This is a genomic window from Sinorhizobium alkalisoli (assembly GCF_008932245.1).
Taxonomy (GTDB): Bacteria; Pseudomonadota; Alphaproteobacteria; order Rhizobiales; family Rhizobiaceae; genus Sinorhizobium; species Sinorhizobium alkalisoli.
Window position 1 is genome coordinate 1010267 of the sequence record NZ_CP034909.1, and the last position, 912602, is coordinate 1922868.

The following is a 912602-nucleotide window of genomic DNA, read 5'->3' on the forward strand; positions in this document are numbered from 1 at the left end:
CTCGATATCGACTTTGCCGAATTGCGCGCCGGCGTGCTCGAATACGCGCCGATCGGCGCGCTGATCGGGTTGATCCTCGCGGCGGAACTGATCATCGTCGTCGGCGGTTCGACCTTCTCGCCCGAGATCGCCAAGGCGGTCTCCATGCCGATCCCGCCGGTCGGCGAGCGCAGCAATACGGCGGCGCTCGGTGACGTTCTCTACACCCACTACGTCTATTTCTTCCAGATCGCGGGGCTCGTCCTGCTCGTCGCCATGATCGGCGCCATCGTGCTGACCCTGCGACATCGTCAGAACATCAAGCGCCAAAGCATTCCGCGCCAGGTTGCCCGCACGCCCGAGACCGCTGTCGAAGTGGTCACGGTCAAGCCGGGGCAGGGCATCTAATTCGGACGCGAGGTCGAGGACTACATCATGGAAATCGGAATTTCCCATTATCTGACCGTCAGCGCCATTCTGTTCACGCTCGGCGTATTCGGCATCTTCCTCAACCGGAAGAACGTCATCGTCATCTTGATGTCGGTGGAACTCATTCTGCTCGCGGTCAACCTCAACATGGTGGCTTTCTCGTCGTTCCTGAACGACATCACCGGCCAGGTCTTCGCGCTGTTCATTCTGACCGTCGCGGCCGCCGAAGCCGCCATCGGACTTGCAATTCTCGTCGTCTTCTATCGTAACCGCGGCTCCATCGCCGTCGAAGACGTCAACATGATGAAGGGCTGACAGGGCCATGGACACCATAATCAAGGCTATCGTCTTTCTGCCTCTGATCGGCTTTCTGATCGCCGGACTGCTCGGCACGCAGATCGGCGCCAAGGCATCCGAATATGTAACCACCGGCCTGATGCTCGTTGCATTGGCGCTCTCCTGGCTCGTCTTCTTCAATGTCGCGCTCGGCGAAGAGGAAATGATCCGGGTTTCGGTGCTGCGCTGGATCCAATCCGGCAGCTTCGATGTCGACTGGGCTTTCCGCGTCGACACGCTGACCGCGGTCATGTTCGTGGTCGTCAATACGGTCTCGACGCTGGTGCATATCTATTCGATCGGTTACATGCACCATGATCCGCATCGTCCGCGCTTCTTCGGCTATCTGTCGCTCTTCACCTTCGCGATGCTGATGCTGGTGACGGCCGACAACCTTCTGCAGATGTTCTTCGGTTGGGAAGGCGTTGGCCTGGCGTCCTACCTTTTGATCGGCTTCTGGTACAAGAAGCCTTCGGCCAATGCCGCCGCGATGAAGGCCTTCATCGTCAACCGCGTCGGGGACTTCGGCTTCGCGCTGGGCATTTTCGCCGTCTTCGTTCTCTTCGGCTCGGTTAATCTCGAAACGATCTTTGCGGCCGCTCAGAGCTACCTGCCGGCCGAGGGCGCCGGGGCAGGAGATGCGGTCATCAACCTCTTCGGCATGCAGCTTGACAAGGCGGACGCTCTGACCGCCGCCTGCGTCCTGCTTTTCATGGGCGCAATGGGCAAGTCGGCGCAGTTCCTGCTGCACACCTGGCTGCCGGACGCCATGGAGGGCCCGACGCCGGTGTCGGCGCTCATCCACGCCGCCACCATGGTGACCGCCGGCGTCTTCCTCGTCGCCCGCATGTCGCCGCTCTTCGAGCTGTCGCCGGCTGCGCTGACGGTCGTCACCGTCATCGGCGCCATCACCGCTTTCTTCGCGGCGACCGTCGGCCTCGTCCAGAACGATATCAAGCGCGTCATCGCCTATTCTACCTGTTCGCAGCTCGGCTACATGTTCGTGGCCCTCGGCGTTGGCGCCTATGGCGCTGCCATCTTCCACCTGTTCACGCACGCGTTCTTCAAGGCGCTCCTGTTCCTCGGGGCCGGCTCCGTTATCCACGCTGTCGATGGCGAGCAGGACATGCGTCATATGGGCGGCTTGCGCCCGCACATCCCGATCACCTATTGGATGATGTTTGTTGGCACGATCGCGCTGACCGGCGTCGGCATTCCCGGTACGCTATTCGGGACGGCCGGTTTCTTCTCGAAGGACGCGATCATCGAATCGACCTTTGCCTCGCACAGCGCCGTTTCCGGCTTCGCCTTCGTGCTTCTGGTCGTCGCGGCGCTCTTCACCAGCTTCTACTCCTGGCGCCTGACCTTCATGACGTTCCATGGCAGGCCGCGCGCGTCGGCCGACGTCATGCATCACGTGCATGAATCGCCGCAGGTCATGCTGGTGCCGCTCTATGTCCTGGCCGTCGGTGCCCTCGTTGCCGGCTTTCTCTTCCACGATTATTTCTTCGGCCATCACTATGCCGAGTTCTGGCAGGGCGCGCTTTTCACGCTGCCGGAAAACGAGATCCTCGAGGAATACCACCACGTGCCGCTGTGGGTGAAGTGGAGCCCGTTCGTCGCCATGGCCCTCGGCCTCGTGACCGCCTGGTACATGTATATCCGCTCGCCGGAGACGCCAAAGTACCTCGCTGCCCAGCATCGTGGTCTCTATCAGTTCCTCCTGAACAAGTGGTACTTCGACGAGCTCTACGACTTCCTCTTCGTCCGCACCGCCAAGCGGCTCGGCACTTTCCTCTGGAAGCAGGGTGATGGTCGCGTGATCGACGGCTTCGGCCCGAACGGCGTGGCGGCGCGCGTTCTCGACGTGACGGATCGCGTCGTCCGGCTGCAGACCGGCTACCTTTATCACTACGCGTTCGCGATGCTGATCGGCATTGCAGCGCTCGTCACATGGATGATGCTCGGGAGTTCCTTCTGATGACCGATTGGCCCGTACTTTCCGCGGTCACCTTTCTGCCGCTCGTCGGCGTGCTGCTTCTCCTGTTGATGCGGGAAGACAGCGCCTACGGCCGCCGCAACATCCTGAATGTATCGCTGCTGACGACGATCTTCACGTTCCTCCTGTCGCTCTACGTCTGGTACCAGTTCGACAGTGCGAATCCCGGCTTCCAGATGATCGAAAAACAGGAGTGGCTCGGAACCGGCATCTCCTATCACCTCGGGATCGACGGTATCTCGGTGCTGTTCGTGCCGCTGACGGCCTTCCTGATGCCGTTCTGCGTGCTCGCAAGCTGGGTGACGATCGAGAAGCGGCTGAAGGAGTACATGATTGCGTTCCTGATCCTGGAAACGCTGATGCTCGGCGTCTTCGTGTCGCTCGACATAGTGCTCTTCTACGTGTTCTTCGAGGCCGGACTGATCCCGATGTTCATCATCATCGGCGTCTGGGGGGGCAGGGACCGCGTCTACGCGAGCTACAAGTTCTTCCTCTACACGCTGCTCGGCTCGGTCCTGATGCTGCTTGCCATCATGGCCATGTACTGGCAGGCCGGCACCACCGACATCACCGAGCTGCTGCGGTATGATTTCCCACGGCAGATGCAGACCTGGCTGTGGCTCGCCTTCTTTGCATCCTTCGCCGTGAAGATGCCGATGTGGCCGGTCCACACCTGGCTTCCGGACGCGCACGTCCAGGCGCCGACGGCGGGATCGGTCATCCTGGCGGGCATCCTGCTGAAGCTCGGCGGCTATGGCTTCCTGCGCTTCTCGCTGCCGATGTTCCCGCTGGCGTCCGATTTCTTCGCGCCGCTCGTCTACACGCTTTCGGTCATCGCGATCATCTACACTTCGCTGGTGGCGATGATGCAGGCCGACATCAAGAAGCTGATCGCCTATTCGTCGGTCGCGCATATGGGCTATGTGACCATGGGCACCTTCGCGGCCAACGTCCAAGGGGTCCAGGGCGCCATCTTCCAGATGCTGTCGCACGGCATCGTCTCCGGCGCGCTCTTCCTTTGCATCGGGGTCGTCTATGACCGACTGCACACGCGCGAGATCGCCGCCTATGGCGGCCTCGTCAACAACATGCCGAAATATGCCGTGGCCTTCATGGTCTTTACCATGGCCAATGTGGGCCTCCCGGGCACCTCGGGCTTCGTCGGCGAAGTTCTGACGCTGGTCGGCGTCTTCCGCGCCAACACGTGGGTCGCGCTCTTTGCGACCAGCGGCGTCATCCTGTCGGCGGCCTATGCGCTCTGGCTCTATCGCCGCGTGATCTTCGGTGCGCTGGAAAAGGAAAGCCTCAAGGCGCTGCTCGACCTGTCCGGGCGCGAGAAGCTGATCCTCTATCCGCTGGTAATCCTGACGATCTTCTTCGGGGTCTATCCGGCACCGGTCTTCGATGCGACCGCGGCTTCGGTGGACCTGCTCGTCAACAACTACGCCGCGGCCCTGCAGGCAGCGCAAGACGTCGCGCTTTCGGCGCAATGACCACAGGACGTGATTGGACATGACTGCTGAAACCCTTATTGCAAGCCTGCAACTCTCGATGCCCGAGCTGATCCTTGCGATCGGCGCGATGGTGCTGTTGATGGTCGGCGTCTTCTCGAGCGAAAGGTCGACGGCGACCGTGACTGGGCTCGCGGTTGCGGTGCTGATCTTCGCCGGGCTGTGGCTGGTTCTGAAGACGGGCCAAGGCGCGGCCTACGGCGGTGCCTTCCTCTCCGATCCGTTCTCCAAGTTCATGAAGGTCCTGGCGCTGATCGGCTCGATCACTGTCATGGTCATGACCGTCGGCCATGCCCGCTCGGCCCAGATCGACCGGTTCGAGTTCCCGGTGCTTCTGCTGCTTGCCACGCTCGGTATGCTGTTGATGATTTCTGCCAACGACCTGATCTCGCTTTATCTGTCGCTGGAACTGCAGTCGCTCGCGCTCTACGTGGTCGCAGCGATCAATCGCGACAGCATCCGTTCGACGGAAGCGGGCCTCAAATATTTCGTTCTCGGTGCTCTGTCGTCAGGCATGCTGCTCTACGGCATGTCGCTCGTCTACGGCTTCACCGGCCATACCGGCTTCGACCAGATCGCCACTGCGCTGACATCCGAGGGCCGCTCGCTCGGCCTCGTCTTCGGTCTCGTCTTCATTCTTGCCGGGATCGCCTTCAAGATCTCCGCCGTGCCGTTCCATATGTGGACGCCGGACGTTTACGAGGGTGCACCGACGCCGGTCACGGCCTTCTTCGCCGCAGCGCCGAAGGTCGCGGCCATGGCCATGCTCGTCCGCATCGTCATCCACGCCTTCGAACCGGTCGTCGCCGACTGGCAGCAGATCGTCGTTTTCATCTCGATCGCTTCGATGCTGCTCGGGTCCTTCGCTGCGATCGGCCAGCGCAACATCAAGCGGCTGATGGCCTATTCGTCGATCGGCCACATGGGCTACGCCCTGGTCGGCCTCGCCGCCGGCTCGATGACCGGCGTACGCGGTGTGATCCTCTATATGCTCATCTATATGGTGATGACGCTCGGCACCTTCGCCTGCATCCTCGCCATGCGCCGCCGGGAAGGCGAGAATGTGGAAGGCATCGATGATCTGGCGGGCCTGTCGCAGACGAACCCCTTCATGGCGACGGTTCTGACGCTCCTGATGTTCTCGCTTGCGGGCATCCCGCCGCTTGCCGGCTTCTTCGGGAAGTATTTCGTATTCGTGGCTGCGATCGAGGCGCATCTCTATGCGCTTGCGATTATCGGTGTGCTCGCCTCCGTCGTGGGCGCCTACTATTACCTGCGCATCGTCAAGGTCATGTGGTTCGATGAGGCGAAGGGCGAGTTTGCACGCACCGCCGGTGAATTGCGTCTGGTCTTCGGGCTGTCCGGGCTGTTCGTGCTCGGCTATGTGCTGATCGGCGGCCCGCTCGGCAATGCTGCGGAAGTCGCGGCGCGGACCTTCTTTTGACGCGCGGGCAGGGCAGCGGCCGGATTTCAGCTGAGGATTTCCGGCATGTTGCGCTCGACGAAGCGGTCTCGACCAATAGCGAGTGCCTGGCGCGGGCCCGCGAAGGCGATCCAGGTCTGCTCTGGATCACGGCGGAGCGCCAGACCGGCGGCCGCGGCCGGCGGGGCCGTACCTGGTTTTCGGAACCCGGAAACCTCTATGCATCGCTGCTGCTCGTCGATGCCGCTCCCGTCGAACGCCTGCACGCGCTGCCGCTCGCGGCTGCGGTGGCGGTTCACCGCGCCATTCGCCGGGTCATGCCTCCGGGCGGGCCGGAGGTTTCGATCAAATGGCCGAACGACATTCTGATCGATGGCCGGAAGACCTGCGGCATTCTTCTTGAGGGCGAGGGGCTGCCGGACGGCCGCCATGCCTTGGTGATCGGCTGCGGTGTCAATGTGGCGGCGACGCCGAAGGAGGCCCTCTATCCGGTCACGTCGCTGCGGCAGGTGGGCGCCACGGTATCGCCCGTGGAACTTTTCGCCCACCTCTTCGTAACGATGGCCGAGACGCTGTCGCTGTGGGACCGGGGCGCCGGGATCGGCGCCATTATCGATCAGTGGAGGGCGTCGGCAAAAGGCATAGGTGAACCCATCACCGTCAACCTGCCGGATCGGTCGCTTTCCGGACGTTTTGTCGGAATTGACGAGGACGGCCGGCTGCTACTCGATACCGGCGCCGCGGCGCCGGTCGCGATAGCAGCGGGTGACGTATTTTTCGGATGAACGAGGAACAGAGGCGCATAGAATAAATGGCGCAAGAAGAAGAACTGGTATTCTTGCCGCTCGGCGGCGTCGGCGAGATCGGCATGAATCTCGGCCTCTACGGCTATGGCAGGCCGGGCAACCGCCAATGGATCATGGTCGATTGCGGCGTGACCTTCCCCGGCCCGGACCTGCCGGGGGTCGATTTGGTTCTGCCGGATATCTCCTTCCTGGCTGAAGAGCGGCGCAACTTGAAGGCCATCATCATCACGCATGCGCATGAAGACCATTATGGCGCCTTGAACGATCTTTGGCCGGGGCTGAACGTCCCGGTCTATGCCTCGCCGTTCACCGCCGGCATGCTCGAGGCGAAGCGAGACTACGAGAAGGCGCGGGCCGAAATTCCCGTCACGGTTTTCAAGTCGGGAGACCGCATCAATGTGGGTCCCTTCAGTATAGAGGCGGTCGGCGTCAACCACTCCATTCCCGAGCCGATGTCGCTCATTATCCGCACGCCTCTCGGCACCGTGGTGCACACGGGCGACTGGAAGATCGATCTTGAACCGTCGCTCGGGCCGCTGACCGACGAGGCGCGGTTCCTCCAGGTTGGCGAGGAGGGCGTGCTGGCACTCGTCTGCGATTCGACGAATGCGCTACGCGACGGCGTTTCGCCATCGGAGCGACAGGTCTCCGAGAGCCTGGCAAAGATCATTGCCGATGCGGAGGGCCGTGTCGGCATCACGACCTTCTCCTCCAATGTCGGCCGCATTCGCTCGGTCGCCGAAGCGGCGGAAGCCGCCGGCCGGGAAGTGCTCCTGCTGGGCAGTTCGATGAAGCGCGTGGTCGCCGTTGCAAGGGATCTCGGTCTGATGGAAGGGCTGAAGCCGTTCCTCGCCGAGGACGAGTTCGGCTATATCCCGCGCGACAAGGTCGTCGTCATTCTGACGGGAAGTCAGGGAGAGCCGCGGGCCGCGCTTGCCAAGATCGCCCGGGACGAGATGCGCAATGTCGCGTTCTCGGCCGGCGACACGATCGTGTTTTCGTCGCGCACCATTCCCGGCAATGAAAAGGCGATCAACGACATCAAGAACGGCTTGATTGAGCAGGGCATCCATATCGTCACCGATGGCGAGGCGCTGGTGCATGTCTCCGGCCACCCGCGCCGCAACGAGCTGCAGCAGATGTATCAATGGCTGAAGCCCCGGACCGTCGTGCCGGTGCACGGCGAGGCGGCGCATCTCACGGCCCATGCCGAGCTCGCGCGGCATTCCGGCATTGCGGACGTGCCGCGCCTGCGCAACGGCCAGATCCTGCGCCTGGCGCCAGGTCCGGCGGAGGTGGTCGACGAGGCGCCGCACGGCCGCATCTTCAAGGACGGCATGCTGATCGGCGACTTCGACGAGATGGGCATAGGCGAACGGCGCAAGCTCTCCTTCGCCGGCCATGTCTCCGTCAACGTCGTGCTCGACAATCGTTATGATTTCCTGAACGATCCGGTGGTCGTGCCGATCGGACTTCCCGAGTTCGATGACGAAGGCGACGATATGGCCGACGTGCTCTATGATTCGGTGCTCGGTGCGGTGGAGAGTATTCCCCGTCCCAAGCGCAAGGACCTCGCAACCCTGCAGGAAGCGGTACGGCGCGCCGTTCGCAGCACGGCCAACCAGGTCTGGGGCAAGAAGCCAATGGTCACGGTTTTCGTCACCAAGGTCTGATTGTCGGGGCGTGGCGGTCGCAGCACCACTTTGTCTGGCGAGGCACGCAGCGGGAGGACGTTCGATGCTGGGAAGAGTGAACCACGTGGCGATCGCAGTGCCGGATCTGGAGGCAGCAGTCGCGAGCTACCGTGCGACGCTCGGAGCGTCCGTCAGCGAAAGGCAGGCCCTGCCGGAACACGGCGTGACCGTCGTCTTTGTCACGCTTGCCAACACCAAGGTGGAGCTCTTGGAGCCGCTCGGCGATGCATCGCCGATTGCGGCATTTCTCGAAAAGAACCCGTCCGGCGGCATGCACCACATCTGCTACGAGGTGGAGGACATAATCGCGGCGCGCGATCGCCTGCAGCGGGCCGGTGCGCGTGTCCTCGGCGACGGGAACCCGAAGATCGGTGCCCATGGCAAGCCGGTCCTCTTCCTGCACCCGAAAGATTTCCAGGGCACACTGATCGAGCTTGAAGAGGTGTGACAGTCGGGCGCGGCGGAAATGTTTGCCCATTGCGCCGCATTGGCGCTATAAGGCGCCCAGTGCGTGACGGCGCCCTACTGCTTGTCTCCTTTAGTCGAGCTCGATTAAAGGACGAAGACAAGCAGCAAAACATTGCAGCGGCCTTTGCGCGTCTAAAATGACGCGCAGCGCTGTAGCTGCTGTCATGGTGCGGAAGACAAAGCCACCGCGAGAAGCTGCCGCAGCGCGGCTCGACCGCGACTCCTTTCAGGGATGCTGCATGTCCGCCTTTTCGACCTTCGCCGTTTATTTCATTATCTGGTGGATCACGCTCTTCGCGGTGCTGCCCTTCGGCGTGCGGACGCAGGCAGAGGAGAACGATGTCGTGCTCGGCACGGTCGAAAGCGCGCCTGCCAGGTTTCGTGGTCCACGCGTGGTATTGCTGACGACGGTCGTCGCCGCCGTCATCCATCTCGGCTGGTATGTCCTGTCGGTCAAGCTCGGCTATGACCTGGATACGATATTCGGTTTCATCGCTCCTCAGGGGTAGTCGCCTCCGCCACAGCGCGTCCGCTACAGCGCCGCGCGTCTTATCAGACGCGCAATAAGCAGTAGGACGAACAACGGACGCTGCAGAATTGGCAAAAAGCAAAAAGCGTGCCGCTTTCGGGTTGCTTGTGATGATGCACGCCCGCACGCATCGGCGCTGATGTGCAGTCTTGACAGCCGGCTAAATGCCGTATTCGGCGTCGCTGCTTCGGTGGGGCTGGAGCTAAAAGCCAAAAAAAAACAAGGCCAAAGCCTTGTTTTTAAGTTTCGCGTGATCTCTAATCCGTTTCCGGCGGCAGCGAACGAGCGCGCCTAAGATCTTATCCTCCCAAGACTTGACCGCGAATATCGGCAGAAATTTGGCCTTCCTGCCTGTTTTGTGGGCCGAAATTAGCTCAAACATTGGGCGCTGTCACTCGATTTTTTTGCATTTTTGCTACACTCCGGCAAATTTTTCCGGTTGACAGGGGCGGCTCGCCTCCTGTTACTAGCGTGCTCTTTTGACGCAGGGTGAGGTCCGCAGTTCCGCGCAGGCCGACCAGAGCTGGATACGAGGCTGGTTCAGGCTGTCCCGACCCGTATTCCTGTGGCGAGCATGGAAGCCGGTCATTCTCGGTAACATTTCATAGAAGGTTCGGCGGCGCGAAAATCGCCGTGCTGGAGCCGTTGCGGCAGGGTTTCCTTCCGCGCGCGAAGCGGTTATGAACGCTGGACTTAAGGCTCCCGCCGGCGCCGACGGGAGACCAAGGAGCCGAATTCAATGCAGCTCCTCCATTGCCCGGAACGGGCAATGGAGGGGTGAAGCCTAACGTCATTTCGCCCGAATCGCTCGATAGTGCGAGATTCGCCAGTTCTGGAACCCGTCATGCGCCTTTCCCGTTATTTCATGCCCATTCTGAAGGAAAATCCGAAGGAAGCCGAGATCGTTTCCCATCGTCTGATGCTGAGGACGGGCATGATCCGCCAGCAGTCGGCGGGCATCTACAGCTGGCTGCCGCTCGGCAAGCGCGTGCTCGATAAAGTGAACGCGATCATTCGCGAGGAGCAGAACCGTTCCGGCGCGATCGAGCTTCTGATGCCGACCCTGCAATCTGCGGAACTCTGGCAGGAAAGCGGACGTTATGACGCCTACGGCAAGGAGATGCTGCGCATCAAGGACCGGCAGGATCGGCCGATGCTCTACGGCCCGACGAATGAGGAGATGATCACGGACATCTTCCGTTCCTATGTGAAGTCCTATCGAAACCTGCCGCTCAACCTCTATCACATCCAGCTGAAGTTCCGTGACGAGATCCGTCCGCGCTTCGGCACCATGCGCTCGCGCGAGTTCCTGATGAAGGACGCCTACTCCTTCGATCTCGACCGGGAAGGGGCGGAACATGCCTATAACAAGATGTTTGCCGCCTATCTGCGCACCTTCGACCGCATGGGTCTGCGCGCCATTCCGATGCGCGCCGATACGGGCCCGATCGGAGGAAACCTGAGCCATGAATTCATCATTCTTGCCGATACCGGCGAGTCGGAAGTCTTCTGCCACAAGGACTTCCTCGATTTCGGGATTCCGGGCGAGGGCACCGATTTCGATGACGCCGTCGGCCTGAAGGCGATTTTCGAGAAATGGACATCGCGCTACGCCGCCACCTCGGAAATGCACGACGAGGCCGCCTTCGACGCCATTCCGGAAGCAGAGCGCCTGTCGGCGCGCGGCATCGAAGTTGGTCACATCTTCTATTTCGGTACCAAATATTCTGAGACCATGGGCGCCAAGGTGCTCGGCCCCGACGGCAAGGAGCACTTGGTGCACATGGGCTCCTATGGCATCGGTCCCACCCGTCTGGTGCCGGCGATCATCGAAGCCTCGCATGATGACAACGGCATCATCTGGCCGAAGTCGGTCGCACCGTTCGACGTCGTCGTCATCAACATGAAAACGGGCGATGATGCTTGCGATGCCGCCTGCGCCACGCTCTACTCGGACCTCGGCAATGCCGGGCTCGATGTGCTTCTGGACGATACCGACGATCGTGCCGGGGCAAAATTCGCCACCGCCGATCTCATCGGCGTTCCCGTGCAGATCGTCGTCGGGCCGCGTTCGATCGCCAATGGCGAGGTCGAGGTCAAGGACCGAAAGACCGGCGCGCGCGAGACGATGACGGTCGGGGCCGCGATCAACAAGCTGATCGCGTTGAAATAAGAGGCAAAGGGATCGAATATGACCGCGGCGACGGAAGAGCAAGCAAAGGCAGCCGCCCCGGCGGGCGTGTCTTCCAGCCGTCCCTTCTCCGCCTTCGAGCGCATGGTGGCCTGGCGCTACCTGCGCTCGCGGCGGAAGGAAGCCTTCATCTCGGTCATCGCCGGCTTTTCCTTCGTCGGCATCATGCTTGGCGTGGCGACGCTGATCATCGTGATGGCGGTGATGAACGGTTTCCGCACCGAACTCATCTCGCGCATTCTCGGCATGAACGGCCATGTCATCGTGCAGCCGCTCGATGGTCCGCTCACCAATTATGCCGATCTTGCGGCGCGGTTCTCCGCCATTCCGGGCGTGACCATGGCGATCCCGACGGTTGAAGGCCAGGTGCTTGCCCAGGGCGTCGGCGACGCTTCGACGGGTGCGCTGGTTCGCGGCGTGAGGGCGGACGATCTTTCGAAGTTGAAGTCGATATCGAACCATATTGTTTCCGGCGATCTCGTCGGTTTCGCGTCGGGCAGCGGCATCGCCATCGGATCGCGCATGGCTGACCAGTTGGGCGTTAGCGTCGGTGGCACGGTCACGCTGACCTCGCCGAACGGCGACGTGACTCCGCTCGGGATGAACCCGCGCATCAAAGCCTATACCGTTTCGGCGATATTCGAGATCGGCATGTCAGAATATGATGCGACGATCATCTTCATGCCGCTCGAGGAAGCGCAGCTCTATTTCAATGCGGAAGGGCTCGTTCAATCGATCGAGCTCTTCGTCGAGCATCCCGATGCCGTCGACGACCTGCGCCAGCCGATCGAGGAGGCCGCCGGCCGGCAGGTCTTCATCACCGATTGGCGGGATCGCAACAAGACCTTCTTCTCCGCGCTCGCCGTCGAGCGCAACGTGATGTTCATGATCCTGACGCTGATCGTTCTGGTTGCGGCGTTGAACATCGTCTCGGGTCTGATCATGCTGGTCAAGGACAAGGGCAGCGACATCGCCATCCTGCGCACCATGGGCGCGACTTCGGGCTCGGTCATGCGGATTTTCTTCATGACCGGCGCCGCGATCGGCGTAGCCGGGACGGTGGCCGGCGTCGCGCTTGGCGTGGTCGTCTGCCTGAACATCGAATCGATCCGCCAGTTCTTCTCCTGGCTGTCCGGCGCCACACTCTTCGATCCGGAGCTCTATTTCCTGAGCCAATTGCCGGCAGACATGAATGCCGACGAAACCATCGCCGTCGTCGTCATGGCGCTGGCGCTCTCCTTCCTTGCGACGATCTTTCCGGCCTGGCGCGCCTCGCGCCTCGATCCGGTGCAGGCCCTGCGGTACGAATAACAAGGACAACAACCGGAATGAATGCGCGCGTGGCACTGCATCTCTCGGCCGTCGAGCGGCACTATGGCGAGGGCGATACCTTCCTGCCGATCCTCAAGGGCGTCGACCTGATCTTGCGGCGCGGTGAGACCGTGGCACTGGTTGCGCCATCCGGCACAGGGAAGTCGACGCTCCTGCACATTGCGGGGCTTCTCGAACATCCGGACGGCGGCGATGTCATCGTGAATGGCAAGGCTTGCAATGGCCTTAGCGACGATCGGCGCACCGCGATCCGCCGCAACGAGATCGGCTTCGTCTACCAGTTCCACCATCTCCTGCCGGAATTCTCGGCGCTGGAGAACATCATGATGCCGCAGCTGATCGCCGGCCTTCCGAAGGCGGAGGCGGCGGAGCGGGCAAGTGCGCTACTCGACTATATGCGCATCGGGCATCGCGCTTCCCACCGCCCGGCGGAGCTTTCCGGCGGCGAGCAGCAGCGCGTCGCGATCGCGCGCGCGGTCGCCAATGCGCCGCTCATTCTGCTGGCCGACGAGCCGACCGGCAATCTCGATCCCGAGACGGCCGGCTATGTGTTCGAGGCGTTGGAGGCGCTGGCCCGCCAATCCGGTCTTGCGGCGCTGATCGCCACGCACAATCATGAACTTGCCTCGCTCATGGATCGCCGCGTCACGATCGAGGACGGCAAGATCGTCGAACTGGAATAGCGGCTACAGCGCCGCGCGTCCTTTCAGACGCGCAAAGCTCGCTGTAACTCTTGGATCTGCGCATCGAGCTTTCCGAAAGTCGGGTGCGACGCCGCGCGCCAGCCGGGCAAACATTCCGCTTCGCTTGAGCCAACAGAATTGTTTCCATTTAACCCGGAAAGGCTCTAGGCGCATGCGGTGCCGCCGAAACGTTTCCGGATATGGTTGTCTTTGGTGTGATCGAGCGGCTTCGCTCTGGAGAGATTGCCTCCGGACCTGGAATGACTTGCACGCCGTCCGGTTGCGTTAACCATAGCCGATGAATAGCGGGCGTTTCATTCGTCCTTGCTTGACTATCGAACGAAAAAAGAACAAAAAGGGAACAATAGCGAAAAGGAGCCATGTTATGACAGATTTCGTTCGTGATCTTGCTGCCTTTGCATCGATGACGCTCTTCATCGCGAGCGTTTCGATGATCGCGCTGGGCATGTGAATCCCTCTTCCCTGGATCGCACATCAGCGGAATGGCCGGTTTAAAAAAGTCCCCGGCCCCGCTGCAAGGCTGGACAGCCGGGACCGGAAACGGGATATGCTCCGCACCGGACAGGAATCGGAGTGCGACAATGGTAAATGGCGAAGGCACTGGGCAGGACATCACGGGCGCAAAGAACCCCCAATTCGTCCATCTGCGTGTGCACTCCGCTTATTCGCTGCTCGAGGGGGCGCTGCCGCTCAAGAAGATTATCGGCAAGGCGGTTGGCGATGACCAGCCGGCAATCGGAATAGCCGACACCAACAACCTGTTTGCGGCGCTGGAATTCTCGCAGAAGGCGGCAGACGACGGATTACAGCCGATCATCGGCTGCCAGCTCTCCATCGATATGGAGGACGAGGATGGCGAGCGGCGGGGGCATCCACATCAACTCGCGAAGCTGCCTACAATCGTCCTTATCGCCGCAACCGACGCCGGCTACGCGCGGCTCGTCGATCTCGTCAGCCGCGCCTATCTCGAAGGCGAAGGGCATCAGGCGGCGCGGATCACGCGTTCATGGCTTGCGGAGGGTGGAACGGAAGGGCTGATCGCCTTGACGGGTGCTGCCGGTGGTCCCGTCGATCTGGCGCTCAAGGCCGGCTCGCAGCCGCTTGCGGAGGCACGGCTGAAAGTGCTTCTCGCGCTTTTCGGCGATCGCCTCTATGTCGAGGTGCAACGGCAGGGCAATTACGATCGGCGTCACGAGAGCCGCATGGTGGAGCTTGCCTATTGCCACGACGTTCCGCTTGTCGCGACCAATGAGGCCTTCTTTCCTTCACCCGCCGACTACGACGCCCATGATGCCCTGATGGCGGTCGCCCATAATGCCGTCGTCTCGGATGACAGCCGTTTCCGGCTGACGCCGGATCATTATCTGAAAAGCCGCAAGGAAATGGCGACGCTCTTCGCCGATCTACCGGAGGCGCTGGAACATACGGTCGAGATCGCGCGACGCTGTTCATTCATGCTCAATACACGCAAACCGATTCTGCCGCGCTTTACCGGCGGCTCGGACGATCCGGAGGAAGCCGAACGCGCGGAAGCGGCGGAGTTGCGCCGGCAGGCGGAGGAGGGGCTGGATTTCCGTTTGGCCAAGCTCGGTATGGCGCCCGGCTATAGGGAAGAGGATTACCGCGAGCGGCTGGCCTTCGAGCTCAGCGTCATCGAGCGCATGAAGTTTCCGGGCTACTTCCTGATCGTTGCGGACTTCATCAAATGGGCCAAGGAGCATGACATTCCGGTTGGCCCCGGCCGTGGCTCCGGCGCCGGCTCGCTGGTCGCCTATGCGCTGACGATTACCGATGTCGATCCGATGCGCTTTTCGTTGCTGTTCGAACGCTTCCTCAATCCCGAGCGCGTGTCGATGCCGGACTTCGACATCGACTTTTGCCAGGACCGGCGCGAAGAGGTCATCCGCTACGTCCAGCGCAAATATGGACGCGAGCAGGTGGCACAGATCATCACATTCGGTTCGCTGCAGGCGCGAGCGGCGCTGCGTGACGTCGGGCGGGTGCTGGAAATGCCTTACGGGCAGGTCGACAAGATCTGCAAGCTCGTACCGAACAACCCCGCCAATCCGACGCCGCTTTCGAAGGCGATCGAGGAGGAGCCGCGCCTGCAGGAGGAGGCGGAGAAGGAGCCGGTCGTCGCCCGCCTTCTCGACATCGCGCAAAAGATCGAGGGTCTCTATCGTCACGCCTCGACCCATGCGGCCGGTATCGTTATCGGCGATCGGCCGCTGTCGCAGCTCGTGCCGATGTACCGCGATCCGCGTTCGGACATGCCGGTCACTCAGTTCAACATGAAATGGGTTGAGCAGGCCGGTCTCGTAAAATTCGACTTTCTCGGGCTCAAGACGCTGACGGTGCTGAAGACAGCCGTCGACTTCGTCGCCAAGCGCGGCATCGAGGTTGATCTTGCGAGCATCCCGATCGACGATCCGAAGACTTACGAAATTCTCTCCCGCGGCGAAACGGTCGGCGTCTTTCAGGTGGAAAGCGCCGGCATGCGCAAGGCGCTGATCGGCATGCGCCCGGACTGCATCGAGGACATCATTGCACTCGTCGCGCTCTACCGCCCCGGGCCGATGGAGAACATCCCGGTCTACAATGCCCGCAAGCATGGCGAGGAGGAGATCGAATCGATTCATCCGAAGATCGATTACCTGCTCAAGGAAACCCAGGGCGTTATCGTCTATCAGGAGCAGGTGATGCAGATCGCCCAGGTGCTTTCGGGCTATTCGCTCGGCGAGGCGGACCTGCTGCGCCGCGCCATGGGCAAGAAGATCAAGGAGGAGATGGACAAGCAGCGCGCCCGCTTCGTCGAAGGCGCCGTTCAGAACGGCGTCTCCAAACCGCAGGCGGATCTGATCTTCGACCTGCTTGCGAAGTTCGCCAATTACGGCTTCAACAAGTCGCATGCGGCCGCCTATGCCATCGTCTCCTACCAGACCGCCTATATGAAGGCGCATTATCCGGTCGAATTCCTGGCAGCGTCCATGACGCTCGACATGTCGAACACGGAGAAGATCAACGATTTCCGCCAGGACGCAAAACGCCTCGGTATCGAGGTGATCTCGCCCTCGGTGCAGACGTCGTTCCGCCATTTCGAGACCGGCGACAACCGCATCTATTATGCGCTGGCGGCGATCAAGGGTGTCGGCGAGTCGGCGGTCGACCATATCGTGGAGGTTCGTGGCGACCGGCCCTTCGCAAGCCTCGAGGACTTCTGCCTCAGGATCGATCCGAAGCTTTTGAACCGGCGCGTCTTCGAGAGCCTGATCGCCGCCGGTGCCTTTGACTGCTTCGGTCATGATCGGGCCGAGCTCATCGGCGGGCTCGACCGCATCCTCGGCTTTGCGCAGCGCGCCCAGGAAAACAAGGTGAGCGGGCAGAGCGACATGTTCGGCGCAGGCGCTGCGACGGGCCCCGAAAAGATCGTGCTGCCGCCCTACACGCCCTGGCTCGCCTCGGAGAAGCTGCACCGCGAATTCCAGGTGCTCGGCTTCTATCTCTCGGCGCACCCGCTCGATACCTACGCAAAGCTGCTCCAGAAGATGCGGGTGCAGGCATTCGGCGATTTCGCCGCGGCGGTAAAAAAGGGCGCCACCGCCGGCCGGCTCGCCGGGACGGTCACATCGAAACAGGAACGCAAGACGCGCACCGGCAACAAGATGGGCATTGTTGCCTTTTCCGACGCCTCCGGCCAGTTCGAGGCGGTTCTCTTTTCGGAGACGCTGCACCAGAACCGCGATTTGCTGGAACCGGGCAAATCGATGGTGATGACGGTGGATGCCGACGAGCGCCCGGAAGGCATCGGTCTTCGCATAAGAACGCTCCGTTCGCTAGAGGAGGAATCGCTGCAGATGCAAAAGGCGCTGCGCGTCTATGTGCGCGATTCCGGCCCCTTGCGCTCGATTGCACCCCACCTCAACACGAAGGGCGACGGCCTGGTTTCCTTCATCCTCATCAAGGACGACGGCCAGCGGGAAATCGAGGTCGAACTTGGCGAGAAATACCGGATATCGCCGGAAATCGCCGCGGCGCTGCGCTCGGCACCCGGCGTTGTTGACGTCGAACTGGTTTGAAGCGGCCCGGACCGTGAGCCGTCGCTTACGGTTGCGTGATGATGATGAAATCGGTTCCTACACCGGTCTCCATGCCGCTCTCGGTATCGGAGATCGAAAGCGATGAGCCATCGGCAAGAAGGGATGCAATGCGCCGTTGCGTATCCTCCGGCACCGAGATGCGGTTGAGCGTGTGCTTCAGGGCGTTGAAATCGCTGGTGTCCGCATCGGTCGTGATCCCAAGGCGCTTTTTCGTGGCATTCGTCAGCGCATTATCCAGAGAAAGACCGAACCATTTGCCTTCTCCCGAATAGGGGTCGAGTTCCTGAAACTGCAGAAAATGCGTGCCGAGCGCCACTCCGGGCTCGGCGATGTCGATATCGACTTCGAAGAGCGGCTGGAACGCCCGGCGTACGCGCAGGATCCCGTTCGGCGGCGTCCCGCGGCCGGCCTTGCGGAAGACCGCCTGGAGTAGCTCGGGGGTGATTTCGCCATCGGCCGGCATGCCCTCGGCCACTTGGAAGGCACGGATGGCGGCGCGTGTCGCGGGGCCGCTGTAACCGTCCGGCTCGCCGGCTTCGTGGCCGAGCGCGTTCAGGAGCATCTGCAGGTCGCGCACGCTCTCTCGCATGCCGCGCCGGGTAATCAGAATGCGAATGGGCGCCCCGTCCCGTTCGAACGAGGGCGGTAGCGGAGATCGCTCGGCTGTCGCGACCTCAATGCTGCCGGTCGCGAGATCACCAAGAGCGGGGCGCAGGGGCACGTCGGCAAGCGGCGCCGCTGGCCTTGCCTGGTTCGGCTGGAAGAGCACGTCGCTCGAAACCCGTATGGGGGCGACCTCCCGCTCGGCTATGACCACGTGCATGCCGCGCTCGGTGATCTGGAAGAGATCGGCGGCGAAGCGGTCCGGAAGCCGTACGCATCCGTGCGAGGCTGGATAGTGCGGCACGTGGTTCGAGCCGTGCAGGGCGATGCCCGACCAGGTCAGCCGCTGCATGAACGGCATAGGCGCATTGGAATAGATGTTCGATTCGTGGTGCCGGCGCTTCTCCAGGATCGAAAAGATGCCTGTCGGAGTCCTGTGGTTCGCTCTGCCGGTCGACACGTTCGAGGTGGCGATCACTCGATCGCCGTCATAGACGGCGAGTGACTGCCGCTGGCGCGATATCACGATCTGCAATGGCGACTTGCCGGCTGCTGCGGCGGATGACAAAGACACGGCGAGGACGACGAGCCCTATCCCGAGAGTGGAACGCAAGATAAACCCTCATTTGCGACGGTGGCGCCTGCAAACGGCATGCAAGCCGTAACACGCCAGACTTGTCGAGCGAGGCTATCCTCCAATATTTAAGGAATTGAATCGGCGCCTTCCATCACGGGCTATTGATCGCGGCGCCGTTGACCGAAGGTGTAGCCCGTTTCGACGCTGGTCTTGCCGAACTTGTCGCGCAGCTTGTTGATCGCCTCCTCGGCGGCCGCCCGCCGCGTTGCCAAGGGGTCCACGAGATCCGGCGGATCGGCGTGAACGGGATCGCAAAGATCGCTGACGCCGATGCCGATCAGCCTGTATCTCGTCCCGTCGAGTTCCCGCTCGAGCAGTTGCAGGCCGATGCGGAAAATGCGGTCGGCAAGGCGGGTTGGGCTCTCCAGCCGCCGGTTGCGCGTACGGCTCTTGAAGTCCGCCGTCTTCAATTTCAGGACGACGGTCTGACCGGCGAGTTCGGATTTGCGCAGCCTGAGGGCTACCTGCTCGCTGAGGCGCCTGAGATGCGAGACGAGTTCCTCCGGGCGAGACAGGTCCTCGTTGAAGGTCGTTTCGGATGAAACGCTCTTGGCCTCCCCATCCGTCTCGACAATGCGTTCGTCCTGGCCGCGCGACAGCCGGTAAAGCCTCCGGCCCATCGTGCCGTAGCGGCGCATCAGTTCTGCTTCTTCCATCGTCTGCAACTGCCCGATCGTGCGGATGCCGTCCCGCTCGAGAGTCGCGGCAAAGGCCTTGCCGACGCCCCAGATCAAGGTGACCGGACGGTCCTTCAGGAAATCCACGGCCTCGGCCTGTCCTATCACGGAGAAGCCGCGCGGCTTTTGCAGGTCGGAGGCGACCTTGGCGAGGAACTTGCAGTAGGAGAGGCCGACGGAGACGGTGATGCCGACTTCCTGCTCGATGCGCCGGGCGAAGTGGGCGAGCGTCCGGGCTGGCGCGGCGTGGTGCAGCCGCTCGGTGCCGCTCAGGTCGAGGAAAGCCTCGTCGATCGACAGCGGCTGCACGAGCGGAGTCAGGTCCAGCATCATGCTTCTGATTTCGCGCCCGACACGGGAATATTTCTCCATGTTCGGCGTGATCACCACCGCTTCGGGGCAGGCCTCGAGCGCCTTGAACATCGGCATGGCCGAACGCACGCCATGAATGCGGGCGATGTAGCAGGCGGTCGAGACGACGCCACGTTTGCCGCCGCCGATGATGACCGGCTTGTCGGCGAGCTCTGGATTGTCGCGTTTCTCGATCGAGGCGTAGAAGGCATCGCAGTCGATATGCGCCAGAGTGAGCCGATCGAGTTCGGCGTGGTGCAGGAGACGCGGACTGCCGCAGGCGCGACACCGCCGGGCGAGGGCTGCCTGGTCTTTCAGGCAGTCTCGGCAGAGGCCGGAAATCGGTACAGCGCTGTCTCGCATGTCTGGGAACAAATGTTGAACGGGGCGACTTTACGCTCTACGCTACTGCATGATTCCTTAAATCGGAACCGATTTAAGGGCGGAATCATGCAGCGAGCTTGCGTGTCTGACAGACGTGCGGCGCTGTGGTGGTGAGCGGGCGTTGGAGGCTTCATTGGATGTCGCCCTGCAATTTGCGCCGGCAACAGCGGATCGCTGGCCGGACTTCGAGAGGCTTTTCGGCCCGCAAGGCGCGTTCTGCGGCTGCTGGTGCGTAGCGTTGCGCCTGCCGCACGCCGTTCGAATGAGGATGAGCGCCGGAGAACGCAAGGACGCCATGAGGCGCAGGATCGAGGCGAGACCACCGCCCGGCCTCCTCGGCTATCATGTGGGCGAGCCGGTCGCCTGGGTCCAGGTCGGCCCCCGCTCCGACGTGCCGCAATTCAATTCGCCACGCACCGTTTCGCGTCCGCTGCAAGCAAGCGAGGCGCAGGATGAGAGCGTCTGGGCGCTGAGTTGCTTTTTTCTTTCCTCGCCCTTGCGCGGCAAGGGGTTGAGCCATCGCATGCTCACGGCTGCAATCGCGCATGCCCGGGCTGCCGGCGCCCGGTATCTCGACGCCTGTCCGATCGACCATGCCAAGCAGTCGAAATCCGTCGCGCTCTGTATCGGCTCGACGACGATCTTCGATGCCGCCGGCTTCGAGATCGTGGCACGGCGCAAGGACGGCAGGCCCCTGATGCGATTGGAATTGAGGCAATGACGGTTCGCGCCGTAATGACTTGCCCCGGCCGGGCGGCGCTGAAGGGCGGTTCAGCAGGCGTCGGGACGGGCGCGACAATGGACGCGGATCAGCTCCGCCGCCTCCGGCCAGTCCGCGGCGACGCGGATGTCGACGCCGGGTGCGGGTGCAAGGGCGCGAAATTCCGCGTTCGCCATCAGGTTGATGAGGAGGCAGCCTGGAGCGTGTTCCCGCACGGAGTGGAGGTTGCGCAAAATATCGTCGACGAAGGCGAGCGGCAGATCGCGCGCTTGATGCAGGCGCTTGACCAGCGGTCCCTTCGGCTCTTCGGAGGCGAGCAGCGGATACGGAAGATCGAGGGCGTCGAGCAGCCGGCGGCGGGCCGCCGCGTGACGCGGCGGCATCGCCGTCAGAAAGACGATGTCGGCCTCTCCGGAAAATCCTTTCAGCGTCTCGACCACCTGCATCGCGGGCGTCTGCCACCGGTCCTGCGCCGCATAAAAGGCGTCGAGCAGCGCTTCCGCCGCCGCGTCGCTCACCGCTTCGCCGCTTACCCGATCGACTATGTTGCCGGAAAGGCGGAAGGAGCGGGGAAGGAGTGCATGGTCCCGAGCCTCCAAAAAAGCCATGAAGGGCGTCAGGAATTCGAGCACGACCTCATCGACATCGCTGACGATCAGCGGCCGGTCGGAAAGACGGATGCCGGTTCCTGGTTGCCACATGGCTACGCTCAGCCGTCCGCAAAATCCGCCGGACCGGACAAGGCCTGGTGTGCCCTGACCACGTCTTCCGGCGGCGTTCCGGTCCCGGCGCAAAACGCCATCAGCGTCGGCTCGTGCTCCATCAGAAAGGCGACGAGACCGCCCAGGAAGCCGGGATCGCCAGCCGCCTGGCGCAGCGAGCCGATATCGGTACCGGAGAGCGCCAGAAAGCGCGACATGAGTTCCGGCTCGCTCGTGAGCCAGGACAGAATGGCGATGGCTGTTTCGTCAGCGCTCTTCATCGTGTTGAATCTCTTTTCATTTGGCGGCCGGGTTTACCTCTTTTTCAACCAAATAGCGCTAGCCTCGCGAATGACGGAATGGGTCGAGTCGCCAACTGCGAAGCTTATATCTCTAAAAGGGACTTGCAAGGCGGCGACAGACAGCAAGGGATCGACATGCCCAAACAGGTGATGATTGTTGAGGACAACGAGCTGAACATGAAGCTCTTCCGAGACCTGATTGAGGCTTCGGGTTACGCGACGATCCAGACGCGCAACGGCATGGAAGCGCTAGAACTTGCGCGCAAGCACCGGCCAGACCTCATCCTGATGGACATCCAGCTGCCCGAGGTTTCCGGTCTCGAGGTGACCAAATGGCTGAAGGAAGATGACGAGCTGCACGTCATTCCCGTTATTGCCGTAACCGCCTTCGCCATGAAGGGCGACGAGGAACGGATTCGCCAAGGTGGGTGTGAAGCATATGTCTCTAAACCGATTTCCGTTCCCAAGTTCATTGAAACAATCAAGACCTACCTGGGCGACGCCTGAAGTGCAGGGAAACTGATATGACTGCGCGTATCCTCGTCGTCGATGACGTACCAGCCAATGTGAAGCTCCTCGAGGCGCGGCTCGTGGCTGAGTATTTTGACGTGCTGACCGCCGAAAACGGACATTCAGCCCTCGCGATTTGCGAGACGACGCCGGTGGATCTCGTGCTGCTCGATATCATGATGCCGGGCATGGACGGGTTCGAGGTTTGCGAGAGGCTGAAAGCGAATAGCCGAACGGCGCATATTCCCGTGGTCATGGTGACGGCACTCGACCAGCCTTCCGATCGCGTGCGCGGGCTGAAGGCCGGCGCGGATGATTTTCTCACGAAACCCGTCAATGACCTGCAACTGATGTCGCGGGTGAAAAGCCTCGTACGCTTGAAGAACGTCAGCGACGAGCTGCGCCTCAGGGCGCAGACGACGCACACGATCGGGCTGCAGGAACTGCTGCGGCAGGACCGACCGGACGAGCCCGGTTCCGTGCTCCTTGTCGATGGCCGCGCCTCGTCGCAGGAGCGGCTGTTGAGGGCCCTGAAGCCGATTGCCGCAGTCTCGGTCATGGCCGAGCCGCAGGCCGCTCTCTTCGAAGCCGCCGAGAGCGATTTCGATCTCGTCATCGTCAACGCGAATTTCGACGACTACGACCCGTTGCGTCTCTGCTCGCAATTGCGCTCTCTCGAGCGGACGCGTTTCATCCCGATTCTGCTCGTTGCGGACCAGGGCAATGACGAGTTGATCGTGCGCGCGCTCGAACTCGGGGTAACGGACTATATCATGCGTCCAGTCGATCCCAACGAACTGCTCGCCCGTTGCCTCACGCAGATCCGTCGGAAGCAGTGCAACGATCGGCTGCGCGCCAGCGTGCAGCAGACAATCGAACTGGCGATCACCGACGATCTGACCGGCCTCCACAATCGCCGTTATCTGGACAGTCATCTGAAGCTGCTCGTCGATCGGGCGATGGCACGCGGACGGCCGTTGTCGATCTGCATCACCGATATCGACCGCTTCAAGCAGGTTAACGACACCTATGGTCACGACTCCGGCGACGAAGTCCTGCGCGAATTTGCCAGCCGGGTGCGGGCGACTGTCCGCGGCGCCGATCTCGCATGCCGCTTCGGCGGCGAGGAATTCGTAATCGTCATGCCCGATACCCCGGCGGAGATGGCCGCGGTCGTCGCCGAGCGGCTTCGGCTGATGGTTGCAAGCCGCGGTTTCGAAATTGCCCGCGCCGACGCGGTGTTGAGCGTGACGGCATCCCTCGGGCTTGCCAGCCTGCGGCCGGAGGGCGATACGCCCGAAGCCTTGCTCAAGCGGGCCGACGTGGCGCTCTACGACGCGAAAAACAATGGGCGAAACAGGGTCGTCGCCGCCGCAGCTTGAGCAGGTCTGCTCTCATCGCTTTTGTCCGCAGCACCGCGCGCAGCAGTCTGCGGTCGGTAAGCGGCGCATCAGACCGCCTTTGTCTGCTCTTGCCAACTTCCTTAAAGGTTGTATCGTTGCGCCGTCGCTGGTGCTGGGGCAAAGCATCTTCCATGGGCGCCCCGTTCGGATTCGTCCGAATACGGGACAGAAATTAACCAAACACCGAGCAAGCCTGTTTCGGTGATTAAGAATTCGTTGATTTTTTTTTAGTTTCAGGCAATGCTCATAGGCATGGAAGTGCGACTTCCATTACCAATTCGTTACCCCATGATGCTCAGGTCCGCCGCATCTCCTGGGTCGTGGGGTCGGTCGGCTGGCTTCCGGCGTCTGCGGATTCCTCGTGCCGCTGCTGGGACCAGCCGACCCCCTTTGAAAACGCCGCTTCGGAAAGAAGGTGGCGTTTTTCCTTGGATACGAATGGCGCGAGTTTACCGCCTGCCGTCCCGGATCGAAACTGTTTGAAGCGCCCACGCGGCGCTTCGAGACCTCTTGGCTGCGCTTGTGTGTCCGAAAAGTCGCAGGCGCCTATACTGAGCCGTGAGTTCTGCGGGCGCGCGCAACGTGGCGTAGCTTCGGCTTGCAGCGCCGCGCGTCATTTTAAAGGATCGCTGTGGCTCGCTTGGGTTAAATTGCACAACTCGCGAGAGCCGTCTTCAAAAGAAAAGGCGCCGGACCCTGCGGTCGGCGCCTGCGAAATAAGGAAACGATGATCTTACTTGATCTTCGTTTCCTTGAATTCGACGTGCTTCTTGACGACTGGGTCGTATTTCGTCTTCGTCATCTTTTCCGTCATGGTACGGCTGTTCTTGGTCGTGACGTAGAAGAAACCCGTGTCGGCCGTCGACAGCAGCTTGATCTTGATGGTGGTAGCTTTCGCCATGGTCGTCCTGCCTTTATAGAAAATGAAAGCCGTGAACAACCGGATGCGGGCCACGGTCAAGTTGGCGCGAAACTACAAATCGCGCCCGAAAAGTCAAGGCCGTTTTGGCTTCAAAACGATCCGGGCGATGGAAAGCACAACATAAAGCCCGAAGAAGGCGGCGATGGTCCAGGCGAAACCGTTATTGCCGGTGACGTCCATGGCTGCTCCGATGGCCTGCGGCCCTGCGACGGTGCCGACGGCATAGGAGAAGACGAAGGCGGCATTGGCCGCGGCAAGATCCGAACCCTGCAACCGCGAGCCGAGATGGCTAAGGCCGACCGTATAGAGCCCGGAGACGCATCCGCCCCAGAAGAGCAGCACCAGCGCCATCAGGAACCAGCTTTCGACGAGCAGGGGCAGGAAAAGCGCGCCGACGAGGCCGATCAGCGTCAGCGCGGAGAGGAGCGTGCGTCGGTCCTTAACCGTATCGGAGAGCATCCCGAGCGGGATCTGAAAGATGAAATTGCCGACACCCATGACAGTGAGCAGGAGCGCGGCCTGCGACTCGCCGAAGCCCGCGCGTGTCGCGAAAATCGGAAAAAGTGAGAGGCCGCCCGATTCGACCGCACCGAATATGAAGACTGCCGCGGTCGCCGTCGGCACCAGGAAGACATAGCGCATAAAATGCCGCCCCGGCTTTTCGTCTATGACGGGGCTTTCGTTACGCGCGAGATAAATCGGGATCGCGGCGAGCAGGATGACGCCGGCACCGACGGCGAATGGCAGGATGCCGTCACTGCCGAGGATGGAGAAGAGCAGCGGCCCGCTGGCAAAGCCGAGGGAAAGCACGGTGCCGTAGATGCCGAGAACGAAGCCGCGCTTGTTTGGCGGCGCCGTCGCGTTGATCCAGAATTCCGAGAGAATAAAAAGCACGGTGATGGCGCCGTGGAAGATGATCCGGAGCGGAAACCAGAGCCAGAAATCGGTGATGTAGAAGAAACCGAGCGCGCTGGCGGCAGCAAGAACGATTGCCAGCAGCATGGTCGGCGCGACGCCATGGCGATGCGCGAGTTTGGTCGTGAGCGGGGCGGCCGCCATCGAGGCGAGCCCGGCCATTGCCGAATTCAACCCGATCAGCGTCGAGGCAATGCCGCGCTTCTCCATGATGATGCTGAGCAGCGGCAGCCCCAGGCCGATGGCAATGCCGACGGAGGTGATGGAGGCGACAGCCGCGATCAGCGAGGGCCAGTGGATTTCGTCAACCGGCGCAGGCTTTCCGGATAGCGGCTTCGACATTTCGTCAGGTTCCTAGAACATTTTGCCGCCAGGTGGGTTCACCTGACGTCGCTGAAATGCGGCAATGACATACGAATAGGGCAAGAGCGCAAACATGGGTGAACGTATACGGCTCTAGAGAAGCGTGCGGACGAAGCGCCGATGGCGCATGGAATAGAACGGTATCGGTATTTCCCGGGGAAGCAGGGGATCGGATTCGAGGGCATGCCTCAGATCCGCGAGAATGATTGCGGTGATCTCGGGTATTCTAAGAGCACAGTCGTTCACGTCGATCCACTGCAAATCCTGAAGCTCCCGGCTTTCCAGAACGTCGGACGGATCGAGTTCGGCCTCGTCCGCGAATATCGCGAAGAAGCGGGTGTCGAAACGCCTCGGCTGTCCCGGAGGAGTGATGGCCCGAGCCATATAGCGCAAGTTTGTGAGGTCGGGAAGAAAGGGAAGCGGGGCGTGCGCCCCCTCGTGCCTGCTTCCGAGGCTTACGCCAGCCTCTTCATAGAGCTCCCGCACGGCCGCAAGTGCCAGTGCCCTGGCGCGCGCCTCGGTGAGCGGTCGGCCAACGGTCGCTTTCAGCGCGTGCAGAACCGCCGGGTGAAGGTCGCCGGAGAATGGGAGCCGATAATCGGTAGGGTCGCAGCGGCCGCCGGGAAACACATAGAGATCCGGCATGAAGGCATGGGCGCTGTGGCGTTTGCCCATCAGCACGCGCACGGTACCACCGGACCGGTCGAGCAGCATGATCGATGCCGCGTCCCGCGGCCGGATCGCAGGATGTTTGCTCACCGGCGATCGTGGCAGGGAAGCGCGACCGCGCTCACGCATCATGCGGAGGGGTCTCGCGGCGGCAAACCATCTTCCGGCTCGTCCGCGTGGCCGCCGAAGCCGTGCATTTTCAAGGCCCATTGCAGACCGATGACCGCGCCCTTCACCGGCTGCATCAGCGCGATCGCGCTTGCGAGCGTCACCGGCCCCCAAAACGCCAGATGTTGCCAGGTCGTAAGCGGCAGTATCAGATCGGTCATCATGTAGCCGCCCAGCACCAGATGACCGACGATCGTCACGACGATATAGGGTGGGAAGTCGTCAGCGCGGTGATGATCCATGCGCTCGCCGCAAGCCGCGCAGGCATCGACCGATTTGACGAAGCTGCGAAACAGCCGGCCATTGCCGCAGGCCGGGCACCGGCCGAAAAGCCCGCGTTTGATGGAGCGGCCGACCGGCCGTTCGTCCTTTTCCGCACCACCGAACTGAAGCATATCCGTCGCCGTTGCCTTCATGTCCAAAATCCTTCGTGCCGAACGGGGGCCACGTCCCTCATGCATGTCTCCTTTGATCGACCTCGGTTAAAGGACAAAGACATGCAGCAATTCAAAGTGCTACAGCGACCTTTGCGCGTCTAACAAGACGCGCGGCGCTGTAGGACGGATCAGCGTCTGCCGCGCGGCGGTCGCGTGCCCGGCCGCTTGCCCGCATTTACACGATTGCGCCGGCCGGCCTTGTGGAAGGAGCGCATCGCAGTTGGCATTTTGCGCCCTTCACTCACCATCTCGAAGCGAAGCGCGCCGGCAAGGGGCACCGCTTCGGCGAGCTTGACGCGCACGGGGTCGCCAAGGCGGTAGCCGAGGCCGGTTTTCTCACCGGACATCGCCTGGTGGGCTTCGTCATAGATGAAGTAGTCGCGTCCCAGCGTCGATACAGGTATGAAGCCGTCGGCGCCATAGGAAGGCAGCGTGACAAAAAGTCCCGCCCTGGTCACGCCGGACACGCGTCCGTCGAATTCCTCGCCGACGCGGCCGCTCAGGTGATGGGCGATCAGCCGGTCGACGGTATCGCGTTCGGCTGCCATCGCGCGCCGTTCGAAAGTGGAGATTTCGGCGGCGATATCATCGAGCGCGCCTTCCTCCTGCGGTGTCAAGCCGCCTTCGCCGAGACCGAGCGAGGCGACCAGAGCCCTGTGCACCACCAGATCCGCATAGCGCCGGATGGGTGAGGTGAAATGGGCATAGCGCATCAGATTGAGGCCGAAATGACCGATGTTTTCCGGGCTGTAGATTGCCTGGCTCTGGGAGCGCAGCACCATTTCGTTGACCATGGTCTCGTAGGGTTTGCCGTCGGCCTTGGCCAGGATGCCGTTGAAACTGTTCGCCCGCATGCTGCCGCCCTTGGCGAGCGGGATGTCGAGCGTAGCCAAGAATTCCCGCAGGCTCTCCTGTTTGGCAAGCGAGGGCTGGTCGTGCACGCGGTAGATCAACGCCTGCCGCTTCTGCTCCAGCGTCTCGGCGGCCGCGACGTTGGCCTGGATCATCATTTCCTCGATCAGCTTGTGCGCATCGAGTCGTTCCGGCACGAAGACCCGATCGACCGTGCCGTCCGGCTTCAGGATGATCTTGCGCTCCGGCACATCGAGCTCGAGCGGCTGGCGCCGCTCCCGGCCGCGCGTAAGGGTGCGATAGGCTTCCCAGAGCGGCTTCAGGATCGGTTCGAGGAGCGGACCCGTCTTGTCGTCCGGGTTCCCGTCGATCGCCGCCTGGGCTTGGTTGTAGGAAAGCTTGGCGGCGCTGCGCATCATGATGCGATGGAAGCTATGCCCGGCTTTCCGGCCTTCCTTCGAGAACCGCATGCGCACCGCGAGCGCCGGACGGTCGACGCCCTCCCTGAGTGAGCAAAGGTCGTTGGAGATGCGCTCGGGGAGCATGGGCACGACGCGATCCGGGAAGTAGACGGAATTGCCGCGCTTCAGGGCCTCGAGGTCGAGCGCGGACTTCGGCCTCACATACCAGGAGACGTCGGCGATCGCGACGGTGACGATGACGCCGCCGGGATTGTCGGGCGAGGGATCCGGCTCGGCATGGACGGCATCGTCATGGTCCTTGGCGTCCGCCGGGTCGATGGTGACGAGCGGCAGCGGGCGCCAGTCCTCACGGTGCGCCATCGACGCCGGTTCGGCCGCGTCGGCCTCTTTCAGCACGCGCTCGGGGAAGAGGTGGGGAATCCCGTGCGCGTAGATAGCGATCATCGAAATCGCCTTCTCGGAAGCGACCGAGCCGATCACGTTCTGCACCTGGGCCCGCGGCAGCCCGTAGCGCCCGAGGCGGGTCAGATGCACTTCGACAAGATCGCCGTCCGCGGCATCTCCGGTGAAATCCGGATCGACCAGCAATTCTTCGCCACGCTTGTCGATCGGCAACAGCCGCCCGCCGCCCCCGGGCGTCGAGCGGAAGACTCCGAGAACCGCATCCTTGCGCTTATCGAGAACCTTTATGACGCGCCCGGTATAGGCCGGGCCGCCACGGTCCTTTGCGGGGAAGATCTTGGCGAGCACCCGGTCGCCGAGACCGGCGACGGGTGTCTTGGATTTCCCTTTCGCGACGCTCGGCTGTTTGATGAGCACCGCCGGCGCGACGCCGTCGTCGTCCAGCCATTCGGCCGGACGGCCGATCAGTTCGCCGTCGATGTCACGGATGGTGATGTCGAGCACCGTAACCGGGGGCAGGGCGCCGGGACGAAGGAGCGATTTGCGCTTCTTCTCGACGAGCCCATCCTCCTCAAGCGAGCGCAAAACCGCCTTGAGCTCAACTCGCGCCTCGCCCTTGAGACCGAAGGCCTTGGCGATCTCGCGTTTCGACGCCTGCTGCGGATTCTCGGAGATGAAGCGCAACAGGACGTCGCGCGGCGGCACCGCGCCGTGGATGATCGTCTCGCCTGCAGCGTGCGCCGGCTTGGCCGCGCGTGACTGTTTCCTGCCGGCGTCTCTGGCAGGTCGTTCCGTCGGATCGCGCGGGATTCTGGTCAAGTTCAGTCCTTCTTGGCCGTGGCGGCCGTCCTGGTTTTCGCCTTGGCGCCGGACTTGGGCTTTGCCGCCTTCGAGCCGGCGCTCTTCGCCCCTGCGGCCGATGCCTTGCTCCTGGACGTCTTGCCCTTCGTTCCGCCACCCTTGGCGGCGCGCTCGGCAATCAGGGCAAGTGCCTCTTCTGCGGTGACCGACTGCGGATCCTTGCCCCTCGGCAGGGTGGCGTTCACCTTGCCCCAGTTGACGTAGGGACCAAAGCGTCCGTCGCGCACCGTAATCGCGCCGCCCTCGGGATGTTCCCCAAGGTCCTTGAGAGCCGCTGCGGTGCGCCCGCGCGCTCCTGCGCCCTTCGACTGCTTGTCCGCCAGTACCGAGACGGCGCGGTTGAGGCCGATCGAGAAGACGTCCTCGACAGATTCCAAGTTGGCGTAGGTGCCGTCATGGAGCACGAAGGGTCCGTAGCGGCCGATCCCGGTGGAGATCATCTTTCCCGATTCCGGGTGCGCGCCGATATCGCGGGGCAGCGAGAGGAGGGCGAGCGCCTTTTCGTGATCGATCGTGGCTGGCGTCCAGCCCTTCGGTAGGCTGGCACGTTTCGCATCCTTGCCGTCGCCTCGCTGCACGTAGGGACCGAAGCGGCCGCTGCGCAGCGTTATTTCCTCGCCGGTATGCGGATCCTTTCCAAGGCTCTGCGGCTCGTTCGATACAGCCGCTTCCGCCTCGCCGTTGCTTTCGGACGAGAGCTGGCGGGTGTAGTTGCACTCCGGATAGTTGGAGCAACCGACGAAGGCACCGTATTTGCCGAGCTTCAGCGACAGCTTGCCGGTGCCGCAGACCTGGCAGATACGCGGATCGCCGCCGTCTTCGCGCTTCGGGAAGACGAGCGGTGCCAGTTCCTCGTTGAGCGCATCGAGCACATTGGTGACGCGCAGTTCCTTGGTGTCCTCGACCTGCGAGAAGAAATCATTCCAGAATTCGCGCAGGACGTCCTTCCAGTTGAGTTCGCCGGCGGAAATCTGGTCGAGCTTTTCTTCGAGCGACGCGGTGAAATCATATTCCACGTAGCGGGTGAAGAAGCTCTCGAGGAAGGCCGTGACCAACCGGCCTTTCGCCTGCGGCACCAGTTTGCGCTTGTCGATCGCCACATAGTCGCGGTCGACGATCGTCGTGACCGTCGCGGCATAGGTCGAGGGGCGCCCGATGCCGAGCTCCTCCATCTTCTTGATCAGCGTTGCTTCCGAATAGCGCGGCGGCGGCTCGGTGAAGTGCTGGCTGGCATCGATCTTCTGCTTGGCGAGGCTCTCGCGGGCGTTGATCTCCGGCAGGCGGCCACCGTCTTCACCATCCTCCGCCTGCTCGCCGTCTTCCTTCATGTCCGTATAGGCGGCGATGAAGCCGTCGAAGCGGATGACCGAGCCGGTCGCCCTGAGGCCGGCCCTCTTGCCGCCATTGTCAGCCGTGATCTCGGCGGTCGTCCGCTCGATCTCGGCCGAGGCCATCTGGCTGGCGATGCCGCGCTTCCAGACGAGGTCGTAGAGCTTCAGCATGTCGCCGTCGAGAAAACGGCGAACCTGCTCGGGCGTGCGGTAGAAATCCGTCGGGCGAATCGCCTCGTGTGCTTCCTGAGCGTTCTTGGCCTTTGTCGAATAGAAGCGGGGCTTTTCCGGCAGGTAGCGGTCGCCGAACTGGCTGCCGATCGCCCGGCGCGCCGCATCGATCGCCTCCGGCGCCATTTGCACGCCGTCGGTACGCATATAGGTGATGAGACCGACGGTCTCGCCGCCGATGTCGACGCCCTCATAGAGCTTCTGCGCCACCTGCATGGTGCGCGACGCCGAGAAGCCGAGCTTGGAGGAGGCGGCCTGTTGCAGCGTCGATGTGGTGAAGGGCGGGGCCGGATTGCGCTTGACCGGCTTCGCCTCGACGCTTTCAACCACATAGCTGGCGCGGTCGAGCAGCGCCTTCAGCCGGTTGGCCTCTTCCGCATTGCCGATCGCCTTCGGCTGGAACCGCTTGCCGTCGGCCGACACCAGCCGCGCCTCGAATTCGTCGCCGCGCGGCGTCTTCAGGAGGGCGGAGATATTCCAGTACTCCTCCGTCACAAAGCGCTCGATCTCCGCCTCGCGATCGCAGACGAGGCGCAGCGCCACCGACTGCACGCGGCCGGCCGAACGGGCGCCCGGAAGCTTGCGCCAGAGAACCGGCGAAAGGTTGAAGCCGACGAGATAATCGAGGGCGCGGCGGGCGAGATAGGCGTCGACCAGCGAGATGTCGATGTCGCGCGGATCCGCCATCGCGTCGAGCACCGCTTTCTTGGTGATCGCATTGAAGACGACGCGCTTGACCGGCTTGTCGCCGATGACCTTCTTCTTCTTGAGAAGGTCGAGCACGTGCCAGGAAATCGCTTCACCCTCGCGATCCGGGTCGGTCGCCAGGATCAGGCCGTCGGACGACTTCACGGCGTCGGCAATGTCTTTCATCCGCTTGGCCGAGGCGCCATCGACTTCCCACGACATCTCGAAGTCCTCGTCCGGTCGCACCGAACCGTCCTTGGCCGGCAGGTCCCGCACATGGCCGAACGAAGCAAGCACCTTATAGCCGGGGCCCAGGTACTTGTTGATCGTCTTGGCCTTGGAAGGCGATTCCACCACTACAACATTCATCGTCATTCTCTGACACAACTCTTATGGCAAGGCGCAAGCCCTTATGCGCCGAACTTCGACGCCACGAAATGGACAGGGATTCAGGCGCGGTCAAGGGGTTATATCAAAATAGCGGTATCCCGGTCGCTCGCAATCAAGTGGCAAGTGCCGAAATCTATCAACTAAACGTTGTCCAACTCATAGGTCTGATCGGTGCGTCGGCCTTGCCAGGCGGATGCCTCGACCCTATTCGACAGAGACGAGCGAGACCAGATTGGCACCATGGCGGCAGAGCTGGCCGGCAAGGTCCAACTCCAGAAGCACGAGATAGACTTCGGAGGCGGAAAGCCCCGTATGCCGGATGACGTCGTCGATCTCGACCGGCGTTGGCCCGAGTGCCTCGACGATCCGGGCGCGGTCGCTGTCGCCCGGTGCGCTCTTCGCCGTCGATGCCGCCGGAGCGATCGGCCTCTCCTCGATCGAGGGCTCCTTCATGTCCAGGCGCGAAAAAAGGTCGTCGCGGCTGAGCGGGGCCAAGCCCTCGAGGACGTCGGCAGGAGAAGTGGTCACGGTCGCCCCCTGCTTCAGGAGGTCGTTCGTGCCGTGGCAGCGCGGATCGAGCGGAGAGCCCGGCACCGCAAAGACGAGTCGGCCAAAATCGGCGGCGTAGCGGGCGGTGATCAGCGAGCCGGAACGGTTGGCGGCTTCGATGATGGCGATGCCGAGGCTGACGCCGGCGATGAGGCGGTTGCGCCGCGGGAAGTCGCGGGCGCGCGGCTCCCAGCCGAAGGGCATTTCGCTGATCGCGAGACCCGCCCCGGAGGTGATTTCCTGCAACAGCCCGATATTCTCCGGCGGGTAGGGCCGGTCGAGACCGCCTGCAAGCGCCGCAATCGTGCCGGTCTCGACGCTCGCACGATGGGCGGCGGTGTCGATGCCGCGGGCGAGGCCGGAGGTTACGATGTAACCGGCAGCCCCGGCCTCGCGGGCGATCATCGCCGCGAATTTGACGCCGCTGACGGAGGCATTGCGGGAGCCGACGATGCCGAGCGAGGGGCGGGTCGCCACCATTGGATTGCCCTTGACGGCCAAGAGCGGGGGAGCTCCATCGATCTCCTTGAGAGCCTGCGGATAGTGGGGCTCGCCGATGCCGATGAAGACGGCACCGAAACGATGCGCCGCTTCGAGTTCGCGTTCCGCATCGGCGAGCGAGGCCACGCGGATCGGCCGGCCAGCGCCGCCACGGCGGGAAAGCTCCGGCAGCGCCTCGAGAGCGGCCTCGGCGGAGCCGAAATGATTGATCAGGTCCCGAAACGTCGCAGGGCCGACATTGTCACTGCGGATCAGCCGTAGCCAGGCGATCTTCTGCCGTTCCGTCAGCGCGATTCCGGGTGGTCGAGCGCTGCCGTTCCGCATTATCCCTTTTCTCCGATCCGGCTTTCCGTGCCGCTCAGGAGCCGCTGGATGTTGGCCCGATGCTTGATCCAACTGATGACGGTCATTGCGGCAAAGAGCAGTGCGACCTTTTCAGATCCCGTTGCGTAGAGCACCACCGGAATGATGGCGGTCGCGACGAGCGCCGAGAGCGAGGAGTAACGCGTGATCCTTGCCACCGCGAGCCAGATCACAGCGAAAGCAAGCATCATGATGGGCGCGAGACCGAGCAGCACGCCGATATAGGTGGCGACCCCCTTGCCGCCCTTGAAGGAAAGCCACACCGGGAAGAGGTGCCCGAGAAAGGCGGCAAATCCGGCAGCGATCCCCGCTTCGGCTCCCCAATAGGAGGCGATCGCCGCTGCCGCGGTACCCTTCAGCGCATCGAGCAGAAGCGTTGCAGCGGCAAGTTTCCTGTTGCCTGTTCTCAGCACATTCGTTGCGCCGATATTGCCGGAGCCGATCTTGCGGACATCGCCGAGCCCCGCAATGCGGGTCAGGATGAGGCCGAACGGGATCGATCCCAGGAGATAGCCGAAAGCCAGGCACAGGAGTGTTGCAGGCAGCCCCAACTGCCAGGAAAGAATGTCCACCGGTTGTCCCCCGCTTAACCGCTTGCTCTCACACCGCGTGTACGAGCTTGCCCGCAACATAGGTCTGCACGACCCGCCCGGTAAAGCGCGCATTTTCGAAAGGCGTGTTCTTGGAGCGGGAGACCAGCGCTTCCTTGTAGAGAACCCAGGGCTCGTCGAGGTCGAGTATGGCGAAGTCGGCCTTCGCCCCGGGCTTCAGCGTGCCCGCTTCGAGGCCGAAGATCGCCGCCGGTCGGGTGGACAGCGCATCGATCAGCCGCATCAGCGGCACCTGACCGCTGTGGTAGAGGCGGAGTGCCGCGGCCGCGAGCGTCTCGAGGCCGACCGCACCATCGGCGGCATCCGCAAAGGGAAGCCGCTTGGTGTCGACGTCCTGCGGGTCGTGGGACGAGACGATGATGTCGACCGTGCCGTCCGCCAGCGCCTCGACCATCGCCATGCGGTCGTCTTCGCCGCGCAAGGGCGGCGATAGCTTGAAGAATGTCCGGTACTCGCCGATGTCGTTCTCGTTCAGCGTCAGGTGGTTGATGGAGATGCCGCAGGTGACGTTTGCCCCGCGCTGCCGCGCCATCCGGATGGCCTCTGCCGATTCCGGAACGGAAATCTTGGCGGCGTGGTAGGCGGCCCGCGTCAGTCCGGCAATGCGCAGGTCGCGCTCGAGCGGAATGATCTCGGCCTCGCGCGGAATGCCCGGAAGGCCGAGCCAGCTCGCGAGCAGCCCTTCGTTCATGACGCCGTTGGCGCCGAGATATTTGTCGCGGGCCTCGAGCGCGATCACGGTCCCGATCTCGCGCGCGTAGGTCATGGCGCGGCGAAGCACGAGCGTATCGTGGACCGGCTTCCGGCCGTTGGTGAAGCAGACCGCGCCCGCATGCTTGAGCAGTCCGAGTTCGGTCATCTCTTCGCCGAGCAGGCCCTTCGTAAGCGCGGCGGACGGATGGACGTTGACGAGCGCCTTGTCGCGGGCGGCCTTCTGCACGAATTCGACAAGCGCGATGTCATCGATGACCGGATCGGTGTCGGGCATGGCGATGAAGGACGTGACCCCGCCGCTCGCCGCCGCGCGCGCGGCCGATTCGATCGTCTCGCGGTGTTCGCTGCCCGGTTCGCCGACGAAGACGCGTGCATCGACGAGGCCGGGCACGGCGACGAGGCCGGCGCAGTCCTTGACGAAGGCACCGGCCGGGGCGCCCTGGTTCTGTGCATCCTTCCCGGCCGCGAGGATGCGGCCGTCGCCACCGACGATGAGGGTGCCGGTTTCATCAAGATTTCGCGAGGGATCGATGATCCGCAGATTCTGCAGAACGAGTGGTCTGGTCATGGGCGCGGCCCCTGGTTCTGGGAAAGCCCCTGGGAAAGAAGGAGCGTCTCCATCACGGCCATGCGCACGGCGACGCCCATTTCCACCTGCTGCTCGATGACGCTCTGGGGCCCGTCGGCGATGTCCGAGGCGATCTCGACGCCGCGGTTCATCGGGCCGGGGTGCATGACGAGCGCATCCTCCTTGGCGGCTTTCAGCTTCTCCGCATCGAGACCGTAATAATGGAAGTACTCCCGCACCGAAGGCACGAAGGAACCGGCCATGCGCTCGCGCTGCAGTCTCAACATCATGACCACGTCGGCATCCTTCAGGCCCTCGGCCATGGAGTGGTAGACCTCCACGCCCATCTGCTCGATCCCTGCGGGAAGCAATGTCGCCGGCGCCACCACGCGCACGCGCGCCCCCATCTGGTTCAACAGCAGGATGTTCGAGCGGGCGACGCGTGAATGCAGAACGTCGCCGCAGATCGCCACGATGATCCTGGCGAGCGTACCCCTGGCGCGGCGGATCGTCAGTGCATCGAGCAGCGCCTGCGTCGGGTGCTCGTGCTGGCCGTCGCCGGCGTTGACGACGGAGCAGGAGACCTTCTGCGCCAGCAGGGCCGCAGCGCCCGCCGATGAATGGCGCACCACGAGCACGTCGGGATGCATGGCATTCAAGGTCATCGCCGTGTCGATCAGCGTCTCGCCCTTCTTCACGGAGGAGTTGCCGACGGACATGTTCATGACGTCGGCGCCGAGCCGCTTACCCGCGAGTTCGAAGGAGGATTGCGTTCGGGTCGAAGCCTCGAAGAAAAGATTGATCTGCGTCAGTCCGCGGAGGGTGGAAGTCTTCTTCTCCCTCTGGCGGGAGATTTTCACGGCTTCGTCGGCGCGATCGAGCAGGAGCGTGATGTCCTGTTCCGTCAGCCCCTTGATGCCGAGCAGGTGGCGATGCGGGAAAGTGATCATGGGCCGCCCTTGCATGCTGGGATTTGGCCCGCTCTATAGAACGTGGTCCGGGATGCGGCAAGCGGCGCGCCAGCTCTTCTCGAGAAAACTTGTCGGGGCCACGCCTTCTTTCTGCAGGCCTGTTTCGCACCCGCGAAACTTGCGCTAGAACCGGCTCATGAATCAGATGAGCCGGACCGAACAGAAACTTGCGGAACTGAACCAGCCGAAGCCCTGGTCCGGCGTCAATGCCTATCGATCCGATCCCTTGATGGTCGATCTCACCTCCGGCATGCCTAAGACGCTGCGCGACGAATTCGACGCGCTCGGCCGCCATGTGACTTCGCCCGAGGCGCAGGAGCTGGCGCGCATGGCGAATGAGGGCGCGCCGAAGCTGAAGACCCATGGGCCGCGCGGCGAACGCCTCGACGTGGTCGAGTTCCACCCGGCCTGGCACGCGCTGATGCGCCGGTCGATGGCGACGGGCTTGCATTCCTCCGCCTGGGAGAGCCTGCCCGACGAGCGCGGCCGCTCGCACAAGGTGAGGGCGATCCGCTTCTATCTGACGGCGCAGCTCGAATGCGGCCATCTCTGTCCGCTGACGATGACCAGCGCGTCCGTTGCCGCGATCACCGCCTCGCCCGCCGTCCAGAAGGAATGGGCGCCGAAGATCCTGTCGCGCAAATACGACTCGTCCAATCGGCCATGGATGCAGAAATCCGCCGTTACCATCGGCATGGGCATGACGGAGAAGCAGGGCGGTACGGATGTGCGCGCTAACACGTCCACTGCGGAACGGGTCGGCGAGGGAATCTATCGGCTCAATGGCCACAAGTGGTTCATGTCCGCGCCGATGAGCGATGCCTTCGTGATGCTGGCGCAATCCCGCGACGGCCTTGGCTGCTTCCTGGTACCGAGGCTGCTCGAGGATGGTTCGGCCAACGGCTTGCGCTTCCAGCGCCTCAAGGACAAGCTCGGCAACCGCTCCAACGCCTCCTCCGAGGTCGAGTTCTCGGACACGTTCGGCTTCCTGCTCGGAGCGCCGGATGCCGGCATCCGCACGATCCTCGATATGGTGACGCTGACGCGGCTCGACTGTGCGCTCGCTTCCGCCGGCATGATGCGCGCCTCGCTTGCCGAAGCGGTGCATCACACCCGCGGCCGCAAGGTGTTCGGCAAGGCGCTCGTCAGCCAACCGATCATGACCCGGGTGCTCGCCGATATGGCGCTCGATGTCGCGGCCGCGAGCGCGCTGTCGTTCCGCCTCGCCGACGCCTTCGACAAGGCGCATGGCAGCGCCGAGGACGCCGCCTATGCACGGATCATGACGCCGGTCGCAAAATACTGGTCATGCAAGATCGCTCCCGCACTGATCTACGAGGCGATGGAGTGCCTGGGCGGCAACGGCTATGTGGAGGAGCGTTCGCTCGCCCGCCACTATCGCGAAGCGCCGGTCAACGCGATTTGGGAAGGCTCCGGCAACGTGATGGCGCTCGACGTGCTTCGGGTGCTCGGGCGCCGCAAGGAGCTGTTCGAGCAGCTTTTCGGCGTCTTCAGCCGCGATCTCGGCCCTGCCGGCCGCAAGACGATCGAGGTGCTGCGCGCCGCCATGTCGCTCTGCGAGCGCGACGAGGGGGCTGCCCGCATGCTGGTCGAGCAGCTGGCGCTCGCCGCGGCGGCGGCGGAACTCTACCGGCTCGGCGCCGGGCGGATCGCCGACGCGTTTCTCGAGTCGCGGCTCGCTGCCGGCTGGCGCTCGACCTACGGCATGCTCGATTCGCGCTTCGACTCCTCTTACATCCTCGATCTGCTCTACCCGGCCGCGACATAGCCGGTGATCGCGAGCACCAGCGGTATCGTGAAGAAGGACGCGGCCGTCTGGACCGTGGCGACGGCCGCGTAAAGCTCCGCGTCTCCCCCCATCTGCTTTGCCAGGAGATAGCCATTCATCGCCGTCGGCACGGCTGCACCGATCGCGATGACGAGCAAGGCGTCGCCCCGGATGCCGAGCAGGACGCCGGCACCCACCATGAACGCCGGCATGACGATGAGCTTGAGCGTGACCGCAAGGAGAGCAGGGGCGCTCGGCTTCATCGCGTCGGCGATCTTCAGTCCGGCGCCTACCATGATCAGGCCGAGGCTGAGCGAAGCGGTGGCCAGCATGTCGATCGCCGTCATCGCCGGCGCATAGATCGGGATATCGGCGAGGTTCACCAGGATGCCGGCCGCCGACGACAGGATCAGCGGATTGGTGAGGATCTTGAAGAAGAAGAACCCGAGCCCGCGGCTGCGGCCGTTGAACCAGACGAGCACGGCGACATTGTAGAAGTTGATCGGGATGATGACCAGCGTCATGACCAGTGCCGTCAGGCTTAGGCCGATCGCGCCGTAAAGCTTCTGGGCGATGGCGAGCGCCATGAAACCGTTCCAGCGGGTGGCCGTCTGGAAGATCGAGGTGAAGGTGGCGCCGGAGATTTCGCGCGCCCTCAGAAACGGCCAGGTGAAAAGAAGCGCCAAGGACATCAGCGTGACGCTGCCGATGGTGGCGACGGCCGTCGCATCGGCCTTCATCCCGGTAAAATCCGCCTTCGCCAATGTCGAGAAGAGCAGGGCGGGGAAGAGAAAGTAGTAGCCGAACTGCTCGAGTCCGGCCCACATGCCCTGATCGACAAGGTTCGAGCGCCGCAGCCAGACGCCGAGGAGCACGAGCAGGAAGATGGGCAGGATGCTTTCGAAGATGATGGTCATGGCCGGCCTGTCAAGGGGTAGGTGCTACCCATAAAGCGCCGGATGGTGCCTCGCAAGGCGCGGATTGCCTGTGAATATTAACCTTAACAAATGGTTTACGTTGCGCCGAGCGGCCGGACGCTGGGATAGTGGCCTGGAGTTCAATGCATTCGGAACGGAGCGGTTCGGTGAGAACTGGCCTGTTGATCATCATGATGATGTTTTTTGCCGGGCTGGCGCTCGATATAGCCTCGTTGGCGGCCGCTCTCGTCGCCGTCGTTCTGGCCGACCGGGCGATCTATCCGCTCCTCAGCGGATTGGCCGAAGGGAGGGGCGCATGAAGTGGCTTCTGATGTTCTGGGGCGGTCCGGTGGTGCTTCTGACCGGCTGGTACGGGCTTTCCTATTACGATATGAGCTTCGGTATCTTCATGCTGACGCGCGACGCGCACGACCTGGTGTTCCGGGTCTATGGCCATGTTCTCGGGATTCCGCCCGAGACGATCCCGCCGCTCGTCGCGCGGGCGATGATCGTCGACACAATCGTCCTGTTCGCCCTCGTGGCTCTCCGCAAGCGCCGGCAGATCATGGCCTGGTACCGGCGCCGCTACGGCACGCCGGCGGCGCATCATCAGCCGGCGGACGCTCCGTCTTTCGGGAGCAAGGCCAATCTGTCGAGCGCACCCTGAAGGATGAAGGAGGCGGCAGCCGAGTCGATCCGCTCGGCACGCTTCTTCCGCGATACATCCATCTCGATCAGGGCCCGTTCGGCCGCGACCGTCGAAAGCCGCTCGTCCCAGAGCACGAAAGGAATATCCGTCCTTTCGCCCATATTGCGCACGAAGGCGCGCGTTGCCTGGCAGCGCGGCCCTTCGCTGCCGTCCATGTTGACCGGCAGGCCGATGACGAAGGCGGCGATCTTTTCTTTCGCCGCCAGCGCCAGCAGCGCCTGCGCATCGATGCCGAACTTGACGCGCCGGATCACCTCGCGCGGGCTCGCGAGGCGTCGCCCGAGATCGGAAACGGAAACGCCGATAGTCTTGGTGCCGAGATCGAGCCCGGCGATGGCCTGATACGGCGGCAGCCGGGTCGCCAACTCTTCGATGGTGAGAATAGCCATGGGATTCGTCGATTCGATCTTTTCACTGGGTCGGGTTGATCCATATGCTTGTCTGACAGAGAAAGCGATCACGTTTATGGTTTGGCTCGGATTCGCGAGCCGTCGTGACCGGAGGAGAGCGTCATGAAGATCAAATGGCTGGGTCACTCCGCCTTCCACATCGAGACCGCGAAGGCGAAAATCCTGATGGATCCGTTCTTTACGGGCAATCCGGCGTTCCGCGACAGCGAGCGCAAGGCGGCAACCGCGGGACTGACGCATATCCTGCTCACTCACGGCCATGGCGATCACGTCGGCGATACGGTGGCGATCGCCCAGGAGACCGGCGCCACCGTCGTCGCGAACTACGATCTCTGCATGTGGCTCGGCCGTCAGGGCCTCGAGAAGCTGGAGCCGGGCAACACCGGCGGCACGATTCATCTCGGCGGCTTTTCCGCAACCTTCGTCAACGCGCTGCATTCGTCGGCGCAGATCACCGAGGACGGAGTGTCCCACTCGCTCGGCAACGCCAACGGCCTCGTACTTCATTTCGAGGAAGAGCCGACGCTTTATCACATGGGCGACACGGATATTTTCTCCGACATGGAACTCGTCCAGGAATTACATGAGCCGGTTATCGGCATCGTGCCGATCGGCGACCGCTTCACCATGGGCGGTGCGGTGGCGGCACTTGCCTGCCAGCGCTATTTCAAGTTCCACACCGCCATTCCCTGTCACTACGGCTCTTTTCCGATCATCGACCAGACGCCGGAAACCTTCGTCACCGGCATGGACGGCGCTTCGACGCTCGTCGCAACGCCTGAGGTCGGCGGCGTCGTCTCGGTCTGACGGAAGCGAACCGGTTCGGCGACATTCCCCCGTTGCGCAGCATTGAACTCGTCTTTATAGCGGGGGAAATATTGAGAGACCGGAGACGATCATGTCCGTAGACCTTGCCACCGTGAAGCGCGTCGCGCGCCTCGCCCGCATCGCCGTCAGCGAAGAGGAAGCCGAACGGATGACGGGCGAACTCAACGGTATCCTCGGCTTCGTCGAGCAGCTTTCCGAGGTGAATGTCGACGGCGTCGAGCCGATGACGTCGGTCACGCCGATGCAGATGAAGAAGCGGGAAGACATCGTCATGGATGGCGACAAGGCGGCCGACGTCGTTGCCAACGCGCCGAATTCGGACCGCGATTTCTTCCTCGTCCCGAAGGTAGTCGAATAACGCGCCCCTCCCGCCCCGACGTCCTGAATTGCGAAAGTCCGATTGCACCATGACCGATCTCACGAGCCTCACGATCGCCGAAGCCCGCGCGAAACTCTCCGCCAGGGAAATTACTGCGGTTGAACTGACGGATGCCTATATCGCCGCGATCGAGGCGGCCAACGAAACCATCAATGCCTATGTCGACGTGACGCCGGAAAAGGCGCGAGAGATGGCCAGGGCTTCCGACGCCCGTATCGCTGCCGGCCAGGCCGGGGCGCTTGAGGGTATCCCGCTTGGCATCAAGGATCTCTTCGCGACCGAAGGCGTCCACACCCAGGCCTGCAGCCACATTCTCGACGGCTTCAAGCCGCGCTATGAATCGACCGTCACCCAGAACCTTTGGAACGATGGCGCCGTCATGCTTGGCAAGCTCAACATGGACGAGTTCGCCATGGGTTCGTCGAACGAGAGTTCCTATTACGGTCCGGTCAAGAATCCCTGGCGCGCCAAAGGTTCCAACCTCGATCTCGTGCCCGGCGGCTCCTCCGGCGGCTCGGCGGCCGCGGTCGCCGCGCATCTCTGTGCCGGGGCGACGGCTACCGACACGGGCGGCTCCATCCGCCAGCCGGCAGCCTTCACGGGCACCGTCGGCATCAAGCCGACCTATGGTCGGTGCTCGCGCTTCGGCATCGTCGCCTTCGCGTCGTCGCTGGACCAAGCCGGCCCGATCGCGCGCGACGTGCGCGACGCTGCGATCCTCCTGAAGTCGATGGCAAGCGTCGATCCCAAGGACACGACCTCCGTCGACCTGCCGGTTCCCGATTACGAAGCGTCGGTCGGCCAATCGATCAAAGGCATGAAGATCGGCATTCCGAAGGAGTACCGCGTCGAGGGCATGCCGGAGGAGATCGAAGCGCTCTGGCAGCAGGGTATCGCCTGGCTGAAGGACGCCGGCGCCGAGATCGTCGACATCTCGCTGCCGCACACGCAGTACGCGCTGCCGGCCTATTATATCGTCGCGCCGGCGGAGGCTTCCTCGAACCTCGCGCGCTACGACGGCGTGCGCTATGGGCTGCGCGTCGACGGCAAGGACATCGTCGACATGTATGAGAAGACGCGCGCCGCGGGCTTCGGTCGGGAAGTCAAGCGCCGCATCATGATCGGCACCTATGTGCTGTCGGCCGGCTATTACGACGCCTATTACCTGCGCGCACAGAAGGTCCGCACCCTGATCAAGCGCGACTTCGAACTCGCCTTCCAGGCGGGCGTCGACGCCATCCTGACCCCTGCGACGCCGTCCTCCGCCTTTGGTATCGCCGACGAGGATCTCGCCGCCGATCCGGTCAAGATGTATCTGAACGATATCTTCACGGTGACGGTCAACATGGCCGGGCTGCCGGGCATCGCGGTGCCGGGCGGGCTCGACCACAAGGGACTGCCGCTTGGTCTGCAAGTGATCGGCAAACCATTTGAAGAAGAAACGCTCTTCAAGACCGCCCACGTCATCGAGCAGGCCGCGGGTCGTTTCACCCCGGCCAAGTGGTGGTAACCGGCTCCTGGCCGCCGATCTTCAAGCCGCGGGAGACATGATGTAATGAAGCGGAAAAGGGTTCCGCATCATGGTTGTGATTCGCCACGCGCGCCAGAATGAAATTGGCCTTCTCTGCGAAGTCGGGTTAAGCGCCTGGGAGAAGGCGACTGCCGGCATCGGCGACGTCGCAGCCATGCGCGCCCCGGCAAAACGCGCCTTCGACGATTTCCTGGCGAGCCACTGGCTGACCGTCCTCCTCGTCGAGGACGAGAACCGCATCTGCGGTTGGGCCGCGCGCGAGGAATTGGACGGCGTCATCTCCGATCTGTGGATCGATCCGCGCGCCCAGGGCAGGGGTCTCGGCTCTGCCCTGCTCGCCGACGTCGAGCGGCGGATTGCCGCCGACGGCTTCGAAGTGGCGAGCGTGAAAACCCATTCGCAGAATGCGGCCGCGGTCGGCTTCTTTCAGCACGCAGGCTATCGGGTGAAATGGCTTTCGACTGCCTATTCGCAAAGGCTCGACCGCGACGTCGAATTCATCGGTCTGGAAAAGCCGCTCTTGCGTGAGGCGGAGGAGCGCCCCTGGCACGGTTGAATCGTCTGCGGTTCGAAGTCATATAAGGACCTGCCGCGCTGCCGCGGCCGTGCGCCTCTGAAGCCTTGCACGCCGGGATCAATTGCTCTACCGAGAAACCTCGAATTCAGGCTTCAGAGAAGAGCATGAGATGAGCATCGTCGACGTCCGCACTCCCGATCCGAAACGCTTCATTCCCGGCGCCACCGGCGACTGGGAGGTGATCATCGGCATGGAGGTCCATGCCCAGGTGCTGAGCAATTCGAAGCTGTTCTCGGCGGCCTCGACCGAGTTCGGCAATGCGCCGAACGCCAATGTCTCGCTTGTCGACGCCGCCATGCCCGGCATGCTGCCGGTCATCAACGAGGAATGCGTAAGGCAGGCGGTACGCACCGGCCTCGGCCTCAAGGCCAAGATCAATCACCGTTCGATCTTCGACCGGAAGAACTATTTTTATCCCGACCTGCCTCAGGGCTACCAGATATCGCAATACAAGGATCCGATCGTCGGCGAGGGCAAGATCATCATCTCCGTCGGGCCGGATCGCCAGGGTCAGTTCGAGGACGTGGAAATCGGCATCGAGCGCCTGCACCTGGAGCAGGATGCCGGCAAGTCCATGCATGACCAGCACCCCTCGATGTCCTATGTGGACCTCAATCGTTCCGGCGTGGCCCTGATGGAGATCGTCTCGAAGCCCGATCTGCGCTCGTCGGACGAGGCCAAGGCCTATCTGACCAAGCTGCGGTCGATCCTGCGCTATCTCGGTACCTGCGACGGCAACATGGACGAGGGTTCGATGCGCGCCGACGTCAACGTGTCCGTGCGTCGTCCGGGCGAGCCCTTTGGTACGCGCTGCGAAATCAAGAACGTCAATTCGATTCGCTTCGTCGGCCAGGCGATCGAATACGAGGCGCGCCGCCAGATCGCGATTCTCGAGGATGGCGGCGTCATCGATCAGGAGACCCGGCTCTTCGACCCGAACAGGGGCGAGACGCGCTCCATGCGCTCGAAGGAAGATGCGCACGACTATCGCTACTTCCCCGACCCGGACCTGCTGCCGCTGGAATTCGACGATGATTTCGTCGAGGCGCTGAAGGCCGATCTTCCGGAACTCCCGGATGACAAGAAGGAGCGCTTCGTCCGCGATCTTGGGCTCTCGGTCTATGACGCCTCGGTGCTCGTTTCGGAAAAGGCGATCGCCGATTATTTCGAGGCCGTGGCCGAGGACAGGGACGGCAAGATGGCGGCAAACTGGGTTATCAACGACCTTTTGGGTGCCTTGAACAAAGCCGGCAAAACCATTGAAGAGACTCCGGTTTCCCCCGCCCAGCTCGGCGGCGTCATCGACCTCATCAAGGACGGAACGATTTCGGGCAAGATCGCCAAGGACCTCTTCGAGATCCTATGGAACGAAGGCGGCGACCCGGCGGAACTCGTCGAGAGCCGCGGGATGAAGCAGGTCACCGACACCGGCGCCATCGAGAAGGCGGTTGACGAGATCATTGCGGCCAATCCCGACCAGGTGGAGAAGGCCAAGGCAAAGCCGTCGCTTGCCGGCTGGTTCGTCGGCCAGGTTATGAAGGCGACCGGCGGCAAGGCCAATCCGCAGGCGGTGCAGGCGCTCGTCAAGTCCAAGCTCGGCATCGAGGAGTGACGGTGTTCTTTGTCCGCACGGCAAGCGAGCGCGACCTCGATCAGGTCCGAGCCCTGCTTGTCGAGACCTGGCACGCCACCTACGACAGCTTCTATGGCGGCGATAAGGTCGACGAGCTGACCGCCAAATGGCATTCGATCGACGCCTTGAAGGCGCGCTTGCAACGCAAGAACGCGGAATTCGTCGTCGCGGACAATGGCCGCGAGATCGCGGGCATGGGATTTGCGGCCATGTCGGATACGCTCGGGAAAACCGTCATCCTCCACCAGCTCTACGTGCTGCCGAAGTACCAGCGGCAGGGCGTCGGCCGCGATATGTTCGCCGAGCTGGAAACCTGCTTCCCCGATGCCGAGCGCATGCGGGTTGAAGTGGAGCCGCAGAACCTGCATGCACTGGCCTTCTATCGGGCGCATGGGTTTTCCGAGGTTGCAAGCACGGCCAATTGCGGGGACGAGCACTCCGGCATTCCCGCGCTGATCCTGGAGAAGCAGTTGGCCTGACCCGACGGTGCGGCGGGGGCTCGGCTTCGAGCGCATCCATTTCGGCGCCAGGATGCAGGTGAAATGACCTTGCGCCCGCTGGAATCACTGGACAAGGCGGGAGCAGCACGGCATAAGCGGGAGCGAGATTTTGATGTCCGGTCGTCTCCCATCGGCCGGTAAGGGACGATATCCATGAAGCTCCTGCTGCAGATTTTCACCTGGTGGAATGGACAGACGATCGGTACGCGCTTCCACACCTGGCGCCACGGACAGCGCGTCGGGGAAGACGAGTTCGGCAATGTCTACTACCAGGGCGGCAAGGATTCCGAGGGCCGGACGCGCCGTTGGGTGATCTACAATGGTCCTGCCGAAGCCTCTGCGATCCCGCCCGGTTGGCATGGCTGGATGCATCATCGCACCGATATTTCGCCTGCCGATGAAAACTATGTCCAGCGCGAATGGCAGAAGCCGCATCGTCCGAATCTAACCGGTACGCCCCAGGCCTATCGGCCGAAGGGCTCGCTCGCACGTGCCGGCGAGCGGCCGCGGGTCACCGGCGACTACGACGCCTGGACGCCGCGCTCTTAAACGGGCAGTGCGGGGTCAACGCGCCCGCACCACTTCCAACTCACGAGAACTGAACACGGCGCAGCCACAATTCGGGTCTAGCGCTTGGTCCGAGGACAACAGCGAGCACGCGGGGATTGGCGGGAATGGCAGCGTTCTGTCTGCGCAGTTTTATCGGTCGGATCGCGAAGCCTGCCGGTCTTGGCTTCCTTCTTGGTCTGCCGCTGATTGCCGTAACCGGGCCGGCGGGGGCCACGCGCCTCACCAATGCCGTGGCCGTCTTTTCCGGTATCGACAAGATCACCGGCCGCATCACCACCTTCGACGTCTATATCGGCGAAACGGTGCAGTTCGGCGCGCTGCAGGTGACGCCGCGCGTGTGCTACAGCCGCGACGAAACCGAGGCGCCGAAGACGACCACCTTCGTCGAAGTCGATGAAATCACCCTCGACCGCAAAATTCGTCGTATCTTTACCGGCTGGATGTTCGCCGACAGCCCCGGTCTCAACGCCGTCGAACATGCCGTCTACGATGTTTGGTTGCAATCCTGCCAGGAGACCTCCGAGGTGCCGCCACCGGACGCTGCGGCGCAACGCTGATTTCTTTTAAGAGTGGCGGCTCCCGCTTGAAGGCCGTTTTTTGCCTCAAAATTCGAGATTCGGCGAGGCGATTGCCCTGGCGAGCAGCAGGTCGTATTCGGCCTTCGGCACATCGATGGCGCCGAAGGATTTCAGGTGCTCAGTTGTAAATTGCGTGTCGAGAAGCTCAAACCCCCTGGCGCGGAGCCGTTCGACCAGGTGGACGAGGCAGATCTTGGAGGCGTCCTTGCGTAGGGAGAACATGCTCTCGCCGAAGAAGGCGGCGCCGAGGGAAACGCCGTAAAGCCCGCCGACAAGCAAATCACCCTGCCAGGCTTCCACGCTATGGGCGTAGCCCATGCGGTGGAGCGCCGCGTAGAGGGCGCGGATCCTGGTGTTGATCCACGTCGTCGGTCGGCCCGGCGCGGGCCGCGCGCACCCCGCAACGACCGCTTCAAAGGCCGTGTCATAGCGAATCTCGAAAGGGCGTTTGCGGAGGGTCTTTGCGAGGCTACGGGAAACGTGAAAGCTGTCCAGCGGTATGACGCCGCGGATTTCCGGCTCGACCCAGAAAAGCTCCGGATCGTCCGCCGAATCGGCCATGGGAAAGAGGCCGATGGAGTAGGCGCGCAACAACATGTCCGGGGTTATTTCCGGTTCTCTGCTGCGCGACCCCTTCAATGTCATGTCCTACGCCGATGTAGCGGCCAGATGATGCTCGAGCCAGTGGATATCATAGTCGCCGTTAGCGATATCCTGATTGTTGATCAGATCCTGGAACAACGGCAAGGTCGTTTTGATGCCATCGATGACAAATTCGTCGAGCACTCGGCGCAGCCTCATCATGCATTCGACGCGTGTCCGCCCGTGCACGATCAGCTTGCCGATCAGGCTGTCATAGTAGGGCGGGATGCGATAGCCTTGATAGGCGCCGCTATCGACGCGCACACCGAGACCGCCAGGTGCGTGGAAGTGCGTGATCGTACCCGGGGAGGGGACGAAGGTTCGCGGATCCTCGGCATTGATACGGCATTCGATGGCGTGCCCGGAGAAGACGATATCCTCCTGCTTCACTGAGAGACCGGCGCCCGATGCTACGCGGATTTGCTCGTGCACTAGGTCGATGCCGGTGATCGCCTCGGTGATCGGGTGCTCCACCTGCAGGCGCGTGTTCATTTCGATGAAGTAGAACTCGCCGTTCTCGTAGAGAAACTCAATCGTGCCGGCGCCGCGATACTTCATCTTCTTCATTGCATCGGCGCACACCTGACCGATCTGCATGCGCTGCTCGACGTTGAGGGCAGGCGAATTTGCCTCTTCCCAGACCTTCTGGTGGCGGCGTTGCAGCGAGCAATCGCGCTCACCGAGATGGATGGCATTGCCTGCCCCATCCCCCACGACCTGGACCTCGATGTGACGCGGCTTTGTGAGGAACTTCTCCATGTAGACCGCATCATTGCCGAAGGCGGCGGCGGCCTCGGAGCGTGCCGTCGCCACCGCGTTCTCAAGTTCCTCCTCGGTCCTGGCGACCTTCATGCCGCGGCCGCCGCCGCCCGCCGTCGCCTTGATCAGGACCGGGAAGCCGATCTTGCGGGCGACCTTGAGCGCGTTCTCGGGTTTCACCTCTCCATGGGAGCCTGGGACCACGGGAATGCCCAGTTCTTCCGCCGTCTTCTTGGCGGTGATCTTGTCGCCCATTAGCCGAATGTGCTCGGCCGTCGGTCCGATGAAGGTGATGCCATGCGCATCGAGGATATCGGCGAACTTGGCGTTTTCCGAGAGGAAGCCGTAGCCCGGATGCACGGCATCGGCGCCGGTGATCTCGCAGGCGGCCACGATCTGATGGATGTTCAGGTAGCTGTCGCGCGACGGTGGCGGTCCGATGCAGACGCTCTCGTCGGCGAGCCGCACATGCATGGCGTCGCTGTCTGCGGTCGAATGGACCGCGACGGTGGCGATGCCGAGTTCCTTGCAGGCGCGCAGCACCCGGAGAGCGATTTCGCCGCGATTGGCAATGAGGATTTTCGAAATCATCCAATCCGCGCCTTATTCGATCACGATGAGGGGTTCGCCATACTCGACCGGGGCGGCGTCCTGCACAAGAATTTCGGTCACCTTGCCGGCGCGCGGAGCCGGAATCTGGTTCATCGTCTTCATCGCTTCGATGATCAGGATCGTCTGGCCTTCCTTGACCGTTGCACCGACCTCGATAAAGGGACGAGCGCCCGGTGCCGGGGAGAGATAGGCGGTGCCGACCATCGGCGCCGTCACGGCGTTCTTGGCGTTGTGACCGCCGCCTTCCGCGGCTGCCGGAGCGGCCGGGGCTGCAGGTGCCGCCGCAGCTACCGGCGGCATGTGATAGGTGGGCATCGGCGGCATGGACATCGCGACGGGCGTACCGTTGCGCGAGACGCGGATGCGCAGGTCGTCCTGTTCCACTTCGATCTCGGTCAGGTCGGTATCCTTGAGGATATTGGCGAGATCGCGGATCAGCGCCTGGTCGATACCGGGTTTCTTGTCAGCCATGGGATATGAGCCTCGTGTTCTTCTTATTTCGACGTGTCTGTCAGGTTCTTTAGCGCATGCAGCGCAAGAATGTAACTCTGCGCGCCGAAGCCGCAGACCACGCCTTTTACGGCCGGTGCAATCATCGACCTGTGGCGGAATTCCTCGCGTGCATGGATGTTGGAAAGGTGCAGCTCCACCACCGGAACGCCAATTGCGCGGATGGCGTCGTGCATGGCGATCGAGGTGTGACCGTAGGCGCCGGGATTGACGGCGACGCCCGCGGCCGTTTCGCCGGCCTCATGCAACCAGTCGACCAGGACGCCTTCGTGGTTCGACTGGCGAAAGTCGATCTCAAAACCGAGGGCTTGACCCTCCGCCTTGCACATCGCCTCGATGTCGGCCAGCGTCTGGCCACCGTAAATGCCCGGCTCGCGCCTGCCGAGGGCATTCAGATTGGGGCCGTTCAGCACGAAAATAGTCGAGGACATAAGGAATTCCGGTCGGATGATGGAGTTTTACCTATAGACCGACGGTTCCGCGAGGGAAAGCCCCTTGGGACACGCGCGGATTTGTCCACAAGTCGCGGCGCTTCTCGAGGGGCGGCCCGGTGATCGGAGGGAACTCGTCAGCAGGCGGTCTTGCCGCACTGGCGCATATTGGCCACCTTCTTCGTCAATTCGCCGGAACCGACTGCGCCGAAGACCGCTTCGTTGCCGATCACGTAAGAGGGCGTTCCGGTGATGCCGAGATCGTTGGCGAGCGTGTAGGCCTCGCGCACGCCGGCGTCATGCGGATCGTCTTCCATCTTCTCGCGCAACTGCGCTTCCGTCACACCGAGGCTGGCGGCGACCGCGATCGCCGTTTCCTCCGTCGCGCGTTCCTCTCCCCCTAAGAGCCCACGGTGGAAGTCGCCGTATTTTTCCGGAGCGATGGCGCGGAACGCGGCGCTCACCTTATGGGCGGCGAGGGAGTCGGGTCCAAGGATCGGGAACTCCTTAAGCACGAAACGAATGTTTTTGTCCTTGGCTAGGATCTGGTCCATGTCCGAGAGGGCGCGCTTGCAGTAGCCGCAATTGTAGTCGAAGAATTCGACGATCGTGACGTCACCCTCGGGATTGCCGAGTGTGAAGTCGTAGGCGGAATTGAAGATGGCCGACTGATTGTCGGCGATCGCCGCCGTCGCTGCCGCCTGCTGCTGGGCGCGCTGCTTGGTGGTGAGCGCCTCCTGGACTTCCAGCATGATTTCCGGATTGGCGAGCAGGTACTCCTTGATGAAGGCGCCGAGCTCTTCCTTTTGTTTCGCATCGAGAGCGGCTGCAGATTGGGGCAGGGCGATGCCGGCTGCAAGCGCGATCAGCGTTCCGCCGACAATCATCTTCTTCTTGAGTATCATCATTCCCTCATTGTCTTCCGTGCCCTATTGTCGTCGATTCCATCAATGCCTGTCGAAAAGCAACGAGAAATCCCGCCCTTCTGCGGGCTTTGCGAGCATACGGGGTGCCGCGGCGAAACGAAACGGCAAAATCGGCCGAATTGCGGCACTCGCACACTTGTGAAGCTGAAATCTATCAGGCAAAGGGGCGAGGATCAGCGAAACCTCACGAGGATCTGTCATTGGTACAGATGTCGAAACGCAGCGCGGTCGAGCCGTTCCACGCCATGGATGTTCTGGCGGAGGCCACGCGCCGCCGTGATGCCGGCCACCCGGTAATCTCGATGGCGGTCGGCCAGCCGGCATATCCGGCCCCGAAGGCCGCGCTCGAGGCGGCGCGGCGCGCGTTGGAACATGGCCGGCTCGGCTACACGGATGCGCTAGGCACGCTGTCCTTGAAGCAGGCGATTGCCGCTCACTATCAGAGCCGCCACGGGATCGCCGTGGACCCGCAGCGCATCGCCGTCACGACGGGCTCGTCGGCGGGGTTCAATCTTGCCTTCCTGGCGCTCTTCGATCCAGGCGATTGCGTCGCGGTCGCCCGTCCCGGATATCCCGCCTACCGCAATATCCTGGCGACCCTCGGCCTGACCGTCGTCGAGATCGACGCGAATGCCCAGACCGGCTTCACGCTCACGCCGGAAAGCCTGGAGCGGGCGGCGGAAAAGGCGGGCAGGCCGCTCAAAGGTGTGCTCCTAGCAAGCCCGGCCAACCCGACGGGTACGGTGACCGGTAGGGCGCGGCTGAAGGCGCTGGCGGACTATTGCGGCACGCAATCGATCGCCTTCATTTCCGACGAGATCTATCATGGGCTGACTTTCGCCGGTGAGGAAGCGACCGCGCTCGAGGTTGCCGACGACGCGGTCGTGATCAATTCCTTCTCGAAATATTATTGCATGACCGGCTGGCGCATCGGCTGGATGGTGCTGCCCGAGACCCAGGTGCGCGCCTTCGAGCGCATCGCCCAGAGCCTCTACATCTCGCCGCCGGAACTCTCTCAGATCGCGGCCGAGGCGGCGCTCGGTGCGCAGGAGGAACTGGACGGTTACAAGCGCGCCTATGCCGCCAACCGCGATCTCCTGCTGAAGCGCTTGCCCGAGATCGGCCTCTCCATCGCCTCGCCGATGGACGGTGCCTTCTACGCCTATGTGGATGTCAGCCGGTTCACCAATGACAGCATGGCCTTTGCCCGGCGCATGCTGAGCGAAATCAACGTCGCCGCAACGCCCGGCTTCGATTTCGACCCCGTAGAGGGGCATCGCACCATGCGCTTCTCCTACGCAGGCTCGACGCCGGAGATGGCCGAAGCGATGGACCGCCTCGCGCGTTGGCTGGCGTAGTCGCGGCCCCGCTGCGACCAGCCTAAAGGGGCACCATGCTGTCATGCAGTCGCGACGTAACGCTCGCCCTCGGAAAAATCGGCTAGGCTCTGACGCCAAGTGGATTGGCCGGGCCAGCGATATTCGACGGAGCCCTCCGCCGGTGATATGACGGCTGTATAGAGCGTGCCCAACCCGCCGCGGTAATCGGTTCTATATAGCGGGGCCGAGTGGAAGGCGCCGATAAAACGATCGAGGTCCGGAGATTTCGCGCGAAGAGCCGACAGGCACTCGGCGCGCTCGGCCGTTTCCGACCACCTGTTGCGCTCCGGCCATTCGAGAGCCAGTTGGTGGTTCGTCGCAATTGGGCTTCGACGCGTTACCGCTTCCCGATCCGGAGCCGGATAGACGACGGCGTAGTCACCGGTTTTGTCGAGGATTACGACATTCTGTACTGCCTGGACCGGAATCCGGCTCAAGGTCTCGCTAGCTTCGGTCGTGGTCGAGCGGCACTCCAGCACATAGCGCAACAGGAGAGGCACCTGGAATCCCTCCGGAGAGTACGCGATCCGCCCCCCGAATGTGAGGGCAACTGCCAGGCCGGCACTATTTACGCCGTCGAGGGCGCCGAGCCACGCTTCTGACGTCACGATGACGTCGTGGTGCTCCGTCCATCGGCTGCGAAGAACGGTTCCTTCGAAAAAGTCGGGTGTGAAATCGTAATTACGAACAAGAACGGGAATCCCACCTAGCGCGACGGCCACGCTGCAGCCCGAGATGACCGGCGGCGTCCGGTACAGCGACAAAGCACGGTGAGCGATTTCGTCCGAGCCGATGAGGCTGCATGCCCGATCGAAAACGGGCACGAGTTCGGGCATATGGGCCGCCAGTTTTCCCCGCGCCTCGTCTATCGTGGGACGACGCTCCAGCCCCTCGCTCAAGTACCAGTCCCTGTACCGGGGCCACGACACGGCAAAGCGCTCACGCCACTTGTCCCCCCATGGCCGATTCCGAAACTGCAAAGACCTTCACCATGCGCCTTCAAAGTACCTGTCGGAGAAGCCTCATGCGGGAATAGAAACAGCCGCCCGCAACAGAATTGCGGACGGCTGACAGGATATCGAGGTGAAAACCCCGAATACAAGCTGTTGATGCGCTCAGAAGAAGCCGCGGCGTTGCCACCAGCCGCCCTTTTTCGGCTTGTTCGTCTCTTCCTCGCCGGCTTCGGGCTTGTTCGAAGTGACGACCGGTTCGGAGGCGATTGTCGCGAGATCGCGGTTGGCCCGTGCCGGCTTGGCACCTTCGAGATCAGCCGCCGCTTCCTCGATGGCCTCGGCCTGAGGGACGGTCAGATCTTCCGGTTGCGATTCGACCGACTTCTCGGCGGCGGCATCGACGTCTTCCTCCGCTGTGGCATCGGATGCCTTTGCGGGTTTCTTGCGGCTGCGCTTCGGTTTGGCGGGTTTTTCTTCCGCCGGCGCCGCCACGTCGGCAACGGCCACAGGGGCGGCTCCCTCGATGGCCGCGCGCGCGGCTGTTTCCGCCTCTTCGTCGGCTTCCGGCTCCTCTACGCTCCCCGCATCCCCATTCGTCTCCGCCTCGGCGCCGGCAAGCTCGTCCGAATCCAGACGATTGCGGCGGCCACCGCGCTTGCCGCGGCGCCGGCGCTTGCGCTTCTGATCGCCGTCGGCGGTCGCCTCTCCGGCCTCCAGCGTCTCGACGTCGTCTTCGTCTTCGTCGTCGGCTTCATCCGATGCCTCAAGCTCTGCCGATTCCCCGGCAGCCGCTTCGCCGGCCTGTGCCGCGCCCTTGCCGCGGCGACGGCGGCGGCGTTTGCGTTTGCGTCCACCCTGATCGTCGGAGGCTTGCGCCTTCGGCTGTCCTGCCTGCTCGGAGGTTTCCGCGGCCTCCTCCTCGTCGAGGTCTTCTTCGACGATGATGTCCTCTTCTTCTTCTTCTTCCGGTTCCGGTTCGAAGTGCAGGAGTTGTTCGATCTTGACCGGGTTTTCGACCGGCTCCCCGCGATCGATCGCGAAATGCTGCGCGCCGACATGGGCGTCGGCCTCGACGACGATCGAAACGCCGAAGCGCTGTTCGTAATCGGTGATCGTGCCACGCTTGTAGTTGAGCAGGTAAAGCGCGATTTCCGGAACCGTCCGAACGCAGATGTCGTGGGTGGTGTTCTTCAGTAGGTATTCTTCGATGCCGCGCAGAACGTGCAGCGCGACGGAAGACTGCGAGCGGATATGGCCCGTGCCGTTACAGTGCGGGCAGGTCTGCATCGTGCTTTCGAGCACTGAAGCGCGAATGCGCTGGCGCGACATTTCCAGAAGGCCGAAATGCGAGATGCGTCCGACCTGGATGCGCGCGCGGTCGTGCTTGAGGCAGTCCTTGAGCTTCTTCTCGACGGCGCGGTTGTTCCGCTTCTCCTCCATGTCGATGAAGTCGATGACGATTAGACCGGCGAGGTCGCGCAGCCGCAACTGCCGCGCCACTTCCTCAGCCGCCTCGAGATTCGTCTGCAGAGCGGTGTCTTCGATCGAGTGCTCGCGCGTCGAACGGCCGGAGTTGACGTCGATCGAGACCAGCGCTTCGGTCTGGTTCATGATGATGTAGCCGCCCGACTTCAGCGTTACCTGCGGCTGCAGAATCCGGTCGAGCTGCGCCTCGATGCCGGAGCGCGAGAAGATCGGATGCACGTCGCGATAGGGCTGGACGACTTTCGCATGACTTGGCATCAGCATCTTCATGAAGCTCTTGGCTTCGCGGTAGCCTTCCTCGCCGGCAACGATGATCTCGTTGATATCCTTGTTGTAGAGGTCGCGGATCGACCGCTTGATCAGGCTGCCTTCCTCATAGACCAGGCATGGCGCCGTCGAGTTCAGCGTCAGCGTGCGGACGTTTTCCCAGAGCCGCATCAGATATTCGAAGTCGCGCTTGACCTCGACCTTGGTGCGGTTGGCACCGGCCGTGCGCAGGATCACGCCCATCCCCTGCGGCACGTCGAGGCCACGGGCGATTTCCTTCAGCCGCTTGCGGTCCTGCAGATTGGTGATCTTGCGGGAAATGCCGCCGCCGCGCGCCGTGTTCGGCATCAGAACCGAATAGCGGCCGGCGAGCGAAAGATAGGTCGTCAGCGCCGCGCCCTTGTTGCCGCGCTCTTCCTTGGCGACCTGGACGAGGAGGATCTGGCGGCGCTTGATGACTTCCTGAATGCGATATTGCTTGCGCGGCTTGCGGGTCTGACGGTCCGGAACCTCTTCCATCGCGTCTTCCGCGCCAACCGATTCAATGACCTCGTTCTCGCCGTCGTGGTTGTCGTCGTCGTCGTCGTCGCTACGGCGGCGCGTGTCCACCTCTTCGGAAATCGAGTCCGTGTCGACCATCGCGGCCATTTCGCCGGCGCTGCCTTCCTCGTCGACTTCCGGGGGGGCCTCTGCTGCTTCTGCCCCTTCCGCCGTCTCGCTCGCCTTGGTCTTCGTCCGCCGCGTACGCTTTGGTTTTGCCTTGGGCTTTGCCGCGGGAACTTCGGCTTCCGGCGCCTCGGCGACGCCTTTCTCCGCCGGCGCCGCTGCACCCTCCGCCTCGGCCGGTGCTGCCGCCTCTTCCGGCACGATGTCGACCGGTTCGCTCTCCTCCTCGCGGCGGGCCTCTTCGGCCTCCGCCTTCAGGAGCGCCTGACGATCGGCGAGCGGAATCTGGTAGTAGTCGGGATGGATTTCGGCGAAAGCCAGAAAGCCGTGGCGATTGCCGCCGTAGTCGACGAAAGCGGCCTGCAGCGAAGGCTCGACCCTCGTCACCTTTGCCAGGTAGATATTGCCGCGGATCTGTTTCTTATGTTCCGATTCGAAATCGAATTCTTCTATGCGGTTCCCGCGTACGACGACGACGCGCGTCTCCTCCGCGTGAGACGCATCGATAAGCATTTTCTCTGCCATCTAAGCTGTGCTCCTCGGCGCAGGTGGACGGCAGACAGAGTGGTTTCACTGGGAAAACTGTCGAACACGCCGGGAACTGCGCCGGATGTAAAGGGTCCTGTTTGGCGCAGGCGACGGTGCAACAGCCAGACGGCAGCCGGGACGGTCACGTCCCAGGACCACTTTACGTCTGACCGATACTGCTTATTCACATCAAAAGACCAAACAAGAATGCCAATGTCCTAGGCCCGAACAGGGCCCGATGAATGTGCCCGCTGGCGGGCATTCGGTGAAAATCACCATCAAGAACTCCGGCCACCGCCGGAAATTTGCGATCCAGTGTACGAAGGAGGAAATGCAGAGACGGCGGATGAATGCCTGCGGCCGCGAAAGCACGATACGGTTGCAACCGGTTGTCCGGCTCGATCGCTTCTTGGCGCCAAGCTCGGGAAAGCTCCGGCTGCCCGGCCGACGATTCTATCCCGTCAACACTTTCTCCTTGTGACGCTTTTATGGATTCTATGTCACATTGGCAAGGGAAAAGCCTGTGCCGCCACAATATTGATTGATTCGCTTGCCCCGGTGAAGCGGCGCCGCCGGCGGGCGACGAAAGCCTCGCCGATGCGCCGCCCGCGGCTCTTGCTGTCAAGCTTTGGTTAACCATGGAAAGGCATTGGAGAATGTTGCTTGCGTGACGTCACGAGGGTGCCGGAGCAATGGCGCCTTGACTTTTGAAGGGACGACGGGGGAATTTTGAGGTGAGGGCTACGGCAAATGTGGTGCGTTCGTTGTGGGCGAAGGGAACATTGCGGCGCGCGGCGCGCTCGCTTGCGATCCTGTTCGCGCTGGTGACCGCGCAGCCATCGTCAGGCGTGGCGGCCGACGGGGAGGCCCCGCCGCTTCTTGCATTCAGCGCGAGAATCGCTGGCGACGACGCGCGCACGCGTCTGGTCATAGCATTCGACCGAAAGCCGGATTTTTCCATTCACTACGTCGCAGACCCGGTTCGCGTCGTCGTCGATCTGCCGGAAACCTCCTTTGGACTGAAACCGGAGAGCCTCGATCCAAGAGGCCTGTTCAACGCGATACGTTATGGCGGAATGGGGGCAGGGGCTTCCCGTCTCGTCCTCTCCGCCAACGGGCCGACCGAGATCACCGAGGCGAAGGTGCTGCCGGAGGAGGACGGCAGCGGCTATCGGCTCGTGCTCGATGCGGAACGGATCGATCGGGCGCGTTTCGAAAAGCTGCTGAGCGAGCAGCAGTGGAAGGGGAGCGCGCGCGCGGTCAAGGCCGACCGACCGTCGGCGCCGCCGCCGAAGGCCGGCACCTTCGTGATCGCAGTGGACGCGGGTCATGGCGGAATCGATACGGGCGCCATCGGCGGCACGAGCAAGATCGAGGAAAAGCGCGTAACGCTCGATTTTGCCCGCGTTCTCGCCGAGACTCTGAACCGCGAGGCCGGCGTCGAGGCTTTCCTGACGCGGGACCGGGACGAGTTCCTCTCCCTGTCCCAGCGGGTGCAGATCGCGCGGCAGGGAAACGCCCATCTGTTCATTTCCCTTCACGCCGATACGCTGAGGCAGAAGGATATTCGCGGCGCAACCGTTTACACCATTTCCGACAGGGCGTCCGACCATCTGGCGGCAGAGCTCGCGCAGCGAGAAAACCTGTCCGACGAGATTGCGGGCATTTCGATCGAAAGCGAACCGCCCGAGGTCGCCGACATCCTCATCGACCTGACGCGCCGCGAAACCCAAGCCTTCTCGGTCAGCCTCGCGCGGAGCGTCGTAACGTCCTTCGAAGGACAGATCAAACTGATCAACAATCCGCATCGCCACGCCGGGTTCCGGGTCCTGCAGGCACCCGACGTTCCCTCGGTCCTGCTCGAACTCGGCTTCCTTTCCAACAAGGAGGACGAGACGCTGCTTCTGGACCCGGAATGGCGCAAAAAGGTGTCCGGCCTCATCGCAGACGCCGTCCGGCGCTATCGGCAAGCGGCGGTTGCAAATGGTGGCTGAATATTGGAGCGCGGCGCGCCTTTTAAGGCGCGAAAAGGACCCTGTAACGTGTTGAACCCGCGCATCGAGCTTTCCGAGGATCGAGTCCGATTTTCGGGCCGACGCGCCAGCGGGAGTGTTCTGCGGCGCGACGGGCCTCCGCTGAGGGGAAGTGATTTGTGTCGCCCTTGTAACAGGGATATGCTTTTCAGCTGGATGCGCACGGGTTAATCGAAAACCAGCCCTATTTTACTCACAATCCGGGCCTTTTGGGGGAGGGGGTCCCGTTTTGTCGGGAAACGGTGTTGATGCGTAGGGCTCCTCGCCATATGAGGGAGCCCACGAGGGCGTAGCTGCAATACGAGACTATTCCTGACGGAAGCAATTGGCAGGTCGATGTGCCTGGCGCAAGCGCGGCTTCCGGTTCGGCGATGGGGCGACAATAGGTACCGGTACCTGACTGATGATCAGACTTATAGGATATTTTTTCGGCGTTGGTGTGTTTCTGCTGCTGGGCGCTGCCGTGGCGGTCGCGATCTATATTGGCGCGGTGACGAAGGATTTGCCCGACTATGAGGTACTGGCGAAATATGCGCCGCCGGTAACGACCCGTTTCCACGCCGGCAACGGCGCACTGATGGCCGAATATGCCCGCGAGCGCCGGCTCTATCTGCCGATCCAGGCCATACCGGATCGCGTCAAGGCTGCCTTCATTTCCGCCGAAGACAAGAATTTCTATCAGCATCCGGGCATCGACGTTACCGGTCTCGCCCGTGCCATCGCCGTCAACATCCAGAACATGGGGTCGGGCCGGCGCCCCGTTGGCGCCTCGACGATCACCCAGCAGGTCGCGAAGAACTTCCTGCTTTCTTCCGACCAGACGATCGACCGCAAGATCAAGGAGGCGATCCTCTCCTTCCGCATCGAGCAGGCCTACAGCAAGGACCGCATCCTCGAGCTCTATCTCAACGAGATCTTTTTCGGGCTGAATGCTTACGGGGTCGCCGGCGCGGCGCTCACTTATTTCGACAAGTCGGTCACCGAACTCACCATTGCCGAGAGCGCCTATCTTGCGGCCCTTCCCAAGGGGCCGGCCAATTATCACCCGTTCCGCAAGACGGAAGCGGCCATTGAGCGCCGCAACTGGGTGATCGACCGCATGGTCGAGAACGGTTACGTAACAAAGACGGATGGCGAGGAGGCGAAACAGCAACCGCTTGGCGTCACGCCGCGCCGCGGTGGCGCCCACCTCTTCGCGTCGGATTACTTTGCCGAGGAGGTGCGCCGGCAGATCATCCAGAAATACGGAGACAATGCGCTCTACGAGGGCGGCCTTTCGGTGCGGACCTCGCTCGATCCGCAAATGCAGGTCGTCGCCCGCAAGGCCTTGCAGCAGGGTCTCGTGAGCTATGACGAGCGCCGCGGCTTCCACGGCCCGATCGATACGATCGAGATCGGCGGCGACTGGGGCGTGCCCTTGAGCAAGATCGCAGCGCTCGGCGACGTCCCGGAATGGAAGCTCGCCGTCGTGCTTTCCGTCGACGGCGAAGGGGCGGTCATCGGTCTCGATCCGGAAAAGCAAGCGTCCGGCAAGATCGTCGCCGAACGCATAACGGGCCATATTGCCGCGAAGAACATGGAATGGGCCTACCGGTCCGCGCGCCGCGACCGCAAGAACGCGAAATCCCCGGAAGGGGTCTTCGGGCCGGGCGACGTCGTCTATGTCGAACCGCTCGAGGGGGAAAAGGCGGAATATCGCCTTCGGCAGCCGCCGAAGGTCCAGGGCGGCCTGGTGGCGATGGATCCGCATACGGGCCGCGTCTTGGCCATGGTCGGCGGCTTCTCCTATGCGCAGTCGGAGTTCAACCGCGCCACGCAGGCGATGCGCCAGCCCGGCTCGTCCTTCAAGCCCTTCGTCTATGCTGCGGCACTCGACAATGGCTACACGCCCGCATCGGTTATCCTCGACGCGCCGATCGAAATCGTCTCCGGCGGACAGGTCTGGCGGCCTGAAAACTACGGCGGCGGTTCTGCCGGCCCCTCGACCCTGCGGCTTGGCATCGAGAAATCGCGCAACCTGATGACGGTGCGCCTTGCCAATGACATGGGGATGAACCTCGTTGCGGAATATGCCGAGCGCTTCGGCATCTATGACAAGATGCAGCCGCTCCTGTCCATGTCGCTCGGTTCCGGCGAGACGACGGTGCTGCGCTTGGTTTCCGCCTATTCCGTCCTTGCCAATGGCGGCAAGCAGATCAAGCCGTCGCTCATCGACCGGATTCAGGATCGCTACGGTAAGACCATCTTCCGCCACGAGGACCGCACCTGCGACAATTGTAATGCCAATGACTGGGCGGAGCAGGACGAGCCGGTGCTGAACGACAACCGGGAGCAGGTGCTCGATCCGATGACTGCCTACCAGATCACCTCGATGATGGAGGGCGTCGTCGCTCGGGGCACGGCCGCAGGCAAAATCAAGCTCGATCGCCCGGTGGCCGGCAAGACCGGCACCACCAACGACGAAAAGGATGCTTGGTTCGTCGGCTATACGCCGGATCTCGTAGCAGGCCTTTATCTGGGCTTCGACGATCCGGCCCCGCTCGGCCGCGGTGCGACGGGCGGCGGCCTCGCGGCGCCGGTCTTCAACGCCTTCATGCAGGAGGCCGTCAAGGGCACCCGTCCCGGCAAGTTCGTCGTGCCGGAAGGCATGAGCCTCATTCCGGTCAACCGCAAGACCGGCATGGCCGCCTTCGAGGGCGAACCCGACACGATCATCGAAGCCTTCAAGCCTGGTACGGGCCCGGCCGAGAGCTTCTCGGTCATCGGCGATCTCGATGAATATGCGCCGCCGGAGGAGATCCTGAGGAACTCTCCGCAGGCCAACCAGGCCGTGACCTCGGGTTCGAACGGCCTCTTCTGATCCTTTCCGTTGCAGCTGCCGCCCATCGCCTTTACATCGGCGGCGGGCATCGCTATCTGACCCTCACCATCCTACAACGACTAAAAGAAACAGGATCATGCGCAGCGAAATCGAGAACATTGTCGACGAGATCAAGCAGGCCATAAGCCTGCTGAGGAGGCATCTTTGACTGGGACCAGGCGATAAGACGACTGGACTGGTTGAACAACAAGGCGGAAGATCCGTCGCTTTGGAACGATGCCGCCGAGGCGCAGAAGCTGATGCGCGAGCGTCAGCAGCTTGATGACAATATCAGCGCCCTCAGCCGGCTCGAGCAGCAGCTCAACGAAAACATCGAACTCATCGAACTCGGGGAAGAGGAAGACGATTCGGCGATCGTTACCGAGGCCGAGGAGGCGCTCCGGCAGCTTCGTGGCGAAGCGGCGAAGAAGCAGGTCGAAGCCATGCTTTCCGGCGAGGCCGACCAGAACGACACCTACCTCGAAGTGCATTCGGGCGCCGGCGGCACAGAAAGCCAGGATTGGGCCAACATGCTGCTTCGCATGTACTCCCGTTGGGCGGAACGCCAGGGGTACAAGGTGGAGCTCTTGGAAATCCAGGACGGTGAAGAGGCTGGCATCAAGTCGGCGACGCTCCTCGTCAAGGGCCACAATGCCTATGGTTGGCTGAAGACCGAGTCGGGCGTGCATCGGCTCGTGCGCATCTCGCCCTATGACAGCAATGCTCGCCGCCACACGTCTTTCTCGTCGATCTGGGTCTATCCGGTCGTCGACGAATCGATTCAGATCGATGTCAACGAAAGCGATTGCCGCATCGATACCTATCGGTCTTCGGGTGCCGGTGGCCAGCACGTCAACACGACTGATTCGGCCGTGCGTATCACGCACATGCCAAGTGGTATCGTCGTGCAATGCCAGCAGGAACGCTCGCAGCACAAGAACCGCGCCAAGGCGTGGGACATGCTGCGCGCTCGGCTTTATGAAGCGGAACTGAAGAAGCGGGAGGAGGCGGCCAATGCCGAGGCCGCCTCAAAGACCGATATCGGCTGGGGGCATCAGATCCGCTCCTATGTTCTGCAGCCCTACCAGTTGGTGAAGGACCTGCGGACCGGCGTCGAAAGCACGAGTCCCGGCGACGTGCTCGACGGCGAGCTCAACGATTTCATGGAAGCTGCGCTTGCGCACCGCGTCAGCGGTGGGGGCGATGCCGTGACGGACGATCTGAGCTGATTTCCACAAGGGAAAACGCGAACGGCCGGACACGAGAGCGTCCGGCCGTCCGCGTTTCAGTTTGTCGCGCGCTCGATCTTGATGTCGCCGAGGTCGTCGATCAGCACGGTCCAGGTTTCCGGTTCCGTGGCCGATGGATCTGTCTTCAGGAAAACCGTCGCGAACATGCCCGGCTGCGGCGTGATTCCGGTCGAAGTTTCCGGACGGATATCGGTGACATAGGGCCTTAGGGCAGTAAATTCCTCCAGCTCCGCAGAAGAAACGATTTCTGGCCCCGCCGGAGTCGAGGCGATTTGCTGCAGATGTATTTCTGCCGTGCCGTCCGTCCGGCGCAGTGCAATAAGTTTGTAGTAGCCCCGCCGTCCCGTCGCGGCACCAGGCTCGGCGGCCTCGCCGTCCTCCGCTGCTTCGGCATCGCTTGCACTTTCCTGCCAAAAGCCGGTGCTGGTGACGAAGATGACGTTCGGGGGGAGGATTGCCTCTTGTTGTGCGAGCACAGCGCCCGCAGCCAGATTGATACAGAATGCCAGTACCAGCGCTTTCTTCATCATCGGCACGTCCTTGGATTCTTCGGCCCATGGAAAGGCCGCGCTTCAGAGCCATCGCCTTCGGTCCCAACTGCGTGTCTAATGGGAGAACTGTTCGGCGAGGATGCGGTCGGACCAGGAGTGATCCGGGTCGGACAGGATGCGAGCGGTCAGTTTCTCCGATTCGGCAATCGTCACCTTGACGACCGACTTGACCTCCTGATGATCCGCAACCGCGTTGACCGGGCGCTTCTCCGCTTCGAGAATCTCGATCTCGACGGTCACGCGGTTGGGGAGCAGGGCCCCGCGCCAGCGCCGCGGCCGGAAAGGGCTGACGGGGGTCAGCGCGAGCAGGGGCGCCTCGAGCGGCAGGATTGGCCCGTGAGCGGAGAGATTGTAGGCCGTCGAGCCGGCGGGCGTCGCAAGCAGGAGCCCGTCGCAGGTCAGTTCGTCGAGCCGCACCTTGCCATCGACGATGACCTTGAGCTTGGCGGCTTGATAGGACTGGCGGAAGAGATAGACCTCGTTGATCGCGAGCGCCGTGAAGGCGTTGCCGTGGACGTCGACCGTGTTCATCTCCAACGGATGGAAGGCGTTCTCGACGGCGGTGGCGATGCGCTCGCGAAGGTTTTCTGTGCTGTAGCGGTTCATCAGAAACCCGACAGAGCCGCGATTCATGCCATAGACGCATTTGCCGGTATTCATCGTCTCGTGCAGCGTATGCAGCATGAAACCGTCCCCGCCGAGCGCGACGATGACGTCGGCCTCATCCGGATCGTGATCTCCGTAGATCTCTTTGAGCTCCTTTGCCGCCTTCTGCGCTTCTTCCGCTGGCGAAGCGATGAAGGCGAGAGTGCTGAGCTGGGCCATGAAATCAGTCCGTTGTCGTTGCGAGGCGTGGCAGCAGTGAAAATCCAGACTTATTTTTCTGGCACGGCCTCACAGCCAGTGCACCCGAAAAATTGAGGGAATCGCCATTTTTGCTTTACACGGAATCAGAATATGGTAACTCCGATCCGAAAACGGGCCCTTATAGCTCAGTTGGTAGAGCGGCTGATTTGTAATCAGTAGGTCGGGAGTTCGAGTCTCTCTGGGGGCACCATTATTTTCAGGTGCTTAGCTTCTCCCTTTCATAGCTGCGTGCCGCCTTGACGCAGCGTGAGGCTTCGCAGCCGCGTTTCACGCCCCCGCCGATCTGGAGCTCGCATCACCCGGCATCCGGGCTGGCGCATCGGTCCGAAAAATCGCGCCCGATCCTCGGAAAACGCGACGCGCAAATTCAAAGAGCTACCCGATCTAAAAGGCGCGCGGCGCTGTAAGCTATGCGCATTCGAATCGATCGGCAGCGGAACAGCGGGCATGGCATGGCAATCCAAAATTCTGAACTGGGATGATCTGAGGATCGTGTTGGCGGTCGCCGAATGCGGCACCATATCCGGTGCCGCAGCCGCTTTGCGCATCAGCCATCCCACTCTGTCTCGGCGGCTGCGGAGCCTGGAGCAGCGGCTCGGTGTGCGGCTATTCGAACGCAGACCCACTGTCTGCAGTCCAACGGAAGCGGGCGAGGAGATGCGGCGGGTGGCCGCTCGCCTGCGGGACGAGATCGCCGCCGTGGAAGGGCGCATTGCCGGCCGTGATCAGGATCCATGCGGTCCCGTCCGCCTGACGGCCCCGGATGCGGTGGCGGAATATCTGTTGCCAGGCATGCTGGCGGGCATCTGCCGGCAGGCGCCGGAACTGACCATCGAACTCCTGGTCTCCAATCAGGTGCTCTCGCTTGCGCGGCGCTCGGCCGACATCGCCTTGCGTGTCACCGATACGCCGGATCCGGCGCTGCGGGGGCGGCGCGTCGGCACCGTCGCGATGGCGGTCTATGGGGCAAAGGCCCGGGCCAGCTCAGAGCCGACCGATGACGGCGGTGATCAACCCTGGGTCGGCTACGACGCCGCCTTGGCCTGCACCAGGCCCGGTGCCTGGGTCGCCGCCAATGTCGCCGAGCGCTGCATCCGTTTCCGGGCCAATACGCTGCTCGGCGCGGCGCGCGCGGTCCACTCCGGCATCGGCTTCGGGCTGCTCCCGTGCTTTGTCGGGGGCAGCATGCAGGAGCTTGTTCGGATCACGCTGCCCATTCCCGCGCTGGAACTCGGGCTCTGGCTGCTTGTGCATCCGGACATGTCGCAGGTTCGGCGGATCCGCACCGCAAGCGACGCGCTCGCACGCAAGCTGAAGGCGGCGGCGCCGCTGCTGACCGGCGAATGCGCGTGACGCCTCGAAAATTCTTTCAACTGCCTGTGCAGAAACATTCAATTGGAAGGTCGGGCGAGCGGGCTAAGATGCCATGCAACATCAGCCAGTCGCGGTCCGAAGCCGCGAGGAAAATCGAGGGCGGACGATGACAGTATTCGCGGTGCTACTCAAATTTTCCGACAACAAGGATGCCGCCGGCCCGCTCCTGGAGGGCCACCGATACTGGATAAGGCGCGGCTTCGAGGAGGGCGTATTCCTGCTGGTCGGCAGCCTGAGACCCGATCTCGGAGGTGCGATCGTCGCGCACAACACGACGCTGCCGGACCTCGAAGACCGGGTAAACGCCGATCCGTTCGTGGCCGAAGGCGTGGTGAAGGCCGAGATACTCGAAATCGCTCCCGCAAAGGCCGACGCAAAGCTCGAATTTCTGCTCGGCTGAACGGCGCCCGCCTTCCTCAAATGTCGAACGACATTGCCGGTTTCGGCTCGATCTCGCGGCAGCGCTCCATGGCCTTGATCAGGTTTTCCGCGAGATAATCGATCAGCGCCCGCGTTGCCGGAAGCATGCCGTGGCGGGACGGGAAGACGAGATGGACAACCACGTCGCCCGAGGCCCATTCCGGTAAGACCGGTGCAAGCACGCCGGAGCGGAAGGCGCTTTCGCAGATATGATCGGGCAACAGTGCGATTCCCACGCCTTCGATCGCAGCGCGTTGGAGGATGACGAAGTCGCTGCAGCCGATCACGGGCCGGTGGGGGATCTCGATTGTCCCGCCATTCGCGTGGAAGAGGCGCCAGACGTCGTTCGCGTGCTGTTCGTTCATCGACAGCGTCGGCATGTCGGAAAGATTGGATGTGGTGATCTCGCCGAGACGGGCAAGAAGCGTCGGGCTGGCGGCGAGTCGCTCCCGACCCTCGCCGAGCTTGCGCACGATTAACTGATTGTCGGTATCGAGCTGGTTGCGTGCGCGAAGCGCCAGGTCGAATCGTTCTTCAATCAGGTCGAGGCGGCGGTTCGTGGCGGTGATCAGCAGCCGCACGCCCGGGTAGCGGCGATGGAAACCGGGAAGTATGTCGGCGAGCATCGGCGTGAACCCGAGCGGGCAGCCCAGCCTCACGACGCCCGATGGCTCGCCGCGCACTGTGGCGATTTCGGCCTCAGCGGCGGCAACACCGTCAAGCAGCCCCTGGGCATGTTCGTAGAAGACGCGGCCGATCTCGGTCACGCGCAGCTTGCGCGTGGAGCGCTCGAGCAGGCGCACACCGAGTTGCTCTTCGAGCCGCGCCACGTGCTTGCTGAGCTTGGATTTCGGAATATTCAGGTCGCGCGCGGCAGCGCTGAAGCCGTTGTTCTTCACCACGGCGGCGAAGAGAGCGATATCGTTGAGGTCCTGCATGTGACGTCCTCGGAAGGGAAGGGTACCGCCAACCGGCAATCGGCAATTCAAGTAGCGAGCTTTACGCGTCTGATTGGACGCGGACGCTGTAGCCCGGATGATTGTTTCCCTGAGGAAACGGAATGTCAATTAATCCGGCTCTTATCGGCCGATTGTTTTCAAATCATATGTTGTGCACCGCAACCCGAAACAAAGGTGCCTGCCATGAACGTACTTCACATCGACTCCGGCATTCTCGGCGACCACTCGGTCTCCCGCCGCCTGACTGCGGCGATCATCGCTCAGATCAAGGCCGATCGCCCGGATGCGAAGGTTACCTATCACGATCTCGTTTCCCAGCCGATCGCTCATCTCACCGGTGCGCAGATCATGGCGCCGGCCGATCTCGACGGCGTCGACGCCGGCCTGGCCGCGGATATCCGGACCGGCCGCCAGATGCTCGAGGAATTTCTCGCTGCCGACACCATCGTCGTCGGTGCGCCCATGTACAACTTTTCGATCCCGAGCCAGCTCAAGGCCTGGATCGATCGCCTGGCCGTGGCCGGCAAGACCTTCCGCTACACCGAGACCGGTCCGGAAGGTCTCGCCAAGGGCAAGAAGGTGATCATCGTTTCGACCCGCGGCGGGCACTATTCCGCCGGTGCCGCCGCCGCCATGGACCACCAGGAAAGCTACCTGCGGACCGTCTTCGCTTTCTTCGGGATCAACGACGTCGAATTCGTTCGGGCCGAGGGGCTGAACCTTGGCGCCGATCAGAAGCAGTCTGCCATTACCGAGGCTGAAAAGACGATTGCCGAGGGAAGCGTCCTGCGGCTTGCAAGCTAATCAACGGGACAAGGTCAACTCGACCGGCCTGTTGCCGGTTGGTTGCGGAAGGGTGCCGGTTGCGAAAGCGACCGGCATTCTTCATTTCCGGCGACGCAGAATTGCGCTATTCTGAAGCCATGAAACGGCTGGGCCTGCTCGAGCTTCTGGCGCTGTCACTGGCGACCACCGCCATGGTCGCCGGGACTGTTTCTGCGTCTCCGCCCGACCGGCGTTGCGCCTGCCGCAACCGGGACGGTGCGCGGTATGAACTCGGCCAGATCGCCTGTATCCGCGTCGGCGGGACTTCCTATCTCGCGCGTTGCGAGATGGACCTCAACGTCATGACCTGGAGAAAATTGCGTGACGGCTGCCCGACAGCCGAGATCGTGCCGATGAGCGCTCCAGCGCACTGATTTGCCGGTTCATGGTTATGGCTTCAGATATTGCCTCGCCGCATACATGGCGATGGCGGCCGCATTCGACACGTTGAGCGATTTGATCGCGCCCGGCATGTCGAGCCGCGCCAGCGCGCTGACGGTCTGGCGCGTCTTCTGGCGCAATCCCTTTCCCTCCGATCCGAGCACGAGCGCTACGCGGTTGCCGGAGAAAGTGTTCTCGAGCGGCTGCGGGCCCTCCGAATCAAGGCCGATCGTCTGGAAGCCGAGCCGGTGCAATTCGTCGATCGTGTCTGCAAGATTGGTGATCTGGATGTAGGGAATGAGTTCCAGCGCGCCGGAGGCGGATTTCGCCAGTACGCCCGATTCGGTCGGACTGTGGCGCATGGTGGTGATCAGCGCACCCGCGTCAAAAGCGACCGCCGAGCGCATGATCGCACCGACATTGTGCGGATCCGTCACCTGGTCGAGGACCAGGATCAACGGACAGTCGCGCAGCGCCTCCAATTTGCGGTGCGAAAGCGGCTGCGTCTCCAGCATTACGCCCTGGTGGATCGCGTCCGGCCCGAGCACGCGATCGAGCTCCTGCGGCGTCACGATCTCGACCGGGAAGGGGAGGATTGAAGGCTCGCCGAGCTCCAGCCGCGCAGCCGCGTTCTGCGTGACGCTGAGCCGGATTATGCGGCGCTCCGGATTGTCGAGCGCCGCGCGGACCGTGTGCAGCCCGTAGAGAAGCAACTGATCTGGGGCGAGCGCCGGCGGCTTCCAATCCGCTGGCAGCTTCCTGCGCTTGTCGGGGCGCGGTGTCGGGATCTCGCCGCGCTCCCGGCGCGCATCGCGATGCGCGCGCCGAAGATTGGCGTAGTGGCTGTCCTTGGCGTCTCTGTCGCCGGTCTTATCCTTGCTCATGTGCATCTTATAGTGAGGTTCTCAAGGCGTTGGAAATGGTTTCGGCAATTTCGGGCCGTGGCTGCCTGTGGAGAAATTCTGAAAAATCGCGTTTTGCTCTGTTGACAGGATGAATGCAGGCGGCCATATACCCGGCGCAGATCGCGGGGCGGCACGAAACGGCGCCTGTTCTTCCACGATCTCAAAAGCTTGGTCGATTGATCCCGACAGGATAATGGAGGGATGCCCGAGTGGTTAAAGGGGACGGACTGTAAATCCGTTGGCTCAGCCTACGTTGGTTCAAATCCAACTCCCTCCACCATTCTGCTTCAGGATCGAAGGCCCGCGGGTATAGCTCAATGGTAGAGCAGCAGCCTTCCAAGCTGAATACGCGGGTTCGATTCCCGCTACCCGCTCCACCCTCTATTCACCTTCCTGAGCCCTTCACTTGCGACTTCAGGGAATCGCTGCATGCGTTTGATCGCGTTGGCTTTCGCGTTTGTGAGGCATCTAGAGGCTGACGCTGTGCGAATCTTCGTGACAAACTTGCGAAGTGGGGCCAGGCTGTACCGTCCCGCGGACGCAATTAAGTCTTGCGCAATGGCCGCGAAACCCTTAAACGGCTCGACAAACCGGCCCCGCCGGCAGATCCATCGTATTTTTTGACCACAGGAAGCGTACCCATGGCAAAGAGCAAATTCGAGCGCAACAAGCCGCACGTCAACATTGGCACGATTGGCCACGTTGACCATGGCAAGACGTCGCTGACTGCAGCGATCACGAAGTATTTCGGCGAGTTCAAGGCGTATGACCAGATCGACGCGGCGCCGGAAGAGAAGGCCCGCGGCATCACGATTTCGACGGCGCACGTCGAATACGAGACGCCGAACCGTCACTATGCGCACGTCGACTGCCCCGGCCACGCCGACTACGTCAAGAACATGATCACCGGTGCGGCGCAGATGGACGGCGCGATCCTGGTCGTCTCGGCCGCCGACGGCCCGATGCCGCAGACGCGCGAACACATCCTGCTCGCCCGCCAGGTTGGCGTTCCGGCGATCGTCGTGTTCCTGAACAAGGTCGACCAGGTCGACGACGCCGAGCTGCTCGAGCTCGTCGAGCTGGAAGTGCGCGAACTGCTGTCGTCCTACGAATTCCCGGGCGACGACATTCCGATCATCAAGGGTTCGGCGCTGGCCGCACTCGAAGATTCCGACAAGAAGATCGGCGAAGACGCGATCCGCGAGCTGATGGAAGCGGTCGACGCCTACATCCCGACGCCGGAGCGTCCGATCGATCAGCCGTTCCTGATGCCGATCGAAGACGTGTTCTCGATCTCGGGCCGTGGCACGGTGGTGACCGGCCGTGTCGAGCGCGGCATCGTCAAGGTCGGTGAGGAAGTCGAGATCGTCGGCATCCGTCCGACGACGAAGACGACCTGCACGGGCGTTGAAATGTTCCGCAAGCTGCTCGACCAGGGCCAGGCCGGCGACAACATCGGTGCGCTGCTGCGCGGTATCGACCGCAACGGCGTCGAGCGCGGCCAGATCCTGTGCAAGCCGGGTTCGGTCATGCCGCACACGAAGTTCAAGGCCGAGGCCTACATCCTGACGAAGGAAGAGGGTGGCCGTCATACGCCGTTCTTCACCAACTACCGTCCGCAGTTCTACTTCCGCACGACGGACGTGACCGGCGTGGTGACGCTGCCGGAAGGGACGGAGATGGTGATGCCGGGCGACAACGTGACGGTCGACGTCGAGCTGATCGTGCCGATCGCGATGGAAGAAAAGCTGCGCTTCGCGATCCGCGAAGGCGGCCGCACCGTCGGCGCCGGCATCGTCGCCTCGATCATCAAGTAATGATCGCAACGACGATGCCGTTAGCTGCCGACGGCAGCAAGAGAGGTGCAAATGGCGCGCAAGCGCGATTTGCACGCGGCGCCGGCATCGTCGCCTCGATCATCAAGTAATGATCGCAACGACGATGCCGTTAGCTGCCGACGGCAGCAAGAGAGGTGCAAATGGCGCGCAAGCGCGATTTGCACGCGGCGCCGGCATCGTCGCCTCGATCATCAAGTAATCCGCCTTACCGGATTTTCGGATCTAGAGACCCTGCGGGCGACCGCGGGGTTTTTCTTTAGGGTCGACAGCGTCGCACGTGTGATGTTTGCAACAGTACGGACCCGGTTCGGTCTCCTGCCGCCGATTATCGCAAGGCCTTTGCCGCCGATCTATGTTATCCTCCGATCCCGATGAATGCCCGTGTGGCACGGCTGCGGCCGAGGATCGGAATCCGAAATGAGAAGACGTATCGCTGTGCGGTTCGCCGCTGCCGGCATCGCTTTGATTTGCGTGGGCCCTCTCGCGCCGGCATTGGCGGGCGAGGACGGTCCGCTTGTCTGGGCGCCCTCAAGGACCGGCGCCAACGCCTATAAGCTGCGGCTCGGCCTTCGCTCGGTGGGACGGTGGGAGGCAGCGAGCGGTGCCGAGCTCGCTATGAAAGCGGCGCCGTCCGGCAAAATCGTCCCACCCGAGGCCCCGGTTCGGCTCTGGGGATCGGTCTCACGCCAGAATGGACCGCGTGCAGCGGCACGCTCCTCACGCGTTAGCATGGGCTTCAATCCCCTAACCGGTACCGGCAATGTCGGTGCCGGGACCGCAAGGACCTGGATCGTCACGCCGACAGTGGATGCGGAGGTCCAGCGAAACATAGCCGTTCAGTGCAATGTCTATGAAAAGCACTGCGATCAACCGAAGCTGACGCAATCCGCCAGGCTTTCCTCGACCGCAACCAAGACCTCGATTGCGGTGGAGAGCGGCCTATCGGCTGGAGGCTTCAGCGGTCTTGATAGCATTGGCGTCGAACAGGGGGTGGGTAATCTTATGCTCGGGGCCGCTGTCGCCGACCCGTTGCTGGCGCCCCGCAGCCTGTTTACCCTGCGCTACAGCTGGAAGTGGTGAGCCATGCAACGACGTGCATGAAAACAAAGAACCAAAGCGCGTTGGCCCAGACGTCGGAGCCGATCGTCGGAAAGCTCGATGCGCAGACGCAAGGAGTTACTGTGACCTTTGCGCGCCCGAAAAAACGCGCGACCCTGCAAGGGTATAGGGCTCGCATCTTGCGCAAGGAGGTGGAGCAACTAATCTGTTCGTGTCTTTTCAAGGGGGAGGCGTCATGAAGAAGCGCATTCTGTTTACTGGCGGGGCCGGCAAGGCTGGGCGGCACGCCGTGCCCTATCTCGTCGATGCGGGCTATGAGGTGCACAATGTCGATCTGGTGCCGCTCGACAGCCCGGGCGTCACCAATCTGATCGCCGACATCACCGACAGCGGTCAGATGTTCAACGCGCTTTCCATGCATCGGGATTTTCCCGATCTCGATGCGGGGAGGGGGCAGCAAGCCTTCGACGCCGTCGTTCACTTCGCCGCCATTCCGCGCATTCTGATCAAGCCGGACAACGAGACCTTCCGCGTCAATGTGATGGGAACCTATAATGTGGTCGAAGCGGCGGTGAAGCTCGGAATTCGCAAGATCATCGTCGCTTCCAGCGAAACGACCTACGGCGTCTGCTTCGCTGAGGGCCACCGGGACTTCCATCACTTTCCGCTCGAGGAAGACTACGACGTCAATCCGATGGACTCCTATGGGCTCTCGAAGGTGGTGAACGAGCAGACGGCGCGAGCATTCGCGGAGCGGTCCGGTTTCGATGTCTACGCCCTGCGCATCGGCAATGTGATCGAACCGCACGAATACGAGCACTTCCCGCATTATTTCGCGCACCCGGAAATCCGCAAGCGAATTGCCTGGAGCTATATCGACGCCCGCGACTTGGGGCAGATCGTCAAGCTTTGTATCGAAAAGGACGGGCTCGGTTTTGCAGTCTTCAACGCCGCGAACGACACCGTGTCCGCGGACACGCCGTCTCGCGAACTTGCCAGGCGTTACTATCCGAATGTCCCCTTCAAGCGGGAGATCGGCGAGTTCGAGGGGCTTCTTTCGAATCGCAAGATTCGCGAGGTGCTCGGCTTCAAGGAGGAGCATGACTGGCGCAAGTACGTGCGCGTCGACCGCTGAGTTTGTTGATCCGATCGTACCGGATCTGGAGCATCGATCCGAACATCGGAAAGCACGATGTGCAGGGTCGAAGAGCTACAGCAAGCTTTGCGCGTCTGAAAAGACGCGCGCCGTTGTGGGGCGACGGGTTGCCGATAAGGCGCAATAGACCCTCGCGGGAGCGGGCGCCGAAATTATCCGGCAACTTTTTCTGCTTTTGTTGCAAATGCGCTTGAAAGCGCCCGTCAAACTGAATATGAAGCCGCTGACTTGAAGCGTTTCCCGTGGTTTTGGCGAGCGCTACAGTCATAGGGGTATAGCTCAGTTGGTAGAGCGGCGGTCTCCAAAACCGCAGGTCGGGGGTTCGAGCCCCTCTGCCCCTGCCAGCCATTTCATTCTTGCCTCGTAGTTCCGATTTGGTCAGAATGTTCGGCGGGCGGCTTGGCCGTCATATTCACAAAAAAGACTGATTGGCTCTTGTGGTTTTCAGAATCGGTCTTTATGTAGGGTCCAAACAGACACGCGGTGCGTGGGGCTGAAAGCTCGGCTTCACGCGCCGTAATGGCGTGAGCATTCAATGGCATCGAAAACGAATCCGTTTACGTTTCTGCAGCAAGTGCGCTCCGAAACGTCGAAAGTGACTTGGCCTTCGCGGCGCGAGACAACGATCTCGACGCTGATGGTCTTCGTCATGGTCTCTCTTGCCGCCGCCTTCTTCTTTGGTGCGGACCAGCTGTTGGGCTGGCTGATGAGCCTCGTCCTCAACGTTGGCGCTTGATTGGGTGGAGAGTAGCATGGCTGCGCGCTGGTATATCGTTCACGCCTATTCGAATTTCGAGAAGAAGGTGGCCGAATCCATCGAGGAGAAGGCCAGGCAGAAGGGTCTGACGCATCTGTTCGAAAAGATTCTCGTGCCGACCGAGAAGGTCGTCGAGATTAGGCGCGGGCGCAAGGTCGACGCGGAGCGCAAGTTCTTCCCGGGCTATGTGCTCGTTCGCGCCGATCTGACGGATGAGGCCTATCACCTCATCAAGAACACGCCGAAGGTCACCGGATTCCTCGGGACCGACAGCAAGCCCGTGCCGATTCCGGACTACGAGGCGGAGCGCATTCTCGGTCAGGTCCAGGATGGCGTCGAGCGTCCGAAGCCGTCCGTGTCCTTCGAAATCGGCGAGCAGGTTCGCGTTTCGGATGGTCCGTTCGCCTCCTTCAATGGCATTGTTCAGGATGTCGATGAGGAGCGGTCGCGCTTGAAGGTCGAAGTGTCGATCTTCGGCCGTGCGACCCCTGTCGAACTGGAATACGGGCAGGTCGAAAAGGTCTGAAGGCAGATTTCAGAATGGGTGGGCGTCAGCCTGCTCGGCGGAGCGATCCGCATGCGCGTGGGAGATGTCCGGTCTTAGCCGGGTCGGATTGTCGCAACCACGCAACCGCAGCCGCCGATCGCTCGATCGGCAAAGGGCCGGGCAACCGGCTAACAGTTCCTGCCTCGAACGCGTTCGGGGAGGGGCAATGAGAGGCAGAGAGAAATGGCTAAGAAAGTTGCAGGCCAGCTCAAGCTGCAGGTGAAGGCCGGCTCGGCGAATCCGTCGCCGCCGATCGGTCCTGCGCTTGGTCAGCGTGGCATTAACATCATGGAATTCTGCAAGGCGTTCAACGCCGCCACGCAGGAAATGGAAAAGGGTATGCCGATCCCGGTCGTCATCACCTACTACCAGGACAAGTCCTTCACCTTCGTCATGAAGCAGCCGCCGGTCAGCTACTTCCTGAAGCGCGAAGCGAAGGTCCAGTCTGGCTCGAAGACGCCGGGCAAGGCCAAGGCCGGCTCGATCTCCAAGGCTCAGATCCGCACGATCGCAGAGGCCAAGATGAAGGACCTCAACGCGGCCGATATCGAAGGCGCAATGGCAATGGTCGAGGGCTCCGCCCGCTCCATGGGCCTGGAAGTGACGGGCTAAGACCATGGCGAAGATTGCAAAGCGTGTACAGAAGACCCGTGAGGGTGTCGATCCGGCGAAATTCTACGGCCTTGCCGAAGCCGTGACGTTGATCAAGGAGCGTGCGACGGCGAAGTTCGACGAGACGATCGAAGTCGCCATGAACCTCGGCGTCGATCCGCGCCACGCGGACCAGATGGTCCGCGGTGTTGTCAACCTGCCGAACGGCACCGGCCGCTCGGTTCGCGTTGCCGTTTTCGCCCGTGGCGCCAAGGCTGACGAAGCCAAGGCGGCTGGCGCCGACGTCATCGGCGCGGAAGACCTGGTCGAGATCGTTCAGGGCGGCAAGATCGACTTCGATCGCTGCATCGCCACCCCGGACATGATGCCGCTCGTCGGCCGTCTCGGTAAGGTTCTTGGGCCGCGCGGCATGATGCCGAACCCGAAGGTCGGCACCGTCACCATGGACGTGACCGGCGCGGTCAAGGCCTCCAAGGGCGGTGCGGTCGAGTTCCGCGTCGAAAAGGCTGGTATCGTTCACGCCGGTGTCGGCAAGGCGTCCTTCGATGCCAAGGCGCTGGAAGAAAACATCCGTGCTTTCGCCGACGCAGTCGTCAAGGCGAAGCCGACCGGCGCCAAAGGCAACTATGTCAAGCGCGTCGCCATCTCGTCGACCATGGGGCCTGGCCTCAAGATCGATCCGGCAACGCTCAGCGTCGCCTGATAAATTACGGGGCTTCGGCCCGGCACAGAATTCCCGGCCCTTCGGGGTCGGGAATGTCCGGACGTAGAGTCCGGATTCCTGTCCGAGATTGCGGGTGGTTTTACCTTAATCACCATTGCCCGCATGAGACGGGTAAGATCTGAATTTCAAGACGCCGGACGCGTCGGAATTCGGTTCGAACCTTCGCTTGCCTTGTGTCTGACCCGGGACCTCCGGGGACGCCAGGGGACAGGATCCTTAAGCGTTGCTTGGGATCGTCGTTTGATCCCGGTGACAAGGCAAACCCGGCAGGGCTGCGAAGAGCAACCCTGTCAACTGGAGACAGACAGTGGAAAGAGCGGAAAAACGCGAATTCGTCACGGAGCTGAACGAAGTCTTCAAGGCTTCCGGTTCGGTTGTCGTGGCCCACTATGCTGGTGTCACAGTCGCGCAGATGAACGACTTCCGTTCGAAAATGCGCGCCGCTGGCGGCACCGTCAGAGTCGCGAAAAACCGCCTGGCCAAGATCGCTCTTCAGGGTACGGAGTCTGAAGGGATGATCGATCTCTTCAAGGGTCAGACGCTGATCGCATTCAGCGCGGATCCGATCACGGCTCCAAAGGTCGTCATGGACTTCGCCAAGACCAACGACAAGCTCGTTGTTCTCGGTGGCGCCATGGGGGCAACCACGCTCAACGCCGAAGGCGTCAAGTCGCTTGCGACTCTGCCTTCTCTCGATGAGCTGCGCGCGAAGCTGCTGGGCCTCCTCAACGCCCCGGCAACCCGCGTCGCGACGGTTGTCGCAGCACCGGCAAGCCAGCTTGCCCGCGTGTTCTCGGCCTACGCCAAGAAGGACGAAGCCGCCTGAGGCGGAATTTCGCTGTTGTAGATAAAACCAGTTCGAACCGAACAAAAGGAAAAGTAAAATGGCTGATCTCGCAAAGATCGTTGAAGACCTGTCCTCGCTGACCGTCCTGGAAGCTGCTGAGCTTTCCAAGCTGCTCGAAGAAAAGTGGGGCGTTTCTGCCGCTGCTCCGGTAGCCGTTGCTGCTGCTGGCGGGGCTGCTGCCGCTGCTCCGGCTGAAGAAGAAAAGACCGAGTTCGACGTCATCCTGACGGATGCCGGCGCGAACAAGATCAACGTCATCAAGGAAGTCCGCGCCATCACCGGCCTCGGCCTCAAGGAAGCCAAGGACCTCGTCGAAGGCGCTCCGAAGGCGGTCAAGGAAGCAGTTTCCAAGGCAGAAGCTGCCGACCTCAAGAAGAAGCTCGAAGACGCTGGCGCCAAGGTCGACGTCAAGTAATTCGACGAACTGCGAAGGGAGGGGGCCCTTGCGGCCGCCTCTCTTTGAACGTTTTTAGAACATATTACCCAAAAGCCTGTCGAAACGGCTTTTGGGTAATGGGTTCTTCAAGAGGATGGTCTCGATCGGGAGAGAGCACAGCAATCCGCGCTGTCGTCTTCCGGAAGCTGGACGAGATTGAACTACTCATTGATTGACGGGGTCGACTGGCCATCGGTTCCCGTCCGTTGCAGGCCCGGATGCAAGATTGACAAGGAGCGACGATGGCTCAGACCCTTTCGTTTAACGGTCGCAGGCGCGTACGCAAGTTTTTTGGTAAGATTCCAGAAGTCGCGGAGATGCCGAACCTCATCGAGGTTCAGAAGGCGTCTTACGACCAGTTCCTCATGGTGGAAGAGCCCGCAGGCGGGCGTCCGGATGAGGGACTTCAAGCCGTTTTCAAGTCGGTATTTCCGATCAAGGATTTCTCGGGTGCTTCTATGCTCGAATTCGTATCCTACGAATTCGAACCGCCGAAGTTCGACGTCGAAGAGTGCCGCCAGCGCGATCTGACCTATGCGGCGCCGCTGAAGGTGACACTGCGCCTGATCGTGTTCGATATCGACGAGGATACGGGCGCCAAGTCGATCAAGGACATCAAGGAACAGAACGTCTACATGGGCGACATGCCGCTCATGACGGACAACGGTACCTTCATCGTCAATGGCACCGAGCGCGTCATCGTCTCGCAGATGCACCGGTCCCCGGGCGTCTTCTTCGATCATGACAAGGGCAAGAGCCATTCGTCCGGCAAGCTGCTCTTCGCCGCGCGCGTCATTCCCTATCGCGGTTCCTGGCTCGACATCGAGTTCGACGCCAAGGACATCGTCCACGCCCGCATCGACCGCCGCCGCAAGATTCCGGTGACGTCGCTGCTGATGGCACTCGGCATGGATGGCGAGGAAATCCTCGATACCTTCTACACCAGCTCGCTGTACCAGCGCGACGGTGATGGCTGGCGCGTGCCGTTCCAGCCGGATGCGCTGAAGGGCCAGAAGGCGGTTACCGACATGATCGACGCCGATACCGGCGAAGTCGTGGTCGAGGGTGGCAAAAAGCTGACGCCGCGTCTGCTGCGGCAGTTGCAGGATAAGGGCCTGAAGGCGCTGAAGGCGACCGACGACGATCTCTACGGCAACTATCTTGCCGAGGACGTGGTCAACGTCGAAACCGGCGAGATCTACCTGGAAGCCGGCGACGAGATCGACGAAAAGACGCTTCCGGTCATCCTCGAGGCTGGCTTCGACGAGATCCCGGTTCTCGATATCGACCACATTAATGTCGGCGCCTATATCCGTAACACGCTTGCCGCCGACAAGAACGAAAACCGGCAGGATGCGCTCTTCGACATCTACCGCGTCATGCGTCCGGGCGAACCGCCGACCATGGATTCGGCGGAAGCCATGTTCAACGCGCTGTTCTTCGATGCGGAACGTTACGATCTTTCCGCCGTCGGCCGCGTCAAGATGAACATGCGTCTGGACCTCGACGTCCCGGATACGGTTCGTACGCTGCGCAAGGAAGACATCCTGGCGGTCGTCAAGATGCTCGTCGAACTGCGCGACGGCAAGGGCGAGATCGACGACATCGACAATCTCGGCAACCGCCGCGTCCGCTCGGTCGGCGAACTGATGGAGAACCAGTATCGCCTGGGTCTCCTACGCATGGAACGGGCCATCAAGGAGCGCATGTCCTCGATCGAGATCGACACGGTCATGCCACAGGACCTGATCAACGCGAAGCCGGCAGCCGCCGCGGTTCGCGAGTTCTTCGGTTCCTCGCAGCTTTCGCAGTTCATGGACCAGGTGAACCCGCTTTCGGAAATCACCCATAAGCGCCGCCTTTCGGCTCTCGGCCCGGGCGGTCTGACGCGCGAGCGCGCCGGCTTCGAAGTCCGCGACGTGCATCCGACCCATTACGGCCGCATCTGCCCGATCGAGACGCCGGAAGGTCCGAACATCGGTCTCATCAACTCGCTCGCAACCTTTGCCCGCGTCAACAAATACGGCTTCATCGAGAGCCCGTACCGCAAGATCGTCGACGGCAAGGTCACGAACGACGTGGTCTATCTCTCGGCGATGGAAGAGGCCAAGTACCACGTCGCACAGGCGAACTCGGTCCTTGACGATGACGGTTCCTTTGCGGAGGAATTCGTCGTCTGCCGCCATGCCGGCGAAGTCATGCTGGCGCCGCGCGACAACATCAACCTGATGGACGTTTCGCCGAAGCAGCTCGTTTCGGTTGCTGCCGCGCTCATCCCGTTCCTCGAGAACGACGACGCCAACCGTGCGCTCATGGGATCGAACATGCAGCGTCAGGCCGTGCCGCTTCTGAGAGCCGAGGCGCCGTTCGTCGGCACCGGCATGGAGTCGGTCGTGGCTCGCGATTCCGGCGCCGCGATCGCCGCCCGCCGTGGCGGCATCGTCGACCAGGTCGATGCGACGCGTATCGTTATTCGCGCCACCGAAGACCTCGACCCGTCGAAGTCGGGCGTCGATATCTACCGCCTGCAGAAGTTCCAGCGGTCGAACCAGAACACCTGCGTCAACCAGCGTCCGCTGGTCACGGTCGGCGACGCTGTCAACAAGGGCGATATCATCGCAGACGGTCCCTCGACCGATCTCGGCGATCTGGCGCTCGGCCGCAATGCGCTCGTCGCTTTCATGCCGTGGAACGGCTACAACTACGAGGACTCGATCCTGCTTTCCGAGCGGATCGTGCGCGACGACGTGTTCACCTCCATCCACATCGAGGAGTTCGAGGTGATGGCGCGTGACACCAAGCTTGGTCCGGAAGAAATCACGCGCGACATTCCGAACGTGTCGGAAGAGGCGCTGAAGAACCTCGACGAGGCCGGCATCGTCTACATCGGGGCCGAGGTCCAGCCGGGTGACATCCTCGTCGGCAAGATCACGCCGAAGGGCGAAAGCCCGATGACGCCGGAAGAGAAGCTTCTGCGCGCCATCTTCGGCGAAAAGGCGTCCGACGTGCGCGACACGTCCATGCGCATGCCGCCCGGCACCTTCGGCACGATCGTCGAAGTGCGCGTCTTCAACCGCCACGGCGTGGAGAAGGACGAACGCGCGATGGCGATCGAGCGCGAGGAGATCGAACGGCTTGCCAAGGACCGCGACGACGAACAGGCGATCCTCGATCGCAACGTCTATGCGCGTCTGATCGACATGTTGCGCGGTCACGTTGCCGTCGCCGGCCCGAAGGGCTTCAAGAAGGGCACCGAGCTTTCGAACGCCGTCGTCAGCGAATATCCGCGCTCGCAGTGGTGGATGTTTGCCGTCGAGGACGAGAAGGCCCAGGGCGAAATCGAAGCCCTTCGCGCCCAATACGACGAGTCCAAGTCGCGCCTTGAACAGCGCTTCATGGACAAGGTCGAGAAGGTCCAGCGCGGCGACGAGATGCCTCCGGGCGTCATGAAGATGGTCAAGGTCTTCGTCGCGGTGAAGCGCAAGATCCAGCCGGGCGACAAGATGGCCGGCCGTCACGGCAACAAGGGTGTCGTGTCGCGGATCGTGCCGATCGAAGACATGCCGTTCCTTGAAGACGGTACGCATGTCGACGTAGTGCTGAACCCGCTCGGCGTGCCGTCGCGCATGAACGTCGGCCAGATCCTGGAGACGCATCTCGGCTGGGCTTGCGCCGGCATGGGCAAGAAGATCGGAGCGATGCTCGATGCGTATAAGGCGGGCGCTGATATCCAGCCGTTGCGCGACACCATCGACAGTGTCATCGGTTCCGGTCCGAAAGGCGAGCCGATCAAGCATTACGACGACGAATCGATCGTTCGACTCGCCGAGCAGACCCGCCGAGGCGTTTCGATCGCAACGCCGGTCTTCGACGGTGCTGTCGAAGCGGACGTCAACGAAATGCTGGAGCAGGCGGGCCTCAAGGTGACCGGTCAGTCGACACTCTACGACGGACGCACCGGGGACCAGTTCGACCGCCAGGTGACCGTGGGCTACATCTATATGTTGAAGCTCAACCACCTGGTCGACGACAAGATCCACGCTCGCTCGATCGGTCCGTACTCGCTCGTTACCCAGCAGCCGCTCGGCGGCAAGGCGCAGTTCGGCGGCCAGCGTTTCGGCGAAATGGAGGTCTGGGCTCTGGAAGCCTACGGTGCTGCCTACACGCTCCAGGAAATGCTGACGGTCAAGTCGGACGACGTGGCCGGCCGCACCAAGGTCTACGAGGCGATCGTCCGTGGCGACGACACGTTCGAGGCGGGCATTCCGGAGAGCTTCAACGTTCTCGTCAAGGAAATGCGCTCGCTGGGCCTCTCGGTCGAGCTGGAGAATTCCAAGGTCGAGGACCTCGGCGCCACGGCGCAACTGCCGGACGCAGCGGAGTAAGACGACATCAGGTGCGTGCCGCGAGCGCGGCGCGCACCGTATCCGCCGCCGGGCATTTCGATTGCCCGCGGCAGGAAAAGGGCCGCACGCGATGCGGTTTTAGCCGTTTATGGGGCAGGGGCCGGCGCCCGGGATTTGCCGGCACCCTCGCCAAGCTCAGGGCGTAATGCCCGCAAAGGAGACAGGCATGAACCAAGAGGTCATGAATCTTTTCAATCCGCAGGTGCCTGCACAGACCTTCGATTCCATCCGGATTTCGATCGCGTCGCCGGAGAAGATTCTTTCCTGGTCTTACGGTGAGATCAAGAAACCGGAGACGATCAACTACCGGACCTTCAAGCCGGAGCGCGATGGTCTGTTCTGCGCCCGCATCTTCGGACCGATCAAGGACTACGAGTGCTTGTGCGGCAAGTACAAGCGCATGAAGTACAAGGGCATCATCTGCGAAAAGTGCGGCGTCGAAGTCACGCTGTCGCGCGTACGCCGCGAGCGCATGGGCCATATCGAGCTCGCCGCCCCGGTTGCCCACATCTGGTTCCTGAAGTCGCTGCCGAGCCGCATCGCGACCCTGCTCGACATGACGCTGAAGGACATCGAGCGCGTTCTCTATTTCGAGAACTACATCGTCACCGAGCCGGGCCTGACGTCGCTCAAGGAAAACCAGCTCCTCTCCGAAGAAGAGTACATGATCGCCGTCGACGAGTTCGGCGAGGACCAGTTCACGGCCATGATCGGCGCCGAGGCGATCTACGAGATGCTCGCTTCGATGAATCTCGAGAAGATTGCCGGCGATCTGCGCGCGGAAATGGCTGAAACGACATCCGATCTGAAGCAGAAGAAGCTGATGAAGCGGCTGAAGATCGTCGAGAACTTCATGGAATCCGGCAATCGTCCGGAGTGGATGATCATGAAGGTCGTTCCCGTGATCCCGCCGGACCTGCGTCCGCTGGTGCCGCTCGACGGCGGCCGTTTCGCGACCTCCGACCTCAACGATCTCTACCGCCGCGTCATCAACCGAAACAACCGTCTAAAGCGGCTGATCGAGCTGCGTGCGCCGGGGATCATCATCCGCAACGAAAAGCGCATGCTGCAGGAATCCGTCGATGCGCTGTTCGACAACGGCCGCCGCGGCCGCGTGATCACCGGCGCCAACAAGCGTCCGCTGAAGTCGCTCTCCGATATGCTCAAGGGCAAGCAGGGCCGCTTCCGCCAGAACCTGCTCGGCAAGCGCGTCGACTATTCCGGCCGTTCGGTCATCGTGACCGGTCCGGAGCTGAAGCTGCACCAGTGCGGCCTGCCGAAGAAGATGGCGCTCGAGCTCTTCAAGCCGTTCATCTACGCCCGCCTCGACGCGAAGGGCTACTCCTCGACCGTCAAACAGGCCAAGAAGCTGGTCGAAAAGGAAAAGCCGGAAGTCTGGGATATTCTCGACGAGGTCATCCGCGAGCATCCAGTACTTCTGAACCGTGCGCCGACGCTGCACCGCCTGGGCATCCAGGCCTTCGAGCCTATCCTGGTCGAAGGCAAGGCGATCCAGTTGCACCCGCTCGTCTGCACCGCCTTCAACGCCGACTTCGACGGCGACCAGATGGCCGTTCACGTGCCGCTGTCGCTCGAAGCGCAGCTCGAAGCCCGCGTGCTGATGATGTCGACCAACAACATTCTGCATCCGGCAAACGGTGCGCCGATCATTGTTCCGTCGCAGGACATGGTTCTCGGTCTCTATTATCTCTCGATCCTGAACCAGAACGAGCCGGGCGAAGGCATGGCCTTCTCCGACATGGGCGAACTGCACCATGCGCTGGAGACCAAGGCCGTCACCCTTCACGCCAAGATCCGCGGCCGTTACAAGAGCGTCGACGCCGAGGGCAACCCGGTTTCGAAGATCTTTGAAACGACGCCCGGCCGCATGATCATCGGTGAGCTGCTGCCGAAGAACCCGAACATTCCCTTCGACATCTGCAATCAGGAGATGACCAAGAAGAACATCTCCAAGATGATCGACACGGTCTACCGCCATTGCGGCCAGAAGGACACGGTTATCTTCTGCGACCGGATCATGCAGCTCGGCTTCTCGCATGCCTGCCGCGCCGGTATTTCCTTCGGCAAGGACGACATGGTGATCCCGGACACCAAGGTGAAGATCGTCGGCGATACCGAAGCGCTCGTGAAGGAATACGAGCAGCAGTACAATGACGGCCTCATTACCCAGGGCGAGAAGTACAACAAGGTCGTCGACGCCTGGGGCAAGGCGACCGAGAAGGTCGCCGAGGAGATGATGGCGCGCATCAAGGCGGTCGAGTTCGACGATAGCGGCCGTCAGAAGCCGATGAACTCGATCTACATGATGTCGCACTCGGGTGCTCGTGGTTCTCCGAACCAGATGCGCCAGCTCGGCGGGATGCGCGGCCTGATGGCGAAGCCGTCGGGTGAGATCATCGAAACGCCGATCATCTCGAACTTCAAGGAAGGCCTGACCGTGAACGAGTACTTCAACTCGACCCACGGTGCCCGCAAGGGGCTGGCCGACACCGCCTTGAAGACCGCGAACTCCGGCTACCTCACGCGTCGTCTTGTCGATGTGGCGCAGGACTGCATCGTCACGCACACGGATTGCGGTACCGAAAAGGGCCTCACCATGACGGCGATCGTCGATGCGGGTCAGGTCGTGGCGTCGCTCGGCCAGCGTATCCTCGGCCGTACCGCGCTTGACAACATCGACAACCCGGTCACCGGCGAGCGCATCGTCGATGCCGGCAAGATGATCCTGGAAGCCGATGTCGTCGAGATCGAGAAGGCCGGCATCCAGTCCGTCCGCATTCGCTCGGCTCTGACTTGCGAAATCCAGACCGGTGTCTGCGGCGTCTGCTACGGTCGCGACCTGGCTCGGGGTACGCCGGTCAATATGGGCGAGGCCGTCGGCGTCATCGCGGCGCAGTCCATCGGGGAGCCGGGCACGCAGCTCACCATGCGAACCTTCCACCTGGGTGGTACGGCGACCGTGGTCGACCAGTCGTTCCTGGAAGCCTCCTATGAAGGCACGGTTCAGATCAAGAACCGGAACATGCTGCGCAATTCCGAAGGCGTACTCGTCGCCATGGGCCGCAACATGGCGATCCAGATTCTGGATGAGCGCGGTGTCGAGCGTTCCTCGCAGCGCGTCGCCTATGGCTCGAAGATCTTCGTCGACGATGGCGACAAGGTGAAGCGCGGCCAGCGCCTCGCCGAGTGGGACCCCTACACCCGTCCGATGATGACGGAAGTGGAAGGTACCGTTCACTTCGAAGACGTGGTCGACGGGATCTCGGTTCTGGAATCGACCGACGAGTCGACCGGCATCACCAAGCGCCAGGTCATCGACTGGCGCTCGACGCCGCGCGGTACGGACCTGAAGCCTGCGATCGTCATCAAGGACAAGAACGGCAACATTGCCAAGCTTGCCCGCGGCGGCGAGGCCCGGTTCATGCTCTCGGTCGACGCGATCCTGTCCGTCGAGCCGGGGCAAAAGGTCAGCCAGGGTGACGTTCTTGCGCGTTCGCCGCTTGAAAGCGCCAAGACCAAGGACATCACCGGTGGTCTGCCGCGCGTTGCCGAACTGTTCGAGGCGCGTCGCCCGAAGGATCACGCCATCATCGCCGAGATCGACGGCACGGTTCGTTTCGGCCGCGACTACAAGAACAAGCGTCGCGTGCTGATCGAGCCGGCGGAAGACGGTGTCGAGCCGGTCGAATACCTGATCCCGAAGGGCAAGCCCTTCCATCTTCAGGATGGCGACTATATCGAGAAGGGCGACTACATCCTCGACGGCAACCCGGCGCCCCATGACATCCTGGCGATCAAGGGCGTGGAAGCGCTTGCTTCCTACCTCGTCAACGAGATCCAGGAAGTCTATCGCCTGCAGGGCGTTGTCATCAACGACAAGCACATCGAGGTCATCGTCCGGCAGATGCTGCAGAAGGTCGAAATCACCGATGCTGGCGACTCGACCTATATCGTCGGCGACAATGTCGACCGCATCGAACTCGAGGACGTCAATGATGCGCTGATCGAGGAAGGCAAGAAGCCCGCCTCCGGCGAGCCGGTCCTTCTCGGCATCACCAAGGCATCACTGCAGACGCCGTCCTTCATCTCGGCCGCTTCGTTCCAGGAAACCACCAAGGTCCTGACCGAAGCGGCGGTTGCCGGCAAGACGGACGGCCTGCAGGGTCTCAAGGAGAACGTCATCGTCGGCCGTCTCATCCCGGCCGGCACGGGCGGTACGATGACGCAGATCCGTCGCATCGCGACGGCGCGCGACGAGCTCATCCTCGAAGAGCGTCGCAAGGGCACGGGCGCGGATGCCGCGACACCGATGCTCGCCGACATGGCGAACGAGAACGCCGCGGCGGAGTGACCTGTTGGAGTTGGGGGGCGGTCATCGCCCTGCGTCAAGAATGAAAGAGGCCGCCCGGCTTGCGCCGGGCGGCCTCTTTGTCTTCCATCCGCCGGTTGGCGGCTGCGATCAGTTGAAGCGAATGATCGAGACCTCGCCTTCGAGGGCACCCTGATAGGCGGAGGCGTGCGGTTCCTCGTCTGGAACGTCGGTCATGGTGCCGATCTGGTCGAGATCTGCCTGGAAAAAGCCTTCCTCCGCCAGCGCATTGAGCGCCTCCCGCACGGCCGTGTCGTCATCCGGCGCCTGCAGCATCACGTGAATCTCAATGCCGTTGGCGTCGCCGGTCTCGTAAGCCCGCCCGATAATGATGAAGATCAGCGGCTCTTCGGCCAAATTGTCGTTGTCGGGAGTGAAAGTCATGGAAAGGTCCTTCTTGAAGTGACGCCCAGCTTAGTCCGGTTTACATGGGCTTGCGAAGGAAAATAGCGAGGCGGCGCGGCATTTCACTGTAGCGCCGCGCGTCCTATCGGACGCGCGAACATCGCTGGAGCATTTCGGATTGCCGCATGTTTTTGTCCTTGAGTCGCGATCGATTTGAGAAAACATGCGGGAGGCAGGCGACGCCGAGGCAAGCGCCGAATCGAGGCGGCGGAATACCTGGGGGGAACGGCCGATTCCCTGATGATGGCCGTGTTTGGCACCGTCATTGGGCGTCCGCGTGCCGCCGCGGGGCATTCCGCGCCGCAAAGCCTTGTTTTTCAGGCATATCAGGGCTGCAGCGGCGAGATTAGTTGTTAATTGCCCTTGACGGATCGCCCTGAAAACATTACACCCCGCCGCATCAGAGCCCATGTGAGGCTGGCTGGTTCGGAACGTCGCGTTCTGGAGTTCGCCTCAAACAAGGTTCAAAACGCACGCTGAAGACAAAAATGCTGCACGCAAGACGCTCGAAATAGTGCGTCCTCTGCATTTGATGGGGCCATCTGCGAAACGGCGGATCGGCCCTCGTTTTGCGCATTTCATAGGCGTTCGATACCGCCGGCGACGGCAACGATCCGCCCGAAAGGGTAACGTGACAAAGTTTTTGCAAGGGATGGTTACATGCCTACCGTAAACCAGCTGATCCGCAAGCCACGTCAGGCACAGGTAAAGCGCAACAAGGTTCCTGCTCTGCAGGAGAACCCGCAGAAGCGCGGCGTTTGCACTCGCGTCTACACGACGACCCCGAAGAAGCCGAACTCGGCTCTGCGTAAGGTTGCAAAGATCCGCCTGACGAACGGCTTCGAAGTGATTGGCTACATTCCCGGTGAAGGCCACAACCTTCAGGAACACTCCGTCGTCATGATCCGCGGCGGTCGCGTGAAGGACCTTCCGGGTGTTCGTTACCACATCATCCGCGGCGTTCTCGATACGCAGGGTGTGAAGAACCGTAAGCAGCGTCGTTCGAAGTACGGCGCGAAGCGTCCGAAATAACATCGCAACCGGCGCCATTTCGCTGGTCACAAGATATAAAGTTGAGAGACGAGAAGTATGTCCCGACGTCACAGAGCAGAAAAGCGTGAGATCAACCCGGACCCGAAGTTCGGTGATCTGGTCGTCACGAAGTTCATGAACGCAATCATGCTGGACGGCAAGAAGTCCGTTGCGGAGAGCATCGTCTACGGTGCCTTCGATGCAGTGCAGGCGAAGCTGAAGCAGGAACCGGTTGCCGTCTTCCACTCTGCGCTCGACAACATTGCTCCGCACGTCGAAGTGCGTTCGCGTCGCGTCGGTGGTGCCACCTACCAGGTTCCGGTCGATGTCCGTCCGGAGCGTCGTCAGGCGCTTGCTATCCGCTGGCTGATTGCCGCTGCGCGCAAGCGCAATGAAACGACCATGGTCGATCGCCTCTGCGGCGAACTCATGGATGCGGCGAACAACCGCGGCAGCGCCGTGAAGAAGCGCGAAGACACGCACAAGATGGCGGATGCCAACCGCGCGTTCTCGCACTACCGCTGGTAATACGAATTACGTCTCGAAAGGCAGTCACCCATGGCTCGCGAATATAAAATCGAAGATTACCGAAATTTCGGTATCATGGCGCATATTGACGCCGGCAAGACGACGACGACCGAGCGCATCCTCTATTACACCGGCAAGTCCCATAAGATCGGCGAAGTCCATGACGGCGCTGCGACCATGGACTGGATGGAGCAGGAGCAGGAGCGCGGTATCACGATCACGTCTGCAGCCACCACGACCTTCTGGAAGGGCCGTGACGGCAAGATGCGTCGCTTCAACATCATCGACACCCCCGGCCACGTGGACTTCACCATCGAAGTCGAGCGTTCGCTGCGCGTTCTCGACGGCGCGATCGCCCTTCTCGATGCCAATGCCGGCGTCGAGCCGCAGACGGAAACCGTCTGGCGCCAGGCCGAGAAGTATCATGTTCCGCGCATGATCTTCTGCAACAAGATGGACAAGACCGGTGCCGATTTCTATCGCTCGGTCGAGATGATCAAGTCCCGTCTCGGCGCGACCGCCGTCGTCATGCAGCTGCCGATCGGTGCTGAAAGTGAGTTCAAGGGCGTTGTCGACCTGATCGAGATGAACGCGCTTGTCTGGCGTGACGAATCGCTCGGTGCTCAGTGGGATGTGGTCGAAATTCCGGCCGACATGAAGGATAAGGCTGAGGAGTACCGCGAAAAGCTGATCGAGACGGTTGTCGAGATCGACGAAGCGGCGATGGAAGCCTACCTCGAAGGCACCTATCCGGACAACGACAAGATCCGTGAGCTCGTCCGTCGCGGTACCATCGACGTCAAGTTCCACCCGATGTTCTGCGGCACGGCCTTCAAGAACAAGGGCGTTCAGCCGCTGCTCGACGCCGTCGTCGATTACCTGCCGTCGCCGATCGACATTCCCGCGATCAAGGGCATCGACGTCAAGACCGACGCGGAAATCAGCCGTAAGGCCGATGACAACGAGCCGCTGTCGATGCTGGCGTTCAAGATCATGAACGACCCCTTCGTCGGTTCGCTGACTTTCGCCCGCATCTATTCCGGCAAGCTCGAAAAGGGCACGTCGGTCATGAACACCGTCAAGGAGAAGCGCGAGCGCGTCGGCCGCATGTTGCAGATGCACTCCAATTCGCGTGAAGACATCGAGGAAGCCTATGCGGGCGACATCGTTGCCTTGGCGGGTCTCAAGGAAACCACCACTGGCGATACGCTCTGCGATCCGCTGAAGCCGGTTATCCTCGAGCGCATGGAATTCCCGGAGCCGGTTATCCAGATCGCGATCGAGCCGAAGACCAAGGGCGACCAGGAAAAAATGGGCCTCGCGCTCAACCGTCTGGCTGCAGAAGATCCGTCATTCCGCGTCAAGACCGACGAGGAATCGGGTCAGACGATCATTGCCGGCATGGGCGAGCTTCACCTCGACATCATCGTCGACCGCATGCGTCGCGAATTCAAGGTCGAGGCATCCGTCGGTGCTCCGCAGGTTGCCTACCGCGAAACGATCACGCGTCAGCACGAAGAAGACTACACGCACAAGAAGCAGTCCGGTGGTACCGGTCAGTTCGCACGCGTCAAGATCGTCTTTGAACCGAACCCGGAAGGCGAGGACTTCGTATTCGAATCCAAGATCGTCGGCGGCGCGGTTCCGAAGGAATACATTCCGGGTGTTCAGAAGGGCATCGAAAGCGTCCTGTCGTCGGGTCCGCTCGCAGGCTTCCCGATGCTGGGCGTCAAGGCGACGCTCATCGATGGTGCCTTCCACGATGTCGACTCGTCGGTTCTGGCCTTCGAAATCGCTTCGCGCGCCTGCTTCCGCGAAGCAGCGAAGAAGGCCGGCGCTCAGCTCCTCGAGCCGATCATGAAGGTCGAGGTCGTGACGCCGGAAGACTACGTCGGCGACGTGATCGGCGACCTGAACTCTCGCCGTGGCCAGATCCAGGGCCAGGAGTCGCGCGGCGTGGCCGTGGTGATCAACGCCCACGTGCCGCTCGCGAACATGTTCAAGTACGTGGACAACCTGCGTTCGATGTCGCAGGGCCGCGCTCAGTACACGATGCTGTTCGATCACTACGCGCCGGTTCCGTCGAACGTCGCGCAGGAAATCCAGGCGAAGTATTCCGGTCAGAAGTGACCGGAATACCCCAGCACTGAAACAGAATGAAAAGATTTCCCCTCTAGGGATCAGGAAACGGAGAGCCGAAAATGGCAAAGAGCAAATTCGAGCGCAACAAGCCGCACGTCAACATTGGCACGATTGGCCACGTTGACCATGGCAAGACGTCGCTGACTGCAGCGATCACGAAGTATTTCGGCGAGTTCAAGGCGTATGACCAGATCGACGCGGCGCCGGAAGAGAAGGCCCGCGGCATCACGATTTCGACGGCGCACGTCGAATACGAGACGCCGAACCGTCACTATGCGCACGTCGACTGCCCCGGCCACGCCGACTACGTCAAGAACATGATCACCGGTGCGGCGCAGATGGACGGCGCGATCCTGGTCGTCTCGGCCGCCGACGGCCCGATGCCGCAGACGCGCGAACACATCCTGCTCGCCCGCCAGGTTGGCGTTCCGGCGATCGTCGTGTTCCTGAACAAGGTCGACCAGGTCGACGACGCCGAGCTGCTCGAGCTCGTCGAGCTGGAAGTGCGCGAACTGCTGTCGTCCTACGAATTCCCGGGCGACGACATTCCGATCATCAAGGGTTCGGCGCTGGCCGCACTCGAAGACTCCGACAAGAAGATCGGCGAAGACGCGATCCGCGAGCTGATGGAAGCGGTCGACGCCTACATCCCGACGCCGGAGCGTCCGATCGATCAGCCGTTCCTGATGCCGATCGAAGACGTGTTCTCGATCTCGGGCCGTGGCACGGTGGTGACCGGCCGTGTCGAGCGCGGCATCGTCAAGGTCGGTGAGGAAGTCGAGATCGTCGGCATCCGTCCGACGACGAAGACGACCTGCACGGGCGTTGAAATGTTCCGCAAGCTGCTCGACCAGGGCCAGGCCGGCGACAACATCGGTGCGCTGCTGCGCGGTATCGACCGCAACGGCGTCGAGCGCGGCCAGATCCTGTGCAAGCCGGGTTCGGTCATGCCGCACACGAAGTTCAAGGCCGAGGCCTACATCCTGACGAAGGAAGAGGGTGGCCGTCATACGCCGTTCTTCACCAACTACCGTCCGCAGTTCTACTTCCGCACGACGGACGTGACCGGCGTGGTGACGCTGCCGGAAGGCACGGAGATGGTGATGCCGGGCGACAACGTGACGGTCGACGTCGAGCTGATCGTGCCGATCGCGATGGAAGAAAAGCTGCGCTTCGCGATCCGCGAAGGCGGCCGCACCGTCGGCGCCGGCATCGTCGCCTCGATCATCAAGTAAGAAGAAAACGGCTTGGCCGTTTCGGCAGGGACATGGTCGCCCATGTCCCTGCGATTTTTGAAAAGAAGCGGCGCAAGCGAAACGAATTTCAGAAGTTTTGAACGTGTGCCCTGAGGCACACCGGAAACACGAGCAAGGACAAGTCGAATGAACGGCCAGAATATCCGCATCCGCCTCAAGGCGTTTGATCACCGGATCCTCGATGCCTCCACGCGCGAAATCGTGTCGACGGCCAAGCGCACCGGTGCGAGTGTGCGTGGGCCCGTGCCGCTTCCGACCCGGATTGAAAAATTCACGGTCAACCGGTCGCCGCATATCGACAAGAAGAGCCGCGAACAGTTTGAGATGCGCACCCATAAGCGTCTTCTCGATATCGTTGATCCGACCCCCCAGACGGTTGATGCGCTGATGAAGTTGGATCTGGCCGCTGGCGTCGACGTCGAGATCAAGCTCTAAGGTCCGGCGCAAGCCGAAATAACAAGGAAGGTACGTGGAGTTTCTCCAACGGCTTCCAGGAACAGGAAACCGGAAGGTGCAGGAATGCGCCGGACGGGAACCCTAAACAAGAGGCGTGAACCGATGCGTTCAGGTGTGATTGCACAGAAAGTGGGAATGACCCGCGTCTACAACGACGCCGGCGAGCATATCCCGGTAACAGTATTGCGGCTGGAGAGCTGCCAGGTCGTGGCCCACCGCACGGAAGACAAGAACGGCTATACCGCGGTCCAGCTGGGTGCCGGCCGTTCGAAGGTCAAGAATACGACGAAGGCTCTGCGCGGCCATTTTGCCGCTGCGAGCGTCGAGCCGAAGGCGAAGCTTGTCGAGTTCCGCGTCAGCGCCGACAACATGATCGAAATCGGCGCCGAACTGACGGCCAGCCATTTCGTCGCCGGGCAGCTGGTGGACGTAACCGGCACGACGATCGGTAAGGGCTTTGCCGGCGCCATCAAGCGCCACAATTTCGGCGGCCTTCGCGCCACGCACGGCGTATCCGTTTCGCACCGCTCGCATGGTTCGACCGGCTCCAACCAGGATCCGGGCCGCGTCTGGAAGGGCAAGCGCATGGCTGGTCACATGGGCCAGACGCGCGTGACGACGCAGAACCTGGAAGTCGTATCGACCGACGAAGACCGTGGCCTGATCCTGGTCAAGGGCGCAGTCCCGGGCTCCAAGGGCGCCTGGATCGTCGTCCGCGACGCAATCAAGTCGGGCACTCCGGATGGCGCTCCGCGCCCGGCCGGTCTGCGTGCTGCAGCATCGAAGTAAGGGAGCCGAATAATGGATCTCACCGTCAAAACCCTCGAGGGCAAGGACGCGGGAAAGGTTTCCCTTTCTGACGCCATTTTCGGCCTCGAACCCCGTGAAGACATCATCGCCCGCGTCATTCGCTGGCAGCTTGCCAAGCGCCAGCAGGGTACGCACAAGGCCAAGGGCCGCGCCGAAGTTTCCCGCACCGGCGCCAAGATGTACAAGCAGAAGGGTACGGGCCGCGCTCGTCACCATTCCGCTCGCGCTCCGCAGTTCCGCGGCGGCGGCAAGGCCCATGGCCCGGTCGTCCGCAGCCATGCGCACGACCTGCCGAAAAAGGTTCGCGCGCTCGGCCTGCGCCACGCACTGTCGGCAAAGTTGAAGGCTGAAGAGATCATCGTCCTCGACGATCTCATCGCCAAAGAAGCAAAGACGAAGGCACTCGCCGGCGCATTTGCTTCGCTCGGCCTCACTAATGCCCTGATCATCGGCGGCGCCGAGATCGAGAGCAACTTCAAGCTCGCAGCCCAGAACATCCCGAACGTGGACGTTCTGCCGGTTCAGGGCATCAATGTTTACGACATTCTGCGCCGTGGCAAGCTCGTGCTTTCCAAGGCCGCCGTGGAAGCTCTGGAGGAGCGGTTCAAATGACGGATCTTCGCCACTATGACGTGATCGTGTCTCCCTCGATCACCGAAAAGTCGACGCTGGTTTCCGAACAGAACCAGGTCGTCTTCAATGTCGCCAAGGGCGCGTCGAAGCCTGAGATCAAGGCTGCCGTCGAAGCTCTGTTCGGTGTGAAGGTCACGGCCGTGAACACGCTCGTCCGCAAGGGCAAGCTGAAGCGCTTCCGCGGCTTCGCCGGAAAACAGAAGGACGTGAAGAAGGCGATCGTAACGCTCGCCGAGGGTCAGTCCATCGACGTTTCCACCGGTCTCTAACGGATAGGCCCATTAGGGTAAAAACCCAAAAGGGAACAAGAAAATGGCATTGAAAAGCTTCAATCCGACGACGCCGAGCCAGCGTCAACTGGTCATCGTCAACCGGGCAGGCCTTCATAAGGGCAAGCCGGTCAAGGCGCTGACCGAGGGCCTGTCCTCCAAGGGCGGCCGCAACAATCTCGGCCGCATCACCGTCCGCTTCCAGGGCGGCGGTCACAAGCGTACCTATCGCCTGGTCGACTTCAAGCGTCGCAAATTCGACGTCGAAGGCACGGTCGAGCGTCTGGAATACGACCCGAACCGCACTGCCTTCATCGCGCTCGTCAATTACGCCGACGGTGAACAGGCCTATATCCTGGCGCCGCAGCGTCTGGCTGCAGGCGACAAGGTCATCGCCTCGGACAAGGCCGTCGACGTCAAGCCCGGCAACGCGATGCCGCTGCAGTACATCCCGGTCGGCTCCATCATCCACAATGTGGAAATGAAGCCGGGCAAGGGCGGGCAGATCGCTCGCTCCGCAGGTACCTACGCACAACTCGTTGGCCGTGACCAGGGCATGGCGATCCTTCGCCTGAACTCCGGCGAACAGCGCCTCGTGCACGGCTCTTGCCTCGCATCGATCGGTGCTGTATCGAACCCGGATCACGGCAACATCAATGACGGTAAGGCCGGCCGTTCGCGTTGGCGCGGTAAGCGCCCGCACGTACGCGGCGTCGTCATGAACCCGGTTGACCACCCGCACGGCGGTGGTGAAGGCCGCACATCCGGTGGCCGTCACCCGGTTACCCCGTGGGGCAAGCCGACGAAGGGCAAGCGCACGCGCTCCAATAAGTCGACCGACAAGTTCATCATGCGCTCGCGTCATCAGCGCAAGAAGTAAGAGAGGAAGTCTCAAGTGGCTCGTTCAGTTTGGAAAGGTCCGTTTGTTGACGGCTATCTTCTCAAGAAGGCTGAGAAGGTTCGCGAAGGCGGACGCAACGAAGTGATCAAGATGTGGAGCCGCCGCTCTACGATCCTTCCGCAGTTCGTCGGTCTGACCTTCGGCGTCTACAACGGCAACAAGCATGTTCCCGTCTCGGTGTCCGAAGAAATGGTCGGTCACAAGTTCGGTGAATTCGCTCCGACCCGGACCTATTACGGTCATGGCGCGGACAAGAAAGCGAAGAGGAAGTAACGATGGGCAAGGCAAAAGCCGAACGCCGGCTGAAGGATAATGAGGCGCAGGCCGTTGCGCGCACGATCCGCGTCAGCCCCCAGAAGCTCAACCTGGTTGCCGCGCTGATCCGCGGCAAGAAGGTCGATCGCGCTCTGGCCGAACTCGAGTTCTCCCGCAAACGCATCGCAGAGACGGTCAAGAAGACGCTTGAATCCGCGATCGCAAACGCCGAGAACAACCACGATCTCGACGTTGATTCACTCATCGTTGCAGAAGCTTATGTTGGCAAGTCGATCGTGATGAAGCGCTTCCACGCCCGTGGTCGCGGCCGTGCATCGCGCATCGAAAAGCCGTTCTCGCACTTGACGATCGTTGTTCGTGAAGTGGAAGCCACAGGGGAGGCCGCATAATGGGCCAGAAGATTAATCCGATCGGTTTCCGTCTCGGCATCAACCGGACCTGGGACAGCCGTTGGTTCGCGGACAACGCCGAGTACGGCCAGCTGCTCCACGAAGACCTGAAGATCCGCGCTTACCTCATGGAAGAGCTGAAGGCCGCGGGCATCGCCAAGGTCGTGATCGAGCGTCCGCACAAGAAGTGCCGCGTGACCATCCACTCGGCGCGTCCGGGCCTGATCATCGGCAAGAAGGGCGCCGACATCGAGAAGCTTCGCCGGAAGCTTTCCGAGATGACCAATTCGGAGACGCACCTCAACATCGTCGAAGTGCGTAAGCCCGAAGTCGACGCAACGCTCGTTGCCCAATCGATCGCCCAGCAGCTCGAGCGCCGCGTAGCCTTCCGCCGGGCGATGAAGCGCGCCGTTCAGTCGGCGATGCGTCTTGGCGCCGAAGGCATCAAGATCACCTGCGCCGGTCGTCTCGGCGGTGCGGAAATCGCCCGTACCGAGTGGTATCGTGAAGGCCGCGTTCCGCTGCACACGCTGCGCGCCGACATCGACTACGGCACGGCAGAAGCGGAAACCGCATTCGGTATCTGCGGCGTCAAGGTCTGGATCTTCAAGGGCGAAATCCTGGAGCACGATCCGATGGCTTCCGAGCGTCGCGCGACCGAGAGTGACTCCCAGGGCTCTGGCAGCAGAGACCGCCGTCGTGAAAACGCGTAACATCCGCGCGTGGCAGCCAATATCGGAGAAGTAAAAAAATGTTGCAGCCAAAGCGTACGAAGTATCGCAAGCAGTTTAAGGGGCGCATCAAGGGCATCGCCAAGGGCGGCTCTGCGCTTGCTTTCGGCGAGTTCGGTCTGAAGGCTCAGGAGCCGAACCGCGTTAACGCACGTGAGATCGAAGCGGCTCGCCGCGCGATCACCCGCTACATGAAGCGCGCCGGCCGCGTCTGGATCCGCGTGTTCCCGGATGTTCCGGTCACCGCCAAGCCGACGGAAGTCCGCATGGGTAAGGGTAAGGGCTCGGTCGAATACTGGGCGTGCAAGGTCAAGCCCGGCCGTATGATGTTCGAGATCGATGGTGTCAGCGAAGAGATCGCCCGTGAGGCACTTCGTCTTGGCGCTGCCAAGCTCTCTGTAAAGACGCGCTTCGTGCAGCGCATCGCAGAGTAAGGAGTGAAGCTCATGAAAGCCGCAGATGTTCGCGCTCTGAGCGCCGACCAACTCAAGGAAGAGCTTGCCAAGCTGAAGAAGGAGCAGTTCAACCTGCGCTTCCAGAAGGCGACCGGCCAGCTCGAGAAATCTTCGCGTGTCAACGAAGTCCGCAAGGACATCGCACGCATCAAAACCATCGCCCGCCAGAAGGCGGCAGAAGCCAAGGCCTAAGGACCAGAAGAATATGCCGAAACGCATTCTGCAGGGCACCGTCGTCAGCGACAAGAACGACAAGACCATCGTTGTCAAGGTCGAGCGCCGCTTTGCGCACCCGATCCTTCAGAAGACCGTGCGTCGTTCCAAGAAGTACAAGGCTCACGACGAGAACAATCAATACAAGGTCGGCGATGTCGTTTCCATTCAGGAATGCGCGCCGATTTCGAAGGACAAGCGCTGGACGGTGGTTTCCGCCCAGGCTTGAATTCTGCAGGATTTGCCTTTCCGACCCTTGCGTCCCGGGCAAATATCTGTATGAAGCACGCAATTAAAGCCGAGGAACGCTCGAGTCCGAGCGTTCTTTTGCTTTGAGATGAGCAAAATAAGCCGGGCAAGGGGGTTTCGGCCCAACCGGCCTGGTCACAACAAGAAGGCGACCTGACATGATTCAGATGCAAACAAACCTCGACGTGGCGGATAATTCCGGCGCACGTCGTGTCATGTGCATCAAGGTGCTGGGCGGCTCCAAGCGCAAATACGCGTCGATCGGCGACATCATCGTCGTCTCGATCAAGGAAGCCATTCCGCGCGGCCGCGTGAAGAAGGGTGACGTCATGAAGGCAGTTGTCGTTCGCACCGCGAAGGACATCCGCCGTGCGGATGGCAGCGTCATCCGCTTCGACACCAACGCTGCCGTTCTCATTGACAACAAGAGAGAGCCGATCGGCACCCGTATCTTCGGACCGGTTCCGCGCGAACTTCGCGCCAAGAACCACATGAAGATCATCTCGCTGGCTCCGGAAGTACTGTAAGGGAGCGTTCAGAGATGCAAAAGATTCGCAAGGGCGACAAGGTCGTCATTCTCACCGGCAAGGACAAGGGCCGTACCGGCGAAGTCATCCAGGTCATGCCCAAGGAAGACCGGGCAGTGGTTCGCGGCGTCAACATGGTGAAGCGTCACCAGCGTCAGACCCAGAACCAGGAAGCCGGCATCATAACCAAGGAAGCCCCGATCCACCTGTCGAACGTCGCGATCGCCGATCCGAAGGATGGCAAGCCGACCCGCGTCGGTTTCAAGATCGATGGTGACAAGAAGGTCCGCGTGGCCAAGCGTTCGGGAGAAGTGATCGATGGCTAAGACCGCTTATGAGCCGCGGCTCAAGAAGGAATATGTGGAGCGTATCCGCAAGGCGATGCAGGAGCAGTTCTCCTACGCCAACGAAATGCAGATTCCGCGCCTCGACAAGATCGTCATCAACATGGGTGTTGGTGAAGCGACCGGCGACTCCAAGAAGCCGACCGTTGCTGCCGCCGACCTCGCTGCGATTGCCGGCCAGAAGCCGGTGATCACCCGCGCACGCAACTCCATCGCTGGCTTCAAGCTCCGCGAAGGCATGCCGATTGGTGCCAAGGTTACCCTGCGCGGCGTTCGGATGTATGAGTTCCTGGATCGTCTCGTGAACATCGCCCTGCCGCGCGTTCGCGACTTCCGTGGCCTCAACCCGAAGTCCTTCGATGGCCGTGGCAACTTCGCCATGGGCGTCAAGGAGCACATTGTGTTCCCTGAGATCAACTACGACAAGGTTGATCAGATGTGGGGCATGGACATCATCGTTTGCACGACGGCCAAGACCGACGACGAAGCTCGCGCTCTGCTCAAAGAGTTCAACTTCCCGTTCCGTCAGTAATCCGTAACGACAAGCGTAAAGAAGGATAACTCTTATGGCGAAAACGAGCGCAGTTGAAAAGAACAAGCGCCGCCGCAAACTGGTTGCCGGCCACGCCTCCAAGCGCGCGGCCCTCAAGGCAATCATCATGAACCAGTCGTTGCCGATCGAAGAGCGGTTCAAGGCCACCCTCAAGTTGGCCGAGCTGCCTCGCGACGGGTCGAAGACCCGCATCCGCAATCGCTGTGAAGTCACTGGCCGTCCGCGCGCCTACTATCGCAAGCTTCGCATGTCGCGTATCGCGCTTCGCGAACTGGGCAATCTCGGCAAGGTGCCGGGCGTGGTCAAGTCGAGCTGGTAAGGAGACGGGCACATGGCAATGACTGATCCTTTGGGCGATATGCTCACCCGTATCCGCAACGGCGCTGCTCGCCGCAAGTCGAGCGTTTCGACGCCGGCTTCCAAGCTCCGCGCGCGCGTCCTGGATGTCCTTCAGTCCGAAGGCTACATCCGCGGATACTCCGAGGTCGAATTCGGCAACGGCAAGTCCGAGCTGAACATCGAGCTGAAGTACTATGAAGGCGCATCTGTGATCCGCGAGATCGCGCGTGTTTCCAAGCCGGGCCGCCGGGTTTATGTCTCGGTCAAGTCCATTCCGCAGGTCGCGAACGGCCTCGGCATCACCATCCTTTCGACCCCGAAGGGCGTGATGGCCGATCATCAGGCACGCGAACAGAATGTTGGTGGCGAGATTCTTTGCTCGGTCTTCTAAGGCCGGGCAGATCTCCATAGCGAACAGACAGGTAAAAAAATGTCTCGTATCGGTAAAAAGCCCGTTCCGGTTCCGGCAGGCGTCACGGCTAGCGTCGATGGCCAGAAGGTAACGGCGAAGGGTCCGAAGGGCGAACTGTTCTTCGTCGCAAACGACGAAGTTTCGGTAAAGCTCGAAGATAACACGGTTGTCGTTCAGCCGGTCAATCAGAGCAAGGATGCTCGCTCGAAGTGGGGCATGTCCCGCACGATGATTGAGAACATCTTCAAGGGCGTCAAGGACGGCTACGAGCGCAAGCTCGAAATCAACGGCGTCGGTTACCGTGCGTCGATGCAGGGCAAGAACCTGCAGCTGGCGCTCGGCTTCAGCCACGACGTCGTCTACCAGACGCCGGAAGGCATCACGATCGCTGTGCCGAAGCCGACGGAAATCGTCGTTTCCGGCATCAGCAAGCAGCAGGTCGGCCAGGTGGCCGCGGAGATCCGCGAATACCGTGGCCCCGAGCCCTACAAGGGCAAGGGCGTCAAGTATGCCGAGGAGCGGATCGTCCGCAAAGAAGGCAAGAAGAAGTAAGGATCACGCGAAATGGCTAGCAGGAAAGATACTCTTGTGCGTCGCGCCAGCCGCGTGCGCCGTCAAATCAAGGCGGTCGCCAATGGCCGTCCGCGCCTGTCGGTTCATCGCTCGTCGAAGAACATCTATGCGCAGATCATCGACGATGTCGCCGGCAAGACGATTGCCGCCGCATCGACCCTCGAAGCGGATATCAAGTCTGCATTGAAGACTGGCGCCGATACGGCTGCAGCCGCGGCTGTCGGCAAGCTCATTGCAGAGCGCGCTTCCCAGGCGGGCGTCAAGGACGTTGTCTTTGACCGTGGCGCCTTCATCTACCACGGCCGCGTCAAGGCGCTGGCCGAGGCAGCTCGCGAAGGCGGCCTGAACTTCTAAGGTTCTTCGCCCGGGCAGCAATGTCCGGGCGAAATCCCGCCTCGCAACCATGGCCGCTTCGATTTCCAAGGAAGCGAGGCGGCTTTCGTCAATCTGCCGATTGCACCCGGAAAAGAAAAAGGAAGAGGACAATGGCACAAGAAAGAAGAGGCTCGCGCGAAGATCGCCAGAGCCGCGAAGAGCGCGACAGCGAATTTGTCGATAAGCTCGTCGCAATCAACCGCGTCGCCAAGGTGGTGAAGGGCGGTCGTCGTTTCGGTTTCGCCGCTCTCGTCGTCGTCGGCGACCAGAAGGGCCGCGTTGGCTTTGGCCATGGCAAGGCACGCGAAGTGCCGGAAGCCATTCGCAAGGCTACGGAAGCTGCAAAGCGCGACCTGATCTTCGTGCCGCTTCGCGGCGGTCGCACGTTGCATCACGATGTCAACGGCCGTCACGGCGCCGGCAAGGTTCTGCTGCGCTCGGCCAAGCCCGGTACCGGTATCATCGCCGGCGGCCCGATGCGCGCCGTCTTCGAAACGCTCGGCGTCCATGACGTCGTCGCCAAGTCGACCGGCTCGTCGAACCCCTACAACATGGTTCGCGCGACCTTCGACGCGCTCAAGAACCAGATGCACCCGAAGGACATCGCGGCACAGCGCGGCATGAAATACGCCACGCTCCAGTCTCGTCGCGTTGCCGCCGGCGCTGCTTCCGAAGAATAAGGGAGCTGACAGATGGCTAAGAAAGAAGTTGCCAAGAAGACGGTTACCGTCGAGCAGATTGGTAGCCCGATCCGCCGTCCGGCCGTACAGCGTCAGACGCTCATCGGCCTGGGCCTCAACAAGATGCACCGGGTGCGCACGCTGGAGGATACTCCGGCCGTTCGCGGCATGATCCGGGCCGTCCAGCACCTCGTTCGCGTCGTCGACGAGAAGTGAGGGGGATCCAGAAATGAAACTGAACGAAATCAAGGACAACGAAGGCGCGACCAAGAGCCGCAAGCGCTTGGGTCGCGGTATCGGTTCTGGCTCGGGCAAGACCGGCGGCCGTGGCGTGAAGGGCCAGAAGGCTCGTTCGGGCGTCTCGATCAATGGCTTCGAAGGCGGCCAGATGCCCATCTACCGCCGCCTGCCGAAGCGCGGCTTCAACAACATCTTCGCCTCGGAATATGTTGTCGTATCGCTGGGCCGGATCCAGGCTGCCGTTGACGCCAACAAGCTCGATGCGTCGAACACCATCGATGCGGCGGCCCTCAAGGCTGCAGGTGTCATCCGCCGCACCAAGGACGGTGTCCGGGTTCTGGCCGACGGCGAACTGAAGGCGAAGATCTCGCTCGAGGTTGCCGGCGCTTCGAAGTCGGCGGTCGAGAAGATCGAAAAGGCTGGCGGCTCGATCAAGCTGCTCGCAGCAGCCGCCGCTGAATAATATTACGACAAACCGCCCGGGGTGCTTCACGCCGGGCGGTTTTGCTCCCATATGTGAGCCTCACGTCCGAGCGCGGCGAATCGCCTGCCGCGACGCGACACAACGGAAACCGCGGTGAGGCATCCGATTGCAGCGACAATCGCCTCGCGTCAGGTTTTCGGCAAAGAAGACTTTTTCATTCCGGAGCCGGACTGTGCCGCCGCTCCCGGGATTCGGCACGCGGAGAATTGCATGGCTTCTGCAGCGGAACAGCTCGCCTCGAACCTGAATTTCTCGACTTTCGCCAAAGCGGAAGATCTGAAGAAACGACTCTGGTTCACCCTGGGTGCGCTCCTGGTTTACCGTCTTGGCACCTATATCCCGCTTCCCGGCCTCAATCCGGAAGCCTTCGCCCAGGCCTTTCAGGGGCAATCAGGCGGCATTCTCGGCTTGTTCAACATGTTTGCGGGCGGCGCGGTTGAGCGCATGGCGATCTTCGCGCTCGGCATCATGCCCTATATCTCCGCCTCGATCATCGTTCAGCTGATGACGTCGGTCGTTCCGGCGCTCGAGCAGCTGAAGAAGGAAGGCGAGCAGGGGCGCAAGGTCATCAACCAGTATACCCGCTACGGCACGGTGCTTCTGGGCACGATGCAGGCCTACGGCATCGCCGTTGGCCTTGAAAGCGGCAGCGGCCTCGTGAACGATCCGGGCTGGTTCTTCCGCATTTCGACCGTCATTTCGCTCCTCGGTGGCACGATGTTCCTGATGTGGCTCGGCGAGCAAATCACGTCGCGCGGCATCGGCAACGGCATCTCGCTCATCATCTTTGCCGGCATCGTCGCGGCCCTGCCGTCGGCCCTGGCCGGAACGCTGGAACTCGGCCGGACCGGTGCGCTGTCGACGCCGCTGATCCTGGTGATCATCGTGATGGTGGTTGCTGTAATCGCGCTGATCGTCTTCGTCGAGCGTGCGCAGCGCCGTCTGCTGATCCAGTATCCGAAACGGCAGGTCGGCAACCGCATGTTCCAGGGAGATACGTCGCATCTGCCGCTCAAGCTCAACACTTCGGGCGTAATTCCGGCGATCTTTGCGTCATCGCTCCTATTGCTGCCTGCGACGGCTGCAGGCTTCGCCAATACCGCGACTCTGCCCGACTGGGCAACGACCATCGTCGGCGCGCTTTCCCACGGACAGCCGCTCTATATGGTTTTCTATGGCGCGATGATCGCGTTCTTCGCCTTTTTCTACACCGCGATCGTCTTCAATCCGAAGGACACTGCCGACAATCTGAAGAAGCACGGGGGCTTCATTCCGGGGATTCGCCCCGGTGAGCGCACCGCCGAATATATCGACTACGTGCTGACGCGAGTCACCGTCGTCGGCGCGCTCTATCTGGTTTTCGTCTGTATCCTGCCTGAGATCCTTATCTCGCAGACCGGCGTGCCGTTCTACCTTGGTGGTACGTCGCTTTTGATTGTTGTCAGCGTAACCCTTGATACTGTAGCACAGATTCAGGGTCACCTCATTGCCCAGCAGTATGAGGGGCTGATCAAGAAGTCGAAGCTGCGCGGAGGAAAGAGGGGACGATGAGACTTATTTTTTTGGGACCGCCGGGCGCTGGCAAGGGAACGCAGGCCAAGCTTCTGACAGAGAGATACGGCATTCCTCAGCTTTCCACCGGAGACATGCTCCGCTCCGCCGTCGCCCAGGGGTCCGAAGTCGGCAAGCGTGCGAAAGCGGTTATGGATGCGGGGCAACTCGTCTCCGACGAGATCGTCAATGAAATCGTCTCCGACCGCATCGATGCTCCGGACTGCACCAGGGGCTTCATCCTCGACGGCTATCCGCGCACGGTTCCGCAGGCCGTCGCACTTGACCGGATGCTCGAGCAAAAGGGCATGAGGCTCGACGCGGTCATCGAACTCAAGGTCGACGAAGGCGCTCTTGTGCGGCGCATGGAGAATCGCGTAGCGGAAACCGTGGCGGCGGGCGGAAACGTCCGTTCCGACGACAATCCGGAAGCCTTCCGGCGCCGGTTGGAGGAGTATCGGGCGAAGACCGCGCCGCTTTCGGCCCATTACGCAGGCACCGGTCGGTTGAAGACGGTGGACGGCATGGCTGATGTCGAGACGGTCAGCGCCGAGATCGAGAAGATTCTGGCCTAGGCTGTTGCCTTTGCCAAAATGGAAACGCCGGGGAGTTGACTTTTCCGGGCGATTCCTCCAAAGACAGCGTCAACTCGCGATATGAGAAGCGATCGGCGCGGTCTTCAAGACAACGAAGTCCGGGTACGGTCGTTTTTGACATGTCTCGAACCTCGATCAACGAGCGGCTCTTCGTGGTCGCGTAACGAAGCACCTATTGCCGGATGGCAACTGGAACGCAAGGAGAATAGACGTGGCACGTATCGCTGGCGTCAATATCCCGACGGCAAAGCGCGTGGTCATCGCGCTGACGTATATTCACGGGATCGGCACGAAATTCGCACAGGAAATCATCGAGAAGGTCGGTATTCCGGCTGATCGCCGCGTGCATCAGTTGACGGACGCCGAGGTCCTTCAGATCCGTGAAACGATCGATCGTGACTACCAGGTCGAAGGTGACCTGCGTCGCGAAACCTCGATGAACATCAAGCGTCTGATGGATCTAGGCTGCTATCGCGGTCTTCGCCATCGTCGTGGCCTGCCGGTGCGCGGTCAGCGCACGCACACCAATGCACGCACCCGCAAGGGTCCGGCAAAGGCGATCGCCGGTAAGAAGAAGTAATTTCCCGAAAAGGGGAAACGGGAGGCTGGCGCACGCGCCGGCCTCCTTTTGCAGTTTGGGAAGGGCAAGTGTCCGACCGTCGCGAGTGCCGCTAGCGGTCTTGCGAAATGCCCGCGACGCTGGTGCGCCGGCTGTCGCGTAATTGAAGTGCAGGGCAGGGGACGAACAATCCTTTTCCCGGTGGAGCCGCTGGAATTACGGCGGTGCAGAGATCTTAAGAAAGGGATCCTATGGCCAAGGAAGCCACCCGCGTTCGCCGTCGCGAGCGCAAGAACATCACGTCTGGCGTCGCACACGTCAATTCGTCGTTCAACAACACGATGATCACCATCACCGACGCGCAGGGCAATGCCATTGCCTGGTCGTCCGCCGGTGCGAAGGGTTTCAAGGGTTCGCGCAAGTCGACCCCGTTCGCCGCGCAGATCGCCGCTGAAGATTGCGCCAAGAAGGCCCAGGAACACGGCATGAAGTCGCTGGAAGTGGAAGTCTGCGGCCCGGGGTCCGGTCGCGAATCCGCTCTGCGGGCGCTGCAGGCTGCGGGCTTCATGATCACGTCGATCCGCGACGTGACCCCGATCCCGCACAACGGCTGCCGTCCGCGCAAGAAGCGCCGCGTCTGACCATTTGGATTTGAACATTTCCGGCGAGGGCGCTGATGCGCTCTCCCGGACTTCGGGGCTCGGTTGTCACGATTGGATGGTGGCAACGAACGGAAGGCAGAAAACATGATCCAGAAAAATTGGCAGGAACTGATCAAGCCGAACAAGGTGGAGTTTTCCTCCTCGGGCCGCACCAGGGCAACGTTGGTTGCGGAACCGCTTGAGCGCGGCTTCGGTCTGACCCTCGGCAACGCGCTCCGCCGCGTGCTTCTGTCGTCGCTTCGCGGTGCTGCCGTCACGGCAGTGCAGATCGACGGCGTACTGCACGAGTTCTCCTCGATCCCGGGTGTTCGGGAAGATGTGACGGACATCGTGCTCAACATCAAGGAAATCGCCATCAAGATGGATGGCGACGACGCAAAGCGCATGGTCGTGCGCAAGCAGGGTCCTGGTGTCGTGACGGCCGGTGATATCCAGACGGTTGGCGATATCGAGATCCTCAACCCGAACCATGTGATTTGCACCCTCGACGAGGGTGCTGAAATCCGCATGGAGTTCACCGTCAACAACGGCAAGGGCTATGTCCCGGCCGACCGCAACCGTTCCGAAGACGCGCCGATCGGCCTTATCCCGGTCGACAGCCTGTATTCGCCGGTCAAGAAGGTCTCCTACAAGGTTGAAAACACCCGTGAGGGCCAGGTTCTCGACTACGACAAACTGACCATGTCGATCGAGACCGACGGCTCCGTCACGGGTGAGGACGCGATCGCGTTCGCGGCCCGCATTCTTCAGGACCAGCTCTCGGTCTTCGTCAATTTCGAAGAGCCGCAGAAGGAAACCGAGGAAGAGGCCGTCACCGAGCTCGCCTTCAACCCGGCACTTCTCAAGAAGGTCGACGAACTGGAGCTTTCCGTCCGTTCGGCCAACTGCCTGAAGAACGACAACATCGTCTATATCGGCGACCTCATTCAGAAGACGGAAGCGGAAATGCTCCGTACGCCGAATTTTGGTCGCAAGTCGCTCAACGAGATCAAGGAAGTTCTCGCTTCCATGGGCCTGCATCTCGGCATGGAAGTGCCGTCCTGGCCGCCGGAGAACATCGAAGATCTCGCCAAGCGCTACGAAGACCAGTACTAAGGCCGCACGCGTTCGAAAGAACGCGTAAAGCTGGCCTTAGAAATTTTAACTGCGTATATGTCTCATCGTCTTGAGCCTTCGGCTCTCAGCGGAATATACGCCTCTATTAGACTGCGGGCGGATGCCTGCAAGTAAAGGAGAATAGCCATGCGCCACGCTAAAGCCGGTCGCAAGCTGAACAGGACTGCCAGCCACCGCAAGGCGATGTTTGCCAACATGGCAGCTTCGTTGATCGAACACGAACAGATCGTGACGACCCTGCCGAAGGCGAAGGAAATCCGTCCGATCGTCGAGAAGCTCGTCACGCTCGGAAAGCGCGGCGATCTGCATGCCCGCCGCCAGGCGATCTCGCAGATCCGCGACGTTGCGGTCGTCTCGAAGCTATTCGATGCGATTGCATCGCGCTACGCCACCCGCAACGGCGGCTACCTGCGCATCATGAAGGCTGGTTTCCGCCACGGCGACAATGCGCCGCTCGCTGTCATCGAGTTCGTTGACCGCGACGTCGACGCCAAGGGTGCAAAGGACCGCGCTCGCGTCGCCGCCGAAGCGGAAGAAGCAGAAGCAGCCTAATCCAGCTTTGAGGGTTGGAAGAGTCGAAGCGGCCGGGTGATGCCTCACCCGGCCGCTTTCTCCGTTGTGGGGTGGTGCGGCCTTGCAATGCCGCTACGCTGTCGCCTCCAGCGGAGGTAAGGCATCCTGATCGGCCGCCAGGCCAGAAGCAGCGCGACAAGGGCGATGTAGAGCATCTGCTCCGGCCCTACGATCTTGACCGACATCGCGAAATGCAGGGCCCCCGCCGCGGCGATGAGATAGACGAGCCGGTGGAGCTTGTTCCAGCGTTGGCCGAGTTTGCGGATCGACCAGTTGTTCGACGTCAGCGCGAGAGGAATAAGCAGGACCAAGGCCGTCATCCCGATGGTGATGAAGGGGCGGCGAGCGATATCGGCGACGATCGCCGGAAAGCGCAACATCTGGTCGAGCAGCATATAGGCGAGGAAGTGCATCAGCACGTAATAGAAGGCGAGCAGCCCGAGCGCGCGGCGGTATCTTAGCCAATTCAGGCCGAACAGATCGCGGATGGGCGTGATGGCGAGGGTGGCCACCAGGAAGCGCAGCGCCCAAAGGCCGAGCAGGTGTTCGAATTCCTTGACCGCGTTTCCGGGCAGTTGACCGGTGGCACCGAGATAGAAGGCCAACGCTGCCGGCATGAAACCGACGGCGTAGAGGGCCCAGACCGACGGACCATGCAGTCGCTTGGGCAGGGTGGGAAGGACGGCCATCATCAGAAATTCGCTGCCAGATCCATGCCGGCATAAAGGCTCGCGACCTCGTCGGCATAACCGTTGAAGGGAAGCGTATCGCGCCGGTTGGAGCCGAAGAAGCCGCCTTCGCCGATGCGGTTCTCCGTGGCCTGACTCCAGCGTGGGTGGTCGACGGCCGGGTTCACATTGGCGTAGAAGCCGTATTCGCTCGGCGCGGCGAGATTCCAGGTGCAGGGAGGAACTGTCTCGGTGAGCGAGATGCGCACGATCGATTTGATGCCCTTGAAGCCGTATTTCCAGGGCACGACCAGACGAACCGGTGCGCCATTCTGGTTCGCCAGGGTCTTGCCATAGAGACCGACGGCAAGGATCGTCAGCGGGTGCCGGGCTTCATCGAGCCGCAGGCCCTCGCGATAGGGCCAGGGCAGGGGTTGGAACAGGCCGGACTGGCCGGGCATTTCCTCCGGCCGAAAGACGGTCTCGAAGGCGACATATTTGGCGCTGCCAAGCGGCTCGACCTTGTCGAGGAGCGTGGCCAGCGGAAAGCCGAGCCAGGGGATCACCATCGACCAGGCCTCGACGCAGCGCATGCGGTACACGCGCTCCTCGAGCGGAAAGCCGAGGAGTTCCTCGATACCGAATTCGCCCGGCTTGGCGACGAGGCCATCGATTTTGACGGTCCATGGCGTAGGTTTGAATGCGCCCGACCGGGCGGCTGGATCTGCCTTGCCCGTGCCGAATTCGTAGAAGTTGTTGTAGCTCGTGACGTCCTCTTCCGGCGTCAGGGCCTCGTCTACCCTGTAGGGGCTTGCAGCCGCCTTCAGCGCCGCTGCATCCACCGGCCGGGCCGCAAGCGTCAGGCCGGCGGCCGCCGCGAGAAAGGCGCGCCGATCAAGGAAGAAGCGTTCCGGCGTGATCTCGGAGGCGGCGATCCGCGGCGGGCGGTAATGAGGCATTTCGGTTCCCCGGCGTTGAATGTTGGTGCAATCAGATGACCAAAGTTTAGCTCATTCGGAAAGAGGGGCCAGACCACGTTTTCGTGCATGTCGCGTGAGCCGCGCGGCTGTCGGCAGGTTCCTGCGCATCGGCCCGAAAATCGGACCCGATTATCGGAAAGAGTAACGGCGTCCGTTGTGCGCCCCAAGGGCGCCCCGATCGGCTCTGAGCGAGGTTTTGCGCTTGTGCATCGGGCCAGTGGACGCAGCGGCCGTGCGTTTGCCTTTTTTCTCGCGAAATCCTATCTGAACCTCGTACATGCCGCCCGAACTGTTTGGGGGAGTGTCCATGGAAAGACCAGCGTCCGGGACGCGCCCGTCGAATGCGGCGCGCTTCCACGGGAATGAAAGGGAGAATGCTTCATGATATTTGGCGGTCGGGTTCTGTCGGCTCTTGTCCTTGCAATCGCCATGTCGAGCTCCGCCGGGGCGCAGGACGCCAAGGTCGTTCCCCAATCCCGCGTCGAAATGCAACTCTCCTTCGCGCCGCTGGTCAAGCAGACGGCGAATGCCGTGGTCAACGTCTATGCCGAGCGGGTCGTGGAGCGGCGCTCGATATTTTCCGGAGATCCCTTCTTCGAGGAATTCTTCGGCCAACGCATGCCTAATCGCAGCGAGAAGCAGTCGTCGCTCGGATCGGGTGTGATCGTCGGCCGCAATGGCGTCATCGTGACCAACAACCACGTCATCGAAGGCGCCGACGACATCAAGGTGGCACTTGCGGATGGGCGTGAATTTCCCTGCAAGATCGTGCTCAAGGACGATCGTCTCGATCTTGCGGTGTTGAAGATCCAGGCGGACGGCCCGTTCGATGTCGTTCCGATCGGCGATTCGGACGCGGTCGAGGTGGGTGACCTTGTCCTGGCCATGGGTAATCCGTTCGGCGTCGGGCAGACCGTGACAAGCGGCATCGTTTCCGCGCTCGCCCGCAACCAGATTTCCAATGGCGATTTCGGCTTCTTCATCCAGACCGATGCAGCCATCAACCCGGGGAACTCCGGCGGCGCCCTGATCAACATGAACGGCGAGCTGATCGGCATCAACACAGCCATCTTCTCGCGCGGCGGCGGCTCTAATGGCGTTGGCTTTGCGATTCCCGCCAATTTGGTCAAGGTCTTCGTCGCTTCGGCGGAAGGCGGGGGCGGCTCTTTCATTCGTCCCTTTGTGGGTGCTACGTTCGAACCGGTCACCTCGGATATCGCGGAAGCACTCGGGCTTGATCGAGCCCGCGGCGCATTGGTCACGGCGGTGCTGCCCAATGGTCCGGCCGCACATGCCGGGCTGAAGCCCGGGCAGGTGGTGACGTCGGTCAACGGGATTGCGGTCGAACATCCCGATGCCCTCGGCTACCGACTGACGACAGTGGGAATCGGCCATGAGGCGCGCGTGACGGTCGCGGACCATGGGAAGGCGCACGACATCACCTTGAAGCTGGAGCGGGCGCCGGAAACCGAGCCGCGCGACGAAAGGCTGATCGAGGGCAGGAATCCTTTCGCCGGCGCGATCGTGGCCAATCTGTCGCCGCGGTTGGCGGAGGAACTGCGCATGCCGACCTCCTCGCAGGGTGTCGTCGTCGCTGCGGTCAATCGCGGTTCGCCGGCGGCGCGAATCGGGCTCGCGCCAAAGGACATCGTCCGTTCGGTGAATGGGGTGACCATCGACAGCTCGAAGATGCTTGAGAGCGTCGTTGCCGAAGAGGCCTCCTTCTGGCGCGTCGAGATCGAGCGCGACGGCCAGATCATTCGTCAGTTTTTCCGATGAGCGACCTCTTTTCCCCGCATGAACCGCCGGAAATGGCCTCGGCAAGACCGCTTGCCGATCGACTGAGGCCGAAGACGCTCGCTGAGGTCACCGGACAGGAGCATTTGACGGGCGCCGACGGTACGCTCACGCGGATGATCGCCTCCGGCTCGCTCGGCTCGATGATCTTCTGGGGCCCGCCCGGCACGGGCAAGACGACGGTGGCGCGCCTGCTCTCAGGCGAGGCGGGGCTCGCCTTCGAGCAGATCTCGGCGATCTTCTCCGGTGTAGCCGATTTGAAGAAGGTCTTCGAAGCCGCCCGGACCCGGCGCATGTCCGGGCGTCAGACGCTGCTGTTCGTCGACGAGATCCATCGCTTCAACCGTGCCCAGCAAGACAGCTTCCTGCCGGTCATGGAAGACGGTACGGTGATTCTCGTCGGCGCCACCACGGAGAATCCGTCCTTCGAACTCAACGCCGCGCTTCTGTCGCGAGCGCGGGTGCTGACATTCAAGCCGCATGACGAGGCGAGCCTGGAGGAGCTGTTGACGCGGGCGGAGACGGCCGAGAGCCGGCCGTTGCCGCTCGACCCCGACTCGCGCGCGAGCCTGATCCGCATGGCGGACGGGGACGGCCGGGCCGTGCTGACGCTGGCGGAAGAGGTCTGGCGCGCAGCCCGCAAGGACGAAATCTTCGATGCCAAGGCACTCCAGGAGATCGTCCAGCGCCGCGCGCCCGTCTACGACAAGGGCCAGGATAGCCACTATAAACTGATCTCGGCGCTTCACAAATCCGTGCGCGGCTCCGACCCGGATGCCGCACTCTATTATCTCTGCCGCATGCTCGATGCCGGCGAGGATCCGCTCTATATCGGGCGACGGCTGGTGCGCATGGCGGTCGAAGATATTGGCCTTGCCGACCCGCAGGCACTGGTGATCTGCAATGCGGCCAAGGACGCCTATGATTATCTCGGCTCGCCGGAGGGGGAACTGGCGCTGGCACAGGCTTGCGTCTATCTCGCGACCGCGCCGAAGTCGAATGCCGTCTATACCGCCTACAAGGCGGCGATGCGGTCGGCAAAGGAAAACGGCTCGCTGTTACCGCCGAAACATATCCTCAACGCCCCGACAAAGCTTATGAAGGGGGAGGGCTACGGCGACGGCTATCGCTATGACCACGACGAACCGGACGCCTTTTCCGGGCAGGATTACTTCCCGGAAAAAATGGGACGACAGACGTATTACGATCCGCCGGAGCGCGGTTTCGAGCGCGAGATCCGCAAGCGCGTCGAGTGGTGGGCGAAGCTTCGGCGCGAGCGGAACTCCTGACGTTATTAACTCTGCCGACGGTGCAGGGCAGGCCTGCGATCGATTGTCTTGCGGCCGTCGAAAAACCTGTGCGATAGCTAAGCCTCGATTGCAGACGGCTGCACGGATCGGGATGATTGATCCGAACCTCCGCGGGGACGGCCTCGCTCCAGACGAAGGAGTTGAAAATGGCCTGGTTCACCCTGCTGCTCGCCGGAATTCTCGAAATCGGCTGGGCAATCGGCCTCAAATACACGGACGGATTCACGCGTTTGGTTCCGACAGTGTTCACGGCCGGCTCGATGGTCCTGAGCATTGCTCTGCTCGGCATCGCCGTCCGTTCGCTGCCGCTCGGTACGGCCTATGCGGTGTGGACCGGTATTGGAACCGTCGGAACAGTGGTTCTCGGCATCGTTCTGTTCGCTGAGCCCGCCAACGCCGTTCGCCTCGGCTGCATCGGTCTCATCGTCGTGGGCATTGCAGGCCTGAAGCTCGTTGCCTGACTGCGCGTGATGTATGAGGCACTTGCCGTTGCCACAGGGCCTGCTCTATCTCAGCGCCTCCAGCACGGCGGCGGCGGCCCGCATCTCTTGCCAGCGGTTCTCACGCCGTTGGATAGCCTCCCCGTCGGTGCCCCAATGTTCGATCTGCCAATCCTCGTCGACATGGGCGGCCGCCCAGGCGTCCTGCGTCGACAGGCGGCCGCTTGCAAATGCGAGCGCCAGCATTGCCGATCCCGTCAAAGCGGTGATCGTGTGCAGGCAGGCGAGACCAAGCGGGGTCGCGAAGGCGCGCAGGGCATCGGCAAATGCCGAGATCGCCTCGGGCGGCTGTTCCTGATGGATGACGCCTTCTGCCAGGATGAAACGGGCGCCGAGCGATTGGGCGGCCCAGTCGAGCACGGGGTTCCAACTATCATTCTGCCGCTTCACCAGCCCCTCGGGACTATCGGCGCGATAGCAGAGGAGATCGCTGCCGGCGAAGCGCAGAATATCGTCGAAGACGGCGCGCTGGTCGAGCGCGACGCCGTCGATCGCCGTGTTGACCAGGCGGGTCAACGGCATGGCGGGCGGATTGATGACCTCGCCCTGCGCGTCCCATTCGGCCGCCAGAAGCTCCGCAAGCTTGCGCGTCGGCACGGCCAATGGCCGCCTGGCCGGCGTCCGTACGCTCCTTCCGTCCAGGAGCACCGCATGGCCGCTATCCGCTGGAGCAACGCTGACTTCCTTGTAGAAGCGCTTCGCCAGGGGCTTGTGCATCTGGATCTGGGCGCGCCGCACCGGGTCCTCATGGGTGAGGGCGCTTTGCAATTCGTCGCGAATATCAGGCATGGCTTGCCTCCATCCATTCGATTATGTCGGCCGGCACATGGGCGATGTGGTCGGCACCGGCCTCGATCAGCGCCGGTACGCTGGCGTAACCCCAGGAAACCCCGAGAGCACCGGCGCCGGCCGCCTTGGCCATTTGCATATCATAGATCGCGTCGCCGATGACGATCGTGTTCTTCGGGTCGACGCCCGCTTCCGCGCAGCACTCCACCACCATGGCCGGGTGGGGTTTCGAAGGACAGTCGTCGGCAGTGCGCGAGACGTAGAAGAGCTTATCGAAACCGTGCGCCTCGGCGATGTGGCTAAGCCCGCGTCTCGATTTTCCGGTGACGGCGCCGATCAACAGCCCGTCTCGGCCTGCCAGGCTCTCCACCATGTCCGCAATGCCCGGGAAAAGGGCTTCCTGCAGATGTCCTTCGCCGCGCACCGAAGTGAAGATTGTCTTGTAATGCGCCGTCATCGCCGTGATTCGGCCATCAATGCGACTCTGATCCATAAGACGGGCAATCGCGATGTCGAGCGTCAGCCCGATGACCGCGCGCGTCGCCTCGGCCTGCGGTCGCGGAAGTTCGAAGGCGTCGAAGGTGCGGCCCATCACTTCGTGAATCAGCCCGGCGCTGTCGACCAGCGTTCCGTCGCAATCGAAGAGCACCAGTTTCATCAATCCTCCTCGCCGGCGGTGTTCTCGTCGAAGCCAAGCAGGTTCCAGCTCTGCACCATATGCGGCGGCAGCGGAGCGGTGATCCTCAGCCGGCCGCCGTTCGGATGCGGAATGTCGATATGCCGGGCGTGCAGGTGCAGCCGATTCTGAATGCCGCCGGGAAAGGCCCAGTTGATGTCGGCTTCGAAATATTTCGGATCGCCGATGATCGGATGGCCGATATGCGCGGCGTGGACGCGCAGTTGATGCGTGCGGCCGGTATAGGGTTCCATCTCGAGCCAGGCCAGATTCTGGCCCGCCTGTTCGATGATGCGATAATAGGAGATCGCGTGGTCGGCGCCCTCGTCGCCGTGCTTGGCGATCCGCATGCGATCGCCATCGGGCGTCTGCTCCTTGACCAGCCAGGTGGAAATCCGATCTTCGCGCTTGCGCGGAACGCCCTTGACGAGCGCCCAATAGCTCTTCTTGGTATCGCGTTCGCGGAAGGCGGCGGTCAGCTGCTGTGCGGCGCCGCGCGTGCGGGCGATGACGAGCACGCCGGAGGTGTCGCGGTCGAGCCGATGGACGAGCCGCGGCTTTTCGCCCTTCTGGCTTGTCCAGGCTTCGAGCATTTTGTCGATGTGCCGGCTGACCCCCGAACCACCCTGAACTGCAAGCCCCGCCGGCTTGTTGAGAACGATCACCTTGGCATCCTCGTGCAGCACCATGCGTGACAGCAGTTCGGCATCGGAGGAGTTGCGCAGGTCGCGTCCGGCGATCGGTCCGGACTTGCTGTCCTTGGGATCGACGCCAAGCGGAGGAATGCGGATTGTCTGTCCCGGCTGGACGCGCGTGTCGGATTTCGCACGCGCGCCGTCGACGCGGATCTGGCCGGAGCGCAAGAGCTTCTGCAGCGGCCCGAATCCCAGTCCTGGGAAATGTACCTTGAACCAGCGGTCAAGGCGCATCCCCGCCTCATCGCTGTCCACCTGCCTGTGTTCAATGCCTGCCATCTGCGCGATCCGCTTCCATTTAATCAGCAAGGCTCTACCCCATTGCGACCGCCAGAGCCAGCCCGCAGCATTCGCCCGCATGCGAATGGCCAAAACCATTCGTTAAGCGGCGGCCGCTACGATCGTGAGACTTCCCTTATATATGCAAGAAGGCGGGTATTTGCCGATGGCGAAGCAAGCTTTGAACTATACCCATTACGACCTGAAGGCCCAAAGGGCTGGTACCCGCATCGAGATCACGCTGTCTGCAGTCGCCAATGTTCGCCTGATGACCGACGTCAATTTCACGCGTTTTACAGAAACGCTGAAGCACCAGTTTTTTGGTGGCGTCGCGCGGAAATCGCCGCTCCGGATGACCATCCCGGAGACGGCGCACTGGCATGTGGTGATAGATACTGAAGGCCTTCAGGGCCTTGCCGAATCGAGCGTGCGCGTCATCGAAACGGCCGGCCAGCCACGTATGCAGCCGGCGCGTTGACAACAACACCAGCAATTCCAAGCGCAACAGCGACCTTTGCGCATCTATAAAGACGCACGGCGCAGTAGGTCTCAGCCGAGCCTCTCGGCGTGCCACTTCAGGTGATCGTCCATGAAGGTCGAGATGAAGTAATAGGAATGGTCGTAGCGCTCGTGCATGCGGAGCGTGAGCCCGATGCCGGTGCCTTTGACCACGTCCTCGAAGAGCCACGGACGCAGCCCGTTTTCGAGGAAGCTGTCGGCCTTGCCCTGATCGATCAGGAATTCCGGGAAGCGCGCGCCATCCTCGACGAGTGCGCAGGCATCGTATTCCCGCCAGGCGGTCTTGTCGGCGCCGAGATATTTTTCGAAGGCGCCGACCGACCAGTCGGCCGAGGAGGGCGCGACGATCGGCGCAAAGGCGGAGCAGCTCTTGAACCGGTCAGGATTCTTGAGCGCCATGGTCATGGCGCCATGGCCGCCCATCGAGTGCCCGAATATGCCCTGGCGGCTCGGATCGATGCGGAATTGCTCGCCAATGAGCGCAGGCAGTTCCTCGGTGAGGTAGGTGTACATCTGGTAGTGCTCGGCCCAGGGCTTTTCCGTTGCATCGAGGTAAAATCCTGCGCCTTTGCCCATTTGCCAGTTCGTAACCTCGTCGGGCACATCGCCGCCGCGCGGGCTGGTATCCGGGCAGACGATGATGAGGCCGAGTTCGGAAGCCATCCGGCGATACTCGCCCTTCTCCATGACGTTGGCATGCGTGCAGGTGAGGCCGGAGAGATACCAGAGCACGGGACGGGCCGCTGTGACCGCCTGCGGCGGCACATAGACGGCGAAGGTCATTTCTGCATTGCAGGCTTTGGAATCATGGGCGAACACGCCCTGCATGCCGCCGAAAGCAGTATTCTGTGAGACGATTTTCATGGGACTCTCCTGATCAGGTACTGCCGGCAAGTTGGACCGCGGCATTGACCGCGGCTGCGACGAGCACCGTGTTGAAAAAGAAGGAAACGATCGCGTGCAGCAAGCTGACGCGCCGCATTTCCGTCGTGGTAACGGCAACGTCGGACGTCTGCGCGGTCATGCCGATCACGAAGGCGAAATAGAGAAAGTCGTAACCGCCGGGCTCGTTCGTTTCCGGAAAGAGGAGCCCGCGCGCCGCGGGCGCGCGGATAATCGCCCTGGCAGTCGGCAAGCCAATGGAGATGCGCATAATGCAGTGCCGCCATCGTGTGGATCGTCGCCCAGCCGAGCGCGACCGATGCGAAGGCGAGGATCAGTTCGATGCCGCTGCCGCCATCCTTTCGATTGAGCGCCAGGAACAGGACCACGAGCGAAACGGCCGCGGCGGTAAGCGTCACGAGGAAGATGATGGGCTCCGGCTCGCCCGTGTCGCGCGCATTGGCCCGCAGGTAGCTTCCCGTGAGCTTCGGGAGCAGGGATGCCGTGATGGCAAGATAGATGCAGAAAAACGTGATCGCTGCGGTCTCGATCGCCTGATCGCGGAACAGCGGGAGGCTTAGCGCAAAACTGAGAAGCGCGCCGGCAAGCGCGAGATAGAACGGCCAGTGTCTCAGACGTGTGTTGGGGTTCATCCGCCGCTCCGCTTGTCGCTGCTGCTGTCCCGCTATGTCGTGCCCGATTTGATGATAGCGAGATGCAGCGACCAAAAGTGCTACAGCGAGCTTTCCGGATTTTACCTTTTGACCTGCCGGCAAAGCCGGTCAAGCGTTTCGAGAAATGCCGAACGATCCCTGGCGGTGAAGGCTGCATTGTAGCCCTTGCTCTCACCTGTTTCCCTGAGATGCGCGCCGAGGTCGCGCATGGCGGTTGCCAGACCGATATTGGCGCGATCGAAGACGCGGCCGGCGGGTCCGGTGACGAGGGCTCCCGCGACCACGCAACGCGCGGCAAGCGGTACATCGGCTGTGACCACGATGTCGCCTTGGCCCGCCCGTTCCGCGATCCAGTCGTCCGCCGCGTCGAAGCCGGCCGAAACGACGACGTTGCGAACCATCGGGTCACGTGATGGGCGCAGCCCCGAATTGGCAACGAAGGTCACTTCCATCCCGCGGCGCTCGGCCACTTTCAGGACTTCCGCTTTTACCGGACATGCATCGGCGTCGACATAGATCATGACAATTGCTTCTGCAGGAAAGCAAAAACCCCAGACCGCAAGTGATGGCAATCACATGGGTCCGGTGCTTTGTTCCGCCGAACTAAGCAGGTCCGCAAAAATGTTCGACGGATTTGCGATGAGAACCTGCGGCAAATCTAAGCAGATAATCGTGGGTAACCCCATGAACATCTGCTCAGTAGACCACGACGCTTCTGATGCTTGTCCCCGAATGCATCAGTTCGAAGCCCTTGTTGATCTCTTCGAGCGGCATGGTGTGGGTGATCATCGGATCGATCTCGATCTTGCCCTCCATGTACCAGTCGACGATCTTCGGCACGTCGGTGCGGCCGCGCGCGCCGCCAAAGGCGGTGCCCATCCAGGTGCGGCCGGTGACGAGCTGGAACGGCCGCGTCGCAATCTCCTGGCCGGCCCCGGCCACCCCGATGATCACCGACTTGCCCCAGCCGCGATGCGACGCCTCGAGCGCCTGGCGCATCACCTTCACGTTGCCGGTGCAGTCGAAGGTGTAGTCGGCGCCGCCGATCTGGTCGGCGCCGCGCTTCGTCATATTGACGAGATAGGGCACGATGTCCTCGCCGACCTCGGTCGGGTTGACGAAGTGGGTCATGCCGAACTTCTCGCCCCAGGGCTTCTTGTCGTTGTTCAAATCGACGCCGATGATCATGTCGGCGCCGGCAAGCCGCAGGCCCTGGATGACGTTCAAACCGATGCCGCCGAGACCGAAGACGATCGCCGTCGAACCGATTTCGACCTTGGCCGTGTTGATGACGGCGCCGATGCCGGTGGTGACGCCGCAGCCGATATAGCAGATCTTGTCGAAGGGGGCGTCGGGATTGACCTTGGCGACGGCGATCTCCGGCAGCACGGTGAAGTTCGCAAAGGTCGAGCAGCCCATATAGTGGTGCAGCTTCTCGCCGTTGAGCGAGAAGCGCGAGGTGCCGTCCGGCATCAGCCCTTGCCCCTGGGTGGCGCGGATGGCGGTGCAGAGATTGGTCTTGCGCGACAGGCAGGACGGGCAGGAGCGGCATTCCGGCGTATAGAGCGGAATGACGTGATCGCCTTTCTTCACGCTCGTGACGCCGGGGCCGACATCGACGACGATGCCGGCGCCCTCATGGCCGAGGACGGCCGGAAACAGCCCCTCCGGATCGGCTCCCGAGAGGGTGAAATCGTCGGTGTGGCAGATGCCGGTCGCCTTGACCTCGACGAGCACCTCGCCAGCCTTCGGGCCTTCGAGTTGCACCGTCATCACTTCCAGCGGGTTGCCGGCCCGAACCGCAACGGCGGCGCGTACGTCCATTCTTTATCTCCCTAGATTCGCAAACACATTTGGCGCTACGATTCAATCGTCAATACAACGGCGCGCGGAGCGCGTAAGCTGAAAAAACGCAATATCCTAGTCTTCTTCCTGATCGGCGCGCCCGATTTCCATCTCGAGCGTTGCAATGGCTTCCCCTGTCTGCGCGTGCAGTTTCTTGACCAGATCGAGTTGCTTGCGCAGTTGGTTCTGCGGTGGTTCCGCGGTCTCTTCATCCGGTCCGCGCCCGACTCCGGCAATCAGCCAGACGGGTGTCACGCCAAGCACCCCCGCGAGCATGAAGAGCCGATTGGCTCGGGGTTCGGCGCGGTCGCGCTCCCAAGAGGAGATGGTTTCGCTACGAACGCCGAGCTTGCTCGCAAGATCCTTCGTCGTGAGCTTCGCCGCGTCCCGTGCTCTCCAGATGCGGCCGCCCAGCGTGTCGCCGTCTCCCGTCTGGTGCAGACGCGCAATCGCGGATTCGGTGGATACGTGCATGATAGCTCCTTTCGCCTGTTATCGTTGTCGGGGCGCAGGAAGCGCCCTTGACTGCCCGCTGTGGGGCGAAGGTGAGATGAGCTTATAGGCTTTTAAGTACGGCCGGGGCAATCCGAAGCGGCAAAAAGAGGGCCAAATGCGCCTGATCGCCGCGGCGGTTCTGCTTCGAGTGTTTCTAGCCGTTATCCGCCTGCGTGGGACCGAAGATCAGTTCGAAAGAGTCTCTGAGCCGGATATCGACATCCGTCATCATGACCGGCCGTCCAAGATCGACGAGGCTCGTCACGCCGTAGCCGCGGATGCCGCAGGGTACGATACCGTTGAAGTGATCGAGATCCGGGTCGACATTGAGCGAGAAGCCGTGGAAGCTCACCCATCGGCGCAGCCGGATGCCGATCGCCGCGATCTTGTCCTCGGCGATGGATCCGTCCATCAGCGGCGGCTTCTCCGGCCGGCGCACCCAGACGCCGACACGGTCTTCGCGGCGCTCGCCCTTGATGTTCATCGAATCGAGCGTGGCGATGATGACGCCTTCCAGCGCCGCGACGAAGGCGCGGACATCCTGCCGACGTCGCTTCAGGTCGAGCATGACGTATGCGACCCGCTGCCCGGGGCCGTGATAGGTATATTCGCCGCCGCGGCCGGTCGCAAAAACCGGGAAACGGTCCGGCATGACGAGATCGGCGGCATCGGCGCTCGTGCCGGCCGTATAAAGCGGCGGATGCTCGACCAACCAGACCAGTTCGTCGGCGGTGCCCGCCGCAATCGCCGCCGCCTCCCGCTCCATCGTTTCGACCGCCTGTGGGTAATCGACAAGGGCAGGGGCGATGCGCCACCGCACCGGCGGCGATCCCGGCGGAGCAAACATTTCTTTGCTGAGGTTTTCTCGCTGCATGGCGGTCCGCATTGCTGTTTTGCCACTTGTACATGGGACGGACGGCGGCAAGAGTCCAGCGTTTCCAGTGCTTTCAGCGGGGCCTGCCGAAATTGTTCGGTTTGCCTTCAAATTTCTGTCGCGATGCCCTTGTGCACCCCAAATGCTTTTGCTACATGCAGCCCCGCCGACGCAATCGGCACCTACCACGATGCGGTCGTGGCGGAATTGGTAGACGCGCAGCGTTGAGGTCGCTGTGGGGCAACCCGTGGAAGTTCGAGTCTTCTCGACCGCACCAAAACTTTCCGGCATTACGCTGGATGAGTCATTTCCTCCATCACATTTTAGCTGAAGCATCCATCCCGCACGATGAGGAGACCTGTCGCGTTGGCGAGCCGGTTTCCCTACAGCGCCGCGTTTCAGACGCGCAAGGTCGCTATCACTCTTTGACCTTACACCCGGACTCCGGTGGGGAAGCAGGAGGTGGAGCTGAAATCGGGGGAGATCCGAACGGTCGCCGCTACAGCATAAAGCCCACCCGGAACTGGCTGAGGCGCAGGCGCGCCTCGGCGCACTGGTAAGCGGATCGCGAAGCTCGACCCGGCGATCCGATGGCAGCGGCCCTTGCGCGACGCTGACGCGCTATTGATCGATTTCAGGCTCGACAAGCCTTGCCAGATTTCGCAGCGACTCCTGCCAGCCGAGATAGCAAGCCTCGGGTGGAATGACGTCCGGCACGCCTGTCTGCTCGATAGCCAGCTCGGTGCCGACCGATACTTTCTTCAAGGTCACAGTCACCTGCATGTCGCCGGGAAGGTTGGGGTCGTCGAACCTGTCCGTATAGCGCAAGCGTTCGCCCGGGACGAGCTCGACATATTCGCCGCCAAAGGCGTGGCTTGTACTCGTTGTGAAGTTCCGAAAGGACATTTTGAACGTGCCGCCGACGGTGGGTTCCAGGTGATGCACGGTGCAAGCGAAGCCGTTGGGCGGAAGCCACTTCGCAAGCGCGTCTGCTTCAAGGAACGCACGATAGATTTTGTCCGGGGTGGTTGCCAGAACGCGGTGCAAGCGTATGGTGCTGGGCATAATCGTTTCTCCTTACGAATTAACGGAACGCACTGATGAATTGCCGATCCATGCGCCGAGGACGAACGAGGCTCTGCCATTCCGACATCGGATCCAACATTTCCTGGAGCCGGGAGTTTGCCGACTGCCGCATTACGCCTTTCGGCCAAGCGCGCCACTCACGAAGCAACAGCCGTACACGATAATGTTGATAGCTAAATTCGCGGAATCCTAAAAAAAAAGTCGGCGAACGGGCAGGGATTAGTTATGATTCATTTTGTCATGCGGATTCGCCCAAGGCGACCGCAATGATGGGGTGACAGAGCGACGAGTCTTGCGGAGCGCGCCTCGAATTTCAAAGAGGCGCCGATCGGTCGGTCCCGAACTGATGTGCGGATGTCGTCGTTAGCTGCTGCTTCGGCATCCGATTCCAGTGCCGGTTATAAAGAAGGAACTTTGAAGTCAGGAAACCGTTCACTTGAAGCAGAAGCCGACAGGCAGCTATCCCGTTTCAACCAAGCGGCCTGCCGCGGGAGAGCACGATGCAAAGGAGTGAATCTGACGTCTTCGACCTCTTTTCGGAGATCTATACGAGTGCAGCGCAAGAAGAGATAAGCCTACAGGAATATCTTCTCGCATGTCGTGACGACAAGAGTATGTACGCCACCGCTCAGGAGCGGATGGTGGACGCCATTGGAGAACCGGTTCTCGTCGATACAAGCGCTGACGAGCGCTTGGGACGGATTTTTGCCAATCGAACCATCAAGATCTATCCGGCCTTTTCCGATTTCTTCGGCATGGAGGACACGATCGAGCGGATCGTCGGCTACTTCCGTTACGCTGCCCAGGGTCTGGAGGAACGCAAGCAGATTCTCTATCTCCTGGGGCCGGTCGGCGGCGGCAAGTCCTCGCTTGCCGAGCGGCTGAAGAGGCTGATGGAACAGCGGCCGGTCTACACGCTGATGGTCAACGGACAGATCAGCCCGATCTTCGAATCGCCCCTCGGCCTCTTTCATCCCGAGCGCATGGCCGATCTTCTCGAGGACAAGTACGGTATCGCCCGGCGAAGGCTGACCGGCCTGATCTCGCCCTGGGCGGCGAAGAGACTCGACGAGGTCGGCGGCGACATATCGAAGTTCAGCGTCGTCAAGCTGACCCCGTCGCGGCTGCGCCAGATCTGCATCGCCAAGACGGAGCCCGGCGATGAAAACAATCAGGATGTCTCCTCGCTCGTCGGCAAGGTCGATATCCGGCAGCTCGAGAACTACAGCCAGGCAGATCCCGACGCCTATTCCCATAGCGGCGGGCTCAATCGCACCACTCAGGGCCTGCTTGAATTCGTCGAGATGTTCAAGGCTCCGATCAAGGTCCTGCATCCGCTGCTGACGGCGACCCAGGAGGGCAGCTATAACGGTACGGAGAATTTCGGCGCCTTTCCCTATCAGGGGACCATTCTTGCGCACTCCAACGAATCGGAGTGGCTGCAGTTCAAGAACAACCGCAACAACGAGGCGTTTCTGGACCGCATCCTGGTGGTCAAGGTGCCCTATTGCCTGCGCGTAACCGAAGAGAAGATGATCTACGAGAAGCTTCTCCGCGAAAGCGAACTGGTAAGCAATCCGTGCGCGCCGGAAGTTCTGGAAATACTGAGCCGGTTCACGGTCTCGACCCGTCTCGTCCCGCACGAGAACTCTTCGCTCTATACGAAGATGCGCGTCTATGACGGCGAGAACCTCAAGGACGTCGATCCGAAGGCACGTTCGGTCCAGGAATATCGCGACGCGGCTGGTGTCGACGAAGGCATGACCGGCGTCAGCACGCGCTTCGCCTTCAAGGTCCTTTCCGAGACCTTCAACTACGATACCAAGGAGGTCTCCGCCGATCCGGTACACCTCATGTATATCATGGAACAGGCGATCAAGCGCGAGCAGTTCCCGAAGGAATCCGAGGCGGCCTATCTCGATTTCATCAAATCGGAACTGGCCACACGCTATGCGGAGTTCATCGGTCACGAGATCCAGAAAGCCTATCTGGAATCCTACAGCGAATACGGCCAGAACCTTTTCGACCGCTATATCGCCTATGCCGATGCCTGGCTCGAGGACCAGGACTTCAAGGATCCGGATACGGGGCAGATCCTCAACCGCAAGATACTGGACAGCGAGTTGTCGCAGATCGAGAAGCCGGCGGGCATTGCCAATCCGAAGGATTTCCGCAACGAGGTGGTCAAGTTCACGCTCAGGGCGCGCGCCAGGAACCACGGGCGCAATCCTGGCTGGACCAGCTACGAGAAGCTACGCGAAGTCATCGAAAAGCGTATGTTCGGTCAGGTCGAGGACCTGCTGCCGGTGATCAGCTTCGGCTCCAAGAAGGACAGCGCCACCGAGAAACAGCATGCCGAATTCGTTCAGCGGATGAAGGAGCGCGGTTATACAGAACGGCAGGTACGCAGGCTCGTCGATTGGTACATGCGGGTAAACAAGGCGGGTTAGGGATGCGCGACGCAGGGGTCAGTCAATGCCGAATTTCATCGACCGCCGCCTTAATCCGAAGGACAAGAGTCTCGGCAACAGGCAGCGCTTCCTGAAGCGCGCGCGCGAGGAACTGAAGCGCGTCATCAAGGAGCGAGTAAAATCAGGCAAGATCGCCGACGTCGACGCCGAGCACAACGTGTCGATGCCCGCCCGCGGCGTCAGCGAGCCGAGCTTTCAGCCCGACAGGCATAGCGGCGAAAAGCAGTATGTCCTGCCGGGAAACCGTGAGTTCGCACCCGGGGACCGTCTCCCGAAGAAGGGCGGCGGCGGAGGGGCAAGAGGCGCGGGTGCCGGCACCGGCAAAAGCGAGGACGATTTCCAATTCGTCCTCTCGCGCGAAGAGGTGCTCGACCTCTTTTTCGAAGACCTGGAACTCCCGGACATGGTGAAGCTCAACCTGAAGGAGTCCGTCGCCTTCAAGCGGCGCCGCGCCGGCTTTACCGCAAGCGGCTCTCCCACGAACATTAATGTCGGGCGGACGATGCGCAACAGTTTCGGGCGCCGTATTGCTCTGAGGCGTCCTTCGCGGCGGGAGGTCGAGAAACTCGCCGGAGAAATCGCCAAACTCGAGGCGGCGCCGGGTGCGCAGACGAAGAACAAGCAGCGACTCGAGGAGATGCGCCAGACCCTCGACAAGCTGGAACGACGGCGCCGACGGATCGCCTATGTCGATCCGGTCGACATCCGCTTCAATCGCTTCGAACCGCAGCCGCTGCCGAATGCAAGCGCGGTGATGTTTTGCCTCATGGACGTTTCCGCCTCGATGGGCGAGCGCGAGAAGGATCTCGCCAAGCGCTTCTTCGTGCTGCTGCACCTTTTCCTGAAGCGGCGTTACGAGCGCATCGATATCGTCTTCATCCGCCATACGGACGAGGCCGGCGAGGTCGACGAGAACACGTTTTTCTACAGCAAGCAGAGCGGCGGCACGATCGTGTCCACGGCGCTCGAGGAAATGCTCCGCGTCATCCGGGAGCGCTATCCGGCGCGCGAGTGGAATATCTACGCCGCACAGGCCTCGGACGGAGAGAACATTTCCGGTGATTCGGAGCGTTGCGCTTCGCTGCTCCAGGACGAGCTGATGCGGCTATGCCAGTACTACGCCTATGTGGAGATCATCGACGAGCGCGAAACCGAGATTTTCGGCACCACCGACAACGGAACGTCGCTCTGGCGCGCCTATCGCACCGTCGACGACGAATGGCCCAACTTCCAGATGACCCGAATAGCGAAGCCGGCGGATATCTATCCGGTGTTCCGCAAGCTGTTCGGCAAGCAGCAGACCGTGCAGTTGCACAAGTGAAAGGCGATGATGATGCCACAGGGCGCGGCCTCAAACCTTCTGTTCCAGGGCTCGGACTGGAACTTCGAGACGCTCGCGCGCACCTACGACGCCATCGAGAAGATCGGTATCGATGAACTCGGGCTGGACGTCTATCCGAACCAGCTCGAAATCATATCCTCCGAGCAGATGCTCGACGCCTATTCATCCGTCGGCATGCCGCTGATGTATCAGCACTGGTCCTTCGGCAAGCGCTTCGTATTCGAGGATCACCTCTATCGCAAGGGCCGTCGCGGCCTGGCCTACGAGCTGGTCATCAACTCCAATCCCTGCATCACCTATCTGATGGAGGAAAACACCATGGCCATGCAGGCCCTGGTGACCGCTCACGCCGCTTTCGGCCACAATCATTTCTTCAAAAACAACTACCTGTTCCGGCAATGGACCGATGCCAGTGCGATCCTGAACTATATGGATTTCGCCAAAAAATATATCGCCAAATGCGAGGAGCGCCACGGCACGGCCGCAGTGGAGTCCATTCTCGACTCCGCTCATGCGCTCATGGACCAGGGCGTCTTCCGCTACCGGCGACCTCCGCGACTCTCTTCGGAAAAGGAGCGGGAGCGAATGCGCGAGCGGCTGGAATATGAGGAGCAGACCTATAGCGACCTGTGGCGCACGCTTCCGCCCTCGAGCGAAAACAGCGATCCCAGCGAGGTTGAACGGGACGTAACGGAGCGCAAGAAGGCGCTGAACCTGCCCGAAGAGAACCTGCTCTATTTCCTGGAGAAGACCAGCCTGATCCTGGAGCCCTGGCAGAGGGAAATCCTGCGCATCGTCCGGGTTATCGCGCAATATTTCTATCCGCAGCGGCAAACGAAGGTGATGAACGAAGGATGTGCGACCTATGTTCACTACACCATCATGAACCGGCTGTTCGATCGCGGTCAGATCAGCGAAGGCGCCATGCTCGAGATTCTGCAGAGTCATACCAATGTCGTTTTCCAGCCGGCCTTCGACGACCCGCGCTTTCCCGGCCTGAACCCCTATGCCCTCGGATTCGCGATGATGCAGGAAATCGAGCGCATCTGCGTCGACCCGACGCCGGAGGATCGTGACTGGTTTCCGGAGATCGCGGGGACGGGGAACTGGCGAGAGACGCTGCTCGACGCCTGGGCAAACCACCGGGACGAATCCTTCGTCCTGCAATATCTGAGCCCGTCTCTGATACGGAAATTCAGGCTGTTCCTGCTCACCGACGAGGCAGACGACAACTATTGCGAAGTCGCTTCCATCCATAACGAGCGCGGATACGAGGCCATCCGCACCGCACTTGCCCGCAGCTACGACATCGGCGCCAACCAGCCTGACATCCAGGTGATGGACGTGGACCTTTTGGGCGACCGCCATCTGCGGCTGCAGCACAACGTCAAGAATGGCGTCCTCCTCGATGAGGACAGCCGGGACGACACACTGCGCCATGTTCGCCATCTCTGGGGATATGACGTCAGCATCGCCGGCGTCGATAGCGAAACCGGCGAGACCCTATACGAATGCACGACGGCGGACCTGTCCGGCGAGTGACGTGGGTTCGGCGAGCGTCGGTCTCCCGGCCGCCATCCGCGATTTTCGATCGCTTGCCGATCAGTCGCCCAGGCTGTCGACGATGCTGCGGCGAATGAGCTTGTAGGTGTGATCGGCCTGGACTTCGTAGGTCTCGTAGACGTATTTGCCCTGGTGCAGGAACCGATTCTGAATCTTGGTGCCGGGCGCGGCCTGGGTTTTGCGGGAGGAGGCCGTCTCGCCATAGGTGAGGCTGCCCGGAAGCGGCTCCAGGTCGGGCGTCGCCGTGCAACCGGCGAGTGCCATGGCGCACAGAAATGTCAGGCGCGTGAGTTTCATTGCATATCCTTCGGTTTGCTTCGGAGCTGGCCGGCGCGAATGTACGCGAATGTATTTGTCTGCCGATCCTACAGCGCCGCGCGTCTTATCAGACGCGCAAAGGTCGCTGTAGTACTCTGAATTGCTGCATGTCTCCTTTAATCGAGGTCGATTAAAGGAGACATGCAGTAGCCGTCAATGAGCCGGAGCGTCGCGCGTCTTCTCGAATCGCTTTGCCGCACGCTCCCGCTTCAGCCGCGACAGTCGCCGGGTCCAGAACAGGCCATCCAGCTGGTCGATTTCATGCTGAAGGCAGACGGCCATCAGTCCGTCGGCCTCTTCCTCCCGCATTTCACCCGAAAGCGTGTGATATCGGACGCGGATACGCGCTGGCCGCTCGACTTCTTCGGAAATGCCGGGCATCGAAACGCTGCCCTCGCTGTGGCGCGCCGTCTCGTCGGAGCGCCATACGATTTCCGGATTGACGAAATGGCGCGGTCCTGTCTCCCGGTCGAGCTCGATGACGGTCAGCCGCTTGAGGATGCCGACGTGCGCTGCCGTGATCCCGATGCCCGGAGCGGCGCGCATGGTCTCTACCAAGTCGCCGGCAAGGCGTTGCAAGTCATCGTCGAATTGGCTGACGGGCTCTGTGGGCGTATTCAGCGACGCATTCGGGAATTTGACGATTGGTCGGATTGCCATGCGGAAGCTCTCTCTGTGTTTGCCATCCATTTGCAACAGCTTGGTTAAATCGTCCAGAGGCGCCGCGCCCAACGGTGGACCTTCGTAATGGTTTGCGTTAGCACGGCTACTGCATGTCTTCGATCTCGATTTGGGAACAAAGACATGCGGCAGTTCAACCTGCTACAGCGATACCACGGACGGCGCCGTGGAGGTCGTTGCCTGCGGGCAGGGCATCGAAAGTGGCATGTCTCCTCCGGGTCTACAAGGCTGCGCGCCCTTGCCGGGGCTATTCGAGGGCGGGTCCATGAGCAACACAGATGACGACCGTGATTTCGACGAAGTCACCGCCTTTGACGGCTCGGACATCTATGCCGACGATGGCTCGGTGCGTTCGGATTTCCTCATGCATGTCGGCGCCGCGATTGCCGATCGCGACACGATCTACCTGCGCCAGCATGTTGCCGGACTGCATGCGTCCGAGTTGGGCGATCTCCTCGAAGCGATCCAGCCGGAGCAGCGTCTCGCGCTCGTGTCGCTGCTCGGAAAGGAGTTCGACCTCGCGGCCTTGACAGAGGTGGACGAGGCGATCCGGCTCGACATCGTCGAACACCTGCCGAACGAGCAGATCGCCGAAGCGATCGGCGAGATGGATTCCGACGATGCGGTTTATATTCTCGAGGACCTCGATCAGGAGGATCAGGAGGAGATCCTCGCCAAGCTGCCGTTTACCGAGCGCGTTCGCCTGCGTCGTTCGCTCGACTATCCGGAAAGCACGGCCGGCAGGCGCATGCAGACGGAGTTCGTGGCCGTCCCGCCTTTCTGGACGGTGGGCCAGACGATCGATTACATGCGCGAGGACGAGGATCTGCCTGACAGCTTCTCGCAGATTTTCGTGATCGATCCGACCTTCAAGCTGCTCGGCGCCGTCGACCTCGACCGCGTGCTGCGCACGAAGCGATCGGTGAAGATCGACGCGATCATGCGCGACACGAGCCATGCCATCCCAGCGGAAATGGACCAGGAGGAGGCGGCGCAGCTCTTCGAGCAATACGATCTTCTGTCGGCGGCCGTCGTCGACGACAATGGCCGCCTCGTCGGCGTGCTGACGATCGACGACGTGGTCGACGTGATCCAGGAAGAGGCCGAGGAGGACTTGCTGCGGCTTGGCGGCGTCGGCGATGAGGAACTGTCGGATAGCGTTGGAGGGGCATCGCGATCTCGTATCCCGTGGCTGTTCGTCAATTCGGTGACTGCCTTCCTCTCCGCTACCGTCATCGGCCTCTTCGATGCGACGATCCAGCAGATCGTTGCGCTTGCGATCCTGATGCCGATCGTTGCCGGCATGGGTGGCAATGCGGGCGCACAAACCATGACGGTTACCGTGCGCGCGCTGGCGACGCGCGCCCTCGACACCCATAACGCACCGCGGATCATTCGCCGCGAGGCGGGCGTCGGTCTCCTGAACGGTCTGGTTTTCGGCGCCTTCATCGGCGTTGTCGCCGGGCTCTGGTTCCAGAATGTCCATATTGGCGGTATCATCGCCACCGCGATGCTGATCAACATGATAGCCGCGGCGCTCGCCGGCATTCTGATTCCGATCGTTCTGGACAAGTCCGGTGCCGACCCTGCCGTCTCCTCGGCCGTCTTCGTCACGGCGGTTACGGACGTGATCGGCTTCTTCAGTTTCCTCGGCCTGGCGGCGTGGTGGTTCAACGTCGCATAAGCACGTGTTTGACTTTTACGTCAAAGTCAAAGATAGTGAAGGTGCGTGAATGGACGGATTGATGGCGTGGATAAATATTATAGCATCACGGAACTGACGCGGGAATTTGGCATCTCGACCCGAACGCTGCGCTTCTACGAGGATGAAGGACTCATTCATCCGGAGCGTCGCGGTCGTACGCGTTTGTTTCGGCCGGCCGATCGGCACTTGATCAAGGAAATTCTGCGCGGCCGGCGCATCGGCTTCACCATTGCCGAAATTCGCGAGATCATTCAGGTTTACAAGGACCCCCCGGGCGAGATGGGGCAGTTGCAACTCCTGATGAAGCGCGTCGAGGAAAAGCGCGAGGATTTGCGGCAGAAGCGCAAGGACATCGAGGATACGTTAGCCGAGCTCGACAATGTCGAGGAGGCCTGCCTGACCCGTCTCGCCGAGATTGGCGTAGGCACCTGAGAGTTTCAGCACCGCGCGCCATTTCAGACGCGCGTTGCTGTAACTCTTTGGAACTGCGCATCGGGTCCGAAAATCGGTTCCGATTTTTGGGCCAATGCGCTGGCGAAAGCATGGTGTGCCGGTCCACCCCGTGGTCAGATCCACCGCGTCGTATGGCGGCAATAGCGTTCGAACTCGAAACCAAAGCGGGAGAGCAGGTGTCGCTCCTCGTTGCGGACGGCAAACAGCGTCGTCGCGGCAACGGCAAGGATCGCCATGATGAAGAACCACGGGTTCAGGGACATGAGTCCGGCGCCGGTCATCACCAGGGTATAGCCGAGATAGATCGGATTGCGGGTGTAGCGGAAGGGACCGCTCGTCACCAAGCAAGTCGCGCAACGGTGCGGCAGGACCGCGGTGTGCCGGTCGAGAAGCGCCTTGACCGCCCAGAGATCGAGAAAAATTGCCGTGAGGATCAACGCGCCGCCGACGAGCCAGGGAATCCAGCTCTGCCCGTTCATGACGGGGATCGGGTAAACGCGGGTCAGGACCAGCGCAATCAGCACTGCCGTGCCATAGATGAGCGGCGGCCATGGAAAACTCAGCGGCTTGGCACGATAGGCATTCATGTCCTAGTCCCCTGATGGTGCATCCATTGTGCATTGATTGGCGATTCGCGCAATGCGTTCATCCGTGGCCACGTCGATCTTGCCCAGGTTTAAATCGTCGAACAGGTTCTGCTGCTTGAGCTGGGCCAGCGTACAGTTGCAAAAGCTGCTACAGGAGACACCGGCGCTGTTGAGACCACAGGCTTGCTCGCAATTCAGCCGGTAAGCCCTTTCCGCATCCATGGCAGGGGCGGGGACCGCGAGTGAGAAGGCATAGACGAGCCCGATCAGTAGCGGCTGGTGAATGAGGTATATGGCCAGACTGTGACGCCCCCCGTAGGCAAGGAGTCTTGTCCACGGTTTTGGCTCCTTTCGGCCCGCCTCGGAGCGCCGAGATGCAAGCAAAGGCTGAAGCAGCTTCGCTGTTCCGAGACCGGCGAGAAACGGGGCCAGCCAGGGAAGCAGCGGCACGTAGTCGTTCGATCGCGGCACCGTTTCGGAAAGTCCAACCCACCAGAGTGCGGGTATGTCGAACAGGGCCGAACGCAGATAGAGCGGCGCGAGAAAGGCGGCGGCCGCGGCGACAAAGGCAACGAATGCGGGAAGGCGGAGGAACAGCAGGCCGACGAGGCTCGCCGCAGCGATAGCGTGGAGAATGCCGAAAAAGATGAAGGAACCCGGAAAGGCGAACCAGGTCGCGATAGTGATGAGTGCCGCTGCACCTGCTATCCTGGCGAAGCGACGCGCGAAGGCCTGCGGGCGGAATTGCACCGCATGGCCCAGCAGCAGGCTATAGCCGGCGAGGAACAGGAAACTGCTGGCGATCAATCGTGCAAAGAGCCGCCAGCCACCGGTTCCGGCGGTACCGGCCGCAACATAGCCGAAAAACTCCAGATCCCAGACGAAATGGTAAAGTGCCATGGCGACGAGCGCGAGCCCGCGAAGCGCGTCCAGAAGCGCGATCCGCTGAATTTTGCCCGGCTGTATGATTTGCGTCTCCGGAATCGTGGTTGCAGGGCTATTGGACATGGCGGCGCCATCCTGTACGGGCGAGTGGTGGTTGTCCGGCTCCTGCATGATCCGGACCGAAACTGGTCCACGAGCAAAAAGCAGGCAGCGAACGGCCTTCTGTGGTGCGTTGCGTGCCCGATTCGGTTCAGGGGCACCCATGCCAGACGCGTCGTGATTATGTTGAAATGAGGGCGGCACCGATCTCGGCGTCCAAGACACCTGCTGCGCTCAGGATCGACCTGGCCTAACGCCCTTCGGCGAGCAGCGCTTCCCGGGCTTCGGAGAAAAATTGCCGGCGCGTGAGCACGAAAATGACAAAGCCGGTAAGCACGATGAAGACATAGGGGCCGACAAACCAGCCGAGATAGCCGATCGACAGGAAAATCGCCCGGAGCCCGGCATTGAAGTGTTTGGCTGCCATGATGTTCATGCGTATGGCGCGCTCCGCTGCCTGTTCGGCCGACCGCCGATCGCGCGACATGTCTGCCGTCATAGGTATGCCGCCCATGAGGATGGAGCAGTAGTTGAAGAGCCGGTAGGACCAGCCGAACTGGAAGAAGGAATAGCCGAAAAGACAGGTGAGTCCCCCCACCTTCAGTTCAAAGCCCGCCCGGCCGCCGCGAAAGACGTGCGGCAGGTCATTGAAGATCATCTGCACCTGCTCGGTCGCGCCGAGCAGAGCGAAACAGCCGCCGAGTGCGAAAATGGTCGTGGATGCGAAGAAGGCGGTGCCGGCCTGAAGACCCGCGATGATTTGGGTGTCGATCATCTTCAGGTCGCGGTTGAGCGAATTGCGGATCCAGCGCGCACGGTGTTCGTTCATCAAACGCGTCAAATTGACGCGTTTGAAATTGCGTCGGCCGTCGGTCGCCCAACTGAACCCGCCCCAAAGCAACAGGAATATGCCGAGCGCAATGTAATCTTCGATGGTCATGTGCGTCTTTTCGCATGGCCGCATGAAAAAGCAAGATCGCTTGGGTGTGCGCCGACATCAACCAATATGGCGAAATTGCGGCTGCACTGGCGGAGCGCAAGGCTGCCTTTCAAGCCTTGCCGCCACCTTGACGGGAGCGTGCCTGCGCGAATTGAGGTGTACGACATGCTTTCGCCACATTTTGGCATTGCGCATTTACTAATTCTTCAGTATGCATCGCCCCAGAAGCGAACTTGCCGCTTTTCGACCCTCGGGTATTCGGAGAAATCATGGACAGCACATTACAGAAGTCATGCTGGGGCGTAACCATTCGCGCCGTGGCTGGTTTCGCTGGCGTTCTCGTCCTGGCTTACCTCTTCGGTAGCTTCTGATAGCAAACGCCTTCCTGCGGCTAGCGTGCTGACGCCGCCACCTTCACCTCCATTTCGATTGCTACATTGCTTGGTCACAGCGAAGCCGGTCTGTCATGCGATGCGCGCCGCTGAAGCGGGCGCGCGTTCGGTCCTTGAACCCGAAACGCGCAGCCGGCTCTTGTGGATTGTGATGTCGCATCGAAAGAATCCGATGTCGGTGGATCACCTGATCGACTGGTATGGGATCGCATAGGTTTCACCCTATATATGGAGCGGATCCGCATTGCCGAACCAGTTCGGGTCCGGTGTTTTCATCGGCAAGGCGCCGAGCGCCCTGCCACGATCTGGTCAGGCATCTATGTTTCTTTCCGTCTTCGACGTCTTCAAGATTGGTATTGGTCCCTCGAGTTCGCACACGATGGGGCCGATGTCGGCGGCCAACAGGTTCCTCGACCTCATTCTTTCCGACGAATGGCCGCGGCCGTCGAATGTGGCGGTCAGCGCCATCACAGTCAGCCTGCACGGCTCACTGGCCCATACGGGGGTCGGTCACGGAACGGGCAGGGCGGTGATCCTCGGGCTGATGGGCGAGCGCCCCGACCTGGTCGATCCCGATCGGATGGACGCGATCATCGACGAGGTGGAGCGTAGGGGCCGCGTTTCGCCGCCGGGCCATCCTGAATACCATTTCCAGCCCAAGACCGATCTCATCTATGACAAGAAGGTGCCGCTGCCGGGCCACGCCAATGGCATGTCCTACTCCGCCTTCGATCGCGACGGCCGGCTGCTTTTGAAGCGCATCTATTATTCGATCGGCGGCGGCTTCGTGGTTACCGACACGGAGCTCGAAGCCATGCGTGCGGCAAAGAACAAGCCGGCCGGCGTCAAGGTGCCTTATCCATTCGCGACGGCGGCGCAGATGCTCGACATGGCGGCGCGTTCCGGCCTTTCGATCGCCCAGATGAAGCGGGCGAACGAAGAATGCGCCATGACCAGGGAGGAACTCGACGCGGGCCTCGATCGCATATGGGCGGCGATGAACGCGTGCATCGACCGCGGCCTCAGCCAGGACGGAATCATGCCGGGCGGACTGAAGGTACGCCGGAGAGCGCGGGCAATCCACGACAAACTGCAGGAGGAATGGCGATCCAACAAGGTAAACCCCTTGCTCGCCAATGATTGGCTGAGCGTATATGCCATGGCCGTCAACGAAGAAAATGCCGCCGGCGGAAGGGTCGTGACGTCGCCGACGAACGGTGCGGCGGGCGTGGTCCCGGCAACGATCCGCTATTATCTGCACTTCCACGAAGATGCCGATGAGGAAGGCATTCGGGACTATCTTCTGACCGCGGCCGCGATCGGCGGCATCATCAAACACAACGCCTCCATTTCAGGCGCCGAGGTCGGCTGTCAGGGGGAGGTGGGCTCGGCCTCTGCGATGGCGGCCGCGGGCCTTGCGGCGGTGATGGGCGGTACAGCGGAGCAAATCGAGAATGCCGCCGAGATCGCGCTCGAGCATCATCTCGGCATGACCTGCGATCCAGTCGCAGGTCTTGTGCAGGTGCCTTGCATCGAGCGCAATGCGCTCGGCGCGGTAAAGGCCGTCACGGCGGCATCGCTTGCGCTCAAGGGGGACGGCAAGCATTTCGTGCCGCTCGACGCCTGTGTCGAAACGATGCGGCAGACCGGCCTCGACATGAGCGAGAAATACAAGGAGACCTCGACCGGCGGCCTTGCGGTCAACATCGTCGAATGCTGAAGCCTGCGAAGAGCTCCGAAACCGCGCCTGAGTGCTTTTGTGGATGAAATCGTCTTCGGCGCTTGACCTCGACCGGCCGCCGGGTGTTCAAGCATTGCCATGGCCTTGCATCTTATCAAGCTCTGTGTCGGCGCCGATTCCGTCGAAGACTTGCGCGAATGGGTAGCGCGCCGGTCGCTGGCGGCGATTACGGCCGGGCAGCAGCCGCACTCGTTCCATACCACTCGGATGGTGCCGAAACGTGCGGAAGAACTTCTCGCCGGCGGGTCGCTCTATTGGGTGATCAAGGGATTCGTGCAGGCAAGACAGCCGTTGATCGGCATCGAGCCCTTTACCGACGGCGAGGGGATAGGCCGTTGCCATCTGATACTCGGCCCGGAGGTGGTGGATACGGAGCCCCAGCCGCGCCGGGCATTCCAGGGATGGCGCTACCTCAAGGATGAGGAGTCCCCGCGCGACCTCGCGTCCTTGGCCGCGGCGGATATGCCGCTTGAATTGCGGCGGGAACTTGCGGAGTTAGGCCTTTTGTAGACGGGCCAATATCGCCCCGAAGATCGAGGGGCCGGCGTTTTTGCGTCAGCCTATCCGTATTCTCAAGGGACGGTTGCGACCAGGTGCCGTGACGTGCAGATGGATTTCCGCTTTCGGTTGGGTAGAGCGCCAGGCCCGCGCTCCATGGGTCAGGAGCAGGCCGACGAGGTCTCGGGTTTTTGCCTTTGACCGGTTGAGGCCGACATCGGCGATGCGCATGGCTGCCTCGTGCAGCGGATGCAGCCGAAGACCCGAAGACCTCGTCTTTTTCCGGGGTGCCACGGGGATGCCCGGAGCATTCTCGTTCATTGCCATGACTGACCTCGTTTACGATGTACAAATCCGAGGAAACAGCCGGAAGAGACGCATCCGGCCGTCAATGTCGTATGCGCTTACTGTTGGCTCGCCCAGCAGGCAAAGCCCTTCTTTTTCAGGAACTTGCATGCGTTGACCGCTTTGCCCTGGTCGCCAAATCCACCGAAGCGAGCGCGGTAGACCTGGGCCGAGCCATCGCCGAATGCGACCGTGAAGGGCGTCGCATCGCGCAAAAGTTTGCCGCCTTTTTCCTTGGCATTGTCGAGCAGGGTCACGGCTTGCGCCCGGTCCGGCGTCGCGCCGATCTGAATTACCCAGCCTTGCGGCACCGCCTTTGCTTCAGCCCGCACCTCGGCCTCGGCTGCCGCACCGGACTTCGCGACCGAATTGGTGACCTGGGCGTCGACGTCGCGGGAGGTCGCGGGCTGCCGGGCGAGCTTGGCACTTTGAGCGTCCAGGGTGTTCGGTGCGATCTTGCCGGAGAGGACAGGATTGTCGGAGGCAGGCCTTGTTTCCGCATAGGCCAACTCAACGCTTCCCTCGGCTTCGCCGCTATAGCGGAAGTCTGGAACCGGGCCGGTATGCGGCAATTCCGTCGCAGCCAGCGTGGCGGCTTGCGAGGCGGTTTCCGCGACGGCGACCGGAGCCGCCGGCGTCTGTGCGATCAGGTTGCCGCTGCCGCGACGGGATGCCTCGGGCATGTATTTGGCGACCAGTTTGCGCATCTGCGCGTCACGAGCGCCGCCGGAGGTTCCGCCCATGACGACCGCGACAATGCTGCGTCCGTCGAGTTGTGCCGAAGTGACCAGGTTGAAGCCGGAGGCGCGCGTGTAACCGGTCTTGATGCCGTCGACGCCGCGTACATTGCCGAGCAGACGATTGTGGTTTCCGATCGTTTGCTTGCCGAAACGGAAGCTGCGTGTCGAGAAATAGTCGTAATATTGCGGGAAATGCTGCCGGAGCGCGAGGCCGAGCCGTGCCTGGTCGCGCGCGGTGGTCCGTTGTTCCGAATTCGGCAGGCCGTTCGCGTTGCGGTAGGTCGTACGCGTCATGCCGAGTGCACGCGCCTTGTTCGTCATCATGCGGGCGAAGCGCTGCTCGGAGCCACCGAGAAGTTCCCCCAGCGCTGTTGCGGAGTCGTTGGCCGAGCGCGTAACGAGCGACAGGATCGCCTGTTCCACAGTGATCGATTGGCCGGCCCGGACACCCAGCTTCGATGGCGGCTCCGACGCGGCATTCTTTGAGAACGGCACCGGCGTGGACTTGCTGATGCGCCCGGCTTCAAGCGCCTCGAAGGTCAGATAAAGGGTCATCATCTTTGTCAGCGAAGCCGGATAACGCAGCTCGTCGGCCGAATCGCCGTATAGCACCTTGCCGGTTTTGGCATCGACGACGATGCCGGCATATTTCGGGTTGGCGAGGGCGGGTGTCGAGAGTGCCGAAACGGCAAGTATGCCGGCAAGGATAATTCTCCCAACGACTTTTGCAAGAACGCTTGACGGACGCTTCGCGCGATCAAGAAAAACGGATTGAGACACTGCGCTGCTCTTCATTCTTATTTCGGGGGTGCCGTCCGGACGTCGTTTCCTGAAACGACCGTTCCCGGCACTCTAGCGGGATAGCGTTACCAATCGGTTTATGATGAATGATTGGTTTGCGGGGGATGGCCGTTTGTTCGGTAGCGGGACCGGCTGGCCTTCTCGGCCGGCAGCTTGCCTCCAGCACGACTCTTCGACAAAATCACGGCACGAGCCGAGCCTGAATGAAAGACTCCACCGATTCATCGATTGCTTGCCATTTGGGCAGCAACCTCGCCGAGAAACGATAGATAGCGGTGAGATCCTTACCGATGTGGACGTCGCGCTGGCAATCGGCGCTGGAGGACGCTGTTTCGCTCTCAGGCACGAGGCAACGCAGCACATAATCTGGACGCCCGGGGCGGGTGGCGGTGAAGAAAACCTCGCCCGCATAGCCGGAATTCGGTTTGGCCTCATATCTCATGAGGCCGGCGGGGCCAGGGCGAGCTACATCTTCGAGGACATGGCGATAGATGGGGTCAAGCCGGCCCGACATGTCGCGCGACATTGTGCTCTGCGCGATCTGGAGGAAGATCAGCTTCTCCGGGTGGCTGACATCGTTGAAGAAGTGCCGGGTCTCGTCACTATAGCCTTCGAGCGCGGGCCAGGTGAGGTAGAGATCGACACGCTCCGCGATGCGCGTCGCCCGTTGGCTTTCGAAGCGGATAATGTTGGCGGGCAGGCGCAAATGATCCTGTCCTATGAAGATGTCGTAGGTCTGCCGGCTCGATGTGTGTCCGGCGAGCGCGAGACTCTCTCCTAGCCGTTGCCCGGTGAAGGAAACGGCAAGCGCCAGTACCGCCAGCAATGCAATGACGCCGGCAACCTTGTATACGAAGCGCGGCGAAAGAAGAGGCAGAAATTCCGGCTCGTGGGCTTCCGGCGTGTTCATGAGGGGCCGTCGGTAGGGGGGCTGGTCTTGAAATCACTCTCGCTCGGCCGAATGGCGTCATTCTTCCGGCAAAGATCGCCTTCCGAGGTTCTTCGAATAGGGTTAATTTTGATTGAAGATCCGCGGCGCGGCTCGTCGGCCAAAAAAGGAGAGGCCGGTTCCGGGGACAATCGGAACCGGCCGTGGGCTTGGCCTCGAGGGGACGAGGATTTGACCGAAGCCCGGGCGGAGGCGCCGACGCCGGCGGCGTTGGCGAATGCATCACCTATTCGGCGCGCACGCTGCCGACGGCAACGGTGCGGCCGTCCTGAAGTTTCACCCAGCGGCCGGCATGTTCCGAGGATTGCCGCTTGAGAAAGGTGTATTCGGTCTCGGACCAGCGGAGCACCTTGTTGCGCATGTTATCGAGGATGAAGTCGCCGCGGTCGGTACGCACGGTCAGAACAGCGTGGCCGTCGCCGTTCGGCTGCAGCACGACGGTGATCAGCAGATCAGCGGGGGAAAAGCCGCGCTCGATCAGCCTGCGGCGTTTCAGGAGCACGTAGTCCTCGCAGTCGCCGACTGCATCCGGAAAGCCCCACCTTTCTTCCTCGCCGTAGATCTCGAAGTCCGTCAATGGCATGATGGCCTGATTGACCTCGTGATTTACTTCCAGAATGGCCTTCCATCCGGCGCGCGTTAGTACGGTCGGCCCATCATCGGGGCCGAGCGGCCCGCACTCAGTGGCATGGGTCTTGCAGAACTCGTAGTGGCCGACGGGGGGATTGGTCGCGCCGCCGACGACCATGTTTGCCGGAAGGGCGAAGGCGGGGCCCGCCAGAAAGCCGGCCACGGCAACTGCGATCGTCTTCGTGATCATCTTGTGCATGTTTGTCTCCCCGTTGTGGTTCGACATTGGCACAGAGTTTTTTATTGGCGGCGAATTTCGGTGGTAAAAACAAGTACAAATTCAGTAGTTATTCGAATAAATCAAGTATAAAATTTGAATTGCATTCGAGTTGAATGTGATTCAAATTTTAGTTGATCTCGCCGCGCCTGCGCAGCGCGGGCTAGCATGCATCCTGCAATGGCTTGGAAAATAAGGAAAAGTGGCCCGTCCTTCGAGTCCTGATCCCTCGTGATCTGGATCAGGAGGTGGCCTGCGGGGTCTACGGTCTCAATGTACCGGAGTGGGAATGCCGTAAGGATCGGTTTACCAGAAGGTATTTCTTTCTGGTGCATGTAATTATACAGAACGAGATTTCGCAGCGCCACGGTGGGACAGGTATCCAACTGCCCGGTCGCGGAAATTTCGGTATCTGTCGACGCGACGCACGGGATTGTGCCGTGGGCGAGGCTGGTCCGATCGACAGACCGTTCTCCTTGCCGAATGACGGACCGCTACAAGCCGCGTCAATGATGATCGTCGGTCAAGCAGATGCGTCGGTAGGGAGATCGCTGCCCACGCACTTTAGCAGCACCGTGCGTCTTTTCAGCCGCGAACGGTCCCGTAACTCTTGAAGCTGCGCATCGAGCTTTCCCGGAAATCGTTGACGATTTTTCGGCCGACGCATTTGCCGCAGCTCGCAGCGGGTCGTGTCAAAGGAATTCGGTGAGAGCTTCGCGGGACTGGACGCCGGAGAACTCGATGGCGACGCCTTCCTGGAAATGGCGCACGATTCGGCCCCGCATATGGCTGCCGAGCTTTACGGGCGTGCCGATGGCGGGGCGAAGTTCGATATCGACCGCGGCCCCGGACAGGGAGAGGTCGATGATCCGGCATCGGAATTTCTCGCCGGTATCGACCGTAAGCTCCGTCACTGTCTTGCGCGGTGCAAGCCGGTCGTGGCGCCGGTCCTCGGGGAGGCCGAGTTCGTGCTTGTTGGCGATCCAGGTGAGTTGCGCCGCGAGCTTTTCGCGCTTGCGTTCCGTGGCGTTGAGCTGGATGACGAATGCATCCTCGGCAAGTTTCGCAACGGTGCCTTCGAGCCGTCCGAGATGATCGATATAGGCAATGATGCGCTCGCCGGCGCGCGGCCGCGCCGCCGTTGAAAAGAGCACGTCGCCGGGCGACATATCGACGACGGTGCAATCATATTCATCGCGGTTGGCAAGCATCAGCCGTCCCGAAAGATTGACCGAGACGCGCTGGAAGGCGCTTTCCTGGTGTGGTTTCGTACCGCCGTTTTGTGCGTGCTGAAACGAGAACATGGTCACTCTGCAATCGACGTATCTACACGCGTTAGGATAGGCCTTGCCGGTTAATAGAAGGTTCGTCGCAGAATCAATTCTGTATCGATTCAGTCGCGGCGGCCGCCGTCGAGCACACGCAGATTGAGCACACGACCCCGGGCATGGCCGGCCTCGATGCCGATGTTCGCGGCGGCAGGGGGAGTGTTTACGTCTTTGCGCGACATATCGTGATCGCGATGGAGAACGCTGAGACCGCTTGTGGCGAGTGCTGTGATTGGCGTCAAATGCAACCAGCGCGGGCAGGTAAGCGGCGAAAGGGTTCCTAGCACCCGGTCATTCCTGCCGTCCGCGGAGGCGAGTGGTGCAAGCAGCAGTTCCAATTCGATCTCATCGCCAGCGGCCGTCCTGCCGAAGGCAGAAACAAGCATCGGCGTGCATTGCGCCATCACCCGCCCGGCAACCCGGTCAAGATCCGTCATTTCCTTCTCCTCCCAGAGCGCCGAAAACGGCTGATCACGCAGTTCGCTCCCGAAAAGCGTGCAGATGCGGGTGCCGGCGAGGCGGAAGCGAATGGGGCCGCTAACCTGTCTTTGCAGAATGAAGACATCCGGCAGCAGCAACCGGATGTCGCCGGGCGAGATTTCATCGCGCCGGGGGAGATTGCGATCACCCCGAAGGGTGTTCCAGTAACGAAACAGGTCAACGGACGTTCTGCTGCGCATATCCTTATGTCCTCATGACGTGGGAGGCGTGCTGTTTCAAAACGATACAGCCGACCGCCTCGGGCGCGACCCTGCAGAGAGCGGAGCGATTTTCATGCCAGGTGGAAATTAAGGTTAATGACTGGTTGCGATTGCAAGTCTCGCCTTGCGTTGGCATTGCTTGGCCATCACTTCACGAAGCGTTGCTTCGGCACATCGATTGGAGCCCGGTGATTGGGGCAGGCCGTCCAGCTTTTTTTTCTGGACGGCCATTTTTCCTTTGCTTATGCCTTTGCCTGCCGTCCGACGGACGCATCGCCGCTGCTCCGGTCAGCCGGCGTTTTGATAGGAAGAGAAGCCATGCAAAGAGATCAGTCGGCAACGCCGGTCGAAGCGGATGCCGAGGGCGCGCCCGAGCGCCATCGCGAGCCTGCCTTCAATCTCCCGGCGAGCCTGAGCGGCATTCTTCTGTTTCTCGTCGCAGTGCACGCGTTGCGGACCTATGTACTGTCGGCTGCGGTGGACGAGGAAGTGATCCTCAACTTTGCCTTTCTCCCGGCGCGCTACACGATCCCGCTCGACGCCCAGGGACTTGCCTGGCTGTGGACGCCCGTGACCTATTCCTTTCTCCACGGGAGCTGGGAGCACTTGATTTTCAACATCTTCTGGATGGTCGCCTTCGGCGCGCCCGTTATACGCCGCATCGGCCCCGCGCGGCTGGCCGTGTTCTGGTGTCTCTCGGCGGCAGCGGCTGTTGCCCTGCACGTGGTCTTCCATTGGGGGGAGATGGTCATTGTGGTTGGCGCTTCCGGCGTGGTGTCCGGCTTCATGGGCGCGGCGGTGCGTTTCGTGTTTTCGCCGAGCGGGCGCGTCAGCCGCCAGTTCGCGCATCTCAACCGCCGCCTTTCCCTGACCGAGACGCTTGCCAATCGCTCGGCACTGGTCTTCACCGGCATCTGGTTTCTCACCAATTTCCTGGTCGCCCTCGGCCTGTTTTCCGCGGGCGGCATAGGCAGCATCGCCTGGGAAGCGCATATTGGCGGCTTCCTGTTCGGCTTCTTCCTGTTCGGATGGTTCGATCCGCGCCGCTGAGGTCGTTGTCTGCGGTGCTCTGGCGCGGTCACTTGGCGAGTGCGGTGAGCCCGGCCACGAACTGGTCTATGAAGAGCGTATAAAGGATCGAAACCGGGATGCTGGCGATCAAGGCGCCGGCGAGCAGCGATCCCCACCGGAATACGTCGCCCCGCACCAGTTCGGAGGGCACGCCGATGCTCACCGTCTTCTGCACGGAGTTCTGCACGAAAGCCAGTGCATAGATGAACTCGCTGGTCGACAGGGTAAAAGCGAATACGACGACCGTGAGGATGCCCGGAACGGCAAGCGGCAGAACCGCGTAGACGAATGCTCCGAGCCGGCCATACCCGTCGACCATCGCCTGCTCCTCGATGTCCCTCGGTATCGCCTTGAAAAAGCCGAGCATGAGCCAGGTGCAAAACGGCACGGTGAAGGTCGGATAGGCGACGACCAGCGCCCAGAGCGAGTTTTGCAGCCCGAGGAAGGCCATCACCTTGGCGAACGGCAAGAACAAGAGCGTCGGCGGGACCAGATAGGTGAGGAAGATACCTATGCCGAGCGTTTCGCCCCAACGGCCGGCAAGCCGGGCAAGGCTATAGGCGGCGGGGATCACCAGAACCAGGGTGATGATGACGACGAGGGCGCCAACCAGAAAAGAGTTGAGGAGCCAGGTCAGGAACTTGGTGTTTCCGAACAGAAGATCGAGATTGGCCATGGTCGGCGCCTCAGTGAACCAGAACGGATTGTTCTGCGGGTCGTAGAGGTCCGATTCGCGCTTGAAGGCGGTGATCAGCATCACATAGAAGGGAAGTGCCGAGAACAGCGTGAATAGCCCGATCCCCGTATAGGCCGCCATGCGCCAGCCTGCCTGCGTCGATTGCGCCCGGACATCCATGCGTCAAACCTCCCGCCGGCGGATGAGCATCAGGACGATTGCCGACAATGCCGTCAGCACCGGGAACATGAAAAGCGCAACCGCTGCGCCCTGTCCCAGCGAACCGCCTTGCACCCCGGTGAAGAAGGCGAGGGTGGTCAACACGTGGGTGGAATTGGCAGGTCCGCCGCGAGTGAGAATGTAGACAAGCACCATGTCCGTGAAGGTGAACACGAAGGTGAAAAGAACAGCGATGCCGAAGATGGGCAGCATCATCGGCAAGGTTATCTGAAACAGGCGTCGGAAATAGCCGGCCCCGTCGATGAGCGCCTGTTCCTCAACTTCCCGGGGGATGGAATTGAGGCCGGCAAGTACGATCACGGTGCCGAGCGGCAGGATGCGCCAGACATTCACCAGGATGATGGATGCCATGGGCAGTCCGCCGCTGCCCAGCCAGTAGAGATTGGTGGTCGGGCCGAACAGCGCGCCGGGTTGCCCGAGCAGTCCCGCCTCGCGAAGAGACCAGTCGATGGGGCTGAAGATGGAATCGAACATCCACAGCCATCCGATGACACTGAGCGAGACCGGTGCGGTCCACGGCAGCAGAATGAGGAACCGCACCAGCCACTTGCCCCGGAAGGACCTTATCAGGAGTTCCGCCTGGATCGTGCCGAGCACAAGCACGACCACGAGCGTCATGCCGGACAGGAGGAAAGTGTTGTAGAGCGTCTGCTGAAAGGTCGGGTCGCCGATCAGGGCCCGGAAATTCGCCAGCCCCACGAAAGGGGCATCCGTTCCGCCAGTCGTCACGTCGCTCAGGCTATAGTAAATGGAAAGGACAAACGGCACGCCCATCAACGCCACGATATAAATGATCGCGGGTGCGATCAGGGCGCCGGCGAGCAGCCTGTCGGAGTCGAGCAGCCGCTGCCGCGTTCCGTATTCCTCCAGGATCTCTGTCGCCATCATTCAGTCCTTCCGCAGGCCCGTCGCCGGGTCGAAGTGGCGTATGGCCGGGCGCGGAACCTCGAAGGGGTATTCCGCTCCTTCGGCGATATAGCCGCTCACCAGTGCCGTCGGCAGTGTCGCGAGCACCTCCGGCGGCGGCTCTCTCTCGTCCTCGGCGACGTAGCCGTACACGAGGACTTCGCTACCGAGTTCCTCGACCTGGACCACGCGAAATGTCAGCTGCTCCATGTCTCCCGAGTTTGGCCCCCGGCCGCGTGGAAAAAAATCTTCCGCGTGGAAACCGATCAGCGTTCCGTTGCGCTGAACGAGATTCATGGGCGGCGACCCCATGAACTGAGCCACGAAGGTGTTGACCGGGTTGCGGTAAATATCGAGCGGCGCGCCGATCTGCTCGATGCGGCCGGCATTCATCACCGCCACCCGCTCGCCGAGGCCCATGGCTTCGACCTGGTCGTGCGTCACGTAAATGGTGGTCACGCCCGTTTCCCGGTGCAGGCGCTTCAGTTCCCGGCGTGCGGAATGCCGCAGCTTGGCGTCGAGATTGGATAGCGGTTCGTCCATCAGAAAAATCGCCGGCTCCCTGACCAGGGCCCGTGCCAAAGCGACGCGCTGGCGCTCCCCCCCGGAGAGTGCCCGCGGCCTCCGGTCAAGGAGGTGGCTGATGCTCAAAAGATTGGCTGCCCACGTCACGCGGGAGCGGATCTTGTCCGCCGGCATGTGCGAAGCCTGTAGCGGGAAGGCGATGTTCCTGTATGCCGTCTTGTGGGGGTAGAGGGCATAACTCTGGAAGACCATGGCAATGTTGCGGGTCTTTGGAGGCAGGCGGTTTGCAAGCCGCCCGCCTATGTAGACCTCGCCGGATGTGGGCTTCTCCAGGCCCGCGATCGTCCGCATCAAGGTTGTCTTGCCGGAACCGGATGCGCCAAGCAGGACAATGAACTCGCCGTTTTTCACGTCGAGATCGACGCCGTCCACCGCCCTGACTTGACCGAAGTGGGTATGAAGGTCGCGTGTCTCGAGCGTAGCCAATGCCTTTCTCCTGTCCCGCGGTCGCAAACGAGCTGGACTCCCTATCGGGGGGCCAGCCTTTCACGGGTCAGCCGCCCTGGACCAGTCCGCGGTTGCGCCACGCCTCGAAGACCTTGCGGATCTGGGCGGCGGCATCCTTGACCGCCTCTTCCGGCGCGATTTGCCCGCGCGCAACATTGGCCATCATGTTGGGGATCACGAAGGTACTGAAGACCTCCCCGATGGCCGGATTGGCGTAGCCGGGATGGCCCAGATTCGTCGTCCACTCGGCAGCGGATTTCAGCGCTCTGAGCTTGCCGTCGGCCTCGTCCTCCAGCTTGAACGGATCGTTGTCGAACCAGGCCGCTGTGAGATCGTTCAGGGTCTTCGCTTCGGCCACCGTAGCATAGCTGCGCTGGCCGCTTGCGATCGGCGCTTCCGGGAAGCTCGGCGAATTATAGAGCTTGCTCTGATACATGGCCTCGTCATAGTTCGCGACCAGGTGGGCGATGAACTGCTTGGCCGTGTCGGCGTTGTCCCCGGCGAAAGTGGGAATGACGTAGTTGTAAAGTACGTGGACGTTGCCCCAGCCGGTGCCGCCGGGTCCCTTCAGAGCCGGTGTGAAGAAGATGTCCTTGGCGATGTCGGGCCGGGCTTCCTGTGCCGAGCGATAGGCCGATATCGAATTCAGGATATAGGAAGCGCGGCCGGCAATCAGCGCCTGATTATTGGAGGCCGCGTTCCAGGAGAACACCTCCGGCGTCAGCGCGTTGTCATACAGGTCCTTCATGTACTTCACCGCGTCAACGGTGCGTTTCAGATTCTCACCCTGGTCGAGGATAATGGTACCGTTCTCGTCCTGCAGCGACGTATCGAAAGACCACAGCACGGCGCGTGCCGCCATGTTGGAATCGATCTCTTGCGACAGGCCGATGCCGACTTGCACGCCTTGCTCGTTCTTGATCCTCGCTCCGACGGTCAGAAGGTCTTCCCAGGTCACCGGTCCGTCGGCCATGCCGGCCTTCTCCCAAAGTGATTTCCGGTAATCGCCGGGATCGATCGTCCATCCGTGGCAGAAGGCGTAGTGCTTCTTCGTCACTGGATTGTAGCTCACTCGCTCGGCAACGCCGAAAGGCTTGCCGTATTTGCTGGCCATCTCCTGGTTGATATCCGCCATGTCGATCAGGCTCGGCTCGAACTGGGCGGCCTCCGGCCCAAGTTCGATCAGGTGGTGGCCGGAGCCGGCCGAAATCTCGGAGGCTGTCGTCGCGGCAAGATCGGCAATGTTGATGTAATCCACGCTCACTTGAACGCCGTTCTCTTCCCCCCATTTCTTGGCAAAAGCATCGAACCAGGTGTCGTATGCGGGAACGAAATGGCTCCATTGGAGAATTCTGAGGGTCTTGTCCTGGGCTCTGGCGCTCGTAATGACCCAGGGGGCGACCGCCGCGGCTACGCCGAGCGCGCTGCCGGCTGCGACAAAGGTCCTTCTGGTGATCCGAGCGTCCTTGCCCGTGCGGGACTGCCTGCGGCGAGATTGTTCATGTTTTGTTCCACTCATGGTCCTCCTCCTCGCGTCGTGCCCTTCTTGTGAGCGACGCTCTAGCGGGATACAGGAATCCCGTGATATTCCTCTCTTATTTTTACGCCACTTGGTCACCGTTGGCCAGTTTTCAGTCAGTTGCGACGCTTTGCGCTTTGAGCCGCTGCTGTCCTGTCGTTGTAGCGCCGAAACCGACAAAGCCGCAGTTTCGTGCCGTGCATTTGCCCTATGGGCGGAGGTCGGACGGCTTCCAGTACACGGACTGGGATAATCGGTTGTTTCAACGCCGAAAATTTCGTGTTGGCCTGCTCCTGCGAAGTGCATCGAGGCAGCCTGGGCAGGCTTGATTTCCCGAGCCTGCCGGAGCACCATTCGTGTCGGTCGCTGGCGCCAATGGTGCGGTGGCCGCTGAAAGGCCGGGTGTCGGTGCGATTTCGATCAGGAGGGTGCGAAATTGCGCGGCGTCGGAAACAGGCACGGATTCCTGCGGCCGGCTGCATGGATGTCATCGCGACCTTTTGCGTGATGGGCAGGCGTGCGTCGTCTCGATACGGTCAGGACCTCTTCCGTCTGCCCGGCATGATCGTAACGGGAGATGTGTGCATGTCAGTACGAGCAATCCTTAACGAAAAAGGCCGCAATGTCGTGACCGTCGCGCCGCAGGTGACGGTGCAGGAAGCGGCGACCTTTCTCCACGACAATCACATCGGCGCCGTGGTCGTTCTCGATCCGGACGACCGTATCGTCGGCATTCTCACGGAACGCGACATCGTCGCCGCGATTGCAAAATACGGTGCCCCCTGTCTCGACCAGCCGGTTTCGTCCGTGATGTGGGAGAATGTCTATTGCTGCCGTGAGGAGATGACTGTTCAGACGCTCATGGAGATGATGAGCAAATTGCGCGCGCGCCATCTGCCCGTGGAAACGGGGGGGCGTCTCGCCGGCATCATATCGATCGGTGACGTGGTCAAATACCACATTCGCGCCATGGAGCGCGAAACCGAAGAGATCAAGGCCTATATCGCAGGGTGACGAGGAGGGGCGGCGACGGGCCGCCCCTTCGTCGCAACATCGGGCGGCGCGAAGGCCACGGCAGCAGTTTCCGTATGCTACCTCGATGCGTGGGGATATGTGGCAGCGCGTCTGAAAAGACGCGCGGCGCTGTCGCCGGTCAGCGGATCAGGGCTTCCTGCATGCGCTGGATTTCGGTCAGTCTGGCCTTTGCCTCCTGGTAACCACGATCGATCGCTTTGCCCGCGCGATGAAACTCCGACAAACCTATGTCGTTCAGCTTCGGGTGGAGGGCGAGATCCGGCGGATCGCCGGCAAGCCGTGCCCGGGAGATGCGATCCTGGATAATGTTGAAGGCCTGAACCATGGCGCTGGTCATGCCGAGGCGCGCCGAATGGTGCCCGTTAGCCTTGGCTGGCTCGTCGGGGGTTTCAATGCCTGCATTGTGCTTGACGACGGCCGAGCGGCCATAAAGATCGTAGTTCAGATTGACGGCGACGACCAGCTGCTGCTCGTGGGCACGGCAGACCGAAACGGGCACGGGGTTCACCAGCGCCCCGTCCATCAGCGTGCGGCCATTGGCATTGATCGGCTCGAAAATGCCCGGCAGCGCATAGGAGGCGCGAATGGCGGTAATGAGCGCGCCCTTCTCGAGCCATACCTCGTGGCCGCTGTGAACCTCCGTCGCGACGGCAACGAAGGGACGGTCGAGGGCCTCGATGCTGAGATCCTGTAGATGCTCTTGCATCCGTTTGGTGAGCCGCAGGCCGCCGAACAATCCGCCGCCTCCGATCGCGAAATCGAGCAGGCCGGCGATGCGGCGTACCGTGAGCGAGCGGGCGAAGCTTTCCAGCTCGTCGAGTTTCCCGGCGAGATAACAGCCGCCGACGAGGGCACCGATCGAAGTTCCGGCGATCATGCCGATCTCGATGCCTTCCTCGTCGAGCGCTCGCAACACGCCGATATGGGCCCAGCCACGGGCCGCGCCGCCGCCAAGCGCGATTGCAATCCTTGGTTTTTTCGGCTGAGGCATCGGTTCCGGAGGAGTGGTCGTCAGTGATGTGCCATCCGGGCCGGAAAGATCGGTCAACTGGTTGCTGCGCGTAAATGTCCAGTTCAACATCCGGCACCTCCAACGCCGAACAGATCACCCAAATCGCGCGTCTTGTTGGGAAGCCCTGCCAAGCCGGCGACGATGCCGGTCTTGTCTGAATTCATCGCTGAAAGACTGGCACCACAAGAGATTTATAACACCGAACCTGTCGCGCGTGCGGCGTGTCCGGTAAACATTGGATACAGCCTGCAATACAACTCGGTTCGCTTACAGTGACGCAGGAACCACTTGCATCAATAATGATTAGGCGCCCGTTTGGTTTCTAAAAAATGAATATAACACGGAAGTGAAGCAAGAAAATGCAGAACCCTGCCACGGACCTATCCTTGGCCGTAGATATCGGCCGGATCGAAGTGCCGGTGGTCGTCCTCGATCGACACCGCCGCCTTGCCTCCCTCGATGCCAACCGTGCGGTAGAAGCAGGAACGGCGTCCGGTATGGCAGGTGGCGTCGTGGCCGGCGACCGTTACTTTCAGCCAGACGGCGTCCTGATCGCAATCGGTCCTGATCTCCTGGACCGTCTGCACATTGCCTGAGCTCTCGCCCTTCTTCCAAAGGCGGTTGCGCGAGCGGCTGTAATAATGGGCGATGCCGGTTTCGATCGTCAGCGCGAGTGCCTCGGCGTTCATGTGTGCGACCATCAGCAACGCGCCGTCATGTGCATCCGTCACGACGGCCGTCACCAGCCCCTTCTCGTCGAAACGTGGGGTGAAGGCCGAGCCCGTCTCGAGTTCGGCCTTGTCATTGGGGGGAGGGGCGAAAGTGAGCGGCATCGGCAAGGGGTCCCATCCAGCGCGGCACGGCTTCTGAGGCGCACGGGCGGCGCTGCAGCAGTTTCGAAGTGCCGCCGACGGCGGCGAGGGCGCTTACTTGAAGCCCCTCAGCAGGGTCATGAAGCGCGCCTGTTCGGCCGGATCGGTCTTGAAGGCGCCGGTGAACGTGGTCGTGAGCGTCGTCGCGCCATGCTTCTTGACGCCGCGCATCGCCATGCACAGGTGTTCGGCCTCGACCATCACCGCCACGCCGCGGGGCGCGAGCGTTTCGTCGATCGCCCGGGCGATTTGGGCCGTCATTGCTTCCTGGGTCTGCAGACGTCGGGCATAGATGTCGACGGCCCGGGCGATCTTGGAGAGACCAAGCACCCGCCCGTTCGGCAGATAGGCCACATGCGCCTTGCCGATGATCGGCACCATGTGATGTTCGCAGTGTGAATAGAACGGAATGTCCTTCTCGAGCACGATGTCGTCATAGCCGGAGACCTCCTCGAAGGTCCGGCCGAGCACGTCTTCGGCAACGAGGTCGTAGCCCCCGAAGATCTCGCGATACGACTTGACCACGCGCTGAGGCGTATCCCTCAGTCCTTCTCGGGTCGGGTCTTCTCCTGCCCAGCGCAACAATACGCGAACGGCTTCCTCGGCTTCCTTCTGCGAAGGGCGACCGCTGGTGTCGTCGAGCACAGGGAAATTCTTTACGATGGCGTCCATATGGCCCCTATTTGCAAGCAATGCGAGATTGCTGACGTTTTACCTTTCGGACAACTCGCCACTGGCCATTCGCCTAACCCTGCAGGCTTGGGTTCCGTTGGCGGGCTCCGGGGCTTTCGGGTCCTGGCTCAGCAGTGCACTGGACCGTCCGGCACGGTTTCCCAAACAACAGGCGACACTTGTCCCCTTGCGGAACTGTCACCCCAACACGACATAGCATATAGTATGGTGCCACATGGATGAAAGAGGCAGGGCATGCCACGCCGTGCTTTTTTCCCCTCTACCGGAGAAAATCATGCGCCGATCACCCAAAACCGCGAAAAATCAGTCGGATCGCGCCAGATGATGGATGACATTTACAACAGTCGGATTCTCGAGTTCGCCGGCAACATTCCGCGTATCGGAATGCTCGCCGACGCCGATGCGGAAGCCGCGGCGCATTCGAAGCTCTGCGGTTCGAAAGTCAGGGTGTGGCTGAAGATGGACGGCGACGTCGTCACTGATTTCGCCCATGACGTCAAGGCCTGCGCACTGGGGCAGGCCTCGTCCTCGATCATGGCGCGCCACGTCGTGGGAGCGAAGGCGGAGGAAATCCGCAAGGCCCGCCAGGACATGCTGGATATGCTCAAGGCCGATGGCGACGGGCCGTCCGGTCGCTTCGAGGACATGCGCTTCCTGATGCCGGTCCGCGACTACAAGGCCCGCCATGCCTCGACGATGCTGACCTTCGATGCGGTCGTCGATGCGATCGGCCAGGTCGAGGCAAAGCGGCTCGCGGCCGCGGTATGATCGATGTGCGCCCGCCCCGAGCATGAGCAGGATCTCGTCGGGTGCAAGGATCGCGCCGGCGGCAGGGGACGGAATTGGTACGGGCCGTTTCGAAGGACGCCCGGGCGTCTCTTCGGCATGGGGGTGATCCGCCTCTATCAGCTGACGCTGTCCAGTTTCATCGGCAGTTCCTGCCGGCACCTGCCGACCTGCTCGGAATATGGTTTCGAGGCCATCGCACGGCATGGCCTCTGGGCAGGCGGTTGGCTGACGCTTTTCCGGGTCGTGCGCTGTGGCCCGGGAGGGACGTATGGTTTCGATCCGGTGCCGGACGCCCTTGCGCCGCGCCAGCGCTGGTATGTGCCCTGGCGCTACTGGCAGCGGCATCGCAAGGAGGCTGACGCGTGACGATCCCGATGGAGTACCGGCAGGCCTCGGCCGATTTCGACCGCTTCATCCTGGAGGCGCGCGACCTCGCCGCACTCCAGACGACCAACCAGGCCTACACGATGGTGCAGGCGGTGCTTCGGACCTTTCGCCGGCGCATCGAGATTTCCGACGCATTGCTGTTTGCCAACGCGCTGCCGCCGGTCCTGCGGGCGATCTTCATCGACGAGTGGGATCTGGAAGAGCCGATCGTGCCGTTTTCCGGCCGTGTCGCCATGACGCGTGAGGTACAGGCCTTTCGCGGCGATCATAACGTGTCGCCCGACACGGCGATTGCCGACGTGGCCGCGGCGCTGCGGCGCAACGTGGATGAATCGGTGCTCGACCGCGTTCTCGCGCGGTTCCCGCAAGGCGCCGTCGACTTCTGGCGGGCGTGAGCGGGTGAGCGGATGAACAGCTATGTTGCCCTGCTCCACAGCATCGTACTCGGCCAAGGCCGCCGCGTGGTGATGGCCGACTTGCGGGCGATGGCGGTGCGACTCGGCTATGCCGCGCCACGGACGCTTGTCGCCACCGGCAATCTGGTTTTCGAAGCACCGGAGACGCCGCCTGCGGAAATCGAAGCCAGGCTCGAATCGGCCTTCGGGGCGACCTTCGGTCGCCATGTGGACATCGTCGTGCGCTCGGGGGGCGACTGGCTGCGGCTTGCCGCCGGCAATCCCTTCGCAACCGCCGCCGAGGAGGATCCGACGCACGTCCACGTCCGGGTCATGCGCGCGCCGTTGCCGCGCGCCGTGCTTGATGACCTCCGGGCGTATTGTTCAAACGGCGAGCGCGTGGAGATCATTGGCGGCGATCTCTGGGTCGACTTCCAAGGCCAGGCGAGCGCATCGAAGCTGCTCGGCGCACTGACGGCGAAGCGCCTGGGCATCGGGACGGTACGCAACTGGAACACGGTCAGGCGGCTCGGCGCGATGCTGGTGCCGTGAGCAACCCGACGCCTTTACTCCCTTGCCAAAAACCTTTATCAGGCCCGCGTCTATTTGCCGGTTGATCCGGGCAACCACACCACCCGCATTCGTTGGCGGGACTGGATAGGAGATGATAATGTCACATGCAGTTTCCCTGACATTCCCTGATGGCTCCGTGCGTGAATTCGCCGCCGGCACGACCGGCCGTGACGTCGCCGAGGCGATCTCGAAGTCGCTCGCCAAGAAGGCTGTCGCGATCGCGCTGGATGGCGAGTTGCGCGACTTGTCGGACGGCGTGACCCCAGGCAGGATCGAGATCGTCACGCGGGAAGACAAGCGCGCTCTGGAACTGATCCGCCATGATGCCGCGCATGTCATGGCGGAGGCCGTGCAGGAATTGTGGCCGGGAACGCAGGTCACCATCGGTCCGGTCATCGAAAACGGTTTCTACTACGATTTTGCGAAGAACGAACCCTTCACGCCCGATGACCTGCCCGTCATCGAGAAAAGGATGAAGGAGATCATCGCGCGCAACAAGTCTTTCACCAAGGAGGTCTGGTCGCGCGAAAAGGCAAAGGAGGTCTTTGCCGCCAAGGGCGAGACCTACAAGGTCGAACTTGTCGATGCGATCCCGGAAGACCAGGCCGTGAAGATCTATTACCAGGGTGACTGGTTCGATCTCTGCCGCGGTCCGCACATGGCCTCCACCGGACAGATCGGCACGGCCTTCAAGCTGATGAAGGTGGCCGGCGCCTATTGGCGCGGCGACAGCAACAATCCGATGCTGACGCGGATCTACGGCACCGCCTGGCATTCGCAGGAAGAACTGGACCAGTATCTGCACGTGCTTGCAGAAGCGGAGAAGCGCGACCACCGCCGCCTTGGCCGCGAGATGGACCTCTTCCATTTCCAGGAGGAAGGCCCGGGCGTCGTCTTCTGGCACGGCAAGGGCTGGCGCATGTTCCAGAGCCTCGTCTCCTATATGCGTCGCCGGCTCGAGCGCGATTATCAGGAAGTCAACGCGCCGCAGGTGCTCGACAAGTCGCTCTGGGAGACGTCCGGCCACTGGGGCTGGTATCGCGACAACATGTTCAAGGTGACGGTCGCCGGCGACGATACCGACGACGACCGCGTCTTCGCGCTGAAGCCGATGAACTGCCCTGGCCATATCCAGATCTTCAAGCACGGGCTGAAGTCCTATCGCGAACTGCCCGTGCGTCTTGCGGAATTCGGCGCCGTGCATCGCTACGAGCCGTCCGGCGCGCTGCACGGGCTCATGCGCGTGCGTGGTTTTACCCAGGACGACGCACATATCTTCTGCACGGACGAGCAGATGGCGGCGGAATGCCTGAAGATCAACGACCTGATCCTTTCGGTCTATGAGGATTTCGGCTTCGAGGAGATCGTCGTCAAGCTGTCGACGCGACCGGAAAAGCGCGTCGGCTCCGACGAACTCTGGGACCGTGCCGAAGCGGTGATGACCGACGTGCTGAAGACGATCGAGGCGCAGTCGGAAGGCCGCATCAAGACCGGCATCCTGCCGGGCGAGGGCGCCTTCTACGGGCCGAAGTTCGAATACACGCTGAAGGACGCGATCGGCCGCGAATGGCAGTGCGGAACGACGCAGGTCGACTTCAACCTGCCGGAACGCTTCGGCGCCTTCTATATCGACAGCGAATCGGAGAAGCGCCAGCCGGTGATGATCCATCGCGCCATCTGCGGCTCGATGGAGCGTTTCCTCGGCATCCTGCTCGAGAACTTCGCCGGCCATATGCCGCTCTGGATCTCGCCCTTGCAGGTGGTGGTCGCGACGATCACCTCGGAAGCGGATGATTATGGTCGCGAGGTCGCAGCGCGCCTGCGTGAGGCGGGGCTTACCGTCGAGACCGATTTCCGCAACGAGAAGATCAATTACAAGGTTCGCGAACACTCGGTGACGAAGGTTCCAGTGATCGTCGTCTGCGGCAAGCGCGAAGCGGAGGAGCGTTCGGTGAACATCCGGCGGCTCGGATCCCAGGCGCAGACGCCGATGTCGCTGGAGGAGGCGGTCGCCTCGCTCTCGTCCGAAGCGATGGCCCCGGACCTGAAGCGCCGAGCCGAGAAGGATGGCCGCCGCTGAAGTCGGTCGGCCAGCTTCCGCAACAGCTCTATAGCATCGGCCGTCTCAAGAGGCGCGCGCGGCGCTGCACGTGAGGGCGGTCGGCGAAGCATTCGCCGGCCGTTTTGATTTGATAGGCTCGGATCGATTCGCCGTGCTAACGTTACGTTACGCCGCAGCGTCACTTCGGAATTCTGACAGACCTACAGCGCCGCGCGTCTTTTCAGACGCTCCAGACGCGCAAAGGTCGCTGTAACTCTTTGAATCTACGCATCGAGCTTTCCGAAAACCGGATACGTTTTTGGGCCGATGCGCTAGTCCTGCGCTTCGGCGGCCGCTGCTTCATCGGGCGCGTCGTTTCCGTGCAACAGCACCTCGACATCCGTGTTGACGCCAGCCTTAACGGTGAAGTCGCGCTGGTAGATCTTGTCCTTGTTGCGCGCCACGGCCGAATAGCCGCCTTCGGCGAGCACGAGGGTCGGAAAGGCGCCGACGCTTTCGCTGACGACGTCGCCGGACGAGGTCAGGATCGACCAGGCGGTATCGGCGATCGCCTCGCCGCCCGGTTCGGAGACGAGCTTTAAGGTGAGCTTCGCGGCGCGGTGCTGGATCGTTGCTTCGGTGAGCTTGCCCGCCTCTACCTGGATGTCGGCGCGGATCACTGCATTGACCGAGCCGTAGTCCGAAACGACGTGGTAGGTTCCGGCGCTGAGGCGCACCACCGTGTCGGGTTTGACGTCGGCGACGATCAGTGCGCGTTCGCCATCTTCCTTCACGTCGGAGGAATAGATTGAAAAGCTGAGTTCGTTCGGCGGAATGCGTACATCGCTGCCGGAAACGGCATTCAGCATGACGCCGCCGGCGTCGAGTATCAGCACCTGTTTGTCGATCGTGCCCTGTTCCGGCACGCGGATCTTGCGGGTCGCACCGGCGCGACCGAAGGCGACATTGACGAAATATTCGCCGGGTACGAGATTGAAGGCCGTGGAGCCGCCTTCGGACGTGGCAAGCAGCGGGAGTTTTCCGTCGCTGTCGGGAATGGGGCTGAAGACGCGCCAAGTCAGGCCTGATTCGACCGCAGGACCCTCTGTCGTCAGCAGTGCTTCGACCTCTACATCCTTCAATTCACCGTTCTGCGTGGGATCGGTGACGATCGTGTTGAAGCCCGTCAGCTTCGGCATCTTGCGGCTGAGGGAAATCGACGGAAAGCTCTTGAATGCGTCGGTCGCGTCTTCTGCCAATGCTCTCTCCGCACCGGCGCCAGCGAGTGCGATCGCCAGGGCCGTTCTGAGATGAATGCGAAAGCGGATGCGCATGAGAGCAGTTGACTTCCTGACTTGGTGACTCCACTTGAGACGCCGGTATGGCATTTTCGTGGCTGTCGGTCCGGCGGCAAGTTAGTGGAATTCGCTCGATATGAAAACTGAAATTAAACTGGTGGACTATCTCGCTTCCCGCAGGTCCATTCCGGCCTTCCAGATGGGAGCACCCGGCCCAGGCAAAACCGAGGTGGAGGAGATGCTGAGGCTCGCCTCGCGCGTACCCGACCACGGCAAGCTGGCGCCGTGGCGTTTCATCGTCTACCGCGGGGAGGAGAGAGTGCGCATAAGTGCCCGGTTGAAGGAGATGGCGCTCGCCGCAAAGCCCGATCTTTCCGAAGAAATGATAAGGGTCGAGGAGACGCGGCTGACGCGTGCCCCTGTCGTCGTCGCCGTGGTCAGCAAGGCGGCTCCGCATTTCAAGATTCCCGAATGGGAGCAGGTGATGTCGGCGGGTGCCGTTTGCCTCAACCTGCTGATGGCGGCGAACGCACTCGGCTATGCTTCCAACTGGCTGACGGAATGGTATGCCTTCGATGAGAAGGCCTATCCGCTGCTGGGCGTGGAGCCGGGCGAACGGATCGCCGGATTCATCCATATCGGCACGGCGATGGTGCCGCCGACCGAGCGCCCGCGGCCGGAACTCAAGGAAATCGTCACCTGGGTCGGGGGAGGCGCCTGATGTTCTACGAGACCATCTCCAACAGGCATGGCCTGCCGCATGATCCGTTCAAGGCGATCGTCTCGCCGAGGCCGATCGGCTGGATCGGCACGCGCGCCGCGGACGGCTCGCTGAACCTCGCCCCCTATTCCTTCTTCAATGCGATCAGCGACCGGCCGAAGCTCGTGATGTTTTCTTCTAGCGGGTACAAGGATTCAGTGCGCAACATTGAAGAGACCGGGGAATTCACGGCGAGCTTCGCCAGTCGCAATCTGAGCGAGGCCGTCAATCTCACCTCGGTGGCGGCGCCGCACGGCGAAAGCGAGTTCGCAATCGCGGGTCTGACACCGGTGGAGGGGACGCTCGTCAAGGCGCCGTTCGTCGGCGAGGCATTTGCCGCCCTCGAATGCCGGATGACGGAAATCCTCCGCCCGAAGGCGCTCGACGGCACCGTCTCCGACAGCTACTTGGTCTTCGGAGAGGTCGTCGGCATCCATATTCGCGAAGAGGCGATCCGCGACGGCCGCTTCGACGTGGCAACCGTCAGGCCGCTCGCGCGCCTCGGCTATATGGACTATTGCGACGGCGGCGACGTTTTTGCCATGATGCGCCCGAAGCGCGCCTAGCGCTACGGCCACGCTGCAGCGTCACCGGCCGGGAGCGAGCGCTCCTGCCGCGGCAAGCAGTTCGATCTGTCGCGCCGAACGGAGAGCCGGAGCCGAGAAGCCGTTCTCGACGCTGTTCGTCCAAAGCCGCTGCACAACCCATTCGTCCAGAGCATCGGCGGGTAACATCTCGTAGGTCGCGATGCCGGCCTCCCGCGCCCTCAGGATTGTCGTCGCACGACCAAGCCTGACGACGGCCGGGACATCGCCGGTCTCGGTGACGCGCTGCAATCCGCATGCGTGCGCGAGCGCCGAGGCATCGAATATCAATGCCGAAAGACGCGGCGAGGCACCGCCCAGCGGGTGCGGAGAGAGCACGCTCGCGGGCACGCTGGCATATTCCGCCAGCAGCGCTGTCTTGCCGTGCTCGAGTCCCGCCGCAGCCTCGGCCACCTTCAGCATGACGTCGGTCTTCTGGATATCGGCAGGCCCGCGGCAACCGGCCAGCACGACGCCGTCGATCCGATTGGAAAGCAGCAGGCCGAGATCGGCCTCGTTCAGGTCGTCCGCCGGTTCGATCCGCGCAAACAAGGCACACCTCCGGTCCGGCCTGTCGGCGGCAGCGGAAAGCATCTGCCTCGCGCCGACATCCGTAGCGTCGATGACGACGGCTCTTATGGCGCCCAGCCTTTCCGGCGTCGGGAGCGGCTCGGCTGACGCAAGGTAAAGCAGCGGCTTCATGGTTTCCTGAGGGTTAATCGGCATGGTGAACCAATCTTTAAACCTTTGACCGCTAATATTCCCGACATGGGGCTGTTGGGTGTCTAGTGGGGCGCAGGTGATCATACAAGCATTTCTTCGGTGGGTGGAGACGGCGAAAACGAGCGATCGCGCACGCGCCGCGTCTGCACTCGCCCGAGCCTACGCCAAGGCCGATATGAATGGCATCGACCGGCATGCCGCCGAAATGGCGATGACCTATCTGCTCGACGATCCTTCGCCGAAGGTGCGCCTTTCTCTGGTCGAAGCCCTGGCCGATTGCCCGACCGCACCGCGAACGGTGATGAAGGCGCTGGCGGAAGACCAGCCGGAGGTCGCCTTCGTGGCCATCTCCCGTTCGCCGGTGCTCTCGGATGAGGATCTCGTCGACCTCGCAGCTCGAGGAACAGCCGAGACGCGCGCCCTGATCGCAGCGCGCGACACGGTCTCCTGCTCCGTTGCGGCCGCCATCGCCGAAATTGGCGACGAGGAGGAGGTATCGATCCTGCTCGAAAACGACGGTGCCGCGCTGCCGCAGCGCTCGCTCATGCGGATCGTCAACCGGTTTGGACATATCGCCGACATTCGCGAGCGGCTGCTCGCGCGGGTCGATCTGCCGAGCGACGCCCGGCAATTGCTGGCCGCAAGATTGGGCGACGCGCTCGCCTGTTGCAGCCTGGTGCAGGCGACGATCGGCGCCGCGCGGGCGGAACGCGTTTCGCGCGAAGCCGGGGATGTTGCGGCTCTTGCGATGGCGACCGCAGCGCCGCCGGAAGACCTCGCCCGGATGATCGCGCATTTGCGCGAGACCGGCCGCCTCACTCCAGCCTTCCTCATGCGGTCGCTCTGCGGCGGCGCTGGTGAGCTTTTTGTCGCTGCGATCGTGGAGCTTTCCGGCGTGGCGCCGAGGCGTGTCCGCTCGATCATTTCCGGCGGACGTGTCCACTCGATCCGTGCGCTCTTGGAGAGCGCGGGGCTAGGACGCGATGTTGGCGAGATCTTTGCGGAAGCTGTGCTGCTTTGGCAGGGGCAGGCCAGCGAAGGGGACGACGCCTTGCCCGCGCCGATCACGACGCGCCTTCTCGGCCGGCTCCGCAGCCGGAAGACGCCTTCGAATGCTGCGGCCGCCATCGCCGAACTCTTGGAACGTCTCGCCTTCGCCGAGAAGCGGCAGCTTGCGCGCGACTACGCCTTGCTCGCTTCGCTAAAGGCAGCGTAGCTGCCCCTTCAGTCCTCGAACCGGCGCGCCACCCAGGAGTATCCGTCTTCCATGTAATGAACGGGGGCGGTTACGATCGCCTTCAGTCTCTCGCGATCCGGCACTGCGCCGCCGAGCCAGGCGAGTGCACGCTTGGGTAAGCCCGGCCGCGCCTCTTCGGTTGTCGGCGGCGTCGCCACCTCCTGCGGCATGGCCGGCAATGGCCTCGCCGTTGCCTGCGGCGTCGCCGACGGTGCGATCTCCGGTTCGGGCTCGATCGAAGTCACCATGTCCTGCCCCGAGGTCTCGCAGACGGCGACGACCACCGGATAATTCTTGTTGGAGAATTTTGGCAGTTCTTTTTGCGATTCCGTGTCGCATTGCGCGATGGAAGGCCAGCTTCCGTTCACGGTGGAAATATAGTGGCACTGGCTGACATTGTCGTCGCAACCAAGAATGGTCATGACGATCAGGGCGGTTTTCATGGTCTCTCTCGTCCGTCTTCTTGAAAGTTGCTGCTTTTATGTTCGTTTGATTCGCGCCGATGTAGGGCAAAATGGCCGCCTCGCGAAACAAATTGTTTCCTGCTGTTACCCGGATTGATTGCAGGACGACCTGCGCCATTCCGCGTATTGGCTTGATCGACATTCGCCGATACGTTCGCCGGCATGCAGCCCCGGAACGAACAGGCCAGGATCTGAATGACAGCCATAACCATCAGCGAGGAGCCGCCACGCCAGCCGACCATCATCCGTCTGCTCGAACTCTCCGATGCCTATCTTGCCTCGCTTTATCCGGCGGAGAGCAATCACCTGGTCGATATCTCGGCGCTGGAGAAGCCGACCGCAGTCTTCTTCGTCGCCCGACGCGCCGGAGAGATCGTCGGCTGCTGCGCGCTGGTGAACGCGGGCGACGGCACGGCGGAGATCAAGCGCATGTTCGTTGATCCTGAGGCGAGGGGACTGAAGATCGGTAAGTGGCTTCTTTCGGCAGTCGAGGAAAAGGCGGTGAAGCTGGGCTTTGCAGCGATCCGCCTCGAAACAGGCATCCACCAGCCGGAGGCGATCGGGCTTTACCGGGCCGCCGGATACGTGGAGCGCGCACCCTTCGGTGACTACCTGCCGGATCCGCTGAGCCTGTTCATGGAAAAGCTGATAAAGTGGAATATTTGAACGCGGCAGCGGGATGAGGGGCGAATCACGGGTCCGTCCGCTCAAATATCCAGGTTGTCTGCAAAGACCGCCCGCTCCTGAATGAAGCGGAATCGAGCGTCGGCCTTGGTGCCCATCAGGCTGTCGACGGCCTCGCGGGTGCCTTCGAAATCGACGTCGTCGATCTCGACCTTGAGCAGGGTGCGGTTGGCCGGGTCCATGGTCGTTTCCTTGAGCTGCGCCGGCAGCATTTCGCCGAGCCCCTTGAAGCGTCCGATCTCGACCTTGCCCCGGCCGTTGAACTCCGTCCGCATCAATTCCTCGCGATGCGCGTCGTCGCGGGCATAGAGCGTCTTCGATCCCTGGCTGATCCGATAAAGCGGCGGCACGGCGAGATAGAGATGTCCGCTGCGGATAAGTTCCGGCATCTCCTGATAGAAGAAGGTGATCAGCAGCGAGGCGATGTGAGCGCCGTCGACGTCGGCGTCGGTCATGATGATGACGCGCTCGTAGCGCAGGTCCTCCTCACGGTATTTCGAGCGGGTGCCGCAGCCGAGCGCCTGGACGAGATCGCCGATCTGCTGGTTTGCGCCAAGCTTCTCGCGGCCGGCACTCGCGACGTTCAGGATCTTGCCGCGCAGCGGCAGAATCGCCTGGTTGGCACGGTTGCGTGCCTGCTTGGCCGAGCCGCCGGCCGAATCGCCTTCGACGATGAAGAGTTCCGCCCCTTCCGCCGTGTTCTGCGCGCAATCGGCGAGCTTGCCGGGCAGGCGCAGCTTGCGCACTGCCGTCTTGCGGCTGACTTCCTTTTCCTTGCGCCGGCGGACGCGCTCCTCCGCACGCTCGACGACCCAATCGAGGAGCTTGGCCGCTTCCGCCGGGTTGTCGGCGAGGTAGTGATCGAAGGGATCGCGAAGTGCGTTCTCGACGATGCGTTGCGCCTCGACGGTCGCGAGCTTGTCCTTCGTCTGGCCGACGAATTCCGGTTCGCGGATGAAAACCGAGAGCATGCCGGCTGCCGAGATCATGACGTCGTCGGTGGTGATGATCGACGCACGCTTGTTCTGGGTAAGCTCCGCATAGTTCTTGAGCCCTTTTGTGAGGGCGATGCGCAGGCCTGCCTCGTGCGTCCCGCCCTCCGGCGTCGGGATCGTGTTGCAGTAGGAATGAACCTGCTGGTCGCCGCCATACCAGGTGACGGCCCATTCGAGCGAGCCGTGACCGCCCGACCGTTCCGATTTGCCGGCGAAGATCTCACGGGTGACGGTGAATTCCTTGCCGAGGGTTGCGGCGAGGTAGTCCTTGAGGCCGCCGGGGAAATGGAAGACGGCCCTGTCGGGGATTTCCGAGCCTTCCGGCAGGAGTGAGGGATCGCAGGACCAGCGGATTTCGACGCCGCCGAAGAGATAGGCCTTGGAGCGGGCCATGCGGAAGAGCCGCGCCGGCTCGAACCGGGCGTGCGGGCCGAAGATCTGCGGATCGGGATGGAAGCGGACCTTCGTGCCGCGGCGATTGTGCACGTCGCCGAGGTCTTCGAGACCGCCCTGGGGAATGCCGCGGGAGAAGCGCTGGCGATAGAGCCTGCGATTGCGCGCGACCTCGACTTCGAGCGAGTCCGATAGCGCATTGACGACGGAAACGCCGACGCCGTGCAGGCCGCCGGAGGTCTCATAGGCCTTGCCGTCGAACTTGCCGCCGGCGTGCAGCACCGTCATGACGACCTCAAGGGTCGATTTGTTCGGGAATTTCGGGTGGTTCTCGACGGGAATGCCGCGGCCATTGTCGGTGACCGACAGAAAGCCATTGGCATCGAGATTGACCTCGATGAAGTTGGCATGGCCGGCGACGGCCTCGTCCATGGAATTGTCGATCACTTCAGCAAAGAGGTGATGCAGCGCCTTCTCGTCTGTCCCGCCGATATACATGCCCGGGCGCCGGCGCACCGGCTCGAGCCCTTCGAGGACCTCGATCGCCGACGCGTCATAGTCGCTGCCGTCGCTGTCGCGCGGAGCCGGGTGCGGGGCAGCATTGCTGGCGGCAGGCGTCACAGGTTTGCTCGGCGCGGCATCCGCCGGCTTCGGCTGTTGCGGCATTGCGGAAAAAAGATCGCTGCTGTCGTCCATGGATCGGTTCAAATCGTTCCTGTCGTCTCGTATCGGCGGCATGCTTGTCCTCAGATCGGATGCGATTTGAGGACAGGCATGCTCGCAGGCCATAGCAAGAGCTCGGCGCTGCCGCCATCCTCGCCGCGCGAATCACCCACGAATTCTGCCAGAGTCTCGTGCAAAGCGCGAACAAAAAGTGAACGTCCAGGGCTTCGAAAGGGCGAGAAACTCGAAAACGCGGCGAATTGCCGGCTACAGTGTTGCGTGCCGGCAGTGCCGATGGCAAGGCATGGGCCGAACAAGGGAGCCCGCCGGGTGTCTATGTCCACAGTTGTTTTATCCATGCGTTGGCCGATCGCGGCGCTTTTCTTCCTCGGCCTTGCAACGGCTTCGAGTGCTGCGGGGCTGCGGCCCTTCAAGGACGACCTCTTCACCTATGGCCGGGTGCTCCGGCAGGAGGACGGCGGCGACTTTCGGGTCGTCGACTATCAGGAACTGCGGGATATCAACGGGCGGGACGAGGTTCCGGAGCGGCGCGTCAAGCAGGCCTATGTGTCCCTGGGGGTGAGGCAGGCGCAGGTGAACGAGACGCTCGACTTCGGCAATCGGTCCCTCGACGTCACACGCATCGGGCCCGAGCGCGGCGGGGCTTTCACGGTGATCTTCATTCACGGCCGTGGTGGCGACCGGCGCCTCGGCGCCAATGATTTTTCCTTCGGCGGCAACTTCAATCGCATCAAGAACCTCGCCCTCGCCAATGGTGGCACCTACTATGCCCCGAGCGTCCGCAGCTTCGACGCGGCGGGCGTGGCGGATATCGCGGCGCTGATCCGCTTTGCTTCAGTCAATTCCGGCGGGAGGCCGGTCGTGCTCTCCTGCGCCTCGATGGGCAGCTTCATCTGCTGGGGCATCGCGCGCGACGGGGCGGCCGGAGCCGCGCTCGGCGGCATGATGATCATGGGCGGCGCTGCGGATCCTGATTTCCGGAAGAGCGCCGCATTCAAGGCCGGGCTCCCGATCCATTTTAGTCACGGCAGCCGCGACACTGTCTATGCGGCCGAAGCGCAGGTCGCGTTCTATCGCGCGCTCAAGACCAAAGGCTACCCGGCGCGCTTCGTCCTGTTCGAAACGGGATCGCACGGGACGCCCGTGCGCATGACCGACTGGCGCGACGCGTTGAACTGGATATTGTATCGCTAGCCGTGCTGTCCCAGGAGCCGATGCGCCGATGAGTCTCAACGGGTTTGAAAACTGGCGATGGCCCGCACCGGAAAGTGGGCGCGTGATCTCGCCGGACGACTACGAAGAGCGCCTCGGCGAGTTGGAGCCGATGGCCTACCTGCCGGTCGGCAAGGCTCTGAGCTATGGCGACAGCAGCCGCAACAGCCAGGGAACGCTGATCGACAGTGCTCGACACAACCGCATTCTGTCCTTCGATCCCGGGACAGGCGTGATTGTCTGCGAGGCCGGCGTTACGCTCAATGAGGTTCTCGCCAGAGCAATCCCGCATCGCTTCTTTCTGCCGGTAACGCCGCGTACCGGTCTTGCAACGATCGGCGGTGCCGTCGCAAACGACATTCACGGCGACAATCACCATGCGCGCGGGACCTTCGGAAATCACATCCGGCGTTTGACGCTGATGCGCTCCGACGGCGAGCGACTGACCTGTTCGACCGTCGAGAATGCCGAGATTTTTGCGGCGACGATCGGCGGCCTCGGCCTGACCGGCCTTATCCTCGAGGTCGAACTCAGGCTGATGAAGGTACCGTCGCCGCACGTGCAGCAGCACGCCTGCCGCTTCGATGACCTCGATGAGGGTCTTGTGCTTCTCGACCGTGCCTGTGAGGAGCACGAATATGCCGTCGCCTGGATAGACCAGCTGTCGTCCGGCCGCCGGGCGGGCAGGGGCGTTCTCTGGGCGGCCGATCATGCGGACAGCTCCTGCGAGTTTCCGGACATTCCGAAGCGGCTCACGCTTTCCGTGCCCTATGCACCGCCTTTCCTGAACACCGCCGGGCTACGGGTCTTCAACGAATATCACTTCCGCAGGGTGCCGCCCCGGGAAACGGTCTCGACCGAGAAATGGACCTCCTATTTCCATCCGCTCGACCGGTATACGGCTTGGAACCGGCTCTACGGGCCTCGCGGGCCATGTCAGCACCAGAGCGTCTTTCCCGTCGAGAGAGCCCGCGAGACGACGCTTCGCTTGCTGGAAACCGCCCGCCGGGCCGGGCATGCCTCCTTCCAGACCACGTTGCATCGCTTCGGCGACAATGCCGCACGAGGACTGCTTTCCTTTGCGCGGCCGGGCTTCAGCCTGACCCTGGATTTCGCCAATCAGGGTGAGGCGACCGTGAAACTGCTCGGTGGGCTCGATCGCATCGTCGTGGAAGCTGGCGGCGTGGTCAATCCGGGAAAGGATTTCCGCATGGAGCCCGAGATTTTCGAGGCCTCTTTCCCGGCGTGGAAGAAGCTCGAGGCCTTGCGTGACCCCGCATTGGTATCGGATTTCTGGCGGCGCACGGCTCTCGCTTTGAGGCGCTGACGGCTATCAGCGCCTTACGCCCCTGATGTCCATGTCGAAGCGGACCACGTTGGAATAGATGGGCGTTCCGACGTCCATTCCATAGGGGGCGCGGCGTATTTCGCCTCGGATGGTGAAGCGGATCGAACGCTGGGCCGAATCCGTCAGCGTAACGGCGAAACGCTCCGTGTGCGTCTTGCCGCGCGCGGTGAGCGCGCCCTCTACGGTTGCCGTGCCGGGGCCGGTCTGCGCGACGCTGGTCGAGCGGAAGGTCACCGTCTGGAAATTCGCCGTGTCGAAGACGGCGCTGGAGCGCAGGAAATTCTCGATCCGTTGTTCCCGCGCCCGGACACTTTCCGGATAAAGTGTGAATTCCACGGAAGACCGCCCCACGTCCCGGCCGTTTATCTGGAACGTGCCGGAAAACCTCGCAAACTCGCCGGCGACCCCGCTGCCGCCCCCAACCTGCGGAACGATGAAACGAATACTGGAAGAGCTGGCGATGCGATAGCTACCGGCCGCTTGCGCGAGCGTCGGCGCTTGGGCGTCCGCAGCCCCTGCCATGAGAAAAAGGGCGAGAGGAAGAGTGACTTTCAATGCGTTTCGTCCCGAGACGGGGCAATGGGCGATCATGATTCATCTCCTCACGACAGTCTCGTCGTCCGCGGCCTCGATCGCTCTGTCGCTTGCATCAACACTCGAGTGCAGCATGCGGGTGAGAACGGCGTCGCGCCGGACGATATGATGGAAAAGCGCCGCCGCCGCATGGGCGGCGATGAGGCCGAGCATGACATAAGCGAGTGCGGCATGCGCGAAGGTCCAGAATGCCTCCTCTGCATCCGACTTCGGCAGCGGCAGGTGCGGAATGGCGACAAGGTTGAAGTAAAAGCTCGGAATGTCGAGCGTCGAGGCGGAGGCGACTGCCCAGCCGGCAAGCGGTACCAGGAGGCCGATGGCGATGAGCGCCCGATGCATCAGCCGGGAAGCCGTGCGCTCGAGAGGACCGAGGCTTGCAACCGGCTGGGGATGCCGCTCGACAAACCACCAAGCCGCGCGCAGGATCGCCAGCCCCATCGTGGTGAAGCCGAAGGACTTGTGCCACTGATAAAGTGAGAATTGCAGTGATGGCTCGATCTCGATTCGCCGCATCAGGATACCGATCAGCATGAGGCCGAGGATCAGCGCCGCGAGCGTCCAGTGCAGTATGATGGTGATCGCTCCAAATCCGTCTTCGCTGTTGCGCAGCATGCTCGCCTTCCTAGATCGTTTCCGCACCGGCTTCTGCTTTTCAACGTGAGACGCCCGAGGCGCCGGCTTTATTCGTCGCCCTTGTATGATCCTCGGTGTGGGACGCGTTCAGGGATCATCCCTATGCGGACCTCGGCGACCACCGCACAATCGATCAAGGGTGCTTTCAATTGAGCGGGCGATTTGCTAGGCCGCTTGCCCGAGAGGAATATCTTGTCCGGAGGAAAGTTCATGACGCCCGATATCCGCCCGCTCGTTGCCGGAAACTGGAAGATGAATGGAACGCGTCAATCGCTGGACCAGATCAAAGCGATCGCGGAGGGCGTCAAGGGTGAGCTTTCGGCGAAAGTGGAGACGCTGATCTGCCCGCCCGCGACTCTGCTTTACGTCGCGACTGCGCTTTGCGAGGACAGTCCGCTCGAGATCGGCGCCCAGGATTGCCATCAGAAGCAGTCGGGCGCTCACACCGGCGATATTTCCGCCGAGATGATCGCGGATTGCTTCGGTACCCATGTCATTATCGGCCACTCCGAACGCCGCACCGATCACGCCGAAAGCGATGCGCTTGTAAGGGCCAAGACCGAAGCGGCCTACGCCGCCGAACTCGTGGCGATCGTTTGCATCGGCGAGACAGAAGCGGAACGGAAGAGCGGCAAGACGCTCGACATTCTGAAGCGCCAGCTTGCGGAAAGCCTGCCGGACGGGGCGACTGCCGCGAACACGGTTATCGCCTACGAGCCGGTCTGGGCGATCGGTACGGGAGTGACGCCCACCGTCGCCGACGTCGAGGAGGCGCACGCTTTCATGCGTCAGGAACTGGTTGCGCGCTTCGGCGCCGAAGGTGGGAAGATGCGCATTCTCTATGGCGGCTCCGTCAAGCCGTCCAATGCCAAGGAATTGATGGGCATCGCCAACGTCGACGGCGCTTTGATCGGTGGCGCCAGCTTGAAAGCGGAAGATTTTCTCGCCATCTACGGCGCCTATGCAGAATTGACTGCATGACCGCGTGGCGATCCACAGTACCGAGTGTCTCTACGGACGCGCAAAAGACGCTGTAGCACTTTGAATCGCTGCTTGTTCTTGTCCCCCTGAATCGGACGGGTTTCCAGGAAACATGCAGTGCCGGGGGCTTGGAATAGCCGTTGGCTTGGTATAAAGAGGCGCCAAATTCGCGCGCAGCCCGTTCTGCGGCCGCGAAGGTTCGATTCGAATGCTCCGCAGAGGGCAGGACTGGAAGCTGATGCAGACCGTACTACTCGTCATCTATCTCATGGTCGTCGTCGCCCTGATCGGCGTCGTCCTCATTCAGCGTTCCGAAGGTGGCGGTCTCGGCATCGGCGGCGGCTCGGGCTTCATGTCGGCCCGCGGCACGGCCAATGCGCTGACCCGCACCACGGCCATCCTTGCCTTTCTCTTCTTTGCGCTGGCGCTCGCCATGGGCATTCTCTCGCGCTACGAGCCGCGGGAAACCGATATTCTCGAGCGCATTCCCGGCACGGGTGCCAGCGGCGGCGTGCTTGATTCGCTTGGCGGCGGCCAGTCGGCGCCGGCCGGCGGAGCCACCGAGGCTCCGGCCAACGGCAACGGCGTTCCCGCGGGCGGCGCGCAAGCTCCTGCTCAGGCACCGGCTGGAGCCGCGCCCGAGGCGCCCGCTGCCGGCGCGAGCGGCAATGCGGGCTCGCAGGTCCCGAGCGGCCAGTAAGGCCGCAGGCCGAAAGTACCCGCCGGCGGATGTTTCATCCGCCGGTTTTGTTTTGTGTGAAATCTGCCGCGACGAACAACGGAAAAGTTCTGGAAGACGAATTTTTCGGTGGCGGAATCGTTTATGAGAAGGTATCCGGTGACTCCCATGGCGCGATATGTATTCATCACTGGCGGCGTGGTTTCCTCCCTCGGAAAAGGCATCGCTGCGGCCGCTCTTGGAGCGCTGTTGCAGGCGCGTGGCTATCGGGTGAGGCTGCGCAAGCTCGACCCCTATCTCAATGTCGATCCGGGCACCATGAGCCCGACCCAGCACGGCGAGGTGTTCGTTACCGACGATGGTGCGGAGACGGACCTAGACCTCGGTCACTATGAACGCTTCACCGGGCGTTCGGCGACCCGGACCGACAACATCACCACCGGCCGGATCTACAAGAACATCATCGACAAGGAGCGGCGCGGCGACTATCTCGGCGCGACGGTTCAGGTGATCCCCCACGTCACCAACGAAATCAAGAACTTCGTCACCGAGGGCAACGAGGACTACGATTTCGTCATCTGCGAGATCGGTGGCACCGTCGGCGACATCGAGGCGATGCCCTTCATGGAGGCGATCCGTCAGCTTGGCAATGACCTGCCGCGCGGCACGGCCGTCTATGTCCATCTGACGCTGATGCCCTACATCCCCGCCGCCGGCGAACTGAAGACGAAGCCGACCCAGCATTCGGTCAAGGAGCTGCAGGCGCTCGGCATCCATCCCGACATCTTGCTCGTGCGCGCCGATCGCGAAATCCCCGAGGCCGAGCGCCGCAAGCTGTCGCTCTTCTGCAATGTCCGCCAGTCGGCGGTGATCCAGGCGCTGGATGTGGCGTCGATCTACGACGTGCCGATCGCCTATCACAAGGAAGGGCTCGACAGCGAAGTGCTTGCCGCCTTCGGCATCGAACCGGCGCCGAAGCCGCGCATGGACGCCTGGGAGGAGGTGGCCCATCGCATCCGCACACCGGAAGGCGAGGTGACGATCGCGATCGTCGGCAAATATACGGGCCTCAAGGACGCCTACAAGTCGCTGATCGAGGCGCTGTATCACGGCGGTATCGCCAACCGTGTGAAGGTCAAGCTCGAATGGATCGAGTCGGAAGTCTTCGAGAAGGAGGATCCCGCACCTTATCTGGAGAAGGTCCACGGCATTCTCGTGCCCGGCGGCTTCGGCGAGCGCGGCTCCGAGGGCAAGATGAACGCCGCGCGCTTCGCGCGCGAGCGCAAGGTGCCCTATTTCGGCATCTGTTTCGGCATGCAGATGGCAGTGGTGGAGGCAGCGCGCAATCTCGCCGGCATCGAGAGAGCTTCGTCGACGGAATTCGGCCCGACCAAGGAGCCGGTCGTCGGCCTGATGACTGAATGGGTCAAGGGCAATGAGCTCGAGAAGCGGTCCGCCTCCGGCGATCTTGGCGGCACCATGCGCCTCGGCGCCTATCGTGCGGCGCTGAAGCCGAGCACGAGGATCGCCGAGATCTATGGTTCGAACGACATTTCCGAGCGCCATCGCCACCGCTACGAAGTCAATGTCGACTACAAGGACCGGCTGGAATCCTGCGGTCTCGTCTTCTCCGGCATGTCGCCGGACGGCGTCCTGCCGGAGACCATCGAGTATCCGGACCATCCATGGTTCATCGGCGTGCAGTATCATCCGGAACTGAAGTCGCGTCCGCTTGATCCGCATCCGTTGTTCGCGAGCTTCATCGAAGCAGCGCTGGAACAGTCGCGCCTCGTCTAGGGCGACCCTGCCGCGCCGCGCGTTCTAATCCGACGCGCAAACGTCGCTGCAGCAGTTTCGAATTGCCGCAGGCTGTTTGTCCCTTGATCGAGGTCGATTTGGAGACATGCTGTAGGGCCGGCCGCTGGCGTTTGAGGCCTGGAGAGACTTCCCGCGCTTGCAATCGTCCTGCAAAAATTGCAAACAGCGGCTAACCGGTCCATCCAGGGATTCTGCCATGAACCTCGCCACGCGAACCGCCCGCCCGCTCGATCATCTCGTGTTGCCGGTGGCCGATCTTGCCCGGGCAAGGCGTCGGCTGACGGATCTCGGCTTCACCGTTGCCGAGGATGCCCGCCACCCCTTCGGCACGGAAAACGCCTGCGTCTTCTTCTCGGATAACAGCTATCTGGAGCCGCTTGCCATTGCCTCGCGCGAGGAATGTGAGGCGGCTGCGCTCGACGGCAACGTCTTCGTCGCGCGGGACCAGGCATTCCGCTTCCGCCGGGGTCCCGAGGGGTTGTCAGCGGTTGTGCTCGGGACGCCGGACGCAGCCGAGGATCACATCCGCTTCCGTTCGCTTGGCCTTTCCGGCGGCGACATGCTGGAATTCTCCCGGGCGATGCGCATGGCAGACGGCCGCGAGGGTTTGGGATCCTTCCGCCTTGCCTTCGCCGCGGATCTGCGTGCACCCGACTTCTTTCTTTTCTGCTGTCAGCGCCTTCGCGCGCTCCCCGTCGACAGCGCGGTGCTGCACCATCACGAGAACGGCGTGCTTGGCATTGCCGAAGTCGTCCTGTCGGAGCCGAACCCCACGGACTTCCAGTATCTGCTGCAGGAGGCCGTCGCCGAACGCGAAGTTGCGGCGCACTCCTTCGGCATGGATATTCAAATGGGTAGCGCCAAGCTCTCCGTCCTCAATCCCGCCGGCATGGAAGCGTTCTTCGGCCGAACGATCAGCGACAGCGACCGGGGCCTGCGCGGCCGGGCGGTCGTTTTCCGTGTCGCGGATATCGAGGCGACCCGGGCGCTGTTCGCGCAGAACGACATCGAATTCGCAGAAATGTGCGGACGCCTCATTGTCCCGGAAGTGCCGGGGCAGGGGGTGATTTTCGCGTTTGGAGTGTAAGGATGGAAAGCAATTATAGGGTCGTCGTCGGCGAGGGTGCCGGTCAGGTGGTGTTCTCGCAGAGGGAGCGGTTGACGCTGATCGCCGGCCCCTGCCAGATGGAAAGTCGCGAGCATGCCTTCATGATCGCCGGCAAGCTTGTCGAGATCTGCAAGGCGCTGAACGTCGGTCTCGTCTACAAGTCCTCCTTCGACAAGGCGAACCGCACGTCGCTCTCGGGCAAGCGTGGCATCGGCCTCGACAAGGCGATGGAGGTCTTTGCCGATCTCAAGCAGGAATTCGGCTTCCCGGTCCTGACGGACATCCACACTGAAGAGCAATGCGCGATGGTCGCCGAGACGGTCGATATCCTGCAGATTCCGGCCTTCCTGTGCCGCCAGACCGACCTGCTCGTCGCTGCGGCAAGGACCGGGCGCGCCATCAACGTCAAGAAGGGCCAGTTCCTCGCCCCCTGGGATATGAAGAACGTGCTCGCCAAGTTCACGGCTAGTGGCAATCCGAACGTGCTTCTCTGCGAGCGCGGCGCCTCCTTCGGCTACAACACGCTCGTCTCGGACATGCGCGCGCTGCCGATCATGGCGGGGCTCGGGGCGCCCGTCGTCTTCGATGCGACCCACTCCGTGCAGCAGCCGGGCGGCCAGGGCGGTTCGACCGGCGGCCAGCGCGAATTCGTCGAGACGCTGGCGCGCGCGGCCGTCGCCGTCGGCATCGCCGGTCTCTTCATCGAGACACACGAGGATCCCGACAATGCGCCGTCCGACGGGCCGAACATGGTGCCACTCGAGAACATGCCGCGGCTTCTCGAAACGCTGCTCGCCTTCGATGCGATCGCTAAGGCCTGAGCGACGTTGAATTTCGTGGAGCGCGATGGTGCACCTAGTCGCGCGACACCAATAATCAGACCGGATTGGGGCGGAGTGCACTTTCTCCCATCCCACTCTGGCGTCATTGAAAATTCGAGGTCATGAATTAAGACTGACCCCGATAAACCGCCGCCCTAACCCGAGGAAAGATCATGACTGCAATCATCGACATCATTGGCCGAGAAATTCTCGACAGCCGCGGCAACCCGACCGTGGAGGTCGATGTCCATCTCGAGGACGGCAGCTTCGGCCGGGCGGCCGTTCCGTCCGGTGCATCAACCGGTGCCCATGAAGCGGTCGAACTGCGAGACGGCGGCACCCGCTATCTCGGCAAGGGTGTCGAGCGCGCCGTCGATGCCGTCAATGGCGAAATCTTCGAAGCGATCGGTGGCCTCGATGCGGAGAACCAGATCCAGATCGACAGGACCATGATCGAGCTCGACGGCACGCCGAACAAATCGCGCCTCGGTGCCAACGCCATTCTCGGCGTTTCGCTCGCCGTGGCCAAGGCCGCGGCCGAAGCGAGCGGCCTGCCGCTCTACCGTTACGTCGGCGGCCCGAATGCCCATCTCCTCCCGGTGCCGATGATGAACATCATCAATGGCGGCGCCCATGCCGACAACCCGATCGACTTCCAGGAATTCATGATCATGCCCGTCGGCGCCGAGACGCTTCGCGATGCCGTCCGCATGGGGTCGGAGGTCTTCCACACGCTGAAGAAGCAGCTCGCCGCTGACGGCCACAACACGAATGTCGGCGACGAGGGCGGCTTCGCCCCGGGTCTCGCTTCGGCGCCCGCGGCTCTCGACTTCATCATGAAATCGATCGAGAAGGCGGGCTACAAGCCGGGCGAGGACATGTATGTCGCGCTCGACTGCGCCTCGACGGAATTCTTCAAGGACGGCAAATACGTGCTCGAAGGCGAGGGCCGCACGCTCGAGCCGGGCGCCATGGCGGAGTACCTGGCCGAACTCGCCGCCAAGTACCCGATCATCTCGATCGAAGACGGCATGGCCGAGGACGATTGGGATGGCTGGAAGTCGCTGACCGATCTCATCGGCAACACGTGCCAGCTCGTCGGCGATGACCTGTTTGTCACCAATTCCGCGCGCCTGCGCGATGGCATCAAGATGGGTGTCGCCAACTCGATCCTGGTCAAGGTCAACCAGATCGGCTCGCTTTCGGAAACACTCGATGCCGTCGAGACTGCGCACAAGGCGCGCTACACCGCCGTCATGTCGCATCGTTCCGGCGAGACGGAGGATTCGACCATCGCCGACCTCGCGGTCGCCACCAATTGCGGTCAGATCAAGACCGGCTCTCTGGCCCGTTCCGACCGGCTTGCCAAGTACAACCAGCTGATCCGCATCGAGGAGCAGCTCGGCCTGCAGGCGAAGTATGCCGGCCGTTCGATCCTGCGCGGTTGAGTAGCGAGCCGCACACCTCGTAATCCATCGTCGACGTAATGCATCCCGCCTGCCACACGGCCGGCGGGTTTCGCTTTTCAGGTCATTCATGGTCAACGGTCGGTTAATCAATCGACGATAGTCTCTGCTTTCGTATTGCGTTAGCGGGATACAGGCGATGTGGACACGGCATCACAAGAAGCGCAGGCTCGGACGGCTGGTCGTGCCGCTGTTGGCGGTCGCCTTTCTGTCTTACTTCGGCTATCATTCCATCCATGGCGGTTTCGGGCTGAGGGCGACGGAGGAGTTCGATCGCCAGATCGCCGAGCGGAAAGCGCGGCTGGATGCGCTCACCCAGACTCGAAGAACCCTGGAGCGGGAGGTCGAGCTGATGAGCGACGGCTCGCTGGAAAGGGACATGTTGGATGAGAAGGCTCGGCTCGCGCTCAACATGTCGCGTAGCGATGAGATCGTTATTTTTCATCATCGTGCAAATTAACCGGAAATTGGTTAATTCAAATTTTCCGTGAAAAAACAACGGGTTGTGCGTAATAATAGCCATGCAATTATGGCATTGCTGCGGCGCTCTTCTTTCCCTATGGTAGCCGGCGAAGGCTAACCATTGGGAGGAACGAATGGCTCCGCGAAAATCCGCGTCCGTTTCCAGCCGCAAGACCGCCGCCAAGCCGTCCAAGAAGGACTTCGCCGGCGGCACTATCGCCGAATTCTCCAAGGAAGACGACCTCAAGGCCTATCGCGAAATGCTGCTGATCCGGCGTTTCGAGGAGAAGGCCGGCCAGCTCTACGGCATGGGTTTCATCGGTGGTTTCTGTCACCTCTACATCGGCCAGGAGGCGGTCGTCGTTGGCATGCAGCTGGCGCTGAAAGAGGGTGACCAAGTCATCACCGGCTATCGTGACCACGGCCACATGCTCGCCTGCGGCATGAGCCCCCGCGGCGTCATGGCGGAGCTGACCGGACGCCGCGGCGGCCTTTCCAAGGGGAAGGGTGGCTCGATGCACATGTTCTCCAAGGAGAAGCACTTCTACGGCGGCCACGGTATCGTCGGTGCCCAGGTGTCGCTCGGTACCGGCCTCGCTTTCGCCAACAGGTATCGCGACAACGATAATGTGAGCCTCGCCTATTTCGGCGACGGTGCCGCCAACCAGGGCCAGGTCTATGAGAGCTTCAACATGGCCGCGCTCTGGAAGCTGCCGGCGATCTACATCGTCGAGAACAACCGCTATGCGATGGGCACCTCCGTGTCGCGCGCGTCGGCCCAGACCGACTTCTCCCAGCGCGGCGCCTCCTTCGGCATTCCCGGCTACCAGGTCGACGGCATGGACGTGCGGGCCGTCAAGGCGGCGGCCGACGAGGCCGTCGACTATTGCCGCTCCGGCAAGGGTCCGCTCATCCTCGAAATGCTGACCTATCGCTACCGCGGCCACTCCATGTCCGACCCGGCGAAGTATCGCTCGAAGGACGAAGTGCAGAAGATGCGTTCGGAGCATGATCCGATCGAGCAGGTGAAGGCCCGCATTGTCGAGAAGGGCTGGGCCAGCGAGGACGAACTGAAGCAGATCGACAAGGAGGTTCGCGATATCGTCGCGGATAGTGCCGATTTTGCTCAGTCTGATCCGGAGCCGGATGTATCCGAGCTCTACACCGATATCCTGCTTTGATCCGGGGAGGGAAAAACATGCCAGTAGAAATTCTCATGCCTGCGCTTTCCCCGACCATGGAGGAAGGCACGCTTTCCAAATGGCTGAAGAACGAGGGCGACAAGGTGACCTTCGGCGACGTGATCGCCGAAATCGAGACCGACAAGGCGACGATGGAAGTGGAAGCGGTCGACGAGGGCACGATCGGTAAGCTGCTGATTGCGGCCGGCACCGAAGGCGTCAAGGTCAACACGCCGATCGCCGTGCTGCTGCAGGACGGCGAAGCTGCCGGTGACATCAATCTCAAGGCCGAGGCGCCGAAGACGGAGGCACCGAAGCCGACCGCCGCTGAAGCGCCCGCATCTGCGGCCCCGGTAGCGGCTCAACCGAAGGCGGAAATTCCCGCCGATCCGGCAATTCCGGCCGGAACGGAAATGGTGACCATGACCGTGCGCGAGGCGCTGCGCGACGCGATGGCGGAAGAAATGCGCGCCGATGACGATGTGTTCGTCATGGGTGAGGAAGTCGCCGAATACCAGGGTGCCTACAAGGTCACGCAGGGCCTGCTGCAGGAGTTCGGTCCGCGTCGCGTGGTCGATACGCCGATCACCGAGCATGGCTTTGCCGGCGTCGGCGTCGGCGCGGCGATGGCCGGGCTCCGCCCGATCGTCGAATTCATGACCTTCAACTTCGCCATGCAGGCGATCGACCAGATCATCAACTCCGCCGCCAAGACGCTCTACATGTCCGGTGGCCAGATGGGCGCACCGATCGTCTTCCGTGGCCCCAACGGCGCGGCCGCCCGCGTCGCGGCGCAGCACTCCCAGTGCTATGCCGCCTGGTACAGCCAGATTCCGGGCCTGAAGGTCGTCATGCCCTACACGGCGGCGGACGCGAAGGGCCTCCTGAAGGCTGCAATCCGCGATCCGAATCCGGTGATCTTCCTAGAAAACGAAATTCTCTACGGCCAGACCTTCGAGGTGCCGAAGCTCGACAATTTCGTGCTGCCGATCGGCAAGGCCCGCATCCACCGCGTCGGTAAGGACGCGACGATCGTCTCGTTCGGCATCGGCATGACCTATGCGGTGAAGGCCGCGGCGGAACTCGAGGCGCAGGGCATCGATGTCGAGCTTATCGACCTTCGCACCATCCGTCCGATGGATCTTCCGACCGTCATCGAGTCGGTCAAGAAGACCGGCCGCCTGGTCACGGTCGAAGAGGGCTATCCGCAATCGTCCGTCGGCACGGAAATCGCCAGCCGCGTCATGCAGCAAGCCTTTGACTATCTCGATGCGCCCGTGCTGACGATCGCCGGCAAGGACGTGCCGATGCCCTATGCAGCCAATCTCGAGAAGCTCGCTCTGCCGAATGTCGCCGAAGTCGTCGATGCGGTAAAAGCCGTCTGCTACAAATAAGGGGGTCGTTCGATGCCAATCAACATCACCATGCCGGCCCTTTCTCCGACGATGGAAGAGGGCAATCTTGCCAAGTGGCTGGTCAAGGAAGGCGACGCGGTCAAGTCCGGCGACGTGATCGCCGAGATCGAGACAGACAAGGCGACGATGGAAGTCGAAGCCGTCGATGAGGGCACGATCGCCAAGATCGTCGTGCCGGCCGGCACCGAAGGCGTCAAGGTCAATGCACTGATCGCCGTGCTGGCGGAAGAGGGAGAGGACGTCGCCACCGCCGCCAAGGGCGGCAACGGCGCCGCCGCCCCGGCATCCGCAGCCAAGGCGGAAATGGCCCCGGCAGCACCGGCCGCGGCTCCCGCTCCCGCTGCGGCACCGGCACCGCAAGCCGCGGCCCCGGCTCAGGCTGCAGGTGACGGCAAGCGCGTCTTCTCGTCGCCGCTTGCCCGCCGTTTGGCGAAGGAAGCAGGCATCGATCTTTCCGCAATCGCTGGTTCCGGCCCCTACGGCCGGGTCGTCAAGAAGGATGTCGAGGCCGCCGCTGCCGGCGGAGTTGCGAAGCCTGCCGCGGCGCCTGCTCCGGCCGCAGCACCGGCCCCGGCGTTTGCCAAAGGCATGTCCGAGGACGCGGTCCTCAAGCTCTTCGAGCCGGGCAGCTACGAGCTCGTGCCGCATGACGGCATGCGCAAGACGATTGCCAAGCGCCTGCAGGAATCGAAGCAGACGATCCCGCATTTCTATGTGTCGATCGATTGCGAGCTCGACGCACTTCTGGCGCTGCGGGCCCAGCTCAATGCCGCGGCCCCCGAGAAGGATGGCAAGCCGGTCTACAAGCTCTCGGTCAACGACATGGTGATCAAGGCCATGGCGCTGGCGCTGCGCGACGTTCCGGACGCGAACGTCTCCTGGACCGATGCGAACATGGTCAAGCACAAGCATGCCGATGTCGGCGTCGCCGTCTCCATTCCGGGCGGCCTGATCACTCCGATCATCCGCCAGGCGGAACTGAAGAGCTTGTCCGCCATCTCCAATGAGATGAAGGATCTCGGCAAGCGCGCCAAGGAGCGCAAGCTGAAGCCGGAAGAGTACCAGGGCGGTACCACGGCCGTTTCCAACATGGGCATGATGGGCGTCAAGAACTTCGCCGCGGTCGTCAATCCGCCGCATGCGACGATCCTGGCGGTTGGTGCGGGCGAGGAGCGCGTCGTAGTCAAGAACAAGGAAATGGTCATCGCCAACCTGATGACCGTGACGCTTTCCACAGACCATCGCTGCGTCGATGGCGCGCTCGGCGCCGAACTGCTCGCCGCCTTCAAGCGCTACATCGAAAACCCGATGGGCATGCTGGTGTAATACGATCCGGACCGGCGTTTCAGCCGGTCCCTCCCCACTGACAGGCGAGTAGGCAGATGAAGACAGTCCTTTGCTATGGTGACAGTCTGACCTGGGGTTATGACGCTACGGGGCCCGGACGGCACGCGCTCGAAGATCGCTGGCCGAGCGTGCTGCAGCAGGCGCTCGGCTCCGATGTCAATGTCATCGCCGAAGGGCTGAACGGGCGCACCACCGCCTATGAAGACTATCTCGCGGATTGCGACCGCAACGGCGCCCGGGTGCTCCCGACCGTTCTCCACAGTCACGCGCCGCTCGATCTCGTTATCTTCATGCTCGGCTCGAACGATATGAAACCGGTGATCCACGGTACCGCCTCCGGCGCCGTCAAAGGGATCGAGCGTCTGGTCAAACTCGTCCGTCATCACGATTGGCCGATGGAGACGGAGGAGGGGCCGGGCATCCTTGTCGTTTCGCCGCCGCCGCTTTGCGAAACGGCCGACAGCGACTTCGCCGCAATGTTTGCCGGCGGCATCGAGGAATCGGCGATGTTGGCCTCGCTTTATCGCGACCTTGCCGACGAGCTCGATTGCGGCTTCTTCGATGCGGGTTCCGTGGCGCGGACGACGCCGCTCGACGGTGTTCATCTCGACGCCGAGAATACCCGGGCGCTCGGGCGCGGCCTCGAGCCGGTCGTGCGGATGATGCTCGGGCTCTGACGATGGCGGCCCCAGCGAACCTGAGAGCGGCGGAGAAAAGCGAGGCGGCGGAGCTCGCGATCCTGATCGACATCGCGTCGCACGGCTTTGCCTCCTGGCTGTGGTATGGCGGCGTCCTGAGCAAATCGGCGGAAACCGCCTTCGAGCATGGCCGCGACAGGCTTCGGCAGGATAGCGGTCTCGGCACCTGGCGCGATGCGGTCGTGGCACTGGTCTCAGAGGAGATTGTCGGCGTTTCGGTGTCCTATGGGCTGGCCGAGTCCATCCTCGAAGTGGAGGCTACACACCCGGTGCTCGTGCCGCTGATTGCCCTGCAGAAGCAGGTGGTCGGCCATTGGTTCATCGACAGCCTCGGCGTCTACAAGGCCCATCGCGGCAAGGGGATCGGTCGCGCCCTGCTTGATCATGAATTCGGTCGCGCCGGTTCGGCGCCGGTGAGCCTGATCACCGAAAGCCACAATGAGAAGGCGCAGGCGCTCTACGGAAGGAATGGCTTCGAGGAGGTGGCGCGTGCTCAAGCCGTGCCGCTTTTCGAAGACATGCGGAAACATGACTGGGTGCTGTTCACCCGCAAGGTCGCTTGAAACAAAGGTAGGAAACACATGGCTGAGAATTACGACGTCATCGTTATCGGTTCGGGCCCGGGCGGCTATGTCACCGCCATCCGCTCGGCGCAACTGGGCTTGAAGACGGCGATCGTCGAGCGCGAGCACCTGGGCGGCATCTGCCTGAACTGGGGCTGTATTCCCACCAAGGCGCTTTTGCGTTCGGCGGAAATTCTCGACCATGCCAATCATGCGAAGAATTACGGCCTGACGCTCGAAGGCAAGATGACCGCCAACGTCAAGGACGTGGTCGCCCGCTCGCGCGCGGTTTCCGCGCGGCTGACCGGCGGCGTCGCCTTCCTGATGAAGAAGAACAAGATCGACGTGATCTGGGGCGAGGCGAAGCTGACCAAGCCCGGCGAAATCGTCGTCGGCGCGCCGTCAAAGCCGGCGGTCCAGCCGCAGAACCCCATTCCGAAGGGCGTCAAGGGCGAGGGTACCTATACGGCCAAGCACATCATCATCGCGACCGGCGCCCGGCCGCGGGCGCTGCCGGGCATCGAGCCCGACGGCAAGCTGATCTGGACCTATTTCGAGGCGATGAAGCCGGAAGAACTTCCGAAATCGATGGTGGTGATGGGCTCGGGTGCGATCGGCATCGAGTTCGCGAGCTTCTACCGGTCGATGGGCGTGGACGTCACCGTCGTCGAGCTGCTGCCGCAGATCATGCCGGTCGAGGACGCGGAAATCTCCGCCTTCGCCCGCAAGCAGCTCGAGAAGCGCGGGCTCAAGATCTTCACCGACGCCAAGGTGACGAAGGTCGAGAAGGGTGCCAATGACGTGACCGCCCATGTCGAAACGAAGGACGGCAAGGTGACGCCCATCAAGGCGGATCGCCTTATCTCCGCCGTCGGAGTCCAGGGCAACATCGAGAACCTCGGGCTCGAAGCACTCGGCATCAAGACGGATCGCGGCTGCATCGTCACCGACGGCTACGGCAAAACGAATGTCGCCGGCGTCTACGCGATCGGCGACGTTGCCGGCCCTCCCATGCTGGCGCACAAGGCCGAGCACGAGGGGGTGATCTGCGTCGAAAAGATCGCGGGCATTCCGGGCGTCCATGGGCTCGACAAGGGTAAGATCCCGGGCTGCACCTATTGCGATCCGCAGGTCGCCTCGGTCGGCCTGACGGAAGCCAAGGCGAAGGAGCTCGGCCGTGACATCCGCGTCGGCCGCTTTGGCTTCGGCGCCAACGGCAAGGCGATCGCGCTCGGCGAGGATCAGGGCATGGTCAAGACGATCTTCGACAAGAAGACGGGTGAACTCCTCGGCGCCCACATGGTCGGCGCCGAAGTGACCGAACTCATCCAGGGCTTTGTCGTCGCCATGAATCTGGAGACCACGGAGGAGGAACTGATGCACACGGTCTTCCCGCATCCGACGCTTTCGGAGATGATGAAGGAAAGCGTTCTCGATGCCTATGGGCGCGTATTGAACGCCTGATGCGGAACCGCCGAGCGGAACTTTCGACCTTTTCGCGCATTGCTTGCGAGACATCGGCAATGCGTGGAGGTCGTCATGAGCCTGAACGGAGTGGGCCTTCTGGCCGCAATCATCATCGGCGGACTTGCCGGCTGGCTGGCCGAGCAATTCATGCACAGCCAGATGGGGCTGATCGCGAATATCGTCCTTGGTATCATCGGTGCCTTGGTGCTGAACTTCATCCTGGCCGCCTTTGGCATGGCCTATACTGGCTGGGTCGCCTATCTCATCATCGGCTTCATCGGCGCCTGCCTGCTGATTGCGGCGGGGCGTGCCGTCAGAGGTTAGCACTCAGTCCATTCACTTGCGGTCAGGCTGCCATGCAAATGGCGGCCTGACTTTTTGCGTCCAGCTCGTTATATAAAGCGACACGGTGCGAACGGCCCGGCCGCTTGCTCGATACGATGAAGGAAGACAGATGGTAACGGTTTTCGATGCGGTCTCGGACCGGGCTGAGCGGGTCCGCCATCCGGAGAAGGCGCACAGGCCGGACACGGAGGTCCTGCGCAAGCCCGACTGGATTCGCGTGAAGGCGCCAACCTCCAAGGGTTACCTGGAGACGCGCTCGATCGTGAAGGGCAACAATCTCGTCACGGTCTGCGAAGAGGCCGGCTGCCCCAATATCGGCGAATGCTGGGACAAGAAGCACGCCACCTTCATGATCATGGGGGAGATCTGTACCCGCGCTTGCGCCTTCTGCAACGTCTCGACCGGCAAGCCGAACGCGCTCGACCTGGATGAGCCGGCCAATGTCGCGAAGGCGGTCAAGCAGATGGGCCTGAGCCATGTGGTCATCACCTCGGTCGACCGCGACGATCTTGATGATGGCGGCGCCGAGCACTTCGAGAAGGTGATCTTCGCGATCCGGGAAGCCTCACCGGCAACCACGATCGAGATCCTGACGCCCGACTTCCTGAGAAAGCCCGGCGCCCTGGAGCGCGTCGTCGCCGCCAAGCCGGACGTCTTCAACCACAATCTCGAGACCGTTGCCTCCAACTATCTGACGGTGCGGCCGGGCGCCCGTTATTTTCATTCGATCCGCCTGCTACAGCGGGTGAAGGAGCTCGATCCGTCGATGTTCACCAAGTCCGGCATCATGGTCGGGCTCGGCGAGGAGCGGAACGAGGTCCTGCAATTGATGGACGATCTGCGCACCGCCGACGTCGATTTCCTGACGATCGGCCAATATCTGCAGCCGACCCGCAAGCATCACAAGGTCGAATGCTTCGTCACCCCGGAGGAGTTCAAGTCCTACGAGACGGTCGCCTATACCAAGGGCTTCCTGATGGTCGCATCGAGCCCGCTGACCCGCTCGTCGCACCATGCCGGCGACGATTTCGCGCGGCTGAGGGCGGCGCGGGAGAAGAAGGCGGCAGCGGAGTAGCCGGGCGGCGACCGGGTGCTTGCAGAAATACGCTTGAGATAGTAGATCGCAACCTCCGAGCGTGAGTGTGGGGGCTTCGATGCAATCTGCCGAGGTTGGTGCCTGCTGGGAGGGGAATGCCGAGAACTGGACGAAGTTCTCGCGCGCCGGCTACGATATTTACCGCGACGCGCTGAATACACCCGCATTCCTGGACATGATTCCGCCTGTCGCCGCCTTGCGCGGGCTTGACCTCGGTTGCGGAGAGGGGACCAACACCCGCCGTCTCGCCGAACACGGGGCACTGATGACGGCGATCGACATCGCGCCGACCTTCATCCGCCATGCGCGCGAACAGGAGGAGGATGATCCGCGGGGAATTCGCTACGAGATTGGCGATGGTGCAGATCTGCCATTCGAGGACGAGGCGTTCGATTTCGTGACGGCTTTCATGTCGCTGATGGACATGCCCAACCAGGCTGGCGTCCTGCGGCAGGTCTTTCGCGTGCTGCGCCGAGGCGGCTTCTTTCAGTTCTCGATCCTTCATCCCTGTTTCGTGCCGCCGCATCGCAAGACCATCCGGGACGAGAACGGAGACTGCCACGCCGTCGAAGTTGCGGACTATTTCGACGAGACCGATGGGCGAATCGAGACCTGGCTGTTTTCGTCGATGCCTTCGAGCGAGCGGGAGAACGCGACGCCCTTTCGCGTCCCCCGCTTTCACCGGACGCTCAGCACCTGGGTGGCAATGATCACTGCGTCGGGTTTCGTCCTGGAGGAACTGCGCGAGCCGATGGCCTCCGAGGAGGCGGCCCGGCTGTACCCGACCGTCGCCGATACGCGCGTGGTCCCTATATTTCTCCACCTTCGCCTCAGAAAACCCGCGTCTTGAGGCACGGTGTCCCGCAGACTCTCTACCGTTCGGAAGAAAAATGTGTCTGCAGGTAGTTGAGGATCGCCTCGCGCGTTTCTTCATCCTGGTCGGGCATGCCCTGTTCGCGGACCATCCAGTCCCACAGGTAATTCCATCGCTCATCCGTGAGCCGCTGTTGGGTCACCAGTGCGATCGAGTGGCAAGCCGAGCAAAGATAGTAGGTGTCCTCGGCGCCGGGAGCGTCCGGCAGGTCACCGAGTTCGGGGTTGCCCGGCGGCGCAGGTTCGCCCCGCTGGGTGGGTCTCCCGATGCCTCGTCGCATCGGGTCGTATCCGGGCGCGCCGCCCTGCTGCGCCAGTTGGATCGAGGGTTCCGTTGCATGTGCGGCAGGGGCGCCTATGTCGCCGACAAGAAGACAAGCGGCGACGCTGACGTGACTGATCGCGCCGCTTGCGTTGAAGCGGCGGGAAGGAAAGGCTCTCCTTGCGAGCTTGCCCCGGGTCGTCATTGCGCAAATAGCGCTATCCGGTGGATAATGTTGTTGCCGTAGCCGCGCGGGTTCCAGCCAGGCGCTACCGGCGGCTGCATGACGTCGTTCATGTCGGTCGCTCGCGCCCAGACCTCGTAATAGCCCTTTTCCGGCGGAGTGACGTTGGCGCGCCACCTCTGCCAGGCAAACTTGTTGCGCGGAGGCTCCAGCGTCGCTTCCTGCCAGCTCTGCCCGAAATCGAGCGAGACATGCATGGCCTTCACATCGCCACTGCCCGCCCATGCATGACCCCGCACTTCCGTCGCCTGGCCGGCCGGAACATTCGAGCCGGTTGCGGGTGCGGTCACGATCGACTTGACCGGCATGACAGTGAGGATCTCCATGTCCTCTTCCGGCACCTCCGTTCCCGGAGCGACCGGATAGGCGGGCAGGCGATAGGAATGCCCGCCCATTTTCTCGCCGTCGTGAACTTGATCGCGGACCCAGATACGGGTCAGGAACTTCTGCGAGGCTGAACCCGGATATCCTGGAATGACCAGCCGCAGCGGAAAACCGTGGAGCGCCGGCAGGTCCTCGCCATTCATCGCCCACACGATCAGGGTCTCGGGTTCCCTTGCCTTTTCGATCGGAACGCCGCGGGAAATCACCACCTTGTCCTGGTCTCCCGAAATGTCCACATCATTGCCATAGTGGCCGGTGTAAACAGCCGACGGTTTGATGCCGGCCTTTTCCAGGACGTCGCGCAGGCGCACTCCGGTCCATTCCGGGCAGCCGACGGCGCCGACCGTCCACTGATTGCCGGAGGCGCCCGGGTCGAAAAAGGCGCGGCCGTTGCCCGCGCATTCGAGCACCAGCGCCAGCGTCACGTTCTCGAAGTCGTTCTTGAGGTCGTCGAGACTGAGTGAAAGTTCGTTATCCACCTCTCCATCGATTTTGAGGGTCCAGCCCTCGGCATTCTTGTCGAGCGCCGTTTGTGGGATGAGCCCGTTCGAACGAATGAAAAGTCGCGAATACGGCGTGAGATCGTCGTCGAGGAGATGCGCGGGCGTCTCGGCGTTGAGAGGCCGATCGGCCAAGACCGTCAGCCCGTCCTTCTCCTTCATAAGCGCGGCGCCGGTGTCCTGGGCAAAGGCAATCGGCATCAGCCCGGCTGGAAAGTTGCGGTGGAAAGGCATCGCTGCACCGAGCGCCGCACCCAGCGCCGCAAGCCCTGCATTCTTTAGAAAGCTGCGCCGGTCCGGGCAAGAAATGCGCCCAAACAGTCTCTGTTCGGCCCCTTCGGGATCCTCATGGTAAGCCGTGCGGATATCCGCGCGCGTGAGGATCTGCTCGACCTGGCCCTTCTGTCCGTGAACAGCCATTCGCTCCTCCCTGCGTTCGACAATACTTTCTTGGATATAATGCCAAAAGGATACCACCACGGCGCCCCCGGGGCAAAAGAGCGAGACATGTCGTCCCTCAAGCGGTGATGCCACCGGTCCCATGATACAAGAACCCGGGACAAATGCGCGCGCTCCTTGATCTTCCTTGCGCGCGCGCTTAACTCAAAATTCATGCCACATTTCGAAACCAACCATGTCGTGAACCATTCGGCCGAACAGATGTTCGACCTCATCGCCGATGTCGAGCGCTACCCGGAATTTCTGCCCCTCTGCGAGGGCTTGAGCGTGCGCTCGCGCAAAGAGCGGGACGGCAAGGTCCTGCTGCTGGCGGATATGACGGTCGGCTACAAGGCAATCCGCGAGACCTTCACGACACAGGTCCTGCTCAATGGGGCGGAGCGGATGATCGACGTGAAATATATCGAGGGGCCCTTTAAATACCTCGACAATGTCTGGCGCTTCGAAGCGGTGAACCAAGGCCAGTCCATCGTTCATTTCTGCATCGACTACGAGTTCAAGAGTCGCATTCTGGGTGCGCTGATGGGATCGATGTTCGACCGCGCCTTCGGCATGTTCTCCGAGGCTTTCGAGAAGCGGGCCGACGTGATCTACGGCTCCTGAGCGACTTCCCGGAGGAGGTCCAGCGCGGTGGCGACCGTTGCCAGTCGCACGGCGGTGCGACCGATGTCGCCATAGCGCATCTCCCGCTGAAGAAGCCGGCCTGTTCGCGTGGCCGCCGCGAGGTGAACGAGGCCGACCGGCTTCTCGACGGAGCCGCCGCCCGGACCGGCAATGCCCGTGACAGCCACTGCCAGATCGGCGCATGAGTGCTCGAGGGCGCCTTTCGCCATTTCGGTGGCGGTTTCGCGCGAGACGGCGCCGTGCGCCAAGAGGGTTGCGGCAGCGACGCCAAGCATCTCGACTTTCGCCTCATTGGAATAGGTGACGTAGCCGCGGTCGCAAACGGAGGACGAGCCCGCAATCTCCGTCAGTGCCCCGGCAATGAGCCCGCCGGTACAGGACTCTGCCGTTGCCACTTTCAGGCCGCGCCTGGTGAACTCGGCGATAACCGCGTTCGCCCTCTCTGCGATCGCCGCCGGCCACATCAGCTCTTTCTCCCGGACACATAGACGACGGTCGCAGTCGCGATCGCGGCAATGCCCTCCTTGCGGCCGACGAAGCCAAGCTTCTCGTTCGTCGTCGCCTTGATCGAGCAGCGGTCGAGATCGATGTCGAGCATCGCGGCGAGGCTCTCGCGCATCTGTTGACGATGGGGGCCGACCTTCGGTGCTTCGGCGATCAGCGAAATGTCGGCATTGGTGATCCTGCCGCCCCGCGCGCGCACGATCTTTGCCGCGTGCTCCAGGAAGATGCGGGAAGGGGCGCCCTTCCACTGCGGATCGGTCGGCGGAAAATGGTCGCCGATATCGCCGGCGCCGCAGGTGGCAAGCAGCGCGTCGGTCAAGGCGTGCAGGGCGACGTCAGCGTCGGAATGGCCGGAGAGCTTGCGCTCATGCGGAATGAAGACGCCGCAAAGCGTGACGCCGTCGCCCTCGACGAGCTGATGCACGTCATAGCCGTTGCCGGTGCGCACGTCCGGAACGGCGTCGCGGGTCAGCCTTTCATCGGCCATCGATATGTCCCTCTTGAGGGTAAGCTTGACGTTGTCGACCGCGCCTTCGACGAGAATGACGGGAAGACCCGCCCATTCGGCGATAGAAGCGTCATCGGTGAAATCGCTTCGGCCGCTGGCGCACGCCCGGCGGTGGGCGGCCAGGATCTCTTCCAGGCGGAAGCATTGCGGCGTCTGCGCGGCGTAAAGCCCGGCCCGCGGGACCGTCTCCTCGACAAGGCGGCCGTCTGTCGCGCGTTTCAGCGTATCGGCGACCGCGATTGCCGGCAGCACAGCCCCGGCGCCGCTCTCCAGCGCCGCGCGGCAGCGGTCGAGCAACGCATGGTCTATGAACGGACGCACGGCGTCGTGGATCATGACATGCCGCGGACCGGCTCCGGAAAGCGCCTCGAGCCCCGCAAGGACGGAGAGTTGACGGCTTGCACCGCCATGCACCACCAATAGATCGGCCTGGCTGGACAGGCGCACACGGGCGGCTGCAAAGAGAGCCTCGTCGTCCCGATGAATGACGACGACGATGGGGCCAACGCCCTGCCACGTCGCGAAAATGTCAAGTGTATGCGTGATAACAGGACGATCGCCAATGATTCGGTATTGCTTCGGGCCTTCGGCCGATTGGCCCGCGCGCTCACCGCGGCCGGCTGCGACGATGACGACGCCACAGGAGAACTGTTCTTCCGGTTGCATCTTCTGTATGGGGTCCCGCATTCGCCAATCTTTGCAGTCATGTACCGCGAAGGTCCCCTCTTTGCCACCCGTCGGAGGAATTTTGTCGAGCGTGTGGAAATCGCTTGGCAAGCCGATGAAGTATGGCTAAAAATAGTGCAAGACTTGAATGTGCCTGAAAGATATGCATTTGCCCTCCACGGCCCTCTCATCGTCACTCCGGATCGGGAACGTCGAAATCCGTAACCGCGTGGCGCTCGCGCCCATGTCCGGGGTGACCGACCTGCCCTTTCGCATGCTCGCCTGGCGCTTCGGCGCCGGGTTCGTCGTGACGGAGATGGTGGCAAGCCGCGAGCTCGTCTGCAATGCCGCCGAATCCTGGGCGCGCCTGAAGAATTCCGGCATCGATCCACACATTGTCCAGCTCGCCGGGCGCGACGCGCATTGGATGGCCGAGGCGGCGCGGATCGTCGAGGCCAATGGGGCCGATATCGTCGACATCAATATGGGCTGTCCGGCAAAGAAGGTGACCGGGGGCTATTCCGGTTCGGCGCTGATGCGTGAGCCGGATCATGCCCTGTCGCTGATCGAGGCGACGGTCGAGGCGGTCGACGTGCCGGTCACGCTCAAGATGCGGCTTGGTTGGGACGAAAGCTCGATCAATGCACCGCTGATTGCGCGCAGGGCTGAAGAGGCGGGCGTGCAGGCGATCACGATCCACGGGCGCACGCGTATGCAATTCTACAATGGCAAGGCCGATTGGGATGCGATCCGTGCGGTTCGCGACGTCGTGTCGGTGCCGCTGATCGCCAATGGAGACGTGGATACCACTGCCGATGCCCGCGAAATCCTGCGCCGCTCGGGTGCGGATGCGGTAATGGTCGGCAGATCGGCTCAGGGGCGGCCATGGCATCCGGCGGTGCTGGCCGGTGCCGCCGTGCAGCCGGACGCGACGGCGGTCGCGGAAATATTCGCCGAGCACTATGCCATGATGCTCGATTTCTATGGGGCCGAAGTGGGGCTCCGCGCCGCCCGCAAGCATGTCGGCTGGTATCTGGATCGTTTCGTGCCAACTCTTCCGGTCGAGGAAAAGGCCGCGATACTGACGTCCAAGGATGTGAAACTGGTGAGCGAGCGCGTAATTGGCGCGATCGCTTACTCCGGCGTGGCGACGGCCAGGGAGGGAGTGGCGGCATGAGCGAAAAGGCAAGAGTGCCGGAGCCCGCGGGCGGCGTAAACGATCTTCCCATGGCGGTTCTGAATGCGATCCAGAATCCGGTGATCCTGGTAGACGAGAACAGCCATGTCGCCTTTGCAAATTGGGAGGCCGAATCGTTTTTCGGCGCGAGCGCCAACCATCTCGCCCGCCACACGATCGACGCGTTCATCCCCTTCGGCAGCCCACTATTGACGCTGATCGAGCAGGTGCGCGAACGGCGGGCGCCGGTGAACGAATACCGGGTCGACCTAAGTTCGCCACGGCTGGGCGCCGACAAGCTCGTCGACCTTTATGTCGCGCCGGTACTGTCGCAGCCGGGATCGGTGGTGATCGTCCTTCAGGAACGTTCGATGGCCGACAAGATCGACCGGCAGCTCACTCATCGCGCCGCCGCGCGATCCGTCACCGGGCTTGCCTCGATGCTGGCGCATGAGATCAAGAACCCGCTTTCCGGAATCAGGGGGGCGGCGCAACTCCTTGAATCATCGGCCACGGACGAGGATCGCGCGCTGACGCGGCTGATCTGCGAGGAGACGGATCGGATCGTGTCTCTCGTCGATCGCATGGAGGTGTTCTCCGACGAGCGCCCGATCGATCGCGTGCCGCTCAACATCCATTCGGTCCTCGACCGCGTGAAGGCAATCGCCAAGGCCGGTTTCGCCCGCGGGATAAAGATATCCGAAAACTATGATCCGTCGCTGCCGCCGGTGTTTGCCAATCGCGACCAGCTCGTTCAGGTCTTCCTCAACCTCGTGAAGAATGCCGCAGAGGCGATCGGCGATCGGCCCGACGGCGAAATCCAGCTGACGACCGCCTATCGCCCGGGCATTCGGCTTTCCGTTGCAGGCACGCGGGAGAAGATATCACTGCCGCTCGAGTTCTGCGTGCACGACAACGGGCCGGGTGTGCCGCCCGACCTGCTTCCGCATCTTTTCGACCCCTTTATCACGACGAAAACGAACGGGTCCGGTCTCGGGCTGGCGCTCGTTGCCAAGATCATCGGCGGCCATGGCGGCATCGTCGAATGCGACAGCCAGCTCAGCCGCACGACCTTCCGCGTTCTGATGCCCGCATCCAAGGGGCCGACGGCGGATGACGTATTTCCGATGACAAAAGGAACCAATGCATGACCGGCGCAACGATCCTCGTCGCGGATGACGACGCTGCCATTCGCACCGTGCTCAACCAGGCGCTCAGCCGTGCCGGATATGATGTACGCATCACCTCCAACGCGGCGACGCTCTGGCGCTGGATCTCCGCCGGCGACGGCGACCTCGTGGTCACGGATGTGGTGATGCCGGACGAGAATGCCTTTGATCTTCTGCCTCGGATCAAGAAGGCACGCCCGGATCTTCCCGTTCTGGTCATGAGCGCGCAGAACACCTTCATGACGGCCATCAAAGCGTCGGAGAAGGGCGCTTACGACTATCTGCCGAAGCCGTTCGACCTGACCGAGTTGATCGGCATTATCGGCCGGGCACTGGCGGAGCCGAAGCGCCGGCCCTCGAAGCTGGACGACGATACCCAGGACGGCATGCCGCTCGTCGGCCGCTCCGCCGCCATGCAGGAGATCTACCGCGTGCTCGCGCGGCTGATGCAGACCGATCTGACGTTGATGATCACCGGCGAATCGGGCACCGGCAAAGAGCTTGTCGCACGCGCGTTGCACGACTACGGCAAGCGGCGGAATGGGCCCTTCGTGGCCATCAACATGGCGGCAATTCCGCGCGACCTGATCGAATCGGAGTTGTTCGGCCACGAAAAGGGTGCCTTCACCGGCGCCCAGATGCGGTCGACCGGCCGCTTCGAACAGGCGGAAGGCGGAACTCTCTTTTTGGATGAGATCGGCGACATGCCGATGGATGCACAGACGCGTCTCCTGCGCGTGCTGCAACAGGGCGAATACACGACCGTCGGCGGGCGCACGCCGATCCGCTCGGACGTTCGGATTGTCGCCGCGACCAACAAGGACCTGAAGCAGTCGATCAATCAGGGCCTCTTCCGTGAGGACCTCTACTACCGCCTCAACGTCGTGCCGCTGCGTCTGCCGCCCCTGAGGGATCGAGCCGAGGATATTCCGGATCTCGTGCGCCACTTCGTGCAGCAGGCCGAGAAGGAAGGTCTCGATGTGAAGCGCTTCGATCAGGAGGCGCTGGAACTGATGAAGGCGCATCCTTGGCCGGGCAATGTGCGCGAGCTCGAGAACCTCGTGAGGCGCCTGACGGCACTTTATCCACAGGATGTGATCACCCGGGAAATCATCGAAAACGAGTTGCGCTCGGAGGTGCCGGACAGTCCGATCGACAAGGCTGCCGCCCGCGACGGCTCGCTGTCGATCTCCCAGGCGGTCGAGGAAAACATGCGGCAGTATTTTGCGAGCTTCGGCGACGCTTTGCCGCCGTCCGGCCTCTATGAACGCGTACTTGCGGAAATGGAGTATCCGTTGATCTTAGCGGCCCTGACCGCGACCAGGGGCAACCAGATCAAGGCTGCGGACCTGCTGGGACTCAACCGGAACACCCTGCGCAAGAAGATCCGGGAGCTCGGCGTTTCGGTCTATCGCAGCTCGCGCAGCGCTTGACTGCCGTGCAACACCGTTGCATTTTCGCCACAATACATTGTTGAACGTCCTCCACGCGCCGAGTCGCAGGCCGGACTGCCGTTGAAACGACGCATTGGCGCCGTACCGGCCACCGAGGTGCGTTCAGTTCTTGGTCCGGAATTGAAGCGCGTGCCGGTGCCGTGGGGGCGTCGGTTTGGGGGAAACTTTATTCATGGTGGATGGAATGGCCTTGCCATTGGGCACGGAGGACAGTGTCGCGGCCCAGGATCGGCGGGCATCCTTCGCGCTGCCGGGGCTGATGCTTGCGACAGGCGCGCTGGTCTGCGCCACCCTGTCGCTGCTCGTCCTTCTGGGGCTGACCCCGGTTCGCCCGGAGCGGAACATCGTCATCGCCTGCGCCGGCGTCAATGGTGTCTTCGTCGTCGGGCTGATCTATCTCATCGCCCGCGAGATCATGAGACTGCTCAGGGCGCGCAGCAAGGGCAGGGCCGCGGCGCGGCTGCACGTGCGCATCGTCGCACTGTTTTCGATCGTCGCCATTACGCCGGCGATCCTGGTGGCGATCTTCGCCAGCATCACGCTCGATGTGGGGCTTGATCGCTGGTTCTCGTTGCGCACGCAGGCGATCGTTCGCTCGTCCTTGAACGTGGCGCAGGCCTATGTGCTTGAGAACGCCAGCTATCTCCAGGGGCAGACGGTCTCGATGGCCAACGACCTCGAGCGCAACCGACAGCTCTACAGCCTCGACCGAACCGGCTTCATCGAACTGATGACGCGGCAGGCGCGGGGGCGCGGCATGCTTGGTGCGTTTCTCGTCCGCGCCGATGGTAGCCCCATCCTCCAGGCGAATATCTCGACCGACCGGCCGCTGCCGTCCATTCCCCAGGATGCGCTGAAAAGCACCGTCGCCGGCCAGCCGACGCTCATTCCACCGGGAGTTACCAACCTCGTCGGCGCCGTCATCCCGCTCGACAACATACCCGACACCTATCTCTACACCGTCCGCAACGTCGATCCAGAAGTCATGCGCTCGATGCGGCTGATGGAGGAGAACACCGCCGAATACAAGGCCTTGGAGGCGGGACGAACCTCGCTGCAGATCGCCTTCGGCGTCCTCTACATCGGTTTCGCGCTGATCGTGCTGCTTGCCGCAATCTGGACGGCGATCGCTGTCGCCGACCGCATCGTGCGGCCGATCCGTCAATTGATCGGCGCGGCCGACAGCGTCGCCTCCGGCAATCTCAACGTCGTCGTGCCCGTGCGCGCCGTCGACGGGGACGTCGGCAATCTGTCGCGCACCTTCAACAAGATGGTGAGCGAGATCCGCACGCAGCAGGAGCAGATCCTTGAAGCGAAGGACGAGGTCGACCAGCGCCGCCGTTTCATCGAGGCGGTGCTTTCCGGCGTCACCGCGGCGGTCATCGGCGTCGGCAAGGATCACCGCATCACCATCGTCAATCCTTCCTCCGAAGGCGTTTTGAGGAACGGCGCGCAAGGCCTGATAGGTGTGAGCCTCAGCGAGGTGGCCCCGGAAATCGAAGCCGTGCTGGTTGAGGCGGAGAGCCGCCATCGCAACGAGTATCGCAAGCAGATAAACACCATGCGCGGAGGTACGGAGCGCACGCTGAACGTCCAGGTGACGCGCGAGGAGGGCAACGGATCGCACGGCTCCTATGTCATCACCATTGATGACATCACGGACCTGATGATTGCGCAGCGCTCCACCGCCTGGGCGGACGTCGCCCGGCGCATCGCCCATGAGATCAAGAACCCGCTGACGCCGATCCAGCTCTCGGCCGAGAGGCTGAAGCGCCGCTACGGCCGGCAGATCGACCAGGACGATAAGGCGGTCTTCGACCAGTGCACCGATACGATCGTGCGCCAGGTGGGGGACATCGGCCGCATGGTTGACGAATTTTCAGCCTTTGCGCGGATGCCGAAGCCGACGAAGGAGAAGGCCGATCTGCGCGCCATTCTCAAGGACGCCGTCTTCCTGCGGGAAATGGGCAACAGCCACATCAGCTTCATTCGCGACTTCGGCGACGATCCGCTCGAAGGCCAGTTCGACGGCCGGATGCTCGGTCAGGCCTTCGGCAATATCGTCAAGAATGCGGTGGAGGCGATCGAGGCGGTGCCGGCCGAGGTGGCCCGCGGCGAACCGAGAATTATGATCCGCTCCCGCCGAGACGAGTCGAGCGGCCGCTACGTGGTCGACATTATCGACAACGGCAAAGGGCTTCCGACGGAAAACCGGCATCGAATTCTGGAGCCGTACATGACGATGCGCGACAAGGGCACGGGGCTCGGTCTGGCGATCGTCAAGAAAATCATCGAGGACCATGGTGGACAACTGGAGTTGCATGACGCACCGCCCGATTTCGACGGCGGTGTCGGGGCAATGATCCGCGTGATCCTCCCGCCCGCCGGTGAAATCGCTGGCGGCGATACTTCCAAGGACAAGGGCAATACCAATGGCGGCTGATATTCTGGTTGTGGACGATGAGGAAGACATCCGCGAGATCGTCTCCGGCATACTGTCGGACGAGGGCCATGAGACGCGGACGGCTTTCGACAGCGACAGTGCGCTTGCGGCGATCAACGACCGGGTGCCGCGGCTCGTTTTTCTGGACATCTGGATGCAGGGCAGCCGGCTCGACGGTTTGGCCCTTCTTGACGAGATCAAGGACCGCCATCCGGATCTGCCGGTGGTGATGATTTCCGGCCACGGCAACATCGAAACAGCAGTTTCAGCGATCAAGCGCGGTGCCTATGACTTCATCGAGAAGCCATTCAAGGCGGACCGTCTGATTCTCATCGCGGAGCGCGCGCTCGAAAATTCCAAGCTCAAGCGTGAAGTTTCGGAACTGAAGAAGCGGTCCGGCGATCCGGTGGAACTGATCGGCACCTCGGTGGCGGTCTCGCAATTGCGCCAGACGATAGAAAAGGTGGCGCCCACCAACAGCCGCATCATGATCCTTGGCCCCTCCGGCTCCGGAAAGGAACTCGTGGCGCGGATGATCCACCGCAAATCGACGCGTTCCGCCGGGCCCTTCGTGGCGCTGAATGCCGGCGCGATCACGCCCGACAGGATGGAGATCGCCCTCTTCGGCACGGAGGGGACGGCGGGCCAGCCGCGCCGGACCGGCGCGCTCGAAGAGGCGCATGGCGGCATCCTCTATCTGGATGAAATCGGCGAGATGCCCCGGGAGACGCAAAACAAAATCCTGCGCGTCCTCGTCGATCAGCAGTTCGAGCGGGTCGGCGGCTCCAAGCGCGTCAAGGTGGACGTGCGTATCATTTCATCCACCGCCTACAATCTCGAGAACATGATCGCCGATGGGCTTTTCCGCGAGGACCTGTATCACCGCCTGGCCGTCATACCGGTGCGCGTCCCGGCGCTGGCCGAGCGTCGCGAGGATATACCCTTCCTGGTCGATATGTTCATGCGCCAGGTGAGCGAGCAGGCCGGCATCCGGCCGCGCAAGATCGGCGAGGACGCGCTTGCCGTGCTGCAGGCGCATGACTGGCCTGGCAACATCCGGCAACTGCGCAACAATATCGAGCGTCTGATGATTCTCGCCCGCAGCGACGGACCGGAGACGCCGATCTCTGCCGACATGCTGCCGAACGAGGTGGGTGACACGCTTCCGAAGATTTCCGCCCAGGGCGATCAGCACATCATGACCCTGCCATTGCGCGAGGCTCGCGAAATGTTCGAGCGCGATTATCTGATCGCCCAGATCAATCGGTTTGGCGGCAACATCTCGCGCACCGCCGAGTTCGTCGGCATGGAGCGTTCGGCGCTGCACCGCAAGCTGAAATCCCTGGGCGTCTGATACCGAAGCAGCGCGGGGCGGAGCAACTCCGGCTCCCCACGCGGTCGGGGCTAAGCGTGCACTCCTGCATGCGCTAAGCAGATATTCATGGGTTTATCCAAGATTATAGGCTTAGATCCTAGGTTTGCCGCGGGTTGTGATCGCAAAACCGTGGGATAAAACCGCGGACTGCTTAGGGCTCGCGGCCGATCCGGACGAAGGGACAAGGATGAAGGTAATCATTTGCGGGGCAGGGCAGGTCGGCTTCGGCATTGCCGAGCGGCTGTCGCAGGAAGACAACGACGTCTCGGTCATCGATACGTCGGCCGAGCTCATCGCCCATATCACCGAAACGCTCGACGTGCGCGGCTATGTCGGGCACGGCGCGCATCCGGACGTGCTCGCGCGGGCCGGTGCCGACCAGGCGGACATGATCATTGCCGTGACGCTCTATGACGAGGTGAATATCGTCGCTTGCGAAGTGGCGCATGCGATCTTCAACGTGCCGACGAAGGTTGCCCGCATCCGCGCCCAGAGCTATCTCGCGCCGGAATATTCCGATCTGTTCTCTCGCGAGAACGTGCCGATCGACGTCTCGATTTCGCCGGAGATCGAAGTCGGGCGTCTCGTCTTGCGCCGCATCTCCTTTCCCGGCGCGACCGATGTGGTACGCTTCGCCGAGGATCGCATCGCGATGATCGCGATCGAATGCATGGAGGATTGCCCGGTCGTCGACACGCCGTTGCAGCAATTGAGCCAGCTTTTCCCGGACCTCATGGCGACCGTCACCGGCATTTTCCGCGACGGCGAACTGATCATTCCGCATTCGTCCGATCAGTTGCAGACGGGCGATCTCGCCTATGTCATTTGTGATCGCGATCACACCCGCCGCACGCTCGCGCTCTTCGGCCATGAAGAGCAGGAGGCGCGGCGGATCGTCATTCTCGGCGGCGGCAACATCGGCTATTTCGTTGCCCGCACGATCGAGGAGCAGCAGCCGCGCATGAGGGTCAAGCTCATCGAGAGCGACCGCAGCCGCGCCGTGCTCATCGCGGACAAGCTGAACAACACGGTCGTCCTGCAAGGCTCGGCGATGGAGCAGCGAATCCTGACGCAGGCGGATGTCCAGGATGCCGACCTCGTGGTGGCGCTCACCAACAGCGACCAGATCAACATTCTCGGCAGCATGATGGCAAAGCGCCTGGGTGCGAAGTCGACCCTCGTGCTGATCAACGAGCCGGCCTATCAGGGTTTCTCCACCGCAGCCGGCGTCGATGCCTATATCAATCCGCGTGCGGTGACGATCTCGCGCGTCTTGCAGCATGTGCGGAAGGGGCGCATCCGCTCGGTCTATGCCGTGCAAAACGGCGTGGCCGAGGTGATCGAGGCGGAAGCGCTGGAGACCTCGCCGCTCGTCGGCAGGGCTCTGCGCGAGCTTGAACTTCCCGGTGGCATCCGCATTGGCGCGCTCTACCGCGACAAGATGTTCATACGACCGGACGGCAACACGCGGATAAAGGCGAAAGATCGCGTTGTCCTCCTTGCCGCGGCAAGCGCAGTGCGCGACGTCGAGCAGCTTTTCCGCGTAAGCATCCAATATTTTTGAGGCGGCTGCCGGATGCCGAGATTTGCCTATGTCAACGGTTCCTATGTGCGCCATCAGGAGGCGGCGGTCCATGTGGAGGATCGCGGCTATCAGTTCGCCGACGGCGTCTATGAGGTCTGCGAGGTGCGGCACGGCTTCATCGTCGATCTTCGCCGCCATATGGATCGCCTGGACCGATCGTTGAATGAGCTTCGCATTGCCTGGCCGATGAGCCGGATGGCGCTGGTGCAGGTTATTCGCGAGGTGCTGCGCCGGAACCGGGTGCGCAATGGGCTCTTCTATCTGCAGGTGACGCGCGGGGTCGCACGCAGGGACCACGTCTTTCCGGCAAAGGACACGCCGCCGTCGATCGTCGTCACGGCTAAGCGGACGGACGCCGCTGCCATTGCCCGAAAGAATGCCGAGGGAATCTCCGCGATTACGGTGCCGGAAAACCGCTGGGACCGGGTCGACATCAAGACCGTGGGCCTTCTCCCGAATGTGCTTGCCCGCCAGCGGGCCAGGGAGCAGGGCTCGCAGGAGGCGATCTTCGTCGACGCCGATGGCATGGTGAAAGAGGGCGCGGCAACGAATGTGTGGATCGTCGATGGCGAGGGTAGCCTGCGCACCCGACCGGCGGAACACGGCATCCTGCGCGGAATTACCCGAACCACCCTGATGGAGGTCGCGAAGACACTGGGCCTGAAGGTCGAAGAGCGGGCGTTCTCGGTCGAGGAAATGCTCGCGGCACGAGAAGTCTTCATCACCGCCGCTACGAGCATCTGCTTTCCCGTCGTGGCGGTCGACGGGAGGAGCATCGGCAATGGCCACCCCGGAAATATAGCACAGAATATACGTGACGCTTTTTTCGCCGTTGCGGAAAAGACATTGATTTGATACCAAACTTGATGAGGCTTCGGGGAAGAGCACTGTGACGCCTCAATGAGCAGAATTTAGCAAAAATGCACCGGTGCCAGGCCGGCAAATAAGAAAGAAGCGGCGCGATGGCGGAACGTTCTCAGAACCTGCAGGATCTTTTTCTCAATACGGTCCGCAAGCAAAAGATTTCATTGACGATTTTCCTGATCAACGGCGTCAAGCTGACGGGTGTTGTAACGTCTTTTGACAATTTCTGCGTCCTTTTGCGCCGCGACGGCCACTCTCAGCTCGTCTACAAGCACGCAATCTCGACGATCATGCCGGGCCAGCCCCTGCAGATGTTCGAGAATGAGGAAGCCGCATCCTGACGGGACGTAAGGAACATTACCAAGCGTGAGTCCAAATCGTCGTCGGTCATCCCGGAGCTGGAAAGGCGCCGCGATGACATGCGCGCGGTCGTCGTCGTTCCCGTCCTGAAGAAATCGGGAAGGGGCACGAGCGAAACGCCGTCCCTAACGACGACCCGTTCCGATGAAAGCCGGCTGGAAGAGGCGACAGGACTTGCGCTTGCGATCGATCTCGAGGTCGTCCATGGCTCCATCGTTCCCGTCGCCCAACCGAAACCCGGCACGCTGCTCGGCAGCGGCAAGATCGAGGAAATCGGCCATGTCCTCAACGAAAAGGACGCGGGTCTCGTCATCGTCGATCACCCGCTGACGCCGGTGCAGCAGCGCAACCTCGAGAAGGAGTGGAACGCCAAGGTCATCGACCGCACCGGACTCATTCTCGAGATTTTCGGTCGGCGCGCCTCCACCAAGGAGGGAACGCTCCAGGTCGATCTTGCCCATCTCAACTATCAGAAGGGCCGCCTCGTTCGAAGCTGGACCCACCTGGAGCGCCAGCGCGGCGGTGCGGGCTTCATGGGCGGTCCGGGTGAAACCCAGATCGAGGCGGACCGCCGCCTGCTGCAGGAAAGGATCGTGCGGCTCGAACGCGAGCTGGAGCAAGTGCGGCGCACGCGCCAGCTTCATCGCTCGAAGCGCAAGAAAGTGCCGCATCCGATCGTGGCGCTGGTCGGCTACACGAATGCCGGCAAGTCGACGCTGTTCAACCGGATGACCGGGGCGGGGGTCCTTGCCGAAGACATGCTCTTCGCGACGCTCGATCCGACGCTCCGGAGGCTGAAGTTGCCGCGCGGGCGCATGGTGATTCTGTCGGACACCGTTGGTTTCATCTCCGATCTGCCGACGCATCTGGTGGCGGCATTCCGCGCGACGCTGGAGGAGGTGCTCGAAGCCGACCTGATCCTGCATGTGCGTGACCTCTCCGACCCGGACAACCAGGCGCAGTCGAGCGACGTGCTGCGCATCCTTGCCGATCTTGGCATCGATGAGAAGGAAGGCGCCGAGCGCATCGTCGAAGTGTGGAACAAGATCGACAAGCTCGAGCCCGAGATGCGCGAGGCGCTGATGAAGAAAGCGTCGAGCGCCGAAGATACCGTCGCCGTCTCCGCGATCACCGGCGCCGGGGTGGATGACCTGCTCGCCGAAATCGGCCGGCGTCTTTCCGGCGTCCTGACCCAATGCACGATCGCGCTCGGCCTCGACCAATTGCAGATGCTGCCCTGGATCTATGAGCACGCGATCGTCGACGGCCGCGAGGACCTTGAAGACGGGCGCGTCAGCCTGGACCTGCGCCTGACGGAAGGGGAAGCGGCCGAGCTCGAAAGAAGGCTCGGCAACGGACCGAAACAGGTCGAAGAGGACTGGTGAATTGGTGACGTAACGGCATGCCGCTACGTCAATTGCCGTTCGATCGCCTTGGCCGCCTGCCAGAGTTCCTCCATGCGCTCGAGCGAAGCGGCATCGAGCGTTTCCCCGCCCGCTTTCAACTCCCGTTCGATATGGCCGAAACGGCGCCGGAATTTGGTGTTGGTGCCGCGCAGCGCCATTTCCGGATCGGTGCCGACATGGCGACCGATATTGACGAGGGCAAAGATGAGGTCGCCAAGCTCGTCGGCGATCTTGTTGCGGTCGCCGTCGTGAAGCGCTTGCCGCAGTTCGGCGACCTCCTCCTCGATCTTGTCGAGAATCGGCTCGGGCTCAGACCAGTCGAAGCCGACCTTGGCGGCGCGTTCCTGCAGCTTCAGGGCTTCGACCAGCGCCGGGAAGCTGCGCTGGATTGATCCCAGGTGGCCGCTCCCTGCCTCCTCGGGCAGGCCGCGCCGCAGGCGGCGATTCTGCCGGTCGGCCTTCTCCGCCTGTTTGATCTCCTCCCATTGCAGCTTGACTGCCTCGGGCGTATCGGCACCGGCGCGGGCAAAGACATGCGGGTGGCGACGGATCATCTTGCGGGTGACGGCTTCGACCACGTCGCCAAAGGCGAATTCGCCGGCCTCCTCCGCCATGCGCGCGTGGAAGACGACCTGAAGAAGCAGGTCTCCGAGTTCGTCGCAGAGATCGTCCATGTCGTGGCGCTCGATCGCATCCGCGACCTCGTAGGCTTCCTCGAGCGTATAGGGCTTGATCGTCTCGAAAGTCTGCACGATGTCCCACGGGCACCCGGTCTCCGGGTGGCGGAGAGCGGCCATGATGTCGAGCAGGGTTTGAATGTCGCGGGAAGGTTCCATCGGATCAGTTCAGCGGTATGTCGTTGTTGTCCTTGCCCGCCTGATAGGTGTCGGACAGGCGGTCGTAATGCGTGCGGATGCGGGCGTCCTGTGCCGCAAGCCGCTTTCTCGTGTCCGGATCGGCGTCTTGCGCCAGCTCCCTGATCGAGGCCGAGGACCAAAAGGCATTCTCGCGGGCATAGCCGCCCGGTTCGAGCCGAAAGACCTCCTTGAGGATCTTCAGGTCATGCGGGATTGAGAATGCATCGCGCGAATCCTTGTGGCTGAAGAAATAATAGAAGTTGTCGAAGCCGGACCAGGTGATGGCCGAGAGGCACATGGAACACGGTTCGTGCGTCGACAGGAAAATCAGGTCGCGCGTGTCGGGTCTTTCCGCCATTTCGTAGAAACGTTTGAGCGTGTGGACCTCGCCGTGCCACAGTGGGTTTTCGGTCTCGTTGTTGGTCTCCGCCAAGACGAGCGAGAGGTCTGATTTGCGCAGGATTGCGGCCCCGAACACCTTGTTGCCGGCCGCGACGCCCTTTTCGGTGAGCGGCAATATGTCCTTCTCGATGACCGTCAGCAGGCGCTCGGCCATTTCATGTCGCTTCATGGCTTGAGTTCTCCCGTGCCACCCGCCGGCATTTAACGGAGGTCGGGGCTATGGCGCAATGGCAGCCGCGGCTGCCGGAGATATTTGCTCAAAAAGATTGGCTGTCGAGCAAAACAATACGTGCCCGCAAAGCCATAGAAATTTCTGTTTCTTCAATTGGCAGCGGCTATGAGGGATATTCGCCGCAGCCTGTAGAAGGAGCCGTCCTCTCGCCATGTCACAACAACTGTCCGTGTTTCCGGCATTTTTTCGCGTCGCGCAGAAGCGCGTGGCGGTGTTCGGCAATGGTGACGAGGCGTTTGCCAAGGTACGGTTGCTGTTGAACACCGAGGCGCGGATCGTTGCCTATGCGGACCAGCCGGAGTCGGCCTTCGAGAAGTTCCTGAACGAGAAGGGCATCGAGACCGTTCGTGAAGGCTTTGCCGCCGATCAGGTGGAAGGCTCCGCGCTCGTCTTTGCCGCAACCGGTGATGCCGCTGCCGACCGGGTGATCGTGACCGCCGCACGGGTTGAGAGAATTCCGGCGAATGCCGTCGATCAGCCGGACTATTGCGACTTCCTGACGCCCGCGCTCGTCAATCGCGCGCCGGTCGCCGTTGCAATCGGCACCGAGGGGGCGGGCCCGGTCCTGGCGCAGATGATCCGCGCACAGATCGACCAATTGCTGTCCCCGTCGCTTGGGCTTGTCGCATCGCTGGCTGCGACCTATCGCGAAGCGGTCGACCGCCTCGTGCCGCGCGGCGTCGCGCGGCGGGTGTTTTGGCGGCGCTTCTTTTCGGGGGCGGTCTCCGATCACGTAGCCGCCGGCGATCTTGCTTCCGCCAGCCGCGAGGCCGCGCGCCTGTTGATTGCGGCCGGAGATGTGCCTGGCCATGTCTGGCTTGTCGGTGCCGGGCCGGGAGCGGAGGATCTGCTGACGCTGAGAGCGCAGCGCGTCATGATGGAGGCGGACGTCATCGTCTATGATGCGCTGGTTCCGCAGGCGATCGTCGATATGGGGCGTCGCGACGCCGAGCGTCTGTCCGTCGGCAAGCGCAAGGGATGTCATACCAAGTCGCAGGACGAGATCAATCACCTGCTGGTGAAGCTTGCCGGCGAAGGCAAGCGCGTGGTGCGGCTGAAATCCGGCGATCCGCTGATCTTCGGCCGTGCCGGAGAGGAAATGGCTGCCTTGCGCGAGGCCGGCATCAGCTACGAAATCGTGCCGGGAATCACCTCGGCCTTTGCTGCTGCGGCGGATTTCGAGTTGCCGCTGACGCTGCGCGGCGTCGCATCCTCGCTGGTCTTCACCACGGGACACGACCTCGCCGGCGACGTTCTGCCCGACTGGGCGCGACTTGCTGTTTCCGGCGCGACGATAGCCGTCTATATGGGGCGCACGGTGGCGGCTTCGGTGGCGGGCCGGCTGATGAAGGCGGGGCTTGCGCCCGAGACGACGGTGGCGGTGATCGAGAATGCCAGCCGCGCCGAGCGCCGGTTGCTGCACGGGACCCTTGTAGATCTTCCGGGCCTCGAGAACCGCACGGAACTCGACGGTCCGGTGATGGTGATCATTGGCGACGCCGTCGCCGGCGCGAATTTCGAACGCTCGGAGCCACTGGTTGCCGCCAAGCGCCAGGTTTTCGAGGCGGAGAAGCGCGTAGAACAGATTGGGAATTGAGGACGACGCGATGGTGGACAAGGTTTTGACGGCGAATCGTTTAGGCGACGGCATATCCGTCTGGCTCGACGCTTCCGGCAAGTGGGTGGAGTCGCTCCAGGACGCGTTCATCGCCCGCCATGCGGAGGCGGTCGCCGCTCTCGAGACGACCGGCAAGCGTTCCTTCGATGCCAATGAGGTCGTCGACGTGAATGTCGTCGACGTCGAGGTGGTCGACGGTGTGCTCCGCCCGCTGCGCATGCGCGAGCGCATTCGGGCCGAGGGGCCGTCGATTGCCTATGCGCCCGGATATGACGGGCTTGCCGGCCCCAAGAATGTTGCTGCCTGAGGACCCGATCACCCATGTATCGCTACGACGAATTTGACCACTCCTTCGTATCCGCACGCGTCGAGCAGTTCCGTGACCAGGTCCAGCGGCGGCTTTCCGGCGAACTCGCCGAAGATGCCTTCAAGCCGCTTCGGCTGATGAACGGCGTATACCTGCAGCTTCACGCCTATATGCTGCGCGTCGCCATCCCCTACGGCACGCTGTCGAGCCGGCAGATGCGCATGCTCGCGCATATCGCCCGAAAATACGACCGCGGCTACGGCCATTTCACCACGCGCCAGAACATCCAGTACAACTGGCCGCGCCTTTCCGACACGCCCGACATCCTCGCGGAGCTTGCAAGCGTCGAGATGCATGCCCTGCAGACCTCCGGCAATTGCATTCGCAACGTTACGGCGGATCATTTCGCGGGTGCTGCGGCCGACGAGGTCGCCGATCCGCGGCCCTACGCCGAAATCCTCCGGCAATGGTCGAGCGTCCATCCGGAGTTCTCCTTCTTGCCGCGCAAGTTCAAGATTGCCGTCACCGGCGCCGAGCGTGATCGCGCCGCGATCCAGGTGCATGATATCGGCCTGCATCTGAAGAAGGACGGGGATGGCAAGCTTGGTTTCGCCGTCTATGTCGGGGGCGGGCAGGGCCGTACCCCGATGATCGCCAAGAAGATCCGCGACTTTCTGCCGGAAGAGGACCTTCTCTCCTACACGACGGCGATCATGCGCGTTTACAACCTCTATGGCCGTCGCGACAACAAGTACAAGGCGCGCATCAAGATCCTGGTGCATGAAACCGGCACGGAGGAACTGGCACGCCAGGTCGAATCCGAATTCGCCAGCCTCAAGGACACCGAACTGAAGCTGCCGGACGCCGACATCCAGGCGATCGCCGCCTATTTTGCGCCGCCGGCACTGCCGGAAAGGCAGGAAGGTTGGGGCAATCTGGCCCGCTGGAAGAAGGCCGATCCGGCCTTCGATCAATGGGTGCGCCAGAACGTACAGCCGCACAAGCACCCGGATTACGGCATGGTGACGATCTCGCTGAAGCCGATCGGCGGCATTCCGGGCGACGCGACCGACGCGCAGATGGATGTGGTTGCCGATATCGCCGAGGAATACGCCTTCGATGAGATCCGTGTCAGCCACGAGCAGAACCTGATCCTGCCGCATGTGGCTCTGGCGGACCTGGAACCGGTCTACCGCGCGCTCGTCGCCGCCCGGCTTGCGACGGCCAATGCGGGGTTAATCACGGATATCATCGCCTGTCCCGGCCTTGACTACTGCGCACTTGCCAATGCACGTTCGATCCCGATTGCCCAGGAGATTTCGAACCGTTTCGGCGCGCCCGAGCGGCAGGCCGAGATCGGCGAACTGAAGATCAAGATCTCCGGCTGCATCAATGCCTGCGGCCACCACCATGTCGGTCATATCGGCCTCCTGGGTGTCGAAAAGAAGGGCGCGGAACTCTATCAGATCACGCTGGGTGGGTCGGGAGACGAAAACACATCGATCGGCGAGATCATCGGACGCGGCTTCGAGCCGGAGAAGGTGACGGACGCCGTGGAGACGATCGTCGACACCTATCTCGGCCTGCGCCGGGACAAGTCGGAGACGTTCCTCGAAGCCTATCGCCGTGTGGGGCCGCAGCCGTTCAAGGATGCGCTCTACGGCGGCGCCCAGGAAGCCGCGTGACGGAAACCGCTGAACAGGAATGAAACGATGACGAAAATCTGGAAGGAAAGCGGTTTCGTGAACGATGATCCCTGGGTCATCGAGACCGAGGAGGCAAAGGCGGGGTCGAACGAAAAAGCGATCGTCGGCCTCGACGCATTCTTGGAGCAGACCGCGGCCGGCGCATCGGGCCTTGGCGTATTGATTTCGCCCGCCGACGACGTGACCCGCCTGACGCCGCATCTCGACCGTGTCGCGCTTGTTGCTGTCGCCTTTCCGGCCTTCAACGACGGCCGGGCCTTCAGCCATGCCTCGCTGCTGCGGACGCGGCTTGGCTATGCGGGTGAAATCCGCGCCGTCGGAGACGTGCTGATCGACCAGATCCCGCTGATGCTGCGCTGCGGCATCGAGAGCTTCGCGGTCACCAATGCGACGGCGCTCAAGCGGCTCGCGGAAGGGAGGCTGCCGGGCATATCCAACCACTACCAGCCGACGGCAAAGCCCAGTGCGAACGCCAATTCCTACAGCTGGCGCCGGGTCTCCTGAAAAAATCGGCCCGCGACAGAGTGAAGCAAGGCGAAATCCTCCAAAGCGGCCTATATTTGGAAGGGAATTGCTTTCAATCGGCCGAGCCTTGGAATATCCGCTTGGACTTGGTAGAAAGCGTCACCATTACAGGACTGAAGCCATATGAATGCTCCGGCAAAAAAGGAAGATTTCACGGTCCAGGCTCCGGCGGGTGTCTTCTTGGAGACGGTCACGAGCGTCGAGCACTACACGGACCGGCTCTTCCGCTTTCGCATGACACGCCCGCAGGAGTTTCGCTTCCGCTCCGGTGAGTTTGCCATGATCGGCCTCATGGTCGGCGACAAGCCGATCTATCGTGCCTATTCCGTTGCCAGCCCGGCATGGGATGAGGAACTCGAGTTTTTCTCGATCAAGGTACCGGACGGCCCGCTGACCTCACACCTGCAGAAGATCAAGGCCGGCGACCAGGTGTTGATGCGCAAGAAGCCGACGGGCACGCTGGTGCTGGACGCCCTCGTGCCCGGGCGCCGGCTCTACATGTTCTCGACCGGAACCGGCATTGCTCCCTTCGCGAGCCTGATCCGCGACCCGGAAACCTACGAGAAGTTCGAGGAGGTCATCCTCACGCATACCTGCCGCGACGTGGCGGAACTGAAATACGGCTTCGACCTCGTCCAGGAGATCCGCAATCACGAGTTCCTGAACGAAATCGTCGGCGACAAGCTGCGCCATTACGCCACGGTTACGCGCGAGGATTACCCGTTCAAGGGCCGCATTACCGATCTGATGACCAACGGCAAGTTCTTTGCCGATCTCGGTCTGCCGCCGCTCGACCCGGCAATCGACCGCGGGATGATCTGCGGCTCCACGGCCATGCTGAAGGACACGAAGGAGATCCTCGAGGCCGCCGGCCTGACCGAGGGCGCCAACAACAAGCCGGCCGAATTCGTCATCGAACGTGCCTTCGTCGGCTGACCGGCGAGCGAAAGCGTGCAATCAGCAAAGAGGCGCACCCCCGACGCGCCTCTTTTGTATTGTGGGTTCGGCACGGGCCTGTTGGGTCGATCCGACGGCTGTCGCCGCGGGTAGGTGACCCGTGACTGCGTGAGCTGACCGCCATAGGCGCGCGGGGCAATGCAATTCGACGCCGGCGTCGGCAGCAAGAAAAACGGCCGGCCTGGTGAAGGCGGGCCGTTCTGTTCCGATGCTCGTTCTGGATTCAGTGCAGGATCTGGCTGAGGAACAGCTTGGTACGCTCGTGCTGCGGATTGTCGAAGAACTCGGCCGGCGAATTCTGCTCGACGATCTGGCCCTGATCCATGAAGATCACGCGGTTGGCGACCTGGCGAGCGAAACCCATTTCATGGGTGACGCAGAGCATGGTCATGCCTTCTTCCGCGAGGCCGACCATGGTGTCGAGCACTTCCTTGATCATTTCCGGGTCGAGCGCCGAAGTCGGTTCGTCGAAAAGCATGATCTTCGGATTCATGCAGAGCGAACGGGCGATGGCGACGCGCTGTTGCTGACCGCCGGAAAGCTGCCCCGGATATTTGTGCGCCTGCTCGGGGATCTTGACCCGCTCGAGGAAATGCATCGCGACTTCCTCGGCCTCCTTCTTTGGCATTTTGCGCACCCAGATCGGCGCAAGCGTGCAGTTTTCCAGAATCGTCAGATGCGGGAAGAGGTTGAAGTGCTGGAATACCATGCCGACCTCGCGGCGCACTTCATCGATCTTCTTGAGGTCGTTGGTGAGTTCAATCCCGTCGACGACGATCTTGCCCTTCTGGTGCTCCTCGAGGCGATTGATGCAGCGGATCATCGTCGATTTGCCGGAGCCCGACGGGCCGGCGATGACGATGCGCTCGCCGCGCATGACCTTGAGATTGATGTCACGCAGGACATGGAAATCACCATACCATTTGTTCATGTTGGTGATCTCGATCGCCACGTCCGTCGCCGAGACGGTCATTTTTGAAGCAGTGGCATTATTTGCCATATGTTTTCCCCTTTTTATCGTCGGCTGGTATCGAGCAGGCGTTCCATGAAGCCTGAATAGCGCGACATGCCGAAGCAGAAAAGCCAGAAGACGAAGCCCGCGAAGATGAGGCCCGTCAATGGCGTGACGGCGGACGACCAGTTCGCATCGGCGAAGTTCAGGCGAACGATGCCGAGGAGATCGAACATGCCGATGATCGAGACGAGAGACGTGTCCTTGAACAGGCCGATGAAGGTGTTGACAATACCCGGAATCACCAGCTTCAGCGCCTGCGGCAGGATGATGAGGTTCATCTTCTGCCAGAAGCCGAGGCCGAGCGAATCGGCGCCTTCATACTGCCCCTTTGGAATGGCCTGCAGACCGCCGCGGACCACTTCCGCCATATAGGCCGAAGCGAAGAGCGACACACCGATCAAGGCGCGCAGAAATTTGTCGAAGGTCACCCCTTGGGGCAGGAACAGCGGCAGCATGACGCTGGCCATGAACAGAACCGTGATCAGCGGAACGCCGCGGACGAGTTCGATAAAGGCCGTGCAGAGCATCTTGATCACCGGCATGTTCGACCGCCGCCCAAGCGCCAGAAGAATGCCCAACGGGAGCGAAACCGCGATCCCGACAAATGACAGGACGAGGGTGACCATGAGGCCGCCCCACAGCGGTGTCTCGACGTAGGTCAGGCCGAGCCAGCCGCCGGGAAGCAGGATCGTGGCGATGATCGGCAACACGACCAGTAGCAACAACGCGTTCAGGCCCTTGTACGGAATTCTCGGGATCAGCATCGGCACGAGGAACAGGACGAACAGGATGCCGACAAGTGCTGGGCGCCAGCGTTCATCGAGCGGATAGCGGCCGAAGAGGAACTGAGAGAATTTCGCATTGACGAAGGCCCAGCAGGCGCCGCTCCAGCCGTCCGGCTGCGAGCCGCCCTGGGCGATCGTGGCGCAAACGCCGCGGCCGCCGCCCGTCCAGGCGGCGTCTATGAAGAGCCATTGTAGAGCCGGCGGCACCAGCCATGCCAGGATGAGCAGACTGATGATGGTCATGGCCGTGTCTTTCGGCGTAGCGAAGAGATTCTTCCTGAGCCAATAGACAATGCCGCTGTCCAGCGCCGGGGGAGGTGAGGCTTCGATTATCGAAGCACGAACGAAAGATGCCTGTTGCGTGGTCATGAACTCACCTCTCCACCAGCGCCATGCGAGCGTTGTACCAGTTCATGAACAGCGAGGTCGCGAGGCTGAGCGTCAGGTACACGATGAGCCAGATGCTGACGACTTCGATCGACTGACCGGTCTGGTTGAGAATGGTGCCGCCGACGGCGACGAGGTCGGCGTAGCCGATGGCGACCGCCAGTGACGAGTTCTTGGTGAGGTTGAGATACTGGCTGGTCAATGGCGGGATGATGATGCGCATGGCCTGCGGGACGACCACGAGGCGCGTCGTCAGCCGGGGACGGATGCCGAGCGCATGGGCGGCCTCCGTCTGCCCCTTCGAAACTCCGCGGATACCGGCCCGGACAATCTCCGCGATGAAGGCGGCAGTATAGAAGGACAGCGCGAGGAAGAGCGACATGAATTCCGGTCCGACGACCGAACCACCGGTGAGATTGAACCTGCCGGCAACGGGCAGGTCGAACGTGAGCGGTGCCCCTGTCACGAGGAAGGTGACCGCAGGCAAGCCGATGGTCAGTCCGAGCACGGTCCACAGCACGGGCAAGCGCCGGCCGGTCGCCATCTGCCGCTGGCGTGCGTAACGGGCAAAGACGAAACTTGCTGCGAGGGCGACCAAGAGCGCGACTATCGTATACGCCGCGCCCTCTTCGAAAATGGGCTTCGGGAAGGCGACGCCGCGATTGCTCACGTATATATCGAGGGGCAGCTCGAGCGCGTCACGTGCCTGCGGCAGAATTGCCAGAACGCCGCTGTACCAGAAGAAGATGACGAGCAGCGGCGGGATGTTGCGGAACACCTCGACATAGGCCAGCGAAAGCTTGGCAATGATCCAGTTGTGCGAAAGGCGCCCGATGCCGACGATGAAGCCGATAACCGTGGCGGTGATGATGCCCGTGATCGCCACCAGCAATGTGTTGACGAAACCGACCACCAGGGCGCGGCCGTAGGTGGAATCGCTGGTGAACGCAATCAGCGATTGCCCAACGTCGAAACCCGCGCGGCTGTTCAGGAAACCGTAGCCGGATGCGATATTCGCGCGCCGCAGGTTCTCGATCGTGTTGTCGACGATCCAATAGATGAGAACCGCGAGAATGATGATAGTGAGTGCCTGGTAAAATATTCCGCGCACCTGGGGATCGTTGAAGATCGATCCCGAGGATTTGCTTTTTTCAGGCGCATCTGTAACGCCAATGGCCATGCAATGCCTCTTTCCCCAATCCGCCCTTTGTGGGCGTTCTTATCGTTGAAGACGGGGGAGCGGCGGTACCGCTCCCCCGGTTCGTAAATGCCGATCAGCGGACCGGCATCGCGTACTGGAGGCCGCCCTTCGTCCACAGCGCGTTCAGACCGCGCTCGATCTTCAGCGGGCTGCCGGCGCCGATGTTGCGATCGAACACCTCGCCATAATTGCCGACTGCCTTGATGATGTTCACCGCCCACTCGTTGGTAAGGCCGAGGTCGGTGCCGATCTTGCTATCGGCTTCTACGCCGAGGAAGCGCTGAACGTCCGGGTTGGCGGAGCTCTTCATTTCCTCGACATTGGCCTGAGTGATGCCGAATTCTTCAGCCTGGACTAGAGCGTAATGGATCCAGGTGACGATATCGAACCATTGGTCATCGCCCTGGCGGACAGCCGGGCCGAGCGGCTCCTTCGAGATGATTTCCGGCAGGATGATGTGATCATCCGGGTTGGAAAGCGTGAGACGCAGCGAATAGAGGCCCGATTGGTCCGTCGTGTAAACGTCGCAGCGGCCGGCGTCATAGGCTGCGTTCACTTCCTCGAGCTTCTCGAAGACGACCGGATTGTACTGCAGGTTGTTCGCCTTGAAATAATCGGCGAGGTTCAATTCGGTGGTGGTGCCGGTTTGCACGCAAACGGCGGCGCCGGAGAGTTCGAGAGCCGACTTCACATCGAGGCTCTTGCGTACCATGAAGCCCTGGCCGTCGTAATAGTTGACCGGGCGGAAGTTGAAGCCGAGTGCCGTGTCGCGATTGATGGTCCAGGTGGTGTTGCGAGCCAGGACGTCTACTTCACCGGACTGCAGCGCCGGGAAACGCTCCTTTGCGGAGGTCGGCGTGTACTTCACCTTGGAGGCGTCGCCGAAGATGGCGGCCGCAATGGCCTTGCAGTAATCGACGTCGAAGCCGCTCCAGTTGCCGGCAGCATCAGGTGCCGCGAAGCCGGCGAGACCCGTGTTCACGCCGCACTGGACGAAGCCCTTCGCTTTCACGTCGTCAAGGGTAGCGGCCGATGCAGCATTTGCGCCAATCCCCGCGACAGCACCGCATACCAAGGCTGTCAGAATTCTTCTTGCCATTTTTTTGAACCTTTTCGGTTGTTAGTTCCCGTCTGCACGGTCGTGCGCTTATAGCGCGTGCAGCCTCAGCCACCCTCCTGGCTTGAGTGCGGTCTATCTCATGCCCAAAATCCACAAGGGTCAAGAGATGATGCCGATTTTCCGTTTTTTCATGTGAAAAACATGAAATCCGCCAGAAGTTTAGGCAGATCTGACGGAAAAACCGGAGGTAATGCGCAAAATGCTGCCACTTGCACGTTTATCGGGATTCGATGGCTCGCCGCCGAATTTCCCCCTTGACCCCGCAGGTGCGGCATTCGATGAGTTGCCGTGGCGAATTTCAACAGCGGATTTTTCGAATGGCAGAAAAGACGAGCGCAGTTCGCGAGATGGGAGTCAACACCCGCCTTGCGCACACCGGCAACAATCCCTCCGACTTCCATGGATTCGTCAATCCGCCTGTCGTGCACGCTTCGACCGTGCTGTTTCCAAACGCCAGAACCATGGAAACGCGGGCGCAGAAGTACACCTATGGTACACGCGGCACGCCGACGACCGATGCGCTCTGCGACGCGATAAACGATCTCGAGGGAGCAACTGGAACGATTCTCGTGCCCTCGGGGCTTGCGGCTGTCACCGTGCCGTTCCTTGCCTATCTCTCATCGGGCGACCACGCCCTCATCGTCGATTCGGTCTATTTCCCGACACGACATTTCTGCGACACGATGTTGACCCGGCTCGGTGTGACGGTCGAATACTACGATCCGATGATAGGGGCGGGAATCGAAGCCTTGATCAGGCCGAATACGCGGCTCGTTCATACGGAGGCGCCGGGTTCGAACACGTTCGAAATGCAGGATATCCGGGCGATTGCCGAGGCTGCGCATCGCCATGACTGCATCGTGACCATGGACAACACCTGGGCAACGCCGCTCTACTTCCGGCCGCTCGAGCATGGCGTGGACATTTCCATCCACGCCGCCACCAAATATCCGTCCGGTCATTCGGACGTCCTGCTCGGAACGGTTTCCGCCAATGCGGCGCATTGGCCGGCCCTGAGCGAAGCGATGGTGACGCTCGGCGTATGCGTGTCGCCGGACGACAGTTACCAGATCCTGCGCGGCCTGCGCACGATGGGCATTCGCCTCGAGCGGCATCAGGCAAGCGCTTTTGAAATCGCGCGCTGGCTCGAGGGCCATGAAGAGGTCGCGCGTGTACTGCATCCCGCGTTGCCGAGTTTTCCTGGGCATGAATTGTGGAAACGTGACTTTGGCGGCGCAAGCGGCATCTTCTCGTTCGTGCTGAAAGCCGGACCGGAGACGAGCAGGGCGAAGGCCCATGCCTTCCTCGACGCGCTCTCCATCTTTGGCCTTGGCTATTCCTGGGGCGGTTTCGAAAGTCTGGCGCTTCATGTGAACCTCGCCGACCGCAGGGTGGCGAAAGCCCCTTCGGAAGGCCCGGTAATCCGGCTGCAGATCGGCCTGGAAGACGTTCAGGACATCCGGCGCGACGTCGAGGCCGGCCTTGCAGCGGCGAAGGCCGTCTGACCGCGCCGAAGTGACGCTCCAGCGCCGCGCGTCTCTTCGGACGCGCAAGGCCGATGTAATTCTTTTAATCTGCGCATCGAGCTTTCCGAAAATCGGGTACGATTTTTGGGCCGATGCGTTATCGTCCCGGAGCGCCGTAGCCGTAAAGCCAGTCGAGATCGGCGGCCAGCGTTTCAGGGCCGCGTAGCGCCAGAACCGCATTGCGCACCACCTGGATTGGCCCTCCGGCATGATAAGCGAAGCGGTTGAAGGCGCCCCTCTTGCGGACACGGGCAATGCGCGGCCTGCGTGCGGCCTCATATTGGCGGAGCGCGGCGGCAACATCGTCGCATCGCTTGAGACATCGGGCGAGTTCCTGGGCGTCCTCGATCGCCATCGCCGCGCCCTGAGCGGCAAATGGCGTCATGGCATGCGCGGCGTCGCCGATGAGAACGATGTCGCGCCCGTTGTGCCACGGGCCTTTACCGACCGTGCAGAGGGGCCAGTAGGTCGCTGAAGCGGCACTGTCGAGCATCGAGCGCAGGCCGGCGTTCCAGTGCCGGAATGCCGCGGCAAGTTCCCGTCGCCGCTCTTCGGAATTCTGGCCGACCCATGTCTCGTTTGCGGGCCTCCCACCTATGATCGCGATCAGGTTGAAGCTGTCCGTCTCCCTGATCGGGTAAACTACGAGGTGAGCGTTCGCTCCGAGAAAGGCCGTGACGCGATCGTCCGAGAGGCAGTTAGCCGCGCATGCGCGCGGTACCATCAGGCGCCAGGCGACATCGCCGGTAAAACGCACTGCCCCCCCTTGCGGGAGGGTGGCTCTGACCTGCGACCTGATACCGTCGGCGCCGATGGTGACCGACGGCCGCCGGCCGGTTGCCGCCATGACCGCCGGGACGGGATCGCCTTCGATCCGGCTTCCGAGATGCAGCCGGCAGCGCGGCTCCGACTGCACGGCATGAAGCAGGATCCGCTGGAGGCTGGCTCGGTGGAGCACGCCATAGGGCGCCGCCCAGCGGTTGCGCGCGTCGGCACCAGCCGGTACGCGTGCGAGCGTCCGCAGTGACCGGCCATCGGCAAGAGCAATGGTATCCGGTTCGCTCCAAACCGCCCGAAGCGCTTCGAGCAGCCCGAGTTCGATTAGTATTCGCGATGCGTTCGGCGAGAGTTGCAGCCCGGCGCCGACCTCCTCGAGCGTTTCCGCCTGTTCGAAAATATCCGTGTTGAAGCCTTGGCGCGCAAGGCAGAGCGCCATCGTGAGGCCGGCAATGCCGGCGCCGACGATCGCGATCGGAGCCGCGTTTTGCATCGGCGCCGTGCCGACGCCAATCAGGCGGCTTTGTTTTCGAAGAGACAGCCCGGCGGGATCGTTTCCGTCGCCTTCAGCGACGGATTATAGCGATACAAGGTCGAGCAGTAGGAGCAGACCTTCTCGTTGTCATCGCCCATGTCGATGAAAATATGCGGGTGGTCGAAGGGAATGGATGCGCCCGTGCACATGAACTCCTTCACGCCGATCTCGATTACCCGGTGCCCGCCGTCGTTCTGGAAATGCGGGATGCTGTGGCCGGCCATGCTTGAGACTCCGATGAATGCAAATCTTGGCTGTTTGATTTTGCCGGCACCATAGTGAGCTTTGTCGGAAATGTGTAGAAGCAAACATGACGCGCCTGTGGTTTTTGGGGGTGCAGGGGTTTTCCGCCAAGCCCTTAGCGCCTAGTTTGCGGCCAAAATCGAACAATTCGCCAGGAACAGAAATGGATCTGAATCCGCCGCAATTCTCGCGCTTCGTGCATGACGGACTGGAAATCGCCTTTTTCGACGAGGGAGACCGTTCAGGGGATCCGATCCTGCTCATCCATGGCTTCGGCTCGAGCGCCAACGTCAACTGGGTGTTTCCGGGATGGGTGAAGGCGTTGGGCGAAGCAGGCTACCGGGTGATTGCGCTCGACAATCGTGGTCACGGCGCCAGCAGCAAGCCCTACGACCCTTCCCTTTATCACCCGCCGCAAATGGCGGGTGACGCGGCTGCACTTCTCAGCCATCTCGGCATCGGCGACGCGCATGTTATGGGCTATTCCATGGGCGCGCGCATCTCCGCCTTCCTCGCCTTGGGGCATCCGCACCGCGTCCGTTCGCTCATTTTCGGCGGGCTCGGGATCGGCATGGTAAGGGGCGTCGGGGACTGGGATTCGATCGCCGGCGCGCTTCTTGCGCCATCGCTCGAGGACGTGACGCACGAACGCGGTCGCATGTTCCGTGCCTTTGCCGATCAGACGAAGAGCGACCGCCAGGCGCTTGCCGCGTGCATTTCCACCTCGCGCGATCTGCTATCGGTGGAGGATGTCGGGCGCATCGAGGCGCCGGTGCTGATCGGCGTCGGGACGAAGGATGATATTGCCGGGTCGGCACAGGAACTTGCCGCGCTGATGCCACATGCCACGGCGCTGGACATTCCGGGGCGCGACCATATGCTGGCGGTGGGCGACCGGGTGTTCAAGAAGGCGGTTCTCGAGTTCCTCGCAGAGGTCGGCCGGAGATAGGCCGCCGCGGTCTCCATCGATGCGCGGAGAGACCATTTATGTCGGCGGGGAATTGCCCTATATATGGCCGATTGACGGTGCAGGAATCTGATCGGAAGGAGCGCGACCATGGTCGCAAAGACCGAACTTCGTCATGCGGAATCGCTAAAGGCGGTCGATCCCATCTGGGATAGCCTGCGCGAAGAGGCGCGCCTGGCCGCAGAGCGCGACCCGATGCTCGCCGCCTTCCTGTATTCGACGGTCGTCAACCAGCATTCGCTGGAAGAAAGCGTGATCTACCGGATTTGCGAGCGGTTGGATCATCCGGACCTGCAGGCAAACCTGCTGCATCAGACCTTTTCGGAGATGCTCGATGACTGGCCCGAATGGGGCACGATCCTGCGCGTCGATATCCAGGCCGTCTATGATCGCGATCCGGCCTGCGCGCGGTTCCTCGAGCCTGTCCTTTATTTCAAGGGTTTCCATGCCCTTCAGACGCATCGTCTCGCGCACTGGCTCTGGAATCGCGGACGGAAGGACTTCGCGCTCTATCTGCAAAGTCGCTCCTCGAGCGTCTTCCAGACGGATATCAATCCGGCCGCTCGCATCGGGCGCGGCATTTTCCTCGATCATGCGACCGGCCTGGTAGTCGGTGAAACGGCCGTTATCGGCGACAACGTCTCGATCCTGCACGGTGTCACGCTTGGCGGTACTGGCAAGGAGGGCAGCGATCGCCATCCGAAGATCGGCAACGGCGTGCTGATCGGCGCGGGCGCGAAGATTCTTGGCAATATTCACATCGGCCATTGCTCGCGCGTGGCCGCGGGTTCGGTCGTGCTGAAGCCGGTGCCACCGAAGACCACGGTTGCAGGCGTCCCGGCAAAGGTTGTCGGCGAGGCGGGCTGCTCGGAACCGTCGCGTCAGATGGACCAGCTGCTCTCGAGTTTCGATATCTGAGACAGGCGGCGGCGACGGCAGGCCCCGCTTTCGTGGCCGCGCCCGCGTCACATGAATACCCTCCTGTTCAGGGGGTTGATGGAGAATCTCACAGTCTCCACAGGCGGCAGGCGCCGGAGTGGGTTTACACCCGGCGCCATCGCATGCGAGAAGCGCCCGAAATCAACCGGCTACGGAGAGTAGATTTGAAGCCCGAAGAGATCCGCAAGCTTGAGGCCTATTTCAAGCGCACCTTTAATCAGTCGATGGTCGTCAAGGCTCGTCCGAGGAAGGACGAATCCGCTGAAGTCTATCTCGGCGACGAATTTCTCGGCGTCGTCTTTCGCGATGAGGAGGACGGCGAACTTTCCTACAATTTCTCGATGGCGATCCTGGACATCGATCTGTAAGGGCGGACCGGGGACCGGCGCGTGTGGCTTTTGCACCCACACGCCCGCATCGTGATGCGAGTGCCGCAAAAATTCCGATTTTCTCTGATACCCGGTGCCCTCAGCCTGATTTTTTCTCCATAAGTCGTACTTTTTGCGTCGCCGTCACAGAATTCTACTGAAAAGGGCGGCGCTTTCACAAAGCTGTTGCAGGATTTGCATGCTATTGCAATGCACAACATAACTTGACTTTTTGTGCATTGCACATAGATTTGTACCGCACTCTGCCCCACGCAAAAAGGAGACGCCCAATGTTTAACTTCGATGACGCGAATAAGAGAAGCAAGGAAGTGATGGATGTGGCCGTCAAGAGCTACTCCGCCCTGACCAAAGGCTTCCAGGCAATCGCGACCGAAGCAACGGATTATTCGAAGAAGTCGTTCGAGGATGGTATCGCCCATCTCGAAAAGCTGTCCAATGCCAAGAGCCTGGAGGCAGCTTTCGAACTTCAGACGAACTATCTGAAGGCGAGCTACGAAGGTTTCGTCACGGAAGCGACGAAGATCAGCGAAATGTATGCCGATCTCGCCAAGGACGCCTACAAGCCCTATGAGGCGCCGGTTGCCAAGGCCACCGCGCAGGTCAAGTCTGCCGCAGCCGCCTGACGACGAAGGCGATCGCCATCTTTCAAAAAAGGCCGGTCGCGGGCTCGCGGTCGGCCTTTCTTCGTCATTGGAGGCGCGGCCAGGCCTCGGGGCTTGAATCCTCCGGATGCGGGAGGCGCTCGACGGTGAGAGAATTTCCCATCAATCTTGTGCTTCGCCATGCGAATATGATTGCAGTGCGTCTGTTCGGCCTTAAAATCCAAGAACGAACCATTAGATAAAGGCAATAAAGCCGTGGCCATGGCCCCTGGATTGCGGCTCTTGAGGGAATGAAACAGAATGATCGCCATGCCGGTCCGGATGCAGCAGGGAAGCGAAGGAGACGGAGGCGGCCCCACTCGCGGCACCTCCGTAATCACGCGCACCAAGCCGAAGACCAAGAAGCCGAGTTTGTACCGCGTCTTGCTTCTGAATGACGATTACACGCCGATGGAGTTCGTCGTTCACATTCTGGAGCGCTTCTTCCAAAAGGACAGGGAAGAGGCAACCCGCATCATGCTCCATGTCCATAATCATGGCGTTGGAGAATGCGGCGTCTTCACCTACGAGGTCGCCGAAACCAAAGTGGCGCAGGTGATGGATTTCGCCAGGCAGCATCAGCATCCGTTGCAATGCGTCATGGAAAAGAAATGAGGATCTAACGTGCCAACATTTTCGCCCAGCCTTGAAAAGGCGCTGCATCAGGCACTGACTTTTGCCAACGAGCGCCATCACGAATATGCGACGCTCGAGCACCTGTTGCTGGCATTGATCGACGATCCCGACGCGGCAGCCGTCATGGGCGCTTGCAACGTAAATCTCGACGCGCTTCGCAAGACCGTGACCGACTATGTCGACAACGAACTGTCGAACCTGGTCACCGGCTATGACGAGGATTCGAAGCCGACCGCCGGCTTTCAGCGCGTCATCCAGCGCGCCGTGATCCATGTGCAGTCCTCCGGCCGCGAGGAAGTGACCGGTGCCAACGTGCTCGTCGCAATCTTCGCCGAGCGCGAGAGCCATGCGGCCTATTTCCTGCAGGAGCAGGAGATGACGCGCTACGATGCGGTCAATTTCATCTCGCACGGCATCGGCAAGCGGCCGGGTAGTTCCGAGTCGCGGCCGGTGCGCGGCGCCGAAGATCAGGAATCCGAACAGAAGGCTTCGCGCGAGAGCGAGGAAGCCGCGCCGAAGAAGCAGCAGGATGCGCTTACCGCCTATTGTGTCAACCTCAATGAAAAGGCGAAATCCGGTAAGATCGATCCGCTTATCGGCCGCAATGCCGAGGTCAACCGCACGATCCAGGTGCTTTGCCGCAGGTCGAAGAACAATCCTCTCTATGTCGGTGATCCCGGCGTCGGCAAGACGGCGATTGCCGAGGGGCTCGCAAAACGCATCGTCGAGAAGCAGGTGCCGGAGGCGCTTCAGGATGCGACGATCTTCGCGCTCGACATGGGAACGCTCCTCGCCGGGACGCGCTACCGCGGCGACTTCGAGGAGCGGCTGAAGCAGGTGGTGAAGGAACTCGAAGAATATGCCGGAGCCGTGCTCTTCATCGACGAGATCCATACGGTCATCGGCGCGGGCGCAACGTCCGGCGGCGCAATGGACGCATCGAACCTCCTGAAGCCGGCGCTCTCCTCCGGCTCGATTCGCTGCATCGGTTCGACGACCTACAAGGAGTATCGCCAGTTCTTCGAGAAGGATCGGGCGCTGGTGCGCCGTTTCCAGAAGATCGATGTCAACGAGCCGACGGTCGCCGACGCGATCGAGATCATGAAGGGACTAAAGCCGTATTTCGAGGGCTATCACAACCTCAAGTACACGAATGACGCGATCCGGGCTGCCGTCGAGCTTTCCGCCCGCTATATCAACGACCGCAAGCTGCCGGACAAGGCGATCGACGTCATCGATGAATCGGGTGCGGCCCAGATGCTCCTTCCCGCCAGCAAGCGGCGCAAGCTGATCACCGAAAAGGAGATCGAAGCGACGATCGCCACGATGGCGCGCATTCCGCCGAAGACGGTGTCCAAGGACGACGAGGCGGTGCTCGCCAATCTCGACAAGGAGCTTAGGTCGGTCGTCTATGGCCAGGATCTGGCGATCGAGGCGCTTGCCTCCTCGATCAAGCTCGCACGCGCCGGCCTGCGCGAGCCGAACAAGCCGATCGGCTGCTACATCTTTTCCGGCCCGACCGGTGTCGGCAAGACGGAGGTGGCCAAGCAACTGGCCGTGTCGCTCGGTGTCGAACTGCTGCGCTTCGACATGTCGGAATACATGGAGCGGCACACGGTTTCCCGCCTGCTCGGCGCTCCTCCCGGCTATGTGGGCTTCGACCAGGGCGGACTTCTGACCGACGGCGTCGACCAGCACCCGCACTGCGTGCTGCTTCTGGACGAGATCGAGAAGGCGCATCCGGACCTCTTCAACATTCTGCTGCAGGTCATGGATCACGGGTCTCTGACTGACCACAACGGCAAGAAGATCGACTTCCGCAACGTCATTCTGATCATGACCACGAATGCTGGTGCCTCCGACATGGCAAGGCCGGCAATCGGCTTTGGATCGACCAAGCGGACAGACGAGGATATCGAGGCGCTGAACCGCCTGTTCACGCCGGAGTTCCGCAACCGTCTCGATGCCGTGATCCCGTTCAACTCGCTGCCGACACCTGTCATCCATCAGGTTGTGCAGAAGTTCGTCATGCAGCTCGAGACGCAACTCGCCGAGCGCAACGTCACCTTTGACCTCGCGCCCGATGCGATCGCCTGGCTGGCGGAGAAAGGATACGACGAGAAGATGGGCGCGCGGCCGCTGGCGCGTGTCATCCAGGAGAACATAAAGAAGCCGCTGGCGGACGAAATCCTGTTCGGCAAGCTCAAGAAGGGCGGCGTCGTCAAGGTGACGATCGGCACGAAGGAGGACGGCAGCCAAGGACTGGTCCTCGACGCAGTGCCGGAGACGGCTCCGATAAAGCCGAAGGCGGAGGTATCGCGGCCGGCAAAGAGCGCCAAGCCGAAGAAGACGGAGGAAAAGGAAACCGTCGCCGCCGAGGCTGGCCCGAAGGCAAAACCGAAGAAAGCGGCAGCCAAGCCCGGTTCTTCGGATGGCGGTCCGCTGAAGGGACGGACGGTTCCGAAGGTTCCGCGCAAGAAGTGACGCGATCGTGATTGTGCCTGACGGTGCCGGTAGGATTACCCGGCACCTTCAACGGTTCTGCTCAATGCGGCAGGGCAGAGGGGGTAAATCGGGGCACCAAACCTCAACCGCAGCTCTAAGTCTACTGTCATTCCCAACTGATCCCCCGGGATATCCATGGAAGATGTTGAAGACGAACGGTCGTCCCTTGCCTGGTTCCTGAAGGGCGCGCGAGGGATTTGCAGCGTTCCGGCCGTGATCCTGATGCTGTCCTTCGTCGGCTTTTGCGCGCTCACGGTCCAGGCGGGCATCCCCCCGGAGCAGGTCGTCTTCATGACCGGTGCCGTCTGGGCTTTGCCGGCGAAGGTCATCCTCGTCAGCTCGGTACTCGGCGGCGCCAGCCTCGCGACGGCGTTCCTTGCCGTCACTCTGTCGTCGGTCCGGCTGATGCCGATGGTTGCGGCGCTCGTTCCCGAACTGCGCGGGCCGAAAACACCGACCTGGGTACTCCTGGTGCTGTCTCATTTTATTGCGATCACCGCCTGGGTCTTCGCGATGGAGCGAATCCATGAGGTGCCGCGCAACCGCCGTGTCACGTTTTTCGCGGGTTTCGGCATCACGCTGGTTGCCGCCAATATGGTCCTGGTCGGGGTCGTCTATCATCTCGTCGCGGAATTCCCGCCGATCGTCGCCGGCTGCCTGTTCTTCCTGACGCCCGTCTATTTCCTTGCCTCGATCTGGCATTCGGCGCGCCACCCCGTCGTCTACGTGGCGCTTGCCGCCGGTCTCGTCGCCGGGCCGCTGTTCTACTGGATCGCTCCGGAGTTCGATATCCTGCTTGCCGGCGTCGGCGGCGGAACGGTCGCCTGGGCCGGCGAACGCCTGTGGCGCTTGCGGCGGGAGGCGGGCGCGTGAACTGGCTGGAGGGGTGGTGGGCCTATGCCTTCATCGCGATTGCCGGCTGGCTCGCCACGGATATCTGGCGATGGCTGGGCGTGATTGCCGGCAAGCAGCTCCGCGACGATTCCGAGGCGTTGAACTGGGTGAGGGCGGTGGCGACCGCGCTGGTCGCGGCCGTGATCGCGAAGCTGATCCTCTTTCCGACCGGGGTGCTTGCGCAATCGCCGCTGTGGCTGCGGCTGAGCGCCGTCTTTCTCGGCGCCCTTGCGTTTTTTCTCGCCCGCCAAAAGCCGATCGCCGGCATCGCGACGGCGATCGCGGTTCTCGCCGCCGGACTCTGGTGGCTGGGATTCTGACCCTACAGCGCCTGCCGGATCTTCTCCGCATTTGCGGCCAGCACGTCGCCGTCTACCATCTGTCCGGAATGCGGTTTCAGCGGAACGCCCGCCCTGCGGGGAATGACATGGAAATGCAGGTGGAAAACCGACTGGCCGGCCGGGGCCTCATTGAACTGCATGACGGTGACGCCATCCGCGTCGAAGGCCTGCTTCGCCGCGATGGCGACCTTCTGAACCGTCGCGATCAAGGCGGGTAGGCTGGCTGTGTCCGCGTCGAGAAGGTTGCGGGACGGGGCCTTGGGCAATACCAGCACATGCCCTTCCGCCTGCGGCATGACGTCCATGAACGCCACCGTCGCATCGTCTTCATAGACCCGATGGGAGGGGATCTCGCCGCGCAGGATCTTGGCAAAGATATTGCTGGTGTCATAACCGCTCATGTCACGTCCTCTTGTTGGTGCGCGGCGGATATTTCGGCGCCGCTCGTCGTCTCATTGTTGATCGCCTTTGCGGAAGGGACCGTGTTCCGCAAGGAATTCGCCAGTCTCTTCCACATCGCGGCGTTCCCGTTCAAGGTAGTCCGCGACCGCCCGCGCCAGTCCGGGATGGGTGATGAAGTGGGCCGAATGGGTCGTCACCGGCATATAGCCGCGCGCCAGCTTGTGCTCGCCCTGCGCTCCGGCCTCTACCCGCTGCAGGCCCCGGGCGATCGCAAAGTCGATCGCCTGGTGATAGCAGACCTCGAAATGCAGGAAGGGGTGATGCTCGATGCAGCCCCAGTGTCGTCCGTATAGCGCCTCGCCGCCGATGAAGTTGATTGCGCCGGCGATGTACCGGCCGGCGCGCTTGGCCATGACCAGCAGGATGTCGTCGGCCATCCGTTCGCCGATCAGGGAATAGAAGTCGCGCGTCAGATAGGGACGTCCCCATTTGCGCCCGCCCGTGTCCATGTAGAAGGCGAAGAACTGGTCCCATATGGCTTCGGTCAGGTCGCTGCCGGTAAGCCAATCGATCGTGATTCCATGTTCGACGGCAGTGCGGCGCTCCTTCTTCAGCGCCTTGCGCTTTCGCGACGCCAGGGTCGCGAGAAAGTCGTCATGCGAGCTATAGCCCGCATTCATGAAATGAAACTGCTGGTCCGTCCGGTGCAGGAAACCGGCCCGCTCGAAGGCCGGCATCTCCTCGGCAGGAACGAAGGCCACATGGGCGGAGGAGACGCCGTGTCGGCGCGTGAGTTCCTTGAGGCCCGCGGCCAGCGCCTCCCGCACCGGCCGGGGATCGGTGCCGTCGGCCGCCAGCAGGCGCGGTCCCGTGACCGGCGTGAAAGGCACCGAACACTGCAATTTCGGATAATAGCGCCCCCCCGCCTGTTCGAAGGCATTCGCCCAGCCATGGTCGAAGACATATTCGCCCTGGCTATGGTTCTTCATGTAGCAGACGAGGCCACCGGTGATGGATCCGCCCGCATTCTCGATCAGCAGATGTTGCCCCAGCCAGCCCGTCTGCGCCGTCGCCGAGCCGGATTGCTCCAGCGCCGACAGATAGGCATGCGAGATAAACGGGTTATAGGGCGTGCCAGCATGCGCTTTCGACGCCCCGGCAAGCCGATCCCACTTCGCCGGCGGAATCGCGGTGAACGAATGCTCGATGCGGATGGTGATCGCGTCTGACATGACCTTAGGAAACCATGGTCTCCCGTGGATCGAAACCCTCGAATGTCATTTGATCGGCATGGGCGAAGGTATGCTCCTGCGCCCGCCGGTCGCGCACGGTCCAGGTGATGACCGTGCAGCCGAGGGTACGCTCCTTGGTGATGAACGGGTTCGGCAGGTCGCCGTAGAAATAGGAAATGAAATCCAGGCCGAACTGCATCGCTTCTTCGTGCACGAAGAAGGTTTCCGGTCTGGAGCCTTCGGCGGTCAGGCCGAGCGGATAGGGGGCGTCGAGCGCCCTCAGGTCCTTGAGCAGCCAATGGTCGAAGCTCATCAGCGCCACGGGCCCCTTGTATCCCTCAAGCGTGTCGAGCACGGCTGCCGCAAAGCCCTCGTCGTCGCCCTTCCGGCCCTTGAGTTCGAGGACGAGCGGTACGCGCCCGGCTACGAGCCGGAGGAGTTGCGACAATGTCGGCACCTTGTCCGCGGTGCCTCCGACGGAGAGGAGGGCGAGTTCTCCGGCCGTTTTCGCCCGGATATCCCCCTTCAGCCCGCAGAGACGCCGCAGGTCGTCATCATGGAAAACGACCGGGATGCTATCGGCTGTATATTGCAGGTCGCACTCGATCGCGAAGCCCGCCTCGACGGCGCGGGCGAAGGCCGAAAGCGTGTTCTCCCAGACCTCGCGGTTCATGTCGTGATAGCCGCGATGCGCGATCGGCTGCGTCTTGAGAAAGGACGTGTCCTTCATGGTGGCGCCCCGATCAGGCGATCTCGAGGATGGCATCGATCTCGACCGCCGCATTGAAGGGCAGGGAGGCCATGCCGACCGCGGCGCGCGCGTGCTTGCCGGCTTCGCCGAGCACATTCGCCAGGAGATTCGAGGCGCCGTTGATGACGAGATGTTGTTCGGTGAACTCCGGTGTTGAGGCGACGAAGCCGTTGATTTTGACGAGGCGCCGAATGCGCCCGAGATCGCCGCCGAGCGCGGCCTTTGCCTGCGCCAGGATGTTGATCGCGCAGAGCTCAGCCGCCCGCTGCGCCGCCGCGACATCGACATCCTTGCCCACATGACCCGTGACCGCGACCTTGCCGGCTTCCATGGGCAATTGCCCGGAAATATAGAGCGTCGAGCCGGTGACGACGAATGGAACGTAGTTCGCGACAGGCGCGACCGCCTGCGGAAGCACGATACCGAGTTCGTTGAGGCGCGTTTCGATCTCTGCGGACATAGAGGGCTCCGTTGTTGTCTTTTGTGATAAAATCCGTCATGCAGGCAGGGTGGGCTCGATCCAGGTGGCGTCGCCTTGTTTCTGCCGAACGTTTGTTTAACGCATCGCCGCCGAGTCCAACAGGAGGAAACGGATGTTTCGTAAAGGCCTCGGCCTGGTCGCTCTCTCGGGCGCCTGGCTCGCTGCGGCGGCCGCGGCCGGCGTGGCCAATGCCAGTACGCTCGCACCTCACCGCGCCGTCTACGACCTTGAGCTGAAGGACGCATCCGAACGTTCCGGCATCAGCGGAATGTACGGGCGCATGGTCTACGAGTTCAACGGTTCCGCCTGCGAAGGGTACACGGTCAGCTTCCGCTTCGTGACCCAGGTGGACACGGGCGAAGAAGTTCGCATGACCGACCAGCAGACGACCACCTTCGAGGATATGAGAACCGGCAGCTTCCGATTTCTGACGCGTTCCTTTACCGACGAGAAGCTGGACAAGGAAGTGCGCGGAAGTGCGCATGAGGAGACGTCCGGCGTCAAGGTGGAACTGACCGTACCCGATAGGCGCGAAGTGGCGCTGGCCGCAAGTCGATTTCCGACCGAGCACATGCTGGAGGTCATCGAGCGGGCCAAGAGGGGCGAGACCTTCTTCGAGGCGCGCATCTTCGATGGCTCCGATTCGGGTGACAAGACGCTGATCACTTCCACCTTCGTGGGCAAGGCCCGCAAGCCGGAGCCGAACGACGTGGACGCCGGCAGAGCCGGCGAGCTCGCAGGCGAAAGTTACTGGCCGGTGACGATCTCCTACTTCAACGATGAAGCGACGGGCGATGCCGTGCCCATCTACCGCATGTCCTTCAAGCTCTACGAGAATGGCGTCACCCGCGATTTGACGATGGACTACGGAGACTTCGTCCTGGCCGGCAGGCTTGCCGACCTCGAAGTCTTCAAGGCGGAAGAGTGCAAATAAAGCAGGCCACCGCAAAAGCAGATAATGCGAGGCGCTGCAGGGCAAATCGGACTTCCTGTCTTGATTTATCGGATGGTAGCGGCTAAGGGGCTGTCCATTCCACACGTGAGGCATGGGATTGTCCGGGAGAAATCCGGATCGTTCCGCCGGTGGGCGCAGTAAGATGCGTTCGACGCCTTGCGGAGGTTCAACCGGAAAAGGAGAATAAGGGCATGGCATTGCCTGATTTTAGCATGCGCCAGCTTCTCGAAGCAGGCGTTCACTTCGGTCACCAGACGCATCGCTGGAACCCGAAGATGAAGCCGTACATCTTCGGCGACCGCAACAACGTTCACATCATCGACCTCGCTCAGACCGTACCGATGCTGTCGCGCGCCCTCCAGGTCGTCAGCGACACCGTCGCCAGCGGCGGCCGCGTGCTCTTCGTTGGCACCAAGCGCCAGGCTTCGGAAATCATCGCTGACGCTGCAAAGCGCTCCGCCCAGTACTACGTCAACGCGCGCTGGCTCGGCGGCATGATGACCAACTGGAAGACGATCTCCAACTCGATCCAGCGCCTGCGTAAGCTCGACGAGATTCTCGCTTCCGAAGCTTCCGGCTTCACGAAGAAGGAGCGCCTGAACCTCGAGCGCGAGCGCGAAAAGCTGAACCGTGCGCTCGGTGGTATCCGCGACATGGGCGGCACGCCGGACCTGATGTTCATCATCGACACCAACAAGGAATCGATCGCCATCGAAGAAGCCAAGCGCCTTGGCATTCCAGTGGTTGCCATCATCGACTCCAATTGCGATCCGGACCAGATCGACTATCCGATCCCCGGCAATGACGACGCTTCGCGTGCGATCGCCCTTTACTGCGATCTCGTTGCCCGCGCGGCGATCGACGGCATTGCGCGTCAGCAGGGCGCTGCCGGCCGCGATCTCGGCGCCTCCGAAGAGGTTCCGGTCGAGCCGGCTCTCGACGAATCGTCCGAAGCCTGATCGGGAGGCCGGCAGCTATTGCTGCCGCACCCCTTGAATTGTTCGGACGAGGCCGTTTCTGATGGAAATCTGAACGGCCTCGTTCTTTTCAGCCGGGAATGGCGCGGCTTGATTCGAAAAAGTTTCCCGCACCGCACCATGATGGCGACGTCATCACGGTGTCACATCGACAGGCCATTCCCTGCCAAACCTTCTGGCACGGCGCCACTTTGCGGTTGGCGCGCCAGCGAAACAGATGAAGAGGCATGAAGATGACTGTTACTGCCGCGATGGTGAAGGATCTGCGCGAGAAGACCGGCGCAGGCATGATGGATTGCAAGAAGGCGCTTGCTGAAACCAACGGCGACATGGAAGCCGCAGTCGACTGGCTGCGCGCCAGGGGCATCGCGAAGGCCGACAAGAAGTCCGGCCGCACCGCTGCCGAAGGTCTCGTGGGCATCGCCAGCGCCGGCAACAAGGCCGTTGTCGTCGAAATCAATTCCGAGACCGACTTCGTCGCTCGCAACGACGCCTTTCAGGACCTCGTCCGCGGCGTCGCCAGCGTCGCGCTCGGTACGGACGGCAGCGTTGAGGCCGTTGCCAACGCGACCTATCCGGCCACCGGCAAGTCTGTGGAAGAAACCATCAAGGACGCGATTGCGACGATCGGCGAGAACATGACGCTGCGTCGTTCCGCCCTGCTCGCTGTCGAGGATGGCGTTGTCGCGACCTACATCCATAATGCCGCCGGCGATGGTATCGGCAAGCTTGGGGTTCTGGTCGCGCTGAAGTCCACGGGCGACAAGGAAGCGCTGAACGCCATTGGCCGCCAGGTCGCCATGCACGTCGCGGCGACCAACCCGCTTGCCGTGCGCCCGAGCGAGATCGATCCGGCGGTTGCCGAACGTGAGCGCAACGTCTTCATCGAGCAGTCGCGCGCTTCGGGCAAGCCGGACAACATCATCGAGAAGATGGTGGAGGGTCGCATGCGCAAGTTCTTCGAGGAAGTCGCGCTTCTCTCGCAGGCTTTCGTGATGAACCCCGACCAGACCGTTGAAGCAGCCCTCAAGGAGGCCGAAAAGAGCGTCGGCGCGCCGATCGAGGTAACGGGCATCGCTCGCCTGCTGCTCGGCGAAGGCGTGCAGAAAGAAGAGTCCGACTTCGCAGCCGAAGTGGCGGCCGCCGCCAAGGGTTGATTTCTTCTTCCCGAATGGGAAAAGCTCAGGGCATCGCGTGACAACGCGGTGCCCTTCGTGTATCCGGCATTCGTCATTGCGTCGGGCCCGCTGGAATGCACATGGAGGCGGTCGATACCACGCAATCGGGTTTTTCCTTGTTGCCGCCGTGCGTGCCTTTCGCGCATGCGTGCCGATCTGTTCAGGAGTGATGATGTCGGCCAAGCCAATCTACAAGCGCGTTCTTCTCAAAGCCTCGGGCGAAGCCTTGATGGGGAGCCAGGGCTTCGGCATCGATGTGACGGTTGCCGATCGGATCGCATCCGACATCGCCGAGGCTCGGGCCATGGGCGTGGAAGTCGGCGTCGTTGTCGGCGGGGGCAACATCTTCCGTGGCGTGGCGGTCGCCTCCAAAGGCGGCGACCGGGTGACGGGCGATCACATGGGCATGCTGGCGACGGTCATCAATGCGCTTGCTCTTGCAACATCGCTGCGCAAACTCGACATCGATACGGTGGTGCTGTCGGCAATCGCGATGCCGGAGATTTGTGAAAGCTTCTCGCAGCGCGCGACGCTTTATCATCTTTCTCTGGGTCGTGTGGTGATCTTTGCCGGCGGTACCGGCAATCCGTTCTTCACGACCGATTCCGCAGCCGCGCTTCGCGCCGCGGAAATGGGAGCGGAGGCGATCTTCAAGGGAACGCAGGTGGACGGGATCTATTCCGCCGACCCGAAGAAAGTTCCTTCTGCCACCCGCTTCGATCGGCTGACCCATAGTGAGGTCCTCGAAAAGGGATTGGCCGTGATGGACGTTGCGGCGGTGGCGCTCGCGCGGGAAAATGCCATTCCGATCGTCGTTTTCTCGATCCACGAGAAAGGCGGGTTCGCGGAGATATTGACCGGTGGCGGTCGCGCCACCATCGTGACGGATAACTGATAATCTGCGGAGGCCCGGTGGGCCGCCTAACAGAACGGGAGCTAGTATCATGAGTGAAGGTGTGGATCTGAAGGAACTGAAGCGCCGGATGGACGGGGCGATTGCCGCGTTCAAGCACGACATCGCCTCGCTTCGTACCGGCCGCGCATCGGCAAACGTTCTCGATCCGGTGACCGTCGAGGCCTACGGATCGCGCATGCCGCTGAACCAGGTCGCCAACGTCACGGTTCCGGAAGCGCGCATGCTGTCGGTTTCGGTCTGGGACAAATCCATGGTCGGTGCAGTCGAGCGGGCGATCAGGGAGGCAAATCTCGGCCTCAATCCGATCGTGGACGGGCAGAATCTGCGCATTCCGCTGCCGGAGCTGAATGAGGAGCGTCGCAAGTCGCTCGTCAAGGTCGCACATGACTATGCCGAGAAAAGCAAGGTAGCGGTGCGCCATGTCCGCCGCGACGGTATGGATGACCTGAAAAAAGCCGAAAAGGATGGCGAGATCGGCCAGGATGAGAGCCGCGCCCAGTCGGAACGCGTGCAAAAGATGACCGATGAAATGATCTCCGAGATCGACCGCTTGCTCGCGGACAAGGAAAAGGAAATCATGCAGGTCTGACCCGTGGAATTGTGAGTCTCTATTTTCGGACAGCCCATGCCAGATATCACCTTCACAAACGCGCCGGCTCACGTCGCCATCATCATGGACGGCAACGGTCGCTGGGCGAACGCGCGTGGACTGCCCCGCACGATGGGGCACCGCAAGGGGGTCGAGGCGGTCCGCGGCGCGGTGAGGACGGCTGCGGAACTGGGTATCCGTTATCTGACCCTGTTTGCATTTTCATCGGAGAACTGGAGCCGGCCCGAGGATGAGGTCAGCGATCTCATGGGCCTGCTCAAGTCTTTCGTGCGAAGAGATCTGGCGGACCTGCACCGCGAGAACGTCCGCATCCGCGTTATCGGCGACCGCACGAACCTGAGCGGCGACATCCTGCCGCTCTTGCTCGAGGCGGAAGAGACCACGATCGCCAATACGGGGATCACGCTGGTGATCGCCTTCAATTACGGGGCGCGGGACGAACTGGCGAGGGCGATGCGCCGGCTGGCCGAAGAGGTGGCCGACGGGCGTCTTACGCCAAGCGACATCACGGCAGAGCGGATCGCAGAAACGATCGACACGGCAGGCATACCCGACCCCGATCTCATCCTGCGGACGAGTGGAGAGGAGCGCCTGTCAAATTTTCTGCTTTGGCAGGGAGCCTACTCCGAATTGCTGTTCATTCCAGAACTGTGGCCGGATTTCACGCGTGAGACTTTCATCGCGGCGATCGAGAAATATTCCGGCCGTGAACGCCGCTTTGGCGGGCTGCCGCAACCGACTTTGGCGGTCGGCTCCTGATGCCGAGCGAACTGAAGCTTCGAATCGCCTCCGCGGTCGTGCTCGCCGCCGTCGCTCTGGGCGCCACCTGGGCCGGAGGCTTCGCATTCCAGCTTCTGGCCGTCGCGATCGGCCTTTTGGTCTATTACGAGTGGTCGACGATCACGAGGCTCGTCGATCGGGATTTCCGGGGCAACGCCTTCGGCTGGCTCACGCAGGCGGTCGTCGCTGTTCTGGTGCTTTTCGACCACATGCCGTTGACCCTGCCTGTGCTTGCGGGCTCGATCGCGGTTGCGGCGCTATGGGTGTCTTTCAGGAAGGCGAGTTGGTGGCTGCCTGGCGGTATCGCCTATGCCGGCCTGGCAAGCATTTCTCTGGCGGCCATTCGCGGGGTGGATTATCTCGGCCTCATCGCGATGCTTTTCGTCTTCGCCGTCGTTTGGGGGACCGATATTTTCGCGTATTTTGTCGGTCGGGCGATCGGGGGTCCGAAGCTGGCCCCGGCGATTTCGCCCGGCAAGACCTGGTCGGGGGCCATCGGCGGTACGATCTGCGGCGTTCTTTCGGGCGTCGCCATCTTCATGGCGCATTTTTCGCTGCAGGACCTTCGTATCGTGGCCATCGCCCTCACGCTTTCGATCGCCAGCCAGATCGGCGACTTGTTCGAATCCTTCATAAAGCGACGCTTCGGCGTGAAGGACTCGAGTCGCCTGATACCGGGGCATGGCGGCGTCATGGATCGGGTCGATGGACTGATTTTCGCCTGCGGTGCGGCATTGCTTCTTGTGTTGGGCCAGCTTCTGTTGAGTGGCGGCCGGGAATCCGCCTTCGGTTCCGTGCTGCTGGGCCTTTAGGCTGGTTGCGACGGTGGGCGGCGTTCAGAACCGGAGGTGCAGGGGAGCCTCACAGTTTCGTCATTGTCCCGTCGGCGCTTGCATGGGTTCTTAAAGCCAAAGAGAAAAAAGAGTAGGATCGTGCCGCATCACGAATTCTGGTAGCGGCCACCGCCACAGCGGATGCGTTAGGAACTGAAATGAGCCTTCTGCTTGACAATCTCCAATACACTATCCCCACTTTCCTGTTCCTCCTGACCCTGCTGGTCTTCGTCCATGAGATGGGGCACTACCTGGTCGGCCGCTGGTCCGGCATCCGCATTGTGGCCTTTTCCGTGGGCTTTGGGCCGGAACTTTTTGGCTGGACGGACCGCCACGGCACCAGGTGGAAGTTCTGCATCATCCCGCTTGGCGGTTACGTCAAGTTTTTTGGCGACCAGGACGCGGCGAGTTCGCCCGATTACGAACGGCTGGAGAGACTGGCCCCGGGCGAGCGGGGCAGGACGTTCCTTGGCGCAAAGCTGTGGAAGCGTGCGGCAACCGTTGCCGCCGGACCGATCGCCAATTTCCTGCTGGCAATTGCGATCTTTGCCGTTCTCTTCTCCATTTACGGCCGCGCTGTCGCCGATCCGGTGGTCGCTTTCGTCGCGCCCGACAGTGCAGCGGAAGCGGCCGGCGTCCAGCCGGGGGACCGGCTGATTTCCATCGACGGAACGCCGGTATCGACCTTCGATGATGTGCGCCGCTATGTCGCCGTCCGCCCGGAACTGCCGATAAATGTCCGAATCGAGCGCGAGGGCGCCACGATCGATTTGCGCATGGTACCGCAGCGCACGGAAACCGTCGATCCGCTTGGCAATAAGGTCGAAGAGGGAAAGATCGGCATCGGAACGAACCAGGAGGCGGGCAACTTCCGGATCGAGACCTACGGCCCCCTTGAGGCTGTCGGCCAGGGCGCCTTGCAAAGCTGGCGGATCGTAACCGGCACGTTCGACTATCTGGCGAATATGATCGTTGGCCGGATGAACGCCGATCAATTGGGAGGGCCGATTCGCATAGCGCAGATGTCGGGGCAAATGGCGAAGCTCGGCATCGCCGAAGTGTTGAACTTTGCCGCGGTGCTTTCGGTTTCCATAGGGTTGCTTAACCTGATGCCCGTGCCCGTGCTGGATGGCGGACATCTCGTATTCTACGCGGTCGAGGCTTTGCGTGGAAGGCCGGTTGGCCCGGCCGCACAGGAACTCGCATTTCGCATCGGCTTTGCAATGGTCCTGATGCTGACGTTCTTCGCGGCCTGGAACGATATCAACTGGCTCTTCGGCTAGAGCATTTTGCAGTCAGGCGGAATCGTCTGACGTCGCACAAATGCGGCGGAAACGAACAGATGGAGCGGTAGGGCGAACGTATCCCGCCCTGGCGCATCGGCCCGTGATCGGAACCTGCGGCAAAACGAAGCCAAACGGCGAGACAGTCGCGGGGGCAATCCGCGAGTGTCTCCAGAACGAACGTGCCGGGGACCGAGGGGGAATTCCTGGGAATTGTCCGATCGACCGGTTCCGGTCACTTGCTTCGCAACCATTTGTTTACGATAACGCGACGCCGTAGTGGCTGTTAAGCCACGGTTCGAATTGAAGTAAACAGAAATTAACGAGCCGACTTGCTTGTATGGGAAAAGCCGGTAAAACGGCAACCGTGACCGGAGTCGGTACGGAACTGCCGCGGTACGTTGAAAAAAGGTTAGAATTGACAATGAAAGCTGGTTCAAGGTTTTTGAGCGCGGTCTCGGCGTTTGCGCTGTCTGCGAGCATGGTTGCGACAGGAACCGGTGTCGGGTTGATTGCTGGTGCGTCGGTGGCTCATGCCGCAGTGATCAACCGTGTTGAGGTGCGTGGCGCGACGCGTGTGAGCCCCGAAACCGTTCGGGCGAACATCACGATCGTTCCCGGCAGGGACTTCAGCAATGCCGACATCGATGCTTCCGTTAAGCGCCTTTATGCGACCGGCTATTTCTCGGATGTCAGCATCAGCGTTTCCGGCGGTACGCTGGTCGTCAACGTCAGCGAAAATCAACTGGTGAATCAGGTCGTCTTCAACGGCAACCGCAAGATCAAGGACGACAAGCTGCAAGCGGTCGTGCGCACGCAGCCCCTTGGGCCCTACAGCGAAGCGACTGTCGAGAACGATATTCAAGCGATCAGGGATGCCTATGCCGCGATCGGTCGTAGCGACGTCACTGTGACGACGCAGGTCGTTCCGATCGCCGAGGGGCGCGTAAACCTCGCATTCGTCATCAACGAGGGCGAGCGCACCAAGATCACCCAGATCAATTTCGTCGGCAACGAAGTCTATAGCGACGGTCGCCTCCAGTCGGTGATCGCGACGAAGGAATCCGGCATCTTCTCGTTCTTGACGCGCAAGGACGTCTATAATCCGGACAAGCTGCGAGCCGATGAGGAGCTGCTGCGCCAGTTTTACTACAATCGAGGCTATGCCGACTTCCGTGTGATCTCGTCCGACGCGGCGCTCAACGAGGCGACCAACGAATATACGGTGACGATCACGGTCGAGGAGGGGCCGCGTTACGCCTTCGGCCCGATCAATGTCGAATCGACCGTCGAAGGTATCGATGCCGAGGAGTTGAGGGGGCTGGTTCAGAGCCGCGAGGGTTCGGTCTATAAGGCCAAGGACATCCAGGACACGATGAGCGCAATCTCGAAGCGCGTTGCTTCGGCCGGCTATCCGTTTGCGCGTGTCACGCCGCGCGGCAACCGTAACCTCGCCAACAACACCATTGCCGTCGATTACCTCGTCGATCAGGGCGAGCGCGCCTATGTCGAGCGCATCGAGATTCGCGGCAACACCCGTACGCGCGACTACGTCATCCGTCGCGAGTTCGACGTGGGCGAGGGGGACGCCTTCAACCAGGAAATGATCGCACGCGCCAAGCGCCGGCTGGAGGCCTTGGGCTACTTCTCGTCGGTGAATATCTCGACCGCGCCGGGCAGTGCCGCCGATCGCGTGATCGTCATTGTCGACGTTCAGGATCAGGCCACGGGCTCGTTCGGCATCGGTGCCGGCTATTCCGCCGGCAGCGGCGGCGGCTTCCTTGTGGAAGCCTCGATCGAAGAAAAGAACTTCCTTGGCCGCGGGCAATATATTCGTCTGGCCGCCGGCAGGGGCGAAGACAGCAAGACCTACAATGTCTCCTTCACGGAGCCCTATTTCCTGGGCTATCGCCTGGCGGCCGGTTTCGACGTGTTCAAGAATGAACACGATTTCGACGACGATCACTACAGCTATAACGATCAGGGCTTCAGTCTGCGGGTAACGGCGCCGATCACGGAAAGCTTGTCGACGACGCTGCGTTACAACTATACCGAGCTTAAGTATTTCGGTGACGAGGACGAGTTGTCCTCGCCCTATGATCGGGTCATCGACGGCAGCCCGTGGACCCGTTCGTCGATATCCCACTCCTTCACCTACAACACGCTCGATGATGCCCAACTGCCGCGCGAGGGCGTCCTTGCATCGGTCACGCAGGAGTTCGCCGGTCTCGGCGGTACCTCCGATTTCTACAAGATCTCGGGTAAGGCCAGGTGGTACTACACCTTGAACGACGAGGCGGATATCATCGGCTCGCTCGCCGGTAGTGCGGGTCACCTGGTGAAGACCTCCGGATCCATGGAGGTTTTCGATCAGTTCCAGTTGGGCAGCAACGACATCCGCGGCTTCGAGCGCAACGGCATCGGTCCTCGCGTCAACAACGGTGACGCCCTCGGCGGCACGACCTATTTCACCGCCTCGGCGGAAGCGTCGTTCCCGCTGCCGGGAATTCCGCGTGACAGCGGCTTCCGCGGTGCGTTCTTCGTCGATGCTGGTACGCTTTATGGCAATGATGTCGAACTCACCGGGGCCGGCGAGTTTGCCCGCGGCACCGACGCGTCGCTGCGCGCATCCGTCGGCGTCAGCCTGATCTGGGCATCGCCCTTCGGTCCGTTGCGTGTCGACTACGCCGTGCCGGTCGCAAAGGAAGATTTCGATAAGGTCCAGAACTTCAAGTTCGGTATCAACTCTTCCTTCTGATAAGCGCAGTCCAGAACTGCCAGATAAACGTTCTGGAGTGGCTAGGGTCAGGACCCCATGGAACAGAATTGGTTCTTTCAGCCCCATGAAGGGATTCGCCTGGGCGACTTGGCGAATCAGATAGGGGCGGAGCTCTCGGATGCGGCCGTCGCCGATCAAGCCGTTCATGCGGTGGCACCTGTCTATCGGGCCAAGCCGGGTGACATCTGTTACATGCTTTCGCGCAAGAGTCGCGATGAACTGGAGAGCTGCCACGCTTCTGCGATCATCTGCGACAAGACGATCGCTTCGCTTGTTCCCGGCCATATTCCCGTATTGCTGACGCCAAAACCGCACACGGCGTTCGCGCTTGCCGGCACGTTGCTGCACGGGGAGGCGATGCGTCCTTCGTTCAATACGAGCGAACGCGGCATAGCACCGGGGGCTTTCATCGATCCGACGGCTCGGCTGGAGCCGGGTGTTGAAGTGGAGCCTTCGGCGGTGGTCGGAGCCGGGGCGGAAGTCGGCAGCGGTACGCGGATTGGGGCCGGTGCTCTCATTGGACCGAACGTCCGCATTGGTCGCGATTGCACGATTTCCGCTGGCGCAAGCATCCTTTGCGCTCTAGTGGGCAACAACGTCATCATCCATCCCGGTGCGCGGATCGGCCAGGATGGATTCGGCTATGCGCCGGGTCCGGGCGGCGGCATGATCAAGATCGTCCAGGTCGGGCGGGTGATCATCCAGGACCATGTGGAGATCGGTGCCAACACGACGATCGATCGCGGCACCATGGACGATACGGTGATCGGCGAGGGCACGAAGATCGATAATCTCGTGCAGATCGGCCACAACGTCCGCATCGGCCGTTACTGCGGCATCGTCAGCCAGGTCGGTATCGCCGGTAGCGCGCGGATTGGCGATGGAGTGATGATCGGCGGCGGCACCGGCGTGAATGGTCATATTACAATCGGAGATGGCGTGCAGATTGCCGCGATGAGCGGGGTGGCGAGCGACGTACCGGCTGGAGAGCGCTACGGCGGAATACCGGCGCGTCCGATGCGGGATTTCCTGCGCGATGTCGCCGAGATGGCTATGCGGGCAAGCGGAAGACAGAAGAAGAAGGGTGGCAAGGATGAATGAGGCTGCGACAGTTCTCGGTACCGCGGATATTCAGGAGATCCTCAAGCTTCTTCCTCATCGCTATCCGTTCTTGATGGTCGATCGCATCATCGAGATCGATGATGACAACTCCGCGATCGGCATCAAGAACGTGACGGCGAACGAACCGCACTTTACCGGGCATTTTCCGGAAAAGCCGATCATGCCCGGCGTATTGCTGATCGAAGGCATGGCCCAGACGGCAGGCGCGATCTGCGCGCGCAAGACGGGCATCGGCAGCAATCTCGTCTACTTCATGACGATCGACAACGCGCGTTTCCGCAAGCCGGTGGTGCCCGGCGATCGCGTGGAGTTTCACGTCGCCAAGCACAAGCAGCGGGGCAATATCTGGAAATTTCATTGTGACGCAAAAGTTGACGGGCAACTGGTCGCGGAAGCTGATATCGGCGCGATGATCGTCAGCAAGGAAGACGCCTGAAAATGATTGCACCAACTGCGAAGATCCATCCGTCGTCGGTTATCGAAGACGGCGCTGTGATCGGCGAGAACGTGAAGATCGGCCCGTTTTGTCACATCGGGCCGAACGTCGTTTTGGGAGACGATATCTCGCTGTTGAGTCATGTCGTCGTGATCGGGCGCACGACGATCGGCAAGGCAACGAAAATCTTCCCCGGTGCCGTGATCGGCGGCGATTCGCAGAGTGCGCATCACAGTGCAGTGAACACCAAGCTTGTGATTGGCGAAAATTGCACGATCCGCGAAGGCGTGACGATGAACACCGGCACGGTCGAACATGGCGGCACCACAGTCGTTGGCGACAACAACCTGTTCCTCGCCTATTCGCATGTCGCCCATGATTGCCGTCTCGGGAACAACATTATCCTGTCGAACAACGTGATGCTCGCCGGCCATGTCACGGTCGAGGATCGGGCCATCCTCGGCGGCGGTTCGGCCGTCCACCAGTTCACCCGTGTCGGCCGTCAGGCCTTTGTCGGCGGGCTGTCGGCGGTGAGCTACGACGTCATCCCCTATGGCATGCTGAATGGCAATCCGGGTGTGCTGAGCGGCCTCAACGTCGTCGGAATGACGCGCGCAGGGATCGACCGCCAGACGATTCACGCGGTGCGGCGGTGCTACAAGCAGATTTTTGAGGGGCCGCAATCCATCCGCGCCAACGCCGCGGCAGTTCGCGAGGCGTATCTCGATTGTCCGCCGGCGATCGAGATCCTCGATTTCATCGCTGCCGAAAGCGATCGCGCGCTGTCGTCGCCGAATCGCAGCAGCAAGGGCTGATCGCAATGGCGGTGCATGGCCTGCCGCAGGCGAAGGGCAGGCTCGCCATCATCGCCGGCGCCGGCGCGTTGCCGCACCATGTCGCCGAAGCGGTGCGCAGGCAGGGAGAGGACCCTTTCATCATCGCTCTGTCTCGCGAGGCGGATGCCGATTGGACCGGTTTCGATCATTCGACGCTCGCGATCGGCGATTTCGCAGCGATCAGCCGAACTTTTGCGACAGAAGGCATCGACCGCGTGGTGCTTTCCGGTGCGGTTCGGCAGCGTCCGGAATGGCGCGACATCCGGCCGACCCTGAAGACGCTCGCGAAGGTCCCGAGCGTCCTCAGAACGCTGGTTTCGGGCGGCGACGACGCGGTGCTGCGCATGGCAATGGAACTTATAGAAGTGAGCGGCGCCCGAATCATCGGTGCTCATGAGGTGGTTCCGGATCTGCTGGCACATGCCGGCCCGATCGGCGCGCATGCGCCGGCCGACGAGGATCGTCGCGACATAGCTGCCGGGATGGCCGCTGCCGAAGCATTGGGCGCGCTCGACGTCGGGCAGGGCGCCGTCGCGGTCGGCGGAAGGGTGGTGGCGCTCGAGGGGGCTGAAGGAACCGATGACATGCTGGCGCGGGTCGCTGCGCTCAAGGCAGGCGGCCGTGTGTCGGCGCGGCGCCGAGGCGTCCTCGTGAAGCTCTGCAAGCCGCAACAGGACGAGCGTGCCGATCTGCCGACGATTGGTCGCTCGACCGTCGCGGCCGCCGAGGCAGCAGGTCTGGCCGGCATCGCGGTCGAAGCCGGGCGTGCGCTCGTCGTCGAACGCCGAGAGGTCGTCGAGGCTGCGAATCGCAATGGCCTCTTCATCATCGGCATCGAGCGCGAGGGTCGGGGGGGCAGGCCGTGACGGTTCGCCGTTACAAGCTGGCGGTCATTGCCGGAGAAGTTTCGGGGGATCTGCTCGGCGCTGACCTGGTCCGCGCGCTTCGCGGACGTGTCGCAGGAGCCGTCGATCTCGTCGGCGTCGGTGGTGAGGCATTGGAAGCCGAAGGCCTCGGCTCGCTGTTCGACTACTCCGAATTGTCGATCATGGGATTTTCGCAAGTGCTCGCCCGGCTGCCGAAGCTTCTTCAGCGCATCCGCCAGACCGCGCTTGCCATCATCGCCGCGCGCCCGGACGCATTGCTGATCATCGACAGCCCCGACTTCACCCACCGGGTGGCGGGGCGGGTGCGTGCCGCACTGCCGGACCTGCCGATCATCGACTATGTCTGTCCGAGCGTCTGGGCATGGAAGCCGGAACGCGCCCCACGGATGCGCGCCTATGTCGATCATGTGCTTGCGGTGCTGCCCTTTGAACCGGAGGTGATGCGCAACCTCGGCGGTCCGCCGACCACCTATGTCGGGCACAGGCTGGCCTCGGACGTCAACCTACTCGCGGTCCGGGAAGAGCGGCGTGCGAGGCAGCGGTCAGGGGAGGCCAGCGCGCCCAAGACCTGCCTTTTGCTCCCTGGCTCACGCGCCGGCGAGGTCAGCCGCCTGCTGCCGATCTTCCGCGAAACCGTCGAGGAACTGGCACAGCGCCACGGAGACATGCGCTTCCTGCTGCCGACAGTTCCTCGCCAGGAAGGCCGCGTGCGGGCGTTGACGACGTCCTGGAAGGTCCAGCCGGAGATCTCCGTTACGGCGGACAAGAAGTGGCAGGCCTTCGCCGAGGCGGACGCTGCGCTTGCCGCGTCGGGCACCGTTATTCTTGAACTGGCGCTTGCCGGCGTGCCGGTCGTGTCGACCTATTATGCGGATTGGCTCGTCACTTTGCTGCACAGCCGGATCCGGATTTGGACTGCGGCACTGCCGAACCTGGTTGCCGATTTCCCCGTCGTCCCGGAATATTTCAACAGGGCGATCCGTCCGGCGGTCTTGACGCGGTGGATCGAACGGCTGTCCGGCGACACGGCTCAGCGGCAAGCCATGCTCGACGGCTTCGCGATCGTGCAGGAGCGTATGGCGACGGCTCGACCGCCGGGCGAAAGCGCGGCGGATATCGTCTTTGATTATCTCCAAGGCAAAAAGCCCGGCCATTTCTGACCGGGCTCTTTGATTTGATTTGAGCGGTGCTACAGCGCCGCGCGTCTCTCGCCTGTGCTCAGCGCTTGGAGAGCGGCACGTAGTCGCGCAGAGACGCGCCGACATAGAGCTGGCGCGGGCGACCGATGCGCTGTTCCGGATCCTCGATCATCTCGTTCCACTGGGCAATCCAGCCGACGGTCCGGGCAAGGGCGAAGAGCACGGTGAACATCGTAGTGGGGAAGCCCAGCGCCTTGAGCGTGATACCGGAATAGAAGTCGATGTTCGGATAGAGCTTCTTCTCGATGAAGTACTCGTCGGTAAGCGCAATGCGCTCGAGTTCCATCGCGACCTCGAGCAGCGGGTCGTCCCTGTGGCCGAGTTCCGCCAGGACCTCATGGGTCGTCTTCTGCATGATCTTGGCGCGCGGGTCGTAATTCTTGTAAACCCGGTGGCCGAAGCCCATTAGGCGGAACGGATCGTTCTTGTCCTTGGCGCGCGCGATATATTCGGGGATGCGGTCGACCGAGCCGATCTCGGCGAGCATATTGAGTGCGGCCTCATTGGCGCCGCCATGGGCCGGACCCCAAAGGCAGGCAATACCGGCGGCGATGCAGGCGAACGGATTGGCGCCCGACGAGCCGGCAAGGCGCACCGTCGAGGTCGAGGCGTTCTGCTCATGATCGGCGTGCAGAATGAAGATGCGGTCCATGGCGCGCGCCAGCACCGGGTTCACCACGTATTCCTCGCAAGGCACGGCAAAGCACATGCGCAGGAAATTCGAGGCATAGTCAAGATCGTTCTTCGGATAGATGAACGGCTGGCCGACGTGATACTTGTAGGCCATCGCCGCGATGGTCGGCATTTTCGCGATCATCCTGAGCGACGCGACCATGCGCTGGTGCGGGTCGGTAATGTCGGTGGAATCGTGGTAGAAGGCTGAGAGAGCACCGACACAGCCGCACATCACGGCCATCGGATGGGCGTCGCGACGGAAGCCGGTGAAGAAGCGCGACATCTGCTCGTGAACCATCGTGTGATGGGTGACGCGGTAGTCGAAGTCGTCCTTCTGCGCCTTGGTCGGCAGTTCGCCGTAAAGCAGGAGGTAGCAGACTTCAAGGAAGTCACCGTGCTCGGCCAGCTGTTCGATCGGGTAACCGCGATGAAGCAACACGCCCTCGTCGCCATCGATATAGGTGATCTTGGACTCGCATGATGCCGTCGACGTGAAACCCGGATCGTAGGTGAACATCTTGGTCTGTTGGTAGAGCGAACCGATGTCCACGACGTCCGGTCCGATGGATCCCGATCTCACTGGCAGGTCCGCTGCCTTTCCATCGATGGTTACCGTGGCGTTTTTTCCTGACATGGGACCCTCCGTCTTATGGCGCCGCGGCATATGCCTATGCCACGAGATTGAACGTTGCGAGTTTGCTATATGATTTACTTTCGGCTGCCAAGCTGTACGAAAGGCAAATGGTGCGATGCGAAAATAGGCATATGGCGACGCAACAATCGCATCTTACGGCAACATGTCAAATGAGAGCAACGATCGCGAAGCTGATAGTGCGGTACCATTCTTTATAGGCTTGCCTCTTTTTTGGGCGGTTAGTCTCCCGGTTGCAATGTGAGTTCCCGGGTTGCAGGATCAGTCCCGACAGGCAGAAAGGGCAGCGAAGGAAATGGGGGAGGGGCGGGCACGGACGGTGATGCGCGATGCGGAGCGCCTCGCATGGCGCTTGACGGATCGCCTAACCTTCGTTCGGGATGCCGGACTGCCTGGGAATCGGGCCGATCCCGGCCCTCCCTCGAGACGCAATCATTCATTCGCCGCCGATCGCGGCCGTTCGATAGCCGAATCCACCTCCCGCAGCCTGCGCGCCGCCATTGAGCGGGAAGCGGAATTTGGCCATGGCTTCGCATTGATACCGGTCCTGCTCGCGCTCGGTTGCCTCGCATGGTTCACATCGGCGGAAAGCATCGGAATTGCCAAACTTGCAGTGCTGCTCTGCGTTTTCGGCATGTCTGCGCTCTTGTGCCGTGGCCGCTTCCGCACGCTGCGGCCACTCGCGCTGGCGCCTCTGCTTCTCCTCACCGGCATGCTGTTGGCCGCGATGGAAACGGCCCGGCTGGATACCGTCATTCTCGATGGTCCGGTGACCACCAACCTTCGCGGGACCGTTCTGTCGCGGGAGCAGGACGACAAAGGGCGGTGGCGATACCTGATCGAGATCGGCGAAACATCCGAGCCGCGGCTGCGCAGGCCTCCGGCCAGGGCGACGCTCATGGCGCGCAGCCGCCACGAAGCCTTTCCGGTCGGCTCGGCCATCGAGGGCAGGGCGCGTCTCTCGCCGCCTTCCGGCCCGGCATTGCCCGGGCTTAACGATTTCGCATTCGATGCCTATTTCAACGGGATCGGCGCAGTTGGGTTCTTCTACGGCGCGCCCCGGGCATTCGTGGACGACAAGAATGGCGGCGGGGCAAACGTCGCCACATCGTTGCGGACCTATCTTGCGGTGGCACGCGAAGAACTGGGCAGCCGCCTACGGTCGACGATCGGAGGCGATGCCGGCGCAATCGCAGCCGCACTTGTGACCGGCGAGAAGCGCGCCATCAGCCGTGAGACGGTCGAGGCAATGCGTGCCGCCGGCCTGTCGCACATACTTGCGATCTCCGGGCTCCACATGGTGCTGGCGGCAGGGACCTTCCTCGTCGGCGTGCGGACGCTGTTGAGCTTGATCCCCGGCTTTGCGGAGAAGCGTTCCATCAAGAAGATCGCGGCCGGCGGCGCGCTTCTAATGGCCTTTCTCTACATGCTGATCTCCGGCGGAGCCGTGTCGGCATTGCGGTCCTGGATCATGATCTCGATCATGCTCGTTGCCGTCTTTTTCGATCGTGTCTCGATCAGCCTGCGCAATGTGGCGCTGGCGGCCCTCGTCATCATTGCCTGGACGCCCTCCGCCACGGCCGGTGCCGGATTTCAGATGTCTTTTGCGGCAACGCTTGCGCTGGTCGCCGGTTATGCCCGCTGGCGCGACCACAAGCTGCGGCAGCGGGAGAAAAAGGGGCGCCGCGCATCCTTTGGGGCGGTACCCGGTTTCATCGTCGCCACGACTGCAACCTCTCTCATCGGCGGCTTGGCGACGGCCATCTATGCCGCGTCCTATTTTCACAGGCTGCCGGCCTACGGGCTGCTCGCCAACGTCGTTGCGGCGCCGCTGGTCGGTATCCTCGTCATGCCGTTCGCTTTGTTCGCAATGCTGCTCATGCCCTTTGGGCTCGAACGCTATCCCTTGATGGTCATGGGGCAGGGCTTGGACTGGATGATAATGGTCGCGCGATACGTCGCGGCGCTGGACAGCGAATGGGTGACAGGCCGCATAGGCGCGGCCGGCTTCTTCTTGATCGCCATGGGCGGTGTCCTGCTCTGTGTGCTGAGGACACGATTGGCGTTCGCCGGTGCAGGGCTGGTCCTCCTGGGGGGAGCGGCCATCGCGCTCGAACGCCTGGCGGAACGGCCCTCGATCGTGATATCGGAGGACGGTCAACTGGTCGGCCTCCTCGTCGAGGGCGCGATCGCCACAAACCGGGGGAGGCCGCCGGAGTTCATCTTCTTGCAATGGCAGCGGGCGCTCGCTCTCGACCGCCATGTGCCGCCGACGGATCTCTCAGCTCGCGCCGCTTCCGGGTATGACGCTGCGCCGAAACCGAAGGAGGCGGTTGGAGGAGGAGGCTTGAACGCAATGGCGAGTGCTGCCGAGGCTGTGACGGCGCTCTCGGCGGCGAAGCCCGGCACTTTCTCTTGCCGCAAGGATGAGTGGTGCATTGGCCGAAGCCGGGAGGGCTGGGCAATTGTCGTCATCGACGCCGCGGAGCTCTTCCCGGCCTTGTGCGGACGCGCCGATCTGGTAGTCGCCGCCACGCGTCGGCCGCTCGCTGCCTGCCCATCGGGTCGCGCGCTGGTCGTGACGGGCGATTCCTTGCGGCGGAGCGGGGCAATCGAGATCCATGCCGATCATGGCAAGCCTGGCGCATCGCCACAGATGCGCGTCGTCAATTCGTTTCGGTCCACACAGCGGCCGTGGGAGCGCCATCGCCGCTACGATTGGCGCAGCGGCACCTTCTTTTCCGAGCAACTGCCTCCTTGACGAAAGCGTCGGAACGATCGCAACACCGCGCCTAAGTCTGCGTCACTAATCTTGATTATTTAACTCCACAAATCCTTGTCATCGCCCTGCGGTTTGTCGTAAGGATGTGCCAATGGATGGTGCCCGCGCCCGTGATTGTCGCGGCAAGCAAAGACAAAATGAGGAATGGGATGGCGAATCGGAGCCGACCGATATTGAACGTCCTGATTGCGACGACGCTCGCCATTCTCCTGGCCGGCCCCGCCGCGAAAGGATTGGCGCAGACGGTGGCGCCCGCGCCGCTCGGCGAACAGCCGGCACTGCCCGCCGCCCCGATGCCGAATGTGCCGCTCGACATCCAGACGGCCCAGGCGCCGGTTCTTCCGCACGACCTTTCGCCGATCGGCATGTTCCTTGCAGCCGACGTCGTCGTTAAGGGTGTGATGATCGCCTTGGCGCTGGCCTCTGTCGCAAGCTGGACGATCTTCCTCGCGAAGACGCTTGAACTGGCGCAGGCGAAATCGCGGCTGACGCGCTCGGTGCAGGTCCTGACTGCGGCAAACGGGCTGGCGGACGTGAAGATGGACCTTGGCCGCAGGGCCGGCATTGCCGCGGATATGGTGGCTGCAGCGCGCGACGAGATGGTCCGCTCGGAGCCGGTGCTCGACCATACGCCGGCCGCCGGCGTCAAGGAGCGCATATCGTCGCTGCTCAACCGCATCGAGGTTCGCGCCGGCAAGCGCATGAGCATTGGCACCGGCATCCTGGCGTCGATCGGCTCTGTCGGTCCCTTCGTCGGCCTCTTCGGGACCGTCTGGGGAATCATGAATTCCTTCATCGGCATCAGCAGGGCGCAGACGACCAATCTGGCGATCGTCGCACCGGGCATTGCCGAAGCGCTGATGGCCACCGCGATCGGTCTTGTCGCCGCCATTCCGGCGGTGCTGATCTACAACTATTTCGCCCGCTCCGTCAGCGGCTATAGACTGATCCTTGCGGATGCCGCTGCCGCCGTCGAGCGCCTGGTGAGCCGCGATCTCGACCATCGTCAAAGCCGCGAGGCGCAGCCGCGCCGGCAGGAGGGTTATGCCCCTGGCGCCGACACCGCATTCGCCAGAATTGGATAACGGCCATGGCGGGAAGGATTTCCGAAGACGGCGGCGAGCTCGACGAGAACAGCGAGATCAACGTCACGCCCTTCATCGACGTCATGCTCGTTCTCTTGATCATCTTCATGGTTGCCGCCCCGCTAGCAACGGTCGACGTGAAGGTGGATCTGCCGCAATCCGCCGCAAAACCGACGCCGCACGACGACAAGCCGGTTTTCGTGACGCTGAAATCCGATCTCACCCTGGCGGTCGGCAATGAGGAAGCGGCCCGCGAGACCTTCTCCTCCGTGCTCGACCGGGTCAGCGGTGCGAACAGGGAAAGACGCGTTCTCCTGCGCGCAGACCGGCTGGTCGACTACGGCGAGCTCATGGCGGTGATGAACCTCATCCAGCGGGCCGGCTACAGCAGGATCGCTCTGGTCGGTCTCGAGGCGGCGCCTGCGCCCTGACGAACAACGCGTCGCGTTGCGCCCTTTGCGATGCCCCTGCGGGCGGCAACGTTCCTTTTTCTATCCCGAAACGCCGCGGTCGCTTGAAACCGGCGATGCGGCGAATTATGAGCTTAGGCTAGGGCTGCCGGGCAGCCAGGCTGAAGACAGTGCGGTTCGCCCGGCCAAAGGGCGCCGCGCCCATGGGGACACGAGGCAGTATCATGAACTTCGAAGCAGCGCGCACTAAGATGGTGGACAATCAGATCCGGACGACGGATGTGACGTCCCATTCGGTCCTCTCTGCCTTCCTCACGGTGCCGCGCGAAGAATTCGTGCCCGCGAAGATGCGGGAACTCGCCTATATCGATGCCGATATTCAACTCATCGGAGGAGCCGAGCCGCGCTACATCATGGAGCCCTCTCCGCTGGCAAAATTGCTGCAGCTCGCGCAGATTTCCAAGTCCGACGTCGTTCTGGAGATTGGTTGCGGCACGGGCTACGCCTCGGCTTTGCTGTCGCTTCTGGCCGGCTCGGTGGTGGCGCTGGAGGCCGATGAAGCGCTTGCCGCTACCGCAACGGAGACGCTCGCACGCCTCGGCTACGACAACATTGCCGTCGTGACCGGCGATCTCAACAAGGGCTATCCTGCCGAGGCGCCTTACGACGTGATCTTCATCAATGGTGCGGTCGAAACGATACCGGCCGGACTCTTCGAGCAGTTGCGCGATGGCGGGCGCCTCGTGGTCGTTGAAGGCTTTAGTAACGCATCCCGTGCGAAGCTTTACATGCGCGAATCGGGAAGGACGTCCGAGCGGCCCGATTTCAATACGTCCGTGAAGCCTCTGCCCGGTTTCCGCCGTGAGCAGACATTTGTTTTTTGATGGCTCCTCCCATTGAGGTGCCTCATTATATGAGCATCGGCGCAAAAAAGTCGATGTTGCCGATTGGCAACGTGTTGCCTGTTTCTCTTTGAAATGCCCGGGTCGAGTGGTGGTGCACAGTTGTCGCAAAGCCGAATCCGGGGTTCATAGAGCAAAGAAGCGGTGATTTGCCTGCCGGTGCGTGGCTTTGCGCGCCATTACTGGTTGAGCGAATCAACCCGTGGGGACTTGCTACTAACTTGCGGGCGGCAACGCCGCCCGGCTGATCGGAGGTAAGATCGTGTCGTTTGTTCGCAAAACAGCCTTGTGGGCGGCTGTTTCAACCAGCCTGTTGCTTGCGCCGCACGCCGCGTCCGCCGAGTCGATCTTCGGTGCAATGGCCAAGGCCTACGCGAACAACCCGGATCTGAACGCGGCGCGCGCCGGCCTGCGCGCAACCGACGAGGGGGTTCCGATCGCAAAGTCCGGCTATCGGCCGCAGGTGTCCGCCGCGGCGACCGGGACGCTGTCGCGCGTCGATAGCGAGGCGACGGGCACGCGCGACCTTCATAGCGGGCAGATCGGCATCTCGATCACCCAGACCGTTTTCGACGGGTTCCAGACCCTGAACAATGTCAGGGCGGCAGAGTCGACGGTTTTTTCGAGCCGTGAGACGCTGAAGGCCAACGAAATCCAGATTCTTCTGGCGGCCGCACAATCCTACGCCAACATCGCCCGCGACCAGCAGATCGTCTCCATACGCCGCCAGAACCTGGCCTTCCTTCGCGAGCAGTTGAGCGCGGCCGAAGCGCGCCTCGATGTGGGCGAAGGCACCCGTACCGATGTGAGCCAGGCGCAGGCGGAACTCGCCAATGCCCAGTCGCTGCTCGTTGCGGCGGTCGCGCAGCTGAAGCAGAGCGAAGCGGTCTATGTGCAGATCGTCGGCGCGGTTCCGACGGGCATCAGGCAGCCCGGCCCGGCAACCAAGGCCATGCCAAGGTCGCTCGATCAGGCCGTCGCCACGGGCCTTAGGGAAAACCCGCAGATCCTGGCTGCGCAATATGCCGTCGATTCGGCCGGCTTTCAGGTGAAGTCGGCCGAAGGCACCATGTTGCCGGGTGTCGTCCTCCAGGGCGCGGTCACCCGCAACACCGGCAACGTCTCCACGGACAACACCACGGCGAGCATCACGGCCCGGCTCGAAGTGCCGATCTATCAGGGCGGCGCGGAATACGGCCAGATCCGCCAGGCCAAGGAACGCCTCGGCCAGCAGCGGATCCTCGTCGATTCGGCGCGTGCATCGGTGCAGCAGACCGTCGTCTCCGCCCATGCTCAGCTTGAATCGGCGCTCGCCCGCATCACTGCCAGCCGGTCGCAGATTTCCGCCGCCAACCTGGCGCTCGAAGGCGTCGTCGAGGAACGCAAGGTCGGCCAGCGCACGACCCTCGACGTGCTCGACGCGCAGCAGGACGTTCTGAATGCGCAGGAGTCTCTTGCCGTCGCTCAGCGCGACGCCGTCGTGGCGAGCTATGCCCTGCTGGCGGCAATGGGCAGGCTGACCGTGAGGACGCAGGGGCTTCAGGTGGCGGAATACCGCGCGGAGGAGCACTACGAGGCCGTCAAGGACAAGTGGTTCGGCCTGCGCACCGTCGACGGACGATAAGCCAAGTCGCTGCCCGTCGGTAAGCTGAAGAGAGTAGAAACGCTTCGCATCCGGTTGGAATGCGAGGCGTTTCTGCGTTGTGCCTTCCTTTGAAGCATTCGGCGCCTGCCGAGAAAAACAAATCTGTGCAACAATTTCCAAGCGTGATTCGCGGCGTTTGTTTCGATCGTGAACTCACCTAAGGTTTTTGCGGAATCGGGTTCCGGAGCTTCGACCCGGGTCCGACCGCAGAGCAAACGAGGATTGAAATGGCACAGCTCAACGTCGCACGAGAACCTTCGATGGATGAGATTCTCGCATCCATCCGAAAGATCATCGAAAGCAACGAGACGGGGCCGATTGCCGCCTCTGATCCGCAGAGCTTCGAAGACGGCGACGACGACGACATCGAACTGGCAATCGATTCGGAAATGCAAGCCGCCGTGTTCCGGTCGGCCGATGAAGACATCGCATCGATGCGGCGAGCTCCGGCGGTTCCGGAGGAGGAACTGGTTGCCGCCAGGACCCACGGCGCTACGCCGCCGTCGCCGCTTTCCCTCGCGGACGTCGCGGCGCGCGTCAGAGCAGCGTCCGAGCGCCACGGGGCGAGCTACGCCGGACGAGAGCCGCCTCTGACGGAAGCGCGCGAGCTACAGGACAGCCCTGTGCTGACTTCGCGGATGGCTGCGGTCGCCTCGTCCGCCGTTACCCCATCGAGCGTCTCTGTCGAAGCGGCCGCGCCTGCCGCTGCATTGCCGGATACTGCGGCGGAACCGGAAAAGGCGACCTCCCCGGCCAAAGTTAACGAGCAATCGACGACTGCCGATTCGAACTCCGAGGCCGAAAAGGCCAGCGGCGCCATCGTTTCTCCGGCGGTCGGTCGGCAGGTCGCGCGCGCTTTCGACGATCTCGCGCATGCGGTGGAGCAGGGGCCGAGACGCTCGTTCGACGAGATCGCCGAAACCATGCTGCGCCCGATGCTGCAGGAATGGCTGGACGACAATCTGCCGACGCTGGTCGAAAGGCTTGTGCGCGAGGAAATCGAGCGCGTAGCGCGGGGGCCCAGGCGCTGACCGTCGGAAGAGGGCGCCCCTGCGGCTCCCGTTACGGCGTTCTGAACAACGCACCAAGACGCTGTAAGTGATACACCGCGCCGGTGAGGCACGCCTGCGGGCTTTTTTCCCGTTTGTGTTGACTTGCGTCGGCCCTTCCGGTTTACAAAACACTGATATCAATCTTTGAAAATCGGCCCCACAGAATGCTTGACAAGACCTACGATTCCGCCGCCGTCGACCCTCGCATTGCCAAAAAGTGGGACGATGAAAACGCGTTTCGTGCCGGTGCGGGCGCAAAACCCGGTGCAGAAACCTTCTGCATCGTGATTCCGCCGCCCAACGTCACCGGTTCGCTGCACATGGGGCACGCCCTCAACAACACGCTCCAGGACGTCCTGGTGCGCTTCGAGCGCATGCGCGGCAAGGATGTGCTCTGGCAGCCGGGCATGGACCATGCCGGCATTGCGACCCAGATGGTCGTCGAACGCCAGCTCGCCCAGCGCCAGCTCCCGGCTCGCCGCGATATGGGCCGCGAGGCCTTCGTCGAGAAAGTCTGGGAATGGAAGGGTGAGTCCGGTGGCCAGATCTTCAATCAGCTGAAGCGGCTCGGCGCCTCCTGCGACTGGTCGCGCGAGCGCTTCACCATGGATGAGGGCCTGTCGGACGCCGTGATCGAAGTTTTCGTCAGCCTCTACAAGGAGGGGCTGATCTATCGCGACAAGCGTCTCGTCAATTGGGATCCGAAGCTGCAGACGGCGATTTCGGACATCGAGGTGGAGCAGGTCGAAGTCAACGGCCATCTCTGGCACTTGCGCTATCCGCTGGAGGAGGGCGTAACCTATCAGCACCCGGTTACTTTCGACGAGGATGGCAATGCCACCGAGTGGGAGACGCGCGACTATCTGGTCGTCGCGACAACACGTCCGGAAACGATGCTCGGCGATACCGGCGTCGCGGTGCATCCGGAGGACGTCCGCTATAAGGGAATCGTCGGCAAACACGTCATTCTGCCGATCGTCGGCCGCCGCATTCCGATCGTTGCCGACGAGTATCCGGATCCGACCACCGGGACCGGCGCGGTGAAGATGACGCCGGCGCACGACTTCAACGACTTCGACGTCGGCAAGCGTCAGAGGCTGCGGCTCGTCAACGTCCTGACGGCCGACGGCCGCATCACGATCAAGAACAATGAGGATTTCCTGGACGGCCTCGACAATCCCGCGGCGCTCCACGGCGCCTGGGACCAACTCGAGGGCAAGGACCGGTTCGAAGCGCGCAAGCTGATCGTCGAAATCCTCGAGGCCGCCGGCCTCGTCGATCACATCGAGCCGCACAAGCACATGGTGCCGCACGGCGACCGCGGTGGCGTGCCGATCGAGCCGCGGCTGACGGAACAATGGTATGTCGACGCCAAGACCCTGGCGAGGCCGGCGATTGCCGCGGTCCGGGAGGGGCGGACGAGCTTCGTCCCGAAGAACTGGGAAAAGACCTATTTCGAATGGATGGAGAACATCCAGCCCTGGTGCATTTCGCGCCAGCTCTGGTGGGGTCACCAGATACCGGCCTGGTACGGCCCCGACGGCCAGGTCTTCGTCGAAAGGACCGAGGAAGAGGCGCTGCATGCGGCGATCCAGCACTACATCGCCCATGAAGGCCCGATGAAGGCCTATGTCGAAGACCTCCTGGAGAATTTCAAGCCGGGCGAGATTCTGACGCGCGACGAGGATGTGCTCGACACCTGGTTCTCCTCCGCCCTCTGGCCATTCTCAACGCTCGGCTGGCCGCAGGAAACGCCGGAACTCGAAAGATACTACCAGACCGATGTACTGGTGACGGGTTTCGACATCATCTTCTTTTGGGTCGCCCGCATGATGATGATGGGCCTCCATTTCATGAAGGACGCGGACGGCACACCGATCGAACCGTTCCACACCGTCTATGTCCATGCACTCGTCCGTGACAAGAACGGGCAGAAGATGTCGAAGTCGAAAGGCAACGTCATCGACCCGCTGGAACTGATCGACGAGTACGGCGCCGACGCGCTGCGCTTCACGCTGGCGATCATGGCGGCGCAGGGCCGCGACGTGAAGCTCGACCCGGCGCGCATCGCCGGCTACCGCAATTTCGGCACCAAGCTTTGGAACGCGACGCGTTTCGCCGAGATGAACGGCGCGACGAGCAGCGCGGGCTTCATTCCCGAGGCGACCTCGCTGACCGTCAACCGCTGGATACTGACGGAGCTTTCGCGCACGATCCGCGATGTGACCGAGGCGATCGAGAATTACCGCTTCAACGAGGCGGCCGGAAGCCTCTACCGCTTCGTCTGGAACCAGTTCTGCGATTGGTACCTCGAACTCTTGAAGCCGGTCTTCAATGGCGACGATGAAGACGCCAAGCGCGAAGCCCAGGCCTGCGTCGCCTATGTGCTCGACGAAACCTACAAGCTCCTGCACCCGTTCATGCCTTTCATGACTGAGGAGCTCTGGGAGAAGACGGAAGCCCCCGGACGCCAGCGCACGACGCTGCTCTGCCATGCCGAGTGGCCGGCCGCCTTCTATGCGGATGACGCTGCCGCGGAGGAAATCAACTGGCTGATCGACCTCGTTTCGGGCATCCGCTCTGTCCGTGCGGAGATGAATGTTCCGCCCGCGGCACTGGCACCGCTTGTGATCGTCGGCGCCAAGGGTCTGACCGGCGAGCGCCTCGACCGGCATGCCTCGGCGATCAAGCGGCTGGCGCGAGTGGAGACGATCGAGCACGCGGCGGCCGCGCCGCGGGGCAGCGCCCAGATCGTCGTCGGTGAGGCGACTGCCTGCCTTCCGCTCGGCAGCCTGATCGATCTCTCAGCCGAGAAAACGCGCCTCGAAAAGGCGATCGCCAAGGTCGATGTCGAACGGCAAAGGATTTTGGGCAAGCTCGCCAACGAGAAGTTCGTCGCCAATGCGAAGCCTGAACTGGTCGAGGCCGAGCGGGAGCGGCTGGCGGAACTCGACCAGCAGAGGGACTCGCTCGGTGTCGCCCTGAGCCGCGTATCGGAAGCGGGGTAGTTCGTCCTTCCCGGACTTCGGCGCATTGGCCCGAATATCGGAACCGATTTTCGGAGAGCTCGATGCACCGCTTCAAAGCGCTGCAGCGACCCTTGCGCGTCTGAAAAGACCCGCGGAGTTGCAGACACGATCCGCGGCAGCAATGCCGCGGAAACTTTGTCGTTCGATACGACTTCGAGCCGAACGAGCGCTGCGGGCGACCTGGACTTGCAACGACACTCATTGGTTTTGTCGACCGTCTTCCTTGGGTGATACTCGGAACAGGCCCGCAAAAAGCAATATTGTTGTTGCTGCGTCACACTTTGCTGATTTAATGGAATTTCATTTCTGAAGTTGGGGCTGTCTCCCTTGCTGTTGGAATCCTGTTCCTGTTTTCTTTGAGTATGACCGAATCGTGAAATTCTTACGTAAATTCGGTGGCCGATCTGGTCGGGTACAGCGCCGAAGCAGTGTTTGCCATTTCACGCGATCGTGAGGAATATCCCGCCACGGCGGCATGGGGAATGGTCGCTTACGTGAAATTGCAGGGGAGGAGCTGTATGGCTCGAAATGGATTGAAAAGTGCTGGTCTCGCGGCGGTAGCCGGATTGCTTGCTGCGTCGGCGGCACAGGCCGGGGGTCTTGAGCGCGGCGGCTATAATATCGATCTGCTCTTCGATCCGTCGGATTACGCGGCCGAGGCGACCGCGACCTATGTCAATCCGCAGCGCGAACTCAAGAACGTCGTGGACACGGACACTGCGGACTCTAATGCGGTTGCAGAGACATTTGGTGGCGGCAACTTGAACGGTCGCCCGAACAGTGTCGATGACACGGATAGCTATTGGGCGCCCCGCATCGGTTTCAAGGCTGCCTTGGGGGACAGTGTCGACTGTATGGCGGACTACTCGCAGCCGTGGGGTGCTCACCTCAATCCGGGCGAGAACTGGGCCGGCGCCAACTCCAATATTGAAACCAAGGTCGAAAGCGACAACTACGCTGCCACATGCTCCTACAAGTGGGATCTTGGCCCCGGTCAGATGCGCGTCATTGGCGGTGTTTTCTACCAGGAGGTCGGCGGCTTTAAGGAGCGCCTTGTCCAGGACTTCACAGGATTTCCACCGCCATTTTCAAGTCTCTCCGGTGTAGGACGGATCGACCTTGAGGATAGCGGCTGGGGCTGGCGAGCAGGTGTTGCCTACGAAATCCCCGAATACGCCTTGCGTGCGAGCCTAGTCTATAACAGCGCAGTCGACCTCGATCATCTTCGTGGAACAATCGACCTCACGCAGGTCGCATTCTTCGTGCCGGGGATCGGCATATTGAATGGCACGAAGTACGGCGTTCACGGATCTGCATCGATGCCGGACTCCCTGGAGCTCAAGGTCCAAAGTGGCATCGCGCCGGGATGGTTGGCTTTCGGATCCGTGAAGTGGACCGACTGGAGCCAGTTGCAGGTCCTCGAGTTTGAACCCGACGAGGCCGCACTGGGCCGTTTCGGGACGAGCTTGAACTTCCTCTACCGCGACGGTTGGACCATCACCGGCGGCATTGGTCACAAGTTCAATGACCAATGGAGCGGTGCAGTCAGTCTGACCTGGGACCGCGGTACGAGCCACGGCTATGGCGCGCAGACGGACACCTGGACGGTCGGCACCGGCGTCTCCTATACGCCGACCGCCAACGTGGAAATTCGTCTGGCGGGCGTCGCCGGCATAATGACCAGCGGTAGCTCCGGGGCCGTCACCTACCAGGGCGAGGTGATCGGCGACGACGTCTCCTACGACTTCGACAATGATTTCGTCGGCGCCATCTCGACATCGCTGAAAGTCAGGTTCTGATCTCTTCCGTCAAGACGTCCGAGGCCCGGTCATTGCCGGGCCTTTTGCTATGGGTCGCGCGCTTCGCTTATGAGCGCTTTCGAATGTGACGATTCAGCAACACATTTATGGCTATGATTTTGCTAGTATCGGTCAGGGGACATTATGTCCATTTCCCGCCACAAAATGAGAGCACCCATGGTAGCGACAAACGTGCGGAACCGAGTGCTGTGCTTGCGTTAAAGGTAAACTGAGTTTGTGTGCTGTCGTGACATTCCCTGGCAATTCGCGTCTGGAGCGCAGTCGGCGTAATGTCGGCCGCGGGGAGGCGGATGTTTGCCGCCCGCCGGCCGGGCTGTCGCGAGTGGCCGCGCTCAAGGTTCCGATGACGGCGCTCCGGCTCAATGCCGGTGTTCGCAGCGGTGGTGGGTTCAGCGTAGACGCGTGGAACGAAAGAAGCTGATTGTGATGTGCGGGAGTGAATTCAAGTCGTTGAAGGTCGCGGTGCTCGGCATGTCGCTGGCGGTCGGCGCGGCTGCCGCGGGGCCGGCGAGGGCCTTCGATCCGGGCGCCGGCGTGACCAAAGAGTCCGGGCCGTTTGCGCTCTTCAAGTTCGGCTTCTCGGCCTACAAGAACGGCCGAAAGGACGAGGCGGTCGAGGCCTATCGTTACGCCGCCGAAAAGGGGCACACGGGCTCCCGCTGGGCACTCGCCAATATGTATGCCTATGGCGACGGCGTCGCCGAAAACGATCTCGAAGCATTCAAGATCTACAGCGAAATCGCCCAGCAGGGGGTGGAGCCGGGGTCGGAAGACACCGGCTATTTCGTCAATGCGCTGATCTCGCTCGCCGGCTATTACCGGCGCGGCATTCCCGATACCCCTGTGCATGCGGACCTGTCGCGGGCGCGGCAACTTTATTTCCAGGCAGCCTCCGCCTTCGGCGTTGCCGAGGCGCAGTTCCAGTTGGCGCGGATGCTGCTTTCCGGCGAGGGCGGCAGCGTCAACGTCCAACAGGCCAAGAAGTGGCTGAACCGGGCGCGCAAGAACGGCCATGCCGGCGCCATGGGTGTCTTCGGCAGCGTCCTTTTCGACGAAGGACAGAGCATTCGGGGTCTCGCCTATATGACCGCCGCACTCGACCAGTGTTCGCCGAAGGACAGGCCCTGGCTCCAGACCATGCAGGAGCAGGCCTTTTCCCTGGCATCCGAGGACGACCGCCGCGTGGCGATTGCGATGGCGCAGAACTTGCACCTCGGGCAGGACGACTGACCCTCGAGCTTCGATTTCACGCGGCTTCGAACGTGAACTCGGCGGCGACGGGAACGTGGTCCGACGGCTTTTCCCAGGCGCGGACGTGCTTCTCGATCGATGTCGATACGAGCTTGTCGGCCGCCTCCGGCGAGAGCATCAGGTGGTCGATCCGAATTCCGAAATTCTTTTGCCAGCACCCCGCCTGGTAGTCCCAGAAGGAATAGAGCGGCACCTCGTCCGAGGTCGCGCGCACCGCGTCGATAAAGCCGAGATTGCGCAGGCGTCGGAAAGCCGCCCGGGTTTCCGGCAGGAAAAGGGCATCGTTCTGCCAGACCTTCACGTCCCAGCAATCATGGGGCTCGGGAATGACATTGTAGTCGCCCGCGAGAATCACCGGTTCCTCGAGCGCAAGGCGCCGTTCGGCAAACGCCGCAAGACGCTGCATCCACTGGAGCTTGTAGGCGTATTTTTCAGTCCCCACCGGATTGCCGTTCGGCAGGTAAAGGCAGCAGACGCGGATCGCGCCTCCCTTGACGGAAAAGACGCCTTCGATGAACCGCGACTGTTCGTCGGTGTCGTCGCCCGGCAGACCGCGGTTGACTTCGTCCGGCCGTTGTTTCGCCAGCAGGGCAACCCCGTTGAATCCCTTCTGACCATGCGTTTCCACGTGATAGCCGAGCGCCTCGATCTCGCCGCGGGGAAAGGCCTCATCAACCGACTTGATCTCCTGCAGGCACGCGATGTCCGGATTGGACGCCTTGAGCCAGGCGATCAGGCTGTCGACACGTGCCTTGACGCCGTTGATGTTCCAGGTGGCGATCTTCATGGGATGGGGTCTGCCTTTCTTTCTCTCCGGTGATCCTTACCGCGATTCTTTGTAGCGGCTGGCGCGCCGCGCGTCCAATCAGGGCTGAAGCATGGCGCAGCAAACTGGAGCTCCAGCATGAACCTGCGTCCGACTCGATCACTGCTGCAGCCTTGGGTGGCGGAATTGATTCCGGTCCCGGTCTGTCTATAGTCCCGCGCATGATCGCATTCATCCAAGATTACTGGCCGCAATTTCTCGCACTCCTGTCCTTCGCCCTGGGTGCGCCGGCGATCATCCACGCGGCGATGACGAAGGACGATGTGCGTGCCGCCGCGGGCTGGGTGGGCGTGATTCTCCTGTCTCCCATACTTGGCGCCGTCATATATGCGGTGGCGGGCATCAATCGCATTCGCCGTTCGTCGCTGAGCCTGCAACGCTCCCTGTTGCGCTTGAACGGTCCCGATCCATTCCTGCGTTTCGATGTCACGAACGATCACGTGGCGGTCCGCTTCGGCCATCGGTTCGCGGCGATGAAGATATTGGGGGACCGCGTTTCGCGATTTGCGATGTCGACGGGCAATCGCATCACGGTGCTGGAAGGCGGCGACGACGTATATGCGGCGATGCTGGAGGCGATCGCCGCGGCGCGCCGGAGCATTTTGATTGAGAGCTATATCTTCGATCGCGATCGGATCGGACTTCGCTTCGCCGATGCCCTGATTGCCGCGGCAAAGCGCGGGGTCGAGGTGCGCGTGCTGATCGATGCCGTCGGCGCGCGCTACTCCGTTCCGAGCATCGTTGGGTATCTGCAGGAAGCCGGCGTCCCCACGGCCGTGTTCAACGGCAACATCATCATGGGCCTGAGGCTGCCCTATGCCAATTTGCGGACCCATCGCAAGATCATCGTCATAGATGGCGAGGTGGCTTTCGCCGGAGGCATGAACATAAGGGCGGAATTTTCGACGGAGGTCGCGGGCGGAGAGGCCTCCTTCGATACCCATTTCCAGGTTGCGGGGCCGGTCGTCGCCGATATCTTCCAGGTTGCCGCCGAGGACTGGCAGTTCGCGAGGGGCGAGATTCTTGCGGGCGACGCATGGCGGGTCGTCGAACCGGAGGAAATGGAGGGTATGCCGTCCGTCCTGATGCGCGCCGTTCCCTCAGGCCCCGACAACACCAACGAGACCAACCACAAGATGTTGATGGGGGCCTTTTCGATCGCGCGGAAGCACATTCGCGTGATGTCTCCCTATTTCCTGCCGGACAAGGAACTCATCAGCGCGCTGGTGACCGCTGCGCGTAGGGGAGTCGAGGTCGATATCGTCGTGCCGGCAGTCAACAACCTCACTTTGGTGGATCGAGCCATGACGGCGCAGTTCGATCAGGTTCTGAAGGGGCATTGCCGCGTGTGGCGAGCAAAGGGTGCCTTCAATCACTCCAAGCTGATCGTTGTCGACGACCATTGGGTCTATGTCGGCTCGTCCAACCTGGACCCCCGCTCGCTACGGCTCAACTTCGAATTTGATCTGGAAATTCTCGATGACGCCATGGCGCGGGCCATCGGCGAGAAAATCTGCGCCCTCCGGACGAATGCGGAAGAGGTGACCCTCGAGAGTCTGGATGCGCAGCCGCTCCTGAACCGGCTGGCGAATCGGATTCTCTGGCTCGGGTCACCCTATCTGTAGCCCGCATGGGCTCTTTTTTTCAACGTGAGCCCGCGGGTCTCTTCAGACCGAAAAGCTCGTGCCGCAGCCGCAGCTTGCGACCGCGTTCGGATTCTTGATCTGGAACGACTGGCCGAGCAGGTTGTCGACGAAATCAATTTCGGAACCGCCCATATAGACGAGCGAAAGGCTGTCGATCAGGACCTTGGCGTTGTCCTTTTCGAGGACCAGGTCGTCTTCGTTTTCCTTGTCGACAAGGTCGAATTTGTAGGAGAAGCCGGAACAGCCGCCTCCTTCGACGGAGACCCGCATGGCAGTCTTGTCCTTTTCCGCCTGGAGAATGGCGGCAATGCGCTTTGCTGCTGCATCCGAAAGGATCACTGTGTCCTGCATGTTTCTGCCTCCTGCCGGGATCAAGGCCCGGAGAGAATCGTTGTCATCCGAAAGCACCGTGCGTCTGCATGGCGCAGAAACGCCGCTCTCGTCCTGAATGTCTGCATGTCTCTGGCGGAAGGGACATGCGGGTTGCGCTACACCGAAAAGAGCGAGCGACTGGCGGTTTGTCCATCAGACGTCGTTCCGCCGCAAGCATTCCGGCGGGATGTGCACGGCTTTCTTGTAGCACATACTATAGGTATGAAGGCGTGAATGTCCCGTCAATGGATGACCCGACAGGTGTGAAATGACTTTTGACAGACAGGCCCTCGGCTTCGGCTACGGCGAGCATGCGGCCTTCGCCACGGACCCATGGGCTTCACGCGGCCGGCTCTATCCGGAGGCCGCCAGTCCGACGCGATCCGATTTCCAGCGCGACCGCGACCGCATCGTGCATACCACTGCCTTTCGCCGCCTGAAGCACAAGACGCAGGTCTTCATCGCGGCCGACGGCGACCATTATCGCACGCGGCTCACGCACACGATCGAGGTTGCCCAGATCGCTCGCGCGCTCGCAAGGGCGCTGAAACTCGATGAAGACCTCGCCGAGGGCGTAGCCCTTGTCCACGATTTCGGCCACACCCCATTCGGCCATACCGGTGAGGACGCATTGCACGAGGTCCTGGAGCCTTATGGCGGCTTCGACCACAATGCCCAGTCGCTGCGCATCGTCACTAAGCTGGAGCGGCGTTATGCGGAGTTCGATGGCCTGAACCTCACCTGGGAGAGCCTCGAAGGGCTGGTCAAGCACAACGGGCCGCTGATGACGGCCGACGGCAAGGGGACCCGCGGTCCGGTGCCGCAGCCGATCCTCGACTATTGCCAGCTTCATGATCTCGAGCTTGCAAGCTTTGCGAGCCTCGAGGCGCAGGTAGCGGCCATCTCCGACGACATCGCCTACAACACTCACGATATCGACGATGGTCTGCGGGCAGGCTATCTCACTCTCGGCATGCTCGAGGAGGTTCCGTTCCTCGCACGCCTCATGCGTGAGGTTGACGACCGCTATCCCGGCCTGGAGACGAGTCGCTTTACACATGAGATCATGCGTCGGCAGATCACCGCGATGGTCGAGGACGTCATCGGCGTCGCGCAGGCCCGCCTGCGCGATATCCGGCCCCGGAGCGTGGAAGAGGTGCGAAGGGCCGGCATGGCGATCGCGACCTTTTCCGAGGAGATGAGCGAGACCGATCGGCAGATCAAGAACCTGCTGATGACCAGGATCTATCGGCATCCGGAGGTCATGCGCGTGCGGCAGGGGGCGGCGTCGATTGTGACCGATCTCTTTCATGCTTTCATGGCCGATCCGCAATTGATGCGGGAGCACCACTGGGTCGATCAGATCGCCGGGATGGCGGAGCCGGCCCGCGCGCGCCACGTGGGGGATTACCTCGCGGGTATGACCGATACTTTCGCCATCAGCGTGCACAGGCGTTTGTTTGACCATACGCCCGATTTGCGGTAGTGACGCCCCCGCGCGGAGGCTCGAGGTTCCCCACGAACCCGGCCTCCTTTTGAATTTGCGCTACAGCGCCATGCGTCTCGTCAGGCGCAAGGAACTGGAGCACTGTCCAGTTGGGCTGGGAATAGCGGGCGGATCAGATGAATCTTTTCACAGACTTCGAATCAAGAATTAAGAATATTCTGGAATCGCTTGATATCGTTCGTGAAAAACGATCTGATCTCGACTTCGGGCGCATCAGTATCGAGCCGCCGCGCGACGCGGGCCATGGCGACGTGGCGACGAATGCGGCGATGGTCCTTGCAAAGGCGCTGGGCACGAATCCGCGCGCCCTTGCCGATCTCATCATCGACAAGTTGCGCCAGGATCCGGAAGTGGCGGAGGTGTCGGTCGCCGGCCCGGGGTTCATCAATGTCCGCCTCTCGGTCTCCTATTGGCAGAAGCTGCTTGCCACGATGATCAGGATCGGCACGGATTACGGCCGCAGCACCGTCGGCGCCGGACGCAAGGTGAATGTGGAATATGTCTCCGCCAATCCAACGGGGCCGATGCATGTCGGCCATTGCCGCGGCGCCGTGGTCGGCGATGCGCTTGCCAATCTTCTTGCCTTTGCGGGCTATGACGTCACCAAGGAATACTACATCAACGATGCCGGCTCGCAGATCGACGTGCTCGCCCGCTCGGCGTTCCTGCGTTACCGTCAGGCCCTTGGGGAGGATGTGGGCGAGGTTCCCCCAGGGCTCTATCCCGGCGACTATCTCATCCCGGTCGGCGAGGCGCTTGCCGATGAATTCGGCACGAGCCTGCGGATCATGCCCGACGAGAAATGGATGCCGCTCGTCAAGGAGCGTGTGATCGATGCGATGATGGCAATGATCCGCGAGGACCTCTCGGCGCTCAACGTCAATCATGACGTCTTCTTTTCCGAGCGGGCCTTGCACGACAATGGGGCGGCGCGCATTCGCACCGCCATCAACGACCTCACCTTCAAGGGACATGTCTACAAAGGCACGTTGCCGCCGCCGAAGGGCCAGTTGCCGGAGGATTGGGAAGACCGCGAGCAGACACTTTTCCGCTCGACGGAGGTCGGGGACGACCTCGATCGGCCGCTCATCAAGTCCGACGGCACCTATACTTACTTCGCGGCAGACGTTGCTTATTTCAAGGACAAGTTCGATCGCGGCTTCCACGAGATGATCTATGTGCTCGGCGCCGACCATGGCGGCTATGTCAAGCGGCTGGAGGCGCTGGCGCGGGCGATCTCGGACGGAGAGGCAAAGCTGACGGTTCTGCTCTGCCAGCTCGTCAAGCTTTATCGCGGTGGCGAGCCGGTGAAAATGTCCAAGCGTTCGGGCGATTTCGTAACGCTTCGCGACGTGGTCGATGAAGTCGGCCGCGATCCGGTCCGCTTCATGATGCTCTACCGGAAGAGTTCCGAGCCGCTCGACTTCGATTTCGCCAAGGTTACCGAACAGTCGAAGGACAATCCGGTCTTCTACGTGCAATATGCGCACGCCCGCTGCTGCTCGGTGTTGCGCCAGGCTCACGAAGCTTTCCCTGATCTTGACCTGTCCTCGATCGATCTTGCCGGTGCGGTGATGGGCGCGATCGTCGATCCCGCGGAAATGCAGCTAGTCGCCAAGCTCGCAGAATATCCGCGTGTCATCGAGGCGGCGGCACTTTCACAAGAGCCGCACAGGATCGCTTTTTACCTGTATGATCTTTCCGCAGCCTTCCATGGACTCTGGAACAAAGGTAAGGAAAATACGGAATTACGTTTTGTTAACGATAGGAACAGAGAATTAAGCATTGCCAGACTCGGACTGGTGCATGCTGTCGCCTCGGTATTGAGGTCGGGTTTGTCCATAACGGGCACCTCGGCGCCGGAAGAGATGCGGTAGGTCGTGTCACCAATTCCCCACAATACGCTGGCAATTCAACGCAAGCAGTTGTGAGTGGAGAGAATGGCAGACAAACAATTCGCACGAAGCGGGCCGGCGGAGTTCGATACCTTAGCCGATGACGATCCGTTGAGCGAACTTGCCCGCATTGTCGGTTACGATGCTCGGCCAGCCGTTCAGCAATTGCAGGAACTTCAGCGCCATCAGGAGTCGATCCGGCGCGATCCGGCCTTCGATCTCGAAGAAGAGCTGCTTCGTGCCTTCGACAGTTATGATGCTCCGCGCGCCGAGGCGGTTCATCCGGACAGTCGTCTCGTCGAGCATCCGGTAGCCCAGGCCGCCGCGGAGCCAGTCTCCGGGCCGGCCGATGAGGTCGATGCTGCACCCCCGGTCGAACTGCATTCCGGTTCGCACGTGCCCGCCCCCGATCAGGATTCCAGCGAAGTGGTTTCGCTGCGTCCGGCATCCGAGGAAGTCGCTTCGGTTGAGCCGGCCGTTGAAGCGTCCGTCGATGCGGAAGCGGCCCCCGTCGAGCCGCAGGATGAAAGCCCGGCGATAGACATCGATGCTTCGTTCGACCTTGAGCGCGAGCTCGAGCTTTCGCTCGGCCAAGACGACCTAGCGCCCGCCCTGGCGCCCGAACCGGCGCCGGCGCCGAGCGAAGACGCGGCGCAATTGACCTCGCCATTCGAAGCGGAAGACACTCCAGTCTTCGCTGATTGGGAGGAGCCGCTTGCGTCAAGACTGAACGCAGCCGGCCAAGTCCCCGCGCACGGGGAATTGTCAGAGCCTGTCTATGCGGAAGCCGTGTATGTCGATATGGCGGATGGTATCGCCGGGCAGCACGAGGATGTTGGTGGAAGCGCCACGGCTGTCGTCGGACAGCTTGAGGACGCCGTCTCCGAACCCGATGCCTCCGAGCACGTCGATCGACTGTCGGACGATGCTGCGCCTTTCGCCGTTCCGGCGGACGTTGAGGCCCAGGACGTCGGGCAGCCGCCCGTCCTGCCTGCTGCCGAGCCGGTCGCAAGGAAGAGCAGCTATCCCTTCACGCCCATGTTCAGTCGCGCAACCCCTGTCGCGTCGGCAGCCGGCGTCTCCGAGCAGCGCGCCTTCGCCGCGCCGCTCGCGCCCGTTGTCGCCAAGCCTCCGGTTGAATCGGTTCTACTGCCGCAAACCGCGCCGGCCGTATCCGATGAACTGGTGCGCAGCGAACCGGTCGAGGCGGAGCCGGAGCCGAGCATCGACATCGAAGATTTCGAGCTCCAATTGGCCGATATCGCACTCGACAGGGGCGAGGAGGCCATGGGCGCCGGGGACAGCGGCGAAGAGGTCGCGCCCGCGACCGTGGCGGAGGCCCCACCCGTCGCGCACCCGGCGCTGGTCGAGCCGATCGCACAACCTTTCCTTCAGGCGCTGGCGACGCAAGCCGTGCCGGAGACTGATAGCCAGGAACTGCCTGGCGAGACTGCCGGTGTCGAGAGCGTGTCGGCCGATAACCCGCTGCCTTTCGACCCGGCCATGATTGCGGAGACCGATACCGGGGTGGCACCGATCGCCGAGTTGGATGTGCCGCAACTGCCGCATGTCGAGGTGGAAGAAAAGCCCGCTTCCTTCGCAGCCGACTACGATCTCGACATTGATGCAGAGATGGCGCAACTCTTCGGCAATCCGCCACGTGCCACCAAGGGCGGTCCCTCCGCTGCGGGACCGGCCTCGCATGCTGATCCGGCAGGCGATAGTGCGGTGTCGCTTGCTTCCATCAACGATTTCGACGAATTCGAAAAGGCGATGGAGGAGGATTTCCGGCGTTCGATGGAAGAGCGGCGCGGCGAAGCGCAGGATGTCGACCGGTTGGCGGCGCTGCCGCGCGGCGGTGACGACTACGCCGGCGAAGAGGGCTATGGCCGCCGTTCGCAGCGCAGCATGCTGTTGGCGGCAAGCGTGGCCGGCTTCATCATTCTCGGCGGCGCCGGCGTCTATGCCTGGATGGGTGGCAGCAGCGCTACGCTCACCGGCGACGGTCCGAAGATCATTCTTGCGGACAAGGATCCGGTGAAGATCGTCCCCGAGGAGAAGGGCGGCAAGACCGTGCCCAATCAGGACAAGGCCGTCTACGACCGTGTGGCCGGCGCGCGGAGCGATACACCGCGGCAGGATGCGCTGGTGTCCACGACCGAGGAACCGGTGGACGTGGTGCAAAAGACGCTGACGCCGGAGACGCTGCCGCTCGAAGGCAATGATTTTGATGATTCCTTGCCGGGCGTCTCCTCTTCGGAAGGCGAAGAAAACGCGCGGTTGCTGCCGGGTGATTCCGCAGCCGATCCGGCAGCCGAGGAAGAGAGGGCGCCGGCCGTCATGCCGCGGAAGGTCCGCACCATGATCGTCAAGCCGGACGGCACCCTGGTGCCGCGCGAGGAGCAGTCGGTCGAGCCGGAGAGCAGGGCCGCGGCTGTCGCTACACCTCTTCCGGCGACCGCTTCGGCCGAGGCGGGTGCTTCGGGTACTGAGGGCCAGGCCGCGGTTGCCGTGGCGGAAACCGAGATCAAGGGGGCCAGGCAGTCGGCTGGCAGCGAAAATGTCGCGCTCGCGACGCCAACTCAGGCGTCCACGGACGAGCTTACTCCGGTTCGGAGCGTCAAGACGACGACCATCGCAAGCGAAGCCCCGGCGGTGCCGCAGGCACGGCCGGAAGCTCCGGCAAAGCCTGCGGAGAACAAAGCGGCGGAAACCCAGGCGGCGACGGAAACGGCGGCCGCCGATCCTTCCGCAGCGCTTGCCACAGCCACCGTGCCGCCCGGCAGCTATGTCGTCCAGATCGCGTCGCTTCCCTCCGAGGCCGATGCACAGAAAAGCTACAACAATCTCTCGCGGAAGTTCGCGGATGTCATCGGCGGTCGCGGCGTCGACATTCGCAAGGCCGAGATTGCCGGGAAGGGCACTTACTTTCGCGTCCGCATACCGGCCGGCACGCGGGAAGAAGCAAACGCGCTCTGCGCTCGCTACAAAAGCGCCGGTGGAAGCTGCCTCGTGACCAAATAGCCGGCAGCGCGATCGTTTGCTCGAATGGCGCGGCAGCCATGCCGCGCCCGTTCTTTTTCAGCGAAGCTGTGCATGAAGGGCGAAGACACGGTTTGCCGCTTCGCGCTCGCACCAGAGGGCACTATGATTCTCGCATGAGCGAATCAAAAGCATTTATCTCCGGCTGCAAAGGCTTGGTCCTGACGGCGGAAGAGCGCAGCTTCTTCGCCGATGAGCGTCCGTGGGGCTTCATTCTCTTCGGGCGCAATATCGGCGAGCGCTCGCAGATTTGCGATCTGGTTGCCGCCTTGCGCGACAGCGTCGGCAATTCGACGGCTCCTGTCCTCATCGATCAGGAAGGCGGGCGCGTGCAGCGCATCCGGCCGCCGCTCGTGCCGCAATATCCGAACGGCGCGGCGATCGGCGAGCTCTATCGGCGCGACAAGGATCTCGGGCTGCGGGTTGCCTGGCTCCTCGGCCGCCTCCATGCCTTCGATCTGACGTCTTTCGGCATCACGGTCGATTGCCTGCCCGTTCTCGATGTGCCGGTGCCGGGGAGCCATGATGTCATCGGCAACCGCGCCTATGGTCATGATCCCGAGACCGTGACGGCCATCGGGCGGGCCCTGGCCGAGGGGTTGAAAGCCGGCGGCATGTTGCCGGTGATGAAACACATGCCCGGCCACGGCCGGACGCTGGTGGATTCGCATCACAGCCTGCCTGTCGTCAATTCCAGTCTGGAGGTGCTGACGGCGAGCGACTTCCTGCCCTTCGTCGCCATGAAGGACGAAGCGATGGCCATGTCGGCGCATATGGTGTTCACGGCGATCGATCCCGACAATCCGGCCACGACATCGCCGAAAGTCGTGCAGGAGATCATCCGGGGTCATATTGGCTTCGACGGCCTGCTGATGTCGGACGACGTCTCGATGAATGCGCTTGCCGGTGACATGAACGCGCGGGCGCGGGCGATTATCGACGCGGGCCTCGATCTCATCTTGCATTGTCACGGTATTATGGAAGAAATGAAGTCCGTCGCAGACGCCGTGCCGATACTCACCGGCGATCGGTTGCGGCGGGCGAATGCGGCGGAGGCGGCCTTCCGGGAACCGGACAATTCGGATGAGGAGGCGCTGCGCTCCGAGTTCGACGGGATGTTCGCCTTGGCTTGATAGGGGCGTATCCGGCTCGACTGGGCCATGAGTCCCTTCGGGCGCGCAAGGGACGCTGTAGCTCCTATGGCAGAGGTGGCGTCGGCGGGCGCTGAAAGGGCGTGGTGGTGACGGGTTCGGGAGAAAGGCAGGGACAGCCCCAGGCAAAGGCGCCAATGGATCCCCTTTGGCAGGAGGACTCTGCCGACCGCGGCCTGCATGAGGAGGCGCTCGTCGTCGACCTTGCGGGCTTCGAAGGGCCGCTCGACCTGCTCCTGCACCTTGCCCGGAGCCAGCGGGTCGATCTTTCCCGCATCTCTGTCCTGGCTCTGGCCGAGCAATATATCGCCTTCATCGAGCGGGCCCGCTCCATCCGCATCGAGCTTGCGGCCGATTACCTGGTGATGGCCGCCTGGCTCGCCTATCTCAAGTCACGACTGCTGATCCCGCAGCAGACGAGGGAGGAGGGGCCATCCGGTGAGGAGATGGCTTCTGCGCTGGCTTTCCGGCTGAAGCGGCTGGAGGCGATGCGCGACGCGGCAACGAGGCTCGTCAATCGCAACCGCCTCGGTCGCGATGTCTTCGCGCGTGGAGCGCCCGAACACATCGTTGCCGAGAAGAAGTCCGGCTATGACGCTTCGCTCTACGACCTGCTAAGCGCCTATGCCACATTGAGGCAGCGCCAGTCGACGACCCAGGTGACGATAGAGAAGCGTCATGTCTGGTCGCTTTCGGATGCGCGCCTGATCCTTGCCCGCCTGGTGGGCGGTCTCGACGATTGGACGGCGCTCGACCAGTTTCTCATCCGTTACATGACAAGTCCGAAGGAGCGGGCGACCGTGATTGCAAGTTCCTTCGCCGCATCCTTGGAAATGGTGCGGGAGGGAAGGCTCGAAATCCGGCAGGAGAGTGCCTTCGCTCCTATTTATCTGCGGCGCGGGCCAAATCCGATCGATGCCGCGACCCTGGCGGAGATGGAGGCGGCGCGTGGCTGAGGCGCAAAGATACTTGCCCGGGATGCCCGACGACGAGGAAGCGATCGATGAGGTATTCATCGATCCGGGGCTGGAGCAGGAGGCAGAGCGGATCGCGGAGGCGCTTGTCTTTGCCTCGGCCCAGCCGGTTTCGGAAAGCTATATCGCCAGCCGCATCCCGCGCGGGGTCGACGTCGGGCGGCTGATGTCCCGGCTGAAGACAGCCTATGCCGCTCGCGGCGTCAATCTCGTTCAGGTCGCCGACCATTGGGCCTTCCGCACCGCCGCCGACCTCTCCTTCGTTGTCCAGACGGATGAGCAGGAGGTCAAGAAACTGTCCCGAGCCGCACTCGAAGTCCTGGCGATCATCGCCTATCACCAGCCGGTGACGCGAGCCGAAATCGAAGACATTCGTGGCGTACAGACCTCGAAGGGCACGCTCGACGTGCTGATGGAGGCTGGCTGGGTGCGGTTTCGCGGCCGCAGGCGCACGCCCGGCCGACCGGTGACATTCGGGACGACGCGCGACTTCCTCGATCATTTCGGGTTCGAGGAGATCCGCGATCTTCCGGGCATGGAGGAATTGAAGGGGGCAGGACTCCTCTCCGGGCGCGTACCCTCCAACCTGCATATTCCCGTTCCTGCGGGGGAGGACGAGTTTTCCGACAACGAGGATCCCATCACCCAAATGGACCTCGAGGAACTCGGCCTCTTGACTCCGAAGGCAGAAGAAGACGATTAAAAATCCTGAGTAAGGATATCGGCTTTAAGGCTCGGGTACGCGGTTCGACCGAGTGCCTTCGGGTCAGGGAATGCAGACCATGGTTTCAGATTCGCTCAGCGGCACCGTCGCAACGACAAGGCGGCCTGGAGTGTCGTTCGCGGCGAGCCTTGCTTTCGAGAACATCAGCCACCGCTATCACTCCAAGGATACGATCAAGGGCGTGTCGCTGAAGGCCGAGGCTGGCGAGGTGCTCTGTCTGCTCGGTCCCTCCGGGTCCGGCAAGACGACCTTGCTTCGGATCGCCGCGGGAATAGAGATGCAGACGGGCGGGCGCCTCCTCCTGAACGGTCGGGAGATATCGGGGCCGAGCGTGTTTCTTCCCCCGGAAAGGCGCGGCGTCGGGCTGATGTTCCAGGATTTTGCCCTCTTCCCGCACATGAGCATCCGCGACAACGTCTGCTTCGGACTGACCGCGCTGCCGAAGAAGGAAGCGCTCATTCAGGCCGAGGCGGCTCTCGACCGCGTCGGTTTGCTGCACTATGCCGACCGCTATCCGCATGTACTCTCGGGTGGCGAGCAGCAGCGGGTGGCGCTCGCCCGAGCGCTTGCCCCGCGACCGGCGGTAATGCTGATGGATGAACCCTTCTCCGGCCTCGATTCCCGGCTCAAGGACTCCATTCGCGCCGACACTCTTGCAATTCTTCGTGAAACCCGCGCGACGGCGATCGTCGTGACGCATGACGCAGAAGAGGCGATGCGAATGGCCGACCGGATCGCGCTGCTGAAGGATGGCAGCCTTGTCCAGGTCGGAACCGCCGACGAAATCTATCGCAGGCCGCGTGATCTCTTCACTGCCGGTTTCTTCTCCGAGATCAATGTTTTCGATGCGCGCGTGCGCGGCGGTCTCGTCGAGACGCCGCTTGGGACGGTGCCCGCGGGGCAATTCGGCGAAGGGCAGCCTCTGAGTGTTGCCGTCAGGCTCTCCGGTGTTCAGCTGCAGGAAGAGGGTGGGGCGATCCCCGCGCGTATTGTCTCGCGGCGGTTCCTGGGTGTCGTCGAACTCCTCGAACTTGCAGTTCCTCAGTCGGAGCGCACCGTTCGGGCACGCATACGCGCCGACCTGTTGCCGCAAGGATTGCGTGACGTCACGCTTTGCGTTAACGAGCGCGACATATTGGTGTTTGAAAAAGACACCGCGACATCCTAGGTTCCGTCTAGGACTACAGCGCCCCGCGTCTTAATGGACGCGCGAAGGTCGCTGTAGCACTTTGAATCGCTGCATGTCTTTGTCCTTTGATCGAGGTCGATTAAAGGATACATGCAGTAGGCGCGCGTTTCGGCCCGCCTGAAAAATGACAACGTGATGGCCTTGAATATGCAGGGCATCGAGGGAGTAAGTGGATGGGTTCCTTTAGCATCTGGCACTGGCTGATCGTCCTAGTCGTCGTGCTGCTGTTGTTTGGCCGTGGCAAGATTCCGGAACTGATGGGCGATCTGGCCAAGGGCATCAAGAGCTTCAAGAAGGGCATGAGCGACGACGACGCCGTTGCGGCCGACAAGCCGATCGACGGCAAGACCGTCGAGCACAAGTCCGACGAAGTCCGCTAACGATCGGTACATGGGCGGAATATCGGGTGCGTAGCCGCGCCCGATAGGCCGCATTGCGAGTTTGTAGGACGCGTCGGATGCTTGATATCGGCTGGACCGAGCTTGTCGTCATTGCAATTGTCTTGATCGTCGTCGTTGGTCCGAAGGATCTTCCGCCGATGCTGCGGGCCTTCGGACGAATGACGTCGAAAATGCGCGGCATGGCCGGCGATTTCCGGCGACAGTTCGACGAAGCATTGCGCGAGGCCGATCTCGACGACGTCCGTCGGACGATAAGCGATGCCCAAAGCCTTAATCCGACGACCGCGCTGCGGGACGCGATGAACCCGCTGCGGCAGCTCGGCAACGAGATCAAGTCCGATCTGCAGAAGGCCGCAACGCCCGATAAGGCCGCGCAAACCGCACCGGAGTCGGGCACTGTGCCGGCGAATACGTCCATGCCAGCTGTGGAACCGGGAGAGGCGGTCGCAGCGACCGCAGCCGAAACTGCACCGGGCGAGACGGAGCGTTCGGCACCGGCGACGCAGGCGGCCGACGCGAAGCCGAAGCGCGCAGCCAAGCCCAAAGCCGAGCCGAATACGCTCGTGGCAGCAAAGCCGGCACCGAAAAGAGCCTCCGCTGCGGCGGCGGCGAAGAAGTCAACGGCAAGGAAACTGGCTGCCGGTTCGGCCGAGGTCGAAGCGAAGAGTGGAAAGACGCGAGCGGCTTCGCGCAAGAAAGGTGACGCATGAGCGGCGATATGGAGGACCGGCCGCAGCCGCTGATGGAGCACCTGATCGAACTGCGCGCGCGGTTGATGTGGGCGATTGGAGCGTTCTTCGTCGCCTTCCTCGTCTGCTTCTATTTCGCCAAGGGATTGTTCAACCTGCTCGTCCTGCCGTTCAAGTGGGCCGTGAGCTGGGCCGGGCTCAGCCATCGCAATATCGAGTTGATCTACACCGCGCCGCAGGAGTTCTTTTTCACCCAGATCAAGGTCGCGATGTTCGGCGCGCTGGTCATCGCCTTTCCGGTCATTGCCTCGCAGATCTACAAGTTCGTCGCGCCGGGGCTCTACAAGAACGAGCGGGCGGCCTTCCTGCCGTTCCTGATCGCTTCGCCGGTCCTGTTCCTGATCGGCGGCGCGCTTGTCTATTTCTTTTTCACGCCGATGGTGATGTGGTTCTTCCTGGCGATGGAGCAGGGCGGTGGCGAAGGGGAGGTGTCGATCCAGCTCCTGCCGAAGGTCTCGGAATATCTGAGCCTGATCATGTCGCTGGTGCTCGCCTTCGGCCTCGTATTCCAGTTGCCGGTCATCACGACGCTGCTCGCGCGCGTCGGCTTCGTCACTGCGGATGGGCTGGCCGCGAAGCGGAAATATGCAATCGTCATCGCCTTCGTAGTTGCTGCGGTTCTGACCCCGCCGGATCCCGTTTCGCAGATCGGTCTTGCGCTACCAGCCATCCTTCTCTACGAAATTTCCATCTATACGGCGCGACTCGTCGAGAAGAAGCGAGCAGCCGAAGCCCTCTCGACCGAGTTGGCTTCTTCGCAGGAAGGTTCCTCCGAGACGGCTGGCCCTGCCAAGGGCTGACCCGTCCGACGATTCCGCGCCGCGTCCTGCAGCAACCGTGCCCGTTCGTACACGCGCCGGTCGTTGTGGCACTTTGAAATCGCTGCTGGCTTTTCGCCTGGACCGAGGCGGTCCCAGGACTGGCGGCACCAACGCGTGGAACGACTATGCTCGATATCAAATGGATCCGTGAGAATGCTGCCATGCTCGACGACGCCCTGCTAAAGCGGGGTGCGGAGCCATTGTCGGCGTCTCTGATTGAGCTTGATGAACGCCGCCGCGCCATCCTTTCCTCGCTGCAGGAAATGCAAGCGCGCCGCAACGCTGCCTCGAAGGAAATCGGCGCGGCCATGGCGCAGAAGAACGGCGAGCTCGCTGAGAAGCTCAAGGCCGAGGTCGCAGAGCTGAAGAACGCCCTGCCCGCGGCAGAGGACGAGAGCCGCCGGCTGGAGGCCGAACTGACGGATGCCCTGTCGCGCATCCCGAACATCCCGCTCGAGGACGTTCCGGTCGGCCCCGACGAAACCGCCAATGTGGTGACGCGGGTCGTCGGCTCAAAGCCGCAATGGAACCATAAGCCGTTCGAGCATTTCGAGGTCGGCGAAGCGCTCGGCTTTATGGATTTCGAAGGCGCGGCGCGCATAGCCGGCGCACGTTTCACCATTCTTAGGGGCCAGCTTGCGCGCCTCGAGCGTGCGCTCGGACAATTCATGCTCGACCTGCATACGCAGGAGCATGGCTACACCGAAGTTCAGCCGCCGCTCCTCGTCAGAGACGACGCGATGTATGGAACGGGTCAATTGCCGAAATTCGCGGAAGACCTCTTCCGGACGACCGATGGACGTTGGTTGATTCCGACGGCGGAGGTGCCGCTGACGAACATGGTCCGCGAGCAAATCCTGGAGAAGCTGCCGTTGCGCTTCACTGCATTGACGCCCTGCTTCCGCTCGGAGGCCGGTTCTGCCGGGCGCGACACCCGCGGCATGTTGCGTCAACATCAGTTCAACAAGGTCGAGCTGGTTTCGATCACCGATGCCGAAAGCTCAATCGACGAACACGAGCGGATGACGGCTTGCGCCGAGGAAGTGTTGAAGCGGCTCGGACTGCATTATCGCGTGATGACGCTCTGCACGGGCGACATGGGCTTCGGCGCGCGCAAGACCTATGACCTCGAGGTCTGGCTGCCGGGGCAGGACACCTATCGCGAAATCTCGTCCTGCTCGGTCTGCGGCGACTTCCAGGCGCGGCGGATGAACGCGCGCTATCGCCTGAAGGAGGACAGGGCAACGAAATTCGTCCACACGCTCAACGGTTCGGGCGTGGCGGTGGGGCGTGCTCTGATCGCAGTCATCGAAAACTATCTCAATGAGGACGGTTCCGTGACGGTACCGGACGTTCTCGTGCCCTATATGGGCGGGTTGCAGCGGATCGAAAAGGCCGCGTAAGGCACGCGGGGCGAGCGAGAGAGGCGGCATGCGCATCCTGCTGACGAATGATGACGGCATCCATGCCGAGGGGCTCTCCGTCCTGGAACGGATTGCGCAATCGATTTCGGACGACGTCTGGGTCGTCGCCCCGGAAGTGGACCAGAGCGGCCTTGCGCACTCGTTGACGCTTTCGGAGCCGCTGCGCCTGCGCCAGGTCGCCGAGCGGCGCTTCGCGCTTCGGGGAACGCCAACCGATTGCGTGATCATGGCGTCGAGAAAGATCCTGGACCGCAAGCCGGACCTCGTTCTCTCGGGCGTCAATGTGGGGGCAAATCTCGCCGACGACGTCACCTATTCCGGCACGGTCGCCGGGGCGATAGAAGGGACGCTGCAGGGCGTTCGCTCGATGGCGCTGAGCCAGGCCTATTCCCACTCAGTCGGGGCGACGGTGCCCTGGGACGTGGTCGAGGCGCACGCGCCGGCGCTGATTGGCCGCTTGATGCGGGTCGACCTGCCGGACGGCACCTTGATCAATCTGAATTTCCCCAATTGCGCGCCGGATGCGGTTGCTGGCGTGGAGGTCACCTCGCAAGGCAAGCTCGAGATCGGGCTCAGCATCGACGAGCGCCTGGACGGCCGCGGCTTTCCCTATTTCTGGCTGCGCTTCGGCGAGCGCTCCGGCGACTTTCGCTCCGGCACCGACATTCGGGCCTTGCGCGACAACCGGATTTCGGTGACGCCGCTGAAGCTGGATATGACCGACTACACGGTTCAGGAGCGCATCGCCCGGGCATTGCTGAAAGGGACTGCTGCTTGAGCGGGCGTGTCGCGCAGCAGGAAGGGCTTGCGGCGATGGCACTTCGCCTCCGCGCAGCCGGCGTCGTGAACAACGACCTGCTGAAAGCCGTGGAGCAGACCCCGCGCGGCCTGTTCTGTCCGGCGCCCTATCAGGAGGACGTCTATTCCCGGCGACTGATCCCGCTTGATTGCGGCTCCTTCATGGAAGGATGCGATTTTGCGGTTCGGCTCATCCATTGCCTCAATGTCAAGCCGGGGCAGCGCGTGCTTGAAGTGGGCACTGGCAGCGGCTTTACCGCCGGTGTCATCGGGCGCCTCGCAGAGCGGGTGTTGACGATCGATCGCTATCAGACGCTGGTGGGGACCGCGCAGAAGAATCTCGAGAAAGCCGGCATCCGCAATGTCGTCGTGCGACATGCGGACGGCAGCGTCGGGGCGCCGGGCGAGGGCACCTTCGACCGCATTCTCATCACTGCCGCTTTCGACAGTCTGCCGCGCATGTATTCCGATCACCTCGTATCGGGCGGCACCTTGCTGGTGCCGATCATGATGAACGAAACGCGGTGCCGCATCGTTCGCGTCAACCGCACGGGCAGCCGCTTCGATCGGGAGGACCTGTTCGAAGCACCTTACCTCCCGATCGTCCCGCAGCTGGCATCCTTCCTCTGAGCAGGTCGCGATGGCCGGCGCGTCGCAAACAGCTGATTCGCACAAGGCCAGCTTGCCCTCCAGCTCCTGCCTCAGGCCCCGAAAGCATTGTTCTCGATCAAGTGGTTAACCCTTTATTAACCCGCCTCCAGCTTCGCGCAAGCTTGTCGCCATAGCCCGGAAGGGCACGATGGTCGTGGCGCGCTTGAGCTGTGATTTCTGCGTTGTTCGTTTGGATCGTGCAGATGATGGAGACGGCAGATGCAGATTGCGAACAGGTTGACGGGCGCTGCGACGGGCGATGGTCTGAGTAATCTCGCCGGGCGGTCGGCGGACCAGGTCGGGACCACTGGCAAGGAAGATGCGAGCGCACAAGCGGCGCAGGCGGCATTTTTCGACCCGACGCCGCGCATCTCCCTTTCGGTCGATGCATTGCTTTATCTAAGCCGCACCAAGAAGACGCCGGAGAGGGCGCCGCCCTTGACCGCCGACGAGTGGAACAACCGGCTCTCTCCGCAACTAGCGGCACGGGAGCACCAGGCCTTCGGGAGGTTCGCCGATAGCGGCGATTACAGGGCCTATTACCGAGCCTTCATCGAGTACTACGATACTCTCCGGCCGGAGGATCAAAACAGCCTGCGCTATTTCGGTACGCGCGAAGCGTCGGTCGCGGGATTACGGTCGCTCGAATACGACGCCGAGAGCGGCCTCGATGGCGATTCAAGTTTCAAGAGGATCGTCAGCGTGTTTCTCGATGAGGACAAGACCGTCTCTTCGGCTGCTCCGCTCGATCCAGAGCCGGGCGACGAACGATTTTTGGGCTGGGATGCGTCCAATATCAGCTATGAGACGGAAACGCCGGAATCGCGATCGCTTTCGGAAATCGAGCGCCTCTATTCGGAACTCCTATAGGCCGATCAATCCCGCACGGCTCCGGCGCCGGGGCGGCATCATGGTTAGCGTTTCGTCAAATCGCCGCCGCCCTTAACCGGCCGGTAACTCTAATGCGCTTTAATCATTCCACAGCGAGTTGCGTTCGGAGTGGGTAAGCGTCATGCGTCAGTTTTCATCTCCCGGTGCAGGGAAGTCCTTGATCCGCCTGTGTGCGGCGGCCTTGTTGGCAAGCGCCGCGGCAGGCTGCAGCTCCGGTGTAAGCCGCTTCGATGGGCTCTTTTCAAGCTCCGACGCCCTGACGACAGGCTCGATCCCGCGCAATACGACTCCCGTTCCGCGAGGCGATATATCGGGCAGCCAGAGCGTCGCCCTCGGTCAGACTTATCCGGATGCCGGCGGAACCGGGTCCTACGGTCAGGTGCATGCCGTTGCCGCGCCGGTGTCGAGTGCCCGCGTAGCGTCGACGCCGATGAATGTACAGCGTACGGCCCTGGCCGAACCGGCGCCGGCCATTCCTCGCCAGGCGCCGGAGACCCCTGCCGCCCGCCAGCCGCAGCCAGTTCTCGCAAAAGCCGAACCGCTGCCGACCTCTTCCAGGGAGCGTTCCGGCAAGGGCGGCTGGAGCACGGAAAACGCACCAACGATCATGGTACGCCCGGGGGATACCGTAGCCGTACTGGCGCGCCGCTTCGGTGTACCGGAAAAGGAGATCCTGAAGGCCAATGGCCTGAATTCCGCCGGACAGGTGGAGCCGGGCCAGCGCCTCATCATTCCGAGCTTTGGCGGCGGAAGCAGCGCCGCGAAAGCGGCGGCGTCAAGTTCGATCGCCGATATCGAGGGTGGCAACAAGCAGCCATTGCCGCTGCCCGCTGGTCAGCGTGAAGTCGCGATCCTGCCGGGGCAATCGCAACTGCGCGAGAAGGGCGAGGAGCGCGCGAACGTTGCAAGCGGAAAGGTCGATGCTGCCGGCGAGGGCGGTGGCGCAGGTGGGCTCTACACAGTCAAGGCGGGCGACTCGCTCAACCGGATCGCCAAGGCGAATGGCGTGTCCGTCGCTGCCCTCAAGCAAGCGAATGGGCTGACGACCGAATCGATCCGCATTGGACAGAAGCTGAAAGTGCCGGGTGGCGCCGTCGCTGGCGACGCGACCGCTTCCGTTCCTTCGAAGAGGGCGGAAACGAAAGTGGCGTCGCTCGATCAGAGCAAGCCGACGGAATACAAGCCGCCTGTCGTCAAGGAGAGCGTTTCGGAGGCGGCAGCTAAGTCCGACGTCGACGCGGAGTCGCCGAAATCGACCGGAATCGGCAAATATCGCTGGCCCGTCCGCGGCGCGGTCGTTGCCGGCTATGGCGCGAATGTCGACGGCAATCGCAACGACGGCATCAATATCTCGGTGCCGGAAGGGACGCCGATCAAGGCGGCCGAAAACGGCGTGGTCATCTATTCCGGCAGCAGTCTGAAGGAACTCGGCAATGCCGTGCTGGTCCGCCACGACGATGGCACAGTCACCGTCTACGGCAATGCCTCGGAACTCAATGTTCAGCGGGGGCAGAAGGTCCAGCGGGGCCAGACGCTCGCTTCTTCGGGCATGACCGGGCGCGCCACCCAGCCGCAGGTGCATTTCGAAGTCCGCAAGAACGCGACACCGGTGAACCCGGCAACCTACCTGGAATAGCCGTAGCACTTTGAATTGCTGCGGGCCTTGTCCTTGAGCCGAAGCCTACTGAACGAACTTGCAGTAACTAGAAGGCGCGCCCCGTGTCCCACCGTCACGCGGGGTCGCGCAATGACCGGCGCAGACGCCCCGCAAGATCCTGAATGAACTGCCAGGCGACGCGGCCGGACCTTGCTCCCCTTGTCGTCGCCCACTCGAGCGCATCGGCGTGAAGGGTTTCCCGCTCGACAGGCAAATCGTAGTAGCGTGCGTAACCGTCGACCATGGCGAGATAGTCGTCCTGGCTGCATTTGTGAAATCCGAGCCAAAGGCCGAAGCGATCGGACAGGGAGACCTTTTCCTCGACGGCCTCGGAGGGGTTGATTGCGGTCGACTGCTCGTTTTCCATCATGTTGCGCGGCAGAAGGTGCCGGCGGTTCGACGTCGCGTAGAGCACGACATTGGCCGGGCGCCCTTCGACGCCGCCGTCCAGAACGGCCTTCAGGGACTTGTAGGACGTGTCGTCATGGTCGAAGGACAGATCGTCGCAGAAGACGATGACGGGCATCGGAGCAACCTTGAGGATTTCCATCAGGGCCGGCAGCGTCGCAATGTCTTCCCGGTGCACTTCGACGAGTTTCAGTCCGGCACCGGTGTTGCGGGCTACTTGCGCGTGGACGGCCTTGACGAGCGAAGACTTGCCCATGCCTCGCGCACCCCAGAGCAGCACGTTGTTTGCCGGATAGCCTTCGGCGAAGCGGAGCGTGTTGTCGAAAAGTATGTCGCGAACATGATCGACGCCGGTGATCAGCGCGAGCTCGATCCGATTCGGCTTTTCCACCGGCTGCAGATGACGGGTCGCCGGAGCCCAGACGAAGCATTCCGCGCGAGCCCAGTCGTTGACCGCTTCACCCGGACCGGCAATCCGCTCGAGGGCTGCGGAGAGCTTCTGTAATTCATTGATGAGGACGTCGATCTTGCTTTGGTGCATCTGCTCGTCTCCGGATCGCCGCGGGCGTAGCGCGGCCACTCGTCGGTGTGTCCCGTCACGCCGCCCTCGGTGGGTTCTTAGGAAGGCTGCTGGCGCGTTTTTCCTCGCTAGCACGGTGGTTTGCGCTGGAAAAGCCCGGGCGCGCGTGCGCGAGGGGTTCTCCTATCGCGCAATTTGTGTCAGAGGCAGGAGCAACGGAGCAGGGTACCGACTTTATTGTCGTGAAATCATTTCCCATATTCCGGCGGATTTCGCGCGGGAGAGCAACCGCGCAGCTGAACTCAAGGAGTGATCGATGTTCATTACCGAAGCTTTCGCGCAGACGACTGCCCCGGCCGCTGGGGGCGCCGATATCCTGATGTCCATCCTGCCGTTCATCCTGATTTTCGTCGTGATGTACTTCCTGATCATCCGGCCGCAGCGCGCCCAGATGAAGCGTCGCGAAGAGCTCTTGAAGAACATTCGCCGGGGCGATCAGGTGGTCACCGGTGGCGGCATCGTCGGCAAGGTGACGAAGGTCGTCGACGATTCGGAACTCGAGGTCGAGATTGCCGAGGGCCTCAAGGTGCGTGTCGTGCGCAGCGGTATTTCCGAGGTCCGCGTCAAGGGCGAACCCGTCAAGGAATAAGAGACGGCGCGAGCCCTGACCAGTTGCTGCATATGGTTTCTGACGAGTATGCAGCAATCTTCGCGCGTCTTAAGGACGCGCGGCGTCCTGGGCCTGGCGATGGAGCATTCGACGCATGCCCAAATTCTCGCCGCTGAAGAACGCCGTTATCTGGCTCGTCGTTCTGGCCGGTTTTGCCTTCGCACTGCCGAACTTCCTCCCGAAGGAGCAGCTTGCCGGTTGGCCGAACTGGCTGCCGCATCGCCAGGTCCCGCTAGGGCTCGATCTGCAAGGCGGTGTTGACATCACGCTGAAGGTCAGCCGCGACGACATCGTGGCCGAGCAACTGGATGCGACCATCGATGCGATCAGCCGGGCACTGAGGGCGGCGGATATCGGTTATGCGCGCCTTTCCGGAAGCGGTCAGGCCATTCAGTTTCGGCTTCGCGACGCCGCGAAGCTGCAGGACGCACGCGAAGCCCTGCGCGCATTGACGGCGCCGGACGATGAGGCTGAACTTGCCGCGGAGCCATCGACGGCGGCGGGATCTCTGCGCTTCCGCCTGAGAGATGAGGCTATCGATCGCCGCTTGGCCGAGGCGGTGTCGCACGCCGTCGAAGCTATTCGCCGACGTGTTGGCGAGGTCGTCGCCCTCGAGCCCTCAATCGCGCGCCGCGGCGCAGACCGCATCAGGGTGCAGGTGCCGGGATTGGATAACCCGCAACGGCTCAAGGATGTTTTGAGCCAGCGCGGGAAGGTCAGCTTCCACTGGCTCGATCTGTCGATGCCGGCTGAGCAGGCGGTCGATCAGCGTCCGCCGGCATCGTCCGAAGTTCTTTACTCGCTCGACGATCCGCCGATCCCCTACCTCGTCGAAAGGCGCTCGCTTGTCGGTCCCGAGGACTTTCTCTCGGCGCAGCCGGTGTCTGATCCATCAAGCGGGGAGCCCGCCGTCGACGTCACCCTCAAGCCAGAGGCCCTGTCCCGGATTGCACCGACGCTGCAGGCGGATGCGGAGCGGCAGTTCGCAATCGTGCTCGACGGCCAGGTCATGTCGACGCCCACCATCGCCGATGCGTTCAGCGGGGATACGGTCCGTATCGCAGGCGCAATGTCGGAAGAGGGGGCGAACGACCTCGCCGCAGTGCTGCGGGCGGGCCCGCTGCCCGTTTCTCTCACGGTCATCGAGGAACGCACCGTTGGGCCCGAGTTCGGCATGGATGCCATCGAAAGCGGTCTTGAGGCAGGATTGATCGCTGCGCTGGCCGTTGCGGCTTGCATGGTCGGCTTCTACGGGTTTTTCGGAGTCGTCGCCGTGGCGGCGCTCGTCGTCAACCTCGTGCTGATCATCGCCGCCCTGTCCCAGCTGGGCGTGACGCTGACATTGCCCGGAATTGCGGGAATCATTCTTACGGTCGGAATGGCAGTCGACTCGAACGTGCTCATCTATGAGCGGCTGCGGGAGGAGGCGCGCAACAGCAGCGAACCATTGCGGCAAACGCTCGACAATGGCTTTTCGCGTGTGTTGAGAAGCATTTTCGACGCAAATCTCTCGATATTCGCCGCCGGGGCCATTCTCTTCCTCCTCGGTGCCGGCGCCGTGCGCGGTTTTGCGGCCACGCTTGCCATCGGCAGCATCACCACAATTCTGACGGCGCACAGCCTCACGCGTCGCCTCATTCGCGGCTGGTATCGGCGCCGCCGGCCGCGGCACCTGCCGAGAGGCATTCGCACGGGCTTTTTCGCTGAAGCCGATATGCGCTTCATGGCGATCCGCAACCCGGTTTTCATTTTGATGGCGGCGCTTTCGCTCTCGGCGCTCGTCGTCCTCGTCGGCGTTGGCCTTAACATGGGTGCCGACTTCAAGGGCGGTTCGCTTGTCGAACTGCGTGCGAAGACGGATGCCGCAGACATCGCCGGTATTCGCGCGCGTCTCGACGAACTGAATCTCGGCGACGCCCGCATCCAGCCGCTCGGCTCTCCGCGTGACGTTCTCGTGCGCATTCCTTCGCACGAAGCTGGCGACAATGCCGAACAAACCGCGGTCGATCTGCTGCGTGCCGAACTCCAGGATGATTATCTGCTTCGGCGCGTGGATGTGGTCGGGCCGGCGGTTTCCGGGGAGTTGACGCGCGCGGGAACGCTTGCGGTCGCAGCCGCGATGCTGGCCGTCGTCCTTTACGTCTGGCTCCGCTTCGGTTGGCAGTTCGCCACCGGCGCCATCGTCGCAGTGTTCTGCGACGTGCTCCTCAGTGTGGGTTTCCTCGCCGTCACGGGGGTGGAATTCAGCCTCGTGAGTCTTGCCGCGCTGCTTACGATCGTCTGCTATTCGCTGAACGATACGATGGTAGTCTACGACCGCATCCGCGAGAATCTCGTGCGCTACCGCAGGATGCCGCTTTCGGTCTTGATCGACACGTCGATCAATCAGACCCTTTCCCGTACCGTTCTGACGGCCTTGACGACGGCGCTGGCGCTTGCCGCCCTCTACCTCTTTGGCGGCAGTCGTCTTGTCGAATCCTTCAGCGCGATCCTCCTTTTCGGCGTGCTTGTCGGCACTCTCTCCTCGATCTATATCGCGGGGCCGGTGCTCATTCTCTTCGGCCGCCGCAACATTGGGCTCGATAGCGAGTTGGGAGAGCCGGAAGGGACGCGGGAACAGACAGCAAAGGGTGCACCCTGACATGGCAAAAGGCATTGAAATGCGCGAAGCGCATTTTCCGGGGCGCGCGCCGATTGATGCCTACGGCAATGGCGGTTTCCGTTTCGCGGACATGTCGCACCGTGGCTCGGTGCTGATGCTGCCTTCCGGCGTCTACGCCTGGGACATGGTGGAGGGCGATCCGCTGGTGATCGCCAAATTCCAGCGCATTCTGCAAGAGGCGCACGAAATCGAAGTGCTGCTCGTCGGTACGGGGCGCGAGATCCGGCCTTTGCCCGCGGATCTGAAGGCGGTTCTCAAGGCCGCCAATATTTCCTCGGATCCCATGAATACCGGTGCGGCGGTCAGGACCTACAACGTCATGTTGGCAGAATCGCGTGCCGTCGCCGCGGCGCTGATCGCAGTTTGACGAGCGAAGGAAGTCCAAGCCGTGCAACCGCCTGATGCCCAGATTCTCGCAATGCTGCGGGATACGGACCGCGATCGCTACCTGGCCTGCCTCCTCTCGGCCCAGGAGAAACGGCATGCCCTGGCGGCTCTCTACGCTTTCTACGCAGAGATTGCGCGGGTTCGCGACGTCATTCGCGAACCCCTGCCAGGAGAAATCAGGCTGCAATGGTGGCGCGACGTATTGGGCAATGAGCAGTCGACAGGCGAGGGGCATCCGATCGCCGAAGCACTGCTTGCCTGCATCCGTGAACATCGCCTGCCGGTCGCCGTTCTGCAGAACATGATCGACGCGCGGATTTTCGATCTCTATGACGATCCCATGGAGGACCGGTCGGCTTTGGAGGGCTATGCGGGCGAAACGGCATCGGCGTTGATCCAGCTCGCGTCCCTGATCCTCGATCCCGAGAATGCAGCCGCTTCGGCGGAAGCGGCCGGCCATGCCGGCGTTGCCCAGACGATTGCCGGCCTGCTGCTGCTCTTGCCGCTGCACAGTCGGCGCGGACAGGTCTATTTCCCGGGGGAGATCCTGAGTGCGACGGGCCTCGACAGGGAGACGCTGCTCGAGGGGCGCGACGAGGACGCGATCGGCAGGGCCGTGCAGGCGTTCTGCGGTCTCGGCCGTGATCATCTGATGAAGGCCCGCGGCAGCATGGGATCGATTTCTCCGCGGAACTTCGCGGCGTTCACTCCGATCGCCCTGGCCGAACCGGTCTTCTCCCGCGCCGAGGCGGCGGCAGGGGGCATCCTCAAGCAGTCCATTCAACCGCCGCAGTGGCAGCGGCAATGGTGGATGTGGAGGGCTAGTCGGCGGCGGCACTTCTAAGCAGACAATCGTGGGTTTCTGACGATTGTCTGCTTGGATTCCATAGGACAGCGCCGCAGGTCGACGTCGATTTAGGCGATGTACACTGGTCAAGTTGGCGCAAGTCTGAAGCGGTAGAACACCGAACTATAGATCCCGCCTGGAAGAGGCTCGCGACAATGCTGTGGTTGCTGTTCATCGCTTTGGTTGTTTGCGCCGGCGCATTCTATATGCGGATGAATGCGCGCGCGGAGCGCGACGTCGCCAACCCGGATGCGGGCTTGGCAATGGTGGAATTCGGCCGAGCCTTCCCGGACGAGGCAATCCGGGCCCTGCACTCGACCATCGACGGCAGGGCAATCTTCCTGCGTCTGCACGACGGCAAGGCCGGCTTCATCCAGTCTCACGGCTCGCATTATGTCTGCCATGTCATTCAGCCGGGAAAGGTGCGGGTGAATGGCTCCGAAAGCGGCCGGGGGCTGATCGCGCACTTCCCGGATTTCGCCTACCTGGACAACAGCTTCGAATTTCGGACGGCCGCGGAGGCCGCCGAGGTCTCGCTGTGGCTGCTCGGCAGCTTCAGTCCTCAATCGGAGTTCGCATCCTCCTTAGATGCGGCTGAATCGGCACGGGCTCGGGAGTGAGCTTCAAAAGGCTGCGCCGAGCCAGGCCGCGCAATCGGCGAGCGCACGCGACGCCGTCGCCTGCTTCTTGGCCAGCGCCTTTTCCTTGCCGCGGAATCGCTTGGCTCCTTCGGGCCTGGTCAGCGCGCCGGGCTCCAGAGGGGGGAACAGCCCGAAATTGACGTTCATCGGCTGGAATGAGCGCTTGCCTGGCTCGTCGTCGGAAACGATGTGGCCGCCTGTGATGTGGTTCAGGAGCGAGCCGAAGGCAGTGGTGGCTGGCGGCAATGACGGTGCTTCACCCTTGCGCTCCGCTGCGGCGAAGCGGCCCGCGAGCAGCCCGATGCTGGCACTCTCCACATAGCCCTCGCAGCCGGTGATCTGCCCGGCGAAGCGAAGGCCCGGGCGAGATTTCAGCGCCAGCGACCCGTCGAGCAGTGTCGGCGAGTTGATGTAGGTGTTGCGGTGCAGACCGCCGAGCCTGGCGAATTCAGCCTTCTCAAGGCCCGGAATCATCCGGAAGACCTCCGTCTGGGCGCCATATTTCAGCTTCGTCTGGAAGCCGACCATGTTGTAGAGGGTTCCGAGCGCATTATCCTGGCGCAACTGGACGACGGCATAGGGCTTGACGCCGGGATTATGCGCATTGGTGAGGCCCATCGGCTTCATCGGTCCGTGACGCAGCGTTTCCCGCCCTCGCTCGGCCATGACCTCGATCGGCAGGCAGCCATCGAAATACGGAGTGCCTTCCCATTCCTTGAAGCCGGTCGTATCGCTGGCAAGCAGCGCATCGACGAAGGCATTGTACTGCTCCTCGGTCATGGGGCAGTTGATATAGTCCTTGCCCGTGCCGCCCGGGCCGACTTTGTCGTAGCGCGATTGATGCCAGCAGATATCCATGTCGATCGTGTCCGTGTGGACGATCGGGGCGATGGCGTCGAAAAAGGCGAGCGCATCGGCGCCCGTTTCCTGGCGGATTGCTTCTGCGAGACCGGGCGCGGTCAGCGGCCCGGTGGCGATTATTGCGAGATCCCACTCCCTCGGCGGCAAGCCGGTTACTTCTTCGCGCAGCACCGTGATCAGTGGGTGGGCTTGGATAGCCGCACTGACGGCGGCGGAGAAGCCCTCGCGATCGACGGCAAGCGCCCCGCCGGCCGGCACCTGATTGCTGTCGGCTGCCCGCATGATCAGCGAGCCCGCCAGGCGCATTTCGGCATGCAGCACGCCGACCGCATTGCTGGTGGCGTCATCGGAGCGGAAAGAGTTCGAACAGACGAGTTCGGCGAGGCCATCGGTCTTATGCGCGTCGGTGCCGCGCACGCCGCGCATTTCATGCAAGACGACCGGCACGCCGGCTTCGGCGATCTGCCAAGCGGCTTCGGAGCCGGCAAGTCCGCCGCCGATGACATGGATGGGAGAAAGAGAGGAGGAAGTCGTTTTCATGCGCGGCTTCCTACCATAGCCCTTCCTCGGTTCCAATTGGCGAAGAAACGAAACGGCGCCCGAAGGCGCCGTTTTGGTGGGTTTGAAGGCTTGCTTCCAACTCAGCGGAAGGAGCGGGCCGCAATGTTGCGGATATCATAGCGGGTGATACCGATGTCGTTGAGAGCGTGGTTCGACAGGCCGCCCAGTTCGGCGACGGTACGGCGGTAGTTGATCCAGCTTTTTGCGATACGAAGGGGGTTCATGGTCGTTTTCCTCAAGATCTGTTCGCGACAGTGATTGTCTGCGTCGTTGAGGTTCTTATACGCTTGTCTAATGGGAAGATGGAGTGCAAAGAAGATGCATCTGCTATGCATTTGTGCACTGCATCGCCGAATTCCTGTGCAAAGGTCCCGGCGGCTCGAAAATGCATCACCGGTATTCCGTTGAGGGATGATGCCGCTCTGACCGTAACGTTCTGGTTTTCTTGGATTTCGGAAACGTCGCATACGTCCCGCCGGATGCCGCGGGGAGGTGCGCGGGGGCGGATCAACGAGCCTTCGCAGGTGCGAGGTAGGGGCTGATCCTTTGACGGGGGCCAGATGAAAAAAAACGCCCGCCGGCAGGAGCCGGTAGGCGTTTTTCGATGCCGTCGTCGGCCGCGAAGCTGCAGCGCCGCACGTTCACGTGCAAAGGTCGCTGTAAGCGCATCGGCCCGAGAATCGTACCCGATCCTCGGAAAGCTCGATGCGCAGATTACTTGACGGCCTGGCGCGCGACGTAGGGGATGTCGGCGCGGCCGATGCCGAGGTCGTTCAGCTCGCGGTCGCTCATGCGGCCGAGTTCGGTGCAGGTCTGACGATACTTGCGCCAGTTGTTGAAAGAACGTGCGAAGTTCATGATGCTTTCCTTTCCAAGGTCTTGCCAGCGCTTTCTTGCCGGCCCTCATCTCATGGTTGGAATATAATCGATTTGGACTTCGAAAACAGAGCCGATGCTGCATCGCACCCATGCGCGTTATGCATCCCTCTTTCCGCCGTTTACTCACCCTTGATCTTCCGTTCCGGGCGGTGGATATCCGCCCGGAGGACTGACGAGACCTTCGACACGCAGCAAAAAAGCAACGCCCGCCGGGGGAGGAGATCCGGCGGGCGCTGCCTATCCTGATTGACAACTGGGAGGAGGAGTGTTGCCAATCCGTCCGGGAGCGCTGGGAGGAGGAGGACGCTTCCCGATCGTTGATTGGAGATAGGCGCGAGCCCCTGATTTGTGTAGGGCGCAGGTTGAATGGCACCTATGCGCCAATCGCATACCGGCGTCGTATTCTCCCGCGCAACTGCTCCGATATTGCGCATTCGGGCAACTGGCGGCGTGAAGGGGAGATCGACATTCGCAGGTGCAAAAATAACGCCCGCCGGGGGAGGAGGTCCGGCGGGCGTCATATGGGCGATTGGCAACCGGGAGGAGGAGTGTTGCCAATCTTATCGATACGACGCCGGGAGGAGGATGACGTCGCGTCGAATTCCTTCGAGCTCATGCTCGGGTCTTATTGGTTGACGGGAGACCAATCCGCGGCTTCCTGGCTCATAACCTTGGTCGCCTTCGATGGTTCCAATATAGCGAGCGCGGGCCGATTTGTGCAGTGCAATATCAACATGGAAGATATGCGCCCTGCGCAGACCGTTGTCAGTAGGTCTTCAGGAGGCAGGGGGACATCTCGGGCGGCCGCCGACCAACGGTCCGCGGGCGAGGCTTTAGTGCTCAGCTGCAAAAGTGGTGCCCGGTGAGGGACTCGAACCCCCATGCTCGCGCGCTTGGACCTAAACCAAGTGTGTCTACCAATTCCACCAACCGGGCAGGCAAGGTGTTGCTCAAGCCTGTAGAACAATGACGGCCCTTTTGGCAAGCCTGGTGGCGTCTGCCTGCAAGCGGGCGTGGCGGAGGCAAGCACGCTCGCAACGGGAGTGCGCGGGCCGCCCTCCAGGATTTGCGGCTTCAGCACCGCGATCGTGCCGGAAATGCTTGCCATTCGCGGGCCAACGGGTGTATTTGGCGCCCGTGACACGCCGCGAACTGTGCCGTGTGCCCGCAATGCTCTGCCAGACGGGCAGCATTGGCATGCCGGCGCCCGCGTTCCGGGTTAGCGCGGTGTTGTATGGAGATGGCAAGTTCTCCAGCGGCCGAGACGATATCTGAGCCAAAGTATCGGCATTCGAGCGTGAGGAGGGCAGGCAAGTGCCATTTTACTTGCAAAACGGTTCCGGAATTGCGAAAGCCACTCCCGGCAAATGGATCGGTTCAAGTGCTCGCCAGGCCCTGCGGGGCAAGAGCGCTGTCAACGTGAAGTGAAGGTTTGAACATGCAGGTTATCGAAACGCTCGCTCAAGGGCTGAAGCGCGAACTCAAGGTCGTGATTCCGGCCGACGAAATGCAAGCTCGGATGAACGAGCGTCTGGCTGAGGTGAAGGACCGTATCCGCATCAACGGCTTCCGCCCGGGCAAGGTGCCGGTCGCGCATCTGAAGAAGGTCTACGGCAAGTCGATCATGGCCGATCTCGTCAACGAGCTCGTGCGCGAAAAGCCGACCGAGATCCTGACGGATCGCGGTGAGAAGTCGGCCACGCAGCCGGAAATCGCCATGACTGAGGACGAGGCCGAAGCCGACAAGATCCTCAAGGCCGAAGCGGATTTCGAATTCACCGTCGCCTACGAGATCATCCCGGCGATCGAGATCAAGGATGTCAGCGGCATCAAGGTGACCCGCGAAGTCGTGGAAATCGGCGAGGACGAGATCAACGAACAGATCCTCCGCATCGCCGAGAGCGCCCGCACTTATGAATCCAAGAAGGGCAAGGCGGAGAACGGCGATCGCGTCACCATCGATTATCTGGGCAAGGTCGACGGCGTTGCCTTCGACGGCGGCAAGGACGAGGACGCCGAGCTGGTGCTCGGTTCCAACCGCTTCATCCCGGGCTTCGAAGAACAGCTCGTCGGCGCCAAGGCCGGCGACGAGAAGACCATCACCGTCACCTTCCCGGCCGAATACCCGGCAGCCAATCTTGCCGGCAAGGAAGCAACCTTCGACGTCACCGTGAAGGACGTGGCCGCCGCGGCTCCGATCGAGATCAATGACGACCTCGCCACCAAGCTCGGCCTCGAATCGGCCGACAAGCTGAAGGAGATCGTCCGCGGCCAGATCGAAAGCCAGTACGGCTCGGTTACCCGGCAGAAGGTCAAGCGCCAACTGCTCGACCAGCTCGACGAGCTCTATCAGTTCGAAACGCCGGAGCGTCTCGTCGATGCCGAGTTCGAGAACATCTGGCGCCAGATCAACACCGACCTCCAACAGGCCGGCAAGACTTTCGCCGATGAAGACACGACGGAAGAGGAAGCGCGTACCGAGTACCGCAAGCTCGCGGAACGCCGCGTCCGCCTCGGCCTGGTCCTTTCCGAGATAGGCGAAAAGGCGGGCGTTCAGGTCAGCGACGAGGAGATGCAGCGCTCGCTGTTCGAGCAGCTGCGCCAGTTCCCGGGCCAGGAAAAGCAGATCTACGATTACTTCAAGAACACGCCCGGCGCCGCGGCTTCGCTACGCGCACCGATCTTCGAAGAAAAGGTCGTCGATCACCTGCTTTCGGAAATCTCGGTGACCGACAAGACGGTTTCCAAGGAAGATCTGATGGCTGACGACGAGGCGGAGGAAAAGCCGGCCACCAAGAAGGCGCCTGCCAAGAAGAAGGCGGCCGCCAAGACCGAGGCTGCCGCAGGCGAAGAGGCTGCCGCTCCGAAGAAGAAGGCCCCGGCCAAGAAGAAGGTCGCGGACGAAAGCGCCGAGTAATCGGCATCTTCGGCAAAGATGCAAAGGCCGCCTCCGGGCGGCCTTTTTGATTCGAAGGGGATTGATGTGTCGCGTAGGCCTGCGCAAAAGAAACTGCTGGAGCGGCGGACGAAATGCCGGAGGGGCTGACGCGAGCCGATTCCCACCGGTCGCCACAGCCTCGTCACGTGCGTCCACCTGACTAAACCTTAACCCACTTTGATCTCGCCCATCCGGTTCCAGGCGTCGAGCCCGGCGATCTTGTAGGCTTCGGCGAGCGTCGGATAGTTGAAGGTGTTCTCGACGAAGTATTCGACGGTACCCTTCAGGTTCAGGACCGCCTGGCCGATATGCACGAGTTCGGTCGCGCCTTCGCCGATGATGTGCACCCCGAGGAGGCGGCGGGTCTTTAGCGAGAAGATCATCTTCAAGAGGCCGGCATCGAGCCCCATGATGTGCCCGCGGGACGTCTCCCGGAACCGGGCGATGCCGCATTCATAGGGGATGCCGCGTTCCTTGACCTCCTCTTCGGAAAGACCGCAGGTGGAGATTTCCGGCACCGCGTAGATGCCATAGGGGAAATATTTCTGCGGCTCCTTGGCAATGGCACCGACGGCAACGCGCGCGGCGACGCGCCCCTGTTCCATCGAGGTCGAGGCAAGGCTTGGAAAGCCGACGACGTCACCCGCGGCAAAGATATTCGGCACGGCCGTTTCGAAGGTTTCGGGATTGACCTTGAGGCGTCCCCGGCTGTCGGCCTCGAGGCCCGCGGCCGGAAGATTGAGCGCATCGGTCGCGCCCATCCGCCCGGCGGCAAACAGAACCATGTCGGTTGTGATCCTGCGGCCGTTGTCGAGCGTAAGCGCAACCTTGCCGCTATCGAGCCGCTCGACCTTTTCGGCCTTCTGCCCGAGGCAGAGCTTCATGCTGCGATCGCGAAGCTGATAGGTGAAATCCTCGACGATCTCCTTGTCGATGAAATCGAGCATCGTGCTCTTGGGATCGACCACCGTGACCTGCGTATCGAGGGCGCTGAAGATGGTTGCATATTCGATGCCGATCACCCCCGCGCCGATCACGACGAGTGATCGCGGCAATTCCTTGATCTCAAGCAGCTCGTCGCTATCGACGACGGTCTTGCCGTCGAAGGGCATATAGTCGGGGCGAAAGGGTTTCGTGCCGACGGCAAGCAGAATGCTGGCGCCGGTGACGAGGAGGTTTTCCCCGTCGTCCTTGGTGATTTCGAGCGTCGACGGGGCGACGAAGCTCGCCCTTCCGCGAATGTGCTGGACGCGGTTGCGAGCAAACTGATGCTCCAGCACCTCGACCTCGTGATTGAGCGTGATGATGAGGCGGCGGCGCAGGTCCTCGGCGCTGATTTCCTGCTTCACCCGATAGGAGCGGCCGTAAAAGCCCCGCTCGCGCCAGCCGGAGAGATTGAGCGCGGTTTCCCGCAATGTCTTGGAGGGGATCGTCCCGGTGTGGACGGAGACGCCGCCGACGCGCTTGCCTTGCTCGACGACGAGTACCTTCTTGCCGAGCTTGGCAGCCTGAATGGCGCCTCTGCGACCGGCCGGTCCGCTGCCGACGACGATGAGATCGAATTGGGTCATGAACGCTTCCCCTAGAGCCTTATGTAGTCGGGTGAACCACCTGACGTCGCGCAAATGCGGCAAACCAACGGCCAGAGCGGTGGCGCGAACGCATGTGAGCGCATCCCGCTCCTATCGCATTTCTCCTTAAATCACCGTTGATTTAAGGACATACAGCGACTCAGCGACCTTTGCGCATCTGATAAGAGGCGCGGCGCGGGCAGCGCCAGAGAATCGTCTGTGCGATGCGGCACTTTTCGCGCGGGCACAGCTATAGCGTCAATCCACGTTCGGCTGATGTTGAATGCCGTAATCATCTGTTCTGGATGCGTCCCATCCGAAATGCGATTATGCTGCACGGGGGGAAGCGGGAGACCTGTCAGCATGGCGCTCGAGTGGACGAAAGGTGGCGATGCCGCGGCGGGGCGCGGCCCTGCCGTTGTCGACGGGCAGGCGGATGCGGCGAGCCATCGACCAGGCGTGATCGCGGCAGCCGTCTATCGGCATGGGCACCGGCTGCGCGAAATCCGGATCGAAGAGGCCGGAGAGTGGCGCAATCGCGAGGGCGTGGTGATCTGGATCGGCCTGCACGAGCCGGACGAGGGACTTCTGAGGCAGGTGCAATCGGAATTCGACCTCAACGACCTCGCCATCGAAGACGCCGGCAAAGCCCATCAGCGTCCCAAGCTCGAAATTTACGGCGACGCGATCTTCGTCGTGGCCCGCACGGCGCATATGACGGGTGAGGAGATTGCTTTCGGCGAAACCCACCTCTTCGTCGGACGCGGCTATGTCGTCTCTGTCCGCCACGGTCCCTCGACATCATACATGGCGGTGAGACAGCGCTGCGAAGCCTCACCGACGGCTCTCGCGCACGGCGAGCACTACATCCTCTATTCGATCCTCGACTTCATCGTCGATAACTATATGCCGGTCGTCGAAGTAATTCATGACGAGGTGGAAACACTGGAAGACCGCCTGTTGCGTGACCGGTTGGCCAAGGTCGATATCGAGCACCTGTACATGTTGCGGCGGAACCTGCTTCGCCTTCGCAATGCCGTCGTTCCGCTGGTGGACGTCTGCCGGCGACATGAGCATCTGGAACTGCCCGGTATGGAGGCTGCGATGCAGCCGCTGTTCCGTGACGTCACGGATCACGTGCGCCGGGTCCAGGAGGATATTGACGCGCTTCGCGAGGTCCTTGCCTTCACCTTCGAGGCGAGTCTCATGATCGGACAATCGGAGCAGACGGAGATATCACGCAAGCTGGCCTCCTGGGCCGCGATACTTGCGGTGCCGACGGCGGTTGCTGGCATCTACGGCATGAATTTTGAGGAAATGCCGGAACTGAAGTTCCGTTACGCCTATTTCATCATTCTGGCGATCATCTTCGTGCTATGCATCACGCTTTATCGGCTGTTCCGCAGGGCCCGGTGGCTTTGAGCGCAAAGCGGTTCAGAAAAGCCGCAGCCCCTTCATGCTGACATGACCGTCCTTGCCGATGATGATATGGTCGTGGACGGTGATACCGAGCGGCTTGGCGGCATCCGAGATCAACTTCGTCATGTCGATGTCGGCACGCGAGGGCGTCGGATCGCCGGACGGATGATTGTGCACTAAAATCAAAGCCGTTGCAGAAAGCTCCAGCGCCCGTTTGACCACCTCCCGCGGATAGACCGGCGTATGGTCGATGGTGCCTTGCTGCTGCACCTCGTCGGCGATCAGCGCATTGCGCTTGTCGAGAAACAGGATGCGGAACTGTTCCTTCGTTTCATGCGCCATCGCGGCATGGCAGTAATCGATCACCGCGCTCCATGAGGAAAGAACCTGCTTGTTGCGCAGTTCGCTCTTCAACAGCCGCTGAGCCGTCGTCGCGATGAGTTTCAGGTCGAGCGCGACCGTTTCGCCAATCCCTTTGACCTCCTGCAACAGATGTTGAGGCGCGCCAAAAACGGCCGAAAGCGTACCGAAGCGGGCGAGCAGAGCCTTGGCGATCGGCTTGGTGTCGCGGCGGGGGATCAGTCGAAAGAGAATGAGCTCGAGTATTTCGTAGTCCGCGAGTGCCGATTCGCCCTGTTCGCGGAAACGGCTCCGCAGGCGATCGCGGTGGCCATGATAATGCGCCTCCGTGGTGCCGCCGAGCGCTGGCGGCCTTTCCCGTCTTCCCGTCTTCTGCTGCGCAAAGAACTGCCGTTCGTCTGCGGGCGGCAATGCTTCCGATTCGAAGCGAGGCGGAGGCTTCGTCACGCGGTGCCCAATGCCCTGATGCCGGGCTTGAACAGGCCGGCCGGTGACAATGTGAAGACTTCGCAGCCATCCGCCGTGACGCCGACCGTGTGTTCGTACTGCGCCGACAGCGATCGATCCCGCGTGACGGCCGTCCAACCGTCCGACAGCACCTTCACATGCGGCCGGCCGATATTGATCATCGGCTCGATCGTGAAGATCATGCCTTCCTTCAGCTCCGGCCCTTCATTGGCATTGCCGTAGTGCAGGATGTTCGGCGCATCGTGGAACAGCCGACCGACGCCATGGCCGCAGAAATCGCGCACGACCGCGCAGCGTTCGGCTTCGGCATAGCTTTGGATTGCTTCGCCGATCGCGCCGGTGCGCGCGCCGGGGCGCACGGCGGCGATGCCGCGCATCAGGCACTCATGCGTCACCTCGAGCAGTCGCTCGGCGGCGCGCTTGATCTCACCGACCGGATACATCCGGCTCGAATCGCCGTGCCAGCCGTCGACCACATAGGTGACGTCGATATTGACGATGTCTCCCTCGCGCAACGGTTTGTCGTTCGGAATGCCGTGGCAGACGACGTGGTTGATGGAGGTGCAGGAGGATTTTGTGTAGCCGCGGTAGTTCAACGTGGCGGGCAGTGCACCATGGTCCATGCCGAATTCGAACACGAAGCGATCGATTTCTTCCGTCGTCACGCCGGGCCGGACACGCGTCACGAGTTCGTCCAGGCAGCGCGCCGTCACCTGACAGGCCTTGCGCATGCCTTCAAATCCTTCCGGCCCGTAGAGACGGATGGCGCCGGTGTTCTTGTAAGGGGCCGCGCCGGCCTCGATGTAAGTGACCATTCCCAGACTTTCGTTGTTGCAGGCGCATTCATAGAACAGCGGAGACCGGTTCGTCCACTGTCACCGCTGCGACCGGTTCGATCCCGAAGGGTGAAACGGTGCATCGAACCGCATAGGCCTCGACGCCGCGTGCAGCCGCTCTCTCGAAGGCACGAGCATAGACCGGATCGAGTTCGCGGCATATGCGCAAGACACCGCAATCGTTTCTTTGGACAAGATAAAGCATGATCGCCCGGTGTCCCGCCTCGACCACGTCTGCGAGTTCGTCCAGATGCTTGGCGGCCCCGTTCGGTCGGACTGTCCGGGAACTCCGCCAGGCCCGCGGCGCGGCTGAAATGAACGTTTTTCACCTCCACATAGGCGAGGCCCTTTTCCGGATCGCTGAGCAGGATGTCGATGCGCGAATTACGGCCGTATCGCTGCTCGCGACGAAGCGTTTGATAGTTGTGCAGATTGCTGACCATGCCGGCCGCGATCGCCTCCTCCGCGATGCGGTTCGGCAATCCCGTATTGATGCCGACGAGCAGGCCGTCGACCTCGACGATCTCGAGCATGTGGCGATACTTTCGGGTGGGTGCGTCGTGTTCGGACAACCAGACTGCCGAGCCGGGCGTCGTCAGACCACGCATGGAGCCGGTGTTTGGGCAGGAGCCGGTGATGCGCGTGCCGTCGACCAGGACGGCATCGAAGAGGAAGCGTTTGTAACGCTGTACGAGCGTCGCTGGAACGAGCGGTCGGGAGAATTTCACAAGCAATGTTTCCGCTGAACCACGATAAGTCGGTGCGACCGCAGATCGGCTTTATGAGCTATGCGCGGTCGCGCACGTAGGAGCCCGGCGCATCTTCGATCGCGTTCAGAGGCCCGCCTGCCTTGCGGGCAGAGACGCGGCGATCGTCGAGTTGTTCGATCCAGTGCTGCCAATGCGGCCACCAGGAGCCCGGGGTCTCCTTCGCCTTGTCGAACCACGCTTCGAGTTCGCCCTTTGCGGGACCGCCGGTCCAGAACTGGTATTTGTTCTTGTCCGGCGGATTGACGACGCCGGCAATGTGGCCGGATCCGGACAGCACGAACGTGACCTTGCCGCCGAAGAGCTGGCTGCCGAGGAAGACGGATTTCGCCGGGGCGATGTGGTCCTCCTTGGTGGCGAGGTTGTAGATGGGGATAGTCACGTCGCCAAGCGAGACTTGCTTGCCGGCCAGCACCATCTCACCCTTTGCGAGCTTGTTCTCCAAATAGCAGTTGCGAAGATAGAAGGAATGGTTCGCCGCCGGCATCCGCGTCGAATCGGAGTTCCAGTAGAGCAGATCGAAGGGCATCGGCTCCTGGCCCTTCAGGTAGTTGTTGACGAAATAGGGCCAGATCAGTTCGGAGGCGCGAAGCATGTTGAATGCCGTCGCCATCTTCGAACCTTCGAGATATCCGATCGTGTTCATTTTCGCTTCGACCTGGCGGATCTGATCCTCGTCGGCGAAAACCTTGAGGTCGCCCGCATAGGTGAAATCCACCTGGGTGGTGAAGAGGGTCGCCGAACGGATCCGGTTGTCACGCTCGGCGGCGTGGAGCGCCAGCGTTGCTGCAAGCAGCGTGCCGCCAACGCAATAGCCGACGGCGTTGACCTCGCGTTCGCCCGTGGCCGTCTCCACCGTGTCGAGCGCGAAGTCGATGCCTTCGCGCACATAGGCCTCCCAGTCCTTTCGGGCATGACGCTCGTCGGGATTGACCCAGGAAATCACGAAAACCGTGTGGCCCTGATCCACCGCCCATTTGATGAAGGACTTCTGGGGATTGAGGTCGAGCACGTAGAATTTGTTGATCCAGGGCGGGACGATGAGCAAGGGCCGCTTGAGCACGGTTTCGGTGCTTGCCTCGTATTGAATGACCTGGCAGACGTCGCTTTGGGCGATCACCTTGCCGGGAGTAATCGCGATGTTCTCGCCGATCGCGAACTTGCTCGTATCCGTTTGTCTCAGCCGCAACTCTCCGCGCCCGGCGGCGATGTCTTCGGCCAGCATCTGCATGCCCTTGGCGAGGTTGGCGCCGCTGGATGCGACGGTTTCCCGGTAGAGCTGAGGGTTGGTGGTGATGAAATTGCTCGGCGAAAGCGCGCTCGAAATCTGGCGGATATAGAAGGCCGCCTTCAGCCGGGTGTGGTCGTCCAGTCCGTCGGCGTCCTCGACCATGCGTTCGGCCCAGTCGGAGGTGACGAAATAGGCTTGGCGGATGAAGGCGAAGAAGGGATTCTTCACCCAGTCCTCGTCGGCGAAGCGCTTGTCTTCCCTTTGGATTGCCTCCGGTTCGGCGACGCTGTCACCGGCCATCTGCTGGATCGTTCGCGACCAGATCCCGAAGAAGCTTCCCATCAGGTTGGTCTGCGCTTCCAACGTCCGGCGCGGATCGGAGAGCCAATATTCGGTGACCTTCGAAAGCGTCTTCACCATGTCGGAGACGGGCTCGTAGGTTTCGGCCCTGTGGCCGGTCTCGCGTGGCGCGAGCCACGCGGACGCAGCTTTTCCCATATGTTCGGCAGCGCGTGCCAGGTTGATTGCAAGACTTTCGGGATCCTTGACGATGTAGGGCTCGACCGATTTCGGATCGAAGCCAGCAAAACCGCTCTTGCTCGTGGTGTCGTCGACCTTGTCTCCTGTCACCCGGTGCCCTCCGCAGCGTCTTGTTTGTTTTGTATTTTTACATTCTGCCTGAAAATGATTACAAGGGCTAGCGCATCATCGCGCCGCAAAACAGAGGTTCATTGCCAGCATGCATGTCGGAAAGCAGCGTTCGATTTCCATCTTTTCCGGGCTGATGCTCGCAACCGTGCTCGCCGGCTGCAACTCGACCGCCGATCTCCAAAGCTATCCCTCGGTCTATGGGCAAAAGCCCGCCGCCATGGGGCAGATGACCGATGAGGAAGCCTTGAACCAGCAGGAGCGCTTGACGGCGCTTGCGGCACAGCGCCGATCCGGCTCGATCTCGGAGGCTGAGTATCAGCGGCGTCTGAAGGAAATGCGGGCGCTGGCCGAACAGCACGGCGCAGACACGCTGAAACAGATCGAGAATTAGCGCTTGCGTTTCCGCTGATTTGGCCGCAAAGCGTTCAATGGCCGCAATGTCGGCCGTTCACCCCGCGCAAGCTATAGCGATAGCCGCATCGGCTCGCAGAAGCGCGTGCCAAACGAGGTCTGGAGATGGAAGAGTTTCACAAAGTCCGGCGCCTGCCGCCCTATGTTTTCGAACAGGTCAACCGTTTGAAAGCAAGTGCGCGAGCCGCCGGGGCCGACATCATCGACCTTGGCATGGGCAACCCCGATCTTCCCACTCCGCAGTCGATCGTCGACAAGCTCTGTGAAGTCGTGCAGGACCCGCGAACGCACCGTTATTCGTCGTCGAGGGGCATTCCGGGGTTGCGACGCGCGCAGGCCGCCTATTATGCGCGCCGCTTCGGCGTGAAGCTCAATCCCGAGACGCAGGTCGTCGCGACCCTCGGTTCGAAGGAAGGCTTCGCCAATATGGCGCAGGCGATCACCGCGCCGGGCGACGTTATTCTCTGCCCGAATCCCACCTATCCGATCCATGCCTTCGGTTTTCTGATGGCCGGTGGCGTCATCCGCTCGATCCCCGTCGAGCCGGACGATTCGTTCTTTCCGCCGCTCGAGCGGGCCGTCAGGCATTCGATCCCGAAGCCCTTGGCGCTCGTTCTCAACTATCCCTCCAACCCGACGGCGCAGGTCGCGACGCTTGATTTCTACAAGGAGGTCGTCGCCTTCGCGAAGAAGCACGACATCATCGTGCTTTCGGATCTCGCCTATTCGGAAATCTACTTCGACGACGTTCCGCCGCCGTCGGTGCTGGAAGTGCCGGGCGCGATCGACGTGACGGTCGAATTCACCTCGATGTCGAAAACCTTCTCCATGCCGGGCTGGCGCATGGGCTTTGCGGTCGGCAACGAGCGGCTGATCGCGGCGTTGACACGGGTGAAGTCCTATCTCGACTATGGCGCATTCACGCCGATCCAGGTTGCGGCGACCCAGGCGCTGAACGGCGATGGCAGCGACATCGCGGAGGTCCGCAATATCTACAAGCGCCGACGCGACGTGATGGTCGAGAGCTTCGGAAAGGCGGGCTTCGAGGTGCCGCCGCCGCCGGCGACGATGTTCGCCTGGGCAAAGATTCCGGAGAAGTTCCGTCATCTGGGCTCGCTGGAGTTCTCGAAGCTGCTCGTCGAGAAGGCCGATGTGGCGGTCGCCCCCGGTGTCGGCTTTGGCGAGCAGGGCGACGACTATGTGCGTCTGGCCCTCGTCGAAAACGAGCATCGCATCCGCCAGGCGGCGCGCAGCATCAAGCGCTTCTTCTCGACCGCCGACGAGACGATGCATAATGTCGTTTCGCTGAACACACGCCGTTAGAAAGCGGGACTTGAGCCGCTTCTCACGCCGAAATCGGCCCCGTCCGCGTGGCGGGGCGCCTTCTACCCGTTAGGAACCTTGCTATGGCAGATGCCCTCAAAATCGGCGTTGCGGGCTTGGGCACGGTTGGTGCCTCGCTCGTCCGGATTGTCCAGGAACGTCAAGAGATGCTGGCAACCACGTGCGGAAGGGCGATTGAAATCGTTGCCGTGGCCGCGAGGGATCGCAATAGGGATCGCGGGGTCGATCTATCGAAGGCCGCCTGGCATGAGGACGCCATTGCCCTTGCCTTGGAAGCCGACATCGATGTTTTCGTCGAACTGATGGGCGGCGCCGGAGATCCGGCCTATGCATCGGTCAAGGCGGCGCTGAACCGCGGCATCCATGTCGTCACCGCAAACAAGGCGCTCCTTTCGGCTCACGGTATCGAGCTTGCCGGTATTGCGGAGGAGCGTGGGGCGCTGCTCAATTACGAAGCTGCCGTTGCCGGCGGCATTCCGGTGATCAAGGCGCTGCGCGAATCGATGACGGGCAACACGATCTCGCGCGTCTACGGGATCATGAACGGGACCTGCAACTATATCCTGACGCAGATGGAGAAGGAGGGGCTCTCCTTCGGGGATTGCCTCAAGGAGGCCCAGCGTCTCGGCTATGCGGAGGCGGATCCGGCCTTCGACATCGAAGGTAACGACACGGCGCACAAGCTATCGATCCTGACGAGCCTTGCATTCGGCACGGCGATCGCAGCTGACGACATCTATCTCGAGGGCATCACCAATATCTCGATCGAGGACATTCATGCGGCCGCCGATCTCGGCTATCGCATCAAGCTGCTCGGCGTGGCCCAGCGTACCGAAAGCGGCATCGAGCAGCGCGTCCATCCGACCATGGTGCCCTACGATTCCGTCATCGCTCAGGTCGATGGCGTGACCAACGCAGTCGCGATCGAATCCGACATTCTCGGCGAACTCCTGATGGTCGGCCCCGGTGCCGGCGGCAACGCCACGGCCTCGGCCGTGCTGGGCGATATCGCAGATATTGCCAAGAGCCGTCCGGGCGCGCAGCACGTGCCCGCCTTCGGGCGCCCGGCAACGGCGCTGCTTCCCTATAAGCGCGCACGCATGCGCAGCCATGAAGGCGGGTATTTCATCCGCCTGAAGGTCCTCGATCGCACGGGCGTGTTTGCGAACATCGCCGGGCACATGGCCGAGAACGACATATCTCTCGAATCGATCATGCAGCATTCCACCCACTACCTGGATGCCGCCGAGCCGAAGACGATCATCCTGGTAACGCATGCGACCTTCGAGGCCTCCGTGCGCCAAGCGATCTCTTCGATCAGGGGCGAGGGCTATCTCGTCGGCGAGCCTCAGGTGATCCGGATCGAGCGCCCGAAGCCGTAAGCCTCACGCCTCTTCGATTAAAACTGTTGAGAAACCGCTGAAGGACGTGTCTTCCGCGGCGTGGCTGCTGGCCGGCCGGTTTTTCCCCGCCGAAATCTTCGTTAAGAACGGGGGAACTTCGCACGGGTAGGCAAGATGGACGTATTGGCGGATCCCATCCAACGGGCGTTTCTCGGCGTCGAGCAATCGGTCAGCGGTCAGCGTTGGGTCTCGCGTCTCGATCAGGCGGGGCAGAATCGGGCGTTGGCGATCAGCCAGGTCCATGGCCATTCCGAGCTCATCGCTCGGGTGCTAGCCGGCCGGGGCGTGAGCCTGGACGATGCGGCGGCTTTCCTCGATCCGACGCTCCGCGCGCTGATGCCGGATCCGGACGCCCTGACCGATTGCCGCAAGGCGGCGGAGCGGCTGGCGCATGCGATCCGGCGCGGCGAAAAGGTGGCGATCTTCGGCGATTACGACGTCGACGGTGCGGCATCATCCGCGCTCATGCTGCGTTTCCTGCGCCACTTCGACCTAAGGGCCGAGATCTATATTCCTGACCGCATCTTCGAAGGTTATGGTCCGAACTCGCAGGCGATCGAGCAATTGATCGACAATGGCGCCAATCTTATCGTCACGGTCGATTGTGGCTCGACCAGCCATGAGTCGCTCGCAATAGCCGCCGAGCGTGGGGTCGACGTCGTCGTCATCGATCATCACCAGGTCGGCACTGCGCTTCCTCCCTGCCATGCGTTGGTCAACCCGAATCGCGAGGACGATCTGTCGGGGCAGGGGCATCTTTCAGCGGCCGGCGTCGTCTATCTGGTACTCGTCAACACGCTGCGCGTCCTGCGCCTCGCGGGCGGCGCACGGACCGCTTCGTTCGACCTGCTGGCGCAGCTCGACCTCGTCGCGCTGGCGACCGTCTGCGACGTCGTGCCGCTTAAGGGCCTGAACCGCGCCTATGTCGTTAAGGGGCTGATCGCTGCGCGGCACATGGGCAATCCGGGCCTTGCGGCCCTGCTGCGCAAGGCGGCGATCGGCGGGCCGGTGACGCCCTATCATCTCGGTTTCCTGATCGGACCGCGCATCAATGCCGGCGGGCGCATCGGCGACGCCGCGCTTGGCAGCCGACTCCTGACGCTTGACGACGCTTCGGCCGCGGAGGCCATTGCCGGGCAGCTCGACGAGCTCAACCGCGAGCGCCAGGCCATGGAAGCGGCCATGCTCGCCGAAGCCGAGGCGGAAGTGCTGGCCGAATACGGAACGGGCGAGGGTGCCTCGGTTATCGTCACCGCGCGGGAAAACTGGCATCCCGGCATCGTCGGGCTCATCGCGGCGCGCATCAAGGAAAAGTTCCGCCGGCCGGCCTTTGCCATCGCCTTCGACCCGAACGGCAAGGGCACCGGCTCCGGCCGTTCCATCAATGGCTTCGACATGGGCAGGCTCGTGCGTGCCGGGGTCGAGAACGGTTTGCTCGTGAAAGGCGGCGGCCATGCAATGGCGGCGGGGTTGACGGTCGAGCGCGGCAAGCTCGGCAAGCTTCGCCGGTTCTTCGAGGAACACGCCGAGAGCACTGTTCGCGATCTGGTCGCCGTCCAGACGCTTAAAGTCGACGGTGCGCTTGCGGCCGCCGGTGCGACGCTCGGACTCGTCGATCTCCTGGATCAGGCAGGCCCCTATGGCTCCGGCCATCCGCAGCCCCTGTTCGCCTTTCCCCAGCACCGTCTGCGCGACAGCAGGCAGGTCGGCGCCAATCACGTGAAGGTGACGCTCGAGGGCCAGGATGGCAGCCGGATCGACGGCATCGCGTTCCGGGCAGCGGGAACGCCGCTTGGAGACTTCCTGCTCGGAAAAAGGGGTTCATTGATCCATGTTGCCGGATCAATTTCGGCCGATCTCTGGCAGGGATCACGGCGCGTCCAGGTGCGGGTGACCGACGCGGCCAGGGTCGACTGACGCTGTCCCGACATAGAATTGTCGAATCCGTGCCTTGCGAGGCTTTCCTGAAGTTTCCTGTGAGGTGGGAAGTGGCACGCCCAACGGGACTCGAACCCGTGTTTCCGCCGTGAAAGGGCGGCGTCCTAGACCGCTAGACGATGGGCGCGCATTAAAGCGTTACAGCATTCCTTGTGCATCAAAATGATGCGCAACGCCGTAAGACGAGGTGGCTTATAGAGACGGCCTCGGATTCCCGCAAGGGACCACACGTCGGCCTGGACGATTTTTTCTGTATAACGGCCTGGAAAACGCTAAGCAGGTCGACTGCGACCGAGCCGGCCGCTTCTGCCTGACGAGTTGGTACGCCCAACGGGACTCGAACCCGTGTTACCGCCGTGAGAGGGCGGCGTCCTGACCGCTAGACGATGGGCGCCTACCAACCCGGCCAAACCGCAATCACGGCAGCCGGAAGCCGACACGATAAAGGAAAGAAAGAGATTTTGGCAAGCAGGAAATGGCACGCCCAACGGGACTCGAACCCGTGTTTCCGCCGTGAAAGGGCGGCGTCCTAGACCGCTAGACGATGGGCGCGCATTGAAGCGTTACGGCAATCCTTTGTGCATCCAAATGATGCGCACGCCGTAAGTCGAGGTGGCTTATAGAGGGGCGTTTGGATTCCCGCAAGTGTGCAAAAGCGATTATTTTGATTTTCCTGCGGAAGTTTAAGAGCATTGCTTCATGACCTTAGCAAAGGCTGGCGCGTGCATGCGCTTCTGAAGTATCCGCAAGTATTGAGATGGAAGAGTGGCACGCCCAACGGGACTCGAACCCGTGTTTCCGCCGTGAAAGGGCGGCGTCCTAGACCGCTAGACGATGGGCGCCTACTGTGATGTGCTGCAGCGATCTTTGCGTGTCTGAAAAGACGTGCGGCGCTGCAGGACGAGGCGGCTTATAGAGACGGCTTCGGATTCCCGCAAGTGGAAAACTTCATTTTCTTTCAGAAAAGTGACGACCGGATCGGGAGCCCCTCGCTTATCGCCCGTGCGTCCTTCAAGATTCTTTCCAAATATCGATACGCTAGCCTTTGCGGCGACATCGCCAGTTCCAGTCCCTTTGCGGGCCGATGTCGATATGCACGGATTCGGTATGGCAATAGGTGCCGACGCCGCCGCGGCCGGGCAGGTTGCGCAGGTAGTCGGCCAGCTCCCATTTGCTTACGCCTTTCACCTGGATATCTGCCGCCTCGCAGCGCGTATGCAGGGATTGCCGTTTCCGGCTGGCCTTGATGGGACGAAGCCCGGACGTGACCATGACCCTCTGGCCATAGCGCTGCTCCACCATCTTCAAGAGCTGCAGCAGCTCGGGCTTGAAGCAGCCCGTTTCCACCTTCTCCGTCTGCAAAACGAGCCCGCTTGGCGCAAGCCGGGCAAGCCCGGAGAGAGTGGCGACTTCGACCGGCTCGTCGTCCTCGGCCATATGGTCCGCATGTTCCATATTGAAGAGCGGCTTCATGTTGACGCCCGGCAACGAATTATAGGCGAGGGAGGCCACCTGCGGTCCCGGCGCATCATTGGCCGTGGTCGTCTTCTTCTCGGAGGCCTGCGTATTGCGCGTGCCGCCGTTGCGTGGCTTCTCCTTGCGCTTGGGTGCGAAGAGGCTTGCGAAGCTCCAGGCCTTGGATGTCCTTTCCGGTTCCGATTTGCCGGAATCGGTCACCGGGGCGGAAAGCATCTCGGGCTGCAGAATCTGGTCCGCGGAGGCGACCTCTACCGGCTGAAGCGCCGCCGAGACTTCGCCGGCGAGTGCGGCTCCTGCACTGAGCGGCAATGGAACCGTGGCGGGCAGATTATCTTCGGCCGCTGTCGCCGATACCGCAACTTTCTCGGCAGCGATCGGGGCCGTGGCCGGTGATTCGTTGCTAGCGCCCTGCTGCGGCAGGATCACCGGCTGCGCTGGCGGCTGAGCTGTACCGAAGAGACTATTGGTCGTCGCATTAATGGCTGGCCGGGGGCCGGGCGCATCCTGTTCGGCCGGAAAGGCCGCGGACGCCGGCGCTTGTCCGTAGATGCTCGACGATGCGGCACGCAACGCGGTGCTCTGCATCGTCAATCCCTGTTGCAGGGCAGTCGCGTCCGGGCCGGCTTGTGCCGGCACGTCCTCGCCCTGCAGCGGCGTGGACCCTTCGTCGCTAAGCGCGACAACGTTACCCTCTGGCGTGCTGGCTTCGTTATCGGCGGGAGCGGCTTGCGAGGTGGACTGCTGGAGATCTTGCGGATTCAACCCGTCGCCTTCGGCAATCGCCGAGACGCAGCCGGTGAGCGCCAACAGCGATACGGACAGTGCCGTGGCGCGTCCGATCGAGAGGAGCGGCCATCTTGAGCCTATATGCTGCAATGTCATTACTCCGCACTACTCGCATCCCTTTGCCCGTTCGAGCACGGCATGCGTCAAGTCTCGGCTCCGACCGACGGCCGGAACAGACACCTATTCCCTTGCGGCGAAAAACGAAGCGCCGCGCGATAGCCCAGGCCAAGTAAAGGGCTCGCCGCGCGCATGTCGATACGCGGGCATCAGCCCCGTTTCAACTTATGGCTCGGCAAGTTGAAGGGACGTCCGATTCGTAAATCTGGACTAACCTATTCCGCCGACGAAACCCATCTGAAAGCCGGGCGATCCGCCCGGGCCTCGCTCGATTGAATCAATACTTTGCCACTCTCGCGTCGTGAAATTGTGAGTCTTGGGTTGCGCGAGGCTTACCAGGTTCCGGTATTGGGCATGGAGGCCCAGGGTTCCTCGATCGGCAGGTGACCGCCCTTCTGCAGGATCTCGATCGAGATGCCGTCGGGCGAGCGGACGAAGGCCATATGTCCATCGCGCGGCGGGCGGTTGATCGTGACGCCGTTGTCCATCAATTGCTTGCAAAAGGCGTAGATGTCATCAACCTCATAGGCGAGGTGACCGAAATTGCGGCCGCCGGTATAGTCCTCCGGGTCCCAGTTGTAGGTAAGCTCGAGGCAAGGGGAGGCCTCGCCCTTTGCGCGCTCGAGATCACCGGGGGCGGCAAGGAAGACGAGGGTGAAGCGGCCTTTCTCGTTTTCGATCCTGCGAATTTCCTGAAGGCCGAACAGCGTGCAATAGAAGTGGAGAGCCTGGTCCAGACTTTTTACGCGAACCATCGTGTGCAGATATCGCATTGGATTGTCCCTGTTTTGCGGAAGATGGCGTATACTTAAGCGCCGGCAAGCCAGAGGCAAGGCTGTGCCGTCATAAATGGTCCCGGCCAAAATATGTTGAGGGACTTGCGCAGGCGCGGCGGGACGATGTTATTCTGGTCCATAAGAATCAGTTAACCGTATTGCAGAGTCGCGCGTAACGAGGGGCTGGGAGAATGGCGGACAGGACATCTTCAAAAGGCGTCGTCGAGAATGATGACTATGCCAGCGACGCTCTTGATCTGATCGAGATTACCGGCGTGATCAAGTGGTTCGACGTTGCGAAGGGTTTCGGCTTCATCGTCCCCGACAACGGCATGCAGGATGTGCTGTTGCATGTGACCTGCCTCAGGCGCGACGGTTACCAGACGGTCCTCGAAGGCGCGCGAGTCGTCGCTCTTGTCCAGAAACGGGACCGCGGGTACCAGGCCTTCCGCGTTCTTTCCATGGATCAATCGACCGCGGTTCACCCGTCGCAACTGCCGCCGGTACGCACGCACGTGCAGGTAACGCCGACGAGCGGGTTGGAGCGGGTCCTCGTCAAGTGGTTTAATCGCACGAAGGGTTTCGGCTTCCTGACGCGTGGCGAGGGGACCGAGGACATATTCGTGCACATGGAGACCTTGCGGCGCTTCGGCCTTACGGAGCTGCGTCCGGGCCAGGTGGTGCTCTGCCGCTTCGGCGACGGCGAAAAGGGGCTGATGGCCGCGGAGATCCACCCGGATGGCCCGACGCCCAACAATCGGTCGCATTGATGCCGTCACTGCTCAAGACGCTTGCAAGAAGCGCCTTGGCGGCGCTTTTTTTGTTTTCGTGGCTCGCAATCTCGGCTGCCGCGGATGTCTCCTTTGAGAGGCGGCAACTGAAACTGGTGACCGGCCAGGGCCGGACACACAGCTTCACGGTCGAACTGGCCGTCGATCCGGACCAGCGCGCGCAGGGCTTGATGTACCGTCGCCAGATGGCGCCGGATCGCGGCATGCTGTTCGATTTCGGCGAGACGCGGCGCGTGATGATGTGGATGAAGAATACTTACCTGCCGCTGGACATGCTGTTCGCCGCCGCCGACGGCACGGTGCGGCATATCCACGAGAACGCGGTACCCCTTTCGGAATCCATCATCGATTCGCGAGAGCCGGTGGTGTTCGTGCTTGAGCTCAACGCCGGCACGGTGAGACGACTCGGGATCAAGCCGGGTGACCGGCTTTCAGGCGCCGGGATCGTGCCTGCAGGCGGCGCACAGTAATCGTGGTCTGCAGGCAGATACCGCCGATAGGGTAGCGACGAGTCGGGATTCCGCTCGTCTGCCAAGCCGCACGGCACCGCCCGCCCGTCCCGGGTAAATTTCATGTTGCAGGCGCCAGACGAAGCGTGTATCTCCGCCGCAATGGTACGGAGTGTAGCGCAGTCTGGTAGCGCATCTGGTTTGGGACCAGAGGGTCGGGAGTTCGAATCTCTCCACTCCGACCATCTAAATACCGAAAATCATTAGAGCGTCAGGTCGCAGAGCCTCATTGCGCGCGCAGACACAGCGCCGCGCGTCTTTTCAGACATCTAAGTGCGCTGCACTCTTTTGAAACCGCGCCATACTTTCGCCCGCGCCCGATTGTAACAACCGGTCAGTACCAGGCATCCGGCATGCCTGCCTTGCGGCGGGCAACGAAATCGGTGAGCGCCTCGTCGATCGCCACATCCAGAGGCGGCGCCTCATATTCGGCAAGCGACTTCTTCCAGTACCGGTTGGCGCGCTCAGCCATGTCCGTCTCGCCCTGCTCGACCCATTTCTCGAACGGTTCGTTGTCGGAAAGCTTGCTGTCCCAGAAAGCGGTTTGATAGTTGCGCATCGTGTGGTCGCAACCGAGGAAATGGCTGCCGGGTCCGACTTGCAGGAAGGCATCCATCGCAAGCGTATTGTCGTCGACGACGACGCCGGCGAGGTAGGAATGCAGCGCACCGCAGAACTCGGTGTCCATGACGAATTTCTCGTAGGACATCGCTAGCAGCCCATCGACGAACCCGGCCGAATGCAGGATGAAATTGGCGCCGCAATGGACTGCCGACAGCATCGACATGACGCCCTCCTGCATCGCCTGCGCATCCGGGCGCTTGGAGTTGGAGAAGTTGCCGGCGCAGCGCAACGGCAGGCCCAGCCGGCGCGCGAGCTGGCCGACGACCATGCTGCCGATCGCCGGTTCCGGGGTGCCGAAGGTCGGCGAGCCGGAGCGGAGCGACATCGACGACAGGAAATTGCCGAAGATGACGGGCGCGCCCTTGCGCTCGAGCTGGGTCAGCGCGCAGCCGGCCAACGTCTCGGCATAGGATTGGGCAATGGCGCCGGCGTTGGTGACGGGGCCCATCGCACCGCCGAGAATGAAGGGCACGACGACCGCCGCCTGGTTGGCGCGCGCATAGGCGCGCAGCGAATTCGTCATCGTCCCGTCCCAGACGAGCGGCGAATTGACGTTGACATTGCCGAGGATCACGCAATTGCGGTCGACGAAGTCGCGGCCGAAGAGGATGCGGGCCATCTCGATCGAATCCTCGGCCCGCTCCTCCGCCGTGATCGAGCCCATGAAGGCGCGGTCCGAATACTTGATGTGGCTGTAGACCATGTCGAGGTGGCGCTTGTTGACGGGCACGTCGACCGGTTCGCAGATCGTCCCGCCGGAATGGTGCAACCAGGGGCTCGACTGGGCGAGTTTGACCAGGTTGCGGAAATCCTCGATCGTGCCGTAGCGTCGGCCCTTGTCGAGATCCATGACGAAGGGAGAACCATAGGCGGGGGCGAAGACGACATTGTTGCCGCCGATCTCGACGCTGCGAGCGGGATTGCGCGCGTGCTGGGTGAACTGCCGCGGTGCCGACGATACGATCTCCTTCAGCATGCCCGGTTCGAAGGTGACGCGGACACCGTCGATCTTGGCACCGGCTCGCCTCCAGTGGTCAAGTGCTACGGCATCGTCGCGAAACTCGATGCCGACCTCGGCGAGGATACGATCGGCGGTCTTCTCGATCCGCACGAGACTTTCTTCGCCGAGAATATCGTAGGTCGGTATGTTGCGGACGATGTAAGGGACGCCGAGATTGGTGCCCGCTTCCCGTCGCTGTGCTCTGACGCCTCGTGTTTTCCGGGGGGCTTCCCCCGATGCTGCCGTTGCTGATGCCATTGCCAATCTCCCGTCACTTTTGCGGCTATGCCTCTACGGTTACTCGGCCCAAGGGCTTTGAGCAGCAGGCGAGGATATACCCCTCGTCGATATCTTCGTCGGTGATCCGGCCATTGTGCACCATGTGAATATCGCCCTCGGTCTTGCGGATCTTGCAGCTGCCGCATTGGCAAGCTGACAGGCCGGGATCGCGTAGAGCCATTCCTTATGGAAGATATTCTCGAGGTCGAGCTGGTATATCGCCGGCGATGTGTAAAGCGGTTGCTCGAGTGCGTAGCCCGGAACGCGGCGCCCAAGCAGGTCATGTGCGGAAGGTGAGGGCACTGTCATAGGAAGAGTCCATTACTCGGCAGCTTTCAACTGAGATGAAGTCTTCTGGGCAGCAAGCCCTTTTGACAATAGCACTTTTTTTCACGATGGTTTAGTTTGACTAACCTCTTGCGGACGCCCCGCTCGTTGCTCCGATAACGTGCCTTCGAGAAGGTTTCCTATGCCCAGGCCCTATGATCTCTCCTCGATGACAGCGCTCATCTGCTTCGAGGCGGCCGCGCGCAATGCGAGCTTCAAGAAGGCCGCTCAGGAAATGAATGTGACACCGGCGGCCGTAAGTCACCAGATCAAGGCGCTCGAGACGGACCTCGAATGCAGCCTGTTTCTGCGGCGCAGCCGTGGTGTCGAGCTCACGGAGAAAGGCGCCTTTTTGTTTTTGGCGATACAGCGCGGATTGGAGACGATTTCAGAGGCGGTCACGCAGATCCGCGATCGCCAGGAGAAGGTTGACGTGACGATCCGGACGACCACGGCGGTCAGTGCGCTGTGGCTCACACCGAAGATATCAGCCTTCTGGAAAATCCACCCCGCCATCACCGTCTCGCAGATCGTCAGCGACATCCCCGGAACCGGTCGCTGCGATCTCAGCGTCCATTACGGCGATCCGCAGGAGAATGGCATCGAGTACCGCACGCTTTTTCAGGATCGCATCGTCGCCCTCGGCACGCCAGCCTTCGCCGCCGAGCATGGCATCCGTGGCGTCGAGGATTTGCTCAAGGCGCCGCTGATTCATATGAGCAACGAGGAAGCCGGCTGGACCACCTGGGCAGACTGGTTTCTGGCGCTCGGGCGCCCCCTCCCGAAGGGGCGCAATTTCTACGTCAACAACTATATGATCGCCCTTCAAGCGGCTCAGGACGATGTCGGTGCGGTGCTGGGGTGGGATGGGCTGGTTGGAAGTCTGATGCAGGACGGGCGACTTGTCCGACTGGTCGCCGACAGCGTTCGCTCGCCCGTGCCCTTCCATCTGAAGATCCATCCCAAGGCGACCTCGAAGGCCCGCCTGTTCGCGGACTGGCTGGTCACCAGCGCCTAGTCTGAACCGAGTCTCGGATACTAATCTGACTATATCGAAGTGAATTGGCCGCAACGGCTCAAACACAACGCATTCATTTGGACCAGCCGGCCAGAGGCGTCTGCGTCTGGACGGAGTTGTTGGCGAGTGGGTGCCTCGCGTCCCCTGCACGACAAGGTACTCGACGAGTGACGCGCCTCGGCGCGCCCCACGGATCAAGTCGCCTAAAGCGCTGCTCTGACCTTCTCAGCGACCTCCGGAGAAACCCACTTGGTCCAGATGTCTTCATTCTCCTCGAGGAAGTGCTTCGCACCTTCTTCGCCGGTCGCCTGGTTGTCCGTCATCCAGGCCATCAGTTGGTTCACCGTGTCATTGCTCCAGGACCGCTTCTCCAGATACTCCATAACCTCGGGGCCGACCTCCTCGGAGAACGACCTGGCGACGAGGGTCACGACCGTGTCTATCGGCCAGGCGTTGGGCTTCGGATCGGGGCAATCGGCCACGGTGTTGCAGCGCTTCCATTCGGCAGCATCGTAGGGCACGCCGGCATCGAGTTTGACCATCGGATATTTGCCGAGCAGCGCCGTCGGCGCCCAGTAGTAGCCCACCCATCCTTGCTTGCGCTCGTAAGCCTTGGCGATGGAGCCGTCGAGGCCGGCGGCAGAGCCCGTGTCGACCAGCGCGAAGCCCGCCTTCTCGGCGTCGAACGCCCTGTATAGCTGCGAGGTCACCACGGTACCGCCCCAACCCTGCGGGCCATTGAAGATGGCGCCCCGTGCGGAATCTTCCGGATCCGGGAAGAGTTCCGGATGCTTCAGCATGTCCGGAATTGTCTTGATCTCCGGATGCGCGTCGGCGAGATATTTCGGGATCCACCATCCCTGTACGCCGCCATCGGGCAGTGGAGATCCGACCTGAACGATCCGGCCTTCTTCCGTCCCCTTTTTCACGACGTCCGGGAGCAGGTCGATCCAGGCTTCAGGTGCGATGTCCGGTTGGCCCTTTTCCGCCATGGAGGTGATCGTCGGTACGGTGTCGCCGATGGTGATTTCGGCACTGCAGCCGTAACCCTCATTGAGGATGAACTTATCCAGATTCGAGAGGACCTCTGCACTCTGCCAGTTCATGCTGGCGATGGTGACGCTCCCGCACTCTGCGGCATTCGACAGCGATGCTCCCCCGAAGAGCCCGAACACCAGGCATGTGGACGCAAGCAGGTTCTTCATCAGACGTTCCCTTTTGTTGGCGGCGCTTTTTCAAGGAGCGGGGTGCCGCGTTTGCCCGCTCCGACGGAGGTCAGGAGCGCTCTCCCATACTCACCGATTTCTTGAGAGCGGCGGCAAGCCCGGCGCCGACCGCGGCGTCGAAGCCGGCGGAGCGCATTGCCTCGATCGCCGCCGCAGTGGTGCCGCGATAGTCGAGAAATGTTTCGACCACGCGCGCGGAACACTCGTCCCGCCGTTCGAACAGGCGTCCGGTTCCAATCAGAACGGAAATTGCTGCGCGCTCCGCAACAGTGGGAGAGATGCCGTAGGCGACGGCATCCTTTATCATCGCCGTTGCCAGGAGCGCGGGGAAAGCCGGTCCGGACCCTGAAAGACCGGTCAAATAGTCGATTTCGCCTTCGCCGGCGACTTCATCTGCCGTGCCACAGGCTTCGAAGATGCTGCGGACGATGAACCGATCGCGGTCGGAGACAGCTGCCGTTGCCACCCACGGCGTGTACGACTTGCCAACCTCAGCAGCCGCGTTAGGCAAGCTGCGGACGACCCGGTCCGTATTGTGATGTTCGGCCAACTGGCTCAAACGAACACCGGCCATGACAGATATCACAAGCTTGCCATTGGCATCGACGGCGAGTGGCGGCCAATCGCCAGGTCGGACAGAGGGGATGATAACGTCCGAGCGATCGGCGAGGCGCTGATTCTCAGTGGTCCAGAACGAACCTTTGAGGCGGTCCGGTCGCTCCGTGCGGAAAGAAACGCAAAGATCATGCGGCTGCACCAGGCCGGCATCGAGGATCGAAGCGGCAATTGCTCCACCAAGCCAGCCGCTTGCGCCGATGATTCCTATCCTCAATGAGCTGCTCATCGTCCGCGTCCTCGTACTCGAGCTGGTAATAGTGCTGTGAAAAAAAAGCGCTTCTGCTCTCCCTCCTGCGAACCGTGCCAGCCCGTGTCGTTCAAGGTCTGCTCAAGGATCGTCTCTTAACAAAACGGGAAGGGCTGCGCAAGAAAAATGTACATATATGTCTGTGCACCGGACGTCACTGCTTTCCTAATTGACATATATGTACATTTATGCGTAGCGTTTGCAAGTTTCTAAATCGGAGCCCGGCAGATGTCGCATGATCCCCTCCTTCAGCCCTATCAGCTAAAGCACCTCACGCTGCGCAACCGCATCATCGTGACCGCGCACGAGCCGGCCTATCCGGAAGACGGCATGCCGAAGGAGCGGTATCGCGCCTACACCGTGGAGCGTGCGAAGGGGGGCGTCGCGATGACCATGACCGCCGGATCGGCGGCCGTCTCGAAGGACAGCCCGCCGGTGTTCAACAACCTGCTCGCCTACAAGGACGAGATCGTGCCTTGGATCAGGGAGATGACCGACGCCGTGCACGCAGAGGGCGCGGCGATCATGATTCAGCTCACCCATCTCGGCCGGCGCACGCGGTGGGACAAGGGGGAGTGGCTGCCGGTTGTCGCCCCCTCGCATCACCGCGAAGCTTCGCACCGCGCCTTCCCCAAGAAAATCGAAGACTGGGACATCGAGAGGATCATCGAGGACTTCGCCGATGCGGCCGAGCGCATGAAGGCTGGCGGCATGGATGGTGTTGAGCTCGAAGCCTACGGTCACCTCATCGATCAGTTCGCGTCGCCGCTGACGAACGAGCTCGACGGTCCCTATGGCGGCTCGCTCGACAACCGCATGCGCTTTTGTTTCGACGTCCTGAAGGCGATCCGAACGCGCGTTGGAGACGACTTCATCTTGGGCGTGCGATACACGGCCGATGAATGTCTTCCCGGTGGAACGGGCAAAGAAGACGGTTTCGAGATTTCGAAGCGTCTCAAGGAGAGCGGGCTTATCGACTACCTGAACGTCATTCGCGGGCATATCGACACCGATGCCGGTCTCACCGACGTGATCCCGATCCAGGGCATGGCAAATTCGCCGCATCTCGATTTCGCCGGCGAAATTCGCTCCGCCACGAACTTCCCGACCTTCCACGCAGCCAAGATACCGGATGTGGCGACGGCGCGCCACGCGATCGCGTCCGGCAAGGTCGATATGGTGGGGATGACCCGCGCGCATATGACGGACCCGCACATCGTCCGGAAGATCATCGAGAAGCGTGAGGACGACATTCGCCCCTGCGTCGGTGCGAACTACTGTCTCGACCGCATCTATCAAGGCGGGGCGGCCTACTGCATCCACAACGCGGCGACCGGGCGCGAGCTCACGATGCCGCACACGATCGCAAAGGCCGACCGCCGCAAGAAGGTCGTGATCGTCGGCGCCGGCCCGGCCGGTCTCGAGGCTGCGCGCGTCGCAGGCGAGCGCGGCCATGACGTCGTGGTGTTCGAGGCGGCGAACGATCCGGGCGGGCAGATCCGTCTTACGGCGCAGAGTGAACGCCGCAGAGAGATGATCAGCATCATAGACTGGCGCATGAGCCAGTGTGAGAAGCTGGGCGTCAGCTTCCATTTCAACACCTGGGCGGAAGCGGAAACCGTTCAGTCGGAAAATCCGGATGTCGTCGTCATCGCGACCGGCGGATACCCTCACACGGAAGTGCTCTCGAAGGGCAATGAGCTGGTCGTTTCCGCCTGGGACATTATTTCAGGCGATGTGAAGCCCGGCGCAAACGTGCTCATCTTTGACGACGCCGGAGATCACGCCGGGCTCCAGGCCGCCGAATTTCTCGCGAAGGCGGGAGCCAAGGTCGAAATCATGACCCCCGACCGCTCCTTCGCGCCGGAGGTCATGGCGATGAACCTCGTTCCTTACATGCGCGCGCTTCAGAAACTCGACGTGACCTTCACCGTCACCTACCGGCTGAAAGCGGCCGAGCAGAGCGGTAACGAGATCATTGCCCATGTTGGCAGCGATTACGGAGGGATTTCCAAGCAACGAATGGTCGACCAGATCGTCGTCAATCATGGGACCATCCCGCTCGATGAACTCTATTTCGACCTGAAGCCGGTCTCGAACAACCTCGGAGAGATATCGCATGACCAACTGATCGCCGGCGAGCCGCAAACTGTCGTCCGCAATCCGGCGGGTAAATTCCAGCTCTTCCGCATCGGCGATGCAGTTGCAGCGCGCAACACGCATGCCGCGATCTACGACGCGCTTCGTCTCCTCAAGGATATTTGACCGGCTGATATATAAGCCTGCCGAATCACGACAAGGACGCTCCATGACACGTCCAAGTGAAGCCCTTCGAGCGTTCGTCAATGCCGCTTTCGCGGCGTTCGACCAGTTCGCACAGGTTCCGCAATCTCGCCTTCGGCGTGCCGTCCTCCGGGTAGGTCAGCTCACGAGCCGTCGCGATAATGCGATTGCCCAGGCTCAAAGGCTTGAGCTGGTGGGGCTGCAGAAGAGGATCGTTCGACATCGGCGGCATTTAAGGACTTGTGCGAATGAATGTGTACATCGGTGTCAAGCAAGACTACATGGAAGTCGACCGAGGTGACATGTATGTACATTGATCTTGTCTTTCCGCTTATACGTTGTTAGGAGATTGTTCATGGAGCAAGTTTCAAATGACAGCGGCTGGCGTGGATCCCCGGAGGGATGGCTCGAGGCAGCCTACGAGGCACTGCTCGAGTCCGGCGTGGATTCGGTGAAAATTCTCCCGCTCGCCAAGAAGTTGAACTTGTCGCGGACCAGTTTCTATTGGTTCTTCAAGGACCGGGAAGAATTGCTGGCGGCCCTCGTCGCAAGATGGCGGGACAAGAACACCGGAAGCTTGATCAAGCAATCGGAGGCTTATGCCGAGTCTGTCGTCGAGGCGATGCTCAATGTATTCGATTGCTGGCTCGACAAGTCCCTGTTCGACTCCCAGTTCGAGTTCGCGGTGCGCAGCTGGGCACTGCAGTCTTCCGATATCCTCGCCGAAGTTCAAAAGGCGGATCAGGCCCGCATCGCTGCATTAAGCCGCATGTTCGTCAGGTTCGGCTACAAAGAGAGTTCCGCTGATGTGCGCGCCCGGACAATCTATCTGGTCCAGATCGGCTACATCTCCATGCAGACCAGGGAGGAGGTGGCTGTACGCATGCGGCGCATTCCCGACTACGTCGAGATTTTCACGGGCGAGGCGCCGCAGCAGCGCGAGCTGGATCGCTTTTTTGCCAGGCATGGATACGTGCAGGCATAAAATATAGGCTCCCGCCAGTCGCAGGAAAGGAATGTCTTGATGCGCTCGCTGTTTCATCTCGCCTATCACGTGACCGATCTTGAGGCCGCCCGCCGATTCTATGGCGGGGTCCTCGGCTGCAAGGAGGGGCGCAGCACGGATAGTTGGGTCGATTTCGACTTTTTCGGCCACCAGATTTCCCTTCATCTCGGCAAGCCCTTTGAGGTTACACGCAGCGGTAAGGTCGGCGATCATCTGGTCATGATGCCGCATCTCGGCGTCGTGCTGCCGCTCAACGACTGGATGGCGCTGGCCGGGCGTCTCGAGGCCGCCGGCGTTAGGTTCGACATTCCCCCGGTCATCCGCTTCGAGGGACTTCCCGGCGAACAGAGGACGATGTTCTTCTTCGATCCGAGCGGCAATCCTATCGAGGTGAAGGGCTTCAAGGATTTTGAGTCGGTCTTTGCACAGTGACTCGCGGTGACGGGGGTGGATGGCACCGGCTCGAAAAAGCTGCATTTCCCTATCGGAAGTCATTTCGTTTTAATTCATTCTGCGCTAAGGGAGTGACGCAGACCGAGGCGAAAGCCGCCTCGGGGGGGCGTGGTTGTCGCGGGGTGGATGTTGGTCCCGAAAGGACACCATGCCGTATCCAAGTCATTCAAGCGACTGCACGCATCGGGGCGGGTGCGGAGGCGTCGGGGTGGAAAAACGGGAGCCGTTCGAAAACATGTCCGCGAAGATCTATCGTCCCGCAAAGACAGCCATGCAGTCCGGCAAGGCCAAGACGAATCTGTGGGTGCTGGAGTTCGATCAGGAAGTTCCGCGCACGATCGATCCTATCATGGGCTATACGAGCTCCCGCGATACCCGGCAGCAATTGCGCCTGACCTTCGAAACCGCTGAGCAGGCCATCGCCTATGCCGAGCGCAACGGCATCGAATACCGCGTGATCGCGCCGAAGGACTCGACGCGCAAGAATGTGTCCTATTCGGACAACTTCCGTTTCAACCGGATGCAGCCCTGGACCCATTGAGGCCTGCGGCCAATCCGGCGGGCGCTTGCCCGACGGCCCCTTAGCTCAGCTGGATAGAGCACCTGCCTTCTAAGCAGGTTGTCGCAGGTTCGAGTCCTGCAGGGGTCGCCATCTACCCATTGACCGGCATTTTCCACCGGCCGCAATCGGTTCGCTGTGCTCCCTTTCGCGATACGATTTCGTCAATGAACGGGCCAGCAACAGTGTGCCATTAGGACCACCGGTGAGTAGAGGCACCACATGAGCGACGACAAGATTATCAAATTTGAACGACGGACATCAAAGCCGCAACCGAGAGCGGTCAGTCCAGCGCGGCGCAGGGCGCTTACCTGGCTTGTGGCGATAGCGGCTTTGGTTGCGGTTTGGGCGTACTTCCATTTCATCGCACCGCCGGGCATGTCATGAGCGGCGGTTCATCGTGGCCGGCGTCGTCGGGTCCAGTTGCAATGATGACAGGCAGCGACGACGTTGACGGGTCTTCAATCAACCACGGCCCGCTGGAGAGTTCGTCACGGCCAGGTAGCGGCGCAAGAGCTCGCCGCCACCCTACATGGAGGTCGAAAGGAGACCTGCAGTAGAGCGATGAACGCTTTGGTTCCTGCGATGTCGCTCCCCGTGGCTATGGCATCATACTGCGATAGCGTTCGCGCTCGCGTTGAATTTGATCCAGCGTGTACGGGTCGGCGTTTTCATTGAACCGTGTCCATCCCTCTTGCGCGTAGATGCTCCTACGCGCGCCGAGATCAACGCGGTTCCGTTGCTTCAGAATTTCCTCTGCTCTCGGCACAAGGCTGTCGTCTACCCTCGCTGTCACTAAGGCGCCGCCGCGGCGCACGCCCTCGGCATAGACGTGGGCCTCCTCCTCCTCCACTCCGGAATCCGTCAGCGCGCCTATCAAGCCTCCGGCCGCACCACCGGCCATGGCCCCAGCCGCCGCTCCAACAGCTGTAGAGGCGAGCCATCCGGCGGCCACGACGGGCCCGAGGCCGGGAATCGCCATCACACCAAGCCCGGTAAGGAGACCGACCACTCCACCTCCGACGGCTCCGAGACCAGCTCCGGCTCCGGCGCCTTCGGCGGCGTCCGAACTGTCGGTCGAATAGCGGTCGCCCGTGTTGCTGGCAACGATGCTAATGTCGTCTGAAGATATGCCCGCCGTTTCCAGGTCGGCCACGGCAGCGCGGGCATCGTCGAAGTCGTCAAATAGCCCTGTTACAGTTCGCATGCTAATGCTCCTTTTAAGTTGGGGCGTCCTTGCCGGCTACTGAGCCGTGACGTTGCCCTGGTAATCGAGAGCGACCGAAACCGACTTGCCATCTTTCATGGCGGTCGCCTGCCACACGCCTTTTTCATCGAGCTTCAACCCTGCGACATCGGTGTACCCGGCTTCTTCGATCCGGGCCTTCGCTTGAGCTTCGGTAAAGCTGTTTGCTCCTTCCACCGGGGCCGCCGGGTTCTGGGTGTCCGGTGTCGCGATGGCGGGCGTGTTGCCGTCCGGCGATGGTGCGGTTTGCGCGAGCGCCGTCGTTGCCACAGCGCCAAGCGCTGCCGCAATAATGATCAGGTTTTTCACGTGATTACCTCTTTGAACGGGATTTTTTACGCGTCAAAAGAACACGCGAGCCGCAGTTTGGTTCCAGCCTGATCAATGCCGTTCATGGTGTTGTCGTATCGCTTGACATCAGACTCTGCGCTTGGCCCCGTGTGGTCATCACCAGGTCATGCGCCGGAACTCGAAGGCGGCAAATCTTTCTGCAGTGCAGCGTATGTCGGTCGCAGGTGCACGAGCAGCACATAGATGAAGATCAGCACCCCCGTGATTTCGAGGCCCTCCTCCGCATTCGCCAGTATCCGGTAGCGGAGTGAATTTATGCCTTGAACCTCCGCAACACTCCCGCCGATCATCTCGAACCCGACCGCGCCGCCGAGGTAGCTTGCGGCGGAAAGCAGCAGGAGGACGGCAAGTCCGGGCGGAAACGATCGGATGAAAGGAATGAAGGCGGCGAGGCCAACCAGGCTGATGACGCCGAACGGCGCGGCCCAGGCGAAATATAACATCCCGGTGTTGTCGATCCGCGAGGCCAGAGCGGCAGAAATCTTTTCGTGAATGCCCGCGAATTCGTCAAATGACACCAGCAGAAAAAGGGCCGCAAGGAAATACCAGTGCCACGTCAACGCGCTACCCCGCGTCGCCGCCTCGCTGCCTGCCCGGAGGAGCAGCCAAGCCGCGGAAAAAGTCGCCACCACCGACAGCCAAGTGAACGCGCTGGTCTCGGAGTCCACATCGAGCAGCCATATCTTGTCGGCGGACGTTGCTTTGGTTCCAGTGTATAGAATTAGGTCCTGGGCAATGCTCGCGCTGAGAAGCAAGGCTGAAACGACACAAGTTGAAATGAATATCCCCACGGGGGATATCTTTGCGAACCGGGCGCTCATAGGCTTTGGCGATCAAATGTAAAAAAACGCCACAAACTATCACAAGCCCATCACTTTTGCATCTGTTCTCCGTTGCCGGAACAAGTACAAGGGGCCGACTGACGGTCCGGGAACCAGGGCATCTGACGATCGGCGGGTCAGGCGGCTTACATCTGCTTATCATCGATTTGGCAAGCGCCGGAACTTTGCAGCCGCAGCCTCGTTAGATCCGCCGTCGGGAGGATTTCCGTATGCCACCGCCGAGAGAACTAGCCTTCGTCTTGATGACTCTGCCTTTAAGGACAGGCACCTACGTGCCCGATGATCTCCGTGAGGATTGGTTCGCACCGGGAACTGGAATGGACCCGCCATCGAAAGTGGCCCTGGCCGAAGCCGGTTCCTACGGGCGGCAGTTCGAGTGCGAATTCAAACACTACCCGGAACGCAAGGAAGGCGTTTTCTGGAAGTGGGTGCCAGCGATCTGAATGCACGTTTAGCGCCCAAGCCTTGCCCGCCCCCTCATTTCACTTTGGCGTTCCAGTGACGGGATTGACCTCGGGTTTTTCGCTGCTGTCCTTGGCGTGAGGAGGCTGCACGACCGGAGGCGCGGTCGACTTCTTGTCCGCATCCTTCCTTCGGCCGTCCGGTGGGTGGACGTCTTGTGGGTTCGCCTGCTCGGGCTCGGCATTGGTGTTTTTCGTCGCCATCGTCGTTCTCCTTTGAAAGGCAGAACGAGAAAGGGCACCTGCATGTTTCACCGATTGCGGTCAAGAAAACAGGCAGTGCCTCGGGAGATGCGGGTGCGCTAAGGGAACCTGTCCTCTCATTCTTTCCTGGGCGGTGACCGGCGCTCGAGCAATTGCCGAAAAATCTCCGCCTGTTGCTCGGCTGCGATTCGAATTGCCGCCAGGTGGTCGAGCATCGCGCCGAAGGCGACTAGCAGCAGGCCGCCGGCAATTGCCGGAAAGGCCCAGGGGAGGATCGGGATGAGGTTGCCGATGTCGGGCGAGGGGACCAGCGTCGTTGCCACGAGCAGGAACGTGCCGATCGTGACGGCACCGCCCAGGAATTCGAGAAACTTGCCCATCCTCCATCCCCTTTCCGCTCAAGCCAGACTTCCGGCATCCCGAAGCACGCCCGGCGCTTACAGCGCCGCGCGTCTTTTCAGACGCGCAAAGGTCGCTGTAACTCTTTGAATCTGCGCATCGAGCTTTCCGAAAAACGGGTACGATTTTCGGGCCGATGCGCTAGGTCGATCCAAGGATTAGAACATGGCGCAGTCGAAAGCGCTCAGCAACCTCGGCGCGCCGACATTGCTCGGCGCCGTAGGACGGCGATCGTTTGCAGGGAAGGGCGCGGGCATTGGCCGGGAACGCAAGCGCCGGTCGCGATCAGAACTTCACACCGACGCCGACCGTGAACTGGTGCTGGTCGAGGTCTACGTCGACGCCGCCGATATCCTTGGCGCCATAGTCGTTGTAGCGATACTCGGCGCGACCGAACATGCTGTCGGTAAAGGCGTAATCAATGCCGCCGCCGATCGTCCAGCCGTTGAAGGTCTCCTTCTCCTTTGGCGCTCCATCAACATCGACGAAGCCGCGCGTCACGGCCCAGCCGCCGGTCGCATAGAGCAGAGCCCTGTCGTTGACGGTATAGCCGACCCGCCCGCGCACCGAGCCGGCCACATCGCTGCCGGCCTCGGCGCTCGTGCCGAAAACGGTAAGGCTCTCGTCGTTCCAATTGTAGCTGACGTCTCCCTCGACGCCGACGACCCAATCGCCCATCTGGTGGTTGTAGCCGGCAAAGGCACCGAAAATGCCGCCATTGAAATCTTCCGACGCGCTGTCACCGGGAACGCTGAGATCACCGTCAAGCCATCCGCCGCCGCCCTGAAGGCCCACATAGCCACCCGTCCAGACGAAAGTGGGCACGGCCTCGATAACCGGAGCAGGCTCTGGCGCTGCCATGATATCCGCCGCATGCGATGTGCCCGCAGCAACAGAGGCGCCGAAGATGGCAACAAGCACATTTCTGATCATCACAGATGTCTCCTGTCGTCCGGCCCCGCAGAATAACAACTGTAGAACGGCGAGTCTGCCAAAAATCGCCATCGGGGCGAATCACTTGTCTTTGCAGTAATAAAAAAATCGGGCCGGCTAATGGGATGGGCCGGCCCGTCCCGGCAGATGTGCGGAGAGGGGAACGTCTCTCGGCGGGTCAAGACGGCCCGCCGAGGAGATCGATTGCCCGCCAATAATGCCCGAAGAGCGCGTTTAAAGTTGACATTTGACGCAGGGAATTTGACGTTATGCGCATGGCGGGAAATGCGGAAAGAGGGTCTCCAATCGAGGTCGCGGTGGTCATTCTGCCCGAATCCTCGATTATGTCGCTTGCTTCCGTCCTGGATCCGATGCGTGCCGCCAATCGCGTGGCCGGCCGCCAGGTCTTCAACTGGCGGCTCCTATCCGGCGACGGTCAGGCGGTCATGCTCACCTGCGGCATTCCGATTGCCGTCGACGGCCGGTTCTCGCTGCCGCTCGCGGGTGACGTTCTCCTGGTCATTGCCGGATTCAATCTCGAACGGCACGCCGGAAAGCGATTTCTTGTGACATTGCAGGACTGCGCCCGCCATTTCGAGGTGGTCGCCGGCATCGAATCCGGCTGCTGGCTGCTCGGCCGGTCCGGCCTGCTCAACGGCCGCAAGGCGACGGCGCACTGGGAGGAACTCGAGGATTTCGGCCAGGCCTTTCCGGCACTGACGGTGATCGGCGACCGCTTCGTCACCGACGGCAAATACTGGACCTCGGGCGGCGCGTCGCCCACCTTCGACATGATGCTGCGCCTGATCACCGAGCGGCTGGGACCGGCGCTGGCGCTCGATGTCGCCAGCATCTTCGTCTACGACCAGATGCACAGCCCGACCGACGTCCAGCCTTTGGTCTCTCTCGGGCGGATCGAGGAACGCGACCCCGAACTGGCAGGCGCCATCCGCCTGATGGAACGCACGCTTGAGCGGCCGATGACGGTTGCGGCGCTGGCGCGTCGGCTCGCCATTTCTCGGCGAAAGCTCGAACAGGTTTTCGCGCGAGGCCTTTCAACCAGCCCCGGCGCCTATTATCTGCGGCTGAGATTGCAGGTCGCCCACCGCTTGGTGCGGGATTCCGGTATTCCAATGCGCGACATCGCGCTGCGTTGCGGGTTCGATAGTCTTTCCGCATTCTCGCGGGCCTACCGGCGCGAATATGGCGAGAGCCCGCTCAGGATGCGAACTGCGAACCGCGCGGCAAGTCTGTCCGCGGCGTGAGAGTCGCAGTCACTTTTGCGCGTGCGACCCGGCGGAACCGGCAATGGCGCAGGCTTCCTCGAACTCCCTGACGGTTTCCTCGGTATTGTCCTCGGGCAGCACCGCGTCCGCAGCGTCCTCCGATGCCACCGCCGCGCCCTCGTAGACGTAGGACTGAATGTAATAGGCCAGTTCCCCCTTCCACACCTTGCGGCCGTCGATCTGACGGCAGGCAACCGCAGTTTCGAAATCCGCCTGCAGTTCCTCCATCGTTGCCGTTGTCGGAACGATATCCGAAGGCGCCACGAGCGTGGCGATCAGCAGGGCGGCGAACATTGTGGGACTCCTCCGGGGCGATCATCAGGAAACGGATGGGCGGTTTCGCTGGTTCCCAAAATAGAGGATGGATATCGCTCGGAAGGAAGAGGGATTTGCGATCGATGGCATTTTATCGAACGCCGATGTGTATAGGCCACACCCAAGGCGGAAAGAGCCCCTCGCAAACTGCGAAGGGCCCGTGTTCTCACGCGTAGTGGTTGTTACTGAATGACCTGGACGACCGTGTAGGTCTTCGGGTCAACGATCACGCGCTGCTGATTGACCACCGCATAGGCGTAAGCGGGGTTTTCAGGAACCGGCGTCAACATAACCGTCCGCGGTAGCGGTTTGCCGACCACGATCGGCTGCTCGATCCGGATCGTCTCGGCCGGGATCGGCTGCTGCTCGACATAGGCAACGACCGGTTTCGGCGGCGGAGAAAGAACCGCGCCGGCGGCCAGACCAACTGCGCCGCCGATGGCTGCCCCGACCGGGCCGCCGATGATTGCGCCGGTGGCGGCTCCGCCTGCGGCGCCCGTCACGGCAGCGTCGTTATCCCCTGCAAGTGCGGGCGCGGCAAAGACACCGGCCGCGATCACAGAAGCTACAAAGATCTTGGCTTTCATCTGTCGTACTCCCTTGCTATGGACGCCAGTAAAACTCTGGGGGATTTCATTTGTTCCTTGATTTTGTTTTCGTGAATTACGAGAGATCTCTACGGTAACAGTTCGTTAACGATTGAAAAACTTGTGAATGCGACACTGTGCGCGGGGGTTTGCAATATTTTACTGCTGCCATCGGGCGGCTGGCCATGTTGCGCCCTCGCGCGCGGCGCCCACTCCACTTGGCGCACTCTTCTCGCGGCGGCACCGCACTTGCGCCGCCTTGCGAAGACCCTTGTAATTTCGAAACGCTCGCGACCGCAGCCGAGCTCAGCTAAGCCCGAAGAACGACAAGATAGCGATCACGATCACGATCAGGCCCACGAGATAAATGATCTGGTTCATGTTGCCTCCTTTCCTGGCACAGGAACGGGCGGCGCCGCGGGTAGGTTCCAAGGGGGCGCCTGAAGCGGGGCTGATTGTGGCAGGCAGACCTCCGCGGGGCGGCGGTTCAAGCTTCGCAGTGGCTCTTAGGGCGGCCCCCGCCCGGAGCGATGCAGCGCCTTTCCACTACCTGAGCAACCTTTTGCGACAGTTCCTCGAGCGTTGCCATAACACGGTTCACCTGCGACAGCGTCGTCGCTCCGTCGTCCCCCCGGCAGGATGCGGTTGGAAGTCAATATTGCCCAAAATGGCGAGTTTTTGCCGCGCAAAGGCTCGAATGAGGGTAAGTCGGCAGAGGCTTTCCCCTGGGGAATCCGATGGAATTTGGCTCGTCAGCTTCATGCATTATGATTTGGGATATATCGACCTGGAGCAGAGGACTTTGCAAACCATCGACAACCCGTTCGGCGCGAGGTTGTCACCCATGTCTTAGGTACGTTCTGTTACCTATGTCTTCGGGCTGGACAAAGAGTTGCATGGTGAGCGCGCAGGGATTCGAACCCTGGACCTACTGATTAAAAGTCAGTTGCTCTACCGGCTGAGCTACGCGCTCCCGTCGCCCGAGCGTAACGCTCGGCGGAGGTGGGCGGACATATGCACGCGCCTTTCGTGCCGGTCAACCCAAAAATGACGGGAAAGCAGGATTTCGGGCATGCATTTCTGAGAAAAATGGGCGATTGCGAGCCCATGAGTGCCGGTCGGCGCGGGGAGCGCAAACGGGGCAGCGGGGACCTCGGCGTGCGGCAATTTGGTCGCCAAAAGGTGATTGGTTTCGCGCTATATATGACGATAAGAGAGTGGCGAGCCCGAGTGCCGGAGTATCTGAACCTTGTCGATTGCCGATATATCCATCTGGACTGCGATTCTCGCGGGCGCACTGTCCTTTCTCTCGCCTTGCGTCCTGCCGCTCGTTCCTCCCTATCTCTGCTATATGGCGGGCGTTTCCGTCGATCAGTTCCGTGGCGGCGATGCCGCGGCGATCGGGAACACACGCAGGGCCGTGATGTTCGCGGCGCTTTTTTTCACGCTCGGCTTTGCGACCGTTTTCGTTGCGCTCGGGGCGGGGGCTTCGTCGATCGGCCTGTTGCTGCGGCAACATATGGACGTGCTGTCGCGCGTCGGCGGTATCATCATCATCGTCATGGGCCTGCATTTCCTGGGTGTCTTCCGCATCGGCCTGCTTGCCCGGGAAGCGCGTTTTCACGGCGGCGGTAAGCCGGCGACGATGTCGGGCGCCTATGTCATGGGGCTCGCCTTTGCCTTTGGCTGGACACCCTGCATCGGCCCGGTGCTCGGCACGATCCTCGGCGTCGCCGCGGCGCGCGACACCGTCGGCGATGGTGCCCTGCTGCTTGCGATCTACTCGCTCGGCCTTGCGGTTCCGTTCTGGGTGGCTGCGGGCTTCTCGGGGGCGTTCATGCGCTTTCTTTCGCGCTTCCGGCGCCATCTCGGGCTGGTCGAGAAGCTGATGGGCATGTTGCTGGTTGCGGCCGGGCTCGCCTTCCTTTTCGGCTTCGTCAGCACCGTGGCGATCTGGTTCCAGCAGGCTTTTCCGGTTCTCTCGCAGATCGGCTGATTAGAGCATGATCCGACCGGAGTGAAACGAGGATGCGCTCTAGAGCGAGAAGGCCGATCAGGCGCTCCTTCTGGTGAACGTCTCCCGCAAGCCCTCCTTGAGCGATCGCAGGGCGCTGCCGGGATGAATGCCTTCGCGCATCAGGAGGCCCCGCAGCGGTCCGGCGGAGGAAAGAAGCTGGAGCCCGACGGCCCGCATCGCCTGGACGGGCAGGAAGCTCGAAAGCAGCGACCGGTTCAAGAGGTCGACGCTCGCCGTCCTGCTGAGGATGTCCATACGGCGCTCTCGGTCAAATCGGTCGCCGGCATCGGCCGGCAGGCGGCCTTCGGTCGCCGGGCCCACGAGTTCGACGGCCGTCATCACGTCGCGAAGGCTGAGGTTCAATCCCTGCGCCCCGATCGGTGGGAAGGCGTGCGCAGCCTCCCCGACGAGCATCAGGCGGCCCTTGCCGAAGCGTCGGGCGATCATGCCGGACAGCGGGAAGGACTGCGGCTTACCTTCGGCGGTCACCTGCCCAAGGATCGAGTGCAGCCGCTCCTCGATAGTGTGCGACAGGACCTCCAACGGCAGTTTCACGGTTTCTTCGGCATCGCGCGGTTTCTGGACCCAGACGAGGCTCGAGCGGTTGCCGGGCAGCGGCACCTGCGTGAATGGTCCGCTTGGCGTATGGAATTCCGTCGACACGTCCTGGTGCGGCAGTTCGTGCGCGAAATTCAAAACGACCGCCGCCTGCGGATAGGACCATGTGAGCGTGTCGATATCCGCCGCTTGCCGGACCGCCGAGCGCCGGCCATCGGCGCCGACGATCAGGTCCGCGGTCAGCATGCGGCCGTCCCCGAGGCCGACGCGCGCTTCGACATCGCCCAAATCGAAGACCGTCGCCGCCACGGCGATGCGATCCAGCGTGGGCAGGCTCGCTTCGCATCTTTCGAGGATCTCGAGGAAGGGCGCATTGGGGATGTTGTAGCCGAACGCCTCGAGGCCGACTTCCGCTGCGCGGAAATTGACGGGCGGCGCCCGCAGCAACCGCCTCGTATCGTCGATGATGTGGATCGCGACCAGCGGTGCCGTCAGCGGCGCGACCTCGTCCCAGAGTTCGAGCTCTTTCAGATATTCGATCGATTGGTCCATCAGGGCCGTGGTGCGCCCGTCCGCAATCGCCGGACGTGGACCGACCAGTGCGACGCGATGGCCGTGGCGGGCTAGCGCGACCGCGGACAGCGAGCCGGCAAGTCCGGCGCCGATGATGACGATGTCGTAGTGATCCATGGCCGACGAGACCTCTTGTCCGAGCGTTTGGCCGCCCCAATTCTCCATTACCGGGTTTGTTCTACTCCGTTAGCCTGTTGAAATAAATGGGTTCAATCCGGGCAGGTCGCGTTCGGCGCATGTCCACAGGACAATTCCGTTCCGGGCTTGACGCAGGCTAATTTTGCTGGCGGTGCCCCACAAACGGTGCATATTACCGGCTGTCGGGCAGCGGTGATCTCGGCACCGGTCGAAATGAGGGATGGGCGACATTCAAAGATGAAATTCTTCAACTATAGACGCGTGCCCTATGCCGAAATCCGCGCCTTTTCCGTGCATATCCTGACGGCGTCCGGCTCGTTCCTGGCCTTTCTCGGTGTTGTGGCGGCGGCCGAGCATCGCTTTGTCGATATGTTCTGGTGGCTGGGCCTCGCCCTGCTCGTCGACGGGATCGACGGGCCGATTGCGCGCAAGGTGCAGGTGAAGGAAGTGCTGCCCAACTGGTCGGGCGACACGCTCGACAATGTCATCGACTACGTGACTTACGTCCTGCTGCCGGCCTTCGCGCTCTACCAAAGCGGCATGATCGGCGAGCCCTGGTCCTTTGTCGCGGCCGGCGCAATCGTGGTTTCGAGCGCCATCTACTATGCCGACATGGGTATGAAAACAGACGAATATTTCTTCTCCGGTTTTCCGGTCGTGTGGAATATGGTCGTCTTCACCCTGTTTGTTATCCAGGCGAGTGAAGTCACGGCGTCCGTTGTTGTTTTTCTCTCTGTGGTGCTGACCTTCCTGCCGGTGAATTTCCTGCATCCGGTGCGGGTGCAAAGGCTGAGATCGCTCAATCTCGGCGTCTTCCTCGTCTGGTCGGTGCTCGGCATGTATGCGTTGCTGCTGCATTTCGATACGCCGCCCTGGGTGGCGCTTGGCGTGGTGGCGACCGGGATCTATCTCTACGTCATTGGTTTCATTCTGCAGCTGTTCCCCAATCTCGGGCGTGTTTAGGAGTTGGTCATGGCACAGGCGATCGTTGTCCGCGAGCTCGGCGGACCGGAAGTTCTGAAGATGGAAGGCGTGACGCTGGCGCCGCCCGGACCGGGAGAGGTGCAGATCCGCCAGGTGGCCATCGGCCTGAATTTCATCGATGTCTATTTCCGCACCGGGCTCTACAAGTCGGCCAAGGGCCTGCCCTTCATTCCGGGCAAGGAGGGCGCGGGGATCGTCACGGCCGTCGGTGACGGCGTCAGCTTGTTTTCGGTCGGTGACCGGGTGGCCTATGCCTCCGCGGACGGCGCCTATGCAAGCGAACGCAATGTGGAGTCCTCGCAACTCGTCAAGGTTCCGGACGGCATCAGTCTCGAGACGGCCGCGGCAATGATGCTAAAGGGCATGACCGCGCAGTATCTCCTGAACCAGACATTCCAGGTGGGCCCGGAGACGACCCTGCTCTTTCATGCGGCCGCCGGCGGCGTCGGCCTCATTGCCGGGCAGTGGGCGAAGGCGCTCGGTGCAACCGTGATCGGCACGGCGGGATCGCAGGAGAAGATCGAACTGGCGCTCGCCCATGGCTACGACCACGTCATCAACTACAACACCGAGAACTTCGTCGACCGCGTCAAGGAATTGACGGCCGGCCGGGGCGTCGACGTCGTTTACGACTCGGTCGGCCGCGACACCTTTCCAGGCTCGCTCGACTGCATCAGGCCGCGCGGCCTGTGGGTCAGCTTCGGCAATTCCTCCGGCCCGGTGGACGCGTTCAATATCGGCATCCTGGCGCAGAAGGGATCGCTCTTCGCCACCCGGCCGACCCTCTTCGGTTATATCGCGACGAGGCCCGCGCTGGAGGCATGTGCAAATTCCCTGTTTGATGTTGTGCAAGGCAACAAAGTGCGTATCAATATCAATCAGACCTATCCGCTCGCCGAGGCCGGCCGGGCGCATACGGACCTCGAATCAAGAAGAACGAGCGGAACGACATTGCTGATTCCCTGAGCGTTGCTGAAACGGGCAGGGATATGAGGGGAAAGAGGGCAGCGTGCCTCTAAAGGGATCAAATGCGAGCGGTCCGTTGCTGGCCGTGCGCAACCTGACGAAATTCTTTGGTTCGTTCGCCGCCTGCAGCGCGATCGATCTGCACATAGAGCCCGGAGAAATCCATGCCCTCCTCGGAGAGAACGGGGCGGGGAAGTCGACGCTGGTGAAGATGCTGTTCGGCGTGTTGGCGCCGACGGCTGGCGAGATCCGGTGGAAGGGCGAGGCCGTCCGCATTGCGAGCCCGGGCGACGCGCGAAAGCTCGGCATCGGCATGGTGTTCCAGCACTTTTCCCTGTTCGAGGCGCTGACGGTTGCCGAGAACATCGCGCTGTCCATGGACAGGAATGTTTCGTTGGCGCGGGTTGCGGAGGAGGCGTCGCGGCTCTCGCATGCCTACGGCCTGCCGCTCGATCCGAAGGCGCATGTGGCCGACCTTTCCGTCGGCGAGAGGCAGCGCATCGAGATCGTGCGGGCGCTTCTGCAGAATCCGCAATTGATCATCCTCGACGAGCCGACCTCGGTCTTGACGCCGCAGGAGGCCGATCGCCTGTTCGAGACGCTGCACAAGCTGAAATCCGAAGGCCGCTCCGTGCTCTATATCAGCCACCGCCTCGAGGAGGTGCAGCGCCTCTGCGACCGTGCCACGGTCTTGCGGCACGGCAAGGTGACCGGCGCCTGCGATCCGCGCGCGGAAACGCCCGCCTCGCTTGCGCGCATGATGGTCGGCAGTGACGTCGCGGCCGTCACCCCGGAAGGGACCAGCACCAAGGGCGATGTGCAACTGGAGGCGCGCCATCTTTCGGTGCCCGCGCGCACGCCCTTCGCGGTTTCGCTGAAGAATGTCTGCCTCAAGGTGCGGGCGGGGGAAGTGCTGGCGATCGCAGGCGTCGCCGGCAACGGCCAGAGCGAGCTTTTCGATGCGCTTTCGGGCGAATATCCGGTGCCCAATAGCGATGCCGTCCAGATTCGGCAAAAGCCGGTCGGAACGAAGAACATCAATGCACGGCGGCTGATGGGGGCCGGCTTCGTGCCGGAGGAGCGACACGGGCATGCAGCGGTCTCGGCGCTTTCGCTCTCCGACAACCTTGTTCTCGCACGCAATCAGTCCGACCGGCGCGCATTTCTCGGTGGTGGCTTCCTGAAGATCATCCGCCAAGGCGCGGTCAAGGCGGCGACCAAGCGCATCTCCGAGGCGATGGACGTTCGCAAGAGCGGCGAGGATCCGCCGGCCGGCTCGCTTTCGGGCGGCAATCTGCAGAAATTCATCGTCGGGCGCGAGCTCGACCGGCAGCCCGCCGTGCTCGTCGTCAACCAGCCCACCTGGGGCGTCGATGCGGGCGCCGCCAGCCGCATCCGGCAGGCGCTGGTCGATCTCGCAAAGGCGGGATCCGCCGTCCTGGTGATCAGCCAGGACCTCGACGAAATATTTGAAGTAGCGACAGAGATCGCGGTGATCAGCGAGGGGCGCCTTTCCAACGCCTATCCGGCCCGCGAACTTTCGCGCGAGAAGATCGGCCTGCTGATGGGCGGCATTCATGGCCCCACGGAAAGTGCGGGAGCGGCACATGCGCATTGAACTCGAAAAGCGCGCCAAGGCCTCGACGCTCTATTCAATCCTGTCGCCATTCCTCGCCTTCGCGCTGACCATCGTCCTCGGCGGCATCATGTTCGCGCTTCTCGGCAAGGACCCGGTGACCGCGCTCTACAGTTACTTCGTCGAGCCCTTGATCGAGGTGTGGTCGCTGCATGAGTTGGCGATCAAGGCCGCGCCGCTGATCCTGATCGGCGTCGGCCTCTCCGTCTGCTTCCGGTCCAACAACTGGAATATCGGCGCCGAGGGCCAGTTCATCATCGGCGCGATCGCCGGCTCGATCCTCCCGGTGGTCTTCCATGGGTGGCACTCGGCTTTGATGCTGCCGCTGATGCTTCTCATGGGCATCATCGGCGGCGCGCTCTTTGCCGCGATACCCGCCTTCCTGAAGGCGCATATGAACACCAACGAGATCCTGACGAGTCTGATGCTGGTCTATGTCGCCCAGCTCTTTCTCGATTGGCTGGTGCGCGGCCCCTGGCGCAATCCGGAGGGAATGAACTTTCCCGAAACCCGCAGGTTCGCCGCCGAGGCGATCCTGCCGGAAATGCTTGCCTCCGGACGTGCGCATTGGGGTTTCGCCTTCGCCATCATCGCGGCGCTGCTCGTCTGGTTCATGATGCGTTACACGCTCCGTGGCTTTGAGATCACCGTCCTTGGCCAGTCTGCGCGGGCCGGGCGCTTCGCCGGCTTTTCGTCGCGTAAGATGATCTGGTTCTCGATGCTGTTTTCCGGCGCGCTTGCCGGGCTCGCGGGCATTGCGGAAGTGAGCGGCGCCATCCAGCAGTTGCGGCCGGTGATTTCGCCCGGCTACGGCTTCACCGCGATTATCGTCGCCTTTCTGGGGCGCCTCAATCCACTCGGCATCATCGCCGCCGGCCTCGTGCTGGCGCTCACCTATCTCGGCGGCGAGGCGGCACAGCTGTCGCTCGGCGTGTCGGACAAGGTGACGCGCGTCTTCCAGGGCCTGCTGCTGTTCTTCGTACTCTCCTGCGATACGCTCATCCATTATCGCATCCGGCTGGTATGGGAGAGATTTTCGGCAGCCAAGTTGGATGAGGCGCACTGATGGGCATCGTCGAAGCAATTCTCCTGAGCGTCATCACCGCGGCAACGCCGCTGGTGCTTGCGGCCGCCGGCGAACTCGTCGCAGAGCGGTCCGGCGTGCTCAATCTCGGTGTCGAAGGCATGATGATCATGGGGGCGGTCTGCGCCTTCGCGGCCACCCAGATCACCGGCTCGCCCTATCTCGGGGTTCTTGCCGGCATTGCCGCGGGTGCCTTGTTTTCGCTCCTCTTCGGCGTCCTTACACTGACGCTTGTTGCCAACCAGGTGGCGACCGGTCTGGCGCTGACGCTGCTTGGCCTCGGCGCGTCCGGCATGATCGGCGAGAGCTTTCTCGGCATGCAGGGAATCAAGCTGCAGCCGATTGCCATTCCGCTCCTGTCGGAAATCCCCGTCGTCGGTCCGCTCCTCTTCCGGCAGGATGCGATCTTCTATCTTTCGATCGCGATCGTTGCCGGCGTCCATTGGTTCCTGTTTTCAAGCCGCGCCGGGCTGAAGCTCAGGGCGGTCGGCGACAGCCATGCCTCGGCGCATGCGCTGGGTGTCGACGTTATCCGCACCCGCTATCTGGCGGTTCTCTTCGGCGGCGCCTGTGCCGGCCTCGCGGGTGCACAGCTCTCGCTGGTCTACACGCCGCAATGGGTGGAGAACATGTCGGCCGGCCGCGGCTGGATCGCGCTGGCGCTCGTGGTGTTTTCGTCCTGGCGGCCGTGGCGTGTGGTCGCGGGCGGCTATCTCTTCGGGGCCGTCTCGATCAGCCAGCTTCACGCGCAAGCCTTCGGCATCGGCATCCCGTCGCAGTTCCTTTCTTCGCTTCCCTATGTGGCGACAATTGTCGTACTCATACTGATATCGCACAACCGGCGGATGACCTTGATCAATACGCCGGCATCGCTCGGCAAGCCGTTCGTGCCGGATCGGTGAACAACAAGAACCAGACGGCTATTCTCGAACCGACAGAGGTCAAAAAATGAAAAAACTACTCCTCGCCCTCGCAACCACGACAGCGGTGCTCGGATTTGCAGCGGCCGCAAGCGCACAGGAAAAGGCCAAGATCTGCTTCGTCTATGTGGGCTCCAAGACCGATGGCGGCTGGACCCAGGCGCATGACATCGGTCGCCAGCAGGTTGAAAACGAGCTCGGCGACAAGGTCGAAACGCAGTTCCTCGAAAACGTGCCGGAAGGACCTGATGCCGAGCGCGCCATCGAGCGCCTGGCACGCTCGGGCTGCGGCCTGATCTTCACCACGTCCTTCGGCTTCATGGATGCGACGATCACCATCGCGCAGAAATTCCCGGACGTGAAGTTCGAACATGCGACCGGCTACAAGACCGCGCCGAATGTCGCCACCTACAACAGCCGTTTCTATGAGGGCCGCTACATCCAGGGCCAGATCGCGGCGAAGATGTCGGAGAAGGGCGTCGCCGGCTACATCGCGTCCTTCCCGATCCCGGAAGTGGTGATGGGTATCAATTCCTTCGTGATCGGAGCCCGCTCGGTCAATCCCGACTTCAAGATCAAGGTCATTTGGGCCAACACCTGGTTCGACCCGGGCAAGGAAGCCGACGCCGCCAAGGCGCTGATCGACCAGGGCGTCGATATCCTGACCCAGCACACCGACACGACCGCGCCGATGCAGGTCGCCGCCGAACGCGGGATCAAGGCATTCGGTCAGGCGTCGGACATGATCGCAGCCGGTCCTAAGACGCAGCTGACGGCGATCGTCGATACCTGGGGTGCCTATTACGTGAAGCGCGCCCAGGCGTTCCTCGACGGAACCTGGGAATCGACCTCGAGCTGGGATGGCCTCAAGGATGGTATCCTGACCATGGCGCCCTACACGAACATGCCCGATGACGTGAAGGCAATGGCTGAAGCGACGGAAGCCAAGATCAAGTCCGGCGAATTGAAGCCCTTCACCGGCCCGCTCAACAAGCAGGATGGCAGCCCGTGGCTCAAGGAAGGCGAGACCGCCGACGACGCCACGCTTCTCGGCATGAACTTCTATGTCGAGGGCGTGGACGACAAGCTGCCGCAATAAGCTGCACCCGCCGATGGTGATTGCGCCTGAAAACCCCGCGCTCCAACGCGGGGTTTTCTGCTGCATAACGCCTCTGCGGCCCGCACGCGAGACTTTCAAGAATCGCATATTCGATCTAGAGTTTATATGCGATTGTTCTGATGTGGCGTGAGCAACTGCGCCCGTGACCGGGAGGGGAGGGGTGAAGAGCTTGCTTGAGACCGTGATATCCGGGACGCCGAAACGGACGAGCCATGCGCAGGTGGTGGATCAACTTGGCAAGGCCATCGTTTCGGGGGAATTTCCGGTCGGGAGCATATTGCCGGGCGACCCAGAGCTGGCTGCACGCTTCCGGGTGTCGCGGACGGTCCTGCGGGAGGCGATGAAGACGCTTGCCGCCAAGGGCATGGTCGTTCCGCGCGCCCGAATCGGCACGCGTGTCACGCCTCGCAAGGAGTGGAACCTGTTCGACGCGGATATCCTGACCTGGCATTTTGCTTGCGGGGTGGACGAGGAATTTCTCCAGCACCTCAGCGAGGTGCGCCTTGCCTTCGAGACCCATGCCGCCGCACTTGCGGCTAGAAACGCGTCCGATGCGGAAATCGCCACGATGATGCGCCTCGCGGTGGCGATGGGCCATGCGAATCATACGGCGGAAACGCTCGCCGAGGCCGATCTCAAGTTCCATCTTGCGCTTCTCGATGCATCCGGAAATCCGTTCCTCAGGACGGTCGGCAGCCTGATCGAGGCCGCCCTCGTCGGTGTTTTCCGGCTGAGTTCGCCCACGGACGATGTAGGCGGCATCGACGAGGTTGCGCAGAATCACATCCACATCGTCGAGGAGATCGGCAAGAGGGACGAGGCCGGCGCCCGGCAGGCGATGGAATACGTCATCCGATACGGGCGCGACCGCATCCATCGGGCATTGCACGCCGAAACAGGCGAGGGGGCGTGACCCGCTGCATCACCACCTGATCTTGCCCTGACCTCTATTCAGGCCTATCTGGAGAGCAGCCGCTCCGGATCGGGCAGCTTCCCTCAACGGTAATCGGGATCATGTCCGAGTTCTTCGTCATCTTTCTGCTCCTGCTGATCAACGCCTTCTTTGCGCTTTCGGAACTTGCAGTCGTCTCGGCAAGCAAGCCGCTGCTGCGCCAGATGGTGAAGCAGGGGAACCGGCGCGCGGAAGGCGCGCTGAAGCTCGCCGAGGATCCAGGCAAGTTCCTGTCCACGGTCCAGGTCGGAATTACGCTCGTCGGCATTCTGGCGGGCGCCTATGGCGGCGCGACCATAGCCGCAAAATTAGCACCGGTGCTCGATCAGGTGATGTGGATCAACCCCTATGGCAACACCGTTGCGGTGGCTCTCGTCGTCACGCTCATCACCTTCCTGTCGGTCGTCATCGGCGAGCTCATTCCCAAGCAGATCGCACTGCGCAATCCTGAAGGACTGGCGCTCTTCGTCGCGACCCCGATGACCTGGCTTTCGCGATTTACGGCGCCGGTCGTCTATGTGTTCGAGACTGCTGCAGCTCTCGCGATCCGGCTGATGGGCATGCGGCCGGATGACGTCGATCGCGTGACGGAAGAGGAAGTGCAGGCCATCATGGCGGAGGGCGTGGAAAGCGGCGCCATCGAAAAGAGCGAGCATGAGATGTTGCGGCGGATCATCCGCCTCGGCGATCGCAGCGTCAAATCGATCATGACTCACCGGACCGAGGTGAGCTTCATCGACGTTGCCGACAGTCCGGAGACGATCGGCCGCAAGGTCCGTGACTTCGGCCACTCGCGCTACCCCGTGGTCGAGGGCCCGACCGGCGAGGTGATCGGAGCGGTCCTCGTCAAGGAGATATTGAACGCGCCTTTGGCTCCGCCCTTCGACCTGCGCAACTATGTCCGCGAAATCCTGACGCTTCCCGAGACCGTCTCCTGCCTGAAGGCGCTCGAGGCATTCAAGACTTCGCCCATCGACATGGCAATGATCGTCGACGAATATGGCAGCATGGAAGGGATCATCACCACTGCCGACATACTGGAGGCCATCGTCGGCGTGATGCCTTCGAACTACGACGACGCCGAGCACGCGCCGATCCGCCAGCGCGAAGATGGCAGCTATCTTGTCGACGGCCGGACGTCGATCGATGAAATCAATCTGCAAATCGGTATTGAAGGCATCGATCCGGACGCCGATTTCGAGACGATAGCCGGCTTTCTCGTGCATGAACTGCGCAAGTCCCCGGAAGAGGGCGACCGGGTCGAGGCCTATGGCTATCGCTTCGAGGTCGTCGACATGGACGGCCGACGCATCGACAAGATCCTCGTCAGCCGCGGCCCGGAAGACAGTCCGGCCTGATCGGCAATAGGTGAGGGAAAAGGCCGAGACACGGAGGATTCTCTCGGCGCCGCATGATGGCAAAAAATGGCCGAACTCGAGTTTATGCGCTCCGCGTCTTATACGGGTTCCCGCAGCTTCAGCACCGGACATAAATCTCCGGTCGCGGCAGCGGGTGCTTGCGGCGGTCGAACGATCAAGCCGTCCGATTGCGCGAAGATCTTGGTCATCGACGAATCCTGGCGCGAGAAGGGTTCCGCCAGGAGCGAGCCGTCGGGCCCGACAGTGAGGCGCGCGCGAATGTAGTCCTGGCGGCGGTCGTTGGCGGGCAAGTCCGCGGCGAGACGGGCGGTGGTCAAGCGGGAGCGCGGAGGAAGATGTGCGAGCTTCCGGGTCAAGGGTTCGAGGAATAGCAGGGCGCAGACAAGGCTCGAGACCGGATTGCCCGGTAGTCCGAGCACCGTGATTCCAGCGAGCTCTCCCACCATCAACGGTTTTCCCGGCCGCATGGCGATGCGCCAGAAGTCAAGCGTCATGCCGCACCCAAGAAGCGTCGACTGAACGAGGTCGTGATCGCCGACGGAGGCGCCGCCAAGCGTGACGAGCACATCAATGTCGGCTGATTGAGCCTCGGCAACGGCAGCAGCGATTGCGGCGCGGTCGTCCGCGACGATGCCGAGGTCCAGAATCTCCGCGCCATTTTCGCGCGCGATCGCGGCGACACCGAACGTGTTCGAAGCGATGATCTGGTCGGGGCCGGGCGAACTGCCGGGGGGCAAGAGCTCGTCGCCGGTGGCGAGGATCGCGATCCTCGGACGCCCAAATACCGGCAGGCAGTCGTGGTTCATGCTGGCGGCGAGCGTCAGTCGGCCGGCATCGAGCACGCTTCCGCCGAAGAGCGCCAATTCCCCCGCCTCGAAATCCTGGCCGGACAGGCGGATATGACGCCCCTTCGCGGGCGCGAAGAGTGTGCGGACACGCGCGCCTTCAAGGATCTCGATATCCTCCTGGACGATGACGGTATCTGCGCCGGTGGGAAGGGGCGCGCCGGTGAAGATGCGCACGGCCTCGCCGCGCTTCACCTCGCCGCGAAAACCGCGTCCCGCGGCGGACTGACCGATAACCGCCAGCTCCGCGCCGATCTCGGCGATGTCCTCGTGGCGGACGGCATAGCCGTCCATGGCGGAATTGTCGAAAGCGGGGTGGGTGAGGCGAGCGGCCAAGTCTTCAGCGAGAACACGGCCAAGGCAGTCATGCAATGCAAGCCGTTCCGTTTCCTCGCGCGGGCGGGCCTTGGCAAGAACCCTGGCCAGGGCCTCTTCGACCGGAAGCAGGGACATCAGCGCCGGTCCCCCTCGCGCCGATAGTCGCCCGATCGGCCGCCCGACTTGCTGACGAGCCGGACGCCGCCGATCTCCATCTCCCGATCCGCGGCCTTGGCCATGTCGTAGATCGTGAGGCAGGCGACGCTGACCGCCGTCAGCGCTTCCATTTCGACGCCGGTGCGCCCATTTAGCTTTGCCATCGCCTCTACCCGCAGGCCGGGCAGCGCGGCGTCCGGAGCGATATCGACCGAAACCTTGGTGAGCATCAGCGGGTGGCAGAGCGGTATCAGGTTCGCCGTCTGCTTGGCCGCCATGATGCCGGCAAGCCGGGCGGTGCCGATGACGTCGCCCTTCTTGGCATCGCCTTCGAGGATCAGGGCCAAGGTTTCCGGCCGCATTCGAACGAAGCCTTCGGCGACGGCAACGCGGACCGTTTCCGCCTTGTCGCCGACATCGACCATGTTGGCTTCGCCGGTACTGTCGATATGGCTGAGTCGAGGTTCGTTCATTCTGCTGCCAAGGCGTCGTCCGCGCCGGTCAACAGCGCGCGCGTCGCCGCCTCCACGTCGCCCTTTCGCATCAGGCTTTCGCCGACGAGAAAGGTGGTGATCCCGCTCTCTTCGAGGCGTCGGCAGTCGGCATGGGTGAAGATCCCGCTCTCGCCGACAAGCAGCCGATCGGCCGGAACCATCGGCGCCAGGGCTTCGGAAACGGCAAGGTCAACCTCGAAGGTCCTAAGGTTGCGATTGTTGATGCCGACGAGAGGCGAGGACAGGCGAAGGGCCCTTTCCATCTCGCCTTCGTCATGGACCTCGATGAGCACGTCCATGCCGAGCGCGATGGCGGCGTCTTCGAGGCGGTGGGCGTCGTCGTCGGATAGCGACGCCATGATCAACAGGATGCAGTCGGCGCCCCAGGCACGGGCTTCGAATACCTGATAGCTGTCGAACATGAAGTCCTTGCGCAGCGCCGGAAGCGGCGAGGCGGCGCGCCCCGCCGTCAGATATTCCGGCGCACCCTGGAAGCTCGGCCCATCGGTCAGGACCGAAAGGCAGGCCGCCCCACCTGCAGCATAGGCTTCAGCGAGCGCCGGGGGGTCGAAATCCGGACGGATCAACCCTTTCGAGGGGCTCGCCTTCTTGATCTCGGCGATGAGGCCGAACTCGCCCTTCTGGCGTCGCCCGGCAAGGGCCGCATGAAAGCCGCGCGGAGCCGATTGATCGGCGATCCGCGCCTTCAATTCATCGAGCGGCATGCGCGATTTCGCGGCGGCGATCTCCTCGCGCTTATAGGATTCGATCTTGCGCAGAATATCCGTCATATCCTCTCCTCAAGCGGCATTGGAGACGGTGATCAGGCGCTGCAGGGCGGTTTTGGCTGCACCGCTCGAAAGCGATAGGCGCGCAACCGTCATGCCCTCGGCGAGATCCTTGGCGCGTCCTGCTATCATCAATGAAGCGGCGGCGTTCGCAAGCGAAATGTCTCGATAGGCGTTCTCCTCGCCATCGAGCACCGCCTGCAAGGCCGCCGCATTATGCGCTCCGTCGCCGCCCTTCAGAGCATCGAGCGTGACAGGGGGGAGGCCGAAATCGGCAGGTGTCAGTTCGAAACTCCTGATCTTGCCGTCCTCGAGCGCCGCCACCCTGGTAACCCCGGTCGTGGTGATCTCGTCGAGGCCTTCGCCATGGACGACCCAGACGCTTTCGGAGCCGAGATCACGCAAGACCTCGGCGATCGGATCGACCCATTGCGGCGCATAGACGCCGACGAGCTGCCGTTTGACGCCGGCCGGATTGGAGAGGGGACCGAGCAGGTTGAAGATCGTCCTCGTGCCGAGTTCGACGCGGGTTGGCCCCACGTGGCGCATCGCCGAATGATGCTGCTGGGCAAACATGAAGCCGACGCTGGCCTCGCGAATGCAGCGGGCGATCGCTTCTGGGCCGATGTCGAGCTTGACCCCGAGGCAGGAGAGCGCGTCCGCCGTACCGGATTTCGAGCTGAGCGCCCGGTTGCCGTGCTTGGCGACAGGGACGCCCGCGCCGGCGACGATGAGCGACGCCAGCGTCGAAATATTGTAGGTGCCCGCGCCATCGCCGCCGGTCCCGACGATGTCGATCGCATTTTCCGGGGCTTCGACCGGCAGCATCCGCGCGCGCATGGCTCCGACGGCGCCGACGATCTCGTCGACGGTTTCGCCGCGGACGCGGAGCGCCATGAGAAAGCCGCCGATTTGCGAGGGTGTCGCTGCGCCGGACATGATGATCTCGAAGGCGGAGCGCGCGTCGTCGCGGCTGAGGGCCTCACGCGCCGCGACCTTCGCAACGAACGGCTTCAAATCACTCATGCGTCACCCCTCACTGCCGCGCCAATGCCTGCTCGGCCAGCGTCTGGTTGATCGATACGCCATAGGCCGCCTGCAACGTGGACACCATCTGGTCGAGAATGTCGTCTCCGCTGGCGCGGGCGATCGCCTCGATCTGGCGGCTGTCGTCATCGAGGGCACTGGCCGGCGCACTCTCGTCCACCGCCGTCACCCGAAGGAGGATCTGGCCGTCGCCGTCGATCCCTGGTGCATTGGCGACATGCCCGTTCGGACCGCCGAAGGCTGCGATGATCGCCGCCTGGCTGAGCGCCGCATCCTCAGTCGAGCGCTTCAGTCCGGTTTTGCTTTCGATCGACAGGCCGAGCTCGGTTGCGATATCGGCAAACGTTTCGCCCTTCTCGACACGCTCCTTGAGTTCGGCGGCCTTGGCAGCGAGAGCCACGCCCTGCTGTTCGGCGGTCCAGTCGGCCGCCACTTCGTCGCGCACCTCCTCGAGGCTCCGATCGCGGGCGGGGATCACCTCTTCGAGGTCGAACCAGAGGTATCCGTCGCGTCCGATGTTGACTGCGAGCGTGTCGAGACCGACCTCGGCCTTGAAGACCTCCTGGAGCAGTTCGCGCTGCTGCGGCAGACCGGTTACGTCGTCGCCGTTCTGGTCCTTGCCGGTGGCATCTATCGCATCGACGGTGACGAGCTTCAGATTCAGCTGTTCGGCCACTTCCTTGACGGGCACACCTGCGGCGCGTTCGTCCTCGATCTTGGCGTGGAGACCAATAAGCTGGTCCCGCGCGGCGTCGAGAGCGATCTCCTTGCGCAACTCGTCCTTCACTTCGTCGTAGCTGCGAACGGTTTCCGGGCGGATGTTGGTGACGCGCAGGATGACGGGGCCGAATGCCCCCTCGACGACCGGCGTCACGCCGCCATCGGCGGGTACGGCGAAGGCGGCATCGGCAACCTTGGGGTCGGGCATGCTCTCCTTGGTGAAGTCACCGAGAAGAACGTCGCCGGCGCTTTTGCCTTCGGCTTTGATCAAGTCGTCGAATGAGGTGCCGGCGGCAAGCCTTGCCGCCGCGGCGTCGGCCGCTTCGTGCGAGGGGAAGGCGAGCTGCTCGATGGTTCTCGTCCCGGGCGAGCGGAACCTTTCCTTGCGCTGCTCGTAGTCGGCGCGCACTTCCTCCTCGGAAATGCTCTCGGGCGCGGCGAGATCTTCCGGCTCGAGCTTGATATAGCTGAACTTGCGATACTCCGGCGCGCGATAGTTCGCCTTGCGACTTTCGAACCAGGGCGCAAGCACGTCGTCGCCCGGAGCCTTGACCGCATCGATATTGGCGTTCGAGAGCATCAGATAGTCGATGCTGCGGGTCTCGTGACGGTACTTGCCGACCGCCTCGGCAAGTACGTCCGGAGCCTTGTAACCGTCTGTGATCGCATCGACGACCTGCGAACGCACCGCCACCTGGGCGCGGTTGCGGATGTAGTCCTTTTCGGTGAGGCCCGCATTGCGAAGCACGCTTGAAAAGGTCAACCGGTCGAACTGGCCGCTGGCGCTGTGAAAGGCCGGATCTTCGCCGATGAGCCTTGCGAGCCGGTCCTCGGAGAGGCCGAGATTCATGTCCTCGGCGAGTTGGTCGAGAGCCGCGCCGGCGACGAGCTGCGAGTAGACTTGCGCCTCGACGCCGAAGGCACGCGCCTGCTGCCGCGTAAGCGGCATGCCGAGCTGTCGCGACAGAAGGCTGCGCTGGCGCTCATAGGCGAGGCGGAAATCGCTGGCCGATACCTTGACGTCGCCGACGGTAACCACAGCGTCGGACGCGCCCCTCACCATCATCGTCTGACCGCCCCACACCATGAATGAGAGGATGAGAATGGCCATCAGGCCTTTGACGACCCGCGTCCGGGCGGCGTTTCTCAGGGAATCGAGCATGGGGGCAGAAAACCTCGTTGCAGTACAGCGGCATAGAGCCGAACGAGTTCGTTCCTTAGAACAAACCGGACGGGAATTGAAGGGCGCTATGATGCAAATTGCTTGATCCGTTCGGACTTGGGCGCTTGACCGGCTCGCTCATGCGTATTCGGCCATCTCATGGCTGCCTGTTTCCTGCGAAGCGACGATCGGCGGGGTAGGCGCAAACAGGAAAGAGCGTGTCGATTTCGTTAGCCGGCAACTGAAAACGATCTATAGGATTATCCGCTTTCCCTTATAGCAATTGGTCGGGAATCGTGTCTTCGATAGTGCTCCAGCAATCCCATTCTCCGTGGCCCTTACGGAACTAATGCCATGCAATCCACAATCGTGATGGTCAATCTTTTCGGCGCTGTTGCCCTGCTGCTGTTTGGCCTTTCCCTCGTCAAGGAAGGTGTGACGCGCGCTTTCGGGGCGCGGTTGCGGGCTGGCCTCGCGCAGGGGACCGGCGGACCCTTGCGGGCATTCGCGACGGGTCTCGTTGCGACGCTCGCGCTTCAGAGCTCGACCGCTACGGCCTTGATGACCGCGTCCTTCGTCGAGAAGGGCCTGGTGCGCTCTCGCATGGCGCAGATCGTGCTGCTCGGCGCCAATATCGGGACCGCGATGACGGCCTGGATCGTTGCACTCGGGATCGGGTGGCTATCGCCGCTGCTCCTGCTTGCGGGTGTCGTCACGCACCGGATGAGCCGGTCGAGCGCGCGCCAGGGCGGCGGTTATGCGCTGGTCGGCATAGGCTTGATGCTCCTGTCCCTCGAGCTCCTCGGAGCGGCAACGGCGCCGATGCGCGAATCGGAGGCGCTCGCCGCGTTTCTTGGCCTGCTCGACGGCGCATGGCCCGTCGCGACCATCATATCCGCCGGTCTCGCATTCGCCTCCTCTTCGAGCCTCGCCGTGGTCATGCTGGTGCTGTCGCTGTCCTCCGCCGGCGTGCTTTCGGCCGGCCTCACCGTCGCCCTGGTGCTTGGTGCGAATATCGGAGGTGCCATACCGCCTGTTCTCGCCACGCTTGGCTCAGCGCCGGCCGCGCGACGGGTGACGCTCGGGAATCTGGTGGTGCGCAGCATTGGCTGTTTGATCGCGCTTCCGCTCGTCGGCATAAACGTGGAATTCCTGCAGAGGCTGCCTCTGCAGCCGGAGAACCTGCCCGTCGACGTCCATCTGGCCTTCAATATGGTCGTGGCGCTCGTCGCATGGCCCTTCGCCGGCATGCTCGCGCGCGCCATGGCCCGGTTCGTTCCCGATGAGGAGGCAAGCGAACTGGGACCGCGCTATCTCGACGAGGCATCACTCGAAACGCCGGCCATGGCGCTCTCCGGCGCGACACGAGAGGTCCTGCGGGTGGGAGACCTGATCGAGTCGATGCTCATGCGTGCCTCGACAGCATTCAAGAATAACGACCTGAGCGAGCTCAACGATGTGGCCCGAATGGAAAGGCAGGTGGATCTCCTGCAGCAGGAGGTAAAGATCTTCCTGTCGAGGCTCGGACGCGGCGAACCGGACGAGGAGAACGGCCGCCGTTCGATCGTGATCATCGACTATGCCATCAACCTCGAACACATGGGCGATATCATCGAAAAAGGCCTTTGCGAGCAGATCCGCAAGAAGATCACCAACGGCCTGAAATTCTCCGAAGACGGATATCGGGAGCTGAAGAGTCTCTTCGAACTGACGATCGACAATCTCCGGATCGCCCAATCGATCTTCGTTTCGCGCAACGCCGATCTTGCGCGGCACCTGATCGAGGTGAAGGTCGACGTGCGGCACATGGAGAAGCAGTCCGCTGAGCGGCACCTGGAACGGCTGCGCGATGGTCTCGCCGAAAGCCTCCAGACGAGCTCGCTGCACCTCGACATGCTCAGGGATCTGAAGCGCATCAACGCCCATATCGCATCCGTCGCCTATCCGATCGTCGAGGAAAGCGGACTTCTGACGGAGAGCAGGCTGCGGCCGCGGGCTTGATGCTGCAGCAGGCGACCCGCGCGCGTCGCGTCATTGCGTTTTAACCGGATTAATGCGACGTGATTGGCCGACACGGCCTTGCCGCAATAACCTGTCGGTGGACAGTCGGATCAGGCGGGCGCGCAGGAAGACATGCAGCGGTTCAAAGTGCTACAGCGAGCTTTGCGCGTCTGATATGACGCGCGAAACTGTTGAAGAATACCAAGGAGAACAAGAGCATGGAACGGACTTGCCTGGCGATCATCCTGGCGGCTGGCGAAAGCACGCGGATGAAATCGGCAATGTCGAAGGTGCTGCACCCCATTGCGGGCAGGCCGATGATCGCGCATGTCGTCGACGCGCTGGCAAGCGCTTCCATTTCGGACGTGGCCCTGGTCGTCGGGCGCGACGCCGAGGCGGTCACGGCCGCGGCCGCGCATGGTGCCGCCACGGTCACTTCGTTCCTGCAGAAAGATCGATTGGGCACGGCGCATGCGGTGCTTGCCGCGCGGCAGGCCATCGAAAACGGGTATGACGATCTCCTCGTGGTCTTCGGCGACACGCCCCTGATCACCGCCGCGCCGCTCGTCGCGGCACGCGAGCGCTTGGCCGAGGGCAACGACGTCGTCGTCATCGGCTTCCAGACGGCAGAACCGAGCGGTTACGGTCGCCTGATCATCGAGGACGGAGAACTGCTGGCGATCCGCGAGCACAAGGACGCGTCCGAAGAAGAGCGCCGCATCACCTATTGCAATGGCGGCCTGATGGCGATCGACGGCCGCAAGGCACTCGACCTTCTCGGCCGCATCGGCAATGGGAATGCCAAGGGCGAGTATTATCTCACGGATCTCGTCGAGATCGTTCGTTCGCTCGGCGGCCGCGCGATTGCCGTGGAAGCGCCGGAGGAAGAACTGACCGGCTGCAACACGCGCGCCGAGCTCGCCTCTATCGAAAGGCTCTGGCAGCAGCGTCGCCGGCACGAGTTGATGCTGGCCGGCGTCTCGATGATTGCGCCGGAAACCGTCTTTCTTTCCTGGGACACCGAGCTTGCGCAGGATGTGCTGGTCGAGCCGAATGTCGTTTTCGGTCCGGGCGTATGCGTCGAAAGCGGTGCGGTCATCCACGCCTTTTCGTATGTCGAAGGGGCGCATATTGGCGCCGGCGCGCTCGTTGGGCCCTTTGCCCGCCTGAGGCCTGGCGCGGATCTCGGTCCGAAATCGAAGGTCGGCAATTTCTGCGAGGTGAAGAAATCCGAGATCGGCGCCGGGGCGAAGGTCAACCATCTAACCTATATCGGCGACGCCTTTGTCGGCGCCGGGTCGAATATCGGCGCCGGCACGATCACCTGCAATTATGACGGCGTGAACAAGCACGTGACCCGCATCGGCGAGAATGCCTTTATCGGTTCGAATACGGCGCTCGTGGCGCCTGTGACGATTGGCGACCGAGCGCTCGTCGGCGGCGGCAGCGTGATTACCGAGGACGTTCCGGCGGACGCGGTCGCGTTCGGCCGGGCGCGTCAGGAGGTGAAGCCCGGACGGGCCCCGGTACTGCGGGAGCGGTACGAGGCGGAAAAGGCCGCCAGGAAAAAGGCGAAGGCCGCCGAATAATCTCGTTAATTATTGAAACTGAAAGTGAAATCGAAGCGGATTGTCTCGCGCGATAATATCGGTACGAAGGCTTGGGGAAGGTGGCGTGCCCACCTGACGGTCACGCTGGCAGCGGGGCGGCTCGCGATCGCTGTCGTGATCTTTACGAAACTGGCGGGGCGAGGGGCGGTGATCTGAGAATATCCCTCGTCTCGCTCGGGTGACCTGTCGCGCCGCGTCGGCGTGGAGAAGAATGCGGAGTTTTATATGTGCGGGATTGTAGGCATCGTGGGAAGCCAGCCGGTTTCGGAGCGGCTCGTCGACGCGTTGAAGCGCCTGGAATATCGGGGCTATGATTCGGCGGGCGTGGCGACGATCAACGGCGGTGAGTTGCATCGCCGGCGCGCCGAGGGCAAGCTCGTCAATCTCGAGGCAAGGCTGAAAGAGGAGCCGCTGGCTGGTACCATTGGAATCGCCCACACGCGCTGGGCGACCCATGGCGCGCCGACCGAACGCAACGCCCATCCGCATTTCACCGCCGGCGTCGCCGTGGTCCACAACGGCATCATCGAGAACTTCGCCGAGCTGAAGAGCGAACTTGCTGCCGCAGGCGCCAAGTTTCAGACCGAGACGGATACCGAGGTCGTCGCCCAACTTCTCGCAAGCCTGCGCCGAGAGGGCATGGGACGGCGCGAGGCGATGCACGCGATGCTGAGGCGCGTCAGCGGCGCCTACGCGCTTGCCGTCCTGTTCGAAGACGATCCCTCGACCATCATGGCGGCCCGCAACGGGCCGCCGCTGGCGATCGGCCATGGCGAGGGCGAAATGTTCCTCGGCTCGGATGCCATAGCGCTCGCACCCTTCACCAATGAGATCACCTATCTGATCGATGGCGACTGGGCCGTCATCGGCAGGACCGGCGTGCATATATTCGATATCGACGGCAATCCCGTCGCGCGGCCACGCCAGACCTCCACGGCCGCCGCCTACATGATCGACAAGGGCAATCACCGCCATTTCATGGAGAAGGAAATCTACGAGCAGCCGGAGGTGATCTCCCATGCGCTCGGCCACTACGTCAATTTCATCGAGAACCGCGTGCTCCCGGCCTCCGACGTGATCGACTTCGCCAAGGTGCCGAGCCTTGCGATCTCCGCCTGCGGGACGGCCTATCTGGCTGGGCTGGTCGGCAAATACTGGTTCGAGCGCTATGCGCGCCTGCCGGTCGAAATCGACGTCGCTTCCGAGTTCCGCTACCGCGAGATTCCGCTAGCGCCGCAAGCGGCGGCGCTCTTCATCTCGCAGTCGGGCGAGACCGCGGATACGCTCGCGTCGCTGCGCTACTGCAAGGAGCATGGCCTGAAGATCGGTGCCGTCGTCAACACCCGCGAATCGACGATCGCGCGCGAGTCGGACGCCGTCTTTCCGATCCTTGCAGGACCCGAGATCGGCGTCGCCTCGACCAAGGCCTTCACCTGCCAACTCGCCGTTCTTGCCGCCCTCGCCATTGCCGCCGGCAAGGCGCGCGGCACGATCGGCGATGCGCAAGAGCAGGCGATGGTCAGGAGCCTCGCCGAAATGCCGCGCCTCATGGGTCGAGTGTTGAACAGCATTCAGCCGAAGATCGAGTCCCTGTCGCGGGAGCTCTCAAAGTGCCGCGATGTGCTCTATCTCGGCCGCGGCACGAGTTTCCCGCTCGCCATGGAAGGCGCATTGAAGCTCAAGGAGATTTCCTACATCCATGCCGAAGGCTATGCCGCCGGCGAATTGAAGCACGGCCCGATCGCCCTCATCGACGAGAACATGCCGGTCATCGTCATCGCCCCTCATGACCGCTTCTTCGACAAGACGGTCTCCAACATGCAGGAGGTAGCGGCCCGCGGCGGAAGGATCATCCTGATCACCGACGAGAAGGGCGCTGCCGCCTCGACGCTCGATACGATGCACACGATCGTCCTGCCGAATGTCGACGAGATCGTCGCGCCGATGATCTTCTCCTTGCCGGTCCAGCTTCTCGCCTATCATACGGCCGTCTTCATGGGCACCGATGTGGACCAGCCGCGCAACCTGGCAAAATCGGTGACCGTGGAATGATCATCAGGCCGGAGAGGGACGACGATCGAAGCGCGATCGGCGCCGTGACGGCCGCCGCCTTCGCCGGCCACCCGCATAGTGATCAGACCGAGCCGCTGATCATCGAGCGACTGCGCGCCGGCGGCGCCTTGAGCCTCTCCCTAGTGGCGGAGGAAGCGGGGGAAGTGATCGGCCACGTCGCCTTTTCGCCGGTGACGGTCACGCCTGCGGCTGCCGGCTGGTACGGGCTGGGCCCCATTTCCGTCCGGCCGGACATGCAGGGGCGCGGTGTGGGCAGCGCCCTCATCCGCAGAGGCCTGGATATGCTTCGGGGTTCAGGTGCTGCCGGCTGCGTTCTCGTGGGCGAGCCGGGCTACTACCAAAAGTTCGGGTTTCGCAACGAGCCCGCTCTTGCCTTTCCAGGTTGTGCGCCGCAATATTTCATGGCTCTGGCCCTGACGGAAGCAATGGCTTCCGGCACGGTCGCTTTTGATCCTGCCTTCGGGCTGGGCTGAGGGTTGGTGGCATTGGGCATGACGGACGGTTCCAAAGGCGGCATCATCGCATCGAGGCTGCGCAATTATTTCCTCACGGGGCTGATCATCTGCGCGCCCGTGGCGATCACCGTTTGGCTGGTTCGCTCCTTCATCGAATGGGCGGACAGCTGGGTGAAGCCCTATCTGCCGAGCTTCTACAATCCGGACAACTACCTGCCTGTGGCTATTCCGGGATTCGGCCTTTTGGTGGCCATCGTCGTCATCACCCTTGTCGGCTTCCTCACCGCCAATCTCGTGGGGCGAACGATCGTCAATATCGGCGAGTCGCTCCTTAACCGGACGCCGCTTGTGCGGACGATCTACAGGTCCTTGAAGCAGATTTTCCAGACGGTGCTGCAGGACCAATCCTCATCCTTCAAGACGGCCGGGCTCATCGAATATCCGAGCCCCGGCCTCTGGTCGCTGGTCTTCATCGCCACCGACGCCAAGGGCGAGATCGCTGCCAAATTCGACGAGCGCGGCCTCGACATGGTGGCCGTCTTCTTGCCGCCGACGCCGCTCCCGACCGCCGGTTTCCTGCTGTTCGTGCCGCGCGAAAAGATCGTTCCACTGCAGATGAGCGCCGAGGACGCGGCAAAACTCTTGATTTCGGGCGGTCTTGTCGCGCCGGAATACATGCCGCTTGCGAATGCGCCGCCGCGTGCGGTCGTGCAGGAGATCGCTTGAGGCGTTAGTGACGGTCGATCTTAAAGTCTGCTCTTGGCTAGTACGAACCGGTAGCCATCGAGCACAAGGGCCGGATGGAGCGCGAGTGCCGATTGCGCTTTCTTGCTCGTCGGATTCGGACCCAGGTTAATTGGTGCCCGGTCGGGAGATTGGGGGCAGGGGTATTGGTCACACTGACAAAGTGGCGCGTCCGACTCACTTCCGCGCAACCTCGGCCGAGCTATTTTGCAGCATTCGAAATGGAGATTTGCATGGCGAAGCTCTTCTTTGGAATGAACCAGTCCCTGGACGGCTATGTCGATCATCAGGAATTTGCGCCGGGACCTTCGCTCTTTCGTCACTTCATCGATCAAGTGCGCGGCCTGGCCGGCAGTATTTACGGTCGCCGTATATACGAGGTAATGCGTTATTGGGACGAAGACGCCCCTGAGTGGGGCCCGGAGGAACGCGACTTCGCGGCTGCGTGGCGGAGCCAACCGAAATGGGTCGTGTCGCGTTCGCTGAAGTCCGTGGGCCCCAACGCCACGCTCGTCGAGGATGATCTCGAGGCGGTGGTGCGTCGGCTGAAAGCCGGGTGCGCCGGCGAGATTGCAGTCGCCGGTCCGGAATTGGCGCAAAGCCTGACCGACCTTGGACTTGTCGATGAGTATCGACTCTACCTCCACCCGGTCGTGCTTGGTCACGGCAAGCCATTCTTCGCCGGTCCTCGACCGCCGCTACGCCTTGTGGCCTGCGATCAAATCGAAGACGTGATCAGGCTGACATACGTACCTGCCTAATTCCGGGAATATAGCGTCCGCAAGCGGCGACCGGTCGACTGCAGCAGTTCAAACCCCTCGAACCGTTTGGCGTGATAGGCGGCGACTTCCCCGCCTTTCGGTGTGTAGACGTCGCCGATGCCGGACATGCCTGCCATTGCTGCCTCGAGGTTCGGATGGAGGCCGCTTGCCACGGCGGCAAGCATGGCGGCGCCTAGGAGCACGGGCTCGTCCGTAGCCGGAGCCGCCACTTTGAGGCCCGTTGCATCTGCCAGGAGCTGCCTGATGATGGGGCTTCGGCCCGCGCCGCCACTGACGACAATGGTATCGACGCTGACACCTTCTGCCTGTTGGGCTTCGACGATCTGCCGCAATCCGCAGCCGAGCCCGCAAACGCCGGCCACGTAAAGCCGGATGAGCGAGTCGACGGATCGGTCCATGCTCAGCCCGGCAATGAGCGCCTTTGCCTCCGGATCGGCAAATGGCGCCCGGTTGCCGAGGAATTCGGGGACCACGTGCAGTCCGTCGGCAAGGATCGCCAAGTCCGGTTGGCCGGCGGCCATCGCGGCGGCCCGGGCGGCGAGCCATTCTGCCAGACCCATTCCGGCGGCCTCGGCCAGCCGCGCCGCTTCCGCAGAGGCCGGATGCAGCGACAGGAGATGGTCGATTGCAGCACCCGCCGCCGACTGGCCCGCCTCGTTTAGCCACAGACCCGGCACCATGGCGGAATAGTAGGGTCCCCAGACGCCCGGCACGAAGGCAGGCGCGTGCGTGGAGGTCATGGTGCAGGCGGATGTGCCGAAGACATAGGCCATCCGCGACGTCGCAGACCCGCCGTCGGCTTCGTCCTTCCAGCCGACCGTGCCGACACCTCCCGCGTGGGCATCGATCAGGCCCGCTGCGACGGGCACGCCGACCGGCAGTCCGAGCTCGGAAGCGGCCCGCGGCGTCAGGCCGGACCCCAACGCCGTTCCGGCCTCGACCACATGGCTGCCGATCCGGGCAAAATTGTCAGCCGTCAGCTCGGAAAGGCCCACGGTCCGGAAATAGCTTTCGTCCCATCGCCGCTCGTGTCCCAGATAGGTCCATTTGCAGGTCACCGTGCAGATCGACCGGGCGAGACAGTCCGTGGCGCGCCAGGTGAGGAAATCCGTGAGATCGAAGAAGTGCTCCGCGGCATTGAACGTCTCGGGCTTGTTTTCCTTGAGCCAGAGCAGTTTCGGCGTCTCCATTTCCGGCGAGATGCGGTTTCCGACAAAGCGCAGAACGTCATGGCGGGTGTCGTTGATCCGATTGGCCTGCCCGAGCGCACGATGGTCCATCCAGACGATGATATTGCGTTCGGGATGGCCCAGGTCGCCGACGGGCAACGATCTTCCCCCGGCACCGATCACCACCAGCGAGCACGTGGCATCCACGCCGATGCCGGCGATGGCGTTCGGGTCGATGCCCGATGCGCCGATGGCGCGGCGTATGCTGGCGCAAACGGCCTGCCAGATATCTTCCGAAGATTGCTCGTAGAGGTCCGGCCCGTCGCTGAAGAGGGCGATGTTCTGTTTGGCAGCGGCAAGCAGCCTGCCGGTGCTGTCGAATATCCCGGCCCGGGCGCTGGCGGTCCCGACGTCAATGCCGATCAGATAGCGGTCCATTGCCTAGAGGTCCACGGTCAAGGGCAGGATCACGAGGTCGCGGATGGTGACCGTGCGGGGACGGCTGAGCATGAAAAGCACCGCGTCGGCGACTTCCTTCGGCTGCATCAGACTGCCATTGGCAAGGGCTTCCTCCATTTTCGCCTTGGGCCAGTCGTCGAGGAGCGCGGTGACCACGGGGCCGGGCGCAACGGCTCCGACGCGAATGCCGTGCGGCGCGACCTGACGGCGGACCGTATGGACGAAGGCCTGCACCGCGAATTTCGAGGCGGTGTAGATCGGTTCCCAGACGACCGGGACGATCCCGGCTATGGAACTGGTGAGGATGATGTCGCCGCCCTTCTGTTCGATCATGTGCGGCAGCACTGCCCGAACTGAGCGGAAAGCCGCATTGATGTTGAGATTGAGCATGCCGTCCCAGGCATCCGGATCGCCTGTCGCAACCTCGCCGCCGATATAGGCGCCGGCATTGGCGTGGAAAATGTCGAGGCCGCCGGCCCCTTCGAGGATGCGTTCGGCCATGCCGTCGACCGCCCGCGCATCCATCAGGTCGATCACCAGCGGGATCGCCCTCGGCCCGAGTTCGGCGCAGAGTTGCATGAGCCGCTCTTCCGCCCGGTCGATCAGCACGACCGTCGCATCCGCGGCGATGAGCGAGCGGGCGCATTCCAGGCCGATGCCGGAGGCAGCGCCCGTGATGGCCGCAACCTTGCCTTTCAGTTCGTCGTTCATGTTCGAGATCCTTCGTTCTTGTCGCCTAGGCACGGCCGTGGGAGACGCGGCTTTGCCGGGCGAGGCTGTCGACGATGACGGCGATGGCGAGAACCGCGCCGGTGATCATGTAACGCAGCGACGACGACAGGTTCAGGAGCGTCAGGCCGTTCGCGATGGACTGGATGACGATGATGCCGAGCAGGGCCGACCAGGCCGAGCCGCGGCCGCCGAAGAGGCTGGTGCCGCCGATGACCGCTGCCGCGATGGCATTGAGGTTTACATCGCCCGTACCCGCCTGCTGGCTTGCCGAAGCAAGCCGCGCGGCCGAGAGGACACCGCCAAGGGAGGCAAACAACGAGCAGAGCATGAAGGCGCTCAGATAGATTCGCGTCACGTTGATGCCGGAGCGCCGCGCCGCCTCGGCATTGCCGCCGACCGCCTTCATGGAGCGGCCCCATTTCGTGCGCACGAAGGCATAATTCATGATGACGACCAGCAGTACGAACAGGCCGAACATCCATGGCACGCCCCGGCCTTGGTTGAGGTAGAAGACCGCCAGTTCGAACCCGCCAGTCGCGACGGCCGCTCGGAATAGGAGACCGTTTACGGAGCTCGAGGACAGATTGGCGGCCTGTCTTTTCGCGCGGGTCCTGAGCCCCATGACGAGAAGTGTGAGGCCGGGCAGAAATGCCAGCGTATGGGACAGCCAGGCTGGCATGATCATCAGCTGGCCGAAATCGACGATGGACGAACCATAGGGAAGATTGATCGACCCGGTCGAGCCGAGCATGTAAAGCTGCAGCCCGAGAAGGGCGAGGAGGCCCGCCAGGGTGGAGACGAAGCTCGGCATTCCCAGATGCGTGCGCAGCAGCGCATAAGCCGCTCCGATGGCGACCCCGAGTGCAAGCGCGCCGCCGACGGCAATCGGCAGGGGAACGCCCATGTTGACCCACAGAACGCCGATGAGGGCCGAGCCGACCCCGCTCATCGACCCGACCGAAAGATCGATTTCACCGAGCATCAGCACACAGACGATACCGAGCGAGATGACGCCGACGGTCGAGCAGTCGAAGAGAAGGTTCACGAGGTTGTTCGGTGACAGGAAGATCGGATTGAGCGACGTGAACACCGTCCAGATGACGATCAGCCCGACGATCACCGGCAAGGACCCAAGGTCACCGGAACGCACGCGATCGAGGAAGGCGCTGACGGAGCCGCCGATGCCCTCGGCATGTCTGACCCGCGTGTCGGCGCGGTCGAGTTGTGGTGTCTGCATGTTCGGATTTCCCGATTTCTGTTGAATGCTCACGGCCGGGCTCCTTCACCGACGGCGCTCGACGAGAGCCGGCTTGCGCGCCTGGAAACGGCATTGTCGACAGCGCCGGTGATGGCTCCGACCAGTTCCTCGTTGGAGGCATCCGGGGTGAACACCCCATTGTTGCGACCGAGCCTGAGGACGACGATACGGTCGGCGACCGCCCGAACGTCCTCCATGTTATGCGAGATCATCACCACCCCGAGCCCCTTGTCGCGGACACGTTCGACGAGATTCAGAACCTCCGCGGTCTGCGCGACGCCGAGAGCTGCCGTCGGTTCGTCGAGCATGATGATCTGCGGTTCGAGAAGGAGCGAGCGGGCGATGGCCACCGTTTGACGCTGGCCGCCGGAGAGCGAGGCGATCGGCTCGCGGACGCTCGGGATACGGGCTGCAAGCTCGTTCAAGAGCTCCCAGGAACGGACTTCCATGGCGACTTCGTCGAGATACCAGGCGTTTTTTTCCTGCCCCAGGAAGATATTGGCCACAACGTCGAGGTTTTCGCAGAGCGCGAGATCCTGGAACACAGTGGCGATGCCGAGTCTGAGCGCATCGGCCGGCTCGTTCATGGTGACCGGCCGTCCCTGGAAGTGGATGGTGCCGGAAGTCGGCTGATGAACGCCCGCGAGGATCTTGACGAGCGTCGATTTGCCGGCACCGTTGTCGCCCACAAGTGCCACTACCTCGCCGGGATGGATGTCCAGATCGATGTTGGTCAAAGCCGAGACCGCGCCGAAACTCTTCGACACGCCCCGGAGGCTGAGGATAGGCTCGGTCCTGTTCGGATCGGTAGGGTTCTCGGTCATGACGGGTTCAACCCTTGTGTCCTATTCATGCTTGTGTTCGGTCGCCCGGCCGGCGATTGACCGGGCGACCGTCTCGGGAGGATCTATTTGATGCCGAATTCGGCGCAGCCTTCGGCGTAGCGGCCGGTGCAGAGCTCCGCAGCCGTCTGGATGCCCTTGTCGATGATTTCCGCCTTGAGGTTCTCGCGGGTCACGACAGCCGGGACGAAGAGTTCCGACGGAGTGTCGTAGAGCGTGGTCTTTGCCTCCGGCGTTTCACCATTCAAGAGCTGGACGGCGACGTTGGCCGCGGCGGCGGCAACGATCTCGGAGGGCTTGGAGATCGTGTTGTACTGGTCGCCCGCGATGATCAGCTGCAGCGCTGCGATCGTCGCATCGTTGCCGGTCACAGGCGGAACCGGATCGACGCCGGCTGCCTTGAAGGCCGCGATCGCGCCGCCGGCGGTACCGTCATTGGCGGCAACTACGCCGACGATCTGGTCACCGAAGCGGGTGATCTGTCCGCTTGTCCATTCCTGCGCCTTCGGCGGCGCCCAGTCCGGCGTGTCGAATTCCGCAAGCGTCTTGTACTTGCTGGTCGCGATGCCGGCGTGAATGCCGTCGCGAATAAGGCCTGCGGCCGCGTCGGTCGGCGAGCCGTTGATCTGGAGCACGCCGCCTTTGTCCGTCGGCACCTCCTTTTCCTCCAGGTGACGCATCAGGGACTCGGCGATTGCCTTGCCGATACCCTCGTTGTCGAACGAGACATAGTAATCGGCCGGCTTGTCCGGGATCGGACGGTCGTAGGCGATGACTTTCACGCCCTGGCTCTGGGCGAGCGCCACGAGCGATGCAGCGGCGCTCGAGTCGACCGGATCGAGCACGACCACCTTGGCACCCTGCGCGATGACCGAGTTGAACTGCTGCTGCTGGCGGGCGACGTCGGCATCCGCATTCTGGTAGATGACCTGGCAGTCGGCGCAGAGCTTCTCCATCGCCGCCTTGAAGCCCGGGAAATCGTGTTCCTCGTAGCGGGTAGAGGCCTGGTCGGGCATCAGGAAGGCGACGGTTCCGGATGTCTGAGCATATGCCGCCCCGCTCATCAGGGCAGATGCCAGCGCGGCGGTGGCGAGCTTCATTGTTGTTCGTGTCATTTCAGTTCCTCCATTTGAAATGGGCTCTTGGAGCGACACATCGCCCGAAGAGTGTTGGTTTCCTGAAAGACCGCTGCTAAGAATCGGACAGGCGCGATCGGCCACGCCGCACGCTCCGGGCTTTCGCGCCGCTGCAACGGCTTGATTGCCAACCCGGGTCGAGGGCGACTGTTGAGATCGGCATCCGTCGGTTCAGGCGGGCCATTTCAGAACGATTGTGCTTGCGCGCGGGGTGACGCTAGGCGCCCCGCGTGTCTGCTTCGACGTTTTGGCTCCTCCATTCCTCCCTGTTGGCGGCCATGCGCCGCTTTCTTGAATTCGCCGGTTTTTGCCTGGCGTTTGGTTCAGTGGATATTCTTCCCGTGCCGGGAAGCCGCCAAAAGTCCTTCGCCCGGCAATGCGGTATCCTGAGCGTCGTTTCCAACCGGATGCGGCTTTCGGCTGTCGAGGTCGCGCACCGAATCCCGCACAACGAGACTGGCATTGAGAACCGAGGGTTCGGCCGGTGCTTCCATGCCCATGTCCATTCTCAGTTGCAGCCTTTTCCAGGCCGTCTCGGCCATCCGGTCCACGGGTTGGCGTATGGCCGTCAGTCCGGTATTGCGCGCCGCCATCCAAGCATAATCGTCGAAAGCGACAATCGAGGTTTTGTCGGGAATGGCAATTCGACGTTCCGCAAGAGCCGACAGCACGCTCAAGGTCGTCACGTTGGTGAGCGCGATCACTGCGCCCGGAGCCGTATTGCGGTCCATCCAATCGGAGAAGATCCTTGCTCCGGCTTCCATGTTGGTGCCGAGCTTGAGTGTGACAGGGCGCGCGCCGGTGCGCTGCGCGATCAGGCCGGCGGCGCCCTCGGCTCGCTCGAATATTGGCGGGTAATCCAGATCGGAGACGGCGATCACGATGTCGCGGTGGCCATGTTCGAGAAGATGGCTGGCGGCAATCTGTCCGGCCTCCCGGTTGTCGAGGGTGACCGTGTCGGCGATGGCACCCTCGCTTGCCACGCGGTCGACAAGCACCATGGGAAGCGTCTTTTCGATCTCGACGAGCTCCGTGGGAATGGAGCTCGAGCAGGGGACAGCAATCATGCCTGCCGGCTTCCAGGAAAGGAGCGCCTTCAGACGCGAGGATTCCACCGATGGATCGTCATGGGAGCTCGCGACGATGACGTCATAGCCTTCCGCAAAGGCTTGGGTTTCCAGCCGGGAGACGATCGTCGCGAAGAAGGTGTCGGTGAGATCCGGAACAAGGACCGCAATGATGCGTGTCCTTCCGGAGCGCAGTTGAGAGGCGGCACGGTCGATCTGATAGCCAAGATGCTCCGCCGCTTCGAGAACGCTCTTCTTCAGTTCGTCGTTGACGGGTTTGCGGCCGCTGAAGACGTTCGAAACCGTTGCGGTGGATACGCCCGCATAGGCGGCGACCTCGCGGATTGACGGCTTTTTCGCGGCCACGGACAGCGGCTCCCTTCGCAGTTAAACGATTAACAGTTAAACGTTTAACACGGAGTGTCGTTCGTTTGCAAGTGGGAATCGAACTATGAGGATAGGATTGATGTGGCAGCCTTCGCCAATGTGCCGGGCTCCCTGGCGAACGGTCGGGTCCAGAGGGTCTTCGGGCCCGCGAAAGGGCCGTTCCACACGTCCGCCGAGCGGCCGCCCGTGCTTGCTTGCAGCAGAAGCGCCGCTAAATAGGGTAGCATGGATATGGAGGAGAACACAGCTTCAGCGAGTAGAGGCAGCCCGTCTGCACAGATGCAGCTTCGGACGGAGAATCCTGCCACCATGGCAGAAGTCGCGCGCCTTCTCGCGGGCCGCACGCGGGACATTCGCCTCACAGGTGAGCTTCGCCGCCTGTTTCGAGAGCGCTCCTGGCCGCGAACGGCCAAGATCATTCGTGCATGGATGACGTGGGTGGCATTTCTGGATGTGTTGACCCTCAGTCTCAACGCCATACTGCTCCCGAAGGCGATCGTGATGGCGATGCTCGCGCCAGCCTGCATTCTTCCGCCCGCCGCGCTGGCGACCGCCTTTATCTGGCGAAAGCCGCGCGCCTATTGGCTGCAAAAGATCTCCATCATCGCTGGCCTGCTCCTCATTCTCCTGTCGGTCGCCCTGGTGGGGGTGAGCGCAGGGGGCGAGTTCTACGAACGCCACTTGAACATCATGCTTTTCGTGGCGATCACCGCCATCATCATTTTCGCCATTCCACTGGCCTGGACAGTGACGGTCGCCGCCATTGCGCTTGGCCTCTACCTCGTCTTCCAGTTGCTGAATCCGAACCTGGAGCCGGGGAATGCCGTAGCTGCGACGCTTTTCTTTGCGAGCGGCATCGTCGCAACTGTCGTCGCGCGACGCACCATGACGATTCTCGCTCAGAAGACTTTCCTACTCGAGCTCAGAGACCGGAGCCGGGTCGCGGAACTTGCCGACGCGAATGCCCGGCTCGAGCGCCTTGCGAGAACCGATCCCCTGACCGGCATCGCCAATCGGCGCTGGATGATGGAAACTCTCCATCATCTGTGGAACGGCGGCATGAATTGCCGCGGCTGCGCCATGCTGATGTGCGATGTCGACGAGTTCAAGAAGCTGAACGATCACCTGGGGCATGCGGAAGGCGATCGCTGCCTCGTGAAGGTCGCCGGCATTATCCAGAGCAGCGTGAACGGCGAACGGGACCATGTCGCCCGCTATGGCGGCGAGGAGTTCCTCGTGGTGCTGCCGGGTGCAGACGAGCAAGAAGCCATTGCGACGGCCGAGCGAATCCGAAAGAGCGTCGAAGCAGCCTCGCTTCCGAACCCTGCCTCGCGCGTGGGGCCCTATGTGACCCTCAGCATTGGCGTGGCGATCCAGCCGCCGGACAAGGCGAGCATTTCACCGGAGCAGCTTCAGAACGAAGCGGATGCGGCCCTTTATCTTGCCAAGCAGGCAGGTCGCAATTGTGTATTGCTCCACCAGCCGGATGCAGCGGGAACGTAGTCTCAATCACCGGGTTATCCCGCCCGCAGGAACCGGATCGCTTCATCACGTCGATAAAGATAGAGCAGCGTCCTCAACGCTTCGCCGCGATCCGACGTCAGATCCGGGTCCCGCTCGATGACATAGGCCGCGTCCTTTCGTGCGGTCTCCAGAAGATCGGCGTGCGCCTCCAGGCTGGCGATGCGGAAGCCGGGGGTGCCGGATTGGCGCGTGCCGAGAAGCTCGCCTTCGCCGCGAAGCTTCAAATCCTCCTCGGCGATCAGGAACCCGTCTTCCGTTTCCCTGAGGATCGAAAGCCGCGCGTGCCCCGCATCGCTCAGCGGTCCCTTGTAGAGCAGGATGCAGGTGGAGGCCTCGTCGCCGCGGCCGACGCGGCCGCGCAGTTGGTGCAATTGCGCAAGGCCGAAGCGTTCGGCGTGCTCGATCACCATGATCGTCGCATCGGGAACGTCGACGCCGACCTCCACCACCGTCGTCGCTACGAGCACGCGAATCTCGCCGTTCTTGAAGGCGAGCATGACGGCGTCCTTTTCCGGCCCCGCCATCCGGCCGTGGACCAGTCCGACATCATTGCCGAAGCGGCGGACGAGCCCTTGATAGCGCTCGTCGGCGGACATGGCGTCGGTCTCTTCCGATTCCTCCACGAGCGGGCAGATCCAATAGGCTTTCTTGCCTTGCCGGAGCGCGGAATCGAGCCTGTCGATGATCTCGTCGGTACGCTCGGTCGGAATGGTGACGGTCTGTATCGGCTTGCGGCCGGCCGGCTTCTCCGTGAGCTTGGAGACATCCATGTCGCCAAAGGCCGCCAACACGAGCGTGCGCGGGATCGGCGTGGCGGTCATGACCAGCATGTGCGGAGAGATGCTTTTGGCCGTCAGCCGCAGCCTTTGATGGACGCCGAAGCGATGCTGCTCGTCGACGACGGCGAGGATGAGTCGATGGTAGTTCACCGCGTCCTGGAATAGCGCATGCGTGCCGATGACCATATGCGTCTCGCCGGAGGCGATGCGCTCGAGGATCGCGTCGCGCTCCTTGCCCTTGGTCCGGCCCGTCAAGACGTCGGTGGTGATGCCCGCCGGCGCTGCCATCCTGGAAAGCGTGGCATGGTGCTGGCGGGCGAGAATCTCCGTCGGTGCCATCAGCACCGCCTGGCCGCCGGATTCGATCGCCGCGAGCATCGTCATGAGCGCCACCGCCGTCTTGCCGGAGCCAACGTCGCCCTGAAGCAGGCGCAGCATGCGCTCGGCACCGGACATGTCGGCAAGTATGTCCCTTACGGCAGCCGACTGGCTTGCCGTCAGCGAGAAGGGCAGGGCGGCGAGTACAGGACCGCTTAGGCGCCCCGTCGCATGCACCGGCGAGCCGGCGACCTTCCGCAGCCGCTGGCGCACCAGCGCGAGCGAAAGCTGACCGGCCAGGAACTCGTCATAGGCGAGCCGCCGGCGCGCCGGAGCCTGGTTGTCGATATCGGTCTCGTCCCGAGGTTCATGCAGGCGATGAAAACTCTCCTTCGCACTTCCGAATCCTTGTTGGCGGAGAAACGTCTCGTCGAGCCATTCGGGTAGATCGGGGATGCGCGCCACCGCCGCCTCGATGGTCTTACGGAGCGCCCTCGGGGCGAGCCCGGCCGTGAGCCCATAGACGGGCTCGACCAATGGCAGGTTCTCCGCTTCCGCCGCAGAGACCATGTGGTCCGGGTGGACCATCGATGCGCGACCGTTGAACCAATCCACCTTGCCGCTGACGGTCACGATTTCGTCGACCGGCAGCGCCTTTTCCAGCCAGTTCCCCTTGACGCGGAAGAAGGTCAGCGCCAGCTCGCCGCTGTCGTCGTGCAGGAAGACGCGATAGGGCACGTTGGGACGTCCGTGCGGCGATGGCTGGTGCCGGTCGACGCGCCCGGTGATGGTGACGATCGCGCCCTGCGGCGCATGGGCGATGCCCGGCTGCCGGCGCCGATCGATCAGCGAGTGGGGGGCGTGAAACAGGAGATCGACGACGCGGCAATCGTCGATCGTTTCGCGCCCGAGCAGCCGCGCGTAAAGCTCGCCGGTTTTCGGACCGATGCCGGGCAGCGTGTCGAGGGGCGAAAACAGCGGATCGAGCAGGGCAGGGCGCATAGGAGTGAAAATGGGACGATAATTCCCGCTTTGGCAAGGCTGACAACCTGCTTTCCAGCGTTTATAGAGCCCCTGATCATGGATCCGCCGCGAAAGGCGGATGGCAGGAAGGACGTTTCATGACCGGCATTTCGCGCACGAGCGCCGATCTCGACCCGCGTCGGCGCCGAATACTGTTTCGCGCCTGGCATCGCGGCATCCGTGAGATGGATCTGATCCTCGGGCAGTTCGCCGAAGCCGAGATTGCAAGCCTCACCGATCCCGAGCTCGACGAGCTCGAAACGATCATGGGCGAAGAAGACAACGACCTCGTGCGCTGGATCACGGGAGAGAAGCCGCTGCCCGAGCGGCATGCGACGGCGCTGTTCGCGCGCATCGCGGCCTATCGCCCGGATTTCGATCCCGTCCGCTAGCGCTACGGCGCCATAATCGGAATCTATCCGAAAGGCTCGAAGCGCAGTTTCAAAGAGTTACAGCGACCTTTGCGCGGCTGAAAAGACGCGCGGCGCTCGTAAGAAACGGAATGACACGACGATGATACCTGGCCTCGATGCGAAGAGGGTTGTGGCGGCAACGCGGGAAGTGACGATCGGGCCCGTGCCCTCCGGCGCCGAGGCGCTGATCCTTGCGGATCTGGCGCGGGCAGGAACGCCGGTCGCCTATTTCCTTTCCGACGGCCAACGGATAGCCGATCTCGAGCAGGTTCTTGGCTTCGTGGCGCCCGACATTCCCGTCTTGACGCTGCCGGGCTGGGACTGCCTGCCTTACGACCGAGTGTCGCCGAGCGCCGATATTTCGGCGCGGAGGCTGGCCGCATTGAGCGCGCTCATTGCGCATCGGGCAAAGCCGCATGCGGCGATCGTGCTCGTCACCGTCAATGCCGCCCTGCAGAGGATTTCGCCGCGGCGGGTGATCGAAGGTCTTGCCTTTTCGGCGCGGCCTGGCAACCAGGTGCGCATGGACGATCTCGCCGCCAGGTTGGAGCGAAACGGCTTCGAGCGGGTGCCGACTGTGCGCGAGGTTGGCGAGTTTGCCGTGCGGGGTGGCATTCTCGACGTCTATGTGCCTGGAGGCGGCGAGCCGCTGCGTCTCGATTTCTTCGGCGATACGCTGGAAACGATCCGCTCATTCGACCCGGTCAGCCAGCGCACGACGGGGCAGGTGCGCTCGCTCGACCTCAACCCGATGAGCGAAGTGTCGCTGACGCCGGAGACCATCAGCCATTTCCGCAAGCAGTATCTCTCGCGCTTCGGCGCGGCGACTCGCGACGATGCACTCTACCAGGCCGTCTCGGAAGGGCGCCGCTATGCCGGCATGGAACATTGGCTGCCGCTCTTCTACGATCGCCTGGAAACGGTTTTCGACTATCTCGACGGCTTCCGTATCGTCACGGATCACCTGATCCGCGAAGCGGCCGCGGAGCGCTCGAAGCTGATCCTCGACTATTATGACGCGCGGCTTGCATCCGCGTCGCCGGGCAAGCAGTTCCCGCAGGGCACCCCCTACAAGCCCGTGCCGGCGGAACTTCTTTATCTCGGCGCTGAAGCATTCGGCACCGCCTTGACCGAACGGCGCGCTGTGCGCCTCTCGCCCTTCAGCGAACATGAAGGGGAGGCGCGTCAGGTCGTCACCATCGAGGCGCGTCAGGGCCTGCGCTGGGCCAAGGCCGTTGGCGAGGAGAGTGACGGCGAACGCGTCAATGTCTTCGACCATGCGGTCAAGCACATCGCGGAAAAGCGGGCGAAGGGTGCGAAGGTCGTCATTTCCGGCTGGACGGAAGGATCGCTCGACCGGCTCACCCAGGTTCTTGCCGAGCATGGTCTTGCAAGGATCCGCCCGATCAAGGCGCTCTCCGACCTCGGCTCTTTGAAACCGGGCGAGGCGGCATCCGCGGTTCTCAGCCTTGAGGCGGGATTCGAAACCGGCGATCTCGTCGTCATTGGCGAGCAGGATATTCTCGGTGACCGGCTAGTGCGCCGCTCGAAGCGCCGAAAGCGTGGCGCCGACTTCATCGCCGAGATGACGGGCCTCGACGAGGGGAGCTATGTCGTGCATGCGGAGCACGGCATCGGCCGCTTTGTCGGCCTGCGCACGATCGAGGCCGCCGGCGCGCCGCATGATTGCCTCGAGCTCCTCTATGCCGACGACGCCAAGCTTTTCCTGCCGGTGGAAAACATCGAGCTTCTGTCTCGCTACGGTTCGGAAGGGACAGACGCAATCCTCGACAAGCTCGGCGGCGTCGCCTGGCAGGCGCGCAAGGCCAAGCTCAAGAAGCGGCTGCTCGACATGGCCGGCGGTCTCATCCGCATTGCCGCCGAACGGCACACGCGGCATGCGCCGGTTCTCGCCGCCCAGGACGGCGTCTATGACGAATTCGCCGCACGCTTCCCCTACGACGAGACCGAGGATCAGCTGAACTCGATCGAGGCCGTTCGCGATGATCTCGGCAGCGGCCGGCCGATGGACCGTCTGGTCTGTGGCGATGTCGGATTCGGCAAGACGGAGGTGGCGCTGCGTGCCGCTTTCATCGCGGCGATGAACGGCATCCAGGTCGCGGTCGTCGTGCCGACGACCTTGCTGGCGCGTCAGCACTACAAGACTTTTGCCGAACGTTTCCGCGGCCTGCCGGTGCGCATCCAGCAGGCCTCCCGCCTTGTCGGCTCGAAGGAACTGGCACTGACCAAGAAGGAAGTCGCGGAGGGCAAGACCGACATTGTCATCGGCACCCATGCGCTGCTCGGTTCCTCGATCAAGTTCGCCAATCTCGGTCTGCTCATCATCGACGAGGAGCAGCATTTCGGCGTCAAGCACAAGGAGCGGCTGAAGGAGCTGAAGACCGACGTCCACGTGCTGACGCTATCGGCGACGCCGATCCCGCGAACGCTGCAGCTTGCTCTGACGGGCGTTCGCGAATTGTCGTTGATCACTACGCCGCCCGTCGATCGCATGGCGGTGCGTACCTTTATTTCTCCCTTCGATGCGCTGGTGATCCGCGAGACGCTCATGCGCGAGCATTATCGTGGCGGCCAAAGCTTTTACGTCTGCCCGCGGGTGAGCGACCTTTCCGAGGTTCACGAGTTCCTGAATTCCGACGTACCGGAGTTGAAGGTCGCGGTGGCGCACGGCCAGATGCCGGCTACCGAACTCGAAGACATCATGAACGCCTTCTATGAGGGCCGCTATGACGTGCTGCTTTCGACGACGATCGTCGAATCCGGCCTGGACGTACCGACCGCCAACACGCTGATCGTTCACCGCGCCGATATGTTCGGCCTGGCTCAGCTCTACCAGCTGCGCGGCCGGGTCGGCCGCTCGAAGGTCCGCGCCTTCGCGCTCTTCACGTTGCCCGTCAACAAGACGCTGACGGGCCCGGCGGAGCGCCGGCTGAAGGTGCTGCAGTCGCTCGATACCCTCGGCGCCGGCTTCCAACTGGCGAGCCACGATCTCGATATCCGCGGCGCGGGCAATCTGCTCGGCGAGGAGCAGTCCGGCCACATCAAGGAGGTCGGCTTCGAGCTTTACCAGCAGATGCTTGAGGAGGCGGTCGCCGAACTCAAGGGCGAGGAGGAGATCCACGACACTGGCTGGTCGCCGCAGATCTCGGTCGGAACGCCGGTCATGATCCCGGAAGAATACGTACCCGATCTCAATCTCCGCCTCGGCCTCTATCGACGCCTCGGTGAACTGACGGACCTCAAGGAAATCGATGGCTTCGGCGCCGAACTGATCGACCGCTTCGGCCCGCTGCCGGTCGAGGTCCAGCATCTCCTGAAGATCGTTTACATCAAGGCGCTGTGCCGGACGGCGAATGTGGAAAAGCTCGATGCCGGACCCAAGGGCGTCGTCGTCCAGTTCCGCAACAAGGAGTTCCCCAACCCGGCGGCCCTCGTCGGCTATATCGCCAAGCAGGGGACGGTCGCCAAGATCCGGCAGGACCAGAGCATCTTCTTCCAGCGGGAGCTTGCATCGCCGGAAAAGCGGCTTTCGGGCGCTGCGATGGTGATGACCCAGCTCGCGGGGCTTGCGAAAGCGGGATGAGAGGGCGATGGGGTGGTGCGGCCTCGACGCAGGCGGAACCTCTCTCCCAATTCCCGGTCTCCCCAAAAAACCTCCCCAACCCCTCCCCACAAGAGAGAGGGGCTTTGCGCTCGCGGCGTTCTCCTTGCAGTTCCGACAGGCTGGCGTCTGTTGCGACGATGCGGCGCGATGCGGCAGAGAGGGTGCGGCAAGTTAATCCCTCCCCCTTGTGGGGAGGGGTCTTTCGCCTATAACGGTCAGTGCGCCGGGCGGGCCGCTTTCATCGCGGCAAGTTCGAGCAGGGCGTTGGTCAGTACTTCGACCGACTGCGCGCCCATCACCGCATATTGCTGATCGAGGATGAAGCAGGGGACGCCGGTCACACCCATGTCGCGCGCCATGTCGATCTCCTGCTTGACGGCGTCCTTGTCGGCGTCGGAGGAGAGGAGGGTGCCGATGACCGGGCGATCGAGCCCGGCCTTCTCCGCGATGTCAAGCAGGATCGCGTGATCGCCGACATTCTTGCCCTCTTCGAAATTCGCCTTGAAGAGCAGGCGTACGGTCTCCTCCTGAGCGGCTGATCCGCTGGTGGCGGCCCAGCGGATCAGGCGATGGGCGTCGAGCGTATTGGGGCTGATCTTCACCGCATCGAAATCGAAGGCGATGCCGGCCTCGCGACCGAGCCCTTCGAGCATTTCATGCGCACGGTCGACGGCGGCCCGACCGCCGAACTTTTCCGCGAGGTGGCGCTTATGGTCGACGCCCTCCGGCGGCAGATCGGGGTTGAGCTGATAGGGACGCCATCGGATCGCGACCTGCACCTCGTTGGCCACATTGGCGATCGCCTGGTCGAGGCGGTTCTTGCCGAGATAGCACCACGGGCAGACGACGTCCGAGACGATATCGATATTGACGGTTTCCATGGTGGCGGCCTTTCCCGTTTGGCTATAACGCGTCCCGCATTCGCGCGGGGGCGGATTCCCTGCATGTCGTTGCACAAACCGCTGCGTAAGCTCGGACGACGATGCATTAAGGCTGCGACATAGGCCGCTGCGCAGTCTCTTTCAACGCGTTACCGAATGGGTACCAGCTTACTGGGCACGCCCGTCCCACCAGGTCGGAAGCTGGTAGCCATAGAGCGGCACCTTTGCAGGCCGGCCGATATGCTTCCAGCGGGCGATCCATTGCGCATCGAGATGATAGAGCGGCACGACGTAGGAATTGTTGACCAGCAGCCGGTCATGCGCGCGCACGGCGGCGGTGAAATCCTCGGGCGTCTGTGCCCGCAGGATATTGTCGATCATCTTGTCGACATCCTTGTTGGCGACGCCGGCGAAGTTGGAACTGCCTTGGCGATCGCGCGACACGGATCCCCAATAGGATATCTGCTCCGCTCCCGGCGATAGCGACGAAGGATAGGACTTGATGATCACGTCATAGTCGAAGGACTGGCTGCGCAACTGGTATTGGGAGTCGTCAACCGTCCGCACCGTCGCGACGATGCCGAGCGGCGCCAGGAAGCGCTGATAGGCCAGCGCGATCTTCTCCTGGCCCGCATTCTGGCTCATGATCTCGAAGGTGAGCGGGGCGCCCGTTTTCTCATCGACCATCTTGCCGTCCTTGATGACATAGCCGGCTTCCCGAAGCAGGGTCACCGCCTCCCTCAGCACATTGCGGTCGCGACCGGACCCGTCGGTTACGGGAAGACGGTAGGTTCCGTCGAGGATCGCCGGATTGATCCTCTCCCGAACGTTCCCCATCAGCTCGAGCTCGCGGTCGTCGGCGGCGACACCGAGGAAGGAAAGCGATGAATTCTGCCAATAGCTCTGCGTCCGCGTATAGGCTCCGTCGAAGAGATTCTTGTTCACCCACTCGAAGTCGAAAACGAGCGCGAGGCCCTGCCGAAGCTTGATGTTTTGGAACATCGGCCTGCGGGTGTTGAAGACGAAACCGAGCATGCCGGAGGGCGTTTCGGGCTTGAAGCTCTCCTTGATCACGTTGCCGGACTGAACCGCCGGGAAATCATAGGCGCGCGCCCATTTGGTCGCGCTGCCCTCCGGATAGACGTCGACCTCGCCCTTCTTGAAAGCCTCGAACAGGGTGTTTTCCTGGAGAAAATACTCGACGGAAATCTCGTCGTAATTGTCGACGCCGACCTTCGAGGGCAGGTCCTTGCCCCAATAGTCCGGATTGCGCCGGTAGACGATCCGCTCGCCCGGCCGCACCTCGGCGACGCGATAGGGGCCGGAGCCGAGCGGCGGCTCGAGCGTCGTCCTGTCGAATGTCTCGACATCGACGGCATGCTTCGGCAGCACCGGCGACAGCGCCAGCAGCAGCGGGAATTCGCGATCCGCGTCCTCGGTGAAAGTGAAGCGCACGCTGCGCTCTCCGACTTTTTCCATCTTCTCCACCTTCGCGAGGCGATTGCTGAACGGCGCACGCCCCTTGTCGCGCAGCAATTCGAAGGTGAAGGTGACATCCTCGGCGGTCACCGGCTGGCCATCGGCCCAACGTGCTTTGGGGTTGAGGTTGAACTGGATGAACGTACGGTCCTCGTCCAACTCGACGGTCTCGGCAAGCAACCCATACATGGTGAAGGGCTCGTCCTGGGAGCGTTGCATCAGCGACTCGTAGACCAGATTGCCGAATGCCGGGTCCCACATGCCACGCGCGGTGGTGCGCATGCTCTTCAGGATGAAGGGATTGAGGCTGTCGAAGGTGCCGACGACGCCATAGGCGATCCTGCCCCCTTTCTTCACGTCCGGATTGACATAGGGAAAGTGCTTGAAATCGGCCGGCAGGGCAGGCTCGCCATGCATGGCGATGGCATGCACCGGTGCGGCAGCGGCTTGATAAGCAGCCAAGCCGGTTGCCAGGAGCATGACCAGGCCGGAAAGAATTGCGCGCAACTTGACCTCCCGTGGGATCTATACTGCCGAATCCCGGCACGTTAGCAATGCGCACGCATATTTCCAACAAACTCAAAAAATGCAACGAAACACTGGATAAACGGCACGAGCCAATGTAACAGGTGTTTCCGGAATCGGGGCCATTCAAAAGCCTCATTTGGCCAACAGGACAGCGGCGGCTGACGATATTCACCAGCGGAACGGCAAGTTCCGTGACCGGATTTCAGGAGACGGAATCACAATGAACTTCAAGTCGAACTTCGCCAAACGCGCGGGAATGGCAGCGTTGGCGCTCACCGTAGCAGCCGCCGGCGCGCCGGGCGTGGCATCCGCGCAGCAGGCGGGAGGCAAGGCGCCGCGGGGATGGTTCAAGGTCTGCACCAAGCAGGAGGACAACGATGTTTGCATCGTGCAGAACCTGCTTACCGCCAATAACGGCCAGCTCGTCACGGCGGTCGGACTGATCACCGTCTCCGGTAAGGTCAACCGCAAGGTGCTGCAAGTTTCCGTGCCGTCGGCGCGCATGATCCCGCCGGGCGTCCAGATGCAGATCGACGGCGGCAAGGCCGTCAAGCTCGACTACGCAATCTGCATGCCCGACAAGTGCGTTGCCGAAGTACCACTTGCCGACGCGGTGATCTCCAGCCTCAAGAAGGGCAATGAGGTCGTCTTTACGTCGGTCAATTTCCAGCGCGCTCCCAATCCCATCAAGATGACGCTGGAAGGCTTCACCGGCGTCTTCGACGGCGAACCGATCGAACAGTCGCAGCTCGAAGAGCGCCAGCGCCTGCTGCAGGAAGAAATGCAGAAGAAGGCCGAAGATGCGCGCAAGAAGCTGGAAGAGGCTCAGAAGGCCGCCAAGCAGCAGTAAGCATGGGCTTTGCGAATTGCCACCGCCGCGCGTCTGAATAAGACGCGCGGCGGTGTGCTTTCAAAACAGTCCGTTCAAGGGCGACCTGATGTGGGGCGTTGCGTCACGGGTCTTTGCTTCTTCAGCCTGTACTCGAGCTTGGCGCGTGTCAGGCCGAGTTGGCGGGCGGCCGCGGATATGTTGCCTCCAGCCGCTTCGAGCGCCGATCGATAGAGCGCGGCTTCGGCACGCTTGAGAGCCTCGGGAGTGGTTACCATCCGACGTTCGCCCATGATGTCGGTGGGGACCGCCTGCGCCGTCCCGATGCGCCCTTCGCCGGTCAGCTTCAATGGCAGAGACGGGACCTTCTCGAAGCCGGTAAACAGGTGCTGCATGTCGACCATCGAACCGTTGTCGGCGTAGATGACGCCACGCTCGACGAGGTTCTGGAGCTCGCGGATATTGCCGGGGTAATCATAGGCGAGAAGGGCGTCCATCGCCCGGCGGGTGAAACCGGTGACATTGCGGCGGTGGCGGTCGCGGAAGAGTGTCAGGAAATGGGCGGCGAGCAGCGGAATATCGTCGCGCCGGTCTCGAAGCGGCGGAATGACGATCGGGAAGACGCAGAGACGGAAATAGAGGTCCTGGCGGAAGCGGCCGGCGCGGATCTCGTCGGCGAGGTTGACGTTGGAGGCGGCGACGACGCGCACATCGACGGGAATGGTCTTCGTGCCACCAACACGTTCGATCTTCCGTTCCTGGATGGCGCGTAGCACCTTGCCCTGGGCCGAGTAGGTAAGGGATGCGATTTCGTCGAGGAAAAGGGTGCCGCGATGCGCGCGCTCGAAATAGCCGGCGCGCGACTGCACCGCACCGGTGAAAGCGCCCTTCTCGACTCCGAACAGTTCGGATTCGACGAGGTTCTCTGGAATGGCTGCACAGTTGATCGGCACGAACGGCCCGTCATGTCGCCGCCCGAGTTTGTGGAGTTCGCTGGAGAAGAGTTCCTTGCCGACGCCCGACTCTCCGATGAAAAGGACCGTCGCATCGGTGTCGGCGACCTTTTCCAGCATCAGCCGAGTTCGCAGGAAGCTTGCGGAAACGCCCACGACTTTGCCCTCGGTGACACCAGGTGGGTCGGGCGCGGTTGCCGGCGCGGCTCGATCAACGGCCACATGGCGCCGGGTTTTCCAGTCCAGACCAAGATAGTGCCGCTCCGGAGCGTCCTTGCCCCAGGCATCGACATTCTGCCCGACGACGAGGCAGCGAGGCGCGCCCATAGCAGCGCATTCGATCTCGCGGAAGACGATCGGCCTGCCGAACAGCGTACTGGTGTAGCCGGATGGATAGCCCGTCTGCATCCAGCAAGCGGGTTCACTTGAAATACCGTAGCTCGAAATATGTTCCGCGGCCTCCGAAGAGTCGTCCCAGTAGAACTCGCCGAAATAGGTACCCTTGCGAAGGTCGAACTGAAACTGCTTCGTCGTCACTTTGGCGAAGCCCTCGAGCGTGTGGACGCGGGGGCCGGCTGCAAGCGCGTGGGTCAGATCTTCCTGCGGAAAGCGCTTCTGAATCAGTTCGGCATCGCGCACACCTTGCATATAGCCGACACGCATGAAGATGCCTTTGGCAGTCTCGATGCCGAAGGCGTCGATGATCTCCTGCCGCAGGCGCCCCAGCACCAGCGACTGGATCAGTACCATGCGCTGGTCGTTGAGCCATATTCGACCGTCGCCGAGCGCGAACTGGAGTGCCTCCGCAAGGTCGGTGAGGGTGGGCGCCGCGCCCGTGTCGAGTTCGTTGAAAGCGCCGCGCGTAAGAACCCCGCCCGTTTTGCGGGACGCCTCGACCAGGGAGATCAAACGCTCGGAATGTTGCGAGTCTGTCATGTTCTTCTTGATTATTTGATGAACGCAGGAACGATATTTCATAATTTTCGTAATCTCAAGCGCGGTGGCCGAGGCGGCTTTCTCTTCTGAACGAAGCTGAGAAACAAGCGTTTCCAAGCGCTTGCAGCGCTTTCTCGGAGAGATGGGTCTTCCCCTGAAGTTCTGGCACGACCTTTGCAGCATTAGTTTCGACCGCTCGAGGAAAGCGGCCGGAGGACATCGGCAGAAAACCAAACGTCGGCAACGAAGGCTGGGCGGGCCCCGCGGCGAAGCCGTGCCCGCGCACCCTGACAGGCCGACACTTTGAGGAGAACAGTATGAACATTCAGAAAGGGAATTTCCTGGACAGCGAGCGCTGGGAAGGGCGCGCCTTCTTTGCCGATTGGCAAAGGACGGCGGCGGGCGTCATCGAGGTGACCGATCCGGCGACGGGAGCGGTAATCGCTTCGGTCGGTGTTGGGGGGGGCGCCGACATTCGCCGTGCCGCCGCCGAGGCGCGCGTCGCGCAGAAAGCCTGGGCCAGGATGCTGCCGACCGAAAGGGCGCGCATTCTTTCCAAGGCCGCCGACCTGCTCGAACAGAACGGCGCGGAGCTGATACCGTGGATCATGCGGGAGTCCGGATCGATCTATCCCAAGGCCGGCATCGAGATCGAGCATGGCGCGCTCTTCATGCGACATGCGGCTTCGCTCGCCACGGCACCCATGGGCATGTTGATCCCGGCGATGGACAATCGGACGAACTATGCCAGGCGCGTGCCGCATGGCGTCGTGGGTGTGATCTCTCCCTTCAATTTTCCGCTCGTGCTGTCCGTCCGCTCGATCGCCGCGGCGTTGGCATTCGGCAATGCCGTGGTCCATAAGCCGGACCCGCGCACGCCGATCTCGGGTGGCATCATCATTGCCCGGATCTTCGAGGAAGCCGGTCTGCCCAAGGGCGTTCTGCAAATCGTTCCGGGCGGAGCGGATGCGGGCGAGGCCATGTGTACCGACCCCAATATCGCAATGATCTCCTTCACGGGGTCGGCGCGAGGCGGCTCGAAGGTTGCCGAGATCGCCGGCAAGCATTTCAAAAAGGTCCAGCTCGAGCTCGGTGGCAAGAATTCGCTCGTCGTGCTCGACGACGCCGACCTCGACGTCGCCGCATCGAATTCGGCCTGGGGCGCTTTCCTGCATCAGGGCCAGATCTGCATGGCGACCGGGTTGATCCTGGTCGACGAGAAGATTGCCGATGCGCTGACAACCAAGCTGGTAGCGAAGGCCTCCCACCTCACGGCGGGCGATCCGTCGCTCAACGAGGTGGCGCTCGGACCGATCATCTCGGATGGTCAGGTCGAGATTATCGATGAAATCGTCAACGACGCCGTGGCCAAGGGGGCGAAGCTCCTTGTCGGCGGTACGCACGACGGCCGCTTCTACGCGGCGACCGTGCTCTCGGGGGTCAAACCCGGAATGCGCGCTTTCGAGGAAGAGATCTTCGGCCCGGTGGCCTGCATTGCCACCTTCAGCTCCGAACAGGAGGCGATCGCCTTGACCAACAACAGCGACTACGGTCTTGCCGCCGGCGTGATCTCAGCCGACATCGGCCGCGCCCTTCGGATTGCCGAGGAGCTCGACGTCGGTATGGTCCATGTCAACGATCAGACGGTCAATGGCGGTCCCTTCGCGCCATTCGGGGGGCCGCGCAAGTCCGGCAACGGCACCCGTATCGGTGGACCGGCGGACATCGAGGAGTTCACGACCTGGAAGTGGATTTCCGTCAAGGACGCGGCAACGCCCCATCCCTTCTGATCAATCCCAGATCGGGATGCGCGCAGTACAGCGCTCGCGTCCGCCACGCCTATCGTGTCAATCCGGAGACAGCCATGCAGATCAAAGCTGCCATTGCCCGCGCAAAAGGCGCCGAACTCAGCCTCGAGACGATCGACATCGAGGAGCCTAGGGAAAACGAAATCCTCGTTAAAGTCGTCGCGACCGGTATTTGCCATACGGACATTGTCGTGCGCGACGGCATGCTTCCGACGCCGCTGCCCGTGGTGCTCGGCCATGAAGGTGCGGGCGTGGTCGAGAAGGTTGGCCGCGCTGTCTCGAAGGTGAAGCCCGGTGACAAAGTGGTCATGACCTTTAATTCCTGTGGGCGTTGCCCGAGCTGCCAGGACCACCACCTCAGCTACTGCCACGAGTTCTTCCCGCGCAACTTCTTTGCCACGCGAACGGACGGCACGAGCGCACTTTCCGCGGGCGGCGAGCCTATTCACAGCAATTTTTTCGGCCAGTCATCCTTTGCTACCCATGCAATCTGCCACGAAGTGAATGTCGTGAAGGTGCCGGAAACAGCGCCTCTCGAACTGCTCGGGCCACTCGCCTGCGGCGTCCAGACCGGCGCCGGCGCCGTGATGAACGCGCTCAAGGTCTCGGCCGGTAAGTCCTTCGCGGTGTTCGGTTCGGGCTCCGTCGGTCTTTCCGCCCTGATGGCCGCAAAGGTTGTGGGTTCCACGATTGTCATCGCCGTGGACAGGAACGAGGAGCGGCTGGAAATGGCGCGCGAGCTGGGCGCCACCCACACGATCAATCCGGCCAAGGTCGACCCGACGGCTGAGATCATCGGGATCACCGGCTATGGGCTAAACTTCGCGCTTGACACAACGGGTATATCGAGCGTCATTCGAAGTGCGGTGATGGCGCTGGCGCCGATGGGCGCCTGCGGAATTCTTGGCGCCTCGGCCATGGGCAGTGAAATCAATCTCGACGAAGTGCATTTTATGAGCGGCGGCCGTAGGCTGATGGGCATCGTCGAGGGCGAATCCAACCCGGATACGTTCATTCCCATGCTGGCCGAGCTCCACGCGCAGGGCCGCTTCCCCTTCGACAGACTCGTGAAGTTCTACTCCTTCGACGAGATCAACCGGGCAATCGCGGATTCCGAGAGCGGCCGGACCATCAAACCGATCGTGCGCATGCAGTAGCCACGGCGGAGGGCTGCGACCGGTGCATTCGCTGAGGGATTGTGTCGAAAGCCGCCATGCTGTCCGGGCCCGGGCCGTGAACAAGGGCAAACCGGCGACCTGCTGCATGTCTCCTTAGATCGATCTCGATTTGAGGACATGCAGCGTTTCAAAGTGCTAAAGCGGCCTTTGCGCGTCTGATAAGGCGCGCGACGCGATTTCGCTCAGGTCTCGTAGGTGCTGCGGCCATCACAGACGGTCATCATCGGGAGCAACGTCGCGAGCTGGATGAAAGGCACTGCTTCGATGTCGCCGCTCAGCACGACCACATCGGCGAGATAGCCTGGCTTCAGCATGCCCTTTCGGTCTTCCATGAATTCGACCCAGGCGCTGCTCCGGGTGTAGGCGGCGAGCGTTTCCAAGAGAGAAGGGCGTTGGTCGGGCAGATCCGGCTTCAACATAGCACATTAGATGCAGTATATCGGGTCGAGCGGCGAGACAGGCCAGTCTCTCGCGAAGACGACAAGTGTCCGCCAGTCAAGGCGTACGGTCAGCGGTCTTCGCCGATGCGGCTCAAATACGGCTCGAGGGGCAGGCCGGCGGAGCCGGGGGGATGGGTCGGTTGCATCGACGCCACGACGCCGAGTTCCTGGGACCGCCGAAAATCGGTCGGAAGTGCTGCCTGGATATGTTCCACCCGGTGGCGGCTGTCGCGCCGGCTGGTGGTTTGCGAGGCGGCCTGATAGCCATTCATGTCCACCGCACCGTCGCCAGTGGCGTGGACAGCGACTTGCAGATCCGCGATCCCATCGGCAAACATCGCCTCCCTGCGCTCCGCTATCACGACGGCGACGAGCGCCCCTTCGGGGCACTCGGCCAAGCGTCCCTCGGGGCTATGGAAGGAGGCTTGCGGGCAGGTGCCATCAATGCCGGTAGTTCGCTCTCGGCCTGTAGTGGCTGTCGTCGGCCTTTTCAAACAGGGCATTTACCTGAGCGTGCCGGACCGGCTGACCGCTCTCGTCGGAGACGAGGTTCTGCTCCGAGACATAGGCGACATATTCGCTGTCGTCGTTCTCGGCGAACAGGTGATAAAAAGGCTGATCCTTGGTTGGCCGGATCTCCTGCGGAATTGCGTTCCACCAATCCTCGGTGTTTGCATATTCCGGATCGACGTCGAAGATGACGCCCCGAAACGGGAAGAACCGGTGCCGGACCACCTGCCCGATCTCGAATTTCGCGTTTCTCTGTTTCATGACGCAACACATCCTTTCAGACCATATCTGGGTTGTCGCATGTGGAACATCAATAGCGACGCGAAACCGGTTGAGAAGCGTTCGCATCGTCGCATTTGAGAAAAGGCGGGTCTCGCCGGAGACCCGCCTTTTCCTGTCAGGTTCTGCCCCCGTTATTGCGCGCGGACTCGGTGCGCATCAGACGGAGTAGTACATGTCGAACTCGACCGGATGCGGGGTCATTTCGAAGCGCATGACTTCCTGCATCTTGAGCTCGATGAACGAGTCGATCTGATCGTCGTCGAAGACGCCGCCGGCGGTCAGGAACTTGCGGTCCTTGTCGAGGCTTTCCAGAGCTTCGCGCAGGCTGCCGCAGACGGTCGGAATCTTCTTCAGTTCCTTCGGTGGCAGATCGTAAAGATCCTTGTCCATCGCCTTGCCCGGATGAATCTTGTTCTTGATGCCGTCGAGGCCGGCCATCAGCATGGCGGCGAAGGCGAGATACGGATTCGCGCTCGGGTCGGGGAAGCGGACTTCGACGCGCTTTGCCTTCGGGTTGCTGCCGAACGGTATGCGGCAGGAAGCCGAGCGGTTGCGGGCGGAATAGGCAAGCAGGACCGGTGCTTCATAGCCCGGGACGAGGCGCTTGTAGGAGTTCGTCGACGGGTTGGTGAAAGCATTGATCGCCTTGGCATGCTTGATGATGCCGCCGATGAAATAGAGGCAGGTTTCCGAAAGGCCGGCATACTCGTCACCGGCGAAAGTCGGCTTGCCGTCCTTCCAGATCGACAGGTGCACGTGCATGCCCGAACCATTGTCGCCGAAAACCGGCTTCGGCATGAAGGTCGCGGTCTTGCCGTAAGCATTGGCGACCTGATGCACGACATATTTGTAGATCTGCATCTTGTCGGCGTTGCGGACGAGTGCGTCGAACTTGACGCCGAGTTCATGCTGGGCGGCGGCAACTTCGTGGTGGTGCTTTTCCACCGTCACGCCCATTTCAGCGAGAACGGTGAGCATTTCGGAGCGCATGTCCTGGCAGCTGTCGACCGGCGGAACAGGGAAGTAACCGCCCTTGATGCGCGGGCGATGGCCGAGATTGCCCGTTTCGTAGTCGGTGTCGTCATTGGAGGGCAGTTCGGTGCAGTCGAGCTTGAAGCCGGTATTGTAGGGATCGGCCTTGTACCGGACGTCGTCAAAGACGAAGAACTCGGCTTCCGGCCCGACGAAAACCGTGTCGCCGACGCCGGAGGCCTTGAGATAGGCTTCGGCCTTTTTCGCGGTGCCGCGCGGGTCGCGATTATAGGCTTCGCCGGAGACCGGATCGAGAATATCGCAGACGATGACCATGGTGGACTGCGCGAAGAACGGGTCCATATGCGCCGTCTCGGGGTCGGGCATCAGCACCATGTCGGACTCGTTGATGGCCTTCCAGCCGGCAATCGAGGAGCCGTCGAACATGACGCCATCGGCGAACATGTCCTCGTCCACGACAGCAACGTCCATCGTCACATGCTGAAGTTTGCCCTTCGGGTCGGTAAAGCGCAGGTCGACGAATTTGACGTCGTTTTCCTGGATCTGTTTCAGAACTTCACTCGCAGTCGTCATTTTTTGTAATTCCCTGTGTGAGATAACCAAGGTTTGGCAATTCGGGGCCGGACGGCCCCAAGGATCGAACGAGGGTATGGGGCCGCGAATGTCGACAGACCCTTGTAGAATAGGTGATCAGATGGCGTCGAGACCGGTTTCGCCCGTACGAATGCGAATGACCTCTTCGACGTTGGACACGAAGATCTTCCCATCGCCGATGCGTCCGGTTTGCGCCGCGTTGCGGATCGCTTCGATCACCGCCTCCGCGTTCTCGTCCGCCAGCACCACCTCGACCTTTACCTTCGGCAGGAAGTCGACGACGTATTCGGCGCCGCGGTAGAGTTCCGTGTGTCCCTTCTGCCGTCCGAAGCCCTTTGCCTCCGTGACGGTGATACCCTGCAGGCCGACTTCCTGAAGGGCTTCCTTCACTTCGTCGAGCTTGAAGGGTTTTATGATCGCTTCGATCTTTTTCATGAGAAAATTTCTCTCCGCTTCTCCCTTTAAAGCCGGGTCATGCCCGCTCGCCCTCCAATATGCATGTAGCGTGCCAATTTTATAGGGAAATGATGCGCCAATCGCGGATTTCCCCGGGGCAAAGAAGCGGTTGCATTCCGGCGGTTCGCTTTCCCGGCGCTGGGTTCTGCCTAATTTTTATTAGACTTGATCGTCTGATGCGCTCTCATGGCTCGGTGCCACCGCCAATTTCGACGCAGTGCATGTTGTTTGAGCAATAATTGTGTGCAAATGCACAATGAATAGGCACAATGGCAGTTGATCCGTTGCTCTTGTCTTGTGCTTCCACTCGCGCTTAGATCGAGCCATGGGCGAGGCACTTCGGGATCTATTGGTAACGCCGGCCGAGATGGCGGCAATCGACGAGGACGCGGTCCACTCGGGCATCGAGAGCTTCTCGCTGATGTGCTCGGCGGGAATGGCCGTGTCGGCGGCGGCCCTGCGTCTCTTTCCCTCCGCCTCCCGTTTTGTGGTTCTTTGCGGGCCCGGCAACAATGGCGGCGACGGTTATGTGGCGGCAGCGGCACTCGCCGAGAGTGGCGCCAGCCTCGCCGTTTTCGCGCTTGGCGACGTCGGCAAACTGAAGGGCGATGCGGCGCGGGCACGCGCAGCCTATGCCGGCGAGATTCAGGCGATCGGGACCTATGAGCCACAGGCCGGAGACGTGGTGATCGATGCCTTGTTCGGCGCGGGACTTGCCCGCGATCTGCCGGATGAAGTTCAGGAGGCGATCAGGCGGGTCGAGGACAGCCGCCGACCGGTGATCGCCGTCGATCTCCCCTCTGGGATCGACGGACGGAGCGGCGAGATACGCGGTGCGAGTTTCACTGCCGCGCATACTGTGACCTTCATGGCCGCGAAACCCGGCCATCTGCTCCTGCCGGGGCGCACGCGCTGCGGCACGCTCGAGGTCTTCGATATCGGCATCCCCGACCGGGTGGTGCGCGCGCGTACCGGCGACCTCCGCATCAATACGCCGGCGGTCTGGCAGCAGCATGCGTCCGGTCTGGACCCGGCAACCCATAAATATAAGCGCGGCCATCTCGCCGTCTTTTCAGGGCCGCAGATCTCCACCGGCGCCGCGCGCCTGTCGGCGATGGCCGGCCTCAACGCCGGTGCAGGGCTGGTGACGCTCGTTTCGCCGCCGGACGCGATCGCGGCCAACGCCGCGCACCTAACCGCCGTCATGCTCAAGGAAATGGGCAAGACCGGCGACCTTGCGGCATGGCTGAAGGACAGGCGCTTGGGCGCATTCGTGTTGGGCCCCGGCTTCGGCGTCGGCAAGAAGGCGAGGGCGTTTGCACTGATGCTCTGCGGACGGGCGCTGGTCCTCGATGCCGACGCTGTGACGTCCTTCAAGGAGAGGAGGACGGACCTTTTTAACACTATCGCGATGGAGGGCGGGCAGGTGGTGATGACGCCGCACGAGGGCGAGTTTGCGCGTCTTTTTCCGGAGATCGCCGCCGACACCGCACTCTCCAAGATCGAGAAGGCGCAGGCCGCGGCGAAGCTCAGTCATGCGGTGATCCTGTACAAGGGACCGGACACCGTCGTCGCGGCGCCATCCGGACGCACCGTCGTCAACGCGAATGCGCCACCCTGGCTTGCGACGGCCGGATCCGGCGACGTGCTTACCGGCATCATCGGTGCGCACCTCGCACAAGGCATGCCGGCATTCGAAGCGGCCGCGGCCGCCGTCTGGCGCCATGGCGAGGCGGGCATGCGGGCCGGGCAGGGTGCCACGGCCGAGACGCTTGTCGCGAACATTCCGCCGTTCGACTACAGCGCCACGCGTCCAATGGGACGCGTGGCGCTGTAAGCGGGCGACGCAGCGTTAACCCTGCGAGTTCAGCCGCGCGTGCCCTTGGCGATCGGCTCCTGATAGGTAAAGCCCATGTCCCAGGGGAAATAGATCCATGTGTCCTGGCTCACCTCGGTGACGAAGGTATCGACCAAGGGGCGTCCCTTTGGCTTGGCGTAGACGGCGGCGAAATGCGCCTTTGGCAGCATGGCCCGGACTTCCGCCGCCGTCTTTCCGGTATCGGTCAGGTCGTCGACGATAAGCACGCCTTCGCCGCCATCGCGTGCGATTTCCGCCGTAATGCCTTTGAGCACCTTCATCTGCCCCTGGCTGTCGTAATCGTGATAGGAGGCGATGCAGACGGTTTCGATCATGCGGATGTTGAGCTCGCGGGAGATAATCGCCGCCGGAACGAGGCCGCCGCGGGTGATGCAGACCATAGCGCGCCAGTCCTGCCCGTTATCGGCAAGCCGCCAGGCGAGCGCGCGCGCGTCGCGGTGGAACTGGTCCCAGGATACGGGAAAGGCCTTTTCGGGTAGGGACATGTGGCGGACTCCGAAATCGTGGAAGCAGGAACTCGTGAAACGCGATAGCCCAGGGTCGGGAGCATCGGCGCTACAGTGATTTGAGCATCCAATACTGGCAATGCAGGCAGCAGTGCAAGACCCCGCATAAGGCCCGAATGCAGGTGATCCATGGCCATAGCATCGGCCGGACGTACCGGTCCCGGAAGGCTCGATCCGCAGATCAAGGAGCTCCAGCGATTTTTGCGCGTTCGCAAGATGCGCGGCGCTTGAGCGGATTCCGGATAAGGTTGGGAAAACCCGTATGATATCTGCTCAGGGCGCGCGGGTCCGCGAGATGGCATCGATCATGGCTGCCACGTCGGCTTCCGCGGCATCGAGAAACGAAGGGTCGCGTGCTCGAATGACGATCTCGGTAGAAAAGCTCCTGCCGTCGAATTTCGGATAGGAACCGATGCTCGTCTGCGGGTGCTTCTTTTGAACCTCGGTCAGGGGAACGCCGATATCTCCTTCGCCGAAGGGCGAGCGGACCGTGCGCGACAGGATGGGAGTGCCGGCATGCAGGGTGGGCAGTAGGGTATCGAGCATCGCCTGGAACACCTGCGGAACACCGGCCATGACATAGACATTGCCGATCCGGAATCCCGGCGCCGTGGAGACGGGATTGACGATGTGCTCGGCCCCGACGGGCATGCGCGCCATCCGCTTGCGGGAGTCGGTGAACTCCATGCCGCGCCGCTTGTACATTGCGCCGAGCAACTCCATCGCCCTGGGCTCGTGGATGCATTCGACGCCGAACGCCTTTGCGATGGCATCGGCCGTTATGTCGTCGTGGGTCGGACCTATGCCGCCCGAGGTGAAGACATGGTCGTAACGGCCGCGTAGCGCATTGACGGACTCGACGATCGCGGCCTCGTCGTCGGCGACGATCCGGACTTCGCGGAGATCGATGCCGACCAGGGTCAGCATATCGGCGAGATGGCCGATATTCTTGTCCTTGGTCCGGCCGGAGAGAAGTTCGTCGCCGATGGCGAGCATGGCGGCGGTGACGATCGTGGCACTGATCATGGATACTCCGGCATGGTGGGATCGCTCGACGCGGCCTTTCCAGCGTAGCGAATACTGAAGGGTCCGGCGACTGTCCCGTTCTGACAACAGCGTTGCATTCTCATAGTTCCTGCCGGCCCTGACAATCAAGCGCTTTGCCGCAAGGCGAAGATCGACGGACACCGGGACCGTGTATTGTCGATTTGGATTGAACACCTGCTTGCGCGAGACCTGCCTCACGTCCTCGAACTTATGGATAAGCGTCTGCATCGAACGGCTGAGGGCGCGTTCAAAAATGGCACGACAATAGCTAATTTATGCTAAGATCGCGCCTGGCAATACCACAGCCGAGGAGGAGCATGCGGGGCGTGTGCACATGCTAGCGCATCGGCCCGAAAATCGGACCTGATTTTCGGGAGTTGCAGCGCCCTTTGTGCGGGCCGGGATTACCACGGGAGTGAAGAATGGCTCGGATCGTTTATTCCATCGTTCCACACGACGGAGGCTGGGCGTACAAGGCGGGTGATGCGTATTCGGAACCCTTTCCCAGTCGCGAGATGGCGGTAACAGCTGCCAGGATCGCGGCTGCCGAGCAGCAGGTCGGCGGGGAGGACGAGGAAATTAGCTTCCAGGACGAGGCGGGGAACTGGCACTTCGAGCATGCGGATGGGGGGGATCGCCCTGAGGCGACCGTCGAGGACGGCTGAAGGTTGATGCACTGAAAGGGCTTGCGGACAGGCTCGCCCGGACATCTGCCGCCGATCTGCCTGGCGGCGACGCGACGGAGGTTTCCATGCATTACAATGTTCAGATCTTCACCTGGACCCCTCGGCAGGGTGTGCATCAGGTGGGATCACTCATCGGGATCGATGCGCCGAATGCCAAGGCAGCAGCAGTTTCGCTGCTCGGGTTACGGCTGGAAGACAAGGGCGATTCATCGAAACTCGCGGTCCGAGTGTGGCGGGGCGAGGACGCCGAAAAAGCCGATTGCGACTGCTTCTTCTATCACGGAGAATGATCATAAATGGGGCCGAAATGCATCGCTGAAGCGCTCGCCGGGCCCTTGGATACATGGGCAGGCTGGATCGCAACCCGCGGGCGTTCAGCGCGGCTTGCGGATGATCATCCGGAACCAGCCTGTGCGCGGGGCGAAGCTGTCTCTTGCGCGCAACTCCGCCTGACGCGCCTCGATGGCATTGGCGAAAGCGTCCTTTCTTGCATCGATGGCGCGACGCATGTCGGCAAAATCGTCGCGATCCACTTGGACTTTGTCGGTCACGCAGGACTCCTTTGCTCGCGAGCGCGGCTGACAAATGAGCGGCCGGCGAGGAGAAGAAGCTCCTCGTCGCGCGTGCCCGCCTGATAGCTGTCGATCAGCATTCTTCCGTAATGTTGCGCCGGTGCGCTGGCGCGCGACCACCGGTTCTCGCGGCATAGCCGATCGAATACCCGCTGAATTGCAGCCAGGTCGTCTGGAAATAGGGGAACGTTGCTGGACGCATGCATTGGATGCACGGACTTACCCTCAGCCACCGGTGCAGGACGATTTCGATGCACCGTCACCATGCCAGAAACACGCACTGATTGAGACCCTGCCGAATCAGGGGTTTGCGCGGATTTATTGCGCAGGATCAAGATGCAGCGGGGAGCACTTCCCGTCGGCGAGGTACTAGGCGCCCAACTGCCCGCCATCATGGTGCTGCGCAGCGATGACATCCGCTCTGTAAAGAAGCTAGGCAATAGACGCCCCGATAAACCCGGGTATACGGCGTTTCGTCGCAGGCTACGGCCGCCTTTGTTGTCGTTTTCGGAGTGCCTTTCTGGCGATCGGTGGCGCTGAACGTCCTTTTCTTCTTCACTCTTCTTGTTGGAACCTATTCACCGCAAGTGGGTTAAATCAGCGGCGTCAATTGAAGGAGAACGTCAATGGCTGATAGAGATCCAACCGTAATCAATACGGGCGGAAGTGGCGGCGGCGGTTGGGCCGTTGCCGCCATAGTGGTGGTTCTGGTGCTGGTCGGAGCCTTTTTCCTGTTCGGCGGCGGTGATCTGTTCTACGGCGGCGGCGGTGGTGGCGACACCGACGTCAATGTGAATGCGCCCAACGTCGAAGTGCCCGCCGGCGGTGGTGAGGCCGCACCGGCACCTTCGGGCGGCGAGGCGGCTCCGGCACCCTCGGGCGGCGAGGGCACGCAACCGGCTCCGGCGCAATAGACGCCGAAAGACCGCGATAGCCACGCCTCCTGGAGCCATGAATTGCGCGTTGCGCCTGGCGCGGCGCGACGGAGAGGCGTGGTTGTGTTCCCGCTTCTGGGAAGCGGCTCTGCCGATCCTGGATCGGCCGCAAACATTTCCTTGACTGAATCGCCCAAGTGCTTGATCTAGGCCGCAGGCGGACGTGGCGAAACTGGTAGACGCAAGGGACTTAAAATCCCTCGGCCTTAGGCTGTACGGGTTCGACCCCCGTCGTCCGCACCAGCACCGTTCCCTTCTGCACTCCCCGTACTCGCTACTGCGCAGCAATCTGGAATTTTTGGTCGACGGTCGCGGTTTCGCCGCTGTTGATATCGTTGAAGCGGTAGCGCAGTACATAGTCGCCGGCAGGCGCGCTGCTGATGTCGACGGTCAGCGTGGCGTAGATTTCCTGGTTTCGCATATAGCCGGTGAAGGTGAAGTCGCCGAACGCCTTGCGGCTGGCGAGTACGTCGCCGTCCGGGTTCAGTATGTCGAGATCGACCGTGAAGCGTGTCTCGACCTTCTCGTCGCCGGACTTCTTCCAGGTGAGCCCCAGGGGCTCGACATAGGAGACGAGTTTTTCGCCCGTCTTGAATGTCGCATCCTGTTTCGGCTCGTACATCGCGTAGCCGGCCGGCGCGGCGGTTACGAACACGGCCTTGCCGATCGCGAAGGGAAGGGTCTGGGAGAAATCACCGACCGCCTGCCGTAGCGTCTCCCACGCTGCCGCCGTGTCGCCGGTGTTCGCCTGGTTCTCCGCCCGCGCTGCCGCGTCGGAAAGCGGTCCCGCTTCGGCGCTAGCGCCGATCGAGGCTGCGGTCGCCAGCGCCGCAAGAAAGGGCAGGTGTCTTCGCATCGCGTTTCCCCAGACCCGCTTGGAAAAAAAGCTTCGGCATTTGCAGCCGTAAGTCAAGATAAGCCAATGGGGCTAGAGAAGCTCGGCGGTCCGCCATCCTTCCAAAATCAATGGTCTCGAACACAACAATGTGCGATAGCGACGGCAATCGGCAATCGAACGGGTAATGCGAAATGAGACAGGATGTCGAATCGGCGACGGCGGCCATGCGCGAAATCTTCCCGGCGACGCCGTTGCAACTCAACGATCACCTGAGCGCCCGCTTCGGCGCGTCGGTGTTTCTCAAGCGTGAGGATCTGTCGCCGGTTCGCTCCTACAAGATCCGCGGCGCCTTCAACTTCTTTCGAAAGGCGCTTGCGGGCGGTGCTGCCGGCAAGACTTTCGTCTGCGCTTCGGCGGGAAATCACGCGCAGGGCTTCGCATTCGTCTGCCGGCACTTCGGCGTGCCCGGCGTCGTATTCATGCCGGTGACGACGCCGCAGCAGAAGATCGACAAGACCCGCATGTTCGGCGGCGAATTCATAACCATCCGGCTCTTCGGCGATATATTCGACCAGTGCTATCAGGCGGCGCGCGACCACGTCGCGGCGATCGACGGCATCATGGTGCCGCCCTTCGACCATCGCGACATCATCGAAGGGCAGGCGACGGTCGCCGCGGAGATCGACGATCAGCTCCCCGCCGGCACTGTCCCGGATCTCGTCGTGCTGCCCGTCGGCGGCGGCGGGCTAGCCGCGGGCGTCACCGGCTATTTCGGCGGCAGCCTTTCGGCCGATCGCTTCGTCTTTTGCGAGCCGGCGGGCGCGCCGAGCCTTAGGCGCAGCCTGGAGGCCGGCAGCGTGATCACGCTCGACCAGGTGGACAATTTCGTCGATGGTGCGGCCGTCGCGCGGATCGGCGACCTCAACTTTGCCGCGCTCGGCGGGTTCCGGCCAGACCAGGTAATGCTGCTGCCCGAAAACGCCATCTGCCTGACGATCACCGAGATGCTGAACGTCGAAGGCGTCGTCCTCGAACCGGCGGGGGCGCTCGCCATCACCGCATTGGAGGCGCTCGGTCGCGAGCGGCTCGAAGGCAAGACCGTCGTCGCAGTCGTCTCCGGGGGCAATTTCGATTTCGAACGCCTGCCGGACGTGAAGGAGCGGGCGATGCGGCATGCCGGGCTCAAGAAATATTTCATCCTGCGCATGGCCCAGCGGCCGGGCGCGCTGCGCGACTTCCTCAATCTGCTTGGCGAGGAGGACGATATTGCCCGCTTCGAATATCTGAAGAAATCGGCGCGCAATTTCGGCTCCGTACTGATCGGCATCGAGACGAAACACGCCGAGAACTTCCCGATCCTGAAGCAGCGCTTCGACGCGGCAGGGCTGCGCTACCAGGACATTACCGAAAATGAGGTTCTCTCCAATCTGATCATTTGATCGCAGTGCCACGGAGCCGCGTCATGTTTGCTTTGACAGCGCCGGTCGTCGCGGCTAACCATAGGGCATGGCATCGTTTTTTTCGAAACTTTTCGGTCTTTCGCGCGGCTCCGAACTTGAGGCCGAACCGGCCGCAGGCAAGACGGAGAACTATGCGGATTGCCTGATCCGCGCGACACCGATTCGCGAGGGAGCGCAATTCCGGCTCGCCGGCAGCATCGAAAAGACGATGCCCGACGGCGCGACGAAAACGCGCAATTTCATCCGCGCGGACCTCTTCTCGTCCGAGCAGGACGCCATCGATTCGGCTATCCGGAAGGGCCGGCAGATCGTGGACGAGCAGCGCGCGGCGCTTTTCGCCGACGACGCCCAGACCCGCTCGGTCTGACGGGATCCGCGCGGCGGATCCAATCACACCAATTGCCAAAGAGACGGTCAGAACGCGTGGCGCCGATTTCGATCGGCGCCACGCTCCATGACGCTTAAAGCCGGATGCGGAAACGGGCGAAGCCTTCCGGTCCATCGCCGGCGTCTTCAACCGTAATGGCCTTCAAGTCGGACAGGAACTGCCGTGCCCTGGGGCCGCTGTCGAAGACGACGCTGGTGTTCACCATAGGGGCAAATGCCCAATTGCCGTCGGCCGACGGATTGATCGTTCCCTGCTCGATGATGTAGCGCACGATGACATCACGATTGGTATCGGGCGCGACGAAGACGACCTTGTCGGCCGCGATTTCCGGAAAATTGCCGCCGCCGCCGGCGCGATAGTTGTTGGTCGCCACCACAAATTTTTGTGCGGGATCGATCGGCTTGCCGTCGAATTTGAGGTCGCGAATGCGGCCGGATTCCGGGTTCACGAGATTGCCGTCCTTGTCGAACTTCGCCGGCTGCGACAAGTCGATTTCGTAGGTGACGCCGTCGATCACGTCGAAATTATAGGACGGGAAATCGCCATTGATCAGGCTTGCATCCGTCGATCCGGGCGCGATCCGGTTGAAGATGCCGGCGGACATTTCCAGCCAGTTGCGGACCTGCTCGCCGGTGACGACGACGGCCTGAACCGTGTTCGGGTAGAGATACAGGTCGGCGACGTTCTTGATGGCGATGTCGCCGGCCGGTACGTCCGTATAATACTCGGCGCCGCCGCGTCCGCCGGCCTTGAACGGTGCCGCCGCCGAAAGAACGGGCAGGTCCCGGTAGTCGGTGTCCTTCAGCATCTCGCGGATATACCAGGTCTGGGCCTGGCTGACGATCTGCACGGAAGGATCGTCGGCGACGAGAGCGAAGTAGGAATAGAGCGGTGCCGAAGTCTTGCCGACGGGCGTGCGGACATAGGCGAGCGTCGCCTCATGGTCCTTCTCGGCAGCAGCCAGCACCTCCGGCTTGTCGCCGACCTCCGCGATCACCTTCTTCTCTTCACGCCTGAAGATCGGCCGGGCCTCGCTCATCGAACTCACAACCCGCCATTGGCCGCCGTCGCGCTCGAGGAGAAGGTCGATAAGGCCGAGATGCGAGCCCCAGAAGCCGCCCATCACGCCCGGCTTTCCGGAAATCAGCCCCTTGGCATTGTCCACCCCGGCAATGCCGTCGAACTTCGGTCCCGGGAAATCGAGATGGCTGTGGCCCGTGACGATGGCATCGATGCCGTCGATCGCCGCCAGGGGGATCGACGCATTCTCCAGGTTTTCGGCATAGGCTTGCTGTCCGATGCCGGAGTGAGAAAGCGCGATCACGATGTCGGCGCCTTCCTCCCGCATCTGCGGCACCCAGGCTTCCGCCGCTTTGACGATGTCACGGGCATTCGCCTTGCCCTCCAGGTTCTTGGCATCCCAGGTCATGATCTGCGGTGGCACAAAACCGATCAGGCCGATGCGGATCGGGTGTTCCTGGCCGGTGCCGTCCCTGACCTTGCGATCGAGAATGACATAAGGCTTGAGGAAGAGCGCATCCTCGCGCGGGTTCGCGGCAAGCGTGCCCTTCGTCAGGTTGGCGCAGACGAGCGGGAAGTTCGCGCCGTTCGCTACGTTGAACAGGAAGTCGAGCCCGTAGTTGAATTCGTGATTGCCGAGCGTGCCGCAATCGTAGCCGAGCACATTCATGGCGGCGATGATCGGATGCATGTCGCCTTCCTTCATCCCGCGCTGATAGGCGATATAATCGCCCATCGGATTTCCCTGCAGGAAATCGCCATTGTCGACGAGGATCGAGTTCGTCGCCTCGGCGCGGATCGCGTCCATGATCGAGGCCGTGCGCGCAAGCCCCATCGTGTCGTTCGGCTTGTCGGCATAATAATCGTAGGGGAAGACATGCACGTGAAGATCCGTCGTCTCCATGATCCGCAGATGCGCCTGATTCGCGGCCGCGCGGGTAGAGAAGGGGTGCAGCACGGCAAGTGCGGACGTAGCGGCGAGGCCGCCAAGCAGGGCGCGGCGCGATATGGGATGCAAAGCGGTGGTCGATGGCATGGGCGGATCTCCGTATTCTGGAATGCGGGCGGACTCGCTGCTCACAGGCGACCCTCCCGCTGGCCGTGATGTTACTGCAACTTCACCGCGTGACTATGACGATTTGCGGCCATAGTACCAAGAAGCAAAATCCTGTGGGTCGCCGACTTCTGAGAACCGGTAGGTAAGGCTTTTTTCAAATTTTACCTTTACTAGCCATTCGGTTGAAATCGGAAGTCACGTGCGCGCATGCCCAACGCCAATCTGATGCTCTTTCTCGGTGAGGCGCTGGTCTATGCCGCGGCCATGATCGGGCTTCTGCATCTGCGGACCCGTCTGGGGCTTGGCGTCTTCGTGGCGGCGCTCGGCGTGATGCATTTCATCGAGACCTATCTCGCCGCGGTCTTCTACGTCCAACTGCCGTTCGGCGTTATTTCCCCCGGCTCCGCCGTGTTCTTTTCCGGCAAGCTGATGATGATCCTCCTGCTTTATGTGAAGGAGGACGCCGCGACGGTGCGCCAGCCGATCTACGGTCTGCTTGCGGGCAACTTCCTGACCGTCGCTTTGAGCCTGCTGCTCAGGCAGCACGACACCGTGGCGATCGTGCAGAATCGCGTGGCCGACATCGCCTTCATAGACGAAATGGGATGGCTGATGGTCTGGGGCACGACGCTTCTCTATTTCGACGCAATCATCATCATTCTGCTTTACGAGAGGCTCGGCCGCTGGTTCCGCCGATTCGTGACCATCCGGTTCCTGATCAGCGGCGCGGCGGTGCTGACTTTGGATCAGATAGGCTTTTATACGGCACTTCATTTCATCAACGGCGCGCCCTTCGACGTCTTCTGGGGCGGCTGGATGGCGAAGATGCTGGCGGCACCCTTCTATGCCCTGGCGATCGGCTTCTATCTCACTGCTTCGCGCCATGCGTTCCTGGCGATTTCCGACCGCCCCTTGGCCGATGTCTTCAACGATCTGACCTTCCGCGAACGCTACGAGGATCTCTTGTCCCGCGCCGGTCATGATACGCTGACCGGGGCGCTCGATCGCGGACGCTTCGAGAGCGAAGGCCAGCAGGTGATGCGCGAGGCGGCGGCGAAGGATAAGCCGGTCAGCCTGCTTCTCATCGACGTCGATCGCTTCAAGAGCGTCAACGACACCCTGGGCCACATGGAAGGCGATCGGGTGCTGAAGAAGCTCGTCGAGACGGTGAGGGATCAACTGCGGCCGGTGGATCGCCTGTTCCGCTACGGCGGCGAGGAATTTATCGTGCTTTGCCCCGGCCTTGCCTATGCGGATGCGCACGCGCGGGCCGAGGACATAAGGCTGGCGGTCCCAAAGAGGGTGGCGACATCCGACGGACAGCCGGTCACGATCAGCATCGGCGTTTCGGCGACGCTTGCGGATGGCACCGGGATTCGCGAACTGCTGTCGGAGGCGGATGTTCGCCTCTATGCGGCCAAAAGCGCCGGCCGCAACCACGTCGTCGGCCGCTGACCGCCGCTACGGCGTGCGCTAGATCCCGACATTCGGGCGATCGATGATCTCGCGAAGCGAAAAGCTCGAATTGATCTTCACGACATGCGGCAGCGCCGACAGCCAGTCGCGGTGGATCCGTTCGTAATCCTCGAGGTCCTTTGCCGCCACACGCAGGATGTAGTCGTATTCTCCGGACATCAGATAGCACACCAGCACATTGGGGCAGAGTTTCACCGCCGCCTCGAATTCGGCGAGCGTCTTGGCGAATTGCCCCGACAGCGAAATATGCACGATGACCATGATCTTGTAGTCGAGCGCCTTGTGGGCGATGCGGGCATGGTAGCCGGCGATAGTGCCGGACTTCTCGAGCAGATCCACCCGCCGCGAACAGGCGGATGGCGAGAGGCCGATCCTTGCGGCGAGGTCCGCATTTGATATCCGTCCGTTCTGCTGCAGCACACGCAGGATCGAACGATCAATGGCGTCGAGGTCACTCATTCGTGCTTTCGTTCAGAAATGGCGCTCATCGCGCAATAATACACGAATCTCATGCGCGGCCAGCCCCCTCTTTGCAAGGACATTCGGGGCGTCATCTGTTTTGCTGGGTTTCCCAGCCCATGCGGCGAAGGCCAACAGATAGGAGAGGAACGCAAGGATGCGTGTCGGTTGCCCGAAGGAAATCAAGAATCATGAATATCGCGTCGGCCTGACGCCCGGGTCGGTGAGGGAATATATCGCCCATGGTCACGAGGTCATCGTGGAGACCAAGGCCGGGGCAGGGATCGGGGCGGACGACGACGCCTACCGCGCGGCCGGCGCGCGGATCGTACCGATGGCCAAGGACGTGTTCGAGAAGTCGGACATGGTCGTCAAGGTCAAGGAGCCGCAGCCGTCCGAATGGGCGCAGTTGCGCGAGGGTCAAATCCTCTACACCTATCTGCACCTGGCGCCCGATCCCGAACAGACACGGGGACTTCTGAATTCGGGCGTCACCGCAATCGCTTACGAGACGGTCACGGACGAGCGCGGCGGCCTGCCGCTGCTTGCGCCGATGTCGGAGGTGGCCGGCAGGCTTTCCATCCAGGCCGGTGCCACCTCCCTGCAAAAGGCGAATGGCGGCCGCGGCGTCCTGCTCGGCGGCGTGCCCGGCGTGCTCCCGGCCAAGGTCACGATCATCGGCGGCGGCGTTGTCGGCCTGCACGCGGCGAAGATGGCGGTCGGCCTCGGCGCCGATGTTTCGATCCTCGACCGGTCGATCCCGCGCCTGCGTCAGCTCGACGATATTTTCAACGGCCGCATCCACACGCGTTATTCGACCATCGATGCGCTGGAGGAGGAGGTGTTCTCCGCCGACCTCGTGGTCGGCGCCGTGCTCATTCCGGGTGCCGCCGCGCCCAAGCTCGTCACGCGCGAAATGCTCTCGGGCATGAAGAAGGGTGCCGTTGTCGTCGATGTGGCGATCGACCAAGGCGGCTGCTTCGAGACCTCGCATGCGACCACCCATTCCGAGCCGACCTATGAGGTCGACGGGATCGTGCACTATTGCGTTGCCAACATGCCGGGTGCCGTGCCGATCACCTCGGCCCAGGCGCTCAACAACGCGACGCTGCACTACGGGCTTCAGCTCGCCGATCGCGGCCTGAAGGCAATCGCTGAAGATCGGCACCTGCGGGCGGGTCTCAACGTGCATCGGGGCCGCGTGACGAACGCCGCCGTCGCAGAGGCTCTCGGATATGATGCCTTCGCGCCTGAAGCGGTGCTCAACGTCGCCTGACGGGGTTCGACGGCCTGTCTGTCTGCCTGTAACAGCAGTGCCGTGAAACTGGCAAAGGGCTGTGCACCTCAAAAGACGCACAGCCCTGTCGTGTTTCTCCACTCGGCTGCTTCAGCACCTTTCGATGCGGCACTGGTAGCAATTGTATTTGGCGGATCGCACATGCACGAAGGCGACGTCCGGCCGCGCCAGTAACTCCTCGGCGCGCTGCTCGAGCTGTTCCTGCGGTATGACGCCCCCGGTCCCGTAGACGATGCGTTCATCCGCGCCATAACCGCGAAGCAGGTAATCCTTGCTGGATGTGAGAACGGGCGGCATAGTTTGTCCATCCGCGGCGGCGGGGCATTCCTCGGCATGAAGGAAGATAGGTCCCATTTCAGCGTAAGGCTGGACTGACAAAAAGGGGCGATATGCCAAAATCAGATAGGGCTGATCCGCCTCGACATTGCTGAGGCAATGCCGGCAAGGCACACCATCACCGTCCGAAATGTGCCGCTCGGGCAGATTGCCATTGGCATCGCGCCCGCCCCGCCAGATCCGCTGCGCCTCTTCGGCCGGCATGCAAATGTAGCGCAAAGTCATTGAGCATTCTCCTCATGAAAAGCTATCGAGGACAATGCGCCTTGGTGACCGGTCGCGACACCCGAAACTTGCCGCGCCCGTATGGTTAGTTACAGCTTCTTGGCGAAAGCGAGCAGTTCGTCGTCCGTCAGCGGCTCAATGGTAACTTCTCCCGTCGCGACGGGCGAGAAACCGAATTGCTGATAGAGCTGCAGCGCACGGGGGTGGTCGAGGCTGTTGGTCGAGACCGTGACCTTGGACGGGTCCATAGCCCAGGCGGCAAACAAGGTCTGCAGCAGGAACCATTTTCCCAAGCCCAGCCCGAGCGCATGTTCCATCAGCCCGAAATGGGTGATTTCCACGATGTCCTCATCCCGCTGCTGAAGTTCGAAGAAGCCGGCCGGCGCGCCGTTGACGTAGAGAACGCTCAGCGACGTCGCCTTGTCATGCAGCACGGCCGCCAGTTCCTGATCGTTCATGCGCAGGCGGTCCGTCCAGTGCCAACGCTTGCCGACGCCCAGATAGAGAAAGTGGTAGTAGGCAAGGGGGATATCGAGTACGCGGAGGATCGCCGTATGGAGGTTCACAGGCATCGGCAGGCTCTGCTTCGGCGGCGACGTCATTTCGAGCTCGGTGACTTGTGCCGTGATTGCGGCAGGCTTCGATCCTTGCATGGTTTTCACTCTCTACCGATTGCGACGGGCGTATCGGGACGAGCGCCCCACTCCGACCAGGAGCCATCATAGAGCGTATTGTCCGTATGTCCCAATGATTGGAGCGCAAGTGTGATGATCGCGGCGGTAACGCCGGATCCGCAGGTGGTGACGACCGGCTTCGCCAGGTCGATCCCGGCATCCGCAAATATCGTGCGCAGCGATTCGAGGTTCTTGAGCTTTCCGCTCTCGGAGAAAACGCCGGAGGGCAGGCTCCTGGCGCCGGGCATATGGCCCGACCGCATCCCCGCGCGCGGCTCCGGCTCCTCGCCTGTGAAGCGGCCGGCGCTGCGGGCATCGGCAATCTGCGCCAGACGGTTTTCGACGATGTCCCTCATGCGCTCGAAGGAGGTGACGGCCTGCTCGTTCACGGCCGTGTGGAACCTGCGTCGTGCGGGGTTTGGAACCTCGGCCGTGGTCGGACGGCCATCCGCCCTCCAGCCATCCATGCCGCCGTCGAGGACGTAGACGTGCTTCGCGCCCATGATCCGGAACATCCACCAGACCCTCGGCGCCGTGAAGATGCCGGGGCCGTCATAGACGACGATCGTGTCCTCTTCGCCAATACCCATGGCGCCGACGGCCTCGGCGAAGGCTTCAGCCGAGGGCAGCGTGTGGGGCAGTCCGCTCGTCTGGTCCGCGATCGCATCCTGATCGAAGAATACCGCACCGGGGATATGAGCCGCCTTATATTCCGCCTTGGGGTCTCGGTTCTGCGCCGGCAGGTACCAGGCGGCATCGACGATCTTGGTCCCGGGATCGCCGAGGCGTTGCTCCAGCCAGTCGGCGGAGACAACGAAGACGCTCCTGTTGTTCTTGTCATTCATCTCGTCACTCCACGAATCTGATGCCTGTCGCCCGCGGCGCGCGCAGCAGAGGCAACGACATGCACAAAAATCAACGATCTAAAGCGCGTCGAACGAACGCCCTTTAGACGGCAGCGCGATCGTCCGGCGTTCCGAATCGTATGCGAAACCGCCGGTTCTCCTTACCCTTCTTTTCGATCTTTGCGATATGGATCGCGCCGACCTCCTGGGTCTCGGAGACATGGGTGCCGCCGCAGGGCTGACTGTCGATAGCAGAGTTCTCGCCGATGCAGACAAGGCTCACGCGCCCGAGCCCGACGGGAGGGCGGACATTCTTCGATTTGACGATGCCGGGATTGGCGGCGAGTTCCTCGTCCGTGATCCATTGCACGTAGACCGGGTGGTTTTCGTCGACGAGCTTCATCAGGGCCGCTGTCACCTGTTCCTTGTCTATCGTTTCGCTCATGTCGAAATCGACGCGGCTTTCCTCCACGCCGACGGCGGCGCCGGTGATCGGATAGGGGCAGACGACGGAAAGCAGGTGGCAGGCCGTGTGCATGCGCATCAGCCGATAGCGACGCGGCCAGTCGATGTGCAGGACGAGCTTCTCGCCGACGGCCGGCTGCGGCTGCCCGAGGTTGGGCAGATGCACGATGACGTCCTTGGTGGCGCCATGCCGCGTGTCGGCGATGACGATGCGACTCCCGTCCTCGCGCTCGAGAAAGCCCGTGTCGCCCGGCTGGCCGCCGGAGGCGGCGTAGAAGCAGGTCTGGTCCAGTTCGATCCCGCCATCCTCCAGGAGCCCCGTGACCTGCGCCTCGCAGGTCGACAGATAGAAATCATTACGGAAAAGGGCGGTCACGCTTCTGGTCATCGATCACTCGACTGGTTCGTAGGGAACAGTGATGCTCGAGGTCCGCGCAAGCCAGCCGGGCACCGGCAGGCCCTTCGAGTTGAGAAAGTCGGGGTTGAAGAGCTTCGATTGATAGCGGTTGCCATAGTCGCACAGGATCGTCACGATCGTATGCCCGGGCCCGAGTTCCCGCGCCAGCCGCACGGCGCCGGCAATGTTGATCCCGGTGGAACCGCCGACGCAGATGCCTTCCTCCTCGATCAGGTCGAAGACGTAGGGCACGGCTTCCGTATCGGGGATCTGGTAGGCGAAGTCCGGTGTGAATCCCTCGAGATTGGCGGTGATTCGGCCCTGGCCAATGCCTTCGGTAATCGAGCTGCCGCTCGCCTTCAGCTCGCCATGCGCATAATAGTTGTAAAGGGCGGCGCCTTCCGGATCGGCAATGCCGATCTTGACGTCGGGATTTCGGGCGCGCAGCCCCTCGGCCACCCCGGCGAGCGTGCCGCCGGAGCCGACGGCGCAGATGAAGCCGTCGATCTTGCCATCGGTGTCCCGCCAGATCTCCGGCGCGGTCGTGTCGACATGCGCCTGCCGGTTGGCGACGTTGTCGAACTGGTTCGCCCAGATGGCGCCGTTTGGCTCGGTGCTGGCGAGTTCCTCCGCCAGCCGCCCGGAAATCTTCACATAGTTGTTGGGGTTCTTGTAAGGCACCGCCGGGACCTCCACCAGTTCGGCGCCCATCAGGCGAAGCGCATCCTTCTTTTCCTCGCTCTGGGTCTCCGGGATGACGATGACCGTGCGATAGCCCAAGGCGCTTCCCACGACGGCAAGGCCGATGCCCGTATTGCCGGCCGTGCCTTCGACGATCACGCCGCCCGGCCGGAGCGTGCCGGCTCTCTCGGCGGCGCGGATGATCCAGAGGGCTGCCCGGTCCTTCACCGACTGTCCAGGATTGAGAAATTCCGCCTTGCCGAGGATGTTGCAGCCGGTGGCTTCGGAGACGGCCTTGAGCCGGATCAACGGCGTATTGCCGATTGCTTCAAGCACGGACGGAAGAACACGCATTTTAAGAAACCTCGCGCTGAACGGAACGTATGCCGAGCCTCAAGCCAAGCACTAACCAGGATTGACGGCAAGCCGATAAACATTTCGTGCGGGTATATCGGTCGCCGAAATGTTGGCGTCTTTTCCGCCTAGCCTGTTGAATAAACAAGAAATAGCGTTTCGAAGCTTTCTTGTCCCGGGCAAAAATCGTCTCCGCGGTCAAATGATGGGCGGGAAGCGGAGGTGCAGGCGGCATTGCCGTCGCAGCGGTCGGCCTTGGATGAAAGGTCGGGCTTTGCGGGGAGAGGCAAAGTCCCAACGGATGCGAGGAGGAGATGACGACTGCTTTTACCGCCCGCCCAGAGCACGGTCTGGCATGGATAACCGGCGCGAGTTCGGGAATCGGGCGCGCCGTGGCCCTGCAACTCGTCGAGGAAGGCTATTGCGTCGTCGTCACGGCGCGCAGCCACGACAAGTTGGTCGCTCTGCAGCACGAAGCGACAGGGCCGGGGAAAATGATCGTCCTCGACGGGGACGTGACCCACCCCCATGACATGGAGCGGGTGATCACGGCGATCGAATACGAGCATGGACAGGTGGCGCTCGCGATCCTCAATGCGGGCGTCGCAATCCCCGTGCGTGGTGACGATCTGCATCACGATGCCTTCGACAGGAGTTTCGCCGTCAACCTCCAGGGCGTTGTCAATTGCCTTGTGCCGCTCGTCGAACATATGAAAGCGAAGGGGCATGGGCAGATCGCCATCGTCTCCTCCGTTGCGGGCTATGGCGGCCTGCCCATGAACGCCGCCTACGGTGCGACCAAGGCAGCTCTCATCAACATGGCCGAGAGCCTTAAATTCGATCTCGACCAAATCGGCATACGCCTGCAACTGATCTGTCCGGGATTCGTCGATACACGCGGCGCCGTAAAGGGCGATTTCCCGCGACCCGCACTCGTCAGCGCCGAGACGGCGGCGGCGCGGATTTCGCAAGGGCTGAAGTCCGGACGCTTCGAGATCACCTTCCCGAAACGCTTCACCTATCTCGTCAAGCTGCTCAAGTTTCTGCCCTATGGGGTCTATTTTCCGGTTCTCCGCTGGCTGATGCCGTGGCGGGCACCGCGCAACACGGCGCCCAAGCACAAGGAGTCCCGTTCAAAGGGACGGCCGCGTCAGGCGGTGTGAAGCACCAGCACCGCACCGAAGATCAGGCAGAGACCGATCCACCCGATCGGCTTCAATCTCTGGCCAAAGAGAAGGCGGCCCGAGATCGCCGTTCCAAATATGCCGGTAGCGCCCAGCACGGCATAGGCGATCGCCAATTCCATGCCTTTGACGGCCTCCGCGAGCAGCGCAAAGGCGGCGAGCACGAGCGCAATCGAAAGCACACCCCAGCCGCGGTGACTAAAGCCGTTCGATCTCGAGGAGGCGAGGTTGGCAGCCACGTCGAAAAGGCCGGCCAGCACTGCGAAGGCGAAGGAGGAGAAGGAAAAGACTGGCATGCTCATGCCGCGCTTTCCTCGTCCTGCACCTTGCCGGCATTGACGAGAAGGATACCGGACACGGCCATGGAGAGGCCGAGCATCTCGCGACCGGTCAGCACGTGATCGAAGACCATGACCGAGACGAGCGTGATCAGCGCGACGCCCGAGCCTTCCCAGATCGCGTAGGCGACCCCGACGGGAATCGTCTTCACCGCCATAGCAAGAAACACGTAGGAGAGCGCGATCGAGCCATACATGACCGCATGGCCGACATAGGCGCCCCCGGCGGCCTTCATGGCGGTGAGGCCGGCGATTTCGGTGCCAATGGCGAGAATCAGGAAAAACCACGCGAAGCGCATCCGGAACCTCTGATGGACCTGTGGCGCCGTGCGTTTTTCAGGGCACACAGAGGACGCTGTAAATCATTGGATCTGCGCATCGATTTTCGGCCGATGCGCTAGCAAACGAAAAGAGCCACTCCGGCCTTCGCCGCGAATGGCTCTTCGAAACTGGCTCCCCGGGCCGGATTCGAACCGGCGACCTATCGATTAACAGTCGAGTGCTCTACCGCTGAGCTACCAGGGATCATCTGCGCCGCAGAAGTGAGGCTGCTAATACAAATGCTTTTTCGATTTGCCAAGCGATTTTTCAAAAAAAATTGAAAGCGCCGCTTGCTCGGCTGTGGAGAAAGCACCAATTCTGGGAAAGTCGCAGGAAGGAAGCAATGGCGAAGAAGAAGCATTTCGGTATCGATCCGAAAACGCGGGAAATCATTCTCGGTACATGGCGCGTCGGCCTGCCCGACTCGCCGGCCCTCAGGGTGACGATTGGGCTTCTGCTCATTGCTGGCGGTGTTCTCGGCTTCCTGCCGGTCCTCGGCTTCTGGATGATACCGCTCGGGCTGCTGGTGCTGTCGCACGACATACCGGTTGTGCGCCGCGCACGCCGACGACTCGCCGTGTGGTGGGCCCGCTGGCGCGGCAATACCGAGAAAACGTCGGGGAAGTAGAATTGCGATCTCGGGCTAGCTGGCCCGTGAAACGTTGAGTGCGTCCGGAACGCCCTCGACCGCGTGAAGTCTGCGCTTCGGCCGCAGATACGGCTCTAGGACCGTGTGGACGTGCCCCTCGTTGGGCAGCGCCGCCGGATCGTTCAAGGTTCTGGCGAGTTTGAGAAACAGCTTCTCACGCATTTGCCGCAGTCTGAAGCCGTTGGCCCTGCGGCTGAGAGCGAAAATGCGCAACGGGCTTTTTTCACCGGTCCCGTCGATGCACATCAGTTCCTCAAAACCGCGACGGTCCGTCACTACGAAGTTGCCGGCATTGCAATCCATCAGCACGATGTGAAGCCGGCGACAGCGCTCGAAAAGTTCGTCAATCATCGCCAGGTGCCTGGCCGTCAACCGCCCCGCCAGCGCCAGGTCGCGCAAGGTTGGGGCCAACTGTCCGTTTGCCATAGTGATCTTCTCGACCACGAGACCGAGGCCGTGTTCGGTCTGAACGAAGCCCAGCACTCCGGGGATGGGGAGATCGGCTGTGTCGGACAGGGTGAACTTTCGGGCCTGTTCGATGAACTCGTCGACTTCGCGTCGAAATGTCCGGTAGGCACCGAACCGCTTGAAGCGATCGATGAAGCGCAGCATCCGCGTCGATTGGCGCTCGCCGCTGTTGCCCCTGATTCTGAGAACCTTGACCAAAATATTCGGGTAGAGGTCATGCTCGAAAACACACCGCTGGTGCCCGCCTGCACATTGGTGCCAGTCGGAAAGGGAGATCTTGCCGTCGAACATGTCCTCGCCCATTAAGTGTGAAAGTTTTGTGACAAAACAGCGCCGGTTGAGGAAAATCAAGGAAAATCCTACCTTATGGGTGAGTTTATTGCGATCGAACTGGGAGGCTGGGCATTCCAGTGTCCAACCTCCTTTTACGATGGGCCGAGACGAGGGGTGCGTTTTTCGGAAATTGCCTCTTGCGGTTCATCTCGAATGATTCTAAACGCTCGCCACGACTTGATATTTCTTGTCGATGAGGCCTCGTGGCGGAGTGGTGACGCAGAGGACTGCAAATCCTTGTACCCCGGTTCAATTCCGGGCGAGGCCTCCAAATTCCCCTGATGATCCGGCTGGTGGCACCGATGTGCGCCGGCAAATTTCTTGGCAAGTGATCTTCAGCCGCTGCGGCAACGGCCGCTTGCCTGCAGAATGTCGATTCCGGCCTGACCGGGCCGCCGCTTTACCACCGCCTGATCGTCGGAGCGCGTTGGTCAGGCGGAATCGCCCGCCGCATGGTCAAGCGATACCGCGAGCGTGGCCGCGAGAACGGTGTGCGCGCAATCCGATCCAGCAAGACTCCATAGGCAGCGCTTTGGAGGAACTTTCATCGGACCCATGGATCGCGTCGAGATCGCAACAAGGAGGAGAGTCCATGGGCAAACCCAGGACTGCAGATCCGACCGGCCAAGCCATGCCGTCTCCCACATGAAAGCCGAACCCGAGGGAGATTGAGCTGGGCCCGAAACCGATACGATAACCGGGGAGAATACCCGTGGCGCCGACCGTCCACCTGCGGACGGCTCTACGCCCATGCGGGGATGGGGGGAGGCAGCCAGACGAAAGTACTCGGCGCTGGTCGGCCGCAACGTCGAGCGGAACGTCTACCGCCCAAGGCTTCGGACGATAACTGTTGCCCACTCGATCACGCACTGTGCGCAAATACCCATGCATCGGCCAAACGAAACGGCTCCGATCACCGGGGCGATGGGCTAGTGATACCGCCGTATCAGCCCGACCAGTTTGCCCTGGATTTTCACCCGGTCCGGTCCGAATATCCGGGTCTCATAGGCCGGGTTCGCCGCTTCGAGGGCAATCGACGCACCTTTCCGGCGGAATCGCTTCAGGGTCGCTTCTTCGTCATCGATCAGTGCCACGACGATATCGCCCGGACTGGCCGTGCTCGCGTTGCGGATGATCACGGTGTCGCCATCGAGGATGCCGGCCTCGATCATCGAATCGCCCTTGATTTCCAGTGCGTAATGTTCACCGTTGCCGATCATGTCGAGCGGAACGGAAACCTCGTGCGTATTGTTCTGGATCGCAGAAATTGGGACGCCGGCGGCGATGCGCCCCATCACGGGAACCGCAATCGAGGACGTCTCTGCGGGTGGCGCCTCGACCCTGGGCGCGGCAGATGGCTTGCCCAGGCTGCCCTCGATGACGCTCGGCGAAAAGCCGCGCCTTGGCTGCGCCGGTGTCGTATAGGCTTCCGGCAGCTTGATGACTTCAAGTGCGCGTGCCCGATTGGGAAGCCGGCGAATGAAGCCCCGCTCCTCGAGCGCAGTGATCAACCGGTGGATGCCCGACTTCGACGCAAGATCGAGCGCGTCTTTCATTTCATCGAAGGACGGCGGGACTCCCGACTCTTTCATTCGTTCATGAATGAAGAGAAGCAATTCCTGTTGCTTGCGGGTCAGCATGGCGCGTCACTCCAGAATCGCGAAACAAATCAAGAACAGACACTATCCGTTCCATTTGTGTTCCGCAAGTGCCTAACATTCCGTGAATATTGCCATGCTGAATTGGGCGGCGTCGCTTTGCCGGGGCCGACAAGCCATTGGGCTGTCGGGCGATGGAGCGTTGATGTGGCGCCCGATCAATAGGCGAGGCGCAGACCCCCGGGACTGAGAACGTCGAAGTCAGGCTCAGGGTAGGGGCCGTACCACTGCGCGTAGGTCGTGTTGCCCGTAGCGCCGGTGGTGGCGCATCCCCAAAGTGACAGGAGCGCCAATGCTGCAACCGCCATCAGAGTTTTAGAGGACATGATTTTCTCCACTCGCGGGAGTTGCCGACACGAAAAGATGCAGACCCCAACTGTCCCTCAATTCGCCAGCGATGGCAAGGAAACCTTGGTGGCCGAAACCAGCATTTTGTGTTCCCGGTAAACGACTTGGCGCAATGCGCCTCGGCGAAGAAACCTGCCGCCGCCGCCGGGCAGATCGGGCATCACGGCTCCGGGCTGGACAAAGAGAAGAATGGTGGAGTCGAAGGGAGTCGAACCCTCGACCTCCGCAGTGCGATTGCGGCGCTCTCCCAACTGAGCTACGACCCCGGCAGGCCTGGACTATATAGAAGAATTCCACGGCGCGCGCCAGCCCGCTCGGCTGAATTGGCCGAACGTGCTCGAGACGTCGGCAGACAGTCGAGTCCGAATGGGAGCAGGTGCCGGGTCGGACAAAGTTCACGCTGGCGGATGGGGTGGGATTCGAACCCACGGACGGTTGCCCGTCGCCGGTTTTCAAGACCGGTGCCTTAAACCGCTCGGCCACCCATCCGGGCAGCGCGTTATTGCGCGAAGTGCGGTTCGTTGCAAGATTTAAGCTCGCCGCCCGCACGAATTTCTTCGGCCTCTGCCGCTTGGTACTGCGCATCTCCGTCGGTCTGGTATTTACGTTTTGTAAACCATAACGAGAAAAACCCGGCGCGATCTCGCCTAGAAATTCGTATTTTTGCCTTGTTGTTGTCATCATTACACGATTGTCCCTTTCCGGGACGTCGAAAGATCCGCGGGGGTGAAATGCGGATCGTTCGGGCACGAATTTCGCGAATGACCTTGGGGACAGATGATATCTCGTAGAAAAGCGGCATGCCTTGCGAGGGGATTGCGCCTCGCTGCAATTCCACTGCTTTGCGCAGCACTAGCGGCCTGCGGTTCGACGTCCAGCGTCAAGAAGAGCAAGTCGAGAAGCAAGGAATATTTCGCCGAATCGGTCTACGGGGTCAAAGCAAGTCCGCGAGTGGCCAACGGGCGCAACATTCCGAAGGGCGGCGGGCGATTCCAGGTCGGCAATGCCTATCAGGTCAAGGGCAAGTGGTATCAGCCGAAGGAGGAGCCGGGCTACAACAAGACCGGCATGGCCTCCTGGTACGGCTCGGCCTTTCATGGCCGGCTGACGGCGAATGGCGAGGTCTATGACAAGTATCACCTCTCCGCGGCGCATCCCACGTTCCCTTTGCCGAGCTATGCTCGCGTGACCAATCTCGAGAACGGCAGCTCCGTCATTGTGCGGGTGAACGATCGCGGGCCCTATGAATTCGGCCGGATCATCGATGTCTCCTCGAAGACCGCCGACCTGCTCGATATCAAGCGCAAGGGAAGTGCCCAGGTACGCGTGCAATATGTCGGCCGAGCCCCGCTCGAGGGCAACGACATGCCTTATCTCATGGCGTCTTACGTTACCAAGGGCGATCGCGGCCCTCGCATCGCGCCGGAAGGGCAGATCGCGACGGGGGTCATGGTGGCTTCGAACGAACCGCTGCGCGATCAGGCACAGGACCTTGGGACTCTGACGATTCCGGCGAAATCGACGCTTGGCGCAACGAGGTCGTTGAATGCGCTCACGGCGCCGCCTGCAGCGTCGCCGGCATCGGCCGCGCTTGCCGAGTTCATGATGCTGCCGGAGATCGGGCCGGTTCCCTCCGAGCGCCCGGAATGGATCCCGTTGCCGGATGGCAACATGGCCTATGCCGCCGCCTATGTCGAAGTCCGGGTCAGTGACAGGGCTTCGCCATTCGAACTGATCATGGCCGATCCGGACCCGCTGACGTCCGACTCCATTCGGGCCTACGCAAAGCGGCAGAACCGGGGCGTTCTGGCCGATTGACGCCGGTTGAATAGGTCTGGCGGCGCTGCTATGCCCGTGAAGAAACCGGAGTTTCTCATGCGCATTGTGTGGCTGGCGATCGTGGGTGTCCTTGCAGCGGTCGTCGCAGGTGATGCGGAGGCACAGGCGCCTGCCTTCGACACCAAGGCGAAACAGATCTATCTCGTCGATGCGGAGACCGGGAGCGTGCTCTTTGCGCGCGGCGAGAACGAGCCCGTGCCACCGGCGTCGCTTGCAAAGCTCATGACGATGGAACTGGTCTTCGAGGCCCTCGACAAGGGGGAACTGACGCCGCACGCGACCTTCGAAGTTTCGGAACACGCCTGGCGCACGGGCGGAGCGCCATCCGGCACCGCGACCATGTTTGCCGCGATCAAGTCGAAGGTCGCGGTCGCGGATCTCATGCAAGGTGCGATTGTACAGCTGGCGAACGACGCCTGCATTGTTCTGGCCGAGGGAATGGCGGGCAGCGAGACGGCCTTTGCCGAACGGATGACGGAGCGGGCTCGCGAACTCGGCATGCCGGTCGCGACATTCAAGAACGCGACCGGACTGCCGGACCCCGGAAACAAGATGACCATGCGCGAACTCGTCACGCTTTCGCGGCATTTGCACGAGGCGCATCCGCATTATTACCGCCTCTATTCCCAGCCGGATTTCGAGTGGAACAAGATCTTCCAGCGCAACAAGAATCCGCTGATCGCCGCCAATGTCGGCGTCGACGGGCTGGCGACGGGATTTGCGGAAGGCTTCGGCTTCTCGGTCGCCGCTTCGATGCAGCGCGGAGAGCGCCGTGTCTATCTCGCAATGGGCGGCCTTGAGAGCGATAAGGAGAGGACCGAGGAGAGCCGCCGCGTCCTCGAATGGGCAATGACGAACTTCGAGAAGCGGCGGATTTTTGCCGGTGGCGAAACGATCGGTGAAGCGAGCGTCTATGGCGGGGCGGCATCCCACGTCGCGCTTGTCGCCGGCGGACCCGTGGACGTGTTGCTGCCGGTCAACAATCCGGAGCGGCTGACCGCCCGCATCGTCTACCGGTGGCCTCTCAGCGCGCCGGTGGCCGCAGGACAGGAGGTCGGCGTCGTCAAGCTCTGGAACGGAGAAGAGCTCGTCAAGGAAGTTCCAGTCCGCACAGCCGATGCCGTCGAGCCGGGCACGCTGACGAGCCGTGCGCTTGACGCCTTGCAGGAACTTCTCTTTTTCTGGCTGTGACAATTGCACGCCGTGACGGTTTCTTCCGGCAGACCAATCGGCTAAACAGAGGGCAGGAATACGCCGATCTGGAAGAGCATGTGTCGCTGACAAAGGGTTTGTTCGTAACGTTCGAAGGCGGAGAAGGGGCGGGCAAGTCGACCCAGATGCGCCTGCTTGCCGATTCGCTCAGCGCGCGGGGTTATGCCGTGCTGACGACGCGGGAACCCGGCGGGTCCGCCGGTGCAGAGGCGGTTCGCCACGTGCTTCTTTCGGGGGCGGCGGAGTCCTTTGGCGTGCGTATGGAGGCGATCCTCTTCGCCGCCGCGCGTAGCGACCATGTCGAGCAGGTGATCCGGCCGGCGCTCGGAAGGAGGACGATCGTCCTTTGCGACCGGTTCATGGATTCCTCGCGCGTCTATCAGGGGATTACCGGCAATCTCGAGGCGAGCTTCATCGAGACACTGGAGCGCGTCGCCGTCAATGGCGTCGTTCCCGATCTCACGATCATCTTCGACCTCCCGGCCATTGTAGGCCTCGAGCGCGCGCGTCGCCGCGCCGCCGATCAAGGGCCGGACCGCTTCGAAAAGGAGCAGTTGGAAACGCATGAGAAGCGGCGCGAAGCCTTTCTCGATATTGCCGAGACCGATCCGGAGCGCTGCCGGGTCGTGGACGCGACGCGCCCGCCGGAGGTGATCGCTGCAGACGTGCTGGACCTTGTGGCGGCGCTGCTGCCGAGCGAGGACGCGGCGCGCGCATCCGCGGCGGAAGTGGCCACATGACAGCAGAACGCCCAGGGGTGCTGGACGGGGCGATCGCGCCGGCCGAAAACAGCAGGCTCTTCGGCCATGGTGAGGCCGAAGTCTTCCTCGCGCAGAGCTACAAGTCCGGCAAGGGGCATCACGCGGTCCTCATCGAAGGGCCGGAGGGCATCGGCAAGGCGACGCTCGCCTTTCGCTTCGCCAAACACGTGCTTTGCCATCCGGAGCCGACGGAGGCGCCCGACCGGCTCGGCGACCCGGATCCCGGTTCGATCGTCAGCCGTCAGCTTGCCTCCGGCGCCTCCCACAACCTCCTGCATCTGACGCGTCCGGTCGATGAGAAGAGCGGGAGGGTCAAGGGTGCGATCACGGTTGACGAAGTGCGCCGCGCCGGAAAGTTCTTCGGCCAGACGTCGGGGACGGGAAACTGGCGGATCGTCATCATCGACCCGGCCGACGACCTCAACCGCAACGCGGCCAATGCCATCCTGAAGATACTGGAGGAGCCGCCGCGCCGATCGCTGTTTCTTGTCTTGACGCACGCGCCGGGGAAACTCCTGCCGACGATCCGCTCCCGTTGCCTGCCGCTGCGGCTGAAGCCGCTCGATGCGGGGGCCATGCGCCAAGCACTCGCGCACCTCGGGTTCGACATGGGTGGGGGCAATGCCGATCAGATCCTTGCAGCGGCGGGCGGGAGCGTTGCCGAGGCGCTGAAGCTGATCAACTATGGCGGCCTCGAGATCGCCGCTGCCTTCGACGACGTGATCGCAGGGCAGGGACCTGCGGTGCGCAAGCAAATGCACAAGCTCGCCGACATTCTCTCGGCAAAAGACAGCGAAACGATCTTCGATTTCTTCGCCTCGCTCCTTCAAAGCCGTGTCATGCAACTGGCACGTGAGGCGGCTTTGGCCGGCGACATCGGGCGAGCGGAACGCTTCGCACATCTTTCCAGCAGCTTCGCCGAGCGCCTCGCGATCAGCGAAGGCTATAATCTCGACCGCAAGCAGACAGTCCTGTCGCTTCTGGACGATCTGAAGGACCGCTTATAGCGCAGGGGCGAACTTCCACTTCCGCTCGATCGCGGTGGCGGGATCGATTTCATACCGGTGAGCGAAGAGCATGACGTGGCCATGTCAATTCCGCTCCCGGTCGTCCGCTGGCCTTCCGTGGCGTCCGCTTTTTCTCGCCGCGGCGGTTCCCTACCTAAAGGCGATGCGCTAATAGCAGCGCTAACTCCAGATCCGAGATATCGAAGCCGACAATGAGAGATACGTCCCCCTTCTACATCACCACCGCGATTTCCTATCCGAACGGCAAGCCGCATATCGGCCACGCCTACGAATTGATCGCGACGGATGCGCTTGCCCGGTTTCAGCGGCTCGACGGGCGCGAGGTGTTCTTCCTGACCGGCACGGACGAACACGGCCAGAAGATGCAGCAGACGGCAAAGAAGGAAGACGTTTCGCCGCAGGAACTGGCCGATCGCAACTCGGCCGAGTTCCAGAACATGGCGCGTCTTCTCAACGCGTCGAACGACGACTTCATCCGCACGACCGAAAAGCGGCATCACGAGGCGTCGCAGGCGATCTGGACCCGGATGAGCGAGGCCGGCGACATCTATAAGGATTCCTATGCCGGCTGGTACTCGGTTCGCGACGAGGCCTATTACCAAGAGAATGAAACGGAGTTGCGCGCCGACGGGATTCGCTACGGTCCCCAGGGAACACCGGTCGAGTGGGTGGAGGAGGAGAGCTACTTTTTCCGCCTCTCCGCCTATCAGGAAAAGCTCCTGAAGCACTACGACGACAATCCGGATTTCATCGGCCCGGCGGAGCGGCGCAACGAGGTCGTCTCCTTCGTCAAGTCGGGTCTCAAGGACCTTTCGGTCTCGCGCACAACCTTCGACTGGGGCATCAAAGTGCCGAGCGATCCGGCCCATGTCATGTATGTCTGGGTGGATGCGCTGACCAACTATCTGACCGCCACTGGATACCTCACCGATCCGCAAGGCCCGCGGGCGAAATTCTGGCCGGCGAACATTCACGTCATCGGCAAGGACATCATCCGTTTCCACGCGGTCTACTGGCCGGCCTTCCTGATGTCCGCCGGTCTGCCGCTGCCGAAGCGGGTCTTTGCGCACGGCTTCCTGCTCAACAAGGGCGAGAAGATGTCGAAGTCGCTCGGCAATGTCGTCGATCCGTTCAACCTGGTCGAGCATTTCGGCCTTGATCAGATCCGCTACTTCTTCCTGCGCGAGGTGTCGTTCGGCCAGGACGGCAGCTACAGCGAAGAGGGGATCGCGACGCGGATTAACTCCGACCTTGCCAACGGCATCGGCAATCTCGCCAGCCGTTCGCTCTCGATGATCGTAAAGAACTGCGATGGCCGGATACCGGCCTGCGGGCCGCTGACAGACGAAGACAAAGCCATGCTTGCGGCGGCCGATGCGCTTCTCGAGACGACGCGCGAGGAGATGGGCAAGCAGCTGATCCACCGAGCGCTCGCCGCCATCATCGCCGTCGTCTCCGAAACCGACCGCTATTTTGCCGGCCAGGAGCCCTGGGCGCTCAAGAAAACCGATCCGGAGCGCATGGCGACGGTGCTCTATGTGACGGCGGAGGTCGTGCGGCAGATTGCCATTTTGTTGCAGCCCTTCATGCCGGGATCGGCGGGCAAGCTGCTCGATCTCGTCGCCGTTCCAGCGGAAAAGCGGGATTTCACCAGCCTCGGCGAGGCCGGTCGGCTCGTGTCCGGAACGCCGCTGGAGGCGCCGAAGCCCGTCTTTCCGCGCTATGTAGCGCCGGAAGTGTAAGCGAGAGCGTATCAATGCTGATCGACACGCATTGCCATCTGGATTTTCCCGACTTCGAAACGGAACGCGATGCGATCATCGAACGCGCCCGCGAGGCCGGCGTTACCCAGATGGTGACGATCTCGACGCGCGTGAAGCGCTTCGAGACGATCCTTGCGATTGCCGAAAAATATCCGAACGTCTTCTGTTCCGTCGGCACCCATCCGCACAATGCCGACGAAGAGCTCGATATCATGGCCGACGATCTCGTTCGCCTTTCGCAACATCCGAAGGTGGTGGCGATCGGCGAGGCAGGGCTCGATTATTTCTACGACAATGCTCCGCGCGAGGCGCAGGCCGAGGGCCTGCGGCGGCACATCGAGGCAGCGCGCGAAACCGGGCTGCCGCTCGTCATCCACAGCCGTTCGGCAGACGATGACATGGCGGCAATCCTGACGGAAGAAACGGGGAAGGGCGCTTTCCCCTTCCTCCTCCATTGTTTTTCATCCGGTCCGGAACTGGCGCGTATCGGTATCGAACTTGGCGGCTACGTTTCCTTTTCGGGCATTCTGACCTTCCCGAAATCGCAGGAACTGAGGGACATCGCCAAGACCCTTCCGCGCAACCGGATGATCGTGGAGACGGATGCGCCCTATCTGGCGCCGAAACCGTTCCGCGGCAAGCGCAACGAGCCGGCTTATGTCGCGCATACTGCAGACGTTCTGGCCGAGACGATCGGCGTCAGTCGGGCTGAGATCGAGGACATCACCACCGAAAACGCGCTCCGGATCTTCTCGAAGATGCCGAGGCTGTGACATGGCGTTCCGGCGGGCGTTCACCATTCTCGGTTGCGGCTCATCGCCGGGCGTGCCGCGCATCACCGGGGACTGGGGCGCTTGCGATCCGTCGAACCCGCGCAACCGGCGCTTGCGGGCAGCACTACTGGTGGAGCAGTTTGCTCCCGACGGCGGCAAGACCACCGTCGTCATCGACACCGGGCCCGATTTCCGCACCCAGATGATTGCAGCCGATGTCCGCCACATCGATGCGGTGCTCTACACGCACGCTCACGCGGATCACTTGCACGGAATCGATGACCTGCGCGGCTTCGTCATCGAGAACCGGAAGCGCATACCGATCTGGGCGGACGCCTTGACGATGTCCCGGATCCGCGATGGCTTTCGCTATTGCCTGGAGTCGCCGCCAGGCAGCGGCTATCCGCCGATTGTCGAAGCGCGTGTCATCGAGGACGATTTGCCGCCCGTGACCGTTCACGGTGCTGGCGGTCCGGTCGCATTCCAGCCGCTGATGCAGTTTCACGGCAATATTCACTCGCTCGGCTTCCGCATCGGCGATTTTGCCTATTGCAGCGACGTCAGTGATTTTCCGGCGGAGACGGTCGAGAAGCTCCTGGGACTGGATCTCCTGGTGATCGACACGCTGCAGTACAAGTTCCACCCGAGCCATCTGTCGCTCGTGCAATCGCTCGGCTGGATAAACCGGCTTCAGCCGAAACGCGCCGTGCTCACGCACATGCACGTGCCGCTGGACTATGAGACGGTTTGCGACGAGACGCCGGATCACGTCGAGCCGGCCTACGACATGATGCGGCTGGAGTTCGAGGTGGCGATGCCAAGTGCCGAAGAGGCGTGACGTCGCAATCGAGCATTCGACTTGAAGGCATTGATTTAAAAGCGCATACAGCGGCGCCCGTGAGTTCCATAATCTATCTTATGCGATCATGTTGTGTAGCCGCAAAGTTAAAGTGTCCTGTTCCTGCAAAGTAAGAATGTCACTCTCCCCGCGTTTTCAATGACGTGGGAGATTGCGGATGGGATTGATTGCGATGAGCGAGCGCGACCTGCAGCGGATCGAGGTTTTGTCGAAGGTGGTCGACGGCCGCATGACGCTGGTTTCGGCGGCGCATGTCCTGGGCTTGAGCACGCGTCAGGTGCGTCGACTGCTGGAGCGGATCCGGACGGATGGAGCGGCGGCGATCCGGCACAGGGCGATCGGCCGACCGTCGAACAACCGGATTAGCGACGGCGTGCGCGATTACGCCATGGCGATCGTGCGCGAGCGCTATGCCGATTTCGGCCCGACGCTGGCGGCCGAGAAGCTGGCCGAGCGCGATGGGCTGACGGTGTCGCGCGAGACCTTGCGCCAATGGATGTCGGAGGCCGGCCTGTGGCTGTCGCGCAAGCAGCGCCGGACGTTTCACCAGCCGCGGCTGCGCCGCGAAGCCTATGGCGAGCTGGTGCAGATCGACGGGTCCGAGCATCGCTGGTTCGAGGATCGTGGTGATCCCTGTTCGCTGCTGGTGTTCATCGACGATGCGACCGGCAAGCTGATGCAGTTGCGCTTCGTACGCTCGGAAAGCGCGTTTACGTATTTCGAGGCGCTGGAACTCTATCTGAAGGCGCATGGTGCGCCGGTCGCCTTCTATTCCGACAAGCATTCGGTGTTCCGGGTGGCGAAGAAGGACGCCAAGGGCGGCCAGGGCATGACCCAGTTCGGGCGTGCGCTGTCAGAGCTAAACATCGAGATTCTTTGCGCAAACTCGAGCCAGGCGAAGGGCCGGGTCGAGCGGATGAACCGGACGCTGCAGGACCGTTTGATCAAGGATCTGCGCCTGGAGGGCATCTGCGGCATGGACGACGGCAACGCTTTCCTGCCTCGGTTCATGGAGCGCTATAACCGGCAGTTTGCCATTACCCCTGCCCGACCGGATGATCTGCATCGGCCGATGAATCTCGCGTCGGACCGGCTGAAGGAGATCCTCTGCAAACGTGAGCAGCGTTATGTCGGTGCCCAGTTGACGTTCTCCTACGAGCGCCAGCGGATCATGCTGGAAGAGACCGAGGTGACGCGCGGACTGGTCGGCCGCTATGTCGAGACCTACGCTTATGCCGATGGCCGGCTCGATGTGCGCTGGAAGGGGCATTCCCTGTCCTACCGGGTGTTCGACAAGGACCAGCGCGTGACGCATGCGGCGATCACCGAGAACAAGCGTCTTTCCGATGTGCTGGCCTACATCAAGGACCGTCAGGACCAGCAAGAGAAGCCGGTTGTGAAGACCAACAGCGAGAAGAATGGCTACAGGCCGCGGGGACGCAGGCCGGGCAAGCGGACGGATTTCATGAACGATCCGGCGGTCGTTGCTCGGCGGCGGCAAGCGCTCTCTGAGCTCGATGCGGCGGAATGATCCGCCATCGCAAGGTCTCAAAGCTAAAGCCGGTTGGTGCCATTCACCCGCCCCCTCCCTTCCCTTGCAACCCGGCCCAGCCGGTCCGGTCGGGGGCTTGCCTCAGCGCAAGTGGAGATGCCGAGTGTCGCATTTCTAAATGGCTGAAGACGTATCCAAAGTGACATTTTAACTTTGCGCCACGCCGGACATTTCAACCTGGCCGCCACATGTTGTGTAGCGGGGTACATTCTATTTCCAAGTGCGACATGCCAATAAAAACAAAGGCTTCGCCTTGGAGATTTTTGGATGTCGCTCTGCTATTCGCAGCTCACCCTTTCCGACCGCCGACGTTTGCATCAGCTCGTGGAACGCAAGGTTCCTGTCGGTGACATCGCCCGCCAACTCGGTCGGCATCGATCGACGATCTATCGTGAACTGAAGCGCAATACCTTTCATGATGCCGAGTTTCCGGAATACAGCGGCTACTACGGCGGCATCGCCAACGACATCTCCAAGGAGCGTCGGCGACGGCTGCGCAAGCTCAGCCGCCACCCGCAATTACGCGAACTGGTCATTGAGCAGCTGAAGGCACTTTGGTCGCCGGAGCAGATCGCCGGCCGCCTGCTTGCCGACGGTGTGAGCGCCCTGCGTGTCTGCACGGAAACGATCTACCGCTTCATTTATGGCAAGGAAGATTATCCGCTGCAGCTCTATCAGCATCTGCCGGAAGGCCGCCGCAAGCGCCGCCCGCGCCGCTCCCGCAAACCCCGCGACGGCTCGATCCCGTTGGACTGCAGGATCAGCCAACGCCCTGATTTCATTGCCGATCGCTCGCGGTTCGGCCACTGGGAGGGCGATCTCCTGATCTTCCGGCGCGACCTCGGTGAAGCCAATGTCACCTCGCTGGTCGAGCGCAAGAGCCGCTACACGGTGATGATCAAGAATGGCAGCCGCCACTCTCGGCCGCTTATCGACAAGATCGTCGATGCCTTCTCACCGCTGCCCGCCTTTGCCCGGCAGAGCTTCACCTTCGACCGCGGTACCGAGTTTCGCGGTTTCAAGGCTCTGGAAGATGGGCTCGGCGCCAGGAGCTGGTTGTCTGATCGCGCTTTGCAAGTCAAGCCCGAGTGGATACGTGCGATGAGCTCCGGGCGCCGTTGTCGGCACGGATTCGGGAGTCTTGATTTAGCGCGTTCTCAGCGTTCGCTCACGGCTTCGTTTTAACGTGAGGGCAATCGTATGTCGGGAGCATGGTTGTCTCCGCGGTCGGTACAAGACCGCCGCATGTTGGTCTTCGCAGGCAAGGGTCTTCCTATGTTCTGCGCGCAGTCTTCGGGGGCTGCCGCCAGCTTCACGGAATGACCTGACCTACGTCCACGACAGGGACGCCTCGTCGCGTCAGAAGATAACGCGCTGAGAGTAATTGTCTGTCAGGCCTTCATTATGCGCTGGCGCCGGCCGATGGGTTGAAGACTTCTCCCGTTTTGAGCATGGCATGCATAATGACCGAGAGCTTGCGGGCGACGGCCACGGTGGCCCGCTTGAAGCCAAGCCGGTCGCGTAACTTCAGCCCCCAGTCTTTAAGACGGCTTTCATTCCTGGCGCTGGTTCGCGTAAGCATCGCTGTCGCCGCTTCGTAAAGCAGCCCGCGCAGACGGCTGTCCCCTCTTCGTGAGATATGACCGTCATAATCGACTTCACCCGACTGATAGCGGCGTGTGGTGAGACCGAGCCAGGCGCCAACGGAGCGCGAAGTTCGGAAGTTGTCTGGATACTCGATTGCGGCGACATAGGAGACCGCAGTGATGGCGCCTATGCCTGGAGTTGTCATCAACAGCTTTGTGGCCGCGCTTTGCCGCGCCGTTGCAATGAGTTGACGGTCAAGAATGGCCGCACGCTTGCGGATGTCGCGCCACGCGTCAAGCAAGGGCAAAATGATTTCTGCCAGAGAAGTCTGCTTGTCCAGAAGCTCTCGAACATTGGCGTCAAACACCCGACCTGTCCCCTTAGGCACGATAAGGCCGAACGTCTTCATGACACCCCTGATCTGATTGCCAAGTTGGGTTGAGAGGGTCAGGAGCTGGTTGCGGGCCGCCACCAAAGCGCGGATCATCATAGCTTCAAACGACTTGACGCGAACCGCTTTGTAAAAGCCGGCTTCAGCGAGCTGGGCCAGGCCATCCGCATCATTGGCATCGGTCTTGTTGAGTGTCTCGTTCAATACCTTTTGCGCGTGCCGCGCTTCAATACAGATCGCCGGCACTCCCTCGGTCGTCAGCGCATGATAGAACCACGTCGCCAGTGGCCCTGTTTCGAAGACGACGCGCCTGGCGTGCGGCGCGCGCTTGCGGATAATCTCCGCCAGAAGCTTTGGGTCCGAAGGGCACTTCCCCCGCCAGATCTGCTTCCCGCTCTCTCGAACCGAGATCGCCGTATCTTTCAATGAAACATCAAGCCCAATATGCTGGTCCATGGTTGCTCTCCGTTTGATGTTTTGGGCCCGGTTCCAATCGTGAGCCCGTTTTCCCATCTTATCGGGGGCAACCACCCCCGCCAGCATCATGTTAGGAAAGTGCTTGGGGCGATCGCGCCGCGATTACTCCATGTTCTGCGATCCAAATTCACCGTCGCAGAAAGGCGCAGTCGAGAACACCAACAAGCGCATCCGCCGCTTTGTGCCAAGCGATACGGACCTATCCGCCGTCAGCCAGCAACAGCTGGTCGCCCTTGCCCATCACATGAACTCGCTGCCCAGGAAGTGCCTCGGTTATCGAACACCGGCGGAGGTCTTCATGGCGCATTTGCGCGAAAGTAGCTGATGCCCTACCCTTCACACGGCATTGTTGCACTTGGATTAGATTCTCCAGATCCAGATCGATGGCTCGCATCATTGGTGGTTGTCTAATCGCATTCCATCCGTCAAGCTGATTTGAGCATTCGATGTCCTTGCCGGCTTGCGAGATAGGCAACCCGGCTGAACTAATTGAATGAATCTTCCCTCACCGGCCGTGTCCTCTGAGCTATCCAGTGCTGGGAGCAGGGTTGTCTCCGCGGTCGACAAATGTCGCCGCACAATGGTCTTCGCAGGTGGGATCTTCCTAATGTTCGAGGCGCAGTCTCAACGAGCTGCAGCCACCAGAAGCGGAATGATCCTGCCCACGTCCGCAGCAGGGACGCTCAGCACAAAGTTAGATGACGCGCTGAGGGATGAAGGCTGAGCGTCGCCTATACGGCGGCGCCAGCCGATGCGTTGAACACTTCTCCCGTCTTGAGCATGCTGTGCATGATGACCGCGAGTTTCCGGGCAACCGCCACCGCGGAGCGCTTGAAGCCAAGGCGCTCGCGCAGCTTAAGTCCCCAGCTCTTGAGACTGCTCTCGGTCCTGGCGCTGGTTCTCGTCAAAAGCACTGTCGCCGCTTCATAAAGCAGCCCACGTAAACGATTGTCCCCCCTTCGCGAGATATGGCCGTCATAGTCGACCTCGCCTGACTGATATCGCCGCGTTGTCAAGCCGAGCCAGGCGCCAACCGAGCGCGACGTTCGAAAGTTTTCTGGATCTTCAATTGCCGTAACGTAGGATACCGCCGTGACGGCGCCGATGCCTGGGATTGTCATCAATAGCTTTGTGGCTTGGCTCTCACGGGCCACTATAAGCAGCTGGCGACCAAGATTGGCTGCGCGCTTGCGGATATCGTGCCACGCCTCCAAAAGAGGCAAGATAATCTTCGCAAGCTCGACGTTCCCATCCAAAAGCTTCCGCACATCCCCATCAAAGACCTGCCCCTTCCCTTTCGGGATGATGAGACCGAAGGTCTTCATCAGGCCGCGGATTTGATTGCCAAGTTGCGTTGACATATTCAGGAGCTGTTCGCGGGCAGCCACCAATGTGCGGGCCAACATAGCGTCAAAAGACTTGACGCGAACCTCTTTGTAAAAGCCTGCTTCAGCGAGTTGCGCTAAACCATCGGCGTCATTGGCATCGGTTTTGTTGAGCGTCTCGCTCAATACCTTTTGCGCATGCCGCGCTTCAATGCAGATCGCCGGCACCCCCTCGCTCGTCAGCGCGTGATAGAACCACGTCGACAGCGGTCCCGTTTCGAATACGACCCGCCGCGCGCGCGGAGCTTTTTTGCGGATCATCTGTGCAAGAAGCTTAGGATCCGAAGGACATTTCCCCCGCCAGATCCGCTTCCCATCTTCCCGGATCGAAATTGCGGTATCTTTCAAAGAAAGATCAAGGCCAATATATTGGTTCAAGGTTGCCTCCATCCGATGTTTGGGCCCGGTTCCAATCGAGAGCCCGTTTTTCCATCTTATCGGGGGCAACCACCCTCACCAGCCCAAAATCCAGAGACGGTCGCGCCGCGATTACTCCATGTTCGAGAACCGCGGTCCCAAATGCGCCCTGCTCGTCTATATCGACGATGCCACCGGCAAGCTCTTGCATCTGCGCTTTGCGACTTCAGCGAACACCTTCGATTATCTGCACGCGACGAAGGCCTACTTGCAGCAATGGGGCAAGCCGATCGCCTTCTACAGTCCAGATCGATATGGATGAACGTCGCAGGATCGCTCGCTGGCGAGCGGCCGGCCTCAGCGCCACCGTCATCGCCGAGAAGCTCGGACGGCATTCATTCAGTTTCGCAAGAAGTTCGGCAAGGCCAATGTGACGTCACTGGTCGAGCGGGTCAGCCGCTTTGCGGTCTTCCTGCGCAACAACGACCGGCAATCGAAGCCGATCATGGACGGGCTGATTGAGGTGCTCCAACCCCCTGCCCCAAGCCGCTCGACGCTCCATCACCTTTGACCGGGGCACTGAGTTCAGCGAATGGCCCTATCTGCAGGCTGGTATCGGAACGCAGACATGGTTCTGCGACCCGCAGTCGCCCTGGCAGAAAGGCACGGTCGAGAACACCAATGGCCGGGTTCGCAAATGGCTTTCGAGAGAGATTGATCCCCTGTCGATCACCGACGGCGAGCTGAAGGACATCTGCGATCGGCTCAACTCGACTCCGCGGAAGTGCTTAGGCTACCGAACGCCGGCGGAAGTCTTCCGCAAGAAACTGCTCGCGCAAATGCGGCGTGTCGGCTAGCTTCACACGCACAAGTCGCAGTTCGGCATGAACTTACACCGCATTTTAGAGACATATGAGCCAGTTAGAGATGCGACAGTCGTCGCCTCTTTGGCGACCAACCTCCTCAATCCAAAATGGCACTGTTCGTCCTCGCGCTATTTCCGCAATTCACGACGCCAGGAAACGGTTCCATCAGATTGCAAATGCTGGTCCTCGCAATCATCCTAAAATGCGTCGGCTTCGTCGTGAACGGGGATGATCCTGATTATGGCCCGGGCGAAAAGCAGTATGAAGCTCTCGTCGAAATTTGCTCGACTACCCAATTATCTCCTTGCTGCCGTATTTGCCGGACTGGCCTCTCGACTCGTGTTCGGAGGGAGAGCCTAACCGGTACGCAGGATTCGCGGACTGCTCTGGGCCGAAAGTGCCGATTCTGGTTACCTATCCGGCTATTCAGTTAATTTCCCCCCGAGCGCGGATGATCTCAACCCGCTACACGTAGGTGCAGCAGCCCCTAAGCTGTAAGCCAGATGTCGTGTCAGCCGTCTCTGTTCGAACGTGCTGTGTCGTCGCCTTGGGGGGAGGCATTCTCGTGCCGACAGCAAATAGAATTGCGCTGGCGGCCGCAAACCCCGCAAGAAGAAGGAACATGCCAGGCCCTCCAAAAGCGCCAAGCATGACGCCGCCCAGGGTCGGGCCGACGAAATTGCCGACGGTTGAGAATGAGTGAGCCCCGAAATAGCTTCCCCTATTGCGGTCGCTCGATATACCGTCAACAAGCATGTATTCGGATGGGACGACCAGAATCTCGCCGATCGTGAAGACAATCATCGAGATCGCCAAGCTCCAAAATGCCGTGGAGGTTAGAAAACCGATCTCACTCAGAAGGAACAGAACGCAGCCGATCACGAGGGCATCTAGGGCGCCTGCACGTTCAATGAATCGCCGCGCGAACGGATTGCCGATTAGAACGACTGCGCCGTTGATCGAAACGAGATATGCAAAAATCTCCACGCCGCCAGCTACATTGTCCGAAAGATAGGGAGCAAGCGTAGCCGACCATTGACCGTACACGGCAATTGGCAACATGCCGCCAGCGACAAAGAAGGCCAGACGCGGATCACGGACCGTCGCCTTGATGCTCTGAAACACCGGCACCGCCGACGCGGCGGCTTGGTGAACATCCCCTCGATGAAGGGGAACCTGCAAGAGATGCAGGGCAAACGCAAACATCGCATAGACGATGCCTGCAATGAGGAAAAGGGTCGTGGATGCAGCGCCTGCTGCGATTCCGATCAGCGGCCCAACGGCCCAACCGACATTTGACGCCGTGTAGCGCCAAGAGAAATACTTCAGACGTGCGTGTTCAGGGCATACGTCGCTCATCAGGGCGCGTGAAATCGGCTCATATATCGCGACGGCGACAGCAGCTACGATCTGAGCGAGGCAGAACGCAAGAACCGTTTCAGCTAACCCCATCCCAACCAGAGCGAAAGCCATAGAAAGGAGGGTAAGCGTCAGCACAGTTTTGCGCCCCACTCGGTCCGACAAGGATCCTGCGAAGGGGGCAGCAATCGCTCCCACCAAGGCCCCCAACAGTGCGCCGATCATGGCGGGACCGAGCCCGAATGACTGCTGCAATTTGATGGCGAGGAACGAGAGAGTCATTGCACGCGCGATGGTCACAAGACCCGACCCAATTATGAGGAACAGCACATGTTTCAGCCGCTGTTCTTCGTACTCCATCGTCGCCCCCGATCTACTGCAACAATCCCGATTTCAATCGATCTCGCCTACCTAGCAAATCGCAGAATAGGGAGTTTGTGACCGTTACAATGACCAGTGTGGGCAGCGCAAGGCCGCCATTTCACGAGTTCGTCAGCCGACCATTCGGCTCGACGCGCGGGAATTTCGCCAGGAGCATCTGCCCGCCCTCCTCTACGTGGAGTGCCGGCGCATCGCCCGCCGGCGGACCCTACGCCCGAAGGTTGAAGCTCCTGCGCAAGGCGCTTGGGCTGATGCCCAGCTGTCGGTGAAACGTGGCGCTCAGATGCGCGTGCGAGGAAAAGCCCACTGCAAGTGCAACGGCGCTTAGATCTACGGCGCCGGCGGTGATCAGCGAACGGGCACGCGCGACACGGCGATCGACGATATAGGCATGAGGCGACCAACCGGTCGCCTGCTTGAAAGCCCGTGAGAAGAAACCCGCCGAAAGACCGAGCCCTTCAGCGAGCGCTTGTACCGTTAATTCTCCGTCGAGATTACCTTCGATGATTTCGTCGATCCGTCTCAGGCGCCGTGCGGTCATCCATTGCGGAGTGTCACTCGAAGGGGCACGACATCCCATCTGCAGGCAAAGCCGATCGACGAGAGCGATCATCTGCGCTTCGTGGCGCAACGGCTCGGCGAAGGGAGATGCGAGAAAGAGGCGTCTCAACTCATGCGCGGCCGCAACAGCGAGGGAATCGATGCGGTCGCTGAAAGCGAAGCCGCCTTCTTCCTCGAGATCGAAGCCGGTGAGGACGAGATATTCCCCGCCGGAGGCCGAACACGAGAAGACTTCGCAGCCTTTCGGCACATAGGCGAGCCCGTTCGGCCGCGCGCGAAAAGGCCGGATCCTGTCGCTGGCATAGGCATGTACGCCCTCCTGGCTCTCGAAGGCGAAGCCGAGGACCGGGCGATCCGCCGTATAGCGCGCCTCATAGGGCCGGCGCGGCAAAAGCTCCGCCGACCAGCGGCCGACGGTCACGCGCCTTGCCGGCTCCGGCGTCAATGCCGTGGGTCCGCTCATGCTTACTCGTCCGCTCCTCAGGATCAATTTCCAATGGCCGCCGTTTTACGTCAGGAATCTGAAAGCGCCAAAACTTTCGGCATGTCAGTCATCCGGCATCCGTAAACGATGGAGGCAACGGGATGAAGCTGTTCGCACGGAAGGACATCGAAGAGGCGGCCGCGCTCGTCTACCGGCACATGCCGCCCACCCCGCAATATGTGTGGCCACAGCTCTGCGAGATGGCGGGCGCCACGGTCTGGATCAAGCACGAGAACCACACGCCCGTCGGCGCGTTCAAGGTCCGCGGTGGCATCACCTTCATGGATTGGCTCCGCCGCAGCCGGCCAGAAACCACGGGCATTGTCACCGCAACGCGCGGCAATCACGGACAGAGCCAAGCGCGTGCCGCCCGGACTGCCGGGCTTGAGGCGCAAATCATCGTTCCGCACGGCAATTCCGTCGAAAAGAATGCCGCCATGCGCGCCTGGGGCGGCAAGGTCATCGAGTTCGGCCGGGACTTTGACGAGGCGCGAAGCGAAGCGCGGCGGCTTGCGGCCGAGGCCGGCTCTTTCCTGGTGCCGGCCTTCCATAAAGAGATCGTCCTCGGTGTCGCGACTTATGCGCTGGAACTCTTCACCGCGGCACCCGATCTCGATGCGGTCTATGTGCCGATCGGCTGCGGCTCGGGGATTTGCGGCGTCATTGCCGCACGCGAGACGCTGGGCCTAAAGACGGAGGTGATCGGCGTCGTCTCAACCCACGCGCCGGCTGCGAAACTGTCATTTGAAGCCGGGCGGCCGATCCAGACCGAAACGGCGCTGACCTTCGCGGACGGCATGGCCGTTCGCGTCCCCGTGGAAGAGGCCTTCGCGATCTATGCGAAAGGCGCCTCCCGCATCGTCGCCGTCAGCGACGACGAAGTGGCGGAGGCGATGCGCCTCCTCTACCGCGCCACCCACAATGTCGCCGAGGGCGCGGGCGCGGCGCCGCTCGCCGCGCTGCTCAAGGAAGGTGCGGCCATGCGTGGCAGGAAAATCGGCCTCATCCTGAGCGGAGCGAATGTGGACGCCGACGTGTTTCAGAAGGTTTTGGCCGGGGAGACGCCCAGTGTCACGTGAAGCTTCGTCCCTTCTACGGCAAGCCCAGGCCCCGCTTCAGCGTCTTCAGGACGGCCCAATCCGCGCCTTCCAGGGGCGCGGGACCGACTGGCTCCTCCAAACGATGCCCGCCGCCGGCCCCTCGCTCGTCACCGCCTCGGCCGGAAACTTCGGCCAAGGGCTCGCACATGCCGCCGCCAAACGGGGTCGCAAGGCGATCGTTTTTGCGGCGACGAATGCCAACCCGCTGAAGATTGCCGCCATGCAGCGCGTTGGAGCGGAAGTCATTCTTCACGGCGACGATTTCGACGCGGCCAAGGCCGAGGCGCGTCGGTTCGCCGAGACAAAGGGCTGTGCCTTCATCCAGGACGGGGCCCATCCTGCAATCGGGCAGTGGCCCGCCGCCGGCGATAGCAGTCAGTGGAAGCCCCTTCGCACATAGGACAAGCAGTCAAATCTATTGAGGACAGAATGATAATCTGGCGTGAATCGTCCTGGCAGCTCTTGGACTGCTCGGGTCTCAATTCGTCGTCGAAGCCATTTTTGATGGTCCTCCCGCATCGGAATTTGTCCCGATCGGCCAAATGGCCGGTATGTGGTCGGGAGCCGCACTCGTAGCCCTTATGAACCTGGCGCTGGAGCGCGTCGACAAGCCGCGCACTGTAATCGACAAGGAAACGGGCAGCGAGCTCGTGCTTAAAGCCAAACACGATTTCTTCTTCATCCCGATGAAGTATTGGGCCTATCTGCTGATGCTGGTCGGCGTGGCCCGCTATTTCGCCGACTGACCCTGCGAGAAGGGGTGCAAGCCGCCCGGTCTATCGTTGGCATTTCACTCCGGCGCCAGGGCTCGTCTTTTCGACCGAGCCTCTTGACGAGAGGCCCCGCAAAATCGTGTCGATCCGACCTGAGGTCATCTAGGCACTGATCAGCACATTCCACAACGACGCACGCGTGTATCACTAGCCAAATCAAAGACAGAAACAATGCAATCTAAACGACGAATATCATCACTCGCCCTCTCCGTATTTGTTGTTGCCTCCGCGACGCCGCTTTTCGCAGGAGAGCTGTTCCCGATAGATCACGGAAGATACGTCGAATCGCGACTTGGTTGCGGCGAAACAAAACGTTCGCTCCTATTTATCTATAACGGGCAAAACATTAAGGGCGAAAAGAGCAGCTGCACCGTGAGCAACGTTTCCTATTCTGGAAACATTTACGAGTTCGACGAGACCTGCTCATATTATCATCACTGGTGGAGCATCTTGCCGACAATTGTCACGGGATACAAAAGCAGGATGGAAATATCAAACAAGAGGGAATTCCTGTTAAAACGCGAGAATGAAAGCCTTGAGATGACAGATCGATACAGGTGGTGCGCGTCGGAATAATCCTCGCACCGCTGGACGAAATTAACGTCGGCCTGCTGTTGGAAACATGCTCGCAAAGGAAGCGGCCGCCAAACGGCTTCGGCGGCGCTTTCATGAATGATGAGAAGGAGAGACATTTGCATAGAATACTGCGGCTTATCGCCCATGCCGCCGTTGTCACGGCGCTGTCATTGGGTGCGGCATCCGCCTCTGAAGTGCCCGCCAGAAAATCAGGGCTTTGGATCGTAAAATCCCAAGACAATCCCTTCGCGAACTGGAGCATGTGCGTCAACGACAAGAACAACACGTTCCTGAACAGCGATGTCTGGAGCAACTTCAAGAAAGAATGCAAGGTCAGATCGCTCACAAGAAGCGGGAACGGCTACTCGTTGATCTCTAATTGCAATTCCAGCCTCACCGGCGACGTCAGGCTTATTGTGGATTTCTCCGGCGACTTCAGAACGGCTTACACCTTCAAATCAACCACAGAAGCAAGGGGGCCAAGTCAGCAGGTCGATCGACAAACCATCACTGTCAGCGCCTCATTCGCAGGAGAATGCCCGGCGGGCATGAGGCCTGGGATGAAGCGAATGGAGCGGCAGTAACCCGCGTGGGCACGATGGGCAGCAATTGAGCACCGGACTGTGGCATGCTCCAACGCTCCCCTCTCGCAGCCGCCACAGGTAAGGTATCCCCTTGCTGCCCTTCAATCTGAAAACCTGCTATCCAAGCGGTGTCGGCCAGGAGGACGTCCTGGCGCAGCACATTCGCTCCGTCTTGGTCGTGCACCCGCCGCAGGGCGACGTTCTCGCTCGCCCTTTCTGCTCTTCGCAGGATCGGCGCAACGATCGTGCCCATGCCGATGGATGAACACGGCCTCCTGCCGGATCCCCTGGAGACGGCCGCCGCGGTACCGAGTTTCGCGGTTCCAGGGCTCTGGATGACGGGATCGGCGCCAGGAACTGGTTCTGCGATCCAAATTCACCGTCGCAGAAAGGTGCCGTCAAGAACACCAACAAGCGCATCCGCCGCTTCCTGCCCAGCGACACAGATCTGGCGGCAGCAAGCCAGCATCAGCTCGTCGCCACCGCAAAGTTGAAGTGTCCTGTTTCTGCAAAGTAAGAATGTCACTCTCCCCGGTTTTGATGACCTGGGAGATTGCGGATGGGATTGATTGCGATGAGCGAGCGTGATCTGCAGCGGATCGAGGTTTTGTCGAAGGTGATCGACGGCCGCATGACGATTGTCTCGGCGGCGCATGTGTTGTGCCAAGTGCGCCGGCTCTTGGAGCGGATCCGGACGGACGGCGCAGCATCCGGCACAAGGCGATTTGGCCGACCGTCGAACAACCGGATCAGCGATAGTGTTCGGGATTATGTGGCGCTGGTTCGCGAGCGCTATGCCGACTTCGGTCCGACGCTGCCGTCGCGGTCGAAGCGCAAGGAGTCGGCGTTGCGCCGACTGTTCAAGAGCGATGGCCCGTCCCATTCACCTCGACAATGTCGCGCTGCTATTTGTGGTGGGCTAGCATGTGCGCGCAAGCTCAACTACCCGGGTCGAAACACGGTCTGCAACCTCCCGATCATGCGTTACCATGAGCACCGCAACGCGCCTCTCGCTGACGATTTCCAGCAGGAATGTCATCACCTCTTTCTGGCTGACCGGGTCCAGCCGCGAGGTCATCTCGTCGGCGAAGAGGAAGGCGGGATCGAGCAGCAGGGCACGCAACAGCGCAAAACGCTGCAATTCCCCGCCGGAAATCTGTCCCGGCAGACGATCGAGCAAGGCTCCCGGCAAGCGCAACCGGGCCAGCAATCGCTCGACATCGGTCCATTCCTTGCCATGCAGCCGCGTCAGATCCCGCAATCCCCTGCGGATCGTCTGAGACGGCGCGAACGCTGCAGGCGGGTCCTGGTAGAGTTTCTGGAAGCGTAGCGAGGAGAGGCCTGCCTTGCGCACGATCGAGCCCGCATCAGGATTGGTCAGGCCAAGCAGGATGTTGCCGACCGTCGTCTTGCCGCATCCGCTGGGGCCGGCGATCGAGACGATCTCGCCGGCAGCCACGGTGATGTCGAGGCCGGAAAACAGAACCCTGTCACCGTATCTCTTTTCCAGTCCGCAGCCCGCGACAACCAGCTTGTCCGATTTCATGCCCGGATGCCGCTCCCACTGTGATGGCTCGGCCGCCAGAAGTGCCTTGGTGTAGGCGTGCGCGGGGGCAGTCAGCAGCTTCTGGGTGGGCCCATATTCAACGAGCCGACCATCGAGCATGACGCCAATCGTTCCGCCGAGCGCTCTGGCCACGGCGACGTCGTGGGTGATGGTCAGGAGCAGGCGTCCCCTTTCCACTTCCTGTCTCAGGCGGTCCGTCACCGCGTCCCGGAGGGCCGCATCGAGCCCCTTGGTCGGTTCGTCGGCGATCAGCAGTTCGGCGTCCGTCGCATGCGCCATGGCAATGGCCGTCCGCTGCCCCATGCCGCCGGAAATCTGGAACGGGTAGAGCCCTTCTGCGGCAGAAAGAGCCACTTCGGAGAGGTTTTTCTTCGCAGCCATTGCGCTTTCGGCGGCCGCCCTGCCCTTCACGTAGCGATGAACCTCGGCAACTTGCGGGGCCACGCGCATGGTCGGATCCAGCGCCAGCCATGGTTCCTGCGGCAGCAGGCTGATGCTGCGGCCCCACCGACGGCGACGTTGGCTCGGCGTTTCCTTGAGAAGATCCGCCTCCTTGAACAGCACGCGCCCCGTCGCCCGCAGTTCCGGGGGCAGATTGCCCATGATCGCCTGCGCGACCAGCGACTTTCCCGAGCCGCTTTCGCCGAGAAGGGTCAAAGGCTGACCTCTGCCTAAGGCAAGCGTTACGTCCGAAACGATCGCACCCTCGGCTGAGTGGATGGACAGACCGGAAACCGAGAGGTCGGATGGGACCTGGATGTTCATGCGCGATCTCCCTGCGCGAGCAGTTGCAGTCCGAGAACCAGAAGGAAGATGAGCGTGGCGGGAAGCAGCACATGCATCGGAGCCTCGGCATAGTATGGCAGGAGTTCCACGATCATGCTGCCGAGTTCCGGCGTGGGTGGCTGGAGACCGACGCTGATCGCGCTCAGCGTCGATACCGCGATGATGGCGGTTGCCATGGCGAATGCGGAAAGCGTGGCGATCATCGGTCCGATGACCGGCAGGACATAATGGACGAAGATGTAGCGCGAGCCGAAACCGAGCATGCGCGCTGCTTCGATATGCGGTTGAGCCAACACCGTTCTCGTCGTCGTTTTCGTCACGCGGTAAAACTCCACCCACAGGGTCAGCGCCAGCCCGAGAAAGAGCGGCCCATAATTGCCGGGCGCAAAGGCGAGTAGCAGAAGCACGAGCATAAGGCCGGGCAAGGCCAGGACGACAGTCGCCACCAATTCAAGCAGGCGCTCCGTCCAGCCGCCTTTCCATGCGGCGAGAAGGCCGAGCAGAACGCCGGGTATGGCCGCAGCCAGCATGGTGAGAAAGGCCATGCCGAAGGAGAGGCGCGCGCCGTGGGCAAGCCGCGCGACGAGGCTGCGGCCGTAATGATCGGCGCCCAGCAGATAGTCGCCGCCGATCGGCGCAAGGCTCGCGCCGAAATCCTGGGCGGCCGGGTCGGACGGAATGACCACGGGGCCGACGATGGCAAAGCCGCTGAGTAGGATCATCAGACCGGCGCCCGCCTGGCGCGCCGGCCCGATGGCCGCCTTCGGTCTCGTGAATAAGAAATTGTCGAAGGTGCTCATGCCGTTCTCCTCACGCGCGGATCGAGCCAGAGGGTGACAAGATCGACGGCCGCGCCAATGGCGACGAACATCAGTCCCATTATCAGTGCCGTCCCCTGCACCATCGGGATGTCGCGTTCGACGATCGCATGCACCAGCGCGTGGCCGATGCCCGGATAGGCGAAGAGCGATTCCACCACCACCACCCCTTCGATCAGATAGATCGCCTGCAATCCGAGATAGGAGACGACTGGAATGGCCGCATTCCTGAGCCCGTGCCGTCGCACGGCCACGGGCTCGGAGAGCCCCTTGTAGCGAGCGAAGGCAAAATAGGGCGCCCGGGCGACGGCCGCGACGGCGTTGCGGGTAACGCGGCTCGACATCGCCGCGAGCCCGAGCGCTAGCGTCAGCGCCGGCAACAGGATCTCCCGGGGGGACCCGAAGCCGGCCGGCGGCAGCCAGCCGAGCTGCCGGGAAAAGACCAGCATGAGGATGAGGCCCATCACGAAGGGCGGAATGGCGCGGAAGGTCACGGCGCCCATGAGGCAGACCCGATCTGCGACGCCACCCGGCTTGAGGCCCCCGAAAAGCCCTACGATCGGACCGATCAGCAGCGACAGCAGCAACGCTGCTGCCGCTAGCCAGACCGAAGCGCCGAGTTGCACCTGCAATTCATGGGCAACGGCGCGTCCGGTAACCAGCGAATGGCCGAGATCGAATCGCGCGAGGCTGCCCAGCCATTCGATGAACTGCATGGCGATCGGCCGTTCGAGGCCGAGTTCGAGACGCACCTTCTCGGCCGCCTCAGCGATCCGCGCGTCCGGTCCGTAGCGGCCGGCCGCGATGCGCATGGCAACGTCCCCCGGCAGCACGCGCATCAGGACGAAACACAAGGCTCCCACCACGATCGCAACGACAGCAGCCTGCAGAAGGCGAGCAAAAAAGAACTTCTTCATAGCCCTTCCCGTTATTCTGCCCAGCGGATCGACGAGAGGCCGTAGTTCACCTCGAGAGGATCGACCTCAACGCCGGTGATGCGCTTGCTGGAGACGATAGCGAGTTCGGACCAGGTGACGGGTATGCTCGGCAATTCCTGTTGCAGGATTTCGACCGCGCGGGTCTGGAGCGGAGCGCGGACATTCGCGTCGCTCGTTGCCGCGAGCTTTTCGACGATGTCCTGCATCTCCTTGTTGTCCCAACCCATGGAGCCCCAGTCGCTACCGCCCGCACCATAGTCCTGAAGAAGTGTGCCGACCGGATCAGGCACGATCGAATAGAGCCGCGAGATCAGCCCCATCTCCAGGCTCCCATCCTTGTGACGGGCCGGGATTTCAGAACTGTTGCCGACGGATACCTTGGCCTCGATGCCGACCTGCCTGAGCTGGGCCTGGAGCGCTGTCGCGATCGGCGGCAGTTCCGGCCAGCTGGAATAGGTGAGCATCGTCACGCTGAAGCGCTTGCCGTCCTTCTCCAGGATGCCGTCGCTCCCCGGCACCCAGCCGGCGGCCGCCAGCAGTTCCTTCGCCTTTTCGACGTTACGCCCGAGCGGCCGAACATCGGGAAGGTTCCAGCCCTTCATGGCCGGTGGGAAAAGCTGGGTTGCGGCCAGGTCGGCATTGCGCAGGATGACCTTTGTGATGCCGATGCGGTCGATGGCGGCGCTGATCGCCCGTCGCTCTTCGATCTGGTCGAAAAACGGCGATGCAGCGTTGACCTTGAGAATACGTGTGCGGGGGATGGTCGCGATCCGGACGTCCAGATTCGGATTGGCCTTCAGCCGATCGACCGAAACCGGCAGCATAGAAAAGACGAGGTCGGCTTCGCCGCTTTCGGCCATGAGAGCGCGGGTTTCCCCCTGCCCCACGGCAAGGTAGCTTACTTGCTCGATGCCGGGTTTTCCGCCCCACCAGTTGCCCGATCCTTCCAATTCGAGCCGTGCCGGCGGCGTCAGGCGTTTGATCTTGTAGGGTCCGGAACCAACGATCTGCGTGATTTTGCCCGCGCCGTCGAACGAGGACGGAGCAAGGATGATGGCGCTGAAATGCACGAGATAAGCCGGCAAGGCGGAAAAGGGCTTGGTCAGCCGTATCCGGACGTCGCTGCCGTCGCTCGCAATCTCGGCTATCGGTGCCTGAGATAGAACGCCGACACCCGCGAGCGCTCGATTTAGGCTGGCGGCGGCCGTCTCGGCGGTGACCGGGGTTCCATCATGGAAAACCGCATTGGCCCGGAGCGTAAAGGTCCACGCGAGGCCGTCGTCCGAAACCGACCAGTTTTCCGCAAGACCTGGAACGAGGCCCCCCACCTTGTCGGTCGTCACCAGCGTTTCGGCGACCTGAAGCCTGCTGAAGACATAGCCCGTCTGCGCCGGCTCGATACCGCTGATTTCCCATGGCCCCGCCACCTTCAGCACTACTGCATAAGCGGAGCTGACGGATAGGGACGCACCGAGGGCAAGCGTTTTACGCATCGTATTCTCCGGTGATTCAAAGTGATGTCGAATTGCCAATCTCGTGCAATCGCCCGTCAGGCGCATGCGTCTGAGCATCGGGAAGACGCCGACCAAGCCCAGCGGCACGAGGTCGATGACGCTCGCCGGAAAGGTGCGAGCGAGGACTTGCTGCATGGCCTTGATAGCCAAGCGTCAGATTTGCGCATTCCGGGCAGGTGTCGCTCATCGCGTCCTCGGGGAATGACGGTTCCTGCATATGTAACGTTATTACGTTCGTCAAACGAAATGTTACGAAATAACATACCGAATGGAGCGGCAAGCGAGCCCGCAGCTTGAGCGGTTACCTGCATCAGACCCGTCAATCCAAAAGATCGAACACGTTCAGGAAGACTGAGCCCTCGCCGGTCGCCGTGCTTGCGGGATATCTCGGTGCGGCGGGCAAAATCACGCTATTGAACCGTATTTTCACAGAGCCGCATGGCAAGAGGCTTGCGGTCCTCGTCAATGAATTCGGCGAGGTCGGCCGCTACAACGACGTCATCGTCGGGTCCGACGAGGACGTGATGCCGCTTGGCTCCGGTCGCAGAATGGATTGGTTTGATTTCATCGGTACTTACGGTCGTTCTTATCGTCACAATCGCATAACCCAATCTACAACCGGAGGCTTACGCATCTCCCGGCATTTTTCCCTTTGCCGTGGAGGGCGCGGTGACGCGGCGTCGCGGAATGAGACTACGTCGTGCCGCCTCGATGGGGCCCGCCATAGGGCGGCGCCGCGATGGTTGCCCAATTGGTAAGGTGTGCGACCGCGCCTGCTGCCTTCGTGCGACGTGCTCGTCGTCCGAAAACCGCTGCACGCTTGTCGGTGGCATGCATCAATGCGCCGTATAAGCTCCGTCGACGAGATGATAGCTCCCCGTGATGAAGGAGGCCTCGTCGGAAAGGAGGAAGCAGACGAGGGCGGCCACCTCCTCCGGCGTTCCGCGCCGTCCCATGGGCTGAAGGGCCTCCATGCGACGCGTCTTTGCGAGTTCCGCATATTCCGACAGAAGCGGGGTCTCGATCCAGCCGGGACCGACGGCATTGATGCGGATGCCCAGTCGAGCATATTCGATTGCAGCCGCCTTGGTCAGGCCGACGACACCGTGCTTGGCTGCGGTGTAGGCCGAAGCAGTCGGCAAAGCGACCGATCCGAGAATCGAAGTTATGTTGACGATGGCGCCTTCCCGTTGAGTCAGCATGGCCGCGATCTCGTGCTTCATGCAGTAGAAGGTGCCGTGCAGGTTCACGTTCATCACCCGGTGCCATTCGTCGAGCGGATAATTCGCCGTCGGCCAGCGCTGAGCTTCGGTGCCCGCATTGTTGACCGCCAGGTGCAGGCCGCCGAGCGACGACGCGAATTCGATCAGCCGCTCGACCGCATCTGCGTCGGTGATATCGACGGCGAAGTCGCGCGCCCTGCCACCGCCGGAGTTGATCTCGGCCGCCACGCTCTGGGCGGCATCGGCATTGATATCGGCGATGATGACCTCGGCCCCCTCGCCTGCGAGCTGCCGCGAAACGGCGGCACCTATTCCGGAGCCCGCGCCGGTCACGAGTGCCACTTTCCCCCCGAAGCGTTGTTTCATCGTGCCTCCATCATCTTCTCTTCGCTGCTGCAAGTCTCCTCAAGCCGACTTCGGCTGCGGAGCCAGGGCCTGGCCCGGTAGTCGACCAGACATGAACAGTCTGCGCAATGCGTTTCGTCGGGCGTCGGCGACGTTGTTCGCCCGACTGAGGCGAATCTGCCTGATCGCCTTTGTTCGAAAGCTGCGACAAAGGTTTAAGATCACTATGGAATACAGCCTTTGCCTATTTTTGATCGGCGGGTCCAGCCGGTTTTCGTCCCGTGCTGGATGCAAGGCTTGGCTGACACCCGCGACGGTGTTAAACACGGATGGTAACCGAGTCTCAACTGCTCAGCAGGTGAAAATGGGGAAAAACCACGTTACACGCCGGATGCTCGTGCTGGGTGCTCTTGGTATGTTGGTGTCGGGCTGCAGCTTGACCGAGCGTCCGAGGGCGAGCGCCATTGCTGCCCGGCCGCGTCTCGATCCACGCTACCGTCGGCAAGAGGTGGCTTACCCGGGGCCTGAGGGGCCGGGAACGATCGTCGTCGATACCGTGCAGCGTTACCTCTACTACGTTGAGGGCGGGGGATCGGCTATTCGCTACGGCATCGGCGTCGGCGAAGAAGGCCGGACGATCAAGGGCCGGGCGAGAATCGGCCGAAAGGCGGAGTGGCCCTCCTGGACCCCAACCGAAAATATGATGCGCCGGAAGCCCCACCTTAGGCAATATGCCAGCGGTGTCTCGGGCGGGCTCCACAATCCTCTCGGAGCGGCTGCGCTCTACCTCTATCGAGGTGGGCAGGACACCATGTTCCGCCTGCATGGTACCAACGAACCATGGACTATCGGCCAAGCCGTATCGAGCGGCTGCATCCGTTTGACGAACGAAGATATCGTCGATCTGTACAGCCGCGCCCCGGTGGGCACGCCAGTCATGATCGTCTGATGGTGTTTTTGCGCATATTTGGTATAAATAGCGTGAGCCATGTGTGTGAGGTCCCTTTGAACAGTTCCAAACCGACAAAGCTGATGCCAACTGTGTCTTTCATGCACTAGGCCACGGCGGGAATCGCCACTATTACTTGGAGTGTTGCCTTCGATAAACCATTCCCACTATTGAGGAAAGGACTACTTGATGAGCAGAATTCTGGTGTTGACGATTACGTTGCTTTCTGTCGTTGGCCTGAGCGCCTGCGGCACGATCGGCAAAGGTAAAGGCAAGGCCCCGCCGCCGGTGGCGGCTGCGCCCGTCGAGCCCGCACCGATTTACAAGTAATTGCTGAAATTGTGCTGCGGGGGGAAGCTGAAGAGCCCCTCCCCGCAGCACTCTTCTAAGGCTGGATCGGTGCGGCTGACAGTCAAAGACATTTACGATGACGGGTCGGCCCGCATGCTGGCCCGAGTAGACCGGGGACAAAGCGTAGAGACGTGATGATACGTGTAGGAACCCGTACATTGGCACTTGTCCTGCTTGCACTCGCTGCAACGGCTTGCCAGACGCAGGATGAGAAACCTCAACCGCGCTACGTATCGAGCAGCCCAAATATCGACGGCCCCGCCAAGCTGGCGTCGGAAGCGAGAGAGCAGGGATATTTCATTGAATTCCGCTCGCGCTATGCACTGAGTTATGGGCACTCCTACGTCATCTTTGGTCGCGTCGACAAGAATGGATCCATGATCAATCCTGAGGTCGCAGGTCTCGCTCCCGCGACGAATGATACGGCGCCCTATGTCATGGGCCATTTTCTGCCCGTGCCGGCGGAGACCGGGTGGAGCGATGGTGATCTCGAAGAAGAATACAGATCGGCAAGCTGGCGCATCATGCTGACCGAGGCAGAATACAACAAGGTCGTCGCCGACATTCGCAAGCTGAAGGCCAAGGCTCGTTTCTGGCATGCTTCGCTCTACAACTGCAACGCGTTTGTTGCGGAAATTGCTCGCTCCATGGGCTATAAGACGCCAAACATCTGGCTCAGACCGCAAGAATTCATTACAAAGCTGCGCCAGATGAATGGCGGCTGACGCGATCTGGTTGCGTTATTCCCGCTTCGCTGGTGGTCGAATCGCGGAAAGCCTTTGCGGGGAGTGAGAATGTCGATAGCTGCCGTCGGAAAGACGTTATGGGTGCTGGGCATCATAGCCTGGTACTTGATTCGCAGGCCCCATGAGCGCCGCGCCAAGCGTGTGCAGGTCGTCAGCCACCGCCGCTCTCCTTCGGAAAGAATCGGACTTGCTGCGGCCCTGCTCGGCTTGGCAATCGTCCCGGGATTTTACGTCGCGACCGGCATTCCCGATTCGGCCGACCATGCCGCCGGTCCCTGGGCCGTGGCGATTGGTACAGTCGCGTTCCTCGCCGCCATGTGGGTGTTTCGCAGAACGCATAAGGCTCTCGGCCGCAACTGGTCCATTACGCTTGAAATCCGGGACCGGCATGAACTTATAAGCAGCGGTCCGTATGCCTTCGTCCGTCATCCGATGTACACCTCATTTCTGCTGATGGCCATCGGCCAGGCCTTCCTGCTGCCGAACTGGGTCGCCGGTCTCGCCGGCCTGGCGGGCTTCGCCGTTCTGTTCTTCCTGAGGGTGGATGAAGAGGAGCGGATGATGCTCGAAACCTTCGGTCCGCAATACCGCGCTTATATGGAAAAGACCAAGCGGATCATCCCATACATATATTAGAGGTGTACGATGCGAGGCCGCGCTCTCAAGCTCTCGGGGCCACGCCGCCTCGTAGGCGACCTGATGAGATTTTCGATCGGGGTTCCCCGGGTCAGCGTCCAGAGGCAGATGAATCTCGCGGCCCTTCAGCAAGCGAGGAACTTGGCCGCGAACAGACCCTCATGGATGGCGCTGTTTCTGAAGGGCTATGCGCTGCTTGCCATGGAGACGCCGGAATTGCGGCGTGCCTATGTGAAGCTGCCCAGGCCGCAGCTCTATGAATATCCGGGAAACATTGCCTCCGTTGCGCATGAGCGTGAATACGAAGGCGAACGTGTCGTACTCTTGAGCCTCATCAAAAATCCCGAGCGCCGGACGATCGTGGAGCTTGGCGCATCCCTGGCGGATGCGCGCACCCGTCCCGTTCTCGAAATCAAGGAGTTCCGGCGCGCCTTGAAAATTGCCCGCGCGCCCGCGCCGATCCGATGGCTGCTCATGTGGCTGGGCCTCAATATCGGACGCCAGCGGGCGCGCCATTTCGGCACGTTTCAGTTGTCCGTCTATTCCGGGCTCGGCGCCGAATCGCTCAACCCTCTGACGCCGCTGACGACGCTATTCAACTACGGCCCGATTAGCGATGAGGGCCTGGTGACCGTGCGGATACACTACGATCACAGGGTCATGGATGGCGCCAATGTCGCGCGGGCGCTGGAGCGGTTCGAGAAAATCCTGAACGGCGAAGTCGCGGCCGAATTGGCCAGCCTCGCCGAAAGTGAGACCGTGGACAGGGAGATGCGGGGCGCTGCGCGATGAATGAAGATCGAATGCCGCGGCCTGCCGTCGTCGTGGTGGGCGCTTCACGCGGCATCGGAAAGGCGATCGCGCAGGTGGCCGCGCGCGACGGCGATACAGTCGTTCTGGTGGCGCGATCCGAGGCGGACCTCGAGGCCGTCGCTGCCGATCTCCGCAAGGCGGATGAGGAAGCCTTCGTTCTTGCCCTGGATCTCATGGCGGCGAATGCCGACCGCCGCCTTGAGGCATTCCTGTCCGAAAACGGCTTGTACTGCGACGTCCTTGTCAACAGCGCCGGTTACGGCCTGCGCGGCAGTGCGGCAGTCCTGCCGGTCGAAGATCAACTTGGCATCGTCGATCTCAACATTCGCGCCGTTGCGGCGCTCACGCTTCGCTTCCTGCCGGGCATGGTGGCGCGCGGCCGCGGTGGCGTCATCAATCTCGGATCGGTCGCGAGCTTCACCCCAGGACCGTTCATGGCCCTCTATTACGCTAGCAAGGGTTTCGTTCGCTCCTTTTCGGAGGCGCTTTACGAGGAGCTTCACCGCACCGGCGTCACGGTCACCTGCGTGGCGCCGGGGCCGGTGGCCACCGAGTTCCTGCAGCGATCCGGCGCCAACAGGGCGGCTCTCTTCAAGGTTCTGCCCAAGCTCGATTCGGACTACGTCGCCGAATGCGCGTGGCGTGGCTTCAAAGCGGGTCGCCGCCTCGTCGTCCCTGGCCTCGCGTCCAAGCTCGCCGTCCTCATTGCCGCAGTACTTCCATCGGCGTTTATGCTGCCGCTCGTCGGCCGCCTGCAGCGCCGCAGCAAGGATCCCTGCCCCTGCGGTTCCGGCAAGGCCTACAAGATCTGCTGCGGTGCCACGCGCCGGCGCAGCGCCCGGTGACCATCACGCCCGATTGGAAACTCGTTTACACCGGTGGCAGGTCGCCGCGCTGCCAGCCTTCGTGCGTCTCCGCCATGAAATCGGCATAGCGCCCCGCTTCGATGGCCTTTCGGATGCCGACCATGAGTTCCTGATAGTAGGCGAGATTGTTCCAGCTGAGCAGCATGCCGCCGAGCGATTCGTTCGAGCGGATAAGATGATGCAGGTAGGCGCGCGAGTAGTCGCGCGTCGCCGGACAGGAGGACTGCTCGTCGAGCGGCCGCGTGTCCTCCGCATGCCGTGCATTGCGCAGGTTGATGCGGCCATGGCGGGTGAAGGCCAGCCCATGGCGGCCTGAACGGGTCGGCATGACGCAGTCGAACATGTCGATGCCATGCGCGACCGACTTCAGAATGTCGTCGGGGGTGCCGACGCCCATTAGATAGCGCGGCTTCTCCTCCGGCAGGGCCGGACAGGTGACGTCCAGCATGTCGAGCATGACCTCCTGCGGTTCGCCGACGGCAAGACCGCCGACGGCATAGCCCTTGAGGTCGAGATCCTTCAGTGCCAGCGCCGAGCGCTCGCGGAGTTTCGGACTATCGCCGCCCTGCACGATGCCGAACATGGCCTTGCCCGGCTGATCGCCGAATGCGGTCTTGCAGCGTTCGGCCCAGCGCAGCGACATTTCCATGGCGCGCTCGATCTCGTCGGGCTCTGCCGGCAGCGCCACGCATTCGTCGAGCTGCATCTGAATGTCGCTGTCGAGCAGCCCCTGGATCTCGATCGAGCGCTCGGGCGACATGTGATAGAGCGCGCCGTCGACATGGCTCTTGAAGGTGACGCCCTGTTCGTTGAGCTTGCGCAGGCTGGAGAGCGACATAACCTGGAAGCCGCCGCTGTCGGTCAGGATCGGCCGCTCCCAGCGGATGAATTTGTGCAGGCCGCCGAGACGCGCTACGCGCTCGGCGCCGGGGCGCAGCATCAGATGATAGGTATTGCCGAGGATGATGTCGGCGCCGAGCTCGCGGACCTGGTCGAGATACATCGCCTTGACCGTGCCGACGGTACCGACCGGCATGAAGGCCGGCGTGCGTATCGTGCCCCGTGGCATGAGAACCTCGCCGCGCCGCGCCTTGCCGTCCGTTGCAAGTAGCTTGAATTGAAACGTGTCAGTCATTCAGTCTTTCCGGAAAAGCAGGCTTGCATCGCCGTAGGAATAGAAGCGATAGCCGGATGCGATCGCATGGGTGTAGGCGGCGCGCATGGTATCGAGGCCGGCGAAAGCGGAAACGAGCATGAACAGGGTCGATTTCGGCAGGTGGAAATTGGTCACCAGCGCGTCGACGGCACGGAAGCGGTAGCCGGGGGTGATGAAAATGCCGGTCGGGCCCGACCAGGGACGGATACTGCCTTCCTTCGTTGCCGCGCTTTCGACGAGCCGAAGCGATGTCGTGCCGACGCAGACGATGCGTCCGCCTCGGGCGCGAACAGCGTTTATCTTCTCCGCCGTTGCCGCGTCCACATGGCCGATTTCTTCATGCATCACATGGTCTTCGGTATCGTCGGCCTTGACCGGCAGGAAAGTGCCGGCGCCCACGTGGAGGGTAACGAAATGGCGCTCGATGCCCGCCTGGTCGAGCTTGGCAAAGAGCCGATCGGTGAAGTGCAGTCCAGCCGTCGGAGCCGCCACGGCCCCCTCTTCCCGCGCATAGATCGTCTGGTAATCGGTCCGGTCGCGGGCGTCCTCCGGGCGCTTCGAAGCGATATAGGGCGGCAGCGGGATGTGGCCCACGCTCATGATCGCCTCGTCGAGTGCAGGTCCGGAAAGGTCGAACCGGAGCGTGACTTCGCCGGCCTCGCCTTTTTCTTCGACCGTAGCTTCAAGTGCACCAAGCAGGCAGACGTTTTCGCCGTGACCGAAACTGATCCTGTCGCCGGCTTTCAGCCGCTTGGCCGGACGTGCGAACGCCTTCCAGCGATCGGCCGTAACGCGCATATGCAGCGTCAGGGATACCGACGTGGCTACGTCCTCGCCGCGCCTGCGGATACCTTCGAGCTGGGCCGGTATGACCTTGGTATCGTTGAAAACGAGAGCATCGCCGGCCTTCAGGAACGATGGCAGGTCGAGAACACAGTTATCCGCAAGAAGCCGCTCGCCTTGCGGCCGCACGACGAGCATGCGTGCACTGTCGCGCGGGCTCGCGGGCCTCAGCGCAATCGAAGTCTCCGGCAGGTCGAAGTCAAACAGGTCTACGCGCATCTCTGTATTCGGACAAAAAGCAAACCCGCCCCGGCGGCATCGGCGCGACCGGCGCGGGCCAGCGAGGCGGGTTTGTGCATTAGCGCAAATCAGGCGTCGGCGGCAACCCGCATCGACACGATCGAATCGGGATCGCGCACCGGCTCGCCGCGCTTGATCTTGTCGATATTCTCCATGCCTTCGACCACCTGTCCCCAGACGGAATACTGCTTGTTGAGCCAGGGAGCGTCGGTGAAGCAGATGAAGAACTGCGAATTGGCCGAGTTCGGCATCTGGCTGCGAGCCATCGAGCAGGTGCCGCGCACATGGGAGACGTCGGAGAACTCGGCTTTGAGGTCCGGCTTGGAGGAGCCGCCCATGCCGGCGCGCGCCGGATTGAACTGGTCGCCGCCGGTCTTCCCGTACTGCACGTCGCCGGTCTGGGCCATGAAGTCCTCGATCACGCGATGGAAAACCACGCCATCATAGGCGCCTTCGCGCGCAAGTTCCTTTATGCGGGCGACATGGCCCGGAGCCACGTCCGGCATGAGCTCGATCACCACCCTGCCCTTCGTGGTTTCCATGATGATCGTGTTTTCCGGATCCTTGATCTCGGCCATGGTGTTTCTCCTTCTCTTTGATTTACTTGCCGACCTTGACGTTGATCATCCGGTCGGGGTCGCTGACGGCGCCATTGTTGGCTTCGTCACCCCGCTTGATCTTGTCGACGTTCTCCATGCCTTCGACGACCTTTCCGACGACCGTGTACTGGCCGTTGAGGAAGTCGCCGGGCGCGAACATGATGAAGAACTGCGAATTGGCGCTGTTGGGGTCCTGCGAACGGGCCATGCCGACAGTGCCGCGCTCGAAAGGCACGTCGGAGAACTCGGCCGGCAGATCGGGTTTCGAGGAGCCGCCGGTTCCGGCGAGCTCGGGCCGAAAGCCCTCCTGCATGTCGCCGTACTGAACGTCACCGGTCTGGGCCATGAAACCCTGGATCACGCGGTGGAAGGCGACATTGTCGTATTCTGCGGCAGCTGCCAGTTCCTTGATCCGCTGGACGTGCTTCGGCGCGATGTCCGGACGCAGTTCGATCACGACAGGACCGTCCTTGAGTTCGATGGTCAGGTAGTCGTCGTTCGACTGTGCGAGCGCGCCGCCCGTGAAGGAGGCAAGCGCCAGTGCGCCGGCGAGAGCGAAATGGAGGATTTTCATGGGTTCTCCTTGCGTGATGTGGCTCAGGCGTTGTGCTTTGCCTGCAGCGCCCGATAGACCGCCTTGGGAACGAAGGCGCTGACGTCGCCGCCCATGGCCGCGATCTGCCGGACCAATGTGGCCGTAATGGGCCGCGAGGCCGTTCCCGCTGGCAGAAACAGCGTCTGGATGTCGGGCGCCATCTGCCGGTTCATGCCGGCCATCTGCATTTCGTAGTCGAGGTCGGTGCCGTCGCGCAAACCTCGTACCAGAAGGGATGCGCCGTGTTCGCGGGCGGCATCGACCACAAGGTTGCCGAAGGCGACGATGGCGATATCTCCAGCCCTTTCCGGCAGGGATTCGCCCAGCGACTGGCGGATGAGCGCCGCGCGCTCCTCGAATGAAAAAAGCGGTGTCTTACCGGGATGGATGCCGATCGCCACGATCACCTTCGAAGCGACATTCAGCGCCTGGACGAGCACGTCGAGATGCCCGTTCGTCATCGGGTCGAAGGAACCGGGATAGAATGCCGTGGTCATCGCGCCTGTTTCCATTTGGTGAAGCCTTTTGTCATGGACCGCGGCGAACCGCAAGGGCGCGCGCGGCTCGCCGCTGTTCCCCTGGAAACAACCAGAGCGAAAGAATGAATGCTAAATGAACGCAACGTTCAAGTTCATTTCACGCCGGATGTCGTAGCGTAGGCCAACGTTGGACGGAACCATTTTCGAGAGCGTGCCGTTGTAGCGATTGAAAGGAGACGGCTATGGGACTTGCTCTGTTTTCGATGGCGATGTTTTTCGCGATGAGCTTTGCGACAATTCATGCGCTTCGCGACGAGGCCCGCGGCCGTGCGACCGCACTATCGGCAGCGGTCACCCGACCAAAGAGGAGATGACGGCGCGTGCGGCGACAGCGCCGCGCGTCTTATCAGATCCGCAATGGTAGCGGTAGCACTCTGAATTGCTGCATGCAGGAAATGCCTCCAGGAAACTTCTGCCAGGAAGTTTCATGACAAGCGGCCTCGTTACTTCCCCGGATGGGGTCGCTCTTGCAAGCCGGACGGTCTCCCCTGCCCGTCCGGCTTTTCTTTGCCGGGTTCGCAGCTCCGCCCTCAATATCCGGCGTACGAGCGTGAGCCGAGCAGGCGGAAGAAGCGCCAGTTGAGCAACAGGGCGGCAGTCCCGAGCCCCAGCACGAAACCGAACCAGACGCCGACGCCGCCGAAGGCGAGCGGGAAGGCGACGGCCCAGGCACAAAGAAAACCGACCGGCCAATAGGCAATCATCGCCAGGACCATCGGCACCGTCGTATCCTTGAGTCCGCGCAGCAGCCCGGCAGCGATCGCCTGGAGCCCATCCATCAGCTGGAAGGCGCCGGCGATCACGATCAGCGGACCGGCGAAGGCAAGCACCTTGGCAGCGTCGGGCCGGCTCGTGTCCAGGTAGAGTGCGGCCAACTCGCGCGGAAACAGTGCAAAAACGGCGCTGCTGACGGCGGCAAACCCGCAACCGAGCGCGAGCGTGGCAATGGCCGCACGTCTGACGCCCAGCATGTCGCCGCTGCCATAGGCATGCCCCACGCGGATTGTGCCGGCCTGCGCCAGGCCCAAGGGGATCATGAAGGCGATCGAGGCGAACTGCAGCGCGATGCCATGGGCCGCCAGCTCGATCGTGCCGATCATTCCCATGAGCAAGGATGCCACGGTGAAAAGGCTCACTTCCGCGAGGATCGTCAGCGAAATCGGCAGGCCGAGACGGACGACCTCGAAGAAGACCGGCCAGTCTGCCCGCCAGAAACGGACGAACAGTTGATAGCCGTGAAGTTCCGCGCGACTGTTGATATAGCCGATCGTCAGGGCGACGCCGAAAATCGCCACACAGACGGCCGCTATCGCCGCGCCGGACAGTCCGAATGCGGGGAAACCGAAGTGGCCGAAGATCAGCACGTAGCAAAGGCCGGCGTTGAGCACCAGGGTGGCGAGCGTCACGTAGAGGATCACCCCTGCCCGCTCGAGCCCGCCGAGAAACGCCCGAAACACCAGGAAGAGCAGGTTCGGAAACATTGCCCATTGCGCGACGCGCAGATATTTTCCGGCGAGTTCCGCAACGTCCGGCGCCTGGCCGGCGAAGAGCAGGATAGGCTCGGCCAACCAGAGGATAGGTGCCGTCAGCACGCTGTAGAGCAGCACCACCCACATGCCCATGCGAACGGCTCGGCGGACGGATATCTTGTCGCCGCTGCCCCGAGCCTGGGCGACCATCGGCACCACGGCATGCGCGAAGCCGCTGCCGAAGATGAAGACGGTAAAGAAGGCCTGCGTGGCAAGAATGACCGCGGCGAGTTGCGTTGCGCCCAGCTGGCCGACCATCAGCACATCCGTGGCATTGATCCCAAGCTGCGCCAGCTGCGCGCCGATGAAGGGCACGCCGAGAGAGATGCTGGCACGAAAATGCGTGCTCCACGAATTGTCGGCCGGCGGCCGTACCCAATCTTTGGTCGCGGTCAGCATGGAACTCCTCGCTCGATAACGGCGACGGTCTTGAGACCTGTTGAAGGAGAGCGATGGTTACAGCACCACCGGTACGGGCGCCAGCAGCAAGCAACGCCCTGTCTAAACTTTCATCGATCCATCAAGGAAATTGATCGAATCGCCCGCAAGCCTAAGCCTCTGTTGGACTCGACGCGGCACGCTCGAATGTGACGCCGCGGGCGCGACGCACACGCAGGTGGAAGATCGCGAGAGCTGCAGCGACCAGACAGGTCGAAATCGCATAGGGTGCACCGGAGAATCGGTATGTGGCCGCCGGCCCTGCGAAATGCGCAAAGATCTGCGTGAACAGCAGCGGTCCGAGGATGGTCGTTGCGCTCGATATGCTGGTGAGCGCACCCTGCAATTCGCCCTGGGCCGAGGATGGCACATGGGCCGACGCGATGCTGCGCAATGGCGGCTCAGCGAGGCTCTCGAGCGCCGTTGCGACGATCACGACATAGACCATCCATCCTTGCCACGCGGCTGCGTAGCCCGCCATTCCGAGTGCCGTGAACGCAAGGCCGAGCGTCGCCGTTCGTCTTTCGCCCAGTTTCGACACGACCCGCGGCAGGACGACGGCCATCACGAAGGCGCCGCCGACGCCGAAAACGCCAAGCGACAGGCCGATCTGCCCCTCGCTCCAGCCATAGCGATGGGACGAAACGAAGGACCAGACGGCCGGGTAGACGGCATGGGCAAGCCACAGAAGGAAGAAGACGAGGCACACCCATCCGATCCCGCGATATTGACGCATCTGCCTCAGGGCGCCGAGCGGGTTCGCGCGGCGCCACTCGAAGCGGCGACGATTGGCGGCATCGAGCGTCTCGGGAAGAAGGAAGCAGGCAACGGCGAAGTTGAGAAGGGACAGGCCAGCCGCACCGAAAAACGGCACTCGCGGTCCGAGCTCGCCGAGAAGTCCGCCAATGACCGGCCCGAGCGCGAAGCCCGTGCCGAAGGCGATGCCGATCAAGCCGAAATTCCGCGCGCGGTTACTGTCGTCGCTGACGTCGGCGATGAAGGCCGAAGCGGTCCCGAAGCTCGCCCCGCTCACCCCGGCCAGAACGCGGCCTATGAAGAGCATCCAGTAGCTGGTTGCAAGCGCGCAGATCAGATTGTCCATTGCAAAGGTGAAGACGGAAGCCAGCAGCACTGGCCGACGCCCGAAGCGGTCGCTCAGATTGCCGATCAGGGGAGCGAACAGAAACTGCATTGCCGAATAGACGAGCAGCAGCCAGCCGCCGTCGATCGCGGCTTCACCAATCTCCGCTCCCGTCAACTCGCGCAGGTAGCTCGGCAGCACCGGCACGATGATGGCGATACCCATGATATCGAGTAGCAGGATGAAAAAGACGAGGAGCAGGCCGCGATGACTGAAACGCTTGTCGAGCATCAAGCCCCTCCCTGCCGTCGGCCGAAGCAGCAGACAAACCATGAACGATGTCACCAGAAAAGGTGTATCGCACAATGCTCCTGGGAACAATGCGTGAACATTTCACTTTTTATGATGCGGCGATCACGCTGCTTTATGGTTCTGCTGCATGTCTCTGGAATCGACCTTGATCAGACCGGACTTGAGAAGGTGTCGCAAGCCGACATCCTGCCGCTGTCGAAGCCGCGTTTGAACCAAGTCACCCGCTGCTCGGACGTCCCATGGTTGAAGCTTTCCGGCACCACATAGCCTTGCATGCGCTTCTGCAAGGTGTCGTCGCCGATCTGGGTTGCGGCATTCAGCGCCTCCTCCAGATCGCCGCTTTCCAACAGACCCTTCTGCTCGGTGAATTTGCCCCATATACCGGCAAAGCAATCGGCCTGCAGTTCCACGCGAATCGACATCTGGTTCGCCTCGGCCTCGCTCAACCGCTGGCGCATCTGGTTGAATTTCGGCAGGACGCCGATCAGATTCTGCACGTGATGGCCCACCTCATGCGCCAGCACATAAGCCTGGGCGAAGTCTCCCGCGGCGTCGAACTTCCGTGCCAGTTCGTCGAAGAAGCTCATGTCGAGATAGACCTTGCGGTCGCCCGGGCAATAGAAGGGGCCGGAAGCGGCTGAAGTGAAGCCGCAGGCCGACTGCACGGCGCCGCTGAAAAGAACAAGCCTCGGCTCCTGGTACTCTTCTCCATTGGCTTGGAAAATCCCGTGCCAGGTGTCTTCCGTTTCGGCCAGCACAGTCGCCATGAACGCCTTCATCTCCTCTTCCTCGGCTGAACCGCGCGGCGTTTGCGAGCCGTCGCTCTGCTCGAAACCCGGCATATTCACCGGTCCGCCTTCGATGACCTGAAGCAGATCGATCCCCATGGCTCTGAACAGGAAATAGATGACGACGAGGAAAATGATCGTGCCGATGCTGAGCCCACCGCCCGCGCGCCGCATGCCGCCAGTGGGGATCCGAATGCCTCCGCCGCGTCCGAACGGACTGCCTCCGATGCGACCTCGGCCTGCGCCCCGTCGATCCTCGACGTTGCTGGATTGACGGCGGCCCTTCCACTCCATGACTTCTTTCCTCCACTAGACGGCGCGACGTCCGCTTCCTCTCGCTCTCGAGAACCGAAGTCGTTGTAGCCGCAGCCGCGATTGTTGCAAAACGCATTTGCAGCAGTGCCGGTTTCACGCTGCCCTTGTTTTGGTGGGGCCAAGGACGGGCTTGCAGTCGCGAGAACGCGCTCGCCGCAGGATCCGCGGCGCCGAGGCATCGCTTTCCGGCCGGGGGCGGATATGTTCCGCTTTATTGTCGATTCCGGAATTTTCGGGGTTTCGCTTGCAGAAACATTTGCCTATAAGCCGCTTCTAGCCTGAAAACACCATTGTTGCGCGCCCCGGCCGGTGATCCTTCACCCTGGCCGGCTTTTCGCGCAGCCAGAACGGATGAAAGCCTATGCCGAAGCGCCAAGATATCAAATCGATTCTCATCATTGGTGCGGGGCCGATCGTCATCGGCCAGGCTTGCGAATTCGACTATTCCGGTACCCAGGCGTGCAAGGCGCTCAAGGAAGAAGGCTACCGGGTCATCCTGGTCAACTCCAATCCGGCGACGATCATGACCGATCCGGGACTGGCTGATGCGACCTATGTGGAGCCGATCACGCCCGAAGTCGTCGCCAAGATCATCGCCAAGGAGCGTCCGGACGCTCTGTTGCCGACCATGGGCGGACAGACGGCGCTTAACACGGCCCTGTCGCTGCGCCGCATGGGCGTGCTCGATCGCTATAATGTCGAGATGATCGGCGCCAAGCCGGAGGCTATCGACATGGCCGAGGACCGCGCGCTCTTCCGCGAGGCGATGGCGCGGATCGGCCTCGAAACGCCGAAGTCGCATCTTGCCAACGCCACCGATATCAAGGACCAGGATCGCAAGGCACACGAAGCCGAGCGGACGGCACTCAAGGCCCGGTTCTCCGGCCCTGAACTCGACAAGGCGCTCGACGAACTTGAAAACCAGTGGAACCTCGGCGAAGGCGACCGTAAGCAGCGCTACGTCAACCACGCCATGGCGATCGCCGCCCAGGCGCTCGACGAGGTCGGCCTGCCGGCAATCATTCGCCCCTCCTTCACGCTCGGCGGCACCGGCGGCGGTATCGCGTATAATCGGTCCGAGTTCTTCGACATCGTCGCCAGCGGCCTCGACGCCTCGCCGACGACCGAAGTGCTGATCGAGGAGTCGGTGCTCGGCTGGAAGGAATATGAAATGGAGGTCGTCCGCGACAAGGCGGACAATTGCATCATCATCTGCTCGATCGAGAACATCGATCCGATGGGGGTGCATACGGGCGATTCGATCACTGTCGCGCCGGCGCTGACGCTGACTGACAAGGAATATCAGATCATGCGCAACGCCTCGATCGCGGTCTTGCGCGAGATCGGCGTCGAGACCGGCGGTTCCAACGTCCAGTTCGCGGTCAATCCGGCAAACGGCCGCCTCGTGGTCATCGAGATGAACCCGCGCGTGTCCCGTTCCTCGGCGCTTGCCTCCAAGGCGACCGGTTTCCCGATCGCCAAGATCGCCGCGAAGCTTGCGGTCGGCTACACGCTCGACGAGCTGGAAAACGACATTACCGGCGGCGGGACGCCGGCCTCCTTCGAGCCGTCGATCGACTATGTGGTTACCAAGATCCCGCGCTTCGCCTTCGAGAAGTTTCCCGGTGCCGAACCGACACTGACGACCGCGATGAAATCGGTCGGTGAGGTCATGGCGATCGGCCGTACCTTTGCCGAGTCGCTCCAGAAGGCGCTTCGCGGGCTCGAAACGGGCTTGACCGGTCTCGACGAGATCGAGATTCCGGATTTCGACGACAACGGCGACGGCCGCAATGCCATCCGCGCCGCACTCGGCACGCCGACGCCGGACCGCCTGAGAATGGTTGCCCAGGCGCTGCGTCTCGGCATGAGCGAGGCGGAGGTGCACGAAGCCTGCAAGATCGATCCGTGGTTCATCGCCCAGTTCAAGGCGATCGTCGACATGGAGGCGCGCATCCGCGAGCATGGCTTGCCGGAGGATGCCGAAAACGTGCGCATGCTGAAAGCGATGGGCTTTTCCGATGCACGCCTGGCGACGCTCACGGGCAAGCGCCCCAAGGAGGTCGCGGAACTGCGCAACGCCCTCAACGTCCGCCCGGTCTACAAGCGGATCGACACGTGCGCCGCAGAGTTCGCCTCGCCGACCGCCTATATGTATTCCACCTACGAGACGCCCTTCGCCGGTCTTGCCCGCTCCGAGGCCCAGGTCTCCGATCGCAAGAAGGTCGTGATTCTCGGCGGCGGTCCGAACCGGATCGGCCAGGGCATCGAGTTCGACTATTGCTGCTGCCATGCGGCCTTCGCCTTGAAGGATGCCGGCTATGAAGCGATCATGATCAACTGCAACCCGGAAACCGTCTCGACCGACTACGATACCTCCGACCGGCTCTATTTCGAGCCGCTGACGGCGGAAGACGTGATCGAGATCATGCGCGCCGAACAGGAAAACGGCACGCTGCACGGCGTCATCGTTCAATTCGGCGGCCAGACGCCGCTGAAGCTCGCCGAAGCGCTTGAAAAGAACGGAATTCCGATCCTCGGCACGGCGCCGGACGCAATCGACCTGGCCGAAGACCGCGACCGCTTCCAGAAGCTCCTGATGAAGCTCGACCTCAACCAGCCGAATAACGGCATCGCCTATTCGGTCGAGCAGGCGCGCCTCGTCGCCGCCGAGATCGGCTTCCCGCTGGTCGTCCGCCCCTCTTACGTTCTCGGCGGCCGCGCCATGCAGATCATCCATTCGGAAAGCATGCTGCAGACCTATCTGCTCGACACCGTCCCGGGATTGGTGCCCGAGGACATCAAGCAGCGCTATCCGAACGACAAGACCGGGCAGATCAACACGCTGCTCGGCAAGAACCCGCTGCTCTTCGACAGCTATCTGACGAACGCGACTGAAGTGGATGTCGACTGCCTGTGCGACGGCAATGATGTCTTCGTGTCGGGCATCATGGAGCATATCGAGGAGGCCGGCATTCACTCCGGCGACTCCGCCTGCTCGCTGCCGGTGCACACGCTGGGTAACGACCTCGTCGAGGAACTCGAGCGCCAGACTTCAGCGCTTGCCAAGGCGCTGAAAGTCGGCGGCCTGATGAACGTGCAGTTCGCCATCAAGGACGGCACGATCTACGTTCTCGAAGTCAATCCGCGCGCATCGCGCACGGTGCCCTTCGTCGCCAAGACGATCGGCGCGCCGATCGCGAAGATCGCCGCCCGTGTCATGGCGGGCGAAACGCTGGACGAGGCCATTGCCGCCTATGGAAAGAAGCCCGATCCGCGCAACCTGAAGCATATCGCAGTCAAGGAGGCGGTCTTCCCCTTCGCCCGCTTCCCCGGCGTCGACACGCTGCTCGGCCCCGAGATGCGTTCCACCGGCGAGGTGATCGGGCTCGACACGGATTACGCGCTCGCCTTTGCCAAGTCTCAGCTCGGTGCCGGCGTCGACCTGCCGCGTGACGGAACGGTCTTCGTCTCGGTTCGCGACGAAGACAAGCCGGGCGTGCTGCCGACGATCCGCATCCTCGCAGATATCGGTTTCAAGGTCATGGCGACCGGCGGTACCGCCCGCTATCTGGGCGAGCACGGCATCACGGCGACCAAGATCAACAAGGTTCTGGAAGGCCGACCGCACATCGAGGACGCGATTCGCAACCGTCAGGTCCAACTCGTCATCAACACCACGGACGGCAACAAGGCGATTTCGGACTCGAAGTCGCTTCGCCGTGCGACCCTGATGCAGAAGGTGCCCTATTATACGACCATGGCCGGCGCCGAAGCGGCGGCCCTTGCCATCAAGGCGCTGAAGGCCGGCAACCTCGAAGTTCGGCCCCTGCAGGACTATTTCAGCTGATATACGAGCCCCCGGGGACACGATCCGCCTGGCTGAAAAATCTGGCAAAGCCGAATGGCTTTCTGCTATAAGGGCGGTTCGGATGTTCGACGGTTCCGGTGTTATCGCACCGGAGACCGTTTTCTTTTGCGTAGGCGCCGCCGAAAGGCGGCGCCATCTGCTTGATGAAGGATAGTAGAATGGTCGACAAGGTGCCGATGACCCAGGGTGGATTCGTCAATCTGCAGGAGGAACTGCGTTGGCGCCAGCAGGAAGAACGCCCTCGTATCATCGAAGCGATCGCCGAGGCACGCGCCCATGGCGATTTGTCGGAGAATGCCGAGTATCATGCCGCCAAGGAGGCACAGAGCCACAATGAAGGCCGAATCGCGGAACTCGAGGATCTGATTGCCCGGGCCGAGGTCATCGACCTTTCGAAGATGTCCGGCTCGAAGATTAAATTCGGCGCCAAGGTAAAGCTCGTCGACGAGGATACCGAGGAAGAGAAGACCTACCAGATCGTCGGGGACCAGGAGGCCGATGTGAAAGCCGGCCGCATTTCGATCTCCTCGCCGATCGCCCGTGCGCTGATCGGCAAGGAAGTCGGTGACTCGATCGAGGTCAACGCGCCCGGCGGCTCCAAGGCATACGAAATCCTCGCCATCCATTGGGGCTGACCAGCCCCTCGGGGCGCGCGTTCCATCGTTGCGCCCCACGACCCCTTTATGACCGACTCCGTATGCGCGAGGAGCATGCTTTCGTGGCCGACATCCGGGACATCGAAATCATTGCGCCGAACTTCAAGCGGCGTCTCTCCGGCGTCACTTCGACCATCATCCAACTGATCCCGGTGCAGCGGGCGCTGGGCCAGAAGATCGCAGTTCTCGGCCCGGGTCTGCCCGCGACCTTACCCTCGATTCGCTTTCGCGACCTGATCCACCTCTGGAGCGCACCCGCCGGGCGGTCGTGCCGCATCTGGCATGCGCGCCGAAACGTCGAGATGCTGCCGGCAATCCTGCTCCGCGATCTCTTGCGTATGAAGGTCCGGATCGTCTTCACCTCCGCTTCGCAGCGGCGGCATACGGCCTGGAGCAAATTCCTCATCCGGCGCATGGATGCGGTGATCGCCACGAGCGGCAAGACGGCGGCCTATCTGGACGTGCCGAACTCGGTAATCCTGCATGGGATCGACACGAAGCGGTTCCACCCGCCGGCCGACAAGGCGGAAGCGAAACGTGGGCTCGGCCTCGACTCCTCGAAGAAGCATGTCGGCTGCTTCGGCCGCGTTCGTCACCAGAAGGGAACAGACCTCTTCGTCGACAGCATGATCGCCCTCCTGCCCTGCCGGCCGGATTGGTGCGCGATCGTTGCCGGACGGGCCACCGGCCCTCACCTCGCCTTCGAGGTGGAGCTCAAGGACCGCGTCGCCAGGGCCGGGCTTGCAGACCGTATCCTTTTCGTGGGTGAGCACACCAATATTCCGGACTGGTACCGGGCTCTCGATCTCTTCATCGCGCCGCAGCGCTGGGAGGGCTTCGGGCTGACGCCGCTCGAGGCGATGGCCACGGCCGTGCCCGTCGTCGCCGCCGACGTCGGCGCCTTTGCCGAACTGATCGCGGAAGGGTCCGAGGAAACCGGCCTCCTCGTCCCTGCCGGAGATCTCAAAGCGATGGTCGATGGCGCGGCGGGCTTCATGGACGATGGGGCGCGGCTTGCCGTTGCGGGCGCCAGTGCTTTGGCGCGGGCCGCCAAGAACTTCGCCATCGAAGGCGAGGCTCACGCCATCGGCGCGGTCTACGAAAGCCTGATGCGCTGAACCTATCGCTTCGACGCGAACAATTTCAGATAGGCATCGGTGATCGCCGCCTTGGAAAACTGGCCGATCAGCGTCTCGTGTCCACGCTCGGCGAGCCTGGTTTCCAGGGCAGGATCGTTGACGATCCGCTCGATCGCACGGGCGAAGCCGTCGGCATCGCCGATGTCCACCATCAGGCCGTTGTCGCCGTCGCGCATGAACCATTGCGGTCCTTCGGATCGGCTGGAGACCACCGGCGTCTTCTGGGCCCAGGCTTCGAGGATGACATTGCCGAGCGGCTCGTGGCTGGACGGCATCACGAAAATGTCGGCGGCGGCGAGGAACGGTCTGGTATCCTCCTGCCAGCCGGCGAAGCGCACCCGCCTGGAGACGCCGAGATCGGCCGCAAGCTTTTGCAGATTGTCGCGCTCTTCGCCGTCGCCCAGAAGCCAGAGATGGGCGTCGGGCAATTTGGCAACGGCCTCGATCAGCGTGTGGAATCCCTTGCGCTCGACAAAGCGTCCCATCGACAGGATCAGCGGGGCGTCGGCCGGTGTGTCCAGCGCGGCCCGGTCTTTTGGCGGCGCCCGCTCGGTACTGGTGAAGTTCGATATGACCTCGACTTGCCGCGCCCAGCCCAGATTGCGCACGTGGTCGGCTATGCCCGGCGTGTTGCAGACAAGGCAATCCGTGTTCTTGAAATAGTCGAGGCGCTTCGGATAGTCGCCAAGCCGGGAAATCCTGATGCAGCCGTCATAGGGCGGCATGAGTTCGCTGGCGCGCGGCGCCCATGCCATCAGCGCGTCCGGACTGCCCTGCTCTGCCATGCGCATGGCTTTGCGCGGCAGGAGCAGGCGATCGAGCGAGAGGTTGCGGAAATTGCTTTCCGTGATCGTCGTGGCACCCTCGATCTCCCGACGCCAAATGCGTCCGGGACGAATAATGGATGTCTGCTCGACGCCGCGTTCGGCGAGCGCATTTACGAGATAGACGAAAAAGCGCTCTGCGCCGCCGTCCTTGCCAAAGTGGATATGCATCACTTTCATTGGCGTGCCACAGCCTTGGCAAAAAGCTCGAGATAGGCGTTGGTGATCGCTTCCTCGGAAAAGCGCGTGCGCAACGTCTCGCGGCCGCCGATGCTCAGCCTTTGGCGAAGTGCGGGGTCATCGCGCAATCTGCGGATCGCATTCGCGAGCCCCTCGTCGTCGCCGCAATCGACCATCAATGCATCGGCCTCATCCGTCATCACCCAGGAAGGGCCCTCTGCTCGCGAAGCAACCGTCGGTTTGCCGGCACCCCAGCCCTCGAAGCACACATTGCCGAGCGGTTCATGCATTGAGTTGATGACGAAGACGTCGCCGGCGGCGAGATAGCCATAGGCATTGGTCCGCCAGCCGGCGAAACGCACGCGACCGCGCAGATCGAGCTCGTCGGTCAGCCTTTCCAGCTGTTCCCGCTCGGGCCCGTCGCCGATGAGCCACAAATAGGCTCCATCGATCCTTTTCACGGCGCGGAGAAGACCGTCAAAGCCTTTGCGCCTGACGAAGCGCCCCATGCCGAGAACCACAAAGGCGTCATCGGGCGTTTCCATCTCCGAGCGCGCCACCGGCGCGACGGGGACGGCACGCGTGAAATTTGCGATCACCTCCACGTCCCGCTTCCATCCGAGTGCGCGCACCCTGGCGGCCATATCCGGTGTAATGCACACCAGGGTCTCGACGTTGCCGTAGTAGCCGAGATGCTCTGGATAGTCGCCGAGGCGCGCGATCCGATGGGCACCCTTGTAGGCGGGCATGAACCGGCTTGCACGCAATTGCCACGCCATGATCACATCAGGCTGGAACTCCTTCAAAATGCGATGCATTCTCCATCGCAGCAGGAACCGCGAGAGCGAAATCCTGCGGAACGTGCCTTCATGGATTTTCGCGCTGCCCTTGATCTGGTCGTACCAGCTGCGCCCGGGCCGGATCAGGGCGCGTTGTTCCACACCCCTCTCATGCAGGGCGTTGACCAGGTTCACGAAGAAGCGTTCCGCGCCCCCTTCCTTGCCGAAGTGAATATGCATGACTTTCATCGTGTCGCCTTTCGGAGCTTCAGCGGGAAGGCGCATCGTCGACATTCGGATGCGCTTTCAGCGCATGCCTTTGATAAGCCTTGGCAGCGGTCAGGAACGCATAAACGGCTCCGGTCATTGCCTCGATCAAACCGGGAAAGCCGCAGCGCCACAGGCCATTGCGTAAATAGAGCCGGCAGAAATAGAGAGGCGGGCCGAAGAGCAGTTTGTAGGGCCGCGGCGGTCTGCCTTCGGCGAAATGCTGGTCTGCCTTCAGCGTCGAATACTTGTTTTCCTTGAGGATCTGCTCATCGATGATCAGCGGCCGGTAATGCAGCAGGCTGCCGGCCCTGGCCGCGCCCACCTTGCCGTCCGGAACGATTCCTTCATGCACCTTCTGGCCGAGATCGTAGCGGCCGCGCCCATTGCGGATCAGGCGAAGATTGCGGCGTTCGTGCACTTTCTCGGGCGTGTAGCCATAGCCGATCAGGTAGGGGCGGCGCGCCACCTTCCAGCCGACGACGTCGTCGGGGGCGGCGAGAAGCGATGGCAGCAAAGCCTTGAGCGGCTGGTCGAAGCGCTCGTCGGCATCGATGTTGAAGCACCAGGGTTCACGGCATTGCTCGAGGGCGAACTGCTTCTGCCCGGCATAGCCCCGCCAGGGTTCGTACATGAAGCGGATGGGCCAGCCCTTGTCGATATAGGATTGCACCAGAGCCGCCGTGCCGTCTTCCGAGCCAGAATCGACGATCACGATCTCGGCGCATTGCTCGAGGCCCTCGATGCAATTGCCGAGATAGGACTCTTCGTTCAGGCAGATGATGAAAGCAGACAGCGGGAGCTTCTCTTCGATGGTGGAGCTCTTTCTCACCTGTCCCGGCCCATCCGGGCCTTCGTCCTGGAGATGTTTCAATTCGTTCCGCCCAGCAAAGCCTCGAATGGAGCAGGCCTCAACAGACCTCAGATTTCGACCTGGCAGGCGTCCTTGACCTGGCGGATCGTCAGCATGGTTCGCACCGTGTCGACATTGTCGGTCGCGGTGAGTTCTTCAATAACGAAATCTTGAAAGGTCGCAAGGTTCTCTGCCACGCACTGCAGGAGAAAGTCGGATTCGCCGGAAACCATCCAGGCCTCGCGCACGAGCGGCCACGAAGCGGTGCGCGCTGCGAATGCCTTGAGATTGGCGTCGGACTGGTGCTTGAGCCCGATCATGCAAAAGGCAACGAGGTCGTATCCAAGTGCCGAGGCATTGAGAAGGGCGCGATAGCCGCGAATGACGCCGGATTCCTCGAGCTTGCGGACGCGGCGCAGACAGGGCGGTGCCGATATTCCGACCCGTTCGGCAAGCTCCACATTCGTCATCCGGCCGTTTCCCTGCAACTCCCGCAGGATCTTCATGTCGATGGAATCGAGATCGACGCGCATGACCATTGACCAATATCCCCAATAACTGCCGGCCCCCCGCCGCCGGCGCGTTCTTCCCATATAGACGTTGCGAGCGCAGGGAAACAGCAGCAATCGTCGATAAGGCACACGTCCGGCGCGCCGCCGGACGCAGTCGTGTGGCTAGCACGTAACCGCACGTCGAAACGAGCGCGCAAGCGGACGCATGCACAGAAACTTCAACGGGCCCCTCCCTCGCGAGGCGGTCATGCACTCAGGTCGAGGGATTCCGGCGAGAAATTCCGGCGGAAACGCGGCAAAATTCCTGATCTGGTGTCAATTTCCTGGTGCAGGCGCAAGCACTTGTGTGTATCAGCGGAGGCGCCCTTGAAAGTCCGGGCTGTGAATACCTAAAGTAAGACGATATTTTTGCCACTCACGGAACCCACCGGATAATTCCCGCCAGGTCTTCCGGCGAATGAAGGACACGAGCATGACCGCCCGTCACACCAAAGTGCTGATCATCGGCTCCGGCCCCGCCGGCTATACCGCCGCGATTTATACGGCGCGCGCCATGCTTTCGCCCGTACTGATCGCGGGGATGGAACAGGGTGGGCAATTGATGATCACCACGGATGTCGAGAATTACCCGGGCTATGCCGATCCGGTCCAGGGCCCGTGGATGATGGAGCAGATGCTGAAGCAGGCCGTCCATGTCGGCGCCGAGATCGTCAATGATATCGTCACCGATGTCGATCTTTCCGTCCGCCCCTTTCGCGTCAGGACAGACAGTGGCGCCGACTGGACGACCGACGCGCTGATCATCGCCACCGGTGCGAAGGCAAAGTGGCTGGGCATCGAAAGCGAGCAGACCTTCATGGGCTTCGGCGTTTCTGCTTGCGCCACCTGCGATGGCTTCTTCTATCGTAACAAGGAGGTAATCGTGGTCGGCGGCGGCAACTCCGCCGTGGAAGAGGCGCTTTACCTCTCGAACCTGGCCAAGACGGTAACGGTGGTCCACCGTCGGGACGCGTTCCGGGCGGAAAAGATCCTGCAGGAACGCCTCTTTGCCAAGGCGAACGTAAAGGTCGTTTGGGACCATGAGGTGACCGAATATCTCGGCGCACCGGCAAAGCCGCCGATGCCCGCCTCCGTCAACGGCGTGAAGCTCCGCAACACCAAGACCGGCGATGTCTCCGAAATGGAGACCGACGGTGTCTTCGTCGCAATCGGCCATGCGCCGGCCGTGGAACTCTTCAAAGGCAAGCTTCGCCAGAAGCCGAACGGCTATCTTTGGACCGCGCCCGATTCGACCGCGACGGATGTTCCGGGCGTTTTTGCCGCCGGCGATGTCACCGACGACATTTATCGTCAGGCCGTGACCGCTGCCGGCATGGGCTGTATGGCGGCGCTCGAGGCGGAGAAATATCTGGCGGGTCATATGCCCGTCGCAATTGCAGCCGAATAGAAGCTGCAAAATCGGGGTCGACGCCCTGCAGCGCCGCATGTCGATTCAGACACGCAAAGGTCGCTGCAGCACTTTGGTTGCCGCGTGTTTTGTCCTTAAATCGAAGCCGGTTCAAGGAAACATGCAGTAGGTGCGCCTCGGGTGGGAACAGATGCATTGGTGACGCCCGGAGGACGCCGCTCGGTTCCTCCGGCGATCCGTTATGGGGGTATTCATGGCGCTCGATTGGGACAAACTGCGCATATTTCACGCGGCGGCCGAGGCTGGCTCGTTCACGCATGCGGCAGATAAGCTCCATCTGTCGCAATCCGCCATCAGCCGGCAGGTCAGTGCGCTCGAGCAGGACGTCGGCATCAAGCTGTTTCATCGCCATGCCCGCGGTTTGATTCTGACCGAACAGGGCGAGATGCTTTACCGCACCGCGCATGAAGTGCTGATGAAGCTCGAAAGCATCAAGGCGCAACTGAGCGAGACCACTGACAAGCCCAGCGGCAAGCTCCGCATCACGACGACTGTCGGTCTCGGCCAGGGCTGGCTGACCGACAAGATCCAGGAGTTCATGACGCTTTATCCGGATGTGCAGGTCCAACTCATTCTCGACAACGAAGAGCTCGACGTGAACATGCGGCATGCCGATTGCGCGATCCGGCTGCGCCAGCCGCAGCAGTCGGATCTGATCCAGCGCAAGCTGTTTACGGTGCACATGCATGTCTATGCGGCGCCGTCCTACATCAACAAGCATGGCGAGCCCCACACGCTGGAGGAACTGGATAATCACCGCATCATCACCTTCGGCGAGCCGGCCCCGAACTATTTGCTGGACGTGAACTGGCTGGAAATCGCCGGCCGTGATCCGGACAATCCGCGTATCTCGCACCTGCAGATCAACAGCCAGACGTCCATCAAGCGCGCCTGCCTGCTCGGGATCGGGATCGCCATGCTGCCCGACTACATCGTCGGTCGCGACCCCGGCTTGATCCAGCTTCCGATCAGCGCCGAGATTCCCTCGTTCGATACGTATTTCTGCTATCCGGACGAATTGAAGAACTCGGCGAAGCTCAAGGTCTTCCGTGATTATATCGTCGCCAAGTCCCGAAATTGGAATTTTTGACGGCCCGGACATGCCCGATTTCTGGGCGCAGGTTCGCACGAAGGCTAAATAACTGTTTTCTTGGTTTTATTTGCGTCTCCGTGGAGTTTTTGCCCCGCATCTGTTTCATTGTGCGCCGCAAAAATGTGCAGCGATGCGCGCACGGCATGGCTGACATGCATATTAAATGATTGCTCACCGCCCAAAAAAACAGCATACCACACACAGCTGATGCATCTTTGGTGGCTTCTCCTCCCAGTGCCACCGCAGCAGCTGTTCCCCTCTGGAGGTTTTAATTACCTTCACAACTATAAAGGGCCCAAGTTCTCTTGCGGCCCTCTTTTTTTGTTCGCTATTCGTGCAGCCGTCAGTTGAGATTTCTTATGGGAACGCACTTGAAAGCCGGCTGGCTCCTGCCCATATCTCTCTTGGCTGATGCATTTGGCGGCTTTCTCCTCCCCGGCCGCAGCAGCAGCCGTTCCCCTCTGGAGGTTTTTCAAACCTTCACAACTGACAGGGCCCAAGTTCTCTTGCGGCCCTTTTTTTTGCCGCGCGGAACTACAGCGCCCCGCGTCTTGCCGAGCAGCTTCCCTGCGTATCCGGGCGCCCGTACCTGCGCACAGGCGCGCGCCTGATTGAGGAAGCCGGCACGTCGGCGTAACGGGTGTTTCCCGTCGGCGGCGAAGATGCTACTTTTGCGCAATCGGTCGTCGCTGAGGAGCCGCATGGTCGAACAAGGCAGAGCGGGCAGATGCCACATCTGGGGCAACCGTTTGGGACGTCTGGCTCGCGCTGCCGGAGCAGCCGCCGTGGCCATCTGGCACGTTATCGGCGTCGGCGGCCCTGCCGAAGCACGGCCGGATGGGCCCGTTCCGCTGAAATGCATCTATGTCGGCAACTCGGCAGCAGATCCGTCCGTACGTCTTTGCATAAGGCGCGAGAATTTCGCACGCGACGTCTGCAGTATCATCGAGCATTATGCTGATACGAATGGTCTCCCGGCGACGTTCTTCGCCCGATTGATCTGGCGCGAGAGCCTGTTTCAACCGGACGCTGTCAGTCCCAAGGGAGCCGAGGGGATCGCTCAGTTCATGCCGGCGACTGCAAAATTGCGGGGCCTCGCCAACAGTTTCGATGCGGTAGCCGCACTCGGCAAGTCGGCCGAGTATCTGAGCGAACTCAAGCTTCGCTATGGCAATCTCGGATTTGCCGCGGCGGCCTACAATGCCGGCGAAGCCGGGCTCGAGCGTTTCCTGGAGAGGGACAGGCTGCCCTATGAGACGCGCAACTATGTCCTGGCGATCACCGCCCATCCGGTCGAGGATTGGCGAGACAACCCGCCAAAGGCGCTCGACCTCTCGCTCGACAAGGATAAAAACTTTCTGGAGGGCTGTGTAGCGCTTGCGAACACCCGCCGGCTGCGTGAGATCGCCGTTGCCGACGAGGCGGCTTGGGCGCCCTGGGGCGTTCAACTGGCAGCCCATTTCCAGAAGGCCGTCGCGCAGCGAATGTTCCTGAATGCCGTGAAGCGGCTGCCGGCGCCGATCAGCAGTGAAAAGGCCCTGCTCGTGCGGGAGCGAAACGGCAGTTTCGGAGCGAGAGGCCGATACGCCGCCCGGATCGGCCGCCAGACGCGCGCCGAGGCAGATGAGTTGTGCGCCGCCGTTCGCCGGAGCGGCGGGTCCTGCATCGTCTTCAAGAACTGATCGGGGAGCTCGGCGACCAGCTTGGGCCGTCATGCATAAAGGGTCGCTTGTGAAAAAGCCCGCCGGTCTGGCGGGCTTTGTTGTCGCGATGCGCCTGAGATCAATCTTCCGCGTCGGCCGGAGGCTCGGCCACGATGGACTCGCCGGCGGTCACGACTTCCTCGATCCCGTCCTCGCCCTCCGGCTCGCTGATCCGTTCGACGGAGACCACCTTCTCGTCCTTTGCCGTCGAGAAGATCGTGACGCCCTTGGTGGCGCGGCTTGCCAGTCGAATGCCGTCGACCGGCACGCGGATCAGCTGTCCACCGTTGGACACGAGCATGATCTGGTCGTTGTGCTCGATCGGGAATGCCGCAACCAGTTCGCCGATCTCGGCCGTCTTGGAGGTGTCGGTGGCCCGGATGCCCTTGCCGCCCCGGCCGGAGGTGCGGAAATCATAGGACGAGGACCGCTTGCCGAACCCCTTTTCCGAGAGCGTCAGCACGAACTGCTCGCGTGCCTTGAGTTCCTCATAGCGCTCGTTGGTGAGTTCGCCGCCATTGGTGACCTCCTCGCCGACGAGTACGATCTCCTCGTCCTCGCCGGTCGTCGCCCGCCGTTCGGCCGCCGAACGACGCAGATAGGCGGCGCGTTCCCAGGGCTCGGCATCGACATGGGCGACGATCGCCATCGAGATGATCCGGTCGCCTTCCCCGAGCGAGATGCCGCGGACGCCGATCGAATTGCGCCCCGCAAAAACACGTACGTCGGAGACGGGGAAGCGGATGCATTGCCCGAGGGCCGTCGTCAGCAGCACGTCGTCGAATTCGGTGCAGGTGTCGACCGAGAGGATCTCGTCGCCCTCCTCGTCGAACTTCATCGCGATCTTGCCGTTGCGGTTGACCTGGACGAAGTCGGACAGCTTGTTGCGGCGGACGGTGCCGCGCGTCGTCGAGAACATGACGTCCAGGTTTTCCCAGGTCGTCTCGTCCTCGGGCAGCGGCATGATCGTGGTGATGCGTTCGCCGCGTTCGAGCGGCAGCATGTTGATCAGCGCCTTGCCGCGCGATTGCGGCGTGCCGATCGGCAGCCGCCAGACCTTCTCCTTGTAGACGATGCCGCGCGAGGAGAAGAACAGGACCGGCGTATGGGTGTTGGCCACGAATAGCCGGGTAACGAAATCCTCGTCGCGCGTCGCCATGCCGGAGCGGCCCTTGCCGCCGCGGCGCTGTGCCCGATAGGTCGTCAGCGGCACGCGCTTGATGTAACCGAGGTGCGACACGGTCACCACCATGTCCTCGCGGGCGATCAGATCCTCGTCGTCCATGTCCGGACCGCCATCGGCGATCTCGGTGCGGCGCGGCGTGCCGAATTCGTTGCGGACGGCGGCAAGCTCGTCCTTGACGATCTGCATGATTCTGAGCCGCGAGGAGAGGATGTCGAGATAATCCCGGATTTCCTCGCCGATCTTGTTGAGCTCTCCGCCGATCTCGTCCCGGCCAAGCGCGGTCAGGCGTTGCAGGCGGAGGTCGAGAATGGCACGCGCCTGCTCTTCCGAGAGATTGTAGGTGCCGTCGTCATTGATCCGGTGGCGCGGATCGTCGATCAGCCGGATCAGCGCATCGACCTCATGGGCCGGCCAGCGGCGTTCCATCAGCTGCTCGCGCGCGCTCTGCGGATCGGGCGCGTGGCGGATGAGCTTGATCACTTCGTCGATATTGGCGACGGCGATGGCGAGACCGACCAGGACATGCGCCCGCTCGCGTGCCTTGCGCAGCAGGTATTTCGTTCGCCGGCTAACAACATCCTCGCGGAACGAGACGAAGGCGCGCAGCATGTCGAGCAGCGTCATCTGCTCCGGCTTGCCGCCGTTCAGCGCCACCATGTTGCAGCCGAAGGAGGTCTGCAGCGGCGTGTAGCGGTAAAGCTGGTTGAGAATGACATCGGCATTGGCATCGCGCTTTAGCTCGATCACGACGCGGTAACCTTGCCGGTCCGACTCGTCGCGGAGATCCGAGATGCCCTCGATGCGCTTCTCGCGCACCAGTTCGGCCATCTTCTCGATCATCGTCGCCTTGTTCACCTGATAGGGAATCTCGGTGATGATGATCTGTTCGCGGTCGCCGCGCATCGGCTCGATATGGGCGCGCCCGCGCATGATCACCGAGCCGCGGCCGGTCTCATAGGCCTGGCGGATGCCGGCACGGCCAAGGATCAGCGCCCCCGTCGGAAAGTCCGGACCGGGAATGATCTGCATCAGTTCCGGCAGTTCGATTGCCGGATCGTCGATCAGCGCGATGCAGCCGTCGATGACTTCGCCGAGATTGTGCGGCGGAATGTTGGTCGCCATGCCGACGGCGATGCCGCCGGCGCCATTGACGAGCAGGTTCGGAAATTTCGCCGGAACGACGACGGGTTCCTGCAGGGTGCCGTCGTAGTTCTCGCGGAAATCGACCGTTTCCTTGTCGAGATCGTCGAGCAGCGAATGGGCGGCCTTCTGCAGCCGGCATTCGGTGTAGCGTTCGGCCGCAGGCGGATCGCCGTCCACCGAGCCGAAATTGCCCTGGCCGTCGATCAGCGGCAGTCGCAGCGACCAATCCTGCGCCATGCGCGCCAGCGCGTCGTAGATCGCCATGTTGCCGTGCGGATGGTATTTACCCATCACGTCACCGGTGACGCGGGCGCATTTGACGTATTTCTTGTTCCAGTCGATGCCGAGTTCGCTCATCCCGTAGAGGATGCGCCGGTGAACCGGTTTCAGCCCGTCGCGCACATCGGGAAGCGCGCGCGAGACGATCACGCTCATGGCGTAATCCAGGTAGGACCGCTGCATTTCCTCGATGATGGAAATCGGCTCGATGCCTGGCGGAGTCTTTCCGCCGCCGGGAGTGCTTTGTTCAGTCAATGTCGATCACGATCTTTGTTCAGAATCAGTCGGTTCTTTATAGTCGAATGCGGCTTCGCGCGCCAATTTCGCGCCAATACGGCGTAAGGTTTTGAACAGTCTTTCGCCTCCGGGTCGGGCATTTTCGAGGCATGTGTGCGCCGTGCCGGTTTAAGCCATCGCGGTACGCTTGGCCACTGAAATCGACGTCGGGAACCGACAGCAATTCACAGTACTACAGGGGCGTTTGGGAGACTCGTTCGATGGCGCCCCGCCCGCCCCTTTCCAAGCGCGCGTGGCTTGCCTAACAATGCGGCTCCACAACCCGGACCCAGCCGGAGTCCGTAAAGGGGGAACGGATGATCGATATCGACCTGTTGATCAATGCGCTGACGACACTGCTCGTCACGCTGGACCCGCCGGGTCTGGCGCCGATCTTCCTCAGTCTCACCGTCGGTTTGAACCGGCAGCAGCGCTTCCAGGTGGCGACGCGCGGCTCGCTGATCGCCTTCTTCATCCTGGCGGCCTTCGCACTTTTCGGTGACGGCATTCTCGGCCTGCTCGGCATCTCGATCGGCGCCTTCCGGATTGCCGGCGGCCTGCTGCTGTTCTGGATCGCCTTCGAGATGATCTTCGAGCGGCGCCAGGAGCGAAAGGAAAAGACCGGCGAGGCTGCCGTTACCAGGGATCACATCCACAATATTGCCGTCTTCCCGCTTGCCCTTCCGCTGATCGCCGGACCGGGGGCGATTTCGGCGACCATCCTGCTCGGCAGTTCCTTTCCCTCCGTCCTCGAGCGCCTGCAGCTTCTCGCCGTCATTGCGGTCTCGATGGCGCTTCTGTTCCTGGCTCTGGTGATCGCCGAACGGGTCGACCGCTTTCTCGGCGTCACCGGCCGGGCCATCCTCACCCGCCTGCTCGGCGTCATCCTTGCGGCACTCGCGGTGCAATTCGTCGTCGACGGCGTGCGCGCTGCGTTTGGCATCTGATCGTTCGAGAAAAGCAAACGGCCCGCATGAAGCGGGCCGAACGGATTCTGCCGCTTGAAAGGACGCGCGGCGCCGAAGACACAAGGCAGCGCCGCCACCCGATCAGAACGGAATGTCGTCGTCGAGATCGCGCGAGAAGTTGCTGCCGCCCTGGTTCGGCTGGCCGCCGGCGCGACCGCCGGAGGATTGCCGCGGCTGGTCGTATTCCTCGTAACCGCCGCCGCCGCCGAAGTCGCTGCCGCCGCGGCTGGCCCCGCCGCCCTCGCCGCGACCGTCGAGCATCGTCAGGGTCGAGTTGAAGCCCTGCAGCACGACTTCCGTCGTGTAGCGGTCATTGCCGTTCTGGTCCTGCCACTTGCGGGTCTGCAACTGGCCTTCGATATAGAGCTTGGCGCCCTTCTTCACATATTGCTCGACGACCTTGCAAAGGCCCTCGTTGAAGACGACGACAGTGTGCCATTCCGTCTTCTCGCGGCGCTCGCCGGTATTGCGGTCGCGCCAGCTTTCGGAGGTTGCGATGCGCAGGTTGGCGATCGGCCGACCGTCCTGCGTGCGCCGGATTTCCGGGTCGGCCCCGACATTTCCGATCAAGATCACCTTGTTGACGCTGCCAGCCATATCACTTTTCCCGTGCTTGCCGCCGAACCGCCGGCCCGGCTTTCCGATGTCCCAAGAGCGCGCATCTTAACGGCCCGCCGCCGTCGATACGCCCCGCTCCGCGCGTAATCCACAACTGATATTTGTTCTTTTTTTGTTCTAGCGATTGCCTATTATCCTGTCAACCGAATCGCAATTGATTGGCCTCTTCGCCGTTTGCGCCTCGACATGGGCGCAGTCGTCATTACATAGGGGGCTTCAAACGACCTGCAAAGCTGGCTTCCGATGAGCGAACTCAAGACCATTTCCATTCGCGGCGCGCGCGAGCACAACCTCAAGGGAATCGACCTCGACCTGCCGCGCAACAGGCTGATCGTGATGACGGGGCTTTCCGGGTCCGGCAAATCCTCGCTCGCCTTCGACACGATCTATGCGGAGGGCCAGCGCCGCTACGTCGAAAGCCTGTCCGCCTATGCCCGGCAGTTCCTGGAGATGATGCAGAAGCCGGACGTCGACCAGATAGACGGTCTCTCCCCCGCGATCTCGATCGAGCAGAAGACGACCTCGCGCAACCCGCGCTCGACGGTCGGTACGGTCACCGAGATCTACGACTATCTGCGCCTGCTCTTCGCGCGCGTCGGCGTGCCGTATTCGCCGGCAACGGGGTTGCCGATCGAGAGCCAGACGGTCAGCCAGATGGTCGACCGCGTGCTGGAGTTCGGAGAAGGCACCCGTCTCTATATTCTGGCGCCGCTCGTGCGTGGCCGCAAAGGCGAGTACAGGAAGGAACTCGCCGAATTGATGAAGAAGGGCTTCCAGCGCGTCAAGGTGGACGGGCAGTTCTACGAGATCGCCGACGTCCCGGCGCTCGACAAGAAATTCAAGCACGATATCGACGTCGTCGTCGACCGCGTCGTCGTCAGGCCGGATCTCGCCACGCGCCTCGCCGACAGCATCGAGACCTGCCTGACGCTTGCCGACGGCTTGGCTGTCGCCGAGTTCGCCGACCGACCACTGCCGCCGGACGAAACCGCGGCCGGCGGCGCGGCCAACAAGTCGCTCAACGAGACGCATGAGCGCGTGCTGTTTTCGGAAAAATTCGCCTGCCCGGTGTCCGGCTTCACCATTCCGGAGGTCGAGCCGCGGCTTTTCTCGTTCAACAATCCCTTCGGCGCCTGCACGACCTGCGACGGTCTTGGCAGCCAGCAGAAGATCGACGAGGCGCTGGTCGTTCCGGAACCGAACAGGACACTGCGCGACGGCGCGATCGCGCCCTGGGCCAAGTCGACCTCGCCCTATTACAACCAGACGCTCGAAGCGCTCGGCCAGGTCTTCGATTTCAAGCTCGGCAACCGCTGGAGCGAGCTTTCGGCTGAAGCGCAGAAGGCGATCCTCCATGGCACCGAAGAAAAGATCACCTTCCACTACAAGGACGGTGCGCGCGCCTACAACACCACCAAGACCTTCGAGGGCGTCGTGCCCAATCTCGAGCGGCGCTGGAAGGAGACCGACAGCGCCTGGGCGCGGGAAGAAATCGAGCGCTATATGTCGGCCGCGCCCTGCCCCGCCTGTGCCGGCTACCGGCTGAAGCCGGAAGCGCTGGCGGTCAAGATCAACCGGCTTCACATCGGCGAAGTCACGGAAATGTCGATCCGGGCTGCCCGCGACTGGTTCGAGGCGCTGCCGCATGAGCTCAGCGTCAAGCAGAACGAGATTGCCGTGCGGATCCTCAAGGAGATCCGCGAGCGGTTGCGCTTCCTGAACGATGTCGGACTGGAATATCTGAGCCTGTCGCGCAATTCCGGCACGCTCTCCGGCGGCGAAAGCCAGCGCATCCGCCTTGCCTCCCAGATCGGCTCCGGCCTGACCGGCGTGCTTTATGTGCTGGACGAGCCGTCGATCGGTCTGCATCAGCGCGACAATGCGCGCCTGCTCGACACGCTGAGGCACCTGCGCGACATCGGCAACACCGTCATCGTCGTCGAGCATGACGAGGACGCGATCCTGACCGCGGACTATGTCGTCGACATCGGCCCGGCGGCGGGCATCCATGGCGGCGAGATCGTGGCCGAAGGCACGCCCTCCGAGATCATGGCCAATTCCGGGTCGCTGACCGGCAGATATCTCTCGGGCGAGCTTTCCGTCGCCGTGCCAGGCGAAAGGCGCAAGCCTAAAAAGAAGAAGGAAATCACTGTCGTAGGAGCGCGTGCTAACAATCTGAAGAATGTTACCGCGTCGATCCCGCTTGGCGTCTTCACGGCGGTGACCGGCGTCTCGGGCGGCGGCAAGTCCACCTTCCTGGTCGAAACGCTCTACAAGGCGGCCGCCCGCCGTATCATGGGCGCGCGCGAGAACCCGGCCGATCACGACCGCATCGACGGTTTCGAGCATATCGACAAGGTGATCGACATCGACCAGTCGCCGATCGGCCGCACGCCGCGCTCGAATCCGGCGACCTATACCGGCGCCTTCACGCCGATTCGCGACTGGTTTGCCGGCCTGCCGGAGGCGAAGGCGCGCGGCTACCAGCCGGGCCGCTTTTCCTTCAACGTCAAGGGCGGCCGCTGCGAGGCCTGCCAGGGCGATGGCGTCATCAAGATCGAGATGCACTTCCTGCCGGACGTCTACGTCACTTGCGACGTCTGCCACGGCAAGCGCTACAATCGCGAAACGCTCGACGTGCACTTCAAGGGCAAGTCGATTGCCGACGTCCTCGACATGACGGTCGAGGAAGGCGTCGAGTTCTTCCAGGCCGTGCCGGCGGTGCGCGACAAGCTGGTGACGCTGAACCAGGTGGGGCTCGGCTATATCAAGATCGGCCAGCAGGCTAACACGCTTTCGGGCGGCGAGGCCCAGCGCGTGAAGCTTGCCAAGGAACTGTCGAAGCGCTCCACCGGGCGCACGCTTTACATACTCGATGAGCCGACAACCGGCTTGCATTTCCATGACGTAGCCAAGCTTCTTGAAGTTCTGCATGAGCTCGTCAACCAGGGCAATTCTGTCGTCGTCATCGAGCACAACCTCGAAGTGATCAAGACGGCGGACTGGATCATCGACTTCGGTCCCGAAGGCGGCGACGGAGGGGGCGAGGTCATTGCCAAGGGCACGCCGGAAGACGTCGTGAAGGAACCCCGCTCCTATACGGGGCAGTTCCTGAAGGAGCTTCTGGAGCGCCGCCCGACGAAGAAGGCCGTCGCGGCGGAGTGACCGGCGCTGAGGACTACGGCGCCGCGCGTCTTATCGGACGCGCGAAGGTCGCTGTCGCACTTTGAATTGCTGTCTGTCTTTGTCTTTCAATCGAAATCGATTCAAGGACACATGCAGCAGGTCCTTAAATGATTGCCCCCGCGCCGCGGGCTGAGGAGGAGATGATGGCAGAAACCGGAACGATCCGCGTCGGCATTGGCGGCTGGACCTTCGAGCCGTGGGAAAGCAGCTTTTACCCTTCTGATCTCCCGAAGAAGCGGCAGCTGGAATATGCCGGCAAGGAACTCCGCACGATCGAGGTCAACGGCACCTATTACAGCTCACAGAAGCCGGCGACCTTTGCCAAATGGGCATCGGAGGTGCCGGACGGTTTCATCTTCTCGCTGAAGGCGAGCCGATTCGTGACGAACCGCAAGGTCCTCTCCGACGCCGGCGAATCGATGCAGCGATTCCTGACCCAGGGCCTGACGGAACTGGGCGATCGCCTCGGTCCGATTCTCTGGCAGTTCGCCGCCACCAAGAAATTCGAGCCCGACGATTTCGAGGGATTTCTGAAGCTGCTGCCGGAGAAGCAGGAGGGACTGAAGCTCCGTCACGTGGTCGAGGTCCGCCACCCCTCCTTCCAGACCCCCGACTTCGTGCAAATGCTCGACAACTACAAGGTGGCGGCGGTGCTCGCCGAGCATGCGGATTATCCGATGATCGCCGATGTCACCGCCGATTTCGTCTATGCCCGGCTGCAGAAGGGCAGCGACGAGGTGGAAACCTGCTATCCGCCGCAGGCCCTCGATCTTTGGGCCGAGCGGCTCAAGACCTTTGCCACGGGCCGCGAGCCGGAGGGCCTCGAAAAGAGCGCGCCGGAGCGAAAGGCGGAAAGCCGCCCGCGCGACGTCTTTGCCTTCTTCATCAGCTCGGGCAAGGTCAATGCGCCGAATGGTGCGCGGGAGTTGCAGAAACGCGTTGATTGAGGCCGGCCCAGCGGCCTGTCTCCACGGGCCGGGCTGGACGCTTCCGAGATGTGGCTGGCCCTGACTCTGTGACGCCTCATGCCGCGGTCGCGAATCGGCACGCCGGACGCATCACATCGCGGCGCGGCACGCAATCACGAGTGGCGCTGCGATGTCTCCCTACCCCTTATTTTTACCCCTAAAAAATTCGGTTTCACGGTTGCAGCTTCGCCGCCGGCGCAGACAACCGGCGGAAGTGCCTGATTTTCAACGACTTGATTGATGTCCCCGTTTTCCACAACCCATCCACACAAGATATAGGGGTCAAACTTCCGTCATAAACCACCCCTTGACGCCCAAAGCCGATTCACGGTTAATGGATTTCACGTTGCGACGGCGGCGGACCGGATAGTCAAGCGGCCGGTTCATCCCTCCAAATCGTCGGTTCTGACCAGCGGCCAAACGGGCAGTCTCGGTGTGGCGGCAACGGCGGAGCTTTGCGCGGTTGCGGGTGCTGCCGGGGCGATTTCGGACTGGCGTAAACAAGCTGTTAATACTATATTTAGCGTTTGTAGCCAGGATAATCACAAGATACAGGGTCACCCAGAGCTTGGGTTTCTCAAAACGGACGAAAGCTGGAGCTGGCTGCAGAACGCTTGCGGCCGGGCGGGGTCAACTGCGCTCAATCGGCGCGAAGGCAATAAGGACACGGGACAATGAAGATCGAACGTCGGTTCACCAAAGCAGGGCAATCCGCCTATGCCGAGATCGAATTCCGCAAGGCGACGAGCGAGATCAAGAACCCGGACGGCTCGATCGTTTTCCGTCTGGAGAACATCGGCGTGCCGGCGCAGTTCTCCCAGGTCGCCGCCGATATCCTTGCGCAGAAATATTTCCGCAAGGCCGGCGTTCCGGCGAAGCTGAAGCGCGTCGAGGAAAACGATGTGCCCTCGTTCCTGTGGCGCTCGGTTCCGGACACGGACGCGCTGAAAGCGCTCCCGAAGGATGAGCAATACGGCTCCGAAACGGATGCACGCCAGGTTTTCGATCGCCTGGCCGGCACGTGGACCTACTGGGGCTGGAAGGGCGGCTATTTCGACACGGACGAAGACGCGGCCGCCTTCCGCGATGAACTCGCCTATATGCTTGCCACCCAGCGCGTCGCGCCCAACTCGCCGCAATGGTTCAACACCGGCCTGCACTGGGCCTATGGCATCGACGGCCCCGGACAGGGCCACTTCTATGTCGATCCCTTCACCGGCAAGCTGACGAAGTCGAAATCCGCCTACGAGCATCCCCAGCCGCATGCCTGCTTCATCCAGTCGGTCGCCGACGACCTCGTCAACGAGGGCGGCATCATGGATCTGTGGGTGCGGGAAGCGCGCCTCTTCAAATACGGCTCCGGGACCGGCTCGAACTTCTCCCACCTTCGCGCCGAGGGCGAGAGGCTGTCGGGGGGCGGCAAATCCTCCGGCCTCATGAGCTTCCTGAAGATCGGCGACCGCGCCGCCGGCGCCATCAAGTCGGGAGGCACGACGCGCCGCGCCGCCAAGATGGTCGTCGTCGACATCGACCATCCGGATATCGAGGACTATATCAACTGGAAGGTCAAGGAAGAACAGAAGGTTGCCGCCCTCGTCACCGGCTCCAAGATCGTCGCCAGGCACCTGAAGGCGATCATGAAGGCCTGCGTCAATTGCGACGGCAGCGACGACGCCTGCTTCGACCCGAAGCAGAACCCGGTGCTGAAACGCGAGATCCGCGCCGCCAAGCAGGCCGCGGTTCCGGAAAACTACGTCAAGCGCGTCATCCAGTTCGCACGTCAGGGCTACAAGGACATTCAGTTCAAGACCTATGACACGGACTGGGATTCGGAAGCCTACCTGACGGTCTCCGGCCAGAACTCCAACAATTCCGTCTCCATCAAGGACGACTTCCTGCGCGCCGTCGAGGCCGACGGCGATTGGCACCTGACCGCCCGCAAGGACGGCCGCGTGATGAAGACCCTGAAGGCGCGCGACCTCTGGGAGTCGATCTCCTATGCCGCCTGGGCTTCCGCCGATCCGGGCCTGCATTTCAACACGACGATGAACGACTGGCACACCTGCCCGGCCGCCGGCCCGATCCGCGCGTCAAATCCGTGCTCGGAATACATGTTCCTCGACGACACCGCCTGCAACCTCGCCTCGCTCAACCTGATGCAGTTCAAGGATGCGGCAACGAAGCGGATCAACATCGCCGATTACGAACACGCCGTTCGCCTCTGGACAATCGTGCTCGAAGTCTCGGTGATGATGGCGCAGTTCCCGTCCCGCGAAATCGCCGAGCTCTCCTATGAATACCGCACGCTCGGCCTCGGCTACGCGAATATTGGCGGTCTGCTGATGTCCTCCGGCATTCCCTATGATTCGCCGGAGGGCCGCGCCATTGCCGGCGCGCTGACGGCGATCATGACCGGCATCGCCTATGCCACTTCGGCCGAGATCTCGGCCAAGCTCGGCCCCTTCCCGAGCTTTGCGCCGAACCGCGACAACATGCTGCGCGTGATGCGCAATCATCGCCGCGCTGCCCATGGCGAGACCTCGGGCTATGAGGGCCTGTCGGTCGATCCGGTCGCGCTCGTTCATGCCGATTGCCCGGACCAGGACCTGATCGCGCATGCCAAAAGCGCCTGGGACAAGGCCGTCGAGCTCGGCGAAAAGCACGGCTACCGCAATGCCCAGGCGACGGTGATCGCGCCGACCGGCACGATCGGCCTCGTCATGGACTGCGACACCACCGGCATCGAGCCCGATTTCGCGCTGGTCAAGTTCAAGAAGCTCGCCGGCGGCGGCTATTTCAAGATCATCAACCGCGCCGTGCCGGAAGCGCTGCGCACGCTCGGCTATTCCGAAAGCCAGATCGCCGAGATCGAGGCCTACGCCGTCGGCCACGGCAACCTTAACCAGGCGCCGGCGATCAATCCGACGACGCTGAAGGCCAGGGGCTTCACCGACGAGAAGATCGAGGCGGTCAACGCTGCGTTGAAATCCGCCTTCGACATCAAGTTCGTCTTCAACCAGTGGACGCTCGGCGCCGACTTCCTGAAAGCGACGCTGAAGGTTACGGACGAGCAGCTCGCCTCGCTGGACTTCAACCTTCTGGAGCATATCGGCTTCTCGCGGAAGGACATCGAGGCCGCCAATATCCATGTCTGCGGCGCCATGACGCTCGAAGGTGCGCCTTTCCTGAAGGCCGAGCACCTGCCGGTCTTCGATTGCGCCAATCCCTGCGGCAAGATCGGTAAGCGCTACCTTTCGGTCGAAAGCCACATCCGCATGATGGCGGCCGCCCAGCCCTTCATTTCGGGCGCGATTTCCAAGACGATCAACATGCCGAACGAGGCGACCGTCGAGGATTGCAAGAACGCCTACATGCTCTCCTGGAAGCTGGCGCTGAAGGCGAATGCGCTTTACCGCGATGGCTCCAAGCTGTCGCAGCCGCTCAACGCCTCGCTGATCGAGGACGAGGAGGACGAAGAGGCGATCGAGGAACTGCTGCAGGCGCCGGCCGCAGCCCAGGCTGTCGCCGTCACCGAGAAGATCGTCGAGCGCGTCATCGAGAAGGTGGTGCGCGCCCGCGAGAAACTGCCGAACCGCCGCCAGGGCTATACCCAGAAGGCGATCGTCGGCGGGCACAAGGTCTATCTGCGCACCGGCGAATTCGGCGACGGCCGCCTCGGCGAGATCTTCATCGACATGCACAAGGAAGGCGCCGCCTTCCGTGCGATGATGAACAACTTCGCCATCGCCATCTCGCTCGGCCTGCAATATGGCGTGCCGCTCGAGGAATATGTGGAGGCCTTCACCTTCACCAAGTTCGAGCCGGCCGGCATGGTGCAGGGCAATGACGCGATCAAGAACGCGACGTCGATCCTCGACTACGTGTTCCGCGAGCTTGCCGTCTCCTATCTCGGCCGCCACGACCTCGCCCATGTCGACACGTCGGACTTCAGCAACACGGCGCTCGGCCGCGGCATCCAGGAAGGCAAGACCAATCTCGTCTCGACCGGCTGGACCCGCGGCTACAAGCCGACCATCGTCGGCGGCTCGGGCGAGCGCTCCGAGCCGAAGGGCGCCTCGACCGCGGCCCCTGCCCGCGCCTCCGGCGGCGCGACCGTCACCTCCTTTGCGGGCAGTGCCGCCCGCAAGCTGGAGCCGACGACAGCTGCCGCCACTTCCGAAGTCGTGGCCTTCAAGCGCGACTATGAGGAACGCGCCGCCGAACTCGCCGAAGAGGTCGCTGGCGAAGCGGAACCGGACGTAACCGCCCTCTTCTCCGACAAGGCCGCCGCGGAAGCCGCTGCCGCCAAGTCGGAGGCGAAAAAGGTCGAAGCCGAACGCCGCGCCCGCTCGATCATGCAGGGCTACACCGGCAACATGTGCACCGAGTGCCAGAACTTCACCATGGTGAGGAATGGCACGTGCGAGAAGTGCGACACGTGCGGTGCGACGAGCGGGTGCAGCTGAACGGGAGGCGACGACGACGACGGCGGCGGCGGCGGTGGTACATGAAGAACGACCCCAAGCATTTGGCCAAGTTCAACGTGATAGAAGGAGGCGGCCTGCGGTCGCCTTCTTGGCTGGCTCTCCCGTCGACGGTCATCGGCCGCTCGATACGTGATCGAAATCTCAGCGAAGTCTACCGGTAGCAGCGGGTTGCGGTGCGGAGCTATTTCGGCTACGCAGCGCCGCGTCACGTCCCCGGGTGACGGTCTGAGCGAACTCTGCCTGCGTCAGCCAGCCCGAGGTCAGAGTGCGGTCGGGATCGGTGTGGCAGCTGCGCCAGCTTTGATGCGCTGATCGAGCATGGTTCAGAGACGAAGAAGGTCTCATTTCGTTCGGCGTTCGGCGCGGCATCGGTGATGCCGTGAATCGGATCGAAATCAACGCGCCCCAAGCAGTCAATGCAGCCTCTGCACCGGCTCATCCAGGAAGCTGCGGATGCCGTCACGCTGAACGGTCGCCAGAAATTCTTCGAACGCGTCTCGATCAGTATCGAAGGTATCATTCCAAATAGTCGTGTTTCCTTCCTCGTCGAACACTTCAAGCGTCCAATCGTGATTGGTGCCGGCGGGCCGGTAGATGCGCAATATCACCGTAACCTCGTCCTCGACGAACTCTCCGGAGAATTCTGAAAATTCAAACTCTTGTTCGGTCTCTGTCATTCCTCTGTATAGCACAGCTTGGTTCGCCAGCGGGCGGTTTTCGGTCCGCGATTGCAAAAAGCAGCACCCCGAGACAGCGCGCCCCCATCGGAACGACGGTCCGCCAGGAGTAAGGCGACGGTTGACGCGTTTTCTCTTGCATGAACGTATGGCGAACATAAAGTTGATTTGCTGAGTCGAACACCATGCCAAGCCACCGATGCAATCTCATGATCACCGCCGCTGGCTGCTGGATGGCACCAATGGGAAAACGCGGCGGCCGTGCGATCGCCGTGGGTACCGGCTCTCCCGCCCGTGGATTCCCGGTTGATCGGCTCATTCCCCCGTGAAGCGCCGACCGTGATCGGGTATGGAGGGACTCATGACGGAACGGATTGACGGGGGCGAATGAGCGCGAGCTATCTTGAGAAGCTGAACGACAGGCAGCGCTGCGCCGTCGAGCATGGCGTCGGACAGGATGAAACTGGCGCCGGGCCCCTGCTGATCATCGCCGGGGCCGGATCGGGCAAGACGAACACGCTCGCGCATCGGGTTGCCCACCTGATCGTCAATGGCGCCGACCCGCGCCGCATTCTGCTGATGACCTTTTCGCGCAGAGCCGCCGCCGAGATGTCGCGCCGCGTCGAGCGCATCTGCGCGCAGGTGCTCGGCGCCAATTCCGCTGTCATGTCGGACGCCCTCACCTGGGCGGGGACCTTTCACGGCATCGGCGCCCGGCTGCTTCGGATCTATGCCGAGCAGATCGGACTTGGTGTGGATTTCACCATCCACGACCGCGAGGACAGCGCCGACCTGATGAATCTCATGCGGCACGAGCTCGGGTTCTCCAAGACCGAAAGCCGGTTCCCGACCAAGGGCACCTGTCTGGCGATCTATTCGCGGACGGTGAATTCGGAGACGCCGCTGAACGACGTGCTCCGCAACTGGTATCCCTGGGTCGCCAGCTGGGAAGAGCAGTTGAAGCAGCTCTTTTCCGGCTATGTCGAAGCCAAGCAGGCGCAGAATGTTCTCGATTACGATGATCTGCTTCTCTACTGGGCGCAGATGGTGAGCGATCCGTCACTGGCCGAGGACATCGGCAACCGGTTCGACCATGTGCTCGTGGACGAGTATCAGGACACCAACAAGCTCCAGTCCTCCGTGCTGCTGGCGCTGAAACCCGGTGGGCGTGGCCTCACCGTTGTCGGCGACGACGCTCAGTCCATCTATTCGTTCCGGGCCGCGACGGTCCGCAACATTCTTGATTTTCCGAAGGCCTTCTCGCCGCCGGCCGACGTCATCACGCTCGATCGGAACTACCGATCGACCCAGACGATCCTCGCGGCCGCCAACGGCGTCATCGAGCTGGCACGCGAGCGATTCACCAAGAATCTCTGGACCGAGCGGCAATCGGCGGACCGTCCGAAACTCCTGACCGTGAAGGACGAGGCGGACCAGGCGAATTACATCGTCGAGCAGGTCCTCGCCAATCGCGAATCGGGCATGCCGCTGAAGCAGCAGGCGGTCCTGTTCCGCACATCGAGCCACAGCGGGCCGCTCGAGGTGGAACTGACCCGCCGCAACATCCCCTTCGTGAAATTCGGCGGGCTGAAATTCCTCGACAGCGCCCATGTCAAGGACCTGCTCGCCGTGCTGCGCTTCGCGCAAAATCCACGAGACCGGGTTGCCGGCTTCCGGCTGCTGCAGATGCTGCCGGGCATTGGCCCCCAGACCGCCGGCAAGATTCTCGACGCCATCGCGGCCGATCCGGAGCCGCTGATGGCGCTCGGCGAGATACCCGCTCCACCGAAGAGCGGGCAGGACTGGGGCTCCTTTGTCGATCTGCTGCAGGCCTTACGCAAATCCGGCAGCGGCTGGCCGGCGGAGATCGCGATGGCGCGGACGTGGTATGAACCCCATCTCGAGCGGATGCACGAGGATGCCGAGACGCGCCGGGCCGATCTCATGCAGCTCGAGCAGATCGCCGCCGGCTATCCGGGCCGCGAGCGCTTCCTGACGGAGCTGACGCTCGATCCGCCGGACGCGACGAGCGACCAGTCCGGTGTGCCTCTGCTCGACGAGGATTATCTCGTGCTCTCCACCATTCATTCCGCCAAAGGCCAGGAATGGCGTTCCGTCTTCATGCTCAATGTCGTCGACGGCTGCATCCCGTCGGATCTCAGCACGGGCACGAGCCACGATCTGGAAGAGGAGCGACGGCTCCTCTATGTCGGCATGACGCGCGCCAAGGACAGCCTGACGCTGATCGTGCCCCAGCGCTTCTTCACCAGCGGCCAGCACGCGCAGGGGGATCGCCATGTCTATGCGAGCCGGACACGCTTCATCCCGGCGACGCTGCTGCAGTTCTTCGAGAGTGGAACCTGGCCGACCGTCAGCCCGGCCGCCTCCGAGCGAAGCGCGAAGCAGATCCGCATCGATGTCGCGGCCCGAATGCGGGGCATGTGGAAGTAGAAGTCGAAAGACACACACCCCTCCACTACCATGACGCGCGACTGTAAGATAACGTGCGTTCCGAGCAAACCTCGATGACATTCTGTCACCGGCGGCCATCCAACTTCGTTGAAAATTCTCATTACTTGGATTGTAGCGTGCACTGATACTTCGCTTTTGTGCAGGCAATCTTGGGTGTCGAGCACTCAGCGATTCCGTCGACCAATGAGCAAATCGAACATTGATCGGTAAACTCGAGGCAGTCCGGATTGGCCGCGATGAAATCTTTCATGCTTTGACCATGCGTATGATTTTCACGATTTGGTTGCGGCAGATTCTCGGCGCTTGCGGAGAATGCGAACGCAGCCGCAAGAAGGGAGGCCACGGCGAGTTGCTGTCTTGCAGATTTCATAAAACTCGCCATTTGAAATCGATCTTCAACATCGTGCAGTTGAGTGACAGCATTGGCGCCGCGCCGACATGAGACAAATCGAGTTCGGTATGAGAAGAGATGCAGCAATGCCTGGAAGCGGGCTTGCGCCGCTTACGCCTCAGATCCCGTTCGTTGGCACCAAAGCAACAGAAGAGGATTGCCGGTGCAGCGCATCGCGAACTCCCTGCCCTCCTCGACGAAGAACGCCCGGCCGGGATCGGCGACAGTCCAGTCGCCGTCATCCGATAGCACTTCCACGCGGGAAAGCGGCAGATAAGCGGTCGGGAATTTTCTCCGGTGGTCGGGAAACCGGCTGTAAGGCCCCATGACGGTCAGGCCGATATGGACGTCGTCGCGGTCCTCGATGCCACCCGGGCCGATGATGGATGCATGGGCATGGTCGCGCGCGAAATTGACGCTGGCAAACGGCCCCGATCTCGAACGGTACCAGCGCAATTCCGGCGCGATCGCCAGGATCGCATCGGCCATGGCGCCGATCGTTCCACCGAGCCTGGTTGCTTCCGCCAGCGTTTCGGCCAGATGTTCGGCAGCCGGCAATATATTGCCGCCGGCGCTGTAGAGCGATGACGGTTTCATCAGCGTGTGGAAGATCTTTCCGGCAACGTACTTCGCCATCACCGGTACGTCAGGGGCGAGAAAGAGGTTCGCCGCGACATTGATCACAGTCTGCAGGTTCTTCGGGCGGCTTCCCCAGACCATGATGGGCGCCCTGCCGACCGGCGACGGATCGCAGCTGAAGTTCGAGCGCGCTCTCGAGGCCTGACGGATGGTGCCGGCATCAGGATTGCGATCAACCGCGACAGCTCTTCCGCCTCGGCGCTCTGGCTCTTTCATTTCCGTTTGCCCTCATGCGACGGGACGTCCAGTTCGACGCCTGACCACCCGTGCGTATCGACATTGCATGGATGAAGCAGCGCAGCAAGAAGCCTTTCCGCGGATATTCAGTCGTGATTGCCGAGTTCGCGCTGAAAAGCTTACGGAATCACGCGACAGTTATGCCTGGCCGGCGGATCGCCGGCCAGGCGCGTTCGTCCGAACTATTCCTTGGCGGCGGGAGCGAGCAGTCCCGCGGCCTTCAGCAGGTTGTGCTGTCTGAGCGTGCTGTCGGCGAGGAGCGCGCGATAACGCGCGACGATGCGGGACCGATGCGCCTCGTCCGAAACCGCGTTCAGTGCGCCGAGGACCGCGGCGATCTTTTCGCTCACAGCGCGCAGCTCACCGAGGAGCTCCGAATTCTCCGCCAGCCGGAACACGTCCGCACTGGTAAGCTGTCCGATACCGAGCGGCGTCTTGGCGCCCTTCGACACATAGCCCTCCGGCAGATCGCCCTTGAGGTTCGTGACAGCCCGGTTCCGGATCGCGTCGAGCAGCTGATCGACGGCCTGCTTCGCACCGGCGACCCGGGTCGGGTGGTCGGTATCGGCGGCCGCATGCGGAAGAAGCTCGAGTTTGTCCGCATGCTTGGGAAGCAGCGACAGATAGGGCTTCATCGGTCCGGTCGGGCCTTCCGGACCCTTGAAGAGGTCCGCATCGATGGCCGCATGCCGGACCTTGCCGGATGCCAGCGCCTCATCAAGCGCTGCGACGTCGACCAGTTCACCGCGATCATAATTGATGAGCACGGACCGCTCGTTCAGCGCGGACAGGACCTCGCGGCCCACCAGCCCCGCATTGGAGAAGGCGCCGGTGGCGGGATCCTGCCTGCCCAGTCCGAGATGGACGGAGAGCACATCGGCACCCTTTGCCGCAGCGACCGGCGTCTCCGCATACTCATAGCCTTCGGCCAAAATATTGTCGCGATGAGCCGGACGAGCATAGATGACGACGTCCATGTGGAAGGCCTTGGCGATCCGGGCGAGTTCGCGGCCGATATTGCCGTAGCCGAGAATGGCGATCCGTTGGCCTTCCAGCTTCTCGGTCGGGTATTCGGCCAGGTTCTTGCCGGTGTCGAAGTCGCCATTCACGACGCGCGCGTGCAGGTCCGCCACCGGAAGATCGGGCGTGACCTTGAGCAGCGCCTTTGCGGCCATCTGCGCCGTCGCGCGGCTGTTGATGCCCGGTGTATTCATGAGGGGGGCCTCGCCTCCCTCGCCGTTGGGGCCGCCCCAGGAGGCAGATCCCATATTGCCGGTTCCGGTGCCGATGCGGACGCCGCCAAGACGGAACTTCGCTCCCGCGGGAATGAAGGTCGCGGCTGCGATCACCGCGTCATATTGGCCCTGATCGGTCTCGGCCAGGATTTCGTCGGCGGTGCTGAGATGCGGCTGGTAGAAGAAGTGGACCCTGCTGTCGTCGGTCGCGCCGGCGGTCGTAACCGAGCCCTCGTGGAACACGCATCCCTTTTCGCCGATATAGGCCGCGAGTTCGCTGTGGTCGAGACGTCCTTCCGCATCGAAGCGCAGGCCGATCGCATCGGCGATCAGCACCTTGAAGGTGCCCTCGCGTGGGCCGGCGGCGGAAGCGCCGCTGCTTTCGGCATATTCGACCTTGCTGCCTCTCCGTTCGAGGTCCTCTTCCAGCACGACGACCTTGGCGCGAAGATAGGCGTATTTCAGGTTTTCCAGGAGCGCGACGATGTCCGCGGGCTCGCGGATGCCGCCGACCCAGGCGCGATAATCGCCCGGCGTGCCCGGAAACGCGTTGACGTAGCGCGCCGCGTCGAGCCCGGTCTCGTGATCACCATTGGGGTGGGTGATGCCCTCGTAGCCCAGAAGCTGCTTCGAGCGTGCGATGATGCGGGCGTGGAGGTCGGAGGACGAGAGCTCGCCGTCATTGACCTTGAGCAACGTAACGGCCGCGCCCCGGCGCTCCCGCTCGTCGACCACCAGGCTGAACAGCGGATTCTTCGCGACCCACTCGTTGATGACTTCGCGGTTCGCAGAGGAGCGCTTGTTCAGTTCGATGACCGAGCCGATCCGGCGCTCGGTCTGCAGCAGGCCGAATGTCGTTTCGGCGAAGGCGAGCGCGCTGTAGGTGTTGATGACACCACCCAGCATCTTGTCTTCCTGGGCGTCGTAGAACGGGCCGGCATCGACGGAGCGCTTGCTGCTCAGCGGCTGCTTCGGATCGAGCGGCGGCGCGATCTTCAACTGACGGGGGATCGCCCAGGACGGATTGCTCTGGTTGCGCTCGATCAGCGCGAGAGCGGCCGGCGTAAAGGAAGCGACAAAGTAGCCGGAAACGCCGCCGATTGCCTTCTGGAAAGGCATGAAGAGGCAGCATTTCGCCATGACGGCCCGTACGACCTCGGGCTCCCAGGGCATGGCACCGAGCATGGAAGTGGCGTCGAACACGGCATGCCTGTTTTCCGGATCGCCATCCAGCCACGTCAGAAGTTCGTTGATTTCCTCGTTGGTGTAGGAATTCGCGCCGGTGGTCTCGTGGCCGACTCCGACGAAGATCGAGACGCCGAGCCTGGCAAGGGTCCGCGCCGACGGGATCGCGCCCTCCTTCTCCGCGAAATAGATCCTGTTCTCGTCGCCCTTCTCGGCGAAGCGGTGCATCTCGATGAGCTGCGTCGCCCAGGACTGGCGGAAGAAGCCGGATGCGCCGGCACCGCCGCTTTCGGGACGCGGCGTGTCCACATAGACGCGTTGGTCGGCGTCGTTGGCATTCAGAAGATGTTGAACGCAGACGGTGTAGCCGCTGTGGCCGCCGCCCAGCCCTACGGCGATACGGTTGGTCTTGGGAAATTCGAAGTAGCGATGGATCGCCCGCATCATGTCGAGCAGGATCTTGTCCGCCGGGTAACCGCGATGCATGCTGCGCGACAGTTCCGCCGTGGTGAAAGCGCCGATGTCCTTACCGGTATCGTCATATTTCCGATAGGTCTTCTCGAGCCAGCGATCGAATTCGAGGCGGCGAAGCCGGCTGTCAACCTCATCCGTCGCAGCGTCGGTGATCGGCCCTACCCCGAAGAACGGATTCGAGGGCAGCGAAGGAGCGCCATTCTTTGTCAACTCAAGCGCATCGAGCCGCTGCGCGTGCAATTCTGCGTCGGATATCATCTATAACCCTCTGGTTCCGATTGTCGGGGAGCGACCGTGACCGCTTCCCTGTTGTCGCCCGCCGGAAACCTTTTCCACTTCAGAAAATGGGCTTCCTGACTAGGCAGGACCGTTCGGGCGCATAATGTTGGAGAAATCGTCCGGACGCGCCGCACATTTTCGACGATGTGCCCATTCAATTGCGACATTCAGCGGGGAATGGCGCTCGGGAGCGGGCCGGCCCGCCTGGCCGGCGGTTCGGAAGGGCCTTTACTCCCCGCCTTGCCCGCTTTTCTTGTGGAGCAATCTCGCCTTGTGGTGCGCGCAATATTTCTTTCCGTCCGTCTTAGCCGCGCAGAAGAGATAGGGGCCGCCGCTGTTGATCGGCCAGGTGCACTCGCCCGGGCGCAGGTCTTCGAGCCGTTTGGCGAATGCCAGCCTGTCCGCGTCGTACTGATTTGCAGGGGCGAAATCTGTTTCGAATTTGGTCATGAGCGCACCAATGGACTGCATTCCCTCCGCATTGATCGGTCAGCCGGGAAGCAGCGTCAGCACCGTGATGGCGAAAACCACCGCGAGCGCGGCGAAGACCGCGATCAGTTCCAGCATCATGAAACGCTGCATATCGCGACGCATGACAACCTCCTCCACGCTGTTGCGCGGTAATGGGAAACGATTCGCGCCCGCAAAAAGTTCAAAATCGCGGGTGCGTGCCGACGCGTGCGCGATCGGCGTCCCGCCCGCGGGCGTTACTCGGCTTCCAAGGCCGGAGGAGGTTCATCCGCGGTCACCATCCGCATCAGGCCCACCTCGCTCCTTACACCTTGCCGATAGAGGTGGAAGAGCATCTTGCCGATCTCGGCACCGCCCTCGCTCTCCGGCTCCATATCCTTCAAGGAGCAGACGTGAATGTGAACGCGTCGAAGCATCGAGATTTCATCGTCGTCAATGGCCAAGTCCGAAAAGCGGTACCAGTTCACTTTGATCCTCCAGTCAAAGCAGCTTCGATGATGGTGGATCTGATATTGGTATCGCGGCGACCGGATTCCAGATCGGGATGCAGTCTCTTTGCGGTCGGCAGCACGCATCGCCCGGCCGGCGCCAAACAGCACCGTTTTCCAGATCATTGCAGGGGCGAATGCTCGACCGGTTCCGCGGGCGGCACTTCGGCCAGCATATCGACCGGATCAGCCGGGAGCAGCGTCACGATCATGATCGCCAAAACCAATGTCAACGAAACGATGAGCGCGATCAACTCGACCACCGGGAAGCGTTGGCTGTCGCGGCGCATGGTGATCTCCTCCATGCATTCGGGACAGAAGGAACGCTTGAGTGCCCTGATCGTTCATTGTCCCGGTCGCATCGACGGGCAGATGATGTCTGCCATTCAATGTCTACGGCGCCGCGTGTCCGCAAAGGTGTCTGTAACCGTTCGGGTGTGCGTAGACTTCCGAAAATCGGGTGCGCGCAGATGCGCTAGGGGGAATCATCCTCCCCTTCTCCCTTGCGCTGCAGCCACAGCGTCACACCCAGCACAGGAGCGCCCATCCGGATCCGACAGTCCAGCCATCATCGCCGCCAGCGTCAGATAGACGACGGTGGTTCATCGGGGCGGGACGATGCCTTCGTAATACTCACCATCCCCGCCAACGTAAACCTTTCCCGACTGGCACGCCGCCAGGGCCACCAATGCCAGCAACAGCATGATCTTGCGCATCGAATCGTCCTCTCCAACGCATTGCAGATCATTGATATTCCGGCATCCAGGCGCGATCAAATCTCATGACCGTGATCGCGCGCGCCTCCCGGCAAACCTGTCGGAATGGAAGGGGCGGGCTTTGCCGCCCGCCCCTCGGCAATCTTTGTTCCGCTTTCCCTATTCAGCTTTCATGACCTGGCCGCGGATTTCACCGTCGGGATGGGCGGCCGTGTGCAAATTCACATACAAGCGACCTTCGGTCAGCGCCGCAGCCTGGGTGTCGTCCAGTGTCGCAGAACCTTCAGAGAGCGCCGACACCTCGATCGGCACCATGGGTGGCGCATTTTCGCCGGATGCGGCAGGTCCGTGGAAATGGGCGGCGGTGACATCGCCGCTGAGCCCCGAATGCTCGATGGTCCAAGTGAGATTCTTGCTTTCCGTATCATAGGTGACGTCGGCCGTTCCCGTCGCACTGGTTTCGACCGGCGGCACCTCCTCGCTTCCCTTGAGTTCTGCCTTGAACTTCATCTCCTCGGCAAACCCCATCGAAGCTGCGGCGAGATAGCCCAGCGCAACGACGATACCGGTCGTCTTTGTCCACGACTGCATGGCTCATTCCTCCGATTTCACGTGGTTTCTGCGCTCTTTGCCGCATACATCCAGGCAAAGATAGAAACGCAGTGGAGAGTAGATAACGCGCAAGCGGCCGTCGGACAGGGGACGGCTGTATGCCATAGCTCGAAGATCTGCCGCAGCGCGGCCGGGCGGAAGCCGTCCGCGCATACGGCGCCGCTTAGATCGGCGTCGGCGGCACAATGCCCGTATAGTATTCGCCCTGGCCCGGCTGGTAGTGGTGGTAAACCGTGGGGCTCCCGGTCTGTGAACAGGCGCCGAGAATTACGAGTGCCATCAGCAATATGATCGCCCGCATGAGCTGGTCCTTTCCGGAATGATTGAGGTCCCCCATCTCTTTCCCGGGGGAGAGGATCGGCGTCATTGCCCTGCGTCGCACGTCGATTGTACATGCCGGGCCGCCATTCGCCCAGACCGCCGAAAGAGGGCGTGCCTGCAACCCCTGCCCTAAAGCGCCCGCGTCCCGCGCAAAGGTCGAAGTCGATTAAAGGAACAGTAAGATGTAGCGCGCCGCGTCGCCGCGGCCCCTCTGGGCCCGCAAATCCGGCATTTGCATCAAATGCAACCGCCGGGTTTCACCGGCGATCAAAGGAAATCTGGCACAGAGGAGAAAAGAGCGTAACCGGGGATTGAAAAGGTGACCCAGGTTGTAACCGTATCCGCAACGACGGCGGCCTATGCGGCGGAAGCCGTCAAGCCGTCCGCGCGCATACGCGGCGACGGCCCCGCCGACGAGGCGATCACGCTGCTTTCGGCCCGTCCGGTCGAGCGCAAAAACGTAGCGCCCGCGCCGATTGCGAAAGCCAAGGGTGCCCTGTGCCAAGCGCTGATGCTGATCAGCGCCGAACGGCGAACGCCGCAGGAGAGTGCGGCGGAAACTATGCGTCGTTACCTCGAATTCATGCAGGACGAGGAAGGAGACCGCGGCCAGGCAGACGACCGGCCGGTTGAGCCCGAGGCGGACGAGGAGCAGGAGACCGACGAGTTCTCCGTCATGCTCGAGCAGTTCATCCAAAGGGGATGACCCGAAGGAGCGAGCCTGAGCCCGCTCCCGTCCGACCGGCGTTCACTTGTGCTTGTGTTGGTTCTCATCGCCGGCGGCATTGCCGACCGGCAGCACATAGTCCACCTTGCCCGCTTTTTCGAAAGTGAGCGTAACGGGGACCGCATCGCCTTCGGCAAAGGGCTTCGTCACCTCCATGAACATCAGGTGCAACTGGCCGCGCGTCAGGTCCACGGTCTCACCCGCCGGGATGACGATACCGTCCTCGAGCTTGCGCATCTTCATCACGTCGTTCTCCATTGTCATTTCGTGGAGTTCGACGCGGCCTGCGGCCGAGCTTTCCGCCGCAATCAGCCGATCGTCGGTACTGCCGTTGTTTTTCACGATCATACCGCCGCCACCGACTTTGGCGCCCGGCAACATGGCTTTCACCGCGCCGCCGGAGATTTCGAGATCCCCCGCCTCGACGGGGCCGGAGGCCTGAACTCCGCCGTGCCCGCCATGGGCATGCTCCCCGCCCGTGAGCGTCACGCTTACGGTCGGCGCCGGATTTTTCAGCGAATGGGGGTCTTGCCCGGCGGCCGGCACCTCATCCCAGGCGACCTTGCCATCGGCGCCGCAAAACTGGACCGTCGGAAAGGCGAGTACCGTTTCCTTGTCGAAGCCGGAGACTTTGCCGCGGATCACAAAGGTGTCGTAATACGCATCGGGCAAATTGCCGCCCTTCCAGCGGATTTCGATCGGGCCGGAGGATATGTTTGTTCCGTGATTGTCATAGGTCTTCTGGTAGTCACCCTGAATGATTTCAAGCTCCCAGCCGGGCTTCGGCTGCGGTTTTGCGAAGACGAAACCTTCGGGCAGTCTGACCTGCACCTCGGTCGTCGCCTTGCCGTCGCAGCCATGCGGCACCTGTAGAACCGCCTTGAAGGTCTTTTCGGCGGGCGCCTGGTCCACTTCGAAGGTCGCATGCGCGTGGGCCATGCCGGCGACAAGTGTCATGCCGGCGGTGAGAAAGGTAAGTCTGTTCATCTCGTAATCTCCGAACCACGCGCCTTTGATCCATGGGCTCTGTGGTGCCGCCCGGGCGGCGAAATGCACTAAGGTTTTGATTGGGGAGAGCTACGAAAAAGCCGGCGGAGCGCGCGATGGCGGCAGCAAGCGTCGGGCGACAGATGTCACCTGGTCCGCAACGGCCGGCCTGGATGCCATCCAACTGCCGTTTACTGCCGGCCCGCTTTGTTTGGGCGGTAACGGCAAGAGGATCGATGCGGCGAGGCGGCAGGCCTCGCACACTGGCGCCACGGCAGGCGCCTTCCCGCGTTGCGGGCCGCCGTCGACCCCATGCGTGCCGAAGCAGATATCCGCGAAAGCGCCGTCGGGAAGACGGTATTCGGCTGAGAGCGCCGGGCTTGCATGCTGCGCGACGCCGGGCTTGTGGGCGAAGGCAAGGAGAAGGAGTGCGAAAGCTGCCAGCAGCCGCACCGCAATCCCGAGATTTTCCCCACGCCCGCTCATCATCGCCTCATAGATAGGATCTTCGTAACCCACAACCGCCAGCAAATGCAAAAGCCGAATCGCCGCAGGCGCTCTCGGCCGCGGCGCCAGTGCATCCATTCTCGGTAAACACGATGCGTGGATCCGAAGGGTTACGGCGCGGTAAGGCCATGGCGACAAAAATATGCTTGGACGCGACATTGTCCCTTGCCAAAATCCGGACTTCGCCGTTATCTGGATACGATCTTGTTGGGAGAAACCGGTTCAATCCGGTGCCGAAGGAGCCACCGCCCCGGAAACTCTCAGGCCAAAGGACCGACGGGATACCGGTAAGGACTCTGGAGAGAAGCGTTTTCACGCTCGCCGAAGGGATAACAATCTCAGGCAAAGGGACAGAGGGGGCTCGAATTTGTCGGCGCTCGACGCCGGTAGTGTGAGCCGGCGCGTGGCGCGCCAGACCTGGAGGCCGGACTTTGGAAAGTATCTCCCGTTTGAAACATACGCCTCTGCACGCGCTCCATCTGTCGCTGGGCGCGCGCATGGTGCCTTTCGCCGGCTACGAGATGCCGGTGCAATATCATGAGGGCGTACTCAAGGAGCACCTGCACACCCGCGCGGCCGCCGGCCTCTTCGATGTCTCCCATATGGGGCAAATCGCCATCCGCCCCCGCTCGGGCCGGATTGCCGATGCGGCTCTGGCGCTCGAAAGGCTGGTGCCGGTAGATGTGTTGGGTCTTGCGGAAGGCCGCCAGCGCTACGCGCTTTTCACCAACGACCAAGGCGGAATCCTCGACGACCTGATGATCGCCAACCGCGGTGACCATCTCTACCTCATCGTCAACGCCGCCTGCAAGGCGGCCGACTTCGAGCATTTGCAGCGCGGACTTGGCGACAGCTGTCTCGTGACGATACTGAACGATCGCGCGCTCATAGCGCTGCAAGGTCCCCGAGCCGAGGCGGTGCTCGGTGAACTGTGGGCAGACATCGCCTCCATGCGCTTCATGGATGTCGCGGAAGCGGACCTCCACGACGTCGCCTGCATCATTTCCCGCTCCGGCTATACCGGTGAAGACGGCTTCGAGATCTCAATTCCCATTGCCTCGGCGGTCGATGTGGCGCAACGTCTGCTCGAGCATCCGGACGTGATGCCGATCGGTCTCGGCGCCCGCGACTCGCTGCGCCTGGAAGCGGGCCTCTGCCTTTACGGCAACGACATAGACACGGAAACGACACCGGTCGAAGCTGCGCTCGAATGGGCGATCCAGAAGAGCCGCCGCTCCGGTGGCGACCGGGCCGGCGGCTTCCCCGGCGCAGACCGTATCCTTGCCGAATTCACGGACGGTGCCAGCCGGCGCCGCGTCGGGCTTAGGCCGGATGGGCGCGCGCCGGTGCGCGGTGGCGTGAAACTCTTTGCCGATCCGGAGGGCACGGTCGCCGCCGGCACGGTGACCTCGGGCGGTTTCGGTCCGAGCGTCGATGCCCCGGTTGCCATGGGCTATGTCGATACCGCCCACGCCCTAAGCGGCACCAAGCTCTTTGCGGAGGTGCGCGGCAAATACCTGCCCGTCACGGTGTCCGCCCTGCCCTTCATCCAACAAACCTACAAACGCTGACCAGGAGAAGCACGCATGCTGAAATTTACCGAGGAACACGAGTGGCTGAAGATCGACGGCGGCGTTGCAACGGTCGGCATCACCGAACATGCAGCCGGCCAACTGGGCGATCTCGTCTTCGTGGAGCTGCCGGAGGTTGGCGCGACCTTCTCCAAGGGCGACTCGGTCGCGACCGTCGAATCGGTCAAGGCCGCGTCCGACGTCTATTGTCCGCTCGACGGCGAGATCGTCGAAATCAATCAGGCGATCGTCGACGACCCCGCGCTCGTCAACAGCGACCCACAGGGCAAAGCCTGGTTCTTCAAGCTCAAGCTCGCCGATGCGAATTCGGCCGATGCCCTTCTCGATGAAGCGGCCTACATGGAGCTTGTCGGCTGATGAGCATGCCAAAGGACTTTACCTTTACTGACTACAAGCCCTACGATTTCGCCAATCGGCGCCATATCGGTCCTTCCCCGGCCGAAATGGAGGAGATGCTGAAAGTCGTCGGCTATCCGAGCCTCGATGCGTTGATCGACGACACAGTCCCGGCCTCGATCCGGCAGAAAACGTCGCTCTCCTGGGGAGCGGCGATGACGGAGCGCGAGGCGCTCGACAAGCTGCGCGAAACGGCAAACCGCAACGAGAAGCGCGTCTCGCTGATCGGCCAGGGCTATTACGGCACGATCACGCCGCCGGTTATCCAGCGCAACATCCTGGAGAACCCGGCCTGGTACACCGCCTACACGCCCTACCAGCCGGAAATCAGCCAGGGCCGGCTCGAAGCCCTGCTCAACTATCAGACGATGGTCTGCGACCTGACAGGCCTCGACGTCGCCAATGCGTCGCTGCTCGACGAGGCGACAGCGGCGGCGGAAGCCATGGCCATGGCCGAGCGCGTCGCCAAGTCGAAGTCGAAGACCTTCTTCGTCGACGAGAACTGCCATCCCCAGACGATCGCATTGCTGCAGACGCGTGCGGAGCCCCTTGGCTGGCAGCTCGTCTTCGGCGATCCCTTCAAGGACTTGGAACCCGCCACCGTCTTTGGCGCCATCTTTCAATATCCCGGCACCTACGGCCACGTTCACGATTTCTCGGACCTGATCGCCAGGCTTCACGAGCAGGGCGCGATTGCGGCGATTGCCGCCGATCCGCTGGCGCTGGCATTGCTGAAGTCCCCCGGTGAGATGGGCGCGGATATCGCCGTCGGTTCGACCCAGCGCTTCGGCGTGCCGGTCGGCTATGGCGGGCCGCACGCCGCCTATATGGCCGTCAAGGATGCCTACAAACGGTCCATGCCCGGTCGCCTCGTCGGCGTCTCGGTCGATTCACGCGGGAACCGGGCGTATCGGCTGTCGCTTCAGACGCGCGAACAGCACATCCGCCGGGAAAAGGCGACCTCCAACATCTGCACCGCCCAGGTGCTGCTCGCAGTCATGGCGTCGATGTACGCCGTCTTCCACGGCCCGGAGGGCATCAAGGCAATCGCCCAGGGCGTGCATCAGAAGACCGTGCGACTTGCCATGGGCCTCGAAAAGCTCGGCTATGAGGTCGAGCCGGATCTCTTCTTCGACACGATCACCGTAGAGGTCGGCAAGCTGCAGGGCGTCATCCTGAAGGCGGCCGTCGCCGAGGAAGTGAACCTGCGCAAGATCGGCTCGACCAAGATCGGCATCAGCCTCGACGAACGGTCGCGGCCGGTGACGCTGGAGGCGGTGTGGCGCGCATTCGGCGGCGATTTCAAGGTCGAGGAGTTCGAGCCCGGTTACCGGCTGCCGGAGCCGTTGCTGCGCACCGGCGAATATCTCACCCATCCGATCTTCCATATGAACCGCGCCGAGAGCGAGATGACGCGCTATATGCGCCGCCTCGCCGACCGCGATCTCGCGCTCGACCGCGCCATGATCCCGCTTGGCTCCTGCACGATGAAGCTCAATGCGACGGCGGAAATGCTGCCGATCACCTGGCCGGAATTTTCGGAGATCCACCCCTTCGCGCCCACCGACCAGGCGCTCGGCTACCGGCATATGATCGAGGACCTGTCGGAAAAACTCTGCGCCATCACGGGCTATGATGCGATTTCGATGCAGCCGAACTCGGGCGCTCAGGGCGAGTATGCCGGATTGCTTGCGATCCGCGCCTATCACATCGCCAACGGCGATGCACATCGTGAGGTCTGCCTGATTCCGACCTCGGCGCATGGCACCAATCCCGCCTCCGCGAATATGGCCGGCATGAAAGTCGTGGTCGTCAAGGTGAGCGACATCGGCGAGATCGACATGGACGATTTCCGCGCCAAGGCGGAACAGTATTCGGACACTCTCTCCTGCTGCATGATCACCTATCCTTCGACGCACGGTGTCTTCGAGGAGAATGTGCGCGAAGTCTGCGATATCGTTCACAAGCACGGCGGGCAGGTCTATCTGGACGGCGCCAACATGAACGCCATGGTCGGCCTCGCCCGGCCCGGCGACATCGGCTCGGACGTCAGCCACCTCAATCTGCACAAGACCTTCTGTATTCCGCATGGCGGAGGCGGTCCCGGCATGGGTCCGATCGGCGTCAAGGCGCATCTTATTCCCTTCCTCCCCGGACATCCGGAAACCGACAGGAACGACGGCACGGTCTCAGCCGCCCCCTTCGGTTCGGCGTCGATCTTGCCGATCTCGTGGAGCTATTGCCTGATGATGGGCGGGGAAGGCCTGACCCAGGCGACCAAGGTGGCGATCCTCAATGCCAACTACGTCGCCGCGCGGCTGAAGGACGCCTATGACGTGCTCTACAAATCCGCGAAGGGCCGCGTCGCGCATGAGTGTATCATCGACACGCGTCCGCTCGCCGAAAGCGCCGGCGTCACCGTGGACGATGTCGCCAAGCGGCTGATCGACTGCGGTTTCCATGCGCCGACGATGAGTTGGCCAGTTGCCGGCACGCTGATGATCGAACCGACCGAATCCGAGACGAAGGCGGAGCTCGACCGTTTCTGTGATGCGATGCTGGCCATCCGCGAGGAGGCCCGCGCCATCGAGGAAGGCCGGATGGACCGCGACAACAATCCGCTGAAGAATGCGCCGCACACGGTCGAGGACCTCGTCGGCGACTGGAACCGGCCCTACTCTCGCGAGCAGGCCTGCTTCCCGCCAGGCGCCTTCCGTGTCGACAAATATTGGTCGCCGGTCAACCGCGTCGACAACGTCTATGGCGACCGCCATCTCATCTGCACTTGCCCGCCGATCGAAAGCTACGCGGAAGCGGCGGAGTGAAATATATCAGTGACGGGGGCGTGCCTTGGTACGCCCCCCAATTATCGCCACGCAATGGTCGCTGCAGCACTTGTTGCCTGTGTTTGTCCTTGAGCCGGGGTCGATCGAAGGAGACATACTGTAAGGACAATGATGGCAACCAGCATCGGTCAATCCGTCAATCCGTCGAGACGTTGTCAGACGATGCGTCGCCCACACAGGGCAACCTGAAACTGTCGCTGAACAACTGACCGAGATCGAGCGTCGAGCGTACGCCAAGGTCATCGAAATGCTCGTTGAGAAAGCGTTCCGCCCAGGCCCGTCCGCGCTCCATGAGATAGACGAGATAGCTCCATTCGGCCGTGAATTTGCTTGAGGCGCTAAGGAGCTCTGTCTCCTCGTGCGCGCGGATCAGGTGAACGTAGCTGTCCCGATAACGCTCGGATTCGAGCCCTTCCGCCTCGATCAGCTCGTGCAGGAGGTGGATGGAACGCAACTCCTTCAGGAGCGCTGCATTGAAGGTCACTTCGTTCAGTCGATTGATGATTGCCCGGCCGGTCGTCGGCAGTTCCTCGCGGACAAGCGGATTGATCTGGACGATTACGATGTCTCGGGTGGCGCGGTCGTCGACGAGCGGATAGAGCGCGGGATTGCCGATATAGCCGCCATCCCAATAGGCCTCGCCGTCGATCTCGACCGCCCTGAACAGGTACGGCAGGCAGGCGGACGCCATGACGGTGTCGACCGACAGGTCGGGCTGCGTAAACTCCTTGGCCCGGCCCGTGCGCACGTTGGTCGCGGTGACGAACACCTTCAGGCTGGAGCACCGATTGACTGCGTCGAAATCGATTGTGTCGGCGATCAGGTCGCGCAGAGGATTGATGTCGAACGGGTTCAGTTCATAGGGAGAGAACTGGCGCGTGAACTGTTCGAACCAGAGATAGGCCGGGGAGTGGTCGAGACTGTAATTGTTGGACATGCGGTCCCAAAGCGTGCGCTGCAGCGGAGACCAGCGCGCAGCGTCGCTCACCGCCTTCCAGAATGCAGCCAGCGCATCGCGTCCACCATCCACCCCCCCTTTCTCGAGGCCATCCGCAAGCATGACCGCATTCATAGCGCCCGCGCTCGTCCCGCTGATGCTGCAGATGCCGATGCGACTGTCTTCCAACAGCCGATCCAGCACCCCCCAGGTCAAAGCACCATGGGACCCGCCACCCTGCAGCGCCAGATCGATGTGCTTTCGTGTCACTTGGTCGGGCATGGTGTCACGGCTTGGTCAACAGCCGCGCACGGCACGGGCGGTGAAAATTTACCTTCGAAGCAGCGCCGTCAGTCGAAGCCGGTCCAAATGGCGACATCTTTCCTCTCGCGAAAAAGTTGCTGCCCTGCGCCCGGATTGAACTCTATGCGAGATGGCAATCATCCTCAAGTCCTCACAGGTCCGTCAATCTGAGCGTCATGCTTTTCGAGAATCGGATCCGATCATTGGGCCGATAAATCGTCCTCGGCTTAGCTGAGCATGTGCCGAACTTCTCATTCGGGTGGATTGTAGACGTCTGCGCACTGCGCTAGCTTCAGGCAATGAAGATACTTGCAGTTTCCGGCAGCGCCCGCCGGTTGTCCACCAACACGGCATTGTTGAGGGCAATGCAAGCCATCGCTCCCGGCGACATCGCTATCACAGTCTTTGACGACATAGCGGATTTGCCCGTCTTCTCACCTGATCAGGAAGGTCCGAACCTGCCCGATAGCATTCGGCTTTTCATGCAGAAGATTTCCGACAGCGACGGACTTGTCATATCCAGCCCCGAATATGTCCGTAACATACCCGGAGGCTTGAAAAATGCGATTGATTGGCTCGTGTCCGGGGATCAGATCATCGGCAAGCCTATAGCCCTTGTTCACGCCTCCCATCGGGGAGACGACATGCTGACAGTGCTGCGAACAGTGCTTTCGACCCTAAGTTCCAATTTCAACGAGGACCTTTTCCTCCGACTTCCAGTGATGAAGGAGACGCCGGAATCGATTCTGGAAATTCTCAAGATTCCTGCCAATCGACATATGGCTGAAAGCTTCCTCCGCGACTTCGCTTCCTTCTGCCGAAATCAAGGAAGCCAGAAGCCGGACTCGATAGCACGCTAAGTCAAAGTTAGCGTCCAAGGTCAGCTACGGGTCGATTCTTCATGTCCCCCGAAGGACGCAGGAGGGAGGAAAAATGCCCTGCGTTCGCCGGAGGCTTTCGCACGCCTTCCCCGGGACATGATCGGCCCCGGCGCCAGCCAAAACCAAGTGCAACGCCGGCATCCGAAACCCTACTCAAAAGCGGTCCCTCAGCTTGTCGCGACGAACCGCGCAGTTGCATTCAGGTCGTGAACTGCGGCAATGCAGCCGCCAACGCGTTGACAGCCAGACGAACCTTCACCGGCAGGTGAGGTGTCGGGAGCCATACTGCGAAGGCATCGTAAAGAAAGCCCGGCTCATCAGGCAATAGTTCGACAAGCGCGCCAGCCTGAATGCGCCCACGAACCAGCCAATAAGGGAGCCAGGCCAGCCCCATGCCGGCGGTTGCGACATCGGCGATCGCATCGAGGTCATCGAGACGCAGACGGTGAAGTGGCGTGACCTCCACGGGCGGCTGGCCATTGCGCGGAAACAACCACGGGGGAACAGGCCCCGACCGACGGTAGACGATGGCATGGTGACTGCTGAGGTCCCCTGTCCGCAGTGGCCGGCCGTGCGCCTTGAGATAGGATGGCGACGCGCAGACGACCATGCGCTGGCGCGCGATGCGACGCGCTATCACCCCGGCTTTGTCCTCCAGGGTGCCCGTCCGGATTGCCAGATCGTAGCCATCCTCCGCGAGATCGACGATGCGGTCGTTGAGCGACAGATCAAGTTCCAGCGCAGGATATTGCTGCGCGAGCTCCAATAATATGGGGGTGACGCAGCGCCGGCCGAAATGCACAGGCATGGTGACGCGCAGCCTTCCGCGCGGCTCGGAGAGTTGATCGGCCGCGAGTGCATCCGCAGCATCGGCCTCTGCGAGCACCACTCGGCAGCGTTCATAATAGGCGCGCCCGAAGTCCGTCAGGCTCTGACGGCGCGTGGTCCGGTTGATGAGCCGCACTCCCAGGCGTTCTTCAAGAAACCGGACATGCTTGCCGACCATCGGTCCGGATAGATCGAGCGCCGTCGCGGCGGCCGCGAACGAGCCTAAGTCGACGGCTTTGACGAATACAGCCATGCTGGTGAGGCGATCCATATTCAAAACCATTCGTTTCTACTGTTCTGCCAACAAGGCCATTTATCCTCTCATTTGTCACTGGCATAGCTTATTCTGTTCAAATATTTTGGAGTTGTGGTGATGGCGCGTATTGTTCGCATTTATCAGCATGGTGGTCCCGAGGTTCTGCGCATCGAGAGCGTCGATGTTTCGGGACCGGGTCGGGGTGAGGTTCAAATCCGTGTCAAGGCGCTAGGCCTCAACCGGGCGGAAGCGTTGCTGCGTTCGGGCTTCTACATCGAAACGCCGACGTTGCCCGCCGGTCTCGGCCTTGAAGCAGCGGGCATTGTCGAAACGGTTGGGGAAGGCGTGGACGGATTCGTGCCCGGCGACGCCGTCAGCGTCGTGCCACCGCTATCGATGATCCGCTGGCCAGCCTATGGCGAGCTTGCCACCTTTCCCGCCGAGCTCGTAGTCAAGCACCCACCATCGCTCAGCTGGGAAGCGGCGGCAGCCGTCTGGATGCAATATCTCACCGCCTACGGTGCGCTGATCGACATTGCCGGACTGCGCAGGAAGGACTTTGTCGTCATTACCGCGGCATCGAGCAGTGTCGGACTTGCCGCGATCCAGATCGCCAACATCGTTGGCGCGAACGCCATCGCGGTCACGCGGGCATCTGGCAAGAAGCAGGCCTTGATTGAACTCGGCGCTGCCCACGTCATCGCTTCAGCGGAGGAAGATCTGGAAACCAGGCTGAAGGACATAGCCGGCCCGGAGGGCGTCCGGGTCGTGTTCGATCCGGTCGGCGGCCCGATCTTCGAGCCTCTGACGGCCGCTATGTCAAGGGGAGGCATTCTCATCGAATATGGCGGCTTGAGTCCTGAGCCGACCCCCTTTCCGCTGTTCACTGTGCTGAGCAAGTGCCTGACGCTGCGCGGCTACCTCGTCCACGAAGTCATCGGCGATCCGGCGCGCTTGGAGGCCGCCAAGGCGTTCATTCTCGATGGGCTGATATCGGGTACGCTCCAGCCAGTCATCGCCAGAACCTTTGCCTTTGACCAGATCGTCGAGGCGCATCGCTTTCTGGAGTCGAACGAACAATTCGGCAAGATTGTTGTGACGGTTTGACCGACAACGCGACCTCCAGCCCGTAGCGCATCGACGTGCCGCGCCGGACGTCACTCGAAGCGGCCTTAAACGGTCGAAAGGCGCAGTAAGCAGGCCCTGTCGTCTCGAAGCTGGAATTTGAGTAAGACCGTATGTCCGTCTTCGTGGCTGAGGTGGCTCGCCCCTACACTGGTCTTCCGAGGGTTGCTCGGACAGGCCGAGCCGATCCTCATCACAGGAGGACGAGCCGTGGCAGATTATAAAGAAGTGTTCGTTGGAATCGACGTCGCCAAACTGAAGAATGCGATTGCCGTCGCCGAATCCGGCCGGGAGGGAGAGATTCGCTTCTGGGGTGAGGTTGACGCGTCTGATACGAGCATGCGCCGCATCATCCAGCGGATAGCTGCAAAGTTTGACCGCGTTCAATTCTGCTACGAGGCCGGACCAACCGGATACGGGCTGCATCGGCTGATCCGATCGCTCGGCCATGAATGTGTGGTCGTCGCTCCATCATTGATCCCCAGGAAGCCGGGCGACAGAGTAAAGACCAACCGTCGAGATGCGCTCGCGCTCGCCCGGCTATTGAGGGCCGGCGAGCTCACGGCGGTGTGGGTTCCCGACGAGGGCCATGAGGCGATGCGCGACCTCGTCCGCGCACGGGCTGCGGCTGTCGAGACGTTGCGGGTTCACCGGCAACAGATCAGCGCTTTCATGCTCAAACACGGTCGTATCTATCCACGCAAGAAGGGCTGGACGATGCGATACCTTTGCTGGCTCCAGGAGCAACAGTTCGATCATCCGGCGCATCAGATCGCCTTGCAGGAAATGGTCGAGGCGGTGCGCGTCTCGAAAGAGCGCGTCGGACGCCTGGAGACGGTAATTGAGGAATTCGTCCCGAACTGGTCTCTGGCTCCGGTCATTCGAGCTCTGCAGACGCTGCGAGGGGTTGATCTGATCGTCGCCGTTACATTCGCCACGGAAGTCGGCGACGTCAGCCGTTTCGAGAGTCCGCGCCAATTGATGGGCTATCTCGGCTTGGTCCCTGGTGAGCGATCCACGGGTGAGACCGTCAGACGGGGCTCGATCACAAAGGCAGGCAACGGCCGGGTTCGGCACATGCTGGTCGAGAGCGCGTGGACTTACCGGCACCCGCCGAAAGTCGGCGCGAGAAAGCTATACCGTCTGGCGGAAGCGCCGCCGGCAGTCAGAGAGATCGCGTGGAAGGCTCAGAGTCGGTTAACGGCTCGATATCGCCTGCTGGTCGCACGGGGAAAACGGACGACGGTGGTTTGCACCGCAATTGCCCGAGAATTGGCCGGCTTCATGTGGGCCGTTGCAAGGGAGGCGCAGGCGATCAGGACATAGGTCACTGCAGCGAACTTGCACCTCGCGCATGGGCGGAGGCGGGACAACGGCAGGGGAACATCCGTCAGACGCTTTATGGCCGGCATTGTCCGACGCCCGCAGTAAGATAGGAACAGCCCCGGACGCACAATCGGGAATGCGGTATCCAACCCGCGCATCAGAGCTTGATCACCGACGTCCTCGAGTTCCGCCTCCACCCATACGCGATCATCATGAGAGGCCCGTTCGCGAGAGCGGCAGCTTCTTCGTGCCCAATGCATTGACAATGGACATCAGTCGCACCTTGACCAAGATGCTACAAGTAGTTTTGAGGATGCCGCCATGACGGGACGGCTGCTTCGCGCCAACAGCCGTCATCTCAAACACGCTGTCGGTTTCACCGCTGCCATTCAATATTGATCAGTTCGGAAGGTCTTCACACAAATAGTCGTGTGTTCTGGTGTTCGGATAAACAGCAGAAGAAAGCGAAAGCCACCATTGACGAGATGGTGCCTCAACAATGCTGAGCGGGAGCATCATCGTTTCGCTCTTCAAAACGAACGATATGGTCTGCCTTTCATCGAAGAACGATATTCTGACCTGCTGAAGGTCAAAAGGAGTAGGTCTGCGGCCCGGCGAAACGAATTCCGGCCAGAGTCCTCCGGTGGCTACCCCGTTCCCGCTTTTGGTGGCTGGGGTAATCCTCATTTCGATGGTCGCCGGAACTGGCGATCCCCTATCGTTCGATTGCTGGATTATGCTGCGTGTCGTGCTGCGTCCCTCTCGTGGTGTGTGCACGTTTCCCAGGAATCGTTGATCCAACTTGCATATGAAGTGACGAGGTGTCTGATGATCGCGTTCGATAGCCAGGGCGGGCGCTGCGGTCAGAACGCTGGTGATAGCGGCGATGACTGGACGGAACATCATTTGCCCAGTCTAGGGGTGATTCGTTACAGAACCCTCAAGCTGCCATCTGAACGCTTGCGTGCTAAAGGTTTGCGAAGTGTTTTGCATATCCAGCAACCACGAAACCAGCCAACAGTAGCGGGACGACCGCTTCAGGCTGACGGGAGCTTTAGGCAGTATCATCCTGAGGGGTAATTCCATGGCAGGAGACCCTCAATCTGGCGATGCTTGTGGCCATTGACGATAGAGGCGAGCGTAGCGGTCATGTAGGCAAGCGGATCGATGGAATTAAGCTTGCACGTCTCGATTAGCGAGGCGATGGTCGCCCAGTTCTCTGCTCCGGCATCATGTCCGGCGAAGAGGGCATTCTTCCTGTCCAGAGCTATAGGCCGGATAGTTCTTTCAACGGAGTTGTTGTCGATCTCGATGCGACCGTCGGTCAGGAAGCTGCCGAGGCCATCCCAGTATTTGGCGATATAAGCGAGCGCTTCGCCGAGCGGCGACTTGCCAGCGACGCGCGACTGATGACGGGTAAGCCAGGTCCGCATGTCGGCGACCAACGCTGCTGATCGTCCCTGCCGCCCGGCGAGGCGAGCTTCTGCGGAAAGGCCACGTAGATCGGCTTCGATGCGATAGAGTTCACCGATCCGCTTGACGCCTTCTTCAGCAATCGGAGCCGAGCCGGTGCGTGTGATCTCGACCAACTTACGCCGGGCATGGGCCCAACAATAGGCAAGCCGGATGTCCGGTCCAACGCGATCCGGTGAGATCAGCCGATTATATCCGGCATAGCCGTCCACCTGAAGGACGCCCGTGAACCCGTGCAATATCCGTTCTGCATGGTGCCCGCCGCGACCGGGAGCGTAGGTAAAGGCCACACCGGGCGGTGCACCTCCGCCCCACGGTCGGTCATCACGCGCCAGCGCCCAGAAGTATCCGGTCTTGGTTTAGCGGGAGCCGGGATCGAGGACCGGTGCACGGGTCTCGTCCATGAACAGCTTCGTCGACCGCTTCATCGGCAATCAGAGCGTCGAAGACGTAGTTCGAACGCTGCCCGGCCGACCCAATCGGCCAGCGTGGAGCGGTCAAGATCGATACCCTGTCGGTTCATGATCTGGGCTTGGCGGTATAGCGGCAGATGATCTGCGTACTTCGACACCAGCACATAAGCGATGGTCGCCTCTGTCGGCAACCCGGCCTGGATCAATCGGGCAGGTGCTGGTGCCTGCGCTACGCCGTCGGTGCAGGAACGGCAGGCATATTTGGGACGGCGGGTGACGATGACACGGTACTGCGCCGGAACGACATCCAGCCGCTCGGACACGTCCTCACCGATGCAATGCAGGCCGCCGCCACAGGAGCAGATTAGGCTTTCTGGCTCGACAATCTCCTCGACACGAGGAAGGTGGGCGGGAAGAGAGCCGCGAGTGAGAACCTCCACTGTAGTCTCCATGGAGAAACTCCCTTTGTTTATCCATGGAAAGGCGATCACAGATCAGGGCAGGAAGGACAACGTGGGAGTGGAACATCGGTTACGAATTTGACCGACTTGGAGAACAACTTGTGAACTTCAGGTTTGGCCCGTCCTTTAGTTTTTTGCGACACACTTAGGCCGCGGCTCGCTTCCATCCTACCGCGAGCAGGCCAGCGCCGATCATCAGTGAACCGCCCGTGCGATTGACCACTCTCTGGACGCCAGGCTTGCGGATTGTCTTGCGCGCCATTGAAGCCATGAGGCCGTAAGCTGCGGCGTTCGCCGTTGCCAGCACGAGGAATGTCACCTCGAAAATGACCAGCTGGAACGCGATGGGCTGCGCATGGTTCAAGAACTGCGGCAGGAAAGCTACAAAGAAGATGATGCTTTTCGGGTTCAGCGCCGTGACGATATAGGTATGCAGAAAGATGCGTAGCGGGCGTTCCTTTTCGACGGAACCAACCTCGCCCGGCCCCTCATTGCTCACCACCGGCGCCCGCCAGAGCTTGGTACCGAGGTAGATCAGATAGGCGGCCCCGACCCACTTCAACACAGTGAACAATGTTGCGGACGTGGCGAGAAGCGCACCAAGTCCGAGCATCGAGGCCGTCATTGCAGTGAAGTCGCCCAGTGCAACGCCCGCCACGGTCGCCGTGGCGGAGCGTTTCCCGTGACCGAGCGCGTATGAAATAACCAGAAGAACGGTCGGACCGGGAATGGCCAGCAAAACGGCCGACGCTGCTACGAATGCCAACCAGAGTGACATGGACATATTTTCACCTCGAAGTTGTTTGGATCGAGCAATCCATGAGAACAGCCGTAAAGCAAGCGCGCTTCGCAAAAATCTCATTAAAGAGATTCCGGCGATCGTTCGCATGGCACGACCTCGATCTTTCAACCTTGAATCAAATTTCGCCCCCCGCGGGACTCCTCGGTGCGTGCAAACCTGCCGTGCACCGCGGCCACCGACTTCGCGAGCAAAAGAAAAGAGTTGCAGAGCTGCAGAAAAAATGTAGGTTATTTCTCATCCGACATCGAAGGGAGTCTTAAGCGCGCCGCCTGCGAAGCGCGCACGACCTCCCTTTGCCGGAAGAGACCATCTACCCAACGCAGATTCAGGGGAACTGTTAATGAAAAATGCATTCAGAACGATCGCTATCGGTGCAGCCATGTTGGCGGCCACCACGCTGTCGACCGCTGCACGCGACCTCACCGTCGTCTCCTGGGGAGGCAACTTTCAGGACGCACAACGCGAAATTTTCTTCAAACCCTTTGCGGAGGAGACCGGCAAGCCTGTGCTCGACGAGTCTTGGGACGGTGGCTTCGGCGTTCTCCAGGCGAAGGTGAAGGCCGGCGCGCCGAACTGGGACGTGGTGCAGGTGGAGGCCGAAGAACTGGCACTTGGCTGCGCCGACGGTCTCTTCGAAAAGATCGATTGGGACAAGCTCGGCGGCAAGGACAAGTTCCTGCCGGAAGCGGTCAGCGAATGCGGAGTCGGCGCGATCGTGTGGTCGACGGCAATCGCCTATGACGGCGCCAAACTCGCCGAAGGTCCCACCTCCTGGGCGGATTTCTGGGACGTGCAGAAATTTCCGGGCAAGCGCGCGATGCGCAAAAGCGCCAAGTATACTCTGGAATTCGCTCTCCTCGCCGACGGTGTCGGCAAGGATGAGGTTTATGGAGTGCTGGCGACGCCCGAGGGTGTGGACAGGGCCTTCAGGAAGCTCGATGAACTGCGTCCGCATCTCGTTTGGTGGGAAGCGGGCGCGCAGCCGCTACAACTGCTCGCCTCCGGCGAAGTGGTCATGACCTCGGCCTATAACGGCCGCATTACGGGCATCAACCGCAGCGAGGGCAAGGAGTTCAAAGTAGTCTGGCCGGGCAGCATCTACGCCATCGACAGCTGGGTGATCCTGAAGGATGCCGAGAACCAGGATGCGGGACAGGACTTCATCACCTTCGCCAGCATGCCGGACAATATGACCAAGCTCCCGGGCTACATCGCCTACGGCCTGCCCAACACTGAAGCGGCCGAAAAGGTCGAACCGCGCTATGCTGCCGAGTTGCCGACTGCCCCCGAGAACATGGCGGCAGCACTGGCCCTCGACGTCGAGTTCTGGATCGACAATTCCGAAGCGCTGACCGAACGCTTCAACGCCTGGCTGGCGCAGTAAAGCACCCCATGGACTATGGACGCCTGCGGGGCCACTGCGGCCCCGCTTGCGCAAAACCGTGCCGGCCTGCCTGCGGTCCATCGAGGGTCCGCATCCGGCACCATACCTCACATCAAGATCGGCAGCGGCCTGCATTCCTTGTGCGCGCGTGTGCACCGTTGCCGAGATGCAAGGCTGGAGAGCGCTTTTGACAGATATCCGCATCCGTTTCGACCGCATCAGCAAATCCTATGGACCCTTGAGGGTCGTGGACAAGCTCGATCTGGACATCGCCAAAGGTGAATTCGTAAGCCTTCTCGGCCCCTCGGGCTCCGGCAAGACGACGCTTTTGATGATGCTTGCCGGATTTGAAACGCCGACGGAGGGTGCGATCTTCCTCGACGGCGAACCGCTGAACGATGTGCCCACCTACCGACGGGACATGGGCGTCGTCTTCCAGAGCTATGCCCTGTTTCCCCATATGAGCGTCGGTGAAAACATCGCCTTTCCGCTGCAGATGCGTGGCATCGGCAAGGCGGAGATCGGCGAACGGGTGACGCGTGCGCTCGACATGGTGCAGCTTTCGGCCCTGCGAGACCGCCGCCCGGCGCAGCTTTCGGGCGGCCAGCAACAGCGCGTCGCGCTTGCCCGAGCGCTGGTTTTCGAGCCACGCGTGGTGCTGATGGATGAGCCGCTTGGGGCGCTCGACAAGCAGCTTCGCGAACAGATGCAGCTCGACATCCGCGCGCTGCATAACCGGCTCGGCCTTACCATTGTCTTCGTCACGCATGACCAGTCGGAAGCGCTGACGATGTCCGACCGCATTGCCGTCTTCAACCGCGGCAAGATCGAGCAGATCGGTTCACCGCGCGAGATCTACGACGAGCCGCGCACGCGCTTCGTCGCGCAATTCATCGGAGAGACCAATCTGGCCGATGGCCGGGTCGAAAGCGTGGCAGGCAAGGAAGCCCGCATCCTGCTGAAATCCGGCCGTCACGTGGTCGCGGGCCTGTCGCAAGCCGTCGAACCGGGTCAGGAGGTTCTCCTTTCCCTTCGGCCGGAACGGATAGAGCTGAAGGACCGCGCGGAGAACAGCGGCAACAGCCTTGCGGCCAAGATCGCCGACTGCGTCTACCAGGGGGACCACCTGCGCGTACAACTCGACGACGATGCTCATGGGTTCGTCGTGCGGCTCGACCGCAAGTCGCCTGAGTGGCGGCCGGGCGCGGAGGTCTTCGCCGAATTTCAAGCTGCCGATTGTCGGGTGATCGTGCCATGATGAGCCGCCTTCCCCAGAATGCGCGGGCTTTTCTCCTTCTCGCGCCGCTTCTCCTTTTTCTCGGCTGTTTCTTCGTCTGGCCGCTGGCAACGATGATGTCACAAGCGATCTCCGACACGGCGGTGCTACACATCCTGCCCCGAACGGCAGAGGCATCGGCCGACTGGGATCGCGGTTCTCCACCGACGCCCGAGATGAAGTCTGCCATCGTCGCTGATCTCCGCGAAGCAAACGACACCCAGGCCGTCGGCGACATGGTGCGGCGGCTGAATAGCGCCCAATCCGGTTTCCGGACATTGATGTCGAAGACCCTGTCGGCGATCCGGGACAATGATAGGCCGCCCGAACTCTCGGCGATCGATCCCCGTTGGGAAAAACCGCAGTTCTGGCTTGCAATCGTCGACGCGCTTTCGCCGGTTACCGACCGCAATCTGCTCGCCGCGGTCGATCTGACGCGCGACGCCTCGGGTGGGGTGGTCGCCATGCCGGAAGAAACCTCAGCCAACCGGGCAATCATGCTGCGCACCTTCTGGATCGCCAGCCTGGTCACCCTCGCTTGCACTGCAATCGGTTTTCCATACGCCATGCTGGCTGCGGCAACCGAAGGCTGGAAGCGCAACCTGTTGCTCGCGGCCGTATTGTTGCCGCTCTGGACGTCGCTCCTCGTGCGAACGGCGGCATGGTTCATCATCCTTCAGGAGAACGGCCTGATCAACGACCTTCTCCGCGCTGTGGGGCTGGCAGACAGCCCCATTCCGCTGATCTTCAATCGCACAGGCGTCGTCATCGCCATGACGCACGTGCTCCTGCCCTTCATGGTGCTGCCGATCTACAGCGTGCTCATCACCATACCCAAAAACCTCATGCCGGCGGCTGCCTCGCTTGGCGCCAATCCGCTGCGAGCCTTCCTGCGTGTGTTGCTGCCCTTGAGCTTCCGCGGGCTTGGCTCCGGCGCACTCCTCGTCTTCATGTCGGCCATCGGCTACTACATCACCCCGGCTCTGATCGGCGGGCCGAGCGACCAGATGATCAGTTCGGTGATCGCCTTCTACGCGACCGGTTCGGCCAACTGGGGAATGGCGGGCGCACTTGGTCTCGTCCTTCTCGTCGCCACCCTGATGCTTTACGCCGTCTACGGGCGGCTTTCGGCAGAAGACGCCAGGAGGAGCTGAGCCATGTTCAAAGGGATGAAGCTCGTTTTTGCCGCCGCAATGGTCACGTTCCTGATTGCGCCACTCATTGCGATCCTGCCGCTCGCTTTCACATCGAGCGTCTTTCTCACCTATCCGATACCGGGCTTTTCCACCCGCTGGTTCGAGGAACTCGTCACGGCAGACGCCTGGCAACGATCGATCGTCAACAGCCTCATCGTCGGAAGCGGCACGACGCTGCTTGCGACGGTGCTCGGCACGACCGCCTCGCTCGGGCTACGTCACCGCAGCCTGCCCTTGCTCGGTGTCGCAAAGACGCTTTTCCTCGTGCCGATGGTGGTGCCCGCGGTCGTCCTTGGCGTCGGCATGCAGGTGCTTTTCGTCCGGCTCGGCATCGCCAGCAGCTATATCGGGGTGATCGTCGCCCACACGGTGGTGGCGATCCCCTTTGTCGTCGTCAGCGTCACCGGAGCACTGGCCGGCATTGACAGGCGGGTGGAACTGGCTGCCGAAAGCCTCGGCGCGCCACCGGTGACGGTGTTCCGTCGCATGACGCTTCCGCTGGCCATGCCCGGCATCCTGTCCGGCGCCGTGCTCGCCTTCGCGACATCTCTCGATGAAGTGGTGCTGACATTGTTCGTCGCCGGACCGAACCAAAGGACGCTTGCCCGTCAGATGTTCTCCACCATCCGCGAGAACATCAGCCCGGCGATCGCCGCAGCGGCCTTCATCTTCATCGTCGGCACGATCGCAATCGCCCTCATCATGCTGGCGGTGAAACAGCGAGCCGCCGCTTCGTCCGCATAGCCGCCGCGAAAGGGGCTTGAAACCAGAAAGGGCCCGGCGGCGAACCGGGCCCCTTCTGAAATGCAGTGATAGGTGTCAGTTCGCCCTAACCACCGGATTGCCCTCGGCCGCAAGCGCGGCCAGGTCGGCGGGCTTCAGTTCCACCGATTCGCCGCAGCCGCAGGCGGACGTCTGGTTCGGGTTTTTGAACGTGAAACCCGAGCGCAGCGGCGTGACCTCGAAATCCATCTGCGTGCCGAGCAGATAGAGCACGGCTTCCGGTGCGACCCACACGCTCGCCCCCTGATGCTCGACGAGATCATCCTTGGCATTGGGCTCGGTGACGAGGTCGACAGCATATTCCATGCCGGCGCAACCGCCCTTCTTGATGCTCAGGCGAATGCCCTTGGCATCACCGCCGGCATTCTCGACGATCGAACGTACGCGGCCGGCGGCCGCGTCGGTCAGGCTCATTACGGCAAAGCCCATAGGCTTCATCTCCTTCACGTCGCCGGGGTCAAGGCCCGACGCTTTCCAGAATTCCAATGTAATGCCCGTCTGTTAACGGATCAATATGAGGCGGCTGGACTTAATACCAGCCGAGCGCCACCTGCGCCTCTTCCGACATGCGGTCCGGCGTCCAGGGCGGATCGAAGGTCATGGTGACCTCGACGCCGGAAACTCCTTCGACGGCGCCGACCGCGTTCTCGACCCAACCCGGCATCTCGCCGGCAACCGGGCAGCCGGGAGCCGTTAGCGTCATCTCGACCTTCACCATCCGATCGTCTTCGATGTCGATCTTGTAGATCAGGCCGAGTTCGAAAATGTCCGCCGGGATTTCAGGATCGTAGACGGTCTTCAATGCGGCGATGATGTCGTCGCTGAGACGCGCCAGTTCCTCGGCGGGAATGGCCGAATGCACGATGCCTTCGCGGACATCGACCTTCTCTTGTGTTTCGAGACTCATCCCGGCCTCCTTGAGCAGGTTTGCAAAAGTGTCTCACACCTTTACGGCAAGAACCTGCGACAAAAAAACAATTGAACGGACGCAACCAAGCGACCGTTCAGGCGAAGAACTTGCGTGCGTGTTCGAGCGCATCCGCCAGCGCATCGACCTCCGTCCTCGTGTTATAGAGTCCGAAGGACGCACGGCATGTGGAGGTCACGCCGAAGCGTTTCAAGAGCGGCTGGGCGCAATGGGTTCCCGCCCGGACGGCGACGCCGGCGCGATCGATCACCATCGACACGTCATGCGAGTGAATGCCGGCGATCTCGAATGAGAAGATGCTGCCCTTGCTCGGCGCGTTACCGAAGACGCGGAGCGAATTCACCGAAGACAGGCGCTCGCGTGCATAGGCGGTCAGATCCGCCTCATGCGCCCGGATCGCTTCGCGGCCGAGCTTTTCCATGTAGTCGAGCGCGTGGCCAAGCCCGATCGCCTGGACGATCGGTGGCGTGCCGGCCTCGAAGCGGTGCGGAGGATCGTTGTAGGTGACGTAGTCCTCCGTCACCTCCTCGATCATCTCGCCGCCGCCCTGGAATGGCCGCATCTCCTTGAGCCGCTCCATCCTGCCGTAGAGCACACCGACGCCGGAGGGGCCGTAGAGCTTGTGACCGGTCATGACGTACCAGTCGCAATCGATATCCTGGACATCGACCGGCATATGCACGGCGCCCTGGCTGCCGTCGACAAGCACGGGGATGCCGCGCTCGCGGGCGATGCGGCAGATTTCCTTGACTGGGACGACCGTGCCCAGCGCATTCGACATATGCGTGATGGCGATCAGCCTGGTGCGTTCGGTCAGGCACTTGACGAAGTCTTCGATGTGAAATGCGCCGTCATCGTCTACCGGCGCCCAGACGAGCTTCGCGCCCTGCCTTTCGCGGATGAAATGCCAAGGAACAATGTTCGAGTGGTGCTCCATGATCGAAAGCACGATCTCGTCGCCCTCGCCGATTTTCGGCATGCCATAGCCATGCGCGACCGTATTGATCGCCTCGGTCGAGGACTTGGTGAAGATGATGTTGTCGGGCGAAGGGGCGTTCAGGAAGCGGCGAACCTTTTCGCGCGCCCCTTCATAGGCGTCCGTCGCGGCGTTGGAGAGGAAATGCAGGCCGCGATGGACGTTGGCGTATTCATGGGAATAGGCATGGGCGACGGCATCGATGACGACCTGCGGCTTCTGCGCCGAAGCGCCGTTGTCGAGATAGACCAGCGGCTTGCCGTAGACTGTCCGTGAAAGGATCGGAAAATCCCTTCTGATCGTCTCGACGTCATAGGCCGGCACCGGCGCAACATGTTCCATGTCTTTGTCCAATCAGGCGTGCTTTTCGAGCCAGGCCGCGATCACGCCCTCGAGCGCCTCGACCAGCGCCTCGTCATCTTCCAGTTCCTCGACGATCTCGGCCACGAACGCTTTGACGAGCATCGCCCGCGCCTTGTTTTCCGGGATACCGCGGGAGAGCAGGTAGAAAAGCTGCGTGTGGTCGATATCGGCGACCGTCGCCCCGTGGCCGCACTGCACGTCGTCCGCGAAGATCTCCAGTTCCGGCTTGGCCGAAAGGTCGGCGTCGTCGGACAGGAGCAGCGTATTGCAGGCCATCTTGGCGTCGGTCTTCTGGGCATCCTTCGCCACCAGGATCTTGCCCTGGAACACGCCCTTTGCCCGGTCGAACACGACATTGCGGATGATCTCGCTCGATGTCGTGTGCGGCACGTCATGGCTGAGCGTGAAGGTCACGTCCGTATGGCTGTCGCCGCCAAGCAGGTTGATGGCGCGGAGCGTCAGGTCGGAGCCCTCGCCGCTGGCGCGACCGTGAATCTCCTGGCGCACCAGCTTGCCGCCGGCATTGATCACGAAGAGATGCAGCTTGGCATCCTTGCCGAGATCGAACCGGATCTGGCCGAGATGGGTGTCGGCCGTTCCCTGCTGCTGCAGGATGATCCAGATGACATCGGCCCCTTCGGCGAGCATTACGTCGCTGACGGACGAAACGAAGCTCGGCTCCGCATCGGTCGAGAGATGCCGTTCGATAACCGTCGCCTTGGCGCCGGCGCCGAAGGAAACCGGGAAGCGCGTATGCGCCTGACCATGGCTCTGCACGACCTGAAGTTCCAGCGGCACCTCCAATTCGACGCCCTCGGCGACGGCGATCTCGAGGCCGCCGCGAACCAGTCCGCCATTGATCCGGCCGATCGCATCGTCCGAGCCGAGGACCGAGAGGCCGGCAGCCGCCGAGCCGTCGATCAGGCTCTCGGTATAGGAACGCGCCGTAATACCGTCCGGCAGTCCCTTGACATCCGCTTCACCATTGCGGACCGAAAGCACGGAAGAGCCGGTCACCAGGGCCTCGACACGATCCGAAAAGGCACTCGGGTCGGCGGCAGGCACGGAGCGCAGCAGCGTGCGCAGATCCGTATAGTGCCAGGATTCGACGCGCCGCGTCGGCAGGCCGGCAGTCTTCAAGTCATGGACGAGCGTATCTCGAAGCGAGAGCACGGCGCCATCGCCCGGCAGGTCGCCGAGCTGCGCGGTATAGGCATCGACCAGCGCCGTTTCGGCCGCCGTCATCTTGATGACCTGTTGCATATTCATTCGAACCCTCCTACAGGCGTCAGGCCGCTGCCTCGATGATATCCGCGTAGCCTTTGGCTTCGAGTTCGTGCGCCAGCGTCTTGTCGCCCGACTTGACGACCTGGCCCCTGTAGAGAACGTGGACCGTATCCGGGACGATATAGTCGAGCAGGCGCTGGTAGTGCGTGATGACGATGACGGCGCGGTCCGGCGAGCGCAACGCATTGACGCCGTCGGCGACGACCTTCAGCGCGTCGATGTCGAGACCGGAGTCGGTTTCGTCAAGAACGCAGAGCTTCGGCTCGAGCAGCGCCATCTGCAGGATTTCCGCCCGCTTCTTTTCACCGCCGGAGAAGCCGACATTCAGCGGTCGGCGCAGCATTTCCGGTGCGATCTTCAGTTCGGCGGCCGCTTCCTTGACGCGGCGCATGAATTCCGGTGTCGAGAGTTCGTCTTCGCCGCGATACTTGCGCTGCTCGTTCATCGCCACCTTCAGGAACTGCATGGTGGCAACGCCCGGGATCTCGACCGGATACTGGAAGGCGAGGAAGATGCCCTTGGCGGCCCGCTCGGCGGCATCGAGCTCCAGAATGCTTTCACCGTTGTAAAGGATGTCGCCCTCGGTCACCTCATAGTCTTCGCGACCGGAGAGGATATAGGAGAGCGTCGACTTGCCGGAGCCGTTCGGCCCCATGATGGCGGCAACCTCGCCGGCCTTCACGGTCAGGTCCAGGCCGCGGATGATCTCGGTGCCGTCTTCGGCAATACGGGCATGCAGGTTCTTGATTTCAAGCATTGTTCGTCCTCTTCGGAAGCGAAGTGTTCTCTTCTCGCGCAAGTCCCTGCGCGTCGGTTCGATTATGCGTGTGGGGTTAGCCCACGGAGCCTTCCAGCGAGATGCCGATCAGCTTCTGTGCCTCGACGGCGAATTCCATCGGCAGTTCCTGAATGACTTCCTTGACGAAGCCGTTGACGATCAGTGCGATCGCCGCCTCTTCCGGGATACCGCGCTGCAGGCAGTAGAAAAGCTGGTCCTCGGAGATCTTCGAGGTCGTCGCCTCATGCTCGAACTGCGCCGTCGAATTCTTCGCCTCGATATAGGGCACCGTGTGCGCGCCGCACTTGTCGCCGATCAGAAGCGAGTCGCACTGGGTGAAGTTGCGGGCGTTCTCCGCCTTGCGGTGGGCAGAAACCTGGCCGCGATAGGTGTTGTCGGAGACGCCGGCGGCAATGCCCTTGGAGATGATGCGGCTCGACGTGTTCTTGCCGAGATGGATCATCTTGGTGCCCGAGTCGACCTGCTGATGGCCGTTGGAAACGGCGATCGAGTAGAACTCACCGCGCGAACCATCGCCGCGCAGGATGCAGGACGGATATTTCCAGGTGATCGCCGAGCCGGTCTCGACCTGGGTCCAGGAGATCTTTGAGTTCTTGCCGCGGCAATCACCGCGCTTGGTGACGAAGTTGTAGATGCCGCCCTTGCCTTCCTTGTCGCCCGGATACCAGTTCTGCACCGTCGAATACTTGATCTCGGCATCGTCGAGCGCGATCAGTTCGACGACCGCCGCGTGGAGCTGGTTCTCGTCGCGCTGCGGCGCGGTGCAGCCTTCCAGATAGGAAACATAGGCGCCTTCATCGGCAATGATCAGCGTGCGCTCGAACTGGCCGGTGTTCTTCTCGTTGATGCGGAAATAGGTCGAGAGTTCCATCGGGCACCGGACCCCCTTCGGCACATAGACGAAGGAACCGTCGGTGAAGACAGCGGAATTCAGCGTCGCATAGAAATTGTCCGACTGCGGGACGACCGTGCCGAGATATTTCCGTACGAGATCGGGATGCTCCCGCATCGCCTCGGAGATCGACATGAAGATCACGCCGGCCTTCTTCAGTTCCTCCTTGAAGGTGGTGACGACCGAGACGGAGTCGAACACCGCATCGACGGCGATCTTCGACTTCTCGACGCCTGCAAGGATCTCCTGCTCCCTCAGCGGAATGCCAAGCTTCTCGTAGACCTTGAGCAGTTCCGGATCGACCTCGTCGAGCGACTTCGGCCCCGTCGTGCCCTTCGGCGCGGCGTAGTAGTGAATCTCGTTGAAATCGATCTTCGGATAGCGGACACGCGCCCAGCTCGGCTCGTCCATGGTCAGCCAGCGGCGATAGGCCTCGAGGCGCCATTCGAGCATCCAGTCCGGCTCGTTCTTCTTGGAAGAGATGAGACGGATGATGTCCTCGGACAGGCCCTTCGGCGCCTTGTCCATTTCGATCTTCGTCTCGAAGCCGTATTTGTACTGGTCCACGTCGATTTGGCGGACCTGATCAATCGTTTCCTGCACGGCAGGCATGTCGTTCTCCAATCTCGCCGGATCCAAGGTCCGGCAGCTTGACAACTCGATGCTGGTTTGCGCACCGCTTATGTAATGGCTAAAAGGCGCTTTTCACCCCGTTTGCCAAGCGGAAAATTGCTTTTCCGCAATTTCGTCCAAACCTTCCCTTGCTCACGCCGCCTGTCCACTCGCCCGGCGGCGAGCCGCCACTTTCGCGAACACGGCGGCGCACTGCTCGATCTCCGCTTGCGTCGTGCTCTCGCCGATCGAAATGCGCAACGCGCCCTGGCGGGGATCATAACCCATTGCCGTCAGCACATGACTCTGTCCTACCTTGCCGGAAGAGCATGCTGAACCTGCCGAGAGCGCGACGCCCTCGAGATCGAAGGCGATCTGGCCCGTTTCAGCCTTCAGCCCCGGCAGGGTGAAGAAGGTGGTATTGGCGAGTCGCGGGACGTCCGCGCCATGGATCACCACGTCCGGCGCTTGGCAACGCATCTCCGTCTCGAGGCGGTCGCGCAGCGCAGCGATGGCGCCCATGCGGCCCTCTAAATTGCCGACCGCCATTCGGGCCGCGGCCGCGAATCCTGCAATGGCCGGCGCATTCTCCGTCCCGGAGCGATGTCCTTTTTCCTGTCCGCCGCCGTGGATGAGCGGCGATGGCATCATGACCTCGCCGCGGGCCACCAGGGCACCTGCCCCCTTCGGTCCGCCGATCTTGTGCGAGGAGACGATGAGGAAATCGGCGCCAAGCGCCTCCATCGACAGCGGCACGCGCCCCGCCGCCTGGACCGCATCCACCACGAGGAGGCCGCCATGCGTGCGCACGATCGCGGCAATCTCGGCGATCGGCTGGATGATTCCGGTTTCGTTGTTGGCGAGCATCACGGCCACCATGGGCAGGCCGGACTGACGATCATGGGCGCCGAGCAAGGCCTCCAGCGCTCCCGTATCGACCAGGCCGGCGCTCGACACGGGGATCTCGCCCATCATTTCGCGCGCGAAACGCCCACCCTCGCGCACGGCTGGATGTTCGATCGCCGAAACATAGAGCTTGCCGAGCTTGAGCGGCGTGCGGCCCATGCGGAAATGAGGCGTCAGCACCATGTTCGCCGCCTCGGTGGCGCCACTGGTGAAGGTCACCTCGGCCGGCTGTGCCCCGCAGAGCGCGGCCACGTCGCGGCGGGCGCTTTCGACGATCGCCCGGAGCGCCCGGCCTTCCCCGTGCACGGACGATGGATTGCCATTGATGTCGAGCGCGGACAGAACGGCTTCGCGCGCTTCGCTCAGAAGCGGCGCCGTCGCATTCCAATCCATATAAATACGCGCCCTCGGCATGCTTTCCTTCGTCAAAACGAGCTCGCCATTCCACAAACTCGGTGCCGTTGCATTTTTCTTGAATTTTCCGCGCCGCTTGCCTTAAGAGACGAGGCACATGGCGGAATGCCCGCACCGAAGTTTTGAACGGTTCTAAAGTGGTTCTAGAAAAGCTGAGTGCTTTCGTCAAGACAGATCGGCACTGAAACCACGATTTGAACCGGAAACATCCCTGGAGAGCCAATGCCCGAAATCATCTTCAACGGACCGGCCGGTCGCCTCGAAGGCCGTTATCAGCCTTCGAAGCAGAAGAGTGCACCGATTGCGATCATCCTGCATCCGCATCCGCAGTTCGGCGGCACGATGAACAACCAGATCGTCTACCAGCTCTTTTACATGTTTCAAAAGCGCGGCTTCACCACTCTGCGCTTCAACTTTCGCGGTATCGGACGCAGCCAGGGCGAATTCGATCACGGCGCCGGCGAGCTTTCGGACGCCGCATCGGCGCTTGACTGGGTGCAGAGCCTGCATCCGGATTCGAAAAGCTGTTGGGTGGCCGGCTATTCCTTCGGCGCCTGGATCGGCATGCAGCTTCTGATGCGCCGGCCGGAAATCGAGGGGTTCCTGGCCGTTGCGCCGCAGCCGAATATCTACGACTTCTCCTTCCTGGCGCCCTGCCCGTCTTCCGGCCTGATCATCAATGGCGATGCTGACAAGGTGGCGCCCGAGAAGGATGTGCACGGCCTCGTCGACAAGCTGAAGTCGCAGAAGGGCATTCTCATCACGCACAGGACGGTTGCCGGGGCGAACCACTTCTTCAACGGCCAGGTCGAAACGCTGATGGCGGAATGCGAAGACTATCTCGACCGCCGCCTCAACGGCGAACTGGTGCCGGAGCCTGCGGCAAAGCGTATCCGCTGAGGCACATCGGTTCATTGGAGCAGTGGCCCGAAATCGCAAGCGGATTCCGGGCCTTCTTGGTTCCGGGGATCGCCGCCGTCTCAGACGCGCAGCGGTCGATATAGCTCTTTAACGAGATGCATCGACGGCTCCGCGCATTCCACGCGATTCCTGCCGGCAGCCTTTGCGGCATAGAGCGCCTTGTCAGCGCGTCGCATTGCCATTTCCAACGGCTCTTCCGCGGCGATTGCAGCAACCCCGAAGCTTGCAGTGACCGCGACCGTTTCGGGAAGCCCCTCGATCCCCCTCGACGCCAATGCGGCACGCATTCCATGCGCAAGCACGCGGGCGTCGGCCAGGCTCACGCGCGGAAGGAAGACGGCAAACTCCTCACCACCGAGGCGCCCCGCGACGGCTTGGCCCGGCATGAGGTCGAGCAACACGCGGCCGAACTGCCGGATGACTTCGTCCCCGGCATGGTGGCCATATGTATCGTTGACGAGCTTGAAGCGGTCGAGGTCGGCAAGGATCAGCGTGCCGGGACCGTCGTCGTGGTTCGCCGGCAGGAATGGAGCTACGCGTTCCATGAAGCCGCGGCGATTATAGAGGCCGGACAGTGGATCGAGTTCCGACCTGGCATGCGCATCGTCGATGATCTCCTTGACCATAACGCCAAGCATCGCCACACCGGCCGCGACGATCAGCATGGCCCCCAAAGCCTGCGAGATCAGCGCGAAAGTGCTTGTGAGATAATCCGCTGCGGTTGAGCCGGATCCGGCGGCCATCGCGGCATGGATCTTCACGAGGTAATAGATCGCACTGAGGCTGAGGAGGCAGAACAGGATCTTGTCCGCCTGCGACCGTCGCTCGGACCGGAGGACGGTCGCAGCGGACCAAGCCTGCACGAGACAGAACGGCATTTGATAAAAGAAGGCGTGCTGCAACGTTCCGCGCGGCAACTCATAGATGATCACGTCGAGAGCGACGCCAGCGGTGAAGAAGATAGCGAGGTGCAGCAGCTTCGCTGGAACCCGATAAAAAAGCCCGAGTGCGAAGCGGATGAGAAGGAGGCCGGCAAGGACGCTGGCAAAGGCGCCGACGGCGAAAAGCTTCGGTACAGGCGTAAATGGCAGAACGGTTTCGAACACAGCCGAAAGGGACGCCACGGCAAAGCCGGCGGCGCACCAGATCGCCGGCCGTCTTGTCCGGCTTCTTGCCGCAATGACGAGGAAGGCCACCACGAAGACCTGGGCAATGATGAAGTTCACCGCCAAAAGGGAAATTGCACCACCCATCGACAGATCCGAAAACTCCTCGCGGCAGGTCGGCCGACCTGCAAAATGCCCTGTTGCGCAACGGACTGCAGATTAGCGGCCGGACGCGAAGAAAACATTAAGCCGCCATGGTATCAAGGCTTGAACTCCAGCGGGTTTGCCGGTTTGGCCGCCATCCGTCCGCCGCTCATCGGCCGTTCGACGCCTGTCGTGCCGGGATAGGTCAGGGGCAGGCGGCGTAGCGAGCGGACGGCGAGGTAGGCCCAGGCTTCAGCCTCCATCGAATCGCCATTGAGCTCCAGCGCCTCCGCGGCAAATACGCGCCCGCCCTCCTCCGCGGCAAGCGCGGCGAGGTCTCGCATGATGACCAGATTGAGACGGCCGCCGCCGCAGACGATGTAGGTCGCGGGCTTCGAAGGCAGGTGGCGCGCAGAGCGAATGATCGCCGCGGCGGTCACACGCGCCAGCGTGCGGGCGCCATCCTCGAGGCTTGCATCGCTCGGCGCGGGCGGCGCAAAGTCGCTGCGGTCGAGCGATCGGCGCTTCTCCGCCGTGAAGAAAGGATGCAAAAGGTACCGGTCGAGGAGCTGCGGCAGAATAGTCCCCTCGCTCGCGATCATGCCGCCCTGGTCGTAAGGGATACCGGCATGCGCCTCCACCCACTGGTCGATGAGCGTATTCCCGGGGCCGCTGTCATAGGCGACGAGTTCGTCGCCGGCGCCGATATAGGTGAGATTGGAAATGCCGCCTATGTTGACGAAGACGATAGGTGCGTCGATCGCCTCCCGCTCGGCGAGACCGCGTGCGAGCACCGCATGATAGGCCGGGATGAGCGGCGCCCCCTGGCCCCCATGGGCCATATCGTTTGCGCGCATGTCGTAGACGACGTCGATTCGCGTCTCCTTTGCCAGCAGTTCGCCATCGCCGATCTGCACCGTCAAAGCCTCAGCCGGGCGATGGAGGACGGTTTGGCCATGAAATCCGGCCACATCAATATTTTCCGGCAACATGTTGTTATCACGCAGGAATGCCTTGACGGCACCTACATGCCGCACCGTCAGGTCTCGCTCGAGTTCGGCGAGTATGCCGGGCCGTTCCCGTCTCTCTTCGATCGCCCGCGCATCCTCCAGCCCCTGCTTCAGTTGCTGTCGGAAGGCTGGATCATAGGCATAGCCGGCGGAGGGGCCGCGTTCGACGATGCTGTCGCCATCGGTCCTGATGAGGGCGACATCTATACCGTCCATGCTGGTACCGCTCATCAGGCCGATCGCGGTCCAAATCCTGCCCAAATGAATCTCCTTTGCATTGAAGCTCGAGAATCGGAGGTGCGTGGCGCCCCCTCGGCCCCGCTGTTCATAGCAAAAACCGGCCCCAGCAAAAACGTGCACTTTCGGCAAAACAGTGATAAAGGCCCGCCGCAGACGTCATATCAAGCCGAAAGAGACAGCTTATGTCCGAGTTCAAGTCCGATTTTCTTCGCACCCTTAGCGAGCGCGGTTTCATCCATCAGACATCGGATGATGCCGGTCTCGACGACCTGCTGCGGAAGGAAACCGTGACGGCCTATATCGGCTTCGACCCGACGGCGCCGAGCCTGCATGCGGGCGGCCTTATCCAGATCATGATGCTGCATTGGCTCCAGGCAACCGGCCATCGGCCGATCTCGCTGATGGGCGGTGGCACCGGCATGGTCGGCGACCCGTCCTTCAAGGACGAAGCGCGGCAGTTGATGACCGTTGAGACGATCGAAAGCAATATCGCCTCGATCAAGCGCGTCTTCGCCAACTATCTCGATTATGACAAAGGCCCGAATACGGCCCTGATGATCAATAATGCGGAGTGGCTCCGCTCGCTCAACTATCTCGAATTCCTGCGCGACGTCGGCCGTTACTTCTCGGTCAATCGGATGCTCTCCTTCGACAGCGTGAAAACGAGGCTCGAGCGCGAACACTCGCTCTCCTTCCTCGAATTCAATTACATGATCCTGCAGGCCTACGACTTCGTCGAGCTCAACAAGCGCTACGATTGCCGTCTCCAGATGGGAGGTTCGGATCAGTGGGGCAATATCATCAACGGCATCGATCTCGGCCACCGCATGGGCACCCCGCAGCTCTACGCCCTCACCTCGCCTCTACTGACGACGGCGTCGGGGGCGAAGATGGGCAAGTCGGTCAACGGCGCGGTCTGGCTCAATCCGGACATGCTCGGCCCCTACGAGTTTTGGCAGTACTGGCGCAACACCGAGGATGCCGACGTGACGCGTTTTCTCAAGCTCTATACGACGTTGCCGATGCCCGAAATCGCTCGATTGTCGCAGCTCGGCGGCTCCGAGATCAACGAGGTAAAGAAGATCCTCGCGACCGAAATCACCGCCATGCTGCATGGGCGGTCTGCCGCTGAGCAGGCCGCCGAAACGGCGCGCAAGACCTTCGAGGAAGGGGCGCTTGCCGAGAACCTGCCTTCAGTCGAGGTCCCAGCCGCCGAACTCGAGGCCGGCCTCGGCCTGTTGACGCTCGTGGTGCGCGCCGGTCTCGCCGCTTCGAACGGCGAAGCGCGGCGGCACGTTCAGGGTGGTGCCGTGCGGATCAACGACCAGCCGGTCAGCGATGAACGCCGGATCGTCGCAAGCGCCGACGTCACCGGAGATGGCGTCGTCAAGCTCTCGCTCGGCAAGAAGAAACACATGCTGGTGCGCCCCGTCTGAGGCTGAGCGCAACGCTCGTAGCGGCCGGGGGACACCCCTGCGCCTGTCGCGGGGGATCCTGTCCAGGGCGCATCCGGTTCACTTCGGCAGAGCGTGGAAATGGTGGCGGATCCCCGGTCCGCCGCATCAGATTATTGAAACTCGAATATGTTGCGAAAAACGCCCGGTGCGATGATCGACAGCGGGTTGATCAACAGGCTCGGCTGATCGAAGGGCCCCGTCAGTTTGAACGTGATGCCGAGCAGCCCGCGGTCGCGGCCGTTGCCGAGCAAGCCGCCGATCAGCGGCAGCTCGGCGAAAATGCGGTTGAGGCCATAGGCGGGCATGAATGTTCCAGTCATGTCCATGCGGCCGTTCGCGTCGCGAATCGTGCCTTGGAAGGTCGCGCCGACATCGACGCCGCGCAGGACGCCGCCGTCGACCCGAATCATGCCCCGATCCAGGAGCAGTTGTGCATAGCCCCGCTCGAAGCGTGCCGTGCTGACGTCTATATCCCGTCGCACGGCTTGGCTGAGACTGCGGCCGTCCTGCCCGGCGGGGGTCGAGATCATCGACTGCAGCTTCTGTTCCCCGATGAGAGAGAACTTCCTGAGGTCGACCGCGCCGCGCCAGGACCTGGCGCCCCGGTCGCGCAGCCTGAGATTGAGGAGCCCGCCTCGCATATTGCGGTAGACGTCGGCGAAGCGCGCGAGCGCGCCCGCGTCGCTCGTCGTCAATTCGAGCGTGTTGTCCGCCCCCGCCTTCACCATCCTGGCGACCACTGCCTGGCCGCTTCCGGTGACAGCAGACAGATCGATATCGTCGATCTGCTGGCCGCGCGCCGAATAGGCAAAGTTCACATTTGACAAGACCTCGCCGTTGAAGCCGATAACCCGGTCGAGCCGCGCACTGATCCTCACATTGCCGTCGTCGCCGGAGTTCGCGCCGCCCTTCGCCCGCGCCAGTGGTAGCCGGATATCCGCCGATGGACCGGTCAGGGCCACGGTGTATCCGCCCTTGCCGCGGTCGACATCGACTGCAAAGTCGTCGCCATGGGCGAGGCTGACGCCATCAAGCCGTGCCGAAGCCAGGCCCGCATCATCGACGCGGAGGTCACCGGTTGCGCCGAAGCCGTCGCCCGCGATACGGAAATCCCTTATCTCCGTGACGCCGCCCGTAGCTTTCACTGTGAATACCGCATTGGCCGCAATGCCGGCGCCCTTGCTCCAGCCGATCCAGGGCAGCGACAGCGAAGCCCCGGTGAGATCGGCTTTCACGGACTGGCTGCCGTCCTCGGCGAGCGAAACCTCGGCCCTGACCGGTCCGTTGACGATCCCGGACAGGGCGGGGGCGATCTTGCGTCGCGCGGCGTCGTCCAGCGTTCCGGAAATGTCGCGCGTCCTCTTCACATCGGCGGCCGGATCCACCGGTTCGGTGAGGGCGATCCGCATTTTCGCGCCGTCGATCGAGGCATCCGCATCAAGGACTGCCTTGCTGTTGTCGATCCTCATCGTGCCGCTCAGGTCGGCAATGGAGCGCCCGGCAACCGGACGGTTGATCGTCACGTCCTGCAGCCGCATCTCCGCCTGCCAAAGCGGGCGCGGCGGGTTCTGATCCATGATCAATCCGAACCGCGCGCCGACGAGGGCGGTCACCGGTCCAGTAAAGTCCTCCGGCACGAACGGCGTTTTCTGGAGCGCATGGATCGGCCTGTAGGCGACGAGCTCGGCGATGGCATCGGCCTGACCGCCAACCTCGATCTTCATCTCCGCCATCAGCGGCTTTGTGTGAACGTCGGGAATGACGAATTCCCCGCCATTCAGGGTCACGGACCGCGCGGAGGGGAAATAGGCCACGCCTTTGCCGACTGCTACCGACATGCGGTTGCCGCTCAGGCGGAAGTTGCCCGACGTGTCACGCAGCGGCGGTATCTCGCCGGCGATATTTATACGCGTATCGTCGATGGCGAAGTTTATATTGAGCTCGTGCTCGTCGAGCCTGAGATCGCCCCCGCTCGCAGCAATGCGTCCCTCCGGAATCGAGACTTCGATCCGGGCATCGGTGACCGTGCCGCCGAACAGGTTGGCGTTGGCCCATCGCCGGGCACCCTTGGCAATCCACCAGGGCCACAATTGCTTGATGGCAGTCGAATGCATCCGATCGCTCAGTGCGACGAAACTGATCTGCGGCGAGGTCTTGCCGAAGGCGACCGAAAGCGAACCGGCCATCGAGCCCTGCGAGCTCGATATCATCAATCGGTCGAAGATCAGCCGGTTGCTGTCGGCCTCGAATCTCCCGTTCGCTTTGGCGTCGAAGGCAAGCGGGCGCTCCGGCATGTCTTCCGGAGCGGACTTGGCATCCCTGAGAAGCAGGTCGACGGCGAAACCTCTTTTGCCGGTAGTCGAGACCTTGTCGAGATCGACCAAGGCGCCGGTGAAAGGAAATGCCGACTGGCCGATCCTCACCATGGACGGCAGAATCTCCACCGAGGACCGCTCGAAGTCATAGGAGATGTTCAGCTCCGACGGATTGAGTGCGGAGGCCAGCCCGCCGGCGTGGAAGCGTCCCTCGGAGGTCCTGACGGCGACGGCGAGCGTTGGTTTCGTGCCATCCGCGGCGCGCGTCGCCTTCAGTCTGACGCCGGCGGCCGCGTCTATACCGAAGGCGTCCTCGTTTCCCGCTCTTCCATGATAGAGGAAAGGCGCGAGGGGCAGGTCCTCCAGTGCGGCCTCGAGGCCGGTGAGACGCCCGCCATTGCCAAAGGCGCGTGCCGCCAGATGCGTCTGTCTACCGTCCAGGGCCACCGCGCCGTCGACGCGGATGGAACCGTCCGGCTCGCGGGCGAAGTCCAGGGAGTCGATGTGGATCGGGACGGTTCGACCGCGCGCGCCGGTCACCGACAGGCTGAAGTCGGAAAGCCGAATCCTCTGGGTTGCGCTGGTCGCGGTCAGCCGCGACATGCCGTCCACATGCGCAAACAGCGCTTCAAGGGCGGTGCCGACATCGGCGATGCGAATCGCCGCGAGATTGATGGGTTCGCCGCGCGGCAACAGCCCGGTGTCGAGATCGCCCCCGTCTGCTTCGAGTCTCGATACCGATATACGGCCCGTCAGCAATGCGACCGGATCGAGCGCGATCGAAACGGCCGCAAGCCTGACGACGGGACGCCCCGCCCCGCCCTCCTTCAGGGTCACCCCACGTGCCTTGAGTGCGAGGGCGCCTCGGCCCGTCACGCGAAGGACGGTGCTCTCTACTTCGGCACGGTAAGCGGGGCCAAGCGCGCCGTTCAGAGCCTCGCGCGCGCGGGCATTCAGGGGGGCGTCGGCGATGCCGCTTTCGACGACGGCGACGAGGGACGCAACGATCACGAAAATGACAAGCGAAAGGCAGAGAAATATCTGACCGCACAGGCGCGCCGCCCCACCGGACGACGGCGTATGCACGATGACCGGATCATGGGCTTGCGCAGAGGGCAGCGCATGCAGCGCGACGATGTCTTCCTTGCGAAAGCAAATCCTTTCGCCGCGGATCTCGTTCATCTCCGCAGGCGTCCTCCACGTGAATGCTGCATCGAGTCTCCCCTGTCATGCCCGATGTCGGGCCGGCCCCGGGTCCAGTTTGTGCCCCAACTAGATCACAATTCGCGGAACCCAGCCACCTTCGCTTCGCATGCTGCGGAACGGAGTCCAGCCTTCCGTCCGATTCCGTGCGGCGATCACGGGTCATAATGCAAAAACCCGTCGCGCGCCTGTCAAGAATCCATCACAAATCCGCCGGAAGCTCGGCACGATCCTCGATGAACCTGCGACGCCGTGCCCTGGCCACCATGGCCGGATCGCTGAAGCGCTCGAAAATACCTCATGATACTCTCCCCAGCCGGTTCCGTTCCGGGGCGTCATGCAGTACCTGGGAAATGTCCAGAAAACTTGGCGTAAGAAAGGCTCAATCATGGCACTATTGCGGTCCGGCGACACCGCCCCGGATTTCGAGCTTCCCCGCGACGGCGGCGGTTCGCTTTCTCTTTCTGCGCTGCGCGGAAAGCCGGTCGTCCTGTTCTTCTATCCCAAGGACGACACCAAGGGCTGCACCCAGGAAGCAATCGCGTTCTCAGGACTTGCGCAGGAGTTCGCAGCGCTTGGCGTCGTGCTGGTCGGCATCTCGCCCGATTCGGTCAAAAGCCATGACCGCTTCGTCGGCAAGCATGGACTGACGATCCCGCTTGCCGCGGACGAAGAAAAGGTGGTTGTCGATGCGTATGGCGTCTGGGTGGAAAAGAGCATGTATGGCCGCAAATATATGGGTGTGGAACGAACCACCTTTCTGATCGATGCGCAGGGCACAATCCACCGCGTTTGGGAAAAGGTGAAAGTCCCCGGCCATGCCGAGGAGGTCTTTGCCGCCGCAAAAGCGCTTACCGCCGGCTGACGATGCCGACGCTTCCGCACTTCCACAGCTTGCGCGGCGCGGCCGTCGAAGCGGTCCGGGCAGCGGACCTCGACGCGAAGACTGAACTGACCCGGGAGGCCCACCGGCGCTGGCAGGCGCGCACATTATCATTGCGCTCTCCGCTCGACCGCTCCGTTCCGGCGCGCCCCGGTCGGCCGGAAAGGCCGATCCTGACGCCGCCGACGCAGGTCAGGCGGCGCTCTCTCGGCTCTCTGAAAGGACGCATCGCCCTCCTCCACGCGATCGCCCATATAGAACTGAACGCGGTCGACCTGGCGCTCGACATTGTCGCCCGTTTCGCTGGCGAGCCGGTCCCGCATTCCTTCTTCGACGGCTGGATGCAGGTCGCCTTCGAGGAAGCGAAGCATTTCCGCCTGGTCCGGCAGAGGCTGAACGACCTCGGCGCGGACTATGGCGACCTGCCGGCGCATGACGGCCTCTGGCAGGCCGCCCACGACACGCGAAACGATCTGACCGCCCGCCTCGCCGTGGTGCCTTTGATCCTGGAAGCGCGCGGACTCGACGTCACGCCGGCGCTGCAGGCGAAGATGCGCGAGACCGGCGACCACGAGAGTGCTGCCGTTCTCGACGTCATCTATGAGGATGAGAAGGGCCATGTCGCCGTCGGAGCCAAGTGGTTCCGCTTTCTCTGTGCCCGGCAGCGAAAGGATCCGGCCGCGACCTTCCAGGCGCTGGTGCGGGCGAATTTCCGCGGCCCCCTAAAGGCGCCATTCAATGACATTGCGCGCGCCGAAGCCGGGATGACGCCGTCTTTCTACAGATCGATGACGGCCTCGACCAGCATCTGAGACGGGGTGCGTTCAAGGATTTGTTAACGCTAATAAAGTGTAATCGCCGCCGGGCAACGCGGATTATTTCGCAACTGGTGGGGGCAAGTGAGTGTCTGTTCGTCCGGCAAACGGCGCTTTCGGGAGACGATCGCAGAGCCACGTCCTGATTCTCGCAAGCGGCAACAGGATCAGGCATGTCACCATTCGTCCGTGGATGGTGGCCATCACTACCTCCATTATCGGCGCATTCGCCATCGGCTATCTGGCCGCGACCACCTATCTCGTGCTTCGCGACGATTTGATCGGTGGCACGATCGCCCGCCAGGCGCGCATGCAGCACGAATATGAGGACCGAATCACCGCGCTTCGCGCGCAGGTCGACCGGGTGACGAGCCGGCAATTGCTGGACCAGCAGGTCGTCGAGGAGAAGGTCGAAAAACTCCTGCAGCAGCAGCTCGAGATTTCGTCGCGCGGCGAGCGGCTGGACGCTCTGGGCATCGGTCCTGAATCAGTTGTACCGATCGGGCACGATGCATCGCTGCCCAACACGGAGCCGCTGGCTTACGAGGAACACGCCGGCACCAAAAGCGGGCTCGAGGCGATCGAAAAGATCATCGGCATGGCCGAGCCGAACAACGGTGCGCCCACTGCTCGCGCAGCGTTTGCGCCGATCACGGCCACGGCTGGGGCCGGAGAGACCACATCCGACCGCGCCGACCGGGTCTTCTCGAGGGTGACGCTGTCCCTGAAAGGTGTCGCGCACGAGCAGATGGCCCATATCCGGCAAATGACGGACGGCGCACTGCGCGTCTCCGAGGCCATCAGATCGATCGTCGATCGGACGGGGGTCGTCCTGCCCGATCATGAAGCGGCCGACGTCACATCCGCTGTCTTGAGAACCGGCGAATCGACGGGGATTGGCGGGCCCTTTGTCGAGCCGCAACGGGAGGATGAATTCGAGCAGTCCCTGGCTGCACTCGACAGCGCCCTTCTCGAACTGGAACAGACCCGCGCCGCTGCCCGAAAGCTGCCGCTTGCAAGTCCGGCGCCGGCAAACGATATCACCAGCACTTTCGGGAACCGGCTGGACCCGTTTTTCGGCCGGTTGGCGCTTCACGCCGGCGTCGACTTCCGTGCACAGACCGGCACGCGCATCCGGTCGACCGCGGCGGGAACGGTGACGGCCGCGGGGGCGGCGGGCGGCTACGGCAATTTGATCGAAATCGACCATGGCAACGGCGTGTCGACGCGGTACGCGCATCTCGCGGTTGTTCTGGTCAATGTCGGCGACCGCGTGAAGGCCGATCAGGTGATCGGCAAATCCGGCAGCACCGGCCGCTCGACCGGCCCTCATCTTCACTACGAAGTGCGGTTGAACGGCGAGGCCGTCGATCCGATGCGGTTCCTGAGCGCCGGGGCAAAACTCGCCGACTACATCGATTGAAGGCGGCCGGGACGGTCAAGCCTTGAAGGAAAACCGGGTGGTTTTTCGTTCTATTGACCGCCGCACGCATCAAGATGCTGGATTTCTTGACTTTCGGCGACTTCCGCCTTAAGAGCGCTGGCACGTGGTGGTGGTTTTTCACCGACCGACCTTATGTTCTATTGAACGAAACGGAAACAGTTTCCACATTGACCAATTTTGCTGATCTTGGCCTGAGCCAAAAAGTTCTCTCCGCCGTTGCCGATGCGGGCTATGCAACGCCGACCCCGATCCAAGCAGGTGCCATTCCGCCGGCCCTTCAGCGCCGCGACATTCTGGGCATTGCACAGACCGGGACGGGCAAGACCGCATCCTTCGTGCTGCCGATGCTGACGCTTCTGGAAAAGGGCCGCGCCCGTGCCCGCATGCCGCGCACCCTCATCCTCGAGCCGACGCGCGAACTCGCCGCCCAGGTGGCGGAGAACTTCGACAAATACGGCAAGAACCACAAGTTGAACATCGCACTGCTGATCGGCGGCGTTTCCTTCGATGAACAGGACCGCAAGCTGGAGCGCGGCGCGGATGTCCTGATCTGCACGCCCGGTCGGCTGCTCGATCACTGCGAGCGGGGCAAGCTCCTGATGAGCGGCGTCGAGATCCTGGTCATCGACGAGGCCGACCGCATGCTCGACATGGGCTTCATCCCGGACATCGAGCGCATCGCCAAGCTGATCCCCTTCACCCGGCAAACGCTGTTTTTCTCGGCGACGATGCCGCCGGAGATCCAGAAACTTGCCGATCGGTTCCTGCAAAACCCCGAACGCGTCGAAGTCGCGCGCCGCTCCTCGACGGCGATTACGGTGACGCAGCGTTTCGTGGCGTCGCATGCGAAGGACTACGAGAAGCGCGCAATGCTGCGCGATCTCATCCGCTCGCAGGATGAACTGAAGAACGCAATCATCTTTTGCAACCGCAAGAAGGACGTTGCCGAGCTCTTCCGGTCGCTTGATCGCCACGGCTTTTCCGTCGGCGCGCTGCATGGCGACATGGATCAGCGCTCGCGCATGACGATGCTTGCGAATTTCAAGGACGGTAACATCAAGCTCCTCGTCGCCTCGGACGTCGCGGCCCGCGGCCTCGACATCCCCGATGTCAGCCATGTCTTCAATTTCGACGTGCCGATCCATGCGGAAGACTATGTGCACCGCATCGGCCGCACCGGCCGCGCTGGCCGCTCCGGCGCTTCCTTCACCATCGTCACCAAGCGCGACGTGAAATTTTCCGACGCTATCGAGAAGCTGATCGGCCAAAAGGTCGAGTGGCTGAGCGGGGACCTCTCGGAACTGCCGGAGCCAATGGAGAGCCATGAAAACGGTCGCCGCGGCCGCGATGGTCGCAGGGACCGCAAAAAAGATGTGGAGCGTTCCGGGAGGGACCGTGCCGAACATAAAGCCGATACCGCCCACAGCGATAGTGTGGCCGAACTCGAATCAGTCGTGGAAAGGGTGGTAGCGGTGAAACCGGAACGGAACGCCGAGAACAAGCATAGCCAGGCCGGCCGCAACAATCGTCCCGGCCGAGCGCAGACGCCGGCCAATGACGACAATCGCGATCGTCGCGGCCGCAACCGTCGCGACCACGATGATGGCCCGACGCCGCTCGGCTTCGGCGATGAGATCCCAGCCTTCATGCTGATTGCCGGCAAGGCCTGATATCCGGGTGTCATGGCATACCCCGGAATCGACTTTCCAGGACTTGGCTGCGGACTTGCGGTTCTTCGCGACGGCAGGATCCTGCTCTGCCGCCGGCTGAAGGCGCCGGAGGCGGGCCACTGGAGCATCGTCGGCGGCAAGGTCGACCACATGGAACGGGCGCAGGACGCTGCCCGGCGCGAGGCGGAAGAGGAAAGCGGGCTGTCGATCCATTCGACACGCTTTCTCTGCGTCAGTGAGCAGATGATCGAAGCCGACCGCCAGCACTGGATCTCGCTGATTTACGTGACGGACGATTTTTCCGGCGAGCCGCGCCTCACGGAGCCGGACAAGCTGTCCGATATCGGCTGGTTCGACCTCTCCGCCCTGCCCCAGCCGCTGTCACGCTTCGCAGCCGATGCCGTGCGGGCGCTTGACTGAACACAACACGCCGGATGGGAATGGGTGTGCTTCATCCGCCGCATTCGCACCTCGCCAATTCCTCTTGGCCTGCCGGCCATCTCCCCTACAAGGCCGCCCAAGGTGAACACTGACCTGTCGAACCGCTGCCCGGGCTTCGGCGCCGTCAGGCGATCTCAAGCTCACGCAGGGGTACCCGTCAGGACCCAATCACCTGTCGGGGGATAATTTCCGCTTCGTTTTTTCTTTCACCCACCTCCAAATCTCCTCACCGCTTAAGAACAATGGAATCTGGGCTTGGCCTTGGGCCTGGTCCACCGCTAGTCCAACTTCCGCGATTTCCCCATCCGCGCGGACATCGCGCACGACCAGGTCGACCTCGCCGCATGCAACTCTGTCTCCCACTTCGGCTGTTCCGCCGAGCCGCTGCACCATGAAATCTGCGATCGAATTGTTCAAATGCCGTTCCGGAACGGATTGCAGATCATAGGCATCTACGAGCAAAGAGAGCGGCTTCTTCGGGTCAAGCGTGAACCTGCCGAAGAACTCGGCGTCGTCCTGACTCAAGCGCTTGGGACTTGCGAAAAGGCGGTCCAGCAGCCGGATATATTGCGGAGCGACGAACATATAGACCAGGTCATTTTTCTGCAGGTGCCCCGCATACTGATACCGCATGGATCGGCCGTCGCGAACGACCAGCGACGGCCGCGCCCACCGCGGCAGGCGCTCGCCCTGCAGGACAGGACTTTCATTGACCACCCGATAAACGATCAATTCGTGATGGGATCTTCCCGGCAGATCGAGTCCCACCCGTTCGACCGGCCCGATTCTTGCGGGAACGATGAGCCCGAGCCATCGAGCCATCGGCCGGATCGTCCATCCCTGGAGCAGGAGCGAGGTGAGCACGATGATGTAGGCGATGTTGAATAACAGCTGCCCGTTTTCCAATCCTCCGGCCAAGGGGATGATGCCAAGCAGGATCGAGACCGCCCCGCGAAGGCCGACCCAGGAGATGAACGCCGTTTCATTGCGCTGATAGCGGAATGGCAGCAGGCACAGCCAGATCGCCATCGGCCGGCAGATGAATGTCAGCCCGAGTGCGATGGCGATTGCAGGGATCGCGACGTCCAGGAATTCTGATGGAGTGGCGAGCAATCCCAGCGTCAGGAACATGGCAATCTGAGCGATCCAGGTGAGCCCTTCCATGAAGCGTCGCAGCCCGGCATGCCCAGTGATCTGGCTGTTGCCGGCAACCAGCCCTGCAACATAAACGGCGAGGAAGCCGCTGCCCCCCATCACACCCACCAATCCGAACAGGCAAATCGCCGACGAAATGACGCCAATGGGATAGAGTGCTCCTTCGAGCTTTATCCGGTTGGCGGCAGCTACGATCGCGTAGCCGCCGATGATCCCGGTGATGGCGCCCATGCCCATCTGCATCGCGAAACCCGTCGCGATCTCCTGCCAGAGGTCTTTCTGGTTCCCGCCCGCGAGGATGAGCTCAAGCAGAATAAGAGTGAGGAAGATTGCCATGGGATCGTTCGATCCGGACTCCACCTCGAGCGTCGAGCGCACGTGATCCCGGATGGTGATACCGCCGACACGCAGCAGGAAGAACACCGCGGCTGCGTCCGTGGACGCGACGATCGCGCCGAGGAGGAATGCCTCCAGCCAAGGGAGGCCGAGAACATAATGAGCGGCCACTCCGACTAGGCCAGCCGTAAGGGCCACGCCCAGAGTGGCCAGCGTGATGGCCGGTGCCGCGGCCTGCCTGAAGGATTTGAGCTTGGTGTCGAAGCCGGAGTCGAAAAGGATGATCGCGAGTGCCAGGCTGCCGATCAGATACGCCGACTCTGCATCGTCATAGCTGATGCCGAAACCATCCTCGCCGGCAAGGAGACCAACGCCCAGGAAGACCAGCAGCAGAGGCGCACCGAAGCGGTACGCCAACGCGCTGCTCATCACCGACGCCAGCACGAGGGCAGCGGCCACAAGGAAAGCCGGGAAGATCGCATCTAGCATCGTTCGGCCTGGCGGCGCCTCCTTCCTCAGTTCGGTGGGTGAACATCATGTAAGTCGATACGTATCCTTATGGCCGCTGTGATTGCGACAGGCAAGGAACGGCCGGCATTTGCAATACAGGATGTTATCAGCCTACGGGATGTTTCGGCTTGCCGGAACGGCGAGGATATCGCATTCGACTCGCCTAAGTACCTCGTCCGCCACGCTCCCGAGCAGAAGGCGTTTCAACCCGCCATGCCCGCGCGTGCCGATGACGAGAAGATCCGGCTGCAACTGATGGATGCCGACGTCGATTGCTGCAAAGGGCGTACCCTTCTCGATCAGGAGAAGGTTCGACAGTTTGCCGAAGCCGTGGTCGCGAAGGAATTTAGTGATTGCCGTACGAGCTTGGCTGGCGCTTACCGCGACATGCTTGTTCACCCGGTGCGCTTCGACGCCGGCATAATACATCATGCCTTCGCCGAGCGGGACGAATCCATGGACGGCGGCATCCCGATCTGGCTCGAGCAGGCCCAGGCTTCGGGCGGTGTGGAGAGCATGAGCCGATGCTTCGGACAGATCGACCGCGGCCATCACGTTCGAATAGGCCGCATCATCATCGCGATTGACCATCAGAACAGGGCGACCGCCGAGGCGCACCACGCGCTCGATCGTCGTGCCTGTAAAGATATCTCCAAGCAGGCGCTTTCGATGCGCGCCCATCACGATCAGATCGGCGTCGAGCCGGTGCGCCTCGTCGGCGATCGCTCTGAAGGGATCGCCTGCAACCACCGAGACGGACGACAGGGCCGCGACGTCACCCACAGACGCACGGTCGAGCTCGTCGCGAAGAACTGCCTCAGCGGCGCGGCTTTCCTGGGCGATTAGCGCCTGCGGCTGGTCGTCATCCACCACGTGAAGAACCGAGAGCCACGAACCGAACTGCTTCGCCAGGGCCACCGCGCGCCGAAGCGCACGTCGTGATCGCTCCGACAAATCCGATGATATGAGTATTCGCCGCATGTGCCGATCTCGGGTGAGGTATTCTTCCTCATAGTAGGGCTGCCGTTGCTGATATCCACCCTGTAGGTCGTTGGCCGCACCAATGCCCGAGCTGGTTTCCCCTTGCCGTCGCCTTGGGATCGGCTTCGTCGGCGTGGTGCCGGCTCATATCGCAAGACCGAGCAGGCGCCAACGGCGATCTCATCCCGCCGGCAGGCCGGATGAAATCGCCCGGATCGCGCTGGCCTCGCCCCCTCGCTCACTGTCGGCCTGACCGTGCACTATTCTTGCCCCGGGGAAATGGCGGCCAGAGGGGACAGTCCGACCCAACCCGAACGGCCCGCCCTCACTTTTTCGCCCTGAGCGCCGCTGCATAGGCCATCCGCACCCAGCGGCCCATCTCGTCCGGATCGTCGAAGGCCGACTCGGGAATGCTCCAGTAGGGCATCTTCACCGGTTTGCCCTTGCCGTCATAGCTCCACTGGCGGCTGCCCGCCTCTTCTAGCTCCGGCGCCGTTTCCGCATCGCCCTTCAAGAGGATCTCGCCGTCGACTTCGACCGCAAGGATGACACCCTGGAAATAGACGCCCTTGCCGCCGAACATGCGGCGGATCGTGACGGGTCCCAGCGTCTCGAACATGTCCTCGATCGCCGCATTGTCCATCGCTTTACTCCTTCAAAACGCCCCCGGCCGCGGCGATCGCTTCCGGCGTGTCGAGATCGATTCGCGCGGCGGCGCCAAGCTCGACATCGATAATGGGTAGACCGCATCGCTCGACGATATGCCTTGCGCCGACGTCGCCCACGAGTTGCCGCACGGCGCCAAAGGTGCTTCGCGGCAGGATGACCGGATTGCCGCGTTGTCCTTCGGCAACCGCACGCACGACTGCGGCGCCGGACTCCGCATCGAAGGCACCGATCAGCCTGGTGAGGTGCTCGGCCGTGATCCCCGGCATATCCGCGAGCATAACCAGCATGCCTCCGGCTGCGTCGTCGAGCCCTGAAAGACCCGCCACCAGCGACGAAGCCATGCCGCTGGCAAAGTCGGGATTCGAGACGAACGTCACCGGCAGACCAGCAAGCGCGGCCCTGATTTCCGGCTCCCGATGCCCGGTGACAACGATGACCTTGTCAGTGACCCCAGTATTCGTGGCGGCAAGCGCCGTTTCGACCGAGCGACGGACCAGCGGCACCCCATCGAACTCGGCGAGAAGCTTGTGCCTGCCCTCTGGCCCCATCCGGCTCGCCCGGCCGGCTGCCAGCACGACGATCGACACCGGCCCGCGGCGCGGCGCGACGGCGGCTTCGCGCGGCTGCGGTCGCGTGGGGATCTCCTTCAGCAAGCCTCCGACGCCGAGCGCGGTGATATCCATCGGGTTCGGCCATTCGCCGGCAAGAAGTCGGTCGAGAATCCAATCGAATCCGTTCTCGCGCGGACTGCGGGCGCAACCGGGCGCACCGACGACCGGAATTTCGTCAAGTCGCCCGAGAACGAGCAGGTTACCCGGATCGACCGGCATGCCGACATGATCGACGCGGCCGCCCGCGCGTCGGATGGCGGCCGGCACGACATCGTCCGGATCGGCGACCGCCGAGGCTCCAAATACGACAATCAAATCATGCGCCGCCCTCAATTCGGCAATGGCCTCGGCAACTGCCTCTTCCCTATGGGCCACGCGCCGTTCTGTCGCGAGATCGCTGCCGGAGCGCGCCAGGCGCGCGGCGAGCAGGACCCGCGTCTTATCCATCACTTGAACTTTGAGCGACGGCAACTGAGTTGCAATCAAGGCGACGCGGCGCGGCGCGAAGGGCTTGACCTCGAAGGCCGGCTGCGCGCGGAGCACCGCCGCGGCCTCCTCGACAAATTTGCCCGGCACCGCCAACGGGATAATCTTGATCGTCGCCACCATGTCGCCTGCATTGACGGAAACGTGGTCGGGAAGACAAGCGAGCGTGATCGCGGGATCGATGCGGTTGACACGATCGACCACGGTGCTGCTGGCGACGAAAAGCCCTCTCGCCGTGGCATAGATATTCACCCGGCCGGTTGCCGCCGGCGAAATACGCAGGTGGTCCGGAGCGATTGCGGAGGCAAGTCGGGCCGCGGCGTCGTCCTCGGTCAAATCGCCCGCCTCGAGCCGAGCGACGATGAGCTCGTTCACATCGGTCTCGGCCAACAGCTGAAGGTCGGCCGCCGTCAGGCGGTGCCCCTTCGGTAGCTTTTGCGCTGCGGTCTTCACGGCGTGCGCGAGAATGGCGCCCTCGGCGGTAGAGAGGGCCACCGGGCCGAATTTCATGATGCTTCCCCTCCCCAGCCGAGCTCGCGGTTGCGCAACGCTGCGACGATCTCCGCCAAGATGGCGACGGCAATTTCGGCCGGGCTCGCCGCGCCGATATCGAGGCCGATCGGCGCCCGGATCCTGCCAATATCTTCGGCCGCGACGCCGGCCAGGCGCAGTCTCTCCATGCGGGCCGCATGTGTCTTGCGGCTGCCGAGGGCGCCGACATAGAAGCAGCCGCCCTCCAGGGCGGCTCGGATCGGAAAGTCGTCGATCTTGGGATCATGCGTCAGGGCGGCAAGCGCCGTATAGCGATCGAGCGGACGCCCGGGCAAGACATCCTCCGGCCAGTCCGCGATGAGTTCGACCCCTCGAAAACGCTCCCCCGTCGCGAACGCGGTCCGCGGATCGATGATGGACAGATCGAAGCCCGCGACCGGCGCAAGCTGCGCCAGGGCTTGCGAGATATGGACGGCGCCGATGACAACGATGCGCGGGGGAGGCAAATGCACATTGATGAAGAGCGAGCGCTCGCCAACCACCGAGAGCGTCGGCCGCCCGGAACGGAGCGCATCGGAAATCGCGGCGTCCCATTCGGACGTCAGAGGCTCGCCCTCGAGAAAGGTTTGGGTGCGGCCGGTGGCGAGGTCTGTGACGGCGACTGAAGCCTGGCGGGCGGCGCGTGCCGAATTGAGTCTTTGGAGAGTGGCTATATCCATGGTCAGCCGTCGACGCGCTCGAGATAGACGCGGATCCGGCCACCACAGGAAAGGCCGACCCGCCATGCCGTCTCATCGGCGACACCGAATTCGAGGATCTTTGGCGCTCCCGACTGGATGACGTCTGCCGCCTCGGCGATGACCGCACCCTCGACACAGCCACCCGAAACCGAACCCTGGAAGTTGCCCTCCCCGTCGATCACCAGGTGACTACCGACCGGCCGCGGCGCCGACCCCCAGGTCTCGATGACCGTCGCAAGGGCAACCGTCCGGCCTTGCCTGTGCCAGGTTTCGGCAATCTGCAGCGGGTCGAGGATATTCGCTTCGCTTGTCATCTTTGCTCTCTTCGTCTGATTAGATCAGAATGATCGACGCGCGTTTCAATCCCCGATCATCGAGAGAAACCGCCCGAAAGCCGCCGACTGGCTCCGCCATCCTTCAGGAACCGCCGCGGATCGGCGTCTCGTGTGCTCCGGCCGGACAGGGACTTCACCAGTTCGGCAACCGATTCGAGATTATGCACTGCACGAAACTCGTCGACATGCGGCAACATCGCCCTGACGCCACGCGCCCGCGCTTCGAACCCGTCAAAGCGCAAAAGTGGATTGAGCCAGATGAGGCGCCGGCAGGAGCGGTGCAGGCGATCGATCTCGACCTCGAGTTGATCCGTGTCGTCACGCTCGAGACCGTCGGTGATCAGGAGGACCACGGCGCCCTGCCCGAGTACGCGTCTCGACCAGCGCCGGTTGAATTCGTGCAGCGTCTCTCCGATTCGCGTGCCGCCCGACCAGTCCCTGACCGCCGCCACGCATTCGTCGAGCGCCTCGTCGGGATCGCGGTTGCGCATCTGCCGCGTGACATTTGTCAGGCGCGTGCCGAACAGGAAGGTGTGAACGCGATGTCTCTGCTCCGTCAGCGCATGCAGAAAATGCAGGAAAACCCGTGTGTATTGGCTCATCGACCCGGAAATGTCGGCGAGCACGACGAGCGGCGGATGGACGAGCCGCGGTTCGCGGAATCGCGGCAGAATGAAATCGCCGCCGAGACGCATGGCGTCGCGCATGGTCGCACGCGGGTCGATGCGGATTGGCCTGTGCGCCGCGCGGAAGCGGCGCGTCCTCACCCGGTCGAACGGCAGAAGCAGCGACGACAGCGCTTTGCGCGCCGCTGCGATTTCGGCGGCGCTCATCTGGGCGAAATCGGCCTTGCGGAACACCTCGCGTCCGGAAACCGTGTGGCGCGCGTCGAGTTCGATCTCGGGCGTTTCCTGAGGCGGCCGGGCGTCATCCCCGCCGCCGAACAATGCATCGCCGAGGCGCGCCTCTCCCGCACGCCGCCGCCGTTCATCGCTCACGCGTGGCGGCGCCGCCGGCGACATCAGCGCGATCATCTTGCGGACCAGATCGCGCCTGCGCCAGAACAGGCGGAACGCCTCGTCGAACAGGGCCTGATCCTCGTGCCGCTTCAGCAAGGTGCATCGAAGCGCCGCATAGAATTCGTCACGCGATCCGACTCCGATCGCCGCCACGGCCTCGATTGCATCGGCAATGGCGGCGGGACCGATCCTCATTCCGGCACGCCGTAGAGCGCGGGAAAAGAAGACGATATTGTCCGCGAGCCGCCCATCGCCGGGCGGCTCTTTATTTGCGGTGCTGTCGGCACGCGGCTTCATGGCGCTCAGCCCTGCACCGCCAATTCGGCCTTGACCTCGGAAAGCAGCTTGCGACCCTCCGCGCCTTCGATCCGGGCGATATCATCCTGATATTTGAGAAGCGTCCCGAGGGTGTCCGCAAGCGTCTCCGGATCGAGCGCGAGCGTATCGAGCTCGGTCAAGGCCGTCGCCCAGTCGATCGTCTCGGCGACACCGGGATTCTTGAAAAGGTCGATCGTCCTGAGTTTCTGCACATAGGCGACGATCTCCCGCGACAGGGTTTCGCTGCAACCCGGCACCTTGCGGCGGATGATCTCCAGTTCCTGTGCCGCCTGAGGATAGTCGACCCAATGATAGAGGCAGCGCCGTTTCAAGGCGTCGTGGATTTCACGCGTCCTATTCGTGGTGATGATGACGATGGGCGGCTCGCTCGCGCGGATCGTTCCGAGTTCGGGTATCGTCACCTGGAAATCGGAAAGCACCTCCAGCAGAAATGCCTCGAAGGCCTCGTCGGTGCGATCCAGCTCGTCGATCAGGAACACCGGCGCGCGGCCCGCATTGGCCGAAATCGCCTGCAACACTGGTCGGCGGATGAGGAAGCGTTCGGAGAAGATGTCGCTTTCGATCCGCTGCCGGTCGACCATTCCGGCCGCTTCGGAAAGGCGTATCTCCAGCATCTGCGCCGGATAGTTCCATTCGTAGACAGCGGAAGCAATGTCGAGCCCTTCGTAGCATTGCAGCCGGATCAGCGGCCTGTCGAGCGCGCGGGCCAACACCTTGGCGATCTCGGTCTTGCCGACTCCCGCCTCACCCTCGAGGAAGAGCGGGCGCTTCATTCGGAGCGCGAGGAAGAGAACGGTCGCGAGCGCGGTTCCGGCGAGGTAGTCCTGCGCTTCCAGCATCGCTGCCGTCTCGTCGATGGACTGGGGGATCCTTCCTGTTTCCGGGCGCGCCATGTTTCCTCCACTTGTGGAGAAAACTTATAGCGAGCGGTAGTCCCGGTCCACATAAATGAGCGGTGGCTGCGCCTCGCCGACCCTGACGTCGACCACTTCGCCGAAGAGGATCGCATGGGTCGCCATGATCTTGATCTCGATGAGACGGCAGTCGAAGGCAACGATGGCGTCGGTGAGGATCGGAGCGCCGGTCGCAAGCTGCGTCCAGCGGGCCAGCGCGAAGCGTCGCTCCATATCGAGCTGGTCCCTGCCGGAAAAAGCGTGCGCCAGCGCACGATGATGTGCCCCCAGCACATTCAGTGCGAAACTGCCGCTGCGCGAAAAGATATCATTGCGCGGATTGGCGGCGTTGAGGCAGGCAAGCACCGTCGGCGGATCGTCCGAGACCGAGCACGAAGCAGTGATCGTCACGCCCCGCCGTTCGGCGCCATCGGCGGCGGTAATCAACTGCACATGCGCGGACATGCGACTCATGGCGTCGCGGTAGGCTATCGGGTCCAGCCGGGTCTTCTCCAACACATCTCGCTCCGGATCGGTCTCGGTCATACATAGACTGTCGGATGAAATATGAAACCCGGCGGCCGGAGATTCTTGCCGATCCGCGCACGGACATGACGCAGACAGCAATGGGGCGGCCTCCTTGGCGATCTTTTCCTTTGACGAGCGGGGCGACTGCCTTAAAACATGGCATGCGACAGCAGGGAAAAAGCATGCTGAAATCAATCGTTACGGGCCTTTTCATAGCCGGACTGACGCTGGCGCCACCGGCACTGGCTGCCGGAGTGAAACTGGCCGTCGTCGCCCCCACCGACGGCCCCTTCGCGGCGCTCGGAAAGCAGATCCTGGACGGCGCCGCCTTTCAGGCCGGCGACCGGGAAAGCGAAGTCGCCGCGATCGGAGAAAGCTGTGACGCCGCCGGCGGCGACGAACTGGCCAAGGCGCTGCTCGCGAGTGGCGCGGAGGCGGCGATCGGTTTCCTCTGCATCGAGAGCCTCGAAGCGGTACTCCCGGCGCTAGCCGAAGCCGGCATGCCCGCCATTACCCTCAGCGTGCGCTCGGACATCCTCATGGAGGATGCACTGAAAAAGAAGTGGCCGCTCTATCGCCTTGCCCCGAGCGGCAAGGCCGAGGCGAGAGCAATCATCGACGCGATCGTCGCGAATTGGAGGGACAAGCCGCTCGCGCTCATCGACGACGGCACCATTCACAGCCGAGAGCTCGTCGAGGCCGTGCGCAATGCGCTGGAGGAAATCGGGATCACGCCGGTCTTCACCGACACCTACCGCCCGGCCCAGGAGCAGCAGGTCAGTCTCGTCCGCCGCCTGGCAAAAAGCGGTGCAACCCATGTCTTCACCGGCGGCGACCGCAACGACACGGCGATCATCGCGCGCGACGCGAAGGCCGAGCACATTCCGATCACGCTCATGGGCGGCGATGTGCTGAAGGCGGCCGACCTCAATGTGCCGCTCGAAAACGGGGTGCTGGCGGTTACGGTTCCCGATGCGTCGCGGTCGCAGCAGGCCGCCCCTGTCGTCAAGGCGATGCGTGCCGCGGACCTGGAGCCGGATGGCTATGTCCTGCCCGCCTTTGCCGCGACGTCGCTCCTCGAACAGGCGAAGGACCAGGCGGAGAAGGACGACGGCGCACTTTCGGATGCTCTCCTGAAGGGTCCCTATCCGACGGTGCTGGGACCGATCCGCTTCAACAGCATGCACGAGCGGGCCCAAAGCCCCTACAGGCTGATGCGATGGCAGGACGGCCGCTTCGTCGATGCCACGAATATGGGCGACGGCGGATGATGCGCAAGGGAGAGAGCAACGCGATTACCGACGTCGCTGGTTTGCTCGTCGGCAATGCCGAGGATCAGCGCCTGAAATCGGGCGTCACCGCGGTGCTCTGCGATCCGCCGGCGACCGCAGCGGTGGCTGTGCTCGGCGGTGCCCCTGGCACGCGCGAAACCGACCTGCTTGCGCCTCATAATACGGTTCAGACGGTCGATGCTGTCGTGCTCTCCGGCGGCTCGGCCTTCGGCCTCGATGCCGCATCCGGCGTCCAGGCAGCGCTTCGCGATCTGGGCCGCGGCTTTGCGGTGGGCTCGCTGCGCATTCCGATCGTCCCGGCGGCGATCCTCTTCGACCTGATGAATGGTGGAGAGAAGGACTGGGGACAGTTCTCCCCCTATCGCGAGCTCGGCTATGCAGCGGCACGCGCCGCCGCCCGGAATTTCACGACGGGCAGTGCCGGCGCCGGCACCGGTGCGCTGACGGCCACCTTCAAGGGCGGCCTCGGTTCCGCATCGGCCGTGCTGGCGAACGGCATCACCGTCGGCGCACTTGTCGCCGTCAACGCCTTGGGATCGGCAACGATCGGCAATACCCGTCATTTCTGGGCCGCTCCCTTCGAACTGGATCGCGAATTCGGCGGCGCCGGCATGCCCTCCCCCTGGCCCGAGGACGCGATGCTGCCACGCCTCAAATTCCGCGATCCGCCGGCCGCACCCGTCAACACGACCATCGCCGTCATCGCCACCGATGCGGTACTCACCAAGGCCGAGGCGAAACGACTGGCGATTTCGGCCCATGACGGGTTCTCTCGGGCGCTCTGGCCGTCGCATACGCCGCTCGACGGTGACCTCGTCTTCGCGCTGTCGACCGGGGCCAGCGGCAAGAAGCCGCTTCTCGAGGATTACATCGATCTCGGCGTCGCCGCCGCTGCAACCATGGCGCGGGCGATCGCGCGCGGCATCCATGACGCCGCCGCCGCGGAGAATGATGTCAAGCCCGCCTGGTCGCTGGCGTCCGCATAGCCGGCGATCGCCTTCCCATGTTGTTTGCGCCGCCGTGGAATGCTATGGCCGCGCAAAAGAGCGGAGGCTTTTCATGATCCACCCCATTCGCATCGCCCCATCCATCCTGGCGGCCGACTTTTCCAAACTTGGCCAGGAGGTGCGCGACGTCGTCGATGCCGGCGCCGACTGGGTTCACCTGGACGTCATGGACGGCCATTTCGTGCCGAATATCACTTTCGGACCGGACATCATCAAGTCGCTCCGCCCCTACACGGACGCGACCTTCGATTGCCATCTGATGATTGCACCGGCCGATCCCTTCCTCGAGGCCTTCGCCAAGGCCGGTTGCGACATCCTGACGGTTCACGCCGAAGCCGGCCCGCATCTGCACCGATCGCTGCAGACCGTCAGGGCGCTCGGCAAAAGGGCCGGCGTCTCGCTCAATCCGGCGACGCCGGAAAGCACGATTGAATATGTGCTCGATGCCGTCGATCTGATTCTGGTGATGACGGTCAATCCGGGCTTCGGCGGCCAGAAGTTCATCGCCGAGATGGAGGAGAAGATCCGACGGATCAGGGCGATGGTCGGCGATCGCCCGATCGAGATCGAGGTCGATGGCGGCGTTACGCCGGAAACGGCGGGCGCCGTAGCGAGGGCCGGCTCCAATGTGCTGGTTGCCGGTTCGGCCGTCTTCAAGGGTGACTCCGTCGAGGCCTACCGCGGCGCCATTGCCGCTATCCGCGCGGCCGCGGAGACCGGCCGCGGATGAGTTGGCGGTCGGCGATTGCGGCTCTGCTCCTGACGGCGACGGCGATGGCCACGTCTCCGGCCGTCGCAGGTGACTATGCCAGTTTTCGGCCGATAGGATTTTCGTCGGACGGGACCGTCTTCGCCTTCGAAGAATACGGCATCGAGGACGGGTCCGGGTTTCCCTATTCGACGATCTACGCGCTCGACACCCGGGCCGACGCGTTCCTGCCCGGCTCACCCGTTCGCGCGCGTATCGAAAGCGACGGCGGCAGTCTGCCGATGGCCCGGCGCGAGGCGCGCAGGCGCGCGGCACCGGTGATCGATGCCTATCGCCTTGCCGACACGCCCGGCCTGCTCGCCGCCTACAATCCCGTAACGGAAGCGGATGCGTCGGAGCACACGCTCGGCTACTATGCCGCTCCGGCCGATCCGGATTTTCGAAAGACCTATTCGCTGCGACTTGAAGAGAAGAGCTTCGCGGCGGAGGGTATCTGCAAGGCCTTTCTGAAAGAGATTAGAGGCTTTTACCTCGTGATGACGGAGAAAGCCGGAGAGCCTGCATCCGACGTGCTCCAGGAGGACGCCCGCATCCCGGAGAGCCGCCGCTGTCCGACCGGCTATCGCATCGGCGGCGTCGTCACCCACATCAATGACGACGGCTCGCAAGTGCACGTGGTGATGGTGCTTGTCGAATCCCTCGGATTCGAGGGGACGACCGACGGCCGCTGGATCGCGGTCCCGACCTGGCTTCGGCGATGACGGACGAGGCACCGGCCAACCGTTCGATCGTCAGTTCCGTCGTTCGCCGGTCGGCACGCGACCGCATCGTCCGGGCTCTTCCGACATTGCGCGAGCTTGCGGTCGGCAGCCCGCTCTGGGCGGTCTCGATGGCGATTTCGGCCTGGCACGCCTTGTGGCTGCGCGAGCATGATGCCACATATCATCTGCGGGACATTCTGCTGCTTTACGCGATGGGCGGCCTCCTCGCATGGCCGCTTTCGCTGTTCGCCGCCCGCTGTCTTGCCCAGGGCCGTGCCTTCGAAACCCGCCTCGCCGCCTTCCTCCTATGCCTGATCGCGGGCACGATCGGAGTGACGGGCTGCCTCTTCTCCCTCGACTACCGGGTCTTCTATTCGCAATGGCACGCCGCAGCCGGCACCCCGACCTGGTTCTTCCAGTTCGTATTCACGTCACTTTCGGCATTCTACCAATTCCTCGTCCTAGGCGTCCGGCTTTACCTGCCGCTCGGTGCCACAGCTCTTGTCCTTGCCAGCCTTTGGCTGGCGCACTCCGATGGGTCTCAACAACGTTGAGCTTGCCCGTCATCTTTGCTAGACGCACAGCCATCCTCCACAGATAACGAAAGCACAGAGCCCATGATCCCCCGTTATTCCCGGCCGGAAATGGTGGCCATCTGGTCGCCGGAAACGAAGTTCCGCATCTGGTTCGAGATCGAGGCACACGCCTGCGATGCCCTGGCCGAGATCGGCGTTATCCCCAAGGAGGCGGCAAAGACGATCTGGGAAAAGGGCGGAGCCGCGACCTTCGACGTCGCGCGCATCGACGAGATCGAGGCCGTCACCAAGCATGACGTCATCGCCTTTCTGACGCATCTTGCCGAATTCGTCGGCCCCGACAGCCGCTTTGTACACCAAGGCATGACCTCCTCCGACGTTCTCGACACTTGCTTCAACGTGCAGCTCGTCCGCGCCACGGATATCCTGCTTGCCGACATGGACAAGCTGCTCGAGGCGCTGAAACGTCGCGCCTTCGAACACAAGGATACGGTAACGATCGGCCGCTCGCACGGCATCCATGCGGAGCCGACGACCTTCGGCGTCAAGCTCGCACTCGCCTATGCGGAGTTCGACCGCTGCAGGGACCGGCTGCGCGCCGCCCGCGAGGAAATCGCCACCTGCGCCATTTCCGGCGCCGTCGGCACCTTCGCCAATATCGATCCGCGCGTCGAGGAACATGTGGCAAAGGCGCTCGGCCTGAAGCCGGAGCCAGTCTCCACGCAAGTGATCCCGCGCGATCGCCACGCGATGTATTTCGCCACGCTCGGCGTCATCGCTTCGTCGATCGAGCGCCTGGCAACAGAGATCCGCCACCTGCAGCGCACCGAGGTGCTGGAGGCGGAGGAATATTTCTCGCCAGGGCAGAAAGGCTCTTCGGCGATGCCGCACAAGCGCAACCCGGTGCTGACGGAAAACCTGACCGGCCTTTCCCGCATGGTCCGCGCCTTCGTCGTGCCGGCCATGGAGAACGTTGCGCTCTGGCATGAACGCGACATCTCCCACTCTTCGGTGGAACGCATGATTGGACCGGACGCAACCGTGACGCTCGATTTCGCCCTGGCCCGCCTGACCGGCGTCGTCGACAAGCTGGTCGTCTATCCCGAGAACATGATGAAGAATCTCAACAAGTTCCGCGGACTTGTTCATTCACAGCGTGTACTGCTCGCCCTCACTCAGGCCGGGGTTTCGCGCGATGATGCCTACCGGCTCGTCCAGCGCAATGCCATGAAGGTGTGGGAACAGGGCAAGGACTTCCTCGAGGAACTGCTTGCCGACACGGAAGTGCGCGCGGCGCTCTCCGAGGAAGCCATTCGCGAGAAGTTCGACCTCGGCTATCACACCAAACATGTCGATACCATCTTCCGTCGTGTTTTCGGCACGTCCTGATTGCGCCGCGTGACGGTACATATCGCCCGTATTTGAGCGCTTTCCTCAAATGCGGGCGATTTTTTTAGCAGGACATTCAATCACCACGTGAAATACTTGAAGCCTGTCCGTCCAAGCTTCGAGGTGCCCATGGCTCTTAGGGATAATGTTCAGCGCGTGTCCCCCCGCGATCAAACACAGATAACCGGAAAGGTTACGTGCAAGACCGGATGGACGAACGGCATCGTGAAAGACCTGTCCGCCCAGGGTATCTGCTTCCAGCTCCTGTTCGACATCGGCGTTTGTACCGGCCAGGAGGTGACGATCGAAAGCGGCGAGCTCGGTCGCCTGACAGGCATTGTGCGCTGGTGCCGCGGCGATAAGATCGGGGTGAAGCTCAACCTGTCCTCGAACACGGCTGCGCAAATCTCGTCCTATTACAAGTATTTCGGTGGCGTGGAGATGTGGTGACCGGCCTTTGGAGACCGGTCACCCTTTTTCAGCCTCATCGCGTCGGTCGGGCCGGCTCGACCAGCTTGCGATAAAGATGCCAGGTGGCGTGGCCGAATATCGGCATGATAACGGCAAGTCCGACAAAGACCGGGATGGATCCGATGAGCAGGCCTGCGGCGATGATCAGGCCCCAGGTCGCCACCGGAATCGGGTTGGCAAGCGTCGCCCGGACCGAGGTCTCGATCGCCGCCAGGGCTCCGACGTCCCGGTCGAGCAGCATCGGAAAGGTGACGAGGCTGATCGCGAGCACGATCACCGCGAACACGAATCCCACAGCATTGCCGACGATGATCAGAGTCCGGCCTTCTTCTGTTCCGACGATATTGTTCCAGAACTCGCCGATCGTCGCGGGAGGCGTCGGGCCGAAAATCGTGATGTAAAGCGCCTGGGCGACGAGCAACCATATGACAAATATGACAAACAAAAGCCCCGCGACCGCCAGGATGGAGGGAATTGCGGGGTGGCGATGCAACCGTATGGCATGCGGCCATCGCGCATCCATGCCGAGCTCGCGGCGCCGGCTGATCTCATAAAGAGCAATCGCCGCAACGGGCCCGATGAGGGCGAATCCGGAGGCCAGCGGGTAGAGCAAGGGCAGCATGTTGGCGCCCGCGCTCCAGGTCATCAGGACAACGCCGGCAACAGGGTAGATGAGACATAAAAATACATAATGCGACGGCTTCTCGCGGAAATCCTCGAGGCCGAGACGCAGTGCGTCGAATACATCTGCAATGCCAATCTTTCGTATCTCGGGCCGAACGACGTCCGCGTTCGATCCCGAGAGGACATGGAAGGTTGTCATGGCTCACACTCCTCAACGAACCAGAGCGGCCACGGACTCACGGACAGCGACATAAAAAACGGGCCGCTGCCGAGCGCGACCGCCGGTTCCGATTATACAGAAAATGCGGGCCCTGTCGCCTGCGCCTTGACTTCGGCGCCTTTCATCGCCAAATCGCGGCCATCATGAAGGTTTCAGACGCGCATATCCTCATCGTTCCGGGCTACACCAACTCCGGCCCCGACCATTGGCAGAGCCGTTGGGAGCGCAAGCTCTCGACAGCGCGCCGCGTGGTTCAGGCAGAGTGGTCGAAGCCCGTCAGGGAGGACTGGGTTGGCCGCATGGTCGACGCGGTCAACGCCGCGACGAAACCGGTGGTGATCATCGCCCACTCACTCGGCGTGCCGACGGCGGTCCATGCGCTTCCTCACTGCAAGCGGAAAATCGCCGGGGCCTTCCTGGTCGCGCCGCCGGAGGTAGCCAATCCGAAGGTCCGCCCGAAGCACTTCATGACATTCGGACCCTACCCGCGCGACCCATTGCCGTTCCCCTCGCTGATGATCGCCAGCCGCAACGATCCGTTCGGCTCCTACGACCACGCCGGCGACATCGCCAACGCCTGGGGTTCGCTGCTGATCGACGCCGGCGAAGCGGGCCATATCAACACGGAGTCCGGCCATGGGCCGTGGCCGGAAGGATCCATGGTCTTCGCCCAGTTCCTGAGCCGCCTGCAGGCCTGACAACGGCCTGCGATCGCCGCCGCGCCACAATTTCAAACGCCGTTCAGGCGCAATTTGACTTCGAGCGGCGGACCGCTGCGGATGGTCTGATAGACGACGCAATAGCGTTCCGTCAGCTTCAGGAGTTGATCGAGCTTCTCCTGCGGTGCCTCCGTTTCGAGGTCAAAGAATAGACGGATTTGCGCGAAACCGACGGGCGCGTCCTTGTCGACGCCCAACGTGCCGCGAAAGTCGAGGTCGCCTTCGGCCGAAACCTTGCCGGACTTCAGCGGGATCTCAAGCGCCGTCGCCACCGCCTTCAAGGTAACTCCGGCGCAGGCGACGAGCGCCTCCAGAAGCATGTCGCCCGAGCAGAGTTCAAGACCGGTCCCGCCCGTTGCCGGATGGAGGCCCGCCATCGCGAGCGCGCGGCCGGTTTCGACCTTGCAGGCGATGTTCTGGTCATCGAGCCTGCCATTCGCACGAAGCGTGACGTATGCCGCCTCGGGATTGGATCTGTAACGCTCCTTGATCGGCGCCTGTCTGGCGCGCAGCGCGGCGGCATCCATCGTCATCATGCTCCTCCGTTGTCACTAACAGCGTCTGGCGCGTCGGCCCGATAACAGGCGCGCGGCGCTGTAACAGTGCCGCCAGCAACGAAACTCCGCAATGGGTCGACGCCCATTGGTCGCGGATCCAGAGGATCTAACTTCTCCTGGGAGAGAGCATTACTCTACGTCAGTTCATCTTTGGGCGGACCGATGCGCCGGAAGCGTTACGATGAAGCAGGCGCCGCCGTCGGGCGGCGTTTCGTGGCGCACCGTGCCGCCGTGGCGCTCGGCAATTTGGCGCACCAGCGCCAGCCCCAGGCCCCAGCCGCCTGCGGCTTCGCTACGCCCCGAGGGGCGATAGAACGGCTCGAACAGGCGGGCGCTCTCGCCATCCGCGATACCAGGGCCGTGGTCGCGGACCCTCAGCTCGACTTTATTGCCGGCGAGCGAAACGGTGGCCGTAACCGGTGGACTACCGTGCCGCATGGCGTTCTGCATCAGGTTGCGCACGAGCCTTCGGAGCAGGCGGACGTCGCCTGCGACGGTTGCGGGCGCGCCGGAAACGTCGACTCCGTTGCGGGCCCCTTCTTCGGAGACCAGGGCGAGGACGTCGACCGCCTCCTGAACGTCGAGAGTCTCGACATGGTCCAGCCTGCTCGCCACGAGGATTTCCTCGACCAGCGTGTCCAGTTCGGCAAGGTTGCGGACGATTTCTTCCTTACGGTTGCCGTCCGGCGCCTGCTCATAAAGGTCGATCGCCATGCGCAGGCGCGCAAGCGGCGAGCGCAATTCATGGCTGGCATTGGCGAGCAGAGCGCGATGGGACTTGATCAGCCGCTCCACGTGGTCGGCGGCCTTGTTGAAGCTCCTGGCCACCGCCGCGACTTCGTCGCGCCCCTGCGCCGGCACCCGGGTCACGAAATCGCCCCTGCCCCAGGCATCCACGCCCGCGCGCAACCGCTCGAGCCTCCGCGTCAGATGACGCACTACCGGATAGGCGGCGAGGCCGATGACGCCGGCGATCAACGCCAGATAGGCGAGCGGATTGCGGCCGACCGGACGGAAAGGCCGCTCCATGCGTGCAGCGACTGCGCGTCCGTCGGGTAGTTCGGTCACCATGGTGTGAAACTTGCCCCTGTCATGGCGCGACGGCCCCTCGCCAATATCGCGTGGAAGCGGCCGACCGGCGCTCGCAATCAGCCTGCCTTGCCGATCGTAGACCGCTATGTCGGCGTCGAAGGCCCGCGAAAACCGCTCCAATGTCGCTTCGACCGAGTGCCGGTCCATCTCGGGGGGGATCAGCGCGGTGATGAACCGCGCCCGTTGGCCCTGCCAGCCCGAATCCTCTTCGCCTCGCCCCAGCCACACGAAGGCCGCGCTGGCGACGGCGACCGCTGCAAGGCTTGCCAGCAGCGTCAGGTAGATTTTCAGGAACAGCCGGCTGCGCATGGCTCCAGGTCTCTGTTGTGATGCACGTTATGCCAAAACCGCTGCACATTCTTGGGCGACATGCATTATCTTTCGTCGTCCTGGAAGCGGGCGAAGACATAGCCGACGCCGCGCACGGTGATGATGCGCCTTGGATGCTTGGGGTCGCTCTCGATGGCTGACCGGATGCGCGAGATATGCACGTCTATTGAGCGATCGAAGGCCTCCATCTCCTCGCCCTTCGCCGCATCCAGAAGCTGTTCGCGCGACAGCGTGCGGCCGGCATTTTCAGCAAGCGCCAGAAGCAGGTCGAACTGATAGCTCGTCAGCGCACAGTTGCCGCCGTCGATCCTGACCGAGCGGGATCCAGGATCGATCTCGAGCCGGCCGAAGCGCAATATCCGCGAAACCGCCGAGCCGCCATTGCGGCGGCGCAGGATCGCCTTCAACCGCGCCAGCAGTTCGCGCGGATTGAAGGGCTTGGGCAGATAATCGTCGGCCCCGAGCTCCAATCCGACGATGCGGTCCGTCTCTTCGCCTTTGGCCGTGAGCATCAGGATCGGAACGTCGGAGACCGCACGCATACGCCGGCAGGTCTCGAAGCCGTCAAGGTCCGGCAGCATGACGTCGAGGATGACCGCGTCCGGCGCAAGGCGTCCGAGCTCCGCAAGCCCCGCCATAGCCGTTGCCGCAGTGTGCACGGTATAGCCATTTCCCGAGAGATAGTCGGAGAGCATGGCGGACAGGCGCGTGTCGTCGTCAACAATCAGGACCCGTTCCGCCATTTCTCATGCTCCGTTCAGCCGCCCGGGCGACTCAAGTCTACCGCCAGAAGTCTTACCACCGGCCGCGGCCCCTGCGCTCCTTCAAATGCTCGGCGAGTTTGGCGCGCTGCTCCGGTGTCAACACCTCAGCAGCATCGAGGAGCGCAGTCGTCATCTTGCGGGAGGCTTCGTCGATGGCCGCGACGCGCTCGCTGCGCAGCTTCTCGGCGGCAGCGCGGTCGAGGGTCGACGCGCCGAGAAGATCGATTACCTCTTCGCGGGTCTCGCGGAAGTCCCGGATGGTCGGCCTGATTTCGGCCCGAGCCTTGTCGATGATGTCCCAAAGCTTGTCCTCCTGCTCGGGCGTCGCATCGAGTTCGTCAAGCACGGAGCCGATCCGGTGTTCCATGAAGCCACCTCCCATATGCGCATGCATCATATGGCCGCCGAACCGGGCCATGCCGAAGCCGAAATCGTCGCTGCGCGCAGCGGCGTAGCCAACCGCGCCGACGACAGCGACGGCGGCAAGTCCGCCAATCGCGGCGCGCCGTCCCCATCCTTTCGAAATCGCTTCGCGCGCCGCCGGGCTCGACTGGATCTTGTCCTCGTTTTCCATGGTCAGTCTCCTTTCAATCCGCAGCACCTGCTGCGATGGAGACAAGCTAGCGCGCCAACGTTTCGACCCTTCCGGGCGAATGTAAAGAATTGTAAAGCGACAGCGGGTTTCGACACAGTGCCGGGTCTGCGCCGAAGAATCGTGTCCGCAGCCGGCCGTTTTCACCCCCGATCTGACTTCGAATTCAGAAAACGCGGCCGTAGTTCAGGTGTTGCCGACGCTTTCCCTCACTCATCGGTCGATGATCTCATCTCGCTTGAACTCGAATGTTGCAAGGAACATCGACGGCTGCTGTCGGTTCGGGGAAGGCACGGAGTACATGGGCGATGCATATCGAGCCTCTGCCGAACGCGGGAGGGCAGACATGAACAGGCACCCGGCCATCGTTGGAGCGGCCGGCGGGATCGTCGGCACGATCCTGGCTGGCATCGCAATCTGGTTGATCGTCGTCTACACGGGGGCTTACAAACGATTACGCGAGCCCCACTGGTTCCGCTCAAGGACATGCGCAAGAGGCGCCTTCATCCGCCGCGCTGATCTTTATCGCGGCCCCGGTGGCGCTTCTCATAGGAACGGTCGGCGCCGTCTCGGTCTTCAAGGCCGTCTATGTCGACAAACGTGAACTGAAATGCGCCTGCGTCGGCGGAAAGAGCAAGGTCCCTCTTGGGTTCGTATCACTGACCGAGAACCTGATGATGGTCGCCATGGCGATCTGGATGACAGCCAAGATCAGCTGACATCTTGCCGTTGACAGAGATGTTCAAAAAACCGCCCGATCAACCCGGCCGGGCGGCGGCAGTTTCCGAATGGATGCGATCAGCTGTTTTGAACCTGTGCGACCGCCTCACCCAGGAGTTCGATCATCCGCGCGCGGATTTCGTCCTCCGATTGTGCCACGCCGGCAGCATCGAAGTCGGCCTTGATCTTGCGCACGACGTCCTCGTGGCCCGCCTCTTCGAAATCCGCGGCTACCACTTCCCGAGCATAGTCCTCGGGATCGGACTTGTTCAAAAGACCGGCGGCCCAGAGGCCAAGCAATTTGTTGCGGCGCGCCAAGGATTTGAATCTCAACTCCTCATCAAGAGCAAACTTTGCCTCGAAAGCCTTCTCGCGGTCCTTCATGGTGGTCATCAATCAATCTCCCTTTCCTGCCGGAAGTTGTTATCGCCATAAACCAAAACGCCGCCGAAAGTGCAATGCGCGTTTTCGTGTTTGCTGACTTTCATGATACCCTAATCTAATTCGGGGGATGTGAAGATACGCCGATTGTGAAATGCGTTCTTTTCAGATATGGACCCGCTGAGAAAACTCCAATTGCGCGACCCAAGCGCGCCAACAAGCACAGAGACAAATCCATGAATCGTCGCCGCCGTATCTATGAAGGTAAGGCCAAGATCCTGTACGAGGGTCCGGAACCGGGCACGTTGATCCAGTTTTTCAAGGACGACGCCACCGCTTTCAACAAGAAGAAGCATGACGTCATCGACGGGAAGGGCGTACTCAACAACCGCATATCCGAGTACATCTTCACGCACCTGAACAAGATCGGCATTCCGACGCACTTCATCCGCCGCCTCAATATGCGCGAGCAACTGATCAAGGAAGTGGAGATCATTCCGCTGGAGATCGTGGTGCGCAACGTCGCCGCCGGCTCGCTAGCCAAACGCCTGGGCATCGAGGAAGGCACCGTCCTGCCCCGCTCCATCATCGAGTTCTATTACAAGGCCGATGCCCTCGACGATCCCATGGTTTCCGAAGAGCACATCACCGCCTTCGGCTGGGCGAGCCCGCAGGAACTCGACGACATCATGGCGCTCGCCATTCGCATCAACGATTTCCTCTCCGGCCTCTTCCTCGGCGTCGGCATCCAGCTCGTGGATTTCAAGATCGAGTGCGGCCGCCTCTATGAAGGCGACATGATGCGCATCGTACTGGCCGACGAAATCTCGCCGGACAGCTGCCGCCTCTGGGATATCGAGACGAAAGAAAAGATGGACAAGGATCGGTTCCGCCGCGACATGGGCGGTCTGGTCGAAGCCTATCAGGAAGTGGCCCGCCGTCTCGGCATCATCAACGAGAACGAGCCGCCGCGCGGCTCCGGTCCGGTGCTCGTCAAGTAAGTTCGGGGATTAACAAAGTGATCAAGGCACGCGTAACCGTGACGCTGAAGAACGGCGTACTCGACCCTCAGGGCAAGGCGATCGAAGGCGCACTCGGCGCACTTGGCTTCGACGACATCGGCCATGTACGCCAGGGCAAGGTCTTCGACCTTGAGCTCGAGACCGCCGACAAGGCCAAGGCCGAAGCGGATATCAAGGCCATGTGCGAAAAGCTGCTCGCAAACACCGTGATCGAAAACTACAGCATCTCCCTCGCCTGAAGGCGGGGGAGCTTTAGCGCCAGCCTCGGGCTCGGACCTTGGGGCATGCCGGCGCCTCCAGTGCATAGAAACTGCCTCGCGCCATAGCGGCCGCGAGACCAAGGCGAGGTATCCACGTCCATGAAATCCGCCGTCGTTCAGCTTCCTGGCCTCAACCGCGATCGCGACATGATTGCGGCGCTCGCGAAGATTTCCGGCAAGGCGCCGGTCACCGTCTGGCAGACCGAAACCGAAATTCCAGATGTCGACCTCATCGTCATCCCGGGCGGCTTCTCCTATGGAGATTACCTGCGCTGCGGCGCGATCGCCGCGCGCATGCCGGTGATGCAGGCGATCAAGGCCAAGGCGAAACAGGGTGTTCGCGTGCTCGGCGTCTGCAACGGCTTTCAGATCCTGGTCGAATCCGGTCTTCTGCCCGGCGCGCTGATGCGCAATGCTTCGCTGAAGTTCGTCTGCCGCGAGGTGAAGCTGGAAGTCGTCAATGCCGACACGTCATTCACGCGCGCCTATTCGAGGGGCCAGGTGATCCGCTGCCCCGTTGCCCACCATGACGGGAACTACTTTGCCGATGCGGAAACGCTGAAGGCGATCGAAGGCAATGGACAGGTCGTGTTCCGCTATGCCTACGGCACCAACCCGAACGGCTCGATCAACGACATTGCCGGTATCATCAACGCCACGGGCAATGTTCTCGGCATGATGCCGCATCCGGAAAACCTGATCGAAGCGGCCCATGGCGGTGCGGACGGACGCGCACTCTTCGCCTCGGCGCTCGACGTAATCGCAGCCTGATTGACGCCCCGTTGCGCGTCGTTGTCGGGGCGCGCACCGTTACTCCAGCAGTTCCACTGCCTGCTTCGTTCCTTTCGACGCCGCCGGCGTCAAGCCACCGAAGCGGCCATCTCATCAGTGCGAGGCGCCAAGCAACCCATGATTTTCGGACGTTTCCTTGCGCTTGCCTCGGCGACGGCAAGCCTCATCGTCATCGCCGGTTGCCAATCCAATCGCCCGGCCGCCTCGCCGGCGAGTTCTGCCGCCCTGCCGACCATGGAGCGTATCGCACTCGGCGCCAGCGGTTGCTGGTTCAAATCGGGCGATCCGGCCTTCAAGACCTACCGCCTGGCGCCGGAACTCAATTCCTTCTCCGGCCGGCCGCGTATCCTGATCGTGCCGGCCAGATCTCCCGAAGCGCGGCCTCTCGCCGTCATCCAGGCGGAGGGACAGCCTGCCCGCCTCGAAGCATTCGGTCCGCTTTTCAGCGAACCCGTGGGCACCCGCATGTCGGCTGACGTGCGGCGCTGGGCGGCAGGCAATCAAGGCTGCAGCTGACCCTTCCTGTTCGCAAGCCGCCCTTCATCCGCCTGCTCGTCCTTGGCAGTCCCGCTGCACCCGCGCGGGGAGGTCCGGTCGCCTACCTCCAGAACGGCACGGCCGCCTCCCGCCTCGCCTCCGCTTCCGTAAGCCCGATATCTTTGAGTTGCTCGGCGCTGAGTTCGCCCAGCGCAAGCCGGCTGCGTCTCCTGCTGGCGAGGGCGCTATAGGCGCGCCAAAGCCGTACGAAAGCACCAACAGAACCGGGCTTTCTCTTCGAAGCAGAAGCCGCAACTCCAGCGCCCCGTTTGCGCGACAACTGGATTGTGCCAATTGTACCCATTGCCTTTACCTTTATATCAATTGTCACCTTCGTCTGTGATAATTGACAGGAAATCTGAGGCAATATAGATAATTGTCACTATGACAAGATGGCTTCCTGACATACAGCAGGGCCGCGGCCCGATCTATGCGCGCATCGCCGATCAGATCGAAGAAGCGATCGGCAATGGCACGCTGCCCGCCGGCACCAAATTGCCGCCGCAGCGCAACCTCGCCTTCGATATCGGGGTGACAATCGGCACGATCGGCCGTGCCTATCACATCGTGCGCGAGCGCGGCCTCGTCAGCGGCGAGGTGGGCCGCGGCACCTATGTGCTCGATCATCCGGAGAGCCGTCCCCCGGAACAGTCCGATCCCCTGACCACGTCGCTCGCCGGTACCCGGCCGATCGTTGCGCCCGCGGGCAAATTGCGTTTCGACAGCACCGCGGCGCCGGATATCGGCCAGGGGGAAATTCTCGCGAGGCTTTTGGGCGACATCAGCCACGAACACCACGCGGACATTGCCAGCTATGCCCGCAATTTCCCCGATCATTGGTTCGAAGCGGGTGCCCAGTGGCTGGCACGCGGCGGCTTCCGGCCGGAGGTAGAGCGCATCGTGCCGACGCTCGGGGCCCACGCCGCCGTGATCGCGGTGATCTCCGCGGTGACCTCGCCCGGCGACCGTGTCGCCTTCGAAACCTTGACCTATTCGCAAGTGAGCCGCAGCGCCGGGCTGATTGGTCGACGCATCGCCTTGATGGAGAGCGACGAGTTCGGACTGGTGCCGGAGGATTTCGAACGCGTCTGCGCTCAGCAGCACCCGAAGCTGGCTTTCCTGATGCCGAGCGCCCAAAACCCAACGGTTGCCATCATGCCGCTCGACCGGCGCCTGGCGATCGCCGATATCGCCCGGCGTTACGGCGTCTGGCTGATCGAAGACGATCTCTACGGGTCGATGACCGGAGACCCGGTGCCGGCGTTGGCGGAGATTGCGCCGGAGCGAACTTTCCTCGTCGGCGGTCTGTCGAAATCCGTTGCCGCCGGCGTGCGCGGCGGCTGGGTTGCTTGCCCGCCGCATTTCAGCCAGCGCATCCGCATTTCCCACAAGATGATCAGCGGCGGCCTGCCCTTCCTTCTCGCGGAACTTTGCGCCCGGCTGGTTCTTTCCGGTGCCGCCGCCGCGTTGCGCAGCCGCAGCGTCGAGGAAATCGGCGCTCGCGAAACGATGGCGCGCGACATCTTCTCCGGTTTCGAGTTCAGTTCCCACCCGAGGGTGCCGTTTCTCTGGCTCAAGTTGCCGGATCCGTGGCTCTCGGGAACCTTCAAACAGGCTGCCCTGCAGGAGGGCGTGCTCATAGACGATGAGGACGAATTCAAGGCCGGGCGCGCCGATCGCGTCTTCCACCGCATCCGGGTTGGCTTCTCCTCTGCCGCCGAGCGTTCGGAAGTGGGGCGAGGCTTTCAGGTTCTCCGCCGCCTGCTCGACAGCGGGCGCGCCGGCTATGACAGCTTTGATTGAGTATTCTTCCCACAGCGGCTTTCGCCGAAACAACGACGATCTATAGTTGTCGCCAATTGCCCAGGTTGATTCGCCTGCAAAGGATACTCGGTCATGATCCAGTCGGTCTTGTTCGACGCCCCATTCTCCCGCCCCGCCATGGCCAGCCTGGTGCTTCTCGGCAGCGTCGCCGTTTCATCGGCTCATGCGGATGACGGGATCTTTGACGAAATGCGGTTCGGCCTCACCGCCCCCATCGAGAGCGGAAAGCACCATGAAAGCGGCGTCTTTCCCTCCTTTACGGTGTTCTTCGACCCGCTTGGCGCCGGTAGGGCGGGTACTCTTGCCGAAAAGATCCTGCGGCCACGCATCCATGCGGGAGCCTCGGTCGCAACCTCATCCAACGGCATCAACCAGATCTATGGCGGGCTCAGCTGGGACGCTGACATCACCGAACGGTTTTTTGTCGAACTGGGTGCCGGCGGGACGATCCACGACGGCGACCTCGAGGACGACGGATCAGACGGGCCGAAGCTCGGATGCCGGGTGCTCTTTCGCGAATATGCCGCCGCTGGCTATCGTTTTGATGCAAACTGGAACCTGTCGGCCACGATCGAGCACAACTCGCATGCCAATCTTTGCGACGGCCCCAATGGCGGCCTCACCCGGGCCGGCCTGATGCTCGGCTATACGTTCTAGTGGTGAAAATCTAACCCTTGGCACCCGAATCCGAAGGCCGGATTCGACCGAATGCGGACGGTAGCCCTCCTCTGGTGGACGCCCGCTCCGGATGGTGATAGCGGGCGTTGGCTCGACTGTTAGAATGCGTCTCGGCCGTCGTCTGCGACCGCGGCATTTCGGCTGGCTCGACACAAACGCTTCATCATCGAGGATGTGAGCTTTCTTGCCAACGACAGGGGCTACGACCCTATGCCATGTTGAACTGGGCCGTCGACGCGTTGCTGCTCGCCGAACAGGACGATCGTGCGGTTCACTCATTTCCAGCCGATGGTACAGGCCTGCTGGCACTTAACACGGATCAGGAAGAAAACACCTCGTCTTTATCGATCTGCTCGCGCATCCAAGAGAGAAACTTCTGAAGAGGCAATGACGGAGCAATGCTTTTCGGCCACGTGAGATAATAACCTTCGCCGCTGTAACACGTCATATCAAAGGGAGCGACGAAGCTGCCGGCCTGAAGGTGTCTCTTTACAAACACCTTGGTTGCGATCGCGACCCCGATATCCAGAGATGCGGCCTCGTAAGCGAGTGCCGAACTTTCGAAACGGATGCCAGGGCTGGGGTCGACCGTCGATCCGACGCGTTTAAGCCATGCAGCCCAATCGGTCGGACGTGCCATAGAATGCAGCAGCCGCACACGGCTCAGGTCATCAGGGCACCTGAGCTTGTGGGCTTCCTGGAAAGCTGGTGAACAAATCGGAATCAGTTCAACATCGACCAACTTTTCGCTGTGGAGATCTGGCCAATTTCCTTTTCCCGCCCGAATGGCAGCATCCAGGTTCTGAGTCTCGAAATCGACTGGGGCGGTGGACGAACTCAGACGGACCTCTATGCGTGGGAAGGCTTCATGAAACTGCGTCAGCCGTGGAATAAGCCAACGCTGGGAAAAGGTCGTATAAGACTGGATGGCGAGAATATCCCGCCTGCCCCGCCGGGACACTCGCCTTGCCGCGTTCCCGATTTCGACGAAGGCTCGAGTCACGCCTTCATAGAGTTGCCGTCCCTCGTCGGTCAGTTCGATGCCGCGATGCAGCCGCTTGAACAGCACGACACCGAGATACTCCTCCAGCACTTTCACCTGGCGGCTGACGGCCACCTGAGACACATTCAGCTCTTCCGCAGCCTGCGTAAGGCTGGACAGGCGGGCAGCCGCTTCGAAGGTCCTTAACGGGTTTAGCGGGGGTATTGAATTGCTCATTTGCTAGTCATACGTCATGTCCGATCGTACCCAAAACACCTGTGGCGCTTCGGCGAGGCGCGCCGCTGGACCTTCGTGCGGGCCTGTCCGCGCATCCGAGCCGACTTTGCGGCCCCGGTGCTCACACCCGTTCAAGGGCAATGGCAATCCCCTGTCCCACGCCGATGCACATGGTTGCAAGGGCAAAGCGGCCATTGATCTTGTCAAGTTCCAGTGCCGCCGTTCCGGTAATGCGTGCACCCGACATGCCGAGCGGGTGTCCGAGAGCGATGGCGCCACCGTTGGGATTAACCCGGGGATCGTCATCGGCAATGCTGAGATCTCGCAGACATGCCAGGCCCTGACTCGCGAATGCCTCGTTCAATTCGATGACATCGATCGCCTCTTGCTGCAATCCCAGCCGCGCCATCAATTTTCGACAGGCTGGTGCCGGCCCGAAGCCCATGATCCGTGGAGCGACTCCAGCCGTCGCCCCACCGAGAATCCGCGCGATCGGCATCAGGCGGTGACGCTTTGCAGCAGTCTCGTTGGCAAGGATCAGGGCGGCCGCTCCATCGTTCACACCGCTGGCATTGCCCGCAGTGACCGACCCTCCTTGTCGAAAGGGCGCCTTGAGACCTGCCAAGGCCTCGAGCGTTGTCGCGCGCGGATGTTCATCACGATCGACCAGGACCGGGTCGCCCCTGCGCTGAGGGACCTTGACAGGGACGATCTCCTCCCCAAGCCTTCCGCATGCCTGGGCAGCAGCAGTCTTCAGCTGAGAGCGGAAGGCGAACGCGTCCTGGTCCGCCCGCGATATCCCGAATTCCTCCGCGACATTCTCGGCAGTTTCAGGCATCGAATCGACGCCGTATTGAGCCTTCATGATCGGGTTGATGAAACGCCACCCGATCGTGGTGTCCTGTATCGAGGATTCCCGGCCAAAAGCCGTCTCCGCCTTCGGCACAACGAACGGGGCGCGGCTCATGCTTTCCACGCCGCCAGCGACTATCAGCTCGGCCTCGCCGGATCGGATGGCGCGAAATCCGGTGATGATGGCGTCCATCCCGGAACCGCAGAGCCTGTTGATCGTCGTTCCGGGAACCTCCACCGGCAGTCCGGCAAGAAGCGACGACATGCGAGCCACATTGCGGTTGTCCTCGCCCGCCTGATTAGCGCAGCCAAAAATCACCTCGTCAACCGCTGCCCAATCCGGGGACGGCTGACGGGTCATCAGCGCTTTCAGCACGGTGGCGCCGAGGTCATCCGGCCTCACGGAGGCGAGCGCTCCGCCGAAGCGGCCGATTGGGGTACGGATGTAGTCGCAAATGTAGACATCAGACACGGGTTCAGTCTCCGAGGAGAGAGAATTAGCGGAGCCACGCCGAACGCGCGCACCGCTGTGGGGGCGAGCCGCTTTGGGTGCGGGTCGCCAAAATCAGCGAAGCACAACGAGCGCGTCGCCGGCGCGCACACCGGAGCCCTCGGGCAGCACAAAGACCGGGTTGATCTCCGCCTCTTCCAGCCGATCGCCCAGCGCCACCGCCATATCTGCGAAAACCAGAACGGCATCGATCAAAGCCTCGGTATCGGCGACCGGCCGACCGCGGAAGCCTTCCAGAAGGGCCGAACATTTCAATTCGCCGATCATGTCGCGAACCTGTCGGCGCGTCACCGGCAAGAGCCGCATTGCGACGTCCTGGTACAGCTCGGTGGTCACGCCCCCCGCGCCCAAAAGAACACAAGGCCCGAGCTGAGGATCGCGGTTGTAGCCGAGTATGAACTCTACGCCACCCCTGACCAACTCCTGGATCAGGAAGCCATCGACGTTCGCGCCGTCCGCAGCAACCTCGACGCGCGACAACATCTGCTCGCAGACCGTTTCGACGTCGGCCGTGGCAACGCCGACTTCAACACCGCCGACCTCTGATTTGTGGAGGATCTCCTTCGAGAGGATCTTGATGACCACGGACCCGTCGAACGCGGCCGCCTTCGCCGCTGCGTCTGCCGGGGTTGCCGCCTCGATTTCGCGCGTGACCGGGAATCCGAAGCGGGCGAAAAAGCGCTTCGCCTCGGCCTCGTTCAACGAGCCTTGCGGCAGGTCCGCTCCGTCCACGGCAGGGGGCGCCCGCCGCTCAGCCGAGTCATCTTCGCCTCGCGGCAGCAAGGCGCGCAGTGCTGCGGCGCAGCTCTCGGGAGCCGCATAAGCCGGGATCCCATGGGCATTCAAGTGTTGCACGATGCCCGGCGCCTCGGGGCTGACATAAGCGATCATGGGCTTCTTGCTGATGTGCATCGACTCCAGGAGCGGCTGGGCGACGACGTCCGGCTGCCGGATCGAGGACGAGCCCACGACAACGACTACGGCGTCGTAAGAGGGGCTTTCCGACAAGATCTGCAGGATGGATCGGAAGAGATCCGGACGCAGGCCGGCCAGCGTGACGTCGATCGGATTGCGATCCAGCACCGCCTCTTTGAGGTCGAGCGCCAGCAGCTTTTTCGACGTATCGGGATCGGGGCTCGGCATTTCGAGGCCGGCAAGTCCGACATTGTCGGCGACGATCGTCGCCGCGCCGCCGGTCGATGTCACGATCGCGACTCGCTTGCCGCAAAGAAGGCGCCCCTGGGACAGGGCGGCAGGGATGTCGAGAAGGTCTGCGAATGTCTGCGCTCGAATGATGCCGAGTTGTTTGAATAGGGCATCATACACCTTGTCCGCGCCGGCCAGCGCGCCGGTGTGGGAGACGGCGGACTGCGCGCCGGACTCGGAACGGCCGACCTTGTAGGCCACGATGGGCTTGCCGGCCGCGATAACCCGCGCGGCGGCATTGCGGAACTTCTCCACGTTGCGAATGGTTTCGAGGTAGAGGGCAACAACGGTGGTTGCCGGATCCTCCGCCATGGCATCGAGAAGGTCGGCAACTTCGATGTCGGATTCATTTCCCGTTGCAATCAGCTTGGAAAAGCCGACCCCGCGTCCGACCCCGCGCGAAAGCAGAGATCCGAGAATCCCCCCGCTCTGCGACAAAAGGGCAACTCCGCCGGCACGGAAGTCCTTCATCTCCATGGCACCGCTTGCCGTCAGCATGATGCGGTCCGTCAGGTTGACCAGGCCGATCGTATTTGGGCCCAGAATCCGCATCGAACCAGCAGCCTCGCGCAACTCGGCCTGGAGACGACGCCCCTCCTCCCCGGCCTCGCCGAAACCGCTTGCGAGTACGATCGCCGCCTTGCTGCCCACAGCTGCAAGCTGGCGAACGGATTCGATCACCCGATTGGCACCGACGAGGACGAGCCCGACATCCGGTGCCTCGGGAAGTGCTTGCGCATCCGCATAGCATGTCAGATCGCCGATCGCTTCATTGCGCGGGTTGATGGGGTAGATCCGACCATTATAACCGTGCTGTTGCAGATAGGCGATCGGCCGCCCCGTGAGCTTCGTCACATCGGAAGAGGCTCCCACGACGGCGACGCTGGAAGGGTTCAGAAGCGCATCAATGAAAGTCATCTGGGCTCGCCTCACGCGCTGGTTTTGTTGAGGAATGCCTCTACGGACGAACGATGTTCGGCCGTGGTGTAGCAGATTGCCTGCGCCTCGCGTCCGAGAGCGAAAATCGCCTCATCGCTGCTCTCGAAGGTCTTGTCGAGGATGGCCTTGGTCAGGGCAATGGCGGCCGGCGAGCCGGCACTCAACTGCTCCGCCCAGAGCTGGGCATCATCGATCAGGGTATTGGCCGGCGAGATCCTGTCGATCATGCCGATCCCAAGCGCCTCCTCGGGTTCGACCACCCTGCCCGTCAGAATGAGCTCCTTGGCGCGGGCGAGGCCCACGCGACGCGGCAGGAAATACATCCCTCCGCCATCCGATACGAGGCCCCGCTTGATGAAGCTCATCGCCATTTTCGCGCCTTCGGCCGCGATGATGAAATCGCAGGCGAGGGCCATGTCGAGACCGAGACCGAAGGCTGCACCATTGACCGCGGCAATGACCGGCTTGGAGAGACCATGGATGACGGCAACACCCCTATGCGTACTGCGCTGGCGGGTCCAGCCATTGAAGGCGACTTCTCCCGCAGGAACCTCCAGGCGCGCGCGCATGCCTGATACATCGCCACCGGAGCAGAAGCCCTTGCCGGCGCCCGTCAGAATGACCGCGCGAACCGTCCGGTCGGTGCCAACCTTCTCGAAGGCGTCGATCAGTTCAGACCGCATCTGATCGTTGATGGCGTTGCGAACATCCGGACGGTTCAATGTGACGGTCGCTATGCCGTTCTTGTGGGAAACCGCTATGAACTCATGTTCACGAACATTGACGGTCATTCCTTTGTTCCTTCCTCTCGAGCGCTGCCATGGTGGCACTGGCGCGATCTTTCACTTGACTAGAGGCATCCATGTCTTCGGACTGTCACCTGGACAACTGATCATCTGGCCGCGTTAGCCCAACCAGCAGTTTAGGGGAGAGACCCTTTTGCCTGGCCAGCCGGGGCGACCAGCAGTTCTCGCGGCAGATCGGCGCCGTGCAGGATCCCGTCGCGAAGCGCAGCTGCATCTGCGTCAGGGAGAATTCCGGACGCCAGTTCGTGGAACTTCGCGATTATCTCCGCGTCGCTCAGAGGATCCTCGGGATCGCCTCGCCGCGTCTGTTGAAGGTGTTCAAGCACGCGGCCATCCCGCAAGATCACCCGTAGACGGGCCTGTCGTCGGTGTGGATATAGAACCGAAAGGGCCGGATCCTCGAACACTGAAATTCTCGTCATCAGTTCGCGTATGTCCGCGCGCGCCAGGGTCTCCTCTTCGAAGGCTGCGAGGCGGACCGCTCCGAGGATCAGTCGTGCGGCAAGGCAATATTGCAGACTGAAACGCGCATCCTGCGCCGACGCGGGATCTGGCCGATTGCACATCGCTTCGGTCGCGCGATAACCGTGCACTTCAACCCGCGCGACATCCCCCTCGCGGAAAGAGTGACGCTCGCTCATTGCTGCAATGGCATCGAGCGCAGGAAAGATATGGCCGCAACATCCGTGGGCCTTGACGGTCATGCGGGTGATCGGTGTCCACTCGCCGAGACCCGCAAGCGCCCCCTCCCAATCTCCGGTCGTATCGCTCGTCGCAGCCGCAAAACCGTTCTCTGCGTCGAGGCTATCGGAAGACCCGGCAATCCCCGCCGCGGCTGCCATCGCGGCCAGCAAGCCTGCATCTGCCGCATGTCCCGGATGCAGAGCTTTTGCCAGGCCCTGCCCGCGGAGGTTCTGCTGGTGCCCACCCGCGAAGCTTGAAGCCAACGCCAGGGCATTGCCGACGCTCCTTCCGTCAGCGCCGAGAAGCATCGCCCCCGCGACGGCCGCGCCCATGGTACCGACGGTCGACGTCGTATGCCAAAAGGTGTAGTGGCTGGGCTGGATTGCCAGCGAAATCCGGCACCCCACCTCGTAGCCGGCGACTATGGCGCGGTGCAGTTCTTCAAGGCTTGACCCGAGATGCTGCGACAGGGCGAGAGCAGCCGCTATAGTGGGGCTGCCCGGATGATAGCCGCCATCCTTGAAAATGTCGTCGAATTCGACGGTGTGGCTGGCCGTGGCGTTGAGAAGAGCCGCGCGGCGCGGCGTAGAGAAGCGGCCGTCGACGTACGACCATGCGCCGCCGCTACCATTCGTCTCCGGCACCGCCTTGGCCAGCATTGTCGCCGGCGCGCGAACGCAGCCGGGCAATGTCGTTGCAAACCAGTCCAGGATCGCGCGGCGCACCGCCCACTCAACGGCGCCTTCGATCGGCCGTCGACGCCAATCGCAAGCCGCTTGGGCCAAAGCCGAAAGCGGACCGCTCATCGCAAGATCGCTCCCAGCCGTATCTTCCGAAAGGGTAGGATCCGCTGCGGCGGAGGCTTCATCGAAACATGCCGTCGTGCCATCTTCTCCGCCTTTCAGTTGATCGCGCATTCGGCACGAAGCCTTTCGATGTCCGCGCTGTCGAAGCCTACCCCCCGCAGGATTTCCTCCGTTTGCGCACCGACAGGCTGTGGCGGGAAACTCAACCCAGGCGCGCTATCCGACATGGTGAAACCCGCGACAGGAACCACCAAGCCATCCGTCGACGTGCCGGGCGCCGCGTGTTTATGCAGAAGCGGCCGCGATTCAATTTGCGGATCCGCGAGGGCTTCTTTCAGCTCTCGTACGCGCGCCGCTGGTATCCGCCTTTCCCGGAAGAAACTCTCCCAGTAGTCGGCGGGCATGGTGGCGATGATGCTGCTGAGTGCAGCCTCCTCCTCGCCATGGCTGTCCAGCCGCTGATTGTTGTTCTGCTTTATGAGATCTTCGCGCCCGAGGGCGATCCATAGGCGGCGCTGCTGCTCGAGGTTCGAGGCGGCGATCATCAGGCCCCCGTCAGAGGCACGGTACTGGCCGATCGTGGCGAAGGGAAAGCGGTTGCCCTTCGGCTTCGGATGACTGCCATTCCACAGGTATCCCGTTACGTAAGGACTACACAGGACGAGCGCCACGTCCAGCATGGAGACGTCCACGAACTGCCCGCTGCTGCTGCCACTGCGTTCACGCTGCAGGAGGGCCGCCGTGATGGCATAGGCGGCCGTTGTACCCGTCGCATAGTCAACCACGGGAGCGCCACATTTCAGAGGATCGCCATCCTCGCTGCCGGTCATCGTCATCATGCCCGAGAATGCCTGAAGAACGGAATCATAGCCCGTCTGCTCCCGGCGCGGTCCGGTCGAGCCGAAAGCCGAGATCGAGCAATATATCAGCCGGGGGTTGAGTTTGCGCAGATCGTCGTAGCCGAGCCCCAGGTCTTCAAATGCACCGGGCCGGTAGTTTTCGACGAAGACGTCCGCTGTTTCGACGAGCCGCATCAAGGCGTCACGACCGGCTTCGGTCTTCAGGTTCAGTGCAACCGCCTTCTTGTTCGACGCCTGTGCCATGAAGGCAGTGCCCATGCCGGCGCTGCTGAGATCGCGATCCGAGCCCTGAAGGCGCGCCTGGTCCGGATCGTGCGGATCCTCGATCTTGATCACGTCGGCGCCGAGTACGGCCATCTGATAGCTGGCGAACGGTCCGGCCAGCACGTGCGTGGTGTCTATGACACGGAAACCGGCAAGGGCCCTCGTCATGGTCTTTCCCTATCCATTCTTGCTGTCGTGTTCTCCGGCGGGTCAATCACCGCCGGAGGTCACCTTCACACGGATGCGGAGGCATCCGCACTACTGCAGGAGTCGAGCCGCCTCTAGCTGCTTGCTGGCGATCTTGCTGACGTCGCGTACGAAAGCGTCGTATTCCTTCGGCCCCAAAGTGGAATCGATGACACCCGTGCTGCGGGCATAGTCCTGATAGGTCTTGGCCTTCATCGCCTCGTGGATTGTGTCTGCAATCTGCTGCTGAAGTTCGAGCGGCATGTCCTTTGGACCAAAGACACCGCGCACTTGCACCCAGCTCGTGTCGACCTCGTAGCCCGCCTCACCGAAGGTGGGAACGTCCGGCAGACCATCGAGCCGCTTTTCACCCAGGACCCCGAGACCGATGATCCGCTTGGATTCGAAGAAGGGCGCGGTCGGCCCGAGGTTCGAAACACCTACATCCACGTGCCCACCGAGCAAGGCCGTCATGATGTCAGGAGTGGAGTCAAACCCGACCCAGTTGAACTTCACGTCTGCAGCGCTTTCGAGCATGGCCGTGCCAAGATGCTGCATCGACCCAACGGGCCCGAAACCGCCGATGTTGACAGTGCCGGAGCTGGCTTTCGCCTTTGCAACGAGGTCCGGCAGTGATTTGATGTCGGAATCCGCGCGAACGAAATAGATGATCGGGTCTTCCTGCGTGGAAGCTATCCAGGAGAAGTCGTCGACCGAGAAGGTTCCCTTCAGATTGGTCAGCATGCTCGTGAAGTGGGTCATCGTGTTGATGCCGATTGTCAAGCCATCGGGCTTGGCTTGGCGGACATGCGCCATCTGCGTTGCGCCTCCGGCGCCCGGAGCATTCACCACGACAACCGGCTGGCCGATCATCGGCTCCAGCGATTGCGCCAGGGTGCGGATGAAAATGTCCGCCGTTCCGCCGGGCTTCGTATGCATGACGACATTTACCGGTCCTGATGGCTTCCAGGCCGTCTCCGCCGCGACAGGACTGGAAAGACCCAGCGAGGCAACGACGGCGAAAAATGCCGTTGCCACGAACGCGCGCGCCGGCTTGAACAGATTTACTGACATGAAACGCCTCCCACGTTTGAACGAAAGAACCACGGTCCTCTCCAATGAGACCAGTGTCTTATGTTGGATCCGCGAAATGAACTGAGATTTGGTCAGGTCGAACGACCGCAAATATTGGGCATAGTGCTCGGGCAGTGAAGGCTGAGCCTGCCGCCCGAGCAATCGTCAGCCTCTCACCGAAGGGTCGGCCGCCCGGGTTGCCTGTCTCCGCTTCTGAATAAAGCCGATTGCCGGAAGCAGGAATGCAAGGACAGCCGTTAGAAGCAACGCAACCGTCAGAGGCGAGGTGTAGAAGACTTCAAGGGAACCTTGCGACGTAATCAGCGCCCGGCGGAAATTGGTTTCCATCATCTCGCCGAGCACCAGAGCCAGAATGATCGGAGCCAGCGGAACCTGCACCTTTCGAAGCAGGTATCCGAGAATACCGAACGCAGTCATGACGTAGACCGGGAACATCGTGCCCTCGGAGGCGAAGGCACCCACAAGGCAAATTCCTGCGACGATCGCCGCGATAGCGGGACCGGGAATGTTTGCAACCCTGGCCCAGGCGCGGGCACCGGCAAGCCCGATGAACACCATCACCGGCACGCCGATCCAGAGCGACGCGAAGATAGTATAAGGAATTTCGGGATTGCGGCTGAACAGGAGAGGCCCCGGCTGAATGCCCTGGATCATCAGGGCGCCGATCATCACCGCCGTCGTCGGCGAACCGGGGATGCCGAGTGCAAGCAAAGGTGCCATGGCACCGGACACGGCAGCATTGTTTGCCGCTTCCGAGGCCGCAACACCCTCGATAGATCCTTTCCCGAATCGCTCCGGAGTCTTGGATGTTTTCTTGGCCACCGCATAGGCAATGAAGGAGGCAATGGAGGCGCCCGCACCCGGAATGATGCCGATGATGTAGCCGAGCACCGAGCTTCTGAACACGACGCCATTGAGTGACCATAGACCCCTCCAGTTCCAGCTGCGCCAGCCGCCAAGCGGCGCACTCTTGATCTTGGCTGTCATGCCCCCCTCGACCAGGAAGAGGACCTCCGAAAGCGCATAAAGCCCGAGCAGCACCGGCACGAGGGGCAGCCCCTCGAAGAGCTCGACCGACGCGGCAAAACGCGGCGTCCCGGTCTGCGTATCCAGCCCGACCGTCGCGAGCGCGAGACCGATGCCCATCGCCACCGCGCCCTTGACCACCGAGCCTTCTGCAAGGCCGACCACCAGGCTGAGCCCGACGAGCGCCAGAGCGAAGTATTCACCGGGTCCGAACCGCAATGCGAATTCCGAGAGCGGCACGGCGGTAAACAGCAGGAACAGGGCGCTGATGAAGATACCAATGCCGGAGGTGACGATAGACACCAGGAGGGCTTCGCCCGCCTTTCCCTGCTGACTCAGCGGATAGCCGTCCCAAGCCGTCGCGACCGCTGCCGACGTGCCGGGCGAATTGATGAGAATGGCGGTGATCGCGCCGCCATATTCTGCCGCGGCATACAAGGCCACCAAACCGACGATCGAGACGACGGGGTCAAGTCCGTAGGTGAATGGGATGAGCAATGCGACGCCGAGACTGGGGCCGAGACCAGGAATCGCGCCGATGAGATAGCCGGCCAGCGAGCCGAAGACCAAGCTCAGCCACACGAGCGGATCGCCGAAGGCCGAGAAGCCTGAGAGGAGGTTTTCAATCATGGCAGACCCTCACGGAAAGACCACGTTCAACGCAAGCGCGAACACAACATAGATGAATGTGACCAAGCCGATCGGCACGCCCAGCACATGCAGGATCCGACGCTCGCCAGCCGCCACCATGATCGCAGCGGAGAAGAGCGCGACGCAGAGATAGACACCCAGCGTTGCGAAGCTCAGGGTCTGCCCGACAAGGAGCAGGGCAACGATCAAAACAAGGAGCGGCCGCCGCCAACGGCTGTCGGAACGCCCCATTCTGCCCATGAGCCGCGCGACTGCGAGGCCGATCATCGATATGGTGGCGATTCCGGTTCCGAAGGCGACGAGAAGCGGGAATCCGCCCGCTCCGATATCGTTCGAATTGAAAGGCTTCGGCAGGTGGTACGCCTGGACGACGTACCAGGATAAAATCGCAAGTACGATCAGACCGATCACGATTTCGAGTATCGGCAAAGGTATTCGGACATAGCCCTCCACTGGCTGCTCGCCCTTGTCGAGAACCTCGCTCTCCATGGTCTCCTCCTTGCTGCCACTCTGCCGGCAAGTGCCGTATGGCAGCCATTTCCTCCAGCGCCGTTCGATGTGTTTTCGGATGACGACGCAAAGAGACGCGCCCACTGGCACGGCCTCGATCTTCGTTATGGGCACTCAGAGGTGTGAATTGAACTGAGTATATATTGGGCAGAATGTTCATTCGCCTTGGTCAAGGTGGCCACGTCACCGGCAGGCGGACGCTACGGCCGATCCGAACCGTCGCCGCCGTCGCAGCAGTTTCGGCGGCGCTCAAATCTGTGGCTCATGCGGATGATCCAGGGAATGTTCGGCATCAGGATAAAGATGCGGGTCAAATGAAAGGCCGTGATCAGCGCAACGTCCTGGCCCAGAAATTTCGCTGTCAGCGCCATTTCGGTAACGCCACCCGGTGCAGTGCCCAGCACCATCAGCTCCCAGCTCAGCCCCGCCATCCGGGAGACGATGACCGCCATGATCGACGTCAGGGCGAGCATGAGAAGCGTCGTGACGATGGAAGCCGTGACGAGCCGCCCCGCCGCAGCGAAAAGTGATCTGCGGAAGGTCGAGCCAAGCCAGACGCCAAGAGTGACCTGCGCGCAGGAGAGAACGATTGACGGGTAGAAGGACGGGGCGACGCCAAGTGCCGAAACTGCCGAAGAGGCAGCCAAGGGACCAAGAAAGAAGGGATTGGGCACGCGACATGCTTGGGCCAGCAACGCCCCGGCCATTCCTGTGCCGGCGAGGAGGAGGACAGCAATTGCATCGAGCTCACGCGTTGTCCGCACCATGTCGCGAGCCGGCCACCCGTCGATCATGTAGATGGCGACCGGGACCAGGACCACGACGGACGCGATCCGCACGGTTTGAGACAGTATGACCGGACCGGGATTGCAGTTGTAACGTTCGGCCATAACCGCTGCCTCCACGGGACTCGTCGGCAAGGAGGAGAGAAAGGCCGCAGTTAGGTTCAGGTTGGCCACACGCGCAAGCAGGAGCGCGACCACGAGCGCGCAGCACGCCGTGGCGAGTGCCATCCCGATAAGAAGCGGTGCGAATGCCAGGAGCATGGCGAATGCGGCGGGCGAGAAATATACCCCCACCTGCGACGCAATGACGATCTGGCCGACCGGCCGCGTCTCAACGGGTATACGGATGTCCACCACGCCCGTCAGATAGAGCGATGCCGTGGCAAGCAGCGGTCCGATCATCCATGGCAGCGGCGACCCGATCCATGCCGCAAACGCCCCAGCGCCAGCACCGAACAGGTACACACCGACGAGGCGCGCCAGAAGCTGGCGGTGTGCGATTTCACGCCATGGCGGCACGCGCATCGTCCCCGCTCAACAGGTCTTCGCTGTCACACACCGCGCAGCATCGGCATTGAGATGTCCTTTCTCCTGCCGTTGCGTACTGATTTGCGACGCGGGCCCTCCTTCCCAGGTCGTGGACCAGCGGCGAGCGGCGGCCGCGGGTCCCGCGGTCACGATCAGATTCGAAATACAGTCTCATGAAATGCCGATGTTTTCTTGCTCCAACCAACAACTTATCAGATTGACGCACTGGCTTTGCACCTGCCTATCGGCAAGCCTGGAGCAAACAATTGGTTATGTTACCAGGCTGTCAATCCGCGCTATAGACGCAGTTCACTCGGCGCAAACTGGCAGATCGCAAAGGCGCACCGGAATTGCCGGCCCAGCGTACGGCACGCCGCCTCGGACAGCGGCAGCACCATTCATATTTGCGAGTGGAGGACCATATGACATCCATCGTCAGTCATGAACGCCGCGACGGACTCGCGATCGTCACAATCGACAATCCGCCGGTCAACGCATTGAGCTACGCCGTCAGGGCGGGTCTCATCGATGCAGTGCACGCTCTGGAAGAGGACCCGGCCGTCATAGCCGTGGTTCTACGGTGCGCTGGTCGAACCTTCGTGGCCGGCGCCGACATTCGCGAACTGGGGCAGCCGCCGCGGGCGCCCATCCTGCCGGAAGTGATCGAGGCGATCGAAGGCGCGCGCGTGCCGTGGATTGCAGCAATTCATGGAACAGCCCTGGGCGGAGGATTGGAGTTGGCGCTCGGCTGCCACGCAAGGATCGCCGATCCAGGAACAAAACTCGGATTGCCCGAGGCGAGCTTGGGCACGATCCCCGGCGCTGGCGGTACGGTCCGCCTGCCGAGGCTGATCCCGATCGCTGATGCCATAGAACTCGTGACAAGCGGCAAACCGATCGATGCCGCTCAGGCCCTGAAGGTCGGTCTTGTCGATCGCATAGCCGAAGGTGATCTGCTGGACGCTGCAGCAACGCTCGCGCGCGAGTTGCTGACCCGCCCCATGCCTGCGCCATTGGTCGATCGTCCCTGCCCGATTGGGGAGGCGGTCGATTGGAATTCGAGGGCGAAGGCTCTTGCCCGAAAAGCGAGAGGTGCGCAGGCGCCACTGGAAGCCTTGGAGGCGCTTCGCGAGGGAGTTTCCCTCTCGGGCCGCGACGCCTTGACGAAAGAAAGGGAACGGTTCCTGAGGCTCGTTGCTTCCGAAGAGGCAGCGGCTCTTCGCTACGCCTTCTTCTCCGAACGGAATGCGGGCAAGAGTCTTGCAGCGATGACGGCCGAACCGGCCGATCTTTCCCGCGTGGGTGTCGTTGGCGGCGGCACGATGGGCGCCGGGATCGCAATAGCACTGCTCCTGTCAGGCTCCGCAGTAAGCCTGCTCGAGCGGGACGAAGCTACTGTTGCAGCGGCGCGAAAGCGGGTTCTGGAGACACTGCAGGCAAGCGCTGCGCGGGGCGCGATCACGCTGTCGCAGGCAGACGACGCTCTCGCACGGCTGACGGCAACGCACGACTACACCTCGCTTTCCGACTGCCCACTCGTGATCGAGGCGGTATTTGAAGACATGGACGTCAAGAAACAGGTGTTTGCTCAACTCGATGCAGTCATGCCGCCCAAGGCAGTTCTGGCGACCAACACGTCCTACCTCGACGTCGACGCCTTGGCAGAAGCGACGGCCGACCCAACCAGGGTGCTGGGTCTACACTTTTTCGCGCCCGCCCACGTCATGAAACTTTTGGAGATCGTCCGCGGCAAGCGCACCGGTGATCGCTCCCTGGCAACCGGCTCGGCTCTCGCTAGGCGCCTGAAGAAAATTCAGGTGGTGTCGGGCGTTTGCCATGGCTTCATCGGCAACCGGATCATGGCTGCCTATCGGAGGGACTGCGAGTTCATGCTTCTCGAGGGTGCTTTACCGGCCCAGATCGATACCGCCATGAAGGCGTTCGGCTTCGCCATGGGCATCTTCGAGGCCCAGGATCTGAGCGGGCTCGACATCGCCTGGGCGCAGCGCAGGGCCGCGGAAGCGACGCGAGACAGGTCGCAGCCCTACTGTCAAATAGCGGACAGGCTGTGCGAGCTTGGACGGTTGGGGCGGAAGACGAGGAAGGGCTGGTACGATTACAGTTCAGGCGAGCCCCAAACCGATCCGGCAGTCACGCGCATCATCGAGGAAGAGAGGGTAAGGACAGCTGCGGCCGTTCGGGGATTTTCGAACGAAGAAATCATTCGGCGGATCATCAGAGTGATGCAGCAGGAGGGCGAGGCGCTTCTTGCCGAAGGAATTGCCGAAAGCGCGGCCGATATCGATGTAGTGATGGTCTCCGGCTATGGCTTTCCCCGCCATCGCGGCGGGCCCATGTACAGGAAGCAAAGCACTGTAAGGGACTGCTCCCTAAGTATTCAGCCACTCCATTTTAGCATTGCTTAAATCTTGGCGCACCCTCGCGAGTGAAGGTTCCCTCACAATTGCTTCCCAAGGCGGAGATCAAGGCATGACAACAATCGTAACCATTCCGGGCATCATGTCCGATGCCCGCACTTGGAACACCATCGCGGATGCGTTGAAATGTGAGGGAACCACCGTGCACGTGGCCGATACAAGCAGCGATACCACCTTGGAAGGGATGGCAGCACGCGCGCTGTCTGAGGCACATGGCGAGTTGATTGTCCTGGCACATTCGATGGGTGGTCGCATAGCCATGGAAATGGGCCGCCAAGCACCAGAACGCATCCGGGCCATGGTTCTCTCCAGTACGAATGCCGAAGGTCCAGATGTGCATGAAGCCGCTCAGCGCGAGGCCCGCATCGCAGAAGCGAATGCCGACATGATTGCTTACGCGCGTGGTTGGATCCCGAAAGTGATCTCGACCGCAAGTATGCGGAACGCTGATTTGGTGGCTCGTCTTCGACAAGTGGTCGAAAATTGTCCGCTTGAGGTGCACGAGCGGCAAAACCGTGCACTGCTCCTGAGACCCGATGCGACTGCATACTTGGGCACGTTCGAGTTTCCGGTGTTGCTGATTACCGGTTCAGAAGATCGTTTGTCGACAGCCGTCGCACACGATGCCATCGCAGCAATGCTGCAGGACGCCGAATCCGTGATCATAGAAGATGCGGGTCATCTGCTTCCATTCGAACAGCCACGAAGAGTTTTCGAGACCATCAAAGAGTGGCTTTCGCGTAAGAACTTGCGTCCACGTGAGTGCAACGCTTGAGGAACCGCTGAGAATCAGGCCTTTGCCGGGGCGGGATTTAGTAATCCGGCACGCCCACCAGACGGCTGCTGCTGTCAAAAAACCTTCGGCGCGTTTGCTCGCGTAGGCAGAATCGTGATTTCAGGACGAGATCAATCTCTTCACCTCTATGCCATGGCCGTGCTCCTCGTGCCAACAGAGCCATACCTGACTGAGACGTTCTTGAGGTCACCCGGTATATTGAGACTGAGCAGAAATCGAGGACTGTGCGGCATGCAAAAGCGGCCGCTTACAGGCCTAGTTGCAGTGTCGGCTTCTCGCGGCGCATTACTTTCACACAGCGGCTGGGTCTCTAAGCTCCACTCTCCACCCAATTCGGCCATTTATCACGGCACCAAGCGTTAGATTTTCACCACTAGACCAGGCGTCCGCCAGGACGCTGCTCGTTCTCAACCTCACGCCCGCGTTCCAGATCCGGCGCACTGTTGATCGACGGCATTTTTCTGTCGCGCCGCGGCCTCGCTTAGGCTAAAGAAGCCGCGAAACGCTCCCTGCAGCGCCGGGCGTCCCATCGGACACGCAAAGGCCGTTGCAGCACTCTGAATTCAGTATCTGCTGCGGTTCGCACGCGCCGTATTCTTCCCGGAAGGGTTTGCGCGCCGCCCGAAGGATTGACGGTCGACGATGACGATTTCCAACACCCGCCCCATCACCCCGGACCTCATCGCCTCTCACGGGCTGAAGCCCGATGAATACGAACGCATCCTGAGCCTGATCGGGCGCGAGCCGACCTTCACGGAACTCGGCATTTTCTCGGCGATGTGGAACGAGCACTGCTCGTACAAATCCTCGAAGAAGTGGCTGCGCACGCTTCCGACCAAGGGGCCGCGCGTCATCCAGGGACCTGGAGAGAATGCCGGCGTCGTTGACATCGACGATGGCGACTGCGTCGTCTTCAAGATGGAGAGCCACAACCATCCCTCCTATATCGAGCCCTATCAGGGCGCGGCCACCGGCGTCGGCGGCATTCTTCGCGACGTTTTCACCATGGGTGCGCGGCCGATCGCGGCGATGAACGCGTTGCGCTTCGGCTCCCCCGATCATGCAAAAACCCGCCACCTCGTCTCCGGCGTCGTCGCAGGCATCGGTGGCTATGGCAACTCCTTCGGCGTGCCGACGGTCGGCGGGGAGGTCGAGTTCGACGCCCGCTATAACGGCAACATTCTCGTCAACGCCTTCGCCGCCGGTCTCGCCAGGGCCGATGCGATCTTCTATTCGAAGGCGGAAGGCGTCGGCCTGCCCGTCGTCTATCTGGGCGCCAAGACCGGTCGCGACGGCGTCGGCGGCGCCACCATGGCCTCGGCCGAATTCGACGAGTCGATCGAGGAGAAGCGCCCGACCGTCCAGGTCGGCGACCCCTTCACGGAAAAGTGCCTGCTGGAAGCCTGCCTCGAACTGATGCAGACCGGCGCGGTTATCGCCATCCAGGACATGGGCGCGGCCGGGCTTACCTGCTCCGCCGTCGAGATGGGTGCCAAGGGCGATCTCGGCATCGAACTCGACCTCGACAAGGTGCCGGTGCGCGAAGAACGGATGACCGCCTACGAGATGATGCTCTCGGAAAGCCAGGAGCGCATGCTGATGGTGCTGCGCCCGGAGAAGGAAGAAGAAGCCAAGGCGATCTTCGTCAAATGGGGCCTCGACTTCGCGATCGTCGGCAAGACCACGGACGATCTGCGCTTCCGCATCCTGCACCAGGGCGAAGAGGTCGCAAACCTGCCGATCAAGGAACTGGGCGACGAGGCGCCGGAATATGATCGCCCCTGGACGCCGGCCAAGAGCCCCTCGCCGCTCGAGACCAACGACATCCCGCAGGCCGACATCGCTGATGCGCTGCTGAAGCTCGTCGGATCCGCCAACAATTCTTCGCGCCGCTGGGTCTACGAGCAATACGATACGCTTATCCAGGGCAATTCGCTGCAGTTGCCGGGTGGCGATGCAGGCGTCGTCCGGGTCGACGGTCACGAGACCAAGGCGCTCGCCTTCTCTTCCGACGTGACCCCGCGCTACGTCGAGGCCGATCCGTTCGAGGGCGGCAAGCAGGCCGTTGCCGAGTGCTGGCGCAATCTGACGGCAACGGGTGCCCTCCCCCTTGCGGCGACCGACAACCTGAACTTCGGCAATCCGGAGCGTCCGGAGATCATGAGCCAGTTCGTGCATGCGATCAAAGGCATCGGCGAGGCCTGCGGCGCCCTCGAATTCCCGATCGTGTCCGGCAACGTCTCGCTCTACAACGAGACCAACGGCCAGGCGATCCTGCCGACCCCGACCATTGGCGGCGTCGGTCTGATCAAGGACTGGTCGAAGATGGCGCGCATCCGCTTTGCGGCAGCCGGCGAAACAATCCTGCTCGCCGGCGCTCCCGAAGGCTGGGGCACGCATGTTGCGCAGTCGGTTTACATGCGCGACATCCACGGTCGCACCGACGGCCCGGCGCCGCATGTGGACCTGGCGCATGAGCGCAAGGTCGGCGATTTCGTCCGCACCCTGATCGAGGACGGCCTGGTAACCGCCGTGCATGACTGCTCGTCCGGCGGTCTCGCGCTTGCCGTCGCCGAAATGGCGATGGCGTCCGGCATCGGGGCGACGATCGCAGCACCGGAGGGACGCGACCCGATCGCGGTCTTCTACGGTGAGGACCAGGGCCGCTATGTCGTGACCGCCGCCGACGCCCACATCGATGCGGTCGCCGCAAGGGCGGAGACCGCGGGCATCGCCCTGCCGGTCATCGGCAGGACCGGCGGCGATATGGTCAAGCTCGGCGCGGCAAAGGCAGTGCCGGTTACGGACCTGCGGTCCGCCCACGAAGCCTGGTTCCCCACCTATATGGGTGGCGATCTCGCGCCGGACAATTGATCGAAAGCCCCCTCGAAAAGCCTCAAATCAGCATTTGCTTTCCGCCCCTGAATCGTGGTTCCCTGAACTCAGGTATGGCGAAAAGCAGTGCTTTCGCCCACGCGATAACAAGGAGTTGGCGTATCATGCCCATGGCACCAGGCGACATCGAAGACATGATCAAGGCCGGCATCCCCGGCGCCAAGGTCACGATCCGCGATTTGGCCGGTGACGGCGACCACTATGCCGCCGAAGTCGTGGCCGAAGCGTTTCGCGGCAAGACCCGCGTGCAACAGCACCAGATGGTCTACGACGCCCTGAAGGGACATATGGGCGGCATGCTGCATGCCCTCGCCCTGCAGACCAGCGCCCCGGACTGAGGCAGATGGCGGACCTGATCAAGGAATTCGTCAGCGGCGTCATCGACAGTGCATTAAAGGAAGTCCTCAAAAAGTCCGGCAGCCGCAGAACCGCGAACCGTCGGATCAAGCGTCGATCCCGGAAAACCGCGTCGGGCGGCGGACTGCTTGGCGATATCCTCGAGGCGGCAATCCGCAAGCCGGCGAAGAAGCAGGTGAGCCGCCGCCGCACCGTCAAGGCCCGAAGCAAACTTCGCCGCCGTTCTGCCTGAAGCACACGTTTTGCCCACCGCATGTTGAGGACCATCAATTTTTATTGCGGCGGGATGGGTGAAATATGCCCCCATGCATGCTATCTAGGCTCAGGAAGACCCGGTCCTTGAAGCCGGCGCGAGAAGGAAGACAAGATGAGCGGAATTCACGATTTCATTGACAACGAGGTCAAGACCAACGACGTCGTTCTCTTCATGAAGGGCACACCGCAGTTTCCGCAATGCGGGTTCTCCGGTCAGGTGGTCCAGATCCTCGACTACGTCGGTGTCGACTACAAAGGCATCGACGTGCTCGCCGATGGTGATCTGCGCCAGGGGATCAAGGACTATTCGAACTGGCCGACCATTCCGCAGCTCTATGTGAAGGGCGAGTTCATCGGTGGCTGCGACATCGTACGCGAGATGTTCCAGGCCGGCGAGCTTCAGACGGTTCTTGAGAACAATGGGATCTCGGTCAAGGGTGCCGCCTGACATCGAATGTCCGGCATTTCGCCAGGCTCGAAAAGGCGGGTGACCGCCTTTTTTGATTCCGGCGCTTTCTGCCGGTCTTCTAAATTTCGATGCGCTCCATGAGTAAGCCGCAAATTTCCGGTTACTTGCGTAGCATTGCCTCAGCGGTCTGCCAATCGTGAGACACCCGCCTGGCGATATATTCCACGCGCCTCGAACACGCGCGGCCCGGGCCGGATCTCAAGCACTGAATTCATACGCTTTACAATAGGTTTCCGCGCGTTTCCAGAGTTCTACTTTAAGTCGCGAGCGCGTGTCGCTGCAGGTATAATGACATGACAAAGCCGTTAGATCACACCGCCGCCCTTTCCGGATTGTCGAAGATACAGTTCATCGCATTGATGGCCATGCTGATGTCCATCAATGCGCTTTCGATCGACATCATGCTTCCGGGCCTGCAGCAGATCGGCGCCAGCCTCGGCGTCGCCGACGAGAACGAGCGCCAATACATCCTCTCCGCCTATTTGCTCGGCATGGGCTTTGCGCAACTGTTCTTCGGGCCGCTATCCGATCGATTTGGACGCAAGGCACCGCTTTTGGGCGGGCTTGCGCTCTACGCCATCTGCGCGCTGGCGATCGCTTTCGTGCCGACCTTCACGGCGCTCCTCGTCCTCCGGTTCGTCCAGGGTGTTGGCGCGGCCGCGACCCGGGTCGTGACGGTCTCGATCGTGCGTGACGTTTATGGCGGTCGCCAAATGGCAGAGATCATGTCCCTGGTCATGATGGTGTTCATGATCGTTCCGGTCGTGGCGCCGAGCATCGGACAGTTGATCATGATCTTTGCGGAATGGCACATGATCTTCGTGGTCATTGCGCTCTTCGGGCTGGCCGTTTCAGCACCGGTGGCCCTTCGGCTCAGGGAAACGCTGGATCCCGCCTATCGGCGTGCCTTCACGGCCGAGGTGATACTGGACGGATTCCGCATCGTGCTCACGAATCGGCTGGCGCTGTCCTACACGCTGGCGATATCGGTTCTCCTCGGCGGCCTCTTTGGCTTCGTCAACTCGGCGCAGCAGATTCTCGTCGGCATCTATGGCCTCGGCATCTGGTTTCCGGCGGTTTTCGCCACCTTCGCCAGCGCGATGGCGGTTGCCTCATTTGTCAATTCACGCCTTGTCCGGCGGTTTGGCATGCGTGCACTTTCGCATGCGGCTCTTCTCGGCTTTGGGCTTACGAGCTTCGTTTGGCTATCCCTGTCGCTGATGGGGCCGCTACCGCTGCCGCACTTTGTCGTCCTGCAAGCGGCGGCCATGTTCCAATTCGGGCTGATGGCAGCGAATTTCAATGCCATGGCCATGGAGCCGCTCGGTCACGTCGCCGGAACGGCATCCTCCGTTCTCGGATTCACCCAGACGGTCGGCGGAGCTCTTATCGGCGCAACCATTGGCCAGGCCTTCGACGGCACGGTCACGCCCTTGGCCGTCGGCTCTTTCAGCATCGCCGTCCTTGCCCTCGCCTTCGTACTGATCGCAGAGGGCGGCAAACTTTTCAGGCCACACAACCCCTCGGGCTAGCAAACGGTCTCCCTGTGTTTCTAGCGCAGGGCGCCGCTTTCCAAACTGCTCAAGGTCAGTTGATCACATACGGACGCTCGACAATGTCTACCATTACCGGACAACCAGATTCGCTCGACAGGGCTTCGGGCGCGGCCCGCATCCGCATGGGCCTCGTCGAATTCATCATTACCATCGCTCTCATGACCGCGAGCGTCGCGATCGCGATCGACAGCATGCTGCCGGCCCTGACGAGCATCGGTCAATCGCTCCGGGTTGCGAATGCCAACGACGCCCAGCTCGTCATCGCCGTGTTCTTCTTCGGCTTCGGCTTTTCACAGATCTTCTTCGGTAGCCTGTCCGACGCATTCGGCCGGCGCGTCGTGCTCATGGGAGGTCTTGCCGTCTTCACCCTCTCGATGTTTGCCGCGTCGCAGGCGGCGAGCTTCGAACAGTTGCTGGCGCTACGCTTCGTCCAAGGGATCGGCGCCGCAGCCATCCGCATCACGACGCTTGCGATCGTTCGCGACTGTTTCGGCGGCCGCGAGATGGCGCGCGTCATGTCCTACGTCATGATCGTCTTCATGATTGTGCCGATCGTCGCGCCGTCGTTCGGACAGCTCGTCGTCTTCTATGCCAGCTGGCATTGGATCTTCACTCTGATCGGTTGTATCGGCTTCGTGCTCTTCTTCTGGGCGCTGGCGCGCATGAAAGAATCGTTGTCGCGCGAAGAGCGCCTGCCGCTCTCGGCGAGCGCCGTCTTTGCCGGCTTCCGGACGGTCCTGACGAACCGAATCACCTGCGGCTACATGATCGGCATGACGCTCTTCACTGCTGTCATCTGTGCCTATATCGTGACTGTCCAGCAGGTCTTCGGTGAGGTCTACGGGCTCGACGAGTGGCTGCCGATCGCCTTTGCCGGAACGGCGGGCGGCATCGCCGCCGCCAATTTCGCCAATGGCTTCTTCGTCCGCAGCTTCGGAATGCGCCGCATCTCGCATGCCGCGATGATCCTGTTCACGGCGCTGGCAGCCAGCGGCTATGGCGTGTCGCTCGGCGGCACGCCCACCTTCGTCGTGAGCTATGTCCTGTTTTCGGTCCTGCTGATGTTCTTCGCGGTCATCGCCACCAATTTCACCGCCATCAGCCTCGAGCCGATGGGACATCTTGCCGGAACAGCAACGGCCATCACCGGCTTCGTCTCGACAACGGGCGGGGCGCTTCTCGGCGGCGCCGTCGGGCAACTCTTCGACGGCACCCTTGAACCGCTGTTCGGCGGCTTCGCCCTCTTCGGTCTCCTGACCATTCTCGCAACGCTTTGGGCAGAAAAGGGAAGGCTCTTCACCCATCCCGGGGATCAGGATGCCGTGCACGACCACGGTGCCCACGTTTGACACTGGAGGATACGATGCGGGCGGTCTCCCGCCCGCATCCCTCACCCTAATTCGAGCGGTGGTCCCGTGAAGCGGAGATTATGGCGGCTTGCGGCCGCCAGGATTGCCGGCATATCGGTCGAGATGGAATAGTGGCCGGCCGCCATTTCTGCGAAGAAGGCTTCGAAGCCGCCCGGTGTCAGGATGACGAGATGCCGACAAGGACGGTCTCCGACGATTTGGAACGTATGCTCCGACCCCCGCGGTATGAATACCGTTTCTCCCGGGCCGCGCCTTAGCTCCTCACCCTCGAGCCAGAATTTGCACTGACCTGTGACGATTATGAAAATCTCGTCTTCGGTTTCGTGTACGTGCCGCGGCGGACCGCTTCCGACCGGCGAGAGACTGTCGACGATCGACATCTTGCCGCCTGTAGCCTCGGTGGACAAAATCGTGCGGTATCTGACGCCGTTCCAGTCGATCGCATCGCCGGGATAATCTTCATTGTTCATCGTCTTTCTCCGTTTAAGCGTAAAAAAACGAAAGCGCTCTCGTTGACTCCTGCTTACTCACCATCTCACTATCGGTCCAACCGATTGTCGTGATAGGTGCTATCGCGAAAATGAATTTTGCAACATTCGACCTCAACCTGATGCGCGTTCTCGATGCCATTCTGCGCGAAGGCTCTACGGTGCATGCGGCCAAACGGCTGAATATGTCCCAGTCCGCCGTGTCGGGCGCCCTGGCGAGATTGCGGTACTCACTCTGTGACGAACTCTTCGTCCGCCACGGCAATCGCTTGGTTCCGACCGATTACGCCAAGTCCATCGAATTGCCGCTCAGGGAGGAGCTTGATCGGCTTGCAGCCATTCTTGCGCCGCCGAGCGCGTTCGATCCGGCGACAGCCGTGGGAACGTTCCGTATCACGGCAAGCGACTTCTTTGCGGAGATGCTGATGCCGCCGCTGGCCGACCTGCTGCGCAAGCAGGCGCCCGGCATCAGAGCGCAGCTCGTCGATCTCGTTCCGAACAGCTATATCGATAGCCTTGAGACCTATCGCGCCGACCTCGCCCTCATTCCGAACCAGTCGATTCCGAACTGGACCAGCAGCCAACCTCTCTTCTATTCGAGCTTCGTCGTGATCGCACGGCGAAGGCATCTTCAGTTGGCGACGGCAGGCTTGGCGCCGGGAACGATCGTGCCGATGGACCTGTACTGTGAGCTCGACCATGCTCTCTTTTCGCCCGAGGGAAATTTCTCGGCCATGGGCGATGCTGCCCTGGCCAGAATGGGCCGCAGCCGGAAGGTCGTTATGACCTTACCGGTGTTCTCCGGCGTTTGCCGCGCCGTCGCGGAAAGCGACCTGATCGCGTTGGTCCCGCGTCAGCTTGCCGAACGCGTCGCTCCACAGATGGGCTTGGAGCTCTATCGCCCGCCCATGCCGATCGATCCGCCCCTGGTCATTGCTGTCTGGCATCGTCGCTCCGCTTCGAGCCCCTTGCACCGCTGGATGCGTGAGAAGATCATCGGCTTGACGCGCCGCCTCAATGAAGGTGAGCACACCTCCATTGGATCATGACCAAATCCGGCACTTGCCTCCGATCAGGCTCAGACCGTGAAGACCTCGCGCCGCAGCGCGTCCCAGCTTTCCTTGTCCGTCGCCAGCAGCAAACCGCCGCTCAAATGCGCCGGCAGGTAGGGTGACCCGTCGAAGCGCGCGGCAAAGGCACCGGCCTCCTCGGCGATCAGCGTGCCGGCGAGATGGTCCCACGGCATCAGCTTCTGATACATCAGAAAGTGCAGGTGGCCGCCGGCAAAGATGCGATATTCATGCGCCGCGCAGCGGTAGCTGGTCGCAATCCGCACCTTCGCGAGGTTGCCCATGACGATGCGGCGATCGGCTTCGCCATAGAAGCCCGTCGAAGCGCCGCCGACCATGTTTTGAAGCGGCACGCCGGTGCTCACCGACAGTCTTTCCTGTGAGCCGTTCGGCCGGCACATCCAGGCGCCGGACCCTTTCTCGGCAATGACCCAATCATTGCCGAGCGGATCGTAGATGATGCCGGCCACCGTCTCGCCCTTGGCGACCACGCTTGCCATCACCCCGAAGAGCGGCATGCCGGCCGCGAAATTGAACGTACCGTCGATCGGATCGACGACGATGGCGAGATCGGCATCCGCCAGCTCTTCGAGGAGCGCCGGATCGGCGGCGACCGATTCCTCGCCGATGAAGACGGAGCCCGGCGCAATCGCATCGATCCGCGATTTGATCAGCCGTTCCGCCGCTTCGTCCGCTTCGGTGACAAGGTCGATCGCTTCCGTCTTCACCCGCACATCGCCGGATTCAAGATTGCGGAACCGCGGCAGAATTTCCTTCATCGCCGCCTCCTGCAGAAGGTTTGCAAGGGCGGCAATATCGACGGAATGGCTCATTCTCGGGGCTCCGGGGAAAGGGACTGGAAATCGAACAGCTTGGGATCGAGGAGGTGCGACGGGTTCGCGTGCCCGAGCGCGCGAAGCATGGTGTCCTTGCGACCGGGCATACGCCGCTCGATATCGGCAAGCATCGCCTTCATCGCGTTACGCTCGAGCCCATCCTGGGAGCCGCAAAGGTCGCAGGGAATGATCGGAAACGCCATCGCCGCCGCGAAACGCGCAAGATCCTCCTCGGCCGCATAGGCGAGCGGACGCAGCACCATCAGGTCGCCGTCGTCGTTGAGAAGTTTCGCCGGCATGGATGCGAGCCGTCCGCCATGGAACAGGTTCATGAAGAACGTCTCGAGGATATCCTCGCGATGATGCCCGAGTACGAGCGCATCGCAGCCTTCCTCCCGGGCGATCCGGTAGAGATTGCCGCGACGCAGCCGCGAACAAAGCGAGCAATAGGTCGCCCCCGTCGGCAGCTTTTCCTTCACGATCGAATAGGTGTCGCGATACTCGATCCGGTGCTCGACGCCGATCGACGTGAGATAGTCCGGCAGGATGTGCTTCGGAAAGTTCGGCTGCCCCTGATCGAGGTTACAGGCGACGAGCTCGACCGGCAGCAGGCCGCGCCACTGGAGGTCCATGAGCAATGCCAAAAGGCTGTAGCTATCCTTGCCGCCCGACACGCCGACAAGCCAGCGCCTCGCACCGTTGAGCATCGCAAAGTCATCCAGCGCTTGGCGGACTTGCCTGAGCAGACGCTTGCGCAGTTTATTGAAGGCGACCGAGGACGGCATGCGCGAGAACAGCGGATGGCTGTCGGCGTCAAGGCCGGCGAGATCCTCATCGACAGCGATATTCGTCCTGTCGCGCTCAGACGATCGTGCGGTTTCCATGGCATCTGTCTCGGAATGTGCAGGGCATTAATACGGCCAAGGGCTGAACCAGCACTTGCCCGGTCGGCCCCGGAAGATCAAGGGGAAATCGAACCGCCGCCCCTGTGATTCGGCACAATGGCCCCCCTCCCCGTTTTTGGCGGTGGAGAGGGACAGGATCGTGGCGCCCTCCCCAGCTACCTGAAAACACGGAGTAGCGTTCCGGCCAAGGCTGGAGATCGCCGACATCTTTCGTAGCTATGGCCCCGCGTGGCAGCGGGCCAATGCCGGCATGTAAGCCTGGTCCAGCTCAAGGTCATGAAGGCGATCGAAGTCTGCCGAACCGAGGCGCTCTCGGCCAGGATGTGCTGAATATGGCGCTTACCGATGAGGCCCGCGCCAAGTACGGCCAGCATAACCCGCTGATCATGGTCACTTCAGCCCGTGCTGGCCGCCTTGATCATTGTCGCCGCGCGCCGGATGGCAAGCTGGTAACCTTCTGTTCCAAGGCCGCAGATTACGCCGTCGGCGCGGTGCGAAACGAACGAATGGTGTCGGAAGCTTTCGCGCTTGTGCACATTGGAGATGTGGATCTCGATCACGGGCCCTTCAAATGTGTTCAGAGCGTCGAGGATAGCGAGTGAGGTATGGGTGAAGGCCGCCGGATTAATGACGATGCCCGCACCGTCTTCGCGCGCCTCATGAATCCAATCGATGATCTCGTATTCCCGGTTGCTCTGATGAAAGCGGATTTCATGGCCGAGTTCGGCTGCCAGCTTGCGGCAGTCCGCCTCTACGTCTGCGAGGGTTTCATGCCCGTAGATGTGCGGCTGGCGTTTGCCAAGCAGGTTGAGATTTGGTCCATTGAGAACGTAGATCAAACTCATAGCATAGTGTCCTTGTTGAGCACGTCGTCCTGGTCAGACGACTGCCGTGGCTTGAGCAGCAAAATCAGGGTCCGACTCGTAGAGATCGGCACGCAAACCGAGCCTTCCAGCTTCGAGAGCAGGCGCGGCGATCACCCGCGCGGCCTCGAGAACGGCAGTGAGAAGCTTCTGCTTGATCTCCGCAGTACGACCCGGTGCCATCCGCAAGATGATTTGGATGAAATGATTATCGAGATTTTCATCGCCGACGCAGGAGTATGTCGCCTCCCGCGCAAGCGTGCGCACGGCGGAAGGTTTCACAAGGCCGCCATCGCGAACGCAGCGATGCACGGCCAGGGTGAGCCGGTCCATGGCCACATGCTCGCCCGCGCCCCGGCTATAATCGATGATGATATGCGGCACTTGGGATCTCCCCATCAAGCCGACAGGCGGCATAAATCGGTAAAGTGACGAGACATGCGCTCTGCGTCGGGTGCGATCCCGGTAAACAATTCGAAAGCCGCTGCTGCCTGGTAGACGGTCATGCCGCCGCCGGGAAGGGTCCGGCAGCCTTTTCCTTCGGCGAGCGCAAGGAGCTCAGTGACGAGCGGCATGTAGACGATGTCGGCGACCCAATGCCGCGGCAGAAGCCAATCCGGGTCGATCGGCAAACCTGGATGGCTCTTCATCCCCGTCGGTGTCGCGTGGATAAGGCCTTCCGCGGAGCGCAGGGCACCGCCGACGTCCGTCGTGGCACGGGCACAATCCCTTGAGAAGCGATCGTTCAACTGCCCAGCCAAGGTCTCTGCCCGTTTCGAATCCTGGTCAAAGATCGATATTCTCTCAATACCGAGCTTGATTGCGGCATGCGCCACGGCGACACCGGCACCGCCGGCGCCCAGCAGCACGGCATGCGACATCGCGACGTCCGGAAGGCCGCGCTGGAAATTCTCGTAGAAACCGTACCAATCAGTGTTGTGGCCGATCCTCTCGCCGTCACGAAAGACCACGGTGTTGACCGCACCGAGCATCTCTGCATCCTCGGAAAGGCGATGGAGGTGGGCGATCACCGTCTGTTTGCACGGATGCGTAATGTTGCTCCCGGCAAAGCCGCGCCGCTCTTCCTCGTCGAGGAGGTCCGGCAGCGCCGAGGCGGGAAGGCCTCGCTCGGCCAGATCGAGAAGCTCGTAACGGTAATCGAGGCCCTGATGTCGAGCTTCCGTTTCGTGGAGCGCCGGGGACTTTGACATTTGAATGTCGGCCCCGATCAGTCCCACGAGAAATTTCTTGTCGTGCATTGGCATCGCTTTCGAACGTCAGTGGTGGGCCAGGATTTCGCCGAGGAAGGTTTTCGTGCGTTCATGCCGGGGAGACTTGAAGAAGACATCCGGTTGGGCCTCTTCGACGATTTCTCCGGAAGCCATGAAGATGACGCGATCGGCGACTTGGCGGGCAAAGCCCATTTCGTGCGTGACGCAAATCATCGTCATGCCGTCACGGGCGAGCCCGATCATGGTGTCGAGCACTTCCTTCACCATTTCGGGATCAAGGGCAGAGGTCGGTTCGTCGAAGAGCATGACCTTCGGCTCCATGCAGAGCGCGCGAGCGATGGCAACGCGTTGCTGTTGGCCGCCGGATAGCTGCGCTGGATATTTTTCCGCTTGGTCAAGGATGCGGACGCGCTCGAGATATTTTCGAGCCAGTCGCTCTGCGTCAGTGCGGCTTGTGCCTCGAACACGCATCGGGGCAAGCGTACAGTTCTGAAGCACGGTCATGTGCGGGAAGAGATTGAAACTCTGGAAGACCATTCCCACTTCGCGACGGATCGCATCGATGGACTTGCTGCTTCCGTCCAGTACCTGACCCTCGACGACGATCTTGCCGTCCTCGATCGTTTCGAGGGCGTTGATGCAGCGGATTAACGTCGATTTCCCGGAGCCTGACGGCCCGCAGAGGACGATTTTTTCGCCTTTGCGGACCGATAGGCTGATGGATTTCAAGGCATGGAAAGCGCCGTACCACTTCTGTACGTCCTCAAGGGAAATCAGCGTCGGTTGACCGGTTGCGGTATTGAGCACGGAACTCTCCATTTGGGCTTTAGAGCATGATCCGACCGGAGTAAAACGAGGATCGATAAGATCATGCGTCGGAAGAAAGCGTTACAGCGCCGATCTGATCCAGTCAGATCGGCACGCGCTTAGTTGACGGTGAACGGGATGTTTGGAATCGATTCCGGGAACTGCGGCAGATCGATTGCCATCCACTTTTTCGTGACGGCGGCAAGCTCACCATTGGCCTTGATCTTCTCGATGAAGGCGTTGACGGCTTCGTTCCAGTCCTTCTCGCCGAGACGGGTCCCGACGCCGTTGTAGGTCGTCAGAAAGTCAATCTTGCGCTCATAGGTGCCGGCACTCGCCGCATCCAGACGCTGGCCATAGAACTGGTTGCCGCCAATCGCCTTTACCTGTCCGGAGATGAGAGCCTGAATGGTTGCGGCGTCGTCATCAAAGCGGCGAACCGTCGCGGTGGATCCGACGGCGTCCGTGACGGCCTTGTCCTGCGAACTGGACTTAGGAACGCCAATCTCCCATCCCGCAACGTCTTCAGGCTTCGTAACCGTGTCGGACTTCGCGGCATAAAGGGAAATCGTGTTAGCGGCGTAGGGCTTGCTGTATTGAATCGATTTCGCGCGTTCTTCCGTCATCGCCATCGTTGCGAACAGGATGTCGACTTTGCCGGTCGTAAGCGCCGGAATTCGGTTGGCGACGGCCAGCGGCTGGAATTGAACGTTCACGCCCAACTCCTTAGCAAAAAGGTTGGCGACGTCGGCGTCGAAGCCGTCCTGCACGCCGCTTGTGTTGACGAACCCCCATGGCGCATTGTCGCCCTGGATGCCGACCACAAGCGTGCCCTTTGCCTTGATTTCCTCCACACTTGCCGCAGAGGCGGTGGCAGCACCAACGGTTGCGAAGGCAATGGTTGCCAGTGCAAGTCCGAGAAAATTCCGACGATTGTGATGCATGCTTATTCTCCTCCTCAAGAGTTTTGCTTCGAGCGAAGCGGTTATCGGGCAGCTTTCGCCATCCGTTTTTCGAGGCCGCTTCCGGCATGGGAGAGCGGCCAGCAAATGATGAAGTAGATTGCGCCGACGATCCCGAAGACGAGCAGCGGACGATAGGTCTGGTTTGAAATGATCTGGCCGGCGCGAGTGAGTTCAATGAAGCCGACGATTGCTGCCAGCGACGTGCCCTTGATGAGCTGGACAAGGAATCCGATCGTGGCCGGCATCGAGATTTTCAGGGCCTGCGGCAGGACGACGTCTTTCATCCGCGAGACATAATGCAGACCGAGGGCGTTGGCGGCTTCCGTCTGTCCCTTTGGCACAGCCTCGATGGAACCGCGCCAGATCTCTCCCAGGAAAGCACTGGCATGGAGCGTGAAGGCGATTGCGACCGCGATCCACGCATTGACCTCGATGCCCAAAAGCGCAACGCCGTAGTAGACAACGAAAAGCTGCATCAGAAGGGGCGTGCCCTGGAAGACGCCGATATAGCCTGCTGTGATCCTCCGGGCGGCTTTCGTCTTCGAGGTGCGCAGCAGCGCGATCAGGATTCCGAATATCCCCCCACCGATGAACCCTACGATCGCGAGCAGCACGGTCCACTTCAAACCCTGCATCAAAAAGAAGAATTCATTTTCACCGATTGGACCCATGGCTGCCTCCTATCGCGTCGGGTAGTTGAAGTAGCGGCGGGAAATAAGGGCGAAGAGCCCCATCATCAGGGTCGAGATAACCAGATAGATAGCGGTCACCGTGAAATAGACTTCGAAGCTGCGGAAGGTGTCAGACTCAATGCGCTGAGCGGCCGAGGTCAGTTCGTAAGCGGCGATTGACGTGCAGACGGACGTTGTCAGTGTCAGCATGATGAACTGGCTTGTGAGCGAGGGATAAATCGCCCGCAGCGCCGGCTTGAGCACGATGAGCCGGAAGACGTCCGCCTTGTGCAGTCCGAGGGCGAAGCCAGCCTCGATCTGGCCACGCGACACGCTCTCGACCCCGCCTCGAATGATCTCGATTGCGTACGCGCCACCGTTGATGCCGAGGGCAATGATCGCCGTAACGGTCGGATTGAAGCGTATGCCCATGAGAGGAAGGGCAAAATATATGAAGAATATCTGCACGAGGAATGGCGTATTACGCACGACCTCGACGAACACGATCACGGGAGTGCGTGTGATCTCGCTCTTGGACGTCCTTGCCACAACGCCCAGGATTCCGATAACGAGCGCCAGGAGCATCCCAGCCAACGCAAGGCCAAGCGTTCCAAGCGAACCCCACAGCAATTCCGGGGCGCGGTCGAGGACCGCACCGAAATCGAACCTATAAGGCATGTAAGACTTCCTCCTTCCGACCGGCCTATGCCACGTCGGCGCCGGATCACTGATCCGGTTTCAAAATTCCCAGCGCGCTCTCATGGAGATGTTTTAAATGTGCCTCCGGGTCCACCGACCCGACGAGTGGCACTTCAACCGAGATAGCAGTGCCGTGTTCGGTTGCCGCCCACAGGTCCTTCAATGGCAATTCGCCTTCCCCGGGAGCGAGCCTGCCGCCTCTAGCCTCGGCGATCATTGCTTCCGATGTTTTGGGAGCAGGCCCGCGGACGTCGCAAAACTGCACGTGTTTTACCTTCCCCGCATTTGGCCGAAGCTCGTCGACCGAGGCGCCGTTTCGGAAGAAGTGAATCCCGTCAACAAGGATACCGGCGTTCTCTGCTCCGCAGGAATTCACGACCGCTACGCTGTCGCGAAAGGTTCTTACCGTCCGCCAACCCATGTTTTCGATGTCGACTGACATGCCATATCGCGCCGCGAGGGCGCAAAACTCCGAAAGGTTTGTGGCAAGACGACCGCCGTCGCGATCATCGCCGCAAACACTCAGCCGGCGCGCCCCTATGTTCGCAGCGGCTGCCACGGTCGCCTCATGGCAGGCCGCGACGAAGCTCTCGTCGATCACGAAGAACTCGATATCGAACACCTTGATGCCTTCGCCATCGGCAACGGCCTTGAATTCCTGGGCACTCCGGCTGCCCACCGGCAACTCGTAGAAAGGGGCTCCGGGAAAGGCGGGGTGGAGACGCAGCCCTATCGACGCAAAACCCGCCCGAGCGGCGATCACGGCGAACTCCTTGGGCGCCAGCGTGATGGATGAAAAATGCGCCGCGCCCAGTTCGGGGCCCGGTCCTGGCGTCGCGACGGTCATCACAAGATCCCCTTTGTCGCGAGGTGTTTGCGCAGATTGGTTCCCGTGCGGTGAATATGCTGACGCAACATGTCGCACGCATAGTCCAGATCACGCGCGACGGCTCCCTGAGCAATCTCACTGTGCTCCTGGCTGACGTTGCGGTCACCCGACGTGCGGGTCAGAAACGCCCGGCGATAACGGTCGTTGAGATTGAGAAGCAGTCTGCAGAAATGGAGCAGGATCGGCTTCCCGCAGCCCGATATGAGTGTCAGATGAAATTCGCGGTGGAGCTCCTCCCAGCGCTCCAGTGTCTCCGGACGAGCTGCGTCACGCTCGGTGCGATTCAGGCGATGCAGCGCGCGCATGACGTTGCCTTCCCACTCGACGTCGCCGACCCGCATGGACTCGCGAAGCGCAAAGATTTCGAACTCTTCGCGCAAGGTGGTTATCTCTTCCAGATTGGCCAGGGAAATCGGTGAAACGCGGTAGCCGCGATTGTCCTCGAACTCCACTAGACCGTCCGATATCAGCCGCGCCAACCCTTCACGCAGCGGACTGAGGCTCACGTTGAACGTCTTGCGCGCCTTGTCGAGATTGATCTTGCTGCCGGCCTGAAGCTCGCCAGAGATGATCGCCTCACGAAGACGGGAGGCAAGCTGGCTCCCAATTGTGTTTTTGCCGTCATCGAGAAAGCCAGAAGACGATGGAGCATCTTCTGTCGTCGGAGCAAATGCGCCGTCGTCATCCGGTACCATTGTTCCTCCCAGGGTTCCTCGAGCTAATTGTCGATGATCGATATAATAAACGATTATTCCTGTCAACTTGAGTGCGCTTAATCTGCAAAATTCGAGCGGCCAGCCGCATTTATCAAACAATGTTTCGAAAAATCAATGCACTGAATGCCGATATCTTGGTTCTTCCGACCAATTGTCGCTGCGAGGACGCATGGCAGCCTTGACATATAATCGATTATTTTGATAGTCGGGGAAACCGGGAGGTAGCCCACATGGTGATCAAAACTGAATGCGATCTGACGCCAGCCGTCCTTGCTGTGATGAATCGCACTGAAGACCCCCGCCTGCGGGAAATCCTCGTGGCGATGGTCAAGCATCTTCATGCCTTCGTGCGCGAGGTTCGACTGACGGAGGTCGAGTTTCGGGAGGCGACAGCCATTCTGAATGAGATCGGGAAGCTGCATACCGATCATCACAACGAGTTTGTACTGATGGCCGGTTCCCTTGGCGTGTCTTCACTTGTCTGCCTGCTGAACAATGGCGACAGCGGACAGACTGAGACCTCCCAGTCGCTGTTGGGCCCATTCTGGCGGCTCAACTCTCCGCGAGTCGAAAATGGCGGGTCGATCATCCGATCCGAGACGCCGGGCACTCCCTTGTTCGTGCATGCCAGCGTCGTCGACCGCGACGGTAAGCCAATTGCCGGCGCCGAAGTGGACGTGTGGCATGCATCTCCCGTCGGTCTTTATGAAAACCAGGACCCGGACCAGGCCGAGATGAACTTGCGCGGCAAATTCATGACCGACGAGCAAGGTCGGTTCTGGTTCAGGACCGTCAAGATGGTCGGGTATCCGATACCGGTCGATGGCGTGGTCGGACGCCTGCTCAAAGCTCAGGGACGCCATCCGTACCGACCAGCGCACCTGCACGCACTGATCTTCAAGCATGGATACAAGACGCTGATTTCCCAGGTCTTCGACCCCAGCGACCCGAACATCGACTCCGATGTTCAGTTCGGTGTCACGGCAGCGCTGACCGGCGACTTCATTCGTCATGAGGAGCCCCATCCGACCGAAGCGGATATTCCTGGTCCGTGGTTCTCGCTCGACTACACCTATGTCATGGAGCCCGGCGAAGCCGTTTTGCCGCGTCCCCCGATCAAGTAAATCACGATCAGCAGAGCAAACGATATGATCACCGAAGAAGAACGCCGGGCCGCGGCAGACGCGCTGCTCAAAGCTGAAATCGAGCGCAAGCCGATCATTCAGCCTAGCCAGACCTACCCGAACCTCGAACTCGAGGACGCCTACCGAATTCAGGCTTTGTGGGCGGAGGCGAGAGTGGCCAAGGGTGCACGGATCGTCGGGCATAAGATCGGCCTGACGTCACGCGCGATGCAGATGGCTTCGAAGATGACGGAGCCGGACTACGGCTGCATTCTCGACGATGCGCTTTACAACGACGGAGCGCAGATCAGGGCTGACCTGTTTATCAAGCCGCGCCTCGAGGTCGAGCTGGCCTTCGTCATGGGTGAGGATCTCGTCGGGCCCGGCACCAGGATCTATGACGTCATGCGTGCGACCGAGTTCGTTGTCCCGGCGCTCGAGATCATCGACTACCGGACCGAAGTCCCTCGAGCGATCACCGATACCATTGCGGACAACGCGGCTTTCGGCGCCCTCGTCGTTGGCGGCCGTATAATTCGGCCGATGGACATCGATATCCGTTGGGTCGGAGCGACTCTTTCCAAGAACGGCATCATCGAGGAGTCGGGCGTTTCGGCGGCGATCATGGGACATCCGGCAGCCGGCATTGCGTGGCTGGTCAACAAACTTCATGCTGTGGGCGGCGGCCTGAAGAAGGGACAAATAGTCCTGGCCGGCTCGTTCACGCGCCCTGTCGATATCGCGAAAGGTGACGTCATTCAGGCCGATTACGGCCCTGTCGGCTCGATCGGCGTGTCGTTCGTGTGAGGTGCTGGATGGAACATCCTGTCAATCGGTTCAAGCAGAAGCTTCTTGCCGGTCAAAGTCAGATCGGCCTGTGGTGTGGCCTGCCGGGAAGCTACGCCGCGGAAATCGTCGCGCCTTCCGGTTTCGATTGGCTCCTGTTCGACACGGAACATTCTCCGGGTGACGTTCTGACCGTCCTGCCACAATTGCAAGCGGTCGCACCATACGACGTTTCCCCAGTCGTCCGCCCGGCCATCAACGACCCCGTTCTCATCAAACGTTTCCTGGATATCGGCGTTCAGACGCTGCTCATTCCTTACGTTCAGAACGCGGAAGAGGCGAAAGCCGCAGTCGCGGCCGTGCGGTATCCTCCGGAGGGAATTCGTGGTGTTTCCGCCCTGACGCGCGCCACTCGTTTCGGCCGAGTTGTGAACTATGCGCAAAATGCGGAACGGGAAATTTGCCTTTTGCTGCAAGTTGAGACGCGGGAGGCGCTTGGCAACCTCGAGTCGATTGCCTCGGTAGAGGGAGTGGATGGGGTATTCGTAGGACCGGCAGACCTGGCAGCGAGTTTCGGACACAGGGGCCAACCGAGCCACCCGGAGGTGGTCGGTGCAATCGTCGACGCGATTGAACGCCTGAAAGCCTTGGGCAAGCCTGCGGGCATTCTTACCCCGGATGAGACGTTCGCGGCACGGTGCATCTCACTGGGAACACTTTTTACTGCCGTTGGTGTCGATGTCGCCGTTTTGGCAAGGGGATCGGAAGCACTCGCGGCACGATTTTTATCGCAAGAAGCGTGCCGCGATGCCGGAACGTGAAGAACTCCTCATTGAAATCGCACCGACGGGAGTCATCAGAGCGGCGGTCAACATGTCGAATGCCGCACTTGTCAAACTCGATCCGGTGACAGGCGTACTAAACGGGCAGAGCGCGCAGATCGCGACCGCACTTGCGGCAGAACTCGACTGCGGTTTGTCGCTGGTCCGATACGGATCGGCTGCCGACATTCTCGCGGCTGCCGAAGGCAGCGAGTGGGACGTTGCGTTCATTGCTTCCGATCCGTCACGTGCCGACAGGTTCTCCTTCTCGCCACCCTATACCACGGTGACCGCCAGCTTTCTGGTATCGGACCGGAGCCCTCTGGGCAGCGTCGAGCATGTTGACGTCGAAGGGGTGCGCATTGCCGCAGCCAGAACCGCTGCGTATACAAGGGAGCTTGAGCGACAGATTAGAAGTGCAATCCTCCTCCATACCGAAAGTCCCGCCTCCGCCCTGGACATGCTTGTATCCTCCGAGTGCGATGCGGCTGCGGGCCTGACCGAGTCCCTGTCACGTTTCTGCGAAGAGAATCCAGGTTTCCGAGTTGTTGAGGGGACATTCTCGAAAGTGCCTCAGGCGATCGCTGTGCATCGGAGGTGTGTCCACGCGTCAACCTTCCTGTCGGACTTCATCCAACAGCATTGCAGTGCGGGTAAGCCGAGCAATCCTTAATTTGCATGGGGCACTTCAATTGGGACAATTTCCTCATTCCGCGCCGCACCGGCGGATATCGCTGGCTGCGCTCAGGGTAGGCTTCGCCCCCTCCCGCAAGCAACCGCGAGAATGATCACGGCCCGAACACCGACCATCCCGTGCGCGCCGCCAGCATCTCGAGCGCCAGCGAGCCGAGCAGCGAGTTTCCGTTCTCGTTCAGTCCCGGCGACCAGACGGCGATCGAGGCCCTGCCCGGCGCAACCGCCATGATACCGCCGCCGACGCCGCTTTTGGCGGGCAGCCCGACGCGATAGGCGAAATCGCCGGAGCCGTCATAATGACCGCAGGTGAGCATCAGCGCGTTGATGCGCCGGGCCCGCTGCCGCGAGACCACGGAATGCCCGGTCAAGGGATTGCTGCCGCCGGCGGCGAGGAACAGTCCCGCCTTGGCGAGCTGGCTGCAGGTCATTGCCAGCGCGCAATGGTGGAAATAGACCCCGAGCACATGCTCGGCCGGATGGTCGAGCCGTCCGAAGGAGCGCATGAAATTGGCGAGCGCAAAATTGCGGAAGCCGGTTGCCGTTTCCGAACGCGCAACCTCGTGGTCGATCACGATTGTGTCGTCGTCGGCGAGATAGCGCACGAAGCGCACGATCTCACCGATCAGTTCCCTCGGCGTGTGGCCGGCAAGGATGAGATCGCTGATGGTGATCGCCCCGGCATTGATGAACGGATTGCGCGGTTTGCCGCCCTCGTGTTCGAGCTGGACGATCGAATTGAAGGCCGAGCCGGACGGCTCGCGCCCGACGCGGTTCCAGATGTTCTCGCCATGCTTTCCGAGTGCCAGCGTCAAGGTGAACACCTTGGAGACGCTTTGAATCGAGAACGGTACTTCCGCGTCGCCGACGCGGTGCAATTCGCCATCCGTCGTCACGATCGCCATACCGAAATGGCGCGGGTTTACCCGAGCGAGCTGGGGAATATAGTCGGCGACCTTGCCCTCGCCGAAGCGCGGCGCCAGCTCCCGATGGATGTCGTCGAGGATCAACTGGAGATCCTGTCGCGCTGTCTGCTCCGGCATGCGGCACTCCTCGGCGCTGGCGTGGGAGAGACCCTCCGGGAAACTTTTCTGCCCGCGTCCCGCCAACTTATGAGATCCGTTCCGATCTTCCCCTATAGAAAAACCGCCCGTTTCCGGGCGGTTCCAAAAATCCAGCCACGAAGGCCCGGATTAACGCGAATAGAATTCGACGACCAGGTGCGGCTCCATGACGACCGGGTACGGAACGTCGGAGAGAACCGGAACGCGGGCATAGGTCGCGACCATCTTGTTGTGATCGACTTCGATATAGTCCGGAACGTCACGCTCGGCGAGTTGCACGGATTCGAGAACCGAAACGAGCTGCTTGGACTTTTCCTTGACTTCGATGACGTCGCCCGGCTTGCAGCGGTAGGAACCGATGTTGACGCGAACGCCGTTGACCTTCACGTGACCGTGGTTGACGAACTGGCGCGCAGCAAAAACTGTCGGAACGAACTTGGCGCGGTAGACGATCGCGTCGAGACGCGACTCGAGCAGGCCGACCAGGTTTTCCGGAGTATCGCCCTTGCGGCGGGACGCTTCGTCGAAGATCGCGCGGAACTGCTTCTCACGAATGTCGCCGTAGTAGCCCTTCAGCTTCTGCTTGGCGCGCAGCTGCACACCGAAATCCGACAGCTTGGACTTGCGGCGCTGGCCGTGCTGGCCGGGGCCGTATTCGCGGCGGTTGACCGGGGACTTCGGACGGCCCCAGATGTTTTCGCCCATGCGGCGGTCAATTTTGTACTTGGACGATTCGCGCTTGCTCATCGCATTTCCTTTCAAAAGGTTACGCCGGTCTGTTGCCAAACCGGTCAAGGAAACACGCCCTCCTCTGAACTCGTTTTTGGAGTTCTGACAGGCTTCTCGCGATCACGCGAACGCTAAGAAGCCACGGGACATGTCAAATGAAACACCGGGCATCGCTGCCCGGCGTTGGGCGGGTCTTTACGCAGAGGACGCTGATTTGTCAACGGAATATGACGCAGGTGGCAGATTTTCCTTCGCCGTCTTGCGCCGAGGCTCACTCGGCCGCGGCGCGTCCGGCATTTCCTGCATCGGGCGCGTCGGCATCGCCCGGCGCGGTCTCCTTGCCGAGGTCGGGGAAAGCGACGATGCGCTTTCCAGAAAAATCCGCATGGGTGACGATCAGCCCCTGCTCCTCGAAGTAGCCGAGCAACCGTCTGGCGCGACGCGCGGAGTGCGTACCGTAAGCGCGGGCGATCATTGCATCCGAAGGGCACGGCAGACCCCGCACGGCGGCCTGGGCCATCATCAGGAACACTGCCTGCAGGTCCTCCGTCACTCTTTCGGCGAGTTGGACGGCAGAGCCCCATGTATCGGTCGCGGCGGTCTCCGGATCGACGCCGGAGCGCGCAACAGCCATCTTGCGACGGAAGGCGCTCAATGTGAGCGCAGCCCCCGGCACACGGCGTATGCGGCAGCGCACGAGAAAGTCCTGATAGAGTTCCGCATCGGGGCGGAAGGCGGCTTCCGGATTGGCAAGGATTTCGGCGAAGAGGCCATCGAGCAGCGCCCCCCGCTCCTCTGCCGACATCTCCGGCTGCGCCGGCTTGATTTCCAGCGGCGCTGCCGGTTCCGGTCGCGGGCGCGACAACTCGGCCAGAATGTCGCTTGCCGGGCGCGGCTGCGGGGCCGCACGGCGAATGACAGGCCGGGCCAATTCCTCCGGATCTGGCGTGAAGATCAGGTCTTCCACGTCCTGCGGCGCTTCCGGCAAGGGCATCAGCTTCGGGCTCGTCGAGCGGGCCGATGTTTCGACCGAACCGATCGTCACCTTCAGCGGACGGCGCGAAAGCGCCGGTCCGAGCGCCACGAAGGAACCGCGCTTCAGGTCACGGAACATCTCCGCGGTGCGCCGGTCCATGCCGAGGAGATCGGCGGCGCGCTGCATGTCGATATCGAGAAAGGTCCGTCCCATCAGGAAGTTGGACGCTTCGGCCGCGACGTTCTTCGCGAGCTTCGCCAGTCGCTGGGTGGCGATCACACCGGCAAGTCCGCGCTTGCGGCCGCGGCACATCAGGTTCGTCATGGCGCCGAGAGAAATCTTGCGCGCCTCTTCCGAGACATCCCCACCCACGGAAGGCGCGAACATCTGCGCTTCGTCGACGACGACCAGTACCGGATACCAATAGTCCCGGTCGGCATCGAACATCGCATTCAGGAACACGCCGGCGCTGCGCATTTGCTGCTCGATGTCCATTCCCTCGAGCGACAGTACGCAGGAGACGCGGTGCTGGCGGATGCGGGTGGCGATGCCGATCAGCTCCGCATCCGTGCGCTCGCCTTCGACGACCACGTGTCCGAACCTGTCGGCGAGCGTGACGAAATCGCCCTCCGGGTCGATGATGCATTGCTGCACCCAGGGTGCGGACTGTTCGAGCAGGCGGCGCAAAAGATGCGACTTGCCGGAGCCGGAGTTACCCTGCACGAGGAGACGCGTCGCCAGAAGCTCTTCGATATCGAGCGAGGCCGAAGTCCCTTCGGACGTCGTTCCCATGTCGATGCCGACTTTCATTCCCACCTCTTCGTCACAGATTGATTCGGGATCCCGCCCAGGTCCTTGAGATCCCGCCCGTGCCCTTGAATCGAGTTCGATTTAAGAGACGTGCAGTAGCACGGATCGCCTCACTGAGACGCTGCCTACTGCAACAACCCACAGGAATACTCAGCTGGGACAATTTCGCCTTTTGCCCGCAGGTGCGCCACGGCGGCGCACCAGGCCAACGGAGCCATCGCACTCGATGATCAGAACGGGCGGATGACCACGTCAGCAGCGACCGACAAAAGTGTTACTTATCGATCGCCGCGAGAAATGCTAATCCTCACAGCAGACGAAGGCTCCTGCAGATCGATAGGAGATGTCCTCCATGGGCGGAAATGCGCTTGCGGATACGACGGTTCATCTTCGCCGTTTGCAAGGAGGCGTATCGCCCCCTGTCGTTCCAGAGGCGTTTTCCGGCGACACACGGCTCGTTGGCCGCTGGCATAACAAGCCATTCGAATACGATTTGCCGGCCCTCGAAGATCATATTCTTTCCGCGACATATGCCGGCACCGGCACCGCCTCGGTAAAGATCGGCCGCCAAACGATTTCTGCTCCGGCAAGGTCCGGGATGATAACGCTCTGGCCGAGAGGGCATAAGGGGTTCTGGCGTGTGGATGGTGCCGTCGAGGTCTCGAACGCCTTCCTGGGGCGTAGCCGCCTTGTCGCCTGCTCGGATCAGGTGGGAAACGGTCGGGAACCCGACCTTCTCGGCCGCGTGCATTTCAGCGACCCCAAGCTGTTCACGATCATGACGTTGATCAATGACGAAGTCAGTTCGGGCGATGCGATATCGCACCTGTTCATTGAGCAACTCCTCGATCTTGTTTGCCTCCAGCTCCTCAGGGCGCACTCCGCAACTTCGGTGCCGATCTCGCCGGGGCCGCGGCGCGGTCTGTCGAGTTGGCAAGTCAAGCGCGTGACGACCTATATACGCGAACATCTCGCGGAGAATATCCGGCTTCAGGAACTAGCAGATCTGGTCAATTTGAGCCGCTTCCATTTCTGCACGGCCTTCCGCGCGGCCACCGGACATACGCCTTATGTGTGGCTGACCCGCCAGCGGATCGCCTATGCCAAGACGCTGCTCAAGGACCGAACGCTGCGCATTATCGATATCGCTCTTATCGTCGGATACGAAACACAATCGTCTTTCTCCGCGAGCTTTCGCAAGGTGGTGGGCCTCACACCGAGCGAGTTCCGCCGGCGGCTCTGAAGATCGGGCCCTGGTTCGGCACGGCTCTCTGTCGAGCCGCGCCTGTCGATCGTCGCAACATCCAAACAACTTCAAAAGATCGCGACAGTGACGTGGCGGTATGGATTCTATTCTCTGCCCCGATCACCTAGCTGAAGAGGATGTTCCTTCATGGCCGAGAATCCGTCAGAACTGCATCCGCCCGGTCCTGTCATCTCGCGCCGGGAAGCGCTTCAGGCTACAGCCGCGGCAGCGGCACTGGCCGCCTTGCCGTCAGCATCTGTGGCTGCGACGAATGCCGCTGCCGCAAACACCGTGACGTTGACGATGACCGTGAACGGGCGTGCCCACACGCTGACCATCGACCCGCGCCAGTCGGTGCTGGACGTCCTGCGCGAGACCCTCAATCTGACCGGCACGAAGAAGGGTTGCAACCAAGGTGCCTGCGGCGCGTGCACCGTTCTTGTGAACGGCAAACGTATCGTCTCCTGCCTCACCTTGGCATCCATGCACGACGGCGCCCGGATCGAAACGATCGAGGGGCTCGAGAAGGACGGCGCGCTTCATCCCCTCCAGGAAGCGTTCGTGGAGCACGACGGATTGCAGTGCGGATTCTGCACGCCTGGCCAGATCATGTCTGGTCTCGGCTGTATTGCCGAAGGCCATGCGGGCTCGCCGGAGGAAATCCAGTTCTGGATGAGCGGCAATATCTGTCGCTGCGGCGCCTATCCAGGCATCGTCGCAGCCGTCGCCGACGCGGCCAGGAGGAGCTGAGCCATGTTCCCCTTCACTTTGGAGAAGCCTCGTAGCACCGAAGACGCGATTGCGGCGGCCGCTTCCGGCGCGCGCTTCATTGCCGGCGGCACGACACTCATCGACCTGATGCGCGAGGAGGTCGAGCGTCCGGATCGGCTCATCGACATCAACAGCCTTCCGTTCGGCGGCATCCGCGTAGAGGGTGCAGATCTGGTCATCGGCGCACTGGCGTGCATGGCCGAGGTCGCCGCAGATCCGAACGTCCAACGCCTGCAGCCGCTGATCGCGGAAAGCCTGATCGAGGGCGCGTCGCCGCAACTGCGGAACATGGCGTCGATGGGCGGCAACCTGCTGCAGCGGGTGCGCTGTCCCTATTTTCGAATGCTGGATGCCGGCTGCAACAAGCGCACACCGGGCTCCGGATGCGCCGCGATCGACGGATTGAATTCCGGTCATGCGATCCTCGGCACGAGCGATCACTGCGTCGCCACCCACCCTTCCGACGTCGCCGTCGCCCTGGTAGCACTGGACGCCACGTTGCGGGTCAAGGGGCCGCAAGGCGAGCGCAGCTTCACGGTCGAGGAACTCTTCCGGTTGCCGGGTGACACGCCGCATCTCGAAAACACATTGCTCCCGGGCGAGCTCATCGTCGAAATCCGTGTGCCGGGCGGACCACACAGCCGCCGGGCGCGGTATCTGAAGGTCCGCGACCGCGCCTCCTATGAATTCGCGCTGGTTTCGGCAGCCGCTGCGCTTTCGATCGAGGCTGGAGTGATCCGCGAAGTCCGTCTCGCCGTCGGCGGGGTCGGCACACGGCCGTGGCGGCTGCGGGATTGTGAAGCCGCACTGGTCGGAAAGAGACCGGAACGTGGGGCCTTCGAGGAAGCTGCGCAAATCGCCAGGCAGGGCGCGCGGCCGTTGCGTCACAACCAGTTCAAAGTCGAACTCTTGCCGCGGACGATCGTCCGGGCGCTGGAACTGGCGGGAGAAGTAGCATGAATGTGAGCTTCATCGGAAAGCCTCTGACCCGCGTCGATGGTGGCGCAAAAGTCACCGGCGCGGCACGCTACGCCGCCGATTTCAACCAACCGGGCCAGCTCTACGCCGTGATCGTCAGCGCCACTGTGGGTCTCGGCCGAGTGACGGAGATCGCCAGCACCGAGGTCGAGCGCATGCCGGGCGTTGTTGCCTTGATAACGTACCGCAATGCGCAGAAGCTGCCCTATCTGCCGCATAAAGGGGTCATAGACCCGGCCGTGGGTGAGCGCCTTCATGTCTTGCAGGACGACCAGGTGCACTTTTACGGTCAACCCGTTGCCATCGTTGTTGCGGACAACCTCGATCACGCCGAGCGCGCTGCGGCCGCACTGCGTATCACATACGTGGCTAAGCGGCCGCTCGTCGACCATGCAGACCGGATCATAGAGAGGATAGCTCCGAAGTCGTCCGACGGATCACGCGGCGACGCCGATGTCGCGGTGACGCAGGCGCCGGTCATGATCGACGAGACCTATGAGATTGCCCGAGAAAACCACAATCCCATGGAGCCGCACGCGACGATCGCTGCCTGGAGCGGCGATCGACTGACGCTTTGGAGCAAGAGCCAGTACCTGGTCAATGAGCAAGCCGAGATCGCCGCGGTGTTTGGTCTGCCCGTCGAGAATGTGGAGGTCATCTGCCCATTCATTGGTGGAGCCTTTGGAACAAGTCTGAGGACCTGGCCGCATGTCACCTTGGCGGCACTTGCCGCGCGCCAAACAGGGCGAACCGTCAAGCTTGTGCTGACCCGCAAGCAGATGTTCTTCACGACCGGCCACCGGCCGCGCACGCTTCAACGGATTGCGCTTGGCGCGACGCCGAATGGCAAGCTTACCGGAGTTATACACGAAGGCACGGGCGAAACGAGCCGCTACGAGCAGTTCACGGAGGCACTGACCGCCGCCACCGCCTACCTGTATTCCTGCCCCAATGTGCGCACCCAGTACCGCCTGGCGCAACTCGACACCAGCACGCCCAATCACATGCGTGGTCCAGGTGAGGCAAGCGGCATCTTTGCGCTCGAAAGTGCGATGGACGAGCTCTCCTATAAGCTCGGGATCGATCCGATCGAGTTGAGGCGGCGAAATGAACCTCGACGCGACGAAGCCGAAAACAAGCCGTTCTCCAGTCGCTCACTGATGCAATGTTATGAGTTCGGGTCTGAACGCTTCGGCTGGGCTCGGAGAACACCCGAACCGCGTTCCATGCGCGACGGGCGTCTTCTGATCGGCCTGGGAGCCGCAACCGCCACCTATCCGGCCTACCATGCACCTGCAAGCGCCAGAGTACGGCTGCTCGCGGACGGTCTGGCCGAAGTCGAGGCAGCGGCTAGCGACATGGGACCAGGAACCTATACGTCCATGACCCAGGTCGCCGCGGAATTCCTCGGATTGCCACCGGAGCAGGTTCGCTTCAGCCTCGGCCAGTCTGCCTACCCACAGACGCCGTCGCATGGCGGATCATGGACCATGGCGTCGGTGGGATCGGCAATTCGAGCGGCCTGCGTAGAGGCGCAGGCGCAGGCAGCAAGCCGGGCCGTCGCGGATAGCGGCTCACCGGTCTTTGAAGGGTCGGTGGACGATCTCGAGTGGAGCGAAGGACGCCTGCGGCGCCGTGGAGATGCCTCGCCCGGCATGTCCTACCGGGACATCATCGCCAGGACCGGCACGCCGGTGGAGGCGGAGGGATCTGCACAGCGCGATCCCGAAGTGGCGGAACGCTATTCGATGCATTCCTTCGGCGCGGTGTTCGCCGAAGTCGCCATTGACCCCGATGTCGGAACCATCCGCGTGCGCCGTATCGTCGGGGCATATGGCATCGGGCGCGTCGTCAATCCGCTGCTTGCCAGAAGCCAATGCACGGGTGGGATGATCGGCGGCATCGGCATGGCCTTGATGGAGCGCACTGTTCTCGATCCGCGTGATGGCCGACCGGTCAACGCCCATATGGCCGACTACCTCATGCCCGTGAATCTCGATATTCCTAAGCTGGAAGCGCTCTTCGTCGATGAAGTCGATCCGCATGTAAACCCGCTTGGTGTAAAAGGGCTCGGCGAGATCGCTCTGGTGGGTACCGCACCGGCGATAGCCAATGCAGTATTCCACGCGACGGGCAAGCGTGTGCGCTCCCTGCCGATCCACATCGAGGATGTCCTGACCGCATAACCATGGCAACGGCCTTCTGATGTCGCGCGTTAGCGGGAAGTAACGGCAAGCCCAAACCCCTGCATCAGCCGGCGCGTGGCGAAATCGGGCTTGCCGGAGGTGAAGATCGCCGGATCCTCGCCATTGAGCGGTTCGAAGCCGTTCGGCAGCGCCACCAGCGAGCGTGCACGCCGTGCAATCGCCTCCGCGGGATCCAGCCAATCGACCGGCCATGGCGCCAGCCGCCGGAAGACATTGGCCATGAAGGGATAATGGGTGCAGGCGAGTACGACGATGTCGGTCTTCCGCCCATCGAGTTCCACGAAGCAGGGGGCAATCTCCGCGAGGACGGTTTCGTCCTCCAGCTTTTCGCCGCGGATATAGGCCTCGGCCATGCGCGCCAGGTTTTCCGATCCCACGAGTCGCACATGGCATTGCGAGGCGAAAGACTGGATGAGGTCGCGGGTGTAGGCACGCCTCACCGTGCCGGGCGTGGCAAGCACCGCTACCACTCCCGAGCGCGTGCGCTCGGCTGCCGGCTTGATTGCCGGCACCGTGCCGACGAAGGTCATTTGTGGATAGGCGGCGCGCAGCTCCGCGCCGACCAGGGTGAAGGCCGTGTTGCAGGCGATGATGCAGATTTCCGGATCGTGTTCGGCCAGCAATCTGCCGAAGAGCGCGACCACGCGCTCCTTCAGGGCGCCCTCCTCCCAACCGCCATAGGGAAAGCCGGAATCGTCGGCGACATAGATGAAATGCCGTTCGGGCATCAGCACTCGCGCTTCGCGCAGCACCGTCAGTCCACCGATACCGCTGTCGAAGACCAGAATGGGTTTCGGTTCAGTCGTCGTCACCGCCGCTCCGTGCTTTCCTGCCCTGGTCCGGCGCGCCCGAACCGCGTGGGTTTTCCCGCGTGAAGCGGTCGAGCGAGGAGATGACGCCGCGCAGCACCTGGATTTCGGATTCGGTGAAGCCCGGCCTCGTCAGGACAGCGCGCAGGTTTTCCATCAGTTTCGGTTTCTTGTCGGCGGGACGGAAATAGTTGCGTGCCTCCAGCGCCTCCTCCATGTGGTCGACCAGGCCCTGAAGCTGTTCCTTCGTGGCAGGACGCTGCGCTATCGCCTGGAACGAGGTCTCGTCCTCCGAGGCCATGCCGGTCTTCAGCCATTCATAGGACATGAGCAGCACGGCCTGCGCCAGGTTCAGCGACGCGAAAGCCGGATTGACCGGGAACGTGACGATCTCGTCGGCGAGCGACACCTCCTCGTTGGTCAAGCCCGTGCGCTCGCGGCCGAAGATGATCCCGACCGCTTCACCGCCCTTGAAGCGCGTGCGCAACTCCCGCGCCGCGACGATCGGCGAGCGCACCGGCTTGAAGCCGTCGCGATCGCGGGCAGTGGTCGCATAAACGAAATTGAGATCGGCGACCGCCTCTTCGAGCGAGCCATAGAGTTTGGCATTGTCGATCACGTGGTCGGCACGGCTGGCGGCGGACCGCGCCTTCTCGTTCGGCCAGCCATCGCGCGGATTGACGAGCCTCAGTTCCGACAGCCCGAAATTCGCCATGGCGCGCGCCACCATGCCGATATTCTCGCCGAGTTGCGGATAGGCGAGTATGATCGCCGGGCCTTCCGTCAAGAGTTCGCGCTCGCTGTTGGTCCCTGCCATGCCATCCTTGCCTTCGCCTTCGTCCGGCGCCTCCCTCGCACAAATGGCGCGAAAATTAAAGCTGCTTTCGCTCCCGGACGGGCCCGTCGGCCACCGGTCCGCGTAGATCGAAAGTTTCGACCAAGCATGCTTTGCCTTCCCCACCCACGGTGCTATAGGGCTCTGGATTTTTCCACCGGAGGGACATCGAGCCGGTGTCCCGCAAAGCACGAGGCATGTTCATGGCAAAGATCAAGGTCGCCAATCCGGTCGTCGAACTCGACGGCGACGAGATGACCCGTATCATCTGGCAGTTCATCAAAGACAAGCTGATCCATCCCTATCTCGACCTTGATCTCGAATATTACGACCTCAGCGTCCAGAACCGCGATGCGACCGACGACCAGGTGACCGTCGATGCGGCCAATGCCATCAAGAAGCACGGCGTCGGCGTCAAGTGCGCGACGATCACCCCCGACGAGGCTCGCGTCGAAGAATTCAGCCTCAAGAAAATGTGGAAGTCGCCGAACGGCACGATCCGCAACATACTTGGCGGCGTGATCTTCCGCGAACCGATCATCTGCAAGAACGTGCCGCGCCTGGTCCCCGGCTGGACCAAGCCGATCATCGTCGGCCGCCACGCTTTCGGCGACCAGTACCGCGCCACCGACTTCAAGTTCCCGGGCAAGGGCAAGCTGTCGATCAAGTTCGTCGGCGACGACGGCGAGACGATCGAGCATGAGGTCTATGACGCGCCGGGCGCCGGCGTCGCCATGGCAATGTATAACCTCGACGAATCGATCACCGACTTCGCCCGCGCCTCGTTCAATTACGGCCTGCAGCGCAAGGTTCCGGTTTATCTCTCGACCAAGAACACGATCCTGAAAGCCTATGACGGCCGCTTCAAGGACATCTTCCAGAAGGTGTTCGAGGAAGAGTTCGCCGAGCAGTTCAAGGCCGAAAAGATCTGGTACGAACACCGCCTGATCGACGACATGGTCGCCTCGGCGCTCAAGTGGTCCGGCGGCTATGTCTGGGCCTGCAAGAACTATGACGGCGACGTCCAGTCCGACATCGTCGCGCAGGGCTTCGGCTCGCTCGGCCTGATGACCTCGGTGCTGATGACGCCGGACGGCAACACGGTCGAGGCGGAAGCCGCCCACGGTACCGTCACCCGCCACTACCGCCAGCACCAGAAGGGCGAGGAAACCTCGACCAACTCGATCGCCTCGATCTTCGCCTGGACCCGCGGCCTCGCTCACCGTGCCAAGCTCGACGACAATGCGGATCTCGCGAAGTTTGCAGAGACGCTCGAGCGCGTCTGCGTCGACACGGTCGAATCGGGCTTCATGACGAAGGACCTCGCCCTGCTGATCGGTCCCGACCAGCCCTGGCTCTCGACCACCGGGTTCCTCGACAAGATCGACGAGAACCTTCGGAAAGCGATGGCTGCCTGAACCAGCCGCATGGACAACGATCTGGAAACCCGGCCTCGCGCCGGGTTTCTTGTATTTTGACTGCTATAATGTGTTCGCGAGGGGCAAGGCGTTGCCACCCGTGCCTTCTCCTGCCCGTGGGAGAAGGTTGCGGTCCACCCTCCGCAACTGCTGTGCAGGACGGGCAGCGGGACGAAGGGGCAGATTTCCGACCATTTGATGAAGAGTGGGAACGGGAAAGATGACAAACGGTCCGGTAAGGATGCTGGCATCCGACATAGACGGGACGCTGCTCGGCGACGAGGCGGCGGCCGAACGCTTCCGCCACACCTGGCATGCGCTGAACAGGGACCAGCGGCCGCTGCTCGTCTATAACAGCGCGCGCACCGCCGACGACATGCTGTCCCTGGTCGAGGCCATGCTTTTGCCGAGGCCCGACTACGTGATCGCTGGGGTCGGCACGGTAATCGCCGACATGCGCATGCCCGGTCCGCTGCAGGCCTTTTTGGAAGAGCTTGGCCCTCCCTTCGAGGCGCAAACGATCGCCGCTGTCATGCAGTCGATCGAGGGGGCCGTTCCGCAGCCGCAATTGCACCAGCTTCCTCACAAGATAAGCTGGCATCTGGCCGACGCCCCGGAAGCGGCAATCACGGAGATTGCCGGGCTCTTCGCTGCGTCGGGCCTGGCGGTAAAGCTCGTTTATTCCAGCCGCCGCGACCTCGACATCGTGCCGACGGCCGGCGGAAAAGGCGGTGCGCTCGGCTGGATCTGCCGCCGGTTATCGATCGGCCTCGACGAAGTCGTCGTTGCCGGCGACAGCGGCAACGACCGGGAGATGTTCGAGATGCCGTATGTCCGCGGCGTCGTGGTCGCCAATGCGCTTTCCGAACTTCGCGACTCCCCATCATTGGATCGCCGACACTTCCTGGCATCCGCTTGCCACGCGGATGGCGTCATCGAAGGCCTGAAATATTGGGGCGCACTACGGTGAGGTTCACCGGACCGTGGGGCGCGCTCGATCTCAGCGTGGCATCTCGCTGAAAGGGCAAACGTCGTCTTCGAAGGGTACGTGTCTTCGACGAAACTGCGTGCCTTCCACGATTTCCGGCTTGCTGATCCTGTCCATGCGGAAGTGGCGGAAATCCTCGCGGGCGGCATCCCAGGCCACGAGGTACCAAAGTGGCGGCAGGATCAGCATCGCCTGAGGTTCGACTTCGCGGATGGTTTCTACTCCTTTGGCGTCACGATAGTGGAACCGCAGATGTAGCCGCTGGAGAAATGCCGTCTCGAAGGCAGACAGCAGCGCGGGATCGATCGATCCCAGGTCCGAAATATCCTGCTTGGGCGACAAGTGTCCGATGTACAGACAATCGAGGAGTCGGCGCAGGTCTCGCACCTTGTCTGCCGACAATGCCTTTTCGATCTTGGCAAGCCCCGAATCGGCGAGATCGGAGAAGGGAAGAGATCGGGCCGCGCGCATTGCCGCAACGCTGATGATGAGCGCGAACACCTCAGTCACGGAGAGCCGAGTAGTGGTCTGCACCGATTCCGGGTCGAGCTGAATCCCGCCGCCCCGGCCAGATTCCGAATGGATGACGAAACCCTGGTCACGCAGCGCTCCGATGTCGCGCAGCACCGTTCGCCTGGAAGCGCCAATTTCCTCCGCCAATTCGGCGACCGTTGAAGTCCCGTTGCGCCGGAGGATGCGCACTATGGCGTCATGTCTGAGGCGGATGTTCATTTACGGACCCTACGCCGCGCGTCTTATCAGACGCGCAAAGGTCGCTGTAGCACTTTGAATTGCTGCATGTCCTTGTTCTTGAATCGAGGTCGATAAAAAGGAGACATGCAGTAGCACATTTGGTGCCAAATTATGGCACCGATTTACCTTAGGCGAGTCATGACAACTCAGTAAGGAGACCAAACGTGACATAGCAAAACCAAACAGCCGGCGCCAGCATAAAGCCGGTCATCGTCAACCCTTCCCACCTGCATGACCCGACGCCGAATGGCTACAGCACAGCGGTCATCACCCCGGCTTCCGGTCGGTTGGCTTTTATCTCAGGGCAAGGCGGACAGGACCACACCGGCGCACTCTCGTCCGATTTCGGCGAACAGGTGAAGCAAGCCTACGCGAACCTCGCCGCCGTGATCGCCGCGCTTGGCGCTCGCCCGGACCAGGTCGTGAAGCTGACAGTTTTCGTGGTTGACCACGATATGTCGAAACTGAGCGTGCTCACCGAGAACGTGGTGCGGACGTTCGGTGCCAAGCTGCCTGCGCAGACTTTGGTGCCGGTGCCAAAGCTCGCCATCGACCCTATGCTTTTCGAGGTTGAGGCTGTCCTCCTGTTGGATTGAGTACCTGTTAGAATCGCTTTCTGCGCTTCGCCGGGGGAACGGTCAAATCCCACTTCGACTTGACAGATCCTGCCGGCTTGCCGTCGGCTGTATCCTGCTTGTGCGCCGGCGCGACTCAGATACGCTAAGCGTGCCGTGCATGTTCGATCCCGACGTGACGGCGTCCGGAAAGCGTTGCCTATGCCCGATTCCATGGTTCCGAAGACTGCCAGCGTGTTTGCCGAGGGCTACGATCTTGCGCGGCTGAAGGCGGATGCCTTTGCCGGCCTGACGGTCGCCATCGTCGCCCTGCCGCTTTCGATGGCGATTGCCATCGCCTCCGGTGTTACGCCCGATCGCGGGCTCTACACGGCGATCATCGGCGGTTTCCTGGTCTCGCTGCTCGGCGGCAGCCGCGTACAGATCGGCGGGCCAGCCGGCGCTTTCATCGTGCTCGTCGCTGCGACGGTGGCACGACACGGCGTCGACGGTCTGCTGCTGGCAACCGCCATGAGCGGCCTCATGCTGGTCGCCGCCGGCTATCTGCGGCTCGGCCAATACATCAAGTTCATTCCCTATCCGGTGACCGTCGGCTTCACCGCCGGAATTGCCGTGATCATCTTTGCAAGCCAGTTGCGCGATCTCTTCGGGCTCACCCTGCCGGGCGCTGAGCCGGGCCCGATCGTCGACAAGGTCGTCGCGCTAGCCGGGGCAGCCGGCACGGTCAATTGGGCATCCGTGCTGACTGCGGCCCTGACGATCTGCATCATCCTCGCACTCCGGCGCGTAAGGCCCCATTGGCCCGGCATGCTGATCGCGGTTGCCGCGGCGTCGGCCGTGGTCGCCCTGCTGCAATTGCCAGCGGAGACGATCGGCACCCGCTTCGGCGGTATTCCGCGGGGACTGCCGCTGCCTGCCCTGCCGCCACTTTCGCCGGACAAGGTGCTCGCAGTCTTTCCGGATGCGGTCTCCTTCACCCTTCTAGGAGCGATCGAATCGCTGCTTTCGGCCGTCGTCGCCGATGGAATGACTGGGCGCAGGCATCGTTCGAGCATGGAACTGATCGCTCAGGGGATCGCAAATTTCTTTTCGGCCCTCTTCGGCGGCATCTGCGTGACCGGCACCATCGCGCGGACGGCAACCAATGTGCGCGCCGGTGGCACGAGCCCGGTCTCGGGCATGCTGCACTCGGTCTTTCTGCTTCTCTTCATGCTGCTCGCCGCGCCGCTCGCAAGCTACATCCCGCTTGCCGCACTTGCCGGGGTGCTCTCCATCGTCGCCTGGAACATGATCGAGAAGCCGGCCTTCATGGCGCTGCTGCGATCCTCCTATGGCGATGCGGTCGTCCTGCTCGCCACCTTTCTGATCGTCGTTTTTCGAGAGTTGACCGAGGGGATCGTGATCGGCTTCGCCCTCGGCGCGGTACTGTTCATCGATCGCATGGCAAGGAGCATTTCCGTTGGAGAGACCACGCCCCTGGCGATTTTGAAGCGGGAAAATGGCGAAGAGGAGCATCCGGTCGTCGCGGACGACCCGGATACCGTTATCTACCGCATCTCCGGCATCTTCTTCTTCGGCTCCGCTGCCACCGTGGGCACCGTTCTCGATCGGATAGCCGATCAACGCCGGAATTTCATTCTCGACTGCTCCGAAGTTCCCTTTATGGATTCGACGGCCGCCAATGTCATCGAAGGGACGCTTCGGAAGGCGGAACGAAGCGGCGTCCGCTTCATCATTACCGGAGCCAGGTCGCAGGTCCGCCGCACGCTTTACCAGCACCACGTCCGCCCGCCGCGCGTCCTGATGCGTGCATCCGTTCCGGCGGCACTCGAGACCATCCGTGCCGAAAGGGCCGCATGAAAAAAAGGGCGCCGTTGCAGCGGGCGCCCTCTTCCTGAAGCGTATTTTGACTCAGCCGGCCAGCGCCAGCGCCACTGCCTCGATTGCCTCGGCTGCCCGACCGCCGTCCGGACCGCCCGCCTGAGCCATGTCCGGCCGACCGCCGCCGCCCTTGCCGCCAAGCGCTGCCGAGGCGACACGCACCAGATCGACGGCGCTGACCTTGGACGTGAGGTCGTCGGTCACGGCAACGACAGCGCTTGCCTTGCCGTCACCCGAGACGCCGACGAAGGCGACGACACCAGAGCCGAGGGTCTTCTTGCCGTCGTCGGCGAGGCTCTTCAGGTCCTTCGGCTCGACGCCGGATACGACCCTGCCGAGGAAGCGGACGCCGCCAATCTCGCGGGCCGCCTCGCCCGAGCCGTTCTGGCCATCGCCGGCAAGTGCCAGCTTCTTCTTCGCCTCGGTCAGTTCCCGCTCCAGCTTGCGCCGCTCGTCAAGAAGCGCCTCGACTCGGCCGAGAACGTCGGCCGGCTGCACCTTGAGTGCCGCCGCGAGCGTCTTCACCCGCTCGTCCTGCTCGTTCAGATAGGCGCGGGCCGCCTCGCCGGTCAACGCTTCGAGGCGGCGGACGCCGGCGCCGACGGCGCTTTCCGAGACGACACGGATCAGGCCGATATCGCCCGTCGCGGAGACGTGTGTGCCGCCGCAGAGCTCAACCGAATAGGGCTTTCCGGCCTTGGAACCGCGAACACCTTCGCCCATCGCGACCACGCGAACCTCGTCGCCGTATTTCTCGCCGAAGAGCGCCATCGCGCCTTCGGCGATCGCGTCGTCGACGCTCATCAGGCGAGTCGTGACCGGCGTGTTCTGGACGACGATCTCGTTCGCCATCTCCTCGACGATCTTCAGCTCTTCGGCCGTCATCGGCTTCGGATGCGACACGTCGAAACGCAGGCGTTCGGGTGCGACCAGCGAGCCCTTCTGCGCCACATGGGTGCCGAGCACCTCGCGCAGCGCCTCATGCAGGAGGTGCGTTGCCGAGTGGTTGGCGCGCAGGCGCGTGCGCCGCGCATGATCCACCGTCAGCGTTGCGGCTTCTCCGGTGTTCACGCTGCCTTCCGTGACCATGCAATAGTGAACGAAGAGCCCCTCGCCGCGCTTCTGCGTGTCGGTGACGGTCAATCGGCCCGTCTCGGTGGTGATGACGCCGGTATCGCCCATCTGGCCGCCCGACTCCCCATAGAAAGGTGTCTGGTTCAGGATCACCTGGATGCCTTCACCCTCGTTCGCCGAATCGACGACCGTGCCGTCGCGAACAATCGCCTGGATCACGCCCTCGGCCGCCTCCGTGTCGTAGCCCAGGAAGTCCGTGGCGCCGTGCCTTTCCTTGAGCTCGTACCAGATCGTCTCGGTCGCCGCTTCGCCGGAACCGGCCCAATTGGCCCGCGCTTCCGCCTTCTGCCGTTCCATCGCTGCGGCGAAGGCGTCCGTATCCACGGTGATGCCCTTGGCGCGCAGCGCGTCCTGTGTCAGGTCGAGCGGGAACCCGTAGGTGTCGTAGAGTTTGAAGGCGGTTTCGCCATTGAACCGATCGCCTTCGGAGAGACCGGTCGAGGCGTCCGCAAGCAGGTTGAGGCCGCGCTCCAGCGTCTTGCGGAAACGGGTCTCCTCGAGCTTCAGCGTTTCGGAGATCAGCGCTTCGGCGCGAATCAGCTCCGGGTAGGCACGACCCATCTGGCCGACGAGTGCCGGCAGCAGCTTCCACATCAACGGCTCCTCGGCACCGAGCAACTGCGCATGGCGCATGGCGCGGCGCATGATACGACGCAGCACGTAGCCGCGGCCCTCGTTCGACGGCAGCACGCCGTCGGCGATCAGGAAGGCGGAGGAACGCAGATGGTCGGCAATGACGCGATGGCTCGCGCGCCGTTCGCCCTCAGCCCTTACTCCGGTCGCTTCCTCCGATGCCGCGATCAATGCCCGGAAGAGGTCGATATCGTAGTTGTCGTGCTGGCCCTGCAGGACTGCGGCGACACGTTCCAGGCCCATGCCGGTGTCGATCGATGGACGCGGCAGATCGATGCGCTCCTCTTTCGTCACCTGCTCGTACTGCATGAAGACGAGGTTCCATATCTCTATGAAGCGATCGCCGTCCTCATCGGCCGAGCCCGGCGGTCCGCCCCAGATCTCTTCGCCATGATCGTAGAAGATCTCCGAGCACGGGCCGCAAGGGCCGGTATCGCCCATGGCCCAGAAATTGTCGCTCGTCGGAATGCGGATGATGCGGTCGTCGCCGAGACCGGCGATCTTCTTCCAGAGGTCATAGGCCTCGTCATCGGTGTGATAGACGGTGACGAGCAACCGCTTCGCATCGAGCCCGTATTCCTTGGTGATCAGGTTCCATGCAAGCTCGATCGCACGGTCCTTGAAATAATCGCCGAAGGAAAAATTGCCGAGCATCTCGAAGAAGGTGTGATGACGCGCGGTATAGCCGACATTGTCGAGGTCGTTGTGCTTGCCGCCGGCGCGGACGCATTTCTGCGCGGTCGCCGCCGTCGAATACGGACGCTGTTCCAGCCCGGTGAAGACGTTCTTGAACTGCACCATGCCGGCATTGGTGAACATCAACGTCGGATCGTTGCGCGGCACCAGAGGGCTCGACGGCACGATCTCGTGGCCGTTCTTGCGGAAATAGTCGAGAAACACCGACCGGATTTCATTCACGCCGCTCATCTTGCGTCCTATCTGTGCACACTCCGGCCGCAAGCGCAGGTGTCCCGCGCTTCAGTGCCGTAACCTTCGACCCCGCGTCTATCGCTCGTAGCCGCCCTCCCCGATGGCCGCTGCCATCGGAACCACAGGCTTTTATCTTCCGCATATCACGCTGTCCAGACGGCAGCAAAAACCGGCCGCTCATGCCGAGGGCCGGTCCTCCGGGCGAAAGCTGGTTTGCTCTGCCCGCTATTCGGCGGCATCCTCGCCGTCGCTCTCCGGCCCGCCGTTCTCAAGGAACCGCTCGGCTATCAGGCCGGCATTCTGCCGGAGCGCCATTTCGATCTCGCGCAAAAGATCCGGATTGTCGCGCAGAAACTGCTTGGCGTTCTCGCGGCCCTGGCCGAGACGCTGACTGTTATAGGAGAACCACGCCCCGGACTTTTCCACAATGCCCGCCTTGACGCCGAGGTCGATGAGTTCGCCGGTCTTGGACACGCCTTCGCCATACATGATATCGAACTCGACCTGTTTGAAGGGCGGCGCCATCTTGTTCTTGACGACCTTGACGCGAGTCTGGTTGCCGACCACTTCCTCCCGCTCCTTGACCGAGCCAATGCGGCGGATATCGAGCCGGACCGATGCATAGAACTTCAGCGCATTGCCGCCCGTGGTCGTTTCCGGCGAGCCGAACATGACGCCGATTTTCATGCGGATCTGGTTGATGAAGATCACCATGCAGTTGGACTTGGAGATCGATGCGGTCAGCTTGCGCAGCGCCTGGCTCATCAGGCGCGCCTGCATGCCCGGCAGGCTGTCGCCCATCTCGCCCTCGATTTCGGCGCGCGGCACGAGCGCTGCGACCGAGTCGACGACCAGCACGTCGATCGCGCCGGAGCGAACCAGCGTATCGGTGATTTCCAGCGCCTGCTCACCGGTATCGGGCTGCGAGATCAGGAGATTTTCGAGATCGACACCCAGCTTGCGCGCATAGACCGGATCGAGAGCATGCTCGGCGTCGACGAAGCCACAGATGCCACCCTTCTTCTGCGCTTCGGCAATGGTCTGCAATGCCAGCGTCGTTTTGCCCGAGCTTTCCGGGCCGTAGATTTCGATAATGCGGCCTTTCGGCAGGCCGCCGATGCCAAGCGCGATATCGAGGCCAAGCGAACCGGTCGAGACGGTTTCGATCTCGACGACGCTATCCTTGGCGCCTAGCTTCATGATCGATCCCTTGCCGAACGCGCGTTCGATCTGGGAGAGCGCCGCTTCAAGTGCCTTGCTTTTATCCACCGATTTGTCCTCTACGAGCCGCAAAGAGTTTTGTGCCATTGGGTCCACCTTTAGGTTATTGGAGCTGTTGAGGCAATGAAGCCGCCGCAGGAGTTTTTGTACACGCTTTGTTCCGATTTGGCAATGGCACATCAACCAATTGAAACATATGGGTTATTCGCCAATCGTTCGATTCCTGTTCACGGGCCATTGTACTCCATTTTCGTGGGACGGCGCGGAGCTTCGCCCAGACCTGTCGAGCCAGTCCGATTCGCATGATGAGGTGACGCATGAAGCAGCATAGGATCGCCGTTTTCGGTGGCGCCCATATCGACCGCCGCGGCCGTATCAGTGGCCGGACGGCGCCGGGTGCAAGCAATCCCGGAACGTGGTTCGAGGAGACGGGCGGCGGCGGCTTCAATGCGGCGCGCAATCTCGCACGCCTCGGGCACCGGGTGCGCATGATCAGCCCGCGCGGCGGCGATGCGGCCGGCGAACTGATCGCTGCGGCCGCAGCGGTGGCCGGAGTGATCGACTGCCCCTTCACCTTCCTCGATCGCAAGACGCCGAGCTACACGGCGATCCTTGAAAACGACGGCAACCTCGTCATAGCGCTCGCGGACATGGAGCTCTATGCGCATTTCTCGCCGCGCCGGTTGCTGCAGCGGGCAACACGCGAACTGGTCGCCGCGAGCGACCTCGTGCTGATGGACGCCAACCTCCCACAGGAGACCTTGGCGGCGCTGGTCCGCGCCGCAAGCGGAGACGGTCGTCTCGTCGCCGGCATCGCCGTTTCCCCCGCCAAGGTGATCCGATATGGCGAATGCCTCGCCGGTCTCGATTTCCTGTTCATGAACGAGGCGGAAGCACGCGCGCTGACAGGAGCGGATAACGCCGATGCCGAGGCGTGGCCTTCCCTTCTGCGGGCGGCCGGGCTCTCCGGCGGTGTGGTGACACGCGGAGGTCGGACGGCGGTCGCCTTCGACCGGTTGAGTGCCTGCCTCGCCTCGCCGCCTGCCCTGCCCGCCCTTGCAGACGTAACAGGCGCCGGCGACGCTCTGGCCTCCGGCTTCCTTTCCGCCCGGCTCGCCGGTCTGGAACTCGCCGCATCCCTGCGGCACGGCATGGCCGCCGCCATGATTGCGCTCCGCTCGCGCTACGCGGCTGCGGAAGAGATGTCTTTAAACAATCTCCGGGAGGCGCTGACCCTTGTGCCGGTGCCGCGAATGCTGTCATGAGATTGCCAATCGAAGGGAGGAGCCGCTGGCGGCCTCTCCCGGTATCCTGCTCCAACACTCGATCAGAAGCGAAGAACAATGACGAAGCCTTCCAACCCATCCCTGCCGATGGAATATTCCGACGAAGTCGCGGCCGCGAAAGCGCGCGGCGCGCCGATCGTCGCGCTGGAATCGACGATCATCACCCACGGCATGCCCTATCCGGGCAATCTCGACATGGCGCGCAGCGTCGAGACGATCATACGCGAACAAGGGGCGGTGCCCGCGACCATCGCGGTCATCCACGGCACCCTCCATATCGGCCTCGACGACGCGAAGCTGGAAGCGCTTGCCAAGACTGAAGAGGCGATGAAACTTTCGCGCGCCGACCTCGCCTTTGCGATCGCCGAGCGCCGCACCGGAGCCACCACCGTTGCCGCGACGATGATCGCCGCCGCCCGCGCCGGCATCGGCGTTTTCGCGACCGGCGGCATCGGCGGCGTTCATCGCGGCGCGGAACTGAGTTTCGATATTTCCGCCGACCTCGACGAACTCGCGCGCACCAACGTGATCATCGTCTGTGCGGGCGCCAAGGCGATTCTCGACATTCCTAAGACGCTCGAGGTACTTGAGACCCGGGGCGTGCCGGTGGTCACCTATGACAGCGAAACCTTCCCCGCCTTCTGGTCGCGCGACTCCGGCCTCAAGAGCCCGTTGATGCTGAACAGCCCCGCGGCGATCGCCAATTTCCAACGCATGCGCGAGCAGCTCGGCGTCGATGGCGGAATGCTCGTCGCCAATCCGGTGCCGGAGGAAAGCGAGATTGTGCGCGAAGAGATGGAAATCTACATCACCCGCGCGCTGGACAATGCCGCGAGCGACGGCATTTCCGGCAAGGCGGTGACGCCCTACCTGCTCGACAACCTCTTTCACATGACGGAAGGCCGCAGCCTCGAAACCAATATCGCGCTCGTCGAGAACAATGCCCGGCTCGCCGCCGAGATCGCCGTCGCACTGGCCGCGAAATAGTCGCAACTCTCCGCTTGCTCGACGGTATACTCCTGGGCTTCGGCAGTATCGTCGCGACCTCGGCAAGAACTCGGGCGCCGCGCACAAATCCGACATAGTCGCGGGGGCTGCCGGCGATAGCTGGGTTGCGGTGCCGGGCAGGCTGAACATCGAAGAAATCCCGATCTGAAACGGAATGCGACAGGAATGTCGCATTTGCTCGCTGTGTCGTCGCCTGGACGACGACACGAGACGGCGCAAATTCTTACGTAGGATTGACCAAACGACATCAAGAGACGCGGCCAGCGCGTCCTCACGAGCAGGAACTCCGGCGCTTGAAATCCGGACCCGCGCACCGGCTTTTGCACAACATCTTCCGGACTGCAATACAAGACTGCCGGCGCGTGGACCACTCGCGATCAAAAGCCGCAACCGCAATTCACCATGAGAAAAGGAGAAGAGAAGAGGTCAACCGGTAAACAAAACTGGAGGGGAAATGTACACGAAAATAATGGTTCCCGTCGATCTGGCGCATGTCGAAAAGCTAGAGCGTGCCCTTGATACGGCGGCAAAACTTTCCAAGCTCTACAATGCTCCCGTTGCTTATGTGGGCGTCACGGCCTCAGCCCCCGGTCCACTCGGGCATAACGCTGCGGAATATGCCGCGAGGCTGGCGGCTTTCGCGAAGGACCAGGGCGCTCGTCACGGCATCTCGACCCGGTCGGAGTCGGTGGTCAGTCACGACCCGGCAGTGGATCTCGGCGATGCCCTGGTCGAGGCGGTCAAGAACACGGGAAGTGACCTCGTCGTCATGGCGACGCACATTCCCAATGTTGCCGATCATCTCTGGCCATCCAACGGAGGCCGCCTGGCAACCCACACGAATGCCTCCGTATTCCTGGTCCGCAGTTGAACGGTCTCTACCGGACCGATCACGACAACTCATAGCAATATCTGAGGAGCATATTCCATGAGCGATGCTGGAATTCCGGCCCCTGAAGGCCCTTCGGCGCTGATCGACACCGACTACGAAATCGGTCAGGACAACATCACTGCGCAAATCGGGCCCTTCGGCCTCGACATTCACAACCCCGTCTTCCTGATATCCGGCCTGACGGCCGTGGCCTTCGTGCTGCTGACGCTCGCCTTTCAGGAGCAGGCGGGTCCAATCTTCAACAGCATGCGTGAGTGGCTGACGTCGACCTTCGATTGGTTCTTCCTTCTCTCGGCCAATATCTTCGTCCTGCTCTGCCTCTTCCTGATTGTCTCGCCCTACGGCAAGGTGCGGATCGGCGGAAAGGAGGCCACGCCCGACTATTCCTATTCCGGCTGGTTCGCGATGCTGTTTGCCGCCGGCATGGGCATCGGATTGATGTTCTACGGCGTTTCCGAGCCGATCTCGCATTTCTCCTCTTCCGTGGCGGAGGATGCCGGCACGGCGGACAGTTGGGCCCCGCTCGGCGGCGCCCCAGGCGATATTGTGACCGCCCGCCATCTCGGCATGGCCGCGACCATTTTCCATTGGAGCCTGCATCCCTGGGCGATCTACGCCGTGGTGGCGCTTGCACTTGCTCTTTTCGCCTATAACAAGGGGCTGCCGCTTACGATCCGTTCGATCTTCTATCCGATCTTCGGCGAACGCACTTGGGGGTGGCCGGGCCACATCATCGATGTGGTCGCAGTCTTCGCGACGCTGTTCGGTCTTGCCACCTCGCTCGGGTTCGGCGCCGAACAGGCGAATGCCGGGCTCAATCATCTGTTCGGCCTGCCGGTCAACGACGTCTCGAAAGTGCTTCTGATCGTCGGGATCACCGCCATCGCGCTCGGATCCGTCGTGGCGGGTCTCGATGCCGGGGTGAAGCGCCTGTCGGAAATCAACATGATCCTGGCCGCCTTGCTCCTGTTCTTCGTGCTTGTCGTCGGGCCGACCTGGGCGATCCTTACAGGCTTCTTCACCAACCTCTATGAATACGCACGCTACCTGCCGGAACTGTCGAACCCGTTCGGGCGCACCGACGACAACTTCCGTGACGGCTGGACGGCCTTCTACTGGGCATGGTGGATCTCCTGGTCGCCCTTTGTCGGGATGTTCATTGCCCGCATTTCCCGCGGGCGCACCGTGCGCGAATTCCTCACCTGTGTCCTCATCATCCCGTCCCTCGTTTCGGTCTTCTGGATGACGGCTTTCGGTGGCACGGCAATCAGCCAGATCGTCAATGACGGCTACCAGGTCATTGTCGATGCACCGCTGGAACTGAAACTGTTTTCGATGCTGGAGGCGCTGCCACTGCAGGCGATCACGTCCTTCATCGGGATCGTTCTTGTAATTGTCTTCTTCGTGACCTCATCGGACTCCGGCTCGCTGGTGATCGATACGATTACAGCCGGTGGAAAGGTGGATGCACCGACGCCGCAGCGTGTCTTCTGGGCAACCTTCGAGGGCTTGGTCGCGATCGCGCTTCTTCTGGGCGGCGGCCTGGGCGCATTGCAGGCGATGGCGGTTTCGACCGGCTTCCCCTTCACTATCGTGCTGTTGCTCGCCAGCTTTGCCATCATCAAGGGATTGGCGAGCGAACCGCGCTAAGCAGTCGGAACCTGCTTGTCGTAAAGCACGCACGGTGCTGAAGACTACTTAACGCCCCGCCGGATACGCGGGGCGTTGACGCTGTCGGCCCCGGCTTCGAGGCAACGGTAATCCGCCTGCTGCAGCATTTCGCTCTCCACGCGTCCTTGCGCTCCGAGAACGTGCAGCAGACGAAACGGTGCGCAGAATGGGCCGGCACAGCACGATGCGAGCTATCGAGAGGCAAAACTTTAGCGCCGCCCGTCTTTTCAGACGGGCGGCGCTGTAAGTCATATGGCCTTCGGATCGTATGGCTGCCGTAGAAGCACCCGTTATGCGGCCGAGGCAAATTCGCGCAAACGCCGCGCCGGAGTCCTTTTGCTGTGGCTGTTGCGATTTCTCGTGTCCTGCGGCGAACAGCCATAGGTTTCACGATAGCACTTCGAGAAGTGGGAAGCCGATACGAAGCCGCAGGCGATGGCGACTTCCACGACCGGCATGGAGGTTTGTACCAGCAGGTGTTGGGCGCGTTCGAGACGAAGCTTCAGGTAGTAGCGCGCCGGTGAGCAGCGCAGTTCGTTGCGGAAGATCCGTTCGATCTGCCGGCGCGAGAGCCCCACGGATGCGGTGAGTTCGTCGATCTGCATCGGATCGGCGAGACTCTGCTCCATTTTCTCGACCAGCATCATCACGGTTCGATCCTGCGCCCCGACCCGTTGCGCAAAAGGCATGCGCTGCCGCTCACCAGGCCCACGCACGCGGTCCACCAGCGCGAGTTCGCATATGCTGCCGATGACCTCTTCGCCGACATCGCGCTGAATGATGTGGAGCATCATGTCGAAGGAGGCGGCGCCGCCGGCGCAGGTAAAGATGCTGCCGTCGACTTCATAAATCCCGGTATTGACATCGACGCCGCGAAACTCCTCGACGAAGCCGGGAATGTTCTCCCAGTGGAGCGCGCATTTCTTCTCGTTCAACAGCCCCGCTTTCGCGAGGATATGAGCACCGGTGCAAAGGCTTCCGATCGCCACGCCCCGATGCCGACATTCGCGCAGCCATGCCTCGACCGCCCGATCGCTATGACGATGCACGTTCTTGCCGCCGCAAACGATCGCCAGGGCGGGCCGCTGATGAGTAATGAGGTGCTGGCGTTCTTCGGCAATTGAGTTGTCGGATTCCAGGGTGAGGCCGCAGCTCGCGCGGATCTTCCCGCCGTCGCCCGTGGCCACACGCCAGCCATAGGCCTCGTAACCAAGGGCGGCGTTGGCCATCCGTAGAGCCTCGATCGCCGAGGAGAATGCCATCATCGTGAATTCCGGCACCAAATAAAATACTACCAGACGCGGCTCAGCACTCACCAGTCTCATGGAAGACCTCCTCTGATCCTCGGCGGACCGGCGCGCACTTTAGCTGCCACGACCGTCCGCTTCTCCCAAATGATCGACAGATATTGACCTGTCCTGAAAATCTGAAAAGAATGATTGCGACATATGGACGGTAAAAACGAGACATACCGATGCCTCCAAAAAAGGTCTCCCCCGTTGGCCAGCGCCGCGATCAGTCTCTGCGCCTGTCCGTGGGTTTCGTGCTGCTGCGCCGGTTCACGCTTTGCGCATTCGCCAACTTCGTGGACGTGTTGCGCCTTGCCGCCGATGAAGGTGACCGCAGCCGGCCGATCCAATGCCGATGGAGCGTCATTGCTGCCGACATGAGGCCGGTAAGTGCGAGTTGCGGGGTATCGATCCAACCCCAAGAAACGTTAGGCAACCCGAAGCGGTTCGATTACATCGTCGTGGTCGGCGGCCTTCTCGACGAGATCGATCGCAGCGACGACAGGATAGATGGATTCCTGCGCGAGGCCGCCGCGGCCGGCGTCCCGCTGGTCGGCCTTTGTACCGGCACGTTCATCCTCCACCGCGCCGGACTGATGGACGGTTATCGCTGTTGCGTAAGCTGGTTCCACCACCAGGACTTCCTGGCGCAGTTCGAGCGGATGAAGCCGGTGTCGGATCAGATTTTCGTGGTCGACCGGGATCGCCTTACCTGTTCCGGCGGCACCAGCACGGCGCACCTCGCAGCATTCCTCGTCGACAGACACATCGGCAAGGCGCAGGCGACGAAAAGCCTGAACATCATGATGATCAGCGGCGCGGAGGAAGGTGGAGCCCCGCAGCCGGGACTCACGCTTGATTTCAGAACCAAGGACCTGGTCGTCAGGAAAGCGCTTCTGCTGATGCAGCAAAACCTGGATACGCCGCTCTCCGTCGCGGAGATCGCCAGGCACCTCGATATTGGCAAGCGCAAGCTTGAACGGCACTTCCGCGATGCGCTCGAAATCTCGCCCCTGTCTGCCTTTATCGAGATGCGGCTCTTGCATGCCCGCCACATGATCGAGAACACGGACAAGTCCATCGCCTCTATTGCCGCGGAGAGCGGCTTTTGCGATTCCTCACATCTCAGCCGGCTGTTCCGGCGCCGCTTCGACGGCACCCCGCAGCAATTCCGCGCGTCTGCCACGGTCGAAACACCGTCTGACGACCGAATGGCCCCTGAACATCTGTGGACACCCCCGTAAGTGCAAGAGGATTTTCCAGGCACGGTACTTGCGCGTAGTCGGGTGCTGACATCTGTCCGGCCTCTGTTGCGACCATCTGGATGCCGCGGGCCCGTATGGGAGTTCGCGGATCGGGTCCAAATCATAAAAGCGTGCTCTGGGCACTCCGTTCAGGCCTGGTTTTCCGATCCCGTCTCTTATCGACTGTGCGCCATACCTTCCTTTCGACCCTCCTACACCTTCGACGCCTCCTGTTTGCGGCCGGTTTATCCGGCCGCTACTGGAGCTCCATAGACCCCGCCTTTCGCTAGCAGCGCCCAAACGATGCGCGCCAGCTTGTTGGCGAGGGCGACGATCACAAGCATACGTGGCTTACGGACGAGCATGCGCCCGAGCCACGATCCCTCTGGCAGACCACGATGAGCGGCTTGCCGGACCACGGAGCTGGCTCCAAGAATAAGGAGGCGCCGCAATGTTCGCTCGCCCATTTTCGATGTCGCGCCAAGTTTCTGTTTTCCGCCAGTAGATCGCTGAAGTGGCGTCAGGCCGAGCCAGGCGGCAAAATCACGTCCTCTTTTGAAGGTCGATGCCGCTGGAGCCAATGCTGTCAATGCCGTCGCTGTTATCGGTCCTACACCTGGGATCGTCGCAAGCCGCCGAGCGTCCGCGTCTTCTCGGGCGCGACGTGCGATCTCGTGGTCGAGCTGCCTGATCCGGTCCTCCAGCGATCGCAGAGTATCGACCAACATGGCGAGCGCCAGACGAGCTGCGTCCGGCAGAGTGTTCTTATCATCCGTCACGTATTCTATGAGCCCGGCGACATGCGATGGACCCTGAGCGGTGACGAAGCCGTATTCGGCGAGGTGACCGCGGAGCGAGTTGATAACTTGCGTTCGCTGTCGCACCAGCAAGTCCCGAGCCCGAAACACAACGGCGCTTGCCTGAGCATCCTCACTCTTTACAGCGACGAAACGCATCGTCGGACGCTGGGCAGCCTCGCAAATTGCCTCGGCGTCGGCCGCGTCGTTCTTCTGTCGCTTCACGAACGGCTTGACGTAGGCCGGCGGGATCAATCTAACAGTGTGACCAAATCTACCAATCTCCCTCGCCCAATAATGCGCACCGGCACATGCCTCCATGGCAACCATGCACACGGGCTGCTTGGCGAAGAATTCGAGCACGTTCTTCCGGCGCAATTGCTTGCGGAAAACGACGCAACCAGACGCGTCCGCCCCATGGGCCTGAAACACATTCTTCGCCAAATCCAGGCCGATCGTGCTAACTTCCATCGTGGACACTCCTTCTCTCCGGTGGCTGCAACAACCACCATTCTGGCACATCGATGCCGTCGAGGGGGGTGTCCACCCCATCATGAAAGAGAGGCATAGATCGGCGGCCATCCGCCGGGGGCGTCAAGTCCGTCCATAAGGGTACCCCATCGGTTTCCATGAACGGCTTCGGAGCCCTTTTTCTGCGCAACATTGCCTTCGCTGTGTCGCGAGGCGGCGCATCCGTGCCCGCCCCATGCAGGCGCCAAAGAGCCGTCCGATGGACTAGGCCAATCGGCCGATCCTGACGGGACAATGTATCGGCCGACAGGCCGAATGGATCAAAGGGATTAATGAAGTCTATATCAACGGCACAGCGTCGGCGAAAAACGAATGAGATTCTGTCTGACCTGCGATGCCGCACTTGTTCGGCGCAACCCCAACCAGCGAAGGATCGACTGATTGAAAACCTTCTCCGCTTATCCACGCGGGCGCCGTGGCCGATGACGAGAAGGTGGCCGTGACGTCGGAGGGCAAGCAATGAGCCTGATGGAATGGCTATTTGGCAAGCTGGAGACTTCCAGGAACGTGGCGGTCCTGCAGGGCAGGCCGGTTCTCGCCGGAACCACGATCAAGATCGCTCCGCGGGTGGTCGCAGTGGAACCGAATGAGGCGGAGCCGCATATCAGGGAGGACTGGGACCGCTTCCTGCTGGGGCAGACGCTAATCGACACCCTCGTTCCCCACGCGAGGAACCCGGCCCCCTTCTCCACCCACGAATTGCGGTACTTCACTGACCAGTGGATTGCCGCCATGTCGGAGGATGACCGGAGAACCATGTCCGAAATCCTCGTGCGTAACAGGGGCAAGCGCGATTTCAACAGGCGACATGGATGATCGGAGCCATGACTGCGCCTGTAGTCCTGTCAGAATCCCGTCGGCACGGGCCGACGCACAGGAGCATTATTGGCGCCCGCTCTAACCAGGATGGCAATCCGGATTGATCGGGCGCCGGATCGCCGCCTCACATGACCTTTGCCAGCGAGGCGTCAGTCTGTTGCGGGTCGCCGTGGGCGCTCACCAATGCTCCAGCGAGTAGGCGCAGGTCGACGATGCCGACCGGCTTGCCTTCGGCGTCCACCACGGCAACATCGCCATCCGGGCCATGGGCGATCATGCGCATGGCGTCCTCGATAGTCGTGCCCACCTCGATCGGCGTTCCGACCGGCGAAGCACCGGGACGCATCGGCACCATGACCGCCTCGACATGCACGACGCGGCCGCGGTTCACTTCCTTGACAAAGTTCGCGACGTAATCGTCGGCTGGCCGCAGCACGATGTCCTGGCTGGTGCCCTGCTGGATGACTTCGCCATCGCGCAGGATGGCGATCTGGTCGCCGAGCCTCAGCGCCTCGTCGAGATCGTGGGTGATGAAGACGACCGTCTTCCTGATCTCCTTCTGCAGGTCCAGGAGCACCGTCTGCATGTCCATGCGGATCAGCGGATCGAGCGCCGAATAGGCTTCGTCCATCAGCAGCACCGGCGCGTCGTTGGAAAGCGCGCGCGCAAGCCCGACGCGCTGCTGCATGCCGCCCGAAAGCTGGTTCGGATACTTGCTCTCGAAGCCCTTGAGCCCGACCCGCTCGATCCAGCGCATGGCGGTGTCGACGGCCTTCGCCCGCTCCATCCCCTGCACCTCGAGCCCGTAGAGGGTGTTGTCGAGCACGTTGCGATGCGGAAGAAGCGCAAACTTCTGGAACACCATGGCTGTCTGGTGTCTGCGGAAGGTCCGCAACTCCTGCTCGTTCATCTTGACGACATCGATGCCATCGACCAGCACCTCGCCAGCGGTCGGGTCGATCAGCCGGTTTATGTGGCGGATCAGCGTCGACTTGCCCGAGCCCGAAAGCCCCATGATCACCTGTATGCAGCCGGAGGGCATCTCGATATTGATGTCCCGCAAGCCGAGCACATGCCCATGCCGCTCGTTGAGCTCGGCCTTCGTCAGGCCGTTCTTGACCGCGTCGACATGCGCCTGCGCGTTCGGTCCGAAGATCTTGTAGAGATGGCGTATCTTGATGCCGCCGAAGTGATGATCAGCCATGGACGATCTCCAGGTGCTTCTGCAGCCGCTTGCCATAGGCCTGGCTGACCCGGTCGAAGATGATGGCGATGCCGACGATGGCGAGGCCGTTGAACATGCCGAGCGTGAAATACTGGTTGGCAATGGCCTTGAGAACCGGCTGGCCCAGGCCCTGGACGCCGATCATCGAGGCGATGACAACCATTGCGAGCGCCATCATGATGGTCTGGTTGATCCCGGCCATGATCGTCGGCAGCGCCAGCGGAAGCTGTACGTTCTTCAGCTTCTGCCAGCCCGACGAGCCGAAGGCGTCCGCCGCCTCGAGCACATCCTTGTCGACCAGCCGAATCCCAAGATCCGTCAGTCGGATCATCGGCGGGATCGCGTAGATGACGACGGCGATCAGCCCGGGCACCTTGCCGATACCGAGCAGCATCACGACGGGAATGAGATAGACGAAGCTCGGCATCGTCTGCATGACGTCGAGGACCGGATTGACCAGCCTTTGCAGACGATCGGATCGCGACATCACGATGCCGATCGGAATCCCGACCGCAATCGAAAGAATCGTGCAGACGAAGATCATCGAGACTGTCCGCATCGTGTCGTCCCACATGTCGAAATAGCCGATGGCCAGGAGCGTCACGAGACAGCCCAGCACCACTTTCACGCTCCGGCTGGCAGCCCATGCGATCGCGAGGATGATCAGCGTGATAACTGGCCACGGCGTCTGCGTCATGAAACGCTCGGCGGCAATCAGAAAGTGCTGCAAAGGCGAGAAAAAGCCCTCGATCGCTTCGCCATAGCTACGCGTAAACGTTCGGAATCCCTCATCGATAATCTTCTTCAGATTGCGCAGCGCGTTGTCGTTCATGTGCGGAAATTCGTATAACCAATCCATTCGGTTCCCCTTTTTTGAAGAAGCCGGCTGAGCCTGTTCTTGTTTTGATTGGACGGGATGAACGCGGCGCACTCTTCGTGCGCCGCGCGGTACCTGCTTAGAGGCTCAAAGCGCCGCCTTGATCTTCTCGGCAGCTTCCGGGGAGACCCACTTCGACCAGATTTCCTCGTTCTCCTCGAGGAAGTGCTTCGCGCCTTCTTCGCCGGTCGCCTGATTGTCGGTCATCCAGGCCATCAGCTTGTTGACCGTCTCGTTGCTCCAGGAACGCGTGTTCAGATAGTTCATGACCTCGGGACCGACCTTCTCGGAGAAGGGCTTGGCCACGAGCGTGACGACGCGATCGATCGGCCAGGCATTCGCCTTCGGATCGGGGCAATCGGCCACCGTATTGCAGCGCTTCCATTCGTCCGGATCGTTCGGCACGCCCGCTTCGAGCTTGACCATTTCGTACTTGCCGAGCAGCGCGGTCGGCGACCAGTAGTATCCGACCCAACCCTGCTGGCGCTCGTATGCCTTGGCGATCGAACCGTCGAGACCGGCGGCGGAGCCCGTGTCGACCAACGTGAAGCCCGCCTTCTCCGCTTCGTAGGCCTTGTAAAGCTGCGAAGTCACGACGGTGCCGCCCCAGCCCTGCGGTCCGTTGTAGATGGCGCCCTTGCTAGAGTCTTCCGGATCGGGGAAGAGTTCCGGATGCTTCAGTACGTCGCCCACGGTTTTGATGTCCGGGTGAGCGTCGGCGATATATTTCGGCATCCACCAGCCCTGCACGCCGCCATCCGGCAGTGCCGTCGCTCCGGTGACCAGCTTGCCTTCATCCATGCCGCGCTTGACAACGTCCGGCAGGAGGTCGACCCAGGCTTCCGGTGCTATGTCCGGCTGGCCCTTTTCAACCATCGAGGTAATCGTCGGTACGGTGTCGCCGATGGTGATGTCGGCACTGCAACCGTAGCCCTCGTTCAGAATGATCTTGTCGATATTCGAGAGGACCTCGGCGCTCTGCCAGTTCATGCTGGCGATGGTGACGCTGCCGCAGTCTGCGGCGTTCGACGCGGACACCCCGCCGAGCAGACCCAGCATAAGACATGTGGACCCAAGTAGTTTTTTCATCAACGTTCCCTCTTGCATTGCGGCGTTTATCACGGAGCGGGGCTGCCGCGTTTAACCCACTCCTGCGGCAGACACGGCTATAGCGCGCGTGCCGACTTCCTCCAGCGCCTTTGACAGCCGCTAAACACGCCCTCCGTGCTGTAGCGCTTGCCTGACAAGGGCGGTGAAACCGGTGATCGGATGTTTCGGGGGCATAGAGGCGCGCTCGCCCAGCAACTTGCGTCGTGGTGCTCGCCTTGCGCCAGGAAGGCGCGTAGACAGATGCCTCGTCGCGCCAAATGCGTTGGCGAGGCTCGATACGCTCATTCGAAGATCACGCAAATTGCATGCGGCACCGATCTGTTCGAGGCGGAGTGCATCTCTGTTCGCTGTTGACCTGTTCAGACCGTGCCTCCGACGCTGACCGAATTGAACCACGTTCATTCGGCGTGCCCGTCCAACGTCCTTCTACAGCGCCGCGCGTCTTATCAGACGCGCAAAGGTCGCTGTAGCACTTTGAATTGCTGCATGTCTTTGTCCTTTAATCGAGGACGATCAAAGGAGACATGCAGTAGGACGATGTCCTTCCCCTGCACGGCAAGATAGGCTGTATGCGGAGCTGCGATTTGCCTATGCCCGGCGTTCCCGCGCGACATTGCGACCTGCCGCGCCGCGCGTCCCCATTGTTCACAAAACACGATGAGCCGCGGTTTCTGCCGCCTTCGGCGATCTTGGCCGGAGGATTGTCGCCGACGCCGAAAGTCGGGACTGCAAAGGCGAGCGCCGCGCGTCTTATCAGACGCGTAAAAATCACTGAGGCACTTTGAAGTGCGCTGCATCTCTTCGCCTTGGCTGCGGGCGACGCCGCAGAGCCATTACGCTCACGAGTCCAGCATTTCCCGTACAGCGATCGCCAATTGCTTGAGCGAGAACGGTTTCGGCAGGAAACCGAACTTAGCGTCGGCGGGAAGGTTGCGCGCGAAGGCGTCTTCCGCGTAGCCGGAGACGAAGATGAATTTCAGGTCCGGATATTTCTTGCGCAACTCGCGCAGAAGCGTCGGCCCGTCCATTTCCGGCATCACCACGTCCGATACGACAATGTCGACGGCACCATCGAGCTCGTCCATGATATCGAGCGCCTCGACGCCCGAACCCGCCTCGTAAACCGTGTAGCCCCGCGTTTCGAGCATCCGCTTTCCGCCGCGGCGAACGGCTTCCTCGTCCTCGACCAGCAATACGACGGCCGAGTCCCCGGTAAGATCCGTCGGCTCTGCGGCGGCCGGGGGCGCTGTGGCAGCTTCGCCTAGGATGGGTCTAGCGGCGGATCCGGCAGAGGCGTCAACCGGGCTCGGCTCGTCGCGGGCCTCGACCACTTCGACATGGCGCGGCAGCAGGATCCGGAATGTCGTGCCCCGGCCGACTTCCGATTCCGGATAGATGTAGCCGCCCGACTGCTTGACGATGCCGTAAACCATCGAAAGGCCGAGGCCGGTGCCCTTGCCGACCTCCTTGGTCGTGAAGAACGGCTCGAAAATCTTGTCCATGATCTCCGGCGGTATCCCCGTTCCCTCGTCGGAGACTTCGACCATCACGTAGTCTTCCTCCGGCAGTTCCCGCCGTCCGAGCGCCGCGACCTCGCCAGCCGGCAAGTTTCGGGTCCTGAGCGTTATGGTTCCGCCTCCCGGCATGGCGTCGCGCGCGTTGACAGCGAGGTTGAGAAGCACCTGCTCGAACTGGCCGAGATCCGTCTTCACCGGCCACAGGTCGCGACCGTAATCCACCTCCACCTTGACATTGGTGCCGGTCATCCGGTCGACGAGCATCCGGAGATCGCCGATGACGTCCGTGAGATTGAGAACCGTCGGTCGCATGGTCTGCTTGCGCGAGAAGGCGAGCAACTGACGCACCAGCACCGCTGCGCGGTTCGCGTTGCGCTTGATTTCCATGAGATCGGCGAAGGTCGCATCGGCGGGACGCGCCGAGAGCAGCAGATGGTCGGAGGAAAGCAGGATCGCCGTCAACACATTGTTGAAGTCATGTGCGATACCGCCGGCAAGCGTTCCGACCGCATTCATCTTCTGCGTCTGCGCCATCTGTTTTTCGAGCGCCTTTTGCTCGGTAATCTCCAGCGCATGGATAATGGCCGCCTCGTCCGGCGCCTGGTCGCTCTGGTCGATCACGGCATTCACATAGAAGCGGAAATGACGTCCGTCGTCCGTCGGATGCAAGGCGTCGATCGGGGCGATGTCGCTTTGCCGGTTCTTCGCGGCCGCCAGGGCTTCGGCGAGGCGGGTCCGCTCCGACTCGTGCACGACCGACTCGATCAGCAATCCGCGTTCGACGTCATCCTGCGACACGAGACCGGCGAAGAGCTTCAGGAATGGTGCGTTGGTCCTGAGGATGCGGCCGTTTCCATCCACCGATGCGATGGCCATGGGCGTGTTGTTGAAGAAGCGCGTGAAACGCATCGCCGCGTTCGAGGCCGACTGGTCGCCGTCATCGCCTTCGCGCGACATGACGATCGTCCGGCTCTCGCCCGGCGCGCCGTCCCGTGCCGAGGAGACGCGATGGATCAATCTCGCCGGCAGACTCTGGCCGTTCATCTTGCGCAGGTCGAGGTCCAGAACCTTCGTCTTCTTCAGTCCCGGCTCCGCCTGGACGGACTGAACGAGCGTCAGCCCCTCGCCCGCGACGAGATCGGCAATGCTGAACGACCCCGGCTGGAACTTGGTGAGATCGATCCCCAGCCAGTCGGCGAGGGTGGCATTGATATAGAAAATTTCGCCCTTGCGACCGGCGGAGAAAAAGCCCGCAGGCGCATGGTCGAGATAATCGATCGCGTTCTGCAGTTCCTTGAAGAAGCGTTCCTGGTCGTCACGTTCGGCGGTGATGTCGGCGATCTGCCACAGATAGAGCGGGTTGCTGTCGGCGTCTTCCAGCGGTAGGACGCGCGCCTTCAGACGGAACCACCGCGCCCCGGAGCCACCCGCACCGTTCGCCAAAGGCTTCAACAGACGGAATTCCTCGTGCCCCTGCTTGCCTTCGTGCAGACCATTGGTCAGACGATAGATTGCCTCGGTCGCTTCGCGGTTTCGCGAAAGAATGGTCTCGAGCGACTGGATGCCCGCCGCAGTCCTGGCACCGGTCAGCGCACCATAGGCGGCATTCGCGTAAATGATCCGCCCCTTGCGATCGGTGACGATTGTCCCGTCTTCGTGGCCGTCCAGAAAGGCGCGCGCCAATTCGTCAGGCCGCGACTGCGGCATCACTTCGATGAAGCCGATTACCGAAGAAACGAGAAAGAATATCCCGACCATCGCCAGGACGCCGAGAATGCCGAGCACGATCTCGTTTTCGAGCTGGTTCTTGAAGACGACGAAGGCGGCCGCCGATGCGGTCAGAACGATCGCCAGGAGGATGATCCGGAACACCGTTCCCGGCCGTACGCCCCGGTCAACGACCGGCATCTGGTAGTCACCTGACTGCCGCATTTTCGTCATCGGGTCCTCACCCTGCTGGCGGGTACGTTCGCTGCCTCCGGCAACGTCCCGCCCGCTCACAACGCCGCGCATCCGATGCGGAGGCACAGGGGCCGCTGTGATCCTTTGATTTCCTGCATATCCCTAAAACGGGTCCGGTTAAAGGATATGCGGTGGTCGGTTCCGACGCGGTCACCGCGAACCGGCACTCGCCGCCCCTGCTCTCCGTCCGTCGAACTGGAATCATCATTAACAATCAGAGATAACAGCAAAAAGCGTCTCTGCTGAAGCGATGCGGTCAATTCACAGGGAATGTCGGATGCCGGCTTGCCGTGGCCCGAAAAAAGCCGTCAATTGCTGCCAATCGGGCGATAAAAGGAGTTCAGTACATGTTGGAAGCGATCGCCGGAGACAACGCCAGCCGATTCGTCATCGCCGCTGGAGCCGTTGCCATCGGTCTCCTGTGCCTTGTGGCCGTGCTCTGGATCATTCGCCGCAGACCGTCCTCCCCCTTCGTCCGCGGCGGCAGGAACAGACAGCCGCGCCTTGCCGTGCTCGACGCCGCCGCCGTCGACACGCGCAGGCGGCTTGTGCTCGTCCGTCGCGACGACGTCGAGCATCTGATCATGATCGGCGGTCCGACGGATATCGTCATCGAGAGCCGCATCGTTCCGGAAGAAACGGCGTCGAGCACTGCGCACTCAGACGAGGCCCAGCCCACGATCGCCGCGGAAAGAGCGGAAGAAAAGCCGCAAAAGGCGGAGATCGAAACGCCGGCCGCCGCATCTATGCGGCGGATGCGAGCGGATGAGACGATGCGCCGCCCCGTTCACTCGGAACCGGCTCTCGACGCGGCCGCGGCTCCACGGCCCGCTCCTGCGACACAACAGGTACAACAGGCTTTGGCCGGGGCTCAGAGCCCAGCTCCGGCCATTGTGCCGGTCTCGGCCATCGAGCCTCGGCAGGAGAGTTCAACCCTTCCGAGTGACCGCGTTCTTCCGATGGCGAGAGTAGCCGATGGGCCGCGACCGGCGCAGCAGCCGGTACCGGCGGAACCGAGACCCGTGGCGCAGCCGAGACCAATGGCGCAGCCGCAGCCTGTCGCTGTTCAGCCCGTTGCGGTTCAGCCTTCGAACACCGAAAAGACAGTGGATTTCGAGCGCATGCTCGACGCGGAGATCAGCAGCGACCTGCAGCGCCTCGCCCCGATGGGCGCCACGAGGCAGCCGAACCGCCCTGTTGCGAGTGTCCGCCAGGAACCCGTGCTTGGCACGACATCCGCCGACGCCAATAGGGAAACGAACATCGATGAGGAAATGACGCGGATGCTTGCCGACATTTCCGCAGGTCGCAAGCCCTGACGCGGTGACGCCTCACACGTCTGAAGGACGCGCCGCCTTACAGGAAAAACCATGTACAAAAAACGGCGCGGCCGGGCCGCGCCGATTTCTTTAGTTCACTGGATCCAATCTCACTCGTCGCGATAGACTTTCTCGCGTCGCTCGTGGCGCTCCTGCGCCTCGATCGAAAGCGTTGCGATCGGCCTCGCATCCAGCCGCTTCAGGCCGATCGGCTCACCAGTCTCCTCGCAATAGCCATAGGTGCCCTCGTCCAGACGCTGCAACGCCGCGTCGATCTTGGCAATAAGCTTCCGCTGGCGGTCGCGGGCGCGCAACTCGATGGCCCGGTCTGTTTCGGAGGAGGCGCGGTCTGCGAGATCCGGATGGTTGGCGCTTTCCTCTGCCAAATGGTCCAGCGTCTCGCGGGCTTCTCTAAGGATATCGTTTTTCCAGGCATTCAGCTTCGCGCGAAAATATGCCCGGTGATTGGCATTCATGAATTCCTCGTCCTCGGAGAGGACATAGGTACTAAGATCGATCTTCTCACTCAACGCGATTCTCCTGAAGAACATCTCATTGCGGCGGTGTATAGACCTATGGAAGCCCCGATTCAAGCCTTGCAGCCTACAATGAAGCGCATTTTACCAGTGCTTGCATTTCACGCTAACTGACGAATATTTCATCAAAATTACACACAAGGGCGTGAGCACCGCAGCGCCTTCTTCCACCGAAAATTGCGCAATCCGGAAATCTCGCTTGGCACTCGGCGGAAGAGCCATTTGCGCGCCGGATTGCGATATCCGACGCACAGAAGCATCATTTCAATAGAACGCCTGCTATGAGGAAGCAGGTGCTGCGGGCTTGATCTTTGCGACCGTGGCGGGACAAGGTAGCCGTCCGCCGCGCGCATTCTCACGCGGCGGGCCGACGCCCGAGCCGGGTGCACACAGCAGCGGATGCCCTTATGCAAGACAGCCCCGTACCAGCCTTCCGCCTCTTTCTCCTTCGCCACGCCCGTTCAGGCTGGGCCATGCCGGGGCAACGGGATTTTGACCGCGCGCTCGACGACGAGGGATATGCCGAAGCCGAGTTGACCGCGCAGGCCGCTGTCGATCGGGGTCTACGGCCGGATGTGATCCTCTGCTCGACCGCCGCGCGTTGCCGCCAGACTGCCGAAGCGCTCTGCCGCGCCCTCGGCCCAGAGCTCGACGTTCGCCATGTCGACCAGCTCTATAGCGGGCCGACCAGCACCTACAGGAATCTGGTGGAGGCGCATGCGCACCGCGACTCGCTGATGCTTGTCGGGCATAATCCCATGATCGAAGAACTGTTCCAGCAGATCCTTGGCGCGGAATCGACCGCCGCGGCGCTCGGCGACGGCTACCCGCCTGCGGGCCTTGCCGTCATCGATTTCCGGGCACGCCCGACCCCCGGCGGCATCTGGTCGGCTTCGCTCGCCATGCTGCTGGTGCCGCAGCCGGAAGAAGCCGAAGGGCGATGAGCCGTCGCTCGTTGCGCCACCTGAAACATTTCCTATATCGCGACGAGGGGCGACGCGGATTGCGTGCGATCCCGACCATGCCGGCGACGGCGCCGTATTGATGAACATTTCCCAAGGGACGGAGACACTTGGCGTCTATCCTCACCAGCTTCAAAGACGATGCACTGATCGCGCTGGATACGCTTGCCGACAGAGCGTCCGGTCTCGTCAACCCCTCGGTCCGGCTCGGGGTTACGGGCCTGTCGAGGGCGGGCAAGACCGTATTCATCTCCTCGCTCGTCCATAATCTTCTGAACGGCGGACGCCTGCCGCTTTTCGAGCCGGTCCGGTCCGGTCGCGTGTCCAAGATACGGCTCGAACCGCAGCCTGACGACGCAGTTCCGCGCTTTCAATACGAAGAGCATGTTTCCGCCCTCGTGCGCGACCGAACTTGGCCGGATTCGACCCGCGCGATTTCGCAATTGCGCATTACGCTTGACTACGAAAGCGCCAGCGGCTGGAACCGGATGTTCTCTCCCGGACGGCTTTCGATCGATATCGTCGACTACCCGGGCGAGTGGCTGCTCGACCTGCCGCTGCTTTCGCAGGATTTCCGACAGTTCAGCGAGGCGACCGTCCAGCGAGCCCGCTCAGGCAGCCGTGCGACCCTGTCGGGCGATTGGCTGGCGCTCGCCTCCTCGATCGGTGCGGCGACGACCGCCGACGAGGGTGACGCCCGCCGGCTTGCGACGAGCTTTACGGCCTATCTCAAGGCATGCAAGGAGGACCACCGGTCGCTGTCGACGCTGCCGCCCGGACGTTTCCTGATGCCCGGCGATCTCGAAGGTTCGCCCGCGCTCACATTTTCGCCGCTCACGGACTTGCCCGAGGGCCGTCCTCCGAAGGGATCGCCCTGGGCGATGATGGAAAGGCGCTACGAAGCCTATAAGACGCATGTGGTGACTCCTTTCTTCCGCGAGCACTTCGCCCGCCTCGACCGGCAGATCGTGCTTATCGACGCCTTGCAGGCCATCAATCGCGGCCCGGAAGCGTTGCGGGATTTGGAGCAAGCGCTCGCTGACGTGCTCGCCTGCTTCCGGCAGGGCACCAATTCCTGGATGTCCTCCTTTCTCACGCGCCGCATCGACCGGGTGCTGATTGCGGCGACGAAGGCCGATCACCTTCATCATGAAAGCCATGACCGCCTCGAGCGTATCGCGGCCCGCCTGGTCGCCCGCGCGACCGAGCGCATCGGCATGAGCGGCGCCGGTCTGGACGTGATGGCGCTCGCCTCCGTCCGGGCCACGCGCGAGGCGACGGTGAACCATGACGGCCATGTCCTGCCGGTGATCGTCGGCACGCCGATCGCCGGCGAGCGGATCAATGGTGAGATCTTCGACGGCGAGAAGAAAACAGCGATATTTCCCGGAGACTTGCCGGAAAACCCTAATGTTCTGCTCAAGGAGACGGATCACCCGCTTCCAGAGCTCAATTTCGTTCGCTTCCGCCCGCCGCATCTCGAGGAGACGCGCGGCGGCTTGAAGCTCTCCGTACCGCATATACGGCTCGACCGGGCCATGCAGTTCCTGCTTGGAGATCGCCTCGCATGAGTGACGAAATCAACCATCGCCACCGCAAGCCGACCGCCTTTCCGGTCGAGCAGGAGGTGCGCCAGACCCCACCTGAGCCTGGACGGCGCTCCCCGTCGAGCTTCGACGACAAGGTGGTCATGACGCCCGATGCGGAGGATCCCTTCATCCAGACCACCGTCGCCGAGGCGCTCACCCCACCCGAGGCACGCCCGCCCCGGCGCCGATTCTCCTTCGGCAAGGTGGCGGCCGGCGCGACCGCGATACTCGTTTCGCTCGCCCTCGGGCTCTGGATCGACCGGCTCGTCCGCGATCTCTTCTCGCGCACCGATTGGCTGGGCTATGCGGCAGTCACGGTCGTCGCGGTCGGCGCCATCGCCTTCCTGATCGTCGTCGCCCGCGAGCTTGCCGGTATGATGCAACTGACGGCGATCCAGACATTGAAAACGGATGTCGCTCAGGCTGCGGCGTCGGGCAACGCCAAGGCGGCGCGAGCCGCGATTTCGAGGCTTGCCCACCTGCTTGCCGCCAATCCCCGGACGGCAAGGGGCCGGGCGCGGCTTACTGAGACCGAAGGAGACATCATCGACGCGCCGCATCTCGTCGAACTGGCCGAGCGCGAGTTGCTCACGCCGCTCGATCGCGACGCCCGCCGGATCATCCTTTCGGCGTCGAAGCGGGTCTCGATCGTCACGGCCGTCAGCCCACGCGCGCTCGTCGACATCGGCTATGTCCTTTACGAATCGGCCCGGATGATCCGCGCGATGGCGGAGCTTTACGGAGGCCATCCCGGCACGCTCGGCCTCTTGAGACTGATGCGCGACGTCATCGCCCATCTGGCCGTCACCGGCTCGATTGCCGTCGGCGACAGTCTCGTGCAACAGGTACTCGGCCACGGCCTCGCTTCAAAGCTTTCCGCCCGGCTCGGCGAAGGGGTGATCAACGGCCTGATGACGGCCCGGATCGGTATCGCTGCGATGGACCTTTGCCGCCCCATGCCGTTCCGCGCACTGAAACGTCCGGGCATCGGCGACTTCCTGGCCGATTTGACGCCGGGCACGTCACGAACAGAAGGCGCACCCGGCCTTTGATGCAAGGCGATTTGGCAGCAATCTCGGGTGGGTTGTGCGCGTTCGGCGCCGTGCAGGGAAACGCTCCATTAACCATTTTCGCGCAATCTGCCAAATAGATTTGCACGCTCACCCATCAAGGATCGTTTATGTTCTCGCGCCCCTCTTTGATCGTTCGCGGCGTTGCCGCCATTGCGCTTGCAGCGACCGCAGTCGGCGCGGCAACGCCGGCATTCTCCGGCACTCGCGACAAGGCCTTCTTCGAGAAGGTCGCCGGCCAGTGGAAGGGTCCGGGTGAGATCGTCGCCGGCAAATACAAGGGCACGAAATTCACTTGCGACCTGACCGGCGAACCGACCTCGGGTCCAATGGCCGGAATCAAGCTCGACGGCTTCTGCCGTGTCGGCGTCTTCAAGCAGCCCATGTCTGCGATGATCACGCAGAAGGGCGGCAGCTACACCGGCAGATTCCTCGATGGCGCCGACGGCAAAGGCCTGGACATCGTGTCCGGCAATGTCGCCAGGGACAAGGTCGTCGTCGGCATCAATCGCAAGAAGCTGAACGGCGCGATGATCGCCCGCCTGCAGGACGAAGAGACGATGAACATCACGATCTCCGTCAAGGTCGAGGAAACCATGGTGCCGGTGATCGGCGTCAGCCTCAACCGACAGATGGACAATATCGCCGTCGGCTCGATCGAATAAGGGCGCGCGCTCAGCACGCTGCAGCAGGTGCCGCCTTGTCCCGCCACGCCGCCCTTGCACTGCAAGTGATGGTGCGGCGGTCGTCGTCCCATCCGTACCTGGGTTCGCGGCATCAGCACAGAACACAAGCGAGAATGCCCCCGTCAGTCGCGATCGCCTGCGGCTATTTCATGCTAACCGATTTGCGGAATAACCCGAAGTATCCGCTCCTGGCTGGCGCAGGAAGTCCACTATCCTCGCAAGGCAAAGGTCTCGCGCTCTACTGTCCGCGCCGTAGAACTCGTGCTCGGCCCGCGGGATGATATATGCTTTCACGCCGGAACCGGCGGCCCATGCATCGGCGGGCCGGTTCGGATCATTCTCTCCGAAGACCGCCAGGACCGGCACGGGCGTTGCGGCGGAGCTCACGTGACGAAGCCGGGTCGAGGAAACGCAAATCAGCCGATCGAGCGAGAGCCCGTGAAGCGCGGCTTGCCACAGGACCATTCCGCCGGCACTGTAGCCAAGCGCCACATCCGCATCGTTCGCGAGGTCTACGAGGCGCTTGGCGGCCTTCACGAAGCCATCGCTTTCCACGAGATGCCGATGCAGGCTCTCTCCCGTGCAATCGGCGCCGAGCAGTTCCGGCAAGCCGATGGTGCGGATGACGCTTTGCTCCCGACCTGGCAAATGACGCGACAGGCAATCCGCCGCGCCGGGCTTGCCATGAATATCCGTCACCACCAGTACACGCATGTTCCACGTCCTTTCGGATGAACCTCAATCGTGCGAGCGCCACCAGGTCGCGCTATCGTCGGCGACCTCGATTCCTTGGACGTCGGCATCGGCGAGCCACTCTCTCACGGTCCGGCCCTGCACCTCGAGATCCGCCGCAAAGTCGGCAAGCGGCATCAGGACGAAGCCGCGTTCGGTCATGCGCGGGTGTGGCAGTTCCAGCGTGTCGCTTGTGGAACGTGCGCCCTCGAAGGTCAGGACGTCGATATCAATCGTGCGCGGGCCCCAGCGTTCCTTGCGGACCCTCTTCATCCGTCGCTCGATTTCGAGGCAGGTCTCCAGCAATGTTTCCGGATCGAGCGTCGTCTCGACTTCCGCGCAGGCGTTGAAAAACCAGTCCTGGTCCGTCTTGCCCCAGGGCGGCGTGCGGTAGAGCCGCGACACCGCGGTTATGCGGCAGTCCTGTCGCCGGTTGAGCGCCGTCAGGGCCTCCGCCATGGCCCCGCGCGGATCGCCGAGATTGCCGCCAAGACCGAGTGCTGCACGGCGCCAGACCTTATTCGGCGACATGCTCGACCGTGACCTCGACATAATCCAGAATGCCCGGAACCGGCGCATTCGGCTTGCGGATGGAGACCTTCGCCCGCCTGACCTGATTGAAGCGCGCACAGAGCGTTTTTGCGACCTCCAGCGCCAACGCCTCGATCAGGTAGCGCCTCCGCCCGGTGACGATCCGCTCGATCTCCGCAAAGGCGATGCCATAATGTACGGTGTCGTCGATGCAATCCTCCATCAGCGCAGTGCCCTGCTCCACTTCGAGCTCCGCATCGACGAAGAAGCGCTGTCCCAGGAACTCTTCCTCGTCGAGCACGCCATGGCGGGCGAAGAAGGCGCAGTTCTTCAGGGTGATCATGTAGGTTGCAGTCATGGCTTCATGTCCCGTCGGCTGGTCGTTTCCGCTGTTCTTGCGGCTTATAGCGGGACGCGGGCGGAAAACCGCGCGCACTTTTGCTCATCCCGCTCCAGCATAGCATCGGCGACCAACAGCGCATCCCTGTTGATTGCGACATCGTGTACCCGAAAAATCGCGGCGCCCGCGACCCGCAGAAGCGCGGTCGTTGCGGCGGTGCCGGCATCGCGGGCCTCCGGGTCCCGCCCCGTCACCGCGCCGATGAAGCGCTTGCGGGACGTTCCCACAAGGATCGGCAGCCCGAAGCGATGCAAGTCGCCAAAACGCGCCATCAGTTGCAGATTTTCCTCCGCGTCCTTGGCAAAGCCGAAGCCGGGATCAAGCACGATCTGCTCGCGCCGTATTCCTGCGCCGGCGGCAATCTCCAGGGACCGGTTCAGGAAGTGAAACTGATCCTCGATCACATCCGCCAATTTCTGGCGGTCGCGGCCCGTATGCATGATGCAAAGCCCCGCACCCGTTTCCGCCGCCACACCGGCGATCGCCGGTTCCCGCTGCAGGCCATGCACGTCATTGACGATGTGCGCGCCGGCCCCCACAGCAAGCCGGGCCGTCTCTGCGCGGTAGGTGTCGACGGAAATGATCGCATCGGACTGGCGCCCCAGGGAGGCGATGACCGGAAGGATACGCGCCTGCTCCTCTTCGGCGCTGACCGGTTCCGCATCCGGACGGGTCGATTCGCCGCCGATATCGAGGATCGCCGCCCCCTCCTCCACCGCTCTCAGCGCAGCGGTAACGGCGGCCTCGGCCTGCATGTGACGGCCGCCGTCAGAAAAGGAATCCGGCGTCACATTGATGATCGCCATCAAGACGCCTCGCCGTCCGAGCTCGAGAATGCGCCCATGCGCCAGCTTCCAATAGAAGCTCTGAAATGGATTATCGGTCATCTTCCGCGGTCCGTGGCTCCAACGACGTCAACACTTCTTCAAGCAGGCCGCAAGTCGAAAGCAGCACGCAGGTGACTTTGCAGGATCGAGATCGATCGACTTCCTGCATCTCTCCCTAAATCGGCCTGAATTCAAGAAAAGACATAGACCAAGCCCTATAGCGATCCGCATGGGTGACACGACGGAAGGCGCGTAGACAGGACCGATTTCTGTTGCACTCGCTCCGGCTATGCCCCAAGCTTGGTCGAAGTTCAATCAAAGAGTACCCATCCATGTCCCGAGCGCCCGTTTCGATGAAAGCCGCACTCGTTGCATTTTTCGTCGGCTTCCCGCTTGGCAGCGCCGTGGCTGAGACCGCGATCAGCAAGAGTATCTCTTATTTTTCGATCGGCGGACGCACGGCGGCAGAACTCGACAAGGCGCTCTCCGCCACCGGTCCCTTGATGACGAGTACCGGCTCGCGCCACCCGGGCGCGACGCGCATCAAGTTCGGCGGTACGGTAACCTATGTCAGCCGCAACGGCCGGTGCGCCGTCGGCTCGGCGCGCGTGACGCTCAACACGCGTATCATCTTGCCGCGCTGGAAACACCGCAGGCAGGCCAACCCCGATCTGGCGCTGGTATGGGATACTTTGGCCGCCGACATAAAGCGGCATGAGGAGCGCCATGCCGAGATCGCGCGCCTCCATGCGCGCCGGATGGAGAAGGCCTTGCTGACGCTCAGGCCGGAGGCCGATTGCGCACGGATGCAGGCCCGCGTTGCCGACGTCAGCGCCAAGGAAGTCGAGATCCATGACAAGGATCAGGCGCGCTTCGACCGCACCGAGGCCGCAAATTTCGACCGCCGGATGGTTCGGTTGCTGCAATATCGCCTGGAAAGGCTGAAAAAGGCCCAGGATTAGATCCTTTCTGCGGGTCATCCGGGATGGATGCCCGCCCCCTGTCGAACGGGGGTGGTCGGCCGCATCCACGCAATTTCAGACGCCGCAAACCCACAGTATTTTATTGGCGGAATCTAACGATAGCGACAGACTCGCGACTCAGCTATATTCACAACATGAAACGAGCGACAGAGCCAAAGCTCAAACGCTTGAGTAATTTAAGAAGTAGTTGCAAGTCGACAATAAGACTTCGCGCTTGAGTTTCGGCCTTGATTGATGCTTGGCGTCATTGCTTGGGAAGTTTGAAGAGAGTCCCTGGCGGTGAAGCAACGCAGGTTCTCCTGGCGTGTCTTGGTGCAGCAGATGTTCCCTCCCTCATCTGTCTGCGATGCGCCCCCCTTGCCTCGCTCGTCGACGCGACCAGCGAGGCATTTTTTTGCGGGTCATGAGGGAAATGTCGATAAGAAGCGGCTTCTTTTCAGACGCAATCAGACGCGCGGCGCTTTAGGCAGCTCATATTAGGGACAGGACCTAAGCCTGGCGCTCCGGCACATGAACGATCAGCCCATCCAGCGCTTCGCTCATCTTGATTTGACAGGACAGACGCGATGTCGGCCGCACGTCATAGGCAAAATCCAGCATGTCCTCCTCCATTGCTTCCGGAGCGCCGACCACCGCTGCCCAATCCTCGTCGACATAGACATGACAGGTGGCGCAGGCGCAGGCGCCGCCGCATTCGGCCTCGATACCCGGCACCGAATTGCGAACCGCATTCTCCATGACCGTGGTGCCGTTCTCGACATCGAGTTCATGGCGCGTGCCGTCAAAGACTACGATCGTAAGTTTTGTCATTTCTCGTTCCGGAATGAATGGTGGTGACCGGCCGCCAAGTGCTGTAGAGATCGCCGCGGCCCGAATTCGAGGCGTTTCTTTCCAACATATCGGGCGCCCAGTCAACACGGACCGGCGCGCGGCCTGCGACTGTCCCGCCCCTCTGCGTCGTCCGAGCTGCCCGCGCACCAAGTTATCCGAGGCACAACCCTTCGGAGAACGCCAGGACTACAGCGCCGCGCGTCTTATTAGACGCGCAAAGGTCGCTGTCGAACTTTGAATTTCTGCATGTCTTTGTCCTTTAATCGAGTTCGGCTAAAGGAGACATGCGGCAGGGCCAGGACCTAGCGACAAAGTTTCAAGATGAAAAGCTCGGTTTCGAGCACAGCGCGGCCAACCGCACCGCGCAGGCTTGTATCCGTCGGCTGTCCCTCGAGGGCGGCTGCGGCATCGGCGACGCGGGCCGCCCCCACCGCGAGCGCCGCGCCTTTCAGCCGGTGCGCAGCCTCGCGGCACACCTCCGCCTCTCCTCCGGCGATTTCGGCCATTGCCTGGCGCGCCTGGCGGGCAAAGAGCTGGAGGACTTCCATCTCAAGCCCCTTGTCCCCCATCGTTTGCCGCTCAATATGAGCGAAATCGATCGGCATACCTGCGATAGAAGCCGAACTTCCGGGATGATCCGGTGTGTCGAAAGCTATTTTGAGTGCCGCCATGGCCCAGTCCTCTTAATGTTTGTCGCATTGCGAGATATAAATACTGCATTGCGAGACCGCACCGTTTTCAGACAGGTATCGTCCGCGGGCGCCGCTGCCATCTGCTTAAAAGGCGGCGCAATCAGGGCAGGAATTTGGGGACATGGTTAACGGCCATTAAAGCGGCTGATTTCCTTGGCTTTTGGCGCCTCCGCCGCATCTTGTCGTTAACGAAACGTTAGGATTTTAGCGAATGCCGATTGCGCTTAATTGTAAGAAACTGGCTAATGTGTCACTACGATACGATTAGGAACATGCATGCATATGAAAATGGCAACTGTTCTGGTGGATAAGCTCAGCGCGCGGTGTCCCGATGCGATGCCAGCGGCTATTCCATCGAGGCGATGCAATCGGTGATCCGTCATGATACTGCGCAGATTGAGTGCGCATATCCTGTAGGCACCGCCCTGTTCAGGCTGTCTTGTGGCCCGACCGGCGGCGCCAAGCAGACGGCCATCAGCGGGCAAAAGTAGTGAGGCGTATCCCTATGGCGACGAAGAAGAGCAACGAGTCGATCGACGAGAAGGCCTTCCAGGCTCTGGAGGCGGCACTGAAGATCGACTTTGACGACCTGAAGTCGGCCTTGAACGACAAGAATTCCTTGGATGATCCGGAGGAAATGGTGTCCGAGCCCAGCAAAGCGGCAGCATCCGACCAGGCTCGTCCTGCAAGGGCACAGCAGGAGAGCCTCAAGACGGCGCGCGAGGCCGAGCCACCGCGCAGCCTCGCTCCGGAATCCGCGCCGAAGCAGCCGCCGCTTTCGCCTGCCAATGACGACACGCGCAGGTCGCCCGCTGCCTTGCTTCGTGCTTTCGAGGGGCGGACCAACCGTGCGGCGATCCGGGTTGCCGGCCTCATCTCAGCGGTTTGGGTCGTTGCCGGCCTGGGGATAGGCCATCTTCTCTATGCACCGCAGATCTGGCAGATCCGTTCGCTCGGCGATCTGGCGGCCACGCCGGGTGCAATCGGCCTCCTGCTCGGTCTCGCCCTGCCCGTCATGCTGTTCTTCTCCTTCGCGATCATGATTGCGCGCGCGCAGGAGCTGCGCAATGCAGCGCGGTCGATGGCAGAGGTCGCCCTGCGGCTCGCCGAGCCGGAAACCGCAGCTGCCGACCGCGTCATGACCGTCGGACAGGCGGTCCGCCGCGAAGTCTCGGCCATGAACGAAGGCATCGAGCGCACAATTGCCCGCGCGACCGAACTCGAAGCGCTTGTACACTCCGAAGTCAATGCGCTTGAGCGCAGCTACAGCGAGAACGAGTTGCGCGTTCGCACGCTCGTCCAGGAGCTCGGGCTGGAGCGCGAGGCGATCGTCGGTCATTCCGAGCGCATCCGCGCGGCGATTGCCGGCGCACACAACAAGCTGAAGGACGATCTCGAACTCGCCGGCGAAGACATCGCATCACGCATCGCGGTTTCCGGTGAAGCCTTCGCGTCGCTCATCGACACGCGTGCGGCAGCACTCACCGAGAAATCGGATCACGCGTTGCAGAGCCTCGACGCGATGCTGTCGAACCGTACCGACACGCTGCTCTCCGGCCTGAACAGCGCCGGCGAGACGCTCAACGGCGAGTTCGACGCCCGCCTCGATGCGCTCAGCGACACGTTGACGAAGCGCGGCGAGCAATTGCTCGGCCAGTTCGAGACCCGTGCCTCCACGCTCGACGCCAATACGGAAAAGCTCAATGCGGCCCTCAACGAGCGCGCCCGCCAGTTGAACGAGACTCTGATCGCGCGCACGCGCGATCTTAACGAAAGCCTCAGCGTCGGCCAGCAGGCGATCGCCGGCGGCCTCGACGAGGTGCTGACGTCGCTCAATGCAGCGCTCGACGAAAAGGGCGCGAGCTTCCGCCAGAGCCTGAAATCGAGCGCCGACGATGCGATCATGGATCTCGACCTCAGGGGCGGCTTCTTCGAAGAAAAGCTTCAGACGACCGTCGGACAGCTCGCCACCGCCTTCGACGAGCGTTTCCACGAGTTCGCGAGCGCGTTCGACAAGCGCGCAAGCATGCTCGACTCCAAGCTCATGGAAAGCCTGCACCGTATCAACGAAACCGTTTCGGGCGGCGCGGACGCGATCGGCAGCACCCTTGACGGCAGCATCGAAAAGATCGGCTCGGCGCTTTCGGATCAATCGCTGACGCTCGCGACGGCGCTCGGCGCGACCCAGGATTTCATCGAGGAAACGATCGGCAACCGCACCTCGGAACTCAGCAATCTCATCGGCGACGCCCACAGCCGCATCGACGGCGTGCTTTCGGAAAAGACCGGTTCGCTCATGGGGGCGCTGAAGGAGGCGCAGGAACGCATCGAGGGCGGCTTCGGCCAGCGCGCGGACGCGCTCGCCAATGCCCTGACAACCAGCGAACAGCGCCTTACACAAGGCCTCGACTCGCGGACTTCCGCGTTCATCGACGGCCTGCAGTCGGCCCATGCGCGCATCGAACAGACGCTCACCGGATCCACCGACGAGATCACCAGTGCGATCGCGGCAAGTCAGCATCGGCTGGATAGTACGCTGTCCGAGCGCACGGCTGCGCTTTCGACTGCCCTCGCCACCGGCACCAGCACGATCGAGGGTGCCGTGAACAATACGGCCGACCGACTCGAGCGCGTCCTCTCCGAGCGCGGTCAGGCGATCTTCGAAACGCTCACCAGCCAGACGAGCGCGCTTGAAGGCGCGCTGTCCGATCAAAGCCAGGCAATCGCCGAAACGCTCTCCAGCAAGGCGGCAGCCCTCGACGGGGTTCTGTCCGAGCGCAGCCAGGCGATCACCGACACGCTCACCAGCCAGACGGCGGCCCTCGAGGGCGTGCTGGCCGAGCGGAGCAAGGCGATCAATGAGACGCTCGCCGGCCGGACGGCCGCCCTTGACGGGGTCATGTCCGAGCGCAGCCGGGCAATCACCGACACGCTCACCACCCAGACGGCCGCTCTTGACGGGGTCCTGTCCGAGCGCAGCCAGGCGATCACCGAGACGCTGGCCAACCAAACCACGGCGCTCGACGGCGTGCTCTCCGAGCGCGCGGCCCAGATCAGTTCAACCATGTCGACCCGCGCCAACGAGATGGCGGACACGCTCAGCCGCCATGCCGAGGACGTGGCCGACAACCTGACCTTCCGGGCGATGGCGGTGGCCGAAACCATGACCGACCGGGTCGGCGAGATCGAAAACAAGCTTTCGCAGAGCGTCTCGGAGGTCGCCGAGAACCTCGGTGGCCGCGTCAGCCAGATCGCCGACACGCTCACCGACACCAGCGCCCGCATCGCCGAGGACCTGAGCAGCCGGGTCGGCAAGATTTCCGATGCGCTGACAGGCACGAGCGCGGAGATTGCCGAGGCGCTCACCGCCCGCACCTCGGAAGCGACTTCATCGCTCGCCGGCAAGGCGGCGGAAATCGAGCAGACGCTCTCCGGAAAGGCCGAGCATTTGCGGGACACCCTGTCTGCGACCCATAACCAGATCCGCTCGACGCTCGACGACCGGATCAATGCAATCAACCTCGCCGTGGGCCAGGGCCGGGAGCAATTGGAAGAGCTCCTGTCTGACCAGTCCATGGCGGTGGCGACGACGCTCGCGACCAGTGCCAGCATGCTCGAAATGACCCTGGAGGAGCGCCAGGCCGCACTCGCCGGCGCCATAGACCGCAGCACCGAGGCGCTCGACGCCCGCATGCGCTCCACGACCGGCACCATTGCGGAACGCCTCTCGGAAACGGCGGACCAGATCAGCCTCGCGGCGGACTCGCTTACCCATCGCGTCGATATCTCGATCAACGGCATCAATAGTCGGCTCGACGATACCGGCGCCCGCATCGAGACGAGCCTCGGCTCGCTCGAAGACCGGGTGCGCGACAGCGTTACCACCGTCACCACCCTCGTCGATGACAGCGGCAGCCGTATCGAAACGACAATCGGCGCCCTTGAGGAGCGTATCCGCGGCAGTGTCGGCAGCGTCAACGCCGTCGTCGACGATACCGGCGCCCGCATCGAAACGAGCCTCGACTCGCTCGAAGGACGGATTCGCGACAGCGTCGGAAACGTCAACTCGATCGTCGATAGTGCCGGCCAGCGTCTTGCCGAGAGTCTTGGCGAACGGGCGGGCGAAATCGACCGGATCACCGAAACCGCCGCAACCCGCATCTCCTCCGCCCTCGAGGCAGGCGCCGGTCGCATCGAGGAGCGCCTCGGCACTATGGATCGTGCCCTCAACATCGGCCTCGAGAACGTCAACCGGACGCTCGAAGGCAAGGCGGCAGCGCTCGTCACCAGCCTGCGCGGCGCCGTCGGCGATGCCACTCATGAGATCGATGCAGAGGCTGCGCGATCGGCCGAGATCCTGTCCAAGACGGGCTCGGAGTTCGCCAGTGCGCTTGCCGCCCGAAATGCGGAATTCGCCGCCTCGCTCGAACAAGCCACTTCGGCCACGGCCGCCCGCCAGGCGGATCTCGCCCGCTCGGTCGCCGATGCCGCCGACACGGCTACGGCTCGGCTGGCTACGACGCACAGCCAGATCGCCAACCACGCCCAAAACATCCAGCAGAGCCTGACCGACGCAGAAAAGGCTCTCGAAACGCGCAGCCAGTCGATCCGCGGCGCACTCGATGAAAGCACCCGCGAGCTCAACTCGATGCTGGCCGGCCGCTCGCTCGAACTTTCCCGCCTGATCGACGAGAAGGCGCGACCGGTGATCGACCAATATGCCGCCACGGGCAAGGAAGCCGCCGAAGCCATTGCCGCCCTCACCCAGGAGAGCGCCGATCGGCTGCGTGCCGAAAGCGCATCCCTCGTCAACGCCATCACAGAGCGGACCAGTGAAACCCTGGATGCCATCTCGCTGCGCGCCGACGAGACCGCCCAGGCGATGAAGATGGTCGAAAACCGCCTGCAGTCGACGGCGATGGGGCTTATCGACCGGCTCGCGGCGAACAATTCCGCGATCACATCGGTCATCGAACAGGCCAGCAACAATCTCGGGGAAATGGATCAGCGCCTGGAGGCGACCGCCGCAAAGTTCTCCGAATCCACCCGACAGGCCTCCGACATGCTGTCCACCTCGACGCGCCTTATAGAAGGCAAGGTCGACAAGCTGTCCGACATTTCCTCCTCCACGCTCTCGCAGGTCGCCGGCATCGTCGGCCGTTTTGACGATCATTCGAAAGTGCTCGGACAGGCATCCGAGCTCTTGTCCGCCGCCCAATCGAACCTCGTCAGCACGCTCGAGGAGCGGCAGGATGCGCTGCGCACGCTGTCGGTCGGCCTCGTCCAACGCTCGGAAGAAATCGAACGGACGATGCGCGCGCTCGAGGGCTTCGTCGACGGCGCATTCCAGCGGGCCGAAGAGCGCTCCGGACAGGTTGCCGGCAATCTTCGCAGCGGCATTCAGTCCTCCTTTACCGATGTCGGCCGACTGCTGTCGACCACCGAGCAGCGGGCGGCCGAGGCGGCGGAGGCCATGCGCAGCGCGCTCGCACAGGCCGGCGATGATGCGGCCGCTTCGGTGCAGGACGTCTTCTCGCGCGCCGAGGAACGTTCGCGGGAGATCGCCAATACATTGCGCTCCGGCGTCGAAGGTTCGCTTGCCGACGTCAACAGGACATTGTCGCAGGTGGAAGGCCGGGCGCTCAGCGCCTCCGACAGCCTGCGCCAGGCGATCGGCAAGGCGGGCGAAGAAGCCGGTCAGGCACTCGAAGGCGCCTTCGCCAGCGCGGAAGAGCGGGCAAAGGACGTCACCTTGCGGCTGCGCGACGGCGTCGGCGCCTCCGTCGCCGACATCGAGCGGATGCTCGCAGAGAGCGGCAAGAAGTCCGATGGCGTGGCAACTCAGTTGCGCGAGGCCGTGCGCCAGGCGATCGACGATGCGATCAATCGCTTCAGCGGCGCCACCGACGACATCCGCCGTTCCGCCGGCGAGATCCGCAAGGAACTCGACATGACCCGCCAGGAGCTGAAGCGCGGCGCCTTCGACCTGCCGGAAGAGGCCAAGGAGAACGCCGCGCTCATGCGTCGTGCGGTCGGCGAGCAGATCAAGGCGCTGCAGGAACTGTCGGACATCATCGGCAAGTCCTCGACGCAACTCGAAGTTGCTCAGCCGAAGGCCGTACCCGCGCCCGTCCCTGCCCCCGCTCCCGTGTCGCAGGCGGCGGTGGCCCTGCCGGCAGCCATGCCGCAACAGGCGGCCTCGCCGCAACCGTCCGTGGTGCATCAGCCGGTCCCGGGTGGTGCGTTGCGCGGGAGCCTCGGTCTTGAACAGGCGACACGGCCGCTGCAGCCTGCCCGTACGCCGGCTGTCGAGGAACGCACCGAGGAAGGCGGCGGCTGGATGCGCGATCTGCTTCGCGCCGCCTCCCGCGAGGAAGAGCCGCAGCCTGCACGCCCGCGCCCGCCAGAAAGCCAGCCGGTGGCGCGTGCCGGTGACAATCGCAACCCCCGTCACGTGGTCGAATCGCTGAACTCGCTCTCGGTCGACATTGCGCGGGCGATCGACCATGACGCTTCAGTCGAACTGTGGCGGCGCTATCAGCGTGGCGAGCGCGACGTCTTTACCCGGCGTCTCTACACGCTGAAGGGCCAGCAGACGTTCGACGAGATCAAACGCAAATACGACCGCGAGCCCGAGTTCCGCACCGCGGTGGACCGCTACATTGCCGACTTCGAGAAGCTGCTCTCCGATGTGGCGCGCAACGATCCCGACAAGCGCATTACGCAGACCTATCTGACCTCGGATACCGGCAAGGTCTACACCATGCTCGCCCACGCCGCCGGCCGCTTCAACTGACGGCAGGCGGAACCGCTGGCGCCAAGGACAAAACGGCCCTGCCGCAAGACAGGGCCGTTGACTTTTTTTGCGGCTGTGCACCGGTGCCAACGGAAGTGCGATCACTGTAGGCTTTTCGAATTCCGGCTTGGCGAAATTCTGTTCCGATTATCGGGACGATGCGCCACCTGCACGCGTTATCAGGCGCGCAAAGGACGCTGTGGCATTTCGATGCTGTCGTCACCCCAATCCAACTGCTGAAATGGCAGGGCTTTCGCGGTAATCTGTTCGCCATGGCGTCGTGACGCCACGCCCCGTGGCGCCGGGCGCGGATAAGCGCACGGGAGGTCGAAATGAGACCGCGACTGAAAGTCCTGACCTTGGCGGTGGATGACCTGGAGAGCTCCCTCGCCTTTTATCGAGACGGGATGGGCCTGCCGACGAAGGGGATCGTCGGGCAGCAATTCGAGGATGGAGCCGTCGTCTTCATCCATTTGAACGACGACCTGATCCTGGCGCTTTATCCTGCGCCGTCGCTCGCCAAGGATGCGAAGATAGAGGTAACGCAGCGGCGACTCGGCGCCGTTTCGCTCGGACACATCGTCAACTCGAAAGAGGAGGTCGATGCGATCATGAGGCAGGCCGCAGGCGCCGGCGCGGTTATCACGGATCCGGCGTGCCAGCGCTTCTGGGGCGGCTATTCCGGCTATTTCCATGACCCGAATGGCCATCTCTGGGAGATTGCCTGGAACCCGCAATGGACTGTTCCCGATTGACAGGCTTACGGCGCGCCCCGCGTTCTTCAGGACGCATGGCGCGGCAACGCCTTGAATCTACCCATCGTGCCTTCCGAACTGATATTCGGCAGAACGAGTCTGCCCGTACCATGCCGGATGCGCCTGGGCACACGTTCCAACAAAGAAGCCCCGGCATAAACCGGGGCCCGTCGCTCAATCGTCCGGTTTTCCCGGTGGTTCGATTAATGGTCCTTGTTCGCGTAGACCGACTTCTTCGTCAGATAGATGAGGCCGGTGAAGATGAGCAGGAACACCATGACCATGAAGCCGGTGCGCTTGCGATCCTCGAGATGCGGCTCGGCGGCCCACATCAGGAAGGCCGAAACGTCGCGGGCGTATTGATCCACCGTCTGCGGCGCGCCGTCGTCATAGGTGACCTGGTCATCGGAAAGTGGCGGCGCCATCGCCAAAGCCGCGGCGCTGGCGAAATACGGGTTGTAATGGGTGCCCTCTGCGACCTCGACGCCCGCCGGCGGATCCTGATAGCCGGTCAGCAGCGCGTGGATGTAGTCCGGACCGCCTTCCTGATAGGGCCAGAACATGTCGAAGACGAACTGCGGGAAGCCGCGCTCGATGCCGCGCGCCTTTGCGATCAGCGAGAAGTCCGGCGGAGCCGCACCGTTGTTCGCCGCCGCAGCCGCTTCCTTGTTCGGGAACGGTGACGGGAAGTAATCCGACGGAATGGCCTTGCGCGTGAACATCTCGCCGTCCGCGTTCGGGCCATCCTCCACTTCATAGTTCGCCGCAAAGGCTTTCACCTGAGCATCGGAATAGCCGAGGTCCTCCAACGTGCGGAAGGGCACCAGGGTCATCGAATGGCAGGCCGAACAGACTTCGGTATAGACCTTCAGACCGCGCTGCAGCTGGCCCTTGTCGTAGTGGCCGAACAGGCCGGCAAAGGTCCAATCCTCCTGCTTAGGCTTGTGGATTGGATAATGCGGCGTGCCGCCTTCTGCGTGACCTTCGCCGCCGGCGTCGTCCTGCGCGATGGCCGCTCCGAGCCCGAGACCGGCGACGACAGCGAGTGACAGAATGCCTGTAACAAGCTTTTTCATTGTTGTGAGTTCCTTATCAATCGCTGTTCCGGTCAGGCGTGCGCGGTCTTCGGCTGCGCCTTCGCATTCTGCTTCTCAAGCACCGCCTCCGTGATGGAATTCGGAATGCGCTTCGGCGTCTCGATCAGGCCGAGGACCGGCATGACGACGAGGAAGAAGCCGAAATAATACAGCGTGCCGAGCTGCGACATCAGGACGTAGACGCCTTCCGCCGGACGCGAACCGAGCCAGCCGAGCATGATGGCGTCGGCGACGAAGATCCAGAAGAACAGCTTGTACCACGGGCGGTAGACGGCCGAACGGACCTTCGAGGTATCGAGCCAGGGCAGGAAGAACAGGACGAGGATAGAGCCGAACATCACCAGAACGCCGCCGAGCTTGGAGTCGATCGGGCCGATGTTGAAGGTGATGGCGCGCAGCATCGCGTAGAACGGCAGGTAATACCATTCCGGAACGATGTGGGCCGGGGTCTTCAGCGCGTCAGCCGGGATGTAGTTGTCCGGGTGGCCGAGGAAGTTCGGCATGTAGAAGACGAACCAGGCATAGACGATCAGGAAGATGGAAACGCCGAGCGCATCCTTCAGCGTCGCATAGGGCGTGAAGGGCACGGTATCGGTCTTCGACTTGACCTCGACTCCCGTCGGGTTCGTCTGACCTGTGACGTGCAGCGCCCAGATGTGCAGGACGACGACGCCGGCGATCATGAAGGGCAGCAGATAGTGCAGCGAGAAGAAGCGGTTCAGCGTCGGCTGGTCGACGGCGAAGCCCCCAAGCAGGAACTGCTGGATCCATTCGCCGACCAGCGGGAAGGCCGAGAAGAAGCCGGTGATAACCGTCGCCCCCCAGAACGACATCTGCCCCCAGGGCAGCACGTAACCCATGAAGCCCGTCGCCATCATCAGGAGATAGATCACGACGCCGAGAATCCAGAGGATCTCGCGCGGCGCCTTGTAGGAGCCGTAATAGAGGCCGCGGGCGATATGCAGATAGACCGCGATGAAGAAGAAGGACGCTCCATTGGCGTGCAGGTAGCGCAACAGCCAGCCTTGGTTGACGTCGCGCATGATCTTTTCGACCGAATTGAAGGCGACGCTCGTCTCGGCGGCATAGTGCATGGCCAGCACGATGCCGGTCAGGATCTGCACGATCAGCATCACCGACAGCATGGCGCCGAACGTGTAAGCATAGTTGAGATTGCGCGGCACCGGATAGGAGACGAAAGAGTCGTGGATCAGACGCGGCAGCGGAAGACGGGAATCAACCCACTTCTCGATGCCCGTCGTTGGCGTGTAGGTTGAATGATCAGCACTCATTATCAGTAGTCCCCTCAACCGATCTTGATAACTGTGTCGGAAACGAACGTGAAGGTCGGCACGGGGAGGTTCTCCGGTGCGGGGCCCTTCCGGATGCGGCCGGCCGTATCGTAGTGCGAGCCGTGGCAGGGACAGAACCAGCCGCCGAAGTCGCCGGCCTGGCCAAGCGGCACGCAACCGAGATGGGTGCAGGAGCCGATCATCACGATCCAGTTTTCCTTGCCTTCGCCGGCGGAGCGATCGAGGTCGGTCGCCTCGGAATCCGCCGGGAGGTTGGCGTTACGAGCAGCCGGGTCCTTGAGCTCGTCAAGCGGCACGGCTTTGGCTTCCTCGACTTCCTTGTCGGTGCGGTTGCGGATGAAGACCGGCTTTCCGCGCCACTTGGCCGTCAGCGACATGCCGGGCTGCAGGCTCGAGACGTCGACTTCGATTGAAGCGAGCGCGAGCGTCGATGCGTCCGGACGCATCTGGTCGATGAACGGCCAGGCGGCGGCCGTGGCGCCGACGACGCCGGCCATGCCCGTGGCCAGGTACAGGAAGTCGCGGCGAGTGGGCTCGCCCAAGGTCTCGCTTGAAGTGTCGTGTTCGCTCACGGCTAAACCATCCTCTCACGCAAATGTTGCGGACACCGCATTCCCCCGTCCCCGAGTCACGGAACCGCGCCCTGTCTCATATACCGGCACCCTGTCCGGCTCGCAGTTGCAAGCCTCGGATCGGATGGCGGAATCCGGAGAATCCGGCACACGGATTCCCCGGCAATCCGGCGCGTTCTATGCTCGATCGCCGACTATGTCCAGCCTTCATGAGGCAGGGTGGGCAGATTGTCGCGGGGAAAAATGCGGGCAATCAGCGCAAGGGCTTGGCGTGCTATTCGACTGCATCGCGGGCCGCTATTCGGCGGCCTCTTCCTGCGCGATGAAGCCGCCCGATTGACGGGCCCAAAGCTCGGCATAAAGGCCGCCGCGGGCGATCAGTTCGGCATGGGTCCCATCTTCTATGATGCGCCCCCGGTCCATCACTACCAAGCGGTCGAGAGCCGCGATCGTCGACAACCTATGCGCGATAGCGAGCACGGTCTTGCCATGCATCAGGCGCTCGAGATTCGACTGGATGGCCGCCTCCACTTCCGAGTCGAGCGCCGAAGTCGCCTCGTCGAGAACGAGAATGGGCGCATCCTTGAGCATGACGCGGGCGATGGCGATCCGCTGCCGCTGCCCGCCGGAGAGCTTCACGCCCCTCTCCCCGACATGCGCATCGAACCCCTTGCGGCCGCGCTGGTCCTGAAGGCTGGCGATGAACTCAAGGGCCTCGGCCCGGCGCGACGCCTCGACCAGGTCTTCTTCCGAGGCGCCGGGGCGGCCGAAGAGGATGTTGTCGCGTATCGAGCGATGGAGCAGCGACGTATCCTGGCTGACCATCCCGATCTGCCCGCGCAAGGATTCCTGCCGGACCGCCGCAATGTCCTGCCCGTCGATGAGGATGCGGCCGCCCTCGAGGTCGTAGAAGCGCAGCAGCAGATTGACGAGCGTCGACTTGCCGGCGCCCGAGCGCCCGACAATCCCGACTTTCTCGCCGGGGCGGATGGTGAGGGAAAAATCATCGATGACGCCGCCGCCCTTGCCATAGTGGAACCGGACGCGCTCGAAGCGGATTTCGGGCCGGCTGACGTCGAGGTCTGGCGCTCCCGGCCGGTCGACGAGGCCGATCGGCTGCGAGACGAGCTCGGCCGAATTCTGCATCGTGCCGATGTTGCGCATGATCGCATTGAACTGCCCCATCATCCGGCCGAGCAGCATGTTGAGCCGCAGCACGAGCGCCAGGGTGAAGGCGACCGCGCCGGAACTCACGGAGCCGGCGAGCCACAGATCGATGGAGTAGACGGCGATCGCCGTGATCATCAGCCCCGAAAGCAGCGCCTGCGACGCCCGGACGCCCGTCAACAGGCGCGTAAACGGGATCACCGCTCCCTGGTAGCGATCGAAGCCGGCGCGGATATAGCGATCATTCTCCTCGTCGCTGCCAAACAGCTTCAGCGTTTGCATGTTGGAATAGGCATCGACCATGCGGCCGTTGAGCATCGATGCCATCTCGGCGGTATTGCGGGCGTGCCGGCGGACCCGCGGGACGAAATAGCGGGCGAGCGCCAGGAAAACGAGGATCCAGAACGCCACCATCGCCGCCAGGCGCCAATCGAGCTGGGCGATGAGGGCCATGGTGGAGGCAGTGTAGATGACGATGAACCAGACGACCTGCAGCAGCGAAACGATGAGGTCGCTCGTCGCCTGCGCGCCGGTCCACACCTTGGTGACGATGCGCCCGGAAAATTCATTCTGGAAGAAGCCCAGCGACTGTCGGGCCACATGCACGTAGGACTGCCAGCGCACGAGGTTGAGAAAGCCGGTGATGATCGACTGCTCTTCGACGAGCGCGGCGAGCGAAACGGCGACGAAGCGGAAGACCAGCACCGTCAGCAGCATGAAGATCAGTTCCGGACCGTTGGCGGCGATCAATCCGCTCCAGCCATCCTCCGGCCGGACGGTGTCGAGCACGTCGACGAGACGGCCCACGAAATAGAAGAGCCCGGCTTCGAGCATCGCCACCAGGCCGCCGAGCGCCGCCATGGCACAGAAGGGCCCCTTTGCCTGGCTCGCATAGAACCAGGCAAACCCCCACAGCGAATGTGGCGGCTGGAGGCGCTCCCGCGGCGCGAAGGGACGGATCCAGTTCTCGAAGATGGCGACGATGGAACGCAGCATTGTTCTGATAATAGGTGGCTGGAGTCGGACGGCAATCGCTTTCCGCCGTCCCCCCGATTACAAATGCGTAAGCTTCAAACACCGCGTGAGCCCCGCAAGAAGCAGCGGATCATTCCGCCGCCTCCTCCTTCCCGACATCGTCGGCGATGAAGCCGCCCGATTGGCGCGACCAGAGATCGGCGTAAAGCCCTCTCTTGGCTATCAGTTCGGCATGTGATCCCGTCTCCACGATCCGGCCGGCCTCCAGGATCACGAGCCGGTCCATCTCCGTCAGCGTCGAAAGCCGGTGCGCGATCGCGATCACCGTCTTGCCGGACATCAGCGCGAAGAGGTTCTCCTGGATCGCCGCCTCCACTTCCGAATCGAGCGCCGAAGTTGCCTCGTCGAGGATCAGGATCGGCGCATCTTTCAGAAAGACGCGCGCAATGGCGATCCGCTGGCGCTGACCGCCGGAAAGCTTCACGCCGCGTTCGCCGACCTGTGCGTCGAGACCCTTCCGTCCCTGGTTGTCTTCGAGCGCCTGGATGAACTCCCAGGCATTCGCCTTCTTCGCGGCAGCGATGATCTGAGCGTCGTCTACCTCCCGATGCCCGTAGGCGATGTTGTCGCGAATGGAGCGATGAAGCAGGGATGTGTCCTGCGTCACCACGCCGATCTGCGAGCGAAGGCTATCCTGTGTCACGAGCGAGATGTCCCTGCCGTCGATCCGGATCACCCCCTCCTCCAGGTCGTAGAAGCGCAAGAGCAGGTTCATCAGCGTCGTCTTGCCGGCGCCGGACCGGCCGACAAGGCCGATCTTCTCGCCAGGCCGGATGTCGAGCGACAACCGGTCGATGACGCCTTTCGCCTTGCCGTAATGGAAGCGGACGTTCTCGAAGCCGATCGCTCCCTTCTCCGCCTTGAGCACGCCCGCATCCGGCCTGTCGACGATGTCGTGCGCCTTGGTCATCATGCCCATGCCGTCATAGACCGTGCCGATATTCTCGAACAGCGTCGAGACCTCCCACATGATCCACTGCGACATGCCGTTGATGCGCATGGCAAGACCGATCGCCACCGCGATCGCGCCGACGGAGATCGCGCTTGTCAGCCACAGGTAGATGCCAAGCGCACCGACCGCAAAGAGCGCAACGCAATTGTTCGTGTAGACGCAGATATGGAACAGCGTCACCTTGCGCATCTGCCGATGGACGGTGTCGAGAAACTCCTCCATGCCGGCACGCGCGTAGATCTCCTCACGCCCCGCATGCGAGAACAGCTTCACCGTGCCGATATTGGTGTAGCTGTCGACGATGCGCCCCGTCATCATCGAACGCGCATCCGCCTGTTGCTTGGAGATCTTCTGCAGCCGCGGCACGAAATGGCTGACGATCGCGACATAGATGACCAGCCAGATCGCGAGCGGTGCGACGAGCCGCCAGTCCGCCGCCGCGACCACGATCAGCATCGTCGTGAAATAGCTCACCACGTAGACGAAGACGTCGAGGAGCTTCATCACCGTTTCGCGGACCGCAAGCGACGTCTGCATCACCTTCGTGGCGACGCGCCCGGCAAACTCGTTGGAGAAGAAGGTCATGCTCTGCCGGAGCAGATAACGGTGCATCTGCCAGCGCGCGATCATCGGATAATTGCCGAGCAGAACCTGATGCATGACCAACGAGTCGAGCGCGACCAGCACGGGCAGGCCGATCAGGACCAGCGCGCCCATCCATGCCAGCCTACCGCCCTCGACCGCGAGAAAGCCCTCCCGATCCGCGTTGGACAGCCAATCGACGATATTGCCCAGAAACTGGAACAGCGCCACCTCGCCGACGGCGATCAGCATCGTGCAAACGGCCATGACGAGAAGCCATGGCATCGCGGACTTGCTGTAGTGCCAGCAGAAGGCGAAGAGACCCTTCGGCGGAAGCGCCGGCTCTTCCGGCGGATAAGGATTAAGGCGGGATTCAAACCAGCCGAACATCTGTGAAGCTCCTTCAGGGATTTTGAAGGAAGGCGGGTGTCCCCGCTTTCATTGGCTTTGGATAGGCAGTCCGGAAACGCTGCAAACGCGCTGAAGCCTCCGGAGAACCGGGCCACGCGTCATTCGATCGGCAGAAGGAAAAGGCGCGGAACCGGTCAGGCCAGAAAAGGCCCGGCCACACGTGGGAGGCGTGTCAACATCAGAATTGTCATGCATGCCTCCGTCGGTTCGCGTTGAAGATGAAAGACCTTTAACCCTATTCGGAGCTCCGCGCCAGATTGTCGCACGTATTTTGCTGCCCTTTTCTTCACCGGCGCCCGCCCTGTTGCCGATACGGCACAGATTAGCGGCATGCAATTGAGGGTGGACGCACAGACGACGCATCGCGGCATCGGATGGTGGCAGAGGAAGCCTTTCGATGTAATAGAGGTCCTCGCCTTCGCAAATTTGCCCCATCCCTGGAAGTTCATGACGAATCTGCGCATCGCCCTCTATCAACCGGACATTCCGGGCAATACCGGCACAATCCTTCGCCTGGCCGCCTGCCTCGGCCTCGCCGTCGACGTGATCGAGCCGGCCGGTTTCGACCTCTCCGACCGCAACCTGAGGCGCGCCGGCATGGACTACGTCGCCTCCGTCACGCTCACCCGCCACGTCAATTGGGAGCGCTTCGAAGCGTGGCGAGCCGAAACCGGCCGACGCCTGGTGCTCGCCTCCACCAAGGCTGCCGAGCCCTACACCCGGTTCGGCTTTCGTCCGGACGACATCCTCCTCTTCGGCCGGGAAAGCGCCGGCGTGCCCGATCATGTCCATGAGAGGGCCGACGCACGCATTCTCATTCCGATGGCGCCGCGCCAGCGCTCTCTCAACATCGCGATGGCGGCTGCCATGATCGTCGGAGAGGCGATGCGGCAGGTCGAGGCCTTTTGAGCTTGGCAGCATCACGCCGCGCCCTCCGCGAAGTCCGTTCGGGCGGGACCAAATATCACCATGAAGATCGCCCGCGCTGAGTAGCGCGATATCTTGTGGGCGCCATCGATTCGACGAGGCTGCGACCATCATGCGGCGATCTCATTGTAGGGCGTCGCCTTGCGCGCGGTGTTCAGCGTGCGCGCCCACCAGGTCAGCCGATCCATCATCAGGAAAAGAGGAGCCTGCATTTCCTCGGGCTTGTAGGGATTGCCCGCCGCATCGAATTTCGACCAGGCTTTCGGCAAGGTCACCCCATCCCGCAGCGTTACCGCATGCAGCTCTCCGAATACCTGGCGCAATTGCTCGACAGCCCTGATCCCGCCGGAGGCGCCACCATAGGAGACGAAGGCCACCGGCTTGGCGTGCCAGGGCTCGTAGACGGAATCGATCAGTTCCTTCAACGCCGCCGGATAACCGTGATTGTATTCCGGCGTGACGACGACGAAAGCATCGGCCTCGCTCACCTTGCGCTCCATCCACTCACCGAGATCGCTCGGCTTCTCGCCGCGCGCGCTCCTGAACCGCAGCGGATCGACGATCGTCAGGCTGAAGACGTCGGAACTCGAAAGCTCGCGGATGAGCCAGCTCGCGACCGTGTCGCAGAAGCGGCCCTGCCGTGCGCTGCCGTAGATTAGGGCAAGGGTCATTTTCTCTTTCATGCGCAATCAGCTCCTTGTTGTTGGCCACAGGGAGCTCATGCTATAGAACCTCAAGCATAGTTGAGGTCAATAGCGCCCATGAACAAAGACGATGGCCACGAGATCAAGCGCGAGCTGACGGTCGGCGAAGTCGCCGCACGCAGTGGAGTCGCCGTCTCGACGCTTCACTTCTACGAAAACAAGGGACTGATCCGCAGCAACCGCAGCCGCGGCAACCAGCGGCGATATCCGCGCGGCGTGCTGCGGCGCGTGGCGGTCATCAAGGTCGCCCAACGGACGGGAATTCCCCTCTCGGAGATCCAGTCTGCATTGTCGGTCTTGCCCGACGACCGGCCGCTGACGGTGGAGGATTGGGGCAAGCTCTCGAAGTCCTGGCGGCAGCAGCTCGACGAGCGCATCGCCAAGCTGACCGCATTGCGCGATCAATTGACCGGCTGCATCGGCTGCGGCTGCCTGTCGATGCGCGATTGCCCCTTGCGCAATCCCTATGACGTGCTCGGAACCGAGGGCGCAGGTCCACGCCTGATCGAACCGGCGGATGGCGTGAGCGAACCGGAACCCGGTTGAGGTCGTTCCAGCCCAAATCGAGCTCGATCTAAGGACAAGGCATTCAGGATTCAGAGTGCTACAGCGACCTTTGCCCGTCGCCGTTTGTCGATGAGACGGCGCGGCGCCGACATGTCAGGCTTCCTTGAAGACGCTTCGTTCCAAGGAACGCCGCATCCGGCTGATAAGCGCCATGCTGGCCAGCGTGCCGCAGGAACAGAAAAAAGCGATCGACAGTGCCCAGGCATTGCCCGCCGCTTCGAGAACGAAGGAGAAGAACGGCGGCGCTGCCGCGAAGGCAAGATTGAGCGGCAGCCCGAGACGCGCCATGACCGCCGCGTATTGCGCGGGAGAGAAGAAAACGAGCGGCATCGTCGCGCGGCTCACGGACATGGCGCCGCTGGACAGGCCGTAGAGCAGCAGGAAAAGGACGATCGACCACTCGGCGCCTTGACCGAAAGCCAGGGCCGCAAGCGCCAACGGCATGATCGCGGCTGCGACGAGCCCCGTCGTCACGCCATCCCAGCGATTGCCGCCGAGGAAATCGAACAGCCGCGCCGACAGCTGAATGAAGCCGATGGCCGAGCCGAAGCCCACGGCCAGACGATCCGCAACCGCGAAGCTGCGGAAGAGATCGATGACGACGAGCTGGAATCCCCAGGTGACGAAGCCATTGAGCGCGACGGCCGCGGTGATCAACGCTACCACCTCCCGGGAGCGGCGGCCCCTTGCGCGCTTCGCCTCTGCGGCCGCGGCAACGCCATGCGGCACGCGCGCCGGCGCGGCGGTTCGCGGCAAAGCGAACTGATGCAGTGGTGCGCAGACGAGGAGCATCGTGGCGCCGTAAAGGACGAAAGTGCCGCGCCAGCCGAGCGCCGCCTCACAGAATACAGTCACCGGCCAGGAGATGCTCGGCGCCAGCGCCATGGCGAGCATCTGCGCTCCGATCGCCCGGCGCGCGCGCTCCCCGGCAATCTCGGTCAGGAAGACATGCGCCGAGGTCGTGAGCGTGGCAGCCCCGGCCATGCCGAGGACAGCCCAGGCGGCGAAATAGGCGAGTGGTCCATGGGCAGCCGCGAGCAGCCACAGCCCCGGCGCCGCGAGCGCCGAACCAAGTGAAAGCACCCGCCGCGCACCAAGACGCGCGTAGAACGACGCCAGTGGCGGAGAGCATACCGCCATCACCACCAGCATGACGGTCGGCCCGAAATAGATGCCGGACGGCCGGAGCCCAAGATCGGCGGCCATGCCGGCCGCGGTGACCGACACGAACATGAACATTGCGCCCCAGGCAATGATCTGGGTGACTGAGAGAATGACAACCGCGCGGAGAACAGGCATGAAACCGATGGTGGGAGCAGGCGAAACAGGGCCGGGGGGAGCCATAGGTTTACGCCGCCGACGCGGTCTTGACCACACCGCAATTACGCCTCTGAGATTTTTTTCGCGATGGGGACAAGAGGGCCATCGACACGAAGCGATGGAGTCGCGAGACCTCGAGCGCGTTTCGATCTGACTAGATCAGATCGGCGCTCTAACGCTTTCTTTCTGACGCATGATCTTATCGATCCTCGTTTCACTCCGGTCTGATCATGATCTAATCCGCACTCGGAAGCCGGCGCATGGTGAACTCGATCTCATCACCCTCGAGCTGGCGCCAGCTTTCCACTTCCGTCCAGTAGGCGGCCTTGGGCCAGGTCTCAAACCATTCGCGCGCCTTGGCCCGGGCCGCAGTCCGTTCGAGGCGGAACGTCTCGCGGACGAAGACGCTGCCGCCTCGCGCAGACCGTTCGCTGCGGCTGCGGGCGATCTGGCGCCGCAGTCCCTCGAGCGGTGGTCCTGGTGGTTTCTTCGCCATGGCGATACCTCTCCTGAGAAGATAGGATGGAGGCGGCGCCGTTGCCAGTCCCGATCATACCAGGGCCGACCGCCGCAAAATGCCGGTGATGGCACCCCTGCAGGGCAATGGAATCATGCTGCCTCCCGCAGTTGCCATTCGTCCCGAAATATGGACTGTGGCGACGACATCGAATCGGCGGCTTACCTCGGCGAGCCGCAAACGGACTATGAAATCCCATGGAAAGACCGCAACTGCCGCAGGGCTTGCCTGCCGACATCGAAGACAAGAAGGCCGACGCAAAGGCTTGGTTCGAAGCTTTGCGCGATACGATCTGTTCCGCCTTCGAGGCGATCGAGGACGACCTCGCAGGGCCGCTGTCGGATCGACCGCCGGGCCGCTTCGTCGCCAAGGACTGGCTGCGTGAGGAAGGTGCCGGCGGCGGCGGCCGTATGTCGATGATGGAGGGCCGCGTCTTCGAAAAGGTCGGCGTCCACACTTCCACGGTCTACGGCGAATTCTCCGCGGAGTTCCGCAGTCAGATCCCCGGCGCCGGCGAAGATCCGCGATTCTGGGCCTCCGGCATTTCGCTGATCGCCCATCCGGTCAATCCGCACGTTCCCGCCGTGCACATGAATACGCGCATGGTCGTGACCACGAGCAACTGGTTCGGCGGCGGCGCGGACCTGACGCCGGTCCTCGACCGCCGGCGCGTAATGACCGACGCGGATACGGTGCTTTTCCATCGCGCGATGGAGATCACCTGCAATCGGCACGCGGTCGCCGATCACGCGAAATTCAAGCAGTGGTGCGACGAGTATTTTTTCCTCAAACACCGCAACGAACCGCGCGGCACGGGCGGCATATTCTACGATTGGCTGCACTCGCCGGACGAACTGGGCGGGTGGCAGGCGGATTTCGCCTTCACCCGCGACGTCGGCAAGGCCTTTGCGCTCGTCTATCCGAAGATCGTCAGGGCGAACTTCAACAGCCCCTGGACCGAGGCCGATCGTGACGAGCAGCTCGTACGCCGTGGCCGCTATGTCGAGTTCAACCTCCTCTACGACCGCGGCACGATCTTCGGTCTGAAGACCGGCGGAAACGTCGAGTCCATCCTCTCGTCGCTCCCCCCGGTGGTCCGCTGGCCATAATCATCGTCGAATAAAACCCGCGCAGTCGGCGTTTCCTCACCGAAACGGGAGCCCTCACCCGAGGGATTTTCGGATGGTGTTCAAGAAGCGCACATTCTTCGGCGAGGAGCCGGAGCGATTCACGCCCCCGCAGCCGGCTGAACTGGAGCGGCGGGTGGCAAACCTGCTTGCCGCCGCGCCCGGGCTGGATGCCGCCGAAATTACCGTGACCTGCCGCGGCGAAGCGGTGGTGCTCGGCGGCCGGGTGGCAACTGGGGAGGAAATTCTCCGCGCCGAGGAAGCGGCACGATCCGTTCCCGGTGTCGCCAAGGTCGTCAACCGGATCGAGCTTGCGAAGGCCGGCAGGGGTTGAACGTCCGCCCTGCTTTCCTCGCGTCTTCACGCCGCCGGGAATCTCAAATCAGATCGACGCCAGCGTCCAGCCGACGATATCCGCCGCAACCTTCGCGAATGCCGCATCGAGCGCTGAAACAAACGCCGGATTGCCCGTGCCGCGCACGGGCGCGACGGCCCGGAACGCCCGCTGCCGGCGCACGGTGCCGTTGCGGTCATCAAGGATCTTGGCGAAAATCTCGACGACCGCCGTATCGGCGCCGTCGGTGGATATCTCGAAGGCGCGGATTTCCGTGATGACCTGGTAGTCGATCGCGAGCCCCTGTCCCGGCTTGCCCACGCCACCGACCCTGCCGGTATCCTCGAATGTCTGGACGAGCCTGTCCTGAACTATGCGCGGCAGCCGGTCGCCCCACTGCGCCCTGGCGAGGAAACGCAATTCGGATTCGGAAAGTCGAACGACGATCTGATCACTGTCGAGCGTCCTCAGCGCCGTCGGTTCAGGCACCAGGATCTGGCGATTGGTCGCTCGCGGGCGCTCCACGACAGGCGTCGCGGCCAGGCTGAACGTGTCGTTGACCGCCGGACGGGTGCCGCATCCCGCCAAGATCATCGCCATCGAAATAACCACGGCGAGCCGGGCGGCCCCCGCCTTACGCACAGTAAACACACCCGGAAAATGCATGCGGCAAATATCCCCAAACAGTTACGCGTCGCACGGATCCCCCCCGCGCGCCGCATCACCCGACCGGCCGCGAACGAATCACCGCCGCGTGCGGCCATCATATTGCTTGACAGTCTCGCCGCCGAATAGAAGGCGTTGCGGATTTTTGTCGAAATTAGAAATTGTACTCTGCAAGCTCTGAACGGTGCGACGCGTTTCGGTCACGAGCGACTCTACGTCCCGGAGGCCGGAATTGGAGAAGCGCTTCAGGTTGTCGGCAATGGGTCCGATCTGCGCATTGAGGTTGTTGGCCATATTGCGGAAAGACTCGAGCGTCGCGCGCGCCTCTGCGGAAAGCGATGGTGCGTCCGCATCACCAAGGAAACCGTCGATCTTCACCAGGATGCTGTCGACCCGGTCGGAAGCGGCATTCAGCTTGTTCGACATTTGGGTGAAATCGGTGATCGTCTGGTCTATGTCCTCCTGACGGGCGGCGATCTTTTCGGCGAAGCTCGAAACCTGGGCGGCGATCTTGCGGGCATCGGCGCTTGCCACGGAGATATCGTTGACGACCGTTCCTACCTTCTGCGCGTCGACGGCGGCCACCAGCGTATCGACGCGCTTCAGGGTCTCCTGCGCACTCTTGCCGAATTCGTTATAGGTGCCTACCGTGCGCCTGAACCCGTCGACCGCCTCCGAAACGCCGCCGGAAGCGTCCTTCAGATCGCTGCTCAGCTGCTCGACATTGCTGACGATCGTGTCGATCTTCTTGGGATCGACGGCATTGATCAGCCTGTCGGCGCTCTCGAGCGTGGTGTCGAGTTTCTTCGATGCGGCGCTGACCGACCCCGACAATTCCTCGACGCTCTTCAGGAACTGGTCGATGGCGCCGGAATTATCCGCCAGCGCCTTCGAGAACTTCTCCGCATTGCCGATGGTCGCGGTCAAAGGCTGGCGAATTTCCGTGACGAAACCCTGGATATCCGTGATGGCGCTGTTTGCCCGGTCAAGAATCTGGTCGGCGGTCGCAAGCAGGCTGGTGACGCTCGACTGGTCGGCGGTGATGGTCGCCGACGTTCCCCTTTCGAGCGCCGTCTGGAGGATGTTCTCGTCGCCCTTTCGCCCGCCGCTGAGTTCGATGTAGGCCGCACCCGTAAGTCCCTGTACCTCCAGTGTCGCCGTGGTCGACTTCAACACCGGCGCATCGGCCGACACCTCGGTAATGGCAATCGAGTAGCGCGGATCATTGGCGTCGATCGCGAGATTGCGAACGGTGCCCACATTGATGCCGTTGAAGCGCACCGGCGAGCCGACCGAAAGGCCATTGGCCGAACCGGGAATATTGACGATGAGTTCGACCATCTGGCCAACCCGGCCATATTGCGCCATCCAGTAGACGAAACCGAACGCAGCGGCGATCACGAACACCGTGAAAAAGCCGACAATGGCATAATTTGCTTTGGTTTCCATCGGCTATGACCACCCTTGCGGCTCCCGCCGCTTTCGTCCGCTTCGGCAGGCGAGCCTCCGAAGCACTTCCAAATGCGATCGGCAGGACGGGCTTACGCCCGCACCACCGCCCTTCCCCGCTTGCCGCGGAAATAGGATTTCACCCATGGCTCCTCGCAGGCAAGCATGTCCTCGATTGTCCCGGAGACGAGAACGCGCTTCTGGCCGAGGACCGCGATCCGGTCGCAGACCGAAAACAGGCTGTCCAGATCGTGCGTCACCATATACACGGTCAACCCAAGTGTGTCCCGCAACTTGGCGATCAGCTCGTCGAACTCCGCCGCACCGATCGGATCGAGGCCGGAGGTCGGCTCGTCGAGAAACACCAGATCCGGATCAAGCGCCAATGCGCGCGCCAGCGCCGCACGCTTTATCATACCACCCGAGAGCTCCGCCGGGTATTTCTCCGCCGCTTCCGGCGCGAGCCCGACCAACTCGATCTTCAAGCGCGCCAGTTCGTCCATCAGATCCTGCGGCAGATCGAGATATTCGCGCATCGGCACCTGAATGTTCTCGCGCACCGTCAGGGCGGAAAACAGTGCACCATGCTGAAATAGCACGCCGAGACGCATGTCGAGGGCAATACGCTCCGCTTCGCCGAGCTTGTCATATTCGGCGCCGAGGATCTCGATGGTGCCGGACCGTTTCGGCAGCAAACGCAGTACGGTGCGCATCAGCACCGATTTGCCGGTTCCCGAGGCGCCGACGAAACCGAGAATTTCGCCGCGGTAGATCTCGAGATTGAGCCTGTCGAGAACGATATTGTCGCCGAAGCCGACGGTCAGGTCGCGAACGGAAAGCACCACTTCGCGCCTCTCCGCCGCCCGATCCGATTGCCGCTCCATGACTTCTTGAACCATGATCCGCCCGCCTCAGAAATCGATCGCCGCATAGAACATGGCGAACAGCCCGTCGATGAGAATGACCACGAAGATCGACTTGACCACAGACGAAGTCACGTGACGCCCCAGCGATTCGGCGCTGCCGCCGACCTTCAGGCCCTCGACTGCCGCAACCACTCCGATGATCAGCGCCATGAAGGGCGCCTTGATCATACCCGCCGCAACGGTGGAAAAATCGATCGATTCCTGCAGCCGCGAAAGGAATGTTGCGAACGTGATGTCGGAATAGGTCCAGGCGACGAGTGCCGCGCCGGCGAGGGCGGCAAAGTTGGCAAGGATCGTCAAGAGCGGCAGGACGATGGTGAGCGCCACCAGCCGCGGAAAGACGAGAACGCCGACGGGACTCAACCCCATGACCTTCAGCGCGTCGACCTCCTCGCGCATTTTCATCGAGCCGATCTCGGCCGTGATCGCGCTTCCCGATCGGCCGGCGATCATGATCGCCGTCAGAAGTACGCCGATTTCGCGCAATTGCAGAATGCCGACCAGATCGACGACGAAGATCTCGGCGCCGAATGCGCGCAGTTGAAAGGCGCCCTGCTGCGCAATGATGGCGCCGATCAGGAACGACATGAGGGTGATGATCGGCACCGCCATGACACCCATGCGATCGATCTGGTGCACGATCGCAGCCGGCGAAACGCCGGCATGGCGCCCAAGCTTCATTTGCGCGCCGCGAACCGCCGAACCGAGGATGAACATGGCCGCAAAAGTATCGGTCCAGATCGACACTGTGAGTTCGCCGATCGGCGCGAACAGCCTTTGGAAAAGCGAAAGCCTTCTCGCGTCGCGTTCCGGCAGCGGCAGTTCGGCCGGCATCGCCTGAACGAGCTCGACATACCGCTCGCCCCCGCCGGTGAAGCGAACCTCGCCACCGCTCCCGTTGACGAAGCGCCGAATGATCCAGGCGCCCGCGGTGTCCATCGCGGTGACGGCGGAAAGGTCGAATTCATCATGGTCTCGCGACGGCTTGTCGAGCCTGTTCAGCTTGGCCGCCATGGCCTCGGCCGTCCGGTGCCGCCAGTCGCCGCTGAAGACGTAGCGCCGCCCGGTTCCTCCTTCGCCCTCCTCGAGGACGACATCGGCAACAGTCTGTGTTCGAGCCCGCGTCACGTTTTCTTGGTCTTTCGCTTTGCCATTGCGTAATCTCTTAAACCAGATTCGATCCAAGGACAAAATTGCGCAGGAATTCAAAGTCGTACTGTAGCGTCGCGCGCCTTTCCCGGCCACGGGAATGCCGCTCTAGCACTCGGATGGCCGCATGTCTTCGTCCTTGAACCGAGGGAGATGTGAGAAGGCGTGCCGCAGCCCGGTCATGCGACCGAAAAGACACAGCCGCAAGACCCGCGGGCGACCTGCAACATGCCGATTGCGAAAGCCACGCCGGCGCCGGAGAAGATGAATGCCGATTTCCCTTGCAGCAACTGTCGAACATTTCCCGATCGCCGGCACCTTCACGATTTCGCGAGGCTCGAAGACGACCGCCGACGTCGTCACCTGCCGGCTCACCGACGGCACACTGACCGGTTCGGGCGAGTGCGTGCCCTATGCCCGCTATGGCGAATCCGTCGAGACGGTGCTTAGCGAAATAGAAGCGGTTCGCCCGCTCCTTGTGCGCGGCATCGGCCGGGAAGAACTGCAGCGGGCGATGAAGGCGGGTGCCGCCCGCAACGCCATCGATTGTGCGCTCTGGGACCTGGAAGCGAAGCGAAGTGGGCGCTCCGCCGCCTATCTGGCGGGTATCGCCGAACCGAGGCCCCTGACCACCGCCTACACCATTTCGCTCGCCGAGCCGGAGGCAATGATGGCGCAAGCGGCGCAATACGCCCACCGGGCGCTGCTCAAGGTAAAAGTCGGAACCGTGGACGACAGGGCTCGCATTCGCGCCGTGCGGCAGGCTGCCCCCGCGAGCCGCATCATCCTCGATGCCAATGAGGGCTGGAGCGAGGACAATCTCGCGATGCATTTCTCGGCCTGCCACGAAAACGGCATCGCCCTCGTCGAGCAGCCGCTGCCGGCCGGCCGAGACGAACCGCTGACCCGGATTGCCCGCCCGGTCCCGGTCTGCGCCGATGAAAGCGTGCACGGTACGGAGGACCTGCAATCGCTCGTCGGCCGCTATGACGCCGTCAACATCAAGCTCGACAAGACCGGCGGGCTCACCGAAGCCTTGCGTATGCGCCGCGCCGCCGAAGCGCTCGGCCTCAAGCTCATGGTCGGCTGCATGGTCGGCAGTTCGCTGGCCATGGCGCCGGCGGTTCTTCTGGCGCAGGGTGCCGATTTCATCGACCTCGACGGCCCGCTGCTGCTCGCCCGGGACCGCGATGCGGGCCTGCGCTACGAGGCCTCGCTCGTTTTCCCGCCCGAGCCGAGCCTTTGGGGCTGAAGGTACCAGCCGGCATATGCGAAGCAGAAGCCGATGAGCGCGACGACCGACATCGAATAGAAGCCAGCGACGCCGAACCAGGCGTAGAAGTAACCCGCCACAAAGGTAAAGATCGCCGTGAACATGCCGGTGTAGAAGAAATAGAGCCCCTGGGCGGCCGCCTCCTGTTCCTCACTGACCCGCTCCACGAGCTTGTGCTGCATGCCCGTGTGCATGATCGCAAAGGTGAAGGCGTGGAAGCACTGGAGAATGAAATAGCCGGAGAAGCCCAGCTCCATCGGGAAAATCAGCCAGCGCGCCACCGCCAGCAGACAGCCGGAAAAAATCATCGCCCAGACGCTGAAGCGCCGGATGATCGTGCGGGCGAAGAAGAACATCAGCACTTCCGCGGCCACGCCGGCGCTCCAGAGAACGCCGATCTGCGTTCCGCTATAGCCGATGCTCTGCCAGTAGATGGCCGAAAAGGCATAGAGCATCGCATGACTGCTGTTGACCAGAGTCACCCCGACGAGGAGCAATTGCAGATCGGACTGACGCAGCGACTGCGGCGGTGGCTCGGTGATCGCCGTGATCGGTGACGGTCGGCGGGGCCGCCCGATCCGCGGCGCCACAAGGGCCATCACGATCGTCAGCCCGAAGCCGACCGCCATCGCCGGCAACACCATGGCACCGCCGATGAGGCCGATCATCCAGCCGCCGAGCATGGTCGCGCCGATAAAGGCGATAGATCCCCAGACGCGCATATGCGCATAATCGAAGCCCCAGCGACGCACCCCCGACAATGCAATCGCTTCGACGATCGGCAGATAGGGAGAATAGACCGCGGATTGCAGCGCGTAGATCACAAGCACGGGCCAGAAGCTGTGCGCGAAGAAAAGGATGAAAGCGGTCGCAAGCGACAGACAGCCGGACCAGACGAGCACGATAGTGCGCTCTCCGAGCCGGTCGGCGAGCACCCCCGCAAGCGGCGCCGTGATCACGCGGATGAACATCGGCACCGCGAGCACCACGCCGATCTCGAATTCGCTCAGCGCAAGCGTGCTGAGCCAGACCGGAAAATACGGCAGGGCGAAACCGTTGACGATCAACGGAGCGCAAAAGAGCAGCGCGAGGCGAAGCGCGAAATGGCGCGGCGGTGGCCCCAGAACCGGGGGGGCAGGTGCGGGAATCATGGGAGAACCTGATGGCTGTCCGCCAGCTTTAGCACGGCTCCCCCGCGGCGCACCATCCGCTAGTTTTCGCTACAGGCCCTCGGCAGCGGTTGCGCTGCCGCATCCAATACCAAGTGCGACAGCGACCTGCGTCTGCTTGCATCTGTTGAATGCATGGCGCTACAGGTCCGGATCGAATGACTCAGGCTGCCCGCTGCGCCGGAACGGACACCGGCAATCCGACCTCGCTCGCGTCTTCCGCGACCGTCGCATTGCCGCGCAGGCTGTGCCAGGTGATTAGTTCCATAGTACCGTCGTGATGCTCGGCGATCGCCGTGCAGCTCTCGACCCAGTCGCCCGTGTTGATGTAACGGATGCCGCCGATATCCTCGATCACCGCGTGGTGGATATGGCCGCAGATCACGCCCTGTGCCTGGTGGCGGCGCGCCTCCTCGGCCACGACCTTCTGGAACTCGCCGATGAAATTCACGGCATGCTTGACCTGCAGCTTGGCCCAGGAAGAGAACGACCAATAGGGCATGCCGAGCCGACGGCGGATCGCAGCGAGGCCGATGTTGACCGCGATCGCCATGTCGTAGGCCCAGTCGCCGAGATAGGCGAGCACCCGCGCATTGCGCACCACCACGTCGAATTCGTCGCCGTGCAGCACGAGATAGTTTCGTCCGTCGGCACCCCGATGCACATGCCGCTGCGCGACCTCGATGCCGCCGAAGTGCATTCCGGGAAAATCGCGCATGAACTCGTCGTGGTTTCCGGGAACGTAGATGATCCGCGTACCCTTGCGCGCCTTGCGCAGCAGCTTCTGGATGACGTCGTTGCACTGCTGCGGCCAATACCAGCTCCGCTTCAGCCGCCAGCCGTCGACGATATCGCCGACGAGGATGATGGTCTCGGCTTCGTGGTGGCGCAGGAAATCGAGCAGGTAATCCGTCCTGGCCGCTTTCGAGCCGAGGTGAAGGTCGGAAATGAAGAGCGTGCGCAATTTCCGGACGGGATTCGGTTCCGATACCGCTGCCGCTGTCATGCGAGCCTCATCTTGCTAGAGCCATTTGCCTCCGTCAAAACCAGACTCGTGTTTCAGGAAGATGACACGGGCCGCGCCTTGCCCCATTCCGGTTTCCGAGTCGGACCGTTCTGGTCCGGCTCCGACATTGAAATGACTGAAAGCGAAAACTGTACGTCGCGCTGAAATCGTGCCAAAAGGCCAGCGTTCGGGAATCGAGGGAAGCAAGGTATGAACACGGGCGACAAAGCGAAATCCCAATCGGTGCCGGAGAGCGGCGATATCGACAGCCAGGCACTCTTCTTCCATCGCTACCCTCGCCCCGGCAAACTCGAGATCCAGCCGACAAAGCCGCTCGGCAACCAGCGAGACCTGGCTCTGGCCTACTCGCCCGGGGTCGCCGCCCCCTGCCTCGCCATCAGAGACGATCCGGAAACCGCCGCCGACTTCACCGCACGCAGCAATCTCGTCGCCGTCATCTCCAACGGCACGGCCGTACTCGGCCTCGGAAATATCGGCCCGCTGGCCTCCAAGCCGGTCATGGAGGGCAAGGCCGTTCTCTTCAAGAAATTCGCCGGCATCGACGTCTTCGACATCGAGATCGACGCCCCGACCGTCGAGCGCATGGTCGATGTTGTTTCGGCGCTCGAGCCGACCTTCGGCGGCATCAATCTCGAGGACATCAAGGCGCCCGAATGCTTCGAGGTGGAGCGCCGCCTGCGAGAGAAGATGGATATCCCCGTCTTCCACGATGACCAGCACGGCACCGCAATCATCGTCGCCGCCGCCGTCTTGAACGGGCTGGAACTTGCCGGCAAGGACATCGCCAAGGCGAAGATCGTCGCCTCCGGCGCGGGCGCTGCCGCACTTGCATGCCTCAACCTGCTCGTGACGCTCGGCGCAAAGTGCGAAAATATCTGGGTCCATGACATAGAAGGCCTCGTCTACAAGGGCCGCGAAGCCCTGATGGACCAGTGGAAATCCGTCTACGCGCAGGAGAGCGACAATCGCGTGCTTGCCGACAGCATCGGCGGCGCCGACGTCTTCCTCGGCCTTTCGGCCGCCGGCGTGCTCAAGCCCGAACTGCTGGCGCAGATGGCCGAAAAGCCGCTGATCATGGCGCTCGCCAATCCGACCCCGGAAATCATGCCGGAAGTCGCCCGCGCCGCGCGCCCCGACGCGATGATCTGCACCGGTCGTTCCGACTATCCGAACCAGGTCAACAACGTCCTCTGCTTCCCCTATATTTTCCGCGGCGCGCTCGATTGCGGCGCGCGCACCATCAACGAAGAGATGAAGATGGCGGCCGTGCGGGCCATTGCGGGCCTTGCCCGCGAGGAACCCTCCGACGTCGCCGCCCGCGCCTATTCCGGCGAGACACCGGTTTTCGGACCGGATTACCTGATCCCCTCGCCTTTCGACCAGCGGCTGATCCTCAGGATCGCTCCGGCCGTCGCGCGTGCCGCCGCCGAATCCGGGGTTGCCACTCGTCCGATCCAGGACTTCGACGCCTATCTCGACAAGCTCAATCGCTTCGTCTTCCGTTCCGGCTTCATCATGAAGCCGGTCTTCGCCGCCGCCAAGAATGCGGCGAAGAACCGCGTCATCTTCGCCGAGGGCGAGGATGAACGGGTGTTGCGGGCGGCCCAGGTCCTGCTCGAGGAGGGTACTGCCAACCCGATCCTGATCGGGCGTCCCCAGATTATCGAGACGCGGCTGCGCCGCTATGGTCTCAGGATCAGACCCGATGTCGATTTCGAAGTGGTGAACCCCGAAGGCGATCCGCGGTACCGCGACTATGTCGACGACTATTTCGCCATAGTCGGCCGCCTCGGCGTCATTCCGGAGGCCGCCCGCACGATCGTGCGCACCAATACGACGGTCATCGGGGCTCTCGCGGTCAAGCGCGGCGAAGCCGATTCGCTGATCTGCGGCGTCGAAGGGCGCTACGCGAGACATTTGCGCGACGTGTCGCAGATCATCGGCAAGAAATCGGGCGTCCACGATTTCTCGGCCCTCAGCCTGCTGATCTCGCAGCGCGGCGCCACCTTCTTCACCGACACCTATGTCAGCTACGACCCTAGCGCCGAAGAGATCGCCCAGACGACCGTGATGGCCGCCGACGAAATCCGGCGCTTCGGCATCACCCCCCACGCCGCACTCGTTTCGCATTCGAACTTCGGCTCACGCGATTCCGAGAGCGCCTCCAAGATGCGTACCGCGCTCCGGCTCGTGCGCGAGCTTGCGCCTGACCTCGAGGTCGACGGCGAGATGCACGGCGACTCGGCAATTTCCGAAATCCTGCGCCAGCGCGTGATGCCGAACAGCACCCTGAAAGGGGAAGCCAATCTGCTCGTCTTTCCCAATCTCGACGCCGCCAACATAACCCTGGGCGTGGTCAAGACGATGACCGACAGCCTCCATGTGGGGCCGATACTCCTCGGCTCGGCCTTGCCGGCGCACATCCTCTCACCCTCGGTGACCTCGCGCGGCGTCGTCAACATGGCCGCCCTCGCCGTCGTGGAGGCGAGCCATCCCGCCTGATACCGAGCTTGGGTTTCTCCAGCGGCTCACCCGACTCCGCGCCCTTTGAACGGGATTAGCTTGGACAGTCCGGTTCGAGCTGATCCCGGGCGATCGTTGCTTCAGCAATCGCGCATTTGGCGATTTTTAAGTCCTGCCGCCACAAAACCACAATCACCGATTGATATAACAGGACGACTGCAGCGTTTACGAAATATAGCACTAGACAAAGACGGTCTCACTAAACCATGTTTATTCTAGGGGCATGAATCGGTGTTACGGCATGACTGATGAACAAGCTGTCCTCGATCTGCTGGATGTCGTCGAATACGGAGGCTGCGCCGAACCGCAGCAATTCTTTGCCTTGATGCGCCGCACCTTCAATATCGCGCATCTCCTCTACCTCGAAGCGGAACCATCGGCAGATGGCCTGAAAGTCTGCCGCCTGCATCACACTTTCGGCACCTATGCTGCCGATCTCTATCATTCGAGAGGGCTCCACCGGATCGACCCGATTCTGAGACTTGCGCTCGGCGGCGTCAGGCCCGTCGAATGGGCGAGCGCCCGCCGACGCTTCCCCGAATGCGAACCGCTCTTCGAGGCGGCAGAGGAGATCGGTCTCTCGACGGAGGGCGTGGCGCTGCCGCTTCCGTCTCCAGCCAGTCGTATGGCGCTTCTCGCTATCAGTTCCAATCTTTCGCCGGCGGAATGGTCCGACTATCGCCGCCGCCATCTGCGTGATTTCCAACTGGCCGCAAATCTGTTCCACGCCTCCATGCTCGAGCATTCGGCGATGCCCGGGGCCATGGACGAGCGCGACATGAGACTGACCTTGCGTGAAACCGAGGTCCTCACCTGGTCGGCAGCCGGCAAGAGCTATTGGGAAATCGCCACCATCCTCGGCATCTCCGAGCGCACGGTCCGTTTCTTCATGACCAACGCCCGACGCAAGCTCAACGTAGTGTCGAACACGCAGGCCGTTGCGCAAGCCGTTCGCCATGCCTTGATCCCCACCATCTGACGGGTCGACTTCCGAGCCGACCTGAAAATCGGTACACCGCCCCCCAAATTTACCGGGAAAATGGCAGAAATTGAACTGTCACTATCGACAGTTACATGTGTCAGCGGAGCCTGCCAGCATCGCACCATCGAAGGAAAGCGATGGAGCGAAAAATGATCAGAATAATAAATGGTAACGCTCGCGGGCGGCACCCATTGGCCATCGACGAGATGTTTCGGCTGCGCAAGCGCGTCTTCCATGATTTCCTGAAATGGGACGTAAAGACCGAGGGCGAGTGGGAAATCGACCACTATGACAAGGCCAATCCGCTCTATGTGATGTCCTATTCGCCGGAGACCGGGAAACTGCGCGGCTCGCTGCGGCTTCTGCCGACGCTCGGCCCGAACATGCTGGACGACACCTTCCCGATCCTGCTCGGCGACAATCCGGAGATCCGCAGCGCAGAAGTGTGGGAATCAAGCCGGTTCTGCATCGATCCGGACATCTCGCAGGACCGGGCGTCGAACCAGGTTACGGTTGCCGCGGCCGAACTCATGTGCGGCGTCGGCGAACTGAGCCTGAGCTCCGGCATCACGCATATCGTGACGGTGACCGACGTATTCCTGGAGCGGATGTTCCGGCGGATGGGATGCCCCGGAGAACGGATCGGCGATCCCCAACGGATCGGCAATGTCCATGCGGTCGCGATCGCCTGGGAAGTGTCGCAAAGATTGCTCGAAACCATGAAGGCCGTCGCCGCGATTGAGGGCACGGTTCTGGAACGCCCGATCTCGCTGGAGACAGCCAGGGCGGCCTGACGGTCACCTCACGGGGCCGCGCTTCAGCGCATCGGCCCGAAAATCGCACTCGATTTTCGGGCCGATGCGCAGACTCAAAGCGGTACAGCGACCTTTGCGCGTCTGAAAAGACGCGCGGCGCTGTATGTTCGCAGCGCGGCCTGGCCTCCCATTGCGAGTCGCGCCATTAACGCAAAGGGCGTGTTGCGGTTGCGCCAGCCTGCATAGACTCTAGAATGGAGGCAGAGAAAAGGCTGCGGCCGCTGAGGCGGCCGTTCCGCCGGAATGCAGGAAGAGGAAAGTGTCGGGATCTCCGAGCAATGCGCCCCGCGGCATCGCATGGCTTGCGGCTGCGCTTCTGCCGTTGGCATTGGCTACGGCAAACGAGGCTTCGGCTTCGAGCGTTTGTGAACGGCTTCAGGCCCGCCTCGCCGGCATGCCGACCACGTTCAGCTCGAATGCAAACCTCAGCGATTTCACCGGCGCCATTTCCCGCCAGAACATTGAGCTTCGACGCGCCAGGAACGAGCTCAGGCGGCTCGGATGCAGTCGCGGCAGCATCATCGTCATCGACGACAATACTCCCTTCTGCGCCGAACTCGACGACACGATCGCACGGATGGAGGCCAATCTCCAGGAATTGAAAGTCCATCGGCAGCAGCTGGTGTCGAACGGTCGCGCAGACGCGCGCCGGCGCATTCTCGCCGCGATGGAGATCAACGGCTGCATTCCGGTGCGCGGCGACGAGGGGGGCGAGCTGGACGAGTTCGCGACGACAACCGAGGCCGACATCCATCGCAACATCCTCAGGGATCTTGCACCGGACGACGAGGATTATCCGTTGCTCTTCGAAGAGCCCGGGATCCAGGATTTCTCGCCGATGGAGGGATACGGGAACGGTCGCTTGCGGACCATGTGCGTGCGCACCTGCGACGGCGCTTTCTTCCCGATCTCGTCGAATGCCTCGCCGGCGGATTTCCCGCGCGACGCCGAGCTCTGCCGCGCCCGTTGCCCCCAGACAGAGACCGAACTCTATTTTCACGTGCTTGCCACCGAGGAGAGCGACCAGATGGTCTCGGCTTCGACCGGCAGGCCCTACCGCGAACTGCCGACGGCCTTTGCCTACCGCACGCGCGACGTCGCTTCACGAGGCGCCTGCGGCTGCAAGCCCGCAAAGGCAGCCGGGCGGACGAACCGGGAGAGCACCTCCGAAGCCAGTCTCGCGGCGAGCCCCTCTGTCGTGACGATCGGCGGCGCCAAGGTGGGAAGGACGACTGAAGGCGCGGCCGCAAGGCCAACGAAAGAGCGCCCCTACGACCCGAAGAGCGCCAAGGTGCGCATTGTCGGTCCGACCTTCCTGCCGCCGGAAGAAAGCGCGATCGACCTCAAGAACCCCTTGGGACCAAGCTTTCAGCCGCAACAGGAGAATTGACGACGCTCACCTTTCACACGAGCCTATCCAGGCAAGACGTTGAAAAAGCGCGCTATCTCCGACCTGCATCAAGGTCCGCGGAAATGCCCCACTCCTCCTCGAAGGTCAGCTCTGCGAGCGGCAGCCGCTGGCGCCATCCCTTTGCCGCCAACTCCGGCTGCTGATAGAGCCGGTCGACGAAACCGAGGCATAGCCAGGCGACGATTTCGATGTGCTCCGGTATGCCCAGGATGGCCTTGATCTCGCTTTCATGAAAGATGCTGACCCAGCCGACGCCGACGCCCTCGGCGCGCGCGGCGAGCCAGAGGTTCTGCACCGCGCAGACGGTGGAGTAGACGTCCATCTGCGGGTTGTGGGTGCGCCCGAGGACGACCGAGCCGCCGCGGGTGCGATCGCAGGTCACGCAGACGCTGAGTGGCGCCTTGCGAATTCCTTCGAGCTTGAGTGCGCGATATTTCGCCTGCGCTTCGCCCGCGAACATTCGCGCGGCCTCCTCGTTGGCGCGCTGGAAGGCCTGCCACGCCTTCTCCCGCGTCTCCTCTCCGCGCACGAGAATGAAGTTCCAAGGCTGCATGAAGCCGACGGACGGCGCATTATGGGCGGCGGCCAGCAGCCGTGCTATCAGGGGTTCGGGCAGCGGCTCGGAGAGAAATTCGTCTCGCACGTCGCGGCGGGTCTCGATCGCACGGTAGACGGCGGCACGCTCGTCCGGCGAAAAGGCTCCAGCTGCGACAAGGCAGCCGCTCGGGTCAGGCAGCATCGTTCGATCCCCAACAATGCACAACCTCCCGCCGTCCGCGCGGGGCCGGTCCATCTTGCCAGGCCGGTCTTCTGACTCCGGTTCGTCCGGCCGCGCCGCCTTCCCGAATCGCCTGAGGATTCAGTGGCAAGGCTCCGAATCTCTTCAGAGCATGACTGGCGTGGCCGTCCCCGTCACAGCGTTGGGCACGTGCCGGAATTGCACCGACTTCCCGATTCTCCCGCGCTTGCGGGCACCTGACGAGCGCCATATGGACACAGGCACCCACGAAAGGCAAGGCATGCCTTACAGCGCCGCGCGTCTTTCAGACGCCAAAGGTCGCTGCAACTCTTTGAGTCTGCGCATCAGCCCGAAAATCGGTTCCGATTTTCGGGCTGATGCGCTACCGTTCGGGCCGGTAGCGCACGTAGGCGAAGGCTTCGCCTGATGGTGACCAGTTCGGAACATTCATGGTTCCCTGCCCGCCGAAGAGTTCGAAGAGGACGCGCGGATCGCCGCCTTCCGGATTCATCAGCCTTAGCCGCACGTCGAGATCGCGCGGGTGGTCGGAGACGTCGCCGTCATAGGAGAGTACCAGGAGGTTTCGGCCATCCGGCGACGGATGTGGAAACCAATCGCCATAGGGGCTGTTGGTGATGCGCTGAACATCGCTGCCGTCGGGCCGGATCCGCCAGATCTGCATGCTCCCGGTGCGGCTGGAGTTGAAATAGATCCACTTGCCGTCGGGCGACCAGTCCGGCCCGTCGTTGCGGCCCTCACCCCACGTCAGCCGGCGCTCCTCGCCGCCCCCGACGGAAATCGTGTAGATGTCGAAGACCTGGTCTCGGATTCCGCAATAGGTCAGCGTCCGGCCATCGGGCGACCAGCCGTGCCAATAGGAAGGGAGCTTCGGTGTGACGAGCCGCGGCGCGCCGCCCTCGACCGGCAGGAGATAGATCGCCGACTTGCCGAATTCGGTTTTGTCGCTGATGGCGAGCGTCGTGCCGTCCGGCGAAATCCCGTGGTCGTTGTTGCACTGCCGGGCGAAGCCCGTGTCGATCTCGACCGGCTCCGGCGCCCCGTCGAGCGCTATGCGATAGAGCCGTCCATCGCCATTGAAGACGAGGAAGCGCCCGTCCGGCGACCAGTTCGGCGCTTCGACCAGCCGCTCCGTCTGCCAGACCACGCGGGTCTCAGCCGTCGCGATGTCGAAGATCTCCACCGAACTGCGCATGGACTATCCCCTGTCGCGGAAGCGGTTGGTGATGGGGTAGCGCCGGTCGCGACCGAAATTCTTCTTGGTGATCTTCACGCCCGGCGCCGACTGCCGGCGCTTGTATTCCGCGATGTAAAGCAGGTGCTCGACGCGGTGGACGATTGCCTCCTCGTGGCCGCGTGCGACGATTTCGTCGGTGCTCATCTCCTTTTCCACCAGGCATTCGAGGATGTCGTCAAGCACCGGATAAGGCGGCAGCGAATCCTGATCGGTCTGGTTCGGCCGAAGCTCGGCGGATGGCGCCTTGTCGATGATGTTCCGCGGAATGACTTCGCCGGAAGGGCCGAGCGCGCCGGGTGGTACAGTGCCGTTGCGCCAGCGGGCCAGCCCGTAGACCTGCATCTTGTAAAGGTCCTTAATCGGATTGAAGCCGCCATTCATGTCGCCGTAGAGCGTGGCGTAGCCGACGGACATTTCCGACTTGTTGCCGGTTGTCACCACCATCGAACCGAACTTGTTGGAGATCGCCATCAATATCGTCCCGCGCGTGCGGCTCTGCAGGTTCTCCTCGGTAATGCCGGGCTCGGTGCCCTCGAACATGTCCGAGAGCGCATCGAGGAAACCGTGGACCGGTTCTTCGATCGCGACGATATCGTAGCGGCAGCCGAGCGCCTTGGCGCAGGCCTCGGCATCCATCAGCGAGGCCTCCGACGTGTAGCGGTATGGCAGCATGACGGTGCGGACACGCTCTTCGCCAAGCGCGTCGACCGCAAGCGCCGCGCAGATCGCCGAATCGATGCCGCCCGAAAGGCCGAGCACGACATTCTTGAAGCCGTTCTTGTTGACGTAGTCGCGAAATCCCAACATGCAGGCGCGATAATCCGCCTCCTCGTTTTCCGGAAGCCGTGACTGGTGCCCATTGGCCGAAACCCAGCCATCCGAGCCTTTCGTCCAATCCGAAAGCGAGACTGCCTCCTCGAACTGGCTCATCTGGAAGGCCAGCGACCTGTCGGCATTGAAGGCAAAGCTCGCACCGTCGAAGACGAGTTCGTCCTGGCCACCGAGCTGGTTGGCATAAATCATCGGCAGGCCGGTCTCGATGACCTGCTTCAGAACAACCTGGTGCCGCACGTCCACCTTGCCGCGATAATAGGGCGAGCCGTTCGGTGAAAGCAGGATCTCTGCGCCGCTTTCCGCGAGCGTCTCGCAGACGCCGAGTTCACCCCAGACATCCTCGCAGATCGGGATACCGATGCGGATGCCGCGAAAATTCACCGGCCCCGGCATTTCGCCGGCGTCGAACACGCGCTTCTCGTCAAATTCACCGTAGTTCGGCAGATCCACCTTGTCGCGGACGGCGATGATCTTGCCGGCATCCAGCACGGCCACCGAATTGTGCCGGCGCTCGGTTGCCTGGCGCGGAAATCCGACGATGACGCCGGGGCCGCCGTCAGCGGTCTCCTCGGCCAGCTTCTCGACCGCGCGCTCGCAGGCTTTCAGAAACGCCGGCTTCAGCACCAGGTCTTCCGGCGGATAGCCGGAAATGAAGAGCTCCGTCAGCAACAAGAGATCGGCACCCTGCCGCGCCGCGTCTGCCCGCGCCTCGCGCGCCTTGGCGAGATTGCCGGCAACGTCGCCGACGGTCGGGTTGAGCTGGGCCACGGCGATGCGTAGCGTCGAAGGTGCGGCATTTTGTGAGCTCATGGCGGGCCTGTCGATATTAGCAAATGAGTCCGTCGGACACCCGTACTATCGCATCCGGCGACAAAAAACCCACACGCAATCGCGGCCTGACGCCGAATATTCTGAATATCTCAGTGTTATCCGCCCGCCGAGGGCCGTCTTTTCAGCCACCGGAACAAACTCGCCTCGCCGCCGGTTCGGCCATTCATCCCCGGTTCAAGGTGACAGTCGTATGACAATAGGATGAAATTTTTGTGAAACTTAAGGGGCTGTTGGCCACGATGAAATTCATCGCCGGGAGGGATTCTCACATCTACGCCGAAAGGCCGAGCTTTACCGTCCGCCATGCCCGAACCTTGGCCGGCCTGCGAAGTGCGTTGTTCTCGCTATTCCTGGCGACAATGCTCGTCTTCGCCGTCGAGGCCGTCGGCCGCCACTCCATCTCCGACACCATGGGCTTTTTCGCGGATTCGGCGCGCCCCGCCTGGATCACGGTCGCGGTCTTCTTTCTCGTTCTGCTTGGGCTCGACGCTTTCTTGGGCCGGGAACATAAGGCCACCCTGTTGGTCGCCCCTCTTGCGGTAATCCCGGCCTTCATCAGCCAGCAAAAGCAGGTCTTCCTCTCCGACCCGCTCTACCCAACCGACTTTCTCTTCGGCCGGCAGATCATGGAACTGATGCCGGTACTCGTGAAGGACCGGCCATGGACCGCAGTCGGCATCGTGGCCGGCGTCATCGCCGCAGTTGTCGTGACCGCCCTTCTCTTGCGATATGCCTGGCGCAACTTCCCGCGGCTGACGCGGCGCGAGCGCCTGGCGAGGCTCATCTTCGCGCTGCCGCTGCTCATCGCCTTCTGGAACGTCATGGACTACACGCAGTTCTCGTGGATCCGCGATCGGCTGCGTGTCGTGCCGATGATGTGGGATCAGAGCGCGAACTATCGGCACAACGGCTTCGCGCTCGCTTTCATGATCAACCTGCCGATGGCCAATATCAGCGCGCCGGCCGGCTACATGGCCGAGGCGATCGACAAGATTCCGGTCACGCCGGTTCCCGCCGGAACGACGCACCGCAGCAAACCGGACGTCATCGTACTGATGAGCGAGTCCTTCTGGGATCCGACCCTTCTGCCCCATGTGACGCTGACGCCCGACCCGATGCCCACGGTCCGCGCGTTGCAGGGAGGCACCGTCTTCTCGCCGGAATTCGGAGGAATGACCGCCAATGTCGAATTCGAGGCGCTGACCGGGTTCTCCAACGCATTCCTGCCCTATGGCAGCATCCCTTATCAGCAATATATCCGCAATCCGATCCCGTCGCTCGCCACCTTCTTCCGCGGCGAAGGCTATGCCGCACGCGCCATCCATCCCTTCCAGGGCTGGTTCTGGAACCGCACGGCTGTCTACAAGGCCTTCGGTTTCGACACCTTCCGCGACCAAGACAACATGCCGACCATGAAGAAGCGCGGCATGTTTGCCTCGGACGAGGCGCTCACGAGGGAGATCATCCGCCAAGCTGACGCCGTGGACGATCCCTTCTTCTTCTTCGCAGTGACGCTGCAGGGCCACGGCCCTTATGAACCGAACCGTTACGTGAAAAACACGATCAAGGTCGAAGGCGATCTGCCGGAAAAGGACCGCCGGGTGCTCGCCACCTATGCGCAGGGCATCAAGGAGGCTGACGACAGCCTCAAGATGCTGATGGACTGGGCGAAGAAGCGGGATCGGGAGACGATCATCGTCCTCTTCGGCGACCATCTCCCGCCGCTGCATACGGTCTACACGAGCACGGGCTATATGAAGAATGTGACGGCGGAGCGAAAGGGATCGAAGGACGAGATGAGGGCCGGCCACGAAACGCCGCTCGTCGTCTGGTCGAACAAGACCGGAGCGCAGAAGGACATCGGCAGCATCAGCCCTGCCTTTCTTTCCTACACGATCCTGAAACAGACGGGCTACGAGCACCCGTATTACACCGGTTTCCTCGGAGACGTGCATGAGCGTTTCCGCGTCGTCGACCGCTACATGCTGCTCCGCAACGACGGCACCGAGGTCGCAGACTGGCAACGCCAGCGGAAGGTTCCAGCACGGCTACGGGACTACCGATTCCTCCAGCACGACATGATGTTCGGCAAACGCTACGGCACCGAACGGTTCTTCCAGTCGCACGCCGACCTGTTCGGTGCGGGCTTGTAGCCCAGGACCCTTCGGCATCCGGAAATGTGACGGAGCCCCCGTCGACCGCAACCGCATGCCGCAGCCCCCGCACGCTCGGCGCCGAACTGCGCACTACAGCGCCGCGCGTCCCATTAGACGCGCAAAGATCGCTGCGGCACTTTTTGAATTGCTGCATGCATTTGTCCTTTGATCGAGGTCGATAAAGGACAAGTGCAGCAGGTTGAGACGATGCGGGAAAATTAACGAATGCGGCGCACCCTGTAGGTGCAAGGAGAAGCGCCAGCTACGACGCCCGCATTGATGACAAATTTCAGCAACCGATGCTTGTAAGATGACAAGGGGGCAGATTCAGTCGAGTGATAGGACTTTTGGCCGGGCAGGTATCGGACTTTAGTCTGGAAACAAAAGCTACATTTCTACGTTAGAATGAATTCTCATGCTGGTTGTATCGAGGCATGGGTGATTGGGGCGATCACGACATCAAGGGGCACACGCATTAGATGCACCGGATTGCAGGAAAGCACGTTGGCAACGATAGCGCGCAGTCCTTGACGGCGGACGCATTGCTGCAGAATCCGCAGTTCCTCGGAGTGCTGCAGACCAGTGCCCGTGCGCTGATTGCCGTCAACGACCTATTTCCGCGCATCGCGCGCCTGGTTTCCTCGCATCGGAAATGGATGCTCACCCATGCAGCCTATGCCCTGCACCTGGAACGGGATCCGAACGATCCAGAGACCGGCATCACGGCCGCGCGGCTCCTGAAATTCGTGCATGAGACGGGCGGCGCGAGCCGCAACACCGCAGCGGCTTTCCTTGCGGAACTCGTCACCTACAAACTGCTCCGGCCGGTGGCGGGCGGTCACTCCAGGAGAACGCGCCCTCTCGAACCGGCCGGATCAAGCGAGAATGCCATGCGCCTCTGGTTCAAAAGCCAGATGAGCACGCTCGACCTTCTCGATGGAGGCAGCAGGGCAATTGAGGCCGAAGCCGACTCCTCGATCTTCGAACGTGCCCAACCGCTGGCCGTCAAACGGCTGCTTTCGGACCCGAATTGGACCGAGCCGCCGGCGGGCGTTGCGGTCTTTGCCTGCGCCGAATCCGGCGGCGTGATCCTCGACGACCTCATGGGGCGACCCGCGACTCTCGCTCCTCCGTCCGACAAGGTCTGGGTCGAGGTCAACCTCGCGAGTCTTGCCGATCACTATCTCGTTTCGAACACACATGTTCGCCGCTTGTTCGCCCGTGCGGAAGCCGCGGGCCTAATCGGCAAGGCTCAGGATGGCAGGCGCGGGCGTTATTGGATGAGCGCCCGGCTAATCGAGGAGTACGCCCACTGGCAGGCGATCAAGCTCGAAGCGCTGGCAAGCGCCTTCGACCAGGTCACTGCTTCCCGCCCCTGAGAATTCCCATCAATCGCGCGCCGCGGCAAAGCGCGGGAGATCGTCACGGATTTCGTAGTAGTCGCCCTGGTCTGCACAAAAGATGTGATAGCCGGGCTCGAGCGCGGTCGGCTTCTCGAATGCTCCGGCAAGGATCGAGGTATAATCGAGCCCCTCCGCCTTCCAGAACAGAGCCGATCCGCAATGACGGCAGAAGCCGCGCCGCGCTTCGCCACTGGAGCGATACCAGGTGATCTCGTCGGAGCCCTCGATCTCCATGTCGCTGTCGAGCACGTTGGTGGCCGCATAGTAAAGCCCCGTCTGCTTCCGGCACTGCGAACAATGGCAGAAGATCAGTTCCCGCAACTTCCCCCGCGTCTTGAACCGCACCGCGCCGCAAAGGCAGCCGCCTTCGTGGATGTCCTGCATTCCATTCTCCATGGCAACAAAAAGCCGGGCCAGCTTCTATGGGCTTGCCCGGCCCTGTCAAATTCAGAAGATGCGCTGAAGGTTCAGATATTTTGAACCAGGACAGAATCAGCCGTTGACGACCATCCTCTTCTCGTCCCGGCCGCCCTTCATGCGTTCGGCGAGCAGGAAGGCGAGTTCGAGCGCCTGGTCCGCGTTCAGGCGCGGGTCGCAATGGGTGTGATAGCGATCCGCCAGGTCGTCGCCGGAAAGTGCCCGCGCGCCGCCGGTGCATTCGGTCACGTCGTTGCCGGTCATCTCGATATGAATGCCGCCCGGGTGTGTGCCTTCCGCCCGATGTATCTGGAAGAAGCTCTCGACTTCCGACAGGATCCGCTCGAACGGCCGCGTCTTGTAGTTGTTGAGCGTGATGGTGTTGCCATGCATCGGGTCGCAGGACCAGACGACCTTCTTGCCCTCGCGCTCGACGGCACGGATCAGGCGTGGCAGATGTTCAGCAACCTTTTCATGGCCGAAGCGGCAGATCAGCGTCAGCCGCCCGGGCTCGTTGGCCGGGTTCAGCAGATCGATCAGTTCCAGGAGACCGTCGGCCGTCAGCGACGGGCCGCACTTCAGGCCGAGCGGGTTCTTGATGCCACGGCAATATTCGACATGGGCATGGTCCGGCTGGCGCGTACGGTCGCCGATCCAGATCATATGACCGGAGGTGGCGTACCAGTCGCCCGAGGTTGAATCCACCCGCGTCAGCGCCTGCTCATAGCCGAGCAGCAGCGCCTCATGGCTGGTGAAGAAGTCGGTCTCGCGCAGGCTCGGATGGTTTTCCGCGGTGATGCCGATCGCCTTCATGAAATCCATGGTCTCGGAAATCCGGTCGGCGAGCTTGCGGTAGCGTTCGGCCTGTGGGCTGTCCTTGACGAAGCCGAGCATCCACTGATGCACGTTTTCCAGGTTTGCATAGCCACCCATCGCGAAGGCTCGCAGCAGATTGAGGGTCGCGGCCGACTGGCGATAGGCCATGATCTGCCGTTCCGGATTGGGCACGCGCGCTTCTTCCGTGAACTCGATGCCGTTGATGATGTCGCCGCGGTAGCTCGGCAGCGTCACCTCGCCCTGCTTCTCGACCGACGAGGACCGGGGCTTGGCAAACTGGCCGGCGATGCGGCCGACCTTGACGACGGGCTGCTGCGCGCCGAAGGTCAGCACGACGGCCATCTGCAGGAACGCACGGAAGAAGTCACGGATCGTGTCGGCGCCGTGCTCTGCGAAGCTTTCGGCGCAGTCACCGCCCTGTAGAAGGAAACCGCGGCCCTCCGAGACATTGGCCAGGGCATGCTTGAGACGCCGAGCCTCGCCGGCAAAGACGAGCGGCGGATATTTCGCAAGGCGCTCTTCCACGCTCTCGAGCACTGCGAGGTCCGGATAGTCCGGCACCTGCTGAATGGGTTTCTGCCGCCAGCTGTTCGGGGTCCAAGTCTGTGCCATTTCCATCACCTGTTATCTGACGCGAACGGATCCGCGCCTCGCCATCGCGGCCCTCAAGGCCGCCCCGGAATTCGGGTTGCATCTTCCGCATCGGCAAGCCGGCCGATCCACGCCGCCGCCTCCGCCGCGAGCCAATGCCGTGGCGGATGCGGGCTTATAAACGTTAACAAGAGCCTTGGAAAGTCATTCCACCAGAAAACATCAGCCTCCCGTTTGGCACGGAGGAGCGGCTCATGCCACCCTTTCGCCGTTTCGCACGCGATAGCTCGGCCGGTACATCGTCACGAGCTCTTCCGCCGCCGTCGGATGAACAGCCATGGTGCGGTCGAAATCATCCTTGGTGCAGCCGGCCTTGAGCGATATTCCCAGCAATTGCGCCATTTCGCCGGCATCGTGGCCGAGGATGTGCGCGCCCGCGACCTTGCGGTCGGCGGCATTGACGAGAAGCTTTATGATCATCTTTTCCTTGCGCCCGGAAAGGGTCGCCTTCATCGGCCGGAACTCCGCCCGGTAGACCTCGATCTCCTCAAAGGTCCGCGCCGCCTCCTCTTCCGTCATGCCGACCGTGCCGATCTCCGGCTGCGAGAAGACGGCCGTCGCGATCAGATCATGGTCAGGCGAGGTCGGGTTGTTCCTGTATTCCGTTTCGATGAAGCACATCGCCTCGTGGATCGCCACCGGTGTCAGCTGCACGCGATCGGTGACGTCGCCGAGCGCGTAGATGCCGGGCGCCGTCGTGCGCGAATAGGCGTCGACCATGATGGCGCCCCGCTCGTTGGTCTTGACGCCGGCCGCTTCCAACCCGAGGCCCTGCGTGTTGGGAACGCGGCCAAGGGCGAGCATCACTTGGTCGACGACGAGTTCGCCATGCTTCATCGTCCTTGCGGTGCGCCGGCCGTCCGGCCCCGCGGACACCGACTGGACGATGTCTTCGCAGAGTATTCGGATGCCCTTCTCCTCCATCGCCGCGTGCAGGCCGCGCCTGAGGTCTTGATCGAAGCGGGAGAGGATTTCCTTGCCGCGATAGATCAGCGTCGTTTCAACGCCGAGCCCGTGGAAGATATTGGCAAATTCGACTGCGATATAGCCGCCGCCGGCGATCAGGATCGATCTCGGGAGTTCGGGCAGGTCGAAGGCCTCGTTCGAGCTGATGCAGAGTTCGTGCCCCGGCAACGCCTCGTGGGGAGTGGGATGTCCCCCGACGGCGATTACGATACGTTCCGCCGTAACCGTCTTGCCGCTTGCGCTCAGGCGCACCTCGTGAGGACCGACCAGTTCCGCCCGTGTGTCGAAGATTTCCGCGCCGGCACCGGCGAGGCCCTTGCGATAGAGGCCCTCAAGGCGGGTGATTTCCTGCTCCTTGGCGGCGACCAGCGCCTTCCAGTCGAAGCGTCGCTCCCCCACGGTCCAGCCGAAACCGGCCGCATCCTCGAAATGCTCCGAATACTGCGAAGCATAGACGTAGAGCTTCTTCGGCACGCAGCCGCGGATGACGCAGGTGCCGCCATATCGAAACTCCTCCGCGATCGCCACCTTCTTGCCGAGCGAGGCCGCCAGTCTACCGCTTCTCACGCCGCCGGAGCCGCCGCCAATCACGAAGAGGTCATAGTCGAAAGCGGTCATGGAAAGCTCCTCAAGCAACGAAAGATTGGATGAAGCCATCGGTCGTCGAACCTACAGCGCCGCGCCTCTTATAAGGCGCGCAAAGGTCGCTGTAGCACTTTGAACTGCTGCATGTCCTTGTCCTTTAATCGAGGTCGATTAAAGGAGACATGCAGTAGGCCCCGGTAATGCGGCGGGCGACGGCAGTCACCTTTGCCCTGATATAGTATTGCGGTGCAAAAAAAGAAAAGCCCGGATCGCTCCGGGCTTCGTCGGATGATCGAGCCAAGCGGCCTCTCGCCGCCTTTACTGGGCGGGCGCCTGTGCTGCGGGCAACGAACCGATCTTCTCGTCAAGCGATTTGGTCGCCTCGTTGGTGAGGTCCCGCGAAACGCCGGATGCCCAGATGTCGGCTGCTTTCAGCAGCTCGCGCGAAGCAATCGGGCCATCGTTCAAGAGCTTCTTGCCGGCGGGCGAGCTGTAGAAGGCGGTGATGGCGTTCAACTCGTCGATGGTGAAGGTCCTGGCGTAGATGGCCGCAGCCTCGCGCTCGAGATCCGTCCGGCGCGCAGCAAGTCCGAGGGCCTTCTCGTCGACCGTGGCGGTGATCAGTTCCTGATGGTTCGGCGACGCCTGGATCAGCGTGTTCTTCAGCCGCTCGGCCAGGTTGGGCAGGATGTTGTCGAAGCTGTTGGTCACGCCGAGCGCGGCAATCGTCGCGCGTGCCGCCGTGATCTGGTCCTCCGTCACGTCCTGCGCGTGTACGGCCGGAACCGATGCGGAAAGAAGAACGGCTGCGGTTGCGAATGCGCGGGCGAGACCTGCAATTTTGTTCATTTTTATCCATGCTCCTGTGTTGGCGCACGCCGCCCCGGCCATTTGCCGCTGCCAGGCCCGCATGCGCGGAAATTCTTCACTCGTCGCCCGTCGCCGCCCCGCGGGCGCCCGACGGGCGCTGTAAACCCGCTCAGGCCGACGTCAGGATACGCGCCCCCGACGGGCCGGCGATGATCGCCAAGGTTGCAATTCCGATAAACAGCCCGTGTTCGACCACACCCGGAATGGCATTCAGCTCCGATGCCAGCGCCTCTGCATCAGGAATACGGCCAAATGATGCATCCAGGATGAGGTGTCCCCCATCGGTCATGAAAGGTCCGTCGCCCGAGGCCCGCACGACGACATCACCCGTCAGACCCAACCGAGAGGCCACCCTCTCGATTGCAATCCGTGTCGCAACCTGCCCGAACGGATTGACCTCGATCGGCAGCTTGAAGGCGCCGAGCACGTCGACCACCTTCGATTCGTCGGCGATGACGATCATCCGCTCGGAAGCGCACGCGACGATCTTCTCGCGCAGCAGCGCCCCGCCGCCACCCTTGATCAGACGCAACTTCCTGTCGACTTCATCGGCACCGTCGACCGTCATGTCCAGTTCCGGCAATTCATCGAGCGACTTCAGCGGTACGCCGAGATCGAGGCAGAGCCGAGCCGTGCGTTCCGACGTCGGCACGCCCACGACGCGGAAACCGGCGGCGACCTTTTCGGCCAACAGCCGTACGAATTCCTCCGCGGTCGACCCGGTCCCGATCCCGAGCCGCATTCCGTCTTCTACATAGTCAAGCGCCGCTTCGGCGGCCTTGATCTTCATCTGGCGGGCGTCCATGCGCCATTCGCTCCTCTGATGCCAGAACGGTAGTGTGACCAACCGCCCCGTCCAAATTCCGCCCAGACACTTACACGCCCGTCGCGGCAAACAAAAGCCAAAATGCGCGGCTTGCCCTGGATTCCGGCTGCGTTGCCGACGTACAGCGCCGCGCGTCATTTCAGACGCGCAAAGGTCGCTGCAACTCTTTGAATCTGCGCATCGCGCTTTCCGAAATCGGGTACGATTCTCTGGCCGATGCGCTGTGTCTCCGTTGCATTCCGGCGGGACTTCGCCTACGCGAATGGACAGGATATTGCAGAACGAGGCTTCCCTTGTCCCCACCTCTTGTCGTTTTCGATCTCGATGGCACGCTCGTGGATACCGCGCCGGACCTCGTCGCCAGCCTCAACCATGTGGTCACGCAAGCAGGCATCCAACCGGTTACCTATGCTGACCTCACTCATCTCGTGGGTCACGGCGCCCGCGCCATGATCGAGCGAGCCTTCGCGCTTCGCGGCAGGGCGCTCGGCGAAGAGGACCTCGCCTCGCAGATGAAGGCCTTCGTTGAGTTCTATCACGGCTCGATGCCCGGCGAATCCCTGCCCTACCCGGGCCTCGTGGAGGCGCTCGATCGGCTGCAAGACGCCGGCCTGAAGCTTGCCGTCTGCACCAATAAGCCGGAAATGCTGGCGAAACGTCTGCTCGACGGCCTTGGCCTCGTCGACCGCTTTGCAGCGATCGCCGGTGGCGACACGTTCTCAATGCGCAAGCCGCACGCCGAACACCTGCTTTCGACCGTCGCCAATGCCGGAGCCAGCGCCGAGCGGGCCGTCATGGTCGGCGACAGCCTCAACGATATCCTGGTCGCCCGCAACGCGGCCGTGCCGTCGATCGCCGTACCATTTGGCTACTCCGACGTGCCGATCGAACGCCTGTCGCCCGACCGCATCATCCAGCATTTCGACGAACTGACGCCCGAGCTCGTCAAGACGATGCTCGAACGCAGAAAGTAAACCGGCCTCCGGCGATCAGCGGACCTCATCCCGCTCAACCCACGTGGGAGCCCCGCTCGGGGGCCTCCACGCTTGTCCGAGCCCGTCACCCCTCGGCGTGCCGCGCCTTGCGCGTCGCCTCAAAAGCCCGGTTCATGTACATGTCGCGGTCGTAGACGTCGTTGAAGTATTCGACCTTGCCATCCTTGTTCGGCCACGCCGTGAAATAGGAGACATAGACCGGGATGGTCCTCGGAACCGGCAGCGCCTTGTTGCGTCCGCTGGCGATTTCGCTCGCGACCTCCTCCATGCTGACGCCGAGGACGGCGGCCGCCATGCGGCGCGGCTCCGAGAGGCGCACGCAACCATGACTTAGCGCCCGCTGGTCGCGCTTGAAGAAGCTCTTCGAGGGTGTGTCATGCATGTAGATCGCATGCGAGTTCGGGAAGAGAATCTTGAGTTCGCCAAGCGCGTTGTCGCTGCTCGGCGGCTGGCGGACCGAAACCGAGGCCGTCGAGCCGTACCAGTTCACGGCCGAGGACGACACGGTGCGGCCGCCAATCTCGACTTGGTAGCCCATGCGATCGAGATAGCCGGGATCATTTCTGAGCTTAGGCAGCATCTCGTTCACGATGATCGACTGCGGCACGCCCCAATAGGGATTCACCTCGACGGTCTCGATCTTGTCCTGGAAGAAGTAGGTCTGGTTCGCCTTGGAGCCGACGACCACCCGCATGGAGAACTGCTCCGTGCCGCCTTCGGTGTAATAGGCCATGAAAGCCGGCTGATTGATGAAGACATAGCGATCGCCGAGCCCGTCCGGCAGCCAGCGCGCCTGTTCCATTGCGATCTCGAGTTTGTCGATCTTGGTCGCCGCCGTCTCGCCGCCGGTCAGGGCGCGAATCGATGCCTGGCCGACGATGCCGTCCGGCTTCAGCCCGCTTTCCTTCTGGAAAGCCTCCACGAGCGAAACCAGCTCAGGCGTGTATTCCGGCGCGCCCTGGTAGCCCGCGAGCACCACGGCATGCTCCGCCTTCAGCGTCTCCGACGCCTTCAGCCTTATGCCCGCCACGATGTTGGCGAGCTCCGGATTGCTGTCGCCAGGCTTCAGCAGCGTCCCCGGCGCGATCTCGACGCGCGGGGCTGCATCCGTTTGGGCGCGCAGCCTTTCGAGTTCCTGCTTCAGCGCCAGGAACTGCGGGCTCTTCGGATTCTGCTCCTCGATCAGCGCCGCCACGTCGCTCGTCATTGCCAGCTGTTCGAGAAAGCCGGCAAGATCGACCGTCTTGCGCTTGAAATCGTGATAGCCGGAAATCCTGTTCGGATCGATTCGGCCGCGCACCGTATCCTGGACATAGGTGAGCACCGCAGCGGACATGGCGATTTCGAAGCGCACCAGATTCTTTTCGCGCGCGATCATGTCACCGCCATCGAACGCGTCGGTAGGGACCGTCACCGCATAATCGGCGGGATCGAGGCCGACCTTGGCGGCCTCCTTCAGCACAGCGAGCGCTGCTTTCGCCCGAGAATTGACGCCACTGCCGGCGATCCAGAGAAAATCCTGCCGTCCGCCATAGAAGCTCTCAATCGCCTTCGCCACCCCGGCCTGCGCACTGACGTCGACTTCCGGCAAAAACCGACGCGCATTCGCAAGCGGCACCCGCAGCATCGGCGGCAGCCCATAGCTCCCGACGGAGCCGGTCACGACCGGATCCACCAGCCGATCCGTCGCAACTCTGCGCAAAGGCTCTGCCTTGTAGGTATAGTAGCGAGGGCCGGAGATCTTCGGCGGCGCCACTGCCCTCTGCTCCTGCTGCAGCATCGTACCGAAGCCAGGCATCGGCTGGCGAGGCTGGACCTGCTCGGGTGCAGCGCGTTTCTGGCCGCCGCGGATGAAATCCATCAGGGTGATTGCCGACGCGGGTCGGACATCCATGGTGGCGATTGCACAGCCACTCATGAGCGCAACTATCGCTGTCGATTTGAAAATGTTCATAAGAATAGAAGTCCCCGTATCGCGTTGCCGCCGAACTCGGCCGCTGCCAGATTCTCGCCACGCCCTCGTGCCCGAAGACTTATAGAAAAGGATGGTGAATGAAAAGGAAACGGCCCTCGCCCAAACGACCGGAGATCTGACAGCGCCCGTTCTGAAACAGCTCATCCAAGACTCGCGCAAATCGAAGCAAACATCTGTTTTTCTGCGAATATATAACCATCCTCTACTTTCGATTGTTCCCGTTGGAACAAAGCGTTACCCGAGGAAGACGCCGATTGTGGCTGAAAGGACACAGGAGCGGTTGCGCAGAAGCGGGACTGCGCGGCGGCACGAGGCGAACCCTCGGAGCCGATGCCGCATCGCAGCAATTCAAACGATTGTAGGACTTTGCGAGCCCATGCCGGCCCTTTACAAGCCGCCGATGCCGGGGCAGAGAAATGCCCGGCATATAGCGGCGCGCGTCCTACCGGACGCAGCATGTCGCCGTAGCAGTTTGAATTGCTGCATGTCTTCTCCTGGATCGGCTCCGGCTCAGGTGGCGTGCAGCGCGGGAGGACCACCGGCTCAGACCGGATTCTCGCCCGGCTTGATGAACCGCAGGACGAAGGCAGGTATCACAATGACATCCATGCGCACGGAAACAGATACGTTCGGCCCCATCGAAGTGGCGAGCGACCGCTACTGGGGCGCCCAGGCCCAGCGCTCGCTCGGCAACTTCAAGATCGGTTGGGAAAAGCAGCCGCTTTCCGTCGTCCGGGCGCTCGGCATCGTCAAGCAGGCGGCGGCGCGTGCCAACATGGCGCTCGGCCGGCTCGACCCGACGGTCGGCGCTGCCATCGTCGAGGCGGCGCAGGAGGTGGTCGACGGGAAGCTCAACGATCACTTCCCGCTCGTCGTCTGGCAGACCGGCTCGGGCACCCAATCCAACATGAACGCCAACGAGGTAATCTCGAACCGGGCCATCGAGCTGCTCGGCGGCGTCATGGGCTCGAAGAAGCCGGTGCATCCGAACGACCACGTCAATATGAGCCAGTCTTCGAACGACACCTATCCGACGGCCATGCACATCGCGTGCGCCGAGCGCGTGATCCATGACCTGCTGCCGGCTCTCAAGCACCTGCACAAGGCGCTCGAAGAGAAGGTCAAGGCCTTCGGCCATATCATCAAGATCGGCCGCACGCATACGCAGGACGCGACGCCGCTGACCCTCGGCCAGGAATTCTCCGGCTATGCGGCCCAGGTCGCCTCCTCGATCAAGCGGATCGAAATGACGTTGCCGGGCCTTTGCGAACTCGCCCAGGGCGGTACCGCCGTCGGCACCGGCCTCAATGCTCCGGTGGGCTTCGCCGAGAAAGTGGCCGAAGAGATTGCCGCAATCACCGGCATCGCCTTCACCTCCGCGCCGAACAAGTTCGAGGCGCTGGCCGCGCATGATTCGATGGTCTTCAGCCACGGCGCGATCAATGCGACCGCCGCCGCGCTCTTCAAGATCGCCAACGACATCCGCTTTCTCGGCTCCGGCCCCCGCTCCGGCCTCGGCGAACTGGCGCTGCCGGAAAACGAGCCCGGCTCGTCGATCATGCCGGGCAAGGTCAACCCGACCCAGTGCGAGGCGCTGACGCAGGTCTGCGCCCAGGTGTTCGGCAACCACGCCGCCCTTACCTTCGCAGGCAGCCAGGGCCATTTCGAGCTCAACGTCTACAATCCGATGATGGCCTATAACTTCCTGCAGTCGGTGCAACTGCTCGCCGACGCCGCCATCTCCTTCACCGACAATTGCGTCGTCGGGATCGAAGCGCGCGAGGACAACATTAAGGCGGCCCTCGACCGCTCACTGATGCTGGTCACCGCCCTGGCGCCTAAGATCGGTTACGACAACGCCGCCAAGATCGCCAAGACGGCACATAAGAACGGTACGACGCTGCGCGAGGAGGCCGTAGGCGGCGGCTATGTCACGAATGAGGAATTCGATGAGATCGTCCGTCCCGAAACGATGATCGGCCCCGCCTGAAAGGATGAATGGACCGCGGCGCTGCAGGCGCCGCGGCTTCTCCGGCCTGCTCACCCCATGCCGGGCAAAACCGTTGAGCTTCTGAAATTGTTCAATTTGTATTTGTGCGAACAAGCAATTGTTAAGACTCCGACAATCTTTTGCCCCTAAAAAATAATGATCAATTAGAGCCTATTATTTTAGGGGGCATGCAAGATGCATACGGCAACCTCAAACAGGACGCCGACGCCCGATATTGCCGCGCAGATCTCCCACGCCATGCGCATGATGGGGGTAGCGCCGATACCGCGCAATTACGAGCTATATTACGAGGCTTATCTCGGCTCGGACCCGCAGCTTTCCAAGGAACTCGCAGCACTCGGAAGCCGCGCGACGCAGGAGGAACTCGACGCGATCGGAGCCCGGCACTTCAGCCACATCCACCACTCGCGCGGCATCGAGCGCGCCCACAGCACGATGGTGGCCAAGCTTTCCGAGCTTCTCAACCTCCTCAAGGACGAGCAATACGCGCTCGAGAGCTACAACAAGGTTCTCGATGAAGCCTATCTCAACATGACGAACAAAAGCGCGGCGAGCGTCGACATCCTGCGTCACGCGATCGGCATCCTCAGCGAGGCGACCGCGGACACCATGAACCAGGGAAAGGAGCGCGTGCAGAGTGTCGTCCAGAAATCGGTGGAGATGGAGGCGATCCGCCAGGAGCTCGACGAATACAAGCGCATCGCCAACACCGATTCACTGACGCGGCTCGCCAATCGGCGCGCCTTCGACGAAAACCTCGCCGCGATTTACAACAGCGAGCACCTGCGCAACTTCACCGGCCTGCTGCTCGCCGACATCGACCATTTCAAGAAAATAAACGACAGTTTCGGCCATCCCGTCGGCGACAAGATCCTTGCGACCGTGGCAAACGTCATCCGCGCCAACCTCCGCCGGGAAGCCTTCGTCGCTCGCACGGGCGGCGAGGAATTCGCGATCATCCTGCGCGACAGCACCCAGGAAGAATGCCTCCAGGCAGCGGACCGGATCCGCACCGTTCTCTCGAGCGCGCCCTTCAAGAACACCAAGACCGGCGTCAGTTACGGCGCCGTCACCCTCTCCGTCGGAGTCTGCATGGCGACCGCCGCCGACGATCCGGTCGAGCTCTATAACAAGGCCGACATCGCCCTCTACGCCGCGAAGAATGCCGGCCGCAACCGCACGGTGCTCTTTGAGGAAGGCATGCGCAAGGACGCCGGCCGCAACTGGCTGATCTATCGACGGTAGCCCTTCAAGCCCAATGGCGGGCTCGGCAAGCAATTCCGCGGACGCGACCCAACCTCGGCCCCATTGCGGCGAATCGACCAATGACCTGCTTCGAACGGCTCTGTAGAGGGCTGCCGAAGCACGGCGAACGCCCGCGCCGCTTCCAACCGAAGCCGGAATCCCCTGGAACACCGTGCATCTTCGCAGACACGCAAAGATCGTGTTAGCCTTTGAACTGCTACACGTATTTGTCCTTGAATCGAGGGCGATCGACATCGACATGCGGTAGGATTCTGCGACTGCAATCCTGACGTGCGTGAGGAGACATATCCCCCATGATTGACTTTTCCCTTGGGAAACTCGCAATCCTGACCGCCGCTGCGCTACTCATCGGCGTGAGCGCCCACTCGGCCGATGGTGATGCAAAGGAGGCGCTCAAAAGCGCCGTCGACGAAGCGATCCGGCCCATCATGGCAGAACACAAAGTTCCGGGCATGGCCGTGGCGATCACCGCCGAGGGCGGGCGGTATGTCTTCAACTACGGGGTTGCCTCCAAGGAAAGCGGGCAATTGGTCACCGACGACACGCTTTTCGAAATAGGCTCGATCAGCAAGACCTTTACCGCGACTCTCGCGGCCTATGCGCAGGAAAGCGGAAGCCTCTCCCTCTCCGACCATGCCAGCCAATACCTGCCGGAGCTTGCCGGAAGCAGCTTCGACGAGATCAGCCTTGTCGATCTCGGCACCTATACGGCCGGCGGGCTGCCGTTGCAGTTTCCGAATACCGTCACGGATGACAACGTGATCGCCTATTTCAAAAACTGGCGCCCTGAATATGCCCCCGGCACTTACCGCCGCTATTCGAACCCGAGCATTGGCCTCTTCGGTCATCTGGCGGCAAAAAGCATGGGCAGTTCCTTCGTGGACCTCATCGAAGGGGAACTCGTGCCGATGCTCGGCCTCTCGCACACCTATATCCGGGTTGCCGAAGACAGGATGGCGGACTACGCGCACGGCTATTCGAAGGACGACAGACCCGTTCGCGTGACTCCCGGCGTCCTGGATGCGCAGGCCTATGGCATCAAGACGACCGCAGCCGACCTGCTCCGGTTCATCGAAGCCAACATCGACGGTTCGAAGCTGGATGAAAGGCTGCAACGGGCGATCACCGCTACGCACGTCGGATATTACCGGGTCGGCGAGATTGTTCAGGGGCTCGGATGGGAGATGTATCCCTACCCGACGGAATTGGAGCAGCTGCTTGCCGGCAATTCGCGCAAGATGGCCTTCGAACCCAACAAGGCAGCGAAGCTCGCTCCGCCGCTGCCGCCGCGCGGCGACAGCCTGATAAACAAGACGGGATCGACGAACGGATTCGGCGCCTATGCCGCTTTCGTGCCCGCAAGGGAAATCGGCATCGTGATCCTGGCGAACCGAAACTATCCCATCCCGGCGCGTGTGAAGGCCGCATACCGGATCCTCAAGGCGCTGGACGGAGCAAAGCCGCTGCGTTGACAATTGGTGGAGCGACGGGCAAGCATCGCCACACCACGTGCGAAGATCACCCGCAGCCGCTCAGGGTAGCGTGCGCATCGGGTCAAATAAGTCAGGAGGACTCATGGGCCTGTCAGACATTTTCGGTCGACTGGTTGCGCTGATCGGGGCCGTTGTAATCCTTTGGCGACGCCAGGACGGTGATGCACTGGATCCGGCCTATGGCAGCGCCCCGAAAATCCCGACGGCCAAGCCGCAGGGCATTCCGACCCTCAAGATGCCGACAGCCAGGGGATGGTCCCCGAAACAAACGCCGACTGCAGCGGCCGGGCTCAAGGTAAACGCATTCGCCGCCGGGCTTAAACATCCCCGTTGGATTCACGTGTTGCCGAACGGCGACGTACTGGTCGCTGAGGCATTGAGCGAGCCGGGGGGCATCAGCTCGGTCTTCGACTACGCCATGTTCAGCACGATGAAGCGCGCCGCCGCAGTGGGCGCAAGTCCAAACCGTATCACGCTGTTGCGCGATGCGGACGGCGACGGCGTGGCCGAAATACGTGAGGTATTCCTCGACGGTCTCAATCAGCCGTTCGGCATGGCCTTGCTGGGCGATACGCTGTATGTCGGCAACACGGACGGGGTGGTCGCATTCCCGTATAGGACGGGCGACACGCGGATCACCGCGCCAGGGCGACGGCTGACGGATTTCAAGGCCGGCGGGCATTGGACGCGAAGCCTGCTTGCCAGTCGCGATGGACGAAAGCTTTTCATCGGCGTCGGCTCGCTCAGCAATATAGGCGAGCACGGCATGGCGGCGGAGGAAGGGCGCGCCGCCATCCACGAGCTCGACCTCGAGAGTGCTGAGCGCCGCATATTTGCCGCCGGCCTGCGCAACCCGGTGGGCATGGCGTGGGAGCCAACGACCGGTGCCCTCTGGACCGTGGTGAATGAGCGCGATGGCTTAGGCGACGAGACCCCTCCCGACTATCTGACATCCGTGCGCGACGGCGGCTTCTATGGGTGGCCCTATTGCTACTGGGGGCAGACCGTGGACGACCGCGTGCCCCAGGACCCGGCGCTGGTCGCTGCCGCCATAGCACCGGACTATGCCTTGGGCGGACACACGGCGTCGCTCGGCCTCTGCTGGCTTCCCGCAGGCACCCTGCCTGGCTTTACGGACGGTATGGTCATCGGGCAGCACGGTTCCTGGAATCGCAGCACGTTGAGTGGCTACAAGGTTGTTTTCGTGCCATTCGTGAATGGACGCCCGGCCGGGCTGCCGCGCGACATTCTGACCGGTTTCCTTTCGCCCGACGAGCGGGCGTCCTATGGACGGCCGGTCGGAGTGGCCATCGGCCCGGACGGCTCCCTGTTGGTGGCAGACGATGTCGGCGACGTGATCTGGCGCGTGACGGGCGAGGCGGCGCGCGGCTGAACACGCGGCGGTGCAGCCGTGACGATAGAAAGGCATCGACCAATGATGGCCGGATCGAGGAACCGTCCGGGTGCGCCCACACCGTCCGCCCCGCGGGCGAAGCCTTCATCGCCGTGACGCCGCCGGCGGCGGTTGCGAGGAGCCTTGACAACGGCATGTAAGTGGAACCTTCCACCGCTCTTCAGCGTTGAATCTCGGCGGCGCCTGTTGGAGGGGAGAAGATCATGTCCTTTCGAGATATCGTCGTGTATCTGGATGCAGGTCGACACACCGCCAACCGGGTCCGTACGGCGGCCGATCTTGCCACGAGACACCATGCCAGGCTCGTCGGCGTCGACATCAGCACGACGACGGCTCTTGAAGAAGCGCTCGCCGTGCAACGGGAATTCGTGAGGGCGCTGCAGGGAACGACTATCGATTTCGAGTATCGAAAAGCCTCGCCGGAGGCGCGGACTGCGGAGGAGCTCTATTCTCATTGCGCGGACCTCCTGGTCGCCACGCAATCGAATCCCGACGATCGCCATCTCTCCAATCCGGCGGTACCGGAGGACGTTCTTCTGAGTGCCGGGGTCCCGATGCTGGTGCTTCCCGCCGGCTGGACAGCCGAGAATCCAATCGGGAACAACGTTGTCGTCGCCTGGAATTTCAGCCGCGAGGCAACGCGCGCCGTCCACGACGCCCTGCCGATCCTGAGCCAGGCGCAGAAGGTCTATCTCTTCATCTACGCTCCCAACTACAGCGAGGAGAACGAGGACGTCCAGGACATCAAGGCGCACCTTGAACGTCACGGAGCTAGGGTCACCCTGGCCGGTTGGCGCGACCGCGGCGAAACGGATATGGCCAGCGCCCTGTTCGCGGGCCTCGATCGGGAAGATGCGGACCTTATCGTATGCGGGGCCTACGGCCACTCACCCCTTTCCGAAGCCATCTTTGGTGGTGCTACCAAGACCCTGTTGGGCAACGTCTCCATGCCAGTGTTGATGTCCCACTGACTACAGCGCCGCGCGTCTTATTAGACGCGCAAAGGTCGCTGTAGCACTTTGAACTGCTGCATGTCTTTGTCCTTTAATCGAGGTCGATTAAAGGAGACATGCAGTAGCGGCAGCCGCTTAAAGCACGGACAGCATGCCGCCGTCGACGTAGATGATTTGGCCGTTGACATAGTCGGATGCCGATGAGGCAAGGAAAACCGCCGTGCCGACGAGTTCTTGCGGCTCGCCCCACCGGCCGGCCGGCGTGCGGCTCTTCACCCAGGCGTCGAACTGCGGATCGTTGACGAGCGCCTCGTTCATGTCGGTCAGCATGTAGCCGGGCCCGATGGCATTTGCCTGAATGCCGAACTTGGCCCATTCTGCGGCCATCCCCTTCGTCAGCAGCTTCACTCCGCCCTTCGCGGCGGTATAGGGAATGACCGTGGCGCGCGCGACTTCGCTGGTCAGTGAGCCGATGTTGATGATCTTGCCGCGGCCACGGGGAATCATCCGACGCGCCGCCTCGCGGCCGACGAGGAAGGCGCTGGTCAGATTGGTGTCGATGACGCGCTGCCAATCGGCAAGGGAAAGCTCGACAAGCGGCTGCCGGTGCTGAATGCCCGCATTATTGACGAGGATGTCGACCTCCAGGCCTTCGTCGTCGAGGCGTTCGAAGGCGTTCCTCACGGCGGACTCACTTGTCACGTCGAATACCGCCTCCAGTACCTGATGACCCGCATTCCGCATTTCTTCCGCGACAATCGCCACGGCCTTTTCGTTTCGACCGTTGAGAACGACCCTGGCACCGGCGTCGCAGAGACCCTGCGCGATGGCGCGACCGAGCCCGCGGGACGATCCGGTCACCAAAGCCGTACGGCCCGTAAGGTCGAAGAGTTTTCTGGTCATCAGTATCTCCCTCAAAGCTCCGAGCGGCGGCAGATCAGATCCGGACGCAGATAGACCTCAGGCAGCAGATCCGTGCCGAGGCCCGGCCCTTGCATCGGCAAGACATAACCGTCCTTGATCGTCGGCACGACCGTCACGAGTTCCTTGTACCAACCGGTATAGAAAGCCCGGACCGACTCCTGGATCAGTGTGTTCGGCTGGCTGAAGGAGGCGTGGATTGCCGCTGCAAAACCGACGGGGCCGGTGCAATCATGCGGCGCGAAGGGGCGATGATAAGTATCGGCAAGAGAAGCGATCTTGCGCCCCTCGGTCAGGCCGCCCGTCCAGCAGAGATCGACCATCACCACGTGGGCGGCGTTCCGCTCCAACATGTCCTTATAGGGGAAGCGCGAACCAAGCGTCTCGCTCGCACAGACCCAGACATCCGTTGCCGCCGCATATTCGGCCAGCGCCTGCGGCGAGTTCATGCGGATCGGATCTTCGTACCAGGTGGGGGAATAGGGCTCCAGTGCCCGGGCGATCTTCTTCGCTGTGGGAAGATTCCACAACGAATGGAACTCCACCATGATTTCCATCTTGTCGCCGACGGTCTTGCGGATCTTCTCGAAGGGCTCGATCGCCTTCTTCATTTGCTCCGCCGTGATGAAGAGGCCGCGGTTTTCTTGCGCCGGCGGATCGAACGGCCAGATCTTCATGGCCGAAATGCCGCTTTCAAGCAGATTTTCGGCAAGCGCACCGGCATCGGTCATGAAGCCGGCCAAATCTTCATAAGGTCCCTCGCCGGCGCCAATGTTCCAGGTGTCCACCGGGCGGATATTGTGGCTGCGGACATAACCGTAACCGGCGCAGGTGTTGTAGACGCGCAGCCTGTCCGCGGCCAATCCGCCGAGCATCTGGTGTACCGGCTGACCGCATACCTTGCCGAAGAGATCCCAGAGCGCGATGTCGATCGCAGAAGCGGCGCGATATTCGACGCCTGTCGACGCCTGCGCCATCGGGAGGTCGGTCATGACCCGATTGAGCGCCTCGATGCGCAACGGGTCCTGGCCGAGTAGGCGGCCTGCCAAGGTATCGTGAATATGAACCTCGACGGCCCCGGCGCCGTAGAAGGTCTCGCCAAGGCCGATCGTGCCCTCATCCGTGTGAACGCGAACCCAGAGAACGTTCGAAAACTCTTCCGTTCTCAGCGTTTCCAGTGCGGTGATCCTCATGCGTTCCTCCCTTGGCAGCCTGAAACCCCGCTCCGGCCATCCGGCCTGGCTCTGCCGCGGGCCGGCGGGTCGGGAATTGACATACTATGATATTCTGTGAAATATCACTTCCGATCGCAATACGTTTTCGGAGCGCATTTTGCAAGGGAGACCGCTCAAGGAGAGAGGCAAAGCCGCCAAACCCTCGGCCATTTCCGAGGCTGAAAACGCTTGGCCGCTCGAGCATGGGCGCGATCTGACGGCGCTCGCCTACGAGCGGATAGAGGCGCTGTTCGTTTCCATGCGCATTGTGCCGGGCGCCGAAATCCGCACGCAGGACCTTCAGGCAATGGTTGGTATCGGCCGCACGCCGGTGCACCAGGCCGTGCGCAGGCTCGCAGCCGAAACGCTTCTGGAAATTCGTCCGCGGAACGGCCTTCGCGTCGCGCCGATCGACCTTTCGCGGGAAAAGCGCCTCGCGGAACTCAGGCGCGATCTCGACCGCTTCGTCACCGCGGCCGCCATTCGCAATATGACCTCCAACGATCGGGCCGCCCTTCATCACCTGAAGAGGAAGCTCGAAGCCGAGGGGCCGGCGATGACGGTCGACAGTTTCAATTTCATCGACAAATCGTTCGACGACCTCCTGATCCGAGCGTCGGGTGAGCGATTTCTTGAACGTGTACTGAGCCCGCTCCACGCCATCGGCCGGCGCAACGGCTACCTGCATCTGACCCATATAAGTGGACCCGATGGCCTCTCGCGCACTGTCGAGCGCCATGTCGCCATCATGGAAGCCGTGCTTGCGGGCAATGCGGAGAGGGCCTGCCAGGCATCGGACGAACTGATCCAGTTCGGCATTTCCATGCTCGTCGAGCTCGAGGAACAGATCGATCCGGCCCTGCTGGACATCCGTTTCTCCACCACCCACAGCGTTGCCGGCCCATTCGCGCCGGCCAGTGACGGGAGTTCTGCGCCGCCCGATTAGAACGCGATACCCACAACGGATCATCCAAGGGAGGAAAGATCATGAGACGTTTTCTGTTCAATACCGCAGCCACGTTCGTGGCGGTGCTCGGCCTGGCCGGCGCGGCCGGCGCACAGGAGTATTCGTTCCGGTTCCAATCATCGGACCCGGCCGGCAACCCCAATTTCGAATACCAGAAGGGCTGGACAGACCTGGTTGCGGAGCGCTCGGGAGGCAAGGTGAAAATCGAGCTTCTGCCAGTCGGCTCGGTCGTCGAATACAATGAAACTCTCGACGCCGTGGCAGGCGGCATTCTCGATGGACAGATCTGCGATTCCTCCTATTGGGCCGGCAAGGACCCGGCCTTCGGCCTGATTTCGAATCCCGTTGGCGCCTGGTCGGACCCGTCGCAGATGATCGATTTCGTCGAAAACGGCGGCGGCAAGGAAATCATGCAAGAACTGCTCGGCTCCTACGGCCTCCACTTCATCGGCGTCTCGACCCCGGGCCTCGAGGCGTTCGTCTCCCGCGTGCCGCTTGACGGCGTCGACGACCTCAAAGGGGTCAAGGTGCGCTCGCCCGAGGGCCCAATTGCGAACGTCTTCGCCGCGGCCGGCGCGGCCCCCGTCAACCTGCCTGCCTCCGAGGTTTACACATCGATCGACAAAGGCGTGGTGGACGCGGCCGACTATTCCGTGTTTTCCGTCAACCAGCAGCAGGGCTTGAACAAGGCGGCGCCGCACCCGGTCTATCCCGGCTTTCACTCCTTGCCGCTCGTCGAAGTATCGATGAACAAGGCGAAATGGGACGAATTGCCCGACGACATCAAGAAGATGCTCGAGGAAACGGTCAAGGAATTCCAGCAAACCCAGATCGAGGGGTTGAAAAAGGCTGATCAGGCCGCACTTGAGGAAGCGAAGGCCGATGGATCCATAACCGTGCACGACTGGTCGGCCGAGGAGCGTGCAAAGTTCCGCAAGATCGCTGTTGCGGAGTGGGAGCGCTTGGCCAAGACTTCGCCGATGGCGCAGAAAGTCTTTGATACCCTAACCGCCTACCTCAAAGAAAAAGGCCTGTTGTAACAGGCTCTGGGCGGCCCACCGGCTGGGCCGCCTTACCTTGATATTGGCTAGAGCGGGATGCGCTCACATACGTTCGCGCCACCGATCTATCTGTTTGTTTTGCCGCATTTGTCCGACGTCAGGTGATTCCACGTGACCGCAAAATGCTCTACAGCGCCGCGCGTCTTATTAGACGCGCAAAGGTCGCTGTAGCACTTTGAATTTCTGCATGTCTTTGTCCTTTAATCGAGGTCGATTAAAGGAGACATGCAGTAGGGAGAGAAGCGATGGCCGATCATTCTCGCACGAGAGAAGAGATAGATTTGGCGGCGACAAGCGAGGGCATCGCCGCCCCGGCTCCCGAAGCCGGCCTTATGGGGCGGATCGTGGACAAGGTCGCATACGTCTTCGCAGCCGGCATCGTCGCAGCCGCACTCATCCTGCTGATGGAGGTTTTTCTGCGCTATGTGCTCAACAGCCCCACCATCTGGGCGCATGAGACGACGGTCTTCCTTTGCGGATCCGCCTTCGTATTCGGAGGACTTTACTGCACCTGCCGGAACAGCCATATTCGCGTGGTCTTGATCTACGACCACTTGTCTCCAAAAGCGAGACGGATCGCGGATATCGTGATCTCGCTGGTTTGTGCAATTGCGAGCGGCTTTTTCGCCTACGCCGCCTACCACATGGTGACGCGCGCGGTCGTTACCCCGGCCGGCGAAATACGCCTCGAAACGACGGGAAGCGCGTGGAGCGCACCGACCCCTGCCCTGATCAAGATCTTCATCTTCGTCACGATGGTCTTGCTGGTCCTGCAATTCTTGATCCTGGCTTTCAACTATGCCCGCAGCGACCGGAGAGATTAGCCCATGACAGACTTCCTGGATGTCGGCTTCAACCTGCAGGCGCTTGGGATTGGTTGGGGCACGACGGTGATGTTCGTGCTGATGGTGGGCTTGCTGTTGACCGGCATGCCGCTGGCCTTTGTGACGCTGCTCGTCGCGCTCATTTTCGCCCTCGGCTGGTTCGGCCCGATGTCGATCCCGCTGATCACCAGCCGCGTATACTCCTTCGTCATGAACTTCGTGTTCGTCTCCGTGCCGATGTTCGTGCTGATGGCGGCGATCCTCGATCGCTCCGGTATCGCGCGCGATCTGTTCGACGCAATGAAGCTTTTCGCCGGCCGCATCCGTGGCGGTGTCGCCGTACAGACGATTTTCGTCTCGGTCATTCTCGCCGCCATGAGCGGCATCATCGGCGGGGAGATCGTTCTGCTCGGCCTCATCGCCCTACCGCAGATGCTGCGCCTCGGCTATGACCGAAGCCTGGCGATCGGCGTCGTCTGTGCCGGTGGGGCGCTCGGAACGATGATCCCGCCGTCGATCGTCCTGATTATCTACGGCCTGACCGCCAATGTCTCGATCGGAGAGCTGTTCACGGCTGCGTTCATCCCCGGCTTCATGCTGGCCATGTTCTATGTCGTCTACATCCTGGCCCGCGCCTATTTCACGCCTCATGTGGCGCCGCCAGCGGACGCTGCGCCGATCCCAACTGCCGAAAAGATCCGACTCCTCAAGGGATTGGCCTTGCCGATCCTCGTGGTTTTCATCGTGCTCGGTTCGATCTATGGGGGCATCGCCTCGGTAACCGAAGCCTCCGCCATCGGTGTCGGCGGCGTGGTGCTGTCGACAATCCTGCGCGGTGAGTTCTCCTACGCCCTGCTGCGCGACGCGGCGATGCAGACACTGGCGACCGTCGGCATGATCGTCTGGATCGGCATTGGTGCGACAGCGATCGTCGGTGTCTACAACCTGATGGGTGGCGTCAACTTCGTGTCCGGTCTCATCACAGGCATTTCCGACAATCCGACGGTCATCATTCTTTTCATGATGCTCATTCTCTTCGTCCTGGGCGCCTTCCTCGACTGGGTCGGCATCGCTCTGCTCACGATGCCGATCTTCGTGCCGATCATCAAATCTCTCGGCATGGATCCGGTCTGGTTCGGCGTGCTCTTCTGCATGAACATGCAGGTTTCTTTCCTTTCCCCGCCATTCGGCCCCGCCGCGTTTTACCTCAAGTCGGTTGCCCCGCCCGGCATCACGCTCGGCGTCATTTTCAAATCGCTGCTGCCGTTCATCATGCTTCAGATTCTTGCGATTGCGGTGCTCATAGCTTTTCCAGGGATAACGGGACGATAAGCCCTACAGCGTCGATTACCATGTGCTGGTCTTGGCTCCTCTCGGTCCATCCACTACCACATCGTCTTCGCCGCACGGACGGCCCATTCGCGATCATAGCTATCCTTGTCGAAATCGGCTTTTGCCGCCTTCAGAAGGGCGCCGGGCGTCGGTAGCGACTTCGGATCGGCGAAGCGTTCAGGATTCCACAGCTGCGAGCGCAGCAGCGCCCGGGCGCATTGGAAATAGACCTCGCCGATCGTCACCACGACGACGCTGCGCGGGTGCTTGCCGTCGACTTCGAAAGATTTCGTCAGGTCGGGGTCGACACTCACGACAGCCGTGCCGTTGATCCGCATGGTCGTGTTCGAACCCGGAACGAGAAACAGCAGCGCCACCCGCGGATCGCGGACGATATTTTCAAGGGAATCGACGCGGTTATTGCCGCGCCAGTCGGGGATCAGCACGGTCCGGTCGTCTGCGACACGGACGACGGATCGATCGTCACCGCGCGGCGAGCAGTCGAGCCCTTCCGGCCCAACGGTCGCCAATGCGGCGAAAGGCGACGCCTCGATCATCTGACGGTATTCGGCGGTGAGTGCCGACGTCACCTTGACGATCGATGCCTCGCTTGATTCGCCATAGAGCGCCCTCAACTCCTCGACTGTCCCGACAATCGTCATGTCTCCCTCCGCGGTTCGTCCGTGCCGATTGAGCCCGGCATTCGCGTGACGTTACGCGGCATAGCATGACGAAGCGATGACGTCAGGCGATCAGACCGAAGCGCACTTGGTTTTCATCATAGTCGAGAAATGCCGTCACCCTTTCGATCACCGGCTGCGCCGACACAATGCGGCGGTGGCCGAGTCCGTTGGCCCAATGCAGGTCGATATTCGGGCCGGCATCGCCATAACGGCGAGCGTGATAGGCGGGCACCTCCTTGTCGTCCTCCGCGTGAATGACCAGCGTCGGTATACCTAGCGCGCCGAGGATCCTGGCACCATCGAACCCGTCGATGCGGCGCCCGGAGAACCGCTCGATCATGCCTTCGAAGACCGCCTGTGCGGCCGGTGCAAGGCCGAGCATCCGGCCGAAGCCTTGGACGAGCCAATTCATTTCGCTCGGCGCGCCGATCAGCACCAGCTTCGCAGGGACACGTGGCGGCACGTCGCAGACCACCGCTCCCGCCGCGCAGGCAAGCGTGGCCCCACCGAAGGAATGGCCAATGGCAGCGTCGAAGCCATCGAAATGACGCCAGGCCGCATCGACCGCCCTCACCGCCTGGACCACAGTCAACGAGCGGCCGGGCGAGGCGCCGTGTCCCGGCCAATCAAGGGCTACCACTTCCGAACCGGCGGCAAGCAGACCCTCGGTCATCCTGGCGAGATAGTCGCTGCGCGATCCCCATCCATGCACGAGCAGCACGCGAGGCCCTCGTCCGCCCTCCGGACGCTCGAAATGTCGCGCGACGACCCAGCCACCCGCGATCGACAGAGTGACGCTCCGCGACCGAGCCATGACCGGCGACGCGACCCTCAAAAGCGCCTTCTCCTTGCCGTTTCTGGGCTTGCGGCCCGGTGTGCGGCAGAATATCCGGAAAGCGATTTGACCCGCTTTTTCCGGTGAGACCGCGGCAACGGTCTTCAGCCAGAGGCGGATGACCTTCGTCGCAAAGGATGCCATAGTGAAGCCCTCAAAACGTTCAATATTGAACATAATTGTACAACGATGAACAAAAAGCAAGCGACTGCCGAACACCCTCACTTTCCCTGGGATCACCCGCGCTTTCGCAGCTGGATCGCCGTGGCGCGGGCGTGCCAATTGATGCAGCAGACGCTGACGCGCCGCCTGTCCCATCTCGATATCAAGCCGCCGCATCTCGACATCCTGGTGAACCTCTATCGCTTCGACGGCATCAGCCAGCAAGAACTCGCCCGCAAGCTGCTGGTCGGCCGCTCCAACATGAGCATGCTGCTTCCGCAACTGGAGAAACGGGGCCTCATCGAACGACGCGGCGATGCCAGGGACAAGCGCGTGTTGCGGCTGTCCATTACGCCAGTGGGACGGGTACTGACGGAAGAGGCGATGGAGATCCAGACGGCGCTGATCGACGATTCGCACCGGGGGGCCCCGATCGAGGACTGCATCAGGATCGCAGAATCGATGGAACGAATGATTGCCATCCTGCTTGAGGAGAACGGCATCGATGATAGGAACCGATAGGAGGGCCTGATCAGCGCGGCTTTTCGGACCGGTCGCGCGACATGCCCTTGTCCGCAAGCTCCTGCTCGTAAGCTTGGAACAGGACGTCGCCCTTCTCGCCCAACTCACGCAGGTAGGACCAGGTGTAAATGCCGGTGTCGTGGAAATCGTCGAAGCCGATCCGCACCGCATAGTTTCCCGTCGGCTGGACCGAAAGGATCTGCACATTGCGCTTGCCGGGCACAGTCACGCGCTGGCCGGGCCCATGCCCCTGCACTTCGGCCGAGGGCGAAAGCACGCGCAGCAGTTCGGCCGAAAGATCGAAGGAGGCACCATCGTCGAAGGTCACCACCAACCGATGGCGATCCTTCGATATGCGCAATTCGGTCGGCCAGTGGTCGCTCATCGCCATTACTCCCCGCTCGTCCTCTGCTAGAAAAGCTCTCTGGCGCCGCAGGCGCGCAAAGATCGCCGTGGCGCTGTGCAGTAGTAAAGCAGAATTGAACGGGCGGAAATCTCTCGGGGATTGCTTTCCGTGAGTTTGAAACAATTTGACGCAGCAGCCGCCTTGACGCGCACCCTATTGCTCACGACATTGAGGGTTCCGGGAGAAATGGATTGAACACGGCCAGAATAGACAGCGAAAGCGCGCAACCGATCGATGACGTGACCGCCCCGATGGTCGACCCTTTCGGCCGTGCGATCACCTATCTGCGGGTGTCCGTCACCGACCGCTGCGACTTCCGCTGCACATACTGTATGGCGGAACATATGACGTTCCTGCCGAAAAAGGACCTCTTGACGCTCGAGGAACTTCACCGGCTCTGTTCCGCCTTCATCGCCAAGGGCGTGCGCAAGCTGCGGCTGACCGGCGGCGAACCGCTGGTACGCAAGAACATCATGTTCCTCGTTCGGGAACTCGGTAAAGAGATCGAGGCCGGCCGGCTCGACGAATTGACGCTGACCACGAACGGCTCGCAACTCTCGAGATATGCAGCCGAACTCGCCGATTGCGGCGTCCGCCGCATCAATGTCTCGCTCGACACCCGCGATGCCGACAAATTCCGGCAGATCACCCGTTGGGGAGAGCTGGCGAAAGTGATGGAAGGCATCGATGCCGCCCAGACCGCAGGCCTCAAGGTCAAGGTCAATGCGGTGGCACTCAAGGGCTTCAACGACGCCGAGATCCCGGACCTGATGCGCTGGGCGCACGGGCGCGGCATGGACCTGACGCTGATCGAGACCATGCCGATGGGCGAGATCGACGAGGACCGCACCGATCACTACCTGCCGCTTTCCGAAATGCGCGAGCGTCTCGAGACGCAATTCACGTTACGGGATGTGCCCTACCGTACCGGCGGTCCCGCCCGTTACGTCGAGGTGGAGGAGACCGGCGGCCGGCTCGGCCTGATCACGCCCCTCACCCACAATTTCTGCGAAAGCTGCAACCGCGTCCGTCTCACCTGCACCGGCACGCTCTATATGTGCCTCGGCCAGAACGACGCCGCGGACCTGCGCGCCGCGCTGCGCGCCACCAATGACGACGCCTACCTGTCGAAAGTCATCGACGAGGCGATCGGCCGCAAACCCAAGGGCCACGATTTCATCATCGACCGCGAACACAACCGCCCCGCCGTGGCGCGGCATATGAGTGTGACTGGCGGGTGACGTTTGGTTGGCCCTCATCCGGCTGCCGCCACCTTCTCCCCGCAGGCGGGGAGAAGGGCCTCGCGGGGTCGCCTTCCCCTCCAACCACAGGTGGTGCCGACGCGGAGGAAAGCGTCCCCTCGCCCCGATTCCGGGGAGAGGGTTAGTCCTCGGGTTAAACCCGAGGAAAGGGGCCAATTTTCCGGAGTTTACGCAGCGTAAGTCGCCGCCCCATAACGCCCTTGGCCATAGCTTGACGCTACGCCGTTCGTGCCGGTCTTGAAGCGCTCAATTTTCTCGTTGAGCATTTCCACCTGGCGGCGCAGGCCGTGGATCTCGGCCGTGTTCTCCTCGACCATTGCGGCATTCTGTTGCGTGATCAATTCAACTTCGTGCACCGCGGTATTGACCTCGTTCAGGCCGCGATACTGGTCGGCGGCGGCGGCCTCGATATTGCTGACGAGGCTGTGGATCGTCGCAATGTGATCGTTGATGACCGACAGTGCATTGCCGGTTTCCTGCACCAGCTCGACGCCGCTGCGCACCTGAACGGAACTCGCGGAAATAAGCTCCTTGATCTCGCGTGCGGCACTCGCACAACGCTGGGCCAGTTCCCGCACCTCCTGCGCCACGACGGCGAAGCCGCGGCCCGCCTCGCCTGCGCGCGCCGCCTCGACGCCCGCATTCAACGCCAGCAGGTTGGTCTGGAAGGCGATTTCGTCGATTACACCGATGATCGTTCCGATCTTTTCCGAGGAACGATTGATCGCCGCCATGGCGTCAATCGCCTTGGCGACGACTTCGCCGGAATGCTGTGCATAGGAATTCGTCTCATCGACGGAAACGGTCGTCTGCCGAGCGCTCTCGGCCGTGGCGCGAACGATCTCCGTCAGCTGGCTTAGCGCCCGCGAGCTTTCCTCGAGGGCTGCCGCCTGTTGTTCGGTGCGGCGGGCAAGATCGTCGGCCGAAGCCGAGAGGTTGCCGGTGCCGCCGGTGATCTCTTCCGTCACGAGGCGGACATCCATCAGGGTCGCGCGCAGGGCTTCGACCGCATTGTTGTAGGTGCGCGCCATGATCACGTAGTCTTCCGGCAGATCCTCCGCCATGCCTTCCTCGAGATTGCCGGCGGCAAGCTGCGACAGCACGTCGGAAAGCGCATTCAGGGCCTGCATCTGTTCCGCCTCGACGCGCGCGCGCTCCTCTGAGCGGCGAGCCTGTTCCTGGGCGGACAGCGTCCGTGCCGCCTCGGCCTCGCGCCCGAGGCGGACATTTTCCAGCGCATTGTCGCGGAAGACGGCGACGGAGCGGACCATGTCGCCGATCTCGTCGCCGCGGTTGCGCCCTTCGATCGCCACTTCGAGATCGCCATTGGCAAGCCGCGTCATCGTCTCGGTGACGCGCTTCAAGGGACCGCGCAGCGTCTCCACAAGCATCAGCCCGCCAATGATCGCCAGCAGCGTCCCGGCGACCATCGCCACGATCGAGACGGTTGCCGAGCGCTGGCTGTCCTGCTTTCCGGCTTCCTGGGCACGGCTGACGAAGCTTTCCAGCGTGCTGCTTGCATCGGCGACGAGGGCCGCCGCCTCGCTCTTGGTCGCCTGCCAGCGCGCGCCGACATCGATCAGCGCCGCGGTCCCCTTGTCGATATTGTCGAGCGACGGGCCGAGCTTTGCCGGCAGCTCACGCAGGGTTGCGTTCTTCGCGCCGAGTTCGGATAGCTTGTCGGCCGTTTCGCGGACTGCCTTGAGGTCGGCGACGACGAGATCGCGGTTTGCCGGATCCAGCTTTCGATGCAACTCGCTGATGTGAAGACGGGCGCTGTCCAGCCCCTTGAACGTCTCGCCCATCAGGCCAATCAGCGTCTTCAGCGTCACGATTTCGCCGTCCATGCTGACGAAGCGCTTTGCAGCTGTATCGGAGTTGGCCGCCGCCGCCTTGGCGAAATCGGCCTCATATTTCGAGAACTTGCTGAGGATCGGCACGAGCGCGTTCTTCTTCTTGTCGTTCTCCTCAGGCCCCGCCAGGACTGCCTGGACCTGTTCCGCCAGTGCTTTGAGCTCGCCTATCGGTTTCTTGACCTTCTCGGAGGCGATCCGTTCCGACTCGTCGATCTGCTTCATCAGGTGCGGCAGCAACTTGTTCGCCTGCTCGATCTTTGCATCCGGATTGACCGCCATAGTAACCGGCAGGCGGAATTTCTTGATCCGCTCGGCCAAGCCCTGATAGGCCGCCGCGTCGAACAGCAACGCCTTTGCGAAGGCTTCCTTCTCGCCCGATTGCGAGCGCAGGATATCGATCTGCTTGTAGGCGCCGTTGCCGTTCCTGGTCATGTCGGCAAGCGCGGCTTCCAGCGATTCCGTCACCTTCTCCCGTTCGACTTCGACCGCCCAGAGCTTATCCGTCTGGGCGCGCATCCGGCTGCCGAGGCCGACGACGGAGGCGATCTGAGCCTTGTCGGCATCCCGCGTCAGCAAGGCATCAAGCGCCCCAACGCCCGCCTCCTGCTCGTCGATCGCGTGCACGAGCGCGTCGCGCGCCTTGGCACTCGGATCATCCGCGAAAGCCTGAAGGGCGCTTCTGAGCGCCTGGAAGTCCGAAAGATTGTTGATCGTTTCGCGGGTGACCGTCATGTGCCCGTTGAGGGTGCGAGCGGTGAAAAAGCCGACGAGGCCGATCCCGGCAATCAGCGCCACAAGCGGTATGACGAAAAGGAGGACTTTCGTAACAATGCGCAGGCGCTGCAGAAGGCGATCGATGACAGACATTGCGGACCCCAGTTCTTATTATGAAGAGACATGTCCGCGCGGCTTGCATTTCGCAGCACCATACATCGCTCGGATGCTTGGAGCCGCCGGGGCATCGGGCTGCGGCCGGGAACACCTCCAGCTCCGAGGTCGCAGCACGCCATGGTCGGCTTTCCGACCGTCGCCCACCGATCGCATCATGCGATGGATTGCGGAATCATCCGGACGATAGGCGGCGAAAATTAAGATTCCCCGAATGTATCAGGACCTGGTGGCGCGAAGGTCCTGGGGCATTTGTGGGGTGGTCGCGCGGAACATAGGCTTGAGTTTTGGAGAAAATGGCATTCAAAGCTAGGCAGTCGGGCGGCCGCAGCGAATAGATTCGCCCGGTCCTGCCGGGTATTTGCGCCCTAGCCGAAGGTTTTCGTGATGCACCCCTCAGCCAATCTCCGCGGCATCGTCTTCATGTGCCTGGCCATGGCCGCTTTTTCCTGTAACGACGCGCTGATCAAGTCGGTGACCGGCACGATGAATACCGGTCAGATCATGTTCGTGCGCGGTCTGCTGACCACCTTGATGGCGCTGGCGGTTGCGCTCCACTTCGGTGCCCTGCGTCCGATCCGCACGATTTTTCGGCCGGTGATCCTGCTGCGTATCGCAATGGAAGCCCTCGCATCGGTGACCTATATTTCGGCGCTCGCCCTCATACCGCTGGCCAATGCATCGGCGATCATGCAGGCGCTGCCGCTCGCGGTGACGCTCGGCGCGGCCCTCTTCCTCGGTCAGCCGGTCGGTTGGCGCCGCTGGGCGGCGATCGTGATCGGTTTTGTTGGCGTCTTGATCGTGCTGAGGCCAGGGCCCGAGGGCTTTACACCAGCGGCGCTGACAGTCGTCGCCTGCGTCTTCGTGACGGCAACGCGCGATCTCTGCACACGGCGGATCGGAACAGAAGTGCCCTCGCTCTTCATCACCGTCACCACCGCCTTCGTCACGACGCTGGTCGGAGCGGCGCTTATCGTCCCGTTCGGCGGCTGGCAGCCGGTATCGGCGACCTCCTTCACCCATATCGTCGGCGCCAGCGCGCTGTTGATGCTCGGCTATCAGACGATCGTCCTCGCCATGCGCGAGGGAGACATTTCGGTGATCGCGCCGTTCCGCTACACCGGGCTTGTCTGGTCGATCACGATCGGCATCGTCTTCTTTGCCGAGACGCCGGACCGCTGGATGCTGGCGGGCGTTGCCGTTATCATCGGCTCGGGTCTCTATACCTTTTATCGCGAAAGCCTGCGCGGACGCACCGCCGTCGCGCAGCGCGCTGTCACGAGCCCGCTGGAATAGGAATCGCTTCGATGACCGAAGGCGCCTCCACTGCAGCCGGCCGCCCAGCCGCCGTCATTCTCGCCGGCGGCCGTTCCACGCGCATGGGCACACCGAAGGCGAGCGCCAGCCTCGGCGGACGCAGCTTGCTCGCCCATGTCACAGCCCGGCTAAGGCCGCAGGTCGCAAGCATCGCCGTCAATCTCAACGCCGAACCGGGCATCGCGCTACCGAGCGATACGACCATGATAGCCGACACGATCCCGGGCTTCGCCGGCCCGCTTGCCGGCGTGCTGGCGGCAATGCGTCACGTGGCGAAGGCTTCACCGGACGCGAGCCACGTCCTGACCGTGCCGATCGACACGCCCTTCTTTCCGGCCACGCTGGCGGCCAGGCTCCGGAATGCGCTCACGTCTGCCGGCGAGATCGCCGTTGCCTGGTCCCTCGGCGCGATGCATCCGCTCTTCGCCCTGTGGCCGATCGGACTAGCAGATGACCTGGATGCCTGGATCCGCATCGACGAGAAGCGGCGCGTTCGCGCCTTCATCGCTCGCCATCCCTCGGTAGCGGTGGACTTCGCGCCGATCGCCACGACGGCAGGACCGCTCGACCCGTTCTTCAACATCAATACGCCGCAACAGCTTCAGGAGGCGGAAGCATGGCTGGCGCATATCAAGGATCCCGCACCATGAACGCACCCAGGATATTCGGCATCGCCGGCTGGAAGAACTCCGGCAAGACGGGTCTGATGGTCCGCCTCGTCAGCGAAATGACCCGGCGTGGCTATCGGGTGTCGACCGTCAAGCATGCCCACCACGACTTCGACATCGATAAGGTCGGCGCCGACAGCTACCGGCACCGCGAAGCGGGGGCGCATGAGGTGACTATCGTCTCCTCGATCCGCTTTGCCATCATGCATGAGTTGCGCGGAGCGGCCGAGCCGAGCTTCGAGGAAATCCTGTCGCGGCTCGCCCCTTGCGATCTCGTCCTCATCGAGGGATACAAGCGCGAACCAATTCCGAAGATCGAGGCCCGCCGGCTGGACTCGGCCAATCGCGAACCGCTGGCGCCAACCGACTCACACATCGTCGCCATCGCCGCCGATCACCTCGTCGCCGACAGCCCCCTGCCCGTCTTCGATCTCGACGACACGGCGGCGATCGCCGATTTCATCGAGCAAACCACGGGGTTGCGCGGCTGAACGATAGACGCGCTGTCGGTCAAGTCTGCGTCAGAGACCGTCGCGGCTGCCGCGACGTCCGTGAATGTTCCCGCGATGAGCCGGCGTTCGCAATTAAGTACTGCCATTCGATGCCACATAGGCAGATTGACTGCATTGGGCCTCGCGCTCAGACGAACAAGACAAGCATACAAGCAACTGAAGCAAAATTAGCTGTGATAGCCCGTTTTACGGAAGAACATGCCTGTGAGCGGCGCAGATACCGCAGCCCGCCTGCCGCTCGTCTGGTAGAATGGGAATCAATGGTGGGGACCACGAAGACACTCGTATTCACGTCCACCGTAACGCCCATCCTCCCAGGGCAATTCGGCTGCCGTCGCACGGGTCCCGACGGCAGCCGCACTTTTCATCAGGCCTCATTCGCTGACATTGCCGATGCCAAGTCGACGCGCAAAGGTCGCTGTAGCACTTTGAATTGCTGCATGTCTCTGTCCTTTAATCGAGATCGATTAAAGGAGACATGCAGTAGGCGCCATTGGCATGGGGTCAACGCTGCTTGCTGGCCCGGGTAGCCAGAACGTTGCGGATCGAGAAGCTTGAATGAATCCGCAGGACGCCCGGCAGCGTCGAGAGGATTTCCTTGTGGATCCGCTCGAACTCGCCGGCGCCTGCCACTTCCACCCTTAGAAGATAATCCGATCCGCCGGTCATCAGAAAGCACTCGCGGATTTCCGGATGCTTTCGCACGGCCGCTTCGAAACGGTCGAGATGTTCCTCGGTTTGCCGTTCGAGCGTGATGTTGATGATCACGGCGATCGTGTCTTCGGAACTCCCGCTGTCCACCAATGCCGTGTAGCCGCGGATGACGCCAGCCTCCTCGAGCAGTTTTATCCGCCGCAAGCAAGCCGAAGGCGACAGGCCGATTTCCTCGGCCAGGCGAGCATTGCTCATGCGCGCGTTGAGCCGCAGCAGGCGCAGGATGTTGCGGTCGATCGCATCGATTGCGGTCATGCAGGATACTCCATTTCTTCGATGATCATTCTAACAACTAATAGACTTTGCAATAAATGATCGAACTTTGCCAGACAATTCGACGAAAATTTCAATAAGTTCCCCTGCAGAAGAGAGGGGACACATGGACGGATACGCTTTTCATGCTCAAGATCGCCATGCCCGAGCTGACACGGGGGCTTCCGGCTACCTGACCATTGATCTTGCCGCCTTGCGTCGAAACTATCGGAAGCTTTCCTTGGCTGTCGCACCCGCAGCGGCCGCGGCCGTTGTAAAGGCTGACGCCTACGGACTTGGTGCCGAGCCCGTGTCCAGATCCCTGCATGCGCAAGGCTGCCGGCATTTCTTCGTTGCGCAGCTGATGGAGGCTGTCGAACTCAAGCCGCGTCTGCCGAACGACACGCAACTTTTCGTGCTTAACGGATTGCAGCCCGGCGCAGAGGAGAGCTGCGCCGACGCCGGCATCGTTCCGGTGCTCAACTCCCTCGAGCAATTCCGGCGCTGGTCGCTTGCAGCGCAGAAACTCGGACGCGTGCTGCCCGCCGTGGTGCAGTTCGACACCGGCATGTCGCGGCTGGGCGTCGCGCCGCAGGAACGCACGGCGCTCGCAGCCGAGCTCAAGGACTGCCGGAATATCGAAATCCTGTTCATCATGAGTCATCTCGCCTGCGCCGACGAAATGGACAACGGGCAGAATGCCGAGCAACTCGCGGAGATGCACCGCATCGCCGCGGAGTTTCCGGATCTGGATGTCTGCTTCGCCAACTCGGGCGGCGTTTTCCTCGGCGGCGACTATCACGGCGTCCTGGCTCGACCGGGCATCGCCCTTTACGGTGGCGCGCCCTCTGCAGGGAAACCCAATCCGATGGAGCCCGTCGTGCGGCTCGAGGTCGCCGTCATCCAGACGAGGACGGTTCCCGCCGGCACGAGGATCGGATACGGCGGCGCACACGTGGCATCCTCCGAAATGCGGCTTGCTACCATCGCCGGCGGCTACGCCGATGGCTTTCCGCGCAGCCTGAGCGGCCGCGGCGCCGTCTTTCATGCGGGCGTTCGCCTGCCGATCGTTGGACGGGTCTCGATGGACAGCATCACGGTGGATGTCACCGCCCTGCCCGACGGCGCGCTTTCGCTTGGCAGCCTAGTCGAGGTCTTCGGCCCGCATCAGACGCTGGAAGACGTGGCGGAAGCCGCCGGCACGATCTCGTACGAAATCCTGACCGGCCTCGGCCGTCGATATGACCGGCGGTATCGCTGAGCATACTTCTATTGAGGGAAGCCATGAAAGTCATCGTACTTGGTGCCGGAGTGGTCGGCGTAACCAGCGCCTATCAACTGGCAAAGGCAGGTCACGAGGTCACGGTCGTCGACCGCCAGGACGGACCCGCTCTCGAGACCAGCTTCGCCAATGCAGGCGAAGTCTCCTTCGGGTATTGCTCGCCCTGGGCGGCGCCGGGCATCCCGGCGAAGGCGCTGAAATGGCTGTTGATGCGACACCCGCCGCTCATCCTGCGTCCCAAGCTCGACCGCGCAATGCTCGCCTGGATGTTCCAGATGCTGAGAAACTGCACGCCCGAGCGCTACGCGGTCAACAAGAGCCGCATGCTGCGTCTCGCCGATTACAGCCGGACGTCCCTCGCCGAGGTACGGGCCGAAACGGGCATTGGCTATGACGAGCGCATGAAGGGCACACTGCAGCTCTTCAGGACGCAACAACAGCTCGACGCCTCGGCAAAGGACGTGAAAGCCCTGTCGGCCGATGGCATCCCGTACGAAGTGCTCGACCGGGATGACTGCATCCTGGCGGAGCCCGCGCTGAAGCATGTCCGCGAAAAGATCGTCGGCGGATTGCTGACGCCGAATGACGAGACCGGCGATTGCTTCAAGTTCACCAACACGCTGGCCGCGAAGGTCGCAGAGCGTGGCGTCCGCTTCGCCTATGGCACACGCATCAAGGACCTCGGCGTGGAAGGCGGCCGGGTGCATGGGGTCGCCACCGATCGCGGCTGGTTGAGCGCCGATGCGGTCGTCGTTGCGCTCGGCAGCTATTCACCGCTCCTGCTGAAGCCGCTCGGCATCAAACTGCCGGTCTATCCCGTCAAAGGCTATTCGCTGACGATTCCGATCACCGATCCATCGCGCGCACCGGAGTCGACAGTGATGGACGAGACCTACAAGATCGCGATCACCAGGCTCGGTGACCGCATCCGGGTCGGCGGCATGGCGGAGATTTCGGGCTACACGAATGACCTTTGCAGCGCCCGGCGGCGCACGCTCGAACATTCGGTAACCGATCTGTTCCCGGGTGGTGATGTGCAGAAAGCATCGTTCTGGTCCGGCCTGAGGCCGATGACCCCGGACGGGACGCCGGTCATCGGTGCCACAAAGATCGCCGGTCTCTTCCTCAATACGGGCCATGGCACGCTGGGCTGGACGATGAGCTGCGGGTCGGCGCGGCTCATCAGCGACCTGGTGAGCGGCCGAAAGCCGGATATCGACGCGGCCGATCTCGCGATCGCCCGTTACAGCTGATCCAAAATCCAAGTTCGGAGGTACTCATGATTGAAGCGATTGCAACTGCTGACGCACCGGGCGCCATTGGCCCCTTTTCCCAGGCGATAAAGGTCGGCGATCTGCTCTTCGTCTCGGGTCAGCTCCCAATCGACCCGGCTACCGGCGAGTTCGTGTCCAACGATCCCGTGGAGCAGGCAAGACAATGCCTGAAGAACGTCGCCGCGATCGCCAAGGCGGCGGGATCGGGAATCGAGAGGACCGTCAAGACGACCGTGCTGCTGACAGACCTTTCCAAATTCGCCGACGTCAACAATGTCTATGCAACATTCTTCGAGAAGCCCTTTCCCGCTCGCGCCTGCTATCAGGTCAGCGCTCTGCCGAAGGGCGCGCAGGTGGAAATTGAAGCGGTGATTGCCCTCAGGTCGTGACACGCAGTCCCGGCCCACCATCCTCGACCTGGCCGATGATCCGCGCGGCCGAATAGCCCGCCTGAATAATGTCCCGGAGCAGCGCTTCCGCGCGCTCCGGTCTGCAGGAAACGAGAAGACCGCCGGAGGTCTGGGGGTCGGTCAGGATGTGGCGCTGCCATGGCGGGAGGTCGTCGGGAACGAGCACGCTCATGCCGTAGCTCGCCCAGTTGCGATGGGAGGCGCCGGTCACATATCCTGCTTCCGCGAGTTCGGCGCAGCGGGCAAAGAGGGCAATGTCGCGTGCCCTGAGCGATATCCGCTTGTCCGATCCCCTGGCCATCTCCAGCGCGTGGCCGAGAATGCCGAAGCCGGTAACGTCGGTGACGGCGTGCACATCGACATTCTTTGCAAGCTCTGCGCCGACACGGTTGAGGAGCGTTGTCGAGGCGATGAGTTCGGCATAGGCATCCGACGGCAATGCGCCCTTCTTGAAGGCCGCCGAATAGATTCCGACCCCCAACGCCTTCGTCAGGATCAGCGCGTCGCCGACGCGGGCATCGCTGTTGCGCCGAATGCTGGCGGGCGGGGCTGTGCCGATCACCGCAAGGCCATAGATCGGCTCCAGCGAATCGATCGAGTGGCCGCCGGCAACGGGAATGCCGGCCTCCGCACAGATCGCGCCACCGCCTCTCAGGATCTCCCGGACCATCTCCGTTGGCATTTTTTCGACCGGCATGCCGACGATCGCAAGCGCCATGATCGGCCGTCCGCCCATGGCATAGACATCGGAGAGCGCATTGGCCGCCGCGATCCGGCCGAAGTCGAAAGGATCGTCGACCATCGGCATGAAGAAATCGGTGGTCGCTATGATGCAGGTCTCGTCATCGAGCTGCCAGACGGCGGCATCGTCACCTGTTTCGGTGCCGACGAGGAGCCGGGCGAATTGCCCGCCGACGGGTTGATCGACCAGCAATTGCTGCAGCACCGATGGCGCCAGCTTGCAGCCGCAGCCGCCGCCGTGGGCAAGCGCCGTCAGACGAAAGGGCGTTGTCGCAGTCGAATTATCCATGCCGGCCTCCCGCTAGCGGATTGGCCCGAAGATCCTCCCGGATCTTCGGAGATGCGCAGGTTCAAAGAGTAACAGCAGCCTTTGCGAGTCTGAAAAGACGCGCGCCGCTTTGGGCGAACTGGGCGGCGGGCCGACGATGTCTTGCCGACGGGGGCGGCAAGGAAGCAAGCGAGCCGGGAACGGACGGGCATCAACGGCCGTCGTCGGCAGCGCGGCGTCAGCCCTATTCATAGTGCCCCGGGACCCGGGAGCGGCGTGCAAGCCCATCGATCGATTATGGTTGTTCGTAACACAGGCGTCAATTTGCAACTGCTGCCTGTTTCCTTGAATCGACTTCGATTCAAGCACAAAGACATGCAGCAGTTCGAAGTGCTACAGCGCTGAAAACCTCCCTCAAATCGCGCCGTCTCGATAACGACGGCGTTACCCTGGCATTCAACAAGTCATCGTTTCCGTTCTTATTAATTTGACAATAGAACAGAGACGGCTAAGATTCTAATTTCAAAGGTCGAGTTTGCATTGCAGCGCCGCGCTTCAGACGTCTCCGAGGTGGTCAAAGGGAGACATGCGGCAGCGGCGCATCGTAGTTGTTCCGGCACGCCCGGTTCGGCAAAGCCGGATTCAGGGGAGGTGTCATGCAATGAACATGGAACTCTCGCGGCGCCAATTTCTCGGCGTGGCCGGTGCTGGAGTAGCGGCCACGGCGCTTGGTGCCCTTGGCTTTGGTGAAATCGAGGCGGCGCATGCCGAAGCAATCCGCGCCTTCAAACTCGTGAGCACCACGGAAACCCGCAACACATGTCCCTATTGTTCCGTCGCATGCGGCGTCATCCTCTATTCGAAGGGCGACCGGAAGAAGGGCGAGCAGGCGGACATCATCCATATCGAGGGCGACACCGACCATCCGACGAACCGCGGCACTCTCTGTCCCAAGGGCGCGGCACTGCTCGATTTCGTCAAGTCGGAAACGCGCCTCAGAAATCCGATGATCCGCAAGCCCGGTTCGGACAGGTTCGAACGGGTCAGTTGGGATGAAGCGCTCGATCGGATCGTCCGGCTGATGAAGGACGACCGCGACGCCAATTTCGTCGAGAGGAACGATGCCGGCCAAACAGTGAACCGGTGGCTGACGACCGGTTTCCTGGCGGCTTCCGCCACGACCAACGAGACGGCGTGGGAGACCTACAAGGTCGTCCGCAGCACCGGGATGCTCGCCTTCGACAACCAAGCGCGTGTCTGACACGGCCCTACGGTAGCCAGTTTGGCTCCAACTTTCGGCCGTGGCGCAATGACCAACTCCTGGACGGACATCAAGAATACCGACCTCGTGATCATCATGGGCGGTAATGCCGCCGAAGCGCATCCCTGCGGCTTCAAATGGGTGACCGAGGCGAAGGCCGATCGCGGCGCGAAGCTAATCGTCGTCGATCCACGCTTCACGCGCTCCGCATCGGTGGCCGATCTTTATGCGCCGATCCGCCAGGGCACGGATATCGCCTTCCTGCTCGGCGTGATCAACCACTGCATTAAGAACGACAAGGTGCAGTGGGACTATGTCAAGGCGTTCACCAATGCCAGCTACATCGTCAAGGACGGTTTTGAGTACAAGGATGGCCTGTTCACGGGCTATGACGAGGCAAAGCGCGATTACGACAAGTCGACGTGGGACTATGAAATCGGCGACGACGGCTATGCGGTCGTGGACGATACGTTGACGAATCCACGCTGCGTCTGGAACCTGCTGAAGCAGCATGTCTCGGTCTACACGCCCGAGATGGTGGAGCGGATCTGCGGTACGCCGCAGGACACGTTCCTGAAGGTGGCCGACATGATCGCCGAGTGCTCATCGCCGACCAAGGCGATGACGTCGATGTATGCGCTCGGCTGGACGCAGCATTCGAAAGGCTCGCAGAATATCCGCGCGATGGCGATGCTGCAGCTGATCCTCGGCAATATCGGCATACGCGGCGGCGGCATGAATGCGCTGCGCGGCCACTCGAACATCCAGGGCCTCACCGATGTCGGGCTGATGTCGAACCTGATCCCCGGCTATCTGACGATACCGAACGAGAAGGAGGCCGATTTCGAGACCTACATGTCGTCACGCGGTTTCAAGCCGCTCAGACCCAACCAGATGAGCTACTGGCAGAACTACAGGAAGTTCTTCGTCAGCTTCCAGAAGGCGATGTGGGGTTCGGCGGCGACGCCGGAAAACAATTTCGCCTATGATTGGCTGCCGAAGCTCGACGTCTCCGGCTACGACGTTCTGCGTGTCTTCGAGCTCATGAACCAGGGCAAGGTGAACGGATATATCTGCCAGGGCTTCAACCCGCTGCTTGCGGCCCCGAACCGGAAGAAGCTGACGGACTCGCTGTCGAAGCTCAAATATCTCGTCACGATGGATCCGCTCGATACGGAGACGGCGCGGTTCTGGGAGAACCATGGCGAGTTCAACGACGTCGATTCTTCCACGATCCAGACGGAGGTCATCCAATTGCCCTCCACCTGCTTTGCCGAAGACGAAGGCTCACTCACCAATTCCGGCCGCTGGCTGCAGTGGCATTGGCCGGGCGGCGCGCCTCCCGGCGAGGCAAGAACCGACAACTGGATCATGGCGCAGATCCATACGCGCCTGAAGGAGCTCTACCGCCAGGAAGGCGGGACCTTCCCCGACCCGATCGTCAATCTCGACTGGGCCTATGCGGACCCAGGAGAACCGACTGCGGAAGAGCTTGCCAAGGAGATCAATGGCAAGGCGCTTGCCGCCGTCTACGACACCGCCGACCCGACCAAGGTTTTGGTGGAGGCCGGCAAGCTCGTGCCCGGTTTCGCGGCCTTGCGCGACGACGGTTCGACCGCCTGCGGCTGCTGGATCTATTCCGGCTGCTTCAACGAGAACGGCAACAACATGGCCCGGCGCGACACGTCGGATCCGGACGAGATCGGCGCCTATCCCAAATGGGCGTTCTCGTGGCCCGCCAACCGCCGCATCCTCTACAACAGAGCTTCGGCGGACTTGAACGGCAAGCCTTGGGATCCGAGCCGCAAGCTGATCGAATGGGACGGCACGAAATGGACCGGCTACGACGTGCCCGATATCGCGCCGACGGCAAATCCCGCGGTGGTCGGGCCGTTCATCATGAATCCGGAAGGTGTCTCGCGTCTCTTCACCCGGGGGCTGATGCGCGACGGTCCGTTCCCGGCCCATTACGAGCCGTTCGAATCCCCGCTCGGCAATCTCGTCGCCCCGAACGTGCGCGGCAACCCTGCGGCGCGCGTGTTTGCCGGTGATTTCGAGCAGTTCGCCGAACCGGCCTCTGAGGAGTTCCCCTATGCGGCCACGTCCTACCGCCTGACGGAGCACTTCCACTATTGGACCAAGCATTGCCGGACGAATGCGGTGCTGCAGCCGGAATTCTTCGTCGAGATTTCCGAACAGCTCGCGGCGGAGAAAGGCATCACTGGCGGCGGCTGGGTGCGCGTCTGGTCCAAGCGCGGAGAGGTCCGGGCGAAGGCCGTCGTCACCAAGCGGATCAAGCCTCTGATCTGCGACGGCAAACCGATCCATGTCGTCGGCATACCGTTGCACTGGGGCTTCACCGGAGCGGCGAAGAAGGGCTTCGGCCCGAATTCGCTGACGCCGTTCGTCGGCGACGCCAATATCGAGACGCCGGAATACAAGGCGTTCCTGGTCAATATCGAGCCCATCGCCGGGCCGGCGGCATGAGGAGGCAGAAGCCATGTTCCCGCCTGTCCCAAACCCCACCACCGGACCTCAAACCTCGAAGTTCGGCGAGAAGGATCTGATCCGGCGGTCGGCGTCGACCATAACGCCGCCGGCCGAGCGCCAGACCGAGGTGGCCAAGCTCATCGACGTCTCGAAATGCATCGGCTGCAAGGCCTGCCAGGCGGCCTGCATCGAATGGAACGACACCCATCCCGACCTCGAGGCCAATACCGGCGTCTACGAGAATCCGCATGATCTGACGCCGGATATGTTCACGCTGATGCGGTTCACCGAGTGGGAAAATCCGGAGACGAACAATCTGGAATGGCTGATCCGCAAGGACGGCTGCATGCATTGCGAGGATCCGGGCTGCCTTAAGGCCTGCCCCGCCCCCGGTGCCATCGTGCAATATTCGAACGGCATCGTGGATTTCGTCCACGAGAACTGCATCGGCTGCGGCTATTGCATCAAGGGATGCCCGTTCAATATTCCGCGGATCTCCAAGGTCGACCACACGGCCTACAAATGCACGCTCTGCTCCGATCGCATCGCCGTCGGCCAGGGCCCGGCCTGCGCCAAGGCCTGCCCGACGCAAGCCATCGTCTACGGCACCAAGGAGGAGATGAAGAATCATGCCGAGGGGCGGATTGCCGACCTCAAGTCCCGCGGCTTTGAAAATGCCGGCCTTTACGATCCGCCGGGCGTCGGCGGTACGCATGTCATGTATGTGCTGCACCATGCCGACAAGCCCGAGATTTACGCCGGCCTGCCCAACAGTCCGCGGATCAGCCCGGTCGTCGAGGCCTGGAAGGGCGTCACCAAATATGCCGGGCTCGCCGTGATGGGCGTCGCGGCGGTGACCGGGTTCCTCCACTACATGGTCAACGGCCCCAACCGCGTCTCCGAGGAGGACGAGGAGGCCGCTGAAAGGCTGACGGGAGATCGTTCCTCATGAGCACGGAGACGGAGTATGACGTCGCGAAAGGCGACAGCGTTCATCCCGGCAAGCCTGTCACGGTCGATCGTTATACCGGTGCCGCACGGATCAATCACTGGATCACGGCGACGAGCCTCGTGCTGCTGGCACTTTCCGGCCTATCCCTGTTCCACCCGCGGCTTTTCTTCCTGTCGGCGCTGTTCGGCGGCGGCCAATGGGTGCGCACCATCCATCCCTGGATCGGCGTCGTCCTATTCTTCGGCTTCCTCGGTCTTTTCCTCCGCTTCTGGAAGCTTAATCTCTGGAAGCGGGAGGACGGCACCTGGCTTGCGCGCGTGCGCGATGTCCTGACCGCCCATGACGAGCGCCTGCCTGAGGTCGGCAAGTACAATGCCGGGCAGAAACTCGTCTTCTGGTCCATGTCGATCCTGATCGTCGTACTGATAACCTCCGGCGTCGTCATCTGGGACCAGTATTTCGCGGCCTACACCACGATCGAACAGAAGCGGTGGGCGCTTCTCTTGCATTCGATCGCCGCCGTCCTCGCGATCAGCGTCTGGATCGTCCACGTCTATGCAGCGATCTGGGTAAAGGGTACGATACGCGGAATGGTACGCGGTTCGGTCACTGGCGGCTGGGCTTGGCGCTATCACCGCAAGTGGCTGCGCGAACTGGTCGCCACACCACCGACAGAACCGGCAGAAGACCAGAAAAAGACAGCAGCCGAATAGAGCAGGATGAGAAAGTGTGCGCGTTTCTCTGCCCGCATCCCGCTCAACCGTGAGAATGGGTTCGTATCACGTGGCCCGTGGGGTTCGTGAGGAGTGTGATGAAACGCAAAAGCCCTGTCGAACCGGATCCCACCGCGATCGGAGAAGTTTCCTCGCCGCCCCTCGCGCACCTTCCCGACCCCGCTTCGCTCTTCTCCATCCGGGCCATGCGCCTGCGGCAACTGGCCGAAGCCAGCGACCTCGCCCCTTATCTCCGTTTCCTTGCCGGACTGGCGGACGCCCAGCACCAAATTCAGGCCGAGCTCCCGCCTCCCGAAAGTCCCAACCCCGCAGTGATCCTGCGCGCCCGCGAATTCGAAATGCCGCCGCTCCACCGCAACGGCATGGAGGGCGACGAGACGGTCCATGCCATTTTCGACCGTCTGTTCGCCGCCGCTGACGCAATCGACAAGCCGCAGGCCGCCGCCGAGGCGCTTACGCGCGTTGCCGGCGCCGATCCGAAAGCGCATCTTGCAATGGCGGAAACCGTGCTCTCCGGGGCATTGCCCGCTGACGCGATCGCCGAGCATATTTTCGTCTGGGCAGCGCTTCAGGTGCATTTCGCCCGCCTCGCCTCGGTTCTCGATGCGGGATCGCTGACGCCGGTCGCCGACGGCATTTGCCCGGTCTGCGGCGGCAGGCCGGCCTCGTCCATGGTGGTCGGCTGGCCGGGCTCGCATGGCGCACGGTTCTGCTGCTGCTCGCTTTGCTCGACGCTCTGGCACTATGTCCGCATCAAATGCGTACTTTGCGGCTCGACGAAGGGGATAGGCTACCGGGAGATCGAGAACCACGGCGGCTTCGTCAAGGCCGAGACCTGCGACGAATGCCAGGGATGGACGAAGATCTTCTATCAGAACAAAGCCCCGGCGGTCGAACCCGTAGCCGACGATGTCGCAAGTCTCGGCCTCGACCTGCTGATGCGCGAAGGCCGCTATCGTCGCGGCGGGTTCGCTCCGCTGCTGGCCGGCTTCTAATGCATGTCGCCGAAAAGTGTGCAGCGGTTTTGGGCAACGGAGGGCCGTAAATGGACGCCAATGTCAGGTTGCGTGACATCCCCTCGGTGGACGAACTTCTAAGATCGGCCGGCGTCGCCGACGCGGTCGGACGTTTTGGGCGGCCGGTCGTTGCCGCGGCCTTGCGGCGTGTCCTGACCTCCATCCGCGAGGCGGTGCGGGAAGGCGCGGACATTCCCTCCTCGGCGACCATCGCGGCTGCCGCCGTCGCGGCGCTCAAGGCGAACGAGCGGTCGACGCTTCGCCCACTCTTCAATCTGACGGGAACCGTGCTCCACACCAATCTCGGCCGGGCATTGCTGGCAGAAACGGCGATCGATGCCGCGATGGCCGCGATGCGCGAGGCTGTCGCGCTCGAATTCGACCTTGCGAGCGGCAAGCGCGGCGAAAGGGACGATCACCTGCGCGGGCTCATCTGCGAGCTGACCGGCGCGGAGGATGCGACCGTCGTCAACAACAATGCCGCCGCGGTGCTGTTGACCCTGAACAGTCTTGCCGCCGGCCGGGAGGCGATCGTCTCCCGCGGCGAGCTCATCGAGATCGGCGGGGCATTCCGCATGCCGGACATCATGCTGCGCGCCGGCGTGCGCCTCACCGAGGTCGGCACGACCAACCGCACCCATGCCCGGGACTACCGGGACGCCATCGGCCCGGATACGGGCCTGATCCTGAAGGTCCATACCTCGAACTATCGCATCGAGGGTTTTACGAAAGAAGTCGGCGCACGCGAACTGGCGGCGATCGCCCGCGACAAGTCCGTGCCGCTCATCAACGACCTCGGTTCGGGCACGCTTGCCGATCTCGAGCACTTCGGGCTCGCGCACGAAACGACCGTCAGGGAGGCTATCAGCGAGGGCGCCGATATCGTCACTTTTTCCGGCGACAAACTGCTCGGCGGACCGCAGGCGGGATTCATCGTCGGACGCAAGGCTTTGATCGAGAAGATCAATGGCAATCCGATGAAGCGCGCGCTCCGGGTCGACAAGATCCGCCTTGCGGCGCTGGAAGCGACGCTCCGGCTCTATCGCGACCCCGACCGGCTCCATGAGCGCCTGCCGACGATGCGGCTGCTTGCCCGCCCGCAGACCGAGATCAAAGCGCAGGCCGAGCGGCTCGCGCCCCTGGTCGCGCGCGCGACGGGGGGAGCTTTCGCCGTGTCGGTCGTTGCCTGCGAAAGCCAGATCGGTTCCGGGGCGCTGCCGCTCGCGACCATGCCAAGTGCCGGGCTAGCGCTGACACCGTCTTCGGGCAGCGGCCGCATGCTTGCAAAGGTGGCGGCGGCGCTCAGGCGCCTGCCGATACCGGTCATCGGCCGCATCGAGCGCGGGTCGCTGATCCTGGACCTGCGCTGTCTCGAAGACGAGGAAGGCTTCGTCGCCGATCACGCGCATCTCGACATGGCCTGCGAAGGAGGTGCCGATGGCGAGCCTTCTTAACCGTTTCATGCGCAACCCGGCCGAGACCGATGCCTCCCGAATGGCCGAGGCGCTCGCCGCCGCGCAGAGGAGCGAATTCGAGTTTGCGCTCGCAATCTGGGAGCCGCTGGCGCGGGCGGGACACGCCCGCGCCCAGAACAATATCGGCGCATGCTTTGCCGGCGGACTGGGCGTCGTGCGGAACGACAATCTTGCCTATCGCTGGCTGAGCCTCGCCGCCGAGGCCGGCGATCCGGTCGGCCAGCGCAATCTCGCGACGCTTCTCTTCAAGGGCGAGAGCATAGAGCCGGACTACGAACGGGCGGCCTCCCTTTACCGCAAGGCTGCCGAACAGGGTGACACCGAGGCCCAGGACATGCTGAGCTGGATGCTGCTCGAGGGCGATCTCATCGAGCCCGATTTTGCGGAAGCGCGCCGCTGGGCACTCGCAGCCGCGAAGGACGGTCGCGCCGCCTCGATGACGCGGCTCGGCATGCTTTATCACAATGCCGTCGGTGTAGCCCGTGATCCCTTCGAAGCGGTTCAGTGGTGGCAGCGCGGCGCCTATGCCGGCGATGCCGACGGGCAGGCGATGCTGGGCGCCGCCTATCATCTCGGAAGCGGCGTCGCCCGCGATCCGGTCGAAGCCTTCGTCTGGCTGACAAGGGCGCGCGCAGGCGGGAGCGCGCTGGCAGCACCCTTCTACGACGCCGTGCGCGCGGCGCTCGATGCGGACGAGTTGCAGGAGGCCGAGTGCCGTGCCGCGCTTCCCCTCTCCGAAACGGCCGTGCCCGCTCAGCCCGTCACCACGGGAGATGAACGGTGATCGTCGGCACCGCCGGGCATATCGATCACGGCAAGACATCGCTCGTCCGGGCGCTGACCGGCGTTGATACCGATCGGCTGAAGGAGGAGAAGAATCGCGGCATCTCGATCGATCTCGGCTTTGCCTATCTGCCGATCGATGGGGCGGAAACCATCGGCTTTATCGATGTTCCGGGACACGAGAAATTCATCCACACCATGCTCGCCGGCGCCAGCGGCATCGATTTCGCCCTGCTGGTGGTCGCGGCCGACGACGGCGTCATGCCCCAAACGCGTGAGCATCTTGCCATCGTCGATCTTCTCGGCATCGAACGCGGTATCGTTGCCATCGCTAAGGCCGATCTGGTGGCAGAGGATCGCCTCGCGGACGTCGAGGAGGCGATCAGAAACGAGCTCGTTGGCACGGCACTCGCCGATGCGCCGATGATCCCGGTTTCGACGGTATCCGGCACGGGCGTGGCGCGGCTTCGCGACGAAATCGTCGCTGAAGTTCGCCGCTTCGCGCGCCGGCAGACGGCCGGGCGCTTCCGCCTGGCCGTCGATCGCTCCTTCACCATTCAGGGCATAGGTACGGTGGTCACCGGGACCGTTCTTTCGGGGCAGGTATCGGTGGAGGATCACATCACCGTCAGCCCTTCGGGCCTTCAGGCGCGGGTGCGATCAATCCACGCGCAGAACCGGCCGAGCGAGAACGGCCGCGCCGGTGATCGCTGCGCCCTCAATCTCGTCGGCCATGGCATTACAAAAACCGCGATCCATCGCGGCGACATGGTCTCAGACCCGAGCCTGCATGCGCCGACGAGCCGCATCGATGCGACCTTGCGGGTGCTTGGCTCCGAGCCGAAGCCGATCGGCCACTGGTTTCCGGTGCGGCTTCATCATGCGTCTGCGGAAGTCGGAGCCCGTATCGTCCTGCTGGCGGAAGAGACGGTGGTGCCGGGAGCGCGGACGCTCGTCCAAATCGTTCTCGACCGACCGATCGCAGCGGCGGCCGGAGACCGCTACGTTATCCGCGACACCTCCGCCCAACGCACGATCGGTGGCGGCCGGTTTCTCGACCTGCGCGCACCGGCCCGCAAGCGGCGCACGCCGGAGCGATTGGCGCAACTTCAAGCGCTCGCGCTGACCGAGCCGAAACAGGCAATCGGGGCCCTGCTTGCCGCTCCGCCCTTCTTTGCCGACATCAGCGCCTTCGCCCGCGACCGGGCGATTGCCGCGGCGGAAGCCGACGCACTGGCGCAGACGCTCAACCTGGTGCAACTGCCGTCGGACGCGGCGACGCTTGTCATGTCGATGGAGAGCTGGGAGAGACTGCGGAGCGATATTCTCGCGCGGCTTGGGGCCTTCCATGTGGAAAATCCGGACCTGGCCGGCATGGGGGTCGAACGGCTGCGCACTGAACTTCCGCTTCGCCTGCCGGTGACCGCCTTTCGCGCGGCGTTACAGGCTCTCGTCCGGCCGGGTGAAATCGTCCTCGATGGCGCATGGGTCCGGCTGGCGGGCCATCGGGTGACGATGAGCCTGGCCGATGAGAAACTCTGGAAGGAGATCGAGCCCTTGCTCGGCGGACCCAAGCGCTTCCGCCCGCCGCGCGTGCGCGACATTGCCGCCCTGCTGGGCGCGCCGGAGGTGCAAGTGCGCCGGCTCATGAAGCTCGGCGGCCGCATGGGCAAGGTGCATGAGGTGGCGCACGACCATTTCTTCTTGCGCGACACGATCGCGGAAATGGTCGCCATCATCGCCGATATCGGCGAGGCGGCCGACGGCGGCTGGTTCACCGCCATGCAGTTCCGTGATCGCGTCGACAACGGCCGCAAGGTCGCCATCCAGATCCTCGACTTCTTCGACCATCACAGCGTGACGCTGCGCCGCGCCGATCTTCGCCGCCTCAATCGCAGCCGTCTGGATTTCTTCGGCAATTTGTCGAATGCTAGCCGTGGCATTTCAGGAGGAGATTCATGCCCGGTGGCATGTCCGGACTTCAAATCCGGGAGGGGCCGAGAGACGGTCCTTGGTGGGTTCGACCCCCACTCTCTTCCGCCATTATCGGACGCGACCGGGAGTACCCGTTAGAGCCAGTGTCGGCGCGGCCAGTCTGCAGCTAGGTGTTCCTGCGGTCGATCCATGTGCCGGATTTCTCTTGGTCCGAGATCGGTTGTCGGGAGAGGCGCCGGTCGTTCGTCCTCCGGATGCAAAGCGCAAATATTGGAGACAGGCCATGACAGGGATTACCGCTGACACCCAAGTCGCGCCGTACGGCGCCCTGCCATCACCCGGAGCTTTCCGATGACCCCAACCATTACCGCCTTTGAACGCTCGCCCGATGGCGGCAAGGGTTTGGCACGTGACATGCGGGTTCGCTGGGCGCTCGAAGAGGTGGGACGGCCCTACGACGTCCGTCTTCTTTCTTTCAAAGCGATGAAGGAACCCGCGCATCTCGCGCTTCACCCTTTCGGACAGATTCCGACCTACGAAGAAGGCGACCTCGCCCTGTTCGAGTCGGGAGCGATCGTCTTCCATATCGCGGAGCGCCATGCGGGACTGCTGCCGGACGATGCGAATGCCCGGGCGCGTGCGATCGCGTGGATGTTTGCCGCGCTCAACACCGTGGAGCCGCCGATCTTCGACCGCGCCCTTGCCAGGATCCTCGAGCGCAACGAGCCTTGGTACGAACAGCGCCTGCGTACCCTTGAGGCCAGCATTCGGAAACGGCTGGACGGCCTTTCGAGCCGACTTGGCGATGCCGACTGGCTCGAAGGCGAATTCAGCGCCGGTGATCTTCTGATGGTGACGGTGCTGCTCAGGTTGAAAGGATCGGCTCTACTGGACGAATATCCGAACCTTACGGCCTATGTCGCCCGCGGCGAAGCGCGGCCTGCATTCAAGCGTGCTTTCGACGCGCAGTTGGCGGTTTTCACCGCCGCATCGACCGCTTGAGAAGGCCCCTCAGGGCTCGATCGGCACACTCCGCAACCGTATGCCCGAAGTCAGGATGCTCTCGACCGTCTTCTGCATCCATTCCGCCGACAGCGTAGAGGCCCCAAAATCGGAACCGATCTTGGGGCCTCTATGCAGAGTCTGCGGCACGTCTTTACCCTTGAACCGAGCTCGATCAAAGGAGACATGCAGCGGCTTATCGTTGCGCCACCGGGCGTACGAGAGGCGTCACGCGCCGAATGGTGACGCGGCGGTTTTCCTGCTCCGCCTCCTGTGTGCGGATCTTGAGGAAGCGCTCGCCATAGCCCTGTGTCACCAGGTTTTCCGGCGCGATCCCGTAGACCTCGGAGAGCAGCGTGGCGACCGAATCGGCGCGCTTGTCCGACAGGAGCAGGTTCGAGCGGTCGGAACCGACGGCATCCGTATGGCCCTCGATGAAGAAGGTTTCGCCCGGGTCCCTCTCGAGGATTTTCGCCATCGCGTCGGCGACCCTGCGCAATGTCTTTGCCTGCGACATCGACACCTCGGCACTGCCCGTCGCAAAGGTGATGGTGTCGAGATCGACGCGACGAACCTTGTCCCGAAGGCGGGCGGAATGGCGGACCTCGTCCATCGTGTAGACGCGCTCGACGCGCTCGACCGGCGGTTCGGACAGGAACTCGTAATAGTCGCGGTCCGGTTCTTCGGCGTAATCGACAATGTAGTCGTCCACCGGTATCGTCAGCCGCATCGGTGGCAGCTCATAGCCCACGTCGACGATCGCCGGCCGCCGGCGCTCTTCATATTCCGGCGCATAGATCAGTACATAATCGTTGCCGTCGCGATCGATGCGCGTGCGCTGCAGAATGTCGCCGTAACGGTTGTAGATGGTGACGACACGGTAGCCGTCCGGGCGCACGATGGTCTCGCGGTAGCGACCGCGCGGCAGTTCCTCGTAGAAGGTCTCTTCCGCGTCACGCCGCAGGCGTGGTCGGTCGTCGCCCCGCACGAAGATGCGGTCGCCGGCCTCGAGGATGACGCGGTTCTCGGTCTCTTCGACCACCCGCACCTCGGTGACATTGTTGGTCGTCGTATTGTTGACGGTCGTGTTGTTGATCACCGTATTGTTGACCATGGTATTGTTGACGATGTTCGTCGTTTCCGGAACGGCGAATGTGGGAGCTGCCTCGACCCGCTGCCCCTCTTCGCTGAGCGCCGCCTCCACCTTCTGCGGCAGTCCTTCCGTGAACTCGGCCGGAATTTCCGCCTGCGCGGCGGCATCGTCGGCAGGCGGCGCTACAATCTCCTCCTTCGCTCGTAGCTCTTCCCGCTGTTGACGCCGGAGTTCGCGCGACCGGTTGCCGCCGGCATTGTCGGCATCCTTGTCGCTGTCGAGCACGGCCGCACCACCTTCGACGGGGAGTACGACTGTCTCATCGCTGGCCGCCGGGTCCTCGGCGATCTTCTGCTTCTCTTCTACCGTGCGCTCGTCGACGACTTCCGGAGCCGGCTGGCCTTCAGGCTGTTCAGCCTGCATCTGCTCCGCTGTTGCAGGCTCTTCACCTTCCGGAACCGGCTGCTGCTCGGCCTCGCCGGTCTGCTCGGCGGGCTCTTCGGCTGGCGGCTGTTCGGCGGTCGTCTTGTCCTCGGTTGCAGCAGGTGGCTCTTCCGCGGTCTGTTCTTCTTCAGCCTGGCGCTGCTGTTCTTCCTCGGCGGCGCGCTGCTGTTCTTCCTCGGCGGCACGCTGCTGCTCTTCCTCAGCCGCACGCTGTTTTTCTTCCTCAGCCGCACGCTGCTGCTCTTCCTCAGCCGCACGCTGCTGCTCTTCCTCGGCAGCCCGCTGCTTTTCTTCCTCGGCAGCACGCTGCTGCTCTTCCTCGGCAGCCCGCTGCTTGTCTTCCTCCGCCGCACGCTGCTGCTCTTCCTCGGCAGCCCGCTGCTTTTCTTCCTCAGCCGCACGCTGCTGCTCTTCCTCGGCAGCGCGTTGCTTTTCTTCCTCAGCCGCACGCTGCTGCTCTTCCTCGGCAGCCCGCTGCTTTTCTTCCTCGGCAGCACGTTGCTGCTCTTCCTCGGCAGCCCGCTGCTTTTCTTCCTCGGCAGCGCGTTGCTGCTCTTCCTCGGCAGCCCGCTGCTTTTCTTCCTCCGCCGCACGCTGCTGCTCTTCCTCGGCAGCCCGCTGCTTTTCTTCCTCGGCAGCACGTTGCTGCTCTTCCTCGGCCTTGCGCTGCTCTTGCTCGCGCTTCTTCAGGAGCAGCAGCTCTTCGGGCGACAACTCCTCGCCGCCTTCCTGCGCCACTTCGAACGGCGCCTTCAGGCTGTCGGCCAACGCCGGTTGAACTGCAAGGGACGCCGCGAAAACCGGCAGGGCGACCGTTGCGAAAAGTTTCGATCGAATCGTCATTCTCTTTCATCCTCCTGATACCGGCGCATCGGCACGCCTTGTCCGGCCTTATGTCAGCCGGCACTGTCGCCATCGCAACGCGACAGCCGCGGGTCGGTTCCGCCCAAGGCCTATCGAAGCCTACATTAACTGCGCATGAACGGGCCGTTCATCGCCTGCGATGATCGGAGGCGCCGAAAATGCGGCAATGCACACAGCGGCTCCGCGCGTGACGCTTTCCTGTTGATTTTTGCAGGAAAACCGTACGAATATCGCGGCAACCGGCGGCGCTCGCCCCGGGCTAATGTGGCATCCGCGAACAACAAGAAACCGGGTGCCGGCCAACAGAGAGGATCATCATGCGTATTTCCAGACGGCTGGCAGCTGCCGCATCGGCTGCCGTTCTCGTATTCCTGGCAGGCTCGGCCATGGCAGAGGGCGAAAAGGTCGTTATCGGCACCGAAGGCGCCTACCCGCCCTTCAATAATCTCGAGGCGGACGGCACGCTGACCGGTTTCGATATCGACATTGCCAAGGCGCTCTGCGAGGAGATGAAGGCCGAATGCACCTTCGTGACGCAGGACTGGGACGGCGCCATTCCGGCGCTGATCGCCAAGAAATATGACGCGTTCATCGCGTCCATGTCGATTACCGAGGAACGCAAGCAAAAGGTCGACTTCACCAACAAATACTACAACACGCCGCCGGCGATCGTCGTACCGAAGGATTCGCCGATCACCGAAGCGACCGAAGCGGCGCTCGACGGGAAGACGCTCGGCGCGCAGAGCTCCACCACCCATTCCAACTATGCCGAAGCGCATATGAAGGGTGCCGATCTGAAGCTCTATCCGACGGCCGACGAATATAAGCTTGATCTCGCCAACGGCCGCATCGATGCTGCCATCGACGATGTCGTCGTGATCTCTGAATGGCTGAAGACCGACGACGGCGCCTGCTGCAAGCTGCTCGGCACGTTGCCGGTCGACCCGGTCATCAATGGCGAAGGCGCCGGGATCGCCCTGCGCAAGGGCGACGACGAACTGCGCGAGAAGTTCAACAAGGCGATCGAGGCCATTCGCGCCAACGGGAAATATCAGGAAATCAACGAGAAATACTTCCCGTTCGACGTCTACGGCAGCTGACCACCGGGATTTCGGCGACGATAGAGCGCTTATGCCGGGAAATTCTCGGTTGATGAAGAAAATGCAACGGCGGACGGCTTGCCCTTCCGCCGTTTTTGTCTGACAAGAAGAGACAAGAACAAGCGTCATCGACGACAATAAGAACATAAAGGGGAATCTACCGGCATGAGCGGACTGTTTGCCGCCATTTACTCCGGTCTCGCCTGGGTCATATCGATCATCGATCCGTTCTGCGGCCCGATCGGCATCTTGAACCTGTTCGGATCGGACACGCTGCTTGCCTGCGGCGATACCGGGTGGGGAGACGAGATCGCCTATGGTTTTCTCGTCACCGCGAGCCTGGCGATCGCCACGCTGCCCATCGGGCTGACCGTCGGCTTCTTCATTGCACTCGCCAAGCAGTCGAATGAGCGGTCGCTACGACTTGCTGCCAATATCTACACGACGATCTTCCGCGGCCTGCCCGAACTTCTGACCCTGTTCATCGTCTATTACGGTCTGCAGATTCTCGTGCAGCAATTCCTTGCCGGCGTCGGCTACGAAGGACCCGTCGAGATCAACGCCTTCGTCGCCGGCATGATCGCGCTCGGAGTCGTCTTTTCCGCCTATTGTTCGGAGGTGCTGCTCTCCGCCTTCAAGGCCATTCCCCAGGGACAGTACGAGGCCGGGGACGCACTTGGCTTGCATCGCGGCGCCACGATGCGGCTTGTTATCCTGCCGCAGTTGGTGCGCATAGCCCTTCCCGGCCTCGGCAATCTCTGGATGGCCCTGCTCAAGGATACCGCACTGGTCTCGGTCATCGGCCTGCCCGACATCCTGCGCCAGACCGGCATTGCCGCGCGCGTCACCAAGCAAGCCTTCGAGTTCTTCGGCATTGCCTGCATCCTCTTCCTGATCCTGGCGATGCTTTCGTCGATTGCCTTTTCGGCGATCGAACGCCGGACGAAACGTGCGGAGATGGGGCGATGAGCATTGCCGAAACGATGATCCCACCGCAGGCCCCGCCGCCGGCCCCTCCTAAGGCCTACACGCTCTCCCGCTTTCTCGGCAGCGTCACCCTCGGCATCTGGCTCGCAGTCGCGGTCGGCATTTTCCTCACCGTCGTGAATGGCTGGGACCCGGAGAAATTCTCGCGCTACGGACCGAGCTTCCTTTCCGGCCTGGGCGTGACGCTGGCGCTTGTCGGCTCGTCGATACTGCTCGGAGCGGTCCTGTCGCTGCCCGTGGCGCTCGGGCGCATGTCGAAGAACAGGTTCTGGTCCTGGCTCGCCTATGCCTATGTCTACTTCTTCCGCGGCACGCCGCTGATCACGCAGCTCTTCCTCGTCTATTACGGCCTCGGCAGCTTCCGCCCTGAGCTCGATTCCGTCGGGCTGTGGTGGTTCTTCCGGGATGCCTGGAATTGCGCGCTCTTTACCTTCACGCTGAACACCGCCGCCTATCAGGCCGAGATCCTGCGCGGAGCGATCCAGAGCGTGCCGCGGGGTCAGCATGAAGGCGCCGCCGCCCTCGGCCTGCCGCGAGGCGTCGCCTTCTTCAAGGTGATCCTGCCGCAGGCAATGATCGTCGCCTTGCGCCCCTATGGCAATGAGATCGTCCTGATGATCAAGGGCTCGGCGATCGTCGCGATCGTCACCGTTTTCGATCTGATGGGCGAGACGCGGCGCGCCTTCTCGCGCACCTTCGACTATCAGATGTATATCTGGGCCGCAGCACTGTACCTCGTCATGGTGGAATTGCTGCGCAACATCTGGGCCTGGCTTGAAGCCCGGCTGACGCGGCACCTGAAGCGCTGAGGCAGGCCGGAAAACGTCCGTGGCGGACCCGTGTCGCCACGGAAGCGGTCTGGCAGCACTCGCCGAAGGTTGCTGCTAAGCCTTTGTTATTACCTACTTTTTATGCATTTCCGACAGATATTAGCTCTTGATTAAGGAATCAAGCGCCCCATCATAGAAACCAACCTTTGTGAAGAAGTGAGGTTCTTGATGACGAACGACATGGAACTGCAACTGAAGGGTTACGGCTTGACGACGGCCCACATTCTTTATCGGATGCCGGACCACCCGGCTCTCCTGCAGACCTATATCTGGCAGCATTACGACATCGCGCCCGATTTTCCGGAGATGCGCAACTTCCTCAGGTTCTGGCAGGAAAAGCTGGACGGACCGTTACACTCGGTACGCTACGTGCACCGCAAGCTGATATCCGCCAGCGAATGGCGGGCGCTGAAGGGAGAATTCATTCTCCACTGAGCGTTCCGCGCCGGCCCGGCGCAACCGATCCGGTCAGACATGCACTTGACCGTGGGCCAGTTCGCCCTCCCGCTCCTCCCGGCGAAACGAGCCATAGAGAATGAGACCGTAAAAGAGCGCAACGAAGATCAGCACAATTGAACCCGGCAAAGGACCGAGGGCAGTATTTTCGAAGAGGTCACTCCAGGAGTGCACGGGGCCGAGGAATTCGCCGGCCATGGACATTTTCGACGAGGAAATTTTCAGAGCCCAGGCCAGGAGCAGGATCAGATACATCCAGCAGTAATTGCGCTGCAACCGTCGGCAGACTGCATCCTTGTAGCTCATCAGGAAGATCGGCTTGCGCAGGCTCGTGGCGATGGAGGTCGACCACTTGGCGCTCGGCACTCCGTCCGGCGCAAGGACTTGCGCGAAATAGCCGCGCTCCAGTTGGCGCACGCGGGCGCGGTAAACGTCGAAGAAGCGATAGCGCCTCGCCTCGATCAACAGCAGCAGGCTGATCAGCAGCATGGCAAAGAGCAGTACGCCATGATGCGAGGTGGGGGTCGACAGGGAAACGGAAAGCATCGCCGCGACGACCGTGATCGCCCAGTTCGAGGTCCGGTCTATCCGGTCCCGCCAACCCGCCATCCGGCCCATCTCGCCGCGATAATAATGGACGATCGTATTGATCGTCTCCTGCGAGGACTGCGGCAGCGGCGGACCTTTTTCCTCCGGCAGTCCCGTTTCCAGTGTCAGCGGGCTCAGTTCAGAAGCCATCGGCATTCCTCCCGGTAATTCATTGTTTTGCCGATGATGACTCCATTCCCGCTGCGGATAAATGCCGGAGTCTTGCGCTTCGTCAGTTTTTGACCATCGGTTGAGGTTCCGATCACCCACGGAACGGCACGGAGGTCTAACGCCGCTCCGTCGAGGCAATTGCCAAAGGCCGCCCACGGTCGTAAGAAGCGACCATGACGCAGAAGAGCAAGAAGATCGACGAGGAAGCGCTGGCGGAAGCCTATAACCGCGCCCTCGCTTTGGAAAAAGCCGGCAACTTCGACGCGGCCGCCGCCGCCTATCGGGAAGTGCTGGATCTCGACCCGGAGGATCATGGAGGAGCCTCCGTGCGTCTCGCCTCCATGGGGCGCGGCGACACGCCGATCAAGGCTCCGGATGCCTATGTCGCGACGCTTTTCGACCAGCACGCGGAGGTCTTCGACAATGTCCTTGTCGATCAGCTCGATTATTGCGTGCCGCTCCTCGTCCGCCAGCGCATCCAGGCGCTCGGCTTGGCGCCGTTCAAACGGGTTCTCGATCTCGGCTGCGGCACCGGCCTGACCGGCGGCGCCTTACGCGATATGGCCGAGGACATCACCGGCGTCGACCTTTCGGAGAGCATGGTCGAGATCGCCCATGAGAAGGATCTCTACGAGACGCTTTATGTTGCGGAAGCCGTCGATTTCCTCGACGACAATGACGACGAGGCGTTCGATCTGATCGTCGCGACGGATGTCCTGCCTTATATGGGCGCCCTGGAAGCGCTTTTCTTCGGAGCCGTCGACAATCTCGTCCCCGGCGGCCTGCTGATCTTTTCCAGCGAAACGCTGCCCGAGGAAGACTTCGCGGGACGATCCTACATGGTCGGCCTGCATCAGCGCTTCGCCCATTCGGAGGCCTATCTGAAAGACCGCCTCACGGCGACCGGATTCGAGGTCGTCGAGGTCGGCGACATAACCGTTCGCATGGAAGAAGGCGCGCCGATCGCCGGTCAACTGGTCATCGCTCGCTTCAAGCCCTGAGCCCAGTCCCGACGAAGTCCTGAAAGCGCCATTGGCAGCGCCTCGTTGCCGGCGCTCGCCTCCCGTCTCTTCTGAACTCCAGGCACAATCGCGAGTTGGTGAATTCGGCTCGCGTTTAGCTTGCATTAACCATGCGCCGCTAGGGTCCAGACGGATCTATAACGGAGATGGGGCCCGTGTTTCGAACGACCACTTTAGCACTGCTGTGCTTATCGAGTTCCAACGTCGCATTCGCTGCCGACGTGGATGAGCCACTTATCGGTTGGGGGGCGTATCATGAGCCCGTCGTCGAAGTCGCCTCTGGCGGCGTAACGGGATATGTCGAGGGCTCCTACGCGAACAGCGTCGACGATGTCGATGCGGACGCCTGGGAATTGAGAGGCGCGATCAATGTCGACGCCGGCTCCGGCATGAATCTGCAAGTCGATCTCGGCTATGCGCGCGTCGGCATAGAAGATCTCGATATCGACAAGTTCGACGGGGGCCTTCATGGCTATTATCGGGATGAACTCTATGCGGCCGGCGCCTTCTTCGGGGCGTCCCGATTCGATGCCGGTCTGTCGGAGGACATCAAGGACTACATGGGCGGCATCGAGGGCGCCTTCTTCCAGGATACCTGGACCCTGGTCGGAGCGGCCGGCTACGGTCAAACCGATCTGGGCGGCCTCGACGCCGATCACTATATGGGCGCGCTCGGCGCACGCTGGTACGCGACCGACAACGTCCGTTTCGACGTCGATGGCACGCTCGATCGCGTAACCGACGGGGGTGACGACCTGGACGTCCAGACCCTGAAGCTCACGGCGAACTACCGACCCGAGCTGATGCCGGTCACGTTGTTCGCAGGCTACAAGTACACGGATGTCGATTTGGCGGACACTCTCTCCGGCGACAGCAACACCATTTTCGGCGGACTGCGCTTCTCCTATGGCACCGGCAGCCTCAAGGAAGATGAACGCCGCGGCCCGATCTGGTCGAACCGCAGCGTATCGTTCTAAGAACACTTTTGCTGCGCCGTGCGTGTTTTCAGTCGGTCCGTCTGATTGGACGCGCGGCGCAGGAACTGTTCCGGACCCTGCTTAGATATGCATCAGTATGTTTACGAGCCGCCCGAACGGGTCGCGCACAAAGAAGCGGCGCACCCCCCAGGGCTCATTGGCAGGGCCATACTCGATTGTGACTCCGGCCTCCTTCATGCGCTGCAAGGCGGCGTCGAGATCGTCGACTTCGATCGAGAGATCGGGCACCGGCGCGCCGGAGCCGCCTTCGGACGCGAAGCTGACCTGAACGCTCATCTTCCGGGATGAACCGTAGGTCGTGATCCAGCCATGATCCATCAGAACGTCGAGACCAAGGATATCCTTGTAGAAGCGCTCGGCTGCCGCAACATCCTCGGCCGCGATGATGGCCATGATGCGTTTGACCTGCATCGATCAGGCCTCCGCGTATGGGTCATAGGTGCCGAAGCTCCAGAGATTGCCCTCGCAGTCGCGCGCGGAATATTCGCGTGAACCGTATTCGGTCTCTGCGAGCGGGCGCTCGATCTTCGCGCCGACGGCCTTGGCGCGTGCATAATGCGCCTCGATGTCGGGCACCACGACATAGATGCCGAAGCGCTCAGTCGCCCAGGGATTCGTCGAATCCGGCTTGCCGCCGGAGCCCGTCATGATCATGCCTGGGCCGAGGCGGAGCTGCGCGTGCGCAACTGTATTGTTCTCGCCTGGCACCACGAACTGCTTTTCGAAACCGAAGGTCTCGTTCAGCCATTCGATCGCCTTGGGCGCATCGTCGTAGCGCAAGCAGGGGAAGACGTTTGGAACGCCAATCTTTGCCTTGTCTGCCATGGGACTCTCCAACCATCGAAAGGTGGGGAAGGCTAATGCTGAAAGCCGCGCCGGTATTGGACGAATTTTACCCGCCGACGCCACCACCGTCAGGAAGCAGGGAAGCGCGGAATTCGCGCGGGGTGCGCCCCGTATAACGCCGGAAATCGCGGTTGAAGTGCGCCTGGTCATAATAGCCGCAGCCGACGGCGAGATCGGCCCATCCCTCCTCATCTGCCGCGTGGATGTGCTTGATCGCATGGGCGAAGCGCAGAATACCGGCGACAGCCTTCGGGTTCAGGCCCACCTGGGCATGGAAACGTTGAATCAGTGTCCTGCGGCTGCAAGCGAGATCGCGGCTGAGCGCGCCAATCGAGCGCGCGCCATGGCTTTCCTCCAGGCATTTCAGCGCCCATGCAACGTCCGGCGACATGGGCCTGCCTCGGCCAAGGCGGTCCAACAGGAAACGGTCCATCAGGTCGAACCGCGCCGCCCAGTCGTTCGCGTCGTGCAGCGCCCCCGCGAGCCGGCCGGCCGCCGCATCACCCAGCAGGTCGCCGAGACCGACGCAGCGATTGGCAATGTCGGACATGGTGACGTTGAGAAACCGGAAGGCCCCGAGCAGGGTGAAATTCACCTGGAAACCGATCTGATCGCCTTCAAATTCGGTGACGACGTGAACGTCGTGCAGCCCGGCCAGGAAGCTGCGAAAGACGCCTCGCTCTGTCGGCAGATTGCCATTGATGATGTCGATCGATGGGCCGAAGGTCACGATCATCGGGACGCCCGCGAAGGGCGGCTGGAGGCGTCGCATCGGCGTCAGCGCCCGCTCGCGATAGCCGCAATAGTCGATGACGTAGGGCGCGAGCCGAGAATCGGGCGCGCGCGTGACGAGCGCCCAGCTATACTCGTCCGAGCGATGAGTGTTAACCTGAACGCCCGATGCTTCGGCCGGCATTCATGTCCTCCTTGGCTAGCAAAGTGTTGGCGGCAATTTCGCCCCGAGACCGCGGTAGAGCGTCAACCGCGACGCGCTGCCTCGATCGCGGCGACGTCGATTTTCCTCATGGTCATCATGGCTTCGAAGGCGCGCTTTGCTTCGTCGCCGCCAGCCGCCATCGCGTCGGTCAGCACACGCGGCGTGATCTGCCAGGAAATCCCCCACTTGTCTTTGCACCAGCCGCACGCGCTCTCCTGGCCGCCATTGCCGACGATCGCATTCCAGTAGCGGTCGGTCTCCTCCTGATCGTCGGTGGCGATCTGGAACGAGAAGGCTTCGTTGTGCTTGAACACGGGACCGCCGTTCAGGCCGATACAGGGAATACCCGCCACAGTGAATTCGACCGTCAACACGTTGCCTTCTTTGCCGCCCGGATAGTCACTGGGTGCGCGGTGCACGGCAGTCACCGCGCTGTCGGGAAAGACCTCGGAATAGAAGCGGGCGGCAGCCTCGGCGTCCTTGTCGTACCAGAGGCAAATCGTATTCTTCGCCATTGCGCGTTCCTTTCGCTGTGTTGCCATTCGGGAATGATTTTCGTCGCTATCCCCCGAGATAGGCAGCCAACCGATTTTCTCCACCCCGGAAGTCACGCTCGGTTCCGATTCGAGGATCCATGCAGTAGGGTCACACCCCGTGAATCCTATCAACGCAATCTGGAGTCAGCAGCAAATGGCCAAAGTCGCATTCCTCGGTCTCGGCGTCATGGGCTACCCCATGGCCGGACATCTCAAGCTCCGCGGAGGACATGAGGTGACGGTCTACAACCGCACCCTCGCCAAGGCGGAACGGTGGGCGGCCGAATTCGGGGGACGCGCGGCGGCCACTCCTGCCGAGGCGGCCGCGGACCAGGAGTTCATCTTCGCCTGCGTCGGCAATGACGACGACCTTCGGTCGGTCACCACCGGCGAGAACGGTGCCTTCGAAACAATCGGGGCCGGCGCAATCTTCATCGACAACACGACGGCCTCGGCCGAAGTCGCCCGCGAGCTTTGCGGCGCCGCCCGCGCCAAGGGCGCGCATTTCATCGACGCACCGGTTTCCGGCGGTCAGGCGGGCGCCGAGAACGGCGTGCTCACCGTGATGTGCGGCGGCGATGCCGAGGTCTTCGAAAAGGCGAAGCCCGTCATCGAGGCCTATGCCCGCATGGTCGGCCTGATGGGACCTGCCGGCGCCGGCCAGCTTACCAAGATGATCAACCAGATCTGCATCGCCGGCCTCGTCCAGGGGCTCGCCGAAGGTATCCATTTCGGCAAGAGGGCGGGACTCGACATCGAGAAGGTGATCGAGGTCATCTCCAAGGGAGCGGCCGGATCCTGGCAGATGGAGAACCGTCACAAGACGATGAATGCCGGCAAATACGACTTCGGCTTTGCGGTCGATTGGATGCGCAAGGACCTCGATATCGTGCTGGCCGAAGCTCGGCGCAACGGTGCCAAGCTTCCCGTCACGGCCCTGGTCGATCAGTTCTACGCGGATGTCCAGGCGCTCGGCGGCAACCGTTGGGACACGTCGTCCCTGCTCGCGCGGCTGGAAAAATGACGCTCGCGCCAGCGTCTTCGGCCGAAGAGATCATCGCTCATCTCCGCGGCGCCGGCTCGGCCGAAAGCATTGCAGGCATGGCGCGCTTCGGCATCGAGACCGAAGCGGCGCTCGGCGTTTCGAGCGTCGCGTTGCGCCGCATGGCCCGGCAGGTGAAGAAGGACCACGCCCGCGCGCTCGAGCTCTGGCGATCCGGCCTCCGCGAGGCGCGCATCCTCGCGGTCTATACCGCCGATCCCAGGGCCATGACGCTCCCCGAGGCGCGCCGCTGGGCCGACGATTGCAACTCCTGGGAAGTCGTCGACACGCTTGCCGACCTTCTCGTCGCCGCCCGACTGGAGCAGTCGCTGATCCCCGAATGCGCGGCCGACGAACGCGAGTTCGTCCGCCGCCTCGCCTTTGCGATGATCGCCACCGCCGCCGTTCACCTCAAGAAGGAGCCCGATGCTGCGGTCCTTACCTGGCTGCCGCTCGTCAAGTCCCACGCCGATGACGGGCGCAACTTCGTCAAGAAGAGCGTCAATTGGGCGTTGAGGCAGGTCGGCAAACGGAGCGTCGGTTGCCATGGGCCTGCATTGGCTCTCGCGGAAAAACTCGCCGCAAGCGACAGTCGCACGGCGCGGTGGATCGGAAAGGATGCCGTGCGGGAACTCACGAGTGCGCAGGTCCGCGTTCGGCTTGGCCTCTCCAGATAGGTCCGGCGTGCAATTGGAGAACGGGGACTCCCAGAAAAATCAAGGCGCTGCCGGAAAAAATCTGCACCGCCTCCTGAACTTCAGTCGACCTATTCCTCGCCCGACTTCGCCTGATCGACGGCCATGTAATCGAGCGGCAACTGCGTCGTATACTTGATCTGCTCCATGGCAAAGGCGGAGGAGACGTCGCGGATCTCGATCTTCGCGATCAGCCGCTTGTAGAAGGCGTCATAGGCCGCGATATCCGGAACGACCACGCGCAGCAGATAATCCACGTCGCCGCTCATGCGGTAGAACTCCACCACCTCCGGAAAATCGGCCACCACCTCGGCGAAGCGGCGCAGCCACTCCATCGAATGGGAATTGGTGCGGATCGACACGAACACCGTGACCTTCGTATTGACCTTCACGGGATCGAGAAGGGCCACGCGCCGGCGGATGACGCCGTCCTCTTCCATCTTCTGGATGCGACGCCAGCAGGGCGTCGTCGAGAGCCCGACCTTCTTGGCAAGGTCGGCAACGGCCAAAGTCGAATCCTCCTGCAACAGACGCAGGATTTTGCGGTCCAGACGGTCCATGGGAAATCCTCTCGAATATTATTCCTTCTATAGCGTGAATTTGGTGAAGATAAAGAAAATTGTTTCAAGAGAGCAGGGCCTTTACCCGCTCGCGCAGGAAGGGCACCAGGTCGGCCTCGAACCATGGGTTCCGGCGCAGCCAACCCGTATTGCGCCAGCTCGGATGCGGCAGCGGCAATACGGAAATACCCGAATTGCGCTGTGCAAAGCGCTGCCAATTGCCCACCGCCTCGGTCATCGACTTCGGACAGTCGGACCCGAGATGCCAGCGTTGCGCGTGGTGGCCGACGGCAAGCACCAGTTCGATCTGCGGCATCGCCTCCATCACGCGCCGGCGCCAGAGCGGCGCACATTCGCCGCGCGGCGGCAGGTCGCTGCCATGGCTGTCATAGCCCGGAAAGCAGAACCCCATCGGCACGATCGCGAAATTCTGCGGGTCGTAGAAGGCGGCTCGATCGACGGCGAGCCATCCCCGCAGCCGGTCGCCGGAGGCATCGTTGAAAGGCAGGCCGGATTCATGCACCCTAAGGCCGGGCGCCTGGCCGGCAATCAGAACGCGGGCCGAGCCGGAAAGCACGGCCACCGGCCGCGGCTCATGCGGCAGCCGATGTGCAAGGCCGCGTGCCGGATCGTCCCGGCAGATGCGGCAGGCGGCGATGGCTGCGCGCAGTTCCTGCAGCCGCTCCTCTTCGCTAGCCGCCACCGATGATCCCCTTCGCCAGAGTGCGAATTTCATCTTCGATCCAGCGGGCAATGAGTTCCAGCCAATCATCGGCGCGGTGCGGCGTCTCCGCCGGCTTACCATTGGTGCGGCGCCATTCCTGCGGCCGGACGAAATCCCCGCTCCAGAGCCCGGCCTGCCGCTCTCGTGCCGTCTCTTCCTCTGCGCGGTAGAGACCGTAGCTGACCGCCAGACCCGAGAGAACCATCGCGCGGCCGATGTCGCGGCCGCCGCTTTCGCAAATGCCGAGCTCGCGGCCATAGCGGTCGCGCCCATGCAGGCGGCAGCGCGTCGTCGTCGCACCAACCAACGAGGCCAGTCGCCGGCGCGCCTCGGCGCCGCAGTCCCAGTCATCCTTGCCGCGACGACAGCTCTGGCCGATCTCCGGCGCATCGATGCCCTCGATCCGCACGCGCCGACCGCCGAGCCGCAGGCTGTCGCCATCGCTCGCCGCCGCCGCGCCGTGCAATTCTCCGGTCAAGGGCTTTTCCGGCGGCGGGAGACGGGAGGCGAAATAGGCGCCGATACTCAAGACGAGGAGGAACAGCCAGCCGCCGATCAGGCTGCCGCGTCCTTGCGTATCCCGGCCGCGATTTCGCCTGGGGCCGCCCACCGCGCCGAACCTGCCGCGTCCCGTCCTCAAGCAAGCGCCTCCTCGTCCCATACCCTCATCGCCATCCTCGGCCGGCCGGCGCCGGGAACGCAAACGCGCCACAATGGTTTTCGAATCCTTCATGCCGGGCAGCAACTTCTTAAGGATTGCGTCCTAGACTGCAAGCCGAACGCAATCCCCGAATCCGAGCATGAGCATCGCCGTCAGCACATCGACCGACAAGATCATCGTCGACAAATCGCGCGTCCGTCGGAACAAGACAGTTTCGAGAACCGTTCGCGCGACGCGGCAAAGGCTGCAAACCGGATCGTCCGCCCCCTCCGGCTTCGACCGCGAAATGCTCCTGCTCCACATCGACTCCGTGCTCTACGGAGCGATCGCCCTGCCGGTGCTCATCGCCCTGATCGCGGCCGCCGGCGTCTATCTTTCCGGCGACAGAAGCATTCTCGCCTGGGCGCTGATGGCGCTTTCGGCCCATGCAGTCACGATCTTTCTGGCGCGCAAGGCAAAGCGCGACAATATCGGTCCCGAAAAGGTTGCGACCTGGCGCCGACGGTTCCTTGGCGGTCAGGTCCTAATGGGGGTCTGCTGGGCGATCTTCGCGCTGCGGGACTGCGACGCCTGCGGCGGCGTCAGCTTCGCTCTTTTCCAAGGCACCGGGCTGTTTATAGCGCTCGCAGCCACGGCGATCGGCACATTCCTCTTGCGCCACGCCCTGGTCTACACCTTCGCGCCGGTCATCGTCGCACTTGCCGTCACGTCTTCGACCGGCGGCAACCCCATTCATATCGGTCTGACCGGCATGCTGTCACTGTCGCTCGCCTTCCTCGTCTTCATGACCGGCCGGATGAATCGCGCGAACGTCCATATCCTCTCGGTGCAGTCGGAGAAGGACGACCTGATCGCCGAACTCGAGGTGGCGAAATCCATGTCGGACGAGGCGCGCCGGCGCGCGGAGGAAGCCAATCTCGCAAAGTCCCGTTTTCTCGCATCCATGTCGCATGAGCTGCGCACCCCGCTCAATGCCATCCTCGGCTTCTCCGAGGTCATGTCGAGCGAGGTTCTGGGGCCACTCAACAATCCGACCTACAAGGAATACACGGTCGATATTCACCGCTCCGGCGAGCATCTCCTGAACCTCATCAACGAGATCCTCGACCTGTCCCGGATCGAGGCGGGCAAGTACGAGCTCAATGAAGAGGCCGTGAACCTGGTCGAGATCGCCGAAGACTGCATCGGCATGGTGCAACTGCGCGCGCGCGGAAAGAACATCACCATCAGCGAACAGTTCGAACAGGGCATGCCCTCCGTCTGGATCGATGAAAAGGCCATGCGCCAGGTGACGCTGAACCTCCTGTCGAATGCGGTGAAGTTCACGCCCGCCGGCGGCGAGATCACCGTCAAGAGCGGCTGGACCGCCGGCGGCGGCCAGTACATCTCGATCAAGGACAACGGCCCCGGCATTCCCGAGGAGGAAATCCCGATCGTCCTCTCGGCCTTCGGCCAGGGCTCCATCGCCATCAAGAGCGCCGAGCAGGGCACGGGCCTTGGCCTGCCGATCGTCCAGGCGATCCTCGCCAAGCACAACGGCCAGTTCATCCTGCGCTCCAAGCTTCGCGAAGGCACCGAGGCGATCGCCATCCTGCCGCCGCGCCGCGTGCTGCAGAGCCTGCCTCCGGTCGAGGATGTCCCCTCGCCCGCCCGCCGGCGCAAGAGCTTCGCTTAACAGCGACCGCTCCGGATCGCCTAAGGTCGCCGGCTGATAACCTTCGCCCGGACTCTCCACAGCGCAAGTCACACCGCCTCAGGTTGAGACCACTTAGAGGATTCACTTATCGTTGCACTGCTCTAAGGTCAGGAACGCGTGCAACGCTTCCAACTCCCCGGGTCGGATCTCATGTCCTCCGGAATGGTAGCTTGCCTCCACGCGGGCCTTCTGTGCGGCAAAATAGTCGACCAGTTGCTCTGTGAGCGGGAGCGGGCAGATCGGGTCGCGTTGCCCCGCGGTGATCAGGATTGGTCGATCCCTCAACCGCTCACTGTTCGCGGGGATCCATGGAATGAGTGGATGCAGCAGGGCGGCTCGGTCGAAAAGGCCGGCATGCCTGAACAGAACCGACGCAAGGATGTTTGCCCCGTTCGAATAGCCGAGGCCGTATATTGCCCGCCCAAGATTTGCTGCTTTGTGGGCGGCAATGAAACTGGCCATCCGCTCTGTTCGTATTGCCAGGTCCTCCATGTCGTAGGCGCCTTCGCTCGTTCGACGAAAGAAGCGCAGAGCGCCAAACTCCGAGACATCTCCGCGCGGCGAAACCAGCCCGGCATCGGGCAAAATTTGCCCGATCAACTCGGCGAACTGATATTCGTCTCCCCCCGTGCCGTGAAAGGCGAAGACGATCGGCGCGTTGCGTCCGGGCGCCCTTACGAGCGCCTGATAGGATGAGATGGTCATGATGGTCTTCTCCGCCAGGCTCGACGTGACATGCCGTCCGGAAGGCAGCTAGTCCCTGATTGGCTCGAGGCGGCGCGAGATCTGGTCGCGATAGGGCTCGTAGCGCGAGGGAAGCTTGAGGGCTTCACCGAGGTGTCCGGTGTCCTCATCCCGGTCAAACCCCGGCTCATTGGTCGCGATCTCGAACAACACGCCGCCGGGGGTGCGGAAGTAGATCGCCCAGAAGTAGTCGCGGTCTATGACAGGCGTAACCTGATAGCCGGTATCGATCAGAGCCTTTCGGACCTCAAGCTGCGCCGCGCGATCGTCCACGGCGAAGGCGATATGATGCACCGAGCCAGCGCCGAGGCGGGCGGGACCGGCCTGGGGGACCGTTTCCAGATCGACGATGTCGGCACCGTTGCCGCCGCTGATGACGAAGCGCGACCAGTCGCCCTTGCGGTCCACCTCCTGGTAACCCATGAAGCCGAGCAGTTCCCGCGTCGCACCCGGATCCCTCAGGCGCAGACTTGCGCCGTGGAAGCCCTTGATGGCTTCGCCTGCGTCGATCTCGCTGCTCATCCAACCGGGACGCGGATCACCATCGACCTCGACCAGCGAGAAGGCGTCCCCGTCGGGCCCCTTGAAGCCAAGGCGCTTCTCGCCGCGGAGTGCGTGCTCCGAAAGTCCCGCGACGCCGCGCGAGGCGAGTCTTTCCTTCCAAAAGCCGAGCGTGTCCTTGGCGACGGCGAAAAGAGTTTCGCCGACTTCGCCGGCACCCGGGTGCCCCTTGGCAATATGGGGAAACGGGAAATAGGTCATCACCGAGCCCGGCGTGCCGATCTCGTCGCCGTAATAGAGGTGATACACCTCCGGGTCATCGAAGTTCACGGTCTTCTTTACCCGGCGCAGGCCGAGCGTTTTGGTGAAGAAATCACTATTCTCCTGGGCATTGGCTGCCATCGACGTGACGTGGTGAAGGCCTTTGATCTGTGTAAGCATTTCGGGTCTCTCCGGATTGGCGTATCGCCGTTTGTCTGGAGACAAGATCGGTCAGGTCTTCGTCGAAGTGAATAGAAATAATGTTGACAAAATTGTTGCATTTTGCGCAATAAAAGAACATGAGCGGCCTAAGCGATATTCGGGTATTCCTGGCTGTAGCGCAGCAGCGCAGCTTCACGGCCGCGGCCCGACAGCTGTCCATGACACCGCCGACCGTGACGCGCGCCGTCAGTGCGCTGGAGGAGAGCCTTGGCGTACAGCTCTTGCTGCGCACCACCCGTCAGGTTTCTCTGACGTCGGCCGGCGCCGTCTACGCGGCGCGCATCGAGCCGCTGATCAGACAGTTCGACCAGGCGAGGGAGGATCTGCGCGAAGAGCACGGCGATGTGGCCGGGCTGATCCGCATAAACGCGCCGCTGTCGCTCGGACAGCATATCCTGCCGGACATTGTCACTGGATTTCGGGTTGAATATCCCAGAACGAGCGTTTCTCTATCCTTGACGGACCGGCTCATCGACATCGTTTCCGACAGTTTCGATCTCGCCGTGAGGGTCTCGGAGCCGCCGCGCGATAAGTCGACGATATGGCGGAAGCTTTGTCGCGTGCGGCGTATTCTGGTTGCCTCCCCCGGCTATCTCGCCGCCTTCGGAACACCTGAGACGCCCGGCGACCTCGATCGCCATGCCTGTATCGCCTATGACGAGGAGGCGATCGCCGAGAGTTGGGAACTGACGAACGGCGGGCGGACGCGAAAGGCACGCGCCGGCAAGGTACTGGCGGCGAACAATGGCGAGCTTATCGCCAGACTGGCGGAAAACGGAGAAGGCCTAGCCCTGCTGCCGCACTTCATCGTCGACGATGCGCTGGCACGGGGCACGCTGAAGCAAGTCCTTGGCGACTGGGAACCTCCCGAACTCTGGCTGACGCTTCATTATCCGCCCTACGAGAAACTGCCGATGCGGGTTGCCAGGTTCTCGGACTTCTTCGAAAAGTACGTTACCCATACGCGTCCGCTGTAAAGCGAGGCGGGCTCCCGTCCTGTATTCGCGTGAAAGGCGTCTCATTCGGCAAAAGGAGAGCAAAAACGACAAGAAATTGAACTGGTTTGCAGACATCTTTCTTTCGGAGTCGGACAGAAAGCGCCTACTGGCGGCCCATCTGTGGTTGAGATCGCCACGGTCGGAAAATCGCATCTGGATTTCGGGCGTCGAATTCTCCCATGCATCGGCCCGGGAGGAGTCCGGTAGCGCTGAGCAGGTTCCGAAAACATGTCAGACGGTTTTCCGATAAGGACCTGCGTCGAAACAAAGGAAGCGGATAAAGCGTTGGATTGGCCTAACAAATCTGCTTCGACCTCTTGCGGCGCAAAAGCGAGCATCGACTCGGAGGTACGAATGAACCATAGGACGGGAACGGAAGTGGGCGTTCATTTCGGTCTGCCACATTCGCCATGTCTTTTGGCGCGACCGGTTCGCACCGCCGGATTTTCCGTCACGCGCTTGGAATGGCGGCTAAAGGGGGATGCGAGCCGCCTGGTATCTTTGCCGCCGGACGACGCTTACTTCCTGATGCTCTACCTTAACGATGCGCACCATTGCGACGTTGCTGCCGATGGCAGCGAAAGCGACATTCGCCGCTTTCGGCAGGGTTCCGCTTGCCTGGTCGATCTGACCCATGGAGCCTGCATCCGCCTTTTCAGCGATCTCGATTCCCTCGCCTTCCATCTGCCGCGAGAGCTTTTTCGAGAAGTCGCCGAGTTCTCAGATGCCCCGAAAGCGACCGGCCTCAGATGCCGGCGGGGAGAGGACGATGCTGTCATGCACAATCTCGGAGCGGCTCTGCTGCCGCTATTCGAGGAGCAAGGGAGCTCCCACGCGCCGGTCTTGCAGCACATAGCAATCGCCATCTGTGCCCACTTGCTTCACGCTTATGGCGATCTTTCCGGTGAACCGGGCTCCAGTACAGCATGCCTCTCGGTCTGGCAGGAGAAGGCCGCCAAGGATTTCATGATCGATCATTTCGCCATTCGCTTCCCGATGTCGGCAGCAGCTTCAGCGGTCGGGGTGTCCGGTCGTAAGTTCATCGAAGGGTTCAAGCGCGTCACGGGCCAGACGCCGCAGCAGTGGCTCATGCGCTATCGAATTGCACGCGCCAAGCAGTATCTCGCCGAATGCAGCCTCGCCCTCGAAGCCATCGCCACCCGATGCGGCTTCACCGACCAGACTGATTTCACCAAGACGTTCCGCCGAGTGACAGGCATCACCCCATCCGCCTGGCAGGCGCGCTGGATCCCTGACGCGGAGGATAGAGCGATTACCGCCACGTCTGCGAATGAGGGGCGCTCTGTATCCGAACCCTGAACTGTTGTATCGTCACGGCATTTGAACGGTGTATCGCGCTTTAGCTCTTCGTATCGACGCAGGCTCCTATCGGACATCCGCTGACACTTTCCGGAGCCTGCTCAGCCAGAAATCGGGAGACCACGCCGATGGGCCTGCATGAAGCATTGAACGCCGCATGTCATGGGCCGGGCCCGATCGTCAAATCAATTGCTTGCGGCGATGTGCTCGTCACGCGAACGTATTCCGATCGCTTCGATCTGGACGTTGCACCGGCCATCCCGTCCACAGACGCATTTGGCGTCATTGTTCAGCTGCGTGATTTCGACTCCCATCGGCTATGGCGAGGTGGCCAATTGGTCTACGAAGGAGGACACGTCAAGGCGTCGCTTGCGATCACCGACCTTCGCGATCAGTGGCAGTGCCATCATCTGTCGCCGTTCGACAATATCCGCTTCCACATACCGTTTTCCCGCATGCGTGCCTTCGCGGAAGAGGTCGGGCGCAGCGAATACCTGGCGCTCGCTTGCGTCCAGGGCCGCATAGACCCGGTCATGCATGGCCTCGCCCAGGCATTGCTGCCATCGCTCGACAACCCGGATGAGGCCAATCCCCTGTTTCTGGAGCAGATCAATCTCGCCATGCTGGCGCACCTCAGCCAGACCTATGGCGGACTGCACTTTCCGGCCGACAAGAAGGGGACCTTGGCGTCCTGGCAGGAACGGCTCGCTACGGAATTTCTGGCGGCTCATTTCAACAGACCGTTCTCAATCGGAGATCTGGCTTCCCGCTGCGAGTTGTCGCGCAGCTATTTCAACAAGGCTTTCAAGGAGAGCTTTGGGCGTACCCCTTCAAAATGGCTGACCGAATACCGGGTCGCGCGGGTCAAGGAACTATTGTTGCAGGACCTGCCGATAGCGGAGGTCGCTATCAGTTGCGGTTTCGCCGATCAGAGCCACATGACCCGGGTCTTCACAAGTCTGACGGGCGAGACACCGGCGCGCTTTAGACGAAAGAACAAGCCTGTTCGCATGGCCTTGGATCGGCGCGGGGATTGATCCCCGCGACCACTGCTCATATCGTTCAAAATGCGTGAGCTTCGTGCAAGAAAATATCTCGGGCACGGCGATGATGGGGTGAATTCATCGCGATTCCGAGCACCTTCTGTGAAGGCTGTCTCTTCGAACCGCAATCCGCGTAGTGCCGTGTTCCTGTGCCAATGCCCGGCGCGAACGAAGCGGTCTGCGCCGCGGGTAAGCACATTGGACAGGACAAGGCCATGACGGACGTCTCTTCGATTGCAGCGAGCGGAAGATCTCACGACAGTCTTGGTTGTTCCATGGACAGGCTCGACGATGATCGAACGATCGAGGGTCGCGACATGACCTTTTATCGCAAGAGGTCGGCGTCGGCGCCGCCCGCCAGGGTCACGACACCGGCGACGGGGCGCGGCTATCTGGTCGGCCTTTCGGCAGCAGTCGGACACAGACGCCGCATTTTCAAAGAGCATCATTCGACCGTCCACGATTTCGAGCAGAATGCCGTTTACTTGCGGAATTTCGCCGATGATTATCGCGCTGACCTGAGCGGCTCCTTCAACTTCATGCTGCTTGAAATCAATTACAGCGCACTCGAGCGTATCGCAGATGCGGCCGACTTCAGAAATGTCAGTGAATTGCGCTCCGTTGCCGCGCACCCGGATCCTGTGCTCGGCGGCATGCTGGGCGCCTTGTTTGCGACAGTGGATGGCAGCGCAGACAGGAGCGCCTTGTTTGTCGACCAACTGTCAGTCGCGATCGGGGTTCATGTCGTTCAGCAGTACGGCAACGGCCGCGGTGGTGCGGCCGCCGGCGGGCGCCGGCTTTCCTCGCGTTGCCAGGCAAAGATCAAGGATCTCGCCCAGAGCCGGCTAAATGGTGACCTGACCGTCGAGGAGCTCGCTTCGGCTTGCAATCTGTCGCAGGCGACATTTCTTCGGGCCTTCCGCGAAACCATGGGCAAGACGCCGTATCGATGGCTGTTGCAGCAACGCATCGAAAAGGCCGTAGAATTGCTGCAGTTCTCGCAGACGTCTCTTAAAGAGATCGCTAGGATCTGCGGCTTCTCGGACCAAAGCCACTTCACGCGCGCTTTTGTCCAGGTGATGGGCGCCGCCCCCGGTGCCTGGAGACGTAGCCGGCAGTCCTGACCAGAGCGCTCGACAATAAAGAGCACTTCCAGGCAATGACGATGGAGCTTCGGAAGTGTCAAGGGCGCGCCTGGCGAAGGTGCGGTTGACGCGTGTCTCAGTGGTTCAACTGCGGCACGTGATCGCGCAACGGTTCCACCGGCCCGGGATTTGACAGTGATCAAAAAATACAAAAATCCATCTTTGGCTACAAGAACCGGGCGGCCGTCCTCGGCATAGTGCCGGATATCGGCAACCACTGAAAGAGGACAATACCCATGACCGCGACCCCGACTCCCGGCAAACTTCTCGTTTCGCCCAAGGACCACACGCTCATCATGATCGACTTTCAGTCGCAGATGTCCTTTGCAACGAAGTCGATAGATGCGGTTCTATTGCGCAACAATGCGGCGCTCGTCGCGCACGCGGCAGCCGGCTTTGGCGTCTCGACTGTTCTGACGACGGTCGCGGAGAAGACCTTCTCCGGCCCCATGTTCTCCGAGATCACCGACGCCTTCCCTGAGCAGAAGCTGCTCGACCGCACCTCGATGAACACCTGGGAGGATGCGGCGGTGATCGAGGAGGTCAACCGCATCGGTAAGAAGCGCCTTGTGATGTGCGGACTTTGGACCTCCGTCTGCATCGTCGGACCGACACTTTCAGCGCTCGATCAGGGCTTCGAGGTCTATGTGATCGCCGATGCCTGTGGCGATGTTTCCGACGAGGCTCATGAGCGCGCGATGGATCGCATGGTGCAGGCCGGTGTCCGGCCGATGACGTCGCTGCAATACATGCTCGAATTGCAGCGTGACTGGGCGCGCACCGGGACCTACGACATGACCACCGGCATCGCCAAGAAATTCGGTGGCGCCTACGGCCTCGGCATCATCTACGCCAAGAGCATGTTCGGCGCCTCCGAAGGTCACTGACATTCACCGCGAGCAAATACCCTCCGGCCGCGTTCGAAACGCGGTCGGGACGGCAAGCGCCATCCGTCAGAGGAATTGACGATGAAAATGTATCTCCTTTCGCTCGGTGCCGGGCTGCTCGTGGGCATCATTTACAGCCTGCTCAATGTTCGCTCCCCCGCGCCGCCGGTGATCGCGCTGGTGGGGCTTTTAGGCATTCTCATCGGCGAGCAGGCGGTGCCGCTCGTCAAACGCGTGCTGTCGGGGGATCCGCTGACGGTTTCGTGGTTCCACAGCCGCTGCGTCCCGCATGTCTTCGGGGAACTGCCGACCGGGGCAGATCGTAATGGTGTGCCCGACCGGCCATCGCCGCGGGAGCTCGGGTGATGCCGACCCGCCGCCGCTTTCTGGAGGCAGCGTCTGCCCTGGCATTCCCAGGCCTGTTTACGCCCGCACGGGCGGCCGATCCCACGTCGTTCTCAGGAGACGAGTCAATGAGCGCCGATCTGATCCTGCACCACGGTCTGGTGACCACGCTCGACCGGACGAATCCGAACGCCACCGCCGTCGCCATCAAGGACGGCAAGTTCCTCGCCGTTGGCCATGACCATGAGGTCATGGCGCTTGCCGGACCCACCACGACGGTCATCGACCTTAAGGGCAAGCGAGTCCTGCCCGGTCTCAACGACAACCACACTCACGTCGTGCGCGGCGGCCTGAACTACAACATGGAACTGCGGTGGGACGGTGTGCGCTCGCTTGCCGACGCAATGGACATGCTGAAACGGCAGGTCGCCATTACCCCGCCGCCACAATGGGTGCGCGTGGTTGGCGGCTTCACCGAACATCAGTTCGCCGAAAAGCGGCTGCCGACGATCGACGAGATCAATGCGGTCGCCCCGGACACGCCGGTGTTCCTGTTGCATCTCTACGACCGGGCGCTGCTCAATGGTGCAGCTCTTCGGGCCGTGGGGTATACCAAGGATACGCCCAATCCGCCTGGCGGCGAGATCACCCGCGACGCCAACGGCAACCCGACCGGCCTGCTGCTTGCCAAGCCCAACGCCGGCATTCTCTATTCGACGCTTGCAAAGGGGCCAAAGCTTCCCTTCGACTATCAGGTCAACTCGACCCGCCACTTCATGCGCGAGCTCAATCGCCTCGGGGTCACCAGTGTCATCGATGCGGGCGGCGGCTTCCAGAACTACCCGGACGACTACGCCGTCATCCAGAAGCTTGCCGATGAAGGCCAGATGACGGTGAGGCTGGCCTACAACCTCTTCACCCAGAAGCCGAAAGAGGAGAAGGAGGATTTCCTCAAATGGACTTCTTCGGTCAAATACAAGCAGGGCGATGACTTCTTCCGCCACAACGGCGCCGGCGAGATGCTGGTCTTTTCCGCCGCAGACTTCGAGGACTTCCGCGAGCCGCGCCCGGACATGCCGCCCGAAATGGAAGGCCAGCTCGAGGAGGTGGTTCGAATCCTTGCGGAAAACCGTTGGCCCTGGCGCCTGCACGCCACCTATGACGAGACGATCAGCCGCGCGCTCGACGTTTTCGAAAAGGTCAACCAGGATATCCCGCTTTCCGGCATAAACTGGTTCTTCGACCATGCCGAGACGATCTCCGAACAGTCGATCGACCGGATTGCCGCGCTCGGCGGCGGCATCGCCGTCCAGCATCGCATGGCCTATCAAGGCGAGTACTTCGTCGAGCGTTATGGTCACGGTGCCGCGGAAGCGACGCCACCGGTTGCGCGCATGCTCGAGAAGGGCGTGAAGGTTTCGGCCGGTACGGATGCGACGCGCGTCGCCTCCTATAACCCTTGGGTCTCGCTTTCCTGGCTGGTGACGGGCAAGACCGTCGGCGGCATGCAACTCTATCCGCGCCACAATTGCCTCGACCGGGAAACGGCGCTCCGCATGTGGACCGAAAAGGTGCAGTGGTTCTCAAACGAGGAAGGCAAGAAGGGGCGCATCGAGAAGGGGCAACTCGCCGACCTGATCGTGGCGAGCAAAGACTATTTCGCCTGCGCCGAGGATGAGATTTCATTCCTGACCTCCGAGCTCACGATCGTCGGCGGCAAGGTCGTCTACGGGGCAAGCGACTTTGCGACCTACGATGAAAACCCGCTGCCACCGGCCATGCCGGACTGGTCGCCGGTCAGGACCTATCGCGGCTATGCCGCCTGGGGTGAGCCGGAAGGAGCCGGAAAGAACTCTTTGCGAAGGACCGCGATTTCTGCCTGCGGCTGCGCCAACAATTGCGGCGTGCATGGTCACGACCATGCCGGTGCCTGGTCATCCAGGCTCCCGATTGCCGATCTCAAGGGCTTCTTTGGCGCGCTCGGCTGCTCATGCTGGGCTGTCTGACAACAGTGGAACGGGACTTCATTGACCGCCAATGCTCCCGGTAAGGATCACCAAGTGAAAAAGATCGCTGGTGCAGCCGCGATGACGGCAGCCTCAATCTTGATCAGCTCACTGGCCGCTCTCGGCCAAGACCTGACCCAAGCAACTGCCAATCCCCGCCACTCTTGGGCGACGGTCGTTGTGAGCCATCCACGGCCGAAGCATGGCGCCTATTACAAAGGCGTATTCCCGACCGTCGCGACCAGTTCACATGACATCAGTCTTGGTAAGGGCGGCCCCGTCCTACGTTAAGTTGAAGACCGCCCGAGAAGGAGCCTGGATTATGAGCCTGTCTTCCCCCGAGAACCATCTTACCACCCGCTTTCGGGCAGGCCTCGCCGGCAGGCGTATCCTGTTCATCGGCCTGCTGGCGCTCTGCTCGGCCTATATCCAGGGACCGCTCGTCAAGATCTACGATTTTGGCAGCGCGCTCGCCGAAATGGACCATTTCGGCCTCCATCCGGCTCCGGTCTTTGCCGTTGGCGTGATCGTTTTCGAGCTTTCGATGTCCGCCCTCGTCCTTGCAGGAGTCTGTCGCTGGGCGGCCGCGCTGGCGCTTGCTCTCTTCACGCTCGTTGCGACCTTCATCGCACTTCGCTTCTGGGAGTTGCCGCCGGGCATGGAGCGGTCGATGGCGATGAACGGCTTTTTCGAGCATCTCGGCCTCACCGGCGCCTTCGTGCTGGTCGCCCTCTATGATCTGAGCGATCGCCCAACGGCACCGAGGAACGCGAGATGAGCGCGGCGGCCGTCGAGGCGACGGGCAGTTTCGCTCCGCTGCGGCAGAAGGTCTTCGCGGTGCTGTGGGCGGCGACGATCATCGGCAATACCGGCAGCTTCATTCGTGACGTGGCCAGTTCCTGGCTCGTGACCGATCTTTCGGCGACGCCCGCCGCCGTTTCCCTGGTACAGGCCGCCGCGACGCTGCCCATCTTCCTGCTCGCCATTCCGGCCGGCGTACTCTCCGATATTCTCGACCGGCGCAAGTTCCTGATCGCAGTTCAATTGCTTCTCGCCGCTGCGAGCCTCTGCCTCCTCTTTCTCTCCGCCACGGGGCTGCAGTCCGTCACTTCGCTCGTCGCCCTCACCTTCGTTGGCGGCATCGGAGCCGCTCTGGTCGCACCGACATGGCAGGCGATCGTCCCGGAGCTCGTACCCAGGCAGGACGTCAAGGGTGCGGTGGCCCTGAATTCGCTCGGCATCAACATTTCGCGCGCCATCGGCCCGGCGCTTGGGGGCATGCTGCTCGCCTGGTTCGGTGCCGCCGTTACCTATGGCGTGGACGTCATCACCTATGTCTTCGTGGTTGCGGCACTTTTGTGGTGGCCGCGCGAAACGCCGGAGGACGATGTTCTCGCCGAACGGTTTTTCGGTGCCTTCAGGGCGGGATTGCGCTATGCCCGGGCGAGCAGAGAACTGCATGTCGTCCTGCTGCGGGCAGCCATGTTCTTTGCGTTTGCAAGCGCAATCTGGGCTCTTCTGCCGCTTATTGCCCGCGCGCTTCTTGGCGGCGGGGCCAGCTTCTACGGCATCCTGCTCGGCGCCGTTGGCGCCGGCGCTATCGGCGGCGCGCTGGTGATGCCGCGGTTGCGCGCCCACCTCGATGCCGACGGTCTCTTGTTGATTTCGGCGGTTCTGACCGCCGCGGTTATGGCCCTACTCTCATTTGCCCCGCCGCAATGGGCTGCCTTCGGCGCGCTGCTCGTTTGCGGCGCCGCTTGGATCACGGCGCTGACGACGCTCAACAGCACGGCGCAGTCAATTCTCCCGAACTGGGTGCGGGGGCGCTCGCTCGCCGTTTACCTGACGGTCTTCAATGGCGCGATGACCGGCGGAAGTCTCATCTGGGGAGCTGTTGCAGAAGCGATCGGTGTGCCCCTGACGCTCCTAGTCTCGGCCGGCGGCCTCCTTTTCGTCGGCCTGGCTTTTCACGCCGTGAAGCTCCCGAAGGGCGAGGCCGACCTCATCGCCTCCAATCACTGGCCCGAACCCCTGGCGCAGGAGCCGGTCGAACGCGACCGGGGGCCGGTGATGGTGCTGATCGAATACACGATCGACAGGAAGGACCGCCCCGATTTCCTGAAGATGCTTACGCGACTCTCACACGAACGGCGCCGCGACGGTGCCTATGGCTGGGGCGTCACCGAGGATGCGGCCGAGCCCGCCCGGATTGTCGAATGGTTCATGGTCGAATCCTGGGCCGAGCATCTGCGTCAGCACAGGCGCGTTTCGAAGGCCGACGCGGATACTCAGCAGGAGGTCCTGCGCTACCACAGGGGTCAGGAAGCGCCGGTGGTGCGCCACCTTCTGGCGATCGGCCCGCCTCGTGACAAAAGCCGTTGAAAGATACCCCTTCCATCCGCGCCTCCCTCGCGACCGGGATGTGCAGATCAGGCAACAATCACCAGCATTCGGGAGTCCAGATGATCGAATCTTCCCTGCCTCTATCGCGCAGACAAGCCCTGCTTGCGGGCGCCTCGGTTTCGTTCGCGATGGCTGTCCCGGCCGCCTTCGCGGCGGAAAACTCCCCCTCGCACCAAAGCAAAGGAACCCTTCCCATGACCCAGAACTTCATCAAGACCGAAGACGGCGTCGAGATCTTCTACAAGGACTGGGGCTCGGGCCAGCCGATCGTATTCCACCACGGCTGGCCGCTTTCCTCGGACGATTGGGACGCGCAGATGCTGTACTTCCTGAGCAAGGGTTATCGCGTAATTGCTCACGACCGCCGTGGCCACGGTCGCTCGACCCAGGTCAGCGACGGTCACGACATCGCTCATTACGCGGCGGATGTCGCCGCGCTCGCGACAGAACTCGATCTACGCGATGCCATCCACATCGGCCACTCCACCGGCGGCGGCGAGGCTCTGGCCTATGTCGCGCGCCATGGTGCTGGCCGTGTCGCCAAGCTCGTCATGGTCGGCGCGGTGCCGCCAATCATGCTCAAGACGGAGGCTTACCCCGGCGGGCTTCCGATCGAGGTGTTCGACGGTCTTCGCGCTCAACTCGCGGCAAACCGCGCCCAGTTCTTCCACGATCTGCCCAGCGGGCCGTTCTATGGTTTCAACCGCCCCAATGCGCAGGTCTCGACCGGCGTGATCCAGAACTGGTGGCGGCAAGGCATGATGGGCAGCGCCAAGGCCCACTATGACGGCATCAAGGCATTCTCGGAAACCGATTTTACCGAGGACCTCAAGAAGGTCGACGTGCCGACGCTGGTCATGCACGGTGACGACGACCAGATCGTGCCGATCGACAGTTCCGCGCGGCTCGCCGTGAAGCTCCTGAAAAACGGGACGCTGAAAGTCTACGACGGCTACTCGCATGGCATGCTGACGACGCATGCCGATGTGATCAATCCGGATCTGCTTGAGTTCATCAGCGCCTGAGAAAGTCAGCGGCCGGCGGCGATCGGAGCGTCGCCGGCCCACGACGATCCGGCGCTGGACGATTGCCGATCCAGAAGAATCCCGGAGAGATCGTCGAAGCCTGCGAGCCTCATTCCGCCGTGTTGCGGATTCCAGCATCCTCCATGGCCGCGCGAAGTGCCGCGATGAAGACGCGCACCTTCGGTAGGACCAGTTGCGTCGTCGGATAGACTGCCCAGATATTGATCGGCTCGGGTCTTGCATCGTCGAGATTGATGCGCACCAGCCGACCGGCGGCGATGTCTTCCTCGGCATACCAGTTGGAGAGCAGAGCCACGCCGCCGCCGGCCAGGCTTGCGGCATGGCAACCGGCAATGCTGCTGCAGGCGAGGCGGACGTTCAGCCGTGCATGCCGGTCGCCATCCGGCGCGCGAAACGTCCAGTGGGTTGCGGCGCCGAGCGCCAGGCAATCGTGGTCGGCAAGCTCGGCGACTAGGCGTGGCTTGCCGCGTCGTGCCACGTAGTCCGGACTTGCGACCAGCATGCGCAGATTGGCGGCGAGCTTCTGGGCAATCAGGCTGCTGTCGCGCAGCCGCGCGATGCGGATGGCGAGATCCGCTCCGGTGGCAACAAGGTCGGGCAGGCTGTCGGTGAGGTCGACGGAAATGCGCAGCTCGGGATTTTCCTGCAGCAGCGACGGCACGAAGGGCATGACAAATTTCAGGCCGAAGGAGATCGGCACGGACACGCGCAGCAATCCAGCCGCCCCGAGGCTTTCCGAGCGCAGACGCGCCATGGCCGCCGCCTCGTTTTCGATCAGCGCCTGCGCGAAGGGCAGAAAAGTCTCGCCTTCCGGTGTGAGCGATAGTGAGCGCGTCGTGCGGTGCAGAAGTCGCACGCCGAGCGTCGCCTCCAGCGCGGCAAGCCGCCGGGACGCCACCATGGGCGTCAGGCCGAGGCGCCGCGCCGCTGCAGCCAGGCTTCCGCCGGCGACGGCGGCGATGAAGACGAGAACGTCATCTGTATTCATTCTATCGGAATCCGTTACACAGGCCGATCATTTATCATCACTAAATCGAATGGCGAGGAAATGCTATCTCATCTGCATTCATTCCAACCGGAAAGGCGACAATCATGAACATATCGGGCATGAACACGTCGAGAGCGGACGGCAAAACGGTGAGCCAAGGGCTCAGCAAGGCCGCGCTCTTTGCAATGGCGACGGCGAGCGGCATTGCCGTTGCCAATATCTATTATAACCAGCCGATGCTCGGCATAATCGAGAATGAATTCGGCCACCAGCCGATCACCGGCTACATCCCGACAGCGACGCAGCTCGGCTATGCGCTCGGACTGCTGTTCCTCCTGCCGCTTGGCGATATCGTGCATCGCCGCAAGCTCATCATCAGCCAGTTCATCATCCTTGCGGGGGCGCTGGCGATTGCGGCGATCGCGCCGACCGCCTGGGCGCTGGTCGCGGCCTCGCTGATCGTCGGTGCAAGCGCGACGGTTGCCCAGCAGATCGTACCCTTTGCCGCGACGCTCGCCGCACCCGAACAGCGCGGCTCGACTATCGGCACGGTCATGGCCGGCGTGCTGTCGGGCATCCTGTTCAGCCGCACGCTGTCGGGCTTTGTCGGCGCCCATGCAGGCTGGCGCGAAATGTTCTGGATCGGGGTGCCGCTGGCTCTCGTGGCTGCCGTGCTGATGGTGTTGACCCTGCCGGATCATCACCCGGCATCGCGCATGCACTATCGCACAGCGCTTGTCTCGCTCGGCCATCTGTGGAAGCGGGAGCGGGCACTGCGCACGGCAGCGCTGATGCAGGCCGCGCTTTTCGGCTCGTTCACAGCCTTCTGGTCGATCCTTGCGCTCTATCTGGAAACGCCGCAATTCAACCTCGGCTCTGATGTTGCCGGCCTGTTCGGCATTGTCGGTGCGGTGGGCATCGTTGCGGCTCCGCTTGCCGGCAGGATCGCCGACCGTCGCGGCCCGCATTTCGTCGTCTGGCTCGGCTCCGTCCTGACCATCGTCGCCTGGGCGATCTTCGGGGCATGGGCTTCGCTGGCCGCACTGGTCATCGGCGTGACCGTTCTCGATTTCGGTATCCAGAGCGCGCTCGTTTCCAACCAGCACATCGTCTATGCGCTCGATCCGGAAGCAAAGAGCCGGCTGAACACGATCTTCATGACGGCGATGTTCCTGGGCGGTGCGACCGGTGCCGCGCTTGCCACCCTGACCTGGGGCTCGGCCGGCTGGCTCGGCGTCAGCATGCTCGGCGGGCTGCTCGCCGTCGTTGCCTTGATCGTCCGATTGCTCGATCATCGCGCAAGCCGGCCGGTGGCGGCAGTCGGGCACTAAGACGGGCCTCCATCGAAATACCAGGGCGCGGCTCTTCCAGCCGCGCCTTTTTGTGCTGCCGGCGGCTCGCGGGGCGTCGGCTACGATCGACAATAAGAACCGCTTTGCGAACCGAAAGAAATTGGCCGCCCGATTCAGAGTGGATCGGACGCGCGCTCAGCTCAGCAGCCGAGCCAGGAACACCACGTAGAAGGCGTAGGTGGCATTGGCGACGATCAGGCAGAGGCAGGCGAAGGAGCCGAGATCCTTGGCGTGCTTGCCCATGTCGGATATCTCCGGCGAGACGCGGTCGACGATTTCTTCGATCGCCGTATTGATCGCCTCGAAGGCCATCATCAGCAGGAAGAGGATCGCCATAGCGACGTATTGAAAGAGGTTCGCACCGGCGATGGCAAAAGCGACCATGGCAACCGCAAAGGCGATGAGCTCGTGCCGGAAGGCCGCCTCACCGATCAGCCGCTTCGCGCCGCCAAAGGAATAGCTCGCAGCAGCAAGGAGATGCCGGATGCCGGTTTGCTTGCTGATCGGAGCGGTCCGGCCGCTGGGTGGGACTGTGTTCTTCGCGTCCATTTCGTCTCGACGAGCTTCGAACCTTCTTAAGCGTTCGCATTGCGTTGAGGCATTGCAGGCGGCTTCATCCGCTCACCGTCCCGGCGCGAAACGCCCTCTTCCGATAGGCGAGAAGACGCCCCGCATCAAGTGCGACAAGCATGAGCATAGCATGGCCGACAGCCGATCGACAGAATCGCCCAGGCTTCAGCTCTTGTTGCTGACGCCGGCTTGCGCGAAGGTCGCCATGCCGCCGTGGCAGGCGGCAGCCGCCTTGACGATGCCGGCGGCGAGCGCCGCACCGGTGCCTTCTCCGAGCCGCATTCCGAGCGCGAGCAGCGGCGTCTTGCCGAGCTTCTCGATGGCCCGGATATGCCCTGGTTCCGCCGACACGTGGCCGATCAGGCAATGGTCGAGCGCCGAAGGGTTCGCTGCCTTGAGGACGGCCGCCGCGGCCGTGGCGACATAGCCGTCGATGATCACCGGAACCTTCTGCATGCGGGCAGCGAGGATGGCGCCCGCCATCGCCGCGATCTCGCGCCCGCCGAGCCGTCGCAGCAGTTCGAGCGGATCGGAGAGATGGTCGCGGTGGAATGCCACGGCCCTTTCGACCGCCGCGATCTTGCGTTGCAGGATCTCGCCCTCGGAGCCGGTCCCGGGACCGACCCACTCTTCAGCGCTGCCGCCATAGAGACCGAGATTGATGGCGGCGGCAATCGTCGTGTTGCCGATGCCCATCTCGCCGATGCAAAGCAGGTCCGTGCCGCCGGCGATCGCCTCCATGCCGAAGGCCATGGTCGCGGCGCAATCGCGCTCGGAAAGCGCCGCTTCCTCGGTGATGTCGCCGGTCGGATATTCCAGCGCCAGATCGAAGACCTTCAGGCCGAGATCGTGGCTGACGCAGATCTGGTTGATCGCCGCACCGCCGGCAGCGAAATTCTCCACCATCTGCGCCGTCACAGATGACGGAAACGGGGTCACGCCCTGGTTCGTGACGCCGTGATTGCCGGCAAAGATCGCGACCAGCGGCCGATTGACGGCCGGAGGACGGCCGGTCCAGGCGGCGAGCCAGAAGGCGATTTCCTCGAGACGCCCGAGCGCGCCCGGCGGTTTCGTCAGCTGCGCGTCCCGCTCGCGCGCCGCGACGAGCGCCGCCGTATCCGGTCCGGGCAGGTTGCGCAACAATTCACGGAAATCATCAAACGGCAGGCCGCTGGCACTCATGGGGAATCCTTCGCATGTCCGAAGCTTTGTCAGCCGCACCTCATAGAGGCTCCGGGCTTGTCCGGCAACGTCATTTGCGCAAGACGCTGTCGCCGGAGCATGATCCGGCAAAGGATGGGCGATTCGGCGTTGCCCAATGGTCCCTACAGCGCCGCGCGTCTTATCAGACGCGTAAAGGTCGCTGTAGCACTTTGAATTGCTGCATGTTCTTGTCCTTGAATCGAGGTCGATTAAAGGAGACATGCAGTAGGAGGGGACAATGACCAGACTTGGCGATCTTTGCGACGACGTGGCACGAGCGGTGGCCTTCTTGAGCCGTGTGCCCATGCCGCATCGCCATTTCGTCGGCCATGATGGCCGGCTGAGCCGCGCGGTGCGCGCCTTCCCGCTCGCCGGAATCCTGATTACCCTCCCCGCGGCCCTCGCCGCAGCATTGCTGGTGTTCCTACAGGCAAACGCCCTCTTCGCGACCTTCCTCCTCGTCGGCGTTCAGGTGCTCGTCACCGGGGCGCTGCATGAGGACGGCCTTGGAGATGCGGCCGACGGCCTCGGCGGCGGCCGCGATCGGGAAAGCGCATTGGCGATCATGAAGGACAGCCGTGTCGGCACCTATGGTGCGGTGGCACTTATCCTCTCCTTCGGCCTTCGCGTTTCGGCGCTTGCCGCCTTCCTGCCGCTGCTGTCGCCCATCGGCGCGGCGCTTGCGCTCCTCGGCACCGCCGCGCTCAGCCGCACGGCCATGGTCTGGCACTGGTCGCGCCTGCCGCCGGCGAGACGTGACGGCGTTGCCGCCTCGGCCGGCATGCCCGAACCGCAGGCGACGACAACTGCGCTCGTCTCCGGACCGGTTCTCGCGCTTCTCATGTTTTTCGCGGCCGGCATTCCGTTCGTGGCGGTATTGCTTGCATTTGCCGCTTTCGGCCTTGTGGTGCCGGTTTTCGGCAAAATCGCCGCGCGCAAGCTCGGCGGCCACACCGGCGACACGATCGGCGCCACCCAGCAATTGGCCGAGATCGCCCTTTTCGGCGCCCTTGCGCTGGCGCTCTGAAACACTGATATAATTTCCAAGGAAACCAAGAAGAGCAGCCAAGACAATGGAATCTCCCTGCATTCTCGTCTGTTCGATCGACGATAGGACCGGCTACTGCTTCGGTTGCGGGCGGACGCGGGACGAAATCGGCTCCTGGACGCTCTATACCGACGCCGAGCGGCACAGCATCATGCAGATGCTGCCTCAGCGACTTGAAAGCGTGGAGCGCAAGCCGCGGCGGGAAACGCGCCGAACGCGGCTGGCGCGGGAACGAAGTGGCGCATGAACCGTCTGACGCTTCTGCTGGCGATTCTGGGCATCGGCCTCGCCCTGCTGATCTTCAATCACGATAGCGGCCAGACCCTCGGCATGAACAATGACGACTTCGGCAGGCTCGTCGCGCTTGCGGCGCTGGCGACTCTGCTGAGCGCCGCCGTGCTGCGCGGCCGGCAGCACTTCGGCGAGGCAGTGCGCCTTTTGGCCATCTGGATCCTCATCGCCCTCGGGCTCGCCTCGGCCTATGTCTACCGCTACGACCTGCAGTCCTTCGGCGATCGGGTTCTCTCCGGCCTCGTACCTGGCCGGACCATGGTGGTCACGGACAGCGAGGGCCAGTCGGAAGTCGTGCTCCAGAAGCGGATCGACGGCCACTTCCAGGCCGATATGACGGTCAACGGCCAGCCGGTCAGCATGATCGTCGACACCGGAGCAAGCAGCATCGCACTCACCTACCGAGACGCCCAGAGGATCGGCCTCGATCCGGAGAATCTCGCCTATACCGTCACGGTGATGACGGCGAACGGGCCTGCCCTTGCCGCCCCGGTGGTCCTGAAGGAAATCGCGATCGGCCCGATCGTGCGAACGAATGTCCGTGCCATGGTGGCAGCCGAGAGCAGGCTCGACCGCAGTCTGCTCGGGATGAGTTTTCTCTCCAGTCTCGACTTTCTGCAGATGCGAAGCGACGAATTGCGGCTGAAGGACTGATACCAACGGCAGTAGGTTTCGGCGGATCACAATCGGTCGGTGCGGTGGTGGTAGCCGGTGCGGTGGTGACGGTTCGACCTCGCCAGGGCGCTCAACGCGTCGGCGTTGCGAATCCCGGACTGATAGGCGTGGATCAGCCTTGCAGCGAGGGCTTCGGCTTCAGCGCACTTGCGCGAGATCCTCCGCACCTGCAGTTCCACCTGGAAAATCTTATCGATCAGTTCCAGCTCATTGGGACCGATCGGATCGAACGTGAAATCTTGAGCGGCTGTCATCCCAACTCCTTGTGGGCCGCTACCGGACGGGTAGCATGGTCACTCTACGCCGCTTCGGCAAAATCGCGAGTCTTTCAGGAGTTTCTGGTGATAAGCGTCCAATACCGTACGCAGGCATCGTCACCAGGAAAAGACCGCCGATCAGGAGCTGCAGTTGCAACCCGGTGCAAGGAATGGGCGGCGAACCGCGACCATGCTATTGTGAAACAATCGCCTCGCGAGCAGCCGCGAGCGACAGAGGGGCAACTGGTCCTCGCTCCAGAAGGGGCAAAACTGATGACGCCGTCTTTGCCGAGCCCGATGCGCAATCAGCTGTTGGCGATGCTCCCCGAGGCGGACTACAGCCAGATCGCATCCGATCTCCAATATGTCGATCTGTCGCGCGGTGCGTTTCTGGCAAGAGCGGGCGAACCCATTGATCATATCTACTATCTCACATCCGGGATTGGCTCGCTTGTTGCCACCACACCCGAGAGCAACAAGGCCGAGGCCGGCATTTTCGGCAGCGAAGGATACGTTCCGACTTCGGCTGCCACAGGCGTGGAGCTCAGCGCGCATGACGTGATCATGCAAATCGGCGGGGATGCCTACAGGATGAATTTCGCGTCGTTCCGCCGCGGCATGGAGCACAACAGGAACTTCAACCGGGTGATGATCCGGTGCATTGAGGCTTTCTCGATCCAGCTCACTTACACAGCGGTCTCAAACGCGGTCCATGGTGTCGATGAGAGGCTCGCCCGCTGGATCCTCATGTGCCACGACCGGGTGCCCGGCGACCAAATCCCGCTCACGCACGAATTCATCTCGCTAATGCTGGCAGTCCGTCGGCCGAGTGTCACGACATCATTGCACATTCTCGAAGGAAACGGGTTCATTCGTTCTCTGCGGGGGCAGATCATCATCCGGAACCGGCCAGCCCTCGAAGAATTCGCGCGGGACGCCTACGGCAAGCCGGAAGCGGAATACCGGCGCCTCATGATCGGACTCTTCTAAATTGAGTTTAGTTTTCAGATGCCGCCCGAGAGGAGCCCAGCGACTCCGTCGGGCTCGCCATCGTTGTCAACTCCTGAGCCTGTAGCCTGTCCGGAAGATCCAGGTCAGAACCGACAGGCAGAGCGCCAGAAACGTGAGAATGATCGCCGCGCTCGCGAGCGGGCTGACGTCGGAGACTTCGAAAAAGCTCCAGCGGAAGCCACTGATCAGGTAGAGCACCGGGTTCAAGTGGCTGACGGCCTGCCAGAAGGGCGGCAGCATGTCGATCGAGTAAAAGCTGCCGCCGAGAAAGACGAGCGGCGGGACAACCAGCATCGGGATGAGGTTCAACTGCTCGAAGTCCTTCGCCCAGATGCCGATGATGAAGCCGAACAGGCTGAAGGTTATTGCCGTCAGCACGAAGAAGAACAGCATGGCGACCGGATGGGCGATACTGAGATCGACGAAGAGGGATGCAGTCGCGAGAATGATCGTGCCGATCATCAGCCCCTTGGTAGCCGCCGCTCCGACGTAACCGAGCACGATTTCAATCATGGAGATCGGCGAGGACAGGACCTCGTAGATCGTGCCGGTGAATTTGGGGAAGTAGATGCCGAAGGAACCGTTGCCGACGCACTGCGTGAGGAGCGTCAGCATCATCAGACCCGGTGTGATGAAGGCCCCGTAGGAGACGCCGTCGATCTGCTGGATCCGTTCGCCGATCGCTGCCCCGAAGACGATGAAATAGAGCGAGGTGGAAATCACCGGCGACACCACGCTCTGCAGAAGCGTGCGGCGCGTACGTGCCATCTCGAAGAAATAGATGGACTTGACCGCCTCGAAGTTCATTGCCCCGCCTCCACGATTTCCACGAAAATATCCTCGAGCGAACTCTGATGCGTCGAGATATCCCTGAGCCTGATCCCCGCCTCTGAAAGCGCGGCGAGCAGAGTGGTGATGCCGGTCCGCTCAGCGCTCGTGTCATAGTCGTAAATGAGGCGCTGCCCACCTTCCTCGAGCGACAGGCTGTAGGACGACAGCGTTTCCGGGACCTTGTCGATCGGCTGCGCCAGATCGACCCGTAATTGCTTCCGGCCGAGCTTCGTCATCAGCGCCGCCTTGTCTTCCACCAGCAGGATCTCGCCGCCATTGATGACCGCAATGCGGTCGGCAATCTCCTCCGCCTCCTCGATGTAGTGCGTCGTCAGGATGATGGTCACGCCCGAGGCACGCAGCCTTTCCACGACCTCCCACATGCTCTTGCGCAGGTTGACGTCGACGCCGGCGGTCGGCTCGTCGAGAAAGAGCACGCGCGGTTCGTGCGAAAGCGCCTTGGCGATCAGCACGCGCCGCTTCATGCCACCCGAAAGCTCGCGCAGCATGTTGTCCTTCTTGTCCCAGAGCGAGAGATCCTTCAGCACCTTTTCGATATGGGCGGGATCGGGCTTCTTGCCGTGCAGCCCGCGCGAGAAGGAAACAGTGTTCCAGACGGTCTCGAAGGCGTCCGTCGTCAGTTCCTGCGGAACCAGCCCGATCATCGATCGAGTCTGGCGGAAATCGCGCACGACATCGAAGCCATTGACCGCCACCCGGCCCCCGCTCGGATTGACGATGCCGCAAACGATCGAGATCAGCGTCGTCTTGCCGGCGCCATTCGGCCCCAGCAGAGCGAGAATCTCGCCCTCCTCGATGTCCAGGCTGACGCCTTTCAGCGCCTGAAAGCCGGAGGCATAGGTCTTCGACAAATTCGAAACGGAAACGATGGGCGCCATGAAATGGATCCGGAAACGGTGGGAGTGCCGCTTCTATATGGGCCGATTCACGGAGATTTTCAGCCCGTCCCGGGCAAATTTAGCAGCGACGCTCCGTCAACCGGCAGCGACCCGGATCAGGCACGGCCCGTGCCCTTCAGCAGAATGTAACCGGCGACGCACAGGACGAGCACCCCGAACAGCCGGTTGAGAACGCCCTTTCGGGCCGACATCCGCCGCGCCGCCACGATGCCTGCGGCACCGCCGAGAATACCGCCGCCGATGAATTCCCCGGCAACCCTCCAATCCACGAAGCCGGACGCGGCGTAGTTCAGCGCCGTCGCCAGGCCGAATGCGCTGATCGCCAACAGCGACGAGCCGATCGCATTGATCATCGGCATTCCGGTCGCGGCAATCAGGCCCGGCACGATCAGAAAGCCGCCCCCGATGCCGAAGAATCCGGAAAGCGTACCGGTCGCCAACGCCACCGCCGCGGTCAGCCAGCACATCCGCGCATCGACCGGACGCGGCTCGCCGTCCGTCGCACGCCGCGGCCACAGCATGGCCAGTCCGACGGCCACCATGACGAGGCCGAAGAGGAAGAGCAGCTTCTCGCCATCGACCAGCTTGGCGACGGAGGACGCGACAAGCGCACCCAATGTGCCGATGAGGGCAAATACGATGGCGCAGCGCCACCAAACATGCCCGGCTCGCGCGTGACCGGCGAAATTCGCCAGCGCGCTCGCCGAGACGGCAAAGGCGCTCGTGCCGATCGCCACATGCGTGCCGCCGACGCCGACCACGTAGAGCAGGAGCGGCACGGCAAGAATCGAGCCGCCGCCCCCGAGCAATCCCAGCGAAAAACCGACGAGCCCACCGGAAGCGATTGCAGCTGTCACACCCGCTGCCATAGCCGCGCTCCCTGCAGGCGATCATGCGCCACCATCCCGGCAAGCATTGCGGCGACGAAGAGGACGGTGGCCGGCAGGCCCAGCGACAGCGATGCCAGCGCCGGGCCGGGGCAGAGCCCGACCAAGCCCCAACCGACGCCGAAGATCGCCGAGCCGACGATAAGCCTCCGATCGATAACCTGCGTCTCAGGCAGGTGAAAACGATCGTCGAGGAGCGGCCTTGGCATGCGGCGCACGAGCGCCATGCCGGCGGCCGATACGATCACGGCGCCCGCGAGCACGAAGGCGAGCGTCGGATCCCAGTCGCGGGTGATGTCGAGAAAGCCGCGCACCCGGGCCGGGTTCAGCATTCCCGAAATGGAAAGACCAAGTCCGAAAATCGCGCCCGAGACCAGGGCCGCGGCAATGCGACAAGCTGCATTTCTGTTCATTGGAAGAACCCCATCAGGTAGACCGTTGCGACTGCCGTGGCCATGAAGGTGCCGACCGCCGCCATGGACCGGCGCGATAGCCGGGCGAGCCCGACGACGCCGTGGCCGCTGGTACAACCGGAGCCCATGCGCGATCCGTAGCCGACCAGCAGGCCGCCCGCGACGACGATCGGCCAGGACGCCACCAGCACGACCGCCGGCCATTCGCCGAGGAACAGGCGGTAGAGAACCGGACCCAGGATCAATCCGAGGACAAAGGCCGTGCCGGTCGCCGTTTGCACACCCTGCAACAGGCGTCCGGCAATGCCGCTGACACCCGCCACCCGGCCATTTGAAACGACAAGGATCACGGCCGAGAGCCCTATCAGCATTCCACCCAGCAATCCGCTGGCATAGGTCGCCATCATTTCGTGTCCTCGCCGCAGAAGATGTCGTAGAGCGCCGTGACCAGCCGTGCGGCCTTGTCATCGGTCAGCCGGTAGAAGACATGTTTGGCGTCGCGCCGCGTTGCGACGAAGCCGGCCTCACGCAGCACCGTCAGCTGCTGCGAAAGCGTCGGCTGATGTATGCCGAGCATCTCTTCCAGTTGACTGACCGAATACTCGCCTTCGACCAGCGTGCAGACGATCATCAGCCGATTGTGGTTGGCGAGCGTCTTCAGGAGCGTCGCCGCCTCGCCTGCCCGCTCGCCCATGTCCGGAGAGATCTCCGGGATCTTCAACACACTTCTCATGCCTCTTCCTTTCAGTCCCATGCCGCGCCCTGCAGCGCATTGATGGGAAATTTCAGATAGCGCGCGCCGTTCGACTCCGGTTCAGGCAGTCGGCCGCCGCGGATATTCACCTGCAGCGCATGCAGGATCAGCTTCGGCATCGGCAGCGTCTTGTCGCGTGCCTCGCGCAATTCGACGAAAGCATCCTCGGTCATGCCGGCGAGATGCGGATTGGAGCGCTTCTCCTCGCCGACCGTGCTTTCCCAGCGCGCCTCGCGGCCGTCCGGCTGGTAGTCATGCCCGGTGAAGAGACGGGTTTCGTCCGGCAGGGCGAGAATCCGGCTGATCGAACGCCACAATTGCCGGGCATCGCCGCCGGGAAAATCCGCACGCGCCGTGCCGCTGTCGGGCATGAAGATCGTGTCGTGAACGAAGGCTGCGTCGCCGACCACATAGGTGACGGAGGCGAGCGTATGGCCCGGCGAATAGATGACCTGCCCGGCGTTCGAACCGACGGAGAAGCGCTCGCCATCGGCGAAGAGATGGTCCCATTGCGACCCGTCCGTTTCGAGCTCGGGCCAATTATAGATACCCTTCCACAGCCTCTGGACGCGCACCACTTCCGATCCGATCCCCGTCGGCGCCCCGGTCTTTTCCTTCAGATAGGCGGCGGCCGAAAAATGGTCGGCATGGGGATGAGTGTCGAGGATCCATTCGACCGTCAGCCCCTTCCCGGCCACGTAATCGAGGATCCGGTCAGCCTGCACCGTCGCCGTGGCGCCGGACTTCTCGTCGAAGTCGAGCACCGGGTCGATGATGGCGCAACGCTTGGTCAGCGGATCCGAAACCACATATTGGATGCTGCCGGTACGCTCCTCGTAGAAGCCTTTGACATCCGGTCTCGCAGTTGCTGCTGCAGGCATTGGTGCCTCCGTTTTGCGTTATCAATATACACTTAAATATAATGTATATTGACTTCCCGAACAAGCCCGTTGCAGAGCTGCGGCAATTTGACCGCAGTGCCTGTAACGGAGCGCTGAAAGCAGGAATTGTCGCACGGCCACGAGCCAGAACGCGATCACATATGGTATTGCATGGCGCCGCCGGCAAAGCGTGTCAGTCTTTGAGACTTGTGCATCGCGCTTTCCGGAATCGGGTCCGATCTTCGACCCCAGTGCACGAATTAGAGCACGGGCGGCCGCTCGTCCGAAGAATGGCGCCGACACGCGCCCGCTTCAAGGCCGACGGACCTTGCTGGCAAGCGCAAACCTCGCACATTCTCGTCAAAACGGCGTCACTAAGGGCATGATCGCTGACTTGGACGGAGCTCGAGGTATCTCAACAGCTCCCGGCTACAGTCTTTGAGCGCGGAACTATTTTGGCTTGCCTTGGCGATCGCCATTGCACCCCAATAGGATGCGATTATGAAGTTTGCCGCGGTCTCGGCGTCCAGATGGGCGCAGTGGCCGGCGAGTTGGTCGGCGCGGATCTTTTGCGCAAGCTCTCTTCTCCAATTCTCTAGGATTGTGCTTGCGGCCTTGCGCATGTCGTCATCCTGCCTGGCCAGTTCGCTCACCATGTTGCCGAGCGGGCATCCCGACACAAAGCCCTGTTGATCCAGTTCTCGGATAATCCTGGCGAATATGGCTTCCACGCCGGCGGATGCCGTCTTGGCCTCCATGACCGGCTTGATCCACGTTTCTTCGACAGCGTCGGCGACGTTGCCGTGCAATACTGCAAGCCCCAATTCTTTCTTGGTCGGGAAGTGATGTGAAAAGGCTCCCCCTGTTACGCCAGCCGCCGCCTTCAGGTCCTGCACGCTGGTAACGCCGTAGCCGCGCGAGCTGAAGGCGGTAAAAGCGGTGTCGACAATCCGCTTCCTTACCCCTTCAGGATCGTTCGATCTTCGCTTGTTCAGACGTTTCGCCATCGGTGCGTTCTGTAGCACGGCTTGACAAACAGGACAACTGACCTGTATTCGAACAGGACAATCATCCTGTTTGGAGGCAAGAAATCGATGCGAAACACCGCAGCTGCAGCCCAGGTCTTCGAGCTCCGCCAGTACCGCCTCCATCCGGGTGCGCGGGAAACTCTGATCGATGTCTTCGATCGAGAATTCCTGGAGACACAGGAGGAGGCCGGCATGCATGTGGCGGCTCAATTCCGTGATCTCGATGAAACCGACAGCTTCGTTTGGCTGCGGGGCTTTGCGAACATGGAAACGCGAGCGGAAGCGCTCGGCCGCTTTTACGGGGGACCCGTCTGGGCAAAGCATCGCGACGTCGCCAACGGCACAATGGTCAATTCCGACAACGTTCTGCTGCTACGCCCCGCCCGACTTGATTCGAGTTTTCAGCTACCAGCCGCCGAGCGGCCGCGCCCCGACAGCACTGCGCAGTCGTCAGCGATCTTTCTCTGCGCGATCCATTACACTGCTCCCGGCAAGGAGGAGGCTTTTGCCGCGTTCTTCGAGGATAAGGTCCGCTTGCCGCTTCTCGAAAGCGGAGCGACTGTCCCTGCCTCCTTCGTGAGCGAACACAGCGCCAACACCTTTCCAAGGCTGCCGGTGCGGCAAGGAGAAGCGGTTTTTGTGGCTCTTCTCCGGTTTTCTACGCCGCAAGCCTACGCCACCCACCGTGGCGCCCTGGCAGCCTCGAGGCAGTGGACGGAGGAAATCGAGCCGCAGATCAGCCAGCGCACATGGCGGGCCACCGAGGTGCTGAGGCTTTCGCCGACGTCACGATCGCTGGTGCGCTAGTCTTATCGGCCCCGCCCAACGGCACATAGACAAGGGTCGCCTTCGACGCCGCGACACAATTCGTTGGTCAAGATCGCGCAATCTGCTCAGCCATAGAGGCTATAGAAGAACCGAAACGCGATCAGCGTCATGAAAATGCCGAAGCCGGCCTCGAGCTGGCGCCGGCCCATGGCATGGGCGAGCGCCACGCCGACCGGCGCGACCAGGAGCGTGATCGGGATAATCAGCCCCACGGCGATCCAATTGACGAAGCCGGTCGAAAGCGGCGGCAGCCCCGCCTCCCCCCAGCCGGCCCAGACATAGCCGAACAGGCCCGGGATCGAGATCAGCACGCCGACGCCGGAGGATGTCGCGACCGCCTGGTGGATCGGCCGGCCGTAGAGAGTCATGAAGGTGTTGTTCAGCACCCCGCCGCCGACTCCCATCAGTCCGGAGAGGACGCCGATCGCCACGCCGACCAGCCACTTCACCGGATTGTTCGGAAGATCCTTGCCGATGCGCCAGCTTGCCCGGTTAAAGATCATCCGGAAGGCGATGGCCAGCGCGATGACCGCAAAGATCAGTCGCAGTGTTTCGCTGCTGACATAGGCCGCGATCACCGTGGCGAGAACGGCGCCGAGCGGCACGGCAAGAAGCCAGTTGCGCAGGAGATCGATGTCGACGACCCCGCGCCGGTAATGCGAGAGGAAGGAACGCACCGATGTCGGCACGATGATCGCGAGCGACGTGCCGACGGACAGATGCATCCGCACCGCATCGTCGACGCCGAGAAGACCGAAGACCTGATAGAAGACCGGAACCAGGATCGCGCCGCCGCCGATGCCGAACAGGCCGGCGAGCACGCCCGCAACCACACCGGCCGCAGCCAGCGCCAGCGCGAACATCATCAGTTCCGAAATCGGCGGCATGCAAAATTCCCAGGGCGCTGAAGCGGGCAACGTACGTGGCCCGTTATGGAGCGGCCACCACTGTCACGAAACGGTGATGCTTTTCAATCACCTTTGAGCCGCTGGAGCGACCTCGCTCCCGTGATTTGCACCGGTGCCTTCCCCCTGAAACAGGCTCCGGGTCTTTCGGCCGGCGCACCCTGCCGGCCTTTTTTATCCGCACTGGTGCGATTCGCCACAGGCTTAGGCGACCTTCACTAATCGCAATGCCGGTAGCCGGACTTGCGGGTCCTCAAGTCGAAGTGGAAATGGTCCTTGTGAAACGGATCGCTGCCGGGGCCGAGCACGGTGTGGAAATATTTGCAGCTATCGGCGCGCACCGCCTTCAGGAGCCCGCGTTCGCGGAAGGCGAAGAAGCCCTTCCTGCGCACGTCGATCTGCTTGCCGTTCTTCAGCACGAACTTGCCGACATCGATCGCGTTGCCGCGCGCATGCTCGGACATCGGATTGCCCCGCCGCGAGTTCATCGTGCGGCACGAATAGCCGCCAAGCGGACGGATCGTCTTGACCCCCGACCAGTAGCGATAGCGCGAGGACGGCGCGAGCTCGTATTTCACCCACTGCGCAAAAGCCGCTGTGACCTGGCAGTTGAGTCTCACTGCCGGCTTCACGTCGATATTTCCGGAAAGGCCGCTGAGTTCGATCGGATAGTCGATGCCGCAGGACGGTCCGTCATGGATGCGCGGCAGGTCGCGATAGACGACGCCGAGCTTTTTCAGTTGCTGCCGGCAGGCAATTTCTGAAGCCGGCATCCGTCCGGTATATTCCGGCGCGGCCAGCGGATTGCGGGCGCGCGGCAGGAAGGCCACCTGCTGCGGCTCCTCCGTGCGTCGCTGCTGGACGGGAGAACGCATCGTCCCTGCGGCCCCGGCCGGGCTCCGCGCAGGCGCCAGCGGCGGCAGGTCGGGATCGTAGCCGAGCTCCGCCTGCTGTGGGGCCGGCGATGCCGCCGTTCCGCCGAGCTGGCGCACAGTGTCCTCGCCGATCCCGCCGACCACCGGCTGCGCCGTCCCGCCCTCGGCGATCTGGTTCGACTGCTCCTCGGCAAGCCCGACCACCGGCTCGACACCCAGCATCGGATCCATGTTCACGCCTTCAGGCGGAATGCTCATCGGGCCGGCGCTTGCCGACATCGCTGCCGGAGGATCGCTGTCGATCATCGGTAACCTCCCCTGCCCGCCCGGATCGGCCTCCATTGCGGCATCCGCCGTCCCGCTGAAGGACGGAACCGGCTTTGCCGGATAGGCAGCCGTCAGTTCCTGCTCCGGATTGGCCGGAACGCGGCTCGATCTGATCGCCCCGACCCTGGAAGCGGAATCGATCCTCGCAGACGGGGAAAGCACGTCGGTCGTGCAGGCCACAAGCGAAGCGGAGAGAAGCAGCGCCGCCAAGGGCCGGTGGAGAAGAGAAACATACGCCATACCCATTGCCGCCTTCGTCCGTGGCGAGGCTCTGCGCTCCGCCGATGCGCCCCACGGCCCGAAGGTGAACGCCGGCTATGTCGCCAGGCGGGCACGCGGCCGAAAAACTGACAGTTCGGCCGACTTTATGCAAACAGGGTAAACGAAGCCTTGCAAACCTTCCCCCCTCATTCCGCAGACCTGCCCTCCCGAGCGGCGGCGCCTCACCGGCATTCGCCGCGATGGGCGACCCGGAACCCGTCTGCACGGGCCATGCAGGCATTGGCGAAGGTCTCGGCCTGCCTGCCGCGCACGGCGCAGACCGGCGCGTATTCGCGGGTGCATAACCGCGGCGTCACCGGGCGGAAATCCTCGCGGCACACGCCGCGATGCACGACACGGAAGCCGTCGACACGCGCGTGGCAGGCATTCGGGAAGGTGCGCAGGAGATCGCCGCGCTGGCCGCAAACGGGTGCATATTCCATCGTACACACCTGCGGCAACGGCCTTGGCCCGGGACGCGGCTCCTCCACAACCACGGTGCAGGCGGAAAGCAAGCCGAGCGACAGCAGAATGGCGGCGCCGCGCGGCGCGAGAAGCCCAATGGTCGACATCGTATCCTCCTCGGTGGGGCTAGCCCGCATTTCTCACACTCCTTGACGGGCTACGCTTTTCGCGGCTTTCGCCCGTATGCAACTCGCCACAATTCAACGCAGGGCGCAAGGAGTGTGAGAAATGCGGGCTAGAGACCGACCTCTTCCTCGGCCCGGTTGCCCCTGGCATTCTGATAAAACTTTTGGATGCACTCCAACCGAACACGGTAGGTGACAACCGGTTCCCTGCGAATTCGGCTCCGACGAAAAAGCCCGCGTCCTTTCGAACGCGGGCCGGATTTTCGAATGGGCAGCAGCCTTTGTCAGGCGGCCTTGCCGTAGGCCGCCTGCCTGGTCTGCTCCCGCAGATGGAACCTTTGCAGCAGGGACTTCAGCTCGCGGCTCTCCTGCGCCAGCATCTGGCTCGCGGCCGTCGTCTCCTCGACCATCGCCGCATTCTGCTGGGTCATCTGGTCCATGCTATTGACGGACGTGTTGACCTCCTGGAGGCCGGTCGCCTGTTCTTTGGCGGCCGTGGCTATCGAGGCGACCTGCTCGTTCACGCGATTGACGAGCGTTTCAATCTCCATCAGCGCGTCGCCGGTGGAGCGGACGAGTTCCACGCCGGCGCCGACCTCGTGGACCGAGGCGTTGATCAGTTCCTTGATCTCCTTGGCGGCGCCGGCCGAGCGCTGGGCCAGTTCGCGCACTTCCTGGGCGACGACCGCAAAGCCGCGCCCCGCCTCGCCGGCCCGCGCTGCCTCCACGCCGGCATTGAGCGCCAGCAGGTTCGTCTGGAAGGCGATCTCGTCGATCACGCCGATGATCTGGCTGATCCGGTTGGAAGAGCTCTCGATCCGCCCCATGGCGTCGACGGCGTTGCGGACGATGCCGCCGGATTTCGCCGCGCTCGCCTTCGTCTCGTTCACCATGTCGCGCGCTTCGAGCGCCCGGTCCGACGCATGGCGGACGGTCGAAGTGATCTCGTCGAGCGCGGCCGCGGTTTCCTCGAGCGCGGCTGCCTGCTGCTCCGTCCGCCGCGCCAGGTTGTTCGCGGCCTCGGAAATGTCGCCGGCACTGCCGTAAACCACTTCGGTCGAATGCGAAATGGCGCCGATGACGTCACGCAGCGCAGAGACGGCCGCGTTGAAGTCGTCCTTTAGCTTGCCGTATTCCGGCGCGATGCGCGCGACCTCGGCGGTGAGGTCGCCGGCAGCCAGCCGCTCCAAGGCCGCGCCGATCGTGTCCATCGCTTCCGCCTGCGAAGCGGCCGCCGAGCGCTGGCGCTCCTCGTTGCCGCGCCGTTCGGCGTCGAGCCGGTCCTGCTGCTCCGCTTCACGCGAGCGCAGATCCAGCCGTTCCCTCACCGAGTCACGGAGGACGACGAGCACCTTCGCCATCTGCCCGATCTCGTCGCCGCGGTCAGTTTCCGGAACCTCGGCGGAAAGGTCCTCGTCGGCGATCGCCCGCATCGAAGTCTTCAGCCTGTCGACCGGACGCACGACGCTGCGAACGATTGCCAGCGCCGCGGCGATAGTCACCAGTCCAGCCGCGGCAAGAAGCGCGGCAACCTCCAGGGCTCCGTTGCGGAACATCGCCGCGAGGTCGTCGGCATAGACACCAGTGCCAACGACCCAACCCCAGGGCTTGAAACCGGCCACATGCGAATATTTCAGCACCGGCTCGTCCGCGCCCGGTTTCGGCCAATGGTAATCGACGAAGCCTTTGCCCTGGCTCTCGACCGTCTTGACGAATTCGATGAAGAGGAATTTCCCGTGTGGATCCTTGTTCTGGGAGAGGTCCTGGCCATCCAGTTCCGGCTTGATCGGATGCATCACCATCGTCGGATGCATGTCGTTGACCCAGAAGTAGCCGCTGTCCTGATAGCGCATCGCCTTGACCACCTCGAGCGCCCGCTGCTGCGCTTCCTCGCGCGACATCGTCCCGGCGACCTCCAGCTTATGGTAGGAGTCGAAGATCGCGATCGCATTGTCGTTCATCGCCGCAAGCATCGCCTTGCGCTCGGCCACCAGCTGCCTGTCGGCCTCGAACAGGCCGAAGACCAGAGCGGCGGCCATGGCGAGCAGCGCAATGGCCACCAGCGCATAGAGCCGCGCGGCAATCGAAAATCTCTTCATCATCCCCTCCAACGAGAAAGTCTCCCACATATGCTAGAGCCTGCAGTATAGAAGCGGGGTTTTGCGAAGGTCCTAACAGAACCCCCCAAAATATTAGGATCGGCTCAGGATCGACGATCGCTGCAGCGGCAGTCGGAGCCTCTTCCCTGCGCCGGCTGTCCTGCGCTAAACCTGCGGGGGAAACGGAGACAGGCCGAATGACCGCAGCGATCAAGCCGAACGGTGAACTGACCTTGCGTACGCTGGCGATGCCGGGCGACGCCAATGCCGCCGGCGACATATTCGGCGGCTGGGTGATGGCGCAGATGGACCTTTCCTGCGGCATCCGCGCCGCCGAGCGCGCCCGCGGCCGCGTCGTCACCGCCGCCGTCAAGGAAATGGCGTTCGCCCTGCCGGTGAAGATCGGCGACACGCTCTGCATCTATACCGATATCGTCACGGTCGGCCGCACCTCGATGACGCTGAAGGTCGAGGCCTGGGCGCAGCGCTATCTCTCGCATGTGATGGAAAAGGTCACCGACGCCCTCTTCGTGATGGTGGCGCTCGACGCGAACGGGAAGCCGACGCCGGTCCCGGAGGAATAGGGCTTTCCACATTCGCTTCGACTTGAGATCGCCCCTCTCCTCGGGTTTAACCCGAGGACTGGCCCTCTCCCCGCTCGCGGGGAGAAGCTCCCGGCAGGGGGATGAGGGGCAGAGTTGCGGCCAAAAATCCCCGCGCTTATCCCTTGAAAATAAACGACGCCCCGGCCGCGATCAGCGCGAACCCGATGAGCTGGTGCCAGCCGATCGGCTCCTTCAGCCAGAACACCGAGAAGACAACGAAGATGGCGAGCGTGATCACCTCCTGCATCGTCTTCAATTGCGCCGCCGAATAGACCGCATGGCCGATGCGGTTGGCCGGCACCGCCAGCCAATATTCGAAGAAGGCGATACCCCAGCTCGCGACGATGACGATGGCAAGCGGCGAATGGGTGAATTTCAGGTGCCCATACCAGGCGAAGGTCATGAACACATTGGAGACGAGCAGCAGCAGCACCGGCCAGATATAGGCGGGATTGATGGAGAAGGGCATGGAATCCTCGGGCGGGAAGCGAATCACTGCACGGAAGATGCCGGGCGGACCTGACGGCGGCAAGCGGCTTCATAGCCTTCGTGCGAAGCGCCGCGACGCCCTCGAGCGATGACCACCGGCCGAGCGGCGAATCCTGAGCCCGCAGTTCCCCGGAAAACCAGCCTCGCGTTTCCCTTTTGTACTCCTTCCCCCTTCCCTTTCGAGCGGAGTCTCTCCATATTCCCCGCCATGGCCCAGGAACCCAAGAAGTCTCCGAAAGATCCCCCCAAGCAACCCAGCGGCTTCGAGGAAACGCCGCAGGCGCCGCTTTCCGGCGTGCCGCTTTCCGGCAACGTCTCCGACTGGGTGAAGCAGCTCGAGGCCGAGGCGGAATCCTCCGCTTTCGAGAGCCGGCGCGAGGTCGCCTCCAAGGCAGGCAAGCACCGGAAGAAGGTGGAAATATCGGCATCCAAATCCGCCCGCGGCACCTCCATGGGCGGTTCGACCGATCCGAAGACGCGCGCCGCCGCCGGGCTCAACCCTGTTGCCGGCCTCGACATCTCTCTCGAGGAAGCGCAGCGACTCGGCATCGGTAGCCACGGGAACTCCAAAGCGAAGCGTGGCGGACAAGCGTCCGTCGCCGGCCGTCCGGCGTCCTCCCGCGACGCCAAAGGCGCGCAAAAGGAAGATGGGGCGGAGGCCAGCCCGGAGGGCGATGCGGCCGTGAGCGCAGGAAGTGGCGTCACCGCTACCGTCGAGGCGCTTGCCGCGCTGATCGAGAGCGGCAATCCGCTCTTCAAGGACGGCAAGCTTTGGACACCGCACCGGCCGGCGCGGCCGGACAAGTCGGAGGGCGGCATCGAAATCCGGATGCAATCGGATTACCAGCCGGCCGGCGACCAGCCGACGGCGATCGCCGATCTCGTCGACGGCCTCTCCTCGGGCGAGCGCAATCAGGTGCTGCTCGGCGTCACCGGCTCGGGCAAGACCTTTACGATGGCGAAAGTGATCGAGGCGACGCAGCGCCCGGCGGTGATCCTGGCGCCGAACAAGACGCTCGCGGCGCAGCTCTATTCCGAGTTCAAGAACTTTTTTCCGGACAACGCGGTCGAGTATTTCGTCTCCTATTACGACTACTACCAACCGGAGGCCTACGTCCCGCGCTCGGACACCTATATCGAGAAGGAATCCTCGATCAACGAGCAGATCGACCGTATGCGCCACTCGGCGACCCGTTCGCTGCTCGAACGCGACGACGTCATCATCGTCGCCTCGGTCTCGTGCATCTACGGCATAGGCTCGGTCGAGACCTATACCGCCATGACCTTCCAGATGAGCGTCGGCGACCGGCTCAACCAGCGGCAATTGCTCGCCGACCTGGTGGCACAGCAATACAAGCGCCGCGACATGGATTTCCAGCGCGGCTCCTTCCGTGTGCGCGGCGACACGATCGAGATCTTCCCCGCCCACCTGGAGGACGCCGCCTGGCGCATCTCCATGTTCGGAGACGAGATCGACGCGATCACCGAATTCGACCCGCTCACCGGCCAGAAGACCGGCGACCTGAAATCGGTGAAGATCTACGCCAACTCGCACTATGTGACGCCGCGGCCGACGCTGAATGCCGCCATCAAGGCGATCAAGGAGGAACTGGCCTTTCGGCTGGAGGAACTGGAAAAGGCAGGCCGCCTGCTGGAAGCGCAGCGGCTGGAACAGCGCACCCGCTACGATCTCGAAATGCTGGAGGCCACTGGCTCCTGCCAGGGCATCGAAAACTATTCGCGCTACCTGACCGGCCGCAAGCCGGGCGAGCCGCCGCCGACGCTGTTCGAATATATCCCGGACAACGCCATCATCTTCATCGACGAGAGCCACGTCACCATTCCGCAGATCGGCGGCATGTACCGTGGCGACTTCCGCCGCAAGGCGACGCTCGCCGAATACGGCTTCCGCCTGCCCTCCTGCATGGACAACCGGCCCTTGCGCTTCGAGGAATGGGATGCGATGCGGCCGGACACGATCGCCGTCTCGGCGACGCCCGGCGGTTGGGAACTGGAGCAGTCCGGCGGTGTCTTCGCCGAGCAGGTGATCCGCCCGACCGGCCTGATCGATCCGCCGGTCGAGGTGCGCCCGGCCAAGACCCAGGTCGACGACGTGCTCGGCGAGATACGCGCCACCGCCGCCGCCGGCTACCGCACGCTCGTCACCGTGCTGACCAAGCGCATGGCCGAAGACCTGACGGAATACCTGCACGAACAGGGCGTCCGCGTCCGCTACATGCATTCGGATATCGACACGCTGGAGCGCATCGAGATCATCCGCGACCTGCGCCTCGGCGCCTTCGACGTGCTGGTCGGCATCAACCTGCTGCGCGAGGGCCTCGACATTCCCGAATGCGGCTTCGTCGCCATCCTCGATGCCGACAAGGAAGGTTTCCTGCGCTCCGAAACCTCGCTCGTCCAGACGATCGGCCGCGCGGCCCGCAACGTCGACGGCAAGGTCATCCTCTATGCCGACACGATCACCGGCTCGATGCAGCGGGCTATGGCCGAGACCGGCCGCCGCCGCGAGAAGCAGATGGCCTACAATGCCGAGCACGGCATCACGCCGGAATCGGTAAAGGCGAAGATCTCCGACATCCTCGACTCGGTTTACGAGCGCGACCACGTCCGCGCCGATATCTCAGGCGTCGCCGGCAAGGGTTTTGCCGAGGCCGGCCACCTCGTCGGCAACAATCTGCAGGCGCATCTCAACGCGCTGGAAAAACAGATGCGCGACGCCGCCGCCGACCTCGACTTCGAAACCGCGGCAAGACTCCGCGACGAGATCAAGCGGCTCAAGGCGGCGGAATTGGCCGTGCTCGACGACCCGATGGCAAGGGAAGAGGCGCGGAGCGCCGAAGGCGCGACCGGGAAAAGAAAACAAGAGGCGCGGAGCGCCGAAGGCCGCAAGGGTGTCTCCTCCCCTGCCTCCCCCGTCTCTCCGTCATCCTCGGCCTCGAGCCGAGGATCCACCACCACGGAGAGCAAATCCCTCTTCCAGAAACCCGATCTCGGCAACATGGGCCCAGGCACCGACACCGAACGCCCCCTCTTTCGCAAGCCCGACCTCGATGAAATGGGCCGCGACGTGGCGGTCCCAGCCGGCGAAGGTCGCACGCTGTTCCGAAAGAATTCGCTCGACGAGATGACCGTCGGTCGGACCGAGAAGCCAGTCGTCGGCAAGGTCCCGGAAAAGCCGGTCCTCACCCGCGCCAAGCCGGGCGTCGGCTCCTATGAGGACCCGGCGGAGGAGAAGCGCCGCAAGGGGCGGACGAAGGGGAAGACGGGCCGACCGGGGCGGTGAGCGCGATCGCCACGATCTGCGCCTCGGCATTCTTGTTCGCGTCGGCGGCCGACTGGCCGCATGCGGCGATTCAAGTGCTACAACGGCCTTTTCGCGTCTGATTGGACGGGCGGCGCTGTAGGATTGAACTCGTCGCAACGGCGCCAACTCCACCCGTTGCGCTCCTGATCCAGACCACCGCCCCTATCTTGCGCGACCGGCTTTCTTATCCGCCTCGACGCCGCACGGCTAGCCGAGCACGTCGGTTTCCGCCGACGACCGAGATGATGCGCGTTCGGTCGAGGTCGAAGCGGGCCTTGGCGACATCGAGCGTCTCCTTGCGCAGCCGCAGCGGGCAACCCTCCTTACTCGCAGGACAAATGCATCTGCTACCGCTGGTGACAATCGGATGCATTGTTCACAATTTCACGTAGTTGCAGCCGGCAATTCCCCTAAAATTTGACTAACTTTTTGAGGGCATCGCGGAACATTCTTGCTCGTATTTCGATTAGGTAATACTAATTTAGGAGAAACGAACATGCGTGTCCTACCATCACTTCTTACGAACAGCGGCGTTGCATTACTGTCCGCTGGCTTTCTAGCATCAGCGCCGGTCCCGGCAAGTGGGCAGGCGATGGAACGGCCGATTCTTACTGCAGATCAGTGCAGTCCTCTTACGGAGTCCAATTACGAACTCTGCTGCATTGCGCTGAACCGCACGGAAATTCTTAACGCGGGGCAACTGGCGCAGTGCCCGCCATTGAGCACGGCCCTTATTCGCAACGTCCTGCAATCGACGCCCAATGACCGCGGCGGCGATGACGGCAACGGCAATGGTGGCAACGGCGGCAACGGCAATGGTGGCAACGGCGGCAACGGCAATGGCGGCGGCGGCAACGGTGGCGGCGGCAACGGCGGCGGCGGCAATGGCGGCGGCGGCAATGGCGGCGGCGGCAATGGCGGCGGCGGCAATGGTGGCGGCGGCAATGGCGGCGGCGGCAACGGCGGCGGCGGCAACGGCGGCGGCGGCAACGGCGGCGGCGGCAACGGCGGCGGCGGCAATGGCGGCGGCGGCAACGGCGGCGGCGGCAACGGCGGCGGCGGCAACGGCGGCGGCGGCAACGGCGGCGGCGGCAACGGCGGCGGCGGCAACGGCGGCGGCGGCAACGGCGGCGGCGGCAATGGCGATCATGGTGGCAACGGCGGCGGCGAAAAGGGCAATAACGGCTGGGGTAATGGACGAGATCCGACAAACCCCGGCAGTGCCCATGGCAAAGGCGTGTCGCGAGGCGGTCCTGGCGCAGGTCAGTCGCAAAGCCAGTCCAAGACGCACGGGGATAGATAGTACGAGCGGCCGGCGTAAGGCCGACCGGCCAAGCCCTGTTGGTGCGGCGCCAAGGCATCACGCGTGGCGCTGCGCCGAGTAGGCGCGCTACTCCGCCGCGTTCGCCTTCATTTCCAGGGCCTCCAACTCATAGGAATAGCCCTCGAGCATCGAATAAGCCTGCTCGATCGCCTCAATCTGCGCCTCGGCATTCTTGATCGCCTCGGCGATCGACTGGCTGCGCGCACGCAGCATCGAACCGAGCACGTCGGTTTCCGGCCGCCGGCCGAGGCGGTCGAGGTGCTTGCGCACGCGGGAGCGGTGGCGCTCCAGTTCCAGGATGTGGAAGCGGTTCTTGACGATGTCGTCGGAGAGCTTTCTGCGCATCGCCGCGACCGGATCGAAGCTGCCGGGCTCGCGCTCGTCGAGGATGAACTCGTTGACCAAGGTTTCCAGCATCATCAGGCCCTTCAGGTCCCTCGGGTCGGCGAGCTGGGGATCGTAGCCGGTGTCGTCAAAGACCTTGCGCCGCACCGGATCCTTGAGGAGCTCGTAGGCCGCCTGCAGCTTGCCGAAGGCTTCGGCATCGCCGCCGCGGTCGGGATGCGCCGTCTTCACCGCGCGACGATAGGCCGTCCGGACGGACCGCTCGTCGGCGTCACGCGCAATTCCAAGGAGGGCATAGGGATCGATCACGCCGGTCACCTGCTCTTCGTCGATTTCATTTTCCGTAACCGGTCCAGACCTACCGGTTCGCCGCGCCGGCAGCAACCCCGCGCCGATACAGCGAGGCTCACAGGAGCCTCGCGACGAAAATGTGGTCGAAACGAGGCAATCCACGGGATTTGCCATACGCATTCCGCGCGTAAGAAGCCAAGGAAATGGCGCTAGGCCGGGCTTCACGGTGTTCTGCGACGCAGGCAAATTTCTCCACTTGCCTTTTGACGAAAACACTGCCACTGCTATCCGCGTTCGGGCGATTTCAATCCCGGAGACTGGACTTTCGTACTGAGCCCGGCCCTTGTCGGGTCTGCCGCAAGCGGCATCGTAGACGTCTTTTCCCCGATATCGTGACCACTCGACGCCTTTCAGCGCTGCTCGCATGATTCCAGGACTGGAAAATTCATGCGGCGGTTCTAGTTCTTGCTTGCGCGTCTTTCCGATACGGGCGGTGCGGCAAGACGCTGAAGACGACTCGTTCGTATCCCTCTGGGGGCACGAACACACTACCTAAAGCAGCCAAAGCGTGATACGAAATCGTTGGGTTGCGGCAACTGACAGACTGAAGGAAAAGGACTTCTTCCATGGCCACCAAGGGCACCGTTAAATTCTTCAACCAAGACAAGGGCTTCGGCTTCATCACGCCGGAAGGCGGCGCGAAGGACGTTTTCGTCCACATCTCCGCCGTCCAGGCCGCCGGCCTCGCAACGCTCAAGGATGGCCAGCAGGTTTCCTTCGACACCGAGCCGGACCGCATGGGCAAGGGCCCGAAGGCCGTCAACCTTCAGGCCATCTGAGCCTGACGGTCTGACCGGACCTTGATGAGCGGCGCTTCGCAAGAGGCGCCGTTATTCGTTGGCGTGGTGCTCGGCAAAGCCCCCCCTCATCCGGCCTGCCGGACACCTTCTCCCCGCGAGCGGGGAGAAGGAGACTCGCGGCAAGCGCCAACACAGTCCCCTCGCCCCGCTCGCGGGGAGAGGTTTAGTCCTCGGGTTTAACCTAAGGAGCGGGGCCGAAGGGGGCGAGAGTCGCCACCGGCTAAGACAATCACCTACTCCGCCGCCTGCCTTGCCGTCACGGCCTCGAACACCGCATCGAACGCGGCGCGGATCACCTGCGGACCGGCGCCCTTACGAGTGGCCTCGGCGGAGAGGATCTGGCGATAGCGCCGGGCGCCGGGCCAGCCCTGAAAGAGGCCGACCATGTGGCGGGTGACGTGGATCAGCCGGCCGCCCTTGTCGATATGGCCGGCGGCGTAGTCCGCCATGGCGTCGCGCACGCCCGCCCAGAAATCGAGCGACAGGCGGTGATCGCGGTCGGAGAAGGCGTCCGGCGCGATCGGCACGGGCGGAGCCCCGGTCAGCGGATGGGCGACATAGCCGTCCGCGGCCGTCAAGAGGCCGCTGTCGTGATAGGCGGCGCGGCCGAGCATGACGCCATTGAGCGGGGCGCCGAGCTCGACCGCTGGCGTCTCCGCCGACCGCAGGCGCGGATCGACATGCAAAAGCGCCTGATTCAGCGTCTGAAGACCGCCATTGAGGCCGATGAAAAGATTCGGATTTTCCGCCTTCAACCGATGCACGAGGCCATAATCGAGCGGCGGGAGCTCGCGGTTCTCCCGAGGGCTCAGACCTTGCAGCCAGGCCTTACGGGCATGGACCCACACGCCATCCACGCCGGCATCCGTCACGCGCGCGATGAGATCCCGCAGCGCCACATCCGGGTCCTGCTCGTCGACGCCGATGCGGCACTTGACGGTGACCGGGACGTTCACCGCCGCCTTCATCGCCGCAACGCATTCGGCGACCAGAGCCGGCTCCTGCATCAGGCAGGCGCCGAAAGTGCCGGATTGCACCCGGTCGGACGGGCAGCCGACATTCATGTTGATCTCGTCATAGCCGAGGCCTTCGGCGATCCGCGCCGCCTCCGCCATCTTTGCCGGATCGTTACCGCCAAGCTGCAACGCAAGCGGATGCTCGCTGGCGTCATGGCCGAGCAGCCTCTCCCGGTCACCGCGCAGGATGGCATCGGCAACGATCATCTCGGTATAGAGCAGCGCATGGCGCGACAGCAGCCGCGCGAAAAAGCGGTAATGGCGGTCGGTCCAGTCGATCATCGGCGCCACGGCGAAAACCGGAGCCTGGAAATACCGTCTTCCGCCTGCTGCGGCGGGCATGATTGCGTCGAGTGCCACGTCTGGTTCCGCTATTCCTGTTCGCCGCTGCTCGCCTCTGCAAGACGCCGAAGCATCCGCCGGCAAGGCGCGGCCGGCTGTCCGGCTCATATACAGCGATGCCCCAGACAATGCCAGCCGCTCGCACCCAGGCACGCGAATCCGGCCGAGAAGACGCCGTCTGGGCTTCTACTCGAGGCCCGCCTGTCGGAACCAATTCTGTATGCCGGCCAGCACTTCCGACTTCGCGCCTTCGAGCGTCGGCGCATAGTTGAAGCCGGTCTGCGGCGTGCCGTTACAGTGCGAAATCCGCCAGGCCCAGTCGCTCGCCGACTCGCGCCTCATGACAAAGGCGACTTCGTGGCGGCCGAGCATGGCGCAGTAGGTCCCGTTGCGCAACGGCAACCAGGTCAATCGGATATCTGAAATCGCTATCATGCCATTCTCCCCAGCAGACGTGATAATAACCGACTGCCGAACGCTTTGAACCCCGGCAATTTAGGGGCTTTGCCGCCGCTTACGATCGCGGTAAAATTGCGGACAAATCGCCGTTCCTGGGTTACATTGGGCCCGCATGGCCCGACCCCGCGCGGGGGAGTTGCGCGGAACCGGGGCTTGGCCGAAGACGTTTTGCATAAAGCTCGTGTGGGCGGGGAAAGCGCAGGATTCGGCGCCGCCTCGCCCGGGCCAATATCGACTTCGCGATGGACGGCCGTTCGACCGTCGCGCCCCGAGGAGGAGAAGAATGCATCAAGTGTTGTGGAACCAACCTATCGAACTTGGCTTGACTAGCGGCGACGTACGCACGGTGAAGGGGCCGTCCGACGCGCTCGCGTGCCTTGCCGGCCAGTGGCCACATCGGGGTCCCTATTACGTTGCGGCACGCAGCGCCTGCCGCGCGGCCATTGCCGGCCGACGGACGCCCGACGAGGCAAGACGGCTCTTCATGTTCGCCGCCGAGGAAGCCCATCTGACAGCGCATTGAACATGGTCGGCTGGCGCACTGGCCGACTGCCGGAAGCTCGATCCGCCGGTTTCAAAGAGTTGCAGCGTGCGCGTGCGAAATGAAGCGGCGCTGTAAGCGCCGCGCTGGCGGTCGTTCAGCGGCTTTGCACGCCGAGCCGTGATTGTTTGCAAAACCTTCGCCGACGGGCGCGAGAGGCAGGAAGAAGCCCCATTCGTATTACAAATCGTGGCCATATAAGTAGTATTAAACGCTGCCGCCGATGCATTCTCTTGAAGCGGACAGCGCTTTCTAATATAAGCTATGTCGCAATCTGAAGAGCAGTTACTGTCATCCATAGCCGCGGTTTCTCGCGGCTTGATTGTGATATGACCCGAAATCTCCGCGAAAGCGTCCAATTTCCGTCGTCAAAGCTTCATTTACCGACTTTATAGTTCTGAGGTGCCTCATAAAAAACAACTTCGGGGTGTTTAACTCCGGACCAAAAGGGACAAAAAGAATAATTTACGGGAGAGACACAATGAGCGAACGCAATCTCCGTCGCATCGTTGAAGTGAGTGTCAGGCGCGACAGCGGCCGCAAGGACATCGGCATCATGACCGTACGCCAAGCCCTGGAACTTCCCGATGTGCCGAGCCTCGAGTACAGCCACCCGGAGCTCAACTCGCGCTCGGATGGCCGCTTCCTGACCCGTGACCAGCTTGAAGCCTATGCACGCTATGCCTAAATGCGGGCGATCCCGCGTCCAACTGGCGAATGGATTTAGCTATTGCGGCAGCCTTTCCGGCTGCTAACGTCCTTCTTGAAGATTCGCTACGGCACCACGCGCCAGTCGGCACGACAGGTGCCGTAGCGTTTTGATTTTCGCACGCCGCAACAGTGCCGGCTGCCGTGCGATCTGCGGCGGTGCCGAGAATGGACGATCATGGAAACAGTCATACCGCCCGCCCCACCCGTCCTGCTGCCGATCGCGGGAAGCGCCGCGGCCTTCCCGGTGCGCCGGGTCTATTGCGTCGGCCGCAACTATGCCGACCATGCCCGCGAAATGGGGCACGATCCGAGCCGCGAGCCGCCCTTTTTCTTCCAGAAGAATGCCGACAACCTGCTGCCGCCGGGTAAGGATTTCCCCTATCCACCGCGTTCCGCGGATGTGCATCACGAGGTCGAGCTGGTGGTGGCGCTCAGGCGTGGCGGCGCGGATATCCGCGCCGAAGAGGCGCTCGATCACATCTATGGCTACGCCGTCGGCATCGATTTCACCCGCCGCGACCTGCAGGCGGAGGCGAAGAAGGCCGGCCGCCCCTGGACGGCGGCCAAGGCCTTCGAGCATTCCGCACCCATCTCGGCGCTCGCGCCGGCTACGGCGATCGGCCATCCGGCAAGGGGTGGCATCTGGCTCAAGGTCAATGGCGAAAGCCGCCAGCAGGGCGATCTCGCGCAGATGATCTGGACGGTGCCGGAAATCATCACCGAACTTTCCCGCCTCTTTACCCTTGCGCCGGGCGACGTCATCATGACCGGCACGCCTGAGGGCGTCGGTGCTGTGATGCGCGGCGATCTCATTACCTGCGGCGTCGACGGCGTCGCCTCGCTCTCCGTCAATGTCGTCTGACTTTATACCACGGACGGGCGGCACCCGCCTCTTCGGCAGAAGAAAGGATAGAGAATGCCACGTTACGCCCTCGGACCGCTGCAGCCGAAGACCCCGCCGGAAGGCAGCTACTGGGTGGCGCCCGACGCCAATCTGATCGGACAGGTGGAGATCGGCGAGGATGTCGGCATCTGGTTCGGCGCGACCTTGCGCGGCGACAACGAGCCGATCCGCGTCGGCGCGCGCACCAATATCCAGGAGGCCGTGATCATCCACGTCGACCCCGGCTTCCCGGTGGCGATCGGCGAAGGCTGCACCATCGGCCACCGGGCGATCGTGCACGGCTGCGTCATCGGCGACAATTCGCTAATCGGCATGGGCGCAACGATACTGAACGGCGTCAAGATCGGCCGCAACTGCCTCGTCGGCGCCAACGCGCTTGTGACCGAAGGCAAGGAATTCCCCGACAATTCGCTGATCGTCGGCGCGCCCGCCAAGGCGATCCGCACGCTCGACGACGCGGCCGTCGAGCGGCTGAAGCGCTCGGCCGATCATTATGTGAAGAACTGGCAGCATTATGCCGCGCAGTTGAAACGGCTGGATTGATAGGCGCGCATCCCGCCTCGGCTCCGGACGGTGCCCTGTCGACCCCCTCTGGCCTGCCGGCGATCTCCCCCACAAGGGGAGAGTACAAGCGGCTATCCCTCGTCCGACCGAAGCGCTTCTGCGAGCCGAACGCTCCGATTGAGGTGAAAAGCGTGCCACATCTATTCTCCCCCTTGTGGGGGAGATGCCCTGCAGGGCAGAGGGGGTATTACCGTCGTCTCCGATTTCTTACCACGCCTCACGCGCAGCTCTTGCACTGCCCGCGGATCTCGATCGTCGTCTTTTCCGTTTTAAAGCTCCGGGCGCGCACCAGCGCCGCCAGGCGCTGCTCGATCGTCTCGTCGTGGAACTCCGTCACTTGGCCGCAGCCCTCGCAGATGGTGAAGGCGGTGACGCCGTGGTCGTGCTCGTGCTCATCCGGGCAGGTGCAGGCGACGAAGGCGTTGATGCTTTCGAGCCGGTGCACGAGGCCGTATTCGAGCAGCTTCTCGAGGGCGCGATAAACCTGCAGCGGCGCGCGAAAGCCCTGGTCGCGGAGCTTGTCGAGGATCGTATAGGCGCTCATCGGTCCGTCGGAATGGGAGAGCGCCCCCAGGACCAGCGACTGGTTCTTCGTCAGTTGGGGCGTGCCCATCAATATGTCCTCCGTGCCGAGAGCGGGATGAGGAAAAGTGCGCGGTCTTCCGCCCGCATCCCGCTCTAACTTATCTAGAATCGATGCGACGCCCCGAGCCGCCGGCCGAGCGGCAGGAGACTCAGCACGAAAAGCATGAGCGCCGCGACGACGATAGACGGTCCCGACGGCGTATCCCAGTGGAGCGATCCGAAAAGACCGCCGGCGACCGCGAGCGCGCCGATCAGCGAGGCGAACACGGCCATGATTTCTGGCGAGGCGGAGAAACGGCGGGCGGTCGCCGCCGGAATGATCAGCAACGAGGTGATCAGCAGGATGCCGACGATCTTCATGGCGATGGCGATCACCAGCGCCATCAGCAGCATGAAGAAGAGCCTCGCCCTTTCCGGTTTCATCCCTTCCGCCTCGGCGAGTTCCGGATTGACCGTCGCCGCAAGCAGCGGTCGCCAGAGATAGACGAGCGCGAAGATCACCAGAATGCCGCCGCCCCAGATGATGTCGATGTCGCTCCGCGACACGGCAAGGATGTCGCCGAAGAGGAAGCCGATCAGGTCGATCCGCACCCAGGTCATGAAGGCGACGATGACGAGCCCGATCGACAGCGCCGAATGCGACAGGATGCCGAGCAGCGCGTCCGTCGACAGCGCGCCCTGCCTCTGCAGGAAAAGCAAGAGCAGTGACACGGCGGAAGCGACGATGAAGACGCTGACCATCAGGTTGAGCTCGAAGAGCAGCGACAGCGCAACGCCAAGCAGCGCCGAATGCGCCATGGTGTCGCCGAAATAGGCCATGCGCCTCCAGATCACGAAGCAGCCGAGCGGGCCCGCCACCAGGGCGATACCGATGCCGGCGACGAGGGCGCGAATGAAGAAATCGTCAAGCATCGCGCTTCTCCGAGCCCTCAAATCCGTGGAGCCGTGCATGATGGCCGCAGCCGCAATCCGGATCGTGGTCGTGAATGTTCTCGACCGCGTCGGAGTGATGATGGCCGTCGCCGGGGAAGCAGCTATCGGCGACGCTGCCGTCGGCATGCAGCACCCGCCCATCCGGCAAGTGGGTATGGTCGTGACGGTGGCTGTAGACCGCAAGCGCACCGGCGGCGCGGCCGCCGAACAGCTTCAGATATTCCGGGCTCTGGCTGACCGCCTGCGGCGTACCGCGGCAGCAGACATGGCCGTTCAGGCAGACCACCGTATCCGTCTCCGCCATGACGATGTGCAGGTCGTGCGAGATCAGCAGGATGCCGCAGCCGGTGCGGTTGCGGATCTGCTTGATCAGTTCGTAGAGGGCGATCTCGCCCGAGAAATCGACCCCCTGCACCGGCTCGTCGAGAACGAGCAGATCCGGCCGGCGGGCGATGGCGCGCGCCAGCAGCGCCCGCTGGAACTCGCCGCCCGAAAGGTGCTGCACCTCCGCCTTCGCCATGTGCAGCATGCCGGTCGCCGACAGCGCCTCTTCGATCTCGCGCCCCTTCAGCGGCCCCGTCAGCGTCATCAGCCGTTCGACAGTAAGCGGCAGGGTCCAATCGACCGACAGTTTCTGCGGAACATAGCCGACCTTGAGGCCGGCCAGACGTTCGACACGGCCCTCGTCCGTCCTCAGAACGCCGATCGCCATCTTCGCCGTCGTCGACTTGCCCGAACCATTGGGCCCGATCAGGGTGACGATCTCACCGCGGCTGATCGAAAAATCGACGCCGCGCACGAGCCAGCGCCCATTGCGGCGCACGCCGGAATTGCTCAGCCTGACGAGTGTCGTCTTCTCCTGGGGGCGGAAGTTCAGCATAAAAAATCCGATTTCGACGGTTGCCTCTGGCTATCGCACACGTTATAGCATAACGCAATTGATGTAATAACATAACACATCAATCCGCACAATATCGCAACCCCCGACGTCCTCGGGGGTGCTTAAGCCAGTTGAAGCCCAATTCGGAGTCACCGATGAAATCGACGCCCGCCCTGCTCTTCGCATCCACCCTCGTGCTCTCGTCTCCGGCTCTAGCGGGTGCCCCGACCGTCGTCGCTTCGATCAAGCCCGTTCACTCGCTCGTCGCCTCGATCATGCAGGGTATCGGCGAGCCGTCGCTGATCGTCGAAGGCGGCGCCTCGCCGCATACCTACAGCATGAAGCCCTCGAACGCCGCCGCGCTGCAGGCCGCCAAGGTGGTGTTCTGGGTCGGACCCGGCCTCGAGGCCTTTCTCGACAAGCCGCTCGATGCACTCGGCAGCGGTGCAAAGGTGGTGGAGCTCAGCGATGCGCCCGGCGTCGAAAAGCTGAAGCTGCGTGAAGGTGGCGCCTTCGAAGGGCATGATCATGAGGGGGAAGATCACCACGCCGAAGAAGCCGGCCACGAAGGGCACGATCACCATGCCGGAGAAGAGGAGGCGGCCGAGCACGAGCACAATCACCATGGCGAAAGCGAATTCGACATGCACCTATGGCTGGACCCGATGAATGCCAAGGCCATGGCGGCGGAGATCGAAAAGACGCTCGCCGAAGTCGATCCGGATAATGCCGCCGCCTACAAGGCGAATCTGGAGGCATTCAACCAACGCGTCGATGCGCTGGACAAGAGCGTGGCCGAGACGGTCGCGCCGATCAAGGACAAGCCCTTCGTCGTCTTTCACGATGCCTATCAGTACTTCGAGCACCGCTATCATGTGCGGGTCGCGGGCTCGGTCACCGTCAGCCCGGAGGTTTTGCCCGGCGCGGAGCGACTGTCGCAGATCCATGCCAAGATCGAGGAGCTCGGTGCCACCTGCGTTTTCGCCGAGCCGCAATTCGAGCCGAAGCTCGTCAATGTCGTGACAGAGGGCACACCGGCCAAGTCCGGTACGTTGGACCCGGAAGGCGGAACGCTCGACGCCGGCCCGGATCTCTACTTCCACCTCCTGGAAGGGATCGGCGCTTCGCTCAAGACCTGCCTCTCCTCGGCAAGCTGAAGAGTCCCCATGGCGAAGGCGGGCTGAAGGCCCGCCTTTTCTGAACCAATGTTATGTAATGGTATAACATATACAATCGAGGTAATTCCTATGGAAAGACTGCCGGTCACCCTCCTCTCCGGCTTCCTTGGCGCCGGCAAGACGACCTTGCTCAATCATGTCCTCGCGAACCGCGAGGGCCTGCGGGTCGCCGTTATCGTCAACGACATGAGCGAAATCAACATCGACGCCTCGCTGATCCGCGACGGCGGTGCCGATCTGTCGCGCACCGAGGAGCAACTCGTCGAGATGACCAATGGCTGCATCTGCTGCACGCTGCGCGACGACCTGCTGCGCGCGGTCCGCAGCCTCGCCGAACAGGAGCGTTTCGACTATCTGCTGATCGAATCGAGCGGCATATCCGAGCCCCTCCCCGTCGCCACCACCTTCGATTTCCGCGATGAGGCCGGCCGAAGCCTCTCTGACGTCGCCCGGCTCGACACCATGGTCACGCTCGTCGATGCCGCCAATCTGCTCGCCGACTATTCGTCGACCGACTTCCTCGCCGATCGCGGCGAAACGGCCGGCGAAGGCGATGCGCGAACGCTGGTGGACCTGCTGGTCGAGCAGATCGAGTTCGCCGACGTCGTCGTGCTCAACAAGGTCGGCACCGCGACGCCGGAGCAACTCGATGCCGCGCGGAAAATCATCGTCGGCCTCAATCCGGATGCGCGGCTGATCGAGACGGATTTCGGCCGGGTGGAACTGAGGGATGTCCTCGGCACCGGCCGCTTCGATTTGCTGAAGGCCGAACAGCACCCGCTCTGGTACAAGGAGCTCCACGGCTTCAAGGACCACGTTCCCGAGACGGAAGAATACGGGATCCGCTCCTTCGTCTACCGCGCCCGCCAACCGTTCGATCCGGGCCGCTTCCAGGCCTTCCTCAACCGCAGCTGGCCGGGCGTGCTGCGCGCCAAAGGCTTCTTCTGGCTGGCGACACGCCCGCACCATGTCGGCGAATTGAGCCAGGCGGGGCCGCTGGTGCGCACGGCCCGGATGGGGCTCTGGTGGGCCGCGGTGCCGCCCGAGCAATGGCCGCGCGATGCCCGCTTCCTCGAGGCGATCGGCCCCTATGTCGATCCGGTCTGGGGCGACCGACGCCAGGAAATCGTCTTTATCGGCGCCGATCCGATGGACGAGGCCGCGCTCCGCGCCGAACTCGACGCCTGCCTGATCGCGGAAGACGCCTTCCGCCCCGAGCGCTGGCGCAGCCTGCCGGACCCCTTCGCGAGCTGGAGCCAACGGGCGGCCTGATGGCAAACGGCCGCCCGCAACACCGTCCCCGCCACGTCTGCACGGCACTGAACGCGGCGGGACGCCCCGTGCCGATGTTCGACCCGCTCCTCGACGCGGCCGAAGAGGCAGTGGCGCCGGAAGCGCCGGGGCCGGTCGAACGCGCGCTTTTCGGCCCTCGGGAAGATACGGCGAGCGGCGAATTCTACGACTGCGGTGACGCAATGCTTGCCGATGTTTCACAAAGAATGCCGCCGGGAACGGGCAATTGATTGTCGAAAGACCGAGGGGGCACATCGCCATCGCCGGCCATTCCCATGACCTGGATTATCCCGCTGACGGTCGTCCACACGCAGAACGCCACGCGGCTTTGGGATGTGGGGGGCAATGTGCTTCATGTCCGACTTGCGGCCGGCTGCCGACTGTCCGCTTCTGGAGTGTAGAAAACACAAGTGGTCATGCGGCCGTCGTGTGCTGATGCCTGGAGTTGGCCCAGAGCGGACCCACAGCAGGGCAGCTGCAACGCGGCCCGCTTGCAGGACATGAACGAGCTCGTCTCCGGGAAGCGCTTCTGGTTCACATGGCACGTAAATGCCAATGCCATATTGTTCCGTTCTGCGAGAGTCGCCGTGTAAGGTGTTGCCTTACACCATACACACCGCTATATGGTTGATCAACAATACGCTTGCGCAGGACCACAAATGTCGACCGAACCCAAACATCCCGGGCAGTTTGTCCGCGAATCCTATCTCGAACCCCGCAAGATAAGCGTCACAGATGCGGCAAAGCTCATCGGCATTAGCCGGCCTGGCGTCTCGAGCTTCCTCAACGGACGCGTGTCCACAACCCCGGACATGGCGGCCCGCATTGAACGCGCCTTCGGCATCTCGTCAGCTACACTGTTGGACATGCAGGCTGAGTTCACCGCGGCCCTGAAGAGGGCAGCGGGCGCACCCGCCGACGCCAAGGCCTACGTGCCGCCCTTCCTTCAGTTCAAGGCGAACGACATTACCGACTGGGTTAACCACAACATTCCCGCGCGAAGCCGTCTTGCCGTGCTGCTCCGCACGCTCGTCAATTCGACGGGCATCCGTCTCGAACAGGTCGACTTTCCCGGCAACGATGACGCTGAACGACCGGGCTGGGACGGCTTCACTGTGGCCGGAAGTGGAACGCCGTGGATTCCGGCAGGTCAATCCGGATGGGAGTTCGGCGTCAACGCCGACGTCAAAACCAAAGCCGATGGTGACTTTGTCAAAAGCGTCAAAGCGCACAAGAAGGCGGACCGCGAGAAGATCACCTTCGTATTCGTGACACCCCGCAGCTGGAAGGGCAAGGACGCGTGGGTGTCGTCCATGCGCGCGAAGAAGCAGTGGAAGGATGTTCGCGTCTTTGATGCAAGCGATCTCGAACAGTGGCTGGAGCAGTCACTGGCGGGGCAAACGTGGTTCGCGAACGAAACGGGGCGTCCTTCCGATGGCGTGAGGTCGCTTGAACAATGCTGGACCGATTGGGCGAACGTCGGCACGCCGACTTTGAGTGGAGCATTGTTTGAGACAGCAATCGCGGTGCATCGCGCGAAGGTAAAGGAGTTTATCGCGCGACCGGCTGGCGAGCCGCTCGTCGTCGCGGCGGATTCGGTGGAAGAGGCCCTGGCGTTCCTGGCACAGGTTCTGGCAGAGCCGGAATTCGAATCGGATCGTGACCGCGTGTTGGTGTTCGACCGTACCGGCGTACTGCCCAAGCTCGCTAAGGGCAGCCATGGCTTCATCGCCGTTGCTCATACGCGTGAGGTCGAACGCGAACTAGGGCCGCATATCAATCAGCTGAAAACGATTGTAGTCTATCCGCGCAATGCTACAAACCACGATCCACACATTCTGCTAGAGCCTTTAGGCACCGAAGCCTTCCGCAAGGGGCTTGGGGCGATGAAACTCGACGAGGGCGAGATAAAGCGCCTCTCGCATTCGTCGGGCCAGTCGCTGACGGTGCTGCGGCGACAGCTGTCGAAGGTGGAGGCTATCAAGACGCCGCATTGGGCCTCCGACAGCGCGACTTCCACCTGGCTCATCCCGATGATGTTCGTTGGTGCATGGAACGTCGACAATGAATCGGATCGCGAAGCACTGAGCCTTATCGCCAATATGCCGTTTGAGGAACTGGAGCGGCGGGTTCAGGAACTCGTTTCGCTGAACGACGCACCCTTGTGGTCAATTGGCAGCTATCGCGGTGTCGTTTCCAAGATCGACACACTATTTGCGATTGCGCGGTGGGTCACGAGCACCGACCTTGATCGGTACCTGGAAATGGCAAAGATGGTCCTGGCCGAAGACGATCCCGCGCTCGACCTTCCAGAGAAGGAACGCTGGGCCGCAGCGATGCATGGTAAGCGTCGCGAATTCTCCGGGGCATTGCGTAATGGCATTTCCGAAACGCTGGTGTTGCTGGCGGTGCACGGCAAGCACCTGTTCCAGCGACTGGGCTTCGATGGCGAAACGCAGGCTGCATTGTTCATCCGCGAACTGCTGGTACCCTTGACCACGCGGAAGCTGGAGGCGAACGACTCTGATCTTCCTGTTTATGCCGAGGCAGCGCCAGAGACCTTTCTGGCGATTTTGGAGGAAGACCTGAGACAGGGTGCTCCGGCGGTGCTCGGCCTGCTGCGTCCGATCGATACGAGCTTCTTCGGCGTTCCCTGCATTCGCAGCGGGCTCCTCTGGGCGCTGGAGGGATTGGCGTGGAACCCGGCCACTTTCCTGCGTAGCGTTCTTATCCTGGGCCGGCTCTCGCAGGTCGAGATCAAGGACAACTGGGCTAACAAACCTATCGCTTCGCTGGAAACAATCTTCAGGTCATGGATGCCGCAGACGGCGGCTGATCACGAGCAGCGACTCATGGCCATGAACAAGCTGATTGAGCGCTTTCCGGAGATCGGGTGGAAAGTCTGCATCGATCAGTTTGGTGGCTGGGGCAATGATGTCGGTCGCTACAGCCATAAACCGAAGTGGAGGCCGGACGGCTACGGCTTTGGTGAGCCGTTCGAGTTCATGGAGCCCGTGCAGAAGTTTAGGGCCGCCATGGTTGAACTCGCGCTGAGCCAGCCGAGCTATACTCCGGAGATGCTATGTGACCTCGTGGGCCGCCTGCATAGACTTGGTTCGGAATTCCAGGTCAAAGTCTGGCAGCAAATCGAAAACTGGATCGCGACCGGTGCCAGTGATGATGATATCGCGAAGGTCCGCGAGAAAATTCGTGTCACGGTGCTTTCGCGGCGCGGTCGTCGTCGCGCCAAGGACGGTGATTTCGCGGCACTAAACAAGAAGGCGAAGGCCATCTATGACTCGATGGAACCCAAGGACGTCATCAACAAGCACGAATGGCTTTTTCGCCAGGCATGGGTCGAGGAGTCTGCTGACGAGCTCGACGATGACCAGCTGGATTTCCGGAAGCGCGAGGAGCGCATTGCGGCTCTGAGGCGTGAAGCCCTCCGCGAAATCTACCAGGAACGCGGTACCGCTGGAATTTTCGAGCTTGCTTCGCGGGGACAGGCACAGCATCAGATCGGCGTTCACATGGTCATGGACGTGCTCGACGCATCGCAGGCTCAGTCGTTCATATTCGAAGCTCTGCAGCCGGGCGTCAATGAAACAGCGGTGGACCGGAAGATTCTGATTGCCGGTGCCATGCGGGCTCTTGGAACAGAAGGTCGCGTAGCCGTGCTCGAACATGCCCGCGAAACGATGGCTGAGACGGATGTCCTCCGCCTCCTTTTGCTGAGCAGCTTTGATAAGCGCACTTGGGTGGTGGTGGACCGGATGCCTGCCGCGATTCAGAATTCCTACTGGCTGGACGTGCATCCTGAGTTCATTTTCGAGTCCGAGGATGATAACAACGAAGCTATTGAACGCCTGTTGAAAGCAAAGCGGCCGCGCGCGGCATTCTCCGCCGTTCACTTCAAGCTGGAGGCAATCAGGCCGGCCCTGATTGTGGAGATGCTGTCGGATATGGCGAGCGGCGGCATGGACCGCGCTGGCGAATATCAGCTCCAGGAATACGATATTAGGACAGCGTTCGAGTTGGTCGACCGCAACCCGGATGTCACGCGCGACCAGAAGGCAGGTCTGGAGTTCGCCTACATTGACGTGCTGTCACGCATGTTTGGCGGAGATGACAGCAACCACATTCCGAACCTCGAGAGGTACATCGAGGACCACCCCGAAATGTTCGTTCAGGCGCTCGTGTGGGCGTATAAGCGAAGGGACGGCGGGGAAGATCCGATCGGGTTCCGGATACCCGATGGCCGTAAGGACCTGTCAGAGCGCGCGTTCCACCTGCTGGAGGGTATCGAGCGGATACCCGGCCTGATGGACGATGGCAGTTTCGACGTGCCGAAGCTCAGGAAGTGGATCAGTCAGGTCCGCGAAAAGAGCGCTGAGCTAGACCGTCAGGACATCTGCGATTTGTGTCTGGGCAAGCTGATGTCTCATGCACCGGAAGGGGTTGACGGTGTGTGGCCTTGTGAGGAGGTCCGGGACGTGATTGAGGAGTTGCGGTCGAAGCCGCTGACGGATGGCGCCCATACCGCGCTCTACAATCAGCGCGGCGTACACTTCCGGGGTGAAGGTGGGGGACAGGAGCGCGAGCTGGCCGACAAGTATCGGGCTTGGGCCGACGCACTTCAGTTCACGCACCCATTCCTTTCCGCATCGCTACTGATGGGGATGGTTCGGACGTACGAGCGTGAAGCGGAGCGTGAGGGTCGCGAAGCCGGCATCCGGCGTCGCCTTCGTCACTAGTACCGCGATGCAAATGGATGAAGGCCCCGCCGGTTACGAGGACTTTTGGTCCGCTCTTGGCGCGTTGCGGACGCAATCACTCCCAAGCCCACCGTCCGCTTCCTGGAGCTCGATCCGATAGTCTGAATGACCGGAACAGGGGCGCAAAGCCGCCGTTCGACGAATTCAGCGCCGATGCACGACCCACGACGCCACCCGCCGCCACTTCAAATCGCCTCATAGCGGAAGCGGTCGAAATCCGCGTGCAGGCCGCTGCCGGATGTGTCGAAGGCGAACAGGCCGGCGAAGGCGCCGGTGAAGGAGCCGTGCTCGCCGCGTCCGCCCTCGTCCGAGATTACGCCTGCATCGAGCGCCGGCCCGATTGCCGCCCAGTCCTCCTCCGGTGCTGCACGCCAGAAGAACTGGAGATCATTGTCGCGGACATCCATTGCCAGCTGGACCGGGCCGTCCGGCAGCGCCAGACCGCTGCCAGCCGGATAGGTCAGGCGTCCGTGCGGAAAATCGCCCGGGCAGGAGAGAATGGTGACGGCCCGTCCGAGCGTCTCGTGCCAGGTGACGCCGAGCGCGTGGAACTTGTGGCGGTTGTAATAATACGTCAGGCCCGCGACCTGTTGATACGTAGCCGGCGTAAACTCGACGACGGTTTCCGCCCGGAAGGAATGATGCTCCTGGCGCCGTGCCACGAGCGCCTGCTCGAACCAGCTGCCGATGCTCTCGCGGCCGAAGAGGCGCAAGTGCCCTTGCCGGCGGGTCAGCGAAAAGATCCGCTCCGGCAGCGGCGTGCGCAGCCATTGGAACTCGGCCGGAAGCTCATGCTCGTCGAAATCGGTCTCGGTCACTCTGGGCTGCGGGATGGCGTCGGTCGTCACCGGTGCCGGCACCGTGACCTCCGGCACGACGCCGCCGCTTTCCAGATAGAGCCAGCCGTCCTCCCTCCAGACGCATTTCTGCAGCGCCGTTTCGCGGCCGAGCGGCGAGCGGCGATGCGGCGGCAGCGGCCGGCCGCAGAGATGCGTGTGATAGGCCTGCCCGTCCGGCGTTTCGACATATTGCCCATGGCCGGCGCGCTGCAGCGACGCCTCGGGGTGATCCTTCGCGGTGATGAGATGGATGTTCGGGTGCAGTTCGTACGGACCGTCGATCATCCGGGAACGGGCCATCGTCACCGCATGCTCATAGCCGGTTCCGCCCTCGGCAACCGTCAGATAGTACCAGCCGTCGCGCTTGAAGAGATGCGGCCCCTCGACGAGCCCGAGCGCGCTGCCGGCGAAGATGTTCTTCACGGGACCCGTGAGCTTGCGCGTGCGCTCGTCCCATTCCTGCAGCAGGATGCCGTCGAATGCCGGGCTCTTCGGCGCGCCGCCGAAGCTTTCGGTGCGGTGATTCCATTGCATGTTCAAGAACCACTTGCGGCCGTCCTCGTCATGAAAGAGCGATGGATCGAAGCCGGACGAATTGATATAGACCGGATCGGACCAGGTCGCCTCGATGGTTTCGGCCGTGACGATATAGTTGTGGGCGTCCTTGAAGTTCCCGTCGAAGCGCTTGACGTCGGTATAGACCAGCCAGAACAGGCCCTCGAAGTAAGAAAGGCAGGGCGCCCAGACGCCGCAGCTGTCGGGATTGCCGCGCATGTCGAGCTGGCTCGCACGCTCGAGCGGCCGCCGGACGAGCCGCCAGTTCACCAGGTCGCGCGAATGGTGGATCTGCACGCCCGGATACCACTCGAAGGTGGAGGTGGCGATATAATAATCATCGCCGACGCGGCAGATCGACGGGTCGGGGTTGAAGCCCGGCAGGATCGGATTGCGGATCGATGCGGCCATGTTCTCTCCTCCAGAGTCGGCAGCATCCAGCCCGAAAGTCGCGGCGGTTTCAAGACTGACGTCATCGCTCACCGCTGAAGAAACTACCCTTTCGTGGCGCAGAGGCTCCCCCGCCCGGTCAATCTTCGATGACCGGCATGCGACTTTCCTGTCGGGACCTGCTGCGGTCCGGAAAAATGAAGGCGCGGGCTTGAAAGCACCCTTGAAATCGGCACTGTGGCTGTGCTTGGCAGAGAAAAAACAACGACTGCGGGGAGATGGTTCGATGCAACTTTTACTCGGCTTCAGCCGGCTGATAGACGCCACCACCGAGAGGATCGGCAAGGCGGTCTCCTGGCTCATTCTCGTCGCCGTGCTCGTCAGCGCCGGCAATGCCGTCATCCGAAAGGCATTCAACATGTCGTCGAATGCCTGGCTGGAGGCGCAATGGTATCTCTTCGGCGCTGCCTTCATGTTCGCCGCCGCCTATACGCTCAGCCAGAACGAGCACATCCGAATCGACATCGTCTACGGCTCGTTTTCGCGCCGCGTCCAACATTGGATCGACCTCTTCGGGCATATCTTTTTCCTGATGCCCTTCGTGCTGCTGATGATCTATTTCCTCGTGCCCTATGTGCGCATGTCGTACCGCTCGGGAGAGGTCTCCTCCAGCGCCGGGGGGCTGATCCTCTGGCCCGCCAAGGCGGTGCTGTTGATCGGCTTCATCCTGCTGGCACTCCAGGGCGTCTCCGAGATCATCAAGAAGATCGCCGTCATGACCGGCAACATGGACGACCCGACACCTTATGTGCCGACCCATGCGCCGCTCGATGAGGCAACCGCTCCGGAGGTGCGCCCGTGATCGAGTTCATCGCGCACAACCTGGCGCCGATCATGTTCGTATCGCTGATCGTGTTTCTGTTGCTGGGCTATCCCGTCGCCTTCTCGCTCGCCGCGAACGGCCTCCTGTTCTTCATCATCGGCGTGGAACTTGCGCCGCTCTCCGATTCGATCAATCTCTCCTGGCCGTTGCTCAATGCGCTTCCGGAACGCTTCTGGGGGGTGATGTCCAACGACACCCTGCTTGCCATTCCCTTCTTCACCTTCATGGGCATCGTGCTCGAACGCTCGGGCATGGCCGAGGATCTGCTCGACACGATCGGGCAGCTTTTCGGCCCGGTTCGTGGTGGTCTTGCCTATGCGGTCATCTTCGTTGGCGCGCTGCTTGCCGCCACCACCGGCGTCGTCGCGGCCTCCGTCATCGCCATGGGTCTGATCTCGCTGCCCATCATGCTGCGCTACGGCTATGACCGGCGGGTCGCCACCGGCGTCATCGCCGCCTCCGGCACGCTCGCGCAGATCATTCCGCCGTCGCTGGTGCTGATCGTTCTCGCCGACCAGCTCGGCCGCTCCGTCGGCGACATGTATGCCGGCGCGCTGATCCCGGGCCTCGTGCTGACGGGTCTCTACATGAGCTACGTCATGCTGATGTCGTTCCTGAAGCGCGGCTCCATGCCGGCGCTGCCGCTCGAAGCCCGCACCCTCGGATCGGGCGTCATGTCCCTGGTCGTCGCGCTCGTCGTCGCCGTCGGGATCGCCTATGCCGCCCATCTCTATCTCTCGCCGACGCAGGGAGGGAACGCCGATATCCTCGGCGCCACGGTGGGCGTGGCCTTCATCTACCTGGTTGCCGTGCTCGATCGCTTGTTCAAGATCAACGCCCTGTCGCGCCTGGCGCAACAGGTCATCATCGTGCTGATCCCGCCGCTGGCGCTGATTTTCCTCGTCCTCGGCACGATCTTCCTTGGCATCGCAACGCCGACCGAGGGCGGCGCGATGGGCGCGGTCGGCGCGCTGATCATGGCCGCGGCCAAGGGGCGGCTCACGATGGAAGTGGTCCGCTCGGCGCTCGCCTCCACCACGCGCCTCTCCGCCTTCGTCTTGTTCATCCTCATCGGAGCGCGGGTCTTCTCGCTGACCTTCTACGGCGTAAACGGTCATCTCTGGGTGGAGCACCTGCTTACGGGTTTGCCCGGAGGCGAGGTCGGCTTCCTGATCGCCGTCAACCTGCTCGTCTTCTTCCTGGCCTTCTTCCTCGATTTCTTCGAGCTCGCCTTCATCATCGTGCCGCTGCTGGCACCGGCGGCCGAGAAGCTCGGGATCGATCTCATCTGGTTCGGCGTGCTGCTCGGCATCAACATGCAGACGAGCTTCATGCATCCGCCCTTCGGCTTCGCGCTGTTCTATTTGCGCTCGGTCGCGGCAAGGGTACCCTATCTCGACAAGGTGACCGGCAAGATGATGCAGCCGGTGACGACGGCCCAGATCTATTGGGGCGCCGTGCCGTTCGTCGGCATCCAGATCGTGATGGTCGCGCTGACGCTGATGTTTCCGCAGATGGTGATGCACTACAAGGGCGCCGGCGCAGGCGTCGACCCCTCCACCATCAAGATCGAACTGCCGGGCCTCGGCGGCACCGGCCTGGGACTGCCGGACAATGGCGGCGGTCTCGGCCTGCCGGGCGGCCTGCAATTGCCCGGCGGAAGCCCGCTCGACGGCGGCCAGCCGCCGGCCCAGCCGAACATTGCGCCGCAGCCGGAGACCCCGCCGGCACCCGACCTCAGCGCACCGCCGTCGTTCAATTGACAGCCCTCTCCCCGCACAGGTGAGAGGGGAGCAAGCTGCGCGTCCCTTCTCCCCGTCTCAACGGGGAGAAGGTGCCGGTAGGCGGATGAGGGACCGAAATTCTTTCATGATAACGAAAAAAGAGAACCCCGGAGCAGCGCCCCGGGGTTTCCTGTTCCGCGATCGATGCCGCCGCGTCAGATCTTGCCGTTGCGCTGCTGGATCATCATGAAGGTGTCGTAGTTGTATTCGGCGATCTGCGCATTGAGGTAATACTCGCCGCGGAACGCCTTGATCGACTCCCAGATCTTCTTGAAGGCCGGATTGGAGGATTCCATCTCCGCATAGATGTCGTTCGACGCATCAAAGCAGGCGGAAAGCACATCCGCGCTGAACGGCCGCAATTGCGCGCCGGCGGCGACGAGCCGCTTGATGGCGGCCGGGTTCAGGTAGTCGTACTTCTGCAGCATGTTGGAGTCGGCCGCCTGGCAGGCCGTGCGCAGGAGCGATTGATAGGCCTTCGGCAGGCCCTCATACGCCGCCTTGTTGAACATGGCATGCACCGTCGGGCCGCCTTCCCACCAGCCGGGATAGTAGTAATAGGGCGCGACCTTGTAGAAGCCGAGCTTCTCGTCGTCATAGGGACCGACCCATTCGGCGGCGTCGATCGTGCCCTTTTCCAACGCCGGATAGATGTCGCCGCCGGCGATCTGCTGCGGCACGGCGCCGAGTTTTTCCAGGACCTTGCCGGCGAAGCCGCCGACGCGCATCTTCAGCCCCTTCAGGTCGTCGACCGTTTTGATTTCCTTGCGGTACCAGCCGCCCATCTGCACGCCGGTATTGCCGTTGGGAAAACCGACCAGGCCCTGCTCGCCGAGGAACTCATTGAATATGTCGATGCCGCCGCCGTGATAGTGCCAAGCGTTGATGCCGCGCGCATTCAGCGAGAACGGCACCGCGGCGCCGAGCGCCCAGGTCGGATCCTTGCCCCAATAGTAATAGGCAACCGTATGGCACGCCTCGACCGTCCCGGCTGCCGCCGCGTCGGCGGCCTGCAGGCCCGGAACGATTTCGCCGGCCGCGAAGACCTGAAGCTGGAAATTGCCGTCGGTCGCTTCGGACACGTATTTCGACAGGACTTCCCCGCCGCCATAGATGGTATCCAGCGACTTCGGGAAGGACGACGTCAAACGCCAGGTGACCTTCGGATTGCTCTGCGCCACGGCCGGCGCTGCGAGTGCCGTCGCGGCAGCCGCCCCGAGGCCGCCGAGGCCCGCATTTTTGATGAATGAACGGCGATCCATGATTCCTCCCTTTTCCCGCCATGACGGTTGCCGGCGTGCACCGCCGAACCGTCGTTTGAGCTTTTCCCCGCCCGCCTCAGCGCGTCGAGGGCTCATTGTCGTCATTGCCGGCAGCCGGGCAGAAGCGCCCCAGATCGGGCCGGCACAACCGCACCATACAGACATGGCAATGCATGTCCAGTGGCCGCATCCGGCCGCCGCCCCGACTTTTGGCGAAGAGGCGACCGGCACGCGCGAGATTGCCTAAAATCAAGGCAAATCAAGGCATTCGGGCCTGCTGCCGACGCCCTTTGTCGGCGCTCCGGAGGCCGCTCTTCAAGCGCCGCAGCGGCCTTTCGGGTCCGGCGCGGGAGGTCGTCAGCGCTCCGCCGAGGACGCCCAGAGGTTGATGTCTGCCTCGCGCGCATAGGCGTCTATCTCGGCCAGTTCCTCTGCCGTGAAACTGTCGTTCTCGAGCGCCTTGACGCTGTCGACGATCTGCTCGGAACGGCTTGCCCCGACCAGGGCGGAGGTGATCCGCCCGCCGCGCAGCACCCACGCGATCGCCATCTGCGCCAGCGTCTGCCCGCGGCGCTCGGCAATCGCATTTAATTTGCGGATATTCTCGACGATGTCCGGCCGGATGAATTCCCGTTTGAGGAAATGGTTGAGCGCCGCACGGCTGTCTTCGGGAATGCCGCTCAGATATTTCGTCGTCAGCATGCCCTGGGCAAGCGGCGAGAAGACGATCGAGCCGATGCCGAGATCCTCCAGAGTGTCGACGAGGCCGTCATCCTCGATCCAGCGGTTGAGCATGGAGTAGCTTGGCTGATGGATGAGGCACGGCGTGCCAAGCTCCTTGAGGATCGCTGCCGCTTCGCGGGTGCGCTGCGAATTGTAGGAGGAGATGCCGACATAAAGCGCCCTGCCCGACCGCACGATGTGATCGAGCGCGCCGCAGGTCTCCTCGAGCGGCGTGTCGGGGTCGAAGCGGTGGGAATAGAAAATGTCGACATAGTCGAGCCCCATGCGCTTCAGACTCTGGTCGCAGGAGGCGATCAGATATTTGCGGCTGCCCCATTCGCCATAGGGCCCGGGCCACATGTCGTAGCCGGCCTTGGAGGAAATGATCAGTTCATCGCGCAGCCCGGCGAATTCGGTGCGCAGGATCTCGCCGAAGGCGATCTCCGCGGACCCCGGCGGCGGGCCGTAATTGTTGGCAAGGTCGAAATGGGTGATGCCGAGATCGAAGGCGGTCCGGCACATGTCCACCTTGCGCTCGTGCGGCGTGTCGCCGCCGAAATTGTGCCACAGCCCCAGCGAGATCGCCGGCAGCTTCAAGCCGCTCCTGCCGCAGCGGTTATACTTCATCTTCTCGTATCGGTTTTCTGCCGGTTGCCAGGGCATGGGTCGCATTCCTTTGTTTTGCATGGGTGGGTTTGATTACCCCTCCCCAACCCCTCCCCACAAGGGGGAGGGGCTTACCTTGCCGCACCGGCCCGCCTCCTCGCAGCGGGACCAGCCCACGCAGAGGCTGAATATGGGCAGGCGAGCGCCGCTGGCGCCGAGCCCCTCCCCCTTGTGGGGAGGGGTTGGGGAGGGGTCATCCTTCGACCCAAGAGCGATTAAGTCACCGCAGAAGCGCCCTCGCCTCCTCGATGCCGAGCGCCGCCGGCTGGGTGCAGGTTGTGGACAATGTCACGAAACGTCCCTCTTCCCCGGATTTCAGGATCGACACCATCACGTCGACGGCATGCAGCGCGCGATCGAGCGAGCAGCGCGGGTCGCGACCCTTGAGGATTGCATCCGCCATGTCGGCAAGGCCGGCGGTGCGGTAGTTGGCGATCGGCCCCAGCGGATGCTCCCAATTGTCAATGGCAAAGGGGTGGTCCCACATCTCCAGCGGCCTGATGTCCTTGTTGCAGCCGCTTGCCTCGACAGTGCCGCCGAAGAAGTTCGGGTCGGGGACGAACAGTGATCCCTCGGTGCCGTAGAGCTCCATATTGGCGTGGCGATGCGCCCAGACGTCCCAGCTCGCCGAAAGCGTGATGGTCGCGCCGTTGTGGAATTCGAGCAGCGCATGGACATTGGTCGGCGTCCTGACCGGAATCACCTCCCCGTTGCGCGGCTCGCTGGTGATGGTGCGCGTCTGGCTCGCCATCGACGACAGCGCCGCCACGCGCTTTACCGGTCCGATCAGATTGATCAGGTTGGCGATGTAATAGGGGCCGAGATCGAGCACCGGGCCGCCTCCGGGCAGGAAGAAGAAGTCCGGGTTCGGATGCCACATCTCCATGCCCGGGCTCATCACATGGCAGGTGCCGGAGGTCACGCGGCCGATCCTGCCGTCATCGACGTAGCTGCGGGCGAGCTGATGGGCGCCGCCGAGGAAAGTATCCGGCGCACTGCCGACCACAAGTCCCTTTTGCCTGGCGATTGCCCTCAATTCCTCGCCCTGCTCGAGCGACAGGACGAGCGGCTTTTCGGAATAGACATGCTTGCCGGCTTCGAGGATCGCCTTGGAAACCGGAAAATGCGCATCCGGTATGGTCAGGTTGACGATGATGTCCACCTCCGGATTGGCGAGCAGAGCTTCGATGCTCTCAGCCGTCACATCGAATGCAGCGGCGCGTGCCTCGGCCGCCGCCGGATCGATATCCGCGCAGGCGACGACGCGGATGCCCTTGAAGAGCGGTGCAAGCTTGAAATAGGTGGTGGAAATATTGCCGCATCCGACGATGCCGACGCCAAGTTCTTTCGTCATGGAGATGTCCGCTTCTCTAGGCAGGTTCCGCAAAAGCCTGCGCCCAACAAAGAAATCCAGGAAGGCATTCTTGGGTAACCCACGAATGCCTTCCTAGTAGGATTGAATGGAAGCGAGCGACCGCTTGGCAAAGCGGCGGAAGTCGCTCGGATTGTCGTGTTCCGCGATGAAATATTGCGCCGGGGTTTCCGAAAGCGCCCTGGTGAGCCCTTTCCAGTCGAGCGTACCCTCGCCGACATCGGCCCAGCCGTCCTCGTTCGTCTTTTCGCCCTTGGGCGCGATGTCCTTGACATGAACGGCGGTGATGCGGTCGCCATATTTCTGGATCCAGGCAAAGGGATCAGCGCCGCCGCGCACGATCCAGGCGATGTCAGCCTCCCAGGAAAGATCCGGTCCGCCGGCAAAGATGTGCTCCAGCGGCAACGATCCGTCTGGCAGGGCATGGAATTCGAAGTCATGATTGTGCCAGCCGAAGTCGATGCCGGCATCGCGGAACGGCTTGCCGGCCGCCTGCAGCCGCGCGCCGAATTCCCGCCAACCGGCCGCATCGCTCGGGCGCTGATCGGGCATCAGATACGGGCAGTAGATGGCGCGGATGCCGAGCGCATTGGCGATCTGCATCACCCGCAGGGGATCCGTTTCCAGCATGTCGAGGCTGAAATGGGCCGTCGGCATGGCAAGGCCGTTGCGCTCCAGTCCGCTCCTGAAAGCCGCGATCTGTTCGTCACTGAGGGCGGCATAGAGCGCTCCATATCCCTCGACCTGCGTGTAACCGGCATCGCCGAGAGCGGCAAGCACATCGGCGAAGGGCGGGAAGTTGCGGGCGCTGTAGAGCTGAAAACTGACGTCTTTCATCGAGACTCTCCTCGTGGGTTTTGCGGATTCAAATCGTGGCAGGGGCGGCGTGGAGCGGCGCGCGGTTGATCTTCGCAGGCGCAGGGGCGGCCATGGCGGCGGATTGCGCTTCACCTCGCTCACCCCCTTCCCTGGCAGGATTCGAGATCGTAGGCGCTGAAGCGCGGCGTCACGCCCGGTTCGAGCGGCAGTTTCGGCGTGAAGCGGATCGTCTTCGCTTCTCCCGCGGCAAGGTCGAAGGCGTTGTCGGAATAGCGCCCCTCGCCATCCGCCTCGACCATCACATAGAGCGCGAGGCCGGCTGCCGTCACGGTCACGTCGTAGCCGTCGACAGCGGTCGCCGCCTCGATCGCCAGGCCTGCGGGCTCGAGGTCGAGTGCCTTGTAGGTGCCGTGGACGTAATGCCCCTCGCCACGCATGCCGTTCGACGCTTCGAAGGACCAGAAGATGAGCGCGTCGGCCGGAATATCGGTGGCCGTGATGGTGACCAGCGTCTCTGCCCGGTCCGGCGAGCATGCGCCTGCCGCCGCCACCAGCGGCCGGCGCTTGCCTTCGAGCGAAACCAGGAAGGTCTCCAGTTCGACCCTCACCGGCTCGGCCGTATCGTTGACCGTGGAGAAGGCGATCGTCTTGCCGTCCGCCGCCGGAATGGCCGCCACCGTGACCGGCTGGAAGAAGCGCCGCGCCATGTAGTGCAGGGCCTTCCAGTGGCCGCCATAGTCGAGGCTCGACCAGGAGGCGACCGGCCAGGTGTCGTTGAGCTGCCAATAGAGCGTGCCCATGCAATGGGGCTTCAGCGAGCGCCAATAGTCCACGGCGGTGCGGATCGCCAGCCCCTGCTGGATCTGGCTGAGATAGACGAAACTCGGGAAATCCTTGGGGAAGCGGAAATAACGGAACATCGTGCCGGCAATCCGCTCGTTGCCGCCGGCATTCTTCTGATGCGCCTCCATCACCGGCGAGGCGATGTTGAGGTCGCGCGCTTCGGCAAACCTTCGGATCACCGGCATGGATGTATAGGACTGGAAGCCGAATTCCGAACAGAAGCGCGGCCGCACCGTCCGATAGGTATCGAAGGACCTGTTCTCGTGCCAGACGGACCAGTAGTGCATGTCGCCGGAGCCGTCGGCATGCCAGGCATCGCCGAAATCCAGGTAACCGACGGACGGGCTCGACGGCCACCAGATCGCCTCTGGACAGGCCGCCTTCATCGCCGTCTCGATCGTTCGGTTGAGGCGGTCATAGGAAACGAGATAGCGGTCGCGGTCCTTGCGGCTTTCCTCGAACCAGGCTAGGGCGCCGACGAGCTCGTTGTCGCCGCACCAGAGCGCGATCGACGGATGCGACGCGAGCCGCTTCACCTGATAGCCCACTTCCGCCGCGACGTGTTCCAGGAAATCCGGCGTCGAAGGGTAGAGATTGCAGGCGAACATGAAGTCCTGCCAGACCATGAGACCGAGCCGGTCGCAGTGATCGTAGAACCAGTCCGGCTCGTAGAAGCCGCCGCCCCAGACGCGGATCATGTTCATATTGGCGTCGACGGCCGATTGCAGGAGATCTTCGACGCCCTCGGGCGCAACCCGCGCCATCAGCGCATCCGCCGGTATCCAGTTGGCGCCGCGGCAGAAGATGTCGCGGCCGTTGACGCGGAAGGCGAAGCGACTGCCCGCCTCGTCGCGGTCGGTCACCAGTTCGATCGTCCTGAAGCCGATTTGCCGCGTCACCACTTCCTCGGGCGTTTCGACCGTCAACATCGACAGCGCCTGTTCGCCGCTGCCGGCCGGCCACCAGCGCTTCGGCTCCGCGACGCTGAACACGTGCGTGATGTGCGTCTCGCCGGCGGCGGCCGCCAAGTCCAGGCGCTCGCGTTGCCCGTCAAGCTCGAAATGGATCGGCACGATACCGGGATCGCGGGCAAAAAGCGTGACCGTCACCTGCAGGTCGACCGAGCCGTCATCGAGCCAGACCTGACGCGTCGTCACATGCTCGATGCGCGCCGTCTCCAGCCGGCAAAGCGCCAGCGTCCCATAAATGCCGAGTGGCGCGATCGCGATGTTCCAGTCCCAGCCGAAATGGCATTGCGGCTTGCGCAGCATATTGCCATTGGCGATCGGCGAGTTGCCCTCGTGATAGGGCACGCGGAAGGGCTGTTCGGCCTGGCGCCTTGCCCCTTCAGCAATCGAGGAATGGAGCAGCACGCGGATGCGGTTCTCCCCGGCAACAAGCGCGCCCGACACATCCGGACGGTAGCGGCGGAAGCAATTCTCCGCCTCCAGCACCAGCCGGTCATTGACGTGGATCGAAGCCACCGTGTCGATGCTTTCGAAATCGAGATACCAGTAGCCGCCGAGATCGTCCGCATCGATCACGACGGTGCGTTCGAGCACCCAGTCCTTCTGTGCCACCCATTGCACCTCGGCCTCGTTGCGGCCGCGATAGGGGTCGGGGATGATGCCGGCGTGCTGCAGCGCACTGTGCACGTCGCCCGGCAGCGCGATCGTCAGCGCATGGCTGTTGTCCGCGGAGGCGAGCAGCCAATCGCCGGAAAGATCGATGCGGATCGCGTCGCCGTTCAGGGTCTCGGGAGGCATGTCCATTATCCATTCGTGACCGGCGGCGGTCGCCGGGATACTGTCCTCGGCCGGGCGCTTTCAAAAGCCCGGCCGGCTTGAAGTGGCTGGGGCGGGATGCGGGGAAACAACGCCGCTTCTCCCACTCCCGTCGGCTGTCAAAGACGGTTCTCGGTGGCTGCGTCGAAGATCGAGGCGACCCCCATGTCGAAGGAGAGCCGCACCGTGCTGCCGGGCGGATAGCGGCGCTGACCGGCAATCCTGACCGACATGGATTGCCCGGCGAGCTTCAGCCACAGGAGGTTGTCGGCGCCCATCGGCTCTTCGATGTCGACCGTGGCCTCGTGCACCTCGCCGGTCCCGGCCTCGTCGACCTTGACATGCTCCGGACGCAGGCCGAGCACCACCTTTTGTCCCGGCTGCAGCCGCCTGCGTGCGGGATAGGCGGTGACGTCGAAGGCGACGCCTCCTACGCGCACGACGCTGCGGCCTTCCCTCGCCTCCACCTCGCCGCGGAAGAAGTTCATCGACGGCGAACCGATGAAGCCGGCGACGAAGAGATTTTCCGGCGCATTGTAGATCGTCATCGGATCGGCAAGCTGCTGGATAACTCCGCTCTTCATCACCGCAATGCGATCGGCGAGCGTCAGCGCCTCGATCTGGTCGTGGGTGACATAGATCATCGTGTTCTTCAGCGACTGGTGCAGCCGCTTGATTTCGACGCGCAGTTCCGAGCGCAGCTTGGCGTCGAGGTTCGAAAGCGGCTCGTCGAAGAGGAAGACGTCGACATCGCGCACCAGCGCCCGGCCGATCGCGACGCGCTGGCGCTGGCCGCCGGAAAGTTCTGAAGGCTTGCGCTTGAGCAGCGGCTGGATCTGCAGGATTTCCGCCGCCCGATTCACCCGCTTGTCGATTTCCGGCTGCGGCACTTTGGCAACCTTCAGGCCGAAGGAGAGGTTCTTCTCGACCGACATCTGCGGATAGAGCGCATAGGACTGGAACACCATGCCGATGCCGCGGTCTTTCGGTTCCTCCCAGGTGACGTTGCGATCATGGATGAAGATCTGCCCGTCGGTGACGTCGAGCAGTCCGGCGACGCAATTGAGCAGCGTCGACTTGCCGCAACCGGACGAACCGAGCAGGACGAGAAACTCGCCGTGATCGATGTCGAGATTGAGCTTGTCGAGGACCGTGACGGCGCCGAAGCTCAAGGAAAGATCCCTGACGGAAACGCTGGTCATGCTTGCTTATCCTTTCACTGCGCCGGCTGCGATGCCGCGGACGAACAGGCGGCCCGAAACGAAGTAGACCGTCAGCGGCACGAGGCCGGTCAGGATCGTTGCTGCCATGTTGACGTTGTATTCCTTCACGCCCTGGACCGAGTTGACGATGTTGTTGAGCTGCACGGTCATCGGGTAGTATTCGGGCCGGGTGAAGACCACGCCGAACAGGAAGTCGTTCCAGATGCCGGTCACCTGCAGGATCATCGCGACGACGAAGATCGGCAGCGACATCGGCAGCATGATCTTCAGGTAGATCGTCCAGAAACCGGCGCCGTCGACGCGCGCCGCCTTGAACAACTCCTCCGGCAGGGCGGCGAAATAATTGCGGAAGAGCAACGTCAGGATCGGCATGCCGAAGATCGTGTGGACGATCACGAGGCCGGTCAGGGTGCCGTAGACGCCCATTTCCCTCAGCACGATGACGATCGGGTAGATCATCACCTGGTAGGGAATGAAAGCGCCGACGATCAGGATTGTGAAGAAGAGATCGGCGCCCTTGAAGCGCCAGTTCGCCAGCGCATAGCCGTTCACCGACGCGACCGCGATCGAGATGATTACGGAAGGCACGGTGATGCGGACCGAATTCCAGAACCCCCGCGAAAGCCCATCGCAATTGAGCCCGGTGCAGGCCTCGGCCCAGGCCTTTACCCACGGCTGGAACGTGACCTCCAGCGGCGGCGCGAAGATATTGCCGACGCGGATCTCCGGCATGCCCTTGAGCGAGGTCACGATCATGACATAGAGCGGCAGCAGGTAATAGAGCGATACGACGATCAGCGTGCCGTAGACGATGATGTTGCGGCGCGAGAGCGTCCGTTTCGGCTTGGCGCCGCGCGGGCCGTCCTCGTGTTTGGCCCCAACCGTATCGACGGAGAGAGCCATGCTGTTCTTGGCGATGTTATCCACGCTTGCGGCCCCCTCCGAATTCGAGATACGCCCACGGCACAATGATGATGGCGACGGTCAGAAGCATCATGGTCGAGGCGGCGAAGCCCTGGCCGAGGTTCTGGGCGAGGAACATGTAGTCGTAGACATATTTGGCGGGCACCTCCGAGGCGATGCCGGGTCCGCCGCTCGTCTGCGCCACCACGAGGTCGTAGACCTTGACGATGCCGCTGGCGATGATGACGAGCGTCGTGATGATGACGCCGCGCATCATCGGGATGATAATGAGGACGTAGGTTTTCCACATCGGGATGCCGTCGACGCGCGCGGCCTTCCAGATATCCTCGTCGATGCCGCGTAGCCCCGCGAGCATCAGGCACATGACGAGGCCCGTGCCCTGCCAGAGCGCCGCGATGAGGATGCCGTAGATGACGATGTCGGCGTCGTAGAGCGGATCGAAGGAAAAGCTCTCCCAACCAAGGGACCGCACGATCGACTGGATGCCGTATTGCGGATTGAGCAGCCATTGCCAGACCAGGCCCGTGACGATGAAGGACAGGGCGAAGGGGTAGAGCATGATGGTGCGGAAGGTATTTTCGAAACGGATCTTCTGATCCATCAGCGCCGCGAGCACGAAGCCGATCACCAGGCTGAAGACCAGTGAGAAGAAGCCGAAAATGGCCAGATTCTGGATCGAGATGATCCAGCGCGGCGCCGCCCATAGCCGCTCGTATTGGTCGAGCCCGACGAAGGAAAGGCGCGGCAGGAGCTTCGAGTTGGTGAAGGAATAGACGACCGTCCACAGCGTGCCGCCGAGGAAGATGACCATGGCCGTCAGGATCATCGGGATAGAGGCGATCTTCGCATTCAGGTTGCGCAGCCACTGGTTCGGTCGACCCGAACCCCGTGTTAGAACTGTCATGTTCCCTCCTCCGGAACTGCAATGGTTTTCGGTGGCGGGCAGCCCGGCGCCTTGGGCGCACGCCCGAAACCTGCCAAATCGCGCCCCGCCCTCGTGCGCCAATGCCGCGATCAAGCCCGCAATGGGGCTCGTGGCCGGCCCCGCGACAAAGGCGGGGCCGTCATGCGCCAGACCTCAATCCGCCGCCGCGATGATGTCCGCGAACCGCTTCTGGGCGTCTTCCGGTGTCATGGAGGGGTTGGCGAAGAACTCGGAGAAGAGGTCCTCCTTCTGCTTCTGGCTGTCCGGCGAAAGCAACTGGTCCGTGCCCTGGATGACATTGCCCTTGGCAAGGATGTCGAGGCCCTTCCGCATGCAGTCATTGGCCGCCGCAAGATCGACATCGCCGCGAACAGGCAACGAGCCCTTCTTCAAATTGAAAGCGACCTGGGTTTCGGGCTTCAGCAGGGTCGAGGCGAGCACCTCCTGTGCCTTCGACTTTTCTTCGTCGTCGAGCACCGGGAAATAGAAAGCATCGCCGCCGGTCGAGATCACCTCATTGACGCCGAGGCCCGGCAGGCAGGTGTAGTCGACGCCGGCTTTCTTGCCCGCAACCTGGAACTCCCCCTGGGCCCAGTCGCCCATGATCTGGCCGCCCGCCTTGCCCGTGATCACGAGGTTCGTCGCCTGGTTCCAGTCCTGGACATTGCTGCCCTTCGACATGCGGCGCGCGTCGTCGGCGGCCTTGAAGACCTTGGCTATTTCCGGCCCGGCGGCCACTTCCTCGTCCTTCTTGGCGAAAACCTGCTCGAACACGTCCTTGCCGGCAATCGCCACCATCAGCACGTCGAAGGCGCCGGCCGCCTGCCAGGGCTGACCGCCAAGCGCCAGGGGGATGATCCCGGCTTTTTCGAGCGCCGGCGCGGCGGCGACGAACTCGTCCCAGTTCTTCGGTACAGCCACGCCCGCCTGTTCGAAGGCGGCATTGGAAAGCCACAACCACTGCCAGGAATGGATATTGACCGGGGCGCAGTAGATCTTGCCTTCGATCGTGCAGGAATCGAGCAGGCTCGAGGGCTTGACGATGTCTCGCCAATGCTCGCGTTCGGCGACATCGCTCAGGTCGCGCATCAGCCCGGCCTCGACCAGTTCCTCCGCCTGGCGACCGTGATTGAACTGCGTTGCCCCCATCGGGTCGCCGCCGGTGATGCGGCTGATCATGATCGGTCGCGCCGTGCCGCCGGAACCCGCGATCGCGCCGTCGACCCATTTGTTGCCGGTCGCATCGAAGGCCTTTGCCAGTTCGGCGACCGCCGCGGCTTCGCCGCCGGAGGTCCACCAATGCGTGACCTCCAGGTCGGTGGCGTTGGCTGCACCGAACGGCAGAGCGACGGTGACAGCCAGAGCGCCAGCCAGAGAACGTAATTTCATGAGTCTCCTCCCTCACTGTAACGTTACCGTAAAAAACTTAGATCAAACGATTTACAGAAGCAACAGCCACAACGGAGGTTTTAAAATTAAAGTTGTGATACCCGCAATGCGTGCGCCGCGGTGGACTGAAGCGGCGCGACCATAGGTACCGCCAAGCGCTGAAAAACACGTGGCCGTGTGGAATAATGGCCTGTATTTCCTTGCAATATTCCCGATGACCATACACTCGATCACAAGGAGCCCTTCGCAAGCGCAAAATCGGAGGAAGCAGATGCGGGACTCAACTCTTCGGATACATGCTTTGCACTGCAGCAACGAAAATGCTCGACATCCGACCTGTATCGTTACAGATTTTTTAGCGCGGTGCCATTCCGAGCCAATCTGGCGGCCTGCGGCAAATCAGATATAAGCGAGGTAAACTCGGGATGGAGCGAAAAAAGTAGCATCAAAGGCGCCTTGGAGAGTGGAGGATTTAGGGAACGGCATGGAAGGCAGGACGAAGAACAAGCCGGCGGGAGCGCCGCCAGCGGAGGGCGGCAGACCGACGCTGAAGACCATCGCCTTCATGACCGGGCTCGGCATCACCACCGTGTCTCGCGCACTGAAAGATGCGCCCGACATCGGCGCCGAAACCAAGGAGCGCGTTCGCCTGGTCGCAAAGCAGATCGGCTATCAGCCGAACCGGGCGGGCGTGCGGCTCAGAACCGGAAAGACCAATGTCATCAGCCTCGTGCTGACGCTCGAGGAAGAGATCATGGGCATTACCAGCCCGATGGTCATCGGCATTACGGATATCCTGGCAGGCACACCCTATCACCTGGTCGTAACCCCCTACAGTTCCGCCAAGGATCCGCTCGGGCCCATCCGCTACATTCTCGACACGGGCGCCGCCGACGGCGTCATCATATCGCGAATGGAACCGAATGACCCGCGTGTGACGCTGTTGACGGAACGTCAGTTGCCGTTCGCCACCCATGGACGCACCGAAATGGGCATCGTCCATCCCTATCACGACTTCGACAACGAGCGCTTCGCCTACGAGGCGGTGCGCAAGCTCGTGGAGCGCGGCCGCCGGCGGCTCGTCCTGCTCGAGCCGCCGCCCCACCTCTCCTTCCACCAGCACATGCGCACGGGCTTTGAGCGTGGCCTGAAGGATTTCAGCGCCGAGGCCGTGAGCTTTCACCAGGTCAATATCGACCACAGCCTGAAAACCATCCGCGATGCCTTCGAGGCGCTGATGCGCTCGGATGAAGCGCCGGACGGTATCGTCTCCGGCAGCGGCTCCGGCGCCATCGCGCTGATTGCCGGACTCGAGGCAGCGGGGAAAAAAGTCGGCGTCGATGCCGACATGGTCTCGAAGGTGCCGAGCGACTTTCTGCGCTGGCTGCGCCCGGAGGTTATCACCATGTATGAGGATATCCGCCTCGCCGGCCGCGAGCTCGCCAAGGCGGTGATCGGCCATATCGAAGGCCGCCCGCCGGAAACGCTGCAGAGCCTCAGCCAGCCGGAATTCCAGGCAACTGCGGCAACGGCGCCCGGCTAATATGAAGCCCGATGCGCAGTTTCAATGAGTTACAGCGACCTTTGCGCGTCTGAAAAGACGCGCGGCGCTGCAGTGGCCGGCCAGTATTTGTCGTCGGTGAAATCATGCGGGATGGGATTGAGCTGCTCGAGCTTGTCGGCAACGAATTCGATCTGCATCTTCAGGTATCGGATCGAACTCGGGATCGGTCTTCCGGTGGCGAGGCTGCGTACCCGGTATTGCTCGTAGCCCGTCGCCCTTATGCGCCGCTCCGCCTCGGCGCGGATGCCCGTCTGGCTGGTGACAGGCCCGGTTTCGCTGGCTTTGCCCCCTTCGATCACCCTGAACTTCATGCTGCCTTCCCGATAGCTCCCTTGTTTGAGATACGGTGAGGTTGCCGTGAAAGGGCAACCAGCGCCACCCTTCCTTTGGTAGAGACGAACTAAACCCGATCCGACGCGTTCAGACCGCCGCGTGCCGGCTTCATAGCACGATTCGCTTGCTGGTCGCCTTGCTCAAACGACTGCTCGCAAGAGCTTACGGCGGCAGAGGACAGCCGTTTGCGCCTCCGAAATCAGCTGTTTCATCGAGCCCGGCGAACCGGGCCATAGCCGCCGCCCGTCGGCGTGACGATGGTAATGGCTTCGCCCCCCTCCAACACGGTCTGGGCGCAGCCAGGCATCGCATCGATCCGACCGTCTTTCCGGCGCACGAGGTTTTGCCCGCATTCGCCGGGTTCGCCCCCCAGCAGTCCAAAGGGTCGGATCTTGCGGTGGCCGGAGAGGATCGAGCAGTCCATGCGCTCGCGGAAGCGGATCGTGCGGCTGGTCCCGTTGCCCGCATTCCACTGCCCTCTCCCGCCGGACCCTTCGCGAATGTGGAAATCCTCCAACACCACCGGATAGCGCAGTTCCAGTATCTCCGGATCGGTCAGCCGTGAATTGGTCATGTGCGTGTGGACCGCATCCGCGCCGTTGAAACCCGGCCCCGCCGGCGCGCCCGAGCAGATCGTTTCGTAATACTGGTACGTGTCGTTGCCGAAGGTCAGGTTGTTCATCGTCCCCTGCGCCGAGGAAAGCGCGCCGATCGCGCCGAACAGGCAGTTGGTGACCGCCTGGCTCACCTCGACATTGCCCGCCACGACCGCCGCGGGATAACGGGGCGACAGCATGCTTGCCTCCGGCACGACGATACGAATGGGCCTGAGGCAACCGGCATTCATCGGAATGGCCCCATCGACGATCATGCGGAAGACATAGAGCACGGCCGCGCGGGTCACCGGCTCGGGCGCATTGAAGTTGTCGTCGCGCTGCGGGGACGTGCCGGTGAAATCGACCGTCGCCTCGCGTGCCGTCCTGTCGACCGTGATCCGGACCTTGATCTCGCAACCCTGGTCCATGGGATAGGTGAAGCTGCAATCGCCGAGCTTTTCCAGAGCCCGCCGCACGCTTTCCTCCGCGTTGTTCTGGACGTGGTCCATATAGGCCTTGACCACATCCAGGCCGAAATCCGCGATCGCCTTGCGCATCTCGCTCACGCCGCGGTTGTTGGCGGCGATCTGCGCCTTGAGATCGGCGACGTTCTGCACGACGTTGCGCACCGGGTAGCGCGCGCCTGTCAGCAGGGCACGCAGTTCGGACTCGCGGAAGCGGCCCCGGTCGACCAGTTTGAAATTGTCGATATAGACCCCCTCCTCCTCGATCGTATGCGCGTTCGGCGACATGGAGCCCGGGGCGATGCCGCCGATGTCGGCATGGTGGCCACGCGAAGCGACCCAGAAGAGCACGTCCTTGCCGTCGCCCGAAAAGACCGGCGTGCAGACGGTGATGTCCGGCAGGTGGGTGCCGCCGTTATAGGGGGCGTTGATGGCGAAGACGTCACCGGGATGTATCTCCGGATTGTTGCGGATGACCGCCTGCACGGAACGGTCCATCGAGCCGAGATGCACCGGCATATGCGGCGCGTTGGCGACCAGCGCCCCATCCGCGGCGAACACGGCGCAGGAGAAATCCAGCCTCTCCTTGATGTTCACCGAATAGGCTGTGTTCTGCAGCGTCAGCCCCATCTGCTCGGCAATCGACATGAAGAGATTGTTGAAAATCTCGAGCATCACCGGATCGGCATCGGTACCGGCCGCCTTTCTTTCGGGCAGCGCCACCACCCGCTCGAGCACCAGATTGTCGGCCGAGGTCAATTGCGCCTGCCAGCCCGGCTCGATGACGATGGTCTGGTTGGCTTCGATGAGCAGCGCCGGTCCGTCGATCGTGTGGCCGCTCGCGAGGAACTCGCGCCGATAGATTGCGGCGTCCTGCCAGGCGCCCGCCGAATAGAAGCGCGTGCTTCCGGAGGTTTGCGGCAGTGCAGGTCCTCGCGCACCGCTGCCGAGGCTCTCCGGCCGTGCTCCGCCGCCGACGGCTTCCACGGAAACGGCCTCGACGACAAGCTCCTTGCTCCCATCGATGAAACCGAAGCGGGCGACGTGGACCGCCTCGAAAGCGGCCTTCATCCGCCGCGGGTCCGCCGCCGTCACGCTTTCCCGGTAGTCGATCCCGGCAGGCATCGAGCCGACGGGAATCTCGAGCGTCGTATCGGTTCCGGCATAGCGCACCAGCGCATTGACATTGACGCTGATCTGATCGCTCCTGATCCCCTGCCCTTCGAGTTCCGACACGGCGTCGCCGCATAGCGGTGACGCGACGCGGGCGGTTTCTGCAATCGCCTTCTCCAGCGGCACTTCGATCGCGCCCTGGCGCAGCGCACGGACATCCGCAAGGCCCATTCCATAGGCCGAAAGCAGCCCGGAAAAGGGATGGACGAGCACCCTCTTCATGCCGAGCGCATCCGCCACCAGGCAGGCGTGCTGGCCGCTGGCGCCGCCAAAGGCATTGAGCGCGTAGCGGGTCACGTCATAGCCACGGGCAACGGAGATCTTCTTTACCGCTTCCGCCATATTGGCGACGGCGATTTTCAGGAATCCGTCCGCCACCGCCTCCGGCGTTCGGCCATCGCCGATTTCGTCGGCAAGCGCCCCGAAAGCGGCCTCTACCGCGGCAAGATCCAGCGGCTGGTCCTGGTTCGGGCCGAAAATGGGCGGGAACAGGGCCGGATTGAGCTTTCCGGTCATCACGTTGGCGTCGGTCACCGTCAACGGACCACCGCGACGGTAGCATTTGGGTCCCGGATTTGCGCCCGCGGAGTCCGGGCCGACGGTGAAGCGCGAGCCGTCATAATGCAGGATCGAGCCGCCGCCGGCGGCCACCGTATGGATCTGCATCATCGGCGCGCGGATGCGCACGCCGGCGACCTCCGTTTCGAAGGCCCGCTCGTATTCACCGGCGTAGTGGGCGACATCGGTGGAGGTCCCGCCCATGTCGAAGCCGATCACGTTCGCGAAGCCTGCATTGACGCCGGTCCGCGCAAGGGCGACGACGCCGCCCGCCGGCCCGGAAAGAATGGCATCCTTGCCCTGGAACAGGCTTGCAGACGTCAATCCGCCCGAGGACATCATGAAAAGCAGGCGCGCACCCGTGCGGTCGAGATCGAGCTCGTCGGCGACCTGCGCCACATAGCGGCGCAGCACCGGCGAAAGATAGGCGTCGACGACGGTCGTATCGCCGCGACCGACGAATTTCACGAGCGGCGAGATCTCATGGCTCACCGAGACCTGGCCGAACTGCATCTCGCGCGCGATTTCGGCGACGCGGGCTTCGTGCTCGGGATAACGATAGGCATGCATGAAGACGATCGAGAGCGCCTCGTAGCCCTGCCGCTTCAATTCTTCGAGCGCGGTGCGCACGGCTGCGTCGTCGAGCGGCGTCTCCACCGTACCGTCCGTCAGCACGCGCTCGTCCAGCTCGACGATGCGATCGTAGAGGAGTTCCGGCTTCCGGATGTCGCGGGCGAAGATGTCGGCGCGGGCCTGATAGCCGATGGCGAGCGCGTCACGGAAACCGCGCGTGGTGATCAACGCGACCGGCACGCCTTTGCGCTCCAGAAGCGCGTTGGTGGCAACGGTCGTGCCCATGCGCACCTCGTTGACGAGGCCGGCGGGAATTGCTTGTCCCCTGGAAAGGCCAAGCAGCGCTCGGATGCCGGCGACGGCCGCATCCCGGTAGACCTCGGGATTTTCCGACAGCATCTTGCGGGCATGGAGCCTGCCCTCAGGGTCGCGCCCGATGACGTCGGTGAAGGTGCCGCCGCGGTCGATCCAGAAGTCCCATTGCTTTCCCATGATGCGTCCCCTTTTGCTGCCTCGAAATGGAAGCCTGTATATTTTCACATTTCATCGATAATTTATTGACAAATCGTCGTCAAGACGCAATTAATTCGATGTCAGCAGTCGATCTGCAAAAAGGGGAACAAATATGAGGACCATGATCTCGGCCGTATTCGCGGCCACCGCGACATTCGCCACCGTTGCACAGGCGGAAACCTGGGATATGCCGACACCCTATCCCGACGGCAATTTCCATACCCAGAACATCCGCCAATTCGTCGAGGATATCAAAACCGCGACCAATGGCGAGCTTACGATCAATGTCCATTCCGGCGGTGCGCTCGTGAAACCGACCGACATCAAGCGTGCCGTGCAGAGCGGGCAGGTCCAGATCGGCGAGGTGCTCCTCTCCTCTCTCGGCAATGAGGACGTCGTCTTCGCTTTCGATTCCATTCCCGGTCTCGTCTCGGATTATGCGAGTGCCGAAAAGCTGTGGCATGCTGCGCAGGCTACCGTCAAAAGGCATCTCGAGGAGCAAGGTCTGGTGCTGCTTTACTCTGTTCCGTGGCCGCCGCAGGGCGTCTATTCCAAGGAGGCGCTCACGTCGCTTGGCGACCTGAAGGGGCTGAAGTTCAGGACCTACAATCCGGCAACGGCCCGTTTTGCGGAGTTGAACGGTGCCAACCCGGTCACGGTTCAGGCTGCCGAGGTCCCGCAAGCCTTCAAGACAGGTGTGGTCGACGCAATGATCACTTCCGGGGCGACTGGGGTCGACAGCCAGGCCTGGGACTATCTGAGCTATTACTACGACCTGCAGGCCTTCCTGCCGCAGAACATGGTGTTCGTCAGCAAGGACGTCTTCGACGGCCTCAGCGAAGAGACGCGCGAGGCTGTTGTGAAAGCTGCGGCCGAGGCCGAAACGCGCGGCTGGAAGCAATCCGCCGAACTGAATGAGGGCTACAAGAAGACCATGGCTGAACACGGCATCCATGTGGAGCCGCCGTCGGAGGCCATGGCCAAGGAGCTTTCGGCTATCGGCGACACCATGACTGCCGAATGGATCGAGAAAGCCGGCGAGGATGGCGCGGCGATCATCGACGCGTACCGGAAATGAGGCAACAGGCCGGAGCCATCTGCTCCGGCCGCTCTTTTTCCGCCTCTACGATTCAATCTGGCTGGGAGCGTTGCCATGACGAGTCCATTCGCGTTGCTTTATCGGCTTGCAGAGATGCTGGCCGCAATCTCCATGATCCTCATTCTCCTGCTCGTCGGCGGCGGCATCGTTCTGCGGACCGCGGGCTTTCAATTGGCCGGAAGCGACGACCTGGCGGCCTACTGCCTGGTCGCGATCTTCTTCCTTGCACTCGGCCCCACCTATCGACACGCAGAGCATATTCGCGTCGGGCTTGTGATCGACAGGCTGCCCACCGCCGCCAGGAAGCCGCTTGAATGCCTCCTGACCGTTCTTGCGGCCCTTTGCACCGCCTGGGCGACCTGGTGGCTTGGGCGTCTCGTCTATGACTCGCATCGCTTCGGCGACGTCGCCCAGGGGCTGCTGCCCGTGCCCCTCTGGATACCGCAGCTTTCCATGGTGGTCGGAGCAGCCATTCTCCTCGTCGCTCTTCTGGAGGACCTCGTGCGCTGCGCGCGCGGACTGAAGCCCAGTTATTTGGAAGTTTCCGACCAGACCGCGGACGACCAACCGCTGTTCGAGCGCTGAGGTGGCCCCATGGATCCTGTTTTTGCTGGAATCGTCATCACAGCCTTTCTCCTCATCATCCTTGCGGGCGGACTTTGGATCGGCATGGCGCTGGCGGCGGCCGGCTATGTCGCCATGGCCCTTTTCACGAGCCGGCCTCCGGGCCTTCTCTTCGGCACGACGCTCTGGGGCGCGAACAATTCCTGGGCGCTGACGGCCCTGCCGCTCTTCATCTGGATGGGCGAGATTCTCTTCCGCACCCGACTTGCCGAAGACATGTTCAAGGGCCTCGCTCCCTGGGTGCAGCGGGTGCCGGGTCGGCTGCTTCACACCAATGTCGTCGGCTGCGCGATTTTCGCCGCCATCTCCGGATCATCCGCCGCAACCGCGGCAACGATCGGAAAGATGACGATCCCGGAATTGCGACGCCGCGGCTACAGCGACTTCATGATCGTCGGTTCCCTGGCCGGCTCCGGCACGCTCGGCCTGCTCATTCCGCCTTCGATCATGATGATCGTCTACGGCGTTGCGGCCCAGGTTTCGATTGGTCGCCTGTTCATCGCGGGTGTCGTGCCGGGTCTCTTCCTGATGTCGATCTTTTCGCTGATTGTCGCCGTCTATGCGCTGTTGAAGCCGAACCGCATCCCGGCGCGGGAGCCGATCATGCCGCTCATGGAAAGAATTTGGGAGTCGCGACGCCTCATTCCGATCCTGATCCTGGTGCTTGCCGTGCTCGGCTGCATCTATGGCGGCATCGCAACGCCGACGGAGGCCGCCGCCATCGGCGTGACCGGCGCGCTCGCTCTGGCGCTGGTCGGCGGGGGCCTCGACCGGCATACCTTCTGGACGAGCGTGGTCAGCGCGACGCGCACCAGTGCGATGATCGGCCTCATCCTGTCAGGCGCCGCCTTCCTGTCGACCGCCATGGGATTCACCGGCCTGCCGGAGCAGTTCGCCGACTGGATCGTCTCCATGCAATTGCCGCAGCCCGCGCTCATCGCTGCGCTGGTATGCATTTTTCTGGTCATGGGCTGCTTCATCGACGGGATCTCGATGATCCTGCTGACGACATCCGTGCTGCTTCCGGCCGTCGAGGGTTCGGGCATCGATCTTCTCTGGTTCGGCATCTTCGTCGTCCTGCTCGTCGAGATCGCGCAGATCACGCCGCCCGTCGGTTTCAACCTCTACGTCCTGCAATCCTTGGCAAACCGCAGCATCGGCTATATTGCCCTTGCGGCGCTTCCGTTTTTTGCGGGGCTGCTGGCCCTGATCATGTTCATAACCGCGGTGCCCGACCTCGTTCTGTGGTTGCCCGGCCAGATGCTTGGACAGAATTGATGAGTGAAGAAAGAGCTGAAATCGGACCGATCGTTTCCTCCGGCCATCTGGCAAGAGGCGCTTTGCCGGCGCTCTCAGAAGTCGAATTCGGCATCATCATGCTGAGCCACGCCTTCGACCGTTGGATGGTGCGCTGCATGGCGGCGGCTGGAGTGGCCGATCTTTCGCCGCTGGACGTGCTCGTCCTGCACAACATCAACCACCGCAACAAGGGCAAGACGCTGGCGGATATCTGTCTCGTGCTCAACATCGAGGACACGCACACCGTCGCCTACGCGCTCAAGAAACTGGAGCGGCTGTCACTCATCGAAAGCGGGCGGCGCGGCAAGGAAAAGCTGGCTCTCATCACAGCAAAGGGCCGCGAAGTCTGCGAGCGCTATGCGGCGATCCGCGAGGAGCTTCTCGTCAAGTCCCTGCTGGCGACCGACGTTTCGAGCGAGACCCTGTCGACGGTCGCAGCTCGCGTCCGGGCCCTATCCGGTCACTACGACCAGGCGTCGCGATCGGCGGCATCCTTGTGAACGGCCCCGGGCTTCTCAGGTCGCCGCAGCGATGAAAGAATATAGGCACGGGGCGGCTTTTGGCCGCCCCGTTCGCGTTTTTCCCGATAGAAACGATGCCGCTCAGCCGTTGAGCCCGCTGCCCCATGGCCCGTGATGGCTGTCGGCGCCGTCGACGCGGTCGAAGCCGTGGGCACCGAAGAAATCGCGCTGTGCCTGGATCACGTTCGCCGTGCCGCGGCCGCGGCGATAGCTGTCGAAATAGCCGAGCGCCGAGGCGAGCGCCGGCACCGGTAGGCCGCCGAGCACCGCCGCCGAGACGATGCGGCGCAGCGCCCCGTCGGTTTCCTTGACCAACGCCGCGAAGGCCGGCGTGACGATCAGGTTGGCGGCATCCGGCGCCTTGGTGAAGGCCGAAGTGATCTCGTCGAGAAACTGCGAGCGGATGATGCAGCCGGCGCGCCAGATCCGGGCGATCGTCGGCATCGGCAGGCTCCAGCCGAATTCCTTCGAGGCGGCCGACATCACGGCAAAGCCCTGCGCGTAGGCGCCGATCTTGGCGGCGAGCAGCGCATTCTCGAGATCCGTGATGAACGCCGCCTTGTCGGCGACCTGGAATTCGCCGACGGATGGCAGGCCGAGGATCTTCTCAGCCGTCTCGCGCTCCTCCTTCATCGAGGAAATGCTGCGCGCCGCAACGGCGGCCTCGATGCCGGTCGCGGGCACGCCCATGGTCTGCGCCTCGATCGCCGACCACTTGCCGGTGCCCTTCTGGCCCGCCTTGTCGAGGATCATGTCGACCATCGGTTTGCCGGTGAGCGGGTCCGTCGCCTTCAGCACCTTCTCGGTGATCTCGATCAGGTAGGAATTGAGCCGGCCCCTGTTCCAGGTGCCGAACACTTCGCCGATCTCCTCGGCCGTCATCCTCAGGCCGTCGCGCAGGATGCCGTAAATTTCGGCGATCATCTGCATGTCGGCATATTCGATGCCGTTGTGGATCGTCTTCACGAAGTGGCCGGCGCCGTTCTCGCCGAGCCAGGCGACGCAGGGCTCGCCGTCATATTTCGCGGCGATCGAGGTCAGCACCTCTTCGACGCGCGCGTAGGACTCCTCCGTGCCGCCGACCATGATCGAGGGTCCGTGGCGCGCGCCCTCCTCGCCGCCGGAAACGCCCATGCCGATGAAGGTCAGGCCCGTATCTTTCAAGCTGTCGAAGCGACGCATCGTGTCGCGGAAATTGGCGTTGCCGGCATCGATCATGATGTCGCCGCTCGCCAGATGCGGCTTCAACGCCTCCATCTGCTGGTCGACGGCCTCGCCCGCCTTGATCATGATGATGATCGGACGCGGCGGACGGATCGCAGCGACGAACTCCTCGATCGTTTCGCACGGGACGATCCGGCTCTTGAGTTCCCCGGCATCGGCATGGAACTTTCGCGTCGTCTCGACGGTACGGTTGAAGACCGCGATCCTGTTACCCTTCTCCGCGATGTTGAGCGCGAGGTTGGCCCCCATGACGCCGAGGCCGATTAGGCCGATTTCCGCCTGTGACACGTAATTGCCTCCATTGAACGCGTGGGCCCCGCATAGAGCGCCGCGGCGCATGCGTTCTGGCCCTTCGAATTGATCTGCGCATGCCGCTCACCCGAGGACAAGGATGGAGTGGGGCACGCGACGGCGGAGGTGTTTTGGCATTCAAATCGATTTACGACAAGCTTTTCCTGCCTGCAGCATGTCTCCTTAAATCGATGTCGATATGAGGACAAAGACATGCAGCAAATTCAAAAGTGCTACAGCGACCTTTGCGCGTCTGAAACGACGCGCGGCGCTGTACGCGTCGCCAGGGGATGAAAACCTGGGGCTCGATTGGCGGTCACCGAGCCGCTTCTTGCCTCAGCCTGCGGTTTTCAGGTGCTTCTTCCGTTTGATGCCACACGTATGCCGGCTGCGCGTCCGCCGCTCGGGACCACGACGATCTGCCTGACCTTCCCCTCCTTGAAGGCGGTAAGGAAGCGCTCGTAATTCTTGAAGGCGACGCAGCCATGCGATTCCGCCCGGCCGCCACGCAGCAGGTAGCTGTGGGTCAGGAAACCGTCGCGGCCGTGCTTGTTCTTTCCATCGATAGGCAGCATGCGGATCGCCTCAACGCCGTGGAAGCGTTTTTCGCGCATCTTGAGATTGTAGATGTGCGGTGGGGTCGGTCCGGTCATCTTGACATCCACATAGCGCGGGTTATCGGCCATCTTGCCGATGCCGGAATGGGCCTCGAGCACGCTCCCGTCGGGCATATAGACCTTTGCCGCGGTGATATCGTAGACGGCGACGCCATTTCCCGCCCTGGCTCCGCCACCGAAAACGCTGCGCAGCGCCTGGCCGATTCCGCTGCCGTTCTCCGCCGGATCGTCCGGCCGCGCGTAAGCGAGCTTCTGCTGCTTTGGCGTATCCCTTCCGCCGGTCCCTTCTGTCTTTTTGGCCTCTGGCAGCGTCCCGTCCTGAGCCTGCCTGATCTCGGATTTCTCCGTTTCGGCTGCAGGACGGGCTTGCGGCAGCGGACCGACCGACGGGGTGTCCTCGTGGTCTGTCAGGGCAGCATCGTCATCCACGTCCGAGTCTTGCGACGCGGTGATGTCCTCCTCCAACGGCGCCGTTAGCAACGACGAGAACGCAGCGCCGATCGCTCCGCTCCGGGAGGGGGCAGCATAGGCCAGTTGTGTCAGGGGCTTACCGGTCGAACCGGCGTGCAAGGGTCCGAAGCGTTCCGGCGCCGGTGCTTCGATCTTTGCCGTCGGCTGAGGCGGCCTGACGGCGTGGGTCGCGAGTTCCTCGGCTATCAATGGCACCTGCTTTACCACAGCGTCAAAACGCGCCACCTTGCGGCTCGTCTCGGCATCTGCCGAAACCGGCGGATTGCGAACGCTTTTTGCCTCACGGCCGGTAACGGCCGCGGACACGGCGGGGCGCGTCGCGGCGCCGGCCAGCCGCGACGCCTGGCCGAGCCTGGCGTGCTTTTCCCACTGGCGCTCTTTTGCCCTCTCCGCCAAATGGAGTTGCGGCCTGGGCAACAGGTGACCGGAACCATGAACGAAGGAACTGCCCATCGTGACCATACCAGCTGCCGACCACGCAGCCGCACCGGCAAAGACGGTGCCGCAGCAGGTGATCAGCAATGGGCGCAACAGACGGCGCAAAGACTGCGAACGAACGATCTTACTCAACAACACATATCAAGCCAAAAAATCCCGCAAAGGCCCAAGATCAGTTCCAGCAAGAGTGCGTTGCTTGAACTGCGAAATGCCCTGGGGCCGGCGAGCGACCACCGCTGCGCGACTTCTGGATTGCCCCCTTCTTGACGACGGATGGAGAAAAGATGGACAAGTATGGTTAAATTTTGCTTTCCAGCGACCCGGATGGGTCCAATCGGTTTTGCCGGATGGTCGGCAGCGCGTCGGCACGATGGCGTTCCGGCGCTTCCTGCACCAATCAAGGCTCTATCAACCTCTCGGACACGGCTGCTTTTGCTGGCCCGCCGGTTCCGCAAAGGGTGGTGGCGGAAACTCAGCGCGGGACAGCGGCTTTGCGCCAACAGCGGTCATCCCTTCTTTATGATTGCTGTACATGACAACCGTTACGAATGAGCGTGAGCGATTTCTGATGACCGACGTAACACTGAACTTCTACGAAAAGAACGCCGAGGACTATGCCGCCGGCAAGCTGGCTCCCAATCCGAGACTGTTCACTTTCCTTGACCGTTGCAGGCCAGAGGGCAAAGTCTTGGAACTGGGGACTGGGGGCGGCGTCGATGCCGCCGCCATCGTCAAAAGGGGCTTTGATCTTGACGCCACCGATGGCTCGTCTGAACTCGCCGCCATTGCTTCCCGCCGGATCGGGCAGCCTGTCAGGACAATGCTTTTCAACGAGTTGAATGCCGTAGGGATTTATGACGGCGTATATGCTTGCGCTTCGTTGACCCATGTGCCTCGATCTGACCTTCGCGGCGTGATCGAGAAAGTTTACCGAGCGTTGAGCGAAAGTGGGGTTTTCTGGGCAAGCTTCAAGGCAGGAGCTGAAGAAGGCTCAGACGCGCTGGGTCGCCATTATAACTACTTGTCACAAGGCGAGTTGGCGACGCTGTGGCGGGCAGCGGCACCTTGGCGGACGATTGAAACGGAAGTTTGGCTGGGCGGCGCTTACGACCGGAAGCCAACCGAATGGGTAGCTATTACGGCTTTGAGGTGAAGTCCGCAAAGACCGGCACCGGAAGTTCCCACCGTTATCGGCTAAAACGCATGAATATCTGCTTCAATCATTCCCCGTCCGGCCTTCCGTCGCCATCGTCGAGAACCCGCCAGGACGCGCCGTCGAGATCTTCGTATTGGCCGCTCTTCAGCGCCCAGAGAAAGGCAGCGAGGCCGAGCCCGCCAAGGAAAAGCGCGATGGGAATGAGATAGACGAGCGTGTTCATCGGGCGTCCCCGGCAGGTAGCGGCGTCGCATGGATCAGCGCTCGTCGTTGAGGTTCGCTGAAAAGCCCGCCTCTCAGCCGCAATGCGTTGGCGACGACGATCACCGAGGAGGTGGACATCGCGATTGCGGCGACGAGCGGCGTCGCATAACCGAGGATCGCGATCGGAACCGCAATCAGATTATAGCCGATCGCCAGTGCGAAATTCTGGCGGATCAGCCGGCCGGCCTGGCGCGAGGTCTCGATCGCGAAGGGAACGGCCGTCAGGGCCTGGTGCATGAAGACGAAGTCGGAGGCCTGGCGGCCGACATCGGCGGCGCTTGCCGGCGCCATCGACACATGGGCGGCGCGCAGCGCCGGCGCGTCGTTGATGCCGTCGCCGACCATCAGGACCCGATGTCTGCCCTCGGCCACAACAGCGCAGGCCTCGACCTTGGCGCGCGGCGACAGTTCCGCGATCCAACGCCTGATGCCGAGCTTGCGGCCGACCTCGGCGACGACCGGCTCGCGGTCGCCGGAGAGGATGCCGGTTTCCAGCCCGAGCTCGTGGAGCTCCGCAACGCTATCGCCAGCGCCCGCACGCAATTTGTCCTCGAAGCGGAAAGAGGCGAGCTCCCGGCCATCCACTGAAAGGACCGCTTCCGATTGGCGGCTCGCTTCACCGGCGCCGCCGCAGGCAAAGGCGCGGCTGCCGAGCCGGTAGACGCCCTCTTTCGTGTCCGCCTCGATGCCCGCGCCGGCAATCTCGCGGATATCCCCCACAAGCGGCACCGCCGCACCGGCTGCATCATGCAGCGCCTTCGCGACAGGATGGCGCGAATGCGCCGCGAGTGCCGCGGCAATCGCCATCGCCGCCGGCGCGATCTCGTCGGCATTCACAAGCCGCGGTTCGCCGATCGTCAGCGTGCCGGTTTTGTCGAAGAGCACCGTATCGATCTCGGCCAGGCGCTCCATGGCCGAGCCGTCCTTGACCATGACGCCGCCCTGGAAGAGACGCCCGGCCGCGACCACCTGCACCACCGGCACCGCGAGGCCGAGCGCACAGGGGCAGGTGATGATGAGAACCGCGACGGCGACCAGCAGTGCATGGCGCACATCGCCCTCGACGAACATCCAGCCGATGAAGGTGAGGAGCGCCAGGAGATGCACCGCCGGCGAATAGTAGCGAGCGGCGCGATCGGCGATCCGGCGATAGCGCGCCCTGCCCCCTTCGGCGGCCTCCATCAGCCCCATGATCTCGGCGAGGAAGGAATCGCGGGCTGCCGCCGTCGCCTCGAGGGTGAGCGGCCCGGTAAGGTTGAGCGTGCCCGCCTGGATCAGGTCGCCGACGCCGACCGCTACCGGCGCGCTCTCGCCATTGACGACGGACCGGTCGAGGTCGCTGGCGCCGGAGAGCACGCGCCCGTCGACGGGAATGCGCTCGCCCGCCGCAATCATCAGGCGTTCGCCGGGCCGGATTTCCTCGACGGGCCGGTACTCCCGGCTGCCGTCGGCGTTGACCACCATCGCACCGCGCGGCGACAGGCGCGCCAGCCCGCTGATCGCCGAGCGTGCCCGCCCCCGCATCATGTGGTCGAGCGTGCGACCGATCAGCAGGAAGAAGAGCAGCGTGACCGAGGCATCGAACCAGGCATGTTCGCCATGGCCGATCGTCTCATGGAGCGACATGCCATAGGACAGCGTCACCGCAAGCGCGATCGGCACGTCCATGTTGGTGCGGCCATGTCGGAGCGCGTTCCAGGCGGACTGATAGAAGAAGCGTCCGGCGTAGACGAGCGCCGGCGCCGCGATCATGGCCGAGATCCAGTGGAAGAGATCGCGCGTGGCCGCATCCGCACCCGACCAGACCGAAACCGACAGCAGCATGATGTTGGTGGCGGCGAAGCCGGCAACGGCGACGGCCCGGATCAGCTGCTTCAGAACGGCGTCGCCCTCCTCCTCACCGACGGCGAAGAGATGCGCCTCGTAGCCGCGATCACGGATAGCGCGGGCGAGTTCGCGCGGGTCCGTGCGCTTGCCGGCAACCTCCTCCTTCCAGACGATCGAAACGCGCCTCGAGGACAGATTGACCCGGGCGCGCTCCACCTCCGGCTTTGTGCGCAGCGCGCCTTCGATCGCGGTGATGCAGGCGCCGCAATGGACACCCGGCACGCTCAGCTCCGTCTGGCGTAACCCGCCTCCGAGGGACCGGCTCGCAAGCCAGAGCTCCTCGGAGGCGGGCAGCCCCAGCCCCCGCTCGGGTTCCACAACGGTTTCGACACCCGGGGAGCAGCAACTCATGGGGCGTCTCCCGGTGCGATGAAGCGAATGGCCTGCCGGTAGACGACCTCTTCTCCGGCCATCGCCGTCAAATCGGCGATCCATTGTCCGGCCTTGAGAGCGGACGCGGCGACGAACACGCCCTCGCCCGCCCGTTCGAACTCGACGCCAACGTCCTCATGCTCCTCGACCGGACGCTTCAGGATGGCGACGACCCTGTCCGCCTTCCGCTCCGGCTCGCCCTTGCGGGTAAGCGTGTAGCGAAGGGAGTCGTTTCCGGGCACCAATTGCCCCTTGATCCCGCTCTCGGCAAAGGCGCGCGTCTCGGCCACCTTGCCGTTGAACTGCTGGCTGGCAACGTAGGTGTTCTCCACCACCAGACCGCTCCAGCTGCGGCTCGCGTTCCAGGCCATCACCAGATTGATCGAAATGATCGTGCCGAAGAACAGGGCCATGAGCGCGAGCATATGCCAGCCGGTGAACACGCGGGGACGGTCGGTGCGTATCTTGCTCATCGTTCGGCTCCCGGCTGGTTGAAGTTCGCCTGGTAGATGTCGCGCTCGTGGCTCGAGGGATCCTCGACGACGAGCGAGAAACCGTCCTCCGCCTCGGCAAGGCTGTCTTTCGGCAGAGTGACGAAAACCTTGAGCGGTGTGACCTTGTCCGGATCGACGGCAATGGTGAAGCTGCGGCCGTCCCCGGTCGCCTGATCGGCAATGCGCATGCGCGCCGACGGCATGCCGTCGATCGAAAGCGTGATGTTGCGCTGCTCGGGAATCATGTTGAGTAGCTTGACCATGTAGCCGTTGCGCACCGAACCGTCGGACTCGACGACGAATTGCGGGTTTCGGTCGTGCAGTACGTTGAGTTCGAGCCGATCGCGCGCCATCAGTGCGTAGAGCATGGCGATGCCGACCAGGGTCCAGACGCCGAAATAGAGGAGGACGCGGGGTCGGAGGACGATCCGCCAGTTGAAATGCCTGACCTTGTCGGTGAATGCGCCGTTTACGTTGCGCAGGCGCGTCGGATCGATCGCCGCCCTGCCATTGTCGGTGGCAAGCGCCATATTGGCAGCGTAGTCGCTGAGCGTCGCATAGGAAATCAGCCCCCGTTCGCGGCCAAGCTTGTCCATGACGCCGTCGCAGGCATCGATGCAGAGCGCGCAGGTAATGCATTCGAGCTGCTGGCCGTCGCGAATGTCGATGCCCATCGGGCAGACCGCCACGCAGGCATTGCAGTCGACGCAATCGCCGACCACCTCACCGGCCGCCGCCGCCTTCTTTGCATGACGCGAGCGCGGTTCGCCACGCCAGTCGTTATAGGTGACGACGAGCGAGTTCTCGTCCAGCATCGCCGCCTGTATACGCGGCCAGGGGCACATATAGGTGCAGACCTGCTCGCGCATCATGCCACCGAAGACATAGGTGGTGAAGGTCAGGACGCCGACGGTGATATAAGCGACCGGCGGCGCCTCCAGTGCGACGAAGCTCTTGAGCAGCGACGGCGCGTCGGCGAAATAGAAGATCCATGCGCCGCCGGTCGCAACGCCGATGACCAGCCAGATCGCATGCTTGGCGATGCGCTTGCGGATCTTGTCGAGCGTCCAGGGTCCGGCATCGAGGCGCATGCGCGCGTTTCGGTCGCCTTCGATGAAGCGCTCGACGACCAGGAACAGATCGACCCAGACGGTCTGCGGACAGGTATAGCCGCACCAGGCGCGGCCGACGGCGGAAGTCACGAGGAAGAGGCCGAAGCCGGCCATCACCAGAAGACCGGCGACGAAGAAGAACTCCTGCGGCCAGATTTCGATGAAGAAGAAATAGAACCGGCGGGAAGCCAGATCGACCAGGACCGCCTGGTCCGGCGCATGCGCGCCCCGGTCCCAGCGGATCCAGGGTGTCAGATAATAGATGCCGAGCGTCACCAGCATCACCAGCCACTTGAACCGGCGGAATTGGCCCTCGGCCCGCTTCGGAAAGATCTTGCGGCGTTTTTCGTAAAGCGGCTTGCGCACGCGCGCCGCATTGACCGGCTCGGCCTCGAAAAGCTCGACGGACTGCGATTGATTGACCGATTGAGGCTGCATCTGCGGGAATTCCCAAAGTATTCAGATCTATCGGTCCGACTTGTGCCCGATCGACCGCCCCCAAGCCTTGATCTGCGTCAAGTTTGCGCCCGAATGCCGCAGGGTGCGTCGAAACGCCCTCGTGGTCCCGCTGGAGCCTCTCGGCCTTGAGAGGTCCTAGATGAGCCCTGGCGCGCCTTGTCGAGCAAGCAGCGGCAGCCGAGCCATATTGGGTCTCTTGCCTCCAGCCCTCCCTCCGGATCTGCCCGAGCCCTGCGACAGGCCCGCCTCTCGACACGAGAGTCGCCAGTCATCCGCCTTTCGCCGAATCTTCCCAATGACCGAGACCGATTGCTCCGAACGGAGGCGACCTGTACCGCTCTTTGCGCGCTCGAAGCCCCACCCTCTTGCAATTGTAAAAATAATATCGTTATCTGCGGGCGAATGAAAATTTTTGGTCATCCACAGCCGACCTTGGAGCCGAAGAGACCTGCATGGCGAAAGTCCCAGACAATCTCTCGGTTGCCCAGCGCATTGCGCGAACCGCACTGTCGCCGTCGCATCGCCAAATCGCCGACTATGTCCTCGAGCAGCCGCTGAAGGTCGCGGCAATGCCGATCGACGAGTTGGCGGCGAAGGTCGGGGTATCGGTGGCGACGGCCAACCGCTTCGCTCGGGCGTTGGGTTTTGAAGGATATGCGCAGTTCCGCGCCGCGCTGGTGCTCGGCTTCGAGTCAGCGCTGGCGCCGGTGGAAAGGTTGCGAAGCAAGCTGGAGCAATCTGCCGACGCGATGGACGTCGTCGCGGCGACGCTCGCCGAGATGATCCGCAACATCGAAAGGACGCGCGACGGCCTGGATGCGGCGGAATGCGCGCGTGCCGTCAAGGCCATCCTTGGCGCAAAGCGCGTGTTCATCGTTGGTTTCGGCAGTAGCAGCTGGCTTGGCGGCCTTCTGGCACGCAATCTCGATCTCTATTGCGAGAATGTGCAACTGCTTGCCAGCATGGAAGGATCTTCCCATGCTGCGAGAGCAATCCACCGGCTGAGACCCGGCGATCTGGCGATTGCGATCGCCTTTCCGCGCTATCTTTCCGACACGGTTCTGCTGGCGCGCCGCGCACGCGAAGCGGGGGCGGAACTGCTGGCACTGACCGATGGCGCCAGTTCTCCGCTCGCTGCGCTTGCGGATATCAGGCTCTATGCAAGCACTGACAGCCAATATTATGCCAATTCCGAGGCAAGCGTTCTGGCGCTGATCGAAGCGTTGAGCAGCGCCGTGGGCCATGCCTCCGAGCATTCGGTGAGGGCCGCTGCGCAGGTCGCCGAAGCCGTGCTGCCGTGGCTGCATGGGGGCCACTCCGGCCGAGTGCGTCCGGTAGGCGACGGACCGGCCCCAAAGAGGCACGCTCCAGCAGCCTCATCCCCTCAAAAGGAGAAAGAATGAGCCCAATCCGACCCGTGGTCGCCATTCATGGCGGCGCCGGCACGCCCAGCCGGGCAGCCATCGATGCTGAGCAAAAGGCCGCCTATCATGCTGCCCTTCGCGAGATACTTGCCGAGGCACAGGAGACACTTGCCGCTGGTGCCACTGCAGTTGACGCCGTTACCCTCGCCGTGCAGCGGCTGGAGGACAGTCCACTCTTCAACGCCGGGTTCGGCTCCGTCTTTACCGCTGCGGTCACCCACGAACTCGACGCTGCGATAATGGATGGTGCAACGTTGCGTGCGGGCGCGGTTGCCGGCGTCAGCCGCATCCGGAATCCCGCCCTTGCGGCACGTGCGGTGATGGAACAGGGCGAGCATGTGCTGATGGCCGGCGCCGGCGCGGAAAGCTTCGCGCACGATTTGGGAATGGAGACAGTTGAGCCGCACTATTTCTCCACGGACTTCCGCCGCAGTCAGCTCCACCGCGCCCAGGGTACGGCAGCGATCATTCTCGACCATGATGGCGGCGCGCCGCTCTCCGAGGACAAGAAATTCGGCACGGTCGGCGCGGTCGCACTGGACATGCATGGCAATCTCGCCGCTGCCACGTCCACAGGCGGCATGACCAACAAGCGGCCGGGCCGCGTCGGCGACACCGCGCTGATCGGCGCGGGGACCTACGCGGACAACCGGACCGCCGCGGTTTCCTGCACGGGAACCGGCGAAATGTTCATTCGCGCTGCCGCCGCTCACGACCTTTGCGCCCGCATGGCCTATGGCGGCGCCAGGCTGGACGATGCCGCACGGCAGGTGGTGATGGAAGCGTTGCCGGCCATTGGTGGGCGTGGTGGCCTTATCGCCATCGACGCGAAAGGCAACGTCACGCTGCCCTTCAATACGGAAGGCATGTATCGCGGCTACGCCCGTGTCGGCGAGCCGCCCTGCACCGCGATCTTCGAGGATCCATCAGATCCACCCTCCCCGTGATCAATCGAGTCTGTTCATGTCCTCTTCAGCAGTCGAAATCGCTCCGGATTCTGCCCGCCAACCTGGCTTGGCGGACAACCGCGTTCTATCTGTCGATGACCTGTCGGTGCACTTTTCTACCTCGGAGCGAACGGTGGAGGCGGTACGAAACGTCTCCTTCCACGTCGATCACGGTGAGACGCTGGCAATCGTCGGCGAATCCGGTTCGGGAAAGTCCGTCACCTCACTCGCCATGATGCGCCTGGTCGAACATGGCGGCGGCCGCATCACCGCCGGCAGCCGCATGCTGTTTCGTCGTCGCTCCGGCACGTTCTTGGATCTGGTCACTGCGAGCCCTGCGACGATGCGCGCCGTTCGCGGCGCCGATATCGCGATGATCTTTCAGGAGCCGATGACCTCGCTAAACCCGGTCTTCACGGTCGGTGACCAGATCGGCGAATCGATCCGTGTGCACCAGGGCAAGAGCGCAAGTGCGGCACGCGCCGAGGCGTTGCGCATGCTGGACCTGGTGCGCATTCCCGAGGCACGCAACGTCCTCGACCGGCATCCGCATCAGCTCTCCGGCGGCATGCGCCAGCGCGTGATGATCGCCATGGCACTGGCCTGCAAGCCATCGCTGCTGATCGCCGATGAGCCTACCACGGCACTGGACGTTACGATCCAGGCGCAAATCCTGCAGCTTATCCGCGAGCTGCAGGCGGAAATGAACATGGGCGTCGTCTTCATCACCCACGACATGGGCGTTGTCGCCGAGATTGCCGACCGCGTCTTGGTGATGTGCCGCGGCATCAAGGTGGAGGAAGGATCATCGGAGACGGTGTTTTCGGCACCGCGCGAAGCTTATACGCGCGCTCTCCTATCCGCCGTGCCCCGCCTCGGCGCGATGAGGGGCACGGATTTGCCGCGCAAATTCGAGCTTCTGCGTGTCGATGCAGCCAGTCCGCCGACCGAAACGCCACCACAGAATGCGCTACAGCCGGATACTGCGCCGATCCTGCGCGTGAAGGATCTGGTGACGCGCTTCGACGTGCGCGGCGGTCTTTTCAATCGTGTGACCCGCCGGGTCCATGCGGTCGAAAAGGTCAGTTTTGACCTGCGCCCCGGAGAAACGCTGGCGTTGGTGGGCGAGTCGGGCTGCGGCAAATCCACGACGGGCCGTTCCCTATTGCGTCTCGTGGATAGTGAGGACGGCGCTATCGAGTTCGATGGCCGAAATATCCTCGACCTGGCCCGCGGCGAATTGCAGGCACTTCGGCGCAACATCCAGTTCATTTTCCAGGACCCGTTTGCTTCGCTCGATCCGCGGCTCACCGTCGGCTTTTCCGTCATGGAACCGCTGCTGGTGCATGGCGTGGCCCGTGGCGCGGCGGCGCGGGAGCGCGTCGCATGGTTGCTGGAGAAAGTCGGTCTGTCACCGGCCCATGCCCAACGCTACCCGCACGAATTTTCGGGTGGGCAGCGCCAGCGTATCGCCATTGCCCGTGCGCTGGCGCTCAATCCCAAGGTGGTAATCGCCGATGAGGCAGTCTCCGCATTGGATGTGTCGATACAGGCGCAGATCGTTAATCTGATGCTCGACCTGCAACGCGAGCTCGGCGTCGCCTATCTGTTCATTTCCCATGACATGGCGGTGGTCGAGCGCATCAGCCACCGCGTCGCCGTGATGTATCTCGGTCAGATCGTCGAAATCGGCCCGCGGCGGGCGATCTTCGAAGGCCCGCAACATCCCTACACCCGCAAGCTGATGTCTGCCGTACCCGTCGCGGATCCGGCGCGGCGACATGTGCGCCGGCAGCTGATGTCCGATGAGATCCCAAGCCCCGTTCGCGCCCTTGGTGACGAGCCGAAGGTGGAGCCGCTTTGCGAGATTTCTCCCGGTCATTTCGTCGCCCGTCACCCGATCGGTGTCTTCAAATGACCAACCCCAGACTTCCCCGTGCCGTCAACTTAAACTGGAGTCGTCTTATGAGAAATGGCAGTCCTAGCATGCGACATCTGTCTGTCGCCGCCGGCCTCGCGGCCTTGTTCATGATGAGCGCCACTGTGCCGGCGTTGGCCGCGAGCAACGTCGTGCTGGCCATCGGTGGCCAGCCTGAGACGCTTGATCCATACAACACCAACACCACGCTCACGACGGCGGTCACCAAATCCTTCTATCAAGGCCTCTTCGAGTTCGACAAGGATCTCAAGGTGCGGCCAGTTCTCGCCGAAAGCTATACTGTTTCGGCTGATGGTCTCGTCTATACGTTCAAGCTGCGCGAGGGCGTCAGGTTTCATGACGGCACCGATTTCAACGCCGAGGCCGTCAAGGTGAATCTGGAACGCGTGCTGAACCCTGAGAACAAGCTGGCGCGCTTCAATCAATTCAATCGCATCGACAAGGTTGAAGTCGTCTCGCCCTTCAGCGTACGCGTCACTCTGAAGGAACCTTTCAGTCCCTTCGTCAACTCACTGGCCCATGCCTCGGCAGCGATCATCTCGCCGGCCGCGCTCGCCAAATACGGCAGCAGGGACATCGCCTTTCATCCGGTTGGCACTGGCCCCTTCGTGTTCGAGGAATGGCGACAGACCGATTTCGTCAAGGGCAAGAAGTTCGACGGCTATTGGCGCGCAGGCTACCCCAAGGTGGACGGTATAACCTGGAAGCCCGTGCTGGAGAACAACACGCGTGCGGCCATGCTCCAGACCGGCGAAGCCGATTTCGGCTATCCGCTGCCTTACGAGCAGGCAAGCTCTCTGGAGGCCAGCGACAAGCTGAACGTGGAAACCGGCCCGTCGATCATCACCCGTTATGTCAGCTTCAACATGCTGCAGAAGCCCTTCGACGATCTCCGCGTGCGCCAGGCGATTAATTACGCCATAAACAAGGAAGCTCTCGCGAAGGTGGCTTTCGGCGGCTTTGCTGCACCGGCCGAGGGCGTTGTGCCGCAGGGCGTGCTCTTCGCCCATAAAATGGATCCCTGGCCCTACGACCCGGCGAAGGCCCGTGCACTTCTGACGGAAGCCGGCTATCCGAACGGCTTCGAGTCCGTGCTCTGGAGCGCCTACACCACGACGACTGCGCAGAAGACGATCCAGTTCCTCCAGCAGCAATTGGCGCAGGTCGGCATCAAGGTCCAGATCCAGGCTCTGGAACCGGGCCAGCGCACCGAGTGGATCCAGTCCGCCCCGGACCCGAAGACAGCCAAGGTGCGCATGTACTATGCCGGCTGGTCGTCTTCGACCGGCGAGGCGGACTGGGCGCTGCGGCCGCTGCTGTCCACCGAGGCCTGGCCGCCGAAGCTCAACAACACCGCCTATTATAGCAACGAGGCGGTGGACGGCTTCATCGCGAGCGCACTGAAGTCGGTCAAGGACGAGGAGAAAGCCGATCTTTACCGGAGGGCCCAGGAGCAGATCATGAAGGATGCTCCCTGGGCGCCGCTGGTGACCGAGAAGAACCTCTATGCCACCGCTAAGCGCCTCTCCGGAGTCTACGTCATGCCTGACGGCAACATCGATGCCGGAGAGATCGCCGTTTCCGAGTAAATGATCAGCCGGCGCGCGCCGACAGGATCGACGCGCGCCGGTCCTGATCCGCCTTCGTCCCTACAGTGCCGCGTGTCTTATCGGACGCGCAAAGGTCGCTGTAGCACTTTGAATTGCTGCATGTCTTTGTCCTTTGATCGAGGTCGATTTAAGGAGACATGCAAGCAGATCGGGGGTATTCGCGAATTGCTGCAGTATTTCCTGAAACGGCTGATGGGATTGATTCCCACCTTGTTGATCGTCTCGGTGCTGGTGTTCCTCTTCGTACACATGCTGCCCGGCGACCCGGCGCGCCTTGCTGCCGGACAGGACGCCGACGAGCAAACCGTGGCGCTGGTGCGTAGCGAACTGGGCCTCGACCGGCCATTGCCGCAGCAGTTCGTCACATTTTTCGGCCACATGCTCGAGGGCGACTTCGGCACCTCGATACGCACACGCCGTCCCGTGTCCACCGAGATTGCGGAACGGTTCATGCCTACGCTTCTCCTCACCTTGGCCAGCATGGTCTGGGCGGTCGCTTTCGGAATGGGCATCGGAATCATTTCCGCCGTCTACCGTAACCGCTGGCCGGATCGGCTTGGCATGACGCTCGCCGTGTCGGGCATCTCCTTTCCGGCGTTCGCGCTGGGCATGCTTCTGATGCAGATCTTCTCGGTCCAGCTCGGTTGGCTGCCTACCATCGGCGCGGACACCTGGAGACACTATGTCCTGCCGTCGCTGACGCTCGGCGCGGCCGTCGCAGCGGTCATGGCCCGCTTCACACGCGCCTCCTTCGTCGAGGTGATCCAGGAGGATTTCGTCCGCACCGCCCGGGCAAAAGGACTGAACGAGCGCGTCGTGATCGCCAAGCATTGCCTGCGCAATGCATTGATCCCGGTCGTCACCATGATTGGCCTGCAGTTCGGGTTCCTGCTCGGCGGCTCGATCGTCGTCGAGGCGGTGTTCAACTGGCCGGGTCTCGGGCGTCTGCTGGTCGATGCCGTCACGCAACGCGACTATCCGGTGATCCAGACACTTGTCCTTCTGTTTTCGCTGGAGTTCATCCTGATCAATCTCGTCGTCGACCTGCTCTACGGTTTCATCAATCCAACCATTCGCTACAAGTGAGCCACCAATGACTCAACTCGTTTCGTCCGATTCCGGCGCTGTCGCGGCAGCCGAGGCCGTGCGCACGCCATGGAGCGAATTCTGGCGTAAATTCCGCAGGCAGCCGGTGGCGCTCGCAGCGCTCGCCTTCGTAGCGCTGCTTGTGCTTCTCGCCCTGCTGGCGCCGGTGATCGCGCCCTACGATGCGGAGAATTATTTCGATTACGACCAGATCAATGCCGGCCCGTCATGGTCGCACTGGCTCGGGGTCGATCCGCTTGGGCGTGACGTTTTCAGCCGCATTCTTCTCGGTGCGCGTATTTCGCTGGCGACCGGGCTGCTGTCGGTGGCACTCGGCGGGTTGATAGGAACGGTGCTGGGATTGCTCGCCGGCTACTACGAAGGATGGTGGGACCGCATCGTCATGAGAATTTCCGACGTGCTGTTCGCGTTTCCCGGCATTCTTCTGGCGCTCGGCGTCGTTGCCATCCTCGGCAGTTCCATGGTCAATGTGGTGGTCGCTGTCTCGGTCTTCTCCGTGCCGGCCTTTGCGCGCCTGGTACGCGGCAATACGCTCGTGCTGAAGCGAATGACCTATATCGAGGCGGTCAAGAGCATCGGCGCCTCGGATTGGATCATTCTCGCACGCCACATTCTTCCGGGCGCGATTTCGTCCATCGTCGTTTATTTCACGATGCGGCTCGGCACCTCGATCATCACCGCCGCCAGTCTGTCATTCCTCGGCATGGGCGCGCAGCCGCCGACACCCGAGTGGGGCGCCATGCTCAATGATGCGCGCGCCGACGTCGTGAATGCTCCCCATGTGGCGCTGTTCCCGAGCCTTGCCATCTTCCTGACGGTGCTGGCATTCAACCTGCTCGGCGACGGTCTGCGCGATGCGCTCGACCCCAAGATCGATCGCCGATGAAGGTGCTGCGGTGAGTGCTCTCCCCGTTGCGCCACATATCGGAACGCTGGTCGCCGGCCCCCGGAATGCAATCACCGATGTGCCCGGCGTCACCGTAGGTCATGCGACCCTTGCTCAGGGTCCGATCCAGACCGGTGTGACCGTCGTGCATCCGCACCAGGGGGATCCCTATCGCGACCGCGTTCCAGCCGCCAGTGCGGTGCTGAACGGGTTCGGCAAGAGCATCGGCCTCGTGCAGGTGCATGAACTGGGCGTGCTGGAAACACCGATCGCCCTCACCAACACTTTTTCCGTGGCAACCGTTACGCAGGCGCAGATCCGTCAATGCGTGGCCGCCAATCCGCAATGCGGGCGACGCTTGCCGACGGTCAATCCACTCGTCTTCGAATGCAATGACGGTTATCTGAACGACATACAGGCAATGGCCGTCATGGAGCAGCACTATCTCGATGCCTGCGCCTCCGCCGGTCCTGCCGTTGCCGAGGGTGCGGTGGGTGCGGGCCGCGGAATGTCGAGTTTCGGCGTCAAGGGCGGTGTCGGCACGGCGTCTCGTCGCGTGACCGTCGCAAGCGGCGCCGAGTTCACCGTCGGCGCGCTCGTCGTATCGAACTTCGGTAGGCCGGCGCAGCTTATGCTCGCGGGCCGCGCCATCGGCCAGGAGCTTGCGAAAACGCTCGCTGCCGCCTCCGCCGGCGAATCGGAGAAAGGCTCCATCATTCTTCTCATCGCGACCGACGCTCCGCTCGACGCACGACAGTTGCGCCGGCTCGCGCTGCGCGCGGGGGCAGGCCTTGCCCGGACCGGCTCGGTTTTTGGTCACGGCAGCGGCGACATCGCGCTCGCTTTTTCCACGGCCTACACGCTGCCGCAGGATCCTGGCCGTCCCATGCCGGACGTCGCAATGCTGCATGACGCATGGCTCGATCCCTTGTTCCAGGCCGTCGCCGACAGTGTCGAACAGGCCATCATCCATTCGCTGTTGCGCGCCGAAACGGTGATCGGCCGAAATGGTCACCGGCGCGCGAGTCTTCTCGAGCTGATGCCCGGCCTCATCCCCCTGTTTTCAGAGAAATCCTCATGAAGATTCTCATTTCCGTCGACATTGAAGGCGTTGCCGGCGTCTATCATCCCGAGCAGACTCGTCCTGGCCATGCCGAATACGAGCGTGCGCGCCTTCTGATGACGCAGGAGGCCAATGCCGCCGTGGCCGGCGCTTTCGAGGCAGGCGCGACGGACGTTCTGGTCAATGACTCCCATGCCGGTTTTCGCAACATGCCGGCCGATCACCTCGATCCGCGCGCCTCGGTCGTTCAGGGCAAGCCGCGTTATCTGGGCATGATGGCGGGCGTTGAAGACGGGGTGGATGCCGTCTGCCTGATCGGCTACCATTCGCGCGCCCATGGCCGCGGCATTCTCGCACACACCATCAACAGCTTTGCCTTTGCTCGCATCGAATTCAACGGCATCGAACTCGGAGAGGCCGGCATTTACGGAGCGCTCGCCGGCGAATGCGATGTCCCTGTCGTCATGGCGTCCGGTGACAATGTTTTCATCGCCGAAAATCGCGAGCTCTTTCCGCAAGCCGTCTTCGTGGAAACCAAGCGCGCCAGTGGCTGCAACAGCGGCACAAGCCTTTCTCCCGCGCGTGCGTGCCAAGCAATCGGGGAAGGCGTGGTGCAAGCCCTCCGCCACCCGAAGTTGGCGCCGCCGTTCAGGCTTCCCGGTCCCATTGACGCGCGCATCCGTACCCAAACGCCGGCGCTGGCCGATTTGTTTTGCCAGTGGCCCAGTCTCGACCGGCTTTCCGGCGATGAGGTCGGTTTCACCGCGCCGACGGTGCAGGCGGCCGTGCGCATCGTCAACTGCCTGTCGGCGATGTCGACCATGCTGCGGTGACGGCGGATGCCGACAATCCCGTGAGCGCCGACAGGAGCCTGCCTGGTCCCGAGGCGTATACTTTTCCAGAATCACCTTTCACCGGCAAAGAAGAAAGTCTGCCCCATGACAGCTGCATCTGAGACCCGCATGGTTTATGTCAGCGGAGCGTTCCTTCCCATCGAGGAAGCCTCCATTCCCGTTATGGACCGGGGCTTTCTCTTCGGCGATGGCATCTATGAGGTTACAGCAGTGATCGCGGGTCGCCTCGTCGACAATGAGGCACATCTCCAGCGGCTCGACCGTTCCTTACGCGAGATCGATATTCCCAATCCACATTCATTGGGGACCTGGACGGCAATCCAGAAGGAGTTGGTTGCGCTGAACGGCCTTACCGAAGGATTGATCTATATTGAGGTGACGCGTGGTGTCTCCGAGCGCGATTTCCTCAGCCCAGCCGATTTGAAGCCGACCGTGGTCATTTTCACGCAGGCAAAACCGGTACGCACCAACGCCACCCTGGCCAAGGGCGCTCAAGTGATCACTTTGCCGGATCTGCGCTGGGCACGGCGGGATATCAAGTCGACTTCACTGCTGGCGCAGGTGCTGGCGAAACGCTCCGCCGCTGCCGCGGGCGTCAGTGAGGCGTGGATGGTGGAAGACGGCATGATCACAGAGGGGGCCTCGTCAACCGCCTTCGTCATTACGCCAGCCGGCGAAATCATCACGCGGCCGCTCTCCCATGCGGTGCTGCCAGGGGTCACCCGTCGCGCGATACTCCGTCTGCTGGAAGAGAGGGAGCTGACATTCGTCGAGCGGCCCTTCAGCGTGGAAGAAGCGCTGAAGGCGCGCGAGGCGTTCTTCACGAGCGCGTCCACCATCGTCATGCCGGTGGTCACCATTGATGGCCACCCAATCGGCGACGGTACCCCCGGGCCCCTGGCTATGCAGTTGCGCGATCTCTATATCGAGGCCGCCCTCGATTAGAGCCTTTCCGGGCTAAATGGAAACATTCTGCCGGAGCAGGTTTTCGTCAGGGCAGAGGCGATCGCCGCAGGTCGTACCCGGAGGTACGGCCGAGGCGATCGCCTCCGATCCTGACGGAAGCTGGGCATGATGATCCCGCCGGAGAGGCTCGAGGCTCTCAAGCCAGCGGGCTGCTGCTGGAGGCCACACGAGACAAGCTGCTTGCGTTGCTCCGTAATGTTACATGAGCCGCTTGGTCATCCGCAGGAGAGGCACAGTCACGCCGCCCCGACCATCGACTAATCGCTCGACGGGAATGTAGCCGCAAGCCCGATATAGCGGTTCGCCGGCCATCGTGCCCATCAGCTCGGCTCGTTTGAAGCCCTCATTGCGCGCGGCCTGCTCGCAAAGCGCAAGGATTATCCTCCCCACACCGCGGCGGGCATAGGCCGGATGCGTATACATGGCACGCACCCGCGCCGGATCATACACGGGATCGAGCAATGCGGCGTCACGTCCGGTAGTTGCGTCGCTGCCGTACAGCGTTGCTCTGCGGCTCCAGCCGCCGCACCCTGCGATCGTACTATCCAGCAGGATCACGAAGTAAGTCCCATCATCTATCAGTTGTGTGTCGAGCCCCATGATTTGGCGGCTCGACTCGATCTGCGCTTCGGTGAGAAAGGGTCTCTGGAGTTCCGATATTGCCGCGTCGATCAGCGCTGCAAGGATCCCCAGGTCAGCGCGGGTCGCGTTTCTGTGCTCCAACATAATCGTCTCCATGAACCTTCGTGCATCATACTAGCGATAGTCGCTACGCGACGGTTCTGCATCGGCGCCGGCGAGGGTAGGCGCAGCGACGTCCCCCGCACTCTGCGCGGCCTGCCCGGCAAACCGCATCTGCAACCGCACGCCGTAGCCGTCGCTCATGCCGAGCAGTGTTTGGCTGATCTCGACCGGGGCTCGGGCGTAATCGCCGGTACCGCCTGTCACGGCGCGGACGACCTCAACACCCGTTTCCGCCAGTTCGGGGCCTTGGGTGATGAGAATATCGCCGTCCTTGAAGACAATGACCTGGCGCGTGATGACGACGGTTCCGGTCTCGGTGCGGAAGCCGTTGCCTACGTAGTAGCCGTCGCAGGTCCAGGTTCCGATCACCTTGTCCGGAAAGGCTGGGCTGCCGTCCTTGAGCGTACCCTCGATCCCGCCGTCGAGGGTACCGGTGGGATAGACGTAACCCTGGGTGACGAAGGCGTTGCCGTAGGCGGGCATCCCGTCCTCGAATACGGGGGCCTCGTCATAAACGAAGCGGCTGAGATCCTCAGCCACGTCGAAGGCCGGGAGCGCGCCGTCCGCCATTGCGACCATCGGGATCACCGCGGCGAAAGCAGCGAGTACAAAACGAGTCGATTTCACGGGTATGTCCTTGCTGTTTGCATGGTGGTGAGGATGCGTACCAGGCGCGTCTTCCGAAAGGCACGCCTCGGTCCGGCTCGCGGCAGCGGCGGGCCGTATGCTTGGGTTGAACGGCGCGGCAACCGCCGCGCAGAAGTCTTGGCAGTGATCCGCGTTGTCCACGTGGATCGCCTGCATTTGATGATCATTTCGGTCGACCTAGGCGGCATTCCTGCCCGGTGATGCATTCGCGCCGGCCCTTGACAGGAAGCTCTTGTTGACCGGGCTGTGCGGCTTCAGCGCCAATCGCTCGTTGCCAATGGCCTCGGCCATCGCCGTCAGGTCACCACGAACGGAAGCCTCGGCCAGCGTCCAGTCGATGATATCGCGCTGGGCGTGGCTGCCGCCGAAGGAATTGGCGATGAAGCGCGCGCCGTGGAGGAGGTTCGCTGCATTTTCGTAGTCACCACGCCAGAATGCAGCGAACCCTTCGACCAGCGGCAGAGCGGTGCGGTTGCCCCATCCACCTGCCTCGGATACGTGGGCGCCATTCCGGTAGGCGTTAGCGATGCGGTCTACCTTGGCAGTACGGCCGGCGCCGAGATAGGCCATCACCGCATGCCAGTCGTTGAATGGATAGGTGCAGCCGTCCACATGACTGTCCCAGGCCGTCGCCAGTTCCTGCCAGCGGTGGCCGACATCATGGCCGGAGAGATGAAGTCGCCAGAGAAGTGCGGAGGCATCGACCATGTCGAGCGCGACCATGCTGCGATCTTGCCGGATCGGCCCATCATAGAGGGCGAGTACCTCGTCGGCCTGGCCGAGGTCGAGATGGCACAGCGAACGGTGCCACCAGTTGTGGACCTTGAAGAAATTGTCGTCGCCTGACCAATGCGGCTCGCGCGCGATCATCCAGCCAATGCCATCCTCGGCGCGACCCTGCATTTCCATGACATGGGCGACGGCATGGTGCGCCCAGCAATCGAGCGGCTGAACGTCGACAGCGCGGCGGCCCGCCTCCTCGGCCCGGCCATAGTCGCCGGTTTCCTCAAGACCGAAGGCATGCATGCCGAGCAGAATCGAGTAGCCAGGTATGTTCGCGGACCATTTTGGCAGCACGCGCGCGATGCGGTCGCGCAGGCTCCGCGCGCTGGCGCGGTAGAAATCCATCAGATGACCCGACTGGAGAGCGACGATATCGTGGGGGTAGTCCGCGTTGTGGCGATCGAGCACCGTCGCCGCGGCGGTCCACTCCCCCTCGACCAGCAGGTCGAGGGCAACAACATGCGAGGCCTCGCGCTCGGAGAGCCGCAGCGACTTCACCGTGCCGATGATCGCCTTCGCTTCCTTGGTCGCCTCCGGCTCGGTCGCGAGGCCGAGTAGATGTGCCTTGAAGATGTGCGCCATGGCAAAGGCGGGCGCTGCCTCGATCGCGCGGTCGAGCAATCCGACGGGATCACCGCGATAGATGTTGAAAGCGTCGACGGCCTGGTCGAACAGGCCAGAGACTTCGGATGTCGCTCCGGTCAACACATTGCCTTGCGCATCGGTTATCATGATCGATCTTTCCTTTCTCGAGGTGTATACAGTAATCGCGCCTGTCGCCCATCGCAGCAATGCTGTGGCTGTTGGGGCGATCTCGACACCTAAGTAAACCGTCGCCGTGATGCGGTTAATGAGCGATACGCCGGAACGCTTGACCGATCCGCCGTCTGTGAAAAAAGGGAAGCGTTCGTTGGAGGCTCTGCTGGACCTGCTGCGGGCGATGCGTCTTACAGGAGGCATCTTCCTCGACGCGAAGTTCAGCGCTCCTTGGAGCGTATCGGCAAAAGTCGCGCCGGAGGACTGCGCCCCCTTCACGGTCGCGCCCCGGCACATCATCGCCTATCACTACGTGACGGAAGGGCGCTGCCTGCTGAAGGTTGGAGACGAACGGCCGATTGAGGTCGAGAGTGGCGAGATTGTCGTCTTGCCGCGCAACGACCGCCACGTCATTGCAAGCGCCATGAACCTTCGTCCCGTCAGCGCCGACCATCTAATCCAGGCCGCGCCCGAAGGCGGACCGGCGAAGATCGTCCATGGTGGCGGCGGTGAGCGAACGTCCATCTTGTGCGGATTTCTCGGTAACGACCTTGCGCACAACGCGCTCATCGCGCTGCTGCCGAGCGTGCTCAAGCTCGATGCTACCGATGGCGCTTCAGGCGACTGGATCAAGGGCACCTTCCATTTCGCCGCCAGGGAGCTTGCGGCCGGGCAGGCCAATTCTCCGATGATTCTGGCAAAACTCGCGGAACTGTTGTTCATGGAGGCGGTTCGTCGCTACCTTGCCTTCCAGCCGACCTCAGCGAATGCATGGGCTGCCGGCATGCAAGACCAGGTGATCGGCCGTGCACTGGGGCTCCTGCACGGACAGATCGCGCGGCGATGGACGACCGAGGATCTCGCGCGCGAGTTGTCCGTCTCGCGCTCGGCCTTCGCGGAACGTTTCACGCGCGCCATCGGGGAACCGCCGATGCGCTACCTAGCCCGGCAGAGATTCGAGCAGGCCTCGGCGCAATTGAAGGAGACCGCTGACCCGATCGCGCGGATCGCATATGATGTCGGTTACGAGTCCGAAGAGGCATTCAGCCGGGCTTTCAGGCGGGAATACGGCATGCCCCCCGCGGCATGGCGAAGAGCAAACGCGCTTGCAGGATCGTGATGCCACAGCACTCACCTGCTTTCACGGATGGTCTGCAACGAGTCGATCTTTCATGTTCATATGAGTGGGATCTGGCCTCATCCGCCGAAACGGCAGACTGGGCATTCAGCGATCATCCACCGCACGAAGCGATTTAATCAGAAGCACCCAGTGCTCTGTCTCGGTCTCCCAGCCTTCCTTCACACAGGGGACCGTTGCCACTTCTTCGTAGCCAAACCGCTCGTAGAGCCGTCTTGCACCCGCGTTGTTGTCGGCGACGATGACACTCATCCGGCGAAGCGCCTCTTCCCGGGCGATTTGCTCGGCAAGCTCGAGTAGTCGCGAGCCAAGCCCCTGCCCTCGGTATTCGGGATAGCAGGCCAGCACATTGACATACCAGCTTTCGAGGGCCTTGTTTTCCAGTTCTTGAAGCGGCCGGAACAGGGCGGGGAAATCATCGCCGATCGGCGTGGGCTCCGAGCCGATCGGGTACCCGGTCAGACTCGCCACGGCACCATCTCCAAAGTCCACGACGATGATCTGGCCTTCGCGCGCCTTTTCACCTTGCCGGGCGCGGCCAATCTCCCAAGGGTCTTGACCGTTCTTTGCAAGTCCCTGCCAAATGTAGAGCGGCAAACCCTCGCCGGCGAAGTTGACGAGATCGGCCAGCGCCCCTGCATCTGCTTCGCTTGCGAACCGTAGCGGTGACTCGAGCCGGATCATTTGCATCCTCCGGAGAATGTGGGGCGGAGATCTGTTATAAGGCGTTTTTCGAATGACGTCAGGTAATCTTCAAGCTCCTTGATCCCACGGCATTTCCTCTGGTCTTCGCCCGATTTCGATCATTAGAGCATGATCCGACCGGAGTGAACGAGGATCGATAAGATCATGCCTCAGAAAAAAGCGTTTAGAGCGCCGATCTGATTCAGTCAGATCGAAACGCGCTCTAATGGACTGAGAGATAGCTGGGCGTGACAGATGCGGAGCAGGATCGTTGTAACATCGGAATCTATATAGCTGTGGAGAACCCCTCCGCAGCGCAACGTATGGACAGTCGGCTTCTAGCGCATCGGCCCGAAAATCGTATCCGATTTTCGGAAAGCTCGATGCGTAGATTCTAAGAGTTACAGCGACCTTTGCGCGTCTGAAAAGACGCGCGGCAGGTAAGGCGGAAATCTCGCTGAGGTGAAGGTCACCACAAGCGGGTAACGGCAGGAAGTGTGTCGAAAACCACGTCCGCTGAAATCAACGGCATCCCCAAGTCGATCGCACTCACCGCCAGCAGTCGGTCGAACGGGTCGCGATGCTCCCACGCAAGCGTCGCCCCTTTCAAACAAATCTCCGGCGCCAGGGCGGTAACTCTGCCGCCCTGCTCTTCCAGCAGGCTCGGCAGATCAGTGACGAACGATGCCATCTCCGGCCATTTGCCGATACGAACCTTCTGCCCGATCTCGAAAAAGCTGATGGGGCTGACGAAAACGCTGTCGGCCGCCGTGATGAGAGCGGTTGCCTTGGCAGATAAACGCGAATCGCCGGTCAGCGACCATGCCCATGCATGGGTGTCGAGAAGGATAGCCGTCACGCTTTGCCTTCCCAAAGCGCCAGATCATCCTCACTCATAGGCTCGAAGAAATCCGGCCCGTCTCCTGTAACCTTGCCTTCCAGCAATCCGATAGTGAACTTGTTCTGCGGGATCGCAACGATCCGGGCTACAGGGATCTTGCCCTTGGCGATGATAACTTCTTCGCCTGCCTTCGCCGCCTCGATAAGCTTGGACAGGTTCGTTTTGGCGTTGTGGATCGTAACCTGCATCGGAACCTCGATTAGCTAACTTGGCTACACTTAGTGTTTTTCTTTCTGAAAATCCAGCCTCACGGTTGGCGCTCAGCATTTGCCACCGTTAAATTGAGGGCGCCTTGTTTATGTAAGGACGCACACAGCCCGCCTCGTCCAATCGAGAAGTCAAAGGAGCAGACCCATACCCCCGATGCCCGCCAGAATTCTCCACATCTCGATCGCGCGCGACTGGCGGGAGGTTTATGCCTTCATGGCAGACCATGAGAAAATGCCACTTTGGGCGTCCGGCCTCTCTTCCGGGCTGACCCGCGACGGCGAGGATTGGATCGCGCCTGGGCCGCTCGGCAATGCCCGCGTGCGCTTCGTCACCCGGAATGATTACGGGGTCGTCGATCACCTCGTCACCCTCGAAGACGGCCGGCAGGTGCACAACGCGCTGCGTGTCGTCCCGAACGGCGACGGCGCCGAGGTGATGTTCACGCTGCTCAGGCAACCGGGGATGAGCGAAGCGCAATTCGCAGATGACGCGGCCTGGGTGGAAAAAGACCTCGCCAGGCTTAAATCCATCCTCGAATCCGGCAAGGACTGATTGGAAGGACGGGAACGACATGAGCCGCAAGGAAAACGACCGCCGCATCGACTATATCGAGTTCAACGTCGCGGATATCGCCGCGAGCAAGGCCTTCTACGGCAGCGCCTTCGGCTGGACCTTCACGGATTACGGGCCGGACTATTGCGAATTTGCCGATGGCCGCCTGACCGGCGGCTTCACCACGCTCGGACCGGTCCGAAGCGGCGGACCGCTCGTCATCATCTATGCCGACAGGATCGAGGACACGCAGGCCCGTGTCGAGGCGGTCGGCGGCAAGATCGTCAAGCCGATCTACACCTTCCCCGGTGGCCGGCGGTTCCACTTTGCCGATCCGGACGGATACGAATTGGCGGTCTGGTCGGAGCAATAGAGCATTTTTGCGGTCAACTGGTTCCACCTGACTGCAAATGCTCTCCAGCGCCGCGCGTCGTTTCAGGCTGTAGCCCTTTGAATTGCTGCATGTCTTATACCAAGTCTCGATGATAGGAACCGATAGGACCGGCTCGATCGGGCTGTCTGGCTAGGAGAGGCCCGCAGGACGATGCTATCGCATCGTTCAAGGGTCTCGACGACGCCAGACAGCCCGAGAAGCCGGCCGGAGGTGGCCTATGGCTGATCGTGGGCGTCGTTGCGATGCTTGACCGATGCGACAGCATCGCTCCGCGCACCGCGCCTAGCCCACAATCAGCCATAGGCCATCCTATCGGTTCCTATCATCGAGGCTTGGTATTAGTCCCTAAATCGAGGTGGAGTTAAGGAGACATGCAGTAGTTCCGCCTATTCGCCGAAGCGAATGAACAACGCCCCAACGAGACCGAAGACGACGATGCATTGCAGGATGTACATCGGCCATTCCTGTGACATCTGGTGCCCTCCCGTCGAGTACCACCGCTGCCGCGCCCTGAAGGGCATGGGCAAGTCTAACATTTCCCGGCCGATTTCGGCACGGAAAAGCCGCGCGCCCGGTCAAGGACGCGCGGCAGGAGCGGGCAAGAAAAGTGTGAGCGGTTTTCCGCGCCGCCCCGTTCGCACAAATCGACGGCGTGCTTCGACCGGCTCGCGTTCTACTCGCCGCCACCCAGCGAGTGGACGAAGACCGCGAGCTGCTTGACGGTGGTGTCGCCGATGCGCGGCAGCCAGGCGGGCATGACACCGTGTCTCGGTGCCTTCATCTGGTCGATGATCGCCTGCTCGCCGCTTCCCTTCAGCCAGATCGCGTCCGCGAGGTTGGGTGCCCCGAATTCGCGGCTGCCGGTGGCGTCCGCCCCATGGCACGAGGCGCAATTATCCGCGAAGAGCTGCTTTCCGGGCTCCACCAGAGCTGCGTCCGACGGCGTGGCGGTGAGGCTCACCACATAGGCGGCGGTCTGGCGCAGTTCATCCTGCGTCAGCATGTCGGAGAAGGACGGCATCTCCGACATGCGCGTCTCGTCGTCGCCGGCATGGCGGACACCGTGGGCGATCGTCTGATAGAGCGCCTCAGGGCCGCCGCCCCAGAGCCAGTCGTCGTCGTTCAGGTTCGGGAAGCCCTCGGCACCGGCTGCGCCTGACCCATGGCACTGAGCACAGTTCACCTTGAAGGCCGAAGCGCCGGCCGCAACCGCGAATTGCCGCAGCTGCGGATCGGCGATGATCTCCTCGACCGTGCTTGACGCGATGCGCTCGACGTTGCCGGCCTGGGCCGCCTTGGCATCGGCGAGTTCGGTGCTGACCTCCGCGCGGCTGGAGTAACCGAGCACCCCCTTGGTCGCTTCGGTCAACAACGGCCAGGAGGGATAGGCGATCGCGTAGCCGATGCCCCAGAGAATGGTCGCATAAAAGGTGTAGACCCACCAGCGCGGCATCGGATTGTTGAGTTCGCGGATGCCGTCCCACTCGTGACCGGTGGTTTCGACGCCGCTGATCTCGTCGATGTGTTTGTCCGCCATGGATCAGTCCTCCTTCAGCGGGATGGAAGCGGCCTGTTGGGCGGCCTTCTTGGCGCCCGGCCGGAAAACGAAAAGGACGACGCCGAGGAAGAAGACCGTCATGGCGAGCAGTCCCCAGCTGTCTGCGAAATGGCGCATGGCCGTGTAGGTTTCCATGGGAGCCTCCTTCTCAGCGATAGCCAGTGGTGTCGTCATAGGTGGAGAAGTCGACGAGCGTGCCGAGCATCTGCAGATAGGCGACGAGCGCGTCCATCTCCGTCAGCTTTTGCGGATCGCCGTCGAAATCGCCGAGCTTGGCCTTGGGGTAGCGCGCCTCGATCCCGGAGGTATCGGCATTGGGGTCGGCCTGTGCCTGGAGATCGCTAAGCGCCTCGTCGACCATCTCGTCCGTATAGGGAACGCCGACCGCCTTGTTGGCCTTCAGACTCATGGCGACATTCTTCGCTTCGAGCGGCGTCTCCTTGAGGAAGGCGTAGCTCGGCATCACCGACTCCGGCACGACGGAGCGCGGCTCGATCATGTGCTGGACGTGCCATTCGTTCGAGTAGCGATCGCCGACTCGGGCGAGGTCGGGCCCCGTCCGCTTCGAACCCCACTGGAACGGATGGTCGTACATGGACTCGGCCGCAAGCGAATAGTGCCCGTAGCGCTCCACCTCGTCGCGGAACGGCCGGATCATCTGGCTGTGGCAGACATAGCAGCCCTCGCGGACGTAGATGTTGCGCCCGGCGAGCTCCAGCGGCGAATAGGGCCGCATGCCTTCCACCTTCTCGATCGTGTTCTCGAGATAGAAGAGCGGTGCGATTTCCACGATGCCGCCGACGGAGACAACGAGCAGCGAACCGACGAGCAGCAGCGTGGCATTGCGTTCGAGGATGGCGTGTTTATCGAGAATGGACATGGTCTGCCCTCCTATTCCGCAAGCTGCGCAACCGGCGCCGCGCCGAGGATCGGTTCTTCCTCACGCACGCGTCCGAGGATTGTCATCGTGATGTTGAAGGCCATGATCAGAGCGCCGGCGAGGAAGAGGGCGCCGCCGACGGCACGCATCACATAGTAGGGGAACATCGCCGCCACCGTTTCCGCGAAGGAATAGACGAGGAAGCCCTGGTCGTCGTACTCGCGCCACATCAGGCCCTGCTGGATGCCGGCGACCCACATGACGGCGGCGTAGACGACGATGCCGAGGGTGGCGAGCCAGAAGTGCCAGTTGATCATGCGCACGCTGTAGAGCCGTTCGCGGTTCCAGAGCTTCGGCACGAGATAGTAGATGGCGCCGAAAGTGATCAGGCCGTTCCAGCCGAGCGCACCCGAATGCACGTGGCCTATGGTCCAGTCGGTATAATGGCTGAGCGAGTTGACCGTCTTGATCGACATCATCGGCCCTTCGAAGGTCGCCATGCCGTAAAAGGCCACGGCCATGACCATCATGCGCACGATCGGATCGGTGCGGACCTTGTCCCAGGCGCCCGAGAGCGTCATCAGGCCGTTGATCATGCCGCCCCAGGAGGGCATCCAGAGCATGACGGAGAAGACCATGCCGAGCGTCTGCGCCCAATCCGGCAGGGCCGTGTAATGCAGGTGATGGGGTCCTGCCCAGATATACATGAAGATCAGCGCCCAAAAGTGGATGATCGACAGCCGGTAGGAATAGACGGGACGGTTCACCTGCTTCGGAATGAAGTAGTACATCATCGCCAGGAAGCCGGCGGTCAGGAAGAAGCCGACGGCATTGTGCCCGTACCACCATTGCGTCAGCGCATCCTGCACGCCCGAAAAGGCCGAATAGCTCTTGGAGCCGAGGAATGAGACCGGCACCGCCAGATTGTTGACGATATGCAGCATGGCGATGGTGACGATGAAGGACAGGTAGAACCAGTTCGCCACATAGATATGCGGTTCCTTGCGCTTCAGGATCGTGCCGAGGAAGACGGCGAGATAGGCAACCCAGACGACCGTCAGCCAGAGGTCCACGTACCACTCCGGCTCTGCATATTCCCGGCTCTGGGTAATGCCGAGCAGGTAACCGGTGGCGGCCATGACGATGAAAAGCTGGTAGCCCCAGAAGACGAACCAGGCGAGATCGCCGCCGAAGAGGCGCGCGCGGCTCGTGCGCTGCACCACATAGAAGGACGTGGCGATCAGCGCATTGCCGCCGAAGGCGAAGATGACGGCGGAGGTGTGGAGCGGCCGCATGCGCCCGAAATTGAACCAAGGTTCGATGTTGAGATCGGGAAAGGCGAGCTGCAGCGCCACGAGCACGCCGACGAGGAAGCCGACCACCCCCCAGGCCATCGTGGCGATCACGCCGTATTTTACGACCTCGTCGAAATATTCCGATTGTGGCGCCGGCGCCCGGCCTGCTAACGCCGGCCGGAACTCCATGCGGCGCATGAGCACGATCGCGCCGCCAATGAGCACGAAGAACAGAACCCACATATGCGCCCCGAATGGGCGGTCCTGGGCGAAGCCAGCCCCGATCAGCGCCAGGAAGGCGCCCACCGCGAGCAAGAGCATCTCGAGTGTGTATTTCATGGTTGGGTCCCCAACTTTTCTCAGCTTGCCGGCGCTCGCGCGCAATTCCGGCGCGATCCAGCTAGTCTGAGAATTGTCAGAGTCACCCCTTTGCCGCCTTGATTCAGATCAAGGTTGGGCCCGGCGCCATGTCGCATCCTCGTCGGCAAAGGAGGACCGTCCTTGAGGAGATACTGGAAAGGACCGGAGCGCATGATAGCAGGAATCAATTGGCCGCCGCCGTTGGAAGGCGCGCGCGCCGCGGCCAACGAGGCATATGCCGAGCCGCTCGCCTGGCTCGCAAGCGCCCACAAGGAGCAGCTGGCGCTCTGCGACAGCATGGAGGCGATCGCCGACAGCCTCCCGGGTGAAATCGATCGCGAGATTTGCGCCTATGCGGCCAGGATGCTGGCGCCGATGCTGCGCCACTTTCACGCCGGCGAGGAGCGCATCGTCTTTGATTGGGTCGAGCAGCGCTTCGGCGACGATCCATCGGCGCGCGCATCGCTAGAGCGGCTGAAATTCGAGCACTGCGAGGACGAGTGCTTTGCCGAAGAGTTGACGGAGATGCTGGATCGGCTCGGCACGGCAGACCACACCGTCAACCCAGAGACGGCCGGCTACATGCTGCGCGGCTTCTTCACCGGCTTGCGCCGCCACGTCAGCTTCGAACAGGAATGCCTGCGTGGCATTGTCGCCCGGCAGGCGCATGAACCGAACTGATGGCACTGGCCGGATGGGGCGTTGACGCCTCGGCCTACAGGTTCCCGGTTCAAGCCGCGATCGCCCGCCGCCGGTCGGCCTGTTCCTGAATGACGAGAATGGCGCCGATTACCCTGCCTTTGCTCGACAGGCAGGGCGTCATCCGACAGCGGACCGGAACGGTGCTTCCGCCCACGCACTTGGCGAAGGAATAGTCGACGATTTCCCCGGCGAAGCAGCGGTCGAGACGGGATTTGACGCGCTCTTCGAACCGTTGGAGGCCGATGAATTCGACGACGTGGCGGCCGATGAGATCGATCGGCTTGCTTCCGAGATGGCTGGCATTGGCGCGGTTTGCGTAAAGATAGCGGTAGTCGGGCGTGATGACGGCGATCCGGTCGGGGAAGGAATCGAGGATCGCCTCGTTGAGCAAACCTTCGTCGGCACGCCCTCTTTTCGGCAGCTTCGGGACGCGTTCGAGCTCGAGCCCCGCGACGTCGTCCGCACCGGTCGCTGCGAAATAACGGTCGATCAGGGAGCGAAGCAATTGCGAATGGCGCAGCACGCAAGTGAGATCGTCCGCCTCGGCGCGCAGCATGTCCAGGAGAAACTGGAATTGAAGGCGTGCATCCTCGACGCTGGCCGCTTTCCGGTCATAGACCGCCCTCAGGATAGGATCGAGTTCACGGTCCAGAATGCCAATCAGATGTTCGTCTGCCACCTTTACGGCATATTGCATCTGCGAATACTTGAACCAGAACAGTTCAACCAGTTCCTTCAATTTTAAACCCCGTCTCCAGCCGACACGCCGAGCCAACCGGCGTTCCGCAGCCGATCGCCCAGTTTTGCGGATTGCCCCTCATTCAACACGCGTCCGCGCATGCTCCCCAAAACACAACAATAGGTTTATACCCAGTGCGCGCGGGCGTTCAACAGAAAGAAAGTGAACTCGACGAACCTGCAACGTTTCCGGAAGCGGCCGTCGAGCAAAAAAGAGCATCGGCCCGCCAATCGGAGGCGACTTCGGAACACGTCCGTGCTTTTTCTGTTTTACAGGCTGCGCTTGATGTGCCAGCGGTCGTGGTACCAGAGCCATTGGCCCGGATATTCACGAACCCAGCTCTCGACCTTGTCGTTCAGCATCTGCGCGGTTGCCGTGACGTCGACACTGCCGTCCGCCCGGCGCGGGATTTCGACCGCCGGCTCCAGTTCCAGCCGGAAACGGCCATCCGGCAAACGGATGCAGCGGGCCGGATAGACTTCGCAATTGAACTGCCGGACGAGTTTGGCGAGCAGCGGATTGGTCTGCACGTCGCGGCCGAAGAACTTCGTCTTCAGCCCCTTGCGGAACTTCTGGTCGACAAGGACGCCGACGCCGCCGCCGCGTTCGAGCTGACGGGCGAGCGCAAAGGAGGAGCCCGCATGGGACGGCACGAGATTGCCCATGCGGGCCTTGCGGAACTCGAACACCTTTTCGGCGAGATAGGGATTGTTCGGCGGCCGGAAGAGAACCGTCACCTCAAGCCCGAAGGCGGAACCCGCGACCGGCAGCATTTCGAAATTGCCGCTATGCGCCGTGAAAACGATGAAGGGTCGCGGATTGTCGCGCAGTTCCATGAAGAGCGGAATGCCGGAGACCTCCACCCTGCCCGGCTCGGCGCGTGCCGGATCGAAATCGAAAAGGCGATCGAGGAAGACATATTCGGCTGCGAGCCGCCCCATATTGCCCCAGCTTTCGAGCGCGATCGTCTCGATCTCCGCCTCGCTCTTCTCCGGGAAGGCATTGCGCAGATTGGTGAGCGTCAACCTGTGGCGGCGGGTTTTCGGCCCGATCCAGCGCGCGACGCGATCCATGAAATCGATCGCCGCATCCGGCGGCAGAAGCTTCAGCACCGACAGAAGCAGAAGCACGAACTGGGCAATCGCCCATTGCCTGAAGCGATCGGCGGCAAGCACCAGCCGTGTGATCAGCATGCGCACCGGCTTCAGTCCATCCTGAGGACGATCTTGCCGAAGATCTGGCGGGACTCCATCCGCTCCAGCGCCCGGTCGATGTCGGAGAGTCCGACCTCCGTGTCGATCACCGGATGAACGAGCCTGCGCGCCATCTTCTGCATGGCATTCGCCATGTTCTCCATGCGGCAGCCGAAGGAGCCGAGCAGCTTCAACTGCTGCTGAAAGAGCATCATCAGGTTCATGTCTGTCGACACGCCCGAGGTCGAGCCGCAGGTGACCAGGCGACCGCCGCGCTTCATCGACAGCATCGAGCCCGCCCAGGTGTCCTTGCCGACATGCTCGAAGACGACGTCGACGCCCTTCTTTTTCGTGAGCTTGCGCACCACGCCCTCGAAACGGTCGGTGCGGTAGTTGATGACGTGATCGGCGCCGAGCGCCTTGGCTTTCTCGATCTTGTCGTCGGAGCCAACCGTGGTGATGACCGTGCAGCCGATCTTCTTGGCGAGCTGGATGGCGGCCGTGCCGATGCCGGAGCCGCCCGCATGAACGAGGATCGTCTCGCCCGGCTCGAGCTTGGCATTGTCGAAGAGCATGTGCTCGACCGTCCCGAAGGTGACGGGCGCAAGCGCCGCACCGACCGCATCGACACCCGGAGGCGCCGGCACGAGCAGGCGCGCCGGCAGGTTGACCTTCTCCTGCGCAAAGCCGTCGAGATGGAAGCCGTGCACGCCGCCCACATGTTCGCAGAGATTGTCGCGCCCCTCCCTGCAGGGGCGGCAAAGGCCGCACGTGCGCGCCCCATAGATCGACACGAGTTGCCCCGGCAGCACATTGGCGACACCCGGCCCGATGCTCTCGACGACGCCGGAAGCCTCCGCACCGATCACCAGCGGCATCTTGCGCTTGGCGAAAGCCATGCCGCGCCAGCCCCAGACGTCGATGTGGTTGAGCGCGACCGCCTTGACGCGCAGCGTCACCTCGCCGGGACCCGGCGCCTCCGGTTCGGCCAAGTCGGTGATTTCGAGCTTGCGGTCATCGAGCAATTGCAGGGCGCGCATTGGTGTTTCCTTTGAATATTCCGATCGTCGAGCAGTTGGGCGCTACGCTGAAGGCGGAGGCGCCATACTCAAACCGGCTCCGCCGTCATCACAAGGCTGGCGTTCTGTCCGCCGAAGCCGAAGGAGTTGGACAGGACCGCCGTCACCTGCTGGTCGCGCTTCACGTTCGGAACGACGTCGAGAACGATCGCCGGATCAGGGTTCTGGTAGTTGATCGTCGGCGGCAGCGTGCCGGTCAGCATCGTCTGGATCGAGAACACGGCCTCGACCGCGCCGGCCGCGGTCAGCGTATGGCCGATCATCGACTTGTTCGACGAAACCGGAATCGATGGCAGGCGCTCGCCGAACACGGCCGACATGGAGAGATATTCCATCTTGTCATTTTCCGGCGTCGACGTGCCGTGGGCATTGATGTAGCCGATGCCGCTCTCGCCGATACCGGCATCCGCAAGTGCCGCCCGGATCGTCGCGATCGCTGGGCCGCCGTCCGGCGAGGAGCGCGTGCGGTGGAAGAGATCCGCCTTCTCGCCGCAGCCCTTCAGGATGCCGTAGACGCGCGCGCCGCGGGCGACTGCCGCCTCCAGCGACTCCAGCACCAGTGTCGCCGCCCCTTCGGCGATGACGAAGCCGTCGCGGTCCTTGGTGAAGGGTTTCGACGCCTTTTCCGGCGGGTCGTTCTGGGTCGATAGCGCCGAAAGCAGCGAGAACCGGATCAGCGACTCGGCGCTGACCGAACCGTCGGTTGCGACCGTCAGCGCCCGGTCGGTGCGGCCCTGGCGGATCGCTTCGACGCCAAGCTGGATCGCCGTGGCGCCGGACGCGCAGGCGGTCGACAGCGTCACCGGCAGACCGCGGGTACCGAAACGGTCGGCGAGACGCTCTGAAATCGAGCCGAAGAGCACCGCCTCGTGGAACACCGGATCGGCCTTCTGCCGCATGGCGGCAAGGAAACGGTTGTAGGCATCCCCCGGCCGCTCCGACGGCGGCGAGCGGTCGGCAAGCTCGAAGCGGGCGCTCCATTCCGGCTCGATCGGCGGCGCGGCGAGGAACAGCGGCCCGTTGAACTCGCCCGAAATCCCGGCCTGCGAAAGCGCCTCCAAGGTCGTCTCCCGCGCCATCGCATAGGAGCGCTCGACGGCATTTTCCGCCGGCAGCTCGATGAAGTCGACCGTACCGCAGATGCGGGTCGAGAGGCTGTCCGTCGGGAACCGGGTGATCTTGTGAATACCCGATACGCCGCCCGTGAGCGCCACCCAGTTGTCTTCGATCCCCTGGCCGAGCGAGGTGATGACGCCCATGCCCGTCACGGCGACGATCGGACGGCCGAGATGGTCCTTGTATGCCTTGCTCATGGTCGAGCTCCCTTATTCAGCGGCAAGCACGGCGATGCCTTCGCCGCGGGCATGTCCGATGGTCGTCACGACGGCTGCTTTTGCAGGCGCCGTCATCGGCGATTCGGCAGGATCGAAAGGCGGGATTTCGGCACCATGGCCGAGCGCAAGTGCGGCAAGCGCCATGCCGACCGGGAACTGCGCCTCGACACCATGACCGACGAGGCCGCCGAAGGCGCGGACCGGCCTGGCGGCGAGTTCCGTTTCGAGGAATTTTCTTTCGCGGCGAACGAGATCATGGAAACCGGAGGTTCCGGAAAACACCACGGTAGACTGCGGATCGAGGTGAGTGGCCGGCTGCGCCAGGGCTTTGAGGCGCGCCTCGAGCCGGCCCTCGTCGCGGCTGCCGCGGTCGCCGCCGATCGCATCGATCGTCGCATAGATGCGGGCGCCGCGCGCCTCGGCATGTTCGCGCGACTCGAGCACGAGGAAAGCGCCCACCGAACCGAGGATCATGCCGCCGCCATTTTCCGCCTCGCGAGACCAGATCGGATGCCACTCGCCGGTTGCATGCGCCTGGATGGCCTCGAACAGCAGCACGATGTCGAGACGCTCGGCCGAAAAAGCGCCGCCGACGAGCGTGTGGGTCGACTGCCCGGCCTTGATCCGGGCGAAAGCGGTCTCGACCGCCGAGATGCCGGCTGCCTCCTCGCCCATGAAGGTGCGCGAGGAGCCAGTGACCTTGTGCACGATGGAAATATTGCCGGCAAGCAGGTTGGAAAGCTGGGCGAGAAAGAGCGTCGGGCGCAGTTCCGTGGTCAGCTTCTCGTTCAGGAGTCGCTCGCGATCATTGCGCTTCAAGGCCTCGTCGACGATCAGCGAATCGACATTGATGTCGCGCTCGCCGCCGCCGGCGGCGACGATCATGTCCATGCTGCCACAAGCGTCGAGGTCGTCCTTCAGGCCCGCATCGTCGAGCGCAAGCCCGGCGGCGAAGACGCCGAGGCGCTGCCAGTTCTCCATCTGCCGCTGGTCGCCGCGCTTCGGGATTTGCTCGGACCAGTCGATTTCCGGCAGCGGATGAATGGGATAGGGCGCGAAACGTTCGGTTTCGATCCGCACTTTTGGTGCTTCGGCCGTGGTCAGGAGCTTCACATGCGGCTCGGTACCGACACCCTGGCTCGTCACGATGCCGACGCCGGTGATTACCACGTCGTTTGCGGATTTCGTCATCTTATTTCTCCGAACCGGCCGTTGCGGCCATGAGACCCAGTTCCTCGGCGCGCTTGCGAACGATATCGCCGAGCGGCACCTGATCGAAGGGGACCGTTCTCAGCTTCAACTGGGCATCGCAGATCTTCTTGCCGCCCGAGGCAATCTTCGCCTTGGTGACGGCGAAACCGGACCCTTCGTGCTCCAGCAGCGCCTCGATCTCGAGTTCTGCCGAGGGCTCGACGAAACTGCGCATCTTGGCGCCGTCGACCGACATCAGGAACGGCATCGCCGCGAATTTCGTCGCCGCGAGCACGAGGAAACCGGAGGCCTGCGCCATGGTCTCGATCAGGAGGACGCCCGGGACCAGTGGATAGCCGGGAAAATGCCCCTCGAAGACGGGGCTCTTGTCCGGGACGACGGAGCGTGCCGTCAGTCGGCCGGCCGTAAGATCGACACTCTCGATCCGGTCGATCATCTGGAAATACTCAAGGAGCATGAAGGCTCAACCCCTTTGGTTTCGCGGCTCAAGTAAAAATGCCGATGCCGCCTGTCAAGCGACGGACGCAGCAGGCGGCATCGGAATGGATCGAACCCGGATGGAGGCGTCAATCAGGCCTTGGCGGCCCGCAATTCGTCGATCTTGGCGCAGAGGTTCTTCAGAACGAAATATTCCTCGGTCGAGACCTTGCCTTCATTGACTTCCTGAGTCCACTGCTCCAGCGGGATCTTGATGCCGAATTCCTTGTCGATCGCGAAAACGATGTCGAGGAAATCCAGACTGTCGATGCCGAGATCGTCGATGGTGTGGCTCTCCGGCTTGATCGTCTCGCGATCGATCTCGCTCGTTTCTGCAATAATGTCGGCAACCTTGTCGAATGTAGCTGTCACGCGCAATACCTCATGAAATTCGAGTCTTGGCGATCCCTATAGAAAAATGCACCGCAAAAGCCAATGCCTCCTTGGCTACAGCGGTTGAGAATTGAAGACAGCTGTTGCTAAACGGCGACCGAGTGCCTTCCCCGCCCCGAGCGAAGATGCGCGTCGAAGGCGGCCGCGACCGTCCTCGCGAAGGGCCTGCCGCGCGAGGTCAGACCGAAGACGCCGTTCTCGATCACGGTGAGACCATCGGCGTCCTGGGCGCGAAAGAGCCGCGCCTCCTCGATGACCGCTGCGGCAAGCCCGGGAAACTCCGCCGCAATCCGCTCGAAGGAGAACCCGAACTCGCACATGATGAGCGCGATCACCCGCGCCCGCAGCCGGTCCTCCGGCGTCATCAGATAACCGCGGACGGCGGCAAGCCCGCCCTGCCCCACCTCACGCAGATATTCTCCCGTCGCCGGAATATTCTGCACGTAGCCCTGCCGGAACTGACCGATTGCCGATGCGCCGAGGCCGATCAGCGTTTCGGCGACATCATCGGTATAGCCCTGGAAGTTGCGCCGGAGCCGCCCCTCCCTACTGGCGACGGCGAGCGCATCCGCCGGCCTGGCGAAATGATCGATGCCGATCGGCTGATAGCCGGCGACGACCAGCATTTCGGCTGCACGCGACATCTGCGCATAGCGCTCGACGATGCCCGGCAGGCTCTCCTCCGGGATCATCGCCTGGTGCTTCTTCATCCACGGCACATGCGCGTAGCCGAAGAGCGCGACCCGATCCGGAGCGAGAGAAAGCGCCGCGTCGATGGTGCGCTCGAGCGACGACAACGTCTGGTAAGGCAGGCCGTAGAGCACATCGACATTGACGGAACGCACGCCGCGGGCCCGCGACGCCTCGATCGCCTCGCGCGTCTGCTCATAGGTCTGGATCCGGTTGATCGCCTTCTGCACCGTCGGATCGAAATCCTGGATGCCGAAGCTCGCCCGTGTCATGCCGATCGCCGCGAGCGCGTCGTGGCGGCCGGCGTCGAGATCGTTAGGGTCCATCTCGACGCTGATCTCGCACTCATCGGCAAAGGCGAAATGGCGGGTGAACTCTTGCCTGAGCGCAATCAGGTCCTCCGGCCGCAAAAGCGTCGGCGAACCGCCGCCGAGGTGCAGCGCGGTAACGCGGGCGCCCGCACCCGTGAGCCCGCCGGCCGTCGCGATTTCACGGCGCAGCCCCTTGAGATAGGCGGCGACCGGATCGTAGCGCAGCGTCTGCTTGGTGTGGCAGGCACAGAACCAGCAGAGCCGGTCGCAATAGGGAATATGAGCGTAGAGCGACAGCCTGTCGCCGGCGCCGAGTGCGCCGAGCCAGCCCGTATAATGTGAATTGCCGACCTCCGCCGAGAAATGCGGCGCTGTCGGATAGCTGGTATAACGCGGTACCGGCGCGGCATGTTTCAGTATCAGTGCTTCGTCCATCTTCATCTCCGCTCACAACGCAGCAGAGATAGAATGAAAGAGCAGAGCAGCGTTTGATATTGATCAAGTCGAACGACCTGCGGGCAATAGTTGATAAACGTCAAATTTGCCTGAGACATAGTTTCGCGTCTGCACGATAGGCGCCTACGAAACCTTGATTTGCCCTGCACGATCCTTTTTGCTTCGATGAGTGATAACCAAACGGGCAGGAAAAACGTGCAGATCGTCGCCGAGAACCGCCGCAAGGACATCCATAATTCGGACATCCCCGTCGTGTGCATCGCCTGCGAGGCGCGCCATGGCGGCGTCTGCGGCGCACTGACGCCCGGCCAGCTGACGGAACTCAGCCGCCATGCGACGCGGCGCTCGGTGGAGGCCGGCAGCGAGATGCTCGGCCAGGGCGAAGAGACCCGGAACCATGCCAACATCATCCGCGGGGTCGTGAAGCTGAGCAAAATGATGTCGGATGGCCGGCAGCAGATCGTCGGGCTTCAGTTCGCGCCGGACTTCATGGGCAGGCCCTTCACGCGCGAAAGCACGCTGAGTGCGGAAGCGGCGACCGATATCGACATCTGCGCCTTTCCACATGCGATCGTCGAGCGGCTGATGGCCGAGGCGCCAGGCCTCGAACACCGGCTGCACGCCCAGGCCTTGAAGGAACTCGACGAGGCCCGCGAATGGATGCTGACGCTCGGCCGCAAGACGGCCCAGGAGAAGGTTGCGAGCTTCCTTTTTCTCATCGCAACCCATTTCGACCCCGAAGAAGGCGTGGCGAACGAATTCGACCTGCCCCTCTCTCGCGCCGACATCGCCGACTACCTCGGCCTCACCATCGAGACCGTCAGCCGCCAGATCACCAAACTGCGCAAGGACGGCGTGATCCGCATCGAGAACAACCGCCGGGTCTTCGTGCCCGTCATGGCACGCTTGAAGCGCTGCGCCGGGATCGATGGCTGAACGGCAATCGCAGTGCGGCTGGTTCTGGGCCGCGACGGCAATCCAAGCACTTGAGCATCCCGGCACGGAGGCACGGCGGCCGCACCTTCGGCGGTCGCCGCGCCCTGCCACAGCCTGAACCAGCCAGCACCGGCCTGCCGAGCCGTCGGAGCGCAATCGGGATCCGCGACAACTGCATGTCTCCTTTAATCGACCTCGTTTAAAGGACAAAGACATGCAGCAGTTCAAAGTGCTACAGCGACCTTGCGCGTCTTATAAGACGCGCGGCGCTGAAGCGCGCCGCCAGGAGCCGATATCAGCGGCGTATCAAAGGGAAAGACGCATAAGCGATCTGCCCGGCGAGGCCGAGCAGATCGGCGGGGTTCGTGTAGAGCGCTAGATGCTCGGTGATCGTGCGATGCCAAAGCACGGCCGACAGCGCCACTTCTGTCAGCATCAGCAAAACGAAGGCGACCGCCCCCGTGCCGGCGGCTTCGGATAGCGTCAGTGTGCTGCCACGCAGAAGCCAACCGCAAATGATCCACGCCGCGGTCAGGATCACTGGCAGTTCGACCGCCACGGCACCAAGTCCGCCCAACCGGGGGATCAGGACCAGCGTACGGATCGTCCCCAGCACGAATCCGACCATGAAAACCGCAGCGAAGTAGAGCGTGCCGAGACGAATGGCCCTCATGCTCTGATGACCGCTTCCACCGGGCGGCGTAGCGAAACGCCCTCTCCGAATCGTTCCTCCGCGCCCTAACGAAACAATTGACAGTCCAACCAAAACGGCGCTCCGTAGTTCGACGGGATGGATCTTGGCACTCTTGGTTGTGCCAGCCTTCGCCGCCACGGTAGGGAGGATGCAATGCCGACGGTCATTGGCTACCATAACATCACGAAGGGCACCAAGCACTGGCTCGACTCACCGAGGCGCAAAGAGTTTTTTGGTCCGCTCGGCGTGACCAACATACGAACCTTTGTAGATCCACAAGATCCGACTCGGGTCGCCGTTCTTATGGACGTTCCGGACATGGACGCCATGATGAAAGCTATGCAGAGCAAGGAAGCCGCGGATGCGATGGCCTTCGATGGAGTGGTGCCGGAGTCCTTGGTGATCCTGGTCGAATCGCAAAGCTGATTGCTTCGCTGGCGAGGGTTAGCAGCGGTTGCCCTGCAGTTCCGGTCATTCTGGAATTGGTGTAGTTGGCCATTGGCCTGAACCTTCGCAATCCACCGAAACGGCCGTTAACCACGGGCGCCAACCCCGTTAGGTTTTCACTACCAGCCGGAGGCAAGAAGCAAGAAGGGAAGAGCCAACGCGGCGATGGCCAGAGTCATTACCGAACAGGCCGCGTAGAAGACCGAAACGGCGGCATCGACATCCTCGGCGGTCGCGATCGGCCGCCCGGTTCCGTTAATCATCGGCTCGTCCACCGTCACGCCGCCATAGATCCGCGGCCCCGCCAACTGGATATCCAGTGCGCCCGCCATCGCCGCTTCCGGCCATCCGGAATTCGGCGAGCGGTGCAGGCCGTGGTCGCGCCGCGCCACGTCGATTGTGGCTCTTGCCGCCTCGGCGCCGCGCCTCAGATAGGCGCCGACGGCAACGAGGAGGACCGAAAGCCGCGCTGCCGGAAGATTGGCAAGGTCATCCAGCCGCGCGGAAGCCCAGCCGAAATGCAGATAGCGTGGGCTCTTGTGCCCGATCATCGAATCCGCGGTGTTGAGCATCTTATAGGCGAGCAACCCCGGAAGGCCGGCCAAGGCGTACCAGAGGGCGGGAGCAACGACCCCGTCGGAGAAATTCTCGGCGAGACTCTCGATCCCCGCGCGGCAGACGCCCGGTTCGTCGAGCGTGTTCGGATCGCGCCCGACAATCAGGGACACCGCCTCGCGGCCGCCCGCAAGGCCGTCGCGGCGAAGGCCGTCGGCAACCCGGACCACGTGATCGGCAAGGCTTTTCTGCGCGAGGAAGACGGCAACGAGGATTGCCTCGAAGAGAAAACCGACTGCGCCGAGGACATTGAAAAGGCGGTCGAGCACGACGCCCACCACCATGCTCGCAACGACAAGAACCGCGATCGTCACCAGCCCGCGCAGCCTTAAGGAACCCTTCCCCAGTTCGGCTTGGTTCAATCCTTTGTCGAATAGGCCGATGGCCTGGCCGAAGTGGACGATCGGATGGGTGATCCGCGACCATAGCCAGTCCGGATCGCCGAGGAGACGGTCGATAAGCAGTGCCACCGCCAGGATGAGAAGGGTTTCCGACATCTAGACGCCTGCCCCTTTCAAGGCTTCGGCGAGCCGGAGATCCCCGTGCTCGTCCGCCGCAGGGCCTAGCCGCAGCCAATGCGGGTTGTAATCGAATTTGCGGGTTAGGATGCGCGCCCCGCAAAGGTCCTCGTGAAGGGCCTGGGCGCGCTCATGTTCGACGAGAGCGAACAGACCCGTACCGCCGATCACCTTGAGCCCGGCCCCCGCGAGCACCGCATCCAGACCGGCCTTCCGCTCCCAGATGCGTTTGGCGACTGCCCCGGTATCCGCGGCCATCAGCTTGGCCGACAAGGCCAGCGCCGGACCGGAAACGGCCCACGGCCCCAGCCGCTCGCGCAGCGACTCCAGCACGGGTGCCGTGGCGATCACGAAGCCAAGGCGCAGACCGGCAAGCCCGAAGAATTTGCCGAAAGAGCGGAACACGACCAGGTTGTCGTGGTCCGCCACGTGCGGCGCAACGCTTGCCGCCGGATAGAGATCGCCGAAGGCTTCATCGACCACGAGAAGGCCGCCGCGCGCGGCCATCGCCTCGGCTACAGCCAGGATTTGCTCCGGCTGGAAATGCCGACCGGTGGGATTGTTGGGATTGACGATCACGGCGAACGGGGCAGCGGCCAGATCGTCGACGGTCTCGACGAGATCGACGACCATGCCGCCAGCCTGAAGCACGCGGGCATATTCGCCATAGGTCGGCGCAAGGATCGCGGCCCGTCCCGCCGAGCCCGCGAGCGGCGGCAGCAACTGGATAGCCGCCTGCGTGCCGGGCACCGGCAAAGGCGGCAGATCGCCGGTTCGGTAGTAGCGGCTTGCCGCCACGCGCGCCGCCTGTTCCAGATGCTTGTCCGGCAGGCGGTGCCAGACGCGCGGATCGATCTCGGGAATGGTCACCGGACACGGGTTGATACCGGTCGAAAGGTCGAGCCAGTCTTCAGGCGCGCCGCCGAATCGCGCCGCCGCCTCGCTGATGCCGCCGCCGTGCACGAGCGGAGCCGTCATGGGGCCTCCAGCCGGTCGATGAGGTGCATGAAGGATCCCGCGACATTTCTTCGGCGCAGGCCCGCCCGTCCGAGGTCCTCCCCGGCCGCGTCCGTCACCGAGAAAAGCGGTTCGGCCGCTCCCGCCGAAACGATGGTCGCATAATGGAATTCGTGTGCCGTCATGGGGCCGTCGAAAAACGTGGTGTCGACGGGATGGAGACGGCGATAGCCGAGATGCCGCTTGCGCTCGGCAAAACTGGTGACGAGCGGCAGCAGGCCCAGCATTTCGTGCCGGCGGCCGTCCGCGGCAACAAGCCCCTCCCCGAGCGCCATGTAGCCGCCGCATTCGCCGAAGACGCGAACGCCCCGCTCCGCCGCTTGACGCACGCCGTTGCGGAAGCCGCGAGCACCGGCAAGGCGTTCCGCGTGCAGTTCCGGATAGCCACCGGGAAGATAGACTGCCTCCGCAGCGCCGTCCGGCCCGTCGTCCGCAAGCGGCGAGAAGAAGGAAAGTTCGGCGCCCTGCCCGCGCCAGCCGGCAATGAGATGCTCGTAAACGAAGGCGAAGGCAACATCACGGGCAATGGCGATCCGCTGGCCGAGCGGCTTGAGCGCGGCGGGTGCCGGTCTGGTCTGCAATGGCAACGGCAAGGCGGCGGCAAGAATGGCATCGAGATCGCAATCGGCCTCGATTGTGGCGGCAGCATGGTCGATGAAGCTTTCGAGCGCGCCGTGCTCCCCCGCCTGGACGAGACCGAGATGGCGTTCGGGCAGCCTTAGCGCGGCATCCTGACGGATAACGCCGAAGATCGGCACCGAAATGCGGCCGAGCGCGTCGCGCAGCATCGCCTCGTGGCGGTCGCTGCCGACCCGGTTGAGGATGACGCCCGCAACGCGGACATCGTCGCGATGGCCCGCATAGCCGCGCACCAGCGCCGCGACCGAATGAGACAGGCGGGCGCAATCGACGACGAGAATCACCGCAAGCCCGAGCGTGGCAGCGAGATCGGCCGGAGTTCCGCTGCCGTCGGCGGCGCCGTCATAGAGCCCCATCATCGCCTCGACGATGAGCGTGCAGCCGTCGGCCGAAGCCCGCCCCGCGTTGGCAAGAAGCAGATCCCGCCGCATCGCCCAGGGATCGTAGTTGAGGCAAGGCTCGCCGCTTGCCGCCGCATGGAAGGCGGGATCAATGTAATCCGGCCCCGCCTTGCCGGGCGAAATCGAATGTCCCCGCCTCTTGAGCGCCCGCATCAGGCCGAGCGTCACCGTCGTCTTGCCCGAGCCGGAGCTCGGAGCAGCAATCATCAGGCCGCTCATGCCGGGTTCCGGGAGCGATCTGGCAGCGGACCGGTTACAAGTTTGCGGCCATCGAGCGCACCCCTCCAGTCGAGCGACGGGCGCAGCCGCACCACCTCGCCGACGACGACGATCGCCGGCGGCTCGAGACCGGACGCCGCAACGTCGGCCTCCGCGCGCGACAGCGTGGTTTCGAGCACCTCCTGGTCCGCCGTCGCCGCATTGCAGACGAAGGCGACCGGCTCGTCCGGCGCCCGGCCGGCGGCAATGAGGTTCGCGGCAATCTGGCCGATATGCTTCATCGCCATATACATGACGATGACCGGCGAGCCCTTGGCGATGCCTCCCCAATTGATCCGGTCCGGCACGACGCCGGAGGAATCATGGCCCGTGAGGAACGTGACCGCATGGTTCACTTCCCTGTGGGTAACGGGGATGCCGGCATAGGCGAGGCCGCCGATGCCCGCCGTGATGCCAGGCACGATGCGAAACGGAATGCCATGTTCGACCAGCGTCAGCGCTTCTTCGCCGCCCCGCCCGAACACGAAGGGATCGCCGCCCTTCAACCGCAGCACCCGCAGCCCCGACCGGGCCAGTTCGACGAGCCGCAGCGAGATATCGCGCTGCTTCGGCGAAGGCTTGCCGCCGCGCTTGCCCGCGAATTCGAGCGTTGCACCGGGTTTGGCGAGCTTCAGGCACTCGCCATTGACCAGCGCGTCGTGGACGATGACATCCGCCTGGCGCAGCGCATTGGCCGCGTGAAGCGTGAGGAGACCGGGATCGCCCGGCCCCGCCCCGACCAGCCACACGGCTCCCGGCTCAAGTTCGGGCAGACCGGCGAATAGGATTTCCGTCATCATCTCTCACTCCCGACCGAGCGAAGCTTACCCCCTCTGGCCTGCCGGGGGTTGACCGTTGCCGTCATCATTCCACTCCCCGCTGGCCGCAGGCAACACCATTGCAAACCACACCGGCTAACGCCGCCGTCGCACGCGCCGAGCGGATCTTCGGGACAATCAGCACCGCATCCGGCCCGGCACCGGCGAGAGCGGCCCCTTCCGCCACGCCATGGCAGCCGGTATGGGCAAAGACAATTTCGGAGGGATTTTGCAACCGGTCCGCCTCCGCCTCGAGCGTCGCCGCATCGAAAAAGCGAATCGGCACGGCAAAGTGCTGTGCGACGGCGTGAATGGCGAGCTCCTCCGAACGTGCATCGAGAGATGCGATGAGAGCGAGATCGCTCCCGCTGGCTCCGGCATCCGCAAGCGCCTGCTCGGCCAGTCCGATCACTTCCTCCGGTGCAGTTCGGCGCTCGCAGCCGAGGCCGAGAACGAGTTTTCCATTGGTGACGGCTGACCCCTCGGCCCAAGGCATGCGGTGCGGCTCCCTACAGCGCGGCCCCTCCGGCACGCAAGCTGAAACTCGGTTGATTGCTGCACGGGGCTTTCGTTTCCAGAGCCCAGCGCAGCGGTCGGCGTTCCATACGAAGCGCCGGCCGGGGCGTGAGCCCACACCGGTCTGGACAGCACCGGATCGGGCCCCCTGCCTGGGTCGGCCGCACCGGACGCTCTTTCAGTCCGCCTCCGCGGACGCCGTCGCATGATCGCTATATCTATCCGAAGGCCATCCGGGCGGTCAAACCGGATTGCGCCATCGCCACGTCGTAAACGGTGCAGTTATGAGTCACTCGCGGCGCTGGCGCGGAATACCCCTCGGACCGCCGCCGACATTTCTTTGCATTTGGGCGCCACGTCTGACAGAAGACGAAGCAATCTCACTGCCATTCTCTTCGAGCCTTCCGTGACCGACCTCGCCTTCCATCTCCTCATCTTTCTGTTCGCGGCGGCCTTCATCGCCGGATTCATCGACTCAATTGCCGGCGGCGGCGGTATGGTGACCATTCCGGCCATGCTGATCGCAGGCATTCCGCCGCTGGAAACGCTCGGCACCAACAAGCTACAGTCCCTCTTCGGCTCGGGCTCGGCGAGCCTCGCCTATGCGCGGCACGGGCATGTGGGTCTGCAGGAGCAATTGCCGATGGCGCTGATGTCGGCGCTGGGCTCGGTCCTCGGCGCGCTCCTCGCGACCATCGTTCCGGCCGACGCGCTCAAAGGCGTGCTGCCGTTCCTCCTGATCGCGATTGCCATCTATTTCGGCCTGAAACCAAATGTCGGCGATATCGAGAGGCATCGCCGCATCTCGGCATTCCTCTTCACCCTCACCTTCGTGCCGCTGATCGGCTTCTACGACGGCGTCTTCGGGCCCGGCACCGGTTCCTTCTTCATGCTCGGCTTCGTCTCGCTCGCAGGCTACGGCATCCTCAAGGCGACGGCGCATACGAAGTTCCTGAACTTCGGCTCCAATCTCGGCGCCTTCATCGTCTTCCTGCTTTACGGCGTCGTGCTGTGGAAGGTCGGATTGGTGATGGGCGTCGGCCAGTTCCTCGGTGCGCAGGTCGGCTCGCGCTATGCCATGGCCAAGGGCGCGAAGATCATCAAGCCGCTACTCGTCATCGTCTCGATCGTCCTTGCCGTCCGCCTCCTGGCCGATCCGGGGCAGCCGTTGAGGATCTGGCTCGGGGTGTGAGCGAAGGCGAACGGCACCGCGACGCCTAGCGCATCGGCCCGAAAATCGTACCCGATTTTAGGAAAGCTCGATGCGGCAGATTCAAAGAGTTACAGCGACCTTTGCGCGCCCGAAAGCGTCCGAAAAGATGCGCGGCGCTGTAATGTCCGCGACGCCATCGCCCCCCGGATCAGAATTCGACGCCCTTCTGCCCCTTGATGCCGGATCGGAAGGGATGCTTGATCAGCTCCATTTCCGTCACGAGGTCGGCGAACTCGATCAGGTCCTCCTTGGCGTTGCGGCCGGTCAGGACCACATGGGTCATGGGCGGCTTTTCCTCCTTCAGGAACCGGATCACCTCGGCGACGTCGAGGTAGTCGTAGCGGAGCGCGATATTAATCTCGTCGAGCAGCACCATGGAGTTGCGTTCGTCGCGGATCAGTTCCTTGGCCTTTTCCCAGGCCTTCTCCGCCATGGCGACGTCGCGGGCGCGGTCCTGCGTTTCCCAGGTGAAGCCTTCGCCGAGCGTGTGGAACTGGCAGAGGTCGCCGAAATGCTTCTCGATCAGATCGCGCTCGCCGGTATGCATGGCACCCTTGATGAACTGCACGACCGCTGAGGGCATGCCATGGGCGATGTGGCGGAAGATCATGCCGAAACCGGCGGTCGACTTGCCCTTGCCCTTGCCGGTATGGACGATGACCAGACCCTTTTCGTCCGTCTTCGTCGCCATGATCTTGTCGCGCGCCGTCTTCTTCTTCGCCATCTTCATGGCGTGGCGGGCTTCGTCCTTCTCGGCCGTCGACTCGTTCACCGTCTCTTCGCTCATCGTCTCACTCCCTGTTGTGTCCGGCCCCGCCGGTGTGCGCGGCAAGGCCGCTCAGTTCAAATCGCGCCGAATTCGAGCGCGGCGTCCACAGCCCCCGCTCGACCGCCTCCAGAAGCCGCTCCGACATTTCGGCAAGAGCGGCCGGGTTCTTCTCGCGGAGGAATTCGAGCACTTTCTCGTCGGCAATATAGGCCCGGTAGGCGGCCTCGAAGTGGTGGTCGCGCACCGCCCCGGTCGTCGCGGCGAAGGCGAACATGTAATCGACCGTCGCGGCCATCTCGAAGGCGCCCTTGTAGCCGTGGCGCATCACGCCGTCGATCCATTTCGGATTGACGACGCGGGCGCGAACCACGCGGCCGATCTCCTCCTCGAGCGAGCGGATCACCGGCTTTTCCGGCCGCGAATGGTCGTTGTGATAGATCGCAGGACGCGCGCCGCCCAGTCGCTCGGCGGCAGCGCTCATGCCCCCCTCGAACTGATAGTAGTCGTCGCTGTCGAGCAGATCGTGCTCGCGATTGTCCTGGTTCTGGACGACCGCCTCGATCGAGCGCAGCCGTTCTTCGAAAAGGCCCCGCTCCGCCTTGCCGTCCTCGCCGGCGCCATAGGCGTAGCCGCCCCAGGTCAGATAGGCCTCGGCGAGATCGCCGCGGTCCTCCCAGCCCTTCTCGTCGATCAGCGCCTGCAGGCCCGCTCCGTAAGCGCCGGGTTTTGCGCCGAAGACGCGGTAGGACGCCCGCCGCGCCGCCTCCTTGGCATCGATACCCTCGCCTTCGAGACGCCGAGCCTCCGCGCGCATGCGGGCGGCGATCATGTTGTCGGCATCGTCCTCGTCGAGCGCGCCGATCGCTTGCATCGCCTTGTCGAAAAGCGCGATCTGATCCGGAAAGGCGTCACGGAAGAAACCGGAAATGCGTAAGGTGACGTCGACGCGCGGACGGCCGAGCACGGCGAGCGGCACGATCTCGTAGCCGGTCACCCGCCGCGAGGCCATGTCCCAGAGAGGCTTGGCGCCGATCAGCGCCAGCGCCTGGGCGATGTCGTCGCCGCCGGTGCGCATGTTGGAGGTGCCCCAGGCGGTGAGCCCGAAGGAGGTCGGCCACTCGCCGTGGTCCTGCAGGTAACGGCGGATCAGCAGTTCGGCCGATTTCCTGCCGAGCTCATAGGCCGCCGGCGTCGGCACGGCGCGGCTGTCGACGGAGTAGAAGTTGCGGCCGGTCGGCAGCACATCGGGGCGTCCGCGCGTCGGCGCGCCGGAGGGACCCGGCGGCACGAAGCGGCCGTCGAGACCGGTGAGCAGGCCCTTGATCTCGGCTTCACCCGAGCCCTCGATCGAAGGCTTCAGACGGGTGTCGATCTCGTCGAGCACCTTCCGGGTGTTGCTCCAGCCCTCCGGACAGGCGATTTCGCCGGAGACGAGCTTTGTCGCAAGCAGTTCGATGCGCTCGACCGTATCGCCGGCGGTGCGCCAGGGGGCGTCCGAGACACTCGCAAGGAGGCCGGGTTTCGGTCCGGTCCAGGGGGTGGAGAGAATGCAGTCGAGGGGATCGAAGGGTTGCGCTTGCGGGGAAGTACCGCTCACCCCCAGATCCACCGCAATCGCCCGCTGCAGGCTCTGGTCCCCGCCATCGCTTAAGCCCCGCGGCACCCGGGCGAGCGCCACGGTGAGATCGGTCAGTAGCCGCCCTTGGGGCGCCACGCCAAATATGTGCAACCCGTCGCGGATCTGCATTTCCTTGAGATCGCAGAGATAGGCGTCGAGCTTCTCCAGCGCCGCCTCGTCATTGTCGCCCTTGCCGATGCCGGCATCATGGTCGAGGCCGATGTCGCGCACGAGGTCGAGGATCTGGCGGCTGAGGAGACGCAGGCGGCGTGGATCGCTGCCGGCCGCCTCGTAGTATTCGTCGACCAGCGCCTCCAGGTCCTTGAGCGGCCCATAGCATTCCGCCCGCGTCAGCGGCGGGGTCAGGTGGTCGATGATGACGGCGCTCGTGCGGCGCTTGGCCTGCGTGCCCTCGCCCGGATCGTTGACGATGAAGGGATAGAGATGCGGCGTCGGCCCGAAGACCGCCTCGGGATAGCACGCCTCCGACAGCGCCAGCGCCTTGCCGGGCAGCCATTCGAGATTGCCGTGCTTGCCCATGTGAACAATAGCGTCGGCACCGAAGACCTGGCGCAGATAGGCGTAGAAGGCGATATAGCCATGCGGCGGCACGAGGTCCGGCGCGTGATAGGTTTCCTTCGGATCGATATTGTAGCCGCGCGCCGGCTGAATGCCGACGAGCACGTCGCCGAAACGGGCGAGCGGCAGCGCGAAGGCCCCGTCGAGGAAGAAGGGATCGGCCTCAGGCTCGCCCCAGCGCTCCGTCACCTCCTCTTGAATCTTTTTCGGAAGAGACGCGAAGAAGTCGCTGTATCGATTCAGGGAAATGCTTTCGCGAATCTCCCGGTCGCGGCTCGCGGCGTTGGTCGGCCCGGCCATCAGGAAGCGCATCAGCGCATCGCCGTCCGCAGGCAGATCGCCGACGCGATACCCTTCCGCCGCCATCGCTTTCAGCACTTCGATCGTGCCGGCCGGCGTGTCGAGGCCGACGCCGTTGCCGAGGCGGCCGTCGCGGTTCGGGTAATTGGCCATGACGACCGCGATCCGGCGCCCGCCGGGCTCGGTGCGTCTGAGCGTCGTCCAATTGGCGGCGAGACGGGCTGAAAATTGCACGCGATCGTGAAGCGGCTCATGGCCGACGATATTGGCTTCGACCAGCGGGTCGTAAACCGAGGCCGCCTTGAAGGAGACGGCACGAGACAGGATGCGCCCGTCCACTTCCGGCAGCGCGACATTCATGCCGAGATCGCGCGCCATCAGCCCCTGCGGCGAGGCTTCCCAGGCCGCGCGCGACGAGCCGGAGAAGATCACCTGCAAGACCGGCGCCCCGGTCGATTCGAGCACCGTCGGCCGGCGGTCGGCACCCGGCGCCGAGACGGCAAAGCCGGTGGCATTCATCACCACGTCAGGGGCGGCTTCCGCAAAGATCGCCTCGAGCGTGCCGATCGAAACCGCGTCCTTGAGGCTGGAAACGAAGACCGGCAAGGCCCGCATGCCTTCCGCGGCGAGCGCCTCGATCAGCGCCTCGACGGGCTTGGTTTCTCCGCTCTGGACGAGAGCGCGGTAGAAGCAGATGGCGACAGTGGGTTCGGCTTTCTTCGACTCCGTCGAACTCACCCCGCCTCCACCAACTAAGCGCATCCACTCCCCAACCCCGACAACCCCTGCCCCCGGCCACCAGATGCCGGCCTTGAGCAAGGGCCGCGCGGGTTCCGGCCTCTCGCCGTCCTCGATCAGTGCCTCGGCATAGTCCAGAAACAGCCCGGCGTTGTCGGCACCGCCTTCGGTGAAATAGGCCCACAGGCGCTGACGATCCTCCGCGGAAACCGTCGAAAACGGCTCGAGGCCCGGATCGGGCTTGTCGTCGCCGGGCACCACGGCAATCTGGAACCCGTTCGCGATCGCCGCTGCGTGCAGCGCCTCCAGCACGTAGCGGAAATAGCTGGCGCCGCCGAGCGGGCGCACGACGATCAGCTTGGCATGCCGCGCCGTCCGCTCGACATAGGTGTCGACCGACATCGGATGCATCAGGTTCATCAGGCTGGCGATGCGCAGGCTTCGCGCTCGCACGCGCCCGCGATGGGCGGCGGCGATCGCGGCAATTTCCGTGTCGGCGGCCGAGAGGAACAGGATATCGGCCGGGCTCTGGCCGAGATCGATCGCCTCGTTGCCGTCGGCAATCGTGCCTTTCTGCGCTAGGAGGAGGTGCATGGGACCTCCTCATAACAGAACCCTGCCAAGAAAAACTCCTCCCCAACCCCTCCCCACAAGGGGGAGGGGCTTACCTTGCCGCGCTGTCTCTGGCTCCGCCTGAAAAAATGCAGGCCAGCGCCGCCGGCACCTAGCCCCTCCCCCTTGTGGGGAGGGGTTGGGGAGGGGTAATTCATGACTAAACCCACCACCTCACACGAGCGCCGCGATCGACGCGCGCACGGCCGCTTCGTCGATGTCGTGCAGGCCGATGACGACGAGACGCGTGCCGCGAGTTTCTGCCGGCGCCCAGGCGCGGTCGTAATATTGATCGATGCGGCTGCCGACGCCCTGGATCAGGAGCCGCATCGGCTTGCCGGGCACATCCGCGAAACCCTTGAGGCGCAGCACATCGTGCGCGGCGATGACGCCCCTGAGCCGATCAATGAACCCGTTCGGGTCCGCGATCGCGCCGAGTTCGACGACGAAGCTCTCGAACTCGTCGTGGTCGTGCTCCTCGCCCGCCTCGTGCTCCATCTCATGATGCGACTTGCGATTGACAATCTCGTCCTCGGTGCCGACGCCGAGGCCGAGCAGGATGGCGGCGGCAACCTCGCCGTTCCGCGCCTCGATCATCGCCGGCTTGCGGCTGATGCGGGAGGCGACCTCCTCGCGCACGGCTTTCAGGCCCGCGACATCGATGAGGTCAGCCTTGTTGAGGACGATGAGATCGGCGGCGGTCAACTGGTCCTCGAAGAGCTCCTCGATCGGGCTCTCGTGGTCGAGATTGTCGTCGTTGACGCGCAGCGCATCGACCTTGTCATGATCATCGGCGAACCGTCCGGCTGCGACCGCGGCGCTGTCCACGACGGTGACGACGCCATCGACCGTTACTTCGCTGCGAATGTCCGGCCAGTTGAAGGCGGCGACCAGCGGCTGCGGCAGCGCGAGGCCCGACGTCTCGATGACGATGTGGTCGGGGCGGTTCTCGCGCTCGAGCAGCTTCGTCATGGTCGGGATGAAGTCGTCGGCGACGGTGCAGCAGATGCAACCATTGGTGAGTTCGATGATATCCTCCTCAGAGCAGGCCTCGGCGCCGCAGCCTTTCAGCACATCGCCGTCGACCCCGAGATCGCCGAATTCGTTGATGATGAGCGCGATGCGCTTGCCGTCGGCATTCTGCAAGAGGTTGCGGATCATCGTCGTCTTGCCGGCCCCGAGAAAGCCGGTGATGACGGTGGCCGGGATCTTGCCCTGCTGGGCCTTTGCACGTGTCATGGTCAACCTTTCATTTTCAGCGGCAGTCCGGCCGCGACGAGATAGACTTCGGCGGATTTCTCCGCAACGATCTGGTGGAGCCGGCCGGCATGATCGCGAAACGCGCGCGCCATGCGGTTTTCCGGGACGATGCCGAGGCCGACTTCGTTGGAGACGAAAACAAGACGAGCCTGGGCGCCCGGCAGGAAGTCGGCAAGCGCGGCGAACGCCGCGGCCATGTCGCGCCCCTCCATCATCAGGTTCGTGACCCACAGCGTCAGGCAGTCGACGAGGATCACGCGGTCCCGCGCATCGATGCGCGCGAGCACGCCGACGAGGTCGAGCGGCTCCTCATGCGTCGTCCAGCCCTTGCCCTGCCGGGCCGCCTTGTGGTGGACGATACGGTCGCGCATCTCGTCGTCGAAGGCGCGGCCCGTCGCAACATAGTGCATCTTCAGGCCGCTGGTCTCGGCGAGCCTCTCGGCAAAGCGCGACTTGCCGGAGCGAGCGCCGCCGAGCACCAGAATTGGGCCGAGTTTGGAAACCGTCATGCGGAAAGCCTCAGTTCACCGAAGGACCAAGGCAGCACTAAACGGGTAATTTCCCGCAAACGCGGGATAGAGAACTCTGAAAGCCACGACAACCTCCGTGCTGGCATGGGGACAACGTCCCCTCGGGCGGAATGCCCTGACGGATGGCAGGTCTCCTGGCTCACGGCGTCACGCGCATCAGGCAGCGTCACATAGGGTGACGTGCCTGGGCCCGAACGGGTCCGCCTCGCCTTCCCGGCGTCCGAAGCTGTGCGCATTCCGATGAATGCGGCAGTCTCTGCGGCCTCGTGAAAGGCGGACGATTCGTAGAAGAAGAGGCGTCCAGCCCGGCTGATCACGATGCCACGCCAGTGGCTTTTCCGGCCTGCCATCCAGTTCCGCGAACCGCCCCATGCAGTTCCGCTGAGAATTGGAGGATCAAGCCCGATAGCGGACCCTGACCGTTCTACAGTCGCGGGGTCGGCTGCGATAAGGGCGCCCGGATTGGGTCCGCCCCGTCACATTCCCATTTACTCCCTCGCCCCACCTCGACGCGAGGGAACCATCCATACCATGTAATTATGAAGCCCCGGCCACGATGTCAATCGACGCCCTGCGACGTGTCGCCCGCCAATTGCGCCAGACGGCAATGAAGACCTACTCACAACGGGTGAGCAGACACGCCGTCCCCCCGCATGGTAAGAAAACAGGTTCGGGGGCCGACGCGGTGAAAGCACGGTTCCGGCATATCGATCATGTCCGCGGCCTTGAAGGAGGTCCACGGCGGAGGGTGCGATGTCGTATCTGCGTCGTGCCGTAATTGCCGCATTGAGTTGCGCGCTTGCCGGCTCCCCCCCGGCAGGCGCCGCCGAGCCGGTTGGCCAAGCGGTCCGCATCCAGACGGAGGTCAGGGGCGCGGCCGGACCGCTCGCCGTCAAGGATGCGGTTCACCGCGACGAGCGGATATCGACATCGAGATCCGGCCTCGGCCAATTCGTATTCCGGGACGGCAGCAAGCTCGCGGTCGGTGCCGGCTCCTCCGTCGTCATCGACCGGTTCGTCTTCGACGACCGCAAAACCGTGCAGAAGCTGACCATCGCGGCCGCCAAGGGAACGTTCCGCTGGATCAGCGGCAACTCCCGGCACTCCGCCTACCGCATTCTGACGCCGGCCGGAACGATTGGCGTTCGCGGCACCGTCTTCGACTTCTATGTCGGCGGCGACGGCACGACGGCCGTCGTGCTGCTGTCGGGCGCGGCGGACTTTTGCGGCCCCGGCGGCTGCCGGCAGCTGACGCGGCGCTGCGACTGCGTGGTCGCAAAACCGAACGGCGCCATGTCGGACACCGGGCCGGTCAATCGCGGCACGCTGGGCGCGCTTGGCAACCAGCAGGCATTGCCGTTCCTGTCCGGCCAGCAACGGCTGTCGTCAGGCTGGAGCGGCAGCGGCTGCGGCCTTGCGGCCGTCCTGCAAATCCGGCCCGACAAGCTTCCGCCGCCGCCCTCCCCGCGCGTCGACGCGCCGCCGACAGCGACGGAACCCGAGCAGCCCGTAAAGCCGCCCAAGCCGCATAAGCCTCATAAGCACCATAAACCTGACAGGCCGGACCGACCCGACAGGCCCGACAGACCAGACAGGCCGGACCGACCCGATCGGCCGGATCATCCGAACGGCCACGCTCGTCCCGACAGGCCCGACCGACCTGATAGACCGGATCGGCCGGACAGGCCCGATCGGCCGGCCCGGTGGCACTGACGTGCTTATATATTACTCGCCTGCCCCTCCCCGCGTCGTTTTTACGGCAGGAAAGTGCTCGGCGCGACGCGGGATGCGACGATAGAACTCCTGGAGTCCCGGCGCCACCGCGGCCGCTTTGAGTTTCGCCATGCTCAGAAAGCGGCGCATGTCGGGCGAACGCACCTGCAAGGCCGCGATTAGCTGCCCGTGCACGCGCTGCAACTCGAAGAACTCCGGGGATGTGGCAAGCGCCTTGCCGCCGACCACGGCGAAAAGCCTCGTTCGCGTCGTCTTGCCTTTGAGAGGCAAGGCCCCGGCATCGAGCAGGGCACGGCCGCCGAGCGCCTCTGCCGTGGTTTCGGACACGAGAATGTCGAAGCCGATGTCCTTGCAGGCACTTTCGATCCGTGCGGCGATATTCACCGCGTCGCCCACCGCCGAATAGTTGAAATGTATCTCCGCCCCCATATTGCCGACGCAGGCGAGGCCCGTATGGATGCCGATCCCGATCGCGACCTGGCGCTTCTCACCGAATCCGAAGGCATCGGCGCCGTTCAGCCTGGCAAGCGTGTCGCGCATGGCCAGCGCCGCATGGACGGCCTTGCCGGGATGGCCGCTTACGTCGACCGGAGCGTTCCAGAAGGCCATGATCGAATCGCCGATGAACTTGTCGAGCGTGCCCTCATTGTCGATCACGTGGTGGCTCAAGGCGTCGAGCAGCGTATTGAGAAAGCGCACCACCTCCGCCGGCGCCAGGCGCTCGCTGATTTCGGTGAAGTTGCGCACGTCGACGAACATCAGCGTCAGTTCCCGGTCGTCGCCGCCGAGGCGCAAGGCGTTGCGCGTGTGCTCGATCCGGTAGAGCAAGGAGGGAGAGAGGTACTGGCCGAAGGCACGCCGGACGACGCGCCGCTCCCGGTCGCTCACCAGGAAGCGGTACGCCGTCGCCGCGAAATGGGTGATCGAACCGAAGAAGATCGGCGCCAGCGGATCGAGGAGAAGCCCGCCCTGGACGAAGGCGAGCCACGAGGCAACGAGCGCGAGAGCGGTGATCGACAGGCCACAGGCGAGCGCCACGGCCGGGCTGACGAAGGTGGTGAGCAGCACGAGCAGACAGCCCGCGAGGGCAATCGACAGGATCTCGAGCCCGTCGGCCCAGTCCGGGCGAGAGAGAAAGCGTCCGGACAGGATCTGCTCGACGGTCTGCGCATGCAGCGACACGCCGGGAACATTGTCGCCAAGAGCGGTTGCACGGATGTCCAGCAGGCCGGCGGCCGAGGTGCCGACGAAGACGATGCTGCCTTCGATCGCAGCCCGCGCCTCAGCGGAGACGCCGCCGGGCGCGAGGACCTCGGCCGCCGAGACATATCTCTCCGGCCGTTCCGGGCTCACATAGAGCCAGAGCTCTCCCGCTGCCGTTACGGGAACGCCGAAGTCGCCGACCCTGATAAGCGTGATGGTGTCGGCCACATTCGTCGCCCCCGTCAGAAGATAGGTGGACGCGCCTTGCGCGACCCTCAGAGACTCGAGGGCGAGATTGGGAAAGAGCTGCTCGCCGTCGCTCAAGATGAGCGGCACGGCCCTGACGACCGCCGAAGAGCTTTCGGGGTTGAGGCTGATATGCCCGATACCGGCGGCATTCGCTTCGAGCCCCGGCCTGATCGGTGTCGCCGCGACGAGCCTGGGCGGCGCATCGAAGGGGCTTTCACCGGTGAAGGCAAAGCCTGCCTTCACCGGCGGGCGATAGTTGCCGGTGTTGGAAAGACCGAATCCGAGCACGGTCGGTCTTCCCGCAATTGCCCGCGCGAAAATCTCGTCATTGTCCGGCAGCCGTGCCGTCAGCGCGGGATCGAAGCCTCCGACGTCGCGCATGACGCTCCGCGGCGACAGACGATCGGGCTCGGCGAAGAGAATGTCGAAGGCGATGACGGCCGCCCCCATGTCGGAGAGCCTGTCGACGAGGGCGGCCATTCGATCCCTTGGCCACGGCCACTGGCCGAATTGCCTGAGCGACGTCTCGTCGATGTCGACCACACGGACCGGCAGTTCCTCGAAAGGCCGCGGTGCGAGGCGCTGGTACTCGTCGAACGTGACGTCGCGGGCGAATTTCAGCAAGGGCGGGTCGCTTGCCCGCAGCAGCGTCAGCGCCGCGACGATCGCCAATCCGATAAGGACGCCAACGAGTTGCGCGCGGGTCATGGCCGCCGTGTCCGACCTTTCGTGCCGGAGGCGGGCCCTTGTATGCGCCTCCGGAAAAACAGTCTGCCGCCTCGGCCATGCTGCATCGTCTGAAGCGGTCGTGCAATCATGAACTGTCAGGGAGGCCCGTCGCTCCATGGCCGCTGCGGAACGCTACCCCCTCTGGCCTGCCGGCCAGAGGGGGTTACTTGGTCGCCGCACGCGCGCCCGAACCACCTACCCAAACAACCGATCGAGCCAGTTCCGGTCCAGCACTGCTTCGAGTTCGCCGGCGATATCGTCGAGCGCGGTGTCCACGGACTGGCGATAATTCACCCCGCCGCCTTCGATTCCGAAGCTTTGCAGCAGCGCAGCGCGATAGGCATCGCTGCCGAAGAGGCCGTGGAGATAGGTGCCCATCACCTTGCCATCCGCGGACATTGCCCCGTCGGGACGACTGTCGATCAAGACCGGCGCGCGGTCGCAATCCGGCCCGGTCGTCCGGCCGAGATGGATCTCGTAGCCTTCGAGCGCCACATCATGCTGCAGGGACCAGGCGCGGCTGTTGCGCACGGTCTTTTCCGGTGCCATCTCGGTCTCGACAGCAAGCAGCCCGAGGCCGGCGATCTCGCGCTCGCTGCCTTCGATGCCGAGCGGATCGGTAACGCGGCTGCCGAGCATCTGATAGCCTCCGCATAGGCCGATCACCCTGCCCCCGCGCCGCACATGCCGCTCGATGTCGCGGTCCCAGCCCTCAGCGCGGAAGTCCTTGAGGTCGGCGATGGTCGATTTCGAGCCTGGGATGACGACGAGCCCTGCATCCGCCGGAAGTGGCATCCCCGGCCGGACGAAGACGAGATCGACCTCCGGCTCGGCGGCCAAGGGATCGAGATCGTCGAAATTGGCGATCCGCGACAGCACCGGAACGGCGACCTTCAGCGCCTTGCCGCTGCCGCGCGCCAATTTCTCCAACACGACGGAGTCCTCGGCCGGCAAACGTCCGGCGCTCTTCAGCCACGGCACCACGCCGAAGCAGGCCCAGCCGGTGAAGCGCCCGATTGCGGCGACCCCATCGTCGAAGAGCGAGACATCGCCGCGGAACTTGTTGATGAGGTAGCCGGTGACCATCCGCCGGTCCTCCTCCGGCAGAATCGCATGCGTGCCGACGAGCGAAGCGATGACGCCGCCGCGGTCGATGTCGCCGACAAGGACGACCGGCACGCCGGCGCGGGTCGCAAAGCCCATATTGGCGATGTCGCCGGCGCGCAGGTTGATTTCGGCGGGCGACCCCGCCCCTTCGACCACGACGAGATCGGCGCCGGCGCAAACGAGCTCGAAGCTTTCCATTACCGCGCCGAGAAGCTTCGGCTTCAGCGCCTGGTACTCCCGCCCCTTGGCCTGGCCGGCGACCTTTCCCTGCAGGACGATCTGGCTGCCCACATCCGATTGCGGCTTCAGGAGCACCGGGTTCATATGCACCGACGAGGGCACGCGGGCCGCGAGCGACTGCAGCCATTGGGCCCGGCCGATCTCCCCGCCGTCATCGGAGACGGCGGCATTGTTCGACATGTTCTGTGGCTTGAAGGGCCTGACCTTCAGGCCGCGGTTCGAGGCAAGCCGGCAGAGTCCGGCCACGAGTACCGATTTTCCGACATCCGAGCCGGTGCCCTGCAGCATGATCGTGCGTGTCATGCCCTCCCCGTATCATCCAAACCTTCGGAGGCAAAGGAACGGCAGCGGCTTTTTCCGGGCTGGCGGCGACAAATACGCAGCGATGCACGGCACGACCGACCGGATTGTTAGAGCAGACTGACGAAAGGCAGGTCCGGTACGAAACACCTGATCCGGACCTGAGGCAGTTGCCCGCCGCAGGCAAACAATTAGCCTGACATCCTTACCGGATCGTTATTGAGAGCTTAAGCAAAGATGAATTCCGGGTTTTTCCTCGTCGGTCCCCGGAGCCGTCGCCACATGTTTTTTGCCATTGGATCGGATAGGGTTTAAAGAAACTTGCAGTAGCGTCGGGAAGCGGCTTGCCGACAGTGACTGGGACGTGTCGAAAGATCGTGACGCCATGAAGAAAACCATCGCAGCAATCTTCCTGGCAGCGGGTATCCATGCTCTGGCAGGCTCGGCCGAGGCTGCGGAATGCGGCAATGTCAGCATCGCCGAAATGAACTGGGCCTCCGCCGGTATCGCCGCGCATGTGGACAAGTTCATCCTCGAACGCGGCTATGGTTGCAGCGTGACGCTGGTTGCGGGCGATACGATCCCGACCTTCGCGTCGATGAACGACAAGGGCGAACCCGACGTCGCGCCGGAACTCTGGATCAGTTCGGTGCGCACACCGCTCGATAGGGCGATTGAGGAGGGCCGTCTCATCCAGGGGGCGAGGATGTTGGCCGAGGGCGGCGTGGAAGGCTGGTGGATGCCGAAATCCGTCGCCGACGCGCATCCGGACATCAGGACCGTCCAGGATGCCTTGAAACATCTGGAGCTCTTCCCCGCCCCCGGCGATTCCTCCAAGGGGGCGATCCACAACTGCCCTGCCGGCTGGAACTGTCGAACCTCGACGGCAAACCTCTTCAAGGCGCTCGATGCGGAGAAGGCCGGCTTCAAGCTAGTCAATTCTGATTCCGCCGCCGCCCTCGACCAGTCGATCGCCGACGCTTTCGAAAAGCGGACCGGCTGGCTCGGCTATTATTGGGCGCCGACCGCCACACTCGGCAAATACCAGATGGTGCGCCTGTCCTTCGGCGTCGACCATGACAAGACGGAGTGGGACAGATGCACGGCCGTTCCCGATTGCCCGAACCCGAAGGTCAACTCTTATCCGATCTCCGACGTCTTCACCGTGGTGACCAGGTCTTTCACCGAGAAGGCAGGTGTCGCCATGGATTACATGATGGTCCGGGAGTGGGACAACGCGACGGTGAACGAGATACTTGCCTGGATGGACCGGAACCGCGCCACCAACATGGACGCCGCCCGCTATTTCCTGCAGAATTTCCAGGATATCTGGGGGAACTGGGTGCGCCCGGACGTTGCGGAAAAAGTCAAGGCGGCACTCTGAGGATATGAACGGCACGAAACCATACAGCCGCCCTGTCCTCGCGACCCTTCTTCGTCTTTTCGCGACGGAGCAGCATCGGGGGCGCAAACAGCACAGCGAACGACGCTCCGCCCTGTCACAGTGTTCTCCCTGGCACTCGCAAGAGACGGTGCCGGGTCTGCGCGCATGCGCATGTAGCGGCGTTGCCCTCTCCGGCATCGCCATCATTTTCGATCGTGCCGGCCAGGCCTTCGGCGGACGGCTGCAAACCCATTCGGAGGTAGTTCATGGCTAGCCACGCAATCGAGGTGAAGAATCTCTACAAGATTTTCGGCCCCCGCGGGCGGGAATACGTCGATCTCGTCAAGAACGGCATGGGCAAGGCCGAACTCAACGAGAAATACGGCCACGTGCTCGGCCTCCAGGACATCAATATTTCCATGCCGGGCGGCTGCATCACGGTGGTGATGGGCCTGTCGGGCTCGGGCAAGTCGACCTTGATCCGCCACATCAATCGGCTGATCGACCCGACCGCGGGCGAGGTGCTCTACGACGACGTCGACGTCTGCAAGATGAACGAAAACGATCTTCGGCAGTTCCGCCGTCATAAGACGGCCATGGTGTTTCAGAAATTCGCCCTGCTGCCGCACCGGACCGTTCTCGAAAACACCGTCTACGGGCTGGAGATCCAGGGCGTCGATCGCCGCGAGAGCGAGAAGCGCGCCCGCGGCTGGATCGAGCGCGTCGGGCTCAGCGGCTTCGAAAAGCATTATCCCAACCAGCTTTCCGGCGGCATGCAGCAGCGCGTCGGGCTCGCCCGGGCGCTCACCAATGACGCCGATATCCTGCTCATGGACGAGGCCTATTCCGCGCTCGATCCGCTGATCCGCGTCGATATGCAGTCGGTGCTGCTCGACCTACAGAAGGAACTCAAGAAGACCGTCGTCTTCATTACACACGACCTCGACGAGGCGCTGAGGCTCGGCGACAAGATCGCCATCCTGCGCGATGGCGCGGTAGTGCAGCAGGGGACCGGTCAGGACATCGTGCTGTCGCCGGCGGATGACTACATCACCGCCTTCGTGAAGGAAGTGAACCGCGGCCGGGTCATCAATGTCGAGACGGTCATGCGCCCGCTCGCGGGCAATCCGGAGGGCCTGCCGCTTGCCGCCGGGACGGTCCTGGAGACGGCCGCCCGCATGATGACCGGCGCACGCGTCGACAAGGCGCATGTCGTCGATGCCAACGGCCGCCAGATCGGCGCCATCGACCTGCAGACGATCATCGCGGCGATGGTAAGCCCGGCAACCCACGACGGCGACCGCAAGGCGGCGTGAACGGAGATCACCGACCGAGCCGCCGAGCAACGCGGGTTCCCCGTCATCCGCCTGCCGGCACCTTCTCCCCGCGCGCGGGCGAAGGGACTCGCGGCACCCACGTTACCCCCTCGCCCCGCTTGCGGGGAGAGGGCCGGTCCTCGGGTTAAACCCGAGGAGAGGGGCAATTCTGGACTTTTCCCGTCCTCACCGGCAAAGTCGGTTGCCAACACATAAAGACATCTTTATATGTTGTTGCAATTCCAATGAGCCGGGGAAAGCCGATGTCCGTTGCCTCTAACGCCCTTTCCGACCTCCTCGCCCAGAAGGGCGTTCTGCTTGCCGACGGCGCCACCGGCACGTCGTTCGCCATGGGGCTCGAAGCGGGCGAAGCGCCGGAGCTCTGGAACGAATCGAAGCCAGAAAACATCACCAGGCTGCATCAGGACTTCGTCGATGCCGGCGCCGATATCATCCTCACCAATTCCTTTGGCGGCACCCGCCACCGGCTGAAGCTGCACCAGGCCGAGGACCGGGTGCATGCGTTGAACAAGCGCGCCGCCGAGATCGCCCGCGCCGTTGCCGACAAGGCGCCGCGCAAGGTCATCACCGCCGGCTCCGTCGGTCCGACGGGCGAGCTGCTGGTGCCGCTCGGCGCGCTTTCCTACGAGGATGCCGTCTCGGCCTTCATCGAGCAGATCGAAGGCCTGAAGGCCGGCGGCGCGGAAGTCGCCTGGATCGAGACCATGTCCTCACCGGAGGAAATTCGCGCCGCTGCCGAAGCAGCCAACAAGGTCGGCCTCCCCTTCGTCTATACCGGTTCCTTCGACACCGCCGGCAAGACGATGATGGGGCTGCACCCGAAGGATATCCATGCCGTCGCCGGCGACATCGGCGATGGCCCCGTCGCCGTCGGCGCCAATTGCGGCGTCGGCGCCTCGGACATCCTCTCCTCGCTGCTCGACATGACGGCAGCAAGCCCGGACGCGACCGTCGTGGTCAAGGGCAATTGCGGCATTCCCGAATTCCGCGGATCCGAGATTCACTATTCCGGGACGCCGCCGCTGATGGCGGACTATGCGCGGCTTGCGGTCGACGCCGGCGCTCGCATCATCGGCGGCTGCTGCGGCACCTCCTGCGCCCATCTCGCCGCCATGCGGCTTGCACTCGACAACCACGAAAAAGGTGAACGCCCGACGCTCGACGTCATCGTCGAAAAGATCGGCCCCTTGCGCAACAAGACGGCGAACGCGGGCGCCCCTCAACGCGAACGCAGCGGCCGCCGCCGGGCGTAGCTCCGGGGAGCGGTAGCATCGACGCGGCAGGCCGCAAGGGCGACCCACCCGGCTGTCTTGCACATGCCGGTCGGCTGTCCTATCCCCGAACGGATATGGGAATCGAGGGAGACGATGCGATGAGCGGACCAGCCGCCTTCCCGGACAGGGATACGATCGCCGCCAAGCTTTCGAGCTTCGGCGAAGTTGATCGGGCCTTCATCAGGCTGCTGATGGAAAATCCCGAGCAGGACGAGAATTTGATGGACGGCCTCCACCGCCATCTCGACCTCGCCGCGGAGGCGCGCTTCCTGAACTCGCTGAAACTGGAAAATCTCGGCGAATGGCTGGGCGGCGCGGCGCCGGACCGTCTGCAGATGCGGCTCATGGAGGCCGCGCGTTCCAGCCAACATCCGGCCTACCAGGCCTTCAAGGCGGGGCTGACGAAATCCGGCGGGCTGCAGAAGGCGTTTCCGGCGGCTTGACGCGACACGAGCGGGATTTCACTGCGCAAACCGTGCCACGACGGCGATGATCGGCCCCAGCGGGAACAGCCGGTCATGGCGTTTGATCTCCGGCGCATAGAGGCTCGAAATCGTCCCGTCGAGGAAGAGCGCGTTCGGGCAGCCGAGTTCGTCCCGGAAGAGTGTCGCGAAATCATGGAAGCGCACCGGCCGTTTCGAGACCGCGAAGACGACCTCTCCCGAACTCGTCACGCCGACGCCGTTGCGTGTTTTCTGGCTGTCGCTTTTCGGCAGGAAGCGTGGATGCAAGGCCCCGTCGATGACGAGCATCGGCCCGGACTGGGTGGCGAAGCGAGGCGTCATTCCGGCAGCGCTGTAAGCTTCCGCGGCCATCACACCCGCCTTGCCGTCGGCGACATAGAAGACGCCGTTCGGCAGCATGTGAAAATTGCCCCAGCCGGGGTTGGTGTTGAGTGGCGTTTGCTCCGCGCCTTCTTCGATGTGCAGCCCGACCGGCGACAGATCCTCGTGATACATGCCGCCGTTCATGGCGAAGACGAGATATTCGTCGCGATGGCGCAATTCCAGCGACAGCGCCTTGAAGGTTTTGAACGGCACGCCGGCCTGGTCCTTGTTGTAGAGGCGGATGTCGCTTGAAGCCGGATCGAAGCTGCAGGCGATGTACTCCTCACCGAGGTGACTGACGTCGCGGCAGGCGGCGAGTGCGGGCTCGGCAAGGCTCGCAGAGAGCAATGCGGCGCCGACGAGAACGGGCTTGGGAAACAGGGGCATGAGCTGGACTCAAGGAGGAATCGTCATGCGGAGGATCGCATAAATTGCGGCGATTTGATGCGGCGAACCTTCTCGGCGCCCGGTGAAAACCTGACGCCTGCTACAGCGCCGCGCGTCCTTTCGGACGCGCAAGAATCGCCGCAACTTTTTCAGTCTGCGCATCGCGCTTTCCGAAAATCGGGTACTTTCGGCCGATGCGCCAGCCTCTTGGCTACGGCTGCAACCGATCCAATACAGCTAAGAAGCCAGGAGACGACCGGATTGATGGCCTATATTGCCCGATCCAGATGCGTATATCCGCCGTCCGGAAAAATCCACTGGCCAGTGGTGTGACTGGCCCGATCGGACAGAAGAAATGCGCATGTGTCGGCAATCTCCCTGGCCGTGGTCATTCGCCGCCCCAGGGGTATCCGGGCGGTGATGTCCGCGAGCGCCGCATCGCCGTCTGCGAGCGTATCGAGCCAGCGACGATAGAGAGGCGTCATGACTTCGGCCACGACGATGGCGTTTACGCGGATGCCGTCGGGCAGGAACTCGACGGCCCATTCCCGAGTCAAGCCGAGTTGTGCGGCTTTGGCCGCGATATAAGCGGACGTGCCGCCCTGCCCGGTGAGCGCAGTCTTTGAGCTGATGTTTACGATGGCTCCCTTAGTGGCGCGCAGGTCGTCGCGCAGCAGATGGACCATCATATAGTAGTGCACCAGGTTTTGGTCGAGACTGGCGCGGAATGCGTCCGGTCCTTTGTCGAGCCCGACACCGTCATTGGCGCCGGCATTGTTGACGAGGCCGTGAACGGCTCCATGGCGCTTCCGGACGACATCCACCGCTGCCCGGCACGCATCGTCGTCACCCAGTTCCGCCTGAATGAAATCGGCCCCGGTGCGCGCGAGCCACTCGTCTGCCGGAGGACGCCGGGCAATCACCACCGGTCTCGCCCCCTCCTCCGAAAGAACCTCCGTGATCGCGGCTCCGATGCCCGAACCGCCGCCGGTCACGACGACGACCTTTTGCTCGAGGTGCAGATCCATCAAGCCACCCTGAACCGGTAGGTTTCGAGACTCTCCGGCTTCATCTCGATCGAAAACCCCGGCCTGGCGGGCGGCATGTAGGCCGCATTGCGGATCACGCACGGGTCGAGAAAGTGTTCGTGCAAGTGATCGACATACTCGATCACGCGGCCCTCGCGGGTTCCGGCAATGCAGAGATAATCAATCATGCTGAGGTGCTGGACATATTCGCACAATCCGACGCCGCCGGCATGCGGGCAGACCTTCAGGCCGTACTTGGCAGCCATGAGCATCACCGCGAGGATTTCATTGACCCCGCCGAGGCGGCAACTGTCGATCTGAACGACGTCGATTGCGCCACGCATGATGAATTGCTTGAACAAAATCCGGTTCTGGCACATTTCGCCGGTCGCGACCTGGACCGGAGCGACGCCCTCGCGGATCTTGCGGTGACCCTCCACATCGTCGGGGCTCGTCGGCTCCTCGATGAACCAGGGGTTCACGAATGCAAGCTTCCTGACCCAGTCGATCGCCTCGTCGACTTCCCAGACCTGGTTGGCGTCGATCATCAGGTTGACGTCCGGACCGACCTCGTCGCGGGCGATCCTCAGGCGGCGAATGTCGTCTGCAAGATCACGGCCGACCTTCATCTTGACGTATTTGAAGCCCGCGTCGACGGCCTCGCGGCAAAGACGCCGCAGCTTGGCATCGTCATAGCCGAGCCAGCCGGCCGAGGTCGTATAGCAGGGATAGCCTTCGGCCTTGAGCGTTGCGATGCGCTCGGCCTTGCCCTCCGCCTGTTTCGTCAGGAAATCGAGCGCCCACTCTGGGGTGATGCAATCGGTGAGGTAGCGGAAGTCGATGCAACGAACGAGTTCCTCCGGGCTCATGTCGGCGACAAGCTGCCAGACCGGCTTGCCCTCGATCTTCGCCCACAGGTCCCAGACGGCGTTGACCACGGCACCCGTTGCGAGGTGGATGGCGCCCTTGTCGGGACCAATCCAGCGCAGCTGGCTGTCCGACGTGATATGGCGCCAGAAGCGACCCATGTCCGCTGCCACCCAATCCATGTCGACGCCGACGACGAGCGGGCGCAGCGCCTCGATGGCCGCGACGCAAATCTCGTTGCCGCGACCGATGGTGAAGGTCAAGCCGTGTCCCTCGTGCGTGCCGTCCGTTTCGAGAATGACATAGGCGGCCGAGTAGTCGGGATCGGGGTTCATCGCATCCGATCCGTCCAGATGCTGGCTGGTGGGAAATCGCACGTCCACCGTGCGGAGACCGGTAATCTTCATGCCCTGACAACCTTCTGCGTTTGCTCGCCGAGCCCGTCGATCCCGAGCCGGATGACTTCTCCGCCCTTCAGAAATACCGGCGGCTTCTGTCCGAGCCCCACGCCCGGTGGCGTGCCCGTTGAAATCACGTCGCCTGGCTGAAGGGACAGAAAACGCGTGAGATAACTGATCAGATGCGCGACGCCGAAGATCATTGTTGCGGTCGTACCGTTCTGGAAACGATGGCCGTCGACTTCGAGCCACATGCCCAGATTGCCGATGTCGCCAGCCTCGTCGGGCGTGACGAGCCATGGTCCGATCGGGCCGAAGCTGTCACACCCTTTCCCCTTGTCCCAGGTACCCCCGCGCTCGATCTGCCATTCGCGTTCCGAGACGTCGTTGACGACGCAGAAGCCCGCGACGTGCGAAAGGGCATCTTGTTCCTCAATGTAGCGGCCGCCCTTGCCGATGACCACACCGAGTTCCACTTCCCAATCGGTCTTCACGGAGCCACGCGGTATCTCGATGTCGTCATTCGGCCCGCTGATCGCACTCGTCCATTTGTTGAAGACGACGGGCTCCTTCGGAATCTCAGCGCCGGTTTCGGCGGCGTGATCGGCGTAGTTCAGCCCGATGCAGATGAACTTGCCCACCCCACCGACGCAGGGGCCGAGGCGCGAAGTGCCGTCGACGAGCGGCAGTCCGCCCGGGTCGATGGCGGCCAGGCGCTTCAGGCCCTCGGGGGAAAGCACTTCGCCCGCAATGTCGTCCACATGGACCGAAAGGTCCCGAATTCGGCCGGAGGTGTCGAGAAGGCCCGGTTTTTCCTGGCCCTTGGGGCCATAGCGCAGCAGTTTCATCGTTGTCCCATTTGCTGGCGCCGGGGGCGCGGGCCCCCGGCGGGTTTGATCGGATCAATCGTAGAGAACGGCGGAGATTTCCGGCGAGTCGATGTTGTCCTTGTCGTACCAGTAGAAGCCGGTATCGATGGTCTTCTCGATCTTTTCGCCCTTTGCGGCGGCGACGGCGGCCTTGACCGTCTCATAGCCGATGCCCACCGGGTTCTGTGTGATTGCACCCGCCATCAGACCTTCACGGATCGCATCCTTCTGGGCCTTGCCCGAGTCGTAGCCGATGATAACCACCTTGGCGCCCTGCTCCTTCACGCCGTTGACGACACCGATGGCCGAGCCTTCATTGGTGCCGAAGATACCCTTGATGTCGGGGTTTGCCGTCAGGATCGCTTTGGTGATTTCCGTCGACTTCAATTGGTCGCCGCCGCCGTACTCGATAGCAACGATTTCGACGTTCGGATGGGCTTCCTTCATACGGTTGACGAAACCGTCGCGTCGGTCGATGCCGGTGCGTGAGGTCTGATCATGCGCCACGACAGCGACTTTGCCGGCATCGCCGATCAGTTCGGCCAGAGTGTCGGCAGCGAGCGCTGCAGCGGCGGCGTTATCGGTTGCGGCGGTGGTCTGCGGGATATCGCTGTCGACGCCCGAGTCGAAGGCGATAACTGGAATTCCGGCGTCGTTCGCCTGTTTCAGCAGCGGAATGGCCGCCTGGCTGTCCAGCGCCGCAAAACCAATGGCGGCTGGTTTTTTCGCCAGCGCGGCTGCGAGCATATCGATCTGCTTGTCGACCTGGCTTTCGCTGTCGGGCCCTTCGAATGTGACTTCGACGTCGAATTCCGCCGCAGCCTGGTCGGCGCCGGCCTTCACCGCCTGCCAGAATTGGTGCTGGAAGCCCTTGGAGATCAGCGGGACATAGAGCTTGTCCTGGGCGACGGCACCGGTGGCGCCGGCCATCAGGGAAAGCGCGGCTACGGCGCCGAGCAGGGTTCGTCTTGTGAACATGGTATCTCCTCCTTGGTGTTCACGGTTGAAAGGTTGGGGTGAGCTTTGACCGGAGCGTCTCCGCCTGCGGCCTTATTTGCGGGCGCGGACGCGCATCTGGTCGGCATAGACGGCGATGATGATGATCGCGCCGGTGACGACCGTCTGCCATTCCGGCGCAACCGACAGGACGCGCAGACCATTGGTCAGAACCGACATGATCAGGGCGCCGATAAGGGTGCCGAGTATGGTGCCGCGGCCGCCGGCAAGGCTGGTGCCGCCGATCACCACTGCGGCAATCGCCTCGAGCTCGTAACCGAGGCCGAGCGCCGGCTGGGCCGAATTGAGGCGGCTGGCAATGAGCAAGCCGGCAATCCCGCAGATTCCGCCAGCCAGCGTGTAGATTGCGATCTTCCAAAAATCCGTGTTGACGCCCGAGAGCCGGACAGCCTCCTCATTGGAGCCGAGTGCGAAAGTGTAGCGGCCGAGCACCGTCCGCCCGAGAATCCACGCTGAAACGGCCGCAACGAGAAAGAGCACCAGCACGCCGTTCGGCACCGGGAAGGCCGGGATTAGCTCGCCGATAATCGAGCCTTGCGCAATGAGGGTGAAGCCGGGCGTGTCGTTGAAATAAATTGGCTTGGTGCCCGTGACGATCAGCGACAGGCCTTTCAGCACCAGCATCATGCCGAGCGTCGCTATGAAGGGCGGGATCTTCATCCGGGCGACGAGGCTGCCGGAGAAAAGGCCGCACACGGCGCCGGTCGCGATCGCCGTCAAGACGCCGAGCGGCAGCGGCATGCCCGCCCAGGCCAGCACCACGCCCGCCATCACCGCACAGAAAGTCATCAGCGTACCGATGGACAGGTCGATGCCGCCGGTGATGATGATCAGCGTCACGCCGACTGCAAGGACGCCGTTGACCGAAGTCGCCTGCAGGATCGCCATGATGTTGGAGACCTGAAAGAAGTTGGGGCTGGCCAGCGAGAAGCCGATGACCAGCACGATGAGGCTGGCGAAGGCCAGGAGTTTCTGCTGTGCGCCGCCGCGCCCGCTTTGCTTTACACCCATGGTTGCGCTTCTCCCTCAGGCCGCCGTCTTGCCGTTACGTTCCGTTGCCAGTTCCATGATCTTTTCCTGATCGGCTCCGCCCGGCAGGATGCCGGTCAGACGCCCCTCGCACATCACGGCGATGCGATGGGAAAGCCGCAGAACCTCCGGCAGCTCGCTGGAAATGACGATGATTGCCTTGCCCTGCGCGGCCAGTTCCTTGAGCAGGCGGTAGATTTCCGCCTTTGCGCCGACGTCGATGCCGCGCGTCGGCTCGTCGAAAATCAGAATGTCGCAGTCGCGCAGCAGCCACTTGGCGATGACCACCTTCTGCTGGTTGCCGCCCGACAGCAGCCCAACCTCCTGCCGGTCGCCCGGCGTGCGGATATCGAGTTTGCCGATATAGTCCTTGGCCACACGACCGAGCGCTCTCTCGTCGACGCGGCCGATCGCATCGCAATGGCGCCCGAGGCTCGCTATCGCGATATTGGCGCGCACGTCCATGCCGAGCGCCAGCCCGAAATGCTTGCGGTCCTCGGAGAGGTAGCCGATGCCGGCGCGTACCGCCTGCGCCGGGCTCGTGATGCGCACGGGCTTGCCGTGCACCAGGATCTCACCGCTGTCGATCGGCTCGGCACCGAAGATGGCGCGGGCAAGCTCGGTGCGCCCGGCGCCCATCAGGCCGGCGAAGCCGAGGATCTCGCCCTTTTTCAGACTGAAGCTGATCTTCTTCAACTGATGGCCGCGGCTGGCATTGCGGACCTCCAGCGCCGTTTCGGCGTTGGAAAGGTCCGGAATGGCCGCGACCTCATCCTTCAACTCCCGTCCGACCATCATGGAGATGATCCTCGAGATCGGCGTGTCCTCGGCCGCGACCGTACCGACATAGGCGCCATCGCGCATGACCGTCACGCGATCGGCTATGCGCTTGATCTCGTCCATCTTGTGGCTGATGTAGATGATGCCGACGCCCTCAGCCTTCAGGCGGCGGATGATGGTGAAGAGCTCGGCAATTTCGGCGTCGTTCAGCGCCGCCGTCGGCTCGTCCATGATGAGCACGCGGGAATGATGGCTAAGCGCCTTGGCAATCTCGACCATCTGCTGGCCGGCAATGGTGAGTTCCGCAACCGGCGTTCGGGGGCTCATCCGGATATTCATGCCGGCGAATATCGCCGCCGCATCGGCATTCAGCCTGGCCTCGTCGATGCGTCCGAACCGCAGGCGCGGCTCGCGGCCGATCCAGATATTCTGCGCGACATTCAGGTCGCGCATCAGCGCCAGTTCCTGATGGATGATGCCGATGCCAAGCTCCTGCGCCGCCCTGGGCGTAGGCAGATGGACTTCCTGCCCGTCGACGAGAATGCGCCCGCTGTCCGGGGTATAGACGCCGGACAGAACCTTCATCAGCGTCGACTTGCCGGCTCCATTCTCGCCCATCAGGGCGTGAACCTCGCCCCTGCGCAGATCGAAGTTGACCGATTTGAGCGCATGCACTCCGGGAAAGGCCTTCTCGATGGCTTCCATTCGAACGATGTCGGACATGGTTCGTGCTTCCCGCCGCATTCAGATCGTGACGCCGCCGTCGACCAGCACGGCCTGACCGGTCACGAAGCGGCTTTCGTCGGAAAGAAGGAAGACGACCATGGGGGTGATGTCGTCCACGGTCGCCAGGCGCCCCATTGGCTGACGCGCGATGAAATCCTTTTCCGCCTGGATCGGATCGGCGGCCGAGGCGATCCGGCCACGCAGAGACGGCGTATCGACCGTTCCGGGGCAAAGGGCGTTGCAGCGGATGCCGTGCTTCACAAAATCGGCGGCAACAGCCTTCGTCAGGCCGATGACGGCAGCTTTGCTGGCGCCATAGGCCGTCCGGTTGACGAAGCCCTTAATGGACGAAGCCATCGAGGCCATATTGAGGATGGACGCCGATCCGGTTTCGGCAGCGCGCTCCAGCATGCCCGGAAGGCAGGCGCGCGCAAGGCGCATCATTGCTGTCACGTTCAGATCGAAGCTGAAGGCCCAATCGTCGTCGGTTACGTCCAGCAACGTGCCGTGGTGAACGAAACCGGCGCAGTTGAAAAGCCCGTCCAAGGGGCCGACGCGAGATGCAAGGATCTTGATGGCCTCCGGATCCCTCACGTCCAGCGCTGCGGTCTCCATGCCGTCCAGGCCTGAAAAAAGCGATTCATTCACATCCGTTGCGATGACGTTCGCACCTTCCTTCAGGCAGGCCAAGGCGCTGGCGCGCCCGATCCCCTGCCCGGCCGCGGTGACAAGAATCGTCTTTCCTTGCAGCCGCATGGTCTCCTCCCATCTGCGATGTTGTTCGTATATGGAATGATATTTCACATAAGAAATACCCTGGCAAGAGAAAATCGTGCTATCTCCTCTCGAAAGAGGTTGATCAGCGGGCTTGGAAGGAAGCGACGCGTGGATAAGAAGCCGGTGAATGGATTGGGTGGAGAGCAGGAACAGGACGACAAATACAGAGCGCCTGCCTTGGATAAGGGGCTGGATATCCTCGAGATTCTGGCCGAACAAAGCGGCAGCATGACCAGAACGGAAATCGTGCGCGAAATGGGCTTGAGCCCCTCGCAGATCTTTCGCATGCTCGAAAGGCTCGTCGCACGGGGATATGTCGCCCGTTCCGAAGGCGGCGATCGTTATTCCCTGACGATGAAGATGTTCCTGCTTGCCAACCGTCACCCTCCAACACGGCGCCTCATCGCACAGGCCCAGCCGCTGATGGACAATTTCGCCCACGAGACGGGGCAAGCCTGCCATCTCGTAGTGCCGGAGGCCGGAAACGGTCTCATCGTCGCGCAGGCGAGCCCAAAGGGGCACTGGGAGTTCCGAGCCCGCGTAGGCGGAGAACTCGACCTTTACACGACGGGCTCGGGTCTTACGCTGATTGCCTTTCAACGTCCCGAGAGACGGGTTCAGGCCCTGGAATACTGGGGCTGCAAGCAGCCCGAACAGCATCTCGCCGAGATAGGCGCGCATCTCGAGGAGATTCGAGCCGCCGGTTTTCGTCTTGGCCCCTCAGGTTACCTCGTGGGCGTCACAGACATAAGCGCGCCAATCTGCGATCCGGGCGGAGAAGCGTTCGCTGTCCTGACTTGCGCATTCATCGAGCACCCCGCCGACAGGGATAGCGAAGCAAGGAGTAAAACGCTTGCGAAATTGTTGCAGTTGTCGGCTGAACTCTCATGTTCCCGTTAGAGCATGATCCGACCGAGTGAAACGAGGGTCGATAACATCATGCGTCAGAAACAAAGCGTTTGGGCGCCGATCTGATCCACTCAGATCGAAACGCGCTCTAGCGGTGCTTCTCCGGCAAAGTTGCGCCCGCGCACGCCACGCGCTCGTCATCCACTGAGCCCGTCGACCGCGATTGTGGCCGAGGCTGCCCCGCCGCACCGCGAAAGAGTAGAGCTATCGCCGTGATCACGAGCAGGCTGCCCGGCAGCCACTGCCAGCCGATGACGTCCGGCCGCATCGCGAACAGCACCAGCATTGAAACGAACGGGACAAGATAGCTATACGCTGTAACCGCCCCCGGCGTGAGCGCGCCGGTCGCACGTTGCATCAGCCAGAAGGTGGCCCCGCTTGAAAAGACACCGAGATAGGCGACCAGCAACACGTCTCCCAAACGCATTCGCCCCATTGCGGCAACCGGCTCGGCGATAAATCCGACAAGGCCGATCAGAACGCCACCCGCGGCCAGGCTCCAGAACGTGCGTACGGCCGCGTCGGGCGACAGGATGCCCCGCCCCAGCCCCCATTTCGACAGGACCGGATAAAGCGCCGACGCGATACATCCCAGGAAGAAGGCCATCTCGCCCCAGCCGAACTGCAGTTTCGCCAGATCGCCGCCGCTCTGGGCGAGCGCCAGCGCCAGGGCCCCGACCGCCCCCAGTACGAGAATTGCCAGCAGGCGATGGGCGCGCGTTTCCACACCGAAAACCCGGCCGAGCCCGTAAGCCAGTAGCGGCATGGAAACGAAAAGCGCCGACATGGAAACTGCGCTCACACGATGGGCAGCCCAGAACATGACGCCGAAAAAGCCGGCAAGGCAGAGCCCCATGACCGCATAAAGCAGCCCGCCCTCAAGGTTCGGCACCGCCGGGCCCGCGCGCCATGCCATCGGCAGCATCGCAAGTGCGGCGATCGCAAAGCGCATCGCCGTCAGAAGCAGCGACGGGAGCCCATCGCTCAGGAGGCCGACGACCGGAAAGGACGCACCGACGATCAAGGCCCAGAGCAGCATCCCCACATGCGCGCCGGCCACACTATTGTCCTTCATTGTTCTTCTCCTTCATCGGTACTACCGCTTCCTGCTCCGGGCCTCCATGGAACGCGCGACCTGGTCTGGCCTTTGGCCGGCGGCGAATTATGGTGCCGGGTAAGCAATGCCACGTGGGCTCAGATGGTTTCCAGGACGTGGGAAACCGGCAGTCGCGGTTTTTGCGGCCAATTGCCTTCCCGGGCGTAGCCAACCGCGATCAGCACCACGGGGATCTCGTCGGCGGCAAGACCGAATTGGCGCGCAACCGCCGTTGGATCGAAGCCGACCATAGGCCCGGTGGCAAGCCCGTACGCTTCCGCCGCGAACATCAGAAAGGCGGCGCCGAGTGTTGCCGTGCGAACCGCCTCGTCACGCTGCATTTGCGGATTGTCGCCATAGGTGCTTTCCACCGCCTCCGCCCAGGCGCCGACCATCGTCGCCGGCATGAAGCCCGCCTCGACAGATGGCCGGAGGCGCCCGTCCATGACGGTGTGCGAGGGCAGCTGTCCGCAAACGATGTACGTGACCGCGGCCTCCGTCACCTTGGCCTGCCCGTAGGCGGCGGCGCGAAGGCGCGCTTTCGCCTCAGCTGTTCTGACGGCGATGAAACGCCAGTTCTGGAGATTGTAGGCGGTGGGTGCGCGCGTCGCCAGCCTTGCAAGCTCTTCGATCTGCTCATCCGTAAGCGCCTTGTCGGCATCGAACAGGTTCGTGGAGACGCGGCTTTCGATAGCGGCAATGATTGGATTCTTCATCTGTCTCGACCTTTGGCATTCGTATGGTTCTTTTTGTCCTGGCGGGTGCGCCGCTGACGAGGTCGATGTTATTCCTTCCCATCATCTCGATAATCCTCTATCCAGTACGAGTACTAACAACCATTAGTGAATAATCGCCATGGATCAATTGCAGGCCATCAAGGTGTTTCGCCAAACGGTGGAGCAGGGTTCTTTCGCGGAAGCCGCGCGACGGATGGGGCTTTCGCCCGCTTCCGTCAGCAAGAATATTCGGGAGTTGGAGGCGTTTTTGCGCGTGCGGCTAATCAACCGCACCACGCGCCGCATGAGCCTGACGGAAGCCGGTGAGCGCTACTTTGAGCAGATCGCCCGCATACTTGACGATCTTGCAGAAGCCGACGATTCGCTCGGGCCCATGCAGCGAATGCCGAGTGGTCTGTTGCGCGTGAGTGCGCCGATTGCCTTCACGCTGACACGCCTGTCGGACGCGATTGTCGGCTTCCTGGGCCGCTATCCCGATCTGACACTTGACCTGAAGCTCGAGGATCGCCGGGTTGACCTCGTCAAGGAGGGGATCGACCTCGCCATTCGCGGCACCGACCGGCTGGAGGATTCCAGCCTGATCGCGCGCAAGCTGATGACGCTAGAGCATGTGATCTGTGCCTCGCCGGACTACTTCGCGCGCGCCGGATGGCCGCGCGAGCCGGAGGATCTGCGTTCGCACAATTGCGTGCAGTTCACGCTCTCCGGCCATGTTCAGGAATGGTCTTTTGCGCGGGAGGGGCGCACTGCGCGGGTGGCGATCAGCGGCCGCTACAAGGTCACGACCAGTCTTGCAGTCCGCGACGCCCTGCTTGCTGGCTTCGGATTGAGCCTCATTCCGCGAATCTATGTGGAAAAGGACATCGCGGAAGGAAGGCTCACGACGGCGCTGGACGACTGGGCGCCGGTCGAGACCTCAATCTATGTTGTCTACCCCTCCCGTCAGTTTGTCCTGCCTAAGGTGCGCGCCTTCGTGGATTTCCTCGTCGATGAGATGCAGGACGAGAGCTGAGATTATGGCCATGCAGCGATCGGGGCCGGTGAAGATCCGGAATCTCCCGCAAGGCGGGCGTTCGAACTGGGCTTCGCTGATCCCCCATCTGCGACCAGGCGAGGCGTGTAAGGCCGCCCGGGTGATTGGCAACAGACGGCGCGACCGGCTCGATGGAGCCCTCTCATTCTGTGCGCGCAGAGCGCCTGCCGCCGTGCCGCCGAGAGAGGAGTTGCTTTCAGGCACGAGACGGCGCCGGAATTGACCGCGGCGCAGGCGTCGCGGTTGGCATGCAAATACTTAAGTGATCGCTTGACTTTTTGCCGGACGAGTCGTTACTTAAGTGCATGGTTGAGCGTTCGGAGCAACTTGATTTGGCTTTTCACGCGCTCGCGGATGCCACGCGTCGGGGCATTCTCGATCGCCTCTCACGGGGACCCGCCTCCGTCAGCGAGCTGGCGAGGCCCTACGGCACGTCGCTCGCCGCGATCCACCAGCACGTCCAGGTGCTCGAGGCAAGCGGGCTCGTTGTGACGGAAAAGCGCGGGCGCACCCGCGAGTGCCGGATCTCCAGCGAGGCGGTCGAGCGCGTTGAAAGCTGGTTGCACGAGCGCCGCCAGCTCTGGGAGAGCCGGTTCGACCGGCTTGGAAAGCTGCTCGAAAGCGGCGAATTCAAGGGTGAAACCGGACCTCTGGACCCGGCGGCGGGAGGAGATCACCAATGACGGCAGCGCCTTTCTTTCACGGTACATTCACGCTGAAACGCGTCTGGGCGGCCCCGCCCGCCCGGGTGTTCGGCGCATGGTCCGATCCCCACCTCAAGGCAAAATGGTTCACCGGTCCGCCGGAACGTTGGACGTTGCTGCGCCGGTCGATGGATTTTCGCGTGGGCGGACTGGAGGTGCTGGAAGGCCGCTTCAACGAGAGCGGCACGGTTACGCTTTTCGAGGCCCGCTACCATCTGATCGAGCCGGCCCGGCGTCTCGTCTATGCCTATGACCTCTATCACTCCGGACGCTTCCATTCGGTCACCTTGTCGAGCCTGGCACTCGAAGCGGAAGGGGACGGAACCCGCGTCTCCTATACGGAGCAGATCGTGTTTCTGGACGGGAAGGACGGGACTGCCGATCGCCGCCACGGAACAGGACTCCAGTTCGACATGATCGAAACCATCCTTCAAATCAACGGAGCCACGCAATGACGCTTGCACTATACGGGCACCCGTTTGCCTCCTTCGTATGGAAACCGCTGATCGCCCTCTACGAGCGCGACGTGCGCTTCGAATTCCGGATGGTCGATCCCGATCATCCGGAGAACCAGGCGCGCATGACCGATCTCTCGCCCACCGGACAATTTCCCGCTCTGATCGACGGAGACAGGGAAATCACTGAGAGCAACGCCGTGATCGAGTATCTCGATCTGTTTCATGGGAACGAAACGCCGATGGTGCCGGAGGATCCGCGCGAAGCGCTGGGAGCGCGCATGATGGCGGACGTGTTCGACGATTATGTCCATGCGCCGATGCAGCGGATCGTCGGTAATGCCCTGCGCGGCGAAAACGAGCGAGACCCGCGCGGCGTCGCCGACGCGCGCACCTTGCTCGATCGATGCTACGCCTGGCTGGAGCCCCGCCTGCAAGCGAGAGAATGGGCGGCGTGCGGCCGGTTCACCATTGCCGATTGTGCCGCCGCACCGGCACTATTCTATGCGGACTGGGTGCACCCGATCCCCGAACGCCATGCCGCGCTCGCCGCCTTCAGGGCACGGCTGCTGTCCCGCTCCTCCGTGGCACGCGTCGTCGACGAAGCACGTCCCTATCGAAGCTTCTTTCCGTTGGGAGCACCCGACCGGGACTAGCTAGCCCCTCCCCGTCTCGCGTCCCAGGCACGCGCGACGCTCCAGGCGGGAGAACTCAATCGAGCCCCGCCAATGCGGAGGCATTACGAATGGCGAGCGCGGCACCCGGGTTCGTTACGGGACGACCCGCGATAAAACGTGCCACGGAAAATTCGGGAAATTCAGCTTTCAAGCGAGCCGTGACTTTGGCCACCTCGACCGTATCGCCCACGGCCGCATGCGCAAGCGCCAGGAACATCAGCACGTCCGGCGACTGTGGCGCGCTTCTTTGGAGCGCCGCAATTGCCTCCATATGCCTGCCCGCGACGAAGAGAATGCGACCCTGCATGGCGAAATACCAAGGCGGGGCCAGCGGATTGAGTTGCATTGCGCGCTCCATAAGCGGAATTGCCTCGGACGGGTCGCCGACGACAAGAGCCTTGCTGCCAGCCAGCAGCATCAGTATGCCGGCGTGATTGGAACCGTATTCGAACGCTCGCCGATGCGCACGCTCCGCCCCCTCGCGGTCGCCTAGGCATGCCCTGAGATCGCCAAGGGAAGCGCAGGCGCAGATGTTCGTCGGGTCGAGTTGCAGCGCGTTTTCGATCGCCGTTCGCCAGTTTTCGATCGACGTTGGCAGATCGTGGCCGAAGCCGTTGCAGGCCTCCACCGAATAGGCATAGCCGAGCTCGGCCCAGGCACTGGCGAAGGTCGGATCGTGCTCCAGCGCGCGTGAAAACAGGCGAATTGCTTCCGCATTCCCGGAGCGGCTGAACGTCGTGTGCTGTTCGAGGGCAAGCAGGTAACAGTCGTAGGCGCTCAGGCTGGCCGGCGGCTTGCGGCGGATGGCCTTGCGGCCGACCGTGGCAAGTATGCCGAAACTGCCGGCAAGCAGGTTGATGATGCTTTCGGCGAGGCTGTCCTGCAGCGCGAAAATTTGCTCCACCGGGCGATCGTAGCGCTCACGCCACAGGCTGACGCCAGTGCGAATATCGGCAAGTTCGATCGTCAGCCGAATCCTCTCGTCATTCGCGCGCAGCCGGCCCGAAACGAGATAGGTGACGCCAAACGCCGCGCCGCCCGCCGCGAAATCGGCAGGCTTGCTGCCCAGCGCTTTCATCGTGTGGAAGGCAATCACAGGTAACCCCGCGTAGCGCGCCATGTCTATCGTGATGTCTGACGACAGCCCGTCGGCAAGGCGGAGCCATCGTTCTTCGGAATTCAAGCATTCGAAGGGGAATATGGCGAGCACCGGCAAGGCGTCGGCCAAGGGTGAAGGAGCATCGGGCTGCACATCGGAGGCACTGTTGAAGTAGGCCGCGAGTCCGACCTTGTTGTGCACCCCAAGTTTCTCGTAGATCGTGGCAAGGTGCGTACGAACGGTGGTCGGGGCGATGAAAAGCGCATTGCCGATTTCGCGATACGTCATGCCGGACGCGAATTTTTCTGCGATCATACGCTCGCGGTTCGACAATGCACCGAGCGCCTGGGCTTTCGAAACGCAATTCAGCACCATGGTGACCCCGACCCAGGAACCTTCCTCGCTTCCGTCGGGAGAATACTACAGATGCAGTAGGACGAATACTGCATCTGCCCGGTCGCACTGCGGATGCACTCGTTGCAAGATTTCCCTGCGATAAGCTGCGATCTGCCAAGGGGCCGTGCGACTTGTTTCCAATGCGCATCGCCACTGTGCCTGGAAGCAGGAGCGACGCGCCTCGAACGCGGGGCTCGTTCTGGAAAGATCGGCGTGTTCCGCCTGTAAACCGGTAGCTGGAAGGGCTAACAATGAGCGCGAACTCATTCCTGGGGCTCGTGGCGATGCTTGTTGCAGTGTTTTCAGGACTGCAGGCACATGCCGCCGATGTCGATACCGCCATCGTCTTCGCGGTCGATTACTCATCCTCGGTCGACCCGGCTACCGCCGACCTGCAGCGCAAGGGACATGCCGCTGCCCTTACTTCGACCGAGGTCGTCGCGGCGATTGCCGGCAACCATCTCGGCTGCATCAGCATTGCTTATATTGAATGGGCGAGCCCGGGGCGCATAAGGACCGTGCTGCCCTGGACGAGCATCTGCACGCTTGAAGATGCCGAAGCGGCCGCCCTGGTGATCAACGAGCGCGGGGACACTGGCTTCAGTCGCAGCGGGCGCGGCGGTACGTCGGTTTCCTCTGCCATCGACGTTGCAAGTCTGTTGCTCGATCAGTTTCCAGGAAGGGCGACCAGAAAAATAATCGACATCTCTGCCAACGGCGAGAACAACGACGGGCTTCCTGTTGAGCCGAGCCGGCGGAAGGCAATTGCCAAAGGGTACACGATCAACGCGATTGCCATTCCAGCCCAGGATGACAATCCTGGCCACCAGCTGGCATCCTATTTTGCCGACTGCGTCATTGGTGGTCCCGAGGCTTTCGTGATGAGGCCGACGGCTCCAAGCGACTACACCAGGGCTCTCCGCCGCAAATTGCTGACTGAAATTAGTATGAACATTGAACCATAAATCCGCTACTGCACGCCGCGGCCAAGCATATTCGTACGACGCGCCTCGCCCACAGCCCCCGGCTAAAAGCTCAGTGCCGCCATATGGAATTGCAGTTGCTCCACCGGATAGCGATAGTCCCACCCCACCGGGCAGGCGTTGCGAGAGCGACAGCCCGCGGCAAAACAGCCACCCCTCCCCGTCACGCCCAGATACGTGCGGCAATGCACGGCATCGAACTTACCGGAGGCCAAGGCTTGAGCGGGACAGGCTGCAACACACGGCTTTCCCTCGCAAGTATCGCAGGGATGCCCCATTACCGCCTCGCCCGATACCGGCAGCGGTCGGGCGAAGGCCAGCGCGCCGCGATAGCCGTGCCAGAGGCCAAAGCGCGGATGGATGAGAATTCCGAGCGGCGACTGCTTCAACCCTTCGGCGCGCATCGCCCATTGCTGGAAGGGTTGCCACGGCGGATCGGAGGGGAAATAGGCCGTCACACCCGTCGCCTCCGCCACCGGCAGGATCACCTGTTTCGACCAGTTGTCGAGCGGGTCCGTTCCGCCAGCATCCGCGGCACCTTCCCGCCAACGGCTGAAAGGCTCCCAGATCGAGCCGCCTATATTGCCGATGAGGGCGACGCTCGCCGCCGCCGCGCCGCCGTCAAGCGAGGGCGCCTCCTCGCCTTTTGCGAACGTCACCGTTCCGCGCAAAAAAAGACCGTGCGGCCGGAGGGCCGCACGGATCTTTTCGATTGAATGCTCCGCCGAAGCAGACGCCGCCGTCATTTCGGTTTCGGCCCCTGTAACTCGTAATGCGGGCGCCAGACCTCCTTCTGGATCATGTCCGCGACCTGCGCCCTGCCGCCTTGCTCCCTGGCGCGTTCGGGAGCCTTTCAGGTGAAGGCGTCCGGCATCGAGTCCTTGCGCTTGGCGATGAAGTCCTTGAGCGCTTCGTCGATGGCCGGATCGAGATACGGCGCCTCGTAGGTCTCGAGCCAGCTGCGGGCCAGCGCATTGGCGCGCTCTTCGATACGCTTCTGGCCTTCGATTTCCCACTGTTCGAAGGAATTGTTGTCGGCGAGCGGCGAGCGATAGAAGGCCGTCTGGAAGTTGGCCTGCGTATGGGCGCAGCCGAGATAGTGGCTGCCGGGTCCGACTTCGCGGATCGCGTCCATCGCCTGGGCGCTTTCCGACAGATCGACCCCTTCGGCCATCTTCTGCATCATGCCGAGTTGGTCCTGGTCGATCATGAACTTCTCGTAGGAGGAAACGAGACCCCCTTCGAGCCAGCCGGCCGAGTGCAGCACAAAGTTGGTACCGGCAAGCAGCGTCATGTTGAGCGTGCTCGCCGATTCATGCGCGGCCTGCGCATCCGGAACCTTCGAGCCGCAGAGCGAGCCGCCGGTACGGAACGGCAGTCCGAGCCGGCGGGCAAGCTGAGCCGCGCCGTAGGAGACGAGCGACGGCTCGGGCGTGCCGAAGGTCGGTGCACCCGACTGCATCGAGATCGAGGCCGCGAAGGTGCCGAAAAGCACCGGCGCGCCCTTGCGGATGAGCTGGGTGAAGGATGCACCGGCGAGCACTTCAGCGAGGATCTGCGCCAGCGTGCCGGCAACGGTCACCGGGCTCATGGCACCCGAAAGGATGAAGGGCGAGACCACGCAGGCCTGGTTATGGCGGGCATAGACCTTGGCGGCCCCCAGCATCGTCTCGTCGAAGACCATCGGCGAGTTGGCGTTGATGAGGTTCAGCGTCACCGTGTTGTTCTCGACGAAGTCGTCGCCGAACAGGATCTTCGCCATCGCCACCGTGTCTTCGGCGCGTTCGGGCGCCGTAACCGATCCCATGAAGGGTTTGTCGGAATAGCGCATATGGGTGTAGACCATATCGAGATGGCGCTTGTTGACCGGAACGTCGACGGGCTCGCAGACTGTGCCGCCCGAAGAATGCATGGACGGCGCCATATAGGCGAGCTTCACGAAGTTGCGGAAGTCCTCGATGGTCGCGTAGCGACGGTTGCCTTCGAGGTCGCGCACGAAGGGCGGTCCGTAGACCGGCGCGAAGACCGTCGCCTTGCCGCCGATTTGCGCGTTCCGCTCAGGATTGCGCGCATTCCAGGTGAACTCCTTCGGTGCGCTCTTCAGGAGCTCGCGGCAGAGGCCTTTCGGGAAATGCACCCGCTGGCCGCGTACGTCGGCGCCCGCCGCCTTCCAGAGTTCGAGCGCTTCTGCGTCGTCGCGAAACTCGATGCCGATCTCTTCGAGTATGATATCGGCATTGCGCTCGATGATCTGCAGACCCTCTTCGTCAAGCACTTCATATTCGCGAATCTTGCGCTGGATATAGGGCAAAGACGGTCCCGGACCGCCACCGGTGCGGGAGGCGCGGCGTGCCGCCGCTCCCCGTCCCTCGCCACGCGCGCGGCGTCCGCCGCCTTCGACCGCGCCTTGTTCTGTCACGTCGCTCATTCGCTCGTTTCCTCTCCCGCCGTGTCTCTCCTTGTTAAGACGCGGCAACACTCTGGACCGGATTGGGCGCATAATCTTTTCCCGGGATCGAATCCAGTGGTCAAGACCATGCGCCGGCATCATTTCGGTATAATGCTAGCAAGCCGCCGGCCCGGTACGGGTCTCAATGCGCCAACGGGTGGCGCATCTTAGACACTCGGCCGACGCGCGACACAGACCCGCCAACCACCCGACGGGCGGCTACCGAACTGCATCCGCCTTTGAGAATCAAGCGCATCTGGCGGCGAACGGAGCTGCGCACCGCGCCGTAAGGCGGCAATATGCCGAAGGACCGATGGAACCGAGAGGCCCTGAGCAGGTTACGCAAACGGGTCCCCACGGCTGTGCTGAGAACCTGCGGCGAACACAAGGAATGTGGGTAGCCCGTGAATGTCTTGCTAGTCGCTTTTCGTCATATGCGGCGTCGCATTCGAAAAGAGATTTTTAGGCATCGCCCGCTAAGGATTGGGCAGCGTCCGGATTGTGCCCAAGATCGTGCCCACCCGTGCGAAATCACCGTGCCAGGAACCGAGGAAACCCACTATGGCAGACGATGAAATCATTCTCGAGGACCTTTCCGACGAAGAACTCGTGCAGCAGATGCACGACGATCTTTATGATGGTCTCAAGGAAGAAATCGAGGACGGCACGCGCATCCTCCTCGATCGCGGCTGGACGCCCTACGACATTTTGACCAAGGCGCTCGTTGAAGGCATGCGCATCGTCGGCATCGACTTCCGCGACGGCATCCTGTTCGTTCCGGAAGTGCTGCTCTCGGCCAATGCGATGAAGGCCGGCATGACCATCCTTCGCCCGCTGCTTGCCGAAACCGGTGCGCCGAAGCTCGGCAAGATGGTGATCGGTACCGTCAAGGGCGACATCCACGATATCGGCAAGAATCTCGTGGGCATGATGATGGAAGGCGCCGGCTTCGATGTCGTCGACCTCGGCATCAACAACCCGGTCGAGAACTATCTCGAAGCGCTCGAGCGCGAGAAGCCCGATATTCTCGGCATGTCGGCTCTGCTCACGACGACCATGCCCTACATGAAGGTCGTGATCGATACGATGAAGGAAAAGGGCCTGCGCGATGACTATGTCGTGCTCGTCGGCGGCGCGCCGCTGAACGAAGAATTCGGCAAGGCCGTTGGCGCCGACGCCTATTGCCGCGATGCTGCGGTCGCCGTCGAAACTGCCAAGGACTTCATCAAGCGCAAGCACAACCAGCTTGCCGCCGGCTGAGGCCGCCTTATCTTGAAGAGAAAGCCGGCTGCGCGGATGAACCCGGCAGCCGGCTTTCTACGCTTCAGGCGAATACAGGATCGGATCAGTTGGTCGCTCTTGCGATCTTGCGCCCGACATTCGAGGTATCCTGTCCTACGCCGCGGATGGTGTTGCCGCAGGAAGTCAAGGTTGCGAGAACCATCAGGACGATGCCGACCGTCGCGAGCGTTTTCGTTTTCATAGGCGCGATTCCTTCACGTTATTGCGAGGCCGAATAGAGATGGAAAATCTGCCGGAGGCAAGAGAACGTGATGCATCGATGAAAGTCCAGGTCATCGGCTGCGGCGCGATCGCGCGCGAGATCCTCGCGATCTGTGAGGCAAACCGGCTGGACCACATCACCCTCAGCTGTCTGCCGGCCATCTGGCACAACACCCCGGAAAAGATCGTGCCCGGGCTGCGCCAAGCGATCGCCGCGGCGCGCGCGGAAGGTTTCGAGCGCATCTTCGTCGCCTATGCCGATTGCGGCACCGGCGGCCTCATCGACCGGCTCTGCGAAGAGGAAGGCGTAGACCGCATTCCCGGGCCGCACTGCTATTCCTTCTTCGCGGGCAATGATGCCTTCGCCGAGCGCTGGGACGAGGACATCACCGCCTTTTTCCTTACCGATTTCCTCGCCCGCCAGTTCGAAACCTTCGTCATCGAGCCGCTCGGCCTCGACAAGCACCCGGAACTCAGGGACATGTATTTCGGCCATTACCGAAAACTCGTCTACCTGTCGCAGGTGGAAGACGAGGCCCTCCAGGCGAAGGCGCGTCGCGCCGCCGATATGCTCGGACTGGAATACGAGTACCGTTACACCGGCTATGGCGATCTGACGCGGTCGCTGACCGAAGCGTGAGCGGTTCCTCCTGACCGGCAGCAATTGTCCCGCGCCCGCTTAATACAACCGTAACGCCTGCGACCGCATATCTTTTTGCCGAAGTTGCTGCGGCGCGTCGCGTTTACCGGTGAAAGTCATGAAAAGCGAAAAGGCGAAAGCCCCGGGCAACCGACGCATCGTCGTCGTCACCGCCGGCGGCGACAATCCGAACATCATGATCAATGCCCTTGCCGCTCGTTTCGACGACGTCGTCGTCCTGCAGGAACAGCAGGAGCCGAAGGCGCTCTTCGTCAGGCGGCGCGCCCGCAAGCTCGGCTGGCCGACCGCACTCGGTCAACTGGCGACGATGATCGTCTCACGTTTCGGCAAGCACTTGACGCAACGTCGGGCGGAAGCGATTCTGCGCGCCTATGGCGTTTCCGCTGAGCCCGACCCGTCAATCCCCGTTCACCCAATTGCGTCGATCAACGACGCAGAGGCACACGGCCAACTGCAAGCGCTTCAACCCGCCGTCGTCTTCCTGATAAGTTGCCGCATGCTGAAGCCGGAAACGCTTGCGGCCATCCCCTGCCCGATCATCAACTTCCATGCCGGCATCAATCCGCAATATCGCGGCCTGATGGGCGGCTACTGGGCGCTCGTCAATGGCGATGCCGAGAATTTCGGGGCGACCGTGCATCTCGTCGACGAAGGCGTCGACACTGGCGGCATCCTCTACCAGACGCGACAGGTGCCGAGCCCTGACGACACGATGCACACCTACCCGCTGCTGCAGACCGCCGCTGCCACCGGCATTGCGGCCCAGGCGGTCGAAGATGCACTCGCCGGAGAGCTCCGGTCCGCCGCCGTCGACGCGCCGTCGAGGCAGTGGTACCACCCGCCGATCTGGGTCTGGTTGTCGAACGGCATTCGACGCGGGATCTGGTAGAGCCGTCAGCGTCCTTTGCGCATCCCTTATCTACGGGAGGAGCATGATCCGACCGGAGTGAAACGAGGATCGATAAGATCATGCGTCAGAAAGAAAGCGTTGGAGCGCCGATCTGGTCCAGTCGGATCGAAACGCGCTCCAAAAGGCCGCACGGCACTGTTGAGTGCTGCGCGTATTTGAACTAAAGAAGGCGGCAGTATTAGCCCAGATGGGTCAAGTTTTACGTTTTTCTGCACCGCCGGTTAATCCCTTCCCATTATCATGCGTGCGATGGGGGCGAACAGGAGACCCAGCCGTGAAATCGCAGACAGGAAATCCGGCCGCGCTGACCGGCAACCGCAGCACTGTCGTGCGCGGCGTTCTCGCCCTGCTCGTTGCAGCGACGGCGTCGGCCTGCTCGGCAGTGACGGATCGGGATATTCAGACCGCATCGGTAACGAAAGAGGTCGGCTACCCCGTCTCCGCCAGCGAGCAACCCGCGACAAAGCGGGTCACCGTCACGCAAAAGCCAACCAAAGTCGATCGCACCGCCTATCTGGGGCGCGCACCCTATATCTGCACGCCGAGTGGTTTCGGCAGCACGTCGCGCTGCTTCCTTCGATAGGCGCAGATGGCGCTGCCCGGGTGGTCCACAGCCACGCGACCAGGATCCTGATACCGGTCCTCTGTTCGGGCCGTCCGCCGGCTGGGATCATTCGGCCTTGTCCAGGCGTGCTTCGATCCCGGCGAGACGTGCCCTCACATAGTTGCCGCGCCGCAGCTTGGTGAATTCGTCGTCAGCATTCGCAGGCGCGTTCTTGAAAACATACCACTCGCCAGCCGGTTCGCGCTTCTGCAGGATGACGCCGCCCTGCTTGCGATGGCTGAAGCAGGTTGTTGCCGGAGCAGAGCCGGCCTCGGCGTGCCACTCGGCCCTGAAGCACAGTTTTCCCGGACCCGTGATGAACCATCGCCCCACGCCGTAGGAGGGAGTGCCGTTCTCGTTCGACCAGGCGGTAAACCGGCGCTCCCGCACGGAGAAGTATCCCGCACCCGTTTTCCATATCCACGACTTTTGGCCGTAGAGATTGTAGAGCTCCTTGTGCGTCAGCGGTGTTGCTCCTTGAGGGTTCACGCGGCCGCCCGCGGCTTCGGCGAGCGATGTCGCACTCCCCATTGCCACGCCGACGGCGACGATCAACGATAGTGTGCGAAGGGGCGAGTTCATCTCATGTCTCCTCTCGGTGATTGCAGCGCCGCACTAATTGCCGGCTTCCCGCACCACCCGCCAATCGGGCCGTCCGTAACCGTCCGGCCATGGGTAGACTTCGCGGTCGTTGAAATAGACGACCGCCGTGAGTTCCGGGAACTCGGCATGGCGCGCGGCGACACTTGTCGCCCAGTCCGCCACATAGGCGGCATCGCCCTCGTAGCCGAGCTCGGCCACCATGATCGGTTTGCCATAGCCCTTTACCCGCTCATAGCCGGGCGCCAGCCGTTCCGGAAACGTCTGGTCACGACCGGTGGTGCCGCGGTCATACTGCTGGTAGCCGAACACCGACAGTCCGATCAGGTCCACGACATCATCGCCGGGATAGAATACCTCCAGCCCCGGATTGCCCTTGGGCGACCACATGAATCGAGCATCCTTCACATGCGCCCGGCACACCGTCACCATGCGCCGGTAGGCCGCCTTGAACTCCTCACCCGACCAGTGCGACCAGGAGAACTGGTTGTCCGTTTCATCCATTTCCTGGCCCCACCGGATGATAATAGGGCTTTTCAGACCGGCGACGGTCGAGCAGACCGCCGCCATGTACGCGTCACGCTCCCCGTTCAGAATGCTGCGCAGGAGCTCCCGCTCCGTGACCCGCCACTCAGGCGACCAGGACCAAGGCTCGACCGTAATCATGAGAGTACGTCCCCGCGCATACGCATAATCGTCGGCAAGGGCCAAGGTCGATAGTTCGACGTCTTCCCAGGGCAGGAAGAGATGTTCGATTTTGGACTGCAACGGCTCGCCGAAATCGCCATGGGGATCATAGGCCCCGAAGTCGATGGAATCTTTCGTCAGCACGGGCCGCTTCTGCGACGGCATCACCGTGGTGGCAGACGCCGCCTCCGGAAGGCCGCGCGGCAAGCTGGCCGCCAGGACCGTACCCGACAGCATCAAGCCCATGCATGAAAGGGAAATAGCCTTTATCCGCTTGTTCATTGCACACCTCCAACCTCGTTCGCCTCGGCTGGCCGGCGAACGCTGTTTGCTCCTGAATTCGGCTCGGTAACGATGAGCTCCTGTATGATCGCAAGCCGCGCACTGACCAGATCCTCGTCGACGAGTTCATGGAACTCGTCGTCGGTCGCCGGCTTGTCGTGTTTGAATACGTACCAGTCCCCCGCGGGTTCGCGCTTCTGGTAGACGGTTCCGTCCAGCACCCGGTGGCTGAAACAGGTCTTGTCCGGGGCCGCACCCCCTTGGCTGTGCCAAATCGCCTTCAGGCAGAGCATGCCGCTGTCCGTGACGATCCAGCGTCCCTCTGCCCAGGTCGCGGTCTTGCCGTCTCGCGCCCAGGCCCTGAACAGGCGGCCCTCATCCCTCATGAAGCCCGTGCCGTCATCCCATTTCCAGCTTTTGTCGCGGAACATCATGTAAAGCTCGACGCCTGTCATCGGGCGCGCGGCGGTCGGCACGAAGGCCTCAGCCGCCGCGGGAGTGGGTGCCAGGAGGAAAACGGTCGAGGCGGCAACACTCGCGAAGAACATGCCCGGCAATCCGCCGCGGCCAGTCTCCCGATTTGTCGATGTTGCCGTCATCCTTTGATCCTCAGCGCACCTCTTCCACCGGCACGGAGACCAGGCGGGGTCGGAAAACGATCCTGCGCAGTCTGTCACCACCCTGCCCGGCACCGGCGGCGCCATAGCGCTCTTCGAATAGGCGCAGGCGCCCCGTCCCCAAGCTACCCGTCCCCCAGGCGAGTGCCTCGAGTCCTTGCTTTCCGTGCTCCGCCGTCGCGATCCCGGGCAAGGCGACGAGTGCGGCAAGCCCAACCGCCATTGTCGGCCGATAGAAGCCCGGCGCCCTGGTAAGTGCGTTCTCCCGCGCATGGCGTGCGACGATGACCAGAAGTAGCATGCAGTAGATCGCCGCATTGAGGATCGCGAAGAGATAGAAGCCCTTGGCCCTGGCGGCATCGCTGACGGCGAGGGCCGGCAGCACGGCCGTCACGGCAAGAAACACGTACGGGAGCAGCACGCGCAAGGGCAGCGGATCGACCTCGGACGCCCCCTTCGGCGTCACGCGAAAGTCCACGAAGGATCCGGTGAGCCAATCGCGCAGGGCCGCTGCCGTGCCGGCGAGCGCCCAGGGCCAACGGGCAAACAGGAAAAATGCGCATTCCCAGCTCAGAACCTTCGCGTCATGGGGGCGGAAAGAACCGCACGCCCGCCAGCGATAGGCCAGGAACACGAGGATGATCGAAAGCGGTGCAAAATGGAGCAGGAAATCCGGGTAGGTGACCGCAACGAACGTCTCGCCGCGCGCGAGCGCGATCGTCGGCATCGCATACATCGCGGCCATGAAGCAGGCGAAAAGCGGATACCAGAGCTGCGCGAAGAGAAACTGGAATTTCAGCGGCAGCGACAGCCGGCCCACCAGATGCGGCGAATATTGCAGCAGCAGCGTGACGAGGCTGCGTGACCATTGGAACTCCTGGGTAACCAGATCGGCGAAAGTGCGCGGCCCGTCGCCATGCGCGATGGCATCGAGCGCGTGTACGCCGCGCCAGCCGGCAGCATTCATCATCAATGTCGTCGAATGATCCTCCGCCAGTTCGGGTCCGAGCCCGCCGATATTCTTGAGCGCCGCGGTGCGCACCGCGTAATGAGAGCCGATGCAGAGCGGAGCGAGGCCGCCATTGTAGCCGGCCTGCAGCGAGCCATGCATGCTCGCCTCTGCATAGAGCCGCCCGCGGGCCGACCAACTCTCGGCCGCGTTCCGGTCGCAAATGCTGGGCGCCGAGACATAACCCACCTTCGGATCGGCAAAGGGGCGCAGCATCTCACGCAGATAGCCGGGCTCGGGAACGTGGTCCGCGTCGAGTTGGGCGACGAAGTCATAGCGATCATAGCCGTAATGATCGTAGAAGAACGCGAGGTTGCCCTCCTTGCAACGCGTGCGCCGCGGCCACGTGGTCCGGTGGTAATCGCTGCGTCCGCTGCGGGTCGAGACGAACACACGATTCCTCCGGCACCAGTCCAGCGTCGCCGCTGACGGGTCCTCGTCCGCGAGCCAGGTGTCGTGCGGCACATCCTGGGCGAGCATCTCTGTCAATGTCTTCGATACGACGGAAAAGGGCTCGGACGGTGCCTTGGTGACGACCATCGCTACACGGCTGCCTTCCGGCAGCTGCAGCGGCCCGTTCGGCTTCTTCGCACGGTAGAAGACAGCGATGAAATACCCCGGCAGCAAGGTGACCCAGGCAAGGACCACCGTCACCGCGATGCTGCCGAAAGCGTTCACGTGGTGGCGCGGCTCCAGCCACCAATTCCAGAAGTAAACGAGCGCGGCAATCCAGAGACCCGCTCCGGCCAGGTATTCGATGCGGCGATAGCCCGTAAACAGCGTGACGAGCAGCGGTTCGCCGCCGCGCCGTGCCTCCGCTTTCCCACTGGCGTCAAGGCGAATCATGACCGCACCTCCAGCCCGAAGAAAGGTGCGGCCGTTCGCACGATGGTTTCGAGGTCGGAGAACTGCGGCAGGAAGCCGAGGCTGCGCTGCGCAAGGCTCGCATCCGCATAGAGCGCCGGCGGATCGCCGTAGCGCCGCTGGTGAAAGACGACCGGGACGGCACGGCCGGTCAGTTCGCCGATCGTGCGAAGAACCTCCTTGATCGAAAGCCCGCGGCCGGTACCGAGATTAAGCGCGAGGCTGCCGCCGCCGTTTTCGAGATGCCGGTAGGCAAGCACATGGGCGATTGCAAGGTCCGCCACATGGACATAGTCGCGGATGCATGTCCCATCGGGCGTCTCGTAGTCGGCGCCGAATACCTCCAGATGCGGGATCGTCCCCGCCGCGGCCATCAGTGCCCGCGGGATGAGATGCGTCTCCGGATCGTGCCATTCGCCGAGGTCGCCCTCCGGATCAGCGCCGCAGGCGTTGAAATATCGCAGCGACACGTAAGTGAGGCCGAAGGCCGCGCCATAGTCCGCCAGCATGTGCTCGGCGATCAGCTTTGTCTTGCCGTAGGGATTGATCGGCTGCTGCGGCGTCGCCTCGTCGATCGGCAACACTTTCGGTATGCCGTAGGTGGCGCAGCTCGACGAAAAGATGAGTTTGCCGAGACGCGTCACCCGGCAGGCATCGAGGAGTGACAGCGTTCCACGAACGTTGTTGTTGTAATATTTGGCAGGGTCGGCGACGGACTCGCCGACATAGGCGGATGCCGCGAAATGAATGACGGCGACCGGTCGATAGTGTTCGATGACGCCGATCAGACGGCTCGTGTCGAGAACATCCCCTTGCACGAACGGTCCCCAGCGTACCGCCGAACGGTTTCCAGTCGTCAGGTTGTCGTAGACCACCGGCTCGATCCCGGCGAGGCGGAGACATTTTGCGGTATGGCTGCCGATATAGCCGGCGCCACCCGTCACAAGAATAGGCGGGGCGCCCATCAGACCGGCTCCAGGACATTCCGCCTCGGCAGGGAAAGAAGCCCGTCGAAATAGCGGATGGTCTGGGCAAGGCCTGCCGACAGGTCGACGGTCGGCCGCCAGCCGAGTTCCCGCCCCGCCAGCGAGATGTCGGGGCGGCGTTGCCGCGGATCGTCGACGGGCAGCGGCTGGCGGACGATCCTTGACCGCGAGCCGGTCAATTGGATCACCTGTTCAGCGAGCTCGGCGATCGTGAACTCTCCCGGGTTGCCAAGATTGACCGGCCCGGTGAGCGAAGCCGGCGACACCATCAGCCGCACCAACCCGTCGATCAGATCGTCGACGAAACAGAAGGAACGGGTTTGCGAACCGTCGCCATACACGGTGATGTCCTCCCCCTTCAGCGCCTGGACGATGAAGTTGGACACGACGCGTCCGTCGTCCGGGCGCATCCTGGGACCATAGGTATTGAAGATGCGAACGATCTTGATCTCGACGCCGCGGGCCTTGTGGAAGTCGAAGAATAGGGTTTCGGCGCAGCGCTTGCCCTCGTCGTAGCAAGAGCGCGGACCAAAGGAGTTGACGTTACCCCAATAGGCTTCCACCTGCGGATGAACCTGCGGATCGCCGTAGACCTCGGATGTCGATGCCTGGAGGATGCGCGCGCCACGGCGAGCCGCGAGCTCCAGAAGGTTGAGCGACCCGATCACGCAGGTCTTCGTCGTTTGAATCGGATCGGCCTGGTAATGCGGCGGCGACGCCGGGCAGGCGAGATTGTAGATTTCGTCCGCCTCGAGATCGAGCGGCTCCACGATGTCGTGAGCGATGACGCGAAAGGTATCGAAGCGCTTCAGCCGGGCGATATTGCGCCTCAACCCTGTCGAGAAATTGTCGAGGCAGACGACCTGGTGTCCAGCGCCGAGAAGCAGTTCGCAGAGATGCGACCCCAGGAAGCCGGCGCCCCCGGTAACGAGTATTCGCTTGTGTCGTTTCCGAGAGCGCCCTGCTTCATCATTCTCTTTCGTCGCAGACAAAATACTTCTTGCGTCGTTTCGAAAATAGTTCACCGAAAAGCCCCAGAAATATTTTACTATAAAAAACTGGCATTCGCCAAAATAGGAATTATTAGGTGATATAAACGTACCTTACAAAAATACGCAATGCTGAACTTCTGCAGTACTTCGGCTAATCGGTGTGAAAATCCTACAACCATTCGGGGTAGATTGTCGTTATCATTCAATCCCGATAGTTATCCCGCCGTACATTTCTGCTCAAAAAGAGTTGGGTCCTACCGCAAAAAGGGGACGGTCGACGAATACCGCGGGAGGCGATCCCGCTCCAGGCTCCGGTGTCTCGATTGGACAGGATGATGTTTGCAGCCGATCCGAAGCCCGAGGGATCTGCCGAAAGCCCGTTCGCCGGTCGGCGAACGGGTCGAAAATTAATTATAAGGCGAATAGCACGCCTGCCGCGGGCCACTGTAAGGCTGGAAGGAGTTGTCCCAGGCCCGATAGGAGCGGTAGCGGTTGTAGCACCAGCTGACATGGCGCGCCGGCAAACGTGGCTCCGCGTAACGCGGGGCGGCGTAACGCGGCTGCGGAGGCGCCGCTATCGCACCGCCGATGACCATGCCCGCCCCGAAGGCCGCCAACGGATACCACCAGCCGTCACTATGCCTGCGGTAGCCGTGCCGGTGATGGCGATAGCCCCGATGACCGTTATACCAGCCATGATGACGTTCGCGGTCGCGCCAGCGGCGATGCCGTACCAGATCAATATCGTTTGGCTGGGTTACGGCAATGGACGCAGCCGGCATGGCCTGCGCTGGAACGTAGCTGGTAAAGGCCGTCGCAGCGGCAAGAAGGATGGCTCCGATCTTCTTCATCTCAACACCTGTTTGCTTCGAATGCGCGGATGGTGGCCCTTCCAGTCTGAACCTGCCATGAACATGATTATCGCGATATTCTAAAATACATATGGAGTTCCGATGCACGCTCGCTCGTGTACACGACAGCCTGCACCTCTCCGACCGAGGAGACGCTGCATGACGTGACTGCCGCCGTCGGACGGACCCGACTGGCCCGGAAACGGCCGGTGTGGAGCGTCGTTTTTGGACATATCCGACGTCGTGCCAAGGTGAGCCACGACACAGCGGACATGCGCATTGTCCGCTTTAGAGGAGAACAGGAATCCGATGGCAGACCGCATTATTGTCTACTGGCGCGACATCCCCGCCCAGGTCATCATCAAGCAGGGCCGCAAGAGCGCCAAACGCGAACTTTCGCTTCGCTTCACCGAGGCGATCGACATGTGCGCCATGCGCACCGGCGCGGCGGAAACCGACGATTATCTCTCCGAGTGGCGCAAGTCCGATCCCGTTCCGGTTTCGGACGACCTCGATGCCGAAGCCGACAAGGCGGCGGCCGAACTGGAGACCGCTTACGACAAGGAGCGGCTCGTCGTCCTCGTCAAGGCTGGAGGGCGCGAAAATGCCTGATCCAAAAGTCGTCACCGGCAATGCCCAGCCCGCCAAGAAGGCGGCGACGGGTGCCTACACGCCAAACAATGTCTCGCCGAGCCGCCGCGCGCGCCACAAGTACACCGTCCGGCTCTGGGCGGTTCGCCACTCGCGCTTCCTCGAGTGGTTTTATAACCGTTTCGCCGACATGTTCCTGATGCTGCACCCGCTTTGGAGCGCCATCGGTTACTCGCGGGTCGAGCGGCCGGTGACTTTCGTCGAGCGCCACGTGAAGGGTTTTCTCTTCGACTGTCGGATGTGCGGCCAGTGCGCGCTGTCCTCGACCGGCATGTCCTGCCCGATGAACTGTCCGAAGCAGCTCAGGAACGGCCCCTGCGGCGGCGTGCGCGCCAATGGCCATTGCGAGGTCGAGCCGGACATGCCGTGCGTGTGGGTACAGGCCTGGAAGGGCTCGCAGAATATGGTCAAAGGCGACGCCATCATGAACGTGCAAAAGCCGGTCAACCAGTCGCTACGGGAAACCTCCTCCTGGCTGCGGGTGACGGCAGAAGCCGCCGCTCGCCGTGAAGAATTGAAGAAGGAAGTCCAGTAATGAGTCCGGACATCAACCCGCACGATCCCGGCGCCCCCCTCGAGCCCCTGCCCGGCCACTCATCGAGAGGCCGGCTGGAGCGCGTGCTGCGCCGTGGCGAGTTCGCGGTCACGGCCGAGCTCAACCCGCCGGACAGCGCAAACCCCGAGGACGTTTACGAGCGCGCTTCGGTCTTCGACGGCTGGGTCGACGGCATCAATGCGGTCGATGCCTCCGGCGCCAATTGCCACATGTCGTCCGTCGGCATTTGCGCATTGCTGACGCGCATGGGCTATGCCCCGATCATGCAGATCGCCTGCCGCGACAAGAATCGCATCGCCATCCAGGGCGACGTGCTCGGCGCTTCGGCCATGGGCGTGCAGAACATCATGTGTCTCACGGGCGATGGCGTACAGGCCGGCGATCAGCCGGGAGCGAAGCCGGTCTTCGACCTCGACTGCATGTCGCTGCTCCAGACCGTCCGCACCATGCGCGACAATTCGAAGTTCCTGTCGGGCCGCAAGCTGACGACGCCGCCGCAGGTCTTTCTCGGCGCGGCGATCAACCCTTTCGCCCCGCCTTACGACTTCCGGCCCTATCGGCTCGCGAAAAAGATCGAGGCCGGCGCCCAGTTCGTGCAGAGCCAGTATTGCTTCGACGTGCCGATGTTCCGCGAATACATGAACAAGGTGCGCGATCTCGGCCTGCACGAGAAGTGCTTTATCCTGGTCGGCGTCGGCCCGATGGCCTCCGCCAAGACGGCCCGCTGGATCCGCTCCAACGTGCCGGGCATCCACATCCCCGACAGCATCGTCAAGCGGCTGGAGGGAGCTCAGGACCAGAAAAAGGAAGGCAAGCAGCTCTGCATCGACATCATCAACGAGGTGAAGGAGATCGAGGGCGTCTCGGGCGTCCACGTGATGGCCTACCGCCAGGAAGAGTATGTCGCGGAAATCGTCCATGAATCGGGCGTGCTGAAGGGCCGTCGGCCGTGGCAGCGCGAGGCCGCCCCAACCGATACGCTGGTCGCCGAGCGGCTCGAGCACATTCGCGAAGGCATAGAGGAAAATCAGCAGCAGATGGCGGAAGCCGCGGCACACCACCCGCATTGACGAATACGCGGCAAAGGCGCGACAAGGTCGCACCTTTCGCTTATGACGCGACGGACAAACAGGCGCATCGGCTAATCCGGCGTCTTACAAACCGAGAACCAGCCCATTAAATAGGGCCACGCCACAGGACCAGAGGACCTTTCATGACCCGCACCATCGTTGCATCTGCTACCCGCGAGATCGTCATCGGCTTCGACCAGCCGTTCTGCGTCATCGGGGAACGCATCAATCCGACCGGCCGCAAGAAGCTCGCCGCCGAAATGATCGAAGGCAACTTCGAGACCGTCATCAAGGACGCGTTGGAGCAGGTTGCCGCAGGTGCCACGATGCTCGACGTCAATGCCGGCGTGACCGCCGTCAACCCGAACGAGACCGAGCCGCCGCTGCTCGTCAAGACGCTCGAGATCGTCCAGGGTCTCGTCGACGTGCCGCTGTCGATCGACAGCTCGGTGACAGCGGCGATCGAGGCCGGTCTCAGGGTCGCCAAGGGGCGCCCGCTCGTCAACTCGGTCACCGGCGAGGAAGAAAAGCTCGAGGCGATCCTGCCGCTCGTCAAGAAATACGACGTGCCGGTGGTGGCGATCTCCAATGACGAGACCGGTATCTCCATGGATCCGGACGTCCGCTTCGCCGTCGCCAAGAAGATCGTTGAGCGCGCCGCCGACTACGGCATCAAGCCGCACGACATCGTCGTCGATCCGCTCGTCATGCCGATCGGCGCGCTCGGATCGGCCGGCCAGCAGGTGTTCGCGCTGCTGCGCCGTCTGCGCGAAGAGCTCAAGGTCAACACCACTTGCGGCCTTTCCAACATCTCCTTCGGCCTGCCGCATCGCCACGGCATCAATGCCGGCTTCATTCCGATGGTGATCGGCGCCGGCATGACCTCCGCCATCATGAACCCTTGCCGCCCGCAGGAAATGGAAGCGGTACGCGCGGCCAACGTTCTGAACGGCACCGATCCGAACTGCGGCCACTGGATCATGACCTATCGCGACCACAAGCCGGCCGAGGGCGGCCATGTGGTAGCGGCCGCGGCACCGGCCGGTGGCGGCGGACGTCGCGGCGGACGCGCGGCACGCGCCGGCGGCAGCGCAAGGGCGGAGTGACATGGCCAAACACCACTCCCTTGCTCGTGATCTGACCGCGCTCTGGTTTCAGGCGCCTTTGGTGATCGCCACGCGTACGCAGGCGATGGCCATGGCCGCCATGACCGGATCGGCGGCCGACTACGCCGAGGCAAGCCGGATGGTGACGGAGAAAATGGCAGCGGCGGCCGAATGCGCCGTTGCCGCCAATATGGCCCTGATGAAGGAAGGCATGAACGCAGCCGCTGCGATTGCCACCGGCGGGAAGGCGGCGACGGCCGGCCGCAATCGCGTGGCGGCGGCAGCGCTTCGCCCCTACGCAAAGCGTGTTCGGGCGAATGCCCGCAGACTTGTGAAATAGTCGGCAGACGAGAAGAAAGATGCTGAACGTGCCACCGAAGGACAACAAGACCGATCCGCTGGTGCTCTTCATGCCGTCGGGAAAGCGCGGCCGGTTCCCGGTCGGCACTCCGATCCTCGATGCGGCACGCTCGCTCGGCGTCTATGTCGAGAGCGTCTGCGGCGGGCGGGGCATTTGCGGGCGCTGCCAGGTGGAAGTCCAGGAGGGCCAGTTCGCCAAGCACGGCATAACCTCCTCCAACGGTCACATTTCCGAATTCGGCCCGAAGGAAATGCGCTATGCCGACAAGCGCGACCTCAAGGAAGGCCGGCGCCTCTCCTGCTCTGCCACAGTGCAGGGCGATCTCGTCATCGACGTGCCGCAGGACGTCGCCGTCAACGCCCAGGTCGTGCGCAAGGATTCCGACGAGCGCGTCATCGAACGCAACGCCTCGATCCACATGTGCTATGTCGAGATCGAGGAGCCGGACATGCACAAGCCGCTCGGCGATCTCGACCGGCTGAAGGCGGCGCTCGCGACCGATTGGGGCTTCACCGAGCTTGACGTGGATTTCCACATTCTGCCGCAGGTGCAGGCGATCCTGCGCAAGGGCGAGTGGAAGGTGACGGCGGCCATCCATCGCGACGATGAGCATGAGCGCCCGCGCATGATCGCGCTCTATCCGGGGTTGAAGAACGAGGCCTACGGGATCGCCTGCGACATCGGTTCGACGACGATCGCCATGCATCTGTCATCGCTTCTGTCCGGCCGTACGGTCGCCTCTGCCGGCACATCCAACCCGCAGATCCGCTTCGGCGAGGATCTGATGAGCCGCGTTTCCTACGTGATGATGAACCCGGACGGCCGCGCGGCGATGACCAAGGCCGTGCGCGAGGCGCTGAACGGCCTGATAGAACGGGTCTGCTCTCAGGGCGGCGTTTCGCGCGAGGACGTTCTTGAGGCGGTCTTCGTCGGCAATCCGATCATGCACCACCTCTTTCTCGGCATTGACCCGACGGAACTCGGCGGCGCGCCCTTCGCGCTGGCTGTTTCCGGCGCGGTGCGGGCCGCCGCGCATGAACTCGACCTTTCCATGAACCGCGGCACCCGCGTCTATGTGCTGCCCTGCATCGCCGGACACGTGGGGGCCGACGCAGCCGGAGCAACTCTGACCGAGGGGCCGCATCGCCAGGACGAGATGATGCTGCTCGTCGATATTGGCACCAATGCGGAAATCGTGCTCGGCAACTGGATCCGCACGGTTGCTGCCTCCTCGCCGACGGGGCCCGCCTTCGAAGGCGCGGAAATCTCCTGTGGGCAGCGGGCGGCGGCGGGCGCCATCGAGCGTGTGCGCATCGACCCGGTCACGCTCGAACCGCGTTTCCGCGTGATCGGTATCGAGCCCTGGTCTGACGAGCCGGGCTTCGCCGAAGCGGCGGCGGCGGTCGGCGTCACCGGCATCTGCGGTTCCGGCATCATCGAAGTGATCGCCGAAATGTTCCTCGCCGGCATCATCTCCGAAGACGGCGTCGTCGACGGTTCGCTTACTGCCCGCTCGCCACGCATCCTGCAGAACGGCCGCACCTTCTCCTACCTTCTTCACGAGGGCCAGCCGAAGATCGTGGTGACGCAGGGGGACGTGCGCGCCATCCAGCTCGCCAAGGCGGCGCTCTATGCCGGCGTCAAGCTGCTGATGGACAAGCAGGGCATAGACCACGTCGACCGCATCGGCCTCGCCGGCGCCTTCGGCACCTTCATCGATCCGAAATATGCGATGGTCCTCGGCCTCATCCCGGACTGCGATCTCGCCAAGGTGAAGGCCGTCGGCAATGCCGCCGGCACCGGCGCGCGCATGTGCCTCCTGAACCGCGGCCACCGTCGCGAGATCGAGGAAACGGTCAGCAAAATCGAGAAGATAGAGACGGCTCTTGAATCGAAGTTTCAGGAGCACTTCGTCAATGCCATGGCAATGCCCAACAAGGTCGACGCCTTTCCGAAACTCGCCGAGGCCGTTACCCTGCCCGCGCGCAAGGTGCTGGCGGAAGAGGGCGAAGCGGGCGGCCGCAGAAGGCGACGGAGCCGCGAATAGGTTTGACGGTAATCGGCCTTGGATCGGGCGAAGCACCGAACGAGACTGACGACGGCAGACGAGGTACTCGCTGCAAGTCCCGCAGCGTGAAGGCTGGTGCTGAAAATCCTAAGCTTGCCACCCGTGATAAATGGCCGCGATGGGTGGAAGACGGCCCTTCGTCCTGCTCATCTGAACGAGCAAGTTGCGCCAACAGCGGGCATCGGCATCGAATAGCAATTTGGACACGCTGTCCCTAGGCCGCCTTGATCAAATCTGCAGCTTTCTCACCGATCATCATCGATGGGCCGTTTGTGTTGCCACTTAACAGAACTGGCATGATGGATGAGTCTGCCACTCGGAGTCCATGGACTCCTCTCACCGAAAGCTTCGGATCGACAACGGCCTCATCGTCGATGCCCATCTTACAGGTTCCCACGGGATGATAGTCGCAGCAGGCGTACTGGCGCACATACGCCATTATATCCTCCTTGCTCTTGGCGTCCGGACCAGGAAGGCGCTCCACCTTGATGTACTTAGCGATTTCGGGTTGGGCGAGAATCTCGCGTGTCGTCTCGATGGACTTCAACGACATGTCCCGATCGTACTGCTCACAATGATAGTTGGGGTCGATGAGCGGCATGTCCGCTGGATCGGACGACTTCAGCGAAACAGAACCGATACTGCGCGGCCGCAGGAACGTCGTGTTGACGGTGAACCCGTGGCCGTCAAGCCGCGTCTGCCCGCCCCGAACGACCATCGCGGGGGCGATATGAATTTGCATGTCGGGGCGGCCATTGCCTTCGCTCGAGGCAAACCCGCCGCCCTCCACGATGACGGATGCAGCAGGTCCACCGCGATAGAGGAGCCAATGCAGCCCATGCTTGATCGAATGCGGGAACTGATCCTGACCATCGTAGCTGATCGGGTCCTTGAGGCTGACATGGACATTCGAGCAGAGATGGTCCTGCAGGTTCTTGCCGACCCCCTTGAGGTCAATCTTGGGAGCGATCCCGACCTTCTTGAGTTCGTCGGCATCCCCGATTCCCGAAAGCATCAACAACCGCGGCGAGTTGATCGCGCCGCTCGTCACGATGACTTCCCTGTCGCACCTGATCGTTCGGAGGTTTTTGCCCTCGGCGACTTCGACTCCGACTGCGTGATCGCCTTCCAACACGATGCGGATCGCTCGCGATCCAGTGCGGACTGTGAGGTTCTTCCTGGACTTGATCGGACGGAGGTAAGAGACGGCCGAACTCCGACGTCGACCATCACGGCAGGTCACCTGGTAAAGTCCTGCGCCATACTGGGTCTCACCATTGAAGTCCGGATTGTAGGGCAGCCCCCATGTCTGGCAGGACCTGACGAACGCCTTCGAAAGCTCATGCGGCTTGACCTGATCGGAGACCCAGAGCGGGCCACCTTGGCCGTGATATTTGTTCGCAAGCCGCTCGTTGTCCTCCGACTTTCGGAAATATGGCAGCACGTCATCGTAAGACCAGCCGTCGTTACCGAGCGCAGCCCAGTTATCATAATCCTCTTTTTGGCCGCGGATATAGATCATGGCGTTAATCGAACTGGAGCCGCCGAGGGTCTTGCCCTGCGGATACCAGATCGAGCGGTTGTCGAGATTCTTCTGGGGTACCGTCTGGAAGCGCCAGTTCACGCCCGGGCCAAAAAGTTTGCCCAGGCCGCCGGGAATATGGATCATGGGATTCCAGTCGCGCGAACCAGCTTCCAGCAGGAGAACTTTGACCGAAGGGTCCTCAGTCAGCCGATTGGCGATCACGCATCCGGCAGAACCTGCGCCCGTAACAATGTAGTCGTACTTTTCCATGATCCTATCCTCCCGGTGTACATGGCCGCCGAAGCGGTTATCGCCCCTTGAACAAGGGCTCACGCTTCTCGGCGAAGGCCCGGAGACCTTCCATTCTGTCTTCGGTTGCGAATGCTTCAATTGTCAGTTGGCGCTCGATTTCGAGACCTGTCTCCAGCGGGTGCTCGTCGGCAGCCTTAACGGCCCTCTTGGCGTAGGGAGTGATCGCGACCGATTTCCGCGCGATGTTCGCGGCTAACTCGATTGCTCTCTTCTGTAGCCCGTCGGCGGGCAGCACCTCGCTGACGAGACCCTTGCGTTCGGCCAGCCCGGCATCGACCATCTCCCCGGTCAGTACCATCTGCATCGCAAACGAGCGACCAACGAACCTCGGAAGTCGCTGGGTGCCGCCGTCCCCGGGGAATGAACCGATCTTGATCTCGGGCGCGGCGAACTTCGCCGTGTCCGAGGCGAGGATGATGTCGCAGACGAGAGCCAGTTCCAGCCCTCCCCCGAGGGCGAAGCCGTTGACGGCCGCGATGATCGGCTTGGGGAAATTCTCGATCTCCCGCCACCGGGCAAGCCTGTCGGGATCGACGTAGGACGCCACTCCGCGCTCCAGCATGTCGGTTATGTCCGCACCCGCCGAGAAGGCCCGCCCGCTTCCCGTCAAAATCACGCAACCAACGCCCTCGTCGGCCGCCGCTTCGCGCAGCAGGTCGACGAGCTCCGCGAGGAGCTCTTTCGACAAGGCGTTCAGTTTCTCCGGACGATTGAGCGTCAGGTGCACGACACCTGGCGACGGACTGTCTCTCAGCACGAGTGCGGTCATGGATCACGCCACCTTCTTGTAGACGGTCTCAGATGTCAGACCCGCCTGCGCCACGCAACGCCTAATCTTCTCGATCTCGGCGGCGGTAGGCTTGACCAGCGGCGGACGGACATGGGCACCGTCCCAACGACCGAGAATGACAAGCGCCTCCTTCATGCGATTGTGCATGTCGAGCAGCGGATGGTCGTAAAACGCCCTGACGGTCGGGTAGATTTTGTCGTTGATCGCCCTGGCCGCGTTGAGATCGCCCGCCTGGACTGCCCGGAAGAGCGCCACCTGAAGATTGGCGATCACCGAACCCGCGCCGGAAAGCAAGCCGTCACAGCCGAGCGCCAAGGAGCCGAGGAGCCAGGAACTGTGAGTCGTCACGGTGTTGACCGGGCGGTCCAAGGCCTTGAGCTCGCGAATCTGGCGCTCATGCAGGTTGCCGTCGCCGCAGTTGTCCTTGATGGCCTTGATCGAAGGGAACCGGGTGCAGAGTTCCAGAAGCGTCGGCAACGGGATCGCGAGGTTCGAGTTGACCGGGAACTGGTAGTGGATGATTGGGAGATCGGAAGCGTGCGTGATGCGCTTGTAATGCTCGAGGATCATCTCCGGGCGTATATGGCCGCCAAGAACCATCACTTCCGGCGGAAAGACCAGAAGGCCATTCGCGCCTTCATCCTGCGCTCTGCGCGCGATCCTCGCCGCTTCGAGGCTCGAATTCGTGTAGACTGCGACGATCGTGGGAACACGCTCCTGAAGCTCTTCCTTGGTCACGGCGATCGCCCTGAACTGCTCTTCCATCGTCAGCGAGGCGACTTCCGCGGCGTGGCCATTGATCGTGATTGCGGTGATGCCTTCGACACCGCTGACATCGCCGAGATGCTTGCGATACGCCTTCTCATTCACCTCCATGTCGGCTGTGAAGGGCATGAGAACCGCGGGAATAACCCCATGGGGCTTGTCATAGTGGCGAACGGATGCCATCGCGCTTTTCCTTCTTGTGGATAGTGGGCCGCGTCCTGAAACGCGGCCCGGCTTCGTGGTTGTCAGATGCCCTTGCCGACGAACTGATCGACATTCGCCGAAGTGACTTCGACGGTCGGCAGGACGATTTCCTTTTCGATGGCTTCGCCCTTGGCGATCTTGTGGGCGGCCTGGATGCCTTCCGGCGCGCAATAGGGATAGATGAAGCAGGCCGACATCTTCCCGGCCTTGATGGCATCGAACGCGTTGTACTGGCCGTCCATGCCGATCACCTTGACGCCATCGAGGCGGCCGGCAGCTTCGAGCACCTGGACCGCGCCGAGCGCCATTTCGTCGTTGTGCGCGTAGACCGCCTGGATTTCGCCCGCCTTGAAGCGCTGGACCATGTCTTCCATGAACTTCACCGCCTTGTCGCGGGTGTAGTCGCAGTTCTGGTCGGCGACGACCTCGTACTTGCTGTTGCCCGCGATGACTTCCGCAAAGCCCTTGTGGCGGTCGAGCGTCGCCGAAGCGCCGGCCGTGCCCTGCAGTTCGATGATTTTGGCACCGTCAGGCAGCGCGTTCATCAGGAACTTGGCCGCACCTTCGCCGAGCGGCAGGTTGGCACCGCCCATGTGGCACGTGACTTCCGTGTTGACCTTGCGGTCCAGCGTGAGCACCGGGATGCCGTTCGCCATCGCGTCCTTGACGACGGGTGTCAGGGCCTGCGCGGTCAGCGGCGAAATGACCAGGACATTGATCCCCTGGGCGACCAGACTTTCGACGTCGGCGACCTGCTTCGACGCATCGTTGTTGCCGTCCGTGACGATGAGTTCGACCTCAGGATAGTTTGCCTCGGCGAACTTCTTGTTCACTTCGACCATGGCGATGCGCCATGGATGGTTCATCGTGCCCTGGCTGAAGCCGATCTTGATCTTGTCGGCGGCAAAGGCCCCGCGTGCCGATCCGGCGAGCGCCGCCGCGGTCGTCAGTGCTGCGGTGAGCTTGAGAAACTGCCTGCGATTGGTATTCATAGTTCATTCCTCCTGTTGAGACTTCCGTGATTCCCCTGATTGTTTCGATCAGGAACTGTTAGTGCCGCTGCCTGTGGCGATAGACCTCGAACATCACCGCCGCGATGATGATCGCGCCTTTGACGATCTGCTGGGTGAAGGGTGAGATTCCGAGTAGATTGAGGATGTTGGCGATGACCGCGATGATGGCCGCGCCGATGACGGTGCCGACGATCGAGCCTTCGCCGCCGAAGAGCGACGTGCCGCCGATGACGACGATCGCAATCGCTTCGAGTTCGAGATTGGTCCCGGCAGTCGGCTCGCCGACGGTCAGACGGGAGACGGTGATCAGAGCCGTGAGCGCCGCGAGGAACCCCGAGATCACGTAGACCGACATGAGCATGGCGTTGACGTTGATGCCTGCCAGACGCGCTGCCTCGGCGTTCGAACCGACCGCGTAGACCTGCCGTCCATAGGCCGTCGAGCGCAGCAGGATGAACGCGATGACGGCGACGGCCACAAAAATCCAGATCGGAACCGGGACTCCGAACAGGAAGCCGCCGCCCAGGAAATAGAAGGCGTCAGTCGCGTCGCCGAGATTCTGCGGTTCGCCATTCGCGATGGTCATCGCTATGCCGCGGCCCATGACCAGCGTGCCCAGCGTCATGATGAACGGAGGCATGCCGAACGCCACGATTCCGATGCCGTTGACCGCGCCGAACACGACCCCAAGAACCAAGGCGATCGCCATCACCAAGGGAATGGACATGCCGCTCGCGAGGAGCATCGCCGCGGTGACCGCCACCACACCTACGATCGAGCCGACGGAAAGGTCGATGCCCCTCGTCAGGATGACGAAGGTCATTCCGACGCTGACGATGCCGAACAGCGCCACCTGGCGGCCGACGTTCATCAGGTTTCCGACCTGGATGAAGCTGGGCGAAAGGTAGATCGCGATGGCGCAAAGGATCACCAGGACCCAGAAGAGGCCAAGGCTTTGGGCCATGGACCAGGATCGCGAGAGCATCGAGCCTTGGCTCGCGGTATGATGTTGGGTTGTCATTTCAACCATGTCCTTTTCCTCCCAGGGAGACGGCGTTCGCCTCGGCGACACGCCGGGTCCTCAGCCAGTCAGCGACATCCGCCATGCCGCCCTCGTCACACGACGGGCCCACGAACGCTGCGAATGCCTTGATTTCATCGATCGCGTTGGCGACGGTCACAGCCGTCCCGGCCCAACGCAGCATGCCAAGATCGTTCTCGGCGTCGCCGGCGGCGACACAGTCCTTCGCGTCGATGCCCAACTCGCCAGCGAGCACTTCGATCGCCGCCCTCTTGGACACGTCGAGCGGACCGACCTCCAAGAGTCGCCAATGTGATCCAGCCACCATCAGGCTGTTCGAGAACGCATCCTTCAAAGCATCGAAACCCGCATCCTGGGGATCGGTGCGGACGCACATGATCTTCCCCGGCTCGCCAGGAAGGTCGGCGACCATCTCGACCACCGCGAGCGTTTCGCCCGTGATAACGACCTCACGTTCGGCCACAGGGTTTGGACCGACAGTGTAGACCTTGCCATTGGCGTACCAGAGCGTCGCCAACCCCCGTGCCAGGGCAAACTCGACCACGTTGAGCGCCGCCGACCTTTCAATCGAGGTTGCGCGCTGCGCAACCGACGAGGCGACATCGCCGACCCATCCGCCGTTGAAGCAGATGACGAGATCAGACACGTCCAGCCGCTCGGCATAGGGCCTGATCGCTTCCGGCGACCGGGCGGTGGCGAGCACGATGCGCACCCCGCTTTCGCGAAGCGCTCGGAACGAACCGACGACGGAAGTCGGAAGCTCATAGCCATGGGTCAGGAGTGTGCGGTCGACGTCGGTGACCAGCAGCCGAGCGGGAAACATCGATTATCTCCCGAAGACCGGAGTACGCGGCCCCGTGTGGATGAATAGCGTCTTGAGCTGGGTGAACTCCTCGAACCCGGCCTGGCCCATTTCGTAGCCGTAGCCCGAACCCTTGACCCCGGTGAGCGGCAGCTGGGGCGCGCCGTCGATGACGGTGTTGGCCTGTACCCACCCGCTCTTCAGCCGCTTGGCGACGTTCATCACGGTGTCGATGTTCTTCGACCAGACGTAGTTCGACAGGCCGTAAGGGCTGTCGTTGGCCAGCTCGATCACCTCTTCCATGGTCTCGAACCGGGTGATCGAAAGAACCGGACCGAAAATCTCCTCCTGGAAGATTTTCATCGTAGGCTGGACATGGTCGAAGATGGTGGCCTGCACGAAGTGTCCGGCACCGGATGCGGCTCCACCGCCTGCGAGCAGCTTGGCACCTTCGGCGACGCCCGAGTCGATGTACTCGAGGACCTTGCCGTGGTGCTTCGGATCGATCATCGCGCCGATATCGGTATCCTCGTCGAAGGGATCGCCGACTTTCAGCTTCTTAGAGCGTTCCGTTACCCGGGCGATGAACTCGTCAGCGATCGAATTCTGGACGAACAGCCGTGATCCGGAGACGCAGCATTCGCCGTTGTTGAAGAACACGCCCATAAGCGCCCCGTCGACGGCGTCGTCGAGGTTGGCGTCCGCGAAGACCATGTTTGCGGATTTGCCACCGAGTTCCAGCGAAGTCTTCACGACGTTCTTGGACGAGGCCTGCATGACTTCCTGGCCGACGCGGGTTGATCCGGTGAACGAAATGAAATCGACGCCGGGATGCTCGGTCAGGGTCTTGCCGACGACCGATCCCTTACCGCTGACGACGTTGAACACGCCTGCGGGGACACCAGCCTCGACAGCTAGGGCGGCGAGCTCAAGGGCGCTGCCTGATGTGAATTCTGACGGCTTGACCACCGCGGTGCAGCCTGCCGCCAGGGCGAAAGGCACCTTCTGCGCCAGGATCAGGGCGGGGAAGTTCCAGGGCGTGACGAGCGCGACAACGCCAATCGGTTCGCGCATCAGGAGGGCGGTCTTGTTTGCACCGAGGTTCGTGTAGGTTGATCCGACCATCTGCATCGCGAGAGAGGCCGCGTAGCGGATAAGACCCACGACACCGGAGACGTCGCCTCGTGCGAAGCGGATTGGCTTGCCGACTTCCTCGATTTCGATCTGCACCAGTTTGTCGAAGTTGGCTTTGACGAGATCGGCGTAGCGGTTCAGGATTTCGGCACGCTCCATGCCGCTCATCTGCGGCCAGGGCCCTTTGTCGAAGGCCTCGCGTGCCGCCTGCACGGCGCGGTCCATGTCGTCCTGCGTGCCGGAGGCGAACGTGGCGACGGTTTCGCCAGTCGCGGGAGCTTTGCGCTCGACGAAATCGGTCGATGCTCCGTCGAAACGGCCGTTGATGAAGTGGGTGTAGGAACGGACAGTCATCGTGCTTTCCTCAATTCCAAACTGCGTGGGACATGATGGCTTCCTCGGTAGCGCCCTGGCCTTCGAGGATGGCGGCGACCTCGCCTTGCCGCATGACGAGAATGCGGTCGCAGAGGCCGAGGATTTCGGGCAACTCGGACGACACCATCACCACGCTTGCGCCCATGTTGGCGGTGACCTGAACAAGAAGGTCGTAGATTTCGCGTTTCGCGGCGACATCGACGCCGCGGGTGGGTTCATCGACCAGCAGGATGCTCGTGCCGGCGCTTAACTGCCGGGCGATACCGCATTTCTGCTGATTGCCGCCGGAGAGCGTCCGGACGCGTGTCGCCCCGGACGGCGTCTTGATCCGCATCTGGCTGATGTAGTTGGAGACGATGCCCTTTTCCTTGGACCCGCTAAGCAGGCCGCTCGTGACCAGTTCGCCCAAGGAGGAGACCGTGACGTTGAACGCGACGGACTGGTCAAGGAACAACCCCTCGGTCTTGCGGTCTTCGGGAAGAAGACCGATGCCTTTCGCGAGCGCCGCGCGGGGTTTGCCGAGCGCGAGTTGGCTCCCGTCGACCGAGACCTCGCCGCTGTCGACGGGATCGGCACCCGCGATGGCCCTGAGGATTTCGGTGCGGCCGGAACCAGCAAGGCCGCAGATGCCGAAGATTTCGCCGCGGCGAACGTCAAACGAGATGTCTTTGAGCTTGCCCTTGCGGTTGAGCCCCTTCACGGAGAGACGGATGTTCTGCTTGGGGGCCACACGTCCCGGGAAGATGTCGTTCATCTCGCGTCCGACCATCTTGCGGATCAGGTCCGCCGAAGTCGTCTGAGCGATCGGTTCGCTCGAGATCACCTGACCGTCGCGAAGGACGGTCACGTCGTCGCAAATCTCGTAGAGCTCTTTGAGACGGTGAGAGATGTAGACGAAGGAAACGCCCTGTTCCCGGCTGAGCGTGCGGATCAGCTCGAACAGATTTTCCAGTTCGCTATCACCAAGAACCGCCGACGGCTCGTCAAGAACGACGATCCTGGCGTCGCGTGAGATTGCCTTGGCGATCTCGACCATCTGACGCTGGGCGACACTCAGACGATCAATCCTGGCGGAGGGATCGACCGCGAAGTTCAGCTTCTTCAAGATTCGCGCGGCATCGAGCTTGGCCTTCCTCCAGTCGATCGTCCCGATCGAGGTTTTGGGGAGGCGGCCGAGGAAGATGTTCTCGGCGACGGTGAGGTGCGGTGCCTGGGCCAGTTCCTGGTAGATGACGGCGACGCCGAGCTGCAACATCTTATCCGGCGTGGGAGCTTCGACGACATTTCCGTCGATTGCCACCTGGCCTTCCGTCGCCAGATAGGCCCCCGACAGAATCCGCATCAGAGTACTTTTTCCGGCCCCGTTTTCTCCCACGAGCCCATGAACGGTTCCCTTGGCAACGGCGAAGCTGACATCCTTCAGCGCGTAGACGCCGGGGAACCGCTTATGGATGCCTTTCATCTCAAGAATGGGGGATGCCATGTCGAGGTCTCCAGTCCGTGAAATCGATTTCACGACCAAGTTAAAAAAATCAGAGCCGGGGAATCTGCATTCCGCCGCCGATGTTGTAGACGTCGCCCGTGCTGAACGGCATGCCGCCAGTCACCAACGTTGCGATGCCGCGCGCGATATCCTGCGGTTGACCCCATCGGCGGATGGCGCAAATCGCCCCGCTTTCGATCTGAGGCGAGTAGCGTTCGAAAACATCCGCGGTCATATCGGTCATGATCAAACCGGGACGGATTTCATAAACTCCGATGCCATGTTCGGCGAGGCGCAACGCGTACTGCTGGGACGCCATGGATAGCCCCGCCTTCGAGATGCAGTACGGCCCCTTTTCCGGCGACACCAGATGAGCGTTGGCGGACGTGATGAAGACGATCGACCTGTTGTCCGGAGCGCCTTCGCGCGCCACCATCCGCTTGGCGACGGCCTGCGTCAGAAAGAAGGTGCCGCGGAGGTTGACGTCGATCAGACGATCGAAGCTCTCTTCCGAGACCTCGAGGAGATCACCGCGCTCGGGAACCTGAATTCCGGCGTTGTTGATGAGACAATTGACCGGGCCGAGACCTGTTTCGACCTTGTCTAGGAAGGACGCGTAATCGGAGGTCTGTGAGATGTCCAACTGCAACAGCAACGCTCGCTGTCCCTGTTCCTCGACCAGTTTGACGGCTTCTTGGGCGGTCTCATCGTCGCGCAGGTCGACGACTGCGATGTCGAAGCCCGCCGACGCCAATTCGACGCAGATGGCCTGACCGATACCGCGACGCCCGCCGGTTACGACCGCCACGCCACGAACGGCGCTCGCGCCACCGTTGGCTTGTGCTTCCCCGCGCGTCTTGACATCCGCTTTCATCACGCAGCCCCTCTCTCAGATGCTTCATCCCGCGACGCCACGACGGCGTTCGCAGACAACAGTTGTTCGACCTCCGAGGCCGAGTATCCGTGCTCGGAGAGGATTTCGCGCG

General features: G+C 62.3%; 836 protein-coding genes, 19 tRNA genes, 19 pseudogenes and 3 riboswitches (2 of these 877 running past the window's edge). Of the genes and pseudogenes, 469 read left to right on the forward strand and 405 right to left on the reverse strand.

The window, feature by feature from the left end:
- The 13 genes from EKH55_RS04985 to dnaE all read left to right on the forward strand — a co-directional run.
- Window positions 1-387: the 3' portion of an NADH-quinone oxidoreductase subunit J gene (locus EKH55_RS04985; protein ID WP_069460859.1), read on the forward strand. It extends 228 nt beyond the left edge of the window; 387 of the gene's 615 nt are visible here — the last part of the coding sequence; its start codon lies beyond the left edge, outside the window; it ends in the stop codon at window positions 385-387.
- Between the two features lie 27 nt (window positions 388-414).
- Window positions 415-723: an NADH-quinone oxidoreductase subunit NuoK gene (nuoK, locus tag EKH55_RS04990; protein WP_034854080.1), complete on the forward strand. Its 309-nt coding sequence runs from the start codon at window positions 415-417 to the stop codon at window positions 721-723.
- Between the two features lie 7 nt (window positions 724-730).
- Entirely contained in the window at window positions 731-2725 is a 1995-nt protein-coding gene (nuoL, locus tag EKH55_RS04995) for an NADH-quinone oxidoreductase subunit L (RefSeq protein WP_151611105.1), read from the forward strand.
- Window positions 2725-4236, forward strand: a complete 1512-nt coding sequence (locus EKH55_RS05000; protein WP_151611106.1) for an NADH-quinone oxidoreductase subunit M — start codon at window positions 2725-2727, stop codon at window positions 4234-4236. The genes nuoL and EKH55_RS05000 overlap by 1 nt, the downstream gene beginning before the upstream one ends.
- A gap of 19 nt (window positions 4237-4255) precedes the next feature.
- Window positions 4256-5698 carry an NADH-quinone oxidoreductase subunit NuoN gene (gene nuoN / locus EKH55_RS05005; RefSeq protein ID WP_151611107.1) on the forward strand — a complete coding sequence of 481 codons (1443 nt, stop codon included), beginning with the start codon at window positions 4256-4258 and terminating at the stop codon, window positions 5696-5698.
- Window positions 5695-6462, forward strand: coding sequence for a biotin--[acetyl-CoA-carboxylase] ligase (locus tag EKH55_RS05010; protein WP_151611108.1), 768 nt, complete (start codon window positions 5695-5697; stop codon window positions 6460-6462). Before nuoN ends, EKH55_RS05010 begins: the two co-directional genes overlap by 4 nt.
- A 26-nt stretch (window positions 6463-6488) precedes the next feature.
- Window positions 6489-8156: a ribonuclease J gene (locus EKH55_RS05015; protein ID WP_151611109.1), complete on the forward strand. Its 1668-nt coding sequence runs from the start codon at window positions 6489-6491 to the stop codon at window positions 8154-8156.
- Between the two features lie 64 nt (window positions 8157-8220).
- Complete coding sequence (mce, locus tag EKH55_RS05020) at window positions 8221-8625, forward strand: methylmalonyl-CoA epimerase (RefSeq protein ID WP_151611110.1); 405 nt, start codon at window positions 8221-8223, stop codon at window positions 8623-8625.
- 259 nt (window positions 8626-8884) lie between these two features.
- Complete coding sequence (locus EKH55_RS05025) at window positions 8885-9154, forward strand: DUF1467 family protein (protein ID WP_151611111.1); 270 nt, start codon at window positions 8885-8887, stop codon at window positions 9152-9154.
- Between the two features lie 864 nt (window positions 9155-10018).
- On the forward strand, window positions 10019-11347 hold the full coding sequence (gene proS, locus EKH55_RS05035; protein ID WP_151611113.1) for a proline--tRNA ligase: 1329 nt from the start codon (window positions 10019-10021) through the stop codon (window positions 11345-11347).
- A gap of 18 nt (window positions 11348-11365) precedes the next feature.
- Window positions 11366-12676 carry a lipoprotein-releasing ABC transporter permease subunit gene (locus EKH55_RS05040; RefSeq protein ID WP_069460759.1) on the forward strand — a complete coding sequence of 437 codons (1311 nt, stop codon included), beginning with the start codon at window positions 11366-11368 and terminating at the stop codon, window positions 12674-12676.
- 17 nt (window positions 12677-12693) lie between these two features.
- The gene (locus tag EKH55_RS05045) at window positions 12694-13380 is read left to right on the forward strand and encodes an ABC transporter ATP-binding protein (protein WP_069460760.1); all 687 of its coding nucleotides are present in this window, start codon (window positions 12694-12696) and stop codon (window positions 13378-13380) included.
- Between the two features lie 602 nt (window positions 13381-13982).
- Complete coding sequence (gene dnaE / locus EKH55_RS05050) at window positions 13983-17477, forward strand: DNA polymerase III subunit alpha (RefSeq protein WP_151611114.1); 3495 nt, start codon at window positions 13983-13985, stop codon at window positions 17475-17477.
- A gap of 25 nt (window positions 17478-17502) precedes the next feature.
- On the opposite strand, the gene EKH55_RS05055 is transcribed toward dnaE, so the two are convergent.
- Window positions 17503-18714: a L,D-transpeptidase family protein gene (locus EKH55_RS05055; protein WP_151611115.1), complete on the reverse strand. Its 1212-nt coding sequence runs from the start codon at window positions 18712-18714 to the stop codon at window positions 17503-17505.
- 122 nt (window positions 18715-18836) lie between these two features.
- Window positions 18837-20129, reverse strand: coding sequence for a DNA polymerase IV (locus tag EKH55_RS05060; RefSeq protein ID WP_069460763.1), 1293 nt, complete (start codon window positions 20127-20129; stop codon window positions 18837-18839).
- A 154-nt stretch (window positions 20130-20283) separates the two neighbouring features.
- On the opposite strand from EKH55_RS05060, the gene EKH55_RS05065 reads away from it, so the two are divergent.
- Window positions 20284-20871 (forward strand): GNAT family N-acetyltransferase, encoded by a 588-nt coding sequence (locus EKH55_RS05065; RefSeq protein WP_069460764.1) that lies wholly within the window; start codon window positions 20284-20286, stop codon window positions 20869-20871.
- A 50-nt stretch (window positions 20872-20921) separates the two neighbouring features.
- Here EKH55_RS05065 and EKH55_RS05070 read toward each other — a convergent pair whose 3' ends face one another.
- Together EKH55_RS05070 and EKH55_RS05075 are read right to left on the reverse strand one after the other, a co-directional pair.
- Window positions 20922-21572: a hypothetical protein gene (locus EKH55_RS05070; RefSeq protein WP_069460765.1), complete on the reverse strand. Its 651-nt coding sequence runs from the start codon at window positions 21570-21572 to the stop codon at window positions 20922-20924.
- Between the two features lie 8 nt (window positions 21573-21580).
- Window positions 21581-21853: a DUF3572 domain-containing protein gene (locus EKH55_RS05075; protein ID WP_151611116.1), complete on the reverse strand. Its 273-nt coding sequence runs from the start codon at window positions 21851-21853 to the stop codon at window positions 21581-21583.
- A gap of 156 nt (window positions 21854-22009) precedes the next feature.
- Between EKH55_RS05075 and EKH55_RS05080 the strand changes: the two genes are divergently transcribed.
- Both EKH55_RS05080 and EKH55_RS05085 read left to right on the forward strand, forming a co-directional pair.
- Window positions 22010-22381: a response regulator gene (locus tag EKH55_RS05080; RefSeq protein WP_003537642.1), complete on the forward strand. Its 372-nt coding sequence runs from the start codon at window positions 22010-22012 to the stop codon at window positions 22379-22381.
- Between the two features lie 17 nt (window positions 22382-22398).
- Complete coding sequence (locus tag EKH55_RS05085) at window positions 22399-23766, forward strand: PleD family two-component system response regulator (protein ID WP_069460767.1); 1368 nt, start codon at window positions 22399-22401, stop codon at window positions 23764-23766.
- Window positions 23767-24520: 754 nt separating this feature from the next.
- Here the strand turns inward: EKH55_RS05085 and rpmG are convergent.
- From rpmG to EKH55_RS05140, 10 genes are all read right to left on the reverse strand, one after another.
- On the reverse strand, window positions 24521-24688 hold the full coding sequence (gene rpmG, locus EKH55_RS05090) for a 50S ribosomal protein L33 (RefSeq protein ID WP_034795357.1): 168 nt from the start codon (window positions 24686-24688) through the stop codon (window positions 24521-24523).
- A 93-nt stretch (window positions 24689-24781) separates the two neighbouring features.
- The gene (locus EKH55_RS05095; RefSeq protein WP_069460768.1) at window positions 24782-25966 is read right to left on the reverse strand and encodes an MFS transporter; all 1185 of its coding nucleotides are present in this window, start codon (window positions 25964-25966) and stop codon (window positions 24782-24784) included.
- 114 nt (window positions 25967-26080) lie between these two features.
- Window positions 26081-26788: an NUDIX hydrolase gene (locus EKH55_RS05100; protein ID WP_069460769.1), complete on the reverse strand. Its 708-nt coding sequence runs from the start codon at window positions 26786-26788 to the stop codon at window positions 26081-26083.
- Complete coding sequence (locus tag EKH55_RS05105; protein ID WP_069460770.1) at window positions 26785-27240, reverse strand: DUF983 domain-containing protein; 456 nt, start codon at window positions 27238-27240, stop codon at window positions 26785-26787. The genes EKH55_RS05100 and EKH55_RS05105 overlap by 4 nt, the downstream gene beginning before the upstream one ends.
- A gap of 149 nt (window positions 27241-27389) precedes the next feature.
- Complete coding sequence (rnr, locus tag EKH55_RS05115; protein ID WP_069460771.1) at window positions 27390-29756, reverse strand: ribonuclease R; 2367 nt, start codon at window positions 29754-29756, stop codon at window positions 27390-27392.
- Window positions 29757-29758: 2 nt separating this feature from the next.
- Window positions 29759-32416 carry a type I DNA topoisomerase gene (topA, locus tag EKH55_RS05120; protein ID WP_151611947.1) on the reverse strand — a complete coding sequence of 886 codons (2658 nt, stop codon included), beginning with the start codon at window positions 32414-32416 and terminating at the stop codon, window positions 29759-29761.
- Window positions 32417-32641: 225 nt separating this feature from the next.
- On the reverse strand, window positions 32642-33811 hold the full coding sequence (gene dprA / locus EKH55_RS05125) for a DNA-processing protein DprA (RefSeq protein ID WP_069460772.1): 1170 nt from the start codon (window positions 33809-33811) through the stop codon (window positions 32642-32644).
- The gene (gene plsY, locus EKH55_RS05130; RefSeq protein WP_069460773.1) at window positions 33811-34422 is read right to left on the reverse strand and encodes a glycerol-3-phosphate 1-O-acyltransferase PlsY; all 612 of its coding nucleotides are present in this window, start codon (window positions 34420-34422) and stop codon (window positions 33811-33813) included. Before plsY ends, dprA begins: the two co-directional genes overlap by 1 nt.
- A 28-nt stretch (window positions 34423-34450) precedes the next feature.
- The gene (locus EKH55_RS05135; protein ID WP_069460774.1) at window positions 34451-35743 is read right to left on the reverse strand and encodes a dihydroorotase; all 1293 of its coding nucleotides are present in this window, start codon (window positions 35741-35743) and stop codon (window positions 34451-34453) included.
- Window positions 35740-36693 (reverse strand): aspartate carbamoyltransferase catalytic subunit, encoded by a 954-nt coding sequence (locus tag EKH55_RS05140; RefSeq protein WP_069460775.1) that lies wholly within the window; start codon window positions 36691-36693, stop codon window positions 35740-35742. Before EKH55_RS05140 ends, EKH55_RS05135 begins: the two co-directional genes overlap by 4 nt.
- Before the next feature lie 157 nt (window positions 36694-36850).
- Here EKH55_RS05140 and EKH55_RS05145 point away from each other — a divergent pair, with 157 nt between their 5' ends.
- Window positions 36851-38503 carry an acyl-CoA dehydrogenase family protein gene (locus EKH55_RS05145; protein WP_151611117.1) on the forward strand — a complete coding sequence of 551 codons (1653 nt, stop codon included), beginning with the start codon at window positions 36851-36853 and terminating at the stop codon, window positions 38501-38503.
- On the opposite strand, the gene EKH55_RS05150 is transcribed toward EKH55_RS05145, so the two are convergent.
- Entirely contained in the window at window positions 38485-39420 is a 936-nt protein-coding gene (locus EKH55_RS05150; RefSeq protein WP_069460777.1) for an AEC family transporter, read from the reverse strand. The two genes, EKH55_RS05145 and EKH55_RS05150, sit on opposite strands and share 19 nt — an antisense overlap.
- Window positions 39421-39587: 167 nt before the next feature.
- On the opposite strand from EKH55_RS05150, the gene EKH55_RS05155 reads away from it, so the two are divergent.
- Together EKH55_RS05155 and EKH55_RS05160 are read left to right on the forward strand one after the other, a co-directional pair.
- A complete protein-coding gene (locus EKH55_RS05155; protein ID WP_106407952.1) occupies window positions 39588-39740 on the forward strand; it encodes a hypothetical protein in 153 nt (50 codons plus the stop codon).
- On the forward strand, window positions 39737-40087 hold the full coding sequence (locus EKH55_RS05160; RefSeq protein WP_069460778.1) for a DUF6105 family protein: 351 nt from the start codon (window positions 39737-39739) through the stop codon (window positions 40085-40087). The genes EKH55_RS05155 and EKH55_RS05160 overlap by 4 nt, the downstream gene beginning before the upstream one ends.
- Here EKH55_RS05160 and ruvX read toward each other — a convergent pair.
- On the reverse strand, window positions 40030-40518 hold the full coding sequence (ruvX, locus tag EKH55_RS05165) for a Holliday junction resolvase RuvX (RefSeq protein ID WP_069460779.1): 489 nt from the start codon (window positions 40516-40518) through the stop codon (window positions 40030-40032). The genes EKH55_RS05160 and ruvX overlap by 58 nt on opposite strands.
- A 123-nt stretch (window positions 40519-40641) precedes the next feature.
- On the opposite strand from ruvX, the gene EKH55_RS05170 reads away from it, so the two are divergent.
- The 8 genes from EKH55_RS05170 to EKH55_RS05205 all read left to right on the forward strand — a co-directional run bounded on the left by EKH55_RS05170 (window position 40642) and on the right by EKH55_RS05205 (window position 47114).
- Window positions 40642-41346: a metal-dependent hydrolase gene (locus tag EKH55_RS05170; RefSeq protein ID WP_151611118.1), complete on the forward strand. Its 705-nt coding sequence runs from the start codon at window positions 40642-40644 to the stop codon at window positions 41344-41346.
- Between the two features lie 91 nt (window positions 41347-41437).
- Window positions 41438-41725: an Asp-tRNA(Asn)/Glu-tRNA(Gln) amidotransferase subunit GatC gene (gene gatC / locus EKH55_RS05175; RefSeq protein WP_034854016.1), complete on the forward strand. Its 288-nt coding sequence runs from the start codon at window positions 41438-41440 to the stop codon at window positions 41723-41725.
- A 49-nt stretch (window positions 41726-41774) separates the two neighbouring features.
- Complete coding sequence (gene gatA / locus EKH55_RS05180; protein WP_069460781.1) at window positions 41775-43256, forward strand: Asp-tRNA(Asn)/Glu-tRNA(Gln) amidotransferase subunit GatA; 1482 nt, start codon at window positions 41775-41777, stop codon at window positions 43254-43256.
- 70 nt (window positions 43257-43326) lie between these two features.
- On the forward strand, window positions 43327-43833 hold the full coding sequence (locus EKH55_RS05185; protein ID WP_151611119.1) for a GNAT family N-acetyltransferase: 507 nt from the start codon (window positions 43327-43329) through the stop codon (window positions 43831-43833).
- 130 nt (window positions 43834-43963) lie between these two features.
- A complete protein-coding gene (gene gatB / locus EKH55_RS05190) occupies window positions 43964-45466 on the forward strand; it encodes an Asp-tRNA(Asn)/Glu-tRNA(Gln) amidotransferase subunit GatB (RefSeq protein ID WP_069460783.1) in 1503 nt (500 codons plus the stop codon).
- A gap of 2 nt (window positions 45467-45468) precedes the next feature.
- A complete protein-coding gene (locus tag EKH55_RS05195) occupies window positions 45469-45966 on the forward strand; it encodes a GNAT family N-acetyltransferase (RefSeq protein WP_069460784.1) in 498 nt (165 codons plus the stop codon).
- A 174-nt stretch (window positions 45967-46140) separates the two neighbouring features.
- The gene (locus EKH55_RS05200; protein WP_069460785.1) at window positions 46141-46536 is read left to right on the forward strand and encodes an NADH:ubiquinone oxidoreductase subunit NDUFA12; all 396 of its coding nucleotides are present in this window, start codon (window positions 46141-46143) and stop codon (window positions 46534-46536) included.
- 125 nt (window positions 46537-46661) lie between these two features.
- Window positions 46662-47114, forward strand: coding sequence for a DUF2155 domain-containing protein (locus tag EKH55_RS05205; RefSeq protein WP_069460786.1), 453 nt, complete (start codon window positions 46662-46664; stop codon window positions 47112-47114).
- 45 nt (window positions 47115-47159) lie between these two features.
- On the opposite strand, the gene aat is transcribed toward EKH55_RS05205, so the two are convergent.
- The 5 genes from aat to EKH55_RS05230 form a co-directional block, all read right to left on the reverse strand.
- Entirely contained in the window at window positions 47160-47780 is a 621-nt protein-coding gene (aat, locus tag EKH55_RS05210) for a leucyl/phenylalanyl-tRNA--protein transferase (protein ID WP_192803749.1), read from the reverse strand.
- 3 nt (window positions 47781-47783) lie between these two features.
- Window positions 47784-49127, reverse strand: coding sequence for an acetyl-CoA carboxylase biotin carboxylase subunit (gene accC, locus EKH55_RS05215; protein ID WP_069460787.1), 1344 nt, complete (start codon window positions 49125-49127; stop codon window positions 47784-47786).
- 12 nt (window positions 49128-49139) lie between these two features.
- Complete coding sequence (gene accB / locus EKH55_RS05220) at window positions 49140-49619, reverse strand: acetyl-CoA carboxylase biotin carboxyl carrier protein (RefSeq protein ID WP_069460788.1); 480 nt, start codon at window positions 49617-49619, stop codon at window positions 49140-49142.
- A gap of 23 nt (window positions 49620-49642) precedes the next feature.
- A complete protein-coding gene (aroQ, locus tag EKH55_RS05225; protein ID WP_069460789.1) occupies window positions 49643-50089 on the reverse strand; it encodes a type II 3-dehydroquinate dehydratase in 447 nt (148 codons plus the stop codon).
- Between the two features lie 137 nt (window positions 50090-50226).
- Window positions 50227-50994, reverse strand: coding sequence for a DsbA family protein (locus tag EKH55_RS05230; RefSeq protein ID WP_083265439.1), 768 nt, complete (start codon window positions 50992-50994; stop codon window positions 50227-50229).
- Between the two features lie 221 nt (window positions 50995-51215).
- Between EKH55_RS05230 and EKH55_RS05235 the strand changes: the two genes are divergently transcribed.
- Window positions 51216-52373 carry a pyridoxal phosphate-dependent aminotransferase gene (locus EKH55_RS05235; RefSeq protein WP_083265432.1) on the forward strand — a complete coding sequence of 386 codons (1158 nt, stop codon included), beginning with the start codon at window positions 51216-51218 and terminating at the stop codon, window positions 52371-52373.
- Between the two features lie 41 nt (window positions 52374-52414).
- Here the strand turns inward: EKH55_RS05235 and EKH55_RS05240 are convergent, their stop codons facing one another.
- Both EKH55_RS05240 and EKH55_RS05245 read right to left on the reverse strand, forming a co-directional pair.
- Window positions 52415-53323, reverse strand: coding sequence for a C45 family autoproteolytic acyltransferase/hydrolase (locus EKH55_RS05240; RefSeq protein ID WP_151611120.1), 909 nt, complete (start codon window positions 53321-53323; stop codon window positions 52415-52417).
- Window positions 53324-53509: 186 nt separating this feature from the next.
- Window positions 53510-56290 (reverse strand): Rne/Rng family ribonuclease, encoded by a 2781-nt coding sequence (locus tag EKH55_RS05245; protein ID WP_151611121.1) that lies wholly within the window; start codon window positions 56288-56290, stop codon window positions 53510-53512.
- A gap of 812 nt (window positions 56291-57102) precedes the next feature.
- Here EKH55_RS05245 and EKH55_RS05255 point away from each other — a divergent pair.
- The 3 genes from EKH55_RS05255 (at window position 57103) to prfB (ending at window position 62415) form a co-directional block, all read left to right on the forward strand.
- Window positions 57103-58287 carry an N-acetylmuramoyl-L-alanine amidase gene (locus tag EKH55_RS05255; protein ID WP_427915843.1) on the forward strand — a complete coding sequence of 395 codons (1185 nt, stop codon included), beginning with the start codon at window positions 57103-57105 and terminating at the stop codon, window positions 58285-58287.
- 442 nt (window positions 58288-58729) lie between these two features.
- On the forward strand, window positions 58730-61186 hold the full coding sequence (locus EKH55_RS05260; protein ID WP_069460795.1) for a penicillin-binding protein 1A: 2457 nt from the start codon (window positions 58730-58732) through the stop codon (window positions 61184-61186).
- Between the two features lie 97 nt (window positions 61187-61283).
- Window positions 61284-62415 (forward strand): peptide chain release factor 2 gene (gene prfB, locus EKH55_RS05265; protein ID WP_106407942.1). Its coding sequence is split into 2 segments (ribosomal slippage): window positions 61284-61352 and window positions 61354-62415, totalling 1131 coding nucleotides; the frame shifts between segments, so codons are not numbered across the junction.
- Between the two features lie 56 nt (window positions 62416-62471).
- Here the strand turns inward: prfB and EKH55_RS05270 are convergent.
- Window positions 62472-62963, reverse strand: a complete 492-nt coding sequence (locus EKH55_RS05270) for a hypothetical protein (RefSeq protein ID WP_151611948.1) — start codon at window positions 62961-62963, stop codon at window positions 62472-62474.
- Between the two features lie 78 nt (window positions 62964-63041).
- Window positions 63042-63812 (reverse strand): NAD kinase, encoded by a 771-nt coding sequence (locus EKH55_RS05275; RefSeq protein WP_069460797.1) that lies wholly within the window; start codon window positions 63810-63812, stop codon window positions 63042-63044.
- 156 nt (window positions 63813-63968) lie between these two features.
- Here EKH55_RS05275 and EKH55_RS05280 point away from each other — a divergent pair.
- From EKH55_RS05280 to EKH55_RS05290, 3 genes are all read left to right on the forward strand, one after another.
- A tRNA-Thr gene (locus EKH55_RS05280) sits at window positions 63969-64044 on the forward strand.
- 257 nt (window positions 64045-64301) lie between these two features.
- Window positions 64302-65207, forward strand: a complete 906-nt coding sequence (locus tag EKH55_RS05285; protein WP_151611123.1) for a LysR family transcriptional regulator — start codon at window positions 64302-64304, stop codon at window positions 65205-65207.
- Window positions 65208-65334: 127 nt separating this feature from the next.
- Window positions 65335-65628 carry a YciI family protein gene (locus EKH55_RS05290; protein ID WP_069460799.1) on the forward strand — a complete coding sequence of 98 codons (294 nt, stop codon included), beginning with the start codon at window positions 65335-65337 and terminating at the stop codon, window positions 65626-65628.
- 16 nt (window positions 65629-65644) lie between these two features.
- Here EKH55_RS05290 and EKH55_RS05295 read toward each other — a convergent pair whose 3' ends face one another.
- Window positions 65645-66586 (reverse strand): LysR family transcriptional regulator, encoded by a 942-nt coding sequence (locus EKH55_RS05295; protein WP_069460800.1) that lies wholly within the window; start codon window positions 66584-66586, stop codon window positions 65645-65647.
- A 204-nt stretch (window positions 66587-66790) separates the two neighbouring features.
- On the opposite strand from EKH55_RS05295, the gene EKH55_RS05300 reads away from it, so the two are divergent.
- Both EKH55_RS05300 and EKH55_RS05305 read left to right on the forward strand, forming a co-directional pair.
- A complete protein-coding gene (locus EKH55_RS05300) occupies window positions 66791-67411 on the forward strand; it encodes an FMN-dependent NADH-azoreductase (protein WP_151611124.1) in 621 nt (206 codons plus the stop codon).
- Window positions 67412-67530: 119 nt separating this feature from the next.
- Complete coding sequence (locus EKH55_RS05305; RefSeq protein ID WP_069460863.1) at window positions 67531-67806, forward strand: hypothetical protein; 276 nt, start codon at window positions 67531-67533, stop codon at window positions 67804-67806.
- A gap of 15 nt (window positions 67807-67821) precedes the next feature.
- Here EKH55_RS05305 and EKH55_RS05310 read toward each other — a convergent pair whose 3' ends face one another.
- Window positions 67822-68697 (reverse strand): TrmH family RNA methyltransferase, encoded by an 876-nt coding sequence (locus EKH55_RS05310; protein ID WP_151611125.1) that lies wholly within the window; start codon window positions 68695-68697, stop codon window positions 67822-67824.
- 216 nt (window positions 68698-68913) lie between these two features.
- Between EKH55_RS05310 and EKH55_RS05315 the strand changes: the two genes are divergently transcribed.
- From EKH55_RS05315 to rpoC, 14 genes are all read left to right on the forward strand, one after another.
- Window positions 68914-68998: transfer RNA gene (locus EKH55_RS05315), tRNA-Tyr, on the forward strand.
- A gap of 23 nt (window positions 68999-69021) precedes the next feature.
- Window positions 69022-69095, forward strand: a tRNA-Gly gene (locus EKH55_RS05320).
- A gap of 264 nt (window positions 69096-69359) precedes the next feature.
- A complete protein-coding gene (gene tuf, locus EKH55_RS05325) occupies window positions 69360-70535 on the forward strand; it encodes an elongation factor Tu (RefSeq protein ID WP_069456381.1) in 1176 nt (391 codons plus the stop codon).
- 438 nt (window positions 70536-70973) lie between these two features.
- Entirely contained in the window at window positions 70974-71636 is a 663-nt protein-coding gene (locus EKH55_RS05330) for a hypothetical protein (RefSeq protein ID WP_069456476.1), read from the forward strand.
- A gap of 214 nt (window positions 71637-71850) precedes the next feature.
- Window positions 71851-72750, forward strand: a complete 900-nt coding sequence (locus tag EKH55_RS05335) for an NAD-dependent epimerase/dehydratase family protein (protein ID WP_069456477.1) — start codon at window positions 71851-71853, stop codon at window positions 72748-72750.
- 289 nt (window positions 72751-73039) lie between these two features.
- A tRNA-Trp gene (locus tag EKH55_RS05340) sits at window positions 73040-73115 on the forward strand.
- Window positions 73116-73306: 191 nt separating this feature from the next.
- Window positions 73307-73507, forward strand: a complete 201-nt coding sequence (secE, locus tag EKH55_RS05345; protein WP_069456478.1) for a preprotein translocase subunit SecE — start codon at window positions 73307-73309, stop codon at window positions 73505-73507.
- 16 nt (window positions 73508-73523) lie between these two features.
- Window positions 73524-74054, forward strand: coding sequence for a transcription termination/antitermination protein NusG (gene nusG / locus EKH55_RS05350; protein WP_069456479.1), 531 nt, complete (start codon window positions 73524-73526; stop codon window positions 74052-74054).
- A gap of 204 nt (window positions 74055-74258) precedes the next feature.
- Window positions 74259-74687 (forward strand): 50S ribosomal protein L11, encoded by a 429-nt coding sequence (gene rplK / locus EKH55_RS05355; RefSeq protein ID WP_069456480.1) that lies wholly within the window; start codon window positions 74259-74261, stop codon window positions 74685-74687.
- Between the two features lie 4 nt (window positions 74688-74691).
- Entirely contained in the window at window positions 74692-75390 is a 699-nt protein-coding gene (rplA, locus tag EKH55_RS05360; protein WP_069456481.1) for a 50S ribosomal protein L1, read from the forward strand.
- Window positions 75391-75718: 328 nt separating this feature from the next.
- A complete protein-coding gene (gene rplJ, locus EKH55_RS05365; protein WP_069456482.1) occupies window positions 75719-76237 on the forward strand; it encodes a 50S ribosomal protein L10 in 519 nt (172 codons plus the stop codon).
- 58 nt (window positions 76238-76295) lie between these two features.
- Window positions 76296-76673 (forward strand): 50S ribosomal protein L7/L12, encoded by a 378-nt coding sequence (rplL, locus tag EKH55_RS05370; RefSeq protein ID WP_069456483.1) that lies wholly within the window; start codon window positions 76296-76298, stop codon window positions 76671-76673.
- Window positions 76674-76936: 263 nt separating this feature from the next.
- The gene (gene rpoB / locus EKH55_RS05375) at window positions 76937-81079 is read left to right on the forward strand and encodes a DNA-directed RNA polymerase subunit beta (RefSeq protein ID WP_069456484.1); all 4143 of its coding nucleotides are present in this window, start codon (window positions 76937-76939) and stop codon (window positions 81077-81079) included.
- 187 nt (window positions 81080-81266) lie between these two features.
- Window positions 81267-85472: a DNA-directed RNA polymerase subunit beta' gene (gene rpoC / locus EKH55_RS05380; RefSeq protein WP_069456485.1), complete on the forward strand. Its 4206-nt coding sequence runs from the start codon at window positions 81267-81269 to the stop codon at window positions 85470-85472.
- Window positions 85473-85580: 108 nt separating this feature from the next.
- Here rpoC and EKH55_RS05385 read toward each other — a convergent pair whose 3' ends face one another.
- Window positions 85581-85874, reverse strand: a complete 294-nt coding sequence (locus EKH55_RS05385) for a transcriptional regulator (RefSeq protein ID WP_069456486.1) — start codon at window positions 85872-85874, stop codon at window positions 85581-85583.
- Window positions 85875-86555: 681 nt separating this feature from the next.
- Here EKH55_RS05385 and rpsL point away from each other — a divergent pair.
- The 31 genes from rpsL to rplQ all read left to right on the forward strand — a co-directional run bounded on the left by rpsL (window position 86556) and on the right by rplQ (window position 105798).
- Window positions 86556-86927 carry a 30S ribosomal protein S12 gene (gene rpsL, locus EKH55_RS05390; protein ID WP_003507760.1) on the forward strand — a complete coding sequence of 124 codons (372 nt, stop codon included), beginning with the start codon at window positions 86556-86558 and terminating at the stop codon, window positions 86925-86927.
- A 57-nt stretch (window positions 86928-86984) separates the two neighbouring features.
- Window positions 86985-87455: a 30S ribosomal protein S7 gene (rpsG, locus tag EKH55_RS05395; protein ID WP_034858889.1), complete on the forward strand. Its 471-nt coding sequence runs from the start codon at window positions 86985-86987 to the stop codon at window positions 87453-87455.
- A gap of 30 nt (window positions 87456-87485) precedes the next feature.
- A complete protein-coding gene (gene fusA, locus EKH55_RS05400; protein WP_069456487.1) occupies window positions 87486-89585 on the forward strand; it encodes an elongation factor G in 2100 nt (699 codons plus the stop codon).
- A 71-nt stretch (window positions 89586-89656) separates the two neighbouring features.
- Window positions 89657-90832: an elongation factor Tu gene (gene tuf, locus EKH55_RS05405; protein WP_069456381.1), complete on the forward strand. Its 1176-nt coding sequence runs from the start codon at window positions 89657-89659 to the stop codon at window positions 90830-90832.
- Window positions 90833-90979: 147 nt separating this feature from the next.
- The gene (gene rpsJ / locus EKH55_RS05410; RefSeq protein WP_003547547.1) at window positions 90980-91288 is read left to right on the forward strand and encodes a 30S ribosomal protein S10; all 309 of its coding nucleotides are present in this window, start codon (window positions 90980-90982) and stop codon (window positions 91286-91288) included.
- A 123-nt stretch (window positions 91289-91411) separates the two neighbouring features.
- Window positions 91412-92098: a 50S ribosomal protein L3 gene (rplC, locus tag EKH55_RS05415; RefSeq protein WP_071023197.1), complete on the forward strand. Its 687-nt coding sequence runs from the start codon at window positions 91412-91414 to the stop codon at window positions 92096-92098.
- Between the two features lie 12 nt (window positions 92099-92110).
- On the forward strand, window positions 92111-92731 hold the full coding sequence (gene rplD / locus EKH55_RS05420) for a 50S ribosomal protein L4 (protein ID WP_069457938.1): 621 nt from the start codon (window positions 92111-92113) through the stop codon (window positions 92729-92731).
- Window positions 92728-93021: a 50S ribosomal protein L23 gene (locus EKH55_RS05425; protein ID WP_034859451.1), complete on the forward strand. Its 294-nt coding sequence runs from the start codon at window positions 92728-92730 to the stop codon at window positions 93019-93021. Before rplD ends, EKH55_RS05425 begins: the two co-directional genes overlap by 4 nt.
- A gap of 43 nt (window positions 93022-93064) precedes the next feature.
- Window positions 93065-93901: a 50S ribosomal protein L2 gene (gene rplB / locus EKH55_RS05430; protein WP_069457937.1), complete on the forward strand. Its 837-nt coding sequence runs from the start codon at window positions 93065-93067 to the stop codon at window positions 93899-93901.
- Window positions 93902-93916: 15 nt separating this feature from the next.
- The gene (gene rpsS / locus EKH55_RS05435; protein ID WP_002964358.1) at window positions 93917-94195 is read left to right on the forward strand and encodes a 30S ribosomal protein S19; all 279 of its coding nucleotides are present in this window, start codon (window positions 93917-93919) and stop codon (window positions 94193-94195) included.
- Window positions 94196-94197: 2 nt separating this feature from the next.
- Window positions 94198-94587, forward strand: coding sequence for a 50S ribosomal protein L22 (gene rplV / locus EKH55_RS05440; RefSeq protein WP_069457936.1), 390 nt, complete (start codon window positions 94198-94200; stop codon window positions 94585-94587).
- Window positions 94587-95300 carry a 30S ribosomal protein S3 gene (gene rpsC / locus EKH55_RS05445; RefSeq protein ID WP_034859448.1) on the forward strand — a complete coding sequence of 238 codons (714 nt, stop codon included), beginning with the start codon at window positions 94587-94589 and terminating at the stop codon, window positions 95298-95300. Before rplV ends, rpsC begins: the two co-directional genes overlap by 1 nt.
- A 38-nt stretch (window positions 95301-95338) precedes the next feature.
- Window positions 95339-95752: a 50S ribosomal protein L16 gene (gene rplP, locus EKH55_RS05450; protein ID WP_069457935.1), complete on the forward strand. Its 414-nt coding sequence runs from the start codon at window positions 95339-95341 to the stop codon at window positions 95750-95752.
- Between the two features lie 12 nt (window positions 95753-95764).
- A complete protein-coding gene (rpmC, locus tag EKH55_RS05455; protein ID WP_034859457.1) occupies window positions 95765-95965 on the forward strand; it encodes a 50S ribosomal protein L29 in 201 nt (66 codons plus the stop codon).
- A gap of 13 nt (window positions 95966-95978) precedes the next feature.
- Window positions 95979-96215, forward strand: a complete 237-nt coding sequence (gene rpsQ, locus EKH55_RS05460; RefSeq protein ID WP_069457934.1) for a 30S ribosomal protein S17 — start codon at window positions 95979-95981, stop codon at window positions 96213-96215.
- A gap of 178 nt (window positions 96216-96393) precedes the next feature.
- Entirely contained in the window at window positions 96394-96762 is a 369-nt protein-coding gene (rplN, locus tag EKH55_RS05465; protein ID WP_069457933.1) for a 50S ribosomal protein L14, read from the forward strand.
- 14 nt (window positions 96763-96776) lie between these two features.
- Window positions 96777-97088, forward strand: a complete 312-nt coding sequence (gene rplX / locus EKH55_RS05470) for a 50S ribosomal protein L24 (RefSeq protein ID WP_069457932.1) — start codon at window positions 96777-96779, stop codon at window positions 97086-97088.
- Window positions 97081-97638 carry a 50S ribosomal protein L5 gene (rplE, locus tag EKH55_RS05475; protein WP_069457931.1) on the forward strand — a complete coding sequence of 186 codons (558 nt, stop codon included), beginning with the start codon at window positions 97081-97083 and terminating at the stop codon, window positions 97636-97638. Before rplX ends, rplE begins: the two co-directional genes overlap by 8 nt.
- Before the next feature lie 34 nt (window positions 97639-97672).
- Window positions 97673-97978 carry a 30S ribosomal protein S14 gene (gene rpsN / locus EKH55_RS05480; protein WP_066875649.1) on the forward strand — a complete coding sequence of 102 codons (306 nt, stop codon included), beginning with the start codon at window positions 97673-97675 and terminating at the stop codon, window positions 97976-97978.
- Window positions 97979-97990: 12 nt separating this feature from the next.
- Window positions 97991-98389: a 30S ribosomal protein S8 gene (gene rpsH, locus EKH55_RS05485; protein WP_069457930.1), complete on the forward strand. Its 399-nt coding sequence runs from the start codon at window positions 97991-97993 to the stop codon at window positions 98387-98389.
- Window positions 98390-98428: 39 nt separating this feature from the next.
- On the forward strand, window positions 98429-98962 hold the full coding sequence (gene rplF, locus EKH55_RS05490) for a 50S ribosomal protein L6 (protein ID WP_069457929.1): 534 nt from the start codon (window positions 98429-98431) through the stop codon (window positions 98960-98962).
- 12 nt (window positions 98963-98974) lie between these two features.
- The gene (gene rplR, locus EKH55_RS05495) at window positions 98975-99337 is read left to right on the forward strand and encodes a 50S ribosomal protein L18 (protein WP_151611126.1); all 363 of its coding nucleotides are present in this window, start codon (window positions 98975-98977) and stop codon (window positions 99335-99337) included.
- A gap of 131 nt (window positions 99338-99468) precedes the next feature.
- Window positions 99469-100038 (forward strand): 30S ribosomal protein S5, encoded by a 570-nt coding sequence (gene rpsE, locus EKH55_RS05500; RefSeq protein ID WP_069457927.1) that lies wholly within the window; start codon window positions 99469-99471, stop codon window positions 100036-100038.
- A 12-nt stretch (window positions 100039-100050) separates the two neighbouring features.
- Window positions 100051-100254 carry a 50S ribosomal protein L30 gene (gene rpmD, locus EKH55_RS05505; protein WP_026617379.1) on the forward strand — a complete coding sequence of 68 codons (204 nt, stop codon included), beginning with the start codon at window positions 100051-100053 and terminating at the stop codon, window positions 100252-100254.
- A gap of 13 nt (window positions 100255-100267) precedes the next feature.
- A complete protein-coding gene (rplO, locus tag EKH55_RS05510; RefSeq protein WP_069457926.1) occupies window positions 100268-100741 on the forward strand; it encodes a 50S ribosomal protein L15 in 474 nt (157 codons plus the stop codon).
- A 231-nt stretch (window positions 100742-100972) separates the two neighbouring features.
- On the forward strand, window positions 100973-102313 hold the full coding sequence (secY, locus tag EKH55_RS05515) for a preprotein translocase subunit SecY (protein ID WP_069457958.1): 1341 nt from the start codon (window positions 100973-100975) through the stop codon (window positions 102311-102313).
- Window positions 102310-102888: an adenylate kinase gene (locus tag EKH55_RS05520; RefSeq protein WP_069457925.1), complete on the forward strand. Its 579-nt coding sequence runs from the start codon at window positions 102310-102312 to the stop codon at window positions 102886-102888. The genes secY and EKH55_RS05520 overlap by 4 nt, the downstream gene beginning before the upstream one ends.
- A gap of 232 nt (window positions 102889-103120) precedes the next feature.
- On the forward strand, window positions 103121-103489 hold the full coding sequence (rpsM, locus tag EKH55_RS05525; protein ID WP_014328076.1) for a 30S ribosomal protein S13: 369 nt from the start codon (window positions 103121-103123) through the stop codon (window positions 103487-103489).
- Between the two features lie 230 nt (window positions 103490-103719).
- The gene (gene rpsK, locus EKH55_RS05530; protein WP_003536496.1) at window positions 103720-104109 is read left to right on the forward strand and encodes a 30S ribosomal protein S11; all 390 of its coding nucleotides are present in this window, start codon (window positions 103720-103722) and stop codon (window positions 104107-104109) included.
- 105 nt (window positions 104110-104214) lie between these two features.
- Window positions 104215-105225 carry a DNA-directed RNA polymerase subunit alpha gene (locus EKH55_RS05535; RefSeq protein ID WP_069457924.1) on the forward strand — a complete coding sequence of 337 codons (1011 nt, stop codon included), beginning with the start codon at window positions 104215-104217 and terminating at the stop codon, window positions 105223-105225.
- A 147-nt stretch (window positions 105226-105372) separates the two neighbouring features.
- Window positions 105373-105798 carry a 50S ribosomal protein L17 gene (gene rplQ, locus EKH55_RS05540; protein ID WP_071023160.1) on the forward strand — a complete coding sequence of 142 codons (426 nt, stop codon included), beginning with the start codon at window positions 105373-105375 and terminating at the stop codon, window positions 105796-105798.
- Window positions 105799-105842: 44 nt separating this feature from the next.
- On the opposite strand, the gene msrQ is transcribed toward rplQ, so the two are convergent.
- Both msrQ and msrP read right to left on the reverse strand, forming a co-directional pair.
- A complete protein-coding gene (gene msrQ, locus EKH55_RS05545) occupies window positions 105843-106508 on the reverse strand; it encodes a protein-methionine-sulfoxide reductase heme-binding subunit MsrQ (protein ID WP_151611949.1) in 666 nt (221 codons plus the stop codon).
- 2 nt (window positions 106509-106510) lie between these two features.
- A complete protein-coding gene (msrP, locus tag EKH55_RS05550; RefSeq protein WP_151611127.1) occupies window positions 106511-107446 on the reverse strand; it encodes a protein-methionine-sulfoxide reductase catalytic subunit MsrP in 936 nt (311 codons plus the stop codon).
- Between the two features lie 402 nt (window positions 107447-107848).
- Here msrP and EKH55_RS05555 point away from each other — a divergent pair, with 402 nt between their 5' ends.
- From EKH55_RS05555 to sugE, 3 genes are all read left to right on the forward strand, one after another.
- Window positions 107849-109246 (forward strand): DegQ family serine endoprotease, encoded by a 1398-nt coding sequence (locus EKH55_RS05555; protein WP_151611128.1) that lies wholly within the window; start codon window positions 107849-107851, stop codon window positions 109244-109246.
- Window positions 109243-110553: a replication-associated recombination protein A gene (locus EKH55_RS05560; RefSeq protein WP_151611129.1), complete on the forward strand. Its 1311-nt coding sequence runs from the start codon at window positions 109243-109245 to the stop codon at window positions 110551-110553. Before EKH55_RS05555 ends, EKH55_RS05560 begins: the two co-directional genes overlap by 4 nt.
- 167 nt (window positions 110554-110720) lie before the next feature.
- Window positions 110721-111035 (forward strand): quaternary ammonium compound efflux SMR transporter SugE, encoded by a 315-nt coding sequence (sugE, locus tag EKH55_RS05565; protein WP_069457919.1) that lies wholly within the window; start codon window positions 110721-110723, stop codon window positions 111033-111035.
- A 45-nt stretch (window positions 111036-111080) separates the two neighbouring features.
- Here sugE and EKH55_RS05570 read toward each other — a convergent pair whose 3' ends face one another.
- From EKH55_RS05570 to EKH55_RS05580, 3 genes are read right to left on the reverse strand one after another with little or no spacing between them, the layout of a single operon-like run.
- Window positions 111081-111863 carry an ATP12 family chaperone protein gene (locus EKH55_RS05570; RefSeq protein ID WP_151611130.1) on the reverse strand — a complete coding sequence of 261 codons (783 nt, stop codon included), beginning with the start codon at window positions 111861-111863 and terminating at the stop codon, window positions 111081-111083.
- Complete coding sequence (locus EKH55_RS05575; protein WP_151611131.1) at window positions 111856-112521, reverse strand: HAD-IA family hydrolase; 666 nt, start codon at window positions 112519-112521, stop codon at window positions 111856-111858. Before EKH55_RS05575 ends, EKH55_RS05570 begins: the two co-directional genes overlap by 8 nt.
- A complete protein-coding gene (locus EKH55_RS05580) occupies window positions 112521-113513 on the reverse strand; it encodes an RluA family pseudouridine synthase (protein WP_069457956.1) in 993 nt (330 codons plus the stop codon). Before EKH55_RS05580 ends, EKH55_RS05575 begins: the two co-directional genes overlap by 1 nt.
- A gap of 166 nt (window positions 113514-113679) precedes the next feature.
- On the opposite strand from EKH55_RS05580, the gene EKH55_RS05585 reads away from it, so the two are divergent.
- Window positions 113680-113991 carry a DUF1883 domain-containing protein gene (locus tag EKH55_RS05585; protein WP_069457955.1) on the forward strand — a complete coding sequence of 104 codons (312 nt, stop codon included), beginning with the start codon at window positions 113680-113682 and terminating at the stop codon, window positions 113989-113991.
- 71 nt (window positions 113992-114062) lie between these two features.
- Here EKH55_RS05585 and fghA read toward each other — a convergent pair whose 3' ends face one another.
- From fghA to lipB, 6 genes and pseudogenes are all read right to left on the reverse strand, one after another.
- On the reverse strand, window positions 114063-114896 hold the full coding sequence (gene fghA, locus EKH55_RS05590) for an S-formylglutathione hydrolase (protein ID WP_151611132.1): 834 nt from the start codon (window positions 114894-114896) through the stop codon (window positions 114063-114065).
- A 13-nt stretch (window positions 114897-114909) separates the two neighbouring features.
- A pseudogene (locus EKH55_RS05595) lies at window positions 114910-115567 on the reverse strand (DUF1345 domain-containing protein).
- 101 nt (window positions 115568-115668) lie between these two features.
- Window positions 115669-116109: a YaiI/YqxD family protein gene (locus tag EKH55_RS05600; protein WP_069457914.1), complete on the reverse strand. Its 441-nt coding sequence runs from the start codon at window positions 116107-116109 to the stop codon at window positions 115669-115671.
- 175 nt (window positions 116110-116284) lie between these two features.
- On the reverse strand, window positions 116285-117412 hold the full coding sequence (locus EKH55_RS05605; protein WP_151611133.1) for an S-(hydroxymethyl)glutathione dehydrogenase/class III alcohol dehydrogenase: 1128 nt from the start codon (window positions 117410-117412) through the stop codon (window positions 116285-116287).
- Between the two features lie 96 nt (window positions 117413-117508).
- A complete protein-coding gene (locus EKH55_RS05610) occupies window positions 117509-117907 on the reverse strand; it encodes a helix-turn-helix domain-containing protein (protein ID WP_151611134.1) in 399 nt (132 codons plus the stop codon).
- A gap of 175 nt (window positions 117908-118082) precedes the next feature.
- A complete protein-coding gene (gene lipB, locus EKH55_RS05615; RefSeq protein WP_151611135.1) occupies window positions 118083-118802 on the reverse strand; it encodes a lipoyl(octanoyl) transferase LipB in 720 nt (239 codons plus the stop codon).
- Window positions 118803-118994: 192 nt separating this feature from the next.
- Between lipB and EKH55_RS05620 the strand changes: the two genes are divergently transcribed.
- Window positions 118995-119079 (forward strand) — tRNA-Leu (locus EKH55_RS05620).
- Between the two features lie 344 nt (window positions 119080-119423).
- Here the strand turns inward: EKH55_RS05620 and EKH55_RS05625 are convergent.
- Window positions 119424-119867: an SRPBCC family protein gene (locus EKH55_RS05625; protein ID WP_151611136.1), complete on the reverse strand. Its 444-nt coding sequence runs from the start codon at window positions 119865-119867 to the stop codon at window positions 119424-119426.
- A 521-nt stretch (window positions 119868-120388) separates the two neighbouring features.
- Between EKH55_RS05625 and EKH55_RS05630 the strand changes: the two genes are divergently transcribed.
- From EKH55_RS05630 to EKH55_RS05640, 3 genes are read left to right on the forward strand one after another with little or no spacing between them, the layout of a single operon-like run.
- Entirely contained in the window at window positions 120389-122338 is a 1950-nt protein-coding gene (locus tag EKH55_RS05630; RefSeq protein ID WP_069457910.1) for a PrkA family serine protein kinase, read from the forward strand.
- A 25-nt stretch (window positions 122339-122363) separates the two neighbouring features.
- Window positions 122364-123680: a YeaH/YhbH family protein gene (locus tag EKH55_RS05635; protein ID WP_069457909.1), complete on the forward strand. Its 1317-nt coding sequence runs from the start codon at window positions 122364-122366 to the stop codon at window positions 123678-123680.
- Between the two features lie 12 nt (window positions 123681-123692).
- Entirely contained in the window at window positions 123693-125243 is a 1551-nt protein-coding gene (locus tag EKH55_RS05640; protein WP_069457953.1) for a SpoVR family protein, read from the forward strand.
- Window positions 125244-125303: 60 nt separating this feature from the next.
- Here the strand turns inward: EKH55_RS05640 and EKH55_RS05645 are convergent, their stop codons facing one another.
- Window positions 125304-125561: a hypothetical protein gene (locus tag EKH55_RS05645; protein ID WP_069457908.1), complete on the reverse strand. Its 258-nt coding sequence runs from the start codon at window positions 125559-125561 to the stop codon at window positions 125304-125306.
- A gap of 174 nt (window positions 125562-125735) precedes the next feature.
- Window positions 125736-126242, reverse strand: a complete 507-nt coding sequence (locus EKH55_RS05650) for a peptide deformylase (RefSeq protein ID WP_069457907.1) — start codon at window positions 126240-126242, stop codon at window positions 125736-125738.
- Window positions 126243-126528: 286 nt separating this feature from the next.
- On the opposite strand from EKH55_RS05650, the gene mgtE reads away from it, so the two are divergent.
- Complete coding sequence (mgtE, locus tag EKH55_RS05655; protein WP_069457906.1) at window positions 126529-127947, forward strand: magnesium transporter; 1419 nt, start codon at window positions 126529-126531, stop codon at window positions 127945-127947.
- A gap of 66 nt (window positions 127948-128013) precedes the next feature.
- Entirely contained in the window at window positions 128014-128400 is a 387-nt protein-coding gene (locus EKH55_RS05660; RefSeq protein WP_069457952.1) for a MerR family transcriptional regulator, read from the forward strand.
- 134 nt (window positions 128401-128534) lie between these two features.
- Here the strand turns inward: EKH55_RS05660 and EKH55_RS05665 are convergent, their stop codons facing one another.
- The 3 genes from EKH55_RS05665 to EKH55_RS05675 all read right to left on the reverse strand — a co-directional run bounded on the left by EKH55_RS05665 (window position 128535) and on the right by EKH55_RS05675 (window position 130932).
- Window positions 128535-129008, reverse strand: coding sequence for a methyltransferase family protein (locus tag EKH55_RS05665; protein ID WP_069457905.1), 474 nt, complete (start codon window positions 129006-129008; stop codon window positions 128535-128537).
- Window positions 129009-129011: 3 nt separating this feature from the next.
- Window positions 129012-130016, reverse strand: coding sequence for a heparan-alpha-glucosaminide N-acetyltransferase (locus EKH55_RS05670; RefSeq protein WP_151611137.1), 1005 nt, complete (start codon window positions 130014-130016; stop codon window positions 129012-129014).
- Between the two features lie 226 nt (window positions 130017-130242).
- A complete protein-coding gene (locus tag EKH55_RS05675; protein WP_069457903.1) occupies window positions 130243-130932 on the reverse strand; it encodes a DUF599 domain-containing protein in 690 nt (229 codons plus the stop codon).
- A 711-nt stretch (window positions 130933-131643) separates the two neighbouring features.
- On the opposite strand from EKH55_RS05675, the gene EKH55_RS05680 reads away from it, so the two are divergent.
- Window positions 131644-133044 carry an L-serine ammonia-lyase gene (locus EKH55_RS05680; protein ID WP_151611138.1) on the forward strand — a complete coding sequence of 467 codons (1401 nt, stop codon included), beginning with the start codon at window positions 131644-131646 and terminating at the stop codon, window positions 133042-133044.
- Window positions 133045-133143: 99 nt separating this feature from the next.
- Window positions 133144-133575 carry a DUF1489 family protein gene (locus tag EKH55_RS05685; protein ID WP_069457901.1) on the forward strand — a complete coding sequence of 144 codons (432 nt, stop codon included), beginning with the start codon at window positions 133144-133146 and terminating at the stop codon, window positions 133573-133575.
- A gap of 45 nt (window positions 133576-133620) precedes the next feature.
- On the opposite strand, the gene EKH55_RS05690 is transcribed toward EKH55_RS05685, so the two are convergent.
- From EKH55_RS05690 to EKH55_RS05715, 6 genes are all read right to left on the reverse strand, one after another.
- Window positions 133621-133890, reverse strand: coding sequence for a hypothetical protein (locus EKH55_RS05690; protein ID WP_069457900.1), 270 nt, complete (start codon window positions 133888-133890; stop codon window positions 133621-133623).
- A 77-nt stretch (window positions 133891-133967) separates the two neighbouring features.
- Window positions 133968-135449, reverse strand: a complete 1482-nt coding sequence (locus EKH55_RS05695; RefSeq protein ID WP_069457899.1) for a D-alanyl-D-alanine carboxypeptidase — start codon at window positions 135447-135449, stop codon at window positions 133968-133970.
- 181 nt (window positions 135450-135630) lie between these two features.
- Complete coding sequence (locus EKH55_RS05700) at window positions 135631-136359, reverse strand: hypothetical protein (RefSeq protein WP_069457898.1); 729 nt, start codon at window positions 136357-136359, stop codon at window positions 135631-135633.
- A gap of 265 nt (window positions 136360-136624) precedes the next feature.
- A complete protein-coding gene (locus EKH55_RS05705) occupies window positions 136625-137227 on the reverse strand; it encodes a transglutaminase-like cysteine peptidase (RefSeq protein ID WP_069457897.1) in 603 nt (200 codons plus the stop codon).
- A gap of 710 nt (window positions 137228-137937) precedes the next feature.
- Window positions 137938-138549 carry a PilZ domain-containing protein gene (locus tag EKH55_RS05710; protein ID WP_069457895.1) on the reverse strand — a complete coding sequence of 204 codons (612 nt, stop codon included), beginning with the start codon at window positions 138547-138549 and terminating at the stop codon, window positions 137938-137940.
- Window positions 138550-138638: 89 nt separating this feature from the next.
- Complete coding sequence (locus EKH55_RS05715) at window positions 138639-139253, reverse strand: PAS domain-containing protein (protein ID WP_151611139.1); 615 nt, start codon at window positions 139251-139253, stop codon at window positions 138639-138641.
- A gap of 339 nt (window positions 139254-139592) precedes the next feature.
- On the opposite strand from EKH55_RS05715, the gene EKH55_RS05720 reads away from it, so the two are divergent.
- Entirely contained in the window at window positions 139593-140324 is a 732-nt protein-coding gene (locus EKH55_RS05720) for a rhomboid family intramembrane serine protease (protein ID WP_151611140.1), read from the forward strand.
- A gap of 28 nt (window positions 140325-140352) precedes the next feature.
- On the opposite strand, the gene EKH55_RS05725 is transcribed toward EKH55_RS05720, so the two are convergent.
- The 4 genes from EKH55_RS05725 to EKH55_RS05740 all read right to left on the reverse strand — a co-directional run bounded on the left by EKH55_RS05725 (window position 140353) and on the right by EKH55_RS05740 (window position 144718).
- Window positions 140353-141201 carry a carbohydrate ABC transporter permease gene (locus EKH55_RS05725; RefSeq protein WP_151611141.1) on the reverse strand — a complete coding sequence of 283 codons (849 nt, stop codon included), beginning with the start codon at window positions 141199-141201 and terminating at the stop codon, window positions 140353-140355.
- 3 nt (window positions 141202-141204) lie between these two features.
- Window positions 141205-142149: a carbohydrate ABC transporter permease gene (locus tag EKH55_RS05730; RefSeq protein ID WP_151611142.1), complete on the reverse strand. Its 945-nt coding sequence runs from the start codon at window positions 142147-142149 to the stop codon at window positions 141205-141207.
- Entirely contained in the window at window positions 142150-143178 is a 1029-nt protein-coding gene (locus EKH55_RS05735) for an ABC transporter ATP-binding protein (protein ID WP_151611143.1), read from the reverse strand.
- Between the two features lie 67 nt (window positions 143179-143245).
- Window positions 143246-144718, reverse strand: a complete 1473-nt coding sequence (locus tag EKH55_RS05740; RefSeq protein WP_192803750.1) for an ABC transporter substrate-binding protein — start codon at window positions 144716-144718, stop codon at window positions 143246-143248.
- Between the two features lie 585 nt (window positions 144719-145303).
- Here EKH55_RS05740 and EKH55_RS05745 point away from each other — a divergent pair.
- Window positions 145304-145732: a CBS domain-containing protein gene (locus EKH55_RS05745; RefSeq protein WP_069457950.1), complete on the forward strand. Its 429-nt coding sequence runs from the start codon at window positions 145304-145306 to the stop codon at window positions 145730-145732.
- Between the two features lie 139 nt (window positions 145733-145871).
- Here EKH55_RS05745 and EKH55_RS05750 read toward each other — a convergent pair whose 3' ends face one another.
- From EKH55_RS05750 to folE, 3 genes are all read right to left on the reverse strand, one after another.
- Window positions 145872-146834 (reverse strand): patatin-like phospholipase family protein, encoded by a 963-nt coding sequence (locus EKH55_RS05750; protein ID WP_151611145.1) that lies wholly within the window; start codon window positions 146832-146834, stop codon window positions 145872-145874.
- Between the two features lie 311 nt (window positions 146835-147145).
- Window positions 147146-147598 carry a phosphoribosyl-AMP cyclohydrolase gene (gene hisI / locus EKH55_RS05755; RefSeq protein WP_069457949.1) on the reverse strand — a complete coding sequence of 151 codons (453 nt, stop codon included), beginning with the start codon at window positions 147596-147598 and terminating at the stop codon, window positions 147146-147148.
- Window positions 147599-147691: 93 nt separating this feature from the next.
- The gene (folE, locus tag EKH55_RS05760) at window positions 147692-148309 is read right to left on the reverse strand and encodes a GTP cyclohydrolase I FolE (RefSeq protein WP_069457888.1); all 618 of its coding nucleotides are present in this window, start codon (window positions 148307-148309) and stop codon (window positions 147692-147694) included.
- A 342-nt stretch (window positions 148310-148651) separates the two neighbouring features.
- Between folE and EKH55_RS05765 the strand changes: the two genes are divergently transcribed.
- From EKH55_RS05765 to thrS, 5 genes are all read left to right on the forward strand, one after another.
- A complete protein-coding gene (locus EKH55_RS05765; protein ID WP_151611146.1) occupies window positions 148652-149098 on the forward strand; it encodes an iron-sulfur cluster assembly scaffold protein in 447 nt (148 codons plus the stop codon).
- 3 nt (window positions 149099-149101) lie between these two features.
- The gene (gene yidD / locus EKH55_RS05770) at window positions 149102-149485 is read left to right on the forward strand and encodes a membrane protein insertion efficiency factor YidD (RefSeq protein ID WP_151611147.1); all 384 of its coding nucleotides are present in this window, start codon (window positions 149102-149104) and stop codon (window positions 149483-149485) included.
- A gap of 8 nt (window positions 149486-149493) precedes the next feature.
- The gene (locus EKH55_RS05775) at window positions 149494-149901 is read left to right on the forward strand and encodes a DUF2267 domain-containing protein (RefSeq protein WP_151611950.1); all 408 of its coding nucleotides are present in this window, start codon (window positions 149494-149496) and stop codon (window positions 149899-149901) included.
- Window positions 149902-149913: 12 nt separating this feature from the next.
- Window positions 149914-150453, forward strand: a complete 540-nt coding sequence (locus tag EKH55_RS05780) for a DUF1697 domain-containing protein (RefSeq protein ID WP_151611148.1) — start codon at window positions 149914-149916, stop codon at window positions 150451-150453.
- Between the two features lie 118 nt (window positions 150454-150571).
- Window positions 150572-152554 carry a threonine--tRNA ligase gene (thrS, locus tag EKH55_RS05785; protein WP_151611149.1) on the forward strand — a complete coding sequence of 661 codons (1983 nt, stop codon included), beginning with the start codon at window positions 150572-150574 and terminating at the stop codon, window positions 152552-152554.
- Between the two features lie 293 nt (window positions 152555-152847).
- On the opposite strand, the gene EKH55_RS05790 is transcribed toward thrS, so the two are convergent.
- Window positions 152848-153849 carry a hypothetical protein gene (locus tag EKH55_RS05790; protein WP_069457884.1) on the reverse strand — a complete coding sequence of 334 codons (1002 nt, stop codon included), beginning with the start codon at window positions 153847-153849 and terminating at the stop codon, window positions 152848-152850.
- Between the two features lie 100 nt (window positions 153850-153949).
- Between EKH55_RS05790 and EKH55_RS05795 the strand changes: the two genes are divergently transcribed.
- Both EKH55_RS05795 and EKH55_RS05800 read left to right on the forward strand, forming a co-directional pair.
- Window positions 153950-154534: a nitroreductase family protein gene (locus EKH55_RS05795; protein ID WP_151611150.1), complete on the forward strand. Its 585-nt coding sequence runs from the start codon at window positions 153950-153952 to the stop codon at window positions 154532-154534.
- Entirely contained in the window at window positions 154534-155139 is a 606-nt protein-coding gene (locus tag EKH55_RS05800) for a flavin reductase family protein (RefSeq protein ID WP_069457882.1), read from the forward strand. The genes EKH55_RS05795 and EKH55_RS05800 overlap by 1 nt, the downstream gene beginning before the upstream one ends.
- A gap of 21 nt (window positions 155140-155160) precedes the next feature.
- On the opposite strand, the gene EKH55_RS05805 is transcribed toward EKH55_RS05800, so the two are convergent.
- Window positions 155161-155883: an aldolase gene (locus EKH55_RS05805; protein WP_069457881.1), complete on the reverse strand. Its 723-nt coding sequence runs from the start codon at window positions 155881-155883 to the stop codon at window positions 155161-155163.
- Window positions 155884-155956: 73 nt separating this feature from the next.
- On the opposite strand from EKH55_RS05805, the gene EKH55_RS05810 reads away from it, so the two are divergent.
- Window positions 155957-157096: a DUF2336 domain-containing protein gene (locus EKH55_RS05810; RefSeq protein WP_069457880.1), complete on the forward strand. Its 1140-nt coding sequence runs from the start codon at window positions 155957-155959 to the stop codon at window positions 157094-157096.
- 8 nt (window positions 157097-157104) lie between these two features.
- On the opposite strand, the gene EKH55_RS05815 is transcribed toward EKH55_RS05810, so the two are convergent.
- The gene (locus EKH55_RS05815; protein WP_069457879.1) at window positions 157105-157560 is read right to left on the reverse strand and encodes a hypothetical protein; all 456 of its coding nucleotides are present in this window, start codon (window positions 157558-157560) and stop codon (window positions 157105-157107) included.
- Between the two features lie 216 nt (window positions 157561-157776).
- On the opposite strand from EKH55_RS05815, the gene EKH55_RS05820 reads away from it, so the two are divergent.
- Window positions 157777-158247 (forward strand): GNAT family N-acetyltransferase, encoded by a 471-nt coding sequence (locus tag EKH55_RS05820; RefSeq protein WP_069457878.1) that lies wholly within the window; start codon window positions 157777-157779, stop codon window positions 158245-158247.
- Between the two features lie 41 nt (window positions 158248-158288).
- Here the strand turns inward: EKH55_RS05820 and parE are convergent, their stop codons facing one another.
- On the reverse strand, window positions 158289-160349 hold the full coding sequence (gene parE, locus EKH55_RS05825) for a DNA topoisomerase IV subunit B (RefSeq protein WP_069457877.1): 2061 nt from the start codon (window positions 160347-160349) through the stop codon (window positions 158289-158291).
- A 261-nt stretch (window positions 160350-160610) separates the two neighbouring features.
- Between parE and EKH55_RS05830 the strand changes: the two genes are divergently transcribed.
- Both EKH55_RS05830 and EKH55_RS05835 read left to right on the forward strand, forming a co-directional pair.
- Entirely contained in the window at window positions 160611-161531 is a 921-nt protein-coding gene (locus EKH55_RS05830) for an alpha/beta hydrolase (protein ID WP_192803751.1), read from the forward strand.
- 28 nt (window positions 161532-161559) lie between these two features.
- Window positions 161560-162876: an FAD-binding oxidoreductase gene (locus EKH55_RS05835; RefSeq protein WP_151611152.1), complete on the forward strand. Its 1317-nt coding sequence runs from the start codon at window positions 161560-161562 to the stop codon at window positions 162874-162876.
- Window positions 162877-162882: 6 nt separating this feature from the next.
- Here the strand turns inward: EKH55_RS05835 and EKH55_RS05840 are convergent, their stop codons facing one another.
- Entirely contained in the window at window positions 162883-163488 is a 606-nt protein-coding gene (locus tag EKH55_RS05840; protein ID WP_069457875.1) for a YceI family protein, read from the reverse strand.
- A 3-nt stretch (window positions 163489-163491) separates the two neighbouring features.
- A complete protein-coding gene (locus EKH55_RS05845) occupies window positions 163492-164103 on the reverse strand; it encodes a cytochrome b (protein ID WP_069457874.1) in 612 nt (203 codons plus the stop codon).
- 231 nt (window positions 164104-164334) lie between these two features.
- Between EKH55_RS05845 and tpiA the strand changes: the two genes are divergently transcribed.
- The 16 genes from tpiA to EKH55_RS05925 all read left to right on the forward strand — a co-directional run bounded on the left by tpiA (window position 164335) and on the right by EKH55_RS05925 (window position 180421).
- Window positions 164335-165105: a triose-phosphate isomerase gene (gene tpiA, locus EKH55_RS05850; protein WP_069457873.1), complete on the forward strand. Its 771-nt coding sequence runs from the start codon at window positions 164335-164337 to the stop codon at window positions 165103-165105.
- A 238-nt stretch (window positions 165106-165343) separates the two neighbouring features.
- Window positions 165344-165805: a preprotein translocase subunit SecG gene (gene secG / locus EKH55_RS05855; protein WP_069457872.1), complete on the forward strand. Its 462-nt coding sequence runs from the start codon at window positions 165344-165346 to the stop codon at window positions 165803-165805.
- Between the two features lie 138 nt (window positions 165806-165943).
- Window positions 165944-167581 carry a CTP synthase gene (gene pyrG / locus EKH55_RS05860; RefSeq protein WP_269808418.1) on the forward strand — a complete coding sequence of 546 codons (1638 nt, stop codon included), beginning with the start codon at window positions 165944-165946 and terminating at the stop codon, window positions 167579-167581.
- A gap of 217 nt (window positions 167582-167798) precedes the next feature.
- Complete coding sequence (locus EKH55_RS05865; RefSeq protein ID WP_069457870.1) at window positions 167799-168689, forward strand: VOC family protein; 891 nt, start codon at window positions 167799-167801, stop codon at window positions 168687-168689.
- Window positions 168690-168691: 2 nt separating this feature from the next.
- Window positions 168692-169531, forward strand: coding sequence for a 3-deoxy-8-phosphooctulonate synthase (kdsA, locus tag EKH55_RS05870; RefSeq protein WP_069457869.1), 840 nt, complete (start codon window positions 168692-168694; stop codon window positions 169529-169531).
- 173 nt (window positions 169532-169704) lie between these two features.
- The gene (eno, locus tag EKH55_RS05875; protein ID WP_069457868.1) at window positions 169705-170979 is read left to right on the forward strand and encodes a phosphopyruvate hydratase; all 1275 of its coding nucleotides are present in this window, start codon (window positions 169705-169707) and stop codon (window positions 170977-170979) included.
- Window positions 170980-171136: 157 nt separating this feature from the next.
- Window positions 171137-171457, forward strand: coding sequence for an FtsB family cell division protein (locus EKH55_RS05880; protein ID WP_069457867.1), 321 nt, complete (start codon window positions 171137-171139; stop codon window positions 171455-171457).
- A gap of 136 nt (window positions 171458-171593) precedes the next feature.
- Entirely contained in the window at window positions 171594-172640 is a 1047-nt protein-coding gene (pdhA, locus tag EKH55_RS05885; RefSeq protein ID WP_151611153.1) for a pyruvate dehydrogenase (acetyl-transferring) E1 component subunit alpha, read from the forward strand.
- Window positions 172641-172657: 17 nt separating this feature from the next.
- Complete coding sequence (locus tag EKH55_RS05890) at window positions 172658-174034, forward strand: pyruvate dehydrogenase complex E1 component subunit beta (protein WP_151611154.1); 1377 nt, start codon at window positions 172658-172660, stop codon at window positions 174032-174034.
- Window positions 174035-174046: 12 nt separating this feature from the next.
- The gene (locus EKH55_RS05895; RefSeq protein WP_069457864.1) at window positions 174047-175381 is read left to right on the forward strand and encodes a pyruvate dehydrogenase complex dihydrolipoamide acetyltransferase; all 1335 of its coding nucleotides are present in this window, start codon (window positions 174047-174049) and stop codon (window positions 175379-175381) included.
- A gap of 56 nt (window positions 175382-175437) precedes the next feature.
- Window positions 175438-176079, forward strand: a complete 642-nt coding sequence (locus EKH55_RS05900) for an SGNH/GDSL hydrolase family protein (RefSeq protein ID WP_151611155.1) — start codon at window positions 175438-175440, stop codon at window positions 176077-176079.
- Window positions 176080-176081: 2 nt separating this feature from the next.
- Entirely contained in the window at window positions 176082-176663 is a 582-nt protein-coding gene (locus EKH55_RS05905; protein WP_151611156.1) for a GNAT family N-acetyltransferase, read from the forward strand.
- Between the two features lie 18 nt (window positions 176664-176681).
- Window positions 176682-178127 carry a dihydrolipoyl dehydrogenase gene (gene lpdA / locus EKH55_RS05910; protein WP_151611157.1) on the forward strand — a complete coding sequence of 482 codons (1446 nt, stop codon included), beginning with the start codon at window positions 176682-176684 and terminating at the stop codon, window positions 178125-178127.
- 75 nt (window positions 178128-178202) lie between these two features.
- Window positions 178203-178454, forward strand: a complete 252-nt coding sequence (locus tag EKH55_RS05915; RefSeq protein WP_069457860.1) for a GlsB/YeaQ/YmgE family stress response membrane protein — start codon at window positions 178203-178205, stop codon at window positions 178452-178454.
- Window positions 178455-178584: 130 nt separating this feature from the next.
- The gene (gene lipA, locus EKH55_RS05920; RefSeq protein ID WP_069457859.1) at window positions 178585-179550 is read left to right on the forward strand and encodes a lipoyl synthase; all 966 of its coding nucleotides are present in this window, start codon (window positions 178585-178587) and stop codon (window positions 179548-179550) included.
- A 79-nt stretch (window positions 179551-179629) separates the two neighbouring features.
- Complete coding sequence (locus EKH55_RS05925) at window positions 179630-180421, forward strand: class I SAM-dependent methyltransferase (protein ID WP_069457858.1); 792 nt, start codon at window positions 179630-179632, stop codon at window positions 180419-180421.
- Between the two features lie 22 nt (window positions 180422-180443).
- On the opposite strand, the gene EKH55_RS05930 is transcribed toward EKH55_RS05925, so the two are convergent.
- Together EKH55_RS05930 and EKH55_RS05935 are read right to left on the reverse strand one after the other, a co-directional pair.
- Complete coding sequence (locus EKH55_RS05930; RefSeq protein WP_151611158.1) at window positions 180444-180911, reverse strand: cytochrome C-552; 468 nt, start codon at window positions 180909-180911, stop codon at window positions 180444-180446.
- On the reverse strand, window positions 180908-182254 hold the full coding sequence (locus tag EKH55_RS05935; protein WP_151611159.1) for a sulfite oxidase: 1347 nt from the start codon (window positions 182252-182254) through the stop codon (window positions 180908-180910). Before EKH55_RS05935 ends, EKH55_RS05930 begins: the two co-directional genes overlap by 4 nt.
- 192 nt (window positions 182255-182446) lie before the next feature.
- On the opposite strand from EKH55_RS05935, the gene EKH55_RS05940 reads away from it, so the two are divergent.
- Window positions 182447-182896 (forward strand): type II toxin-antitoxin system RatA family toxin, encoded by a 450-nt coding sequence (locus EKH55_RS05940; RefSeq protein ID WP_069457943.1) that lies wholly within the window; start codon window positions 182447-182449, stop codon window positions 182894-182896.
- On the opposite strand, the gene EKH55_RS05945 is transcribed toward EKH55_RS05940, so the two are convergent.
- Window positions 182884-183381 carry a CinA family protein gene (locus tag EKH55_RS05945; protein ID WP_069457857.1) on the reverse strand — a complete coding sequence of 166 codons (498 nt, stop codon included), beginning with the start codon at window positions 183379-183381 and terminating at the stop codon, window positions 182884-182886. The two genes, EKH55_RS05940 and EKH55_RS05945, sit on opposite strands and share 13 nt — an antisense overlap.
- Complete coding sequence (locus EKH55_RS05950; protein ID WP_192803770.1) at window positions 183381-184595, reverse strand: bifunctional 2-C-methyl-D-erythritol 4-phosphate cytidylyltransferase/2-C-methyl-D-erythritol 2,4-cyclodiphosphate synthase; 1215 nt, start codon at window positions 184593-184595, stop codon at window positions 183381-183383. The genes EKH55_RS05945 and EKH55_RS05950 overlap by 1 nt, the downstream gene beginning before the upstream one ends.
- Before the next feature lie 148 nt (window positions 184596-184743).
- Between EKH55_RS05950 and dusB the strand changes: the two genes are divergently transcribed.
- The 9 genes from dusB to hflX all read left to right on the forward strand — a co-directional run bounded on the left by dusB (window position 184744) and on the right by hflX (window position 196407).
- Window positions 184744-185772 (forward strand): tRNA dihydrouridine synthase DusB, encoded by a 1029-nt coding sequence (gene dusB, locus EKH55_RS05955; protein ID WP_069457855.1) that lies wholly within the window; start codon window positions 184744-184746, stop codon window positions 185770-185772.
- On the forward strand, window positions 185769-186923 hold the full coding sequence (locus EKH55_RS05960; RefSeq protein WP_069457854.1) for a two-component system sensor histidine kinase NtrB: 1155 nt from the start codon (window positions 185769-185771) through the stop codon (window positions 186921-186923). Before dusB ends, EKH55_RS05960 begins: the two co-directional genes overlap by 4 nt.
- Window positions 186920-188374, forward strand: a complete 1455-nt coding sequence (gene ntrC / locus EKH55_RS05965; protein ID WP_069457853.1) for a nitrogen regulation protein NR(I) — start codon at window positions 186920-186922, stop codon at window positions 188372-188374. Before EKH55_RS05960 ends, ntrC begins: the two co-directional genes overlap by 4 nt.
- A gap of 193 nt (window positions 188375-188567) precedes the next feature.
- Window positions 188568-190838, forward strand: coding sequence for a sensor histidine kinase NtrY-like (locus tag EKH55_RS05970; protein ID WP_151611161.1), 2271 nt, complete (start codon window positions 188568-188570; stop codon window positions 190836-190838).
- Window positions 190828-192192, forward strand: coding sequence for a two-component system response regulator NtrX (ntrX, locus tag EKH55_RS05975; protein ID WP_151611162.1), 1365 nt, complete (start codon window positions 190828-190830; stop codon window positions 192190-192192). Before EKH55_RS05970 ends, ntrX begins: the two co-directional genes overlap by 11 nt.
- Window positions 192193-192400: 208 nt before the next feature.
- Entirely contained in the window at window positions 192401-193777 is a 1377-nt protein-coding gene (gene trkA, locus EKH55_RS05980) for a Trk system potassium transporter TrkA (protein ID WP_069457850.1), read from the forward strand.
- Between the two features lie 12 nt (window positions 193778-193789).
- Window positions 193790-194653 carry a D-amino-acid transaminase gene (locus EKH55_RS05985; protein ID WP_069457849.1) on the forward strand — a complete coding sequence of 288 codons (864 nt, stop codon included), beginning with the start codon at window positions 193790-193792 and terminating at the stop codon, window positions 194651-194653.
- 107 nt (window positions 194654-194760) lie between these two features.
- Window positions 194761-195003, forward strand: coding sequence for an RNA chaperone Hfq (gene hfq, locus EKH55_RS05990; RefSeq protein ID WP_003535434.1), 243 nt, complete (start codon window positions 194761-194763; stop codon window positions 195001-195003).
- 78 nt (window positions 195004-195081) lie between these two features.
- On the forward strand, window positions 195082-196407 hold the full coding sequence (hflX, locus tag EKH55_RS05995) for a GTPase HflX (protein ID WP_069457848.1): 1326 nt from the start codon (window positions 195082-195084) through the stop codon (window positions 196405-196407).
- A 23-nt stretch (window positions 196408-196430) separates the two neighbouring features.
- On the opposite strand, the gene mazG is transcribed toward hflX, so the two are convergent.
- Window positions 196431-197264, reverse strand: coding sequence for a nucleoside triphosphate pyrophosphohydrolase (gene mazG / locus EKH55_RS06000; RefSeq protein WP_151611163.1), 834 nt, complete (start codon window positions 197262-197264; stop codon window positions 196431-196433).
- 4 nt (window positions 197265-197268) lie between these two features.
- Window positions 197269-197856: a deaminase gene (locus EKH55_RS06005; RefSeq protein WP_151611164.1), complete on the reverse strand. Its 588-nt coding sequence runs from the start codon at window positions 197854-197856 to the stop codon at window positions 197269-197271.
- 214 nt (window positions 197857-198070) lie between these two features.
- Here EKH55_RS06005 and cysG point away from each other — a divergent pair, with 214 nt between their 5' ends.
- The 5 genes from cysG to EKH55_RS06030 all read left to right on the forward strand — a co-directional run bounded on the left by cysG (window position 198071) and on the right by EKH55_RS06030 (window position 203011).
- Window positions 198071-199516 (forward strand): siroheme synthase CysG, encoded by a 1446-nt coding sequence (gene cysG, locus EKH55_RS06010; RefSeq protein WP_151611165.1) that lies wholly within the window; start codon window positions 198071-198073, stop codon window positions 199514-199516.
- A 10-nt stretch (window positions 199517-199526) separates the two neighbouring features.
- Window positions 199527-199844, forward strand: a complete 318-nt coding sequence (locus tag EKH55_RS06015) for a DUF2849 domain-containing protein (protein ID WP_151611166.1) — start codon at window positions 199527-199529, stop codon at window positions 199842-199844.
- Between the two features lie 14 nt (window positions 199845-199858).
- On the forward strand, window positions 199859-201529 hold the full coding sequence (locus tag EKH55_RS06020) for a nitrite/sulfite reductase (protein WP_151611167.1): 1671 nt from the start codon (window positions 199859-199861) through the stop codon (window positions 201527-201529).
- Window positions 201530-201556: 27 nt separating this feature from the next.
- Window positions 201557-202054, forward strand: coding sequence for a DUF934 domain-containing protein (locus EKH55_RS06025; protein ID WP_069457842.1), 498 nt, complete (start codon window positions 201557-201559; stop codon window positions 202052-202054).
- A gap of 144 nt (window positions 202055-202198) precedes the next feature.
- Window positions 202199-203011 (forward strand): ferredoxin--NADP reductase, encoded by an 813-nt coding sequence (locus EKH55_RS06030; RefSeq protein ID WP_069457841.1) that lies wholly within the window; start codon window positions 202199-202201, stop codon window positions 203009-203011.
- 244 nt (window positions 203012-203255) lie between these two features.
- Here EKH55_RS06030 and EKH55_RS06035 read toward each other — a convergent pair whose 3' ends face one another.
- From EKH55_RS06035 to EKH55_RS06050, 4 genes are all read right to left on the reverse strand, one after another.
- A complete protein-coding gene (locus EKH55_RS06035; RefSeq protein ID WP_069457840.1) occupies window positions 203256-204032 on the reverse strand; it encodes an amino acid ABC transporter ATP-binding protein in 777 nt (258 codons plus the stop codon).
- 14 nt (window positions 204033-204046) lie between these two features.
- Window positions 204047-205201, reverse strand: a complete 1155-nt coding sequence (locus EKH55_RS06040; protein WP_151611168.1) for an amino acid ABC transporter permease — start codon at window positions 205199-205201, stop codon at window positions 204047-204049.
- Window positions 205202-205205: 4 nt separating this feature from the next.
- Window positions 205206-206399 carry an amino acid ABC transporter permease gene (locus tag EKH55_RS06045; RefSeq protein ID WP_069457838.1) on the reverse strand — a complete coding sequence of 398 codons (1194 nt, stop codon included), beginning with the start codon at window positions 206397-206399 and terminating at the stop codon, window positions 205206-205208.
- Window positions 206400-206493: 94 nt separating this feature from the next.
- Entirely contained in the window at window positions 206494-207519 is a 1026-nt protein-coding gene (locus EKH55_RS06050) for an amino acid ABC transporter substrate-binding protein (RefSeq protein ID WP_069457837.1), read from the reverse strand.
- 338 nt (window positions 207520-207857) lie between these two features.
- Between EKH55_RS06050 and EKH55_RS06055 the strand changes: the two genes are divergently transcribed.
- A complete protein-coding gene (locus EKH55_RS06055; RefSeq protein WP_151611169.1) occupies window positions 207858-209045 on the forward strand; it encodes a cystathionine beta-lyase in 1188 nt (395 codons plus the stop codon).
- A 118-nt stretch (window positions 209046-209163) separates the two neighbouring features.
- On the opposite strand, the gene EKH55_RS06060 is transcribed toward EKH55_RS06055, so the two are convergent.
- On the reverse strand, window positions 209164-210336 hold the full coding sequence (locus tag EKH55_RS06060; protein WP_151611170.1) for an FAD-dependent monooxygenase: 1173 nt from the start codon (window positions 210334-210336) through the stop codon (window positions 209164-209166).
- A gap of 20 nt (window positions 210337-210356) precedes the next feature.
- Window positions 210357-210602, reverse strand: a complete 246-nt coding sequence (locus EKH55_RS06065) for a zinc-finger domain-containing protein (protein WP_069457834.1) — start codon at window positions 210600-210602, stop codon at window positions 210357-210359.
- A 182-nt stretch (window positions 210603-210784) separates the two neighbouring features.
- On the opposite strand from EKH55_RS06065, the gene EKH55_RS06070 reads away from it, so the two are divergent.
- The 8 genes from EKH55_RS06070 (at window position 210785) to EKH55_RS06105 (ending at window position 217912) form a co-directional block, all read left to right on the forward strand.
- A complete protein-coding gene (locus EKH55_RS06070; RefSeq protein WP_069457833.1) occupies window positions 210785-211570 on the forward strand; it encodes an alpha/beta fold hydrolase in 786 nt (261 codons plus the stop codon).
- Window positions 211571-211678: 108 nt separating this feature from the next.
- On the forward strand, window positions 211679-212506 hold the full coding sequence (cysE, locus tag EKH55_RS06075) for a serine O-acetyltransferase (RefSeq protein WP_069457832.1): 828 nt from the start codon (window positions 211679-211681) through the stop codon (window positions 212504-212506).
- A gap of 185 nt (window positions 212507-212691) precedes the next feature.
- Window positions 212692-212895 (forward strand): DUF3126 family protein, encoded by a 204-nt coding sequence (locus EKH55_RS06080; RefSeq protein WP_069457831.1) that lies wholly within the window; start codon window positions 212692-212694, stop codon window positions 212893-212895.
- Between the two features lie 290 nt (window positions 212896-213185).
- Window positions 213186-213539: a phasin family protein gene (locus tag EKH55_RS06085; protein WP_069457830.1), complete on the forward strand. Its 354-nt coding sequence runs from the start codon at window positions 213186-213188 to the stop codon at window positions 213537-213539.
- A 279-nt stretch (window positions 213540-213818) separates the two neighbouring features.
- The gene (gene clpS, locus EKH55_RS06090; protein ID WP_069457829.1) at window positions 213819-214172 is read left to right on the forward strand and encodes an ATP-dependent Clp protease adapter ClpS; all 354 of its coding nucleotides are present in this window, start codon (window positions 213819-213821) and stop codon (window positions 214170-214172) included.
- Between the two features lie 9 nt (window positions 214173-214181).
- On the forward strand, window positions 214182-216677 hold the full coding sequence (gene clpA / locus EKH55_RS06095) for an ATP-dependent Clp protease ATP-binding subunit ClpA (RefSeq protein ID WP_069457828.1): 2496 nt from the start codon (window positions 214182-214184) through the stop codon (window positions 216675-216677).
- Between the two features lie 156 nt (window positions 216678-216833).
- Window positions 216834-217571, forward strand: coding sequence for an AzlC family ABC transporter permease (locus tag EKH55_RS06100; protein ID WP_069457827.1), 738 nt, complete (start codon window positions 216834-216836; stop codon window positions 217569-217571).
- Window positions 217541-217912 carry an AzlD domain-containing protein gene (locus EKH55_RS06105; RefSeq protein WP_069457826.1) on the forward strand — a complete coding sequence of 124 codons (372 nt, stop codon included), beginning with the start codon at window positions 217541-217543 and terminating at the stop codon, window positions 217910-217912. Before EKH55_RS06100 ends, EKH55_RS06105 begins: the two co-directional genes overlap by 31 nt.
- A gap of 2 nt (window positions 217913-217914) precedes the next feature.
- On the opposite strand, the gene EKH55_RS06110 is transcribed toward EKH55_RS06105, so the two are convergent.
- Genes EKH55_RS06110 through EKH55_RS06125 form a run of 4 tightly spaced genes read right to left on the reverse strand, consistent with a single transcriptional unit; the run spans window position 217915 to window position 220778 of the window.
- A complete protein-coding gene (locus EKH55_RS06110; protein ID WP_069457825.1) occupies window positions 217915-218334 on the reverse strand; it encodes an HIT family protein in 420 nt (139 codons plus the stop codon).
- 51 nt (window positions 218335-218385) lie between these two features.
- Window positions 218386-219567, reverse strand: a complete 1182-nt coding sequence (locus tag EKH55_RS06115; protein WP_069457824.1) for a GNAT family N-acetyltransferase — start codon at window positions 219565-219567, stop codon at window positions 218386-218388.
- A 4-nt stretch (window positions 219568-219571) separates the two neighbouring features.
- Entirely contained in the window at window positions 219572-220297 is a 726-nt protein-coding gene (locus tag EKH55_RS06120; RefSeq protein WP_069457823.1) for a glycerophosphodiester phosphodiesterase, read from the reverse strand.
- Between the two features lie 13 nt (window positions 220298-220310).
- Window positions 220311-220778, reverse strand: coding sequence for a RidA family protein (locus EKH55_RS06125; protein WP_069457822.1), 468 nt, complete (start codon window positions 220776-220778; stop codon window positions 220311-220313).
- 133 nt (window positions 220779-220911) lie between these two features.
- On the opposite strand from EKH55_RS06125, the gene EKH55_RS06130 reads away from it, so the two are divergent.
- From EKH55_RS06130 to lpxB, 14 genes are all read left to right on the forward strand, one after another.
- Window positions 220912-221733 (forward strand): cell envelope integrity EipB family protein, encoded by an 822-nt coding sequence (locus EKH55_RS06130; RefSeq protein ID WP_069457821.1) that lies wholly within the window; start codon window positions 220912-220914, stop codon window positions 221731-221733.
- A gap of 212 nt (window positions 221734-221945) precedes the next feature.
- On the forward strand, window positions 221946-222713 hold the full coding sequence (rpsB, locus tag EKH55_RS06135) for a 30S ribosomal protein S2 (RefSeq protein ID WP_069457820.1): 768 nt from the start codon (window positions 221946-221948) through the stop codon (window positions 222711-222713).
- Window positions 222714-222964: 251 nt separating this feature from the next.
- Window positions 222965-223888, forward strand: a complete 924-nt coding sequence (gene tsf, locus EKH55_RS06140; protein ID WP_069457942.1) for a translation elongation factor Ts — start codon at window positions 222965-222967, stop codon at window positions 223886-223888.
- 193 nt (window positions 223889-224081) lie between these two features.
- On the forward strand, window positions 224082-224804 hold the full coding sequence (gene pyrH / locus EKH55_RS06145; protein WP_069457819.1) for a UMP kinase: 723 nt from the start codon (window positions 224082-224084) through the stop codon (window positions 224802-224804).
- 49 nt (window positions 224805-224853) lie between these two features.
- A complete protein-coding gene (gene frr / locus EKH55_RS06150; RefSeq protein WP_069457818.1) occupies window positions 224854-225414 on the forward strand; it encodes a ribosome recycling factor in 561 nt (186 codons plus the stop codon).
- A 36-nt stretch (window positions 225415-225450) separates the two neighbouring features.
- Window positions 225451-226194: an isoprenyl transferase gene (locus EKH55_RS06155; RefSeq protein WP_069457817.1), complete on the forward strand. Its 744-nt coding sequence runs from the start codon at window positions 225451-225453 to the stop codon at window positions 226192-226194.
- Window positions 226194-227027, forward strand: coding sequence for a phosphatidate cytidylyltransferase (locus EKH55_RS06160; RefSeq protein WP_151611171.1), 834 nt, complete (start codon window positions 226194-226196; stop codon window positions 227025-227027). Before EKH55_RS06155 ends, EKH55_RS06160 begins: the two co-directional genes overlap by 1 nt.
- A gap of 179 nt (window positions 227028-227206) precedes the next feature.
- Window positions 227207-228331 (forward strand): RIP metalloprotease RseP, encoded by a 1125-nt coding sequence (gene rseP, locus EKH55_RS06165; RefSeq protein WP_069457815.1) that lies wholly within the window; start codon window positions 227207-227209, stop codon window positions 228329-228331.
- A 424-nt stretch (window positions 228332-228755) separates the two neighbouring features.
- The gene (gene bamA / locus EKH55_RS06170) at window positions 228756-231089 is read left to right on the forward strand and encodes an outer membrane protein assembly factor BamA (protein ID WP_151611172.1); all 2334 of its coding nucleotides are present in this window, start codon (window positions 228756-228758) and stop codon (window positions 231087-231089) included.
- Window positions 231090-231146: 57 nt separating this feature from the next.
- A complete protein-coding gene (gene lpxD / locus EKH55_RS06175; protein WP_151611173.1) occupies window positions 231147-232211 on the forward strand; it encodes a UDP-3-O-(3-hydroxymyristoyl)glucosamine N-acyltransferase in 1065 nt (354 codons plus the stop codon).
- Window positions 232204-232668: a 3-hydroxyacyl-ACP dehydratase FabZ gene (gene fabZ, locus EKH55_RS06180; RefSeq protein WP_069457812.1), complete on the forward strand. Its 465-nt coding sequence runs from the start codon at window positions 232204-232206 to the stop codon at window positions 232666-232668. The genes lpxD and fabZ overlap by 8 nt, the downstream gene beginning before the upstream one ends.
- Window positions 232669-232670: 2 nt before the next feature.
- Window positions 232671-233483, forward strand: a complete 813-nt coding sequence (gene lpxA, locus EKH55_RS06185; RefSeq protein WP_069457811.1) for an acyl-ACP--UDP-N-acetylglucosamine O-acyltransferase — start codon at window positions 232671-232673, stop codon at window positions 233481-233483.
- Complete coding sequence (locus EKH55_RS06190) at window positions 233483-234370, forward strand: LpxI family protein (protein ID WP_069457941.1); 888 nt, start codon at window positions 233483-233485, stop codon at window positions 234368-234370. The genes lpxA and EKH55_RS06190 overlap by 1 nt, the downstream gene beginning before the upstream one ends.
- Window positions 234367-235551, forward strand: a complete 1185-nt coding sequence (gene lpxB / locus EKH55_RS06195) for a lipid-A-disaccharide synthase (RefSeq protein WP_069457810.1) — start codon at window positions 234367-234369, stop codon at window positions 235549-235551. The genes EKH55_RS06190 and lpxB overlap by 4 nt, the downstream gene beginning before the upstream one ends.
- 58 nt (window positions 235552-235609) lie before the next feature.
- Here lpxB and gltA read toward each other — a convergent pair whose 3' ends face one another.
- Entirely contained in the window at window positions 235610-236899 is a 1290-nt protein-coding gene (gene gltA / locus EKH55_RS06200) for a citrate synthase (protein ID WP_069457809.1), read from the reverse strand.
- A 313-nt stretch (window positions 236900-237212) separates the two neighbouring features.
- Here gltA and EKH55_RS06205 point away from each other — a divergent pair, with 313 nt between their 5' ends.
- From EKH55_RS06205 to exoR, 9 genes are all read left to right on the forward strand, one after another.
- The gene (locus EKH55_RS06205; RefSeq protein ID WP_151611951.1) at window positions 237213-239678 is read left to right on the forward strand and encodes a ComEC/Rec2 family competence protein; all 2466 of its coding nucleotides are present in this window, start codon (window positions 237213-237215) and stop codon (window positions 239676-239678) included.
- Window positions 239679-239848: 170 nt separating this feature from the next.
- Window positions 239849-240784 carry a tonB-system energizer ExbB gene (exbB, locus tag EKH55_RS06210; RefSeq protein ID WP_069457940.1) on the forward strand — a complete coding sequence of 312 codons (936 nt, stop codon included), beginning with the start codon at window positions 239849-239851 and terminating at the stop codon, window positions 240782-240784.
- Between the two features lie 5 nt (window positions 240785-240789).
- Window positions 240790-241215 carry a TonB system transport protein ExbD gene (gene exbD, locus EKH55_RS06215; protein WP_069457807.1) on the forward strand — a complete coding sequence of 142 codons (426 nt, stop codon included), beginning with the start codon at window positions 240790-240792 and terminating at the stop codon, window positions 241213-241215.
- 203 nt (window positions 241216-241418) lie between these two features.
- Complete coding sequence (locus tag EKH55_RS06220; RefSeq protein WP_151611174.1) at window positions 241419-242078, forward strand: protein-L-isoaspartate O-methyltransferase family protein; 660 nt, start codon at window positions 241419-241421, stop codon at window positions 242076-242078.
- Between the two features lie 277 nt (window positions 242079-242355).
- A complete protein-coding gene (tolC, locus tag EKH55_RS06225) occupies window positions 242356-243720 on the forward strand; it encodes an outer membrane channel protein TolC (RefSeq protein WP_069457805.1) in 1365 nt (454 codons plus the stop codon).
- A 248-nt stretch (window positions 243721-243968) separates the two neighbouring features.
- On the forward strand, window positions 243969-244772 hold the full coding sequence (locus tag EKH55_RS06230) for a PopZ family protein (RefSeq protein ID WP_151611175.1): 804 nt from the start codon (window positions 243969-243971) through the stop codon (window positions 244770-244772).
- A 185-nt stretch (window positions 244773-244957) separates the two neighbouring features.
- Entirely contained in the window at window positions 244958-247801 is a 2844-nt protein-coding gene (locus EKH55_RS06235) for a valine--tRNA ligase (RefSeq protein ID WP_069457803.1), read from the forward strand.
- 539 nt (window positions 247802-248340) lie between these two features.
- On the forward strand, window positions 248341-249621 hold the full coding sequence (locus EKH55_RS06240) for an outer membrane protein transport protein (RefSeq protein WP_151611952.1): 1281 nt from the start codon (window positions 248341-248343) through the stop codon (window positions 249619-249621).
- A gap of 447 nt (window positions 249622-250068) precedes the next feature.
- Window positions 250069-250872 (forward strand): exopolysaccharide production regulator ExoR, encoded by an 804-nt coding sequence (gene exoR / locus EKH55_RS06245; RefSeq protein WP_069457801.1) that lies wholly within the window; start codon window positions 250069-250071, stop codon window positions 250870-250872.
- A gap of 16 nt (window positions 250873-250888) precedes the next feature.
- On the opposite strand, the gene xth is transcribed toward exoR, so the two are convergent.
- The gene (gene xth / locus EKH55_RS06250) at window positions 250889-251680 is read right to left on the reverse strand and encodes an exodeoxyribonuclease III (protein ID WP_069457800.1); all 792 of its coding nucleotides are present in this window, start codon (window positions 251678-251680) and stop codon (window positions 250889-250891) included.
- Window positions 251681-251880: 200 nt separating this feature from the next.
- Between xth and EKH55_RS06255 the strand changes: the two genes are divergently transcribed.
- Complete coding sequence (locus EKH55_RS06255; RefSeq protein WP_069457799.1) at window positions 251881-253344, forward strand: phospholipase D-like domain-containing protein; 1464 nt, start codon at window positions 251881-251883, stop codon at window positions 253342-253344.
- A gap of 42 nt (window positions 253345-253386) precedes the next feature.
- Here EKH55_RS06255 and erpA read toward each other — a convergent pair whose 3' ends face one another.
- Window positions 253387-253716: an iron-sulfur cluster insertion protein ErpA gene (gene erpA / locus EKH55_RS06260; protein WP_069457798.1), complete on the reverse strand. Its 330-nt coding sequence runs from the start codon at window positions 253714-253716 to the stop codon at window positions 253387-253389.
- Window positions 253717-254005: 289 nt separating this feature from the next.
- Here erpA and EKH55_RS06265 point away from each other — a divergent pair, with 289 nt between their 5' ends.
- The 15 genes from EKH55_RS06265 (at window position 254006) to EKH55_RS06335 (ending at window position 271590) form a co-directional block, all read left to right on the forward strand.
- On the forward strand, window positions 254006-255223 hold the full coding sequence (locus tag EKH55_RS06265) for a deoxyguanosinetriphosphate triphosphohydrolase (RefSeq protein WP_069457797.1): 1218 nt from the start codon (window positions 254006-254008) through the stop codon (window positions 255221-255223).
- Between the two features lie 137 nt (window positions 255224-255360).
- On the forward strand, window positions 255361-257121 hold the full coding sequence (gene argS, locus EKH55_RS06270; protein ID WP_069457796.1) for an arginine--tRNA ligase: 1761 nt from the start codon (window positions 255361-255363) through the stop codon (window positions 257119-257121).
- A gap of 63 nt (window positions 257122-257184) precedes the next feature.
- Window positions 257185-260163 carry an SPOR domain-containing protein gene (locus EKH55_RS06275; protein WP_151611176.1) on the forward strand — a complete coding sequence of 993 codons (2979 nt, stop codon included), beginning with the start codon at window positions 257185-257187 and terminating at the stop codon, window positions 260161-260163.
- A gap of 134 nt (window positions 260164-260297) precedes the next feature.
- On the forward strand, window positions 260298-261314 hold the full coding sequence (gene nagZ, locus EKH55_RS06280; protein WP_151611177.1) for a beta-N-acetylhexosaminidase: 1017 nt from the start codon (window positions 260298-260300) through the stop codon (window positions 261312-261314).
- Between the two features lie 155 nt (window positions 261315-261469).
- On the forward strand, window positions 261470-262288 hold the full coding sequence (locus tag EKH55_RS06285) for a segregation and condensation protein A (protein WP_151611178.1): 819 nt from the start codon (window positions 261470-261472) through the stop codon (window positions 262286-262288).
- Entirely contained in the window at window positions 262281-263009 is a 729-nt protein-coding gene (scpB, locus tag EKH55_RS06290) for an SMC-Scp complex subunit ScpB (protein WP_106407792.1), read from the forward strand. The genes EKH55_RS06285 and scpB overlap by 8 nt, the downstream gene beginning before the upstream one ends.
- 79 nt (window positions 263010-263088) lie before the next feature.
- Entirely contained in the window at window positions 263089-264198 is a 1110-nt protein-coding gene (locus EKH55_RS06295) for an ABC transporter ATP-binding protein (protein ID WP_151611179.1), read from the forward strand.
- 194 nt (window positions 264199-264392) lie between these two features.
- Entirely contained in the window at window positions 264393-264599 is a 207-nt protein-coding gene (locus tag EKH55_RS06300; protein ID WP_069457789.1) for a twin-arginine translocase TatA/TatE family subunit, read from the forward strand.
- Window positions 264600-264676: 77 nt separating this feature from the next.
- Window positions 264677-265330: a Sec-independent protein translocase protein TatB gene (gene tatB / locus EKH55_RS06305; RefSeq protein WP_069457788.1), complete on the forward strand. Its 654-nt coding sequence runs from the start codon at window positions 264677-264679 to the stop codon at window positions 265328-265330.
- A complete protein-coding gene (tatC, locus tag EKH55_RS06310; protein WP_069457787.1) occupies window positions 265327-266169 on the forward strand; it encodes a twin-arginine translocase subunit TatC in 843 nt (280 codons plus the stop codon). Before tatB ends, tatC begins: the two co-directional genes overlap by 4 nt.
- A gap of 146 nt (window positions 266170-266315) precedes the next feature.
- The gene (serS, locus tag EKH55_RS06315) at window positions 266316-267593 is read left to right on the forward strand and encodes a serine--tRNA ligase (protein WP_069457786.1); all 1278 of its coding nucleotides are present in this window, start codon (window positions 266316-266318) and stop codon (window positions 267591-267593) included.
- Window positions 267594-267621: 28 nt separating this feature from the next.
- Window positions 267622-268392 (forward strand): 5'/3'-nucleotidase SurE, encoded by a 771-nt coding sequence (gene surE / locus EKH55_RS06320; RefSeq protein WP_151611180.1) that lies wholly within the window; start codon window positions 267622-267624, stop codon window positions 268390-268392.
- Window positions 268389-269042: a protein-L-isoaspartate(D-aspartate) O-methyltransferase gene (locus EKH55_RS06325; RefSeq protein ID WP_151611181.1), complete on the forward strand. Its 654-nt coding sequence runs from the start codon at window positions 268389-268391 to the stop codon at window positions 269040-269042. Before surE ends, EKH55_RS06325 begins: the two co-directional genes overlap by 4 nt.
- A gap of 240 nt (window positions 269043-269282) precedes the next feature.
- On the forward strand, window positions 269283-269933 hold the full coding sequence (locus tag EKH55_RS06330) for a biotin biosynthesis protein BioC (RefSeq protein ID WP_069457783.1): 651 nt from the start codon (window positions 269283-269285) through the stop codon (window positions 269931-269933).
- 142 nt (window positions 269934-270075) lie between these two features.
- On the forward strand, window positions 270076-271590 hold the full coding sequence (locus tag EKH55_RS06335; RefSeq protein ID WP_151611182.1) for a LysM peptidoglycan-binding domain-containing M23 family metallopeptidase: 1515 nt from the start codon (window positions 270076-270078) through the stop codon (window positions 271588-271590).
- Between the two features lie 94 nt (window positions 271591-271684).
- Here the strand turns inward: EKH55_RS06335 and EKH55_RS06340 are convergent, their stop codons facing one another.
- A complete protein-coding gene (locus tag EKH55_RS06340) occupies window positions 271685-272560 on the reverse strand; it encodes an ATP-binding protein (protein WP_069457781.1) in 876 nt (291 codons plus the stop codon).
- Between the two features lie 295 nt (window positions 272561-272855).
- Here EKH55_RS06340 and yajC point away from each other — a divergent pair, with 295 nt between their 5' ends.
- The 5 genes from yajC to EKH55_RS06365 all read left to right on the forward strand — a co-directional run bounded on the left by yajC (window position 272856) and on the right by EKH55_RS06365 (window position 277725).
- Entirely contained in the window at window positions 272856-273188 is a 333-nt protein-coding gene (yajC, locus tag EKH55_RS06345; RefSeq protein ID WP_069457780.1) for a preprotein translocase subunit YajC, read from the forward strand.
- A gap of 115 nt (window positions 273189-273303) precedes the next feature.
- On the forward strand, window positions 273304-275850 hold the full coding sequence (gene secDF / locus EKH55_RS06350; protein WP_069457779.1) for a protein translocase subunit SecDF: 2547 nt from the start codon (window positions 273304-273306) through the stop codon (window positions 275848-275850).
- Between the two features lies 1 nt (window position 275851).
- Entirely contained in the window at window positions 275852-276238 is a 387-nt protein-coding gene (locus EKH55_RS06355) for an Mth938-like domain-containing protein (protein ID WP_069457778.1), read from the forward strand.
- 21 nt (window positions 276239-276259) lie between these two features.
- On the forward strand, window positions 276260-277102 hold the full coding sequence (locus tag EKH55_RS06360) for a phytoene/squalene synthase family protein (RefSeq protein WP_069457777.1): 843 nt from the start codon (window positions 276260-276262) through the stop codon (window positions 277100-277102).
- Between the two features lie 158 nt (window positions 277103-277260).
- Window positions 277261-277725, forward strand: a complete 465-nt coding sequence (locus EKH55_RS06365) for a hypothetical protein (protein WP_069457776.1) — start codon at window positions 277261-277263, stop codon at window positions 277723-277725.
- Between the two features lie 3 nt (window positions 277726-277728).
- Here the strand turns inward: EKH55_RS06365 and trmFO are convergent, their stop codons facing one another.
- The 4 genes from trmFO to EKH55_RS06385 form a co-directional block, all read right to left on the reverse strand.
- Window positions 277729-279147, reverse strand: coding sequence for a methylenetetrahydrofolate--tRNA-(uracil(54)-C(5))-methyltransferase (FADH(2)-oxidizing) TrmFO (trmFO, locus tag EKH55_RS06370; RefSeq protein ID WP_069457775.1), 1419 nt, complete (start codon window positions 279145-279147; stop codon window positions 277729-277731).
- Window positions 279148-279248: 101 nt separating this feature from the next.
- Complete coding sequence (locus EKH55_RS29675) at window positions 279249-279392, reverse strand: DUF1127 domain-containing protein (RefSeq protein WP_069457774.1); 144 nt, start codon at window positions 279390-279392, stop codon at window positions 279249-279251.
- A 490-nt stretch (window positions 279393-279882) separates the two neighbouring features.
- Window positions 279883-280026 (reverse strand): DUF1127 domain-containing protein, encoded by a 144-nt coding sequence (locus EKH55_RS06380; protein WP_069457773.1) that lies wholly within the window; start codon window positions 280024-280026, stop codon window positions 279883-279885.
- An 874-nt stretch (window positions 280027-280900) separates the two neighbouring features.
- Window positions 280901-280983: transfer RNA gene (locus tag EKH55_RS06385), tRNA-Leu, on the reverse strand.
- A 502-nt stretch (window positions 280984-281485) separates the two neighbouring features.
- Here EKH55_RS06385 and tig point away from each other — a divergent pair.
- On the forward strand, window positions 281486-282964 hold the full coding sequence (tig, locus tag EKH55_RS06390; RefSeq protein WP_151611183.1) for a trigger factor: 1479 nt from the start codon (window positions 281486-281488) through the stop codon (window positions 282962-282964).
- A gap of 188 nt (window positions 282965-283152) precedes the next feature.
- On the opposite strand, the gene sthA is transcribed toward tig, so the two are convergent.
- Complete coding sequence (gene sthA / locus EKH55_RS06395; protein ID WP_069457770.1) at window positions 283153-284556, reverse strand: Si-specific NAD(P)(+) transhydrogenase; 1404 nt, start codon at window positions 284554-284556, stop codon at window positions 283153-283155.
- 363 nt (window positions 284557-284919) lie between these two features.
- Here sthA and EKH55_RS06400 point away from each other — a divergent pair, with 363 nt between their 5' ends.
- Complete coding sequence (locus tag EKH55_RS06400) at window positions 284920-285978, forward strand: magnesium and cobalt transport protein CorA (protein WP_069457769.1); 1059 nt, start codon at window positions 284920-284922, stop codon at window positions 285976-285978.
- A 12-nt stretch (window positions 285979-285990) separates the two neighbouring features.
- Here the strand turns inward: EKH55_RS06400 and radC are convergent, their stop codons facing one another.
- From radC to phaC, 4 genes and pseudogenes are all read right to left on the reverse strand, one after another.
- On the reverse strand, window positions 285991-286782 hold the full coding sequence (radC, locus tag EKH55_RS06405) for a RadC family protein (protein ID WP_151611184.1): 792 nt from the start codon (window positions 286780-286782) through the stop codon (window positions 285991-285993).
- Window positions 286779-287618, reverse strand: a complete 840-nt coding sequence (map, locus tag EKH55_RS06410; RefSeq protein WP_069457767.1) for a type I methionyl aminopeptidase — start codon at window positions 287616-287618, stop codon at window positions 286779-286781. The genes radC and map overlap by 4 nt, the downstream gene beginning before the upstream one ends.
- A 28-nt stretch (window positions 287619-287646) precedes the next feature.
- Window positions 287647-288367 (reverse strand): annotated as a pseudogene (sfsA, locus tag EKH55_RS06415) (DNA/RNA nuclease SfsA).
- A 58-nt stretch (window positions 288368-288425) separates the two neighbouring features.
- Window positions 288426-290267 carry a poly(3-hydroxyalkanoate) polymerase subunit PhaC gene (phaC, locus tag EKH55_RS06420; RefSeq protein ID WP_069457765.1) on the reverse strand — a complete coding sequence of 614 codons (1842 nt, stop codon included), beginning with the start codon at window positions 290265-290267 and terminating at the stop codon, window positions 288426-288428.
- Between the two features lie 109 nt (window positions 290268-290376).
- Here phaC and EKH55_RS06425 point away from each other — a divergent pair, with 109 nt between their 5' ends.
- The 4 genes from EKH55_RS06425 to recJ all read left to right on the forward strand — a co-directional run bounded on the left by EKH55_RS06425 (window position 290377) and on the right by recJ (window position 295363).
- Window positions 290377-290679, forward strand: a complete 303-nt coding sequence (locus tag EKH55_RS06425; protein ID WP_069457764.1) for a hypothetical protein — start codon at window positions 290377-290379, stop codon at window positions 290677-290679.
- 125 nt (window positions 290680-290804) lie between these two features.
- Entirely contained in the window at window positions 290805-292022 is a 1218-nt protein-coding gene (locus EKH55_RS06430; protein WP_069457763.1) for an LL-diaminopimelate aminotransferase, read from the forward strand.
- An 83-nt stretch (window positions 292023-292105) separates the two neighbouring features.
- Window positions 292106-293425, forward strand: a complete 1320-nt coding sequence (locus EKH55_RS06435) for a homoserine dehydrogenase (protein WP_069457762.1) — start codon at window positions 292106-292108, stop codon at window positions 293423-293425.
- 135 nt (window positions 293426-293560) lie between these two features.
- A complete protein-coding gene (recJ, locus tag EKH55_RS06440) occupies window positions 293561-295363 on the forward strand; it encodes a single-stranded-DNA-specific exonuclease RecJ (protein ID WP_069457761.1) in 1803 nt (600 codons plus the stop codon).
- 72 nt (window positions 295364-295435) lie between these two features.
- Here recJ and EKH55_RS06445 read toward each other — a convergent pair.
- The 6 genes from EKH55_RS06445 to EKH55_RS06470 form a co-directional block, all read right to left on the reverse strand.
- Window positions 295436-295511, reverse strand: a tRNA-Glu gene (locus EKH55_RS06445).
- Window positions 295512-295703: 192 nt separating this feature from the next.
- Window positions 295704-295778, reverse strand: a tRNA-Glu gene (locus EKH55_RS06450).
- A gap of 82 nt (window positions 295779-295860) precedes the next feature.
- Window positions 295861-295936 (reverse strand) — tRNA-Glu (locus EKH55_RS06455).
- 214 nt (window positions 295937-296150) lie between these two features.
- A tRNA-Glu gene (locus tag EKH55_RS06460) sits at window positions 296151-296226 on the reverse strand.
- Window positions 296227-296422: 196 nt separating this feature from the next.
- The gene (locus tag EKH55_RS06465) at window positions 296423-297739 is read right to left on the reverse strand and encodes a D-Ala-D-Ala carboxypeptidase family metallohydrolase (protein WP_151611953.1); all 1317 of its coding nucleotides are present in this window, start codon (window positions 297737-297739) and stop codon (window positions 296423-296425) included.
- 359 nt (window positions 297740-298098) lie between these two features.
- Window positions 298099-298539: a VOC family protein gene (locus EKH55_RS06470; protein WP_069457760.1), complete on the reverse strand. Its 441-nt coding sequence runs from the start codon at window positions 298537-298539 to the stop codon at window positions 298099-298101.
- Between the two features lie 194 nt (window positions 298540-298733).
- On the opposite strand from EKH55_RS06470, the gene EKH55_RS06475 reads away from it, so the two are divergent.
- The 3 genes from EKH55_RS06475 to EKH55_RS06485 all read left to right on the forward strand — a co-directional run bounded on the left by EKH55_RS06475 (window position 298734) and on the right by EKH55_RS06485 (window position 300027).
- On the forward strand, window positions 298734-299312 hold the full coding sequence (locus EKH55_RS06475) for a cold-shock protein (RefSeq protein ID WP_069457759.1): 579 nt from the start codon (window positions 298734-298736) through the stop codon (window positions 299310-299312).
- Window positions 299312-299803, forward strand: coding sequence for a DUF192 domain-containing protein (locus EKH55_RS06480; RefSeq protein ID WP_151611185.1), 492 nt, complete (start codon window positions 299312-299314; stop codon window positions 299801-299803). Before EKH55_RS06475 ends, EKH55_RS06480 begins: the two co-directional genes overlap by 1 nt.
- Before the next feature lie 147 nt (window positions 299804-299950).
- A tRNA-Pro gene (locus tag EKH55_RS06485) sits at window positions 299951-300027 on the forward strand.
- A gap of 149 nt (window positions 300028-300176) precedes the next feature.
- Here the strand turns inward: EKH55_RS06485 and EKH55_RS06490 are convergent.
- Complete coding sequence (locus tag EKH55_RS06490) at window positions 300177-301724, reverse strand: trimethylamine methyltransferase family protein (RefSeq protein WP_427915837.1); 1548 nt, start codon at window positions 301722-301724, stop codon at window positions 300177-300179.
- 25 nt (window positions 301725-301749) lie between these two features.
- Window positions 301750-301908 (reverse strand): annotated as a pseudogene (locus EKH55_RS06495) (2Fe-2S iron-sulfur cluster-binding protein); the annotation flags it as partial.
- Between the two features lie 306 nt (window positions 301909-302214).
- Here EKH55_RS06495 and EKH55_RS06505 point away from each other — a divergent pair.
- Entirely contained in the window at window positions 302215-303090 is an 876-nt protein-coding gene (locus EKH55_RS06505; protein WP_151611187.1) for a LysR family transcriptional regulator, read from the forward strand.
- Window positions 303091-303293: 203 nt separating this feature from the next.
- On the opposite strand, the gene EKH55_RS06510 is transcribed toward EKH55_RS06505, so the two are convergent.
- Together EKH55_RS06510 and EKH55_RS06515 are read right to left on the reverse strand one after the other, a co-directional pair.
- Window positions 303294-304295: an ABC transporter substrate-binding protein gene (locus EKH55_RS06510; RefSeq protein WP_151611188.1), complete on the reverse strand. Its 1002-nt coding sequence runs from the start codon at window positions 304293-304295 to the stop codon at window positions 303294-303296.
- 70 nt (window positions 304296-304365) lie between these two features.
- Entirely contained in the window at window positions 304366-305160 is a 795-nt protein-coding gene (locus EKH55_RS06515) for a pyrroline-5-carboxylate reductase family protein (RefSeq protein ID WP_151611189.1), read from the reverse strand.
- Window positions 305161-305409: 249 nt separating this feature from the next.
- Between EKH55_RS06515 and EKH55_RS06520 the strand changes: the two genes are divergently transcribed.
- Window positions 305410-307446, forward strand: coding sequence for an NADH:flavin oxidoreductase (locus tag EKH55_RS06520; RefSeq protein WP_151611190.1), 2037 nt, complete (start codon window positions 305410-305412; stop codon window positions 307444-307446).
- Between the two features lie 25 nt (window positions 307447-307471).
- Here the strand turns inward: EKH55_RS06520 and EKH55_RS06525 are convergent, their stop codons facing one another.
- Window positions 307472-307696: a hypothetical protein gene (locus EKH55_RS06525; protein ID WP_069457752.1), complete on the reverse strand. Its 225-nt coding sequence runs from the start codon at window positions 307694-307696 to the stop codon at window positions 307472-307474.
- A 123-nt stretch (window positions 307697-307819) separates the two neighbouring features.
- Here EKH55_RS06525 and EKH55_RS06530 point away from each other — a divergent pair, with 123 nt between their 5' ends.
- From EKH55_RS06530 to EKH55_RS06545, 4 genes are all read left to right on the forward strand, one after another.
- Window positions 307820-308449, forward strand: coding sequence for a TetR/AcrR family transcriptional regulator (locus tag EKH55_RS06530; protein WP_069457751.1), 630 nt, complete (start codon window positions 307820-307822; stop codon window positions 308447-308449).
- 39 nt (window positions 308450-308488) lie between these two features.
- Complete coding sequence (locus EKH55_RS06535; RefSeq protein WP_069457750.1) at window positions 308489-308902, forward strand: VOC family protein; 414 nt, start codon at window positions 308489-308491, stop codon at window positions 308900-308902.
- 256 nt (window positions 308903-309158) lie between these two features.
- Window positions 309159-309464: an ETC complex I subunit gene (locus tag EKH55_RS06540; RefSeq protein WP_069457749.1), complete on the forward strand. Its 306-nt coding sequence runs from the start codon at window positions 309159-309161 to the stop codon at window positions 309462-309464.
- A 34-nt stretch (window positions 309465-309498) separates the two neighbouring features.
- Window positions 309499-309575: transfer RNA gene (locus tag EKH55_RS06545), tRNA-Arg, on the forward strand.
- A gap of 508 nt (window positions 309576-310083) precedes the next feature.
- Here EKH55_RS06545 and EKH55_RS06550 read toward each other — a convergent pair.
- The 3 genes from EKH55_RS06550 to EKH55_RS06560 all read right to left on the reverse strand — a co-directional run bounded on the left by EKH55_RS06550 (window position 310084) and on the right by EKH55_RS06560 (window position 311870).
- The gene (locus tag EKH55_RS06550; protein ID WP_151611191.1) at window positions 310084-310689 is read right to left on the reverse strand and encodes a general stress protein; all 606 of its coding nucleotides are present in this window, start codon (window positions 310687-310689) and stop codon (window positions 310084-310086) included.
- Between the two features lie 36 nt (window positions 310690-310725).
- A complete protein-coding gene (locus EKH55_RS06555) occupies window positions 310726-311037 on the reverse strand; it encodes a PepSY domain-containing protein (RefSeq protein ID WP_069457121.1) in 312 nt (103 codons plus the stop codon).
- A gap of 146 nt (window positions 311038-311183) precedes the next feature.
- The gene (locus EKH55_RS06560) at window positions 311184-311870 is read right to left on the reverse strand and encodes a hypothetical protein (protein WP_131820461.1); all 687 of its coding nucleotides are present in this window, start codon (window positions 311868-311870) and stop codon (window positions 311184-311186) included.
- A 260-nt stretch (window positions 311871-312130) separates the two neighbouring features.
- On the opposite strand from EKH55_RS06560, the gene EKH55_RS06565 reads away from it, so the two are divergent.
- Entirely contained in the window at window positions 312131-312364 is a 234-nt protein-coding gene (locus EKH55_RS06565; protein ID WP_069457119.1) for a hypothetical protein, read from the forward strand.
- A gap of 39 nt (window positions 312365-312403) precedes the next feature.
- Here the strand turns inward: EKH55_RS06565 and EKH55_RS06570 are convergent, their stop codons facing one another.
- The 3 genes from EKH55_RS06570 to EKH55_RS06580 all read right to left on the reverse strand — a co-directional run bounded on the left by EKH55_RS06570 (window position 312404) and on the right by EKH55_RS06580 (window position 313918).
- On the reverse strand, window positions 312404-312586 hold the full coding sequence (locus EKH55_RS06570; RefSeq protein WP_069457118.1) for a hypothetical protein: 183 nt from the start codon (window positions 312584-312586) through the stop codon (window positions 312404-312406).
- A gap of 116 nt (window positions 312587-312702) precedes the next feature.
- Complete coding sequence (locus EKH55_RS06575) at window positions 312703-312966, reverse strand: hypothetical protein (RefSeq protein ID WP_069457117.1); 264 nt, start codon at window positions 312964-312966, stop codon at window positions 312703-312705.
- Window positions 312967-313270: 304 nt separating this feature from the next.
- Window positions 313271-313918: an outer membrane protein gene (locus EKH55_RS06580; RefSeq protein ID WP_069457116.1), complete on the reverse strand. Its 648-nt coding sequence runs from the start codon at window positions 313916-313918 to the stop codon at window positions 313271-313273.
- Window positions 313919-314187: 269 nt separating this feature from the next.
- Here EKH55_RS06580 and EKH55_RS06585 point away from each other — a divergent pair, with 269 nt between their 5' ends.
- The gene (locus EKH55_RS06585; protein WP_069457115.1) at window positions 314188-315183 is read left to right on the forward strand and encodes a GlxA family transcriptional regulator; all 996 of its coding nucleotides are present in this window, start codon (window positions 314188-314190) and stop codon (window positions 315181-315183) included.
- A gap of 9 nt (window positions 315184-315192) precedes the next feature.
- Here the strand turns inward: EKH55_RS06585 and EKH55_RS06590 are convergent, their stop codons facing one another.
- The 3 genes from EKH55_RS06590 to EKH55_RS06605 all read right to left on the reverse strand — a co-directional run bounded on the left by EKH55_RS06590 (window position 315193) and on the right by EKH55_RS06605 (window position 317079).
- The gene (locus EKH55_RS06590) at window positions 315193-315498 is read right to left on the reverse strand and encodes a hypothetical protein (RefSeq protein ID WP_069457114.1); all 306 of its coding nucleotides are present in this window, start codon (window positions 315496-315498) and stop codon (window positions 315193-315195) included.
- A 203-nt stretch (window positions 315499-315701) separates the two neighbouring features.
- On the reverse strand, window positions 315702-316106 hold the full coding sequence (locus tag EKH55_RS06595) for a DUF1236 domain-containing protein (RefSeq protein WP_069457113.1): 405 nt from the start codon (window positions 316104-316106) through the stop codon (window positions 315702-315704).
- Window positions 316107-317003: 897 nt separating this feature from the next.
- A tRNA-Lys gene (locus EKH55_RS06605) sits at window positions 317004-317079 on the reverse strand.
- Between the two features lie 276 nt (window positions 317080-317355).
- Between EKH55_RS06605 and EKH55_RS06610 the strand changes: the two genes are divergently transcribed.
- Window positions 317356-318102: a cytochrome c biogenesis CcdA family protein gene (locus EKH55_RS06610; protein ID WP_069457111.1), complete on the forward strand. Its 747-nt coding sequence runs from the start codon at window positions 317356-317358 to the stop codon at window positions 318100-318102.
- Window positions 318103-318159: 57 nt separating this feature from the next.
- Here EKH55_RS06610 and EKH55_RS06615 read toward each other — a convergent pair whose 3' ends face one another.
- The gene (locus tag EKH55_RS06615) at window positions 318160-319371 is read right to left on the reverse strand and encodes a UbiH/UbiF family hydroxylase (RefSeq protein ID WP_069457126.1); all 1212 of its coding nucleotides are present in this window, start codon (window positions 319369-319371) and stop codon (window positions 318160-318162) included.
- 258 nt (window positions 319372-319629) lie between these two features.
- Between EKH55_RS06615 and pcsA the strand changes: the two genes are divergently transcribed.
- The 8 genes from pcsA to EKH55_RS06655 all read left to right on the forward strand — a co-directional run bounded on the left by pcsA (window position 319630) and on the right by EKH55_RS06655 (window position 328412).
- Entirely contained in the window at window positions 319630-320355 is a 726-nt protein-coding gene (gene pcsA, locus EKH55_RS06620; protein ID WP_069457110.1) for a phosphatidylcholine synthase, read from the forward strand.
- Between the two features lie 9 nt (window positions 320356-320364).
- Window positions 320365-321342 carry a quinone oxidoreductase family protein gene (locus EKH55_RS06625; RefSeq protein ID WP_069457109.1) on the forward strand — a complete coding sequence of 326 codons (978 nt, stop codon included), beginning with the start codon at window positions 320365-320367 and terminating at the stop codon, window positions 321340-321342.
- A 43-nt stretch (window positions 321343-321385) separates the two neighbouring features.
- Entirely contained in the window at window positions 321386-322960 is a 1575-nt protein-coding gene (locus tag EKH55_RS06630) for an ABC transporter ATP-binding protein (RefSeq protein WP_069457108.1), read from the forward strand.
- Complete coding sequence (locus EKH55_RS06635) at window positions 322950-324044, forward strand: ABC transporter permease (RefSeq protein ID WP_069457107.1); 1095 nt, start codon at window positions 322950-322952, stop codon at window positions 324042-324044. The genes EKH55_RS06630 and EKH55_RS06635 overlap by 11 nt, the downstream gene beginning before the upstream one ends.
- Window positions 324044-324964, forward strand: a complete 921-nt coding sequence (locus tag EKH55_RS06640; protein ID WP_069457106.1) for an ABC transporter permease — start codon at window positions 324044-324046, stop codon at window positions 324962-324964. The genes EKH55_RS06635 and EKH55_RS06640 overlap by 1 nt, the downstream gene beginning before the upstream one ends.
- A gap of 46 nt (window positions 324965-325010) precedes the next feature.
- On the forward strand, window positions 325011-326081 hold the full coding sequence (locus EKH55_RS06645) for a BMP family ABC transporter substrate-binding protein (protein WP_151611193.1): 1071 nt from the start codon (window positions 325011-325013) through the stop codon (window positions 326079-326081).
- A 181-nt stretch (window positions 326082-326262) separates the two neighbouring features.
- Window positions 326263-327015: a FadR/GntR family transcriptional regulator gene (locus EKH55_RS06650; RefSeq protein WP_069457104.1), complete on the forward strand. Its 753-nt coding sequence runs from the start codon at window positions 326263-326265 to the stop codon at window positions 327013-327015.
- 101 nt (window positions 327016-327116) lie between these two features.
- Window positions 327117-328412, forward strand: a complete 1296-nt coding sequence (locus EKH55_RS06655) for a hemolysin family protein (RefSeq protein ID WP_151611194.1) — start codon at window positions 327117-327119, stop codon at window positions 328410-328412.
- A gap of 98 nt (window positions 328413-328510) precedes the next feature.
- Here the strand turns inward: EKH55_RS06655 and EKH55_RS06660 are convergent, their stop codons facing one another.
- Genes EKH55_RS06660 through EKH55_RS06680 form a run of 5 tightly spaced genes read right to left on the reverse strand, consistent with a single transcriptional unit; the run spans window position 328511 to window position 333963 of the window.
- A complete protein-coding gene (locus EKH55_RS06660) occupies window positions 328511-329731 on the reverse strand; it encodes a molybdopterin molybdotransferase MoeA (RefSeq protein ID WP_069457102.1) in 1221 nt (406 codons plus the stop codon).
- Window positions 329731-330225: a cyclic pyranopterin monophosphate synthase MoaC gene (moaC, locus tag EKH55_RS06665; protein WP_069457101.1), complete on the reverse strand. Its 495-nt coding sequence runs from the start codon at window positions 330223-330225 to the stop codon at window positions 329731-329733. The genes EKH55_RS06660 and moaC overlap by 1 nt, the downstream gene beginning before the upstream one ends.
- Window positions 330222-331037, reverse strand: a complete 816-nt coding sequence (trpC, locus tag EKH55_RS06670; protein WP_069457100.1) for an indole-3-glycerol phosphate synthase TrpC — start codon at window positions 331035-331037, stop codon at window positions 330222-330224. Before trpC ends, moaC begins: the two co-directional genes overlap by 4 nt.
- Before the next feature lie 9 nt (window positions 331038-331046).
- A complete protein-coding gene (trpD, locus tag EKH55_RS06675; RefSeq protein WP_151611195.1) occupies window positions 331047-332060 on the reverse strand; it encodes an anthranilate phosphoribosyltransferase in 1014 nt (337 codons plus the stop codon).
- A gap of 10 nt (window positions 332061-332070) precedes the next feature.
- The gene (locus EKH55_RS06680; protein WP_151611196.1) at window positions 332071-333963 is read right to left on the reverse strand and encodes a peptidylprolyl isomerase; all 1893 of its coding nucleotides are present in this window, start codon (window positions 333961-333963) and stop codon (window positions 332071-332073) included.
- A gap of 354 nt (window positions 333964-334317) precedes the next feature.
- On the opposite strand from EKH55_RS06680, the gene EKH55_RS06685 reads away from it, so the two are divergent.
- The 7 genes from EKH55_RS06685 (at window position 334318) to EKH55_RS06710 (ending at window position 341607) form a co-directional block, all read left to right on the forward strand.
- Window positions 334318-335964 carry a Na/Pi cotransporter family protein gene (locus EKH55_RS06685; protein ID WP_151611197.1) on the forward strand — a complete coding sequence of 549 codons (1647 nt, stop codon included), beginning with the start codon at window positions 334318-334320 and terminating at the stop codon, window positions 335962-335964.
- Between the two features lie 218 nt (window positions 335965-336182).
- On the forward strand, window positions 336183-337553 hold the full coding sequence (gene glmU, locus EKH55_RS06690; protein WP_151611198.1) for a bifunctional UDP-N-acetylglucosamine diphosphorylase/glucosamine-1-phosphate N-acetyltransferase GlmU: 1371 nt from the start codon (window positions 336183-336185) through the stop codon (window positions 337551-337553).
- Window positions 337554-337577: 24 nt separating this feature from the next.
- Window positions 337578-337730: a hypothetical protein gene (locus EKH55_RS29330; RefSeq protein WP_165614688.1), complete on the forward strand. Its 153-nt coding sequence runs from the start codon at window positions 337578-337580 to the stop codon at window positions 337728-337730.
- A 69-nt stretch (window positions 337731-337799) separates the two neighbouring features.
- Window positions 337800-339626, forward strand: coding sequence for a glutamine--fructose-6-phosphate transaminase (isomerizing) (glmS, locus tag EKH55_RS06695; RefSeq protein WP_069457095.1), 1827 nt, complete (start codon window positions 337800-337802; stop codon window positions 339624-339626).
- On the forward strand, window positions 339623-340120 hold the full coding sequence (locus EKH55_RS06700; RefSeq protein WP_069457094.1) for a GNAT family N-acetyltransferase: 498 nt from the start codon (window positions 339623-339625) through the stop codon (window positions 340118-340120). The genes glmS and EKH55_RS06700 overlap by 4 nt, the downstream gene beginning before the upstream one ends.
- Window positions 340121-340138: 18 nt before the next feature.
- Window positions 340139-340828: a DUF502 domain-containing protein gene (locus EKH55_RS06705; protein ID WP_069457093.1), complete on the forward strand. Its 690-nt coding sequence runs from the start codon at window positions 340139-340141 to the stop codon at window positions 340826-340828.
- Window positions 340829-341079: 251 nt separating this feature from the next.
- A complete protein-coding gene (locus EKH55_RS06710; RefSeq protein WP_069457092.1) occupies window positions 341080-341607 on the forward strand; it encodes a dihydrofolate reductase family protein in 528 nt (175 codons plus the stop codon).
- On the opposite strand, the gene EKH55_RS06715 is transcribed toward EKH55_RS06710, so the two are convergent.
- From EKH55_RS06715 to EKH55_RS06740, 6 genes are all read right to left on the reverse strand, one after another.
- Window positions 341604-343235, reverse strand: coding sequence for an FGGY-family carbohydrate kinase (locus tag EKH55_RS06715; RefSeq protein WP_151611199.1), 1632 nt, complete (start codon window positions 343233-343235; stop codon window positions 341604-341606). The two genes, EKH55_RS06710 and EKH55_RS06715, sit on opposite strands and share 4 nt — an antisense overlap.
- Window positions 343236-343238: 3 nt before the next feature.
- Window positions 343239-343967, reverse strand: coding sequence for an SDR family oxidoreductase (locus EKH55_RS06720; protein ID WP_069457090.1), 729 nt, complete (start codon window positions 343965-343967; stop codon window positions 343239-343241).
- Between the two features lie 25 nt (window positions 343968-343992).
- Complete coding sequence (locus EKH55_RS06725; protein ID WP_069457089.1) at window positions 343993-345225, reverse strand: sugar ABC transporter permease; 1233 nt, start codon at window positions 345223-345225, stop codon at window positions 343993-343995.
- Between the two features lie 29 nt (window positions 345226-345254).
- Window positions 345255-346070 (reverse strand): ATP-binding cassette domain-containing protein, encoded by an 816-nt coding sequence (locus tag EKH55_RS06730; RefSeq protein WP_069457088.1) that lies wholly within the window; start codon window positions 346068-346070, stop codon window positions 345255-345257.
- A gap of 83 nt (window positions 346071-346153) precedes the next feature.
- Window positions 346154-347203 carry an ABC transporter substrate-binding protein gene (locus EKH55_RS06735; protein WP_151611200.1) on the reverse strand — a complete coding sequence of 350 codons (1050 nt, stop codon included), beginning with the start codon at window positions 347201-347203 and terminating at the stop codon, window positions 346154-346156.
- 344 nt (window positions 347204-347547) lie between these two features.
- Window positions 347548-348657, reverse strand: a complete 1110-nt coding sequence (locus tag EKH55_RS06740) for a LacI family DNA-binding transcriptional regulator (RefSeq protein WP_069457086.1) — start codon at window positions 348655-348657, stop codon at window positions 347548-347550.
- A gap of 300 nt (window positions 348658-348957) precedes the next feature.
- Between EKH55_RS06740 and EKH55_RS06745 the strand changes: the two genes are divergently transcribed.
- Complete coding sequence (locus EKH55_RS06745) at window positions 348958-350181, forward strand: GGDEF domain-containing protein (RefSeq protein ID WP_425353217.1); 1224 nt, start codon at window positions 348958-348960, stop codon at window positions 350179-350181.
- A 14-nt stretch (window positions 350182-350195) separates the two neighbouring features.
- Here the strand turns inward: EKH55_RS06745 and recG are convergent, their stop codons facing one another.
- The gene (recG, locus tag EKH55_RS06750; protein ID WP_151611201.1) at window positions 350196-352301 is read right to left on the reverse strand and encodes an ATP-dependent DNA helicase RecG; all 2106 of its coding nucleotides are present in this window, start codon (window positions 352299-352301) and stop codon (window positions 350196-350198) included.
- 119 nt (window positions 352302-352420) lie between these two features.
- Here recG and EKH55_RS06755 point away from each other — a divergent pair, with 119 nt between their 5' ends.
- Window positions 352421-352714: an FAD assembly factor SdhE gene (locus EKH55_RS06755; protein WP_069457083.1), complete on the forward strand. Its 294-nt coding sequence runs from the start codon at window positions 352421-352423 to the stop codon at window positions 352712-352714.
- Between the two features lie 121 nt (window positions 352715-352835).
- Window positions 352836-356339 carry a transcription-repair coupling factor gene (mfd, locus tag EKH55_RS06760; RefSeq protein ID WP_069457082.1) on the forward strand — a complete coding sequence of 1168 codons (3504 nt, stop codon included), beginning with the start codon at window positions 352836-352838 and terminating at the stop codon, window positions 356337-356339.
- Window positions 356340-356575: 236 nt separating this feature from the next.
- Here the strand turns inward: mfd and EKH55_RS06765 are convergent, their stop codons facing one another.
- A complete protein-coding gene (locus EKH55_RS06765; protein ID WP_069457081.1) occupies window positions 356576-357241 on the reverse strand; it encodes a DsbA family oxidoreductase in 666 nt (221 codons plus the stop codon).
- Window positions 357242-357409: 168 nt separating this feature from the next.
- Window positions 357410-359227: an extracellular solute-binding protein gene (locus tag EKH55_RS06770; RefSeq protein WP_151611202.1), complete on the reverse strand. Its 1818-nt coding sequence runs from the start codon at window positions 359225-359227 to the stop codon at window positions 357410-357412.
- Between the two features lie 241 nt (window positions 359228-359468).
- Here EKH55_RS06770 and EKH55_RS06775 point away from each other — a divergent pair, with 241 nt between their 5' ends.
- Window positions 359469-360098: an invasion associated locus B family protein gene (locus EKH55_RS06775; RefSeq protein ID WP_069457080.1), complete on the forward strand. Its 630-nt coding sequence runs from the start codon at window positions 359469-359471 to the stop codon at window positions 360096-360098.
- Window positions 360099-360172: 74 nt separating this feature from the next.
- On the opposite strand, the gene EKH55_RS06780 is transcribed toward EKH55_RS06775, so the two are convergent.
- Window positions 360173-361966, reverse strand: a complete 1794-nt coding sequence (locus tag EKH55_RS06780; RefSeq protein ID WP_151611203.1) for a sigma-54-dependent Fis family transcriptional regulator — start codon at window positions 361964-361966, stop codon at window positions 360173-360175.
- 317 nt (window positions 361967-362283) lie between these two features.
- On the opposite strand from EKH55_RS06780, the gene EKH55_RS06785 reads away from it, so the two are divergent.
- Both EKH55_RS06785 and EKH55_RS06790 read left to right on the forward strand, forming a co-directional pair.
- The gene (locus EKH55_RS06785) at window positions 362284-363756 is read left to right on the forward strand and encodes a benzaldehyde dehydrogenase (RefSeq protein WP_151611204.1); all 1473 of its coding nucleotides are present in this window, start codon (window positions 362284-362286) and stop codon (window positions 363754-363756) included.
- A gap of 74 nt (window positions 363757-363830) precedes the next feature.
- On the forward strand, window positions 363831-364931 hold the full coding sequence (locus EKH55_RS06790) for an NAD(P)-dependent alcohol dehydrogenase (protein ID WP_069457078.1): 1101 nt from the start codon (window positions 363831-363833) through the stop codon (window positions 364929-364931).
- Window positions 364932-365134: 203 nt separating this feature from the next.
- Here EKH55_RS06790 and EKH55_RS29680 read toward each other — a convergent pair whose 3' ends face one another.
- The 5 genes from EKH55_RS29680 to EKH55_RS06810 all read right to left on the reverse strand — a co-directional run bounded on the left by EKH55_RS29680 (window position 365135) and on the right by EKH55_RS06810 (window position 368206).
- The gene (locus EKH55_RS29680; RefSeq protein ID WP_246231785.1) at window positions 365135-365371 is read right to left on the reverse strand and encodes an amidohydrolase family protein; all 237 of its coding nucleotides are present in this window, start codon (window positions 365369-365371) and stop codon (window positions 365135-365137) included.
- Window positions 365372-365460: 89 nt separating this feature from the next.
- Window positions 365461-365790: an amidohydrolase family protein gene (locus tag EKH55_RS29685; protein WP_225192529.1), complete on the reverse strand. Its 330-nt coding sequence runs from the start codon at window positions 365788-365790 to the stop codon at window positions 365461-365463.
- A gap of 43 nt (window positions 365791-365833) precedes the next feature.
- Window positions 365834-366163: a heat shock protein HspQ gene (gene hspQ, locus EKH55_RS06800; protein WP_069457075.1), complete on the reverse strand. Its 330-nt coding sequence runs from the start codon at window positions 366161-366163 to the stop codon at window positions 365834-365836.
- Window positions 366164-366340: 177 nt separating this feature from the next.
- Window positions 366341-367750 carry a type I glutamate--ammonia ligase gene (glnA, locus tag EKH55_RS06805; protein ID WP_069457074.1) on the reverse strand — a complete coding sequence of 470 codons (1410 nt, stop codon included), beginning with the start codon at window positions 367748-367750 and terminating at the stop codon, window positions 366341-366343.
- Window positions 367751-367867: 117 nt separating this feature from the next.
- A complete protein-coding gene (locus tag EKH55_RS06810) occupies window positions 367868-368206 on the reverse strand; it encodes a P-II family nitrogen regulator (protein WP_003528058.1) in 339 nt (112 codons plus the stop codon).
- A 346-nt stretch (window positions 368207-368552) separates the two neighbouring features.
- Between EKH55_RS06810 and EKH55_RS06815 the strand changes: the two genes are divergently transcribed.
- On the forward strand, window positions 368553-370064 hold the full coding sequence (locus EKH55_RS06815) for an NAD(P)H-hydrate dehydratase (RefSeq protein ID WP_151611205.1): 1512 nt from the start codon (window positions 368553-368555) through the stop codon (window positions 370062-370064).
- Window positions 370065-370093: 29 nt separating this feature from the next.
- On the opposite strand, the gene gpt is transcribed toward EKH55_RS06815, so the two are convergent.
- Complete coding sequence (gene gpt, locus EKH55_RS06820; protein WP_069457072.1) at window positions 370094-370591, reverse strand: xanthine phosphoribosyltransferase; 498 nt, start codon at window positions 370589-370591, stop codon at window positions 370094-370096.
- A gap of 294 nt (window positions 370592-370885) precedes the next feature.
- Window positions 370886-371638 (reverse strand): competence/damage-inducible protein A, encoded by a 753-nt coding sequence (locus EKH55_RS06825; RefSeq protein ID WP_069457123.1) that lies wholly within the window; start codon window positions 371636-371638, stop codon window positions 370886-370888.
- Window positions 371639-372081: 443 nt separating this feature from the next.
- On the opposite strand from EKH55_RS06825, the gene EKH55_RS06830 reads away from it, so the two are divergent.
- The gene (locus tag EKH55_RS06830; protein ID WP_034857390.1) at window positions 372082-372324 is read left to right on the forward strand and encodes a DUF2188 domain-containing protein; all 243 of its coding nucleotides are present in this window, start codon (window positions 372082-372084) and stop codon (window positions 372322-372324) included.
- Between the two features lie 86 nt (window positions 372325-372410).
- The gene (locus EKH55_RS06835) at window positions 372411-372635 is read left to right on the forward strand and encodes a hypothetical protein (RefSeq protein WP_069457071.1); all 225 of its coding nucleotides are present in this window, start codon (window positions 372411-372413) and stop codon (window positions 372633-372635) included.
- Window positions 372636-372719: 84 nt separating this feature from the next.
- Here the strand turns inward: EKH55_RS06835 and EKH55_RS29335 are convergent, their stop codons facing one another.
- Window positions 372720-372896 carry a hypothetical protein gene (locus tag EKH55_RS29335; RefSeq protein WP_165614687.1) on the reverse strand — a complete coding sequence of 59 codons (177 nt, stop codon included), beginning with the start codon at window positions 372894-372896 and terminating at the stop codon, window positions 372720-372722.
- Window positions 372897-373543: 647 nt separating this feature from the next.
- On the opposite strand from EKH55_RS29335, the gene EKH55_RS06845 reads away from it, so the two are divergent.
- Together EKH55_RS06845 and EKH55_RS06850 are read left to right on the forward strand one after the other, a co-directional pair.
- Window positions 373544-373831 carry a hypothetical protein gene (locus EKH55_RS06845; protein ID WP_069457069.1) on the forward strand — a complete coding sequence of 96 codons (288 nt, stop codon included), beginning with the start codon at window positions 373544-373546 and terminating at the stop codon, window positions 373829-373831.
- Between the two features lie 178 nt (window positions 373832-374009).
- Window positions 374010-374095: transfer RNA gene (locus tag EKH55_RS06850), tRNA-Leu, on the forward strand.
- 31 nt (window positions 374096-374126) lie between these two features.
- Here EKH55_RS06850 and EKH55_RS06855 read toward each other — a convergent pair.
- Window positions 374127-374708 (reverse strand): hypothetical protein, encoded by a 582-nt coding sequence (locus EKH55_RS06855; protein ID WP_151611206.1) that lies wholly within the window; start codon window positions 374706-374708, stop codon window positions 374127-374129.
- A gap of 173 nt (window positions 374709-374881) precedes the next feature.
- On the opposite strand from EKH55_RS06855, the gene ilvA reads away from it, so the two are divergent.
- Both ilvA and EKH55_RS06865 read left to right on the forward strand, forming a co-directional pair.
- Window positions 374882-376129: a threonine ammonia-lyase gene (gene ilvA / locus EKH55_RS06860; protein ID WP_069457067.1), complete on the forward strand. Its 1248-nt coding sequence runs from the start codon at window positions 374882-374884 to the stop codon at window positions 376127-376129.
- A gap of 67 nt (window positions 376130-376196) precedes the next feature.
- Window positions 376197-376517: an HlyU family transcriptional regulator gene (locus EKH55_RS06865; RefSeq protein ID WP_069457066.1), complete on the forward strand. Its 321-nt coding sequence runs from the start codon at window positions 376197-376199 to the stop codon at window positions 376515-376517.
- Between the two features lie 94 nt (window positions 376518-376611).
- Here EKH55_RS06865 and EKH55_RS06870 read toward each other — a convergent pair whose 3' ends face one another.
- Window positions 376612-378594 carry a bifunctional 2',3'-cyclic-nucleotide 2'-phosphodiesterase/3'-nucleotidase gene (locus tag EKH55_RS06870; protein ID WP_069457065.1) on the reverse strand — a complete coding sequence of 661 codons (1983 nt, stop codon included), beginning with the start codon at window positions 378592-378594 and terminating at the stop codon, window positions 376612-376614.
- Between the two features lie 228 nt (window positions 378595-378822).
- Between EKH55_RS06870 and EKH55_RS06875 the strand changes: the two genes are divergently transcribed.
- On the forward strand, window positions 378823-380070 hold the full coding sequence (locus tag EKH55_RS06875) for a GGDEF domain-containing protein (protein WP_192803752.1): 1248 nt from the start codon (window positions 378823-378825) through the stop codon (window positions 380068-380070).
- Between the two features lie 18 nt (window positions 380071-380088).
- On the opposite strand, the gene EKH55_RS06880 is transcribed toward EKH55_RS06875, so the two are convergent.
- Complete coding sequence (locus EKH55_RS06880; protein WP_151611207.1) at window positions 380089-380550, reverse strand: Lrp/AsnC family transcriptional regulator; 462 nt, start codon at window positions 380548-380550, stop codon at window positions 380089-380091.
- 157 nt (window positions 380551-380707) lie between these two features.
- Here EKH55_RS06880 and ald point away from each other — a divergent pair, with 157 nt between their 5' ends.
- A complete protein-coding gene (gene ald / locus EKH55_RS06885) occupies window positions 380708-381826 on the forward strand; it encodes an alanine dehydrogenase (RefSeq protein ID WP_069457062.1) in 1119 nt (372 codons plus the stop codon).
- 111 nt (window positions 381827-381937) lie between these two features.
- Here ald and EKH55_RS06890 read toward each other — a convergent pair whose 3' ends face one another.
- The 5 genes from EKH55_RS06890 to EKH55_RS06910 form a co-directional block, all read right to left on the reverse strand.
- Complete coding sequence (locus EKH55_RS06890) at window positions 381938-382408, reverse strand: DUF1203 domain-containing protein (RefSeq protein ID WP_151611208.1); 471 nt, start codon at window positions 382406-382408, stop codon at window positions 381938-381940.
- 89 nt (window positions 382409-382497) lie between these two features.
- Entirely contained in the window at window positions 382498-383061 is a 564-nt protein-coding gene (locus EKH55_RS06895) for a GNAT family N-acetyltransferase (protein ID WP_069457060.1), read from the reverse strand.
- Window positions 383062-383066: 5 nt separating this feature from the next.
- Window positions 383067-383927 (reverse strand): 3-mercaptopyruvate sulfurtransferase, encoded by an 861-nt coding sequence (gene sseA / locus EKH55_RS06900; protein WP_069457059.1) that lies wholly within the window; start codon window positions 383925-383927, stop codon window positions 383067-383069.
- A 103-nt stretch (window positions 383928-384030) separates the two neighbouring features.
- Entirely contained in the window at window positions 384031-384780 is a 750-nt protein-coding gene (locus EKH55_RS06905; RefSeq protein ID WP_151611209.1) for an alanyl-tRNA editing protein, read from the reverse strand.
- A gap of 3 nt (window positions 384781-384783) precedes the next feature.
- Window positions 384784-385824, reverse strand: coding sequence for a cysteine synthase A (locus EKH55_RS06910; protein WP_151611210.1), 1041 nt, complete (start codon window positions 385822-385824; stop codon window positions 384784-384786).
- Between the two features lie 314 nt (window positions 385825-386138).
- Between EKH55_RS06910 and EKH55_RS06920 the strand changes: the two genes are divergently transcribed.
- Window positions 386139-386987, forward strand: a complete 849-nt coding sequence (locus tag EKH55_RS06920) for an SDR family NAD(P)-dependent oxidoreductase (RefSeq protein WP_151611211.1) — start codon at window positions 386139-386141, stop codon at window positions 386985-386987.
- Here EKH55_RS06920 and EKH55_RS06925 read toward each other — a convergent pair.
- The 3 genes from EKH55_RS06925 to EKH55_RS06935 all read right to left on the reverse strand — a co-directional run bounded on the left by EKH55_RS06925 (window position 386975) and on the right by EKH55_RS06935 (window position 387871).
- Complete coding sequence (locus EKH55_RS06925) at window positions 386975-387304, reverse strand: SMR family transporter (protein WP_151611955.1); 330 nt, start codon at window positions 387302-387304, stop codon at window positions 386975-386977. The two genes, EKH55_RS06920 and EKH55_RS06925, sit on opposite strands and share 13 nt — an antisense overlap.
- Window positions 387305-387306: 2 nt before the next feature.
- Complete coding sequence (locus tag EKH55_RS06930) at window positions 387307-387645, reverse strand: SMR family transporter (RefSeq protein ID WP_069456447.1); 339 nt, start codon at window positions 387643-387645, stop codon at window positions 387307-387309.
- Window positions 387646-387796: 151 nt separating this feature from the next.
- Window positions 387797-387871: transfer RNA gene (locus EKH55_RS06935), tRNA-Asn, on the reverse strand.
- Between the two features lie 139 nt (window positions 387872-388010).
- Between EKH55_RS06935 and EKH55_RS06940 the strand changes: the two genes are divergently transcribed.
- On the forward strand, window positions 388011-388295 hold the full coding sequence (locus EKH55_RS06940; RefSeq protein ID WP_069456446.1) for a hypothetical protein: 285 nt from the start codon (window positions 388011-388013) through the stop codon (window positions 388293-388295).
- A gap of 15 nt (window positions 388296-388310) precedes the next feature.
- Here EKH55_RS06940 and EKH55_RS06945 read toward each other — a convergent pair whose 3' ends face one another.
- A complete protein-coding gene (locus tag EKH55_RS06945) occupies window positions 388311-389135 on the reverse strand; it encodes a YrbL family protein (protein WP_246231787.1) in 825 nt (274 codons plus the stop codon).
- Window positions 389136-389314: 179 nt separating this feature from the next.
- Between EKH55_RS06945 and EKH55_RS06950 the strand changes: the two genes are divergently transcribed.
- Window positions 389315-389388, forward strand: a tRNA-Cys gene (locus tag EKH55_RS06950).
- A 658-nt stretch (window positions 389389-390046) separates the two neighbouring features.
- Here the strand turns inward: EKH55_RS06950 and lexA are convergent.
- From lexA to EKH55_RS29345, 5 genes are all read right to left on the reverse strand, one after another.
- A complete protein-coding gene (gene lexA, locus EKH55_RS06955) occupies window positions 390047-390757 on the reverse strand; it encodes a transcriptional repressor LexA (protein ID WP_069456445.1) in 711 nt (236 codons plus the stop codon).
- A gap of 176 nt (window positions 390758-390933) precedes the next feature.
- Window positions 390934-391101 carry a hypothetical protein gene (locus EKH55_RS29340; protein WP_165614664.1) on the reverse strand — a complete coding sequence of 56 codons (168 nt, stop codon included), beginning with the start codon at window positions 391099-391101 and terminating at the stop codon, window positions 390934-390936.
- Between the two features lie 212 nt (window positions 391102-391313).
- A tRNA-Ala gene (locus EKH55_RS06960) sits at window positions 391314-391389 on the reverse strand.
- Window positions 391390-391524: 135 nt separating this feature from the next.
- A tRNA-Ser gene (locus EKH55_RS06965) sits at window positions 391525-391612 on the reverse strand.
- A gap of 10 nt (window positions 391613-391622) precedes the next feature.
- The gene (locus tag EKH55_RS29345) at window positions 391623-391976 is read right to left on the reverse strand and encodes a hypothetical protein (protein ID WP_192803785.1); all 354 of its coding nucleotides are present in this window, start codon (window positions 391974-391976) and stop codon (window positions 391623-391625) included.
- Here EKH55_RS29345 and EKH55_RS06970 point away from each other — a divergent pair.
- The 9 genes and pseudogenes from EKH55_RS06970 to EKH55_RS07015 all read left to right on the forward strand — a co-directional run.
- Window positions 391901-392941, forward strand: coding sequence for a septal ring lytic transglycosylase RlpA family protein (locus tag EKH55_RS06970; protein ID WP_069456444.1), 1041 nt, complete (start codon window positions 391901-391903; stop codon window positions 392939-392941). The genes EKH55_RS29345 and EKH55_RS06970 overlap by 76 nt on opposite strands.
- A gap of 57 nt (window positions 392942-392998) precedes the next feature.
- A complete protein-coding gene (locus EKH55_RS06975) occupies window positions 392999-394153 on the forward strand; it encodes a D-alanyl-D-alanine carboxypeptidase family protein (protein ID WP_151611212.1) in 1155 nt (384 codons plus the stop codon).
- Window positions 394154-394233: 80 nt separating this feature from the next.
- Window positions 394234-394914, forward strand: coding sequence for a dTMP kinase (gene tmk, locus EKH55_RS06980; protein ID WP_069456449.1), 681 nt, complete (start codon window positions 394234-394236; stop codon window positions 394912-394914).
- Window positions 394911-395942 (forward strand): DNA polymerase III subunit delta', encoded by a 1032-nt coding sequence (locus tag EKH55_RS06985; RefSeq protein ID WP_151611213.1) that lies wholly within the window; start codon window positions 394911-394913, stop codon window positions 395940-395942. The genes tmk and EKH55_RS06985 overlap by 4 nt, the downstream gene beginning before the upstream one ends.
- A 212-nt stretch (window positions 395943-396154) precedes the next feature.
- Window positions 396155-397705 carry a methionine--tRNA ligase gene (gene metG, locus EKH55_RS06995; RefSeq protein WP_151611214.1) on the forward strand — a complete coding sequence of 517 codons (1551 nt, stop codon included), beginning with the start codon at window positions 396155-396157 and terminating at the stop codon, window positions 397703-397705.
- 14 nt (window positions 397706-397719) lie between these two features.
- Window positions 397720-398499, forward strand: a complete 780-nt coding sequence (locus EKH55_RS07000) for a TatD family hydrolase (RefSeq protein ID WP_151611215.1) — start codon at window positions 397720-397722, stop codon at window positions 398497-398499.
- Window position 398500: 1 nt separating this feature from the next.
- Window positions 398501-399337, forward strand: a complete 837-nt coding sequence (locus EKH55_RS07005; RefSeq protein WP_069456440.1) for an MBL fold metallo-hydrolase — start codon at window positions 398501-398503, stop codon at window positions 399335-399337.
- Between the two features lie 178 nt (window positions 399338-399515).
- Window positions 399516-400889, forward strand: coding sequence for an ISNCY family transposase (locus EKH55_RS07010; RefSeq protein WP_151611216.1), 1374 nt, complete (start codon window positions 399516-399518; stop codon window positions 400887-400889).
- A 288-nt stretch (window positions 400890-401177) separates the two neighbouring features.
- Window positions 401178-401976: pseudogene (locus tag EKH55_RS07015) on the forward strand (IS30 family transposase); the annotation flags it as partial.
- Window positions 401977-402312: 336 nt separating this feature from the next.
- Here EKH55_RS07015 and EKH55_RS07020 read toward each other — a convergent pair.
- Window positions 402313-403344, reverse strand: coding sequence for an IS110 family RNA-guided transposase (locus EKH55_RS07020; protein ID WP_151611217.1), 1032 nt, complete (start codon window positions 403342-403344; stop codon window positions 402313-402315).
- A 127-nt stretch (window positions 403345-403471) separates the two neighbouring features.
- Here EKH55_RS07020 and EKH55_RS07025 point away from each other — a divergent pair.
- A pseudogene (locus EKH55_RS07025) lies at window positions 403472-403690 on the forward strand (transposase); the annotation flags it as partial.
- 406 nt (window positions 403691-404096) lie between these two features.
- Here the strand turns inward: EKH55_RS07025 and EKH55_RS07030 are convergent.
- A complete protein-coding gene (locus EKH55_RS07030) occupies window positions 404097-405128 on the reverse strand; it encodes an IS110 family RNA-guided transposase (protein ID WP_151611218.1) in 1032 nt (343 codons plus the stop codon).
- Between the two features lie 121 nt (window positions 405129-405249).
- Between EKH55_RS07030 and EKH55_RS07035 the strand changes: the two are divergent.
- Together EKH55_RS07035 and EKH55_RS07045 are read left to right on the forward strand one after the other, a co-directional pair.
- Window positions 405250-405426: pseudogene (locus tag EKH55_RS07035) on the forward strand (ISNCY family transposase); the annotation flags it as partial.
- Between the two features lie 78 nt (window positions 405427-405504).
- Window positions 405505-405964 (forward strand): annotated as a pseudogene (locus tag EKH55_RS07045) (IS30 family transposase); the annotation flags it as partial.
- Window positions 405965-406438: 474 nt separating this feature from the next.
- Here the strand turns inward: EKH55_RS07045 and EKH55_RS07050 are convergent.
- Complete coding sequence (locus tag EKH55_RS07050; protein ID WP_151611220.1) at window positions 406439-407692, reverse strand: MFS transporter; 1254 nt, start codon at window positions 407690-407692, stop codon at window positions 406439-406441.
- A 229-nt stretch (window positions 407693-407921) separates the two neighbouring features.
- Window positions 407922-408737 (reverse strand): AraC family transcriptional regulator, encoded by an 816-nt coding sequence (locus EKH55_RS07055; protein ID WP_151611221.1) that lies wholly within the window; start codon window positions 408735-408737, stop codon window positions 407922-407924.
- A 122-nt stretch (window positions 408738-408859) separates the two neighbouring features.
- On the opposite strand from EKH55_RS07055, the gene EKH55_RS07060 reads away from it, so the two are divergent.
- From EKH55_RS07060 to EKH55_RS07085, 6 genes and pseudogenes are all read left to right on the forward strand, one after another.
- Window positions 408860-409837 carry a threonine dehydratase gene (locus EKH55_RS07060; protein ID WP_069457440.1) on the forward strand — a complete coding sequence of 326 codons (978 nt, stop codon included), beginning with the start codon at window positions 408860-408862 and terminating at the stop codon, window positions 409835-409837.
- Complete coding sequence (locus tag EKH55_RS07065; protein WP_225191892.1) at window positions 409827-410258, forward strand: pyridoxal-phosphate dependent enzyme; 432 nt, start codon at window positions 409827-409829, stop codon at window positions 410256-410258. The genes EKH55_RS07060 and EKH55_RS07065 overlap by 11 nt, the downstream gene beginning before the upstream one ends.
- Window positions 410259-410400: 142 nt before the next feature.
- Window positions 410401-410604 carry a hypothetical protein gene (locus EKH55_RS07070; RefSeq protein WP_131820467.1) on the forward strand — a complete coding sequence of 68 codons (204 nt, stop codon included), beginning with the start codon at window positions 410401-410403 and terminating at the stop codon, window positions 410602-410604.
- Window positions 410605-411188: 584 nt separating this feature from the next.
- Entirely contained in the window at window positions 411189-411791 is a 603-nt protein-coding gene (locus tag EKH55_RS07075; protein WP_069457438.1) for a DUF3617 domain-containing protein, read from the forward strand.
- A gap of 301 nt (window positions 411792-412092) precedes the next feature.
- Window positions 412093-412269, forward strand: a pseudogene (locus EKH55_RS29690) (IS30 family transposase); the annotation flags it as partial.
- 81 nt (window positions 412270-412350) lie between these two features.
- A pseudogene (locus EKH55_RS07085) lies at window positions 412351-412644 on the forward strand (helix-turn-helix domain-containing protein); the annotation flags it as partial.
- A 66-nt stretch (window positions 412645-412710) separates the two neighbouring features.
- Here EKH55_RS07085 and EKH55_RS07090 read toward each other — a convergent pair.
- The 4 genes from EKH55_RS07090 to EKH55_RS07105 are packed head-to-tail and all read right to left on the reverse strand — an operon-like array spanning window position 412711 to window position 417393.
- Entirely contained in the window at window positions 412711-414123 is a 1413-nt protein-coding gene (locus tag EKH55_RS07090) for an ABC transporter ATP-binding protein (RefSeq protein ID WP_151611223.1), read from the reverse strand.
- Window positions 414120-414944 (reverse strand): ABC transporter permease, encoded by an 825-nt coding sequence (locus EKH55_RS07095; protein ID WP_069457436.1) that lies wholly within the window; start codon window positions 414942-414944, stop codon window positions 414120-414122. The genes EKH55_RS07090 and EKH55_RS07095 overlap by 4 nt, the downstream gene beginning before the upstream one ends.
- The gene (locus EKH55_RS07100) at window positions 414941-415879 is read right to left on the reverse strand and encodes an ABC transporter permease (RefSeq protein WP_069457435.1); all 939 of its coding nucleotides are present in this window, start codon (window positions 415877-415879) and stop codon (window positions 414941-414943) included. The genes EKH55_RS07095 and EKH55_RS07100 overlap by 4 nt, the downstream gene beginning before the upstream one ends.
- Window positions 415880-415890: 11 nt before the next feature.
- Window positions 415891-417393, reverse strand: a complete 1503-nt coding sequence (locus EKH55_RS07105; RefSeq protein WP_151611224.1) for an ABC transporter substrate-binding protein — start codon at window positions 417391-417393, stop codon at window positions 415891-415893.
- 326 nt (window positions 417394-417719) lie between these two features.
- Here EKH55_RS07105 and EKH55_RS29695 point away from each other — a divergent pair.
- A pseudogene (locus EKH55_RS29695) lies at window positions 417720-417956 on the forward strand (GTP-binding protein); the annotation flags it as partial.
- A gap of 294 nt (window positions 417957-418250) precedes the next feature.
- Here EKH55_RS29695 and EKH55_RS07115 read toward each other — a convergent pair.
- Window positions 418251-419003, reverse strand: coding sequence for an SDR family NAD(P)-dependent oxidoreductase (locus tag EKH55_RS07115; RefSeq protein WP_069457433.1), 753 nt, complete (start codon window positions 419001-419003; stop codon window positions 418251-418253).
- Window positions 419004-419346: 343 nt separating this feature from the next.
- On the opposite strand from EKH55_RS07115, the gene EKH55_RS07120 reads away from it, so the two are divergent.
- The 6 genes from EKH55_RS07120 to EKH55_RS07145 all read left to right on the forward strand — a co-directional run bounded on the left by EKH55_RS07120 (window position 419347) and on the right by EKH55_RS07145 (window position 423322).
- Window positions 419347-419931: a L,D-transpeptidase gene (locus EKH55_RS07120; RefSeq protein ID WP_069457432.1), complete on the forward strand. Its 585-nt coding sequence runs from the start codon at window positions 419347-419349 to the stop codon at window positions 419929-419931.
- Window positions 419932-420120: 189 nt separating this feature from the next.
- Complete coding sequence (locus EKH55_RS07125; protein ID WP_069457431.1) at window positions 420121-420261, forward strand: ABC transporter; 141 nt, start codon at window positions 420121-420123, stop codon at window positions 420259-420261.
- 155 nt (window positions 420262-420416) lie between these two features.
- A complete protein-coding gene (locus tag EKH55_RS07130) occupies window positions 420417-421007 on the forward strand; it encodes a hypothetical protein (protein ID WP_151611225.1) in 591 nt (196 codons plus the stop codon).
- A 69-nt stretch (window positions 421008-421076) separates the two neighbouring features.
- Window positions 421077-421664: a protein-S-isoprenylcysteine O-methyltransferase gene (locus EKH55_RS07135; RefSeq protein WP_151611226.1), complete on the forward strand. Its 588-nt coding sequence runs from the start codon at window positions 421077-421079 to the stop codon at window positions 421662-421664.
- 9 nt (window positions 421665-421673) lie between these two features.
- Entirely contained in the window at window positions 421674-422456 is a 783-nt protein-coding gene (locus tag EKH55_RS07140) for a hypothetical protein (RefSeq protein ID WP_151611227.1), read from the forward strand.
- On the forward strand, window positions 422453-423322 hold the full coding sequence (locus EKH55_RS07145) for an SDR family NAD(P)-dependent oxidoreductase (RefSeq protein ID WP_151611228.1): 870 nt from the start codon (window positions 422453-422455) through the stop codon (window positions 423320-423322). Before EKH55_RS07140 ends, EKH55_RS07145 begins: the two co-directional genes overlap by 4 nt.
- Window positions 423323-423347: 25 nt before the next feature.
- Here the strand turns inward: EKH55_RS07145 and tgt are convergent, their stop codons facing one another.
- The 8 genes from tgt to ypfJ all read right to left on the reverse strand — a co-directional run bounded on the left by tgt (window position 423348) and on the right by ypfJ (window position 431757).
- A complete protein-coding gene (tgt, locus tag EKH55_RS07150) occupies window positions 423348-424478 on the reverse strand; it encodes a tRNA guanosine(34) transglycosylase Tgt (RefSeq protein ID WP_069457426.1) in 1131 nt (376 codons plus the stop codon).
- The gene (gene queA / locus EKH55_RS07155) at window positions 424479-425561 is read right to left on the reverse strand and encodes a tRNA preQ1(34) S-adenosylmethionine ribosyltransferase-isomerase QueA (RefSeq protein ID WP_069457425.1); all 1083 of its coding nucleotides are present in this window, start codon (window positions 425559-425561) and stop codon (window positions 424479-424481) included.
- Between the two features lie 89 nt (window positions 425562-425650).
- The gene (locus EKH55_RS07160) at window positions 425651-426160 is read right to left on the reverse strand and encodes a peptidylprolyl isomerase (RefSeq protein ID WP_069457424.1); all 510 of its coding nucleotides are present in this window, start codon (window positions 426158-426160) and stop codon (window positions 425651-425653) included.
- 22 nt (window positions 426161-426182) lie between these two features.
- On the reverse strand, window positions 426183-426755 hold the full coding sequence (locus EKH55_RS07165) for a peptidylprolyl isomerase (protein ID WP_151611229.1): 573 nt from the start codon (window positions 426753-426755) through the stop codon (window positions 426183-426185).
- Window positions 426756-426778: 23 nt separating this feature from the next.
- Complete coding sequence (coaD, locus tag EKH55_RS07170) at window positions 426779-427273, reverse strand: pantetheine-phosphate adenylyltransferase (RefSeq protein ID WP_069457422.1); 495 nt, start codon at window positions 427271-427273, stop codon at window positions 426779-426781.
- 572 nt (window positions 427274-427845) lie between these two features.
- Window positions 427846-429243, reverse strand: a complete 1398-nt coding sequence (locus EKH55_RS07175; RefSeq protein ID WP_151611230.1) for an MATE family efflux transporter — start codon at window positions 429241-429243, stop codon at window positions 427846-427848.
- 151 nt (window positions 429244-429394) lie between these two features.
- Window positions 429395-430654 (reverse strand): TCR/Tet family MFS transporter, encoded by a 1260-nt coding sequence (locus EKH55_RS07180; protein WP_151611231.1) that lies wholly within the window; start codon window positions 430652-430654, stop codon window positions 429395-429397.
- A 170-nt stretch (window positions 430655-430824) separates the two neighbouring features.
- Window positions 430825-431757 carry a KPN_02809 family neutral zinc metallopeptidase gene (gene ypfJ / locus EKH55_RS07185; protein WP_069457419.1) on the reverse strand — a complete coding sequence of 311 codons (933 nt, stop codon included), beginning with the start codon at window positions 431755-431757 and terminating at the stop codon, window positions 430825-430827.
- A 382-nt stretch (window positions 431758-432139) separates the two neighbouring features.
- Between ypfJ and carB the strand changes: the two genes are divergently transcribed.
- The 3 genes from carB (at window position 432140) to EKH55_RS07200 (ending at window position 437423) form a co-directional block, all read left to right on the forward strand.
- The gene (gene carB, locus EKH55_RS07190) at window positions 432140-435628 is read left to right on the forward strand and encodes a carbamoyl-phosphate synthase large subunit (RefSeq protein ID WP_151611232.1); all 3489 of its coding nucleotides are present in this window, start codon (window positions 432140-432142) and stop codon (window positions 435626-435628) included.
- A 179-nt stretch (window positions 435629-435807) separates the two neighbouring features.
- Window positions 435808-436284 (forward strand): transcription elongation factor GreA, encoded by a 477-nt coding sequence (gene greA / locus EKH55_RS07195; protein WP_069457417.1) that lies wholly within the window; start codon window positions 435808-435810, stop codon window positions 436282-436284.
- 83 nt (window positions 436285-436367) lie between these two features.
- Complete coding sequence (locus EKH55_RS07200) at window positions 436368-437423, forward strand: glycosyltransferase family 4 protein (RefSeq protein WP_151611233.1); 1056 nt, start codon at window positions 436368-436370, stop codon at window positions 437421-437423.
- A gap of 2 nt (window positions 437424-437425) precedes the next feature.
- On the opposite strand, the gene EKH55_RS07205 is transcribed toward EKH55_RS07200, so the two are convergent.
- From EKH55_RS07205 to EKH55_RS07220, 4 genes are all read right to left on the reverse strand, one after another.
- A complete protein-coding gene (locus EKH55_RS07205) occupies window positions 437426-438448 on the reverse strand; it encodes a glycosyltransferase (protein WP_151611234.1) in 1023 nt (340 codons plus the stop codon).
- On the reverse strand, window positions 438445-439476 hold the full coding sequence (locus EKH55_RS07210; RefSeq protein ID WP_151611235.1) for a glycosyltransferase: 1032 nt from the start codon (window positions 439474-439476) through the stop codon (window positions 438445-438447). The genes EKH55_RS07205 and EKH55_RS07210 overlap by 4 nt, the downstream gene beginning before the upstream one ends.
- 19 nt (window positions 439477-439495) lie before the next feature.
- Window positions 439496-440308, reverse strand: a complete 813-nt coding sequence (locus EKH55_RS07215) for a glycosyltransferase family 2 protein (protein ID WP_151611958.1) — start codon at window positions 440306-440308, stop codon at window positions 439496-439498.
- A gap of 107 nt (window positions 440309-440415) precedes the next feature.
- Window positions 440416-440886, reverse strand: coding sequence for an Lrp/AsnC family transcriptional regulator (locus EKH55_RS07220; protein WP_069457415.1), 471 nt, complete (start codon window positions 440884-440886; stop codon window positions 440416-440418).
- Window positions 440887-441331: 445 nt separating this feature from the next.
- Here EKH55_RS07220 and trxB point away from each other — a divergent pair, with 445 nt between their 5' ends.
- From trxB to EKH55_RS07240, 3 genes are all read left to right on the forward strand, one after another.
- Window positions 441332-442306: a thioredoxin-disulfide reductase gene (gene trxB / locus EKH55_RS07225; protein WP_069457414.1), complete on the forward strand. Its 975-nt coding sequence runs from the start codon at window positions 441332-441334 to the stop codon at window positions 442304-442306.
- A gap of 214 nt (window positions 442307-442520) precedes the next feature.
- A complete protein-coding gene (locus EKH55_RS07230) occupies window positions 442521-443417 on the forward strand; it encodes a LysR family transcriptional regulator VtlR (RefSeq protein ID WP_069457490.1) in 897 nt (298 codons plus the stop codon).
- Between the two features lie 704 nt (window positions 443418-444121).
- A complete protein-coding gene (locus tag EKH55_RS07240; protein ID WP_151611237.1) occupies window positions 444122-445102 on the forward strand; it encodes a transglycosylase SLT domain-containing protein in 981 nt (326 codons plus the stop codon).
- A gap of 100 nt (window positions 445103-445202) precedes the next feature.
- On the opposite strand, the gene gyrA is transcribed toward EKH55_RS07240, so the two are convergent.
- Entirely contained in the window at window positions 445203-447986 is a 2784-nt protein-coding gene (gene gyrA, locus EKH55_RS07245) for a DNA gyrase subunit A (protein ID WP_151611238.1), read from the reverse strand.
- A 338-nt stretch (window positions 447987-448324) separates the two neighbouring features.
- Between gyrA and EKH55_RS07250 the strand changes: the two genes are divergently transcribed.
- On the forward strand, window positions 448325-448954 hold the full coding sequence (locus EKH55_RS07250) for a MarC family protein (protein WP_069457411.1): 630 nt from the start codon (window positions 448325-448327) through the stop codon (window positions 448952-448954).
- Window positions 448955-449056: 102 nt separating this feature from the next.
- Here EKH55_RS07250 and EKH55_RS07255 read toward each other — a convergent pair whose 3' ends face one another.
- On the reverse strand, window positions 449057-449572 hold the full coding sequence (locus EKH55_RS07255; RefSeq protein WP_069457410.1) for a single-stranded DNA-binding protein: 516 nt from the start codon (window positions 449570-449572) through the stop codon (window positions 449057-449059).
- A gap of 264 nt (window positions 449573-449836) precedes the next feature.
- Here EKH55_RS07255 and uvrA point away from each other — a divergent pair, with 264 nt between their 5' ends.
- The 3 genes from uvrA (at window position 449837) to EKH55_RS07270 (ending at window position 458213) form a co-directional block, all read left to right on the forward strand.
- Entirely contained in the window at window positions 449837-452758 is a 2922-nt protein-coding gene (gene uvrA, locus EKH55_RS07260) for an excinuclease ABC subunit UvrA (protein WP_151611239.1), read from the forward strand.
- Between the two features lie 164 nt (window positions 452759-452922).
- Window positions 452923-453726 (forward strand): DUF72 domain-containing protein, encoded by an 804-nt coding sequence (locus tag EKH55_RS07265; protein WP_151611959.1) that lies wholly within the window; start codon window positions 452923-452925, stop codon window positions 453724-453726.
- 695 nt (window positions 453727-454421) lie between these two features.
- Window positions 454422-458213 (forward strand): vitamin B12-dependent ribonucleotide reductase, encoded by a 3792-nt coding sequence (locus tag EKH55_RS07270; protein ID WP_151611240.1) that lies wholly within the window; start codon window positions 454422-454424, stop codon window positions 458211-458213.
- Between the two features lie 162 nt (window positions 458214-458375).
- Here EKH55_RS07270 and EKH55_RS29700 read toward each other — a convergent pair.
- Window positions 458376-458567: pseudogene (locus EKH55_RS29700) on the reverse strand (IS3 family transposase); the annotation flags it as partial.
- 80 nt (window positions 458568-458647) lie between these two features.
- Window positions 458648-458911 carry a hypothetical protein gene (locus EKH55_RS07275; RefSeq protein ID WP_151611241.1) on the reverse strand — a complete coding sequence of 88 codons (264 nt, stop codon included), beginning with the start codon at window positions 458909-458911 and terminating at the stop codon, window positions 458648-458650.
- Window positions 458912-459298: 387 nt separating this feature from the next.
- Here EKH55_RS07275 and EKH55_RS07280 point away from each other — a divergent pair, with 387 nt between their 5' ends.
- Window positions 459299-461362 carry an ATP-dependent helicase gene (locus EKH55_RS07280; protein ID WP_151611242.1) on the forward strand — a complete coding sequence of 688 codons (2064 nt, stop codon included), beginning with the start codon at window positions 459299-459301 and terminating at the stop codon, window positions 461360-461362.
- 220 nt (window positions 461363-461582) lie between these two features.
- On the forward strand, window positions 461583-461825 hold the full coding sequence (locus EKH55_RS29350) for a hypothetical protein (protein WP_192803753.1): 243 nt from the start codon (window positions 461583-461585) through the stop codon (window positions 461823-461825).
- A 60-nt stretch (window positions 461826-461885) separates the two neighbouring features.
- On the opposite strand, the gene EKH55_RS07290 is transcribed toward EKH55_RS29350, so the two are convergent.
- The 7 genes from EKH55_RS07290 to EKH55_RS07320 all read right to left on the reverse strand — a co-directional run bounded on the left by EKH55_RS07290 (window position 461886) and on the right by EKH55_RS07320 (window position 468477).
- Entirely contained in the window at window positions 461886-462629 is a 744-nt protein-coding gene (locus EKH55_RS07290) for a dimethylsulfonioproprionate lyase family protein (protein WP_069457401.1), read from the reverse strand.
- A gap of 203 nt (window positions 462630-462832) precedes the next feature.
- Window positions 462833-465802, reverse strand: coding sequence for an NAD(P)-dependent oxidoreductase (locus EKH55_RS07295; protein WP_151611244.1), 2970 nt, complete (start codon window positions 465800-465802; stop codon window positions 462833-462835).
- Window positions 465803-466051: 249 nt separating this feature from the next.
- Entirely contained in the window at window positions 466052-466273 is a 222-nt protein-coding gene (locus EKH55_RS07300) for a GcrA cell cycle regulator (protein ID WP_069457487.1), read from the reverse strand.
- Between the two features lie 257 nt (window positions 466274-466530).
- On the reverse strand, window positions 466531-466710 hold the full coding sequence (locus EKH55_RS30145; protein WP_151611960.1) for a hypothetical protein: 180 nt from the start codon (window positions 466708-466710) through the stop codon (window positions 466531-466533).
- Window positions 466711-466904: 194 nt separating this feature from the next.
- On the reverse strand, window positions 466905-467072 hold the full coding sequence (locus tag EKH55_RS29355) for a hypothetical protein (RefSeq protein ID WP_192803754.1): 168 nt from the start codon (window positions 467070-467072) through the stop codon (window positions 466905-466907).
- 585 nt (window positions 467073-467657) lie between these two features.
- Entirely contained in the window at window positions 467658-468089 is a 432-nt protein-coding gene (locus EKH55_RS07315; RefSeq protein WP_151611246.1) for a CHRD domain-containing protein, read from the reverse strand.
- A 184-nt stretch (window positions 468090-468273) separates the two neighbouring features.
- Window positions 468274-468477, reverse strand: a complete 204-nt coding sequence (locus EKH55_RS07320; protein WP_131820465.1) for a hypothetical protein — start codon at window positions 468475-468477, stop codon at window positions 468274-468276.
- Window positions 468478-468750: 273 nt separating this feature from the next.
- Here EKH55_RS07320 and EKH55_RS07325 point away from each other — a divergent pair, with 273 nt between their 5' ends.
- The gene (locus EKH55_RS07325; protein WP_069457398.1) at window positions 468751-469137 is read left to right on the forward strand and encodes a hypothetical protein; all 387 of its coding nucleotides are present in this window, start codon (window positions 468751-468753) and stop codon (window positions 469135-469137) included.
- Window positions 469138-469179: 42 nt separating this feature from the next.
- Here EKH55_RS07325 and EKH55_RS07330 read toward each other — a convergent pair whose 3' ends face one another.
- The gene (locus EKH55_RS07330; RefSeq protein WP_151611247.1) at window positions 469180-470145 is read right to left on the reverse strand and encodes a DUF1775 domain-containing protein; all 966 of its coding nucleotides are present in this window, start codon (window positions 470143-470145) and stop codon (window positions 469180-469182) included.
- A gap of 90 nt (window positions 470146-470235) precedes the next feature.
- Complete coding sequence (locus tag EKH55_RS29710) at window positions 470236-470631, reverse strand: hypothetical protein (RefSeq protein ID WP_151611248.1); 396 nt, start codon at window positions 470629-470631, stop codon at window positions 470236-470238.
- Between the two features lie 219 nt (window positions 470632-470850).
- Window positions 470851-470938, forward strand: a riboswitch (glycine riboswitch).
- Window positions 470939-471016, forward strand: a riboswitch (glycine riboswitch). It abuts the riboswitch before it with no gap.
- A 67-nt stretch (window positions 471017-471083) separates the two neighbouring features.
- Between EKH55_RS29710 and gcvT the strand changes: the two genes are divergently transcribed.
- From gcvT to gcvP, 3 genes are read left to right on the forward strand one after another with little or no spacing between them, the layout of a single operon-like run.
- Window positions 471084-472223 (forward strand): glycine cleavage system aminomethyltransferase GcvT, encoded by a 1140-nt coding sequence (gene gcvT / locus EKH55_RS07340; protein ID WP_151611249.1) that lies wholly within the window; start codon window positions 471084-471086, stop codon window positions 472221-472223.
- A gap of 15 nt (window positions 472224-472238) precedes the next feature.
- Window positions 472239-472601, forward strand: coding sequence for a glycine cleavage system protein GcvH (gene gcvH / locus EKH55_RS07345; protein WP_151611250.1), 363 nt, complete (start codon window positions 472239-472241; stop codon window positions 472599-472601).
- Window positions 472601-475465: an aminomethyl-transferring glycine dehydrogenase gene (gene gcvP, locus EKH55_RS07350; protein ID WP_151611251.1), complete on the forward strand. Its 2865-nt coding sequence runs from the start codon at window positions 472601-472603 to the stop codon at window positions 475463-475465. Before gcvH ends, gcvP begins: the two co-directional genes overlap by 1 nt.
- Window positions 475466-475622: 157 nt before the next feature.
- Here the strand turns inward: gcvP and EKH55_RS07355 are convergent, their stop codons facing one another.
- Window positions 475623-476705, reverse strand: coding sequence for a patatin-like phospholipase family protein (locus tag EKH55_RS07355; RefSeq protein ID WP_151611252.1), 1083 nt, complete (start codon window positions 476703-476705; stop codon window positions 475623-475625).
- Between the two features lie 320 nt (window positions 476706-477025).
- Between EKH55_RS07355 and EKH55_RS07360 the strand changes: the two genes are divergently transcribed.
- A complete protein-coding gene (locus EKH55_RS07360) occupies window positions 477026-477586 on the forward strand; it encodes an NADPH-dependent FMN reductase (RefSeq protein WP_151611253.1) in 561 nt (186 codons plus the stop codon).
- A 220-nt stretch (window positions 477587-477806) separates the two neighbouring features.
- On the opposite strand, the gene EKH55_RS07365 is transcribed toward EKH55_RS07360, so the two are convergent.
- Window positions 477807-478706: a LysR family transcriptional regulator gene (locus EKH55_RS07365; RefSeq protein ID WP_151611961.1), complete on the reverse strand. Its 900-nt coding sequence runs from the start codon at window positions 478704-478706 to the stop codon at window positions 477807-477809.
- 102 nt (window positions 478707-478808) lie between these two features.
- Here EKH55_RS07365 and EKH55_RS07370 point away from each other — a divergent pair, with 102 nt between their 5' ends.
- A complete protein-coding gene (locus EKH55_RS07370) occupies window positions 478809-479798 on the forward strand; it encodes a zinc-dependent alcohol dehydrogenase family protein (RefSeq protein ID WP_151611254.1) in 990 nt (329 codons plus the stop codon).
- A 228-nt stretch (window positions 479799-480026) separates the two neighbouring features.
- The gene (locus EKH55_RS07375; RefSeq protein WP_151611255.1) at window positions 480027-481142 is read left to right on the forward strand and encodes an IS110 family RNA-guided transposase; all 1116 of its coding nucleotides are present in this window, start codon (window positions 480027-480029) and stop codon (window positions 481140-481142) included.
- A gap of 1064 nt (window positions 481143-482206) precedes the next feature.
- Here the strand turns inward: EKH55_RS07375 and tnpC are convergent.
- Window positions 482207-483459: pseudogene (gene tnpC / locus EKH55_RS07380) on the reverse strand (IS66 family transposase); the annotation flags it as partial.
- A 175-nt stretch (window positions 483460-483634) separates the two neighbouring features.
- Complete coding sequence (locus tag EKH55_RS07385; RefSeq protein WP_151611962.1) at window positions 483635-484273, reverse strand: LysE family translocator; 639 nt, start codon at window positions 484271-484273, stop codon at window positions 483635-483637.
- Between the two features lie 397 nt (window positions 484274-484670).
- Between EKH55_RS07385 and EKH55_RS07390 the strand changes: the two genes are divergently transcribed.
- The 4 genes from EKH55_RS07390 (at window position 484671) to EKH55_RS07405 (ending at window position 488891) form a co-directional block, all read left to right on the forward strand.
- Window positions 484671-485675: an ABC transporter substrate-binding protein gene (locus EKH55_RS07390; RefSeq protein ID WP_225191918.1), complete on the forward strand. Its 1005-nt coding sequence runs from the start codon at window positions 484671-484673 to the stop codon at window positions 485673-485675.
- Between the two features lie 187 nt (window positions 485676-485862).
- On the forward strand, window positions 485863-486933 hold the full coding sequence (locus EKH55_RS07395; protein ID WP_151611256.1) for an ABC transporter ATP-binding protein: 1071 nt from the start codon (window positions 485863-485865) through the stop codon (window positions 486931-486933).
- A complete protein-coding gene (locus tag EKH55_RS07400; RefSeq protein WP_151611257.1) occupies window positions 486930-488105 on the forward strand; it encodes an ABC transporter permease in 1176 nt (391 codons plus the stop codon). Before EKH55_RS07395 ends, EKH55_RS07400 begins: the two co-directional genes overlap by 4 nt.
- Before the next feature lie 3 nt (window positions 488106-488108).
- A complete protein-coding gene (locus EKH55_RS07405) occupies window positions 488109-488891 on the forward strand; it encodes an ABC transporter permease (RefSeq protein WP_069458588.1) in 783 nt (260 codons plus the stop codon).
- Window positions 488892-488966: 75 nt separating this feature from the next.
- On the opposite strand, the gene sufA is transcribed toward EKH55_RS07405, so the two are convergent.
- The 7 genes from sufA to EKH55_RS07440 all read right to left on the reverse strand — a co-directional run bounded on the left by sufA (window position 488967) and on the right by EKH55_RS07440 (window position 496107).
- Window positions 488967-489359 (reverse strand): Fe-S cluster assembly scaffold SufA, encoded by a 393-nt coding sequence (gene sufA, locus EKH55_RS07410; RefSeq protein WP_069458587.1) that lies wholly within the window; start codon window positions 489357-489359, stop codon window positions 488967-488969.
- Between the two features lie 100 nt (window positions 489360-489459).
- Window positions 489460-489837 (reverse strand): SUF system Fe-S cluster assembly protein, encoded by a 378-nt coding sequence (locus EKH55_RS07415; protein ID WP_069458586.1) that lies wholly within the window; start codon window positions 489835-489837, stop codon window positions 489460-489462.
- Window positions 489838-489934: 97 nt separating this feature from the next.
- The gene (locus EKH55_RS07420; protein WP_069458634.1) at window positions 489935-491176 is read right to left on the reverse strand and encodes a cysteine desulfurase; all 1242 of its coding nucleotides are present in this window, start codon (window positions 491174-491176) and stop codon (window positions 489935-489937) included.
- 12 nt (window positions 491177-491188) lie between these two features.
- Entirely contained in the window at window positions 491189-492466 is a 1278-nt protein-coding gene (gene sufD / locus EKH55_RS07425; RefSeq protein ID WP_069458585.1) for a Fe-S cluster assembly protein SufD, read from the reverse strand.
- Between the two features lie 19 nt (window positions 492467-492485).
- Complete coding sequence (sufC, locus tag EKH55_RS07430) at window positions 492486-493241, reverse strand: Fe-S cluster assembly ATPase SufC (RefSeq protein WP_069458584.1); 756 nt, start codon at window positions 493239-493241, stop codon at window positions 492486-492488.
- 76 nt (window positions 493242-493317) lie between these two features.
- The gene (gene sufB, locus EKH55_RS07435) at window positions 493318-494787 is read right to left on the reverse strand and encodes a Fe-S cluster assembly protein SufB (protein ID WP_071015405.1); all 1470 of its coding nucleotides are present in this window, start codon (window positions 494785-494787) and stop codon (window positions 493318-493320) included.
- Window positions 494788-494940: 153 nt separating this feature from the next.
- Window positions 494941-496107: a cysteine desulfurase family protein gene (locus EKH55_RS07440; protein WP_069458633.1), complete on the reverse strand. Its 1167-nt coding sequence runs from the start codon at window positions 496105-496107 to the stop codon at window positions 494941-494943.
- Window positions 496108-496329: 222 nt separating this feature from the next.
- On the opposite strand from EKH55_RS07440, the gene EKH55_RS07445 reads away from it, so the two are divergent.
- A complete protein-coding gene (locus EKH55_RS07445; protein ID WP_069458582.1) occupies window positions 496330-497007 on the forward strand; it encodes an alpha/beta hydrolase in 678 nt (225 codons plus the stop codon).
- Window positions 497008-497087: 80 nt separating this feature from the next.
- Here the strand turns inward: EKH55_RS07445 and EKH55_RS07450 are convergent, their stop codons facing one another.
- Complete coding sequence (locus EKH55_RS07450) at window positions 497088-498281, reverse strand: GGDEF domain-containing protein (RefSeq protein WP_069458581.1); 1194 nt, start codon at window positions 498279-498281, stop codon at window positions 497088-497090.
- A gap of 113 nt (window positions 498282-498394) precedes the next feature.
- Entirely contained in the window at window positions 498395-499549 is a 1155-nt protein-coding gene (locus tag EKH55_RS07455) for an anhydro-N-acetylmuramic acid kinase (RefSeq protein WP_069458580.1), read from the reverse strand.
- 161 nt (window positions 499550-499710) lie between these two features.
- Between EKH55_RS07455 and tyrS the strand changes: the two genes are divergently transcribed.
- A complete protein-coding gene (tyrS, locus tag EKH55_RS07460; protein ID WP_069458579.1) occupies window positions 499711-500964 on the forward strand; it encodes a tyrosine--tRNA ligase in 1254 nt (417 codons plus the stop codon).
- Between the two features lie 131 nt (window positions 500965-501095).
- On the opposite strand, the gene EKH55_RS07465 is transcribed toward tyrS, so the two are convergent.
- Window positions 501096-504482, reverse strand: coding sequence for a YhdP family protein (locus tag EKH55_RS07465; RefSeq protein ID WP_151611258.1), 3387 nt, complete (start codon window positions 504480-504482; stop codon window positions 501096-501098).
- Window positions 504483-504891: 409 nt separating this feature from the next.
- Here EKH55_RS07465 and EKH55_RS07470 point away from each other — a divergent pair, with 409 nt between their 5' ends.
- The 5 genes from EKH55_RS07470 to EKH55_RS07490 all read left to right on the forward strand — a co-directional run bounded on the left by EKH55_RS07470 (window position 504892) and on the right by EKH55_RS07490 (window position 509735).
- Window positions 504892-505368, forward strand: coding sequence for a peroxiredoxin (locus tag EKH55_RS07470; RefSeq protein WP_069458577.1), 477 nt, complete (start codon window positions 504892-504894; stop codon window positions 505366-505368).
- A gap of 2 nt (window positions 505369-505370) precedes the next feature.
- Complete coding sequence (locus tag EKH55_RS07475; protein WP_069458576.1) at window positions 505371-506198, forward strand: ferritin-like domain-containing protein; 828 nt, start codon at window positions 505371-505373, stop codon at window positions 506196-506198.
- A 91-nt stretch (window positions 506199-506289) separates the two neighbouring features.
- A complete protein-coding gene (locus EKH55_RS07480; protein WP_069458575.1) occupies window positions 506290-507624 on the forward strand; it encodes a M23 family metallopeptidase in 1335 nt (444 codons plus the stop codon).
- Window positions 507625-507812: 188 nt separating this feature from the next.
- On the forward strand, window positions 507813-509315 hold the full coding sequence (locus tag EKH55_RS07485) for a DEAD/DEAH box helicase (RefSeq protein ID WP_069458632.1): 1503 nt from the start codon (window positions 507813-507815) through the stop codon (window positions 509313-509315).
- Between the two features lie 12 nt (window positions 509316-509327).
- Window positions 509328-509735, forward strand: a complete 408-nt coding sequence (locus tag EKH55_RS07490; protein ID WP_069458574.1) for an NUDIX hydrolase — start codon at window positions 509328-509330, stop codon at window positions 509733-509735.
- 189 nt (window positions 509736-509924) lie between these two features.
- Here EKH55_RS07490 and EKH55_RS07495 read toward each other — a convergent pair whose 3' ends face one another.
- The 9 genes from EKH55_RS07495 to EKH55_RS07535 all read right to left on the reverse strand — a co-directional run bounded on the left by EKH55_RS07495 (window position 509925) and on the right by EKH55_RS07535 (window position 518868).
- Complete coding sequence (locus EKH55_RS07495; protein ID WP_069458573.1) at window positions 509925-511736, reverse strand: potassium/proton antiporter; 1812 nt, start codon at window positions 511734-511736, stop codon at window positions 509925-509927.
- Between the two features lie 132 nt (window positions 511737-511868).
- Window positions 511869-512738: a universal stress protein gene (locus EKH55_RS07500; RefSeq protein WP_069458572.1), complete on the reverse strand. Its 870-nt coding sequence runs from the start codon at window positions 512736-512738 to the stop codon at window positions 511869-511871.
- A gap of 325 nt (window positions 512739-513063) precedes the next feature.
- Window positions 513064-513381 (reverse strand): TfoX/Sxy family protein, encoded by a 318-nt coding sequence (locus EKH55_RS07505; RefSeq protein ID WP_069458571.1) that lies wholly within the window; start codon window positions 513379-513381, stop codon window positions 513064-513066.
- A gap of 4 nt (window positions 513382-513385) precedes the next feature.
- Entirely contained in the window at window positions 513386-515014 is a 1629-nt protein-coding gene (locus EKH55_RS07510; protein ID WP_151611259.1) for an NTP transferase domain-containing protein, read from the reverse strand.
- Window positions 515011-515715, reverse strand: coding sequence for an XdhC family protein (locus EKH55_RS07515; protein WP_069458569.1), 705 nt, complete (start codon window positions 515713-515715; stop codon window positions 515011-515013). The genes EKH55_RS07510 and EKH55_RS07515 overlap by 4 nt, the downstream gene beginning before the upstream one ends.
- A 2-nt stretch (window positions 515716-515717) precedes the next feature.
- Window positions 515718-516050, reverse strand: a complete 333-nt coding sequence (locus tag EKH55_RS07520) for an XdhC family protein (protein ID WP_069458568.1) — start codon at window positions 516048-516050, stop codon at window positions 515718-515720.
- 56 nt (window positions 516051-516106) lie between these two features.
- Window positions 516107-517387, reverse strand: a complete 1281-nt coding sequence (locus tag EKH55_RS07525; RefSeq protein WP_151611260.1) for a vWA domain-containing protein — start codon at window positions 517385-517387, stop codon at window positions 516107-516109.
- A 5-nt stretch (window positions 517388-517392) separates the two neighbouring features.
- Window positions 517393-518322 (reverse strand): AAA family ATPase, encoded by a 930-nt coding sequence (locus tag EKH55_RS07530; protein WP_151611261.1) that lies wholly within the window; start codon window positions 518320-518322, stop codon window positions 517393-517395.
- A 24-nt stretch (window positions 518323-518346) separates the two neighbouring features.
- Window positions 518347-518868, reverse strand: a complete 522-nt coding sequence (locus EKH55_RS07535; RefSeq protein ID WP_083265321.1) for a flavin reductase — start codon at window positions 518866-518868, stop codon at window positions 518347-518349.
- A gap of 164 nt (window positions 518869-519032) precedes the next feature.
- Here EKH55_RS07535 and EKH55_RS07540 point away from each other — a divergent pair, with 164 nt between their 5' ends.
- From EKH55_RS07540 to EKH55_RS07570, 7 genes are all read left to right on the forward strand, one after another.
- Entirely contained in the window at window positions 519033-520121 is a 1089-nt protein-coding gene (locus EKH55_RS07540; RefSeq protein ID WP_151611262.1) for a branched-chain amino acid ABC transporter substrate-binding protein, read from the forward strand.
- Window positions 520118-521128, forward strand: a complete 1011-nt coding sequence (locus tag EKH55_RS07545) for a P1 family peptidase (protein ID WP_069458564.1) — start codon at window positions 520118-520120, stop codon at window positions 521126-521128. Before EKH55_RS07540 ends, EKH55_RS07545 begins: the two co-directional genes overlap by 4 nt.
- A 73-nt stretch (window positions 521129-521201) precedes the next feature.
- Window positions 521202-521879 carry a ribulose-phosphate 3-epimerase gene (rpe, locus tag EKH55_RS07550; RefSeq protein WP_151611263.1) on the forward strand — a complete coding sequence of 226 codons (678 nt, stop codon included), beginning with the start codon at window positions 521202-521204 and terminating at the stop codon, window positions 521877-521879.
- Window positions 521876-522619: a DUF2259 domain-containing protein gene (locus tag EKH55_RS07555; RefSeq protein WP_151611264.1), complete on the forward strand. Its 744-nt coding sequence runs from the start codon at window positions 521876-521878 to the stop codon at window positions 522617-522619. The genes rpe and EKH55_RS07555 overlap by 4 nt, the downstream gene beginning before the upstream one ends.
- Entirely contained in the window at window positions 522616-523173 is a 558-nt protein-coding gene (locus EKH55_RS07560; RefSeq protein ID WP_192803755.1) for a hypothetical protein, read from the forward strand. The genes EKH55_RS07555 and EKH55_RS07560 overlap by 4 nt, the downstream gene beginning before the upstream one ends.
- 63 nt (window positions 523174-523236) lie before the next feature.
- Complete coding sequence (gene purB, locus EKH55_RS07565; protein ID WP_151611265.1) at window positions 523237-524544, forward strand: adenylosuccinate lyase; 1308 nt, start codon at window positions 523237-523239, stop codon at window positions 524542-524544.
- A 129-nt stretch (window positions 524545-524673) separates the two neighbouring features.
- On the forward strand, window positions 524674-524994 hold the full coding sequence (locus tag EKH55_RS07570; protein WP_151611266.1) for a PilZ domain-containing protein: 321 nt from the start codon (window positions 524674-524676) through the stop codon (window positions 524992-524994).
- 34 nt (window positions 524995-525028) lie between these two features.
- Here the strand turns inward: EKH55_RS07570 and EKH55_RS07575 are convergent, their stop codons facing one another.
- Window positions 525029-525838, reverse strand: a complete 810-nt coding sequence (locus tag EKH55_RS07575; RefSeq protein ID WP_069458558.1) for a DUF2189 domain-containing protein — start codon at window positions 525836-525838, stop codon at window positions 525029-525031.
- A 164-nt stretch (window positions 525839-526002) separates the two neighbouring features.
- On the opposite strand from EKH55_RS07575, the gene EKH55_RS07580 reads away from it, so the two are divergent.
- Window positions 526003-526557 (forward strand): RBBP9/YdeN family alpha/beta hydrolase, encoded by a 555-nt coding sequence (locus tag EKH55_RS07580; protein WP_151611267.1) that lies wholly within the window; start codon window positions 526003-526005, stop codon window positions 526555-526557.
- A gap of 32 nt (window positions 526558-526589) precedes the next feature.
- Here EKH55_RS07580 and EKH55_RS07585 read toward each other — a convergent pair whose 3' ends face one another.
- From EKH55_RS07585 to EKH55_RS07600, 4 genes are all read right to left on the reverse strand, one after another.
- Window positions 526590-527105 (reverse strand): OsmC family protein, encoded by a 516-nt coding sequence (locus EKH55_RS07585; protein ID WP_151611964.1) that lies wholly within the window; start codon window positions 527103-527105, stop codon window positions 526590-526592.
- A gap of 174 nt (window positions 527106-527279) precedes the next feature.
- Entirely contained in the window at window positions 527280-528536 is a 1257-nt protein-coding gene (locus EKH55_RS07590) for a sensor histidine kinase (RefSeq protein WP_151611268.1), read from the reverse strand.
- 65 nt (window positions 528537-528601) lie between these two features.
- The gene (locus tag EKH55_RS07595) at window positions 528602-529300 is read right to left on the reverse strand and encodes a response regulator (RefSeq protein WP_151611269.1); all 699 of its coding nucleotides are present in this window, start codon (window positions 529298-529300) and stop codon (window positions 528602-528604) included.
- A gap of 52 nt (window positions 529301-529352) precedes the next feature.
- Window positions 529353-529895: a Spy/CpxP family protein refolding chaperone gene (locus EKH55_RS07600; protein ID WP_151611270.1), complete on the reverse strand. Its 543-nt coding sequence runs from the start codon at window positions 529893-529895 to the stop codon at window positions 529353-529355.
- A gap of 548 nt (window positions 529896-530443) precedes the next feature.
- Here EKH55_RS07600 and EKH55_RS07605 point away from each other — a divergent pair.
- A pseudogene (locus EKH55_RS07605) lies at window positions 530444-530632 on the forward strand (glutaredoxin); the annotation flags it as partial.
- A gap of 79 nt (window positions 530633-530711) precedes the next feature.
- Here EKH55_RS07605 and EKH55_RS07610 read toward each other — a convergent pair.
- A complete protein-coding gene (locus EKH55_RS07610; RefSeq protein WP_069458552.1) occupies window positions 530712-531026 on the reverse strand; it encodes a DUF1476 domain-containing protein in 315 nt (104 codons plus the stop codon).
- A 224-nt stretch (window positions 531027-531250) separates the two neighbouring features.
- Here EKH55_RS07610 and purC point away from each other — a divergent pair, with 224 nt between their 5' ends.
- The 4 genes from purC (at window position 531251) to EKH55_RS07630 (ending at window position 533604) form a co-directional block, all read left to right on the forward strand.
- On the forward strand, window positions 531251-532015 hold the full coding sequence (gene purC, locus EKH55_RS07615; protein WP_026614000.1) for a phosphoribosylaminoimidazolesuccinocarboxamide synthase: 765 nt from the start codon (window positions 531251-531253) through the stop codon (window positions 532013-532015).
- A gap of 17 nt (window positions 532016-532032) precedes the next feature.
- Complete coding sequence (gene purS, locus EKH55_RS07620) at window positions 532033-532275, forward strand: phosphoribosylformylglycinamidine synthase subunit PurS (protein ID WP_069458551.1); 243 nt, start codon at window positions 532033-532035, stop codon at window positions 532273-532275.
- Window positions 532276-532395: 120 nt separating this feature from the next.
- Complete coding sequence (gene purQ, locus EKH55_RS07625) at window positions 532396-533067, forward strand: phosphoribosylformylglycinamidine synthase subunit PurQ (RefSeq protein ID WP_151611271.1); 672 nt, start codon at window positions 532396-532398, stop codon at window positions 533065-533067.
- Between the two features lie 138 nt (window positions 533068-533205).
- Window positions 533206-533604, forward strand: coding sequence for a hypothetical protein (locus tag EKH55_RS07630; RefSeq protein ID WP_069458549.1), 399 nt, complete (start codon window positions 533206-533208; stop codon window positions 533602-533604).
- A gap of 82 nt (window positions 533605-533686) precedes the next feature.
- On the opposite strand, the gene EKH55_RS30245 is transcribed toward EKH55_RS07630, so the two are convergent.
- On the reverse strand, window positions 533687-533929 hold the full coding sequence (locus EKH55_RS30245) for a DUF1127 domain-containing protein (protein ID WP_069458548.1): 243 nt from the start codon (window positions 533927-533929) through the stop codon (window positions 533687-533689).
- Between the two features lie 80 nt (window positions 533930-534009).
- Here EKH55_RS30245 and EKH55_RS07640 point away from each other — a divergent pair, with 80 nt between their 5' ends.
- Both EKH55_RS07640 and EKH55_RS07645 read left to right on the forward strand, forming a co-directional pair.
- Window positions 534010-535428, forward strand: coding sequence for an aminotransferase-like domain-containing protein (locus EKH55_RS07640; RefSeq protein ID WP_151611272.1), 1419 nt, complete (start codon window positions 534010-534012; stop codon window positions 535426-535428).
- A 138-nt stretch (window positions 535429-535566) separates the two neighbouring features.
- The gene (locus EKH55_RS07645; protein ID WP_069458629.1) at window positions 535567-536106 is read left to right on the forward strand and encodes an acyloxyacyl hydrolase; all 540 of its coding nucleotides are present in this window, start codon (window positions 535567-535569) and stop codon (window positions 536104-536106) included.
- Window positions 536107-536446: 340 nt separating this feature from the next.
- On the opposite strand, the gene gcvA is transcribed toward EKH55_RS07645, so the two are convergent.
- From gcvA to EKH55_RS07695, 10 genes are all read right to left on the reverse strand, one after another.
- Window positions 536447-537346 carry a transcriptional regulator GcvA gene (gene gcvA / locus EKH55_RS07650; RefSeq protein WP_151611273.1) on the reverse strand — a complete coding sequence of 300 codons (900 nt, stop codon included), beginning with the start codon at window positions 537344-537346 and terminating at the stop codon, window positions 536447-536449.
- 121 nt (window positions 537347-537467) lie between these two features.
- Complete coding sequence (gene pcaF, locus EKH55_RS07655) at window positions 537468-538670, reverse strand: 3-oxoadipyl-CoA thiolase (RefSeq protein WP_151611274.1); 1203 nt, start codon at window positions 538668-538670, stop codon at window positions 537468-537470.
- A gap of 93 nt (window positions 538671-538763) precedes the next feature.
- Complete coding sequence (locus EKH55_RS07660; protein ID WP_151611275.1) at window positions 538764-540833, reverse strand: acetate--CoA ligase family protein; 2070 nt, start codon at window positions 540831-540833, stop codon at window positions 538764-538766.
- Window positions 540834-540844: 11 nt separating this feature from the next.
- Window positions 540845-541645 (reverse strand): enoyl-CoA hydratase/isomerase family protein, encoded by an 801-nt coding sequence (locus EKH55_RS07665; RefSeq protein WP_151611276.1) that lies wholly within the window; start codon window positions 541643-541645, stop codon window positions 540845-540847.
- Window positions 541646-541776: 131 nt separating this feature from the next.
- Window positions 541777-543150: an MmgE/PrpD family protein gene (locus EKH55_RS07670; protein WP_151611277.1), complete on the reverse strand. Its 1374-nt coding sequence runs from the start codon at window positions 543148-543150 to the stop codon at window positions 541777-541779.
- A gap of 95 nt (window positions 543151-543245) precedes the next feature.
- A complete protein-coding gene (locus EKH55_RS07675; RefSeq protein ID WP_151611278.1) occupies window positions 543246-544442 on the reverse strand; it encodes a CaiB/BaiF CoA transferase family protein in 1197 nt (398 codons plus the stop codon).
- Between the two features lie 90 nt (window positions 544443-544532).
- Complete coding sequence (locus EKH55_RS07680; protein WP_151611279.1) at window positions 544533-545534, reverse strand: Bug family tripartite tricarboxylate transporter substrate binding protein; 1002 nt, start codon at window positions 545532-545534, stop codon at window positions 544533-544535.
- 165 nt (window positions 545535-545699) lie between these two features.
- Window positions 545700-547211 carry a tripartite tricarboxylate transporter permease gene (locus EKH55_RS07685; protein WP_151611280.1) on the reverse strand — a complete coding sequence of 504 codons (1512 nt, stop codon included), beginning with the start codon at window positions 547209-547211 and terminating at the stop codon, window positions 545700-545702.
- 9 nt (window positions 547212-547220) lie between these two features.
- Window positions 547221-547721 (reverse strand): tripartite tricarboxylate transporter TctB family protein, encoded by a 501-nt coding sequence (locus EKH55_RS07690; protein ID WP_151611281.1) that lies wholly within the window; start codon window positions 547719-547721, stop codon window positions 547221-547223.
- 221 nt (window positions 547722-547942) lie between these two features.
- On the reverse strand, window positions 547943-549046 hold the full coding sequence (locus EKH55_RS07695; protein ID WP_210249909.1) for an AbrB family transcriptional regulator: 1104 nt from the start codon (window positions 549044-549046) through the stop codon (window positions 547943-547945).
- 431 nt (window positions 549047-549477) lie between these two features.
- Between EKH55_RS07695 and EKH55_RS07700 the strand changes: the two genes are divergently transcribed.
- From EKH55_RS07700 to EKH55_RS07735, 8 genes are all read left to right on the forward strand, one after another.
- Window positions 549478-551481: a 3-hydroxyacyl-CoA dehydrogenase NAD-binding domain-containing protein gene (locus tag EKH55_RS07700; protein ID WP_151611283.1), complete on the forward strand. Its 2004-nt coding sequence runs from the start codon at window positions 549478-549480 to the stop codon at window positions 551479-551481.
- A 64-nt stretch (window positions 551482-551545) separates the two neighbouring features.
- The gene (locus tag EKH55_RS07705) at window positions 551546-552268 is read left to right on the forward strand and encodes an alpha/beta fold hydrolase (protein ID WP_083265318.1); all 723 of its coding nucleotides are present in this window, start codon (window positions 551546-551548) and stop codon (window positions 552266-552268) included.
- Between the two features lie 663 nt (window positions 552269-552931).
- A complete protein-coding gene (gene purL / locus EKH55_RS07710) occupies window positions 552932-555163 on the forward strand; it encodes a phosphoribosylformylglycinamidine synthase subunit PurL (protein ID WP_069458537.1) in 2232 nt (743 codons plus the stop codon).
- A gap of 125 nt (window positions 555164-555288) precedes the next feature.
- Window positions 555289-555522, forward strand: a complete 234-nt coding sequence (locus EKH55_RS07715; protein ID WP_069458536.1) for a BolA family protein — start codon at window positions 555289-555291, stop codon at window positions 555520-555522.
- A 5-nt stretch (window positions 555523-555527) separates the two neighbouring features.
- On the forward strand, window positions 555528-555773 hold the full coding sequence (locus tag EKH55_RS07720) for a hypothetical protein (protein WP_069458535.1): 246 nt from the start codon (window positions 555528-555530) through the stop codon (window positions 555771-555773).
- A 135-nt stretch (window positions 555774-555908) separates the two neighbouring features.
- Window positions 555909-556244, forward strand: coding sequence for a Grx4 family monothiol glutaredoxin (grxD, locus tag EKH55_RS07725; protein ID WP_069458534.1), 336 nt, complete (start codon window positions 555909-555911; stop codon window positions 556242-556244).
- Between the two features lie 314 nt (window positions 556245-556558).
- The gene (locus tag EKH55_RS07730; protein ID WP_083265317.1) at window positions 556559-557797 is read left to right on the forward strand and encodes a multidrug effflux MFS transporter; all 1239 of its coding nucleotides are present in this window, start codon (window positions 556559-556561) and stop codon (window positions 557795-557797) included.
- 83 nt (window positions 557798-557880) lie between these two features.
- Window positions 557881-559170 (forward strand): multidrug effflux MFS transporter, encoded by a 1290-nt coding sequence (locus EKH55_RS07735; RefSeq protein ID WP_069458533.1) that lies wholly within the window; start codon window positions 557881-557883, stop codon window positions 559168-559170.
- Between the two features lie 41 nt (window positions 559171-559211).
- Here the strand turns inward: EKH55_RS07735 and EKH55_RS07740 are convergent, their stop codons facing one another.
- On the reverse strand, window positions 559212-559661 hold the full coding sequence (locus EKH55_RS07740; RefSeq protein WP_069458532.1) for a cupin domain-containing protein: 450 nt from the start codon (window positions 559659-559661) through the stop codon (window positions 559212-559214).
- 110 nt (window positions 559662-559771) lie between these two features.
- On the opposite strand from EKH55_RS07740, the gene EKH55_RS07745 reads away from it, so the two are divergent.
- Complete coding sequence (locus EKH55_RS07745) at window positions 559772-560728, forward strand: LysR family transcriptional regulator (protein WP_069458531.1); 957 nt, start codon at window positions 559772-559774, stop codon at window positions 560726-560728.
- 29 nt (window positions 560729-560757) lie between these two features.
- Here the strand turns inward: EKH55_RS07745 and EKH55_RS07750 are convergent, their stop codons facing one another.
- Entirely contained in the window at window positions 560758-561582 is an 825-nt protein-coding gene (locus EKH55_RS07750) for an inositol monophosphatase family protein (protein ID WP_069458530.1), read from the reverse strand.
- A complete protein-coding gene (gene ttcA / locus EKH55_RS07755; RefSeq protein WP_069458529.1) occupies window positions 561579-562469 on the reverse strand; it encodes a tRNA 2-thiocytidine(32) synthetase TtcA in 891 nt (296 codons plus the stop codon). The genes EKH55_RS07750 and ttcA overlap by 4 nt, the downstream gene beginning before the upstream one ends.
- Before the next feature lie 211 nt (window positions 562470-562680).
- On the opposite strand from ttcA, the pseudogene EKH55_RS30250 reads away from it, so the two are divergent.
- Window positions 562681-562814, forward strand: a pseudogene (locus tag EKH55_RS30250) (IS91 family transposase); the annotation flags it as partial.
- Window positions 562815-562885: 71 nt separating this feature from the next.
- On the opposite strand, the gene aroQ (EKH55_RS07765) reads toward EKH55_RS30250, so the two are convergent.
- From aroQ (EKH55_RS07765) to EKH55_RS07805, 9 genes are all read right to left on the reverse strand, one after another.
- Window positions 562886-563335 (reverse strand): type II 3-dehydroquinate dehydratase, encoded by a 450-nt coding sequence (aroQ, locus tag EKH55_RS07765; RefSeq protein ID WP_069458528.1) that lies wholly within the window; start codon window positions 563333-563335, stop codon window positions 562886-562888.
- Window positions 563336-563368: 33 nt separating this feature from the next.
- Window positions 563369-563737 carry a 5-carboxymethyl-2-hydroxymuconate Delta-isomerase gene (locus EKH55_RS07770; protein WP_069458527.1) on the reverse strand — a complete coding sequence of 123 codons (369 nt, stop codon included), beginning with the start codon at window positions 563735-563737 and terminating at the stop codon, window positions 563369-563371.
- Between the two features lie 14 nt (window positions 563738-563751).
- Window positions 563752-564612, reverse strand: a complete 861-nt coding sequence (locus tag EKH55_RS07775) for a shikimate dehydrogenase (protein WP_192803756.1) — start codon at window positions 564610-564612, stop codon at window positions 563752-563754.
- A gap of 18 nt (window positions 564613-564630) precedes the next feature.
- Window positions 564631-565404, reverse strand: a complete 774-nt coding sequence (locus EKH55_RS07780) for an amino acid ABC transporter ATP-binding protein (protein WP_069458525.1) — start codon at window positions 565402-565404, stop codon at window positions 564631-564633.
- Between the two features lie 107 nt (window positions 565405-565511).
- Window positions 565512-566336, reverse strand: a complete 825-nt coding sequence (locus EKH55_RS07785; protein WP_069458524.1) for a transporter substrate-binding domain-containing protein — start codon at window positions 566334-566336, stop codon at window positions 565512-565514.
- Between the two features lie 41 nt (window positions 566337-566377).
- Complete coding sequence (locus EKH55_RS07790) at window positions 566378-567028, reverse strand: amino acid ABC transporter permease (RefSeq protein ID WP_069458523.1); 651 nt, start codon at window positions 567026-567028, stop codon at window positions 566378-566380.
- Window positions 567029-567037: 9 nt separating this feature from the next.
- On the reverse strand, window positions 567038-567706 hold the full coding sequence (locus EKH55_RS07795) for an amino acid ABC transporter permease (protein WP_069458522.1): 669 nt from the start codon (window positions 567704-567706) through the stop codon (window positions 567038-567040).
- Window positions 567707-567752: 46 nt separating this feature from the next.
- On the reverse strand, window positions 567753-568574 hold the full coding sequence (locus EKH55_RS07800; protein WP_069458521.1) for a sugar phosphate isomerase/epimerase family protein: 822 nt from the start codon (window positions 568572-568574) through the stop codon (window positions 567753-567755).
- A complete protein-coding gene (locus EKH55_RS07805) occupies window positions 568574-569311 on the reverse strand; it encodes a GntR family transcriptional regulator (protein WP_069458520.1) in 738 nt (245 codons plus the stop codon). Before EKH55_RS07805 ends, EKH55_RS07800 begins: the two co-directional genes overlap by 1 nt.
- Window positions 569312-569562: 251 nt before the next feature.
- On the opposite strand from EKH55_RS07805, the gene EKH55_RS07810 reads away from it, so the two are divergent.
- Genes EKH55_RS07810 through EKH55_RS07825 form a run of 4 tightly spaced genes read left to right on the forward strand, consistent with a single transcriptional unit; the run spans window position 569563 to window position 572736 of the window.
- On the forward strand, window positions 569563-570456 hold the full coding sequence (locus EKH55_RS07810) for an intradiol ring-cleavage dioxygenase (protein ID WP_151611285.1): 894 nt from the start codon (window positions 569563-569565) through the stop codon (window positions 570454-570456).
- A gap of 24 nt (window positions 570457-570480) precedes the next feature.
- Window positions 570481-571263 (forward strand): fumarylacetoacetate hydrolase family protein, encoded by a 783-nt coding sequence (locus EKH55_RS07815; RefSeq protein ID WP_069458518.1) that lies wholly within the window; start codon window positions 570481-570483, stop codon window positions 571261-571263.
- A gap of 8 nt (window positions 571264-571271) precedes the next feature.
- On the forward strand, window positions 571272-572063 hold the full coding sequence (gene hpaI / locus EKH55_RS07820; RefSeq protein ID WP_069458517.1) for a 4-hydroxy-2-oxoheptanedioate aldolase: 792 nt from the start codon (window positions 571272-571274) through the stop codon (window positions 572061-572063).
- The gene (locus EKH55_RS07825) at window positions 572050-572736 is read left to right on the forward strand and encodes a transporter substrate-binding domain-containing protein (protein WP_151611286.1); all 687 of its coding nucleotides are present in this window, start codon (window positions 572050-572052) and stop codon (window positions 572734-572736) included. The genes hpaI and EKH55_RS07825 overlap by 14 nt, the downstream gene beginning before the upstream one ends.
- Before the next feature lie 115 nt (window positions 572737-572851).
- On the opposite strand, the gene EKH55_RS07830 is transcribed toward EKH55_RS07825, so the two are convergent.
- The 3 genes from EKH55_RS07830 to EKH55_RS07840 all read right to left on the reverse strand — a co-directional run bounded on the left by EKH55_RS07830 (window position 572852) and on the right by EKH55_RS07840 (window position 576335).
- Window positions 572852-573799, reverse strand: coding sequence for a glutaminase (locus EKH55_RS07830; RefSeq protein ID WP_069458515.1), 948 nt, complete (start codon window positions 573797-573799; stop codon window positions 572852-572854).
- A 150-nt stretch (window positions 573800-573949) separates the two neighbouring features.
- Window positions 573950-574567 (reverse strand): 30S ribosomal protein S4, encoded by a 618-nt coding sequence (rpsD, locus tag EKH55_RS07835; protein ID WP_069458514.1) that lies wholly within the window; start codon window positions 574565-574567, stop codon window positions 573950-573952.
- A gap of 253 nt (window positions 574568-574820) precedes the next feature.
- Entirely contained in the window at window positions 574821-576335 is a 1515-nt protein-coding gene (locus EKH55_RS07840; protein WP_151611287.1) for a helicase HerA domain-containing protein, read from the reverse strand.
- Between the two features lie 352 nt (window positions 576336-576687).
- Between EKH55_RS07840 and EKH55_RS07845 the strand changes: the two genes are divergently transcribed.
- The 4 genes from EKH55_RS07845 to EKH55_RS07860 all read left to right on the forward strand — a co-directional run bounded on the left by EKH55_RS07845 (window position 576688) and on the right by EKH55_RS07860 (window position 581516).
- Entirely contained in the window at window positions 576688-577578 is an 891-nt protein-coding gene (locus tag EKH55_RS07845) for a helix-turn-helix domain-containing protein (RefSeq protein WP_151611288.1), read from the forward strand.
- Between the two features lie 150 nt (window positions 577579-577728).
- Entirely contained in the window at window positions 577729-578331 is a 603-nt protein-coding gene (locus EKH55_RS07850; protein WP_069458511.1) for a (2Fe-2S)-binding protein, read from the forward strand.
- A gap of 3 nt (window positions 578332-578334) precedes the next feature.
- Window positions 578335-579312, forward strand: coding sequence for an FAD binding domain-containing protein (locus EKH55_RS07855; protein ID WP_069458510.1), 978 nt, complete (start codon window positions 578335-578337; stop codon window positions 579310-579312).
- Window positions 579309-581516 carry a xanthine dehydrogenase family protein molybdopterin-binding subunit gene (locus EKH55_RS07860; protein ID WP_151611289.1) on the forward strand — a complete coding sequence of 736 codons (2208 nt, stop codon included), beginning with the start codon at window positions 579309-579311 and terminating at the stop codon, window positions 581514-581516. Before EKH55_RS07855 ends, EKH55_RS07860 begins: the two co-directional genes overlap by 4 nt.
- Before the next feature lie 29 nt (window positions 581517-581545).
- Here EKH55_RS07860 and murI read toward each other — a convergent pair whose 3' ends face one another.
- Together murI and EKH55_RS07870 are read right to left on the reverse strand one after the other, a co-directional pair.
- Complete coding sequence (murI, locus tag EKH55_RS07865; RefSeq protein WP_069458508.1) at window positions 581546-582349, reverse strand: glutamate racemase; 804 nt, start codon at window positions 582347-582349, stop codon at window positions 581546-581548.
- Window positions 582336-583163, reverse strand: a complete 828-nt coding sequence (locus EKH55_RS07870) for an RNA methyltransferase (protein WP_069458625.1) — start codon at window positions 583161-583163, stop codon at window positions 582336-582338. Before EKH55_RS07870 ends, murI begins: the two co-directional genes overlap by 14 nt.
- Window positions 583164-583384: 221 nt before the next feature.
- On the opposite strand from EKH55_RS07870, the gene EKH55_RS07875 reads away from it, so the two are divergent.
- Both EKH55_RS07875 and EKH55_RS07880 read left to right on the forward strand, forming a co-directional pair.
- A complete protein-coding gene (locus tag EKH55_RS07875) occupies window positions 583385-584599 on the forward strand; it encodes an NADP-dependent isocitrate dehydrogenase (protein WP_069458624.1) in 1215 nt (404 codons plus the stop codon).
- A 220-nt stretch (window positions 584600-584819) separates the two neighbouring features.
- A complete protein-coding gene (locus tag EKH55_RS07880; protein WP_069458507.1) occupies window positions 584820-585569 on the forward strand; it encodes an HAD-IIB family hydrolase in 750 nt (249 codons plus the stop codon).
- A 30-nt stretch (window positions 585570-585599) separates the two neighbouring features.
- Here the strand turns inward: EKH55_RS07880 and EKH55_RS07885 are convergent, their stop codons facing one another.
- On the reverse strand, window positions 585600-586319 hold the full coding sequence (locus EKH55_RS07885; RefSeq protein ID WP_069458506.1) for a helix-turn-helix transcriptional regulator: 720 nt from the start codon (window positions 586317-586319) through the stop codon (window positions 585600-585602).
- Window positions 586320-586537: 218 nt separating this feature from the next.
- Here EKH55_RS07885 and EKH55_RS07890 point away from each other — a divergent pair, with 218 nt between their 5' ends.
- Together EKH55_RS07890 and EKH55_RS07895 are read left to right on the forward strand one after the other, a co-directional pair.
- On the forward strand, window positions 586538-586936 hold the full coding sequence (locus tag EKH55_RS07890; protein WP_151611290.1) for a RidA family protein: 399 nt from the start codon (window positions 586538-586540) through the stop codon (window positions 586934-586936).
- A gap of 180 nt (window positions 586937-587116) precedes the next feature.
- Complete coding sequence (locus EKH55_RS07895) at window positions 587117-588775, forward strand: SulP family inorganic anion transporter (protein WP_069458505.1); 1659 nt, start codon at window positions 587117-587119, stop codon at window positions 588773-588775.
- A gap of 51 nt (window positions 588776-588826) precedes the next feature.
- Here EKH55_RS07895 and alaS read toward each other — a convergent pair whose 3' ends face one another.
- On the reverse strand, window positions 588827-591490 hold the full coding sequence (gene alaS, locus EKH55_RS07900) for an alanine--tRNA ligase (RefSeq protein WP_151611291.1): 2664 nt from the start codon (window positions 591488-591490) through the stop codon (window positions 588827-588829).
- A 228-nt stretch (window positions 591491-591718) separates the two neighbouring features.
- Window positions 591719-592801, reverse strand: coding sequence for a recombinase RecA (gene recA / locus EKH55_RS07905; RefSeq protein WP_069458503.1), 1083 nt, complete (start codon window positions 592799-592801; stop codon window positions 591719-591721).
- Window positions 592802-593031: 230 nt separating this feature from the next.
- Here recA and EKH55_RS07910 point away from each other — a divergent pair, with 230 nt between their 5' ends.
- The 4 genes from EKH55_RS07910 (at window position 593032) to EKH55_RS07925 (ending at window position 597550) form a co-directional block, all read left to right on the forward strand.
- On the forward strand, window positions 593032-593979 hold the full coding sequence (locus tag EKH55_RS07910) for a carbohydrate kinase family protein (RefSeq protein WP_151611292.1): 948 nt from the start codon (window positions 593032-593034) through the stop codon (window positions 593977-593979).
- 78 nt (window positions 593980-594057) lie between these two features.
- Window positions 594058-594987 carry a pseudouridine-5'-phosphate glycosidase gene (locus EKH55_RS07915; RefSeq protein ID WP_151611293.1) on the forward strand — a complete coding sequence of 310 codons (930 nt, stop codon included), beginning with the start codon at window positions 594058-594060 and terminating at the stop codon, window positions 594985-594987.
- Between the two features lie 475 nt (window positions 594988-595462).
- Window positions 595463-595879 (forward strand): universal stress protein, encoded by a 417-nt coding sequence (locus tag EKH55_RS07920; RefSeq protein ID WP_069458500.1) that lies wholly within the window; start codon window positions 595463-595465, stop codon window positions 595877-595879.
- Window positions 595880-595936: 57 nt separating this feature from the next.
- Window positions 595937-597550 carry a BCCT family transporter gene (locus tag EKH55_RS07925; RefSeq protein ID WP_069458499.1) on the forward strand — a complete coding sequence of 538 codons (1614 nt, stop codon included), beginning with the start codon at window positions 595937-595939 and terminating at the stop codon, window positions 597548-597550.
- A 311-nt stretch (window positions 597551-597861) separates the two neighbouring features.
- On the opposite strand, the gene EKH55_RS07930 is transcribed toward EKH55_RS07925, so the two are convergent.
- The gene (locus EKH55_RS07930; protein WP_069458498.1) at window positions 597862-598896 is read right to left on the reverse strand and encodes a GlxA family transcriptional regulator; all 1035 of its coding nucleotides are present in this window, start codon (window positions 598894-598896) and stop codon (window positions 597862-597864) included.
- Window positions 598897-599045: 149 nt separating this feature from the next.
- Between EKH55_RS07930 and EKH55_RS07935 the strand changes: the two genes are divergently transcribed.
- Window positions 599046-600104 carry a GlxA family transcriptional regulator gene (locus EKH55_RS07935; protein WP_069458497.1) on the forward strand — a complete coding sequence of 353 codons (1059 nt, stop codon included), beginning with the start codon at window positions 599046-599048 and terminating at the stop codon, window positions 600102-600104.
- A gap of 245 nt (window positions 600105-600349) precedes the next feature.
- Here the strand turns inward: EKH55_RS07935 and EKH55_RS07940 are convergent, their stop codons facing one another.
- Entirely contained in the window at window positions 600350-601372 is a 1023-nt protein-coding gene (locus EKH55_RS07940; protein WP_069458496.1) for an IS110 family RNA-guided transposase, read from the reverse strand.
- 519 nt (window positions 601373-601891) lie between these two features.
- Between EKH55_RS07940 and EKH55_RS07945 the strand changes: the two genes are divergently transcribed.
- On the forward strand, window positions 601892-602248 hold the full coding sequence (locus EKH55_RS07945; protein ID WP_069458495.1) for a hypothetical protein: 357 nt from the start codon (window positions 601892-601894) through the stop codon (window positions 602246-602248).
- A gap of 127 nt (window positions 602249-602375) precedes the next feature.
- Here the strand turns inward: EKH55_RS07945 and EKH55_RS07950 are convergent, their stop codons facing one another.
- From EKH55_RS07950 to cckA, 4 genes are all read right to left on the reverse strand, one after another.
- Window positions 602376-603455 carry a quaternary amine ABC transporter ATP-binding protein gene (locus tag EKH55_RS07950; RefSeq protein WP_151611294.1) on the reverse strand — a complete coding sequence of 360 codons (1080 nt, stop codon included), beginning with the start codon at window positions 603453-603455 and terminating at the stop codon, window positions 602376-602378.
- On the reverse strand, window positions 603448-604335 hold the full coding sequence (locus EKH55_RS07955) for an ABC transporter permease (RefSeq protein ID WP_069458493.1): 888 nt from the start codon (window positions 604333-604335) through the stop codon (window positions 603448-603450). Before EKH55_RS07955 ends, EKH55_RS07950 begins: the two co-directional genes overlap by 8 nt.
- 105 nt (window positions 604336-604440) lie before the next feature.
- Window positions 604441-605442, reverse strand: a complete 1002-nt coding sequence (locus EKH55_RS07960; protein ID WP_069458492.1) for an ABC transporter substrate-binding protein — start codon at window positions 605440-605442, stop codon at window positions 604441-604443.
- A gap of 860 nt (window positions 605443-606302) precedes the next feature.
- Window positions 606303-608921 carry a cell cycle histidine kinase CckA gene (gene cckA / locus EKH55_RS07970; RefSeq protein WP_151611295.1) on the reverse strand — a complete coding sequence of 873 codons (2619 nt, stop codon included), beginning with the start codon at window positions 608919-608921 and terminating at the stop codon, window positions 606303-606305.
- Between the two features lie 368 nt (window positions 608922-609289).
- Between cckA and EKH55_RS07975 the strand changes: the two genes are divergently transcribed.
- Window positions 609290-610261 (forward strand): flagellar biosynthetic protein FliO, encoded by a 972-nt coding sequence (locus EKH55_RS07975; RefSeq protein WP_151611296.1) that lies wholly within the window; start codon window positions 609290-609292, stop codon window positions 610259-610261.
- Window positions 610262-610371: 110 nt separating this feature from the next.
- Here EKH55_RS07975 and dksA read toward each other — a convergent pair whose 3' ends face one another.
- Window positions 610372-610791 carry an RNA polymerase-binding protein DksA gene (gene dksA / locus EKH55_RS07980; RefSeq protein WP_026613972.1) on the reverse strand — a complete coding sequence of 140 codons (420 nt, stop codon included), beginning with the start codon at window positions 610789-610791 and terminating at the stop codon, window positions 610372-610374.
- Window positions 610792-611204: 413 nt separating this feature from the next.
- Between dksA and EKH55_RS07985 the strand changes: the two genes are divergently transcribed.
- The 4 genes from EKH55_RS07985 to EKH55_RS08000 all read left to right on the forward strand — a co-directional run bounded on the left by EKH55_RS07985 (window position 611205) and on the right by EKH55_RS08000 (window position 615083).
- On the forward strand, window positions 611205-611741 hold the full coding sequence (locus EKH55_RS07985; protein WP_151611297.1) for a SixA phosphatase family protein: 537 nt from the start codon (window positions 611205-611207) through the stop codon (window positions 611739-611741).
- A 128-nt stretch (window positions 611742-611869) separates the two neighbouring features.
- Window positions 611870-613330, forward strand: coding sequence for a YcjX family GTP-binding protein (locus tag EKH55_RS07990; protein WP_151611298.1), 1461 nt, complete (start codon window positions 611870-611872; stop codon window positions 613328-613330).
- Window positions 613327-614400, forward strand: coding sequence for a YcjF family protein (locus EKH55_RS07995; protein ID WP_151611299.1), 1074 nt, complete (start codon window positions 613327-613329; stop codon window positions 614398-614400). The genes EKH55_RS07990 and EKH55_RS07995 overlap by 4 nt, the downstream gene beginning before the upstream one ends.
- A 128-nt stretch (window positions 614401-614528) precedes the next feature.
- Window positions 614529-615083: a hypothetical protein gene (locus EKH55_RS08000; protein ID WP_151611300.1), complete on the forward strand. Its 555-nt coding sequence runs from the start codon at window positions 614529-614531 to the stop codon at window positions 615081-615083.
- A gap of 168 nt (window positions 615084-615251) precedes the next feature.
- Here EKH55_RS08000 and EKH55_RS08005 read toward each other — a convergent pair whose 3' ends face one another.
- The 4 genes from EKH55_RS08005 to folP are packed head-to-tail and all read right to left on the reverse strand — an operon-like array spanning window position 615252 to window position 617654.
- The gene (locus tag EKH55_RS08005; protein ID WP_069458486.1) at window positions 615252-615818 is read right to left on the reverse strand and encodes a dienelactone hydrolase family protein; all 567 of its coding nucleotides are present in this window, start codon (window positions 615816-615818) and stop codon (window positions 615252-615254) included.
- 24 nt (window positions 615819-615842) lie between these two features.
- Window positions 615843-616367 (reverse strand): 2-amino-4-hydroxy-6-hydroxymethyldihydropteridine diphosphokinase, encoded by a 525-nt coding sequence (folK, locus tag EKH55_RS08010; protein ID WP_069458485.1) that lies wholly within the window; start codon window positions 616365-616367, stop codon window positions 615843-615845.
- Window positions 616354-616725 (reverse strand): dihydroneopterin aldolase, encoded by a 372-nt coding sequence (gene folB, locus EKH55_RS08015; RefSeq protein WP_069458484.1) that lies wholly within the window; start codon window positions 616723-616725, stop codon window positions 616354-616356. Before folB ends, folK begins: the two co-directional genes overlap by 14 nt.
- Before the next feature lie 44 nt (window positions 616726-616769).
- Window positions 616770-617654, reverse strand: coding sequence for a dihydropteroate synthase (gene folP, locus EKH55_RS08020; RefSeq protein WP_069458483.1), 885 nt, complete (start codon window positions 617652-617654; stop codon window positions 616770-616772).
- Window positions 617655-617926: 272 nt separating this feature from the next.
- Between folP and EKH55_RS08025 the strand changes: the two genes are divergently transcribed.
- Window positions 617927-618556 (forward strand): DUF922 domain-containing Zn-dependent protease, encoded by a 630-nt coding sequence (locus EKH55_RS08025; protein ID WP_069458482.1) that lies wholly within the window; start codon window positions 617927-617929, stop codon window positions 618554-618556.
- A gap of 510 nt (window positions 618557-619066) precedes the next feature.
- Here the strand turns inward: EKH55_RS08025 and EKH55_RS08030 are convergent.
- Together EKH55_RS08030 and EKH55_RS08035 are read right to left on the reverse strand one after the other, a co-directional pair.
- Window positions 619067-619387, reverse strand: coding sequence for a 2Fe-2S iron-sulfur cluster-binding protein (locus EKH55_RS08030; protein ID WP_069458481.1), 321 nt, complete (start codon window positions 619385-619387; stop codon window positions 619067-619069).
- A 323-nt stretch (window positions 619388-619710) separates the two neighbouring features.
- Window positions 619711-620079, reverse strand: coding sequence for an Hpt domain-containing protein (locus EKH55_RS08035; RefSeq protein WP_069458480.1), 369 nt, complete (start codon window positions 620077-620079; stop codon window positions 619711-619713).
- A 526-nt stretch (window positions 620080-620605) separates the two neighbouring features.
- On the opposite strand from EKH55_RS08035, the gene EKH55_RS08040 reads away from it, so the two are divergent.
- Both EKH55_RS08040 and EKH55_RS08045 read left to right on the forward strand, forming a co-directional pair.
- A complete protein-coding gene (locus EKH55_RS08040) occupies window positions 620606-626896 on the forward strand; it encodes an apolipoprotein A-IV repeat region-like domain-containing protein (RefSeq protein WP_151611301.1) in 6291 nt (2096 codons plus the stop codon).
- Window positions 626897-627228: 332 nt separating this feature from the next.
- On the forward strand, window positions 627229-627651 hold the full coding sequence (locus EKH55_RS08045) for a VOC family protein (protein WP_069458478.1): 423 nt from the start codon (window positions 627229-627231) through the stop codon (window positions 627649-627651).
- Between the two features lie 203 nt (window positions 627652-627854).
- Here the strand turns inward: EKH55_RS08045 and EKH55_RS08050 are convergent, their stop codons facing one another.
- The 5 genes from EKH55_RS08050 to EKH55_RS08070 form a co-directional block, all read right to left on the reverse strand.
- The gene (locus tag EKH55_RS08050) at window positions 627855-628727 is read right to left on the reverse strand and encodes a cytochrome c1 (RefSeq protein WP_151611302.1); all 873 of its coding nucleotides are present in this window, start codon (window positions 628725-628727) and stop codon (window positions 627855-627857) included.
- Window positions 628728-628759: 32 nt separating this feature from the next.
- Window positions 628760-630040, reverse strand: a complete 1281-nt coding sequence (locus EKH55_RS08055) for a cytochrome b (protein ID WP_151611303.1) — start codon at window positions 630038-630040, stop codon at window positions 628760-628762.
- A gap of 14 nt (window positions 630041-630054) precedes the next feature.
- Complete coding sequence (gene petA / locus EKH55_RS08060) at window positions 630055-630633, reverse strand: ubiquinol-cytochrome c reductase iron-sulfur subunit (RefSeq protein ID WP_069458475.1); 579 nt, start codon at window positions 630631-630633, stop codon at window positions 630055-630057.
- A gap of 297 nt (window positions 630634-630930) precedes the next feature.
- Window positions 630931-632796 carry an ABC transporter ATP-binding protein gene (locus EKH55_RS08065; protein WP_069458474.1) on the reverse strand — a complete coding sequence of 622 codons (1866 nt, stop codon included), beginning with the start codon at window positions 632794-632796 and terminating at the stop codon, window positions 630931-630933.
- A 109-nt stretch (window positions 632797-632905) separates the two neighbouring features.
- Window positions 632906-634759 carry an ABC transporter ATP-binding protein gene (locus tag EKH55_RS08070; RefSeq protein WP_151611304.1) on the reverse strand — a complete coding sequence of 618 codons (1854 nt, stop codon included), beginning with the start codon at window positions 634757-634759 and terminating at the stop codon, window positions 632906-632908.
- A gap of 468 nt (window positions 634760-635227) precedes the next feature.
- Between EKH55_RS08070 and EKH55_RS08075 the strand changes: the two genes are divergently transcribed.
- Window positions 635228-635689, forward strand: a complete 462-nt coding sequence (locus EKH55_RS08075) for a tRNA (cytidine(34)-2'-O)-methyltransferase (protein WP_069458622.1) — start codon at window positions 635228-635230, stop codon at window positions 635687-635689.
- Window positions 635690-635817: 128 nt separating this feature from the next.
- Here the strand turns inward: EKH55_RS08075 and EKH55_RS08080 are convergent, their stop codons facing one another.
- Window positions 635818-636390, reverse strand: coding sequence for an NADPH-dependent FMN reductase (locus EKH55_RS08080; protein ID WP_151611305.1), 573 nt, complete (start codon window positions 636388-636390; stop codon window positions 635818-635820).
- A 78-nt stretch (window positions 636391-636468) separates the two neighbouring features.
- Between EKH55_RS08080 and soxR the strand changes: the two genes are divergently transcribed.
- Window positions 636469-636957, forward strand: a complete 489-nt coding sequence (gene soxR / locus EKH55_RS08085) for a redox-sensitive transcriptional activator SoxR (protein ID WP_069458471.1) — start codon at window positions 636469-636471, stop codon at window positions 636955-636957.
- 114 nt (window positions 636958-637071) lie between these two features.
- On the opposite strand, the gene EKH55_RS08090 is transcribed toward soxR, so the two are convergent.
- Both EKH55_RS08090 and EKH55_RS08095 read right to left on the reverse strand, forming a co-directional pair.
- Window positions 637072-638277 carry an MFS transporter gene (locus EKH55_RS08090; protein WP_151611306.1) on the reverse strand — a complete coding sequence of 402 codons (1206 nt, stop codon included), beginning with the start codon at window positions 638275-638277 and terminating at the stop codon, window positions 637072-637074.
- 256 nt (window positions 638278-638533) lie between these two features.
- Window positions 638534-638794, reverse strand: a complete 261-nt coding sequence (locus EKH55_RS08095) for a hypothetical protein (RefSeq protein WP_069458469.1) — start codon at window positions 638792-638794, stop codon at window positions 638534-638536.
- A 218-nt stretch (window positions 638795-639012) separates the two neighbouring features.
- Between EKH55_RS08095 and hemF the strand changes: the two genes are divergently transcribed.
- Window positions 639013-639924, forward strand: coding sequence for an oxygen-dependent coproporphyrinogen oxidase (hemF, locus tag EKH55_RS08100; protein ID WP_069458468.1), 912 nt, complete (start codon window positions 639013-639015; stop codon window positions 639922-639924).
- 73 nt (window positions 639925-639997) lie between these two features.
- The gene (locus EKH55_RS08105) at window positions 639998-640276 is read left to right on the forward strand and encodes a BON domain-containing protein (RefSeq protein WP_069458467.1); all 279 of its coding nucleotides are present in this window, start codon (window positions 639998-640000) and stop codon (window positions 640274-640276) included.
- Between the two features lie 48 nt (window positions 640277-640324).
- Here the strand turns inward: EKH55_RS08105 and EKH55_RS08110 are convergent, their stop codons facing one another.
- The 4 genes from EKH55_RS08110 to EKH55_RS08125 all read right to left on the reverse strand — a co-directional run bounded on the left by EKH55_RS08110 (window position 640325) and on the right by EKH55_RS08125 (window position 644445).
- Window positions 640325-640942 (reverse strand): ABC-type transport auxiliary lipoprotein family protein, encoded by a 618-nt coding sequence (locus EKH55_RS08110; RefSeq protein WP_151611307.1) that lies wholly within the window; start codon window positions 640940-640942, stop codon window positions 640325-640327.
- A 78-nt stretch (window positions 640943-641020) separates the two neighbouring features.
- Window positions 641021-642391 (reverse strand): MlaD family protein, encoded by a 1371-nt coding sequence (locus EKH55_RS08115; protein ID WP_069458465.1) that lies wholly within the window; start codon window positions 642389-642391, stop codon window positions 641021-641023.
- Between the two features lie 92 nt (window positions 642392-642483).
- A complete protein-coding gene (locus EKH55_RS08120) occupies window positions 642484-643290 on the reverse strand; it encodes an ABC transporter ATP-binding protein (RefSeq protein WP_069458464.1) in 807 nt (268 codons plus the stop codon).
- Window positions 643291-643302: 12 nt separating this feature from the next.
- Window positions 643303-644445, reverse strand: coding sequence for an ABC transporter permease (locus EKH55_RS08125; protein ID WP_151611308.1), 1143 nt, complete (start codon window positions 644443-644445; stop codon window positions 643303-643305).
- A gap of 289 nt (window positions 644446-644734) precedes the next feature.
- Here EKH55_RS08125 and dgcA point away from each other — a divergent pair, with 289 nt between their 5' ends.
- The gene (dgcA, locus tag EKH55_RS08130) at window positions 644735-645718 is read left to right on the forward strand and encodes an N-acetyl-D-Glu racemase DgcA (protein ID WP_151611309.1); all 984 of its coding nucleotides are present in this window, start codon (window positions 644735-644737) and stop codon (window positions 645716-645718) included.
- Here dgcA and EKH55_RS08135 read toward each other — a convergent pair.
- Both EKH55_RS08135 and EKH55_RS08140 read right to left on the reverse strand, forming a co-directional pair.
- Window positions 645670-646890 (reverse strand): MFS transporter, encoded by a 1221-nt coding sequence (locus EKH55_RS08135; RefSeq protein ID WP_069458461.1) that lies wholly within the window; start codon window positions 646888-646890, stop codon window positions 645670-645672. The two genes, dgcA and EKH55_RS08135, sit on opposite strands and share 49 nt — an antisense overlap.
- Window positions 646891-647071: 181 nt before the next feature.
- Window positions 647072-647914: a UDP-2,3-diacylglucosamine diphosphatase gene (locus tag EKH55_RS08140; RefSeq protein ID WP_069458460.1), complete on the reverse strand. Its 843-nt coding sequence runs from the start codon at window positions 647912-647914 to the stop codon at window positions 647072-647074.
- A 210-nt stretch (window positions 647915-648124) separates the two neighbouring features.
- Here EKH55_RS08140 and EKH55_RS08145 point away from each other — a divergent pair, with 210 nt between their 5' ends.
- From EKH55_RS08145 to EKH55_RS08160, 4 genes are all read left to right on the forward strand, one after another.
- Window positions 648125-650437: an NADP-dependent malic enzyme gene (locus EKH55_RS08145; protein WP_069458459.1), complete on the forward strand. Its 2313-nt coding sequence runs from the start codon at window positions 648125-648127 to the stop codon at window positions 650435-650437.
- Window positions 650438-650699: 262 nt separating this feature from the next.
- Complete coding sequence (locus tag EKH55_RS08150; RefSeq protein WP_069458458.1) at window positions 650700-651437, forward strand: helix-turn-helix transcriptional regulator; 738 nt, start codon at window positions 650700-650702, stop codon at window positions 651435-651437.
- Between the two features lie 152 nt (window positions 651438-651589).
- Window positions 651590-652234: an acyl-homoserine-lactone synthase gene (locus tag EKH55_RS08155; RefSeq protein WP_151611310.1), complete on the forward strand. Its 645-nt coding sequence runs from the start codon at window positions 651590-651592 to the stop codon at window positions 652232-652234.
- 280 nt (window positions 652235-652514) lie between these two features.
- Window positions 652515-653645 (forward strand): DUF2865 domain-containing protein, encoded by a 1131-nt coding sequence (locus EKH55_RS08160; protein ID WP_069458457.1) that lies wholly within the window; start codon window positions 652515-652517, stop codon window positions 653643-653645.
- Window positions 653646-653697: 52 nt separating this feature from the next.
- On the opposite strand, the gene bluB is transcribed toward EKH55_RS08160, so the two are convergent.
- From bluB to EKH55_RS08175, 3 genes are all read right to left on the reverse strand, one after another.
- Complete coding sequence (gene bluB / locus EKH55_RS08165) at window positions 653698-654405, reverse strand: 5,6-dimethylbenzimidazole synthase (RefSeq protein ID WP_151611311.1); 708 nt, start codon at window positions 654403-654405, stop codon at window positions 653698-653700.
- A gap of 44 nt (window positions 654406-654449) precedes the next feature.
- Window positions 654450-654660, reverse strand: a riboswitch (cobalamin riboswitch).
- A 127-nt stretch (window positions 654661-654787) separates the two neighbouring features.
- Window positions 654788-655618 carry a TolB family protein gene (locus EKH55_RS08170; protein ID WP_151611312.1) on the reverse strand — a complete coding sequence of 277 codons (831 nt, stop codon included), beginning with the start codon at window positions 655616-655618 and terminating at the stop codon, window positions 654788-654790.
- Window positions 655619-655621: 3 nt separating this feature from the next.
- Window positions 655622-657304, reverse strand: a complete 1683-nt coding sequence (locus tag EKH55_RS08175; RefSeq protein WP_151611313.1) for an NAD+ synthase — start codon at window positions 657302-657304, stop codon at window positions 655622-655624.
- Between the two features lie 260 nt (window positions 657305-657564).
- On the opposite strand from EKH55_RS08175, the gene EKH55_RS08180 reads away from it, so the two are divergent.
- Together EKH55_RS08180 and EKH55_RS08185 are read left to right on the forward strand one after the other, a co-directional pair.
- Window positions 657565-659478 (forward strand): LTA synthase family protein, encoded by a 1914-nt coding sequence (locus EKH55_RS08180; RefSeq protein ID WP_069458453.1) that lies wholly within the window; start codon window positions 657565-657567, stop codon window positions 659476-659478.
- 482 nt (window positions 659479-659960) lie between these two features.
- Window positions 659961-660860 carry a hypothetical protein gene (locus EKH55_RS08185; protein WP_069458452.1) on the forward strand — a complete coding sequence of 300 codons (900 nt, stop codon included), beginning with the start codon at window positions 659961-659963 and terminating at the stop codon, window positions 660858-660860.
- Window positions 660861-660869: 9 nt separating this feature from the next.
- Here EKH55_RS08185 and EKH55_RS08190 read toward each other — a convergent pair whose 3' ends face one another.
- The 5 genes from EKH55_RS08190 to rpiA all read right to left on the reverse strand — a co-directional run bounded on the left by EKH55_RS08190 (window position 660870) and on the right by rpiA (window position 666015).
- Window positions 660870-661268: a GFA family protein gene (locus tag EKH55_RS08190; protein ID WP_069458451.1), complete on the reverse strand. Its 399-nt coding sequence runs from the start codon at window positions 661266-661268 to the stop codon at window positions 660870-660872.
- A 108-nt stretch (window positions 661269-661376) separates the two neighbouring features.
- The gene (locus EKH55_RS08195; RefSeq protein WP_069458620.1) at window positions 661377-662750 is read right to left on the reverse strand and encodes a class II 3-deoxy-7-phosphoheptulonate synthase; all 1374 of its coding nucleotides are present in this window, start codon (window positions 662748-662750) and stop codon (window positions 661377-661379) included.
- A 231-nt stretch (window positions 662751-662981) separates the two neighbouring features.
- Window positions 662982-664373: a glutathione-disulfide reductase gene (gor, locus tag EKH55_RS08200; RefSeq protein WP_151611314.1), complete on the reverse strand. Its 1392-nt coding sequence runs from the start codon at window positions 664371-664373 to the stop codon at window positions 662982-662984.
- A 285-nt stretch (window positions 664374-664658) separates the two neighbouring features.
- Window positions 664659-665189 carry a DUF2059 domain-containing protein gene (locus EKH55_RS08210; protein WP_069458449.1) on the reverse strand — a complete coding sequence of 177 codons (531 nt, stop codon included), beginning with the start codon at window positions 665187-665189 and terminating at the stop codon, window positions 664659-664661.
- A gap of 130 nt (window positions 665190-665319) precedes the next feature.
- Window positions 665320-666015 carry a ribose-5-phosphate isomerase RpiA gene (rpiA, locus tag EKH55_RS08215; protein WP_069458448.1) on the reverse strand — a complete coding sequence of 232 codons (696 nt, stop codon included), beginning with the start codon at window positions 666013-666015 and terminating at the stop codon, window positions 665320-665322.
- 314 nt (window positions 666016-666329) lie between these two features.
- Between rpiA and EKH55_RS08220 the strand changes: the two genes are divergently transcribed.
- Window positions 666330-667010: an HAD family hydrolase gene (locus EKH55_RS08220; RefSeq protein WP_069458447.1), complete on the forward strand. Its 681-nt coding sequence runs from the start codon at window positions 666330-666332 to the stop codon at window positions 667008-667010.
- Window positions 667011-667095: 85 nt separating this feature from the next.
- Here the strand turns inward: EKH55_RS08220 and EKH55_RS08225 are convergent, their stop codons facing one another.
- The gene (locus tag EKH55_RS08225) at window positions 667096-668985 is read right to left on the reverse strand and encodes a L,D-transpeptidase family protein (RefSeq protein ID WP_069458446.1); all 1890 of its coding nucleotides are present in this window, start codon (window positions 668983-668985) and stop codon (window positions 667096-667098) included.
- A gap of 589 nt (window positions 668986-669574) precedes the next feature.
- Here EKH55_RS08225 and fumC point away from each other — a divergent pair.
- From fumC to EKH55_RS08250, 5 genes are all read left to right on the forward strand, one after another.
- Window positions 669575-670996: a class II fumarate hydratase gene (gene fumC, locus EKH55_RS08230; RefSeq protein ID WP_106407824.1), complete on the forward strand. Its 1422-nt coding sequence runs from the start codon at window positions 669575-669577 to the stop codon at window positions 670994-670996.
- A gap of 195 nt (window positions 670997-671191) precedes the next feature.
- A complete protein-coding gene (locus EKH55_RS08235; protein ID WP_069458444.1) occupies window positions 671192-672262 on the forward strand; it encodes a GGDEF domain-containing protein in 1071 nt (356 codons plus the stop codon).
- Window positions 672263-672576: 314 nt separating this feature from the next.
- A complete protein-coding gene (gene ampC / locus EKH55_RS08240; protein ID WP_151611315.1) occupies window positions 672577-673755 on the forward strand; it encodes a class C beta-lactamase in 1179 nt (392 codons plus the stop codon).
- 103 nt (window positions 673756-673858) lie between these two features.
- A complete protein-coding gene (locus tag EKH55_RS08245; RefSeq protein WP_069458442.1) occupies window positions 673859-675169 on the forward strand; it encodes a PQQ-dependent sugar dehydrogenase in 1311 nt (436 codons plus the stop codon).
- Between the two features lie 224 nt (window positions 675170-675393).
- Window positions 675394-676161: a universal stress protein gene (locus tag EKH55_RS08250; protein WP_069458441.1), complete on the forward strand. Its 768-nt coding sequence runs from the start codon at window positions 675394-675396 to the stop codon at window positions 676159-676161.
- Between the two features lie 117 nt (window positions 676162-676278).
- On the opposite strand, the gene EKH55_RS08260 is transcribed toward EKH55_RS08250, so the two are convergent.
- On the reverse strand, window positions 676279-677046 hold the full coding sequence (locus EKH55_RS08260) for an SDR family oxidoreductase (protein ID WP_069458440.1): 768 nt from the start codon (window positions 677044-677046) through the stop codon (window positions 676279-676281).
- Window positions 677047-677057: 11 nt separating this feature from the next.
- Window positions 677058-678257, reverse strand: a complete 1200-nt coding sequence (locus EKH55_RS08265; RefSeq protein WP_151611316.1) for a mandelate racemase/muconate lactonizing enzyme family protein — start codon at window positions 678255-678257, stop codon at window positions 677058-677060.
- A gap of 139 nt (window positions 678258-678396) precedes the next feature.
- Between EKH55_RS08265 and EKH55_RS08270 the strand changes: the two genes are divergently transcribed.
- The 4 genes from EKH55_RS08270 to EKH55_RS08290 all read left to right on the forward strand — a co-directional run bounded on the left by EKH55_RS08270 (window position 678397) and on the right by EKH55_RS08290 (window position 682462).
- Window positions 678397-679224 (forward strand): GntR family transcriptional regulator, encoded by an 828-nt coding sequence (locus EKH55_RS08270; RefSeq protein WP_246231792.1) that lies wholly within the window; start codon window positions 678397-678399, stop codon window positions 679222-679224.
- A gap of 41 nt (window positions 679225-679265) precedes the next feature.
- Window positions 679266-680285 carry a TRAP transporter substrate-binding protein gene (locus EKH55_RS08275; RefSeq protein ID WP_069458438.1) on the forward strand — a complete coding sequence of 340 codons (1020 nt, stop codon included), beginning with the start codon at window positions 679266-679268 and terminating at the stop codon, window positions 680283-680285.
- A gap of 266 nt (window positions 680286-680551) precedes the next feature.
- Window positions 680552-681130 carry a TRAP transporter small permease subunit gene (locus EKH55_RS08285; protein WP_151611317.1) on the forward strand — a complete coding sequence of 193 codons (579 nt, stop codon included), beginning with the start codon at window positions 680552-680554 and terminating at the stop codon, window positions 681128-681130.
- A gap of 3 nt (window positions 681131-681133) precedes the next feature.
- A complete protein-coding gene (locus tag EKH55_RS08290) occupies window positions 681134-682462 on the forward strand; it encodes a TRAP transporter large permease (protein ID WP_192803757.1) in 1329 nt (442 codons plus the stop codon).
- A gap of 53 nt (window positions 682463-682515) precedes the next feature.
- Here the strand turns inward: EKH55_RS08290 and EKH55_RS08295 are convergent, their stop codons facing one another.
- Together EKH55_RS08295 and EKH55_RS08300 are read right to left on the reverse strand one after the other, a co-directional pair.
- Window positions 682516-683124: a pyridoxamine 5'-phosphate oxidase family protein gene (locus EKH55_RS08295; RefSeq protein WP_151611318.1), complete on the reverse strand. Its 609-nt coding sequence runs from the start codon at window positions 683122-683124 to the stop codon at window positions 682516-682518.
- A gap of 82 nt (window positions 683125-683206) precedes the next feature.
- A complete protein-coding gene (locus EKH55_RS08300; RefSeq protein WP_069458436.1) occupies window positions 683207-684124 on the reverse strand; it encodes an alpha/beta fold hydrolase in 918 nt (305 codons plus the stop codon).
- A 45-nt stretch (window positions 684125-684169) separates the two neighbouring features.
- Between EKH55_RS08300 and EKH55_RS08305 the strand changes: the two genes are divergently transcribed.
- Window positions 684170-684664, forward strand: coding sequence for a MarR family winged helix-turn-helix transcriptional regulator (locus EKH55_RS08305; protein ID WP_151611319.1), 495 nt, complete (start codon window positions 684170-684172; stop codon window positions 684662-684664).
- A gap of 10 nt (window positions 684665-684674) precedes the next feature.
- Here EKH55_RS08305 and EKH55_RS08310 read toward each other — a convergent pair whose 3' ends face one another.
- Window positions 684675-685049 carry a gamma-butyrobetaine hydroxylase family protein gene (locus EKH55_RS08310; protein ID WP_069458617.1) on the reverse strand — a complete coding sequence of 125 codons (375 nt, stop codon included), beginning with the start codon at window positions 685047-685049 and terminating at the stop codon, window positions 684675-684677.
- 212 nt (window positions 685050-685261) lie between these two features.
- Between EKH55_RS08310 and moaA the strand changes: the two genes are divergently transcribed.
- Window positions 685262-686311, forward strand: coding sequence for a GTP 3',8-cyclase MoaA (gene moaA / locus EKH55_RS08320; protein ID WP_151611320.1), 1050 nt, complete (start codon window positions 685262-685264; stop codon window positions 686309-686311).
- 188 nt (window positions 686312-686499) lie between these two features.
- Here moaA and EKH55_RS08325 read toward each other — a convergent pair whose 3' ends face one another.
- The gene (locus EKH55_RS08325) at window positions 686500-689055 is read right to left on the reverse strand and encodes a methyl-accepting chemotaxis protein (protein ID WP_069458433.1); all 2556 of its coding nucleotides are present in this window, start codon (window positions 689053-689055) and stop codon (window positions 686500-686502) included.
- Between the two features lie 408 nt (window positions 689056-689463).
- On the opposite strand from EKH55_RS08325, the gene EKH55_RS08330 reads away from it, so the two are divergent.
- The 3 genes from EKH55_RS08330 to mobB are packed head-to-tail and all read left to right on the forward strand — an operon-like array spanning window position 689464 to window position 691552.
- Complete coding sequence (locus tag EKH55_RS08330) at window positions 689464-690372, forward strand: DMT family transporter (protein WP_069458432.1); 909 nt, start codon at window positions 689464-689466, stop codon at window positions 690370-690372.
- Between the two features lie 11 nt (window positions 690373-690383).
- Window positions 690384-691043 (forward strand): molybdenum cofactor guanylyltransferase MobA, encoded by a 660-nt coding sequence (gene mobA / locus EKH55_RS08335; protein WP_151611321.1) that lies wholly within the window; start codon window positions 690384-690386, stop codon window positions 691041-691043.
- Window positions 691040-691552: a molybdopterin-guanine dinucleotide biosynthesis protein B gene (gene mobB, locus EKH55_RS08340; RefSeq protein WP_151611322.1), complete on the forward strand. Its 513-nt coding sequence runs from the start codon at window positions 691040-691042 to the stop codon at window positions 691550-691552. Before mobA ends, mobB begins: the two co-directional genes overlap by 4 nt.
- Window positions 691553-692077: 525 nt before the next feature.
- Here the strand turns inward: mobB and EKH55_RS08345 are convergent.
- Window positions 692078-692542 carry an Lrp/AsnC family transcriptional regulator gene (locus EKH55_RS08345; RefSeq protein WP_069458429.1) on the reverse strand — a complete coding sequence of 155 codons (465 nt, stop codon included), beginning with the start codon at window positions 692540-692542 and terminating at the stop codon, window positions 692078-692080.
- Window positions 692543-692666: 124 nt separating this feature from the next.
- Here EKH55_RS08345 and alr point away from each other — a divergent pair, with 124 nt between their 5' ends.
- The 3 genes from alr to EKH55_RS08360 are packed head-to-tail and all read left to right on the forward strand — an operon-like array spanning window position 692667 to window position 695484.
- Window positions 692667-693800, forward strand: coding sequence for an alanine racemase (gene alr, locus EKH55_RS08350; protein ID WP_069458428.1), 1134 nt, complete (start codon window positions 692667-692669; stop codon window positions 693798-693800).
- A 23-nt stretch (window positions 693801-693823) separates the two neighbouring features.
- A complete protein-coding gene (locus EKH55_RS08355) occupies window positions 693824-695074 on the forward strand; it encodes a D-amino acid dehydrogenase (RefSeq protein WP_069458427.1) in 1251 nt (416 codons plus the stop codon).
- A gap of 26 nt (window positions 695075-695100) precedes the next feature.
- On the forward strand, window positions 695101-695484 hold the full coding sequence (locus EKH55_RS08360; protein ID WP_069458426.1) for a RidA family protein: 384 nt from the start codon (window positions 695101-695103) through the stop codon (window positions 695482-695484).
- Here the strand turns inward: EKH55_RS08360 and selD are convergent.
- The gene (gene selD / locus EKH55_RS08365; RefSeq protein WP_069458425.1) at window positions 695474-696535 is read right to left on the reverse strand and encodes a selenide, water dikinase SelD; all 1062 of its coding nucleotides are present in this window, start codon (window positions 696533-696535) and stop codon (window positions 695474-695476) included. The two genes, EKH55_RS08360 and selD, sit on opposite strands and share 11 nt — an antisense overlap.
- A gap of 640 nt (window positions 696536-697175) precedes the next feature.
- Here selD and fdnG point away from each other — a divergent pair.
- The 9 genes and pseudogenes from fdnG (at window position 697176) to EKH55_RS08410 (ending at window position 708162) form a co-directional block, all read left to right on the forward strand.
- A complete protein-coding gene (gene fdnG, locus EKH55_RS08370) occupies window positions 697176-700262 on the forward strand; it encodes a formate dehydrogenase-N subunit alpha (protein ID WP_151611323.1) in 3087 nt (1028 codons plus the stop codon).
- A gap of 13 nt (window positions 700263-700275) precedes the next feature.
- Window positions 700276-701217, forward strand: coding sequence for a formate dehydrogenase subunit beta (gene fdxH / locus EKH55_RS08375; protein WP_069458423.1), 942 nt, complete (start codon window positions 700276-700278; stop codon window positions 701215-701217).
- Window positions 701214-701930 carry a formate dehydrogenase subunit gamma gene (locus EKH55_RS08380; RefSeq protein WP_069458422.1) on the forward strand — a complete coding sequence of 239 codons (717 nt, stop codon included), beginning with the start codon at window positions 701214-701216 and terminating at the stop codon, window positions 701928-701930. The genes fdxH and EKH55_RS08380 overlap by 4 nt, the downstream gene beginning before the upstream one ends.
- 98 nt (window positions 701931-702028) lie before the next feature.
- Complete coding sequence (gene fdhE / locus EKH55_RS08385) at window positions 702029-702946, forward strand: formate dehydrogenase accessory protein FdhE (RefSeq protein ID WP_069458421.1); 918 nt, start codon at window positions 702029-702031, stop codon at window positions 702944-702946.
- Window positions 702947-702996: 50 nt separating this feature from the next.
- The gene (selA, locus tag EKH55_RS08390; protein ID WP_069458420.1) at window positions 702997-704421 is read left to right on the forward strand and encodes an L-seryl-tRNA(Sec) selenium transferase; all 1425 of its coding nucleotides are present in this window, start codon (window positions 702997-702999) and stop codon (window positions 704419-704421) included.
- A complete protein-coding gene (locus EKH55_RS08395) occupies window positions 704405-705226 on the forward strand; it encodes a tetratricopeptide repeat protein (RefSeq protein ID WP_069458419.1) in 822 nt (273 codons plus the stop codon). The genes selA and EKH55_RS08395 overlap by 17 nt, the downstream gene beginning before the upstream one ends.
- Window positions 705223-707058 (forward strand): annotated as a pseudogene (gene selB / locus EKH55_RS08400) (selenocysteine-specific translation elongation factor); the annotation flags it as partial. The gene EKH55_RS08395 and the pseudogene selB, both read left to right, overlap by 4 nt.
- Before the next feature lie 114 nt (window positions 707059-707172).
- Window positions 707173-707268 (forward strand) — tRNA-Sec (locus EKH55_RS08405).
- Window positions 707269-707511: 243 nt separating this feature from the next.
- On the forward strand, window positions 707512-708162 hold the full coding sequence (locus EKH55_RS08410; protein ID WP_069458417.1) for a glutathione S-transferase family protein: 651 nt from the start codon (window positions 707512-707514) through the stop codon (window positions 708160-708162).
- Between the two features lie 196 nt (window positions 708163-708358).
- On the opposite strand, the gene EKH55_RS08415 is transcribed toward EKH55_RS08410, so the two are convergent.
- The gene (locus tag EKH55_RS08415) at window positions 708359-710542 is read right to left on the reverse strand and encodes an OmpA family protein (protein ID WP_151611324.1); all 2184 of its coding nucleotides are present in this window, start codon (window positions 710540-710542) and stop codon (window positions 708359-708361) included.
- Between the two features lie 338 nt (window positions 710543-710880).
- On the opposite strand from EKH55_RS08415, the gene EKH55_RS08420 reads away from it, so the two are divergent.
- The 4 genes from EKH55_RS08420 to EKH55_RS08435 all read left to right on the forward strand — a co-directional run bounded on the left by EKH55_RS08420 (window position 710881) and on the right by EKH55_RS08435 (window position 713915).
- Window positions 710881-711663: an ABC transporter substrate-binding protein gene (locus tag EKH55_RS08420; protein ID WP_069458415.1), complete on the forward strand. Its 783-nt coding sequence runs from the start codon at window positions 710881-710883 to the stop codon at window positions 711661-711663.
- Window positions 711664-711828: 165 nt separating this feature from the next.
- The gene (locus EKH55_RS08425; protein WP_151611325.1) at window positions 711829-712632 is read left to right on the forward strand and encodes an ABC transporter permease; all 804 of its coding nucleotides are present in this window, start codon (window positions 711829-711831) and stop codon (window positions 712630-712632) included.
- A complete protein-coding gene (locus tag EKH55_RS08430; RefSeq protein ID WP_151611326.1) occupies window positions 712629-713459 on the forward strand; it encodes an ABC transporter permease in 831 nt (276 codons plus the stop codon). Before EKH55_RS08425 ends, EKH55_RS08430 begins: the two co-directional genes overlap by 4 nt.
- Before the next feature lie 189 nt (window positions 713460-713648).
- Window positions 713649-713915 (forward strand): usg protein, encoded by a 267-nt coding sequence (locus EKH55_RS08435; protein WP_069458412.1) that lies wholly within the window; start codon window positions 713649-713651, stop codon window positions 713913-713915.
- A 33-nt stretch (window positions 713916-713948) separates the two neighbouring features.
- On the opposite strand, the gene EKH55_RS08440 is transcribed toward EKH55_RS08435, so the two are convergent.
- Window positions 713949-714674, reverse strand: a complete 726-nt coding sequence (locus EKH55_RS08440) for a DUF2270 domain-containing protein (protein ID WP_151611327.1) — start codon at window positions 714672-714674, stop codon at window positions 713949-713951.
- Window positions 714675-714868: 194 nt separating this feature from the next.
- On the opposite strand from EKH55_RS08440, the gene EKH55_RS08445 reads away from it, so the two are divergent.
- On the forward strand, window positions 714869-715696 hold the full coding sequence (locus tag EKH55_RS08445) for a class I SAM-dependent DNA methyltransferase (protein ID WP_151611328.1): 828 nt from the start codon (window positions 714869-714871) through the stop codon (window positions 715694-715696).
- Between the two features lie 242 nt (window positions 715697-715938).
- Complete coding sequence (locus EKH55_RS08450; RefSeq protein WP_151611329.1) at window positions 715939-716694, forward strand: hypothetical protein; 756 nt, start codon at window positions 715939-715941, stop codon at window positions 716692-716694.
- An 81-nt stretch (window positions 716695-716775) separates the two neighbouring features.
- Here the strand turns inward: EKH55_RS08450 and EKH55_RS08455 are convergent, their stop codons facing one another.
- From EKH55_RS08455 to EKH55_RS08470, 4 genes are all read right to left on the reverse strand, one after another.
- Complete coding sequence (locus EKH55_RS08455) at window positions 716776-717126, reverse strand: VOC family protein (protein WP_151611330.1); 351 nt, start codon at window positions 717124-717126, stop codon at window positions 716776-716778.
- A 3-nt stretch (window positions 717127-717129) separates the two neighbouring features.
- Window positions 717130-717540, reverse strand: coding sequence for a VOC family protein (locus EKH55_RS08460; RefSeq protein WP_151611331.1), 411 nt, complete (start codon window positions 717538-717540; stop codon window positions 717130-717132).
- A 67-nt stretch (window positions 717541-717607) separates the two neighbouring features.
- Window positions 717608-718477, reverse strand: coding sequence for a helix-turn-helix domain-containing protein (locus EKH55_RS08465; protein ID WP_151611332.1), 870 nt, complete (start codon window positions 718475-718477; stop codon window positions 717608-717610).
- A 62-nt stretch (window positions 718478-718539) separates the two neighbouring features.
- Window positions 718540-719013, reverse strand: a complete 474-nt coding sequence (locus EKH55_RS08470) for a VOC family protein (protein WP_151611333.1) — start codon at window positions 719011-719013, stop codon at window positions 718540-718542.
- Window positions 719014-719188: 175 nt separating this feature from the next.
- Between EKH55_RS08470 and EKH55_RS08475 the strand changes: the two genes are divergently transcribed.
- Both EKH55_RS08475 and EKH55_RS08480 read left to right on the forward strand, forming a co-directional pair.
- On the forward strand, window positions 719189-720058 hold the full coding sequence (locus EKH55_RS08475) for an NAD(P)-dependent oxidoreductase (RefSeq protein WP_151611334.1): 870 nt from the start codon (window positions 719189-719191) through the stop codon (window positions 720056-720058).
- Entirely contained in the window at window positions 720055-720753 is a 699-nt protein-coding gene (locus EKH55_RS08480; RefSeq protein ID WP_151611335.1) for a DNA alkylation repair protein, read from the forward strand. The genes EKH55_RS08475 and EKH55_RS08480 overlap by 4 nt, the downstream gene beginning before the upstream one ends.
- An 89-nt stretch (window positions 720754-720842) precedes the next feature.
- Here the strand turns inward: EKH55_RS08480 and EKH55_RS08485 are convergent, their stop codons facing one another.
- The 3 genes from EKH55_RS08485 to EKH55_RS08495 all read right to left on the reverse strand — a co-directional run bounded on the left by EKH55_RS08485 (window position 720843) and on the right by EKH55_RS08495 (window position 722788).
- Complete coding sequence (locus tag EKH55_RS08485) at window positions 720843-721331, reverse strand: Lrp/AsnC family transcriptional regulator (protein ID WP_151611336.1); 489 nt, start codon at window positions 721329-721331, stop codon at window positions 720843-720845.
- A 64-nt stretch (window positions 721332-721395) separates the two neighbouring features.
- A complete protein-coding gene (locus tag EKH55_RS08490) occupies window positions 721396-722067 on the reverse strand; it encodes a uracil-DNA glycosylase family protein (RefSeq protein WP_151611337.1) in 672 nt (223 codons plus the stop codon).
- Window positions 722024-722788: a thermonuclease family protein gene (locus EKH55_RS08495; protein ID WP_151611338.1), complete on the reverse strand. Its 765-nt coding sequence runs from the start codon at window positions 722786-722788 to the stop codon at window positions 722024-722026. Before EKH55_RS08495 ends, EKH55_RS08490 begins: the two co-directional genes overlap by 44 nt.
- A gap of 67 nt (window positions 722789-722855) precedes the next feature.
- Between EKH55_RS08495 and EKH55_RS08500 the strand changes: the two genes are divergently transcribed.
- On the forward strand, window positions 722856-724391 hold the full coding sequence (locus EKH55_RS08500; RefSeq protein WP_151611339.1) for a sensor histidine kinase: 1536 nt from the start codon (window positions 722856-722858) through the stop codon (window positions 724389-724391).
- A gap of 102 nt (window positions 724392-724493) precedes the next feature.
- Here EKH55_RS08500 and EKH55_RS08505 read toward each other — a convergent pair whose 3' ends face one another.
- On the reverse strand, window positions 724494-725117 hold the full coding sequence (locus EKH55_RS08505; RefSeq protein ID WP_151611340.1) for an alpha/beta hydrolase: 624 nt from the start codon (window positions 725115-725117) through the stop codon (window positions 724494-724496).
- A gap of 48 nt (window positions 725118-725165) precedes the next feature.
- Window positions 725166-726098: a VOC family protein gene (locus tag EKH55_RS08510; protein ID WP_151611341.1), complete on the reverse strand. Its 933-nt coding sequence runs from the start codon at window positions 726096-726098 to the stop codon at window positions 725166-725168.
- 119 nt (window positions 726099-726217) lie between these two features.
- Here EKH55_RS08510 and EKH55_RS08515 point away from each other — a divergent pair, with 119 nt between their 5' ends.
- From EKH55_RS08515 to EKH55_RS08560, 10 genes are all read left to right on the forward strand, one after another.
- Window positions 726218-727117, forward strand: coding sequence for a LysR family transcriptional regulator (locus EKH55_RS08515; RefSeq protein ID WP_151611342.1), 900 nt, complete (start codon window positions 726218-726220; stop codon window positions 727115-727117).
- 375 nt (window positions 727118-727492) lie between these two features.
- On the forward strand, window positions 727493-728458 hold the full coding sequence (locus EKH55_RS08520; protein WP_151611343.1) for a helix-turn-helix transcriptional regulator: 966 nt from the start codon (window positions 727493-727495) through the stop codon (window positions 728456-728458).
- Window positions 728459-728586: 128 nt separating this feature from the next.
- Complete coding sequence (locus EKH55_RS08525; RefSeq protein ID WP_151611344.1) at window positions 728587-729495, forward strand: helix-turn-helix domain-containing protein; 909 nt, start codon at window positions 728587-728589, stop codon at window positions 729493-729495.
- A 221-nt stretch (window positions 729496-729716) separates the two neighbouring features.
- A complete protein-coding gene (locus EKH55_RS08530) occupies window positions 729717-730625 on the forward strand; it encodes an AraC family transcriptional regulator (RefSeq protein ID WP_151611345.1) in 909 nt (302 codons plus the stop codon).
- A gap of 257 nt (window positions 730626-730882) precedes the next feature.
- Window positions 730883-731533 carry a hydrolase gene (locus EKH55_RS08535; RefSeq protein ID WP_083265311.1) on the forward strand — a complete coding sequence of 217 codons (651 nt, stop codon included), beginning with the start codon at window positions 730883-730885 and terminating at the stop codon, window positions 731531-731533.
- Window positions 731534-731614: 81 nt separating this feature from the next.
- The gene (locus EKH55_RS08540; RefSeq protein ID WP_069458396.1) at window positions 731615-731899 is read left to right on the forward strand and encodes a XapX domain-containing protein; all 285 of its coding nucleotides are present in this window, start codon (window positions 731615-731617) and stop codon (window positions 731897-731899) included.
- A complete protein-coding gene (locus EKH55_RS08545; protein WP_151611346.1) occupies window positions 731899-733884 on the forward strand; it encodes an amidohydrolase in 1986 nt (661 codons plus the stop codon). The genes EKH55_RS08540 and EKH55_RS08545 overlap by 1 nt, the downstream gene beginning before the upstream one ends.
- Window positions 733885-734206: 322 nt before the next feature.
- Window positions 734207-734662: a DoxX family protein gene (locus EKH55_RS08550; RefSeq protein WP_069458394.1), complete on the forward strand. Its 456-nt coding sequence runs from the start codon at window positions 734207-734209 to the stop codon at window positions 734660-734662.
- Window positions 734659-736266: an MFS transporter gene (locus EKH55_RS08555; protein WP_151611347.1), complete on the forward strand. Its 1608-nt coding sequence runs from the start codon at window positions 734659-734661 to the stop codon at window positions 736264-736266. The genes EKH55_RS08550 and EKH55_RS08555 overlap by 4 nt, the downstream gene beginning before the upstream one ends.
- Before the next feature lie 215 nt (window positions 736267-736481).
- Window positions 736482-737312: an alpha/beta fold hydrolase gene (locus tag EKH55_RS08560; protein WP_151611348.1), complete on the forward strand. Its 831-nt coding sequence runs from the start codon at window positions 736482-736484 to the stop codon at window positions 737310-737312.
- A gap of 109 nt (window positions 737313-737421) precedes the next feature.
- On the opposite strand, the gene EKH55_RS08565 is transcribed toward EKH55_RS08560, so the two are convergent.
- Window positions 737422-738321, reverse strand: coding sequence for a LysR family transcriptional regulator (locus EKH55_RS08565; RefSeq protein ID WP_069458391.1), 900 nt, complete (start codon window positions 738319-738321; stop codon window positions 737422-737424).
- A 119-nt stretch (window positions 738322-738440) separates the two neighbouring features.
- Here EKH55_RS08565 and EKH55_RS08570 point away from each other — a divergent pair, with 119 nt between their 5' ends.
- Window positions 738441-739652 carry an MFS transporter gene (locus EKH55_RS08570; RefSeq protein WP_425353232.1) on the forward strand — a complete coding sequence of 404 codons (1212 nt, stop codon included), beginning with the start codon at window positions 738441-738443 and terminating at the stop codon, window positions 739650-739652.
- Between the two features lie 156 nt (window positions 739653-739808).
- Here the strand turns inward: EKH55_RS08570 and EKH55_RS08575 are convergent, their stop codons facing one another.
- Window positions 739809-740222 (reverse strand): diacylglycerol kinase, encoded by a 414-nt coding sequence (locus EKH55_RS08575; RefSeq protein ID WP_069458389.1) that lies wholly within the window; start codon window positions 740220-740222, stop codon window positions 739809-739811.
- Between the two features lie 186 nt (window positions 740223-740408).
- Window positions 740409-741425 carry a nicotinate-nucleotide--dimethylbenzimidazole phosphoribosyltransferase gene (cobT, locus tag EKH55_RS08580; RefSeq protein WP_069458388.1) on the reverse strand — a complete coding sequence of 339 codons (1017 nt, stop codon included), beginning with the start codon at window positions 741423-741425 and terminating at the stop codon, window positions 740409-740411.
- Window positions 741426-741684: 259 nt separating this feature from the next.
- On the opposite strand from cobT, the gene EKH55_RS08585 reads away from it, so the two are divergent.
- From EKH55_RS08585 to EKH55_RS08595, 3 genes are read left to right on the forward strand one after another with little or no spacing between them, the layout of a single operon-like run.
- A complete protein-coding gene (locus EKH55_RS08585; protein WP_069458387.1) occupies window positions 741685-742473 on the forward strand; it encodes an adenosylcobinamide-GDP ribazoletransferase in 789 nt (262 codons plus the stop codon).
- Window positions 742474-742519: 46 nt separating this feature from the next.
- Window positions 742520-742741, forward strand: a complete 222-nt coding sequence (locus EKH55_RS08590; protein ID WP_069458386.1) for a DUF1289 domain-containing protein — start codon at window positions 742520-742522, stop codon at window positions 742739-742741.
- Window positions 742738-743439, forward strand: coding sequence for a TIGR02281 family clan AA aspartic protease (locus tag EKH55_RS08595; RefSeq protein WP_151611349.1), 702 nt, complete (start codon window positions 742738-742740; stop codon window positions 743437-743439). The genes EKH55_RS08590 and EKH55_RS08595 overlap by 4 nt, the downstream gene beginning before the upstream one ends.
- A 26-nt stretch (window positions 743440-743465) precedes the next feature.
- Here EKH55_RS08595 and EKH55_RS08600 read toward each other — a convergent pair whose 3' ends face one another.
- Window positions 743466-743714, reverse strand: coding sequence for a hypothetical protein (locus EKH55_RS08600; protein WP_069458384.1), 249 nt, complete (start codon window positions 743712-743714; stop codon window positions 743466-743468).
- 276 nt (window positions 743715-743990) lie between these two features.
- On the opposite strand from EKH55_RS08600, the gene EKH55_RS08605 reads away from it, so the two are divergent.
- On the forward strand, window positions 743991-744707 hold the full coding sequence (locus EKH55_RS08605; protein ID WP_069458383.1) for a Crp/Fnr family transcriptional regulator: 717 nt from the start codon (window positions 743991-743993) through the stop codon (window positions 744705-744707).
- Between the two features lie 66 nt (window positions 744708-744773).
- Here EKH55_RS08605 and EKH55_RS08610 read toward each other — a convergent pair whose 3' ends face one another.
- From EKH55_RS08610 to EKH55_RS08645, 8 genes are all read right to left on the reverse strand, one after another.
- Window positions 744774-745535, reverse strand: coding sequence for an ABC transporter permease (locus tag EKH55_RS08610; protein WP_069458382.1), 762 nt, complete (start codon window positions 745533-745535; stop codon window positions 744774-744776).
- Window positions 745532-746458, reverse strand: a complete 927-nt coding sequence (locus tag EKH55_RS08615; protein ID WP_151611350.1) for an ABC transporter ATP-binding protein — start codon at window positions 746456-746458, stop codon at window positions 745532-745534. Before EKH55_RS08615 ends, EKH55_RS08610 begins: the two co-directional genes overlap by 4 nt.
- Window positions 746459-746574: 116 nt before the next feature.
- Window positions 746575-747348 (reverse strand): sulfite exporter TauE/SafE family protein, encoded by a 774-nt coding sequence (locus EKH55_RS08620; protein WP_151611351.1) that lies wholly within the window; start codon window positions 747346-747348, stop codon window positions 746575-746577.
- The gene (locus tag EKH55_RS08625) at window positions 747333-747779 is read right to left on the reverse strand and encodes a YeeE/YedE family protein (protein WP_069458379.1); all 447 of its coding nucleotides are present in this window, start codon (window positions 747777-747779) and stop codon (window positions 747333-747335) included. Before EKH55_RS08625 ends, EKH55_RS08620 begins: the two co-directional genes overlap by 16 nt.
- The gene (locus EKH55_RS08630) at window positions 747776-748183 is read right to left on the reverse strand and encodes a YeeE/YedE family protein (RefSeq protein WP_151611966.1); all 408 of its coding nucleotides are present in this window, start codon (window positions 748181-748183) and stop codon (window positions 747776-747778) included. The genes EKH55_RS08625 and EKH55_RS08630 overlap by 4 nt, the downstream gene beginning before the upstream one ends.
- Window positions 748183-748512: a sulfite-sensing transcriptional repressor BigR gene (gene bigR, locus EKH55_RS08635; RefSeq protein ID WP_069458377.1), complete on the reverse strand. Its 330-nt coding sequence runs from the start codon at window positions 748510-748512 to the stop codon at window positions 748183-748185. The genes EKH55_RS08630 and bigR overlap by 1 nt, the downstream gene beginning before the upstream one ends.
- An 11-nt stretch (window positions 748513-748523) precedes the next feature.
- Entirely contained in the window at window positions 748524-749414 is an 891-nt protein-coding gene (locus EKH55_RS08640) for an MBL fold metallo-hydrolase (RefSeq protein WP_069458376.1), read from the reverse strand.
- 374 nt (window positions 749415-749788) lie between these two features.
- Entirely contained in the window at window positions 749789-750421 is a 633-nt protein-coding gene (locus tag EKH55_RS08645; protein WP_069458612.1) for a TetR/AcrR family transcriptional regulator, read from the reverse strand.
- A gap of 87 nt (window positions 750422-750508) precedes the next feature.
- On the opposite strand from EKH55_RS08645, the gene EKH55_RS08650 reads away from it, so the two are divergent.
- Entirely contained in the window at window positions 750509-751249 is a 741-nt protein-coding gene (locus EKH55_RS08650; RefSeq protein ID WP_069458375.1) for an NIPSNAP family protein, read from the forward strand.
- 86 nt (window positions 751250-751335) lie between these two features.
- On the opposite strand, the gene EKH55_RS08655 is transcribed toward EKH55_RS08650, so the two are convergent.
- From EKH55_RS08655 to EKH55_RS08670, 4 genes and pseudogenes are all read right to left on the reverse strand, one after another.
- Entirely contained in the window at window positions 751336-752157 is an 822-nt protein-coding gene (locus tag EKH55_RS08655; protein WP_069458374.1) for a sulfite exporter TauE/SafE family protein, read from the reverse strand.
- A 236-nt stretch (window positions 752158-752393) separates the two neighbouring features.
- Window positions 752394-753617 carry an extensin-like domain-containing protein gene (locus EKH55_RS08660; RefSeq protein ID WP_151611352.1) on the reverse strand — a complete coding sequence of 408 codons (1224 nt, stop codon included), beginning with the start codon at window positions 753615-753617 and terminating at the stop codon, window positions 752394-752396.
- A gap of 206 nt (window positions 753618-753823) precedes the next feature.
- Window positions 753824-754210 (reverse strand): annotated as a pseudogene (locus EKH55_RS08665) (Kazal-type serine protease inhibitor domain-containing protein); the annotation flags it as partial.
- Window positions 754211-754512: 302 nt separating this feature from the next.
- The gene (locus tag EKH55_RS08670; RefSeq protein ID WP_151611967.1) at window positions 754513-756327 is read right to left on the reverse strand and encodes a methyl-accepting chemotaxis protein; all 1815 of its coding nucleotides are present in this window, start codon (window positions 756325-756327) and stop codon (window positions 754513-754515) included.
- A gap of 197 nt (window positions 756328-756524) precedes the next feature.
- On the opposite strand from EKH55_RS08670, the gene EKH55_RS08675 reads away from it, so the two are divergent.
- The gene (locus tag EKH55_RS08675; RefSeq protein ID WP_069458373.1) at window positions 756525-756911 is read left to right on the forward strand and encodes an acyl-CoA thioesterase; all 387 of its coding nucleotides are present in this window, start codon (window positions 756525-756527) and stop codon (window positions 756909-756911) included.
- A 136-nt stretch (window positions 756912-757047) separates the two neighbouring features.
- Here the strand turns inward: EKH55_RS08675 and EKH55_RS08680 are convergent, their stop codons facing one another.
- Complete coding sequence (locus tag EKH55_RS08680; RefSeq protein WP_151611354.1) at window positions 757048-757401, reverse strand: DMT family protein; 354 nt, start codon at window positions 757399-757401, stop codon at window positions 757048-757050.
- Window positions 757402-757629: 228 nt separating this feature from the next.
- Between EKH55_RS08680 and EKH55_RS30255 the strand changes: the two are divergent.
- From EKH55_RS30255 to EKH55_RS29360, 3 genes and pseudogenes are all read left to right on the forward strand, one after another.
- Window positions 757630-757965, forward strand: a pseudogene (locus EKH55_RS30255) (excinuclease ABC subunit UvrB); the annotation flags it as partial.
- A gap of 141 nt (window positions 757966-758106) precedes the next feature.
- Window positions 758107-760725 (forward strand): annotated as a pseudogene (uvrB, locus tag EKH55_RS08685) (excinuclease ABC subunit UvrB); the annotation flags it as partial.
- A 739-nt stretch (window positions 760726-761464) separates the two neighbouring features.
- Window positions 761465-762049, forward strand: a complete 585-nt coding sequence (locus EKH55_RS29360; RefSeq protein ID WP_192803758.1) for a hypothetical protein — start codon at window positions 761465-761467, stop codon at window positions 762047-762049.
- Between the two features lie 87 nt (window positions 762050-762136).
- On the opposite strand, the gene EKH55_RS08695 is transcribed toward EKH55_RS29360, so the two are convergent.
- Entirely contained in the window at window positions 762137-762724 is a 588-nt protein-coding gene (locus EKH55_RS08695) for a J domain-containing protein (protein ID WP_151611968.1), read from the reverse strand.
- 608 nt (window positions 762725-763332) lie between these two features.
- Here EKH55_RS08695 and EKH55_RS08700 point away from each other — a divergent pair.
- Window positions 763333-763545, forward strand: a complete 213-nt coding sequence (locus EKH55_RS08700) for a cold-shock protein (protein ID WP_069458369.1) — start codon at window positions 763333-763335, stop codon at window positions 763543-763545.
- A 254-nt stretch (window positions 763546-763799) separates the two neighbouring features.
- Here the strand turns inward: EKH55_RS08700 and dusA are convergent, their stop codons facing one another.
- Together dusA and EKH55_RS08710 are read right to left on the reverse strand one after the other, a co-directional pair.
- On the reverse strand, window positions 763800-764924 hold the full coding sequence (gene dusA / locus EKH55_RS08705) for a tRNA dihydrouridine(20/20a) synthase DusA (RefSeq protein WP_151611969.1): 1125 nt from the start codon (window positions 764922-764924) through the stop codon (window positions 763800-763802).
- Between the two features lie 186 nt (window positions 764925-765110).
- On the reverse strand, window positions 765111-765359 hold the full coding sequence (locus EKH55_RS08710; protein WP_069458368.1) for a hypothetical protein: 249 nt from the start codon (window positions 765357-765359) through the stop codon (window positions 765111-765113).
- Window positions 765360-765666: 307 nt separating this feature from the next.
- Between EKH55_RS08710 and EKH55_RS08715 the strand changes: the two genes are divergently transcribed.
- From EKH55_RS08715 to EKH55_RS08730, 4 genes are all read left to right on the forward strand, one after another.
- On the forward strand, window positions 765667-765906 hold the full coding sequence (locus EKH55_RS08715) for a DUF982 domain-containing protein (RefSeq protein ID WP_069458367.1): 240 nt from the start codon (window positions 765667-765669) through the stop codon (window positions 765904-765906).
- A 499-nt stretch (window positions 765907-766405) separates the two neighbouring features.
- Window positions 766406-766612, forward strand: coding sequence for a hypothetical protein (locus EKH55_RS08720; protein WP_069458366.1), 207 nt, complete (start codon window positions 766406-766408; stop codon window positions 766610-766612).
- 198 nt (window positions 766613-766810) lie between these two features.
- Complete coding sequence (locus tag EKH55_RS08725) at window positions 766811-767497, forward strand: fumarylacetoacetate hydrolase family protein (RefSeq protein ID WP_151611356.1); 687 nt, start codon at window positions 766811-766813, stop codon at window positions 767495-767497.
- Window positions 767498-767551: 54 nt separating this feature from the next.
- A complete protein-coding gene (locus tag EKH55_RS08730) occupies window positions 767552-768082 on the forward strand; it encodes a gamma carbonic anhydrase family protein (protein WP_069458364.1) in 531 nt (176 codons plus the stop codon).
- A gap of 238 nt (window positions 768083-768320) precedes the next feature.
- Here the strand turns inward: EKH55_RS08730 and EKH55_RS08740 are convergent, their stop codons facing one another.
- The 3 genes from EKH55_RS08740 to EKH55_RS08750 form a co-directional block, all read right to left on the reverse strand.
- Window positions 768321-768716, reverse strand: coding sequence for a Fur family transcriptional regulator (locus tag EKH55_RS08740; protein ID WP_069458363.1), 396 nt, complete (start codon window positions 768714-768716; stop codon window positions 768321-768323).
- A 74-nt stretch (window positions 768717-768790) separates the two neighbouring features.
- The gene (znuB, locus tag EKH55_RS08745) at window positions 768791-769600 is read right to left on the reverse strand and encodes a zinc ABC transporter permease subunit ZnuB (protein ID WP_151611357.1); all 810 of its coding nucleotides are present in this window, start codon (window positions 769598-769600) and stop codon (window positions 768791-768793) included.
- The gene (locus EKH55_RS08750) at window positions 769593-770501 is read right to left on the reverse strand and encodes an ATP-binding cassette domain-containing protein (RefSeq protein ID WP_151611358.1); all 909 of its coding nucleotides are present in this window, start codon (window positions 770499-770501) and stop codon (window positions 769593-769595) included. The genes znuB and EKH55_RS08750 overlap by 8 nt, the downstream gene beginning before the upstream one ends.
- A 155-nt stretch (window positions 770502-770656) precedes the next feature.
- Here EKH55_RS08750 and znuA point away from each other — a divergent pair, with 155 nt between their 5' ends.
- The 4 genes from znuA to EKH55_RS08770 all read left to right on the forward strand — a co-directional run bounded on the left by znuA (window position 770657) and on the right by EKH55_RS08770 (window position 777726).
- Window positions 770657-771658, forward strand: coding sequence for a zinc ABC transporter substrate-binding protein ZnuA (znuA, locus tag EKH55_RS08755; RefSeq protein WP_151611359.1), 1002 nt, complete (start codon window positions 770657-770659; stop codon window positions 771656-771658).
- A 90-nt stretch (window positions 771659-771748) separates the two neighbouring features.
- Window positions 771749-772951 (forward strand): GTP-binding protein, encoded by a 1203-nt coding sequence (locus EKH55_RS08760; protein ID WP_151611360.1) that lies wholly within the window; start codon window positions 771749-771751, stop codon window positions 772949-772951.
- Window positions 772951-773202 carry a hypothetical protein gene (locus EKH55_RS08765; RefSeq protein ID WP_151611361.1) on the forward strand — a complete coding sequence of 84 codons (252 nt, stop codon included), beginning with the start codon at window positions 772951-772953 and terminating at the stop codon, window positions 773200-773202. The genes EKH55_RS08760 and EKH55_RS08765 overlap by 1 nt, the downstream gene beginning before the upstream one ends.
- A gap of 429 nt (window positions 773203-773631) precedes the next feature.
- A complete protein-coding gene (locus EKH55_RS08770; protein ID WP_083265309.1) occupies window positions 773632-777726 on the forward strand; it encodes a HigA family addiction module antitoxin in 4095 nt (1364 codons plus the stop codon).
- A 206-nt stretch (window positions 777727-777932) separates the two neighbouring features.
- On the opposite strand, the gene EKH55_RS08775 is transcribed toward EKH55_RS08770, so the two are convergent.
- Window positions 777933-779552: a glycoside hydrolase family 43 protein gene (locus EKH55_RS08775; protein ID WP_069458358.1), complete on the reverse strand. Its 1620-nt coding sequence runs from the start codon at window positions 779550-779552 to the stop codon at window positions 777933-777935.
- 265 nt (window positions 779553-779817) lie between these two features.
- Here EKH55_RS08775 and EKH55_RS08780 point away from each other — a divergent pair, with 265 nt between their 5' ends.
- Together EKH55_RS08780 and EKH55_RS08785 are read left to right on the forward strand one after the other, a co-directional pair.
- Window positions 779818-780393, forward strand: coding sequence for a TRAP transporter small permease subunit (locus EKH55_RS08780; protein ID WP_069458357.1), 576 nt, complete (start codon window positions 779818-779820; stop codon window positions 780391-780393).
- Window positions 780390-782177, forward strand: a complete 1788-nt coding sequence (locus EKH55_RS08785) for a TRAP transporter large permease (protein WP_069458356.1) — start codon at window positions 780390-780392, stop codon at window positions 782175-782177. The genes EKH55_RS08780 and EKH55_RS08785 overlap by 4 nt, the downstream gene beginning before the upstream one ends.
- Before the next feature lie 176 nt (window positions 782178-782353).
- Here EKH55_RS08785 and EKH55_RS08790 read toward each other — a convergent pair whose 3' ends face one another.
- From EKH55_RS08790 to EKH55_RS08830, 9 genes are all read right to left on the reverse strand, one after another.
- Window positions 782354-783460, reverse strand: a complete 1107-nt coding sequence (locus EKH55_RS08790; protein ID WP_151611362.1) for a TRAP transporter substrate-binding protein — start codon at window positions 783458-783460, stop codon at window positions 782354-782356.
- Window positions 783461-783817: 357 nt separating this feature from the next.
- On the reverse strand, window positions 783818-784846 hold the full coding sequence (mgrA, locus tag EKH55_RS08795; protein WP_069458353.1) for an L-glyceraldehyde 3-phosphate reductase: 1029 nt from the start codon (window positions 784844-784846) through the stop codon (window positions 783818-783820).
- Window positions 784847-785069: 223 nt separating this feature from the next.
- The gene (locus EKH55_RS08800) at window positions 785070-786203 is read right to left on the reverse strand and encodes a Gfo/Idh/MocA family protein (RefSeq protein ID WP_069458352.1); all 1134 of its coding nucleotides are present in this window, start codon (window positions 786201-786203) and stop codon (window positions 785070-785072) included.
- Between the two features lie 93 nt (window positions 786204-786296).
- The gene (locus tag EKH55_RS08805; RefSeq protein WP_069458351.1) at window positions 786297-787058 is read right to left on the reverse strand and encodes a sugar phosphate isomerase/epimerase family protein; all 762 of its coding nucleotides are present in this window, start codon (window positions 787056-787058) and stop codon (window positions 786297-786299) included.
- A gap of 119 nt (window positions 787059-787177) precedes the next feature.
- A complete protein-coding gene (locus EKH55_RS08810; RefSeq protein ID WP_069458604.1) occupies window positions 787178-789649 on the reverse strand; it encodes a glycoside hydrolase family 2 protein in 2472 nt (823 codons plus the stop codon).
- Between the two features lie 137 nt (window positions 789650-789786).
- Window positions 789787-790869, reverse strand: a complete 1083-nt coding sequence (locus tag EKH55_RS08815) for an ABC transporter ATP-binding protein (RefSeq protein WP_069458350.1) — start codon at window positions 790867-790869, stop codon at window positions 789787-789789.
- 6 nt (window positions 790870-790875) lie between these two features.
- A complete protein-coding gene (locus EKH55_RS08820) occupies window positions 790876-791817 on the reverse strand; it encodes a carbohydrate ABC transporter permease (RefSeq protein WP_069458349.1) in 942 nt (313 codons plus the stop codon).
- A complete protein-coding gene (locus tag EKH55_RS08825) occupies window positions 791810-792718 on the reverse strand; it encodes a carbohydrate ABC transporter permease (protein ID WP_069458348.1) in 909 nt (302 codons plus the stop codon). Before EKH55_RS08825 ends, EKH55_RS08820 begins: the two co-directional genes overlap by 8 nt.
- Window positions 792719-792892: 174 nt before the next feature.
- Entirely contained in the window at window positions 792893-794128 is a 1236-nt protein-coding gene (locus tag EKH55_RS08830) for an ABC transporter substrate-binding protein (protein ID WP_069458347.1), read from the reverse strand.
- A 484-nt stretch (window positions 794129-794612) separates the two neighbouring features.
- On the opposite strand from EKH55_RS08830, the gene EKH55_RS08835 reads away from it, so the two are divergent.
- A complete protein-coding gene (locus EKH55_RS08835; RefSeq protein WP_069458346.1) occupies window positions 794613-795671 on the forward strand; it encodes a LacI family transcriptional regulator in 1059 nt (352 codons plus the stop codon).
- 29 nt (window positions 795672-795700) lie between these two features.
- Here EKH55_RS08835 and EKH55_RS08840 read toward each other — a convergent pair whose 3' ends face one another.
- Window positions 795701-796003: a hypothetical protein gene (locus EKH55_RS08840; protein ID WP_069458345.1), complete on the reverse strand. Its 303-nt coding sequence runs from the start codon at window positions 796001-796003 to the stop codon at window positions 795701-795703.
- Window positions 796004-796233: 230 nt separating this feature from the next.
- Window positions 796234-799881 (reverse strand): hydantoinase B/oxoprolinase family protein, encoded by a 3648-nt coding sequence (locus EKH55_RS08845; RefSeq protein WP_083265308.1) that lies wholly within the window; start codon window positions 799879-799881, stop codon window positions 796234-796236.
- Between the two features lie 133 nt (window positions 799882-800014).
- On the opposite strand from EKH55_RS08845, the gene EKH55_RS08850 reads away from it, so the two are divergent.
- The 4 genes from EKH55_RS08850 (at window position 800015) to EKH55_RS08865 (ending at window position 803424) form a co-directional block, all read left to right on the forward strand.
- Window positions 800015-800980: a TRAP transporter substrate-binding protein gene (locus tag EKH55_RS08850; RefSeq protein ID WP_069458344.1), complete on the forward strand. Its 966-nt coding sequence runs from the start codon at window positions 800015-800017 to the stop codon at window positions 800978-800980.
- Window positions 800981-801055: 75 nt separating this feature from the next.
- Window positions 801056-801586, forward strand: coding sequence for a TRAP transporter small permease (locus EKH55_RS08855; RefSeq protein WP_151611363.1), 531 nt, complete (start codon window positions 801056-801058; stop codon window positions 801584-801586).
- A 9-nt stretch (window positions 801587-801595) separates the two neighbouring features.
- Window positions 801596-802903 (forward strand): TRAP transporter large permease, encoded by a 1308-nt coding sequence (locus EKH55_RS08860; protein ID WP_069458342.1) that lies wholly within the window; start codon window positions 801596-801598, stop codon window positions 802901-802903.
- On the forward strand, window positions 802903-803424 hold the full coding sequence (locus EKH55_RS08865) for a winged helix DNA-binding protein (protein ID WP_069458341.1): 522 nt from the start codon (window positions 802903-802905) through the stop codon (window positions 803422-803424). Before EKH55_RS08860 ends, EKH55_RS08865 begins: the two co-directional genes overlap by 1 nt.
- Window positions 803425-803526: 102 nt before the next feature.
- Here the strand turns inward: EKH55_RS08865 and gndA are convergent, their stop codons facing one another.
- The gene (gndA, locus tag EKH55_RS08870) at window positions 803527-804957 is read right to left on the reverse strand and encodes an NADP-dependent phosphogluconate dehydrogenase (RefSeq protein WP_151611364.1); all 1431 of its coding nucleotides are present in this window, start codon (window positions 804955-804957) and stop codon (window positions 803527-803529) included.
- 353 nt (window positions 804958-805310) lie between these two features.
- Window positions 805311-806618, reverse strand: a complete 1308-nt coding sequence (locus EKH55_RS08875; RefSeq protein ID WP_246231795.1) for a DUF2778 domain-containing protein — start codon at window positions 806616-806618, stop codon at window positions 805311-805313.
- 436 nt (window positions 806619-807054) lie between these two features.
- Here EKH55_RS08875 and EKH55_RS08880 point away from each other — a divergent pair, with 436 nt between their 5' ends.
- Window positions 807055-807639, forward strand: coding sequence for a class I SAM-dependent methyltransferase (locus EKH55_RS08880; RefSeq protein ID WP_069458601.1), 585 nt, complete (start codon window positions 807055-807057; stop codon window positions 807637-807639).
- A gap of 67 nt (window positions 807640-807706) precedes the next feature.
- Here EKH55_RS08880 and ccoS read toward each other — a convergent pair whose 3' ends face one another.
- From ccoS to ccoG, 4 genes are read right to left on the reverse strand one after another with little or no spacing between them, the layout of a single operon-like run.
- Window positions 807707-807865 (reverse strand): cbb3-type cytochrome oxidase assembly protein CcoS, encoded by a 159-nt coding sequence (gene ccoS / locus EKH55_RS08885; RefSeq protein WP_069458339.1) that lies wholly within the window; start codon window positions 807863-807865, stop codon window positions 807707-807709.
- Window positions 807862-810144 carry a cation-translocating P-type ATPase gene (locus EKH55_RS08890; protein WP_151611365.1) on the reverse strand — a complete coding sequence of 761 codons (2283 nt, stop codon included), beginning with the start codon at window positions 810142-810144 and terminating at the stop codon, window positions 807862-807864. Before EKH55_RS08890 ends, ccoS begins: the two co-directional genes overlap by 4 nt.
- Window positions 810141-810638: a FixH family protein gene (locus EKH55_RS08895; protein ID WP_106407822.1), complete on the reverse strand. Its 498-nt coding sequence runs from the start codon at window positions 810636-810638 to the stop codon at window positions 810141-810143. Before EKH55_RS08895 ends, EKH55_RS08890 begins: the two co-directional genes overlap by 4 nt.
- On the reverse strand, window positions 810635-812209 hold the full coding sequence (gene ccoG / locus EKH55_RS08900) for a cytochrome c oxidase accessory protein CcoG (protein ID WP_069458337.1): 1575 nt from the start codon (window positions 812207-812209) through the stop codon (window positions 810635-810637). Before ccoG ends, EKH55_RS08895 begins: the two co-directional genes overlap by 4 nt.
- A gap of 473 nt (window positions 812210-812682) precedes the next feature.
- Here ccoG and EKH55_RS08905 point away from each other — a divergent pair, with 473 nt between their 5' ends.
- The 9 genes from EKH55_RS08905 to EKH55_RS08945 all read left to right on the forward strand — a co-directional run bounded on the left by EKH55_RS08905 (window position 812683) and on the right by EKH55_RS08945 (window position 823005).
- On the forward strand, window positions 812683-813633 hold the full coding sequence (locus tag EKH55_RS08905) for a MurR/RpiR family transcriptional regulator (RefSeq protein WP_069458336.1): 951 nt from the start codon (window positions 812683-812685) through the stop codon (window positions 813631-813633).
- Window positions 813630-814601 (forward strand): isoaspartyl peptidase/L-asparaginase family protein, encoded by a 972-nt coding sequence (locus EKH55_RS08910; RefSeq protein WP_069458335.1) that lies wholly within the window; start codon window positions 813630-813632, stop codon window positions 814599-814601. Before EKH55_RS08905 ends, EKH55_RS08910 begins: the two co-directional genes overlap by 4 nt.
- A gap of 16 nt (window positions 814602-814617) precedes the next feature.
- The gene (locus EKH55_RS08915) at window positions 814618-816519 is read left to right on the forward strand and encodes a dipeptide ABC transporter ATP-binding protein (protein ID WP_151611366.1); all 1902 of its coding nucleotides are present in this window, start codon (window positions 814618-814620) and stop codon (window positions 816517-816519) included.
- Window positions 816520-816587: 68 nt separating this feature from the next.
- Window positions 816588-818129 carry a glutathione ABC transporter substrate-binding protein GsiB gene (gene gsiB, locus EKH55_RS08920; RefSeq protein ID WP_210249910.1) on the forward strand — a complete coding sequence of 514 codons (1542 nt, stop codon included), beginning with the start codon at window positions 816588-816590 and terminating at the stop codon, window positions 818127-818129.
- Window positions 818130-818315: 186 nt separating this feature from the next.
- Complete coding sequence (gene gsiC, locus EKH55_RS08925) at window positions 818316-819236, forward strand: glutathione ABC transporter permease GsiC (protein ID WP_151611368.1); 921 nt, start codon at window positions 818316-818318, stop codon at window positions 819234-819236.
- Window positions 819237-819243: 7 nt separating this feature from the next.
- A complete protein-coding gene (gene gsiD / locus EKH55_RS08930; RefSeq protein ID WP_151611369.1) occupies window positions 819244-820143 on the forward strand; it encodes a glutathione ABC transporter permease GsiD in 900 nt (299 codons plus the stop codon).
- A 10-nt stretch (window positions 820144-820153) separates the two neighbouring features.
- On the forward strand, window positions 820154-821224 hold the full coding sequence (locus tag EKH55_RS08935) for a DmpA family aminopeptidase (RefSeq protein WP_427915838.1): 1071 nt from the start codon (window positions 820154-820156) through the stop codon (window positions 821222-821224).
- A complete protein-coding gene (locus EKH55_RS08940; RefSeq protein ID WP_069458329.1) occupies window positions 821221-822039 on the forward strand; it encodes a M55 family metallopeptidase in 819 nt (272 codons plus the stop codon). The genes EKH55_RS08935 and EKH55_RS08940 overlap by 4 nt, the downstream gene beginning before the upstream one ends.
- Before the next feature lie 129 nt (window positions 822040-822168).
- On the forward strand, window positions 822169-823005 hold the full coding sequence (locus EKH55_RS08945; RefSeq protein ID WP_427915839.1) for a D-amino-acid transaminase: 837 nt from the start codon (window positions 822169-822171) through the stop codon (window positions 823003-823005).
- 219 nt (window positions 823006-823224) lie between these two features.
- Here EKH55_RS08945 and EKH55_RS08950 read toward each other — a convergent pair whose 3' ends face one another.
- From EKH55_RS08950 to EKH55_RS08960, 3 genes are all read right to left on the reverse strand, one after another.
- A complete protein-coding gene (locus EKH55_RS08950; protein WP_225192503.1) occupies window positions 823225-823752 on the reverse strand; it encodes a GNAT family N-acetyltransferase in 528 nt (175 codons plus the stop codon).
- A gap of 30 nt (window positions 823753-823782) precedes the next feature.
- A complete protein-coding gene (locus tag EKH55_RS08955; RefSeq protein WP_192803759.1) occupies window positions 823783-824397 on the reverse strand; it encodes a hypothetical protein in 615 nt (204 codons plus the stop codon).
- A gap of 198 nt (window positions 824398-824595) precedes the next feature.
- Window positions 824596-825933: a tetratricopeptide repeat protein gene (locus tag EKH55_RS08960; protein WP_106407820.1), complete on the reverse strand. Its 1338-nt coding sequence runs from the start codon at window positions 825931-825933 to the stop codon at window positions 824596-824598.
- A gap of 178 nt (window positions 825934-826111) precedes the next feature.
- Here EKH55_RS08960 and EKH55_RS08965 point away from each other — a divergent pair, with 178 nt between their 5' ends.
- On the forward strand, window positions 826112-827077 hold the full coding sequence (locus EKH55_RS08965) for an AraC family transcriptional regulator (protein WP_083265323.1): 966 nt from the start codon (window positions 826112-826114) through the stop codon (window positions 827075-827077).
- A 105-nt stretch (window positions 827078-827182) separates the two neighbouring features.
- Here EKH55_RS08965 and EKH55_RS08970 read toward each other — a convergent pair whose 3' ends face one another.
- The 3 genes from EKH55_RS08970 to EKH55_RS08980 all read right to left on the reverse strand — a co-directional run bounded on the left by EKH55_RS08970 (window position 827183) and on the right by EKH55_RS08980 (window position 828868).
- Complete coding sequence (locus tag EKH55_RS08970; RefSeq protein ID WP_069458321.1) at window positions 827183-827779, reverse strand: GNAT family N-acetyltransferase; 597 nt, start codon at window positions 827777-827779, stop codon at window positions 827183-827185.
- A 469-nt stretch (window positions 827780-828248) separates the two neighbouring features.
- On the reverse strand, window positions 828249-828638 hold the full coding sequence (locus EKH55_RS08975) for a type II toxin-antitoxin system VapC family toxin (protein ID WP_069458320.1): 390 nt from the start codon (window positions 828636-828638) through the stop codon (window positions 828249-828251).
- Window positions 828635-828868 carry a type II toxin-antitoxin system Phd/YefM family antitoxin gene (locus EKH55_RS08980; RefSeq protein ID WP_069458319.1) on the reverse strand — a complete coding sequence of 78 codons (234 nt, stop codon included), beginning with the start codon at window positions 828866-828868 and terminating at the stop codon, window positions 828635-828637. Before EKH55_RS08980 ends, EKH55_RS08975 begins: the two co-directional genes overlap by 4 nt.
- A 166-nt stretch (window positions 828869-829034) precedes the next feature.
- Between EKH55_RS08980 and EKH55_RS08985 the strand changes: the two genes are divergently transcribed.
- Together EKH55_RS08985 and EKH55_RS08990 are read left to right on the forward strand one after the other, a co-directional pair.
- A complete protein-coding gene (locus EKH55_RS08985) occupies window positions 829035-829442 on the forward strand; it encodes an SRPBCC family protein (RefSeq protein ID WP_106407819.1) in 408 nt (135 codons plus the stop codon).
- Window positions 829443-829461: 19 nt separating this feature from the next.
- Complete coding sequence (locus EKH55_RS08990) at window positions 829462-829815, forward strand: VOC family protein (RefSeq protein ID WP_069458317.1); 354 nt, start codon at window positions 829462-829464, stop codon at window positions 829813-829815.
- A 694-nt stretch (window positions 829816-830509) separates the two neighbouring features.
- On the opposite strand, the gene ccoP is transcribed toward EKH55_RS08990, so the two are convergent.
- The 4 genes from ccoP to ccoN are packed head-to-tail and all read right to left on the reverse strand — an operon-like array spanning window position 830510 to window position 833908.
- Entirely contained in the window at window positions 830510-831373 is an 864-nt protein-coding gene (gene ccoP, locus EKH55_RS09000; protein WP_069458316.1) for a cytochrome-c oxidase, cbb3-type subunit III, read from the reverse strand.
- A gap of 3 nt (window positions 831374-831376) precedes the next feature.
- Window positions 831377-831529 carry a CcoQ/FixQ family Cbb3-type cytochrome c oxidase assembly chaperone gene (locus EKH55_RS09005; RefSeq protein ID WP_069458315.1) on the reverse strand — a complete coding sequence of 51 codons (153 nt, stop codon included), beginning with the start codon at window positions 831527-831529 and terminating at the stop codon, window positions 831377-831379.
- Window positions 831530-831542: 13 nt separating this feature from the next.
- Window positions 831543-832274 (reverse strand): cytochrome-c oxidase, cbb3-type subunit II, encoded by a 732-nt coding sequence (gene ccoO / locus EKH55_RS09010; RefSeq protein WP_069458314.1) that lies wholly within the window; start codon window positions 832272-832274, stop codon window positions 831543-831545.
- A gap of 11 nt (window positions 832275-832285) precedes the next feature.
- Window positions 832286-833908: a cytochrome-c oxidase, cbb3-type subunit I gene (ccoN, locus tag EKH55_RS09015; RefSeq protein WP_069458313.1), complete on the reverse strand. Its 1623-nt coding sequence runs from the start codon at window positions 833906-833908 to the stop codon at window positions 832286-832288.
- A 192-nt stretch (window positions 833909-834100) separates the two neighbouring features.
- Here ccoN and EKH55_RS09020 point away from each other — a divergent pair, with 192 nt between their 5' ends.
- Window positions 834101-834610: a hemerythrin domain-containing protein gene (locus EKH55_RS09020; protein WP_069458312.1), complete on the forward strand. Its 510-nt coding sequence runs from the start codon at window positions 834101-834103 to the stop codon at window positions 834608-834610.
- A 49-nt stretch (window positions 834611-834659) separates the two neighbouring features.
- On the opposite strand, the gene EKH55_RS09025 is transcribed toward EKH55_RS09020, so the two are convergent.
- From EKH55_RS09025 to hemN, 8 genes are all read right to left on the reverse strand, one after another.
- Complete coding sequence (locus tag EKH55_RS09025) at window positions 834660-835370, reverse strand: PAS domain-containing protein (RefSeq protein ID WP_083265300.1); 711 nt, start codon at window positions 835368-835370, stop codon at window positions 834660-834662.
- A 269-nt stretch (window positions 835371-835639) separates the two neighbouring features.
- Window positions 835640-836563 (reverse strand): lipid A biosynthesis lauroyl acyltransferase, encoded by a 924-nt coding sequence (locus EKH55_RS09030; RefSeq protein WP_069458311.1) that lies wholly within the window; start codon window positions 836561-836563, stop codon window positions 835640-835642.
- Window positions 836564-836574: 11 nt separating this feature from the next.
- Window positions 836575-837603 (reverse strand): zinc-binding dehydrogenase, encoded by a 1029-nt coding sequence (locus EKH55_RS09035; protein WP_069458310.1) that lies wholly within the window; start codon window positions 837601-837603, stop codon window positions 836575-836577.
- 68 nt (window positions 837604-837671) lie between these two features.
- Window positions 837672-838955 (reverse strand): beta-ketoacyl-ACP synthase, encoded by a 1284-nt coding sequence (locus tag EKH55_RS09040; protein WP_069458309.1) that lies wholly within the window; start codon window positions 838953-838955, stop codon window positions 837672-837674.
- A 12-nt stretch (window positions 838956-838967) separates the two neighbouring features.
- Window positions 838968-840167, reverse strand: coding sequence for a beta-ketoacyl-ACP synthase (locus EKH55_RS09045; protein WP_069458308.1), 1200 nt, complete (start codon window positions 840165-840167; stop codon window positions 838968-838970).
- Window position 840168: 1 nt separating this feature from the next.
- Window positions 840169-840645, reverse strand: coding sequence for a 3-hydroxyacyl-ACP dehydratase FabZ family protein (locus EKH55_RS09050; protein WP_069458307.1), 477 nt, complete (start codon window positions 840643-840645; stop codon window positions 840169-840171).
- A 113-nt stretch (window positions 840646-840758) separates the two neighbouring features.
- Entirely contained in the window at window positions 840759-841037 is a 279-nt protein-coding gene (locus EKH55_RS09055; RefSeq protein ID WP_012708338.1) for an acyl carrier protein, read from the reverse strand.
- A gap of 107 nt (window positions 841038-841144) precedes the next feature.
- The gene (gene hemN / locus EKH55_RS09060) at window positions 841145-842494 is read right to left on the reverse strand and encodes an oxygen-independent coproporphyrinogen III oxidase (protein WP_069458306.1); all 1350 of its coding nucleotides are present in this window, start codon (window positions 842492-842494) and stop codon (window positions 841145-841147) included.
- A gap of 186 nt (window positions 842495-842680) precedes the next feature.
- On the opposite strand from hemN, the gene EKH55_RS09065 reads away from it, so the two are divergent.
- Window positions 842681-843451 carry a Crp/Fnr family transcriptional regulator gene (locus EKH55_RS09065; protein ID WP_069458597.1) on the forward strand — a complete coding sequence of 257 codons (771 nt, stop codon included), beginning with the start codon at window positions 842681-842683 and terminating at the stop codon, window positions 843449-843451.
- Between the two features lie 295 nt (window positions 843452-843746).
- On the opposite strand, the gene EKH55_RS09075 is transcribed toward EKH55_RS09065, so the two are convergent.
- Window positions 843747-844124, reverse strand: coding sequence for a hypothetical protein (locus EKH55_RS09075; protein ID WP_151611372.1), 378 nt, complete (start codon window positions 844122-844124; stop codon window positions 843747-843749).
- A gap of 174 nt (window positions 844125-844298) precedes the next feature.
- Here EKH55_RS09075 and EKH55_RS09080 point away from each other — a divergent pair, with 174 nt between their 5' ends.
- Window positions 844299-844571, forward strand: a complete 273-nt coding sequence (locus EKH55_RS09080) for a hypothetical protein (protein ID WP_069458304.1) — start codon at window positions 844299-844301, stop codon at window positions 844569-844571.
- A gap of 140 nt (window positions 844572-844711) precedes the next feature.
- Here the strand turns inward: EKH55_RS09080 and cbiB are convergent, their stop codons facing one another.
- The 5 genes from cbiB to EKH55_RS09105 form a co-directional block, all read right to left on the reverse strand.
- Window positions 844712-845704 carry an adenosylcobinamide-phosphate synthase CbiB gene (cbiB, locus tag EKH55_RS09085; RefSeq protein ID WP_151611373.1) on the reverse strand — a complete coding sequence of 331 codons (993 nt, stop codon included), beginning with the start codon at window positions 845702-845704 and terminating at the stop codon, window positions 844712-844714.
- Entirely contained in the window at window positions 845705-846703 is a 999-nt protein-coding gene (gene cobD, locus EKH55_RS09090; protein ID WP_151611374.1) for a threonine-phosphate decarboxylase CobD, read from the reverse strand.
- Window positions 846700-848001: a cobyrinic acid a,c-diamide synthase CobB gene (locus tag EKH55_RS09095; RefSeq protein WP_151611375.1), complete on the reverse strand. Its 1302-nt coding sequence runs from the start codon at window positions 847999-848001 to the stop codon at window positions 846700-846702. The genes cobD and EKH55_RS09095 overlap by 4 nt, the downstream gene beginning before the upstream one ends.
- Complete coding sequence (gene cobA, locus EKH55_RS09100; RefSeq protein WP_151611971.1) at window positions 847998-848837, reverse strand: uroporphyrinogen-III C-methyltransferase; 840 nt, start codon at window positions 848835-848837, stop codon at window positions 847998-848000. The genes EKH55_RS09095 and cobA overlap by 4 nt, the downstream gene beginning before the upstream one ends.
- A 67-nt stretch (window positions 848838-848904) precedes the next feature.
- Window positions 848905-849354, reverse strand: coding sequence for a cobalamin biosynthesis protein (locus EKH55_RS09105; protein ID WP_151611376.1), 450 nt, complete (start codon window positions 849352-849354; stop codon window positions 848905-848907).
- A gap of 426 nt (window positions 849355-849780) precedes the next feature.
- On the opposite strand from EKH55_RS09105, the gene EKH55_RS09115 reads away from it, so the two are divergent.
- Complete coding sequence (locus EKH55_RS09115; RefSeq protein WP_151611378.1) at window positions 849781-850566, forward strand: TSUP family transporter; 786 nt, start codon at window positions 849781-849783, stop codon at window positions 850564-850566.
- Between the two features lie 169 nt (window positions 850567-850735).
- Here EKH55_RS09115 and cobO read toward each other — a convergent pair whose 3' ends face one another.
- The 4 genes from cobO to cobU form a co-directional block, all read right to left on the reverse strand.
- Window positions 850736-851374: a cob(I)yrinic acid a,c-diamide adenosyltransferase gene (gene cobO, locus EKH55_RS09120; protein ID WP_151611379.1), complete on the reverse strand. Its 639-nt coding sequence runs from the start codon at window positions 851372-851374 to the stop codon at window positions 850736-850738.
- Between the two features lie 4 nt (window positions 851375-851378).
- Window positions 851379-855185: a cobaltochelatase subunit CobN gene (gene cobN, locus EKH55_RS09125; protein WP_151611380.1), complete on the reverse strand. Its 3807-nt coding sequence runs from the start codon at window positions 855183-855185 to the stop codon at window positions 851379-851381.
- 192 nt (window positions 855186-855377) lie between these two features.
- Window positions 855378-856442 (reverse strand): cobalamin biosynthesis protein CobW, encoded by a 1065-nt coding sequence (cobW, locus tag EKH55_RS09130; RefSeq protein WP_151611381.1) that lies wholly within the window; start codon window positions 856440-856442, stop codon window positions 855378-855380.
- A gap of 2 nt (window positions 856443-856444) precedes the next feature.
- Window positions 856445-856972, reverse strand: a complete 528-nt coding sequence (gene cobU / locus EKH55_RS09135) for a bifunctional adenosylcobinamide kinase/adenosylcobinamide-phosphate guanylyltransferase (protein ID WP_069458294.1) — start codon at window positions 856970-856972, stop codon at window positions 856445-856447.
- Between the two features lie 774 nt (window positions 856973-857746).
- Here cobU and EKH55_RS09140 point away from each other — a divergent pair.
- Window positions 857747-858706 carry a FecR family protein gene (locus tag EKH55_RS09140; RefSeq protein ID WP_151611382.1) on the forward strand — a complete coding sequence of 320 codons (960 nt, stop codon included), beginning with the start codon at window positions 857747-857749 and terminating at the stop codon, window positions 858704-858706.
- Between the two features lie 12 nt (window positions 858707-858718).
- Here EKH55_RS09140 and EKH55_RS09145 read toward each other — a convergent pair whose 3' ends face one another.
- Window positions 858719-860887, reverse strand: a complete 2169-nt coding sequence (locus tag EKH55_RS09145) for a CHASE2 domain-containing protein (protein ID WP_151611383.1) — start codon at window positions 860885-860887, stop codon at window positions 858719-858721.
- Window positions 860888-861103: 216 nt separating this feature from the next.
- Window positions 861104-862558 carry a cobyric acid synthase gene (locus tag EKH55_RS09150; protein WP_151611384.1) on the reverse strand — a complete coding sequence of 485 codons (1455 nt, stop codon included), beginning with the start codon at window positions 862556-862558 and terminating at the stop codon, window positions 861104-861106.
- Between the two features lie 382 nt (window positions 862559-862940).
- Between EKH55_RS09150 and EKH55_RS09155 the strand changes: the two genes are divergently transcribed.
- The 5 genes and pseudogenes from EKH55_RS09155 to EKH55_RS09175 all read left to right on the forward strand — a co-directional run bounded on the left by EKH55_RS09155 (window position 862941) and on the right by EKH55_RS09175 (window position 866993).
- Entirely contained in the window at window positions 862941-863939 is a 999-nt protein-coding gene (locus EKH55_RS09155) for a glycine betaine ABC transporter substrate-binding protein (protein ID WP_151611385.1), read from the forward strand.
- A 175-nt stretch (window positions 863940-864114) separates the two neighbouring features.
- A pseudogene (locus tag EKH55_RS29715) lies at window positions 864115-864213 on the forward strand (proline/glycine betaine ABC transporter permease); the annotation flags it as partial.
- On the forward strand, window positions 864206-865255 hold the full coding sequence (locus EKH55_RS09165; protein ID WP_069458288.1) for a quaternary amine ABC transporter ATP-binding protein: 1050 nt from the start codon (window positions 864206-864208) through the stop codon (window positions 865253-865255). The pseudogene EKH55_RS29715 and the gene EKH55_RS09165, both read left to right, overlap by 8 nt.
- Before the next feature lie 263 nt (window positions 865256-865518).
- Window positions 865519-866529, forward strand: coding sequence for a betaine--homocysteine S-methyltransferase (gene bmt, locus EKH55_RS09170; protein WP_151611386.1), 1011 nt, complete (start codon window positions 865519-865521; stop codon window positions 866527-866529).
- Between the two features lie 119 nt (window positions 866530-866648).
- A complete protein-coding gene (locus tag EKH55_RS09175) occupies window positions 866649-866993 on the forward strand; it encodes a hypothetical protein (protein ID WP_069458286.1) in 345 nt (114 codons plus the stop codon).
- A gap of 18 nt (window positions 866994-867011) precedes the next feature.
- Here EKH55_RS09175 and EKH55_RS09180 read toward each other — a convergent pair whose 3' ends face one another.
- The 8 genes from EKH55_RS09180 to EKH55_RS09215 form a co-directional block, all read right to left on the reverse strand.
- A complete protein-coding gene (locus EKH55_RS09180; RefSeq protein WP_151611387.1) occupies window positions 867012-867764 on the reverse strand; it encodes a phosphodiester glycosidase family protein in 753 nt (250 codons plus the stop codon).
- 269 nt (window positions 867765-868033) lie between these two features.
- Window positions 868034-868792: an L-fucose dehydrogenase gene (locus EKH55_RS09185; RefSeq protein WP_151611388.1), complete on the reverse strand. Its 759-nt coding sequence runs from the start codon at window positions 868790-868792 to the stop codon at window positions 868034-868036.
- Complete coding sequence (locus EKH55_RS09190; protein WP_151611389.1) at window positions 868792-870066, reverse strand: L-fuconate dehydratase; 1275 nt, start codon at window positions 870064-870066, stop codon at window positions 868792-868794. The genes EKH55_RS09185 and EKH55_RS09190 overlap by 1 nt, the downstream gene beginning before the upstream one ends.
- Window positions 870063-870905, reverse strand: coding sequence for an ureidoglycolate lyase (locus EKH55_RS09195; protein ID WP_069458282.1), 843 nt, complete (start codon window positions 870903-870905; stop codon window positions 870063-870065). Before EKH55_RS09195 ends, EKH55_RS09190 begins: the two co-directional genes overlap by 4 nt.
- Window positions 870906-870959: 54 nt before the next feature.
- Entirely contained in the window at window positions 870960-871904 is a 945-nt protein-coding gene (locus EKH55_RS09200; RefSeq protein ID WP_069458281.1) for an ABC transporter substrate-binding protein, read from the reverse strand.
- A gap of 72 nt (window positions 871905-871976) precedes the next feature.
- On the reverse strand, window positions 871977-872954 hold the full coding sequence (locus EKH55_RS09205) for an ABC transporter permease (protein ID WP_151611390.1): 978 nt from the start codon (window positions 872952-872954) through the stop codon (window positions 871977-871979).
- A gap of 15 nt (window positions 872955-872969) precedes the next feature.
- Window positions 872970-874475, reverse strand: coding sequence for a sugar ABC transporter ATP-binding protein (locus tag EKH55_RS09210; protein ID WP_069458279.1), 1506 nt, complete (start codon window positions 874473-874475; stop codon window positions 872970-872972).
- Between the two features lie 21 nt (window positions 874476-874496).
- Window positions 874497-875234 carry an SDR family oxidoreductase gene (locus EKH55_RS09215; RefSeq protein WP_069458278.1) on the reverse strand — a complete coding sequence of 246 codons (738 nt, stop codon included), beginning with the start codon at window positions 875232-875234 and terminating at the stop codon, window positions 874497-874499.
- A gap of 249 nt (window positions 875235-875483) precedes the next feature.
- Here EKH55_RS09215 and EKH55_RS09220 point away from each other — a divergent pair, with 249 nt between their 5' ends.
- The gene (locus tag EKH55_RS09220; protein ID WP_245314610.1) at window positions 875484-876155 is read left to right on the forward strand and encodes an IclR family transcriptional regulator; all 672 of its coding nucleotides are present in this window, start codon (window positions 875484-875486) and stop codon (window positions 876153-876155) included.
- Window positions 876156-876252: 97 nt separating this feature from the next.
- Here the strand turns inward: EKH55_RS09220 and EKH55_RS09225 are convergent, their stop codons facing one another.
- Window positions 876253-877239, reverse strand: coding sequence for a DMT family transporter (locus EKH55_RS09225; protein ID WP_225192676.1), 987 nt, complete (start codon window positions 877237-877239; stop codon window positions 876253-876255).
- Between the two features lie 119 nt (window positions 877240-877358).
- The gene (locus EKH55_RS09230; protein ID WP_069458277.1) at window positions 877359-877976 is read right to left on the reverse strand and encodes a nitroreductase family protein; all 618 of its coding nucleotides are present in this window, start codon (window positions 877974-877976) and stop codon (window positions 877359-877361) included.
- 139 nt (window positions 877977-878115) lie between these two features.
- Between EKH55_RS09230 and EKH55_RS09235 the strand changes: the two genes are divergently transcribed.
- The 4 genes from EKH55_RS09235 (at window position 878116) to EKH55_RS09250 (ending at window position 880845) form a co-directional block, all read left to right on the forward strand.
- Entirely contained in the window at window positions 878116-879009 is an 894-nt protein-coding gene (locus tag EKH55_RS09235; protein ID WP_151611391.1) for a LysR family transcriptional regulator, read from the forward strand.
- Window positions 879010-879335: 326 nt separating this feature from the next.
- On the forward strand, window positions 879336-879713 hold the full coding sequence (locus EKH55_RS09240; RefSeq protein ID WP_069458275.1) for an ArsR/SmtB family transcription factor: 378 nt from the start codon (window positions 879336-879338) through the stop codon (window positions 879711-879713).
- A complete protein-coding gene (locus EKH55_RS09245; protein WP_069458274.1) occupies window positions 879710-880189 on the forward strand; it encodes an SRPBCC family protein in 480 nt (159 codons plus the stop codon). The genes EKH55_RS09240 and EKH55_RS09245 overlap by 4 nt, the downstream gene beginning before the upstream one ends.
- Window positions 880186-880845 (forward strand): glutathione S-transferase family protein, encoded by a 660-nt coding sequence (locus tag EKH55_RS09250; RefSeq protein ID WP_069458273.1) that lies wholly within the window; start codon window positions 880186-880188, stop codon window positions 880843-880845. Before EKH55_RS09245 ends, EKH55_RS09250 begins: the two co-directional genes overlap by 4 nt.
- 55 nt (window positions 880846-880900) lie before the next feature.
- Here the strand turns inward: EKH55_RS09250 and EKH55_RS09255 are convergent, their stop codons facing one another.
- Window positions 880901-882340, reverse strand: a complete 1440-nt coding sequence (locus tag EKH55_RS09255; RefSeq protein WP_069458272.1) for a LuxR C-terminal-related transcriptional regulator — start codon at window positions 882338-882340, stop codon at window positions 880901-880903.
- 272 nt (window positions 882341-882612) lie between these two features.
- Here EKH55_RS09255 and EKH55_RS09260 point away from each other — a divergent pair, with 272 nt between their 5' ends.
- Window positions 882613-883326, forward strand: coding sequence for a DUF1194 domain-containing protein (locus tag EKH55_RS09260; protein WP_069458271.1), 714 nt, complete (start codon window positions 882613-882615; stop codon window positions 883324-883326).
- Between the two features lie 62 nt (window positions 883327-883388).
- On the opposite strand, the gene EKH55_RS09265 is transcribed toward EKH55_RS09260, so the two are convergent.
- Both EKH55_RS09265 and EKH55_RS09270 read right to left on the reverse strand, forming a co-directional pair.
- The gene (locus EKH55_RS09265; RefSeq protein WP_069458270.1) at window positions 883389-884090 is read right to left on the reverse strand and encodes a 4Fe-4S dicluster domain-containing protein; all 702 of its coding nucleotides are present in this window, start codon (window positions 884088-884090) and stop codon (window positions 883389-883391) included.
- 107 nt (window positions 884091-884197) lie between these two features.
- Window positions 884198-885772 (reverse strand): trimethylamine methyltransferase family protein, encoded by a 1575-nt coding sequence (locus EKH55_RS09270; protein ID WP_069458269.1) that lies wholly within the window; start codon window positions 885770-885772, stop codon window positions 884198-884200.
- A 582-nt stretch (window positions 885773-886354) separates the two neighbouring features.
- Here EKH55_RS09270 and EKH55_RS09275 point away from each other — a divergent pair.
- Window positions 886355-887053 (forward strand): corrinoid protein, encoded by a 699-nt coding sequence (locus tag EKH55_RS09275; protein ID WP_069458268.1) that lies wholly within the window; start codon window positions 886355-886357, stop codon window positions 887051-887053.
- Between the two features lie 85 nt (window positions 887054-887138).
- On the opposite strand, the gene EKH55_RS09280 is transcribed toward EKH55_RS09275, so the two are convergent.
- Complete coding sequence (locus EKH55_RS09280; protein ID WP_151611392.1) at window positions 887139-887276, reverse strand: entericidin A/B family lipoprotein; 138 nt, start codon at window positions 887274-887276, stop codon at window positions 887139-887141.
- Between the two features lie 39 nt (window positions 887277-887315).
- Between EKH55_RS09280 and EKH55_RS09285 the strand changes: the two genes are divergently transcribed.
- From EKH55_RS09285 to EKH55_RS09295, 3 genes are all read left to right on the forward strand, one after another.
- Complete coding sequence (locus EKH55_RS09285; RefSeq protein WP_151611393.1) at window positions 887316-887936, forward strand: DUF1638 domain-containing protein; 621 nt, start codon at window positions 887316-887318, stop codon at window positions 887934-887936.
- 118 nt (window positions 887937-888054) lie between these two features.
- Window positions 888055-888846, forward strand: coding sequence for a formyl transferase (locus EKH55_RS09290; protein ID WP_069458265.1), 792 nt, complete (start codon window positions 888055-888057; stop codon window positions 888844-888846).
- Between the two features lie 295 nt (window positions 888847-889141).
- Entirely contained in the window at window positions 889142-889450 is a 309-nt protein-coding gene (locus EKH55_RS09295) for a hypothetical protein (RefSeq protein ID WP_069458264.1), read from the forward strand.
- Between the two features lie 87 nt (window positions 889451-889537).
- Here EKH55_RS09295 and EKH55_RS09300 read toward each other — a convergent pair whose 3' ends face one another.
- The 7 genes from EKH55_RS09300 to EKH55_RS09330 all read right to left on the reverse strand — a co-directional run bounded on the left by EKH55_RS09300 (window position 889538) and on the right by EKH55_RS09330 (window position 896359).
- Window positions 889538-890002, reverse strand: a complete 465-nt coding sequence (locus EKH55_RS09300) for a DUF995 domain-containing protein (protein ID WP_425353231.1) — start codon at window positions 890000-890002, stop codon at window positions 889538-889540.
- Between the two features lie 84 nt (window positions 890003-890086).
- A complete protein-coding gene (locus EKH55_RS09305) occupies window positions 890087-891040 on the reverse strand; it encodes a glycoside hydrolase family 26 protein (protein WP_069458262.1) in 954 nt (317 codons plus the stop codon).
- Window positions 891037-891639, reverse strand: a complete 603-nt coding sequence (locus EKH55_RS09310; protein ID WP_069458261.1) for a DUF995 domain-containing protein — start codon at window positions 891637-891639, stop codon at window positions 891037-891039. The genes EKH55_RS09305 and EKH55_RS09310 overlap by 4 nt, the downstream gene beginning before the upstream one ends.
- Window positions 891640-891649: 10 nt before the next feature.
- Window positions 891650-893512: a glycosyltransferase family 2 protein gene (locus tag EKH55_RS09315; RefSeq protein ID WP_069458260.1), complete on the reverse strand. Its 1863-nt coding sequence runs from the start codon at window positions 893510-893512 to the stop codon at window positions 891650-891652.
- Window positions 893509-894495: a UDP-glucose 4-epimerase GalE gene (galE, locus tag EKH55_RS09320; RefSeq protein WP_069458259.1), complete on the reverse strand. Its 987-nt coding sequence runs from the start codon at window positions 894493-894495 to the stop codon at window positions 893509-893511. Before galE ends, EKH55_RS09315 begins: the two co-directional genes overlap by 4 nt.
- Window positions 894495-895508 carry a UDP-glucuronic acid decarboxylase family protein gene (locus EKH55_RS09325; protein WP_225192675.1) on the reverse strand — a complete coding sequence of 338 codons (1014 nt, stop codon included), beginning with the start codon at window positions 895506-895508 and terminating at the stop codon, window positions 894495-894497. Before EKH55_RS09325 ends, galE begins: the two co-directional genes overlap by 1 nt.
- A gap of 407 nt (window positions 895509-895915) precedes the next feature.
- Entirely contained in the window at window positions 895916-896359 is a 444-nt protein-coding gene (locus tag EKH55_RS09330) for a BA14K family protein (protein WP_069458257.1), read from the reverse strand.
- 309 nt (window positions 896360-896668) lie between these two features.
- Here EKH55_RS09330 and EKH55_RS09335 point away from each other — a divergent pair, with 309 nt between their 5' ends.
- From EKH55_RS09335 to EKH55_RS09360, 6 genes are all read left to right on the forward strand, one after another.
- Entirely contained in the window at window positions 896669-896971 is a 303-nt protein-coding gene (locus EKH55_RS09335; RefSeq protein WP_069458256.1) for a virulence factor, read from the forward strand.
- Window positions 896964-897545: a methylenetetrahydrofolate reductase C-terminal domain-containing protein gene (locus tag EKH55_RS09340; protein WP_069458255.1), complete on the forward strand. Its 582-nt coding sequence runs from the start codon at window positions 896964-896966 to the stop codon at window positions 897543-897545. The genes EKH55_RS09335 and EKH55_RS09340 overlap by 8 nt, the downstream gene beginning before the upstream one ends.
- Window positions 897545-898636, forward strand: a complete 1092-nt coding sequence (locus EKH55_RS09345) for a methylenetetrahydrofolate reductase (RefSeq protein ID WP_069458254.1) — start codon at window positions 897545-897547, stop codon at window positions 898634-898636. Before EKH55_RS09340 ends, EKH55_RS09345 begins: the two co-directional genes overlap by 1 nt.
- 143 nt (window positions 898637-898779) lie before the next feature.
- Complete coding sequence (locus EKH55_RS09350) at window positions 898780-899742, forward strand: methyltetrahydrofolate cobalamin methyltransferase (protein ID WP_069458253.1); 963 nt, start codon at window positions 898780-898782, stop codon at window positions 899740-899742.
- A 1-nt stretch (window position 899743) separates the two neighbouring features.
- Window positions 899744-900082: a hypothetical protein gene (locus tag EKH55_RS09355; RefSeq protein ID WP_069458252.1), complete on the forward strand. Its 339-nt coding sequence runs from the start codon at window positions 899744-899746 to the stop codon at window positions 900080-900082.
- Between the two features lie 19 nt (window positions 900083-900101).
- Complete coding sequence (locus EKH55_RS09360; protein WP_069458251.1) at window positions 900102-902150, forward strand: ASKHA domain-containing protein; 2049 nt, start codon at window positions 900102-900104, stop codon at window positions 902148-902150.
- Window positions 902151-902385: 235 nt separating this feature from the next.
- Here the strand turns inward: EKH55_RS09360 and EKH55_RS09365 are convergent, their stop codons facing one another.
- The 10 genes from EKH55_RS09365 to EKH55_RS09410 all read right to left on the reverse strand — a co-directional run.
- Complete coding sequence (locus EKH55_RS09365; RefSeq protein WP_069458250.1) at window positions 902386-903966, reverse strand: GMC family oxidoreductase; 1581 nt, start codon at window positions 903964-903966, stop codon at window positions 902386-902388.
- Window positions 903967-904003: 37 nt separating this feature from the next.
- On the reverse strand, window positions 904004-904777 hold the full coding sequence (locus EKH55_RS09370) for an enoyl-CoA hydratase/isomerase family protein (RefSeq protein ID WP_069458249.1): 774 nt from the start codon (window positions 904775-904777) through the stop codon (window positions 904004-904006).
- 3 nt (window positions 904778-904780) lie between these two features.
- On the reverse strand, window positions 904781-905746 hold the full coding sequence (locus EKH55_RS09375) for a dihydrodipicolinate synthase family protein (protein WP_069458248.1): 966 nt from the start codon (window positions 905744-905746) through the stop codon (window positions 904781-904783).
- Between the two features lie 62 nt (window positions 905747-905808).
- Window positions 905809-906759, reverse strand: a complete 951-nt coding sequence (locus EKH55_RS09380) for a substrate-binding domain-containing protein (RefSeq protein ID WP_151611394.1) — start codon at window positions 906757-906759, stop codon at window positions 905809-905811.
- Window positions 906760-906817: 58 nt separating this feature from the next.
- Complete coding sequence (locus tag EKH55_RS09385; protein WP_069458246.1) at window positions 906818-907810, reverse strand: ABC transporter permease; 993 nt, start codon at window positions 907808-907810, stop codon at window positions 906818-906820.
- Window positions 907803-908645, reverse strand: a complete 843-nt coding sequence (locus EKH55_RS09390) for a Cof-type HAD-IIB family hydrolase (protein ID WP_069458245.1) — start codon at window positions 908643-908645, stop codon at window positions 907803-907805. Before EKH55_RS09390 ends, EKH55_RS09385 begins: the two co-directional genes overlap by 8 nt.
- A gap of 3 nt (window positions 908646-908648) precedes the next feature.
- Entirely contained in the window at window positions 908649-910112 is a 1464-nt protein-coding gene (locus tag EKH55_RS09395) for an aldehyde dehydrogenase family protein (RefSeq protein WP_069458244.1), read from the reverse strand.
- A 10-nt stretch (window positions 910113-910122) separates the two neighbouring features.
- The gene (locus EKH55_RS09400) at window positions 910123-911616 is read right to left on the reverse strand and encodes a sugar ABC transporter ATP-binding protein (RefSeq protein WP_151611395.1); all 1494 of its coding nucleotides are present in this window, start codon (window positions 911614-911616) and stop codon (window positions 910123-910125) included.
- A 49-nt stretch (window positions 911617-911665) separates the two neighbouring features.
- A complete protein-coding gene (locus EKH55_RS09405; protein WP_069458242.1) occupies window positions 911666-912490 on the reverse strand; it encodes a 3-ketoacyl-ACP reductase in 825 nt (274 codons plus the stop codon).
- On the reverse strand, window positions 912490-912602 hold the 3' portion of the coding sequence (locus EKH55_RS09410) for a CaiB/BaiF CoA transferase family protein (protein WP_225192674.1). 1102 nt of this gene lie beyond the right edge of the window; 113 of the gene's 1215 nt are visible here — the last part of the coding sequence; its start codon lies off the right edge, out of view; its stop codon occupies window positions 912490-912492. Before EKH55_RS09410 ends, EKH55_RS09405 begins: the two co-directional genes overlap by 1 nt.

Excerpts from the sequence above, each read along its gene's own strand:
- nuoK (WP_034854080.1), top strand. The coding sequence starts at position 415 with ATGGAAATCGGAATTTCCCATTATCTGACCGTCAGCGCCATTCTGTTC.
- nuoL (WP_151611105.1), top strand. The coding sequence starts at position 731 with ATGGACACCATAATCAAGGCTATCGTCTTTCTGCCTCTGATCGGCTTT.
- EKH55_RS05000 (WP_151611106.1), top strand. The coding sequence starts at position 2,725 with ATGACCGATTGGCCCGTACTTTCCGCGGTCACCTTTCTGCCGCTCGTC.
- nuoN (WP_151611107.1), top strand. The coding sequence starts at position 4,256 with ATGACTGCTGAAACCCTTATTGCAAGCCTGCAACTCTCGATGCCCGAG.
- EKH55_RS05015 (WP_151611109.1), top strand. The coding sequence starts at position 6,489 with ATGGCGCAAGAAGAAGAACTGGTATTCTTGCCGCTCGGCGGCGTCGGC.
- mce (WP_151611110.1), top strand. The coding sequence starts at position 8,221 with ATGCTGGGAAGAGTGAACCACGTGGCGATCGCAGTGCCGGATCTGGAG.
- EKH55_RS05025 (WP_151611111.1), top strand. The coding sequence starts at position 8,885 with ATGTCCGCCTTTTCGACCTTCGCCGTTTATTTCATTATCTGGTGGATC.
- proS (WP_151611113.1), top strand. The coding sequence starts at position 10,019 with ATGCGCCTTTCCCGTTATTTCATGCCCATTCTGAAGGAAAATCCGAAG.
- EKH55_RS05040 (WP_069460759.1), top strand. The coding sequence starts at position 11,366 with ATGACCGCGGCGACGGAAGAGCAAGCAAAGGCAGCCGCCCCGGCGGGC.
- EKH55_RS05045 (WP_069460760.1), top strand. The coding sequence starts at position 12,694 with ATGAATGCGCGCGTGGCACTGCATCTCTCGGCCGTCGAGCGGCACTAT.
- dnaE (WP_151611114.1), top strand. The coding sequence starts at position 13,983 with ATGGTAAATGGCGAAGGCACTGGGCAGGACATCACGGGCGCAAAGAAC.
- EKH55_RS05060 (WP_069460763.1), bottom strand. The coding sequence starts at position 20,129 with ATGCGAGACAGCGCTGTACCGATTTCCGGCCTCTGCCGAGACTGCCTG.
- EKH55_RS05070 (WP_069460765.1), bottom strand. The coding sequence starts at position 21,572 with ATGTGGCAACCAGGAACCGGCATCCGTCTTTCCGACCGGCCGCTGATC.
- EKH55_RS05075 (WP_151611116.1), bottom strand. The coding sequence starts at position 21,853 with ATGAAGAGCGCTGACGAAACAGCCATCGCCATTCTGTCCTGGCTCACG.
- EKH55_RS05080 (WP_003537642.1), top strand. The coding sequence starts at position 22,010 with ATGCCCAAACAGGTGATGATTGTTGAGGACAACGAGCTGAACATGAAG.
- EKH55_RS05085 (WP_069460767.1), top strand. The coding sequence starts at position 22,399 with ATGACTGCGCGTATCCTCGTCGTCGATGACGTACCAGCCAATGTGAAG.
- rpmG (WP_034795357.1), bottom strand. The coding sequence starts at position 24,688 with ATGGCGAAAGCTACCACCATCAAGATCAAGCTGCTGTCGACGGCCGAC.
- EKH55_RS05095 (WP_069460768.1), bottom strand. The coding sequence starts at position 25,966 with ATGTCGAAGCCGCTATCCGGAAAGCCTGCGCCGGTTGACGAAATCCAC.
- EKH55_RS05100 (WP_069460769.1), bottom strand. The coding sequence starts at position 26,788 with ATGATGCGTGAGCGCGGTCGCGCTTCCCTGCCACGATCGCCGGTGAGC.
- EKH55_RS05105 (WP_069460770.1), bottom strand. The coding sequence starts at position 27,240 with ATGAAGGCAACGGCGACGGATATGCTTCAGTTCGGTGGTGCGGAAAAG.
- topA (WP_151611947.1), bottom strand. The coding sequence starts at position 32,416 with ATGAATGTTGTAGTGGTGGAATCGCCTTCCAAGGCCAAGACGATCAAC.
- dprA (WP_069460772.1), bottom strand. The coding sequence starts at position 33,811 with ATGCGGAACGGCAGCGCTCGACCACCCGGAATCGCGCTGACGGAACGG.
- EKH55_RS05135 (WP_069460774.1), bottom strand. The coding sequence starts at position 35,743 with ATGACCAGACCACTCGTTCTGCAGAATCTGCGGATCATCGATCCCTCG.
- EKH55_RS05140 (WP_069460775.1), bottom strand. The coding sequence starts at position 36,693 with ATGATCACTTTCCCGCATCGCCACCTGCTCGGCATCAAGGGGCTGACG.
- EKH55_RS05145 (WP_151611117.1), top strand. The coding sequence starts at position 36,851 with ATGAATCAGATGAGCCGGACCGAACAGAAACTTGCGGAACTGAACCAG.
- EKH55_RS05150 (WP_069460777.1), bottom strand. The coding sequence starts at position 39,420 with ATGACCATCATCTTCGAAAGCATCCTGCCCATCTTCCTGCTCGTGCTC.
- EKH55_RS05160 (WP_069460778.1), top strand. The coding sequence starts at position 39,737 with ATGAAGTGGCTTCTGATGTTCTGGGGCGGTCCGGTGGTGCTTCTGACC.
- ruvX (WP_069460779.1), bottom strand. The coding sequence starts at position 40,518 with ATGGCTATTCTCACCATCGAAGAGTTGGCGACCCGGCTGCCGCCGTAT.
- EKH55_RS05170 (WP_151611118.1), top strand. The coding sequence starts at position 40,642 with ATGAAGATCAAATGGCTGGGTCACTCCGCCTTCCACATCGAGACCGCG.
- gatC (WP_034854016.1), top strand. The coding sequence starts at position 41,438 with ATGTCCGTAGACCTTGCCACCGTGAAGCGCGTCGCGCGCCTCGCCCGC.
- gatA (WP_069460781.1), top strand. The coding sequence starts at position 41,775 with ATGACCGATCTCACGAGCCTCACGATCGCCGAAGCCCGCGCGAAACTC.
- EKH55_RS05185 (WP_151611119.1), top strand. The coding sequence starts at position 43,327 with ATGGTTGTGATTCGCCACGCGCGCCAGAATGAAATTGGCCTTCTCTGC.
- gatB (WP_069460783.1), top strand. The coding sequence starts at position 43,964 with ATGAGCATCGTCGACGTCCGCACTCCCGATCCGAAACGCTTCATTCCC.
- EKH55_RS05200 (WP_069460785.1), top strand. The coding sequence starts at position 46,141 with ATGAAGCTCCTGCTGCAGATTTTCACCTGGTGGAATGGACAGACGATC.
- EKH55_RS05205 (WP_069460786.1), top strand. The coding sequence starts at position 46,662 with ATGGCAGCGTTCTGTCTGCGCAGTTTTATCGGTCGGATCGCGAAGCCT.
- aat (WP_192803749.1), bottom strand. The coding sequence starts at position 47,780 with ATGACATTGAAGGGGTCGCGCAGCAGAGAACCGGAAATAACCCCGGAC.
- accC (WP_069460787.1), bottom strand. The coding sequence starts at position 49,127 with ATGATTTCGAAAATCCTCATTGCCAATCGCGGCGAAATCGCTCTCCGG.
- accB (WP_069460788.1), bottom strand. The coding sequence starts at position 49,619 with ATGGCTGACAAGAAACCCGGTATCGACCAGGCGCTGATCCGCGATCTC.
- aroQ (WP_069460789.1), bottom strand. The coding sequence starts at position 50,089 with ATGTCCTCGACTATTTTCGTGCTGAACGGCCCCAATCTGAATGCCCTC.
- EKH55_RS05230 (WP_083265439.1), bottom strand. The coding sequence starts at position 50,994 with ATGATACTCAAGAAGAAGATGATTGTCGGCGGAACGCTGATCGCGCTT.
- EKH55_RS05245 (WP_151611121.1), bottom strand. The coding sequence starts at position 56,290 with ATGGCAGAGAAAATGCTTATCGATGCGTCTCACGCGGAGGAGACGCGC.
- EKH55_RS05260 (WP_069460795.1), top strand. The coding sequence starts at position 58,730 with ATGATCAGACTTATAGGATATTTTTTCGGCGTTGGTGTGTTTCTGCTG.
- EKH55_RS05270 (WP_151611948.1), bottom strand. The coding sequence starts at position 62,963 with ATGAAGAAAGCGCTGGTACTGGCATTCTGTATCAATCTGGCTGCGGGC.
- EKH55_RS05275 (WP_069460797.1), bottom strand. The coding sequence starts at position 63,812 with ATGGCCCAGCTCAGCACTCTCGCCTTCATCGCTTCGCCAGCGGAAGAA.
- EKH55_RS05285 (WP_151611123.1), top strand. The coding sequence starts at position 64,302 with ATGGCATGGCAATCCAAAATTCTGAACTGGGATGATCTGAGGATCGTG.
- EKH55_RS05290 (WP_069460799.1), top strand. The coding sequence starts at position 65,335 with ATGACAGTATTCGCGGTGCTACTCAAATTTTCCGACAACAAGGATGCC.
- EKH55_RS05295 (WP_069460800.1), bottom strand. The coding sequence starts at position 66,586 with ATGCAGGACCTCAACGATATCGCTCTCTTCGCCGCCGTGGTGAAGAAC.
- EKH55_RS05300 (WP_151611124.1), top strand. The coding sequence starts at position 66,791 with ATGAACGTACTTCACATCGACTCCGGCATTCTCGGCGACCACTCGGTC.
- EKH55_RS05305 (WP_069460863.1), top strand. The coding sequence starts at position 67,531 with ATGAAACGGCTGGGCCTGCTCGAGCTTCTGGCGCTGTCACTGGCGACC.
- EKH55_RS05310 (WP_151611125.1), bottom strand. The coding sequence starts at position 68,697 with ATGAGCAAGGATAAGACCGGCGACAGAGACGCCAAGGACAGCCACTAC.
- tuf (WP_069456381.1), top strand. The coding sequence starts at position 69,360 with ATGGCAAAGAGCAAATTCGAGCGCAACAAGCCGCACGTCAACATTGGC.
- EKH55_RS05330 (WP_069456476.1), top strand. The coding sequence starts at position 70,974 with ATGAGAAGACGTATCGCTGTGCGGTTCGCCGCTGCCGGCATCGCTTTG.
- EKH55_RS05335 (WP_069456477.1), top strand. The coding sequence starts at position 71,851 with ATGAAGAAGCGCATTCTGTTTACTGGCGGGGCCGGCAAGGCTGGGCGG.
- secE (WP_069456478.1), top strand. The coding sequence starts at position 73,307 with ATGGCATCGAAAACGAATCCGTTTACGTTTCTGCAGCAAGTGCGCTCC.
- nusG (WP_069456479.1), top strand. The coding sequence starts at position 73,524 with ATGGCTGCGCGCTGGTATATCGTTCACGCCTATTCGAATTTCGAGAAG.
- rplK (WP_069456480.1), top strand. The coding sequence starts at position 74,259 with ATGGCTAAGAAAGTTGCAGGCCAGCTCAAGCTGCAGGTGAAGGCCGGC.
- rplA (WP_069456481.1), top strand. The coding sequence starts at position 74,692 with ATGGCGAAGATTGCAAAGCGTGTACAGAAGACCCGTGAGGGTGTCGAT.
- rplL (WP_069456483.1), top strand. The coding sequence starts at position 76,296 with ATGGCTGATCTCGCAAAGATCGTTGAAGACCTGTCCTCGCTGACCGTC.
- rpoB (WP_069456484.1), top strand. The coding sequence starts at position 76,937 with ATGGCTCAGACCCTTTCGTTTAACGGTCGCAGGCGCGTACGCAAGTTT.
- rpoC (WP_069456485.1), top strand. The coding sequence starts at position 81,267 with ATGAACCAAGAGGTCATGAATCTTTTCAATCCGCAGGTGCCTGCACAG.
- EKH55_RS05385 (WP_069456486.1), bottom strand. The coding sequence starts at position 85,874 with ATGACTTTCACTCCCGACAACGACAATTTGGCCGAAGAGCCGCTGATC.
- rpsL (WP_003507760.1), top strand. The coding sequence starts at position 86,556 with ATGCCTACCGTAAACCAGCTGATCCGCAAGCCACGTCAGGCACAGGTA.
- rpsG (WP_034858889.1), top strand. The coding sequence starts at position 86,985 with ATGTCCCGACGTCACAGAGCAGAAAAGCGTGAGATCAACCCGGACCCG.
- fusA (WP_069456487.1), top strand. The coding sequence starts at position 87,486 with ATGGCTCGCGAATATAAAATCGAAGATTACCGAAATTTCGGTATCATG.
- tuf (WP_069456381.1), top strand. The coding sequence starts at position 89,657 with ATGGCAAAGAGCAAATTCGAGCGCAACAAGCCGCACGTCAACATTGGC.
- rpsJ (WP_003547547.1), top strand. The coding sequence starts at position 90,980 with ATGAACGGCCAGAATATCCGCATCCGCCTCAAGGCGTTTGATCACCGG.
- rplC (WP_071023197.1), top strand. The coding sequence starts at position 91,412 with ATGCGTTCAGGTGTGATTGCACAGAAAGTGGGAATGACCCGCGTCTAC.
- rplD (WP_069457938.1), top strand. The coding sequence starts at position 92,111 with ATGGATCTCACCGTCAAAACCCTCGAGGGCAAGGACGCGGGAAAGGTT.
- EKH55_RS05425 (WP_034859451.1), top strand. The coding sequence starts at position 92,728 with ATGACGGATCTTCGCCACTATGACGTGATCGTGTCTCCCTCGATCACC.
- rplB (WP_069457937.1), top strand. The coding sequence starts at position 93,065 with ATGGCATTGAAAAGCTTCAATCCGACGACGCCGAGCCAGCGTCAACTG.
- rplV (WP_069457936.1), top strand. The coding sequence starts at position 94,198 with ATGGGCAAGGCAAAAGCCGAACGCCGGCTGAAGGATAATGAGGCGCAG.
- rpsC (WP_034859448.1), top strand. The coding sequence starts at position 94,587 with ATGGGCCAGAAGATTAATCCGATCGGTTTCCGTCTCGGCATCAACCGG.
- rplP (WP_069457935.1), top strand. The coding sequence starts at position 95,339 with ATGTTGCAGCCAAAGCGTACGAAGTATCGCAAGCAGTTTAAGGGGCGC.
- rpmC (WP_034859457.1), top strand. The coding sequence starts at position 95,765 with ATGAAAGCCGCAGATGTTCGCGCTCTGAGCGCCGACCAACTCAAGGAA.
- rpsQ (WP_069457934.1), top strand. The coding sequence starts at position 95,979 with ATGCCGAAACGCATTCTGCAGGGCACCGTCGTCAGCGACAAGAACGAC.
- rplN (WP_069457933.1), top strand. The coding sequence starts at position 96,394 with ATGATTCAGATGCAAACAAACCTCGACGTGGCGGATAATTCCGGCGCA.
- rplX (WP_069457932.1), top strand. The coding sequence starts at position 96,777 with ATGCAAAAGATTCGCAAGGGCGACAAGGTCGTCATTCTCACCGGCAAG.
- rplE (WP_069457931.1), top strand. The coding sequence starts at position 97,081 with ATGGCTAAGACCGCTTATGAGCCGCGGCTCAAGAAGGAATATGTGGAG.
- rpsN (WP_066875649.1), top strand. The coding sequence starts at position 97,673 with ATGGCGAAAACGAGCGCAGTTGAAAAGAACAAGCGCCGCCGCAAACTG.
- rpsH (WP_069457930.1), top strand. The coding sequence starts at position 97,991 with ATGGCAATGACTGATCCTTTGGGCGATATGCTCACCCGTATCCGCAAC.
- rplF (WP_069457929.1), top strand. The coding sequence starts at position 98,429 with ATGTCTCGTATCGGTAAAAAGCCCGTTCCGGTTCCGGCAGGCGTCACG.
- rplR (WP_151611126.1), top strand. The coding sequence starts at position 98,975 with ATGGCTAGCAGGAAAGATACTCTTGTGCGTCGCGCCAGCCGCGTGCGC.
- rpsE (WP_069457927.1), top strand. The coding sequence starts at position 99,469 with ATGGCACAAGAAAGAAGAGGCTCGCGCGAAGATCGCCAGAGCCGCGAA.
- rpmD (WP_026617379.1), top strand. The coding sequence starts at position 100,051 with ATGGCTAAGAAAGAAGTTGCCAAGAAGACGGTTACCGTCGAGCAGATT.
- rplO (WP_069457926.1), top strand. The coding sequence starts at position 100,268 with ATGAAACTGAACGAAATCAAGGACAACGAAGGCGCGACCAAGAGCCGC.
- secY (WP_069457958.1), top strand. The coding sequence starts at position 100,973 with ATGGCTTCTGCAGCGGAACAGCTCGCCTCGAACCTGAATTTCTCGACT.
- EKH55_RS05520 (WP_069457925.1), top strand. The coding sequence starts at position 102,310 with ATGAGACTTATTTTTTTGGGACCGCCGGGCGCTGGCAAGGGAACGCAG.
- rpsK (WP_003536496.1), top strand. The coding sequence starts at position 103,720 with ATGGCCAAGGAAGCCACCCGCGTTCGCCGTCGCGAGCGCAAGAACATC.
- EKH55_RS05535 (WP_069457924.1), top strand. The coding sequence starts at position 104,215 with ATGATCCAGAAAAATTGGCAGGAACTGATCAAGCCGAACAAGGTGGAG.
- rplQ (WP_071023160.1), top strand. The coding sequence starts at position 105,373 with ATGCGCCACGCTAAAGCCGGTCGCAAGCTGAACAGGACTGCCAGCCAC.
- msrQ (WP_151611949.1), bottom strand. The coding sequence starts at position 106,508 with ATGGCCGTCCTTCCCACCCTGCCCAAGCGACTGCATGGTCCGTCGGTC.
- msrP (WP_151611127.1), bottom strand. The coding sequence starts at position 107,446 with ATGCCTCATTACCGCCCGCCGCGGATCGCCGCCTCCGAGATCACGCCG.
- EKH55_RS05555 (WP_151611128.1), top strand. The coding sequence starts at position 107,849 with ATGATATTTGGCGGTCGGGTTCTGTCGGCTCTTGTCCTTGCAATCGCC.
- EKH55_RS05560 (WP_151611129.1), top strand. The coding sequence starts at position 109,243 with ATGAGCGACCTCTTTTCCCCGCATGAACCGCCGGAAATGGCCTCGGCA.
- sugE (WP_069457919.1), top strand. The coding sequence starts at position 110,721 with ATGGCCTGGTTCACCCTGCTGCTCGCCGGAATTCTCGAAATCGGCTGG.
- EKH55_RS05570 (WP_151611130.1), bottom strand. The coding sequence starts at position 111,863 with ATGCCTGATATTCGCGACGAATTGCAAAGCGCCCTCACCCATGAGGAC.
- EKH55_RS05575 (WP_151611131.1), bottom strand. The coding sequence starts at position 112,521 with ATGAAACTGGTGCTCTTCGATTGCGACGGAACGCTGGTCGACAGCGCC.
- EKH55_RS05580 (WP_069457956.1), bottom strand. The coding sequence starts at position 113,513 with ATGGCAGGCATTGAACACAGGCAGGTGGACAGCGATGAGGCGGGGATG.
- EKH55_RS05585 (WP_069457955.1), top strand. The coding sequence starts at position 113,680 with ATGGCGAAGCAAGCTTTGAACTATACCCATTACGACCTGAAGGCCCAA.
- fghA (WP_151611132.1), bottom strand. The coding sequence starts at position 114,896 with ATGAAAATCGTCTCACAGAATACTGCTTTCGGCGGCATGCAGGGCGTG.
- EKH55_RS05600 (WP_069457914.1), bottom strand. The coding sequence starts at position 116,109 with ATGATCTATGTCGACGCCGATGCATGTCCGGTAAAAGCGGAAGTCCTG.
- EKH55_RS05605 (WP_151611133.1), bottom strand. The coding sequence starts at position 117,412 with ATGGACGTACGCGCCGCCGTTGCGGTTCGGGCCGGCAACCCGCTGGAA.
- EKH55_RS05610 (WP_151611134.1), bottom strand. The coding sequence starts at position 117,907 with ATGCACGTATCCACCGAATCCGCGATTGCGCGTCTGCACCAGACGGGA.
- lipB (WP_151611135.1), bottom strand. The coding sequence starts at position 118,802 with ATGCAGCGAGAAAACCTCAGCAAAGAAATGTTTGCTCCGCCGGGATCG.
- EKH55_RS05625 (WP_151611136.1), bottom strand. The coding sequence starts at position 119,867 with ATGCCCAGCACCATACGCTTGCACCGCGTTCTGGCAACCACCCCGGAC.
- EKH55_RS05630 (WP_069457910.1), top strand. The coding sequence starts at position 120,389 with ATGCAAAGGAGTGAATCTGACGTCTTCGACCTCTTTTCGGAGATCTAT.
- EKH55_RS05635 (WP_069457909.1), top strand. The coding sequence starts at position 122,364 with ATGCCGAATTTCATCGACCGCCGCCTTAATCCGAAGGACAAGAGTCTC.
- EKH55_RS05640 (WP_069457953.1), top strand. The coding sequence starts at position 123,693 with ATGCCACAGGGCGCGGCCTCAAACCTTCTGTTCCAGGGCTCGGACTGG.
- EKH55_RS05645 (WP_069457908.1), bottom strand. The coding sequence starts at position 125,561 with ATGAAACTCACGCGCCTGACATTTCTGTGCGCCATGGCACTCGCCGGT.
- EKH55_RS05650 (WP_069457907.1), bottom strand. The coding sequence starts at position 126,242 with ATGGCAATCCGACCAATCGTCAAATTCCCGAATGCGTCGCTGAATACG.
- mgtE (WP_069457906.1), top strand. The coding sequence starts at position 126,529 with ATGAGCAACACAGATGACGACCGTGATTTCGACGAAGTCACCGCCTTT.
- EKH55_RS05665 (WP_069457905.1), bottom strand. The coding sequence starts at position 129,008 with ATGAATGCCTATCGTGCCAAGCCGCTGAGTTTTCCATGGCCGCCGCTC.
- EKH55_RS05670 (WP_151611137.1), bottom strand. The coding sequence starts at position 130,016 with ATGTCCAATAGCCCTGCAACCACGATTCCGGAGACGCAAATCATACAG.
- EKH55_RS05675 (WP_069457903.1), bottom strand. The coding sequence starts at position 130,932 with ATGACCATCGAAGATTACATTGCGCTCGGCATATTCCTGTTGCTTTGG.
- EKH55_RS05680 (WP_151611138.1), top strand. The coding sequence starts at position 131,644 with ATGTTTCTTTCCGTCTTCGACGTCTTCAAGATTGGTATTGGTCCCTCG.
- EKH55_RS05685 (WP_069457901.1), top strand. The coding sequence starts at position 133,144 with ATGGCCTTGCATCTTATCAAGCTCTGTGTCGGCGCCGATTCCGTCGAA.
- EKH55_RS05690 (WP_069457900.1), bottom strand. The coding sequence starts at position 133,890 with ATGGCAATGAACGAGAATGCTCCGGGCATCCCCGTGGCACCCCGGAAA.
- EKH55_RS05700 (WP_069457898.1), bottom strand. The coding sequence starts at position 136,359 with ATGAACACGCCGGAAGCCCACGAGCCGGAATTTCTGCCTCTTCTTTCG.
- EKH55_RS05705 (WP_069457897.1), bottom strand. The coding sequence starts at position 137,227 with ATGCACAAGATGATCACGAAGACGATCGCAGTTGCCGTGGCCGGCTTT.
- EKH55_RS05710 (WP_069457895.1), bottom strand. The coding sequence starts at position 138,549 with ATGTTCTCGTTTCAGCACGCACAAAACGGCGGTACGAAACCACACCAG.
- EKH55_RS05715 (WP_151611139.1), bottom strand. The coding sequence starts at position 139,253 with ATGCGCAGCAGAACGTCCGTTGACCTGTTTCGTTACTGGAACACCCTT.
- EKH55_RS05720 (WP_151611140.1), top strand. The coding sequence starts at position 139,593 with ATGCAAAGAGATCAGTCGGCAACGCCGGTCGAAGCGGATGCCGAGGGC.
- EKH55_RS05725 (WP_151611141.1), bottom strand. The coding sequence starts at position 141,201 with ATGGATGTCCGGGCGCAATCGACGCAGGCAGGCTGGCGCATGGCGGCC.
- EKH55_RS05730 (WP_151611142.1), bottom strand. The coding sequence starts at position 142,149 with ATGATGGCGACAGAGATCCTGGAGGAATACGGAACGCGGCAGCGGCTG.
- EKH55_RS05740 (WP_192803750.1), bottom strand. The coding sequence starts at position 144,718 with ATGAGTGGAACAAAACATGAACAATCTCGCCGCAGGCAGTCCCGCACG.
- EKH55_RS05745 (WP_069457950.1), top strand. The coding sequence starts at position 145,304 with ATGTCAGTACGAGCAATCCTTAACGAAAAAGGCCGCAATGTCGTGACC.
- EKH55_RS05750 (WP_151611145.1), bottom strand. The coding sequence starts at position 146,834 with ATGTTGAACTGGACATTTACGCGCAGCAACCAGTTGACCGATCTTTCC.
- hisI (WP_069457949.1), bottom strand. The coding sequence starts at position 147,598 with ATGCCGCTCACTTTCGCCCCTCCCCCCAATGACAAGGCCGAACTCGAG.
- folE (WP_069457888.1), bottom strand. The coding sequence starts at position 148,309 with ATGGACGCCATCGTAAAGAATTTCCCTGTGCTCGACGACACCAGCGGT.
- EKH55_RS05765 (WP_151611146.1), top strand. The coding sequence starts at position 148,652 with ATGATGGATGACATTTACAACAGTCGGATTCTCGAGTTCGCCGGCAAC.
- yidD (WP_151611147.1), top strand. The coding sequence starts at position 149,102 with ATGTGCGCCCGCCCCGAGCATGAGCAGGATCTCGTCGGGTGCAAGGAT.
- EKH55_RS05775 (WP_151611950.1), top strand. The coding sequence starts at position 149,494 with ATGGAGTACCGGCAGGCCTCGGCCGATTTCGACCGCTTCATCCTGGAG.
- EKH55_RS05780 (WP_151611148.1), top strand. The coding sequence starts at position 149,914 with ATGAACAGCTATGTTGCCCTGCTCCACAGCATCGTACTCGGCCAAGGC.
- thrS (WP_151611149.1), top strand. The coding sequence starts at position 150,572 with ATGTCACATGCAGTTTCCCTGACATTCCCTGATGGCTCCGTGCGTGAA.
- EKH55_RS05790 (WP_069457884.1), bottom strand. The coding sequence starts at position 153,849 with ATGCGCATCCGCTTTCGCATTCATCTCAGAACGGCCCTGGCGATCGCA.
- EKH55_RS05795 (WP_151611150.1), top strand. The coding sequence starts at position 153,950 with ATGAAAACTGAAATTAAACTGGTGGACTATCTCGCTTCCCGCAGGTCC.
- EKH55_RS05800 (WP_069457882.1), top strand. The coding sequence starts at position 154,534 with ATGTTCTACGAGACCATCTCCAACAGGCATGGCCTGCCGCATGATCCG.
- EKH55_RS05805 (WP_069457881.1), bottom strand. The coding sequence starts at position 155,883 with ATGCCGATTAACCCTCAGGAAACCATGAAGCCGCTGCTTTACCTTGCG.
- EKH55_RS05815 (WP_069457879.1), bottom strand. The coding sequence starts at position 157,560 with ATGAAAACCGCCCTGATCGTCATGACCATTCTTGGTTGCGACGACAAT.
- EKH55_RS05820 (WP_069457878.1), top strand. The coding sequence starts at position 157,777 with ATGACAGCCATAACCATCAGCGAGGAGCCGCCACGCCAGCCGACCATC.
- parE (WP_069457877.1), bottom strand. The coding sequence starts at position 160,349 with ATGGACGACAGCAGCGATCTTTTTTCCGCAATGCCGCAACAGCCGAAG.
- EKH55_RS05830 (WP_192803751.1), top strand. The coding sequence starts at position 160,611 with ATGGCAAGGCATGGGCCGAACAAGGGAGCCCGCCGGGTGTCTATGTCC.
- EKH55_RS05835 (WP_151611152.1), top strand. The coding sequence starts at position 161,560 with ATGAGTCTCAACGGGTTTGAAAACTGGCGATGGCCCGCACCGGAAAGT.
- EKH55_RS05840 (WP_069457875.1), bottom strand. The coding sequence starts at position 163,488 with ATGATCGCCCATTGCCCCGTCTCGGGACGAAACGCATTGAAAGTCACT.
- EKH55_RS05845 (WP_069457874.1), bottom strand. The coding sequence starts at position 164,103 with ATGCTGCGCAACAGCGAAGACGGATTTGGAGCGATCACCATCATACTG.
- tpiA (WP_069457873.1), top strand. The coding sequence starts at position 164,335 with ATGACGCCCGATATCCGCCCGCTCGTTGCCGGAAACTGGAAGATGAAT.
- secG (WP_069457872.1), top strand. The coding sequence starts at position 165,344 with ATGCAGACCGTACTACTCGTCATCTATCTCATGGTCGTCGTCGCCCTG.
- EKH55_RS05865 (WP_069457870.1), top strand. The coding sequence starts at position 167,799 with ATGAACCTCGCCACGCGAACCGCCCGCCCGCTCGATCATCTCGTGTTG.
- kdsA (WP_069457869.1), top strand. The coding sequence starts at position 168,692 with ATGGAAAGCAATTATAGGGTCGTCGTCGGCGAGGGTGCCGGTCAGGTG.
- eno (WP_069457868.1), top strand. The coding sequence starts at position 169,705 with ATGACTGCAATCATCGACATCATTGGCCGAGAAATTCTCGACAGCCGC.
- EKH55_RS05880 (WP_069457867.1), top strand. The coding sequence starts at position 171,137 with ATGTGGACACGGCATCACAAGAAGCGCAGGCTCGGACGGCTGGTCGTG.
- pdhA (WP_151611153.1), top strand. The coding sequence starts at position 171,594 with ATGGCTCCGCGAAAATCCGCGTCCGTTTCCAGCCGCAAGACCGCCGCC.
- EKH55_RS05890 (WP_151611154.1), top strand. The coding sequence starts at position 172,658 with ATGCCAGTAGAAATTCTCATGCCTGCGCTTTCCCCGACCATGGAGGAA.
- EKH55_RS05895 (WP_069457864.1), top strand. The coding sequence starts at position 174,047 with ATGCCAATCAACATCACCATGCCGGCCCTTTCTCCGACGATGGAAGAG.
- EKH55_RS05900 (WP_151611155.1), top strand. The coding sequence starts at position 175,438 with ATGAAGACAGTCCTTTGCTATGGTGACAGTCTGACCTGGGGTTATGAC.
- EKH55_RS05905 (WP_151611156.1), top strand. The coding sequence starts at position 176,082 with ATGGCGGCCCCAGCGAACCTGAGAGCGGCGGAGAAAAGCGAGGCGGCG.
- lpdA (WP_151611157.1), top strand. The coding sequence starts at position 176,682 with ATGGCTGAGAATTACGACGTCATCGTTATCGGTTCGGGCCCGGGCGGC.
- EKH55_RS05915 (WP_069457860.1), top strand. The coding sequence starts at position 178,203 with ATGAGCCTGAACGGAGTGGGCCTTCTGGCCGCAATCATCATCGGCGGA.
- lipA (WP_069457859.1), top strand. The coding sequence starts at position 178,585 with ATGGTAACGGTTTTCGATGCGGTCTCGGACCGGGCTGAGCGGGTCCGC.
- EKH55_RS05925 (WP_069457858.1), top strand. The coding sequence starts at position 179,630 with ATGCAATCTGCCGAGGTTGGTGCCTGCTGGGAGGGGAATGCCGAGAAC.
- EKH55_RS05930 (WP_151611158.1), bottom strand. The coding sequence starts at position 180,911 with ATGACGACCCGGGGCAAGCTCGCAAGGAGAGCCTTTCCTTCCCGCCGC.
- EKH55_RS05935 (WP_151611159.1), bottom strand. The coding sequence starts at position 182,254 with ATGGCTGTTCACGGACAGAAGGGCCAGGTCGAGCAGATCCTCACGCGC.
- EKH55_RS05940 (WP_069457943.1), top strand. The coding sequence starts at position 182,447 with ATGCCACATTTCGAAACCAACCATGTCGTGAACCATTCGGCCGAACAG.
- EKH55_RS05945 (WP_069457857.1), bottom strand. The coding sequence starts at position 183,381 with ATGTGGCCGGCGGCGATCGCAGAGAGGGCGAACGCGGTTATCGCCGAG.
- EKH55_RS05950 (WP_192803770.1), bottom strand. The coding sequence starts at position 184,595 with ATGCAACCGGAAGAACAGTTCTCCTGTGGCGTCGTCATCGTCGCAGCC.
- dusB (WP_069457855.1), top strand. The coding sequence starts at position 184,744 with ATGTGCCTGAAAGATATGCATTTGCCCTCCACGGCCCTCTCATCGTCA.
- EKH55_RS05960 (WP_069457854.1), top strand. The coding sequence starts at position 185,769 with ATGAGCGAAAAGGCAAGAGTGCCGGAGCCCGCGGGCGGCGTAAACGAT.
- ntrC (WP_069457853.1), top strand. The coding sequence starts at position 186,920 with ATGACCGGCGCAACGATCCTCGTCGCGGATGACGACGCTGCCATTCGC.
- EKH55_RS05970 (WP_151611161.1), top strand. The coding sequence starts at position 188,568 with ATGGTGGATGGAATGGCCTTGCCATTGGGCACGGAGGACAGTGTCGCG.
- ntrX (WP_151611162.1), top strand. The coding sequence starts at position 190,828 with ATGGCGGCTGATATTCTGGTTGTGGACGATGAGGAAGACATCCGCGAG.
- trkA (WP_069457850.1), top strand. The coding sequence starts at position 192,401 with ATGAAGGTAATCATTTGCGGGGCAGGGCAGGTCGGCTTCGGCATTGCC.
- EKH55_RS05985 (WP_069457849.1), top strand. The coding sequence starts at position 193,790 with ATGCCGAGATTTGCCTATGTCAACGGTTCCTATGTGCGCCATCAGGAG.
- hfq (WP_003535434.1), top strand. The coding sequence starts at position 194,761 with ATGGCGGAACGTTCTCAGAACCTGCAGGATCTTTTTCTCAATACGGTC.
- hflX (WP_069457848.1), top strand. The coding sequence starts at position 195,082 with ATGCGCGCGGTCGTCGTCGTTCCCGTCCTGAAGAAATCGGGAAGGGGC.
- mazG (WP_151611163.1), bottom strand. The coding sequence starts at position 197,264 with ATGGAACCTTCCCGCGACATTCAAACCCTGCTCGACATCATGGCCGCT.
- EKH55_RS06005 (WP_151611164.1), bottom strand. The coding sequence starts at position 197,856 with ATGAAGCGACATGAAATGGCCGAGCGCCTGCTGACGGTCATCGAGAAG.
- cysG (WP_151611165.1), top strand. The coding sequence starts at position 198,071 with ATGTCACAACAACTGTCCGTGTTTCCGGCATTTTTTCGCGTCGCGCAG.
- EKH55_RS06015 (WP_151611166.1), top strand. The coding sequence starts at position 199,527 with ATGGTGGACAAGGTTTTGACGGCGAATCGTTTAGGCGACGGCATATCC.
- EKH55_RS06020 (WP_151611167.1), top strand. The coding sequence starts at position 199,859 with ATGTATCGCTACGACGAATTTGACCACTCCTTCGTATCCGCACGCGTC.
- EKH55_RS06025 (WP_069457842.1), top strand. The coding sequence starts at position 201,557 with ATGACGAAAATCTGGAAGGAAAGCGGTTTCGTGAACGATGATCCCTGG.
- EKH55_RS06030 (WP_069457841.1), top strand. The coding sequence starts at position 202,199 with ATGAATGCTCCGGCAAAAAAGGAAGATTTCACGGTCCAGGCTCCGGCG.
- EKH55_RS06035 (WP_069457840.1), bottom strand. The coding sequence starts at position 204,032 with ATGGCAAATAATGCCACTGCTTCAAAAATGACCGTCTCGGCGACGGAC.
- EKH55_RS06040 (WP_151611168.1), bottom strand. The coding sequence starts at position 205,201 with ATGACCACGCAACAGGCATCTTTCGTTCGTGCTTCGATAATCGAAGCC.
- EKH55_RS06045 (WP_069457838.1), bottom strand. The coding sequence starts at position 206,399 with ATGGCCATTGGCGTTACAGATGCGCCTGAAAAAAGCAAATCCTCGGGA.
- EKH55_RS06050 (WP_069457837.1), bottom strand. The coding sequence starts at position 207,519 with ATGGCAAGAAGAATTCTGACAGCCTTGGTATGCGGTGCTGTCGCGGGG.
- EKH55_RS06055 (WP_151611169.1), top strand. The coding sequence starts at position 207,858 with ATGGCAGAAAAGACGAGCGCAGTTCGCGAGATGGGAGTCAACACCCGC.
- EKH55_RS06060 (WP_151611170.1), bottom strand. The coding sequence starts at position 210,336 with ATGCAAAACGCGGCTCCGATCGCGATCGTCGGCGCCGGCATTGCCGGC.
- EKH55_RS06065 (WP_069457834.1), bottom strand. The coding sequence starts at position 210,602 with ATGGCCGGCCACAGCATCCCGCATTTCCAGAACGACGGCGGGCACCGG.
- EKH55_RS06070 (WP_069457833.1), top strand. The coding sequence starts at position 210,785 with ATGGATCTGAATCCGCCGCAATTCTCGCGCTTCGTGCATGACGGACTG.
- cysE (WP_069457832.1), top strand. The coding sequence starts at position 211,679 with ATGGTCGCAAAGACCGAACTTCGTCATGCGGAATCGCTAAAGGCGGTC.
- EKH55_RS06085 (WP_069457830.1), top strand. The coding sequence starts at position 213,186 with ATGTTTAACTTCGATGACGCGAATAAGAGAAGCAAGGAAGTGATGGAT.
- clpS (WP_069457829.1), top strand. The coding sequence starts at position 213,819 with ATGATCGCCATGCCGGTCCGGATGCAGCAGGGAAGCGAAGGAGACGGA.
- EKH55_RS06100 (WP_069457827.1), top strand. The coding sequence starts at position 216,834 with ATGGAAGATGTTGAAGACGAACGGTCGTCCCTTGCCTGGTTCCTGAAG.
- EKH55_RS06110 (WP_069457825.1), bottom strand. The coding sequence starts at position 218,334 with ATGAGCGGTTATGACACCAGCAATATCTTTGCCAAGATCCTGCGCGGC.
- EKH55_RS06115 (WP_069457824.1), bottom strand. The coding sequence starts at position 219,567 with ATGTCAGACGCGATCACCATCCGCATCGAGCATTCGTTCACCGCGATT.
- EKH55_RS06120 (WP_069457823.1), bottom strand. The coding sequence starts at position 220,297 with ATGAAGGACACGTCCTTTCTCAAGACGCAGCCGATCGCGCATCGCGGC.
- EKH55_RS06125 (WP_069457822.1), bottom strand. The coding sequence starts at position 220,778 with ATGTCCGCAGAGATCGAAACGCGCCTCAACGAACTCGGTATCGTGCTT.
- EKH55_RS06130 (WP_069457821.1), top strand. The coding sequence starts at position 220,912 with ATGTTTCGTAAAGGCCTCGGCCTGGTCGCTCTCTCGGGCGCCTGGCTC.
- rpsB (WP_069457820.1), top strand. The coding sequence starts at position 221,946 with ATGGCATTGCCTGATTTTAGCATGCGCCAGCTTCTCGAAGCAGGCGTT.
- tsf (WP_069457942.1), top strand. The coding sequence starts at position 222,965 with ATGACTGTTACTGCCGCGATGGTGAAGGATCTGCGCGAGAAGACCGGC.
- pyrH (WP_069457819.1), top strand. The coding sequence starts at position 224,082 with ATGTCGGCCAAGCCAATCTACAAGCGCGTTCTTCTCAAAGCCTCGGGC.
- frr (WP_069457818.1), top strand. The coding sequence starts at position 224,854 with ATGAGTGAAGGTGTGGATCTGAAGGAACTGAAGCGCCGGATGGACGGG.
- EKH55_RS06155 (WP_069457817.1), top strand. The coding sequence starts at position 225,451 with ATGCCAGATATCACCTTCACAAACGCGCCGGCTCACGTCGCCATCATC.
- EKH55_RS06160 (WP_151611171.1), top strand. The coding sequence starts at position 226,194 with ATGCCGAGCGAACTGAAGCTTCGAATCGCCTCCGCGGTCGTGCTCGCC.
- rseP (WP_069457815.1), top strand. The coding sequence starts at position 227,207 with ATGAGCCTTCTGCTTGACAATCTCCAATACACTATCCCCACTTTCCTG.
- bamA (WP_151611172.1), top strand. The coding sequence starts at position 228,756 with ATGAAAGCTGGTTCAAGGTTTTTGAGCGCGGTCTCGGCGTTTGCGCTG.
- lpxD (WP_151611173.1), top strand. The coding sequence starts at position 231,147 with ATGGAACAGAATTGGTTCTTTCAGCCCCATGAAGGGATTCGCCTGGGC.
- fabZ (WP_069457812.1), top strand. The coding sequence starts at position 232,204 with ATGAATGAGGCTGCGACAGTTCTCGGTACCGCGGATATTCAGGAGATC.
- lpxA (WP_069457811.1), top strand. The coding sequence starts at position 232,671 with ATGATTGCACCAACTGCGAAGATCCATCCGTCGTCGGTTATCGAAGAC.
- gltA (WP_069457809.1), bottom strand. The coding sequence starts at position 236,899 with ATGTCAGGAAAAAACGCCACGGTAACCATCGATGGAAAGGCAGCGGAC.
- EKH55_RS06205 (WP_151611951.1), top strand. The coding sequence starts at position 237,213 with ATGGGGGAGGGGCGGGCACGGACGGTGATGCGCGATGCGGAGCGCCTC.
- exbB (WP_069457940.1), top strand. The coding sequence starts at position 239,849 with ATGGCGAATCGGAGCCGACCGATATTGAACGTCCTGATTGCGACGACG.
- exbD (WP_069457807.1), top strand. The coding sequence starts at position 240,790 with ATGGCGGGAAGGATTTCCGAAGACGGCGGCGAGCTCGACGAGAACAGC.
- EKH55_RS06220 (WP_151611174.1), top strand. The coding sequence starts at position 241,419 with ATGAACTTCGAAGCAGCGCGCACTAAGATGGTGGACAATCAGATCCGG.
- EKH55_RS06230 (WP_151611175.1), top strand. The coding sequence starts at position 243,969 with ATGGCACAGCTCAACGTCGCACGAGAACCTTCGATGGATGAGATTCTC.
- EKH55_RS06235 (WP_069457803.1), top strand. The coding sequence starts at position 244,958 with ATGCTTGACAAGACCTACGATTCCGCCGCCGTCGACCCTCGCATTGCC.
- EKH55_RS06240 (WP_151611952.1), top strand. The coding sequence starts at position 248,341 with ATGGCTCGAAATGGATTGAAAAGTGCTGGTCTCGCGGCGGTAGCCGGA.
- exoR (WP_069457801.1), top strand. The coding sequence starts at position 250,069 with ATGTGCGGGAGTGAATTCAAGTCGTTGAAGGTCGCGGTGCTCGGCATG.
- xth (WP_069457800.1), bottom strand. The coding sequence starts at position 251,680 with ATGAAGATCGCCACCTGGAACATCAACGGCGTCAAGGCACGTGTCGAC.
- EKH55_RS06255 (WP_069457799.1), top strand. The coding sequence starts at position 251,881 with ATGATCGCATTCATCCAAGATTACTGGCCGCAATTTCTCGCACTCCTG.
- erpA (WP_069457798.1), bottom strand. The coding sequence starts at position 253,716 with ATGCAGGACACAGTGATCCTTTCGGATGCAGCAGCAAAGCGCATTGCC.
- EKH55_RS06265 (WP_069457797.1), top strand. The coding sequence starts at position 254,006 with ATGACTTTTGACAGACAGGCCCTCGGCTTCGGCTACGGCGAGCATGCG.
- argS (WP_069457796.1), top strand. The coding sequence starts at position 255,361 with ATGAATCTTTTCACAGACTTCGAATCAAGAATTAAGAATATTCTGGAA.
- EKH55_RS06275 (WP_151611176.1), top strand. The coding sequence starts at position 257,185 with ATGGCAGACAAACAATTCGCACGAAGCGGGCCGGCGGAGTTCGATACC.
- nagZ (WP_151611177.1), top strand. The coding sequence starts at position 260,298 with ATGAGCGAATCAAAAGCATTTATCTCCGGCTGCAAAGGCTTGGTCCTG.
- EKH55_RS06285 (WP_151611178.1), top strand. The coding sequence starts at position 261,470 with ATGGATCCCCTTTGGCAGGAGGACTCTGCCGACCGCGGCCTGCATGAG.
- EKH55_RS06295 (WP_151611179.1), top strand. The coding sequence starts at position 263,089 with ATGGTTTCAGATTCGCTCAGCGGCACCGTCGCAACGACAAGGCGGCCT.
- EKH55_RS06300 (WP_069457789.1), top strand. The coding sequence starts at position 264,393 with ATGGGTTCCTTTAGCATCTGGCACTGGCTGATCGTCCTAGTCGTCGTG.
- tatB (WP_069457788.1), top strand. The coding sequence starts at position 264,677 with ATGCTTGATATCGGCTGGACCGAGCTTGTCGTCATTGCAATTGTCTTG.
- tatC (WP_069457787.1), top strand. The coding sequence starts at position 265,327 with ATGAGCGGCGATATGGAGGACCGGCCGCAGCCGCTGATGGAGCACCTG.
- serS (WP_069457786.1), top strand. The coding sequence starts at position 266,316 with ATGCTCGATATCAAATGGATCCGTGAGAATGCTGCCATGCTCGACGAC.
- surE (WP_151611180.1), top strand. The coding sequence starts at position 267,622 with ATGCGCATCCTGCTGACGAATGATGACGGCATCCATGCCGAGGGGCTC.
- EKH55_RS06330 (WP_069457783.1), top strand. The coding sequence starts at position 269,283 with ATGCAGATTGCGAACAGGTTGACGGGCGCTGCGACGGGCGATGGTCTG.
- EKH55_RS06335 (WP_151611182.1), top strand. The coding sequence starts at position 270,076 with ATGCGTCAGTTTTCATCTCCCGGTGCAGGGAAGTCCTTGATCCGCCTG.
- EKH55_RS06340 (WP_069457781.1), bottom strand. The coding sequence starts at position 272,560 with ATGCACCAAAGCAAGATCGACGTCCTCATCAATGAATTACAGAAGCTC.
- yajC (WP_069457780.1), top strand. The coding sequence starts at position 272,856 with ATGTTCATTACCGAAGCTTTCGCGCAGACGACTGCCCCGGCCGCTGGG.
- secDF (WP_069457779.1), top strand. The coding sequence starts at position 273,304 with ATGCCCAAATTCTCGCCGCTGAAGAACGCCGTTATCTGGCTCGTCGTT.
- EKH55_RS06355 (WP_069457778.1), top strand. The coding sequence starts at position 275,852 with ATGGCAAAAGGCATTGAAATGCGCGAAGCGCATTTTCCGGGGCGCGCG.
- EKH55_RS06365 (WP_069457776.1), top strand. The coding sequence starts at position 277,261 with ATGCTGTGGTTGCTGTTCATCGCTTTGGTTGTTTGCGCCGGCGCATTC.
- trmFO (WP_069457775.1), bottom strand. The coding sequence starts at position 279,147 with ATGAAAACGACTTCCTCCTCTCTTTCTCCCATCCATGTCATCGGCGGC.
- EKH55_RS29675 (WP_069457774.1), bottom strand. The coding sequence starts at position 279,392 with ATGAACCCCCTTCGTATCGCAAAAAGCTGGATCAACTACCGCCGTACC.
- EKH55_RS06380 (WP_069457773.1), bottom strand. The coding sequence starts at position 280,026 with ATGAACTTCGCACGTTCTTTCAACAACTGGCGCAAGTATCGTCAGACC.
- tig (WP_151611183.1), top strand. The coding sequence starts at position 281,486 with ATGCAGGTTATCGAAACGCTCGCTCAAGGGCTGAAGCGCGAACTCAAG.
- sthA (WP_069457770.1), bottom strand. The coding sequence starts at position 284,556 with ATGACCCAATTCGATCTCATCGTCGTCGGCAGCGGACCGGCCGGTCGC.
- EKH55_RS06400 (WP_069457769.1), top strand. The coding sequence starts at position 284,920 with ATGGCGCTCGAGTGGACGAAAGGTGGCGATGCCGCGGCGGGGCGCGGC.
- map (WP_069457767.1), bottom strand. The coding sequence starts at position 287,618 with ATGGTCACTTACATCGAGGCCGGCGCGGCCCCTTACAAGAACACCGGC.
- EKH55_RS06425 (WP_069457764.1), top strand. The coding sequence starts at position 290,377 with ATGCATGTCGGAAAGCAGCGTTCGATTTCCATCTTTTCCGGGCTGATG.
- EKH55_RS06430 (WP_069457763.1), top strand. The coding sequence starts at position 290,805 with ATGGAAGAGTTTCACAAAGTCCGGCGCCTGCCGCCCTATGTTTTCGAA.
- EKH55_RS06435 (WP_069457762.1), top strand. The coding sequence starts at position 292,106 with ATGGCAGATGCCCTCAAAATCGGCGTTGCGGGCTTGGGCACGGTTGGT.
- recJ (WP_069457761.1), top strand. The coding sequence starts at position 293,561 with ATGGACGTATTGGCGGATCCCATCCAACGGGCGTTTCTCGGCGTCGAG.
- EKH55_RS06470 (WP_069457760.1), bottom strand. The coding sequence starts at position 298,539 with ATGCGATATCTGCACACGATGGTTCGCGTAAAAAGTCTGGACCAGGCT.
- EKH55_RS06475 (WP_069457759.1), top strand. The coding sequence starts at position 298,734 with ATGGCGGACAGGACATCTTCAAAAGGCGTCGTCGAGAATGATGACTAT.
- EKH55_RS06480 (WP_151611185.1), top strand. The coding sequence starts at position 299,312 with ATGCCGTCACTGCTCAAGACGCTTGCAAGAAGCGCCTTGGCGGCGCTT.
- EKH55_RS06490 (WP_427915837.1), bottom strand. The coding sequence starts at position 301,724 with ATGGCATCAGCAACGGCAGCATCGGGGGAAGCCCCCCGGAAAACACGA.
- EKH55_RS06505 (WP_151611187.1), top strand. The coding sequence starts at position 302,215 with ATGCCCAGGCCCTATGATCTCTCCTCGATGACAGCGCTCATCTGCTTC.
- EKH55_RS06510 (WP_151611188.1), bottom strand. The coding sequence starts at position 304,295 with ATGAAGAACCTGCTTGCGTCCACATGCCTGGTGTTCGGGCTCTTCGGG.
- EKH55_RS06515 (WP_151611189.1), bottom strand. The coding sequence starts at position 305,160 with ATGAGCAGCTCATTGAGGATAGGAATCATCGGCGCAAGCGGCTGGCTT.
- EKH55_RS06520 (WP_151611190.1), top strand. The coding sequence starts at position 305,410 with ATGTCGCATGATCCCCTCCTTCAGCCCTATCAGCTAAAGCACCTCACG.
- EKH55_RS06525 (WP_069457752.1), bottom strand. The coding sequence starts at position 307,696 with ATGCCGCCGATGTCGAACGATCCTCTTCTGCAGCCCCACCAGCTCAAG.
- EKH55_RS06530 (WP_069457751.1), top strand. The coding sequence starts at position 307,820 with ATGGAGCAAGTTTCAAATGACAGCGGCTGGCGTGGATCCCCGGAGGGA.
- EKH55_RS06535 (WP_069457750.1), top strand. The coding sequence starts at position 308,489 with ATGCGCTCGCTGTTTCATCTCGCCTATCACGTGACCGATCTTGAGGCC.
- EKH55_RS06540 (WP_069457749.1), top strand. The coding sequence starts at position 309,159 with ATGTCCGCGAAGATCTATCGTCCCGCAAAGACAGCCATGCAGTCCGGC.
- EKH55_RS06550 (WP_151611191.1), bottom strand. The coding sequence starts at position 310,689 with ATGCGAACTGTAACAGGGCTATTTGACGACTTCGACGATGCCCGCGCT.
- EKH55_RS06565 (WP_069457119.1), top strand. The coding sequence starts at position 312,131 with ATGCCACCGCCGAGAGAACTAGCCTTCGTCTTGATGACTCTGCCTTTA.
- EKH55_RS06570 (WP_069457118.1), bottom strand. The coding sequence starts at position 312,586 with ATGGCGACGAAAAACACCAATGCCGAGCCCGAGCAGGCGAACCCACAA.
- EKH55_RS06575 (WP_069457117.1), bottom strand. The coding sequence starts at position 312,966 with ATGGGCAAGTTTCTCGAATTCCTGGGCGGTGCCGTCACGATCGGCACG.
- EKH55_RS06580 (WP_069457116.1), bottom strand. The coding sequence starts at position 313,918 with ATGATCAGAAATGTGCTTGTTGCCATCTTCGGCGCCTCTGTTGCTGCG.
- EKH55_RS06585 (WP_069457115.1), top strand. The coding sequence starts at position 314,188 with ATGCGCATGGCGGGAAATGCGGAAAGAGGGTCTCCAATCGAGGTCGCG.
- EKH55_RS06590 (WP_069457114.1), bottom strand. The coding sequence starts at position 315,498 with ATGTTCGCCGCCCTGCTGATCGCCACGCTCGTGGCGCCTTCGGATATC.
- EKH55_RS06595 (WP_069457113.1), bottom strand. The coding sequence starts at position 316,106 with ATGAAAGCCAAGATCTTTGTAGCTTCTGTGATCGCGGCCGGTGTCTTT.
- EKH55_RS06615 (WP_069457126.1), bottom strand. The coding sequence starts at position 319,371 with ATGGATCACTACGACATCGTCATCATCGGCGCCGGACTTGCCGGCTCG.
- pcsA (WP_069457110.1), top strand. The coding sequence starts at position 319,630 with ATGAAATTCTTCAACTATAGACGCGTGCCCTATGCCGAAATCCGCGCC.
- EKH55_RS06625 (WP_069457109.1), top strand. The coding sequence starts at position 320,365 with ATGGCACAGGCGATCGTTGTCCGCGAGCTCGGCGGACCGGAAGTTCTG.
- EKH55_RS06635 (WP_069457107.1), top strand. The coding sequence starts at position 322,950 with ATGCGCATTGAACTCGAAAAGCGCGCCAAGGCCTCGACGCTCTATTCA.
- EKH55_RS06640 (WP_069457106.1), top strand. The coding sequence starts at position 324,044 with ATGGGCATCGTCGAAGCAATTCTCCTGAGCGTCATCACCGCGGCAACG.
- EKH55_RS06645 (WP_151611193.1), top strand. The coding sequence starts at position 325,011 with ATGAAAAAACTACTCCTCGCCCTCGCAACCACGACAGCGGTGCTCGGA.
- EKH55_RS06655 (WP_151611194.1), top strand. The coding sequence starts at position 327,117 with ATGTCCGAGTTCTTCGTCATCTTTCTGCTCCTGCTGATCAACGCCTTC.
- EKH55_RS06660 (WP_069457102.1), bottom strand. The coding sequence starts at position 329,731 with ATGTCCCTGCTTCCGGTCGAAGAGGCCCTGGCCAGGGTTCTTGCCAAG.
- moaC (WP_069457101.1), bottom strand. The coding sequence starts at position 330,225 with ATGAACGAACCTCGACTCAGCCATATCGACAGTACCGGCGAAGCCAAC.
- trpC (WP_069457100.1), bottom strand. The coding sequence starts at position 331,037 with ATGACGGATATTCTGCGCAAGATCGAATCCTATAAGCGCGAGGAGATC.
- trpD (WP_151611195.1), bottom strand. The coding sequence starts at position 332,060 with ATGAGTGATTTGAAGCCGTTCGTTGCGAAGGTCGCGGCGCGTGAGGCC.
- EKH55_RS06680 (WP_151611196.1), bottom strand. The coding sequence starts at position 333,963 with ATGCTCGATTCCCTGAGAAACGCCGCCCGGACGCGGGTCGTCAAAGGC.
- EKH55_RS06685 (WP_151611197.1), top strand. The coding sequence starts at position 334,318 with ATGCAATCCACAATCGTGATGGTCAATCTTTTCGGCGCTGTTGCCCTG.
- glmU (WP_151611198.1), top strand. The coding sequence starts at position 336,183 with ATGGAACGGACTTGCCTGGCGATCATCCTGGCGGCTGGCGAAAGCACG.
- glmS (WP_069457095.1), top strand. The coding sequence starts at position 337,800 with ATGTGCGGGATTGTAGGCATCGTGGGAAGCCAGCCGGTTTCGGAGCGG.
- EKH55_RS06700 (WP_069457094.1), top strand. The coding sequence starts at position 339,623 with ATGATCATCAGGCCGGAGAGGGACGACGATCGAAGCGCGATCGGCGCC.
- EKH55_RS06705 (WP_069457093.1), top strand. The coding sequence starts at position 340,139 with ATGACGGACGGTTCCAAAGGCGGCATCATCGCATCGAGGCTGCGCAAT.
- EKH55_RS06710 (WP_069457092.1), top strand. The coding sequence starts at position 341,080 with ATGGCGAAGCTCTTCTTTGGAATGAACCAGTCCCTGGACGGCTATGTC.
- EKH55_RS06715 (WP_151611199.1), bottom strand. The coding sequence starts at position 343,235 with ATGGACCGCTATCTGATCGGCATTGACGTCGGGACCGCCAGCGCCCGG.
- EKH55_RS06720 (WP_069457090.1), bottom strand. The coding sequence starts at position 343,967 with ATGAACGACGAACTGAAAGGCAAGGTTGCGGCCATCACGGGCGCTGCC.
- EKH55_RS06725 (WP_069457089.1), bottom strand. The coding sequence starts at position 345,225 with ATGCAGACACCACAACTCGACCGCGCCGACACGCGGGTCAGACATGCC.
- EKH55_RS06730 (WP_069457088.1), bottom strand. The coding sequence starts at position 346,070 with ATGACCGAGAACCCTACCGATCCGAACAGGACCGAGCCTATCCTCAGC.
- EKH55_RS06735 (WP_151611200.1), bottom strand. The coding sequence starts at position 347,203 with ATGACACGAACAACAATGAAGCTCGCCACCGCCGCGCTGGCATCTGCC.
- EKH55_RS06745 (WP_425353217.1), top strand. The coding sequence starts at position 348,958 with ATGCAGCTTCGGACGGAGAATCCTGCCACCATGGCAGAAGTCGCGCGC.
- recG (WP_151611201.1), bottom strand. The coding sequence starts at position 352,301 with ATGCGCCCTGCCCTGCTCGATCCGCTGTTTTCGCCCCTCGACACGCTG.
- EKH55_RS06755 (WP_069457083.1), top strand. The coding sequence starts at position 352,421 with ATGACCGGCATTTCGCGCACGAGCGCCGATCTCGACCCGCGTCGGCGC.
- mfd (WP_069457082.1), top strand. The coding sequence starts at position 352,836 with ATGATACCTGGCCTCGATGCGAAGAGGGTTGTGGCGGCAACGCGGGAA.
- EKH55_RS06765 (WP_069457081.1), bottom strand. The coding sequence starts at position 357,241 with ATGGAAACCGTCAATATCGATATCGTCTCGGACGTCGTCTGCCCGTGG.
- EKH55_RS06775 (WP_069457080.1), top strand. The coding sequence starts at position 359,469 with ATGAACTTCAAGTCGAACTTCGCCAAACGCGCGGGAATGGCAGCGTTG.
- EKH55_RS06780 (WP_151611203.1), bottom strand. The coding sequence starts at position 361,966 with ATGACAGACTCGCAACATTCCGAGCGTTTGATCTCCCTGGTCGAGGCG.
- EKH55_RS06785 (WP_151611204.1), top strand. The coding sequence starts at position 362,284 with ATGAACATTCAGAAAGGGAATTTCCTGGACAGCGAGCGCTGGGAAGGG.
- EKH55_RS06790 (WP_069457078.1), top strand. The coding sequence starts at position 363,831 with ATGCAGATCAAAGCTGCCATTGCCCGCGCAAAAGGCGCCGAACTCAGC.
- EKH55_RS29680 (WP_246231785.1), bottom strand. The coding sequence starts at position 365,371 with ATGTTGAAGCCGGATCTGCCCGACCAACGCCCTTCTCTCTTGGAAACG.
- hspQ (WP_069457075.1), bottom strand. The coding sequence starts at position 366,163 with ATGAAACAGAGAAACGCGAAATTCGAGATCGGGCAGGTGGTCCGGCAC.
- glnA (WP_069457074.1), bottom strand. The coding sequence starts at position 367,750 with ATGACGACTGCGAGTGAAGTTCTGAAACAGATCCAGGAAAACGACGTC.
- EKH55_RS06810 (WP_003528058.1), bottom strand. The coding sequence starts at position 368,206 with ATGAAAAAGATCGAAGCGATCATAAAACCCTTCAAGCTCGACGAAGTG.
- EKH55_RS06815 (WP_151611205.1), top strand. The coding sequence starts at position 368,553 with ATGGGCGAGGCACTTCGGGATCTATTGGTAACGCCGGCCGAGATGGCG.
- gpt (WP_069457072.1), bottom strand. The coding sequence starts at position 370,591 with ATGTCCCTACCCGAAAAGGCCTTTCCCGTATCCTGGGACCAGTTCCAC.
- EKH55_RS06825 (WP_069457123.1), bottom strand. The coding sequence starts at position 371,638 with ATGATCAGTGCCACGATCGTCACCGCCGCCATGCTCGCCATCGGCGAC.
- EKH55_RS06830 (WP_034857390.1), top strand. The coding sequence starts at position 372,082 with ATGGCTCGGATCGTTTATTCCATCGTTCCACACGACGGAGGCTGGGCG.
- EKH55_RS06835 (WP_069457071.1), top strand. The coding sequence starts at position 372,411 with ATGCATTACAATGTTCAGATCTTCACCTGGACCCCTCGGCAGGGTGTG.
- EKH55_RS06845 (WP_069457069.1), top strand. The coding sequence starts at position 373,544 with ATGGCTGATAGAGATCCAACCGTAATCAATACGGGCGGAAGTGGCGGC.
- EKH55_RS06855 (WP_151611206.1), bottom strand. The coding sequence starts at position 374,708 with ATGCGAAGACACCTGCCCTTTCTTGCGGCGCTGGCGACCGCAGCCTCG.
- ilvA (WP_069457067.1), top strand. The coding sequence starts at position 374,882 with ATGAGACAGGATGTCGAATCGGCGACGGCGGCCATGCGCGAAATCTTC.
- EKH55_RS06865 (WP_069457066.1), top strand. The coding sequence starts at position 376,197 with ATGGCATCGTTTTTTTCGAAACTTTTCGGTCTTTCGCGCGGCTCCGAA.
- EKH55_RS06870 (WP_069457065.1), bottom strand. The coding sequence starts at position 378,594 with ATGCCATCGACCACCGCTTTGCATCCCATATCGCGCCGCGCCCTGCTT.
- EKH55_RS06875 (WP_192803752.1), top strand. The coding sequence starts at position 378,823 with ATGCCCAACGCCAATCTGATGCTCTTTCTCGGTGAGGCGCTGGTCTAT.
- EKH55_RS06880 (WP_151611207.1), bottom strand. The coding sequence starts at position 380,550 with ATGAGTGACCTCGACGCCATTGATCGTTCGATCCTGCGTGTGCTGCAG.
- ald (WP_069457062.1), top strand. The coding sequence starts at position 380,708 with ATGCGTGTCGGTTGCCCGAAGGAAATCAAGAATCATGAATATCGCGTC.
- EKH55_RS06890 (WP_151611208.1), bottom strand. The coding sequence starts at position 382,408 with ATGACTTTGCGCTACATTTGCATGCCGGCCGAAGAGGCGCAGCGGATC.
- EKH55_RS06895 (WP_069457060.1), bottom strand. The coding sequence starts at position 383,061 with ATGCAAGGATCGAAGCCTGCCGCAATCACGGCACAAGTCACCGAGCTC.
- sseA (WP_069457059.1), bottom strand. The coding sequence starts at position 383,927 with ATGAATGACAAGAACAACAGGAGCGTCTTCGTTGTCTCCGCCGACTGG.
- EKH55_RS06905 (WP_151611209.1), bottom strand. The coding sequence starts at position 384,780 with ATGACCAGAAGCGTGACCGCCCTTTTCCGTAATGATTTCTATCTGTCG.
- EKH55_RS06910 (WP_151611210.1), bottom strand. The coding sequence starts at position 385,824 with ATGCGTGTTCTTCCGTCCGTGCTTGAAGCAATCGGCAATACGCCGTTG.
- EKH55_RS06920 (WP_151611211.1), top strand. The coding sequence starts at position 386,139 with ATGACGACTGCTTTTACCGCCCGCCCAGAGCACGGTCTGGCATGGATA.
- EKH55_RS06925 (WP_151611955.1), bottom strand. The coding sequence starts at position 387,304 with ATGCCAGTCTTTTCCTTCTCCTCCTTCGCCTTCGCAGTGCTGGCCGGC.
- EKH55_RS06930 (WP_069456447.1), bottom strand. The coding sequence starts at position 387,645 with ATGCGCTTCGCGTGGTTTTTCCTGATTCTCGCCATTGGCACCGAAATC.
- EKH55_RS06940 (WP_069456446.1), top strand. The coding sequence starts at position 388,011 with ATGGCGAAGAAGAAGCATTTCGGTATCGATCCGAAAACGCGGGAAATC.
- lexA (WP_069456445.1), bottom strand. The coding sequence starts at position 390,757 with ATGCTGACCCGCAAGCAACAGGAATTGCTTCTCTTCATTCATGAACGA.
- EKH55_RS29340 (WP_165614664.1), bottom strand. The coding sequence starts at position 391,101 with ATGTCCTCTAAAACTCTGATGGCGGTTGCAGCATTGGCGCTCCTGTCA.
- EKH55_RS06970 (WP_069456444.1), top strand. The coding sequence starts at position 391,901 with ATGATATCTCGTAGAAAAGCGGCATGCCTTGCGAGGGGATTGCGCCTC.
- EKH55_RS06975 (WP_151611212.1), top strand. The coding sequence starts at position 392,999 with ATGCGCATTGTGTGGCTGGCGATCGTGGGTGTCCTTGCAGCGGTCGTC.
- EKH55_RS06985 (WP_151611213.1), top strand. The coding sequence starts at position 394,911 with ATGACAGCAGAACGCCCAGGGGTGCTGGACGGGGCGATCGCGCCGGCC.
- metG (WP_151611214.1), top strand. The coding sequence starts at position 396,155 with ATGAGAGATACGTCCCCCTTCTACATCACCACCGCGATTTCCTATCCG.
- EKH55_RS07000 (WP_151611215.1), top strand. The coding sequence starts at position 397,720 with ATGCTGATCGACACGCATTGCCATCTGGATTTTCCCGACTTCGAAACG.
- EKH55_RS07005 (WP_069456440.1), top strand. The coding sequence starts at position 398,501 with ATGGCGTTCCGGCGGGCGTTCACCATTCTCGGTTGCGGCTCATCGCCG.
- EKH55_RS07010 (WP_151611216.1), top strand. The coding sequence starts at position 399,516 with ATGGGATTGATTGCGATGAGCGAGCGCGACCTGCAGCGGATCGAGGTT.
- EKH55_RS07020 (WP_151611217.1), bottom strand. The coding sequence starts at position 403,344 with ATGGACCAGCATATTGGGCTTGATGTTTCATTGAAAGATACGGCGATC.
- EKH55_RS07050 (WP_151611220.1), bottom strand. The coding sequence starts at position 407,692 with ATGGAGTACGAAGAACAGCGGCTGAAACATGTGCTGTTCCTCATAATT.
- EKH55_RS07055 (WP_151611221.1), bottom strand. The coding sequence starts at position 408,737 with ATGAGCGGACCCACGGCATTGACGCCGGAGCCGGCAAGGCGCGTGACC.
- EKH55_RS07060 (WP_069457440.1), top strand. The coding sequence starts at position 408,860 with ATGAAGCTGTTCGCACGGAAGGACATCGAAGAGGCGGCCGCGCTCGTC.
- EKH55_RS07070 (WP_131820467.1), top strand. The coding sequence starts at position 410,401 with ATGGCCGGTATGTGGTCGGGAGCCGCACTCGTAGCCCTTATGAACCTG.
- EKH55_RS07090 (WP_151611223.1), bottom strand. The coding sequence starts at position 414,123 with ATGAACATCCAGGTCCCATCCGACCTCTCGGTTTCCGGTCTGTCCATC.
- EKH55_RS07095 (WP_069457436.1), bottom strand. The coding sequence starts at position 414,944 with ATGAGCACCTTCGACAATTTCTTATTCACGAGACCGAAGGCGGCCATC.
- EKH55_RS07100 (WP_069457435.1), bottom strand. The coding sequence starts at position 415,879 with ATGAAGAAGTTCTTTTTTGCTCGCCTTCTGCAGGCTGCTGTCGTTGCG.
- EKH55_RS07105 (WP_151611224.1), bottom strand. The coding sequence starts at position 417,393 with ATGCGTAAAACGCTTGCCCTCGGTGCGTCCCTATCCGTCAGCTCCGCT.
- EKH55_RS07115 (WP_069457433.1), bottom strand. The coding sequence starts at position 419,003 with ATGAAACAACGCTTCGGGGGGAAAGTGGCACTCGTGACCGGCGCGGGC.
- EKH55_RS07120 (WP_069457432.1), top strand. The coding sequence starts at position 419,347 with ATGGGGAAAAACCACGTTACACGCCGGATGCTCGTGCTGGGTGCTCTT.
- EKH55_RS07125 (WP_069457431.1), top strand. The coding sequence starts at position 420,121 with ATGAGCAGAATTCTGGTGTTGACGATTACGTTGCTTTCTGTCGTTGGC.
- EKH55_RS07130 (WP_151611225.1), top strand. The coding sequence starts at position 420,417 with ATGATACGTGTAGGAACCCGTACATTGGCACTTGTCCTGCTTGCACTC.
- EKH55_RS07135 (WP_151611226.1), top strand. The coding sequence starts at position 421,077 with ATGTCGATAGCTGCCGTCGGAAAGACGTTATGGGTGCTGGGCATCATA.
- EKH55_RS07140 (WP_151611227.1), top strand. The coding sequence starts at position 421,674 with ATGCGAGGCCGCGCTCTCAAGCTCTCGGGGCCACGCCGCCTCGTAGGC.
- EKH55_RS07145 (WP_151611228.1), top strand. The coding sequence starts at position 422,453 with ATGAATGAAGATCGAATGCCGCGGCCTGCCGTCGTCGTGGTGGGCGCT.
- tgt (WP_069457426.1), bottom strand. The coding sequence starts at position 424,478 with ATGACTGACACGTTTCAATTCAAGCTACTTGCAACGGACGGCAAGGCG.
- queA (WP_069457425.1), bottom strand. The coding sequence starts at position 425,561 with ATGCGCGTAGACCTGTTTGACTTCGACCTGCCGGAGACTTCGATTGCG.
- EKH55_RS07160 (WP_069457424.1), bottom strand. The coding sequence starts at position 426,160 with ATGGCCGAGATCAAGGATCCGGAAAACACGATCATCATGGAAACCACG.
- EKH55_RS07165 (WP_151611229.1), bottom strand. The coding sequence starts at position 426,755 with ATGAAAATCCTCCATTTCGCTCTCGCCGGCGCACTGGCGCTTGCCTCC.
- coaD (WP_069457422.1), bottom strand. The coding sequence starts at position 427,273 with ATGACCACGGCATTCTATCCCGGTTCCTTCGACCCGATGACGAACGGG.
- EKH55_RS07175 (WP_151611230.1), bottom strand. The coding sequence starts at position 429,243 with ATGCTGACCGCGACCAAAGATTGGGTACGGCCGCCGGCCGACAATTCG.
- EKH55_RS07180 (WP_151611231.1), bottom strand. The coding sequence starts at position 430,654 with ATGCTCGACAAGCGTTTCAGTCATCGCGGCCTGCTCCTCGTCTTTTTC.
- ypfJ (WP_069457419.1), bottom strand. The coding sequence starts at position 431,757 with ATGGAGTGGAAGGGCCGCCGTCAATCCAGCAACGTCGAGGATCGACGG.
- carB (WP_151611232.1), top strand. The coding sequence starts at position 432,140 with ATGCCGAAGCGCCAAGATATCAAATCGATTCTCATCATTGGTGCGGGG.
- greA (WP_069457417.1), top strand. The coding sequence starts at position 435,808 with ATGGTCGACAAGGTGCCGATGACCCAGGGTGGATTCGTCAATCTGCAG.
- EKH55_RS07205 (WP_151611234.1), bottom strand. The coding sequence starts at position 438,448 with ATGAAAGTGATGCATATCCACTTTGGCAAGGACGGCGGCGCAGAGCGC.
- EKH55_RS07210 (WP_151611235.1), bottom strand. The coding sequence starts at position 439,476 with ATGAAAGTCATGCATATTCACTTCGGCAAGGAAGGGGGCGCGGAACGC.
- EKH55_RS07220 (WP_069457415.1), bottom strand. The coding sequence starts at position 440,886 with ATGGTCATGCGCGTCGATCTCGATTCCATCGACATGAAGATCCTGCGG.
- trxB (WP_069457414.1), top strand. The coding sequence starts at position 441,332 with ATGACCGCCCGTCACACCAAAGTGCTGATCATCGGCTCCGGCCCCGCC.
- EKH55_RS07230 (WP_069457490.1), top strand. The coding sequence starts at position 442,521 with ATGGCGCTCGATTGGGACAAACTGCGCATATTTCACGCGGCGGCCGAG.
- EKH55_RS07240 (WP_151611237.1), top strand. The coding sequence starts at position 444,122 with ATGGTCGAACAAGGCAGAGCGGGCAGATGCCACATCTGGGGCAACCGT.
- EKH55_RS07250 (WP_069457411.1), top strand. The coding sequence starts at position 448,325 with ATGATCGATATCGACCTGTTGATCAATGCGCTGACGACACTGCTCGTC.
- EKH55_RS07255 (WP_069457410.1), bottom strand. The coding sequence starts at position 449,572 with ATGGCTGGCAGCGTCAACAAGGTGATCTTGATCGGAAATGTCGGGGCC.
- uvrA (WP_151611239.1), top strand. The coding sequence starts at position 449,837 with ATGAGCGAACTCAAGACCATTTCCATTCGCGGCGCGCGCGAGCACAAC.
- EKH55_RS07265 (WP_151611959.1), top strand. The coding sequence starts at position 452,923 with ATGGCAGAAACCGGAACGATCCGCGTCGGCATTGGCGGCTGGACCTTC.
- EKH55_RS07270 (WP_151611240.1), top strand. The coding sequence starts at position 454,422 with ATGAAGATCGAACGTCGGTTCACCAAAGCAGGGCAATCCGCCTATGCC.
- EKH55_RS07275 (WP_151611241.1), bottom strand. The coding sequence starts at position 458,911 with ATGACAGAGACCGAACAAGAGTTTGAATTTTCAGAATTCTCCGGAGAG.
- EKH55_RS07280 (WP_151611242.1), top strand. The coding sequence starts at position 459,299 with ATGAGCGCGAGCTATCTTGAGAAGCTGAACGACAGGCAGCGCTGCGCC.
- EKH55_RS07290 (WP_069457401.1), bottom strand. The coding sequence starts at position 462,629 with ATGAAAGAGCCAGAGCGCCGAGGCGGAAGAGCTGTCGCGGTTGATCGC.
- EKH55_RS07295 (WP_151611244.1), bottom strand. The coding sequence starts at position 465,802 with ATGATATCCGACGCAGAATTGCACGCGCAGCGGCTCGATGCGCTTGAG.
- EKH55_RS07300 (WP_069457487.1), bottom strand. The coding sequence starts at position 466,273 with ATGACCAAATTCGAAACAGATTTCGCCCCTGCAAATCAGTACGACGCG.
- EKH55_RS30145 (WP_151611960.1), bottom strand. The coding sequence starts at position 466,710 with ATGCTTCGACGCGTTCACATTCACGTCTGCTCCTTGAAGGATATGGAG.
- EKH55_RS29355 (WP_192803754.1), bottom strand. The coding sequence starts at position 467,072 with ATGCGCCGCGACAGCCAACGCTTCCCGGTGGTCGAGTTGATCGCGCTC.
- EKH55_RS07315 (WP_151611246.1), bottom strand. The coding sequence starts at position 468,089 with ATGCAGTCGTGGACAAAGACGACCGGTATCGTCGTTGCGCTGGGCTAT.
- EKH55_RS07320 (WP_131820465.1), bottom strand. The coding sequence starts at position 468,477 with ATGACGCCGATCCTCTCCCCCGGGAAAGAGATGGGGGACCTCAATCAT.
- EKH55_RS07330 (WP_151611247.1), bottom strand. The coding sequence starts at position 470,145 with ATGAACAGACTTACCTTTCTCACCGCCGGCATGACACTTGTCGCCGGC.
- EKH55_RS29710 (WP_151611248.1), bottom strand. The coding sequence starts at position 470,631 with ATGAGCGGGCGTGGGGAAAATCTCGGGATTGCGGTGCGGCTGCTGGCA.
- gcvH (WP_151611250.1), top strand. The coding sequence starts at position 472,239 with ATGCTGAAATTTACCGAGGAACACGAGTGGCTGAAGATCGACGGCGGC.
- gcvP (WP_151611251.1), top strand. The coding sequence starts at position 472,601 with ATGAGCATGCCAAAGGACTTTACCTTTACTGACTACAAGCCCTACGAT.
- EKH55_RS07355 (WP_151611252.1), bottom strand. The coding sequence starts at position 476,705 with ATGCCCGACCAAGTGACACGAAAGCACATCGATCTGGCGCTGCAGGGT.
- EKH55_RS07360 (WP_151611253.1), top strand. The coding sequence starts at position 477,026 with ATGAAGATACTTGCAGTTTCCGGCAGCGCCCGCCGGTTGTCCACCAAC.
- EKH55_RS07365 (WP_151611961.1), bottom strand. The coding sequence starts at position 478,706 with ATGGATCGCCTCACCAGCATGGCTGTATTCGTCAAAGCCGTCGACTTA.
- EKH55_RS07370 (WP_151611254.1), top strand. The coding sequence starts at position 478,809 with ATGGCGCGTATTGTTCGCATTTATCAGCATGGTGGTCCCGAGGTTCTG.
- EKH55_RS07385 (WP_151611962.1), bottom strand. The coding sequence starts at position 484,273 with ATGTCCATGTCACTCTGGTTGGCATTCGTAGCAGCGTCGGCCGTTTTG.
- EKH55_RS07390 (WP_225191918.1), top strand. The coding sequence starts at position 484,671 with ATGTTGGCGGCCACCACGCTGTCGACCGCTGCACGCGACCTCACCGTC.
- EKH55_RS07400 (WP_151611257.1), top strand. The coding sequence starts at position 486,930 with ATGATGAGCCGCCTTCCCCAGAATGCGCGGGCTTTTCTCCTTCTCGCG.
- EKH55_RS07405 (WP_069458588.1), top strand. The coding sequence starts at position 488,109 with ATGTTCAAAGGGATGAAGCTCGTTTTTGCCGCCGCAATGGTCACGTTC.
- sufA (WP_069458587.1), bottom strand. The coding sequence starts at position 489,359 with ATGGGCTTTGCCGTAATGAGCCTGACCGACGCGGCCGCCGGCCGCGTA.
- EKH55_RS07415 (WP_069458586.1), bottom strand. The coding sequence starts at position 489,837 with ATGAGTCTCGAAACACAAGAGAAGGTCGATGTCCGCGAAGGCATCGTG.
- EKH55_RS07420 (WP_069458634.1), bottom strand. The coding sequence starts at position 491,176 with ATGGAACATGTTGCGCCGGTGCCGGCCTATGACGTCGAGACGATCAGA.
- sufD (WP_069458585.1), bottom strand. The coding sequence starts at position 492,466 with ATGAATATGCAACAGGTCATCAAGATGACGGCGGCCGAAACGGCGCTG.
- sufC (WP_069458584.1), bottom strand. The coding sequence starts at position 493,241 with ATGCTTGAAATCAAGAACCTGCATGCCCGTATTGCCGAAGACGGCACC.
- sufB (WP_071015405.1), bottom strand. The coding sequence starts at position 494,787 with ATGCCTGCCGTGCAGGAAACGATTGATCAGGTCCGCCAAATCGACGTG.
- EKH55_RS07440 (WP_069458633.1), bottom strand. The coding sequence starts at position 496,107 with ATGCCGAGGGCGCGTATTTATATGGATTGGAATGCGACGGCGCCGCTT.
- EKH55_RS07445 (WP_069458582.1), top strand. The coding sequence starts at position 496,330 with ATGCCCGAAATCATCTTCAACGGACCGGCCGGTCGCCTCGAAGGCCGT.
- EKH55_RS07450 (WP_069458581.1), bottom strand. The coding sequence starts at position 498,281 with ATGGGTGGTGCAATTTCCCTTTTGGCGGTGAACTTCATCATTGCCCAG.
- tyrS (WP_069458579.1), top strand. The coding sequence starts at position 499,711 with ATGTCCGAGTTCAAGTCCGATTTTCTTCGCACCCTTAGCGAGCGCGGT.
- EKH55_RS07465 (WP_151611258.1), bottom strand. The coding sequence starts at position 504,482 with ATGAACGAGATCCGCGGCGAAAGGATTTGCTTTCGCAAGGAAGACATC.
- EKH55_RS07470 (WP_069458577.1), top strand. The coding sequence starts at position 504,892 with ATGGCACTATTGCGGTCCGGCGACACCGCCCCGGATTTCGAGCTTCCC.
- EKH55_RS07475 (WP_069458576.1), top strand. The coding sequence starts at position 505,371 with ATGCCGACGCTTCCGCACTTCCACAGCTTGCGCGGCGCGGCCGTCGAA.
- EKH55_RS07490 (WP_069458574.1), top strand. The coding sequence starts at position 509,328 with ATGGCATACCCCGGAATCGACTTTCCAGGACTTGGCTGCGGACTTGCG.
- EKH55_RS07495 (WP_069458573.1), bottom strand. The coding sequence starts at position 511,736 with ATGCTAGATGCGATCTTCCCGGCTTTCCTTGTGGCCGCTGCCCTCGTG.
- EKH55_RS07500 (WP_069458572.1), bottom strand. The coding sequence starts at position 512,738 with ATGCGGCGAATACTCATATCATCGGATTTGTCGGAGCGATCACGACGT.
- EKH55_RS07505 (WP_069458571.1), bottom strand. The coding sequence starts at position 513,381 with ATGGACAATGCGGCGATCGAGGACATGTTCGAGACGCTGGGACCCGTC.
- EKH55_RS07510 (WP_151611259.1), bottom strand. The coding sequence starts at position 515,014 with ATGAAATTCGGCCCGGTGGCCCTCTCTACCGCCGAGGGCGCCATTCTC.
- EKH55_RS07515 (WP_069458569.1), bottom strand. The coding sequence starts at position 515,715 with ATGGATATAGCCACTCTCCAAAGACTCAATTCGGCACGCGCCGCCCGC.
- EKH55_RS07520 (WP_069458568.1), bottom strand. The coding sequence starts at position 516,050 with ATGACAAGCGAAGCGAATATCCTCGACCCGCTGCAGATTGCCGAAACC.
- EKH55_RS07525 (WP_151611260.1), bottom strand. The coding sequence starts at position 517,387 with ATGAAGCCGCGTGCCGACAGCACCGCAAATAAAGAGCCGCCCGGCGAT.
- EKH55_RS07530 (WP_151611261.1), bottom strand. The coding sequence starts at position 518,322 with ATGGCGCGCCCGGAAACAGGAAGGATCCCCCAGTCCATCGACGAGACG.
- EKH55_RS07535 (WP_083265321.1), bottom strand. The coding sequence starts at position 518,868 with ATGACCGAGACCGATCCGGAGCGAGATGTGTTGGAGAAGACCCGGCTG.
- EKH55_RS07540 (WP_151611262.1), top strand. The coding sequence starts at position 519,033 with ATGCTGAAATCAATCGTTACGGGCCTTTTCATAGCCGGACTGACGCTG.
- EKH55_RS07545 (WP_069458564.1), top strand. The coding sequence starts at position 520,118 with ATGATGCGCAAGGGAGAGAGCAACGCGATTACCGACGTCGCTGGTTTG.
- rpe (WP_151611263.1), top strand. The coding sequence starts at position 521,202 with ATGATCCACCCCATTCGCATCGCCCCATCCATCCTGGCGGCCGACTTT.
- EKH55_RS07555 (WP_151611264.1), top strand. The coding sequence starts at position 521,876 with ATGAGTTGGCGGTCGGCGATTGCGGCTCTGCTCCTGACGGCGACGGCG.
- EKH55_RS07560 (WP_192803755.1), top strand. The coding sequence starts at position 522,616 with ATGACGGACGAGGCACCGGCCAACCGTTCGATCGTCAGTTCCGTCGTT.
- purB (WP_151611265.1), top strand. The coding sequence starts at position 523,237 with ATGATCCCCCGTTATTCCCGGCCGGAAATGGTGGCCATCTGGTCGCCG.
- EKH55_RS07570 (WP_151611266.1), top strand. The coding sequence starts at position 524,674 with ATGGCTCTTAGGGATAATGTTCAGCGCGTGTCCCCCCGCGATCAAACA.
- EKH55_RS07575 (WP_069458558.1), bottom strand. The coding sequence starts at position 525,838 with ATGACAACCTTCCATGTCCTCTCGGGATCGAACGCGGACGTCGTTCGG.
- EKH55_RS07580 (WP_151611267.1), top strand. The coding sequence starts at position 526,003 with ATGAAGGTTTCAGACGCGCATATCCTCATCGTTCCGGGCTACACCAAC.
- EKH55_RS07585 (WP_151611964.1), bottom strand. The coding sequence starts at position 527,105 with ATGGATGCCGCCGCGCTGCGCGCCAGACAGGCGCCGATCAAGGAGCGT.
- EKH55_RS07590 (WP_151611268.1), bottom strand. The coding sequence starts at position 528,536 with ATGCGCAGCCGGCTGTTCCTGAAAATCTACCTGACGCTGCTGGCAAGC.
- EKH55_RS07595 (WP_151611269.1), bottom strand. The coding sequence starts at position 529,300 with ATGGCGGAACGGGTCCTGATTGTTGACGACGACACGCGCCTGTCCGCC.
- EKH55_RS07600 (WP_151611270.1), bottom strand. The coding sequence starts at position 529,895 with ATGGAAAACGAGGACAAGATCCAGTCGAGCCCGGCGGCGCGCGAAGCG.
- EKH55_RS07610 (WP_069458552.1), bottom strand. The coding sequence starts at position 531,026 with ATGACCACCATGAAGGACCGCGAGAAGGCTTTCGAGGCAAAGTTTGCT.
- purC (WP_026614000.1), top strand. The coding sequence starts at position 531,251 with ATGAATCGTCGCCGCCGTATCTATGAAGGTAAGGCCAAGATCCTGTAC.
- purQ (WP_151611271.1), top strand. The coding sequence starts at position 532,396 with ATGAAATCCGCCGTCGTTCAGCTTCCTGGCCTCAACCGCGATCGCGAC.
- EKH55_RS07630 (WP_069458549.1), top strand. The coding sequence starts at position 533,206 with ATGATTTTCGGACGTTTCCTTGCGCTTGCCTCGGCGACGGCAAGCCTC.
- EKH55_RS30245 (WP_069458548.1), bottom strand. The coding sequence starts at position 533,929 with ATGGGTACAATTGGCACAATCCAGTTGTCGCGCAAACGGGGCGCTGGA.
- EKH55_RS07640 (WP_151611272.1), top strand. The coding sequence starts at position 534,010 with ATGACAAGATGGCTTCCTGACATACAGCAGGGCCGCGGCCCGATCTAT.
- EKH55_RS07645 (WP_069458629.1), top strand. The coding sequence starts at position 535,567 with ATGGCCAGCCTGGTGCTTCTCGGCAGCGTCGCCGTTTCATCGGCTCAT.
- gcvA (WP_151611273.1), bottom strand. The coding sequence starts at position 537,346 with ATGAGCAATTCAATACCCCCGCTAAACCCGTTAAGGACCTTCGAAGCG.
- EKH55_RS07660 (WP_151611275.1), bottom strand. The coding sequence starts at position 540,833 with ATGACTTTCATTGATGCGCTTCTGAACCCTTCCAGCGTCGCCGTCGTG.
- EKH55_RS07665 (WP_151611276.1), bottom strand. The coding sequence starts at position 541,645 with ATGACCGTCAATGTTCGTGAACATGAGTTCATAGCGGTTTCCCACAAG.
- EKH55_RS07670 (WP_151611277.1), bottom strand. The coding sequence starts at position 543,150 with ATGAGCGGTCCGCTTTCGGCTTTGGCCCAAGCGGCTTGCGATTGGCGT.
- EKH55_RS07675 (WP_151611278.1), bottom strand. The coding sequence starts at position 544,442 with ATGACGAGGGCCCTTGCCGGTTTCCGTGTCATAGACACCACGCACGTG.
- EKH55_RS07680 (WP_151611279.1), bottom strand. The coding sequence starts at position 545,534 with ATGTCAGTAAATCTGTTCAAGCCGGCGCGCGCGTTCGTGGCAACGGCA.
- EKH55_RS07685 (WP_151611280.1), bottom strand. The coding sequence starts at position 547,211 with ATGATTGAAAACCTCCTCTCAGGCTTCTCGGCCTTCGGCGATCCGCTC.
- EKH55_RS07690 (WP_151611281.1), bottom strand. The coding sequence starts at position 547,721 with ATGGAGAGCGAGGTTCTCGACAAGGGCGAGCAGCCAGTGGAGGGCTAT.
- EKH55_RS07700 (WP_151611283.1), top strand. The coding sequence starts at position 549,478 with ATGACATCCATCGTCAGTCATGAACGCCGCGACGGACTCGCGATCGTC.
- EKH55_RS07705 (WP_083265318.1), top strand. The coding sequence starts at position 551,546 with ATGACAACAATCGTAACCATTCCGGGCATCATGTCCGATGCCCGCACT.
- purL (WP_069458537.1), top strand. The coding sequence starts at position 552,932 with ATGACGATTTCCAACACCCGCCCCATCACCCCGGACCTCATCGCCTCT.
- EKH55_RS07715 (WP_069458536.1), top strand. The coding sequence starts at position 555,289 with ATGCCCATGGCACCAGGCGACATCGAAGACATGATCAAGGCCGGCATC.
- EKH55_RS07720 (WP_069458535.1), top strand. The coding sequence starts at position 555,528 with ATGGCGGACCTGATCAAGGAATTCGTCAGCGGCGTCATCGACAGTGCA.
- grxD (WP_069458534.1), top strand. The coding sequence starts at position 555,909 with ATGAGCGGAATTCACGATTTCATTGACAACGAGGTCAAGACCAACGAC.
- EKH55_RS07730 (WP_083265317.1), top strand. The coding sequence starts at position 556,559 with ATGACAAAGCCGTTAGATCACACCGCCGCCCTTTCCGGATTGTCGAAG.
- EKH55_RS07735 (WP_069458533.1), top strand. The coding sequence starts at position 557,881 with ATGTCTACCATTACCGGACAACCAGATTCGCTCGACAGGGCTTCGGGC.
- EKH55_RS07740 (WP_069458532.1), bottom strand. The coding sequence starts at position 559,661 with ATGAACAATGAAGATTATCCCGGCGATGCGATCGACTGGAACGGCGTC.
- EKH55_RS07745 (WP_069458531.1), top strand. The coding sequence starts at position 559,772 with ATGAATTTTGCAACATTCGACCTCAACCTGATGCGCGTTCTCGATGCC.
- EKH55_RS07750 (WP_069458530.1), bottom strand. The coding sequence starts at position 561,582 with ATGAGCCATTCCGTCGATATTGCCGCCCTTGCAAACCTTCTGCAGGAG.
- ttcA (WP_069458529.1), bottom strand. The coding sequence starts at position 562,469 with ATGGAAACCGCACGATCGTCTGAGCGCGACAGGACGAATATCGCTGTC.
- aroQ (WP_069458528.1), bottom strand. The coding sequence starts at position 563,335 with ATGAGTTTGATCTACGTTCTCAATGGACCAAATCTCAACCTGCTTGGC.
- EKH55_RS07775 (WP_192803756.1), bottom strand. The coding sequence starts at position 564,612 with ATGCACGACAAGAAATTTCTCGTGGGACTGATCGGGGCCGACATTCAA.
- EKH55_RS07780 (WP_069458525.1), bottom strand. The coding sequence starts at position 565,404 with ATGGAGAGTTCCGTGCTCAATACCGCAACCGGTCAACCGACGCTGATT.
- EKH55_RS07785 (WP_069458524.1), bottom strand. The coding sequence starts at position 566,336 with ATGCATCACAATCGTCGGAATTTTCTCGGACTTGCACTGGCAACCATT.
- EKH55_RS07790 (WP_069458523.1), bottom strand. The coding sequence starts at position 567,028 with ATGGGTCCAATCGGTGAAAATGAATTCTTCTTTTTGATGCAGGGTTTG.
- EKH55_RS07795 (WP_069458522.1), bottom strand. The coding sequence starts at position 567,706 with ATGCCTTATAGGTTCGATTTCGGTGCGGTCCTCGACCGCGCCCCGGAA.
- EKH55_RS07800 (WP_069458521.1), bottom strand. The coding sequence starts at position 568,574 with ATGACCGTCGCGACGCCAGGACCGGGCCCCGAACTGGGCGCGGCGCAT.
- EKH55_RS07805 (WP_069458520.1), bottom strand. The coding sequence starts at position 569,311 with ATGGTACCGGATGACGACGGCGCATTTGCTCCGACGACAGAAGATGCT.
- EKH55_RS07810 (WP_151611285.1), top strand. The coding sequence starts at position 569,563 with ATGGTGATCAAAACTGAATGCGATCTGACGCCAGCCGTCCTTGCTGTG.
- EKH55_RS07815 (WP_069458518.1), top strand. The coding sequence starts at position 570,481 with ATGATCACCGAAGAAGAACGCCGGGCCGCGGCAGACGCGCTGCTCAAA.
- hpaI (WP_069458517.1), top strand. The coding sequence starts at position 571,272 with ATGGAACATCCTGTCAATCGGTTCAAGCAGAAGCTTCTTGCCGGTCAA.
- EKH55_RS07825 (WP_151611286.1), top strand. The coding sequence starts at position 572,050 with ATGCCGGAACGTGAAGAACTCCTCATTGAAATCGCACCGACGGGAGTC.
- EKH55_RS07830 (WP_069458515.1), bottom strand. The coding sequence starts at position 573,799 with ATGCCGGAGCAGACAGCGCGACAGGATCTCCAGTTGATCCTCGACGAC.
- rpsD (WP_069458514.1), bottom strand. The coding sequence starts at position 574,567 with ATGAGCAAGCGCGAATCGTCCAAGTACAAAATTGACCGCCGCATGGGC.
- EKH55_RS07840 (WP_151611287.1), bottom strand. The coding sequence starts at position 576,335 with ATGAAAGTCGGCATCGACATGGGAACGACGTCCGAAGGGACTTCGGCC.
- EKH55_RS07845 (WP_151611288.1), top strand. The coding sequence starts at position 576,688 with ATGGGCGGAAATGCGCTTGCGGATACGACGGTTCATCTTCGCCGTTTG.
- EKH55_RS07850 (WP_069458511.1), top strand. The coding sequence starts at position 577,729 with ATGGCCGAGAATCCGTCAGAACTGCATCCGCCCGGTCCTGTCATCTCG.
- EKH55_RS07855 (WP_069458510.1), top strand. The coding sequence starts at position 578,335 with ATGTTCCCCTTCACTTTGGAGAAGCCTCGTAGCACCGAAGACGCGATT.
- EKH55_RS07860 (WP_151611289.1), top strand. The coding sequence starts at position 579,309 with ATGAATGTGAGCTTCATCGGAAAGCCTCTGACCCGCGTCGATGGTGGC.
- EKH55_RS07870 (WP_069458625.1), bottom strand. The coding sequence starts at position 583,163 with ATGGCAGGGACCAACAGCGAGCGCGAACTCTTGACGGAAGGCCCGGCG.
- EKH55_RS07875 (WP_069458624.1), top strand. The coding sequence starts at position 583,385 with ATGGCAAAGATCAAGGTCGCCAATCCGGTCGTCGAACTCGACGGCGAC.
- EKH55_RS07880 (WP_069458507.1), top strand. The coding sequence starts at position 584,820 with ATGACAAACGGTCCGGTAAGGATGCTGGCATCCGACATAGACGGGACG.
- EKH55_RS07885 (WP_069458506.1), bottom strand. The coding sequence starts at position 586,319 with ATGAACATCCGCCTCAGACATGACGCCATAGTGCGCATCCTCCGGCGC.
- EKH55_RS07895 (WP_069458505.1), top strand. The coding sequence starts at position 587,117 with ATGCCCGATTCCATGGTTCCGAAGACTGCCAGCGTGTTTGCCGAGGGC.
- alaS (WP_151611291.1), bottom strand. The coding sequence starts at position 591,490 with ATGAGCGGCGTGAATGAAATCCGGTCGGTGTTTCTCGACTATTTCCGC.
- recA (WP_069458503.1), bottom strand. The coding sequence starts at position 592,801 with ATGGCACAAAACTCTTTGCGGCTCGTAGAGGACAAATCGGTGGATAAA.
- EKH55_RS07910 (WP_151611292.1), top strand. The coding sequence starts at position 593,032 with ATGAAGCAGCATAGGATCGCCGTTTTCGGTGGCGCCCATATCGACCGC.
- EKH55_RS07915 (WP_151611293.1), top strand. The coding sequence starts at position 594,058 with ATGACGAAGCCTTCCAACCCATCCCTGCCGATGGAATATTCCGACGAA.
- EKH55_RS07920 (WP_069458500.1), top strand. The coding sequence starts at position 595,463 with ATGTACACGAAAATAATGGTTCCCGTCGATCTGGCGCATGTCGAAAAG.
- EKH55_RS07925 (WP_069458499.1), top strand. The coding sequence starts at position 595,937 with ATGAGCGATGCTGGAATTCCGGCCCCTGAAGGCCCTTCGGCGCTGATC.
- EKH55_RS07930 (WP_069458498.1), bottom strand. The coding sequence starts at position 598,896 with ATGAGACTGGTGAGTGCTGAGCCGCGTCTGGTAGTATTTTATTTGGTG.
- EKH55_RS07935 (WP_069458497.1), top strand. The coding sequence starts at position 599,046 with ATGCCTCCAAAAAAGGTCTCCCCCGTTGGCCAGCGCCGCGATCAGTCT.
- EKH55_RS07940 (WP_069458496.1), bottom strand. The coding sequence starts at position 601,372 with ATGGAAGTTAGCACGATCGGCCTGGATTTGGCGAAGAATGTGTTTCAG.
- EKH55_RS07945 (WP_069458495.1), top strand. The coding sequence starts at position 601,892 with ATGAGCCTGATGGAATGGCTATTTGGCAAGCTGGAGACTTCCAGGAAC.
- EKH55_RS07950 (WP_151611294.1), bottom strand. The coding sequence starts at position 603,455 with ATGGCTGATCATCACTTCGGCGGCATCAAGATACGCCATCTCTACAAG.
- EKH55_RS07955 (WP_069458493.1), bottom strand. The coding sequence starts at position 604,335 with ATGGATTGGTTATACGAATTTCCGCACATGAACGACAACGCGCTGCGC.
- EKH55_RS07960 (WP_069458492.1), bottom strand. The coding sequence starts at position 605,442 with ATGAAAAAACTACTTGGGTCCACATGTCTTATGCTGGGTCTGCTCGGC.
- cckA (WP_151611295.1), bottom strand. The coding sequence starts at position 608,921 with ATGACGAAAATGCGGCAGTCAGGTGACTACCAGATGCCGGTCGTTGAC.
- EKH55_RS07975 (WP_151611296.1), top strand. The coding sequence starts at position 609,290 with ATGTTGGAAGCGATCGCCGGAGACAACGCCAGCCGATTCGTCATCGCC.
- EKH55_RS07985 (WP_151611297.1), top strand. The coding sequence starts at position 611,205 with ATGCAAGACAGCCCCGTACCAGCCTTCCGCCTCTTTCTCCTTCGCCAC.
- EKH55_RS07995 (WP_151611299.1), top strand. The coding sequence starts at position 613,327 with ATGAGTGACGAAATCAACCATCGCCACCGCAAGCCGACCGCCTTTCCG.
- EKH55_RS08000 (WP_151611300.1), top strand. The coding sequence starts at position 614,529 with ATGTTCTCGCGCCCCTCTTTGATCGTTCGCGGCGTTGCCGCCATTGCG.
- EKH55_RS08005 (WP_069458486.1), bottom strand. The coding sequence starts at position 615,818 with ATGCGTGTACTGGTGGTGACGGATATTCATGGCAAGCCCGGCGCGGCG.
- folK (WP_069458485.1), bottom strand. The coding sequence starts at position 616,367 with ATGTCGCCGAATAAGGTCTGGCGCCGTGCAGCACTCGGTCTTGGCGGC.
- folB (WP_069458484.1), bottom strand. The coding sequence starts at position 616,725 with ATGACTGCAACCTACATGATCACCCTGAAGAACTGCGCCTTCTTCGCC.
- folP (WP_069458483.1), bottom strand. The coding sequence starts at position 617,654 with ATGACCGATAATCCATTTCAGAGCTTCTATTGGAAGCTGGCGCATGGG.
- EKH55_RS08025 (WP_069458482.1), top strand. The coding sequence starts at position 617,927 with ATGTCCCGAGCGCCCGTTTCGATGAAAGCCGCACTCGTTGCATTTTTC.
- EKH55_RS08030 (WP_069458481.1), bottom strand. The coding sequence starts at position 619,387 with ATGACAAAACTTACGATCGTAGTCTTTGACGGCACGCGCCATGAACTC.
- EKH55_RS08035 (WP_069458480.1), bottom strand. The coding sequence starts at position 620,079 with ATGGCGGCACTCAAAATAGCTTTCGACACACCGGATCATCCCGGAAGT.
- EKH55_RS08040 (WP_151611301.1), top strand. The coding sequence starts at position 620,606 with ATGGCGACGAAGAAGAGCAACGAGTCGATCGACGAGAAGGCCTTCCAG.
- EKH55_RS08045 (WP_069458478.1), top strand. The coding sequence starts at position 627,229 with ATGAGACCGCGACTGAAAGTCCTGACCTTGGCGGTGGATGACCTGGAG.
- EKH55_RS08050 (WP_151611302.1), bottom strand. The coding sequence starts at position 628,727 with ATGAAAAAGCTTGTTACAGGCATTCTGTCACTCGCTGTCGTCGCCGGT.
- EKH55_RS08055 (WP_151611303.1), bottom strand. The coding sequence starts at position 630,040 with ATGAGTGCTGATCATTCAACCTACACGCCAACGACGGGCATCGAGAAG.
- EKH55_RS08065 (WP_069458474.1), bottom strand. The coding sequence starts at position 632,796 with ATGCTGCGTTCCATCGTCGCCATCTTCGAGAACTGGATCCGTCCCTTC.
- EKH55_RS08070 (WP_151611304.1), bottom strand. The coding sequence starts at position 634,759 with ATGTTCGGCTGGTTTGAATCCCGCCTTAATCCTTATCCGCCGGAAGAG.
- EKH55_RS08075 (WP_069458622.1), top strand. The coding sequence starts at position 635,228 with ATGACGAATCTGCGCATCGCCCTCTATCAACCGGACATTCCGGGCAAT.
- EKH55_RS08080 (WP_151611305.1), bottom strand. The coding sequence starts at position 636,390 with ATGAAAGAGAAAATGACCCTTGCCCTAATCTACGGCAGCGCACGGCAG.
- soxR (WP_069458471.1), top strand. The coding sequence starts at position 636,469 with ATGAACAAAGACGATGGCCACGAGATCAAGCGCGAGCTGACGGTCGGC.
- EKH55_RS08090 (WP_151611306.1), bottom strand. The coding sequence starts at position 638,277 with ATGCCTGTTCTCCGCGCGGTTGTCATTCTCTCAGTCACCCAGATCATT.
- EKH55_RS08095 (WP_069458469.1), bottom strand. The coding sequence starts at position 638,794 with ATGGCGAAGAAACCACCAGGACCACCGCTCGAGGGACTGCGGCGCCAG.
- hemF (WP_069458468.1), top strand. The coding sequence starts at position 639,013 with ATGGAAAGACCGCAACTGCCGCAGGGCTTGCCTGCCGACATCGAAGAC.
- EKH55_RS08105 (WP_069458467.1), top strand. The coding sequence starts at position 639,998 with ATGGTGTTCAAGAAGCGCACATTCTTCGGCGAGGAGCCGGAGCGATTC.
- EKH55_RS08110 (WP_151611307.1), bottom strand. The coding sequence starts at position 640,942 with ATGCATTTTCCGGGTGTGTTTACTGTGCGTAAGGCGGGGGCCGCCCGG.
- EKH55_RS08115 (WP_069458465.1), bottom strand. The coding sequence starts at position 642,391 with ATGGAAACCAAAGCAAATTATGCCATTGTCGGCTTTTTCACGGTGTTC.
- EKH55_RS08120 (WP_069458464.1), bottom strand. The coding sequence starts at position 643,290 with ATGGTTCAAGAAGTCATGGAGCGGCAATCGGATCGGGCGGCGGAGAGG.
- dgcA (WP_151611309.1), top strand. The coding sequence starts at position 644,735 with ATGCCGATTTCCCTTGCAGCAACTGTCGAACATTTCCCGATCGCCGGC.
- EKH55_RS08135 (WP_069458461.1), bottom strand. The coding sequence starts at position 646,890 with ATGATTCCCGCACCTGCCCCCCCGGTTCTGGGGCCACCGCCGCGCCAT.
- EKH55_RS08140 (WP_069458460.1), bottom strand. The coding sequence starts at position 647,914 with ATGACAGCGGCAGCGGTATCGGAACCGAATCCCGTCCGGAAATTGCGC.
- EKH55_RS08145 (WP_069458459.1), top strand. The coding sequence starts at position 648,125 with ATGAACACGGGCGACAAAGCGAAATCCCAATCGGTGCCGGAGAGCGGC.
- EKH55_RS08150 (WP_069458458.1), top strand. The coding sequence starts at position 650,700 with ATGACTGATGAACAAGCTGTCCTCGATCTGCTGGATGTCGTCGAATAC.
- EKH55_RS08155 (WP_151611310.1), top strand. The coding sequence starts at position 651,590 with ATGATCAGAATAATAAATGGTAACGCTCGCGGGCGGCACCCATTGGCC.
- bluB (WP_151611311.1), bottom strand. The coding sequence starts at position 654,405 with ATGCTGCCTGACCCGAGCGGCTGCCTTGTCGCAGCTGGAGCCTTTTCG.
- EKH55_RS08170 (WP_151611312.1), bottom strand. The coding sequence starts at position 655,618 with ATGCGCAGTTCGGTGGAGATCTTCGACATCGCGACGGCTGAGACCCGC.
- EKH55_RS08175 (WP_151611313.1), bottom strand. The coding sequence starts at position 657,304 with ATGAGCTCACAAAATGCCGCACCTTCGACGCTACGCATCGCCGTGGCC.
- EKH55_RS08180 (WP_069458453.1), top strand. The coding sequence starts at position 657,565 with ATGAAATTCATCGCCGGGAGGGATTCTCACATCTACGCCGAAAGGCCG.
- EKH55_RS08185 (WP_069458452.1), top strand. The coding sequence starts at position 659,961 with ATGCACCGGATTGCAGGAAAGCACGTTGGCAACGATAGCGCGCAGTCC.
- EKH55_RS08190 (WP_069458451.1), bottom strand. The coding sequence starts at position 661,268 with ATGCAGGACATCCACGAAGGCGGCTGCCTTTGCGGCGCGGTGCGGTTC.
- EKH55_RS08195 (WP_069458620.1), bottom strand. The coding sequence starts at position 662,750 with ATGGCACAGACTTGGACCCCGAACAGCTGGCGGCAGAAACCCATTCAG.
- gor (WP_151611314.1), bottom strand. The coding sequence starts at position 664,373 with ATGACCGCTTTCGACTATGACCTCTTCGTGATTGGCGGCGGCTCCGGC.
- EKH55_RS08210 (WP_069458449.1), bottom strand. The coding sequence starts at position 665,189 with ATGAACAAAATTGCAGGTCTCGCCCGCGCATTCGCAACCGCAGCCGTT.
- rpiA (WP_069458448.1), bottom strand. The coding sequence starts at position 666,015 with ATGGACGCCCGCCAGATGAAGATCAAGGCCGCCGAAGCGGCGCTTGAC.
- EKH55_RS08225 (WP_069458446.1), bottom strand. The coding sequence starts at position 668,985 with ATGAACATTTTCAAATCGACAGCGATAGTTGCGCTCATGAGTGGCTGT.
- fumC (WP_106407824.1), top strand. The coding sequence starts at position 669,575 with ATGAACCGCAGGACGAAGGCAGGTATCACAATGACATCCATGCGCACG.
- EKH55_RS08235 (WP_069458444.1), top strand. The coding sequence starts at position 671,192 with ATGCATACGGCAACCTCAAACAGGACGCCGACGCCCGATATTGCCGCG.
- ampC (WP_151611315.1), top strand. The coding sequence starts at position 672,577 with ATGATTGACTTTTCCCTTGGGAAACTCGCAATCCTGACCGCCGCTGCG.
- EKH55_RS08245 (WP_069458442.1), top strand. The coding sequence starts at position 673,859 with ATGGGCCTGTCAGACATTTTCGGTCGACTGGTTGCGCTGATCGGGGCC.
- EKH55_RS08250 (WP_069458441.1), top strand. The coding sequence starts at position 675,394 with ATGTCCTTTCGAGATATCGTCGTGTATCTGGATGCAGGTCGACACACC.
- EKH55_RS08260 (WP_069458440.1), bottom strand. The coding sequence starts at position 677,046 with ATGACCAGAAAACTCTTCGACCTTACGGGCCGTACGGCTTTGGTGACC.
- EKH55_RS08265 (WP_151611316.1), bottom strand. The coding sequence starts at position 678,257 with ATGAGGATCACCGCACTGGAAACGCTGAGAACGGAAGAGTTTTCGAAC.
- EKH55_RS08275 (WP_069458438.1), top strand. The coding sequence starts at position 679,266 with ATGAGACGTTTTCTGTTCAATACCGCAGCCACGTTCGTGGCGGTGCTC.
- EKH55_RS08285 (WP_151611317.1), top strand. The coding sequence starts at position 680,552 with ATGGCCGATCATTCTCGCACGAGAGAAGAGATAGATTTGGCGGCGACA.
- EKH55_RS08290 (WP_192803757.1), top strand. The coding sequence starts at position 681,134 with ATGACAGACTTCCTGGATGTCGGCTTCAACCTGCAGGCGCTTGGGATT.
- EKH55_RS08295 (WP_151611318.1), bottom strand. The coding sequence starts at position 683,124 with ATGACGATTGTCGGGACAGTCGAGGAGTTGAGGGCGCTCTATGGCGAA.
- EKH55_RS08300 (WP_069458436.1), bottom strand. The coding sequence starts at position 684,124 with ATGGCATCCTTTGCGACGAAGGTCATCCGCCTCTGGCTGAAGACCGTT.
- EKH55_RS08305 (WP_151611319.1), top strand. The coding sequence starts at position 684,170 with ATGAACAAAAAGCAAGCGACTGCCGAACACCCTCACTTTCCCTGGGAT.
- EKH55_RS08310 (WP_069458617.1), bottom strand. The coding sequence starts at position 685,049 with ATGAGCGACCACTGGCCGACCGAATTGCGCATATCGAAGGATCGCCAT.
- EKH55_RS08325 (WP_069458433.1), bottom strand. The coding sequence starts at position 689,055 with ATGTCTGTCATCGATCGCCTTCTGCAGCGCCTGCGCATTGTTACGAAA.
- EKH55_RS08330 (WP_069458432.1), top strand. The coding sequence starts at position 689,464 with ATGCACCCCTCAGCCAATCTCCGCGGCATCGTCTTCATGTGCCTGGCC.
- mobA (WP_151611321.1), top strand. The coding sequence starts at position 690,384 with ATGACCGAAGGCGCCTCCACTGCAGCCGGCCGCCCAGCCGCCGTCATT.
- mobB (WP_151611322.1), top strand. The coding sequence starts at position 691,040 with ATGAACGCACCCAGGATATTCGGCATCGCCGGCTGGAAGAACTCCGGC.
- EKH55_RS08345 (WP_069458429.1), bottom strand. The coding sequence starts at position 692,542 with ATGACCGCAATCGATGCGATCGACCGCAACATCCTGCGCCTGCTGCGG.
- alr (WP_069458428.1), top strand. The coding sequence starts at position 692,667 with ATGGACGGATACGCTTTTCATGCTCAAGATCGCCATGCCCGAGCTGAC.
- EKH55_RS08355 (WP_069458427.1), top strand. The coding sequence starts at position 693,824 with ATGAAAGTCATCGTACTTGGTGCCGGAGTGGTCGGCGTAACCAGCGCC.
- EKH55_RS08360 (WP_069458426.1), top strand. The coding sequence starts at position 695,101 with ATGATTGAAGCGATTGCAACTGCTGACGCACCGGGCGCCATTGGCCCC.
- selD (WP_069458425.1), bottom strand. The coding sequence starts at position 696,535 with ATGGATAATTCGACTGCGACAACGCCCTTTCGTCTGACGGCGCTTGCC.
- fdxH (WP_069458423.1), top strand. The coding sequence starts at position 700,276 with ATGTTCCCGCCTGTCCCAAACCCCACCACCGGACCTCAAACCTCGAAG.
- EKH55_RS08380 (WP_069458422.1), top strand. The coding sequence starts at position 701,214 with ATGAGCACGGAGACGGAGTATGACGTCGCGAAAGGCGACAGCGTTCAT.
- fdhE (WP_069458421.1), top strand. The coding sequence starts at position 702,029 with ATGAAACGCAAAAGCCCTGTCGAACCGGATCCCACCGCGATCGGAGAA.
- selA (WP_069458420.1), top strand. The coding sequence starts at position 702,997 with ATGGACGCCAATGTCAGGTTGCGTGACATCCCCTCGGTGGACGAACTT.
- EKH55_RS08395 (WP_069458419.1), top strand. The coding sequence starts at position 704,405 with ATGGCGAGCCTTCTTAACCGTTTCATGCGCAACCCGGCCGAGACCGAT.
- EKH55_RS08410 (WP_069458417.1), top strand. The coding sequence starts at position 707,512 with ATGACCCCAACCATTACCGCCTTTGAACGCTCGCCCGATGGCGGCAAG.
- EKH55_RS08415 (WP_151611324.1), bottom strand. The coding sequence starts at position 710,542 with ATGACGATTCGATCGAAACTTTTCGCAACGGTCGCCCTGCCGGTTTTC.
- EKH55_RS08420 (WP_069458415.1), top strand. The coding sequence starts at position 710,881 with ATGCGTATTTCCAGACGGCTGGCAGCTGCCGCATCGGCTGCCGTTCTC.
- EKH55_RS08425 (WP_151611325.1), top strand. The coding sequence starts at position 711,829 with ATGAGCGGACTGTTTGCCGCCATTTACTCCGGTCTCGCCTGGGTCATA.
- EKH55_RS08430 (WP_151611326.1), top strand. The coding sequence starts at position 712,629 with ATGAGCATTGCCGAAACGATGATCCCACCGCAGGCCCCGCCGCCGGCC.
- EKH55_RS08435 (WP_069458412.1), top strand. The coding sequence starts at position 713,649 with ATGACGAACGACATGGAACTGCAACTGAAGGGTTACGGCTTGACGACG.
- EKH55_RS08440 (WP_151611327.1), bottom strand. The coding sequence starts at position 714,674 with ATGGCTTCTGAACTGAGCCCGCTGACACTGGAAACGGGACTGCCGGAG.
- EKH55_RS08445 (WP_151611328.1), top strand. The coding sequence starts at position 714,869 with ATGACGCAGAAGAGCAAGAAGATCGACGAGGAAGCGCTGGCGGAAGCC.
- EKH55_RS08455 (WP_151611330.1), bottom strand. The coding sequence starts at position 717,126 with ATGCAGGTCAAACGCATCATGGCCATCATCGCGGCCGAGGATGTTGCG.
- EKH55_RS08460 (WP_151611331.1), bottom strand. The coding sequence starts at position 717,540 with ATGGCAGACAAGGCAAAGATTGGCGTTCCAAACGTCTTCCCCTGCTTG.
- EKH55_RS08465 (WP_151611332.1), bottom strand. The coding sequence starts at position 718,477 with ATGCCGGCCGAAGCATCGGGCGTTCAGGTTAACACTCATCGCTCGGAC.
- EKH55_RS08470 (WP_151611333.1), bottom strand. The coding sequence starts at position 719,013 with ATGGCGAAGAATACGATTTGCCTCTGGTACGACAAGGACGCCGAGGCT.
- EKH55_RS08475 (WP_151611334.1), top strand. The coding sequence starts at position 719,189 with ATGGCCAAAGTCGCATTCCTCGGTCTCGGCGTCATGGGCTACCCCATG.
- EKH55_RS08480 (WP_151611335.1), top strand. The coding sequence starts at position 720,055 with ATGACGCTCGCGCCAGCGTCTTCGGCCGAAGAGATCATCGCTCATCTC.
- EKH55_RS08485 (WP_151611336.1), bottom strand. The coding sequence starts at position 721,331 with ATGGACCGTCTGGACCGCAAAATCCTGCGTCTGTTGCAGGAGGATTCG.
- EKH55_RS08490 (WP_151611337.1), bottom strand. The coding sequence starts at position 722,067 with ATGAAATTCGCACTCTGGCGAAGGGGATCATCGGTGGCGGCTAGCGAA.
- EKH55_RS08495 (WP_151611338.1), bottom strand. The coding sequence starts at position 722,788 with ATGAAGGATTCGAAAACCATTGTGGCGCGTTTGCGTTCCCGGCGCCGG.
- EKH55_RS08500 (WP_151611339.1), top strand. The coding sequence starts at position 722,856 with ATGAGCATCGCCGTCAGCACATCGACCGACAAGATCATCGTCGACAAA.
- EKH55_RS08505 (WP_151611340.1), bottom strand. The coding sequence starts at position 725,117 with ATGACCATCTCATCCTATCAGGCGCTCGTAAGGGCGCCCGGACGCAAC.
- EKH55_RS08510 (WP_151611341.1), bottom strand. The coding sequence starts at position 726,098 with ATGCTTACACAGATCAAAGGCCTTCACCACGTCACGTCGATGGCAGCC.
- EKH55_RS08515 (WP_151611342.1), top strand. The coding sequence starts at position 726,218 with ATGAGCGGCCTAAGCGATATTCGGGTATTCCTGGCTGTAGCGCAGCAG.
- EKH55_RS08520 (WP_151611343.1), top strand. The coding sequence starts at position 727,493 with ATGAACCATAGGACGGGAACGGAAGTGGGCGTTCATTTCGGTCTGCCA.
- EKH55_RS08525 (WP_151611344.1), top strand. The coding sequence starts at position 728,587 with ATGGGCCTGCATGAAGCATTGAACGCCGCATGTCATGGGCCGGGCCCG.
- EKH55_RS08530 (WP_151611345.1), top strand. The coding sequence starts at position 729,717 with ATGACGGACGTCTCTTCGATTGCAGCGAGCGGAAGATCTCACGACAGT.
- EKH55_RS08535 (WP_083265311.1), top strand. The coding sequence starts at position 730,883 with ATGACCGCGACCCCGACTCCCGGCAAACTTCTCGTTTCGCCCAAGGAC.
- EKH55_RS08540 (WP_069458396.1), top strand. The coding sequence starts at position 731,615 with ATGAAAATGTATCTCCTTTCGCTCGGTGCCGGGCTGCTCGTGGGCATC.
- EKH55_RS08545 (WP_151611346.1), top strand. The coding sequence starts at position 731,899 with ATGCCGACCCGCCGCCGCTTTCTGGAGGCAGCGTCTGCCCTGGCATTC.
- EKH55_RS08550 (WP_069458394.1), top strand. The coding sequence starts at position 734,207 with ATGAGCCTGTCTTCCCCCGAGAACCATCTTACCACCCGCTTTCGGGCA.
- EKH55_RS08555 (WP_151611347.1), top strand. The coding sequence starts at position 734,659 with ATGAGCGCGGCGGCCGTCGAGGCGACGGGCAGTTTCGCTCCGCTGCGG.
- EKH55_RS08560 (WP_151611348.1), top strand. The coding sequence starts at position 736,482 with ATGACCCAGAACTTCATCAAGACCGAAGACGGCGTCGAGATCTTCTAC.
- EKH55_RS08565 (WP_069458391.1), bottom strand. The coding sequence starts at position 738,321 with ATGAATACAGATGACGTTCTCGTCTTCATCGCCGCCGTCGCCGGCGGA.
- EKH55_RS08570 (WP_425353232.1), top strand. The coding sequence starts at position 738,441 with ATGAACACGTCGAGAGCGGACGGCAAAACGGTGAGCCAAGGGCTCAGC.
- EKH55_RS08575 (WP_069458389.1), bottom strand. The coding sequence starts at position 740,222 with ATGGACGCGAAGAACACAGTCCCACCCAGCGGCCGGACCGCTCCGATC.
- cobT (WP_069458388.1), bottom strand. The coding sequence starts at position 741,425 with ATGAGTGCCAGCGGCCTGCCGTTTGATGATTTCCGTGAATTGTTGCGC.
- EKH55_RS08585 (WP_069458387.1), top strand. The coding sequence starts at position 741,685 with ATGACCAGACTTGGCGATCTTTGCGACGACGTGGCACGAGCGGTGGCC.
- EKH55_RS08590 (WP_069458386.1), top strand. The coding sequence starts at position 742,520 with ATGGAATCTCCCTGCATTCTCGTCTGTTCGATCGACGATAGGACCGGC.
- EKH55_RS08595 (WP_151611349.1), top strand. The coding sequence starts at position 742,738 with ATGAACCGTCTGACGCTTCTGCTGGCGATTCTGGGCATCGGCCTCGCC.
- EKH55_RS08600 (WP_069458384.1), bottom strand. The coding sequence starts at position 743,714 with ATGACAGCCGCTCAAGATTTCACGTTCGATCCGATCGGTCCCAATGAG.
- EKH55_RS08605 (WP_069458383.1), top strand. The coding sequence starts at position 743,991 with ATGACGCCGTCTTTGCCGAGCCCGATGCGCAATCAGCTGTTGGCGATG.
- EKH55_RS08610 (WP_069458382.1), bottom strand. The coding sequence starts at position 745,535 with ATGAACTTCGAGGCGGTCAAGTCCATCTATTTCTTCGAGATGGCACGT.
- EKH55_RS08615 (WP_151611350.1), bottom strand. The coding sequence starts at position 746,458 with ATGGCGCCCATCGTTTCCGTTTCGAATTTGTCGAAGACCTATGCCTCC.
- EKH55_RS08620 (WP_151611351.1), bottom strand. The coding sequence starts at position 747,348 with ATGGCAGCGGGTGTGACAGCTGCAATCGCTTCCGGTGGGCTCGTCGGT.
- EKH55_RS08625 (WP_069458379.1), bottom strand. The coding sequence starts at position 747,779 with ATGAACAGAAATGCAGCTTGTCGCATTGCCGCGGCCCTGGTCTCGGGC.
- EKH55_RS08630 (WP_151611966.1), bottom strand. The coding sequence starts at position 748,183 with ATGGCGACCTATGCCAGCGGATTGCTGGGTGGAATGCTGATAGGGCTC.
- bigR (WP_069458377.1), bottom strand. The coding sequence starts at position 748,512 with ATGAGAAGTGTGTTGAAGATCCCGGAGATCTCTCCGGACATGGGCGAG.
- EKH55_RS08640 (WP_069458376.1), bottom strand. The coding sequence starts at position 749,414 with ATGCCTGCAGCAGCAACTGCGAGACCGGATGTCAAAGGCTTCTACGAG.
- EKH55_RS08645 (WP_069458612.1), bottom strand. The coding sequence starts at position 750,421 with ATGGCGAAACGTCTGAACAAGCGAAGATCGAACGATCCTGAAGGGGTA.
- EKH55_RS08650 (WP_069458375.1), top strand. The coding sequence starts at position 750,509 with ATGCGAAACACCGCAGCTGCAGCCCAGGTCTTCGAGCTCCGCCAGTAC.
- EKH55_RS08655 (WP_069458374.1), bottom strand. The coding sequence starts at position 752,157 with ATGCCGCCGATTTCGGAACTGATGATGTTCGCGCTGGCGCTGGCTGCG.
- EKH55_RS08660 (WP_151611352.1), bottom strand. The coding sequence starts at position 753,617 with ATGGCGTATGTTTCTCTTCTCCACCGGCCCTTGGCGGCGCTGCTTCTC.
- EKH55_RS08670 (WP_151611967.1), bottom strand. The coding sequence starts at position 756,327 with ATGAAGAGATTTTCGATTGCCGCGCGGCTCTATGCGCTGGTGGCCATT.
- EKH55_RS08675 (WP_069458373.1), top strand. The coding sequence starts at position 756,525 with ATGACCGCAGCGATCAAGCCGAACGGTGAACTGACCTTGCGTACGCTG.
- EKH55_RS08680 (WP_151611354.1), bottom strand. The coding sequence starts at position 757,401 with ATGCCCTTCTCCATCAATCCCGCCTATATCTGGCCGGTGCTGCTGCTG.
- EKH55_RS08700 (WP_069458369.1), top strand. The coding sequence starts at position 763,333 with ATGGCCACCAAGGGCACCGTTAAATTCTTCAACCAAGACAAGGGCTTC.
- dusA (WP_151611969.1), bottom strand. The coding sequence starts at position 764,924 with ATGCCCGCCGCAGCAGGCGGAAGACGGTATTTCCAGGCTCCGGTTTTC.
- EKH55_RS08710 (WP_069458368.1), bottom strand. The coding sequence starts at position 765,359 with ATGATAGCGATTTCAGATATCCGATTGACCTGGTTGCCGTTGCGCAAC.
- EKH55_RS08715 (WP_069458367.1), top strand. The coding sequence starts at position 765,667 with ATGCATCAAGTGTTGTGGAACCAACCTATCGAACTTGGCTTGACTAGC.
- EKH55_RS08720 (WP_069458366.1), top strand. The coding sequence starts at position 766,406 with ATGAGCGAACGCAATCTCCGTCGCATCGTTGAAGTGAGTGTCAGGCGC.
- EKH55_RS08725 (WP_151611356.1), top strand. The coding sequence starts at position 766,811 with ATGGAAACAGTCATACCGCCCGCCCCACCCGTCCTGCTGCCGATCGCG.
- EKH55_RS08730 (WP_069458364.1), top strand. The coding sequence starts at position 767,552 with ATGCCACGTTACGCCCTCGGACCGCTGCAGCCGAAGACCCCGCCGGAA.
- EKH55_RS08740 (WP_069458363.1), bottom strand. The coding sequence starts at position 768,716 with ATGGGCACGCCCCAACTGACGAAGAACCAGTCGCTGGTCCTGGGGGCG.
- znuB (WP_151611357.1), bottom strand. The coding sequence starts at position 769,600 with ATGCTTGACGATTTCTTCATTCGCGCCCTCGTCGCCGGCATCGGTATC.
- EKH55_RS08750 (WP_151611358.1), bottom strand. The coding sequence starts at position 770,501 with ATGCTGAACTTCCGCCCCCAGGAGAAGACGACACTCGTCAGGCTGAGC.
- znuA (WP_151611359.1), top strand. The coding sequence starts at position 770,657 with ATGAAATCGACGCCCGCCCTGCTCTTCGCATCCACCCTCGTGCTCTCG.
- EKH55_RS08760 (WP_151611360.1), top strand. The coding sequence starts at position 771,749 with ATGGAAAGACTGCCGGTCACCCTCCTCTCCGGCTTCCTTGGCGCCGGC.
- EKH55_RS08765 (WP_151611361.1), top strand. The coding sequence starts at position 772,951 with ATGGCAAACGGCCGCCCGCAACACCGTCCCCGCCACGTCTGCACGGCA.
- EKH55_RS08770 (WP_083265309.1), top strand. The coding sequence starts at position 773,632 with ATGTCGACCGAACCCAAACATCCCGGGCAGTTTGTCCGCGAATCCTAT.
- EKH55_RS08775 (WP_069458358.1), bottom strand. The coding sequence starts at position 779,552 with ATGGCCGCATCGATCCGCAATCCGATCCTGCCGGGCTTCAACCCCGAC.
- EKH55_RS08780 (WP_069458357.1), top strand. The coding sequence starts at position 779,818 with ATGCAACTTTTACTCGGCTTCAGCCGGCTGATAGACGCCACCACCGAG.
- EKH55_RS08790 (WP_151611362.1), bottom strand. The coding sequence starts at position 783,460 with ATGGATCGCCGTTCATTCATCAAAAATGCGGGCCTCGGCGGCCTCGGG.
- mgrA (WP_069458353.1), bottom strand. The coding sequence starts at position 784,846 with ATGCCCTGGCAACCGGCAGAAAACCGATACGAGAAGATGAAGTATAAC.
- EKH55_RS08800 (WP_069458352.1), bottom strand. The coding sequence starts at position 786,203 with ATGACGAAAGAACTTGGCGTCGGCATCGTCGGATGCGGCAATATTTCC.
- EKH55_RS08805 (WP_069458351.1), bottom strand. The coding sequence starts at position 787,058 with ATGAAAGACGTCAGTTTTCAGCTCTACAGCGCCCGCAACTTCCCGCCC.
- EKH55_RS08810 (WP_069458604.1), bottom strand. The coding sequence starts at position 789,649 with ATGCCTCCCGAGACCCTGAACGGCGACGCGATCCGCATCGATCTTTCC.
- EKH55_RS08815 (WP_069458350.1), bottom strand. The coding sequence starts at position 790,869 with ATGACCAGCGTTTCCGTCAGGGATCTTTCCTTGAGCTTCGGCGCCGTC.
- EKH55_RS08825 (WP_069458348.1), bottom strand. The coding sequence starts at position 792,718 with ATGACAGTTCTAACACGGGGTTCGGGTCGACCGAACCAGTGGCTGCGC.
- EKH55_RS08830 (WP_069458347.1), bottom strand. The coding sequence starts at position 794,128 with ATGAAATTACGTTCTCTGGCTGGCGCTCTGGCTGTCACCGTCGCTCTG.
- EKH55_RS08835 (WP_069458346.1), top strand. The coding sequence starts at position 794,613 with ATGGAAGGCAGGACGAAGAACAAGCCGGCGGGAGCGCCGCCAGCGGAG.
- EKH55_RS08840 (WP_069458345.1), bottom strand. The coding sequence starts at position 796,003 with ATGAAGTTCAGGGTGATCGAAGGGGGCAAAGCCAGCGAAACCGGGCCT.
- EKH55_RS08845 (WP_083265308.1), bottom strand. The coding sequence starts at position 799,881 with ATGGGAAAGCAATGGGACTTCTGGATCGACCGCGGCGGCACCTTCACC.
- EKH55_RS08850 (WP_069458344.1), top strand. The coding sequence starts at position 800,015 with ATGAGGACCATGATCTCGGCCGTATTCGCGGCCACCGCGACATTCGCC.
- EKH55_RS08855 (WP_151611363.1), top strand. The coding sequence starts at position 801,056 with ATGACGAGTCCATTCGCGTTGCTTTATCGGCTTGCAGAGATGCTGGCC.
- EKH55_RS08860 (WP_069458342.1), top strand. The coding sequence starts at position 801,596 with ATGGATCCTGTTTTTGCTGGAATCGTCATCACAGCCTTTCTCCTCATC.
- EKH55_RS08865 (WP_069458341.1), top strand. The coding sequence starts at position 802,903 with ATGAGTGAAGAAAGAGCTGAAATCGGACCGATCGTTTCCTCCGGCCAT.
- EKH55_RS08880 (WP_069458601.1), top strand. The coding sequence starts at position 807,055 with ATGACCGACGTAACACTGAACTTCTACGAAAAGAACGCCGAGGACTAT.
- ccoS (WP_069458339.1), bottom strand. The coding sequence starts at position 807,865 with ATGAACACGCTCGTCTATCTCATTCCCATCGCGCTTTTCCTTGGCGGG.
- EKH55_RS08890 (WP_151611365.1), bottom strand. The coding sequence starts at position 810,144 with ATGAGTTGCTGCTCCCCGGGTGTCGAAACCGTTGTGGAACCCGAGCGG.
- EKH55_RS08895 (WP_106407822.1), bottom strand. The coding sequence starts at position 810,638 with ATGAGCAAGATACGCACCGACCGTCCCCGCGTGTTCACCGGCTGGCAT.
- ccoG (WP_069458337.1), bottom strand. The coding sequence starts at position 812,209 with ATGCAGCCTCAATCGGTCAATCAATCGCAGTCCGTCGAGCTTTTCGAG.
- EKH55_RS08905 (WP_069458336.1), top strand. The coding sequence starts at position 812,683 with ATGGCGAAAGTCCCAGACAATCTCTCGGTTGCCCAGCGCATTGCGCGA.
- EKH55_RS08910 (WP_069458335.1), top strand. The coding sequence starts at position 813,630 with ATGAGCCCAATCCGACCCGTGGTCGCCATTCATGGCGGCGCCGGCACG.
- EKH55_RS08915 (WP_151611366.1), top strand. The coding sequence starts at position 814,618 with ATGTCCTCTTCAGCAGTCGAAATCGCTCCGGATTCTGCCCGCCAACCT.
- gsiB (WP_210249910.1), top strand. The coding sequence starts at position 816,588 with ATGCGACATCTGTCTGTCGCCGCCGGCCTCGCGGCCTTGTTCATGATG.
- gsiD (WP_151611369.1), top strand. The coding sequence starts at position 819,244 with ATGACTCAACTCGTTTCGTCCGATTCCGGCGCTGTCGCGGCAGCCGAG.
- EKH55_RS08940 (WP_069458329.1), top strand. The coding sequence starts at position 821,221 with ATGAAGATTCTCATTTCCGTCGACATTGAAGGCGTTGCCGGCGTCTAT.
- EKH55_RS08945 (WP_427915839.1), top strand. The coding sequence starts at position 822,169 with ATGGTTTATGTCAGCGGAGCGTTCCTTCCCATCGAGGAAGCCTCCATT.
- EKH55_RS08950 (WP_225192503.1), bottom strand. The coding sequence starts at position 823,752 with ATGTTGGAGCACAGAAACGCGACCCGCGCTGACCTGGGGATCCTTGCA.
- EKH55_RS08960 (WP_106407820.1), bottom strand. The coding sequence starts at position 825,933 with ATGATAACCGATGCGCAAGGCAATGTGTTGACCGGAGCGACATCCGAA.
- EKH55_RS08970 (WP_069458321.1), bottom strand. The coding sequence starts at position 827,779 with ATGATCCGGCTCGAGTCACCGCTACGGTTCGCAAGCGAAGCAGATGCA.
- EKH55_RS08980 (WP_069458319.1), bottom strand. The coding sequence starts at position 828,868 with ATGCAGGTTACGATCCACAACGCCAAAACGAACCTGTCCAAGCTTATC.
- EKH55_RS08990 (WP_069458317.1), top strand. The coding sequence starts at position 829,462 with ATGAGCCGCAAGGAAAACGACCGCCGCATCGACTATATCGAGTTCAAC.
- ccoP (WP_069458316.1), bottom strand. The coding sequence starts at position 831,373 with ATGGCGGACAAACACATCGACGAGATCAGCGGCGTCGAAACCACCGGT.
- EKH55_RS09005 (WP_069458315.1), bottom strand. The coding sequence starts at position 831,529 with ATGGAAACCTACACGGCCATGCGCCATTTCGCAGACAGCTGGGGACTG.
- ccoO (WP_069458314.1), bottom strand. The coding sequence starts at position 832,274 with ATGTCCATTCTCGATAAACACGCCATCCTCGAACGCAATGCCACGCTG.
- ccoN (WP_069458313.1), bottom strand. The coding sequence starts at position 833,908 with ATGAAATACACACTCGAGATGCTCTTGCTCGCGGTGGGCGCCTTCCTG.
- EKH55_RS09020 (WP_069458312.1), top strand. The coding sequence starts at position 834,101 with ATGATAGCAGGAATCAATTGGCCGCCGCCGTTGGAAGGCGCGCGCGCC.
- EKH55_RS09030 (WP_069458311.1), bottom strand. The coding sequence starts at position 836,563 with ATGCTGATCACACGGCTGGTGCTTGCCGCCGATCGCTTCAGGCAATGG.
- EKH55_RS09035 (WP_069458310.1), bottom strand. The coding sequence starts at position 837,603 with ATGCGCGCCCTGCAATTGCTCGATGACCGCAAGCTCGAAATCACCGAC.
- EKH55_RS09040 (WP_069458309.1), bottom strand. The coding sequence starts at position 838,955 with ATGAGCAAGGCATACAAGGACCATCTCGGCCGTCCGATCGTCGCCGTG.
- EKH55_RS09045 (WP_069458308.1), bottom strand. The coding sequence starts at position 840,167 with ATGACGAAATCCGCAAACGACGTGGTAATCACCGGCGTCGGCATCGTG.
- EKH55_RS09050 (WP_069458307.1), bottom strand. The coding sequence starts at position 840,645 with ATGCTCCTTGAGTATTTCCAGATGATCGACCGGATCGAGAGTGTCGAT.
- hemN (WP_069458306.1), bottom strand. The coding sequence starts at position 842,494 with ATGGACGAAGCACTGATACTGAAACATGCCGCGCCGGTACCGCGTTAT.
- EKH55_RS09065 (WP_069458597.1), top strand. The coding sequence starts at position 842,681 with ATGAGTGATAACCAAACGGGCAGGAAAAACGTGCAGATCGTCGCCGAG.
- EKH55_RS09075 (WP_151611372.1), bottom strand. The coding sequence starts at position 844,124 with ATGAGGGCCATTCGTCTCGGCACGCTCTACTTCGCTGCGGTTTTCATG.
- EKH55_RS09080 (WP_069458304.1), top strand. The coding sequence starts at position 844,299 with ATGCCGACGGTCATTGGCTACCATAACATCACGAAGGGCACCAAGCAC.
- cbiB (WP_151611373.1), bottom strand. The coding sequence starts at position 845,704 with ATGTCGGAAACCCTTCTCATCCTGGCGGTGGCACTGCTTATCGACCGT.
- cobD (WP_151611374.1), bottom strand. The coding sequence starts at position 846,703 with ATGACGGCTCCGCTCGTGCACGGCGGCGGCATCAGCGAGGCGGCGGCG.
- EKH55_RS09095 (WP_151611375.1), bottom strand. The coding sequence starts at position 848,001 with ATGAGCGGCCTGATGATTGCTGCTCCGAGCTCCGGCTCGGGCAAGACG.
- cobA (WP_151611971.1), bottom strand. The coding sequence starts at position 848,837 with ATGACGGAAATCCTATTCGCCGGTCTGCCCGAACTTGAGCCGGGAGCC.
- EKH55_RS09105 (WP_151611376.1), bottom strand. The coding sequence starts at position 849,354 with ATGCCTTGGGCCGAGGGGTCAGCCGTCACCAATGGAAAACTCGTTCTC.
- cobO (WP_151611379.1), bottom strand. The coding sequence starts at position 851,374 with ATGAGCGAAGAGACGGTGAACGAGTCGACGGCCGAGAAGGACGAAGCC.
- cobN (WP_151611380.1), bottom strand. The coding sequence starts at position 855,185 with ATGCACCTCCTCCTAGCGCAGAAAGGCACGATTGCCGACGGCAACGAG.
- cobW (WP_151611381.1), bottom strand. The coding sequence starts at position 856,442 with ATGACACGTGCAAAGGCCCAGCAGGGCAAGATCCCGGCCACCGTCATC.
- cobU (WP_069458294.1), bottom strand. The coding sequence starts at position 856,972 with ATGACGGTTTCCAAACTCGGCCCAATTCTGGTGCTCGGCGGCGCTCGC.
- EKH55_RS09140 (WP_151611382.1), top strand. The coding sequence starts at position 857,747 with ATGTCGTATCTGCGTCGTGCCGTAATTGCCGCATTGAGTTGCGCGCTT.
- EKH55_RS09145 (WP_151611383.1), bottom strand. The coding sequence starts at position 860,887 with ATGACCCGCGCGCAACTCGTTGGCGTCCTTATCGGATTGGCGATCGTC.
- EKH55_RS09150 (WP_151611384.1), bottom strand. The coding sequence starts at position 862,558 with ATGACACGCACGATCATGCTGCAGGGCACCGGCTCGGATGTCGGAAAA.
- EKH55_RS09155 (WP_151611385.1), top strand. The coding sequence starts at position 862,941 with ATGAAGAAAACCATCGCAGCAATCTTCCTGGCAGCGGGTATCCATGCT.
- EKH55_RS09165 (WP_069458288.1), top strand. The coding sequence starts at position 864,206 with ATGGCTAGCCACGCAATCGAGGTGAAGAATCTCTACAAGATTTTCGGC.
- bmt (WP_151611386.1), top strand. The coding sequence starts at position 865,519 with ATGTCCGTTGCCTCTAACGCCCTTTCCGACCTCCTCGCCCAGAAGGGC.
- EKH55_RS09175 (WP_069458286.1), top strand. The coding sequence starts at position 866,649 with ATGAGCGGACCAGCCGCCTTCCCGGACAGGGATACGATCGCCGCCAAG.
- EKH55_RS09180 (WP_151611387.1), bottom strand. The coding sequence starts at position 867,764 with ATGCCCCTGTTTCCCAAGCCCGTTCTCGTCGGCGCCGCATTGCTCTCT.
- EKH55_RS09185 (WP_151611388.1), bottom strand. The coding sequence starts at position 868,792 with ATGGATCTGCACCTCGAGCAAAAGGTCGTCGTCGTGACCGGCGGCGGT.
- EKH55_RS09190 (WP_151611389.1), bottom strand. The coding sequence starts at position 870,066 with ATGAAGATTACCGGTCTCCGCACGGTGGACGTGCGATTTCCCACCAGC.
- EKH55_RS09195 (WP_069458282.1), bottom strand. The coding sequence starts at position 870,905 with ATGAAACTGCTGCGCTATGGCCCCAAGGGCCAGGAAAAACCGGGCCTT.
- EKH55_RS09200 (WP_069458281.1), bottom strand. The coding sequence starts at position 871,904 with ATGTTCACAAGACGAACCCTGCTCGGCGCCGTAGCCGCGCTTTCCCTG.
- EKH55_RS09205 (WP_151611390.1), bottom strand. The coding sequence starts at position 872,954 with ATGGGTGTAAAGCAAAGCGGGCGCGGCGGCGCACAGCAGAAACTCCTG.
- EKH55_RS09210 (WP_069458279.1), bottom strand. The coding sequence starts at position 874,475 with ATGTCCGACATCGTTCGAATGGAAGCCATCGAGAAGGCCTTTCCCGGA.
- EKH55_RS09215 (WP_069458278.1), bottom strand. The coding sequence starts at position 875,234 with ATGCGGCTGCAAGGAAAGACGATTCTTGTCACCGCGGCCGGGCAGGGG.
- EKH55_RS09220 (WP_245314610.1), top strand. The coding sequence starts at position 875,484 with ATGACCAGAACGGAAATCGTGCGCGAAATGGGCTTGAGCCCCTCGCAG.
- EKH55_RS09225 (WP_225192676.1), bottom strand. The coding sequence starts at position 877,239 with ATGAAGGACAATAGTGTGGCCGGCGCGCATGTGGGGATGCTGCTCTGG.
- EKH55_RS09230 (WP_069458277.1), bottom strand. The coding sequence starts at position 877,976 with ATGAAGAATCCAATCATTGCCGCTATCGAAAGCCGCGTCTCCACGAAC.
- EKH55_RS09235 (WP_151611391.1), top strand. The coding sequence starts at position 878,116 with ATGGATCAATTGCAGGCCATCAAGGTGTTTCGCCAAACGGTGGAGCAG.
- EKH55_RS09240 (WP_069458275.1), top strand. The coding sequence starts at position 879,336 with ATGGTTGAGCGTTCGGAGCAACTTGATTTGGCTTTTCACGCGCTCGCG.
- EKH55_RS09245 (WP_069458274.1), top strand. The coding sequence starts at position 879,710 with ATGACGGCAGCGCCTTTCTTTCACGGTACATTCACGCTGAAACGCGTC.
- EKH55_RS09250 (WP_069458273.1), top strand. The coding sequence starts at position 880,186 with ATGACGCTTGCACTATACGGGCACCCGTTTGCCTCCTTCGTATGGAAA.
- EKH55_RS09255 (WP_069458272.1), bottom strand. The coding sequence starts at position 882,340 with ATGGTGCTGAATTGCGTTTCGAAAGCCCAGGCGCTCGGTGCATTGTCG.
- EKH55_RS09260 (WP_069458271.1), top strand. The coding sequence starts at position 882,613 with ATGAGCGCGAACTCATTCCTGGGGCTCGTGGCGATGCTTGTTGCAGTG.
- EKH55_RS09265 (WP_069458270.1), bottom strand. The coding sequence starts at position 884,090 with ATGACGGCGGCGTCTGCTTCGGCGGAGCATTCAATCGAAAAGATCCGT.
- EKH55_RS09270 (WP_069458269.1), bottom strand. The coding sequence starts at position 885,772 with ATGAGCGACGTGACAGAACAAGGCGCGGTCGAAGGCGGCGGACGCCGC.
- EKH55_RS09275 (WP_069458268.1), top strand. The coding sequence starts at position 886,355 with ATGGCAGACGATGAAATCATTCTCGAGGACCTTTCCGACGAAGAACTC.
- EKH55_RS09280 (WP_151611392.1), bottom strand. The coding sequence starts at position 887,276 with ATGAAAACGAAAACGCTCGCGACGGTCGGCATCGTCCTGATGGTTCTC.
- EKH55_RS09285 (WP_151611393.1), top strand. The coding sequence starts at position 887,316 with ATGGAAAATCTGCCGGAGGCAAGAGAACGTGATGCATCGATGAAAGTC.
- EKH55_RS09290 (WP_069458265.1), top strand. The coding sequence starts at position 888,055 with ATGAAAAGCGAAAAGGCGAAAGCCCCGGGCAACCGACGCATCGTCGTC.
- EKH55_RS09300 (WP_425353231.1), bottom strand. The coding sequence starts at position 890,002 with ATGGGGAGTGCGACATCGCTCGCCGAAGCCGCGGGCGGCCGCGTGAAC.
- EKH55_RS09305 (WP_069458262.1), bottom strand. The coding sequence starts at position 891,040 with ATGAACAAGCGGATAAAGGCTATTTCCCTTTCATGCATGGGCTTGATG.
- EKH55_RS09310 (WP_069458261.1), bottom strand. The coding sequence starts at position 891,639 with ATGACGGCAACATCGACAAATCGGGAGACTGGCCGCGGCGGATTGCCG.
- EKH55_RS09315 (WP_069458260.1), bottom strand. The coding sequence starts at position 893,512 with ATGATTCGCCTTGACGCCAGTGGGAAAGCGGAGGCACGGCGCGGCGGC.
- galE (WP_069458259.1), bottom strand. The coding sequence starts at position 894,495 with ATGGGCGCCCCGCCTATTCTTGTGACGGGTGGCGCCGGCTATATCGGC.
- EKH55_RS09330 (WP_069458257.1), bottom strand. The coding sequence starts at position 896,359 with ATGAAGAAGATCGGAGCCATCCTTCTTGCCGCTGCGACGGCCTTTACC.
- EKH55_RS09335 (WP_069458256.1), top strand. The coding sequence starts at position 896,669 with ATGGCAGACCGCATTATTGTCTACTGGCGCGACATCCCCGCCCAGGTC.
- EKH55_RS09340 (WP_069458255.1), top strand. The coding sequence starts at position 896,964 with ATGCCTGATCCAAAAGTCGTCACCGGCAATGCCCAGCCCGCCAAGAAG.
- EKH55_RS09345 (WP_069458254.1), top strand. The coding sequence starts at position 897,545 with ATGAGTCCGGACATCAACCCGCACGATCCCGGCGCCCCCCTCGAGCCC.
- EKH55_RS09350 (WP_069458253.1), top strand. The coding sequence starts at position 898,780 with ATGACCCGCACCATCGTTGCATCTGCTACCCGCGAGATCGTCATCGGC.
- EKH55_RS09355 (WP_069458252.1), top strand. The coding sequence starts at position 899,744 with ATGGCCAAACACCACTCCCTTGCTCGTGATCTGACCGCGCTCTGGTTT.
- EKH55_RS09360 (WP_069458251.1), top strand. The coding sequence starts at position 900,102 with ATGCTGAACGTGCCACCGAAGGACAACAAGACCGATCCGCTGGTGCTC.
- EKH55_RS09365 (WP_069458250.1), bottom strand. The coding sequence starts at position 903,966 with ATGGAAAAGTACGACTACATTGTTACGGGCGCAGGTTCTGCCGGATGC.
- EKH55_RS09370 (WP_069458249.1), bottom strand. The coding sequence starts at position 904,777 with ATGACCGCACTCGTGCTGAGAGACAGTCCGTCGCCAGGTGTCGTGCAC.
- EKH55_RS09375 (WP_069458248.1), bottom strand. The coding sequence starts at position 905,746 with ATGGCATCCGTTCGCCACTATGACAAGCCCCATGGGGTTATTCCCGCG.
- EKH55_RS09380 (WP_151611394.1), bottom strand. The coding sequence starts at position 906,759 with ATGAATACCAATCGCAGGCAGTTTCTCAAGCTCACCGCAGCACTGACG.
- EKH55_RS09385 (WP_069458246.1), bottom strand. The coding sequence starts at position 907,810 with ATGGTTGAAATGACAACCCAACATCATACCGCGAGCCAAGGCTCGATG.
- EKH55_RS09390 (WP_069458245.1), bottom strand. The coding sequence starts at position 908,645 with ATGTTTCCCGCTCGGCTGCTGGTCACCGACGTCGACCGCACACTCCTG.
- EKH55_RS09395 (WP_069458244.1), bottom strand. The coding sequence starts at position 910,112 with ATGACTGTCCGTTCCTACACCCACTTCATCAACGGCCGTTTCGACGGA.
- EKH55_RS09400 (WP_151611395.1), bottom strand. The coding sequence starts at position 911,616 with ATGGCATCCCCCATTCTTGAGATGAAAGGCATCCATAAGCGGTTCCCC.
- EKH55_RS09405 (WP_069458242.1), bottom strand. The coding sequence starts at position 912,490 with ATGAAAGCGGATGTCAAGACGCGCGGGGAAGCACAAGCCAACGGTGGC.